We start from the raw sequence: 917,450 nt of genomic DNA on the forward strand, positions 1-917,450 counted from the left end.
CAACCCGCCGTAGAGCACCGCGGCGGCCGTCGTGGACGTCGCGTGCGAGGACGGGAAGCTCAGCTTGCTCGGTGTGCCGACCAGCACCTGCACCTCGGGGTCGGACGGCCGGCGGCGGCGCACCACGCGCTTGACCGCGATCGAGGCGGCGTGCGCGGCGGCGACGCCGGCGGCGGCGGTCAGCCACTCACCGCGGCGCCGGCGGTCCACCAGCGCCCCGACCGCGCCGATCGCCAGCCAGCCGCCCGCGTGCTCGCCGAACAGCGACATCGCCCGAGCGGTCTTGACCACGGCTGGCTTGGCCAGCGCGCCCTGCACCTTGCGCAGCGCGACGGTCTCGGGGGTGACCGTCGCCGGTGCTTCGTCGGCGGAAGCGGCGACGGCCTCCTCGGGACCTGTCGCCGTCGTCAGCTCTGCCACATCGTCTCCGGGTGGGTTCGGGGTCACTTCGAGTCGAAGACCTGCTTCCAGGACTCCGCACTGGTCAGCTCGGGCAGCGCCGCCCGGTAGACCGCGCACAACCGGGTCCACTCCTGGCCCAGCCGCTTGTAGTTGGCCACGGCGCGCATGCCCAGCCGCCGGAACTCCTCCGGGTCACGGCGCCGGAAGGACACCCCGCTGCCGTCGGCGTTGGACACCGTGGCGCTGTCGAGGTTGCCCAGCAGGAACCACCGGGCGCTGGCCGCGGGCACGTTGAGCTGCGGCCGCTCGCCCGCGTCCTTGGCCGGTTCCTTGAGGTTGTGCAGCAGCGCCTTGGAGGCGCGCGCCGCGATGACCGCCGGGTTCACCGGCGGTTTGAGCAGGCTCTCGGCCATGATCGGGTTCGCCGTGGGGGGCGGGAACTCGCGGGCCGAGGGCAGCGTCTTGGCGTCGTCGTAGTCCTTGCGCAGCTCGCGGACCTCGGGCAGCGCGGTGCGGAGGCTCTCGAACAGGCCCTCCGGGCCCGCCATGAAGTCCTCCAGCGCCTTCTGCTGCACCGCGACCGTCGAGTACTCCATCGACAGCAGGTGCCGCAGGGTGAGCTTCAGGCCCTGCTTGATGATGTTCGTCTTGACGGTGTCCGGGCTGTGCAGCGCGGCGAGGATGAGCCGGTTGCGGGTGTGGAAGTACGCCGTCCAGTCGGTGGCGTCGTTCTTGTCCGTCCACGGCATGTGCCAGATGGCCGCGCCCGGCAGCGTCACCGTCGGGTAGCCGCGCTCGCCCGCACGCAGCGAGTACTCGGAGTCGTCGTGCTTGATGAACAGCGGCAGCGGCAGCCCGGTGCGCTCGATCACCTCGCGCGGGAACAGGCACATCCACCAGCCGTTGTAGGTGGAGTGGATGCGCTGGTGCAGCTTGGTGGACTTGCGCAGCGGCTTCTTCGCGAAGTCGTGGTCGGTGACCGCGCCCGGCGCGGCCCGCCAGATGCCCTGGCCCAGGTCCACGACCTCGCCCATGGTGTGCAGCCGCGAGCGGGCCTGCAGGTTGAGCATCTGGCCGCCGACGATCACCGGGGAGGACGCGGCGCGGGCGAAGGCGTTCGCCCGCAGCACGCCGTCCGGCTCCAGCGCGATGTCGTCGTCGATGACCATGACCTGCTCGGCATCCGAGTTGTAGATGCCCTCGTACATCACGCGGGTGAAGCCGCCCGAGCCACCGAGGTTGTCCTGCTCGATGACCTGCAGCTTGTCGCCCAGGCGGCGGGCCGCCTCGTCGAAGCCCTCGGTCTCGCGAATCTTCTGCGGGCCCTGGTCGGCCACGATGACCCGCTTGACGACCTCCATGACCTGCGGGTCCTCACCGAGGGTCTGCAGCGCCAGGACGGCGTCGGCCGGGCGGATCGTGGTGGTGCCGACGACGACCTGCTGCTTGGGCAGCGGCACGTCGGTGGTCCACGCCGCCTCGTCGATCTCCAGCGGCGCGTCGTTGGTGAACAGGTCGAACCAGATCCAGCCGCCGTCCTCGAACGGCGTCAGCGACACCCGGAACTCCAGGGACTCCCAGTCCTGGCTGTCCACCGGGGTGCCCTGCAGGTGGACGCTGTCGCCGTTGGGCTTCGAGCGGTAGACGTCGAGCCGACCGGCCCCCTTGACCTTCAGCCGCAGCACGACCTCGTCGACCTCGGTCCAACGCTTCCAGTAGCTGGCCGGGAAGGCGTTGAAGTAGGAGGCCAGGGAGATCTTGCGGTGCGCGGGCACCAGCAGCCGGCGCCGCGACACCACGGTCGCGGCGCTGTCCAGCGAGGTCGGCTCGTCGATGTAGAGCGGGCGGACGTCCAGCGGGTCCTCGCCGCGCGGGAACACCACGCGCTGCAGGACCTGCTCGGACGCCACGTCCGCCGTGCCGGAGCGCATCGACGTCACGTCGCTGAGCTTGCTCTCCCCCGCGGCGGGAGAACGGTCCTCTCGGGGGGTCCGGTCGGTCACGTCAGTCCTCCAACGAGCCGTCCAACGAACGACCCTCGGTGAAGTAGGGGGCGATCTTGTTGTCGAACATGCTCAGGGCCGAGCCGATGGCCATGTGCATGTCCAGGTACTTGTAGGTCCCCAGCCGACCGCCGAAGAGGACCTTGCGCTCCTTGGCCTCCTTCTTGGCCAGCTCGCGGTAGGCCTCCAGCTTGCGGCGGTCCTCCGGGGTGTTGATCGGGTAGTACGGCTCGTCCCCGCTCTCGGCGAACCGGGAGAACTCGCGGACGATGACCGTCTTGTCCTTCGGGTAGTAGTCCCGCTCCGGGTGGAAGTGCCGGAACTCGTGGATCCGGGTGTACGGGACCTCCTCGTCGGCGTAGTTCATCACCGACGTGCCCTGGAAGTCGCCGGTCGGCACGACCTCGGTCTCGAAGTCGAGCGTGCGCCAGCCCAGCTCGCCCTCGACGTAGTCGAAGTAGCGGTCCAGCGGCCCGGTGTAGACGACCGGGACGCCGGCAGGCAGGTCACCGCGCACGTCGAAGAAGTCGGTGCTCAACCGCACGTCGATGTTGTCGTGGTCGGCCATCTTCTTCAGCCACGCCGTGTAGCCGTCGACCGGCAGACCCTCGTAGGTGTCGTTGAAGTACCGGTTGTTGAAGGTGTACCGGACCGGCAGCCGGCTGATGGTGGCCGCGGGCAGCTCCTTGGGGTCGGTCTGCCACTGCTTGGCCGTGTAGCCGCGCACGAACGCCTCGTAGAGCGGGCGCCCGATGAGCGAGATGGCCTTCTCCTCCAGGTTCTGCGCGTCCTCGGTCTTGATCTCGGACGCCTGCTCGGCGACCAGCGCCTTGGCCTCGTCCGGGGTGAACGCGCGTCCGAAGAACTGGCACAGCAGTCCCAAGTTCATCGGGAACGAGTAGATCTGGCCTCGGTGCTTGGTGAACACGCGGTGTTGGTAATCCGTGAACTCGGTGAACTGGTTCACGTACTCCCACACGCGCTTGTTCGAGGTGTGGAAGAGGTGCGCGCCGTAGCGGTGCACCTCGATCCCCGTTTCGGGCTCCGCCTCCGAGTAGGCGTTGCCCCCGATGTGGTCACGACGGTCCAGCACCAGCACCCGCTTGTCCAGCTGGGTGGCGGCGCGCTCTGCGATCGTGAGGCCGAAGAATCCGGAACCAACAACGATCAGGTCATAGCCTGCGAAGCTCACAGCCGTCGAGGGTAGCGGGGACGAATCGGAGGGCCGAAACCGCGTTGACGTTCTCCGCTACGCATCGCTACGCGGCGTGTCGACAACACCGCAAAAGGCATGTCGATCACATTTCGCACGCCTGGGGCGCCCCCGTACCGGGTGAATTGGGCAGTACGGTTCGCGACTATTCGCCGCTGTTATTACCCGTCGGGCTCTCGGCCCGGCGTGTCGGGTCGCAGGTACCATCAGCGACCGCGTCGGTGCGCCCCGCTCCCAGCGCTCGCGAGCGCGGCGCCGTGGTTCTGGGGTGGTGAACGTCGGGTGGCACGCTTTCGGGACGGTCGGCACCTGTTGGTCGCGGCGGTCCTCGTCGAGCTCTTCGCGCTCTACTACGTGCACTGGGTCCACAGCCCCGGCTACGTGGACACCGAGGTCTACCGGCTGGGCGCCCGCGCCTGGCTGCGCGGCTACGACGTCTACGGCGACGACCTCACCCCCGAGTCCCCGGACACCGGCACCCTGCCGTTCATCTACCCGCCGTTCGCGGTCCTGCTGTTCGTGCCGCTGACCTGGCTGCCGACCGAGACCGCGGGGCACGTGGTGTCCGCGCTGTCGCACCTGGCGATCGTGGTCACGGCGTACGCGCTGGCCCGGTCCTCGACCTACCTGGCGCCGCGGGCCGGGTGGCTGGCGGTGGCCACCGCGCTGCTGGTGCCGTGGTTCACGCTGATCGAGCCCACCACCGCGACGTTCGGCTACGGGCAGGTCAACCTGGTCCTCATGGCGCTGGTGGCGGCCGACTGCCTGCTGCCGACCACCCGCTGGCCGCGCGGGCTGCTGGTGGGCATCGCGGCCGGGATCAAGCTGACCCCGCTGGGCTTCCTGCTGCTGTTCCTGCTGCGCCGGGACTTCCGGGCGATGGCCGTCACCGGGGTGACGTTCGCCGCGACCGTGCTGCTCGGGATGCTCGCCATGCCGGAGGACGCGGCGGACTGGTGGCTGGAGCGGGTGTGGTCCACCGGCGACTCCCTCGGCACCGTCTACGTGGGCAACATGACCCTGCGGAGCACGCTGGCCAAGCAGGGCCTGACCGACCTCGCGCTGAACGTGCCGTGGGTGGTCGGGTCGCTGGTGCTGCTCGTGCTGGCGGTGCTCGGCATGCGGTACGCGCTGCGGGTGTCCAACGTGCCGCTCGCGCTGTGCACCAACGCCGTGTGGGTGCTGCTGGTGTCGCCGATCTCCTGGTCGCACCACTGGGTGTGGGCGGGCCCCACGCTCGCGCTGCTGTTCGCCATGGCGCTGCGGCACCGCTGGTACGGCGTGCTGTACAGCGTGGTCCTGTGCGCGCTGCTGGTGCTCGTCGCGCCGCAGTGGTGGCTGCCGAACACCGAGGACCGCGAACTGGACTGGACGTTCTCGCAGCAGGTCGTCGGCAACTCCTACACGCTGGTCGGCATCGGCTTCCTGGTGGCCGCGGCGGTGGCGCACGCCCGGTTCCGGCCGCGCACCACGGCACGTCCGCTGGTCGGCGCGGGTCCACAGGGGACAGCGCCGTCACCCGGACAGCGCAGCCGGGCAGCGGCTGATCGGAGCTGACCGCATACTCGCTTCGGCCCTGAACCGGCTCCGGCTCCCGACCGGTGCCACCGCGCGGAAGCGAGGTACCCATGCGCCCACGGCTGGGACTGCCGATCGCGCTGCTGCTGGCCGCGACGGCGTTGCCCGCGGCCGCCAGTGCCGCCACCCCCGAGTCCAGCACCCGGATCCCGCTGCGCGACGTGCCGCTGGACCGCTCGCAGGCCCGCCAGGTGCACGTCGACGCGCCGTTCGACCTCATCGGCCTGGCCTGGCGCGGACCCGCCCCGGACCGCGTCGAGGTGCGCACCCGCGGCGCCGGGGCGTGGAGCGAGTGGGTCCGGCTGGAGGCGGACGCCGGCGGCAGCGAGCCGCTGTGGACCGGGCAGGCCGACACCGCGCAGGTGCGCGCCACCCGCGGCGGCGTGGACGTCACCGGGGAGCTCGAGCTCATCGCGGTCGACCCAGGCAGCCGTCCCGCCCCGACCGCGGACACCCGGATCGCCGGGTCGCCCCCGGTGGTCACGCGGGCGCAGTGGGGCGCCGACGAGGCCCTGATGACCTGGACGCCCGAGCCCACCGAGACCAAGGCGGTGATCGTGCACCACACCGCGGGCGGCAACGACCACAGCTGCGCGGAGTCCGCCGACGTGGTGCGGGCCATCTACCGCTACCACGCGGTCGAGCTGGGCTGGGGCGACATCGGCTACCACGCGCTGGTCGACAAGTGCGGCACCGTCTTCGAGGGCCGCGCGGGCGGCCTGCACGGCAACGTCATCGGCGGGCACGCGCGCGGGTTCAACCGCCACACCTTCGGCGTCTCCATGATGGGCAACCACGAGCGGGTGGCGCCGAGCCGCGAGACCGTCGAGGCGGTCGCCGAGATCAGCGCGTGGAAGCTCAGCACCGTGGGAGTGCCCGCAGCGGGCACGACCGAGCTGGTCGCCGAGCCCGCGGGCAGTTCGCTCCACCCGGCCGGCACCACCGTCACGCTGCCGACGATCTTCGGGCACCGCGACGTCAGCAAGACCGCCTGCCCGGGCCGGTTCGGCTACGAGGAGCTCGGCACCGTCCGGGACCGCGCGGCGGTCCTGCAGCGCGACGCCCGGCCGTGACGCGGCCGGGCGGTCACCACCAGCGGGCGAGCAGTTCGGCGACGCCGTCCTCGGCGTTGCTGGCCGTCACCTCGTCCGCGACGGCCAGCGCCGCCGGGTGGGCGTTGCGCATCGCCACCCCGTGGCCCGCCCAGGACAGCATCGGCGCGTCGTTGGGCATGTCGCCGAAGGCGATCACGTCGGCCTGGTCGACGCCGAGCTCGGCGGCCACCGCGGCCAGCCCGGTCGCCTTGTCCACACCGGTCGCGGACAGCTCGACCAGCCCCGCCGACGTCGAGTAGGTCAGCTGCATCCGGTCCCCGACCACCGCACCGGCCGCCTCGGCCAGCTCGGCGCTGGTCAGGTGCTCATGCAGCACCAGCAGCTTGATCGCGGGCCTGCCGGTGAGCTCGTCGACCCCGGCGCCCCGGACGCCGGAGCCCGGCCACACCCGGCGGAAAGCTGACTCGGCCAGGAACTGCTCGTGCGGGCGGTCGTGCGCGCCGTCGGTCGCGCGCTCCACCGCGAACGCGCACCCCGGCAGCTCGTGGCGCAGCTCGCGCACCACGTCGTGCAGGTCCAGGGCCTCGATCACGTGGCTGTGCAGCACCCGGTCGGCCGCGGCGTCGTAGAGCACCGCACCGTTCGCGCACACCACCACCCCGGCCACCCCGAGGCCGGCCACGACCGTCGGCACCCACCGCGGCGGGCGGCCGGTGACCAGCACGAACGGGGTCCCGGAGGCGACCACGCGCTGCACCGTGCGCGCGGTGCGCGCGCTCACCCGCTCGAGCGGGTCGAGCAGGGTTCCGTCCACGTCGGATGCCACCAGGCCGGGTCTGCGCACCTCGCCATCCTCCCCCGCGCCGCGCGCGCCGTGCAGCCGGCGGCCCGCGCCGCTCCGTGTCACCTGATCGGGTCGATGCCGGTGGTGCCCGACCAGTACGGTCGACGTGTGCGAGTTGGGATCGTGATTCTGCCGGAGCACCGATGGTGGGCCGCCGAGCCGATGTGGCGGATGGCCGAGGAGTACGGCTTCGCCCACGCCTGGACCTACGACCACCTCGGTTGGAAGTCCCTTGTGGACAAGCCGTGGTTCGACGCGGTGCCGACCTTGACCGCCGCCGCGATGGTCACCTCCACCATCCGGCTGGGCACCCTGGTCGCCTCGCCGAACTTCCGGCACCCGGTGCACTTCGCGCGGGAGCTCACCGCGCTCGACGACATCTCCGACGGCCGGATCACCCTCGGCGTCGGCGCGGGCGGTTCCGGCTTCGACACCCGGGTGCTGGGCGGGCCGGAGCTGACCCCGGGCCAGCGGGTCGACCGGTTCGCCGAGTTCCTGGAGCTGCTGCACCAGATCCTCACCCACGACACCACCGACCACTCCGGCACGTACTACTCGGCGGTGCAGGCCCGCAGGCACCCCGGGTGCGTGCAGCTGCCCCGGCTGCCGTTCGTGGTGGCCGCCAACGGTCCCCGCTCGATGCGGCTGGCCGCCCGGTACGGCAGCGGCTGGGTCACCACCGGAGGCGGCGGGGACGACGAGGAGAGCTGGTGGCGGTCGGTCGCCGAGCTCTCGCTGCGGTTCGGCGAGGTGCTGTCCGAGCAGGGGCGGGACCCGGCGCAGGTGGACCGCTACCTGCAGGTCGACGCCGCGCCGGGGTACTCGATGTCCAGTGTGGAGCACTTCCGCGACGTGGTCGGCCGCGCCGCCGAGCTCGGGTTCACCGACGTCATCACGCACTGGCCGCGCGCCGAGAGCCCGTACGCGGGCAAGGAGTCGACCGTCGAGGAGATCGCCTCGGAGGTCCTGCCGGAGCTGTGACGCGCTCGTGAGCGCGACAGCCGCCTGCAACCGGCTCACGCACTCACGACCGCGTCAGTCCTCGCCGCGGGGTGGTGCCAGCAGCGCCGCCCCCACCGCGAGGAACTCGGCGGGCACCCCGCCCAGGGCCGAGAGCCGGTGCGGCACGCGGGCGCTGAAGCTGACGCTGTCCCCCGCCCGCAGCGTCGTCGCGCCCTGCTCGAAGTCCACGTGCAACTGGCCGCTGAGCACGTAGAGCCAGTCGTGGCCCTCGTGCCGGACCGGTCGCACGCCCGCGCTGGTCGGGGAGAGCCGGCAGCGCGCGGCGTAGAGCCCGGGGACCACCGCGCGCGGCGTCAGCACCTGCACCGCCATGCCGTCGGTGTCCACCGTCGGGACCTCGTTGCCGCGCAACACCATCACCGCCGGGCCCGGCTCGGCGTCGGTGAACAGCCGGGGCAGCTCCACGTCCAGTGCTCCGGCCACCTGCGCCAGCACGTCGAGCGTCGGTGTCGTGCCGCCCTGTTCGATGCCGACCAGCTGCTCCCGGTCCAGCTCGGCGCGCGCGGCGAGCTCGTCCTGCTCCAGTCCGCGCGCGAGCCGCAACCGGCGGATCCGGTCGCCGAGCCCGGCGAGGGCGGGCGCACGCGCGCCACCAGGAGGTTCGGACACGCCACCACGATAGGTCCGGTGCCGCGGTCCCGCCGCGAGCGCGCGTGTGCCCGGGCGTCCCGCCGGGTAGCCCTCATCGGCAGAGGGGGTGGTGGTGATGTCCGTCCGGGAGACCGTGCAGGCCGTGCTCGACGACGCGGGCACCACCTACGCCGCCGAGGCCGGCATCAAGCTGGCCAACAAGCCCTCCCCGCTGTACCGGTTGCTGGTGCTGGCCGTGCTGATGTCCGCGCCGGTCAAGGCGGAGGTGGCGGTGGCGGCGGCACGGGAACTCGCCGAGTTCGGCACGCCGCAGAGGATGTGCGACGCCACCTGGCAGCAGCGGGTGGAGGCGCTCGACCGCGGGCGCTGCACGCGCTACGACGAGCGCACCGCGACCGCGCTCGGCAAGGGCGCGCAGCTGCTGCTCGACCGGTACCACGGCGACCTGCGGCGGATGCGGGCGAAGGCCGACGGGGACCTCGACGAGCTGCGCGACCTGCTCACCGAGGTGCCGAACCTCAGCCCGGTGGGGGCGGACGTCTTCTGCCGCGAGGCGCAGCTGGTGTGGCCGGAGCTGCGGCCCTACGTCGACGACGAGGTGGTCGGCGCCGCGCGCAAGCTCGGTCTGCCCACCGATCCCGTGCGGCTCACCCAGCACGTCGAGGGCCACGACATCGCCCGGCTCACGGCCGCGGTCATCCGCTCCGCGTGAGCGGCGGTGGCCCGGCGACCACCGCCGCGGCGGATCACTTCGACTTCGGCTCGAGGACCTCGCGACCCCCGAGGAACGGGCGCAGCGCCTCCGGGACGCGCACCGAACCGTCGGCCTGCTGGTGGTTCTCCAGGATCGCCACGATCCAGCGCGTGGTGGCCAGCGTGCCGTTGAGGGTGGCCGCGATGCGGGTGCGGCCCTCCTCGTCGCGGTAGCGGGTGTTCAGCCGCCGCGCCTGGAACGTGGTGCAGTTCGAGGTGGAGGTCAGCTCGCGGTAGGTCTGCTGGCTGGGGATCCACGCCTCGCAGTCGAACTTGCGGGCCGCGCTGGCGCCGAGGTCGCCGGCCGCGGTGTCGATCACCCGGTACGGCACCTCGATCTTGGCCAGCATCTCCTCCTCCCAGGCCAGCAGGCGCTGGTGCTCCTCGCGGGCGTCCTCCTCGCGGCAGTAGACGAACATCTCCAGCTTGTTGAACTGGTGCACGCGGATGATGCCGCGGGTGTCCTTGCCGTAGGAGCCCGCCTCGCGGCGGAAGCAGGTGGACCAGCCCGCGTAGCGCAGCGGGCCGTCGGAGAAGTCCAGGATCTCGTCGGCGTGGTAGCCGGCCAGCGGCACCTCGGAGGTGCCGACCAGGTACAGGTCGTCGGCCTCCAGCCGGTAGACCTCGCTGGAGTGCGCGCCGAGGAAGCCGGTGCCGTCCATGATCTCCGGCCGGACCAGCACCGGCGGCACCACCAGCTCGAACCCGGCGGCGGTGGCCTGCGCGGCGGCCATGTTCAGCAGTGCCAGCTCCAGCTGCGCGCCGATGCCGGTGAGGAAGTAGAAGCGGGCGCCGGACACCTTGGCGCCGCGCTCCATGTCGAGGGCGCCGAGCGCGACGCCCAGGTCGACGTGGTCGGCGACCTCGAAGTCGAACTCGCGCGGGACCCCGACGTGCTTGAGCACGGCGTAGTCGTCCTCGCCGCCCGGCGGGACGTCGGGCTCGACGACGTTCTGCACGGCCTTGTGCGCCCGCAGCAGCTCCTCGTCGGCCGCCGCCTGCTCGGCCTCGGCCTCCTTCACCTGCGCGGACAGCTCCTTGGCCTGGGCCAGCAGCGCCTCGCGCTCCGCCCCCTTGGCCTTGCCGACCTTCTTGCCGAGCTGCTTCTGCTCGGCACGCAGGCCGTCCGCGCGGGACACCGCGGACCTGCGACGCTCGTCAGCGGACAGCAGCGCGTCCACCAGGGACGCGTCTTCGCCCCGCGCGCGCTGCGACGCGCGCACGGCTTCCGGATCCTCGCGTAGCGTCTTCAGGTCGATCACAGCTGGTCAGCGTAGCCCTTCCCGCCCGTGCACCTCACGCCCGGGTGTCCCTCGCGCTCGCCGCGGTCGACGCCGCACCGGCTCAGCCGGCGGCCGGGATGCGGTGCGGCACGAACGCGGCACCGTCGTCGGTGATCAGCCCCGCCGTCTCGCGGATGCCGAGACCCGCCGAGGCGTCGCCGACCACCCAGGCGCCGAGCGCCGGGCGCATGCCGTCGAACTCCGGCAGCGGGTCGAAGGCCTGGTAGACGTAGCCCTCCTCGCCGTAGATCCCGGAGGTCTCGGTCTCCCAGCCCGGCGCGACCACGGTGATGTTGTTGCCCTCGCGGCCCAGCCGGGGCTTGCGGACGTACTCGGTGAGCAGGCCCGGCTGGTCCAGGAACGTCGGCAGCAGGTTCGGGTGGCCGGGGTGCATCTCCCACAGGATCGCCAGCAGCGCCTTGTTGGACAGCAGCATCTTCCACAGCGGTTCGACCCACTGCGTGGCGGGCAGCGTCTCGACGGCGTGCTTGCCGAACTCGTCGTCGACCATCCACTCCCAGGGGTAGATCTTGACGACCGAGTTCATCGGCGCCTCTTCGAGGTCGACGAAGCGCTCCAGCAGGCTGTCCCAGCCGATCTCCTCGATGGCCAGGCCGACGGTGTCCAGCCCCGCCTCCGCCGCGGTCTCCTGCAGGTAGGCGGCGGTGATGTTGTCCTCACCGGTGGTGTCGGCCGACGACCAGGTGAAGTGCACCTCGTTGGTGGCCAGCCGGTCCTTGATCTCGCCCCAGCGCTCCACCAGCTTCTCGTGGATGGAGTTCCACTGGTCGTCGCCCTCGTGGCACTCGGTCAGCCAGTGCCACTGCACGACCGCGGCCTCCAGCAGCGAGGTCGGGGTGTCGGCGTTGTACTCCAGCAGCTTGGCCGGGCCGGTGCCGTCGTAGCGCAGGTCGAAGCGGCCGTACAGGTGCGGGTCGCCGCGCTTCCAGGACTCGGCGATGTGCGGCCACACCCACTCCGGGATGCCGAAGTCCTTGTAGCGCTCGGTGGTGATGACGTGGTCCACCGCGTCCAGGCACATCGAGTGCAGCAGCTCGACGTCGGCCTCCAGGGAGAGCACCTCGTCGAGGCTGAACTCGTAGTGCACGCCCTCGTCCCAGTAGGGCCGCTTCGAGCCGTCCGCCGCGCGGGCGGGGGTGCCGAAGACCAGCCCCAGTTCCTCGACCTTGGCCTGCCAGTCCGGCCGGCGTTCGCTCGTCCTGCGTCGCACCCGTCAGCTCCCGCTGCTGCCGCTCTTGCCGCTGATGCCGAAGCCCCCGCGCTGGATGGTCTTGCCGCTGGTGTCCTTGATGGTGGACCCGGACGGCTTGGTGAACGACGACCCGCCGGGCGCCGGGCTGCCCACCGGCGGGGCCGTCACACCGGCCGGGGTGTAGGCGTAGCGGTAGGAGTGGTAGCCGCCGATGCCACCACCGGGCAGGAAGATCGGCATGAAGAACATGCCGCCGCTGTGGTAGCCGCCGTGGCTGGTCACGTACTGCTCGTCGCAGTACTGGTCCTGGTCCCGGACGCCCGGCTGGCCGTTCTGGTCGGTGGCGCAGTACTGCTGGCTGGCGTTGGCCTCGTTGCTGATCTCCGAGGCCGAGTACATCGCGGCGACCAGCGCCACCACGCCGACCGTCACGCCGCCGCCGATCATCACCCGGCGGCGCTTCTGGCTCTTCTCGGCGGCCGCCTCCAGCTCGGCGCGCTCCTTCTCCTCGCGGCGCTTCTCGGCCGCGATGCGGGCGCGCTGCTCGGCCAGCGTCGGCTCGCGCGGGGTCGTGGTGTCCGGGTCCTGGTAGCGGATCTGCCCACGTCCCGGCTCCGCCGTCGGCTGCTCGTCCTCCGGCTGGTTCGGCGGCGTCCCCCCGCCCGACTGCTCGTCTGCCACTGGCTTGCCATCTTCCGTCATAGCCCCACTCCCGGACGCAACATTACCCATTCCGGAGACGACGCCGGCAACGAATCGGTTCCGAACCCGCTGCAGGTCCCGCGCAACGCGCTTCCGCACCAGGCATCATTGCTGGCGATGGCCGCGCCCGATGCACCCCCGACCCCACGCCGGATGAAGCCCAACACCCGGCTCGTGATGATCTGCGCCGTGCTTGGCGCGCTGCTGGTCCTCGTGGTCAGCGCGCTGCTGAACTGGCCGGGCGACGGGGCCGGGGGCGGCGGGTCCGACCGGCCCGGCTCGTCCCCGGCGCCCCGCGTGGTGTTCACCGCACCGCCGGGCAGCTGCCTGCACTGGACCGAGCCCGACGCCGCCGACATCCGCAAGGTCACCTGCTCCGAGCCGCACCTGTTCGAGGTCACCGGGACCGCCGACCTGCGGCCGCAGTTCGGCGAGGACGCCCCGTTCCCGCGCACCGAGCAGTGGCAGCAGATCAAGCAGGAGCGCTGCGTGGAGGTCTCCACCAGCTTCCTGTCCGGCCGGTTCGACCCCAACGGCCGGTTCAGCGTCGGCGCGTTCACGCCGAGCGAGGACGGCTGGGCCGACGGTGACCGAACGCTGCACTGCGGCCTCCAGCAGCCCGGACCGTCCGGCAGGCTCTACCCGATGACCGGCAGCGCCTCGACGGTCGACCAGTCCAACGTCTACCCGGAGGGCCGCTGCCTGGGCATCAACGGCACCGCGGTGTGGGACCCGGTGGACTGCACGAAGCCGCACTCGGTGGAGATCACCGGCGTGGTGGACCTCAGCGAGCAGTTCCCCGGCGGCTACCCCGCGGAGGGCGACCAGGACGGCTTCCTGGCGACCCGGTGCGCGGAGCTGACCGACCGGTACGCGGGCGGGCCGACGGTGGCGAAGGACAAGGGCCTGGTCACCTACTGGGACACCCTCGCGCAGGAGAGCTGGGACGCCGGCTCGCGCACGGTCAACTGCAAGGTGAGCGCGCAGCTGCCGGACGGCAGCGGGCTGGCGCCGGTCACCGGCAGCGTCAAGGGCGAGGTGCGGGTCGGCAAGGAACCGGCACCGCTGGCCACCACCCCCCGCGGACCCGCCACGAAACCGCGCTGAGCTGGTAGAACGGGGGTCATGCCGGTGGAGATGACCCGTGCCCGGTTCGAGGAGCTCGTCGCGGACGCACTGGACCTGCTGCCCGCCGAGTTCGCGGCCGCGATGAACAACGTCGTGGTGCTCGTCGAGGACGCCCACCCCGAGGACCCGTCGCTGCTCGGGCTGTACGAGGGCATCGCGCTCACCGAGCGCGACCACACCTACGCCGGGGTGATGCCGGACCGGATCACGATCTACCGCGAACCGCTGCTGGAGATGTGCCAGGACGAGGAGGAGCTGGTCGACGAGGTGGCGGTGACGGTGGTGCACGAGATCGCCCACCACTTCGGCATCGACGACGACAAGCTCCACGCCCTCGGCTGGGGCTGAGGGGTCAGAGCCGGTCCAGGCCGTCCCAGGAGGTGCAGGTCCAGCCGGTGGGGGCCTCCGGGTCGGACTCCAGGACGATCACGCCGGTGTTGGGCAGCAGCACCGAGTTCGCCGTCGCGCCGTCGACGTTCGAGGCCAGCGCGGACACCGCCAGCCGCAGCATCGCGCCGTGGCTGACCAGCACCACCGCCCCGTCGCCCGCGCCGTCGACCGCGCTGCGCGCCCCGGCGACGAACCGGGTCAGGGCCTGCCGCCCGGTCTCCCCGCCCGGCATCGGCACGTCGAGCTCGCCCAGGTGCCACAGCGCGTAGACCTCGTCGAACGTCCGCAGCGCGTCCAGGTCGCCGCGGCGCTCCAGGTCCCCGACGAAGACCTCGTGCGTGCCCTCGACGACCTCGACGGGCAGGCCGTGGCGCTGCGCCAGCGGCTGCGCCGTCTGCTGCGCGCGCAGGGCGCGGCTGGCGTGCACCGAGACGACCTTCTCCTCGGCCAGCCGCACCGCGAGCTCGTCGGCCTGCTGCCGACCGAGCTCGGTCAGGCCCGGCCCCGGCGGCACGGTGTCGAGCACGTGCGCCACGTTGGCCGGGGTCTGCCCGTGCCGGACCAGCACCAGCCGCAGCCCGGCGGGTGCGTCGAGCTCGAACATCCCACCTCCCCGCACGTCGTCGCGCTCGGCCCCGCCGCCCGGTCGGGCGAGGCCGCTCATGCCAACCGCCCGGCGCGCACGTCCTCCACCCACTGCGCGGAGGACCGGAACGCTTGCTCCGAGGCGGACGGGCGCACGCTGGCCGGGGTCCGGTCGGCCTTCGGGTAGGAGCCGAGGAACCGGACGGAGCTGCACCGGCGGCGCAGCGCGGTCAGCGCGTCCCCGATCCGAGCGTCCGCAACGTGCCCGTCGAAGTCCAGGAAGAAGCGGTACTCGCCGAAGCGGTCCTTGATCGGCCGGGACTCGATGCGGCTGAGGTTGATGCCGCGCAGCGACAGCTCGGTGAGCATCTCCGCCAGCGTGCCGACCTCGTCGCTGATCACCGCGCACAGCGAGGTGCGGTCCGCGCCGGTCGGTTCCGGCAGCTGGCCGGGCCGGCGCACCAGCAGGAACCGGGTCACCGCGTCGCGCACGTCGGCGATGCCGCCGACCAGCCGCTCCAGCGACGGGTAGTGCTCGAGGGCGACCGGCGCGGCGATCGCCGAGTCGAACTCCCCGGCCGCCACCGCGGCAGCGCCGGCGGACGTCGAGCCGGTGGCCCGCACCTCGGCGTCGGGCAGGTTCTCCGCCAGCCAGCCGCGGACCTGCGCCAGCGCGTGCGGGTGGCTGGCCACGGTGCGGATCCCCGCGAGCTCGGTGCCCGGCCGGACCAGCAGGTCGAACTGGACCGGCAGCAGGGCCTCCTGGACGGCGACCAGCGGGTCGTCCACGGTCAGCGCGTCCAGCGTCGCGTTCACCGAGCCCTCGACGGAGTTCTCCACCGGCACCCCCGCGGCCAGCACCTCACCGCGGCGCACCGCGTCCAGCGCCAGCGGGACGGTGTCGAAGGGCACCAGCTCGGCGCCGAAGCCCTCGGTGAGCTGTCGGGTGGCCTGCTCGGTGAACGTGCCTGCCGGGCCGAGGTAAGCGATGTGTGGCACGCGACCAGCGTAGAGGGGCCCACCCGGGCCGCTGCCGGGTGACCCAGGCCATACCCGCGCGGCCGCGGGACCGAGCGATCCGCGCGGGTGTGACCTACCCGATGCCACTCGGTCGGGCTTTCCTGCGATGCTGTGTGTCGTGACCGCAGATTCGGAGCGCTCGTCGGGAGGAGCGGAGCCGGAGCTGCAGCTCGTCCTGTGCGCGTTGGACGAGCCGCTGGCCGCAGCCTGGCAGGAGATCGCAGACGACCGCGCCGGCCTCACCGTCCACCGGGGCTCGGTGCTGGACCTGTCGGTCGACGCGGTGGTGAGCCCGGCGAACTCGTACGGCTGGATGCGCGGCGGCATCGACGCCGTCTACGCGCGTGCCTTCCCCGACGTGGAGCAGCGAGTGCGCAGCGCCGTGCTGGCCTACCACGGCGGGGAGCTGCCGGTCGGGGAGGCGCTGCTGGTGCCCACCGGCGTCCCGAACCCGATCTGGCTGATCAGCGCCCCCACCATGCGCGAACCCGGTGAGCGGTTGCCCGCCGACACCGTGCACCCCTACCTGGCGGCGCGCGCGGTGCTGCGGCTGTGGCGGAGCGCGGCGCTGGAGAACGGCGCGCTGGTGCGGGACGTGGTGCGCTCGATCGCCATGCCCGGCCTGGGCACCGGTGTCGGCGGGGTGCCGCCCGAGCTGTGCGCGCGGCAGATCGCGGCCGCGTGGGACGAGGTGTGCACGCACGTCGACCAGCGCTGACGATCAAGCGGAACGGCGGCGCAGTGAGTACCGTCGGGCGCACCGGCTGACCACCGAGGAGGTTCTCCGATGCTGATTCGCCGTTTGGCCCGCCCGATGCTCGCGGCGACGTTCGTCTACGGCGGGATCGGGACGCTGCGCGACGCGTCGAACCACGCCAAGGCGGCGGCCCCGCTGCTGGAGAAGACCGTCGTGCGGTTCAGGGACCGGCTGCCCCAGGGGTTCCCGACCGACCCGGAGACCCTGGTGCGCATCGACGGCGCGATCAAGGTCGGGGCCGGCGCGATGCTGGCGTTCGGCAAGTTCCCGCGGCTGGCGGCGCTGCTGCTGGCGGGCAGCCTGGTGCCGACCACGCTGGCGGCGCACGCGTTCTGGGAGATGTCCGACCCGCAGGAGCGCACCGAGCACCAGGTCCACTTCCTCAAGAACGTGGGCCTGCTGGGCGGGCTGCTGCTCACCGCGGTGGACACCGGGGGCAAGCCCTCGGTCGGCTACCGGGCCCGGCGCCGCGCGCGCCAGGTCGCCGCGCACACCCACCACACCGTCGAGACGGTCAAGGGCGCGGCGAAGGGCCGGAAGTAGCGGCGGATCGCGACCCCTCAGCGCACCCGCCTGCGCGCACCTGCGTAGCGTGGACGTGTGCCGGTGAGCGTGCTGCTAGTCGATGATCATGAGGTGGTCCGGCGCGGTCTCCGCGACCTGCTGGACACCGAGGACGACGTGTCGATCGTCGCCGAGGCCGGTGGTGTCGGCGAGGCCCTGGTGCGCGCGCAGGCGACCCAGCCCGACGTCGCCGTCATCGACATGCGCCTGCCCGACGGCGACGGCCTGGAGCTGTGCCGGAAGCTGCGGGAGCTGCCGAACCCGCCCCACTGCCTGGTGCTGACCGCGTTCGACGACGAGAGCGCGCTGGTGGGGGCGATCAACGCCGGGGCGTCCGGCTACCTGCTCAAGCAGGTCCGCGGCCAGGACCTGGTCAACGCGGTCCGCGAGGTGGCGGCGGGCCGCTCGCTGCTGGACCCGGTCACCACCAGTCGGGTGCTGGCCCGGCTGCGGCAGTCCAGCGAACCGGAGCCGGACGAGCTCGCCGCGCTCACCGAGCGGGAGCGCCGGGTGCTGGAGCTGATCGGGGAGGGCCTGACCAACCGGCAGATCGCCGAGCAGCTGTTCCTGGCGGAGAAGACGGTGAAGAACTACGTCACCTCGGTGCTGGCCAAGCTCGGCATGGAGCGGCGCACCCAGGCCGCCGCCTGGGTCGCCCGCCGCCAGGGCCAGCTCTGAGCCCACGACGCGTCCCCGGCGAGGGCGCGGGCCTCGGTGGCGGTCCCAGGCGGGACTCGCGATCCCGCCGGCGGCTCAGGTGGTGCCGGTGAGGGGGACTTCCCAGGTGACGGTGGTGCCGCTGTCCGGGGACGAGGAGATGACGCAGCGACCGCCGGCGGCGACCGCGCGCTCCTCGAGGTTGCGCAGGCCCCGCTTGCTCACGTCGCGGGGGATGCCGCAGCCGTCGTCGACGACCTGCAGCAGCAGCCCGGCGTCCGAGCGCCGCACCCGCACCAGCACCGTCTTCGCGCCGGAGTGCCGGACCACGTTGGACAGCGCTTCGCGCAGCGCGGCGCGGGCGTGGTCGGCGACCTGCACCGGGACGTCCGCCAGGTCGCCCTCGATCTCCAGCCGCGGCGGCCGGCCCAGCAGCTCCCCGGCGATCTGCACCTCGGAGCGCATCGAGTCGTCCAGCGCGGGCGCGTGCGCCGGGGTCTGCGGGTCGGCGGAGCGCAGCGTGCGGGCCGTGGCGCGGACCTCCGCGATCGTCTGGTCGATCTGCTCCATGGTCTCCGCCAGCCGGGCCGCGTCGGACGGCGCGAGCCGGCCGGACAGCCGCCGCTCCAGCACCTCCAGCTGCACGCCCGTGGCGTAGAGCCGCTGCACGATCACGTCGTGCAGGTCGCGGGCGATGCGTTCGCGCTCCTGGTACACGGCGATCCGCTGCCGCGCGGTCGATCCCTCGGCGAGCACCAGCGCCAGCCCGGCCTGCGCCGCGAACGAGGTGAGCACGTCGACCGCGACGCGGGTGAAGGTGCTGGCCCCGCGCCTGCGGTACACCGCCAGCGCGCCCAGCCGGCGCTCGCGGGTGCCGAACGGGGCGACCGCGAACGGCCCGTAGACCCGCAGCGCCGCGGGCACGTACGGGGCGGTGAGCGGGTCGTCGATGAGGTCGTCCACGACGACCGGGACCCCGCTGCGGGCCACGCGCGCCGCGGCCGACCGCGAGGACAGCACGGTGCCGACCGGGTCGGCGAGCGGGCCGGTCGCCGAGGGCGCGCCGTAGGCGGCCTCCACGGTCAGGCGACCGTCGTCGGCGCGGACGGTGACCACTCCGAGGTCGGCCTCGGCGAGTTCGGCGGCGCGGCGGACCACCAGCGGGAGCACCGCGTCGGGGTCTTCCGCGGACAGCGCCGAGCGCGTGATCTCGGTCGATGCCGCCAGCATGCGCCGGGCGAGGGAGGAATCCATGACATGCACGAGGCTATAGCGCTCCTTCCGCGGCTGCCGCCTCCTGCCGACGCAGGTCACAGGCGCCACAGCCCGGGGCCGGCTCACCGATCACGAACCACGTTCCTACCGCGCCGCGACTGCCCGGCGCGCGCCGGGGTTCCCCCGGACGGAGCAGCACCGGCGACCGGTCGGCTGTCGTCGTCCCGTGCCCGGACCACGGTGAGCTCACCGCCGTCCACGCGGAGCACGACGTCGGCGCGCTCGGCCTCCGACCAGCGGTGCGTCACGTGCACCAGGGTGCGGTCCCGCAGCGCGTGCTCCAGGCGGTCCAGCAGCGCCTCGGCGGTCGGGACGTCCAGGTGGGCGGTCGGTTCGTCGAGCAGCACCAGCTCCGCGTCCGGGAGCAGCAGCGCGCGGGCCAGCGCCAGGCGCTGCGCCTCGCCGCCGGACAGCGCGGTGCCGCTGCCACCGACGACGGTGTCCAGGCGGTCGCCCCACTCCGGCAGCCCGGCCACCCGGAGCGCGGCGGCGAGCTCGTCGTCGCTCGCGCCCGGTTCGGCCAGCCGCAGGTTCTCCCGCACCGTCGTCGACACCAGCTGCGGCTCCTGGGGGCACCACGCGATCCGCTGCGGCGCGCCGGCCTCGCCGCGTTCCGGGTGCAGGAACCCCAGCAGCAGCGCCAGCAGCGTCGACTTGCCGCCGCCGGACGGGCCGACGACCGCCACGTGCGTCCCGGCCGGCACGGACAGGTCCGCGCCGCGCAGCACCGGTTCCGCCGCGCCCGGCCAGCGCACGTCGACCCCGGACAGCTCGATCCCCTCCGCCGGCGTGCGCCCGTCCGTCTCCGGAGCGGGGGCGGCGGCGAGCAGCGGCGCCAGGCGGTCCTGCGCCGCGCGCAGCGCCCGCCACTGCTGCGCGGCCGGGGGCAGCAGGGCGACGGCTTCGGCCACCGCGAGCGGGACGAGCCCGAGCAGCGGGGCCAGCTCGGGCGCGAGCCGGCCCTCGGCGACCGCTGCCGCGCCCAGCCACGCGCCACCGAGCACCGCGACCCCGGTGAGCAGGGTGATCACCGCGGTCGCCGCGCCCGCGCCGAAGGCGGCGCGCCGCGCTCGCGCGGCCAGCCGGGCGTCCTCCGCGGCCAGCTCGGCGCGCTGCCGGGTGTGTGCGCCGAAGGCGAGCAGTTCCGCCGCGCCGTCGAGGAGCGCCAGCACGCGGGCGGCGATCCGCCGCCGCCCCTCGGCCACCGCGGTCGTGGCACGGCGCTCCGCCGCGACGGCGACCAGCGGGCTCGCCACGCTCGCGGCGAGCAGCACCGCGGCGAGCAGCGCACCGGCCTCCGGCAGCACCAGGGCCTGCACCACCACCGCCGCGGCCATCACGACCACGGCCACCACCGGCGGGAAGACCACCCGCGGCACCAGGTCGCGGACGGTGTCGACGTCGTCGACGAGCCGCGCGGCCCCCTCACCGCGCCGGAGGGCGGCCGCCCGCACCGGACCGAGCCGCACCAGGGCGTCCCAGGCCCGCCGCCGCAGGCTGCCGGACAGGCGGAACGCGGCGTCGTGGGTGACCAGCCGCTCCACGTAGCGCAGCACCGCGCGCGACAGCGCGAAGGTGCGCACCCCGACCACCGCCACCGACAGCGACAGGATCGGCGGCTGCTGCGAGGCGCGGGCGATCAGCCACGCCGAGGTCGCGGTCAGCGCGAGGCCGGAGAGCAGTGACAGCGCCCCGATCCCGGTGCCGGCGAGCAGGCGCGCCGACAGCAGCTCGCGCAGCCGGCCGCGGGCCGCGGGCAGCTCGGGCGCGGCGGCGGGGGCGGCCGCGCGCACCGGTTCGGAGCGCTCTGCCGCGGTGTCCGGGCGGTGGCTGGCGAGCACGACGATCGCGCCGTCCTCGGCGGCGCGGGCCACCGCCGCGCTCACCTGCTGCGCCGTGGCGGTGTCGAGGTGCGCGGTGGGCTCGTCGAGCAGCAGGACGCGCGCGTCGCCGCGCAGCCGGAGCAGGGCGCGCGCCACCGCGACGCGCTGGCGCTCCCCGGTGGACAGCTCGTCGGTGCGGCGGTCCCGCAGGTGGGCCGCGGCCGCGGCGGCGAGCACCTCGTCGACGTGCGCGGACAGGTCCGGCTGGTCGGCGGTGGCGACGGCGAGCTCGTCGGCGACCGTGCCACCGGAGAACGTCGGCCGCTGCGGCACCCAGGCGACGCGGCGGCGCCACTCCCCCGGTGCGAGGTCGGCGAGGTCCACGCCGTCGCAGGTGATCGTGCCGCTGTCCGGTTCGGCGAAGCCGAGCAGCACGGCCATGGTGGTCGACTTCCCGCTGCCGCTGGGCCCGATGCCGTCGAAGCCCTCCAGCCGCACCACCTCGCCGGCCCGCGCGGTGAAGCTGAGGCCGTCCGGCGCGAACCCGTCCCGCCGCCGCACCCGGAGCCCCTCGACCCGCAGCTCCCGCGGGCGCCAGCCGTCGCCCGGCAGGTGCCGACGACCGGGCGGGTCGTCGGCCTCGCGCACGACCTCGTCGACCCGGCGGACGGCTTCCACCCCGTCCTCGCTGGCGTGGTGCGCGGCGCCCGCGGCGCGCAGCGGCAGGTAGCACTCCGGGGCGAGGACGAGCACCAGCAGGCCGGTGGCCAGGTCGAGGTCGCCGGAGGCCAGGCGCAACCCGATGCCCACCGCCACCATCGCCACCGACAGCGACGAGAGCAGCTCCAGCACCAGCGCGGACAGGAACGCGATCCGCAGCGTGGCGATCGTGGTGCGGCGGTGCGTGTCGCTGACCCGGCCGACCACCTCGCCCTGGGCCCGGGCCCGGCCGAACGCGGTGAGCACCGGCAGCGCCCGGACCAGCTCCAGCAGCTGCCCGGACAGCCGCTGCACCGCGTCGGCCGCCCGCGAGGTGCGCTGCTCGGTGTACTTGCCGACCAGCCAGGCGAACAGCGGGACCAGCGGCACGGTGATCACGATGACCAGCGCGGACACCCAGTCGGACCACAGGATCCAGGCCCCCACCAGCGGCGGGACCACGGCGGCGGTCACCAGCGCGGGCAGGTACTTGGTGAAGTACGCGTCGAGCGCGTCGAGGCCCTTGGTGGCCAGCGCGGTCAGCTCCGCGGGCCCGCGCCGCTGGACCCACTCCGGGCCGCGCCGCAGCGCGAAGTCCAGCAGCAGGCCGCGCAGCTCCTCCTTCGCGCCCGCCGCGGCGCGCGCCGAGACCCACTCCGTGGCCCACCCGAGCGCGGCCCGCGCCACCACGGCACCGGCCAGCACGACGAGGTCGTGGCCGATCGCGTCGGGGTCGGCGCCGCGCGTCACCACCGCGGCGAGCGCGCTCGCCAGCGCCCAGGCCTGCACGACGAGCGCGACCGCGCTGCCGACCGAGAGCAGCGCGGCGACGGCGAGGGCGCGCCGCGCCGACGCCGACAACCTCGGCAGCGCACCGAGCGGACCCATCACTCGCTCCTCACGTCTCGCGACTCCCGCCCCACGGTGTCGGGGCGCTCGGCGGTCCGGCGGTCCCCGACACACGCCGGTGTGTCCGGCACCCGTCACCCGCGGTGGCCAGGGATCCCGGTGGAGGTCGGACGCTCGGTCTCCACCGGGATCGCGGCACACCGCACCCGTCGGGTCACGAGGGGGCGTGCACCTGGGGGATGTGGTGGGTGCCGATGCGCTTGCGGAACACCCAGTACGTCCAGCCCTGGTAGACCAGCACCGCCGGCGTGCCGAAGGCCGCGACCCAGGTGATCACGGTCAGCGTGTACGGGCTGGACGCGGTGTCCGCGACGGTCAGCGACCACGCCGGGTCCAGGGTGGACGGGATGACGTTCGGCCACAGCGCGCCGAAGAGCGTGACCACCGCGCCGGCCAGCGCCACGCCCTGCAGCGCGAAGGCCTGGCCCTCGCGCCACCGGTGCAGCCGCGCGAGCCCGGCCAGCGCCGCCACCAGCGCGATCGCCAGCGGTACCCAGGTCCACTCCGACCCCTCGGTGAACTGGGCGATGAGCAGCAGCGCGACCAGCGGCAGCAGCAGCGGCACGCCCATCCGCAGCGCGAACCGCCGCGCCCGCTCCCGGACCTCGCCCTCGGTCTTCAGCGCCAGGAACACCGCGCCGTGCAGCAGCGCGAACCCGCACACCGCGAGGGCGCCGACGACGGTCGGCACGCTGAAGATCGTCCACCAGCCGCCGACCCGGTCCCCGCGCTCGTCCAGCGGCAGCCCGAACACGGTGGCCGACAGCACCAGGCCCACCACCAGCGGCGAGATCCAGGAGGCCGTCACGATGACCCGGTCCCAGCCGCGCCGCCACCGGTCGCTGTCCACCTTGCCCCGGTACTCGAACGCGACCCCGCGCCCGATCAGCGCGAGCAGCAGCACCAGCAGCGGCAGGTAGGCGGTGCTGAACAGCGAGGCGTACCAGCCGGGGAAGGACGCGAACATGGCCCCGCCCGCGACGATCAACCAGACCTCGTTGCCGTCCCACACCGGGCCGATCGTGTTGATCAGCACCCGCCGCTCGACGTCCCGGCGGCCCAGCACCGGCAGCAGCATGCCGACGCCGAAGTCGAAGCCCTCCAGGAACAGGTAGCCCAGCCACAGCAGGGCGATCAGGCAGAACCAGGTGGTGGGGAGATCCATCGCACGTCCTCTCTCACGGGTCGGCGGCTCAGTACGCGAAGGACAGGGCTCCGCCGGACTCGGAGTCCTCGGGCTGCTCCGGTGGCATCACGGCCTCGAACCCGCCGCGCACGTAGCGCACCATCAGGAAGACCTCCACGACCGCCAGCACCCCGTACAGCGCGGTCAGCGTGATCACCGAGGTCAGCAGCTCGCCCGGGGTGGCCCCGGCGGACACCGCCTGCGCGGTGAACATCCACACGCCGTCGATGCCGGACGGGTCGGGGTTGGGCACCACGACGAACGGCTGGCGGCCCATCTCGGTGAACACCCAGCCGGCGATGTTGCCGGCGAACGGCAGGCCGATGGCCAGCACGGCCAGCGGCGCCCACCAGCGGCCCTCCGGGAACCGCTGCCGGCGGGTCAGCCACAGCACCGCCACCGCGCCGAGCGCGGCCAGCGCACCGAAGCCGATCATGAACCGGAAGCCCCAGTAGGTGACCGGCAGGTTCGGCACGTAGTCGATGGGCTGCCCGGCGAGCCGGCCCAAGCGCGGGTCGTCCGGGTAGTGCGTGCCGTACGCCTCCTGGTACTGCGGGACGAGCGCGTGCACGCCCTCGACCTCGCTGTGGAAGTCGCCGTTGGCCAGGTAGGACAGGACGTAGGGCACGGTGAAGCTCTTGACGTCCTCGCAGTTCGAGCGGGCCACGTCGCCGATCGCGAAGACCGAGAAGCTGGCCGGGGCCTCGCTGTGGCACAGCGCCTCGGCGGAGGCCATCTTCATCGGCTGCTGCTCGAACATGAGCTTGCCCTGCACGTCGCCGGAGATCGCCAGCCCGGCGAAGGCGACCACCGCGACCCAGGCGCCGAGCCGCATCGAGCCGTGCCAGGCCCGGCGGTCCTCGTCGTCCGCGCCGCTCCGGCGGTGGTGGCGGGCGATCTGCCAGGCGGCGATGCCGATGAGGAACGACCCGGCGACCGCGAAGCACCCGAAGATGGTGTGCGGGAACGCGGCGAGCACGGTGTTGTTGGTCAGCACCGCCCAGATCGAGCTCAGCCGCGGCCGGCCGTCGACCACCTCCACGCCGACCGGGTGCTGCATCCAGGAGTTGGCGGCCAGGATGAAGTACGCGGACAGCACGGAGGCCAGCGAGAACGCCCACACGCAGGCCAGGTGCACGCCCTTGGACAACCGGTCCCAGCCGAAGATCCACAGACCGAGGAAGGTCGACTCGACGAAGAACGCGAGCAGCCCCTCCATCGCCAGCGGCGCGCCGAAGACGTCCCCGACGAAGCGCGAGTAGGCGCTCCAGGCCATGCCGAACTGGAACTCCTGCACGATCCCGGTGACCACGCCCATGGCGAAGTTGATGAGCAGCAACTTGCCCCAGAACTTGGTCATCTTCAGGTAGCGGAGCTTCCCGGTGCGGTACCAGGCCGTCTGCATCCCCGCGACCAGCACCGCGAGCCCGATGGTCAACGGCACCATCAGGAAGTGGTAGACGGTCGTGATCCCGAACTGCCAGCGGGCGATGTCGAGCAGGTCCATGGCACCCACTGTGCCGACCGGACGCTGGCTGATCGCAGAGGCGAGGGCCCCATCCTCACCCGGACGAGGGTCCGTAGCGGACAGGACGTTGGTCCCGTCAACGCTGCGAAGCGGGTCTCACCGCTTCAGGTGCTTTCTATCAGCCCGATCGGGGGGTAGGGAAGATGTCCGACCGAAATCCGCCGAACACCTGCGGTGCGTCGTCCACGGCAGGTCCACGGAGAGGAGCTGCCATGCGGACACCGGTGCTCGCCGTCCTCGGCGCGCTCGGCGCGCTCGCCGCGGTGGTCGCCGTGCTCGCCCGACCGCGGCGCGCCACGCCCCCACCGCAGCGCACGCTGCGCGTCCTGCCCGGCGGTCACCGGTGCACCGCCCGGCGGCTGCGGCGCAGCGACGTCGTCGTCATCACCGGGCCCGGCGGCCAGGCGCCCCGGCGCTGCGGCTGAGCCCGCCAGGACCACCTCCCGACCTGACCCCGCCGCGGCCGGGCCGCGCCCACCGCGGCGGACGCGGCCCGGGGGGGGACCGTCACGCGGAGTGCATCGTCTGCGGCGTCATCTGGCGGCACATCGCCGCGCACCGCGACATGGCGTCGGCCAGCTCCGCCATCTCGCGGGACTCCATCCGCCGGCACATCTCGGCGGTCATGTCGCACATGTCGGCGCACAGGCTGCACGTCCGCACGCACATCTGCTCCATGTCCGAGCTGGCCTTCGCCATGCTCGAACAGCGCATCATCATGTCCGCGCACATCCGACACATGTCCGCGCACGAGATCAGCACCATGCTCATCTGCATGGCTTCCTCACTGCGCGTCTCCATGCAGTGCGACAGCATCCGCTCGCACATGTCGTGGCACTCGTGGCACATCTCGATGCACTGCTGCATCTCAGTGGTCATCTGCCGTGTCATCAGTGGACCTCCCAGCACGTGGAGACTCCGCCGCGGGTCGCGGCGCGCCCGGAGTACCCCCGGGACACCGAGATCGCACGCCTGGGAGGGCGAGCTCAGCGGAGCGCTTCGGCGACCGACTCGGCGGTCTCCAGCACCAGCGGGCCGACCTCCTCCTGGGCCAGCGGCTGCAGCGCGACCACGCCGACGCTGGCGCGCAGGCCGGGCACGCCGCGCACCGGCGCGGCCACCGCGTACGCGCCCGGGTGGAGGTCGCCGTTGCTGGCGACCCACCGCGGGCCGCCCGGCGGGAGGTCCACCGCCCGCCCGGCCGCGCCCCGGTGCACCGGGTGGCGGCTGCCCACCCGGTAGGACACGTGGTAGCTGGTCCAGGACGGCTCCACCACGGCCACGGCCTGCGCCTCGCTGCCGTCGGCGACCGTCAGGTGCACCGTCGCGCCGACCTGCTCGGCCAGCGACCGCAGCGCGGGCAGCGACGCCACCCGCAGCTGCGGCAGCACCCGCCCGGCCAGCCACAGCACGCCGAGGCCCAGCCGCACCCGCGAGCCCTCCCGGCGCACCAGGCCGCGCGCCTGCAGCGGCCCGAGCAGCCGGTACACGGCCGCGCGGCTGACGCCGACGGTCGCCGCCAGGTCGCTGATGGTCGGTGCTTCGCTCTCCGACTCCGCCACCGCCTGCAGCAGGCTCAGGCCCCGCTCCAGCGTCAGCGAGCTCTCCTTCGGGTTCGCCTGCGGGTCGCGGGTCACGCCGATCGGGGGCCGGACCGTCTCCGGCGTGGTCGGTCGTGCCATCTCGTCACCTCCGAGCGGCGGCCAGCACCGTGCCGGTCACCTCGCCGAGCCCGACCACGGTCCCGCCGGGTCCGGGCGCGGTCCCCCGCAGTGTCACCCGGTCCCCGTCCTGGAGGAAGGTGCGCTGCTCGCCGTCCTGCAGGGTGATCGGCTCGGCACCACCCCAGGTCAGCTCCAGCAGGCACCCGCGCTGGTCGCGCTCCGGGCCGGACACGGTGCCGGAGGCGAACAGGTCGCCCGGGCGCACCGGCGCGCCGTTCACGGTGAGGTGCGCCAGCTGCTGCGCCGGCGACCAGGACATGTGCTCGAAGCGCGGGCGGGCCAGCACGGTCTCGTTGCACTGCACCTCCAGCCGCAGGTCGAGCCCCCACGGCTCGGACTCCACGAGGTAGTGGTGCAGCACGTGCGTCGGCTCCGGCAGCGGGATCCGCGCCTCCTCGAACGCCGCCAGCGGGGTGATCCACCCGGCGACCGAGGTGGCGAAGGACTTGCCGAGGAACGGGCCGAGCGGCTCGGACTCCCACACCTGGATGTCCCGCGCCGACCAGTCGTTGACCAGCGCGACGCCGAACACGTGCTCGGCGAAGTCGTCCGTGGCCACCCGGGAGGCCGGTTCGCCGCCGCAGACGAACCCGACCTCGACCTCGAAGTCCAGCCGCCGGGTCGGCCCGAACGCCGGGTGCAGGTCGCCGGCCGCCTTGCGCTGCCCGCTCGGGCGGTGCACGTCGGTGCCCGAGACGTAGACCGTGCCGGAGCGGCCGTGGTAGCCGACCGGCATGTGCGTCCAGTTCTCCGGCACCGGCGGGACGGTGCGCCGGGAGATGCGGCTGACGTTCTCCACGTGGTGCCGCGAGGAGAAGAAGTCGACGTAGTCGGCGACGGTGAACGGCAGCACCAGGGTGTGCCAGTCGGTGCGCACCAGGTTGGCGCCGGACGGCGCGCGGTCGGCCGTGACGACCTCGGTGAGCCGCTCGCGCAGCTCCTGCCACCGCTCGCGGCCGGCCGCCAGCAGCGGGTCGAGGGAATCGCCGGAGACCAGCTCGGCGAGCCGGGGTCCGAGCTCCCCCGCGATGCCGCGCAGCGGCAGCGCGTGCCGGCCGACGCGCACCGCGACGACGGGACCGTTGCCGGTCACCAGCACCCCGTAGGGCAGCGTCTGCGGGCCGAACGGCCGGTCCGGGGCGAACTCCGGATCCTCGATCCAGGTCAAAGCAATCCCAGTCCTTCGAGCTCGGCGATCGGGTCCTTCAACGAGCGCGCCCCGTAGGAGGCGAAGACGTCGCGCACCGCGTTCGCCGCGTCGTCGGACAGCGAGCGGGCCTCCTCGGCCAGCGCGGCCCCGTCGGTGCAGGCCAGTGCCTCGCGGACGTCCTTGCCGGACAGCGAGCGCGCGGTGGCCACCAGGAGGTTGAGGAAGCCGTGGTGGGTGAACCCGGTCTCCGGGTCGGTGCCGCGCACCGCGCGGTGCAGGCCGGTGGTGGCCTTGAACGGCACGTCGAGGGTGGCGGCGACGGCGAGGAAGTCGGTGACCACGTCGACCGACGGCACCGATTCGGCGGTCTGGCCGCCGCAGCGCAGCTTCGGCCAGCACCCGTGCTCGGCGACCCGGCGGATGCCGTCCAGCCAGCCCTCCCCGCCGCGCCGCGGCTCGACGACGCGGATGATGTCCTCGGGCACGAACTCCGACACGCGCTCCAGCCAGATGTCGTCGACGTCGGACGGCGCGGGCATCTCCACCATGCGCAGCGCCAGCAGCTCCTGGCGGCCCTCGATGATCGACAGCGCCTTGGGCACACCGCCGAGCCCGGTGTCGCACACCAGCGAGAGCGGCACGGGGGCGCTCGGCTTGGCCTTGGCCAGCTCGGTGATCAGCTCCGCCAGTCGCGAGGCCTGGCAGAGCATGGGCCCGAGCAGCCCGGTGTAGGCACCGTTGCGCGCGTCGAGGTGCTCGGCGACCACCTCCGGGACGGCCGGTGCTCCCGGCGGGAACAGCGAGGCGTCGTCGACCAGACGGGCGAACAAGGGCGGGATGCCGCGCGGACCGGGCGCGCGAAGCTCAACAGCGCTTGACACGGCTGACACGCTAATGCCGTATCAGCCAGTGAACAAAAGTGCCCGATGAACGGACGTCTGGCGGGCCATGGGCTCCTCCCTCCGCCTGGTTCAGACCTCATCATCCACCCCGGCGCCGCCGACGGCCGGCACCCCCTGCCCCGCCCGCGCGCCGTCGACTCCCGTCCCAGCGTTCCAGCTGGTAGGAAGAACATGTCGGCGGGTTCAGGCGGGTCGTCCTCGATCGGTGACTTCCGCACCGCCCGCGCAGTAGGTTAGGCTTGCCTAAGTTGGAGGTGAGCGGTGAGCGAGACGAGGACCCGGAAGCCGGCCACGCCGACCCCGGCAGAGCGAGCCAGGAGCATCACCAAGCGCGGCGGGAAGGCGGCGCTGCTGCCGTCCAGCGAGATCTCGGTGCGCGTCGCCCCGCTGCTGCACCACGTGCACCCGGACGGCTCCGCCACCGTGCTCCTCGCCGACGACCACCCGCTGGTCGCCACCGCCTGGCAGGCCCCGCGCGGCGAGCTGGCCGCGGTCCTCGAGATCGCCGACCCGACGCCCGTCCGGCTCCGCGAACCGGTGCGGGGACTGCTGTGGCTGACCGGGTGGGTCCGCCTGCTGCACGGCGACGACGCCCGCGCCGAGGTGCTCCGGGTCGCCGAGGAGCGCCCGGACCCGCGGCTGCTGGACGCCGGGCACGGCGCGACCGTGCTCAAGCTGGAGACGGCGTCGCTGGTGCTGGCCGACGCGGAAAGCACCGACTCGGTGGACCCGGCGGAGTTCCAGGCCGCCGACCCCGACCCGTTCTGCCTGCACGAGGACTCGTGGCTGCGCCACCTGGAGCTGTCCCACCGGGACGTCGTCGGGCTGCTCAGCCGGCACCTGCCGGAGCAGCTGCGCGGCGGCCACGTCCGCCCGCTCGGCCTGGACAAGCACGGCCTGCGGCTGCGCGTGGAGTCCGCCGACGGCGACCACGACGTCCGCCTGGCCTTCTCCCAGCCGGTGACGACCACCGAGCACCTCGGCAAGGAGCTGCGCCGCCTGGTCGGCTGCCCCTTCCTCGCCCAGCAGCGCTCCGGCTGATCAGTCGTCCGGGACGGGGTCCAGCGGGGCGAGGTGCTGGATCCGCCCGCCGCGGAACCGCAGCGAGGTCGCGCCGGGCCCCACCAGCAGCGCCTCCTCGACCCCGCCGCGCCGGGTGATCATCCACAGGAACGAGCGCGCCACCACGGCCGCCCGCCCGGGCCGGGTGGCGTCGAGGAACCGCACCAGCAGGCCGCCCGGGTCGCTGTGCCGCAGCTCCACCAGGACGCCGTCGCGCACGCCGAACAGCTGGGCCGCGCCCACCGGCCCGTCGAGCGCCTCGAACCCACGCACCGCCTGCAACACGCGCACCGCGTGTCCGGTGTCGGCCGACCCCCACACGAACACGTCCATGCCCACCTCCGCAGGACCGCGGACCGTCACCGGTCCGACGCCCCCGCCCCGCGGACCGTTCCGACGGCGGTTTTCCCGGTTTTGCCAGCCCCGCCGGCAGCGCTCACCCGCCCCGGTAGGTTCGACCGCGTGAGCACCTTGCGCGCTTGGCTGACGCCCGCCCGCCCCGGTGACCCGGTCGTCGTCACCGACCGCCAGGAGCGCCGCGCGATCACCGTCGAGCTGGTCGTGGTGTTCGCGGTGACCCTCGGGCTGTCCGGCGTGCAGAGCCTGCTGTCCCTGCTGGACGCGCTGCTGCGCCCGGAACCGCTGGCCGACCAGCACGCCGCGATCAACGTGCCGCGCGCCGGCCTCGGGCTGCTGGACATGCTCCAGCAGCTGGCGAGCACCACCCGGCTCATCGCCTGGGGCGCGCTGGGCGTGTTCCTGCTGTGGCGCGGCGGGATCGCGCTGTGGCGGGTCGGGCTCGACCGCTCCCGGCCCTGGCGCGACCTGCTCGGCGGCGCCGGGCTCGCCGCGCTGATCGGCATCCCCGGCCTGGGCCTCTACCTGACCGCGCACGCGCTGGGCTTGAGCCTCACCGTGCAGCCGTCGACGCTGGACGAGGCGTGGTGGCGGGCCCCGGTGCTGACGCTGGCGGCCTTCGGCAACTCCTTCGCCGAAGAGGTCCTGGTGGTGGCCTACCTGCTGACCCGCCTGCGGCAGCTCGGCTGGTCGGAGAACCGGGCGCTGTGGGCCTCCGCCGTGCTGCGCGGCAGCTACCACCTGTACCAGGGCTTCGGGGGCTTCGTCGGCAACGTGGTGATGGGCCTGGTCTACGGCCGCGTCTGGCAGCGCACCAACCGGCTGTGGCCGCTGGTCGTCGGCCACGCGCTCATCGACGTGGTCGCCTTCGTCGGCTACGCCGCCCTGCGGGGCCGGGTCGGCTGGCTGCCGTAGCGCGGGGTTGCCGTTCCTGACGCCCCGCGCAACGATCCACCACGCATCGCGCCGCGCGGTTAACGATCCATCGAAAACGGCGCCGAGGGCAGCTGTTTTCCATCGTGCTGGCTACGCTGCGAAGCGTGACCGAACCACACGTCCAGAGCGAGGTCGGGCCGCTGCGATCGGTGCTGCTGCACCGCCCGGGCACGGAGCTGAAGCGCCTCACCCCGCGCAACAGCGACCAACTCCTGTTCGACGCGATCCCGTGGGTCGACCGCGCACAGGAGGAGCACGACGCGTTCGCCGAGGTCCTGCGCGAGCGGGGCGTGGAGGTGCTGCTGCTGCGCGAGCTGCTCGTCGAAGCGCTGCAGGACTCGCGGGCGCGCGCCGCGGCCGTGCTGACCTGCGTCGACGAGCTCAAGCTGGGTGCCGACACCGCCGACACGCTGCGCTCCCACCTGTCCGGTGTGGACGACGCCGCGCTGGCCGAGGTCCTCATCGCGGGCATGACCTTCGAGGAACTGCCCGCGGCCGAGGGGCAGTCGCTGGTCCGCCGCATGCACCACCCGCACGACTTCGCCATCGAGCCGCTGCCGAACCTGCTGTTCACCCGCGACTCGTCGGTGTGGGTGCGCGACCGGGTCGCCATCGCCTCCCTGGCGATGCCCGCGCGCCGCCGCGAGTCGGCGCTCACCGACCTGGTCTACGCCTACCACCCGCGCTTCTCGCGCTCCCCCCGCGCGTACGGGGCGCACTCCGCCCCGGTCGAGGGCGGTGACGTGCTGGTGCTCGCGCCGGGTGTGGTGGCGATCGGCGTCGGCGAGCGCACCACGCCGGCCGGGGCGGAGGCGTTCGCGCGGTCGGTCTTCGCCGACGACCTGGCGCACACCGTGCTGGCCGTGCCGATCGAGCAGACGCGCGCGTCGATGCACCTGGACACGGTGTGCACGATGGTCGACCGCGACGCGGTGGTGATGTACCCGGCCGTCCAGCACGCGCTGTGCGCCTACACGCTGCGCCCCGCGGGCGGTGAGCTGAAGGTGTCCGGGCCGACGCCCTTCCTGACCGCGGCGGCGGAGGCGATGGAGATCGACCACCTGCGCGTGATCGACACCGGCCTGGACCCGGTGACGGCCGAGCGCGAGCAGTGGGAGGACGGGAACAACACCCTCGCGCTCGCTCCGGGCGTGGTGGTCGCCTACGAGCGCAACGTGGAGACCAACGAGCGGTTGGAAGAAGCGGGCATCGAAGTGCTGCGCATTTCCGGTTCGGAACTCGGTTCCGGGCGCGGCGGCCCGCGCTGCATGTCCTGCCCCATCACCCGGGACCCACTTCCCGAACTCCCCTGACGACGGCGGGGTCGAGGGTGCCGCTCGCGCAATTCGCCCACCGAGCGGCACCCCGCCCCGTGGAACGATCACCCGAATCCCGAAATCTTCCGCGATCACCCGCCGACGAGCCCGCTACCAGGGCAGATCCAACCAGGTTCGCCTCACCTCATTCAGCTGAGGCTTGCCTCGGAAAATCGTGCTGATGTGAGGCTCACCGAATTCTTGTTAGGGTTCCCTGGAATGAAACTTGATTGATTCCAGAGTATGGTGGTGCCATGACCGCCACCGCGAAGATCCAGCACAAGGAAACCCAGTTCGAACACCTGCTCCAGGAACAGGTGCGGAACGAATTCACCGCCTCGCAGCAGTACACCGCCGTCGCCGTGTGGTTCGACGACAACGACCTGCCGCAGCTGGCCAAGCACTTCTACCGGCAGGCGCTCGAGGAGCGCAACCACGCGATGATGATCATCCAGTACCTGATGGACAACGGCGTCAAGCCGTACGTGCCGGGCGTCGAGCAGGTCCGCAACGACTTCACCGAGACCCGGGAGCTCGTCGCCCTGGCCCTGGAGCAGGAGCGCGAGGTCACCCGCGAGATCGAGACCCTGGCCCGGACCGCCCGCGAGGAGGGCAACTACCTCGGCGAGCAGTTCATGCAGTGGTTCCTCAAGGAGCAGGTCGAGGAGGTCTCCCAGATGTCGACCCTGCTCAACGTGGTCGACCGCGCCAAGGGCAACCTGTTCCACGTCGAGGACTTCCTGGCCCGCGAGACCGTCGGCGACGACGGCTCGGACCCCACGGCCCCGCCGGTGGCCGGCGGAGCGCTCTGACGCGCGCGCGGACCAGCTGATCAACCGCCGGGGGGTTCGCTGGTCGCGGGTCCCGAGGACGTCGGGGCCGGCTCGCTGGTCCGGGTCGGCGACGACGTCGTCGACCCCGGCGCGGAGGTCGTCGTCCAGAGGACCTCCGGGGGTTCCGTGGTGCTCACCGGCGGTCGCGGGTGGCGCGTGAGGACGGGTGGCTGCGCCGGTGGGTGCTCCGGAGGCGGCTGGTGGCGCGGCGTCTCGTGGCTGGTCGGGCCGCCGGGGTCCGAGGTCGGGTGCACCACCGGCGGGACCGCCGGGGGCACCGGCTGCTCGACCGGGCGGGTGGCCAGCACCGCGCCGCCCCCCACCAACACCAGCGCCGCGAGGGCGCTGCCGGAGGCGGCCAGCACGGTGGTGCGCTGCCGACGTCGGCGGGCGCCGGCGACCACCGACCACTCCGCCCCGGTGCGCACCGGGACGTCCAAGCGGTCGTCCCGCAGGAGGCGCTGCAGCTCGTCCTCGAGGTCCATCCGACGTCACCCCCTCCCACCAGCGCCGGAGAGCCGCTTGCGCAGCGAGGCCATCGCCTTGCTCGCCTGGCTCTTGACCGTCCCGCAGCTCACGCCGAGGCTCTCGGCGATCTCCGCCTCGGACAGGCCCTCGTAGTAGCGCAGCACGATGACCGCGCGCTGCCGCGGCGGCAGGCTGCGCAGCGCCTGCCAGAGCGGCTCGTTCTCCAGCCGGTCCGGCTGCGCGTGCGCCGGGACGTCCGGGAAGTCGGCGAGCAGCGTCTCCCGCCGGGAGCGGCGCCAGCGGCTGACGTGCGTGTTCGCCATCGCCTTGCGCACGTAGGCGGTCGGGTCCGCGCAGTTCCGGCAGACCTTGGCCCAGCGCGCGCCGACCTTCTCCAGCACCGTCTGCACCAGGTCGGCGGCGTCGTGCGGGTTGCCGGTGAGCGCGTGCCCGTAGCGCATGAGTCCGGGCAGGGCCACCCGGACGAACTCCGCGAAGTCGTCTTCCGTTGCCGCCATGTCCCCCCGGCGCGCCTGCCTCCGTCGAGCACCGATCGCCGCCTCGGGAGCGGTCGGTGCTGCGGGCAGGTGCGCGGTCACCCGGTCCACCCCCGTCCACGTCGCGGCTCGCTCGTGGAGCACACGCCACATCCGCCCCGGACGTTGCCCGAACGGTTCAGGCGTCACCCGATCGGCGCAATGCGGGGCGCGGGGAGACCGGCGCCCCCGCCGGGCAGGACGGGGGCGAGGACCGGATCAGCGGATGGTGACCTGGCGGCCGCGGAGGCCGTCGCGGGCGCGGCGCTCGGCCGCGTCGAGCGGCTGGTCCTCCAGGGAGGCCAGGGCCTCCTCCAGGCGGCGGCCCAGGGCGGCGGCGGGCTCGTCCCACTCGCGGGGGTGCTTCTCCCGGTCCAGGTCCCACACCGGGACCAGCAGGCCGTGGGCGCGGAAGGACCCGGCGTAGCGGCTGTCCTCGTCGAGCGCGAGCTCACTGCGGGCGGACAGGCGGGCCATCGCGGCGATCAGCTGCTCCTCCGGCTCCGGGCGCACCCAGCGCAGGTGCGCCTTCTCGCCGGCGTCGACCCAGTAGGCAGATTTCACCCCATCGGCCGTCAGCCGAGCGGTGGGCATGATGGCCGCGTTCGCCCGCTCCAGCGACAGCTTGACCTCGCCGGTCGGCTCGACGTCCTCGGGCAGCCACCACGAGAAGTCGTCGTGCACTTCGACCTCGAGCTCCGCCTCCGGGTCCAGCAGGTCCTGCAGCCGGGTCGGCACGGTGCCCGCCGGGGCCGTCTCCGGCCCCACGACCGGCAGCGAGGCGCCCAGCTCGGCGTCCTGCACCCACTCCACCGCGCGGGCCAGGTCCCGGCTGATGTCCCCGGAGTGGGTCTGCACCTGCAGGCCGACGAACCTGCGGTCGTCGTTGCGCCGCAACGCCGCCGCGGCCATCGGCAGCACCGTGGCCAGGGTGATCTCGCCGTCGCCGCGCAGCGGCAGCGTGGCCGTGGCCGACGGCACGAACTCGCGCAGCGCGATGAGCTCGCACTCGGCGGCCAGCCCCTCGAAGGGCCTGGTCACGATCACGTCAGCGGCGCCACCGGCGGCACCGTGGCAGGCCTTGTAGCGCTTGCCCGAACCGCACGGGCAGGGCTGGCGCGGCTTGATCCCGGTGTCCGCCTCAGGCTTCGTCGCGGTTCGCTTCGACACGGCAGATCCCCTCGCTCGCGGTCACTTCGTGGTGACGCTACCGAACCGCGGGAGGTCGGGATCAGCCAGGTGGGAGCGGGTCGAGGCGGGTGAGTTGGTGGCCAGGTACCGCACTCCGGCGCGCTCGCAGAGCTCCACGTCGGCCGGGTCGTCGACCGTCCAGCAGTAGGTGTCGCGGCCGAGCGCGGCGGCGCGGGCGACGAAGCCCGGGTCCTCGCGGAGCAGCCGGATCCCCGGCCCGGCGATGTCGGCCCACGGCGGCAGCACCCCGTTGCGCCAGGAGCCGCGGAACCGGTCGAACAGCAGCACCGTCGGCACCAGCGGGGCCGCCGCGCGGAACCGGCGGACGGCCGCCTGCGAGAACGACATCATCAGCACCGTCGACCGCTCCGGGTCGGCCGGCGCGTCCAGGCCGTGGCGGGCCAGCAGCGCGACGAGTTCGCGCTCGACCAGCCCGCCGTAGCGCACCGGGTGCTTGGTCTCGACGAACAGCCGCACCGGCCGCGGGTGGTCGCCGACCATGCCGAGGAGCTCGTCGAGGGTGAGCACGCCGTGCTCCGGGGCGGGGCCGGTCCAGTCGACCAGCTCGTCGGCGGAGCCGGGCAGCTCGCGGTGCCAGCTGCCGAAGTCCACGCCGGCCATCCCGTCGACGGTCAGCTCGCTGACCACGCCCCGGGCGTTGGAGGTCCGGTCGATGCGGCGGTCGTGCACGCACACCAGGTGGCCGTCACGGCTGACCCGGACGTCGCACTCGAGCGCGTCGGAGCCCTGTTCGAGGGCCAGTTCGTAGGCACCGCGGGTGTGCTCGGCGCGGTGTGCCGAGGCTCCTCGGTGCGCGACCACGTCGGGGATCGGCTGACGCACGGGTCTGATGCTGACAGACGACCCCGATCCACATCCGGCGTCTGTGACGCACCGCGCGCCACCGGTCCGGGTGAGGTGTGCGGAGGGATCAGCGCGGGGCGGTGGACGGGCGCTCGGCCCGCGGCGGGGGCGGGGTCGCGCGGACCGCGCGGACCTGCAGGAAGCGCAGCTCGGTGGGGTCCGGGTCGACCAGCAGGCGCATCACGTACGTGACCAGCTGGACGGTGAGCACCGCGAGCAGCGTGACGAGCGCGTCGTTCACCGCGTGCAGCACGACCCCGTCGGCGAGCGCCTGGACGGTGCCGCGGAACCCCCAGAGCAGCGTGAGCCACCCGACCAGCAGCGTGGCCGCCCACGTCGCCCACCAGAACCGGACGCGCAGCGTCGGGAACGGCCGCGCGCCGCGTTCCCGGGCGCCCTCGGCGACCAGCAGCGCGTGCTCCAGCTCGGCCACCGCCGAGCCGGGCACGAACAGGTTCAGGCCCGGGACCAGCACGCCGACGACCACCTGCCAGTCGGGGCGGGCGTTGCGCACCCCGATGCGCTCGGCCGCCGCGGCCCGGGCGCGCAGGCCCCACAGCACCACCAGCACGCCGCTGAGCACGCCCAGCACCCACAGCAGGGAGCCGGTGGTGACCACCAGCGCGTCGGAGATGGCCAGCGGCGCGCGGGCCAGCGCCCCGTCCCGGCTCAGCACGAGCAGGACGTAGCGCCAGACCTCGGCCGCGGTCGCCAGCCCGGCGACGCCCGCGGTGGCCCACAGCGACAGCAGCGCGGTGCGGGCCGCCGCGGTCGCCCGCACCTCGGCACCGACGTGCTGCTGCGCGGGCAGCGCGAGCGGCCACCGCCACGCCAGCATCGGGAAGCCCCAGCGCGGCACCGCCGGGTAGGCGGGCGGGCCGGTGTAGCGGCGCGGGCGCCGCGGCGGACGCGGGCGGCGCGGCCCGCCGGGCGGGGTGGCGACCCACCCCGCCGGGGGCTGCTGCGGAGGTCCGGAGGTCACAGCACGTACGGCTCACCGTCGTCGGACACCATCGGCCGGCCGATGGCCGCCCAGCCGTTCATGCCGCGCTCGACGTTGACCGCGTCCCAGCCGTTGGCGTTGAGGTACGCGGTGACCTTCGCCGACCGGCCGCCGGAGCGGCAGATCACGTAGAGCTGGTCGGCTTCCGGGATCTCGTCGAGGCGCTGCACGAGGTCGCTCATCGGGAGGTGCACGGCGTCGGGCGCGTGGCCGGCCCGCCACTCGTCCTCCTCCCGCACGTCCAGCAGCACGCTGCCCTCGGGCAGCTGCTCGGGGAGCTCTTCCGGCTGCACGCCGGGCACCTGGTGTCCGGGAACTGGGGTAGTCACACCCCGATGCTGCCACGCCGGGCGTGGTGCTCGCGTGAGCCCCGCGGAGACCGCGCCGACCAGGGAGAACGTGAGGTTCTCTCGGGGTTGTTCACGCTTTCGGTCGGACCTTGGGCTCGAAACCGCCGATTGGCGATCATCGCGTGCGAAGGTCGCCCTCGTTCGATCCAGCCCGACCGAAAGGGGTGCCTGTTGACCCGCCGAGCCATCCTCCGCTGGCCGCACGGCAGCGAATGGGGCCACCTGGCCGAAGTCCCAGACGATGGCGGGCTGCCTCGCTTCACCGGCTTCGTCCGGATGACCGATCCCCGGGTGCAGGCGCTGGTCACCCGGTACGAGCCGCAGCGGACCGACGACGGCATGTGGGAGCTGCACTTCTCCGCGACCGAGTCCGAGCTCGTCCCGGCGTGAACAGCGCAGCGCCCGCCCGGCACGTGGCCGGACGGGCGCTCGGCGCGCTCGAGGTCCGAGCGGATCAGTGCGAGACGGCCTTCTCGGCGCCGGTCCCGGTGAGGGAACGGACCTCCATCTCGGCGTACTTGGCCTCGTCGGCCTTGTCCTTGCTCAGCACGGTGCCGAGGTAGCCGAGCAGGAACGACACCGGGATCGAGATCAGGCCCGGGTTCTTCAGCGGGAACCAGGCGAAGTCCAGCGACGGGAACATCGCGTCCTCGCTGCCGGAGACCGCCGGGGAGAACACGATCAGCGCGATCGTGACCGCCAGACCGCCGTAGATGCTCCACAGCGCGCCGGTGGTGTTGAACCGCTTCCAGAACAGCGAGTACAGCAGCGTCGGCAGGTTCGCCGAGGCCGCCACCGCGAACGCCAGCGCCACCAGGAACGCCACGTTCTGCCCGTTGGCCGCGATGCCGCCCAGGATGGACACGATGCCGATCACCACCGCGGTGATCCGGGCGATCTTGACCTCCTGGTTCTTGTCGTCGATCTGGCCCTTCTTGATCACGTTCGCGTAGATGTCGTGCGCGAACGAGGCGGACGCGGTGATGGTCAGACCCGCGACCACGGCCAGGATGGTGGCGAAGGCGACCGCGGCGATGAAGCCCAGCAGCAGCGGGCCGCCGAGCTCCAGGGCCAGCAGCGGCGCCGCGGAGTTCACCCCGCCCGGGGCGTCCTTGATGGTGTCCGGCCCGACCAGCGCGCCGGCGCCGTAGCCCAGGACCAGCGTGAACAGGTAGAACAGGCCGATCAGCCAGATCGCCCAGACCACCGAGCGGCGGGCCTCCTTGGCGGTGGGCACGGTGTAGAAGCGCATCAGCACGTGCGGCAGGCCGGCGGTGCCCAGCACCAGGGCGATGCCGAGCGAGACGAAGTCGATCTTGCTGGTCTCCGTCTTGCCGTACTGCGCGCCGGGGTTGAGCACCGAGTCGCCCCCGGCGACGTTGGCGGCGTCGCCCAGCAGGCCGGACAGGTTGAAGCCGTACAGGCCGAGCACCCACAAGGTCATCACGAAGGCGCCCGCGATGAGCAGCGCGGCCTTGATGATCTGCACCCAGGTGGTGCCCTTCATGCCGCCGACCAGCACGTACACGATCATCAGCGCGCCGACCACGGCGATGACCAGGGCCTGCCCGGCCTTGCTGTGGATGCCCAGCAGCAGCGCCACCAGACCGCCGGCACCGGCCATCTGGGCGAGCAGGTAGAAGAAGGTCACCGCGAGGGTGGACAGCGACGCGGCGGTGCGCACCGGACGCTCCCGCATCCGGAAGCTGAGCACGTCGCCCATCGTGTACTTGCCGGTGTTCCGCAGCAGCTCGGCGACCAGCAGCAGCGCCACCAGCCAGGCCACCAGGAACCCGATGGAGTACAGGAAGCCGTCGTAGCCGTAGACGGCGATCGCCCCGGCGATGCCGAGGAAGGACGCGGCGGACAGGTAGTCACCGGAGATGGCGATGCCGTTCTGCGGGCCGGTGAAGGCGCGACCACCCGCGTAGTAGTCGGCCGCGGTCTTGGTGTTCCGGCTCGCCCGGAAGACCACCACCATGGTGATCACGACGAAGACCGCGAAGATGCTGATGTTGAGCACGCTGTTCTGCGCGGTCTCGCTCTGGGCCAGTGCGGGGAGCGCTGAGATCACTTCTGCCGGCCTCCTTCGTCCTCGTCCGCGACGGGTTCGGCCGCGTCGGCGTCGCCCCCGCTCTCGTCGGCGCCGCTCGCCGGTGCCTCGCCCTTCGCGGCGTCACCCGTCCCGGACTCCGCCGCACCCGACTCCAGCGATGCGCGGATGCCCTCCGCGACCGGGTCGAGCTTGCGGTTGGCGTAGCGCACGTACCAGGTCGTGATGGCGAAGGTGGACACGAACTGCAACAAGCCCAGCACGAGGCCGATGTTGATGTTGCCGACCAGCTTGGTGCTCATGAACTCGTGCGCGTAGTCGGCGAGCAGCACGTAAACCAGGTACCAGGCCAGGAACAGCGCCGAGACCGGGAAGACGAACTTGCGCAGCGCACGCCGCAATGCGGTGAATTCGGGGCTGCTCTGCGCAGCGGCCCAGGTTTCGGCGTCGATACCGGACCCGGACCCGACTCGGTCCGTGGTGCTCACGGGGTCCCTCCCAGAAGAAAAAGGCCCCGGCCCGGGTGGTCCGGGACGTGAGCCTGAATCGCTTTCAACGCGGGAACGCTACGTAGTTCCTCCACGACTGTGAAGACCCTTGGGGAGTACACATGCTAACGATCGAGTGAAGTTGGCACGGACCAAGTGGAGTCGAGCTACCTCCTCTTTTCGGCGCGTTTTCACCCGTTCGGACTATTGCCTTCAGCGGTCCCGAAAATGGTTTCACGATCAGTCACTGAGCACTGGTTCGAAAACCGGCAAACGACCTGACTCCACCCTCTCCGTGATCACTCTCAGCGGTGGTGCCGACCGCCGGTCTCCGGCGGCTCGGCGGACCCGGCGACCAGCCGGTCGTCCAGCAGGCCGAGCCGGTCCGGCGCGTGCAGCCGCAGCATCACCCGCCCCACCCCGGCCGGCACGCGCGCCGAGGTGGCCCGGCTGACGACGTAGACGACCGCGAAGGCGGTCGGCACCGTGACCAGCGCCGGCTGCCAGACCAGGGTCGCCCACCAGGTGTCCGCGCGGTCCACGAAGCACGTCAGCACCGACGCGGTCAGCACCATGCCGCCGCCGACCACCATGCCGCTGGCCGCCCCGGCCGCGGTGAGCCCGCGCCACCAGATCCCGAGCACCAGCACCGGGCAGAACGTCGAGGCGGCCATCGCGAACGCCAGCCCCACGCTGCGCGCGATGTCGTGGTTGGCCGTGACCAGCGCGAGCACCGCGGGCACCGCGCAGGCCAGCACGGCCAGCAGCCGGAAGTCCAGCGACCGCCCGCGCAGCACGTCCCGCGAGGACAGCACCCCGGCCAGGCTCACCACCAGCCCCGACGAGGTGGACAGGAACGCGGCGAACGCCCCGGCCGCGGTGACCGCGGCGAGCAGCCCACCGCCCCAGCCACTGATCACTTCGTGCGGCAGCAGCAGCACCACCGCGTCGGTCTCGCCGGTGACCAGCAGCTCCGGCGCGTACATCCGGGACAGCAGCCCGAAGACCGCCGGGAACAGGTAGAACAGCCCGAGCATCGCCACCACGTACAGCGCGGTCCGGCGGGCCGCGGTGCCGCTGGGGTTCGTGTAGAAGCGGGCGAGCACGTGCGGCAGGCCCATGGTGCCCAGGCACGTCGCGACCAGCACCGAGTACGTCTCCAGCAGCCCGACGACCCCGTCGCGCTGCGGCCGCAGCCAGGTGGCGTTGTCCGGTTCGGCGTCGGCCACCACCGGCACCGGCGCCCCGGCCGGGAACCGCAGCTCGCTGCCCGCCGCCACGGTGTGCTCGCCCGGGTGCAGGTAGACCGTGCCGCCCTGGTCGGCCAGCCACACCGGTTCGCGGACGGTCAACCGCACGTCGGTGTCGACGTGGACCGTGGTGTCGCGCGGGAACACCGGCGGCACCGGGGCGTCCAGCGACTGCCGGTGCTCGGCTCCCAGGAACACGACGATCAGCACGAAGGCGGGCACCGTGATGGCGAACAGCTTCACCCAGTACTGGAACGCCTGCACCAGGGTGACCGCGCGCAGCACCCCGGTCGCCACGGTGAGCAGCACGATCACCACGACGACGGCGATCCCGGCCCACCGCGGGACGCCGACGATGGCCGCCAGGGTGAACCCGGCGCCCTGCAGCTGCGGCACCAGGTACAGCAGGCCGATCAGCACCACGAGCACCGTGCACAGCGAGCGCAGCCGCAGCGAGTCCAGCCGCGCCTCGGCGAAGTCCGGCAGCGTGAAGGCGCCCGAGCGGCGCATCGGGGCGGCGACGAACAGCACCAGCGCCAGGTAGCCGGTGGCGAGCCCGACCGGGTACCACAGCGCGTCCACACCGTCCTTGAGCACGAGGCCGGCGATGCCCAGGAACGACGCGGCCGAGAGGTACTCGCCGGAGATCGCCGCGGCGTTGTGCTCCTCGCGGACCTCCCGGCGCGCGGCGGAGAAGTCCGACGTGGTGCGCGCGGACCGGGAGCCCCAGGTCCCCACGGCGATGGTCGCCGCGACGATCAGCGCGACGCCGAGCAAGGACCAGGTGTCCGGGGACATCGGACCGCGCCGCCTAGCACGCCGTCAGCAGCGCCGCGCGCCGCCGGCTCGCACCGGTGAGCGGCTCCGCCGCCGCTGGTCCGGGGTTCCCGCTGCCCGTGCCGTCGAGCACACCGCTCACCTGCCCCTCCTCGCGCTGGTCCTCGACGATCATGGTGTCACTGCTCGACCATGTCGATGAAGTCCCGCTCGTGCCGCTCGGCCCTCTTGGTGCAGAGGTAGCCGATGAGCACCAGGAACGGGTACACCAGCACGCCCTGCACCAGCCACGGCAGGCGCATGCCCAGCACCGCGGTGTCGCCCAGCGACGGCACCGCCCAGAACAGCAGCGGCAGGCCCACCAGCACCACCACCACGACCGCGGTCAGCAGCAGCGCGCTGCGCAGCTGCGCCTTGACCAGGCTGGTGACCAGCACCTCGCCGACGCTGTTCTGCTCCTCCAGCTCCATGATGGTGCGGGCCACCTGGCGGGTGCGGCGCCGGTCGGCGAGCACCACGCGCTTGCGGCGCGGCCGGGGTGCGGTGTCCCCGAGCCGACCGCGGAGGTCGGGACCGTCGGGACTCATCCGGCCGAACCGCTGGTCACTGCTGCCCCCAGTTCTGCCGCGGCGCCCGCACGAGGCGGTCCTTGAGCTCGCGGGTGTGCCGCCTGCTGACCGGCAGCTCCTTGGGCTGGCCGCCACCGAGCACCACCGAGTACCCGGACGAGGACATCCGCAGTTCGGTGACCAGCGGCAACGACACCAGGAAGGACCGGTGGATGCGCAGGAAGCCCGCGTCGGCCCAGCGTTCTTCCAGCTGTGCCAGCGGGATCCGCACCAGGTGCGAGCCGTCGGTGGTGTGCAGGCGCGCGTAGTCGCCCTGCGCCTCGACCCACCGCACCTCCTTGCGCGGGATCATCCGCGTGGTGCCGGCCAGTTCGACCGGGATCACCTCGTCGTCGTCCGGCGTCGGGGCTTCCAGCGCGCGGGCACCGCCGGCGGCCTGCTGCTTGTTCTTCTCGATGGTGCGCAGCGCGCGGTCGATCCGCTCGGCGTTGGCCGGCTTCATGATGTAGTCCAGCGCGCCGACCTCGAAGGCCTCGAGCGCGTTCTCCTCGTGCCCGGTGATGAACACCAGGGCGGGCGGGTTGCGGAACGCGGTGAGCACCCGCGCCAGCTCCATCCCGCTCAGGCCGGGCATGGACACGTCCGCGAAGACGGCGTCCACGGTGGACTCGTCGGCGTCACGCTGGCCGAACAGGTCGGGGTCGTCGCTGCGCAGCAGGCGCAAGGCCTCGGCGGCGTCGAAGGCCGTCAGCACCCGCGCGACCCTCGGGTTGCCGCCGAGCAGGTACTTCATCTCGTCCAACCAGGCCATCTCGTCGTCCACGGCCAGGACGACGAGACCCGCTGGGTTCTCTCGTGTACTCACTGCAGCCATATCCTGCCGTCGAATCCCACTCGTCCCGAGTGAGTCCAGTCACGCCTCGCCAACAAAGCTAATTGCTAACGGAGCGCGGTGGCTTCCAGGGGTCCTACCACGAAAAATCCCCTGTGGCGCAAGGATTTTTCGCCCGTTCAGCCCAGTGGGTACCGCTGAACGAGTGACCACCCGGTTCGCCTCAACGACGGAGCGCGACCACGCCGATCACGGTGCGCGCACCCGCGCGGACCGACGTGCGCCCGCCACCCGTGCCGACGCGACGGGGTGGCGGGCGTGCCGCAGCGGGTCAGAGGCCGAAGCGGTTCCACAGCGCGCGGTGCTCGAGAGCCTCCACAGTGGACAGGATCGAGTCCGCCGGGGAGCCACCGAACCGGACCGCCGAGGACATGCCGAGCTTGGCCAGCAGCGGCTTGCGCGGCTCGACGGTGTGCAGGTGCGCGTCCGGGAACTTCTCCTTGACGATCTGGCGCAGCGAGCCCACACCGTCCACCAGGCCGAGCTCCGCCGCCTTCGACCCGGTCCACACCTCACCGGAGAACAGGTCGTCCTCGCTGCCGTTGAGCTTGCTGCCGCGCCGCTTGCGCACCCAGTCCTGGAACTGCTCGTGCAGCTCGCCCTGCAGGCCGCGCAGCCACGCCACGTCCTCCTCCTTCTCCGGGGAGAACGGGTCCAGCCGCACCTTGTGGTCGCCCGCGGTGTACACCCGGCGCTCCACGCCCAGCTTCTCGATGAGCCCGGTGAGCCCGAAGCTCGCGCTGACCACGCCGACCGAGCCGACGATCGACGTCGGGTGCGCGTAGACCTCGTCGGCCGCGCAGGCCAACCAGTACCCGCCGGAGGCCGCGACGTCCTCGCAGTAGGCCAGCACCGGCACGTCCTTCTCCGCCGCCAGCTCCCGGATCCGGTCCGCGACCAGCGCCGACTGGGTGGGCGCACCGCCCGGCGAGTTGACCGACAGCACCACCCCGCTGAGCCGGTCGTGGCCGAACGCGCGGGTCAGCGCCGACTCCACGGTCTGCGTCGAGATCGTCGGTCGGCTCACCGGCGACGGCGTCGCCGTGATGACGCCGTGCAGCTTCACGACCGCCACCACCGGTCCGCGCTCCGCTCGCTCGGCGAGCTTGGCCGGCAGCTTCGCGGACAGCTTGCCGGACAACAGGTCGGTGAACTTCTGCGGTGCCTTCTCCATACCCCGACGTTACCGGCCGACGGAGGGACCGGCGGCGAGTCCGATGCCGGTCTCGTCGTAGGCCGGCGGCGGCCCCGGCCGCACGCCCGGGGCGAACTTCGGCACCCGCATGATGACCTTCATGCCCGCGCCCTTCTCGGTCTCCACGACCAGGCCGTAGTCGTTGCCGAAGGTCGCCCGCATCCGGTTGTTGATGTTGCCCAGGCCGACGTGCGCCCCGGTCAGGTGCGCGTTGGCCAGCTCCGCGTCGAGCCGCTCCGGGTCCATCCCGATGCCGTCGTCGTCCACGCTGATCAGCGCTTCGGTGCCGTTGTCCTCCGCGGTCACCGACACGGTGCCGCCGCCCGGCTTGTTCGCCAGGCCGTGCCGGACCGCGTTCTCCACCAGCGGCTGCAGCGCCAGGAACGGCACCACCACCGGCAGCACCTCGGGCGCGATCTTGAGCTGGACCTTGAGCCGGTCCGGGCCGAACCGGGCGCTCTCCAGCGTCAGGTAGCGGTCGATGTTGCGGATCTCGTCGGCCAGCGTGGTGTAGAGGCCGTTGGTGCGGAACGAGTAGCGGGTGAAGTCGGCGAACTCCTGCAGCAGGTCCCGCGCGTGGTCCGGGTCGGTGCGGATCAGCGAGCCGATGGTGTTGAGCGCGTTGTAGACGAAGTGCGGCGAGATCTGCGCCCGCAGCGCCCGCACCTCGGCCTGCGCCAGCCGCTCCTTGGACTCCTGCAGCTCGGCGAGCTCCAGCTGGGTCGACACGTGGTTGGCGACCTCGGCGGCGGCGCGCAGCAGGCGCTTGCGGTCACCGTCGGAGATCACCGCCAGCGCACCGCGGGTCTCGTCCTCGACCTCCAGCGGCACCACCACGGCGTGCCGCATCTGGCACGTCCGGTCCTCGCAGTTCAGGTCGTTGTGGTCGAGGTACTCGCGCTTGCCGGTGCGCAGCACCTGCTCGACCTTGGGGCGCAGGTCGGCGTAGTGGTGGTTGGCCTCGCCGTCCCAGCTCAGCAGTGTCCCGTCCGCGTCGAGGATGCCGACCGCGACGCAGTCCAGCAGGCTGCGCAGGTGTGGGGCCGCCTTGTCCGCCGAGGCGGGGGTCAGGCCGGCGCGCAGGTGCGGAGCCGCGCTGGTGACCCGGTGCAGCGCCGCCAGCGTCGCGTCCTCCACCGAGGTGCTCACCCGGCGCGCCCGGCACAGCATGACGAACATGCCGAGCACGGCGAGGGCTGCGAGCGTGGTCAGCACCGTCCGCTCAGTCAACAACTCCGCCACAACATCAATATGGTCGAGGCCAACACCAGGAATCAAGGTGGCTACGCTCAGTGCACCGGTTCCATCGGTGAGCGGTACCCAGCCCTTCCGTTCAGCGGTACGGCCCGGTGCCGGCAGCGGCTACTTCAGCAGCCGGGAGAGCCGCCGGTCCGCGAGCAGCTTGCCGCCGGTCTGGCAGGTCGGGCAGTACTGCATCGAGCGGTCCGCGAACGACACCTCCCGGACGAGGTCCCCGCACACCGGGCACGGCAGCCCGGTCCGCGCGTGCACCCGCAGCCCCGAGCGCTTCTCCGCCTTGAGCCGCGCGGCGTCCTGCTGCAGCGAGCGCTGCACCGCGTCCCGCAAGACCTCCTGCACGCTCGCGTGCAGCCGCTGCACCGCCTCGGCGTCGAGCTTGCCCGCGGTGGCGAACGGGGAGAGCTTCGCGGCGTGCAGGACCTCGTCGGAGTAGGCGTTGCCGATCCCGGCCACCGTGGACTGGTCGGTCAGCAGCGTCTTGATCCGCTCGGTGCGCCCGGACAGCAGCGCGGCGAACCGGTCGACGTCGAGGTCCAGCGCGTCCGGCCCGAGCTTCGCGATGCCCGGCACCTCGGCCGGGTCGGCGACCACCCACACCGCCAGCTTCTTCTGGGTGCCGGCCTCGGTCAGGTCGAACCCGACCTCGCCCAGGTGCACCCGCAGCGCGATCGGTCCCCGGCCGGGTTTCGGCGGCGCCGGCGACAGCGCGTCCGACCAGCGCAGCCACCCGGCCCGCGCCAGGTGGCAGACCAGGTGCAGGCCGTCGCAGTCCAGGTCCAGGTACTTGCCGCGCCGCGTCGCCGCGGTGACGGTGCGGCCGTGCAGTTCGGTCCACGGCGGGCTCGCCGTCTTCAGCACGCTCATCGACGCGACGTCGACCCGGGCCACGGTGCGGCCCACGGCGTTGTCGCGGAGGTGCTGGGCCAACGCCTCGACCTCGGGGAGTTCCGGCACGGGTCCCAGTGTGCGCGACGAACCGCCCGCGCGTGGCGCGGCGCGCTCCGCGGTCACTCCACGGGCTGCAGGTTGCCGTTCATGTCCGGTTCCGCGTAGAGCTCGATGTGGCGCGCCACCTCCGAGACCTCCTTGCGGACGTCGTACAGGCCGCGCACCACGCCGACCCAGGTCTCCGGCGGCTTCTCCTCGTGGTCCCCCGGCGTGGCCGCGGTGATGGTCCACGGCCGGTGCAGCAGCCAGCGCACCGGGAAGAACAGCACCGCCACGACGAGCAGCAGGACCAGCCAGGACGGCACGTACACCTGGTCGGGCGTCCAGGCCACGAACATCACGACCAGGAACAGCAGCACCGCGCCCATCACCACGGCGGGCGCGGTCCCCCCGTTGACGTCGTGCTCGAACTCGTCGGCAGCGATCGGGTTGGACCACTCCAGGTTCGCCTTGATGGTCCACTCACGGCCGTCGGAGCCCCGCACCACCCGGTTCATCGTCGCCTCCCCGCCCACCCGGGCTGGTCGCCTCACCAACATCGTCCGTCACTCGAACCCCGGCGCTCACCGAGCGTGGTGCAACGGTACCGCGCGCGTCATGGGCCCGACGGGTGATAGTCGTCCCCGAACGGCTCCATTGTCGATCATGTCCAGCGTTCGGGCCACCCCGCGGAGCGCGTCACGCGCCCCGACCGAGCGGCAGCTCCGCCGCCTGGTGGTACGCCTCACGCAACCGGCGCCGCGCCCGGTGCGCCAGCACGGCGGTCGCGTTCGGCGTCAGCCCCAGCTGCGCGGCGAGGCTGGCCGGGCGGTGCCCCTCCACCTCGGTGCGCCACAGCACCTCGCGCCACCGCTCCGGCAACCGCAGGAACGCCCGCGCCAGCAGCTCGCCCTCGGCCTGCACCACCTGGTGGTCGCCCTGCCGCGGACCGCGCTCGGTCAGCTCGTCGGCGCCCACCAGCTGGTACCGGCGCGCCGCCGACCACTCCGCCACCACCCGCCGGACCACCGTGAACAGGTACGTGCGGATCGTGTCCCGGGGCCCGCGACCGGCCCGGACCGCGCGCAGCACGCGCAGGAACACCTCGGCCACCACGTCGTCGACGTCCACGCCCTGCCGCTGCACGCTCAGCGCGAAGCGCCGCACCACCGGCGCGTGCCGCCGGTACAGCTCACCGAAGGCCGCGTCGTCCCCCTCCCGCAACCGCACCAGCAGCGCCGCGTCGTCCGACTCCGCGGCAGCACCCGCGCTCGCCCCCAACGTCCCTCCCCCAGCAGAGCCGACCGGACGGACCGGCCGGGGAGCTCACCGCGGACGTCCCGGCCACGGCGGCCCCACCCCCAGTTGACGCCGGTCGGCGGTCCTGCGGACCGGACCGGGCGCGTCACCGCCAGTCTGCGCGGTCCGCCGGGGACCGCCACCCGCGCCACCCACCCGCGTGGGTGTGACCTGCGGAGACCCCGAAGGGGACCCCCCGGTGAACGGGCTCGGGAGGGTGCGCTACAGTGATTGCCAACAGCCCACGAGGGGCGATGAAGATGCGGATGTAGCGCAGTTGGTAGCGCATCACCTTGCCAAGGTGAGGGTCGCGGGTTCGAGTCCCGTCATCCGCTCGGACCGGAAGAGCCGCGGTCGACGCTCGAGCGTCGACCGCGGCTCTTCTGTCGTGTCCGGGGACGAGCGACGCGTGGGCACCCCGTCCCGAGGGCGAGCCGTGGTCGGTCTTTCGCTCCCGACTCCCCGTTTCCTCCGGACGAGGATCGTGATCTCCCCGGTGGGTCGCACGATGTCGGGAACTTCTCCGGAACCCGAGTTGTGCGGGATGCGGGAGCCATCGGGATGTGATCGTCTCCGACGTGTCCGGTTTCCCCCGTCTCCTGGAGGTCATTCACATGCGTCGGGTTGTCGTCGGTGCACTGGCCGTTGGTTTCCTCGGTGTCCTGGGTGGCGGCGCCGCGCACGCCGTCGACGAGGCGTCCTGGCAGCAGGACCAGGTCCAGACCTGGAGCTGGCAGTCCAGCGACCAGCCGTCCGGCTCCTGGCAGGGCCAGGAGACCGCCTCCACCAGCACCACGACGACGAGCACGTCCACCACCAGCTCGAACAGCGGCTCGTCGCAGACCAGCGAGTCGAACCAGTCCACCCAGAGCGTCGTGCAGGGCAACAGCTGGGCCACCGGCTCCGCCCAGGGCGGCAGCGCTCAGGGCGCCGACTGAGCCGCCGGGAGTGCCGCGTCCCCTCCGGGGCGCGGCACTCCCCTCCCCGGGGGTCCGTTCTCGCTGATCGGTCCACCGCCATCCACGCGACGAGTTCGCACCGTGCTGGCGCGCAGCGGAACGGGGATCGCCCGCTGCGGGGAATGGCGGGAATGGTGCCGATCACCGGTCCGCCTCCCGCCACCCCCGCTCCGCCGTGATCGTGATCGATAGGCTCCTCCTCCGAAGCACGCCGTCGTACGGAGGAGCTGCATGTCCGGTGCCACGCGGGTGCGGCGGTCGCTGGGCGTGGGCCTGTCCGTCCTCGTCATCGGCATCGGGCTCACCGCGGCGAGCTGGATCCTGCCTCCGCCGAGCGAGGCGCCCAGCTACACGAGCGTGCCGAACGCGTGCGAGTCGGTGTCCCCGCTGGTGCTGGACAGGGCCTTCGCGCCGCGCCGGGCCGAGCTCGACGCCCAGCACCACGGCGCCCACGACCTCCACCGCAGCTCCACGTGCCAGTGGCGGGCCGAGGGGCCGGTCCAGGACGTGCGCAAGAGCGGCCTGGACGTCGAGGTGGCGACCGAGTTCGACCTCGAGTCCCGCCCGGACACCGCCTACGTCGACCAGTTCCTCGACTACCTCGCGCTCGAACCGGGTGCCACCGAGGTGCCGGGCCTCGGCTCCCGAGCGGTCCTGATCCGCAGCCCGCTGGGAGTCGAACTGGTGGCGGCCGAGGCCAACCTGACCGTCTCGGTCCGCTACAACGCCGCCAAGCCCACGAAGGCCCTGGTCCCGGTCGCCCGCGCGGTGGCCGAAGAACTCCTCACCGCAGCGGGCACCCCACGCTGACCACCGCACAGCGCACGACGTGATGGGCACCTCTCGCCCGGTGTGGTGGCGGGAGGTGCCCGTCGGTCCGTGCGCGCCGCGCGGCTCCGGTCAGGGGCGGCCTTCGGTGGTGACGCCCAGGCCGATGGGGCAGGACACGCCCGTTCCGGCGAGGCCGCAGTAGCCGTTCGGGTTCTTGGCGTCGCTCAGGTACTGCTGGTGGTAGGTCTCCGCGTAGTAGAAGGCCTCCAGCGGGGCGATCTCCGTGGTGATCTCGCCCAGGCCCGCGTCCCGCAGCGCCTTCTGGAACGCGTCGCGGCTGGCCTCGGCCTCCGCGCGCTGGGTCTCGTCGGTCCAGTAGATCGCCGAGCGGTACTGGGTGCCGATGTCGTTGCCCTGCCGCATGCCCTGGGTCGGGTCGTGGTTCTCCCAGAACACCTTGAGCAGCTGGGAGTAGCTGATCACCGCCGGGTCGAAGACCGCCAGGACCACCTCGGCGTGCCCGGTGCGGCCCGTGCAGACCTCCTCGTAGGTCGGGTTCGGCGTGTACCCGCCCGCGTAGCCGACCGCCGTCGTCCACACCCCCGGCGTCTGCCAGAAGGCGCGCTCCGCACCCCAGAAGCAACCCATGCCCACCACTGCCGTGGCGCAGCCCTCCGGGAACGGGGGCACGATCCGGCGGTCCGGGTGGACCGCGTGGTACTCCGCGACCGGCATCGGGGTGTCCCGGCCCGGCAGGGCTTCCGACCGGTCGATCATCCTGGTCTTGTCACCGAAGAGCGCCATGCCCCCGAGACTACGCCCAGATCAGCGCAGGTCCTGGTTCCTGGGATGGGGCAGGGTCTCCTCCTCCGGGGTGGGCGGCGGTTCCGGGCGCGCGTGGCGGCCGGTCGACCGGCGCACCGGTGGCCGGGGGCGCACCGGCGGCACCGGCCGGGGGTCCACGTCACCGGAGAGCCGCTTGGCCAGCGCCGATTCCTCCACCGGCGGCGCGGGGCGACGGCGCGGCGGGAGGTCGCGCTGGGGGCGCGGCACGGGACGCCCCGGTGCGGAGCCGGTGCGGCCCGGGACGTCGACCGGGCGCACCGCGCCGTTCGGCGGTGCGGGCTCGTCACGCCGACCGGGACGGGCGCGGGGCGCGCCACCGCCGGGCCCGCGCGGCTCGACGTCGCGCACCGACCGGGGCTCCGGGCGTCGCCGGGTGTCCTCGGCCGCCGGTTCCACCCCGCCCACCGGCCGGACGCGACGCGTCGGCGGGGCGGCCTCGACACGGCGGGGCTGCTGCACCCCGCGACGGGGGCGGGCGTCGTCCGGCTCCGCGGCCCGCGTGCCCCGGGGCGGTGTGCCGCTGGACGCGGCCCGGGGGCGGCCCGGGCGACCGGCCGGGGTGACCCGCGTGGTGGCCTCCGGTCCGTCCGCGCGGCGCGGCGGGCTGTCGGCCTCGTCCGCGTCGTCCCCCGGCTCCTCCTCCGGGTCGTCCTCCGCCCGGTCCTCGTCGAGGTCGTCCGGGTCGTCGTCCTTCTTCGGAGCCGGGGTGAAGTAGTGGCGCAGCTTCATCGTGGGGTCCTCGATGAACTTCCACGACAGCGTGCCCACGACGTACGCCAGCGGGGCCGCGCAGACCAGCATCAGCCACTGGTTGCGGACCCCGGCCATGGCCAGCAGCTGCTGGATCGGGAAGCCCCACACGTACACGCCGTAGCTGCCGTTGACCCACACCCCCGGCACGGTCAGCTTCGCCGGCCAGAAGTGCCCGGCCAGCACCACCGCGTAGCTGACCACGAAGACCATGAGGAACGAGGCGGCGATGCTGTTGGGCATCAGCGCCAGCACCACGATCCCGGCGCCCGCGGCCAGCGGCGACAGCGGGATCCGGTAGAGGTTGAGCACCACGCCGAAGGCGAACGCCACCAGGAACGCCACCAGCGACTCGACCGGGACGCTGAGCAGCGACCCCGCCGACTCCGGACCGGGGGTCTGCTCCAGGTGCCGGTCCCAGACGACCAGCGCGACCAGCGCCACCACGACCAGCCAGCGGCGCTCCTGCCGGGCCGCGCCGAGCAGCAGCAGCACGAACAGGCCCGCGTAGGCGATGAGCTCCATCGGCAGCGTCCACAGCGAGCCGTTGACCGCGTTCGGCCACGGGTTGTCCACGAACACGCCGGGCAGCTCGTGCTGGAGGGTGAGCATCCCCGCGTTGTTGATGACGTAGGCCCACGTGCCGTGCGCGGCGAAGTAGTCGCCGACGGACAGCGCGGTGACCATCGGGCCGACGATGAGCGCCATCGCCAAGGTCACCGTGAGCATCGGCGGCCACAGCCGGAGGACGCGCTTGGCGGCGAACCGCCCCGGGTGCGGGTCGCGGACCCAACTCTCCGTGATCTGGAAGCCGCTCATCGCGAAGAAGCCCATCAGGACCCCTTCGTCGGGCTGCAGCGCCCAGTTCTCGTCGAACAGGACCCCGGTGCCGGCCAGCGGCGAGCTGTGACCGTAGATGACCAGCACCGCGCCGATCATGCGGATCCAGGCGAACCCGTGGTGCGGCTCGGCGAACAACTCCGGACGGGTGTGCACGACCCGCGCATCACCCACCCAGATCACCCCATCAAGACAGCATCCCCAGCAGAGAGGTCAACGCTGCGTAGCCTAGCTGGGGGCGCGGCGGTTCGGGACCCATTACCTCGCAACGGGCCGTCCCGACCAGAGAGAGGACCGGATCGTTATCCGGCCGGTGGCCCCCACCCCACCGACTGGGTGCCAGAATGGCGATCGATCGCACGTGGGGGCTCCGCTTCATTTTCCTGGGAAAGGGCGCATCGGTGACCTGGCAAGACGAGCTGCAGAACCTCGACGCCGAACTCGCGGCGGGTCGGATCTCCGCGGAGGAGTACCGCCAGCGGCGGGACGCCGTGCTCGGCCGCGCCCAAGGCGGGCAGGACGGGTCCGCGGGGGCGCAGCAGCAGCCGGGCACGCCGGCCGGCGGCACCCCGCAGCAGCAGCCCGGCACCCCGTCCGGGGGACTGCCGCAGCAGCAGCCGGGCACGCCGGCCGGCGGGACCCCGCAGCAGTCCAACCCGTTCCCGCCGGCGTTCAGCTGGGGAGACGCCGCCGCCCAGGGGGCCCAGCAGCAACAGCAGCAGCCCGCGCCCTCGGGCGAGGCCACCCAGGTCGTGCCGAACCCGATCGCGCAGCCGCCCCAGCAGGGCGCGACGCCGGGTGACTCCGAGAGCACCCAGGTGGTCAACTTCGCCCAGCAGCCGTGGCCCGCGCCGCCCCAGCAGCCGCAGTGGGGCCCGCAGCAGGGCTGGGGCGCGGTGGAGAGCACCGGCACCCCGTGGGGCGACGACCTGCCCGGCGGGCAGGACCACGGTGAGGCGGCGTGGATGCGGCAGGGCCCCGAGGTGTTCGAGACCGCGGGCAAGGGCGGCAAGGGCAAGCTCATCGCCGGCCTGTCCATCGGCGGTGTGCTGGTGGTCGGCCTGGTCGTGGCGCTCGTCTTCTACTTCACCAGCGGCGACAGCCCGGCCCCCGCTCCCGAGCCGGAGCCCACGGCGCAGGGCCAGCCGACGACCAAGCAGCTGCCCGAACCGCCGGCGGCCAAGCCGGCCCCGCCCGCCAACCCGCAGGACGTGCTGGTCAACGTGCCGGGCCCGCAGCACCCGTGGAACGGTCCGCTGGACCTGCCGTCCCTGCAGGGGCACAAGGCCGGGGTGCTGCAGCCGAAGTCGGTGCTGGACACCGCGCTGCAGAACGGCCTGACCGACGGCTGGTTCACCAAGACCGACGGCCCGCCGCAGGTCACGCTGCTCGCGCTGCACATGCCGAGCGACGACGCGGCCAAGACCGTGGTGGACGAGTACCTCGACGCCCAGCAGGGCCTGGCGGTCGACGAGGACCTGTCCTACAAGGGCGTGGAGGTGGTCTCCACCGGCAGCACCTTCCGCACCGCCTACGCGGCGCACGGCTGGGTCGTGATCGTCGACTCCAGCGGCGACCAGGCCGAGCAGACGTTCACGTCGGTGCTCGAGCAGCAGCTGGCCCAGACCCCGCCCACCGTCCGCGACTGACGACACGAGGAGCGGCCCGCTCCCTCGCTCGCCGAGGGGGCGGGCCGCTCCCGCGTTCAGGCCTCGTGGTCGGCGGACTTGAGCAGTTCCTGCAGCGTGGCCCGGGAGACGTCCGGGCCGAACTGGGCCGCGATGCCGGACTTGCCTGCCTCGGCCATGCGCTGCCAGGTCTCGTCGTCGGTGAGCAGGGCGACCACCGCCTCGGCCAGGCCCGCCGCGTCGTCGGCGACCATCACCTCGCGGCCGTGCTCCAGGTGCATGCCCTCGACGGCCACCGAGGTGCCGACCACCGGCACGCCGAGGCTGAGGCTCTCGCCGACCTTGCCCTTGACGCCGGCGCCGAAGCGCAGCGGCGCCAGGGTCACGCGGCTGCGCGCGTAGTGCGGTTCCAGCTCCTCGACCCAGCCGTGCACCTCGACCCCCGGCCCGGCCAGCGCGCGCACCTCGTCGGTCGGGTTGCTGCCGATGACGTGCAGCACGGCGTCCGGGCACTCGTCGCGCACCAGCGGCATGATCTCGCGGGCGGCCCAGCGCGCCGCGTCGACGTTCGGCGGGTGGTCGAAGCTGCCGACGAACAGCACGTCCTCGCGCCCGGCCGGTCGCGAGGGCCGCCAGTCCACCTCGTGCACGTTGGACAGCACGCGGACGTCGGCGTCCGGCACGAGCTCCCGCAGCAGCGCCTGCTCCGCCTCGGAGACCACCAGGGTGATGTCGCAGGACCGGGCCAGCCCGAGCTCCATCTGCTGGGAGGCGAACGCCTTGCGGCGCAGGGCTTCCGCCTTCACCGCGTCGCCCTGCTGCTCGGCGACCTCGGCCTGCCGCTCCAGCCGGAGGAAGTGCACGTCGACGGTGTCGTAGGCGATCACCGCCTGCGGCGCGCAGGTGCGCAGCTCCTCGACCAGGCTCCAGGCGACCTGCGGGCGGGACAGCAGCGCCAGCGAGATCTCCGAGCCCGCCTCGTGCAGGAACGCCTGCTGCAGCTCGGGCGAGGGCAGCACGGTGATGCCGAGCTGCTGCAGCTGCGTGGTGTAGGGCTCCAGGGGCGCGTGGTTGGCCGGGAAGAACACCACCCGGCAGCCGAGCTCGACGAACTGCTCCAGCACGCGGCGGATCCGCACCGAGCCGGAGTCGAAGTCCGGCCGCGGCACCTGGTGGTCCTTGACCAGCACGATCGGGCCGTGGTGGCCGCGGGTGCCGCGGTGGCGCGCCAGCCAGAGGTTGCGCGGCGAGGCCTCCGGGAGGTGCTCGGCGGCGAGCGTGTCCGCCCACTTCTCCACGAACGCCCTGCGGTTGATCTCCTGGTGCTTCTTCACCCCGGTGCTGAGGTCGGTGCCGTTGGACACGCCCTCGTGGTGCACCACGACCGCCTTCGGCTGCACCACGGTCCGGTAGCCGGCGGCGCGCACCGCGAACGCCAGGTCGGTGTCCTCGTAGTAGGCCGGGGCGTAGCGGGTGTCGAAGCCGCCGACCTGCTGGAACACGTCCTTGCGCACCAGGATCGCGGCCCCGGAGCAGTAGTCGACGTCGCGGAGCACGTTGAACTCGGCGCCGCCCGGGTCGGTGCCGCGGCCGTAGTTCCAGCCGGTGCCGTCGGCCCAGACGATGCCGCCCGCCTCCTGCAGCCGGCCGTCCGGGTAGACGAGCTTGGCGCCGACCAGCCCGATGCGCTCGTCCGAGCGCATGGTGTCCATGAGGACGTCCAGCCAGGACTCGGTGACCTCGGCGTCGTTGTTGAGGAAGAACAGGTGCTCGCCGCGGGCGTGCTGGGCGCCGAGGTTGCAGGCGCCGATGAACCCGAGGTTGCGCTCGGTGCGCACCAACCGCACGCCTTCGCAGGCGGCGAGCTTCTCGGCGCTGTCGTCCGGGGAGGCGTCGTCGACGACGATCACCTCGAACGGCACGGACACCACGTGCCCGCCGAGGAACCGCAGGCACTGCCGGGTGTAGGGCCACTTGCCGTGCACCGGCACGATCACGCTGACCAGCGGCTTGTCGCTGCACGGCACCGGCAGCGGGCCGGTCTCCACGACCTCCTCGGGCTGCGGGACGCCCGGCTTGCGGCCGAGGAGGATCTCGTAGGCGTCGCGGCGCGCGGTCCCGCGCGGCGCCACCCGCTCCACGACCTTGCGGTACTTGGTGACCGCGCGCTGCACCAGCGCCGAGTTCTGCGCCGCCAGCTCGGCGTTCTCCGCGCTGAGCTCGGCGGCCTGCCGCTCGGCGTCCGCCACGCGGCCCTCCAGCCGCGCGACGGTGTCGCGCAACCACTCGATGCGCGCGGCGTCGCGCTCCGCGCTGCGCCGGCGTTCGTGCAGCTCCGCGCGCAGCTCCTCGCGCTCGCGCACGGCCTGGTCGGCGCGCTGCTCCTCGGCCTTGCGCAGCTCCTCGAGGCGCCCGATGACGCCCTTGAGCTCCTCGGTCTCCTCGCGGCTGCGCTGGTAGAGCTCGTTGAGCTTGGCCACGTCGGCGACCGCGGCGTCGCGCTGCGCGATGATCGGCGCCGTGTCCCCGCTGCGGCGGACGAGGGTGAGCTGGGCGTCGGTGAGCAGGGCCGCCGCGGGCAGCTTCGGCAGCTGCTTGTCGGAGGCCAGCCCCAGCAGGTAGGTGTGCGGCACGCCCTGGTGGACCGACCAGCCGTCCTCGCCGGGCTCGATGGTCTGCAGCCGGACGCCGTCGATCGCGGTGTCCGGGTCGCCGGGGTCGGCCGGGGTGAGCAGCGACCCGACCGTCACGTTCTGCTTGAGCACGGCCACGTGCCGGAACGCGCCCTCCAGCAGGCCCTCGTACTCGTCGAGGGTGAGTTCCTTGACGTGGTACGGGTTGTCGTTGCCGTGCTGGTGCGTGTAGACGGCGGTGTCCGGGGTGCTGCTGAGGAACAGGCCGCCCTGCGCCAGGCGGGACTTGACCAGCCGCAGCACCGCGTCGTGGTCCTCGACGTGCTCGATGGCCTCGAAGCAGACGACGACGTCGAAGGGCTTCTCGTCGGCGAGCAGGTCGGGGTCGGTGATGGAGCCGACCTGGAAGGTGACGTCGCGGCCGCCGTACCGGTGCGTGGCGTGCTCGACGGTGTCCGGGTCGATGTCGACGCCCACCACCTCGGCGCCCTCGGCGGCCAGCAGCGCCGCGCCGTAGCCCTCACCGCAGGCCAGGTCCAGCACCCGCTTGCCGCGCACGAACCGGGCGGCCATCGCGTAGCGGTGGTAGTGCTCGTAGACCACCTGGACGTCGTCGGTCCACGGCACGCACCGCTCACCGGTCCACTCGATCAGGCGCTCGTCCATCCCGTCCTTCGACACGTACCGCAGGCTATCGCCCGGACCAGCGGCTCGTGGCCGTACGTGGCAAACCGTGGCCCGACCGGTGCGCGCCACCGGACGGTGAAGAGGCTCTCGTCCGGGTCCGGCCGGTCGGCGCACCGGAGTGGGGCGCACGCGGCCGGTTCCCGAGGCGGTCCTGCTGCTCGTGGCGATGGCGGCCCATCGCCGCGCTGGTGGCGCGGGAGTGCGCGATCCCCGCGGCACTCCGGCCAGGTGCTCCGCCGCGAGCAGGTCCTGTCCCAGGGCCACGACTTCGACCCCGGCTCGAACGTGGCGGACGTCCACGTGCGCGCGCTGCGCCGCACGATCGGCGCGGACCGCACCAGCACGGTCCGCGGCACGGGCCACCGCCTCGGCGCCTGCGGTCAGGGGGCCGGGGCGTAGCGGAGCAGGGCCGCCATGTCGCCCCCGCCGGGGATGTCGTCGTGGCGGACCGCCATGACGGTGCCGCCCATGAGCCAGACGCGGCGCGCGATCTCGTCTTCCAGGGCGTACGTGGACGCCCCGGCTTCGGCGAACGACACCTCGCCGGCGTCGTCGATGGTGCCCGGCGTCGAGCTGTCGATGTCCACGAACACCGTCTCCACCGCGCCCATGGTCGCGTAGCGGGCCACGTCGCTGACGTCGGTGACCGCCCGGCCCTGGCTGGTGCGCTGGTCGAACAGCTCGTGCAGCTCGCGCAGCCGGTCGTTGTTCAGGTCGTCCAGGACGCCGCGGGCGGCCGAGGCGAGTTCGCGGTCGGTGCTCTCCTCCGGGTTGCCGGTCAGCCCCACCGGGGCCAGCTCGGGGGCGCCGCTGACCGAGCGGAAGATGCTCTGCAGCGGTTCGGTGGCGGCCAGGACGAGCGGCACGTCGCCGCGCAGCACCGGCCGCAGCGCGCGGTCGACCTGGCGCGCGAACTGGCGGATCCGCACCTTCTTGCCCTCGTCGGCCTGCAACCGGCGGACCGCCGACCGGTCGGACGGGAACTCCCGGCCCACCGCGTCCTCGATGTTGGTCGGCATGCCGGTCACCTCGATGGCCACCGGGTCCAGCTCGGGCAGCACCTCCAGCAGCCGCACCGACTTCTGCGCCAGTGCCAGCACCAGCGCGGTGCCCGGGAGGGTGGTGGACCGCAGCAGCGGCACGAGGTGGAACCGGTCGCTGACCTGCACCGCCTCGCGCAGGTGGTTCGGCAGCCGGAACGTGGTGATCGACGTCGGCGTGGCGAACACCGCGAGGCTGCGCGCCTGGTAGCGGAAGAACAGTTCGTCCTCGGCGAGGTCCGCGAGCTCGTCGCCGATCTCGGTGACCGCGTCCTTGTCCGCGCCGGCGCCGCGGAGCTGCTCCAGCGCCTCCCCGGTCAGGTTCTTCAGCGCGACGCGTTCCGCCTCGCCGCTGGACGCCGGGTCGGTCGGCAGGTACAGCGACACGCTGTGCGGGTCGCGCGCGGTCATCAGCGCGTCGACCTGGGAGCGCGTGGGGATGTCGGTGTGCAGGATCGCCATCGCAGACCTCCGAACGTCCAGGGCCGGCGCCGGTCGCGGGTGGTGCGGAGCACGTTCCGGACGCCGTCGTGGCCCAGTAGGGTGTGCGCCGTGAACTCGTACTGGCGTCGCGTCACTCCGCCCCCGTCCCGCTGACGGGCGGCGCTGTCAGCGGCTCCGAGCGGGCCGCCGGCTCACCAGCTGTGCAGTCCTGCTGTCGGTCTTGCCGGAAACCGGCTCGCGGAAACCCCTGCTCGCACGCGCCCCCGTTCGTCGACGTCCCCACTGGTCCTCGAACGGAAGAGCTCACCGTGACCGATCACCTCGCGCCCGCGCGCTCCCGGACGTTCCTGTCCGGTCCCCTCCTCGTCCTGCTGGCCTCCGCCCTCTGGGGCACCACCGGGACCGCGGCCAGCTTCGCCCCCGCCGGGGCCGGCCCGTTGTCGATCGGCGCCGCCACCATGGGCCTCGGCGGCCTGCTGCTGCTCGCGCTGGCCGGCCGGTCGGCGTGGCGGGTGCTGCGGTCCGGCCGGCTCGGCCTGCTGGTCGTGGGTGCGGCGGCCGTGGCCGTGTACCCGCTGGCGTTCTACTCGTCGATGGCGCTGGCCGGGGTGGCGATCGGCACCGTGGTCGCGCTCGGGTCCGCGCCGGTGTTCGCCGCCGTGCTGGAGCGGGTGGTGGACGGCGTCCGGCTGGACGCCCGGTGGGCGGTGTCCGCCGGGCTCGCCGTGGCCGGGCTGCTGCTCATCACCGGCCGGACCGGGGCGGGCGAGGACACCGTGCTCGGCGCGCTGCTCGGCCTGCTCGCCGGCGCCACCTACGTCGTCTACTCGTGGTCGGCGTCCCGGATGATGCGCCGCGGGCACGGGTCGCGCGCGGTGATGGGCGCGATGTTCGGCGCCGGGGCGCTGGTGCTGCTGCCGGTGCTGGCGTGGACCGGTGGTCCGCTGCTGGGCTCGCCGTCCGGGCTGGCCGTCGCCGGGTACCTCGCGGTGGTGCCGATGGGGCTGGCCTACGTGCTGTTCGGCGCCGGGTTGCGGCACACCTCCACCAGCACGGCGACGACGCTGAGCCTGCTGGAGCCGGTGGTGGCCGCCGTCCTGGGCGTGCTGGTCGTCGGCGAGCGGCTGGGTGTGGACGGCTGGTGCGGCGCGGGCTTGATCGGGATCGGGTTGGTGCTGGTCAGCACCCGTCGCTAGCGGTTGTGCACAGCTGTGGACAACTCCACGCCTCCACAGCCCCGGATCGCACTGCCTTCGCTGGTCAGCGACCTGTGGACAGAGTTGTCCACAGGCCTGTGGAGAACTGCCCGGGGACGGGGCGGAACGGCTCCGCACGCCCGCTGGGCTCCTCCGGGCCGCACCCTCAGCGCGGCAGCACGACCACCCACGTGGGGCACGTGCGCCCCACCGAGTCCACACCGGGGAGCAGACGTCCGAGTTCCACCGGGGTTGCGTCAGTCCCGGCCGGGGACCGGAGCTGAGGGCCGACACCGGTGTCGCCACGCGGGGGCGAGACCGCCGTGCGAGGACGCGGGCGCCCCCGCCCCACACCGCAGGCGCCGGCGCGGGCGGCCCGGTCAGCGGCCGACGGCGTAGCCCTGGGCGCCTCGGGGGTTGGCGGCGGCGCGCAGCAGGCCCGTCTCCGGGTCGCGGGAGACCGCCGAGAGGCGGCCGAGGGCCCACGGACCCGCGTCGAGCACGTCGTGGCCCCGGCGCTCCAGCTCGGCCAGGGTCTCGGCGCCGAGGCGGGACTCCGCCACCACGCGCCCCGGTTCCCAGGACCGCGGGAAGAACGAACCCGGGAACGCACCCGTGTGCCAGGCCGGCGCGTCGATCGCCTCCTGCAGGTTCAGCCCGCCGTGCACGTGGGCCAGCCAGAAGCACAGCTGCCACTGGTCCTGCTGGTCGCCGCCCGGCGTGCCGAACGCCAGGGTGGGCACCCCGCCGCGCAGGGCCAGGGACGGGCTCAGCGTGATCCGCGGCCGCTTGCCCGGGGCCAGCGAGTTCGGCAGGCCCTCGTCCAGCCAGAACATCTGCGCCCGGCTGCCCAGGCAGAAGCCCAGCTCCGGGATGGTCGGCGAGGACTGCAGCCAGCCGCCGGACGGGGTCGCCGAGACCATGTTGCCCCAGCGGTCCACCACGTCGATGTGCACCGTGTCGCCGCGGCTCTCCCCGGTCGGCGACACCGTCGGCTCGCCGATGCCGACCCCGCTGGGGTCCTTCTGCCCGTGCGCGCCGCGGCCCTCCGCGACGTGCGCGGGCAGCGCCGCCTGCCGACCGCCGGGCGCACCGGGGCGCAGCTCCAGCGAGGCGCGGTCACCGATCAGCTGGCGGCGCTCGGCGGCGTAGTCGCGGGACACCAGGTCGGCGAGCACCGCGGGGTCGGCGGAGTCGCCGTACCAGGCCTCCCGGTCGGCGAACGCGAGCTTGGCCGCCTCGACGGCGAGGTGCACGGTGTCGGCGTCGGCAGCGCCGTCGACGTAGTTGATCCGGTCGCTGAAGCCCTCCAGCAGGCGCAGCTGCTGCGCCAGCGCCGGGCCCTGCGACCAGATGCCGAACTTCGCCAGCGTCCAGTCGCCGGGCAGGTCGACGGTCAGCGGCGTCTCGTAGGTCGCCTCGAACTCGGCCATGTCCTGCGCGGTGATCACCCCGGCGTGGTCGCGCCCGGAGTTGTCCCGGTGCGGGATCCGCGCGAACTTCTCCACCGCCTCGGCGACGAAGCCCTGCGACCAGGCGCGGCGGGCGGCGTCGATCTGCGCCTCGCGGTCGCCGCCCGCGGCTTCGGCCTCGGCCAGCAGCCGCTCCCAGGTGTCGGCCAGCGTGGGGTTGCGCAGCACGCTGCCCGGCGCGGGCGCGGCGCCGTCGGTGAGCCACAGCTCGGCCGAGGTCGGCCAGTGCTCGCGGAACATGTCGCGGACGGTGTCGATCGTGGTGCTGATCCGCTCGACGATCGGGAAGCCGTTCCGGGCGTAGCCGATGGCGTGCTGGAGCACCTCGCGCAGCGTCTTGGTGCCGTGGTCGCGCAGCAGCAGCAACCAGCCGTCCCAGGCGCCGGGCACGGTGGTGGCCAACAGGCCGGTGCCGGGCACGAGCTCGAGGCCGAGCTCGTCGCGGTAGTGCGCGATGCTCGCGCCGGCGGGCGCGGGGCCCTGGCCGGCGAGGGCGCGCGGGCGCGGGTCGTCGGCCGTGGCGAACAGCGCGGGCACCTCCCCGCCCGGGCCGTTGAGGTGCGGTTCGACGACCTGGAGCACGAAGCCCGCGGCGACCGCGGCGTCGAACGCGTTGCCGTCGTCCTCGAGCACCGCCATGCCCGCGGCGGAGGCGAGCCAGTGCGTGGAGGCGACCATCCCGTGGGTACCGGCGAGTTCCGGGCGAGTGGTGAACACGTCAACCACCTTAAGGTCACATCACCCGTTCGAGCGATAGGTGACCTGAGCCGCAGCCCCTGACCAGCGCAGACGTCAGCCCACCGGGGTGCGCCCGACGCCGCGCCAGCGCAGGCCCGCCCGACGCAGCACGTCCGGATCCAGGTGGTTGCGGGTGTCGACCACCACCGGGCCGTCGAGCTCCTGCGCCACCCGGTTCCAGTCCAGCGTGCGGAACTCCTGCCACTCGGTGAGCAGCACCAGCGCCGCAGCGCCCTTCGCCGCCTGGTACGGGTCGTCGACCAGCGTCACCTCCGGGGGCAGCGCCGCGGCCCCGCCGCGCAACCCGGGGTCGAAGGCCACCAGCTCCGCGCCGCGCGCGGCCAGCAGCCGCGCCACCTCCACGGCGGGCGAGTCGCGCAGGTCGTCGGTGCCCGCCTTGAACGTCAGGCCCAGCAGCCCGATGCGGGCGCCGTCGAGCACGCCGCCGCAGGCCTGTTCGACCTTGGCCACCATGCGCTCCCGCTGCCGCGCGTTGGCCGAGATGGTGGCCTGCAGCAGCGGGAAGTCGAAGTCCACGGCCTCCGCCACCCGCAGCAGCGCCGCGGTGTCCTTCGGCAGGCACGACCCGCCCCACCCGGGGCCCGGCTGCAGGAACGCCTGCCCGATGCGGCGGTCGTAGCCCATCCCCTCGGTGACGTCGGCGATGTCGGCGCCCAGCCGCTCGCACAGCTCGGCGATCGCGTTGACGTAGGACAGCTTGGTGGCCAGGAAGCAGTTCGCCGCGTACTTCACCATCTCCGCGCTGGCCGCGTCGGTGAGCACCGTCGGCGCGCCCAGCCGCGCGTACAGCGCCGCCACCCGCTCCGCGGCGTCCTGGGTGTCGGAGCCGACCACGATCCGGTCCGGGTTGAGGAAGTCGTGCACCGCGGAGCCCTCGCGCAGGAACTCCGGGTTGCTCACCACCGCCACGTCGGGGCGGTCGACCAGCTCCCGCAGCCGCGCCGCGGTGCCCACCGGCACCGTCGACTTGGTGACCAGCACGCAGCCGGACGGCAGCACCTCGCGCACCTCGCGGGCCACCGACTCCACCGCCGCCAGGTCGGCCCCGCCGCCGGACCCCATGGGCGTCGGCACGCACAGGAAGACCACCTCGGCGTCGGCGACCGCGTCCGCGGACCCCACCACGAACTCCAGCCGGCCGGCCGCGATGCCCTCCTGCACCAGCTCGGCCAGGCCGGGCTCGTGGATCCGGACCTCGCCGCGGGAGAGCTCCGCGACCTTCTCCGCGTTGACGTCGCTGCACACCACCCGGTGGCCCAACGACGCCAGGCACGCCCCAGTCGTCAGCCCCACGTAGCCGGTCCCGACGACGACGATCCGACGGGCGAACACAGTCCCCACACCCCTTCGCGCGTGCGGCCTCACGGCCGCCGACCCCCCGTCCGCATCCTGGCACATCACCCGGCGAGGGGAACCGGTTTCGGCGAACGTTCACGTGCCGTACGTCGGGAGTGACGCGCCGGTGATCAGCCGTCTAGGGTCTCGGTCGTGGAACAGCGACGCCTCGGCGAATCAGGTCTGGTGGTCAGCGCGGTCGGCCTCGGGTGCAACAACCTGGGCCGACCGGGAACGGCGACCGAAACGCTCGCGGGTGCGCGGGCCGTGGTGGACGCCGCGCTCGACGCGGGCATCACCTTCTTCGACGTCGCCGACGTGTACGGCTCCCCGCGGGGACGCAGCGAGGAGCTGCTCGGGCAGGCGCTGTCCGGCCGCCGCGAGCACGCGATCATCGCGACGAAGTTCGGCATGGACATGCAGGGCAGCAACGGCCCGGACTTCTCCGCGCGCGCCTCGCGCCGCTACGTGCGCCGCGCGGTGGAGTCCTCGCTGCGCCGCCTCGGCACCGACTGGATCGACCTGTACCAGCTGCACCGGCCGGACCACCTGACGCCGCTGGAGGAGACCCTGTCGGTGCTCGACGACCTGGTCCGCGAGGGCAAGGTCCGCTACGTCGGGCACTGCAACCTGGCCGGTTGGCAGCTCGCCGACGCCTCGTGGCTGGCGTCCACGGCCGGGCTCACCGGGCCGGTGTCCACGCAGAACCACTACTCGCTGCTGGCGCGGGAGGCCGAGCGCGAGATCATCCCGGCCTGCAAGCGGTTCGGGCTCGGCCTGATCCCCTACTTCCCGCTGGCCAACGGGCTGCTCACCGGCAAGTACCGCAAGGACCAGGAACCGCCGGCGGGCAGCCGGCTGGCGGGCCGCGACCAGGTGCTCGTGGACGCGCCGTGGGAGCGCATCGAGCAGCTCCGGGCCTTCGCCGAGCAGCGCGGGATCCCGATGACGTCGGTCGCGGTGGGCTGGCTGGCCGCGCAGCCGGTGGTCGGCTCGGTGATCACCGGGGCGACCACGCCGGAGCAGGTGCAGGCGAACGCGGTCGCCGGTCAGTGGCGCCCGACCCAGGAGGACCTGGACGTCCTCAACAGCATCTGCCCGCCGCTGTGACGGGGTGATCCTGATCACGGTCGGTGATCGGGCGTATCGCTCGGACGGACCGCAGGTCTGCCCTGCTGGCAGACGCGGCGGGAGCGGTGCGGGGACCACCCTCGTCGCATGGATCTCATCGGGTTCGCCGCACTGTTCATCGGCCTCGCGCTGCTGGCCGCGCTGCCCCTGGTGGGGTTGCTGGCGCTGGCGGGAGGCCCCTCCGCCGAGGAGGTGCGCCGCCATCGCTGACCGACGTCCCGCCACCTGCCCGTTCCGCGTCCGATGCTGGGCACGGCCGTTCCCGGGTGTTAGACATGCCCGGGTAGCAGCAACGGACGCAAAGGAACGAGCAGATGCAGATCACCGACACCGCGGCGATCGTCACCGGCGGGGCTTCCGGCCTTGGCGCGGCCACCGCCCGAGCGCTCGCCGCGCGCGGTGCCCAGGTGTTCGCGGTGGACCTGCCGGACGCCGTGGGCAAGGCGCCGGTCGTCGACGGCGTCACCTACGCGGCCGCCGACGTCACCGACGCTGAGCAGGTGCAGACCGCGGTCGAGCAGGCGGCGGGCGCCGGGAACCCGCTGCGGATCGTGGTCAACTGCGCGGGCATCGGCCCGTCGGCCCGGATCGTCGGCAGGCAGGGCGCGCACGACTACGACCTGTTCCGCAAGGTCATCGAGGTGAACCTGGTCGGCACCTTCAACGTGCTGCGGCTGGCCGCGGCGGCGATCCGCGAGACCGAGCCCGACCAGCAGGGGCAGCGCGGCGTGGTGATCAACACCGCGTCGGTGGCGGCGTACGACGGGCAGATCGGCCAGGCCGCCTACGCCGCGTCCAAGGGCGGCGTGGCGAGCCTGACGCTGCCCGCGGCCCGCGACCTGGCCTCCTCCGGGATCCGGGTGATGACCATCGCGCCCGGCATCGTGGACACCCCGATGCTGGCCACCGTGAGCGAGGAGTACCGCCAGGGCCTGGCCGACAGCGTGCCGTTCCCGAAGCGCCTCGGCAGCCCGGACGACTACGCCCAGCTCGCGCTCGACATCGTCGAGCACGACTACCTCAACGGCGAGGTCATCCGCATGGACGGCGCGCTGCGCATGGCGCCCCGCTGAGCCGGGAGGGAGCGCCCCGGGCGTCGCCTGGGGCGCTCCCCCGCAGCCGGGTGTCCCGGTCCCGGAGCGGTCCCCACCGGGACCAGGCGTCCCACTCCAGGGAAGTCGCGACCAGGGGCGGGTCAGAGGTCCCCGGCGTAGGGGACGTCGTGCACCGCGTCGGTGGTCATCCAGCGGCGGATCGTCCAGGTGGCCCGGACGTCGTCCTCGTTGTAGCGCAGGATCCGGTCGCGCTGGGACAGCACCGGCGTCCCGCCGCCCAGACCCACCGCGTCGCGGTACCAGCGCATCGAGTTCTCGCCGCTGGCCTCGGCGTCCCGCCAGCCGAACCCGGCGCTCGGCGCGATCACCTTCAGCCCCTTGCCGTTCGGGCACAGGAACTGCTCGCGCACCGAGGTGAACAGGTCGACCCACTCCGCGGAGCGGATGAACTCGCGCACCTCGGCCACCGTCGGCACCCCGGGCTTGCCCGCGAAGCGCTGCGCGGAGGCCAGCATCCAGCGGTTCTCCGCCAGCTCGTTGTAGCAGTAGGCGCGGAAGCTCAGACCGCGCTCGTAGGCCCGCCGGCGGACCGAGCTGAACCAGGTCCAGAACTCGGCGAAGGACCGCCCCTCGTCGTCGGACGGCAGCGGCTCCCAGCTGACGAACGCCCGGTAGCCGGGCTCCTCGCCGACGTCGGCCCCGGACAACCAGCAGCCCCACAGGTAGGCGCCCGCGTCGGCGTAGCTCTCCATGTCCACGTCGACTTCCACGTCCGCCCGCGGCACCGACAGCTCGCGGACCCGCCGGACCAGCGGCAGGTCCCGCAGCCACGCCTTGGCGAGCAGGATCGCGTCGGTGCCGCTGACGCCGCTCAGCGCCAGCTCCTCGGCCTGCTCCAGCGGCACCGCGGCCAGCTCGTCCACGGTGGCCACCCCGCGGCTGCGCAGCACCGTGGCGTCCTCGCCGCGCACCACCAGGCTGACGTCGCGCCGCTCGCGCAGCTGCTGCTCGCAGACCGGCCACCACGGGCAGGTCCGGCACTCGGTGATCCGGGAGGGCTGCGCGAGCGGTTCGGCGCCCGCGGCGGCCGCGGTGGCCACCGACAGCCGGTCGGCGAACCGGGCCTCGTACTCGGTCAGCGCGGTGCGGCCACCCGGCCAGTTCGGCGCGGCGAGGTCGTGCCAGACCACCACGTCGGCTTCCACGCCGATGACGCCGCCCAGGTTCGCGGCCGCGCCCATCCCGCAGGCCTGCAGCAGCCGGACCGCGTGGGCCAGCCGGAGCTGGTCGCGGGGCTGCGGCCGGACCTTGCGGGCGGTGTCGATCGAGGCCGCTCCCGGGTCCGGGCGCTCCAGCGGCGACACCCGCGCCCCGCGGCCGGGGTCGGTGACCTTGTGCCGCACCACCAGCACCGGCACGTACCCGTCGCCGCTGCGCACCAGCAGGTCGACCGTGCCGCGCCGGCCGCCGGCCTCGTCGGACGGCAGCTGGGCGTTCGAGATGTAGCGGGTGCCGGCCCGCATCGCGGCCAGCGTGCGCTCCGCGCGGTCGCGCGCCGGGCCGTGCGGGACGTCGGTCCAGTCGGCGCCGTGCAGCCGGCCGAGCTCCTTGGCGACGGCCCGCCGGTGCTCGGCGGCGTCGGCGATGCGCTGCTCGACGCCCAGGTCCAGCGCACCCGGCGGCTGGTCCGGCGCCGAGGGGTCGTTCTCCAGGTGCACGCGTCGACGACAACGCGTCACCACGCTCGCGTCGAGCAGCACCTTCTTCACGGGTGAAGCGTATTCGGTCGCGGTGACAGGTGCGGCCATCACCCCACGTCCGAGCGGTGCCAGCGTGTCGCCGCGGTGGCCGTCCGGAGTCACTCGATCCAGCGAAAGGCGGCACCGGCCCAGCTCAGATCGATCTGACAGGGCGCGGGTGGGCTCTTAGGGTGATCCGCACCCGGACAGGGAGGTGACGGTTCGGTGAGGAAGCGCACGAGCCGGTGCAGGACCACCGCGAAGCGGGTCCCGGCCCGGCCCCGCCGGGCGGCCGGGGTGAGCAAGGCCGACAAGGCGGCGAAGAAGGCGGACAAGCGGGCCGCCAAGGCCATCAAGAAGGGCGAGCACGGGCGGATCACGCCCGGCAACGCCAAGCGGGTGGTCGGCGTGACCAAGGTCCTCGGCCCGGTGCTGCTGCCGTTCGTGGTCCGCGCGGTGTCGGCCGCCCGCGAGAGCTACGACCGGGTGCGGGCCCGCCGCCTCGGGATCCCGGTCGACGACCTGGGCACCTTCACCGGCCACGGCGCCGCGCTGCACGCGCGCATCGCCGGCGACGCCGACGCGCTGGACGCGCTGCGCAGCCAGGCGGGCGACGAGGAGTCGCGGCTGGCCGCGGAGCAGTACGCGGAGCGCACGGGCGCACGGCTGCAGCAGCTGACGACCGCGGTGCGGGCGGCGGAGCGGATGCCCGCGCAGCGCCGCCGGTCCGCGCACCGCGCGGTGGACGAGGAGCTGGGCCGCATCGAGGACGACCTGCTCACCCGCTTCGGCGTCGCGCCCCGGCGCTGACACGCGGACGCGCGGCGGCCCCCGCAGGGCACCGCCGCGCGTCCCCGCACGTCACGTGCCGGGGATCGTCACGAGCCCCTTCTCGGCCATCCAGTCGCGGGCCACGTCGGCCGGGTCCCGGCCGTCCACGTCGACCTGGGCGTTCATCCGCATCAGCTCGTCGTTGGTCAGCACCTTCGAGACCTGCTCGAAGACCGACGTGATCTGCGGGTAGCGCTGGAGCAGCTCGTCGCGGGTGGTGACCCCGACGTTGTAGCGCGGGAAGAACAGCTTGTCGTCCTGCAGCACCTCGAGGTCCAGCGCCTCGATGCGCCCGTCGGTGGTGAACACCTCGCCGAAGGTGCAGGTGCCGTTCGCGGTCGCCTGGTAGATGCTGCCCTCGGTCAGCGTCTTCACCTTGGACCGGTCCGCGGTGAACCCGTACTCCTGCTCCACGCCGGGCAGGCCGTCGTTGCGGTTGGCGAACTCGGTGTCCACGCAGAACGTGGCCTCCGCCGGGTGCTCGGCCACGACCCGCGGGATGTCCGACAGCTTCTCCACGCCCAGGCGCTCGGCCGCGTCCTGGTTGACCGCGAACGCGTAGGTGTTGTCCACCTGGTAGTCGATCGCGGTCCAGGCGACGCCGTTGCGCTCCAGGTCCTGCTGCTTGACCGCCTCGTACTGGGCGCGGGCGTCCGGGATCGGGTCGTTGTTGCCGTTGTAGCTGATCCAGGACGTGCCGGTGTAGTCCCACAGCACGTCGATCTGGCCGCTCTGCAGCGCGCGGCGGGCGGTGGACGAGCCGACGATGTTGGTCATGTCCCGCACGTCCGCCCCGGCCGCGGCGAGGGTGAACTCGGCGATGTAGCCGAGCACCGCCTGCTCGGTGAAGTTCTTCGCCCCGACCGTGATGGTCACGCCCTCCAGCTCCGGGACCGGCTGGATGGAGCCGGGGCCCACCTCCAGCGGCACCGCGCTGCCGGAGCTCAACCCGCAGCCGGAGACCAGCACCCCGGCCACCGCCAGCGAGGCCATCTTGAGCGCGCCGCGGCGCGACGTTCGCAGCTTCATCGCAACCCCCTCGGCGACAGGTAGGTCTCGGCCAGCGCGCCCAGCCAGTCGACCAGCAGCGCCAGCGCCATGGCCAGCACCGAGCCGACGATCATGACCGTCCAGTCGTTGAGCTTGTAGCCGGTGTCGATCATCTCGCCGAGGCCGCCGGCGCCGACGAACAGCGCCAGGGTCGCGGTGCCCACGGCCAGCACCAGCGCGGTCCGCAGGCCGGCCAGGACGTAGGGCACCGCCAGCGGCAGCTCGATGCGCAGCAGCACCCCGGTGCTGGACATGCCGATGCCGCGACCGGCGTCGATCAGCGACCGGTCCACCTGCTGCAGGCCCACGATGGTGTTGCGCAGCACCGGCAGCAGGGCGTAGAAGGCGATCGGCAGCACCGCGATCCAGAACCCGGTGGCGCCCCCGGTGACCAGGAAGAACAGCACCAGCAGGCCGACCGCGGGGGCGGCCTGGCCGACGTTGGCGATGGCGATGACCACCGGGGCGGCGCCGCGCGCCCACGGGCGGCTGAGCAGCACGCCCAGCGGGACCGCCACCAGGATCACGATCAGCGCCACCGCGAAGCTCATCAGGAAGTGCGTCCAGGTGAGGCTGAGGATGAACGGCGCGTTGATGCTGCGCTGGGTGACCTCGTCGTTGTCCTGGCTGAACGCCCAGCCCAGCACCGCGCCGACCAGCACCACCACCGCGACCGGCTGCGCCAGCAGGCGCAACCGCTCCGCGGTGCGGGACCCGGAATCCGAAGCGAACTGGCTGCTCATCACGCGTCCTCGGACGGCTCGTCGGCGTGCTCCTCGCGGAGCGCCTTGATGGTGTTCATCACCGTGTCGATGTCGACCACGCCCACGTACTCGCCGCGCGAGCCGACGACGACCGCGACGCCGTCGTCGTCGGTGAGGATCGCCTCGAGCGCGTCCTGCAGCGTGGAGGCCGACGAGACGCTGTCCTCGACCGGGCGGCCGGCCCGCTCCAGCGACGACACCGCACCGGCCTCGCGGGCGGTGGCCCAGCGCAGCGGCCGGTTGCGCTTGTCGAGCACCAGGCCGATGGCGCCGCGGCGGGTGCCCAGCTTCTCCTTGAGCACCGACGGCGGCTCGTCCACCTGGGCGGTCGGCACCTGGCCGACCTCGATCTCGCGGACGCGCCGCAGGGTCAGCTGCTTGAGCGCGGCCCCGGCGCCGACGAACCCGGCCACGGTGTCGTCCGCCGGGTTGGCCAGGATCGCGTCCGGCGTGTCGTACTGCAGGATCTTGGAGCGCTCGCCCAGCACCGCGATCCGGTCGCCGAGCTTGACCGCCTCGTCGAAGTCGTGGGTGACGAACACGATCGTCTTGCCCAGGTCGGCCTGCAGGCGCATGAGCTCGTCCTGCAGCACGCCGCGGGTGATCGGGTCGACCGCGCCGAACGGCTCGTCCATGAGCAGCACCGGAGGGTTGGCCGCCAGCGCCCGCGCCACGCCGACGCGCTGCTGCTGGCCGCCGGAGAGCTGCCGCGGGTAGCGGTCGCGGTAGATCGCCGGGTCCAGGTTGACCAGGTCGAGCATCTCGTCGACGCGCTCGCTGATCCGCTTCTTGTCCCAGCCGACCAGGCTGGGCACCATGCCGACGTTCTCGCCGACGGTCATGTGCGGGAACAGGCCGGCCTGCTGGATCGAGTAGCCGATCTCGCGGCGCAGCTTGTCCGGGTCCAGGCCCAGCACGTCCTGCCCACCGATGGTGATCTTGCCGGAGGTCGGTTCGATCAACCGGTTGATCATCCGCATCGTGGTGGTCTTGCCGCTGCCGGACGGCCCGACCAGCACCACCGTCTCCCCGGCGGGGATGGTCATCGTCACCGACTCGACGGCGGGCAGCTTCTGGCCGGGGTAGCGCTTGGAGACCTCCTCCAGGCAGATCTCCACGCCGTGCCCGCTGGTCGGGGTCATCTTGTCGTCAGCCACGGATACCTCTCGAAGTCGTCAACCGCCCGATCAGCACGAAGACGGCGTCCAGCAACAGCGCCAGGACGATCACGCCGACCGTGCCGGCGATGGCCATGTTCAGCGCGTTCGCCCCGCCGAGCTGGCCGAGCCCGCTGAAGATCAGGTTGCCCAGGCCGGGCCCCTTCGCGTAGGCGGCGATGGCGGCGATGCCCATCAGCATCTGGGTGCTCACCCGCATGCCCGCGAGGATCGCGGGCCAGGCCAGCCGCAGTTCGACGCGCGTGAGCACGCCGAGCCGGCTCATGCCGATGCCGCGGGCCGCGTCCAAGATCGGTTGATCGACTGTAGACAGCCCGACGATGGTGTTGCGCACGATCGGCAGCAGCGCGTACAGCACGAGCGTCAGCACCGACGGCGCCACGCCCAGCCCCAGCACGGGGATGAGCAGGCCGAACAGCGCGAACGACGGGACCGTCAGGATCGCGCTGGACAGGGCGGTGGCGATGGCCGCCCCGGCGGGACTGCGGTAGACCGCGATCCCGACCAGGACGCCGACGATCGTGGCCAGCACGATGCACTGCAGCACCATGCTGGCGTGCTGGTAGGAGTCGACCAGCAGCGACTGCCACCTGGATGCGATGAAGTCCAGGAAGTTCACTCGTCACTCTTCCCGTTCGTCGAGGTGCTCTCCGGCTCCTCGGCAGGCTCCACCGGAGTGGTGACCAGCTGGAAGTTGCCGTCGTGCTCCTCGGTGCCGACGATGACGGCCTGCTCGAGCACCTCGGCACCCTTGGCGTCGCGCAGCATCATCGGGTCGCTGCGCAGGTCCTTGACCAGTGCCATGCACATCGCCAGCACCACGACCACGAACGGCGAGGCCGCGATGATCGTGGTGTTGTTCAGCCCGCTCAGGGCGTCCTCGCCGCCGGTCAGCAGCATGACGATGGCGACGCCGCCGATCACCAGACCCCAGAACACCACGACGAACTTGTTGGGCCGGGCGCTGCCGCGCTGCGACATCGAGCCGAGCACGACCGACGCCGAGTCGGCGCTGGTGACGAAGAAGTTGATGATCAGCAGCATGGCCAGCACGCTGGCCACCCCGGTCAGCGGCAGGTTGCGGAACACCTGGAACAGCTGGTCCTCGGCGCCGCCGAGCTCGGTCAGACCGGCCCCACCGCGCTCCTGCGACAGCGCGGTGCCGCCCAGGATGGCGAACCAGACGAGGCTGATCACGCTGGGCACCAGCAGCACGCCGCCGATGAACTGGCGGATGGTGCGGCCGCGGCTGATGCGCGCGATGAACATGCCGACGAAGGGGGCCCAGGAGATCCACCACGCCCAGTAGAAGATCGTCCAGCTGGACAGCCAGGACTCCATCTCCTCGCCGCCGACCGCCCCGGTGCGGGAGATCATCGCGCCGAAGTCGGCGAGGTAGGAGCCCACCGACAGCGGGATGACGTCCAGGATGAACACGGTCGGCCCGACGAAGAACAGGAAGACCGCCAGCAGCAGCGCCAGCACCATGTTGCTGTTCGACAGGTACTGGATGCCCTTGGAGACGCCCGAGACGGCGGAGATCACGAACGCGATGATGAGCACCGTGATGATGCCGACGAGCAGCATGTTGCCGATCGAGTCGACCCAGCCGACCTGGGTGAGACCGGCCGCGATCTGGGTCGCGCCGATGCCCAGCGACGCGGCGGTGCCGAACACGGTCGCGAACACCGCGAGCGCGTCGATGACGCGGCCCGGCGCGCTCTCGGACGCCCGCTTGCCGAAGAACGGCACGAACGCCGAGCTGATCAGCTGCTTGCGGCCGCGCCGGTAGCTGGCGTAGGCGATGGCCAGGCCGACCACCGAGTAGATCGCCCACGGGTGCAGCGTCCAGTGGAACAGCGACGTCGCCATCGCGGTCCCGACCGCGGCGTCCGAGCCGGCCTCCACGCTGCCCGGGGGCGGGCTGGTGAAGTGGGTGACCGGCTCGGAGACGCCGTAGAACATCAGGCCGATGCCCATCCCCGCGGCGAACATCATGGCGATCCACGACGAGGTCCGGAACTCCGGCTTCTCGTCGTCCTCACCGAGCGGGATCCGCCCGTACTTGCTGAACGCCAACCACAGCGCGAAGATCACGAAGGCGGTGCCGGCGAGCACGAACACCCACCCGCCGTCGCGCACCAGCACCTCGAGGGCCGTGCTGGCGAAGGACTGCAACGACTCGGAGCCGAGCACGCCCCACGCGATGAACGCCACCGCGGCGACCGCGGAGATGCCGAAGACCACCCAGTCCATGCGACCGGGCTGGTCGACGAGCTTGGCGCCCGTCTCGTCCGTTCTGTCTGCTCGTTCTAGTACTTCGGTCGACACAAGATCCGGCGCCGAGCGAACGGCGCCTCCTCCTTTCGGGAGTCGGTCGCGCCCGGCCGGTTCCGGAGGACCTGGGTGGACCAGGTCCCGGGACCGATCACGGGCGCCCCGTGCAGTTCCGCCACCCCCGCCGGAGACAGCGTGTGAGCTCCAGGGGTGCACGCAGTGCGCGCCCGGCCGCCGTGGCGGCCGGGCGCGCGAACGCTTCGGCCAGGATGACCCGTCACTGATCCCCGGCCCCGGTCCCAGAGGTCTTCTCGTCCTTCTCGACGGGGGTGGTGACCAGCTGGAACTCGCCCTCGTGCTCCTCGGTGCCGGTGATGACGGCCTGCTCGAGGACCTCGGCGCCCTTGGCGTCGCGCAATGTCATCGGGTCGTTGCGCAGGTCCTTCAGCAGCGCCACGCACATGAGCACCATGACGATGGCGAACGGCAGCGCACCGATGAACGTCAGGTTCTGGATGCCCTCCAGCGCCTTCTCGGCGTCACCGCCCGCGGTCCCGATGACCAGCATGATCGCGGCCACCGCACCGGTCGCGGCACCCCAGAAGATGACCACCCAGCGGCTCGGCTCGATGGAGCCGCGCTGGGAGAGCGTGCCCATCACCACCGACGCGGCGTCGGCACCGGAGACGAAGAAGATCGCCACCAGGACCATCACCAGCACCGAGGTGATCAGCGTCAGCGGCAGGTGCTCCAGGACCGCGAACGTCTGCGCCTCGGGCGTGCCGTCGCCGTAGACACCGTTGCCGGCCTTCTGGCTGTCGATCGAGGCACCGCCGTAGATGGCGAACCAGACCAGGCTCACCACGCTGGGCACCAGCAGCACGCCGCCGACGAACTGGCGGATGGTGCGGCCGCGGCTGATCCGGGCGATGAACATGCCGACGAACGGCGTCCAGGAGATCCACCACGCCCAGTAGAAGATCGTCCAGCCGGCCAGCCACTCCTGCATCTCCGCGCCACCGGTGGCCCCGGCCCGCGAGGACATCGCGCCGAACTCGCTGAGGTAGGCGCCGATGGAGGTGGGCAGCAGGTCCAGGATGAACACCGTCGGGCCGACGACGAACACGAAGACCGCCAGCAGCGCCGCCAGCACCATGTTGATGTTGGACAGCCACTGGATGCCCTTGGCCACGCCCGACACCGCGGAGGCGATGAAGCACACCGTCAGCACCGCGATGATGATCACCAGCAGCGGCGACGAGACCTCGCCGATCCACCCCGCGGCCTTCATGCCGGCGCTGATCTGCAGGGTGCCGATGCCCAGCGAGGCCGCGGAGCCGAACAGCGTCGCGAACAGCGCGAGGATGTCGATCAGCTTGCCGATCGGGCCCTCGGCGTTGCGCTTGCCGATGAGCGGGCGGAACACGCCGCTGATCAGCTGGCTGCGGCCGCGGCGGAAGCTGCTGTAGGCGATGGCCAGACCGGCGACCGCGTAGATCGCCCACGGGTGCAGCGTCCAGTGGAACAGCGACGTCGCCATCGCCGTCTCGACGGCCGCCTCGCTCTCCGGCGGCACCGTCCCCGGCGGCGGGGAGACGAAGTGGCTCAGCGGCTCGCTGACGCCGAAGAACATCAGGCCGATGCCCATTCCGGCGCTGAACATCATGGCGATCCAGGAGACCGTGCGGAACTCCGGCTCCTCGCCGTCCTTGCCGAGGGGGATGCGACCGTACTTGCTGAAGGCCAGGAAGAGGGCGAAGACGACGAAACCGGTCGCGGCGAGGACGAAGCCCCAGCCCGTGTTGGTCAGCAGCCAGTCCAGCGCGGCCTTCGAGGCGGTGCTGAGCGAATCGGTGCCGACAGCACCCCACGCGACCACCACGAACATGATGAGCGCGGTGACGCCGAACACGACCCAGTCCGTGCGCGGTTTGCCCAGGAACTCGGTGTGCGCAGACAGCTCACTCGTATGGTTCCCCTTGGCGGAGTCACCACTTCGTTCTGTTTCGGTCGACACAGGTTTCGGCGTCGGCTTTTTCGGCGACGCCCCCTCCTCTCCGTCGTCAGTCACGACGTCCGATTCAGCGCCCGCCAGTGCGCGCAACCGTGCTCGGAACGCCTGCAACCCGATAAACCGTGACCCAATCGGGTGAACAAGGCAAGCTCGTCCGCGGTCAGCGTGGCCGAACCGACACCTAGACTGGGGCGCCGTGGCTACCGGTCTCGCACCTACGCAGGGCGCACTCCGCGTCCTGCGCGGCGCGGCTCTGGCCACGACCTCGGCATCACTCTCCGTAGCATCTCACGTGGCCGCGGGTGGTCCGTTACCCGATCCGGGTTCGACCGTTGTGATCACCATCCTCCTGGCCGGCGCTGGTGTGGCACTCGCTGATCGCAAGCGCGGGTCGTGGGGCATTCTAGGGGCACTGGGCGCCAGTCAGCTGTCACTTCACGCGTTTCTGCAGCTCGTGGCGGGTCATCAGGCCGGTCCGGACGCCCTCGGCATGCCGTACTCGCCGCTGTCGATGACCCTGGGTCACCTCGGTGTGGTGCTGCTCACGGGGCTGCTGCTCGCCCGAGCGGAGCACGCACTCTTCGTAGTCGCCAGGCTGCTCCGATCGATCCTGCCCCGGCGCCTGCGGCCACTACCCAGCGTGGTCACGGAGCGCGCGGTCTGCATCCCCGCGGACACGGTGCGCGTCCTGGCGCACTTCCTCCACGCGCGGGTCCACGCCCTTCGCGGACCCCCGGGATCTCCATTCCTTGATCAGTCGGCAAATGCCGTCTGATCGTTGTCGATCTGTCATTTCTTCCCACCCGCCGAATCCGTTTCGGCCGAAATCTGGAGATCTCACAGCAGGATGTCGACACATCGATTCGTGGCCCGCGCCGCGGCGCTCACCGCCGCCTGCGGGATCACCGCGGTGCTCGCCGCCACGCCCGCGTCCGCGCACGTGACCGCGCAGCCGGAGCAGGCGCCCCAGGGCGGCCACGCCAAGATCGCCTTCCGGGTGCCCAACGAACGCCCCAACGCCTCGACCGTGCAGGTCAAGGTCACCTTCCCCGAGCAGTACCCGCTGAGCTCGGTGCGCACCAAGCCGGTGCCCGGCTGGACCGCGCAGGTCGAGAAGGTGCGGATCGCCCCGGTCCAGGTGGCCGGCACCGAGGTGACCGAAGCGGTCCGCAGCATCACGTGGACCGCGCAACCCGGCAGCCGGATCGGGCCGGACGAGTTCGCCGAGTTCGAGGCCACCCTCGGGACGCTGCCGGACAACACCGACGAACTGGTCATGCCCACCACGCAGACCTACGACAACGGCGAGGTCGTCAACTGGGACGCCCCGACCCCGCCGGACGGCGAGGAGCCGGAGCACCCGGCGCCGACGCTGGAGCTGGTCGAGAACACCGAGGGCGGGCACTCGCACGGCAGCGCCCCGGCACCGGAGCAGGAGCACGCCGAGGCGGCCGGGTCCGCGGACGACACCGCACGCTGGCTCGGCGGCTCCGGGCTGCTCGTCGGCGCGCTGGGCGTCGGGATCGGAGCGGGAGCCCTGGCGCGCAGCCGCGGGGCCCGCGGGAAGGACGCGTCGTGAAGCGGTTGATCGCGGTGGCCGCGCTGGCCGTGGCCGCGCTGCTCGGCGGCGCGGGACCCGCGCTCGCGCACAACACGCTGGTCGGCAGCGACCCGGCGGAGGGCGCGCAGCTGGCGACCGGGCCGCGCGAGGTCCGGCTGACCTTCGACCAGCCGGTGCGGGCCGGCGAGGGGTACAACACGGTCACCGTGGTGGGCCCGGACGGCACGTACTGGACCGACGGCGAGGTCCGGGTCGAGGGCAACGCGGTGGTCGCCCCGGTCCGCGAGCTGGGCCCGGCGGGCACCTACACGATCGGCTACCGGGTGCTGTCCAACGACGGCCACCCGGTGCCGGGCAAGGTCACCTTCACCCTGACCCAGCCCGGCAACGGCACCCCGGCCCCGGCTCCGCAGGAGGCGGACCAGGCGGAACAGGACTCCTCCGGCGGCATGCCGGTCTGGCCGTGGGTCGTCGGGGCGGTGGTCGTGGTGGTCCTCGGCCTCGTCCTGGCCCTCCGCCTCGGCAGGCCCAAGTCCTGATCACCGATCAGGTGAAGCGTGGAGGGCCCCTGCCGCCAACCGGGTTGGCGGGAGGGGCCCTCCACCTCGTCCTGCCCCGGGGTCAGCGGGTGCGGAGGCGGATGCGGGTGAAGAGGTCCTCGGTGGGGCGGCCGGAGCCGTCCAGGCAGTCGGGCGGGACCATGAGCCAGGGCTGCCGGACGCCCCGGCGGGTCGGGGTGCCCGGCGCGTAGAGCGGGCGGAACCCCTGGTCCACCAGGGAGATCGCGTAGTCCACCGCCACCTCCCGCTGCGTGTTGAGGGCGGCCGTGCCGTGCCACGGCATCACGCCCGAACCGCCGAGGGGGACGAAGCGGAGCCTGCCCGGTGCCGGGCGGATCGACAGGCTCATCCGCACCGCGTCCCGCCACAGCACCTCGTAGCCGAGGTCGGCGTCCACGTGCTTGTTCGCCAGGTACGTGATGGTCTCGTCCCAGGCCGCGCGGAGCAGGTCGCGGCGCGCGCGGCGGACCTCGACCGGGACCTCGCGGTCGGTCAGGTCGAAGGGGTCCGCGTAGACGCGCTGCGACCAGGCGAGCGGGTCACCGCCGGGGCACGGCACGTCCACCGCGTGCAGGACCGACCGGAACAGCTCCGCGAACCGCGGCTGCCCGGGCGCGCCCGGGTCGCGGGCGGCCGCTCCGGCCAGCGCCGCGCGCGGATCACGACCGATGTCGAGCCCGGCGAACGCCCGCTCGTACCGCACGCGGTGCGCCAGCAGCAGCTCCGGGCGTTGGCTGCGGTCCCCGCACTCCGGGTGCGCGTCGGCCGCGGCGTCGAAGTCCTCGACCACCACCACGTCCGCCACTCCGGCCGCGGCCACCTGGCGCGCGAACTCGTCGTGGTAGGTGTGGCACCGCCCCGGGTCCCGGGTCCGGAAGTGGCTGGCGTCGGTGAGCGCCCGGACCTCCACCCCCGGCGGGTGCACCTGCCGGACCGCCTCGTCCAGCTGCCGCACCCGGGCCAGCATCGCCAGCTCGGCCAGGTCGGGCAGGCCGCCGAGCGCCTTGAGCCGGGAACCGTCCTGCTTCAGCGACGGCCCCACCACGACGAACCGGAGCGGTTCCCCGGCCTCGACCGCACCGCGCAGGTCGCGCTCGGCTGCCTCCAGCGGGTACGCCGTCCGCGAGGCGCCGAAGGGTTTCGCGGTGAGCACCTGCCACACCGCGCGCACCCCGCCGGAGGCGGCAGCGACCTCGCGGCCGAGCTGCCGGCCGTGGGCCACCGCGGTCGACACCAGGCACTCGACGATCCGCTCCTGCTCCGCGGCGGTCAGCTCCGCCCCGTGGCCCCAGACCGTCGGGCGGGTGCTCAGCTCCCCGACCCGCAACCCGCTGAGCGAGGTGGTGTGCGACAGCTGCGCCCCGCGCGCGTGCCCCCGGCCGAGCGGGACCGGGTTCGGCAGCGACTCGAACGTGGCGATGCCGCCCCCGCTCATGTCCGATGTGAACTGTCGGGAGTGGACGGCGATCACCACCGCGCCGGGGAACGCCTCCCGGAGTGCCTCGCGGTTGCCGACCGAGTCGTCGAACGCGGCGACGAGCTCGTACCCGTGGAACTGCCGCAACGCCGCGACCTTCTGCTCCGCGATGCTCCCGCCGCCGGGGACCGACGTGCGCAGGTCCAGGTCCGCGAGACCGCACCCGGCCAGGAACTCCTCGGTGGCGGCGCGCACCCGCTCGCGGCGCCCGGTCAACCAGACCACCCGCGCACCCGCCTGCTCGAGCTCCCGGACGTACCGCGCGACGCCCGGGGCGAGGGTGTCGGTCAGCAACGCCTCCGCGTGCCAGGGGATGCTCCGGCGGTACTCGCCGTGCAGGGAGGGCCAGTCCAGCTCGGGGTAGTTGTCCCGCAGTCCGTTGCGGACCACGAACGGCAGCCAGCCCTCCGGGTACAGGCCGGGCAGCACGACCAGCCGCGACGGATCGAGGAACTCGGCGATGCCGTGCTCCTCGCCGACCCGCCGCAGCGCCTCGCGGACCCGCTGCACCGGGTGGACGGCGCAGAAGTCGAGGTCCACCGCGACCAGCGGGCGTGGCAGCCCGCTGTCCCGGCGGCACCGCGCGCTGCGCTCCCGGACCAGCCGGACCACCTGGCGCAGCACCTCGTGCTGCTCCGCCCCGACCACGTTTAGGAGCCCGCGCCACGGGTGGTCGCCGGCCAGGGCGGCGGCGGTCTCCGGGGACAGGTTGCGCAGCTCCTGCGCGAGGACCTCGGTGAAGGCGGCGCGGATCCGCTCCGGCTCCTCGCCGATGACCTCGGCCGCGACGGCGGCCAGCCTGTCCAGGCTCCCGTCCAGCGCGGTGATCGCCGCCGCCACGTCCTCGGCCGGCTGGAGGTCCTCGACCACGACCCGCCCGGTGGCCGAGCGTTCCGCGTCGAGCTCCAGCCCCACCTCGCCCGCCGGGGAGAACCCCGCGGCCAGCAGCCCGCGGTAGGTGATCACCAGTGGGCGGACGAGGAACTCCACCAGGCGGTCCCGCGGCCCCCAGCCGCCCGGCGGGTCGGCGACGAGCCGCTTGAGCGCCAGCACGGGGTCCGGCGCGCCCTCGCCCACCAGCTCATCCAGGGCCAGCGCGCACCGTGGCGCGGGGACGCAGTACAACCGCAGCAGTTCGTCGTCGCCCAGCACGTCCCGCACGTCGGCGCGGCTCCGCTGCACGTCTACCGGAGTGCGCAAGACCAACTCCCAATCACGGAACCGGTGACGGGATTCGCTGCCGTACGAGCGGGTCTCAGCGTCTGTGCCGACCGGTGCAACGGGAGAGGACCACCGTCATCACCGCCGGACCGCGGGTGCGGACCGTCCGACGAGCACCGTCCACGCCCCGCTGTCGACGAGCGGACGCGGCGGACCGTCCTCATCGGTGGGGGGACCGGCCACCACCGGCGGGAACGCGCAGTTCGGTCCGACCGAAACGTCCGGTGCCGGTCGTCGAACGCGCAGCAAGAGGAGGGTGGTCGTGCCCCAGAGGCAGCGGCGCGTCAACGATGACGCGCGGTTCGCCGAGCGGTCATTCGGCGTCGGTGAGTTGCACCGAACCGAGGCCGCCGGATTCCTCCAGACGGGGTAGTGCGGCGCTGCTGCGCCGCTCGAGCTCCCGGCGGGAGATCCAGCCCTTCGCGTAGTGCCGGTAGGCCTGCGCGAGCAGCACGAGCTCGGCGAGGTGGTCGGCGTGCCGCCGCCGGAGGTCGGCCGGCATGAGCGGCAGGTGCGCCACCTGGGAGTTGACCACGTCGTCGAGGACCTGCGCGGAGCGCAGCGCGCGCTTCCGTCGCCAGCGCGGGAGGAAGCTTCTGAACACGGACTCCGCCATCATCGACGACCCATCTCGGTTGCACCGTTGCGGCATTGACTCGCTCGTATGGTTTACCCCTTTGGGTCAGCGTCGTCACCAAGAATGACCAAAAGATGCGGGCGATCGGCTGAAGATCGCCCAAATGGGTGTACGTCTCTCAGCTGTACGGCGCCCACTGCGCAGCCAGATCGCCGTCGCGCATCGTGCGCAGCCGACGGTGCAGCTGCTCGCGCAGCCCCGGGTTGCTGCGCACGATCGGCAGCACCCCGGTGGTGATCTTCAGCTCGCGCAGCTCGCGCAGCACCGGGAAGCCTTCCCACGTCGTCACGTCGAACCCGTACGCGGCCGCCAGGTCGTCGTACCAGGCCGACGGTTGCCCCATCCGCAGCCGCCCGACCGCGAGCGGCGTCAGGTCCCACTCCGGCGGGCCGATGCACACCGAGTCCAGGTCGCACAGCAACGGACCGTCCGGACCGCCGATCACGTTGCCCAGGTGCGCGTCCGCGTGGATCACGCACTGCGGCAACGGGAACCGCAGCTCGGCCAACCGCTCCTCGATGTGGTCGCAGCGCTGCTCGAGGAAGTACCGGTCCGCCGGGTCGATGTCCACCGCGTCGGCCAACCGGCGCCGGATGTCGGCCATCGGCTGCCAGTCCAGGAAGGTCGGTGACAGCGGCTTCGAGTGCATCAGCCGCAGCAGTCCACCGAGGTCACCACCGCTCGGGACCGGTCCCAGCTCCGGCACGTACCGCCACAGCGTCGCCAGGTGCTCGCCCACCTGGACCGGCTGCTCGAAACCGGGCAGCAACCGCACCGCCGGCACCCCGTGCACGGCCAGCCAGCGCGCCGCCTCGACGGCGTTGAACGCGCGGTAGCCGAACGACGGGGACAGCACCACGCGGACGATGACCGGGTCGTCGCGCAGCAGGAAGACTCCGTTGTTGATGAATCGGATGAGTCGCGCACCCCGCGGGTCCAGGCCGACGGAGGCGCAGATCTCGGTCAGCGCCGAGCCCAGCTCAGGCGGGACTCGCTGACCTTGCTCCACCTGGTATGTCTGCATGTTCATGGTTTCTCGGACCGCACCTGATCCGCACGACCGTCAGGCCTGCCGGAACTTCCGGACCTCTTCGTGCAGGTCGCGGGCGTCTGAGTTGGCGCGGTGCTTGGCTGCTTCCAGTTCCAAGGGCTTGAGCCGGTCGGCGACCCGGGCGGACTTGACCCGCTCACCGTGCTGGAGGGCCCGGCGCCCGACCTTGATGCCCTCCCGGATGTCGCCGTCCCGGAAGTGGTTGGTGGCCTGCAAGCTGAGCCCGAAGACGTGCGTGCGCTGCATGTCCGCGCCGTAGGCCTCGTTGCACTTGATGGTCTCGGCCACCGCGATCGGCGCGTGCTTCTTCGGGTCGAACACGGCGAGGGCGTCGTGCGCGGACCCGATCATGCCGTGCAGGTCGTTCTCGTTGAAGAACCGCACCCAGTCCGGCGCCTCGCTGGACTGCGCCCGGGCGAACTCGTCCTTGGTGCGTCCGACCATCTTCTGCACCTGGTCGGGCTTGTTGAGCATGCCGTAGGCCCAGGCCTCGTTCGCGCACAGCACCGCGACGGTCAACGCCGAACCGGACTCCTGCGCCGCGATCTGCCCCAGCTGGAACAGCTTCAGCGCCTCGTTGGGCTCCTGGTGGTGCAGGTACACCCGGCCCATCCGGTACAGCACGCTGGCCAGCAGCCCGTGGTCCTCGGCCTGCTTGGCGAACTCCAGCGCCTTGCCGAAGTGGCCGCGCGCCGGGTCGAGCAACCCGACGTCGAACGACGTCCAGCCGGCCAGGCTGTGCATGTCCGCCAGCGCCACGAACAGCTGCCTGCGCACGACGTCGGTGGAGGTCGCGTCGAGCAGCTGCTGGGCCCAGGACAGCTGCGCCACCACGGCGTCCCGGCAGGTGCCGCCGCCGTAGCGGTAGTCGAGGTCGCGCAATGCCTTGGTGGCGGCCTGGATCTGCTGCACGTCGGTCATGCCGATCCGGGCCGGGGCGGGTGTCGCCGCGCTCGCGGGAAGCCAGCTGCTGGCTTCCCCGAACACCGCGGCACCCATGGTCACCTGGGCGGCGTGGGACAGGAATTTCCGCCGCTTCACCGATTCGTCCTCCTCAGCGTCGAGGGCGTTGGTCGCACCAGCGACCCGCATCGCGGTCGCCCCGTCGTACGCGAGGCCCATGTAGCCCCGCGGAATGCCCAGCCCGTCGGCGATCCTGGCCAGCACGTCGTAAGCCATGACCTGCCGACCCTTGAGGATCTCGGACACCTCGGATTGCGACTGGCCCGTGGAGGCCGCGATCTGGCGTTGCGAGACACCACGTCGGCGCAGCTGCTTGTAGATCTCGCTGACGTCCCGCCGGGCCAGGGCATCCCGCATCTCCCGATCGTTCCACACGTCGGGTGTAACGGGAGAGCCGCTAGAACCGATGATGTTCATTTAGACCCCCTGACGCTCTGCACGGGCGTTGGTCGCAGAGTAAGGGCACTGCGGCAACCCGGTGAAGTGCGTTTCGGTAGAGGTGATCGGTTGCGCTGAAGTCCGCCGACCGTTCGTCGTCGCCATTGGTCCGGTCACCGCCCAACGGCTAGGCGAACCCGGTCGGCACGGACCAATCTAGTCACCAGCAAGCAACCGAGCACGGACGGGATGCGACGTGGACGAGCAGGTGCGGGAACGCGGGATCGGCCGGACGGCCGAGTCGTTCCCGGCATCCGCCGCCCGTCGGCGGTGGTGGCAGGTCGACTGCCGCGACCTGGCGAACTCCCGCCGCACCCTGGCCGTGCTGGTCAACCGGGATGAGGTTGAGCTCGTCGGACCGCCCGGCCACGCCGCGGTGCTCTCCACCGTGGGCGTGCGCCAGTTGTCGACAGCGTTGCGGGATGCCGCGATGCAGGCGAGAAAGTGACGGTGACGTTTCAGTGGACGAGACACTGGGGCAGGTGCTGCGCGACGCGGTGCGCGAGCGGCTCGACATGCTGAGCGAGCTCGCGGACCGGGCGGACGCCACCTCCCTGCTCTCCGTGGCGCGTTCTGAGCTGCCCCGGCTCACCGAGGGGTGGCGCGCCCTGCTCACCGCGCACGAAGCCGACGAGAAGGGCAACTGCCCCGAGTGCTCGAGCCGCTGGCGGCCGCAGAAAGCACCGTGTTCGGTGTGGCGCTCGGCCCACGAGCACTTGGTCTCCGGCGCCCTGGCTCCCCGTCCCGCCCGGCACCTGCGCCCGGCGCACGCACTGCGCCCGGTGGCGCCGGTGCCGTAAGGCCGGCGGACTCGGTCCCGGACAGCAACACTCCCCGACCCCGGACACGACCGAGCAACCGCCAGGTGGCGGCCGATGGGCAGCTGGTCGCGTTTCCCCGACCGCGGCCAGCGCGCACCGGCCGCCACCAGAAAACTCCACAGTGGACAAGACTTCCGCGGGCTGGTGCTGACGCACTCCCCTCCCCCGACCGGTGCCGGTCCGCGGACTCCAACTGCTCCGTCAGCCCGTGACCCCGGACGGGCCCGGAGCGAAGGTGGAGGGGCCCTGGGCGCTCGTATCCCCGACCGAGCAGCCAGGGCCCTTTCCGGTACCTGGGGAACGGCTCACTTCCGCCGGAGCCGGGCCCGCGCGGCGAACTCCGGGTCCAGACGCAGTCCCGGCTGCGCGGTCGTGCCGCGGGGCGCGGGCACGGCCGGGCCCTCCGCCGGGTGCGCGCGGTCCGCCGGCACCATCGCCCACGGCTGCCGCGGGCCGAGCAGCGGTGAGTAGACCGGGACGAAACCCTGGTCCAGCAACGAGATGGCGAAGTCCACCGCCACGTGCCCGCGCGGGTCCAGCACGCCGGTGCCCTGCCACGGCAGCAGTCCCGAACCGCCGAGGTAGGTGAAGCCCAGCGCGCCCTTGCGCACCGCGCTCAGCGTCAGCCGGACCCGGTTCGGGAACATCTGCTCGTAGCCGAACTCCTCGTCCACCTGCATGGTCGCCATGTAGCGGAGGACGGTGTGCCACGCCCGGCGCAGCACCGCGCGCCGCGCCTGGCGCACCTCGGCGGACACCGTCGGGCCGCTGAGGTTGTAGACGTCGGCGTAGATCGCGGTGGACCACTCCAGCCGGTCCACGCCCGTCGGCACCGCGACCGGCACGGAGTACACCATCGACATCAGGATCTCGCGGAACAGCCCGATGACGTGCGGCGCGAACTCCTCGGCGCTGGCGGTCCACCGGTGCACCCGCTCCAGGGTGCGCAGCGGGTTGTCGGTGATGTCGAAGTCCCGCAACGCTTCCCCGAGCAACCGCCGGTACTTGGCGATCCGGGCCTCCCGCTGCGCGGCCAGTCCCGGGCCGAGCCGCTGCTCGGCCACCACGTCGACGTCCTCGACCAGCGTGCGGTCGCCGATGCCCGCCAGGTCCGCGTACTCGCGCAGCTTCCGCTGGTAGGCGTCGGTGATCGCGGCCGGGCGGCTCCGGAAGTGCCGCCCGTCGGTGAGGATGTTGAAGTGCAGTCCCGGCGGGTGCACCTCGCGGATGGCCCGCTGCATCTCGCGCAGGCGCGCCATCGCGCCGAACTCGGCGAGGTCGGGCAGCGGACCGCTGGCCTTGAGCCGGTTCAGGCACTGCTTGACCGGGAAGCCGAGCAGCACCACCTCGATCGGTTCGCCGCGCCGCACCAGCGGTTCGACGTCCGCCTTGAGGTCGGCGACCTGGTAGTGGGACCGGGCCCCCTTGAAGAACTGCTTGCGGGTCAGCACGTGGTGCACCGCGGCCAGGACCCGGTCGCAGTCCGCCGTCCCGTCGACGCCGAACTTGGCCGCGGCGCTGCGCCCGGTGCGCTCGGCCGCGCGGTCGGCGTCGGCGAGCACCGCGTCGATGATGTCGCGGGTCTCCTCGGCGGTGAGGTGCACGGCCCAGCGCTGCGCCAGGCGGTTCTTGCGCAGCGCGCCGATCTGCAGCTCCTCCAGGGAGTGCGTGTTGGACAGCCGCGGGCCGATGCGCTCGTCGGAACGCGGGCGGGTCTCGAAGGTGGCGATCACGTCGTCCTCGCCGCGCTCGGCGGCGAACCCGGGGATGCGCACCGCGACCGGCCGCGCGCCGGGGAACTCCGCGCGGACCGCGTCCCGGTTGGCGCCCTCGTCGTCGAAGACCGCGACCACGTCGAGCCGACCGAGCTCGCGCAGCTCCGCGGCCGCCACCGCGGTGCCCGCCGGACCACCGCCGGACAGGCAGCACAGCGTCACCTCGGCGATCCCGGCCGCGGCCAGGACCTCCTCGGTCTGCTCGCGGAACCGCTCCCTGCGCCGGGTGTAGAACACCACGCGGCCGCCGGCGTCCTGCACGTCCCAGACGAACCGGGCCAGCCCGGCGTTGACGGTGTCGGTGCGCAGCCGCTCGCGCGGGCGCGCGAGGAACGCGCGGACGAAGTCGGCGCGCACCGCGGCCCAGTCCACCGCCGGGTAGCGCTCGCCCAGCCCGCTCTGCGCGACGAAGTCGTCCCAGGTCGACGGGGCCGGGGTGGGCAGCACCGGGAGCGTCCCGGCGCTGGCGAGCTCGAGGACGCCCTCCGGCGCGCCCGGCCGCGGTCCGGAGATCGCGCGGGCGGCGTCGAGGACCCGCTGGAGCGGGACGAGCCCGCACAGGTCCACGTCGATGGCGACCGCGGGCTCCGGGAGGTCCGGCTCCCAGCGGCGCCGGCGGGTGCGCTGCTGGACCTCGTCGAGCACCGACCGCAGCACCGCGTCCTGCTCCTCCGGCACGGTGTGCGCGTAGCACCGCAGCGGCTGCTCGCCGGAGAGCAGCTCCGCGGTCCCCGGGTCGAGGTAGCGCAGCTCCTCGGCGATCACCCGGTCCACTGCGTGCCGCACCTGGCCGGCCCGGCGACCGCCGCTGAGCTCGGAGAACCCGGTGCTGAGCCGGTCCAGCGTGCCGACCAGCGCGCGGACCCCGGAGGCCACCTCGGCGCGGCTGGGGTCCCAGACCACCCGCTCCTGGTCGGTGATCACGATCCGCCCGGTGGCCTGCAGCTCCGGGGACAGCTCGACGGCCACCCCGGTCTCGTCCAGCGCGAACAGGCCGATCCGGTGCACGTCCAACGCCACCCGGAAGGTCCGCAGCAGCGGGCGGACGAAGTGCTCCAGGAAGTGGTCGAGCTCGTCCTGCCGCCACGCGAAGCGGTTGTCCAGCACCACGCGGAGCAGCTCCGGCGCCCCGCCGGGGCCCGGCCGCAGCAGGGCGGACAGCGGGACGGCGATGGTGCCGCCGGGGTGCGAGGGGTGCGCGGGCGCCGGTTCGGCGAGGCGGAACAGCGCCGCCGCGCCGGTGCCGGTGTCCACCACGGCGCCCGGGACCGGCTGCGTCGCACAGTGCATCCGCAGGTGGGGGTCGTCCGCCACGACCGCGGCGAACCGTTCCCAGGAGCGGAGCTGCCGCTGCGCCCGCTCGCGCGAGCCCACCGCCCGCAGCTGCACGGTGCGCTCCCGCTCGGGGACGCTGAGCTGCTCGACCGGCAGCGGCACGGCGAGGTCGGGGTCGGACACCGCGGTCAGCAGGTCGTCGGTGAGCTCGGGGTCGGCGCCGCGCAGCAGCTCGACCCGGTCCACCGGGACCCGGGTGCAGCGCTCCGGGCCCGGCGCGCCCGACAGGGACCGGGTCAACCGGTGCAGCCAGTGCGCGTCGAAGACCTGCCGGGTGCGGCGCAGCCGGACCAGCGCGCGGTACAGGTCGGCCCACTCCGGTCCGGCCCCGAGCGGGACCCCGCTGCCGACGCCGGCGAGCCGGAGCTCACCGGTCGCGGTCTCCTCGACGCGCAAGCCGTAGCCGCCGTCGGCCAGCACGGCGTTCGCCGCGGCGGTGGTGAGCGGTCGCCGGAGCGCCGGGGCCTCCTCGGCTCCGGTCGCGCTCCGCGGGGCGGGGCGGGCGGCCAGTTCCGCCGTCGACCACGCGCTCACGATGTCGCGGTGCTTGTCGCGCGCAGGACAGCGGAGCAGGCACGGGTACCCGCGGCAGGGGCGGTGCAGGTCCTCGCGCTCCCCCAGGTCGCAGTCCACCCGACAAGCACAGCACGTCCGACGACGGGAATGTGAGAGGCAGCCGCGCAGTAACCCACGATGACCTTTCTGTCACGGAGAATGACGACCCGATCACCCTAGATAGCGACAGCGCGCGCTGACAACATGACTCAATGCATACCCATTTCGTGTAACGCGGACAGATCAGCAGGTCAGGGCGGGGCTGTCACCCGGCTGAGGACCACACAGGCCGTGCGGTCAAGTAGTTGACCCAGAAATCACTCGTTCGTTGACCGGTTCGTCGGCATGTCCGAGGCGCGCGACCAGCCGGGGGCCGGGAAACTCGAAGGGTCAACGACATCCGGGGCCGCCCCGGCACCCACCGGGCGCACCAGGCCGCCGGGTCGACACATCGTCAGCACTCCCCCCGGAGAAAGGATCACAGTCGTGGTCGGCACGATGGTCAGTGGACAAGATCGAGGAGTTGCCTTGCCAGCCGAAGTCGCCCCACTGCGCCGCAAGCCGGTCCAGCAGCGCAGTGCGCAACGCGTGGAGAAGATGCTCGCCGCCTGCGCCGAGCTCATCGACGAGGTGGGGTACGACGGGCTGACGACCACGCTCATCGCCGAGCGGGCCGGCGTGGCGGTCGGTTCGCTCTACCAGTTCTTCCCCGACAAGCGGGCGGTCGTGCAGGAACTGACCCTGCGCAACCTGGACCGCTTCGTGCGCACCGTGTCGGCCCGCTTCGACCAGCTGGAGCTGGAGCACTGGTGGGACGCGGTGGACGCGGTCTTCGACGTCTACCTGACCATGCACCGCGAGGTCCCGGCGTTCAGCCGCCTGCACTTCGGCGACGTGGTCGACCTGCGCCTGCTGGACCCGGGCAAGGACAACAACGCGGTCATCGCGGAGAAGCTGGTCGGCCTGATCTCCGAGGAGTTCGGCATCGACCCGCAGCGCCTGGCGCTCCCGCTGGCGGTCGCGGTGGAAGCGGCCGACGCGGTGCTGCACATGGCCTTCCGCCGCGACCCGGCCGGCGACCCGGCGCTGGTCGCCGAGGCGAAGGAGATGGTCCGCGGCTACCTGTCCAGTCGCATCCCCGAGAACTAGCGACCGCGATCGCCGCGGTGCTGCTCAGCCGAAGGACTGCCCCTCGCCGCGGTAGGTCGGCACCGCGGTCAGCCGGTCGCCGTCGATGAGGTGGTAGTGCGTGAACCGCTCGGCGAGCTCGCCCGCCTTGGCGTGCCGGAACCACACCCGGTCGCCGAGCCGCATCCGGTCGGCCGCCGCTCCCACCACGGGGGTCTGCACCTCGCCGGCGCCCTCCGTCGCGGTCAGCCGCAGCCCGCGCGGCCGGAACGGCACCGGCACCCGGTCCGCGCCCGGCGGACCGGAGGCGATGTAGCCGCCGCTGAACAGGGTCGCGACGCGCCGCGCGGGCCGGTGCACCACCGGCAGCGCGAACTGCACCGCCGGGCGCGGCTGGAAGGACCGGTAGGAGTCGAACAGCGACGGACCGATCAGCCCGGACCCCGCGGCCAGTTCGGTCACCGCGGGCTCGGCCGCGGTGCGCTCCAGACTGCCGGTCCCGCCCCCGTTGACGAACTCCAGCGGGGCCACCGCGCGCACCTCCCGCACCACGGCGGCCCGCCGCTCGACGAGCTCGGCGGCCGACCGGCGCTGGAGCCAGCGCACCGCGGCGGCGCGCAGCGGGCGCCCGGCCGGTGCGTCGCCGATCCCCGCGATCTGCCCCTCGTAGGCCATCAGGCCGACCAGCCGGAACCCCCTGCGGCGCGCGATGGTCTCCGCCGCGCGGCGGGCCTGCGCGGGGGTGTGCACCGGGGAGCGGCGGGTGCCGACGTGCAGGCCGGGCAGCGGCCGCCAGGAGGCGTCGACCTCCAGGCAGAGCCGGACGTCCGGGCGGTCGGTGCCGACCGCGGCGTCGATGACGTCCAGGTGCTCGGGCGAGTCCACCACGAGCGCGATCGCCGCGGCCGCGGCCGGGTCGGCGGCGAGCTGCCGCAGCGCGCCCCGGTCCACCGTCGGGTAGGCGACGAGGATGTCGTCGCTGAGCCCCTCGCGGTGCAGCCACAGCGCTTCGGCCAGGCTGTAGCACATCAGCCCGGAGAACCCCGGCGTGCGCAGTGCGCGGCTCAGCAGCTCGCGGCAGCGCACCGACTTGGTGGCCACCCGGATCGGCCGACCGGCGGCGCGCCGCGCCAGGTCCGCGGCGTTGTGGTCGAACGCCTCGAGGTCGACGACCGCGAACGGCGGGTCGAGCTCGGCGGTGATCTCGTTGAACCGGCGCACGCGACCACGGTAAGCGGAAGGGTCTTGTTATGTGAATCTCTTTCACATAATTTCTCGGCACAGGCACCCGAAGGAGGTGGGCATGCCGCGCTGGACGAACTGGGCCCGCACCGCCACCGGCACCCCGAGCCGCGTCGTCGCCCCGCGCGACACCGCCGAGGCCGCCGACGCGATCCGGCGCGCCGCGGAGGAGGGCACGACCGTCCGCCCGCTGGGCACCGGGCACTCGTTCTCCAGCATCGGCTCGCCGGGCACCGGTTGCGCGCTCGACCTCTCGCACTGGACCGGGATCGTGCGCGCCGAGCCGGACACCGGGCTGGTCACGGTCCGCGCCGGCACCCCGCTGCACCAGCTCAACGCCGAGCTGGACGCGCTCGGCCTGGCCATGGCCAACCTCGGCGACATCGACCAGCAGACGATCTCCGGCGCGATCTCCACCGGCACCCACGGCACCGGCGCCCGGCTCGGCGGGCTGGCCACCCAGGTCGAAGCGCTGGACCTGCTGCTCGCCGACGGCAGCGAACGGCACTGCTCGGCCACCGAGGACCCCGAGCTGTTCGCCGCCGCCCGCGTCGGGCTCGGCGCCCTCGGCGTGATCACCTCCGTGACGCTGCGCTGCGTCCCCGCGTTCACCCTCGCCGCGCGCGAGCACCCGGCGCCGTTCGACGACGTCCTGGAGCGCTTCGACCAGCTCGCCGCGGACAACGACCACGTCGAGTTCTACTGGTTCCCGCACAGCGCGCAGACGCTCGTCAAGCGCAACAACCGGCAGGACGGGCCGCCGCGGCCGCTGCACCCGGTGCGGCACTTCCTGGAGTACGAGGTGCTGGAGAACCGGCTGTTCGGCGCGGTCTGCCGGCTCGGCCGCGCGGTGCGCCCGCTGGTGCGGCCGCTCAACCGGGTCTGCGCCGCCGCCTGGTCCGCGCGCTCCTACAGCGACCGCTCGTACCGGGTCTTCACCACGCCGCGCGCCGTCCGGTTCGTGGAGTCGGAGTACGCGGTGCCGCAGGAGGCGCTGCCGGACGTGCTGCGCGAACTGCGCGCCGTCGCCCGCGCCCTGGACGACCCGGTGATGTTCCCGGTCGAGGTGCGGGTCGCGGCGCCCGACGACATCTGGCTGTCCACCGCCCACCAGCGCCCGACCGCCTACGTCGCGGTCCACCAGTTCCAGGGCATGCCGCACCGCCCGTGGTTCGACGCCTTCGAGGACATCGCGGGCGCGGTGGGCGGCCGGCCGCACTGGGGCAAGGTGCACCGGCTCGACGCCGCGGCGCTGCGCGAGCGCTACCCGCGCTTCGACGACTTCCGCCGCCTGCGGGCCGAGCTGGACCCGGCGGGCGTCTTCCGCAACGCCTACCTGGACCGGGTCCTCGATCCCTGTGGACAACTCGGGTAGTTGTCCACAGGTTGATCGCGAGTTCGGGGGAGATCGGCGTCCGTTCCGGGCGTCAGGACACGGCCTGGCGGACGGCGTCCTGGATGGGGGTCGTGCCGTTCACCAGCTCCAGCTCCCGGCCGATGGAGGCGGGCTCGTCCAGCAGCGCGATGAGCACCGCGGCGACGTCGGCGCGGGTCACCTCGGCGCGGTCGACCTCCGGTCCCAACGTCACCTTCCCGGTCGGGGGATCGTCGGTCAGCCGACCGGGACGCAGGATCGTCCAGTCCAGCGGGCGGGCCCGCAGGTCGGCCTCGGCGGCGCGCTTGGCGTCCAGGTAGGCACCGAAGACCGGGTCCACGTCGGACGGGTTCGGCTTCCGCGTCCCCATCGAGCTGACCTGCAGGAACCGCCGCACACCAGCTCGCTGGCAGGCGTCCGCCAGCAGCACCGAGGCCGCTCTGTCCACAGTGTCCTTGCGGGCCGCACCGCTGCCCGGGCCGGCGCCCGCGGAGAACACCGCGGCGTCCACACCGGACAGTGAGCCGGCCAGGTCCTCGGCGTCGATGCGCTCCAGGTCGGCCACCACCGGGCGCACCCCGTCGGCCTCCAGGTCCGCGACGTGGTCCGGGTTGCGGACCAACCCGACCACCTCGTCACCGCGCTCGACCAGACCCCGGCCCAGGTGCCGGGCGATCTTCCCGTGGGCTCCGGCAATCACGATTCGCATGCCGTCCAACGTAGGGCACCCGCACCGGTCGGCACGACTTGTGGACAACTCGGCACGGGCTGTGGACAACCGGTGTGGGGCGGGCGGACCGCCAGGGCTTCCGGCCCGCCCGCCCCACACCACCGCGGTCGGGGACCGCGGGCGGGGTGAAGCAAGCGCAGTTCCAGCCGGAGTGGATCGGCGCGGGCGGCTGGAACTGCGTCCCCAGGGGTTAGCTCCGGGTGGGTGCCGGGGCCTCGGCCTCGAGGAGCTGTTCGTAGACCACCTCGTTCACCCAGCGGGAGACCGCCGTGTGCTCCACCGGTGGGGCGTCGGCGAAGCAGCGGCCCTCGAGCTCGACCTGGACGTCGTCACCGTCTGCGCTGAGCACCGCGATGCCGAACTGGCGGGCCCGGATCAGGCAGGTCTCGGCGAAGTCCGAGGCGACGGCGACGGTGCGCGGCACGACGATGGCCGCGCTGGTGAACCGGGAGAACGGCACCGCCGCGGTGAGCGCGCTGCGCCAGTGCCGCGCCGGGGCGAGCACGCCGGAGATCTGCGCGGCGGGCGGGGGCACCCGGCCGTCCATCTCCGGCCACACCCAGGTGGCGATCTCCGCGCGGTCGAGCACCGGGCCGCTGCCGAAGCAGAGCCGTTCCGCGTGCGCGTCGGGCAGCAGCTCGGCCGTGGCGATGACCCGCCGCCCGTACAGCTTCACCGGCGGCAGCACGCTGCCCGCCCAACCGAGGACGTCCACCGCTCGCTGCGCGAGGCGGCCCATGGAGGCGAGCGGTCCCAGCGGGGACCGCAGCTGCGTCGTCGAGCAGGCTGGGACCTCGTCCTCGGTCCAGGCACGTCCCGGCGTTCCGGTCACGGCGTTCCGCCTCCCTCATGACTGCGCTTGCACTCCAGGGCCACCCGCGGCGGGGTCACCTGCACGACTAAAACAGCTCCCGGCGTGTCCCGCGCTGCTCAGCGGGGGTCGCTGCGACCGGCGGCGGGCATCGGTCGGTGACTGGTCGATGAGTGACAACTGGACTTCAGCCCAGCCATGCGGCCATTCAGGTGATGGCGGTGCGCCGCCTGTCCGCACCGGGCGGTGCGACACCGCGGCTCGGGCCCGTCGTGGCGGCCCGTTCTCCGAGGTCCGGCGCGGGTGCCGCGCGCACGACCTCCACCGCGCCGCCCGCCGACGAGCGGCTCACCGGGACAGCAGGTCGAGCTCGCCGCGCTCCCGCTCCACCAGCCGCTGCCGGATCGCCTCGCTCGCGGGCAGCAGCGCCTTGACGAGCCGACCGACGTCGGCCCGCGCGCTGTGCGCCACCACGCCCAGCGCGGCGATGACCGCGCCGTCGGTGCCGTGCACCGGCACCGCGACCGAGCAGGACCCGAGCATCATCTCCTCGTTGGCCTGGGCGAAGCCGCGGTTGCGCACGGTCTGCAGCTCGCGGCCCAGCCGACCGGGCTCGGTGATGGTGTAGGCGGTGTAGCGGGTCAGCCCGCGCTCGCAGCACTCGTGCAGCACGCCGGCCGGCGCGTGCGCCAGCAGCACCTTGCCCACGCCGGTGGAGTGCAGCGGCAGCCGCCCGCCGCTGCGCGAGAAGATCGGGATCGCGCGGGGCGTGGTGAGCTTCTCGACGTAGACGACGTCGAGCCCGACGCGCACCGCGAGGTGCACGTTGTCGTGGGTGTGCTGGCACAGGTCCTGCATGTGCGGCAGGGCGGCTTCGCGCAGCCGGCTGTTCACCGGGGACAGCAGGCCGATCTCCCACAGCCGCAGGCCGATCGAGTACCGCCCGTCCTCGTCGCGCTCCAGGGCGCCCCAGAGCTCCAGCTCCCGGACCAGGCGGTGCGCGGTGGCCAGCGGGATGCCCGCCCGGCGCGCGATGGCGGTGAGGGTGAGCCGGACGTGGTCGATGTCGAAGGCGGTGAGCACGCTGAGCGCGCGTGCCGTGACCGATCGCCCAGGATCCCGACTGTTGCCCGCCATGTCGCCTCCCGTGGAGCGGTCACCGGGCACCGGGCCGCTCGGGTGTCACCCGCTGGGACCAAGCCCAGCACAGTCGATCGCTTTCGCCAAGCCCGTCCGGTCACCCGAGCCCGAGCAGCGCCCGCATCCGCGCGTACTTGCGCGCGAGCCGTTCGCGGGTCTCCGCGTCGAGGGCGGCCAACCGCCGCGGGTCGGCGTTGTGCGCGAGGTCGGCTTCCTTGACCAGCAGCGCGCCGGGTGTGGCCAGGACCCGCGCGGCGTAGTGCTCCGGTGCTTCGCCGGGCCGCTTGGTGACGGCGAGCACGATGGCCTTGGTGTCGTCGTGCAGCGGGGCCGCGCGCAGCCACGCCTCGGTCACCGCCCCGTCCTCGACGGCGTCGTGCAGCCAGGCCGCCGCGACCTGGGCGTCGCTGCCACCCCGGTCCCGCACGCCGGCGGCGACCGCGGCGAGGTGCTCGCCGTAGGGCCGCCCCGCCTTGTCCACCTGCCCGCCGTGCGCCCGCACCGCGAGCTCGGCGACCTCGTCCAACCCCATGACGCGCGCTGCCACGCCGAGAACGTACAAGATCAACTCGCGGCGGTCTGCGGCCGTGAGTCCGTCCGCCGCTGTTCGCTGTGCGCTGAACCTCGCCGGGAGGGCATGACGAACCCCACCCCCGCCACGACGGGGAGACGGCTCACACCGCAGGACCCGGCAGCAGTGAGAAGGCACACGGTCCACGAGAAGTCCGCGGAACACGGGGGAATTCGGGCGGGCGAGCGGGGAGCGGCCCGCGCGGGCCGAGCTCGACTCCCGCGCCGGCACGAAAAAGGGCCCCCGGATCACCGGGGGCCCTTTCCGAGTGGGCGAGGAGGGAGTTGAACCCTCACGTCCTTTCGGACACACGGACCTGAACCGTGCGCGTCTGCCATTCCGCCACTCGCCCGTGGCTTGCTGGAAGCTTACACCGCTCGCTTCCGGCCGTTGGCACCGGGTCGCTTTCGCTTCCCTCTGCCCTGTTGGCGAAAGCAGATTAGCACGGCCGGACGAGCCCCTTCGGCGGGGGGTAGGACTTGTTGGGAACTGGGCGGTGTCGCAGCCCGTTGACCCAGATACGATGGCACCAGGAGTCGTACGCGTGGGAGGAATGTGCCGTGGGCCTCGTGCAGCGCTTTGAGCGCCGACTCGAAGGCATCGTCGGCAATGGCTTCGCGCGCGTTTTCGGCGGGAAGGTCGTGCCCCAGGAAGTCGCCCAGGCGCTGCAGCGGGATGCCGAACTGCAGGTCCGGGAACTCGTTGGCGGCCGGCTGCTGGCGTGCAACAACTACGTTGTGCACCTGAGCCCGTCGGACCACGATCGGCTCACCGACGACGAGGACCGGGTGACCGACCTCCTCGCCGACTGCGTTCAGGAGCATCTGAGCGAGCAGGGGTGGGACACATATGGTGACGTCGTAGTCTCCCTGGAGCGCTCTGAGACGCTGCACACGGGACAGTTTCGAATCAGTTCGACCGTCGACCCCGACGTGACTCGACGGCCGGCGCAACCGCGTACCGCAGGAGACCGACCCATGAGCCAGCCACAGCCACCAGGCCACTACCCCCAGGGAGATCCGTACAACCAGCAGGGTCAGTACGGCTACGACCAGGGCTACGGCCAAGGCCAGGACCCGAACTACGGCTACGGCCAGCAACCCCCCGCTGCCGGGTACGACCAGGGCTACGGGCAGCAGCCCGGCTATGACCAGGGCTACGGCCAGCCCGCCGGCTACGACCAGGGCGGCTACGGCCAGCAGCCGGGCTACGACCAGGGCGGCTACGGCCAGCCCGCCGGCTACGACCAGGGCTACGGCCAGGGTTACGGCCAGCAGCCTGGGTACGACCCGGGCTACGGCCAGCAGCCGGGTGGCGCCTACCCGCAGTCGGGCGGCTTCCCGGACCAGGGCGGCTACGGCCAGCCCGGCGGCTACGACCAGGGCTACGGCCAGCCCGGCGGTTACGACCAGGGCTACGGGCAGCAGCCCCCGGCCGCCGGGTACGACCAGGGCTACGGCCAGCCCGGTGGGTACGACCAGGGCTACGGCCAGCCGGGTGGCGCCTACCCGCAGTCGGGCGGCTTCCCGGACCAGGGCGGCTACGGCCAGCCCGGCGGCGCGTACCCGCAGAGCGCGCCCGGCGGCTACCCGCAGGCGGGCGGCGCTCCGCGCGGCATGATGACCGCGACCCTGCACCTCGACGACGGGTCCAACCGCTCGTACACGCTGCAGCAGGGCTCGAACATCATCGGCCGCGGCCAGGAGGGGCAGTTCCGGCTGCCCGACACCGGGGTGTCCCGCAAGCACATCGAGATCACCTGGGACGGCCAGAGCGCGATGTTGGCCGACCTCGGTTCCACGAACGGCACCACGGTGAACGGCACTCCGGTGCAGACTTGGCAGTTGGCGGACGGAGACGTGATCAGGGTCGGCCACTCCTCCCTGATCTTCCGCGCTCAGCAGGCCTGAGCGCGGACCGCGCCCGGCGACACGAGTAGGAGCGTTCACAACAAGTGCCAGAGCTGGTGATGCAGCTGACCAGAGCAGGGTTCCTCGCCCTGCTCTGGTTGTTCGTGCTGGCTGCACTTCGAGTGGTCCGTTCAGACCTCTACTCGGCGTCCGGGATGCGGCTCCCGATGCCAGGTGCGGGTCGGGCTCCGGCGAAGACCAGGGGCAGGAGCAAGGCGCCACGCCAGATGGTCGTGACGCACGGTGCGCTCGCCGGCACGCGCATTTCGCTGGACGGTCGGCCGATCCTGATCGGCCGGGCGGACGACTCCACGTTGGTCCTCGATGACGACTACGCGTCGACCCGTCACGCGAGGTTGTCGCTCCGGGGCTCCGATTGGTACGTGGAGGATCTAGGCTCCACGAACGGCACATACCTCGATCGGGCGAAGGTCACGGGGCCGACCAAGGTCCCGCTCGGCGTTCCGATCAGAATCGGCAAGACGGTGATCGAGCTGCGCTCATGACCCTCGTCCTCCACTACGCAGCCCGCAGCGACCGTGGCCTGGTTCGTTCCAACAACCAGGACTCGGTCTATGCCGGCCCACGACTACTCGCCCTCGCGGACGGCATGGGAGGCCATGCCGCCGGTGAGGTCGCCAGCAAGGTCGTCATCGCGGCGTTGGCGCCGCTGGACGACGACGAACCCGGCGACGACCTGCTGGGTCAGCTCCGCAACGCGGTGCTGACCGGCAACAGCGCCATCGCCGAGCTGGTCGCCAACGACCCCGACCTGGAGGGGATGGGGACCACGCTGACCGCGGTGCTGTTCGCGGGCAGCAAGCTCGGCCTGGTGCACATCGGCGACTCCCGGGCCTACCTGGTCCGCGACGGTGAGCTGACCCAGATAACCCACGACGACACCTTCGTGCAGTCGCTGATCGACGAAGGCCGGATCACCGAGGAGGAGGCGGCCAACCACCCGCAGCGCTCGCTGCTGCTGCACGCGTTGACCGGCCACGAGGTGGAACCGAGCCTGGCGATCCGGGAAGCGCGCGCCGGGGACCGCTACCTGCTGTGCTCGGACGGGCTGACCGGCCCGGTCAGCACCGAGACGCTGGCGGAGGCCCTGCGGATCCCGGACCCGCAGCAGTGCGCGGACCGGATGATCGAGCTCGCCCTCAAGGGCGGTGGTCCGGACAACGTGACCGTGATCATCGCCGACGTCGTCGACGTCGAGTTCGGCGACGACGCCCCGATCGTCGGGGGCGCGGCGGGAAATGGCGATGAGCACCCGCAACCCGATTCGTCGGCGGCGCGCGCGTCCGCGGTGACCATGCCGCGGCCGCAGCCGCAGCGTTTCGAGCCCACCTCACCGCCGCCGGAGCAGCCGCGGAAGCGGAGCTGGCTGCGCTGGCTGCTGGTGACGTGCGGCGTGCTCGTCCTGCTCGGAGGCACGGCACTGGTCGGGCGTTGGTGGGTGCTCAACCAGTACTACATCGGCGCGAACGACGCCGACGAGGTGGTGATCTTCCAAGGCGTGCAGGGCGACGTGCTGGGGATCTCGCTGAACTGGCAGGTGGAGACCTCGTGCCCACCGGACTCGGCGCCTTCCTGCAAGCCGATCAAGGTGACGGACCTGCAGGAAGCGCAGCGGCCGGACGTGCGCAACGGCATCACCGAGGTCACCGACCTGCAGGACGCCCGCGAGGCGATGCGGCGGCTGCGGATGACCGCGCTGCTGCCGGAGTGCGAGAAGCCCGAGCCGCCGAAGCAGGAGCAGCCCCCGCCGAGCACCGGCCAGCCGCCGACCGGTGAGCAGCCGCCCGCCGGCCAGCCGCCCACGACCGGGCAGCCGCCGCGCGAGAGCCAGCCGCCGGCGGACCAGGCGCAGCCGACCGAGGAGCCCACCCCGGACGACGCGACCCCGCTGCAGACGGAGGAGCAGAAGCCGGGTGTGACCTGCCGGATGGTGAGTTGATGCCCGAACCGGCCGCTCAGACCGGAGCGACCAGCGGCGCCCCGCGAGTGCTCACTCGGCGGGGCACTGAGCTGTTCATGCTGGTTTTCGCTGCGGTGATCGTCACCTCCGCGCTGCTCATCGTGGAGGTCTCGCAGGAGCAGTCCGTCACCCAGGAGCTGTTCCTCTACGGGGCCGCGTTCCTGGTGCTGTTCGGTGCCGCGCACGTCGCGGTGCGCCGCTGGGCGCCCTACGCCGACCCGCTGATCCTGCCGCTGGTCGCGCTGATCAACGGGATAGGCCTGGTGATGCTGCACCGGCTCGACCTGGCCGAGGCCTACGGCGGGCCGTTCACCGCCAAGCAGATCATCTTCACCACGGTCGGCGTGATCCTGTTCGTGCTGGTCCTGAAGTTCGTCAAGGACCACCGGACGCTGGCCCAGTACGGCTACACCTGCGGCTTCGTCGGGCTGGCGCTGCTGGCGCTGCCCGGTCTGCTGCCCGGCAGCATCTCGGAGGCCAACGGCGCGAAGCTGTGGATCCGGCTCGGCCCGCTGGGCTCGATCCAGCCGGGCGAGTTCGCGAAGATCCTGCTGCTGATCTTCTTCGCGTCGTTCCTGGTGTCCAAGCGCGAGCTGTTCACCACGGCCGGCAAGCGGTTCCTGGGCATCGACTGGCCGCGGGCCCGCGACATGATGCCGGTGCTGGTGGCCTGGATGCTGTCCATCGGCATCGTGGTGCTGGAGAAGGACCTGGGCACCTCGCTGCTGTTCTTCGGCATCGTGCTGGTGATGCTCTACATCGCCACCGAGCGCGCGGTGTGGGTGTTCCTCGGCCTGTCCCTGTTCAGCCTGGGTTGCATCGTGGCGTTCAACCTGTTCGACCACGTCCAGGTCCGGGTGAACACGTGGCTGGACCCGCTGGCCCCCGCCACCGGCGACAGCGACCCCGGCTACCAGCTGCGCACCGGGCTGATGGGCATGGCCAAGGGCGGCATCGACGGCTCCGGGCTCGGCAAGGGCATGCCGGAGCGGACCCCGTGGGCCGCCAGCGACTTCATCCTCTCCGCGATCGGTGAGGAGCTCGGGCTGATCGGCCTGATGGCCCTGTTCCTGGTCTACCTGCTGCTGATGATGCGCGGTCTGCGCAGCGCGCTGGCGGTGCGCGACTCGTTCGGCAAGCTGTTCGCCGGTGGTCTGGCGTTCACCCTCGCGCTCCAGCTGTTCGTGGTCGCGGGCGGCGTCACCGGCTTGATCCCGATGACCGGTCTGACCGCACCGTTCATGGCCGCTGGTGGTTCGTCGATGCTGGCGAACTACGTGCTGATCGCGCTGCTGCTGCGGATCTCCGACGCCGCGCGTCGGCCGCAGGCGCCGGCGAAGCCGAAGCCGAAGCAGGCTCCGATCGCCGAAGCGCATACCGAACTGGTGGAGCGTCCTCGATGAACAAGCCGCTGCGCCGCGTGGCGCTGGCCATGATGGCGATGGTCGTGCTGCTCATGGGCAACGCGACCTACGTCCAGGTGATCCAGGCCGACGAGCTGAACCAGGACGGCCGCAACGTCCGCACCCGCTACGAGCGCTACGCGCGCGAGCGGGGCCAGATCATCGCCCAGGGCCAGTCGCTGGCCAGCTCCGAGAAGACCGAAGACCCGGTGTACAAGTTCCAGCGGCACTACGCCAACGGGCCGCTGTACGCGCCGGTGACCGGGTTCTACTCGTTCTACTACGGCTCCAACGGCATCGAGCGCGCCGAGGACTCGATACTGGACGGCACCGACGACAGCCTGGCGTTCCGCCGGCTGTCCGACCTGTTCACCGGGAAGTCGCCGCGCGGCGGCAGCGTGGAGCTGACCATCAACCCGGCCATGCAGCAGGTCGCCTACGAGCAGCTGACCAAGCAGGGCTTCACGGGTTCGGTGGTGGCGCTGGACCCGCGGACGGGCGAGATCCTGGCCATGGTCAACGCGCCGTCCTACGACCCGAACCTGCTGACCTCCAGCGACAACAACGAGGTCGCCGCGCAGTGGAACGAGCTCAACGACGACCCGGACCGGCCGATGGCCAACCGCGCCGTCTCCGAGATCTACCCGCCCGGGTCGACGTTCAAGCTGATCACCACGGCCGCCGCGCTGCAGAACGGCTACAAGCCGAACAGCAAGGTGGAGACCGCGGCGCGGATCCCGCTGCCCGGCACGGCCAGCGCCACGCTGCCCAACTACGGCGGCAACACCTGCAAGGGCGAGACCCTGACCATGGCCGTCGCCTACTCCTGCAACACGGCGTTCGCCAAGATCGCCGGTGAGCTGGGCCCGGAGAAGTTGCGGGAGGCCGCGGCCGCGTTCGGCTTCGGCGAGGACCTGCAGATCCCGATGAGCGTGGCCAAGTCGGACCTCGGCGCGATGGCCGACGCCGCGGCGCTGTACCAGAGCGGCATCGGCCAGCGGGACGTGCGGGTCACCCCGATGCAGAACGCCATGGTGGCCGCGGCCATCGCCAACGACGGCACGATGATGAAGCCGCAGCTGGTGAAGGCCACCCGCGCCCCGGACATGACCGAGCTGGACACCTTCCGGCCGGAGGAGCTGAAGCAGTCGGTCTCCCCGGAGATCGCGCACATGATCCGGGACATGATGATCCAGTCGGAGAAGCACACCAAGGGCTCCGGCAAGATCTCCAACGTCCAGATCGCCTCGAAGACCGGGACCGCCCAGCACGGCGACCCCGACGACAGGCCGCACGGCTGGTACGTGGCGTTCGCCCCCGCCGAGAACCCGACCATCGCGGTCGCCGTGATCGTGGAGAACGGCGGCGACGAGGGTGCGGAGGCCACCGGCGGCTCGATCGCCGCCCCGATCGGCCGGGAGGTCATCCGGGCCGGTCTGCAGGGGGGTGGCTGATCCGTGCTGACCTCCGGCCAGTTGCTCGCCGACCGCTACCGCCTGGGCAAGCGCATCGCGGTCGGCGGGATGGGCGAGGTGTGGGAGGCGGTGGACGTCCGGCTCGACCGGACCGTCGCCGTCAAGGTGCTCAAGGCCGAGCTGTGCGGGGACGCGGAGTTCCTGCACCGGTTCCGCACCGAGGCCCGCACCACCGCGTCGCTGAACCACCCGGGCATCGCCGCGGTGCACGACTACGGCGAGACCGCGGCGATCCCGGACGGGCCGGAGGACACCGCGTACCTGGTGATGGAGCTGGTCGAGGGCGAGCCGCTGGCCGCGATCCTCGCCCGCGAGGGCCGCATCAACACCGACCACGTGCTGGAGATGCTGGAGCAGGCGGGCCACGCGCTGCAGGCCGCGCACGAGCGCGGCCTGGTGCACCGCGACGTCAAGCCCGGCAACATCCTGATCACCCCGGACGGCAAGGTGAAGCTGACCGACTTCGGCATCGCCAAGGCGGCCGACTCGGCACCGGTGACCCGCTCCGGGATGGTGATGGGGACCGCGCACTACATCGCGCCGGAGCAGGCCCTCGGCAACGAGGCCACCCCGTCCAGCGACGTGTACTCGTTGGCCGTGGTCGGCTACGAGTGCCTGATGGGCCACCGCCCGTTCCTGTCCGACAACGCGGTGACGGTCGCGATGATGCACATCCGGGACATCGCGCCTCCGCTGCCGCCGGACGTGCCGCCCGGGGTGCGGGCGCTGATCGAGGCGACCATGGCGAAGGACCCGCGGCGGCGCTACGCCGACGGCGGCGAGTTCGCCAACGCCGTCGCCGCGGTGCGCGCCGGCCGACCGCTGCCGACCCCGTCGTCGCTGGTCGTACCGCAGCAGCGCCAGCAGCTCAACGTGCCCGTGCCGAACACCGGCGTGCCCGGCGCGGGTGTTCCCGGCACCCAGGTCCCGGGCACCGGGGTCCACCCGGTCCCGGGGCAGCAGCTCCCCCCGGTGGGCACCACCACCCATCCCCCAGGACTCATCCCCCCGCAAGCACCGGCCCCGCAGCCACCCCCACCTCCGACCTCCTCGGCCGGCAAGGTCGTGGTCTGGGTCCTGGTGGCCGTGCTGGCGATCGCGGTGCTGGCCGTTGTGGCCTTGGCGACCCTCTGGCTCGTCAACCACGACCAGGGCATGGGTGCGGCAACTCACGACCTGGACCTCACCGCCGCGTTGGACCACACTGCGCTGCGGGAACCGGACCCGGTGGGCTCGCCGGGCACCGGAGCCGGGGGAACACCACTCGTCCTGTCGGTGCCGAACGGCGAGGGCGGATCGGCATGATGGGACGATCGTTGACAAGGATCGGAACGACGCTTCGATGAGTTCACCCCGACTTCTGTCCAACCGATACGAGCTCGGTGAGACGCTCGGCTACGGCGGCATGTCCGAGGTGTTCCGCGGCCGCGACACCCGGCTGAGCCGGGACGTGGCGGTGAAGATCCTGCGCGCCGACCTCGCCCGCGACCCCACGTTCCAGCTGCGGTTCCGGCGCGAGGCGCAGAACGCCGCCGCGCTGAACCACCCGGCGATCGTGGCCGTCTACGACACCGGCGAGACCGAGTCCGAGAACGGGCCGTTGCCCTACATCGTGATGGAGTACGTCGACGGCCGGACGCTGCGCGACATCGTCAAGACCGAGGGGCCGCTGGCGCCCCGGCGGGCGATGGAGGTCATGGCGGACGCCTCGGCGGCGCTGGACTTCAGCCACCGGCACGGCATCGTGCACCGCGACGTCAAGCCGGCCAACATCATGATCACCCGCTCCGGCGCGGTGAAGGTGATGGACTTCGGCATCGCCCGCGCGCTGGCCGACGGCCAGGCGGCGGTCACCCAGACCGCGGCGGTGATCGGCACCGCGCAGTACCTGTCGCCGGAGCAGGCCCGCGGCGAGGCCGTGGACGCGCGCAGCGACGTCTACGCCTCGGGTTGCGTGCTGTTCGAGCTGCTCACCGGGGAACCGCCGTTCACCGGCGACTCGCCGGTCGCGGTGGCCTACCAGCACGTCCGGGAGGAGCCGCGCAAGCCCTCCGACCTCAACGCGACGGTGCCCGCGTCGCTGGACGCGGTGGTGCTCAAGGCGCTGAGCAAGAACCCGGCCAACCGCTACCAGTCCGCCGCGGAGATGCGCGCCGACCTGGTGCGGGTGCTGTCCGGGCAGCGCCCGAAGGCGCCGATGATCATGTCCGACGAAGAGCGCACCGCGATGCTCACCCAGAGCTCGCCGACCGAGGTGGTGTCGTCGGGCCGGCACCGGTCGGTGGACGTCGACCCGGAGGACCCGGTCGACGAGGAGAAGGAGCGCAAGCGCCGCCGCAACCGGACGGTCGCCGTCGTCACGGTGGCCTGCGTGGCGGTCTTCGCGCTCGCCGCCTGGGCGATCACCCTGCTGGTCGACAGCGCCCCGAAGACGGAGCCGGTGCCCAACCTCGAGGGCATGATGAAGGTCCGCGCGCAGGAGGAGGCGCAGAAGCAGGGCTGGCGGGTCGAGCTCTCGCCGTGCCCGTCCGGCCCCGAGGAGATCGACAAGATCGTCCGGCAGCGGCCCAGCTACCCGGCCCAGCTCGACCGGGAGACCTCCGCGATCCAGCTGTGCTACGGCACCGGCCCGGAGAGCGTGGAGGTACCGGACCTCGAGGGCCTGACGATGGCCGAGGCGCAGCAGAAGCTGGAGTCGGTCGGTCTCAAGCTGGGCATCTCGCCGCAGCGCCAGGAGACCTCCGACCCGAAGCTGGTCAACCGGATCCTGGACTGGGACAACCGGGGCACCACCGTGGCCAAGGGCACCACGATCAACGTGGTGATCGGCATGGAGATCGAGACCGTGGAGGTCCGGGACGTCCGCGGCATGCCCTTCGACATGGCGAAGGCCTACCTGGAGGGCGCCGGGTTCACGGTCCGCAAGCAGACCCGCGACTCCGACCAGCCCGCGGACACGGTGATCGACCAGTCGCCGGCGGGCGGCTCGAAGGCCCGGCCGAAGAGCGAGGTGGTGCTGGTGGTCTCCAACGGCCAGCAGATCACCGTCCCGTCGCTGGTCGGCATGTCCCCGAGCGAGGCCGAGCAGGCGCTGGAGGCCCAGGGGTGGGACGGCGAGATCAACGAGGTCAGCCAGAACACCCAGGACAAGGACTTGGACGGCAAGGTCGTCAGCTCCTCGCCGGGCGCCGGGCAGAAGATCAGCCGCAACCAGCCGGTGACGATCTACGTGGGCGACTACAGCAGCTCCCCCACCACCAGCCCGGGCAACGGCGGCGGCCTGTTCCCGCCGTTCGACTGAGGCACGGACTGCGAAGGGCCACCTCCCGCCCTGGGAGGTGGCCCTTCGTCCGTCTCGACGCCGTCAGCGCCGCGCGGCCGCGGCGACCTCGCGCATGCCCCGTTCGAGCTCGTCGACCAGGTGCCCGTCGACGGGGTGCCCCGCGTCGGCCATCCAGTTCGCCAGCATCCGGTGGCCGCCGTCGGTGAGCACCGACTCGGGGTGGAACTGGACGCCCTCGACCGGCAGCTCGCGGTGCCGCATGCCCATCACGATGCCCGAGGCGGTGCGGGCGGTGACCTCGAAGTCGTCCGGGACGGTGTCCGCGCGGACGATCAGCGAGTGGTAGCGGGTGGCGATGAACGGCTCGGGCAGCCCGGCGAAGACCCCGGCCCCGGAGTGGTGGATCTCGCTGACCTTGCCGTGCAGCAGCTCGGGGGCCCGCTCGACGACCCCGCCCCACACCGCGCCGATGGCCTGGTGGCCGAGGCACACGCCCAGCACCGGCTTGCGTTCGGCGGCGCAGCGCTGGATCAGCTCCATGGTGCGCCCGGCGCGGTCCGGCGTCCCCGGACCGGGGCTGAGCAGGACACCGTCGGCCTCCGCCACCTCGTCGTCGGTGACGACGTCGTTGCGCCGCACGACGCAGTCCGCGCCCAGCTGCGCGAGGTACTGCACGAGGTTGTAGACGAAGCTGTCGTAGTTGTCGACGACGAGTACGCGCACGCCGCCAGCCTACGCGGGTCGCCACCGACCGTGCCCACGGAGTGGCGCCCACCTCGGTGAACGCCACCACCGGGGCCCGGGGACGACAGCCGGGAACGGTGCCCTCCCTGACGGCGCGGCCGGCCGTGCCGCTCGGTGGGGGCTCCGGTCGGTGGTTCCCGGCGCGACACGATCACAGCCGGGCTCTCGATCGTCACTGTGATTGCGTTAACGTGGTACCCGGAGAGACGAGCCGATCCGCTGCTGCGCACGCGGGTCGGTTGACCGCCCGAGCACGCGGCACCTGCGGCCGCACCACCTGGCGAGGACACCATGCCGAAGTCCAAGGTCCGGAAGAAGGACTCACCCACCCCGGTGACGGATCGCCGCACGCCGGTGAAGGCGAAGGCGGCTGGCCCGTCACACCCGATCTACGTCGCGGTCATGCTGGGCATGATGATCATCGGCCTGCTGTGGCTGGTGGTGAACTACATCGCGGGCGACAAGATCTCGTTCATGGCCGAGCTCGGCGGCTGGAACTTCGCCGTCGGCTTCGCCTTCATGATCATCGGCCTGCTCATGACGATGCGCTGGCGCTGACCGCGCCGCGAGCGACTGAGGCCCGGAGGGTGCGCCCTCTGGGCCTCACTCATCCGGTCGGGGGCTTGACGCTCGGTCAGCGAACCACATCGATGCAATTCATCCCCACTGGGGATAACCCCTGTGGATAACTCTTCGGTAGCAGGTGGACAACGGTGCACGATCCGAACGGACCGCAGCGGTGGTCGACCCCGGTCGGGTTGGTGACGACCGGCTGGGTGCTCACCGCCGCGGCCGTGGCCTGGTGGTTCGCCGCCGAGTCCGCGACGGACCGGCTGTTCGTCGGCGTCCTGGTGCTCGCCCTCGCCGCGGTCTCCGCGCACGCCACCCTCTGCCGCCCGCGCCTGAGCGCGGACCGGGACGGCGTCACCGTCCGCGGCGTGGGCGGCCGACGGCACTGGCCGTGGTCCGCGGTGACGGTCCGGGTGCGCAGCCACCGGCGCTTCGGCCGCGACGTGCAGTCCCTGGAGCTGGACGGGGACGAGCTGGTCGTCCTGACGCGGCTGGACCTCGGCACGGACCCGCAGGACGTCGCCGACGCGCTGCGCGCTTGGCGCGGCTGACTCAGCGGAGGACGCCGCAGCGCGCCCCCGTTCCGGAGCCGAAGCACACCAGGTCGCCGAACTGCGCGTCGCGCGCGACCAGCACGACGAGCAGCACCACCAGCAGCCCGGCGAGCGCACCGGCCTGGAGCAGCGCCTGCCGGTTGCGGGGCACGTAGACCAGGGCGCCGGTCGCGAGCACGCCGAGCGCCAGGCCACCGAGGTGCCCGAGCAGCGAGATCCCGGGGATCACCACGCTGGCGACGATGTTGATCGCGATGACCGCGAGCACCGGTCGCAGCGTGACGTTCAACCGGAGCGCGGCGATGGCGATGCCGCCCATCAGGCCGTACACGGCGCCGGAGGCCCCGGCCACCGGGCTGACCTCGTCACCGAACAGGAAGACCGCGGTGCTGCCACCGAGCAGGGACAGCACGTACACCGCGGCGAACCGCCAGCGCCCCAGCAGCAGCTCCAGGTCCCGGCCGATCACCCACAGGGCGACCATGTTCAGCAGCAGGTGCAGCAGCCCGATGTGCAGGAAGCCGGCGGTGAGCAGCCGCCACCACTGACCCCCGGCGACCAGGAGCGGCCACAGCGCGAACTCGTCGAACAGCGGCGCGGCGACGTTCCGGCCGATGCTGCCGGCCTGCACCGCGGTGATCGCGAAGACCAGCACGTTCACCGCGATGAGCAGCGGCACCAAGACCGGCTTGTCGGACAGCCGCGCCCCCGCGACCGTCACCGGTCGGCGCACGCCGCGCTGCCCCTGCGCGACGCAGTCGACGCACTGGTGGCCGACGGAGGCGTCGCGCAGGCACTCCGGGCACGCCGGGCGGTCGCACCGGGTGCAGCGCAGCCCGGTGGCGCGGTCCGGGTGCCGGACGCAGGTCGGCAGCTGCGGCGGAGCGCCGTCCGACCCTGGCTGGGATCCGGGCGGAACAGTCACGGTCAGGACCTGCTCCCTGCTCGGTCGGCGGGTCTCAACCGCGCTCGATCGAGACCTTCTCGATGATGATGTCGGAAACCGGTCGGTCACCCGGGCCGGTGGGCGTGTTCGCGATCGAGTCGACGACCTCGCGAGAAGCCTGGTCGGCCACCTCGCCGAAGATGGTGTGCTTGTAGTTCAACCAGCTGGTGGCGGCCACCGTGATGAAGAACTGCGAGCCGTTGGTGTTCGGCCCGGCGTTCGCCATGGCCACCAGGTACGGCCGGTCGAACTGCAGGGTCGGGTGGAACTCGTCGGCGAACTTGTAGCCCGGGCCGCCGCGGCCGGTGCCGGTCGGGTCCCCGGTCTGGATCATGAAGCCCTCGATGACCCGGTGGAAGATCACCCCGTCGTAGAACGGGCCGGACTTCTCACCCTTCGCGTTGGGCTCGGTGTACTCCTTGGTGCCTTCGGCGAGACCCACGAAGTTCTGCACGGTCTTGGGCGCCTTGTCGGGGAACAGGTTGATCCGGATGTCCCCCTGCGAGGTGTGCAGGGTGGCGGTCACCTGGGTCCCAACGAGCGATCCGTTGTCTTCAGCCACCCGACCATCCTGCCATCGAACAGGCCGATCGCGGTGTCTGGGTGCAGTATGGGCCTCGGCGCGGCCAGGGAGCCGACCGACGTCCGGGGTCCGGAGGGTGCTCGTGCACTGCGTGGCGGACCTGGAGCTGGAGGGCCCGGTGCACGAGGTCCGAGCTGGTGTCCCCGTCGGGTGAAACCCGGGAGGGTGGAGCTCCCCGCCGGTGCACGGGGCGGCCCGGAAGGCCGCCGGAACACCCCCGAGGAGGCACGAACATGGACGAGGTGAAGGCGATGGCCCGGGCTGGCGAGAACGTGGGCAAGGCGTTGGGGGTCGGCATCAAGTCCGCCCGCCGCAGCGCGAAGCGCGCGGGTGAGGCGGGCTTGGCGCTGTCCAAGCACGCCGCGGAGCTGGCCGAGCAGGAACTCGCCAGTCGGGGCATCTCGACCGAGGAGCTGCAGGAACGGCTCCTGCAACGCGCCACCGGGATGTCCCGCGAGGAGATCGCCAAGCTCAGCCGCAAGGCGCGCAAGAAGTGGGAGAAGAAGGCGGCCGCGTCCCGCAAGCAGCTCGCCAAGAACACCGAGGCGGCCCGCAAGGAGCTGGCCGCGCGGATCAGCCCGGCCAAGCCGAAGCGCCGCAAGTGGCCGTGGGTGCTGCTGGTGCTGGCCGGGCTGGGGGCGGCCGTGGCGGTGGCGTTCTCCCGCCGCCCGGAGGAGCTGCCGGTCGCCTCCGCCGACAACGACTTCACCCGGCGGGACACCCCGGCCCGCCACCGCGCGGAGCGGCCCGAGGTGCCGGCCCACACCGACGGCCTGCACCCCACCCCGGAACGCTCCCACTGAGCCGAGGACGGGCACCTGTCGCCCGGCGGCGGCAGGTGCCCCCCCCCCCCCCCCCCCCGCAGCCGCTGTGTCGTGGATCACCTCGGCCCGAGCGGTGCGCGGGGCCAGGATGCTGGCATGGACGCACCGACGAGCTTCGACCTGAGCGCCACCACCGACGTGGCCGCACCCGCGGAGGAGGTCTACCGGATCGCCAGCGACATCACTCGGATGGGCGAGTGGAGCCCCGAGTGCGTGGGTGGCGAGTGGATCTCCGGCGAGCCGGGCACCGTCGGTGCCCGGTTCCACGGGCACAACCGGCACCGCGACGACACCTGGACCACCGAGTGCGAGGTGGTCGCCGCCGAACCGGGCCGCCGGTTCGCCTGGGCGGTGCTCTCGTACTCCCCCACCCCGGACAACTCGGTGTGGTCGTTCGAGGTCGAACCGACCGGCGCCGGGTGCTCGCTGACCCAGCGGTTCCGGATGAAGAGCCCGCCGAGCCGGTTGCTGGCGATACGCGACGCGCTGCCACCGGAGAAGGCCGCCACGTTCCTGGAGTTCCGCCGCGGACGCCTGGAGCAGGCGATGCAGCAGACGGTGGACCGGATCAAGGCCGCAGCCGAGGCGCGGTGACGTGCGACCTGGTCGCGGGCGGCGGTCTGCCGCTCGCGGTCAGGTCTCGCGGGCGGGCTCGGGGGCGGTGCGCTCCGACGACGCCACCTCGGGGCGCCCGACCACCGCGGCGCCGAGCGCGCCCAGCGCGCCGACCGCGGCGAAGGCGTAGAAGCCCCACGGGTAGGCGATGCCCGCGGTGAGCATCGCGCCGCCGAGCAGCGGGCCGCAGATCGCGCCGATGCGCCCGATCCCGGCCGACCAGCCGAGGCCGGTCGCCCGGTTCGCCGCCGGGTAGACGCGGCCGATGTAGGCGTACACGAGCACCTGCGAGCTGAACACGAAGCACCCGGCGACCAGCACCGCGACGTGCACGCCGATGCCGGGCAGCTTGATGCTCAACGCCGCGAGCAGCACCGCCGACGCCGCGAACCAGGTGATCGTGGACGGCCGCACCCCGAGCCGGTCGGCCGCCACACCGGCGACCAGCAGCCCGATCACCGCGCCGACGTTCAGCGTCAGCAGCAGCCCCAGCGCCGCGCCGAGCGGGTACCCGGCGGACTTCATGATCTGCGGCAGCCAGGTGTTGAGCCCGTAGACCAGCAGCAGCCCCATGAACGAGGTGACCCAGAAGGCGAGGGTGGCGCGGGCGAACCCGCCGCGGAACAGCGAGGCCACCGCGTCCGCCCCACCGCTGAGCCCGCGCTCCCGCTCGGCGCGCTGGAACGACTCGGACTCGGGCAGGTGGCGCAGCATGAGCGGCACCAGCACCAGCGCCGGGGCCGCGCCGAGCACGAACATCGCGCGCCACCCCAGGCTCGGCAGCACCGCGATCCCGAGCAGCGCGGTGAGCACCGCCCCGACGTGGTAGCCGGTCATGATCGTGGTGGTGGCGCTGCCGCTCCGGCCGGTGCGGGCGTGCTCGGTGACCAGCGCGATCGCGGTCGGCAGGCAGCCCCCGAGGCCGAGCCCGGCGAGGAACCGCAGCAGGCCGAACACCAGCACCGAGGGCGCGACCGCGCACAGCGCGGTGAACAGGGAGAAGCTGGACACGGCGAAGATCAGCGCCTGGCGCCGGCCGATGACGTCGGTGACCGTCCCGATGGCCAGCGCACCGAGGGTCATCCCGACCAGCCCCGCGGTCGACACGACGGACGCGCTGGCGGCGGTCAGCCCCCACTGCTGCGAGTCGAGCAGCACCGGGAGCACGCTGCCGAGCACGACGAGGTCGAACCCGTCCAGCAGCACGGCGGTCCAGCACAGCGGCAGCACCCACCGGTTCCGGCCCGTGTCGAGACGCCCGGCCATCGACCGACCTCCTCGTTGCGTTGCGACGTGGTGCGGGGATGGTGCCCGCTCGGACGCCCCGGCTCACCCTCGTCTTCCATCAGATGGAAGGGAAAGTTCCCGCTTCTCCGGTACTTGCCGCCGTGAAGAAGTGAATGTACATTCACTCACCATGGGCGGTTCGAGATCGACGGCCGAGGAGCGCCGGCGGGCGGTCATCCGCAGCGCGGTGACCGTGTTCGCGCGGTCCGGGTACACCACGAGCCCGGTCACCCAGGTGGCCGAGCACGCGGGGATCTCCTCCGCGTACGTCATGAAGCTCTTCCCGCGCAAGGTCGACCTCTTCGTCGCCGCGATCGAGGACTGCTACGACCGGATCGTCGACACCCTCGAGCGAGCCGTGGACCGGACAGCGACGACCGCCGACGTCCTCGACCGCATGGGGGCGCGCTACGCCGAGCTGATCGGCGACCGCGACCTGCTCCTGCTCCAGGTGCAAGCCCTGGCGTCGACCCAGGTCCCGGAGGTGGCGGCCGCGGTCCGCGCCGGCTGCGCCCGGATCACCGACCTGGTGATGTCCCAGGCCGGAGCGACCGCCGACCAGGCGCAGGAGTTCCTCGCCCGGGGCCAGCTCTGCCACCTGCTCACCGCGATCGACGCCTTCGCCACGGACGAGCCCTGGGCGAAGGCGCTCACCGCGGGGATCCGCCACCACCCCTGACACCTGCCGCCGGCAGCACGGCGGTGGGTCGTGCTGCCCGCGAAAGTGAATGACCAGTCACTCACGAGAGGAGAACGACCATGTCACTGCACGTCGTGCTCGGCGCCGGTCCCGCGGGGACCACCATCGTGCGCGAGCTGCTCGCGCGGGGCCTCCGCGTCCGCCACGTCAACCGCGGCCCGATCCCGGACGCACCGGCCGAGGTGGAGGTCGTGGAGGCCGACGTCTCCGACCCCGCCCGCGCGATCGCGGCGACCGAGGGGGCCGCGGTGGTCTACCACGCGGTCAACGTCCCGTACCACCAGCAGGTCGAGTTGATGCCGGGCATCGGCGAGAGCGTGCTCGCGGCGGTGTCCCACCACGGCGCGCGGCTCGTGGTGCTCGACACGCTCTACCCCTACGGCGAAGCCGACGGGGTGGCGATCACCGAGAACACGCCCTGGGCGGCCACGAGCCGCAAGGGCCGGATGCGCGCGGCGCTGGACCGGGCCTACCTGGACGCCCACCGGACCGGGCGGGCCGAGGTGGTCCTCGGTCGCTCCGCGGACTTCTACGGCCCCAGGGTCCTGCTCTCCACCCTGGGCGCCACGTTCTTCCCGGCGGCCCTCACCGGCGAGCCCGTGCTCGCCTTCGGCGACACGAGCCTGCCGCACAGCTACACGTACCTGCCGGACGTGGCCCAGGCCCTGGTCGACCTCGGCACCGCCCCCTCCGACGCGACGGGCCGGGTGTGGCACGTGCCGACGGTCCCGGCGGTCAGCACGGACCAGGTCCACGCGGTGGTCGAGGAGCTCACCGGCATCCCGGTGACCAAGGAGGTGCTCACCGAACCGGTCCCGGCCGGACCGTTCGACGCCCGCTTCATGGCGGAGTACGCGGAGCTGTTCTACCAGCACCGCATCCCGCAGAACATGGTGTCGACGGCCTTCGAGACCCGCTTCGGCCGCCGACCGACCCCGCTCCGCGAGGGCCTCCGCGCCACCCTCGACTGGTACCGGACCCGGCTCTGATCGAGGAGGGCCGCGCCGCGGCGACCGCTCAGCGCCCGAGCAGGCGTTCGCTGACGTCCCAGGGGCGCCGGGCGGACTTCGGGTCGAGGGCTTCGGGGCGCCCGCTACCGCGCGCGGACCGCCGCGCCGGCGGGTCAGGAGGACCCGCACGCCGCCGCCGTCCCGTGACGCGGGCTCCCCCAGCAGCCACCGGCGATGGCCCCTGAACACGCAGAACGCCCCGTCACCGGACGGGGCGTTCAGCGGTGGTCGTGTCGAGTGGAGACGAGGGGAATCGAACCCCTAACCCCCGCCTTGCAAAGGCGGTGCTCTGCCAATTGAGCTACGTCCCCGGGGTTGTCGCTGCTCCTGCCGGACCCCTCGTCGGGCGGCGGCACTCGCGACGAGAACAGCCCGGTCGGCGAGACCGGACCGGGCTGGTTCGAGTGGTTCGCCGGGCGATCAGGCCTCGGCGGTGGCCTCACGCCAGAGGTCGGCCTCGGCCTTGGCCGCACGGTTGCGCCGGACGACGAACAGGACGACTCCAGCAACTGCGGCGAGTGCGAGCAGCTTCTTCACTTCCGGTCGCCTCCTAGCACGCGGCGCGCAGCCCGTGATGTCTCGGGATGTCTGGGTTTCCAGTGGGCCTAGAAGGACTTGAACCTTCGACCTCTTCGTTATCAGCGAAGCGCTCTAACCGCCTGAGCTATAGGCCCTTGTTGTGGTTCAAAGACTACATGACGCCTCGGGACGCCTGAACCGGGGGGTGGTCTTCCACCCGGTGGGGCGTGGCGGTCCCGGCCCCGGGGACCGGAACCGCCACGTCAGGCCGCCTCATTCCCGCTCGGACAGGGTGATCTCGACGCCACCGGCGAAGTCGGCCGCCACGTTGTAGATGAACGCGGCCACCGTCGCCAGCGCGGTCACCAGCACGATGTTGATCGCACCGATGATCGAGGCCACACCGAACACGCGGCCCGCGCTGATCAACGGCTCGGCCGCCGCGTCGTCCGGCTGGGTCAGCTCGCTGAAGGTGCCGTTGAGCTGCTCCCACACGCCCATGCCGTCGAGCACGCCGTACAGCACCGCCACCGCGATCATCCAGACGAAGAACAGCGCGACGCTGAGCACCAGCGCCAGCTTCAGCACCGACCACGGGTCCACCCGCTTGACCTGCAGGCTGGCCCGCCGCGGCCCCCGGCTGGGGCGCCGCGCCGACGGTGCCGCCCCGCCGCGCACGGGGCCCGCGGCACCGGTGCCGGCGGGACCGGTGAACGACACCGTGGTCCGGCCGGACTGCGGCACCTTGGTGCGCACCGTCTCCTGGTCGGCGACCTGCTTCGGGATGGTCTGCGTGTCGTCGACCTCCGGCGCGGGCCCGCTGTCCGACGGACCGTCCGATGCGGACGACTCAGGTGTGTCCGAACCGGACGCCGCGGCCGACGCGCGCTGCCACGGCGGCGGTGCCTCGGTGCCGTTGAGCTGTTCCCCGCTGCTGCTGGTGGACTCCTCCTCCGAGTCGGAGCCGGTGTCCACCGCGGTGGTGCTGTCGACTGTCTGCGTGCTGGCCGAGGCCTGGTCCGCGTCCTGCTGCGGGCCCGAGGACTCCGGCTTCTCGGAAGGTGTCACGAGCGATCCTTCGGTGATCGTCGGTGGTGTGCGGCGTGGTCTCCCACAGTGTTACTTCGACTGCTCCGGCCCCGCAGCGTCCGGGTCAGCGGCCTCGTCGGCGTTGCGCGCGATGGCCACCAGCGTGGTCCCCTCGTCGAGGTTCATCAGACGAACCCCCTTCGTCTGCCTGCCGGCCTTGCGCACCTCCTTGGCGGTCGTCCGGATGACACCACCGGTCGAGGTGATCGCGTAGAGCTCGTCGTCGATGTCGACGATGAGCGCCCCCACAAGCCTGCCACGCTTGCTGTCGTGCTGGAGAGTCAGCACACCCTTCCCGCCACGCCCCTGCACGGGGTAGTCGTCGATCGGGGTGCGCTTGGCGTAACCGCCGTCGGTGGCCACCAGGACGAACCGGTTCGGGCGCACCACGCCCATGGCCAGCAGCTCGTCGCCGTCGTTGAACCGCATGCCCAGCACACCCGAGGTGGCGCGGCCCATCGGCCGCAGCGCCTCGTCGGTGGCGTGGAACCGGATCGACTGACCCTCGGCCGAGACCAGCAGCAGGTCGTCGTCGGCGGAGCAGAGCACCGCACCGACCAGCTCGTCGTCCTCCTTCAGGTTGACGCCGATGAGACCACCCGATCGGTTGGAGTCGAAGTCGGTCAGCCGGGACTTCTTCACCAGGCCCTTCTTGGTGGCCAGCACCAGGTACGGGGCCGCGGTGTAGTCCTTGATCTGCATGACCTGGGCGATGTGCTCGTCCGGCTGGAACGCCAGCAGGTTCGCCACGTGCTGGCCGCGCGCGGTGCGGTTGGCCTCCGGCAGCTCGTAGGCCTTCGCGCGGTAGACCCGACCCTTGTTGGTGAAGAACAGGATCCAGTCGTGGGTCGAGCAGACGAAGAAGTGCGACACGATGTCGTCCTGCTTCAGCTGCGCGCCCTGGACGCCCTTGCCGCCGCGCTTCTGCGCCCGGTACAGGTCGGTGCGGGTCCGCTTCGCGTAACCGGTGCGGGTGATGGTGACGACCACGTCCTCGACGGCGATGAGGTCCTCCATGGACACCTCGCCGTCGTACGGGACGATCTTGGTGCGCCGGTCGTCGCCGTACTTGTCGACGATCTCCATCAGCTCGTCGCGGATGATCCGCCGCTGCCGCTCCGGCTTGTCGAGGATGTCCTTGAGGTCCTCGATCTCGCGCTCGATCTCGGCCAGCTGGTCGACGATCTTCTGCCGCTCCAGGGCGGCCAGGCGGCGCAGCTGCATCTCGAGGATGGCGTTGGCCTGGATGTCGTCGACGTCGAGCAGCTCGATCAGGCCGGTGCGCGCGTCGTCCACCGTGGGCGAGCGCCGGATCAGGGCGATGACCTCGTCCAGCATGTCCAGCGCCTTGACCAGACCGCGCAGGACGTGGGCCCGCTCCTCGGCCTTCCTCAGCCGGAACCGGGTGCGCCGGACGATGACGTCGACCTGGTGCTTGATGTAGTACCGGACGACCTGGTCCAGCCGCAGCGTGCGCGGCACGCCGTCGACCAGCGCCAGCATGTTGACGCCGAAGGTGGTCTGCAGCTGGGTGTGCTTGTAGAGGTTGTTCAGCACCACCTTGGGGATCGCGTCGCGCTTGAGCGTGATGACGATCCGCATCCCCCGCCGGCTGTTGGACTCGTCGGCGATGTCCGAGATGCCGGTGATCTTGCCTTCCCGGTGCATCGAGGCGATGGTCTCGATGAGGTTGTCCGGGTTGACCTGGTACGGCAGCTCGGTGACGACCAGCGTGGTGCGCCCCTTGCTGTCCTCCTCGACGTCGACGACGGCCCGCATCTTGATGGAGCCGCGGCCGGTCCGGTAGGCGTCGGCGATCCCGCTGCCGCCGAGGATCAGGCCGTGGGTCGGGAAGTCCGGGCCCTTGATCCGCTCCATCAGCGCGTCGAGCAGCTGGTCGTCGTCGGCCTCGGGGTGCTCCAGCGCCCAGACGACGCCGTCGGCGACCTCGCGCAGGTTGTGCGGCGGGATGTTGGTGGCCATCCCGACCGCGATCCCGCCACCGCCGTTGACCAGCAGGTTCGGGAACCGCGACGGGAGCACGTCGGGTTCCTGGGTGCGCCCGTCGTAGTTGTCGGAGAAGTCGACGGTGTCCTCTTCGATGTCGGCGAGCATGTGCATCGCCAACGGGGCCAGCCGCGACTCGGTGTACCGCATGGCCGCGGCCGGGTCGTTGCCGGGCGAACCGAAGTTGCCCTGCCCGTCGATCAGCGGGTGGCGCATCGACCACGGCTGGGCCAGCCGGACGAGCGTGTCGTAGATCGCCGAGTCACCGTGGGGGTGGTAGTTCCCCATCACGTCGCCGACCACGCGCGAGCACTTCACGTACCCGCGGTCCGGGCGGAAGCCCGAGTCGTACATCGCGTACAGCACGCGCCGGTGCACCGGCTTGAGCCCGTCGCGCACGTCCGGCAGGGCGCGCGCGACGATGACGCTCATCGCGTAGTTGATGTAGGAGTTCTGCATCTCCTGCTGGAGTTCGACCGGTTCGACCCGGCCGTGTTCCGGCGGCAGGATGTCCGTCATGCTCGTCCCTTGCTCATTCCGTCAGAGTTGAGTGGTGGCCCGCGCGCGTCGGCGTCACACGTCGAGGAAGCCGGCGTCCTTGGCGTTGCGGGTGATGAACGAGCGCCGCGCCTCGACGTCCTCGCCCATGAGCACGCTGAACAGCTCGTCCGCGGTCGCCGCGTCGTCCAGCGACACCTGGAGCAGCAGGCGGGTCTCCGGGTTCATCGTGGTTTCCCACAGCTCGTCGGCGTTCATCTCGCCGAGACCCTTGTAGCGCTGGATGCCGTCGTCCTTCGGCAGCTTCTTGCCTGCGGCGGCACCCGCTTCCAGCAGCGCGTCGCGCTCGCGGTCGCTGTAGGCGTACTCCGGCTCGGAACGCGGCCACTTGATCTTGTACAGCGGCGGCTGCGCGAGGAACACGTGGCCGTTCTCGATCAGCGGGCGCATGAACCGGAACAGCAGGGTGAGCAGCAGGGTCCGGATGTGCTGGCCGTCGACGTCGGCGTCGGCCATGAGCACGATCTTGTGGTACCGCAGCTTGGACAGGTCGAACTCGTCGTGGATGCCGGTGCCCAGCGCGGTGATGATCGCCTGGACCTCGTTGTTCTTGAGGACCTTGTCGATCCGCGCCTTCTCCACGTTGATGATCTTGCCGCGCAGCGGCAGGATCGCCTGGAACCGCGACTCGCGGCCCTCCTTGGCGGAGCCGCCCGCGGAGTCACCCTCGACGATGTAGAGCTCGCACTCGTCCGGGTTGTTGGACTGGCAGTCCTTCAGCTTGCCCGGCAGGCCGCCGATGTCCATCGCGCTCTTGCGCCGCACCAGCTCCTTGGCCTTGCGCGCGGCCACCCGCGCCTGCGCCGAGGAGACCGCCTTGTTGACGATCACCTTGGCCTCGGCCGGGTTGCGCTCGAACCAGTCCGTCAGCCACTCGAAGGCGGTGGTCTGCACGAACGACTTGACCTCGGTGTTGCCCAGCTTGGTCTTGGTCTGGCCCTCGAACTGCGGCTCGCGGACCTTCACCGACACGATCGCGGCCAGGCCCTCGCGGACGTCGTCACCGGTGAGGTTGCCGTCCTTGTCCTTGATGAGCCTCTTGTCCCGCGCGTAGGCGTTGACCACGCGGGTCAGCGCGGAGCGGAAGCCCTCCTCGTGGGTGCCGCCCTCGTGCGTGTTGATGGTGTTCGCGAAGGTGTAGACCGACTGGTTGTAGCCGGAGTTCCACTGCATCGCGATCTCCAGCTCGTGCCCCTCGCCGGAGGCGCTGAAGGACACCACCTTCTTGTGGATGGGCTCCTTGGTGGCGTTGATGTGCCGGACGAAGTCCTCCAGACCGCCCGGGTAGTGGAAGGTGCGCTCCTTGACGCGGGCGGTGGCGCCGCTGGCGTCCTCGCCGGCCTCGTCCTCCTCCGCGACCCGCTCGTCGCGCAGGATGATGGTCAGGCCCTTGTTCAGGAACGCCATCTCCTGCAGGCGGCGCGCGACCGTCTCGGCGTTGTACCGGGTGGTCTCGAAGACCTTCGGGTCCGCCCAGAAGGTGATGCTGGTGCCGGTCTTGTCGGTCTTCTCCCCGCGCTCGACCGGGGCGACCGGCTTGGAGTCCTCGTAGCGCTGGCGCCACACGTACCCGCCGGTGTGGATCTCGGCCTCCAGCGCCGTGGACAGCGCGTTGACCACCGAGACGCCGACACCGTGCAGACCACCGGAGACCGCGTAGGCACCGCTGTCGAACTTGCCGCCCGCGTGCAGCACGGTGAGCACGACCTCGAGGGTCGGCTTCTTCTCCACCGGGTGCATGTCCACGGGGATGCCGCGGCCGTCGTCGACCACGCGCACGCCGCCGTCCGCGAGCAGGGTCACCTCGACCGTCGTCGCGTACCCGGCCATCGCCTCGTCGACCGAGTTGTCCACGACTTCCCACACGAGGTGGTGCAGACCGCGTTCACCGGTCGAACCGATGTACATGCCCGGACGCTTGCGGACGGCCTCAAGGCCCTCAAGAACGGTGATGGACGAAGCGTTGTATTCGCTCTTCTTCGGTGCCACGGGCCTCGAAATCTCCTTGAGCCGACTGTGCTGTCAGGGTGATCGGTGATGCCGGTTCGAACGCGCCCCGTTCCGCACCGCTGACCACTTCGGGGCGACTCCTCCTGCTGGCGCTGCGACCGGCTGCCCGGCCGGTGCCGCGCACCACGCCGATGCGCTGTCTGGCGCGCGCCTCGGCCACACCCGTTCCGATTCTACTGGTCTCCCCGGACAGAAGTGGGGCAAGGACACCCCTGACTTGCTCACAGAGCGGAGAACTCGGATCGGGCCACCATCCGAGAGCCGCGAGACGGCCTCGGGAGACCTCGGCGGCCGTCGGCCGCTCGTCCGGCGACCTCCTCGCCGGGGCCTGGTCAGCGGCGCTAACCGTAGGTGTCGCGCGGGCCGCGCCCGGAGACGTGCCGCGGGCCGTGCCGCCAGCTGGGCGCGGCCGGCCCCTGCACCTTGATCCTACGGACCACGTCGCGCCCCACGCCGTCGCCGATCCGCTTGAGGATCTGCCGCTGGAGCAGGCGCAGCTGGGTGGCCCAGGCGGTGGACCGGGCCTGGACGGTGAGCTCGCCGTCCTTGAGGGCCACCGGCTTGGTGTGCTCGGCGACGTCGGCGCCCACCAGCGCGGGCCACTTGGCGAACACCTGGCCGCCGGCGAGGTGCTCGGTCCAGCCCCGCTCGCGGGCGATGCGGGCCGCCAGCCGGCCCAGCGGCTGCGGGTCCCGGTCGTCGGGACCAGGCCCTGACCAGCCACGACGTCGCCGCGGCCGGAACCCGCCGGTCTTCTTCCCGGCGTTCCCGCGCCGCGCGGCGGACTGCTCGCGGGCGGCCTGCAGGGCGGCGCGGGCCAGGTCCGGGCCGCTCAGTGCGGCCCCGTCACCCCCGACCGGTGCGGCACTCGATCGCGTCGAGTTGTCCACACCATCCACAGAGTTATCCCCAGGTGTGGGTAGATCCGCGGGCTGAGCGGCCCCGTCGGTCACTCTGGGTGAAGATGTCGGCCGCGTGCGGTCACTGGACACGTCGCACCTCGCCTTCGCGGACGTCGAATCGCGCACCGGTGAGCTCGGGCGGCACGTCCTCGGCCACCGCCGCGGTCACCAGCACCTGCTCCGCCCCGGCGACCAGTTCGGCCAGCCGGGCCCGCCGGCGCCGGTCCAGCTCGGCGAAGACGTCGTCCAGGACCAGCACCGGCTCCGCGCCATCCTCGGTGAGCAGGTGGTAGGAAGCCAGCCGCAACGCCAGCACGAACGACCACGATTCGCCGTGGCTGGCGTAGCCCTTGGCGGGCAGGTCGCCGAGCAGCAGTTCCAGGTCGTCGCGGTGCGGGCCGACCAGCGACACCCCGCGCTCGATCTCCTGCGGCCGGACCCGCTCCAGCTCGGCGAGCAGCGCCGCCTCCAGCTCCTCGACGTCGGCGGCCCGGCCCGTCGGCTCGCCGAGGCCCTCCGGCAGGGCGGCGCCGAGGCTGCTGCGGTAGCGCAGGTCGGCGACCCGCCCCGACGGCGCGGTGGCCTCCTCGGTGGCGGCGACCTCGGCGTAGGACCTGGTCACGTGGGGTGCGAGCGCGGCGACGAGGTCGAGCCGCCCGGCCAGCAGCTCCGCGCCGAAGCGCGCCAGGTGCCCGTCCCAGACCTCCAGCGTCCGCAGGTCCGCCTTGCCCCCGCCGCGCCGCGCGGCGCCTGCGGACTTCAGCAGGGCGCTGCGCTGCTTGAGCACCCGCTCGTAGTCCGAGCGCACGCCCGCGTACCGGGGTGCGCGGGCGACCAGCAGGTCGTCGAGGAAGCGGCGGCGTTCCCCCGGGTCGCCGCGGACGATCGCCAGGTCCTCCGGCGCGAACAGCACGGTGCGCAGGATGCCCAGCACGTCCCGGGGCCTGCCCAGCGCACCGCGGTTGACCCGGGCCCGGTTGGCCTTGCCCGGCGTGATCTCCAGCTCGACCAGCAGCTCACGCCCGTTGTTGACCACCGCGGCCCGCACCACGGCACGCGACGCACCGTCCCGGACCAGCGGCGCGTCCGTGGCCACGCGGTGCGAACCGAGGGTCGCGACGTAGCCGATCGCCTCGACCAGGTTGGTCTTGCCCTGCCCGTTGGACCCGACCAGCACGGTGGCGCCCGGCTCCAGCGCGAGGTCGGCGTGCGGCCAGGACCGGAAGTCGGTCACCTGCAAATGACGGACGTACACGACGATCCAACTTAGTGCGCTGGGTTCGGGCAGCGGTGCGGGTGGCCGGTGGTGGCGGACACGTCGCCGTGGAGCCCTGGCGACTTGTCGACACATCGCCTTGCCGACGTGTCGACACCGGACGGCAGCTGCGGAGCACGACGGGACTCGCGTTCCCGCGGTGCACCTCGGTCAGCCGTCGGAGCCGTTCTTGCGGACGGCGTGCCCGCCGAACTGGTTGCGCAGGGCGGCCACCGCCTTCATGGCCGGCGAGTCCTCCTGGCGGGAGGCGAAGCGGGCGAACAGCGACGCGGTGATCACCGGCGTCGGCACCGCGTTGTTGATCGACTCCTCCACGGTCCAGCGGCCCTCGCCGGAGTCGTTGACGTAGCCCCGCAGCTCGGTCAGCTCCGGGTCCTCCTCCAGCGCCCGGACCAGCAGGTCCAGCAGCCAGGAGCGGACCACGGTGCCCCGGCTCCACGCCTTGATCGTCTCGGGCACGTTGGTGACCACGTCCGAGGCGGACAGCAGCTCGAAGCCCTCGGCGTAGGCCTGCATCAGGCCGTACTCGATGCCGTTGTGCACCATCTTGGCGTAGTGCCCGGCCCCGACCGGACCGGCGTGCGCGAAGCCCTCCTCGCGCGGGCCCTCCGGGCGCAGCGCGTCGAAGATCGGCATGGCGCGCTCGACGTCCTCGGCGTCACCGCCGGCCATCAGGCCGTAGCCGTTCTTCGCGCCCCACACCCCGCCGGAGACGCCGACGTCGACGTACTTGATGCCCTTCTCGGCGAGCAGCGCGGCGTTGGCCTGGTCGTCGGTGTACTTCGAGTTGCCGCCCTCGATCACCAGGTCGCCGGCGGACAGCAGCCCGGCCAGCTCCTGGACGGTCTGCCGGGTCGGGTCGCCGTGCGGGACCATGATCCACACGATGCGCGGGCCGACCAGCTTCTCCACCAGCTCCGCGATCGAGGCGACGTCACTGACGTCCGGGTTGCGGTCGTACCCGACGACGTCGTGACCAGCGGCACGCAGCCGCTCACGCATGTTGAAACCCATTCGGCCGAGGCCGACAAGTCCGAGTTGCACCGCATCTCCTCTGCGAGCTGTGTTTCCACTGGGTTGGTCGGCGCGCGAGGTGGGACCGCACCAGCTGAATCGATCCGACCCGACCCTAACCCCGACGGCGGAGGCCCCCGGCCGGACCAGCGCCGGATGTGACCCAGCCCCCGCCGTCGGAGCGTCGCGCTGGTGCTGGTGTCAGCCCGGGAGCCGGACCGGCATCAGCAGGTAGAGGTAGCCGTCGGCCACGTTGCCCTCCTCGTCGACCGGCTTGATGAGGGCCGGGCGGTTCGCGGTGGTGAACTGCATCTGGGCGCGGTCGCTCTTCATCGCGGTGAGGCCGTCGAGCAGGTAGCTCGGGTTGAACGCGATGGTCAGCGGCTCGCCGGTGAGGTCCACCGCGAGCTCCTCCTCGGCGCTGCCCTCGTCGTCACCACCGGCGGTCAGCCGCAGCACGCGGTCGGAGAACTCCAGGCGCACCTGGGTGCCGCGCTCGGCCACCAGCGACACGCGCTTGATCGCCTCGACCAGCGGGCCGACCTCGACGTTGGCCGTCACCGCGCTCTCCGAGGGCAGCAGCTGCCGGTACTTCGGGAACTCCGCGTCCAGCAGCCGGGTCGTGTTGCGGCGCGCCGTGCCGGACAGGCCGAGCAGGCCGTCGCCGGAGGCCAGCGAGATCTCCACCTTGCTCGCGCCGGCCCCGAGGGTCTTCGCGGAGTCGGCGAGCGTCTTGGCCGGGACCAGCACCGCGGTGTCGGCGATCGTGGTGCCCGGCTCCCAGGTGATCTCGCGCATCGCCAGCCGGAACCGGTCGGTGGCGACCATGGTCAGCGTGTCGGCGTTGATCTCCATCCGGATGCCGGTGAGCATCGGCAGCGTGTCGTCCTTGCCCGCCGCGACCGCGACCTGGCCGACCGCCTCGCTGAAGAGGTCGGTGGGCACCGAGCCGACGTGCTCGGGCATCGCGGGCAGTTCGGGGTAGTCCTCCACCGGCATGGTCGGCAGGCTGAACTTGGAGCTGCCGCAGGTGATGCTGACGCGCGAACCGTCGACGGTGAGCTCCACCGGCCGGGCGGGCAGGGCCTTGGTGATGTCGGCCAGCAGCCGCCCGGAGACGAGCGTCTTGCCGCTGGCGTCGATCGAGGCGTCGATGGTGACCTGTGCGGAGACCTCGTAGTCGAAGCCGGAGATGGTCAGCGCCTCTCCGGAACTCGCATCGAGCAGCACCCCGCCCAGCACCGGAACCGGTGGCCGCGACGGCAGGCTGCGCGCGACCCAAGCGACGGCGTCGGCGAGACCGTCACGTTCCACGCGGATCTTCATGGGTGTCCTTTCGGGTTCAGCCGTGAGTCGGCTGCCGAGAACTGCGTTCCGAGCTCGTGAGCCCTTTCCGGGTCGTGGTGCTCCGGCCCCGCACGGGGTGGAGCGGTCCCCGCACGGACGCCCCGAGCACCGACCGTCCGATCACCGGGACTGCGGCGCGCAGTTCGTCGGGGCTGCCTCCGCGGGAGTTCCACCGTAGAGCGTGCGTGGAGATCTCCGCATCCGGGTCCGAGCTAGTCGGTGGGTGGGCTCCGGCCCGCCGAGCGGAGTTGTCCACTTCTCCACCGCCCCCTACTCCTCTTCTCCTTTTCTCTTCCAAGAAATGAAGACCGCAGTAGTAGTAAGGGCTGTGAGTTGTGGGGATGGACGGCGTTCGCGCTGGTCGTGCGGCGTGGCGCGATGTGGATGACCACGGGATGTGACCGGGGACTGCGACGACCGGGTGGTGGACAACTCCGACCCCTCTCCCGTCGATCCACAACGATCCCCAGTTGTCCACAGATCCATCCCCAGTTCGATCCCCGAGTTGTACCCATCCCCTGTGGTTCCGGGCAGATCCACCGGTCGGGTTGTGAACGGATCTGTGAGAGGTCTGTGGTCAACCGCCGTTCGGGTTGTGGGCAAGGTGGGCCGGCTTGTGCACAGCTTGTGGATGGGCTGGGGAAAACCCCTGGTCGGCCTTGGGGATGGCGGGACTGTGGACAGCTCCCCGGCTGCCGCCGCCCGCGGCCGCCTGGGTGAGGCGAAGACCACCTCCGGTCCCGGCGCGGACCGGCGTCCCGGGGCGCTCCGCGTGCACGGATCGCGGTCGTGCGGCGCCGGAACGTGGTGATCGGGGCCGGGACCGGCGCCCCGAACCGCCCGTGCGGGCGACGTCCCGGCCCCGCCGCGGACGGGACCTTTCTGCTGGAGGGGGTGCGCGAGAGCGGAGGGGGTCGGCAGAAAGGTGCGCGCGCCCGGCGGTGGGAGCCCTCCGGCCGGCCGTCGGCTCGCGGGGCTCCACACGGCCCCTCGGTGCCGTCGGACGGCCCGAGCCCCTGCGGGCGCGCGTCGAGAGCTTTCTGCCAGACCGGGTGACCAGCGCGCAGTGGGGTCAGCAGAAAGGTCCGGCCGTCAGCCGCGGGAGCCGCGCACCGGCCGCGGCGCGCGAGGCCGCCGACGGCGGTCCGGGGATGTCTCGGTGTCAGCAGGCCCACCAGGCGCGCTCGAGGCAGCGGTGTGCGCCCAGCCGTGAGTGCCGCCGGGCCGGGGTGAGCGGTGGGGGGATCAGCGGGACTGCTGCTTGATCCGGGCCGTGAGCTCCTGCACGTGCTCGTAGATGCGGCGCCGCTCGGCCATCTCCTTGCGGATCTTCTTGTCCGCGTACATCACCGTGGTGTGGTCGCGGCCGCCGAAGTACTGGCCGATCTTGGGCAGCGAGGAGTCGGTGAGCTCCCGGCACAGGTACATCGCGATCTGCCGGGCCTGGGCCAGCGCCTTGGTCTTGCCCGGGCCGCACAGGTCGTCGATGGTCACGCCGAAGTAGTCCGCGGTCACCGCCATGATCGTCGGCGGGGTGATCTCCGGGGTCTGCGAGTCGGGGATGAGGTCGCGCAGCACGATCTCCGCGAGCTGCAGGTCCACCGGCTGCCGGTTCAGCGACGCGAACGCGGTGACCCGGATCAGCGCGCCCTCCAGCTCGCGGATGTTGCGCTCGATGCGGGAGGCGATGAACTCCAGCACGTCGGCCGGCGCGTTCATCCGGTCCTGCGCGGCCTTCTTCCGCAGGATGGCGATGCGGGTCTCCAGCTCCGGCGGCTGGATGTCGGTGATCAGGCCCCACTCGAACCGGGTGCGCAGCCGGTCCTCCAGGGTGCGCAGGCCCTTCGGCGGCCGGTCGGAGGACACCACGATCTGCTTGTTCGAGTTGTGCAGCGTGTTGAAGGTGTGGAAGAACTCCTCCTGGGTCCCTTCCTTGCCCTCCAGGAACTGGATGTCGTCCACCAGCAGCACGTCGACGTCGCGGTACCGGCGCTGGAACGCCACCTGGCGGTCGTCGCGCAGCGAGTTGATGAAGTCGTTGGTGAACTCCTCGGTGGAGACGTAGCGCACCCGCATGCCGGGGAACAGCCGCTGCGTGTAGTGCCCGACCGCGTGCAGCAGGTGGGTCTTGCCGAGCCCGGACTCGCCCCAGATGAACAGCGGGTTGTACGCCCGGGCGGGCGCCTCGGCCGCGGCCACGGCAGCCGCGTGCGCGAACCGGTTCGAGGAGCCGATGACGAACGTGTCGAAGGTGTACTTCGCGTTCAGCCTGGTCTGCGAGGTCGGCGAGGGGTTCTTCGGCGCGGTGAACGGCTGGCCCTGCTGCGGCTCGGTCGGCCCGGTGCGGCCGAAGGCCGGCCAGCCCTCGCCGCCGCTCTCCTCCGCGTCGCCGCCGTCCTCGGTCTCCGCCTCGGGCTCCTCGGCGTCACCGCCGTCAGCCTCCAGCGGCTGCGGGACCTCGCCGCCGGGCCACCGGAACTCGGTGGTCGGGAAGTCGAGCTCGGGCTTGGCCTCGGGCGCGGCGTGCCGCCCCTCCACGGCGGGGATCGACCCGGTGTGCGCGGTGTTGCCGAAGTCCTCCGGCGAGCGGTAGCTCTCCGCGGCGCCGTAGGCCTCCCGGCCCAGGCCGGGCCCGGTGTAGTACGGCGGTGGCGCGGGCTGGTCGCCGGTGGAGGCGCGCGGGGTCCACTGGTCGGCGGGAGCCGGAGCGGCGACCGGGCGGGTCGGTGCGGGGACCGCGGTGTCCACCTTCACCGCCAGCGACACGTCCCGGCCGAGGCGGCGGGACAGGGCGTCGGTGATGGGGTCGCGCAGCGCGCGCTCGATCGCTTCCTTGGCGAAGTCGCTCGGCGCGGCGAGCAGTGCGGTCCCGTCCAGCAAACCGATCGGCCGGGTGACGCGCATCCAGGCGCGTTGCTGGGGCGAGAGCGTGCCGGAGGACAGCTCCTGCACCACCTCTCCCCAAACTCGTACGAGATCGGCCTGGTGGTCGGACACCGCCTTGCTCCCCTCCCCTCGCTCGCGCAGCCCCCGACCGCGGTCCCGGAAGCCTGGCTCCCACAGTGCTCGAGCGCGGCGGTGTCACGGGACGGTGGGGCCGAACTCCGGGGGATCACCTGTCCGGGAAGATCTCCACAGAGTTGTCCACAACTTGTGTATGAAGGTACGGCAGGCCGCCGCGGTGTTCCCCCCTGGGGCCGTCGTACCGCTGCGATCGAGGTCAACACGCCCTCACGGCCAGTGCTCCCACCCACGGGCCGCGCATCGCAGAGGGGCACGCTAACAAGGTCGACACGGCGGCGACAAGCTCGTCCCGGCGATGTCACCAAGATCGGGATGTGGCAGCCTGTCCCCGGGCGGACCACGCCTTCGGCGCCCCCCGAGTGGGTGAGGCGAGCTCGTCCCCACCCCCGGTCGTGCGTGCTCGGAGGCCACTGCGTACCCTCGTACAGTCCCCCGCTTTCCTGAGCGGGCATGTCGCTGCGCCGAGAGTCCGGCGTTCGTGCGCCGCTCGGTACCGCCGATCTTCGCACGGGTCGGCGGCCGCGGCTCGGGAAGGAACAGGGACACCGTGACCGAACCGTGGTTCACCGTGGCCATCGGTGCCTGTAGTAACCGGGAGATCCGACCGTGAGCAAGGGCAAGCGCACCTTCCAGCCGAACAACCGCCGTCGTGCCAGGAAGCACGGCTTCCGGCTGCGCATGCGCACTCGCGCCGGCCGGGCCATCGTGGCCTCGCGCCGTCGCCGGGGCCGCGCGCGCCTGACTGCCTGATCGCGTCCGGCCGTGCTTCCCGCGGCAGCCCGGCTGACCAAGAGCCAGGAGTTCAGCTTGGTGGTCCGTCGTGGCCGCCGGTCCGGCCGTTCGCGCCTGGTGGTCCACGTGCTGCGACCGGACCAGGCAGCCGGCCGGCACCGCGACGAGGCCGTACCGGAAGACGTGGCGAATACGGCACCCACCCGGGAACCGACTGGATCGACCCGGGTGGGTTTTGTCGTGAGCAAGGCCGTCGGCACCGCGGTGGTCCGGCACCGGGTGACACGCCGGCTGCGCCACCTCGTGCGCGACCGCCTGCCTGCGCTGCCCGCTGGCACACTGGTGGTGGTCCGGGCCCTCCCCGCGGCGGCTGACGCGTCCAGCCGCGAACTCGGCGCGGACTTGGACGCGGCGTTCCGCAAGCTCCGCGTCCTGCCCCCGAACGGTCCGGCGACGGGTTCCAGGTGATGGCTGAGGACCAGCAGCACGGTGAACGGCTCCGCGCGCCCGCTCGGCGCCCGAGCCCGTTCGCCTGGGTGCTGCTCGGTCCGGTGCACGCCTACCGCAAGGTGGTCTCGCCGCTGCTCCCCCCGATGTGCCGCTTCCACCCGAGTTGCAGCGCGTACGCGGTGGAGGCGCTGACCACGCACGGCCTGGTCCGCGGCGGCTGGCTCACCCTGCGCAGGCTGCTGCGGTGCGGCCCCTGGCACCCTGGGGGGATCGACCCGGTGCCGCCACCCCGTGCCCGCGCTGCGGCGCGCACCCCTGCCCGAGCACCCGAGAAACCTGCCGAGGAGTAGCCCGCGTGCTGGACTTCATCTACTACCCGGTGTCGGCCATCCTGTGGTTCTGGCACGAGGTGTTCGGATTCGTGCTCGACCCGGCCAGCGGCTACGCCTGGGCGCTGTCGGTCGTCTTCCTCGTCTTCACCCTGCGCGCGCTGCTGTTCAAGCCGTTCGTGCACCAGGTGCGGTCGATGAAGAAGATGCAGGAGTTCGCGCCGGTCATCCGCGACCTGCAGGCCAAGTACGGCGACGACCGGCAGAAGCTCGCGATGGAGATGCAGAAGCTCCAGGCCGAGCAGGGCTTCAACCCGCTCAGCGGCTGCCTGCCGGTCCTGGTGCAGGTGCCGGTGTTCATCGGCCTGTTCCACGTGCTCAACGGGTTCAAGCCGGGGGCGCCGTCGAACTTCGTCTTCGACGCGCACGACGTGGAGTCCTTCGTCGCCGCGGACTTCTTCGGCGCCAAGCTGTCCAACACGATCAGCCAGTCCCCCGAGGTGCTCGCGGCCTTCGGCACCGACCGCGCCGACATGATGCTGGTGGGCGTGCCGCTGATGATCCTCGCCGCGATCGCCACGCACTTCACCGCGCGCCACTCCGTGCAGCGGCAGACGGCGGACGCGGCGAGCCAGCCGCAGGCGGCCGTGATGAACCGGATGGTGCTGTGGGTGTTCCCGATGTTCGCCATCATCGGTGGCCCGTTCCTGCCGCTGGCGATCCTCGTCTACTGGCTGGCCAACAACATCTGGACGCTGGGCCAGCAGCGCGTGGTGTACCGCAAGATCGACCGTGAGGAGGCTGCGCGAGCCAGCGCGCCCGCGGTCGTCGAGTCCACCGTCGTCGACAACGGCCCCGCGCAGGCCCCGGCGACGGACGCCGACACCACCCAGCAGGACCAACCCGGTGAGATCCCCGGGGTGATCGATGACCGTTCTCGCGACACGGACAAGCCGGGCGAGTCCCGGTGAGTGCGGCGCGAGCCCTGGAGAGGAGACACCCAGTGTCCGAAACCGTGCAGGAGTCGAGCCCGGCGACGCCCGAAACCGACGCTGCCGAGACGTCCTCGAGCACCGAGTCCCTGCTGGTGCAGGAGGGCGACATCGCGGGTGACTACTTGGAGCGGCTGCTCGACCTGCTGGACTACGACGGGGACATCGACCTCGACGTGGAGGCCGGTCGCGCGGTGGTGAGCATCGACGGCGGCGACGACCTGGAGAAGCTCGTCGGCAACCGCGGCCAGGTGCTGGAGGCGCTGCAGGAGCTCACCCGCCTCGCGGTGCAGCAGGAGACCGGTGTGCGCAGCCGGCTGATGCTGGACGTGGCCGGCTGGCGCGCGGGCCGCCGCCGGGAGCTCACCGAGCTCGGCCACGCCACCGCCGAGGAGGTCCTCAAGACCGGCAAGGAGGCGCGCCTGCGCCCGATGACCCCGTTCGAGCGGAAGATCATCCACGACGCGGTCGCCAAGGTCGACGGCGTGCACAGCGAGAGCGAGGGCGAGGAGCCCAACCGCAAGGTCGTCGTCTTCCTCACGAGCTGACCGGCCGCGACCGCTCGGCAGGCTCCTCGAGCGGTCCGCGACGCGCCGAGTCCGAAGCCCCCGCCCCACCACGGGACGGGGGCTTCGTCGTGCCTGGAGCGCGCTCGGCTCGTTTCACGTGGAACCACGGCGAGCACTCGATTTCGTCACCGTGACGTTAGTCGTCCATGTGACTGGATGCGGCTGTGCAGCCGCGTCTGGGCCCCACTTCCCCACCGACCGGTTCGGGGCCGTCTGGCGGGGTCGCCCGAACAGCCGGAGAGACCCCCTCGAACGCGCCGGAAGGGGTTCGTGGTGGTTGCGGAGCGTTGTCCGGCAGGCTTGGTCAGAGATTCCTTGGTTCCACGTGAAACATCGGGGTGAAATGCTGTGACCGAGCCTGCCGCGGCGCGGGTCGTGTTCGGTGACCGGTTGGACCTGGCTGTGCGGTTCCACGACCTGCTCGCAGAGCACGGGATCCGCCGCGGACTCATCGGTCCGCGCGAACTGGACCGTCTCTGGGAACGACATCTGCTGAACTCTGCGGTGATTGCGGAGTTGCTCCCACCGCAGAGCCGGGTGGTGGACGTAGGCTCTGGGGCGGGGTTGCCGGGCATCCCGTTGGCGATCGCCCGCCCGGACCTCACCCTGACCCTGTTGGAGCCGATGGCCCGACGGGTGGCGTGGTTGCAGGAAGTCATCGCCGAGCTGGAGCTCACCGTCGAGGTGGTGCGCGGACGTGCCGAGGAGGGTCCGGTGCGCGAACGACTGGCCGATCAGGACGTCGTGACCGCGCGCGCCGTCGCTCCCATGGAACGGCTCGCGAAGTGGTGCCTCCCCTTGCTGCGCCAGGGCGGTCGGCTGCTCGCCATGAAGGGCGAGAGCGCGGCGGAGGAACTGGAGCGGGATGCGGCCGCGATCGCTGCGGCCGGTGGCGGTCGTGGCGAAGTGGTGTCGTGCGGCGTCGGTGCGCTCGACGTGCCGACGACCGTCGTCGTGGTGGAACGGGTCGCGGCGACCCGAAGTGCGTCCGGTCGGCGTCGTGACGGTGCACGTCGAACGAGAAAGGATCGTGGACGGTGAATCCGGAGTCAAACGGAGCGGGTCGTGTTTCACGTGAAACGAGGGGCCAAGCAGTCGGTGGCATGCGCTTCCCCTCCGGGCCGACGAGCGGTGATCCCGCGATGAGCTTCGGGAAGGACGACATCGGCTGGACTCCGATCATGGAAGAGGCCCAGCGGGCGACGCGGGTGCTGCACCCGGAGACGCTGGAGCTGCCCCGCCCCACCCGTCGGCGCATCATCACCGTGGCGAACCAGAAGGGCGGCGTCGGCAAGACGACGAGCACGGTGAACCTCGCCGCCGGGCTCGCGCTGCACGGGCTCAACGTGCTCGTGATCGACCTCGACCCGCAGGGCAACGCGAGCACCGCGCTCGGCGTCGAGCACCGTTCCGGCACCCCGTCGGTGTACGAGGTGCTGCTCGGCGAGATCAGCATCGCGGACGCGGCGGCGCAGAGCACCCAGTCGAACAACCTCTGGTGCGTGCCGGCCACCATCGACCTGGCGGGCTCGGAGATCGAGCTCGTCACCATGGTGGCCCGGGAGGGGCGGCTGAAGGAGGCGCTGAACTCCGAGGCGGTCAACCAGATCAACCCGGACTACGTCTTCATCGACTGCCCGCCGTCGCTCGGCCTGCTCACGGTGAACGCGTTGGTGGCCGCGCACGAGGTCCTGATCCCGATCCAGTGCGAGTACTACGCGCTCGAGGGGCTCGGCCAGCTGCTCCGCAACATCGAGCTGGTGCAGTCGCACCTGAACCCGTCGCTGTGGGTGTCGACCATCCTGCTCACCATGTACGACGGGCGCACCAAGCTGGCCGACCAGGTGACCGCCGAGGTGCGCGGTCACTTCGGCGACCTGGCGCTGCGGACCGTGATCCCCCGCAGCGTGAAGATCTCGGAGGCGCCGGGCTTCGGCCAGACGGTGCTGACCTACGACCCGGGCTCGCGCGGTTCGATGAGCTACCTGGACGCGGCGCGGGAGATCGCTGAACGGGGTGTCGAGAGGACGACGGCATGAGCGAACGCAAGGGCGGTTTGGGACGCGGCATCGCCGCGTTGATCCCCAGCGGTCCCCCGGCCGGTGCGGACGGTGCGGCGCTGCGCGGCACCGCCGTGCGCGGTCGTCCGGCCTTCGAGCGGCCGGAGCCGCCCACTCCCGAGGTTTCACGTGAAACCAGCGGCGGCGAGGTCGCCGGGGCGGTCTACCGCGAGATCGCGATCTCCGCGATCACGCCGAACCCGAAGCAGCCGCGGCAGGTCTTCGACGAAGAGGCGCTGAACGAGCTGACGCACTCCATCCGCGAGTTCGGCCTCATGCAGCCGATCGTGGTGCGCGAGCTGGAGCGCGACCGGTTCGAGCTCATCATGGGCGAGCGCCGGTGGCGGGCCTCGCAGCAGGCCGGGCTGGAGTTCATCCCGGCGATCGTCCGCACGACGTCGGACGACGCGATGCTGCGCGACGCCCTGCTGGAGAACATCCACCGCGTCCAGCTCAACCCGTTGGAGGAGGCGGCGGCCTACCAGCAGCTGCTGGACGAGTTCGGCGTGACGCACGACCAGCTGGCGGACCGCATCGGGCGCAGCCGCCCGGTCATCACCAACACCATCCGGCTGCTCAAGCTGCCGCTCGAGGTGCAGCGGCGGGTGGCCGCCGGGGTGCTCTCGGCCGGCCACGCCCGCGCCCTGCTGAGCCTGGACGACGTGGACAAGCAGGAGGAGCTGGCGAAGCGGATCGTCGCCGAGGGCCTCTCCGTGCGGGCGACCGAGGAGCAGGTGACCCTCGCCAAGCGGGAGGCGCCGAAGAAGAAGACGGAGGCGAAGAAGCCGATCCAGGCCCCCGGCTTCGACCGGCTCGCCGAGCGGCTGTCCGACCACCTGGACACCCGGGTCAAGGTCGACCGCGGTCGCCGGAAGGGCAAGATCGTCGTGGAGTACGGGTCGGTGGACGACCTCGAGCGCATCGCAGAGTTGATCTTGGGCGAGAAGGCCCACGGGATCCGCGAGGAATGACATCAGGGCCTTTCGTCACGGTGACGATGGCCGGTCGTGAGCGCGAAGACCGGCTCCAGGCGGCTTCCGCACTCACGACCGCAGGGGTCTGGCGCGCCGAGCCGGGCCCCTGTTTCACGTGAAACAGGAGAGCCGGCCTCCCGTGCGGGAGACCGGCCCTGGTTCCACGTGGAACATCACCGCGCGCGGGAGATCGCCCGCTCGACGAGCCCGGCGAAGACCTCCCCCAGCGACCGGTCCGCGGCCTCGACCGCCATCGGCAGCAGCGAGGTCTCGGTCAGCCCGGGCGAGACGTTCACCTCCAGGAAGTGCGGCGTCCCGTGCCGGTCGACGATCGCGTCGGTCCTCGACACGTCGCGCAAGCCGAGCAGGCGGTGCGCCGCGATCGCCAGCTCCCCCGCCGCGGCCGCCGCCTCCGCCGGGATCTCGGCGGGCGTGCGGTAGCTGGTGAGCCCGGCGGTGTAGCGGGCGGTGTAGTCGTAGACGCCGTCGGCCGGCTCGATCTGGACCGCGGGCAGCGCCTCGGGTCCGTCCGGGCCGTCGATGACGGTGATCGCCACCTCGGTCCCCTCGACGAACTGCTCCACGAGCACGGTGTCGCCGTACGACAGCGCGCCCACCATCGCCGAGGGCAGCTCCGCGGCGTCGCGCACCACGCGCGCCCCCAGGGCTGAGCCACCCTGGTCCGGCTTGAGCATCAGCGGCAACCCGAGCTTGGCCACCAGCGCGTCGAGCACCGCCTGGGCGCCCAGCTCGCGGAAGGTCGCGTGCGGCAGCGCCACCCAGTCCGGGGTGGCCAGCCCGGCGCGGGCCAGCTCCGCCTTCGCGGTCGGCTTGTCCCACGCCCGGCGGCACGCGTGCGGGCCGGTGCCGACGAACGGGACGCCGAGCATCTCCAGCACGGCCTGCACCGCGCCGTTCTCGCCCTCGCCGCCGTGCAGCGCGACCACGACCGCGTCGGGGCGCTCCTGCTCGATGCGGGTCAGCAGCCGCGCGTCGGCGTCCCACTCCGCCACGGTCATGCCGACCGAGCGCAGCGCCGCCGACAGCCGGCGCCCGGAGCGCAGCGACACCTCGCGCTCGTGCGAAAGCCCACCTGCGAGCACGGCGACCCAGCGATCAGACACTCCACAACACCCCTGGAAAGTACGAGTCCACTGTGCAACGGCGAGCACCGTGCACAGTGGACCTCTGCGGCAGGACTCGAAGAACCTTACGCGGTGTCGGGCGACGGAGCCTGCGGCCCCGGCACGCTGCGCTGCGGCACGGTGCCGAAGGTGCGGACCAGCTCCATCTCCTCGGTCAGCGTGTTGGCCAGCCGGCGCACGCCCTCCCGGATCCGCTCCGGCGTCGGGTAGCAGTAGGACAACCGCATCTGCCGGCTGCCGAAGCCACCGTGGTAGAAGCCCGTCCCGGAGACGTAGGCGACCCGCTGGGTCACCGCCCGGGGCAGCATCGCCTTGGTGTCCACGCCCTCCGGCACGGTCAGCCAGACGAAGAACCCGCCGTCCGGCCGCGTCCACGTGCACCCCGGCGGCATGTACTGCTCCAGGGCGCTGAGCATCGCGTCGCGGCGCTCCCGGTACTGCTCCTGGAAGACCTTGATCTGGCCCCGCCAGTCGTGCGTGCTCAGGTAGCGCGACACGATCATCTGGTTCAGCGTGGGCGGGCACAGGGTGGCCGACTCGGCGGTGAGCACCAGCTTCTCGCGGATCGCGTGCGGGGCGAGGACCCAGCCGACCCGCAAGCCGGAGGCGAAGACCTTGGAGAACGAGCCGAGGTAGACCACGTTGTCGGCGTCCATGCTGCGCAGCGCCGGCAGCGCCTTGCCGTCGAAGCCGAGCAGGCCGTACGGGTTGTCCTCCACCACGAGGATGCCGTGCTGGGCGCAGATCTCCAGGATCTCCGCGCGCCGCGACACGGCCAGCGTGATGCCGCCCGGGTTGTGGAAGTTCGGGATGGTGTAGAGGAACTTGATCCGCTTGCCCTGCGCGGTCACGTCCGCGATGGCCTGGCGCAGCGCGGTCGGCTCGAGGCCGTCGTCGTCCATCGCCACGTGGACCACCTCGGCCTGGTAGGCGGCGAAGGAGCCGAGCGCGCCGACGTAGGACGGGCCTTCGGCGAGGACGACGTCACCGGGGTCGCAGAAGATCCGGGTGACCATGTCGAGGGCCATCTGGGAGCCCGCGGTGACCATGACGTCGTCGGGGTGCGCGGAGATGCCCTCCAGCGCCATGACCTCGCAGATCTGCTCGCGGAGCTCCGGCACGCCGTGGGCGGAGCCGTACTGCAGCGCCACCTGCCCGTCCTCGGCCACCAGCCGCGCCACCTCGGCGGCCAGCGACTCCAGCGGGAGCGCCGCCAGGTTCGGCATGCCGCCGGCCAGCGAGACCACCTCGGGGCGGCTGGCGACGGCGAAGAGAGCTCGGATCTCGGAAGCGGTCATCCCTGCGGTCCGCTCGGCGTAGTGCGCCCGGTACGCGTCCAGGTTGCGTGCGGGCTTCTCCGGCGGGTTCGGCTGACTTCCGTGATCCGTCATATCGCGCTCCGGTTCGGTTGTGCGCCCTGGTCGTCCCCGGTCAGGTCGAAGACGAGTTCGGCGATTCTATCCGCCGTATCGTTCGCGACCCTCCTCGATGTAACGAGAGCCTCCCGCGCGCGCAACCGGGGGCTCGGCAGATCCCCAGGTCAGCGCGGTGCGGCCGCGTCCAGGGCTTACCGGCCGGTAACCCATCTCACCCCATCGGGGCGGGGACGGGAGTCCGCAGCGCTTCCTGTGCCGGGTCACGGGCGCTTATCCTGGCCACATCCCCGCCCGTGGTGCGGGTTCGTGCAGCTTTTCCAGGAGGTCAGGTGTCGCGACGCGTCATCGGCGTCACGCTGGACAACCTCGACCACCTGCCCAAGCGGTGCCGCCGGTGCGTGTTCTGGGAGCTCGCGCCGCACATCCGGGAGCAGGCCGAGGAGTTCGGCGAGACCGAACTGGAGAAGGAAGCCTGGGTCTCCAGCGTGCTGCTGGAGTGGGGCTCGTGCGGCCGCATCATCTACGTCGACGGCGTCCCGGCGGGGTACGCGATGTACGCCCCGCCCGCTGCGGTGCCGCGCGCGGCGGCCTTCCCCACCGCGCCGGTCAGCGCGGACGCGGTGCTGCTGACGGCGCTGCGCGTGCTGCCGGAGTTCGAGCACGGCGGGCTGGGGCGGGTGCTGGTGCAGAACGTCGCGAAGGACCTGACGCGCCGCGGGGTGAAGGCGGTCGAGGCGTTCGGCGACCTGGAGGGCACGGCGGAGAGCTGCGTGATCCCGGCCGGGTTCCTGCAGCAGGTGGGGTTCAAGACGGTCCGGCAGCACCCCCAGTGGCCGCGGATGCGCCTGGAGCTGCGCACCGCCATCTCCTGGAAGGAAGACGTCGAGGCGGCCCTGGAGCGCCTCCTCAGCTCGGTCACCATCAAGACCACCGAACCCGCCGTCGGCGGCGCGTGACGCTCGACCTCCGCGGACCGTCCCGGCACCGCACTCCGCCCGGGGCGCAGCGCCGGCGCGGGCGCCCGGGGTCAGGCGCCCTCGGCGCGGGCGAGTTCGTGGCGGAGGAGGTCGTCGAAGGTGAAGGTGCCGGTGGGCTGGTCGTCCTTGCCCAGCAGGTACAGCCGCTTCACCGCCACCAGCAGGCCCTCGGCGATGACGTCGCGGAACGCCGGGTCCAGCAGGCGGGCGCGGTCGCGGGCGTTGGTCAGGTAGCCCAGCTCCATGCGCACCGCGGGCATCCGGGTCAGCCGCAGCACGTCCCAGGTCTTGGCCTGGGTGTGGCAGTCCTTCATCCCGGTGCGCGCGACGATCTCGCGCTGCAGGAAGCCCGCCAGCGCCTCCCCCACGGTCGAGGTGGTGCCGTTGCCGGTGCCGAAGTGGAAGCTCGCCACTCCCTCGGCCAGCGGAGACCGGTTGGCGTCGATGTGCAGCGACAGGAACATGTCCGCCCCGGCCTCGTTGGCGAACGCGGCGCGGTCGGCGTCCGGCGGGCAGGAGTTGGGCCCGCGGGTGATGAGCGCTTCCATGCCGGTGGCCACCATCCGGCCCTCCAGCCGGCGGGCCAGGTCCCAGGTCAGGTCGGCCTCGCACACGTTGCCGATGCAGGCACCGCGGTCCGGACCGCCGTGGCCGGGGTCGATGACGATGCGCTTGCCGCGCAGCCGCGGCCCGGCGCGCCGCACCTTCTCCTGTTCGCGCAGGAAGACCGGGCGCCCGCCGCGGACCTTCGGCGCCAGCTGCCGGAGCGCCCGCAGCGTGGCCGGCCCGCAGATGCCGTCCGGGTTGAGGCCGTACTCGCGCTGGAAGTTGCGCAGCGCCTGCTCGGTCTGGCGGCCGAAGATGCCGTCCGGGCGGCCCGCGTCGAAGCCCAGCTCCAGCAGCCGCTCCTGCAGGGCGAACACGTCGTCCCCGCTGATCGGCTTGGACACCAGGTAGGCCAGCGACCGGTCGCCGAGCCGCCAGCGCGCCTCGGTGAGCGCGCGGTAGGTCGCCGGGCCCACCACGCCGTCGGTGATCAACCCGCGTTGTTGCTGGAAGACCCGGACCGCTTGTTCCACCGCGTCGTCGAACACCGCCGGATCCGTTCGGCCGTTCGTGGCCAGCAAGCCCAGCGCTGCAAGGGTGTTCCTGATCTCGGCAACGGCCGGACCGACGTCACCGCGGTGGAGCAGCTGCATGCACTCCTCGCTCGATTCAGGCGCCGGCGGACCGGCGCGGAGGATGGTCGGGTGCGCCCCGATTCCGGTGTTCGCGTGGGGCCGTGCAGAACAGGCCCGTCCGGGTAATTGTGCCTTGCGCGCCCGGACTCGGCGCTACGGCCCACGGCCACCTCGGGGACGTGCGACAACGGTCCGTGCCTGCGCGATCTCCACGGGTGCGCAAAAACACGGTCCCGCCGTCACTGTCATGTCGACTGGACGGCGGGACCGCGTTATTGGGTTGCGCGGGATGGAGTCCGATCTCACAGACCGAGATCCACCCTGGGTGGTCAGGCGCTCACAGGTAGTCGGCCAGGTCGGACAGCAGCGCCGCCTTCGGCTTGGCGCCGACGATCTGCTTGACCGGCTGCCCGTCCTTGAACAGCAGCAGCGTCGGGACGGACATCACCTGGTAGTCGCGCGAGATGCTGGGGTTCTGGTCGATGTCGAGCTTGGCGACGGTGATCTTGTCGCCGTGCTCGGCGGCGATCTCCTCCAGGACCGGGGCGACCATCTTGCACGGGCCGCACCAGGTGGCCCAGAAGTCGACCAGCACGGGCTTGTCGCTCTCCAGGACCTCGCTCTTGAAGCTGTTGGCGTCGACGGTCACGGTGTTGCCGGCCATGTCATCTCCCTCTCGGTTGTCAGCTCAGTTCGCCGCGCCGTAGCCGCCGCCGACGAGCTCGGTGGCGACCTCAGCGGCCGGCGTGTCGTGTTCGGCGAGCCAGCGCTCGGCGTCGATGGCCGCGGCGCAGCCCGAGCCGGCGGCGGTGATGGCCTGCCGGTAGGTGCGGTCCACCAGGTCGCCGGCCGCGAACACACCGGGGACGCCGGTGTGCGTGGTGGGCTGCTGGACCTGCACGTAGCCCTCGTCGTCGACGGTGACCTGGTCGCGCACCAGCTCGCTGCGCGGGTCGTGCCCGATGGCGACGAACATGCCGGTCACCGCCAGCTCGGAGGTCTCGCCGGTGACCGTGTCGCGCAGCGTGAGCCCGCTGACGCTGCCCTCACCGAGCACCTCGGTGACCGTCTTGTTGGTCAGCCACTTGATCTTGTCGTTGCCGCGGGCCCGCTCCAGCATGATCTTGGAGGCGCGGAACTCGTCGCGGCGGTGGATGATCGTCACCGACCGCGCGAAGCGGGTCAGGAAGGTGGCCTCCTCCATCGCCGAGTCACCGCCGCCGACCACGGCGATGTCCTGGTCGCGGAAGAAGAAGCCGTCGCAGGTCGCGCAGGCCGACACGCCGTGGCCGAGCAGCCGCTCCTCGCCCGGCACGCCCAGGTAGCGCGCGGCCGCGCCCATGGCCAGGATGACCGCCTTGGCGCGGTACTCCACGCCGTTGGCCAGGACCGTCTTCACCTCACCGGTCAGGTCGAGGCGCTCGACGTCCTCGGCGCGCAGCTCGGCGCCGAAGCGCTCGGCCTGGGAACGCATCTGCTCCATCAGGTCGGGACCCATGATCCCGTCCTTGAAACCGGGGTAGTTCTCCACGTCGGTGGTGGTCATCAACGCACCACCGAACTGGGTCCCCTCGAAGACCAGTGGTTCGAGCTCCGCCCGCGCGGCGTACACCGCAGCGGTGTACCCGGCCGGACCGGAGCCCACGATGATCACGTTGCGGACGTCGCCAGTCACCGCGCCCCTTCCGTCGTTGCGTCCCCGCCGCGCTCGGCGCGCGACCGTACCCGGCTCAACGCGATCCTATTCGGCTCTGTTCCCGATCGACGGACGCCGGTGCTGCAGGGCACAACGGCGCCGTGGGCGGGGGCCACGGTCGGCGTGGGCACCGTGGTCCCCACCCACGGGAGTCGGCGGTCCCCGGCGCCGACTGCGCGCCGGGTCAGCCGCCGAAGGTGGAGTCCGAGATCGTGGCGGGGTTGTCCGGACCGCAGTCCGGGGCGACGGTGAGGAGGCGGAACCGGCCGGCTTCGCCGGTGGGCAGCACCAGCAGCTGGGCCGGTCGTCCGTCGAGCGTGATCTCCCGCGCGCCGAGCGGCTTGCCGCTGGTCACGCCGTTGGCCTGCAGGCACCCGAGGAGCTGCTGGGGTTCGTTGAGCGCACCGAGGTACTGCTGGCTGGTGAGCGCGTCGGCGAACTGCGGGCCGGTGAGGTGGACCTGCCCGCCCTGCAGCGCCAGCGGTGGTTTCGAGCCGGGTGCCGGGGCCGGCGGCTGCGCCTGGGGCACGCCGCTGTCCCGCGTGCCGGTGGGCAGCACCGCGAACACGACCGCGGCGGCTGCGGCGGCGACGCCGACCAGCCCGGCGCCGAGGGTGAAGCGCCGCCTGCGGCGCTGCTTGGCCGCCGCGAAGTCGACCACCTGGCCGCCGCCGGCCGGAGCGGTCGGCGCGGCGGTCTGCTGCTGCTCGGTCCAGGCCCGGACCTCGTCTTCCAGCGCGGCCTCGATGCGTGCCGACACGTCGTCGGGGATCGTCAGCGACGGCAGCGCGGCGAGGTCTGCGCTGGTGGCCTCCAGCGCCGCCAGGATCTCCTGGGCCTCCGGGTCGTCCTGGACCTGGTTGCGCAGCTCTTCAGCGGTCTGCTCGTCGAGCACCCCGGCGTGGAGATCCGCTAGCTGGTCCAGGGACCACGGTGGCCCCTGCGGCGCCCCCGCGCGCCGGTGTTCGCCACTCATCGTCCCTCCCGTCGACGCATGGCAATCGCGTCATCTGGGACGTTCGCATCTGCACTTGGGTTCCGCAGGTGTCCCAGAAGTTTGGCGAGCTTGGCACGCCCCCTCGCGCACCGGCTCTTCACCGTGCCCTCGGCGATGCCGAAGACGGCCGCCGCCTCGGCCACCGAGTACCCCTCGACGTCCACGAGCACGATCGCGGTCCGCTGGTCCTCGGGGAGCTCGGCGAGCGCGTCCTGCACGGCCATCTTGGTGTCCTGCTCGGCGATGGCGTCACGGGGCACCGCCGGCTCGGCCGGGCCGGCCTCGGGCAGCGGTACGGTCGGGCGGGCCTGCTTGCGGCGGATGCGGTCCAGGCAGGCGTTGACCACGATCCGGTGCAACCAGGTGGTCACCTGGGATTCGGCGCGGAACGACGAAGCGTTGCGGAAGGCCGAGATCATCGCGTCCTGGAGCGCATCGGCGGCGTCTTCGGGGTCGCGCATGGTGCGCAGCGCAACAGCCCACAGCCGATCCCGATGTCGGCGGAAGAGCTCGGAGAACGCGTGTGGATCTCCGTTGGTATGCGCCGCGATGAGTTCGGCGTCCGATCTCACGGGGACAGACACGGTACAGCACTCTACTGATCGTGAGTGCGGACACACCCGCCACACTGACGAGTGGATCGTCGAACCTGGTCAGACGACGGACGGTGTCACCGGACGTGGCGTTGCGGCCCCCACCGAGACCGGACGGTCAGGCCGCGCTGCCGGAAGCGGTGATCTCGTTGATCCGGGCCTGGAACCCGCCGCCGCTGGACGGCAGCTGGGTGAACAGCACCAGGACCTCCTGGGCGGCCGAGTCGCTGGAGAGCGCGATCGTGGTCTGCCCCGCGTTCAGCTGCGCCTGGCCGATCACCTTGGCGTCGGTCAGGTCCGCCGAACCACCGACCTGCCGGACCTCGACCTGGGCCCCGGCGCTCGGCGAGTCGATGACGAGCTCCCGCAGCACCGCCGGGTGGGCGAGCCGGAGCACTGCGCCGGTGCCGTCGCTGATGCCGCCCGGCCCCAGCTGCTGGCGGTACTCCGCCGTCGACCAGTAGGTCCCGGGGTCGCCGTCGAAGAGGTACGGGATGCGGTTCGGGGTGTCCGGCTGCCCGTTGGTGTTGTACGCCTGGGCGCCGGTGATCTGCACCGGGACCGCCGGCGGCTTCTCCTCGCCGCCCGGGTGGTTGCCCGCCTCGCCGATGACCTGGCCGGTGCCGCTGTTGCGGCCGGAGTCGGTGAACACGCCGATGAGCGAGGTCGCGATCCAGGCGACCACGAGCAGGGTGGCCACCGCCAGCACGCCGACGCTGATCGCCAGCTTCTTGCGCTTGGTCTCGTCGGGCTTGGGGTCCTCGCGCCGCCAGACCTCGTTGGTGTCGTTGGCCGGAGCGCCCTGCCCGGGGGAGCCGGGCGCGTCGTGGGTGGCGTGCTGCTCCAGGACGCGGAGCACCGCTGCCCCGGTGCGGACCCCGCCGGTGGTGCCGGTGGAGTCCGGGTTGCCCAGGGCGCGCACCGCGACGGTGGACAGCTCCAGCGGCACGGTCGGGCGCAGCGTGCGCGGCGCGACCACGGTGCCGTCCGGACCGGTCGGGGCGGTGGGCAGGCCCTTCGGCGCGTCGCCGAGCGCCCACCGGCCGGTGAGCAGCAGGTACAGCGCGGCGCCGAGGCCGCGCACGTCGTCGCTGGAGGTGGCGTGCGCCATCGGTCCGGGGAAGGCCATGCGGATCTCGCCGTCCGGCGTCACCCGGATCCGCTGCGGGTGGTCGGCGCCGAGCACGAGGCCGGCGTGGTGCGCCGCCTCGACCGCGGCGGCCAGCGGCTGGAGCAGGCGGGCCGCGGTGCCGGGCGGCAGCGGGCCCTCGGCGACCAGGTCGAGCAGGTCGGTGCCGTGCGTCCACTCGGCGATCACGATGCCGAGGACGCCGTCCGGATCGCCTGAGGACTGCGTGACGACGTCGAGGACGCGGGCCACGCCGACGTGGTTGAACGTGCTGGCGTGCATGGCGCGTTCGAGCGTGCGCCGTGCGGCGGACGCGGCCTCGGCGTCCGCCCGGTCCCCGACCAGGATCGTCAGCGCGACGTCACGGCCCAGCACGCCGTCCTTGGCGCGCCACAGCTGCGCGTTGCAGCGCTCGTCCGCGCCGATCCGGGAAAGGAGCCGGTAGCGGCCGTGGTCCAACACGCGGCCCGGGGTCAGCACCTGCTCGGCCGAACCCTCGTCGCCGGAATCGTCGCGGTCCGCAGCGATCTGCTCGGTGGGTGGTTTGCTGGTCACCTTCCCTCTCCCGCTCCTCCCGGTCCGCCAAGGGGTGCGTCCCACCCCCCTTCCCCGCACGGGAGGAGACTTCGCCTTCGAGGGTACGTGACGCGAAAGTCAGCGACGACGCAGCAAACCGGTGAGCCGCCCGATGGCGGGCTGCAGTTCGGCCACCCGCAGCACCGACATGAGCCCGAAGATCGAACCGAGGCCGACGGCGGCGCCCACGACGAGCTGCAACCACCCGGTCCCCGCGCCCGCGGGGCCGGGGACGAGCGCGTCCACACCGGTCACGCTGCCCCAGCACAGCAGTCCACCCACGACGGACGCGACCGTCGTCTTCGCCAGCGTCACCAGGAACCGGCGGCTGCCCAGCGGGCCCAGCCGGTGCCGCAGCCAGACCTCGCCGACCAGCCACCCGACGATGAAGGTGAACGAGTTGACGAAGGTCAGCCCGTAGACGATCTGGTCGGGCTCCAGCACCACCGGCAGCGCCACGGCCATGAGCACCTTGGCGGCCGTCATCACGACCATGATCAGCGTCGGCGTGCGCGCGTCGTTGAGCGCGTTGAACGTGCGCATCTGCATCATCGTCAGCGCGTACGGCAGGACGCCGAAGGCGGAGACGGCCAGGGCCACGCCGAGCGTGGTGGCCTGACCGGACATGTCGTGCTTGACCGCGAACAGCGCCAGCGACAGCGGCACACCGAGCGCGGTCATCACCGCGCTGACCGGCAGCAGGGTCACGGTGGACAGCCGGTTGCCCAGCGACAGGTCGTCGACGACCTTCGCGTGGTCGCCGTCCGCGGCGGCGGCGCTCATCCGCGGCAGGATCGCGGTCATGATCGAGAACCCGATGACCCCGTACGGCAGCTGCAGCAGCATCCACACGTAGCTGTAGGTCGACCAGGCGCCCACGGCGTGCTCACTGGCCACCCGGCTCAGCGCGATGAGGCCGAGCTGGCTGACCGCGACGTAGCCGAGCATCCACAGCGCGAGGCCGCCGAACTCCGACAGCCGCCGGTCCCAGCCCCACCGCCAGCGCAGCCGGAACCCGGTCTTGCGCATCGCGGGCAGCTGGACCAGGGCCTGGCAGACCACGCCGAGCGTGACGCCGATGCCCAGCACCAGCAGCTGCGGGTCGGACATCGACACCGGGTCCAGCGAGATCTCGCCCGGCATCAGCGCCAGCGCACCGATGGTCACGATGACCACGAGGTTGTTCACCACCGGCGCCCAGGCCGGCGGGCTGAAGACCTGCTTGGACTGCAGGACCGCGCCGACCAGCGCGCTGAGGCCGTAGAAGAAGATCTGCGGCAGCAGCAGGTAGGCGAACGCGGTGACCAGGTCCCGGTTGGAGTTGTCCGACTCGGAGACCAGCACCACGGTCAGCAGCGGGGCGGCCACCATCGCCAGCAGCGTGCCCACCGCGAGCACCACGGCCGCCAGCGTCATCAGCTGCTGCACGAACCGCTCGCCGCCGTCGTCGTCGCCCTTCCGGGCGCGCACCAGGACCGGCACCACGACGCTGGTCAGGACGCCGCCGATGAGCAGCTCGAAGAGCATGTTCGGCAGCGTGTTGGCCACGTTGAACGAGTCGTTGACGACCCCGAAGCCGATCACCCCGGCCAGCAGCAGCTTCCACAGGAAACCGGTGATCCGGCTGGTCAGGGTCGCGATGGCCATCGAACCGCCGGCCTTGAGCAGGGACGGCTTGCCCGGCGAGACCGGGCGGATGACCTGGGTCTGCTCGGTGGCCTGCTCCGCCGCCTGGTCCATGCCGGGCTCGGGCGGCACCGCGGCGATCGGCTGGGTCTCCGCGACGTGCCACCCGCGCGGCGGGGCGGTGTCCGGCCGCCGGATCGGCACGGTGGGGTGCGTTCCGGGCGGCGGGGCACCTCGGCCCGGCTGCACGGCATCCCTGTCTCGGTTCACTGCCTCAGTCCTTCGCCCGCGCGGGAACGACCCGCCGGTCCTGTCGACTCCGCGGAGTGCCACCCCGACGGGTGACGGGATGGCACTCCGCCCAGGATCTCAGCTCGAGTTCCGATCACCGTCGGTGGTGGCGATCGGCGCGGTTTCCGGCGCGTCCGTGGTGCTCTCCCCCGATCGGGGCTCCTCGGTCCGCTCCCCGTTGCGGCGCTGCTGCCTGGCCCGGAACCGGGTGATGATCCGCCGCCCGGACATCAGCACCAGCAGGGCACCGGCGCTCAGCGTGATGATCAGGATCAACGGGCCGTAGTTGCCGGACTTGTACGGCAGGCGCTTGGTGCTGCCGAACTGGGTGCCGTCCTTGGTGGTCATCGTGACGTCGAGGAAGAAGGTGCCGGCCCGCTGCGCCGTGGTCTGCAGCCAGAACACCCGCCGCCCGTTCGCCGGGATGGTCGCCACGTCACCGAAGTCGTCCTGCACCTGCACGCCCGGCACCGGCGGGATGCGGAACACCACCTCGACCGTGATCGGCAGGTCGTTGGCCACGGTCAGCGGGGTCGGGCTGTCCGGCGAGGCGCCGACCAGCTGGGTCTGCGACTCCTCGATGCGGACCTTGCTGAAGATGTCCTCGATGGTCCCGCGGGCCAGGTCCACCCAGTGGCCCGCGGTGTCGGGCCTCCCGCGCCACGCGCTGGACGCACCGCGCAGCAGGCCGTTGACCAGCGGCGTGGTGATCCGGCCCGGTTCCACGTCGATGGACGGGTCCCGCCGGGACGACCGGTACAGGTCGCCGACCTTGAAGTTCTGCGCGGCCAGCTCCTCCAGCACCGGCTGCGCCACCTCCGCCGAGCCGGCCTCCACCGGGTAGCTCAGGTCGGCCTCGGGCAGCGTGTCGGGCTCCGGCTCGGGCAGCGGCACGGGGCGCAGCAGCCCGGCGTCGGTGAGCCGCTTCATGCCGTCGAGCAGGTTGCGCACGTCGTCACCGCGGAGGTTCCAGCGGCGCGGCGGCACCATGACCGAGGTGGCGCTGCCGACCGAGCCCTGCGTCGACCGGAACAGCAGGGCGCCGAGCGCGTTCTGCGTCGACTCCAGCTGCCCGGCCGGCGGGGAGAAGTCGGTGGTCCGCCGCCCGGTGTTGCGCAGCGGGTCGAGCGCGGTGGTCAGCAGCGGGTCGATCGGCACCGCGGACATGTCGCGGCCGCGCAGCCGCACCGGGTCCAGCGACCCGGCCGGGATGTCCAGCGCGTGCGGCTCCATGAGCAGGGTGTCGGGCAGGTCGCCGCTGGCCGGGTCGGCGAGCGCCCCCTCGACGGGCCACAGCACGTCGCGCGGTTCGGCCCCGAGCAGGCTCTTGTCCCTGAGCAGGTCGGCGCCGTCCATCGCGATGTCGACCAGGTCGGGCAGCCCGGCGCGGGACAGCGCCGCCAGGTCGGCGTCGGCGTAGGGCAGCGCGACCACGCACCGGCCCGAGGTGGCTTCCCGCAGCTTGGACAGCCACAGCTCGGCCGCGCGGGAGCCGATGCCCTCGGTGGTCGGGCCGCCCGGCTGCCCCACCTGGTAGCGGCCCTGCATGGCGCGGACGGTGATGAGCAGGTCCGGGTCGATGGCGAAGCACAGCGCGCTGCCCAGCGGCGATCCCGCGGGCGCGCTGTCGGTGACCGCCTGCAGCAGGTCGTACAGCCGCCCGCCGGGGGCCAGCGAGGTGGACAACGTGTCGTCGACCAGCTTCGGCGGCAGGCCGGGCAGCGCCTCCCGCACCAACCGCGGGTGGTCGACGATCGGCACCAGCATGCTGACGTTCGTGGCGTGCCCGGGCGGCGGTGCGGGACGACCGGGGGCGCTGAGCACCGGGAGCAGGAAGGTGGACTCGGCGATCCGCGCGCGGCCGCCGACGTCCGGCGCGCCGTTGACGTTGACCAGCAGCGGGTAGACGCCGGGATCGGTGATCTGCAGGGAGCCCGGGCCGGTCAGCGGGACGTGCAGTTCGACGGGGACCTGCTGCCCGGGGGCGAGGGAGTCCGCGACCGGGCTGAAGGCCGTCTCGGTGGCGGTGGGTGTCGCGCTGCGCATGGCGCGCTGCACGGCCGGTTCATCGGCGGCCGGGGCGCCGCGCTGCACGCGGGCTTCGACGTTCGTGATCTGGCTGTCGCTGGTGTTGGTCAACCGGCCGGTGATGACGACCTCGCCGGGCCCGCCGTCGGCGACCACCGACGGAGTGACCTTGGTCACGTCCAGTCGCACCTGGTCGTCGTCCTGGGCCGCCGCCGGAGGGGCCAGGCCCGTCGGGAGACCTGCGAAGACCAGCACCGCGATCAGCGCGGCCAGCAGAAACCTCACCCTGGCTCCGTCCCGCTGCCTCGCGCCGGGCGGACCCAGAAGCGGTCGCCCGTCCTGTCCGCACCGTCGCCGCGCAGGCTCAGCGCGCGGCGGACCAGCCGACGCTCGTCGGCGTAGGCCAGCACCTCGTCCAGTTCACCAAGCGGCACCCACGCCACCTCGGTGACCTCCACGTCCTCGTCGGAAAGCTCACCACCCACCGCGTCCAGCAGGAAGTGGTGCACGGTCTTGTGTACGCGCCGGTTGCCCGCGACGAACCAGTAGTCGATGGTGCCGATCGGGCTCACGACCCGACCGATGATGCCGGTCTCCTCGGCGACCTCGCGCACCGCCGTCTGCTCCGGGGTCTCACCAGCCTCGATGTGCCCCTTCGGCAGCGACCACAGGAGCCGGCCCTTGCGGTCCAGCCTCCCGATGATGGCAGCGAGCCCTTCGCGGCCGTTCACCACCAGTCCCCCGGCGGAGGTCTCGTCGACGGTCCGCAGCCTGCGCCGCCGGCGTCGGTTCCGACGCCCCGGCTGGGCACCGCCGGAGCGGCCGGGCGACGGGGGCATGCCGCCGATGGTAGTGCGATCAGGGGGTCGAGTGGGGGCGGTCGTCTTGCGTGGCGGGACACCTGTCCTGCACTCCGGGTGCCCGCGGCCCTCGGCGCGCGGGGCGCTGAACTGCCGCTCGGCGTCGTCCGCGCAGGTCCGCGACCGGGCACGCGCGCCCGGGGCGTGGTCGCCACACGGGTGATGGGGCGGGGGCCGAGGTCGATATCCTGGTCCATCATGTCGTCCTCCCCCTCGCACCACGACTCCGCCGCGTCCGCCGAGCTGCAGGCGCGGGAACGCCAGGCGCAGCGCAACGCCGTGGTCGAGCTCGTGCGGGTGGCGCCCGTCGCGGAGGAGCTGGGCGAGCGGTTCACCGCCGCCGGCCACCGGCTGTACCTGGTCGGCGGCAGCGTGCGGGACGCCCTGCTGGGACGGCTCGGCACCGACCTGGACTTCACCACCGACGCGCGGCCCGAGCGGGTGCGCGAGCTGCTGAGCGGGTGGGCCGAGACGATCTGGGACACCGGGATCGAGTTCGGCACGCTCGGCGCGTACCGGCACGGGACGACGGTGGAGATCACCACGTTCCGCGCCGACACCTACGACCGGGTGGGGCGCAACCCCGAGGTGGACTTCGGCGACACCATCGAGGGCGACCTGGTGCGCCGCGACTTCACCGTGAACGCGATGGCCATCGAGCTGCCGAGCCGGTCGTTCGTCGACCTGCACGACGGAATGGCCGACCTGGTGGCGCGGCGGCTGGACACCCCGGCCGCCCCGGAGGACTCCTTCGCCGACGACCCGCTGCGCATGCTGCGCGCCGCCCGGTTCGTCTCCCAGCTCGGGTTCACCGCCAGCGACCGGGTGGTGCGGGCGATGACCGACATGGCCGGTGAGATCGCGCGGATCACCCCGGAGCGGGTGCAGGTGGAGCTGTCGAAGCTGCTGTGCGGCGAGTTCCCGCGGCGCGGTGTCGAGCTGCTGGTGGACACCGGGCTGGCCGACCACGTGCTGCCCGAGCTGCCCGCGATGAAGCTGGAGATCGACGAGCACCACCAGCACAAGGACGTCTACCGGCACTCGCTGACGGTGCTGGACCAGGCGATCGACCTGGAGCGGGCGGCCGACCCGGACGGCGAGCCGGACCTGGTGCTGCGGCTGGCCGCGCTGCTGCACGACATCGGCAAGCCGGCGACCCGGCGCTTCGAGCCGGGCGGTGGGGTGAGCTTCCACCACCACGAGGTGGTCGGCGCGAAGATGGCCCGCAAGCGGCTGCGCGCGCTGCGCTACCCCAAGGACGTCATCAACCAGGTCTCCGACCTGGTGTACCTGCACCTGCGGTTCCACGGCTACAGCGACGGCCAGTGGACGGACTCGGCGGTGCGGCGCTACGTCAACGACGCGGGCCCGCTGCTGCCCCGGCTGCACAAGCTGGTGCGCGCCGACTGCACGACGCGCAACAAGCGGAAGGCGGCGGCGCTGCAGCGCGCCTACGACGACCTCGAGGAGCGCATCGCCCGGATCGCGGCCGAGGAGGACCTGGCGAAGGTCCGGCCCGACCTGGACGGCAACGAGATCATGCAGCTGCTCGGCGTCGACCCCGGCCCGGTGGTCGGCAAGGCCTGGAAGCACCTGAAGGAGCTGCGTCTGGACCGCGGGCCGCTGTCCCGCGAGGAGGCCGTCGAGGAGCTCTACCGGTGGGCCGAGGAGCAGGGCATCGAGGTCCCGCGTTCCTGACACCGCAGGTCAGCGGTTTGTTAATAATATCCGTTGTTCACCATCCACTGTTGCTAGCGAGTGGTGATCACTGATTGCTACGTCCGCTCGTGATCAGGGCGGCAATCTTCGCGCTGCGAGGGTCCGTGCGCGGGCAACCAGTGAGATCATGCGGAGGTGGGATCAGACGCGGACGTGGAACCGGGGATGCTGCTCGTCGCCGCCCCGCAGCTGCTGGACCAGAACTTCCGGCGCACCGTCGTGTACGTCATACACCACCGCGCCGAGGGGACCCTGGGCGTCGTGCTGAACCGGCCGAGCGAGGTCACGGTGCACGAGGTGCTGCCGAGGTGGGGCGAGCACGCGAGCGAGCCGCAGGCCTTGTTCGTCGGGGGTCCGGTCGAGCAGCGCACCGCGATCTGCCTCGCCGCGCTCCGCGCCGGTGAGGACACCGGGACGATCGCCGGGATGGTCGGGGTGCGCGGCCCGGTCGGGCTGGTCGACCTCGACGGCGACCCCGCGGAGCTGGTGCCGAAGGCGCGCGGGCTGCGCTTCTTCGCCGGCTACGCGGGCTGGGAGCCGGGCCAGCTGGCGGGCGAGATCAGCCGCGGCGACTGGATCGTGGTGCCTGCCCTGCCGGACGACGTGATCGCCGACCCCAGCACCGAGCTGTGGAGCCGGGTGCTCCGCCGCCAGGGCCCGCCGCTGGCCTTCCTCGCCACCCACCCCGGCGACGTCCGGCTCAACTGACCCGGCCTCTCCACAGCTCGCCGGGAGTTGTCCCCAACTCGTCCCCACTTCTCCACAACCCTGTGGACAACTCCCTGTGGAGAACCGCGGCCACGGGCGGAGCCGGGGCTCGGGGACGTGCGGGCGCCTGCGGTCAGAGCCAGTGGTTGCGGCGGAAGGTGGTGTAGAGGACAGCGCAGACGGCGAGGATCACCGCGAGCGCCAGCGGGTAGCCGAACGTCCAGTTCAGCTCCGGCATGTGCCGGAAGTTCATCCCGTAGATCCCGCCGACGGTGGTGGGCACCAGCGCGATGGCCGCCCACGCCGAGATCTTGCGCATGTCCTCGTTCTGCCAGAGCCCGGCCCGGGCGAACTGCGCGTCCAGCGCGGAGGTCAGCAGCTCGTCGCAGGACTCCAGCTCGCGACCGACGCGCAGCACGCGGTGCGCCACGTCGCGGACGTGCTGCCGGAGCTGGTCGGGATCGCTGTCCTCCGGCTGGACGATCCGGTGCGCCACGGGCTCCAGCGGTTCCACCGCGTCGCGGGCCTCGAGGACCTCGCGCTTGAGCGCGTACAGGTCCGGCGTCACGTCGTCCCGGCCGGGGGCGAACACGCGCTGCTCCAGCCGGGTCAGGTCGGCGCGGAGCTCGCTCGCGATGGTCAGGTAGTCGCCCACGACGACGTCCACGAGCAGGTAGGCGAGCGCGCGCGGCCCGGCGCCGAGCAGCTCCGGGTGGTCGGCGGCCCGGCGGTGCACCTCGGGGGTCGGGTCCTCGGCGCCGTGCACGACGGTGATGAGCACCGACGGGGTCAGGAAGAGGACCACGTCACCGGTGCTGACCGACGAGGTGGCCTCCGCGTAGCCGAGCACCTTGAGGACCAGGTGGTCGCAGTGCGCGTAGTGCTCGGCCCGCGCCCGCTGGTGCGGGTGCGCCGCGTGGTGCACCGCCAGGTGCGGGAGCTGGAGCACGCGCGCCGCGGCGCGCAGCACGTCGAGCTGTCCCGGCGGCACCTCCAGCCACAGGAAGCTGCCGTCCGGGACGGTGCGCAGGGCGTCGAGCACCTCGTCCTCGGGGATGGCCGAGGACCCGCAGACGTGGAAGCGCGTGCACCGCACCATGCAGGTCACGGTGCCACGCGAGCCGCCGTCCGGCCCGGTTGCGCGTCAGTCGCGGGAGAGCGCGCTGCAGCAGCCGCAGGAGCAGCCGCCGCACCCGGCCGCCGCCGGGGCGGGCACCGCTTCGGCCGCGCGGTTGCCGACCACGCCACCCACGGTCATCAGCACGAACGCCCCCACCAGGCCGAGCACGGCGATCATGACGACGGAGAACGTCGAGGCCAGCATCGGCAGCGAGACCCCGGCCAGCACGGCCGCCGCACCGCCGGCGAGCATCGCGGGCCCGGCCGCCCGGTTGGCGACCTCGAACGCCTGGTCGCTGCTCATGGCGGCGGGGGTGCGGACACCGACGTAGCGGTTGCGGGGCAGCTGCCCACGCAGCCCCCGGAAGCCGAGCAGCAGCAGGGCCGCCCCGCCGAGGACCAAGATCGCGCAGAGGATCACCTGAACAGCGAGCACCTCCCCAGCGTAGGAGAGCACCCGACTTGACCTGCGTCACGGTGCCGTTCCGGGCCGGACCGGCCCCGCGCTGAGCTGCTGTGGACAAAGCGGTTGGCGTGCTCCGCTACCCTGGTGGTGTGGACGCGAGGCTGCTCCTTGCGAGGCCGCGTTGACGTTCGGTTGAGACGACGTCAGCGCGGCGACCCCTCATGCCCGGCAGGGCCTGGGGGGTTTCTGTTTTTCCGCAGGCGGCACACTAGGGAGCGCACGACTCGCGAGTTCGAGGGCGATGGCAGGGAAGGACGCGAACCGATGAGTGGCCAGGCAGAGACCTCGACCGAAGAGGTCCCGCAGTACCGCTACACCGCGGAGACGGCGGTCGAGATCGAGCAGCGGTGGCAGCGCCGGTGGGAGGAGCGCGGCACCTTCCACGCGCCCAACCCAGCCGGGTCGCTCAAGGGTGACGTGCCCGAGGACAAGCTGTTCGTGCAGGACATGTTCCCGTACCCGTCGGGCTCCGGGCTGCACGTCGGCCACCCGCTGGGCTTCATCGGCACCGACGTCTACGCCCGCTACCACCGGATGCTGGGCCGCAACGTGCTGCACACGATGGGCTTCGACGCGTTCGGCCTGCCGGCGGAGCAGTACGCGGTGCAGACCGGCACCCACCCGCGGACCACGACCGAGCAGAACATCGAGCGCTACCTGCGGCAGATCCGCCGGCTGGGCCTGGGGCACGACGAGCGCCGCCGCGTCGCCACCACGGACGTCGACTTCTACCGCTGGACGCAGTGGATCTTCCTGCAGATCTTCAACGCCTGGTACGACCCGGAGGCGGGCAAGGCGCGGCGGATCAGCGAGCTGGAGGAGGAGTTCGCCAGCGGCAAGCGCGCGACCCCGGACGGCCGTCCGTGGAGCGAGCTGACCCGCACCGAGCAGCGGAAGGTCATCGACTCGTACCGCCTGGCCTACGTCTCCGAGGCGCCGGTCAACTGGGCGCCGGGCCTGGGCACCGTGGTGGCCAACGAGGAGGTCACCGCGGAGGGCCTGACCGAGCGCGGCAACTTCCCGGTCTTCCGCCGCAACCTGAAGCAGTGGATGATGCGGATCACCGCCTACGCGGACCGCCTGGTCGACGACCTGGACCGGCTGGACTGGCCGGAGAAGGTCAAGACCATGCAGCGGAACTGGATCGGCCGCTCGCACGGCGCGAACGTGGTGTTCCCGCTGGACGGCTCCGCGCAGCAGATCGAGGTCTTCACCACCCGCCCGGACACGCTGTTCGGCGTGACCTACATGGTGCTGGCGCCGGAGCACCCGCTGGTCGACGAGCTGACCGCGGACGCCTGGCCCGAGGGCGTGGACGAGCGCTGGACCGGCGGCGCGGCCACCCCGGCCGAGGCGGTCGCGCAGTACCGGCGGGCCGCGTCGATGAAGTCGGACCTGGACCGCCAGGAGAACCGGGAGAAGACCGGCGTCTTCACCGGCGCCTGGGCGACCAACCCGGTCAACGGCGAGCAGATCCCGGTGTTCATCGCCGACTACGTGCTGATGGGCTACGGCACCGGCGCGATCATGGCGGTGCCCGGCGAGGACACCCGCGACCACGAGTTCGCCGAGGTCTTCGGGCTGCCGATCGTCCGCACCGTGCAACCGCCCGCCGACTTCGAGGGCGGCGCCTACACCGGCGCGGGCCCGCGGATCAACTCCTCGAACCCCGAGGTCGGGCTGGACCTGAACGGGCTGGAGCTGGAGGACGCCAAGAAGGCCGTCATCAGCTGGCTGGAGGAGCACGGCCACGGCCGCGGCACCGTGCAGTACAAGCTGCGCGACTGGCTGTTCGCGCGGCAGCGCTACTGGGGCGAGCCGTTCCCGATCGTCTACGACGAGGACGGCCTGCCGCAGGCGCTGCCCGAGGACCAGCTGCCGGTGGTGCTGCCCGAGGTCGAGGACTACTCGCCGCGCACCTTCGACCCGGAGGACGCCGACAGCGAGCCGGAGCCGCCGCTGGCGAAGGCCACCGACTGGGCCAACGTCGAGCTGGACCTGGGTGACGGGCTGAAGAACTACTCGCGGGACACCAACGTGATGCCGCAGTGGGCCGGCTCCTGCTGGTACCAGCTGCGCTACATCGACCCGGACAACGACGAGCGGTTCGTCGACCCGGCCAACGAGCAGTACTGGATGGGCAAGCGGCCGGAGGAGCACGGCCCGGACGACCCGGGCGGCGTCGACCTGTACGTCGGCGGCGTGGAGCACGCGGTGCTGCACCTGCTGTACTCCCGGTTCTGGCAGAAGGTGCTGTACGACCTGGGCTACCTGTCGGCGGAGGAGCCGTACCGCCGGCTGTACAACCAGGGCTACATCCAGGCCTACGCCTACACCGACTCGCGCGGCGTCTACGTCCCGGCCGAGGAGGTCGAGGAGCGGGACGGCAAGTTCTACTACCAGGGCCAGGAGGTCCGGCGCGAGTACGGGAAGATGGGCAAGAGCCTGAAGAACTCCGTCTCCCCGGACGAGATGGCCGACGCCTACGGCGCGGACACGCTGCGGCTGTACGAGATGGCGATGGGCCCGCTGGACTCCTCGCGGCCGTGGGCGACCAAGGACGTCGTCGGCTCGCACCGGTTCCTGCAGCGGTTGTGGCGCAACGTCATCGACGAGCACACCGGTGAGCTGCGGGTGACCGACGAGGAACCGGACGTCGAGATGCTGCGCGCGCTGCACAAGACGATCGCCGGTGTCCGGGAGGACTACTCGGAGCTGCGGTTCAACACCGCGGTGGCCAAGCTGATCGAGCTGAACAACCGGATCACCAAGGCGTACTCGTCCGCGCCGGGCACCCCGCGCGCGGTGGTGGAGCCGCTGGTGCTGATGGTGGCGCCGCTGACGCCGCACCTGGCCGAGGAGCTGTGGTCCCGGCTGGGGCACGAGGAGAGCCTGGCGCACGGGCCGTTCCCGGTGCCCGACGAGCAGTACCTGGTCGAGGACACCGTGGAGTACCCGATCCAGGTCAACGGCAAGGTGCGCTCGCGCGTCACGGTGCCGGCCTCGGCGGACCAGGACGCGGTGAAGGCCGCGGCCCTGGCCGAGGAGAAGGTCGCGGCGATCCTGGAGGGCAAGGAGCCGCGCAAGGTCATCGTGGTCCCGGGCCGCCTGGTCAACGTCGTCGTCTGACCTCCCGTGGACGCCGCCCCGCCACCGGGCCGGGGCGGCGTCCGCTGCGTCCGCGCCGTCGGCGAGCTAGCTCACGTGGCAGGGTTACTCGCCGGTAACTACGCTGGCGGCAAGCTCGACGAGTGGAGGCGGCGATGGGGTTCGATGCGGACGAGCTCGCGACGTTGGTGGACGGGCGCTGGGCCCACGTCCGGGACCGGGTCCGGGAGGAGCTGGCCGGCATCGACCTGCCCCCGGGTGACCACCTCGACACCGAGGACCACCGGGCGCTCACCCTCGAGCAGCTGCACCAGCTGGCCAAGTCCGGCATCCCGGCCCTCGGGTTCCCGCCCGCCTACGGCGGCAGCGGGGACACCGGCGGTTCGGTGGTGTCGCTGGAGATGCTGCCCGGCAACCTGTCCCTGATGGTCAAGGCCGGTGTCCAATGGGGACTGTTCGGCGGGGCGGTCGTCGCGCTGGGCACCGAACGCCACCACGAGCGCTACCTGCGCGACATCATGAACCTGGAGCTGCCGGGCTGCTTCGCGATGACCGAGACCGGCCACGGCTCGGACGTGCAGCACCTGCGCACCACCGCGACCTACGACCCGGAGTCGCAGGAGTTCGTGGTGCACACGCCGCACGAGGCGGCGCGCAAGGAGTACATCGGCAACGCCGCCCGCGACGGGCGGATGGCGGTGGTGTTCGCGCAGCTGATCACCCGCGGCGAGAGCCACGGCGTGCACGCGCTGGTGGTGCCGATCCGCGACGAGTCGGGGAACACCCTGCCCGGGGTGACGATCACCGACTGCGGCCGCAAGGCCGGGCTGAACGGCGTGGACAACGGCCGGATCACCTTCGACCACGTGCGGGTGCCGCGCGAGGCGCTGCTCAACCGCTACGGCGACGTGGCCCCGGACGGCACCTACAGCAGCCCGATCGCCAGCAAGGGCAAGCGGTTCTTCACCATGCTGGGCACCTTGATCCGCGGCCGGGTCTCGGTGGCGGGCACGGCGGGCAGCGCCACCAAGCTCGCCCTGGAGATCGCGCTGCGCTACGGCGACGCGCGCCGCCAGTTCGGCCGGCCCGGCACCGACGAGGAGGTCGTGGTGCTGGACTACCTGGTGCACCAGCGCAAGCTGCTGCCCGCGCTGGCCAAGACCTTCGCCCTGCACTTCGCGCAGGAGCAGCTGGTGTCGAGCCTGCACGACGTGCCGCCGGGTGACGAGCGGGCGCAGCGCGAGCTGGAGTCCCGCGCGGCCGGGCTGAAGGCGGTCGCCACCTGGCACGCCACCAGCACCATCCAGACCTGCCGCGAGGCGTGCGGTGGCGCGGGCTACCTGGCGGAGAACCAGCTGGCGCAGCTGAAGGCCGACACCGACGTCTTCACCACCTTCGAGGGCGACAACACGGTGCTGCTGCAGCTGGTCGCCAAGGGCCTGCTGACCGGCTACAAGGACCAGTTCGACGACCTGGGCACGCTCGGCATGGCCAAGTTCCTCGCCGACCAGTTCGTCGGCTCGGTGATCGAGAAGACCGCGACGCGCTCCCTGGTGCAGCGGATCATCGACGGCTCGGGCAAGGACGACGTCCTGGACCGCGGCTGGCAGCTCACGATGTTCGACGACCGCGAGCGCCACGTCCTCGACGGTCTGGGCCGCCGCCTGCGGAAGGCCAACCGGGACAACGCCTTCGAGGTGTTCAACCAGGCCCAGGACCACGTGCTGCGCGCGGCGCGGGTGCACGTGGACCGCCAGGTGCTGGAGGCGTTCGTCGCCGCGGTGGAGCGCTGCCGCGACCGGGAGACCGCGCAGCTGCTGGGCAAGCTCTGCGACCTCTACGTGCTGTCCACCATCGAGGAGGACCGCGGCTGGTTCCTGGAGCACGAGCGGATCACGCCGCGCCGGTCCAAGGCGATCACCGAGGCGGTCAACGAGCTGTGCCGGCAGATCCGCCCGCACGCGGTGGACCTGGTCGCCGCGTTCCGGATGCCGCGCCAGTGGCTCACCGCCCCGATCGCCACCGGAGCCGAGGCCGCGCGCCAGGAGGCGCAGCGCGCCCACGACCGCGCCCACGGTTGATGCGGCCGATCGGATGAATCCGGGATCTCGGGGAACCGATCCGGTGATCGTGCGTCCCATGGGGGACGACGCGATGCCGAGAGGTTGCGAGGCGCGATGGAACCCCTGCTCCGGAAGGTCACGATCGCCGCGGTGAGCGGCGCGCTCCTGCTGAGCACCGCTGCGACGAGCACGGCCGCGGCGGACAGCGCGGTCAGCCCGAAGATCGAGTGCGAGACGGCGGCCAGCGGCGACGGTCCGTTCTACCCGGGTCCGTCCGCGTCGGACGTCTACGACGCGGCGTGGGGCGAGGGCCCGGCGGTCCCGGAGCTGGACACCACCACCCCGCAGGGCCTGGCCGCGTGGACGGACTGGGACGGCGCGGGCGGGGACCTGCTGCTGGTGACGGCCTACGGCGAGTCCGGCTCGGACGCGCTGATCATCGGCATCGACCCGGCGTCCGGCGAGCACGTGGGGTCGGTCGCGATCGCCGAGTCGCACGTCGGCGGCATCGCGATCAGCAAGGGCTGGGCGTTCGTGCAGGGCCGCAACTCCGGTGACCAGCACACCGTCCGCAAGTACGAGCTGACGGCGCTGCGGGACGCCATGAAGGCGAGCGGCACCCCGTACCTGGAGCAGACCGGCGAGGCCCGCGTGGTGCCCGCGGCGTCGTTCCTGGCCGCGGACGGCGGGACGCTCTACGCGGGCAAGTTCAACGAGACCGGCCGCGGCACCATGCAGTCGTACCAGGTCGGCGACGACGGCTCGCTCACCGAGCAGAAGACCTTCGAGGTCCCGATGAAGACGCAGGGCCTCATGGTCACCGAGGACCACTTCGTGTACAGCACGTCCTACGGGCGCACCAACCGCAGCAACATCTACGTGGTGGACAAGGGCGCCACCGACATCGACATCCCGTCCACCACGTGCTACCGCGCGCCGAGCATGGCGGAGGGCATCACGCAGTACGGCGACGAGGCGTTCCTGCTGTTCGAGTCGGGCTCGTACAAGTACCCCGACGCGCGCAACGTCATCAAGAACCTGCACAAGGGCGAGGTCTCGGCGGTGACGAACCCCTGACGGGGAGCACCGGCCCGAGCACCCCACGGGCCGGTGCTCTCACCCATCGCGGAGTGGCCGCCGTCGCGCGACCACTCCGCGATGGCGTTCCAGGGCGCCTGCACCCGGACGACCTCCGGGCGCGCACCGAACAGGCCGGGGCGTGCGGTGTGCCAGTTCCGCCTACAACTGGCACCTCGTCCCGCTGCCGGCTTCGAACCAGGGAGTCTCCGCTCCACGATTCAAGAAGTCGGCCCAGCGCTGCTTCGGGAACACCTACGGCTGAACGAGTTTCCGCCACCGCGACCGGGTGGCTTCACGATCCTGGAGGTGTCGCCGGGTCGACCCACGTGCCACGCTGGATGTTGATCTACTGGGGCCTGGGGGACGTGTGCACGAGAGGTCGGACAACGTCGGCAACGAGCTGGCGGCACCGGTTCAGGGGCCGGTCGTGCAAGCCGGCTCCATCCATGGGGACGTGCACTTCCACGCCGTGACCGGTTCTCCAGTACCGAGGCAACTCCCTGCTGCGACGCGGTACTTCGTGAACCGCGCCGTGGAGCAGGACATGCTCACCACGCTGCTGGCGGGTGCACAGGGATCCGGTGTGGTCCTGCTGTCGACCATCGACGGCGCTGCCGGCGTGGGGAAATCGACCCTCGCCGTGAACTGGGCTCACCGCGTGCGGGACCGCTTCCCGGACGGCGAGCTGTACGTCAACTTGCGCGGGTTCGACCCGATCGCCGAGCCCATGGAACCGAACGACGTCCTGGGACTCTTCCTCACAGCGCTCGGCGTCCAGCACGAACGCATCCCGCCGGACGACGACGCCCGCGCAGCGATGTTCCGCAGCCTCGTGCACGACAGGCACATGCTGGTGCTCCTCGACAACGCTCGTTCCGTGGACCAGGTCCGACCACTGCTGCCTGGAACGCCGACCTGCCTGGTGGTGGTGACGAGCCGCCACCGGCTGGACGACCTCGTCGTCCGGGAAGGTGCGACGAGGGTGACGTTGCACGTGCTCTCCGAGACCGAATCGCACGACTTGCTCGCGCACTACCTGGGGCGCGAGCGACTCGCGGAAGAACCCGAGGCTGCAGCGGAGATCGTGGCGCACTGTGGCGGGCTTCCCCTCGCGTTGGGCGTGGTCGCGGTCCGAGCAGCGGAGTTCACCGACTTCTCGCTGGAAGAGCTGGCCGAAGAGCTGCGGAACGAGCGCGACCGGCTCGACGCCCTGGAGTCGGGTGGCGAAATCGGGGTTCGAGCGGTGTTCTCCTGGTCCTACCGGTCCCTGTCGGACGAGGCCGCGAGGCTGTTCCGCCTGATGGGCCTGCCGACTGGACCGGACATCGGCCTCGACGCTCTGGCCGCGCTCGCCGGACGGTCCAAGCGTGACCTCCGCCGACCTCTGGCGGAGCTGCTCAGGGCCAACCTGGTCGAACGGCAGGAACCAGGTCGCTATCGCTACCACGACTTCGGGCTTACGCCGCCGAGTGCGCATCGACCGACGAACCAGCCGAGAGCCGCCAAGCAGCCGTTCGCCGCCTGCTCGACTTCTACCTCCGCACCAGCGCTGCGGCGGACGCGCAGACGACTGGACACGCACGGCACTTCACGCCGGAGACGCCCGGTTCCGACGTGTCCGGGCTCGCCTTCGACGACGATGGGGGCGCGATCGCCTGGTGGGAGGCCGAACGCCACAACCTGCGCGCTGCGATCAAACAAGCTGAGAGATCGGGCCTGTGGGAGCACTCGTGGCAGCTGCCCCGCAGCCTCATGTACCTGTTCCACCTGCGCGGTTGCACCACGGATTGGATCGATGCCTACGGCATCGCGATCTCAGCGGCGCAGCGGCTCGGGAACGAGGAAGCGCAAGCGAACCTGCTGCACGAGCTCGGGGTCGCTCACTACGACCTCGAGGACTTCGATGCGGCAGCGCGGTACGCAGCGGAGGCGCTCCTGCACTTCGACGCGATCGGTGATCGTCGAGGGCGTGGCGAGGTGCTCATCGCGCTCGGACACGCACTGATCAGTGCTCGACGGTACGACGAAGCGGCCGATCCCCTGGAGAACGCTCTGGAGATCGCCGAGAGCCTGGGTGATGGCTTCGCGCAAGGGCTGGCGCACAACGCACTCGGGCTCCTCCACGCGGAGTGCCGCCGCTTCGAGGCGGCGTTCGCGCACTTCGAGCAGGCGTTGCGGTTCGACAGGGAAGCCGGTGAGGAGATGGGCGAGGGCTTCGCGCTCCACAACCTTGCCGTAGCCCACCTCGACTCCGGCAACCCGGACGAGGCGATCGAGAACCACCGACGAGCGCTGGAGCTCCGGCGCAGGATCGGCCACCGGCAAGGAGAAGCCGCAAGCCTTCGCGCACTGGGGCGGGCTCTCCTGGCTTCCGGTGACGTTGCGGAGGCCAGGCGGGCTTTGCTCGAGGCGTTGGAGGTCCTCGAAGAACTGGGGCAAGGGGAAGCAGCTGAGGTGCGCGCCGAGCTGGACGCGCTGCCTACTCCTTGACCGACGCGATGAAGGAAGCCCACTTCTGCTTCGTGAACACGAGAGTGCCGCCGTCCCGGTCCTTGGTGTCTCGCACGCCCACGAGCTCCGGGGTCATCGCCACCTCGACGCATCCCGCTGGGTTCGAGGAGTAGCTGGACTTGAACCACTGGTCAGGCGAGAACGTGCACACCTCGTCATGCTATCTCCCGCAATGCCCGGTGGACCATGTCTCGCGATCCCCGTCTCCCCGCTGTCTTTCGCAGGCATTGCGCGAAAGTCGCTGCGTACTCACGTGTGCGGGCACGGTCGGCGATCACGCCGAGCCAGGTCAGCGTCTCTTGCCAGACGAGGTCGGGCAGGCGTGGGCTCGGGAAGCTGAGGATGTGGAACGTCGACGCGCCTAGCGCGCCGTGAGCGCCAGCCGTGAAGGGAACCACCAAGAGCTCGAGGGTGTCCGGTAGTTCCTCGATCAGCGCCAGGAGGTGCTCGAGCTGCTCGGCGAGCACCGTCGGGCCACCGACTTGTTGGTGGAGCGCACCTTCGCTGAGCACCACGGTCAGGCGCAGGGGGTCTTCACCCCTGAGCCGTCGCTGACGGAGCATGCGAGCTTCGACGCGCTGATCGGCTTCAGAAGTGCGCGTGTTCGGGCTGTCGCTGGTGACGATGGCGTGCGCGTACGCCTCTGTCTGCAGCAGACCGGGGATCAGCAGGCTCTCGTGCATGCGGATCGACTCCGCGCCCCACTCGTAGCCGAAGTACCGGAGCAGTTCCGGCGGGAACAGCCCCGAGTACTGCGTCCACCAGCCGCGCTCGTCGGTGCCGCGGCGTAGCTCTTGCAGCTCGAACAGCTCGTCCTCGTGAACTTCGTAGAGGGAGGCGGCCTCCGCGAGCTTGTCCGCCGTGAGGCGTCGCTTGCCGTGCTCCACTTCGCTGAGGAAGTTCTGCGAGATGCCGAGCTCCTTCGCCGCGGTGACCCCGGTCAGCCCCACCTCCTCCCGCGCTTCCCGCAGCCGCATGCCGAGCTCCCACGCGGCGACTGTGGGCGAAGAAGGTGTCATCCTCAGTCCTCTCGGCTCGCGATCGGGTGAATCGTACGAGCTCAGCGTCCTGCTACCCGATCAGGGAATAGTCGTTGCGATATCGCAAAGGTATTTTTCGATCTAGGCGGCGGGCTGGTCGTGCTCTCCCCGGCCTCCCCCTCGGTCCGCCGCCTTCCCCACCTTCCCTCTCCCCTTCCTCGGAGGTGTTCTCGGTGCTGTACCCGAACCTGGAGCCGGAGCGGCCTGTCGCCTACTGGCGGCCCGTCGCGGGGGTGCGGCACGGGTTGGAGCCGGACGGGCCGCCGTTCCCCGGGCAGGAGCGGGCCACCTTGTGCGGGTCGCGCGTCCAGCTCGGCCGGGTCGGCGACGTGGACTGGTTGGCGCCCACCTGCGAGGACTGCTGGGCGGAAGCCGTCGCGCGGCGCGACGCGCGGGCTCGTCGGTCCACTCAGGACTGATCGGCACGATTCCCCCCGGACCGCCAGGAGGTTCTTCGTGGACGTGGTGCTCGACCTCATCACTTCGCCCGCGACGGCAGGCCTGCTCGCCGCTGCGGTGCTCGTCGCGGTCTTCCCGCTGCGCGGCGGGCACGGCCAGCACGCGGGTGCCGGACCCGGGACGCTCACCGTGCGGCAGGTGCGGGAAGCCGTGCGGCCGGATCCGGTGGACGTCTTCGCCACCATGACCGAGCAGGAGTGCCAGGCGTACCTGGACGAGCGGACCCGGCGGAAGCTCGCCGCCGTGCCGCCGCCCTACGTGGGCAAGCACCGGCTCGCCATCGAGGACCTGGTCGACGAGTTCCACCCGAGGGTCGCCGTCGCGCTGCACCCGCGCGTGCTGCAGCACGGCCTGTGGTGGTGACCGCTCAGGCCAAGCCCGTCTCGTGGGTGAGCTCCCGGAGCATCGCCTCGAAGAGGCGGTCGGCGTGCTTGAGGTCGAACGGGAAGCGCCCGAAGACCTCCAGCGCCACGTGGCCGTACAGGCGGACCCACCAGCGCAGCAGGAAGTGCACCACCTCCGGGCGCAGCGCGGCCGGCGGCACGTCGATGCCCGCCGTGGAGAACGCCTCCGCCAGCGACTCCTGGTGCGCCGACAGGTCGGGCAGCTCGAACGGCGGTTCCGCCAGGCTCGTGCCCTCGGCGAGGAAGGGGCCGATGATGCCGAGGAACACGCTGCCGAACCGGTCCGGCCGGCGCTCCTCCTCCACCCGCGGTGTGGCGAAGACCAGCGCGAACTCCTCCGGGTGCGCCAGCGCCCAGCGGCGGAACGCGCGGCACACCGCGAAGATCTTGGCCACGAGCTCCTCGCCGACCGCCTCGGACTCCGCGTGCAGCTCGGTCGCCAGGTCGGTGCAGATGTCGTCGCACAGCTGCCGCAGCAGGTCCTCGCGCGACTCGTAGTACCGGTACAGCGCCGGGGCGGTGATGCCCAGCTCGCGCGCGATGGCCCGCAGGGAGACCGCGTCGCTGCCGCGCTCGACCAGCAGGGCTCGCGCGAGCTGGCGGATCTCCAGTTCGGTGGCGGCGCGGAGCCGTTCGCGCCGGGAAGACCCGGTCATGTGGCATTCCTCCCGTGGACGCCGGTGAGGCCGCAGCGATTGTGTCCCACTCGGGGCGGGTCACGGTGTCCGCCTTCGCATTCGCACCGGATGCGACGGTGGGGCGAATGGACCAGGCGCCCGCCGCGTTGCAGCTGTCGGCGCCGTTGATCGAAGACCGAGGAGGCAGCATGGCAGCCGCAGTGCAGGAAGTCGTCGTCTACACCCGCCCCGGATGCCCCTTCTGCACCATGCTGCGCGCGGGGCTGCGCCAGGAGGGGCTGGAGTTCACCGAAGTCGACATCTGGGAGGACCCGGAGGCGGCGGCCACCGTGCGCGGCATCGCCGACGGCAACGAGACCGTGCCGACCGTGGTCGTCGGCGAGTGGCAGGCGGTCAACCCCTCCGCGAGCAGCGTGCTGGAGGCGGTCCGCGAGCACGCCCCGCACCTGCTGCCCGTGCGCGACGGGGCCTGAGAAGTGACCAGGGCCGACCGCACGGGGGGCTTTGCGGTCGGCCCTGGGGTGGTTGCGATCGTCGGTGGCGCGATACCGGCGAGCAGCAACCCGTTCAGTCTGACGCTCGGCGGCGCGAGAAAGATCCGCATCCGGCGGCAAGTTAGCTCGAACGGCGGACCCCCAGAAGCTCCACAGTGGCCTGCCGGAGACGGTGAACGGCCCGTCTCCCACCGAGGGGGACGGGCCGTTGGCGGATCCTGCTCTTCCGTTGTTCCCATCGTCCGGCCGGTCAGCCCGCCGACCAGGCCACCCCGGTCGAGGAGACCGGGAAGCGCTGCGGGTCGGCCTGGCTGGTGTCGACCGTCTCCCCCGACGCGGGAGGCGCCCACTCGGGCCTCTCGTTCGTCGGCGGCGGGAGCACGGTGGGGTCGGACTCCGAGGTGGGCTCGGAGTCGTCCGACAGCTGCGCCGCGAAGAGGTCGAGGAGCGCGGCGAGCGGCTCGGCGAACCAGTCGGTGGTCGGGGACGTCTCGGCGGTGATCTGAGTGCTCATTGCCATGCCCACAGCCTGCTTTTCGCAGGGGGTCCGCCGGATCCGTACCTCTACTCACTCGTTACTCATCAGTAATGTGCACGCTGCGACATCCGAGTGACGTGAAAACCACTGAGGTCACCGCGGGTGGGTGCGCTCCCTCACGAATCGCGCTGAACGGCCTACTGGTGCCTACGATCGCCGCAGTGACCCTCTGACGCGCTGTGGGCGTGTTCGGTTCCAACGCAGTTCGACGGCGCTGTGCAGGCAGTGCCGGGAAGGTATGGTCTAGACCATGTCGCGTTTGACTGGTGTCGGAGTCAGCTCCGGCCGCGCCTCGGGCCCCATCGCCCGGGTCGCCGACCCACTGCCCGAACCGCCCGCCACTCCCGCGCCGACCGACCCCACCGCCGAGGCCGCGCGCATCCGGCCCGCCGCCGACGCGGTGGCCGAGCGGCTGTTCCAGCGCGCCGCCCGCGTCGAGGGCGACGCCAAGGCCGTCCTCGAGACCACCGCCGCGATGGCCATGGACCCCGCGCTGATCGCGCAGGCCGAGCAGCAGGTCACCACCCGCTCGCTGCCCGCCTCCCGCGCGGTCTTCGAAGCCGCGAACGGGTTCGCCGACTCGCTGCGCGCGGCCGGCGGGTACATGGCCGAACGCGCGCGTGACGTGCAGGACGTGCGGGACCGGATCATCGCGGAGCTGCACGGCGTGACCCCGCCCGGGGTGCCCGAGCTGGAGGGGCCGAGCGTGCTGGTCGCCCGCGACCTGGCCCCCGCCGACACCGCCGACCTGGACCCCGAGCTGGTGCTCGCGCTCGTCACCGAGGAGGGCGGGCCGACCAGCCACACCGCGATCCTGGCGCGCGCGCTCGGCATCCCCGCCGTGGTCGCGGTCCGCGGCGTGCTCGACGCCTCGGACGCGGTCGGTGCCGTCGTGGACGGCAGCAGCGGCGTGGTCGAGCTCAGCGACGCGGAGGTCCCGGTCCAGGCCGCCGAGCGGGCCGCGGCCGTGACGTGGAACGGCGTCGGCGCCACCGCGGACGGCGTCGAGGTCAAGGTCGTCGCCAACGTCGGGTCGGCCTCCGACGCGACCGCGGCGGCCGAGGCCGGGGCGCAGGGCGTCGGGCTGTTCCGCACCGAGTTCTGCTACCTCGGGGCCGACGACGAGCCGAGCGTCGAGACCCAGCGCGCCGCCTACCGCGAGGTGCTGACCCCGTTCGCCGGCAAGCCGGTCGTCGTGCGCACCCTCGACGCCGGGGCGGACAAGCCGCTGGCGTTCCTGGCCATGGGCGTCGAGCCGAACCCGGCGCTCGGCGTGCGCGGGCTGCGCGTCGCCTTCGACCGGCCGGACGTGCTGGACCGGCAGCTGGAGGCGATCGCCGGGGCGGCCGCCGACTCCGGCGCCGAGGTGTCGGTCATGGCGCCGATGGTGGCCACCGCCGCGGAAGCCGCCTGGTTCGCCGAGCGGGTCCGCGCGGCGGGTCTGCCCCGTGCCGGGGTGATGATCGAGGTCCCGGCCGCCGCGCTGAGCGCCCGGGAGGTCCTCGGCGCCGTCGACTTCGTCAGCATCGGCACCAACGACCTGGCCCAGTACGTGTTCGCCGCGGACCGGATGGCCGGGGCGCTCGCCGAGCTCAACGACCCCTGGCAGCCGGCCCTGCTGCGCCTCGTCGCGCAGGTCGGGGACGCCGGGCGCGAGCTGGGCAAGCCCGTCGGCGTGTGCGGCGAGGCGGCGTCCGACCCGCTGCTGGCGGGCGTGCTCGCCGGGCTCGGCGCGACCAGCCTGTCGATGGGCGGGTCGGCGGTCCCGGTGGTCGGCGCGGCGCTGGCCGAGCACTCGATGGAGACCTTCCGCCGCGCCGCCGAAGCCGCCCTGGCCACCGCCTCCCCGGCCGACGCCCGCGACGCGGTCAGGTCCGTCCTCTCCGCCTGACCGCGCCGCCGCCCGCCGCGGCCGACGCGCACCAGCCCGAGTGGGCGGCGAGCACCGCGCCGTGGACGAGCCGGCGCGGCAGCGGGCCGAGGCCCCGGTGGGGCCCGACGTGGTCGCCGCGGGAACGGGTAGTCGATTTCCCGGCGATCGCGTCGGGCCGGCCTGCGTCAGGCGGTGCTGGCGAGGACTGGGCGGACCAGGTTGCGCAGGTGGTCCGACGGGCGGATGCCCAGCTCCCGGTGCAGCAGGCGCTCGTAGCGGCGGTAGTGCCGGACCGCCTGCGCCGGGTTCGCCTGCTGCAGCAGGACCTTCACCACCGCGCAGTGCGCCGTCTCGCGGAACGGCTCCACCTTGGTCGCCGCCTGCGCGATCTCCAGGGCGCTGGCCAGGTGCCGGGACTGCACCAGCCGCTCCGCCGCGACCTCCAGCGCGTGCACCTGGAGCTGTTGCAGGCGCTCCCGCTCGGTGAGCACCCAGTCGTCGTACCAGCCGGGCAGCAGCGGCTCGTGGCCCGCCAGGTCGCGACCGATCTGCGCGCAGTCGGCGGGCGAGTCGCCCGAACCCTCGTCCAGCAGGTAGCGGCCGGCGGCGACCAGACCGTCGATGTCCAGCGAGACCAGCGGTGCCAGCTCGATCTCCTGCTGCGTGCTGATCACCGCGCCCCGCGCCCGCTGGCGCACCCGCCACAGCGTGGTCCGCAGGTTGGCCAACGCGTTCTGGTCGTCGCTGTCCGGCCACAAGATGCCCGCGGCGTAGTCGCGCTGGATGCGTCCGCGGAGCGCCAGCAAGGCCAGCAGGCGCTGTCCGCTGCTGGACATCGCCACCGGTTCGCCACCCGCCTGCAGCTCCCAACCACCCAGCAACGTCAGCCGGAACGGCTGATCGGGCTGCGCTGGCGTGCGCGTCCGCCGCCGTTCCATCGGCTGCACCGTGCCACCGCTCATCGTTCCCCCCTCGACCGGACTGGCAACGGGCTGCACGGAGGAGCGACCCGGGCCCTCCCCCTCCTGATCACCGGTTCCGCACCGGCACCAGGGAGCCCACACCCGCTCCCATCGGGGGGTTCCGGTCGGTTGTTACGACGCTACCCACCGTGACTCAAGACCCTGGGCATGGCGCTGCATCACCCGGTAGTGCGAGGTCAGGGATCGCGCGCAGAGGCGAACCCCGGTCCCGCCACCGCGGTACCGGAGCTCGCCCCTCCCCCTTCTTCGGAACCCGGACTCACGCCGCCGCGGGCGGCGGACGCAACCGTCCGGATCGCTTGCGGTGCTTGGGCTGCGGCCGGGAGGCCTGGCGGCGCGCCCGCAGCTTGCGCACGAGCTTGACGACCCGCCGACCCGTGCGGATCGCGAACGCGGTGCCGCCCACCCACGGGATGAGCAGGAGCAGCATCGACAGCACCGCCAGCAGCAGCACCCCCACGCTGCCCTGGCCCCCCGCGGCCAGCGCGACCTGCCCGTACTCCACGGCCCTCGACGTCGCGGTGGCCAGGTAGAACGGCAACCGGAGCAGCAGCAGGGTCAGCGCGACGATGAGCAGCGGGACCACGATGAGCACCCAGGTCGTGACCAGCACCTGCACGCGGGGCCGCAGCGCCTGGTGCGTCGTCGAGCCGTTGTCCGGCTTCCCCCGCAGCCGCCGCCAGACCGGGCCGACGAACGCGAACAGGTTCGGCACCCCCACCAGGTCCCCGAGGATCAGGTAGCCGTCCAGCCGCAGCAGCGGCAGCAGCTGCTGGAGGATCTGCAGGTGGTTGAGCACCATGAAGACCTTCAGCGCCGGGATCTCGGTCAGCTGGTAGAGCCCGAACACGGCCACGATGAAGATCGCGTTGAAGTAGATCCCGCCCAGGTCGGTGCGCAGCCGCCCGCGCCGGTCGAGCCGGTAGGCGTCGGTGACGTTGGTGTAGAACGCCGGGTAGAGGACCAGGATGCCGACGCCGATCCCGCCCGGTCTCGCACCCCCGTAGTGGCACCCGGCGGCGTGGCCGAACTCGTGGAACAGCGTGGCGCAGACCCACAGCACCATCAGCGTCAGCACCAGCACCGGGTCACCGACCGACCGGTGGAACGCGGCGTCGATCCCGCCGGACACCACCAGCCACACGTCCACGGCGACGAACAGGCTCAGCATCAGCGCGATCACCGGCGGCCGGTAGAACGGCGAGAAGATCGCCGCGGCGGCGCGGACGAACCCCGGCGGCAGCAGCTGGGTGTTGAACACCAGCGACAGCAGCGGGTCCGAGCGCGGCGGGTCCGGCAGCGGTTCGGACGTGGTGGCGACGCCCATCGGGTACAGCTTCTTGTCCACGAGGTACGCCACGTCCGCCGCGGAGAGCTCCAAGCCGAGGTCGGCGTTGACCCGCTCGGCCACCTCGCGCACGGTCCGCGCGCCGTCCAGCCTGCTCGCCACCTCGTGCAGCAGCGGGGAGACGAGCACCATCTGCCCGTCGGCCCGCGACACCAGGTAGCGCGGTTCTTCGTACCCGCCGCCCTCGTACTCGCCCAGCAGCCGGACGCCGTCGACGAGCCGGGGCACCGCGTTCTCGTCCGTCGAGCCCGCGGTCTCGACATCAGCAGCTTCTGACATGACACCCTCCTGAGCCCGGCGCAGTGCGGGCTCCGAGCGCGCGGCCGGCCGCGCACCTGCCTGCGGACGAGCGACCAGGCCGGGAACGGGTCCTCTCCGCTCCCGACCTGGCAGCTCGTCAGTTGAAATCGATGTCGGCCACGTTGATGGCCTCGATGTCCTGAGCGATGTCAGAACCGATGTTGACCGCGACGATGATGTTGAACTGGTTGACGATGGCGATGTCGCCAAACCCGAAGCCGCCGCCGCTGAGCGCATCGCGCGTGGGCAGGAGCTCCACCGTTTGATCAGACAGCTCGAGTTCGTGCATGTCCTTCTCCCTCGTGGATGGACCCGGGCCGCTCACCACGCGCAGCAGCGGTGAGCGGCCGGGAACTCATCGGCTGCTCAGTGCTCAGTTGGCGTGCTGGTCCACGTTGGCGTTGTTGAACGCGGTCACGTCAACGTCACCGGCGAAGGAGTCGTTGTCGACGTCCACATCGACGTCCTGGTCGACGTCGATGTCCTGGTCGATGTCCCCGAAGCCGTCCCACCAGCCGCAGCCAAGGGCCTTGCGCTCGGGCAGCAGTTCAGCGAACTCGTGGGTCTCGAACATGGTCTGCTCCTGTTCGTTCGACGGAATTTCGACTGCGGCTCAGCCGCTGGTGACGAGTACGCCAGAGGGCCGTCACCGGACCGTCACCAGCGCGTCACGCCGCGTCGCCACCCCGTCGCCCGAACTCGCGATGACGCTGCGTGCACCGCGTCCGACCAGGGCAGACCAGCCTCCGACAAGAGCTTTCCTCGTTGGATCGGGTGAATCGGCGACATTCCCGCACCGACTCCCGCCACACAACGACGAGCCCCGCCCGCCGGACGGCGAACGGGGCTGGAACAGCTGTGGCCAGAGCGCCTACGACTCCTGGTCGAGGCCGTGCTCGATGGCGTAGCGGGCCAGTTCGACCCGGTTGTGCAGCTGCAGCTTGCGCAGCGTGGACTGCACGTGGTTCTCCACCGTGCGGTGCGAGATGACCAGCTTCTTGGCGATCTGCCGCGCGGTCATGCCCTTGGCGACCAGCCGGAGCACCTCGGTCTCCCGCTCGGTCAGCTGCGGGGCCTGCGTCTCCGAGTCCGGGGTGATCGCCATCCGCCGGTACTCCCCGAGCACGAGCCCGGCCAGCCCGGCGGTGAACACCGCGTCCCCGGCGGCCGTGCGCCGCACCGCGTCCACCAGCTCCTCGGCCGAGGCCGACTTGACCAGGTACCCGGACGCGCCGGCCTTCACCGCCTCCAGGACGTCGCTGTGCTCCCCGCTGGCCGAGAGCACCAGCACGCGGGTCCCGGGGATCTCCTGGGTGATCTGCAGGGTCGCGTTGACCCCCGAGGAGTCGCCCAGGTTGAGGTCCATCAGCACCACGTCGGGCTTCACGGTCCGCGCGATGCGCAGCGCGGAAGCGGCGTCGCCGGCGGTGGCCAGCACCTGGAAGCCGCGCTCGGTCAGGTCGCGGGCGACCCCGTCGCGCCACATCGGGTGGTCGTCGACGACCATCACGGACACGGGCGGTTCGCTCATCGCTCTCCTCCTCTGCGGCGCTTGGCCGGTTTCGCAACGGGCAGCGGGACCCGGATCTCCCACTCGGTCCCCTCGCCGGGCTCGGTGTCCAAGGTGATCGTGCCACCGAGGCCCTCCACGCGGCCCCGGATCGACTTGGCGACGCCGAGACGTCCCTCCGCCGCCGCTTCGTCCAGCCGGCCCTCCGGGATGCCCGGCCCGTCGTCCCGGACGCTGATCACCACCTCGTCCGGCAGCTCCTCCAGCAGCACCCACGCCTGGGCGTCCGGGCCGGCGTGCTTGTCGACGTTGGCCAGCGCCTCGCGGACCGCGGCGAACAGCTCCGAGCACAGCGGCTCCCCGAGCAGCACCGGGGTGCCCGGCACCGACACGTGGACCCGGCCGGTGCGCAGCACCTGCAGCCGCGCGGCCAGGTCCGTCTCGCCGTTCTCGCTGGGCTCCTGCGGGGTGGTGGCGACCAGCGCGCGCAGCGCGATCTCCTGCTCCCCGGCCAGCTTGGCCAGCTCGGCGGCCTCCCCGCCCAGCTCCGCGCCGCGGCGGCGCACCCGGGCCAGCACCTGCAGCACGCTGTCGTGGATGTCGCGGGCGAGCCGCTCGCGCTCCGCGGTCGCCGCCTCCGCGCGCAGCGCGCGGGCCAGCCGCGCGGTCGTGCGGCGCGCGCTGTCGGACGCCAGCCCGATGACCGCGCCGACGCCGATGAGCAGCACCGTGTCCAGCACCATGTCCGGGGTGGTCTTCCAGCGCAGCAGGAAGTTGCAGCCGGCTGCGAACACCCCGGAGGCCACCCCGCCGGGGATGCCCCACTGGGCGGCGGCCGCGGTGGTCATCGTCGGGTGCCACGCGGTCACCACCGTCGGCCAGCTCTCGGCCATCTGCTGCTCGGTGAGGATGAACTCGTTGCTGAGGAACAGCACCGTCACCACGACCTGGTCCAGCGCGACCAGCAGGTTGGTGCGTCCCGCCCGCGTCGAGTAGCGCCACACCGTGAAGGCGGTCCACACGCCCATCAGCGAGATGACCACGACCGCCAGCCACGGGCGCGCGTAGGCGTGGAACTGGAAGGCGACCCACGCGCTGGCGTACAGCAGCGTCACGACGCGGAAGACGTTGTGCCCACGCCAGAGCGGCGAGCGACCGTCGGTCACCCGCGGTTCGTTCGACGGCGGACTGGTCACGTTCGCTCCCTTCCCAGCCGACCATCCTGCCCCACTGCGGCGATCGCCGAGACCGCTGGATCGACCACTCCGCGTGTTGATGATCACCACCGTCCCCGATCGGGCGCAGCGCGTGTCCGGTGAGATCGACCTGCCGGGCGATGGGAGTGGCGCGCGACACGGTCGCCACCCGCTGTGCAAGGCTGCCCACGGGAGGTGATCGAGTTGGGCGGCTGGCTGCTGTGGCGACTTCGACCGGCGGCGATCGCCTACGTGCTCTCCGTCCAGGCGGTCGCGCTGGTCCTGGTCACGCTGGTGGTCGCCACCAGCCGCGACGCGCAGCCGCAGGACCTGCTGAACTTCGTGATGCTGGCGGCCACCGCGGGCACGGTCATCGTGACCACCTCGGTGTCGATCAACGTCCAGCGGCAGGTCCGGCGCAACCCGTGGACGCTGCACATCGCCTACCTGGCCACCGGCATCCTCGTGCTGCCCCCGAACCTGCTGGTCCTGCTGCTGCTCGGGCCGACCCTGCACGGGGTGCTCGACGGCCGCCCGGACCTGCACCGCTGGCTGTTCACCACGGCGGCGACCACGATCGCCACGCTGTCCGCGCGGTTCGCCATCGGCTGGGGCGAGCCGGTGTGGGGTGCGGCGCAGTTCGTGCTGGCCGGGGCCGTGCTGCTGCTGGTGCGGGCGTTCCTGGTCGCCACCTGCATCCGGTTGCGCAACCCGGGGGCGCCGCGGCAGCACGTGCTCGGCGAGCCGATCGACGTGCTGCTGGGCATCGTCGCGGCGAGCCTCGGCGGGCTGCTGGCGGTGGCGATGAGCCGCGAACCGACCAGCGCGCTGCTCGCCGGCCCGCCGATGGTGCTGCTCGACCTGGCCGGGCAGCTGCCGCAGTGGCGCCGCTCGGCCCAGCACGACGCCAAGACGGGCCTGGCGAACCTGGCGCACTGGGAGCGGCTGGCGCACGCCGAGCTGACCCGGGCGCGCACCCGGTCCCGGCCGGTCTCGCTGCTGCTGCTCGACCTCGACCACTTCAAGCGGGTCAACGACGAGCTCGGCCACCTGGCCGGGGACACGGTGCTGGCCGCGGTGGCGATGATGCTGCGCGGCAACCTGCGGCGGGCGGACGTGGTCGGCCGGTTCGGCGGCGAGGAGTTCGTGGTGCTGCTGCCGGACACCGACGCGGACGTGGCCTGCACCGTCGCCGACCGGATCCGGTGCTCCACGGCGGCCCTGTCGGTGCCCGCCCGCGACACCGGCGGCGAGCTGCGCGAGCTCAACGACCTGACGGTGAGCATCGGCGTGGCCACCACGACCCGCTACGGCTACGAGCTCACCGACCTGCTGTTCGCCGCCGACGCCGCCCTGCTCGCCGCCAAGTCGGCAGGCCGCAACGCAGTCACCCTGGCCTGACACCGCGAGGCTCCCCCCCGCGGCGGACCCCCGCGCCGGACCCCGGCCCGCGACGCGCCCCGCACGGGTGACGCGCCCCGGGGTGACACGACGGCACCGGAGGTCAGACGTCCGATTCCCCCGGGATCGCGGGGTCAGCGGTCGCCGGTGGGGGTGGCGGGTTCGGGTTCCTCGTCGTCCTCCGGGGGTTCGGCTGCTTCCTCGGCCTCCTGCTCCGGGGTGGGTCCGGGTCCTTCCTCCTCGTCGTCGAGGAGGGAGCGGATGGAGGCGTTGAGCACCGCCACCAGCGGGACCGCCAGCAGCGCGCCGATGATGCCGGAGACCACGGCGCCGATGCTGATCGCCAGCACCACCGCCAGCGCGTGCAGCTGCACCGCGCGGCCCAGCAGCAGCGGCTGCAGGACGTTGCCCTCCAGCTGCTGCACCAGCAGCACCACGCCGATCACGATCAGCGCGGTCACCCAGCCCTTGGTCACCAGCGCGACCAGCACCGCGACCGAGCCCGAGGCCACCGCGCCGACGATCGGCACGAACCCGCCCAGGAACACCAGCGCGGCCAGCGGGATCGCCAGCGGCACCCCGAGGACCACCAGGCCCAGCCCGATGCCCAGCGCGTCGACCACCGCCACCAGCGCGGTCGCCCGCACGTAGCCGACCAGCGACTCGAAGCCGCGGCACCCGGCCACGTCCACCTTGTGCCGGACGTGCTTCGGGGCCAGCCCGGTCACGAACAGCCACACCCGGCGGCCGTCGTGCAGGAAGAAGATGAGCGTGAACAGCGCCAGCACCAGGCCGGTCAGGAAGTTGCCGAAGGTGCCCGCCGTGGACAGCGCGCCGCTGGTCAGCACCGCCTGGTTGGCCTGCAGCCAGTCCTGCGCCTGCTGCAGGAAGGCGTCGATCTGCGCGTCGTTGATGTGCAGCGGGCCCTCGGCCAGCGAGCTCTTGAGCGCGGTGAGCGAGGCGATGACCTGCCGCTGCAGGTCCGGGAAGCCGGCGATGAACGCGTTGATGACGAAGGTGAGCACGCCGCCGACCACGGCGAGACCACCGATCAGCACCAGCGCGGTCGCCAGGGCCCGCGGCACGCGGCGCGCCGCCAGCCAGGACACCACCGGGGCCAGCAGCGCCGACAGCAGCAGCGCGATGGCCACCGGGATCACGACGACGTAGATCTGCCCGAGCACCAGCCCGAGCACGTACACGGCACCGAGGATGACCAGCGTGCGCCAGCTCAGCGCAGCGGAGACCCGCAGCACGCGCGGGATCGCACTGGCCGCGTCGTCCCGTTCGGCGATCTTGGAACCGTTCACCCTGTCACCGTAGCGCCGATGCCGCGGCGTCGGTGATGACACTGCGCTACCAGTCCCTCACCACGATGACACGATGTGGCGAAGTCGTCGCTCAGCGCTTACGGAGTCGGCGGTCCTCTTGAGAGAGTGCGCCTCGGCAAGCAGGAGATCGAGTTCCTGCGGGGAGTCACCGCTGAGCCGAGGAGGTTCTGGCCCCGAGATGTCCGGCCGCGACCGCACGACGGGAGCCGCCCGCCCGTGGCGGCTGTTCGGTCGTGCGCTGGTCGTGGCCGGGGCGACGGTGGCCGGAACCTCCGCGGCTTGGCTGCTCGGCCACGGTCCTGCCGACGCGGCCGAGGACGTTCCCGCTGCCGAGGCCGCGGACCACACACCGGAGCAGGCAACGGACAGCGGGCGCTCCGGGCCGGAGGAGTTCTCGCTGACCCGGCTCGACCCGCTCCGGCTGGTCGACTCCAGCGCGGCGGAGCTGCTCGACGCGGCCCGCCCGGTCACCGAGGTGCTGCAGCAGCCCGCCGCCGAGGTCGAGCAGGTCGCCGGCGACGCGCTGGCGGTCACCACCGGCACCGCGACCGGCACCGACGCGGGCAGCGGCCCGGAGGTGCCGCCGCCACCACCCGTGGCGCCCGCTCCGCCGCTGGACGCCGCGCCGCCGGCCGAGAGCCCGGTGCAGTCCGCCGCGGACACCCACACCGGCCCCGCCCCGAGCGCGGCCGCGCCGCAGCGCACCGCGCCGCCCGCCGCCCCGCCCGCGCCGGAACCGCCGGTGCAGCCGGGCGCGCCGGTGGGCTCGACCCCCTTCGTGCTGCCCTCGGCCCCCGGCGCGCCCGGACTGGGCGGAGCCTTCGACGGGTCGCACCACACCACCACCGCGCTCGGCTGGTACCCGGCCGCGCCGCTGTGCACCCCGGCCTTCGCCGGGACGGTCACCTGCGACCTCGCGGGAACGGTCGTCAGCGTTCCCGAACCGCAGCCCGGGACCACTCCCGACTGATCGCGCGGTGACCACCGGTGCGGCGGACCACCGCCGCCCGGCCCCGCGTTCCCCGAAACCTCTTCCCCGATGCCCGCCGTCGTGCCGCCCGCACCCCCGGACGGCGGCGTGGCGCCTCGAACCTCCCCGTGTGGGAGATCCCCGTGAAGGAGCAATCCATGCAGACTTGGGCGAAGCGCGGCGTGCAGGCCGCGCTGGTCACCGGAGGCATGCTGGCCGTCGGCACCGGCGTCGCCACCGCCGAGCAGAGCTGCTCGGACCGTCCGACCTCGCCGCTGGGCGAGTCGCTCGACCTCGGCACCGGCGCCTGCGCCTCCGGCGAGTTCTTCTCCGAGCACACGCAGTACGGCGCGTCGGTCGTCGACTCCCGCGAGGTGCACCGGGTGACCGCGCTGTCCGGCACCCTGGACCCGGTGCGGGACCTGCTGCCCGCCGTCGAGAACGACGTCACCCGGGAGATGCCGGCGCTGCGCGACTGGCACACCCCGGACGTCACCTCCCCGCTGCACCTGGCGGGCTGGGTCGCCGACCCCGCGGACGCGCGCCCGCTGGAGCTGGCGGGCCTGCCGCCGTTCGACGGCAACCGGCCGGTCACCCCGGCCGAGGGCTTCCACCGGTCGCTGAGCTGGGCCGGGCCCATCGGTGAGGTGGTCCGAGGAGGTGCGGACGCCCTCGACGAGGAAACCTTTCGCACTGGTGCGGTCCTGGATGTCCCTGCAGATCTGCTGACCCCGCACGACGACCTGGTCTACTTCGACGGCTTCGAGCCGGCGGACGGCATCGTCGAGCTGTGGGAGGGCGTGCTCGCCCAGCCGCAGCCCTCACTCCAGCCGCAGCCCCAGCCGGAACCGCAGCCGCGGGGCGGACTGCTCACCCCGGACCAGGTGGACCTCACCTCCGCCGAGCTGCCGGGCTTCCGCTACGAGCTGCACGGCGTCCCCAGCGAGGTGCTGGAGGGAGCGCTGTCCGCGATCGCCGCGCAGCCCGCCCCGCGCACCGACCACGTGCCGCTGGAGGTGCCGGGCGAGCTGCAGCTCAAGGTCACCGAGGTCCCGAACCTCACCGGTCTCTCGCCGGCGGAGCTGCGCCGCACCACCGCGCGCCGCGAGTCCCCCGGTGTCCAGGCGCCGCTGCCGGTGCTGGGCCAGCTCAACGCGTTCGACGGCGGGCAGACCACGGTGCCCGCGGTGAGCCGGATCACCTCCGCGCTGGACGGGGACGCCTCGCGCGCGGCCACCGTCACCGACGCGCCGCACAGGGCGGACGTCGCGGTGGACCTCGTCGACGAGCTGGGGGCCGCGGTGCCGGCGACCCAGCTGGTCACCCAGAGCCCGCTGCGCCCGGCCCCGGCGCCGCGCGCCGGTGGGCTGGACCTGCCGGTGCTGGGCGGGGGCGTCCCGGACATCACCGCGGTGCAGGGGCACACGCTGCCGCTGCCCGGCCTGAGCCACGCGCCGCGCGGCTTCGAGGACGCGGACACGGTCGTCTTCAGCCGCATCTGAAGGGGGGATGGACCGGGGCGGGAGCGCACGCGCTCCCGCCCCGGTCCCGTCTTCGAGCTCGTGTCGCGACGACCGCGATCGAGTGGTGCGGGGCACCGTTCGCCGATCCACTCGGCGAGAGGTGCCCCGCACGCTTCACCGGACCGTGTGCGCGAGGCGGTGACCGTCAGCGGGCCGCGGTGAGCGGCGGTTCCGGTGCGGGGGCGTCGCCCGGCGGGACGGTGCGGCGGGCGCGCCACCACAGCACCGCGCCGTAGAGCAGGTAGCCGAGTCCGAAGTAGACGTAGGCGTTGCCGATGAGGTTCTGCGGCAGGTTCCAGGTGAGCTCCAAGCCCTTGCCCTGCGGCACCTTCCAGTGCGGGCCCATCATGAAGAACCCGCTCACCAGCGTGGCCGCCAGCAGCAGCGCCCAGTCGCGGTGCGCCCACGCCGCGCCGAGCAGCAGCACCAGCCCCGGGATCGCCCAGACCCAGTGGTGCGACCAGGAGATCGGCGACACCAGCAGCCCGAACACCCCGTTGACCACCACCGCGGTGGGCAGGTCCCGCTGCCGGATCGCGTGCCGCATGGCCAGCGCCGCGAGCACCAGCGCGACCGCCGCCAGCACGACGAACACCAGGCCCACGTGCTCGACCCCGGTCTTGGTCAGCAGCGACCGCAGCGACTGGTTGCCCGCGTAGATCGAGGCGTCACCGGTGAACTTCGGGCCGAACGAGACGTTGCTGCTGGCGAACATCTCCTCCAGCCAGAAGCGCCGGGCGTTGTCGAAGGTCAGCGCGAAGCCCAGCAGCGCGGTGCCGAGGAAGGTCAGCAGCGCGGTCGCGATCATCCGCACGTCCCGGCGCAGCAGCGGCAGCAGCAGGAACACCAGCGGGGTGAGCTTGATCCCGGCGGCGATCCCGATGAGCAGGCCGCGCGGGTAGGGCAGCTTCCGCGGGCCGTCCACCCGCCACAGGCAGTCCACCGCGACCAGCGCCATGAGCACGATGTTGATCTGCGCGTAGGTGATGGTCTCCAGCACCGGCTCGCTGATCGTGGCCAGCGGCAGCACGGCCGCCACCACCAGCAGCACCCGGTCCCGGTGCGCCTGCAGGAACGGCGCCGACCGGAGCACCACGTACAGCGTGGTCAGCAGCGCCAGGTGGCTGACCACCATGATCACCGCGGTGGACGCGGCCTTGGGGACCAGCGCCAGCGGGGCGAACAGGATCGCCGCGAACGGCGGGTAGATGAACGGCAGCTCCAGCCCGGACTCGGTCGCCGGCAGGTTGTTGTAGAGGTCGCGCCCACCCAGCAGCGCTTGCGCACCCAGCCGGTACACCTCACCGTCGATGTGGTCGTGGGTGTTGACGGTGGACACGAAGACCAGCGCGATGAGCTCGGCGACCGCGATGACGGCCAGCAGCGTCCGGTGCTCGCGCAACCGGTCGGACAGCGGTGCTCCCGTGCTCCCGGTCACCGGCATGCGTATGTCCTCCTAGCCTGAGCACCTTGCCCCGACAAGCGTAGAGATCCGGGGTGGTTCGGGGGTCGTGGTGGGGTCGCCACGCGACCGGCATCACGTCGCGAGTTTCACCTGCTCGAACCATCAAGTGCCGATCGGCGAGGCGAACCCTCAGAAAACCGATCGTGAACCACTGACTGAGCGTTATCTGACCAGCGTGAATACCACCATTACGGGTGGTCGCTGTGCTCTTGAAAACGGAGTTGGTGGAGGGGGAGGCTCAAACGGACTGCTCCGTTTGGCGGGGAGGAGGGGGCCGAATGAGTGTCGTCGACGTTGCTGCGGCCCGGTTGGCGTCGGTGTGGGACGACAACATCAGCGGGCTCAACGTCGGTGTGCTGCTGACCGACGAGCGCGGCCAGGTGCTGGCCACCAACGACGTCGCGGCCGAGCTGATGCAGCTCGCCAAGGCCGACCTGCTCACCGGTTCCCGGCCCGCCGACTGGCACCTGCGCGACGACACCGGCGCGTCGATGCCGGACTGGGCGGAGCTCGCCGGGCAGGTGCTGCGCGCCGGGTCCCCGCTGTCCATCCCGATGGTGATCGCCCGCAACGGGCAGCCGCTCAGCCGCATCTGGGCCGACTACCACGCGGTGCAGGTGCGGGGCCGCAGCCGCGTGCTGATCCTGCTGCAACCGGTGCACACCGACGTCCCGCACAGCCGGGGCCTGCTGGACCCGCTGACCGGGCTGCCCGGCCGGGTGCTGCTGCTGGACCGCCTGGAGCAGTCCCTGGTGCGGGCCCGCTGCCGCGGCACGCTGTCCACGCTGGTGCTCATCGACGTGCACCAGCTGGCCGAGTTCAACGTCGAGCAGGGCTTCGACCGCGGCGACGAGCTGCTGACCACGCTGGCCGGACGGCTCCGGGAGGGGCTCAGCGACGAGCACACCGTGGCCCGCTACGGCGGGGACGAGTTCGCGGTGATCGCCGAGCACCCGAGCGGGACCGGCGAGGCGATCGCCGAGCAGGCGCGCGAGGTGGCCGGCTGGCCGATGCGCGTCGGCCGCAGGCGGGTCCGCCCCGGTCTCCGGGTGTCCTGGGTGACCACCGACGGGCACGCCCCGGTGCACTCGGTCCTCGCCCGGGCCGAGCAGCAGCTCCAGCACCGGGTCTGACCCGAGGGGCACCCGCGCGAGGCGGGCGCCCCTCGCCGCATCAGCGCTCGGTCTTGCCCGCGATGAAGTCCTCGACGGCCTGGTAGGCCTCCGAGTCGGAGTACTGCTCCGGCGGGGACTTCATGAAGTACGAGGAGGCGGACAGCACCGGGCCGCCGATGCCGCGGTCCTTGGCGATCTTGGCGGCGCGGATCGCGTCGATGATGATGCCCGCCGAGTTCGGCGAGTCCCACACCTCGAGCTTGTACTCCAGGTTCAGCGGCACGTCACCGAAGGCGCGGCCCTCCAGCCGGACGTAGGCCCACTTGCGGTCGTCCAGCCACGGCACGTGGTCCGACGGGCCGATGTGCACGTTGCGCTTGCCCAGGTCGCGGTCCACCTGCGAGGTCACGGACTGCGTCTTGGAGGTCTTCTTCGACTCCAGGCGGTCCAGCTCCTTCATGTTGAGGAAGTCCATGTTGCCGCCGACGTTGAGCTGCATCGTGCGGTCCAGGTGGACGCCGCGGTCCTCGAACAGCTTGGCCAGCACCCGGTGCGTGATGGTCGCCCCGACCTGCGACTTGATGTCGTCCCCGACGATCGGCACGCCCGCGTCGGTGAACTTCTGCGCCCACTCCGGGTCGGAGGCGATGAACACCGGCAGCGCGTTGACGAAGGCCACCCCGGCGTCGATCGCGCACTGCGCGTAGAACTTGTCGGCCTCCTCCGAGCCCACCGGCAGGTAGGACACCAGGACGTCGGCCTCCGCGTCGGTGAGCGCCTGCACGACGTCCACCGGCTGCTCGTCGGACTCCTCGATGGTCTCCCGGTAGAACCGGCCCAGGCCGTCGAGGGTGTGGCCGCGCTGCACGGTGACGCCCAGCGGTGGCACGTCGGCGATCTTGATGGTGTTGTTCTCGCTGGCGACGATGGCCTCGGAGAGGTCCCGGCCGACCTTCTTCGCGTCCACGTCGAAGGCGGCCACGAACTCGACGTCGCGCACGTGGTAGTCGCCGAACTCGACGTGCATCAGGCCGGGCACCTTGTCGCCCGGGTCCGCGTCGGCGTAGTAGTGGACGCCCTGCACCAGCGACGCCGCGCAGTTCCCGACGCCGACGATCGCCACTCGCACCGTCCGACCGGGCCGATCTCCGCCCATGGCAGGGCCCTCCTTCTTGGTCATCTGCCGTGTCCTCGCGTTGTCACTCCCGCGCCGCAGCGGCCTGCTCGGCGCGTTCCTGTTCGATGATGTGGTCGAGCCAGCGAACTTCCCGTTCGCTGTGGTCGAGGCGAAGTCGGTGCAGCTCCCGCGTGTAGCGGTCGAACCGGTCGTCGCGGGCCAGCGCGCTGCGCAGGTCGTCCCGGCGTTCCTCGACGCGGCGCCGGCGGCCCTCCAGGATCCGCAGCCGGACGTCGGCCGGGGTCCGGGAGAAGAACACCACGTGCACGCCGAACGCGGTGTCGTCGCACGCCTGCGGGCCGCAGTCACCGACGAGCTCCGCGAAGCGGCGCTCGCCGGCAGGGGTGATCCGGTACACCCGGCGCGCGCGCCGTCCCCAGCCCCGCGCTCCATGCGCGTCGGGGTCCTCCTCGATCAGCCCGGAGCGCAGCAGCCTGCGCAACGTGGGGTAGAGGGTCCCGCAGGACAGCGCGCGGAAGGCACCCACGGTGTCGTGCAACCGCTTCCGCAGCTCGTAGCCGTGCATCGGGGCTTCGTGCAGGAGCCCGAGCACGGCGAGTTCGAGCATCCGCACCCTCCTCGGCCGAACTCATCGGCGGCGCCGTGCGCCGACCGGACTGCGCGCCCGGTGCGCGCATCCCGCTAGGCCACCCGGCGGAGTATATCGCGCCGATATATCGATGCCCACGAACGAGCGGCCCGCCGGTGGCTTCCGTCACTGCACGTGGTGGGTGGTCGGCACGCCTGCCCTGAACGGCGCATGGAGGAGTCGCCGCCGACACGTACCCTGTGGTCGTGCGGACCCAACGGCAGGTGGTCGACTACGCGTTGCAGCGCAAGGCGCTGCTCGCGCAGGTCCACGCTGGCCGCGTCGGGGTGATGGAGGTCTGCGACGCTGACCCGTACCTGCTGCGGGCGGCGGAGTTCCACGGCGAGCCGAGCGGGGTGACCTGCCCGGTGTGCAGGAAGGAGCCGTTGACCCTGGTCTCGTGGGTCTTCGGTGACGCCCTCAAGCACGCGTCCGGTTCGGCGCGCGCCCCTGAGGAGCTGGACCGGATGGCCGCCGTGTACGAGGAGTTCAACGTCTACGTCGTAGAGGTATGCCGCACATGTAATTGGAACCACCTGGTGCAGTCGTACGTCCTGGGAACCGGCGGCTTGAACGAGCGGCGTTCCCGGCGCAAGACTGCCGCGGAGTGAACCTCGGTCGTGCCCCCGACACGATCGCGCGCCCGGTGCGGCGCAGACCCCGACGTGAACGCATCACAGGGCGTCGCCCGACGCCCGTCCTGGAGGCCCACTCGTGAACGACGAGCGTGACGACCACTCCCGAGGCCGCCACTCGAGGCAACCCCAGCCCGACGGTCGTGGCACGCCACCCCCGCCCCAGCGCCCCGGTCCGCCGCGTCCGGGCGACCAAGCGCGGCCCCCGCAGCGCCCGGCACCGCCCCCCGGTCCGGGCGGCCCGGTGTGGCCGGGCGAGGAACCGCGGCCAGGGCCGCGGCAGGGCCCGCCGCCCCCGCCGCCTCCGCAGCGCCCGCAGAACCAGCAGTGGCCGAGCCGCAACCCCGACGAGCAGGAGACCCAGCAGCAGCCTGCGGTGCGCTCCGGCTCGTCGTGGCCGCGCGAGGAGTCGGCGCAGGAGACCACCGGCGCGTGGACGCCGTCGTTCGACGACGATGACGAGGACGACTCCTCGCTGTCCAAGCGGCTGAGCGGGGACTCCGACGACGCCAGCGGCGGCGGGCGCGGGGTCGACCTGCCGACCACCTACAGCCAGGCCCCGCCGCCCCCGCCCCCGCCGCCGGGCGGCGGGCCCGGGCGGCAGGGACCGCCACCACCGCCGCCCCCGCCGCCGGGGGCGCAGCCGGGCCGCCAGGGCCTGCCGCCCGGTCGGCCGCCGCAGCCTGCGGACGACGAGCGACCGACGCAGCACATCCCGCAGACGCCGGGGCGGGGCGACGACCGCCGCCGCAGTGGTGGCGCCGCTGCCGCCGGTGCGGCGGGCGCTGCCGGGGCCGCGGGCATGGCCGCGGGCGCCGGTGCGGCCGGAGCCGCCGGTGCGGCCGGTGGTGCCGCGGGCGCCGCGGGTGGCGCGGCCGGTGCTGCCGGTGGCGCGGCCGGCGCCGCTGCCGGTGCCGCGATGGGCGGGCCCGGCGGTGGGGGCAGCGGCCGGGAACCGCAGCTGCTCACCCACGAGCAGAGCGGTGGCGGCTACGACTACTACGCCGACCGGTACGCCGACGACCTCGACGACGACCCGTACGACAGCTACGACGACGCCCCGAACGGGAGTGATCGCGATGTCGACGACGGCTTCGACGACTTCGGCCCACCGCCCGACGACGACCGGGACGACGGGATGAGCCCCCGCAGGAGCGGGCGCACCGCCCTGTGGCGGCGCGTGCGGCGGACCTGCTACGTCGCGATCGCGCTGTGCGTCCTGGCCCCGGTCGCGGTGTTCCTCTACGGCTACGTCATGTGGGAGGCACCGGACCAGGCGAAGGTGATGAGCGCGGAGCGGCCGGTCGACCTGCTGTACGCCAACGGCGAGCGGATGGCGACCGTCTCCACCTCGAAGACCCGCGAGGTCGTGAACAACATCGGCGAGATCTCCCCGGCGATGCGCAACGCGACCCTCGCCGCCGAGGACGCCACCTTCTACGACAACCCTGGGTTCGACTTCTGGGGCATCGTGCGGTCGGTCTACTTCATGGTGACCGGCTCCGGCGTCGGTGGTGGCTCCACGGTCACCCAGCAGTTCCTCAAGCTCGACCAGGACCTGAAGAAGGACCCGACGTACGTCCGCAAGATCAAGGAGATCGTGCTGGCGTACAAGCTGACCCAGCAGAAGTCCAAGGACGAGATCCTGCTGGCGTACATGAACACGGCCACCTACGGCCGCGGGACCAACGGGATCAAGGCCGCGGCCAAGGCCTACTTCGGCAAGGAGCCCAGCGAGCTGGACAACGCCGAGGCCGCCGTCCTTGCCGGCGTGGTGCAGGCCCCGTACGGCAAGAACAGCAACGACCCCGGCCTGAACCCGGAGAAGGCCAAGAAGCGCTGGGACTACGTCGTCGAGCAGATGGAGAAGAACGGGTGGCTGCAGCCGGGCGAGCGGCAGTCGATGCAGTACCCGGAGTCGCTGCCCCGCTTCGACTGGCGCAAGGACAGCCGGCTCACCCCGGAGCAGGACGCCATCTGGGACGCCATCAAGTCCGAGCTGGCCGACCAGGGGCTCGACGAGGACGAGCTGTCCCGCGGCGGGTACAAGATCAAGACGACCATCGACCCGGACGCGCAGAAGAAGGCCGAGGAGGCCGTCCACAAGGTGATGGACGGGCAGCCGGAGACGCTGCGGACCTCCCTGGTCGCGGTCAACCCGGAGACCGGCGGCGTGCTGGCCTACTACGGCTCGAAGCAGAACCGCGGTGACCTCGACTGGGCCAGCCAGCCGCAGGAACCGGGCTCGTCGTTCAAGCCGTTCGTGGTGGCCGCGGGCCTGGAAGCCGGCCGCGGCATCGGTGAGGTCTACGACGGCAGCGACGACCAGATCATCGCGGGCACCCCGTTCCGCAACTCCGAGGGCGTCGAGTGCGACGTCCCGACGCACTGCGGGATCCGCGAGGCGATGACCAAGTCGGTCAACACGGTGTTCGTCCACCTGGCCAACGAGGTCGGGACGCCGAAGGTCGCCGAGGTCGCGCACCGCGCGGGCATCTCGGAGGAGACGAAGCTGTCGAACAACGGCATCGTCGAGGCCGGCATCGCGCTGGGCCAGTACCCGGTGCTCCCGGCGGACATGGCCGCCGCGTACGGCTCGTTCGTCAACGGCGGCGAGCGGGTCAAGCCGCACTTCGTCTCCGAGGCGATCAGCTCGGTCAGCGGTCCGCAGGAGCTGGACATCCCCGAACCGAAGCCGGCGTACGGGGACAGCGCCGAGGAGAGCCGGAACATCGCCTTCAACGTCGCCGAGACGCTGAAGGACGTGGCCTCGCACAGCCACGTGCCGCTCAGCGGCAACCGGCCGGTGTGGTCCAAGACCGGTACCCACCAGTGGGGCAAGACCGACCTGAACCGCAACGCCTGGATGATCGGCGCGACGCCGCAGATCTCCACGGCGGTGGCGATGCTGAACAACGACGGCCAGCCGATCCCGCTGCGGGACAGCAACGGCAAGACCTTCTACGGCAGCAAGTACCCGGCCCAGGTGTGGAAGGAGTTCATGGACTCCTACCTGAAGGGCAAGAAGGTCGAGAAGATCCCGAAGGGCGAGAAGATCGGCCAGTTCGAGACCGTTCCGCTGCCGCCCCCGCCGTCGGAGCCGAGCGTGCCGCCGAGCGACGCCAGCGAGTCCCGCGACCCGAGCGAGTCGAACGACCCGAGCGAGTCGAACGACCCGTCCTCCAGCGCCGGTCGGCCGAGCCGCGGCTGCGGCGGCCTGTTCGAGCCGCCGTGCCGGCCCGGGCACGACGACGAGGACGACGGCGAGTCCAACTCGGAGGACGGCGGACGCAACGACGTCGCGCCGACGGATCGACCGAGGTACTACGGCTGACGGCCGGTTCACGCGCCAGGGGCACCCGCTGCGGCGGGTGCCCCTCGTGCGTTGTGGGGGCCAAGTAGCATCCGGTCGTGTCCACCTCGACCGAGCGCACCAGCACTGATCCACCGCTCCCCGGACGGCGCCCGGAATCGCCGGTGGACAGCGGGTCGCTCGGCCCGGCGGACCGCGTCCCGCCCACCTGGACCGAGCCGTTGGCGCAGCGGATCAGCCGCCCGTTCGGCGGCCGGCTGGGGCGGCACGCGCAGGTCGGCAGGCAGTGGTTCTGGACGCCGCTGCGGGTGGTGCTGCTGTTCGCGGTGGTCGTGCTCGCCGCCGCGTGGCTGTTCAAGGCGCCCTGCCAGGTCACCTACGACAGCGGCAGCGGCCCGCAGCTGGACTGGCGGGACCACCGGCAGTACACCGCCATGTGCTACACCGACATCATCCCGCGCTACGGCATGGGCGACCTGGCCAGCGACGACGTCTTCCCGTACAAGACGGCGTGGCTGGAGAACCGGGGCACCCCGCAGGAGAAGGTGCGGTACATGGAGTACCCGGTGCTCACCGGGCTGTTCCAGTGGATCAACGCGCGGGCCGCCGACGGGTGGGCGGCGCTGGCCGCGCTCGGCCTGCTGCCCGGGGGCCTGACCAGCGTGCTGTACTTCAACCTCTCCGCGTTCTGGCTGGCCGCGGCCTGGCTGGTCACCGTCTGGGCACTGGTCCGGTTGTGCCGCAGGCGGCTGTGGGACGCGGCGATCGCCGCGGTCTCGCCGCTGGTCTTCGTGCACGCCTTCACCAACTTCGATGCGCTCGCCACCGCGCTCGGCACCACGGGCCTGCTCGCGTGGGCGCGGCGCCGGCCGGTGCTGGCCGGGGTGCTGATCGGCCTCGGCGGGGCGGCCAAGCTGTACCCGCTGTTCTTCCTCGGCCCGCTGCTGGTGCTGGCCTGGCGCGCGGGCAAGGCGGCGGACGCCGCCCGCGCGGTGCTGGCCGCGGCGCTGGCCTGGCTGGCGGTGAACCTGCCGATCCTGGTGCTCTTCCCCACCGGGTGGGGTGAGTTCTTCCGGCTCAACAACCAGCGCCCGGCCGACCCGGACTCGCTGTACAACGTGCTGATGCACTTCACCGGGTGGGCGGGCTTCGACGGCGAGCTGCCGCCCGGCGCGACACCGATCGTGCTCAACTCGGTGAGCCTCGCGCTGTTCCTGCTCGCCTGCGCGGCGATCGCGTGGCTGGCGCTGGCCGCCCCGGTCCGGCCGCGGATGGCGCAGCTGTGCTTCCTGGTGGTGGCCGCGTTCCTGCTGACCAACAAGGTGTGGAGCCCGCAGTACTCGCTGTGGCTGGTGCCGCTGGCGGTGCTGGCGATCCCGCGCTGGCGGCTGCTGCTCACCTGGATGCTGGTCGACGCCGCGGTCTGGGCGCCGCGCATGTACTACTACCTCGGCACGGCCAACAAGGGCCTGCCCGAGGGCTGGTTCCTGGGCGCGGTCGTGGTCCGCGACGCCGTGGTGGTGGCGCTGTGCGTGCTGGTCGTCCGGGAGGTGCTCAACCCGTCGCTGGACAAGGTCCGGACGACGCTGGCGGTGCGGCCGGAGCGGGTCGAGGACGCGCTCGACGACCCGTGCGGCGGTCCCTTCGACGGTGCCCCGGACCGGTTCAGGCTGCCCACCCCGCGGGCCCTGCTCCGCAGGACACCGACGCCGTCGCGCGCCGGTCAGGGACGAGTCGGGGTTCGACCCTGACGCGGCCCCGCTGCTCCGCGGGCAGCATGGGGGCATGACGACCTATCGCACGTCCCTGACCCGACCGCGGGAGAAGGCGGTGATCGCCGGCGTGTGCGCCGGTCTCGCCGACCGGTTCGGCATGAAGCCGTTCACCGTCCGGGTGCTGTTCCTGCTGTCCTGCCTGCTGCCCGGGCCGCAGTTCGTGGTCTACCTCGTCCTGTGGGTGATCATCCCGAAGCGCTGAGGCCTCAGCTGCGGCGCCGCACCCAGGCGGCCACCAGCAGCGTGCTGGCCAGCAGCGCCCCCACCGCGGTGAGCGTGGACCGGACCAGCAGCGCGGGCGGTGCCGACCCCCTGCTCAGCGCGACCAGCAGCGGGTGGGCGAGCGGCAGCCACTCGGCCAGCAGCGTGACCGCGAGGACGGCGGTCGCGGCGATCACCGCGTAGCCGGTGCGGTGCACGACCGAGCACGGCAGCGCGACCGCGGTGCCGAACGCCGCGCACACCACGTGGGCGAGCAGCACCACGGCGAGGTCCGCGGCCGGGTGGGCGAACCCGGACGAGACCTGCGACCACGCGGTGGCCAGCACCGCCAGGCCCGCCGCGCAGCACAGCACGGTGAGCACGGTCCCGGCCAGCACCCGGTGCACCGAGCCGGCGTGCGCGCGCGTGACCGTGCGCTGCCCGGCGTCCTCCACACCGACCAGCGCGATCGTCAGCCACCCCGCCACCACGAGCAGCGCGGCCGCGGTCACCGCGGCGCTGGGCAGCGCGGGGCCCGCGTCGTCGCTGTGCAGGACGGCCAGCAGGCCGGTGTGGAGCAGGACCGGCGGCAGGGCGCGCTGCGAGTGCCAGAGCTCGGCGAGCCGGTAGCGGACGAGCGCGATCACCGCGACACCACCCGCGTGTCCACCGCGATCACCGCGCACCCGCGCCGTATCGCGTCGAGCAGCAGCGCCTCCCGTTCCGCGACCGCCACCTCCAGTTCCACGTCCCCGTCCTGGCGGACCGCCACCACGCCCGGCTGCGCGGCCCAGTCCACGTCGTCCCCGCCGCGCAGCAGGACCCGGCACGTCGGCACCTCGGCCCCGAGCGGCTGCAGCCGCCCGCCGACGAGCTGGTGCGACCGGTCGGCGACGCTGCGCACGAACTCCGGGCGGTGGTCGGTGAAGACCACCGCGGTGCCGGCGGCGGCGACCTCCGCGACCACCTCGGTCAGCACCTCGCGGGCACCCGGGTCCAGCCCGGACCAGGGCTCGTCCAGCACCAGCAGCTCGGGCTCGGCCAGCAGCGCCTGCGCCAGCCCGACCTTCTGCGCGTTGCCCTTCGACAGGTCGCGCAGCGGAGTGCCCGGTCCGCCGGCCAGCGCGAAGCGCTCCAGCCACGCGCCCGCCCGGCGCCGGGCCTCGGCGGTGCTCAGCCCGCTGATCCGGCCGAGGTGGGTGAGGTAGGACAGGGCGGTCATCCGCTGCCGCGCCGGGAACCGGTCCGGCAGGTACCCGGTGCGCGGCCGCCCGGAGGTGCGCCCACCGGACGGCCGGGACAGCCCGGCGACGACCCGCAGCAGCGTGGACTTCCCCGACCCGTTGGTGCCCAGCACCCCGACGACCTCCCCGGCCGCCACCGCGAGGTCGACGCCCCGGAGCACCGGACGCGCGCGGTAGTGCTTGACCACCTCGACGAGTTCCCGGACCACCACGGTGACCGGGCCGTCAGCGGGTGGCGTGCGCGTGCAGGACGTAGGCGATCGCCGAGGTGATCTTCGCGGCGAACGGCAGGTGCAGCGACTCGTCCGGCACGTGCGCGTTGCTGTCCGGTCCGAGCGCGCCGGTGACCACGAACTGCGCGTCCGGGTAGGTCTCGTGCAGCAGGCCCATGAACGGGATCGAGCCGCCGAGGCCCATCGTGCGCCACTCCGCGCCGAACACCTCGTCGGAGGCCTGGTCGAGCGCGGTCGACAGCCACGGCGCGAGCTCGGGCGCGTTCCACCCCAGCCCGGCCTCGGTGTGCCCGAAGGTCACCTGCGCGCCGTAGGGGACGTCGGTCGTCAGCTGCTCCTGCACGGCGCGCAGCGCCGCGTGCGGGTCGGCGGTCGGCGGCAGCCGGAAGCTCAGCAGCGCGGTGGTGTACGGCCGCAGCACGTTGCCCGCGTCACCGGGGCCCGGCAGGCCCGCGGCGCCGATCACCGACAGCGTCGGCCGCCACGTGCCGTTCAGCGCCAGCTCGACCTCGTCCTCCACGACCGGCCGCATGCCCTCCGGCCACGGCACCGAGTCGCGCACCATGCCCGGCGCGGCCTCGATCGCGGCGCGGGTCTCGGCGACCCGGTTCTCCGGGATCTCCACGTTCAGCTCCGGGACCAGGACCTCGCCGGTCGCGGAGTCCTCCAGCCGGTCCAGCAGCTGCCGCAGGACGCGGAAGGAGCTGGGCACGATGCCGCTGGCGGTGCCGGAGTGCAGGCCGCTCTCCAGCACCCGGACCGTGACCTCCAGCTGCACCATGCCGCGCAGCGAGGTCGTCAGCCACATCCGCTCGTAGTCACCGGCCCCGGAGTCCAGGCAGACCACCAGCGACACGTCGCCGAGCCGGTCGGACAGGTGCTCCAGGTAGGCGGGCAGGTCGGGGCTGCCGGACTCCTCGCCGGTCTCGAGCAGCACCACGCAGCGCGCGTGCTCGCCGCCGTTCGCGCGGACCGCCTCGACCGCGGTGGCCGCCGCGTACCCGGCGTAGCCGTCGTCGGCCGCGCCGCGCCCGAACAGCCGGTCGTCGCGGACCACCGGCGTCCACGGCCCGAGCCCCTCGGACCAGCCGCCCACCGGCGGCTGCTTGTCCAGGTGCCCGTAGAGCAGCACGGTCCCGTCGGCAGCGCCCGCGGTGGCCGGGACGTCGACCAGCAGCACCGGGGTGCGCCCGGGCAGCCGCACCACCTCGACCTGGGCGCCCTCGATGCCGCGCGCGGTGACCCACCGGCGCACGTGCTCGACGGCGGCGTCGAGGTGCCCGGACTCGGCCCAACCGGCGTCGAAGGCGGGGGAGACCGCCGGGATCTCCACCAGTCGCGAGAGGCTCGGCAGGACGGACTCGTCCCACACCTGGTCAACGGTCTTGGCAACGGCTGCACGGTCCACGCCGCGATCCTATGCCCGCCCGGCTCTCCGATCGGTCGATGTCCGGAACTGCCCACCCCACCGCGTGGTGCGGGCGCCTCAGCTGCCGCTGGCCGTCACCGCCGCCACGACGGCCGTGGTGGTGATCACCGCGGTGGCCGCCGCGATCGACTGCTCGACCGCCGCGCCGAGGTCCTGGCCCTTGCTGATCTCCTTGAGCCGCTGCCGCTCCGCGCGGTCGAAGCCCAACCGCTGGACCAGGCCGGTCGCGTGCACCAGGGCCGCGAGCAGCGCCGACCGGTCGTCCAGCTGGCGCTGGCGCCGGGCGATCGCGTGCAGGTCGTTGACCAGCGCGGTGCGCGTGGGGTCGTGCGGGAAGTACTTCTCCTGGGTGAAGAACAGCACTGACTGCGTCTCGAGCCGCATCAGGCCGCGCTGCGCCAGCGCGGCGCAGTGCCGCTTGCGGCCGCCGCGCCGGCCCTGGAGGAAGGTCGTCACCGCCACCGGCTTGTTCTGCGGCCCCGCCTTGTGCTGCAGCTGGGCGAGCGCCTCGTCGACCCAGCCGATCCCGGTGGGCGTCGGGTCGAGCAGCTGCAGCTTCGTGCCGGCGAACGCGACCCGGTGCTGCAGCACCAGCTCGCCGAGCTCGGCCGCGCCGGTGTGGTCGCAGGTGGAGTAGTACGAGCCGTTGTGCTTCTGCAGCAGGAGCACGAACGCTTCCGGCAGGGTCAGCGGCGTCATGGCGCACAGTCTGCCAGCGGCGAACCGTGCGGCGGACCAGGTTCGGCCGAACCGGGGCGGTCAGTGGTCGGCGAGCACGATCGCGTTCGGGGTCACCGCCATGGCCAGCTCGGCCGCCAGCACCGCGGAGCCGACGTGGTCGTCGAGGTCCGCGCGGTCGGCGAGCGCGCGCAGCCGGGCGCGCTCGGCGCGGTCGAGGTTCAGCGCGTGGTCCAGGCCGCTGCGGTGCACCAGCGCGCCCAGCAGCGCCCGCCGCCCGTCGACCGGCAGCTCCCCCTGCGCCAGGCCGTGCAGCTCCGCCAGCAGCGCGTCGCGGGTCGCGCGGTCCGGGTGGTAGCGGTCGTCGGGCAGCACGCCGAGGAACTTCCGCCGCTCCAGCCGCAGCACCCCGCGCTCGACCAGCACCGACCGGTGCGTGGCGAAGGCGCCGGAGCGCAGCGGCAGCCACCAGCCGAGCTGCACCGGGCGGTCGTCCCGCCCGGCCACCCGCTGGAGCTGCGCCATCAGCTGGTCCAGCCACGGGAGGCCGCTGGAGGAGGCGTCGCGCAGCTGGACCGCGGTGCCGCGCAACGCCAACCGGCCGTGCAGCACGAGCTCGCCGACCTCGGCCGCCGCGGTGGCGGCACCGGGGCTCGCGCCGACGAAGGAGGTCCCGCTGGGCTTGTGCAGCAGCAGCGCGAGCTCGTCCGGCACGGTCAGGAGGTTCGCGTACTCGCCCACGCCTCCATCGTGTCGCGCTCGGCCCGGGTCAGCGCGTCGCCGAGCGTCCGGACGATGCGGGCGAGCTCGGCGAGGTCCTCGGCCGTCGGCTCGTCGCCGCCACCGCGCGGTGCGCTGCGACGTCGTGCCTCGGAACCGCCCACTGCGCTCGCCCTCCGTCGACAGGAGCAGGTTCGGGTCAAGGTAACAAGCCGTTCACAGAACCTGAAGGATCCGCGCACTATCGGCACTGCGATGGTCCAGGACGCGTCAATCGGACCTCCGTTGGTTCGATGACCTGCGGTTTTGGCCCGATCAAGGCCGAACTACGGTGATCCGGCGGGTGCAGGCGGGCCGTGCCGTGGCCGTGCCGAACCCCTGTGGCAGGGCTCACGATGAGGGCGGGTTCCATGCCAGGATGGCGGTGAGCGATCCAACCGCCCTGGCCGTGCGATCCGGGGACCCACCAGGTCGCCGGTGGTCGCGACCGGGCTACCGGTCACGGCGCCACAAGCGACGTGGTCGGCGCGACACGAGGAGATCACGCATGTCCCCCGAGCAATGGACGCGACCGAAGACCGAAGGCACCGCCGGCCCCCCTGCCGCTACCGCAGCGAAACCCACACGGGAGCAGGTGATCGCCGGTTTGCGCGCGACGAGCGAAGGTGGAGCTGATCTGGTCCAGCTCCTCACCCCGGAAGGTCAGCGGGTCGAGCACCCGGACTTCGAACTGGACGTCTCCACCGCGCAGCTGCGCGACCTGTACCGCGACATGGTGCTGGTCCGCCGCGTCGACCGCGAGGGCAACGCGCTGCAGCGGCAGGGCCAGCTGGGCATCTGGGTCCCGCTGCTCGGCCAGGAAGCCGCCCAGATCGGGGCGGGTCGGGCGCTGAAGCCGCAGGACATGGCCTTCCCCAGCTACCGCGAGCACGGCATCGCCTGGTGCCGCGGCATCGACCCCACCGAGCTGCTGGGCATCTTCCGCGGCACCGACCACGGCAGCTGGGACCCGATCAAGAAGCGGTTCCACCTCTACACCATCGTCATCGGCAACCAGTGCCTGAACGCCACCGGCTACGCGATGGGCCAGCGCTTCGAGGGCAAGGTCGGCGACCAGGACGGCGAAGCCACCATGGTCTTCTTCGGCGACGGCGCCACCAGCCAGGGCGACGTGCACGAGGCCATGGTGTGGTCCGCGGTCTACGACGCCCCGGTGGTGTTCTTCTGCCAGAACAACCAGTGGGCGATCTCCGAGCCGCTGGAGCGGCAGACCCGCGTCCCGCTGTACCAGCGCGCCAGCGGCTACGGCTTCCCCGGCATCCGGGTGGACGGCAACGACGTGCTCGCCAGCCTGGCGGTGAGCCGGTGGGCGCTGGACGAGTGCCGGCACGGCAACGGGCCGGTGCTCGTCGAGGCGTTCACCTACCGCATGGACGCGCACACCACCTCCGACGACCCGACCCGCTACCGGCTGGCCGACGAGCAGGAGGCCTGGAAGCTCAAGGACCCGATCGAGCGGCTGCGGGTGCACCTGGTCCGCGACCACGGCGTCGAGCAGGACTTCTTCGACGGCGTCCAGGCCGAGGCCGACGAGCTGGCCGCCCGGTTCCGCGACTTCTGCTTCGCCATCCCCGAGCCACCACCGGAGCGCATCTTCTCCGAGGTCTACGCCGAGGAGACCCCGCAGCTGGCCGCCCAGCGCGAGGAGTACCTGCAGTACCTGGCCGGGTTCGCCGACGACGCGATGGCAGGAGGTGTGCGCTGATGGCCGCGCCCGCATTGGAACGCCCGACCGCCACGGCCGGCACCCAGACCGTCACCATGGCCAAGGCCCTCAACCTGGGCCTGCGCGCCGCGCTCGAGCGCGACCCGAAGGTCCTCGTGATGGGCGAGGACGTGGGCAAGCTCGGTGGCGTCTTCCGGATCACCGACGGCCTGCAGAAGGACTTCGGGGAGCACCGCGTGCTGGACACGCCGCTGGCCGAGTCCGGCATCATCGGCACCGCCGTCGGCCTGGCCATCCGCGGCTTCCGCCCGGTGTGCGAGATCCAGTTCGACGGGTTCATCTTCCCCGGCTTCGACCAGATCGTCTCCCAGCTGGCCAAGCTGCGCTTCCGCAGCCAGGGCACGGTCAAGGTGCCGGTCGTGGTGCGGGTGCCCTTCGGCGGCGGCATCGGGGCCGTGGAGCACCACTCGGAGTCGCCGGAGTCGCTGTTCGCGCACGTCGGTGGGCTGAAGGTGGTGTCCTGCTCGAACCCGGTGGACGCCTACTGGATGCTCCAGCAGGCCATCGAGTGCGACGACCCGGTGCTGTTCTTCGAGCCGAAGCGCCGCTACTACGAGAAGGCCGAGCTCGACCCGACCACCACCCCGGCGCCGCTGTTCCGCTCGCGCGTGGTGCGGCCGGGGTCCGCGGTCACCGTGGCCGCCTACGGCCCGATGGTGCGCACCTGCCTGGACGCGGCGACCGCCGCCGCCGAGGACGGCACCGAGCTGGAGGTCGTCGACCTGCGCACGCTGTCCCCGCTGGACCTGGGGCCGGTGTTCGAGTCGGTGCGCCGCACCGGCCGGTTGGTGCTGGTCAGCGAGGCACCCGCGGAGTCGTCGATCACCTCGGAGATCGCCACCCGGGTGCAGCAGGAGTGCTTCTACTCGCTGGAGGCCCCGGTGCTGCGGGTGACGGGCTTCGACACCCCGTACCCGCCGAGCAAGCTGGAGGAGGGCTACCTGCCCGACCTCGACCGCGTGCTCGACGCCGTGGACCGCTCGCTGGAGTACTGAGGGTTTTCCGACCGACCCGCCCCGCGCGAGCGGTCCCGCAGCGGACCCCGGACGACGGACGCCGGGCGACCTGCCGGGCGGTCGCTGCGCGGAGGCGGGCCGAGCGGCTCCGAGCCGCTCGGGGACGAGGGGAGTCGTTTCGATGGCCACCAAGCAGTTCCCGCTGCCCGACGTCGGGGAGGGGCTGACCGAGGCGGAGGTCCTGGGCTGGCGCGTCCAGCCCGGGGACGAGGTCACCGTCAACCAGGTGATCGTGGAGATCGAGACCGCGAAGGCCGCGGTGGAGCTGCCCTGCCCGTGGGCGGGCACCGTCCAGGAGCTGCTCGTCGAGCCGGGGCAGACCGTCGAGGTCGGGACGCCGATCGTCACGATCGACACGGTCGGAGCCTTCTCCGACGGGGCGGCGGAGAAGGCCGCGTCCGCCGAGGCGGGCGGCACGATCGGTGAGGAGTCCAACGGCCGCATCGCCACGCTCGTCGGCTACGGGCCCCGCACGACGACGGCGAAGCGCCGGCCCCGCAAGGCCGCGGCGACCGTCGTCGAGAAGACGCCGGCCGCCCCGGCAGCGGCCCCGACGGCGCCGGCCCCGAGGCCCGCGGAGCCCGCGGCGGGCGGGTACGTCCCGCTGGCCAAGCCGCCGGTGCGCAAGCTGGCCAAGGACCTCGGTGTGGACCTGCGCAGCCTCGCCGGGTCCGGCTCGGGCGGGGTGATCACCCGCGAGGACGTGGAGGCCGCGGCGGGTGCGGCGACGGCCGGGCCGCCCCGGACCGAGCCCGGTGCGCGCGAGCGCCGGGTGCCGATCAAGGGCGTGCGCAAGGCGACCGCGCAGGCGATGGTGGACAGCGCGTTCACCGCGCCGCACGTCACCGAGTTCCTCACCGTCGACGTCACGCCGATGGTGGAGCTGCGCGAGGAGCTCAAGGCGCACCCGGAGTTCCGCGACGTCAAGGTCACCCCGCTGGCGTTCGCGGCGAAGGCGGTGTGCCTGGCGGTCCGCCGGACCCCGGACGTCAACGCCACCTGGGACGAGGAGGCCGGCGAGATCGTCTACAAGGACTACGTGCACCTGGGCATCGCGGCGGCCACGCCGCGCGGCCTGGTGGTGCCGAAGGTCCGCGACGCCGACCGGATGTCGCTGAAGGAGCTGGCGCAGGCGCTGGAGCAGCTCACCGCCACCGCCCGGGAGGGCAAGACGCCCCCGGCGGACATGGTGGGCGGCACGTTCACGATCACCAACGTGGGCGTGTTCGGCGTGGACACCGGGACGCCGATCCTCAACCCGGGCGAGTCGGCGATCCTCGCCCTCGGCGCGATCCGCGACATGCCGTGGGTGGTGGACGGCCAGGTGGTGCCCCGCAAGGTGTGCCAGCTGGCGCTGAGCTTCGACCACCGGGTGGTGGACGGCCAGCAGGGCTCCCAGTTCCTAGCCGACGTCGGCGCGCTGCTGGCCAACCCGGCCATGGCGATCACCTACTGAGCGAGCTGCCGAGGAGCGCTCCGGGGCCGTCCCGGAGCGCTCCTCGGCGTGCCGTCAGGCGCGCTGGAAGGTCCGCACGCCCCGTTCCGGGGTCCAGTGCGTGATCACCAGGTGGGTCTGGTCCGCCGCGACGCCGGTGGTGGTGACCTCGGTCAGGTCCAGGCGGAACAGGTGCGAGTCCGGGGACGGCGGGCCGGCCTCCTCGACCCACGCCCGGTGCTCCTCGCCGGTGACCTCGACCGCGCGCCCCGCCAGCTTCGCGTCCACCCCGCCGATCAGGTCCTCGGCGGACCCGGGGTTGGCGTGCAGCGCGAACCGGCCGTCCCGCCGCAGGTCCAGGGCCTTCCGCGCTCCCGGCATGGACCCCAGCACCAGGTCGGGCCCGCGCCAGCTCACCTCCGTGCCGCTGACCCGCGGCGCCCCGTCCCGCCGCAGCGTGGCCAGCACGTGGTGCTGGTGGGCCGCCAACCGCGCCCGGACCCGCTCGGCCAGCTCCGGTGCGCTCTCCGCGAACTCCTGCCACGTCGCCATGCGCGCCATCGTGACAGGGGGCACTGACAGCGAACGGCCTGCGCGCCTCGCCGGACGAGGTGCGCAGGCCGTGTCGCGAAGTCTGGTGGTGTCAGTCGTCCTTGCGGCGGCGGCCACCGCGGCGGGAACCGGAGCTGGACGACGCCGCGACCGGTTCGGACTGCTCCTCCGCCTTCTCCTCCTCGGTCACCGAGACGTACTCGCGCAGGAAGTCGAACGCGTGCTCGTCGAAGTCGTGGACGTCGATCTCGGGCAGCTCACCGAGTTCTTCGTGCAGTTCCCGGAAGATGGGTGTCTCCAGGTCAGGGGTGGTCTTCTTCACCGCTTCGCCCTCCCGTTCACTCTCGAAGCTGCGGCCGGGCGGTCAGCAGCACGCTGCTCACCTCGCCCTGTCCCGAGCCCTCCCCGCGGAGCTCGCTCGGCACAGCTGGGCCACCAGCTCGACGGCCCGACGCTGCGCCGTGTGTGACGCGCACCTGCACCGCGAGTGATGCGGTCCGCGTCGACGTTCATCCGTTCGGACGAACGACAATGGTGCACCTGCCCAGTCCTGGACTGTGCGAGGGCCCAAGGAATCGTGCCCCGCACCACGTCAACCTGTGCGCCCTTTGTGCAATTCCGCACCGTGGCGATCGCCACTCCCGCAGTGCGCCGAGATCGGGGGTCCGTCGGGGTGACACGCGACCGGGAGGGGGTGGGTCGCGCCACCGCAGCCGGGAGAGGAGCCGGCTGCGGGTTCCCCAGACGGCCGGCAGCTCCTGCGTCACCAGTCGTCCCAGGCGTTCGGCCCCCCGAGGGGATCGGGACCGGTTCGTCACGCACTCGTCGAACGCCGGCGGGACCGGGCTGGGGTTCCCCCGGCCCGGGGCGTTGGGGCTCACCTCAGCGGTGCTCGGGTTGAGCAGCAGCACGTGCCGGTCGTCGGCAGTGCCGGTCGCGGTGGCCCGTGCCCACTGCCGGCCGAGCCGGTCGGAGCCGGAGCAGGCCACGCGCCCCGCCGGCTCGGGGAAGGCGGTCTCGACGTGGCCGTCCACGTCGCGCGCTGTCCGGGGTGCGCACCCGGTACGAGCCCCCGGCGAAGGTGCTGCCGCCGAGCCGGCGGGACAGCGGCTCCAGCACCGGGTGTGCGGCACCGGAGCCCTCCGGCGCGCTGGCGGGGGCCGTGCAGCGGTACGCCGCGAGGAATTCCTCGAACACCGGCTGATCGCGCCGTCGGCGAACGGCCCCGCTGCCGACGCGGTGCGCCGGCAGCGGGGACCACCCGTCTCAGGCGATGTGGCGGCCGGAGATGGCGCGGACCACCACGAGCTGCTGGATCTGCTCGGTGCCCTCGAAGATGTCGTAGATCTTGGGACCGGAACACCGCCACCTGCGGCAAGATCCCGGATTGGGCTTCTGAACAGCCAAAATTACGTTTGCCGTAGTTGGTCGTCATTGGACGTGAGGGAGCCTGCGACGGAACAGAGACGGAACAGGGCTAGGACCAAGACCATCAACCCGGCTGCGGATCTGCCGCGAGGTAGCGATCACTCGCCGTAACGACAGCGCCCCACCTCGGATCAGCTCCGGGATGGGGCGCTGTACTGACTCGCGTCAGAGGTCGAAGTGGCCGGCCTTGAGGCTGGGGAGGAAGGCCTCCCACGTGGAGCGGTCGAACACCAGGGTTCCGCCATCGCGGTCTTTGGTGTCGCGAACCCCAACCACCTCGGTCGCAAGCCCCACTTCGACGCAGTTGTTAGCGCCGCCTTTGCTGCGGCTGCTCTTGCGCGAGGACACCTGGGCCAGGTCCAGGTTTTCATCGTTCATTGCTCATGACAGTCGAGCGTGTTCCGCGCCAAAGCGCATACTCCGGCTTTCGGGGTTTGACCAGGGAACATCTGGCAAGCTCGATTGTGGAGCAGCGCGCGAAAAGATCCGCACGGACAGCAGCGCCCGCCTGGTGGTACCAGCACCAGGCGGGCACTGTGGTTTCGTGTCGTGCTAGCTCAGACGTTGAACTTGTCCGCCTTCACCGCGGTGAGGAACGCCGACCACTGGTCAGCAGTCGCGGTGAAGTAGCCCGCCGCCCGGTCCTTGGTGTCCCGGACTGCGGCGCCGTCGCCGACACGGCCGACCTCGACGCAAGCGGACTGCTGGCCTGACCGGCTAGACTTGCGCCACCCGGTGGGGGGTACCGTCATTGAAGCCCTCCATTTCATCTACGCACGTGGCGATGAGCCGCTGTGAGTCCGCGGGGCTCATCGCTGCCTCTCGAAGGCTATCCACTGCCTGTGCGTAGTCGGCCACGTCGCCCTCGTCGTAGAGGAATGCGGACGATCGGTAGTGCTCCAGGTTGACGATCGGGGACGCCTTCGGGAACTCGAACAGGATGAAGGCGCCTTCGAGGGCCAGGTGCCAGCCCTGCAGCTGGGACGGGACCACCCGGAGTGTCACGTTGGGCAGCTCTGCCATTTTCGCCATGTGGTGAAGCTGGTCCGCCATCACCTCGGCGCCACCGATCGGCATGTGCAGCACGTGCTCGGCCACGAACGCCTCGAAGCTGACCGGCTTTCTGCGTGTGAGCACGTCGCGTCGTCCTACGCGCATGGTGACGTGCGTTTCCAGCTCGGCCGAGGGCATTCCGGACATGATGGTGCGGGCGTAGTCAGCGGTCTGAAGTAGGCCAGGGACGATCATCGGGGCGACTTCGACGATGTGGGTCGCCGTGCGCTCGAACTCGATCAGCGTCGTCAACTCACGGCGGATTCCCGATGCGCCGCTGGACAACCAGTTGGGCTCGGCCGCGCTGCGCGCCATGTCGATCAGGTGATCCCGCAAGCGGGGTGCTGCTGCCGCCGGACGAGATCGCGGAGAAGGACGATCGGCAGGTGTGTGCGTGGTGCGGGGAGGAAGCACGGACCGGTCGCGTCCGGATCGTGCCCCCGCCCAGCTGAACAAGGAGCTGGCCGCGAGATTCTCGGAGGGGGAGCTGAGAATCCCGCGGCCAGCAGCAAGGAGATGGAGCAGGTGGTGCTACTTCCTTTCCGGCGGTCGAGGCGGCAGGCCGGGGTCGTTGCCCCAGTCGCCGAACACCGGCGGCGCGGTCTTGGGCAGGCCGAGGTCCTCGAACAGCTCGGAGTTCTCCTCGACGTACTTGTTCTCGTGGTCCTTGTCCTCCTCGCCCTCGCCCCGGCCGCGCCCGGCCGCACCGGCCACGCCGCCGGGCCCGCCCGGGCCGCCGCGCGCCGCGCTGCCACCGGCAGCGGTGGCACTACCGGTGGTGCCGGGCACGCCGGTGCCGGACCGTCCGCCACCGCCAAGCACACCAGCCCCGGGGCCGCCGCGAACACCGGCACCGGGCCCGGGCGTGACACCCCGTCCCGTGCCGGTTCCCACGCCGGTGCCGGTTCGGCCGCCGGTTCCCGGTGCTGGCGTGCCGGTGCCCGAGCCGCTCGGCGGGATCACGGCTCCACCGACCAGGCCCCCGCCAGCGGGCGCGGGGGTCGGGACCGCGGTGCCCGGCAACGGAGCACCACCGGCTGCTGGCGGAGTTGCCCACGCCGAACCGGACTCGGCCGGAGCTGCCGGGGTCGGCGACACCGGGTTCACCGGTGAATGCCCTGTCGGGGTCGGCGTGGACGGCGACGGGGTGCTCGAGGCGTGCGACACCTGCGACTGACCGCTGGGCATGGTGCTGGTCGAGGTGTAGCCGGTGCTGGGCTGGTCGACCTTGCTCACAGGTGTGGTGGCCGCCGGCGTGACGTCGGCGTCGAACCTCGGAGGCGGCGCGAAATGCTGCACCGTGTTGACCCGGCCGTTGCTGTCCTGCGTGTAGGCCGTGTACTGCTCCCTGGCCTGGGTGTCGACCTTGGCGTGGATCTCCTCGTGCGCTGCCCGCACGCCGGTCTTGGTCCCGTAGGAGATCGGGTTGACGTAGTCCATCCAGCCAATGTTGTCCGGCGGCACCTGGTGCGGCGGCGGAAACTTGTGCTTGAAGTCCGCCGAGCCCTGGGCCTGCTGCTCGATCACAGCCCCGACCTGAGCGGCGACCTCGACCGACTGCCGGGTGTCCTGCGCCAGCGGCGTCACCGCGGTCTTGGCCTGCTCCCCGGCTGCGCCTTCCATGACGACGTCGAACTTCTTCAGCACCTGGTCCAGATCAGCGTCAGCCTCGCCGAACGTGGCGCTGACCTGCTCCCGCCAGTTCGCCGCCGCCCGCGACGCCGCGGCCACCCCCGGCCCGGACTCGACCTCGCCGTAGATCTTCGGATGGTCGAACGCCATCTGTGCCTGGCCCTGCACCTCTCGGGTACCGAACAACCAGCCGAACAGCTCCATCAGATCCCCTCAGTCTCCCCACCTCACGCCGGAGGCAGGTTCTCCAGCACCATCCCCGCGATCTTGTCTGCCATCCCGCACGGGTTCTCGTACTCCGGATTCCCGCGTCCCTCGGAGCCGATCTGGTAGTTGACCAGGAATGTTTCCGTGTCGGAAGTGCCGACGATCGTTGCGCATGAACCCCGGGTCTCCGCGTAGTGGACCGCCGGGTAGCCGTTGACGTTCGCGTCCGGTTTCCCGTTGTCCCCGGCGGTCTTCGCCATCCAGCTGATTCCCTGTCCCTGCACCGTGTCGGGAGAGATGTTGACGGCGAACAGCTGGTTGCTCCACCTGCAGTTTTCTTGACCCCATTCAGACTCGCCCGGCTCAGCTTGACCTGCGCTCAACTCCTGGAGCTGGTTCTGGCTCAACAGCTGGCAGGGGGCGGATACAGCCGCGAGGTTCTTGGGTTGATCGATGTTGAACGGGTCGTTGGCCGCAGTGCTGGTCTCTGGTCTTGGGGTGGGTTCTGGTGTTCCCGGGGTTGCGCACCCAGCGAGCCCGAGGGTGATGGCGCTGGTTGCGATGATCAGGGTGGTGCGGGTGGTGTGCACGGTCATGCCATCCGGTTCTCGTCGTCGATGCGCTTGTGCTCGTCGAGCGCCTTCTGCACAGCGGCCTTGAAGCCGTCGATCCAGTCGATCTTGCCCTGGGCGCTGTCGTACAGGCTGCCCTCGCCGCCCTGCGCACGTTCCCCGAGCTTCTTGAAAACCTCAACGGTCACGTCATCACCGAACGGCGGCATGATGGTCGCCAGCTGGGTCGCGACATCCCGCGCTTTCACGTACTTCTCCCGGACGCGGTCGAGCTCGGCGAGGAGCTCGGGCGCACGGTCGAGGTCGACACGAATCGATGTGCGACCGTTGACACTGGCCGTCTCACTCACTGCTTGATCTCCCCTTGTCGTTCCAGCAGCCCGGGCGTGATCCTGGCACAGGCTGTCGGCCCGGTGGCGAAAATTGAGCGGAACTACTCATATCGCCGCACCTCACAAGTCCCTCAGCAGCTCATCGCGGTAGGACCGAAGCGCCGTGGCCACCGTGCTGTTGCTGGCCGGGGTGAGCAGGGTCTGCTCCCCGAGCGGCGGCTGCGGAATCCGGGCAACTCGACCGGACGGGCTGTGATGCACCGTGATCGCCCACGGCGCCAGGCGGGGCGTTCCGTTGGGCTCGCGGATCCCGATGTTGAAATGCCCAGTCACCCGATCACCGAGCTTCGACAGCGTACCGGCCATCTTGGCGTCTGCGGCCGGGATACCGGCCTGGCCGAGCTCGTAGGCGATCCAGTCGCCCTGGTCAGCCTGGTGGTTCTCCGCTTCGTCCCCTGCCGCTTCCAACACGGCCGTCGGCAGCCGCACGCCACGTCCCGCGGCGGGGCCGACATCCGGCAGGCAGGCCGCCAGGGCCTGCTCGGCGGCGTCGCGGCGGATCTCGTCAATCCACACCCGGTCACCGCGGAACATCAGCCGGAACGCCAACCCCGGGGTGGCGGTCACCATCACCCGCGTCTCGTCCTCGTCGGGAGCCGCCAGGTAGAGGTAGCCGAAGGACCGGCCGTAGACCAGGGCCGACACGATCTCGTACCACTGGTCGTTGAGCTGGCCGTTGCGGCCGATCCAACCACTGGCCCGCGCCCCGTCCGTGGCCGCTTGCAGCGTCGCCTGCGGATCCTCAGGCTGGGTAAGCCCGCTGTTGCGCGCGAACACGAACACCGGAATGTCGAACTTGCGCTGCGCTTCCGCTGCGGAGACCAGACCCGCCTCGTGCCGAGCCTTCTCGTGCCGCACGATCGCCCCGAACTCCCAAAAACTGCACTCCACCCCAGACCCCTACGCCGTTCCACATTGGACACTTTGGGCCGACCGGCCGAACGGCAGCATATCGACGCCAGGCGCAGATGACTGCGGAACCGGGACGGTGAAGGAAGTCTCACTCAGATGGTCTAGTCAACGTCAAACCAGCAGGCAGAGACCCCGCGTCGGGTATTCGAGGCGCTCCCGCCTGGCAAGCCGAACCCGGCTGAACCGCCGTCAGTTCGCGGACTCCACGGTTACCATGCGGCGGAGAACGATCAAGCAAGAAGCTGCCGTTGGCCGAGCCGTTGACGGAACTCGGAGGACAACATGTCAAGGGACACCGACGCGCCACCTCCGCGCGACGACAACGACGGAGTTTCCGAGGAACCGGGCTCGGACGATGAACTGATCCCATTCGACCAGCCAGAAAACGCCAAGCCTACAGGGCGCTATACCCAGCATCGGGACAAAACGGCTGCACAACGCCGAAGGTTGCTACCGGGTTTCCTGGGACGTAGATACCTACGCAACACACCAGGCTGGCCCGTACTGATTGCACTTGCGGTATTCCTATTCTTGGCGCTGGTCGTCTTTCTACTGAGGCAGCTTGCAGACCTCTACATGAACATATTCTCGTGACCACAAGACGATATAACCCTGAATTCGAGGGAGGCCAGAGGTGACGGGATTTCACGCAGACCCGCCCAGCATCCAGTCCTTCTCGGACTTACTGTATCAGTACGGCAACGACACCAACGAGATTCGGAAGTACCTTCTTCAGCACCGCGACGAGTTCGTCAACACATACGGCGGGATCGCCTTGTCAGACATCGCAAAATACCTGACACCGCCAATCGACGTGCTGAATCATCTGATCAACGATGTGACCAGCTGCTACCAGGCAACCTCCGGACAGTTGGAAATGGCCGCGAACAGGTACGAGTCAACTGACCAGGACCAGGCCAGCCAGCTTGACCAGACGTACCCCGGAGCCCCGCGCTAGAAAGCCAACCCTCATGCCTCAATTCACGCACACGCTCGATGTCGGAACCTATCTCAAACCGCCCGAGGCACCTACCGACGCGGTCGGGAAGATCGTGCAGGAAAATGCCAACTGGATCACGGGCCCAGTCAACGACCTGCTCCAAAAACTTACCGGCCGCAACCTCGCGGCAGACCTCCAAGACCTGATCGTCGGCGACTGGACCTGCGTATACCGGCTCCGCGACGCGGTGGGATCTAGCGCACAAGCCCTATCAGCGGTCCAGGACGCAGCGTTTCAGGACACCCTACGACTACGCGAGGGCTGGGGCGGGAACGCAGCGGAAGCCTTCGTGCACTACATGGGATTGCGGCACGGCGAAATCGAGAAGGTGTGCCAAGCCCTGGTCGACCTCCGGGAGATCATTTCCAGGACGATCAAGGGCCTAGAAGACTTGTGCGGCTTGCTGGTTTCCCGGCTGAATGATCTCTCCAACGCAGTCGTCGGAGCGATTCTGATCGTCGGTGTTGGCGGGCTCGCCACACTGGCCGGCGGGGCGGTTGCGGGCCCGTTCGGTGCAGCAGCAGCCGGCATCATCGCCGAAGTCATCACGACGGGAGCATGGGCTGTTTACCTGATCTACGACACCATCAAGACACTGATTGGAGATATCCCCAAAGCCATTGAGGCTTGGCAGATCAGCAGTGAGGTCAAGGTCAAGGCACCCGGCGTTACCAAGGGCCTGCGAGTCGGAAGCCCTTACGGCGGACCGGAAAACCCGTACTGACGAGGACACAGACCATGAGCGATCTCCAGCCTTCCGAGCGAATCAACGAAATCCTACGGGGCATTGACGGGATCGTTGATTCTGCGCACCAGGCAGAACGAACCAACCCTGCAGCGCGATACGACGAACTTCTTAAACAGCACGGGTATACAGGGATCCACGACTACCTGCAAAAGGCAGGGAAACCCGACGCGCTCGACCGCGTGGAATCGTCGACCATCCGCGACTACCTCGACGGAACAATCACACCGCAGACACTCGTCGAACAGATGTCGACCAACGACCACATGGTCGACCTGTTCTCCGCTGTCTCCCAATTCATCAACACCGACTCCACCGACGAAGAACCACCACAACCAGCTGACACCCAGCGCCCGAGCACTCCGACATGGGCAGAAGACGACGGAGACTTCTCGGACGAAACCTGGCTCGAAGATGGCCTGTAGTTCGACTGGTCGAGCGAAATGAGCTCGGAGGGCCCAGCAAGCTCCTGTGGAGAGGATGAACGCTGACTACCTGGCAGAGTCTCATATCGATCGTGTCACCCGCAATCGCACTGGCGTCAGCGGTTATCGTGTTGAGATCAAGAAGACGCCAGTCAAAATAACCGGCCGTGGCGATGATGGCCAAGTGGTCTTCGGCGAATGGGTCGGGGCGGTGCCTGGGCCGATCGACGACTCGATCGTCTACTACAGGGCGGCGTTCGATTCCACACTGGCGCTAATTACACTTCCCAAGTGGCGGATGCTTGCCGGCCGTCAGCAGTAGAAGCCGCCTCGTGGCGCTAGTCGGGTAGAGGCTCGGAGTCCAGATATCCCCAGATCCCTTCTCTGTTCGATATCTTTCCGTTGTCGGGAGTCTCTGGTTCACGTACAGACCAACCTAGTAGCCAGATGCGATCTCGCTTGGCATCGTCCGGAACGTCTATCCGTACTCTCGCGCCCTTTGTCTCTGCAGAGGCGGCGGAAATTTCCACGTCCTCAAACCATGCGTACCCGCCGAATTGGGTTTTGTTTAGAGCTAGTCGCCCGCGTTTGTCGAATTTTGCCGATTCGCAGGAGATTCCCGTGTGGAAGAATGAGGATTCGAGGTCGAAACTGCTTGAGAAGTGTACGCGATCGAAGTCGGCGTGATCAAGAAACTTGACTCTGGCGAACCCGGCGCGGCCGTTGAACTTAGCATCGTCGAATGCAACTTCTTCGGCGAATGTTGAGTAGTCAAAAGGGGCGCCGAAGTCGAATGTGGCCTTCTTGAATGACGTGGGCTTCATGAATTCTGTCCCGACAAAAGAGGCCCTGGCGAGATGCGCCTCAGAAAAATTCGTCGACGCAAGTCGGCAGTTGTTCATGTCGAGGTCGATCAGCAATGCGCCGCTAAGGACTTCGACTTCGACGAACAGGTCATCAGGGTGCGGCGGCAGGTCAAGAAGCTCGGCAAGCACTTCGTGTTCGCGCTGCCGAAGAACGACCGCGAGCGCATCGTCCCGATGCCAGCGTGGGCAGCGCAAGCGGTCCGCGTCCACGTGACGAAGTACCCGCCGCGGCCCTACTCGCTGCCCTGGGAGAAGCCAGACGGCAAGCTCCGCACCGTCAACCTGTTGTTCCGCTGGACCGACGATCAGCACATCAAGGCACGCAGCTACGACGAGCTGGTGTGGAAGCCAGCCTTGGTCAAGGCCGGGGTCATCCCGCCGCCGGTGAAGGACAACCGGGGCCGGAAACGATACGTAACGGACCGGAAGTCCGGCATGCACGCGCTCCGGCACTACTACGCGAGCGTGACCCTCGCCGACGGCGTGAACATCAAGGACCTGGCCGAGATCCTCGGGCACCACGATCCGGGCTTCACTCTCCGTATCTACGCGCACATGCTCCCGTCCGCGCATGAGCGGGCACGCCAGGCGATCGACGCCCGCATGTTCCGTCCGGCGGGTCGTGCCGGACGGAACATAGACGGAACAGAGGGGTACGGCTCAGGCGATGTGGCGGCCTGAAATGGCCCTGGCCACGACCAATTGCTGGATCTGCTCGGTGCCTTCGAAGATGTCGTAGATCTTGGCGTCGCGGTGCATCCGCTCCACCGGGAACTCGCGGGTGTAGCCGTTGCCGCCGAGGATCTGGATGGCCCGCTCGGTCACCCAGGTGGCCACCCGGCCCGCCTTGAGCTTGGACATCGAGCCCTCACCGGCGGTGAAGCCACCGTTGCGGCCCAGCCACGCGGCCCGCCACACCAGCAGCCGGGCGGCGTCGATCTCCATCCGCATGTCGGCCAGGGTGAAGGCGATCGACTGGTTGTCGATGATCGGCCGACCGAAGGTCTCGCGCTGCTGCGCGTACTCCAGCGCGGTCTCGTAGGCCGCCCGCGCGATGCCGATGGCCTGCGCGCCGACCGTCGGGCGGGAGAGCTCGAAGGTCTTCATCGCCGCCTGCGCGCTGGCCTTGCCGCCCTCGCGGGACCGGGCCAGGCGCTCGTCCAGCTTCTCCTTGCCGCCCAGCAGGCAGCGGCCGGGGACGCGCACGTCGTCCAGGAACACGTCCGCGGTGTGCGAGGCGCGCAGGCCGTGCTTCTTGATCTTGCTGGGCGAGCTCAGGCCCTTGGTGCCCGGCGGGACCACGAACGCGGCCTGGCCGCGCGAGCCCAGCTCGGGGTCCACCACCGCCTGCACCACGTGCACGTTGGCGATGCCGCCGTTGGTGGCCCACGCCTTCTGGCCGTTGAGCACCCACTCGTCCTTGGCCTCGTCGTAGACCGCGCGGGTGCGCATCGCGGAGACGTCCGAACCGGCGCCCGGCTCCGAGGAGCAGAACGCCGCCACCTTCGGGTCGTCGGCGTCGCCGTAGCACTGCGGCACCCACTCGGCCAGCTGGTCCGGGGTGCCCGCGGCGAAGATCCCGGCCACCGCGAGGGTGGTGCCGAAGATCGCCATGCCGATGCCGCCGTCGCCCCAGAACAGCTCCTCGTTGACGATCGGCAGCGACAGCCCGGTGTCGTCGGCCCAGAGCGTGGCCAGGGTCTCGAAGCCGTAGAGGCCGATCTTGGCGGCCTCCTGGATGATCGGCCAGGGCGTCTCCTCGCGCTCGTCCCACTCGCGCGCGGCCGGGCGGATGGTCTGCTCGGCGAAGCCGTGCACCCAGTCCCGCAGCTCCTGCTGCTCCTCGCTCAGCTCCAGGGAAAAAGTCATCGTCGTCCGTTCCTCTGCGAGGTCGTCTCGTCCCGCGCGCGCAGAACGAGTGCTGTGACAGTTCCGTTCGGTCGAACCGCCGGAGCCGCCGGGCCAGTGCCCGGGGCTCAGGCCTTGGGGATCTGGAAGAGCTTGGTGAGCCCGGCGGCGAAGCCGAGGTCGCCGGCCACCTTGAGCTTGCCCTTCATGAACAGCATCGGGGCGGAGGCGTTGCTGGAGGCCAGCTTGAGGAACTCGACCGGCGTGACGGTGATGGTCACCCGGGGCTCGCGCTGCGGGTCCTTGCTGACCACGCACTTGCCGTCGGCCAGCACGCACTCGTAGCGCAGCAGGTCGTCCTCGCTGGTGCCGATCCGCCAGCGCACCACGGCCTCGGTCTTGCCCGCCTTGTCCGCCTTGTAGTGCTCGCCCATCCGGCGGAACACCTCGTCGAGGATGCGTTCACGCAGCTCCGGGCGGGCCATCACGGCCTCGACCTGCGCGTCCGAGGCGCGCGAGATCAGCCGGGCGAACTGCTCCGGGCGCAGGCCACTGAGGTCCGCCCCGTCGGCGTTCTCGGAGGCGGCCTCCAGCAGCGTGACGAACTCGTCCTCGCCGATCTTCTTCGGGTCGACCTCGCCGAGCGCGGCGATCGGATCGGTCTCGGGCATCTTCGCCACCTCCCAGTGCCTGCCTGCGGTCGCGTCGCTCGTCCTCCGACCGTGCGCGGCTGGAGTGGTCCGAGCGGGTGCCGCGCGGAGCGCGGACAGCGGTCACCGGCAGGTCCTCGACGCTTACCTACTCGCGAGTAAGACTACGTTCGAGTAGGTTCGAAGGCAAGCGGCCTGTCACGGCCGGAGTGATCTAGCCTGGCCGGGACCGACCAGCGTGCGAGGTGACATGGTTCAGGAGAACGGCCGTCCCCGGTCGCGGCGGCTGCCGCGAGAAGTCCGTGAACGGCAGATCCTGGACGCTGCCGTGGAGGTCTTCGCCGCGCACGGCTTCCACAACGCCTCGATGGACGAGATCTCCGAGGTCGCGGGCATCTCCAAGCCGATGATCTACGCCTACCTCGGGGCCAAGGACGAGCTGTTCGTCGCCTGCATCCGCCGCGAGGCCGCGCGGTTGATCGAGGCCATCGGCAGCGCGGTGGAGGACGGGCTGAACCCCGCCGAGCAGCTGTGGCGCGGCCTGCGGGTGTTCTTCGAGTACGTGCAGGCCAACCAGGCGGGCTGGACGGTGCTGCACCGGTGGGCCAACGCCCAGGGCGAACCGTTCGCCAGCGAGCTCTCCGAGTGGCGGGAGCGGGCGACCAGCCTCATCGCGGCGCTGCTGGCGCGGGCGACCGCGGGCTCGGCGCAGCCGATGCAGCCGGAGCAGACCGAGCCGTTCGCGACGGCGCTGGTCGGCGCCGGGGAGGCGCTGGTCGAGTGGTGGTTCGAGCACCCCGAGCACACCGCCGACGGCATGGCGATGCGGCTGATGAACATGGTCTGGATGGGCTTCGGCGACCTCGTCGAGGGTCGCTCCTACGCCCCCGGCTCCTGAGCCCGGGGCGACCGGCACCGGGCGGGTGCCGGTCGCCGTCGCCGTCAGCGGACCGAGCCGAGCAGGTGCGGCTTGCCGGAGCGGGAGCGCAGCGCGAAGGCGACGCCGGCCCCCTCGCGCTGGGCCGCGAAGTCCACGGTGGCGGGCAGCAGCAGCGGCTTGCGGAACTCGACGTCCACCGTGCACCGGTCCGGCAGGCGCTCGGCGAGCGCCGCGAGGCAGCGGGCCTTCGACCACATCCCGTGGGCGATCGCCCGGCGGAAGCCGAACGCCTTGGCCGCCAGCGCGTTCAGGTGGATCGGGTTGCGGTCGCCGGACACCGCGGCATAGCGCCGCCCGGTGTCGCCCGGCACCCGCCAGGTCGCGGTCGGCTCCCCCGCCTCGTCGGTCGCGCGCTGCCCGGCGGCCTCGGCGGACCCCCTGCCGCGGCGCAGGTAGGTGCTGGTCTCCCGCCACACCACCTCGCCGTCCACCTCGGTCTCGGTGACGACGTCGAACTGCGTCCCCTTCGGGTGCGGGCGCAGGTCCGCCACCCGCACCCGCTGGGTCAGCACGTCGGTCACCCGCAGCGGTCGCTCCTGCTGGATGCGGTTGGCCACGTGCACCAGCCCGACCAGCGGGAACGGGAAACCGGGGTCGGTCATCAGCCGCACCGACAGGCCGAAGGACAGCACGTGCGGGTAGGTGATCGGCAGCTCGTCGCGCAGCCCGAACCCGCACACCCGGTCGTACTCGGCGAGGTGGTCGCGGTCGACCTCGACGTCCCGCCGCACGTACTCGGTGTCCGGCAGCCGGTCGCCGCGCCGCGTCGGCCCGGTGACGACGGCCTTCGCGTACAGCGCGGACAGCGATGGTGCAGTGCTCACTTCAGGCATGGGCAGTTCCGTTCCGTCGGAGGGGTCGTGAGTGCCGAGACCGGCTCCAACCGGCTTGCGCACTCACGACCGGTCAGGCACCGAGCAGGCTCTGGCCGCAGACGCGGACGACGTTGCCGTTCACCCCGGCCGAGGCGGGGTTGGCGTACCAGGCGATGGTCTCCGCCACGTCCACCGGCAGCCCGCCCTGCGTCATGCTGTTCATCCGGCGACCGGCCTCCCGCACGAACAGCGGGATCGCCGCGGTCATCTTGGTCTCGATGAACCCGGGGGCGACCGCGTTGATCGTGGCGCCGCGCTCCGCCGCCAGCGGTGCGCACGCCTGCACGTGCCCGATCACCCCGGCCTTGGACGCGGCGTAGTTGCCCTGCCCGACGTTGCCCGCGATGCCGCTCATCGACGACACCCCGATGATCCGCCCGCCCCGCCGCAGCGGGGAGCCGTCCGCGAGCAGGACCTCGTTGATCCGCTCCTGCGAGGTCAGGTTGACCGCCAGCACCGCGTCCCACTGCTGGCGGGACATCCGGCCGATCGTCTTGTCGCGGGTGATGCCCGCGTTGTGCACCACGACGTCCACGCCGTCGTGCCGCTGCGCGACGTGGTCCGCGATGCGCTGCGGCGCGTCCTCGGCGGTGATGTCCAGCTGCAGCGTCGACCCGCCGATGCGGTTGGCGACCCGGGCCAGGTCCCCGCCCTGCGCGGGCACGTCCAGGCAGACCACGTGCGCCCCGTCGCGCGCCAGGGTCTCCGCGATGGCCTCGCCGATGCCCCGGGAGGCGCCGGTGACCAGCGCGACCTTGTCCTGGAGCGGCTTCTCCCAGTCCACGTCCGGGACCTCGGCGGGACCGATCCGCACCACCTGGCCGGAGACGTAGGCGGACTTGGCCGACAGCAGGAACCGCAGCGTGGACTCCACCGCCCCCTCGGCCCCGTCGGCGACGTGGACCAGCTGGGCGGTCGCGCCGCGTTTGAGCTCCTTGCCCGCGGTGCGGACGAAGCCCTCCAGGGCGCGCTGCGCGGCCCGCTCCCGTGGGTCGGACACGGTCTCCGGCGGGGTGCCGAGCACGACCAGCCGACCGCAGCGGTCGATCTGCCGGATCGTCGGGCTGAAGAAGGTGTGCAGCTCGTGCAGCTGCTCGCTGCTGCGGATGCCGGTGGCGTCGAAGACCAGCGCCGCGTAGCGCTCACCCTCGGCGGGCGTGCGGTGCACCTGGGCCTGGGCGTTCTTGGTGACGGACTCGATCGCCTCACCGAGCCGGGAACCGGGAGCGGCGCCGAGCAGCACGGGCCCGGCGACCACCGGGTCGCCCGGCCGGTGCCGGCGCAACGGTGTCGGCGCGGGCAGGCCGAGTCGCTTGACGACCTGCCGTCCGAGCGCGGACGAGGTGAACTGCTGGTATCGGTCGGCCATTGCCACTCCCACGGATGTCCGGTAGCTCGACGTCTAACCTACCCGCGGGTAGGTTAGATTGACCAGGGAACGACGGAGCAACCAGGGAGTCAGGCCATGGCCACCGCTCGACGAGTCGCGATCATCGGCGGCAACCGGATCCCGTTCGCGCGGTCCGGCGGCCCCTACGCCCGCGCCTCCAACCAGGACATGCTCACCGCTGCGCTGGACGGGCTGGTCGCCCGGTTCGGGCTGCAGGGCGAGCGGATCGGCGAGTTCGTGGCCGGGGCGGTGCTCAAGCACAGCCGCGACTTCAACCTCGCCCGCGAGACCGTGCTCGGCTCCGGGCTGGACCCGCGCACCCCCGCGCACGACGTGCAGATGGCCTGCGCGACCGGGCTGGAAGCCGTGGTCTCGGTGGCCAACAAGATCGCCCTCGGCCAGCTGGAGGTCGGCATCGCCGGTGGTGTCGACTCGGCCAGCGACGCGCCGATCGCGCTCAACGACGACCTGCGCCGCGTCCTGCTGCGCGCCAACCACGCCAAGACCGCGGCCGCTCGGCTCAAGGCGCTGACCGGTGTCCGCCCGCAGCACGTCGTGCCGGAGATCCCGCGCAACGCCGAACCGCGCACCGGGCTGTCCATGGGCGAGCACGCGGCCAAGACCGCGCTGGCCTGGGGCATCACCCGGGAGGAGCAGGACGAGCTGGCCGCGCGCAGCCACCAGCGGCTCGCCGCCGCCTACGAGCGCGGGTTCTTCGACGACCTGCTCACCTCGTACCTGGGCCTGGCCCGCGACCAGAACCTGCGCCCGGACAGCTCGGTGGAGAAGCTCGCCAAGCTCAAGCCGGTGTTCGGCCGCGGTGAGGGCGCGACGATGACGGCGGGCAACTCCACCCCGCTCACCGACGGCGCGGCCACCGTCCTGCTGGCCAGCGAGGAGTGGGCCGCGCAGCGGAAGCTGCCGGTGCTGGCCTACCTCGGTGACGTGGTGCCGGCGGCGGTGGACCACGTCAGCGGCGACGAGGGGCTGCTCATGGCCCCGGCGTACGCGGTGCCGCAGCTGCTGGACCGCACCGGCCTGTCGCTGGGCGACTTCGACTTCTACGAGGTGCACGAGGCGTTCGCCTCGCAGGTCCTGGCGACGCTCAAGGCCTGGCAGGACCCGGAGTTCTGCAAGGAGCGGCTGGGCCGCGACGAGCCGCTGGGCGAGATCGACCCGGAGAAGCTGAACGTGGTGGGCTCCTCGCTGGCGGCGGGTCACCCGTTCGCCGCGACGGGCGGCCGCATCGTGGCCACCCTGGCGAAGCTGCTCGCCGAGAAGGGCTCCGGCCGAGGTCTCATCTCCATCTGCGCCGCGGGCGGCCAAGGCATGACCGCCGTCCTCGAACGCCCCTGACCCGCCGGGCCGGGTGGCCGGCCCCGGTCCGGAACCGTCCTGCGGCGGTCCCGGCTGCGGGGATGGTGAGAGTGGAGGGCACCTCCCGCCAACCCGGTTGGCGGGAGGTGCCCGCCGCGCCTGTGCGGGAAGGTGCCGGTCGGCCCGGCTCGGCGCGGGCGCACGCGTCCTCGGGGTCCGGTGCCGGTCCGGCTCCGCGGCTGCGGTCCGCGAGCCGGCGGGACCTGGCCGGACGCGGTGTCCACGGGAACCGGACGTCCCACTTCCACGGGAGAGACGTCCCCCGCTGGGGAGCGCCCGGTGCGTCGCGGAGCACGGGTGCCGCTGGTTCGGGTGGAAGATCGGCGGGGCTGCGGTCAGGCTCGGCGCGTGGCGGAGGAGAGCGCGTGGGGGTCGGGCGGACGGGTGCTCGCCCTCTCCGACGGCGTCTTCGCCATCGCGGCGACGCTGCTCGCCCTCGACCTGCGCGTGCCGGAGGGACTGGGGCACGCGGAACTGCTCGGCGCGCTGCGGGCGCTGCTGCCCGCCCTGTTCGGCTACGCCCTCACCTTCCTGGTGATCGGCGTGCTGTGGCTGGGCCACCACGAGCTGTTCGACGGCCTCCGCCGGGTGTCGCGGCCGGTCGCGACGGTGAACGTCGTGCTGCTCGGCCTGGTCGCGCTGCTGCCGTTCTCCTCGTCGGTGCTCGCCGACTACGGCGACGAGCCCGTCGTGGTGATCACCTACGCCGGCAACGTCGCCGCGATCGCGTGCGCGCAGCTGGCGATCGTCGCCATCGCGGTGCGCGACCGCAGCCTCCGGGGCCGGGCGCGGTGGGCGTTCGCCCCGTCCGCGGTCACCGCCGCGATCTTCGTGCTGTCCGTGCCGGTCGCGCTCGTGCGCCCGCAGTGGGCGACGGCCGGGTGGGTCCTGCTGGTCCCCGCGCACCTCGCGCTCACCCGCCTGGAACGCCGCTCCCCGTGAACACGCCGATGCGGGTTTCTCGCCGGATCTCGGACCGGCGCGAGACGGCTGGACGCAGTCCGAGAACCATGGACCCGGTGCGCAACCCCTTCGCGCCCGGCGCCGGGCAGCGGCCGCCCGAACTGGCCGGACGGGGCCGCGAGCTCGACGCCTTCGAGGTCGTGCTCGAACGCGTCGCCCGCGGCCGCCCCGAGCGCAGCCTGGTGCTCACCGGTCTGCGCGGTGTCGGCAGGACGCTGCTGCTCGGTGAGCTGCGGTCGATGGCGCTGCGCCACGGCTGGGGGACGGGCAAGGTCGAGGCGCGTCCGGAGGCCGGGCTGCGGCGACCGCTGTCCGCGGCGCTGCACCGCGCGATCCGCGACCTGGCGGTCCGCCACCGCGCACCGGACCGCGTCGAGCAGGTGCTCGCCGTGCTCAAGGCCTTCGCGCTCAGGGCCAACCCGGACGGCGCCAAGCTCCGCGACCGGTGGCAGCCGGGCATCGACGTGCCCGCCGCGCAGGGGCGCGCCGACCCCGGGGACATCGAGATCGACCTGGTCGAGCTGTTCCCCGAGGTCGCGGAGCTGGCCGCTGACGTCGGCGCCGGGATCACCCAGGACGCCCTGTTCACCATCTCCGGCGGCTACCCGTACTTCGTGCAGGCGTACGGGAAGGCGACCTGGGACGCGGCGGTGTGCAGCGAGATCACCGCGGAGGACGTGCGGCTGGCAGCGGGCGATGGCGGAGCTGGTGGAGGGCCGCGACGAGCCCGACGGCGGCCGTCGCGCAGCACCTCCCGGGCCGCCCGTCCTCGCTGTCCCCGGCGCGGGACAGCCTCGTCAAGAAGGGGCTGGTGCACTCCAGCGAGCGCGGCCTCATCGCCTTCACCGTCCCGCACTCCGGCCGCTACCTGCTCCGGCAGGAGTGACCAGCGCCCCGGCATCGCGATCACCGCAGGTCAGCGGCGTCTCCCGCGCGTGGATCGCGCTCTGTGCAGTCATCGAGCGATGTTGCTACAAACGGTGGTGGAGCCCGATGTGCCATCCGATCGGGCAGAGTTGACGTGACGTGCGCCACATGTCGGTAAGGGTGTAACGACCACCGGTCGGGTGTCGATATGCAGGGTGACCCCGCGGTGCTGTCGGACCCCCGACCTGGCAGCGTCGCGGGGCTTTCCAATTCCTGGGCACCTCTGCCACTCACCCTGATCAACACACCCGAACCGGGTTTTGTTCCCGAGCGATCCGTCGTGCGCGAAGGGAGGGAGTCGACGTGGAGTTCATGATCGTCCTGCTCGGCGCCCTGGTCCCGGCACTCGCCGCCGCGCCGTTCTACCTCCAGGGCCGCGACCGGCACTGATGCCGGTGGGGCCGGGCACCGTGCCTGCACGGTCATCCGGTCACTGGCGGACGTCGACCGAGCGATCCGCTCGTCCTGGGGCGCGGACACCTGTGCCCCGAAGACCTCCCCGCGTGGCACGCGGGCAACCCGGCTCGCGGGCAGTGCGGGGTCACCGCGCTGGTGGTCCACGACCTGCTCGGTGGCGACCTGCTCCGCGGTGAGGTCCACGTCGACGGCCGCCGGGTCGACCACCACTGGTGGGACCGCCTGCCCGGCGGGCTCGAGGTCGACCTGACCCGCGAGCAGTTCGGCCCGGAGGACGTGGTCACCGCGGGCGTCGTGGTCGCACGCCCACCCCGGCTCGCTCGCCGCCAGGAGGAGTGCGCGCGCCTCCGCACCCGCACCCTCGCCGCGCTGGCCGGCTCGGTCACGCGGGCAGGGCCGCGAGGGCCTGGCGCACGGCGGCGGCCGTGGCGTCGAGCTCGCGGCGCGGGGCCTGCCGCCAGTGGGCGCTGATCCGGAAGCCGTCGCCCGCGAACCGGGGGAACACGTGCAGGTGCACGTGGAAGACCTCCTGGAACGCCGCCTCGCCGTCGGCGAGGAACAGGTTGATCCCGTCGCACTCCAGCTCCGACCGGCGGAGGGCCTTGGCGAGCCGGTGGCCGACCGTCCAGACCCGCGCGCCGAGCTCCGGGTCCAGGTCCTCCAGCCCGGCGGCGTGCGTCCGCGGCACCACCAGCAGGTGGCCGGGCGTCACCGGGTGGAGGTCCATGAACGCCACCACGTCGTCGTCCTCGTGGACGGTGCTCGCCTCCGCGGTCCCGCGGACCACGTCGCAGAACACGCACCCGTCGTCGCTCATGCCGCGCACCTCCTCGACCACCCATCCTCGCGCGCCGGCGGCGATCGGGTGGGACACCTCACGGCTCCTCCCCGCCGGAGGAACACCGCGCCGACCGGTGGTGTTGACTTCGGGCGTGAGTGTTGAGCAGCAGAAACCGCGTGCCCGCGTCCGCGCCGCCGAGCTGGTCGGTCGGCAGTGGCTGAACACCGGGGGGACGGAGCTGCGGCTCCGGGACTTCCGCGGCAAGGTCCTCGTCCTCGACTTCTGGACGTTCTGCTGCATCAACTGCCTGCACGTGCTCGACGAGCTGCGGCCGCTGGAGGAGGAGTTCGCCGCCGAGGTCGTCACCGTCGGCGTGCACTCGCCGAAGTTCGAGCACGAGGCCGACCCAGCGGCGCTGGCCGCCGCCGTCGAGCGCTACGCCGTGCACCACCCGGTGCTCGACGACCCCGAGCTGACCACCTGGCAGAACTACGCGGTCAAGGCCTGGCCGACGCTGGTCGTGGTCGACCCCGAGGGCTACGTCGTGCACGTCGCCGCAGGTGAGGGGCACGTCGAGGCGCTGCGCAGCGTCATCACCGAGGTGATCGCCGAGCACGACGCCAAGGGCACCCTGCACCGCGGCGACGGCCCCTACGTGCCACCGGAGCCCGCCGAGACCACGCTGCGGTTCCCCGGCAAGGTCGTCGCGCTGCCGAACGGCAACCTGCTGGTGTCGGACTCGGCGAACCACTCGCTGGTGGAGTTCGCCGCCGACGGCGAGACCGTGGTGCGGCGCATCGGCACCGGCCGGCGCGGTCGGGCCGACGGGACCGAGCCGGAGTTCTCCGAACCGAGCGGGCTCGCGCTGCTGCCGCCGCAGCTGGCCGAGCGGGTCGGCTACGACGTGGTCGTCGCCGACACCGTCAACCACCTGCTGCGCGGGCTGCGGCTCGCGGACGGGCACGTCACCACGCTGGCCGGGACCGGCGAGCAGTGGCGCGACGGCGGCGACTCCGGGCCCGGCCCGCAGACGCCGCTGACCAGCCCGTGGGACGTCGCCTGGTGGGAACCGGCGGGCGGCGTGGTGATCGCGATGGCGGGCAACCACACGCTCGGCCTGTTCGACCCGGTGACCGGGCACGTGCGGCGCTTCGCCGGGACCACGGTGGAGGGGCTGCGCGACGGGCCGGTCGAGGAGGCGTTCTTCGCCCAGACGTCCGGGCTGGCCGACGGCGGCGACCGGCTGTGGCTGGCCGACTCGGAGACCTCGGCGCTGCGCTGGGTCGAAGCCGGCGGCGACGGGTTCCAGGTGCGGACCGCGGTCGGCACCGGGCTGTTCGACTTCGGGCACGCCGACGGCCCCGCCGACCGCGCGCTGCTGCAGCACCCGCTGGGCGTCGCCGTGCTGCCGGACGGCTCGGTGGCCGTCTGCGACACCTACAACGGCGCGGTCCGGCGCTACGAGCCGGCGACCGACGAGGTCTCCACGCTGGCCACCGACGTCGCCGAGCCGTCCGGGGCGGTGGTCGTGGACGGCGAGCTCGTGGTGGTGGCCTCCGCCGCGCACCGGTTGGAGCGGCCCGTGCCGCCCGGCGTCGCCGCGCGGTTGGTGGAAGGCGCGTCGCAGCAGGTCAAGCGGCCCGCCACCGAGATCGCGCCGGGCGAGGTGGAGCTCGCCGTGGTGTTCACCCCGCCGCCCGGCACCAAGCTCGACGAGCGCTACGGCCCGTCCACCCGGCTGGAGGTCACCTCCTCGCCCGCGGAGCTGCTGGTCGAGGGCGCGGGCGTGGGCACCGACCTGACCCGCCGCCTGGTGCTGGCCGACGGCATCGAGCAGGGCGTGCTGCACGTGGTGGCGCAGGCCGCCAGCTGCGACGACGACCCGTCCGTCGAGCACCCGGCCTGCCGCCTGACCAGGCAGGACTGGGGCGTCCCGGTCAGGGTCTCGGCCGGTGGGCCGAGCCGCCTGCCGCTGGTGATGGGCGGCCTCGACGCGGAGAGCTGAGCCGCGTGAACCCCGCCGCCGCGCGCGGCCGTGTGCACCGGTGAGCGGGTCGTTCGTTCCAGGAGGGGGTTCGAGCGGCCCGCTCGCCCGCGTCCGGGCACATCGCCGGATCGTGTGGTGGGCCGCCGCGCCCGCGCACGGCGCGTGCTCAGGTCACCGCCGCCTCGTCGCCGTCGACCGGGGCGGGCCGCCCGCGGGCACGGGCCGCGCGGCACGCCTGTGACCAGCAGGAACAGCGGTCCCGACGGGAGTGTGCGGTTGGTGCACGGGGCGAGGCGGTGCGACACCGGCCCTGGGCGGGCCATCGGCTGGCCCCGGCAAGTAAACTTTTCGGGTGACCGATGCCAAGCTCGAAATCCAGATGCTGCACGATCGGGTCATGGTGCGCATGTCGCAGGAAACCGGCGAGCGCCGCAGCAGCGGCGGCATCGTGATTCCCGCGACCGCCCAGGTGGCCAAGCGGCTCGTCTGGGGCGAGGTCTTCGGCGTGGGCAGCCACGTGCGCAGCGTCAAGGTCGGTGACCAGGTGCTGTTCAACCCCGAAGAGCAGTTCGAGGTCGAGGTCCAAGGGCAGGCCTACCTGGTGATGCGCGAGCGTGACCTGCACGCGGTGGCCAGCGAGCGCACTGAGCAGGGCACCGGACTGTACCTGTAGACGTCCCGACCCCGGTCGGTCGGCGCGACGGCCGACGAACCCGCGCAGGAGCGCGTCCCCTGACGCCCCCCACCGCAGGACCGACAGGAGAAGGGGAAGCGGTGCCGGAAAACCACGAACACGACAGCGGTGCGGACGAGTCCACCGAGCGGATCCACACCGGTCCGGACCAGCGCTCGAGCCACCCCGAGACCGAGGCCGAGCAGACCACCCGCATCCCTCCGGTGCCCGCGTCGGGCGAGGGCACCCGGCAGAACCCGCACCCCGAGTCGGACACCGAGCGCACCGAGCAGATCGCCGCGCTGCCCACCGACTTCCACGGCTTCCCGATCGGCGAGACCCAGGCCATCCCGCAGGTCGACGCCGGCCCGGCCGCGCCCGTCCCGCCGCAGCCGACCGCCGACCGCCGCAAGCGCGGCCTGGTCCGCGCCGGGATCGCCGCCGGTGCCGCGGTCGGCGTCCTGGCCCTGCTCTACCTCGGCGACCTGGTCTTCACCAGCGGCACCGTGCCGCGCGGCACCGTGGTGGCCGGGGTCGACATCGGCGGCCTGGAGCCCGCCGCGGCGGAGGAGGAGCTGCGCTCGGAGCTCGGGCCGAACCTCGACGAGCCGGTGCAGCTGCGGGTCGCGGACCGCTCGGCCACGATCGACCCGAACGCGGTCGGGTTGGAGGTGGACTGGGCGGCCACCGTGGAGGAGGCCGGTGACCAGCCGCTGAACCCCTTCACCCGGCTGGCCTCGTTGTTCACCACCCGCGAGGTCGCCCCGGTCAGCCACGGCGACCGGGAGCACCTGGTGCAGGCGCTGGAGCAGGTCCGGCCGCAGCTGGACCGGCAGCCGGTCGAGGGCACCATCCGCTTCGAGGGCGCCGAGCCCGTCGCGGTCTCCCCGGTGACCGGCCAGTCCATCGACGTGCAGCGCGCCACCGACGCGGTGCTGGCGCACTGGGTCGAGGACGGCCCGGTGCGGGTGCCGTTCACCGAGCAGCCGGTCCGCACCACCGAGCAGGGCGTGCAGCGGGCGCTGCGCGAGATCGCCCGGCCCGCCGTGCAGGCGCCGGTCACGGTGCGCGGCGAGGGCAAGGACGTGGTCCTGGCGCCGGAGGCCATCGCCGCGGCGCTGCGGTTCGAGCCGGGCGCCGAGGGCGGCCTGAAGGCCACCGTCGACGTGCCGAGCGTGGTCGGCGCGGTCGAGCCGCAGCTGGCCGACACCATCAAGCCCGGCAAGGACGCCCAGGTCGTGATCGAGGGCGGCCACCCCGTGGTCAAGCCGTCCGAGGACGGCATCGGCGTGAACTGGGACAAGAGCTTCGCGCGGCTGCTGGACGTGCTGCGCTCGTCGCAGGACCGCTCGGTGCAGGCCGTCTACGAGCACCAGCCGGCGACGTTCACCACCGAGGAGGCCGAGCAGCTCGGCATCAAGGAGGTCGTCGGCGAGTTCACCACCGGCGGCTTCGAGCCGGCGTCCGGGGTGAACATCCGCCGCGTCGCCGAGCAGGTCAACGGCGCGATCGTCAAGCCCGGCGAGACGTTCAGCCTCAACGGCCACACCGGTCCGCGCGGCATCCCGCAGGGCTACGTGGAGTCCGGGATCATCCAGGACGGCCGGCCCGGTCGCGCGGTCGGCGGCGGCATCTCGCAGTTCGCCACGACCTTGTACAACGCCTCGTACTTCGCGGGCATGCAGGACGTGGAGCACAAGGCGCACAGCTACTACATCAGCCGCTACCCGGAGGGCCGCGAGGCCACGGTGTTCCAGAGCCCGAGCGGCGCGAGCGTCATCGACGTCAAGTTCAAGAACGTCTCCCACAGCGGCATCCTCATCACCACCCACTGGACGCCCTCGTCGATCACGGTGAAGCTGTGGGGCACCAAGCAGTTCGAGGTGACCTCGCAGACCGGGGAGCGGACCAACCACACGCCGCCGCGGGAGAAGGTCGTGCCCCCGGGCGAGCCGTGCAGCCCGAGCAAGGGCGCGCCCGGCTTCACGGTCACCGACACCCGGACCATCAAGGACCTGACCACGGGCGAGGTGCGCACCGAGACCCAGCGCACGCGCTACAACCCGCAGCCGATCATCCACTGCGGTGCCCCGCCCGGGGGCGGCCCGCCGGCCGCGCCGCCGGCCTGATCGGACCAGCGCTCGTCGAGGCCCCTGCCGGACCGGCAGGGGCCTCGACGTCTCAGCGGAGCGTCTGGACCAGCAGGCCCGGGTGGGCGCTGCCGTCGATCGGCAGCACCTCGGCGCCCTCGAACCGGAAGGCCTCCATCGCGAACACGTGCTGGACGCTGCCGTCGTCCGCGCGGTACCAGCCCTCCGGCACGCAGTTCTGCACGTCGGGGTCCCCGCCGGCGACCAGGCTCAGGTCCCCGGCGAGCACCGCCTGCGCGCCCAGCGCGGTCGCGGTGGCGGTGAGCTCGCGGCACTGGTCCGCCGCCACCTGGCCGCCCTCCTCGGACAGGTGCGCGGTGCAGGCGCTGAGCTGCGAGTACGGCACGCACAGCAGCACCCGCTGCACGCCGCTGCCGTCCTGCGCGGCGAAGGGCTGCTCGACCGGCTCGCCCGGAGCGCCGACGTCGGGGTGCGACAGGATCGCGACGCCGAGGTCGCCGCGGCCGTCGCGGCACGTCGCCGGGGCGCCGGTGGTCGCGTCACCGGCCGGGGCGAACTCCCACCCGTAGCCGGTCTCGCTGGTCATGCGGGTGATGTCGGAGGCGCAGACCTCGTTGAGCGTCACCACGTCCGGTCGCCGCTGGTGGATGGTCTCGATCGCGGCGTCGACCGACCGGCTCGGGCCGGCGCAGGCCTCGTCGCCGTCGCCGCAGAGGGTGAGTTGGAGGACGTCGAAGGATCGGGCGGCCGGCGCCTGCGCGTGCGCGACGGGCAGCGCGGTCGCGAGGGCCGCGGACAGCGCGGCCACCAACCAGAGCACGGTCGAACGACGCACCATCACAACCTCCTCGGGGATCCCCGTCGTTCGCGCCGATGGGTTCGACACCCGTTGCAGTCTGCTCACCGGCGGGACGTCCGCTCGACCGCTGGATGGGGTAGTGGCGAGTTCTCGACATCGCGAGCGGGACGCTCCGACGGAGCAGCGGTCCCGCCTGCACCAGCATCGTGTGCACGGAGCGTGATCGACCCTCACGTGCCGGAGGTGGTGGCGGTCCTGTTGACCAGTGGCGGGCGCCACCCGAGACTGAGGGGAACTCGGTCGATGCGGGCAAAGGACCCACGCCGGAAGTGGGAGGTTCGGCGCAACGCTGCCCCGCTGTCGTGGTGACGGACCGGCACGTTCGCCGACCTCAGCGCGGTGCGGACGGCGGAGCGGACGGAAAGTTTGATGGGTTTGCAACATTCGGCAGTGGGATTACGCCCGATCGGGTGGCACTATTCGAGACCTCAGGTCTTCACCTACTAGGAGTGACATCGTGGCGCGTCGCAGAACACTTCGAGCGATGGCTCTGCTGCCTGCTCTCGCCCTCGCCACCGCAGCTGCGGCGGGTTGTGCCGAGTCCACCACCGCCGGCGGCGGCACCGCGGACGGCGGCGTGGAGGTGATCAAGGCGGGCGTCCTCACCACCTGCACCCACATGGACTACAAGCCCTTCCAGTTCCACGACCAGGGCAAGATCGTCGGCTTCGACGTCGACCTGGTGGACGCGATCGCCAAGGACATGGGCCTCCGGCAGGAGATCGTGGACACGCCCTTCGAGGGCATCCAGTCCGGTGAGGACCTGAACACCCGCCACTGCGACGTCGCCGCCGCGGCCATGAGCATCACGCCGGCCCGCGAGGAGAACTTCGACTTCTCCGACCCGTACTTCGAGGCCACCCAGGCGCTGCTGGTCAAGAAGGGCGCGAACGTCCGCAGCCTGGCCGACCTGCGCGGCAAGAAGCTCGGCGTGCAGCTGTCCACCACCGGCGAGCAGTACGCCAACGAGAACAAGGACGCCAACGGCTACGAGGTCGTGCAGTTCGAGGACCTGCCGCTGTCGGTGACCGCGGTGCAGACCGGCCAGGTCGACGCGGCGATCAACGACAACAGCGTGCTGGCCGACTACGTCAAGGACAACCCCGAGGTCGAGATCACCACCGAGTTCACCACCGGTGACCAGTACGGCATCGGTGTGGCGACCGGCAACACGGCGCTGAAGGACCGGATCAACGCCGCTCTGAAGAAGCTCAAGGAGAACGGCGAGTACGACCGGATCTACGAGAAGTGGTTCGGCAAGAAGCCGGAGTGAGCTCGGGACTCAGCCACGGAGCAGCGGGGTCGGCGGACGCTCCAACCGCCGACCCCGAACAGTGATCAGGAGACTTCATGACAACCGACACCGAGCGGCCGCCCAAGAAGGGACTGGGGCGGCGGCAGCGGGCGAGGCTGAACCGGGGCGTCCAGTACGCGGTGCTGGTCGTGGTCATCGTGGTGGCCGCCCTGGTCGCGGACTGGAACTCGATCGCGCGCGCGTTCTTCAACGTCGACGTGGCGATCGCCCAGTTCCCCGAGGTGATCACCACGGCGCTGGTGAACACCATCATCTACACCGCGCTCGGCTTCGGCTTCGGGCTCGGCCTCGGCATCGTGCTGGCGCTGATGCGGATGTCGCCGGTCGGGCCCTACCGCTGGATCGCCACCGGCTACATCGAGCTGTTCCGCGGGCTGCCCGCGCTGCTGGTCTTCGTCGCGCTGGGCTTCGGCGTGCCGATCGCCTTCCAGCTGCGGTTCGACATCTACTCCACCGCGATGCTCGCGCTCGGCCTGGTCGGCGCCGCCTACATGGCCGAGACCATCCGGGCGGGCATCCAGGCGGTGCCGAAGGGGCAGGTCGAGGCGGCGCGGTCGCTGGGCATGTCGCCGGGCCGGACGATGCTGACCGTGGTGATGCCGCAGGCGTTCCGCATCATCCTGCCGCCACTGACCAACGAGCTGATCCTGCTGACCAAGGACTCCTCGCTGATCTACCTGCTCGGTCTGGCCTCCAGCGAGTACGAGCTGGCCAAGTTCGGCCGGGCGGCGCTGAACGAGTACGCGTCGCTGACCCCGCTGCTCATCGCCGGGCTCTGCTACCTGATCATCACCATCCCGCTGTCCCGCGTGTCGAACCTGCTGGAGCGCAAGTACGGCAGCGGGGTGCGGACCAAGAACGGGCACGGGGGTGCGGCGGCATGAGCGACCAGCACGCGACCCCTGCGATCCCCGGAGAGGCGGAACAGCGATGATCGAGATCTCCGGCCTGGTCAAGTCGTTCGGCTCGCTGGAGGTGCTGCGCGGCATCGACCTGGAGGTCGAGCGCGGCGAGGTGGTGTGCGTGATCGGGCCGTCCGGGTCCGGCAAGTCCACCCTGCTGCGCTGCGTGAACCTGCTGGAGGAGCCGACCGCGGGCACGGTCGTGGTGGACGGCGTCGAGCTCACCGACCCGGACACCGACCTGGACGCCGCGCGCCGGCACATCGGCATGGTGTTCCAGCAGTTCAACCTGTTCGCGCACCTGCACGTGCTGGACAACCTGACGGTGGCGCAGCGCAAGGTGCTGGGGCGCGACAAGGCGACCGCCGAGGAGGTCGCCCGGGAGAACCTGGCGCGGGTCGGGCTGGCGGAGAAGGCCGACGCGATGCCCGCGCAGCTCTCCGGTGGTCAGCAGCAGCGGGTCGCGATCGCGCGGGCGCTGTCGATGAACCCGAAGGTGATGCTGTTCGACGAGCCGACCTCGGCGCTGGACCCGGAGCTGGTCGGCGACGTGCTCGGCGTGATGCGGGAACTCGCCGACGAGGGCATGACGATGCTCGTGGTGACCCACGAGATGCAGTTCGCGCGCGAGGTCGCCGACCGGGTGCTGTTCATGGACGGTGGTGTCGTCGTCGAGCAGGGTCCGCCCGCCGACGTCATCGGCAACCCGAAGGAGGAGCGCACCCGCACCTTCCTCGCCCGCGTCCTCGACCCCACCCACACCCACCCCGAAGCCCCCGTGGACTGAGGCCCCTCGGGAGCCCCCGGAGGTGTCGAGGTGCAGGGCACCGTTCGCCACCCCAGTGGGTGAACGGTGCCCTGCACCCCTCCTCGCCACGGGCGCGTGACACTCGCGGCTCGCCGCCGCTCCCCCTCCGTGGTGTGGTCCGGGTGGGTGATGGCCCGTGGGCCGGCGGTGGTTTCACGTGGAACGCCTGATTCGGCCGATCGGTTGCATCGTTGCTCCGTTCCGCAACCCATGACCACGATCGCACGTCGGAGTGGTCGAGGTAGCTGATCGACTACCTTTCGTGTGGAGCAACGAATCGGACACGTTCGGGGGATCTTGGTGGCGGTCGTCAAGCCGTGGGAGAGCAACGGTCCGCTGACCGCTGCGGAGCAGCGGTTGGACGACCTGCTGCGGCAGAGCAGGAGTGACCGCGTCGATCCGGACACCGGCGCACCGCTGGACGTGCACGCCGTCAACCACGACCCGGAGCGGGTGATCCGCGGCGAGTTCCTCAGCCGTCGCCTGGTGGAGTCGCTGGAGGAGACGGCCGGCTGGCGGCCGTTCGCGCGCCGCAGCGGTCGGCAACCCGTCATCGCCGTCGAGAACGCGGTCATCACCGGCCGCCTCGACCTGCGGGCCACCGAACTGCCGTACCTGCTGGAGTTCGTCCGCTGCCGGTTCGAGCTCGCCCCCGACCTGCGCCAGGCCAGCATCGCCGGGCTGGTGCTCTGGCACTGCCGCCTGCCCGGCCTGAACGCGCGGAACCTCAGCACCAGCAACGACACGGTGCTGCGGCACTGCACCAGCACCGGCGGCATCGACCTCGCGGACGCGCAGCTGGGCGGCTCCCTGCTGTTCGACGACAGCGAACTGCGCAACCCCGGTGGCCGGGCCGTCTACGGCGACCGGCTGACGGTCGACGGCGCCCTGATCGGGCTGCGGCTGCAGGCCGCCGGCGAGATCCGCATCCCGGGCGCGAAGGTGGGCGGCAACCTCACCTTCTCCGGCGGCGCGCTGCGCAACCGCGGCCGCTACGCGCTCAACGCCAACGGCATCCAGGTCGGCGGCAGCCTGCGCTGCGACGTCGACCGCACCAGCAGGCAGCCCTTCAGCGTGGCCGGGGTGCTGTTCATGCCCAGCGCCCACATCTCCGGTGACGTCCGGCTGCGCGACGCGGTGCTGGAACCCGGCACCATGCCGCCGCGGCGCGGCGAGTCCAAGCACGACGACCCGATCTGCACCCTCATCCTCGACCGCGGTGACGTCCGCGGTGACGTGCAGATCGACCAGGGCTTCCGCAGCGGCGGCACGATCCGCATGGTCAGCGCGCGCATCGGCGGCGACCTGCGGATGGGCGGCGCGTGCGTCGACCTGAGCTGGTCGCGGTCGGCGCGGGCGGCCGTGGAGCAGCCGATGCGCGCGCTGCACATGGACGGCACCGAGGTGCTCGGCAACGTCGACGCCTCCGGGGTCCAGCTGCACGGCCAGGTGCGCATGGTGGACGTCAAGGTCGCCGGGAGCTTCCAGCTCAACAAGGCGCGGCTGACCGGTCCGCGCACCGACGTGCTGCAGGCCAGCCGGATCAGCGTGGGCAGCAACCTGGACTGCCGGGACTCCGACGTTTCCGGCTCGCTGCAGCTGCAGGGCGCCCGCATCGGCGCGAACGTGGACCTGCGCGCGGCACAGCTGACCAAACCCGCCTGGCACCGGCACAAGATGACCTACAAGCCGTCGGTGGACCTGCGCGCCGCCACCGTCGCGCGCGACCTGGTGTGCGCGGCGGGGGGCCGGCCGTTCGTCGCCGAGGGCGAGGTGCAGCTGCGGCGCGCCGAGATCGGCCGGCAGGCCAACTTCTCCGGCAGCCGGCTCGGTGACGGCTCCAACCGCAACGCGATCAACGCGTTCGGCCTGGTGGTGCAGGAGTTCACGCTGCTGCCGCAGGTCCCGCCGCAGGGCCGGATCATGCTGCGCCAGGCGCAGTGCGAGCTGCTGGCGGACAACGCGGAGCTGTGGGCGGCCTCCGGTGGCGTGGACGTCGAGGACTTCAGCTACGACAACTTCACCGAGTCCATCGAACCCACCGACCGCGAGGCGGTGCTGGAGCGGCTCAGCTGGCTGCGCGCGAACTCCGGCGGTCGCTACCAGCCGGGTCCCTACGACCAGCTGGCGAAGGTGTTCCGCGGCAACGGGACCGAGGAGCACGCGGTCACCGTGATGATCGAGAAGCAGCGGCGCCGCTACCAGGCGATCGCCGCGGCCACCCGGCCGGTGTTCCGGTGGCCGGTGCGGCTGTGGAGCATGCTGCAGCTGGTGACGGTCAGCTACGGGTTCCGGCCGCTGCGGGCCATGATCTGGCTGGTGCTGCTCACCGCGGCGGGCACCACCTGGTTCAGCTTCCACGAGCTGGTGCCGATCAACGAGGAGGACCACCCGGTGTGGAACCCGTTCCTCTACACGGTCGACCAGCTGGTGCCGATCATCAACCTCGGCCACGACGTGATGTGGCGGGCCGAGGGGAGCTCGGAGTGGATCACGGTCGTGCTCATCGCGGCGGGCTGGGTCCTGGCCACCACGGTCGCCGCCGGCATCACCCGGGCGCTGCGCCGCGACCCGTGACGCCACCGTGGTCGGGTGAATTCCCCGGCCACGGACGGTCTTCCGTGCTAGATCAGGTCCATTCCTGATCCCGCCCCGGCACGGAGGTCCGCGTGGCCCGCTCCCGACGTCTCCCCCAGCTCGGCTCCGCCCTGGCCGCTGCGGCGGCCCTGCTCGCCCCGGCCGCGCACGCGGCCGACGACCTGCAGTACGTCGCGCTGGGCGACTCCGCCGCGGCCGGCCCGCTGATCCCGGACCAGGACCCGAACGTGCTCTGCTTCCGCTCGGAGGTGGACTACCCGCAGGTGGTCGCCTCGCTGCTCGGCGCGCAGCTGACCGACGTGACCTGCTCCGGGGCGAAGATCGACGACTTCTCCGGGAGCCAGTACGGGATCCTGCCGCCGCAGTACGACGCGCTGAGCAACCGCACCGACCTGGTCACGGTCACCGTCGGCGGCAACGACGTGCAGCTGGTGCAGGCCGCGGTCTCCTGCCTGAACCTGCTGCCGGAACCGGTCGGCCGCTCCTGCGCGGACCGCTTCACCGCCGGTGGCCGCGACGAGCTGGGGGACCGGATCGCCGCGCTGACCGGGAAGGTGGACGGGATGCTGGAGCGCATCCAGCAGCGGGCGCCGAACGCCGAGGTGGTGGTCGTCGGCTACGGCACCTACCTGCGGCCCGGGGGCTGTTACCCGCACCAGCCGGTGTGGGCGCGGGACGCCGACTACATCCAGTCCAGTGTGGACAAACTGAGCGCGCTGCTGCGGGACCGCGCGCAGGCGCACGGCGCGCGCTTCGTGGACCTGGGGCCGGTCAGCCGCGGGCACGACATCTGCGCGGCGCCGGCGGACCGGTACTACGAGGGCGTCGTCCCGGCGTCGGCCGCCGCACCGCTGCACCCGAACGCCCAGGGCATGCGGGCGTTCGGGCACGCCGTGGCCGAGGCCGTGGCCTCCCGCGCGTCCTGACCCCGCTCAGGACGCCAGGTCCTCGGCGAGGATGGCGGAGAACGCCGCCTGCGCCCGCGCGTCGCCCAGCTCGCGCGCGAGGCCCAGGCCCAGCCGGGACAGCTCGGTGCGGGCGTCGCGGTCGCCGAGGCGGTGGTGGAAGCGCCCCAGCGACAGCGCCAGGTGGCAGGCCCGCGCGTGCTCCTGGCGCGCGACCGCCCGCTCCAGCACCCGGTGCAGGGTCGTCTCCTCGGTGCGGAACCAGGTCAGCGCCGACTGCGCGGTCCGCACCGCGGGCGCCTCGGTCGGCGGCGCCAGCCAGCGCGCGCAGTCCCCGAGGAACCGCAGACTGCGGTCGGTGACGTGCAGGTAGTGGTCGAGGAGCCGGGAGAAGGCGCGGTCCCGCTCCGCCGTCGTCTCGGTCGCGGCGACCTCGGTGGCGTAGAGCCGGACCAGGTCGGACCACCGGTAGCGGCCGTGCTCGGTCTCCTGCAGCAGGTGGATCGCCGCCAGCTGCTCCAGCCGCGCGCAGGTCTCCACCAGCGGGGTGTCCGCGAGCGCGGCGGCGGCGGAGCGCTCGACGCTGTCCCCCGGGTGCTCGCCCAGCAGCCGGAACAGCCGGGCCGTGCCCGGGTCGAGGCGGTGGTAGCTGGCGGCCAGGGCGGCGCGCACGCCTTCCCCGGAGTCCGGCAGCGACAGCGCGGTCAGCCGGTAGCGCTCGTCCGCGGCGGCGGTGACCAGCGAGCGGACCGTGCGGTGCGCGGGGCGGGACCCGGCGATCCGCAGCGCGAGCGGGAGCCGCTCGCACAGCTCCGCCAGCTCTTCGGCGGCCTCCGGATCGGCGTCGACCCGCTCGGTGCCGAGCGCGAACCGGAGCACCTCGACCGCCGCGCCGCGGCTCAGCGGCGGCACCGGGACCCGGACCGCTCCCGCGGTGGCGGCCAGCTCGTCCAGCCTGCTGCGGCTGGTCACCAGCACCGCCGAGCCGGGGCCGGGCAGCAGCGGCCGGACCTGCGTGGCCGAGCGCGCGTTGTCGAGGACCACCAGCACCCGGCGGCCGGACAGCACCGAGCGGTACAGGGCGCCGCGCTCGTCGGGGTCGTCGGGGATGCGCGCGTCGGGGACGCCGAGCCCGCGGAGGAACGCGCTGAGCACCGTGCCGGGCTCCACCGGATCGACCTCGCCGAAGCCGCGGAGGTCGGCGAACAGGGCACCGTCGGGGAACTGCGCGGCCGCGCGGTGCGCCCAGCGCAGCGCGAGCGCCGTCTTGCCGGCACCCGCCGGGCCGGTGAGCACCCGGATCGCGCCGTCGCCGGCCCGGTCCAGCTCCGCCAGCTCGGCACCGCGCCCGACGAACCCGGCGTTCTCCGCGGGCAGCTGCGCCGGGACGGCGGCCGGCGGGGAGTCCTCAGTGGACTCGAGCACGCGCTGGAAGGCGGCCTGCAGGGCGGGGCCGGGGGCGACGCCGAGCTCGTCGGCGAGACGGGACCGGGTCGCGTGGTAGACGTCCAGCGCCTCGGCCTGCCGCCCGGCCTGGTGCAGGCTCAGCACCAGCAGTTCCACCAGCGGTTCGCGCAGCGGCCGCATCGCCACGGCCTCGCGCAGCGGCTCGATCGCCTCGGTCGCGCGCCCGATGCGGTGCAACCGCCAGGCCAGCTCGTGCACCGCGCTGATCATCGACTCGTCCAGCCGGCCCACGACCTCGCGCCGCAACCGGTCGGACGCGACGTCGGCCAGCGGTGGGCCGCGGTGCAGCGCCAGCGCGGCGTCCAGCAGCTCGACCGCGTCGGCGTCGGGGGCGTTGCGGGCCGCGGCGACCAGGTCCTCGAAGCGGGTCATGTCGACCGCGGCGCGCGGCGCGACCAGCTGGTAGCCGGGGGCGCGGGTGACCAGGTCCACGCCGTCGCCGAGTTCCTTGCGCAGCTTCGCGATGTGGCCCTGCAGCGCGGCCCGGGCGGTCGGCGGTGGGGCGCCGTCCCAGGCGATGTCGATCAGCCGGTCCGCGGAGACGACGCGGTTCACCTCGATGGCCAGCGCGGCGAGGACGCTGCGCCGCTTGGCGGCGCCGATCGCGGTCGCGCTGCCGTCGGCCCGCAGCAGTTCCACGGGCCCCAGCAGGCGAATCCGCAGCTGTGGTGTTGTTCCTGACATCCGCTCTCGAGTGGTCCGACGGACGAGCGCGCCTGCTGGCCGACGAGTTGGTGCGACGTTGGTCCGGCGTTGGCGACACCCGTGATCATAGTGCGGTGATCGTGTACCCGGGGGATTCATGAGCGAAGTCGAGGAACTCCAGGCGACTCGCACGCTCGCCCGCTCCGCCGCGAGCGTCCGAGAGCTGCGCCGAGCGGTGGAATCGGACGACCTGCGCTTGGACCCGGCCGCGGGTGAGCAGATCCGCGCGGCGCTGGAAGACCAGATGTCCGCTGTGGACGCTTGGCTGGCCCGGGCCCGTGGTCTCACCACGGCCGCCCCGCTGGGGATGAACCCGGTCGGCCAGGCCATGGCGGCGAAGTTCGCCGGCCGCGCGGAGGGGGACGAGAACTCCTTCACCGAGGTGCTGACGAAGTACCGCGCGGTCCTGGAGGAAGCGCGCGACGCCATCAACGCCGCCATGCGCACCTACGAGCAGGCCGACGAGCGGGCCGCGGACGACTTCCGCAAGATCACCGACCAGGCGTTCCCGCACCGCACCTGACCGGGCGCCGCCGGGGTGAGCCCGCCGCATTCGACGAAGAGCGGAGATGACTCAGCCGATGAGCAGTTCGGAGAAGCCGGACATCGTGCTGACCGAGACGCACAACTGGGCCGCGTTCAGCCACGAGGAGCTCTACGCGGCGGTGCACAACGCCAACGATCCCGGCCGCGTGGGGCAGCTGTCCGACGAGTGGAACGCGCTGAGCCGGGAGATCGGCGACGCGGCGCAGCGCATGGCCGAGAAGGTGCGGGGCACCGAGACCGGCTGGCAGGGCCAGGCCGCGGACGCGGCGCGCGCCGCGATCCAGGAGCTCACCGACTGGAACCGCGACGCCGGTGACACCGCGGGGTCGCTGGCGTCGCGGATCGCCGAGCAGGGCCGGATCATGGAGACCGCCAAGGCGGAGATGCCCGAACCCGTCAAGGGCTCCGAAGGCCTGCAGGCGATGCTGCTGGCCAGCTACGCGAACAACGACCTGGAAAGCTTCAACATCGCTACCAAGGCCCTGCAGCTGCACCAGCTCAACGCCACCGTCGCGCACATGCAAGCGGTGGGGGTCATGGCCAAGATGGAGGAGCAGTCCCGCTCCGTCGACGCGGACACGCCTCGCTTCACCCCGCCGCCGAACCCGGTGGAGGAGCAGCGGGCCATGGCCCGGATGGCTCCGATGGCGCCGCTGCGCTCGGTCGAGCAGGGCGCTCCGATGTCGGCGTCCGGAGCGCCGGGGTCCGGTGGTGCGCCGGCCGGCCCGGCGGACTCGCAACTCGCCGCTGCCGCCGCCCCGGACGTGCCGGCCCCGGACGCTCCGGCCCCGGACGCTCCGGTGCTCGGCGGTCCGGGCGCACCCGGTGGTCCGGGCGGGATCGACGGGCCGACGAAGGCCATGCCGATCCCGCAGCTGGGCGACGCCCCGGGCGGTCCCGGTGGCGGGGTCGACGGGCCGACCAAGGCGATCCCGAAGCCGCAGTTCAGCGGTCCGGGGACGCCGAACGTCCCGCAGCTCGGCGACGGTCCGGGCAGCACCACCCCGCAGAGCTTCACCCCGTCGAGCACGACCCCGCAGAGCTTCACCCCGCCGAACCTCCCGGGCCCGGGCCAGGTCGGCGGCGACCACCTGCACCAGCCGCGGAACTTCCAGGGGCCGGACGGCCCGACCTCCGTCGGGCCGGGCGTCCGCGGGCCGGGCAACGGCCGCGACCGGAACCAGCCGGGCCAGGACCGCCCCGGGTGGCGGGGCCAGGTCCCGCCGGTCCCGGGTGGCGGCCCCATCACCGGTGGTCCCGTCGGCGGCGGGAGCCCGAGCCTCAGCGGGCCGGGCGGCGGTGGTCCGGGTGGCGGTGGTTTCCGCGGGGGCCCGGGCTCGGTGCCGGGCCTGGGCGCCGGTGGCGGTGTCGGCGGGGGCGCGCTCGGCGGTGCCGGCGGTGCCGGTGGTGGTTCCTCGAACCTGGCCCCCGGTGGGAGCACGGGTGCCGGTCGTCCGGGTGAGGCCGGGTTCGGCGGCCGGGGCGTGGCCGGTGCGCCCGGCCAGCCCGGTGCGGCGGGCGCGGCCGGGATGGGCGGCCCGATGGGTGCGGGCGCGCAGCGCGGCCGCGGTGAGGACGACAAGGAACGCAACGCCAAGTACGTCCAGGGCGGACCCGTCGTCGAGGTGCCCGGCGCCGACCTGCCGCCGCCGGTGATCGGTGAGGGCAGGAAGAAGAAGCGGCAGCAGGACCAGGGATGATGACGACCACAGAGCCGACGTTCGCGCTCTCCGCCGCCGAGTTCGACCTCGTCACCGGAGCGCTGGGGCTGGGGCGACCGCAGTTCCCGCTCCAGGTGCCCAGCCAGGGCCGGACCATGGAGGAGCGCGCCGACCTCACCGCCGAGGCCTTCCGCGCGCTGGCCGACCGCGGCCTCGCCCAGGGCGACCAGCTCGACGAGCAGCTGGCGGCCATGCTCCGGCTGCTCGTGGACCACGACACCGCGATCGACGTGGTCGGCTACGTCGGGCAGCCGCTGCAGGCGCTGGCGGCGGTCACCCGCCGTTCCGGGGTGCTGGCCCAGCTGACCGGTGACCAGCTGCTGCTCACCGAGATCCGCCCCACCGCCCTGGCGCTGTCCGCGGTGAGCGTGCTGCCGCCCGCCGAGGCGGGCACGAAGCGGGCGCTGTCGCTGCGCGAGGAGCAGCTGAGCAAGGCGGTCGCCGAGGACGACGACGACCCGTTCGGCGGGGACTACGACGACGAGACCGCTCTGGTCCGGGCGGGCCTGCCCCCGCAGGACGCCGCGGTGCTGGCCGAGCTCGTCGAGGCCCGGACCGGTGGCGGGCAGTTCGGTGTCACGCACCGCTCGGTGCGCGCGTCGACGCTGGTCACCTGGTTCGACACGAACGAGGGCCGGTACCTCATGGTCAGCGACAGGGGGTGGCTGAGCATCGCCCCGGCGGACGACCGACGCCTCGAGCACCGCTTGGCCGAAGTCCTGGCCGGGCTCGAGTGAGGGAGGGAACCACGATGACGTTCCAGGTCGAAGCCGAGAACCTGACCGCGCACGCCAGCCACCTGGAGGCCCTGACCGACCGGGTGGACACCGCGATCGCCGCGGCCCAGGAAGTGAGCATGTCCGACGACGCCTACGGGCTCCTGTGCTCCTTCCTCCCGCCCATCATCAACCCGATGGAGCAGCAGGGCCTCGACGCCTTGAAGTCCGCCAAGGAGGGCATCACCACCACGGCGGAGAACGTGCGCCAGACGGCCAAGGAGTACCAGGAGACCGACCAGGCGGGCGCGGACAACTTCAGCCAGTTCGACGACGCGGTCCGGGTCGACGAGGCCGCGGTCGCGCCGCGCGGGGTGCTGCCGGTGGGCGGTCCGGAGGGCGGCGCCGTCGCGTCGGGCCCGACCGCGGGCGCGGGGGTGCCGGTCACGGTCGACAACCCGTCCGGCGGGCCGGTGTCGGTCACGGTGAACGGCCCCGGAGCGGGCCAGCCGGGGCCGCAGGGCCAGTCGTACGCGTCCGGTCAGTCCTACGAGTCCTCCGGCGCGTCGTCGGGTGGCCAGTCGTACGCGCCGTACAGCGCGCCGTCGCAGGACCGCACGTACTCGGCCTACAGCCCGTCGACGGGCGGTGCGACGTACGCGTCCTACAGCGCACCCTCGCAGAGCCAGTCGTACTCGGCGTCCTCGTCGGGGGTGACCGCGCCCCCGACCACGGAGGACGGCGAGCCGATCGAGGGCGACGTCCCGACGTTCGAGGAGTTCAGCGGCTAGCGCCGGAGTTGGGGGAAGCGGCGCACCGCCGTGCGGGGCGCGGAGAACGAGTTCCATCAGGAGGGGTGAACGATGCCGGGTGAGAGCCGAGGCGGGTTCGCTGCGATCGGGGCCGACCCGGACGAGGCGGAGCGCCGGATCCAGGAGTGGGCCAGGAGCTTCGAGGAGAAGGCCCAGCGCTACCAGGCCGTCCAGGCCGAGACCGAGCAGCTGCGGCTCACCGCGGCCACCCCGGACGGCCGCATCAAGGTGACCGTGCGGGCGGACGGCAGCGTCACGGACCTGCAGTTCACCGACAAGGTCCGCTCGATGCCGCCGGACGAGCTGGCCGCCCAGATCCTGTCCACGATGCACCGCGCGCAGGCCGACATCGCCGGCAAGGTCGGCGAGACGATGGCCGCCCACCTCGGCGACGAGGACCTGGAGACGCGCCGGATGATGCTGGACAACCTCCGCGAGCGCTTCCCGGAGCAGCCGGAGGACGAACCCGCGGAGCCCGAGGCCTCCTCGAAGTGGGACGGCCCGGCGGAGGAGGACGAGGAGCCGACCCTGCCCCCGCCGCCGCCCGCACCGCCGGCCGCCGGTCCGAAACCGCCTGCACCGCCCCGCAAGCGCCCGGCCTTCGAGGACGAGGACGACGACGACTTCGGCCCCGACTTCGACCCGCTGCGCGACTGACCGCTGACCTCACCCTTGGAGCTCCGTTGTGACGAACCCACTGGTAGCCGAGCGGCAGGACTCGACGCAGGCGTTCAGCGGCGTGCCGATCCTGGAGTCGATCGACGACACGAAGCAGGCGATCGAGTCCGGTGACTGGGCCGCCGGCGTGATGGGTGTCGTCGGCACGGGCCTGGAGGCCCTGTCGATGGCGATGGACCCGTTCGGGTCGATCATCGCGGCCGGTGTCGGCTGGTTGCTGGAGCACGTGGGCCCGTTGTCGGACGCGCTGGACGCCCTGACCGGGGACGCCGACCAGATCCGGGCGCACGCGGACACCTGGCAGAACATCGCCGACGAGCTCGGCGAGGTCCGCACCGAGATGGCCGCCCTGGTCAGCAAGGACGTCGCGGACTGGACCGGGGAAGCCGCCGACGCCTACCGGAAGCGCAGCGAGGACACCGGGAAGCTCGTCGAAGCGGCGCAGAAGGCCGCCGAAGGTGCGTCGAGCGGTGTCGGCACGGCGGGCGAGATCGTGGCCGCGGTGCGCACGTTGGTGCGCGACATCATCGCCGAGCTGGTCGGTCGGCTGATCTCCTGGGCGCTGCAGGTGATCGCGACCTTGGGCATCGGGATGACCTGGGTGGTGCCGCAGGTCGTCTCGGCGGTGGCCAAGACGGTGTCGAAGATCGCCGACGTCACCACCAAGCTGGTCAAGGCGATGAAGTCGCTCGGTGACCTGGTCAAGAAGCTCACCGACGGCTTCGGCGACGCCAAGAAGGCCCTCGACGCGATCAAGAAGAGCAGCGGCGGCGCACCGAGGCCGAAGAGCCCCGCACCGACCCGCTCCTCAGGCCACGGCGGAACCCCACGCAGCGGCCCGGACGACGCCCCGCGCGGCGGCCCGGCGTCGACGGGTTCGGCGTGGGCCGACCCGCCCGCGGGCTCCAGCACCCCGCGCGGCTTGTCGCCGGCCGATCAGCCCCGGAGCGGCTGGAGCGGTGACCTCTCCGACCCCGGCCCGTCCTCACCCGGCAGTCGGCCGCGCAGCGGTCCGGGCGTAACGCGGGAGGTCGACCCGCCGGACTTCGGCGACTTGAACAACCACAACGTCGCCGGGCCCAGCACCGAGAGCACGATCACTGTGGACGGGGTCGACTACAAGATCGTGAGCACCCCGATGAGCAAGGTCGAGGGCTACCACGGCATCAAGCCGGACCACTACAACGACGTCGTGAACGGCAACGGCGTGAGTCGGCCGACGGAAGGCACCGCGGGCAACTCCGATCCGGACTGGAAGGGCTGGTACCTCGCCGAGGACAAGACCGAAGCGGCAGCGTTCAGCTGGAACGACGAAGGCCCTGGTGCCGTGCTCAAGTACGAGACGCCGGGGCCGGTGACGGTGCACCAGGTCCCGCACGAGTTGACCAGCACCCTGAACGGGCCGGTCGATCCCGCCAAGATGAACGCCCTCAAGCAGCACTTCGGGGTCGGGAACCAGCCCCTCGTGGACGGGCTGGCGGGCCAGAACGGCGTGATCCGCACCCAGGACGGCGAGGGTGGGATGTTCGAGTACATCGTCCCCTGGGACACCGCGACTGGCGGGAGGGTGACGGTCGAGGGGTACCCGGACATGGGCAATGAGGTCAAGCCGAGACCGCGCTCCGGCAACGGCCTCTTCGGGATGGTGTAGCTCGACACCCCTCGGAATCCGCTGGCGCTGACCGGTGAACCGACCCGCCCCTTCCAGAACCGCTCCCCCGGAGGAACAACACCGTGACGAATCCGTTGGTCGCCCAGCGGCAGGACTCGACGCAGGCGTTCAGCGGTGTGCCGATCCTCGAGTCGATCGACGAGACCAAGCAGGCGATCGAGTCCGGCGACTGGGCCGCCGGCGTGATGGGTGCGGTGGGCACCGGCCTGGACGCGCTGAGCATGGCGATGGACCCGTTCGGGTCGATCCTCGCCGCGGGTGTCGGCTGGTTGCTGGAGCACGTGGGCCCGTTGTCGGACGCGCTGGACGCCCTGACCGGGGACGCGGACCAGATCCGGGCGCACTCGGAGACCTGGAGCAACATCGCGACCGAGCTCGGTGAGGTCAGCACCGAGATGGCCGCCCTGGTCAGCAAGGACGTCGCGGACTGGACCGGGGAGGCGGCGGACGCCTACCGCCAGCGCAGCGCGGACACCGCCAAGCTCATCGAGGCGGCGCAGAAGGCCGCCGAAGGCGCGTCGAGCGGTGTGGGCACGGCGGGGGAGATCGTCGGGGCGGTGCGCACGCTGGTGCGCGACATCATCGCCGAGCTGGTGGGTCGGCTGATCTCGTGGGCGCTGCAGGTCATCGCCACGCTGGGCATCGGGATGACCTGGGTGGTGCCGCAGGTGGTCACCGCGGTGTCGAAGACGGTGTCGAAGATCGCCGACCTGACCACCAAGCTGGTCAAGGCGATGAAGTCGCTCGGTGACCTGGTCAAGAAGCTCACCGACGGCTTCGGCGACGCCAAGAAGGCCCTCGACAAGATCAAGAAGGACGGCGGGGGCGGCGCCCCGAAGGCCGACAGCCCCGCGCCCACCCGCTCGATGGGCAACGACGGCCCGCAGTCGCCCGGCTCCTCCGGTGACTACCCGGCCCCGACCCGCTCGATGAGCAACAACGACCCGGCCCCCTCCTCGCCGATGTCCCACGACGGGCCGTCCCCGAGGTCGGCGGAGGGCGGTTCGACGTCGCGATCGATCGACGGTGGTCCAGCGGCGCCCCCGGAGCCCGCCACGACGAGGGCCGCTGGCGCCGCGAACCGTGGTGCCGGGGGCGACCTGCGGACGGTGTCCGGCGATGCGCAGACGCCGAGCCGGGACGTGGCCAACCGGCGGTGCGAGACCGACCCGGTCGACATCGCGACCGGCGAGGTGGTCCTGACGCAAGTCGATGCGGAGATCGACGCTGTGCTGCCGCTCGTCGTGCGGCGCACCCACCTGTCCTCCTACCGGGTCGGCTCGGCCTTCGGTGCTTCCTGGGCGTCCACACTGGACCAACGGCTCGAGGCCGGCAGCGCAGGGGTGTCCTTCGCCGCCGAGGACGGGAAGCTGCTGTTCGCCCCGACCCCGGCGCCGGGGCAGACCGTGCCCTTCGAAGGTTCGCCCAACACGCTGACCAGGCACGACAACGGCGGCTGCACGGTCGTGCTGGTCGCTGAAGGACTCGCGCTGCACTTCGCGCCCGGTGCGGAGGTCCTCCCGCTCATCGGCATCACCGACCGCCACGGCAACCGCATCCGCTTCGAGCGCGACGAGGCGGGCAACCCGGTGGAGCTCCAGCACAGCGGGGGCTTCCGCATCCGGGTGGACACCGAAGACGGGCTGGTCACCGCACTGCACCTCCGGGGCGCGGCCGGTGGTGACGACCTGCCGCTGATGCGGTACGCCTACACCGACCGACGGCTCACCTCGGTCATCAACGCGTCCGGCCAGGCGCTGCGGTTCGACTACGACGCACAGGGGCGGCTCACCGGGTGGACCGACCGCAACGGCATCTGGTACCGCTACACCTACGACAGCGCTGGCCGGTGCGTGCGCACCGAGGGCGCTGGTGGCTTCCTCAACGGCACCTTCGAGTACGCCGGTGACGTCACGCGCTACACCGACTCGCTCGGCCACACCAAGGTCTTCCACCTCAACGACGCGAAGCAGACGGTCCGCGAGACCGACCCGCTGGGCGGCGAGACCACCTTCGAATGGGACGCCCACGACCGCCTGCTCTCCCGGACCGACGCCCTGGGCCGCACCGTCCGGTACGACTACGGTGACACGGGCGAGGTCACGGCGATCACCCTGCCCGACGGCAGTCGGCAGCTGATCGAGTACGACGACCGGCGCTTGCCGGTGACGATCATCGCCCCGGACGGTGCGGTGACCCGCCGGGAGTACGACGAGAACGGCAACTTGACCGCGGTGACCGATCCCGCCGGCGCGGTGACGACCTACGCCTACGACGAGCGGGGTGCGCTCACCGCGATCACCGACGCGTTGGGCAACGTGCGGCGGATCGAGACCGACGCCGCCGGTCTGCCGGTGTCCATCACCAACCCGCTCGGCGCTACCACGACCTACCGTCGTGACGCCTTCGGACGGGTCACCGAGGTGATCGACCCGGTGGGTGGGACCACTCGGATCGGCTGGACCGTCGACGGTCGGCTCGCGTGGCAGACCGGTCCGGACGGCAGCACCGAGCGCTGGGTCCGCGACGGGGAGGGCAACGTCCGGACCCACGTCGACCAGCTGGGGCGGAGCACGACGACCGAGACGACCGCCTTCGACCTGCCGTCGGTGGAGCTCGGTCCGGACGGCTCCCGCAAGGAGTTCCACTACGACACCGAGATGCGGTTGGTCGCGGTCGTCAACGAGCGCGGCGAGACCTGGCGGTACGAGTACGACCCGGCCGGGAACCTGGTGCGGGAGACGGACTTCGGTGGTCGGTCGGTGTCGTACACCTACGACGCGGCCGGGCAGCTGGTCGCCCGCACCAACGCCGCGGGTGAGACCGTCCGGTTCCGCTACGACCTGCTCGGCAACCTCGTGGAGCGCCGCAGCCCGACCGGCACGACGACGTTCCGCTACGACCCGATGGGCCGGCTGCTGGAAGCCGCGAACGACGCCACCCGGGTGTCGTTCGAACGCGACCGGCTCGGGCGTGTGCTCGCCGAGACCGTCAACGGCCGCACCGTCGCGTCGGCCTACGACGCCCTGGGGCGGCGAGTGTGGCGGCGGACCCCGTCGGGTGCGGAGAGCACCTGGGAGTACGACGCCGCCGGGCACCCCGTCGCGCTGCACACGGCCGGTCGCACACTGCGGTTCGACCACGACGTCGCGGGTCGTGAGGTGCGCCGCACGCTGGGTGCGGGCACCGTGCTGGCGCAGAGCTGGACCGCCGACCACCGGCTCGCCTCGCAGGCTCTGATCAGGCCGGACCGCACGGTCCAGCAGCGCTCCTACACCTATCGGCCGGACGGTGCGCTGATCGGCGTCCGCGACCAGCTCGGCGGTGAGCACTCCTACGAGCTCGACCTCGTGGGCCGGGTCACCGCTGTCCACGGGCCGCAGCGGACCGAGCGCTACGCCTACGACGCCGCGGGCGACCTCGCGCACGCCGACTGGCGGAGGTCGGGTTCGGTGGACGACGCGGCGATGGGCGGCCGGCAGTACGCAGGGGCGGTGATCACGCGCGCCGGGCACACCCAGTACGCCCACGACGCCGAAGGGCGCATCATCGCTCGACAGGTCCAGCGAGCGACCTGGTCCTACCGCTGGAACGCCGAGAACCAGCTCATCGGGGTGGACACGCCGGACGGCCAGCGCTGGCGCTACGTCTACGACCCGCTGGGGCGCCGCGTCGCCAAGGAACGCCTGCGCCCGGACGGTGGCGTCGCCGAGCGGGTCGACTTCACGTGGGACGACAGCTCGCTGGTGGAGCAGGTCCACAACGGCACGAACGCGACCGTCTGGGAGTGGCTGCCGGGCAGCTACCGCGTCCTCTCGCAGACCGAGCGCACCGCCACCGCACAGCAGTGGGTCGACCAGCGCTTCTACGCCATCGTCACGGACCTCGTCGGCACCCCGGCGGACATGGTCGACCCGGACGGCGGTCTCGCTTGGCACGTGGACACCACGCTGTGGGGTGTCCTGCAGTCCTCGCCCGGCCGGGCCTACACGCCACTGCGGTTCCCCGGGCAGTACCACGACCCCGAGACGGGGCTGCACTACAACCTCAACCGCTACTACGACCCCACCACCGCCCGGTACGTCTCCCGCGACCCGCTCGGCCTCGCTCCGTCACCGAACCCGCACGCCTACGCGCCGAACCCCACGCGCTGGATCGACCCCCTCGGCTTGATGACCTGCGAGGGCGGTACGGCGTCGAGCCAGGCCGGCCAGGCTGGCGGCAACCGCGGGCTCAACAACCCGCAACTGCAGCCTGGCCCACCGCGACCTCAGTGGATGTTCCGCGGTGACACGAGGCCGGTGACCGGGCCCGACGGCCTCTTCGAGACCGGGATGACGTCCTGGGGGAAGAACTACGACCTGCCGCACCACGTGCACGGCGGCAGCGGTAGCAAGGACTCCGGGTACGTCTCGCTCACCTCAGACCCCCACGTCGCGCACCAGTTCGCGTTGTCCCCCGACGGCGGAGAGGTCATCAAGAAGGACGGCCACCACTACCTCTCGATGTCCGGGCAAGTCCTGAAGGTGCAGTCCACGGACAACATGTTCCACACCGGATCGCAGAACCTGCCGGAGGACCTGAAGCAGCGGATGGCCGGACAGAAGGAGTGGGACGCGGTCCACCACGTCGCCAAGGAGAACATCCACAGCTCGGCGACCGTGCACGGGTACTTCCGGCAGTTCAACGGCGAGAAGATCCTGATGCCCGGCACGAGGATCAGCGTGACCGAGCACCTGAATCCGAACTTCGTCCCAAACCACCCCGGGTACGACCCGCACAGCGACCCGAACAGCGGTTTCACCTCGGACACCGACCTCGGTCTCGGGAACCGCAGCCAGAAGGAGAGCACTCCGGAGGAGACGGACCTGGGCGATCCCAGCAGCAAGGACGAGACCGCTGAGAACGATGACCACCACCGCAGCAGCGGGCGCCGGAGGAGGTAGCCGACCGTCACGTCCCCAGCAGCGTCGCGAGCCGGGGCGAGTAGGCGTGGTCGAGGACCAGTGACGCCGCGCCCACCGCTCCGGCGTCCTCGCCGATCAGCGCCGGGGACACCTGGACCGGGCGGACCTGTGGGGCCCAGACCTGCTTGGACAGCACCTTCGACACCTGGCTGCGCACCAGGTCGGCGACGTGGCGCAGCGCGGGGCCGCCGAGCACGACCCGGTCGACGTCGAGGACGCTGACCACCGACGCCAGCGCCTGGCCGAGCTTGGTGGCCGCGCCGCGCAGCACCTTCACCGCGGCGGTGTCGCCGTCAGCGGCGTGGCGGCAGAGCTGCTCGTAGGACTGCGCGATGGTCGGTCCGGACGGGTCGCCGCCCGCGGTGCGCCAGTCGGCGACGATCGCGCGCATCGAGCAGTGCGTCTCCAGGCACCCCCGCCGACCGCAGTGGCACCCGCGGCCGCCGCCGCTGTGCAGGTGGCCGATCTCGCCGGCGTTGCCGCTGACGCCGCGGTGCACCTGGTCGTGCAGCACCACGCCGATGCCCACGCCGGATCCCCAGTAGACGTAGATGAACGAGCCCGCGCGGTGCTCGCCGCCGGCCCAGTGCTCGCCGATCGCCGCCGCGGTGGCGTCGTTGTCCATCACCACCGGCAGCCCCGCCCGCTCCGCGACGATGTCGGCCAGCGGCACCGTCCCCCACCCGGCCAGGTTCGGTGGTGACAGCACCCGGCGGTGGTCCGGGTCCAGCGGTCCCGGCACCGCCAGCCCGACGCCGAGCACCCGGTCCTCGTCGATCCCGGAGCGGCGCACGAGCTGCTGCAGGGTCCGCGCCAGGGCCGAGGCGACCGCGGAGGGCGCGGCGTCGTCGGGCAGCCGCCGGGTGCTGCGCAGCCGCACCCCGCCGGCCATGTCCAGCAGCACGCCGGTGATCCGCTCCGGGTCCAGGTGCAGTCCCACCGACGAGTAGGCGTCGGCCACCACCTTGAGCAGCACCCGGCGCTTGCCGCCGGTGGACGGGGCGTGGCCGTTCTCGGTGACCAGGCCGTCGTCGATCAGCGCCCGGACGATGTTGGACATCGTCTGCGCCGTCAGCCCGGTGCGCTGGGCGAGCTCCACCCGGCTGATCTCGCCGCGGCGCCGGATGGTGTCGAGCACGACCGCTCGGTTGAAGCCGCCCACGCGGGGAAGGTTCGTGCCCTGCCAAGACGCTTTCGCCATGGGTGCTCCTCAGCGGGTGGCGGCGAGATCGTTGACTTGTTCCATCGAGTGGATTTAACTACCCCAGAGTGTGATCCGGATCTCAAGCCGTGCGCAACCACTGATGGCAGGAGGCTCGCGATGCACCGGCGCAGAGCGATGTCCGTGCTCCTCACCGCGACGTTGGGACTGTCGCTGGCCGCCTGCGGAGGCGGCGCGGCCGACGATCCGAACACGATCAGCGTCGCCTACCACCGATACGGCAACACGCTGCAGGTCGACCAGTGGATGCAGCGGGTCAAGCAGCAGTACGAGCAGGCCCACCCGGGCAAGGAGGTGAAGCTGGACCCGGTGGTCGCCCCGGAGGGCGAGTACCTGTCCAAGCTCCAGCTGCGGCTGCGCTCGCCGTCCACCGCGCCCGACGTGCTCTACGAGGACAGCTTCAACGTCAACTCCGACGTCGAGGCCGGCTACCTGGAGCCGCTGGACGACCGGCTCGCGCAGTGGCCGGACTGGGACGACTACATCGACACCACCAAGCAGGCGGACAAGGCGCAGGACGGCAAGACCTACGGCGTCCCGCTGGACACCGACACCCGCGGCCTCTGGTACAACCGCGAGCTGTTCACCCAGGTCGGCCTGCCCGCGGACTGGAAACCGCGCACCTGGGACGACATCCTCGCCGCCGCCCGCCAGGTCAAGCGGCAGCGCCCGGACGTGATCGGGATCGACCTCCCGCTGGGCAAGGCCGAGGGCGAGTCGGTGAGCATGCAGACGGTCGAGATGCTGCTGTACGGCACCGAGACCGGCACCCTCTACGACGAGCAGCAGGGCAAGTGGGTCGCGCCCAGCAAGGGCTTCACCGACGCCATGCGCTTCCTGTCCACCGCGCTGGCGGAGGGGCTCACGCAGAGCAAGGCGCAGATCGCCGACGCCCAGTACGACAAGGTGCAGCGGGACGAGCTGGCCCGGCAGGGCAAGGTCGCGATCCGGCTGGACGGCAGCTTCGCCTCCGGCAACTGGCGGGACTCCGGTTGGCACGACTGGGCGAACACCATGACGGCCACGCCGATGCCCACCCAGCACGGCCAGGCGCCCGGCACCGTGACGCTCTCCGGCGGCTGGACGCTGGCGATCAGCTCCTCGAGCCAGAAGAAGGACGACGCGTTCGAGTTCATCAAGCAGGCGATGACCAAGGACAACGTCGTCGAGTACACCGCCGCCAGCGGCAACCTCCCCGCCCGGGCGGACGCCGCGGCCGACCCGCGGGTGCTCGGCGCGAACCCGCTCAACGAGTTCTGGATCAGCCTGCTGGAGAACACGCACTACCGGCCCGCGCTGCCGGAGTACCCGAAGGTGTCCGAGCAGATCCAGCGAGCGGTTCTCGACGTGGTGGCGGGCAAGCCGCCGGAGGAGGTCGCTGACGAGTGGGCGCAGCAGGTGTCGCGCATCGTGCAGCCGGCGAACACCAGGGCGGGCTGATGCCGGTGCGGGTGCGGCAGTGGCTGGTGCCGATGGCACCGGCCCTGCTGCTGCTCGGCCTGTTCGTGGCCGGGCCGATCCTGTGGAGCTTCTACGTCTCGTTCACCAACGCGGCGCTGACCGGCGCGGCGGCCACCGACCCGGAGTTCGTCGGGCTGGACAACTTCCGCCGCCTGTTCAGCGATCCCGCGCTGTGGAACTCGGCGTGGCTGACCGTGGTGTTCACCGTCGGGTCGGCGGTGATCGGGCAGAACTGCCTGGGCATGCTCATCGCGGTGCTCACCCAGCACCGCAACCGCTGGCTGCGCACCACGGTCGGCACGGTGGTCGTCTCGGCGTGGGTGCTGCCGGAGCTGGTGGCGGCGTTCGCGGTCTACGCGTTCCTCAACACCGACGGCACGCTGAACAACGTGCTGGTCTGGCTGGGCCTGGAGCCGCGCGACTGGCTCTACACCGTGCCGATGCTCGCGGTGGTGCTCGGCAACGTCTGGCGCGGCACCGCGTTCTCGATGCTGGTCTACCAGGCGTCGCTGTCCGAGGTGCCGAGCGACCTGGTGGAGGCCGCGGCGGTGGACGGGGCCGGGCCGCTGCGCCGGTTCTGGCACGTCACGCTGCCGGTCATCCGGCGCTCGGTGCTGACGAACCTGATGCTCGTCACCCTGCAGACCATCGGGGTGTTCACGCTGATCTACGTGCTCACCGCGGGCGGCCCGAACGCGGCGACGCAGACCCTGCCGCTGCTGATGTACGACTCGGCGTTCGAGTTCCACGAGATCGGCTACGGCGCCGCGATCTCGTTGGTGCTGCTGCTGATCGGCGGGGCGTTCGCGGTGGTGTACGCCAAGAGCCTGAGGGAAGAGGTCTAGATGGCGGCGGTGACGGTGGCCCGGTGGCGGTCGGCGTCGGTGGTGGTGCACCTGGTGCTCGCGGTCATCGCGCTGGTGTTCCTCGCACCGCTGTTGTGGCTGCTCACCGCCGCGTTCGACGCCGACGCGGCGCTGACGGCCAAGGTGCCCGAGGCGTTCACACTGGACAACTTCGCGCAGGTGCTCAGCTGGGAGCAGAGCGGGCGTCCACTGTGGAACGGACTACTGATGTCCGGCGGCGCGGCGCTGATCTCGGTGGTGGCCGCGGTGCTGTGCGCCTACCCGCTGTCGCGCTACCAGCTGCGGTTCCGGCGGCCGTTCCTGTACGTGGTGCTGTTCGCCTCCGGGCTGCCGATCACCGCGGTGATGGTGCCGGTGTACAGCATGTTCGTGCAGCTGGAGCTGGTCGACTCGATGCTGGGCACCACGCTGTTCCTGGCCGCCACGTCGCTGCCGATCGCGATCTGGATGACGAAGAACTTCATGGACGGCGTGCCGGTGAGCCTGGAGGAGGCGGCCTGGGTGGACGGCGCGTCGGCGATGCAGGCCCTGCGCAGCATCGTGCTGCCGCTCATCGCGCCGGGCATGGGCGTGGTCGCCATCTTCACGTTCATCACGGCGTGGGGGAACTTCTTCGTCCCGTTCATCCTGCTGCTCGACCCGGCGAAGCAGCCGGCGTCGGTGGGGGTGTTCACCTTCTTCGGCCAGGGCGGCCTGATCGCCTACGGGCAGCTGGCGGCCTACTCGATCCTCTACACGACCCCGGTGGTCGTGCTGTACCTGGTCGTCTCCCGCGCCCTCGGCGGCGCCTTCGCCCTCGCCGGCGCCATCAAGCACTGACCCCAACCGTCGCGGCGGGTCCCTGCGCGGATCCGGTGGGAGCCGGACGTCCGGTCCCCGCCGACGTCGCACAGCCGGACGCCGCACCACGACCTGACACCTGTCACGGGAAGTCGTGGCGAACGGCAGTACTGCCCGCGATCAACCCCTGGTTGGGTGATCTCCGGACGATCACCGCACGAGGGGGTTCGCATGCGAAGACCAGCACGCGCCTGGAGCGTCACCGCTGCGTTGGGGGTGGTGCTCGCGACCGGCCAGCCGGCGACGGCGGAACCGGCCGCGCCGACGCCCGAGGTCCCGGCGCGGTTCGCCGAGCAGGACGTCCAGTGGGTGCCCTGCTTCGACGGCGAGCTGCCGCCGGACCTGCCGCCGGGGTCGGAACGGCTCGAGTGCGGCACGCTCACCGCGCCGATGGACTGGCACGACCCGGACAACGGCGAGGAGATCAGCATCGCGGTCAGCCGGTTGTCCCCGGAGACGGGACCGGCCGGGCGGGCGCTGTTCACCAACCCCGGCGGGCCGGGCGGCGCGGGGCTGGGCATGCCGCTGGCGCTGCTCGACGGCAGCTCGGACCTGCCCGCGCACTTCGACGTCTACGGCATCGACGTCCGCGGGACCGGCGCGAGCAGCACCGTCTCGTGCGGACAGGACCAGGAACCGCCGGAGCGGTCGGACTTCCGCGACCGGAGCCCGCAGAACATCGCGCGGCTGCTGCGGATGAGCCAGGACTTCGCCGAGGCCTGCCAGCGCCACAGCGGCGAGCTCGGCCGCTTCGTCACCACCGAGCAGACCGTCGCCGACCTCGACCTGCTGCGCCGGGTCGAAGGCCACGACAGGGTCAGCTGGTACGGCATCTCCGCCGGCACCTGGCTCGGCGCCCACTTCGCCACCGCCTTCCCGGACTCGGTGGACAAGGTGGTGCTCGACTCCAACGTCGAGTTCACCGGCACCTGGCAGGACGTGTTCGCCTGGCAGCCGATGGCCTTCGAGCGCCGCTGGCGCGAAGACCTCCGGCCCTGGCTGGCCGCGCACGACGCGACCTACCACCTGGGCGGCACGGCGGAGGCCGTGCAGGCCACTGTGGACGGTCTGCGTGCGGCGCTGGCGGAGGAACCGCTGCCGGTGCCGGACGGTCCGCCGATCGGCCCCACCGAGCTGGACGCCCTGCTGCTGCAGACCATGTACTCCAAGCAGCTCTTCCCGGTGCTGGGTGACGCGCTGGTCGAGCTGCGCGCGGGGACCGGGGACGGGCGAGCCGTGGCCGCGCTCAGCTCCCGGAGCACACCGGTGTCGACCGACCCGCAGGACAGCATGGACGCCACGCTGTACTCGATCCGCTGCAACGACACCGAGTTCCGCGGCGACCCCGTCTCGGTGGTGGTCGACTCCGAGGTCCAGGGCGCGAAGTACCCGCTCTACGGCTACTACGCGATCTTCCAGCCGTGCGTGTTCTGGGACCGACCGCAGGTCGACCTGCCGCAGCCGACCGGCGAGGGCCTGCCGCCGGTGCTCATGGTGCAGTCCGAGAACGACCCGGCGACCGCGCGGGAGGGGGCGGAGCTCGCGCACCAGCGGTTCCGGGGCTCGCGGCTGGTCACCGTGCGCGGCGAGGGCGACCACGGCGTCTACGGTGCGGGCAACGCGTGCGTGGACGACGTGGTGGAGGCCTACCTGGTCGACGGGCGGGTGCCGGCGGACATGACCTGCGAGGGCCTGCCGCTGCCGGAGCCCGGGGCGAGCGCTCTCGCCTCGACCACCGGCGGCACCCTGCTGGACCGGTTGGACGCGCTGCGGCACGCGCTCAGCTGACCCGAGGAGCACCACGGGCGGCGCCGGGGATCCCGGCGCCGCCCGCAGACGTGCTCGTGGAACGGCGTCGAGCCCCGCACCGCGACCTGCACCTGGCGGTGCAGGCGGATCACGTCGTCGGTGCTCGTTCCACCGTCGTGAACTGGTCCCGGCGGATCCGGTCGAACCCACCGCTGTCCTGCTTCTCCTCCGACTCGTCCTCCTCGGTGCGCAGCGCGAGGAACACCGCAGCGACCGCGATCAGGGACAACGCCAGCATGGCCAGGTTGACCATGACACACCCCCTCGGTTCGGCGCCCTTCTTCGACGGCAATCACTGGGACGCACTCAGTGTCCGTCTGGTTGCTGATCGTTGGGGACTTTCCGAACGGCTCCACCGGACCGCGTGGATCCGGCCGGCCCGAACACGAAAGCGGCGTTTCCCCGAAAGAACTTCACGTCCTCTGGGGAAACGCCGCACGATCGCGCACGCTTCGAGGGGGTCCCAGACCGGACGGGTGGCGGTGGGGCTTCCCACGACGCCCCACCAAGACCACCCGTCCGGGGGTCGCTCGGTCAGTTACCGAGACGCTGTTTGAGCGCTTCCAGCTCGTCCCGCATCGAGCTCGGCAGCGCGTCGCCGATCTTGTTGAACCACTCCTCGATGAGCGGCAGCTCGGCCTTCCACTCCTCGACGTCGACCTTGAGCGCCTCGTCGACGTCGGAAGCCGGGGTGTCCAGACCGCTGAGGTCCAGCTCGGACGCCGTCGGGACCCGGCCGATCGGGGTCTCGGTGGCGGCGGCCTTGCCCTCGATGCGGTCGATGACCCACTTCAGCACGCGGGAGTTCTCCCCGAAGCCCGGCCACAGGAAGCGGCCGTCCTCGCCCCGGCGGAACCAGTTCACGTAGAAGATCTTCGGCAGCTTGGAGGCGTCGGCCTCCTTGCCGACGTTCACCCAGTGCTGGAAGTAGTCGCCGACGTTGTAGCCGATGAACGGCAGCATGGCCATCGGGTCACGGCGCACCTCGCCGACCTTGCCGGCCGCGGCCGCGGTCTTCTCCGACGACAGGGTGGCGCCCATGAACACGCCGTGCTGCCAGTCGAAGGCCTCGTTGACCAGCGGGACGGTGGTCTTGCGGCGGCCGCCGAACAGGATCGCCGAGATCGGCACGCCCTTCGGGTCGTCCCACTCCGGCGCCAGGATCGGGCACTGCGACATCGGCGTGCAGTACCGGGAGTTCGGGTGGGCGGCCGGGGTGTCGCTGTCCGGCGTCCAGTCGTTGCCCTTCCAGTCGGTGAGGTGCTGGGGGTCGCCCTCCAGGCCCTCCCACCACACGTCACCGTCGTCGGTGAGGGCGACGTTGGTGAACAGCGAGTTGCCCTTCTCGATGGTCTCCATCGCGTGCGGGTTGGTCTTGCGGTTGGTGCCCGGCGCGACGCCGAAGAAGCCGGCCTCCGGGTTCACCGCGTACAGGCGACCGTCCTCGCCGAAGCGCATCCACGCGATGTCGTCGCCGAGGGTCTCGACCCGCCAGCCCGGGATGGTCGGGCGCAGCATCGCCAGGTTGGTCTTGCCGCAGGCCGACGGGAACGCGGCCGCGACGTAGTAGACCTTGTCCTCCGGCGAGATCAGCTTGAGGATCAGCATGTGCTCGGCGAGCCAGCCCTCGTCACGGGCCATCGCCGAGGCGATCCGCAGCGAGTAGCACTTCTTGCCCAGCAGCGCGTTGCCGCCGTAGCCGGAGCCGTAGCTCCAGATCATCCGCTCTTCGGGGAAGTGCGTGATGTACTTGATCTCGTTGCACGGCCACGGCACGTCTTCCTGACCCGGCTCCAGCGGGGCGCCCACCGAGTGCAGCGCGGGCACGAAGTCCGCGTCGTCACCGAGGCGCTCCAGCACCTTCGAGCCCATCCGGGTCATGATGTGCATCGAGACCACGACGTACTCGGAGTCGGTGATCTCCACGCCGAGCTTCGGGTCGTCGGCGTCCAGCGGGCCCATGCAGAACGGGATGACGTACATCGTGCGACCACGCATGCAGCCCCGGTAGAGCTCGGTCATGGTCGCCTTCATCTCGTTGGGGTCCATCCAGTTGTTGGTGACCCCGGCGTCCTTCTCCTCGCGGGAGCAGATGAAGGTCCGTTCCTCGACGCGCGCCACGTCCGACGGGTCCGACGCCGCGTAGAACGAGTTCGGCTTCTTCTCCAGGCGGGTGAACGTGCCGGCCTCGACCAGCTGGTCGGTCAGGCGCTTCCACTCCTCCGGCGAGCCGTCGCACCACACCACGCGCTCGGGAGTGGTCAGCTCGGCGACCTCGCGCACCCACGACAGCAGGCGCTCGTGCCTGGTCGGTGCTTCGTCGAGACCGGGAACGGTCAATGCGGTCATCGCGTCGTTTCTCCTGACTGGGCGCCACAGCCCGGATCTGTCACCGACGGGGGACCGCCGGCGTGTGCAGGGAATGCTTCGCCCGTCCCGGAGGCCGGGCGAGGTTCAAAAGGGATGCACCGAGGCTAGCGGGGAGAGCGGCGCGCGAAGGAGATCAAGCCTGTTCGTTCTCTCACAAGAACGATAAGGGAATCGATTAAGTTGCGATGTTCCGGAGCGCGGGGGTGGAAATACCGCTGTCAACAAGGCCGGGGAACCGACTTTTTCCGGCGAAACGGACTCTCGCGCGAACGGCCGGTGAACCCCGGACGACCCCCGGACGGCGGTTGCCCGACGCCCCGGAGCCGCCCTCGCGGCGCCCGAGGTCGTCGCGGTGCGGGGCGGGTTCGAGCACGGCGGGGACGCCAGGGTGGCGGTTGAGGCGCGGCCGCGGTCGCCGGGGGGCAGGCCCGGTCCCGGTCGCAGCGGGGTGCCGGGGGAATCCGGTTCGAGCGGGGCAGCGGTGGCCGGAGGGCAGACCGGTTGCCGAGGGGCGGGCCGGTCTCGGTGGCAGCCGGGGCCGTCGAGGGCGCCCGGTCGAGTGCGGTGGAGTCGTCCTCGGGGCCGAAGGAGGGCTCGACCCCGGTGCGGGGCGTGCTGGGCGCCGAGGTGCGGTCGGTCCCCGGCGGGGTGGCTGCCGGTCCTCGGCGGAACCGGCAACCCGCGCGGGCTCGGGGGGTGTGGCAGTCCTGCTTGGAACAGCGCGGCCCGCCCGGGTCGTGGTCCCGGGCGGGCCGCGCGGTGGTTCGGTGCGGAGCGGGGCTTCAGCCCCAGAGGTCGTCGGAGTCGGGGCGGGCGGTGGCCGCGGGGGCGCTCGCCCCGGAGGCGGCGGCCCCGGCACCGGCTCCGGAAGCGCCGGGTTCGGGATCGTCGGCCGGGTCGTCGAGGTCCCAGGTGGCGTCGTCGGTGGCGCCGGCCGCCGGGCTCGGCGCGTACTGGCCGTCGCCGCTGACCTGGCCCTGCTCCACGACGGTCCACTGCCCGTCGCCGGTGTGGTGCGAGATGGTCACCTCGCCGGTCTCGCTGATCTCCACGACCTGGTCGGCCGAGCCGTCGCCGTCCACGTCGGTGACCAGCACGGTCCCGCCGGTCTCGGTCGTCACCACGGCGGTGTCGGCGATGCCGTCGGAGTCGGTGTCCTCGGTGGCCGGCCCGACCTGCAGGTCCCCTTGCGGGGTGTCGATGACCATGGCCTGGCCGTGGTCCTGCTGCGGGTCGACGTCGCCGGGGTGCTGTTGCGGGGCCTCGCCGGTCCACTTGCCGGTCTCGGCGTCGTAGCGGGCCTGCTCGACCACGACCCCGTCGGCGTTGATCGTCTGCATGACGTCGGCCTGGCCGTCACCGGTCTCGTCGATGTAAGCGACGTAGCCGTCGTCGGTCATCACCGCGACGGTCTCGTCCACCCCGTCGCCGTCGAGGTCGTAGTTGGCCTCGGCCGTGTACTCCTCGCCGTCGATGGTGACCTTGATGTCGCCGTCGCCGGCTCCCTGCTCCTCGATGTACACGTCGCCACCCCTCGGTCACCGATCACTGCAGAACCTAGGACGCAGGGTAGGGGCCGCGGGTTCCCGAGGTGAAGCACATGGTCACACCGGGTCCCGGAACCTCCTCCGCGAGCACCTCACCCGCGACCCCACCGCCACGACCAGAGTCGAGCGACGCGCACTCCCCACCCACGGACCGGACCGGGTCTCACCCGCCGAGGTCGCGTCCGTGCAGCTCAGTGGTCGTGAGTGCAGGAGCCGGTTGCAGCCGGTCTACGCACTCACGACCTCTGACCAGCGCTTTCGGTGCAGACCGCGCTGAGCGGGGTGGTCGACGACCTGAGGAAGCGTGCTCTGGCGGAGCGACCTCATCGAGCTGATCACCGACCACTCGCGGCAGTGGGGATCGCGATGGGAGTCCGGCGCAGGTCCGGCCACAGCGGCCCGAGCAGCAACGGCGTCGGGGTGGACCGGCGGAAGTCCGCAGTCCTGAGGTGGGGGCACCTCCCTCCCGCCGGAAGTGCCCCCACCCACGGCTCACGCCGCCGTGTCCCGCAGGTCGCGGATGCTGGCGAGCAGCGACTCCGCCCGCTCCCGACCCGAGGTGGCCTCCGCGAGGCGGCGGTTGACCGTCTGGAGCTGGCGGCTGCGCTCCGCGGCGTCCATCTTCAGCGCCTTGTCCACCTCGCGCAGCTCCGCCTCGATCGCCTCGATCCGCCTGGTCAGGGCTTCGTCGAGGGCGAGCGAGAGCTGCTGCTCGGCCTCGATGAGCTGTTCCGCGACGAGCTGGTCGAGGGCCGACCGGGCGTCGGCGATCGCCTCGGTGAGCCACTGCTTCATGTGCTGCTTGTCCGCCGCGTGCTTGCGGGTCCGGGCCATCCACCAGCCCGCGCCCAGGCCGAGCACGATCGTCACCGGCAGCACCACCGGGTTCAGTGCCGCGATCCCCAGGCCGGCCAGCGGCATCGCCGCCGCGCGCCCGACGCCGAGACCGCCGGACACGCCCATGAACACCAGCAGCTTGTCCTCGGCCGTCGGCGGTCGCCGGTCCGGTGGGCGCAGCGCGATCGGCGCCTGCACGCCGCGCGCGAACTGCGAGCGGATCACGTCCAGCTCCTCGGCCGAGAACAGCTCGGCCAGGGTCTGCTCGGCCACCGTGGTCAACCGCTCGGACAGCGAGGCGGCGATGCGCGTGGACGCCATCTGCAGCGCCACGTCCACCTGGCGGGGCAGTTCGGCGAGCTGCTGGCGGTCGGCGGTGTCGATGGCGCGGCGGAACCAGTTCTGCACGTCGCGGACCTGGCGGGTCACCTCGTGGCTGGTCTCCACGCGGGTGCGCTGCACCTCGCCGCGCAGCTTGACCTGCCAGCCGCGGGTCGACGAGCGCCGGGACGCGGTCAGCTCGTCACGACGTGCCCGCAGCGACTCCGCCTCGTCCTCGCCGACGGTGAGCGCGCGCTTCTCGCCCTCCAGCCGCACCACCAGTTCACCGAGCACAGTGGACAGTGCGCGCATGGTGTTGGCCTCGCCGAGCATCCTGGACCGGCCGCCGATCAGCCGCTCCAGCTCGCTGCGCAGCTCCGCGATGCCGGACTTCTCCCGCAGCAGCTGCGCCGCCTGCTCGTTCGGCGCCTTGCCGGCCATCTCCTGCAGCCGGGCCGAGACGGGGAAGATCGGCACCTCGGCGAACCGCGGGGCGTGCTCGGCCAGCAGCTTGCGGTCCTCGTCGAGGACCTGCCGCCAGCCGCGGAACTGGTCGGTCTTGGCCAGCGCGAACACCACCGTCTCCACCCGCTCGCTGGCCTTCTGCAGGAACTCCAGCTCCCCGCGGGTGAACGGGGCGGAGGCGTCGACGACGAACAGCAGCGCGGTCGCCGCGGACGCGGCCTCCATCGCCAGCTCGCCGTGCACCTCCTCCAGTCCGCCCACGCCGGGCGTGTCCACCACCGAGACCTCGGTCAGCGCCTCCAGCGGCGCCGTGATCCGCACGTAGCGCGGCGGCAGCTGGCCGTCCGGCAGCTCGCGGCCCGCCGAGGTCCAGTTCGGCAGCTCTGCCAGGTCGAACGGCACCGGGTCCTGCCGGCCGGGGTAGCAGGCGTGCGCCGCCCACTCCTCGCCGTGCTCGAACCGCAGGTAGGTGGCGGTGGCCACGGCAGCGTCCACGGGGGACAGACCGGGCTGCTCCAGCATCGCGTTGACCAGCGAGCTCTTGCCGCGGTTGGTCTCGCCCACCACGACCACGCTGGGGGTCGCCGGGCGGTTGCGGCGGACCTCCTCGACCCACTCGGCGGCCTCCGGGTCGACCTCCCGCAGCAGCCCGACGAGCTTGTCCCTGGTCCGCTTGACCTGCTGCGGGAGAGCAGCAGCCACCCCAACACCGGGTGCCGTCATGCGCGCCCAGCTCCTTCTCTCGCGATCCGGTCGACCTGGGGATTCTCCCCGAACCGCGTCGCCCGCGGGTACCACTCGGGCGAACCCGCGGGCCGGGGCTACTGCCGGCGGTACTGGTAGACGGTCACGATCGGCGGGCGCAGCACCCGGTCGCGGTCGGAGAAGCCGACGAGCTCGGTCTCGGCGATGATCCCGTCCAGCGCCGGGTCGTCGGTGGGTGTCGTGCCGCCGGCCTCGTGGATCGCCGGGTCGAAGCGGTCACCGTCGGGGCGGACCAGGGTCACGCCGATGCCGCTGAGCCCCTCGGCCAGCCGTTCCACCACTCCGGCGCTGCGGGCGCGGTCGAGCGCGTACATGCAGAGCTGGATCAGCGTCGCGCGTTCGGCCAGTGCCTGGCCGAGCGGGTCGGTGGTCACGGCGGTCATGTTCGTCCCCCACTCCCCGTCCGATGTGCCCTCGCCCGGGTGGGACGCCTCGGGAACCGCGTCGGTTCCACTTTCGGGTGAATCTTTCCGCCGCCACTTCCACACCGCGGATCACCCCGCCCGGAGCTGCTGCCAGAGCAGGAAGTACGCCCGGTGCACCACGTGCGCGATGCGGCTCTGCGCCGGGGTGGCGCCGAACGACGAGAACGAGCGCCACCAGTTCGCCCGCTCCAGCGCGTGGTCGACCAGCTCGCGGCGGTGGCGCCCGGGCAGGCCCAGCTGCTCGGCCGGGTCGGTGCTGCTGCCGACCCGCATGACCTCCTCCGCCAGGTCCGGCGGGAAGGTCACCGCCCCCGCCGCGACCAGCGTCAACGCCTCCAGCACGCGCAGCTGGTGCGCTTCCGGCTTGGCCAGCAGCACCTCGATCGCGTCGTGCACCCGCTGCCGCTCCCCCAGGTCACCGGAGGAGTGCGCGAGCGCGGTCACCGAGGCCAGCGCGGCGGCGGCCTTGATGCCGTCGGCCCGCGCGCGGAACACGGTGTCCAGCCGGTGCAGCACCGACGCCAGCCCGGAGGCGTCCCGCAACCGGCGGCGCAGCGCACCCGCGGTGATGTCCGGCTCCGCGTCGATCGCCTCCAGCGCGCAGCGGATCCCGTAGAGGTCCAGCCGCTCCAGCAGGCGGGTGCGGGTGCCGGCCGGGACCTCGCACTCCCAGCTGGTGAACAGGTCGGCCGACATCAGCATCGTCTCGCGGGTCGCCTCATCGAGCCCGGCCAGCTCGCGCAGCGCCTCGGCGTCGGCGGCGGTGAACCGGCCCGACTCCGCGGTCTCGGCGAGCAGGCCGATCACCGGCAGCACGTCGGCGACCTTCGGCTTGAGCAGCCCGGCCTGCTGCTCGGCGAGCAGCGTCGCGGCCTTCCACACGTCGTCGTCCGCGCCGTCCACCGTGCTCGCCTCGATGGTGTCGGCCTTGTTCAGCACCCCGATCGCGTTGACCGGCCCGGCTTCCCGGCTGGCGGTGGCCGCGGTGAACGCCGCCAGCGCGTGCTCGTCGTCGGCGCGCACGCCCTGCGTCACCACGTAGAGCACGGCCTCGGCGCCCGCGACGGCGTTGCGCGACACCGGGTCCAGCTCGCCGTCCGCGTCCTCGCCGGTGCCCAGCAGTTCCTCGGTGCGCTTCACCGACGCGGCGTCCAGCGAACCGAGGCCCGGGGTGTCGATGACCGTCAGGTCGCGCAGCACCGCGTTGGTCAGGTAGGCCTCCAGGTGCGAGACCTCGCTGATGTCGACGCCGAGGTCGGCCGGGATGCCGCCGTCGGAGTCGAAGGGCACCGCCTGCTTGCTGCCGTCCCGGAACACGACCTCGACCCGGTCCACCGTGCCGTACTGGAAGCGGGTCACCAGCCGGGTGCACTCGCCCACGTCGGTGGGTGCCACCCGCCGCCCGATCAGCGCGTTGACCAGCGTCGACTTGCCGGACTTGATGCGCCCCGCGACGGCCACCTGCAACGGTGCGGCGAGCCTGCGCAGCACTTCGGCGAAACCCGCCGCGGTCCGCTCCGACACCTGCGGCTGCAGACCGGTGCACAGCCGCGAGACAGCAGCGGACAGCGGGCCGGGCCAGTGCTCGGTTGCCGTGCTCAACGCGGACCTCTCGATGCCGGTGGTTGCGTGTTCTGCGACGCACCATCCTGCCACGCAGCGAACCTCCGGCGGGGGCGCACGTACGACCACGGTCTGATGCGGAACGAGCTCCGGGGATGACGTCACCGCAGGTGGCGGACCCCTAGGCTCGGCGCGTGCGGAAACTGAGCCTGTGGCTGCGGGCCCACCCGGTGGTCGGCGACGGGGCGATCGCGCTGTTCATGGCGCTGCTCTACGTCGCCGACGTCCTGACGCACCGGCACAGCGACCCCGCGGTGTTCTGGCTGCTCGTCCCGGGAGGCGTGCTGCTGACCGTGCCGCTGGCGGTGCGGCGCGTCTGGCCGGTGCACTCGGCGGTCGCCGTGCTGCTCGGGGTGGTGCTGCTGACCATCGCGCGGGAGCCCACGATGGTCGGCAACCTCGCCCCGAACGTGATGGTCTACACGCTGGTCGTGTGCACGAGCCGGCGCATCGCCGTGCCGTACGCGGCGCTGTTCGCCGTGCTGTTCCTCGTCCCGCTGCTCACCGGGCAGGAACCCACCGACGACGTGGGGCAGCTGCTGCTCGAGCGCATCACGTTCCTGGTGATGCTGACCGGTTTCTGCTACCTGCTGGGCGAGTTCGTCGGGGCCCGCCGCGCCTACCTCGCGGAGGTGGAGCGGCGGCTGCGCGCCGTGGAGTTCGAGCGCGACCAGCAGGCCCGCATCGCCGTCGCCGAGGAGCGCAACCGCATCGCCCGGGAGATCCACGACGTGCTCGCCCACTCGGTCAGCGTGATGGTGACGCAGGCCGACGGCGCCGGCTACGCCCTGCGCACCAAGCCGGAACTCGCCGAGCGGGCGCTGCAGACGATCAGCAGCACCGGGCGGGAGGCGCTGCACGAGCTGCGCGGACTCCTCGGCGTGCTGCGCGGTTCCGACGACGAGCCGGACCGCATCCCGCAGCCCACCGCCGCCGACCTGCACGGCCTCGTCGAGCGGGTGCGCGCCCTCGGCGTCACCGCCACGGTGGAGCTGGTCGGCGACTTCGGCGAGCTGCCCACGGGGATCGGGCTCAGCGTGTACCGCATCGTGCAGGAGTCGCTGACCAACGTGGTCAAGCACGGCGGGCCCGGGGCGGAGGCCGCGGTCCGGGTCGCCAACGACGGCGAGCGGGTGGAGATCGAGGTGGTCGACTCCGGCGCCGCGGCACCGTCCGGGCTGGCCTCGGGCGGCAACGGCCTGATCGGCATGCGTGAGCGGGCGGTCGGCTACGGCGGGTCGCTCGAGGCGGGCCCCCGGCCCGGCGGCGGCTGGCGGGTGCACGCGGTGCTGCCCCTCGCGCTGCCGGACGAGGACCGGGCGTGAGCGTCCTGCCGGTCCTCGTCCGCTCGGCCGGACCGGCACGGCTACGGTCTGGTGCATGATTCGGGTGTTGCTGGTGGACGACCAGGAACTCATGCGCATGGGGTTCCGCATGGTGCTCGACGCGCAGGAGGACCTGGAGGTCGTCGGCGAAGCGGGCAACGGCGAGGAGGCGGTCCGGCTCGTCGCGGAGCTGGAGCCGGACGTCGTGCTCATGGACGTGCGGATGCCGGTGCTCGACGGCGTCGAGGCGACCCGCCGGATCGTCGCCGCCGACGACGCGAAGGTCTTGGTGCTGACCACCTTCGACCTGGACGAGTACGCGCTGTCGGCGCTGCGCAGCGGGGCCAGCGGGTTCCTGCTCAAGGACACCCGGCCGGAGAACCTGGTCAGCGCGGTGCGTTCCGTCGCCAGCGGCGACGCGGTGGTGTCGCCGAGCGTCACCAAGCGGCTGCTCGACCGGTTCCTGGGCGAGACCGGGGGCCGGTTGCGCGACGCGTCGGTGCTCGACGCGCTGACCGAGCGCGAGCGCGAGGTGCTGGTGCTGGTGGCGAAGGGGCTGTCGAACAGCGAGATCGCCGGGAAGCTGTACCTGTCGGAGGCGACCGTGAAGACCCACCTCGGCCGCATCCTGTCCAAACTGGACCTGCGGGACCGGGTGCAGGCGGTGGTGCTGGCCTACGAGACCGGGCTGGTCCGGCCCGGGGAGGGGTGAACTTCGCCTCCCACCAGCGACGACGCGTCCCGCGCTGGATAGCCTGCCGGAGTGACCGACGCCGTGTGGAAACCCCGACTCATCGCTCTCGACGTCGACGGGACCCTGCTGGACCCGGAGACCGAGCGGATCTCCGCCGTGGTCAAGGCCGCCGTGCACCGCGCCGTCGCCGGCGGGGGCCAGGTCGTCGTGTCGACCGGCCGGACCGTGCTCGGCGTCACGCCGGTGCTGGACGAACTGGAGCTGACCAGCGGTTTCGCGCTGTGCTCGAACGGCGCCGTGCGGCTGGACGTGGACGCGCGGGAAGCGGTGTCGGTGGAGACCTTCGACGTGGGGCCGGTGCTCGCGGAGCTCCTCGACCGGCTGCCGGGCGTGGTGTTCGCCGCGGAGGAGCTCGGCGTCGGCAACCGGGTGACCGCCCCGTTCCCGGCGCGCCAGCTGGAGGGCCGGCAGCGACTGACCACTGTGGACGAACTGGCCGCTGTGCCGGTGCCGCGCCTGATCGCCAGCTGGCCCGGCCACCCGCCCGCGGAGCTCGCCGCGCGGCTCGACGGCGTCGAGCTGCCGTCCTGCACCTACACCATCGACCACTACGAGCCGTGGGTGACCGTGACGCCCGAGGGGGTTTCGAAGGGGTCGGCGCTGGAGAAGCTGCGCGCCGAGCTCGGCGTGCCCAGCTCGGACACCCTCGCCGTCGGTGACGGGGACAACGACGTCGAGATGCTGCGGTGGGCCGCGCACGGCGTGGCGATGGGCCAGGGGCCCGAGGTCGTGCGGGAGGCCGCCGACGAGGTGGCCCCGCCGGTGTCCGCCGACGGCGCCGCGCTGGTCCTCGACCGCTTCTTCCGCTGACCCCGCCCGACGGTCCCGCGGGCACCGGAGACCCCCTGTGGCGCGATGGGATTCGGACGTCGGGAACCCACCGGAACCGTGCCGCGGTGTGGTGACCGTCACGTCGTCCTCGGGGAGGGGGACGACTACGACCTGGGTCGGACCCAGGTCGAGACGCGGGGCCGATGTCGGCGCACCCCCGCGGCAGGCATCGTTGCCGTCGTGGCCCGGACCGGGCCGCCGGCGTTGTCCTCGACAACAGGAGTGATCATGATCGAGGCGATCGGCCTCACCAAGCGCTACGGCTCCAAGGTCGCGGTGAACGACCTGTCCTTCACCGTCGAGCCTGGCCAGGTCACCGGCTTCCTCGGCCCGAACGGCGCGGGGAAGTCCACCACCATGCGCATGATCTTGGGCTTGGACCGGCCGACCTCGGGCGAAGTGCGGATCAACGGCAAGGCCTACCACGAGCTCAAGCACCCGCTGCGCACCGTGGGCGCACTGCTCGACGCGAAGTGGGTGCACCCGAACCGCTCGGCGCGCAGCCACCTGCGCTGGCTGGCCAGGTCGAACGGGATCCCGCTGCGCCGCGTCGACGAGGTGCTCGGCATGGTCGGCCTCGCCGACGCGGCCCACCGCCGCGCCGGCAGCTTCTCGCTCGGCATGTCGCAGCGGCTCGGGATCGCCGGCGCGCTGCTCGGCGACCCCGGGATCCTGCTGTTCGACGAGCCGGTGAACGGCCTCGACCCGGAGGGCATCCACTGGATCCGCCGGTTCATGCAGGCGCTGGCCGCGGAGGGGCGCACCGTCTTCGTCTCCAGCCACCTGCTGTCGGAGATGTCGCAGACCGCCGAGGAGCTGGTGGTCATCGGCCGTGGTGAGCTGATCGCGCAGTGCAGCACCCGGCAGTTCGTGGACGGCGCCGGGACGCAGAGCGTGCTCGTCCGCTCGCCCAGCGCGGCCGAGCTGCAGCAGCTGCTCGCCGCCGAGGGCATGGCCGTGCGCAGCACCGCCACCGACACGCTGGTGGTCGACGGCGCGGAGACCGAGCGGATCGGCGAGCTCGCCGCGCAGCACCAGGTCGTGCTGCACGAGCTCACCCCGCAGCGCGGCTCCCTCGAGGACGCCTTCATGCGGCTGACCAGCGAGTCCGTGGAGTACCAGACGAACCTCGGCGCGCCCGCGCCGACCGCACCGGGGGTGGCCCGATGACCTTGCTCGCCGTGGAACGGACCAAGCTGTTCACCACCCGGTCGGCGTGGTGGTGCTCCGCGCTCGCCCTGGCGGTGACCATCGGGTTCGCCGCCCTGTACGCCTCGTTGGTGGACGGCAGCGCGATGTCGCTGCGGATGACGCAGGTGGGTCACCAGTTCGGGCTGATGGTGGTGCTGGTGCTGGCCGCGCTGTCGATCACCACCGAGTACCGCTTCGGCACGATCCGCGCGACGTTCCTGGCGGTGCCCAACCGCACCGCCGCGCTGGCCGCCAAGACGGTGCTCGTCGCGCTGGTGGCGTTCGTGATCGGCGAGCTCGCCGCGTTCGGCTCGTGGGTCACCGCGAAGGTGCTCGTGCCCGGTGCGGACCTGGCGCTGCGCACCGCGGACGACTGGCGGGTGGTGGCCGGCGTCGGGCTGGTGTTCGCCCTCGGCGCGGTGCTGGCGGTCGCGGTCGGGGCGCTGCTGCGGCAGACCGCGGGCGCGGTGACGCTGCTGCTGCTCTGGTCGCTGCTGGTGGAGAGCCTGGTCGGGCTCATCCCGGAGGTCGGGCCGACGGTGCAGGACTGGATGCCGTTCACCCACGCCGGAAACTTCCTCAACGCGGTGTCGGACGCGCCGAGCAGCATGCCGCTGGGTCCGTGGGGGTCGCTGGCCTACTTCGCGGCGATCGTGCTCGCGGTGTGGGTGGTCGCGGCGGTCGTCGTGCAGCGCCGGGACGCGTGAACGCAGCGGAACCCACCATGATCAAGTCTCGAATGCCCAGTTGGGCGGCGGATGGCAAAACGTTACCCAGCCCGGCCGAGAGTCTGGTCACGTCGGACGATAGGATTCACGGCAAGATCGAGCCGCAGCCGTCGTCCGCTCGGCGCGCATGATCGACGCGGCCACGGTGTGTCCTCAGTGGACGCCCGGTGGGGCTGGCGGTGGCGCGGCCGGCTGGCACAACTGAGATCGACCGACTGCAGCAGCGCTCGGGGGCGCCGGCGGTCGGGACGGGGGAGGGCCCGGGCTGTCATTCGGGGGATGGCCCGGGCCCTGTGCTTTCCCCGGTCAGACGTTGGGGCGGACCACCAGCACCGGGCACGCCGCGTGGCGGACGCACTGCTCGGCCACCGACCCGAGCATCAACCCGGCGAACCCGCCGCGGCCGCGGTGGCCGACCACCAGCAGGTCCGCGCCCTTCGACGCCGACAGCAGCGCCTGCGGCGGTGGCGAGTGGACGATGTGGTACTCCACCGGCAGGTCCGCGTGCTCCCCCAGCTTGGCGGCGACGATCCGCTCGGTGTCCGCGCGGACGGTCTCCTCGAACTGGTCCACGCTCGGCACCACGTTCGGCGGGCAGTCCGCGGGTCTCGGGGCGGTCCGCAGGCTCCACGCGCGCACCACGTGCAGCACCGAACCCCGCCGCCGGGCTTCCTCGGCAGCCGCGACGAGCGCCCGCTTCGACGACGCGGAGCCGTCCACCCCGGTGACGACGCCACCGTTGATCTCGACCCGTTGGATCGTGTGGTCGCCCATCTCTCCCCCTCGCGGTCCCGTGCTGCCAGGATGCACCCGAAGCCGCTCGAAACGTGTGAAATCGGACACAATTGACTACATGTTGTCATTGTCCGCACTCGTTGTGGTAATGCATGAGTAGGGGGATGTCCCGAACCAGCGGCGCTTGGGGGCATGAGCTGGTTTCGAGGGCGAGCTTGCGGCTCGCGACTTTCTCAACAGCAGAGAGGTGGGCCATGGTGCATTCGCAGGAGAGCTCGGTCCTTCAAGTGGGGCGGCCGGACGACGTGCAGCTCGAGCCGGTGCCCGGGTTGGAGTGGTCCCTGGCGACGGAAGCGCATCCGGAATCGCAGGAGGCGGCCACACCCGCGTCACTGCGCACCAGCTGGATCCACACCGCGCCGGAACACCAGGTCCTCGAACTCTTCCGCAAGCTGCACGGCGCCGAGCACCACCTGCCCGCACCCTGGTGGCTCCGCGCCCTCGACCGGGGCGAACTCCCGTCGCGCGACGCGGCGTTCGAGATCGAGGACGAGGTGCACGCGGTCCTGCGCTCCCGCCCCGGTTGGGTGTTCGTGCCCTGGGCCGGTACCGGTGAGAGCGGGTACTGGGAGTACGCGCCGTCCGACCGGGCTCCGATGCGCATGCCGACCACCGTGGCGCTCACCGACGAGCACACCGGGTGGCTGAACGTGGTGCCCGCGCACCGCGACACCGAACCCGTGCCGATCCCGATCAAGGGGGTCAGCGGGCTGATCGCGATGGTGCCGCAGATCGAGACGTGGTGAGCAGCACCGCGGTGCCCGTCGCAGGGGGCCGGTTTGCGATACTGGATCCCCGTGAACGCGTCTGACCAGCAGGTTCCCTTCCGTCGTACCGTCGTCAGCTACGTCCAGCGGGGCGAGCGGATGACGGTGGGCCAGCAGCGCGCCTGGGACCGGCACTGGGCCGACCTGGGTTCCGAGGTGACCGCGCTCCCGGACGGGCCGCTGGACCTGGACTCCTGGTTCGGCCGTTCCGCTCCGGTGGTGCTGGAGATCGGCTCCGGCATGGGCGAGACCACGGCGCAGCTGGCGGCCGCCCAGCCGGAGGTCAACTACCTGGCGGTCGAGGTCTACAAGCCCGGCCTGGCCCAGCTCATGCTCCGCGCGGAGAAGCTCGAGCTCACCAACCTGCGGTTGCTGCGTGGCGACGCGGTCGTGCTGCTGCGCGACCACGTCGCGCCCGAGTCGCTGGACGAGGTGCGCATCTACTTCCCCGACCCGTGGCCCAAGAAGCGCCACCACAAGCGGCGGCTGGTCCAGTCCGGGACGGTGGAGCTCATCACGTCCCGGCTCAAGCCGGGTGGGGTGCTGCACCTCGCCACCGACTGGGAGAACTACGCCGAGCAGATGATGGAGGTCTGCGAGGCGGAGCCGAAGCTGCGCAACCGCTACGCCGACGAGCCCGGCGGGTGGGCCCCGCGGCCCGAGTGGCGGCCGGTCACCAAGTTCGAGAACCGGGCGCACGACGAGGGGCGCGTGGTGCGCGACCTCATCTTCGAGCGGGCCTGAGCCGGGGCGGGGGCGGTTCCCGGTCGGTGGTCCCGGAGGTCCGGTGGCTCCGGCGGGGTGGCTTCCGTGCGGTCGGTGGCCGGCGGGACGTCGTGGCCGCCACGGTCGAGTGGGCTCTGGACAGGTCCCGGGCTCGGAAGGTGCTGTCAGGCGAGCCGCGCCGGCCTGCGGCGTGACTGGTGAGCCGCGGTCCGGGCAGCGCTTGCCCGCGCTGTGGCTGCCGAGCCGCCCTCCTCGAGGGGCGTCCTCGTCGGTCCGCGGCCGGGGCGCCTGTGCGAGGCCGGCGTCGGTCCACGGTCGTCGGCCGGTGGTCAACGAGTCCGTGCTTCGTCCGGCGAGCGCGTCGGTCCAGGCGCTCGTGGAGTCGGCTGGGGCGAGCGCCGCAGGAGCTCGGTGCTGACGTCTGCTCCCGCACGCGGTTGCGGAGTGCCGTGCACCGGGAACGGACCGGCTGCGATCCGGCGGCACCGTTCGAGGACGTGGGGGCGGGCGAGGCCGTGGGGCCGCTCGGCACCGCCGAGGGATCCCACTGTTCGAGAACGCGACGAGCGTCGTTCTTCGGAGTTCCGTGATTCCGCTCCATGGTCGATCGGCCAGCAGATTTGCAAGATCGACTGATAACGATTCGTTCGATCGAGCGATCAAGTTCGTGAGCCAAGTGCTCGAAGTCGTTTACTTCGAGTGACTTCGTCTGCGATCGTGGCCAGGAAGTTCACCGGAAAGAAGAGTGCTGCTGGAGTGACGAGCAAGCGTCGAACGCGACTACGTTTCCGGCCCGTGACGGTTGCCCGTGATGACGTGATCCCGATCCAGCCAGACCCGGCCATTCCGGCTCCCGGTGGTGCGCGCCGGGCAGGTGAGTCCGCTGGCCGCTCGTCGAGCGCGCTCCTCCCGATGGGCCCGACCACGGACGTCACGGCTGCCGAGGAGTTCCTCCGCGCCTTCTACGACGCCCACCCGCACGTCGGCTCACTGGCCGAGCGCTTGGCCGAGGTGCGTCGCTCGATCGCCGAGACCGGCACCTACCGGCACACCGGCCCTGAACTCGCCTACGGCGCGCGGGTCGCGCTGCGCGACAGCGGCTGGTGCACCAACGGAGTCCCCTGGCGCCAGGTCACGGTGCGCGACCTGCGTGGACTGCGTGACGCCACGACCGTGGCCAGCGAGTGCTTCGAACACCTGCGGTTGGCCACGAACGGCGGCCGGATCCAACCCCTGGTGACCGTCTTCGCCCCGGACGCCCCCGGCAACCCCGGTCCGCGCATCTGGAACGAGCAGGTCGTGCGTTACGCGGGATACGCGAGGCCCGGCGGCAGGGTGCTCGGCGACGCCCGCTACAGCGGATTCACCGCGGCCGTGCAGCAGATGGGCTGGAAACCGCCGACCGAGCGTGGTCGCTTCGACCACCTGCCGCTGGTGGTGGAGACCGCCCACGAAGGGGTCAAGATCATCAACCTGCCGCGGGACGTGGTGCAGGAGGTGCCGCTGGAACATCCGGAGCACCCGTGGTTCGTCGAGCTGGGCCTGCGCTGGCACACCGTGCCGCTGATCAGCAACATGCAGTTGGAGATCGGCGGGATCCGGTACCCGGCCGCGCCGTTCAACACCTGGTTCGTGGGGACCGAGATCGGCACCCGCGCGCTGGCCGACGAGAACGCCTACGGCATCACTCGCCACGTGGCCGAACGGCTGGGCATGGACACCTCCACCGAACGAACCCTGTGGCGGGACCGGGCGATCGTCGAGATCAACCGGGCCGTGCTGTACTCGTTCGACTCCGCGCGAGTCACGATCACCGATCACCACAGCGAAGCCCTCCACCGGTTGGCCTGCCTGCGCTCCGAACCGTCCACCAGCGCCTCCCGACCGAAGTTCACCCTCACCAGGGAAGCGGCCCGGCGTGCCCGGCGGGGAGCACCGCGTGGCTTCCCGTTCCCCGCACCGACACGGCCGCGCTACGACGAACTCGCCCGGCTGAACCGGCGGTGCCTGGGGACTGGTCCGTGACGGTCCGGTCCGCGCTGCGCCGGGGCGCGAAGCGCTCCAGCACGTCCACGATGACCGAGCTGGCCGACATGAGCAGCAGCACGCCCACTGCGAGGGCGGTTCCGATGACCGAGAGCGTTGTGGTGACCATTCCAACCCCGACCTTCCTGGACTTGGCGCTCCACTGACCGCGCCGTTTCCTCCGACACCACAAGCGTCTCGCTCGCAGGGGGTCTGACGGATCGGTCAGGTGGTCGGGCCGGGTGGCCGATCGGCCAATCCCACGCGGCGACCGGCTGGCCGATCGGTCGGCCGAACGACACGGGTGCGGGCACGGCCGTCGTCGACCGTGCCCGCACCCTGACCTGCCGATGGCCTACTCGTCGCTGATGCGCTCCCCGCTGATCCGGCGCAGCATCGGCCCGCTGCTCGACGAGGCGATCAGCGCGACGGCGATCCCGATCACCACCGGAGCCAAGAGCCAGTAGCTGAGCACCACCGGTTCCGTCGCGAACAAGGTGAAGAACCCGGCCGCGACCGCGGAACCGGCCACACCCGCCCCGATCGTCGCGACCAGCGCGGGCAGCGCCGCCTCGGTCCGCAGCGCCCGGCCGAGCGTCCGGACCGGGGTGCCCGCGGCGATCAACGCGCTGAAGGTGCGCCGCCGGTCGACCACGGACGCCGCCGCCGTGATCGCCGCGCTGGCCCCGGCCAGCAGCACGGTCATCCCGAGCCCGATCGCGGTGATCCGCTTGAGGTCGCCGAGCATCGTCTGCTGCCCGGCGAGCAGCCGCTCCCGGCTGTTGACGAGTTCCCCGGGCAGGGCGCGCACGAGTGCGGTGCGCACCTGCTCCCGGTCCGCCTGGTTCGCCGGTTTGACCGCGAGGGTGGTCGTCCCGTGCTCGGTGAACTCGGGGACGAGCGCCGGATCGATGATCGCCGAGCTGGAGACCTTCGGGTCCCGGTTGCCCAGCGGCAGCACCGGAACCCCGTCCGGGAGCGGGACTTCCTGCGCCGTCGCACTGCTGGCGCTCTCCGGTGGGGTGGACCAGACGTCCAGGCCGGTGTTCGGCACTGGCTGACGGGCGAACGCCCGCACCGCGGGCGGCCCCGCGCAGTCCGCGACGGCGAAGCGGGTGATCGCGGCGGCGTCCTGGCAGCTCATCACGAGCGCCGGCGAGGCGTACCCGTCAGGCAGTTCCAAGCGGACCCGCTCGGTGCGCACCACCGTGGCGGCGGTGCCACTGCGCTCGAGCTCGTCCCGGATCCGCTGCTCCCCCGCCGCGGCCTCCGCCGTCGGGACGTCCACGTAGAGCACCGAGTCCTGGAACGAGCGGCCACCACCGGCGAACGTCTCGAAGCTCGGCAGCAGCGTCAGCGCCATCGAGCCGACGAACACCGCGAGCACGATGCCCGACACCGAGCGGTAGGCCGCCTTCGGGTCGCTGCGCAACCGCCTGCCGGCCAGCAGCATCGACGGCTTCCGCCACAGCGAGGCGAACAGCGAGCCGAGCGCGCCGGTCAGCCAGGGACCGACGATGGAAGCCGACAGCAGCACCACCGCGAGCGAGGCGAGCAGGACCCCCAGCCCTTGGGTCTGCTTGGCCGTGGCCAGTCCGAAGAGGAAGAACGCGGCTGCGGCCACCAGCGACAGCAACCGCCACGCCCCCGGGCGCTTCCGCGTGACGCTCATCGCCGCGCCGAGCGGAGCGCGGACCACCCGCCGCAACCCGAGCACCGCGGCCAGCACGACCAGCACCGGGATCGACACCCCGACCAGCGCGATCGTGGCCACCGACGGGGTGAAGTCGCTGACCAGCCAGGTCCCCCCGCCCCACGGGACCATCGCGCCGAGGTGCCGCAGCGGCCAGCTCAGCAGCAGGCCGGCGACGGTGCCCACCACGGCGGCCACGGCGGTCTCCGCGGTGACCACGCCGATCACCTGGCCCGGGGTGGCACCGGCCAACCGCAGGGCCGCCAGTCGGCGTTCCCGGCGTGCGGCGGTCAGCCGCGCGGCCGAGGCGACCAGGACCATGCTGGGGATCGCCACCACCACGACGCCGACCCCGGAGAGCACGTCGAGGAGGACGTCGCTGGTGTCCGCCGAGACGGCGCCGAACCCCGACTTCGGAGGCTGCAGCGTGCCCGGCGGGTGCCCGACGACGGCCACCAGCTGCTCGGGGTACTTCAGCCACTGCTCGTCGATGGTGCCGACCACCTCACCGGGGAACCGGTCGGCGAGCTCCGAAGCCCGGTGCTGTGCGGCCAGTTCCGCCAGCCGCGGCGACAGCAGCACCTGCCCGGGACCTGGGTACTCCGGCCCGTCGCTCCCGGGCTCCTCACCCGAGACGTCCAGCCGCACGACGGTCTCGTTGAGGAAGTAGTCCGTGCTGATCCGGGCCACGTTCCGCTCGTCCACCGCGCTGTGCTGCCACGCCGAGCGCTCCAGCCGGGCGTCCACCGCGCTCGGCAGCGTGGCCAGGAACAGGACCAGCGTGGTGCCCACCGCGACACCGAGGGCGGTGAGCACCGCGGACAGGCGGCTGCGCCGGTCCACGCGCAGCACCCGCAGCGCCAACTGCACCGGGTTCATGCGGCCATCACCCCGCCGGTGATGAGGCCGTCGCGGATCTCCACCACGCGGCGGGCCTTGGCGGCCAGCTCGCGGTCGTGCGTCACGACCACCACCGCCGCGCCGGTGGTGGCTGCAGCCTCGAAGAGCGCGCGGGTGGTCTCCTCGCCGGTGCGGGTGTCCAGCGCACCGGTCGGCTCGTCCGCGAAGATCACCTTCGGCCGGTGCGCCAGCGCCCGCGCGATCGCCACCCGCTGCGCCTGGCCACCGGAGAGCTCACCGGGCAGCCGGTCCTCCAGCCCGCCGAGGCCGAGCCGTGCCAACCACTCCCGCGCTCCGGCCATCGCCTCCCCGCGGCCGGTCCCGGCCAGCAGCAGCGGCAGCGCGGTGTTCTCCGCCGCGGTCAGCTCGCCGACCAGCATGCCCTGCTGGAACACGAACCCGAACTCGTGCCGGCGCAGGGCGCTGCGCTTGGTCTCGCTGAGCTGGTCGATGCGGTGCCCGTCGAGGAGGACCTCGCCGCCGTCCGGGCGCAGGATCCCGGCCAGCACGTGCAGCAGCGTGGTCTTGCCGGACCCCGACGGCCCGACGATCGCGACCACCTCCCCGGCGCGGAGCGAGACGTCCACCCCGGCCAGTGCGCGGTGCTTGCCGTAGTCCTTCACCAGCCCCCGCCCCACCAGGAACGGAACGTCGGGCCGTTGTGCGGCGATGGGAGCCGACATGACTCTTCCTCCTGCTCGTGTGCCGTGGTCGATCGGCGCCGCTCGGGTCCGGCTGCCGTGTCCTCACCAAGAGTGGTGAGCGGCGGCGTTCGACGGATCGGCCTGGGAGCCGCTGATCGCAGGCGGGAGGTCGGCCGATCGGCCAGGTTCTTCGAGCCGATCGGCCAAGGTGGACCGCCGGTCGCACCGACTACCGTTTCAGCGTGAGCAGTTCTGCGACGACGACCGGGGACGGACCGGACGTGGCGTGGTGGCGCCGGTTCGGGAGCTTGCTGCGCGAACAGTGGATCTTCGCCGCGCTGCTCGGTTTCGTCTGGGCCGGCGACCTCATGGTGATGCTCGCCCACACCCACCACGATGCCGCGGAGCTGGCCCCGGGCATGACCGCGATGGTGCTGCTGGCCCTCGTCGGCCGGTGGTACCCGACCCGGTGTTCGCTGCTCGCTTGTGCGGCCCTGCTGGGCAACACCGCGGTGTTCGCGGTGACCGATGCGGACATCCACTCGATCCACCTGGGCCTCATCCTGATGACGGAGAACGCCGCGGGCACGCTGCTGGTGCTCTACGCGTTCCGGGCGAGACCGCTCCACAAGGCCATCCCGGCAGCCACTGCGCTCGTGCTGAGCTGCTTGACCTCGATCGCGGTCCGGGTCATGACGACGAGCTACTTGGACCCCACCCTCGACCAGGCGGTGGCCCTGGGGTTCCTGGAGTTGGTGCTCGCCGTCGGCACCGGTCTGTACCTGCGGGGGGACTGGCCGGGACGGAGCCAGCACGAGGACTCACCGACCAGAGCGCTGCTGCGCCGCCAGTGGCCGATCATGGCCGCGTTGAGCGTCCTGCTGTTCCTGGAGTTCCTCAGGATCCAGGACCTCGACGTCCTGTCGCTCCTGGTGGTGCTGACCAGCAGCATGGTCATGGCCGCGATCGCCACGTTGGCGCCGATGCGCCCCACCGAATCCGTCTACCTGGGGGCGGCGACGGTGCTGCTGACCGTCGTGGTGATGCAGGTGCTGGGGCTGAACGGGCCGAGGAGCGGCCTGATGGGGCCGATCTCCCTGGTGACCGTCGGAGCAGGCATGCTGCTGGTGACCTACGTGTTCCGCCACGTGGAGTTGCGCCGAGCGATCCGATCCACCGCCGTGCTGGTCGTGGTCACGCTGGTAGCGGTGTTCATGACCCCGGACTCGCTCCACGACTCCGTCCTCGGCTGGCGCCTCAGCTCCGCCGTGCCGGTGGTCTTCATGGGCGGCTTGCTGCTGGTGATCTCGGTCGGCACCGGGATGTATTTCCGCGCCCGGGACGAGGAGCGCACCCGGTCCGTGCACGCCGCGGTGGAGAGCGCGCAGCACGCGGAGCGGATGGCCCTGGCGCGCGAGCTGCACGACGTGGTGGCGCACCACGTGACCGGCATCGTGGTGCAGGCGCAGGCGGCGCAGATGGTGGTCGAGCAGAACCCCAAGGCGGCGACCGAGGCGTTGGCGCGCATCTCCGACAGCGGGACCGAGGCGCTGACGGCGATGCGTCGCCTGGTGGCGAGCATGCGCGGCTCCGAACCGGCCGGGGCGTCGGCCGCGACGGAGCAGGCCACCACCGACCTCGAAGCGGACCTGCGCGCGTTGGTGGAGTCGGCCCGGCGCCGCTCCGCGGGACACACCGCCGCACCGCGCGTCGACCTGCGGGTCGACCTGGTGGACCGGCCGGTGCCGCAGGAGGTGGCGCGCTCGGCACTGCGCGTCGTGCAGGAATCCCTGACGAACTCGGAGAAGCACGCGACGGACGCGAGCTGCGTCCAGGTCGCCGTGTGGGCCGACCACACCAACCTGTACACGGTGATCACCGACGACGGTTCGGGGGTGCAGCATCAACCCGTCGGTGGGTCGGGGGGATACGGTCTCGTCGGCATGCGGGAGCGGATCGAGTTGCTCGGCGGTGAGTTCCGCGCCGGTCCGGGCGAGCACGTCGGTTGGCGGGTCGAGGCCGTGCTACCGCTGGAGGAGCAGAGCGCAGAAGAGGGGCAGCGATGATCCGGGTGCTGATCGCCGACGACCAGGAGCTGGTGCGCGCCGGGTTCCGGATGATCCTGGAATCGCAGGACGACATCGAGGTGGTCGCCGACGTCGCCAACGGGGTGGACGCGGTGCGGGTGGCGCGGGAGAAGCGGCCGGACGTGTGCCTCATGGACATCCGCATGCCGGGCATCGACGGGCTGGAAGCGACCAAGCAGCTGGCCGGCCCCGACGTCGCCGACCCGATGAAGGTCGTGGTGGTGACCACCTTCGACCTGGACGAGTACGTGGAACGGGCTCTGCGCAACGGGGCGAGCGGGTTCCTGCTGAAGGACGCCGGACCGACGTTGCTGCTGGAGGCCATCCGCGCCGCCGTGCGCGGGGACGCGCTGGTCTCGCCGCAGATCACGGTGCGGCTGCTCAAGCACTTCTCCCAGCCGCAGCCGCAGGTGCAGCGCCGGGCGGTCCCGGACGTGGACCTCACCGAGCGCGAGCTCGACGTGGTCCGGGCGACCGCGCGCGGGCTGACCAACAGCGAGATCGGCCAGGAGCTGTTCATGTCACTGTCCACGGTGAAGACGCACCTCGCCTCCGCGCAGAGCAAGATCAAGGCGCGCAACCGGGTGGAGACTGCGGCGTGGGCGTGGCGCAGCGGCCTCATGGACGGTGAATGAGCGCCGCGGGCGGAGGGAAAACCGTTCCGCGCACCAGGCCGGTCGCTGTTAGGCTCCGGTCCTGCGAGTGACCCCGAGCTGGGGAGAGGCAGTGGAAGGCAACGACGACATCTCCGGGTGATCCCCGGACGTGATCGGCCACGGGCCGGCGCACGGCGCCGCCGCAGTGGCTGTCCTGTCGTGCCACCGTTCCCCGTTCCGCACCGGGCTGCTGCACCGCGCCCGCACTCGCCTCAGGGGGTTCCCCATGCCCGAAGCGTTCATCACCTGCTCGAACCTGTCCTTCTCCTGGCCGGACGGCACTCCCGTCTTCACGGACCTGTCGTTCACGGTGGGCAGTGGCCGCACCGGCCTCGTCGCGCCGAACGGTGCCGGCAAGTCCACCCTGCTCAAGCTGCTGGTGGGTGAGCACCGGCCCAGCAGCGGATCCGCGACCACGAAGGGGGTTCTCGGCTACCTGCCGCAGGACCTCCCCTTCGCCGGCGACCTGACCGTCGCCGACGTCCTCGGGGTGTCCGCGGTGGTCGAGGCGCTGCGCGCGGTCGAGTCCGGCGACGTCAGCGAGGAGCACTTCACCACCATCGGACAGGACTGGGACGTCGAGGACCGCGCGCGCGTGCAGCTGGACCGCCTCGGCCTCACCGACGTCGAGCTCGACCGGCAGCTGCACACCCTCAGCGGAGGCCAGGTGGTGTCGCTCGGCCTCGCCGCGCAGTTGCTCAAGCGGCCCGACGTGCTGCTGCTCGACGAGCCGACCAACAACCTCGACCGCGAGGCCCGCCGCAGGCTCGCCGACGTGCTGGAGGAGTTCACCGGGTGCGTGCTGCTGGTCAGCCACGACCGGTCGCTGCTCGACCGCGTGGACCGCATCGCCGAGCTCAGCAGCAGTGAGGTCCGTTCCTACGGCGGCAGTTTCACCGCCTACGAGGAAGCGGTGCGCGCCGAGCAGGAGGCCGCGGAGCGGAACGTGCGCCACGCCGAGCAGGAGCTCAAGCGGGAGAAGCGGGAGATGCAGCAGGCGCGGGAGCGCGCCGCCCGCCGCGCCGGCAACGCCGCCCGCACCATCGGCAGCGCCGGCCTGCCGAAGATCGTGGCGGGGGCGATGAAGCGGCGCGCCCAGGAGACGGCGGGCAAGGCGAACGACGTCCACGCCAGCCGTGTCGAGGACGCCAGGGCCCGGCTCGACGAGGCGAGCCGCGCGCTGCGCGACGACCCGACGATCACGCTGGAGCTGCCGGAGACCCGCGTCCCCGCCGGGAGGACGGTGTTCCTCGGTGAGGGGATGCGGGTCCGCCGGGGTGGGCGGGAGCTCTTCGCCGACCTCGACCTGGTGATCAGGGGGCCGGAGCGGATCGCGTTGACCGGGCCGAACGGTGCCGGGAAGTCGACGCTGCTGCGGTTGGTCGAGGGGCGGCTGCTGCCGGAGAGCGGTGAGGTCAAGCGGGTCGACGGGCGGATCGCGTACCTGTCCCAGCGGCTCGACCTGCTGGACGACGAGTCGACGGTGCTGGAGAGCCTCACCCGGTTCGCCCCGCAGATGGCGCAGTCCCGGCGGATGCACGTGCTCGCCCGGTTCCTGTTCCGCGGTTCCCGCGTGCACCTGCCGGTCGGCGCGCTGTCCGGCGGTGAACGGCTGCGCGCGACGCTGGCGTGCGTCCTGAGCGCGGAGCCGGCGCCGCAGCTCCTGCTGCTCGACGAGCCCACCAACAACCTGGACCTGGTCAGCGTCGGCCAGCTGGCGAGCGCGCTGAACTCCTACCAGGGCGCGTTCGTGGTGGTCAGCCACGACGACTGGTTCCTCACCGAGATCGGGGTGGACCGGTGGCTGCGGCTGGAGGGCGGTCGGCTGACCGAGACCGGGGCACCCGAGCTCGGGTGAGCACCGCGCGGAGCGGACACCCCTCGGCCGACCGGCTGGCGCAGCACTGACCGATCGACGGAGGTCCGCTGACCGATCAGCCGAGGTCACCGGCCCCGTGCCCGGCGATCCTGGAGTCATGACGAAGGGGACTCAGGACACCGTGCTCGTGGCAGTGCTGACCGGTATGGCGACTCTGGCGGGGGTGATGATGCTGCACATCATGAGCGGCCTGGGCCTCGGGTGAGCGTCCGGCAGAATGCGTGGCATGTCGTTCGCACTTCGCCTGCACGCGCCGATGGTCCTGCCCTGCGACCCGGGGTGCTCCGTCATCCGGGATGCGGTGGTCGACATCGATGAGGACGGCCGCATCGCCTACTGCGGACCGCGCACCGAGGCACCGGAGCGGCCGCACGACGGGGACGTCCGGGAGTGCGGCGGGATCCTGATGCCTGGTCTGATCAACGCGCACGCGCACAGCCCGATGACGCTGCTCCGGGGGATGGGCGGCGACCTTCCGCTGCTGCGCTGGCTGCGTGAGGTGATCTGGCCCGCGGAGGCGAGGTTGCGGCCGTCGGACATCCGGGCCGGCATGGAGCTCGGCTGCGTCGAGATGCTGCGGGCGGGGGTCACCACCAGCGCCGAGATGTACTTCGACGGGGAGGCGGTGGTCGACGCGGCCCTCGCCGTGGGATCGCGGGTCGTGTACGGGGCGGCCGTGATCGCCACCCCCGAGCTGGACAAGCTCGGCGGCTGGCAGGGCCTGGTCGACAACATGAGCCGGTGGATCGACGCGGACGGGCTCCGGTTCGGGCCGGGTGAGCGGGTCGAGCTGGCCTACGGGCCGCACTCGGCGTACACCCTGCCTCCCGAGGCGCTGCAGACGATCGGCGAGCACGCGCAGGAGCGCGGGGCGCTGGTGCACACGCACGTGGCGGAGACCCTCGCGGAGGACGTCGAGCAGCGGAAGCAGTACGGCTCGGTGCCCGCGCTGCTGGAGAAGCTCGGCGTGCTGGACGGCCGGGTGCTGGCCGCGCACGGCGTGCACCTGTCCGACGACGACATCGCCCTGTTCGCGCGCCGTGGAGTCGGGGTGGCGCACTGCCCCGGGTCCAACGCGAAGCTCGCGTCGGGGACGGCGCGGCTGGTCGACCTGCTGGCCGCGGGTGTTCCGGTCGGCCTCGGCACTGACGGGCCGTCCAGCAACGATGACCTCGACCTGTGGGAGGAGGTGCAGTTGGCCGGACTCTTCGCGCGCACCACGACCGGTGACGCGACGGCGCTGACCGCCGGCGCGGCGTTGCTCGCCGCGACCCGGGGCGGGGCTGAGGCGCTGCACCGGGACGACATCGGCGCGCTGGAGCCGGGCCGGTGGGCCGACATCGTGCACATCGACGTCGACAACCCGGCGTTCGCCACTGGGCTGGACGTGCCGGACGAGCAGATCGTGGCGAACGTGGTGTGGGCAGCCGGATCGCGGTGCGTGCGGGACGCCTGGGTCGCGGGTGACCAGGTGCTGCGCGACCGGGAACCCACGCAGGTGGACCGCCGCGCGGTCCAGGCCGCCGCGCGCACGGCAGCGCAGCACATCCGCGGCTGAGCTGGTCGAGGCGCCTGGGAGCCCCGGGGCAGCCAGCGGCGATGGGCGCGGCGTCGGCGCTCGGTGCGGTCCTCGGCGCGGGTCGCGGTCCGTGACGAGGGAGCGGGCGGTTGCCCGGCGAGGCGAGCCCTGCTTCGTGCGGCGTCTTCGGACGCGTCCTGCGTCGCGTGGCGTCCGTCGCGTGGCCAGTGCCGGGCTCTCTCCGGGGCCAGCGTTCAGCTCTCCAGGGACCCGTTCGGGAGGCGGGGCGCACCGGGTGCGCAGCGCAGTGCCCGATCCGTGCGTGTGTGCAGGGCGGGAAGTCCGCGCCGCTCGGTTGAGACCTTGATGGCGCCCGAGGTGCGCGTGCAGCGTGGCGAGCGCGGTGACCGGGTGAGGCGTGTCGACCACTGCGCGCCGCTCTCGATCGCGGTCGCGTGGCGTGGCTTCGCGTCGAGTGGCAGCGCCGATCGCCGCAGGAACTGGTGTTCCGGCAGCCAGGGCCGATGCGCGTGCCCGGGTGGTGCAGGCCGTCGCATGGGGTTGGCCGCTCGGTGGGGCGATCCCGTTCGTCCAGGTCGCGGTGTGCGTGTGCGGTGCTCGCCGAGGGGCCGGTGTGCTGGCTGCTCGAGGGAGGGCGTCCAGCGCTCGGAGTGCACCGGCTGGCAAGTCGGCGTCGCTGTGCGCGGATGGTGAGGACCGCGAGCGCCGTGGTCGCGCAGCAGGGCGGTTCGCTCACGGTGCGCCGAAACCGGTGAGCACGACAACGCCACAGCGCGGAGTTCGGCTTGGAGTGCCGCTCGCGCTGTCGACGGGTGTGCGAGATGGCTCGGGTGCCCCGGCGTGCGGCGGATCCCGCGCGCGCCTCGGGGTGCGGGCCGTGGTGGGCGAGCGGGCGCTCATGGCGGGATGGCCGTTGAGCAGCGGGGCTCGGCTGTGGGTTGCGCGCCTTGACCTCGACCGAGGGGCCGGAGCCGCCTGGGTGCAGGAACGGGCGGTCGGACAGCTCGGGATCGCGCAGCGTCGATGTGTGCCGGGGTGGTGGACGGACAGGTGGCTCCCCAGCGGAGTCGGCCGTTCACCGTGCGCCGACTCCGGCGGCGGCGTGGCGCGCAGCGTCCGGCCCGTGGGCCAACGGCTCGTTCCTCGTGAGAGCCGGGCCGAGGCGGCCGGACGCCGCGCGAGCGATCACGAAGGCCGGATGACGATCTCGGTGAGGTGGGCGTCGTCGGTGGCGCGGATCGCGGACACGATCGGTCCGGCGACCGACTCCGGACGCAGGTAGTGCTCCGGCTGGAACTCGCCGCCCTCCTGGTCGCGGACGCTGCGCTGCATGTCGGTGGCGGTGCGACCGGGGAACACCGAGGTGACGCGGACGCCGTTGGCGGCTTCCTCCGCGCGCAGCACGTCGGCGAAGGCGCGCAGCGCGAACTTGCTCGCGGCGTAGGCACCCCAGTTCGGCTTCGCGGACAGGCCCGCGCCGGAGTTGACCAGCACGACGTGGCCCTTGCTGGCGCGCAGCGCGGGCAGCAGGAGCCGGGTCAGCTCGGTGACGGCGAAGAGGTTCAGTTCGAAGGTGCGTCGCCACGAGTCGACGGGGGCGTCGGCGACCGCGGCCAGCTCGACCAGGCCGGCGCTGTGCACCAGCGCGTCGAGCCGGTCGATGTCGGCGACCGCGTCGGCCACCGCCTGGTGGTCGGTCAGCTCGACGGGCCACGGCTTGGCCCCCGGGAGCTCGTCGACGAGCGCGTGCAGAGCGTCACCGTCGCGGCCGCCCAACAGCAGGTCGTGCGTGTCGGCGAGCGAGCGGGCGACGGCAGCACCGATGCCACGTGAGGCACCGGTGACCAGGGCAATCGGGCGTTCGGGCATGCCTCAACCGTAACGTCGGAGGGTCCTCGCGGAGTCACCGGCCGTCCCAACCAGCGGGCGCCCACTTGACCCATCGGGACGAGGGGGCTTAGGTCTCTCGCGTGAGCGGAGTCGACGCAGCCCCTGCCGCGATGCAGAACCGGATCTTGCGCAAGGTCGCGGTGCGGCTCATGCCGTTCCTGTGCTTGCTGTACTTCGTCAACTACCTGGACCGGGTCAACATCGGCTTCGCCGGCCCGAACGGGATGAACGACGAGCTCGGCCTGACCGCGACGGTGTTCGGGTTCGCGTCCGGCATCTTCTTCATCGGCTACCTGGTGCTCGAGGTGCCGAGCAACCTCGCGCTGCACCGGTTCGGGGCGCGCAAGTGGCTCGCTCGCATCATGATCACCTGGGGCGCGGTGGCCACCGTGATGGCGTTCGTGCCGAACGCCACGACCCTGGTGGTGCTGCGCTTCCTGCTCGGCGTGGCCGAAGCGGGCTTCTTCCCAGGCATCATCCTGTACCTGACCTTCTGGTTCCCGGCCGCGCAGCGGGCGAAGGCGGTCGCGCTGTTCATGACCGCCGTGCCGGTGTCCAGCGCGATCGGTGCCACTGTGTCGAGCGCGCTGATCAGCAGCGGGCACGGCGTCTTCGGCCTGTCCGGCTGGCGGTTCATGTTCCTGGTCGAGGGCGTGCCCGCGGTCCTGCTGGCGTTCGCCACCTGGTTCTACCTGACCGACCGCCCGTCGCAGGCGAAGTGGCTGACCGCCGAGGAACGCACCTGGCTGAGCGACCAGCTGGAGGCCGAGCGCGCGCAGACCGAGGCCCAGCACAGCTGGCCGCTGCGCAAGGCCCTCACCCACCCGCGGATCCTCGCGCTGGCGTTCGTGTACTTCGGCATCGCCTACGGCCTGTACGCGCTCGGGTTCTTCCTGCCCACCATCATCAAGGGCTTCGAGCAGCAGTACGGCACCGAGCTGTCCACCATGGAGACCGGGTTGATCACGGCGGTCCCCTACGTGATCGGCGCGGTGGCGATGGTGCTGTGGAGCGCGCACGGCGACCGCAAGCGGGAACGGGTGTGGCACGTCGCGCTGCCGCTGCTGCTCGGTGGCGTGAGCATCCCGATCGCCCTGTACCTGGGCAACCCGCTCCTGGCGATGGTCGCGGTGACGGTGTGCGCGGTCGGCGTCTGCTCCGCCCTGCCCACGTTCTGGGCCCTGCCCAGCAACTTCCTGGCCGGGGCGGCGGCCGCCGGCGGCATCGCGCTGATCAACTCGCTGGGCAACATCAGCGGTTTCGCCGCGCCCTACATCACCGGAGCCCTCAAGGACGCGACCGGCTCCCAGCGCACCGGCCTGTGGGTGGTGGGCATCGTGATGGTCGCCGCGGCCATCACCGTGATCGTCCTCAAGGCCGCCCCCGCCCCGCGCACCGACTCCCCCGGCGAGACCTCCGACCAGTCCTGACCTGGTCAACGGCGTCGCTCGCCGCCAAGCCCAGCTCAACGCCCGTCTCCAGGCGGGACTGTCGCCCGCCGGACGGCTGCGCAGTTCCGGCGGGCTAGGACTTGCTCGGGGCCGACCGCGGCTGCCACCGGAGTGCGCACGGTGTGATGGCCGCGTGCACGGGCCGGGGCTCTGGCCGCCCCTCGAGCGCCGAGGCTGGTCACAACCGGGAGGCGCTGCCCGGGCGGACGTGTCTTCGCCGGCCGCGCGATCGCGTGCGTCCTCGCTCCCGGCCGCGACCGCCCGCACTGCCCTTCGCCGAACGCAACGGAGGACTTCGAACGGCAACGGCCCTTCGAACGCAACGGAGGCCCCCGGATCGCCGGAGGCCCCCGTGCTCGCTGGGTGGATCAGCGTCGGCCGATCTCACCGCCGTCTTCGCGCCAGACCGCCACGACCGACGGCCGCGGCAGGGAGGCGCCGCCGTCGGGCCAGTGTGACGCCGGGTGGTCGGCGCTCGCGCCGTCCAGCTCGCCCGGGTGCTGCACGCACACCGTCACCAGGTCGTCCCGGACCACCGGGCCGCAGGTCTCCGCGCCGGTCGGCACGGTCAGGAACTGCTTGACGAACCCGCGTTCCGGGCCCGCCACCGGCACCGCGAACAGGCCGTCGTTGCTGCCCAGCGCGTTGCCGTCGGTGGAGATCCACAGGTTGCCGTGCCGGTCGAACGCCACGTTGTCCGGGCACGAGATCGGGCTGACCCGCGACTTGTCGAAGCCGGCGAAGAACGTGCCCGGGTCGTCCGGGTCGCCGCACACCAGCAGCAGTCCCCACCGGAACGTGGTGCCGGTGGCGTCATCGTCGATCTCCAGCACGTGACCGTGCTTGTTGCCCACGCGCGGGTTGGCCTCGTCCGGTCCGGCGCTGCCGCTCGCGCCGCGGTCGGAGTTGTTGGTCAACGCGCAGTAGATGCGGCCGTTGACCGGGTTCGGCTGGATGTCCTCCGGGCGGTCCATCTTGGTCGCGCCGACCGCGTCGGCGGCCAGGCGGGTGAAGACGTAGACCTCCTCGGCGGTGAAGCCGGGCACGAACGACTCGTCACCGCTGGCCAGCGGGATCCACTCGCCGGTGCCGTCGAAGGCGCCGTCGGAGGGCAGCCTGCCGGTGCCGTCGATCTCGCTGTCCGGGCTGTTGCCGGTGAACTTCGCGACGTAGAGCGTGCCGTCGTCGAGCAGCGTCATGTTGTGCCGGCGGGCGTGGGCGCTCTGGCCGCGCTTGACCGTGCCGCGGGAGACGAACTTGTAGAGGTAGTCGAAGCGCTCGTCGTCCCCGGAGTAGGCGACCACGCGGCCGTCCTCGGCGACCTGCACCGCCGCGCCCTCGTGCTTGAAGCGGCCGAGCGCGGTGTGCTTGACCGGCGTGGAGCTCGGGTCGTGCGGGTCGATCTCCACGACCCACCCGAAGCGGTTGGCCTCGTTGGGTTCTCGTGCGAGGTCCCAGCGGCGGTCGAACCGCTCCCACTTGCGGGTGCTGCTGCTGCCGGAGAAGCCGTAGCGCGCGAGGCGCTCCTGGGCCACCGGGTCGGTGACCGCGTCGGCGCCGGCGAAGTACTGGTCGACGTTCTCCTCGCCGGACAGCACCGTGCCCCACGGCGTCAGGCTGCCCGCGCAGTTGCCCAGCGTGCCGAGCACCCTGGTGCCGGTCGGGTCGGCGGAGGTCTTGAGGTGGTCGCTGCCCGCGGCCGGGCCGCGCAGCTCGAACGGGGTGGTCGCGGTGATGCGGCGGTTGTACCGGCTGGGCCGCACCCGGAGGCCGCCGCCGCGCACCCGCTCGACCTCGACGACGGACAGGCCGTGCGCGGCCCACGCGGTGCGGACCTGCTCCTCGGTGGGGTCGTCCTCGTCGTAGCCGGGGAACATGTGCGACTCGGTGGTGTACTCGTGGTTCACCACCAGCAGGTTCCGCCGCCCGGCGCTGTCCAGCGGGACGAGCTCGGCGAAGTCGTTGTTGTAGCCGAACTGCTGCTCCTGCGCTTCTGCGGTCTGGTTCGCCGGGTCGAACTCGGGCGCGCCGGGCAGCACCGGGTCGCCCCAGCGGATCACCACCTGGTGCTGGTAGCCCTCGGCCGTCACCACGCGGTCCTCGGTGTTCGGGGCCACCGCGGTGAAGTCGGTGCCCGGGACCGCGCCGCGCTGCGGCGCCGGGACGGCGGCCGCGGTGCCGGTGAGCGCGGTCGCGCCGCCGAGGGCCAGCGCGAGCGCCCCGCCGGCCTTCAGCGCGGTGCGCCGGCTGAGCACGCTCTCCACGACGTCGCCGAAGCAGGAGTTGTCCGACGTGTTGGGCGCGTCGTGCGCGCACGCGTTGCCGCACCGGTAGGTGCAGGTCACCGAGGACCGGCTCGCGGGGCGGTGGGAGAGCAGCGGGAGCGGGACGACCCGTCTGTCGTTCGGGGACACGCGGACCTCCAAGGGCTGTGTGGGACACCCGGACGGTAGGTCGATCGGCGGACGCCGAGGTGAACAGCGGTCGAACACGCGACGCAGAGCCGTCGAACGGAAATCCGGTTGGGGCCGGTGACCGTGTCCCGCTACCGTCCACCGCATGGCATGTCTCGCCGTCTTCATCCGGCCGCGTTCCGCCTAGGCGGCGCGGCCACCACACCACGCGCCGCCGTCCGCGTCCGGGCTCTCGCTCCGACGCGCGGTTCGTCGTGGACGGACTGCGCTCGCGGGGGCCCGTGTCCCCACCGGCCCGCGCAGCGCAGGAGACGACATGCCCACCCGCCGCAGGTCGGCGCGCGATCGCGCGCGCCGCGAACTCGGCCAGAACTTCCTCGTCGACCGGAGTGCCGCCCGCGGCCTGGTCGACCTCCTCGACCCGACCCCGGCTCCCGTCGTGGAGCTCGGCGCCGGCCGCGGCGCCCTCACCCGCGAACTGGTCCACAGTGGACGCGACATCACCGCGGTGGAGCTGGACCCGCGCTGGGCGGATGTCCTCCGCGGTTCCTTCCCGCAGGTCCGCGTGGTCCGCTGCGACATGCTCGACTTCCGCTTCCCCGCGGCGGAGCACGTGGTCATCGGCAACCTGCCGTTCGGCATCACGACGGCCGTGACGCGCCGCCTGCTGGCCGAGCGGTCCTGGTCGCAGGCCGTGCTGCTGGTGCAGTGGGACGTGGCCCGCAAGCGCGCCGGCGGCGGCAGCCAGCTCAACGCCCAGTGGGCGCCCTGGTACGAGTTCCGGCTCCACGGCCGGGTTCCCCGCGCGCTCGTTCCGCCCGGTGCCCGCGGTCGACGGCGGCGTCCTGGAGGTGCGGCGCCGACCGCGCCCGCTGCTGCCGTGCCGCGGCGGCAGCGCTACCAGCGGTTCGTCGAGGCGGTGTTCACCGGGCGCGGCCGAGGACTGGCCGAGGTCGTCCGCGCCGTCACCGGGTGCCGCGTGCGGGGTCTTCCCGCACTGCCCCGGGACCTCCCGGTCGAGGACTGGCCCCGCCTCTACGTCGAGACCCGGTGAGGCGTCACGCGGCGAAGGCGCGTCGGCAGTGCGCCAGCAGCGCGCGCACGGCCGGGCTGCCGGCGCGCTTCCACACCAGGGCGAGCAGGGCGGGCGCGGTGACGTCCTCGATGGTGCGCGCGGTGAGCCGGCCGTACTGCGCGGCCATCGAGTCGCTGAGCACGGCGACGCCGAGGCCCCGGGCGGCGAGCTCCGCGATCGCGTCGGCGGCGCTGGCTTGCAGCGCGATCGTGGGCCGCAGGTCCTGCGCGGCGCACGCCTGGTCGAGCGCGGCGCGCAGGCCGGTGCCGGGCGGCATGCAGACGAGCGGGTGGGCGCACACCTCGCGCAGGGTCACGGTGCCCTCGACCGCCAGGGGGTGCTCGGCCGGGACGGCTGCGACGAGCCGGTCGCGGGTGATCGTCATGGCCTGGAGCCCGTCCGGGAGGGCGGTGGTCCCGACGAGGGCGAGGTCGAGGGTGCCGGAGCGCACCGCGTCGACCAGCCGGTCGGAGCCGTCCTCCAGCAGCGCGAGCTCCACGCCGGGATGCGCCCGGTGGAACGCGGCGAGGGCCTCGAACAGCGGCGTGACGGTGCAGCCGATGACCATCCCGATGGTGAGCGAGCCCCGGATCAGGTCGGTCACCTCGCCGACCGCCTGGCCCACCGCGTCCGCGGCGGCGAGCGCGGCGCGGGCGTGCTCGAGCGCGGCCTTGCCCGCGACGGTGAGGGTCGCGGTGCGCGCCGACCGGTCGAACAGCTCGGCGCCGAGTTCCCGTTCCAGCTGGCGGATCTGGGCGCTCACGCCGGACTGGCTGATGTGCACCCGCTCGGCCGCCCGCGTGAAGTTCTGCTCCTCGGCGACCGCGACGAAGTACTCCAGCTGCCGCAGGTCCATGACTGGTCATTCTAGTTGTCAGAAGAACCATCTGTTGGACTTCTGGCTCGGGTGCTCGCACGCTGGGAGCGGGGAGAACGACCGAGGAGGACACCGTGCCGGAGCACGAGAAGGCCATGCGCCCGGAAGACATCACCCGCCTGTTCGTCGAGCGGTCCAACGCCGGCGACGCGGCCGGGGTCGCCGCGCTGTACGAGGAGGACGCGGTGCTGGCCTACCCGCCCGGGCAGCAGACGGTCGGGCGGGAGGCGATCCGCGCGCTGTGGGAGCGGGTGCTGGCGGACCGGCCGCACTTCGAGCCGGAGGAACCGCTGCCGACGTTGATCAGCGGCGACATCGCGCTGACGTCCACGCCGCCGAAGGACGGAGCCGGCGCTCGCGCCCAGGTCGTCCGGCGCCAGCCCGACGGGAGCTGGCTGCGGGTGCTCGACCAGCCCGAGTTCGTCCCGCCGTCGCGCTGAACGCGGCCCCTCCTGACCTCGTGAGTGCGCGAACCGGCTCCAACCGGTTGTCGCACTCACGACCCTGATGGCGTCGTGTGTGGGTGGGTGGTGTGGTGGCTCGTGAGTGTTCGTGCCGGTTCTGGCCGGTTCTTGCACTCACGAGCTTGATCGCGCCGTGCGTGGGTACGAGGGAGGGCACCTCCCGGTGGGAGGTGCCCTCCACTCCGGTGGGTCAGCGCCAGACGGCGACGACCGAGGGGCGGGGTTGGGAGTTCCCGCCGTCGGGCCAGTGCGAGGCGGGGTTGTCCGCGCTCGCTCCGTCGAGCTCGCCGGGGTGCTGCGCGGACACCAGGACCAGGTCGTCCTCGATCACCGGGCCGCAGGCCTCCGCCCCGCGCGGGACGGAGAGGAACTGCATCACGTGGCCCCGGTGCTCACCCTCCAGCGGGACGGCGTAGAGGCCGTCGTTGGCGCCGAGGGCTTCCGAGGAGTCCGTGGTGATCCAGAGGTTGCCGTGGCTGTCGAAGGCCACGTTGTCCGGGCAGGAGATCGGGCTGACCTGCGACTTGTCGAACCCGCCGAAGTAGGTGGACGGGTCGTTCGGGTCACCGCAGACCAGCAGCAGGCGCCAGGTGAAGCGGGTGCCCGCCGGGTCGTCGTCGAGCTCCAGGACCTGGCCGTGCTTGTTGGCGATGCGCGGGTTCGCCTCGTCGGCGGGCGCCTTGCCGTCGGGGCCGCGGTCGGAGTTGTTGGTCAGCGCGGCGTAGACGCGGCCGGTCGTCGGGTGCGGTTCGACGTCCTCGGGGCGGTCCATCTTCGTCGCGCCCACCTTGTCGGCGGCCAGCCGGGTGAAGACGTAGACCTCCGCGGCGCTCATGCCCTCGACGAAGCTGGTGTCGTTGTGCGCCAACGGGATCCACTCGCCGACGCCGTCGAACTCGCCGTCGGACGGCAGCGTGCCCGTGCCGTCGATCTCGTCGGGGCTGTCGCCGGTGAGCTTCGCGACGTAGAGGGTGCCCGAGTCCAGCAGCGTCATGTTGTGCCGGCGGGCGTGCGCGCTCCTGCCCGGCTTGACCTTGCCGTCGGAGACGAAGCGGTACAGGTACTCGAACTTCTCGTCATCGCCCATGTAGGCCACGGCGCGGCCGTCGTCGGCGATGCGGATGTTGGCGCCCTCGTGCTTGAACCGCCCGAGCGCGGTGTGCTTGACCGGTGTCGACTCCGGGTCGTACGGGTCGAGCTCGACGATCCAGCCGAACCGGTTCGGCTCGTTGACCTGCTGGGTGAGGTCCCAGCGGGAGTCGAACCGCTCCCACTTGCGCTCGCTGGCGCCGCCCGTGATGCCGTAGCGGGCCAGGCGCTCCTGGGTCACCGGGTCGGTGACCTGGTCGGCGTTGGCGAAGTAGAAGTGGATGTTCTCCTCGCCGTGGAGGGTCGTGCCCCACGGGGTGACGCCGCCGGAGCAGTTGTTCATGGTGCCGAGGGCCCGCGTGCCGGTCGGGTCGGCCGGGGTCTTCAGCAGGTCGCTGCCCGCGGCCGGGCCGCGCAGCTCGAACGGCGTGTTCAGGGTGATGCGGCGGTTCAGCCGGTCCAGCACCGGCTTCGGCGCGCCGGCACCGGTCTCGAGCACCACCACGGACAACCCGTGCGCGGCCCACGCGACCCGCACCTGCTGCTCGGTGGGGTTCTCCGGGTCGTAGCCGCGGAACAGGAACTCCTCGCTGGTGTACTCGTGGTTGTTCACCATCAGCCGCCGGTTGCCGTCCAGCGGCAGCAGCGCGCAGAAGTCGTTGTTGTAGCCGAACTGCTGCTCCTGCGCCTCGGGGGTCTGGTTGTCGAAGTCGAACTCCGGGGCGCCGGGCAGGATCGGGTCGCCCCAGCGGATCACGATGTCGTGCTGGTAGCCGTCCGGCACGACCACGGCGTCCTCGCTGTTGGGCTGGACCGGCGTGAAGTCCAGACCGGGAGGACCACCGGGTGCGGCGGAGGCGGGTCGGGACGTGAGGCCGGGGAGCACCGCGGCGGAGGCCGCGACCACGGCGCCCGCCTTGAGCAGTCCGCGCCGGCTCAGCGCGGCGGCCAGCACGTCACCGAAGTACGGGTTGTCCGTGGGGTTCGGCGGGTGCTCGGCGCACTGGTCGCCGCATCGGTAGCGGCAGGTCACCCTCGCTCGTCCGGCCGTGAGCAGTGGCAGCAGTCGACGTTCGCCCGGCTGTGGTGGCACCGGAACCTCCAAGCTGATCGAGGACGGCTTGGAGCGTATGCCACGGCGGGAGAATGGCAAGAGATCTGGGAAAACAGGTGAATTCTGGCGAAGTTCCGCCGCGGGCGGTCCCGCCCGCCTCGCTGCGAGGCGGGCGGGGGTGGCTCAGAGCTCCTCGCCGACCACGGCCGCGTCCGCGGGCACGTCGTGCGCGTCGGCCTTCTTGGTGCGCAGCTCCAGCGCGAGCAGACCGGCCGCGACCAGGCACAGCACCGCGCCGACGGCGAACGGGGCGTGGTCGGAGCCGAACCAGGTGGCGATGTGCCCGACGACGGTGGCCGCGACCGCCCCGCCGAGCCAGCGGCAGAAGTTGTAGCCCGCGCTGGCGACGGGGCGGGGCGCACCGCTGATGCTCATCGCGGTGCCGGTGAACAGGGTGTTGAGCAGGCCGGAGGCCAGGCCGCTGAGCACGACCGCGACGACCACCACGGGCTTGGACCCGATGGCCATGACGCCGAGCAGCACCGCGAAGGCCAGCACCGCGAGGATGGTGCCGACGACCTCGCCGAAGCGGGCCGCGAGCCGCGGGGCCAGGAACACGCCGGCGAGGGCCACGCACACGCCCCAGCCGAAGAACACCAGGCCGACCGCGATCGCGCCGAACTCGAGGACGAACGGCGCCCAGGCCAGCACGGTGAAGAACGCCGCGGTGTAGAAGGCCGAGCCCAGCGCGGTCCGCAGCAGGCCGCCGTGGCCGAGCGCCCGGATCGGGTCGAGCAGCCGCACCTTGGCCCGCTGGGCGCGGTCCCCGTCCTTCGGCAGGAACCCGGCGGACAGCACCAGCGCGATCGCCATGAGCACCGCGGTCCCGGCGAACGGGCCGCGCCACGAGATGTGGCCCAGCAGCGCCCCCAGCAGCGGGCCGGTGGACAGCCCGATGCCGAGCGCCGCCTCGTAGAGCATGATGGCCGCGGCCTGCCCGCCGCTGGCCGCGCCGACGATCACCGACAGCGCGGTGGCGATGAAGAACGCGTTGCCCAGACCCCACACCGCGCGCAGCGCGACGAGCTGGCCGATCGAGCCGGCCAGCGCGCACGCCAGGGTGGCGACCACGATGAGCACCAAGCCGGTGACCACCGTCCGCTTGGCGCCGAACCGCGCGCTGAACGCGCCGGTGATGAGCATCGCCACGACCTGCACGCCCAGGTAGGACGAGAACAGCAGGGTGACCTGCTCGGGCCCGGCCCGGAGGGCCTCAGCGATGGACAGCAGGATCGGGTCGACGAGACCGATGCCCATGAAGGCGATCACGGCGGCGAAGGCGGTGATCCACACCGCCTTCGGCTGCCCCTTGAACACGTCGAGAAACCGAACGTCATGCCCGGCGCTCATGGCCGACAACTCCTCGCGGTGGGAAAAGACATCGTTCGCCAGGCTAACAATTTCCTCCTTAGCGGACCAAACGAACATGAGTCAGGTCACCGCGGATGCGGCCGACCAGCGGAAACCGCGCCCTCCCGGGGGACGCGGGGAGTGGTGCGAACGGACCGCGTCAGCCGGCCAGGCCCGCGCGCGCCGCCGTCGCGATCGCCTCCTCCGGGTGCTGCTCGGCGATCGCCCCGAGCACCTCCGCCGCGCTGGCGTGCTCGCTGCGCGCGATCTCGGAGATCACCGACAGCTGGTCGTGCTCCGGCCGCTCGGCGAACTCGGCGAGGAACAGCTCGCTGTCCTCGTCCAGCGCGCACGACAGCTCGTCGCCCGGGCGCACCAGGTCGTCACCGCTCGACGTCCGGGCGCGCAACCACACCCGCACCGCCGCGCCCGCCACCGGGTCGTCGACCAGCTCGCGCGCCGCGGCCACGCCCTCCGCACCGGTGCGCTCCAGGACGGCGAGCGCCGACAGCCGCACCGTCGGGTCGTCCACCCGGCGCAGCAGGGCGGCCAGCTCGCCGCTCGCCGCGCGGGCGCCGCGCCGCTCGATCCAGCGCTCCACCAGCACCTGCTGCACGCCGGCGGGAGCGTCGGTGAGCACCAGGGCCAGCAGCTCCGCCGGGGCGGTCACCAGGTCGTCCACGGTGGGGACGTGGAACCCGAAGGCGCGCAGCGACTCGCGAGCGGCCCACAGACCCGCGGGCAGCAGCTCGACCAGGGTGCGCCCGCCGTCCTCGTGCGTGCGGACCGCCTGCATCGACTCCCACTGGGCGAGCACCCGGCCGACCACGTCGCGCACCGCCTCCTGCGCCGCGGGTCCGTCCTCGCCGAGGAGGTCGCAGGTCATCGTCACGATCAGCTCCAGCGGCACCGCGTCGGTCCGCGCGTACAGCACGCTCAGCGCCGCCTGCACGATCTCCGGCAGCGCGTCGGCGCCGTCGGACAGCACCTCCAGCCGGTCCCGGAACACGTCGTCCACCAGCACGAACCGCTGCCACAGCCGGGTCCACAGCAGGTCCGGGTGGGCCAGCAGGGGCTCGGCGACCGCGGTGCGCACCAGCAGGTCGCCCGCCGGGCGGAGCAGGCCGGCGCGCTCGGCCCACTCCAGCAGCAGGTCGGCCTCCTCCGCGCTGCCGCCCAGCGCCTCCACCAGCCCGTCCGCGTCGGACGGGTCGCGGCCGTCGCCGATCCAGTCGAGGAGGGTGCGGATCCGCTGCACCACCGGTGCTCCGGCCGCGATCGCCCGGTGCGGTTCGAGCACCGTGAGCTCGACCGGTGGCAGCCACAGCGCGGGCTGGTCGCCCGGCTCCAGCCCCTCGCGCCGCTCGACCTCCTCCAGCACGTCGCGGTCCACCTCGACCTCGTCGGCCTCCACCGAGGTGAAGAACTCCGCCACGGCCCGCGGATCCTCGGTGTCCACGCCGAGCTCGCGCATCGTGGTCGTCCAGAACTTCTCCGAGCTCCACTCGGTCGGCTCGGCCATCGCCGCCAGGTGCTCCGGTGTCGCCCGCTCGACGGCCTCGTGCAGGTCGGACAGCGGGGACGGGCTGGTGAGCAGGTCGTTCTCGGCGAGGAAGCCGATCCACTGGTGCAGGAAGCCCGGCGCGAGCGACCAGTCCGCCAGCACCGCCCGGCGCGGCACCACCGAGACCAGGAACCGGGTCAGTTCCTCCTCCGGCCACCAGGCCAGCAGGCCGTCCCGGGCGAACTTGTCGGTGAGCAGCAGGTCGACCAGCCGGCCGGCCCGCAGCTCCGGGCGGCTGCGTTCGAACCGGGCGACGAGCTCGGCGCGGGCGCGCTCGAACCGGTCGACCTCGCCGTGGATGAAGGCGGTGCGCATGACGTGCCCCTCTCGATCAGCCGTGCGGATCGAGCGTAGGGAGCGCGCGGACCGTTCCCGGGCAGCGCCAGCGGAGTTCTGCACGTGTGTCGGGACCCTCGAACGGGTGAACTTCGTGGGGGCTTCGGTATGGCCCTCGGTACTTGTCCCGCTTCGCGCACCAGGGTCTTCCGGCATGTTCTCGACTGCGTCGACGAGGGAGCCGCTCCCGTGGCGACGCACCGACGCGGAGGACCTGCGCGGTGGTCCACCGGGGGCCGCCGCCCCGCTCCCGGCCCACCCGGCCGGGACGGCGACGGCGACCCGGCACCACCGCACCGGGGAGGAGGTGTGGCGACCGGCGCAGCACGCCCCCGCTGCCCGGCGCCCGCGCCCCGTCAGCGAGGTGGGTGTTTCCCGTCCGAACGGCGGTGCCGGGAGCCGCCGCACCCACCTCGCTGAGCCGGTCCGCGCGCCGCCCCGACCCACCAACGACGGAACCCGTGGAAGCCATGTCCGACCTCCCCGAGTACCACGCAGCCGGATGGCGGGTGCACCACGACCCGCGCACGAACCGCACCACGCTCCTCGTCGGCGACACCGTCAGCGCCCTGCGCGCGCCCGCCGACTTCGCCGCCCACGTGCACCACGTGCTGGCCGTGCACCTGCTGGCCGGTCCGGTGCTCGCCGACGGCGCGGACTGGCTGCTGTTCACCCAGCCCGAGCAGCCCACCGAGTGCCCGCACGACCTGCCGGAACTCACCCCCGTGCCGACGGGGACCCACCTCCGGCTGCCGCCGCTGCGCGACCCGCGCTGGATCCAGCCACCACGCCTCGGCCTGGCCGTCCCGCCGCGCCAGGTGGTCTTCTCCGCCACCCGCCGCGCGCGCCTGGTCGCGCCCCGCGCGGCCGCGTGAGCGTCACTGCTGCTCGGCGACCCACACCGCGATCTGCGTCCGCGAGGTGACGCCGAGCTTGGCCATGATGTGCTCGATGTGGCTGTCCGAGGTGCGCTTGGAGATCACCAGCTGCTCGGCGATCTGCCGGTTCGACAGACCCTGCGCCACCAGCTGGGCCACCTCGCGCTCCCGCGGGGTCAGCCGCACCGGCGCGTCCGCCGACGCCGCCTGCCGGCGCTCGCCCAGCGCGAACTCGACCAGCTCGTCCAGCGTGCGCTCCTCGCCGCGCCGCCGGGCGGCGTGCCGCTCCGGAGCGGGCAGCGCCCGCCGGACCCGCGCCTCGGCCTCCGCGTGCCAGGCCGCGTACGGGCGGATGCCGAGCAGGTAGCTGCTCGCCGGTTGCCACAACCGGCGCACCGCGGCGCTCAGCTGCGCCGACCGGGCCCACCGGCCCTGGGCGGCGGCCACCCACGACTCGACCTCCACCGCCAGCAGCGCACCGAGGGTGTCGCCGAACTGGTGCTTGATCCGCAGGCACTCGTGCAGGTGGGACACCGCCTCGTCGGGCCGGCCCTGGCGCCAGCGGGCCAGGCCGAGCACCAGCTCGCACCACGACCGCGCCCACCGCTCGCCGTGCTCGGCGCAGACCTCCTGGCACGTCCGGCACAGCCCGACCGCGCGCTCCAGGTCGTCGTCGAAGACGTGCAGCTCGGCCAGGCCCGCCATGCTGATCAGCGGCAGCGCGTCGTGGCGCAGCACCTCGTCCTGCTCCAGCGCCTCGGCGAACCGCGCCCGCGCCGACGCGTGCTCGCCGCGGACCAGGTCGGTGACCCCGGCGACGTGCGGCACGAGCTCCAGCACCCGGTCGGCCCGCACCTGCCGCGCCACCCCCTCCGCCTCGGCGAGCAGCTCCAGCGCGGTGTCGGACTCCCCGTGCCAGCCGTGCACCAGGGCGTCCACCAGCAGCGCCCGGGCCCGCGCCGGGTCGGGGTCCGGCGAGGCCCGCAGGGCGCCGCCGAGCACGGCGATGCCCTCCCGGAACGCCCCGGTGGCGATCCAGAAGTACCGCAGCGCCGCCGCCAGGCACAGCGCCTCGTCGGCCTCGCCGGGTTCGGTGCAGCAGAACTCCAGCGCCGTGCGCAGGTTCTCGGCGTCCAGGCGCAGCCGGGTCAGCCACTCCAGCTGGCCCGGTCCGAGCCACTCGGCGTCGAAGCGCTCGGCCAGCAGCAGGAAGTGGTCGCGGTGGCGGCGGCGCAGCACCCGCTCCTTGGTGCCCCCGCCGAGCCGTTCCCGGCCGTACTCCTGGATGGTGCGCAGCAGCCGGTAGCGGGTGCGCGCGTCCCGCCGGTCCTCCTTGACCAGCACGGACTTCTCCACCAACCCGGCCACCCCGATGAAGACGTCCTCCACGCTCACGCCGTCGCCGACGCACACCGCCTCGGCGGCCTCCAGCTCGAAGCCGTCGGTGAACACCGACAGCCGGGCCCACACCGCCTGCTCCACCGGGGAGCACAGGTCGTGGCTCCACTCGATCGCCGCCCGCAGCGACCGGTGGTGCGGCGAGGCGCTGCGGTCGCCCGAGGTCAGCAGCCGGTACCGGTCGGTGAGCCGGGCCAGGACGTCGGCCACCGACAGCGACCGCATCCACACCGCGGCCAGCTCGATGGCCAGCGGCAACCCGTCCAACTGCTGGCACAGCCGCACCACGTCGGCCTCGTTGTCCGGTCCGATGGCGAAGTCCGGCTGCACCGCCGCGGCGCGGTCGGCGAACAGCTCCAGCGCCTCGTGCCCGACAGCGCGCCCCACCACCCGGCCCTGCGGGTCCAGCCGCGGCATGAGCAGCGGCGGCACCGACCACACCCGCTCGCCGGCGATGGTCAGCGGTGCCCGCGAGGTGACCAGCACGCGCAGCTCGGGGGACGACGCCAGCAGCTCGCCGACCAGCGGTCCGCACTCGTCCAGCAGGTGCTCGCAGCCGTCCAGCACGAGGAGCACCCGCTTGTGGGCCAGCTGCTCGGCGAGCACGTCCGAGGCGGAGGCGGCCGGGTCGTTGCGCAGCGCGAGGGCGCCGAGCAGCACCTGTGCGAGGTCGCTGCGCTCGCCGACCTCGGCCAGGTCCACCAGCCACACGCCGTCCGGGAAGGCGCGGCGCAGGTCGCGGGCGACGCGGACGGCCAGCCGGGACTTGCCGACCCCGGCGACCCCGGTCAGGGTGACCAGCCGGGAGGCCGCCAGCAGCTTCTTGACCTGCGTCGTCGCCGCACGTCGGCCGACGAAGCTCGTCAGGTCGTCGGGAAGCCTGCCCGCTCGCCGGGTTGCCATCCGACCACCCGCTCCCCCGGAGGAAGTAACTGGTGCCCGAGTGTAGGCCCGTCGGGGGACGTTCGACCTGGTGACGAGAGCCGGCGGGATCAGGCTCCGGCGCGGTCGGCGTTGGCGTGGATGGCCGCGCGGACGTACTCCGCCAGGCCCGGCTCCAGCTCCTCGTAGGTCGCGGTGAAGCGCTCGTCCGCGACGTACAGGTCGCCGAGCCCGCGGTGGATCTCGTGGGTGCAGTCGTAGCACCAGCGCGTGATGTGCCTGCGGTGCTCCTCCGCCAGGTCCATCGCCTGCTCGCTGTCCGGTGCCACCCCGGCCCGCTTGGCCTCCGCCAGCCGGCGGCCGACCTCCCGCTGCTCGGCCAGGAAGCGCTGCCAGTCCTGCTTGGTGAAGGAGCGCATCCGCTCCTGGGACTGGCGGTGGGCGTCGGTGCCGCCCCAGCGCCGCTCGGCCTCCGCCGCGTGGTCGTCCGGGTCGAAGTCGCCGAACAGCTCGAACTTCTCCTCCGGGGTCAGGTCGATCCCCACGGTGCTCGCCTCCAGCTCGCGGTCCAGTGCCGCGACCACCCGCTGCAGCCGGTCGATGCGCCGCAGCAGCAACCGGCGCTGCCGCTGCAGGTGCTCACGGTCGCTGCCGGTCTCGAGGATGGTCGCGATCTCCTCGAGGCTGAGGTCCAGCGCCCGGTACCCGAGGATCCGGCGCAGCCGGTCCAGGTCCGCGTCGGAGTAGCTGCGGTAGCCCGCCGCCGTCCGACCGCTCGGGCGCAGCAGGCCGATGTGGTCGTAGTGGTGCAGGGTGCGCACGGTCACACCGGACATCCGGGCCACGTCGCCGACCGAGTGGGGCACGGTCCTCACCTCCTCGCGGACGAGCCTGGAGCCTCACGCGACGTGAGGGTCAAGCCGCATCCTGCCGCCCCGGCGCCGCGTCGGCGACCAGGGCCGATGGCTCCGCCGGGTGGTGTAGCGCAGACCGCCTTGGCAGAAGTTACCGCCAGGTAATACCCTCTTGTTACCGACGAGTAAGGGCTCGAGCCCGGGCCCACCCGCAGCAGCGTGCAAGAGGGAGCCTTTCCATGGGCCACTACAAGAGCAACGTACGAGACCTCGAGTTCAACCTGTTCGAGCTGTTCAAGGTGCAGGAGCGACTGGGCAAGGGCGCCTTCGAGCAGTCCGACGAGGACACCGTGCGCGGCGTGCTCACCGAGCTCAACGAGCTCGCGACCGGGCCCCTGGCCGAGTCCTTCGTCGAGGGCGACCGCAACCCGGCCACGTTCGACCCGGCCACCCACTCGGTGACCCTGCCCGAGGGCTTCAAGAAGTCCTACCAGCAGGTCATGGACGGTGAGTGGTGGCGGCTGAGCCTGCCGGACGAGCTCGGCGGCTACGGCACCCCGCCGAGCGTGATCTGGGCGGCCGCCGAGCTGATGCTCGGCGCCAACCCGGCGATCTACATGTACATGGCCGGCCCGAACTTCGCGACGATCCTGTGGCGCAACGGCACCGAGGAGCAGCGCCGCTGGGCCGAGATCATGATCGAGCGCGGCTGGGGCGCCACCATGGTGCTCACCGAGCCCGACGCGGGTTCCGACGTCGGCGCCGGCCGCACCAAGGCCGTCAAGCAGGAGGACGGCTCCTGGCACCTCGAGGGCGTCAAGCGCTTCATCACCTCGGCCGACCAGGACATGACCGAGAACATCATGCACCTGGTGCTGGCCCGCCCCGAGGGCCCGGACGTGGAGCCCAAGCCGGGCACCAAGGGCCTGAGCCTGTTCCTGGTCCCGAAGTACCACTTCGACACCAACACCGGTGAGCTCGGCGAGCGCAACGGCGCCTTCGTCACCAACGTCGAGCACAAGATGGGCCTGAACGCCTCGGCCACCTGCGAGCTGACCTTCGGCCAGCACGGCGTCCCGGCCAAGGGCTGGCTGCTCGGCGAGGTGCACGACGGCATCGCGCAGATGTTCCAGGTCATCGAGTACGCCCGGATGATGGTCGGCACCAAGGCCATCGGCACGCTGTCCACCGGCTACCTCAACGCCCTGGAGTACGCCAAGGAGCGCGTGCAGGGTGCGGACCTGACCCAGGCCACCGACAAGACCGCCCCGCGCGTCACCATCACCCACCACCCGGACGTGCGGCGCCTGCTGATGCTGCAGAAGGCCTACGCCGAGGGTCTGCGCTCGGTCTACCTGTACACCGCGCAGTGGCAGGACCAGGTGACCCAGGGCCAGCACGAGGGCACCGACTTCAGCAAGGCCGAGCAGATCAACGACCTGCTGCTGCCGATCGTCAAGGGCGTCGGCTCGGAGCGGGCCTACGAGATGCTGACCCTGTCGCTGCAGACGCTGGGCGGCTCCGGCTTCCTGCAGGACTACCCGATCGAGCAGTACATCCGCGACTCCAAGATCGACAGCCTCTACGAGGGCACCACCGCGATCCAGGCGCAGGACTTCTTCTTCCGGAAGATCGTCCGCAACAACGGCGCCGCGATCGGCCACGTCGCCGCCGAGATCCAGGCCACCCTGGAGGCCGAGGGCGCCGACGAGCGGCTCAAGGAGGAGCGGGCGCTGGTCGGCCGGGCGCTGCAGGACGCCCAGGGCATGCTCGGCACGATGATCGAGTTCCTGACCTCCTCGCAGGAGGACGTCAAGAACGTCTACAAGGTCGGCCAGCACGCGGTGACGCTGCTGATGAGCATGGGCGACCTGCTCATCGGCTGGCTGCTGCTGCGCCAGGCCGAGATCGCGCTGGCCGCGCTGGACGCCGGCGCCTCCGCCAAGGACCAGTCGTTCTACCAGGGCAAGGTCGCGGCGGCCCGGTTCTTCGCCAAGAACGTGCTGCCGGAGCTGACCGCTCGCCGCAAGATCATCGAGGCGGCCGACCTCTCCCTGATGGAGGTCGACGAGGCCGCCTTCTGAGCCTGGCCCGGTGAACCCCCACCGACTTCGGGCGCAGCTCCCCGCGAGCTGCGCCCGAAGTCGTTCCCGGGGTCAGCGGAGGGCGACCCGTCGATCCAGACGACCACCGTCGCCGGTGCGGACGCCGAAGTCCGCGGGCCACCCGAGCGCCGCACCGCCGTCGCGGAGGCGGTCACCGCCCTGGCCGTCCGCTACGCCTGCTGGACCGAGGGAGCCGGGCGCCCCGGCAGCACGCGGCCCGGACCGACCGCACCGGTGTTGTCCACAGTGGACCGGGCGGCGAGGAATGCGACGAACAGCCCGACCAGCAGCGCCGCCCGGCCCCACACCCCGATCATCAGCGCCTGCGCGGTGAACCCGTCGTGGACGCCGCTCGGTTCGCCCGCCATGTTCAGGTACATCCAGCGGAAGATGCTGATCCCCATCGCCACGTCCGCCAGCAGGTACGCCGCGATCCACCCCCAGCGCACGTTGACCAGCACGAAGAACGGCAGCAGCCAGAGCGTGTACTGCGGGGAGTGCACCTTGTGCAGCAACAGGAAACCGCACAGCATCGCCGCCGACACCGGCACCCACGGGTAGGTCCCGGTGCGTTCGTACCGCAGCCAGCCCACCGCGCAGGCGATCGCGAACGACGCCAGCACCAGCAGCGGCGACACCACGCCCATCGCCGACTGGAACTCCTCCGACCCGGTCCAGTGCCGGAACCCCCAGTACCAGACCGAGTTCGTGCTGAGGTCGACCTGCCGCCGCGACTGGAACTCGAACGACGCCGCCCACCCGGAGAACCCGGCGACCATGAACGGCACGTTGACCACCACCGCGGTGGCCACCGCGGCACCGACCACCTGCAGCGCCCCGCGCACGTCCCAGCGCCCGCGGCCGCTGGTGAGCACGTGCAACGCCAGCGGCAGCACGAAGATCGCCGGGTACAGCTTCAGCGCGAACCCCAGCCCCAGCACCACCGCGGCCACCGTCGCGCGCCGCCGCAGCGGCACCGACGTCCACCGGTGCACCACGAACACCGCCGCGACCGCGCACGCCACCACCGGCAGGTCCCAGTTGTGGAACGCGTAGAGCACCAGCGGCGGCGACAACGCCCACAGCAGCGCGCGCCAGCCGCTCAACCGGCCCAGCCACCAGGCGGTCGCCAGCCCGAACGGGGCCATGAGCAGCGCCGACGCCGCCAGGAAACCCGCGTCGGTGTCGACGAAGAGCGCCCCCGCCCACATCAGCACCCCGGTCAGCACCGGGTACTCGACGACCCCGCCGTGCAGCGAGCCGTCCGAGTCGATGCCGCCGTTGACGTACGGGAACACGTGGCGGTCGATGTCCCGCCCGATCCACAGGTTCTGGACGTCGGAGTAGCAGACGTCGCCGTACGCCCGCTCCTGGTACGCGGGCTCCGAGCGCCCCCACTCGTCGAACTCCGGGCCGGTGCAGCGCGCCTTGTTCGCGTACCCCAGCGCCAGCGACAGCGCGGTCAGCACGCACAGCGCCACCAGACCGGAGATCGTCAGCCCACGAGCCGTCCTGCTGATGCCGATCCCCCCCAGCCGTCCCGCGTCAGGAGACCTTGCTGCGCAGGAAGGCGATGTCGTCCGCCTGGCCTTCGGCCGGGGTCTCCACCACCACCGGGGCGTCCGCGCTCGCGCACACCGCCACCAGCAGGTCCGGGTCGATGGTGCCCGCGCCGATGTTGGCGTGCCGGTCCCGCGACGAACCGAACTCGTCGCGGGAGTCGTTGAGGTGCACCAGGTCGATCCGGCCGGTGATCGCCTTCACCCGGTCCACCACGTCCAGCAGCTCCTCGCCCGCCGCGTGCGCGTGGCAGGTGTCCAGGCAGAACCCCGCGCCGAACTCCCCGACGGCGTCCCACAACCGCGCCAGCGCGTCGAACTTCCGCGCCATCGCGCCGGTCCCGCCCGCGGTGTTCTCGATGAGCACCGGCACCTCGAACCCGCCGTCCGCGGCCTGCCGCTCGAACAGCTTGCGCCAGTTCGCCACGCCCTCGGCCGGGTCGTCGTCCTTGGTCACGTGCCCGCCGTGCACGACCAGCCCCTGCGCGCCGACCTCGGCCGCGGCCTTCGCCTGCTGCGCCACCGCCTTGCGCGAGGGGATCCGGATCCGGTTGTTCACCGAGGCCACGTTGATCACGTACGGCGCGTGGATGAACACCTGCAGGTCGCTGTCGCGCAGCTGCTCGGCCTGCGGGTGCGGTCCCGGCGCCTTCCAGCCCTGCGGGTCGGAGAGGAAGAACTGCACGACCTCCGCGCCCCGCTCGGCGGCAGCGGTCAACGGGTCGTCATCGCGGACGTGGGCGCCGATACGCATGCCCGAAGTCTAGGCGCCCCGCCCCGACCGCCCGTGCCGCCCGGATCCCACCACGTGAAAACCTCGCCGCCTCGTCACCCACGGCGGTGTTCAAGCGTTGTACAGATCTGAGATCGTCTCTCTGAGAGACTGGTCACGACGCGCACACCCGGGGAGGCGAGCATGGGACGGGGGCGACCCAACCCGTTGATCAGGCCGAAGGCCCGCGGTCGAGCGCTGTCGACCGGGCTCGTCGGTCTCGCGATCACCGCCGGTACGCTCCTCGGCGCCGGCACCGCGCACGCCGAGGCCCTGGTCGTCGACACGCCGCTGGCCGTCGTCGAGGCCGCGCCCGGGCAGCAGGTGGCCGTGGCGCCCAGCACCCTGGACCTCAAGGTGCGCGAGGCCGTGCTGCTGACCATGCCGCTGAACTTCGGCCGCGCCGCCGAGGCCGCCGAGCGCTTCAAGCAGCTCGACCCGATCCCGATCGGCGTCGCCTCGGAGGAGCGGACCTTCTACTCGGGCAAGGACATCGCCGAGGCCGCCGCGTCGCGGCTGACCGAGCTCGGCCTGCCGGAGGACAAGGTCGACACCGTGCGCTGGCACTTCACCAACCTCGTCAGCCTCGGCAACGCGGTCACCGTGCGCGTCGACGAGCCCGAGGAGGAGAAGCCGCCCGCGCCGCCGTCGTCGGAGGACCCGGCCCCGCCGTCGCAGGAGCCGCCGCAGCAGCAGCCGGCGCCCGGGACACCCCCGCCGCCGCCCAGCCAGGACGCGCCGGTCCCGGACCCGCAGACCTCGCTGCCGCAGCCGGGCGGGGCACCCGCCGCGGTGAGCGTCCTGCCGCCCGACCTGCGGGGATCGGCGCTGGCGTGGAGCCAGGGCTACCTCGGCCAGGCGCCCGGCGTGACGCCCGACGTGGACGAGCTGGTCGCGCGGACCCGGGAGCAGCAGGAGGCGCGCGAGCAGCAGGACGAGGTCCGCGCCGCGGGCAGTGCCGAGGCGCTGCCCACCGAGGTCACCGAGCGCGTCGCGGGCCCGGTGCTGCTCGCCTCCGTCGCCCTCGCGGTGGCCACCGCGGGCCTGGTCCGCACCTGGGTCCTGCGCCGCCAGTAGCAGCGCCGCGGCCGAGCCGCCGGGGCGTGTCGGGGCTGTCGGGGGCGCTTGCTAGCCTTGTCCAGTTCGTCGACGCGAACGACCCTCCTGCCATGGAGAGCCCATGGCCGTGAGCCCACAGGAGGTGAATGGTCTTCATGCGTCATTACGAGCTCATGGTCATCCTGGACCCGAGCCTGGACGAGCGCACCGTCGCCCCGTCCATGGAGAACTTCCTCAACATCGTCCGGAACGACGGCGGCACCGTCGAGAAGGTCGACGTCTGGGGCCGTCGTCGGCTGGCCTACGAGATCGACAAGAACTCCGAGGGCATCTACGTCGTCCTGGACATCAACGGCGAGCCGGCCACCATCAAGGAGCTGGACCGGCAGCTGAACCTCAACGAGTCCATCCTGCGGACGAAGGTCCTGCGCAAGGTCGCCCAGCCGCGCAAGGCCGCGCGTGCCGCCAAGGCCCGCGCCGCTCAGGCCAACGCCTGACCCGGCCCGAACACCGACGACCAGACTGGAGTCCCCAGGTCATGGCTGGTGAAACGGTAATCACGGTGGTCGGCAACCTCACCGCCGACCCGGAGCTGCGCTTCACCCCGTCCGGTGCCGCGGTCGCGAACTTCACGGTCGCGTCCACGCCCCGGATCTTCGACCGCCAGACCGGCGAGTGGAAGGACGGCGAAGCCCTCTTCCTGCGCTGCAACATCTGGCGGCAGGCGGCGGAGAACGTGGCCGAGTCGCTCACCCGCGGCATGCGGGTGGTCGTGCAGGGCAGGCTGCGCCAGCGCTCCTTCGAGACGAAGGAGGGGGAGAAGCGCACCGTCGTCGAGCTCGAGGTCGACGAGATCGGTCCGTCCCTGCGCTACGCCACCGCCAAGGTGAACAAGGTCAGCCGAGGCGGCAGCGGCTTCGGTGGCGGCGCTCCGGCCGGCCCGCCGGCCGACGACCCGTGGGGTTCCGCACCACCTGCCGGTTCCGGCGGTGGGTTCAGCGACGAGCCGCCGTTCTGATCGCGGCGACACGCTCTCGAAGTTTTTTCGTTCAGGAGGAAGACCTATGGCCAAGGCGCCCGTGCGCAAGCCGAAGAAGAAGGTCTGCGTTTTCTGCAAGGACAAGGCGGCGCAGATCGACTACAAGGACACGACCCTGCTGCGGAAGTACATCTCCGACCGCGGCAAGATCCGTGCCCGCCGCGTGACCGGCAACTGCAGCCAGCACCAGCGCGACGTCGCCATCGCGGTGAAGAACGCCCGCGAGATGGCGCTGCTGCCCTACACCTCGACCGCTCGCTGATCAGGAAGGAGATACGTCGTGAAGATCATCCTCACCGCTGACGTCTCCAACCTCGGCGAGTCGGGCGACATCGTGGAGGTCAAGGACGGCTACGCGCGCAACTACCTGCTGCCCAAGGGCCTGGCCATCGTGGCCACCAAGGGCGCGCAGAAGCAGATCGAGACGATCCGCCGGGTCCAGGAGGCCCGCCGCGTGCGGAACCTGGAGCACGCCCACGAGCTCAAGCAGCAGCTGCAGAACCTGGGCGCCGTCACCCTGACCGCCAAGGTCTCGCCGCAGGGCAAGCTGTTCGGCTCGATCACCAGCGGCGACGTCGTCGCGGCGGTCCGCAAGGCCGGCGGTCCGAACCTGGACAAGCGCTCGGTCAGCCTGCGCGGCCACATCAAGTCGCTGGGCAAGCACGTCGTCGACGTGCAGCTGCACCCGGACGTGACGGCCAACGTCAGCGTCCAGGTCACCAAGGAGCAGTGACCCGGTAGCACCGGTCGACGAGGCGGCACCGCCCACCCGCCGAGGTGGGCGGCGCCGCCCCCGGTGCCCGCACCGACGCCGGGCCGCGGTCCCCGAGACGACCGGTCACGAGGTGGCGGCGGTCCCACCTGGACCCGCACCGTCACCCGCCGGGGACCGGGAGCGAGGTGCGCCCGCGGCGGTGCGCTGGGGGTGTCCTGACACGCCGACGGGGCGCGACACGCCCGGACTTTTCCACGGATTTCTTCCACAGCCCATGCACAGCCTCTGACCTGGGGATTCGTGTCACGTTCGACAGGTTGTCCCCAGGTTGTCCCCAGCTGCGCGGACGGTTGCGGCGAGTTGTCCACAGGGCCGGGCCGACTTGTCCACAGGTTGTCCCGAGCTCTGTCCACACCGTGAGTTGCCTGCGTGGTGCAGGCGATCTAGCTTCGCGCGGGTCCCCGCGCGTGACGGTCATTGGCGCCGGAGGAGGTGACCGGGTCAGGTGGCGGTGCCTGAGGAACCCGACGACCCGTACTTCGACGACGGCGGCGCTGGCGTCGGCGGCACCTTCGAGCGGCAACCCCCGCAGGACCTCGCTGCCGAGCAGTCCGTGCTCGGCGGCATGATGCTGAGCAAGGACGCCATCGCCGACGTGGTCGAGGTGCTCAGCCCCAACGACTTCTACCGCCCGGCCCACCAGGCGATCTACGACTGCATCCTCGACCTCTACGGCCGCGGCGAACCGGCGGACGCGATCACCGTGTCGGCCGAGCTGGAGCGCCGCCAGGAGCTGCTCAAGGTCGGTGGCGCCCCCTACCTGCACACGCTGATCGCCACGGTCCCGACCGCGGCCAACGCGGGCTACTACGCGGAGATCGTCGCGGAGAAGGCGGTGCTGCGCCGCCTGGTGGAGGCCGGCACCCGCATCGTCCAGCTCGGCTACCACGGGTCCGAGGGCGCCGCGATCGAGGAGGTCGTGGACCGCGCCCAGGCGGCGATCTACGACGTCACCGAGCGCCGCGCCAGCGAGGACTACCACGCGCTCGAAGAGCTCCTCCAGCCGACGATGGACGAGATCGACGCGATCGCGTCCCGCGGCGGCGAGTCCCAGGGCGTCCCCACCGGCTTCGCGGACCTCGACGCCCTCACCAACGGCCTCCACCCCGGCCAGATGATCATCGTCGCGGCGCGACCAGGCGTGGGCAAGGCGCTCGCGCTGGACACGCCGCTGCCGACTCCCGACGGCTGGACGACGATGGGCGAGGTGGCCCCTGGCGACTACCTGATCGGCGCGGACGGCAAGCCGACGAAGGTGGTCGCCGCGACCGAGGTCATGCACGGCCGCCCGTGCTACGAGGTCGAGTTCTCGGATGGCACGGTCATCACCGCCGACGCTCAGCACCAGTGGCTCACGGATACCCGGGCGTCGAAGTCGGCGCAGGCCGCTGCGGTCGGGTACGACCGGATGCGCAACCAGCGCACCTCCGCAGAGGTCCGCACCACGGAGGAGATCGCGGCGTCGCTGCGCGGCACGGCGGCCGACCGTCGGCTGAACCACTCGGTGAAGGCGGCGCAGCCGCTCGATCTCCCAGAGCGGGACTTGCCCCTCTCCCCCTACGTGCTGGGCGTCTGGCTCGGGGATGGCACGTCCTCCTCGGCTGCGTTCACGAGTGCTGACCCCGAGATCGCCATGTACGTGGAGGCGGAGGGGTACCACGCCCCGGAGGTGCGCAACCGCTACTACCGGATCCAGTTCCCACCGGCTGAGCCGTTCGCGGAGCGGTCCTGCGTGGTGTGCGGGGCGGTCTTCGTGCCGAAGACCAGCCAGGTGCGGACCTGCGGGCAGAGCTGTGGCGGCGAGGCGCGCTCCATCTCGGACCCGGTGCCTCAGCCGACCTGCCCGGACTGCGGGAAGCCGGCCTGCGGGTCGCGGCAGTGCCAGGAGTGCCGCAACGAGCGCGGCACGGTCCAGGCGTTGCTGCGGACCATGGGTGTGCTGGGCAACAAGCACATCCCGACGGAGTACCTCCGCAGTTCCGAGGCGCAGCGCCGCGCCCTCCTCGCGGGCCTGCTGGACACGGACGGCACGGTCGCGCCGAGCGGGTCCGTTCAGTTCTCAGTGACCAACGAACGGCTCGCGCGCGACACGTACGAGCTGATCGTCAGCCTCGGTTACCGCTGCAGCCTGACGACCAAGCGCGTTCGTGGCCGGACGGAGGCGTCCTCCACGGCGTTCACGCTCACCTTCACCACGCAGGACGAGGTCTTCCGGCTGCCCCGCAAGCAGGTGGTCCACAAGGAGCGGAACGCCCGGAAGCCGCGGGTGACCGGCATGCGGTACATCACCGACGTGCGGCCCGTGGCGAGCGTGCCGGTGCGGTGCGTCGAGGTGGATGCCGCGGATCACCTGTACCTGGCGAGCCGGTCGATGGTCCCGACGCACAACTCCACGCTGGGACTGGACTTCGCCAGGTCAGCGTCGGTGAAGCACGGGTTGGCCAGCGTCATCTTCTCGCTGGAGATGGGGCGCACCGAGATCGTCATGCGCATGCTCTCCGCCGAGGCCCGCATCCGGCTCGGCGACATGCGCGGCGGCCGGATGACCGACGACGACTGGACGCGGCTGGCCCGCCGGATGAGCGAGATCAGCGAGGCGCCGATCTTCATCGACGACTCGCCGAACCTCACCATGATGGAGATCCGCGCCAAGGCGCGGCGGCTCAAGCAGCGCCACGACATCCAGCTCATCGTCGTGGACTACATGCAGCTGATGACCTCGGGCAAGCGCGTCGAGTCGCGCCAGCAGGAGGTCTCGGAGTTCTCCCGGAACCTCAAGCTGCTGGCCAAGGAGCTGGAGGTCCCGGTGGTCGCGATCTCCCAGCTCAACCGCGGTCCCGAGCAGCGCACGGACAAGAAGCCGCAGCTGGCCGACCTGCGCGAGTCCGGGTCGCTGGAGCAGGACGCCGACATGGTGATCCTGATCCACCGCCCCGACGCGTTCGAGCGGGACGACCCGCGCATGGGCGAGGCGGACCTGATCATCGCCAAGCACCGAGCCGGGCCGACGGCCACCATCACCGTCGCCCACCAGCTGCACTACAGCCGCTTCGTGGACATGGCCCAGGAGTAGCGCGCTCGGCGGCCTCACCGCCGGACCGCGGTGAGGCCCCACGTGGTGTACGGGACGGTGACGTCGTCGCCGGACCCGTCGAGGGCCGCGCGCACCGCCGCCAGCACCTCCGCCGCGTGCTCCGGTGGCAGGCTGGTGAGCCCGCCGGAGGTCGCGACCAGGTCCACGACCTCGTCGCGGCGGTAGGTGCGGTGCCAGTCGTGCCGCCACACGACGGGGTCGTCGAACCCGCCCGCCTCGCGGATCCCGTCCGCGGCCTTGTCGTACAGCCCGCGGTAGGCGTCGCGGACCGTCTCCCCGACCCGGCCGCCGAGGTCCACCGGCGAGCCGGGCGCCACCCGCCGGTAGGCGGCGGCGAGGGGGTCCGCCACGGCGGGCGGGAGCTGGTACACGTTGCCGAACGGCGCCAGCACGCCTCCCGGTCGCAGCACCCGCGCCGCCTTCGCCGCGCCCGCGACCGGGTCGATCCAGTGCCAGGCGGCGGCGGAGACGACCGCGTCGAAGGTGCGCCCGGCCGGGTCCCACGCCTCGAAGGTCGCGACCTCGACGGGAACGCCGGTGCCGCGCGCGAACCCGGCCATGCGCGGGTCGGGCTCGACGCCGAGCACGGTGCGCCCGGCGGCCAGGAACTGGCGGGACGCGATGCCGGTGCCGCAGCCGACGTCGAGGAGGCCGGGACCGGGGCTCGCGGCCACGATCCGCTCGACCACGGCCTCGGGGTAGGCGGCGCGGGTCTGGTCGTAGCGTTCCGGGTCGACGCCGAACGACTCCGCCATGCGACGGTGCTCGTGCGGTTCAGGTGCGGGTAGTGTGGGCATGTGCCCACTCTAGTGGGCGAGCGCCCACTTCGGGGTGCGTCCAGCGGAGGAGGTTCGCGGTGCCGACTGGCGTGGCCTTGCGCGACGCGCGCCAGCAGCTCTTCGAGGCTGCCGAGCGGGTCCTGGTGCGCGACGGTGCGACCGGCCTGACCAGCAGGGCGGTCACCACCGAGGCGGGCGTCGCCAAGGGGGTCCTGCACCGGCACTTCGCCGACTTCGACGCCTTCCTCGCCGAACTGGTGCTGGACCGGCTCGGCCGCGTGAAGGCGCAGGCGGCGGCCCTGCGGGACGCCGCGGGGACCGGTGCCGTCGCCGACAACCTGACCAGCGCGCTGCTGAGCATCTTCGACCCGGTCGTGGTGGCGATCGTGGCCCTGGTCATCGCCCGCGACGAGCTGCGCACCCGGCTGCGCGCGGCCGGCACCGCGCGGTTGCCGCTCGTCGGTGAGAGCGCGGACCTGGTCGCCGGCTACCTGGCGGCCGAGCGCGCCTGCGGCCGGATCGCCCCGGACGCCGACGTCGACACGCTCGCGCCCACCCTGATCGGCGCCGCGCACCTGGCGTTCACCGAGCGCAAGGACGACCCACCGGAGCCTGGGGACGTGCGCAAGATCGTCACCACGGTCCTCGCCGGCGCCCTCCGCTGACGGCGCGCTCCTGCGGCCTGGCGCGAAAGCCGTTGTGCGCAGCGGGACCGGACCGCTCGGGACTCCGCACCGGCCTGGGTGCTCCTACCGTGGTCCGCGTGCAGCGCGCTGGTCTGACCACGACGCCGGACGACGTCCCGGCGCGCTGACTGCTGTTCCACCGAAGCCCCGGGGCGGGTGCCCCGGAGCTGTCGTCGTGTGGTCGCCCGCCTCATCGGCAGTGAGGAGACCACATGCACGACCACCGCAAGCTCGGCCGCGAGCTGGAGCTGTTCGGCACCGACCCGCTGATCGGCGCCGGTCTGCCGTACTGGCTGCCCGACGGCGCTGTCGTGCGGCACACCCTGGAGGAGCACATCCGCGAGGTCGAGCGGCGGGCGGGGTACCGGCACGTCTGCTCCCCGGTGCTGGGCAAGCGCGAGCTGTACGAGGTCTCCGGGCACTGGGCGCACTACCGCGACGACATGTTCCCGCCGATGGACCTGGGCGGTGAGCAGGTCGTGCTGCGGCCGAGCCTGTGCCCGCACCACGCGGTCATCTACCGGTCCCGCTCCCACAGCTACCGGGAGCTGCCGCTGCGGCTGGCGGAGCTGGGCGGGATGTACCGCTCGGAGTTGTCCGGGGTGCTCGGCGGTCTGACCCGGGTGCGCGCGATCCAGCTCAACGACGCGCACATCTTCTGCACCCTCGACCAGGTCGCCGACGAGGCGTCGGCCGCGCTGGAGCTCATCCGCGACGCCTGCGCGGCGATGGGCATCCGGGCCTCCCGCTCCCGGTTGTCGCTGGCCGGTGCGGGCGGGAAGTACGTGGCCGCGCCGGAGAAGTGGCGGCGTGCCGCGGCGTTGCTCACCGAGGTGCTGGAGCGCAGCGGTGTGGAGCACGAGGCCGAGGAGGGCGAGGCCGCGTTCTACGGCCCGAAGATCGACGTGCAGGTGGTGGACAGCGCCGGTCGCGAGTCCACGCTGTCCACCGTGCAGGTCGACTTCCACCAGCCCGAGCAGTTCGGCCTGCACCACGTCGGCGCGGACGGGGCCGAGCACCGGCCGGTCATGGTGCACCGCAGCGTCATCGGCAGCGTGGAGCGCGCCGTCGCGCACCTCGTCGAGGTGCACGGCGGCGCCTTCCCGGCGTGGCTGGCGCCCAGGCAGCTGGTGGTGCTGCCCCTGTCCGGCGCCGAGCTGCCGCACGCCGAGCGGTTCGCCCAGCAGTGCCGGGAACGCGGCCTGCGGCGGAGGTCTCGGCGGACGGCAGCCTCGGTGCGCGCATCCGGGCGGATCGGCTGGTGCCCCACCAGGTGGTGATCGGGCCGAAGGAAGCCGCCGGCGAGCTGGTGTCCGTCCGGCTGCGCGACGGACGCCGCCTGGACGCCCAGCCCGGCGAGGGGGTGCTGTCCCGCGTCACCGCGCTCGTCGCCGAGCGCAGCACCGCGTTGTGGGACTAGTCCGCAGTGGACTCGGTCGGACGGCGGGCCAGGACGTGGGCCTGCGGGGTGCGTTCGGTGCCGTCCGACTCGCGTTCCAGGCGGGCCGTGACCGCGAAACCGGCCTGGCGCAGCAGATCGGCGATGCGGTCGGTCGTCCAGCGGTGGAAGTCCAGGTCGATGCGGTGGCCGAGGGCTTCGGACAGGTGCAGCGGTGGTTCGTCCCCGACCTGGAACGCCAGCAGCAGGTGCCCGCCCGGGGCGAGCACGCGGTGGAACTCGGCGAGCACCGCGGGCACCTGCTCCGGCGGGACGTGGATGAGCGAGTACCAGGCGACGAGCCCGCCGAGCGCACCGTCGGGCAGGTCGAGGGCGGTCATGGTGCCCTCGTCGAAGCGCAGGTGGGGGTGGTTGCGCCGGGCCACGGCCACCATCCCCGGCGACAGGTCGATGCCGCGCACGTCCAGGCCGAGGGAGTGCAGGTACGCGGTCCCGTCGCCGGGCCCGCACCCGACGTCGGCGACGGGGCCGCCGGTGCCGCGCACCAGTTCGGCGAAGGCACTGATCATGGCGCGTGCCAACGGTTTCCCGGCGAGCTCGTCGTGGAAGAGGGCGGCGTAGTCCTCGGCCAGGGTGTCGTAGCCGGCGCGCACGGTGGTGAGGAAGGCGGGTTCGGTCACGGCCGGGCACACTAGCGCCTCTCCCCACGACGCGGCTTGGCAACCGAACGCTCGCTCGGACGTCTGTACGGGTATGAACACCCAACGCATGCGGAACGACTGGGGCGCAGCGCCGGCTCCCTACCGGAGGCCCGCGCCGCGCCGTCGACGGGGTCGCCGAGGGTGGGCCCTGGTGCTGCTCGCGCTGGTCCTCTTCCCGTTGGTGTTCGGCGGATGGCTCTGGTTCCACGTCGACTCGACGATCAACCGCATCAGCGCCTTCCCGGACTACGACGGCAGACCGGAGGCCGGCGCGGGGGAGAACTGGCTCATCGTCGGCTCCGACAGCCGGGAGGGCCTCGACCCGGAGACGGCCGCGAACCTGCACGTCGGCGACGCCGACGGGCAGCGCACGGACACGATCATGATCGCGCACCTGCCGGACAACGACACCCCGCCGACGCTGATCAGCCTCCCGCGGGACTCCCACGTCCCGGTGCCGGGCCACGGGCGGACCATGATCAACGCGGCGTTCGCCCTCGGCGGTCCGGAAATGCTGGCGGAGACCGTGGAACGGGCGACCGGGCTGCGCATCGACCACTACGCGGAGATCGGGTTCGGCGGCTTCGCCGGTGTGGTCGACGCGGTGGGCGGTGTCGAGATGTGCCTGGAGCAGGAGATGCACGACACCAAGACCGGCCAGACGCTGCCCGCGGGCTGCAACCGGCTGAGCGGTGAGCAGGCGCTGACGTTCGTCCGCATGCGCTACAGCGACGCCACACCGCGCTCGGACCTCGACCGGGTCGCCAACCAGCGCGAGTTCATCGGCGCGCTGGTCTCGGAGGCCGCGAGCGCGGGCACGCTCCTCAACCCGTTCACGACCTACGCGCTGGCCGACAGCGGCGCGGAGGCGCTGACGATGCTGGAGGAGGACGGTCCCGGTGACCTGCTGTCGCTGGCGTGGGCGATGCGCGGGATCTCCTCGGGCGAGGTGGTGACGACGACGGTCCCGCTCACCGACGCCACCGCGCACCGCTGGGACAAGGAGAAGGCCAGCGAGCTGTTCGAGGCGGTCGGCAACGACCAACCGATCCGCCCGGAGCTGATCACCGAGTGACCGCGGTCGTGAGTGGAGAAGCCGGTTGGGGGCGGCTTCTCCACTCACGAGCCCTCACCGGCGCGGCGGCCGCTTCTCCAGTGGCATTGCGATGAGGTTGAAGGCGTTGATCAGCGCGACCTGTGCGACGGGGTGTCCGAGCTCGGCCTCGTCCGGGAACGCCGCGCGCAGCGAGTCCCACAGCTCGTCGGTGATGTGCTCGCGGCGGGTCGCGGCCTCGGCGTAGGTGAGCGCGGCCCGTTCCCGCTCGTCGAACAGCTCCGACTCCTGCCAGACCGGCAGCTGGAGCAACCGGTCCTGGTCTTCCCCGAGCTCCAGCGCTTCCCTGCTGTGCTTGTCGACGCAGAACACGCACCCGTTGATCTGCGAGACGCGGAGCTTGACCAGCTCGCGCACGGTCGCGTCCAGCGGTCCCTCCTGGATGGCCGCGTCGGCCTGCAGGAAGTTCGCGTACGGCTCGGCGGCGGTCTTGCTGAGGTCCAGTCGTGCCATGGTGTCCTCTCCTGTCGGTGTTGTGCACCGGGGAGACGGGGCGCGGGACTGGAACGTGACAGGGCGCCGGGATGGTCACGCGATGAGACCGTTCGGCCGAACCCTGACGAGGTCTTGACCAAAGAGATCGCCCTGTTGGGCTAACGAGGACTACCCCAGGTAGTCCACTAACGTCGCCGTATCACGTCGTTGCGGAAGCGGTGCGGCGCAACGAATTTCGCGATCCGCGTTCCGCCGGTCCGGGCCGGCTCCGCCCAGCGCCCGTGCTTCCGCGATCCCCCGACTGGAAGGCAGGAACCGCAGTGCTGAAGCAGATCCGCCGCGTGCTGTTGACCACCGCTCTGATCGCCGGGGGCGTGGTGGCCTCCGCGACGATGGCCCCGGCGCAGGGCAACGCCCCCAGCGTGCTGCACCTCTCGGTGGGCCCCGAGGGGAAGGCGGCGCAGCGCATGACGGTCTTGGAGTGCCACCCGGCCGGTGGCGCCCACAAGTTCGCGCAGAAGGCCTGTGACGACCTCGAGAGAGTGCAGGGCGACTTCCGCCAGATGAACGTGAACCTGGCCCGCGCCTGCACCATGGAGTACGCGCCGGTGACCGCCACGCTCGAAGGCACGTGGCGCGGGAACCAGGTCAACTACACCAAGACCTACCCCAACTCCTGCGTCCTGCAGAACGAGACCGGCGTCGTCTTCGACATCTGACCCGCACCGCGTGGCCGGCGGGCGCCACGACGGGGCACATCCCGCCGGGGCACCCGCCGGCCGCGCGGCCGGAACGGCCGTTCCCGCCACGTAGTCCGGTGCGCCAGCGTCGCGGACGCGCCTCTGCCCGGGGCACTGTTCGTCGGGTACCCGAGCGGTTGTCTCGGCTCGGCACGCACAGGGCCGTGTGCTCGCTCAGTGCGAATTCGTCGGAACTGACGCGGTGCGCACCGTGGCGGAAGGGACAGCGGACCTGTTCCGGGCCCGCTTCCGGTGGGCGATGCGCTCTTCAGCTCCGCTGAGCTGGGAACAGGTTGCGGAGCCGTCCCGAGAGCTCTCGCGCACGCGGAGCGAGCTGCACGAAGCGATCCGCAGGGATTTGCGTGTCGAGCCCCATGAAGACGGGTTGAGGACCGCCGCGGCTGGATCGCGGATCGCCCCGCGCCGATCCAGCTGCGCGTGAGCAGTGCGCCGTTGGCGTGAGATGGCAGAAGGGGTGCTCCCAAAGCCGGGAGCACCCCTTCTGACCTGCTAAGACTCTGTTGGAGCGGATGACGGGAATCGAACCCGCGTTCTCAGCTTGGGAAGCTGATGTTCTACCATTGAACTACATCCGCGCCACCTCCCGTGGGAGGCGACGACAGCTTAACACGGTGGGGCGCGAAGATCGTAGCGGGGTCCCCAGTAGGCTGTGGGCGTGTTGCTGAGTGACCGGGACCTGCGCAAAGAGCTCGACGAGGGGCGCCTCGAACTCGATCCGTTCGACGCCGGGATGATCCAGCCGTCGAGCATCGACGTGCGGTTGGACCGCTTCTTCCGGGTCTTCGACAACACCCGGTACACCCACATCGACCCGTCGAAGCAGCAGGACGAGCTCACCTCGCTGGTGGAGACGCCGGACGACGACCCGTTCGTGCTGCACCCCGGCGAGTTCGTGCTCGGGTCGACCTTCGAGTCCGTGCGGTTGCCGGACGACCTGGCCGGGCGGTTGGAGGGCAAGTCCTCGCTGGGCCGGCTCGGTCTGCTCACGCACTCCACCGCGGGGTTCATCGACCCCGGCTTCACCGGGCACATCACCCTCGAGCTGTCCAACGTGGCGAACCTGCCGATCACGTTGTGGCCCGGGATGAAGATCGGGCAGCTGTGCCTGTTCCGGCTGTCGAGTCCCGCCGACCACCCGTACGGGACGAAGGAAGCCGGCTCGCGCTACCAGGGTCAGCGGGGGCCGACGCCGTCCCGGGCCCACCTGAACTTCCAGCGCACCGAGACCAAGCGGTGACCGTCCGCAATCACTCCTGATCTCCATCTTGCCTGATCGTGGCGTAGATCACCGGTCCACCCGTGAACCTTGGTGACGGTGAGCTACTTCACCCTGAATCGAACAAGTCAAGTAGGGGTTCAGAACTTACGATCCCCTGCGCCCGGCGTTCTGGAACGATTCGCAACGGAGCGGTCGACGTGCGGGCAGCAGGAGTACTCGATGTCCGCAACGCAGGCGCGTGCCTCGGGCGCTGCCACCGAGCACCTCGGGCACGTGGTGATGATCGCCGGGGCTGCGGCGCTCGGCGGATTCCTCTTCGGCTACGACACGTCCGTGATCAACGGTGCGGTCGACGCCATCCAGCAGCACTTCGACGTCGGCCCCGCGCTGACCGGGTTGACCGTCTCCTCCGCGCTGCTCGGCTCGGCCGTCGGCGCCGGGATCGCCGGCGGGCTGGCCGACCGGGTCGGCCGGATCCGGGTCATGCAGCTGGCCGCGATCCTGTTCATCATCAGCGCCGTCGGCTCGGCCGTGCCCTTCGCGATCTGGGACCTGGCGCTCTGGCGCGTGGTCGGTGGCGTCGCCATCGGCATCGCCTCGGTGATCGCGCCCGCCTACATCGCGGAGGTGGCCCCCGCCGCCTACCGCGGGCGGTTGGCCTCGCTGCAGCAGCTGGCGATCGTGCTCGGGATCGCCATCTCGCAGCTGGTCAACTACGCGCTGGCGCAGGCCGCCGGGGGCAGCGCGTCCGGCACGCTCGGCCCGCTCCAGGCCTGGCAGTGGATGCTCGGCGCGGCGGCGGTGCCCGCGGTGGTCTACCTCGTGGTCGCCTCGACGATCCCCGAGTCCCCGCGCTACCTGGTGGCCGTCGGCGAGCTCGACCGGGCGCGGGAGGTCCTGTCGCAGGTCGAGTCCGGTGACCCGGACGAGAGGGTCGCCGACATCGAGGCGGCGCTCGGCGGCGAGCACAAGCCGCGGCTGAGCGACCTGCGCGGGCGGTTCGGGCTGCTGCCGATCGTGTGGGTCGGCATGGCCATCGCCGCGCTGCAGCAGTTCGTCGGCATCAACGTGATCTTCTACTACTCGTCGTCGCTGTGGCACTCGGTCGGCATCGACGAGAGCAGCTCGCTGCTGCTGAGCCTGTTCACGTCGATCGTCAACATCATCGGCACCTTCGTGGCCATCGCGCTGGTGGACAAGATCGGGCGCAAGCCGCTGCTGGTGATCGGCTCGGTCGGCATGGCCGTGTCGCTGGCCGTGACCGGGTGGGCGTTCAGCTTCGCCGAGGTCGTCGGTGACGAGGCGCAGCTGCCGTTCCAGTGGGGTGCGGTGGCGCTGGTGTCGGCGAGCGCGTTCGTGCTGTTCTTCGCCGCCTCGTGGGGCGTGGTGATGTGGGTGCTGCTGGGCGAGATGTTCCCGGCGCGCATCCGCGCCGCTGCGCTGGCGCTGGGCACCGCGACGAACTGGGTGGCGAACTGGCTGGTGACGGTGAGCTTCCCGAGCATGCGGGACTGGAACCTGCCGGTCACCTACTTCCTCTACGCCGCGTTCGCGCTGGTCTCGGTGGTGTTCGTGGTGAAGTACCTGAAGGAGACCAAGGGGCGCACCCTGGAGGAGATGGGCAGCTGACCCCAGGCGTCGAGCGAGGGCGGTCCCGGACCGGGGCCGCCCTCGCTGTCGTTCTGCGCGAGGTCGTGAGTGCTCAGGCCGCTTCCAGCCGGTCTCCGCGCTCACGATCACGCGCCCGGGTGAGGTCGTGGCAGGAGCGTGGCGGGTGTGGAGCGGTGTGTGCGGTGCTGGGGGTGTCGGGTCGGGTCGTGAGTGCTCAGGCCGGTTGGAGCCGGTCCTCGTGCTCACGACCTCGGGTGGGGTGAGGCCTTCGGCGCCTGTGGAGCCGTCTGAGACGTGGCAGGGCCCCTCCAGGCGTGGCCTGGAGGGGCCCTGCGAGGTGGATCCGTCAGCTGCTGGTGGCTGCGGTGTCCTCGGAGTCCTGCTTCTCACCGCGCTTGACGGCGCTGAGCAGGAGCTGGGCGACGTCGACGACCTCGACCGACTCCGAGGCGACCTTCTCGCTCTGGCGAGCGGTCAGGCCGTCCGAGAGCATGACCTTGCAGAACGGGCAGCCCGTCGCGATCTTCGACGGCGCGGTGCCCAGCGCCTCGTCCACGCGCTCGATGTTGATGCGTTTGCCGATGCGCTCCTCCATCCACATCCGGGCACCACCGGCGCCGCAGCACATCGCGCGGTCGGCGTGCCGCGGCATCTCCCGGAAGGTGGCGCCGGAGGCGCTGACCAGGTCGCGCGGCGGCGTGTAGACCTTGTTGTGGCGGCCGATGTAGCACGGGTCGTGGTAGGTGACGTCCTCGGCGACCGGCGCCACCGGGGTCAGGCGCTTCTCGCGGACGAGCTTGTTGAGCAGCTGGGTGTGGTGGACGACCTCGTAGTCGCCGCCCAGCTGCGAGTACTCGTTGGCGAGGCTGTTGAAGCAGTGCGCGCAGGTGGCGACGATCTTGCGCTTGCCCGGCTCACGCCCCTCGAACACCGAGTTGAGCACCTCGACGTTCTGCTGGGCCAGCATCTGGAAGATGAACTCGTTGCCCGCGCGGCGAGCGGGGTCGCCGGTGCAGGTCTCCTCCGGGCCGAGCACCACGTACTTCACGCCGGCGATGTGCAGCAGCTCGGCGACGGCCTGGGTGGTCTTCTTCGCGCGGTCCTCGAAGGCGCCGGCGCAGCCGACCCAGAACAGGTACTCCACGTCGTCGGCCAGTTCGCCGTCGAAGACCGGGACCTCGAAGTCCAGGCCCTCGGTCCAGGCCAGCCGGTCCTTGGCGTTCTGGCCCCACGGGTTGCCCTTGTTCTCCAGGTTCTTGAACATCCCGCCGAGCTCGGTCGGGAAGTTCGACTCGATCATCACCTGGTAGCGGCGCATGTCGACGATGTGGTCGACGTGCTCGATGTCCACCGGGCACTGCTCCACGCACGCACCGCAGGAGGTGCACGACCACAGCACGTCCGGGTCGATGACGCCCATCTCCTCGGGGCCGCCGACCAGCGGGCGCTCGGCCTCGGCCAGCGCCAGCGCGTCGATCTTCGCGAGCTTCTCCTCGGCGCCCTCACCGGTGATGCCGACCTCGTCGCCGGCCATGTCCTTGCGGCCACCGGCCAGCAGGTAGGGGGCCTTGGCGTAGGCGTGGTCGCGCAGCGAGGTGATCAGCAGCTTCGGCGACAGCGGCTTGGCGGTGTTCCACGCCGGGCACTGCGACTGGCAGCGACCGCACTCGGTGCAGGTGGTGAAGTCCAGCCAGCCCTTCCAGGAGAAGTCCTCGATCTTGCCGGCGCCGAACACGTCGGTGTCCGGGTCGGCCTCCTCGAAGTCCAGCGGCTTGCCCGCGGACATCATCGGCTTGATCGCGCCGAGCGCGACGTCACCGTCGTCCTCGCGCTTGAAGTAGATGTTGAAGAACGCCGAGAAGCGGTGCCAGGCGATGCCCATCGTCATCGTCCGCGCCACCACGATGAGCCAGACCGTGGCGCTCATCAGCTTGATGAACGCGAACACCGACACCAGGTCCGGGCTCGCCGGCAGCAGGGCGCCGACCGGGCCGGAGACGAACTCGGCCCACAGCGGCACCTCGTGCACGCCCAGCGCGGACTTCGCGGCGCGCACGCCCAGGATGCCGATGCCCTCGATCAGCACGACGGCTTCGATGAAGTACGCCCAGGCGAAGTTCGAGCCCTGGAAGCGCGACAGCCGGTCCGCGCGCCGCGGGTGGTTGCGCTGCCGGATCCCGATCAGCACCAGGATGCCGACCACGGTGCCCACGCCCAGGACCTCCATCAGGAAGTGGAAGATCGCCAGGTCGTCCAGCACCGGCCAGCCCCAGGTGGGGACGAACACCTCGCCGTAGGCCTCGAACAGGGCCAGCGACCCGAGCAAGAAGCCCCACATCACCAGCCAGTGCCACACACCGACGTTGCGGAACTTGTTCATCCGCGTGTGCGCGGCGAACTCCTTGACCACGGTCGCCAGCCGAGCCAGCACCGGGCCGTTGCGGGTGCTGTCTGGCTGCCCCAAGCGGATGATCCGCACGAACCGGGCAATGGTCAGGGCGAACATGCTCCACGCGACGACGCCGAGCGCGACCGAGATCACTCCGAGCGTGATCTGAACAGCACCCATGCTCGCGGCCTCCTGTTTCGAGGGGGTAGTCCGTTCGGGCAGCGTACGCCCTGTTACCCGCCGGTAACTACAGGGGCTGTGCGCTTGGTGGGAACAGAGGGTGATTCTGCGAGAACGTCGAGCCGAAAACTAGTTGTGCGATTGTCCATGTTTGTCCGGTAGTCTGGCACCGGTCCGTGCCGGACGCGCGCGGCGTCGGTGCAGCTGGTGTCCGGGTTGTTCCTGTTGACGGCTGCGGCGGCGGTGACGGCCGGCGTCGCCGGTCGCGCGCCGTGCGGGCCGCCCGGGGCGGGATCGCGGAGCCGGTGCGATTTTCGCCACGTTGTTCAAGGGTGTGAACGATGCGTTCGGCCACACCGAACGGTTCAGGGGGTCGGTGATGACTGGGGCGGACAGAGGGTCGATGCGGGCGGCGGACGGCGACCGGGACGCCGTGGCCGAGCGGCTGCGGGCCGCGCTGGACGAGGGACGGCTGTCGCTCACGGAGTACGACGAGCGCCTGCGGCGGGCCTACGCCGCCACCACGTTCGGTGAGCTCGACCCGCTCGTCGCCGACCTGCCCGAGCCGTCCCGGCAGGTCGCCCAGCGCGAGGACGCTCAGCGCAGGGAGGTCAAGCGCCGCCAGGTCAAGCGACACCAGGTCAAGGAGTGGCGCGACTGGGCCGGCGTCAGCGTCATCCTGACCGGGATCTGGCTGGTCACCTGCATCGCGTCCGGTCAGCTGGAGTTCTTCTGGCCGGTCATCCCGATGGGCATCTGGGCCGCGGTGAACGTCAGCGACCTGATCTTCGGCACCGGGAGGTCGAAGAGCTCCGACGACTGATCCACGTCCGTGCGCGGCGGGGCAGAGGTGCGCCCTGGAAGTTGAACGATCGTGCAATTTTTCGGGAAGGGGTTCCGGGCGTGGCCTACCTGGTCCTGGCGGTGGCGATCCTCAGCGAGGTGCTCGCCACGGTGTCGCTGAAGCTGTCCGAGGGGTTCAGCAAGCCCCTCCCCTCGACCCTGGTGGTGGTCGGGTACCTGGTGGCCTTCTCCGCGCTTGGCTCGGTGCTCAAGCTGGGGCTGCCGGTCGGCGTCGCCTACGCGATCTGGGCGGGCGCGGGGGTCGCGCTGGTGGCCGTCATCGGCACCGTGTTCCTCGGTGAGTCGATCAGTGCGCTGCAGGTCCTCGGCCTCGTGCTCATCATCGGCGGTGTCGTCGCGCTGGAGCTCGGAGGTGCGCAGTGACCCAGCCGCGTCACCGCCTCGACGAGGAGACCGACGGTCGCCGGCTCAAGGGCGAACGCCGTCGGCGCGCCATCATCGACGCGGCGCTGCGGGTGGTCGCCCGCGACGGGGTCGCGGCGGTCAGCCACCGCAACATCGCGCGCGAGGCCGGGGTGCCGCCGGCCTCCATCGGCTACTACTTCGACGGCATCGACGACCTGCTCGTGGCCGCGCTGATGGAGAGCTGCGAGACGCTCATCGCGCAGGTGGAGCAGATCGTGGAGCGGGTCCACGAGCGCACCGCGTGGCCCCGGGTCATCGCCGAGCACCTGGCGGGGCTGGTGCGCGAGCACCGCGAGCGCACGCTCGGCGAGTACGAGCTGTACCTGCTGGCGGCCCGCCGCCCGGCGCTGCGCCCGGCCGCGCGGCGCTGGATCGAGGCGGCGTCCAGCTTCGTCACGGGGCCCGGCGGCCAGGCGCCGGACCCGGGGATCCTCAAGGCCTTCTTCGCGGCGATCGACGGCATCCTCATGCAGGCCCTCATCGCCGACGAGCCGCCCACCGCCGACGACCTCGAACCGGTGCTCCGCTTCCTCGTCCAGCCCGTCGACTACCTGGGGGCGGGCCAGGTCTGAGCGTCTCCGGGTTCGTTCCGGGGTGTCCCCGATGTCGAGCCCGGGTGCCGTGCGTAGCGTCATCGTCACTCGTTGTCGGCGGCACCAGGGGGAACGGACGATGGCTCGGCTGGGACTCGCGATCGGCGGCGTGGCGCTCGTGCTGCTCGGCGGTGCCGTGGCGGCCTGGGGAGCGCTGGACCGCGACGAGGAGCGCACCGACCCGGTGGCGGGCATCGGGCGCGTCGTGCTCGACGGCGGGTCCGGGTCCGTCGAGGTCCGGTACGCCCCGGGCGGGCGCGGTCAGGTCACGCAGCACGTCCAGCGGTGGGGGCTCGCGGCCTGGGGCGACGGTGACGAGGCGGGGCACCGCGTCGAGGGCGACACCCTGGTGCTGGACGCCGGCTGCGGGTGGAACTGCAGCGTGTCCTACCAGGTCACGCTGCCCACGCCGGTGCCGGTCGAGGGCGAGCTCGACTCCGGCTCGCTGAGCGCCGTGGGCATGCGGTCGGTGCGCGCCGAGTTCCGCTCCGGTTCGGTCGACGCGCGGGAGGTCTCCGGGCCGGTGGACGTGCGCACCGGGTCGGGGTCGGTGCACCTGGCCGGCGTCGACGGCCCGGTGACCGTGCGCACCCGCTCCGGGAGCATCGACCTCGCCGACGTCGCGGGGCGGGTCGAGGCGAAGGCGGGCAGCGGGGGGATCAGCGGCGCCGACCTGCGCGGCGCCGAGGTCGTCGTGGAGACCGGGTCCGGGCAGATCGAGCTGCAGCTCACCGGGCCGCGCAGCGCCGAGGTCACCACCGGCAGCGGTGGCATCGACCTCACCGTGCCCGCCGACCGCTACCGGGTGGAGACCGACACCGGCAGCGGCGGCGTGGACGTCGACGTGGTCCAGGACCCGGCCGCCGAGAAGCGGCTGGTGCTCTCCACCGGCAGCGGTGACGTCCGCGTGCGTTCCTGATCGACCTGTGTCACCCGTCACTCCGGGGAACCCGGGTGGCCGCCCACGCGTTGCCCTGGCAGAAAGCTTGAGCGAACTGCGCTCAACCCGATTGACGGCGTTGATGTGCAGTGGGTAGAACGTGAGTGGGCAAGGCTCAGGGCCGCGTGGCTGCTGGGCGCACAGGCAAGCAAGTCGGGAGGAACCAAGCATGGCGCGAGCGGTCGGCATCGACCTGGGGACGACCAACTCCGTCGTTTCCGTCCTGGAGGGCGGTGAACCGACGGTGATCGCCAACTCCGAGGGCTCGCGGACCACGCCGTCCATCGTGGCCTTCGCGAAGAACGGCGAGATCCTCACCGGTCAGCCTGCGAAGAACCAGGCGGTCACCAACGTGGACCGCACCATCCGGTCGGTCAAGCGGCACATGGGAACCGACTGGAAGAAGAAGATCGACGACAAGGAGTACACGCCGCAGGAGATCAGCGCCCGCGTGCTCATGAAGCTCAAGCGGGACGCCGAGGCCTACCTGGGCGAGGAGGTCACCGACGCGGTGATCACCGTCCCGGCGTACTTCGAGGACTCCCAGCGCCAGGCCACCAAGGAGGCCGGTCAGATCGCCGGCCTGAACGTGCTGCGCATCGTCAACGAGCCGACCGCGGCCGCGCTGGCCTACGGCCTGGACAAGGGTGAGAAGGAACAGACCATCCTGGTCTTCGACCTCGGTGGCGGCACCTTCGACGTCTCGCTGCTGGAGATCGGCGAGGGCGTCGTCGAGGTGCGGGCCACCAGCGGTGACAACCACCTCGGTGGTGACGACTGGGACGAGCGCATCGTCGAGTGGCTGGTCGACAAGTTCAAGTCCTCGAACGGCATCGACCTGACCAAGGACCGCATGGCCATGCAGCGGATCAAGGAAGCCGCGGAGAAGGCCAAGATCGAGCTGTCCAGCTCGTCCACCGCGAACATCAACCTGCCCTACATCACCGTCGACGCGGACAAGAACCCGCTGTTCCTGGACGAGACGCTGTCCCGCGCCGAGTTCCAGCGGATCACCTCCGACCTGCTGGAGCGCTGCCGCAAGCCGTTCGAGGCCGTGCTGCGCGACTCCGACACCAAGGTCAGCGACATCGACCACGTCGTGCTGGTCGGTGGTTCGACCCGCATGCCGGCGGTGACCGACCTGGTCAAGGACCTGACCGGCGGCAAGGAGCCGAACAAGGGCGTCAACCCGGACGAGGTCGTGTCCGTGGGCGCCGCGCTGCAGGCCGGTGTGCTCCGCGGTGAGGTCAAGGACGTCCTGCTGCTGGACGTCACCCCGCTGTCCCTGGGCATCGAGACCAAGGGCGGCATCATGACCAAGCTGATCGAGCGCAACACCACGATCCCGACCAAGCGCTCGGAGACCTTCACCACCGCGGACGACAACCAGCCGTCGGTGCAGATCCAGGTCTTCCAGGGCGAGCGCGAGATCGCCGCGCACAACAAGAAGCTCGGCATGTTCGAGCTGACCGGCATCCCGCCGGCCCCGCGCGGCGTGCCGCAGATCGAGGTCACCTTCGACATCGACGCCAACGGCATCGTGCACGTCTCGGCGAAGGACAAGGGCACCGGCAAGGAACAGTCGATGACCATCACCGGCGGTTCCGCGTTGCCGAAGGAAGACATCGAGCGGATGGTCAGGGACGCCGAGGCCCACGCCGAGGAGGACAAGAAGCGCCGCGAGGCGGCGGAGACCCGCAACCAGGCGGAGACGCTGGTCTACCAGACCGAGAAGATCTTCAAGGAGAACGACGAGAAGCTGCCCTCGGAGGTCAAGGACAAGGTCAAGTCCGCGGTCGACGAGGTCAACGAGGCGCTCAAGGGCGAGGACGTCTCCGCCATCTCCGCCGCGGTGGAGAAGCTGGCCACCGAGTCGCAGGCCCTCGGCCAGGCGCTCTACGCCGACGCCGGTGCGAACGCGGCCGCCGGTGCGGGCGCTGGTACCGCGGGCGACGCCACCACGGACTCCGGGTCCGGCTCGGACAACGTGGTGGACGCCGAGATCGTCGACGATGAGGACGAGAAGAAGAAGTGACGGCGGATCGGTCCGAGATGTCCAACGACGAACGTGAGCAGGAACCGGTGGTGGTCCGGGACCGGCGTCGCATAGACCCGGAGACCGGCGAGCGCCGGACCCCTGCTCCCAACGGAGAAGAGGCGCAGGTGCCCGACAGCATCTCCGGCACCCTCGAGGACGAGGCCGCCGGTGCCGAGGAAGCGGCGGAGCCCGAGTCCGCCGGCGACGCGGCCCAGGGTGGGTCCGCCGGCCTGCAGAAGCAGGTCGACGAGCTCACCGCCGACCTCAAGCGGGTCACCGCGGAGTACGCGAACTACCGCAAGCGGGTGGAACGCGACCGCGAGGCGGTGATCGCCGCGGCCAAGGCCTCGGTGGCCAACGACCTGCTCACGGTGCTGGACGACCTGGAGCGCGCCGAGGCGCACGGTGACCTCACCGGCGCCTTCAAGGCCGTGGCCGACAAGCTGGTCGCGACCTTGAACTCGGCCGGCCTGGAGGCGTTCGGCGCCGAGGGCGACGAGTTCGACCCGTCCGTCCACGAGGCGGTGCAGCACAGCACCTCCCCGGACGTGAGCGGGCCGACCGTGACCACCGTGCTCCGGCGCGGCTACAAGTTCGGCGACCGCGTCCTGCGGCCGGCGATGGTCGCGGTCACCGACCACGAGCCGGAGTCGGCGGAGGGCGAGTCCGCCGACGAGGACCAGACCGAGCAGGGTTGACCAGGAGCGAGAGGAGGGGCGTCCGGTGAGTGCCCGGGAATGGCTGGACAAGGACTTCTACGCCGAGCTGGGCGTCTCCTCCGACGCTTCGCAGGAGGAGATCAAGAAGGCGTACCGGAAGCTGGCCAGGGAGAACCACCCGGACGCCAACCCCGGCAACGCCCAGGCCGAGGCCAAGTTCAAGGCGGTCTCGGAGGCCTACGGGGTGCTGTCCGACCCGGAGAAGCGCAAGCAGTACGACGAGGCCCGCAGGCTGTTCGGCTCCGGCGGCTTCGGCGGGGGCCAGGGCGGCTTCGGGGGCTTCGGCGGACCGGGCGGCTTCGACCTCGGTGACCTCTTCGGCGGTGCGGGCGGCGCAGGCGGCCTCGGCGACCTGTTCGGCGGGTTGTTCGGCGGCCGCCGTCCCGGGGCCTCCACGGTCAACCGGCCCAAGCGCGGTGCCGACGTGGAGACCGAGGTCCGCATCGACTTCACCGAGGCGGTGCGGGGTGCCACCGTGCCGCTGCGGCTGTCGAGCCCGGCGACCTGCCCGACCTGCCGCGGGACCGGCGCCAAGCCGGGCACCCGGCCGCGCACCTGCACCACGTGCGCCGGTGCGGGGCTGGTGACCCGCAACCAGGGTGCGTTCGCGTTCAGCGAGCCCTGCCCGGACTGCCGGGGACGCGGCCAGATGATCGACAGCCCGTGCCCGGACTGCGCCGGCGAGGGCGTCAGCACCCGCACCCGCACGCTGACGGTGCGGATCCCGGCCGGTGTCTCCGACGGGCAGCGGATCCGGCTGGCGGGCCAGGGCGAGCCCGGTCGGCAGGGGGCCGCCTCCGGTGACCTCTACGTCGTGGTGCACGTCAGCCCGCACCGGGTGTTCGGACGTTCCGGTGACGATCTGACGATCACGGTGCCGGTGACCTTCCCGGAGTTGGCGCTGGGCACTACGTTGACGGTGCCGACCCTGGACGGGAAGGTCAAGCTCAAGGTCCCCGCCGGGACCAGCAGCGGCCGCACGTTCCGGGTGCGCGGCAAGGGCGTGAGCAAGAAGGACGGCAGCAGCGGGGATCTCCTGGTCACGGTGCAGGTCTCGATCCCGTCCAAGTTGGACGGGAAGGCGGTCGAAGCGCTCGAGGACTACGCGAAGGCGACCGCTGACCACGATCCGCGCCGGGAACTGAACGAGCTGCTCGGGAGGTAGTCATGGCTGGTGGCCGCTCAACCGGTCCGGGCTTCGGCTTTCCGCCGGGAGCCGACGAGGACACCCCGATGTTCGTGATCTCAGTGGCTGCCCAGCTCTCCGGCCTGCACGCGCAGACGCTGCGCAGCTACGACCGGCTGGGCCTGGTGTCGCCGGGACGGACACCGGCGGGCGGCCGCCGCTACTCCCTCCGGGACATCGCGCTGCTGCGCGAGGTCCAGCGGCTCTCCCAGGAGGAGGGCGTCAACCTCGCCGGGATCAAGCGGATCATCGAACTGGAGAACGAGGTCGACACGCTGCGGGCCAAGGTCCAGGAGCTCACCGAGGAGGTGGCCGCGGCGCACGCGGCGGCGGAGCAGGCGGCGGCCCAGATCCACGCCTCCTACCGCCGCGACCTGGTCCCGGTCCGCCAGGAGACCGCCCTGGTCGTCTGGAAGCCGAACCGCGGGAAGCGCTGACGCCCAGCGCACCGACCCCACGCCCCCACGCCACGGGCGCCGACCCCACCGGGGACGGAGCCCCGGCGTCGGGGGCGTTCCTGTTCGCGCGGAACCGCGCCCTGCGCACCGGGTGGCAGGCGCGGTCCGGCCCAGGACTGTCCCGACGCGGACGCGCTGTGCCCGCGACCCGGGGTGCCTGCGCGGGCCGGGTCCCGGAGGGTCAGTCGATGGTGAAGGGGTCGTAGCGGATGTGGTCGAGGGGGGTTCCGGCGACCAGCATCCGGGAGACCGTCGCGCGGATCATCCCCGGGGAACCGCTGACCAGGACGTCCCAGTCCTGCCAGGCGCCGTAGCGGGTCACCACGTCGGGCAGCGTGCCGTGCTCGACGTTGGTCAGCTCCGGCTCGTCCTCCAGCACCGGCGTGATCGTCAGCCACGGGTTGTGCATCGCGATGTGCTGGAGGTTGGGCAGGTCGTAGAGGTCCTCGCGGGTCCGGCCGCCGTAGAACACCTGGACCCGCGGGTTCTCCCCGTACTGGGCCAGGTCGTCGATGATCGCCCGCATCGGCGCGATCCCGGTGCCGCCGGCGATCATCAGGACGTCCGGCGACTCCTCGCGGTCCACCGTCATCCGGCCCATCGGCGCACCGATCCGCCACTGGTCGCCCACGTGCGCGTGCGCGACCAGCGCCCGGCTCACCCAGCCGCCCTCGACCGCGCGCACGTGGAACTCCATGATCCCGTCCTCGGCGGGCGCGTTCGCCGGGGTCAGGTACCGCCACAGCCGGGGGCGCTGCGGCGTCTCCACGCTCACGTACTGGCCGGGCAGGTACGGCACCGGGTGGTCGGTCTGGACCCGGATGATCGCGACGTCCCAGTTCAGCCGCTCGTGGTGGATGACCTCGCCGTTGTACCAGGCGGGGCCGTCGTCGGCGGCGGCCGCCTCGGTCATGGCCGAGGCCATCACCGTGTAGGCCTCCGCCCAGGCCCGCTCCACCGTGTCGTTCCAGGCGTCACCGGCGTGCCGCTTGATCGAGGCCAGCAGCGCGGTGCCCACCGCCTCGTAGTGGTCGGCGACCACGCCGAACTTGCGGTGGTCGCGGCCCAGCTGGTGCAGGAACGGCAGCAGCTCGTCCGGCTTGTCCACCATCTGGATGACGTGCACGAGCGCGCGCAGCAGGCGGCTGCGCTGCACCTCCATGTTGACCGCGAACAGCTCGCGGGTGGCCGGGGAGAGGCTGAACAGCATCCCGTAGAAGAACTTGGCGACCTCGTCGAGCTGCGGTTCGACGACCTCGAAGGTCTCTCGGATCAGGCGAACCATCTTGCTCACACCGGAAGACGGCTCGCGGTTCGGGGGTGGTCCGGGGCTCAGTACGGCGTTCGCAGTCATGGTTCGGGTGCAGTCTTCTCCAGGTTGGCGATTCCCCGAGATGGGGCACCGCTACTTGGTGCTTGCGTCCCCCGACACTGGGCTGACCCTAACTCCTGGGTCGGGGAGCGTCTGCCTTGATGCCACTTTTGAGTGCTTCTTAACTACTACTGGTCAATAGTGCATCAGTCGGACGGGGGAACCTAGTATCCACCTCTGTGAGTGGAGAGGAAGGCGTGACACGGTGACCCGCGTGAGCCCCGACCACCCGACACCGTCCGGCACCGCTGACGAGGCGCTGCTCGGCCTGGAGCTGTCCGACCCGCCTGCGCGCCCCGAGAACCCGCAGGTCACCACGCCGCTCCAGGAGAACGTGCTCGAGCCCTGCGACCCGTTCGCGGAAGAGGACCGCCCGGTGCCGCTGCCCGGGTCGGCCGGGGAACACCTCCTGCAGCGCGCCTACGGCACCGAGAAGCGGGCCCGCAGGTTCTACGACGACCAGGTGCTGGACCACCTCAACGACGAGATGAAGGCGTTCATCGGGCGGATGGAGCTGGCCTTCGTGGCCACCGCCGACGCCCGCGGCGAGTGCGACTCCAGCCTGCGCGCCGGCCCGCCCGGCTTCATCCAGGTGCTCGACGACCGCCACCTCTGCTACCCCGAGTACCGGGGCAACGGCGTCATGGCCAGCCTCGGCAACATCAGTGAGAACCCGCACGTCGGGATCTTGCTGGTGGACTTCGTCACCGACCTGATCGGGCTGCACGTCAACGGCGGGGCCCGCATCGTCGAGGACGCCGACCTGCGCGCGGTCCACCCCACGCTGCCCTCCGAGTTCGACCGCGGCCGCACTCCCGAGCGGTGGGTGGTGGTCCAGGTCGAGGAGGCCTACATCCACTGCCGCAAGCACATCCCGCGGATGGTCCCGGTGCTGCGCCAGCGCTCCTGGGGCACCGACGACGTCAAGCGCAAGGGCGGCGACTACTTCTCCGCGAAGGGCACTCCGCGGCCGTGGCACCGCGTCGAGGTCTCGGCCGGCTGATCGCCCCGGAAGCTCCCGGCGGACCCATGTCTAGAGTGGGGCGAAACGGACTAACGTGGGGCCTGGGCCTGATCGAGGCGCCGGGTGCGCCTGTCGGGGCGCGGGCGGGAGAGCTGTGATCGAGCAGGACGAGGCGCGGGCGACGGACGCGGGGCGCGAGGAAGGTGCGGACCGGCGCGCCGCGGCGGAGACCGTCGAGCGCGAGCTGGTGATGATGTTCCGCCGCGCCCGCAACCTCTCGACCACGGTGGCGGCGCACGTCCACCCGGACCTGGACCCGGCGTCGTACAGCCTGCTGCTGATGATCGACGACGCGGGCCCGCTGCGCGGCATGGACGTCGCGGACCGCACGGGCCTGGACAAGTCGACGGTGAGCCGCCAGATCGCGACCCTGGTCGACCTGGACCTGCTGGAGCGCGTGCCCGACCCGGACGACGGGCGGGCCCGTCTCATCCAGCTGTCCGAGCTGGGCCGCGAGCGCCTGGCCCAGGTGCGCGCGGAGCGCAGCAAGCACCTCCACGGCCAGTTCGCCAACTGGTCCACGCAGGACCTGAAGGACCTCGCCCGGCTGCTCGGCAAGCTCAACGACATGACGTGAGCGGCCGCGCGCCCGCCGCGGTCTCCGATCTCCGCCCTGGTCAGGGTCGCTGAACCGTTCTCGCCCGCGCCGCGGGCTCCGGGGGTGCCGGGGGTCACACCGCGACAAGTTGCGTGCTACAACCAAGTGAGATTATGGTTGCGTGCAGCAACTAAAGGATTGGGTGCGCATGGGACCGACACTCGAGACCTGCGGTGAACTGCTGCGCCCGCTCCGGGCGCTGATGGGGCTCAAGCAGATCGCGTATCAACGGGGGCACTTCACCGACCAGGTGCCCTACGCCGCGGCGGGGTTGCTCACCGAACTCGTGTTCCGCGGCGAATGCCGGGCTTCCGAACTCGCCCACCACCGCTTCGTCGACGCCTCGGTGGTGAGCCGGCAGGTGGCCCAGCTCGAACAGGCCGACCTGATCAGTCGTCGGCCCGACCCCGCGGACCGGCGGGTGTCGCTGCTGCGCGCTACACCGGAAGGTGAGCGCGCGGTGGCCGAACTGGAACGGAAGAAGGCGGCGTGGATCGCCGAAGCACTGGGGGACTGGGAGGACGAGAAGGTCCGCGCCCTCACCCAGCTGCTGGGGGAAGCGACGGACGACATCCGCCGCCGCACGATCGACGAGGGAGTCTGCCACGCAGGCTCTTCGACCAGGGAAGGAACTCGATGACCAGCTCGACGGAGGCGGTGCAGGACGCACCGGCCCGGCGGGGTGCGAGTGGATCAGCCGAGGGTGCGCCGATGACGCACCGGCAGGTCATGAACGCGATGTACGGGCTGATGTTGGCGCTGTTGGTCGCCATCCTCAGCTCGACGATCGTGTCCAACGCGCTGCCGCGCATCATCGCCGACCTCGACGGCACCCAGGGCCAGTACACCTGGGTGGTCACGGCGATGCTGCTGACCTCCACCGCGTCCACCCCGATCTGGGGCAAGCTCTCCGACCTGTTCAGCAAGAAGCTGCTCTACCAGCTGGCGATCGTGATCTTCACGGCCGGCTCGGTGGCCGGCGGCTTCGCGCAGTCGATGGAGACGCTGATCGGCTTCCGGGCCCTGCAGGGCATCGGCATGGGCGGCCTGCAGGCGTTGATCCAGGTCGTGATCGCGGCCATGGTCTCCCCGCGTGACCGCGGCCGCTACAGCGGTTACATCGGCGCCACGTTCGCGGTGGCCACGGTCAGCGGCCCGCTGGTCGGCGGTGTCATCGTGGACACCTCCTGGCTGGGCTGGCGCTGGTGCTTCTGGGTGACCGTGCCGATCGCGGTGATCGCGTTCATCGTGCTCGGCCGCACGCTGAAGCTGCCGGTCGTCAAGCGGCCGGTCAAGATCGACTGGTTCGGCGCGCTGTTCCTGGTCGGCGGCGTCAGCCTGCTGCTGGTGTGGGTCTCGCTGGCCGGCAAGTCGTTCGACTGGTGGTCGCCCGAGACCGCGGCCTACGTCGGCGGCGGCGTGGTCGCGCTGGTCGTCGCGGTGATCATCGAGGCCAAGGTCAGCGAGCCGATCGTGCCGCTGGGCATGTTCCGCAACTCCACGGTCACGCTGGCCACCATCGGCACCGTCGCGGTCGGCACCGCGATGTTCGGCGGCGCGGTGTTCCTGGGCCAGTACTTCCAGATCTCGCGCAGCATGACGCCCACCGAGGCCGGGCTCATGACGCTGCCCATGGTCGGCGGCATGTTCCTGTCCTCGACGATCTCCGGTCAGGTGATCTCGCGGATCACCGGCAAGATCAAGCCGTTCCTGATCGGCGGCTCGATCGTGATGATCGCGGCGATGTACCTGCTGAGCACCATGGACCACGAGACCGACCTGGTGCTGGTCGGCTGCTACCTGTTCCTGATGGGCACCGGCGTCGGCATGCTCATGCAGAACCTGGTGCTGGCGGTGCAGAACGCGACCAGCGCGAAGAACATGGGGTCGGTGACCTCGGTGGTCACCTTCTTCCGGACCCTGGGCGGTTCGGCGGGTGTCTCGGTGCTCGGTGCGGTGCTGGCCACCCGCGTCACGGACTACATCGTGGAGGGCCTGTCCGCCATCCCCGGCGCCGCGCAGGCGGCCGGTGGCGGCGGCAGCTCCAGCCTGGACGTCGGGAGCCTGCCCGAGCCGATCCAGGTCATCGTCCGGGCCGCCTACGGCGACGCGATCGGTGACATCTTCTTCATCTCCGCCTGCATCGCGGTGGTCACCTTCGTGGCGGTGCTGTTCCTGAGGGAGACGCCGCTGCGGACCACGATCGACAGTCACGAGGAAAGGGAGGCGGTGGCGGTGGCCGCGCACGAGGACGCTGTGGACAACTTCACCCGTCCTGTGGACAAGTCGTCGGTGACCAGCGCCGCGGTCCACGGCTCTCCGCAGGTCGGTGACGCCGACCAGCGGACCGTCCGGATGTCCGCCGAACCTGTGGACAACCCTGTGGACCGGCGCTCCGAGGCCTGGTCAGAGCCGGTGTCGCCGCGTCCGTACGCGACCAACGGCAAGCACCTGGCGGGCGACATCGGCGGCGACGGCCTGTACGTGCACGGCGTCGTGCAGGACTCCGTCGGCAGCCCGGTGCCCGGGGTGGCGCTCACCCTCACCGACGCCAACGGGCGGCAGGTGGAGCGGGCGCGCACCGACCAGGACGGCCAGTTCCAGATGGGCGTCACCCACGGCGGCACCTACGTGCTCATCGCCTCCGGCGGCAGCTACCAGCCCACCGCGTCGATGGTGGTGGTCGGGGACCGCCCGGTGCGCCACGACGTCCAGCTGCTCGGCGCCGGCGGGCTCGCCGGCCTGGTGCACGTCGGCGGCGTCGGGGTCAGCGGCGCGATGGTGGTGCTCACCGACGTGCGGGGCGAGGTCGTGGCGTCCACGGCGACCTCCGCGGACGGGCACTACACCTTCAGCGACCTGGTCGGCGGCTCGTACGCGCTGACCGTCACCGCGCCGAACTACCGCCCGGTGGCCAACTCGGTGACCGTGACCGACGGCGAGCAGACCACGGTGGACGTCGCGCTGCAGAGCGGCGCGCAGCTCACCGGCGTGGTCCGGTCGGCCAACCTCGGGGTCGCGGTGCCGGACGCGCGGGTGACCCTGCTGAACTCCAGCGGCGCGGTCGTCGGCGCGGCCACCACCGACATCGACGGGCACTACACCTTCACCGACCTGCCGGACGGTGAGTACACGGTGATCGCCACCGGCTACCCGCCGGTCGCCACGTCGGTGCGCCTCAGCGGTGAGCAGAGCACGCACGACGTCGAGCTCGGTTACCCGGAGACCGACTGAGCGCGGTGGGGCGGGCGGGTTCCGCGCCCGCCCCACCAGCGCGCACCCCGATCTTGACGTTCTTCGAGGAGATGTTTCGGATGGACTTCGGCCAACAGCAGGTCGGGACGACTGGCGTTGGTGCCGGGAGCGGTGCGGTCACCGCGAACGTGCGCGGCACCGACGGCTGGCCGGTCCCGGAGGCGGTGCTGACCGTCATCGACGGCACCGGCACCCAGGTCGCGCGCGTGCAGGGCGACGCGCAGGGTTCGGTGGTCGCCACCGGGCTGGAGTCCGGCACCTACACCGCGATCGTCACGGCGGTGGGGCACGAGCCGGTCGCGCGGACCACGCTGGTGCACGACGGGGCCGCCGCCACGCTCGGTGAGGTGGAGCTGCGGCGCGTGGGCGGTGCGGACCTGCCCGCGCCGGGGTTGTGGCGCATCGACCCGGTGCACTCGTCGATCCAGGCCACCGCCCGGCACCTGGGGATCAGCAGCATCCACGGGCGGTTCAACGAGTTCTCCGGGGAGATCCGCATCGGCAGCCCGATCGAGACCTCCACGGTGCAGGCGACGATCGTCGCGGCCAGCATCGACACGGCCAACTCGATGCGCGACGACCACCTGCGCAACCCGGACTTCCTGGACGTGGAGCGCTACCCGGAGATCACCTTCCGCTCCACCGCGCTGCGCCCGCGCGGCGGCGACCGCTGGGACCTGGACGGCGAGCTGACGCTGTGCGGCGTGACCCGCCCGGTGCGGCTGGACACCCGCTTCTCCGGGGTCGGCCCGGACCCGTGGGGCGGCACGCGGGCCTCGGCGACGGCGACGACCCAGCTCCGTCGCGAGGACTTCGCGATGAACTTCAACCAGGCCCTGCAGACCGGCATCGCCGCGATCGGCACCACCCTCAAGGTGGAGATCGACGTCCAGGCGGTCCGCGAGGACTGACGCCTCACCCGGCTGGAACGAGGTGAAGGGCACCTTCCGCCGACCAGGTCGGTGGGAGGTGCCCTTCACGCTCGTGGAGGGTGGTTCACCGCCGCGCCGCGACCGGGGGTGGTGCGATCCCGGTGCGGGGCGCAGGTCCGGTGGGGTGGGTCGTCAGAGCTTCTCGAGCTTGCGGACCTCCCCGGTGCGGAGCTTCTCGCGGTAGGCCGCCAGCTCGCGCTTCACCACCGGGATCATGATGTAGAGCCCGATGATGTTGAACAGCGCCAGCGCGAACAGCACCGCGTCGGCGAAGTCGAGCACGCTGCCCAGCGTCAGCACCGAGCCCACCACGGTGAACACGCAGAACAGGACGTTGTAGACCCGCTCCTTGGCCTTGCTCTTGCCGAACAGGTACAGCCAGGCGCGCTGGCCGTAGTAGCCCCAGGTGATGATCGTGGAGATCGCGAACAGCGCCACGGCCAGGGTCAGCACGTACGGGAACCACGGCAGCACGGTCGCGAAGGACTCCGAGGTCACCGTGACGCCGTCCGGGGTGTCGCCGCCGTTGAGCACCGTCTGCTGCGCGTCGGTCCAGAACTGCGTCTTGGCGATGACGATGGTCAGCGCCGTCATGGTGCAGACGACGACGGTGTCGATGAACGGCTCCAGCAGTGCGACCAGGCCCTCGGTGACCGGGTGCTTGGTCTTCACCGCCGAGTGCGCGATCGGTGCCGAGCCGAGCCCCGCCTCGTTGGAGAACGCGGCGCGCTGGAAGCCGACGATGAGCACGCCGATGAGCCCGCCGAACCCGGCCTCCGGGGTGAACGCGCCGGAGATGATGTCGCCGACGGCGCCGGGGACCGCGTCGTAGTTGACGCCGATGACGGTGAGGCCGGCCAGCACGTAGATCACGGCCATGGCCGGGACCAGGCGGCTGGTGACCGCGCCGATGGACTTGATCCCGCCGATGATCACCGCGCCGATCAGCACCGCCAGCAGGACGCCGAAGACCAGCGCCGCGCCGTCGGAGCCGAGCAGGCCGGTGTCGCCGCCGGTGACGTCGCGCAGCTGCGCGAAGGTCTGGTTGGCCTGGAACATGTTGCCGCCGGCGATGGCGAAGAACAGGATCATGATCGCGGCGAGCACGCTCAGCACCTTGCCCAGCGAGGCGCCGAAGGCGTTCGGGATGCGTTCCGCGATGCCCTTGCGCAGGTAGTGCATGGGCCCGCCGGAGACGACGCCGTCGGCGTCGATCTCCCGGTACTTCACGCCGAGGGTGCACTCGACGAACTTGGTGGCCATGCCGAGCAGGCCGCAGACGATCATCCAGAAGGTCGCACCCGCGCCGCCGACGGTCACCGCGACGCCGACGCCGGCGATGTTGCCGAGGCCGACGGTGCCGGACAGCGCGGAGGCGAGCGCCTGGAAGTGGTTGATCTCGCCCGGCTCGGAGTCGTCGGTGTACTTGCCGCGCACCAGGTCGACGGCCAGCTTGAACGACCGGACCTGGATGAACCCGAAGACCACGGTGAACACCGCGGCGGCGATGACCAGCCAGGCGACGATCCACGGGAAGGTCACCCCGAAGACCGTGAGCTCGCCGAAGACGACGTTGGAGAACGCCTCGCTGACGGGGTCGAAGACGCTGTTGATCGTGTTCTCGATGCCGGAGAGCGCTCCGCCCTCCTCAGCGGCCAAGACGTGCGGACCGTCCGGTCCTGTGCTGAAGGTCATGGCAGTTTAGCTAAATCGAGTGAAATGTCGCCAACAAGTCATCCGTGTGACTTTGTCTGGGATCGAGACCTGTCCGTGTCCTGCGTCACGTCCTATCCTTGAGTGGAACCCGCTCAACTTTTCTTACGTTGGTCATGTGGAAGAGCCCGAGACGAGCCAGGATGAGCTGGCAGGAGCCAGTGGCGACGAGGTGAGGAATGGACGCGTTCAACCCGACGACCAAGACCCAGCAGGCGATCTCCTCGGCGGTGCAGGCCGCGACCGTGGCCGGCAACCCGGACGTCAGCCCCGCTCACCTGCTCGGGGCGCTGCTCGCCCAGGGCGACGGGGTGACCGCGCCGCTGCTCACCGCGGTCGGTGCCGAACCTGCTGCGGTGCACGAGGAGCTCGAGAAGCTGATCAGCACGCTGCCGTCGGCCAGCGGCAGCACGGTGTCGGCCCCGCAGCTGTCCCGCGAGGCCGTCGCGGCGCTCACCCACGCGCAGCGGCTGGCGACCGAGATGGGCGACGAGTACGTCTCCACCGAGCACCTGCTCGTCGGGTTGGCCGCGGAAGGCGGCCGCGTCGCCGACCTGCTCCGCAAGCACGGCGCCACCCCGGAGGCGCTCCAGGAGGCCTTCGGCAAGGTGCGCGGCTCGGCCCGCGTGACCAGCCCGGACCCCGAGGGCACCTACAAGGCCCTGGAGAAGTACGGCCAGGACCTCACCGAGCGGGCCCGCAAGGGCGACCTGGACCCGGTGATCGGGCGGGACGCCGAGATCCGCCGCGTCGTGCAGGTGCTGTCCCGCCGCACCAAGAACAACCCGGTGCTCATCGGCGAGCCCGGCGTCGGCAAGACCGCGATCGTGGAGGGCTTGGCCCAGCGCATCGTGGCGGGTGACGTGCCGGAGTCGCTGCGCGGCAAGCGCGTGGTGGCGCTGGACCTCGGCTCGATGGTGGCCGGGGCGAAGTACCGCGGCGAGTTCGAGGAGCGGCTCAAGGCGGTGCTCAAGGAGATCACCGACTCGGCCGGGCAGGTCATCACCTTCATCGACGAGCTGCACACCATCGTCGGCGCCGGCGCCACCGGCGAGGGCGCGATGGACGCCGGGAACATGATCAAGCCGATGCTGGCCCGCGGTGAGCTGCGCATGGTCGGCGCGACCACGCTCGACGAGTACCGCGAGCACATCGAGACCGACGCCGCGCTGGAGCGCCGCTTCCAGCAGGTGCTGGTCGGCGAGCCGAGCCCGGAGGACACCGTGGCGATCCTGCGCGGCCTCAAGGAGCGCTACGAGGTGCACCACGGTGTGCGGATCACCGACGGCGCGCTGGTCGCCGCGGCGACCCTGTCCGACCGCTACATCACGGCGCGCTTCCTGCCGGACAAGGCGATCGACCTGGTCGACGAGGCGGCGTCGCGGTTGCGCATGGAGATCGACTCCCGCCCGGTGGAGATCGACGAGGTGGAACGCGCGGTGCGGCGGCTGGAGATCGAGGAGATGGCGCTGTCCAAGGAGGACGACCCGGCCTCCCTGGAGCGGCTGGCCGCGCTGCGCGCCGAGCTCGCCGACCGCCGCGAGAAGCTCTCCGAGCTGACCGCGCGGTGGCAGCAGGAGAAGGAGTCCATCGACCGGGTCCGCGACCTCAAGACGCAGCTGGAGCAGCTGCGCGGCGAGTCCGAGCGCGCCGAGCGCGACGGCGACCTGGGCAAGGCCGCCGAGCTGCGCTACGGCCGGATCCCGCAGCTGGAGAAGGAGCTCGAGACCGCCACGGCCGCGCAGAGCGAGCGCAAGGCGATGCTGCAGGAGGAGGTCACCGCCGACGACGTCGCGGACGTGGTGAGCTCCTGGACCGGCATCCCCGCCGGGCGGCTGCTGGAGGGCGAGACCGCCAAGCTGCTGCGCATGGAGGAGGCGCTGGAGTCGCGCGTGGTCGGCCAGGCCGAGGCCGTGCGCGCGGTGTCCGACGCGGTGCGCCGCACCCGCGCCGGGGTCGCCGACCCGGACCGGCCGACGGGCTCGTTCCTGTTCCTCGGCCCGACCGGTGTCGGCAAGACCGAGCTGGCCAAGGCGCTGGCCGAGTTCCTGTTCGACGACGAGCGGGCGATGATCCGCATCGACATGAGCGAGTACGCCGAGAAGCACTCGGTGGCCCGGCTCGTCGGCGCCCCGCCCGGGTACGTCGGCTACGACCAGGGCGGCCAGCTGACCGAGTCGGTGCGCCGGCGGCCCTACTCGGTGGTGCTGTTCGACGAGGTGGAGAAGGCGCACCAGGACGTCTTCGACGTGCTGCTGCAGGTGCTCGACGACGGGCGGCTCACCGACGGCCAGGGCCGCACGGTGGACTTCCGCAACACGATCCTGGTGCTGACCTCGAACCTCGGCTCGCACGCGATCGCGGACCCGAACCTGACCGAGGAGCAGCGGGACGACGCGGTGATGTCGGTGGTGCGCCAGCACTTCAAGCCGGAGTTCCTGAACCGGCTGGACGACGTGGTGGTGTTCCACTCGCTGTCCACCGAGGAGCTGACGTCCATCGTGGACATCCAGGTGGACCGGCTGGCGCAGCGCCTGGCGCAGCGCCGCCTCACCCTCGACGTCCAGCCGGCGGCGCGGGACTGGCTGGCGCTCAACGGGTTCGACCCGGTCTACGGGGCGCGCCCGCTGCGGCGCCTGGTGCAGACGGCCATCGGCGACCAGCTGGCCCGCAAGCTGCTGGCGGGCGAGATCCGCGAGGGCGACAAGGTCCGGGTGGACACCGCGGACGACAACGACTCCCTCGTGGTCAGCGCGGTCGAGAGCTGAGCGCGGCGGCCGTCGCCGGTCCCCCACGGCGACGGCCGACCGCGGCTCAGCGGTGCAGGTAGGTGGAGGTCACGGCGACCACGGCGAACAGGGCGGCCGCCGAGGCGAAGGCGACCGTCGCCGTGGTCAGGCCGAAGGCGGTGCTCACCACGCCCAGCGTCACGCTCGGCACGCCCGCCGACAGGTAGGCCACCACGTAGATCAGCGCCGAGGTGCCCGCGCGGTGCTCCGGCGGGGCCAGGCTGGTCAGCATCCGCATGCCGCCCATGAACATCAGGCCCCAGCCGACGCCGAGGACCGCCGCGGCGGTGAAGAACAGCAGCGGCTGGTGCGCGACGGTCGAGGCCGCCACCCCGGCGAGTCCGACCACCATCACCGGGCCGGCGATGCGCACCGCGCGGCGGGCGTCGAGCCCGGACAGCAGCAGCTGACCGACCCCGCCGAGCCCGGTCAGCACCGCGACCGTCGCGCCACCGACCAGGTGCGGGCTGGCGTCGACCATGCCCTTGGCCACGGACGGGCCGAGGGACATGAACATCCCGCCGACGGTCCACGACGAGAGCAGGGTGGTGGCCATCAGCGTGAACGTCAGCCCCTTGCCCGCCGGGACGGTCGGGCGCTGCGGGCGCAGCGCCTCGCGCAGGGCACCGCGCTGGGTGACCGGTTCCGGCATCGCCAGCACGCCCGGGACGGCCAGCGCGAAGCCGAGCACCAGCAGCAGGTAGCTGGTCAGCGTCGGGCCGGGCACGAACTGCACCAGCGCCCCCGCGCCCAGCGAGCCCAGCGCCATGCCGAAGGCCGAGGACACGCCGTTGACCAGCGCTCCGCGGTTGGAGCCGGGACGCTGGAAGTCCAGCAGCGAGCCGCTGATGGCGCTGGTCGCCACACCGGTGGCCAGGCCCTGCAGCGCGCGACCGGCGTACAGCCAGCCGACGCCGGGGGCGAAGGCGAGCAGCAGCATCGAGACGATCTCCAGCCCGAGCGCCACCACGAGCACCGGGCGCCGCCCGACGTGGTCGGACAGCGACCCGAACAGCAGCAGCGCGACCAGGATCGCCACCGCGTAGGCGGCGAAGACCTCGGTGAGCACGGTGGTCGTGAAGCCCCAGCGCTGCTGGTACAGCGAGTACATCGGGGAGGGGGCGGTGGACGCCATGAGGAACAGCGCGTAGAGCGCACCGGTGAACCAGAAGGCAGCGGGCCGGGACAACCCCTCCCGCGGCGCGCGCACCGCGCTGCTGGCCCTGGCGGGTTCCGTGGTGGTCAAGGCACTCCCTCACTGGACGAGCGGATCCGCACCTGCAACCCGCGATCGGAACGGATCATTCCGGTCCGGGGTTATCCTGTGGCCATGACCACACCGCACAGGCACGCGCAGCACGACGACCGGGTGATCCGGGCGGCGCGCGAGGTGTTCGCCGAGCAGGGCTTCGCGGCCCCGATGGCCGAGGTCGCCAAGCGCGCGGGCGTCGGAGTGGCCAGCGTGTACCGCCGCTACCCGAGCAAGCACGAGCTGGTCGAGCAGGTCCGCATCGCCGCGTTCCAGCTGATGCTCGACGAGGCCGAGCGGGCGCGGGCGGAGGAACCCGACGCCTGGGCGGCGCTGGTCCGGTTCATGCGGCGGTGCCTGCGCGAGGGGTCCGGCATCGGCACGGTGCTGCCGCCGATGGACCCGCAGCACGTCTACTCGGACCGGTTCCGCGACCTGCAGCAGCGCCTGGCGACGGCGATCGAGCACCTCGTGACCGCCGCGCAGCAGGCCGGTGAGCTGCGCACCGACGTCGACTGGACCGACGTGCTGCTGCTGTTCAAGCACCTCAACCCGCGGCTGCCGACCAGCGAGCACCGCCGCGCCGAGCTGCGCGCCCGCTACCTCGGCCTGGTGCTCGAGGGCCTGCGCCCGGGCGGGCCCGAGCTCCCCGGCCCGGCCCCGGACCGCGCGGAGTGGCAGGCCCTCTGCGACAACCTCGCCACGACGTAGCGCGCAACGCCCGGCCGTGCGGGAGTCCCCGCAGCGTTTTCGCAGGTGAGCTTCAGCCGATGGAGCGGTTCCGGGTCGGATGCCAAGGTGATCTTCGTCTTCGGCGGTGATCGGACTACCCTGCGCTGTGTGGGCATACCTGCGTGGCTCTGGTTCGTCGTCGCCGTCCTCGCCATCGGCGCGGGCGTCGCGCTGCTGATCGCCGACCGCTCGCAGCGCGTCTCCAGCAACCGCGAACGGCGGCGGTGGGCGGCGCTGCGCGGTTGGCAGTTCGCCGAGGCCGACCGCGTCCTGCCGACCCGCTGGGAGCGCGGCGCGCTCGCCCAGTACGTCAGCCCGACCGCCACCGACGTGGTCGCCGGCTCGACCTTCACCTCCGACGGCCGGCGCCAGGTCTCCGTGATGGACCTGGAGGTCGGCGGCCGGACGGCGACCGTGCTGGCGGGCATCCGCTGCCGCCGGGAGGCCCCCGCCACCATCGAGCTGTGGCTGCCCGACGTGCCGGTGCCGCAGGACTCCGAGCTCGACCTGCTCGGCCCGGTCGGCTCCCGCTACGCGTTCGTCACCGAGGTGGCGGCCGCGCGCCCGCTGGTCACCCCGGACCTGGTCGACGCCACCGAGGAGATCGGCTCGGACGTCACCGTGGTGTGGCTGGAGAACGACTGGGTGCTGGCCGCCCTGGAACCCGCGCAGGCCGACCCGGCCCGGCTGGAGCGCCTGCTGCGCGACCTCGGCGACCTCGCCGACCTGGTCGACCCGTTCGACAGCGACCCCAACGAGGCAGAGGCCGAGGCCGAGGAGCCCGAGCCGACCTCCTCGGAGTCCTCGTCCCGCTGAGCCCGGCGCTCGGCGGTCGGCCGCGGCGCCGAGGTAAGTTCGGCGCATGCCTACCGCACTCGTCACCGGAGCTACCGCGGGGATCGGGCGCGCCTTCGCCCGCCGCCTCGCCGCTGAAGGCCACGACATGGTCCTGGTCGCACGCAACGCCGACCGGCTCGCCGAACTCGCCGACCGGTTGCAAGCCCGGCACGGGGTGCACTGCGAGGTGATCTCCGCCGACCTCGCCGACGAGACCCAGCGCGCGGAGGTCGAGAAGCGGCTGGCCGACGTCGAGCGGCCGGTTGACCTGCTGGTCAACAACGCCGGGTTCGGCACCGCCGGCGCGTTCTGGGACACCCCCGGCGCCGAGCTGCAGCGGCAGCTCGACCTCAACGCGGGCGCGGTGCTCGCGCTGACGCACGCCGCCGTCCCGGGCATGCGCGAGCGCGGCCGCGGTGACGTGATCAACGTGTCGAGCGTGGCCGGGTTCTTCCCGGTGGCCGGGTCGACCTACGGCGCGACCAAGGCGTACGTGACCGCCTTCTCGCGCGGCCTGTCCATCGCGCTGGCCGGCACCGGGGTGCGGGTCATGGCGCTGTGCCCCGGCTTCACCCAGACCGAGTTCCACCAGCGGGCCAAGCTGGAGATGAGCCGGCTGCCCAAGGCGTTCTGGCTGCAGGTCGACCAGGTGGTGCACGAGGCGCTGGCCGACCTCCGCCGCGGCAAGGACATCTCGGTGCCGGGCGCGCAGTACAAGGCGCTGGTCGCCCTCGGCCGGCTGGTGCCGCAGAGCCTGCAGCGGGCGATCGTCACCCGCACCGTCCCGGGCCGCACCTGACCCGGCGCCGGAGCGGGCGAGGACCGGTCCGTAAGCTGGGGTCTCGTGGTCACAGTGGATGAGCAGCAGCGTTCCGAGCTCGCCGGCCTGGTCCGGGACCTCGCCGTGGTGCACGGCAAGGTGACGTTGGCGTCCGGCAAGGAGGCCGACTACTACGTCGACCTGCGACGCGCGACGCTGCACCACCGGGCGGCGCCGCTGATCGGCCGGCTGCTGCGCCAGCTCACCGCGGACTGGGACTACGTCGCCGTCGGCGGCCTGACGCTCGGCGCCGACCCCGTCGCCACCGCCGTGCTGCACGCCGACGGGGCTCCGCTGGACGCCTTCGTGGTGCGCAAGAGCACCAAGTCGCACGGCATGCAGCGGCTCATCGAGGGTCCGGACGTCACCGGGCGCCGGGTGCTCGCCGTCGAGGACACCTCCACCACCGGGGGCAGCGTGCTCACCGCCGTCGACGCGCTGCGCGAGGCCGGCGCGGAGGTCGTCGGGGTGGCCACCGTCGTGGACCGCGACACCGGGGCGCGGGAGAAGATCGAGGCCGCCGGTCTGCCGTACCGGTCGCTGCTCGGCCTGGCCGACCTCGGCCTGTCGTGAGCGGCTCCGGCCGCAGGCCGTGACGGCGCCGGACCATCGCGGAGGAGCGGGAGCAGTGGACCGCGGAGAGGCGCACACCGTCGTCGGGCCCACCGAGTGGGGCACCACGGTCGGTGTCGGCCCCTGGGAGGGGCCGTGGCCGACCGACGAGCGGTACGACCCCGAGCTGCTGGAGCACGGCGACCGCCGCAACGTGGTCGACCACTACCGGTACTGGCGGCGCGAGGCGATCGTCGCCGACCTCGACCGGCGGCGGCACGACTTCCACGTGGCCATCGAGAACTTCCAGCACGACCACAACATCGGCACCGTGGTGCGCACCGCGAACGCCTTCGCCGCGCGCGCCGTGCACATCGTCGGGCGGCGGCGGTGGAACCGGCGGGGTGCCATGGTCACCGACCGCTACCAGCACATCCACCACCACCCCGAGCTGCCGTCGCTGCGCGAGTACGCGGCCGAGCACGACCTCGCGCTCGTCGCGGTGGACAACACGCCCGGCGCCGTCCCGATCGAGCGCACCGCGCTGCCGCGCCGCTGCGTGCTGCTGTTCGGCCAGGAGGGGCCCGGGCTGCGCGAGGACTCGCGGGAGGGCGCCGACCTGGTGGTCTCCATCGCGCAGTTCGGCTCGACGCGCTCGATCAACGCGGGCGTGGCGGCCGGGATCGTGATGCACACCTGGGTCCAGCAGCACGCCGACCTCGACGCCGCCTGGTGATCACCCGCGCGGGGCCAGCCACTCCTGGACCTCGACCAGGTTCCCCTCGGGGTCGGTCAGGTGCGCGACCCGCATCCGGTCGGTCATCGGGGCCGGGCCGTGGCGCAGCCGGGCGCCGCGGTCGGTGACCTCCGCGCAGTAGCGCTCCAGGTCGTCGACGTGCAGGACGACCAGCGACCGGTACCCGGACGGCTCCGCGCCGAGCTCGTCGAGCACCTGCGCCATCTGCGCCCGGTCCTGCAGGGCGGTGCCCGCGGTGCCGCCGTCCGGGCTGAACCTCGCGCACGGGCCGCCGGGCGCCTCGAACTGCGGCGTCAGCCGCAGGACGTCCCGGTAGAAGCGGTAGCAGGCGGCGAAGTCGGTCACCAGCAGCCGGACCTGGGAGAGTTCCACCGTTCGTGCCCCCTGGGAGTCGCAGGACACCGGTGTCCTGCCACGATCCCCGACCCGCCGGGGCCGGAAGAGCAGATCGCGCGGACCCGGGAGTCCCGGGCCCGCGCGATGTGGCGACTGGTCAGCTCGCGGCGTCGCGGGCCTTCTCGCGACGGCCCTTGAGGTACTCGATGATGATCGGGATGACCGAGACCAGCACGATCACGATGGCCATGGCCTCGAGGTTGTCCCGGATCCACGGGATGTTGCCGAGGAAGTAGCCCAGCAGCGTCATGAGCACGATCCAGGCGACACCGCCGATCGCGGAGTAGCTGAAGAACTTCCGCCGGTCCATCTGCGCGATGCCCGCGACCGCGGTGATGAAGGTGCGGACGATCGGCACGAACCGGGCCAGGATGATCGCCCGCGCCCCGTAGCGCTCGAAGAAGTCGTGGGTCTTGTCGACGTGCTCGCGCTTGAACAGCTTCGAGTCCGGCTTGTTGAACAGCGCGGGCCCGACCTTGCGGCCGATCCAGTACCCGGTCACGTTGCCCACGAACGCGCAGAGGCTCAGCAGGGCGCAGACCAGCCAGATCGGGGTGTCGATCGCACCGGCCGCGACGAACAGGCCGGTGACGAACAGCAGGGAGTCACCGGGCAGGAAGAAGCCGATGAGCAGGCCGCATTCGGCGAAGATGATCAGGCAGACGCCGATCAGGGCGAACGGGCCGAGCGACTGGACGATGTTCTCGGGGTCGAGCCAGTCCGGCAGCAAGGCCAGTGCGGAGGTGTTCGCGGCGGCGTTGGCGAGCGCGGGCAGTTCGGTCGTCACGGTCGCCAACGGTACCGCGACGCTGTGGCGCCCGATCCACGGGCGAGTCACCCGCCGTGCACACCGCACCACCCGTTGATCAGCCCGCGCACACCGGTCTGGTGCCCCTCCCGGGTGTCGATCAGGAGAGCGGAGAGCCGAGGAGGGTCACGGCGGCGGCGACGGCGCCGGTCGCCAGGCCGAGGACGATCGCGAACAGCAGGACCCCCGCCACCGGCAGCCGCTCGCGTCGCGGCGGGGGTGGAGCGGGCGGCGGTGGCACCGCGCCGGGACTCCCACCGGCGTGCGCGCGCAGCGCCGCGGACAGCAGGTGCTCGGGATCGCGTGCGGTCACGCCCCGAGCCTAGCGACGGCGCGCCCCGCCGCGGCGTCGCACGCGCGAGCCGCGTCTCAGCGGGGGGCGACGGCCCACTCGCCGTCCTTGAGGACCCCGGTGAGCTGCAGGTCGGTGTCCAGCACCACCAGGTCGGCGGCCAGGCCCGGCAGGATCGCGCCGGTGCGGTCGCCGAGGCCGAGCAGCCGCGCCGGTCGGGTCGACGCCGCCGCCACCGCGGCCGGCACGCTCTGCCCGCACGACTCGACCAGGTTGCGGAACGCCACGTCCATGGTCAGCGTGCTGCCCGCCAGCGAGCCGTCCGCCAGCCGCGCCTCCCCGTCGGTCACCGTCACCGGCAGCCCGCCCAGCTCGTAGGTGCCGTCCCCGGCGTCGGTGGCGCTGATGGCGTCGGTGACCAGCACCGTCCGCCCGGTGCCCGCGTGCGAGGCGGCCAGCTGCACGATCGCCGGGTGCAGGTGCACCAGGTCGCAGATGAGCTCGACGGTCACCCGCTCGTCCTCCAGCAGCACGCCGATCGGGCCCGGCTCCCGGTGGTGCAGCGGGCGCATCGCGTTGAACAGGTGCGTGGCCACCGTGGCCCCGGCCTCCACCGCGGGCACCACCTGCGACAGCACCGCGTCGGTGTGCCCGACCGCGGCGATCACCCCGTGGTCGACCAGTTGCCGGACGGCGTCGACCCCGCCCGGCAGCTCCGGCGCCAGGGTGACCATCCGGACCGCCCCGCGCCCCGCGTCCAGCAGCTGCTGCACCGCGGCGGTCGCCGGGGCGCGCAGGCTCGCCGGGTCGTGCGCGCCGCACCGCGCCGAGGACAGGAACGGCCCCTCCAGGTGGATGCCGGCGAGCTCGCCGTCGGTGACCAGGTCGCTGAGCGCGCTGATCTGCTTGGCCAGGTCGGGCAGCGGGGCCGACACCAGGCTGGCCAGCATCGTCGTGGTGCCGTGCCGGCGGTGCGCGGCGATCGCGGTCCGCGCCTGGTCGACCTCGGTGCTGGTGAACGAGCCGCCGCCACCGCCGTGGCAGTGGATGTCCACGAAGCCGGGCACCAGCCACTGCCCGCGCAGGTCCACGACCTCGCCCGCCGGGGTCGCACCGGTGCCGACCTCGGCGATCGTCCCGCCGGCCACCCGGACCCAGCCCCGGTCCAGCACTCCCTCCGGGGTGACGACCTGCCCACCGGCGAGGACCAATTCGGGAGCGTTCACTGTCTTTCCAACCCTTCCGTCGCCAGCAGCGCTGCCCCCAGGCAGCCCGCGGTGTCACCGAGTTCGGCCAGTTCCAGGTCTGGGCGGCGGTGGTACGCCGCCAGCTCGTCGTCGAGCCTGCTGCGCAGCGGTCCGGTGAGCAGGTCGCCGGCCTGCGCGAGCCCGCCGCCGAGCACGATGCACTCGGGCGCGGCCACCGTCACCAGCACCAGCAGGCCCTGGGCGAGCGCGTCGACCGCCTCCTGCCACACAGCGTGCGCGTCCGCCTCGCCCGCGCGCACGGCCGCGGCCACCTCCGCGCTGGTGCGCGCCACGCCGGTGCGCTCCCGGTAGCGGCGGGCCACGGCCGCCGAGGACGCCAGCGCCTCCAGGCAGCCGGTGCGGCCGCAGCCGCAGCGCTCGTCGTGGCCGATGTCGAGGTGCCCGATCTCGCCCGCGAAGCCGCCGCCGGAGTGCAGCCGCCCGTCGAACAGCAGCGCCGCGGCGATGCCGGTGCCGATCGGCACCACCGCCACGTCGCGCCGGCCGCGCGCGGCGCCCAGGCGGGCCTCGGCGAGGCCGCCCGCGCGCACGTCGTGCCCGAGGGTGACCGGCAGGTCGACGCGCTCGGCGAGCAGGTCGCGCAGCGGGGCGTCGCGCCAGCCGAGGTTGGCCGACCACACCCCGACGCCGCGGACCTCGTCGACCGCTCCGGGCACCACCACGCCGACCGCGTCCGCGGCGGCGTCCGCGCGCAGCTCCGCCACCAGCTCGGCCACGGCGGTCACCACCAGCTCGGCGGTCTCCGCACCGTCCGCTCCGCGCGGGGTCGGGCGTCTCAGCCGGCGCTGCGGCTCCGCACCGCGCTCGCCGACGGCGACCAGCGCGGCCTTGGTCTCGGTGCCGCCGACGTCGACGGCGATGGCGTTCGCGGTCACGCCGACGATCCTCCGCCACCGACCACCCAGTGGTCTACACCAAACCGGTGTGTTGTTCGCGGAGGTGTCGCGTTCACCCGCTCATCAGCTTCTGCAGCGCGTCCAGCGCGCGGCTCGCGGTGGACTTCACGGTGCCCCGCGACACCCCGGTGGCCTCGGCGATCTCCGCCTCGGACAGGTTGCCGTAGTAGCGCAGCACCAGGACCTCCCGCTGCCGGGGCGGCAGCTTGCTCAGCGCCGCCACCACCGCCTGGTGCTCGGCGCTCAGCATCGCCAGCGACTCCGCCGAGCGCGCGTCGGCCTGGTGCGGCGGTTGGTACTCGCGCGCCGTCTTGCGGCGGCGCAGCACCGACCGGCTGCCGTTGACCACCGCGGTCCGCAGGTAGCCGATCGCGGCCCGGGCGTCGCGCAGCCCGGACCAGTTCCGGTACAGGCCGGTGAACGCCTCCTGCACCACGTCCTCGGCCGTCGCCGGGTCGTCGACCAGCAGGATGGCCAGGCGCACCATCCGCATGCGCTGCTGCCGGTAGAGGTCCTCCAAGGTCAGCGGCTGGCTCGAGTCCGCGACCGCCGCTCCGTCCAGGGTGCGCAAGTGGCCGAGGGTCTGCTCGACGCTCCGTTCGACTCCGCGTGAATCACCGGCCATGATCGAACAAGTTACCGGTCGTCCCCCGGTCGGTGTGGCGCGGTCGGGGTAGCGTGCGCATCGATCGTGATCCGAGGACGGAGGTGTCCGCATGGCCAAGTTCGTGGTCGACCTGGTCTACGGCGAGGACGAGGAGCGCCGGCTGGAGGTGCGCCCGAAGCACCGCGAGTACTGCCGGGACCTGGCGGAGCGAGGGGTGGTGCTGGCCGGCGGCCCGTTCACCGACGGCAAGGGGGCGCAGCTGGTCTACGAGGTCGCCGACCGCGACGAGCTGCAGCGGGTCATCGACGCCGACCCCTACACCGAGGCCGGGGTGATCGCGCAGACCACCGTGCGGGAGTGGGACGTCGTCGTCGGCGCCTGGCTGTGATCGCCAGAGCGGGTGAGGCGGGCGCCGGAGCGCGTCCGCCGCGCCCGCGAAACCCCAGCGTGTGAGGATGTACACAGGATTCGTCCTGATCTGAATCCTTGCACCAGCTTTCCAAAACAGGTCGGGCTCGGGCACTGTGACGCGAAAGTGTGGCGCCGAGCCGACGACGCCCGCGGGTCGCGGGGAGCGGCTCGTAGGATGCTGCGCAACTCTCCGTCACCAAGACTGAACTCCATGCGAGGAGGACGACCGATGCCCATCGCGACCCCCGAGGTCTACGCGGAGATGCTGGACCGGGCGAAGGCGGGCGAATTCGCCTACCCGGCCATCAACGTGACCTCGTCGGAGACGCTCAACGCGGCGCTGCGCGGGTTCGCGGAGGCCGAGAGCGACGGCATCATCCAGCTGTCGACCGGCGGTGCCGAGTTCGCTTCCGGCACGAAGGTCAAGGACATGGTCACCGGCGCCACCGCGCTGGCCGAGTTCGCGCACGTCGTCGCCGCGAAGTACCCGGTGAACATCGCCCTGCACACCGACCACTGCCCGAAGGACAAGCTGGACGGGTTCGTCCGACCGCTGATCCAGATCAGCCAGGAGCGGGTCAACCGCGGTGAGAACCCGCTGTTCCAGTCCCACATGTGGGACGGCTCGGCGATCGACCTCGACGAGAACCTGGAGATCGCGCAGGACCTGCTGGCCGCCGCGGCCAAGGCCAAGATCATCCTCGAGCTGGAGGTCGGCGTCGTCGGTGGCGAGGAGGACGGCATCGCCAACGACATCAACGAGAAGCTCTACACCGCGCCCGGCGACTACGAGAAGACCGTGGACGCCCTCGGCAGCGGTGAGAAGGGCCGCTACCTGCTGGCCGCCACCTTCGGCAACGTGCACGGCGTGTACAAGCCGGGCAACGTCAAGCTGCGCCCGGAGATCCTGAAGAAGGGCCAGGAGGTGGCCTCGCAGAAGCTGGGCCTGCCGGCCGGTTCCAAGCCGTTCGACCTGGTCTTCCACGGCGGCTCGGGCTCGCTGCTGGAGGAGATCCACGAGGCGGTCTCCTACGGCGTGGTGAAGATGAACATCGACACCGACACGCAGTACGCCTTCAGCCGCCCGATCGCGGACCACATGTTCAAGAACTACGACGGCGTGCTGAAGGTCGACGGCGAGGTCGGCAACAAGAAGACCTACGACCCGCGCAGCTACCTCAAGGTGGCCGAGCAGTCCATGGCTGCCCGCGTCGCCCACGCCTGCGAGAACCTCAAGTCCGCCGGCCGGATGCTCGCCGGCTGACGCCGGTCTTCGTCCTGGAGGGCACCTCCCGTCGGGAGGTGCCCTCCGCGCATCACCGGGTCGAGTGGTGCGGTCGGTGCCGGACGGTGGGTCCGGGCACCTGACAGGATTGGGTCATGACGAAGAACCTGTTGGAACCGCCGGAGACCCTGCTCCCGGAGAACACCGAGGCGCAGGCCGAGCTCGGCGCGGGCACCGACCCGGCCGTGGTCGCCGCGCACCACCCGGCCTTCAGCGCCGCGTGGGCCGCGCTCGCCGAGGCCGCGCTGGCGTCCGGGGAGAACATCGCCGCCTACGCCTACGCCCGCACCGGTTACCACCGGGGACTCGACGCGCTGCGCAAGGCGGGTTGGAAGGGCTTCGGGCCGGTGCCGTGGCGCCACGAGCCCAACCAGGGCGTGCTGCGCTCCATCGCGGCGCTGGCCAAGGCCGCGAAGGCGATCGGCGAGGACGACGAGCACGACCGCTGCCGGCAGCTGCTCGTCGACAGCGACCCGGCCTCCGTGGAGGCCACCGGCCTGGCCTGAGCAGCGGTGACGCGGAGGTCGTGAGTGCCGGGACCGGCTCCAGCCGGCCTGCGCACTCACGACGTCGCGGCGCGACGGGCGATCTGACGGACAATGCCCGTGTGCACCGACTGCGCGAGGAACTGGTCCGTCGGCTCCGCCGACTGCTGCGCACCGGCGTGCCGATCGTGCAGTGCGCGGTCGCGGCCGGGCTCGCGTGGTTCGTCGCCAAGAACGTGGTCGGCCACCCGTTGCCGTTCTTCGCGCCCACCGCGGCGGTCATCTCGCTCGGCGTCTCGCTGGGCCAGCGGATGCGCCGCTCGCTGGAGCTGGTCGTCGGCGTGAGCATCGGCATCGGCGTCGGCGACCTGCTCATCTCGGTCATCGGCACCGGCTCCTGGCAGATCGCGCTGGTCGTCGCGCTGGCCATGAGCACCGCCGTGCTGCTGGACAGCGGGGTGGTGATCGTGCTCCAGGCCGCCTCGTCGTCGGTGCTGGTCGCGACGCTGCTGCCGCCCGCGAGCGAGGGCGGGCTGACCCGCATGGTCGACGCCGCGATCGGCGGCCTGGTCGGGTTCGTCGTCGCGACGCTGCTGCCCGCCAACCCGCTCACCGTGGCCCACCGCAACGGGCGGCTGGTGCTCGGCGCGCTGGCCGACGCGCTGCGCGGCGTCGCCGGGGCGGTGGCGCGGCAGGACCCCGAGATGGCGGGCGACGTGCTCGCCAACGCCCGCAAGAGCCAGCGGCTGGTCGAGGAGTTCCGCAAGGCGCTGGAGACCGGGCAGGAGATCGCCCGGTTCGCGCCCATCCGGTGGCGGCGGCGCGGTGACCTCGAACGCTACGACAACGCGGCGGCGCCCATCGACCGGGCGCTGCGCAACACCCGCGTGCTGGCGCGGCGGGCGCTGGCCGCGCTGCGCGACGGCGAGCCGGTGCCGCGCCCGCTGCCGGCCCTGCTGGAGGAGCTGGCGGGCGCGGTGGTGCTGCTGCGCGACGAGCTGGCCAGCGGGGTCGACCCGCTGCAGACCCGCGAGGCCGCCCGCTCGGTGGCGAAGAAGTCCACAGTGGAGATGCTCGGCGAGGGCGACTTCTCGATGCAGGTGGTCGTCCTGCAGGTCCGCTCGATCGCGGTGGACCTGCTGCAGGCGACCGGCCTGAGCCGGACCGAGGCCACCGCCGCGCTGCCCCCGCTGCACCCCGAAGCCCAGCGCGAGCGGGACAGCTGAGCGCGCTACGGCCGGTGCAGCACCGCGGTCACGGCGTGGTGCAGGGCTTCGTGGTCGCGCGGGTCGTGCAGCCGGCAGTCCGCCGCCGAGATCCGGTACCACTCGTCGGCCCCGGCGTAGCGGATCCACACCTCGACCGCACCGTCGCGGCAGGTGGTGGCCAGCTCCAGGTCACCGGTGATGACGCCGACCTCGTCGGTCATCACCCCGCCCGGCGGTGCGGCGATGGACGAGCGCAGTTCGGTGGCTTCCGGCATCGGCCCCTCCTCACGACCCCTCGATGATCGCGCCGAGGGCGGCGAGGTGCGACTCGTAGGCGTCGCGACCGGTCCGGGTGATGCCGAGCCAGGTGCGCGGGCGGCCGTCGACGCTGCCCTTGTGCACCGTGACGTAGCCGACCGCCTGCAGCGTCGCGATGTGCTTGGACAGGGTGGAGTCGCTGACCTCGACGGTGTCGCGCACGTGCCGGAACTCGGTCTGCTCGGCGGCGACCAGCAGCGCCATGATGGAGAGCCGGACCGGGGAGTGGATGGTGTGGTCCAGCAGGTGCCGGGGATGCTCGCCCCGGCTCACCCCGGGACGCCTTCGGGCGTGGTGATCCCGATCTTGCACATGCCCGCAATCTCGCAACAGCGCACCGGCGTGTCAAGCGGCGGTCCCGCCGGTGCGGCCCGGCGGGACCCGCCCCGGGAACGCGTCCGGCCTGGTCACCGCGCTCGCGCAGCGACCAGGCCGGTCGGGTGTGATCAGCAGCCGTCGAGGGCCTCCTGCAGCGCCGCCTTCTCCGCCTCGGTGACGGTCAGCTGGTACTTGTCCTTCACGCCGACCCACATCGAGGCGTAGGTGCAGTGGTACTCGGCACGCGGGGGCATCCACTCGTCCGGCGTCTGGTCGCCCTTCGACTGGTTGACGTTGTCGGTGACCGCGATGAGCTGCGGGCCGTCCAGGTCGTTGGCGAACCGCTCGCGCTGCTCCTGCGTCCACTCCGACGCGCCGGAGCGCCACGCGGCGGCCAGCGGCACCACGTGGTCGATGTCCACATCGGACGGCTGGGTCCAGGTCTCGCCGTCGTACGGGCTGTACCAGCTGCCGGAGGTCGGGTAGCAGTCCGAGCCGACCTCGACGCCGTCACCGTCGCGCTTGAGCACCGACTCCCGGGTGTTGCAGCCGTCCGAGCCCTCGATCCAGTGCGGGAACTTGTCCCGGTCGTAGCCGTCCATCGAGCCTTCGGGGGCGACGACGAGCTCGGCGAGGGCGGCCTTGGCGGTCGCCGGGTCCGGGATGCCCGGTGGTTCGGCGCCGGCCGGCGTGGCCAGGCCGAGGCCCAGGGCGACTGCGAGGGGGAGGGCGGTCAGGGTCGCGCGCAACGTGCCTGTCATGGCTTCCTCCGCGTGGGCGTCGGTTTTGAGATGACCATTGCCCACGCAGGTGGACGGATCAATGCCGGTGCGTGGCCAGTGGGTGACTTGGCGTGAAATCGCCACCGATCGTGTCACTTCCTGGTGAATCTCGCACCGAACGCGCGCCACCGTGGCACGGCGGGGTGAGCCCGGGGCTCAGCGGGCGAACAGCAGGTCCTCGGTGTGCCGGTACCAGACCCACTTCTCGGCCGGGCGCGGGTGCTCCATGCCGTCGTGCACGACCGTGCCCGGCAGGAACGACGCCTGGACCGCGCGGCCCTTGGTCACCTCGCTGCGCCGGCGCAGCAGGCCGCGGCGCACCGTGGTCACCACCAGCCCGTCGGTGGCCGGGTCCAGCATCGCGTTCATCGGGTCCGAGGTGGGTTCCGGCAGCGGCTCGGCGTCCGGGTCGGGGGTGACCGTGAGGCTCAGCGCGCGGCCGTTGAGCACCCGTTCGTCGTCGCAGTACACCTGGCCGGTGATCGGCTCGATGGTGCCGGCCCCGAGCAGCACGCCGCCCGAGTCGTCGCGGATCAGCGCGGACGGCCGGGGGTCGGCGGTGAGCGCCCGCTCGAAGTCGCCGGGGGTGAGCCCCCACAACCGGGCGGCGGGCGAGTCGGTCACCGGCACGTAGCCCACCACCAGGTCGGCCAGGCGGCCCTTGCGCAGCAGGCGGAGCACCACCGAGGCGAAGTCGGCGTCGGTGCCGTGCACCACCAGCCGGTCCGAGGCCTCGGCCAGCAACGGGTCCAGGTCCTGCCGGGTCGGGCGGACCGGCACGTCGAACCATCGCACACCGTCACCGGAAGGACGCGCTGCGCGGTCAACGTTTCCGCAGGACAATGCGGTGGTACTCACGTTTCGCTCCTGGTTTACCCTGATCGACCGGCATACCCCGAGGTGGGAGCGGGCGAAGCGTGCGGTCACGCTGGCGACCACCCAGTCCAGGTTGGAGTTTCACATGCCGGCGATCGTGCTGATCGGCGCCCAGTGGGGCGACGAAGGCAAGGGTAAGGCGACCGACCTGCTCGGCGAGCAGGCGCAGTGGGTCGTCCGCTACCAGGGCGGCAACAACGCGGGTCACACCGTCGTGCTGCCCGACGGGCAGGACTTCGCGCTGCACCTCATCCCGTCGGGCATCCTCACTCCCGGGGTGACCAACGTGATCGGCAACGGCGTCGTGGTCGACCCCGGCGTGCTGCTGGAGGAGCTGGCCGGGCTCGAGGAGCGCGGCGTGGACACCTCGCGGCTGCTGGTCTCCGCCGACGCGCACCTGATCATGCCGTACCACGTGGCCATCGACCGGGTCACCGAGCGGTACCTGGGCAAGAAGCAGATCGGCACCACCGGCCGCGGCATCGGCCCCTGCTACCAGGACAAGATCGCCCGGGTCGGCGTCCGCGCGCAGGACCTGCTGGACGAGAAGATCCTGCGGCAGAAGGTCGAGGCCGCGCTCGACGTGAAGAACCAGATCCTGGTCAAGGTCTACAACCGCCGGGCGATGGACGTCGACGAGGTCGTCGACACCGTGCTGTCCCAGGGCGAGAAGTTCGCCAGCCGGATCGCCGACACCAAGCTGCTGGTGAACCAGGCGCTGGACCGCGGCGAGACGGTGCTGCTGGAGGGCTCGCAGGGCACCCTGCTGGACGTCGACCACGGCACCTACCCGTTCGTGACCTCGTCGAACCCGACCTCCGGTGGCGCGTGCGCCGGCTCCGGCATCGGGCCGACGAAGATCACCTCGGTGATCGGCATCCTCAAGGCCTACACCACCCGCGTCGGCGCCGGTCCGTTCCCGACCGAGCTCGCCGACGAGGCCGGCGAGAACCTGCGCAAGCAGGGCGGTGAGTTCGGCGTCACCACCGGCCGCTCGCGGCGCACCGGCTGGTTCGACGCGGTGATCGCCCGCTACGCGACCCGGGTCAACGGCATCACCGACTACTTCCTGACCAAGCTCGACGTGCTGTCCGGGCTGGAGACCATCCCGATCTGCGTGGCCTACGACGTGGACGGCGAGCGCGTCGACGAGATGCCGATGACGCAGACCGGCGTGCACCACGCGGTGCCGGTGTACGAGGAGGTGCCGGGCTGGTCGGAGGACATCAGCGGCGCCCGCAGCTTCGAGGACCTGCCGGCCAACGCGCGGGCCTACATCGAGCGCATCGAGGAGCTCGCGGGTGCCCGGGTCTCGGCGATCGGCGTCGGCCCCGGCCGCGACCAGACCATCGTCCGCCACACCATGGCCTGACCACCGCGGGGGACCGCGCGTCCCCGCCGCGGACAGGAGTGCAGGGCACCTCTCACCGACTGGGTCGGCGGGAGGTGCCCCCCACCTCCGCGGGTCCTCGGCTCAGCGGCTGCGCCAGGAGCTGTCGAGGGCTGCTTCCTGCAGGTCCAGCTCGCGGAGGACGCGGCGGAGGACCTCGTCGTCGAGGTTGCCCGCGTCGCGCTCGTCGGCCATCGCCGAGCGCTGCACCTCCAGCAGGTCGCGGCGCAGGTCCGCGAAGCCGCGGCTGGCGGTGTCCTCCCGCTCGGCCGGCGTCCGGCCGACCTGCTCGGCCGCAGCCATGCCCTGGTGCTCCACCAGGGCCTTCATCCGGGTGATGATGCGCTCGAAGCGCTCCGGGTCGGTGCCCACGTCCGCCGGGGTGAGCTGGTCCAGGTAGCGCAGCGCCGCGTTGGTGGCCGTCACCCGCGCCTCGGCCTCGGCCTGGTCGTCGCGGGCCGCCTCGTCGGGGTCGATGACGTCCAGCTTGCGGATCAGCCAGGGCAGCGTGGTGCCCTGCACCAGGATGGTGGCGACGGTGATCACCGACGCGACGAACTGGATCACGTCCCGCGCCGGGAACGGGTCACCCGCACTGGTGGTGTACGGGATGGCGCCCGCCGCGGCGAGGGTGACCACGCCGCGCATCCCCGCCCAGGACAGCACCGCGGTGCGCCGCCACCGCCCGCCGGGTCGCTTGCCCGGGCTCAGCAGGTGCGACAGGCCGGGCAGGTAGTTCGAGCTGTACATCCACAGCACGCGGAACAGGACCGTCGCGGCGAAGATCGCCAGCGTGGCCACCAGCAGCGAGCCGATGTCCCGCCCAGAGGTGATCAGCTCGTCGACCACGGTCTTGAGCTGCAGCCCGATGTAGGCGAACACCAGGCTCTCCAGCAGCAGGTTGATCGAGGCCCAGACGGTGTGCTCCTGCAGGCGGCCCGCGGCGCGGGCGCGCGGCTGGTTGTGGCCGACGTAGAGCCCGGCGGTGACCACGGCCAGCACCCCGGACCCGGACAGCTCCTCGGCGGTCAGGTAGGCCAGGAACGGCACCAGCACGCCCAGCACGGTCGCCACCTGCACGTCCGGGATGCGGGTGCGCGCGGCCTGCGCGAGCACGCCGAACACCAGCCCCAGCGCGACGCCCACGACCACGGCGAGCACGAACACCAGCGCCCCGTTGGCGAGCGTGGGCGTGGTGCCGACGACGGCGGCGATCGCCATCCGGTAGATGGTCAGCGCGGCGGCGTCGTTGATCAGGCTCTCGCCGCCGAGGATCGTCATGACGCCGCGCGGCAGCTTCAGCTGGCGGCCGATCGCGGAGGCGGTGACCGCGTCCGGCGGGGCGATCACCGCGCCGAGCACGATCGCCGAGGTCAGCGGGAGTTCGGGGATGAGCGTGAAGGCGAGCCACCCGATCACGAACGAGGTGGCGATCACCTGCAGCACGCCGTGGTGCACGATCTTGCGGATCTGCGCGCGGAAGTTGGTGTAGGAGCTCTCCAGCGCCGCGCCGTGAAGCAGCGGGGGGAGCACCACGGTGAGCAGCATCTCCGGGTCGATGTAGAGCTCGGACGTGCCGGGGACCAACGACACCAGCAGCCCGACGAGGACGAGCAGCAGCGGTGCGGCGATCTCGCGGGTGCGGGCCAGGGCGGTGACGAGCAGTGCGCCGATCAGCACGAGGAGCAGTTGGACCACCGGGTGACACCTCCGTCCATCATGGACAGGTTAGGCGCCGCGCCCGCTCCGGGGCTCGCCACTACGACGCTGATCACAGCACGTGACGCCCGCGACCAGCGCCGCAGTGGCGCGCCCCCGCGCGAGAGACCGCGATCCCACGGGAGGTCGAGTGCCCGGCTCCCGCTGGAGTCGCGTCCGACCGGGCCTCCCGGTGACCACGCCCGGTCGCGCGGCGGACCCCCGGGGTGTCAGTGCTCGGCGACGTCGTCGCGGGCGGTCACCGCGATGTCCGGGTGGTCGGAGAAGACCCCGTCGATGCCGGTGTCGAACAGCGCGCGGAAGAAGCCGAAGACGTCACCGAAGTCCGCCGGGTCGTCCGAGGACCGGAACTCCCCCGGCAGGAACTCGTTCTCCGCCCGCACGGTGTAGGGCACGACCTCCAGCCCGGCCGCGTGCGCGTCGGCCACCACCGGCGTCGGCTCGCCCACCGAGCCGTCCTCGCCCACCGGCAGCACCACCTCGATGGCCGGGCCGATCACGTCGGCGTACTCGGCGACCTCCCGCAGCCCCTCCGGCGTCACCAGGTCCTCGTAGGTGCGCGGATCGCCCGCCTCGACGAAGTCCTGCGGTGCCCCGCTGTCGCTGATCAGCTGCACCAGGTCGACGTCCAGCTCCTCGTCGAGCTCCTGGAGGTTGGACACCTCGAACGACTGCACCGCGACCTTCGCGCCCGGCCGGTTCAGCCCGTTGCGGTCCAGTGCCTCGACCACGCCCGGCTCCAGCGGCAGGCCCAGCTCGCGGAAGTAGCTCGGGTGCTTGGTCTCCGGGGCGACGCCGATGTCCCGGTGCAGCTCGCGGGACAACCGGTCACGCAGGTCCAGGACCTCCTGGAAGGTCGGCACCTCGTAGCGGCCGTCGTAGATGGTGTTGTGCGGCCGGACCTCGGGGATGCGCTCCACGGCGCGCAGCGTCTTGAGCTCGGCCAGCGTGAAGTCCTCGGTGAACCAGCCGGTGACCTCGGTGCCGTCGATGACCTTGGTGGTCTTGCGGTCGGCGAACTCGGGGTGCTCGGCGACGTCGGTGGTGCCGCTGATCTCGTTCTCGTGCCGGGCGACCAGCACGCCGTCCTTGGTCGGCACCAGGTCGGGCTCGATGTAGTCCGCGCCCGTCCGGGCGGCCAGCTCGTAGGAGGCCAGCGTGTGCTCCGGCCGGTACCCGGACGCGCCGCGGTGGCCGAAGACCGACACCACCTCGGTGTCGGCCGGCGGTGCGGCGACGGCGGGCGCGGTGACCAGACCGAGCCCCGCGACGGCGGCGGCGGTCAGCGCCGCCAGGCGTCCCCGAATCGTCATGGTGCCTCCCTGCCTCTCTGCAGCGTGGTGATCGCTGCACACTCGTGCAGAACCGTGGCCGCCGCAATCGACCGTTCGCGCAAGCGGGTGCGACGAACGGTCGACGGCCAGGTGAACGTCGTGGGGCGGCCGGTTGGCGGGGGCAGCGCTGACGTGGCCTGCCGCACGCTCTACGCTGCGGTTCGTGCGAATCCTCGTGATCGGTGGCGGTGGCCGTGAGCACGCGATCGCCCTGGCGCTGTCCCGCGATCCCTCCGTCACGGCGCTGGCCTGCGCGCCCGGCAACGCGGGCACCGCTGCGCTGGCCGAGAACTACGGCGTCGACGTCGCCAAGCCCGACGAGATCGTCGAGCTCGCCACGAAGTGGCGGGCCGACCTGGTCGTGTTCGGGCCGGAGACGCCGCTGGTCGCCGGCGCGGCCGACGCGGTCCGCGCGGCCGGCATCGCCTGCTTCGGCCCGTCCGCGGCGGCCGCCCGCATCGAGGGCTCGAAGGCCTTCGCCAAGGACGTGATGCTCGCCGCCGGTGTGCCCACCGCGCACAGCGAGGTGGTGGACAACCCCGCCAAGCTGGACACCGCGCTGACCCACTTCGGGCCCACCTGGGTGGTCAAGGACGACGGCCTGGCCGCGGGCAAGGGCGTGCTGGTGACCAGCGACTTCGACGCGGCGCGGGCGCACGCGCTGAAGCTGCTCGACGGCGGCCACCCGGTGCTGCTGGAGTCGTTCCTGGACGGCCCGGAGGCCTCGTTGTTCTGCCTGGTCGACGGCACCACCGTGGTGCCGCTGCTGCCCGCGCAGGACTTCAAGCGGGTCGGCGACGGCGACGCGGGCCCCAACACCGGCGGCATGGGCGCGTACGCGCCGCTGCCGTGGGCGCCGGAAGGCCTGGTCGACGACGTGGTGCGCACCATCGTGCAGCCGACCGTCGACGAGCTCGCCCGTCGCGGCACCCCGTTCTCCGGCCTGCTCTACGCCGGTCTGGCGCTGACCTCCCGCGGCCCGCAGGTGATCGAGTTCAACTGCCGCTTCGGCGACCCGGAGACCCAGGCGGTGCTCGCCCTGCTGCAGACGCCGCTGGCCTCGCTGTTGTCCGCGGTGGCCCACGGCGAGCTCGCCGAGCACCCGCCGCTGGAGTGGGAGTCCGGTGCCGCGGTGACCGTGGTCATCGCCGCCGAGGGCTACCCGGGGCGGCCGCGCGTGAACGACGTGATCCAGGGCAGCGACGGGCAGGGCGTGCTGCACTCCGGCACCCGGCGCCGCGAGGACGGCGCGGTGCTCTCCGCGGGTGGCCGCGTGCTGTCCGTGGTGGCCACCGGCGAGGACCTGGCGGCGGCGCGGGAGGCGGCGTACCGGCGGGTCGACGGCGTGCACCTGCCGGGGGCGCACTACCGCACCGACATCGCGCTGCGCGCGGTCCGCGGTGAGATCACCGTGCCGACCGCCTGACGCTTTCGGACATCCGGGCGAGGGGCCGCCCGTTGGTCGGGGATTCCCACCAACGGGCGGCCCCTCTTCTGCTTTCCTGATCAGGGGAACCTCGGGCCTGGTCCCCCTCGTCGGAAAGGCCGGGTGAGGAGGAGTCGTGACGCAGGCGGGCTACAACGTGGCGGCGCTGGAGGACTGCCGGGCGGCGCTGGACGGCCAGGCGGGTCCGGTCGGGGCGGTCGGTGACGGGTTCGAGGGCCAGCACGTCGACGCCGCGATCTTCGGCGAGCTGGACGCGGCTGCCGGCTTCGCCGCGGCGATCACCGAGCTGGACACCACGGGCGCGGAGGAGTTCCACGCCGCCGAGGAGCTGCTGCGCAGCGCCGGCAGCGCGCTCGACGCGGTGCGCAGCACCATGGACGAGATCGACCAGGCCAACGCCGAGTCGTTCCGCTGAGCTGGGGGTGCGATGGGGATCGCGGAAGAGGTGGCGAGCAAGCCCGGTGGCGGCGCGCTCGCCGAGCAGCTGCGCAAGGTGGAGGACAGCGAGCCGGACGCGGTCCGGGCGATCGGCGCCCGCTGGCGCGAGGCGGCCGGGAAGGCCGACGACCACAGCAGCGTGCTGGTGCGGGCGGTGCGGGGGCTCGACGGCGCGTGGCAGGGCGCGTCCGCGGACGCCTTCGTCGGCTACGTGGACCAGGTCACCGACGGGTTCGCCAAGGCCCGGGAGGCGCTGCAGGGCTCGGCCGACGTGCTCGACCGGGCGGCCGACGCGGTGCAGGCCGCCAAGGACGCGGTCGTCGCGATCGGTGAGCGGGCGCTGGCCGACGCGCGGCGCGCCGAGCAGGCCTACCAGCAGGAGGTCGCCCACGCCGCCGACGACGCGGCGGAGGCGGAAGCGGCGGAGCGGCGCGACGAGGCCATCCGCCAGGCGATGGAGGAGCACGCGGAGGACGCCCAGGGCGAGGTCGACGCGGCGAACGCGGCGCTCAGCGGGGCGCTGGGTGAGCTGCGGGGCGCCGCGGACGGGCTGCGGGACGTGTTCTCCCGGCTGCCGAAGGCCGGGGACCAGCCGTTCACGCCGGGCGAGGGACGGACGGTCGACTGGGAGATGACCGAGCCCGCGGCGACGGCTCCGCAGTCCGCGGCGCCCGCCGAGCCCGGGTCGGGCGGCGGTTCCGGTCCCGGCTCGGGTGGGGTCGCCGCGTCCGGCGGCGGTGGTGGTGGCAGCAGCGACGGCGGCGGTGGTGGTGGTTCCGAGGGTGGTCTCGGGCCGAGCGGTGGCCCGCCGTCCAGCGGTCCGCCGCCGGGGAACGTCGAGGAGTGGATCCGGGAAGCGATCAAGGTCCTGCAGGCCAACGGCGTCCCGGTCACCGAGGACGACATCGACGAGATCTGGACGATCATCCAGAAGGAGTCGGGCGGTGACCCGCACGCGATCAACGACTGGGACTCGAACGCGGCCAAGGGCACGCCGTCGAAGGGCCTGATGCAGTGCATCGACCCGACGTTCCAGAGGTACAAGCTGCCGGGGCACGGCGACATCTGGAACCCGGTGGACAACATCATCGCGGGCGTCCGCTACACCTTCGACCGCTACGGCGGCTTCGAGAACCACCCGGGCCTGAAGTCGATGGCCCGAGGTGGCGGCTACCGCGGCTACTGACCCGCCGACACGTCACCCGACCTCCACCGGCACCGCTCTCCCCCGCGGCGCGTCGGGCCCCGACACGCCGGGGCGTGCCCACGGCAGGGGGCGGCTGCGGACGGTGGGGGCGGGGGTCCCCGGGACGTGGCGGGCCTGGCACGCTGAACGCATGGTCGATCCCGCGGTTCTGGGCGTCGCGCAGCGCGCTGACGTCGCACCCTTCCAGGTCATGGAGGTCCTGACGGCCGCTGCGGAGCGGCAGCGGGTCAAGGGCGATGTGGTGTCGCTGGCCGCCGGCCAGCCCAGCACTCCCGCGCCGCGCGCGGTCCGCGCAGCCGCCGCCGCGGCCCTCGAGGGCGATCCGCTCGGCTACACCGAGCAGCTCGGCGTGCCCGCGCTGCGGGAAGCCATCGCCGCGCACTACGACCGCTCCCACGGGCTGCCGGTGCAGGCCGAGGACGTGGTGGTGACCACCGGCGCGTCCGGGGCGTTCCTGCTCGCCTTCCTCGCCGCGTTCGACGCCGGGGACCGGGTCGCGCTGGCCCGCCCGGGCTACCCGGCGTACCGCAACATCCTGTCCGCGCTGGGCTGCGAGGTCGTGGAGCTGCCGTGCGACGCCTCGACCCGCTTCCAGCCGACCGTCGCGATGCTGGAGCAGCTCGACGAGCCGGTGCGCGGCCTGGTCGTGGCGAGCCCGGCGAACCCCACCGGCACGGTGCTCTCCCGCGCCGAGCTGGCCGGTCTCGCGGAGTGGTGCCACTCCCACGGAGTCCAGCTGGTCAGCGACGAGATCTACCACGGGCTCAGCTACGGCGACCCGCTGCACTCGGCGTGGGAGGCCTCCCGCGAGGCGATCGTGGTGAACTCCTTCTCCAAGTACTGGTCGATGACCGGCTGGCGGCTGGGCTGGATGCTGGTGCCGCCGCGGCTGCGCCGCGCCGTCGACTCCCTGACCGGCAACTTCACGCTCTGCCCGCCCGCGCTCTCCCAGCACGCCGCGGTCGCGGCCTTCTCCCCGGACGCCCTCGACGAGGCCGCCGGGCACGTCGAGCGCTACCGGCGGAACCGCGAGCTGCTGCTGGGCGGTCTCGAGGAGCTCGGCATCACGCGGGTGGCCCCGGCCGACGGGGCGTTCTACGCCTGGGCGGACATCGGCCACCTCACCGACGACACCTCGGCGTTCTGCCGCCGCCTGCTGGACGACACCGGGGTGGCGGTGGTGCCGGGCGCGGACTTCGACCCGGAGCGGGGCCACCGCTTCGTGCGCATGTCCTTCGCGGGCAGCACCGAGGACGTCGAGGTCGCCCTGGAGCGCCTCGGGGCATGGCTGCCCGGCTGACCGCGGGTCCGGGACATCCCTGGGTTTCCCCCGGTCCTCGCGTCGATCCGGACCAACCGCCTCCTCCGTCTGGCAGGGTGGGGGTGACGGAGTCGGTGCGGCGGAACTGAGGTGGGTGCCATGTTGTGGAAGGTGATCGGCGGGCTGCTGGTCCTGTGGCTGGTGATCTCGATCGCCGGCGTCGTCGTCAAGGGCCTGTTCTGGCTCGCGGTGATCGGTGGCGTCCTGTTCGTCGCCACCGCCGCGATCGGCTGGGCCAAGGAGCGCAAGCAGGTCAAGTCCTAGGTGCGAGGTGGGGCACCCCGGTGCGGCGGTGCCCCACCTCCGCTCAGGTCAGGACCGCGCGGGAGCGCAGCAGCTCCAGGGCCGCCTCCGGACCGGGCCAGAGCTCGGCGGCCAGGCCGACCCGCCGGGCCCCGTCGACGTTCTCCGGGCGGTCGTCGAAGAACAGGCAGTCGCCGGGTGCGGCGCCGAGGACCTCCAGCAGCGCGCGGTGGACCGCCGGCCCGGGCTTCGCCAGCTCCAAGTCGCCCGAGAACACCAGGTGCCGGAACAGCCGCGTCCAGTCCTCCCGCTCGACCGCGCGCCCGAACGCCGACGGCGCGGTGGACCGCAGCGCCAGCGCGACGCCCTGCCGGTGCAGCTCCTCGAGCAGCCGCAGCGACCCGGGGTCGGTCCAGCCAGCGAGCACGTCGGTGCGGGTCAGCCGCTCGGCCAGCGCGGCGTCCACCTGCCGGTCCAGCCGCGCGCGCACCGCCTGCCAGTACGCCAGGTCGCTCCAGCCCCGGTCGTAGGCCGTCCGCTCCGCGGAGCACGCCGCCGCGAAGGCCGCGGCGTCGACGCCGAGCATCGCCGCCATCGTGGGCAGCGCCGCCGTCGCCCGGCTGATCACCTCGCCGTGGTCGAACACCACCACCGCGGCACGGGCTCCTCCTCAGATCCGGGCATCGTCGATCCGCCGCAGCGCCTCCTTGATGTCGGCCCTGCTCACGTCGCGGTGCGTGACGAACCGGATCTGGCCGCTCATCGACACCGCGCGCACGCCGACCGCGGACAGCCGCTCCAGCGCCAGCGCCACGTCCGGCACCGAGGCGAGCACGATGTTGGTCTGCGGCGTGGTGACCGACCAGCCGTGCTCGGCCAGGCCCTCGGCGAGCAACCGGGCGTTGTCGTGGTCGGTGGCCAGGGAGTCGATGCGGTCCAGCGCCACCAGCCCGGCCGCGGCCAGCACGCCGCCCTGGCGCACCCCGCCGCCGAGCATCCGCCGCACCCGCCGGGCCTCGGCGATGAAGTCCTCCCCACCTGCGACGACGGAGCCCACCGGGGCGCCGAGGCCCTTGCTCAGGCACACCTGCACGCTGTCCACGCCCACGGCCAGCGCGGCGGGCGGCAGCCCGAGGGCGACCGAGGCGTTCCAGATCCGCGCCCCGTCGAGGTGGACGCGCAGCCCGCTGTCCCGGGCCGCGGCCGCCAGCTGGGCGTGCTCGTGCGGCGGCGTCACCGCGCCACCGGCGCTGTTGTGCGTGTTCTCCAGGCAGAGCAGCGTCGTGCGGAGGGTGTCGTAGCCGGACTCGCCGAGGCTGCGCACGGTCTCCGGGGTCGGGCGCCCCGGCCCGGCGTTCCACTCCAGCGGGTGCGGCATGCCGCCCGCCAGCCACGCCGCTGAACCGAACTCGTAGTTGAGCACGTGGGAGCCGTGCGGTGCGAGGAACCGGTCGCCGCGCTGCAGGTGCAGCACCAGCGAGATCAGGTTGCCCATCGATCCGCTGGGCACCCAGAGGGCCGCCTCGGTGCCGAGCAGCGTGGCGACGCGTTCCTCCAGGCGGCGCATGGTCGGGTCGTGGTCGAGCACGTCGTCGCCGACCTCCGCGGCAGCCATGGCCGCGGACATCCTCTCGTCGGGACGCGTGACCGTGTCGGAGCGGAGGTCGATGGGAGCCAGGTTGGTCACGAACGGATCACACCACACCTGCCCCGGGGGAGGGCAACAGCCGGGCGCGGCCCACCGGGGAGATTGCGGTATGAATCGCGGGGGTGGATCGCTGGGCCGGCGCGTGCAACGGTTGGGGCCGGGCGTCCCGTCCCAGACGTGCAAGCACTGATGAGCGGAGAGTTCCGCGTGGACCAGCGCGAGGAGCAGGAGTTCGCGGAGTACTTCGCGGCTCGGCGGGAGGCGGTGCGTCGGATGGCGTACATGATGTGCGGTGACTGGCACCGCGCGGACGATCTCGCTCAGACCGCGTTCATCTCCCTGCACCGGCACTGGCGGAAGGTGCGCGACAAGGGCGCGCTGGACGCGTACGTGCGCCGGATCCTGACGCGAGCGGTGATCGACGAGTCCCGCCGTCCGTGGCGGCGGGAGCGGGCTGCGGAGGTGCTGCCGGACCGACCGACGGACAACCCGGACGTGGACGACTCGGTGGCCACCAAGCAGACCTTGCTCGTCGCGCTGCAGAAGGTGCCGCCGAAGCAGCGCGCGGTGCTCGTGCTGCGGTTCCTGGAGGGGCTCGACGTCGCCGGGGTCGCGGCGGTCATGAAGTGCAGCGAAGGCAACGTCAAGAGCCAGTGCGCCCGGGGGCTCGCGGCGTTGCGCGAGGCGCTGGGCGACGAGCTCGGGGACCTGCGGTCAGCGTGAGGAGGTGCGGGTAGTGGACGAGCGCAAGCTCGAAGAGCTCTTTCGCGGTTCGGTGCAGTCCGTGCCTCCGGCGTCGTTCGACGAGCACGACGTGGTGCGGGCGTCGCGGCGGATCACGGCGCGGCGCCGGGTGGCGGCCGTCGGGGCGACGGTGGTGGCCGCGGGCGTGCTCGCCGGGGGCGTCGCCGTCGTCCTGCCCTCGGGGCCCGAGACCAGCCAGCAGGCGCAGCCGCAGGTCACCCCGGCCTCGCCGAGCAGCGAGGACGGGCCCGCCGTGCTGTCCCGGCGCGGGGGTGGCTGCGGGCCGGACGCGACGGTGGCGGCGGCGGTGACCGAGCAGCTGCCGGAGGCCGCGGCGACCGCCCCGGTGTCGGTGCCGAGCTGCCCGTCCGGGGCCGAGGTGGCGTCGTTCGAGCTCCGCGAGGGAGCGGCCGCGGGCAGGGTGACGGTGATCGTGTCCCCGGCCGGCGCGCTGCCGCCGGACCAGGCCACACCGGGTGACGCGCGGCGTCCCGACGGCTCCGAGCAGTCGGTGCGGCAGACCCGCAGCGGCAAGCTCGTCGTGGTGCGCAGTGCCCCGGACGCGGGCTCCCCGGCGGCGCCCTACCGTGCCCGCCTGCCGCTCATCGCCGACGGGCTCGCCGGCCGGTTCTGACCCCGCCGCACGCCTGCGCTGCGGTTGCCTGCCTCACCGAGCGACCCGCGCGCACCATCGGACCGGTACGGTCGTACCAGAAAGCGGCGGACCGAGGGAGAGGGCGACCGGCGATGGCCTGGATCATCCTGATGGTGTCGGGGGTCTTCGAGGCGGGGTGGGCGATCTCGCTCAAGCTCTCGCACGGCTTCAGCCGCCTGGTCCCGACCCTCTCGTTCCTCGTGCTGGCCGCGCTGAGCTTCGCGGGCCTGGCCTACGCGATGCGCGAGCTGCCCGCGGGCCCGGCGTACGCGGTGTGGACCGGGATCGGCGCCGCGCTGACCGCGATCGTCGGCATGGTCTGGCTCGGCGACGGGTTCTCGGTGCTCAAGGCGGTGTCGATCGTGCTTGTCGTGGCCGGCGTCATCGGCCTCAACCTCGCCGGCTCCGGCCACTGAGCGCGGCCACCGGGCCGGGGGATTCGCGGGGTGACCGGGTCGCGCGCGGTGGCGCATAGGATCGGCAGGCATGACAGCGGCCAGTACCCCGAAGGGCGAGCGGCGACGGCAGGCGCTGGTGGCGGCCGCCGCGGAACTGCTCGCCGAGGGCGGCTTCGACGCCGTCCGCCACCGCGCGGTCGCCGAGCGCGCCGGGCTGCCGCTGGCGTCCACCACCTACTACTTCTCCTCGCTGGACGACCTGGTCAGCGCCGCCGTGGAGCACGAGTCGCGGCAGGAGCTCGCCGCGGGCCGGGCACGCCTCGACGAGCTGACCGACCAGCCCCGCAGCACCGACGCGGTCATCGAGCTCATGCTCGACATGCTGCTGGGCCTGGACTCGCGGGAGGGCGGCGTCGAGGCGGTGCTGCTGCGCTACGAGCGGCTGGTCGGCCTGCCCCGGCGCCCCTACCTCGCGCCGCTGGTGCGCGAGCTCAGCGCGGAGCTGCACGACCTGCTGGCGGAGATCTTCGCGCGCAGCGGCATGGCACTGGGCCGGGAGCGGCTGCTGGAGCTGATCGCGCTGGTCGACGGGGCCGTGGTCAACGCGCTGATCGAGAGCGACCCGGACCCGCGCGGCGCGGCCCGCCGGATGCTGCGCTCTCAGCTCGGCTGAGCCACCCGGTGCAGCGCGGCGTACGAGCCGTCGGCCGCGAGCAGCTCGGCGTGGCTGCCCAGCTCGACGATGCGCCCCTCGGACATCACCGCCACGCGGTCGGCGTCGCGCGCGGTGTGCAGCCGGTGCGCGATGGCGATCACCGTCCGGCCGTCCAGCAGCGTGGCCAGTGCCTGCTCCAGCGAGCTGCTGGGCCCGCGCCGCGGGCACCGGGTGCCCGCCCGCGCCGAGCACGGTGTCCAGCCCGTCCGGCAGCGCCCGCAGCCACTCCGCGAGCCCGACCGCCTTGAGCGCGTCGACCAGCTGGTCGTCGGTGAGGTCCCGGTCCGCCAGGGCCAGGTTCTCCCGGACCGTGCAGGCGAAGACGTGCTGCTCCTGGGTCAGCAGCACCACCTCGCGGCGCAGCTGCCCGTCCCCCGGTCGGACGCCCTCGTCGAGGGCGGCACCGACGACGAGCGGTGCCAGTGCGGTGGGCAGCATCCAGAGCGAGCCCGCGACGGCGACGAGCAGCAGCAGTCCCGGTCGCCGTGCGAGCAGGGACCACAGGAACCGGGCAGGACTCGCGGGAGCCATGCTCCGACCGACGGAAGTTCGGGCGGGCGCGGGGAGCGATCGATTTTCCGCTCGTCCCGCCGGCGGTCGCTCAGAAGTCCCAGGTGGTTTCGGCGTAGTCGGCTTCGGCGATCCGCGCGGCGCAGTCCGGGCACCGCTCGGTGATGGACTTCGAACGGGGGTCGCGGCCGATCGGGGTCGGCTGCGGGACCTTCAGCTGCGCCCCGCACAGCGCCGGCACGACCTGCCCGGCGTAGACCGCGCCGGGGCGCATGGTCGTCGCGTGCCGCTGGGTCAGCCCCATCCCGACGATCCAGAACACGTCCTGCCGCTCGCCGTCGACCACGTCGATGTCCATCCTGCTGCGCCCTCGTCCTCGGTTGTCGCGTTACAACGATATTCGGCCGGACGTCCGCAGGACCACCACCGCCCGGGGCGTCGGTGGCACCTCGGCCCGCTCCCCGGCGTCGGAGTCCGGGGAGTCCGTGCAACCCCGCGCGAGCCGCGCCCGTGGGGAGCGGCGGTCGCGCGGAAAGGGGACGTGGTCGATGCGGGCCGAACAGGAACGGGCGTTCCGCGAGTTCGTCAGCGAGCGGGCCTTGTGGCTGCGCCGCTCGGCGTACCTGTTCCGCGGGGACTGGCACCTGGCCGAGGACCTCGTGCAGACGACGCTGCTCGAGCTCTACCGTTCCTGGCGCCGGGTCGACATGTCCACAGTGGACGCGTATGCGCGGGTCGCCCTGCTGCGGGTGTGGCTGGACGAGCGCGAGCGGCCGTGGCGCCGCGCCGAGTGGCACGACGCCGACCCGCCGGAGACCGGCGACCGCGACGCGGACCCGGCCGAGCTCGGCGAGCGGGCCTGGGACCGCGACGTGGTGCGGCGCGCGCTGGCCGAGGTCCCGCCGCGGCAGCGCGCGGTGCTCGTCCTGTGTCCGCACCGGAGCTGGCGGCGCACGGCGAGCGGGTGCTGCGCCACCTCGTCGAGGTGGTCGCGCACGACGTGCCGGGCACCAGCGACGTCGGTGCCCCGAGCCCGTTCGAGGCGGTTCCGGGGCACCGGGCCGAACCACCCGCGTCCGTGGACGTGTTGTCCCGCTCGACCGCGTCGCCGCCGGTGGGCGCCCGGTGCCGGTGCTGCTGCACGTGGCGGTGCACGGGCCCGGGGTCGTGACCCGCCGGCCCGAGCGGCCCTGCGCGGCCGACCCGCCGGTCGTCGTCGAGCACTGCGACCGGCAGGTCCGCCCGGACGGGTCCGTCGTCGTGGACCGCACCACCCGGCACCCGGTCTGGGGCGCCCGACCGCGAAGCCACGCACGACCGGGTCGACGGCTCGGTCGTGACGGTCCGCGCGTCCCTCGGCGGCACCCGGCCGGACCCGACCGCGAGCGCGCAGCACGCGCCGCCGCTGGACGCCGCCGCGAGCACCGCGCTGGTCACCGACCCGCAGCTCGCCCTCACCGGGTGCGCGCCGCACCACGACGACGAGGAGGACACGACCATGTCCACCACCGCACGCCGGCGCTCCGCGCTGGCCACCGCGCTGGCGCTGGCCGCCGCGGTCTTCGCCACGCCGGTCGCCGCCTCGGCGGCACCCGCCGACGTCCCGGACATCGAGGGGCCCCGGCCGGCACCACGCCGCCGGACCACACCCCGGAGGAGGTCGAGGCGATCGCCGCCCGGTTGCAGCAGCACGTGGCGCAGACGTTCCCCGAGCGGGTCCCGCAGGCGGCGGACCCGGCGACGCCGGTGCCCCGGCTGCTGGAGGACGACGTCCTGTTCCACACCACGACCTTCCACGTCCTGGAGGGCCGCACCGGGCTGCCCCTCCAGTACGACGCTCCGGGCGAGGTGACGGTCTCGCCGGAGGAGTCCTGCGCGCGGGACACCACGGCCACGCGCTGCGAAGGCGTCCTGCTCCCGGACGGCTCGGTCCTGCGCACGGCCCACGGCCGCACCCCGAGGATCCGGAGGGATCGATCACGGTGCAGCACTGGCGGCTCGACGGCTCCGTCACCTTCGCCAGCGCCTGCAACGACGACCCGGTCCTCGACGACGACCAGGACCCGAACCCGCGGCCGCAGATCCCGGTGACGTGGGAGCAGCTGGCGGCGTTCGCCACCGACCCGGCCCTCGCCTCCCGCTGATCCGGCGCGGCGGCCCGACCCCCGACCGGGCCCCGCACCCGGCGGGCGGTGGGCCGAACGGGGGATGCACGCCGGTACCCTGGCTGTTCGTGACGGTCAAGCCCAGCATCCCGAACGTCCTCGCCGCCCGCTACGCCTCGCCCGAGCTGGTCGAGCTGTGGTCGCCGCAGCACAAGATCGTGCTCGAGCGCAAGCTGTGGCTGGCGGTGCTGCGCGCCCAGGCCGACCTCGGCATCGAGGTCCCGGAGTCGGCGCTGGCCGACTACGAGCGGGTGCTGGAGCAGGTGGACCTGGACTCCATCGCCGCCCGCGAGCGGGTCACCCGCCACGACGTCAAGGCCCGCATCGAGGAGTTCAACGCCCTCGCCGGTCACGAGCAGATCCACAAGGGCATGACCTCGCGGGACCTCACCGAGAACGTCGAGCAGCTGCAGGTCCGCCGCAGCCTGGAGCTGGTGCGCGACCGCACGGTGGCCGTCCTGGCGCGGCTGGGGCAGCTCGCCGCCGAGCACGCCGAGCTGGTCATGGCCGGGCGCTCGCACAACGTCGCCGCCCAGGCCACCACCCTCGGCAAGCGCTTCGCGACCGCCGCGGACGAGCTGCTGGTCGGCTACCGCCGGCTGGAGGAGCTGCTCGCCCGCTACCCGCTGCGCGGCATCAAGGGGCCGGTCGGCACCGCGCAGGACATGCTGGACCTGCTCGGCGGCGACGCCGAGAAGCTCTCCGAGCTGGAGCGCCGGGTGGCCGAGCACCTCGGCTTCGGCCAGACCCTGACCAGCGTCGGCCAGGTCTACCCGCGGTCGCTGGACTTCGAGGTGCTGACCGCGCTCGCCCAGCTGGCGGCCGTGCCGTCCAACGTGGCGACCACGATCCGGCTGATGGCCGGGCACGAGCTGGTCACCGAGGGCTTCAAGCCCGGCCAGGTCGGCTCCAGCGCGATGCCGCACAAGATGAACACCCGGTCCTGCGAGCGGGTCAACGGCCTCGCGGTGGTCCTGCGCGGCTACGTCTCGATGACCGGCGAGCTGGCCGGTGACCAGTGGAACGAGGGCGACGTGTCCTGCTCGGTGGTGCGCCGGGTGGCGCTGCCGGACGCGTTCTTCGCCTTCGACGGTCTGCTGGAGACGTTCCTGACGGTGCTGGACGAGTTCGGCGCCTTCCCGGCGGTGGTGGCCCGCGAGCTGGACCGCTACCTGCCGTTCCTGGCGACCACGAAGGTGCTCATGGCGGCGGTGCGGGCCGGTGTCGGCCGGGAGACCGCGCACGAGGCGATCAAGGAGAACGCGGTCGCCGTGGCGCTGGCCATGCGCGAGCAGGGCGTGGAGCGCAACGACCTGCTCGACCGGCTGGCCGCCGACGACCGCCTGCCGCTGACCCGCGAGCAGCTCGGCGAGCTGCTGTCGGACCGCCTCGCCTTCACCGGCGCGGCGGCGTCCCAGGTCGGCGAGGTGGTGCGGCAGATCGAGGAGATCACCGCGAAGCACCCGGAGGCCGCCGCCTACCGCCCCGCCGACATCCTCTGAGGTCGCGGCGCCCGCTCAGGCCGAGTGGGCGTCGAGCAGGTCCCGTTCGCAGCGGGTGGCCTGCTGGAACAGGCGCAGGCAGCGGGCCCGGTCGCGCTCGTCGAGCTCCGCGCTCACCCGGTCCAGCTCGTCGCACAGCCAGCGCACCCACGCGCGGACGTCCGGGTCGGCGTGCAGCGTGATCCACTCCCGGTGCACGAAGTTCTCCGGCAGGGCGCTCGGCGCGCGCACCGCCCACTCCAGGGCGGACCACTCCGCGGCGGTCAGCACGGCCAGGACCTCGGCGTAGCCGCCGCGCTCGGTGGTGTCCCGCAGCAGCTCCCGGAAGTCGGCGGTCGCCTCGTCCAGCACCGGGCGCACCCGGTCCGCCGCGCCGACCCCGAGCGAGTCGAACGCGCGCCGGAAGTAGGCGCTCTCCTCGTCGGCGACCACCGCGGCCCGGCGCGCGAGCACCTGCCGCGAGGCGGAGCGGTCGGCGGTGGCCACCCCGGCCCCGAGCAGCGCCAGCACTCCGTCGGTGACCTGGTGCTGCTGCACCACGTAGGAGCGCAGCTCGTCCACCGGCACCAGCCCGTCGAACAGGGCCTGGGTGAACGGGTGCATGACGACCGCCGTCCAGTCGGGTTCGCTGCGCTCGCGGAGCCAGCTGGTGAACGTCTCGCTCACGGGATCCTCCTGTGCGCCGGGGTGGGCCCGCCCCCACCACTGCGCCACGCCGGTGCGGTCCGCGCCACGTGGAGCGGCCCGTGTGCGGGTGCGCGGGGACCCGTGGGGGAGAATCCGGCACGTGGTTGCACTCGCCGAATACCCCCAGATCGCCGCGGGCAAGGTCCGCCAGTTGCACGCCGTGGACGACGACCACCTGCTGCTGGTGGCCTCCGACCGCATCTCGGCGTACGACCACGTGCTCGACACGCCGATCCCGGACAAGGGCCGGGTGCTCACCGCGATGAGCGTGTACTGGTTCGAGCTGCTCGCCGACCTGGTGCCCAACCACCTGGTCAGCGCCGACGACCCGCGCATCCCCGGCGAGGTGCGCGGCCGCGCGCTGCTGGTGCGGCGGCTGGAGATGCTGCCGGTCGAGTGCGTCGCGCGCGGCTACCTCACCGGCTCCGGGCTGGCCGACTACCAGCGCACCGGCGCGGTGTGCGGGGTCGAGCTGCCGCCCGGCCTGGTCGAGGCCTCGCAGCTGCCGGAGCCGATCTTCACGCCGGCCACCAAGGCGGAGATCGGCGACCACGACGAGAACGTCAGCTTCGAGGCGGTGGCCGCGACGGTCGGCCAGGAGCGCGCCGAGCAGCTGCGCGAGGTGACGCTGCGGGTCTACCGGCGGGCGGCGGAGCACGCGCGCGAGCGGGGCGTGATCCTCGCCGACACCAAGTTCGAGTTCGGCCTGGCGCCCGACGGCTCCCTGGTGCTGGGCGACGAGGTGCTCACGCCGGACTCCTCGCGCTACTGGCCGGCGGACGGCTACCAGCCGGGCCGGGTCCAGCCGTCGTTCGACAAGCAGTACGTGCGCAACTGGCTGACCTCGCCGGCCTCCGGCTGGGACCGCGGCTCGGACGTCCCGCCGCCGCCCCTGCCGGACGACGTGGTGGCGGCGACCCGCGACCGCTACGTGGAGGCCTACGAGCGGATCACCGGCCGCTCCTTCGCCGACTGGCCCACCCCGGAGGCCTGACCTCCAGGGCTGCCTCCCGCGCAGCGTCGACGCTCGTCCTCGTCCAGGGGGAGATTCCGAACGAGACGGAGCGAGACGATGCCCCTGATGGCGTCGACGACCCGTTCGACGACGCGTTCGACGACCGGCTCGACCGGTACGACCTGGACGACGACCGGTTCGAGCACGACCGCTGAGCGCGTGTGCGGCGCGGGGCCCGGGAGCCCCGCGCCGACGCGTCAGACCTCGGCCGCGGTCCCCCGGGTGAGGACGTGGACGGTGGTGCGCTCCGGCTTGAGCTGCTCGAACATCCGGTAGTGCATCTGCGGCCGGGCCAGCACGGCCTCGTGGATCGGCACCGCGGTGCGCGGGGCCACCGCGCGGAGGAAGTCGACCGCTTCGGAGAGCTTCAGCCACGGCGCCCCGGTGGGCAGGCCGAGCACGTCGACCCGCTGGTCGGGCACGAAGAACGAGTCGCCGGGGTGGTAGAAGGCACCGCCCTCGACGAGGTAGCCGATGTTGTCGACGACCGGGATGTCCGGGTGGATCACCGCGTGCCGGCCGCCGACGACGGTGACCGACGTGCCGCCGAGCTCGAGCGCGTCCCCGGCCCGCGCGGTGGTCGCCTCCAGGCCCTTCGACTCCACCGGCCCCGCGGAACCGGGGTCGACCACGAGCCGGGCGCCCGGGTTGGCCTCGAGCAGCGCGGGCAGCCGGTCCAGGTCGAGGTGGTCGGGGTGCTGGTGGGTGATGAGCACGGCGTCCAGGTCGCGCAGGCCCTCGAAGTCCGAGGAGAACGTCCCCGGGTCGATCAGCAACCGCGCCGAACCGGTCTCGACCAGCACGCACGAGTGTCCGAAGTGGGTGATCTGCACGGTGTTCCTCCTCGGTGTCCGGTGCTGCACCCCCACTCTGGCACGGTGATCAGTCTCCGGTGCGGGCGAACCCGAGGACACCGCGGGGCGCTCCCGGCGCGGTCGGAGCGCCCCGCGGCGAGCAGGTCAGCCGAGGACGGTGATGACCATCGTCGGCCCGGCGGAGCCGCCGACGCGGGTGTGCACGGTGTAGTCCCCCGGCGGGACGTCGGCGATGGTCGCCACGGCCTCGACGACGCCGTCGCGGTCGGTGACGATCTGGGCCACGCCCTCGTCGGCCCCCACCGGGTGCTCGCCGTTGCGCACGAACGCCGCGGAGGAGATCCAGCTGACCCCCTCCAGCCCGTGGTCGAGCCGCATGACCAGCGTGTTGCCCGGCCGGACCTGCGACTTGTCGGCGGTGAAGCCCGGCTGCTCGGCGACCGCGACCCGGTCGGTCGGCTCCGGTGCGGCGATGGCGGGAACGGTCGCGGTCAGCGCCATCCCGGCGATCAGGGCGGCCCCCAGCAGCGTCTTGATGGTGCGCATCGGTGTGCGTTTCCCCTCAGTGGTTCGGATCAGTGCCGGGCACCTCTCTCATGTGCCCGACCGTTGGACGGCCGGGAGGGGCAAAGGTTTAGACAGGTCGCGCTTTTTGTGACCGACGGCACAGGTGCGACTCGGGACGTGGTGAGCCACACCGCACCCACCGCCCCTGCTGGGAGGGGTGAAGCCGCAGCTCAGTTACGCTTTGGCAGTACTGCTGGCCATCCGCCGGGTCCCGGCGGATCTGCACGGAAACCGGGAGCAGCACCCGTGGCCCGAGTCGTTGTCGACGTCATGCCGAAGCAGGAGATCCTCGACCCGCAAGGGCAGGCGGTGGCCAATGCGCTGCCGCGGCTCGGGTTCACCGGGGTGACCGAAGTCCGCCAGGGGAAGCGTTTCGAGCTGGAGGTCGCCGACGACGTCGACGACGACACGCTCGCCAAGATCGCCGAGACCCTCCTGGCCAACCCCGTCATCGAAGACTGGACCGTGCGCAGGGTCGAGGCGTGACCCGCGCTCTTCCCACCCGGCTCCGGGCACGCGGGGCCGGGGGACGCGAGATCGGTCCGGACGCACCCACCACTGCACAGCGCGGAGAGGCGGTACTGGCATGAGCGCGAAGATCGGCGTCATCACCTTCCCCGGCACCCTCGATGACGTCGACGCAGCCCGCGCGGTGCGTCGCGCCGGTGCCGAGCCGGTGGCCCTCTGGCACGCCGACCGCGACCTCAAGGGCGTGGACGCGGTGGTCGTCCCGGGCGGCTTCTCCTACGGCGACTACCTGCGCTGCGGCGCGATCGCGAAGTTCGCCCCGGTCATGACCGAGGTGGTCGAGGCCGCGGGCAAGGGCATGCCGGTGCTCGGCGTGTGCAACGGCTTCCAGGTCCTGTGCGAGTCCGGGCTGCTGCCCGGCGTGCTGACCCGCAACGCGGGCCTGCACTACGTCTGCCGCGACCAGTGGTTGAAGGTGGAGAACACCAGCAGCGCGTGGACCACCCGCTACGACGAGGGTGCCGAGCTGCTGATCCCGATCAAGCACGGCGAGGGCAACTACATGGCCGACGAGGCCGTGCTCGACGAGCTCGAGGGCGAGGGCCGGGTGCTGTTCCGCTACGCGGGGGAGAACCCGAACGGGTCGCAGCGCGACATCGCGGGCATCACCGACGCGCGCGGTCGGGTCGCGGGCATGATGCCGCACCCCGAGCACGCGATCGACCCGCTGACCGGCCCCACCGACGACGGCCTCGGCATGTTCCTGTCCGTTCTGGATGCACTGGTGGCAGCATGAACAACCCGGTGAACGCAGCTCCCGGCGGTCTGGCCGTCGACACCGTGGACCACGCGAAGTCCACGCCCGAGGTCGCCCAGCCCTACCGCGAACTGGGGCTCAAGGACGACGAGTACGCCCGCATCCGGGACATCCTGGGGCGTCGGCCCACCGACGCCGAGCTGGCCATGTACTCGGTCATGTGGAGCGAGCACTGCTCCTACAAGTCGTCGAAGGTGCACCTGAAGTACTTCGGTGAGACCACCACCGAGGAGATGCGCCAGAAGATGCTCGCGGGCATCGGCGAGAACGCGGGCGTGGTCGACATCGGCGACGGCTGGGCGGTGACGTTCAAGCTGGAGAGCCACAACCACCCGTCGTACGTCGAGCCCTACCAGGGTGCGGCGACCGGTGTCGGCGGCATCGTCCGCGACATCATGGCGATGGGCGCGCGCCCGGTGGCGGTGGCCGACCCGCTGCGGTTCGGCCCGGCCGACGCCGAGGACACCAAGCGGGTGCTGCCCGGCGTGGTCGCCGGCGTCGGCGGCTACGGCAACTGCCTGGGCCTGCCGAACATCGGCGGCGAGGTCGTCTTCGACGAGTGCTACAGCGGGAACCCGCTGGTCAACGCCATGTGCGTGGGCGTGATGAAGGTCGACGACCTGCACCTGGCGCACGCCAGCGGCACCGGCAACAAGATCATCCTGTTCGGTGCGCGCACCGGTCTGGACGGCATCGGCGGCGTGTCCGTGCTGGCCTCGGAGACCTTCGAGGGCGACGAGAGCGGCGCGGGTCGCAAGAAGCTGCCGAGCGTGCAGGTCGGGGACCCGTTCGCCGAGAAGGTGCTCATCGAGTGCTGCCTGGAGCTCTTCCACGCCGGCCTGGTCGTCGGCATCCAGGACCTCGGCGGGGCGGGCCTGTCCTGCGCCACCTCCGAGCTGGCCTCGGCCGGGGACGGCGGCATGCGGGTCGACCTGGACCAGGTGCCGCTGCGCGCCGCCGGCATGACGCCCGCGGAGATCCTCTCCAGCGAGTCGCAGGAGCGGATGTGCGCCGTGGTGGAACCGTCCAACGTGGACGCGTTCCTCGAGGTCTGCGAGAAGTGGGACGTCACCGCCACCGTCATCGGTGAGGTCACCGACGGCGACAACCTGGAGATCTACTGGCACGGCGACCTCGTGGTGGACGTGCCGCCGCGCACCGTCGCGCACGAGGGCCCGGTCTACGAGCGGCCGGTCGAGCGGCCCGCCGAGCAGGACCTGATCGTCGCGGACAGCGCGAACACGCTGGCCCGTCCGTCCACACCGGACGAACTGCGGGAGACCGTCCTGCGGATGGCGGCCTCGCCGAACCTGTGCTCCCGCGCGTGGGTCACCGACCAGTACGACCGCTACGTGCGCGGCAACACCGTGCTGGCGCAGCCCTCGGACGGCGGGATGCTGCGCATCGACGAGGAGTCCGGGCGCGGCATCGCGGTCTCCACCGACTGCAACGCCCGCTACACCCGGCTCGACCCGTACGCGGGCGCGCAGCTGGCGCTGGCCGAGGCCTACCGCAACGTGGCGACCACCGGTGCGACGCCGGTGGCGGTCACCAACTGCCTGAACTTCGGGTCTCCGGAGGACCCGGGCGTGATGTGGCAGTTCCAGCAGGCGGTGCGCGGTCTGGCCGACGGCTGCCGCGAGCTGGGCATCCCGGTGACCGGCGGCAACGTCAGCTTCTACAACCAGACCGGGCAGAAGGCGATCCTGCCGACCCCGGTGGTCGGCGTGCTCGGCACGATCGACGACGTCACCCGCCGCATCCCGACCGGCATCGGCGGCGAGGAGGGCGAGACGCTCCTGCTGCTCGGCGAGACCCGTGAGGAGTTCGGCGGTTCGGAGTGGGCCCGGGTGGTGCACGACCACCTCGGCGGGGTGCCGCCGAAGGTCGACCTGGCGCGGGAGAAGCTGCTGGCGGAGATCCTGGTCGCGGGGTCGCGTGACGGGATGGTCTCGGCAGCGCACGACCTGTCCGAGGGCGGCCTGGCGCAGGCGCTGGTGGAGACGGCGCTGATCGGCGAGTGCGGTGCCCGCGTGGTGCTGCCGGAGGGCGCGGACCCGTTCGTCTGGCTGTTCTCCGAGTCCGCGGGCCGGGTCCTGGTCGCGGTCCCGCGCACCGAGGAGACGCGCTTCACCGACATGTGCACGGCCCGCGGCCTGCCGTGGCACAAGATCGGTGTCGCCGACGCGGGGTCGGACTCGCTGGACATCCAGGACGTCGCGGACATCCCGCTGACCGAGCTCCGCGAAGCCTGGGAGGGCACCCTCCCCGAGCTCTTCGGCTGAGTCCTCGGTGACGGGGCACCTCCCGCCACCCCGGTCGGTGGGAGGTGCCCCGCACGCGTTCGACCGGAGGTGCCCGTCGTGCCGTCCGGCGCGGGCTCACGCCCTCCAGGTGGGTGGGAGGGTGACGTCGTGGTCGGGGTCGGTGGTCGCGCCGTCGGTGAGGGGGTCGGTGCGGAAGGTCGCGCCGGCGAGGTGGACGTCGTGCTCGAAGCGCGCTGAGCGGAAGTCGGCCTGCGCGTGGAACTCGGCGCCTTCCACCGACAGGCTGCCGGTGAAGCGGGCCTCGTCGAACCCGGCCTGGCCGGTGAAGCGGGTGCGGCGGAAGCTCGTGCGGCCGTGGAACTCCGCGCGGGCGAACCAGGCGCCCTGGTGGAACACCGCGTCGTCGCACCGGAACCGGCCGGGCCGGACCGCCGCGGCGGTGAACCACGCCGGACCGTGGAACGCGCACCGGCTGAAGTTGTTGTCGCTGAACAGCTTCCCGTACCGCAGGACCAGCGTGCCGACCTTCCGGTCGGAGAGGTCGAAGTACTCCAGCGTCGCCCCGGTCAGGTCCAGGTCGTAGGCGGGGGCGTCGGCGTCGTCGGCGCGCGGCAGCAGGTCCGCCACCAGCCGCTGCGCGGTGAGCCGGACCTGGAGCATCCGCTCGGCCTCGTCCTGCTCGGCGCGGGAGTCGAGCTCGGCGCCGTAGCGCGGGTGCGCGAAGGGGCGGCGCAGGTAGGAGCACAGCACGTCGAGCACGGTCTGGGTGTGGTCGGGGCGGTTGCGGGCGAGCCCGGCGAGGGCGTGCAGCGCGCCGACGCGCACCTGGTCGGTCTCGTGCCCGAGCAGCTCGACCGCCCGGGCGAACCGCTCGTCGGCGATGCGGTCCCGGTCCAGCTCGGCCCGCCGGTTCTCCAGCTCGTACCGCTCGCGCTCGACGGCCTGCCGCTGTTCCTCGGTGCGGCGCCGGCGGTCGTTGAGCCACAGCGCGTGGAGCGCGACGACGGAGCCCGCGGCGAGCCCGCCGGTGCGCAGCGCGTCGGCGCCGGTGGTGCGCGGGTCGAGGACCAGCAGTCCGACCGTGGCGCCGACCAGCACCGTCACCGCGACGACGATCGTCGCCACCAAGCCGATCCCGCGATCACCCATGCGCGTGATTCTGCCGGGCGGCGGGGCTCGGACGGTCGTGAGTGGCGAGACCGGCTCCAGCCGGTCCGCGCACTCACGACCCCCGGGGTGTCCGGCCCGCGGTGCCGTCGGGAGCGGCACCGCGGGCCGGAGCTGGCGGCATCAGCCGTTGGCCAGGGCCTGCAGGCGGTCGTAGGCGCCGTTGAAGGTGTTCTTGTCCAGCGGCGAGGACGTGTACTGCCAGATCGTCCACACGCTCCAGTTGTGGGGCAGCTGGCCGACCGAGTCGGCGTAGCGCGCCACCCACAGCGGGTTGGTCGAGCTGAAGTCACCGTCCACGCACTGGTTCCACCAGCTGGTGCTGGTGTAGATGACGGGCCAGCGGCCGGTGCGCGAGTGGTAGGTGTCGCTGAAGTCCTTGATCCAGGCGGTCATCTGGCTCTTGGACTTGCCGTAGCAGGTGTCGCCGTAGGGGTTGTACTCCATGTCCAGCGCGCCGGGCAGGGTCTTGCCGTCCTTCGACCAGCCGCCGCCGTTGTCCACGAAGTAGTTCGCCTGCGCCGCGCCGCTCGAGCGGTCCGGCAGCGCGAAGTGGTAGGCGCCGCGGATCATGCCCACGTCGTACGAGCCGTTGTACTGCTGGGCGAAGTACGGGTTCGTGTAGCCGGTGCCCTCGGTCGCCTTGACGTAGGCGAACTTCATGCCCTGGTTCCACCAGGACTGCCAGTCCACGTTGCCCTGGTGGCTGCTGACGTCCATGCCGGGCACGGTGGCCAGCGGGTCCACCTCGGGCACGGCGTGCTCGTCACCGCCCTCGTGCTTGCGGATCTGGGAGCCCATCGGCGTGTCGGTCACCGGTTCGGTGCTGGTCTGCGAGCTCATCGCGGATCCCTTCCCCGGAGTGCTGGCCAGAGCTGGCGCGCACAGGAAGACGCCACCTGCGCAGACCGCAGATACTAAGGAGACGAGTCTGGACAGGCGACTGCGTCCACCCGGACGGTTCATCGGGGCCTCCTGGTTCTGATCGCGTTGCGTTGTCGGGGGACAACGCGGCTTGCCCCGAAAGTGTTGCGAATCGTTTTCGTCAGGAGTAGATCCTGTGTTAGTTTTTAACCGGATCGGCTCAATCCGGACAGCCGTGGGTGGGTCCCTCGCCCCAGGTGGGTAGACATGAGCCGGAGTACAACCTCTCGACCGGGCTGAGCGTCGGGAACAACAGACTGATCACGGCAACCGTGCTCGGCGACAGGTGGTTGCCCAGGGTGATCGCTCCTCGTGGCCGGCCCCCCCGAACGGCTTGATCGGACGAGGTGACGGCTTGCCCCGGGTGCCGCGTGATGTTCGACCGCCGGACCGATCCAGTCGTATGCTCCGAACGAGAACGGGCCGGGCGAGGACGAGTGGAGGGCGCCCCAGGCATGACTGGCTGGACCGCGCCGGTGCCAAGCGCTCACGAGGTGACCGCCGAGGTGAACCGAGCCGACCGACGCCGCTTCGCGGCGGCCTGGGCGCATGCCCTCATGGGGACCAGCTACGTGCCCATGACCAGCGCCGAGATCCAAGGACGCCTGCACGGCTACACCGACCGGCTGGTCGACGCGCTGCTCAGCGACCCGTTCGACACCACGCCCGCCCGCGAGGTCGGGGTCGACCTCATCGCGGTGCACTTCACCAGCGCCGAGTCGCTCGCCCGCACGGTCTCGCTCATCGGCGAGGAGATGCTGGACGTGCTCCGGCTGGAGAGCACGCCCGAGTGGCGCAGCCGGGTCGCCGGGCTGCAGGCCGCGCTGTGCTCGGGGTTCGTGCAGGCCGCGCGCAAGCGGACGCTGGACGAGCAGGAGGCCATCCGGCAGGCCGTGCTCGACGCCCGCGACGCGGTCGAACAAGCCCTGCGCACCAGCGAGGCGCGGTTCCGCGCCATCTTCGCCGAGGCCGCCATCGGCATCGGGATCGGCGACATGGACGGCCGGATCCTCGAGGTCAACGACTCGCTGATCCGCATCATGGGCCGTTCCGGCGACGAGCTGCGCAGCATGCTGGTGTCCGACATGATGCACCCGGCCGACCCGGAGAGCGTCTGGCGGATGTACGAGGAGCTGGTCCGCGGCGAACGCGACCAGTTCCGGGTGGAGAAGCAGTTCTCCCGCCCCGACGGCGGCACGGTGTGGACCGAGATGATCGTGTCCCTGGTCCGGGACGAGGACGGTCTGCCGCTCTACCAGGTCGCGCTGATCGAGGACGTGACCGACCGGCTGATGCTGCAGGAGCGGTTGCGGCACCAGGCCATGCACGACCCGCTGACCCGGTTGCCCAACCGCGCGCTGTTCCTGGAACGGCTCACCCGCGTGCTGCGCGACCACGGTCCCGAGGACCGGGTCGCGCTGTGCTACATGGACCTGGACGGCTTCAAGGTCATCAACGACAGCCTCGGCCACCACGTCGGCGACGACCTGCTGGTCGCCGTCGCCGACCGGCTCGCCGCCGTGGTGCACGGCGACGACCGGCTCGTCGCGCGGATGGGCGGCGACGAGTTCGTGATCCTGCTGCAGAGCTCGGCCGGCACCGACCAGGCCGTCGAGGTCGCCGACACGGTGCTGGACGCGCTCAACGAGCCGTTCCGCGTCGGCGGCCACGAGCTGTCGGTCGGTGCCAGCATCGGCATCGTCGAGCGGCCGGTGAGCGGGCAGACCGCCGCCGAGCTGATGCGCGACGCCGACGTCACGCTGTACTGGGCGAAGTCCGACGGCAAGGGCCGCTGGGCGCTGTTCGACCCGGAGCGCAACGCCACCGAGGTGGCCCAGTTCCACCTCTCGGCGAAGATGCCGGCCGCGCTGGAGCGCGGGGAGTTCTACGTCGACTACCAGCCGCTGGTGGGCCTGCGCGACGAGAACGTGGTCGGGGTGGAGGCCCTGGTCCGCTGGGCGCACCCGGAGCTGGGCCGGCTCGGCCCGGACCGGTTCATCGGGCTGGCCGAGGAGACCGGGCTGATCGTGTCCCTGGGCCGGTGGGTGCTGCGCGAGGCCTGCCGCCAGGCCAAGCACTGGCAGGACCAGTTCGGCTCCACCGCGCCGTTCGTCAGCGTCAACCTCGCGGTGCGGCAGTCGCGGGACCCGGACCTGGTCGGCGACGTCGCGGCGATCCTGGCCGAGACCGGGCTGGAACCGTCGCGGTTGCAGCTGGAGCTCACCGAGAGCGCGATCATGGGCACCGCCGACGAGCCGCTGGACGCGCTGCGCGCGCTGTCCCAGATGGGCGTGCGGATCGCCATCGACGACTTCGGCACCGGCTACTCGAACCTGGCCTACCTGCGCCACCTGCCGGTGCACGAGCTGAAGATCGCGGGCTCGTTCATGGAGGGCCTGCGCGACGCGGAGCGGGCGGACCCGGTCGACGCCCGCATCGTCGCGACCCTGGTGGACCTGGCGCACGCCCTCGGCCTGACGGTCACCGCCGAAGGCGTGGAGACCCTGGCCCAGGCCCGCCGGATGGCCGACATCGGCTGCGAGACCGGCCAGGGCTACCTCTTCGCCAAACCCGGCTCGCCCGAGGAGATCACCCAGTTCATCGCCGACCGCCTGGACTGACGCCTCAGCGGGGCCGGCCGTCGCGGCGGCTGCGCTGGCCGCGGGTGAGGCCGCCGTAGAGCACCGCCGCCGAGTTGACCAGCGCCAGGTGGCTGAAGGCCTGCGGGAAGTTGCCCGCGAAGCGACCGGTCTCGCCGTCGTACTCCTCCGCGTACAGGCCCACGTCGTTGGCCAGCGCCACCAGCTCGCCGAACAGCTGCTCGGCCTCCGCGCGGCGCCCGATGGAGGCCAGCGCGTCGACCAGCCAGAACGAGCAGGCCAGGAACGAGCCCTCCCGGCCGGTCAGGCCGTCCACCTCGTTGTGGTCATCGGTGGTCGTGTACCGGTCGACCAGCACCCGGTGGTGCTGCAGCTCCCGCTGCACGGCCTCGACCGTGCCCACCACGCGCTCGTCGTCGCCGGGCAGGAAGCCCACCGACGGGATCAGCAGCGTCGCCGCGTCCAGCGTGCGCCCGCCGTAGTACTGGGTGAACGCGCGCAGCTCCGGGTTCCACGCCTGCTCCAGGACCTCCGCGCGCACCTCGTCGCGGATCTCCCGCCAGCGCTGCACCGGTCCGGGCAGCCCGTCCTCCTCGGCGGCGCGCACCGCCCGGTCGAAGGCCACCCAGACCATGACCCGGGAGTGCGTGAAGAAGCGGCTCGGGCCGCGCACCTCCCACAGGCCGCGGTCCGGCTGCCGCCAGACCTTCTCCAGGTGGCGCAGCATGCCGCGCTGCAACGCCCAGCTCTCCGCGCTGTCCGGCAGCCCGCGCTCCCGGGCCAGGTGCAGCACGTCCATGACCTCGCCGTAGACGTCGAGCTGGAGCTGCCGGAAGGCGGCGTTGCCGAACCGCACCGGCACGCAGCCGCGGTAGCCCGGCAGCCACTCGGCCTCCCACTCCACCAGGTGCCGGGCGCCGTCGACGCCGTACATGATCTGCAGGTCGGCCGGGTCGCCGGCGACCGCGCGCACCAGCCAGTCGCGCCAGGCCGCCGCCTCCGCGGAGCAGCCGAAGTCGTCCAGCGCCAGCAGCACCAGGGTGGCGTCGCGCAGCCAGCAGTACCGGTAGTCCCAGTTCCGGTCGCCCGGCACGGCTTCCGGCAGCGAGCTGGTCGGCGCCGCGACGATCCCGCCGGTGGGCGCGTAGGTCAGCGCCTTGAGCGTGGCCAGCGAGCGGTTCACCGCGGGCGCGTGCGGTCCGCGGTAGCAGATCTTCGTGGTCCACTCCCGCCAGAACCGCTCGGCCTCGTCGACCTCCCGGACCGGGTCGACGGGCGCGGGCAGGTCGTCCGCGTCCGGGCACCACTGCAGGGTCCAGGACAGTTGCTCGCCCGCCCGCACCGCGCGGACCAGCTCGTGCGCCCGCTCGTGCTCGACGCGCTGCGGCAGGACGTCCCCGCGCAGCACCGCGGTGTGCGGACCGGCGATGGCCAGGATGAACTCGTCGGTCGCCGACCCGGTCTCGCGCACCCGGCGCACCCAGGGCACCGACTCGCCGTAGGCGAACCGCACCACCCAGCGCAGCTTGACGTCGACCTCGCCGGAGATCCCCTGCACGGTCCGCACCAGGCACGGCTGGGCGCGGTGGTCGGCGGCCTCGTGCGGGCGCATGCAGTCGACCAGCCGCAGCACGCCGTCGTCGGTGTGGAAGTCGGTCTCCAGCACCAGCGAGTTGTCCCGGTACCGGCGGCGCACCTCCCGGACCGGGGCGGTCGGCGCGATCTGCCAGTGCCCGTCGCGGTCGGTGCCGAGCAGCCGGCAGAAGCACGACGGCGCGTCGAAGCGGGGCAGGCAGAGCCAGTCGATCGACCCGTCCTTGCCGACCAGGGCCGCGGTGCGCAGGTCGGACAGCAGGGCGTAGTCCTCGATCGGCCCCGGCTCGCGGTGCCGCTGATCGCCCGTCATCCCACCGAGAGTAGGCACCCGGCGGGGTGATCACAGTTCGACCGAGGCGCTCAGGACCGGTCGGCCGCGGCCTGCACCAGGACGCTGTGCGGGATCACCGCCTGGACCGCCTCGTGCAGGTTGAGCCCGAGCGCGAGCCCGTCCAGCAGCTCCGGCAGCGCGCTGCCCGGCACGCGGCGGAAACCCGGCCAGTCCTCGGGGACCCGGCCGGCCGAGGTGCACGCCGGGAGGAGCTGGCTGCCGTCGGACATCTCGGCGGCGTAGAGCATGCGGTCGTCCTCGCTCGGCGCGTAGAGCAGCAGCTCGGCGTCGAGGACCGCTGCGGGCAGCGCGGAATCGTCCAGGCGCCCCTCGGCGATCTCGACCAGCACCCGCTCCAGCTCGTTGGTCGGCTCGGGCCGCTCGGTGACCATCTTGGACGGCTGGTAGCGGTCGTTGTGCTGGAACTCCTCGTCGATCTCGCCGTTGGCGTCGATCCGGAAGGCGCCCACGATGCCTTCCGGCGGGACCTCGCCGCCGTCGGTGCCGTAGCCGGGGTCGGTGATGTAGAGCCAGCTGTTGGGGTTCTCTCGGGCGTGCGCCCGCATCTCGTCGGTGATCGGCGGGGTGGGCGGGGTCGCTTCGGACATGGACGGCTCCGTGCTGTCGATCTCGTGCTCAGCTGCTGCAGGGCACCACTCCGAGGGTCCCACCCGGTCCCGGGGCGGCGCCGAGGAGCCCCCGCACCAGCCGTTCCGAAGTGCCGCTGCGCCGGATCCGGGGGGAAACTGGCGAGAGGGTCCGGGGAGGGGAGCGGCGATGATCGGTCAGCGGGAAGCGTTGCGGATGTTCGGCTGCGAGGTGTTCGACCCGGACGGTCATCGGATCGGCATCGTCGGCCAGCTGTTCATCGAGGACGAGACCGAGCAGCCCGCCTGGGTCACCGTCCAAACCGGACTCTTCGGGACCAACGAGAGCTTCGTGCCGCTGGAGGGCGCGGCCTTCGACGGCGACACGCTCACCGTCGCGGTCGGCAAGGACGCGGTCCGGCTGGCACCCCGGGTCTGCCTGGACCAGGGCGACCTGCCCCCGGCGCAGGAGCGCGCCCTGTACCTGCACTACGGCATGAGCTACGGGGTGGCCCCCGACGGCTCGGCCGAGGAGTACGTGGAGGCGGTCCGCCTCCGGCTGCGGCGCTGGGTCGCCGCGACCTGACTCCTGGTCACTCTGCGCACGCGGACGGGCACCGTCCGGCTCGGCGTGCTGGCCGTCGTGGAGCGCCCGCCCCGTGATCTCCCACCCGCCCGCCGCTGATCGCGGCGGGCGGGATTTTGCCTGCTCATTCCCGGTAAGAGAGCCAGAGCTGGGAAAGCGTTCACCCCTCCGTCCGATTGTGTGGCGACAATTCGCCAACATCACCCGTACGAGTGTTTTCCCTGGTTACGTTCCGGCGTGAAACACCTTCGCTCGGCCCCACCCGAGCGAATCCTTGAAGGAGGGGACACATGAGGAAGCTGCTCTACGGCACCGGGGCAGGGGTTGCCGCAGCGGCGCTCGTGTTCGCCGGGGCTCCCGCCGGCGCACAGCCGCAGATCGACCTCGCACCGCTGTACCTGCACCCGCAGGCCAAGGTGACGAGCGCCGAGGACGCGGACGTCTACATCGTCAACCTGAAGGACGGCGTCACCGCCCAGGGTGTCGCTGAGGAGCTGGGGGTCCAGGCCCGCCACGTCTTCGACTCCGCCATCAACGGGTTCTCGGCCAAGCTGACCCCCGAGCAGCTGGACGCGGTGCGCGCCAGCGACAAGGTCGAGGGCGTCTCCGAGAGCTACCGCATCCAGGTCGAGCCGGCCAAGACCCAGGCCGCCGAGTCCTGGGGCCTCGACCGCATCGACCAGGCCGACCTCCCGCTGGACGGCGACTACTCCCCGAACGGCTCCGGGTCGGGCGTCACCGCCTACGTGATCGACACCGGCATCGACGTCTCGCACCCCGAGTTCGGTGGCCGCGCCGAGATCGGCTTCGACGCCACCGGCGGTGACGGCAGCGACGGCCAGGGGCACGGCACCCACGTCGCCGGCACCATCGGCAGCACCACCTACGGCGTCGCCAAGGACGTCAAGCTGGTCGGCGTCAAGGTGCTCGGCGACGACGGCAGCGGTACCACCGAGCAGGTCGTGTCCGGCATCGAGTGGGTCACCGAGAACCACAGCGGCCCGTCGGTGGCGAACATGTCGCTGGGCGGCCCGAAGGACCCGGCCCTGGACGAGGCCGCGACCAACCTGGTCAACAGCGGCGTCTTCCTCGCCGTGGCGGCCGGCAACGAGAGCCAGGACGCCTCGAACGTGTCCCCGGCCAGCGCTGAGGGCGTGTTCACCACCGCCGCGTCGGACGAGAACGACGGCTCCGCCGAGTTCACCAACTACGGCGAGACCGTCGAGGGCTACGCGCCCGGCGTGGACATCGTCTCCACCGTCCCGGGCGGCGGCACCGAGGCGCTGAGCGGCACCTCGATGGCCAGCCCGCACGTGGCCGGCGTCGGCGCCCTGTACCTGGAGGCCAACCCGGACGCCGCCCCGGCGGACGTGATCTCCGCGCTGCAGGGCCAGGCGGCCACCGGCAAGATCGAGAACGCGCCGTCCGGCACGATCACCGACCTGCTGCAGATCGGCGACCTGTGATCCGGTAGCGACATGCGACCGCGGGCCCTTCCTGACGACGATCGGGGAGGGCCCGCGCCGTCGTTCGCTGCTGCATTCGGGGGACGCCGGGACGAGGCCGTTCGGGGTCAATCCAAGGTCGCTGCGAGCCATCCTGCGAAAGTCGGTTCCAGCGACCGTTCCCGGTGGATACGTTTCCATCAACGGGGGTGTTCAGTGTCCACGCGGTACCGGTTCTGAATCGGTGCTGCCAGGGCACACGAGGAGGAGTGTGCCGTGCTCGGATACACCGAGGAGTTGGCGCAGACGTCGACCGCGGTCGACGCACCGGCCAGGGAGACGGCGGCCACTGAGCCGCTCACCGAGCGGGCCGTGCGGGCGCAGGTCGCCTCGGTCACCCGCGCTGCGCGAGCCCAGTCCGGCAACGGTGGCGTGCTGCAGGTCGTGCACGGGGCCAAGCGGGTCGGCTGGGCGGCCTACGAGCTGCAGAGCAACGCCACGCACCTGGTCCAGGGAGTGGCCAAGCCGCCCTACGTGACGACCGGACCGCTGGACTCCCTGGAATCCCGCAAGCTCGCCGAAGGCGTGCAGTACCAAGTGCTCTACGACCGGTCCGCGCTGGCGCTGCCGCCGCAGCTGGACATCACCACCAAGCTCGTCGCCCAGGGCGAGCAGGCGCGCGTGATCCACGTCGCACCGACCAAGCTGATCATGGTGGACAACGAGATCGCGCTGATGCCGCTGACGGTGAGCCAGGACACCGTGGAGAGCGCGGTGGTGGTGCGCAGCTCGGCGATGCTCGCCGCGCTCGGCCGGATCTTCGACGACATGTGGCGCTTCGCCGCACCGTTCACCGCGGCCCAGGACCTGCTGTCCGGCCAGGAGATGCAGCCCACCGAGGAGGAGCGGTGGATCCTGTCGCTGCTGGCCTCCGGGGCCACGGACGACACGATCGGCCGGCTGATGGGCTTCAGCGCCCGCACCGCGCACCGCAGGGTGCGCGAGCTGATCGCCCGCCTCGGCGTGGAGACGCGCTTCCAGGCGGGCATGCAAGCGGTCAAGCTCGGCTGGCTCTAGGTGGTTCCGCGGCTCGCGCTGCGCGGCGGTGCCGGTTGCGGAACCGCAGCGCCCGCCTGGACCGCGGGGGCACCGGGGTCGGAGTGGTGCGGGTGGGGGTCCTCGTAGGCTGGCCGCATGGCGAGTCGACGTGCCGTTGACCCTGGGGAAGTGCGTGGTGCCGTCGCGGCGGTGCGGGGCTGGCTCGACGACGACGCGCAGCGCCCCGCGCGCACCGAGCTCGCCGCCGCGGTGCGGTTGAGCCTGCGGACCTTGGAGCAGGTCGCGCCCGGCAACAGCGTCGAGGTGCGCGTGCCGCCGTTCGCCGCGGTGCAGTGCGTCGCCGGCCCCCGCCACACCCGCGGCACCCCGCCCAACGTCGTCGAGACCGACCCCCGCACCTGGCTGCTGCTGGCCACCGGACGGCTCGCCTGGGGCGACGCGGTCGACCGGGGCGCCCTCACCGCCTCCGGCACCCGGGCCGACCTCTCCCAGTGGCTGCCCCTGGTCCGCGTCGACGACTAGCGTCACGCCGGGTCGCCACCCGGCCACGCGCGGTGCGCGAGCGGCGGCTCGGTGAGACGGCCGCCACCGCCAGGTGAGCGCTCGGTCGGCGCCCCGCTGTTTACACTGAGGTGTAACTCCGGCTCCGTCTCTCAGGGAGTTCTCGGTGGTCACCGACCGGCCCGAACCGGCCAACACCAGCACGTGCGCGGACCTCCCCGGCCCCGCGGAAGTCGAGCGAGACGTCCCCCGCGAGGAGTGCGGCGTCTTCGGCGTGTGGGCACCCGGCGAAGAGGTCGCCAAGCTCACCTTCTACGGGCTCTACGCCCTCCAGCACCGAGGCCAGGAAGCCGCCGGCATCGCCGTCGGCGACGGCTCGCAGGTGCTGGTCTACAAGGACACCGGCCTGGTCAGCCAGGTCTTCACCGAGCAGACCCTGGCGTCGCTGCGCGGCCACGTCGCGGTCGGCCACGCCCGGTACTCCACGACCGGCGGCGGCACCTGGGAGAACGCCCAGCCGACCTTCCGCACCACGGTCGCGGGCACCGGTCTGGCGCTCGGCCACAACGGCAACCTGGTCAACACCGGTGAGCTGCACGAGCGCGTCGTCGCCGAGGGCGTCGACACGGTGGCGGCCAACGCCTCCTCCCCGGCCAACGCCTGCGAGCGCGCCACCACCGACTCCGACCTGGTCACCGGGTTGCTCGCGGCGCGCGCCGCGGACCTGGGCGTCGAGCAGGCGGCGATGGAGCTGTTCCCGACCGTCCGGGGCGCGTTCTCCATGGTCTTCTGCGACGAGGAGACCCTCTACGCGGTGCGCGACCCGCACGGCGTGCGCCCGCTGGTCCTCGGCCGCCTGGAGCGCGGCTGGGTGGTGGCCAGCGAGACGGCCGCGCTGGACATCGTCGGCGCCTCCTTCGTCCGCGAGGTCGAGCCCGGCGAGCTGCTGGCCATCGACGGCGACGGGCTGCGCTCGCAGCACTTCGCCCACCCGCAGCCGAAGGGCTGCATCTTCGAGTACGTCTACCTGGCCCGCCCGGACACCACCATCTCCGGCCGCTCGGTCAACGGCGCCCGCGTGGAGATCGGCCGCCGCCTGGCCAAGGAGCACCCGGTGGACGCCGACCTGGTGATCCCGGTGCCGGAGTCGGGCACGCCCGCGGCGATCGGCTACGCGCAGGCCTCCGGCATCCCCTACGGCCAGGGCCTGGTGAAGAACTCCTACGTCGGCCGCACCTTCATCCAGCCCTCGCAGACCATCCGCCAGCTGGGCATCCGGCTCAAGCTCAACCCGCTGCGCGAGGTCATCCGCGGCAAGCGGCTCGTCGTGGTGGACGACTCCGTGGTGCGCGGCAACACCCAGCGCGCCCTGGTCCGGATGCTGCGCGAGGCCGGCGCCATCGAGGTGCACGTGCGGATCGCGTCGCCGCCGGTGAAGTGGCCGTGCTTCTACGGCATCGACTTCGCCTCCCGCGCCGAGCTGATCGCCAACGGCCTGGACACCGACGGGGTCCGCCGCTCCATCGGCGCGGACAGCCTGGGCCACGTGTCGCTGGACGGCCTGGTCGCGGCCACCGAGCAGCCCCGCACCCGGATGTGCGCGGCCTGCTTCGACGGCGAGTACCCGATCCCGCTGCCGGACGACGCCAAGCTCGGCAAGTACCTGCTGGAGGGCGGGTCCGAGCGGGGCGTGGCCGGGCCGGCCGAACCGGTGCTGCCGACGAGCTACGGCGCCGCCGACGCGCTGCGGCGGCCCTGACCGCTGGCGCAACCGTGCCCCATCTCACCGTCGACGCGTAGCGTTGTCCGTGCTACACATGCGCGTCCGGCGAATCGCAACTGACCAGAATGTGGAGCCAGTCGTGTCCGAAGACCTGCTCGCGGGGTCTACCCAGCCCGAGAGCCCGAAAGCCACCTACGCCGCGGCGGGGGTGAGCATCGAGGCCGGTGACGAAGCGGTCGAGAAGATGCGCCCGTGGGCCCAGCGCGCCACGCGGCCCGAGGTGCTCGGTTCGCTCGGCGGGTTCGCCGGGTTGTTCCAGCTCAAGCTGGACCGCTGGAAGGAGCCCGTGCTGGCCTCGTCCACCGACGGGGTGGGCACCAAGCTCGCCGTGGCGCAGGCGCTGGACAAGCACGACACCGTCGGCGTCGACCTGGTCGCGATGGTGGTCGACGACCTGGTGGTGTGCGGCGCCGAACCGCTGTTCCTGCAGGACTACATCGCTGTCGGCAAGGTCGTGCCGGACCGGATCGCCGACCTGGTCAAGGGCATCTCGGACGGCTGCGTGCAGGCCGGCTGCGCGCTGCTGGGCGGCGAGACCGCCGAGCACCCCGGGATGATGGCGCCCGGCGAGTACGACATCTCCGCGACCGGCGTGGGCGTGGTCGAGGCGGACGCGATGCTCGGCGCGGACAAGGTGCGGCCCGGCGACGTGGTGATCGCGATGGGCTCGTCCGGCCTGCACTCCAACGGCTACTCGCTGGCCCGGCACGTGCTGCTGGACATCGCCCGGATGCCGCTGGAGGGGCACGTCGAGGAGTTCGGCCGCACCCTCGGCGAGGAGCTGCTGGAGCCCACCCGGATCTACGCCAAGGACTGCCTGGCGCTGGCCGCCGAGGCGGGCGTGCGGACGTTCGCGCACGTCACCGGCGGTGGGCTGGCGGAGAACCTGGCGCGGGTCATCCCCCAGGGCCTGACCGCGGTGCTGGACCGCGGCAGCTGGACCCCGGCACCGGTGTTCCGGTTGATCGCCCAGCGCGGCCGCGTCGAGGCCGCGGAGATGGAGCGCACCTTCAACATGGGCATCGGCATGGTCGCGGTGGTGACCGCCGAGGACGTGGACCGCGCCCTCGCGGTGCTCACCGCCCGCCACGTCCCCGCGTGGGTGCTGGGCGAGATCGCCAAGCAGCCGACGGTCGAGGAGGCGGGCGAGCAAGACCGGGTGGTCCTGCGCGGCAACCACCCGCGGTTCTGAGGCGCCGGCGCCGCATTCACCCGCTCGGTCGGGAATCCTCGGACCGGCCCGGTCGTTGAACCGGGAGCCGGCGAGTGCGGTGCCCCCGGGCCCCAACCATCGCCTGCGGGGAACACCGTTCGGCTGGAGCCTCGCAGCGCCTTTCGCCGAGAGGCGGCCCGCCTCGCCGGCCTGACGTGCCGTGCGGCCCGGTCGGGACACCCCGGTCGGGCCGCACGCGTGTGCGCGCTCGAAGCCTCGGTCGGGTCGTCAACGCAGCCAGCCGAGCGGTGCGCCACCGCTCGGCTGCTGTTCCACGAGGCAGACGCACGTGAGTGGCGTCACCGGTGTCCCGGCGACGCCACTCAGGTGAGCTTCCTCCTGTGTGGGACCTGCGAGTTCGTCAATTCCCACGTCTCGGGCGAGACGAACGACGTGCGACGCATGTGTCCACCGAGGGAGCTGTGCGAAAACGGCTGTCTCGGTGGAGACGTGCTTCAGCGCCGGCCGTAGTCGTAGTCGTCGTACCCGTCGTCGTGCGAGTCCTCGCGGTCCTCGTTGGACCACTCGCGGGACTCCGAGCCGGACAGCTCGCGCTGCAACGCCTCGATGTCCATGGACGGGGAACTGTACTTCAGCTCGCGGGCCACCTTCGTCTGCTTGGCCTTAGCCCGGCCGCGCCCCATGGCTCGACCCCCTCGCACAGGGTGTGCGGGGCGGACAGGGGAAAGTCGGCCCCGCATGATCTCGACAACGTTTCCTGTAACTACCGTACCGTGTCGAGGCGGTTGAACGCGACGTGGTGCCGAGTCTGAGTGGCCGTGTCTTGGGTGACGTCAGCCTCGCCGCCGTTCTGCCACGTCCGCGAGTCGGCGGCGGGCAGGTCCCGGCTGTCTGGCACGATGCTGCTGTGCCTGAGCCGTTCGTCGCCTACCTGAGGGTGTACGAGCCCTTGTCGTCCTTCGACGCACCGCTCCGCGAGGAGCTGGCGGCGGCGATCGACCGGGGTCCGGTGGACCCGTTCGACGCGGGGCTGCGGGAGCAGGACGTCTGGTTGCGCAGCCAGCTCGCCGCCCCGCCGCGCCTGCTGCCCGGGGAGGCGCCCGACGGCAGCGTGCAGGGCGAGCGGGACGTGCTGGTGCTCGACCCGGAGGAGGTGCCGACCGCGCCCGCGGCCACGGTCGGCCCGGCGCCGCTGGTCTGCCCGCTGGACCTGCGCGGCCGGGCCGCGGCGGCGCTGGTCGGGTTCCTGGGCGACGCGGAGCTGCCGCTGCGCGCGGCGGCGCTGTCGGTGCCCGCCGAGCAGGCCAAGGTGCGCGCCAGCGCGGTCGTCAGCGAGCTGGCCGGGAGCGCGGTGCACGTGCTGTCGTCGACCTGGACCGTGCCGCTGCCCTGGTTCGTGCTGGTGGACCCCGCGGAGCGCTGCGTGTTCACCGAGCGGGACCGCCGCCGCGTGTGCTGGCGGGTGGCGATGGCCGACGCCCGCCGCCGGGTGGCGCGGGCGCACGCGATCGGCCGCCAGTCGATCGGCGAGGAGGGCCCGACGCGGATCCTGCGCGAGACCGGGCGCTGGCTGGAGCGGTTCCACCCGCACTCGGCGGTCGAGCTGGACTACGGCGGCCTGGTGCAGCTGATGAGCGACAGCGACCTGGAGGCCGACACCTCGGCCGAGGACGTGCACGCGATCGTCGACGCCATGGAGGCCGACGACGCCGAGGAGGTGGCCACCCGCTACGAGGCGCTCCGCGACTTCTGGTCGGAGTTCGCCGCGCGGGAACGCCACAACTGACGCCTCAGGGGCGGCAGAGCACCTCGCCGTTGGGGACCGCGAACCAGCCGTCCTCGGCGTCGACCCAGGCGTGCCAGGCCGCCGCCAGGTCCTCCAGCTCCGCGCGGGTCGTCAGGCCGTGCCGCAGCGCCTGCTCGGCGAACGCGGACTCGCGGACGCGGTCCGCCCACAGCCCGCCCCACCAGGCGCGCTCGTCGGGCGTGGCGAAGCACCACGCGGTCGCGGTGCAGGTGACCTCCCGGAAGCCCGCCTCCCGCGCCCACGCCTTCAGCCGCGGGCCGGCGTCCGGGAACGCCCGGTTGCGGTGGGCGACCTCGCGGTAGAGCGCTTGCCAGCGGTCCAGGCCCGGGTTCTCGGGGAACCACCGCATGCCGCCGTAGTCCGCGTCGCGGGCCGCCACCACCCCGTCGGGTCGGCACACGCGCCGCATCTCGCGCAGCGCCGCCACCGGGTCGCTGAGGTGCTGCAGCACCTGGTGCGCGTGCACCACGTCGAACGAGCCGTCGGCGTGCGGCAGGTCGTGGACGTCGGCGCGGGCGAAGGTGACGTTGTCCAGGCCGCGTTCGGCCGCGCCGCGGCGCGCCGGCTCCAGCGGCTCCTCGACGTTGTCCACGCCCAGCACGCGCCCGGGCGCGACCAGGGCGGCGAAGTCGTGGGTGATCGTGCCGGGCCCGCAACCGACGTCGAGCACCTCGGTGCCCGGCCGCAGGTGCGGCAGCAGGTACGCGGCGGAGTTCTCGGCGGTGCGCCAGCGGTGCGAGCGCAGCACGCTCTCGTGGTGCCCGTGGGTGTAGGTGTCCCCGCTCATGCCGTGGCGTCCACTGTGGACGTGGTCATCGCCGGTCCCGCTCCTCTGCCAGCCGGTCGTCCACCGAGGCCGCGCCCTCGCGGTAGCGGCGGGCGATCTCGGCGTTGAGCCGGTCCACCACGGCCTGCACCTCGCGGCGGCGCTGGGACACCGAGTCCTCCTCGGCGGTGTAGGCCTGCAGCGCCTGCTCCAGCTTCGCCTCCGACAGCGAGGTCACGTCGGAGAGGTCGACGTCGGAGACCAGCGCCTCCACGTGCCTGCGGTGCGCCTCGGCCCGCGAGGGTTCGGTGGTCTGGTAGCGGCCGGAACCGGTCGCCGGTCCGACCGCGTTGTCCGACAGGATGTTCACCAACTGCTCGACCACCGAGGTCGAGCCGCCCTCGACCCGGCGCCGCTGCTCGGCGCGCACGATGTCGATCCGCGCGTGCAGCACGCGGCGCAGGTACGACAGGTCGGTCTCCTCCTGCGCCGCCTCGTCCCGCAGGGCGCGGACCTCGCTCAGCTCGAGGTTCTCGATACCACTGGTGTAGTCCGGGGACAGGACCCTGTCGATGCGGCGCCGTCCACCCGGGCGGACTTCGATCACGTGGCCATCCTCCGGCAACTCGGCGGAACTCGCCAACACTCCATGCGATGTCTTTGCGAAAGCGGAACCCGCCGGCTACCGGCCGCGCAGCCGCTCCACCGCGACCCGCCCCGGCGGTTCCCCGCTGTCCGGCGGCACCGAGTCGGGGTCGACCGCGGCGGCCACCGCCCGGTCCTGCTCCGGGTCCCCGGCGACGAGCTCGGCGTCCACCGGCGTCGACCGCTTGAGCAGCGCCAGCGCCACCGGGCCGAGCTCGTGGTGCTGCACCACGCTGCCGACCCGGCCGACCTTGCGGTCGCCGTGCCACACCGGGTCGCCGGTCTCCGGCTGCACCTCCACCGAGCCGTCCAGGTGCAGCAGCACCATGCGGCGCGGCGGCTTGCCCACGTTGTGCACCTTCGCCACGGTCTCCTGGCCGCGGTAGCAGCCCTTGGCCACGTGCGCCGCGACGTGCACCCAGCCCAGCTCGTGCGGGATCGCGCGGTCGTCGGTGTCCAGCCCGACCCGCGGCCGCAGCGCCTCCACCCGCAGCGCCTCGAAGGCGAGCGTGCCGGAGGGGCGGATGCCCGCGTCGGTCAGCTTCGTCCACCACTCGACCAGCGACTCGCGCGGCACCACCAGGTCGATCGTCGGCAGCGAGCGGAACGGCACGTTGCGGGCGAACCCGCCGCCGGGCAGCGCGGTCACCGCGTACGGCCGGGACGGCACCGCCGCGAACTGGGCGAGGACGCCGCCCGCGTCCGGGCCGAGCGCGGTGAGCACCGCGAGCTCCGCGGTGGCGTCCCGGGGCTCCACCTTCGACCAGAAGCGCATCGCCTCCAGGTACTCCAGCACGGTCTGCTTGCCGTCCACCCCGATGGTGGGCAGCGCGCTGGTCGCCATCGCGCCGGCCTCGGTGTCCAGGTACACCACGTCCTCGTGGTGGGCCACCATCAGGTGGCAGTCCACGCGGCCGTGGCTGTCCAGGACCAGCGCCTCGGTGCCCTGGCCGTCCGGCAGCTCGGTCATGTGCTGCGAGAGCACCAGGTGCAGCCAGCTCAGCCGCTCCTCGCCCGGCACCGCGATCACCTGCCGGTGCGAGCGGTCCACCAGCGCCGCGGAGCGGCTGGCGGAGCGCTGCTCGGCGAACGGGTCGCCGAAGTGCCAGGGCACGCCCACGTCCACCGCGTCCTCCGGTGCGGGCACCGCACCCGGCAGGTCCAACAGGGGTGAACTCATCAGCGCTCCTCGATGTGGTGGTGCGGCGTGCGGGCGGTCATCCCACCTCGGTCCTGCGGCAGTTCCGGCAGGTGCCGGAGAGCGCGAGGTGGTTGGCGTCCAGCTCGAAGCCGCGCAAGCGGTGCAGTCGCTCGGCCAGGTCGTCGAGCGTCTCGGTCGGCACCTCGTCGACCGCACCGCAGCGGTGGCAGGCGAGGTGGACGTGCTCGTGCTCCTCGACGGAGTACGTGGGCGCGCCGTGCCCGAGGTGCGTGTGCCGCACCAGGCCGAGCTCCTCCAGCAGGTCGAGCGCGCGGTACACGGTGGTGATGTTGACCGTGGAGGCGGTGCCCTGGACCTTCCGGCAGACCTGCTCGGGCGTGGCGTGGCCGAGCTCGCGAACGGCGTCGAGCACGAGCTGGCGCTGCGGCGTCATGCGCATGCCGCGTTGGTGCAGGGTGCTGCGCAGCGATGCCTCGTCGCTCAATGCCCGCTCCTGTGCTCGGCGCGCTCCGGTCGGCATGCTCGATCGTAACTCCGTGGCGAGGACTGCCCGACGTGCGCGACCCGGGCCGACACCGGGCGCCAGAAGCTCTACGCTCGCGGCATGCGCGTACTGGCACTTCTGGACGGGACGATCGTCGACCCGCAGGCACCGCTGTTCCGCGCCGATGACCTGGGGGTGACGCGAGGGGACGGGATCTTCGAGACGATCCTCGTCGCCGACCGCCAGCCGCGGGAGATCGGCCCCCACCTGGACCGGTTGGAGCGCTCCGCCGGGCTCATGCAGATGGAGCTGCCCGAACGCGCGGCCTGGGAGCGGGCGGTGCAGGCGGTGATCGACAACTGGCCGTGGGACACCGACCCGGAGATGGCCCTCAAGCTGGTGTGCACCCGCGGCATCGACGGCGGCGACGGCACGCCGCACGGCTTCGCGATGGGCATGCAGGTCGGCGAGGACACCCGGCGCAAGCGGCGGGACGGCGTCGCGGCGGTGACGCTGGAGCGCGGCTACGCGCCGGACCTCAAGGAACGCGCGCCTTGGCTGCTGCTGTCCGCCAAGACCCTGTCGTACGCGGTGAACATGGCCGCGATGCGGGAGGCGGAGGCGCGCGGCGCGGAGGAGGTCATCTTCACCGCGACCGACGGCTCGGTGCTGGAGGGCCCGACCTCGACGGTGGTGATCGCCCAGGGGAAGACCCTGCTGACCACCCCGCCGAGCTCCGGCATCCTCCAGGGCACCACGCAGGGAGCGCTGTTCCGCGCCGCGGAGCGGGCGGGGTGGCGGACCGAGGTGTCGAAGTTCCCGGCCTCGTCGCTGTTCGAGGCGGACGGGGTGTGGATGTGCTCCAGCGTCCGGCTGGTGACCCAGGTGCACACCATCGACGGCACCACGGTCAAGACCGACCCCGACCTCCACACGGAACTCACCGACCTCTACGAGTCCAACTACTGACCGTCCGCCCGGTGGGGTCACCGTCCCGGGCGGGACCGTGACCCCGGTCCGGCCCGGGTGCCGCACCGTGCCCGGCGGAACCGCGCGGAGCACACCCGTTCGGTGGAGGTGGGAGAGGCGCGCCTGCGGCGCGGGGTCAGCCGACGACGCGGTCGAGCTTGGCGGACAGCCGCGGCTGCAGCTCGTGCTCGGAGGTCGCGCGCTCCTCGACGTAGGCGAGCGCGCCCTCGACGACGCCGTAGAGCCGGCTGGCCGCGGCGACGTCCTCGCTGGTCGGGGTGCGCATCACGGCGTCGGTGCCGAACTCCCAGGTGGTCTGGTTCTTCGGCCGGCCGAAGAACATCTCCGCCACCCCGGTCTCGTGCAGCAGCAGCAGCTCGATGGTGTCGTCCGGCTGCGGGCGGAAGAAGCCGGTCTCGCGGAACGCCGGACCGACGACGTCGCCGCCCTCCCCGGTGAGCCGCCACGCGCGGCTCTCGTAGGTCAGGAACGGGCGGCCGTCGTGCGCGATGGTGACCTGCTGGAGGAAGCGGTAGGTCTCCGGGAGCGACGGGTGCGAGGCCTCGCCCTCACCGCGCCACACGCCCACCAGCGGCAGCAGCGACAGGCACGCGTCGTCCAGCGACGGCCCCATGCGCAGGTTGGCCGTGTCGCCGGGGCCGGGCAGGTCCTCGAACTCGGGCAGGTTCCGGTGCGCGGTGAGCTTGGCGCGCTCGGCGGCTGCGGCGACCGCGGCGTCTCCGCTGCCGCGCTGCGGTTCCTTCGGCGTGTCAGTCACGGTGAGGAGGCTACCGGTCGTCCCAGGTCAGTCCGTGAACAGGCGGTACACCACGTAGCAGGCGAACCAGATGGTGGCCACCGCGGCGAGGCCGACGAGGGTGACGAGGCCGTAGTGCAGGAAGTCGATAAGTTCCACGGGCAAAGGATAACCACCGAACGGGCCCGGCGGAGTGTGGCGTCGGGCATGATCTGGCGGGCACCGACGGCCGAGACGGGGAGCACATGGACTTCGACACGCTGCGCGAACGGGCGCTGGCCTTCCGCGAGGACCTGCTGGCGCGCAAGGAGGCGATCGCACCCAGCGACTTCGGCTGGTACCCGTACGACACGATGGCCAACATCTTCCACCTGGACGCCCTGCTCACCGGGCCCCAGCGGCAGGTGTTCGACCGGATCGCGGGCACCAGGGTCGCCGACATCGGCGCGGCCGACGGCGACTTCGGGTTCTTCCTGGAAGCCGAGCTGGGCTGCCAGGTGGACGTGATCGACAACGGGCCGACCAACTTCAACGGCCTGCGCGGCGCGCGGCGGCTGGTGACCGAGCTGGACTCGAAGGTCCAGGTGCACGAGATCGACCTGGACGCGCAGTTCGAGCTGCCCGCCGAGCACTACGGCGCGGTGTTCTTCCTCGGCCTGCTCTACCACCTGAAGAACCCGTTCTTCGTGCTCGAGCAGCTGGCCCGGCGCGCGGACCTGTGCTTCGTCTCGACCCGGATCGCGCAGCTCACCCCGGACGGCACCCGCATCCAGCAGCAGCCGGTGGCCTACCTGCTGGACCCGACCGAGGCGAACAACGACGCGACCAACTTCTGGATCTTCAGCGAGGCGGGGCTGCGCCGGCTGTTCGACCGCACCGGCTGGGAGGTGGTCGACTTCACCACGGTCGGCTGCACCGAGGACTCCAACCCCAGCGCCCAGGACCGCGACGAGCGCGCCTTCGCCCTGCTGCGCTCCAAGAACGCCCGCTGACGTGCGAAGAGGGCGTCCCCTGCCGAGCGGCAGGAGACGCCCTCCTCGTGGTCGCTGCCGTCAGGCGACGGCGATGTCCACCGCGTGGACACCGGGGCCCGACGTGGTGACGCTGGACTGGCCGTTGCCCTCGCGGTGCAGGGCCCGGACCGTCCAGTCACCCGGCGCGGCGTAGAAGCGGAAGTCGCCCTCCGGGGAGGAGACGACCTCCGCGGTGAACTCGCCGGAGGAGTCCAGCAGGCGGACGAAGGCGCCGCCGACCGGACGGTCCCCGGCCCGCACCTTCCCGGCCACCACGACCTGGTCGGTGTCCTCGGGCACCGCCGTCGCCGACTGCTGCGGGGCTCCGCATCCGCTGCTCATGCTCGTCTCTCCTTCGGGTCGAGGACCGCGGTCTCCACGCCGACCGGGTCCGTCGGTTCGGCCAGGGCTGCCCGGGTGTCAGTTCCCGGCGGACTCGGACGGGTTCTCGATCGGGACGCCCACCAGCGAGCCGTACTCGGTCCAGGAGCCGTCGTAGTTCTTGACGTTGGTGTTGCCGAGCAGCTCGCGCAGGACGAACCAGGTGTGCGAGGAGCGCTCGCCGATGCGGCAGTAGGCGATGGTGTCCTTGGAGGTGTCCAGCCCCGCCTCGGCGTAGATCTGCTTCAGCTCCTCGTCGGACTTGAAGGTGCCGTCCTCGTTCGCGGCCTTGCTCCACGGCACGTTGATCGCCGTCGGGATGTGGCCGGCGCGCTGCGCGGACTCCTGCGGCAGGTGGGCCGGGGCCAGCAGCTTGCCGGCGAACTCGTCAGGCGACCGCACGTCGACCAGGTTCTTCTTGCCGATCGCGTCGACGACCTCGTCGCGGAACGCGCGGATCGAGGTGTCCGGCTCCTGCGCCTTGTAGGTGGTGGCGGGCCGGTTCGGCTCCTCCTTGGTGAGCTCGCGGCCGTCGAGCTCCCACTTCTTGCGGCCGCCGTCGAGCAGCTTGACGTCGGCGTGCCCGTAGAGCTTGAAGTACCAGTAGGCGTAGGCGGCGAACCAGTTGTTGTTGCCGCCGTAGAGGATCACCGTGTCGTCGTTGCTGATGCCCTTGGCGGACAGCAGCTTCTCGAAGCCCTCGCGGTCGACGAAGTCACGGCGCACGTGGTCCTGGAGCTCGTTCTTCCAGTCCAGCTTGATGGCGCCAGGGATGTGGCCGCCGTCGTACGCGGTGGTGTCCTCGTCCACCTCGGCGAACACCACCCCGGGGGTGTTCAGGTTCTGCTCGGCCCACTCGGTGGAGACCAGGACATCTGCGCGGCTCATCGAGCGACTCCTTCGTTCATCGTCAGTGGATCAGCGGGTGTCTGGAGTGGACGCCCCGGCGGGCGCCAAGCGCCGGAGCACCAGGTACAGCTGGCAGCCGAGGCAGTAGCCGAACACCGCGTTGAGCAACGCGGCGACCAGCGCGAACACGTTCGCGACGATCCCCACGGTGGTCCACTCGGCGGCGTAGCCGACGGTGGCCACCAGGGCGAACACGAACCCGACCCCCTGGGAGAACCGGACGGGTTCCGGGTCCTCGCGCTCGGCCGGGTCGATCGGGGCGAGCCGCGGTTGCACTGCCTGCCGGTACACGAAGCCCCACGGGTTGAGCCGCATTCCGAGGAACGCGCACATGCCGAACAGCACCGTCTGGGCGGCCAGCACCCGCCAGCTGGTGGTGACCAGCCCCAAGGCGAGGATCACGCTGGTCACCCCGGCGGTGAAGCGGACGCCGCGCGGGTCGAGCGTTCCGACAGACATGGGACCTCCTGACTGTGGACTTCGGCTGCCGAGTCCGTCAGGCGGTGGGGACGCAGGCACTCGCGCCGCGGCACTGGCCGTGCGAGGTGCAGACGTACTACCGCCCGGTCAGTGTCCGCAACACAGGCTGCTACCCACGCGGCAGAGATCGACCGCGCGCCTTCGGGTCAGCAGTACATGCACGACCCGGAGGTTACCGCGTGGGCCGATCGGCGGGAAGGATGTTCACAGGGTGGGACGCCGTGGGGTGATCACCGCGGCACCGAACGCGCTGCTCGGGGCGGTCAGACGAGGTGCGGCTGCAGGGCGGCGGTCAGGTCGGTGCGGTTCGGCACACCGCTGATGCGGAACAGCTCACGGCCGCGCGCGTCGAGCACCAGGGTGGTCGGGGTGGTGTGCACGCGCAGCGGCGTGGACCACTCCGGGTGGTCGGTGAGGTCGACCTCCACGTGCCGCACCCCGTCGGTGCGCTGCGCGAAGTCGCTGAGCAGGATCCGGGTGTGGCGGCACGGGGCGCAGAAGGTCGTGGACAGCTGCAGCAGCGTCACCGCCGCGTCCGGCGCGTCGTCGAGGCGCTGCCGCAGCGCCTCGGGCAGTAGGTCGGTCACGTTCTCCCCGCCGTTGTTCGTGCGGACCTTGCCCTGCCGGGCCTTCCAGACCGCGCCGCCGAGCAGCGTCGCGGCCACGGCCACCAGCAGGGCCGCAACGCCCGGGCTCACTCGGTGGTCACCCCGTCCCCGCTGATCGTCACGTCGGTGGCGACGCCCTCGACGACCAGCGCGCCGCGCTCGGCGCGCACCCCGGTGGGCTCGACCTCGAACGGCAGCACGCCGGGGTCGAGGGTGGTGCTGAACTGGTCCAGCACCGACTTCTCGAAGATCGGCGGCAGCTCGATCGCGCCGAAGGTGCTGTTGTTCAGCTCCAGCTTGCGCGGCTCGATCTGCATCGTGCCGCCGACCAGCGACAGCACCGCGATGACCCGCACCTTGTTGTCCGAGCCCGCGATGTTCACGGTGCCGTCGAGCTGCACCACCGCCTTGGTGCGGTCGGTGCCGGCCGCGAGCTGCTCGTCGGCGGCGCTGAGCGAGCCGTCGTCGTCGGCCAGCGCGTCCTTGGTGGCCGGGTCGATGGTGAGGTCCTGGATGCCGATCAGCCGGGCCACGTCGGAGGCCCGGAGCTTCACCCGGCCGACCAGCTCGTCGACGGTGATGCGGTCGGCGGTGCCGGCGATCAGCTCGGACGTGGACACCTTCGCCCCGTGCAGGTCGGCCTCGATGCCGACCTCGTTGAACGGGCCCGCCTGCACCGCGTCGGCGGCCAGCTGCACGTCGCGGTAGTTGCCGGCGATGACCTGGGTGAGGAACGGGAAGCCGTTGATCCGCACCTCGGGGTTCTCGCGCAGCCGCATCTGCTCGGCGACCTTCTTCGAGACCTGGTACTCGGCGATGGCCGCGCCGCCGAAGTCGGCCGCGACCAGCAGGCCCACCACGATCACGAGAGCGATGACGAGCTTCTTCACCGAGCGGTCCGTTCTGTCGAGGGCGGCGGACGGGCGGTGGCGCGCTAGCGGTCGCCACGATCGGGTGGGCCCACTGTAACGGCCGCCCACCGCGCGATGCGGTCCACCAAGTCCGGGGTGGTCGCGCTCTCGGCGTGCCGCATGCCCTCTTCCAGCCACAACTCGCCGCCGCCCGCTTCGCTGAGCGCGACCGCGTCGGCCGCCGGGAAGTAGTGGTCTTGCGCACCGTGCACGATGAGCTGCGGCACTCGGATGCGGGAGACCAGCTCGATCGGCGAGACCGGCACCTCGGTCCAGGGCGGGGCGAGGCGGACGCCGAGCAGCCGGGCGCTCCACCGGCCGTGCGGCTGTTCCAGCAGCCAGTGCACCCGGCGCATCGCGGGCGTGTCGCGCACCCACCAGCGGGCGGGGCTGCTCACCGCGACCACCGCGTCCGGCGGCGTGCCCAGCGCGGCTTGTCGGAGCACCACGGACCCGCCGAGCGAGAAGCCGATCGTGACGATCGTGCGGCAGCCGAGCTCGCGCAGTCGCGCCGCGGCGGCGTCGATGTCCAGCGCCTCGGCCGGGCCGACGGTGGTGCGGCCGCCGGACCTGCCGTGGCCGCGGAAGTCGACCGCGAGCACCGGGGCGTGCCGGGCCAGCCGGTGCACGATCCGCTGCATCGCGGGCTTGCGGGTGTGGTTGGTGAAGCCGTGCCCGACCACGAACCCCAGGTCGGCGGGCAGCCCAGGACCGGGCAGCAGCAGGCCGCACAGCGCGGTGCCGTCGGCGGCCGACAGCGCCACCGGGCGGGGACGACACATGGGTGAAACACGGCGTCCACTGCCGTTCACAAATGTGACGCGGCCCGTCGGACCTGGGTTTTTCGAGCGCATGTCGGTTATTCTCCTTGCCATCCACAGGCAACGACGCCGAGTCATGCGCCCGTGCGGCTGGCCAATCGCTGACCGGACGTCGGGTTCCCGCCTTGGGGACGGAGGCCCTCCAGATGAGCTCCGAACTGCTGCTTCTCACCAGTGAACCGGACTGCGACAGCGCCCTGCCGGCGCTCTCGCTGCTGCCGCACCGGGTGCGCGTGCTGCCGGCCGACCCGGGCTCGGTCCTGCCGGGCGGTGCGCACGACGTGATCGTGGTCGACGCCCGCACCGACCTGGCCGGTGCCCGCGACCTGTGCCGTCTGCTGTCGGCCGGTGACGTGCCGGTGGTCGCCCTGGTCAACGAGGGCGGGCTGGTGACGATCAGCGCGGAGTGGGGGGTCGACGAGATCCTGCTGCCGAGCACCGGCCCGGCGGAGGTCGACGCGCGGCTGCGCCTGCTCACCTCGCGGCGCGGCGACGCGGCCGGCAGCGGTGACGGGACGCTGACCGTCGGTGACCTGGTGATCGAGGAGTCCACCTACACCGCGCGGCTGAAGGGCCGGGCGCTGGAGCTCACCTACAAGGAGTTCGAGCTGCTCAAGTACCTGGCCCAGCACGCGGGCCGGGTGTTCACCCGCGCCCAGCTGCTGCAGGAGGTGTGGGGCTACGACTTCTTCGGCGGCACCCGCACCGTGGACGTCCACGTCCGGCGGCTGCGCGCGAAGCTGGGTCCGGAGCACGACGCGATGATCGGCACGGTCCGCAACGTGGGCTACAAGTTCGTCCGTCCCGCCCGCCCCACCAACCCGGTCGAAGCCGAGGAGGCCGAGGCCACGGCGACGGCCACCCCGGACCGCGCAACCGTCCCGGCCACCTGAGGCCATCCCCACACCTCGCCCGTCGTCGTCCGCAACTGCCATTGAGGTTGGACGTGCGATTTCAAATGAGGTTTTTTCATCGTGTTTGGTGTTCGAGGGTGAGGATGGCTTGGGCGAGGGTGGTGACGTGGTGGGGGCTGCAGCGGACGCGGTCGAGGACGTGCCAGTTCTTGAGGGTGGCGAAGCCGCGTTCGCCGTGGCAGCGGATGCGGGCGTGGGCGGTGTTGGCGTCGGTGTAGGGCGTGGTCAGGGGCCCGTGCCAGCTCTTGTAGGGGGTGATCACGCCGGGCGCGAGTTTGTGGTAGCCGCGGTCGGCCAGCAGCCAGATCCCGGCTTTCTCGGCCAGCTCGGGGATGCGGTGGGCGCGGGCGGCGCTGGTGTCGTTGACCGACCCGGCGGGCAGGCCCGGTGAGATCCAGATCAACCTGCCGTAGGGGTCGGTGAGTCCTTGCAGGTTGATGGCGTGATGGCGGTGTTTGCCGGAGTAGAACGGGCGGTTGGCCGCCACACGGTTGATGCGGATCTCGGTGCCGTCGAGGATGGCGAAGTTGTTGTGCGTCCAGGCCAGCCGCCACAACGCCGCCTGCAGCGAGGGGGCACGCCCGGCCAGCAGCCGGGTGGTTTCGTGGATGTAGCGGTAGACGGTGGCCACCCCGATGCCGAACCCGGCGGCCAGCCGCGCGTAGGTGTCGCCATGCCGCAGAAACGCCAGCACCAGTCGTGCCTGCTCATGGGCAGCCAGCTTGCGCCACCGCGACCCCACAGCCCTGCGGTGCGCCCGCAGCAGGTCGGCGACATACCGCAGCGTGGTAGTGGACAGATCGATCGTCGACGGATACAACAACACCCGAAGCTCCTGGCGCGCTGGTTTGATCTTGGTCGACAACCCAGCTACCAGGAGCTTCACCACTTTCCCCGCACCGACACGCCACACCCACCCAACCAGACACCAAGTTGAAAAAACCTCATTGAAGTTGCGTCTCTGTCCACAGCGGACGGTGGTTGTCCCCATCTGTCGGCGTGTCGGGGTCCGACACGCCGGTGGTGTGTCGAGAGGACGTTCCGGTGGCGTGAACGTCCGGTCCGGTGTCGTGAACGTCTGGTCCGGTGGTGTGAACGTCTGGTCACCGTGCCCGTCGGTGGTGCCAGGTGCGGAGGGTCGTGCCCACGGCGAAGCAGGTGAGGCCTGCGAGGACCGAGGTCCAGGGCAGGGTGAGGGCGAGTACCGCGCAGCCCGCCAGGCCCAGGGCCGGGAGGACGCGGGGGAACCAGCGCTGGTCGGGCCGCAGGGTGAGCGCCGCGGCGTTGGCGATGGCGTAGTAGACCAGCACCCCGAACGACGAGAACCCGATCGCGCCGCGCAGGTCCACGAGCAGCACCAGCACCACCACCGCCGCGGTGACCAGCAGGTCCGCGCGGTGCGGGGTGGCGAAGCGCGGGTGCACCGCGGCCAGCGGCGCGGGCAGGTCCCCCTCCCGGGCCATCGCCAGCGTCGTCCGGCCCACCCCGGCGAGCAGCGCGAGCAGGGCGCCGAGCGCCGCCACCCCGGCGCCGACCACGGCGAACGGCGCGAGCTGCGGCAGGTCGCCCGCGCGCACCGCGTCGGCCAGCGGGGCCGACGACGTCGCGAGACGCGGCCCGAGGGCCACCAGCAGCGTGCTCCCCACCACGACGTACAGGCACACCACGATCCCGAGCGCGAGCGGGATGGCGCGCGGGATCGTGCGCTCCGGGTCGCGGACCTCCTCGCCGAGCGTCGCGATGCGGGCGTAGCCCGCGAAGGCGAAGAACAGCAGACCGGCGGCCTGCGGCACGCCCAGCGGTGCGGGCGGCAGCGCCGAGGCGGGCGCCGAGGCGCCGCCGAGCCACACCGCGAGCAGTGACGCGGCCAGCGCGGCGAGCGTCAGCGCGAGCAGGACGCGGGCGAGCCTCGCGGTGCGCGTGATGCCGGCGCAGTTCACCGCGCCCAGGGCGGCGGCGAACACCGCCGCGACGGGCCCGGCGTGGTCCGGCACCAGGTACTCGGCGGCGGTGAGGGCCATCGCCGCGCAGGAGGCCGTCTTGCCGATCACGAAGCCCCAGCCCGCCAGGAAGCCCCACAGCGGGCCGAGGCGTTCCCGGCCGTACACGTAGGTGCCGCCCGCCGCCGGGTGCAGCGCGGCCAGCGCGGCCGAGCTGCTCGCGTTGCAGAACGCGACGACCGCCGCCAGCAGCAAGCCGACCAGCAGCGCCGAGCCCGCCGCTGCCGCAGCCGGGGCGAAGGCGCTGAACAACCCCGCTCCGATCATGGAGCCGAGGCCGATCACCACGGCGTCCGCCGTGGTCAGCCGTCGGTGCAGTGGGGGCACGTGTCCTCGCTTCCAGACCGGTCGCACCACTCTCGACCGGGCCCCGCGCGCACCGCAAGCGCTCGGCGTGCGCCACGGGCGCGCGGGGCTGGGTAACGTCGGGGGCGTGCAGCTGACGTGGCGGAATGGACTGGACAGCAGCGAAGCGGCCGAGGTCATGGGCCTGCTCGACAAGACCGAGAAGGCCGACGGGGTGGCGCCCGTCGGCGAACACGTGATCCTGCGCCTGAAGGCGCACCGCGACCTCACCCGGCAGATCGAGCCGGTGCAGGCCGACGTCCGCTCCGAGCACTTCGTGCTGCGGGACACCCACACCGACGCCCTCATCGGGTACGCGCACCTGGACACCGAGCACGAGGGGACGACCGGCCAGCTGGTCGCCGAGCTGGCCGTGGACCCCGACCACCGCCGCAAGGGCGCGGGCACGCGCCTGGTCGAGGCGCTGCTGGAGCGCGCGGAGCTGTCCCTCGACCCCGCCCCGGACACGGCCAAGCTGCGGATCTGGTCGCACGGCGAGCTCCCGGGCGCGGTGCGGCTGGCCGAGCGGTACGGGTTCAGCCGTCCCCGCGAGCTGTGGCGGATGGGACGGGACCTGGCCGAACCGGAGCTGCCGGAGGTCGAGCTGCGCGAGGGCGTGCGGCTGCGCACCTTCCGGCCGGACCGCGACGAGGCCGCCGTGGTCGCGGTCAACCACCGGGCGTTCTCCTGGCACCCCGAGCAGGGCGGGATGACCGAGCAGGACCTGCGGGTCAAGGAGCGCGAGGACTGGTTCGACCCGGCCGGCTTCTTCCTCGCCGTGGACGAGCGCGACCAGCTGCTCGGCTTCCACTGGACGAAGGTGCACCCCGACGGCACCGGGGAGGTCTACGTCGTCGGCGTCGACCCGGACGCGCAGGGCGGCGGCCTGGGGCGGTCACTCACGGTGGCCGGATTGCGGCACCTCCACGACACTGGGTGCCCGCGGGTGATGTTGTACGTCGAGGCGGACAACGCCCCCGCGGTCTCGGTGTACCGGCGGTTGGGGTTCGAGAAGTGGGACGTGGACGTGCAATTCGGACGGTGATCGCCGCCGTGCGGTGCGTCACCGCAATTCTCGTTCGGTTCCCCCGGAGGGATGTGCGTCTGCTTACTAAGCGTGCCTTGTTCACCTCGCGTTCACCTCGATGGCGAGGGCCGTCCACCCCGGCTCCTTAACGTCCGTGTCTGGGCGGCTGGGAGCACGGGCGGACCGGGCCCGCCGCGCCCGCGCAGGTCCTTTCCGAGTGGAGGAGCGAAGTGACGATCAAGCGGCACAGCGCTGCGTCGGCCGTTCTCACCGCGGGCGCGCTCGTGCTCGCCGGCTGCGGCACCGACCAGAACGTCCCGCCGGGCGGCGGCAACCCGGCCCTGCAGTCGCTGCAGGTGGAGTGCGGCACCAAGTCGGTCTCGGGAGAGGGCTCCTCGGCGCAGAAGAACGCGGTCGACGTCTTCGCCCGTGACTACGGCCTCAAGTGCGAGGAGAACGTCAACTACACCAAGTCCGGGTCCGGCAAGGGCGTGGCCGCCTTCACCGCGGGCCAGGTCGACTTCGGCGGCTCCGACTCACCGCTGAGCGAGGAGAAGGGCGAGGTCGCCGAGGCCGCCCAGCGCTGCGGGGGCAACCCGGCGTGGAACCTGCCGATGGTCTTCGGCCCGGTCGCCATCGCCTACAACCTCGAGGGCGTCACCGACCTGACCCTCAACGCCGACGTCATCGCCAAGATCTACCAGGGCCAGATCACGAAGTGGGACGACCCGGCGATCCAGGCGCTGAACCCGGGCGCGCAGCTGCCGGCCACCGACATCGTCCCGTTCTTCCGCTCCGACGAGTCCGGCACCACGGAGAACTTCCAGAAGTACCTGGCCACCGCCACCGGCGGCTCCTGGACCGGCAAGGGCAAGACCTTCCAGGGCGGGCCGGGCGTCGGCCAGGGCCGGGAGGGCAGCGACCAGGTGTCGCAGTCGGTGAAGGCCACCCCGGGCGCCCTCACCTACGTCGAGTGGTCGTTCGCCAAGAACCTCGGCCTGGGCCAGGCCAAGATCGACAGCGGTGCGGGCCCGGTCGAGCTGACCACCGAGAACGTCGCCAAGGCCATCGAGAGCGCCGAGATCGAGGGCGAGGGGCACGACCTGCGCGTCCGCCTCGAGTCGATCTACGGCAACGAGCAGCCCGGCGTCTACCCGATCGTGCTGAACACCTACGAGATCGTGTGCTCCAAGGGCTACGACCCGGAGACCGCGAAGTCGGTCAAGGCGTTCCTCACGGTCGCGGCGCACGCCGACCCCGAGCAGCTCCAGGCGTCCGGCTACGTGCCGCTGCCGGACGGCTTCAAGTCCAAGGTCCTCGAGGCCGTCAACGCGATCTCCTGACTTGACCTGGGTCGCACCCGACCTGGTCGAACAACGGGTCGAACCGACGAAGTGAGAGGCTGCGAACAGCAGTGACCGACTCGACGAGAGCCGATCTGCGCCCCGCGGACACCGTTCCCGGTGCCTCGCGGGGCGCGTCGGCGCCCAGCTCTGGACCGGAGGCTCCCATTTCCGCTCCCGACACCTCCGCGGGCAAGACGCACCGGCTCGGCGACCGCGTGTTCTCCACCATCGCCACGGCCTCCGGCGCCTTCATGGTCGCCCTGATCGCCGCGATCGCGATCTTCCTGCTCATCCGCGCCGTGCCGTCGCTGCAGGTCAACGAGGCGAACTTCCTGTTCAGCCGGGAGTGGGACACCCGCGACCCGGACAGCCTGAAGTTCGGCATCCTCGACCTGGCCTGGGTGACCGTGGCCAGCTCGCTGGTCGCGCTGGTCATCGCGATGCCGCTGTCCTGCGGGATCGCCCTGTTCCTCACCCGCTACGCCCCGCGCAGCCTGGCCCGGCCGTTCGCCTACATCGTCGACCTGCTGGCGGCGGTGCCGTCGGTGGTCTACGGCCTGTGGGGCTTCATGGTCCTCGGGCCGGTGCTGCGGCCGGTGGCCCTGTGGCTGAACGAGTACCTCGGCTGGATCCCGCTGTTCGCCGAGGGCAACGTGCGCCCGATGGGCCTGGGCACCGACATCTTCACCGCCGGCATCGTGCTCGCCGTGATGATCATCCCGACGATCACCGGCGTCACCCGCGAGGTCTTCGCCCGGACCCCCAACCAGCAGATCGAGGGCGCGCTCGCGCTCGGCGCCACCCAGTGGGAGGTCGTGCGGACCACGGTGTGGCCGTTCGGCCGCAACGGGTTCATCGGCGGCTCGATGCTGGGCCTGGGCCGCGCGCTGGGCGAGACGATGGCGCTGACCATCATCCTCAGCTCCACCAGCGCCCCGCCCGGCTACAGCATCTTCGACGCCGGCGCCACGTTCGCCTCCAAGATCGCGCTGGGCTCCGCGGAGTTCAACAACAACATGCAGGTCGGCGCCTACATCGCGGCGGGGCTGGTGCTGTTCGTCATCACCTTCGCCGTCAACGCCATCGCGCGTTGGATCGAGAGCGCCAGCGGCAAGGGGAAGGCATGAGGACCGACACCGCTGACGTGGAGCAGCCGGCCACGCCCCCGGCGTTCCAGCGCATCAGCTTCGCGCGCAAGTTCAAGAACAACCTCGCCACCACGCTGTTCGCCGCGGCGTTCGTCATCGCCGTGGTCCCGCTGCTGTGGGTGTTGTGGACGCTGCTGGAGCGCGGCCTCACGCCGGTGCTCAGCACCACCTGGTGGACCCACTCGTTCAACGGCCTGCTGCCCGAGGACTTCGGCGGCGGCATCTACCACGCCTTGGTCGGCACCCTGCTCGAAGGCCTGGTGTGCCTGGTGATCTCGGTGCCGCTGGGCATCATGGTCGGCATCTACCTGGTCGAGTACGGGCGGCAGTCGCGGTTCGCGAAGGTGGCCACGTTCATGGTGGACGTCCTCAGCGGCCTGCCGTCGATCGTGGCCGGCCTGTTCATCTACGCGCTGTGGATCACCACCTTGGGCTTCACCCGCAGCGGGTTCGCGGTGGCGCTGGCGCTGCTGCTGCTCATGGTCCCGGTGGTCGTCCGGGTCACCGAGACCATGCTGCTGATCGTGCCGGACGAGCTGCGCGAGGCGGCGTACGCGCTCGGCCTGCCGAAGTGGAAGACGATCGTGAAGATCGTGCTGCCCACGGCGCTGTCCGGCATCCTGACCGGCATCATGCTCGGCCTGGCCCGCGTGCTGGGCGAGACCGCACCGCTGCTGATCCTGGTCGGCTACTCCTCGTCGATCAACTTCAACCTGTTCCAGGGCGAACTGGCGTCGCTGCCGCTGACCATCTACATGGAGCGCAGCACCGGCACGGAGGCCGGTGACTACCGGATGTGGGGCGCCGCGCTGACCCTCGTCATCGTCATCATGCTGATCAACCTGGTCGCGTCGCTGCTGTCGAAGCTCTTCGCGATCAAGACGAAGTAGGGACCGAAACATGGCCAAGCGTCTCGACATCAAGGACCTGAACCTGTATTACGGCAAGTTCCACGCCGTGCAGGACGTGACCCTGCAGGTGCCCGCCCGCAGCGTCACGGCCTTCATCGGTCCGTCCGGGTGCGGCAAGTCGACCGTGCTGCGCGCGCTGAACCGGATGCACGAGGTGGTCCCGGGCACCCGCGTCGAGGGCAAGGTGATGCTCGACGGCGAGGACATCTACGCCAGCGACGTGGACCCGGTGCAGGTGCGCAAGACCATCGGCATGGTGTTCCAGCGGGCCAACCCGTTCCCGACGATGTCGATCCGGGACAACGTGGTGGCCGGCCTGAAGCTGGCGGGCGAGAAGGACAAGAAGAAGCTCGACGAGGTCGCCGAGCAGGCGCTGCGCGGCGCCAACCTGTGGGACGAGGTCAAGGACCGGCTGAACAAGCCGGGCGGCGGCCTCTCCGGTGGTCAGCAGCAGCGGCTGTGCATCGCGCGGGCCATCGCGGTGCGCCCGGACGTGCTGCTGATGGACGAGCCGTGCTCGGCGCTGGACCCGATCTCGACGCTGGCGATCGAGGACCTCATCGCGAACCTCAAGCAGGACTACACGATCGTCATCGTCACCCACAACATGCAGCAGGCGGCGCGGGTGAGCGACCAGACCGCGTTCTTCAACCTGCGCGCGGTGGGCGAGCCGGGCCAGCTGGTGGAGATCGACGAGACGGGCAAGATCTTCTCCAACCCGTCCCAGAAGGCCACCGAGGACTACATCTCCGGCCGTTTCGGCTGATCCGGAGCAGCGCCCGGAGGCCCGGGACGGGGGAACCGCCGGCCCTCCGCTCGCCGCTGGGGCCCGCAGTCCTGCCGGGGGCTGTGGGCTCGGTCCTGCGCCGCGGACCTGGCAGGTCGCTGCCGATGCCCCCCGGCGCGACCGGGTGAGCCCTCAGCCGGGGAGTTCGTCGGCGACGGCGGAGATGAAGGCGCTGGAGTCCTTGGGGGTGAGGGCTCGGGCGCAGACCCGCTCGAAGGCCTTGAGGTAGTCCGCGGTGTCGGCCGGCTTGTCGAGGAACCGGGAGTTCGCCGAGTCACCGAGGTGCACCACCTGCGGGTCGGCCTCGTCCGGGAACGAGAACACCGCGATCCGGTCCCCCATCAGCGGGTGCCCGCCCACCCGGAACGGCAGCACCTGGATGGTCACGTTGCGCCGGTAGCCGAGCAGCACCAGGTGCTCCAGCTGCTGGCGCATCACCCCGGGGCCGCCGACCGCGCGCCGCAGCGCGGCCTCGTCCAGCACCGCCCACAGCTCCAGCGGCTGCTCGCCGAGCAACCGCTGCTGGCGCGTCGAGATCACGGTGAGCCGCTCCTGCAGCTCCTCCGCCGTGCGCGGTTGCGCGTCCGCGGTGAGCAGGGCGCGGCTGTAGTCGGCGGTCTGCAGCAGCTCCGGCAGCGGGTCCGCGCCGTAGCAGCTCACCGCCTTCGCGGCGGTCTCCAGGCCGAGGTAGGTCTGCAGCCCCGGGCGCTGCGCGGTGCTCGGGTACTGCTGCCACCAGCCGCGCTGCTTGGAGTCCTGCGCGAGGTCCACCAGCGCGGCGAGCTGCTCGGCGGTCGCGCCGTAGAACTCGGCCATCAACCGCACGTCCGAGGTGCGGACGGGGACCCGGCCGAGCTCGATCTGGCTGATCTTGCCCTGGGAGCAGTCCAGGTGGGCGGCGACCTCGCGGTGCGTGCGGCCCGCGGCCTCGCGCAGCCGCCGCAGCTCGCTGCCCAGGCGTCGTCTGTGCACGGTCGGACTACCGCGCATCGGGCACCCCATCGGCCGCAGTTCGGTTCCGTCTCACCCGGACCAGGATCGCACAGGACGATGACAGCATCGAGTGTCGAGAGCGACTACTAATACTTCCCCGGCAGCGAGTCGGTGACCTGCGGCGACGGCTCAGGCGTTCGGCATCTTCCCGGTCACGATGAACACCACCCGGCGAGCCACCGACACCGCGTGGTCGGCGAAGCGCTCGTAGAACCGGCCGAGCAGCGTCACGTCGACCGCGGCCGCCACGCCGTGCTCCCACTCGGGGCTCATCATCACGGTGAACAGGTGGCGGTGGAGGTCGTCCATCTCGTCGTCGTCCTCCTCCAGACCCCGCGCGGCCTCCACGTCCTGGGTCTGGATGACGTCCCGCGCGCGGCCGGCGAGCTTGACCGCGATGCGGCCCATCTCGGCGAAGTACGGCTGCACGTCCGGCGGGAGCACCGCGTTCGGGTGGCGGCGGCGCGCGGTCTTGGCCACGTGCAGCGCCAGGTCGCCCATCCGCTCCAGGTCCTCGGCGGTGTGGATGGTGGAGATGACCGTGCGCAGGTCGCCGGCGACCGGGGCCTGCAGCGCCAGCAGGCCGAAGGCGTGCTCCTCGGCGCGGGCCCGCGCCTCGTCGACCTGGGTGTCGTCCTCGATGACCCGCTCGGCGAGCTCCAGGTCGGCCTCCAGGAGAGCCTTGGTGGCGCGCTCCATGGCGGTGCCGACCATGGCCGACATCGAAGCGAGTTCTTCGGCGAGCTCGCCGAGCTGTTCCTGGTAGACCTCACGCATGCCGCCCAGAGTACTTCCAGCGGCCGTCCGGCAGGGTGCCCCGTGGTGAACCACCGGTGAACACGCCATGAGGGGCAGCTGGCGTCGTGAGTGCGCAGACCGGCTCCAGCCGGTTCACGCGCTCACGAGCCTCAGCCGCAGAGGTCGGTGCCGGCGTTCACCGTGGACAGGCCGCTCGGGACCTCCGGCTCGTCCGGCTGCGACGGGTCCGCCGGCTGCTGGTGGAAGCTCGCGCCGCCACCGCTGGGCAGCTGGCCGGCGACCTGCTGCGGACCGGCCTCGGGACCGATCGGCTTGTCGTCGAGGATCGCCTGGAACAGCGCGCGGGTGTCGTCCTCGCGCAGCTCCTCCATGCCCTGCTCGTTCGGGTAGCCCACGGTGGGCACGGTGATGAAGGTGACCCGGCTGGGGTCCAGGCCCTGCAGCTGCTGGCCGAGGTCCATCAGTCGGTCCACGCCGATGTTCTCGCCGAAGGTGTTGGCGCTGACCGCCTTGACGAACTCGCTCAGCTTGCCCGGGTCGAGCAGCACCTGGCCGGACATCACCTTGCGCAGCAGCGCGGACAGGAACAACTGCTGGCGCTGCATCCGGCCGTAGTCCGAAGTGCCGTCACCGTAGACCTTGCGGGCGCGCACGTAGTTCAGCGCCTGGTCACCGCTGATGGTGTGCCGGCCCGCCTCGGGGATCACGGTGCCGAGCGTCTCGTCCACGATCGGGATCTCGGTGCAGATCTCGACGCCGTGCACGGCGTCCACCATCGACTTGAAGCCGTTGAAGTCGATGCCGAGGAAGCTGTCCACCCGCAGCCCGGAGATCTGCTGGATGACCTTCGTGGTGCACAGCGGACCGCCCAGCGCGTACGCCGAGTTGAGCCGGACGTCCTCCTGGGGCGGGAGCTGCTCCCCGGTGTACTGGCCGGTCTTGGGGTCCCAGCGCTCGCACGAGGGCAGGTCCACCTGCAGGTCGCGCGGGAACGACACCAGGACCACGCGGCTCCGGTCGGCCGGGATGTGCGCGATCATCGTGGTGTCCGCGCGGGCGCCCTGGGTCTCTTCCTCGGTGCCCACGCCGTCCTCGGGCTTGGCCCCGGCGCGGCTGTCCGAACCGACCAGCAGGAAGTTCTGGTCACCGGTCTGCTTGGTGACCTCCTTGATGGAGTCGGACTCCGGGTCGAGCGCCGCGATGGACTCCGGGCCCCAGAACGTCGTGGCGCCCCAAGCGAAACCGAGCGTCAGGAACACCGACAGCGAGGCGGCCACCGCGACCGCCATCACGATGATGTTGGTGCGGCGCTTGCGCTGCTTGCGCTTCCACTCCATCCGGGACTGCCCGTCCCGTCCTTCGTGGAAGTCGAAGGGCATGTCGGTGCCGAGCTCGGGTTCCTTGCGCTTGCCGAGCAGCCACGCGTACTTCTTGCGGCGGGCCGCTTCCTCGGCGGCGATCTCGTCGTGCACCGCGGAGAACCGGGCGAGGGTGGCGTCGATCTCCTCGATGTCGGCCTTGCGGCTCTCGTCCAGTTCCTCCTCGTCGTCCGCGGAGTCCTGGTCGAGCTCGTCCAGCTCGTCGGCCTCGTCCGCCAGCTCGTCGAGGTCGTCCGCGGGCGCGACGATCGCGGTCTCCTCGGCGGCGTTCGCCGGCGCCACGGGCGTGGCGAGCTTGGTCTCCTGGTTGTCGGGGTTCAGCCGCGAGCCGACGGAGGACCCCTCGCTGCGCGGCGGCGCGGGGGGAACCGGTGCGTGCTGGGTGGTCGCCTCGAGGTCCTCGTTCACCGGCGGCGGGACCGGTCGGCGCGGCGGGCGCGGCGGCGCGGCCGGAGCGCCACCGCTCAGGGCCTGGTTGATGCGCGTCGCCTCGGCACCGGGCGCCTCGGGCCGGCGCGGTGCGGCACCGGGCGGCTCGGGAGCCGTGCCGCTGAACGGCGTGCCCTGGGGCGGGGTGCCACCGCGCGGCACGCCGTTGAGCGGGGTGCCGTTCGGCGGCGTCCCCCTGGGCGGGACGCCGTTCGGCGGCGCGCCGTCCGGTCGTGCGCCGCGGGCGGCGGCGCCACCGGCGAAAGCGGCTGCCGCGCCACCGGACCGCGGCCGACGGCTCGGCGGCGGTGGCGTGTCCTGGCGCCGGCGCGGCTCGGCCGCCTGCGGGGGACGCCCGCCCGCGGGCGGCGTCCAGCCGGGCGGCGGAGTGCTGGGGCGGTTCTGTGGAGCCGGGCGGCGGCGGGGCGCGGAGTCCTGGGGGCGCGCGGCCGGTTCCGCGGCGTCCGGCGGTGCGACCGGGCCGGGCGCGGGCTGCGGCGGTCGGGTGCGGCGCGGCTGCTGCGCCTGCGGGGGTTCGGGTTCGGCCGCGCGGCGGTGGTGGGAGCCACCGGGGGCCTTGCCGTGCTTGGAGAGCAGGTCGATGACCCGAGTGCCACCGGTGCCGTCTTCGCTCAGCGCGCGGCGACGTCGACCCGTTGCGGGGGAACCGCTGTCCACGTCGGAATCCGGGCGGGAACGTCGGTGCCCGACTTCACCATGCCGGGGGTCCTGCGGCACGCGTCTTCCCTCCCACCTGTGAAAGCCAACGGTCTGTGCGGAGCCGGCGCGCTCGATACCCCCCGACGTGTATCGGACGGCGCCTCCGAGATAGTACGGCCGATCGCCCGAACTGACGATAGGGCCGACAATTTCTTCACAATCAGTGCACGATCTACTCTGCCACCTCGTCGGATTCGAGCAACCGTGCTATGCCGTTTGCCCGGGTCAACAGCAGTTGATCACACCGAGTGCCACCTCTCGGTCGCGATCAGTGACCGGTCACGGCGTGCGGGTGTGTTCCTCGTCGCTCAGCGGCCTTCCCGGCGAGCCGGACCTCCGGCCCGATCCGGTGGGCGACCGCGTTGCGCCCCGCCTGCTTCGCCGCGTAGAGCAACGCGTCCGCGCTGATCAGCTGCTGCTCGGCGGAGACCGGCTCGGGCTCGGACGAGGTGTGCTCGTGCGCCACGCCGATGCTGATCGTCACCCGCAGCCCCGGGGCCATCTGCGACCACGGGTAGCGCTCCACCAGGGAACGGGCGTTCTCGCACACCGCCACGGCTTCCGCCGGTTCCACGTCCGGCAGCACGAGGACGAACTCCTCCCCGCCGTAGCGGGCGCAGAACGCGCCGCTGGGCAGTGCTTGCTGCAGCAGGTCCACCACCCGCTGCAGCACCCGGTCACCGAGCAGGTGGCCGTAGGTGTCGTTGACCTGCTTGAACCAGTCCAGGTCCACCAGCGCGACCGCCAGCCCGGCGTCGGAGCCGGCGTGCTCGGTGAGCAGGTCGGCCAGCCGCTCGTCCAGGTACCGGCGGTTGTAGCTGGCGGTGAGGCTGTCCCGCAGGCTCTGCTCGCGGGCTTCGGCGTGCTCGCGGCGCAGCCGGTTGACCTCGTGCCGCAGCTGCTCCGGCACGCGCGGGGCGTCGGCGCGCGACCGCAGGTCCATCGAGGTGCGCAGGTGGTGGTACGCCTGGCGCCACTGGCCGCGCGAGGCCATCAGGCTCGCGATCGACTCGTGCATCTCCGCCATGCCGGGCCCGTTCAGCAGGTCCTGGCGGGAGCGGCGGCCGGGAGGCAGCACGGGCGCGTCGTTGTCGCGCAGAGGTTCCGGGCCAGCCACACCGTGGCGCAGTCCGGTCATCGCACTCACCTCCCGTCCGTGGTGTCGTCGGGTGCGACGGATCGCTTGAGCTGGTCTGACCCGCCCGTCGCTCAATTCGCTCAACCGGCTGACCCCCTGGCCTTGGTACGAACTGCCGAGCGTCGCCGAAACCCCAGCTGCCTGTGATGTGTACCGGGCGTGGGGTGGATGTGGAAGTGAATCGCTCCGGACCCACCCGCACGGACCAGCAGATCAACACCGCTTCGGCGACGCTGCATCAATGTGTGATCGCTGCGGGCGCGGCGGGGGTTACCGCGGTGTGACCACATCGACGATCACCCGCTGGGGCAAGGCGCGAACGCGCGGATCCGGCCGTCCAGCAGCACGAGGTGCTGCGACCCGATCTGGTGGCCCGTCACGGTTCCCGCGGTGCGCGTGGTCACCTCGACACCGACCACCCAGACCTCGCCGCGCGGCCGCCGCCCGTCCGGCGCGAAGCCGGGGTCGGGGCGCAGCGTGGACATCGCCGGGTCCAGTTCCACCGTGGTGTCACCGAGTTCACAGGCCTGGTCGGTGAAGTCCGGGTGCTGCGTGCGGCGGAAGAACTCCTGCTGCGCCTCAGGACCGGAGCGCGCGGCGGCGTTGTTGTCCGCGAAGTACTGCTCGGCCAGCGCGGTCGGGGCGGGAGGTTCCTGCGGTGGCGCGCACGCGGCGACGACGAGGACCGCGCCGGTGAGGACGCCTGCGCGGCGGCGGGGTCGGTCGTGCACAACGGTGTCCGGCACCCGGGGCTCCTGGTGGTCCGTGGGTCCTCGTCGGTGTGGCGCCGCGGGATCAGCCGCCGCTGTGGTCGATCTCGGCCGCGGTGGGCACGGTGATGTCGTCCGGGTCGTCGAGCCAGCCCTCCGGGAGCACGACCTTGCTCGCCGAGCCCTGGCGGCCGCGCGGGCCCTCGGCGTCGGCCGGGAACGGCACGTCCGGGTCGAGCTGGGCCAGCAGGTCGTCCAGCTGCGCCAGGCTCGACACCAGGCCGAACTGCTGCCGCAGCTCCGAGCCCACCGGGAAGCCGCGGAGGTACTGCGACATGTGCTTGCGCAGGTCGCGCACGCCCTTCTCCTCGCCCATGTGCTCGGCGAGCAGTTCGGCGTGCCTGCGGAGGACCGCGGCGACCTCGCCGAGCTTCGGCCCGGGCGGGACCGGCTGGCCGGCGAAGGCGGCCTGCAGGTCGCGGAACAGCCACGGGCGGCCCAGGCAGCCGCGCCCGACCACGACCCCGTCGCACCCGGTCTCGGACATCATCCGCAGCGCGTCGCCGGCGCTGAAGACGTCGCCGTTGCCGAGCACCGGGATGGTCGTGACGTGCTCCTTGAGCCGGGCGATGGCCGACCAGTCCGCGGTGCCCGAGTAGCGCTGGGCGGCGGTGCGGCCGTGCAGCGCGACCGCCGCCGCGCCGTTGTCCTCGGCCAGCCGCCCCGCGTCGAGGTAGGTGGTGTGGTCGTCGTCGATGCCGATGCGGAACTTCACCGTCACCGGGATCCCGGCCGGTTCGGCGGCGCGCACCGCGGCGCGCACGATCTCGGCGAACAGCCGCCGCTTGTACGGCAGCGCGGAGCCCCCGCCCTTGCGGGTCACCTTCGGCACCGGGCAGCCGAAGTTCATGTCCACGTGGTCGGCGAGGTCCTCGTCGACGATCATCTGGACCGCGCGGCCCATGGTCTCCGGGTCGACGCCGTAGAGCTGCATGGAGCGCGGGTGCTCGTCCGGGTCGAAGGTGATCATCTCGAGCGTCTTGGGGTGCCGCTCGACGAGCGCCCGGCTGGTGATCATCTCGCACACGTACAGGCCGGCGCCGTACTCGCGGCACAGCCGGCGGAAGGCGACGTTGGTGATCCCCGCCATCGGCGCGAGCACCACCGGCGGATCGACCTCGTGCGGTCCGATCTTCAGGGCGGGCTTGCTCAGCGTCGCGGTCACGTCCCCCATTGTCCGGGTCGCGGGTCGTGACGTGCGCCGGGGGCGTCAGGCGCCCGGGACGCGGCGGTACTGCTGGGCGCCGCCGCGGTCGCGGACGACCACGCCGATCTCCTGGAGCCGGTCGGCGAGCTCGGCCGCCGTGCCCAGCTGCTCGTCGGTGAGCGCGCGGGCGCGGGACCGCAGCAGGCCGTGGGCCTCGTCGTCCAGGTCGGGGTGGCCGTCCACCCAGGTGCGGAACTCGCCCTCGTGCGGGTCGGCGGTGCCCGCCCACGGGTAGCCGCAGCGCTCGAAGGCCGCGCGGACCTGCTGCGCAGGCAGGTCCGAGGCCCGGTGGCGGGCCAGCTGCCGGGTGGTCGCGTCGAGGAACACCAGGTCCCGGCCGTCCAGGAACACCGCGGCGACGTCCTCGCGCCGCAGGTACCTCTCGGCGCGAGCCTGCTCCAGGTGCACGCCGTCGTGGTCGACGACCAGCTCCAGGGCGTCGCGCTTCGCCTCGGCCGCCAGCCACGCGCCCGCGGCCAGGCCGACGGCGGTGAGCACCGGGACGGCCCAGGCGGTGGGCAGGGCGGCGGCCAGGCGCAGCGGGCCGGGGGCGTCCCCGACCAGGCCGATGATCCCGTGCACCAGCGGCTTGACCAGGAAGCCCAGGCCGAGCCCCAGCGCGCCGCAGCCGAGCCCGAGGGCCCAGAGCACGGCGCGGTGCACGCGGACGGTGGTGGCGGTCATGCGGCGTCTCCGGCGGGGTCGTGCGGCGGGGAGAGGAAGCGGGTGATCATCCGGCGCAGCATCGGGCGCGGGTCGTGGTCCGGGTCGGCGTTGACGAACGCGCCGTCGATGACGACCTGGATCCACTGCGCGGTCTCGTGCGGGTCCAGCGTGGGGTCGATCGCGCCGGTGCGGATGCCGCGCTCGACCAGCGCCGCGAAGCCCTCGTGCTGGACCCGCGCGGTCTCGGTGACCACCCGCGCCAGCTCCGGGTCCTTGCCGGCCTGCCGGAGGACCTCGACGAGGATCCCCGGGGCCAGCGGGTCCAGCGCTTCGGCGGCCAGCGCGTCCACCATCGCCAGGATCGAGGCCACCGGGTCCTCGCCGTCGGCGTGCCGGGCGACGAGCTCGCGGGCGGCGGGCAGGTCCGCCTCGAACAGGGCGCGGAACACCGCCCGCTTGTCGGGGAAGTAGTAGAAGACGCTCCCCGAGCTCAGCCCGGCGGCCTTCGCGATCTCCGCGGCCGAGGTGCTCTCGAAGCCGCGCTCGGCGAACAGCGCGGCGGCGCTGCGCAGGATGGCGTCGCGCCGGGCGGCGGCGCGTTCCGGGTCGGGAGGTCGGGCCATGCCCCCAGGGTAGTTCATTGACTGAGCAGTCAGTCGAAGAACTGGGCACGAAGGAGGGGCACCCGGTCGCGCGGGTGCCCCTGTGGGCTCAGAACTCGGCGTTGAGGCAGGCCAGGCGGCCGCCGGCGGTGCCCGCCTTGCCCGGCTCGGTGTGCGTGGGCGTCTCGTGGATCACGAACGACTTCGCGTCCTGCCGGGTGTCGAAGGACCAGGTGCCCTCCGTCGTGGCGGTCGCGTCGCCCTGCGCGTCGGTGCGGAAGTCCAGCCACACCTCGTTCTGCGGGTTGGCGTAGGCCGGGTCGACCGACGGCGTGACCGGGTCGGCCTTCTCCTGGAAGTGCGGGCCGGCGTCCTCGCCGGTGGGCCCGCAGGGCTTGGTGTGCACGTGCGCGCCGTACTCGCGGTCCGGCGCCAGGCCCTGCAGGTTGACGGTGATCTTGGTGGTGCCGTTGGTCCGCTCCGAGGTCAGGTCGACCTTGGCGCCCTCCGGGACCAGGGCCGGGTCGTAGGTGATCGCCTTGGCGTCCGGCTGGTACGGCCCGTACGTGGCCGAGGCCTGCTTGGCCGAGGCGGACTGCTGGCCCTGCTCGGGGCTCTGCTCCTGCTCCGGCGCTGCCGGGGTCTCGGGGCTCTCGGCGGGCGGGGACGCGGGCTCACCGCCGCACCCGGCGAGCAGCGCGGCTGCCGCGCAGGTGGCGGAGATCGTGGTGAGCAGTCGGGTCCGCTGCTGCTGGAGCATGGGTATCCGTCCTTCGTTCGGTGCAACGGCGTCGTGCCCGTGAGGTCCTGCTCACGACGCAGGTGAGCTTCCTCCGGGTTGTCCGGTTCGAGCGTAGGGCGGCGCGGTCCGCACGTCCTGCCATCCGGAACGCCGACGATCGGGTGATCTCCGGCGTGGTTGAGTGGGTGGCATGGCGTGGGAACGGGGTGCGGACCGGACGTGGCTGGTGGCGCTGGCCACCGCGATGTGGGGCACGGACGCGCTGTGGCGGCAGCCGCTGGCGACCTCGCTGCCCTCGGCCAGCGTGGTGTTCTGGGAGCACGTGATCATCGTCGCGCTGCTCGCCCCGTTCCTGCCCCGCGCGTGGCGCGCGCTGCGGGCGTGCGGGCCGCGCGAGCGCCTCGCGATGGTCACCGTCGGCGTCGGTTCCTCGGCGCTGGCCACGACCCTGTTCACCACCGCGTTCCAGGTGGGCGACCCGGTGACGCCGCTGGTGCTGCAGAAGCTGCAGCCGGTCTTCGCGGCCGTGGCCTCCTACGCGCTGCTGCGCGAGCGGTTGACCCCGCGGTACTTCGCCTTCGCCGTCCCGGCGCTGGTCGGGGCGTGGCTGCTGGCGTTCGAGGACCCGCTGCACATCCGGGTCGCGCAGGTGGTGCCCGCGCTGCTGGCGCTGGGCGCGGCCGCGCTGTGGGCGGCGGGGACCGTGCTCGGCCGGTACGTGAGCAGCCGCGTCCCGGCGCGGGACGTGACCGCGCTGCGGTTCTCCCTCGGCCTGCCCGCGGCCGCGGTGGTGCTGCTGGTCAGCGGGTCGCCGGTGGCGGTCGGCTGGGACAACGCGGGTGGCCTGGTGCTGCTGGCGCTGGTCCCCGGCCTGATCGCGCTGGCGCTGTACTACGTGGGCCTGAGCACCACCCCGGCGGCGCGGGCGACGCTGGCGGAGCTGTCGTTCCCCGCCACGGCGGCGGTCGTCGGGGTGTTCGTGCTGGGCGCGGAGCTGAGCGCGACGCAGTGGACCGGGTTCGCGCTGGTGGTCGCGATGGTCGCCGGGCTGGGCTGGCACGAGCGGGTCAGCCGGGAGAAGGTCGTGGTCGCCCCCGACCTCGTGCGCAGCTGATCAGCGCGCGGACAGCTCCGCCGGTGCGGGGGCCAGCCCCAGCACCGACCGGGCGACGAGGTCGCTGGTGCCGAAGAACCCGGCCGCGGCCGGGTCGGGGGCGGGTGCACCCACCGCGGCCACGTACGGGCCGACCGCGAACCGCCGGGGATGGGCCCGGCCGTCCGCGTGCAGCAGCCGGTGGTCGCTCGCGCGGGCGCTGATCCGGCCCGTGGACCAGCGGACGCCGTCGGCGCCCACGAGCGTCTCCGCGGTGCACTCGCCCCGCCCGTGGAGCCGGCGCAGCAGGGCGTCGTCGGCCTCGGCCAGGGTCGGCTCGCGCAGCCTCGACTCGACCAGGCAGCGGGCCTCCACCTCCGCCACCGCGCTGCGCGCGCGGAAGCAGCCCCGGTCCGGGTCGGCGACCACGTCGGTCCCCGGACCGAGGAAGCGCACCACGCCCGCGCGGGAGAGGGCGTGCAGCTCGGCCAGCCGCCGCGGTGGTGGCCCGCTGGTCACGAAGCTCATCAGCGGCAGGAACTCGGCCTCCACCTCCCGCACCAGCGACCGCGCCTCGACGTCGCCGGCCTCCACCAGCTCGAACAGCACCTCGACCGTGGACAGCAGGCCCCGCACCGCGGCGAGCTCGGGGCTGAAGGCCGGGTCGCCGCGGTGCTCGAGGTCGTCGGCGATGTACTGGCGGACCGTCCGCTGCAGGCTCTCCGCGTCCTCCCCGCGGCCGTCGAAGCGCCGGTCGAGCAGGTCCCAGCGGAACCGGTCGGACTCCGCGGGCACCGCCGCGGCCACCCGCTCCTCCCAGGCCGGGCTGCCCCAGTCGAGCTCGGCCAGCGCGGCGGAGAACTCCGGCCAACCGCACCGGGTCCGCTCCGGGTGGGCGCGGAAGAGCTCGTGGTAGTAGGCGGCGGCGATCTCCTTCGACACCAGCGGCCACAGGTCCCGCCGGAACTCCAGCGGGGTGCCCAGGGCGCGCGCCGCGTCCGCGGTGAAGAACCGCGGCAGCGGCGGCGGTCCCGCGGGCAGGTCGTAGCGGAACTTGGCGTGGTAGGGCAGTCCGCGCCGGGACCCGACGTGCAGCACCGGCTCCCGGCCGCTCGGCCGGTAGGTCAGGCCGTGCTCGGGGTCGGGTTCGAAGCGACCGCCCCGCCCTTCGCACAGCAGCGCCATGCAGTCGATGAAGGTGAGCCCGAAGCCGCGCATGATCACCGGCTCGCCCGCCGGGACCTCCTCCAGCGCCGGCCCGTCGAAGTACCCGGACGGGAGGTACCGCAGACCGTGCCTGCCGGCGAACTCCGCCAGGCCCCGCTCCTCGGCGGTGGCCCGCGACTCGAAGTTGCCCTGCGCCAGCACCACCTGGTCCACCACCAGGCCGGTGCCGTCGTCCAGCGCCACCCGCTGCCGCCCGTCGGGCTCGTCGACGACGTCGGTGGCCCGCGCGCGGTGCACCACGACCCGCACCCGGTCGGGTGCGGTGACCACGATCCGGTCGAAGACCCAGGAGTAGTACTCGCCCACGAGCGGGCGGGGCGCGAACGACCGCTCGGTCATCCGCGCCGCCAGGTCGGCCAGCTCCCCGGTGAGCTCGTGCGGGGCCACGGTCGCCAGCCACTCCGCGAACGAGGGCACCGCCCCGGCGGGGCCGAGCACCGCCGTCTCCGGAGCGACGAACATCCGCACGTCGCCGACCGTGGAGTTCATCCACAGCAGGCCCGACTGCTCGCGCCGCCAGATCCGGCCGGGGCCCGGCGGGAACGGGTCGACCACGTGCACCACCAGCTGCCGGTCGTCCGGCTGGTGCGCGGCCCAGGCGACCAGCCGCTCCAGCACCGAGGTGCCCTGCGGTCCGGCACCGACCACGCACACCGCGGTGGTGCCCCCGGCGGGCGCGCTCATGCCGCGGTGCGCAGCCGGCGGATGGTCACGGTCGCCTCGCGGTCGGGGACCAGCGTCACGTGCCGCCGCACCGGCCCCTCCGGCGGGGCGTCGGTGGTGGCGAACTCGAAGCGGCGCAGCAGTTCCTTGAGCACCACGCGGGACTCGACCTGGGCGAAGGTCGCGCCGAGGCAGCGCCGGTTGCCGATGCCGAACGGGATCCAGTCCGCCATCGCGCCCTTCTCCAGGAACCGCTCGGGGCGGAACTCGTGCGGCTCGGGGAACGACTCCGGCGACTCGTGCAGCAGCTCGATGCTCGGCCACAGGTGGGTGCCTGCCGGGATCCGGTACCCCGCGAAGTCGGCGTCGCGGGACAGCATCCGGCCGATCTCCGGCACCACCGTGCGGGCGCGCAGCGTCTCCTTGACCACCGCGTCCAGGTAGGTGTCGTCGTCCTCGTCCGCGGCGGCCTGGGCCGTGGCCAGCACCTCGGGGTTGCGGACCAGGCGCTCCAGGCACCACGCCAGGCCGGTGGCGGTGGTCTCGTGCCCGGCCAGCAGCAGGGTGATCAGCTGGTCGCAGATCTCGTCGTCCGGCATCGCCGTACCGTCCTCCGTGGACGCCCGCAGCAGCATCGACAGCACGTCGCGGCGCTGGTCCAGGTGCGGGTCGCGGCGGTGCGCCTCGATCTGCCAGCGCAGCAGGGCGTCGGAGCGGGCGCGCAACCGCCTGCGGCGCACGGCCGCCGGGTGCAGCGTGGGGAACCGGTCCTGCCCGGGGAGGAGGTCGAACCACGACCCGTTGTAGACCAGCTCCCGGACCGAGAGCTGCACGTCCGCCTTCAGCTGCGGGTCGTCGATGCCCATCACGTTCCGGGAGATCACCTCCAACGAGATGGCCTGCATCTCCGGCAGGGCCCGGAACTCCCGGCCCACCGGCCAGCCCGCCAGGTTCGCGGCGGTGATCTCGCGCATCAGCTCGACCTGGTCGCGCACCGCCTTGCCGTGGAACGCGGGCATCATCAGCGCCCGGCTCCGCGCGTGCTGCTCGCCGTCGGTGACGAAGACCGACTTCTCGCCCAGGACGACGGCGCCGAAGCTGTTCGACGCCCCCGCCTGGAAGACCTCCGGGTCGGCGCGCACCAGCGACTTGACGTCGTCGCGGTCGGCGAGGAAGACGACGGTCCCGAACGGCCAGACGTGCAGGGTGAACCGGTCGCCGTACTTGGCGTGGCACTGCCGGACGTAGGTGGAGGGTTCCCTCCAGTAGCGCCAGGTCTGCACCACCTTCGGGGACGAGGGCCCCGGCGGCAACGATCGCGTGCTCACGGTTGACGTGGTCATCTCGACTCTCCCCAGGTCGGGCCGGTCAGGCGGGGCTGGTCGCCCGGTCCACGACCTTCTTCGGCGTGATCACCTCGGTCGGCAGCGCGTTGTTGGTGATCCTGGAGAACATGTTGCGCGGCCCGATGATGTGCACCTGCTCGGTCCCGGCGTCGCGCATCCCGCCGACCACGGTGCTCCAGTGCACCGGGGTCACCCAGCCGTCCAGCAGGTCCTGCTCGATCTCCTCCGGGTCGGTCAGCAGCTTCCCGCTGACGTCCGACAGCATCGGCCACTTCGGACGGTGCCACGAGACCCGGTCGTACACCTCGGTCTCCAGCCGGTCGCGCAGCGGACGCACGCTGGGGCAGTGCTCCGACCGGTTCATCGTGTAGAAGGGGAACCCACCGGCTTCGCGGACGCGCGCCTCCAGCAGTTCCAGGTCGGCCAGCGTGCCGGACACCGCGTGCACCGAGTCGTCCAGGTAGATGGACACCTCGACGTCCCGCCCGGCGGCGCGGAACTCGGCGACCAGGTCGTCCACCTGCTGCGAGGTCATCCGGTAGAAGAACAGGCAGCCCAGCGGTTCCGGCTGGTGGTCGAAGTAGTCCACCTCGACCAGCACGCTGTTGCGCACCAGTGCCAGACCGTCCTGGTAGGACAGTGCGCCGGAGAAGACCGCGGCGATGATGGCGCCGAAGCTCTGGCCACCGCAGAGGACCGGGTTGAGCTCCACGTTCTCGAGCGCCCAGTCCGCGAGCGCGAGCGTCACCACCATGAAGCCGGACTCGTAGACCTCCCAGTCGTAGACGTCCGCTTCGGCATAGGCGTCCATGAGGGAGTACCCGAGGAACTCGTCGGCCTCGGCGAGCCGGCGTCGGGCGTGGTCGTCGGTCCGGAGGAACGTCTCGATGGTCGAGAACTTCGTCGGGACGAGCCCGGGGAAGTACAGCGCGTCACGGCGCACCGGGGTCCACCTCTCTCCGCGGCGGGACGGGCCGCGGTCAGAGCCGGTCGAGCAGCTCTCGCTTCTTCTGCTCGAACTCCTGCTGGCTGACGATGCCCGCCTGGTGGAGCTCCCCCAGTTCGCGGATGGTCGCGAGGATCTCCGACCGGGACATCGCGTCGGGCTGGTGCGGGGCGGCGGCCGGCAGCGCCGGGCGTCCCGCGGAGGTCGCCGAACCGGCCGCCTGCGCCGCGGCCAGGACGGCGGCGGCGAACGGCAACGACGTCGCGGTGGAGCCGTAGCCCAGGCCGAACAGCAGCGCGTGGTCGTTGTCCGACGGGGACACGTCCGCGGTCTCCTCGTGCAGGACCAGCTGGAGGTGCCCGGAGGCCAGGCCCGGTCGCACCCACCGGACGCCGGCGATCTCGGTCAGCGGGAAGCGCCGCCTCGACGACCGGTGCTTGGCCGTGGAGGCGTCCTCGTGCCAGTGGAACTCGACCGCGGACCCGTCGAAGGTGGCCTCGCCGTCGAAGCCCTTGAGCCGGCGGGGCGCCTGGTCCACCTCGACCAGGAAGCGCGGTGCGGGCGATCCCGCGTCCGGGTTCAGCGAGCAGTGGTCGTTGACGTGGTCGGCGTAGTAGTTCGCCAGGTCCTGCTGGTCCGGCTCCAATTCGAGCTGGTGCGGTTCGGCGTCGTCGTCGAGTTGTCCGGCGGCCACTTCGGTCAGCGGATCGGCGCCGGGACGCAGGTGCAGCACCAACTGCGGGTTCCCGTCCCCGCCGGTCGCCGTGGCGCGCGAGATCGCCTGGTACGGGATCGAGCGGTGCTTCAACTTCCGGAGCAGCCGCGGGTGCCCGAGACCGCTCGAATAATTGATGTCGATCCGGTCGTTCTCGAAGACCCACGTGGCATTAGCACCGACGAGTTCCAAACCCAGGCCCATGCGCTCAACCTACCAGGACGAGAAATGAGGGACAGACGTTTTCCGCGGGAGTTCGGCACGGGTTCCGCGCGTTCCGGCGGAGCCGGTGGCCGCGAGCGGCCACCGACGTCTCCCGCGCCCGCCGCGCGCCGACAGGCCAGGTCAGCTGGCCAGTTGACCGCTCCGGCCGGTCGGCTGCGGTCCGGCCGTGGCGAGCTTCAGTCCAGCTCCTTCTTCTTCGCGGGGAAGAAGACGTAGCTGAGCGCGATGAGGATTTCGACGCCACCGATGATGGCGACCACGTTGCCCACCGTTCCCAATTCGAACGGGCCCACCTCGGTCTCCCCGCCGTAGATGCGGAGCAGGATGCCGATGACCACCATCACCACGCCGCCGGCTATCGCTTTCAACGTTGACATGGAATCCTCCAGGGTGAAACAGATCGCACGCGCGATGCTACCAGTGCGCGTGCTCCGAACGAGTGGTTTCGGCGGAATTCGCCACCGGGTCCGGACGATTCCGGTCCAGATTTCAACGACCCGTTCGGCGCGGGCGGGAAATCGGTTGTCCGGGCAAGCACGGGGAATGGGTTCACCGGGACCACCGCACCGTCGGCATCGGGGCCGGGCCGACCCGCGGGATCGGCTGGGTCAGCCCGGCGTCGGCGGACAGCACCCACAGCCGCTGCCCGGGCGCGGCGGTGGTGATCTTGGGGATCGGCTGGGTCACCGACAACGGGTCGAGCACCCGCGGGATCGGTTGCGTCGGCGGCGCGGTGTCGCGGACCCGCGGCAGCGGCAGCGTCACGTCGGCCAGGTCGGTGCCCGCCGGCCGCTTCCGGTCCATGCGGTGCAGGTGCCGGACCGGGACCAGGCCGAGGGCGAGCACCAGGTAGCAGCACCCCAGGGCCAGCAGCGTCACCTGCACGCCGACCTCGCTGATCAGCCCGGTCACGGCGGACACGGCCAGCGGCGCGGGCGTCGACATGATGGTGTTCGCGATGCTGATGACCCGGCCGAACACCTTCTTCGGCACGCGTTCCTGCAGCACCGCCATGTAGATCAGGTCCAGCGGGCTGGTCACCACCCCGGCCACCGCCATCACGGCGAACGTCCCGACCACGCCGAGCTGCACCGACATGAGCATGACCAGCAGGGCGAAGGCGAGGTACACGCCGAGGTACGTCGGGCGCCGGGGCATGCGGTGGCCGACGGCGCCGAAGCCGATCGTGCCGATCAGCGAGCCGATGCCGAACGCGCTGATCAGTCCGCCGTACAGCGCCGGTTCGTGCAGCACCTCGGTGGCGTAGGCGGTCAGGCCGATCGAGGCGAAGCTGGTGTCGAAGGCGACGAACACCATCGTCGCGACGACCAGCGTGCGCAGCAGCTTGTCGTGGAACAGGTAGCGCAGCCCGATGCGGAAACGCCGGTAGTAGCTCAGCCCGTCGTCGGCCGGGTCCCGTTCCGTCGCGGGCACGTCCGCCTTCGAGGCGCGCAGGGCGACGAGCAGCACCACGGTGCCGAGCACGCCGGTCACCGCGTTGAGCAGGATCGTCCACGCGCTGCCGGCGAACGCGGCGATCCCGCCCGCGGCGAGCGGGCCCACCAGGTTCGACGACGCGGTGACGGTGCGCAGCGTCGCGTTGGCCCGCTCCAACGGCACCCCGGCGGGCGTGGCCAGCTGGGGCACCAGCCCGAACATCGCCACCCGGCCCGGCTCGTCGGCGACGCTGCGCACGGTCGCCAGCACCAGCAGCAGCGCGGGGGAGAGCAGGCCGAAGACGTGCAGCAGGTAGAAGGCGATCGTGGTCAGCGCGGCGAAGGCGCTGGAACCGAGCAGGCTGGTGCGGAAGCCGAGCTTGTCGACCAGCGGCCCCTGCAGCAGGCCGGTGACGACCGAGGCGCCGACGCTCACCGCGGCGATCCAGCCGGTCAGCGTCAGGTCGTGGGTGGTCTCCAGGACGAACAGCGGCAGCGCGGCGTTGCCGATGACGTCGCCGACGACGGTGATCGAGGAACCCGCGAGGAGCCCGCGGTACGGGCCGCGCTGCCCGGTGTGCGCGGGACGGCGCTTGTGCGGGGGCCGGACCGTCGGCCGGTCTGCTGCTCGGTGTCGTCCCATGGGCTCAACCGGTGCCGTCTCGGCTGTCGTCGGGGGTCTTCACGGTGCGGGGGAAGAGGGTGCGGAAGAGCGCGCCGACGGTGTCGACGAGGTAGACCACGACCCAGATGCGGCCCACGGCGGTGAGCCACTCCGGTCCGTCCAGCGGCGCGCCGAACTCCGCGGCCAGCGAGGAGGACCCGAGCAGCCACAGCACGACGTGGCCCGCGACGAAAGCGCCGGTGTGCCAGTACCACTCGCGGCGCCGCGTGCGGGAGTGCGCTCGGTCGACGGTGCGCGACGCGGGGTCCTCCGTCGGCGCGGTCGGGGTCAGCGCGCGCCAGGCGAGCGGGACGGCGGCGGCGCTGAGCGCCAGCGCGACCGCGGCGGCCGCACCGGTCAGCGCGATCCCCGCGCGCTCGTAGAGGACGCCGACCGCGCCCGTGCCGACGGCCACCCCCGCCAGCTGCGCGCTCTCGTAGTAGCTGATCCGCCGGCCCACGCGCGCCCCCGCGCCCCCGGCGACCGCGGCCTGTTCCGCGGGCAGCGCGATGCCCAGCGCACCGGCGGAGAGGATCCACACCAGGCCCAGCACCCAGGGCTCGGGGGAGGTGGCGAGCACGGCCGTGACCAGCGCGCTGGCCAGCAGCGAGAGCACGACGGCGGTGCGCCCGCCGAGCCGGGCCAGCACGTGGTGCGCGACGCTCGGCACGGCGATGAACGCGATGAAGCCCGGGGCCAGCACCGACGCGATCTGGTACGGGCCGTAGTGGTGCTCGAGCTGCAGGTGCATGATCAGCACCAGGGCCATCCCGGCCTCCAGCGCCGCGGTCACCCCGCACACGCCGAGGAAGGGCAGCAGCGTCCGCACCGCGGTGCGGTCCTCCGGGAGCGGTTCGTCGGCGGACGCACCGCGGTCGGCGCCCCGGACGGTGGACCCGAGCAGCACGGCCGCGACGAGCGCGGAGCCGGCGCCGAGCGCGAACACCGCGGGGTAGCCGAGGTCTTCGAGGGCGACGAAGCAGAGCACGTAGGCGACGAGCGCGCCGGTGCCTTCGAAGGACAGCAGGCGCCCGAACCCGCGTGCGTCGTCGGAACCGGACTGGGCACCGGTCCAGCTGCGGACGCCGACCCAGAAGAACGCGCCGCCGACGCCGCTGAGCGCGGCCATCGCGAACGCCGGGAGGAGACCGCCGGACAGCGCGAAACCGAGCAGCGCACCGGCGTGCAGGAGCGCGCCGAGGGCGGCCACGGCGAGCTTGTCGGTGCGGTCGGCGAGGGCGCCGGAGACCGGGCGCGTGACCAGCGCGGCGATCGAGCACACCGCGACGAGCGCGCCGACTTCGGCCGGGGAGGCGCCGAGCACCGCTCCGCTGTACAGCGGCAGGAGGAACTCGAGCACCTCCATGGGACCGCTGGCGAACGCGGTCGAGTACAGCACTCGTTCTGCTCGGCTGGAACGCTGCCGGTCAGCGCTGGTGGTCATCGTCGTCCCGTTTCGGTCGAAAGTGCTGGAACAATCGGTTCGGGACAGTACCGCAGGGCGTGGTCGCCGAACGTGGTTCCGCCGGCTCAGCCGGGTGGCCGAGCCGGCGGAACGCCGGGGGAGTCAGCAGTGCTTTCTCGTTCGACCCTCCCGGGGGCCGAAAACGGGTCGCGCGAGATCGCTGCGCCCTTTCGGGTCCGGTCGTGTCGAACACCCCTGACTCCTCGTTCCAGCTGTGCTGCGGAATGCTGCGCAGCTGGCGCGACCGCGATACCGCGTGATTCCCCGAGAAAGGGTTCGCGCAGGAATTCCCGGAACCCTCAGGGGCCAGAGCGGGTCACCTGTTCACCGCGGTCGCTCCCATCGGTCCCGTCAGCAGCCGCTGCTGACGGTGCTGCCCGGGACCAGGGCCTCGGCGGCCGAGGTCTCCAGCGCCTGCAGGTCGAGGATCGACATGGGTGGGTCACCTCCTTCCCGTTTCCCCATCCGTGTTCCGACTGCTGTTCTCCCTGGTGGGAGGCTCAGCAGCCGCTGCTGACGGTGCTGCCCGGGACCAGGGCCTCGGCGGCCGAGGTCTCCAGCGCCTGCAGGTCGAGGATCGACATCAGGGATTCACCTCCTCGGGGTTCTTCGCGGACGGACGGTGGGTTCCTCAGCCCGGTTCAGCAGTTGCTGCTGACGGTGCTGCCCGGCACCAGGGCCTCGGCGGCGGCGGTCTCCAGCGCCTGCAGGTCGAGAACGTTCATGAGTGACCTCCTCATCGTTTTCCAGTGGGATCGCGCCGCGGTGATCGCTCTTTCCGGGGCGCGGGAGAAGATTAGCAAGGAATCGGTCCCCGAGAACGGTTTTGGCGAATTTACGATCCCAGTCCTCCGGCGTTCTGAGAGCGCGCTGGAGCCGCTTTTTCCGACGCCAGGAAAGGAATGGCGGGAATGCTCGGATCGTCGAGTGAAGCGAGTGCGACGAGCACTCCGGCGCCACCCGTCGCGTAATCCATGGAGAGCCGGAAATTGCCCTCTCCCGGAAATGCGAGGTGCCCGCGGTAGCTCAGCGCGTGCCAGTGCAGCACGGAGGCGTGCGCCTGGGCCGCGTCCGGGGCCGCCGCGTCGCCGCGGGACAGCTGCACCAACGTCGCCATCAGCCCGGCCCGTCCGTTGAACAGCCCGGACTGCAGCACGAAGGTGCTCCGGCAGGCGTCGCTGAGCCCGCCCGTGCTGTCCGCGACCCGCTGGTCGGGCACGTGCCGCAGCACCTGGTCGGCGACCAGCGCGATCCCGGCCGACCCGACGTCCAGGTAGGGCAGGGTGCGGAACCCGCCGTCCACCTGGAGGGTCCCGTCCGGTCGGTGCACGCAGAGGTCGAGGTCGCGGTGCAGCGCGCGGACCGCGAGGTCGAGGAAGTCGCGCTGCCCCGTCGCCTCGTAGCACCGCAGGAAGAACAGGGCCGGACCGCTCCAGCCGCGGAGCAGCCCGCCGTGGGAACCCGCTTGCCGGTGGCCGATGCGCGCGCTGTCGATGCCGCAGGGCTTCCCGCTGTCGACGGCCTCGGCGACCCGCTCGGCGATCTCCAGCGCGCGGGCCAGGTGCTCGGCGTCCCGGCGCTGCAGGTGCAGGTGGTTCAGCCCGATGCCGGCCAGCCCGCTGAACAGCGTGACGTCGTGCGTCCGGGCGACGTCCGGCGCGGCGTCGCGGATGAGCTCCGCCGCCAGGTCGGTGTGCCCGAGCAGGTCGAGCACGTGCGCGGTGCCGTGCGCGCCGTCGAAGAAGCCCGGCCGCTCGGCGGACTGCTGCGCGTGCTCCACCAGCCAGATCTCGTGCACCGGGTCGACCGGGTGCCCGGTGGTCCGCAGCGCCCAGAGGACCCCGGCGGCGCCGTGGGCGAAGTCCGCCCCGCCGTGGTGGAACACGCGCACGTCACCGGGGAAGAGCCGGTCGTCGCGCTCCGGGGTGGCGCTGGCGTGGATCGCCGCCGCCAGGGACGTGCACGCCGCGCGGCGGCCCGCCGCGTCGTCCAGCCGGACGTCCGGTGCGGCCGCCACCTCCGCCTCGGGCCGGCGGGGCCGGACCCGGCCGCGGACCAGCGCGCGCACGTCCTCCGGCAGCTCGAAGTGCTCCTCCGCGGCGGCGATGAGCTCCTCGGCCTTGTCCGGGGCGAGCGCGTTGAGGCTGGTCAACGGCATGAACAACCACAGCGCGAGCACGCCCAGCGCCTGCTGGTCGACCTCCGCGCCGCGGGCGTCGGAGTCGGTGAAGCCGGCGTAGCCCATGTGCTGCCGCTGCGCCGCGTCGATCTCGGAGACGGCTTCGAAGTCGACCAGCCCGACCCGGTCCTCGTCGTCGATGAGGACGTTCGCCGGGTGCAGGTCGCCGAACACCAGGCCGTGCTGGTGGATCTGCTCCACCAGCTCCGTGACCTGCCGCAGGACGGCCAGGGCGCGCTCGGTGTAGGCGCGCTTGGCCGCCGCGTCCGCCTCCGGACCGATGAGCGGGTGGTGCAGCCCGACCCACTGCTGCAGGGTCTTCCCCGGGACGCGGTCCAGCACGGCGAACCGGTGCTCCCACACGTCGACGACGTCGTGCACGCGCGGCACCCCGGGCACGCCGTCGAGCTTGCGCAGCGCGTCGACCTCGTGGTCCAGGCGCGCGACCGCGTCCCGGCCGACCGAGTCCAGGCCGGCCAGCGGTCGCGCCTCCTTGAGCACGACCTCGCGGCCGTCGCTGTTCCGCTTGCCGAGGTAGACGCCGCCGCCGTTGGAGAAGTGCAGCGCTTCGACGACCTGGTAGTCCAGCGCGGCGGACTGCGAGGTGCGCGCCTCCAGGTGCGGCGCCAGGAAGTCCGGTGTGGACACCCAGTCCGGCGTGGTGAAGAACGGGCGCCGGTCGTCCGGCACCAGGGTCCCGTCCGGCCGCTCGATGGCCAGCACCTGCTGCCCGTCCTCGGTGAAGCAGTACCGGGGCGTGAAGCCGCCGTAGCGCACGAACACCGGGCCGTCACCGATCCGCAGGTCGGTGAGGACGTACGGCCCGCGCTCGCCCTCCAGCGCGGTGGCGAGAGCGTCCACAGTGGCCTCGAACTCGGCGTCGTCCACCGGGTACAGCGTGAGGAGCTTGCCGCTCGCCGAGCGCGGCGCGTACTTCAGGCTGTAGGCGCGCACGAGCCGCGCGGTGCGCAGGAACTTGAACGCGACCCGCTCGCGGAAGCAGTGCTGCGCGACCACGGAGAGCACACGCTCGGCGTTGTCCGGGGTCGCGGACACGTGGACCTTCCAGCCCTGGTCCGGCAACTGCACGTCCGCGGGACGCAGCATGCGCCAATCGTCGTTGCCGCTGCGGATCCAGCCGTCCGGGCACTCCCCATCGGTGAGGTCGAACGTGCTCTCTCCCGCCCGCCACCGCGACGGTGCTTCGTAGAAGAACTGGTCCGCGAGGGAGTACAGCTCCAAGTCTTCACGCATGCGTCGTGGACACCTCTGGTTGAAGAGCGAACAAGTGTGCCCGGAACTGCTCTGGAGATCAGTACGGGCGGACTCGGGCGGCGCGCTGCTCGAAGTCCTGCAGCGACGTGTGCGGGTCGTTCGCCAGGTACTTGCGGAACATCTCCTGCGCGGCCTGCTTGTCCTCGGCCGGGATCGCGTCGATGACCGGGTAGAGGTCGCGGTTGGCCGCCGCGTGTTCCTCGAACTCCTCGCGGAGGATCGACCAGATGGTGCGGTCGTAGTACATGCCGTCGACGAAGTGGTAGTCGCGCAGCACGCCTTCCAGGACGAAACCGCCCTTGGTCAGGATGCTCATCGTCTCCTTGTTGTAGACGGCGGTGGAGAATTCGACGCGGTGCGCGTTGAGGTTGTTGAAGAGGTGGTCGATGACGAGCCAGAAGGCCTCCGCCCCGTAACCGCGGCTCCACTTGTGCGCGTCACCCACCACGCCGCCGATGCTGTAGGACCCGGAGCTGTTCACCGACCGGTAGTTGACCGCGCCGACGCGGTCTCCGTCCCTGGTCACGGCCATGAAGAACCGCACGCCGCCGTCCTCGTTGACCGCCTTGACCTTGGCCGGGGTGAGGAACTCGCGGCTGTCCGCGGTCATCGCCGCGGCGGGGGAGAGCGGCTTCAGCCAGCTCGCGATGAGCTCGTAGTCGTCTTCGGTCGCCCATTCGATGCGGACGAGTCTTCCCTGCATTTCCACCGTCTCTTCGGTAGGTGTTCACGACGCAGCACGAAATGAGGTCGGGAGCGTGGTCATCCACTTCCGACCGAGTGGTGGAGAATGGCGCGAACGGGTCGGCGACAACTGCGGGCAGCAGTTGTCCGCCGATCGTCCACGGCGCACTCGCCTGTGTTTTCCCGGTGCTCCGGATCGCCTTGCTCGCTTCAGTCCCACTTCGGACGCGGCTCTGCGGTCACCGGTTCCCGGTGGGACCGGAATTCCTCGGAGCCACGTCCTCCCGTGCCCTTCGACGCAGCGCGGCGATCATCGGTTCCCGCGAATTCTCGGCTCTTTCCCGTCGCGGATTCGCGCAGCCTTCCACCCCAGTTCCGTGGTTCGGTTCCTTTCCCCAGGTCGAGGCCCTCCAGTTGGCGCGGAACGCTATGGCTGCACACCTGCACTGTCAAGGAAAGTCCGGTCGATTGCTGTCATGGTCAGAGCGAGGTAGTCCGTTCGGCCGAGCACGTGGCCAGTTCTGGACAAACCGGTGGACTGCGCACTGGTCGAGCGTCGACATTGGGTCATCCCGCTTGACCCGATCAGCGGTTCTTGGTTCACTGTGGTCGCTCCGCGATCACTCTCCGCAATCAGGAGCCGCTTCAGTCTCACTTCCCTGCGCCAGCTGGGTCATCGCTGTGCGCAGGTCCTCGATCGCAGTCCTGTGGTGCCTGCGTGCCGTGCTGTCGTCGCGGTTCACGCCGGCCCCGACCCGAAGTGGCCGTGAGGAACGAGATGAGCCGTTGGACTCCGTTGTTGATGGACGAGGTGTCGCTGAGCGAGATGCCGAAGCTCCCGGTGAGCGAGGTGATGCGGCACGCGCACCTGGTCGCCGAGCAGAGGCTGAAGCCCAAGGAGCTGTACGAGAGGTGGGAACGCCAGCAGTGGTCCGCAGTGGACATCCCGCTGGAGCAGGACCGGCACAACTTCGACACCGTGCTCAAACCCGGCTTGCGCAAGATCGTCGCCGGGTCGATCGCGACGTTCATCATCGGTGAGTACACCGGGCTGGACATGCTGGGGCCGATCATCACCGGCTCGCCCGACGAGCAGTACTCGGTCTTCCTCGGCACCCAGATCGCCGACGAGACCCGGCACACCCACCTCGTCTTCCGGCTCGGCGAGGAGATCCTCGGCATGGACGCCGACCCGAAGAAGATGCTCGTCGACAGCTGGCAGATCACCGCGCCCGCGCACCGCGAGCTGAGCCTGCTGGAGGCCGGCCTGGTCAGCGACCTGCAGCAGCGTCCGCTGGACTACGCCCGGTGGCTGCGCGCGGTCACCCTCTTCCACATGATCACCGAGGGCGTGCTCGCCCTGGTCGGGCAGCGGGTCCTGGTCCAGACGCTGCGCGACCTCGACCTGCTCGACGGCATCAAGACCGCGTTCACCGCGATGTGCCGGGACGAGTCCCGCCACGTCGGGTTCGGCATGCACGCGCTGCGCACGGGTGTCCAGGAAGGACACCACGACGACATCTGCGAGGTGCTGGAGAAGGCGGTCCCGCTGGCCCTGCGCATCGACGAGGAGACCGCGGGCGCCCCGAGCGCCGGGCTGCGCCAGATGAGCATCGACATCCTGCGCAGGCACATGAAGCTGATCGGCATCGACGAGAAGTTCCAGGACCACCTGGTCCAGCACTCGGTGCGGACCGCGGACCTCGCGCGCACGGGCGCGGAGAGCTGACCCGCCGTCGCACCCGACACCCAACGGTTCTCGTCCACGGGACTAGGAAGGCGTAGTTGCATGGGGGATCATCGACGAGGCGGGCTGATCACCAACGACGGTGTGGTCACCCGCGACCAGGTCGCCTGGGACGCCGCACTGCTGGCCTCACGGCTGCGCGGCAGAGGGGTCCGGCCCGGCGACCGCGTGCTGCTGTCGGCGGACAACTCCGCCGAGTTCGTGGTGGCGCTGCTGGCGCTCATCGCGGTGGACGCCTCGATCGTGCTGATCGACCACCGCCAGTCCGCGAAGGAGCACAGCCGGGTCGCCGCGCACGCGAGGGCGCGGTGGCTGCTGTGCGACGACAACGTGCTGCCCGACGACTCCGGCGTCGAAGCCGTGCCGCTCAGCGGCGTGCTCAGCGGGATGCGCACGCCCCAGCCGGCCGACGCGTTCGCCGACGTCAAGGAGGCGCTGTCCTTCGACGCCTGGTACCGGCGGGAGGACGGGCTCGTGCTGTGGTCCTCGGGCACCACCGGCACGCCGAAGGGCATCGTCCGCTCCGGCGGTGCGGTGCGCGCCAACATCGAGCGCACCCAGCGCCGCATGCAGTACGTCGCCGACGACGTGCTGATGCCGCTGCTGCCGTTCTCGCACCAGTACGGGCTGTCCATCATCCTGCTGTGGTGGTGGACGGAGTTCACGCTGGTGGTGGGCTCCTCGGCGCGGCTGGACCGCGCGCTCGACCGGATCACCGAGCACGGCGTGACGGTGGTCGACGCGACCCCGTCCAGCTACGACGCGATGCTGGCCATCTACGACAAGCGCAACCGCTACCACGGTGCGCTGGGCAGCGTGCGGATGTGGTGCGTCGGCGGCGCACCGCTGTCGGCCCGGCTGGCCGGGCGGTTCCGCACCGTCATGGGCAAGCCGCTGCTGGACGGCTACGGCAGCAGCGAAGCGGGCAACATCGCGCTCGCGGTCGGCGACGACCCGCATGGCGTCGGGCAGGCGCTGGACGGCATCGAGATCGAGATCGTCGACCCGAAGGGCAACCCGGTGCCGACCGGGCAGAAGGGCGAGATCGTGGTCCGCACGCCGGACTACATGACCGCTCTGCTCGGTCCGGACGGCGAGCTGGTGCCGGTCGAGGACCGCGACTACCGCACCAACGACCTCGGCTGGCTCGACGAGCACGGCAACCTCACGGTGGTGGGCCGCAAGCAGGCGGTGCACCGGCTCGGCCACACCATCTACCCGGACGCGCTGGTCGAGAAGGTGGAGCGCTGCGGGTGCCAGGTGCGCGTGGTGCCGTTCGACAACGAGCGCCTGGGCAGCGAGCTGGTGTTCGTGGTGGCCGACGAGCAGGGGCGTGAGGCGCGCTACTGGCGGCACCGGTTCACCGCCGAGCTGGCCGACTACGAGCTGCCGAACCGCGTCGTCGTGGTGCCGGAGTTCCCGCTCAACCTCAACGGGAAGGTCGACACCGAGGCGCTGCGCGAGATCGCCCGCGGCGGCGGCACCAACGCCAGCAAGCTGCTGGTGCCGTACCCGGAGCGGTTGCAGGCGCTGCGCAACGTCGTGGACTTCCTGCAGACGCACCGCACCGAGGTGCACGAGCTGCTCACCGAGCTGGAGCACCACGCGACCGCCAACGGCGAGATCGACCTGTGCATCCGGACCCTGGAGGGCGCGCAGGACGAGGTGCTGCGGTACCAGCCCAGGGCGGTGGGGAGCACGGCGGTGTTCATGCCGTCGAACATCCCGCTGTACGCCTACGTGCTCTACCTGCTGGTGCCGAGCCTGTACTCCGGCGAGGTCCACTTCCGCGCCTCCAGCAAGATCGCGGACCTGACCCGCAAGCTGCACGCGCTGCTCGCGGACGTGCACGGGCTGCCGATCCACGAGCGCTCGGTGGCGCAGCGCGAGTTCATCGCCGGCCCGGTGGACGCCTCCGAGGTCATCGTGTTCACCGGCACCTACCACAACGCGGAGAAGGTCCGGCAGCAGTTGCGGTCCGACCAGCTCTTCGTGTTCTTCGGCCAGGGCGTGAACCCGTTCATCGTCGGGCCGGACGCGGACCTGCGCAGCGCCATCCCGGCGCTCATCGACGTGCGGATGATCAACTCCGGGCAGGACTGCTTCGGCCCGGACCGGATCTTCGTGCACGAGTCGATCGCGGACGTGTTCGTGCCCGCGCTGTGCCACTACGTGGGCAAGCTCCGCCACGGCGACAACCGGGACGTCACCAGCGACTACGGGTCGATGTACTACCTGGAGGCGTTCGCCGACTCCTTCGACTACCTGCGCCGCAACTCCGAGCACATCGTCTCGGGCGGCGAGGTCAGCATCATGGACATGCACCTGCGCCCGACGGTGCTGGACCTGCCGCTGGACCCGAAGGCGCCGGCGCACGAGATGTTCGCGCCGATCTTCAACGTGGTGCGCTACTCCACCGAGGAGGAGCTGCTGTCGGTGCTGAACTCGCCGTTCTACATCGACCGCGCGATGGGCGCGACGGTCTACGGCGACATGCCGAACGTGGTGGAGTTCCTCCGGAAGCGGCACTGCGTGACCGTCAACAGCACGCTGGTGGACCACGACGACGGCAACAAGCCGTTCGGCGGCCGGGGCATCGTCGCCAACTACGCGGCGCTCGGCACCAAGCGCGTCGCCGAGCCGCTGCTGCTGTCCAAGGCGGTGGCCGACTACCTCGGCACGCTGTCGTCGGCGGCGCGCGAGCGCGAGCTGATCGGTGCGGGCGACCATGTCTGACCACGTGGAAGGGGCCTGGGCGGCGGTCCTGGAGGTGTTGCGGCAGCACGGGGTCCGCACGCTGTTCGGCCTGCCCGGTGACGACCTGGAACTGCTGTCGGCGCTGGAGCGCGCGGCCGAGCCGCCGCGGCTGGTGCTGTGCCGGGACCAGCGCAACGCGCTGTTCATGGCCACCGGCCAGGCCCTGCACACCGGGTCGGTGGCGGTCGCGGTCATCGGCAAGGGCCCGGCGGTCACCAACGCCACCACCGGGCTGCTGGAGGCGACGTGCTCCCGCGCCCCGGTGGTCCTGGTCGGCGCGGGCACCGACGTCAAGCACCGCGGTGCCCGCGCGTTCCAGGAGCTCGACCAGGTCTCCGCGCTCGCACCGCTGACGAAGTGGGCGCACCGGGTCGACCACCCCGACCGGCTGGTCCCGGCGCTGCGCCGGGCCCTGCTGGTCGCGACGCAGGGCGCGCCCGGCCCGGTGTACCTGGAAGTGCCGGACCACCTGCTCACCGCCGAGGTCCTGGTGCGCGGTGCCGGGCCGGTGGTGTCCGGGCCGACCGGGTCGGCGGTGGTGCCGGAGCCGGTGCGGGCGTCCCGGCGGCCGCTGCTGCTGGTCGGTGGCGGCATGCGGCACCGCAACGGCGACCGTGTCGTGGAGCGGCTGGCCGAGCGCCTCGGCGCGGCGGTGTTCAGCACGGCCTCGGGTCGCGGCGCGGTGGACGAGGACCACCCGCACTTCCTCGGCCTGTCCGGCCTGTACGCCGCACCGGCGACCGCACCGCTGTGGTCCACAGTGGACTGCGTGGTGAGTCTCGGCAGCCGGCTGGAGGAGACGGCCACGTTCGGCTGGCCGGAGCCCATCGGCGACTCGGTGCCGGTGGTCCAGCTCAACGTGGACGGTGCGGAGTTCTCCGCCGACTTCTCCGGACCGTGCCTCACCGGGGACGCGGCCGCGACCGTCGAGCACTGGCTGGCCGGCGACCTCGGCACCGCGGCGAGCCGTGCGGAGTGGGCCGGGCTGGTGACCAGCACCCGGCAGCGGGTGCTCGCCGACCACCGGGCGGAGCTCGCGCGGCTGGCCGGGTCGGACGAGCCGCTGCGCGTCCCGGAGGTGCTCGCCGCCGTGCAGCGGACGGTGCCCGCAGACCGGGTCCTGGTGCAGGAGAACGGCTTGCAGGACATGTGGTCCTACTTCTTCCCGAACTACCGCTGCGGCCGGGACGGCGGTTCCGTGGTGCCCTCCGAGCAGACCAGCCTCGGCTTCGGGGCGGCCGCGGCGGCCGGGGTCAAGGTCGCCGACCCGCACCGGCCGGTGCTCGCCCTGGTCGGCGACGGCGCGTTCACCCTGTTCTCCAGCGACCTCCGCACGCTGGTGCAGGAGCGGATCGGCGTCTGCTACCTGGTGCTGCGCAACGGCGGCTACGGCTGGTTGCAGCAGCAGGCCGAGCAGCACGACCCACCGCTGAGCGGGTTCTGCTTCACCCGCGACGAAGGGCCGCTGGTGCGCACCCCCGGGGTGCACCACGCGGTGGTGCAACGGCGCGACGCCCTGGTCGCGGCCCTGTCCGAGGCGGTGCGGGTGGCCGCCGACGGCACGCCGAGCGTGGTCGAGGTCCCGGTCTCCCTCGACGACTCCGCGCTGCGGCCGGACGGCGACTTCGGCACCGCCCACTGACTGACGAGGAGCAAACCCATGGTTTCCGAGAACATCCGGCGCTCGCGCCGTCGCGTGGTGGTCACCGGGTTCGGTGCGGTCACCCCGGTCGGGCTGACCTTCGACGCCACCTGGGAGGCGTTCCTGGCCGGCCGCAGCGGGGTGGCCGAGATCAGCACGTTCGACACCTCCGACCTGCCCACCTCGATCGCCGGGCAGGTCAAGGACTTCGACCCCACGGTGCACATGCCGCGCACCATCGCGCGGCGGATGGACAGCTACGCGCAGTACGCCATGGCCGCGGCCGTGCAGGCGCAGCAGATGGCGAAGCTGGAGATCGACGAGGACGACGCCGACCGGGTCGGCGTGCTGATCGGCAGCGGCTACGGCGCGGTCAACTCGATCGACGGCTTCTCCGTGACGATCCGGCAGAAGGGGCCGCGCGCGATCAGCCCGTACGCCCCGATCACCGGCGCGATCGACAGCGCCGCCGGTGAGATCAGCATGGCGCTCGGCGCGCAGGGCCCGAGCCGGGCGATCAGCAGCGCGTGCGCCACCGGCACCGACGCGCTGGGCGAGGCGGCGCGCTGGATCCAGTTCGGCGTGGCCGACGCGGTCGTCGTCGGGGGCGCGGACAACTGCGTCACCCGGGTCGACCTGGCGGGCAGCGGGAACGCGCGGGCGCTGTCCCGCCGGGTCGACGCCCCGCAGGAGGCGTCCCGCCCGTTCGACGAGGACCGGGACGGCTTCGTGATGAGCGCCGGCGCGGGCGTGCTGGTGCTGGAGGAGGCCGAGCGGGCGCAGGAGCGCGGCGCCACCATCCTGGCCGAGGTACTCGGCTACGGCTGCTCGTCCGACGCCTACCACTGGACGGCCCCGCAGCCCGAAGGGCGCGGCGCCAAGCGCGCGATGCGCGCCGCGCTCACCGACGCCGGCATCGAGCCGGACCAGGTGGACCACGTCAACGCGCACGGCACCAGCACCAAGCTCAACGACGCCTCCGAGGTCGCCTCGCTGCGCGAGGTCCTCGGCGAGCGGGTCACGCAGATCCCGGTCTGCTCCATCAAGTCGATGACCGGGCACATGATCGGCGCCGCCGGTGCGGTGGAGGCGATCACCGCGGTGCAGACGATCCGGACCGGCATCGTGCCGCCGACGATCAACTGCCACCGCCCGCTGGCCGACGACATCAACTTCGTGCCGCACGAGCCGCAGCAGCACGACGTGCGCGTGGTGATGAGCAACTCGTTCGGCTTCGGCGGGCACAACGCGGTGGTCGTGCTCGGCGCGTGGGACGGGTGAGCGATGGCGGTGCTCGTGACCGGCGGGAACCGGGGCATCGGCCTGGCGATCGCGCGGGAGTTCCAGGACGCGGGTGAGGCGGTCGCGGTGACCCACCGCGGCCCGGAGGCCCCGAGCGGGATGTTCGGCGTGCGCTGCGACGTGACCGACGCCGAGCAGGTCGACGCCGCCTTCGACGAGGCGGAAGCCGAGCTGGGCCCGATCACCACGGTGGTGGCCAACGCGGGCATCACCGACGACCAGCTGCTGCTGCGCATGGACGAGGAACAGTTCACCAGGGTGGTCGACACCAACCTCACCGGCGCCTACCGGGTCGCCAAGCGCGGCGCGCGGACCATGCTGCGCCAGCGGCGCGGTCGGCTGGTGTTCGTGTCGTCGGTGGTCGGGTTCCGCGGCGAGGCCGGGCAGGCCAACTACGCCGCGAGCAAGGCCGGGCTGCTCGGGCTGGCGCGGTCGCTGGCCCGCGAGCTCGGCTCGCGCGGCATCACGGCCAACGTGGTGGCCCCGGGCCTGATCACCACCGACATGACCGACGCCCTGCCCGAGGCGCGCAAGAAGCAGATCCTCGACGGCGTCCCGCTGGGCCGCTGCGGTGAGCCGGCCGAGGTGGCGGCCGTGGTGCGCTGGCTGGCGTCGGACCAGGCCGGGTACGTCACCGGGGCGCTCATCCCGGTCGACGGCGGCGCCGGCATGGGGCACTGATCCACCGGCCCGGCGCTTGCCGGGCTCGTCAACTCGCAGAGGAGGAGCGCGTGCCTGGTTTGCTCGCGGGCAAGCAGGTCCTGATCACCGGGGTCCTCACGGAGTCCTCGATCGCCTTCCACGCGGCCAAGGTCGCGCAGGAGCAGGGGGCGCAGGTGGTGCTGACCGGCTACGGCCGGCTCAGCCTGGTGCGGCGCATCGCGAACCGGCTGCCGGACCCGCCGCCGGTGATCGAGCTCGACGTCACCGACCAGCAGATGCTCGACGGGCTCGACGCGCAGCTGCGCGAGCACGTCGACGGCCTCGACGGGGTCCTGCACTCGATCGCCTTCGCACCGCGGTCCTGCCTCGGCGAGGGCTTCCTCGAGGCCCCGTGGCAGGACGTGGCGACCGCGGTGGAGGTGTCGGCCTACTCGCTGAAGTCGCTGGCGGTCGCGTGCCGCCCGCTGCTGCGTCCGGGCAGTGCGCTGGTCGGTGTGGACTTCGACGCCCGGGTGGCCTGGCCCGGCTACGACTGGATGGGCGTGGCCAAGGCCGCGCTGGAGTCGACCACCCGGTACCTGGCCCGCGAGCTCGGCCCGGAAGGGGTGCGGGTGAACCTGGTGGCGGCGGGGCCGCTGCGCACGGTGGCGGCCCGGTCCATCGGCGGGCCGGACGACGTGGAGCAGGCGTGGAAGGAGCGGGCTCCGCTGGGCTGGGACAGCAGCGACCCGGAACCGGTGGGTCGGACCATCTGCGCGTTGCTCTCCGACTGGTTGCCGGTGACGACGGGGTCGATGGTGCTGGCCGACGGCGGGTTCCACGCCGTGGGGCCGTGAACCGGTCCCTGGTGCACGCGGTCTCGGTGGGGATCGGGCGTCCGATCCGCTGTGGAGTCACGGCGGTCCACTGTGGACGTCGCGCGGAACGGTCCGTGGATGTGCGGTGGGGGCGGCCGGTCGGCTTTGCGGGGAGGGGAGCAGCGCCGACCGGCCCGCAGGGCCCGCCCGCATCGTCGGGGGCGCGGTCGCGGCCGGGCCGGGATCGGAGAACCCGCCGGTCTGGTGGGGAGTGAGCGACGTCAGAGGCGGCGGAGCGCGTCGAGGACTCGACGTGGGAGCTCGACCGGTGGCACTGCGGTCGGAGACGCGTCCGGAGTGGACTGTGGCGTCGGTTCGTCTGGTGTGGACGGTGGTGGACCGGTTCGTGGTTCGCGGAGTCGGTGTCGCCCGGTTGGGTTCGCGTCGTCGTTCGGTTTCGACGTCCTCGATGAGCTACCACGCGGGGACCGCGCCGTCGCGTCCCCCGGCGTGCTGCGGGCCGGAGGTGCCGCAGCAGAGCGCGAACAGGTAGCAGACGGCACCGCTGACGATCATGATGATGCCGGGCAGTGCGGTCGCGATCTCAGGCGCTCCCCTCGGTCGACGGGGTCCGCAGTCGGTGGGCCCGCGGCGCAGGAACGGGTGAGCCGTAGCTGAGGCAGATCAACGCCGCGGCGTGGCTGGCCCTCTCGCGCCGTTCGAGGGCGTCGATCGCCATGCCCCCGGTGTCGGCGAGGAACCGCGCACACCCCGCCCCGGCCACCCGGCACACCTACCAACGCCGCCCCCGACCACCACGAACGGATACGACGCCGTCCCCGCGTGGACGTCGTCCTGCAAGAGCGCTGCTGTCATGCGGTCTCCCAAATCAGACAGTCGAGACAAACGAGACCGATGGAACGGAGACGCATGATCGAGATAGACGGGTATTCTGGTCGACATCCGCTCGATCGGGTCATACGGTCTAGACGTGGCAGACGAGACCCCCGGTTGTTTGACAACCGGTCAGGTGGCCAAGCGTCTGGGCATCTCTCCCCGGACGCTGGCGCGCTACGTCCGCGAAGGCTTGCTGAAACCGTCGCTCACCCTGCCCACCGGCCACCACCGCTGGCTCTGGGACGACGTCCTCAACCAGCTCAAGCAACAACGCGACTGAGCCACCCCGAGCTCACCCGCACCGCCTCCCGATCGAGCGACCCAGACGAGGCGGAGGGCGCCTTTCACCAACCGGGTTGGCGAAAGGCGCCCTTCACTCCTCCCCCGATCCGGTCGCGCACCGAGCCGCACCCCAACCCGCGCGCAACCGCCCCGACGACCGTCACCCCACGACACCCTCAGACCTGCTCATGAGTGCGTAAACCGCCCCCAACCGGCCTCAGCGCTCACGACCCCCCACGCCCCTGCGCCGAACGCCCCTCGGTCGACTCTGCCTCGGCCCGGTTGTGGTCGTGAGTGCGAAAGCCGGTTGGAGGCGGCCTCAGCGCTCACGACTCCCGCATTGCTTGAGCCGGACACTCCCCGGTCGACTCCGCCTCGGCCTGGCTGTGGTCGTGAGTGCGAAAGCCGGTTGGAGGTGGCTTCAGCGCTCACGACCCCGGTGCCCCCCGTGGTCCCCCGAGCGGCGCTGGTCAGAAGACGGTGACGCCCTGGCCGGTGGGCTGGAAGGACCCGATCTGGACCGCGGTGACCGGGAACTCGGGGTAGCCGCCGGCGTTCGAGGGGGACGCGATGTGGGCGTTGGTGGTCCCCTCGCCGCCCGGCATCGAGGCCGAGAAGCCGGTGGCCACGCGGACGTTCGGGTCTTCCTTGCTCCCCAGCTCCAGCTGCACCCCGGCGAACGCGGTCTCACCCGGCTCGAGCCGGGTCGCGGTCGGCGCACCGGGCACCTCGACCTGCTCGGTCGGCACGTCGATCACCGAGCCCGTCATGTCGAGCGGCTTCAGGTCGGCCCAGCCGTCGACGGTGCAGGCCTCCTGCGAGCTGTTGACCGCGGTCAGCAGCAGGACACCGGGGCGCCCTGGCTGCGGGGTGAGCGTCACGTCGACGTCGTCGGCCGAGCACGCGGCCACCTGCTCCTGCGCGGCACCCCCGGGCTGGCCGGCCTGCCCGGTGAGCGCGTTGCCGCCCTGCTCAGGCGCGGCGATCCCCTGCCCGCACGCGGTGAGCAGCGCGACCCCGCCGGCGAGAGCGGCAACAGCGCCCAGTGCACGAGTCCGGTTGCGCTTCATGAACGGTTCCCCTCCGAGATCTGGTGTGTCGGCATCCCACGCCCTTCGCCCCTGAAGACGTCCACCCCCGCCCCCGGTTGCTCCGATCCGGCGAGGACGCTCACCACCTGCGAAGACACCACCGGTCACCCGAGCCTCTGGCCCGCACCGGAGTGGAAGCCTCACCGCGGACGAGCGTGGCGACGTGGATCCCCCACATCCCCAGCGCATGTGACCTTCATCGGAGCCCAGAACCGCCCACCAGTACCGCACAAGATCGTCTGGACCTTGTAACCTGAGCACGCGGGTCGTTAGCTCAACTGGCAGAGCAGCGGACTTTTAATCCGCGGGTTCAGGGTTCGATCCCCTGGCGACCCACCAAAACCCCAGGTCACAGACCTGGGGTTTCACGTTGGTGGGGGCCGGGCCACACCTTTCCCGCGCGGACCGGCCAGCGGCCGCTCCCCTGGCTGTCCACGGGATGGCTCGCCCTGCACTACGCGATACATGGGTGCCTGGCGGGTGCATTGCGATCAGTCGACTACCCGTCATTGCGGCAACCGAACCCATAAGGCTGCAGGAACCGAACTCCTTGGTCCTCCGGAAGACCTGACGGCATGGTCGTCTAACGAGCTGTCGATGGTGGCCTGGAAGCGTCATGTGTTACCGGCTCGACAGCCTTAGATGGGCACATGATCGCCGGTAGCAGGGCAACGGAAATTGCTCCGTCTGTCGGGCGGAGGTGAAACGGAACTCGGGTAGGCTCCGATGTAGCAAATGGACTGGCCAGTAGCTAGCATTCAACAGGTCTGCCCACCGTGGTTTGGCCACTTGGGGCAGGTGCAATAGAAGGCCCGGCCAGTGCCGAGAACACCGGCGGGGCCGCAGGTGGTGCTACTGGAAGGGCCACCAGCCCAAGTGGTCACGCAACCACTGGGCAACATGGGTGCGCACCTCTTGCCAGGCCGTCCAGAGAAGGAGCCGGATCCCTGCCCTGAGCAAGCTGCGGGTCCGGCTTTCTTCCTGAACGGGGTGCGACACCTTGCGGTGCCGTTTCCCGTGGGGAACGTAGGCCAATGCGGCCTCACCTCCTCCGTTGAGAGAGCGAGCTCCTTGTGACTCGCTCCGGGTCCGGAGTCGCCCCGACTCGACAGGGCCGGAGGAGGCAGGCGTATTGCCTAGTGCCCTCGCGGGCGGTAACCGAGTGGTTTCGGTTGATCAGAACGATACGGTCTTCGCACACAGCGACGCGAACGACAGCGCTGTGACAATTTGCACATAACACCGGATGCAGGTTGGTCGATCCGCGGCGTTTGTCGAGGTCAGCGCGCCGCGCTTCACGGGTTTCCGGGTCGCAATTGATCATTATCAGTGTGATGTCAGGCACACTAACGCAAGTATGGGTGGCCTGCCTGTGCAGTGACCGTCGGCCAGGTGTGCGGCTGAGGCCGGGCTGGTGGTCGCGGGCCGGCCTAGCCCTGCCTCGGCAGGGGTGTGGCACTGCTTCAAAGAGTTCGAATCGCGGTGCCCCTGCTTCGGTCGGCGCCTTCCATGTTGGGCCTCTTATTCCACCGAAGGCGACTGGACCTGCCGTCTGCGCGGAGCGTGGACGCTCGCAGTCAACCGGCGCGGTCGAAGCCCTGTGTCCGATGTGGACTGGAAAAGCCCAGTCCGAAGAGGACCGACCGGTTCCGCGCTGCTGTGAGCGGAACCGCTCACAGCGGAGTGAGCGGCCACGAGGGGCCGCGCGGGCGCATCGTCGGAGGCATGACGAACGACGAGAAGCAGCCGCTGTTCGACCACCGCATGCGGGAACGGTTCTTCAGCCAGCGCGTGCTGGTGCTCGACGGGCCGCTCGACGACGACAACGGGACCGTGCTCACCACCCAGCTGCTCTCCCTGGCCGGCGACGACCCCCGGAAGGACATCGCGCTGTGGATCCACTCGCCGGGCGGCTCGGTGCCCGCGATGCTGGCCATCCGGGACGTGATGCGGCTCGTGCCGTGCGACGTGGCCACGGTCGCGCTGGGCCTGGCGTGCAGCGCGGGGCAGTTCCTGCTGTCCGCGGGGACACCGGGCAAGCGGTTCGCGCTGCCGCACTCGCGCATCCTCATGCACCAGGGCTCGGCCGGGATCGGCGGGTCGGCGGTCGAGGTGGAGGTGCAGGCCGACGACCTGCGGCACACCCGCGACACCGTGCTCGGGCTCATCGCCGAGGACACCGGCCAGCCCCTCGAGCGGGTCTTCGCCGACTCGCTGCACGACCGCTGGTTCACCACCGAGCAAGCCCTCGACTACGGCTTCATCGACCACGTCGTGGAGCGCCTCGACCAGGTCCTGCCCGTCCGCACGCACCAGGTCGGCATCGGCTCGACGCAGGGAGGCGACGCATGAGCACCTACACCATCCCCAACGTCATCACGCGCAACGCCACCGGCGAGCGGATCATGGACGTCTACTCGCACCTGCTGTCGGAGCGGATCGTCTACCTCGGCACCGCGATCGACTCCGGGGTGGCCAACGCGCTCATCGCCCAGCTGCTGCACCTGGAGGCGGACAACCCGGACCGGGAGATCAACCTCTACATCAACTCCGAGGGCGGCGACCCGTCCGCGATGCTCGCGCTGTACGACACGATGACCTACATCAAGGCGCCGGTGGTCACCACGTGCGTGGGCCAGGCGGTGGCGGCCGGGGCGGTGCTGCTGGCCGCCGGCGAGGCGGGGCGCCGGTCCGTGCTGCCGCACACGCGGGTCGTGCTGCACCAGCCCGCGGCGCAGGGCCGCGGCTCGATCCCGGACCTCATCATCCAGGCCGACGAGGTGGTGCGGGTGCGCGCGCAGCTGGAGGAGATCCTGTCCGCGCACACCGGGCGCTCCGTGGAGGAGCTCCGGCACGACACCGACCGGGACCGGGTGTTCGACGCCCAGGGCGCGGTCGACTACGGGCTGGCGGACCGCGTCCTCGACCGTCGTCGGTGATCAGGCGGCCATGAGCACGGGGCCTGCCGGACGGCGCCCGACCGCGGGGCGCGCGCTGCGGGAGCGTCGCACCTGGCCGGCGAGGTCGGAGAGCAGGTCCGCCAGGTCGAGGTCCAGCGCGCCGGTCACCGCGGCGATCATCTCGCTCGACGGCTCCTTGCGCCCGCGCTCCACCTCCGACAGGTACTGCGGCGAGATCCCCGCCCGCTCGGCGACGTCGACGAGCCGACCGCCCCGTTCCTCCCGGACGGCGCGCAAGTGCCGCCCCAACACCTCGCGCCACAGCGGCTCCGGCTCGCGCTCCGGAGCAGTGCGCTCCTGCTCGAAGGGAAGGATGTCCGCCATGCCGGCCATCGTCGCACCGCACCCACGCCACCGACAGCGGTTCCGCTCCCAGCAGAAAGCCCACCCCACCCGACCAGGCGATGTCACGAGGTCCCGCACCAGCGTCGGCGCCCCGAGGACCTCAGGTCACGACACAGGAGGGACGGCCCGGAACTCCTCCTGAGGGCGCGGTGGACCGAGTCCGACGTGGACTGCGGAACCGGGGGCCGGCCCGCCCCGGAGAAGGAGAGAGCGGCGATGGCGGGGTCCGCCATCGCCGCTCCTCGACCGGGGTCCGACGCGATCAGGCCTTCTCGACGTCCGATTCCTTCACGTAGACCCAGCGGTGGTTGTAGGAGATCGGGACGTAGGTCTCGCCGCCGATGACCACCGTGTGGTTGTGCGGGTCGTCCGCGCCGTCGTAGCCGACGTGGTAGTCGATGCCGCGGCTCGCGCGCCCGGCCACGTACACCTGCCCCGCGGGCAGCTGGTACGGCAGCGGGTCGATCACCGTGGGATCGAGGCCCTCGGGGTAGTCGTCGGCACCCGGCGCCGCCATGCCGTAGGTCGGCACGCCATCACGCACCGGGGTCACCAGCTCGGCGTCGTCGGCCGGGGCGGTGTTCACCCCGTCCGGGTCACGCAGCCAGGCCTTCTTGCCGTCGAACCAGATCGCCAGCCAGTCGCCCCGGCGCTCCGCGACCGCGTACTGCCGGCCGACGGTGGCCTTGGCCGACCAGTCGTCGATGTTGGTGGTGCCGGGCGAGCCGTCCGGGTGCAGCGACGGCGTGCTGATGAGCGGGGCGTCGTCGCGCGGTTCGGTGTGCAGGTAGAGGAAGTTCGCGGGCTGCGAGGGCAGTTCGTGGCACTCCTCCTCCGGCGGGCACTCGGTCACCACCGGGGTGTTGGTGTCGAACCGGGGGAAGATGGTGACCACGTCGTCGCCGCCGGTGCCACCGTCCAGCGGGGCGCCGAGCAGGTTCATGTAGTGCGCCCAGTCCCAGTACGGGCCCGGGTCGTAGTGCTCGGTGCCCGCCTTCGCCGGCTTGTCCGCGCTGACCTCGTCGTGGCCGACGACGTGCTCGCGGTCCAGCGGGATGTCGTACTTGTCCGCGAGGTAGCGCACCAGCGCTGCCGAGGCGCGGTACATCTGCTCGGTGTACCAGGTGCCGCCGTCGTTGGCCCAGCCCTCGTGCTCGATGCCGATGGAGCGGATGTTGCGGTCCCAGCTGCCCGCGTGCCACGCCATGTCCTTGGTGGGCACCATCTGCGTGACCTGCCCGTCGGAGGAGCGGATCACGTAGTGCGAGGACGAGCCGGTGGTCGGGTCCTGGAAGGACGAGATCGTGGTCTGGTACGAGAGCTCGGTGTCGTGGATGACGATGGAGTCGATCCGGACGTCCTCCGGGCGTTCCGCGGTGTCGTAGTTGCCGTACCCGCCGGTGGGGTCCTCCGGGTCGGTCGGCGCGTAGGCCGCCGGGACGTACTGGCAGTCCAGCTCGGCCGGGCACTCCGGTTCGGGCTCGGCCGCGGTGGTGCGGACGTCCGCCAGGTCGGTGCCGGACAGGTCGCGGTTCGGGGTGACCGCGGGGATCTCGGCGAAGCCGACCCGCTGCCCGGTCGAGGTGGTGCGGACGCGACCGCGGTCGAGCACCTCGTACACCGAGTCCGCGAAGGACCGCGCGCCACTGGCCTTCGGGCTGCCGCTGAGCTCCGCGATGGCCGGGTACCAGTCACCGAAGTTCGTGGGCAGCTGGCCGCCGTTGAGCTGCTTGGCGCGTGCGGCCAGCAGCGCGGCACCGGCCCGGATGTTCTGCGCCGGGTCGCGCTTGACCTGCTCCGGCGGCAGGTCGACGAGCGCGGCGGCCTCGGTCAGCGTGTGCAGGCTGCGGTGGTCGGCGAACTTCCGCAGCTCGGGGTTCTCGCGGCGCAGCGCCTCGAGGTCGACGTCGGTGAGGTGCATCGGGCCGTAGCCGCCGGCCTTGCTCTGCTCGCCGTGGTGGTCTTCCCACCGGGTGAGCTGGTAGGAGGTGGCCAGCAGCAGCGGTGCGGGGACGCCGAACTCGGCGGCGGCGGTGTCGAAGGCGCGCTGCTCGGCGGTGTGGGGGTCGTCGGGAGCGCCGACCGCGGGCTGGATCGCGCCGGTCACCAGACCGGCCGCCGCAGCCACCACCAGTGCGGCCCTCCACCAGGGGAGTTTTCGGTTGTTCAAGGTTCCTGCTACCTCGCGGTTTCCTGCGCGGGTCGTCCGCAGTGCGGACCGGACTCCGGTGCGCCGCCGGGGAAGACGCCCGACCCGGGGCGAGCGGCGACGTCCAGCTGAGCCTACGCCGCGGCGTCGCAGCGCAACCGGTGATCGTGGAAATCCGTCCCCGAACCGTGGCCCGGTTGCGGCCGACGGGCGCAGTCACTCGTCCGTTCCACGCACCCGGGCCCGCGGACGGTTCACCGGCTCAGGGCGTGACGGCCTCGACCTCGTCGAGGACGCGCGACCACGGGATGCCCGGGGCCTTCCCGCTGCGCGGACCGTGCTCCGCGAACCGCTCGTCGAGCAGCAGGTGCACGCCCGCGGCCCGGAGGGTGTCCACATGGGACTGCCAAGCCGGGTGCCGCACCTGGGTGGCGTTGACCTTCGGGAACACCACCACCGGGAGGCCCGGCGTGCCGATGGCTTCGCCGAGCGTGGTGAGCGCCTGGTTGTCGGCGATGCCGAGCGCCAGCTTGACGACGGTGTTCCCGGTCGCCGGGCACACCAGGTAGCAGTCGATCTCCGGGTGCGGTCGGCCCGCACCGGGCAGTCGCGGCTCGACGCGGCAGGGCAGCCCGGTGACCTGCGAGATGCGCTCCACCTCGCCGGTCGCGCGCAGCCAGGTCCCGGCGGTCGGGGTGAGGGTCACCGCCACCCGCCACCCGCGGGCGAGGGCCGGTTCGACGAGCTCCGTCCGGAGGACCTCCACACCGCCCGCAGCGCAACCGATCACCCCGAGAGTCCGCACCGCCCCAGTATGCCGTTCGGCCGGCGCCCGGCCGGGGGTGCCCGTGCGCGATTCCCGCGCACGTCGACGCGCGCCGGGGCACCATCGGTGCATGCCGATCCTGTCCAGCCCCGAGCCGCTGTCCGGTGACCTCCTCGTCCGGCCCGCCGGCCCCGGCGAGGAAGAGGCCGTGCTCGACCTGCTGTCCGAGGCCGCTGCCTGGCTCCGCGACCGCGGCATCGCGCAGTGGCCGCCGCGCTTCCCGGTGGAGTCCGTCCAGGCGCAGATCGCAGCCGGCGAAGCCCTCCTGGTGGAACGGGAAGGCGCTCCCGTCGCCACCGTCGCGGTCGCCGAGGACGACGAGTTCTGGGGCCCGGGCGCCGAACCCGCGTACTACGTCTCGCGACTCGCGGTCGCCCGGCGCGCGAGCGGTGCCCGCCTCGGCCACCGGATCATCGACTGGGTGGAGGCGAAGGCGGCCGCTCGCGGCTGGCGCTACGTCCGCCTGGCCACCTCCCGCGACAACCCGGACCTGCGGCGCTACTACGAGGAAGTGGGCTTCCGGCACGTCGCCGACCCGCCGCACGCGCGCTGGCCCACGAGCCTCTACGAGCGCGAGGTCGGTGCGCGACACCGCGTCGGACCCGACAGTGCTGTGTAGACGTCCGAAGAGGACGGACAGCGATCAGCGATCCCCGTGGTGCCGATCCCCCGCGTCGCCAAGGGAACCCGCCTCCAGGATCCGCCGCGCCTCGCCGAGCAGTTCACAACCGCGGTGCCAGTCGCCGGACACCGCGACCGCCACCTTCTCCACGCCCGCCTCGGCGTAGGCGGCCAGCCGCTCGGCCACCTGCGCCGGAGTCCCGGCGACGACGCAGCGCCGCGCCTGCTCCACCGGCACCCCGTGGGACGCCGCCACCTCGCGCGCCAGTCCCTCGGCCAGCGTCGGGTCGGGGCGCGCGGTGAGCGCGCCCGGCACCGCGGCCGCGAGCCGGGGAGCGGGACGCCCGTGCTGGTCGGCGAGCTCGCGGAGCCGTGCCGCCGTGCTGCTCACCTCCTCCGGCGCGTGCAGGGCGGCGAACCAGCCGTCCCCGAAGCGGGCCGCCCGGCGCAGCGCCGCACCGGACGAGCCGCCGACCCACAGCGGCGGCGCGGGCACCGGCGGAGCGAGCTGGACGGTCGGGCCGCCCGGCAGCTCCGTCGGCTCCCCGGCCAGCAGCGCGGGCAGGAGCTGCAGGAACTCGTCGGTGCGGGCACCGCGCGTGGCCGGGTCCGCGCCGGCACCGGCGAAGCCGCTGCCGTGCTCGCCGACGCCGATGCCCAGGTGCAGCCGGTCACCGCCGGTGAGGTGCTGCAGGGTCGCGATCTGCTTGGCCGCGACGACGTGCGGCCGCAGCGCGGGCAGGTACACCGCGAACCCGATGTCGAGGCACTCCGTCACCGCCGCCGCGGTCGCCAGGGCCAGCATCCCGTCCAGCACCGCGACCCCGTCGGCGAGGTGGTCGCCGCACCACACCGAGTCGAGTTCGACGTCCACCGCGTGGTAGGCGGCCTCCCGGACCTCCGCGCCCGGCGGGTCCGGCAGGTAGATCCCGATGTCGATGGTCATCCGCTGCTCCCGTGGACTGCTGCCCACAGGATCGGACTTCGAGCGCGCTGCAGGTCAAGCGCGGCAGAGCGACGGGACCGCCCGCGCCAGCCCCGCCGTGTGCACCGGGTCCAGCCGCAGCTCGTGCCGGGTCCGGACGAAGGTGCTCGCCAGTCGGCCGTCGCAGGACGGGTGCTCGCGCAGCTGCTCGGTGTCGCGCAGCTCGCGCAGGACCTCGTCGTTGAGGCGGTCGATGACCGGCCGCACCTCGCCCAGGTCGGGGCGCTCGGTGGGCTGCTCGTCGGGGTGCGCGGCCCAGTGGCTGTGCAGGGCCCGCTGCACGACCTTGCTCGCCTCGATCTGGTCGCGGAAGACCCGCTTCGCCTCCTCGGGGTCCAGGCCCAGCTCGACGGCCTCGCGCGCCACCGAGTCGAGCACCTGCTGCTCGCGGGCCGGGTCCTCGATCGGCTGGTCGGTGCCCCACTTGGCGGCCGCGACCTGGTCGGAGGTCGCGACGCGTTCGGCGGCCGCGTGCAGCAGCGGGTCGAGCGAGGCGGGGTCGGCGTGCGCCGGGGTGGCGAGCGCGACGACGACGGCACCGGTGACGAGCAGCGACCGCACGGCGGCACCTCCAACGGGGGAACGACGGGCCGCGCAGCAGTATTGCCCACCGCGCGTCCCGGGGCCAGCGTCCGTTCCGCCGGTAGTCTCGGCCTGGTGCTGTGGGACCTCAGCGCGGAGGCGTACCGCGCGATCGTGAGCTGGGCGGCCGCGACCCCGCCGTGGGTGCACGCCTCCGCGCTGGTCGCCACCCAGGGCCTGCTCGCGCTGCTGGTCGCGCTGACCCTGCTGTCGTGGTGGCGCGCGGGACGCCGACCCGCGCAGCTGGTGCCGCTGCTGGCCGGCGTCCTCGGCTGGGTGCTCGCCGGACTCGTCAAGGACGTGTTCCAGCAACCGCGCCCGTGCGCTTCCGCGCTGCTCGACACGATCGAGGCGTGCGCGGACGTCAGCCGCTGGTCCCTGCCCAGCGGTCACTCGGCGGCCGCCGCAGCGCTCGCGGTCGCCCTGGCGCTGCAGTGGCGGCGGATCGCGGTGCTCGCCGCCGTGCTCGCCGTCCTGGCGGGTTTCACCCGGGTCTTCATCGGGGTGCACTACCCGCACGACGTGCTCGCCGGGTTCACCGTGGGCGCGGTGGTGGCGGTGGTGTGCACTCGGCTCGGTGCGCGCGCACGAACGCGCGGAACGACCGCGCCGGACGCCCGGTGAGGTCCGGGACGGTCGAGGTGACCAGGTCCTCGGACCCGGCGCGGATGTCGACGTCCACGGCGGCCAGCGCGGCGGCGCAGTCCGCGGGCAGCCCGGCGGCGAACTGCCGGGCCCGCTCGTCCGGGGTGACGTCGACGTGCCGCACCGGCCGCCCGGTGACCTCGCTGATCACCGCCGCGGCCTCGGCGTAGCTCAGCGCCTCCGGCCCGGTGAGCAGCAGTTCCCCGGTGACGTCCGAGGCGAGCACCGCGTCGGCGACGGCAGCGATGTCGGCGGCGTCGATCCAGCCCAGCCGGCCGTTGCCGGTGGCGGTGCGGAGCACGCCGCGCTCCCGCAGGTCCACCGCGACCGGGTGCCGGCCGGTGAAGTTCTGCATGAACCCCGACGGGCGCAGCACGGCGGAGCCCGGCAGCGCGGCCACGCGCTCGCACAGCTCGGTGTGCCCGGGGACCACCGCCAGCGCCCCGAGCAGCACCACCCGCCGCCCTCCCGCGGCCCGCAGGAACGGCTCGACCAGCGGCACCGGGTCCAGCACCCCGACCGGCGGCACCAGGTACACCTGCTCGGCACCCGCCAGCGCGGGCCCGTGCGTGCGCGGGTCGGACCAGTCGAAGCGCACGTGGTCGGGCTCGGCGGCGGGGTGCCTGCTGGCGATGCGCACCGGGACGCCGCGCTCGCGCAGCAGCGCCGCGAGCGCACGGCCGGTCTTGCCGGTGCCGCCGGTGACCAGCACGGTCATGCCCGCGCCTCCGCGGTCAGCGCCTCCGCCAGCTGCCGGACGGTGCCCGACGCCCGGGCCGCCCGCACCGGGCTCCAGTAGTCGCGCAGCTCGGCGACCAGACCGTCGCGCACCACGAGCACCCAGGCGTAGCGCATCTCGTACGCCTCCCCGGTCGCCACGGTCCGCCCGTGCGCGGTCAACTCGACGACGAGCGTCGACGGGTCGGTGGTCCGGTGCACCAGGACCGACGGGAACCCGGTGATGTCCATCCGCTCCGGGTAGTCGGCCAGGTAGGCGCGCACCTCCTCCCGCCCGGTCAGCCGCGCCGGGGTCACCTCGGCGAACGGGAACTCGACGGTGCAGTCCGGGGCGAACAGGTCGGTGAACGCGTCCATGTCCTTGGCCAGCAGCAGCTCCGTGCCGCGCTGGAACAGTTCTTCGGCTTCCACGCGGTCCAGGCTCCCGCCGCGGCTCGGCCGCGGGCAGGGCCGCGGTTGCCCCGGACCAGCGGTCCGTGGCTGGGAGGTCCGGGGGCGTGCCAGTCTGGTCCGGTGAACAAGCGCGAGCTGGCCGAGTTCCTGCGCCGCCGCCGGGAGGCGCGGCGACCTGAGGAGGTCGGTCTTGCAGTGAACGGTCGCCGCCGCACGCCGGGGCTGCGCCGCGAGGAGGTCGCCTGGCTGGCGGGGGTGTCGGCGAACTACTACGAGCGCCTGGAACAGGCGCGCGCCCCGCGCCCGTCCACGCAGGTCCTCACCGCGCTGAGCAGGGCGTTGCGGCTGACCGAGGCGGAGAGCGAGCACCTGACCCGGCTCGCCGGGCAGGCCCCTCCGGTGCGCGACGAGCCGGTGCCGGACGGCGTGCTGCGCCTGCTGGACCGGCTGGGGCCGGTCCCGGCGTACGTGCTCGACGAGCGCTACGACGTCGTCGCGTGGAACGCGCTGGCCGCCAGCCTGGTCGCGGACGTCGCCGCGGTCCCGCCCGCGGAACGCAACGTGCTGCGCATGGCGATGCGCGAGCGCCGGTGCTCCTCCCACGGTGACGAGTTCGCCCGGCACGCCGCGGCGGACCTCCGCCGCGCCGCCGCCCGCCACCCGGAGGACCGGCGGCTCGCCGAGCTGGCCCGCGAGTTCGCCGAGCACAACGCGGGTTTCGCGGAGTCGTGGACCGACCACGAGGTGCGGCCCCGGCCCACCGTGCGCAAGCACATCGACCACCCGCACCTCGGCGGCCTCGACCTGGAGGTGCAGGTCCTGCACGCCCCGACCAGCGCCCACCGCCTGGTCTTCCTCACCGCGGAACCGGGGACGCCCACCCACGACGTCCTGACCCGGCACCACCTCGCGGCGAGCGGAGGTTCGTAGCCAAGCTGTGACGCGGTGATCGACGGCCGCGGACACGGGCCGCGCAGGGTGGGCTCCATGCGAAACCGATCTCTGCTGTTGGCCGCCGTGCTCGCGCTGGCCGCACCCCTGGTGGGCGCCGTGCCCGCGCAGGCCGTCGTGGGCGGCACCGAGTCGACCGAGCCCTACCCGTTCATGGGCTCCTTCCAGCCCTCGTTCCCCAGGTCACCGCACCCGGACGGGCACGGGTGCGGGGTGATGGTCCTCGACCCGCAGTGGGTGCTGACGGCCAGCCACTGCGCGGGTCGGAACCCGACCGACGCGAAGGTGGGCGTGCCACGCGGCTGGCAGGTGCGCATCGGCTCGCTGGACACCGGCGACGGCGGCGAGGTCGCCGAGGTCGACCACTACTACCGCCTGGCCACCAGCGACGACGAGGGCGGCTTCTGGGGCAAGGACCTGGCGCTGATGCACCTGCGGACCCCGGTGCGGGCCGAGCCGGTCCGGATCGCCTCGGCCACCCCGCCGGAAGGCACCCCGGTGCGGATCATGGGGTGGGGGATGACCTGCGAGAGCAGCGCCAACCCCGAGTGCTTCACCACCAGGCTGCGGGAGGCCGACACCGAGGTGCAGCCCGCCTCGGCGTGCCGGGAGCTCGCCGACGGGGAGCTGTGCATCGGCAGCCGCGACGGCAGCGTCGCGTCGAGCAACATGGACTCCGGCGGCCCCGCCCTGGTCCGCGACGGTGACGAGTGGAAGCTCGTCGGTGTGGTCAGCGGCCCCAGCGGGGAGAACGCGCCGACGCTGTTCACCGACGTGACCAGGCACGTCGACTGGATCAACGGCATCATCAGCGGCACCGCCGTGCCGCCGGACGACGAGATCGAGGACGTCTCGGGCGCGGTGACGATGGACGGCTGCGTGGGGTCGGTGGTCCGCACCCCCGCCGCGCGCCCGGAGGACCCGGCGCTGCTGCTGACCAACGGCCACTGCGTGGAGGGGGAGCGGCCCGCGCCCGGCAGCGCGCTGGTGGACCGGCCCGCCGACCAGGAGGTCCCCATCGCCGACCGGCAGGGCTACCCGCAGACCTACGCGCGGGCGAACCGGCTGGTGTACGCGACGATGACCGGCACCGACATCGCGCTCTACCGCCTGGACAAGACCTACGGGCAGCTGGCCGAGGAGGGCGCGCGGGTCTTCGACCTCGCCACCGAACCGGTGCGCGCCGGTGAGCCGCTGACCATGGCCTACACCAGCCAGCGGTTCCACTGCACCGCCGAGGCCGTGGTCCCGCACCTGCGCGAGGGCGGCTACCAGCAGGACGACGCGATCCGCTACGCCACCACGGAGGAGTGCGCCCCGTGGCCGGGCACGTCCGGTTCGGCGCTGCTGGCCGCGGACGGCCACACGGTGGTGGGCGTGCACAACACCCACAACCGCGACGGCGGGCAGTGCACCGAGAACAACCCCTGCGAGGTGGGGCCGGACGGGAGCGTGACCGCCGTGCAGGGCCGCGCGTACGGGCAGCAGGTCCACCAGGTCGCGGCCTGCCTCGCCGAGGGTTCCGAGCTGGACCTGTCCCGGCCGGGCTGCACCCTCCCGAAGTGACCGTCGGCGCCGGGACCCGCCCGTCAGGGGTGGGTCTCGGCGTAGGTGAGCTCGCCGAGCACGGCCTCCGCGGTGCCGCCGGTGATCTCCGCCAGCCAGGTGCGGAAGGACTCCACCTCGGGCACCGGGACGTGGACGTGGAACCGCACCACGTCCTGGTACTCGGTGTCCACCACCTGGTACCCGGCGGACCGCAGCTCGTTGTCCAGCTTCCCGGCCACCAGGTAGTCCACCGAGGTCGTCACCGTCCGCACCGGGCGGCGCTCGACCGTGCCGACGTGCTCCAGCGCGGCGGACACCGCGCCGCTGTAGGCGCGCACCAGACCCCCGGCACCGAGCAGCACCCCGCCGAAGTACCTGGTCACGACCGCGACCACGTTGGTGATCTCGTGGTGGCGCAGCACTTCCAGCATCGGCACCCCGGCGGTGCCCGCCGGCTCGCCGTCGTCGCTGGACTTCTGCACCTCGCCCAGGTCGCCGAGCACGAAGGCCGAGCAGTGGTGGCGCGCGTCGTGGTGCAGCTTGCGCCGCTGCTGGACGAACTCCCGCGCCTCGGCCTCGTCGGTCACCCGCGCCAGCGCGCACAGGAAGCGGGACTTCTTCACCTCCAGCTCGTGCTCGCCGGACTGCTTGATGGTGCGCATCCGTCCCCTTCGGCAGGTGGCGTTCCTCACGGCCCCGCAGGGCTGCTCCTGCCATCCTCGCATTGCAGCAACGGTGCAGGTCAGTGCGGTACGACGACGATCGGGGGATGGCGATTTCCGTTGCGGCCCGCCGGCACGTAACGTCCCCCCTCATGGAGCAGTCCTCGAACCCGTTTGAACCAGGCGCCCGGGTCCGCGCCACGTTCGGCCGGTTCCGCGACAAGGTCGGCACGGTGGTGGAGACCGCCACCGGTCTCCCCGATGTCTTCGACGGTCCCGTGCTGTGGGTGCGCTTCGACGACTCGGAGGAACCCGGGCTGGTCGCGGGCCGCTTCCTCGAAGCCGCCTAGACCCGGCGAGCGGGCGGCCGCAGTCCCGACCGGGGCTGCGCCCCAGCACCCGACACGCCCGACCGCGGGGGGACGTCCGCGATTCCCGTGGGGATCGCACCGGTCCGAGGCTCCGAGGCCCCGAGCCCGTGCGGGCGTCGGGGCCGGGCCTCGAGCGCGGGGTCAGCCCCAGACCTCGGCGGCGGTCTCCACCACCAGGCGGAGCTTGGCCACCTCCTCGTCGTAGGTCAGGGCGTTGCCGTCCTTGGTGGAGGCGAACCCGCACTGCGGCGACAGGCACAGCTGGTCGAGGTCGACGTAGCGGGAGGCCTCGTCGATGCGGCGCTTGAGGTCGTCCTTCGACTCCAGCGCACCGCGCTTGGTGGTGACCAGGCCGAGGACCACGACCTTGCCCTTCGGCACGAACCGCAGCGGCTCGAAGCCGCCGGAACGCTCGTCGTCGAACTCCAGGAAGAACCCGTCCACCTGCAGCTCGTTGAACAGCGCCTCCGCGACGAAGTCGTAGCCGCCCTCGGCGACCCACGACGAGCGGAAGTTGCCCCGGCACATGTGCGTGGTCACGGACAGGGTGTCCGGCCGCCCGCGCAGCGACTCGTTGATCAGCTCGATGGTCTGCAGGTGGTGGTGCTCGGCGTCGTCGCCGCGCGCGGCGAGCTGGGCGCGCTGCTTCGGGTCGTTGAGGTAGGCCAGGCTGGTGTCGTCGAGCTGCAGGTAGTGGCAACCGAGGTCGGCCAGCGCGCGCACCTCGGCGCGGTAGGCCGCGGCCAGGTCGGCGCGGAACTCGGCCAGGTCCGGGTAGACGGTCTCGTCGATGGCCGCCCGGCCGCCGCGGTAGTAGAGCATGCCCGGCGACGGGATGGTCAGCTTCGGCGTCGCGGTGGTGACCTTCTCGCAGAGGTAGGTGAAGGCCTCCTCGAAGATCGTCCTGCTCAACCCGACCTTGCCGGTCACGTGCAGGTCGGGCGTGGCGAACTCGACGTCGCCCTGCTCGTTGTGGAACTGCACGGTGAGGTCGGAGTCCTCGACCTTCTCGACGCCGTCGAGCTGGTACAGGAAGTCCATGTGCCACGAGCTGCGGCGGAACTCGCCGTCGGTGGCGCTGTGCAGGCCGACCTCTTCCTGCATGGCCACCACCTGCGCGATCGCCTCGTCCTCGACGCGCCGCAGTTCGGCGTCGTCGATGCGCCCGGCGGCGTGGGCGTCGCGGGCGTCGAGCAGGGCTTGCGGTCGCAGCAGGCTGCCGACGTGGTCGGCCCGGTACGGTGGGGATACACGAGGGCTCATGCCCGCAACATAGTTCTCCGTCACGATCGTGCCTAGACGTCGTTCGCGAGAGGTCCCGGGACGCCCGGGTTGTGAGCAAGGACAAATCGGTACTACCGGTCTGGTGGATAAAATCGACGCGACAGCTGGCGTCGGGGCTGACGGATGGAGACGATGCGGGTTCTCGTGATCGGTGCCGGAGTCGGGGGACTCGCCATCGCCAACGGGCTGGTCGCCCAGGGTCACGAGGTCCGGGTCTTCGAGCACGCCGACACCCTGCGCACGACCGGCGCCGGCATCACCGTCTGGAGCAACGGCACCGCCGCGTTGCGCGACCTGGGCATCGACATCGAACCGGTCGGCCGCCGGCTGAACAGCCTGCGCGCGCTCACCGACACCGGCCGGTTGCTCTGGGAGGCGGACCTCCGCGAGGTCACCGAGCGCCTCGGGTCCCCCACGGTCCAGATCGCCCGCCGCACCCTGATCGCCGAGATGGCGGCCGCGCTGCCGCCCGAGGTGCTGCACTTCGGCAAGCGCTGCGTCAGTGTCACCGAGCGTCCCGACGGCGTCACCGTGGCGTTCGCCGACGGCAGCAGCGCCACCGGTGACCTGCTGGTCGGCGCTGACGGGCAGCGTTCGGTGGTACGCCGCGAGGTGCTGGGCGGTGGCCCGGCCAAGCCCACCGGCTGGGCGAGCTGGCAGGGCCTGACCCGCAGCGACCTGCCCGTCGCGCGGGGGCACCGGACGCTGAACATCGCGGGCCGCAACGCGCACTGCGGGCTGATCCCGACCGGCGGCGGGCTGCTGCACTGGTGGTTCGACATGCCGTGGAAGGAGGGCGACCCGGTGCTCACGGTCGCCGACCTGCGCGCGGCCTTCCGCGGGTGGCCGGACCCGGTCGAGGAGCTGCTGGCCTCGGTCACCGACGACGACCTGGGCTTCTTCCCGCACGTCCGGCACAAGGTCCCGCAGGTCTGGGGCGGTCCGCGCAGCACGCTGCTCGGCGACGCGGTGCACGCGATGCCGCCGGCGGTGGCGCAGGCGGCCAACCAGACGCTGGAGGACGCCTGGTTGCTCACCCAGTACCTCGCCGACGCCGACGGTGACCTGGCGCCGCGGCTGCGCGCCTACGAGCAGGAGCGCCGCCCGCGCGCCCTCAAGGTCTCGCGCACGGCGGCCCTGACCTCGGCGCAGCGCAGCACGCCGCTGCAGCGCCTGGCGAAGTTCCCGGGCTGGCTGGCCACCCGCAGCCAGGTGGTCTCCCTGCGCTCGGGCAGCAACGTCCTCCGCGGGGCGGCGCCGCGCCCCGCCTACCAGGCCGCCTGACCCAGGACGCGGAACGGCCCGCCGCGCCGGGTGGCGAGGCGGGCCGTCGTGGGCTCCTCAGGCGCCGAAGGTGTCCGGGTCCGGGCCGACGCGGACGCCGGTCTCCAGGGCCGAGATCGCCTTGACGTCGTCCTCGGCGAGCTCGAAGTCGAAGACCTGGATGTTCTCCTTGATCCGCGACGGGGTCGCCGACTTCGGGATCGCGATGTTGCCCAGCTGCACGTGCCAGCGCAGCACGATCTGCGCCGGGGTCTTGCCGTACTTCTCGGCCAGTGAGGCCAGCGTCGCGTCCTCGAGCAGGCCCTTGCCCTGGCCCAGCGGGCTCCACGCCTCGGTGGCGATGCCGTGCTCGGCGTGGAACGCGCGCAGCTCGGCCTGCGGCAGGTTCGGGTGCAGCTCGATCTGGTTGACCGCGGGCACCACGTCGGTCTCGTCGAACAGCCGCTTCAGGTGCGAGACCTGGAAGTTCGACACACCGATGGCCTTGGCGCGGCCTTCCTCGTGCAGCTTCTGGAACGCCTTCCAGGTGTTGACGTACTCGTCCTTGGCGGCGACCGGCCAGTGGATCAGGTACAGGTCGACGTAGTCCAGGCCGAGCCGCTGCAGGCTCTCGTCGAACGCCTTGAGGGTGCTGTCGTAGCCCTGCGCGTCGTTCCAGAGCTTGGTGGTGACGAACAGGTCCTCGCGCTTGATGCCCGATTCGGCGATCGCCCGGCCCACGCCCTCTTCGTTGCCGTACACCGCGGCGGTGTCGATGCTGCGGTAACCGGCCTCCAGCGCTGCCTTCACCGGCTCCACGACCTGGTCGGCCGGGATCTGGAAGACGCCGTAGCCCAGCTGCGGCATCGCTGCGCCGGTGTTCAGCGTGATGTTCGGAACCTGTGTCATGTGGGTGCTTTCCTCCGCCGATGTCGGGTTCGTCGCCGGCCGCGCGAGGGCCGGCACCAGGTGGAACCGATCCAGTTGATCGTGGATTCCCGCCACGAGGTGTGGCCCGTGCCGCAGGCCACGGTAGGCCAGCCGGTGCCTGGTCGCTCACGCAGTGTGGTGGGAGTGGCGCCCGGTGCGAGGACGAGGCGAAGCGCCCCACGCGGGCCGTCGCGTGGGGCGCTTCGCGGGCTGCGCCGCTGCGGTCAGCGGACGTCGACGGACTCGGCGGTCCGCTCGGCGCGGTGGGAGCTGACCAGGCCGGTGCGCCGGGGCCGGCGGTCCAGCCAGCCGGACACCAGCGCGAAGGCCAGGCCGACGAGGGCCAGCAGGGCGCCGACCCAGCTCGGGGCGGTGAGCCCCAGGCCCGCCGCGATGACCAGGCCGCCGAGGTAGGCGCCCAGCGAGTTGGCGATGTTGAACGTGGACTGGATGCTCGCCGAGCCCAGCGCCGGGGCCTCCTTGGCCTGGTCCAGGATCCGCGCCTGGATGCTCGGGATGGCCGCGAAGCCGGTCGCGCCGATCAGGAACACGGTGATCGGGGCCAGCACGGCGCTGTGCGCGGTGAACACGAACAGGCCGAGCGAGGCGGCGAGCGCGGTCAGGAAGACGTGCAGCGTCCGCATCGGGTTGCGGTCCGCGAGCCGCCCGCCGACCGCCGTGCCGACGGTCATCCCGACGCCGAACAGGGCCAGCAGCGGCGTGACCGCGGTCGGCGAGTAGCCGGTCACGTCGGTGAGCACCGGCTTGATGTAGCTGTAGAAGGAGAAGGTGGCGGCGAAGCCGAACACCACGACGGCGAACGCCAGCCACACCTGCGGGCGGCGGAAGGCGCGCAGCTCGCCGCGCAGGCTGACGTCGGTCGGCTTCGGCTGCGCGGGCACCAGGGCGGCGACCGCGGCCAGCGCGACCACGCCGATCACCGCGACCAGCCCGAACGCCCAGCGCCAGCCGAGCGCCTGGCCGAGCAGCGTGCCCGCCGGCACGCCGACGATGTTGGCCACGGTGAGGCCGATGAACATCATCGAGATGGCCTGGGCGCGCTTGTCGGCGGCGACCAGGCTGGCGGCCACCACGGCGCCGATGCCGAAGAACGTGCCGTGCGGCAGCCCGGCGACGAACCGGGCGCCCAGCAGCAGCTCGTGCGTCGGCGCGAACGCCGAGAACAGGTTCCCGACGGTGAACAGCACGAGCATGCTCAGCAGCATCGTCTTGCGCCGAGCGCGCATGCCCAGGACGGTCAGCAGCGGTGCGCCGATCACGACGCCGAGCGCGTACAGCGAGATGTACCCGCCGGCGTCCGGGATGGACACGTGCAGGTCAGCGGCGACCTCGGGCAGCAGGCCCATCATCACGAACTCGGTCGTGCCGATCCCGAACGCTGCGATGGCGAGGGCCAACAGGGCGATGGGCACAGGAAGTCCCCTCTGAACAGACGTGCCGGACGGTTGCGGTCGAGTCCTCGTCGCGCGCACGCCGGAGCGGCGCTGCTCGCACATGGCCGGGACGAGGAGGCGGTGGCAGGGAGACGGCTCGACGCAGGCGCTCCCCGGACGTGTTCAACAGTAGTCGTTCACCCCGCTGTTCCTGGAACGATTATGAACCGCGCCACGTCTGGCTTCGCTCGTTCGGCCCATCCGTGACGTTCCACTGTGGACGATCGTGGTGCGGGACGCACAACCGTGGCGCGGCGCCGCTGTGCGGTCTGGCGAACGTGGAAACTTTTCGCAACTGACTCCCGCCCGCGCACTGATCGGTGATAGCCCTCGTCGGGACCCGACCCCGGTGGACGGAGGGCCCGATGCGCTCGAGACTCATCGCGATCCTGTTCGCGGCGATCGCACTGCTGGTGGGGACGGCACTGCCCGGCGCGTCCGCGCCGGTGCTCGGGACCGCCGAGCCACCGGAGCCGCACCACTTCGTCACCCGGCCCGACCTCAGCCCGCCGGTGGTGCGCATCGACACCCCGGCGAACGGCACCGAGCCCGGCGGCATCTTCCTCGCCCCGCACGGCACCGCCGCCCAGAGCGGCCCGATGATCGTCGACGACCAGGGCCAGCCGGTCTGGGTCAAGCCGGTCGGCGACGGCGACCAGCTGTTCACCATGGACTTCAAGGCGCAGACCTACCGGGGCGAGCCGGTGCTGACCTGGTGGCAGGGCGCGCCGCGCCCGGGCTACGGCGAGGGCGAGTACGTCGTGCTGGACCGCTCCTACCGGCAGATCGCCACCGTCCGGGCGGGCGGGGGCCTGCGTGCCGACCTGCACGAGATGGTCATCACCCCGCGCGACACCGCGCTGCTCATCGCCTACCACACGGTGCAGCGGGAGCGGCCCGTCGTGGAAGGCGTCATCCAGGAGATCGACATCGCCACCGGCGAGGTGCTGTTCGACTGGCGCAGCCTGGACCACGTCGCGCTCGACGAGTCCACGGTCCCCGAGCCCGAGGACCCCGCCGCGCCGTACGACTACCTGCACCTCAACTCGGTCTTCGAGGACGCGTCGGGCGACCTGCTGGTCTCCGCGCGCCACACCGACACGATCTACCAGCTGGACCGCGAGACCGGCGCGGTGCAGTGGCGGCTGGGCGGCGAGCGCAGCGACTTCGCGGTCGACCCGGACGCGGTGTTCGCCCGGCAGCACGACGCGCGCTGGCAGCCGGACGGCACGATGAGCCTGTTCGACAACGCCTCCAGCGAGCCCGGCCCGACCTCGCGGGCCCTCGTGCTGGCCGTCGACCAGCAGGCGCGCACGGTCGGCGTGGTGCGCCAGTTCGCCCACCCCGGCGGTGGCACGAGCGTCAGCCAAGGCGACCACCAGGTCCTCCCGGGCGGCGGCAGCTTCGTCGGCTGGGGATCGCAGCCCGAGTTCACCGAGTTCGACGCGAACGGCGAGGTGGTGCTGCACGGTTCGTTCGGCGACGGCATGCCGTCCTACCGGGCGTTCCGCCTGCCCTGGACCGGCACACCCACCGACACGCCGGTCGCGGCGCTGCGCGAGGACGGCGGGGTCTCGACGGTCTACGCGAGCTGGAACGGGGCCACCGAGGTCCGCACCTGGCGGGTGCTCGCCGGCCCGGCGCCGGACCAGCTCCGCCCGGTCGCCGAGGTCCCGAAGACCGGCTTCGAGACCTCGGCCGCCCTGCCGGCTCCCGAGGAGTACGCGGCGGTCGAGGCCCTCGACGCCGACGGCCAGGTGCTGTCCCGCTCCGAACCGGTCCCGGCGGGGGCGTGAGCGCTACGACGAGGTCTCGCGCTCCTTCCGGCGCCGGCCGACGTGCGCCTCGACCTCCAGCCGTTCGGACATGTGCGGGTAGTGCAGCTCGAACGCCGGGCGGATCGACCGCACCCGCGGCAGCGACGTGAAGTTGTGCCGCGGGGGCGGGCAGGAGGTCGCCCACTCCAGCGAGTTGCCGTGCCCCCACGGGTCGTCCACCCCGGCCACCACGCCGTACCGGTAGCTCTTGAACACGTTGTAGAGGAACGGCAGCATCGAGCCGCCCAGGATGAACGCGCCGATGGTGGACACCACGTTGAGCGCGGTGAAGCCGTCGCTGGCCAGGTAGTCGGCGTACCGGCGGGGCATGCCCTCGTTGCCCAGCCAGTGCTGGACGAGGAACGTGGTGTGGAAGCCGACGAAGGTCAGCCAGAAGTGCAGCTTGCCCAGCCGCTCGTCCATCATCCGGCCGGTCATCTTGGGGAACCAGTAGTACACCCCGGCGAACACCGCGAACACGATGGTGCCGAACAGCACGTAGTGGAAGTGCGCCACGACGAAGTAGGTGTCGTGGATGTGGAAGTCCAGCGGCGGTGACGCCAGGATGATCCCGGTCAGCCCACCGAGCAGGAACGTCACCAGGAAGCCGATGGCGAACAGCATCGGCGACTCGAAGGTCACCTGCCCGTGCCACATCGTGCCTATCCAGTTGAAGAACTTGATGCCGGTGGGCACCGCGATGAGGAACGTGGTGAACGAGAAGAACGGCAGCAGCACCGCGCCGGTGGCGAACATGTGGTGCGCCCACACGAGCATGGACAGCCCCATGATGAGCAGCGTGGCGAACACCAGGCCCAGGTAGCCGAACAGCGGCTTGCGGCTGAACACCGGCAGGATCTCGGTGACGATGCCGAAGAACGGCAGCGCCACGATGTAGACCTCCGGGTGGCCGAAGAACCAGAACAGGTGCTGGTAGAGGATCGCGCCGCCGTTGGCCGGGTCGAACGCGTGCCCGCCGAGGTGCCGGTCGACCACCAGCCCGAACAGCGCCGCGGTCAGGATCGGGAAGGCCATGAGCACCAGCAGGCTGGTGGCCAGCATGTTCCAGCAGAAGATCGGCATCCGCCACATCGTCATGCCGGGGCAGCGCAGGCACACCAGCGTGGTGATCATGTTGACCGCGCCGAGGATGGTGCCCAGACCGCTGACGATCAGGCCCGTCGTCCAGAGGTCCCCGCCGATGCCCACGCTGTACTGCGCGCGCGACAGCGGCGGGTACGCGGTCCAGCCGAAGTCGGCCGCCCCGTTGGGCACCACGAACCCGCTGATCACGATCAGCCCGCCGAACAGGAACAACCAGTACGACAGCGCGTTCAGCCGCGGGAACGCCACGTCCGGCGCCCCGATCTGCAGCGGCAGGATGACGTTGGCGAAGCCGAAGATGATCGGGGTGGCGAACAGCAGCAGCATCACCGTGCCGTGCATGGTGAACAGCTGGTTGTACTGCTCGTTGGACAGGAACTGCAGCCCCGGGTTGGCCAGCTCGCCGCGGATCAGCAGCGCCATCGCCCCGCCGACGATGAAGAAGAAGAACGAGGTGATCAGGTACAGGATCCCGATCTGCTTGGGATCGGTGGTGCGCAGCCACGGCCCCAGGCGCGCGCCCTTGAGCGTCCGCCGCGCGTTCCAGGCCCGGGTGGGGATCGGTTGCGGTTCGATCCGGGTCGTGGCCATCTCCGCCTCCAGCTCGGTCCCGCTGCACCGCCTCGCTGGCCGGGTGCTTACCCACTGCCGGGCTCCCGCAACCACCGGTCACCGGGTGCGTTCGGCCGGCGGGGCGCGCGGGTGCCCTGACTTGCCATTGGACGACGTCAGGACCGGTCTCGCCAGCGCAGGCGGGGTCGGTCAGCTCGTGGCGCGGTCGATGGCGCCGAGGGCCATCGAGTGCAGCAGCCGGGACATCGCCTCGGTGTCCAGGTGCTTGCTGAAGGGCGTGGAGTTGATCAGGCCGAACACCGCGTGCGCGGTGGCGCGGGCGGTGGGCCGCTCCAGGTCCGGCCGGACCTGGCACAGCACGTCCACCCAGACCTCCACGTAGCTGCGCTGCAGCTCGCGGACCTTGTTGCGGTCGGTCTCGGCGAGGTTGTCCAGGTCGCGCATGTGCACGGTGATCAGCGCCGGGTTGGTCAGCGCGAACTCGACGTGCCAGCGCACCAGCCGGTCCAGCGCGTCGCGCGGGTCCGCGGCCTCGCCGACGCGGTCCTGCCCGCCGTGCAGCAGCCGGTCGCTGATGCCGGTGAGCAGCTCCGCGAGCATCGCGTCCTTGCTGCGGAAGTGCCGGTAGAGCGCGGGCCCGGAGATGCCCACGGCGCTGCCGATGTCGTCGATGCCCACGCCGTGGAAGCCGGCGCGGGCGAACTTCTCCGCCGCCGCGGCCAGGATCTGCTCGCGGCGGGTGGGCTTGCTGGAACCGGTGGACATCGGTGTCGATGCTAGACGAGTCGGTTAGTCGTCGTTAACATCGGTCGCGTTAACGCTGACTAACGTCCCGTGGAAGGTGTGCCCCGCATGGATGCGCCCGTCCTGCGCACGACCGCGGACCCGGACTCGGCGGAGTTCGCCCGCTACACCGAGGAGCACGCGAAGCTCGTCGAGGACCTCAACGCCCAGCTGGCCCGCGTCCGGCTCGGCGGCCCGGAGAAGGCCCGCGCCCGGCACGTGCAGCGCGGCAAGCTGCTGCCCCGCGACCGGGTGGACGCGCTGCTCGACCGGGGATCGCCGTTCCTGGAGCTCTCGCCGATGGCCGCGCACGGCCTGTACGACGACGAAGCGCCCTCGGCCGGCATCATCACCGGCGTCGGCCGGGTGTCCGGCCGCGAGTGCGTGGTGGTGGCCAACGACGCCACGGTCAAGGGCGGCACCTACTACCCGATCACGGTCAAGAAGCACCTGCGCGCGCAGGAAGTCGCCCTGCACAACAACCTGCCCTGCCTGTACCTGGTGGACTCCGGCGGCGCCTTCCTGCCCCGGCAGGACGAGGTGTTCCCGGACCGCGAGCACTTCGGGCGGATCTTCTACAACCAGGCGACCATGTCCGCCCGCGGCATCCCGCAGATCGCGGCCGTGCTCGGCTCGTGCACCGCGGGCGGCGCCTACGTGCCGGCCATGAGCGACGAGGCGGTGATCGTCCGCGAGCAGGGCACCATCTTCCTCGGCGGCCCGCCGCTGGTGAAGGCCGCGACCGGCGCCGAGGTGACCGCCGAGGAGCTGGGCGGCGGCGAGCTGCACTCCCGCACCTCCGGTGTCACCGACCACCTGGCCGCCGACGACGCCGACGCGCTGCGCATCGTCCGCTCCATCGTCAGCACCCTCGGCCCGCGCGCGCCGCGGCCGTGGGACGTCGCGCCGGTCGAGGAGCCGGTGGTCGACCCGGACCAGCTCTACGGCGTGGTCCCCACCGACAGCCGCACCCCCTACGACGTGCGCGAGGTCATCGCCCGCATCGTCGACGGCAGCCGGTTCGCCGAGTTCAAGCACGACTACGGCCAGACGCTGGTCACCGGGTTCGCCCGCATCCACGGCCACCCGGTGGGGATCGTGGCCAACAACGGCATCCTGTTCAGCGAGTCGGCGCTCAAGGGCGCGCACTTCATCGAGCTGTGCGACAAGCGTTCCATCCCGCTGGTGTTCCTGCAGAACATCTCCGGCTTCATGGTCGGCAAGGAGTACGAGGCGGGCGGCATCGCCAAGCACGGCGCGAAGATGGTCACCGCGGTGGCCTGCGCCCGGGTCCCCAAGTTCACCGTGGTCATCGGCGGGTCCTTCGGCGCGGGCAACTACTCGATGTGCGGCCGGGCGTACTCGCCGCGCTTCCTGTGGATGTGGCCGAACGCGCGGATCTCGGTGATGGGCGGCGAGCAGGCGGCCTCGGTGCTGGCCACCGTCCGCCGCGACCAGATCGAGGCGCGCGGCGAGCAGTGGTCGGCCGAGGACGAGGAAGCGTTCAAGCAGCCGATCCGCGACCAGTACGAGCACCAGGGCCACCCCTACTACGCGACGGCCCGCCTCTGGGACGACGGCGTCATCGACCCCAAGCAGACCAGGACGGTGCTCGGCCTGGCGATCTCGGCAGCGGCCAACGCCCCGCTGCAGGACGTCTCCTACGGCGTCTTCCGGATGTGAGGGCACCGATGACCAGTCGTGAGCCGTGCGAGGCGAAGGGATGACGATGCAGCACTTCGACACGGTGCTGGTGGCGAACCGGGGTGAGATCGCGGTCCGGGTGGTCCGGACGCTGCGCCGGATGGGCATCCGCTCGGTGGCGGTGTTCAGCGACGCCGACCGCGACGCCCGGCACGTGCGCGAGGCCGACACGGCCGTCCACATCGGACCGAGCGCGGCCGCGGAGAGCTACCTCGACGTCGAGCGGGTCCTGGACGCCGCCCGCAGCACCGGCGCCCAGGCGGTCCACCCCGGCTACGGCTTCCTCGCCGAGAACGCGGCGTTCGCCGAGGAGTGCGCCCGCGCCGGGATCGTGTTCATCGGCCCGCCACCGGCCGCGATCGAGTCGATGGGCGACAAGATCCGCGCCAAGCAGACGGTGTCGGCCGCCGACGTCCCGGTGGTCCCCGGCCGCAGCGACCCGGGCATGACCGACGCGGACCTGCACCGGGCGGCGGTGGAGGTCGGGTTCCCGGTGCTGCTCAAGCCCTCCGCCGGTGGTGGCGGCAAGGGCATGCGCCTGGTGCACGACGAGGCCGCGCTGGACGAGCAGATCGCCTCGGCCCGGCGGGAGGCGCGCGCGGCGTTCGGCGACGACACACTGTTCGTGGAGCGCTTCGTCTCCCGCCCCCGGCACGTCGAGGTCCAGGTGCTGGCCGACGCGCACGGCGGTGTCGTCCACCTCGGCGAACGCGAGTGCAGCCTGCAGCGGCGGCACCAGAAGATCGTCGAGGAGGCCCCGTCACCGCTGCTGGACGCCGAGACCCGCGCCCGCATCGGCGCCGCCGCGGTGAACGCCGCCCGCTCGGTGGGCTACGTCGGCGCGGGCACGGTGGAGTTCATCGTCTCCGCGGACCGGCCGGACGAGTTCTTCTTCATGGAGATGAACACCCGCCTGCAGGTGGAGCACCCGGTCACCGAGCTGGTCGCCACCGTCGGCGGCCGGAGCGGCATCGACCTCGTCGAGCAGCAGGTGCGCATCGCGGCGGGCGAACCGCTGGCCTGGACCCAGCAGGACGTCGTCCTCGACGGGCACGCCGTGGAGGCCCGCGTCTACGCCGAGGACCCGGCCCGCGGCTTCCTGCCCACCGGCGGTGACGTGCTCGCCGTGCACGAGCCCACCGGCCCCGGGGTGCGGGTGGACTCCGGCGTCCGCGCGGGCGCCCGGGTGGGCTCGGACTACGACCCGATGCTGGCCAAGGTCATCGCCTGGGGCACGGACCGCGCCGACGCGCTGCGCCGCCTGGACGCGGCGCTCGCCGACACCGCGGTGCTCGGCCTGCAGACCAACGTCGCCTTCCTGCGCGCGCTGCTGCGGCACGAGCGGGTGCGGGCCGGCGACCTCGACACCGGCCTGGTGGAGCGCGAGCTCGACGCGCTGGTCGCCGCGAGCGCCACCACGCCCGAGGAGGTCCACGTCGCCGCGGCCCTGGAACGGCTGCTCGCGGCCGAGCCGACCGGGCCGGTCGTCGACCCGTGGGACGTGCCCAGCGGCTGGCGGCTCGGCGAACCGGCGTGGAGCACCTGGCGCTTCGCCGCCGACGGCGGCGAGGTCGCGGTCCACGTCCGCGGCCGCGCCCACGACGCCGAGGTCGCCGTCGAGGTACCGGGCTCGACCGGTGCAGACGCGACTCCCGGGGAAGTCGCGGACCGGGCCGCGGCGGAGGTGCGCGGGGACGAGCTGGTCGTCACCCACCGGGGCCGCACCCGGCGGTACCGGTTCGCGCACGTGGACGGCACCACCTGGCTGGCCGCCGACGGCCACGTCTGGGCGCTCGCCGAGCACCGGCTGCTCGCCGACCGCGGCGGCACCACCGGCCGCTCCGACGGCGTGGTGACCAGCCCGATGCCCGGCACGGTGCTCGTCGCCGACGTCACCGCAGGTCAGCAGGTCACCAGCGGACAACGCTTGTTCGTCGTCGAAGCCATGAAGATGGAGCACTCCGTCACCGCTCCGATCGACGGCGTCGTCACCGAAGTGCACGCGAGGGAAGGACAGTCGGTCGGGCTCGACCAGCCCCTGGCTGTCCTCGTCAGTCCGCCGGACTCGCCAGCGGCGGCCGGCGCAACACAGGAGGCCCAGTGATGGTGGACCACCGGCTCAGCGAAGAGCACGAAGCCCTGCGCGACAGCGTGCGGGCCTTCGCCCGCAAGGAGGTCGCCCCGGTCATCGGTGAGTACTACGAACGCGAGGAGTTCCCGTACCCGCTGGTGCGCACCATGGGCGAGATGGGCCTGTTCGGCCTGCCGATCCCCGAGGAGCACGGCGGCATGGGCGGCGACTACTTCGCGCTCTGCCTGGCCCTGGAGGAGCTCGCCCGCGTCGACTCCTCGGTGGCCATCACCCTCGAGGCGGGCGTGTCGCTGGGCGTCATGCCGATCTACCGCTTCGGCAACGACGAGCAGCGCCGCACCTGGCTGCCGCGGCTGGCCCGCGGCGAGATCCTCGGCGCCTTCGGCCTGACCGAACCGGACGGCGGCTCCGACGCCGGCTCCACCCGCACCACGGCGGTGCTGGACGGCGACGAGTGGGTGATCAACGGGTCGAAGGCGTTCATCACCAACTCCGGCACCGACATCACCGGCCTGGTCACGGTCACCGCGGTGACCGGGGAGAAGCCGGACGGCCGCAAGGAGATCTCCACGATCATCGTGCCCGCCGGCACGCCCGGGTTCACCGTCGCCACGAAGTACTCGAAGGTCGGCTGGAACGCCTCGGACACCCACGCGCTGTCCTTCGACGACTGCCGGGTGCCCGCGGAGAACCTGCTCGGCGAGCGGGGCCGCGGCTACGCGCAGTTCCTCGCCACGCTCACCGAGGGCCGGGTGGCGATCGCGGCGCTCGGCGTCGGCCTCGCCCAGGGCTGCGTGGACGAGTGCCTGCGCTACCTCGACGAGCGCGAGGCGTTCGGCCGCAAGATCGGCGAGTACCAGGCGCTGCAGTTCAAGGTCGCCGACATGGAGCTGCGCGCGCACACCGCGCGCCTGGCCTACTACGACGCCGCGTCGCGGATGCTGCGCGGCGAGCCGTACAAGAAGCAGGCGGCGATCGCCAAGCTGGCCGCGTCGAACGCGGCGATGGACAACGCCCGGGACGCCACCCAGATCTTCGGCGGCTACGGGTTCATGAACGAGACGCCGGTCGGCCGCTTCTACCGCGACGCCAAGATCCTGGAGATCGGCGAGGGGACCAGCGAGGTCCAGCGGATGCTCATCGCCCGGGAGCTCGGCCTCCCGGCCTGACCCCCACCACGACCGGTGGGGGTCCCGGGCGTCACGCCTGGAAGCGGTTCTGCGGGACGGTGATCTCCTCGGTCTGCTCGACGTCGCCGTACGGCCTCGGCTCGGCGACCGGGGAGAACTGCTTCTGGGTGTCCTGTTCCGGCCACATCGGGTCCGCTGCTGCCGGCGGTGCCGGCGGCGGCGGACCCACCGGTGCTCCCGGCGGGACCGGCGGCGTGGGCGCAGCCGGTGGGGCCTGCGCGGCCGGCGGTGCCTGCGGGGGCTGAGATGCTGGCGGGGTCTGCGGGGCCTGCGGCGTGGGCGGCACCGGTCCGCCCGAGGCCTGCTCGTCCTCCAGAGCGAGGTGCTGCATCACCCAGTCGCGCGCGAGCGCGGCCGGGGAGGTGCCCTGCTTGGCGGCGAGCTCCTTGAGCCGCTCGTTGGCCATCAGGGGCAACCGGAGCTGGTAGACCTGCGCCGCGCCGAAGCGGCGGCCGGCCCCGGTGGACTCCACGTCCTCCTCCGGTGCCAGCGCAGCCAGGTACGACTCGAACTCGGGATCGGGTTCGGCCTCTTCGGCCGCCTTCTGCCGACGGCTGGTCTTGCGTCCTAGAGCCACGCGCCCACGATAACGGTTGGGTTGCGGCGCGCGAATCGCTGTGAGGCCGGTCACGGCCCGTGGTGGGTGCGCTACGCCGTGCTGACGCGGAGGGCCCCCGCGTCAGGGGGACGAACGCGGGGGCCGGAGGGGATCTCCACAAGTGCTGACCGGGGGTGTGTCAGCGACCCGATTGTGGCACGCGACAGGGTGGTTTGGGGAGCTCTCGACGCACGATTCGTGCGTACGGCATGCGGCGAGGGACTCCGGTCGGCGGTCTCGCGCAACGCATCGCGCCGGTGCCGTCGGGATCGGTGCGTCGCCCCCCCCGGTCAGCCGGTGGCGCTCAGTTCGCGCTCGGCCACTCGGTGAGGGTGTAGCCGGCCTCGGTGACCGCTGCGCTGACCGCCTCGCGGCTGAGCTCCTGCTCGCTGGTCACCGTCACCTGCCCGCTCTCCACCGCGACCTGCACGTCGGTGACGCCGGGCAGCTCGGAGAGCTCCTCGGTGACCGAGGTGGCGCAGTGGCCGCAGGTCATGCCGCTGACGGTGAACGTGCGCGTGGTCATGTGCGTTCCTCCCTGGGGCACCGCCCCCGGACGGGCGGCGCGCTGGACGACTCCGGTCGGTGTCCAGTGTGGATGATCGAGGTGGCCGCTCGTCGCGGGGCGAGCATCCGATGTGGATCGTGGTCGCGCCCGTGATTACTCAGCGTGCGAGTCAAATCACTCTCTGGGGGGCTGCGGGTGTGGACAACCTGTGGATAGCCTGCGCCGGTAACCCGAGGTCGGGGAGGCGTCATGTACGGGTCGCTGGACGTACGGAAGTTCTTGTGGCAGCAGGAAGACGGGCACGCTCGCCAGTCCGCGACGGTGCCCGCTCCGCGCACTGGCGAGCCCGCGCGGATCTCGCCGGAGCAAGTGCACAAGGCGAGGATGGCGGTCGCTCGCAGCGCGGAGAGCGCCGAGGATTGCAGGCTGTTGCTGGACATGCTGGGCTTGGCCCCCGACGAGGACGGTGAGCCGCCGGTCACCCGCTGAGGTGCCGCCCAGCGGTGTCGGCCGCTGGGCACAGCACGCGGGGCTCGGTGACCCTCTGGTGGTCGCGTTGATCAACCGATCGTGGGTCCCGTCGCTCGGACGGGCGGGATCGGCGAACGGTCTCCGCCTCGACTGCGGCGCCCCGGCCGGGCGTGGTGGCGTGCCGGTGGCCGCGCCGAGGGCTGCGGTGTGCCGGGCTCGCCCGGTGGTCGCGCCGGGCTGGGTTCGGGCGGCCGGGAGGTGCGGCGCGGATCACAATTCTCGACCATGTCCGTTCTGCCGGGTTCTCCAGCCGTGGTCGCCCCCTGGGCGGCCCGGGAGCGGCCCCGTCGCGAGGTGAGGACGCCCGGCGCGAGGACTCGAAAACTGCAGGTCAAGGCGGTAGTCTGGCCGTCAGGCGCAGGCTCCGCGAGGGGCCCGCGAGGGGGCGGCTGGGCCCAAGTGACCCCCCGTGTCAGGCCCGCTGGAGGCATGTCGTAAGCTTTAGTCACTGCCAACGGAGCGGACCTGAAAAGGGAAAGCCGGTTGGAGGCAAGGCCGGGTCGGTTCCGGATCGGCCAAGCCCCCATCGTCTAGCGGCCTAGGACGCCGCCCTTTCAAGGCGGTAGCGCGGGTTCGAATCCCGTTGGGGGTACGAACAACTGAAGAGAGCAAGCATGGCCCAGTGGCGCAGTTGGTTAGCGCGCCGCCCTGTCACGGCGGAGGTCGCGGGTTCAAGTCCCGTCTGGGTCGCCAAGGCGAACGGCATGGAGCCGGACGCTATCGGCCAGGTAGCTCAGTTGGTACGAGCGTCCGCCTGAAAAGCGGAAGGTCGGCGGTTCGACCCCGCCCCTGGCCACCGCCATGAGCTGCCAAAACGGCCCCACCGAGATCGGTGGGGCCGTTTTGGGTCTCAATCTGGGTCTCAGTTGGTGCCCCAGAAGTAGGTGTTCAGCCGGTCGGCTACGTCGTTTCGGACGGAGTCGATGACGTGCATGTACCGCTGCTTCATGGCCACCGACGACCAGCCCATGAGCTCCATCACGACCCGGTCAGGGACGCCGAGGATCAGCAGCACGGTGGCCGCGGTGTGCCGTGCGTCATGTAGCCGGGCCTCGCGGACGCCAGCCTCGGCGAGGATCGCCTTCCACTCGTCGAGGTCGTCGCGCGGGTCGATCGGCTTGCCGTTGGGCTGCGTGAACATCCACCCGCCGTTGTGCCACTCCGTGCCCGCATGCGCACGCTCGGCGGCCTGGGTCTTCTCGTGCTTGAGGATCAATTCGAACAATTGGTCGGGCAGTGTCACGGTCCTGCGCCCAGCCCTCGACTTGACGTCGACCTCGACCAACCCGCCACCGGTGCGCTGCGGACACCGACGGGCGTGGTCGGTGCAGTCGGGCGGGCATGGCGGCGGGCAAGCTCGCTTGTGGCGCTTGCAGCCCTCCTTGCACGGCTTGGTCCTGTGGTACTTCGCGCCGCACTGGTGCGGATTGGAGCAGCCGTGCCTCCACGTCCGACGCTGGAGCGCCTTGGTGATCCGCAAGGTGCGCTTCTGCCGGTTCAGTCGCTCCCACTTCAGCGCGAGGGACTCACCTTGCCGAGTGCCGAGAGCCAGGGCGATGACGTACCGGACGCCGTTCCTGCGCTTGAGCGCGGCCTCGATGACCCGCTGCATCTCCTCGATCTCAAGCGGTTCGATCTCTTCCTCTTCCACCCGCGGTGCCTTGGCGATTGCCACCGGGTTGCGCAGGATGTACTGCCGCTTGTACGCCTCGCCGAACGCTGTCCGTGCGGTTCGGTGCACCTGGTGCGCGGTCGCGGGCTTCAGCCCTGACTCGATCATCCGCAGGTAGAACCTCTCGAAGTACTCCGGGTGGTTCTGAATCCGGTCGAGCCGGTGCGCCCCCAGTCCGGGAATGAGGATGCACCGTCCGCGTCGGGCACGACTTCCTGGCCGCTCCGCCGCTGCCCGGCGCCGGCTGGTCCTCGACCGGCCCGTCCTCGACCTCGGCCCGGCACGCCGAGGTCGGCGCCCCCCCGATCACTGCCTGGACGACGACCCCGGGCTCGGCTGAAGACGGCCGCCGGCTCCGCGGCACCGGCCCGGAGATGAAGGACGCCCCCGCGCTCAACCGGCCTGGGGGTCACCGGGAGTGCGGGGGCGTCAAGGTCCACCCCTGGGGGTCAGGTGGACGGCGTCCATGCTACTGCGTGGTATCCAAGATGTCTCTAGGGGCAGAGATTTTTTTCTGACCGACCGTCGTGAATCTCAGGAACACCTGGGTCAGCGGACCGATCGCCGCAGCGTAGAGCGCGGTTCCGACCCCCACTGTGCCGCCGAGCACCCAGCCGCCGGCGAGGACGACGACCTCGATCGTGGTGCGGACCACACGGATCGACCACCCGGTGCGGGCGTGCACCCCGGTCATGAGGCCGTCCCGCGGGCCCGGCCCCAGCCGCGCGCCCACGTACCCGGCGGTCGCGAGCCCGTTCAGCACGACCGCCCCGGCCATCAGCGCGATCCGGCCCGGCAGCGCGTCGAGCCGCGGGACCAGCGCCAGTGTGATGTCCACCGCGAACGCGATGACGACGACGTTGGCCACCGTGCCGATGCCCGGTCGCTGGCGCAGCGGCAGCCAGGCCAGCATGACGAGCACGCCGGTCAGGGCGGTGACCGCGCCGAAGGTCCAGCCCAGCCGCTCGGACAGCCCCTCGTGCAGCACGTCCCACGGGGACAGGCCGAGCTCCGCCCGGACCATCAGCCCCATGCTGGCGCCGTAAGCGACCAGGCCGACGAGCAGTTGCGCGAGCCGCGGGACCGGTCTGCACCGGAGCCGGAGCGGGGAGAGGTCCACGGGGACCTTGCGGAAGGCCATGAGACCTGTATAGAGCAGGATTGGCCTCGACTCGATGGCCAATCGGACTAGGGTGGTTCCATGGTGTTCCCGGTCACCGCGCAGCTCCGCGGTCGCAAGCTCGCCGAGCTGCTCGGCCCCTGGCACGGCGCGGACCGGCCGTCGTCGTCGCTGCTGGCCGTGGCGGTGCGGCACCTGGTGCTGGACGGCCGGCTGCCACCGGGTACCCGGCTGCCCGCCGAACGCGAACTCGCGGAGAGCCTCGGCGTCAGCCGCACGCTGATCACCCGCGCGCTGGACCGGCTGCGCGAGGAGGGGTTCGTGGCCAGCCGCCGCGGCGCCGGGTCGTGGACCACGCTCCCGGACGCGGCGCGCGCCACCGGAGCGAGCGGCGGCTGGTACCCGCCGGCCACCCCTGAGGTGATCAACCTCGCGCAGGCCGCGCCCACCGCGCCGCCGGAGCTGTGCGCCGCGGTCGACCGGGCCCGGGTGCGCCTCCCCGAGCACCTGACCGGACACGGCTACCAGCCGCACGGCCTGCCGCTGCTGCGCGAACGGATCGCTGAGCGGTTCACCCAGCGCGGCCTGCCGACGACCCCGGAGCAGGTCCTCGTCACCCACGGTGCCCAGCACGCGTTCGCCCTGGTGCTGCGCATGCTGGTCTCCCCGGGCGAGCGGGTGCTCGTCGAGCACCCCACCTACCCGAACGCGCTGGAGGCGCTGCGCGGTCTGCACGCCAGGCCGGTGGCGGTGCCGATGGTCGAGGACGGCTGGGACCTGGAGCTGCTGGCCGCGACCCTGCGCCAGACCTCACCCCGGCTGGCGTACCTGCTCCCCGACTTCCACAACCCGACCGGCGTCCGGCTGGACGCCGAGGGCCGCGCCCGGCTCGCCCGCGCGCTGGCGCGGACCTGCACGAACGCGGTCGTCGACGAGACCCTGGTGGACATCGACCTCACCGGTGAGGAGCCACCGCCGCCGATGGCCGCGCTGACCGAGCGGGTGATCACCGTCGGATCGGCCAGCAAGTCGTTCTGGGGCGGCCTGCGGCTGGGCTGGGTCCGGGCGTCCGAGGAGTTCGTGCAGCGCGTGGTCGCCGGGCGGGCAGCGCTGGACCTCGGCAGCCCGGTGTTCGAGCAGCTCGTGCTGGCCGAGCTGCTGACCGACGCCGACGAGGTCCTGGCCCGTCGGCGGGCCGAGGTGGTCGAGCGGCGGCAGTGCCTGGTCGACGCCCTGCGCGAGCACCTGCCGCACTGGCGCTTCCGGCTCCCCGACGGCGGGCTGGCCCTGTGGTGCGACATCGGCGAGCCGGTGAGCAGCCGGCTGGCGGTGGCCGCTGAGCAGCACGGGGTGCGCGTCGCCCCGGGCGCCCGGTTCTCGGTGCACGGGTCGCTGGAGCGCTGGATCCGCGTGCCCTACACGTTGCCCGGGGACCAGTCGGTGGAAGCGATCCGGCGCCTCGCCGCAGCGGCCGGCACCGGGTGCTGCGGCAGCGGCCCGACGATCCTCACCGCACCCCTCGCCTGAGCTGCGGCGCGGCCGCCCGGACGGACCGGGACGGCCGGCCGCGCGCCGCCGCCCGCACATCGGCACGGCCCCTCGTCGTGCCGATGTGCGGGGCGTGCGGTTGGTGTCGCCCCGGTGCCGCAGGGGCATGTGCGGCACCGGGGCCGGGGCCCACGCCTTCACGGGTCGGCAGGTCAGTGACGTCGCCGGGAGGCTCGTGGGCCCCGATCCGAGTCGGCCGGGCGCAGACGACCGACTCGGAGCTGGGGTGTGGTGGAACAAGCGTCACCGCCGGAGCGGTTCGGTGCAGCGTCAGTCGGGAGATGCCGACGGTTCGGCGGACGACGTTCCCAAGACCGGGCGGTCTTCCGGGCGCGGCACGCCGAGCGCCGACGGGTGAGCCAAGCTCGGGCCGGTGGGGAGGACGACCAGCGCGGTGCGCAGGTCGTGGGCGCCGCCACCGTTGCCGGACGCGGGCTGGGACGGCGCGTCGGTGCCGTGGTCACTGTCGTCCAGCGGTGCGGTGCCCGCTGGTTCGGCGGGGTCGGGCGCGCGCGGTTCGGCCGCGCCGCGCGGGTGGTCGCTCGTCGCGGCGGTCGTTGCCCGGTCCGGTGGCGCGCCCAGCTCGACGCGTGGTGCTGCGTCGGGGCGTGGTGGCTCCGGCGGCAGCGTGGTCGGTGCCGCCGGGGTGGCCGTCGGGTCCACGGCGAGCTCCGCGGCGAACGGTGCCGCCGGGGCGGTCGTGGCGATGTCGGGCAGCTCGGGTTCGGCCGGCTGCACCTCGTCCAGGTCGGGTTCGGCGGGCTCGACCTCGTCCAGGTCGGGCCTGGACGGCCGCAGCTCGTCCTCCTCCGGTACCGCGGGCCGCGCTCCACCCCGCTCGGCCGGCCGCAGCTCGTCCAGCTCGGGCCGCAACTCGTCCAGGTGAGGGTGGGTGACGCCCGGCTCGGTCGGGGTGACCTCGACCCGAGGCCGCTCGACGTCGGGCGGTTCGACGGCCTCGGCGACCGCGCCCCCGCCGAACCAGCCAGCCGCGCAGAGGCCGCCGAGCAGCGAGACCCGCGCGACGAGCAGGGCGAACCGCGATCGGGGACCGCGCTGCGCGCAGCTTCCGGTCACGATCACCACCGCCCTGTCGGTCGGGTCCGCGCCGCCGAGCGCGGCATCGCGTTGGTTGCGCCGTGATCGACGCCGATGATGGCATTCAACCACTTCGAGTGGCAGTTGACCGCCACCGACCGCGTGGTGGTCAGCGGTCGGTCCGCCATTCTCCACGCAATCGGGCGACGGGGGAAGATCGTGGAGCCCGTCGGTCGGGTGAGTCGGGCCCCGGAGAGCGGCGTGTCCGCTGTGGACGGACGGGCCCGGCGGCAGGGTGTCCGCTGTGGATCAGGGATGGGGAAACCAGCTCGGGATCGGTGAACTCCGGCAGCTGTGGGCCGCTCACGGCCACGACCTCCTGCTGCACGACCCCGGGGGCAGCGGGGAGTGCCTGGTGCGGCGCGGGGAGCTGATCGCGTCGGCGACCGCGCTCGACCCGGTCCTGGACCGGTTCCGGCGGTGGATCGACGGCGTGCAGCACGACGACGGCCTGGCCCGGGTCCGCCTGCGCGGCCCGGAACGGGACCGCTGTGTCGAGATGGCGCGGGAGACCGCCGGTGTCGCCGCCAACCACGTGCACTTCGGCTGCCCGGTCATGTACGGGACGCCCGTCATGTACGGGACCGGTGCGGACGCGCGGGCCGCGCCACCGGTGCCGGAACCGCTTGCGGTGCGGTGGGATCCGCCCGTGGTGGTGGGCGTGTTGGACACCGGCTGCGACCCGCACCCGTGGTTCCGGGACCGGCCGTGGTTCGAGGCGGTGCCGGAGGTGCTCGACGCCGACGGCGACGCGGGGCAGGACCGGCAGGCCGGTCACGGCACGTTCGTCAGCGGCGTGCTGCTGCAGCACGCTCCGGGCGCGGTGGTCCGGGCGCAGCGGGTGCTCTCCTCGCTGGGCTTCACCGACGACTACGCGGTGGTGGCGGGGCTGCGGTCGCTGCGGTCGGCGGCGGCCGCGCGCGGTGAGCGCATCGGGGTCGTCGTGCTCACCGCCGGGTGCCACACCGCGGACGACGAGTGCCCGCCTGTCCTGCGTGAGGAGCTGGACCGCTGGTCGGACGCGGTGGTCGTCGCGGCGGCCGGGAACCAGGCGCGGAGCCGGCCGTTCTGGCCCGCGGCACTGCCGTCGGTGGTGGGCGTCGCCGCCGTCGGTGGGGACGGGGCGCTGGCGGGGTTCTCGAACTTCGGGCCGTGGGTCGACGCCGCCGCGCCCGGGGTCGGGGTGACCAGCTGCTTCGTCCGGTTGACCGGCGACGGCGGGCGGACCTTCGGCTACGCGAGCTGGAGCGGCACGTCCTTCGCCGCTCCGCAGGTGGCCGCGGCCGTGGCGACCGCGCTGCACGAGGGCCGGACCCGGGAGGAAGCACTCGATCTGGTCCGTGATCGCCACCCGTTCGAGCGGTAATCGATCTCGAGTGGATCTGTGCGGCCTGCTCGCTCCTCTATTCCCCGGGAGCGGAGACCGAGAGCGGGGAGGAGCAGGTCGTGCACGAGGCCGGGGAGACCGGCACCGCGGTGCTGTTGCGCCGGGCGGAGGCCGGTGACGAGCAGGCGTGGCGGGAACTGGTGGACCGCCACGCACCGGTGGTCTGGGGCGTGTCGCGGGCGTTCTCCGCGAACACCGCGGACGCCGAGGACGTCTGCCAGGCGACGTGGCTGCTGCTGGCGGAGAACCTGGGGCGGCTGCGCGATCCGGGGGCGCTGTCGGCGTGGCTGGTGACCACCGCGCGGCGGGAGTCGCTGCGGCTGCACCGCGCTCGCCGGCGGGAATCACCGGTGGGCCTGGACTCGGACGTGCTCGGCACGGCCGGGCCCGTCGCGGACCCCGAGCACGAGGTGCTGCGGCGGTGGACCAGCTCGCGGCTGGCGCGGTCGTTCGCCGAGCTCCCGCAGCGCTGCCAGCAGCTGCTGCGCGTGCTCGCGGTCGCGCCGGAGGCGAGCTACGCGCAGGTCAGCGAGGCCCTCGGGTGGCCGCGCGGCACCATCGGGCCCAAGAAGAGCCGCTGCCTGGCGCAGCTGCGGCGGCGGATGCTCGCCGCCGACGTGCCGGAGGAGGTGGCGGGATGAACGCGGGGATGCCGCACGAACTGCGCCGGCTGCGCGCCCTGTTCCAGTCCTGCGACCCGGTTCCGGAGCGCGCGCTCGCGGGCGCGTACGCGGCGATGTCGCGCCGGGCGGGCTACCGGGACGCGGTGGCGCTGCACCTGATCGGGGACTCGGCGGAGTCGTCGGCCGTGGTGCGGTCGCTCGGTGCGCCGGAGCCGCGGGTGTTCACCTTCGCCATGCCCGGCCGGGTGCTGGAGCTGGACCTGGCCCCGGTCGAGGACGACCGGTACCGGGTGTCCGGCATGGTGCTCAACCGGTCGGGCGGCACGCCGCCGCGCGGGGACGTGGTGCTGCGCCACCGCTCGGGCGAGAGCGCGTCCGAGCTGGACGAGCACGGCGCGTTCCACGGCGCGGAGGTGCCGCGCGGTCCGCTCAGCGTGGTGTTCCGGCCGCTGCGGTCGGCGCCCGCCGTCGCGGATTGGGTGGTCTGTTGAGCGCCGGGACGGCGGTGGCACCGCCGGACCCGATCGGCTCCGCGCTGTGGTGGCGGGACCACGCCAGCTCCGCGCCGGACGCGGCGATGCGCAAGGCCGGGGAACTGCTGTCCAGCCCGGACGGCGAACTGCGCGCGCTGGCCCGGCACATCGCGGCGCTGGCCGCGGTCGAGCAGGGGCGGGTGCGGCAGGCGCACCGCCACGCCCGGCTCGGGCTCGCCGCCGCGCGGCGCGCGGAGCGGTGGCAGCTGGCCGGGCAGGTGCAGCTCACGCTGGCGTGGATCGAGCTGGAACGCGGGGGCGTGGACGCCAGTTGGGCGAACCTGCGCGCGGCCGAGCCCCTGCTGCCGGGGGGCGAGCAGGGGCGGGCCGCGTGCCTGCGCGGGTTGCTGCACTGCCGGAGCGACCAGCACCGCGAGGCCCGGGCCGAGCTGACCCGGGCGCTGGACCTCCTGCGGCCCGACGACCGGCGCTGGGTGGCCAACGCGTTGATGGGGCGAGGTCTGGCCAACCTCGACGCCCACCGGTTGGCTGCGGCCGAGGCGGACCTGTCCGCAGCGGAGCGGGTCTTCGCGGCGGCCGGGCAGACCGCGCGGGCCGCGGGCTGCCGGCACAACCGGGGCTTCGTCGCCTACCGCGCCGGTGACCTGCCGCGCGCGCTGCGGCTCTACGAAGAAGCCGTCACCGCGGGGCTGGACGTGCGGTCGAGCCCGGAAGCGCTGGTCGACCGGGCGGAGGCGCTGGCCGCGGCCGGGCTGGCCACCGAGGCGCGGGTGGTCATGGAGCAGGCCGCCGACCGGTTGGCGGTCTGCGGCCGGGCGGGGCGGCTCGCGGACACCCGGCTGGCGTTGGCCGGCTGCGCGCTGCGCGTCGACGACCTGCCCGCTGCGGTGCAGGCGGCCGACAGCGCGCGTCGGTTGTTCCGCGCGCAGCGGCGCCCCGCGTGGGCGGCGCTGGCGACGGCGGTGCTGTGGCAGGCCAAGCTGCGCTCCGGTCAGTGCTCGCGGTACTCGCTGGCGGCGGCGCGGCGCGCGGCGGCGGCGTGCGCCGACCACGGGTGGACGGGAGCGGCGGCGGAGCTCCGGCTCACCGCGAGCGGCTGCGCGGCCCGGGCCGGGATGCGCGCGATGTCCCGGAAGCTGCTGGCCCAGTGCGTCCCGCTGCGCGACGCCGCGGTGGCGGCGCCGCAGCACCGGGCCCTGGGCTGGTTGGCCGAAGCGCTGCTGGCGGAGCAGGACGGCGACCAGGAGCGGCTGTTCGCGGCGTGCCGGGACGGGTTGCGCGCGGTGGACGGCCAGGTCTCCGAGATGGCGGCCTTCGAGCTGCGCGCGCACACCGCCGGGCTGGCCGCGGAACTCGGTGACCTGGCGGTCGGTGCCGCACTGCGCAGCGGGGACCCGGAGCTGGTGCTGCGCTGGACGGAGCGGTCGCGGGCCGGCGCCCTGCACCGCCGTGCGCTGCGCCCGCCGGTGGACGCGAGGCTGGACTCGGCCCTGGTGCGGTTGCGGGCGGCGGTGCAGGAGACCCGCCGCGTGCGGGACCCGAAGCGGGCGCTGCGGAGAGTCGCCGCGCTGGAGGAGCAGGTCCGGCACCGCGCCCTGCTCGTGGAGGGGCGGACCCGCGAGCTCCCGGCACCGTGCGGCCTGGGCGAGGTGACCGCCGAGCTGGGCGACTCGGTGCTGCTGAGCCTCTGCGCCCACCGCGGGAGGTTGTTCGCGGTGTCCGTGGTGGACGAGGTGGTGCGGTTGCACGTGCTGGGCCCGGAGTCCAGCGCGCACGCGCAAGCGGCCCGCCTCCGGCACCTGCTCGCCCGGCAGGCCACCGGGACCGCGCCGAGCGCCACGCCGACGTTCGAGCGCGGTGCCCGGCGAGCCGCCGAGGAACTGCAGGCCCAGCTGCTGGAGCCGGTGCTGCCCGCGCTGGAGCGGGGACGTCCGCTGGTGGTGGTCCCGACCGGGCGCCTGCACGTGCTGCCCTGGGCGGCGCTGCCGGCCTGCCGCGGGCGGAGCGTCACGGTGGCGCCGTCCGTGCGGTGCTGGCTGCGCGCCGCACTGGACGCGCGGGCCGTCGACCCGGCGGGGTCGTCGGTGTGGATCGCCGGACCGGGACTGGACCACGCGGAGCGCGAGGTGCGGGCGCTGCACGCGGCGGCGGGTGGTCGGTTGCTGCTCGGCGCGGACGCCACCACCGAGCGAGCGCTCTCCACTGTGGACGGTGCGGAGGTGGTGCACTTCGCGGCGCACGGTCGCTTCCGCGACGACCAGCCGCTGCTGTCCTGCCTGGACCTGGCCGACGGCCCGCTCTACGCCTACGACCTCGACCGCCTGCACCGCGGTCCGACCACGGTGGTGCTCTCAGCGTGTGACGTGGGCAGGTCGGCGGTGAGCCGCGGCGACCAGCTCAGCGGCCTGGCGACGACCCTGCTCGGTCGCGGCACCGCCACGGTGATCGCCAGCGTGGTCCCGGTGCCGGACGAGCGGACCGCCGAGGTCATGACGTCGCTGCACGCTGCCTTGCGCGCCGGCACGGCCCCCGCCGAAGCCCTGGCCAGGGCGCAGGCGGAGCACGGCGAATCGGGGTTCGTCTGCCTCGGCTACGGAGGTGCCAGGTGAGCGATCGTCGTCGTCGGAGCGGTCATCGGGCGTCCGTCGCGTGGACCGTGCGCGTGCTGCGGAGGCGTGGTGCCGCGTGGACGGCCCCGGCCCGAGCGGTCTGGTCCACGCCGACTCCACCGGGTGTTCCGGACACCGGTGCGGGCGCCGTTGACCGCAGGAGGAGGTTCGGGCGCGATCGCCGCGCGGCGTGGTGGGATCGCTCCGCCCGGCCGCCGCCGAGCGGCCAGCGCGGAAACACCCCGGCCGACCCGCGGGTGCGCGCCGCTCGCGGCGCGGCGCGCACCGACCGCGGGTTCAGCCGAGCTTGTGGAGGCGGGCGATCGCTTCGTCCAGCACCTCGTCGCGCTTGCAGAACGCGAAGCGGACCAGGTGCCGGACCGGGTCCGGGTCGTCGCAGAAGACCTGCACCGGGATCGCGGCGAGGCCGATGCGCTCCGGGAGCGACCGGCACAGCTCGGCACCGTCGTCGAACCCGAGCGGGCGGACGTCGGCGCAGATGAAGTAGGTGCCCTCACTGCTGAGGACGTCGAAGCCCGCTTCGGTCAGGCCTTCGGCGAGCCGGTCCCGCTTGCGCTGGAGGTCCTTGCGCAGCTGCTCGACCCAGTCGAGCTCGTGGCGCAGCGCGTGCGCGACCGCGGGCTGGAACGGGGCGCCGCCGACGAAGGTCATGAACTGCTTGGCCGCGCGCACCGCGGCGACCAGTTCGGCCGGGCCGCAGACCCAGCCGATCTTCCAGCCGGTGGCGCTGAAGCTCTTGCCCACGCTCGAGATCGACAGCGTCCGCTCGGCCATCCCGGGCAGGGTGGCCAGCGGGTGGTGTTCCCGACCGTCGTAGAGGAGGTGTTCGTAGACCTCGTCGGTGATGGCGATGACGTCGTTCTCGCGGCAGACCTCGGCGATGGCGGCCAGCTCGGCGTCGGTGAACACCGTGCCGGTCGGGTTGTGCGGCGAGTTCAGCACCAGGGCGCGCGTCTGCGGTCCGACCGCGGCGCGCAGCGCCTCCAGGTCGAGCTCGAAGCGGTGGTCGGGGCCCTGCCGGAGCGCGACGGTGCGGCGCACCCCACCGGCCATCGCGACCGCGACCGGGTAGGAGTCGTAGTACGGCTCGATGAGCACGACCTCCTCGCCCGGCTCGACCAGGGCGATCATCGCGGCGGTCAGCGCCTCGGTGGCGCCGACGGTCACGAGGACCTCGCCCTCGGGGTCGTGCTCGATGCCGTAGCGCGTGGAGCGGTGCTCGGAGATCGCGGCGCGCAGGTCGGGCTCACCGGCCCCGGGCGGGTACTGGTTCACGCCGTTGGCGATCGCCTCCTGAGCGACCCGCAGCATGCCCTCGGGGCCGTCGGTGTCCGGGAAGCCCTGGCCGAGGTTGACCGCGCCGGTCCGGCGGGCCAGTTCGGTGATCTCGGCGAAGATCGTCGAGGTGAACGGGCGCAACCTGGTGGTGAGGGCTGGAGTACGCACGCCTGGGGAGCGTAGTCGACACGAGCAGCGGCGAGTGGTCCAGACGGCGGGCGTCCAGAGCGTGGGACCCCCGCTGACGGCGCCTCGCCGGTCGGCCGCTCCCGGGGCGCGTGGGGACAGCGTTCCGACGTGCGCACGGACACGTCGCGGCAGCTCACCAGCGGCCCCGCCCGCCGGGCCCGGCTCGGTCGGGACGTCCCTTTCCGCAGGTCGGAGGTGGTCGGCGCCGATCACCAGGGCGGGCAGCCGCGCAGCCCAGCCGGCCCCGGCCCTGGGTGCGGCCGTGCTGAACCGCCGTGGGCGGCCCCCGAGCGCTGCCACAATCGGTCCTGTGCAGCCCTCATCGGTTCCCGACACTGACAAGCGCCGACGCCTCCGCCGGATGAAGGCCGTCGCCGGCGGGCTCCTGCTGTTCGCGGCCGTCGTCTACGTCGTCGCGCGCTGGCAGGAGAGCGGCGGCGCGGCGTGGGCGGGCTACCTGCGGGCCGCCGCCGAGGCGGGCATGGTCGGTGCGCTGGCGGACTGGTTCGCGGTCACCGCGCTGTTCCGGCGGCCGCTCGGGCTGCCCATCCCGCACACCGCGATCATCCCCACGCGCAAGGACGTGATCGGCCGCAGCCTCGGCGACTTCGTCGGCTCCAACTTCCTGTCCGAGCAGGTGGTGCGCGACAAGCTGCGCCGGGCCCAGATCAGCCGGCGCCTGGGCGGGTGGATCGACGACCAGGACCACGCCGAGCGGGTCACCTCGGAGCTGGCCACCGCCGTGCGCGGTGCCGTGCAGGTGCTGCGGGACGAGGACGTGCAGGCCGTGCTCGAGCAGGCGGTGGTGCGCAAGGTGCTGGCGCAGCCGTTCGGTCCGCCGCTCGGGCGGATCCTGGCGCAGGTCTTCGCCGACGGCTCGCACCACAAGCTGGTCGACCTGGTCTGCGACCGGGCCTACGACTGGGTGCGGGACAACCACGACACCGTGCTGCGCGTGGTCAGCCAGCGTGCGCCGTCCTGGTCGCCGAAGTTCTTCGACGCCATCGTGGCCGACAAGATCTACTCCGAGGTGCTGTCGTTCGCGTGGGCGGTCAAGACCGACCCCGAGCACCAGATGCGCAAGGCGGTCGACCGGTTCCTGGTCGAGTTCGCCGACGACCTGCAGCACGACCCGAAGACGATGGCCAAGGCCGAGCAGATCCAGCAGCAGGTGCTGGAGCACCCCGAGGTGCAGAACCTGGTGGCCTCGGCCTGGGGCACCGCGAAGAAGATGCTGCTCGACGCCGCTGAGGACCCGTCGAGCGAACTGCGCGTGCGGGTCCGCGACGGCCTGCGCTCGCTGGGCCGCCGGGTCGTCGAGGAGCCCGAGCTGCAGGCCAAGGTGGACGGCTGGCTCGAGGGCGCCGCGGTGCACGTGGTGTCCAACTACCGCGCCGAGCTCACCACGCTGATCACCGACACCATCGAGCGGTGGGACGCCCAGGAGACCTCGCGCAAGATCGAGCTCCAGGTCGGGCGCGACCTGCAGTTCATCCGGATCAACGGCACGGTGGTCGGCGCGCTCGCCGGCCTGGCGATCTACAGCGTCTCCCAGCTCTTCTTCTGACGTCGTCCGGTGTGGGCGCGTGGCGTGCCGGCAGGACCGGCACGCCACGCGGTCATGCGCTGGTCGTGTGGCGCTCGCGCCAGGAACGGGCCTTCTCCCGGTTGCCGCACACCCGCATCGAGCACCAGGTGCGGGAGCGGTTGCGGGACCGGTCGTAGAACGCCCACAGGCAGCCCTCGGCCGGGCAGATCTTGATCCTGTCCCAGTGCCCCGTGTGCACCAGGCGGGTGGCGGCCACCAGCACGGTGCCGAGGGCGTCGACGCCGGTCAGGACGGGTATCCCGCGTCGGAGCCGGACCTGCACCGGCCACGCGGTGGTGGCCAGTTCGGGAGGTCTGGCGCCGTAGGAGACCGCGTTGCGCATGGAGTCGCGGATCTCGCGCGCTGCTTCAACGGCGGGTACTGCTTCGAACCCCCGGTCGGTGCACCACTGCTGCCACTGGTCGTGATCGTCGAGAGTTTCGGTGCCCTTCTCCGCGTCGCAGGTGTTGAGGAAGGCAAGGACTAGCTCGATGTCGTGGTCGAAGTCGAGATCGACCGCTCCCAGCGTCGGTGGCCGGACCGCCTCCGGAGCGACAGCTCTGCTGTTCACGAACACCATCGTAAGCGAGTAAGTGGTTGTGCCGAGCGCACATAACCGCCATACTTCGTTGACCAGTTAGTAACCACCGTGGTGGGCTCAGTGGTTGTGGCCGGTGCGCGCTGCGCGAGCGCCGGAGACGGACGGAGGAGCGATGACGGAGTTGTCCCTGGCGGCGTTCGCGATCGACTGCCCGGACCCGCGGGCACTGGCCGACTTCTACGGGCGGCTGCTCGGCTGGGCGGTGGACGAGGACTCGACCGACGACTGGGTCGAGCTGGTGGACCCGCGCGGCGGTGCGCCGCTGGCCTTCCAGCGGGACCCCGAGTACCGGCCGCCGACCTGGCCCGGCAACGAGGTGCCGCAGATGATGCACCTCGACATCCGGGTGCGGACCCTCGACGAGGGGCACGAGCGCGCGATCTCGGCGGGAGCCACCCAGCTGCCGCAACCCCCTGACCGCCTGGACGCGAACTTCCGCGTCTACGCGGACCCGGTCGGTCACCCGTTCTGCATGTGCGCGGTCCAGTCCTGACCCCGGGCACGCGCCCGCGGCGCCCGCCCGACGAGGCCTGGCAGGGCTGCCGGTCCCGGCTGTGGCCGGCAGCCCTCGCGCGGCCCAGTCCCGCCGGGGCCGGCAGTGCGCCCCGGCGGTCGGGTGTCGGTGCGGGCCGCCGCCGGTGTCCCCGAACGGGTGCAAGCAGCGTGCTTGCAACAGCTAGCACTCGTGCGTACCGTGGGTGGTGACCGGAGAGGTGCTTGCCCGTGGAACGTGTGGACAAAGCCGTCAACAAGGCCGTGAACCAAGCGGTCAGCGACCTCGGCAGCTACATCCGGACGCAACGCAAGAACGCCCAGATCTCGCTGCGGCAGCTGGCGAAGCTCGCCGGTGTGTCGAACCCGTACCTGAGCCAGGTGGAACGCGGGTTGCGCAAGCCGAGCGCGGAGATCCTGCAGCAGATCGCCAAGGGGCTGCGGATCTCCGCCGAAGCGCTCTACGTGCAAGCAGGGATCTTGGAGCGCCGCGAGAGCGGGCCGGTGGTCGACGCGATCCTCGCCGACCCCGTCCTCGACGAGCGGCAGAAACAAGTGCTTCTGGACATCTACGCCTCGTTCCGGCGGGAGCACGACGCCGGGGCGGGCGAGGACAGCCAGCGATCCGAGGAGTGACCACCCATGCCGGTTTTCCTGAAGACCGAAGACGTGAACAAGGTCCGCGAGCAAGCGGAGAAGGCGTTCGGCGACGCCGTCGAGCAGGCCCGCACCCCGCTGCTCGCCGCGCTCGGCGCCGGTGACCTCGCGGCGCAGGCGCTGCTGGAGGCGGTCGGCAAGGTCCGCACCCAGCTGAACGAGCGCGCCGAGGCGGCCCGCCAGGAACTGCCCCGCGACCTGGAGGACCTGCGCGGCAAGTTGGACCCGGTCGAGCTGCGCAAGCGCGTCGACGCCTACAGCCAGACGGCCAAGCAGCTCTACGAGTACCTGGCCGAGCGCGGTGAGGAGACCCTGCACCGCCTGCAGGACCAGCCGCAGGTGAAGAAGGTCAAGGAGCAGGTCGGCGTCGCGCAGGAGAAGGTCGAGGAGAGCGTCGGCGAGGCCCGCGACCTGGCCGATGACGTGCTCGGCAAGGTCAGCCGCCCGTTCGGCGGCGCCGAGGGCACCGGGTCCGCCGGCACCGAGAAGGCGGAAGCCCCGACCTCGACCCGTGGGTCGGCGACCAAGCCGGCCGCCAGGACCCGGAAGTCGACCGCGAAGACCACCACGAAGTCCGCGGCCACGAAGCGGACCGACGGCGCCGGCGAGCGCTGAGCCCGCGGGGGTGCGCGCGCAGCGGGGCCCGGCGCCGCTGCGCGCGCCACCGGTGGGTGTCCGAGCCGCTGTCCAGCACGTAAGGTGGAGCCGTGGCATTCACCGGCTTGGCGTTGTACCAGTGGATCTTGCTGGTCATCTGGTTCCTGGGTATCCCGGTCGGGGTGTTCGCGTTCGTGCACGCGGCGCTGCAGCGACCTGACGCGTTCACCGCGGTCGACAAGCTGAGCAAGGTCAAGTGGCTGGCCATCACCGGTGCGGCCGCACTGCTGCTGATCCTGGACCAGCGCGGGCCGTACGGGATCATCTGGATCGCCGGGCTGGTCGCTTCGCTGGTCTACATCGTCGACGTGCGCCCGAAGGTGCGAGAGGTCCAGGGACGGTCCTGGTAGTGGCACCCCGCTGGCGCGCGCACGGCCGCGGTGAGCCCGTGACCCTGGTCGTGCACGGCTTGGGCGCGACCGAGGGCGAGGCCCGCATCCCGTCCTCCGGGCTGCCGGGCACCCGGGTCGTCGTCACGCTGCCCGGGCACGGCACGGCCCCGGACGCCCCGCCCGGCTACTGGACCTACCCGACCGTCGCCGCCGACGTCCTCGCGATCGCCGACGAGGTGGGGGCGACGCGCGCGGTCGGCGTCTCGCTGGGTGCGGGCGCGCTGACCCGCCTCGCCGCCGAGCACCCGGACCGGTTCGAGCGGCTGGCGCTGCTGCTCCCGGCGGCCCTGGACCGCCCCCGCGACGTCGCCGCCACCTGGTCCTTCGAGCGCCTCGCCGACGCCGTCGCGGCCGGTGACGAGGCGGAACTGCGCAAGCTCGTCGCCGCCGACCTGCCCGCGGACGCCGAGGTGGGCGACTACGTCGAGCAGCGGGCAGCGGCGTTGATGCGCCTCGAGGACGCCCTCCGCGCGCTGCCCGAGCAGGCACCGCTCGCCGACGCGTCCCCGCTGCGCGCGGTGACCTCGGACGTGCTCGTCGTCGCGGCCACCGACGACCCGCTGCACCCGACGGGGGTGGCCGAGGCGGTGGCCGCCGCCTTCGCCCGCGCGCGGCTGGAGGTCTTCCCCTCCCCGGCGCCGATGCTCACGCACCGCCGGGAGCTGCGCGGACTGCTGGTGGACTTCCTGCGGTGAGCCGCCCGACGGGCGGGCCGAGCGGGTTCGTATCGTCGTGCCATGGGTGTTGACTGGTCCTCGGCTGCAGGAACGTTGGACGTGGTACCGGCGCTGGAGCGCCTCGACCTGCTCGCCGACCCGGTGGCGGAGGTGGTCCGGGAGCTCGACGACGCCCGCATCGGGGCGACCGAGATCGATCCCGACCTGGCGGACACTGCGGCGTTCTGCGAGCAGTACGGCTCCCCGCTGGAGCTGTCGGCGAACTGCGTGGTCGTCGCGGGCAAGCGGGCCGGCGAAGTCCGCTACGCCGCCTGCCTGGTCCTGGCGACCACCCGCGCGGACGTCAACGGTGTGGTCAAGCGCCGCCTGGACGTGCGCAAGGCGTCCTTCGCGCCGATGGACGACGCGGTGCGGCTGACCGGCATGGAGTACGGCGGGATCACCCCGTTCGGCCTGCCGGCGGACTGGCCGGTGCTGATCGACCCGCAGGTCGCGAAGGCCCCGGCGGTGGTGGTCGGCAGCGGCGTGCGCCGCAGCAAGCTCATCACGCCCGGCGAGGTCCTGACCCAGCTGCCCACCGCAGAGGTCCTGGAGGGCCTGGGCCGCTGACGCCGTGGGGGTGCGCGGTGGCCCGGTGCCGCCGCGCACCCGTCCATCCACAAGGGACACGTCATCGAGTCCGCGTGCGGCGCAACGGGATCACGCGTTCTCTTCGGTGATCTCCTCGAGCCGCGGCGACCGTCCCTCCCCGTGGCCGCCCTTCCCGCTGCTCGCGATGTCCGTTCGGGAGCCGGGAAAGCTGGTGAACGGACACCCCGCTCGCGACGTCTGGACGAGCGATCCTCGTTGTGCCGTCGGCGGGAACCGGCACCATGACGCCGTTCAGCGCTGCCCGGCCTGCTGGTCCGCGTCGGGCAGCTGCGGCGCCGGCGCGGGTGCGGCGGTGGCCGGCCCCGGCCACGGCGGCCTGAGCCGGGAGGGGGTGGTGCCGGGCGACCTCGTGGGCGTGCGCTCCCGGCCGTTCCGCTGCTCGCTCGGCGCGTGGGCGTTCTCCTCGGTCGCGCTCGGCGGCGCTGCCGCTGTTCACCGCGGTGAGCACCCGGGAGCCGGTGGCCGTGTCGGTGGTGGCGGCGGCGACCGCGCTGCCGTGGCTGCTGGTCGCGCTGCCGGCCGGTGCGGTGGTCGACCGCTGGCGGCTGCGCGGCACCCTCGTCGCCGCCCACGTCTCCCGCTGCGTGGTGACGCCGGGGCTGGCCGCGCTCGTCCTCGTCGACGGCGCGGGCGTGGGGGCGCTGGCGGTGTGCGGGTTCCTGCTCGGCAGCGCCGAGACCTTCGCCGACTCGGCAGCGCCGAGACCCTCGCCGACTCGGCAGCGCCGAGACCCTCGCCGACTCGGCAGCGCCGAGACCTTCGCCGACTCGGCGGGCCAGTCGCTGCTGGTCGCGTTCGCCGGTCCGGCCGACCTGGAACGGGCCAACGGCCGGCTGGTGGGCGTGGAGACCGTGGGCGTGGAGATCGCCGGACCGCTGGCGGCGGCCGCGCTGCTCGCCCGGGACCCCGTGCTGTGCTTCGCCGTCGACGCGCTCGCGCTGGGGTGCGCCGCGGCCCTGCTCACGGTCGTGCCGTCCCGGCCCGCCGCGGCGCCCGGTCCCGACCGGGGGCCGCTGGCGGCCGAGGTGCGGTCCGGGCTGCGGTACCTGGTGCGCCACCGGGTGCTGCGCACCCCCGTCGGCGTGTCGGCCTGACCGCGCTGCTCGCCAGCGGGGTCAACGTGGTGGCCTTCCTCCACGCGATCGGGTCGCTGGAGGTCCCCGCCGCCGCGGTGCCGCCGCTGCTGGTCTGCACCGCGCTCGGCACCCTGCCGGCGACGCAGCTCGCGGTCCGGCTGTCGAGCCGGCTGGGCAGCGGGGTCGTCGTGGTCGGCGGGCTGCTGGTCCTGGCGGCCGGGGCCGGCGTGCTCGGCTCGGTCCAGGTCGTGGGGTGGCGTGGCTCGCCGACCTCGTCATGGGCCTGGGCGCGGGGAGCTGGACCGTGCTGTCCGCGGCGAACCGCCAGCGCCTCACGCCCGGTCCGATGATGGGCCGGGTCACCAGCGCGCACCGGGTGCTGGCCCGGGGCCTGGTGCCGCTGGGGGCGGCGCTGGCCGGACCGGTCGCCGAGGCCACGTCGGAGCGCGCGGTCATCGTGGGCGCGGCGGTGCTCACCGCGGCCGTCGCCCTCGCCGCCGCGCCCCGGCCGTGGCGGCTGCGCAGCGGCTAGAAGACGACGGTGCGGCGGTTGTGCACCAGGACGCGGTCCTCCAGGTGGGCGCGGAGACCGCGGGCCAGCACGAGCTTCTCGATGTCGCGGCCCTTGCGCACCATGTCCGCCACGTCGTCGGTGTGGTCCACCCGGATCACGTCCTGCTCGACGATCGGGCCGGCGTCCAGCTCCGGGGTCACGTAGTGGCAGGTCGCGCCGATCAGCTTCACGCCGCGGTCGTAGGCCTGGTGGTAGGGCCGGGCGCCGGCGAAGGACGGCAGGAAGCTGTGGTGGATGTTCAGCGCGCGCCCCGCCCACGCCTCGCACAGCTCGGGCGGCAGCACCTGCATGAAGCGGGCCAGCACGACGGCGTCCGGGTCGTGCTCGTCCACCAGCTCCCGGACCTGCTTGAACGCCTCCGCCTTCGCGGCCGGGTCCTTGGCGAAGGGCACGTGGTGGAACGGCACGCCGTGCGCCTCGGTGATCGGGCCGAGGTCCGGGTGGTTGCCGATGACCGCGCGCAGGTCGACGTCGAGCTCGCCGGAGCCGATCCGGCCGAGCAGGTCGTGCAGGCAGTGCCCTGCCTTCGACACCAGGATCACCACGCGGCGCCGCTCCCCGGTGTCGGAGACGCGCCAGCTGCTCTCCTCGCCGAACTCCGCGGCGACGGCGGCGAAGCGCTCGCGCAGCTCGTCGATGCCGAACGGCAGCGAGTCGGCCCGCACCTCCTGCCGGGTGAAGAACCAGCCGGTCTCCATGTCGGTGTGGTAGCCGGCCTCGACGATCCACCCGCCGAAGTCGGCGAGGAAGGACGAGATCCGGGCGATGATGCCGGTGCGGTCGGGGCAGCCGAAGCTGATGACGAAACGCCGTTCGGAAGAGCTCACGATCCGTGATTGTCGCAGGTGACGCAGGTCCTGCAGGCCCCAGGTCGGCCCTGTGGCGCCGCCCACGGCACCTCCCGCGGGCAACCCGCCACGCCGACGGCCGACCGGGTTCCACTCTCGCGGTCGATCGGGTGCTCGCCCGTCCGGGGGTGTCAGAGGCCGGAGACCAGGCCGGCCAGCGCGGTGTCGCCGGTGACCACGGCCCGGCTCGGGCGGCCCCACACCTTCCGGTACACCGCGTCGGCCGTCCCGGCGATGGTCGCGTCGACCTCGAGCGCCGCGCCCGTCACCGGTCCGGCCTCCGGCGGCTCGCCCGGGCGGAACTCGACCAGCCACGCCCGCCCCGCGTCCGGGCTGTGCACGAGCACCTGCCCCGCGCGGTCGTGCTTCGTCCAGTCGACGGCCGGCAGCACCGCCGTCAGGAACTCGTCGATGCCGTCGGCGGCGAGCTCGGGGTCGAAGATCAGGTCGTGCACGTGGTCCGGGCCCAGTGCGGCCAGCGCGTGCTCGGCGTCGAGCCGGTGGATCGCCGTCTCGTGCGCCACCCGCCGGGCCCAGTCGCCCGGCGTGCCGCTGCCGGTGAGGAACCGCACCCGGCGGTCGGGGTCCACCGTGGACAGCGTGTGCCGCAGTTCGGCGAGCCGCTCGTCCCACCAGGCCAGCACGTCGTCGAACTCGGCCGGTGGGCGCGCGGATTCGGGGCGCGGGCTGCCCGGCTCCAGGTGCATCGAGCGCTCCGCCCGTGAGTAGGCCTGGCCCAGGTGCTGCACCAGGTGGCGGACCGTCCACCCTGGACAGGTCGCGACCTCGGCGTTCGGTCCGGCGCGGAGCGCGGCGCTGCGGAACGCCGCGGCCTGGTCGTGCAGGGCGTTGTGCAGCAGGTCGCTCGCCATGCCCCCACCGTAGGCCCACACCGGCGCTCGGTGCCCGCGCTCCGCGGTCAGCGCTCGGGGGCGACCGTCGACCACGGCACGGTCAGCTCGCCGAGGCGCCAGCGCCGGCGGCGGTCCAGCACCGGCCAGCCCCGGTCGGCCAGCAGCTGCACCGCGTGCGCCCAGCGGATGCGGGGACCGAACGGGGCCATCGGCGCGGCCGTCGCCCAGCAGGCGTCGAGCTCGGCCAGCAGCGCGTGCACCCGCTCGCCCGGCACGTTGCGGTGGATCAGCGTCTTCGGCAGCCGCTCCGCCAGGTCGGACGGCTTGTCGAGGTCCGCGGGCAGGCACGACAGGGTGAACGTGAGCGGGCCGCTGCGGTCCAGCGTCACCCAGCAGCAGCGCCGCCCGATCTCGTCGCAGGTGCCCTCCACGAGCAGCCCGTCCGGGGCCAGCCGGGAGCACAGCTCCTCCCAGTGCCGCCAGGCCTCCGGCTCGGAGTACTGCCGGAGCACGTTGAACGCCCGCACCAGCGCCGGGCCGGGGAAGTCGCGGACCCCGGCGGCCAGCCCGGCCAGCTCGAACCCGCCGCGGCGGAACTCCAGCGCGGGCGGGTCGGCGACCGCCTTGCCCCTCGCCACCCGGTCCGGGTCGATCTCCAGCCCGACCACCCGCAGCTGCGGGTGCAGCGGGCGCAGCCGGGCGGCCATCTCCAGGGTGGTCACCGGCGTCGCGCCGTAGCCGAGGTCGATCACCACCGGCTCGGCCGCGCCCCGCACCGCGCCGGAGACCCACGGGGTGCCCAGCACCCACCGGTCGACGCGGCGCAGCCGGTTCGGGTTCGTCGTGCCGCGGGTGGGCATGCCCAGCGCGCGGGCGCGACCGGCCGCCAGCCGCGGTGCCCGCTTCTTCGGGACCGACGTCATCCGCGGCGGCTCAGCCACTCGGAGGTGAAGCGCTCCTCGGCGCTGAGCAGCTTCTGCACCTGGTCGGCCACCAGGTCCTCGAGCTTGCCGCCCACGAACGGCACGTTCACCCGCACGTTCCCGTCGACCACGAACTCGCTGGTCACCGCGCCCCCGGCGTCGCGCAGCCACATCGAGCCGGTGATGGTGCACGGCGCCCCGGCGATCTCGGCCGCGATCTCGCCCGCGAAGTGCCCGTCCTCCTCGCGCCGCCACGACTCGCTGCGGTCGATCGTGAGGTCCCCGCCGACCACCGTGCGGGCCAGGGACGGCAGCGTGTCCGCGGGGACGGCGTGCCGGATCTGGAACCGCGCGCCCTCGTCGGTCGACACGTGCTGCACCAGCTCCGCGCTGTCCCCGCCGAGCTCGGCGAGCCGGTCGTTGAGGTACTCGACGTCGATCAGCGCCTCGTACAACCGGACCGCGGGCCACTCGGAGGTGCTTCGGTGCTCGATGCGGCGTGCCATGCAGCGGAGGTTACCTTTGGCAACCGTGAACCCCTCCAAGTCCGGTGCCGAAGACGTGCGCGGCAGCACAACGCACGCGGCCGGTGCCCGCGCTGGCGTCCCCCTGGCCGACCACACCACCCTGCGGCTGGGCGGACCCGCGGCGAGCTGGGTGGTCGCGACCCGGCCCGACGAGCTCACCGACGCGGTCCGCGCCGCCGACGCCGACGGCGAGCGGCTGCTCGTGCTCGGCGGCGGCTCCAACGTCGTGGTGGCCGACGAGGGGTTCGACGGGCACGTGGTCCGCGTCGCCACCAAGGGGCGCCAGTACGACAGCGTCGGCGACGGGCTGGTGCAGCTCACCGCGGAGGCGGGCGAGGACTGGGACGACCTCGTCGCCGACACCGTGCGGCAGGGCCTGGGCGGGCTGGAGTGCCTGTCCGGCATCCCCGGCCTGACCGGCGCGACCCCGGTGCAGAACGTCGGCGCCTACGGCGTGGAGGTCTCCGAGCTGCTGGTCTCGGTCGACCTGCTCGACCGCCGCACCGGGCAGGTGCGCACCGTCCCGGCCACCGAGCTGGGCCTGACCTACCGCGGCAGCGTGCTCAAGCACAGCGACGCCGCCGTGGTGCTGCGCGTCCGGTTCCTGCTGCGCGACGACGACCGCTCCGCCCCCATCCGCTACGGCGAGCTGGCCCGCGCCCTCGACGTCGAGCCGGGCACCCAGGTGGACGTGGCCAGCGCGCGCGAGGCGGTGCTGGCGCTGCGGCGCGGCAAGGGCATGGTGCTCGACCCGGACGACCACGACACCTGGAGCGCCGGCTCGTTCTTCACCAACCCGATCGTCGCCGAGGACGAGCTGCCCGGGGTGCTGGAGCGCATCACCGCCCGCGTGGGCGCCGACCAGCGGGTCCCGCAGTACCCGGCCGACGGCGGGGTGAAGCTGTCCGCCGCGTGGCTCATCGAGCGGGCCGGGTTCGGCAAGGGCCACCAGGGCCCGGGCGGGCGGGTCAGCCTGTCCACCAAGCACACCCTCGCGCTGACCAACCGCGGCGCCGCGACCACCCACGACCTGCTCAGCCTTGCGCGTGAAGTTCGGGACGGCGTACGCCTGGCCTTCGGCGTTTCGCTGGCACCTGAGCCAGTCTTGGTGGACTGTTCGCTGTAGCAGCCGAAGAGCCGAACGGCCGTAAGGGTGACTCTTCGTGACTGGTGCGTAACCCTGAGTGTTAAATGGTGTAGGTGGAGGGGGCCACCATGCTGAGCATCAGGGAGCTGAGAGATCGGGCCGTGATACGGCCGATCAAGAGGGCGGTCGAGGACCAGCTGCTCGACCTTCCCGGGGTGACGGCCGTCGACATCGGTGCGAGGCACTCTGCCGGACGCTGCACCGGGCAGCAGGTCATCATCGTCTCCGTCGCGCGCAAGAAACCGCGTGACCAGCTGGAACCCGGCGCCTGCGTGCCGTCCGACGTCTTCGGCATCCCGACCGACGTGATCGAGGAAGAGCCGGTCCTGCAGCACATCCACTGCGCCGAGGACGAGCCGCTGCCGCCGCGCCCGCGCCGCGGCGAGCGGACGGGCGTGATCGGCGGCGGCAGCGGGATCGGTCCCTGCCGGGCGGTCCACCTCGCGCCCCCCGAGGTGCCCGTCCCCGGGCCGCACCGGCGGATCGGCACGCTGGGCGCGCTGGTGGTCGGCACCACACCGACCGCGGTCACGATGGGCCTGACCACCTTCGACGTGGGCTGCCTGGACGACGGCTGGTCGGTGGGCGACCGGATGTTCGACCCCGAGGACGGCCGGGTGCACGCCGAGCTCGCGCGCGCCGCGCTGTCCGGCCGCGTGGACGCGGCGGCGGTCGCCCTGGCCCCCGGGTCGGCGACGACCTGCGTGGTCGAGGGCATCGGGCCGGTCACCGGGCCCGCCACGGCCTACCCCGGCGAGCGGGTGCGCAAGCACGGCTTCGGCACCGGGGTGACCACCGGCGTCGTGACCTCGGTCGATGCGACGGTCCGGATCGACCACGGCGAAGCGCTCGGGGTCCGGGTCCTGCGCGAGCAGATCCGGGTGGTGAGCTCGGAGTCCCGCTTCTGCGGGCCCGGGGACGCCGGCGCGGCCGTGCTCGGTCCAGGCGGTCGGGTGATCGGCCTGCACGTCGCCGGCAGCCGCGGCGGTGCCGTCGGTTTCGCCAGCCCGATCGCCGACGTGCTGGAGGAGCTGGACGTGGAGCTGTGCACCGAGCCCCTGCGCATCCACGCCTAGCCGGCCGGCGCCCCCTCCACCGGGCTCACTCGTGCCGGTGCATCCGGGTCGCCGAGTGCTGGTCGCGCGGCTTGACCTCGATGAAGTCGAGGTTGACGTGCGACGGGCGGGTGACCGCGAAGGTGATGACCTCCGCGACGTCGTCGCCGGTCAGCGGGGTCATGCCGCGGTACACGGCTGCGGCGCGCTCCTTGTCGCCGCCGAACCGGACCTCGGAGAACTCGGTCTCCACCGCGCCGGGCGCGATCTCGGTGAAGCGCACCGGCTGGCCCAGGTGCTCACCGCGCAGCGTGCGGTGCAGCGCGCCCTGGGCGTGCTTGGCCGAGGTGTAGCCCGCGCCGCCGTCGTAGACGCCGGTCGCCGCCACCGAGGTCACCGTGACCACGTGGCCGTCGCCGGAGGCGACCAGCTTGGGCAGCAGGGCCCGGGTGAGCCGCAGCGTGCCGAGCACGTTGGTCTCCCACATCCAGCGCCAGTCGTCCTCGACCGCCTCGGCGACCGGGGCCAGGCCCTTGGCGCCACCGGCGTTGTTGACCAACACGTGGCACTCCGGGACCTGCGCGACGAACGAGTCCACCGACTCCTGGTCGGTGACGTCCAGCGGCAGCGCCGTGGCGCCGATCTCCTCGGCCAGCGCGGTCAGCCGGTCCAGCCGCCGCGCGCCCACCACCACGGTGAAGCCCGCGGCGGCGAGGTGCCGCGCGGTGGCGGCGCCGATGCCGGAACTCGCCCCGGTGACCACGGCCACGCGGCCTGCAGCACTCGTACTCACGTCTCACGTCCTCCTGCCGATGTCGGGTGCCCCCATCATGCGACCGCGGGCCTGCTCGCCAGCGGACCGGTGTGACACGACACACTGGGGGGCGAGACATCCTCGCGATCTCCCGGGCGTCTCATGGGAGGAGACGATCTCCTGGTGACCGCCCTGCTCGACCCCGGCGGAGCGGACGGCGCGGACGAACCTCTCGGAAGGGAACTCAAGTTGCGTGGTGCCACGTTGCGGCCCTTGTGGACGGTGCTCGCCGGAACTCTCGCGGCGGTGCTGCTGCTCTCCGGGTGCGGGTCGCCCGCGCCGACGGAGCGCGCCCCCGCCGGACCGGTCGCGAGAGTCTCCTTCGAACCCGGCCCGGACGCCCGCGACGTCAACCCGACCGCGCCGGTGCGGGTGCGCGTCGAGCGCGGCCGGCTCGACGAGGTCGAGCTGACCAACGAGGACGGCAAGCAGGTCCCGGGCGAGCTCGCGCCGGACGGCAGGAGCTGGAAGGCGACCACCGAGCTCGGCTACGGCAAGACCTACACCTGGTCCGGCAGCGCCACCGGGGACGACGGCAAGCAGGTGTCGGTGGAGGGCAGCTTCACCACCCTGCAGCCGGAGCGGACCGTGCGCGCCACCATCAACCCCACCGACGGGGCCGAGGTCGGCGTGGCGATGCCGATCAGCGTGAAGTTCGACGAACCGGTCGAGGACAAGGCGGCGGTGCAGCGGGCGCTGACCGTGCAGACCTCGGTCCCGGTCGAGGGCGCCTGGGCGTGGCTGAACGACAAGCAGGTCGACTGGCGCCCGAAGGAGTACTGGCCCGCGCACACCCGGGTCAGCGTGAGCGCCAAGCTCTACGGCGTGCCCTACGGCGGCGGCGCCTACGGGCGGGCCGACCTGACCACCGACTTCACCATCGGCCGCGAGCAGATCGTCAAGGCCGCCGTGGGCACGCACCGGATGGTCGTGGTGCGCGACGGCCAGCAGGTGGCCAGCTACCCGGCCAGCTACGGCGAGGAGAACGACCCGGGCCGCAACACGCCCAACGGCACCTACATCATCATGGAGAAGAACCCCGTGGAGATCATGGACAACCCGCGCTACGGGTACCGCGACGTGCGCAAGACCTGGGCGGCGCGGTTCTCCAACCACGGCGAGTTCATCCACGAGAACGAGGAGAACGCCGCGGCGCTCGGCAAGGTCAACAACTCGCACGGCTGCATCAACCTCAGCGCGGCGGACGCGAAGGCGTACTACGACAGCGCCCTCATCGGTGACCCGGTCGAGGTGACCGGGTCGGCGAGCAGCATGCCCCCGCAGTACGACGTCTACGACTGGCTCCTCAGCTGGGACCAGTGGACGGCGAAGTCCGCGCTGTGACGCCCGCCCGCGCCCCCGTGTGACCAGTGCCACCTGGGGCGTTCAGGCGGTGGGTCGCGCAGGTCGCGGGCGGTAGCGTCAGGCGTTGGCCTGGTGCCGCCGGACGGTGGCGGGAATGTTTCCGCCGCCCCGGGTGTCGGGTTCGTACGAGCGTCCCGAACCCCTCGGGGCGTCCCGCTCGCGATGGACAGCAGATGACCTCCAGAACGTTACGCATGCGACCGCGGCGCGCGGCCGTCTTCTCGTTGCACACCTCACCGCTGGAGCAGCCGGGCACCGGTGACGCCGGGGGCATGAACGTCTACATCGCGCAGACCGCGCGGCAGCTCGCCGAGTTCGGCACCGAGGTCGAGATCTTCACCAGGGCGACGTCCTCGGACGTCCCGCCGATCGCCGAGCTCGCCCCCGGCGTCCTGGTCCGCAACGTCGTCGCCGGGCCCTTCGAGGGCTTGGACAAGAACGAGCTGCCCTCGCAGCTGTGCGCCTTCGCGGCCGGCGCACTGCGGGTGGAGGCCCGGCACGAGCCCGGCCACTACGACATCGTGCACTCGCACTACTGGCTCTCCGGGCAGGTCGGGTGGCTGGCCCGGGAGCGCTGGGGGGTGCCGCTGGTGCACACCGCGCACACCCTCGCCAAGGTCAAGAACGCCAACCTCGCCGCGGGCGACACCCCGGAGCCGCGGGTGCGCGTGCTCGGCGAGGAGCAGGTCGTCGACGAGGCCGACATGCTGGTGGCCAACACCGACTTCGAGGCCGCCGACCTGGTCGAGCGCTACGGCGCGGACCCGGCCTCGGTCGCCACCATCCCGCCCGGCGTCGACCTGGAGGTGTTCGCCCCGGGCGACCGCGTCGCCGCGCGCGCCGGGCTGGACCTGCCCGCGGACGCGGTCGTGCTCGCCTTCGTCGGCCGGATCCAGCCGTTGAAGGCCCCGGACGTGCTGCTGCGGGCCACCGCCGAACTGCTGGCCCGGCGCCCGGACCTGCGGGAGCGCCTGGTGGTGCTGGTGGTCGGCGGGCCGTCGGGCAGCGGCCTGGAGCGCCCGCGCGCGCTGCAGGAGCTGGCCGCGGAGCTGGCGATCACCGACGTCGTGCGGTTCCTGCCGCCGCGCTCCGGCACGGCGCTGGCCGACGTCTACCGGGCCGCGGACGTCATCGCGGTGCCGAGCCACAACGAGTCGTTCGGCCTGGTCGCGCTGGAGGCGCAGGCCTGCGGGACCCCGGTGGTGGCCGCGGCGGTCGGCGGGCTCCCGGTCGCGGTCGACGACGGGGTGTCCGGGCTGCTGGTGGACGGGCACCGTACCGGGCAGTGGGCCGACGCGCTGGGCTCGGTCGTGCTGGACCCGCAGCTGCGGGCGCGCCTGGCCGCGGGCACGGTGGAGCACGCGGCCCGGTTCTCGTGGCGGCGCACCACCGAGCTGCTCCTGGACGCCTACGCGCGGGCCAGAATGGCCTTCCACGCGCGACTGCGCTTCGAGGAGGTGACCGCGTGAGCGTCGACGAGGTGATCAAGTCCACCCTGGACGACAACGGGCTGGAGCACCGGCAGGAGGGGCCGGGCCGGTTCTTCGTGACGCTGCCCGGCAGCAAGAAGCTGCAGACCAACTGCTGGCTGGTCGTGGCCGAGCACGCCCTGGTGGTCGAGGCGTTCGTGTGCCGGCAGCCGGACGAGGCGCACGAGGAGGTCTACCGGTACCTGCTGCGCCGCAACGCCAAGCTCTACGGGGTGCACTACACCCTCGACGCCAACGGCGACGTCTACCTGGTGGGCCGCATCGGCCTGCACGCGGTGACCAGCGAGGAGCTGGACCGGGTGCTCGGCCAGGTGCTGGAGGCCGCCGACGGGGACTTCAACACGCTGCTGGAGCTGGGGTTCGCCACCGCCATCCGCCGGGAGTGGGGTTGGCGCGAGTCGCGCGGGGAGTCGCTGGCGAACCTGCAGCCGTTCCGCCAGCTCGTGGAGCGCGAGGGCCCGCTGGAACCGCTGCACGACAAGCCGTAGGTGCCACCGGACGACCGCGCCGCGCCCGGGACGGGGCGAGGCGGCGCGCGTCACCGCGACACGATCGGGTCGCGGTCCGCGAGTTCGTCGAGTGCGGAGCGCGCGGCGCAGGTGTCGCAGTGCAGCGCCGGTCCCGCGTGCCCGCAGCAGGACGAGGTGGTCCGCACCGCTGAGCTCGACGGGGTCCTTCGCAGCGCCGTGAGGCGGGTGGCGCTGCCCTTCGCGGCGGTCCTGGCCGTCCCGCGGTGCCGCTGGGCGTGCTCGTCCGCCGTCGTCGGGTGCGCGAGGCCGCCCGCGTCGCCGGGCCTGCCCCGGTCGTCGGCGGAGGACCGCGGGGGCGGCTCGGGAGAGAGGGGGAGTCACGAGCTCGAGCCGCCCCGCGCGGGGTCCCGCGTGTCGGGCCGGTGGGCGGGGGGCACCCTGGCCCGGCGGGCGCGGTCCGATGGGGGGCGCGGACCGCGTTCACGCGTCCTCGTGATCGGGGAGTGCGTGGGAGCCGATCAACAAGGAGCGTTGTCAACTTCGCAGAGTCATGCGACCGCCACAAGGCCGCCACATTCCTCCATCCGTGTGATGTTCACAACAGGGAGTAACACTCGGGAATCAAACTGCTGTCGTTTGGTCAACGCGGGTGACGGCCGCCACTCCCGGGTCACGGAGCTGCGGTGATCACATAACTGTCGAGTGAACCCCGCAACCGATGTGCGGGTCTCGGTGCGGTGCGCGAGGCTGGGGGCGGCGGAGGGGCGGGGAGCCTCCGCGGACCCCAGCAGGAGCGGTGAGATGACCGATCGCAACGCCACCACGCAGTGGACCGGGGACCTGGAGTCCGGCTCCGGTTCCGTCACCCTCGACTCGTCGAACGCCGGCCAGTTCCCGGTCACCTGGGCCTCGCGCGCGGAGTCCCCGGACGGCCGCACCAGCCCGGAAGAGCTCATCGCCGCCGCCCACTCGGCGTGCTACTCGATGCAGCTGTCCGGGCTGCTCTCCGCGGCGGGCACGCCGCCGCGGTCGATCGACACCAGCGCCGAGGTCTCCTTCGGGCCGCGCGGCGACGGGTTCGCCATCACCGGCATCGCGCTCACCGTGCGGGCGGAGGTGCCGGGGCTGAGCGCGGAGGACTTCGCCGCGGTCGCGCAGAAGGCCAAGGAGGTCTGCCCGGTCTCGGTCGCCCTCGCGGGCACCACCATCACCCTCGACGCCGCGCTGGGCTGACCGGTGCGGCAGGCGCCCGGGGCGTGACCACCCGCTGTGCTCTATAGCCTGGGTGCATGACTTCGACCCTGGTGCTGCTGCGGCACGGTGAGAGCACGTGGAACGCCGAGAACCTGTTCACCGGCTGGGTGGACGTCCCGCTGTCGCCGAAGGGAGAGGGCGAGGCCAAGCGCGGCGGTGAGCTGCTGCGCGAGGCCGGTGTGCTGCCGGACGTGCTGCACACCTCCCTGCTGCGGCGGGCGATCTCCACGGCCAACATCGCCCTGGACGTGGCCGACCGGCACTGGATCCCGGTCCGCCGCGACTGGCGGCTCAACGAGCGCCACTACGGCGCGCTGCAGGGCAAGAACAAGAAGCAGACGCTGGAGACCTACGGCGAGGAGCAGTTCATGCTCTGGCGCCGCTCCTACGACACGCCGCCGCCGGAGATCGAGCTCGGCAGCGAGTACAGCCAGGACGGCGACCCGCGCTACGCCGGCCTCGGCGCGGAGCTGCCGCGCACCGAGTGCCTCAAGGACGTGGTGGCCCGCCTGCTGCCGTACTGGGAGTCGGCGATCGTGCCGGACCTCGAGGCCGGCCGCACCGTGCTGGTCGCCGCGCACGGCAACTCGCTGCGCGCGCTGGTCAAGCACCTCGACGGCATCTCCGACGAGGACATCGCGGGCCTGAACATCCCCACCGGCATCCCGCTGCGCTACGACCTGGACGAGGACTTCAAGCCGACCAACCCGGGCGGCACCTACCTCGACCCGGAGGCGGCGGAGAAGGCCGCGGCCGCGGTCGCCAACCAGGGCCGCTGACCCGACCGGGCGGTGGTGGGCACCTCCCGGTCGGCGCGCCGGAGGTGCCCACCAGTCCTCACTCTCGCGGGGGAGAGGTGGCGGGACGTGGCCGCGCGGGCGAACGCAGTGCGACCAACGGTCCCGCGGACGGTGAACGCGCTGCCAGCGGCGGGTGACGCAGAGGTGAAGAACTCCCCGGTTCGTGTCACGGGCATCACGGAACGCCCTCGTGGACTGGCCCCTCCCCACCCCGCCGCCCTTACGATGCTGGCGTGACCGCATTGGGCTACACCGCCCTGATCGTGGCCGTGCTCCTGGTGGGCGCGGCCGGTGGCTTCGGCATCGCGCGACTCCGCTTCTACGGTCGCGGCAGGCCGGAGGGGCCCACCGTTGCGGAACTGCTCCAGCGGCTGGTGCACACCAGCGCAGGCGGTGTCGTCGTGCTCAACAAGTTCGGCGACGTGGTGCTGCACAACCCGCGGGCCGACGAGCTCGGCATCATCCGCGACCACCGCGCCGACCCGCGCGCCCAGAAGGCCGCCCAGCAGGCCCTGGAGACCGGCGAAGCCGTCCCCGTCGACCTCTCCCCGCTGACCGAGCGCACCGCGCTGCGCGGTCGCGCCCCGGCCGCGGTGCTGGGTGAGGTCCGGCCGCTCGGCGACGGCTTCACCGTCGTCGACGCCGCCGACGAGTCCGAGTCGGTGCGGCTGGAGGCCACCCGCCGCGACTTCGTCGCCAACGTCAGCCACGAGCTCAAGACCCCGGTCGGGGCGCTCGCGCTGCTCGCCGAGGCGGTGCTGGACGCCGCCGACGACCCCGACGAGGTGCGGCGGTTCTCCACCAAGATCCTGCACGAGTCGACCCGGCTGGGCACCCTGGTCTCCGAGCTGATCGCGCTCTCCCGGTTGCAGGGCGCCGAGCGCCTGCCGGAGCTGACCACGGTCGACGTGGACGCCGTGGTCGACGAGGCGCTGAGCCGCTGCCGGATCGGCGCGGAGTCCGCCGGCATCGAGATCACCGTCGACGAGCCCTCCGGCCTGCTGCTGGACGGCGACCGGACGCTGCTGGTCACCGCGCTGAGCAACCTCATCGACAACGCCGTGGCGTACTCGCCGCCGGGCAGCCCGGTGTCGATCAGCCGCCGCCAGTCCGGCGACTTCGTGGAGATCGCGGTCACCGACCGCGGCATCGGCATCGAGCCCGAGTACCACGAACGCGTCTTCGAACGGTTCTTCCGGGTCGACCCGGGCCGCTCCCGCGCCACCGGCGGCACCGGCCTCGGCCTGGCCATCGTCAAGCACGTCGCCGCCAACCACGGCGGCGAGGTCAAGCTCTGGAGCCGGCCCGGGACCGGCTCCACCTTCACGCTCCGGGTGCCCAGGCACGGCGCTCGCACGACAGACGGCCAACCGGCCGCCGAGCCGGGACCGGCGGCAGCGGACCACCAGGTCGGTGCCGCCCGTCCCGGGGACGAGGGTGCAGACGGGGTCACAACCGTCGAAACGGGAGGAGTCCGGTGACCAGGGTGCTGATCGTGGAGGACGAGGAGTCCTTCGCCGACCCGCTCGCGTTCCTGCTGCGCAAGGAGGGCTTCACGCCGTCGATCGCGGCGACCGGTCCGGAGGCGTTGGACGAGTTCGACCGCAACGGCGCGGACATCGTGCTGCTCGACCTGATGCTGCCCGGCATGAGCGGGACCGACGTGTGCAAGCAGCTGCGCCAGCGCTCCTCGGTGCCGGTGATCATGGTGACGGCCCGGGACAGCGAGATCGACAAGGTCGTCGGGCTGGAGCTGGGCGCGGACGACTACGTCACCAAGCCGTACTCGGCGCGCGAGCTCATCGCCCGGGTGCGCGCGGTGCTGCGCCGCCGCGGCGGCGAGGCGGAGGAGCAGCAGCCGCAGGTGCTCACCGCGGGGCCGGTGCGGATGGACGTGGAGCGGCACGTGGTCACCGTCGACGGCGAGGACGTCAACCTGCCGTTGAAGGAGTTCGACCTGCTCGAGTACCTGCTGCGCAACGTGGGCCGGGTGCTCACCCGCGGTCAGCTCATCGACCGGGTGTGGGGCGCGGACTACGTCGGTGACACCAAGACGCTGGACGTGCACGTCAAGCGGCTGCGCTCGAAGATCGAACCGAACCCGGCCGACCCGCGCCACCTGATCACGGTGCGTGGTCTCGGCTACAAGTTCGAGGCGTGACCGGCACGCGTGACCAGGAGCACCCGGCGCACCAGCGGACCAGGTCCGGGTGCGGACGGCCCAGCGCGGGTGGGCCGTTCGCGGGCCCACCCGACCCCTGGTCGTGTGCGCAGCCGGTAACTTGTCGGTCATGCGCCTAGGGGTGCTCGACGTCGGATCCAACACGGTCCACCTGCTGGTGGTGGACGCGCACCGTGGTGCCCATCCGACCCCGATGACATCGGAGAAGACCGTGCTGCGGCTGGCCGAGCGGATCGGCGCGCACGGCGGGAGCCTCAGCGAGGACGACGCCGCCGAGCTGGTCCGCACGGTCGCCGACGCGCAGGAGGCGGCGGTCGCGGCCGGGTGCGAGGAGCTGATGGCCTTCGCCACCTCCGCGGTCCGGGAGGCTGACAACGCCGCCGAGGTGCTCGACCGGGTCACCGACGAGACCGGCATCAAGCTGGAGGTGCTGCCCGGTGAGGACGAGGCCCGGTACACCTTCCTCGCCGCGCGCCGGTGGTACGGGTGGTCCGCGGGCAACCTGCTGGTGCTCGACATCGGCGGTGGCTCGCTGGAGCTGGCGATCGGCATCGACGAGCAGCCCGACCTGGCGGTCTCGCTCCCGCTGGGAGCCGGGCGGATGGCCCGCACCATGCTGCACGACCCGCCCCGCCAGGACGAGGTCAAGAAGCTGCGCGAGTGGCTGCAGGGCCAGCTCGCCCCCACCGCCAAGCAGTTCCGCAAGCTCAGCCGGCCGGACCGGGCGGTGGCCAGCTCCAAGACCTTCCGCTCGCTGGCCAGGCTGACCGGGGCCGCCCCGGCCTCCGCCGGTCCCCGGGTGCGGCGCACCCTCACCGCGACCGGGCTGCGCCAGCTGATCAGCTTCATCACCCGCATGTCGTCGAAGGACCTGGGCGGCCTCGACGGGGTCAGCTCCGCGCGGGCGCACCAGCTCGTCGGCGGTGCGCTGGTGGCGGAGGCCACCATGAGCGCCCTGGAGCTGGAGGAACTCGACATCTGCCCCTGGGCGTTGCGCGAAGGGGTCATCCTGCGGCGGCTGGACCACACCAACGGAGACAGTCACACTGCCATCCAGACCCGGGAGGCGCTGCAGCTCGCCGGGGTTGAGGACGGAACTGGACGCCGGACGGAGCACGGGGCACGGTGGGAGCGATGAATCGGGACAGCGGGGCCGATCAGCCCACCCAGCGCACCGTGGCGGAACTGCTGGCCGAGTACGGCGGGGGCGCCCAGAAGAGCAGCCGCCGGCGGCGCAGGCGCGCGGAGGACCCGAGCGAGACCGCGCCGCAGGCGATCATCGAGCGCGTGCTGTCGGACAGCGGGCAGATGCGCGCCGTGCAGCCCGACGCCGACGCACCGCAGTACCGCAGCCACCGGGCCGCCGGCCGCCGGTCGCCCGCTCCGCCACCACCACCCGCGGCCCAGCCACCGGCGGCCCAGTCCCCGGCGGCCCAGTCCCCGGCGGCGCCGCCACCGGCCCCGGCGCCGGAACCGCCCGCGCCCGCTCCGGAACCGCCTGCCGCCGAGGCGCCCGCGGAGCCGCAGTCCGGTCCGAGCTACTGGGCGAAGCGGTTCGCCAGCGGCGGGGGCAGCGCTCCGCCCCCGGCCCCGGCGGCCCCGGCTCCGCCGCCCGCCGAGGACGCGGAGGCGACCATCCAGCAGCCCGCGCTGCGCCCGGACGCGTCCCCGGCACCGCCCGCCGCGGCGCCGCCCCCGGAGGGCGCCACCGAGCAGCTGCCGCGCGTGGCCGCGCCGGTCCCGCCGCCCCCCGAGGACGGCACCGAGGTGCTGGCGGTCCCGACCGCTGCGCCGGAGGAGGCCGAGGAGGAGCCGGCGCGCGCGGACGAGGACCCGTACGACTTCGACTACGACGAGCCCGAGTACGCCGAGGAGGACGACGACTACGACCCCGAGCTGCCCGCCGGCCTGGACGCCGACGACTACCGCGCGGACGACTCCGAGGAGGAGGCGGAAGCGCCGTCGCCGGCCAAGGAGTGGGGCACGCTCGCCGCGCAGGGCGTCGCCGGTCTGGTCGGTGGCGGGGCCGTCTGGTTCGGGTTCCGCTGGCTGTGGGGCTTCCACGCGCTGGCGGCCCTGGCCGCGGCACTGCTGTTCACCGGTCTGCTGGTGCTGGTGGCGTGGAAGTTCTTGCGCAACAACGACCTGCAGACGATCCTGCTCGCCGTGCTGGTCGGGCTGTTCTGCACGGTCTCGCCGGCCGCGCTGCTGCTGATCAGCCATTGAGCCGCGCGCCGTCCCCGCCCGGCGGGTGTGAGCTGCGCTCCTCCTGCGGGGCCGACGCGTGACCCCGGAACGATCGTCGGTCATCCTTGGCAGGACATGACAGTGCAACCGCCACCGCGCGAGGACGCCCCCGGACGCATCCCGGTCGGGTTGTCCAGCGCCTCGGTGTGGCCGCAACCGGCCCGGGCCGCGTTCGAGATGGCCGCGGACCTCGGCTTCGACGGGGTCGAGGTGATGGTCTGGGCGGACGCGGTCAGCCAGGACGTGGCCGCGCTGCGCCGGCTCTCCGACCAGCACGGGGTTCCGGTCCTGGCGGTGCACGCGCCCTGCCTGCTGATCACCCAGCGGGTCTGGTCACCGGAGCCGGAGGAGCGGCTGCGGCGGGCCGTGGTGGTGGCCGGCGAGCTCGGTGCGTCCACAGTGGTCGTGCACCCGCCGTTCCGCTGGCAGCGCCGCTACGCCGACGGGTTCAGCGACCTGGTCGCGGAGCTGGAGGAGACCAGCGGGATCGCGGTCGCGGTGGAGAACATGTTCCCGCTGCGCCCGCCGAGCACGCTGAACCGGCTGCGCGGCGCCAAGGCCGGCGGCCTCTCGGCGTTCACGCCGTCGCCGGACCCGACCGAGGTGGGCTACCGCAACTACACGCTCGACCTCTCGCACGCCGCCGCCGCGCACGTCGACGCCATCGACCTGCTCAAGCGCATGAAGGGCGGGCTCGCGCACGTGCACCTGGCGGACGGGACGGGGGCGCCCCGGGACGAGCACCTGGTGCCGGGCCAGGGCAACCAGCCCTGCGCCGAGGTCTGCGAGGCGCTCGCGGCGGACGGCTACCGGGGGTCGGTGGTGCTGGAGGTCAACACCCGCAAGGCGCGCACCCGGCAGCAGCGGGCGGCCGTGCTGGCCGAGGCGCTGCGCTTCACCCAGGAGCACCTGCGGCCGCTGTCGTCGACCTGACCGGCTGGCGGGCTCGACCGGAGCCTGATGATCAACTTCGATCAAGGTCACTAGAATCGGTGACCATGAACCCGTTGCGCGCATCGGTCTTCGAGCGCATCCGACCCCTGGACCGCACGTGACCGAGGCCCTGGACCCCTTCGCGGCGGCCACCTCGGTCCGCCCGCTCGGCGACGGCACCTTCGTCGCCCACCTGCACCCCGGATGGGCCGTGGGCGAACGCCCGCACGGCGGCTACCTGCTGGCCCTGCTGACCAGGGCGCTCGGCGAGACGACCGGGCTCGCGCCGCTGGCGGTGAGCGCGCAGTACCTGCGCCCGCCGCGGGTGGGGCCGGTGCTCATCCGCACCGAGCTCCTCAAGGCGGGCAAGACGGTGACCGTGGCCCGAGCGGTGCTCGAGCAGAGCGGGAAGACCTGCGTCGACGCCACCACCACCCTCGGCAAGCCGCCGGAGGACGAGCCGACGTGGGCGGACCTGCCCGACATGCCGGTGAACCCGCCGTCGAACGCCATCGACCTCAGCGCCGGGGAAGCGCGGAAGTTCTTCTTCCTGGCGCAGGTCTGCGACATGCGGCTGGACGCCGACACCGCCGAGTTCCTCGACGGGCGCACCGGGCCGCCGCGGCTGCGGATGTGGGTCCGGCCCCGGGAGGGCCAGCCGGACCTGCTGTTCGGCCTGGTCGCGGGAGACCTCTCGGTGCCGGTCACGCTGAACCTGGCCCGCTTCGGCTGGGCACCCACGGTGCAGCTGACGGCCCTGCTCCGCGCGGAACCGGCGAACGGCTGGCTCCGCCTGGCGGTCGACTGCCGGGCCGTCCACGGCCAGTGGTTCGACGAGGACGTCACGGTGGTGGACTCGGTCGGCCGCCTGGTCTGCCAGGCCCGCCAACTCGCCCTCTCCCCCTGAGCCGCGCGGCACCGGCCTCGTGAGCACGCGAGTCCGGCGGAAGTCGGGCACGCGAGCTCCGCTGGGATCGCGGACCTCCGGCGTGTCGGGCGACGACACGCCGGAGCGTCACCCCCGACCCGCGCGACTGGAGCGGGAACCGGACGTCCGATCCCCGTCGGGATCGCGTCGACCCGGTCGCAGACCGCGGCCGCGGAGGGACCGGGGTCGAGCGGTGAGCGGCGCGAGCGCCCACGGCGAGCAGCGGTGCACGACCCTGCACAGGGGTGGAGGGCACCCTTCTCCCGGTGAGCTCGGGTTCTAGCGGTGGTTGCAACGCCTGATTTGTTCAGGGGTTGCGGTGTTCGAGATCCGTCAGGACAGGTCGCCTCAGGGGTGTAAGAAGTTGCTTGCTGAGCGCGAGGTCTATTTTGATCTTGTGGCGCGGGGTGTGGGCACGGTTGAGGCATGCCGGATCGTGGGGGTCAGCCGCACGACCGGGTATCGGTGGCGATTCGGCCGACGGGCGGGGCGTGGGACCACGTGTTCTTGCGCCCCGCCGTCACCTCCGGCTCGTGCCCGGCCCGAGGTGTCGTCCCGGTTTTTGTCTCAGGACGAGCGGCTGGTGATCGCTGACCTGCGTCGGGCCGGCCTGGGTGTGCGGGCCATCGCAGGCGAGCTGGGGCGTGATCCTGGCACGATCAGCCGGGAGCTGCGGCGCAACAGTCATCCCGGTAGCGGTGACTACCGGCCCTATGCCGCTCAGGCTCGCGCCGAGGCGCGCCGCGCCCGGCCGAAGACCGGCAAGATCGCCGCCCATCCCGAATTGCGTGAACGGGTGCAGGGCATGCTCGACGACCGGTACAGCCCGGAGCAGATCAGCCATCGGCTGCGCCGGGACCATCCCGACCGCCCGGAGCTGCACGTGACCCACGAGACGATCTACCAGGCCCTTTATGTCCAAGGTCGCGGCGGACTGCGTCGTGAACTGGCCCGGGCGCTGCGCACCGGCCGTACGGTGCGCCGACCCCGCCGGACCACCGAGCAACGCCAGTCCCGCTTCACCGCACCGATGCTGATGATCAGCGACCGCCCGGCCGAGGTCGCGGACCGGGCCGTGCCCGGCCACTGGGAAGGTGACCTGATCCTCGGTGCCGGCGGGGCATCCGCGATCGGCACACTGGTCGAGCGCACCACCCGCTACGTGCTGCTGGTCCACCTGCCAGAACGACACGACGCCGAAACCGTCCGCGACGGCCTCATCACCACCATCCAGACACTGCCCACCCACCTGAAACGGTCCCTGACCTGGGACCAAGGCGCTGAGATGAGCCGCCACCACGAGTTCACCCTCGCCACCAACATCCCGGTCTACTTCTGCGACCCTCACTCGCCCTGGCAACGCGGCAGCAACGAAAACACCAACGGCCTGCTCCGCCAGTACTTCCCCAAAGGCAGCGACCTCTCTGTCCACACCCCCGACGACCTCGCCGCCGTCGCCGCCCAACTCAACCGCCGACCACGCAAAACGCTCGGCTGGGACACCCCAGCCGAGCGCCTGACTAAACTCCTGACCCAAACCAATTGATCAACCGCGTTGCAACGACCCCCCGAAACCGCCCAGTCGGCGGAAGGTGCCCTCCACCTCGTTCCAGGCCGCGGCGGGCACCGGCGGCCGGGGTGCTGCCGAGGTAGCTGGGTTCAGCCGAGGCGGGTGACGTCGAGTTCGCCGTCGGCGTGCTGCTGGCGGAGGCGCTTCTTGTCGAACTTGCCGACGCTGGTCTTCGGCGCCTCCGGGATGAACGTCCAGTACTCCGGCAGCTGCCACTTCGCCACCGAGCCCGCCAGGAAGTCGCGCAGCTCCGCGGGGTCCACCTGCTCGCCGTCGCGCAGCACCACCGCGACCAGCGGCCGCTCCGACCACTTCTCGTCCGGCACCCCGATCACCATCGCCTCGGCGACCGCGGGGTGGTCCATCACCTTGTTCTCCAGCTCCACCGACGAGATCCACTCGCCGCCGGACTTGATCACGTCCTTGGCCCGGTCGGTGAGCCGCAGGAAGCCGTCCGGGCTGATGTGCCCGACGTCCCCGGTGCGCAGCCAGCCGTCGTGGAACTTCTCCGGGTCGGCGTCGCCGTAGTAGGAGGCGGTGACCCACGGCCCGCGGACCTCCAGCTCACCGACGCTCTGGCCGTCCCACGGCAGCACCTGTCCGCCGTCGCCGACCAGCCGCGCCTGCACCCCGGCGGGCAGCCGCCCCTGGCTGGCCCGGTACTCCCACACCCGCTCGCCGGTGACGCCCGCCGGCGGCCGGGCGACGCTGCCCAGCGGCGAGGTCTCCGTCATGCCCCAGGCGTGCACCACCGGGATGCCGTACTGCTGCTCGAACGTCTTCATCAGCGACGGCGGGCAGGCCGCCCCGCCGACCACGACCTCGCGCAGCGACGACACGTCGTGCGGGTCGTCGGCCAGGTGCTTCAGGACGCCCTGCCAGATCGTCGGCACCGCCGCCGCCATCGTCGGGCGCTCGTCCGCGATCATCCGCACCAGCGGCTCGGGCTGCAGGAACCGGTCCGGCATGATGATCGAGGCGCCCACCATGAGCGCCGCGTACGGCAGGCCCCAGGACATCGCGTGGAACATCGGCACGATGGCCAGCGCGCGGTCGGCCTGCGACAGCGCCATCCCGTCGGTCATGCACACCTGCATCGAGTGCAGGTAGATCGAGCGGTGCGAGTAGACGACGCCCTTCGGGTTGGCCGTGGTGCCGGACGTGTAGCACATCGCCGCGGCCGACCGCTCGTCCAGCTCCGGCCAGGGGAACTCGGTCGGCTGCCCGGCCAGCAGCTCCTCGTAGCCGTGCACCTCGATGCCCTGCGGCGCCTCCAGCGCTGCCGCGTCCCCGCCCACGACGACCACGTGCCGCACCGTCCGCAACTCCGGCAGCATCGTGCTGAACAGCGGCACCAGCGTCGCGTCGACGAGCACCACCTCGTCCTCGGCGTGGTTGGCCACGTAGACGAGCTGCTCCGGGAACAGCCGGATGTTCAGCGTGTGCAGCACGGCGCCCATCGCCGGCACCGCCAGGTAGGCCTCCAGGTGCTCGGCGTTGTTCCACATGAACGTGCCGACCCGCTGGTCGCCGGTGACGCCGAGACCGCGCAGCGCGTGCGCCAGCTGCGCCGCCCGGCGGCCGACGTCGGCGTAGCTGCGCCGCCGAGAACCTTCGCCGGTCCACGTGATGACCTGGGCCGACGCGCCGTGCGGGCCGCTGCCCTGCTCGAGGATCCTGGTGATCGACAGGGGCGCGTCCTGCATGGTGCTGAGCATGGTCGAGAGCTCCTTCGGTCTGGATCGTCGGCTGTGGCGGGGCCTGTGGTGGCAGACACAGTAGTTGTTGAGATCGCGTTGCGGGAGGCCTCGCGCCGGTGCTCGCGGGGACGGCAGATGTCGTTCGCGGAGCGTGGTCTGGCACCCTGAGCGGCATGACGACGATCGCAGTGCTCGGAGCCGGGAAGATCGGGGAATCGCTGCTGTCCGGGCTGCTCAAGGCCGGGCGCGCCCCGGCGGACCTGCTGTTCACCGAGCGGTTCCCGAACCGCGCCGCCGAGCTGTCGGAGACCTACGGCATCACGCACGTGAGCGTGGCCGACGCGGTGCGGCGCGCGGACGTCATCGTCGTCGCCGTCAAGCCCCAGGACATCGAGCCGCTGCTCGACGAGGTGGCCCCGAACCTGCCCAGCGGCAAGCTCGTGGTGTCGCTGTGCGCGGGGCTGCCCACCTCGCTGTTCGAGCGGCGGTTGCCCGAGGGCACCGCGGTGGTCCGGGTCATGCCGAACACGCCGATGCTGGTCGGCGAGGCCATGAGCGCCATCTCCGCCGGCTCCTGCGCCACGGACGCCGACCTGGAGCTGGTCGAGGAGCTGCTCGGCAGCGTCGGCAAGGTGGTGCGCGTGCCGGAGAGCCAGCAGGACGCGGTCACCGCGCTGTCCGGGTCCGGCCCGGCGTACTTCTTCTACCTGGTCGAAGCCATGATCGACGCGGGGATCCTGCTCGGCATCCCGCGCGCCACCGCCGCGGACCTCATCGTGCAGTCGGCGGTCGGCGCCGCCGCGATGCTCCGCGAGGGCGGCGGGCACCCGGTGATGCTGCGCGAGGCGGTCACCTCGCCCGCCGGCACCACCATCGCGGGCATCCGGGAGCTGGAGAAGCACGGCGTCCGGGCCGCGCTCATCGACGCCATCGAGGCCGCCCGGGACCGCTCCGTGGAGCTCGGCGCGGCGCACGAGGACCGCGACTGAACGACGGGCGAATACTCAGGTAGTTCGGCCATCGCAGGCTCCCCAACCGTCCCGCTACTCTCGATGGAGCACGTGCGTGAGGTTCCCGTCGGAGGGGAAGCCGACGGGCGCGACACGTGCCGAAGGGCACGGTGAAGCATGTCTGCCAACTCCGAACCCAGCCAGCAGGCGCCTCCCGGCATGGGGCAGGTGCGGTTCCTCACCGTCGCTGAAGTCGCCAAGCTGATGCGGGTGTCGAAGATGACGGTGTACCGGCTCGTCCACGCCGGCGAGCTGCCCGCAGCACGCGTGGGCCGGTCGTTTCGAGTGGCGGAGAAGGACGTCCACGCCTACTTGGAGAGCGCCTACTACAACGCGGGCTGACGCGGACGGGCACCGCCGTCGGCCGCCGCGGGCAGCGCGCCGCGGCGGCGGGCGAGCGGTGCCCAGCGGCGCTTCCGGGACCACGGCGGCGGGTGGCCGGTCCAGGGCAGGTAGAGTTGAGGGCTGGTCGTGCCTGGTGCGCTCGTCGCGGCTGCACCGGCGCGGGAGACGTTCGAACTGCCGTCAAGAGTGAAGGAGTCCGCATGGGCTCGGTCATCAAGAAGCGCCGCAAGCGCATGTCCAAGAAGAAGCACCGCAAGCTGCTCCGCCGGACTCGCGTCCAGCGTCGCAAGTTGGGCAAGTGATCTGCGCACCGCCGCCGGCCCGGGGTCGGCGGCGGTGTTGTCTGTGCGGGCCCTCGACCGGCCACCGCGGCGCCGCGGTGGCGGTAGCATCACGCGTGGTGACCGTGGTCGAGACGCGGGGAGACGCATGGGCCCGAACGTCGTGCTGGTGACCGGGGTCAGCCGCTTCCTCGGCGGGCACCTCGCCGCGCGGTTGGCCGCCGATCCCACGATCGAGCGGGTGCTGGGCGTCGACACCGTGCAGCCCGGCCGCGACCTGCTGCGCCGGATGGGGCGCACCGAGTTCGTCCGCGCCGACATCCGCAACCCGCTGATCGGCAAGGTCATCGCCCGCGCCGGCGTCGACACCGTGGTGCACGCGGCGGTCGGCACCCACCCCGGGCCCGGCGGTCGCGACGCGGTCAAGGAGATGAACGTCATCGGCACCATGCAGCTGCTGGCCGCCTGCCAGCAGGCGCCGTCGGTGCGCAAGCTGGTGGTCCGCTCGACCTGCGCGGTGTACGGGGCGAGCTCGCGGGACCCCGCGGTGTTCACCGAGGACATGGAGCCCAAGGACCTGCCGTCCTCGGGCTTCGCCAAGGACGCGGTGGAGGTCGAGGGCTACGTGCGCGGTTTCGGCCGGCGCCGCCCCGACGTGGACATCACCACGCTGCGGTTCAGCAACCTCATCGGGCCGCGCATCGACGCGGTGCTCACCCGCTACTTCGCGCTGCCGGTGGTGCCGACGGTGTTCGGCTTCGACGCGCGGCTGCAGCTGCTGCACTCCGAGGACGCGCTGGCGGTGCTGGAGCGGGCGGCGCTGAACGACCTGCCCGGGGTCTACAACGTGGCCGGCGACGGGGTGCTCATGCTGTCCCAGGCGATCCGGCGGGCCGGGCGGGTCGCGCTGCCGCTGCCGGGCCCGGCGGTGCTGCCGGTGACGCAGTTCTTCCGCGGCGCGCGGCTGGTCGACTTCTCCCCGGAGCAGCTGCGCTACCTCGGCTTCGGCCGGGTGCTGGACACCACCCGGCTCCGCGAGCGGTTCGGGTTCGCCCCGCGCTGGACCACGCAGCAGGCGTTCGACGACTTCGTCCGCGGACGGGACCTGCGGCCGGTGGTGGACCCGGAGACCGTCCGGGCGGCCGAGCGCGGCATCGGGGACCTGCTGGTGAAGCTGCGCGGACCGTTCTCCGCGCGGGACGTGGGGTCGTGATGGCGGATGCGCAGGTGATCCCCTTGCGGCCGGAGGACCGGCGGCGACCGGCCCCGGAGCCCGCCGAGCCGGGCTGGGAGGAGGCCGTCACCGAGGTGCTGGCCTTCGCCCGCCGCCGGCTGCTCGGCGACTACGAGGTCGACGAGTTCGGCTTCGACCAGGAGCTGACCGACGAGGTGTTCCTGCGGCTGCTGCGGCCGTTCTACGAGAAGTGGTTCCGGGTGGAGGCGATCGGCACCCACCACGTGCCCGCGGACCGCGGCGCGCTCGTGGTGGCCAACCACTCCGGCACGCTGCCGTGGGACGCGCTCATGACGACCGTGGCGCTGCACGACCACCACCCGGCGTCGCGGCACCTGCGGATGCTCGGCGCCGACCTGGTGTTCCGGACGCCGGTGCTCGGCGCGCTGGCCCGCAAGGCCGGGCACACGCTGGCCTGCAACCCGGACGCGGAGCGACTGCTGACCAGCGGCGAGCTGGTGGGCGTCTGGCCGGAGGGCTTCAAGGGCATCGGCAAGCCGTTCAAGGACCGCTACAAGCTCCAGCGGTTCGGGCGCGGCGGGTTCGTCTCGGCGGCGCTGCGCACCGGGGTGCCGATCGTGCCGTGCGCCATCGTGGGCGCGGAGGAGATCTACCCGAAGCTCGGTGACATCAAGCCGCTGGCCCGGCTGCTCGGGGTGCCGTACTTCCCGGTCACGCCGCTGTTCCCGCACTTCGGCCCGCTGGGCGCGGTGCCGCTGCCGTCGAAGTGGTACATCGAGTTCGGCGAGCCGATCGAGACGACGGACTACCCGGAGGGCGCGGCGGACGACCCGATGCTGGTGTTCGGCATCAGCGACCAGGTCCGCGAGACCATCCAGCACACCCTCTACCGCCTGCTGGCCCAACGCACCAACGTCTTCCTGGGGTGAACCTCGTGCCGGGCGCGCGGAGTCGCGTCCCCGGCGACGGGCCGGGAGGGGTGCTCGGCGCGCATCGTCGACGTGCCGGTGGACCGCCGGGGGCGGAGGCGCCGGGCTCGTCACCGGCTGATGGTGACCACCCAGGTGATGCCGAAGCGGTCGGTGCACATGCCGAAGACGTCGCCCCACACCTGCGTCTCCAGCGAGACCGCGACGTCTGGCGGTCCGCGATCCCCGTGGGGATCGCACGTCCGGTCTCCATCGAGGTGGTGGCCCCAGGGGTCAGGAGCGGTCGCGGTGGCGGTAGGCGAGGCCCGCGGCGATCGCGCCCGCGATGGCGCTCGCGCCGAGCATCGAGTTCAGGCCGATGCGGGCCGCCTTGCGGCCGGTGCGGAAGTCGCGGATCTCCCAGCCGCGGGTGCGGGCGATGTCGCGCAGTCGCTGGTCCGGGTTGACCGCCACCGCCGTGCCCACCACCGACAGCATCGGGATGTCGTTGGCCGAGTCCGAGTAGGCCGTGCAGCGGCGCAGGTCGAGGCCCTCGCTGGCGGCCAGCGCGCGCACCGCGTGCGCCTTGGCCCGCCCGTGCAGCATCTCGCCGACCAGCCGCCCGGTGTAGACGCCGTTGGCGTTCTCCGCGACCGTGCCGAGCGCGCCGGTCAGGCCGAGCCGGCGGGCGATGATCTGCGCGAGCTCGACCGGCGTCGCGGTCACCAGCCACACCCGCTGCCCGGCGTCGAGGTGCATCTGCGCCAGCGCCCGGGTGCCCGCCCAGATCCGGTCGGCCATCAGCTCGTCGTAGATCTCCTCGCTGAGCTCCACCAGCTCGGAGACCTTGCGGCCGGCGACGAAGGACAGCGCCTGCTCCCGGCTGGCCTGCATGTCCTGCTGGTTCTCCCGGCCGCCGACCCGGAACTTCAGCTGCTGCCAGGCGAACCCGGCCAGGTCGGTGGCGGTGAGGAACTTCCGGGCGGCCAGGCCTCGGGCGAAGTGGAACAGCGAGGCGCCCATCATCATGGTGTTGTCGACGTCGAAGAACGCCGCCGCGGTGAGGTCAGGTGGGGCCGCCAGCGAGCCGTCCGGACCGGGGGCCGCCGCCACGGCTGCTTCCGCCGAGGCCCGACCGGCCACCTTCGCGCTGTCGACCCGCGTGCGCAGGCCGCGCTGCTCCGCGCCATCGGCCGAGCCCTGACGTGTCGGCACCGCCGCGCCTCCTCGGGGTCCTCCGGAGTGTTCGTGCGAAGTCCTGGTCTTGCCGACCCTGGGCCATCCGGCTCAGCAGACTCCTAGCTTAGAGCCTCCCGGCAACCACCTTTGCGCACCTCCGGCGGGCGCGGCAACGCTTCAGCGGAGATCGTCGGGCAGCAGCTGCGCCAGTCGGCGGATCGCCCGGTGCTGCAGCGCCTTGACCGCTCCCTCGTTGCGCCGCATCGCGGCCGCGGTCTCGGTGACGGACAGGCCCTGCAGGAACCGCAGCCGGATGCACTCCCGCTGGTCGGGGTTGAGCTGGCGCACGCAGCGCAGCAGCTCGCGGTGGGTGGCCTCGGTGAGCACGTGCTGCTCGGGGCCGTGGGACGTGCGGTGCGTCGCGAGGTTGTCGGTCCAGTCGGCGGTGGGGATCTCCAGCCGGTACCGGCTGGACTTGATGTGGTCGAGGATGAGGTTCTTGGCGATGGTGATGAACCAGGCGGCCACGTCCCGGCCCTGGTAGCTGATGGAGGCGATCCGGCGCAGCGCGCGCAGGAAGGTCTCGCTGGTGATGTCCTCGGCCAGGCAGTGGTCGCTGACCCGGAACAGCACGTAGCGGTAGACGGTCTGGGCGTACTCGTCGTAGAGGTGCCCGAAGGCGTCGCTGTCGCCCTGCTGCGCGGCGCTGACGTAGGCCCAGCTGTCCGATCTCGGGGCGATGTGGTGACCGACGCGACGGCGGGCGACGTCCGGGGCGGGGGGTGCGAGCGTGTTCGGGCTGCTCATCTCTTGCGACCTCCTGCCGTCGTTGGCGGGCCGGTCCCGGTGCGCGTGGGGGCGCCCCGGGCCCGGCGTCATGTCGCGGTGTCCTTCGGACACCCGCCTCCGGTGCGGAGCGAGTCGTTCGTGGTGGTCTCTCGGGTCACTCGTTCGGGATCCAGGCGGGGCCTGGGGGTGCTCCGGGGGCGTGGGCGTTGGAGCAGCAGCATACGTGTTGTTACTCGGAAGTAGGTAGTGCATCGCGGTGATCGTCGCACTACGCAGCGTGACCACGAGCGTGTCGCGAACCTCGCTCACAGGGGTGATTTTGGACACGTGACCAGCGGTGTTCCCCGAACTGTCCGCAGTTTCCGAATCGGTACCGTGAGAGGTCGGGAACGGGCCGGAAATCTTCGGGAGCGGCGGCATGCACCGAGTGACCGTGATGACCCGCGAGGGGTGCCACGCGTGCGAGGACGCGATCTCCGACGTGCGTCGGATCTGCGCTGAGCTCGGCGTCGAGTGGTCCGCGGAGGACGTCGACGCCGACCCGGAACTGCGCGCGGAGTACGGTGACCGGGTTCCGGTGATCTTGGTCGACGGAGCCGAGCACGGCTTCTGGCGGGTCGAGGAGGAGCGCTTCCGCCGCGCCTTGGCCCGCTGATCGTCCCGCGCCTCGCGGTGATGTCCGCAACGTGCCCCAGACCACGCGTTTTGGCACGTCGGGGGGCTATCCGCAATGATGGCGGAGGAAGGCTCGCGCCTCCGGGCCGGTGCGCCGCAGCGACTTTGTGCCTGCATTCACAAGTGGTTACGGTGTACGGGTCGGGCCGCCGGGTTCTCGGTGCGGATCAGCGGATCAGGTGCCGCCCGCGGTGCCGGGACGACGCCGTCGGAGGAACGGCCGGTCGGCGTCGGAGATCCCCGCCTGCGGATGGAGTCGGGAGTCGACGACCACGGCAGCCCCCCGCGAGCGGGTGGACAGGTGAGCGAGCAGCAGGGCGAGGGAGATCCAGCGTGACGGCCCACGGAGCGGACGTGCAGGACGGCGACGGGCAGGTCGAGGCCGATCCCCGGGCCGAGTCCAAGCAGTCGGTCGAGGTGCCCGCGGCCCGGGACCGGGCCCGCGCGATCCCGGAAGCGGCCGTCGCCCGCCTCGCCGTCTACCTCCGCGCCCTCTCCAGCCTCGCCGAGCAGGACGTCACCACGGTCTCCAGCGACGAGCTGGCCGTCGCGGCGGGCGTGAACTCCGCCAAGCTCCGCAAGGACCTCTCCTACATCGGCTCCTACGGCACCCGCGGCGTCGGCTACGAGGTGTCGGTGCTCATCGGCCAGATCGAGCGCACCCTCGGCCTGACCCGCAAGCACAGCGTCGCGGTGGTCGGGATCGGCAACCTCGGGCACGCGCTGGCCAACTACGGCGGGTTCCCCAGCCGCGGGTTCCCGGTGGCGGCGCTGTTCGACCTCGACCCGGACCTGATCGGCGTGCCGGTCGGCGGCATCCCGGTCAGCCACATCGACGACATCGTCGAGGTGTGCCGCGAGCGGGAGATCACCATCGGTGTGATCGCCACGCCCGCGCAGGGCGCCCAGGAGGTCTGCGACCGCTTGGTCGCCGGGGGCGTCGCGTGCATCCTGAACTTCGCGCCGGTCGTGCTGCAGGTCCCCGAGCACGTCGAGGTGCGCAAGGTCGACCTGGCGGTGGAGATGCAGATCCTGTCGTTCCACGTGGCCAGGCGTCAGCAGGAAGCGACCGCGCAGTCCGAGGTGGACGGTGCGGACCTGGGGCCGCCGGGCACCGGAGACCAGGTGCCAGGCGATGTCGATTCGGCGAACAGGATGGTGGAACGGCTGTGAACCTGCTCACCGTCGGGATCTCCCACCGAAGCGCCCCGGTCCGGGTGCTGGAGCGGGTCTCGATCAGCGGCGACGAAGTCCGCAAGGTGCTCGGCGAACTCCTGCAGCAGGACCACGTGTGCGAGGCGTTCGTGATCTCGACCTGCAACCGGGTCGAGGTGTACGCGATCGCGGAGACCTTCCACGGCGGCCTCGACGACGTCAGCTCCGTGCTGACCCGGCACGCGGGTGCCGACTTCCGCGAGCTGGCCGACCACCTCTACGTCTACTACGCGGGCGCCGCCGTGGAGCACCTGTTCTCGGTGGCCGCCGGGCTGGACTCGATGGTCGTCGGCGAGGCGCAGATCCTCGGCCAGCTGCGGCAGGCCTACGGCACCGCGGACGAGGTCGGCACCGTCGGCAAGGCGCTGCACGAGCTGGCCCAGCAGGCGCTGCGCGTCGGCAAGCGGGTGCACAGCGAGACCGGCATCGACGCCGAGGGCGCGTCGGTGGTCTCCGAGGCGCTCGCCGACGCCGAGGTGGCGCTGGACGGCCTGGCCGGGCGCAGCGCGCTCATCGTCGGCGCCGGTTCGATGGGCGGCCTGGCCGCCGCGCAGCTCAAGCGCGCGGGCATCGGCGAGGTCGTGATCGCCAACCGCACCCCCGCCAACGGCGAGCGGCTCGTCGAGTCGCTGGGCGCCGACGGCGTCACCGCGCGCACCGCGGACCTCAGCGACCTCCCCCGCGCGATCGCCGAGGCCGACCTGGTGGTGGCCTGCACCGGCGCGGTCGGCGCCGTGGTCACCGCGGACGTGGTCGCCGAGGCGCTGGCCGCGCGCGACGGCCGACCGCTGCTGTGCTGCGACCTCGGGCTGCCGCGGGACATCGACGCCGAGGTGGCCGAGCTGCCCGGCGTCACCGTCGTCGACCTGGAGAGCCTGCAGCAGCGGCTCTCCGACCGGCGGGGCGGCAACGAGTCCGAGCGCGCCGCCCAGATCGTCGCCGAGGAGCTGCGCGCCTACCTCGCCGCGCAGCGCTCGGCCGAGGTGACCCCGACCGTGACCGCGCTGCGCAAGCGCGCCGCCGAGGTGGTGGACGCCGAGCTGCTGCGGCTCGACTCGCGCCTGCCCGAGCTCGACGGCCGGGTGCGCGAGGAGCTGGCGCGCACCGTCCGCCGCGTGGTGGACAAGCTCCTGCACGCCCCCACGGTGCGGGTCAAGCAACTGGCGTCGGTGCCGGGCGGAGCCGGCTACGCCGACGCGCTCCGCGAGCTCTTCGAGCTCGATCCGCAGACCACCGCGGTGCTCGGAGCCCCGCAGGCCGACGACGGCCGGACCGGGGCCACCGTCGCGCAGGCCCAGAAGCGCGACCGAGCACCACGAGACGGGGAGGACCGTTGAACAAGACCCTCCGCATCGGCACCCGCGGCAGCGCGCTCGCGATGGCGCAGTGCTCGTGGGTCGCCGAGCAGCTGGAGCAGGCCGGCTACCCGACCGAGCTGGTCCCGGTGAAGACCCCCGGCGACCTGTCGATGGCGCCGATCACCGAGATCGGCGTCGGCGTGTTCACCTCGGCGCTGCGGGAGGCGCTGGCCGACGGCGAGGTCGACGTCGCGGTGCACTCCTTCAAGGACCTGCCGACCGAGCAGGACCCCCGGTTGTCGCTGGCCGCCGTCCCGGTCCGGGAGGACCCGCGGGACGCGCTGGTGGCACGGGACGGCCTGACGCTCGGCGAACTGCCCCCGGGCTCCGTCGTGGGCACCGGTTCGCCGCGCCGCGCCACCCAGCTCCGGGCCCTGGGCCTGGGCCTGGAGGTGCGCAGCATCCGCGGCAACGTGGACACCCGCCTGCGCAAGGTGACCGACGGTGAGCTGGACGCCGTCGTCCTCGCCCGCGCCGGCCTGGCCCGCGTGGGCCGGCTCGAGGTGATCACGGAAACGCTCGATCCGCTGCAGATGCTGCCCGCGCCCGCCCAGGGCGCGCTCGCAGTGGAGTGCCGCGTCGACGACGTGGACACCGAGCACCTGCTGCAGTCCGTTCTGGACGATGAGGCCAGCCGCGCCGCGGCGACCGCCGAGCGCGCGATGTTGAACGCGCTCGAAGCGGGCTGCACCGCGCCGGTCGGCGCGCTGGCCGAAGTGGTGGAGGACCTCGACGAGGACGGGCGCGTGGCGCTGCGGCTGTCCCTGCGCGGGGTGGTGGCGGCCGACGAGTCTCGGCTCGTCCGCGACTCCATCACTGGTGAGACGACCGCCGCTGACCAGCTGGGCCGCCGGCTGGCCGCTCAGCTGATCGACGCCCGGGCCGCACTGCTCAGCGGTCCCGGCAGTAGTTGATGGGGAGTGCCCTGATGACCCGAGCACGCAAGACCCCCGGACGCATCGCATTCGTGGGCTCCGGTCCAGGAGACGCCGGACTGCTCACCGTTCGGGCCCGGGACGCGATCACCCGCGCTGCCCTGCTGGTGACGGACCCGGACGTACCCGCCGACATCGTCGGCCTGGCCGCGGAGGGCGCCGAGGTGCGCCCGGCGGTGGGCGACCCGGCGGACGTGGCCAAGGACCTGGCGAACGAGGCGTCGACCGGGCGCGGTGTGGTGCGCCTGGTGGCCGGTGACCCGCTGACCGCCGACGCGGTGGTCCGCGAGGTGCAGGAGGTCGCCAAGACCGGTGCCACCTTCGACGTGGTCCCCGGTGTGGCGGGCGGCAGCGCGGTCCCGGCGTACGCCGGTGTCGCGCTGGGTTCCGCGCACACCGAGGTGGACGTCCGCGGCGACGTGGACTGGGCGGCGCTGGCCGCCTCGCCCGGCGCGCTGGTGCTGCACACCACCGGCAGCCACCTGGCCGAGGCCGCGTCCCGGCTGGTCGAGCACGGCAAGGCCGCGACCACGCCGGTCGCGGTGACCGCCTCCGGCACCACGGTGCAGCAGCGCACCATCGACACGACGCTGGCCTCGCTGGCCGCCGACGCCGGTGAGCTGCAGGGGCACCTGGTGGTGACCATCGGCGACGTCGTGTCCGAGCGCAGCAAGCTGTCCTGGTGGGAGTCGCGGGCGCTGTACGGCTGGAAGGTCCTGGTGCCGCGCACCAAGGAGCAGGCCGGCGTGATGAGCGAGCGCCTGTGGTCGCACGGCGCCGTCTCGCACGAGGTGCCCACCATCTCCGTCGAGCCGCCGCGCAGCCCCGCCCAGATGGAGCGCGCGGTCAAGGGCCTGGTCGACGGCCGCTACCAGTGGGTGGTGTTCACCTCGGCCAACGCCGTCAAGGCGGTGTGGGAGAAGTTCAGCGAGTTCGGCCTGGACGCGCGGGCGTTCTCCGGCGTGAAGATCGCCTGCGTCGGCGAGGCCACCGCGGAGCGGGTGCGGTCCTTCGGGATCATCCCGGAGCTGCTGCCCTCCGGTGACCAGTCGAGCGAGGGCCTGCTGCAGGACTTCCCGCCGCACGACGACGTCCTGGACCCGGTGGACCGGGTGCTGTTGCCGCGCGCGGACATCGCCACCGAGACGCTGTCGGCCGGTCTGCGCGAGCGCGGCTGGGAGGTCGACGACGTGACGGCCTACCGCACGGTCCGCGCCGCGCCGCCGCCGGCCGAGACCCGCGAGATGATCAAGACGGGCGGGTTCGACGCGGTGTGCTTCACCTCGTCGTCCACGGTCCGCAACCTGGTCGGCATCGCGGGCAAGCCGCACGCCCGGACGCTGGTGGCCTGCATCGGCCCGAACACCGCGGAGACGGCCAAGGAGTTCGGCCTGCGGGTCGACGTCAAGCCGGAGGTCCCGCGCGTCGAGGACCTGGTGGACGCCCTGGCCGAGCACGCCGCCCGGCTCCGCGCGGAGGGCGCCCTGCCGCCGCCGCGCAAGGCCAAGCGCGCGCGCCGCAGCTGATCCGCTCCGAGGGGCGCCCGGTGACCGACCTGGTCACCGGGCGCCCCTCGCGGCGTCTGCGAGTGGTGGGGATCTCGGGCTGACCCTGCGGCGTCCGGTTCGTCGGAGTGGTTAGGCTCGTGGTGTCGCCCCTGTCGAGCCGCTTGGGGAGCTGCTGGATGTATCCCTCGCACCGTCCGCGTCGGCTTCGCCGTGACCCGGCCCTGCGTCGCCTGGTCTCCGAGACCTCCGTCGAACCGCGGCACCTCGTGCTGCCGATGTTCGTGCGCGAGGGCCTCGACGAGCCCGCGCCGATCCCGTCGATGCCGGGCGTCGTGCAGCACACCCGCGACTCGCTGCGCAAGGCCGCCGTCGACGCGGTGAGCGCCGGTGTCGGCGGGCTGATGCTCTTCGGCGTGCCCGCGGAGCGGGACGCGACCGGCTCCGGGGCGGTCGACCCGGACGGCATCCTCAACGTCGCGCTGCGCGACCTGCGCGCCGAGGTCGGCGACGACACCGTGCTCATGGCCGACCTGTGCCTGGACGAGTTCACCGACCACGGCCACTGCGGCGTGCTGGACGAGGACGGCACCGTCGACAACGACCGCACGCTGCAGGTCTACGGCGAGATGGCCGTGGTGCAGGCGCAGTCCGGGGCGCACGTGGTGGCGCCCAGCGGCATGATGGACGGCCAGGTCGGCGTGATCCGCGAGTCGCTGGACGCGACCGGCTACCTCGACACCTCGATCCTGGCCTACTCGGCGAAGTACGCCTCCGCCTTCTTCGGGCCGTTCCGCGAGGCCGTCGACTCCCAGCTGCAGGGCGACCGCAACACCTACCAGCAGGACCCGGCCAACGGGCGCGAGGCGCTGCGCGAGGTCGACCTGGACCTGGCCGAGGGCGCCGACATGGTGATGGTCAAGCCCGCCCTGTCCTACCTCGACGTGCTGCGCGACGTCGCGGGCGTGGCCGACGTGCCGGTGGCCGCCTACCAGGTGTCCGGCGAGTACGCGATGGTCGAGGCCGCGGTGGCCAACGGCTGGCTGGACCGCCGGCGGACCGTGCTGGAGTCGCTGACCTCGATCCGGCGGGCGGGCGCGGACATCGTCCTCACCTACTGGGCCGTCGAGGCCGCGCAGTGGTTGCGGGGCGCTCGCGCATGACCGACCCGGGACAGCGCGTCGACGCGTTCGGACGGCCGGTGCCGGAGCAGGGGCCGCAGGGGCCGCAGGTGCCGCAGTCGCTGCTCACCGCGCGGTGGCTGTGGATCGGCTCGGTGCTCATCGGCATCGTGCAGGCCTTCGTCCAGCTCGCCGACCGGGCACGGCTCATCGACGAGCTCCGCCGCGTGGACCCGAACCTGACGCAGACGCAGCTCGACGCCGCGGCCAACAGCGGGATCATGTTCACGTTCCTGCTCAAGGCGCTGATCCTGATGGTGTACGTGGTGCTCACCAAGCGGGTGCTGGAAGGGCGGAACTGGGCGCGGGTGCTGCTCACCGTGTTCGGTGGTTTCGGCGTGTTCAACGCGCTCGTCACGCTGCTCACCGTCGGGGTGTTCGGCCCGGCGGTGGTCCAGCAGCTCACCGGGGTCTCCATCACCTGGGTCGAGGTGCTGTTCTCGCTGGTCGTGGCGGCCGTCGAGGTGGCCGCGATCGTGTTCACGTTCCGGCCCGACGCCAACCGGTACGTCCGCGAGGCGGCCCCGCGCCCGGCCTTCGGCGGCACGCCGCGCTGAATTGTCGTCTCCCGCGGGCGTTCCTAGTCTGAGCTGGTGACGCCGCAGGACCCCGACCTCGCGGCCCGGCGCGGACGACCGGGCACGGTCGAGGGCGCGTTCTGGGCGGGGCTGGCCAGCGTCGTGGTCGGCTTCGCCATCGTCGCCACCTCGTACCTGCTGGTCTCCGGCGCCGAGCTGCAGGTGGTGGTGGAGGAGGCCGCGTCGCAGGGCCAGCGGCTCACCCCCGAGGAAGCGCGCACCGTCTACACCGGGGTGCTGGTGCTGGTGACCGCGGTCGTGGTGGTCGTCGCGGCGCTGTGGACCGTGTTCCTGGTCCTCATGCGCCACGGCCGGAGGTGGGCCCGCACCGTGATCACCGTGGTCGGCGCGGTGTGGATCGTGCTGACGCTGCCGTCGGTGACCGGGGGGACCGTCGGCGGCGTGGTGAGCCTGCTGCTGGCGGTGCTGCAGGTCCTCACCGTCGGGGCGACGCTGCTGCTCGCCCACCTGGCGCCGTCGAACCAGTACTTCCGCCGCGCGCGGCGAGCCCGCGGTCCCGGTACGGCGGAACCGCTGGACCGGGGGTGACCTCGCCGCTGGAGGTGCTCGTTGCCCTGGTCACCCCGGTGCTGGTGCCCGGTGGGCGGGCGCACGCGCACGCCGCGCCGAACTCCCCCCGGTGAGTTCGGCCAACTCGGTGGACAGGCGATGAGTCGGGTTCATACTGTTTGCCGGTGACCTCACCGCATGATCCGTGGCAGCAGGGCGGGTACCCGCAGTACCCGCAGGGCGGCACGCCGTCCGGCGGCTTCCCCCAGAGCAGCACGCCCTCCGGGGGCTTCCCGCAGCAGCAACCGCAGGGCGGGTACCCGCAGAACCCCTACGCGGCACCGCCCGTGCCCGCGCAGGAGATGGCGCAGGTCCCGCGACCGATGACCGTGGAGATCGCGTTCTGGATCGCCATCGCGGTGCCGCTGCTCGTGACGGTGCTGTCCGTGGTCAGCTTCATGACGCTGCAGGGCTACCTCAACGACACCGTCGCCAGCGTGACCTCCGACCCGGAGCTCGCCGAGTTCCAGGACGGGATGTCGTCGTTCATGAACGGCATCATGCTGGCCACCTTCATCTTCTTCACGGTGATCTACCTGGTCCTGAGCGCGCTGTGGATCCTGTTCGGCTTCAAGATGCGGGCCGGCCGGAACTGGGCGCGGATCACGCTCACCGTCTTCGCCTCGCTCTGGGTGCTCAGCGCCCTGGCCAGCCTGGTGCAGGGCGGCAGCTCGATGGCGGTCACCGGGGAGGTGCCGGAGATCGAGCTGCCCACCTCGTACTACGTCATCGCCTACGTCGAGAGCGGGCTCGGGCTGCTGGCCATGGGCGCGTTCATCGTGCTGGTGTTCCTGAAGCAGTCGAACTGGTACTTCGACGCGGCGGCGCGCCGTCCCCGCTGATGGCGCCACCGCGACCGCTGCGCTTCTCCGTCGTCCTGTGGTGGACGGTGGCGATCCTCCTGCTGCTGCAGGCCGGGCTGATGTGGTCCGGCCGCGCCCAGCTCGTGCAGCAGATCGCCGAGCAGCAGCACGTCATGGCGGCGGACGCGGCGGCCCGCGCGCAGCAGCTGGTCTGGGTCAACACCGGGTTGGCCGTCGTGCTCGCGGCGGCCTACCTGGGGTTCGGGGTGGCGCTGTACCGGCGGCACGCGTGGGCGCGGATCGGGTTGTCCGCGTTCGCCCTGCTGCACCTGGTGCTCGTGCTCGGGTCGGGGGCGGTGCTCAGCGTGCACCTGGCCCTGCTGGTGCTGGGGGTGGTGGCCGCGGTGCTGCTCTGGCGGGCGCCGTCCACGGAATGGCTGACGGGGGAGCGATGAGCGAACCGGTGCTGTACGCGGAACGCGGGAGCAGCTGGTGGCCGGTGCTCTGGGGACCGGCGTTCGCGCTGCTGGGCGCCGTCGTCGAGGTGACCACCCCCGGCCCCCGCCACGGGTGGGTGTGGCTGCTGGTCGGGGGCCTGCTCGCGATCGCGGCGGCGGTCTGGGTGCACGGCCGCCGCCGCCTGGTCTCGGTGCGGCTGACCCCCGCCGAGCTCGTGCAGGGGCGCGAGGAGCTGCGGGTCGAGCGGATCGCGGCGGTCACCGACGTGGGCGCGCCGGTCGGCGCCCGGGTGCTCGGCGGGAGCTGGGCGGTGCCGAGGGGGACCGGCGAGGTGCCGCTCCGGCTGGACGACGACGAGGTGGTGCTGGCCTGGGCGAAGGACCCGGCGGCCCTGTCCCGCGCGCTGACCCGGTTGGTGGAGGAGTAGCGGTCGGCCCGCGCGGCTGACGGTGCGCGGCGCGTCATGAGACGCTTCTGCGCGTGACCACTCCGGAACCCTGGCCTGCCGACGGGCCGAAGTTCAGCGCGGAAACCTTCGAACACCGCGAGCCGCGGGGCGGTGCGCACCAGCCCTGGCGGGCCGCCGTGGCCGGGATCGAGCTGGTCGTGGCCGTGGCGCTGGTGGTGGTCGGCTGGTGGGCGTGGCGGAACGGCACCGTGACGATCTACCTGCCCGGTCCGGAGGGCGCCATCGACGTGGTCACCCGGTCGATCGGCAGCTGGCTGGCCTCCGCGGTGGCGGCGGTGACCGTCGCCGGGTTGCTGCTGCTCGACGCGGTCCGGCAGGTGGTGCTGGCCCTGCGCACCCGGCGTCGCTAGTCGGGGTGCGGCCGGTCACGGAGCCGCGCCTGTCAGACTGGGGGTGTGACAGCTTCTGCGAACTCCGCACCGAACCCCCACCACGATCCGGCTCCGCGGTCGCGGTCGCTGTTCGACCGCGCGCAGACCGTGACGCCGGGCGGCGTCAACTCGCCGGTCCGCGCCTTCCACTCGGTCGGCGGCACGCCCCGGTTCATGGTGCGCGGCGAAGGCGCCTACCTGTGGGACGCCGACGACAACCGCTACGTGGACCTGGTGTCCTCGTGGGGGCCGATGATCAACGGGCACGCGCACCCCGACGTGGTCCGCGCCGTGCGGGAGACCGCGGCGCACGGCCTGTCCTTCGGCACGCCCGGGCCAGGTGAGATCGACCTCGCGCAGGAGATCATCGACCGGGTCGAGCCGGTCGAGCAGGTCCGGCTGGTCAACTCCGGCACCGAGGCGACGATGAGCGCGGTCCGGCTGGCCCGCGCCTTCACCGGCCGCTCGAAGATCGTCAAGTTCGCCGGCTGCTACCACGGGCACGTCGACGCGCTGCTGGCCAGCGCCGGCTCCGGCATCGCGACGCTGGGCCTGCCCACCTCGCCGGGCGTCACCGGGGCGCAGGCGGCCGACACCATCGTGCTGCCCTACAACGACCTCGAGGCGGTGCGCAGCGTCTTCGCCGAGCAGGGCGAGGAGATCGCCTGCGTGATCACCGAAGCGGCGGCGGGCAACATGGGCGCCGTCGCGCCGCGGCCCGGCTTCAACGAGGGCCTCCGCGAGATCACCCGCGAGGCCGGGGCGCTGCTCGTCATGGACGAGGTGATGACGGGGTTCCGCGTCTCCCGCGCGGGCTGGTTCGGCATCGACGGCGTGGCCGGCGACCTCTACACCTTCGGCAAGGTGATGTCCGGCGGGCTGCCCGCCGCGGCCTTCGGCGGCCGGGCCGACGTGATGGAGCGCCTCGCCCCGTCCGGGCCGGTGTACCAGGCGGGCACGCTGGCCGGGAACCCGGTCGCGGTCGCCGCCGGGCTGGCCAACCTGCGGGCCGCCGACGACGAGGTCTACGCCGCGCTGGACCGCAACAGCAAGCGGCTCGGGGACCTGCTCGGTGCGGCGCTGACCGCGGAGGGCGTGCCGCACCAGGTGGCCTACGCCGGGAACATGCTCAGCGTCTTCTTCAGCGAGACGCCGGTGCACGACTACGAGCATGCCCAGGCGCAGCAGACCTGGCGGTTCCCGCCGTTCTTCCACGCGCTGCTCGAGCGCGGGGTCTACCCGCCGCCGAGCGCGTTCGAGTGCTGGTTCGTGAACGCGGCGATGGACGACGCGGCGTTCGAGACGATCGCCGAGGCGCTGCCGCACGCCGCCCGCGCCGCCGCGGAGGCCACCGCATGAGCACCCGCACCGCGGGTGCCTCGTTGGACCGGCTGGTGGTGCGGCCGGAGGCGGCAGCGGAACGCGGAGGAGTGGAGCTGTGAGCCAAGAGCGGACCGTGGTGCACTTCGTGCGCCACGGCGAGGTGCACAACCCGGAGGGGATCCTCTACGGCCGGTTGCCGGGCTACCGCCTGTCCGACCGCGGTGAGCAGCAAGCGAAGGTCGTCGCCGAGTTCCTGGCCGGGCGGGACGTCGTCCACGTCGTCGCCTCGCCGTTGCAGCGGGCGCAGCAGACCGCCGAGCCGATCGCCGCGGCGTTCCAGGTCGACGTGGCCACCGACGAGCGGCTCATCGAGTCGGAGAACCGCTTCGAAGGGCTCAAGGTCTCGGTCGGCGACGGCGCGCTGCGCTCGCCGAAGCACTGGCCGAAGCTGTGGAACCCGCTGCGGCCGTCCTGGGGCGAGCCCTACCTGAAGATCGCGCACCGGATGCTCGGCGCCGCCCACCGCGCCCGCGCGGCCGCCGCCGGGCACGAGGCGGTGTGCGTGTCGCACCAGCTGCCGATCTGGACGCTGCGCCGGTTCCTGGAGGGCAAGCCGATGTGGCACGACCCGCGCCGGCGCCAGTGCTCGCTGGCCTCGCTGACCAGCCTGGTGTTCCGCGGCGAGGAGCTGGTGCGCATCGCCTACGTGGAGCCGGCCGGGACGACCGATCCGAAGGTGACAGGGGCATGAGGAAGCTGGTGGCGCGCGTGGGCGTGGCCCTCGCGGCGGTGGCGCTGGTCGCCGGGTGCGCGACCCAGGGCGACGACGCGGTGGCGAACGGGGGCGAGTTCACCTTCGTCTCGCCCGGTGGGCAGACCCGCCTGTTCTACGAGCCGGAGGAGCGCGGCCGGGTGTCCGGGCTGGCGGGCGAGAGCCTGCTGGAGGAGGGCAAGAAGATCAGCCTGGACGACTTCCCGGGCCAGGTCGTGGTGCTCAACATCTGGGGCTCGTGGTGCGGGCCGTGCCGGTCCGAGGCCGACGACCTGCAGGCCGTGCAGGACAAGGCCGGTCCGCAGGGCGTGCAGGTGCTCGGGATCAACGTGCGGGACGACCGCACCGCGGCGGCGGACTTCCACCGCGACCGCGGGCTGACCTACCCGTCGATCTTCGACCCGTCCGGCCGTTCGCTGCTCGCGCTGCGCCAGTTCCCGCGCAGCACCGTCCCGGCGACGATCGTGCTGGACCGCCAGCACCGTGTGGCGGCGATCTTCCTCACCGAGCTGCTGGAGAGCGAGCTGCTGCCCGAGGTGCAGAAGGTCGCGGCCGAACCGGCCTGAGCCGGGGTCCCCGGGCGCGCGAGGACGCGATCCCGGCGGGACGGGGGTCCTGGAAGCGCGGGACCAACGTCCCTGGCGGCTCGCTGCCGGCTCGCTCCAGGCCGGTCACCAGGGACGATGTGGGCCGCTTCACCGAGCCCGGTGCACCGGTGCGGTGCTGGCTTTCCTACCCTCGAAGTGTGAACCCCACTGACCTCGCCGCGTCCGGACCGCTGGTCTTCGCGGCGGCCGTCGCGGTGTTGGCCGGGGCGATCAGCTTCGCCTCGCCCTGCGTGGTGCCGCTGGTGCCGGGCTACCTCGCCTACCTGGCGGGCGTCGTCGGCGCCGAGACCCCGCCGGTGGAGGAGGCCGAAGCGGACGGCGCGCGGCGCGGGCGCTGGCGGGTCGCCGGTGCGGCGCTGCTGTTCGTCGCCGGGTTCACCGCCGTCTTCGCCGCCGGGACGCTGCTGCTGCTCGGCCTGTCCGACGTGCTGCTGGCCAACGAGCCGCTGCTGCAGCGGATCGGTGGGGTGGTCACCGTCGCGATGGGGCTGGTGTTCCTCGGCCTGGTGCCCGCGTTCCAGCGGGACCTGCGCATCCACCGGGTGCCGCGCGCCGGCATCTGGGGAGCCCCGCTGCTGGGCGCGGTGTTCGGCCTCGGCTGGACCCCGTGCCTCGGGCCCACGCTGACCGGGGTGACCTCCATCGCCATCGCCACCGACGGCTCGGGCAGCACCGCGTTCCGCGGGATCCTGCTGATCGCCGCCTACTGCCTGGGCCTGGGCGTGCCGTTCGTGCTGCTGGCCCTCGGCGCCCGGTGGGCGCTGCGCAGCGCGGGGTGGCTGCGGCGGAACGGACGTGCCGTCCAGATCGCAGGTGGGGTGCTGCTGGTCGTCGTCGGCCTGCTGCTCGTCACCGGTTTGTGGGGAGAGTTGATCGCCGTGCTCCGTGGCCCGATCGCCGGATTCGAGACGATCCTCTGATGCGCGGCCACCTGACCACGACGCTGGCGTTCCTGCGCAACACGTGGCGCGGGCTGACGTCCATGCGCACCGCGCTGGTGCTGCTGTTCCTGCTCGCCCTGGCCGCGCTGCCGGGCGCGCTCATCCCGCAGCGCTCGCTCAACGCCGCCGAGGTGGAGGAGTACTTCGCCGAGTACCCGACGCTCGCGCCGATCCTGGACAAGGTCGGTGCGTTCGAGGTGTTCAGCTCGGTGTGGTTCGCCTCCATCTACGTGCTGCTGTTCATCTCGCTGATCGGCTGCCTGCTGCCGCGCTGCTACGAGTACTACAAGCAGTGGCGCAGCAAGCCGGTGCGCACGCCGCGCAACCTCTCCCGGCTGCCGCACCACGAGCGGGCCACCCTGGACTCCTCGGTCGACGAGGTGATGGCCGCCGCCCGCACCCGGCTGCGCGGCTGGCGGACGGTCGAGCGGGAGGAGGGGGACGGCGCGAAGTCGATCAGCGCCGAGCGCGGGTTCCTGCGCGAGATCGGCAACCTCGTCTTCCACTTCGCGCTGGTCGGCCTGCTGGTCGGTGTCGCGGGCGGCAAGCTGTACGGCTACGAGGGCCAGGTCATCGTGGTCGCCGACGGCTCCGAGTTCTGCAACTCCGGGACCTACAACTACGACTCGTTCCGCGCCGGGCTCAACGTCGACGGCACCCAGCTGAGCCCGTTCTGCCTGCGCGTCGACGGGTTCGACATCGACTACCGGCCCAACGGCCAGGTCGCCGACTACCGGGTGCACACCCAGTACCAGTCCGGCGACGACCTGGCGAACGACACGTGGCGGCCGTACCTGCTGCAGATGAACCACCCGCTGCGCACCGCAGGCGACCGCATCTACCTGACCGGCAACGGCTACGCGCCGCGCTTCACCGTCACCTTCCCGGACGGGCAGCAGCGCACCGGGGTCATCCAGTGGCAGCCGGCCGACCCGGCCACGATGCTGTCGCAGGGCGCCACCAAGTTCGACCCGCCGGGCGTGCAGGACGAGGCGGAGCGCCGCCAGAAGCAGCTCGCCGTGACCGGCCTGTTCGCGCCGACCGCCTCGTTCGACGGTGCGGTCCTGAGCTCCCGCTTCCCCGACCTGCTCGACCCGGCCGTGGCGGTGGACGTGCTGCGCGGTGACCTGGGGCTCGACTCCGGCCGCGGGCAGTCGATCTTCGGTGTGGACCAGTCCATGGTGGAGCAGGGCAGGCTCCAGCGGGTGGCCCGCGAGAACCTGCGCCTGGGCGAGGAGCTCCGCCTCGACGACGGCACCACGGTCCGCTTCGACGGCGTCGAGCGCTGGGCGAACTTCCAGGTGTCGCACGACCCGTTCCAGTCCTGGGTGCTGGTGTTCGCGGTGCTGGTCATCTTCGGCATCAGCACCTCCCTGATGGTCAAGCGGCGCCGGGTGTGGGTCCGCGCGGTGCCGCACCCGGACCAGGACGGGGCCGGTCCCGCACGTACGGTTGTCGAAGTCGGCGGACTCGCCCGCACCGACCAGGCCGGGTACGGCGAGGAGTTCACCAGGCTCGCCGCCGACGTCCTCGGCACGGGCGCAGACCGCTCGCCGGAATCCCGCGCGGCCAGTGGCCCCGCGCGCGAAAGGAAGAACTGATGCCGGTCAACCAGACGCTGTCGACCTACAGCGACATGGCCTACGCCACGTCCGTCGTGGTCTACATCCTGGCGATGCTGCTGTACTTCGCGGAGTTCTCCGGTGGACGCACCGGGACGGTCGCCCGCAAGCGCGAGTCGGCCCTGGTCGGTGCGGGCGGCGGGGACTCCACCTCGACCCCGGCCGTGGGGCACGTGCCGACCCCGGAGAAGCGGCCGCTGGGCGAGCGGCTCGGCGGCATGGCCGTCGCCATGACGGTGCTGGGCACGCTGGTGCACGTCTCCTCGCTGCTGCTGCGCGGCCTGGCCACGGGCCGGGTGCCGTGGAGCAACATGTACGAGTTCGGCTCGGCGATCTGCCTGGCCGCCGTGGTGGCCTGGCTCGTCGTGCTGTTCCGGCAGACACGCACCGCCCGTCGCGACGCCACCCCGAGCCAGCTGCGCGCGCTCGGCGGCTTCCTGATGCTGCCGGTGGTGGTGCTGCTGTTCCTGTCCGGCACCGTGCTCTACGCGCAGGCGGCGCCGCTGATCCCCGCGCTGCAGTCCTACTGGATCGTGATCCACGTCGCGGCCGCGATCGTCTCCACCGGTGTCTTCACCTTCGCCGGCGTGGCCAGCGTGCTGTACCTGGTGCGCTCCCGGTACGAGAACAACCCGCTGAAGATGACCAAGGTCGGGTCGCGGCTGCCCACCAGCCAGGCGCTGGACCGGGTCGCCTACCGCGCCACGGTGATCATCTTCCCGGTGTGGACGTTCGCCATCGTCGCGGGCGCGATCTGGGCGGAAGCGGCCTGGGGCCGGTTCTGGGGCTGGGACCCGAAGGAGACCTGCTCGTTCGTCGCCTGGGTCGTCTACGCCGCGTACCTGCACGCCCGCGCGACCGCGGGGTGGCGCGGGGTGCGCGCCGCGTGGATCAACGTCCTCGGCCTCGCGGTGATGGTCTTCAACCTGTTCTTCGTGAACATCGTCGTCGCCGGGCTTCACTCGTACGCTGGACTCTGAGCGGGTGATCGGCTCCCCGCGGGGCGCGGCCGGGACGCAGCGCGGCGTCCCCACCTGCGCACTCGGCGCCAGGCCGGGGAGCGGCACCGCGGTGATGACCGCCCACCCCCGGTGACCCGGAGGTGTCCCGGCGACTACCGTGCCTTGCGGGAACGGGGAGATCTCGATCCGGACCGGCGGAGCCCGGCTCGATCGCAGGGAGGACGGCAACGGTGACCGGACAGCACGAAGAGCCCGAAGCGCGTCGGAACGCCCCCGCGGCGCAGGCCGACGGCACGGACGTCGAGTCCGGCAGTGCGGCGCCCGGCGGCCAGTACGTCGAGCCGGAGACGCGGCCCGCGCACCCCACTCCGTCGTACGTCGACCCGTCGCAGGTCGACCCGTCCGGGAACCCGGTCGGCGACGTGCCGCAGCCGTACTACCCGAGCGGGGCGCCCGCGTACGGCGACCCGAACCAGTCCGGTCCGCACCCGCAGGTGTCCGGGCCGCACCAGGTGCCCGGGGCGCAGTCCGGCCCGTACTCGGTCTCCGGTGGGCCGTCCGGTCCCTACCCGCAGGTCTCCGGCGGGCCGTCCGGCCCGTACCCCCAGGCGTCCGGCGGGCCGTCGGGTCCGTACCCGACCCAGTACCCGCAGGGCGCCCCGCAGCCCGGCCAGCAGCAGCCGCCGTACCCGCCGCACCCGGGCGCGGGCCCCGGGGACCCGGCGCTGGCCCAGGACCTCTCGTCCGCCCAGCTGCTCCGGCAGTCCAAGCGGGCCCCGCAGACCGGGTGGCGCAAGGCCGTCTACCTGGCCACCGGCAAGACGGTGAACCTCGGCGAGAGCCCGGCCGACCGGCGCCGCCGCGAGCTGATCGCGCGGATCAACCAGCCGCTGCAGGGCTGCTACAAGATCGCGATGCTGAGCCTGAAGGGCGGCGTGGGCAAGACCACCACGACCGCCACCCTCGGGTCCACGTTCTCCTCGCTGCGGGGCGACCGGGTGATCGCGGTGGACGCCAACCCGGACCGCGGCACCCTGGCGCAGAAGATCCCGCTGGAGACCACCGCGACGGTGCGGCACCTGCTGCGCGACGCGCACCGCATCCGCAAGTACAGCGACGTGCGCGCCTACACCTCGCAGGGGCCGTCCCGGCTGGAGGTGCTGGCCAGCGAGCAGGACCCGGCGGTGTCGGAGGCGTTCAGCGAGGACGACTACCGGCGCACCGTCACGCTGCTGGAGCACTTCTACAACGTGGTGCTCACCGACTGCGGCACCGGCCTGATGCACTCCGCGATGAAGGGCGTGCTGGACCTGGCCGACTCGCTCGTGGTCGTCTCGTCCAGCTCGATCGACGGCGCGCGCAGCGCATCGGCCACATTGGACTGGTTGGACGCGCACGGCTACGGCGACCTGGTGGCCCGGTCCGTGGCGGTGATCAACTCGGTGCGGCCGGCGTCCGGCAAGGTCGACATCGACAAGCTGGCGGCCCACTTCAGCGCCCGCTGCCGAGCGGTGGCGAAGATCCCGTTCGACCCGCACCTGGAGGAAGGTGCGGAGGTGGAGCTGGACCAGTTGAGCTCCGCGACGCGGCTGGCGCTGCTGGAGCTGGCTGCGACGGTCGCGGACGACTTCCCGCACGCTCCGGGCCGCAACCGTCGGGTCTGACGCCGCTGGTCGCGGCGTCGGCAGGGCTGGATCGAGGGTTGCCGGCACCTGCTGGGCAGGTGCCGGGCGGTCAGTCCTCTTCCGTCGGCCGGGACTGGCGCCGCTGCTCGTCCAAGCGGCGCAGGAACTCGGGGTCGTCGTCGGGCGGGATCGGCGCCTTCCTGGTGTGCGGCCGGTCCGTCACGGCGGGGCCGAACGCCTTCCACACCAGGACCGCGATCGTGAGCGCGCCGATCGCTGCCAGGACGTAGATCATCGAGCCACCTCCAACTCTGCCACTTCCGAGACTAGCCGCTCGCAGCCTCGGTTGTCCGCGTCGCAGGTGGCCTCTCCGGGCCCAGGTGGTGCCTCACTGCGGGCGAGGCGCCACCTGGACCGGCGGTCGTCGCCGGGCGTCGTCCGGTGCTGGGTCCCGGGTGCTCGCCTGCGAGGGGCACTGGCGAGCGTGGCGTCCCGTGCGCGAACCGCAGCACCGGTCGCCCGGCTGCTCGTGGACGAGCGTTCAGACCGCGCGGTTGACGTCGTTGGTCAGTTCGGCGAGCAGGGCGCGGACCTCAGACTCGCGGAAGCGGCGGTGACCGCCGGGGGTCCGGATGGAACCGATCCGGCCGGCAGTGGCCCACCGCGTCACGGTCTTGGGGTCGACCCGGAAGAGAGCCGCGACCTCACCGGGGGTGAGGAGCTGTTCCTGACCGTTCTGGCGCGGCTGCTGGGTCGTCGCGGTCACAGGGAGACCTCCACGTTCGCGAGATTCATTCGGGCAATCCGGTCGCATCCTGGCACCTCGGTGCCCAGGTACTCGAACATTTGGGTCTAGGTAAAGGGAAGGTAAGGGACGAAAGCGGCGCTTCGGGCCGCAGCCGCCCGGTGGGTGCCCCGGTCGCGTGCTCTACCCTGGGTGACGTGCAGGAACAGGACCAGCCGGACACCGCTGCCCCGGACGGGCGATCGACCCTCGCGCGGGACATCGCGCTGTACACGCTCGCCAGGTTCTCCCTGGTGGCCCTGGTCGCGCTGGTGCTGATGCTGTTCCAGGTGCCGGCGCTGGTGGCGCTCGCCGTTTCCGTCGTGGTGGTCATGCCGCTGTCGCTGGTGGTCTTCGGCACCCTGCGGCGCCGGGTGGCGACCGGCATGGCGGAGCGGTCCGCGGTGCGCAAGGCCCGCCGCGAGGAGCTGCGGGCCCAGCTGCGCGGCGAGGCCGGCACGAGCGCCGAGTGAGCCGGGGGATGCTCAGCAGCGTCGACCGCTCCTGCGAGCGGACCCGGTCCTGGGCCAGCGAAGCCGTCCGCATCATCGAGGCTGACGCCAACCGCAGCGCGGACACCCACCTGCTGCGCTACCCGCTGCCCGCGGAGTGGGGCATCGACCTCTACCTCAAGGACGAGTCGACGCACCCGACGGGTTCGCTCAAGCACCGGCTGGCCCGCTCGCTGTTCCTCTACGCGATCTGCAACGGCTGGGTGACCGAGGGCACGCCGGTGATCGAGGCCTCCTCCGGCTCGACCGCGGTGTCCGAGGCCTACTTCGCCCGGCTGCTCGGCCTGCCGTTCATCGCGGTCATGCCGCGCTCCACCAGCCGCGAGAAGGTGGCGCTCATCGAGTGGCACGGCGGCCGGTGCCACTTCGTGGACGAGCCCGGGGCGATCTACACCGAGTCGCGGCGGCTGGCCGCCGAGCTGGGCGGCCACTTCATGGACCAGTTCACCCACGCCGAGCGGGCCACCGACTGGCGCGGGAACAACAACATCGCCGAGTCGATCTTCGAGCAGCTGGCGCTGGAACCGCACCCCGAGCCGACCTGGATCGTGGTCGGCGCGGGCACCGGCGGCACGAGCGCCACCATCGGCCGCTACCTGCGGTACCGGTGCCACCGCACCCAGCTGGCCGTGGTGGACCCGGAGTGCTCGGTGTTCTTCGAGGCCTGGCGGGACGGCGACCCGGCGCGCACCAGCGACCGCGGGTCGCTCATCGAGGGCATCGGCCGCCCGCGCGTCGAGCCGTCCTTCATCGGGCAGGCGATCGACCGGATGATCAAGGTCCCGGACGCGGCGTCGATCGCCACCATCCGCTACGTCGAGCCGCTGCTGGGGCGGCGGGTCGGCGGCTCCACCGGGACCAACCTGTGGGGCGTGTTCGCCCTGGTGTCGGAGATGGTCGCGGCCGGTCGGCGCGGCAGCATCGTGACGCTGCTCTGCGACGGCGGCGAGCGGTACGCCAACACCTACTACGACGACGAGTGGGTGGCCGCCCGCGGCCTGGACCTGGCCGGGCCGCGCGCGGTGCTCGAGCACTTCCACGAGACCGGCGAGTTCCTGGCGACGGAGAGGTGAGTCCGGTGAGACGTGCGGCGTGGCTGGCCGCGGCGGCGCTGGTGGTCGTCGCCGGGTGCTCGTCCGAGCAGCCGCAGCCCGCTGAGGTGCCCTCGACGTCGGCCACCTCGGCGGAGGAGTCGGCCACGGAGTCGGAGGCGCCCTCGATGACCCGCGAGGTCCCGCCGGAGCAGCGCGTCCGCCTCGCCGAGCTGTCCGCGGAGCAGCTCTGCGGGCTCCTCACGCCCGCGGACCTCGAGGCGCTGGCCTTCCCCGCCGAGGCCGGGCAGCCGCGCGAGATCGACCCCGACCCGCCGACGCGCGGGTGCCGCTACGACGCGGTCTCCGGCGGCCGCTCCGTGCTGGTCGCCGCGCAGCGGGCCGGGTTCGCCGAGCTGGGCCGCGAGGAGGTCGACCTCGGCGGCGCGCCGGCCACCCGGACGCTCCGCGCGAGCGACTGCACCGTCTACGTGGCAGTGACCGACGCCACCCTGCAGGTCTCGGTGGCCGCCGCTGAGACCGATGTGGACGATTGCCGCACCGCGGAACGTGTCGCGGCGCACGTCGTCCCCGCTCTGGTGCGCTGAGCGGAGGGGACGGACCGGGCGCGAGTGCCCGAACCGGACACCTCGGGTCACGAACGGAGAACGATTCTCCCGTTCCCGGAACGCTGACCCCTGCGTGGCGTCCAATCGTCCTGAACGGACAGGTGCTAGTCGGGGGTTCGGGTTGGCGGAAAACCTCAAGGCGATCCCGGAGGAGATGAAGGCCTTCGAAGGCCTCCTCGAGCGGAACGCCGGCTACTTCAAGAAGATCGACGAGTGGGCGGAGAACACCGCGTCCGACACCAGCGGGTTCACCGGCCTGATGATGGTGCTCATCCCCGTGGTCGAGATGGTGACCGCGCTGTACGGCGAGACCTTGGAGTGGGCGAACAGCGCGCTGCTGAAGGTCAAGGACGACCTGGCCGACGCCTCCGCGGAGTACGAGGAGATCGAGCAGAAGATCGTCGGGATCTTCCGCAAGATCGAGGCCGAGATCGACGACATCAAGATCTGAGGGGGCGGGGATGGCTTCGTTCGCGGACGCCGAGGACCCGATGGGCGTCCTCACGGCGGATCCGAGCCAGAGCGACGCGGAGGCGCAGAAGCAGGCGATCCAGGACGCCGGGTGGCAGGTGCAGGCGGTCAACTGGGTCTACGAGAAGGTCACCGGTCAGAACCTGGTCGAGACGTTGATCTCGCCGATCGCCGGTGACTTCTCGAAGATCGAGGTCAACGCCAAGGCCTGGGAGCAGGTCGGCGACGCGCTGCGCGCCATCCGCAAGAATCTCAACCAGGGGATCAGCGACCTGCGGGAGAGCTGGGACGGCTCCGGCGCGATCGCGTTCGAGACGCTGCTGGTGTCGACCTGGACGGTCGCCCTCGAAGGCGACGCGATGCTGGCCAAGCTGATCGGCCAGGGCTTCCAGAAGGCCGCGGACATGTCGCGGCGGATGACCGACAAGGCCCTGGAGCTGATCAAGAAGCTGGTCGACCGGCTCATCGAGACCGCGGCCACCGGGTGGATCCCGGTCGCGGGCTGGGCCAACGTGGTCCGCAACGTGGAGAAGTGCGTCGAGATCGTGATGGCGATCCTCGACCTCTTCGAGGCGCTGCAGCAGATGTACGAGTCGGTGGTGAACCTCGTCGAGTCCATCAAGAACGCGGGCACCAACCTGGCCAAGATCAAGGACGCCAACAGCCTCGGTGACGCGGTCAACATCGGGCTGCAGGCCAAGGACGACTTCACCGCGGTGCGCGACGCGGCGACCGGGGTGCGGAACTCCGCGACGGGCGTGCGGGACGCGACGACCGGCGTCAGGGACGCGGCGACGGGCGGCAACGGCGACGGCAGCGACGGTGGCGGCAACGGTGGCGACGGCGACGGTTCCGGTGGCGGCGGTTCCGACCCCGCCACGGACTCGTCCGGCGGCACCGGTGGCGAGGGCGAGGGCACGGGGTCCCGCAACGGCTACCAGACACTGGCGTCCGGCAGCCTGTGACGGTCGGGGAGGATGACGCGACGTGAGTGACGACTGGATGACCCCGGAGGTCCGCGACGCGCAGGCGATGCTCGAGGAGCGCATGCGCCAGGCCGAGGAAGTGCTGGACCGCGTGACCCAGTACGAGGCGGAGCTGCCCGAGGTCAAGCTGACCGACGACCAGATCGAGGACATCGAGCAGCGCATCCGCTCCGGCCAGGCCCCGCCCGAGGTCGCGGCGCTGCAGGCCCGCATCGACGCCGGCGAGTTCAGCTGGCAGGACATCGCCAGCGGCGAGGCGCTGCGCGACGAGTCGGTGCAGGCCGCGTTCGCCACGAGCGTGGAGAACATGCAGCAGGCCAAGGAGATGCTCGACGCCGGCTACGACACGGCCACGGTCATCAACAACGACCCGAACCGCGCTCCCGAGGACAGCTACGACGACGAACCGCCGGACTCGTTCCTGCGGTGAGGACGGGGTGGTCCCACCATGAACCGCAAGACCCTGATCGGCATCACCATCGGCTGGGGCGTCCTGGTCGTCGCGATCTTCGCGGTGTTCCTGGGCATCGCGATGTTCAGCGGCACGTCGTTGGCGAAGGCCAGCCCGGCGGACGGCCCCGACGCCCCCACCTACCGGTGGAACGGCGAACCGATGCTCATCACCAGCACGGAGAACGGCAAGTCCGCGACCTGCCACGTCGTGCCGGACGACGGCGAGCCCCGTGACGTCAACACCTTCCGCGCGGAGGGCCAGCGGTACGTGCGGCCGGTGACCTCGTGGTTCTCCGGCTCGGCGGACGTGACCTGCTCGCGGGCGGTGAAGATCCGGGTGGGCTCTGAGGTGTCCACCTACGAGCTGGTCACCAAGAACCGCGTCGTGCAGATCGGTGCCGCGGTCGTCGCGGCCGCCCCGTTCTGCGCGGTGAGCGTCTTCGGCGTCGGCACCCGCAAGGCCCGCGCCTGACCCGACGACGAACGGCCCGTCCACCGAGGTGGGCGGGCCGTTGTCGTGCTGCGGCGGGTCAGCCGAAGGCCAGGGCGGCGCCGGTGAGCGCCGCCCAGACCAGCATCGCGATCCCGGTGTCGCGCAGCGCCGGGATCAGCGCGCGCCCCTGCGCGCCGCTGACCACGGTGCGCAGCGGGACGACGAGCGGGAGCAGCGCGAGAAGACCGAGCAGCACCCACGAGTTCCGCAGGCCGATCAGCACGGTGATGAGGAACGGCACCAGCGTCAGCGCGACGTAGAGGGTGCGGGTGTCGCGGTCGCCGAGCAGCACCGCCAGGGTGCGCTTGCCGGTGACCCGGTCGGACGGGATGTCGCGCAGGTTGTTGGCCACCAGCACCGCGCTGGACAGCGCGCCGACGCCCACCGCCGCGCCGATGCCGAAGCCGCTGATCGTCCCGGCCTGCACGTACATCGTGCCCAGCACCGCGACCAGTCCGAAGAAGACGAACACGGCCAGCTCGCCGAAGCCCGCGTAGCCGTAGGGGCGCTTGCCGCCGGTGTAGTACCAGGCGCCGGCGATGCAGAGGGCGCCGACGAGGAGCATCCACCACTGGCCGCTGAGCACGACCACGCCCAGGCCGGCGAGCGCGGCGAGCCCGAAGCAGGTCCAGGCCGCGTTGCGGACCGCGGCCGGCCGGGCCGCGCCGGAGCCGACCAAGCGGAACGGGCCGACCCGGTCGTCGTCGGTGCCCCGGATGCCGTCGGAGTAGTCGTTGGCGAAGTTCACCCCGATGATCAGGAACATCGACACCAGGAGGGCGAGGACCGCGATCAGCGGGTCGAACCCGTCGATCCCCGCAGCGGCGCCGGTCCCGGCGAGCACCGGCGCGATCGCGTTCGGGAAGGTGCGGATCCGAGCTCCCTCGATCCACTGCGCAACAGTCGCCATGGGAGCCATCTTCGCGCACCGGGATCACCTGGTCGTGGCAGCCTCCGGGTTCAGCCCTGGAACAACGCGGCCAGCGCCCGCCGGTCGGGCTTGCCCGGACCGCGCAGCGGCAGCTCCGGCAGGAAGGTGACGCGCTTCGGCGCGGCGGCGGGGTTGAGCTCCGCGCGCACGGCGGCGCGCAGGTCCGGTTCGGCCGGCGGTGCGGCCGTGTCGTCCGGCACGACCGCGGCGACCACGGCCTGCCCCCACTCCGGGTCGGGGACGCCGAGCACGCAGGCCTCGCGGACGCCGGGCTGCGCGGTGAGCACCCGCTCCACCGCCAGCGGGGCGACGTTGACCCCGCCGGTGATGATCATGTCGTCGGCGCGGCCGAGCACCTCCAGCCGGCCGTCCCGCCAGCGGCCGAGGTCGCCGGTCCGGAACCAGCCGCCGGTGAACGCGGCGGCCTCCGGCTGGTGGCGGTAGCCCCGGGCCAGCATCGGCCCGCTCAGCAGGACCGGCCCGGTCTCGCCCTCGACCCGGACCTCCGCGGTGTCCAGCGGCACCCCGTCGTAGACGCACCCGCCGGAGGTCTCGCTCATCCCGTAGGTCGTGGTCACGCGCACGCCCTCGGCGCGGGCCCGGTCCAGGAGGGCGGGCGGGGTCGCGGCGCCGCCGAGCAGCACCGCGTCGAACTCCCGGAGCGCGGCCAGGCCGTCACCGCCCGCGCTGACCAGCCGGGACAGCTGGGTGGGCACCAGGGCGGTGTAGTGCGGTCCGTCCGCGGCGAGCACCCGCCGCGCCGCGGTGGCGAAGCGGTCCGGGCGGAAGCCCTCGGTGGTGTCCACGGCGTCCGGGCGCGTGCCCGCGAGCAGCGCGCGGACCAGCACCTGGATGCCGGCGATGTGGTGCGCGGGCATGGCCAGCAACCAGTGGCCGGGCCCGCCGAGGCGCCGGTGCGTGGCCCCGGCCGAGGCACGCAGCGCGGAGGCGCTCAGCAGCACGCCCTTCGGGGTGCCGGTGGAGCCGGAGGTGGCGATGACCAGCGCCGTCGGGTCCTCGGCGGCGTCCTCCGCGGGGGTCAGCGGCCCGGCCAGCGCGGCGGCCAGGCGGCGCGCTTCCGCCCCGTCGTCGCCGCGGACCGGAATCCGGGCCGGGCCGTCGCCGTCGAGCGCCCGCTGCAGCGCGGGCAGGACGTCCAGCGCGCCCGCACCCGGCGGCACGGGGAGCGGTTGCAGGTGGCGGGCTCGCGACATGGCTCCATTCTCGGCCAGCCATCGCGCCGCACCCCCGTGACCCTTGGCATCGATCACCAGTTCGAGCGATCAAGTGTTCGATGTCGGGGGCCGATCTTGTGGGTGTGAGCGTGCGAGAGGAGTCCGTGATGGTGGTCGTGATCGTGCTGGTGTGCCCCGTTGACCCGGTCGGTGACTTCCAGTTCCGCGCCCGTGCGCGTGCGAGTGCGTCCCGGGGAGCCCCCGGCTCCGCGCCGCCGGGTCGTCGCGCGGGCGGAGCTCGGGGGCCGACGTGCGGCTCAGTAGTACCAGGGGAAGGCGGACCAGTCCGGGGTGCGCTTCTCCAGGAAGGCGTCGCGGCCCTCGACGGCCTCGTCGGTCATGTAGGCGAGGCGGGTGGTCTCACCGGCGAAGACCTGCTGGCCGACCAACCCGTCGTCGATGGCGTTGAACGCGAACTTGAGCATCCGCTGCGCGGTCGGCGACTTGCCGTTGATCTCGCGGGACCACTGCAGCGCGGTGGTCTCCAGCTCCTCGTGCGGGACGACCGCGTTGACCATGCCCATCTGGTGCGCCTGCTCGGCGGTGTAGGTGCGGCCCAGGAAGAAGATCTCGCGGGCGAACTTCTGGCCCACCTGGCGGGCCAGGTAGGCGGAGCCGAAGCCGCCGTCGAAGCTGCCGACGTCGGCGTCGGTCTGCTTGAACTTGGCGTGCTCGGCGCTGGCGAGCGTGAGATCGCACACCACGTGCAGGCTGTGCCCACCCCCGGCGGCCCAGCCCGGCACCACGGCGATGACGATCTTGGGCATGAACCGGATCAGCCGCTGCACCTCGAGGATGTGCAGTCGCCCGGCGCGGGCCGGGTCGACCGTGTCGGCGGTCTCGCCGTCGGCGTACTGGTAGCCGGAGCGGCCACGGATCCGCTGGTCGCCGCCGGAGCAGAACGCCCAGCCGCCGTCCTTGGGCGACGGGCCGTTCCCGGTGATGAGCACGCAGCCGACGTCGCTGGTCATCCGCGCGTGGTCCAGGGCGCGGTACAGCTCGTCGACGGTGTGCGGGCGGAAGGCGTTGCGCACCTCGGGGCGGTTGAACGCGATGCGCACGGTGCCCTTCGCAGGGCCGTCCTCGACGCAGCGGTGGTAGGTGATGTCGGTGAAGTCGAAGCCCGCGACGGGCTCCCACGAAGCCGGATCGAACAGCTCAGAGACACGGGGATTCTGCACGCCTGGGACAATAGGCGTCGCACGCGCCCGGCGCGGGGGCCTCCCCGGCAGCATTCCGGCGCCTGCGCGGACGACGGCAGGAGGGACCATGACCACCCCGGCCTGGGTCCGCCAACGAGGTTCAGAGGTGATGGGTTGAATCCGTCCACGGCTCAGGCTGAGGTCATCGTCGACGAGCTCGTCCGCAACGGGGTGCGGCAGGTGGTGCTCTCCCCGGGATCCCGCAACGCGCCTCTGTCCTACGCACTGCACAAGGCCGATCACGCTGGGCGCTTGCAGCTGCACGTCCGCATCGACGAGCGCAGCGCGGGGTTCCTCGCCCTGGGGCTGGCGGCGCGCGCCGGGTCACCGGTGGCGGTGGCCTGCACGTCGGGCACCGCGGCGACGAACCTGCACCCGGCGGTCAGCGAGGCGTACCACTCCGGGGTGCCGCTCATCGTGCTCACCGCGGACCGGCCGCCGGAGCTGCGGGCCGCGGGCGCCAACCAGACCATCGACCAGCACCGCATGTTCGGTTCCGAGGTCCGCCTCTTCGACGAGTTGGCGGTGGCCGAGGAGCGGCCGGGGCAGAACGCCTACTGGCGCAGTCAGGTGTGCCGGGCGTGGCAGGCGGCGGCCGGCGACGCCCGGAGCGGACCGGTGCACCTGAACCTCCCGTTCCGGGAGCCGCTGGTGCCCTCCGGCGGCGACGACTGGTGCGAGCCGCTGGACGGGCGCCCGGACGGCGGGCGCTGGACGGAGGTCTGCGGCCGCGGACGGGTGCCCAGCGCGCTGTCGCGCGTCCGCGCCCGGCACGGGCTGGTGCTCGCCGCGGACTCCGGTGCCGATGGTGTCGGGGAGTGGGGCGAGCAGTACGGCTGGCCGGTGCTGTCGGAGGTCGGCGGCGTGGGCGTGCCGGGCTCGGCGGTGATCAGCACCGGCATGTGGCTGCTCGGCCTGCCGGAGTTCCTCCGGGAGCACCGGCCGGAGCAGGTGCTCTGCGTCGGGCGACCCACGGTGTTCCGGCAGGTGCAGCGGCTGCTCGCCGACACCGAGGTGGAGGTGCTGCTCACGCACGGCGGGGACGACTGGCCCGCCCCGGCGCACAACCTGCGCGAGGTCGCGGAGACCTTCGGGCAGGCGTCCGCACCGGCCGACCCGGACTGGCTGACCGCGTGGCAGCAGGCGGACCAGAAGGCCTCCGCCGCGCTGCACGCCGCGCTGGACCTGGAGCGCTGGCCGAACGGCCCGGTGGTGGCGCGCGCGGTGGTGGACGCCCTGCCGGAGCAGGCACTGCTGGTCCTGGGCTCGTCGAACCCGACTCGCGACGTGGCGCTGGCCGCGCGGCAGCGGCCCGACGTGGTCGTGCACCGCAACCGCGGGGTGGCCGGGATCGACGGCACCGTGTCGACCGCCGTCGGTGCGGCCCTCGCGCACCGGCGACCGGCGTACGCGCTGCTGGGCGACCTGACCTTCGTGCACGACAGCAACGGGTTGCTGCTCGGCCCGCACGAGACGCGACCGGACCTGACGATCGTGGTGCTCAACGACGACGGCGGCGGCATCTTCTCGCTGCTGGAGCAGGGCAACCCGGAGCACAGCGACTCGTTCGAGCGGATCTTCGGCACCCCGCACGGCACCGACCTCGGGAAGCTGTGCGCGGCGCACGGCGTCGAGCACCAGCTGGTGCAGCAGCAGTCCGAGCTCGTCGAGGCGTTGCGGTGGCGGCCCGGCCTGCGCGTGATCGAGGTCCGGGCGGACCGGTCCGCGCTGAGGTCGGTGCACGAACGACTGCACGCCGCGGTCCGCTCCGCGGTGCTGGGCTGAGACCGCCGTCGCGGCGGGACGTCGGTGCGGCGTCGCACCCGTTCACCCCGCGGTTGGGCCGTCGTCGCCGTGGCCCGTCGGAGTGATTCGCGGATTCCGCGGCATTCTGGGAAAAACAGGCCGGTGAAAAAGCCACCTGCTGGTCACGACCTTCTCTAGAGTCCGATCGGACCACGAGATCGAGGAGGTGGCAGGTGTTCCGACGACACGGCCTGCGAGCGGTGGCCGCGGCCTGCTGTGCGACGGCGCTGTGGGCATCCCCGGCACTGGCCGGGAGCGAAGGCCCGGGGGCGCCCGGTGCCGGCGACGACTACTTCCCGGGGTACGGCAACGGGGGCTACGACGTCTCGCACTACGACATCCAGGTGCGCTACCAGCCCGCGGACGACCACCTGCAGGGGACCACGACGATCGTCGCGAGGCCGACGCAGGACCTCACCGCGTTCAACCTGGACTTCGCGCTCACACCGAAGTCCGTGCTGGTCAACGGCGTTCCCGCGGAGTTCTCGCAGCAGGGCACCGAGCTGACGGTGACCCCGCCGGACACCCTGCCGGAGGGCAGCCTGGCGACCTTCGTCATCGACTACGAGGGGGTGCCGTCCACGGTGGAGGTCGACGGGCTCAACCCGTGGATCCGCACCGCCGACGGCGCGCTCGCGGTCGGCCAGCCGGAGATCTCCGCCTGGTGGTTCCCCGGCAACGACCACCCGCGGGACAAGGCCACCTTCGACATCGCGGTCACCGTGCCGGAGGGCACCGAGGTGGTGGCCAACGGCGTGAACACCGCGCGCAGCGACCTGGCCGGGTGGACCACGTGGAAGTGGCGCACCACCAAGCCGACCGCCACCTACCTCGCCTTCTTCGCCGCCGGGCAGTACGAGGTCAACGAGCGCGTCGGCGCCTTCGGCCAGCCGTACCTCAGCGCCTACTCGGACGGGCTCGGTGAGCTGGAGGGCCCGGCGAAGGCGAGTGTGGAGCGCACCCCGGAGGTGCTGGAGTTCCTCAGCGACCTGCTCGGCGAGTACCCGGTCGAGGCGCAGGGCGGCGTGGTGTCCTCGGAGGGCATGGACTTCGCGCTGGAGAACCAGACCCGGCCGACCTACAGCCACCTGTTCTTCCGCGACGGGGCGAACACCTCGGTGGTGGTGCACGAGAACGCGCACCAGTGGTTCGGGGATTCGGTCTCGGTCGACACCTGGCGCAACATCTGGCTCAACGAGGGCTTCGCGTCGTACGCGGAGTGGCTCTGGTCGGAGGCGCACGGGACCGGGACCGCGCAGGAGCTGTTCGACCACTACTACGCGCAGTACCCGGCCGACGACCCGTTCTGGCAGGTCACCCCGGGTGACCCGGGCAAGGACGACGTCTTCCACGCCGCGGTCTACGACCGGGGTGCGATGGCGGTGCACGCGCTGCGCACCGTGGTGGGCGACGAGGCGCTGCTCGACATCGTCCGCACCTGGGTGAGCGAGAAGCGCTACAGCACCGGCACGATCGAGGAGTTCATCGACCTCGCGGAGCAGAAGTCCGGTCAGCAGCTGGACGAGCTGTTCGACGCCTGGCTGTTCACCCCGGGCCGGCCGCCGGTCGGTGCGGCCACGGGCGTCTCGGCCAGCGCGCTGCGCGTGCAGGCGCCGCCGAAGGCGGTGGCCGAGCTCGACCGGACCCACGCGCTCCTGCACGAGCACTGACCGGTCGACATGCCCGCCCGTCCTGACGGCGGGACGGGGTTCAGCGGCCCCCTCGCGGAACGAGCTCTCCCGCGAGGGGGTTTGCTGCTGCTGCGCTGTGGTCCTGGCCGGTCGCCCTCGGGGCGAACCGTCCGTCAGTGCAAGCCTTCCAGGGCCTCGCGGATGGGGAGCAGCTTGGCCTCGGCCTCGGCGACCTCCAGGTCCGGGTCGGAGCCGGGGACGATCCCGCAGCCCGCGAACAACCGGACCCCGCCGCCGCTGCGCCCGGTCCCCGGCGCAGCGGTGTTCTCCACCTGGGCGCAGCGCAGCGCCAGGCCGAGCTCGCCGTTGCCGCCGCCGTCGAGCCAGCCGACCGGCCCCGCGTAGCGGCCGCGGTCCATCGTCTCCAGCTCGCTGATCAGCTGCACCGCGTCCGGGGTCGGCGTCCCCCCGACCGCGGCGGTCGGGTGCACCGCGGCGGCCATGCGCAGCAGCGTCGCGGCCCGGCCGTCGGCGTCGCTGAGCTTGCCCTCGACGTGGGTGGCCAGGTGCAGCACGTTGCGCAGCTGGAGCACTTCCGGCTCGTCGGGCGTGATGAGGTCGCTGCAGAACGGGCGCAGCCGCACGGCCAGGGACTCGGCCGCGCAGGCGTGCTCCTCGCGGTTCTTCTCCGACGCCAGCAGCTCCGCGGCCAGCTCCTCGGTGCTGTGGCCCTCGCGCGGCCAGGTCGTGCCGGCCAGCACGCGGGAGCGGACTTCGTAGCCCGTCCGCTCCAGCAGCAGCTCCGGGGTGGCGCCGACCAGCCCGTCGACCGCGAAGGTCCAGCAGGACGGGTAGCGGGCCGCCAGGTTCTGCAGCAGAAACCGGGTGTCGAGCGGTTCCGAGGTGGTGGCCACGAGGTCGTGCGCGAGGACGACCTTGCGCAGGCCACCGGGCCCGCGCATCCGGCGGACGGCTTCGGCCACCGCTTCCCGGTAGCCGGTGGCGGAGAGCTGCCCGTCGCTGTAGGAGACGGTGCCGGGTGGGTGGACCGGATCGGGCTCGTGGACGGGTTCGACCGAGTCGGTGCCGATCGTGGTGAGCCAGCGCACCCCGTCCCGCTCGCCGACCACGACCTCGGGCACCACCAGCACCGAGTGCCCCGGGTGGTCGGCGAAGGCGAGGCTGGCGAACGCCACCGGGCCGCACCCCGGCAGGCCCACCGGGTCGACCACCTCGGTCCGCTCGCACTGCTGCTGCCACCAGTGGTCGGCCCGCTCGAACCGGTCCGGCCCGGACACCTCCAGGCGGGCCGCGCAGCCCCAGCCGACGAGCCCGGCGCCGTCGCGGACCCAGCTCAGCGGTGTCCCGCCGGGCAGCACGTCCAACAGCGGGCGGTCGTGTCGGGGGTCACCTGGTTCGAGCCGACGGGTTCGCGCCGCCAGTCGCCGGGATGTAGGAGCCACTCCTGGAGGGTATGCGGCGGTCCGACGACGGCGGACGGCACCGAGCCGAGCAGGGCGGCGACGACGGGGCACTACAATCGGTCACCGTGGCGAGCGACGCGGTGGCACCGGACGCGGCCGACCTGGTGACCGGCTCCAGCACGGAAGGTGACCGGTCGGTGGCGCGGCCCTCGCGCCGCAAGGCCTGGGCGCGTGCGGCGCGCGGCGTCCTGGTGGTCGGCGTGCTGATGACCGCGATGGGGCTGTCGATCATCATCGCCTGCTTCATCAACGACCGGACCATCGAGGAGGCCCGGGGCGAGGCGGTCGCGGAGGTCGTCGACACCTCGCTGACCCGCACGGTGGTGCGCTTCAACACCGACGAGGGCCGCGTGTACATCCCGCCGAACGGCGTGCTGTACCCCGAGGACCTGCAGACCGGGCAGACGGTGCGGGTCGAGTACGACTCGCGCAACCCCGACCTGGTGCGCGTGGCCGGCCGCGGCGCGACGCTCTCCTTCCTGCCGGTGGGCAGCCTGCTGGCGGTCGTGTGGGCCGTGCTGCTCCCGCTCTACTGGCTCTTCCGCCGCGCAGCGACCCGCTGACCACCGCCGCCGAGGCCTGGCTGGACGGTGGTGCTCGTCACCGGGTGACCGCCGGGAGGGGCCACGGCGGAACGTGCGCGATGCCGTGTGGACGCGGGGAATTCCTTTACCCGGCACCGGGGTGCCCGACGTGGCCGCGGTCGCGGCCCCAGGCGGGACCGCACCGGTCCTGACCAGGGCCGAACGGACTTCCCTCGGCTCGGTGGGCGGTGTGACACTGGGGTCGTCCGCCGACGGCTCAAGCGTGGCGGGAACGTCGTCCCCGGTGCTCGGCCCCGGTCTGCGAGGTCGCCATGATGAACGTCCGGGAAACACCAGCCGGAGAAGCGGATGTGCAGCGGTGGGTGCTCGGCGCGCCGACCATGTCCACTGTGGACCGCTCGGTGCCGGGTGGTGTGCTCCTCGCCGACCTCGCCCAGTACTGCACGATGCTGGGTGACGACGCGCTGGTGCTGGCGCACCGGTTGTCGGAGTGGGGAGTGCGCGCGCTCGAGCTCGAGGAGTCCGCGGCGCTCGGCGGGATCGCGCTGGACCTCCTGGGCCAGGCGCGGATCCTGCTGCACCGCGCCGGCGAGGTGGAGGGCGCGGGGCGCGACGAGGACCGACTGGCCTACTTCCGGCCGCCCGAGGAGTTCCGCAACGTGCGGCTCGTGGAGATCGACTGCGGGCCCGGCCCGGGCGGTGACTTCCCCACCACGATGGCGCGGCTGCTGCTGTTCGCGGCGTGGCGGTACGCGCTCTTCGAGCGGTTGACGCAGAGCCGCGACGCGGTGCTGGCCGCCGTGGCGGCGGGTTCGCTGAACCGGCTCGCCCGCCACCGCGACCACGCGGCCCAGTGGGTCATCCGGTTCGGCTCGGAGTCGCCGCGGCGCATGGAGGCCGGGATCCAGCGGGTGTGGCCGCTGACCGCGGAGCTCTTCGTGCCGCACCCGGTGGAGGCCCGCATGGCCGACCTCGGGTGCGGTGTCGACCCCGTGCAGGTGCGCGACGACGTGAGCGGCGTGCTGGACGAGGTCTTCTCGGTGGCCCGGCTGCAACGACCCCGCCCGGCGGACTTCGGGGGGTTCCGACGTCCCGGTGGCCGAGACGGGGTGCACACCGGCGGGTTCGAGTTCCTGGTGGCCGACCTGCAGTACCTCGCCCGGGCCGGTTGACCCGACCGGACGGCTCGGAGCTGGAGAGCGGGCGGCGGCTCCCGGCAGCGGTCGCTGCGCAGGGTGATCGGCGAGATTGAGTACTTCTCCCCAAGACCTTCCCCGCTGATCGGAGCAGAGTGGGGCGAGAGCGCCCGGAGGCTCCGGTCCGGCACCGCGTCAGGTCGGCGTCCGCGGGCGAGGAAGTTCCGGCAGCGGCTCGCGGCCGAGTGGGAGGGCGGACCCGACGTGGACGGATCATGGGTGCAGGTGCTGGTGGCGCTGGTCGCGGGCGCTGTGGGGGCCGGGGTGGTGCTGGTGGTCCGCTTGGGCAGGCGACGGGCTGAGCCGCCGCGACCGCAGCCACGACCGGACCCGGTGCCGCCCGTCGAGGTGCGACCGCCGGACTGCTGGGTGCGCGAGCTCCGCCGGTGTGAGCAGGCGGTGCACCGGGCGGCGCGGGCCGTCGACGCGGTGTCCTCGACCCCGGCCAGGCAGAACCTGCAGGCGGTGGTCCGCCGCATGGGCGCCGAGCTGCCGGACGCCCGGGCCCTCGCCGAGCTGGGGTGCGGCCTGGCGAGCACCGGCTCCGACGCCGCGCGCCGGGTGCGGGAGCAGCTGGAGGACGCCGCGGTCCGCTTCGGCGCGGTCACCGACCACGTCGTGGCGGTGGTGAGCGACCTGGTCACCGATCCCGACCTGAGCCGCGTGCAGCAGGAGGTCACGGCCCTGCGCGCCCAGTTCCCGCTCCTGCGCCCCATGTCCGCGGTCCTCAACCCGACCCCGGCACCGACCTCGACTCCCGACCGCTCTCTCCTCCCCGCCTGACAGGACCGCTCCCGCCGGCGAGGTCCCCGCGTCCCGGGACTGAGCGCCCGGAACGGCCCGTGGACGGACTGTGCCGCCTAGAACTGTCACCCGGCCACGCCCCCTCCCGTGGAGCGCGTCCGCCTGGAACTCTCGACCTGCCACTGCCCGGGGCGGGCGGCGGTTCCGCCTGGACCCGTCCCCTGCCACCGCCCGTGGGGGAGACGGCTCGTGTCCGGGACTGCCACCCGCCACCGCCCGTGGGCGGCCGCGGTCCCGCCGGGGACCGAGCTCCCGGACCCCGCGCGAAGACGGGCAGGGTCCGCCCGGGGTTCCGGGCGTCGGAGGTGATGCCGGCCGCGGGGCGTGGTGATCAAGGGTGTCCGCAGCGCATACTGAACTGGTGTTCGAAACGCCGGTGGGTGTGCACCCGATGCTGGGGCGAGTGCTGGGCGAGCCACGTCCGGTGTGGGTGGACCTGGCCGCTCTGCTGCCCCGTGACGGGTCGGAGTCCCGGCGTGGCCGCCACCGGCCGCTGATCGTCCGCGCGCAGGGGCTCGCCCTCGACCGCGAGGTGGAGGGGCAGCTGCACGCCTGGGTGCGTGCCTCGAACGGCCTCTGGCTCGGGCTCGTCACGTTCGCCCTGCACAGCCGCGCCCTGGGCGACCTGCCCGTCCGGCAGCTCGCGCCACCGGCCGCGCTCCGCCCCCGCCCCTCCGACACCGACCGAGCCCCGCAGCGCGACGCACCCTGAGCCGGAGCGCGCCCGCGGACCGCCCGTGTGCGCTCGGGGTCGTGAGTGCGCAAGCCGGTTCTGGCCGGTCTTCGCACTCACGACCCGGGTGCGGGGTCTTCGCCCGGTGTGGGTGCTGGTGTCACCGCGTGGTCGGCCGCTCGCCGTCCCGGGGCGGACCGTGCGGCTGGTGCGCGACGCGATCGTGACCTGCTCCCGCGAGGCGACGGAGGCACCGGCTCGGTGCAGCGAGTGCGGGAGCGCCCGCGCCACTGCGGCCACCCGGCGCCGGCCCGGAGGAGCACGCGGGGCTCCCCGTGGTCCGGTCGCCCGCCGGGGACCTGCCGGCGGTCCGTCGTCGCCGATCGGGTTCCCGACGCGGCGGTTGCTGCGCGGGCTGCGGGGCGCCGGCCCGACGTCGTGCACCTCGCGTCGCCGTCCGTGGGTGGGCCCGGCGGGCGTGGTGGTCGCCTCACGCCGTTCGCCGCGTACGCTGCGGGTGTGTCTCGGGCAGGTTTGGACAAGGACCCTCGCGAAGTCGCCGCGATGTTCGACGGTGTCGCGCGCCGGTACGACCTGACCAACACCGTGCTGTCCTTCGGGCAGGACCGGCGGTGGCGGGAGATCACCCGGCGGGCGCTGTCGCCGAAGCACGACGAGCGGGTGCTCGACCTGGCGGCGGGCAGCGGGGTGTCGACCGAGGAGTTCGCCCGCTCCGGCGCGTGGTGCGTGGCCGCGGACTTCTCGCTGGGCATGCTGTCCGTGGGGCGGCACCGCGGGGTGCCGATGGTCGCCGCCGACGCGCTGCGACTGCCGTTCCAGGACGAGTCCTTCGACGCGGTGACGATCTCGTTCGGGCTGCGCAACCTCGTGGACACCCAGGCCGGGCTGCGGGAGATGCTGCGCGTGGTGCGCCCGGGCGGGCGGCTGGTGGTGTGCGAGTTCTCCACCCCCACCTGGCAGCCGTTCCGCACGATCTACCTGAACTACCTGATGCGGGCGCTGCCGCCGATCGCCCGCGCGGTCTCGTCGAACCCGGACGCCTACGTCTACCTGGCGGAGTCGATCCGCGCGTGGCCGGACCAGCGCGCGCTCGCGGAGCTGATCGCCGAGTCCGGCTGGACCGACGTGGCCTGGCGGAACCTGACCAGCGGCGTCGTCGCGATCCACCGCGCGGTCAAGCCGTCCTGACCTGCAGCCAGGTCGTCTCCGGCGGCAGCGGCGTGGCGGGACGCTCGGCGACCGCCCGCAGGAAGGCCTGCGAGGCGGCCGCGAGCGGGCGGTGCGGGTTGCGCACCACGGCGATCCGGCGGCGCACCTCCGGTTCGCGGAGCGCTCGGTGCTCCAGCCCGGCGAAGCGGACCAGCGGCAGCACCAGGCCCGGCACCACCGCGACCCCGAGGCCCGCGGCGACCAGGCCGGCGACGGTGCTGATGTTGCGGGACTCCATGACCACGTGCGGCCGGACCTTGGCGGTGGTGAAGGCGCGGTCGGCGTGCTGGCGGATGCTGCTGGTGGGGTCGAACGCGATGTGCGGTTCGCCGGCCAGGTGCGCCCAGTCGAGTTCGCGCCGCGCGGAGAACCGGTGCTGCGGCGGGAAGACGCAGCAGAACCGGTCGGTGGCGATCGGCTTGACGTGCAGGTCCGGCAGCGGTTCGGCGACCACGGTGACGGCCAGGTCGACGGTCCCGGCGCGGACCTGCTGCAGCACCTCGTCCGACATCGCGTCCACGATGGACAGTTCGACGTGCGGGTGGTCGGCGCGGTAGGCGGAGACCACCGGTGGCAGCAGGATCGCCGCCAGCGACGGCAGCGCCGCGACGCGCACCCGGCCGCGACTGCCCGCCAGGAACCCCTCGAAGTGGTGGATCCCGGCGTCGAAGGACTCGACCACGCGCCGGGCGATCCGGCAGAACTCGCGGCCCTCCGGGGTGGTGGCCAGGGTGCGGGTGGTGCGCTCGAAGAGCGTGACGCCCAGCCGCCGCTCGACCTCCCGGACCGCCCGGCTCACCGACGACTGGGTCAGCTGGAGCTGGTCGGCGGCGAGCGTGAAGCTGCCCGCGTCGTGCACGGCGAGCACCAGCCGGAGCTGCTGCATCGTCAGGTCCATGCGCACAGCTCATGAATCTATCAACAAATCACGCTTGACCTGCATGAGCGACGCGGATCACAGTGCCTGCGATCGAGTTCGGAGGTGCGCATGCTCGCCGTCACCGGTTTCCTCACCGTCGGCGTCTTCCTCGCGCTGGTGCTGTCCCGCCGGGTGTCCGTGCTCTTCGCGCTCACCCTGGTGCCGGTCGCGGCCGCGCTGCTGAGCGGCTCCGGCGGTCGGCTGGGCGAGCTGGTCGCGGACGGCCTGGTCACCGTGGCCCCGGTGGCCATCATGATCACCTTCGCGGTGCTCTACTTCAGCCTGATGGTCGACGCCGGGCTGTTCGACCCCGCGATCGCCCGCGTCCTGCGCTGGGCGGGCGGCGACCCGATGAAGATCACCGTGGGCACCGCGCTGCTGACCCTGCTGGTCGCGCTGGACGGCGACGGCGCCTCCACCTTCCTGATCACCGTGTCCGCCCTGCTGCCGGTCTACCGGCGGCTGGGCATGCGCCGCGTGGTGCTGGCCGGGGTGGTCTGCCTGGCCGCCGGGGTGATGAACATGGTGCCGTGGGGCGGCCCGACCGCCCGCGCGATGGCCGCGCTGCACCTGGACAGCGGGCAGCTGTTCCTCCCGGTCCTGCCCGCGATGCTGGTGGGCGTCGGGTGGGTGCTCGTGGCCGCCTACCTGATCGGCCGCCGGGAACGAGCCCGGCTCGGGACCGTCGAGGTCACCGTCGTCGAGCGCCCCCGCCTCACCGGGGCCGACCGGGTGCGGTTCTGGGCCAACGCGCTGCTCACCCTGGTGCTCGTGGCCTGCCTGCTGGCGCAGCTGGCCGAGCTGGGAGTGCTGTTCCTGCTCGGGTTCCTGGTGGCGCTGCTGGTCAACCGGCCGAGCTGGGCGGCGCAGCAGGAGCTGCTCGCCAAGCACGCCCACAACGTCGTGCTGGTCGTCGTGGTGATCTTCGCGGCGGGCGTGTTCACCGGCGTCCTCACCGGCACCGGGATGGTCGGGGCGATGGCCGAGGCCCTGGTGTCGGTCGTCCCCGACTCGGCGGCCGGGCTGCTGCCGGTGGCCACCGCGGTCGCCAGCATGCCGCTCAGCCTGGTGTTCACCCCGGACGCCTTCTACTACGGCGTCGTCCCGGTGCTGGCCGAGACGACCGCGGCGCTCGGCGGTGACCCGGCGGCGATCGGCCGCGCGGCGGTGCTCGGCCAGATGACCACGGGCTTCCCGCTCAGCCCGCTCACCGCCTCGACGTTCATCCTCGTCGGGATGAGCGGGGTGCAGCTCGGCGAGCACCAGCGGTTCGCCTTCGGGTGGGCCTTCGGCACGACGCTGGTGATGACCGCGGTCGCGCTGCTGACGGGGGTGCTGTGATGCGGATCGGCAGCGGGGCCGGGTTCGCCGGTGACCGGATCGAACCGGCGGTGCGGCTCGCGGCCGGAGCCGGGCTCGACGACCTGGTGCTGGAGTGCCTGGCCGAGCGCACCATCGCGCTCGGGCAGCAGCGCCGCCTCCGCGACCCGGCGGCCGGCCACGACCCGCGGCTGCGCGCGCGGTTCCGGCCGCTGCTGCCGGTCGCGCTCGACCGCGGCGTCCGGGTGGTGAGCAACATGGGCGCGGCGAACCCCCTCGCCGCGGGCGAGCTGACCCGTGACCTGCTGGTGGAGGCGGGCCTGCGCGGACGGGTCGCGGTCCTCACCGGCGACGACGTGCTGGACCGGCTGGACCTGCGGCGACCCGCGCTGGAGGACGGCATCGCGCTGGCCGACCACGGCGAGGTCGTGTCGGCCAACGCCTACCTCGGCGCCGACGCGCTGCTGCCGGCGCTGGACACCGGGGCGGACGTGGTGCTGACCGGCCGGGTCGCGGACCCCTCGCTGTTCCTGGCGCCGGTCGCGCACCGGCTGGGCTGGGACCTCGACGACTGGCCGCGCGTGGCGGCGGGCACGCTCGTCGGGCACCTCCTGGAGTGCGCGGGGCAGGTCACCGGCGGCTACTTCGCCGACCCCGGGGTGAAGGACGTGCCGGACCTCGCCGACCTGGGGTTCCCCTTCGCCGAGGTGGCGCCGGACGGCACCGCCGTCATCGGCAAGCTCGCCGGCACGGGCGGGCTGGTCTCCACCGCGACCGTGCGCGAGCAGCTGCTCTACGAGGTGACCGACCCGACGGCCTACCGCACGCCCGACGTGGTGCTGGACCTCCGCCGGGTGCGGGCCGAGCAGGTGGCGGCCGACCGGGTCCGGGTCAGCGGCGCGGTCGGCCGCCCCCGGCCCGCGGAGCTCAAGGTCAGCGTCGGCTACCGCGCCGGGCACCGGGCGGAGTGCGGCATCACCTACGCCGGACCGGGCGCCGCCCGCCGCGCGCGCCTCGCGGCCGACGTCGTCACCACCCGGTTGCGCGGCACCGGGCTGCGCGTGCGCGCGGAGGTGCTCGGCGCGCTGGGCGGGGCGGGCGAGCCGGCCGGCGAGTGCCGGCTGCGGGTGGCCGCGCTGGCACCGGACCCGGAGGCGGCCGAGCTGGTGTGCCACGAGGTCGAGGCGCTCTACACCAACGGGCCGGCCGGGGGCGGCGGGGTGCGCACCGACGTCCGCGAGGTGATCGGGATCGTGTCGACGATGGTCCCGCGGTCCGCGGTGCGGACCCGGGTGACCGTGCTGGAGGCCGACGGTGCTGCTGCATGACATCGCCCACTGCCGGGCCGGGGACAAGGGCGACACCTCGACGCTGTCGCTGTTCCCGCTCCGCGACGAGGACTACGACCTGCTGGTCCGCGAGGTGACCGCCGAGCGGGTGCGCGCGCACCTGGGGGTCCGCGGCGAGGTGCTGCGCTGGGAGCTGCCGAACCTGCGGGCCCTGCAGTTCACCTGCCACCGGGCCCTCGACGGCGGCGTGACGACCTCGCTGGCCCTGGACACCCACGGCAAGACCCTCGGCTCCCGGCTGCTGGCCATGCCGGTCCACCGCTGACCCGAGCGGGCCCGGCGGGGGTCGTTCGGTCGGCCGAGTCCGGCCTCCTAGCTGGGGTGATGGTCACTCAGGTGGCGTAGTCGCAGGGGTCGATCGCGGCGTTTGCCCGGCTTAGACTCGGCGTTAGTGAACTCGTTCACAAGCGGGTTCCCGGTGCGGTCCGCCGGGAGGGAGGAGCCGCACCGCGCACTGCACTAGTTCGAGGAGTGTCATGACCAGCGCCACCAGCCGCCGCCGACCGGACGACGACGCCGAGGTGATCGTCGTCGGTGCCGGACCGGCCGGATCGACGGCTGCGACGTACCTGGCCCGGGCCGGCCTGGACGTCCTGCTTCTGGAGAAGAGCGTCTTCCCGCGGGAGAAGGTCTGCGGCGACGGCATCACCCCGCGAGGCGTCAAGCAGCTCATCGACCTCGGCGTCGACACCCGGGAGGAAGCGGGCTGGCTGCACAACCGCGGGCTCCGGGTGGTCGGTGGCGGGGTGTCGCTCGAACTGGACTGGCCCAGTCTGGCCAGCTTCCCGCCGTACGGGGTGGTGCGGCCCCGCAACGACTTCGACGACCTGCTCGCCCGCGGTGCGCAGCAGGCCGGGGCGCGGCTGCGGCAGCAGACCACGGTGACCGGCGCGCTCACCGACGAGCGGACCGGCCGGATCACCGGGGTGACCGCCAAGACCGGGCCGGAGCGCACCCCGGTCACCTACCGGGCGCCGCTGGTGCTGGCCTGCGACGGGGTGTCCGCGCGGCTGGCGCTGTCGGTCGGCATCGAGAAGCGCGAGGACCGCCCGATGGGGGTGGCCGTGCGGCGCTACTACACCAGCCCCCGGACCAAGGACGACTTCCTGGAGTCCCACCTCGAGCTGTGGGACCGCTCCGACCCGGACCGGCCGGTGCTGCTGCCCGGCTACGGGTGGATCTTCGGCATGGGCGACGGGACGGTGAACGTCGGGCTGGGCATCCTGTCCACCTCCAAGGCCTACGGCAAGACCGACTACCGCAAGCTGCTGCGCTCCTGGCTCGACGGCACCCCCGAGGAGTGGGGGTTCCGCGAGGAGAACGCCACCGGGCGGGTCGGCGGCGCCGCGCTGCCGATGGGCTTCAACCGGACCCCGCACTACCGCAACGGGCTGCTGCTGGTCGGCGACGCGGGCGGGATGGTCAACCCGTTCAACGGCGAGGGCATCGCCTACGCGATGGAGTCCGCCCGGCTGGCGGCGGAGTGCGTGGTGCACGCGCTGGCTCGCCCGACCGGGTTCTCCCGGGAGCAGGCGCTGCGCCGGTACCCGGTGGCGGTCAAGCAGGCCCTCGGTGGCTACTTCCGGCTCGGGAACACCTTCAGCAAGTTGATTGGCAATCCGGTGGTCATGCGCACGGCCACGAAGCACGGTCTGCCGAGGACGACGCTGATGCGTTTCGTGTTGAAGCTGCTGGCAAATCTGTACGACGACAAGGACGGGGACGTCATGGACCGTGTGATCAGCGCCACTACTCGTCTCACCCCTAGCGCGTGATGGCACGAGTCTGGTCAGATGTGCTCGCAAGTGTGCGAGAAGTCATAGAGTTAGGTTCGCCTCACTACGGAGACGACTCGAACGACCGCATAGAGTGTGGACCAACGCGAGGGACGTGACGCACGTCTCGCGCGGGGGCCGACGATGAGCCCCGCGGAAGCGGGGTCGATCCGGAGGGCAGCGAGATGCTCGATCCCTACATCCCGCTCGTACTGATGTTCGCGCTGGCGTTCGCGTTCGCGCTGTTCTCAGTGACGATCGCGCCCCTCGTCGGCCCCCGCCGGTACAACAAGGCGAAGCTCGACGCCTACGAGTGCGGCATCGAGCCTTCGCCGCAGCCGGTGATCGGCGGTGGCCGCATGCCGGTCGCCTACTACCTGACCGCGATGTTGTTCATCCTCTTCGACATCGAGATGGTCTTCCTCTACCCCTTCGCGATCTCCGCGGACGCCCTGGGCCTGTTCGGCGTGATCGAGATCGTGCTCTTCATCGCCACCGTCGGCTTCGCCTACGTCTACGTCTGGCGCCGCGGCGGACTGGACTGGAACTAGGGAACTTCGCGCGGCGACTGGGAAGGAGTGCCAGGTGGGACTTGAGCAGCAGTTGCCCAACGGGATCCTGTTGGCCAACGTCGAGAAGCTCGTCAACTGGACGCGGAAGACGTCGATGTGGCCCGCGACGTTCGGGTTGGCCTGCTGCGCCATCGAGATGATGACCGTCGGCGGTTCCCGCTACGACATCGCGCGGTTCGGCATGGAGCGGTTCTCCGCCACGCCGCGCCAGGCCGACCTGATGATCGTGGCCGGCCGGGTCACCAACAAGATGGCGCCGGTCCTGCGGCAGATCTACGACCAGATGCCGGAGCCGCGCTGGGTGCTGGCGATGGGCGTGTGCGCCTCCACCGGCGGGATGTTCAACAACTACGCCGTCGTGCAGGGCGTGGACCACGTGGTGCCGGTGGACATGTACCTACCGGGGTGCCCGCCGCGTCCGGAGATGCTGCTGGACGCGATCCTCAAGCTGCACGCCAAGATCATGGACGAGCCGATCAACGCCAAGCGCGCGCAGCTCAAGCTGGAGAGCGGCGAGCGCACCCCGATGATCCCGTCCTCCGAGCGGTACGCGCCGAAGAACGCGTCGCAGCGGCGCCGCGCGCAGCGGCAGCAGGCCGCGCAGCGCAAGGAGATGGGCTCCAGCACGGACCCCGGGTCGCTGACGGCGTCGCCGCAGCGGCCCCGCGAGCTCAAGGCGGGCAGGTGAGTTCGGTTGGCTGACAAGGAATCCTCGCAGTCCTGGGCGGTGGAACCGGCCCGGCCGCAGTCCGCGCCGGTGGCCGGGCGCGCGCGCCGGGGCATGTTCGGCGTGCGCGGCACGGGCGACACCTCGGGCTACGGCGGGCTGCGCCTGCCGGCCTACGTGCCGCCCGCGGCGGAGCGCCCCTACGGCGGCTGGTTCGACGAGGTGGCCGACGCGCTGTTCGCCGGGCTCCGCGAGCAGGGCCTGCCCGCGGACACCGTGCAGCAGGTGACCGTGGACCGCGGCGAGATCACCTTCTACGTGCAGCGCGAGCACCTGGTGGCGGTCTGCCGCACGTTCCGCGACGACCCGGCGCTGCGCTTCGAGCTGTGCAGCTCGGTGTCCGGGGTGGACTACGGGCCGGAGGTGCCGCAGCGGCTGCACTCGGTCTACCACCTGACGTCGATGACCTACCGGCGGCGGGTCCGCGTCGAGGTCGCCGTCGACGTCGAGGACCCGCACGTGCCCTCCGTGGTCGAGGTCTACCCGACCGCGGACTTCCAGGAGCGGGAAGCGTGGGACATGTTCGGGATCGTCTACGACGGCCACCCGGCGCTCACCCGGATCTTGATGCCCGACGACTGGGACGGGCACCCGCAGCGCAAGGACTACCCGCTGGGCGGCATCCCGGTGGAGTACAAGGGCGCCGAGGTCCCGCCGCCCGACCAGCGGAGGGCGTACTCGTGATGGCGCTGGGCATCGCGTACCCGGAGGGCGGCGACACCGCGGAGAGGTGTTGGAGATGAGTACCGAATCACTGGCGGGCACCGGGGTCGGCCCGGAGGCCGCCGAGGCGCGGGAGACGACGGAGGGCCGGGTCTACACCGTCACCGGTGGCGACTGGGACGAGTTCATCGACGAGACCTCCGGCGAGGAGCGGGTCGTCATCAACCTCGGCCCGCAGCACCCGTCCACGCACGGCGTGCTCCGCCTGGTGCTGGAGCTGGAGGGCGAGACCGTCACCAAGGCCCGTTCGGTGATCGGCTACCTGCACACCGGCATCGAGAAGAACCTCGAGTACCGCACCTTCACCCAGGGCGTCACCTTCGTGACGCGGATGGACTACCTGGCGCCGCTGCACAACGAGGCCGCCTACTGCCTCGCGGTGGAGAAGCTGCTGGGCATCGAGGCGCCGCCGCGGGCCCAGACGTTCCGGGTGATGCTCATGGAGCTCAACCGGATCTCCTCGCACCTGGTGTTCCTGGCGACCGGTGCCATGGAGCTCGGCGCCACCACCGGCATGACCTTCGGCTTCCGGGAGCGCGAAGAGGTCCTGCACCTGCTGGAGTTCCTCACCGGGCTGCGGATGAACCACGCGTTCATCCGGCCCGGCGGCATCGCGCAGGACCTGCCGGAGGGCTGGCAGGAGAAGGTGCTGGCGTTCATCGACGTGATGGACTCCCGGCTGCCGTCCTACGACAAGCTGTTCACCGGCCAGCCGATCTGGAAGCAGCGCCTCAAGGACGTCGGGTACCTGCCGCTGGACGGCTGCCTGCAGCTGGGCGTCACCGGCCCGCTGCTGCGCGCGGCCGGCCTGCCCTGGGACCTGCGCAAGGTGCAGCCGTACTGCGGGTACGAGGACTACGAGTTCGAGGTGCCGACCAGCACCGACGCCGACTGCTACGCCCGCTACCTGCTGCGGCTGGAGGAGATCCACCAGTCGCTGAAGATCATCCGGCAGTGCGTGGACAAGATGGAGCCCGGCCGGCACATGGTCGACGACCCCAAGATCGCCTGGCCGGCGAAGCTGAGCATCGGGCCGGACGGGATGGGCAACAGCCTGGAGCACGTCCGCAAGATCATGGGTCAGTCGATGGAGTCGCTGATCCACCACTTCAAGCTGGTGACCGAGGGCTTCGACGTGCCGCCGGGCCAGGTGTACACGCAGGTGGAGTCGCCGCGCGGTGAGCTCGGCGTGCACATGGTCTCCGACGGCGGCACCCGACCGTTGCGGGCGCACGTCCGGGAACCCAGCTTCGTGAACCTGCAGGCGATGCCCGCGATGTGCGAAGGCGGACTGGTGGCCGACGTGATCGCGGCGGTCGCCTCCATCGACCCGGTGATGGGCGGGGTGGATCGATGACCGAGCAGTTCGAGTTCACCAACACCGAGGAAGCGGTCCACGAGACCGCGGACACGTCGGTGTTCGACGCGAAGACCCGTGACGAGGCGCAGCAGATCATCGCGCGGTACCCGGAGTCCCGGTCGGCGCTGCTGCCGATGCTGCACCTCGTGCAGTCGGTGCAGGGGCACGTCAGCGCGGCGGGGATCCAGTTCTGCGCCGAGCAGCTGTCGCTGTCCACCGCGGAGGTCAGCGCGGTCGCGACGTTCTACACCATGTACAAGCGCAAGCCCTGCGGCCAGCACCTGGTGAGCGTGTGCACCAACACGCTGTGCGCGGCGCTCGGCGGCGACGCGATCTACCGGCAGCTCAGCGAGCACCTGGGCGTCGGGCACGACGAGACGGCCGGCACGCCGGGCGAGGAGGGCTCGATCACCCTCGAGCACGCCGAGTGCCTGGCGGCCTGCGACCTGGCGCCGGTGCTGCAGGTCAACTACGAGTACTTCGACAACCAGACGCCGGAGAAGGCGCTGGAGCTGGTGAAGGCGTTGCAGCGCGGGGAGAAGCCCGCGCCGACACGCGGCCCGGAGCTGACCGACTTCCGCACCGCGGAGCGCCAGCTGGCCGGGTTCTTCGACGACCTCGAGTCCACTGTGGCCGGTCAGTCGCAGGCGCCGGAGACGCTGCGCGGTGCGCAGCTGGCCCAGGAGCGCGGCTGGACCGCGCCGAGCATGCCCGACGACGTGGACCTGCCGCCGGTGCCGGAGAAGAAGTGAGGTTGCGGCCATGACCCGAGCTCAGTCCAACGTCGACCCGGTGACCCCGGTGCTGACCAAGCGGTGGCTCTCGCCCAACTCCTGGACCCTGCGCACCTACGAGCAGCTGGAGGGCTACACCGCGCTGCGCAAGGCGCTGCAGGGCACCCCCGAGCAGCTCGTCGAGCTCGTCAAGTCGGCCGGGCTGCGCGGCCGCGGTGGGGCGGGCTTCCCGTCCGGCGTGAAGTGGAGCTTCATGCCCTCCCAGCCCACCAAGCCGCACTACCTGGTCATCAACGCCGACGAGGGCGAGCCGGGGACCTGCAAGGACATCCCGCTGATGATGGCCGACCCGCACTCGCTGATCGAGGGCTGCATCATCGCCAGCTACGCGATGCGCGCGAACACCTGCATGATCTACGTGCGCGGCGAGGCGCTGCACCCGATCCGGCGGCTGAACAACGCGGTGCGCGAGGCCTACCAAGCCGGGTACCTGGGCAAGGACATCCTCGGCTCCGGGTTCGACCTGGACATCGTGGTGCACGCGGGCGCGGGCGCCTACATCTGCGGTGAGGAGACCGCGCTGCTGGACTCGCTGGAGGGCAAGCGCGGGCAGCCGCGGCTCAAGCCCCCGTTCCCGGCGGCCGCGGGCCTCTACGCCTGCCCGACCACGGTGAACAACGTCGAGACCATCGCCACCGTGCCCTACATCGTCAACGGCGGTGTCGACTGGTTCCGCAGCATGGGCACCGAGAAGTCGCCGGGCCCGAAGATCTACTCGATTTCCGGGCACGTCGAGCGGCCCGGCCAGTACGAGGCCCCGCTGGGCACCACGCTGCGGCAGCTGCTGGAGCTGGCGGGCGGCATGAAGGACGGCATCCCGCTGAAGTTCTGGACGCCGGGCGGCTCGTCCACCCCGATGTTCACCGCCGACCACCTGGACGTGCCGCTGGACTTCGAGGGCGCGGCCGAGGCCGGGTCGATGCTGGGCACCACCGCGGTGATGGTGTTCAACGAGACGGTGTCGGTGCCGTGGGCCGTGATGAAGTGGACGCAGTTCTACGAGCACGAGTCGTGCGGCAAGTGCACCCCCTGCCGCGAGGGCACCTACTGGCTGGCGCAGGTGCTGGAGCGCATGGTCGAGGGGCGCGGCACCCAGGAGGACATCGACACCCTGCTGGACGTCTGCGACAACATCTTCGGCCGCTCGTTCTGCGCCCTCGGTGACGGTGCGACGAGCCCGATCGTCAGCGGCATCAAGTACTTCCGCGAGGAGTTCCTCGCGCTCTGTGAGAAGAACAAGGCCGACGAGCCGGAACTGGTAGGAGCGGCCCGATGACGGTGGCACCAGAATCAGAAGCCCGCCCGGTGCCGGAGGGCTACGTCCGCCTGACCATCGACGGGATCGAGGTCGAGGCGCCCAAGGGCGAGCTGCTGATCCGCACCGCCGAGCGGATGGGCATCACCATCCCGCGCTTCTGCGACCACCCGCTGCTGGACCCCGCGGGGGCCTGCCGGCAGTGCCTGGTCGAGGTGGAGATGGGCGGTCGGCCGATGCCCAAGCCGCAGGCGTCCTGCACCATGACCGTCGCCGACGGCATGGTGGTCAAGACGCAGCGGACCTCGCCGGTGGCGGACAAGGCGCAGCAGGGCGTGATGGAGCTGCTGCTCATCAACCACCCGCTGGACTGCCCGATCTGCGACAAGGGCGGCGAGTGCCCGCTGCAGAACCAGGCGCTCAAGCACGGCCGGGCCGAGTCCCGCTTCCACGAGAAGAAGCGGACCTTCGCCAAGCCGGTGCCGATCTCCTCGCAGGTGCTGCTGGACCGCGAGCGCTGCGTGCTGTGCCAGCGGTGCACCCGGTTCTCCAAGCAGATCGCCGGGGACCCGTTCATCGAGCTGCTGGAGCGCGGGGCGGTGCAGCAGATCGGCATCGGCGAGCAGCAGCCGTTCCAGTCCTACTTCTCCGGCAACACCATCCAGATCTGCCCGGTCGGTGCGCTGACCAGCGCGGCCTACCGGTTCCGCTCCCGGCCGTTCGACCTGGTGTCCACGCCGGGCCAGTGCGAGCACTGCGCGTCGGGCTGCGAGATCCGCACCGACTGGCGGCGCGGCAAGGTGATGCGCCGGCTCGCCGGGGACGACCCGGAGGTCAACGAGGAGTGGATCTGCGACAAGGGCCGGTTCGCGTTCCGCTACGCCACCGCCGCCGACCGCATCACCCGCCCGCTGGTCCGCGAGGGCGGTGAGCTCCGCGAGGCGTCCTGGACCGAGGCGCTGCAGGTCGCGGCGAAGGGCCTCACCGAGGCCCGCGAGGCGCACGGGGTCGGCGTGCTGCCCGGCGGTCGGCTGACCGTCGAGGACGCCTACGCGTACGCGAAGTTCGCGCGGATCGCGCTGCGCACCAACGACATCGACTTCCGGGCGCGACCGCACTCCGCGGAGGAGCTGCGGTTCCTGGAGTCCACTGTGGTGGGCGTGACGCCGGGGACCGGGGTCACCTACCGGGACCTGGAGTCCGCGCCCGCGGTGCTGTGCGTGGCCTTCGAACCCGAGGAGGAGTCGCCGATCGTCTTCCTCCGGCTGCGCAAGGCGGCCCGCAAGGGCGGGACGAAGGTGTTCCACCTCGGCCCGTGGGCCTCGCCGGGCGTGGAGAAGACCACGGTCATCGTGCACAACGGCGGCCCGGTCAGCACCGGCGAGCTGGTGCCGTGCACGCCGGGCGGCGAGGCCGCCGCGCTGCGCGAGCTGCCGCCCGCGGTGGCCGAGGCGCTCCAGCAGCCGGGCGCGGTGCTGCTCGTCGGCGAGCGCGCCGCGCAGGTCCCCGGGTTGTACTCCGAGGTCCTGCGCACCGCGCAGCGGACCGGCGCCCGGGTCGCCTGGATCCCGCGCCGGGCGGGCGAGCGCGGCGCGGTCGAGGCGGGCGCGCTGCCGACGCTGCTGCCCGGTGGCCGCCCGGTCACCGACGCCGCGGCCCGGTCCGAGATCGAGCAGGCCTGGGGCGTGGGTCCCGGCGCGCTGCCCGCGACCGCCGGTCGCGACCTCACCGGCATCCTCACCGCGGCCGCGGCCGGGGAGCTGTCCGGCCTGGTCGTCGGCGGGGTGGACCCGAACGACCTGCCCGACCCGGCGCTGGCCGAGCAGGCGCTGCGCCGCGCGGACTTCGTGGTCAGCCTGGAGCTGCGGCCCACCGCGGTCACCGAGCACGCCGACGTGGTGCTGCCCATCGCGCCGAGCCCCGAGAAGTCCGGCAGCTTCCTGAACTGGGAAGGCCGCCGCCGCGAGTTCCGCACCACCATCGAGGGCACCGGGGCGGTGCCGGACTGCCGGGTCCTCGACACCCTCGCGGTGGAGATGGACGCCGACCTGTTCACGCAGTCCCCGGCCGCGGCGTCCGCCGAGCTCGAGCGCATCGGCCCGAACGTCGGCGACCGGCTGCCCGGGCCGGACGAGCCGGTCTCCGCCGCGCCCACACCGGGACCGGGCCAGGCGGTGCTCGCGACCTGGCGGCAGCTGCTGGACAACGGCTCGCTGCAGGACGACGAACCGAACCTGGCGGGCACCGCGCGCCGCACCGTCGCCGTGCTGTCGCCGCGGACCGCGGAGCGCATCGAGCTCGGCCTCGGCCAGCGCATCGAGGTGCGCACCGCCAAGGGCGCGATCGTGCTGCCGGTGGAGCTCGCCGACATGCCCGACGACGTCGTCTGGGTGCCCACCGACTCCGGGACGTCGCGGGTGCACCGCGCGCTCGGCGCCGGGCACGGCGCGCTCGTCGACATCGCCGCCACCACGCCGATGTCCCCCGCGGCCACCAACGGCCACGGCACCACCCACCTCGACGGGGGGAGAGCATGACCACCACCGCGGAACTGCTCGCCGACGACCCGCTCTGGCTGATCCTGCTGAAGGTCGTCGCCATCTTCGTCTTCCTGGTCGTCATGACGCTGCTGTCCATCTGGGGCGAGCGCCGGGTGCTCGGGAAGATGCAGCACCGGCCCGGGCCGAACCGGGCGGGCCCGTTCGGCCTGCTGCAGTCGCTGGCCGACGGCCTGAAGCTGGCGTTCAAGGAGGACATCCGCCCGGTCCTGGCGGACAAGTGGGTCTACTTCCTGGCGCCGGTCGTCGCGGCGACGCCGGCGATGGTGTCGTTCTCGGTGATCCCGGTCGGGCCCGAGGTGACCATCTTCGGCGAGCGGACCGCGCTGCAGCTGGTGGACCTGCCGGTCGGCCTGCTGGTGGTGCTGGCCTGCGCCTCCGTCGGCGTGTACGGCATCGTGCTGGCCGGCTGGTCGTCCGGGTCGCCGTACCCGCTGCTCGGGTCGCTGCGCTCGGCGGCGCAGGTGATCTCCTACGAGATCGCGATGGGCCTGTCGTTCGTCGCGGTGATCATGTACGCGGGGACGCTGTCCACCTCGGGCATCGTCGAGGCCCAGCAGCACGGCTGGTTCTTCCTGCTGCTGCCGTTCAGCTTCGCGGTCTACGTGATCTCGATGGTCGGTGAGACCAACCGCGCCCCGTTCGACCTCCCGGAGGCCGAGTCGGAGCTGGTCGGCGGCTTCCACACCGAGTACTCGTCGCTGAAGTTCGCGCTGTTCTTCCTCGCCGAGTACATCAACATGGTCACCGTCTCGGCGCTGGCGACCACGCTGTTCCTCGGCGGCTGGCGCGCGCCGTGGCCGCTGTCGCTGGTCGGCGACGGGGTGCTCAACACCGGGTGGTGGCCGGTGCTGTGGTTCCTCGGCAAGACGCTGGCCTTCCTGTTCTTCTTCGTCTGGCTGCGCGGCACCCTGCCCCGCCTGCGCTACGACCAGTTCATGAACCTGGGCTGGAAGGTGCTGGTCCCGTGCAGCCTGCTGTGGATCATCGCGGTGACGGTGATCCGCGCGCTGCGCAACGACGGCACGGTCACCACGCAGCAGTTCCTCATCGGCGGCGCCGTCGTGATCGCGGTGCTGCTGGTGGCCACGTTCCTGATCCCGGACCGCCGCCCGGAGAAGGACACCGACGACGTGCCGCTGGCGGGCAGCGGCTACCCGATCCCGCCGCTCGACCTCAAGGTTCCCGAGACGCCGCCGCGCCGCACCCCGGTGCGCACCGGTGCCGCGGGCGAGGTCGAGAGCGCGGAGGGCGAGGAGGCGCCTCATGGGAATGTTTGATCCGATCAAGGGCTTCGGCGTCACCTTCTCGACGATGTTCAAGAAGGTCGTCACCGAGGAGTACCCGGAGGTCAAGAAGGTCCCGGCGCCCCGGTACCACGGGCGGCACCAGCTCAACCGGCACCCGGACGGGCTGGAGAAGTGCGTGGGCTGCGAGCTGTGCGCCTGGGCGTGCCCCGCTGACGCGATCTTCGTGGAGGGCGGGGACAACACCGAGGAGGAGCGCTACTCGCCCGGTGAGCGCTACGGCAAGAACTACCAGATCAACTACCTGCGCTGCATCGGCTGCGGGTTGTGCATCGAGGCGTGCCCGACGCGGGCGCTGACGATGACCAACGAGTACGAGACCGCCGACGACAACCGCCAGGACCTCATCTACACCAAGGAGGACATGCTGGCGCCGCTGCTGCCCGGCATGGAGCAGCCGCCGCACCCGATGCGGCTGGGCGACGACGAGCAGGACTACTACGTGCGCGGTCCTGAGCTCGCCCGGCAGCGCGGGGTCCCGGCGGACGAGACGGTCGAGTCCGGGCACGAGGAGGCCAGGCGATGACCCTCGCAACCGCGCAGGTACTGGCACAGGGCGCCACCGTGGGCGCCGGTGAGACCGCGGTCTTCTGGATCCTCGGACCGCTGGCGCTGGTCGGCGCGCTGGGCATGGTGTTCGCGCGCAACGCGGTGCACTCCGCGCTGTGGCTGGTGCTGACGATGCTGTGCCTCGGCGTGCTCTACATGGCGCAGAGCGCGCAGTTCCTCGGCTTCACGCAGATCATCGTCTACACCGGCGCGATCATGATGCTGTTCCTGTTCGTGCTGATGATGGTCGGCCGCGACTCCTCCGACTCGGTCGTGGAGGTGCTGCGCGGGCAGCGGTTGTGGGCCGGCATCGGCGGCATCGGCCTGGCCGCGCTGCTGGTGTCCGGGCTGGCGCGGGCGCTCACCGACGTGCCCGTCGCCGCGCCGCTGAACCCGTGGACGCCGCAGGGCGGTGGTGCGGGCGGCCTCGGGCGGCTGATCTTCACCGACTACCTGTTCCCGTTCGAGCTGACCTCGGCGCTGCTCATCACCGCCGCGGTCGGCGCGATGGTGCTGGCCTACGGCGGCAAGGGCCGCGGCCCGCGGGTGAGCCAGCGCGAGCGCGCCAACGCCCGCTTCCGCAGCGGGCGCCCGTCGCCGCTGCCCGGCCCCGGCGTGTACGCCACCGCGAACTCGGTGGCCGTGCCCGCGCTGCTGCCGGACGGGTCGGTCGCGCCGGAGTCGCTGTCCGAGCTGCTGGAGAGCCTGCCCGCCGAGCGGCTGGTGGAGGAGCGCCGGTTGGTCAAGGGCGAGACGCCTGCCCCCGACCCGCACGCGCTCACCGCCGGCCACCACGAGGCCTCGCCCGAGGTGCCCGAGCAGCCGGCGGACGAGCCGCGCGGCAACGGCACCGGGACGAAGAACGGTCACGGATCCGAGCACGCCACCACCGAGGAGGTCCGGCAGTGACCCCCACGTACTACCTGCTGCTCTCGGCGCTGCTGTTCACCATCGGCGCGGTCGGCGTCCTGGTGCGGCGCAACGCGATCGTGGTGTTCATGTGCATCGAGCTGATGCTCAACGCGGTCAACCTGAGCCTGGTGACCTTCGCCCGCATCGAGGGGTCGACGCACGGGCAGGTCATGGCCTTCTTCGTGATGGTGGTCGCGGCGGCCGAGGTGGTGGTCGGCCTGGCCATCATCATGTCGATCTTCCGGACGCGTCGCTCGGCCTCGGTCGATGACGCCAACCTGCTGAAGTACTGAGAGGGCGCGTGGTGACGGCAATGATGACTACCGGGGCCTTCCTCGCCGCCAGTCCTGAGGTGACGGCGGCTGCCGGCGGTGTCCAGCAGAACGCCTGGTTGCTGGTCGCGTTCCCCGCCCTGGGCGCGCTGGTCCTGCTCGTCGCCGGACGCCGGGCCAACGGCTGGGGGCACGTCCTCGGCTGCGCCACGGTGATCGCGTCCTTCGTGTACGGGGTGGTGCTGTTCGGCTCGATCTCCGGGCTGCCGGAGAGCGAGCAGCTGCGCGAGCTGCACCTGTTCTCGTGGATCCCGGTCAACGCCCTGCAGGTCGACTTCGGGCTCCGGATGGACCCGCTGTCGATGGTGTTCGTGCTGCTGATCACCGGGGTGGGCTCGCTGATCCACCTCTACTCGATCGGCTACATGGCGCACGACCAGCATGGCCGCACCGGGCGGGACAACACCGAGCGGCGCCGGTTCTTCGCCTACCTGAACCTGTTCGTCGCGGCGATGCTGGTGCTGGTGCTGGGCAACAGCTTCGTGACGCTGTACCTCGGCTGGGAGGGCGTCGGCCTCGCCTCCTACCTGCTGATCGGGTTCTGGCAGGGCCGCCCGTCGGCGGCCGCGGCGGCCACCAAGGCGTTCGTGATGAACCGGGTCGGCGACGTCGGCCTGGCGCTGGCGATCTTCCTGCTGTTCGCCAACCTCGGCACCACGCAGTACGCCGAGGTGTTCGCCCGCGCCGGCGAGCTCTCGCCGGGCGTGCTGCTGGCCATCACGCTGCTGCTGTTGCTGGGCGCCTGCGGCAAGTCCGGCCAGGTGCCGCTGCAGGCGTGGTTGCCGGACGCGATGGAGGGCCCGACGCCGGTCTCCGCGCTCATCCACGCCGCGACCATGGTCACCGCGGGCGTGTACCTGATCGCCCGCGCCAACCCGCTGTACTCGCTGTCCCCGGGCGGGCAGCTGGCGGTGACGATCGTCGGTGCGGTGACGCTGCTGGTCGGGTGCGTCATCGGCTGCGCCTACGACGACATCAAGAAGGTCCTGGCGTACTCCACGGTCAGCCAGATCGGCTACATGATGCTGGCCGTCGGGCTCGGCCCGGCCGGGTACGCGCTGGGCATCATGCACCTGCTCACCCACGGCTTCTTCAAGGCCGGGCTGTTCCTCGGCGCCGGTTCGGTGATGCACGGCATGCACGACGAGGTCGACATGCGCAAGTTCGGCGGCCTCTACCGGTACATGCCGATCACCTTCGCCACCTTCGGCCTCGGCTACCTGGCGCTGATCGGCTTCCCGTTCCTGTCCGGCTACTACTCGAAGGACGCCATCATCGAGGCGGCGTTCGGCCAGGAGGGCTGGCGCGGCTGGGTGTTCGGCGGCGCGGCGCTGCTGGGCGCGGGCATCACCGCCTTCTACATGACGCGCCTGGTGCTCATGACCTTCTTCGGCGAGAAGCGCTGGGAGAAGCTGAAGGCCGGCAACGGCCAGGACTTCCACCCGCACGAGTCGCCGACGATCATGACCGCGCCGATGGTCGTGCTGGCCGTCGGCTCCGTGGCCGCGGGCATGTTCTTCGCCGGCGGCGACCGGCTGGTCAGCTTCCTGGCGCCGTCGCTGGGCGAGCTCCAGGAGTCCGGGCACAGCGCGATCCCGCACGCGATGATCCCGGTGCTCACCGTGGTGGTCTCCGCGCTCGGCGTGCTGGTCGCCTGGCTGCTGGTCGGGCGCAAGCCGGTGCCGGTGGAGCGCCCGGTGCGGGTGTCGCCGATCGTGCGCGCGGCTCGCGCCGACCTCGGCGGCAACGCGCTGAACAACGCCATCGCGGTGCGCCCGGCGTTCGCCCTGGCGCGCGGACTGGTCACTGTGGACGACAAGGGCGTGGACGGCGCGGTCAACGGCATCGCAGGCGTCCTGGGCTTCAGCTCCGGGAAGCTGCGCCGCTGGCAGACCGGGTTCGTCCGCTCCTACGCCCTGTCCATGCTCTTCGGCGGCGTCGTGGTGGTCGCCGCCCTGATGGCCGTGGGGATCCCGACATGACGACGCTCTCGCGCACCCAAGGGCAGTTCCGGGTGGAACTGCACGTCCACTGTGGATCCTGCTGGCGGAGCGAGCTCCGGGAGGAGATCCGATGACCCTGCTCGTCGCAATGGTCCTGCTGCCGATCGTCGGGTCGGTGGTGGTGGCGCTGCTGCGCGGCAACGCGCCCGCGGCGAAGTGGACCGCGCTCGGGTTCTCCCTGGTGGAGATCGCGCTCGCGCTGGCCGCGTGGGCCGCCTACGACCCGGCCGGGCCGCGCTTGCAGCTCACCAGCTCGCTGGCCTGGATCCCGGCCTTCGACATCAGCTTCTCGTTCGGCGTGGACGGCATCGCGCTGGTGATGATCGCGGTGATCGCGCTGCTCACCCCGCTGGTGCTCGGCTACAGCTGGGGCGAGCGGCTGCCGGAGGGACGCACCCACGGCGGCTTCTTCTCGCTGCTGCTGCTGGAGCAGGCGCTGACGGTGGCGGTGTTCGCCGCGACCGACCTGTTCCTGTTCTACGTGCTGTTCGAGATCATGCTGGTCCCGATGTACTTCCTCATCGGCGGCTACGGCGGGGAGAAGCGCACCTACGCCGCGGTGAAGTTCTTCCTGTACTCGTTCCTCGGCGGCCTGATCATGCTGGCCTCGGCGATCGGCGCCTACGTCTACAGCGCTGAGGCCACCGGCCGCGGCACCTTCGCCTGGGAGGAGCTGGTGCCGGTGCTGCGGGACGCGCCGACGAGCGTGCAGGTGTGGCTGTTCCTCGGCTTCTTCACCGCGTTCGCCATCAAGGCCCCGCTGGTGCCGTTCCACACCTGGCTGCCGGACGCCGCGCAGCAGGCGCCGATCGGGGTCGCGGTCATCGTGGTCGGCGTGCTGGACAAGGTCGGCACGTTCGGCTTCCTGCGCTACAGCCTCCCGCTCACGCCGGAGGCCTCGCAGGTGCTCGCGCCGCTGGTGCTGGTGCTGGCGGTCATCGGCGTGCTCTACGGCTCGTTCCAGGCGTTCGGGCAGACCGACTTCAAGCGGTTCATCGCCTACGTCTCGATCGCGCACTTCGGGTTCATCGCGCTGGGCATCTTCGCGTTCACCTCGCAGGCGCACGCCGGCTCGGTGTCCTACATGGTCAACCACAGCATCGCGACCGGCATGCTGATCCTGGTGATCGGCATGGTGATCACCCGCGGCGGCTCCACCCGCATCGCCGACTACGGCGGCATGGCGAAGGTGACGCCGCTGCTGGCCGGGACGCTGCTGATCGCCGGGCTGAGCACCCTGTCGCTGCCCGGCACCAACTCGTTCATCAGCGAGTTCCTGGTGCTCATCGGCTCGTTCGAGACCCGGCCGGTGTACACCGTGCTGGCCACCGTCGGCATGGTGCTGGCCGCCGTCTACGTGCTGTGGCTCTACCAGCGCACCATGCAGGGCCCGGTGCGCGGGGACGCGCTGCTGGGCGCCGCGGCCGGTCCGGGCGCGGTGACCGACCCGAACGGCGCGGGCGCGCACCGGCTGCGGATCGCCGACCTCGGCGCCCGCGAGATCGCCGTGCTGACCCCGCTGATCGTGCTGGTGCTCGCGCTCGGCTTCTACCCGAAGCCGGTGCTGGACGTGATCAACCCGTCGGTCGCGGCAACCATGAGCGAGGTCGGCGTCACCGACCCCGTGACCTCGCAGGGAGGTAACTGACAGTGGGTGTCATGACGAGCGGCGCACTGGCGCAGCTGCAGTCCGTGGAGATCCCGCCGATCGACTACGCGGCGATCGCACCGATCCTGATCGTCCTCGGCGCGGCCTGCCTGGCGATCCTGGTGGAGGCGTTCCTGCCGCGGCACCAGCGCTGGCCGGTGCAGGTGGGGCTGAGCCTGGTGACGATCGTGGCCGCCGGGGTGGCGCTGGCCGTCCACGCCCGCTCGGGCGGCACCGGGGTGACCACGCTCTCGGACACCCTGGCGGTCGACCCGCCGACGCTGTTCCTGTGGGGCACCCTGCTCGCGCTCGGGCTGGCCGCGATCCTGCTCATCGCCGACCGCTCGGTGGAGTCGGGCGGCGCGTTCGTCGCCGAGTCCCGGGCCGCCGAGGGGCCGGGCACCATGAGCCGCGCCGCGGCCGCGGTCTCCGGGATGCGCACCGAGGTCTTCCCGCTCGCCCTGTTCTCCCTCGGCGGGATGCTGGTGTTCACCGCGGCCAACGACCTGCTCACCATGTTCATCGCGCTGGAGGTGCTGAGCCTCCCGCTGTACCTGATGTGCGGGCTGGCCAAGCGGCGCCGGCTGCTGTCGCAGGAAGCGGCGGTGAAGTACTTCCTGCTCGGTGCCTTCGCCTCGGCGTTCTTCCTGTACGGCCTGGCGCTGCTCTACGGCTACGCGGGCTCGGTGAAGCTGCAGGCCATCGCCGACGCCACCGCCGGGTCGGACCGCTCGGACACCCTGCTGTTCGCCGGGCTCGGCCTGCTGCTGGTGGGCCTGCTGTTCAAGGCCTCGGTGGGCCCGTTCCACACCTGGACCCCGGACGTGTACCAGGGCGCGCCGACCGCGGTGACCGGTTTCATGGCCGCCTGCACCAAGGTCGCCGCCTTCGGCGCGATCCTGCGCGTGCTGCAGGTCGGGTTCCAGGCGTCGAGCTGGGAGTGGAAGGGCGTGCTGTGGGCCATCGCCATCGCCTCGATGGTCATCGGCGTGGTGCTCGGCCTCACCCAGCAGGACATCAAGCGGATGATCGCCTACTCCTCGGTGGCGCACGCCGGGTTCATGCTCATCGGCGCCATCGCGCTGACCGAGCGTGGCCTGTCCAGCACGCTGTTCTACCTGCTCGCCTACGGGTTCACCACGATCGCGGTGTTCGGTGTGATCAGTCTCGTGCGCCGGTCGGACGGTGAGGCGACTCACCTCTCCGACTGGGCGGGGCTGGCCAAGCGGTCGCCGCTGGTCGCCGGGGTGTTCGCCTTCCTGCTGTTCGCCCTCGCCGGCATCCCGCTGACCAGCGGTTTCATCGGCAAGTTCGTGGTGTTCGAGGCGGCGCTGGCCGACGGGATGGCGCCGCTGGTCGTGGTGGCCCTGGTGGCCAGCGCGGTCGCCGCGTTCTTCTACCTCCGCGTCATCGTGGTGATGTACTTCAACGACCCGGCCGAGGACGGCCCGACCGTGAGCGTGCCGGGTGCGTTCACGACAGCCGCGATCACTCTCGGTGTCGTCGTCACCCTGCTGCTGGGCGTCCTGCCGACTCTGGCGCTGGACTGGGCGAACGTCGGTGGCTTCGTGTCGTAGAGTGCACGCCGGTAGGGCGAACGTTGGGGGAGCGAAGGCGACGGTGACGTGAGCAGGCCAGCGGGTGACCCGATCAGCGAGCTGATCAAGGGCAACGGAACCGGGATCGACATCGCCGACTCGGCGTTGGCCGACTCGGTGCAGCAGGGCATCGATCGGGTGGAGCGCTTGCTGCACGACTCGGTGCAGAGCGAGTTCGAGTTCGCGACCCGCACCTCGCTGCACCTGGTGGAGGCGGGGGGCAAGCGGTTCCGGCCGCTGTTCACGCTGCTGGCCGCGCACTTCGGCGACCCGCACGCGGACGAGGTGATCAAGTCCGCGGCGGTGGTGGAGCTGATCCACCTGGCCACGCTCTACCACGACGACGTGATGGACGAGGCCACCATGCGGCGCGGCGCGAGCAGCGCCAACGCCCGCTGGGACAACTCGGTCGCCATCCTGACCGGCGACTTCCTGTTCGCGCGGGCGTCGGCGCTCATCGCCGACCTGGGCGCGGAGGCGGTCCGCTCGATGGCGGGCACCTTCGAGCTGCTGGTCACCGGGCAGATGCGGGAGACCGTCGGGCTCGGCGCCGACGAGGACGCCGTCGACTCCTACCTGCGGGTGGTCTACGAGAAGACCGGTTCGCTGATCGCCACCGCGGGCCGGTTCGGTGCCTGGTTCTCGGGCGCGGACGAGAAGACGGTGGCGTCGCTGGAGCGGATCGGCCGGCTCGTCGGCATCGGCTTCCAGATCTCCGACGACATCATCGACATCGCCTCGCCGGCCGACGAGTCCGGCAAGACGCCGGGCACCGACCTGCGCGAGGGCGTGCGCACCCTCCCGATGCTGTACGCGCTGGCCGACCCGGACACCGACCCGCGGTTGCGCGACCTGCTGTCCCGCCCGCTGTCGGACGACGACGAGGTGCGCGAGGCGCTGGACCTGCTGCGCGAGTCGAACGGCCTGGCCCGCAGCCGCGCGACGCTGGACTCCTACGCCGGTGACGCACGCGAGGAGCTCGCCTCGCTGCCCGACGCCCCGGCGCGGGACGCGCTGGCGGCGCTGGTCGACTACGTGGTGGCCCGGACCCGCTGAGCCGTGGTGGGGGCTGCTGGATCACGAGCCGGTCACGACACCTCGTCGGTGTGGTGCTGCGTGGTAGGTATGCCGGGACCGACCGGCGGCGCCGGAGCTCGTGAGGAAGGACATCGCTCGTGATCACCTGGTTGTTCACCCAGGTGTGGCTGTGGAGCCTCGCCGCGTTCGCGCTCGGCGCCCTGATCACCTGGTTGTTGTTCGTCCGCCCGGTGCAGCGGCGCTTGGCGGAGTACGAGGCCGCCCAGTACGACCACGGCTCGGCCGACCACGACGAGCCCGGCTACGACGAGGACGGCTACGACCAGCCCGGCTACGTGGAGCCGGAGACCGCCCGGGAGCCGCTGGACCTGCTGCACCCGGCGCGGCCGCACGACGCCGACGAGCCGCCGATCGGTGACTGGGACCGGCCCCCGCGCGCGTGGGCGGACCCGCGTCTGCGCGCGCCGGAGGACGAGGACACCGAGAACAGCTGGTTCCGCAGGTGGGACGAGTCGGTGCAGCACGCCGACCCGGAGGCCCCGCCGGACGTCGCGGTGACCGCGGTGCGACCGCGCGTCCCGGTGGCCGAGCAGCGCGCCGAGCCCGCCGACGGTCCGTCCGGCCGCGACGGCTCGGAGGCCGACCCGGCGGAGACGACCCAGCGCAGCGAGCCGGGTGCGGAGACCGCCGCGCGCGGCGGACCGGCCGCCGAGGACGGCGGTGCGCGCGGCGAACCGTCGCCGGAGACGGCGGGTGCCGGTCCGGCCGAGACCGGTGCGTCGAGCGACGGCGCCGAGCGGGGCGAGACCGCTGCGTCGCAGGACGAGGACGCCGCGGCGACGCCCGGCGAGGAGCCCGCACCGGAGCTGACCGGCTTCGCCGGGCAGCTGACCGACCCGGAGCGCCTGTCCGGGCAGTTGCGGTCGCTGCTCGAGTCGATGGAGGACGGGGCGCAGCCGGAGACGCCGTACGTGCCGCCGGTCGGCGCGGAGGCGACGCAGGTCATCCCGGTCGTCGAGGACCCCGACGCGCCGCCGCTGCCGCACCGCACCCCGGGCACGGGCCCGCACCCGGGGCAGGACCACGGCTGGTCCGGCACCGGCCCGATGGTCAAGGGTCACTCGGCGTCCCGGCAGTACCACACCCCGGACTCGCCGCACTACTCGGAGATCGTCGCCGACGTGTGGTTCCGCTCCGCGAAGGACGCCGAGATCGCGGGCTTCGAGCCCTGGAACGGCCGCCGGGCCGCCCGCGGCTGACGGCCGCCTCACTCGGGCTCGGGCTGGCGCTCCAGCAGTCGGGACAGGACCACGGTGGAGACCGTGCGGCTCACGAAGTCGACCGAGCGCAGCCGTTCCATCGCCTCCTCGAGGTGGTGGATGTTCGCCGCGCGCAGGTGCACGATCGCGTCCGCCTGCCCGGAGACGGTGTAGGCCGCCACCACCTCGGGCAGCGGTTCCAGGCCGGTGCGGATGCGGTGCGCGGGGACGTTGCCGGCGCAGTGGACCTCGACGAACGCCTCGGTGCCCCAGCCGAGCGCCTCCGGGTCGACGACCGCGGTGAAGCCCCGCAGCACGCCCAGGTCCAGCAGCTTGTCCACCCGCCGCTTCACCGCGGGGGCGGAGAGCCCGACCTGCGCACCGATCTCCGCGTAGCTCGCCCGGGCGTCGGCCACCAGGTGCGAAATGATTCGATGATCCAGCGCGTCCATACGCAACATTCTGCCGCACGAATCGAACGGAGCGGCGTTGATGCGTGCTCTCGACTCCGCTTACATTTCGATTCATGACGGTCATCGCCGAGCAAGGAGCCACTGCCCTCGAGTCGCCGCAGGCCAGCCCGCGGCACTACGTGATGTGCCCGCCGCAGTACTTCACCGTCGAGTACTCGATCAACCCGTGGATGGACCCCGGGACGCCGGTGGACGTCGACCGGGCGATGGCCCAGTGGACCGAGCTCAAGCGCACCTACGAGCGCCTCGGCCACACCGTCGACGTCGTCGAGCCCCAGCCGGGGCTGCCGGACATGGTCTTCGCGGCCAACTCGGCGACCGTGATCGGCGGCAAGGTGCTCGGCGCCCGGTTCCGCGCGCCGCAGCGGGCCGCCGAGGCCGAGCACTTCCGGCGCTGGTTCACCACGCGCGGGTACCGGGACCTGGTGATGCCGTCCCGCACCAACGAGGCCGAGGGCGACTTCGCCTGGACCGGCGAGGTGCTGCTGGCGGGCACCGGGTTCCGCACCGACCCGGAGGCGCACGCCGAGGCGCAGGAGGTCCTCGGCGTGCCGGTGGTGTCGCTGCGCCTGGTCGACCCGCGGTACTACCACCTGGACACCGCGCTGTTCGTGCTGCGGCGGGGGCCGGGGGCGCGGATCGCCTACTACCCGGAGGCGTTCTCCGACGGGTCGCGGCGCGTGCTGGAGCGGATGTTCCCGGACGCCGTGATCGCGAGCGAGGCCGACGCGGCCTGCCTGGGGCTCAACGGGGTCTCCGACGGCAAGCACGTGGTCCTGCCGGTCGAGGCGACCGCGCTGGCCGCGCAGCTGGCCGACCGCGGCTACGAGCCGGTCCTGGTGGACGTCTCGGAGCTCCGGAAGTCAGGCGGCGGCCCCAAGTGCTGCACCCTCGAACTCCACCCGTGACCGAGGGGGCGTGAGCGTCCTGTCGCGCGATCCCGGTGGGGACCAGGTGCCAGGGCCCCACCGGGATCGCGTGGGTTCACCGCTCCGGGTGGCGTTGGTCACCGGTCCCGGAGCGGTGGGTCACTGCTCTCGGACGGCTTGGACGCCGATCTCGAGGTCGATGGTGGCGCCGACCACCGCGATGCCCTTGGCCAGCGTGGCCTTCCAGTTCACCGCGAAGTCCTCGCGGTGCAGCGTCGCGGTCGAGTGGCAGGCCACGCGCAGGTCGCCGTCGAAGCCCGGCCCCTGCCACTTCCGCTGACCCAGGTAGGTCGTGGCCAGCTCGACGGGACGGGTGGTGCCGCGCAGCGTCAGGTGCCCGCTGACCGACCAGCGGTCCGCTCGCAGGTGCGTGAACCGGTCGCTGGTGAACCGCAGGTGCGGGTGGTTCGCCACGTCGAAGAAGTCCGCCGAGCGCAGGTGCTCGTCGCGCATCGCGACCCCGGTGTCGACGCTCGCGGCGTCGATCACCACCTCGATGCGGGAGTCCTCGAACCGCTCCGCCACCTCCACGACGCCGTCGAACTCCCGGAACGCGCCGTGGATCTTGGACATGCCGATGTGCGGCGCGGTGAACCGGATCTCGGTGTGGTACGGGTCGAACCGGTACCGGCCGGGCAGCGGCGGCTTCAGCGACTCGTCCGGCTCCAGCCGGACGGTGCCGAGCTGCAGGTGCTGGTTGACCCCGACCTCCACCTGCGTGCTGGAGCGGCGGTAGCCGCCCGCGCTGATCGACAGCCGGTGCGTGCCCGGCGAGACCGAGGTGGTGAAGCTGCCGTAGTTGTCGGTGACGCCGTGCGCGGTCCGCTGGTTGAGCCGACCGGTCAGCGTCACGACCGCGCCCGGCAGCAGCTGCCCCCGCTCGTCCTGCACCTGGAGGGTGATGACGCCGCTGTCCAGCGGGGTCGGGAGCAGTCCGGCGGCGCCTGCACCGTGTCGCGGACGACGCCGGAGCTTGCCGAAGATCATGTGGGGGTCCTTCCTGAGCCGGGTACGGTGGACGTGGTTTCACATTCAACAACCGGCGGCACGTCCGAGATCGCCTCGGGGAGGCTGCGAGTTGCCTTCGGCACACGCGGAACTAGGCCTCACGTCGACTCGTTCTGTGGGTAGACCGTCTACGAGAGCGGGGAGATCGTCCGCCCTGAGACCACCCAGAAGGTGTCGGCCCCCGTGGGGCCCTTGGTGGAGGCAGGCACGGTGCACAGTCACTTCAACGGATTGAAAACGGCGTTGCTGCTCGGCGGCATGAGCGCGCTGGTGCTGCTCGTCGGCTCGCTGTTCGGCCGCACCGGGCTCGTCATCGCGCTGGTCGTCGCGCTGGGCATGAACGGGTACGCCTACTTCAACTCGGCGAAGCTGGCGCTGCGCGCCATGCACGCGCGGCCGGTGTCCGAGGCGGAGCAACCCGCCATGTACCGGATCGTCCGGGAGCTGGCCACCTCGGCCAAGCAACCGATGCCCGCGCTCTACATCAGCCCGACCCGCGCCCCCAACGCCTTCGCGACCGGCCGCAACCCGCGCAACGCCGCGGTGTGCTGCACGGCCGGCATCCTCGAACTGCTCGACGAGCGCGAGCTCCGCGCGGTCCTCGGCCACGAGCTCTCGCACGTGTACAACCGGGACATCCTGATCTCCAGCGTGGCGGGCGCGCTGGCGAGCGTGGTGACCTTCCTGGCCAACTTCGGCCTGTTCTTCGGCATGGCGGGCGGCCAGGACGAGGACCGCCCCAACCTGTTCGCGGTGCTGCTCGTCGCGCTGCTCGGGCCGATCGCGGCGGCCGTGGTGCAGATGGCCGTCAGCCGCTCCCGCGAGTACCAGGCCGACGCGTCCGGGGCGAACCTCACCGGCGACCCGCTCGCGCTCGCCTCCGCGCTGCGCAAGCTGGAGCGCGGCACCCAGCAGGCGCCGCTGGCCCCGGAACCGCAGCTGGTGTCCCAGTCGCACCTGATGATCGCCAACCCGTTCCGCCCCGGCGAGCGGATGGCGCGGTTGTTCTCCACGCACCCGCCGATGGCGGACCGCATCCGCCGCCTCGAAGGCATGGCGGGTCACCAGCTCCCGCCGGTCTGGTGACGCCTCAGACCGCGGCGCCGGCCCGGCGGGCGATGTCCATCACGTACTGGCCGTAGCCGGACTTCGCCTGCCGGGAGCCCAGTTCGTAGCAGTGCTCCGGGGTGATGTAGCCCATCCGCAGCGCGATCTCCTCCAGGCAGGCGATCCGCACCCCCTGGCGGTGCTCCAGCACCTGCACGAACTGGCCGGCCTCCAGCAGCGAGTCGTGCGTGCCGGTGTCCAGCCACGCGAAGCCGCGGCCCAGCGGCGTCAGCCGCGCGCGGCCTTCCCGCAGGTAGGTGAGGTTGACGTCGGTGATCTCCAGCTCGCCGCGCGCCGACGGGGTGAGGCCCTTGGCGATGTCCACCACGTGGTTGTCGTAGAAGTACAGCCCGGTGATGGCCATGTCGGACTTCGGCTCGGCCGGCTTCTCCACGATGGACACCAGCCGGCCCTCGTCGTCGACCTCGCCGACGCCGTAGCGCTCGGGGTCGCGCACCGGGTAGCCGAACAGCGTGCAGCCGTCGAGGTCCCGCACGCACTGCTGCAACAGCCCGGAGAAGCCCTGGCCGTAGAAGATGTTGTCGCCGAGCACCAGCGCCACCGAGTCGTCACCGACGAAGTCGGCGCCGATCACGAACGCCTCGGCGAGGCCGTTGGGCTCGGGCTGCTCGGCGTAGGAGATCTCGATGCCGAACTGCGAGCCGTCGCCGAGCAGCCGCTGGAACAGCGGCACGTCCTCCGGGGTGGAGATGAGCAGCACGTCCCGGATCCCGGCCAGCATCAGCACCGAGAGCGGGTAGTACACCATCGGCTTGTCGTAGACGGGCAGCAGCTGCTTCGACACGACCTGGGTCAACGGGTGCAGCCGCGTCCCGCTGCCCCCGGCCAGCACGATCCCCTTCACCCGGAAAAACCTCCCCGTCCACTCCGGTGGTGCCGCTCCCTCCCCGGCGCCGCCGGAGCCCGGTGCGGCGCGCACCGCCCGTGAGGTGCCGTCGCGGGAGCTCGGCGGCACCTCGCGACCAGCGGTGTCAGCGGTAGTTCTCGAACTGGAGGGCCACGTCGAAGTCGGACGACTTCAACAGCTGGATGACCGCCTGCAGGTCGTCCTTCTTCTTGCCGGAGACCCGGAGCTGGTCGCCCTGGATCTGCGCCTGCACGCCCTTCGGGCCCTCGTCGCGGATCTTCTTCGAGATCTTCTTCGCCACGTCCTGCGAGATGCCCTGCACGATCTTGCCGGTGGCCTTGTAGACCTGCCCGGAACTGGCCGGCTCGCCCATGTCCAGGGCCTTCAGCGAGACGCCGCGCTTGATCAGCTTCTCCTTGAAGACCTCGATCGCGGCCTTGCAGCGCTCCTCGGTCTCGGACTCCAGCACGACCGCGTTCTCCCCGGACCACTGGATCTTTGTGCCGGTGCCGCGGAAGTCGAACCGGTTGGCGAGCTCCTTGGCCGCCTGGTTGAGCGCGTTGTCCACCTCCTGGTGGTCCACCTTGCTCACCACGTCGAAGGACGGGTTTGCCACGTGTCTTACCTCCCGTTGAGACGCAGCGTCGTGTCGTGCGAACACGCTACCGGGTGCGCCGGTGCCGCGGTGGGTACGCGCCCGAACCTCGCCCAACGACGAAACCGGCCCCGCGACCTGGTGGTCACGGGGCCGGTTCCTGCGTGCCAGGTGGAGGATTCGAACCTCCGAAGGCAATGCCGGCTGATTTACAGTCAGCTCCCTTTGGCCGCTCGGGCAACCTGGCGTGCGGTGAAAAGGATACAACCCGATGTCCACCCCGTGTCCAAGGGGGGTGGGTCAGCCGGGTCCGTCGTCGTGGACCAGGGCGGTGGCCTGCGCCGACCCGGCGTCCAGCGCGGTGCGCGCCGCCTCGGGCAGGCGGCTGCGGAAGTCCGGCCCGGCGGCCTTGAGCAGGACCATGAGCCGCTTGGCCAGTCCGCGGGCCTGGGTGAGGCGGATCTCCGGGGCGGTCAGCACCCGCTGCGAGTCGGCGAGCACCTTCCGGTAGCGGTGGTTGAGCTCGGCGTGCTGGTCGACCACGGCCAGCGCCCGTCCCAGGTCCTCGAGCTCCGCCGTGCTGACCTGGACGAAGTACGGATCGGGCACGTCTGGCAGCCTACGCGAGCGGTGGCGGGAGTCCGCCGACGGCGGCCGGTGCGTGGTTCGCCCGGTTAGCCTGGGTGCATGGCCATCGACCGGGCGGGCCGCGCGAGGCGGCGGCAGGAGCGGCGAGCAGCTGCGCAGCCGGAGCGGGAGGCGCGACCGTCCGGGTCCGCGGTGCTGGGCGTCGAGGGCCTGTTCAACGCGGGCGCCCGGCACCAGCTGGAGCACCTGGCCTGGGTGGAAGTGGTCAAGGAGGACGAGCGCGAGTCCGGCGGCCCGCTGGACCTGGACTCCGACGTGGTCCGGCTCGACCCGCGGGACTGAGGTCACGGCCGCCAGCCGCTCCACCGGTCCACCCGCACCACGATCAGCCGCCCGTTCGGGCGTTCTTCCCGGTACTGCGGGTACTTCGCGACGAGCGCGGCGACGAGGTCCGGGTGGTCGGGCGCGTCGGCCACCTCGGCACGGCCGTCGGCGCGGACCCACCACAGCCGGTCCCAGTCGTCGTCGTAGTGGTCCGCGAGCACCGTGACCTGCGGGTTCTCCACCACGTTGCGGAGCCGCCGCAGCTGCGTGGTCCGCTTCGGCTTGTGGTCGACCGCGGTGACGACCACATCGCCGGCGACGGCGAACGTGATCGGCACCAGGTGCGGTCGCCCGGACGTGTCTGCGCTGGCCAGACGGGCCACTCGCGCCCGCCCGAACCACTCGCGAGCCTGCTGCCGGTCGATGCGCACAGTCCTGCCGACTCCGTACCTTCGTGGTGTGCCTCCGAGCGCTCCTTCCGCACCAGGGTCCGCCACCGACGTCGGCCCCGGCTACCACGAACAGCTCCACTGGCTGCGCTACCAGGAGTTCTTCCCCGGTGCCCTGCGGGTCACCGCGGAGAACGCGCCGGCCGAGCAGTGGTGGCCGTGGCGGGACGTCCAGGTGCACGTCGACCGCGTCGCGCGCGAGCACGCGCCGACCAAGCTGATCTCCCTGCACGGCATCGGCACCTACGGCCGGATGCTCGCCCCGTACGGGCGGCTGCCCGCGCTGGCCGATCTCGAGCACATCGCCCCCGACCTGCCCGGCTGCGGCCTCACCGCCCCGTCCCGGCGCGGCACCACCTACCAGGACTGGGTGGACTGCGTCCTCGACCTGGTGGCGCTGGAACGCGCCCGCGACGACCGGCCGATCGTGCTGTTCGGGCTGAGCACCGGCGGGCGGCTGGCCTACGACGTGGCCGCGCGCGCCGGGGACGCGGTGGCCGGGGTGATCGCCACCTGCCTCGTCGACCCGCGGCGCACCGAGGTCCGCCGCCACCTGGCCGCCCGGCCGGAGATGGCCCGGTGGTCGGGGCTGCTCGGGCTGGCGCCGGGGCCGCTGGCGTCCGCGCGGGTGCCTGCGCACTGGCTGGCCAACATCGCCGCGATCTCCAACCACGCCCAGCTGGCCAACCTGGTGTGGGCGGATCCGCGCGGCGGCGGCAGCTCGCTGGCGCTCGGCTTCGTCCGCAGCTGCCTCACCGCGCCGCCCGCGGTCCCGCCGGAGGAGTTCACCGGTCCGCCGCTGCTGCTCGCCCAGCCGGCCGAGGACCGCTGGACGCCGCCGCTGCTGTCCCGGCGGTTCTTCGACCGGATCGGCGGGCCGACCCTCGTCGCCGAGCTGTCCGGTGCCGGGCACCTGCCGGTCGAGGAGTCGGGGCTGGCCGACCTGGACCGGGCCGTCCGCGACTTCCTGGACGAGTTCGGGCTGCCGTGGTGACCCGCGGTGACCGGCGTGCGCGGACCGTGCGCGCGGGTTTGGTTGCTGCGGGAATGCTCACAGGATCGTCGTGGTCGCGGTGCTGAGCCCAACGAGCGGTGGTGCTCACCGCTCCCCGTGAGGTCTGCGCAGGTCACTGCGCGTGCCCGGGCGATGTCACCGGAACGGGTGCCTCGTACCGGTGTCGGCGGAGGTGTTCGCTGCCTGCGAGCGGGGCCGTTCGCCCCTGGCCAAGGCGTGCTGGCGTGAGTCACGATCGGCGACGGCGATCTCGTGGTGCGCCCGTGCTGCCGGGCGGGGAGGAGAGTGGATGGTCGGGCGTCACCGCTCCCTCGGTGCACAACCCGAACTGGAGCACTCGCGTCCCCCGGTGCGGCCCGAGGTCGACCCGGCGCGGCGGCGCACGTTCGCCGGCTTCTCCTTCGCGGTGCTCCTCGCCGGGGTGCTGGCCTCCGCGCTGACCTCGGCGTGGCTGCCGTTCCACTACCGGTCCGACCTGCTGTTCCTCGGTCCGCTGCTGGCCATGGGCTTCCTGCTGGCCGAGCAGCTGACGATCGACGTGGACGTCAAGCGGGTCGGCTGGACGATCTCCTTCACCGAGATCCCGCTCATCCTCGCCCTGCTCACGGTGCCGTTCGAGGTGGCGCTGGCGGCGAACCTGCTGGCCGGGCTGGGCGCCCAGGTCGGGCGCCGGGCGGCCACCCACGTCGCCTACAACGCCGGGGTGATGTGCCTGGAGATCGCGGTGCCGTTCGCGGTCGCCCACGCGGTCAACCAGGCGCTGGTCACGGTCGCCCCGGTCTGGTTCGGCCCCGTCGTGGGCACCCTGACGTCCTCGCTGATCAGCTGCGGCTTCGCGCTCGCCGCGCTGCACGTGCTGGGCGGCGCGATGCGCGTCTCCGCCGGCGCGCGGCTGGCGGTGCGCACGCTGGCCGTCGGCCTGCTCAACACCTCGGTCGGCCTGGTGAGCTACGAGGTGGCGCTGACCACCCCGTGGGGGTGGCTGCTGGTGGCGCTGGTCGCCGCGGCGGTGATCGGCCTGTACCGGGCGTACTCGGACCTGATGCGCGAGCAGCGCGACCTGGAGACGCTCAGCGACGTGAGCCTCAGCGTGGCCCGCTACGGGCAGCGGAGCCCGCGGCAGGGCCCCGGCGAGGCGGTCCCGGAGGTGGGCGAGTGGGAGCCCGTCGCCGAGCGGATCCGGGAGCAGCTCAACGCCACCCGCGTGGTGCTGCGGCTGCGGCTGGACCCGAGCGGTGAGGTGAGCACCCTCGTCGCCGGTGAGGACCTGCCGGAGGCGGCCTGGCAGGCCGCGCCGTCGGCGTTGCGCGAGGACCCGCTGCTCCAGCTGCCGGGCAGCCACGTGCGCTCGTTCCGGACGCTCGAAGCGCCCGAGGAGGTGCGGCGGGCGCTGCGGCAGCGCGGCGCGTACGAGGCCCTGGTGGTCCCGCTGCGCGGCGCGACGCAGCTGCTCGGCGCCGTCGAGGTGCACGACCGGGTGAGCCGCTGGCGCGGTTTCGGCCGGGCGGACGTGCGGTTGCTGCACACGCTCGCCAGCCACCTCGCGACCGCGATGGACAACCGCCGGCTGCTCGCGCGGCTGCGCCACGACGCCTACCACGACCCGCTGACCGGGCTGCTCAACCGCACCGGCTTCCGCGAGATGGCCGCCGAGGAGCTGCGCGGCGGCCGCACCGCGGTCGTGCTGCGCGTCGACCTCGACGTGCTCACCACGGTCAGCGAGGCCCTCGGCTACACCTGGGGCGACCGGATGGTCGTCGCCGCCGGGCAGCGGATGAGCGAGGAGCTGGGCGGGGCGCCGCTGGCCCGCCTGGAGGCGGGCTCGTTCGCGGTGCTGCTGCTGGACCACAGCGAGGCCCAGGCCCACGAGGTGGCCCAGCACCTGTGCGAGACGATCGCCCGCCCGTACCCGCTGGACCGGATCGTGGTGGAGGCCGCGGGCGTGGCCGGCTACGCCTCGTCCGCGCCGGCCGACGGCGAGTGCGAGAACGACGTCGACACCCTGCTGCAGCGCGCGGACGTCGCGGTGCGGGCGGCGCGCAACAGCGAGCACGTGGTGCGCGGCTACGCGCCCGCGATGGGGCAGGTGTTCCTGCGCCGGTTCCAGCTGGTCACCCAGTTCCGGCACGCGCTGGACACCGGCCAGGTCGAGGTGCACTACCAGCCCAAGGTCGCGCTGCCGGAGCGCAGCGTGGTCGGCGCGGAGGCCCTGGTGCGCTGGTCGCACCCGGAGTACGGGCGGCTCGACCCGGACGAGTTCGTGCCGCTGGTCGAGGCGACCGGCCTGGTCGACGCGCTCACCTCGTTCGTGATGGAGTGCGCGCTGGTCAAGATCCGGCAGTGGCTGGACGCCGGCCTGCGGATGTCGGTGGCGGTGAACCTGTCGGTGCGCAACCTCGCCGACGAGGCCTTCCCGGACCGCGTCGCCGAGGCGCTGGAGCGCCACGACATCCCGCCCGAGCTGCTCACCTTCGAGCTCACCGAGTCCAGCGTGATGGCCGACCCGGAGCGGTCGCTGCCGGTGCTGCGGCGGCTGCACGCGATGGGCGTGGTGCTGGCGGTGGACGACTTCGGCACCGGTTACTCGTCGCTGGCCTACCTGCGGCAGCTGCCGGTGGACGAGGTGAAGATCGACAAGAGCTTCGTGCTCGGCATGGGCACCGACCTCGGTGACATGGCCGTGGTCCGCTCCATCGTCGAGCTGGGCCACTCGCTGCACCTGGCGGTGGTCGCCGAGGGCGTCGAGGACGACGCGGCGCGCGACCAGCTGGTGGAGATGGGCTGCGACGTGGCGCAGGGCTACCTGATCTCGCGGCCGCTGTCCGAGGAGCGGTTCGAGGCGTGGCTGAAGGCCCGCACCAAGCGCGGCGTCGGTCCCCGGTCCGAGACCGTCCTCACACTCCTGCACTGAAGCGCCGCCCGCCGCCCGCGGACCCCCAGCGGAGCCGGGAGAGTGGTCCTGACCAGGGTTTTCGCCGAAAGTGGACCCCCCTGTTCAGGGGCCTCGAGAGGGTGTGTAAAGTTCTAGGCGTTCCGCAGGGAACACGCCCCAATAGCTCAGTCGGCAGAGCGTCTCCATGGTAAGGAGAAGGTCTACGGTTCGATTCCGTATTGGGGCTCGAAAGACAGCCGCAGTGCTCGGTAAACTAGGTGCTGTGGCTGTTTTGCGTGGGACATCCTGCGTCGGCTGAGGCTGCCGGTGCGCGGCGCATCGAAGGTCCCAGCAAGGCGGTGTAGCTCAGTCGGTAGAGCAAGCGGCTCATAATCGCTGTGTCGCCGGTTCAAGTCCGGCCACCGCTACCAGTCACGGTCCGCGCGGATCACCCGCGAACCGCCCAGCAGTATCACCGAGACAGAAAGGCACCCCCGTGGCCGCCACCGACGTCCGACCCAAGATCACGCTGGCGTGCGAGGAGTGCAAGCACCGCAACTACATCACCAACAAGAACCGGCGCAACAACCCGGACCGGTTGGAGATGAAGAAGTTCTGCCCGAACTGCGGTACGCACAAGCTCCACAAGGAGACCCGCTGAGCCAGGCACGTCCGCGGAACGGTTCGCCGTTCGCGACTGCTCAGTGTCCCTGAGTGGCTTCGAGCCCGCCCCCGGCGCCGGGGGCGGGTTTTTTCGTGCCGGTGTGGTGAGGCGCACGGGTGTTCGGGAAGCGGGTGGGGCGGCGCCCGGGGTCGGGTAGCCTGCGCGCGTGCCGCTTGACCAGTCATTCATCGGACGCGAGTACCCGCCCACCCCGCCGTACGAGGTCGGGCGGGAGAAGATCCGGGAGTTCGCCACCGCGATCGGCGACGACTCCCCGCTGTACCGGGACGTCGAGGCCGCCAAGGCCGCCGGGTACCCCGACGTGATCGCCCCGCCCACGTTCGCGGTGATCATGTCCATGGGCGCGCACGACGCGCTCGTCGAGGACCCGCAGCTCGGGCTGGACTACAGCCGCGTGGTGCACGGGCAGCAGGAGTTCACCCACCACCGGCCGATCCAGGCCGGCGACCGGTTGGTCACCGTGGTGCACGTGGACGACATCAAGACGCGCGCGGGCAACGACTTCCTCACGGTGCGGGCCGAGATCAGCACCGTCACCGGGGAACCGGTGTGCACCGCGAAGTCGATGCTGGTGGCCCGCGGGACCGGGGAGGACGAGGCGTGATGGGCGTGCGGTTGTCCGAGGTCGCGGTCGGCGACCAGCTCCCCGAGCTGAGCGTGGCGCTCACCCGCACCGACCTGGTCCGGTACGCGGGCGCCTCCGGTGACTTCAACCCGATCCACTGGAACGAGCGGTTCGCCACCGAGGTCGGCCTGCCGGGCGTGATCGCGCACGGCATGCTCACCATGGCGGTGGCCGGTCGCCTGGTCAGCCAGTGGACCGGCGACCCGGGCGCGATCGTGCACTACGGGGTCCGCTTCACCCGGCCGGTCGTGGTGCCCGACGACGAGACCGGCGCGCGGGTGGACGTCACCGGCAAGGTCTCGGCGATCAACGACGACGGCACGGTGAAGGTCGCCATCACGGCCAAGAGCGCGGGCCAGGGCGTCCTCGGCGGCGCCACCGCCACCGTCCGCCTGCCCCGGTGAGCGAGGAGGTGGGGGCGCCCGGTCCGGCAGCCCCCACCCCGGGAGATCACGTCGCTTCGGCGAGCAGCGAGCCGAGCCGGTCCACCCCGGTGACCAGGTCCTCGTCGCCGAGGGCGTAGGAGAGGCGGAAGTAGCCGGGCGTGCCGAAGGCCTCGCCCGGGACCACCGCGACCTCGGCGTGCTCGAGGACCAGCGCGGCCAGCTCCACGCTGCTGCTCGGGCGCACCCCGCGGATCTCCTTGCCCAGCACGTCCTTCACCGACGGGTACGCGTAGAACGCGCCCCGCGGCTCGGGGCAGCTGACGCCCGGGATCGCCGAGAGCATCTCGACGATCGTGCGCCGCCGGCGGTCGAAGGCCGCGCGCATCTCGTGGACCGCGTCCAGCGAGCCGCTGACCGCCGCCAGCGCGGCCCGCTGCGAGACGTTGGCGACGTTGGACGACAGGTGCGACTGCAGGTTCGTCGCCGCCGCGATCACGTCCGGCGGGCCGATCATCCAGCCCACCCGCCAGCCGGTCATGGCGTAGGTCTTGGCGACGCCGTTGAGCACCACGCAGGTGTCGGCCAGCTCGGGCACCACGGCGGGCATCGACACGTGCCGGGCGTCGCCGTAGACCAGGTGCTCGTAGATCTCGTCGGTGACCACCCAGATGCCGTGCTCGACGGCCCAGCGGCCGATCGCCTCCACCTGGTCCGGCGGGTAGACCGCCCCGGTCGGGTTGGACGGCGAGTTGAACACCAGGACCTTGGTGCGCGGCGTGCGGGCCGCCTCCAGCTGGTCGACGGTGACCAGGTAGCCGGTCGACTCGTCGGCCGGGACCACCACCGGAACTCCACCCGGCAGGGTGATCGCTTCCGGGTAGGTGGTCCAGTACGGGGCGGGCAGCAGCACCTCGTCGCCCGGGTCCAGCAGGGTCTGGAAGGTCTGGTAGACGGCGTGCTTGCCGCCGTTGGTGACCAGCACCTGGCCGGCCTGCACGGAGTACCCGGAGTCCCGCTGGGTCTTGGCGGCGATGGCCTCGCGCAGCTCCGGCAGCCCCGCGGCCGGGCTGTAGCGGTGGTTCTTCGGGTCGGAGCAGGCGGCGATCGCGGCGTCCACGATGGGTTGCGGCGTCGGGAAGTCGGGTTCGCCGGCGCCGAACCCGATCACCGGGCGCCCGGCGGCCTTGAGCGCCTTCGCCTTGGTGTCCACGGCCAGGGTGGCGGACTCGCTGATGCCGCCGATCCGGGCGGACACCCGCGTTCTGGTCTGGTGGTCTGCGTGCGGTGTGGCCATGCGGGGATACTGGCACGAAGTGGCCGGCGACACGCTCCTCACCAGCGGCGGAGCGGTTCTTCGCGCGACACGGGGGGTGCCGTTGGATACCGCCTGTCGGCGTGCCGTACACTTCCGTACCTGGATGCCCGAACTCCCGTGGAACTCCGGTCCCATGGCGATGGCGGGCGCCCGCCGAGTGCGGCCTGGGTCCAGGCCGCGGAGGGGTGTAGCTCAATTGGCAGAGCAGCGGTCTCCAAAACCGCAGGTTGCAGGTTCAAGTCCTGTCACCCCTGCGTCGATGCGACGGTGAGCGGAGGATTGGCGTGAGCGAGGACCGCGAGCAGGAGCAGGGCGGGGCGCGCGACGACGCCAACCGTCCGTCCAGCGCTGCGGCGCGGCGCGAGCGCCGTGCTTCCTCCCGTCCGACCGGTCGCCGGGGCCGGTCTGGTGAGTCGAGTTCCGGCTCGACGCGCACAACTGAGTCGAAGGGTCGGCCGACCCCAGCACGGGACGGTCGGCAGGGTCGGGTTTCGCTGTTCCGGAAGATCGGACGCTTCCTGCGCGAGGTCGTCGCCGAACTGCGCAAGGTCATCTGGCCGACGCGCAAGTCGCTGGTGTCCTACACGCTCGTGGTGCTGGTGTTCGTCAGCGTCATGGTGGCGTTCGTGGCCGGCGTTGACGTGCTCTTCGCCAAGGGCGTGGGTTGGCTGTTCGGCTCCGGCTGAACCTCAGGGCCCGCGCTTGAGGTGGTGCCGGCGGAGCAACGACCCGGCACACAACGCACGAGAGGAAGCGAGACCGACTGTGACCTCCCACGAGGGCCAGGAAAACACCGGCCTCACCGACGAGCAGGTGCAGCCAGCGGCCGACGAGGCCGGGGCGGCCGCGGACTCGGTCGATGCAGTCGAGTCCACCGGCGGTGCCGACTCCGGCGAGGACGCCGGTTCCACCGACGCCACCGAGTCGCAGGCCGAGACCGACGCTGACGCCACCGACGCCTCCGGCGAGGGCGAGGCGGCCGCGGAGGCCGAGGAGACCGAGGAGCCCGACCCCGTCGAGGAGCTGCGCGCCGCACTGCGCCGCGCGCCCGGCGAGTGGTACGTGGTGCACTCCTACGCCGGCTACGAGAACAAGGTCAAGACCAACCTCGAGACCCGCGCCCAGACGCTGGACGTCGAGGACTACATCTTCCAGGTCGAGGTGCCGACCGAAGAGGTCACCGAGATCAAGAACGGCCAGCGCAAGCTGGTGCAGCGCAAGGTGCTGCCCGGCTACATCCTGGTCCGGATGGAGCTCAACGACGCGTCCTGGAGCGCGGTGCGCAACACGCCCGGCGTCACCGGCTTCGTCGGCGCCACCTCCAAGCCGTCGCCGCTGAGCATCGACGAGGTGCTGAAGTTCCTCGCGCCGCAGGTCGAGGAGAAGAAGGCCGAGCCGGGCAAGAAGGCCGCTGCCGCACCGTCGGCCGCCAAGCCCGCGGTGGAGGTCGACTTCGAGGTCGGCGAGTCCGTCACCGTCATGGACGGGCCGTTCGCGACCTTGCCCGCGACCATCAACGAGGTCAACCCGGACGCCCAGAAGCTCAAGGTCCTGGTGTCGATCTTCGGCCGCGAAACGCCGGTTGAGCTGTCGTTCAACCAGGTTTCCAAGATCTGACCGGATCCCCACGGGGAGACGGCCGGCTGCGCGCGGGTCTGGCAGGACCGCGCGCAGCAGCGGGCGATGCCACCGTTTCGTGGTCTCGCCAGATCGGCCCCGCAGCCAGGCGGGGCCGGGCAACCGGATAGCGAAGACACAGGAAAGCGAACATGCCGCCCAAGAAGAAGAAGCTGGCAGCGATCATCAAGCTGCAGATCCAGGCGGGCCAGGCCAACCCGGCCCCGCCGGTCGGCCCCGCGCTGGGTCAGCACGGCGTCAACATCATGGAGTTCTGCAAGGCGTACAACGCCGCGACCGAGCAGCAGCGTGGCAACGTGGTGCCGGTCGAGATCTCCGTGTACGAAGACCGCTCCTTCGACTTCAAGCTGAAGACCCCGCCGGCCGCGAAGCTGCTGCTGAAGGCCGCCGGTGTGCAGAAGGGCAGCGGCGAGCCGCACAAGAACAAGGTCGGCAAGGTCACCATGGACCAGGTCCGCGAGATCGCCGAGACCAAGATGGCCGACCTCAACGCCAACGACATCGACCAGGCCGCCAAGATCATCGCCGGGACCGCCCGGTCGATGGGTCTGACCGTCGAGGGCTGACACACGCGGTCCGGTTCCGACCGGGCACCGCTGTGGGAGGGCTGGCGCAGCCCGACCAACCACAACTGATCCACCGCTGATAGGGACAGAGATGGCAAAGCGCAGCAAGGCATACCAGCAGGCGGCCGAGCTGGTCGACCGGACGCGGCTGTACACGCCGGCGGAGGCCGCTGAGCTGGCGAAGAAGACCTCCAAGGTCAAGTACGACGCCACCGTCGAGGTGGCGCTGCGGCTGGGCGTCGACCCCCGCAAGGCAGACCAGATGGTCCGCGGCACCGTGAACCTGCCGCACGGCACTGGTAAGACTGCCCGCGTCATCGTGTTCGCCGTCGGTGACAAGGCCGCTGAGGCCGAGGCCGCCGGGGCGGACGCGGTTGGTTCCGAGGACCTGATCGAGCGCATTCAGGGCGGCTGGCTCGATTTCGACGCGGCGATCGCCACCCCGGACCAGATGGCCAAGGTCGGCAAGGTGGCCCGCATCCTGGGCCCGCGCGGCCTGATGCCGAACCCGAAGACCGGCACCGTCACCCCGAACGTCGCCAAGGCGGTCGCGGACATCAAGGGCGGTAAGATCAACTTCCGCGTCGACAAGCAGGCCAACCTGCACTTCATCATCGGCAAGGTGTCGTTCGACACCGACAAGCTGGTGGAGAACTACGCGGCCGCGCTGGACGAGATCCTGCGGGCCAAGCCGTCGGCGTCGAAGGGCCGGTACCTGAAGAAGGTCACCTTCACCACGACGATGGGCCCGGGCATCCCGGTCGACCCGAACATCACCCGCGGCATCTCGACCTCGGTCTGACGCCGCAGAACCGCTGCGAGGGCGGGCTGACCTCCGGGTCGGCCCGCCCTCGTCGTTGCTCCGGGGTCAGCGACAGGTGGAGCTCTGGAAGGCGTAGCCGCTGATCGCCCAGCCCCCGTCCGGCTGCCGGGTGAGCTTGAGGCTGCCCAGCTGCGGTCCGCCCCGCACCTGGACGCGGCAACCGTGCACCACGGCTTCGGGACCGTTCACCACGACCGCGTCGGGGCCGGGCTTCGGGTTGGCGTACGCGCTGCCGTCGGTGATCTGGTCGTGGACCTGCCGGGCCGCGGTGGCGCAGTCGGGAGCCTGGTGGCCGACGGCGAACCCGTTCTGGCCCGCCGCGTCGAACAGCCCGCACGCCTGCGCCGGGTCGTCGCCGCGCAGCAGGTTGTGCAGGTCGTACAGCGCGTCCTCCGGGGTCGGCGCCTTCTGCGGCACCGGGCGGACCGGGGGCTGACCGCTGCCGGAGGAGTCGGAACCGCTGTCGCCGCTGCCGAAGTAGTGGTCGTAGGCCCAGTTCAGCAGCAGGAGGACGACGAGCAGGTAGACGAGGCGCCGGACGAGCTTGGAGCGCAGCAGGCCGAGAGCCTTCTTCCACCAGGGCTTCTCGGGCGCCTCCGCCGGGCTGCTCGGTGGCCGGACCGCGACGTCGCCGCCCTGGCTCTCCTGCCATTCGCGGAACTTCTGGAACTGCAGGAACTGCTGGTACTGCCGGAACTCCTCGTCGTCGGCCGGCCGCGGCGGTCCGGCCGGTGCCGGCGCGGTGACCTCCTCCACGACTTCGGCGTTGACCACGTCCGCGGGACGGGCCTTCTCCGGCAGGTCCTTCGAGCCGGGCTCCGGCGACGCGTGCTGATCAGCCACGCCCCACATGATGCCCGCCCGGGCGATCGAGGTCACCACCTGCGCGGACGCCGGGGGTGGTGGGCGGTGCCGGGGACGCATCGCGTATCCTTGGGGAGGTTCCACCAAAGACCGCTGGTCTTCTCCGCGCCCCGCGAGGGGTCCGTGGAGAACTAAGGTCCCGTGAGATGCGGGCGGCCCGCGCAGGAGGGACGAGGCTACGCGTGCGCGCTGCTCAGCGTGCCCATGATCGTGACGCCCCGTGCTTGCTGCGCAGGGGCGTTTTGTCGTCTCAGGACCGACTGGATGCGCCAGCACAGTCGGAGATAGAGAGGAGGCGACATGGCGAAGCCCGACAAGGTCGATGCGGTCACCGAGATCGCTGAGCACTTCAACAACTCGACCGCTGCGGTCGTGACCGAGTACCGCGGGCTGTCCATGGCGCAGCTGACCGAGCTGCGCCGGGCCCTCGGCGCGGGCGCGACGTACCGTGTCGCGAAGAACACGCTCGTCAAGCGTGCCGCTGAGCAGTCGGGCGTCGAAGGGCTCGACGACCTGTTCGTCGGTCCGACCGCGATCGCCTTCGTCGAGGGTGAGCCGGTCGACGCCGCCAAGGCGCTCAAGGAGTTCGCCAAGAACAACCAGGCCTTGGTGATCAAGGGCGGCTACATGGACGGTCGCCCGCTGTCCGTTTCCGAGGTCGAGCGCATCGCCGACCTCGACTCGCGCGAGGTCACGCTGGGCAAGCTGGCCGGTGCGATGAAGGCCAAGTTGGGCCAGGCCGCCGCGCTGTTCGCCGCGCCGGCGTCCCAGGTGGCTCGGTTGGCCGCTGCTCTGCAGGAGAAGAAGGGCAGCGACGCCGACGCCTGAGTCCTGCAGCGGATGCAGTTGTCGGTCGTAGGAATTCCCCTTCCCGGGTGCCGCCGGTGCTCGGGCACTGAACGGAAAGGAACGCCGCCGTGGCGAAGCTGAGCAACGAAGAGCTGTTGGACGTCTTCAAGGAGATGACCCTCCTGGAGCTGTCCGAGTTCGTGAAGCAGTTCGAGGAGACCTTCGACGTCACCGCCGCCGCCCCGGCCGCCGTCGCGGCCGTCCCGGCTGCGGGTGGCGCTGCCGCCCCGGCCGCTGAGGAGCAGGACGAGTTCGACGTCATCCTCGACGGCGCCGGCGACAAGAAGATCCAGGTCATCAAGGTCGTGCGTGAGATCGTCTCCGGCCTGGGCCTGAAGGAGGCCAAGGAGCTGGTCGAGGGCGCTCCGAAGCCGATCCTGGAGAAGGTCGAGAAGGAGAAGGCCGAGGAGGCCAAGGCCAAGCTGGAAGAGGCCGGCGCCACCGTCTCCCTCAAGTGAGCCCCCGCAGGAGCTCGACCTCCTGCTGACTCACCGTGGAAGGGCGGGCACTCGCGGTTGCGGGTGCCCGCCCTTTTTTGCTCTCGGAAAATTCTTCAAAACGTTCAACCACCTCTTGCTCGCGTTGTCCCGACCGTTGTTGACCGAGAGTGTTCGATCTCGTGCACACCGCGCAGTCGCGGTCGGTGAACGGGAAAGAGAGGCGCAATCGGACACATCGCGGTGACTTCTCCGACGCGCGATCTTTTCCTCTGGCATCGTCGCAGGTCAGCAGGGCTGTGTGAAATGCCGTGACCGATTCTCGGGACTTTTGCAGAACTGGCGAGTAACCCATTCGCGTCGGGCTCGTTGCACAGGTGTGACGCTGATGACTGTCGTTGTGCGCGTCACATGTGTCAGGCTGCCTCTTCGGGTGGTCCGACGGGGATCGAATTCGAGGACGCGGAGGTGCGGATGGGCGTCGAGGTGGTCGTCGACGGGCTGTCGAAGTCCTTCGGCGCGCAGACCATCTGGCGGGATGTCTCGCTCACGCTTCCGCCCGGCGAGATCAGCGTGCTGCTGGGGCCTTCCGGGACCGGGAAGTCGGTGTTCCTGAAGTCGTTGGTGGGTCTGCTCAAGCCGGAGCAGGGCAAGATCGTCATCAACGGCGTCGACATCTGCAGCTGCTCGGAGAAGGAGCTCTACGAGGTCCGCAAGCTGTTCGGCGTGCTGTTCCAGGACGGCGCGCTGTTCGGCTCGATGAACCTGTTCGACAACATCGCCTTCCCGCTGCGCGAGCACACCCGCAAGAGCGAGTCCGAGATCCGGCGGCTGGTGCTCGAGAAGATGGAGATGGTCGGCCTGATCGGCGCCGAGGAGAAGCTCCCCGGCGAGATCTCCGGTGGTATGCGCAAGCGCGCCGGGCTGGCCCGCGCGCTGGTGCTGGACCCGGAGATCATCCTCGTCGACGAGCCGGACTCGGGTCTGGACCCGGTGCGCACCGTGCTGCTGAACCAGGTGATCGTCGACCTCAACGCGCAGATCGACGCGACGATCCTCATCGTCACCCACGACATCAACACCGCCCGCACCGTGCCGGACAACATCGGCATGCTCTACCGCCGCAACCTGGTCATGTTCGGCCCGCGCGAGGTGCTGCTCACCTCGCCGGAGCCGGTGGTGGTGCAGTTCCTCAACGGCCGTCCGGACGGGCCGATCGGCATGACCGAGGAGAAGGACACCGGCGCGGACGAGCTGGAGCGGCTGAGCCAGATCTCGGTGCCGCCGATGGTGCCGCAGCTGGACGTCTCGCCCGGGATGCCGGAGCGGACCGCGGTGCGCCGCCGCAAGGAGCGGGTGCTGCGGCAGCTGCGCACGCTGTCCCCGTCGGCGCAGCAGGAGATCATCAAGACGCTGACCCCGGAGGAGCTGGCGCTGTACGGCATCTCCGCCCCGGCGACCGGCGCGTGGCCGCAGCAGACCGAACCGGCACCGCAGGCCCCGGCGGCCCCCGCCCCGGCCCCGGCGCCGCTGCCGCAGTCCGAGGTCGCCGACGTGCCGCGGCAGCCGCGCCCGTCCCCGCACCCGCGGGACCCGGAGGCGCCGCCGTGGGCGGGCGCGCAGGAGCAGGCGACCGAGCCGGTGGAACCGGCCCGCCGCCGGTGGTTCGGCCGCAAGCGAGGTGAGCGGTGAGCTCTCCGTCGCAGGTGCGGTTCCCGGGTGCGGCGGGGTTGCGTCAGACCGGGCGGCTGTTCGCGCTCGGGCTGGACGTCATGCGGTCGCTGCCGAAGCGCCCGTTCCAGGTCCGCGAGTTCATCCAGCAGTGCTGGTTCATCGCCAGCGTGACGATCCTGCCGACCGCGCTGGTGTCCATCCCGTTCGGTGCGGTGATCGCGCTCCAGCTCGGTTCGCTGACCCGCCAGATCGGGGCCCAGTCGTTCACCGGCGCGGCCAGCGTGCTGGCGATCATCCAGCAGGCCAGCCCGATCGTGACCGCGCTGCTCATCGCCGGCGCGGGCGGTTCGGCGATCTGCGCCGACCTGGGCTCGCGGAAGATCCGCGACGAGATCGACGCGATGGAGGTGCTGGGCATCTCGCCCATCCAGCGGCTCGTGGTGCCGCGGGTGCTGGCCGCGATGCTGGTGGCCGTGCTGCTCAACGGCATGGTCAGCGTGGTCGGCGTGCTGGGCGGCTACACCTTCAACGTGATCATGCAGGGCGGCACGCCCGGCGCCTACATGGCGAGCTTCAACGCGCTCGCGCAGCTGCCCGACCTGTGGATCGGTGAGCTGAAGGCGCTGATCTTCGGCTTCCTGGCCGGGGTCGTGGCGGCCTACCGCGGGCTGCACCCGCCGCCCGGCCCGAAGGGCGTCGGGGACGCCGTGAACCAGTCCGTGGTGATCACGTTCCTGCTGCTGTTCGCGGTGAACTTCGTGCTGACCACTGTCTACTTGCAACTCGTGCCACCCAAGGGCATGTGACCGGTCCGCCGGGAGAAATGACATGGTGACGATCTCGCAGCGCGCCAAGCGCGCGGCTCGGCGGCCGTTGGAGCTGTTGGACGACCTGGGCGACCAGCTGTCGTTCTACGTGCGGTCGCTGGTGTGGGTCCCGCGCGCTGTCACGCGCTACACGAAGGAGACGCTGCGGCTGCTGGCCGAGGTGAGCTTCGGCAGCGGTGCGCTGGCGGTCATCGGTGGCACGGTCGGCGTGATGATCGGGCTGACCCTGTTCACCGGCACGGTGGTGGGCCTGCAGGGCTTCGCCGCCTTGGACCAGCTGGGCACCTCGGCGTTCGCCGGCTTCATCTCGGCCTACTTCAACACGCGGGAGATCGCGCCGCTGGTCGCCGGGCTGGCGCTGTCGGCGACGGTCGGTTCCGGCTTCACCGCCCAGCTCGGCGCGATGCGGATCTCCGACGAGATCGACGCGCTCGAGGTGATGGGCGTGCCGAGCCTGCCCTACCTGGTGACCACGCGGGTGGTCGCCGGGTTCATCGCGGTGATCCCGCTGTACGTGCTGGGCCTGCTCACCTCGTACGTGGCCGCGCGCGGCGTCACGGTCTACGTCTACGGCCAGTCAGCGGGCACCTACGACCACTACTTCAACCTGTTCCTGCCGCCCGAGGACGTGCTGTGGTCCTTCGGGAAGGTGCTCGTGTTCAGCGTCGTGGTGATCATGACGCACTGCTTCTACGGCTACCGGGCCAAGGGCGGCCCGGCCGGCGTCGGCGTCGCGGTGGGGCGCGCGGTGCGCACCGCCATCGTCACCACGGCGCTGCTGGACTTCTTCCTCAGCCTCGCGATCTGGGGCACGACTACGACGGTTCGGATCACCGGATGAGTACCCGAGGTGCGATGACGACGTTGCGGCGCCGGGCCCTGGGGCTGGCGTTCCTGCTGTGCATGGTGCTGTTCGTGACGCTGTGCGTGGCGATCTACGAGAAGGCCTTCAGCTCCAGCGTGCGGGTGGTGCTCAAGGCCGCCGCCACCGGCAACCAGCTGCTGCCCGAGTCCGACGTCAAGGTGCGCGGCATGGTCGTCGGCCGCGTGGTGGACGTGAAGTCCACAGGGGACGGTGCCGAGCTGGAGCTGGCGCTGGACCCGGACAAGGTGCAGCACCTGCCGTCCAACGTCTCGGCCCGGCTGCTGCCCCGGACGTTGTTCGGCGAGCGCTACGTCTCGCTGGAACTGCCCGAGCAGGCCGCCACCACCACGCTGGCCGCCGGTGACGTCATCGAGCAGGACCGCACCACCGCGGGCATCGAGCTGGAGAAGGTGCTGTCCGACACCATGCCGGTGCTGCAGGCGGTGCACCCCGACGACCTCGCGGTCACGCTCAACGCGCTCGACCAGGCGCTGTCCGGGCGCGGCGAGCAGCTGGGCGAGACGCTGTCGCAGCTCAACACCTACCTGGACGGCCTCAACCCGTCGGTGCCGGACCTGCAGCGCAACCTCAAGGAACTGGTCGGCGTCGCCGAGACCTACGAGGAGGCCGCGCCGGACGTGCTGGAGGCGCTGGACAACTTCAGCACCACGGCGCGGACCCTGGTGGCGCAGAAGGAGAACCTGCAGACGCTGACCTCCCAGCTGACCACCACCGCCGGGGACGCCACGACGTTCTTCCAGGACAACGGGCAGAACCTCATCCAGCTCGCCGAGGCGCAGCGGCCCACGCTGGACGTGCTGGCCAAGTACGCCCCGCAGTACAAGTGCTTCCTGGACGAGATGGCGGCGTACGTGCCGCGCATCCGGAAGGTGTTCGGCGAGGGCACCGACGAGCCCGGCCTGCACATCACGCTGGAGGTCGTGCCGCACCGCGGGAAGTACCGCCCGAACCAGGACGAGCCGGAGTTCAACGACAAGCGCGGGCCGCGCTGCTACAACGACCTGCCGCTGCCCGACCCCATCCCCGAGTACCCGCCGGACGGGCCGTTCGACGACGGTTCGGTGCCGCCCGCGCCGTCCCGCCAGGTCGACGAGGCCCTTGACCGGCTGCAGGGCGGTGACGACGAGCTCGCCAGCACCACGTCGCAGTGGGTGAACTCCCCGGCCGAGCGCGACATGGTGTCGGTGCTGCTGGCCCCGGCGGTCGGCCGGGACGCCGCCGACCTGCCCGACTGGGGCTCGCTGCTGGTCGGCCCGGTGCTGCGCGGGGCGGAGGTGAGCTACCGATGAACGGCCGGAGCATCACCGGACCGCTGGTCAAGTTCGGCATCTTCGTGCTGGTCACCGTGCTGACCACCGGGGTGCTGGTGCTGACCATCGCCAACCGGGACCTGCGTTCGGCGGAGTCCTACACCGCGCGGTTCACCGACGTCACCGCCCTCAACGAGGGCGACGAGGTGCGCATCTCCGGCGTGAAGGTCGGCGAGGTGGAGAGCATCGACCTGGTCGACCGGCGGGTGGCCGAGGTGCGGTTCAACGTCGCCGACCGGCCGCTGCCGGCCACCGTGACCGCCACCATCAAGTACCGGAACCTGGTCGGTCAGCGCTACATCGCGCTGGAGCCGGGGCCGGGCGACACGGGCGTGCTGCCGCCCGGGGCGACGATCCCGCTGGAGCGCACCAAGCCCGCGCTGGACCTCACCGTGCTGCTGGGCGGCTTCAAGCCGCTGTTCCAGGCGCTGTCGCCGGAGGACGTCAACAAGCTGTCCTTCGAGATCATCCAGGTGCTGCAGGGCGAGGGCGGCACGGTGGAGAGCCTGCTGGCCCACACCGCCTCGCTGACCTCCACGATCGCCTCCCGCGACGAGGTGATCGGGCAGGTGGTGGACAACCTGAACGGGGTGCTGGACACGGTCAACGCCCGCGACCAGCAGCTGTCCGAGCTGATCGGCCAGCTGCGGCAGGTGGTCTCCGGGCTGTCCGAGGACCGCGACTCCATCGGTGACGCGATCACCGCGATGGACGGGCTGACCAACAGCACCGCCGGGCTGCTCACCGAAGCCCGCCCGGGGCTGCAGCAGGACATCGCCGGGCTGGGCACGCTGTCGAAGAACCTCAACGACAACGAGGAGCTCGTCGACCGGTGGCTGCAGAACCTGCCGGGGAAGGTGGAGATGCTCACCCGGACCGCGTCGCACGGCTCCTGGTTCAACTTCTTCAACTGCAAGATGACCGGGACCGTGGGCGTCGGTGAGCTGAACCTGCCGCTGCCGCTGGTGCCGGTCAACCAGCCGAGGTGCCAGCCATGACAGCCTTCTCCAACCGCGACCCGCTCAAGATCGGCATCGGTGGCTTGCTGGTGCTGGTGCTGCTGTTCCTGCTCGCGCTGAACTTCGAGCGGCTGCCGCTGGTCGGCGGCACGACCTACACCGCGCAGTTCAGCGAGGCGGCCGGGCTGCGGCCGGACAACGAGGTGCGCATCGCCGGCGTGAAGGTGGGCACGGTCTCCGACGTCGAGCTGGAGGGCGACCACGTGCTGGTCAGCTTCCGGGTCAACGACGCCTGGATCGGCGACCACACCACCGCGGCGATCCGGATCAAGACGCTGCTCGGCCAGAAGTACCTGGCGCTGGACCCGCAGGGCGGCCAGGAGCTCGACCCGGACGAGCCGATCCCGTTGCAGCGCACCATGTCGCCCTACGACGTGATCGAGGCGTTCAGCGACCTGTCGACCACTGTGGACAAGATCGACACCGAGCAGCTGGCGCAGAGCTTCCGCGCGATGTCGGAGACCTTCTCCGGCACGCCGGACGAGGTCGGTGGTGCGCTGGACGGCCTGTCCCGGCTGTCGCAGACCATCTCCTCCCGGGACGAGCAGCTGGAGCAGTTGCTGAACAACACCGCGCAGGTGTCGCGGACCATCGCCGACCGCAACGAGGACTTCGAGAAGCTGCTCGCCGACGGCAACCTCCTGCTGCAGGAGGTCCGCGCGCGGCGGGACTCGATCAGCTCGCTGCTGGACGGCACCCGCCAGCTGTCCCAGCAGCTGAGCGGTCTGGTCGACGACAACGCCGCGCAGATCGGCCCGGCCCTGCAACAGCTGGACCGGGTCACCAAGCTGCTCCAGCGCAACCAGGACAACCTGGACCGCAGCTTGGAGATGTTCGCGCCGTTCACCCGCCTGTTCTCCAACGTCCTGGGCAACGGCCGGTGGTTCGACAGCTACGTCTGCGGTCTGCTGCCGCCCGCCGTCGGCCCGATCAACCAGAAGGGCTGCCAGCCATGACCAGCGCACGCCCCTCGCTCACCCGCGTGCTGTCGATCGCGGTGGTGCTCGTGCTCGCCGTCACCGCCGCCGTCTGGTGGTTGTTCTTCGGCGCCACCGAGCGCAAGGTCACCGCGTACTTCGGCGCGGCCGTCGGCATCTACCCCGGCGGTGACGTCCGGGTCCTCGGCGTCCCGGTGGGCACCGTGGACGAGGTCGTCCCGCAGGGCCAGGTGGTCCGCGTCGTGATGAGCGTGGACCGGGACGTCCAGGTGCCCGCGGACGCGGGCGCGGTCGCCGTCGCGCCGAGCGTGGTCAGCGACCGCTACGTGCAGCTCGCCCCGGTCTACCGCGGCGGGCCGACGCTCGAGGACGGCGCGGTGATCCCGAAGGAGCGCACCGCGACCCCGGTCGAGCTGGACTCGATCTACCGGAGCCTCAACGACCTGGCCAGCACGCTCGGCCCGCAGGGCGCCAACGCCGACGGCGCGCTGACCGACCTGCTCAACACCGGCGCGGCCAACCTGCAGGGCAACGGCCAGGCGCTGTCGGAGACCATCCGCAACCTCGGCGAGGCCGGTACCACGCTGTCCGGCAACAGCGAGGAGCTGTTCGCCACCGTCGACAACCTGCAGCGGTTCACCTCGATGCTGGCCGCCAACGACGACCAGGTGCGCCGGTTCAACGACCAGATGCAGCAGGTCAGCTCGATCCTGGCCGGCGAGCGCGAGGACATGGGCGCGGCGCTGGCCGAGCTCGCGGTGGCGCTGGGCAAGGTGGAGTCCTTCGTCCGGGACAACCGCGCGCAGGTGAAGTCCAACGTGGACCAGCTGAGCGGGGTGGCGCAGACCCTGGTGCAGCAGAAGGAAGCGCTCCGCGAGTCGCTGGTGAACATCCCGCTGGCGCTGTCCAACCTGTCCAACGTGTACAACGGCGCCTCGGGCACCCTGGACACCAGGATCACCATCAACGAACTGGCCCAACCGCCCGTGGTGGCGGTGTGCAAGCTGCTGGAGCAGCACGCGCCGGGTGACGTGCCGAAGGAGGTCAGCGACGCCTGCCAGTCGCTGCAGCCGGTGCTCGACGGCGTGGTGAAGCTGCCGACCCCCGCGGAGGCGCTCAACGCCATCCAGAACGGCACGCTGCCGGAGCTCCCGCTCCCGCTGTCCCCGCAGGGAGGTACCCGATGAACCTCCGCCGAACCCGCCGCACGCGCCTCTCGTCCGCGGGGTCCGACGCGACTTCCACGGCCATCGGGCGTCCGGCCCCAACGGACCTCGCGGACCGGGGTGCGGGGAGCCGGAGGCGCCGGGCGTGGCGCGTCGGGGTCGCCGCGGTGCTGTCGGTGGCCGTGCTCGGCGGGTGCTCCCGCGGCGTCTACGACATGCCGCTGCCCGGCGGTGCCGACATCGGCGACCACCCGTACGAGGTGAAGGTGCGCTTCGACGACGTGCTGGACCTGGTGCCCAACGCCGGCGTGCGGGTCAACGACGTGCCGGTCGGCCGGGTCAGCACCATCGGCCTCGCCCCGGGTTCCTGGGACGCCGAGGTGACCGTGCTGGTCAACGGTGACGTCGAACTGCCGGCCAACGCCACCGCCCGGCTGCGGCAGTCCAGCCTCCTCGGCGAGAAGTACGTCGAGCTCGCCGGACCGCCGGAACCGCAGCAGCCGGTCGGCAGGCTCGGCGACGGCGACGTCATCGAGCGGGCCAACACCGGGCGCAACCCCGAGGTCGAAGAGGTGCTGGGCGCGCTGTCCATGCTGCTCAACGGCGGTGGCGTCGCCCAGATCCAGAACATCACCAAGGAGCTCAACGCCGCGCTGGAGGGCCGCGAGTCCGACGTGCGCGGCGTGCTGTCCAACTTGGACGAACTGGTGTCGGGGCTGGACGCCCAGCGCGACGACATCACCCGCGCCCTGGACAGCATCAACCGGCTCAGCGCCCGGATCAACGAGCAGCGCGGCAGCATCGACACCGCGCTGCGCGACCTCGAACCCGGCCTGCGGGTGCTCAACGAGCAGCGCACCCAGCTGGTCGGCATGCTCGAGGCGCTGGACCGGCTCTCCGTGGTGGCCACCGACGTGGTCGACCGCTCCGGCGACGACCTGGCGCACGACCTCGACCAGCTCGCCCCGGTGCTGCAGCAGCTGTCGGCGGCCGGGGAGAACCTGCCGAAGTCGCTGGAGGTCCTGCTGACCTTCCCGTTCCCGGACAACGTGGTGGACGGGATCCAGAACAGCGACTACGTCAACCTCTACACCGACGTGAACCTCAACCTCACCGAGGTGCTGAAGAACCTGGGCCGCAGCAGGCAACCGCTGCTCCCGCTGCCGGACGCGGTGCAGAACCTGCCGCTGCCGCTGTCGCCGCCCGACGAGGGCACCGAGACGTCCCAGCCGCCCGCTGAGTCCGAGGAGGACTCCGGCGGTGGCCTGCTGGGCTCCTTGCTGGGAGGTGGCCGCTGATGCTCACCCGTCGGGTCCGCGTGCAGATCATCGCCTTCGTGGTGATCGCCCTGGTCGGCGTCAGCTTCGCCGGCGCCCGCTACGCCGGGCTGGACCGGCTGTTCGGCCCCCGGGGCTACGTGGTCACGCTGCAGCTCGCCGACACCGGGGGCGTCTTCGAGAACGCCGAGGTCACCTACCGCGGCGTGCCGGTCGGCCGGGTCGGCACCCTCCAGCTCACCGCGAACGGCGTGCAGGTCCCGCTGGACATCGAGCCCAACGCCCCGAAGATCCCGCGCGAGGTCGAGGCCGTGGTGACCAACCGGTCCGCGGTCGGCGAGCAGTACGTGGACCTGCGGCCCAAGCGGGACGGCGGTCCGTACCTGCAGCAGGGTTCGGTGATCACCCAGGAGTCGGCCACCACCCCGCTGCCGGTGGAGACGCTGATGACCAACCTGGACAGCCTGGCCAACTCGGTGCCGCAGGACTCGCTGCGCACCGTGGTCAGCGAGCTGGGCACCGCGTTCCGGAACAACGGCGGGCACCTGCAGAAGATCGTCGACACCAGCCGCGAGTTCATCGCCACCGCCCAGCAGCACCTGCCGCAGACCGTGCAGCTGCTGGAGAACGGCAAGACCGTGCTCGGCACGCAGAACGAGCAGGGCTCGGCGATCCGGTCGTTCAGCAGCGACCTGCGGCTGCTGTCCGAGCAGCTGGAGCGCTCCGACGGCGACCTGCGCGCGGTGATCGAGAAGGCGCCGCCCGCCGCGCAGCAGGTCAGCGGGCTGATCCGGGAGAACCAGCAGCTCACCCCGCTGCTGGCGAACCTGACCACGACCTCGAAGCTGATCGCCCAGCACCTCGACGGCGTCGAGCACGCGCTGGTGGTCTACCCGGCCGCGGTCACCGTGAGCCGTACCGTGGTGCCCGGCGACGGCACCGCGCACTTCGGCCTGGTGCTCAACGCCTTCGACCCGTTGCCCTGCACCGAGGGTTACGAGGGAACCGACCGCCGCAACGGCATCGAGATGGACCCGGTGCCGGTCAACACCGACGCGCACTGCGCGGAACCCCCGGGCAGCGACACGTCGGTGCGCGGCGCGCAGAACGCACCCGGGCAGTAGGGAAGGAGCCCGAGCATGACCGCAGGAACCCGACGGCGCCCGATCGTCCCCCTGGTGCTGTTCGCGGTGAGCCTGGTGGCGTGCCTGGTCACGGGGGCCTCCTGGGCCCTGGCCGCCACCGACTCGTCGGTCGCGTACGCGGAGGTGCGCGACCAGGCGCTGCGTGACGGGCAGAACGCGATCATCAACTTCAACACCCTGGACTACCGGGACGTGCAGCGCGGGTTGCAGCGCTGGGAGGACAACTCCACCGGTCCGCTGCGCGACGAGATCCGCCAGGGCCGCCAGGACTACGCGACCCAGATCGAGCAGAAGCGCAGCACCACCACGGCCCGCGTCCTCGACTCGGGCATCGTGGAGCTCGACGAACGGGCTGGGAAGGCGCGGATGATCGCGGTGCTCCAGATCACGGTCACCGTCGAGGGGCAGCCGCCGGCCACCAAGCAGGACCGCTACCAGGCCGAGCTGACCCGCGAAGGAGACACCTGGAAGCTCAGCGCGCTCGGCCTGGTGCCGGTGGGCTGACCGGCCGACCGAGCGAGCAACACGAGGAGTCCCCCTGTGCCACCAACGAACCGCCGCCCGAACAAGCAACCGACCCGTCGCCCCAAGGTCGCGGGCCTGCGCAACCGGCAGACCCGGGAGGAGCGGCTCGCCGAGACCAGAGGCGCCGACGCGCAGCCGGCCGGCACCGGGGGCGCGGTGACGCCGCCGGAGCGGGCCGACGAGGCCGCGGCGCCGGAGCGCAGCGAGGCTCCCGCGGCCGACGCACCGACGTCGGAGGAGGGGGCGGAGACCGTCGCGGCGGAGGGCAGCGAGCCCGCGGCGGAGGCCCCGGTGCCGGAGCGTGGTGCGGAGACCGTCGTGGCGGAGGGTGGTGAGTCCGCGGCGGAGGACGGCGGGTCCGTCGAGGGCACGACGGCGGAGTCCGCGGAGCCCGAGCAGGCCGAGGCGCCGTCGAGCGCGGAGGAGAGCGCCGCCGGCTCCTCCTCCGAGAAGCGGTCGGACGAGGAGGACGCGACCGGGCGTCGGCCGGTGTGGCCGCTGTGGGTGGCCACCGTGGTGCTCGCCGGGCTGGCGGTGTGGTTCGGCGTCGAGGCCTACACCGTGCGCTACACCGGGCCCGCCGCGAACGAGGCGCTGGTGTCGGCCGGGAAGACCAGCGAGGTCAGCGGCCAGGTGTCCGAGGCGGTGGAGAAGCTGTTCTCCTACGACTTCAACGACACCGGCAAGACCGAGGCGGCGGCGCGGGAGCTGCTGACCGGCCCGGCGGTGCAGCGCTACGAGGAGCTGTTCGCGGTGGTGAAGCAGCAGGCGCCGGAGCAGCAGCTGATCGTGACCACCACGGTGAAGGACCGGGCGGTGACCCGCCTGCAGGGCGACCGCGCGGAGCTGCTGCTGTTCGTCGACCAGCACGCGCGGCGCGCCAACGCCCCCGGCGAGAACGCGGGCCCGGCGCAGATCTCGGTGAGCGCCGAGAAGCACGGCGACGTCTGGAAGATCAGCCAGATCACCCTGCGCTGACCCCCGCTCCGGCCGGGGCCGCGGTGCCCCGGCCGGGGTCGGCCGCTACGGCCCGACGTGGACGTGCGGGGACCAGCGGGAGGGCTCGTCCGGGTAGTGCGCCCGGAGCTGCCGGACCGCGTTGTGCAGGGCGTAGGCCGCCCGGTCGGTGTCGAAGTCGTCGCCGAACAGGTCCGCGTAGACGTCCGCGTGGACCGCCACCGCGCTCTCCTCGTCGACCTCCCACAGCGTGCCGATGGTGTGGGTGAAGCCGGCGAAGCCCAGCGCGGCCGGCAGCGACACCGCGGCCGCGCACGGCTCGTCCGACGCCGTGGCGCACTGGCCGAGGTAGCAGAACTCCGCCTCGTCCAGCGAGACCTGGCCGAGGTCCACCAGGCCGAGCGGGCGCTGCGGCGCCTCGCGGTCCAGCAGCATGCCCGCCGCCGGTTGCGTCGGGAACTGCGAGCTCGGTTCGCAGACGTGCAGCCACGGGTGGTGCGGGATCATCCGCAGCACCTCCGCCGCGCTGACCGACTCCACCGCCGCGATCTCCGCGGACGGCCAGTACTGGGCCAGGACCTGGTTCTGCCGGGGCAGCTCGCGGGCCACCAGCTCCGCCGAACCGGCCGCCACCAGCGGGACGCCCGAGTCCGGGACCGGTCGCTCGATGGCCCGCAGCAGGCAGCCCAGGGTCGGTGTGTAGGAGGAGACGACCCGGTCCAGCGCGGACTCCCCGGTGCGCGCGGTGGCGGCGTGCACCGGCAGGAACGCCGGCGCGCCGAAGGCGCTCCACCAGATCCGCGGCCAGCGGGCGCCCGGCTCCGGGGTGCTGACGTACCCCATCCGGTCCAGGACCGGCCGGGCGATCCGGCGCCACGTCCAGTCCAGGCCGTCGACCAGCACGGAGTGGTCGTCCCGGTGCGCGGCCTCGAGCATCTCCGCGGCGCGCTCGGCCGCGTTCTCCGGGGTGACCTCGGGCAGCGGCACGGTGACCACGCGGCCGGCGATGAGCACCAGCGCGTCGGAGCGGTAGCGGCTGAGGTTGATCACCACCGCGCAGCCCTCCGGCACGGCCTCGGTGAGCTTCGAGACCGGGGTGCGCTGCAGGTGGTCGGGCCGCACCGCGCGGGTCTCGGCCACCAGCTGGTCCCAGGCGCGGGCCAGCCGCACGCGGTCGTCGTACTGGTCCAGCCCCGGTTCGGTCACCGGGCGGTCCAGCAGCCGGCGGAGCCGGACCACCTCGTCGGCCAGGTCCGGGTGGGTGCGGTGCAGCTCGCCGAGCTCGCCGCCGCTGGGCAGGAAGTCCGCCAGGACCGCCGAGCGCCCGTGCTCCAGCAGCTCCAGGGCCACTTCGGGTTCGCCGGCCTCCAGGGCGGCCGCCGCCGCGTCGGCGGTGATGGACGCCCACTGCTGCTGCGCGGTGGGCGGGGCCACGACCCGCTTGCCCCGGGTGACCAGCGGCAACAGGTCCACGGCGCGGGAGAACGACTCCAGCGCCTCGGACCAGCGGCCGGCCTGCGCGCCGATCCGCCCGGCCAGGGCGGCGGCCCGCAGCCGCTGGTCGGCCGGGGCGTTGGGCTGCTCCGCGGCGGACATGAGCACCTTGCGCGCCCACCGGTAGTAGCGCCGCCGCCCGGTGCGCTGGTACAGCGACTGCAGCGCGCGGCCCTGGTGGATCGCGGTGCTCGCGCGCTCGGGGGCGTCCGCCGGCATGGCGCCGAGCGCCTGCTCGAACAGCTCGATGGCCGTCTCGACGTCGCGCGTGCGGGACGACTGGCGGAACCGGTGCGCCGCGACCACGCCGAGCTGCGTCCACGCGGTGCGCTGCGCGTCGCGGCCGCTGTCGGCGGCCTCCCGCGCCAGGTCGGCCGCGCGGTCCAGGTCGACGGTGTCGCCGTTGTGCTCGAACCGCTCGATCAAGGTCGCGGTGAGCGCGTTGAGCGCCGCGCCGCGCTCCTCGGGCGCGGCCGCCTCCACCGCCGCCTCGCCCGCGGTGACCGCGGTGTCGAGCACCTTGGCCTCGGCGCCGTGCAGGAAGTGCCTGCGCAGCAGGGTGGCGTAGCCGGTCAGGGCGACGGCGCGCTCGGTGTCGTCGGCGGACATCGCGCGCACCGCCGGGGCGATCGGGCGCAGCACCCGGCGCAGCTGGCTGGCCTCACCGGTGGCGTCGACGTGCTCGACGACGGTGGCGGTGAGGTTCCGGATCGTGGTGCCGAGCAGCGGGTGGCCGGTGTCGAGCACGCCGAGCACGCCGACCAGCTCGCTGATCGCCGAGTTGAGGTCGGTCAGGTCGCCGTTCTCCCGGAACCGCAGCCGCAGGGCGCGCGCCAGCTCGCAGAGCGCGCTGCGGCGGGGGTCGCCGTCGGTGAGCGCCCCGGCACCGGTGCCGAGGTGCTTGATGGCCTCGTCCAGGTCGTCCAGCGAGCCGCCGCGCTCGTAGCGGCGCAGCAGCGCGCTGCCGAGGCTGACCAGCAGCTCGGAGGTGGCGGCGTCGGAGGCCGGGGAGATCCGCGCGGCCTCGCGGAACACGTCGATGGACTCGTCGTCGGAGGCGGGCGAGTCGGCCAACCGGCCGTGCAGCTTGAGCGCGTTGGCCAGCCTGATCAGCGCCATCGCCCGCCGCTGGTCGTGGCGCGGGGCCTGCTCGACGGCCTGGCGCGCGACCTGCACGCTCTCCTCCGCGGTCGGCGCGCTCGACGTCTTCGCCGCCAGGTCGGCCAGCGCCAGCGCCAGGTTGCACTGGTAGAGGATGCGGTCGCGGTCGGTCCGGTGCGCGGCGGTGGTCGCCGAGCGGTAGTACCCGATGGCGTCCTCGAGGTCGGCGAGGTCACCGGTGCGCAGGTGGGTCAGCTGGGCCGCGCTGCCGAGGTTGTTGAGCACGCCGGCGCGCGCCGGGTCGCTCTCCCGCAGCACGCTGGCGGTGGCCCGGAAGACCTCGGTGACCCAGGGCAGGTGCTCGAAGTCGAGGGTGGCGACGATCTGGTTCATCACCGCGATCGCGTCGGCGTAGCGCTGCTCGGCGCTGCGGCGGGGGTCGTGGGCCTCCGGCGCCTGCGGCTCCGGGGTGGTCTCGTGTTCGTCGGTGAACCAGCTGGAACGGGTACCGCCGCGGCCTCCTTGCCCTCCGGTCCAACGCTGCAGCCCGCCGAACCGCTCGCTCGCGCGGCTTGCATCGTCTGTCATCGGTAGTTCTCCTGTGGCTCGCTCACGGGGCACCGCTCGGGGAACTCGGTGGGTCGTATCACGCTACCGGCGAGCGCAGTCGCCGAGTAGCCCGCGTGCGTCACTCGAGATCGCACCGTCGGCCGATCGCGTCCTCCGGCACCGCTCGCCCGCGCGGCGGGAGGCGGTGAGGTCGAGGTCGTCGACGCTCACGGCCAGGTGGCGCTGCGCCCGTGGCGCGCTCGGCGGGCGGGACCGCCCCCGCGGGGCGCCCTGCCGGTGCCCGCGCGACGAGGGTCGCAGCTCGGTCGGCGCGGGGCGCGCAGCGGATCCCGCGGCCGGTCGGGCGCGCCGGGTCCGGGTCGGCGCCCGGCCGCGACGGCCGGTGCCGGTGGCGATCGGTGCCGGTGGGCCTGGGGTGACGGCGGGCGAGTCCGGTCGCTCCGGGTGCCGGTGCGGCGACCCCGGGTGTCCGGGCGCGCGCCGGCCTCCGGTCCGAGACGGTCCCACGGGCACGACGACCACCGTGACCACCGGTGCCGATGTGAGCACACCTGGTGCGTCCCCGAGGGCGGGTTGGCCGGAATGACTCCGTTCGGCGCAGTCGGGAATGCGCGACGGGCTCCCCGCGTTGAGTCGCTCGTCACCCCCGGGGCGGCGCGGGAGGCCCGGGGAGGACCGCCGGGCCGCTGTCAAGAGCCGATCGGAGGGGTGTGGCGAGTGCCGCGCGAGGGCAGTGCGGGTGACCGCGAGGGGGTGCTCTGACCAGGGAGGAAGGCGCCCCCGGTGGTCACGAGCGGTGATCGTGTTTTGCGCCACGAGGGTGATCGGAGCGTGATCTCTTGACTGGCGGCGCGCTGGGGTTCACTCTGGTGCTCAACGCGGGGCTGGGCCGCCATCGGTGGGCCCCCTCGACAGCTGGCGAGGTCCCGGCTAGACTGCTACTTTGCGCTGCCCTCTTTCCGTCTGCTCGTGCACCGAGACGATGGGATGCGGGCGCCACAAGCACCCTTGACAGCTGTGTTAGCGGACTGTGCGTTCGCGTAACGCGCGCTTTGATGACGCGGCTGTAGCCAGTTCAGAGTCCCGGAAGGACGCATCTTGGCAGTCTCCCGCGCGACCAAGGTCTCTGCAGCTACCAACTACACGTCGGGGATCCCTGGGGCACCCAAGCGGGTCTCGTTCGCGAACATCCGCGAACCACTGAACGTGCCGAACCTGCTAGACCTGCAGATCCAGTCCTTCGAATGGCTTGTCGGTAACGAAGCCTGGTTCCAGCGCCGGGTCGACGCCGGCGAGGAAGTTCCGGTTGGTGGTCTCGAGGAGGTCCTCAACGAGATCTCCCCGATCGAAGACTTCTCCGGATCCATGTCGCTGTCCTTCTCCGACCCACGCTTCGACGAGGTCAAGGCCTCCGTCGAGGAGTGCAAGGACAAGGACATGACCTACGCTGCGCCGCTGTTCGTCACCGCGGAGTTCACCAACCACACCACCGGCGAGATCAAGAGCCAGACGGTGTTCATGGGTGACTTCCCGATGATGACGGACAAGGGCACCTTCATCATCAACGGCACCGAGCGTGTCGTGGTCTCCCAGCTCGTCCGGTCTCCGGGTGTGTACTTCGACCAGTCGGTCGACAAGTCCACGGACAAGGACGTCTTCAGCGTCAAGATCATCCCCAGCCGCGGTGCGTGGCTGGAGTTCGACGTCGACAAGCGCGACACCGTCGGCGTCCGCATCGACCGCAAGCGCCGCCAGCCGGTCACCGTGCTGCTCAAGGCGCTGGGCTGGTCGGCCGAGGCGATCCGCGAGCGGTTCGGCTTCTCCGAGACCCTGATGGCCACCCTGGAGAAGGACCACACCGCGGGCACCGACGAGGCCCTGCTCGACATCTACCGCAAGCTGCGCCCGGGCGAACCGCCGACGAAGGAGAGCGCGCAGACCCTCCTGGAGAACCTCTTCTTCAAGGAGAAGCGCTACGACCTGGCCCGCGTGGGGCGCTACAAGGTCAACAAGAAGCTCGGTCTGGACCTGCCGTACGAGACCGGCGTGCTGACCGAGGAAGACATCGTCACCACGATCGAGTACCTGGTCCGCCTGCACGCCGGCGAGACCGAGATGCCCGCGCGCGGTGAGGGCGAGGGTGCGACCATCCCGGTCGAGGTCGACGACATCGACCACTTCGGCAACCGCCGCCTGCGCACCGTGGGCGAGCTGATCCAGAACCAGGTCCGGGTCGGCCTGTCCCGCATGGAGCGCGTCGTCCGCGAGCGGATGACCACCCAGGACGTCGAGGCCATCACGCCGCAGACCCTGATCAACATCCGCCCGATCACGGCGGCGATCCGGGAGTTCTTCGGCACCTCGCAGCTGTCCCAGTTCATGGACCAGACCAACCCGATCGCGGGCCTGACGCACAAGCGCCGGCTCTCCGCGCTCGGCCCGGGCGGTCTGTCCCGTGAGCGCGCGGGCATGGAAGTCCGTGACGTGCACCCCTCGCACTACGGCCGGATGTGCCCGATCGAGACGCCGGAAGGCCCGAACATCGGTCTGATCGGCTCGCTGGCGACCTTCGCCCGCGTCAACCCGTTCGGCTTCATCGAGACGCCGTACCGCAAGGTCGTCGACGGCCGGGTCACCGACCAGATCGACTACCTGACCGCGGACGAGGAGGACCGCTACGTCAAGGCGCAGGCGAACGCGCCGATCGACGACGACGGCTACTTCACCGAGGACCGCGTCCTGGGTCGCCGGAAGGGCGGCGAGGTCGAGCTGCTCGCGCCGACCGAGATCGACTACATGGACGTCTCGCCGCGGCAGATGGTCTCCGCCGCGACGGCGATGATCCCGTTCCTCGAGCACGACGACGCCAACCGCGCCCTGATGGGTGCGAACATGCAGCGCCAGGCGGTGCCGCTGCTGCGCAGCGAGGCCCCGCTGGTCGGCACCGGCATGGAGCTGCGCGCCGCGGTCGACGCCGGTGACGTGATCACCGCCGAGAAGGCCGGTGTGGTCGAGGAGCTGTGCGCCGACTACATCACGATCATGGCCGACGACGGCACCCGCCGCTCGTACCGGATGCAGAAGTTCTCGCGGTCCAACCACGGCACCTGCATCAACCAGAAGCCGATCGTGAACGAGGGCGACCGCGTCGAGGCCGGCCAGGTCATCGCGGACGGCCCGTGCACCGAGAACGGCGAGATGGCGCTGGGCAAGAACCTGCTCGTCGCGATCATGCCGTGGGAGGGGCACAACTACGAGGACGCGATCATCCTGTCCCAGCGCCTGGTGCAGGACGACGTGCTCACCTCGATCCACATCGAGGAGCACGAGGTCGACGCCCGCGACACCAAGCTCGGCGCCGAGGAGATCACCCGGGACATCCCGAACGTCTCCGACGACGTGCTGGCCGACCTCGACGAGCGCGGCATCATCCGCATCGGTGCCGAGGTCCAGGGCGGCGACATCCTCGTCGGCAAGGTCACCCCGAAGGGTGAGACCGAGCTGACCCCGGAGGAGCGGCTGCTGCGCGCGATCTTCGGCGAGAAGGCCCGCGAGGTCCGCGACACCTCGCTGAAGGTGCCGCACGGCGAGACCGGCAAGGTCATCGGCGTCCGCGTGTTCAACCGCGAGGACGACGACGAGCTGCCCCCGGGCGTCAACCAGCTGGTGCGGGTCTACGTCGCGCAGAAGCGCAAGATCCAGGACGGCGACAAGCTCGCCGGCCGTCACGGCAACAAGGGTGTCATCGGCAAGATCCTGCCCGTCGAGGACATGCCGTTCCTGCCGGACGGCACCCCGGTCGACATCATCCTGAACACCCACGGTGTTCCGCGACGGATGAACATCGGCCAGGTGCTGGAGACGCACCTCGGGTGGATCGCCTCCCAGGGCTGGAAGATCGAGGGCGACCCCGAGTGGGCCAAGCGCCTGCCGGAGGAGCTCTACGACGTCGAGCCGGGCACCAACACCGCGAGCCCCGTCTTCGACGGTGCCCGCGAGGAGGAGATCACCGGGCTGCTCGCCTCCACCAAGCCGAACCGCGACGGCGACCGCCTGGTCGGCGGCGACGGCAAGGCCCAGCTGTTCGACGGGCGCAGCGGTGAGCCGTACCCGTACCCGGTCGCGGTCGGGTACATGTACATCCTCAAGCTGTCGCACCTGGTGGACGACAAGATCCACGCCCGGTCGACCGGCCCGTACTCGATGATCACCCAGCAGCCGCTGGGCGGTAAGGCGCAGTTCGGTGGCCAGCGCTTCGGTGAGATGGAGTGCTGGGCCATGCAGGCCTACGGCGCCGCCTACACGCTGCAGGAGCTGCTCACCATCAAGTCCGACGACGTGGTGGGCCGCGTCAAGGTCTACGAGGCGATCGTCAAGGGCGAGAACATCCCCGAGCCGGGCATCCCGGAGTCCTTCAAGGTGCTGCTGAAGGAGCTCCAGTCGCTGTGCCTGAACGTGGAGGTGCTCTCCAGCGACGGTGCGGCGATCGAGATGCGTGACAGCGAGGACGAGGACCTGGAGCGCGCCGCGGCCAACCTCGGCATCAACCTGTCCCGCAACGAGTCGCCGTCCGTCGACGACATCGCGCACTGACACTCGCCGCCGGTCCGCGGGCGCGTTCCCGCGGACCGGCGACCGACCCAACCTGGCACCCCTGCCGCCCCCGGGCGGCAGAACCTCTCGACCAAGGGAGAAGACCCGACGTGCTTGACGTCAACTTCTTCGATGAACTCCGCATCGGCCTGGCCACGGCCGACGACATCCGCCAGTGGTCGTACGGCGAGGTCAAGAAGCCCGAGACCATCAACTACCGCACCCTGAAGCCGGAGAAGGACGGGCTCTTCTGCGAGAAGATCTTCGGTCCGACCCGGGACTGGGAGTGCTACTGCGGCAAGTACAAGCGGGTCCGCTTCAAGGGCATCATCTGCGAGCGCTGCGGTGTCGAGGTCACCCGCGCCAAGGTGCGCCGCGAGCGGATGGGCCACATCGAGCTGGCCGCCGCGGTGACCCACATCTGGTACTTCAAGGGCGTCCCGTCCCGGCTGGGCTACCTGCTCGACCTGGCGCCCAAGGAGCTCGAGAAGATCATCTACTTCGCGGCCTACGTGATCACCAGCGTGAACACGGAGCTGCGGCACAACGACCTGTCGACGCTGGAGAGCGAGATCAGCGTCGAGCGCAAGCAGATCGCCGACCAGCGTGACGCCGACCTCGAGGCGCGGGCCCAGAAGCTGGAGAGCGACCTGGCCGCCCTGGAGGCCGAGGGTGCCAAGGCCGACCAGCGCCGCAAGGTCAAGGAGAGCGCCGAGCGCGAGATGAAGCAGCTGCGCGACCGCGCGCAGCGCGAGCTCGACAAGCTCGACGAGATCTGGGAGACCTTCGTCAAGCTGGAGCCGCGCCAGCTCATCGCCGACGAGGTGCTGTACCGCGAGCTGTACGACCGGTACGGCGAGTACTTCACCGGCGGCATGGGTGCCGAGGCCATCCAGCAGCTGCTGGAGAACTTCGACATCAACGCCGAGGCCGAGCAGCTGCGGGAGACCATCCGCAACGGCAAGGGCCAGAAGAAGCTGCGCGCGCTCAAGCGGCTCAAGGTCGTGGCGGCGTTCCAGTCCACCGGCAACGACCCGAGCGGCATGGTGCTCAACTGCGTGCCGGTCATCCCGCCGGACCTGCGTCCGATGGTGCAGCTGGACGGTGGCCGCTTCGCGACCTCCGACCTCAACGACCTGTACCGCCGGGTGATCAACCGGAACAACCGCCTCAAGCGGCTGATCGACCTCGGCGCGCCCGAGATCATCGTCAACAACGAGAAGCGGATGCTCCAGGAGTCCGTGGACGCGCTGTTCGACAACGGCCGTCGCGGGCGTCCGGTCACCGGCCCGGGCAACCGGCCGCTGAAGTCGCTGTCCGACCTGCTCAAGGGCAAGCAGGGCCGGTTCCGCCAGAACCTGCTGGGCAAGCGCGTCGACTACTCCGGCCGTTCGGTGATCGTCGTCGGTCCGCAGCTGAAGCTGCACCAGTGCGGTCTGCCGAAGGAGATGGCGGTCGAGCTGTTCAAGCCGTTCGTCATGAAGCGGCTGGTCGACCTCAACCACGCGCAGAACATCAAGTCCGCGAAGCGGATGGTGGAGCGCCAGCGCCCGCAGGTGTGGGACGTGCTGGAAGAGGTCATCGCCGAGCACCCGGTGCTGCTCAACCGTGCTCCCACGCTGCACCGCCTCGGCATCCAGGCCTTCGAGCCGCAGCTGGTCGAGGGCAAGGCGATCCAGCTGCACCCGCTGGTCTGCGAGGCGTTCAACGCGGACTTCGACGGTGACCAGATGGCGGTGCACCTGCCGCTGTCGGCCGAGGCCCAGGCCGAGGCCCGGATCCTGATGCTGTCCAGCAACAACATCCTGTCCCCGGCGTCCGGTCGCCCGCTGGCGATGCCGCGCCTGGACATGGTGACCGGTCTGTACCACCTGACCAAGCAGGTGGACGGCGCCAAGGGCGAGGGCCTGGCGTTCTCCTCGGTCGGCGAGGCGATCATGGCCTACGACCGCGGTGTGCTGGACCTGCAGGCCAAGGTCAAGATCCGGCTGCGGGACGTCGTGCCGCCGCGCGACAAGACCCCCGAGGGCTGGGAGCCCGGCCAGCCGTGGACGGCCGAGACCACCCTGGGCCGGGTGTGGTTCAACGAGCTGCTGCCCGACGACTACCCGTTCGTCGACGACCTGCTGCCGAAGAAGAAGCAGGCGGCGATCGTCAACGACCTCGCCGAGCGGTACCCGATGGTCACCGTCGCCCAGACGCTGGACAAGCTGAAGGACGCCGGCTTCTACTGGGCGACCCGGTCGGGCGTGACCGTGTCGATCTCCGACGTGGTCGTGCCGCCGAACAAGACCGAGATCCTCGACTCCTACGAGGCCAAGGCCGACCAGGTCGAGAAGCGGTACCGCCGCGGTGCGCTCTCCTACCAGGAGCGCAACGCCGAGCTGGTCAAGGTGTGGACGGCGGCGAAGGACGAGGTCGCCGCGGCCATGGAGGAGAACTTCCCGGAGGACAACTCGATCAGCACGATCGTGAAGTCCGGGGCCGCCGGCAACATGACCCAGGTCGTCCAGCTGGCCGGTATGCGCGGTCTGGTGTCGAACCCGAAGGGTGAGTACATCCCGCGCCCGATCAAGGCGAACTTCCGCGAGGGCCTGTCCGTGCTGGAGTACTTCATCTCCAACCACGGTGCCCGCAAGGGTCTGGCCGACACCGCGCTCCGCACCGCGGACTCGGGTTACCTCACCCGTCGTCTGGTCGACGTCTCGCAGGACGTCATCGTCCGCGAGGCCGACTGCGGCACCGAGCGCGGCATCAAGATGCCGATCGCGGAGAAGCTGCCGGACGGCACCCTGGTGCGCGACGCCCACGTCGAGACCAGCGTCTACGCCCGCACGGCGGCCGAGGACGTCACCGACGCCGACGGCAACATCGTGCTGGCCCGCGGTTCGGACCTGGGCGACCCGGCGATCGAGAAGCTGCTCGCCGCCGGCATCACCAAGGTCAAGGTCCGCAGCGTCCTGACCTGCGAGTCGAGCGTCGGGGTCTGCGCGGTCTGCTACGGCCGCTCGATGGCCACCGGCAAGCTCGTGGACGTCGGCGAGGCGGTCGGCATCGTCGCCGCCCAGTCGATCGGTGAGCCGGGTACGCAGCTGACCATGCGCACCTTCCACCAGGGTGGTGTGGCCGGTGACGACATCACCACCGGTCTGCCGCGTGTCCAGGAGCTGTTCGAGGCCCGCGTCCCGAAGGGCAAGGCGCCGATCGCCGACACCTCGGGCCGCATCCGGCTGGAGGACAACGACCGCTACTGGAAGATCACCATCATCCCGGACGACGGCGGTGAGGAGATCGTCTACGACAAGCTGTCCAAGCGGCAGCGGCTCGCGACGATCGCGGTGGACGGCAGCGAGCGGCAGCTGCAGGACGGCGACCACGTCGAGGTCGGCCAGCAGCTGCTCGAGGGTGCCGTCGACCCGCACGAGGTGCTGCGCGTGATGGGGCCGCGCGAGGCCCAGCTGCACCTGGTGCGCGAGGTGCAGGAGGTGTACCGGTCGCAGGGTGTGGGCATCCACGACAAGCACGTCGAGGTCATCGTCCGCCAGATGCTGCGCCGGGTCATCATCATCGACTCGGGTGCCACCGAGTTCCTGCCCGGCTCGCCGGTGGAGCGCTCGCAGTTCGAGGCGGAGAACCGCCGCGTCGTGGCCGAGGGCGGCGACCCGGCGTCCGGCCGTCCGGTGCTGATGGGCATCACCAAGGCGTCGCTGGCCACCGAGTCGTGGCTGTCGGCGGCCTCCTTCCAGGAGACGACCCGCATCCTCACCAACGCCGCGATCGAGGGCGCGAGCGACAAGCTGGTCGGCCTGAAGGAGAACGTGATCATCGGCAAGTTGATCCCGGCCGGCACGGGCATCAACCGGTACCGCAACATCCAGGTGCAGCCGACGGAGGAGGCACGGGCCGCGGCCTACGCGATCCCGTCCTACGACGACAGCTACTACACCCCGGACGTCTTCGGCGCCGGCACGGGTGCGGCCGTCCCGCTGGACGACTACGACTTCGGGCGCGACTACCGCTGACCCGCAGTCACCCGAAGGGCCCCTGTCCGTCTCCTCCGGACAGGGGCCCTTCCCCTTGCCGGGGTGCGCTCTCGAGGGGGAGCGGGCGTCTGACCTCGAACGCGGTCGCAGCCGGACGCCGCGACTCCCCAGCTGTCGGTTCGCACTTCCGCAGGTGAGGGGTCGTGAGTGCATGAACCGGCTCCAACCGGTTCGCGCACTCACGACCCGGGGGTGCCGTGGTGCGTTGCCGCGTGCGACGGCAGGTGCGACCGCGTGATGACGGGATCGTCTCCGCGCAGGCTCGGAAGCGTCCGGTGCTGCCAGGGCCGGGTGGAACCGGGTCCCCGGCGGGGGCGGGAGCCGTCGGGGTTCGGCTGGCGACTGTGGTGAGGGCTCCGCTCACGCTCCGCGTTGGGCCGTGGGGGTGATGGCTTCGTCACGGGGTGGCCGTGCCTTCGCAGGTGAGGGGGTGTGGAGGTCGGGGTGCTCCGCACTGGTTCTGGTCAGTCGGGCTCTGGTGGGGGCGGAGTTCGTTACCGTGTGCGGCGGTACGTGCGAGCGTGTTGATGGGGAAGGCCGTGACGAACGACGACAAGGTGCGCCCCGCGCACCCACCGACCGCGCAGTTGCTGGGGATCACCGCCCTGCTGGCCGTCGAGCTGCTGCTCGAGCTGGTGTGGGCCCTCGGGAGCGGGTACGGGGCCGCGACCGGGGTCCGGGCCCTGCTGGTCGTCGTCGGAGCCCTCGTGCGCGTTGGACTGCTGATCGCGGTGTGGTCGGGCAAGGCCGCCGCGCGACGGGGTCTGGCCGGCGTCGGGTTCGCCGTCGGTGCGGTGGTCCTGCTCGCCGCGGTCATCACGGTCGCCACCGGGGGCGGGGCCGCCGCCGTGCTCGGGTTCGTCGGCGCGTTGCTGGCGTTCGCGGGCGCGTACCTGGCCGGCACGCGCGCGGTGCGGGCCTGGTGCGAGGGCGAGCCCCGCGGGATGACGCCGTCGCAGGACGCCCTCGGGCACTGGGCGGCGCAGCGGGGTTGGCGGATCTCCTGGAACGTCCCGCCCGGCGTGTTGGGCCAGTTCCGCGGCACGCCCTTCCACATGTACCGCCGCAAAGGGGTTCCGGTGCTGGCGGTCGGCCAGCACCAGGGCGCGCCCGCGATGGTGACGCAGATCAACTTCTGGTACCGGTACCAGACCACCGGGCGCTCGTACTACTCGTCCGGGCAGCTGGAAATCCCGCGGCGCACGCGCGAGATGGCGGGGGCGATCAGCGTCGCGGTGGTGGAACTGCCGGCGCCGGTGCCCGAGCTGTGGCTCGACGAGAAGCGGGACGCGCTCGACGGCGTCCTCGACCTGTTCCACCTCAACCGGAGCCAGCAGCTGTTCCCGCCGCGTCCCCTCGCCGAGATCGACGTCGTGGAACCGTCGACGTCGAAGTGGTGGAACAGGTACCACGTGTTCGGCACCGACCCCGCGTACGCGCACGCGGTGCTCACCCCGCAGCGCGCGTTCTGGCTCTACACCTCGCTGGCGGGGCTGCCCAGCGCCGGTGGCACCGGCGCCCCGTACATCCGGTTGTCCGGGCGCAAGCTCGTCGTGTGGACGGCGCGCCCGCTCGTGCCGGAGGTCGCCGACCGGCTGCTCCAGGTCACCGAGGAGGTCGCGCGCTGGATCCCGTCGGCCGCCTACCAGGACCCGGCGGGCGCGCAGGCCGACCAGCAGCACGTCCCGCTCGCCCAGCTCCGGCTCGGGTGAGCGGCGGGGCGCCGGGAGCGCCCCGCCGACCCGCTCACCACGTGAGGTCGCCGCTGATCGTCTCGTCCGCGGGCACGTCGCTGAAGCCGCCCTGCTCGGCCTGCTCCTCCAGCTTGTCCGCAGCGGTGCCGAGCCCCTCGGCGGTCCGGTTGAACACCGAGCCCTTGAGGTCGAAGCCGTTCTCGCCCGGGACGTCGGAGGTCACCGGGTTGCCGTCCGCGTCCGTGACGGTCCTCCCGGAGGAGTCCACCTGCGTGCGGGTGGTGCCGTCCTCGTTGACCCGCCAGATCGTGCCTTCCCCGCCGAACTCCTCCGGGGCGTCGACCTGGTAGCCGTGCTTCTCCGCCTCGCCGGCGTAGCCCTTGCCGATGTTGCTGAGGACCGAGCGCTCGTCGCTGGTCTCGCTCGACACGTCGCTCAGGGTCTTGCTGCCCGTGGACGCCAGGCTCGTGCCGTCCCCGCCGGACCGGCTGGTGTCGGTGATCTTGTTGACGCTCTCGACGATCCGGATGGTGTCCAGGACGGCCTTGATCGCCGTGATCGCCTTCATGATCTTGTCGATCACGCTGGTGATCCGCTGGACCTGCTGCGCGGTGCGGGCGCAGGTGATGCCGGCTTCCGCGGTGGTCGCCGCGGTCGCGGCGGCGATGGACCCGCCGAAGGTCGGCCCAGACGAGGCCATCGCCGTGAGCCAGGTGGTGATCGCCCAGGTCAGGAAGTCGGCGAGGATGCCCTTGATGACGCCCTCGGCCGCCTCCATCATCGTGCCGCTCATCTGCAGCAGCTGGGAGATGTTGTTCGCCTGACCGCCGGTGGCCTGCACACCCTCGATGAACTTGGCCATCTTCGTGCGCAGCGCGTCCGCGGCCTCGCCGTCCCAGTCGGCCAGCTCGCCGTCCAGGGTCTCGGTCAGCGTCGTGGCCAGCTCGTCGAGCTCGCCCTGGATGTCGGCGAAGGCCTGCGACCCGGCGTTCAGGGCTTCGCTGTCGCCGGTGACGAGCTGGATCGCGTCCCGCACCGGGGCCACGAAGTCGATCACGAACTCGACGCCGGTGCCGATGAGGAAGCTCATCGGGTCCAGCGCGAAGCTGGTCGCGCTGGACAGGAAGCTGTCGATGTCGGCCTGCACCGCCTGGACGTCGCCCTGTCCCGCGTGGTCGGTGGCGCTGATGAGGTCCTTGACGAACGGCAGCTTGCCGAACGCCGAGGCGTCCACCGGCGAGGCCATCGGGTTGATCGCGCTGTTCTCCGCAGCGGCTTCGAGGTTGGTGGGCATCAGAACTCAACTCCGGCGTCCACGCGGATCTGCTTCAACTTCTCGGCCAGCTCGCGGTCGACCTGCTGGTAGTCCTTGCCGCACGCGCTGATGTCCTCGCCGGCCCTGGTCAGGCCCTGCGCCATCTCGTCGAGGTGCTGCTGGAACTTGTCCAGCAGCTCGCGGTAGGAGCTGTAGGTGGTGGCCATGCCGAGGAGTCCCCAGGAGATCTCCGGCACCTGGGCCGCGGTGGCCTTGTCCTTGATCGACTTCGCCCGGTCGGCCAGGCCGCTGACGTTCGTCCCGCACTTCGTGATCGCGTCGGGGTGCGCTCGGTAGCCGCCCACGGGTCACCGCCCTTCGAGGAACGAGTCCGGGTACTCGTCCTCGTCGAAGGAGTCCTCGGCCGCGGTGCCGCGCTGCTGGGCCGCGTCGCTGTGGAACAGCTGCTCCTGGGTGCGCAGGACCCGCTCCAGCACGTCGCTGTCCGGGACGTGCTCCTGCACGACCTCCGCCTGGCGGCGGGCCGCTTCGGCGACCGCCTGCTGCAGGGTGCTCATGACGGTGTTGGACAGTTCACCGGGGGACTTGCGCATCGCGTCCTGGGTGAACTGGATGTCGGTCACCCCGCCCGGGCTGGCGACCACGGTGACCGACCGGTCGGGTGAGGTGGTGGTGACCTCCACCGCGTTGATCTGCTCGCGCATCCGGCCGAAGTCGCCCACCTGCTGTTCGGCGCGGCGCCCCGCTTCCTTCAGCGCCTCCAACTTGCGCTGCAGATCCTCCAGACCTGCGGGCATGCTGCCTCCTTCGTTCGCCACTGCCGTCGAATCTTGGTGCACGTGCGCGAACGATGTGCTCCATTCGGCGAAACAACGCCCGAACGTCACAGCGCCGGACAGGCCACCCGGCGGACACCGGGTTGCTCCGGTCTGGCGTGGCGTGCCGCTCTTCACATTGCGGCGCGCGCTCCACCGCGGGTTACGGTGGCGTGCGCTCAGACCGGGCCCAGGTGGGCATGCCGTGTCGTCGAGGGGCCGACACGGCATGCCCGACCTGCGGTGGTCAGCCCTCGAGCTCGGCGAGGGCCTTGCGCACCCGCGCCACCTCGGCCTCGAGCTCGGCCAGCTTGGCCTCGTGCTGCTGGCGCGCCTGGTTGATGACGGCCTCGATGGTCTCCGAGATGTCCTGGTGCAGTTCGGCCGCGGCCTTGGACACCGCGGAGGCCGCGATCGGCAGGCCCTGCACGACGCGCTTGCCCGCGTGCATCAGGTCCGCCTGCCACTCGCCGTCCGCGGTCCCGGTGACCGTCAGCGTGAGCTCGACCGTGCGGGTCTTCTTCGCGCTGCTCTTGCGGGTCTTCTTCTTCGGCGCCTCCTCAGCGGCCGGCTGCGCGGCCGGGGCCTGGGCGTCCGCAGCCGGGGTGTCCGCAGCCGGGGTGTCCGCGGTCTGCGCGACCGGGGACGGCGCCGACTCGGGCTGGGCCGGGGCGGTCTCGGTGCTCGACTGTTCCTCGGTCAACTGTGTCTCCTGTGTCTCGCGGCAGGGGAGATCACCAGAATAGAACAGGTGTTCCCCTGCTGTTGCTTCGGACATGCCGGGCTTACGCCCGGTCGGGTCACCGCTGGAGGACGGCGACCAGTGCTTGCAGCGCGGGGCGGAAGGCGTGCTCGGCCGGGGCGGCGTAGCCGATGACCACGCCGGGCGGGTGGTCTCCCGCGCGGACCCAGTGCGGTCCGAGCACCTCGAGTTCCACCGAACGCTCCCGCGCCCGGTCCAGGACTTCTCGCTCCGTGGGCCCCTCCGGGTCGAGCTGCAAGGTGACGTGCAGTCCGGCCGAGATCCCGGCCGGGTGCGGCCGGTGGTTCGCGCGCAGGTCGTCCAGGGCCGTGCTCAGCAGCTCCAGCCGCTTCCGGTACGCGGCGCGCGATCGGCGGACGTGTTGATCGTATGCGCCCGAGCGGATGAGCTCCGCCATGGCCAGCTGTTCGAAGAGCGGCGCGTGCAACCCGCTGGTGATCTTGAGTGCGCGGACCGGTTCGACCAGGTGCGGGGGCAGCGCCAGCCACGCCAGCCGCAGCGCCGGGGCGAGCGTCTTGCTCGCGGTCCCCGCGTAGGCGACGTGGTTCGGCGCCATGCCCTGCAGCGAGCCGACGGGCTGCCGGTCGAAGCGGAACTCGCCGTCGTAGTCGTCCTCGACGACCAGCAGGTCCTCGTCCTTGGCCCGCTGCACCAGCGCCATCCGCCGCGCGGAGCTCAGCGCGACGCCGAGCGGGAACTGGTGCGCCGGGGTGACCACCACGGCGCGGCTGCCCAGCTGCGCGACGTCGATGCCCTGCTCGTCGACGGGCACCCCGCGCACCGCCGTGCCGAGGCCGGCCGGGATGGTCCGCAGCTGCGGCGCGGACGGGTCCTCGAAGTCGATCGAGCGCACGCCCTGGTCGTGCAGGGCCTTGCTGAGCAGCGACAACGCTTGGGTGTAGCCGTTGCAGACGATGATCCGCTCCGGTGCGGTGGCCACCGCGCGGACCCGCCCGAGGTACTCGGCGAGGGCCTCGCGCAGCAGCGGGTGCCCCTGCGGGTCGCCGTAGTCGAGGTCGTCGGCGGCGACGCTGCGCAGCGCTCGGCGGCTCGCCGCCAGCCAGTCGCGGCGCGGGAAGGCGCTGAGGTCCGGCCGCCCGGGGCGGAAGTCCCAGCGCCCGGCGGGTGGCGTCGGGTCCGGCGGCGCGTCGACCGGGTCGGGCTCGGCGAGCAGCTCGGCCACCCGCGTCGGCGCGCCCTGCCGGGACAGCAGGAAGCCCTCGGTGATGAGCTGGTCGTAGGCGCGGGTCACGGTGCCGCGCGCGACGCCGAGCTCCTGCGCGAGCGCGCGGGTGGACGGCACCCGGGCCCCGGCGGGGAGGCGCCCGTCGCGGATCGCGGTGCGCAGCGCCTCGGCCAACCCGCGGCTGTCCGGCCGCCCGCGTGCCAAGCCCAGGTCAGCTGGGGACCATCCCACCGTCACGCCCCGACCCTAGTACTCGCGCCCGCGTCCGTTCCGGGCCTCGTCGACGGCGGTGACCGGAATGTCCGGACGTGTCCGCAGGGTGATCATCGCTACACGCCCTCGTCACCTGATCCGGGCCGCCCCGTCGATCACCATTGGTACTGTCGATCGCCAGCAGTGCTGGCGGAGTTCGTGGCGAGGGACAGGTGACCGAGGGCATCGAGCGGAGCATCGCCGACACTGAGCGGATGGTCCGCCACTGGCAGGAGCGGGCTGCGGAGAAGGCCGCGAAGTACGGCCAGATGCAGCAGCGGATCGAGCAGATCGTGGTCACCGAGTCGTCGCGCGACGGCGCGATCCGGGTGACGGTCGGCTCCAGCGGCATGCTCCAGTCCCTCGAGCTGGCGGAGAGCGCGGGCAACCGCCCGATGGCCAAGCTCGGCGCCGAGATCATGCGCACCGTCCAGCTGGCGCAGTCGAAGGTCCCCGACCTCGTGCAGCAGGTCGTCGACGACACGGTCGGCATGGACGACCCGGCCGCGGCCCACATGGTGAGCGAGTCCCGCAAGGTCTTCCCGGAGCCGCCCGCGGACGCCGACGAGCCGGCGCGCACCTCCGGTCTGCAGGAGATGCAGGTCCCGGTGGAGGACGACTACGAGCCCCCGGCGACGCCGTCCGCGCCGGGCCCGCAGCCCCCGCGCCGGCGTCCGGTCGAGGACCCCGACGACGACGAGGACTTCGGGAGCGGTTCGTTCCTGCGCTGATCACCAGGGGGAGGTCTCGCGGTGCCCGACGAGATGAACGTCGTCATCGAGAACCTGCGCACGCACGCGTCCAAAGTGGAGGGTGTGGTCGACCAGCTGAACGTGGCGGTCGACGCCTCCCGGCAGGTCACCTTGGACAACGAGGCGTACGGGATCTTGTGCCAGCCCTTCGCGATGATGATCGACATGGTCGAGCAGAACGGGGTCCAGGCGCTGCAGAAGGCGGTCGAGGCCATGCAGCAGGTCGCGCAGGAAGTGCGGGCGGCGGCCGAGGACTACCAGGCCGTCGACGACGAGAACCGCGACCTGATCGGGGGCATCGAGGTATGAGCAGCGCGGTGCTCGACCACTCTCCACAGTGGACGCTCAGCTGCCGCGGTGACGCGCGGAGGGGTGGGACCGCGTGAGCAACCCGCTGATCGCGAAGCCGGAGGAGTCGGGCGGCGACGGCTTCTTCACCAAGGGCGAGAGCTGGACCAGCGGCATCGGCATCATCGACGCGGTCCAGGACGTCTCCCAGCTCGACGACGGTGCCAACTGGGTCGAGTCCGGCCTGTCGTACGCCAGCGTCGGGCTGGAGGCGATGAGCCTCATGACCGACCCGGTCGGCACCCTGGCCTCGTACGGCGTGGGGTGGCTGATCGAGCACGTCCAGCCGCTGCAGGACGCGCTGGACTGGTTCGCCGGTGACCCCTCCGGTGTCGCGGCCTACGGGCAGACCTGGTCGAACGTGTCGCAGGCGGTGGGTGCGGCCGCCACCGCCTACCAGGAAGCCGTGGCGGCGGACACCGCGTCCTGGACCGGGCAGGCCGGGGACGCCTACCGAGAGCTCGCCGCGGAGAAGGGCGAAGCGATCGCCGGCGCGGCCAAGCTGGCCGACACGATCAGCAAGGTCGTCAACACCATGGGCGACGTCGTCTCGTTCGTCCGGGACTTCGTCCAGCAGCTGGTCACCGACTGCATCTCGCAGATCATCAGCTACGTCGTCGACGCCTTCACGCCGCCGGGCGTGGGACTGTTCAAAGCGGTCCCGAAGGTGATGTCGTTCGTCTCCAAGACGGTCAGCCGGATCTCGGAGATCGTCTCGAAGCTGATGAAGACCATCAGCAACGTCGCGCCCAAGCTGACGAGGATGGTCGAGGTCTTCACCGACGTGATGAAGACCCTCGGCAAGCTCGCCGGCAAGGGCGCGGAGGGCATCGCCAAGGTCGCCGACAACGTCGACGTGATGGGCAAGGTGTCGGGCAAGATCGCCGACAAGGTGGCCGAGGGCACCTGGAAGAAGGTCGACGACCTCCTCGGCACCGACGTCGTGGGCCGGCGCAGGACCAAGCTGGGCGGCGGCCCGGACCTGCCGGACGGCGGCTACTCCGGAGGCGACGCGGAGGGCGACGCCCCGAGCCCGCGCCCCGGCACCCGGCCCACCGGCGGTGACACCTCGACCGGCGGCCCGGACGTCGGCGGTGCCCCCGACGCGCCCCAGACCCCCAGCGGACGCACCGACCAGCTCGGCAGCGGCCCGGACGGGACCTCCGGACCGGGCGACCGGTCCGCAGTGGACGGTGGCGACGGGACCACGCCGGACTCCCCGCGCTCGGCGACGTCGGACCACTCGACAGCCCCGGAGAGCTCCCGCGACACGGGCTCCGGGCCGACCTCGTCCAGCCCCGGTGGGTCGCACTCGGACGGGCCGGGTGTCGGCTCGCGGTCGGACGGGCCGGGGACCGGTGCGCCTGGCGGCTCGCACTCGGACGGGCCGAGCACTGCTTCGCACTCGGGCGGGCCGGGCACCGGGTCTCCCGGTGGCTCGCACTCCGACGGGCCGGGGACCGGCGCTCCTGGCGGCTCGCACTCGGACGGGCCGAGCACTGCTTCGCACTCGGGCGGGCCGGGCACCGGGTCTCCCGGTGGCTCGCACTCCGACGGGCCGGGGACCGGCGCTCCTGGCGGCTCGCACTCGGACGGGCCGAGCCCGTCGGGTTCGCACGCGGAGAGCGTCGGCTCCGGGACCGAGACCGTGAGCAGCCCGGGCCACGGTGGCGTCGGCACGGGCGGCGGGAACCCGGGCGGATCGCACCTGGGCGACCCGAGCCCGGGCGGTTCGCCCGCTGGCGGCACGAGCCCCGCAGGCGGCAACCCGGGTGGCCCGGTCTCCGCGGGCGGGCCGGGGCACACCGGCGGGCCCGCTGGTGGCGCCCCGGCTCCGGGGGGAGTCCCGGGACCGGCGGGCGATCCCACCGGGCACAGCCCGAGCACCCCGGCGAGCACCACCGCGGCCAACGTGGACGCTCCGGCCCGGGCGCCGGAGACGGGTGCCGCACCGCCCGTGGCCGGGCCACCGCCCAGCCGTTCCGACCAGTCGAGCTCCGGTGGTGCAGCAGGCGCCGGGCCGGTCGGCGGCGGCATGGCCGGAGGACCGGCAGGAGGCGGCACCCCGTCGGCCGGAGGTGGTGGCCGCGCTGGGGCCGGGTCCGGGTGGACCGGCACCCCCGGGAGCCCCGGCGCAGCCGGGAGGAACCACGACCACCCGCCGCAGCGGGGGCCGCAGGGTGCGGCGGAGCGCCCGGCCCCGCGCGGCCCGGCCGGTGACGGACCACGTCCGGCCGCAGCACGCCCCGCAGGCCCAGCACCCGCAGGGCCGGGACGCCCGGACGGCCCGGCGCACCCGGGCGGTGCGCGGCCGGACGCGCCGCAGGGCGCGAGGCCGACGCAGCCGGGCGGTCCCGCGCACCCCGGGGGCCCGGCCAGGCCGGGCACGCCACCGCCCCAGACCGGTCCGCGTCCGGGCCCCTCGGCGCACCCCGACGGCCCGCCCCGCCCCGGCGGGCCGGTCCCACCCGCCCGCTCCGGGCACCCGGACGGCCCGGGCGGCCCCGCGCGCCCCGACGCGCCCGCAGCGCACCCGCAGCGTCCCGGCCACCCGGGCGACCCGGCGCGCCCGGACGCACCCCGCCAGCACGGCCCGGACAGCCCGCCGAGGCACGCACCGCACCCGGACGGACCGTCGAGGCACGCGCCGGACGCTCCGCCGCGCCGGGACGTCGGCGGGGACGCACCGCGCCGCCACCCGGACGCCCCGCGCGACGGCGTCCGCCCCCAGCGCCCGGACGCCCCGCAGCCGCACCAGCCGGGTCCGCGCTCCGCGGGCGCCGACCGCCACGAGCACGGTTCGGTGCGCCCCGACTCGTTCTCGCCCGCCCGGACTCCCGAGGCCGGGTGGGGGCCAGGTCGGCACGGGGCGGACGAGGGCCCGCCCGGCCACGAGCAGGACGCTCCGACGAGCCCGGACCAGGAGGCCCCGAAGCACTCCACCGCGGAGTCGATGGCGGCCGAGCGCCCGCCGGCGAACCCGACGGAACACCGGTGGGACATCGGCGTCGGCGGGGGCGAGTTCAAGCGGCTCGAGCTGCCTCCCGAGCTGGACCGCAAGCTCAGCGACGACAGCGGGTACCTGGGGATCCGCAACACCCCGTCCGGCCTGTCGGTGGTGCCGTACCCGAAGACGCGGATCGGCGACACGGACTACTACGAGAAGCTGCCCAGGCCCGCCGTGGACCCGAAGCGCTTCACGGTGGAGGTGCACGGCGGCCCGGACGGAGTGGAGTTCCGCGGCCAGAAGCTCACCGCCCAGGAGCTGGCCCAGGTCATCAAGGCCGCCCCCGGCTACCAGCCGGGCACGCCGGTCCGCCTGCTGTCCTGCAACACCGGCGCGGACACGCCGGACGGGTCCCCCAACTTCGCCCAGCAGCTCTCCCAGGAGCTGGGCGTCGAGGTCCTGGCCCCCAACAAGGACGCCTGGGTCGACAACTTCGGCAACATGTACGCGAGCGAGTCGCGCGCGACGTTCGACCCGCCGGGCTCCCCGCAGCCGAAGATCGACGAACCGGGCCAGTGGATCAGCTTCGCCCCGGACGGCACCAAGGCCGTCCACGACAGCCCCTTCCCACCAGGGCACGAACCCGAGTGGGTCCGCCACGGCGTCCACGCCCGCGACGCCGAACAACGCGGTGTCGGCGGCCCTCCACCGAAGGAGTTCCAGCATCCCGGCGGCCCGCGCTGGAGCGGGATGCACACGCGCCACGACGACTACGGCTCACCGATCCCGGGCCACCTCTCGCCGACGGGTGAGTTCGTGCCGCACGTCCGCGTCGACGCCCACGGCAACGCGGTGCTGGACGCGAACGGCAACGTGGTGCGCGCCGGCCACGTCGACGCCGAGGGCCGGTGGGTGCCGGAGCACGTGGACCAGAACGGACGCCTGGTCCCCGACGGCCACTACGCGCCGAACGGACAGTGGATCGCGCACGGTCGCACGGACGAGCTGGGCCGCTGGGTCCCGGTGCACTTCGACGGGCAGCAGTACCACGACCTCGGCCGGTACCACCCGCAGACCCACCAGTGGGAGCCGTTCGGCCACGTCGACCCGGCCACCGGGCAGTTCCACCCGGCCCAGGGCACCAGCCCGGTGCCACCCGCCGGTCAGGCGCCGATGGCCGGAGGCACCCCGCACCCGCAACCGGGGCCGGCGCACCCGCAGCCCGCTCCGGTGCACGGGCAGCCCGGTCCGCAACCGGGGCCGGGGCACCCGCAGGCCGGTCCGCAACCGGGGCACCCCCAGGCCGGACCGTCGCCGCAGCAGGGCCCTGCGCACCCGCAGCCCGGGCTCGCGCAGCCGTCGCACCCCGGCCCAGTGCACCCCCAGTCCGGACCGGCGCAGCCGCAGCCCGGGCCCGTGCAGCAGCCGGCAGGCCCTGCGCCGCAGGCCGGACCAGCGCCGGCTCAGCCGGTGCCGCCGCAGTCCGGTGTCCAGGGGACGGCGAGCCGCCCCACGGCGCCGCCCCAGGGACGGCCCGCACCTGGTCAGCCACCGCACCCCGGTGGGCAGCCGCAGCAGCCCCCGGCGGCCCGGCCCGCTCCGCCGCCCGCGGGGCAGCAGCCGCAGGGCATGCGCCCGCCGAACGCAGGGCCGCAGCAGCCGCTGGCCCCGGGTGCGCCGCGAACCGCTCAGCAGGTGCCTCCGGTGCGCCCACAGGCGCCCGCACCGCAGGAGGCGCCGCGTCCCACGGCGCCGCAGCAGCCTGCCCGGCCCACGGCGCCGAACCAGCAGGTCCCGCCGCCCAGCCCGGCGGCGGGAACCCCGCAGTCCCCGGCGGCACGGCCGACACCCACCACGCCGCAGCAGCCGGCGTCGCCCTCGTCGCAGCAGCCGGCGTCGCCCGCGCGCCCGTCGGGCCAGCAGCCCGCCGACGCGAACACCCCGCGACCGACCACGTCCGACGCCGGTGTGTCGTCGCGGTCGCGTGACGGTGTCGGTGAGGCGGATCCGGTGTCGCGTCGGGAGGTGTCGCGGGACGGTGCCGGTGACGCGGTGAGGGCTCCGGTGGACGGGGGTGTGTCGTCGCGGTCGCGTGACGGTGTCGGTGAGGCGGACCCGGTGTCGCGCGAGGAGGCCTCGAGGAGCGACGTCCGTGATCGGGCGGAGGAGACGGCCGGATCGCAGCCGTCGTCGAATCGTGCGGAGACCAGCGAGTCGACGTCGGAGACCCCGAGCCGACCGGCGGCCGACGAGGACGCTCGCGCTGCGGAGCACGAGGCGACCGACGACCGACCTGCGGCCGAGCCAGTCGAGTCCGAAAGTTCGAAACACCGGCGAGACGACGCCCAGACGAGCCGCACGTCGGAGCAGCGGGACGAGCCGACCGATGCGGACCACCCGTCGGCACTGAGCGACGCGGTGGAGCACTCCGATCGTCCGCAGTCCGACGAGACCGACCAGTGGTCGAAGCTGGATCCGGAGACCGACTCAGGCCCTGACCCAGACACCGACGTGGCGTCGGACTCCCCGCAGGACTCGGGTACTGCACTTCGCTTCAGCAATCCCGAAGCATGGGCGCAGATCAACATCGCTCCGACGCGCACCACGGGTGATCAAGTTGGCCGTGACATCACGGATGCGTTGCTCGGTTCGCACTCCGAGATCCATGCGGGCCCCGACGGTGAGGGCGCTGGCCGTGATTCGGCGCAGTGTTCCCGTATCCGAGAACGGCTCGGGGTACCTGATGATTCACCGAGCAGTCCGGCAACCCACCCAGCCGAACCGGATGCGCAGAGCCTCGGGGCGGAAACGTCCGAGTCGAACGCGCACTTGTTGGAGCCAGACCCGTCGGTCGCGGACGAACATCGGTATGAACCCGAACCGGATGAGGTTTCTCCCGAAGCGGCAGAGAAACTTGAGGTGGTCGGGGAGCAGAGCCCTGACTTCCGCGCCACGGAGGAAGATCGTCGCGTCTATCAGGAGCGGATCGAGCGCAGTCGTCTGCGCGGCATGACGTTCGAGGAAGCCGTCGCCAAACTGCGCGCCGAGTATCCGCAGTTGGCGCACCTCCCCGATGCGGAGGCTGTGGCCTTTCGGCGCTACGTGGGTGAGGACGCCATAACGATGAATCTGGCGCTGCGTACTTTGGACGAGATTGACCTGGAGTACCTCGCTCCGGAGATCAAGCTACTGCGCAGTGCCCTCAACGAGATGCCGGACTACGCGGGCTCGACTGCTTACCGGAACATCAGCGTCGCCCCGGAGGAACTGGACGCACTGCTCGAGCGGTACAAGCCGGGCAGTACCGTTGTGGAGCACGCCTTCACGAGTGCCAGCAAGGACGCTCCACTTGACCAGTTCGGAAAGGTGGACGGCAAGCACAGAGTCCAGTTCGTCATCGACGAGCCGCGCTACGCCAAGGATCTCGAGTTCATGAACCCGGACGAGCGGGAGATCCTCTGGCCTGACGGCAATCGGTTCGAGGTATCGAAGCAGTACCTTGATCCTGAGACAGGTGAATGGAAGATCCACCTGATCGACCGTGGACGGGAGTGAGCGATGGAGCAGCATCAGGAGCCAGGTGCAGCACTGGCCGGTGAGGACGTGGCCTCGCTGACTCTCGACGAGCGGGTCGTGTTGGAGACTCGTGGTCGCTCGGACATCACGACCGACCGCGAGTGGCGCAACGGCCGACGTGTCATGGGCTATTGGGATGCCCAACGCGTGCGGAGGGTCTTCGGGCGTACTAGTGACGATTTCTGCCGGGCTCTGCACTACGACAAGGCCATCACAGATGTTTCCGCTTTCTACGGGTTCGGGATGCACTTCCCGTTCGCGGCATTGGAATCCGTCCTGGCCGACTTCGTGGTGCACGGACAGATCTCAGCAACGTCTCAGATGACGTTGTTCAACCTGGATTCGGTCGTCCGCACAGAGACATGGTTCCGTCAGACGGGGGAGTTGATCCCGCGCACGATCAGTCTCATGGGGCTGCTGCGGTGGCTGCACACCCAAGGCGTTCCGTGGGAGGAAGTCGTCACCAAGGACATGTTGGCCGACGTCCCCGAACCGACCGGCTGGCTGATCCGCGTTCCACAGCTCTTCCAGCGCCGTGACCCGGATCCTGTTTGCGTCGAGGCGCTGTCCGCGTTCGCGAAGCGGGATGTGACGGGATCTTTTTCGAGGCCCATAAACAGGGAGCGAACTCCGTCCGTTGTGCCGAGGGCGATCGCCCTGGCGGCGTGGTCTGACCTACCGGAGCGCGTTTTCGAGCAAGCTGTCGCGAACGCACTGCTCACACACGGGCACCCCGATGCCTACCTGAGCGCGGGCGCCTACGCGGTCCTGGTCAACACCCTGTTGTGCGGCGGCACGTTGGCCGACGGCATCGAGGTGGTCGTGGACGAGCTGCCGAAGTGGCCGGACGAGAACGTCCAGCGACTGTTGAACCGCTGCGAGCTGACCGGTCCGCCGCCTTCGCCGGGTGAGCTGGCGGCGCTGGTTGAGGACGGGGCGGCGACCAACGCGTTGGCCGTCGCCGTGCTGGTCGCGTCGCGGGACGGCGACTTCGAATCCGCCGTACGACGCGCAGCCGACGCCTTGCCCGAGGCGGCGCCTCTGGTCGGCGGGCTCCACGGCGCGCGCAACGGTGAGCAGGGGCTGCCGAAGGAGTGGTTGGAGCGCCTGGAGCTGCGTGAGGTGGTCGATCGATTGGCCTTCGACGTCGCGGCCGTCCAGGTCGGGCTGCCGGAGCGGTTCTGGACGCCCGAGTGGGCCGGGCCCTATCCGGGGTTCTGAGCACGGGAGAGTGGAGATGGACGACGGACTCGCGGCTCAGGGCGAGCTGACCCCGAACGAACGCAAAACGCTCCAGGCTTGGCGGGACATCAAATCCCGGCCCAGTCTTCTGCCGATGTCGTGGTTCGAGGAAGTCGACAAGCAGGTCGGAATGGTCTTCGGGGGAGACCGCAACGACCCGCTCCGCTGGCCACGGCGGCAGTACCAGGTCCTCGGCAGAGTGATGGGCATGCTCGTCGGCGGGGCCTTGGGAGACTCACTCGGCACCACGGCAGAGGCGGAAGGCATCACGACTGCCGGTGCGCTGCTCGCCGCTCTTCGATTCCGATCATGGCGGTCACCGAACTTGGCGAGCTTGCTCAACGCCGTTGAGATCGCGACCCGCGCTCTAGCGGACCATGGTCGGGGCACAGACCTCGACGCCGCCTTGCTAGCCCGTGCTCGGGAGTCAGACCTGGTCGGTCCGCTCGGCTGTGCAATCGCCGCCGTCCCGGCCGCGCTGGTCAGCATCACCAGCTCGGACGCGGACGCTTTTCGCAGAGCTTCGAGCCTGGCCGGCTTGCTCAGCGAGCATCCGGATGAGTGCGCTAGTGCGGGTGTGTTCGCTGTGGCGCTTGTGCGAGGCCTCATTGGGCACAAGCTCACGCTGGAGCAGCTCGTCGAGTTGCTGTTGGAGCAGTTGCGCACTGAGCACTTCGAACTCCGTCGGAGGTTGAGTCACCTCGCGGCGGCGGGCGAAGACGTAGCCGAGCTGGAGATGCTCGCGCAGTTGGGCGGAGGTCACTCCGAGCTCGAAGTGATCTCGCGGGCTCTGTACCTGGGAGATCGAAAGACTGGCGGCTGGGCCGAGATGCTGCACGCGTTCGCTGGAGGGAGCCCGTCTCACAACGCACAGGTGTCCGGTCTGCTCAGTGGCGCCCGGCACGGTGCCGAGGCATTCCCGCTGCTGTGGCGTCGGAAACTGGAACAAGCCCCTCAGCTCGAATCCGTCGCCGAAGCGTTCGTGTCAGAGTTCGGTCCTGACGAGGTGAGCCTCGTCCCGTCGTCCAAGGTCGTGAGCGGAGGTACTACGGCCCAGTCCACAGATCGAGCGCGTGCAGAGCAGCAACCCCCGACTCCGCACGAGCGGTTCATGGGGTCGATGCTGGCTGGAGCCGTCGGGGACGCGCTCGGGTACGCCATCGAGTTCGACGACATCGGGACGATCCGCCAGACCCACGGTGAAGCCGGACTCCGCGCCCCGGTGCTGAGGGACGGTGTCTCCCGGATCTCCGACGACACGCAGATGATGCTGTTCACGCTCGAAGGGCTCATCCGGGCGCACGTCGCTCGGCGGATGAACCCGGTGGACAACGACCCGGTTCCTGAGGTGCAGCACGCGTACCAGCGGTGGTTCCACACGCAGAACCAGCCGTGGCCGCAGGCGGGCGGGCCGTACGCGCAGCGTCTCCCCCAACCTGACGGTTGGTTGATCACCAATCCGGGGTTGTTCACCCGCCGTGCGCCAGGGAGCACGTGCATGTCGGCGTTGGCGCGGTTCGCGCAGACGCACCAGCACGCCACGGTGCAGCAGCCGATCAATGACTCCAAGGGCTGCGGTGGAGTCATGCGGGCGGCTCCTGTGGCGGCGTGGTCAGGTGATCCTGCTGAGGTGTTCTACGCCGCGGTCGGCACGGCTGCGCTGACCCACAGCCATCCCAGCGGCTACCTGTCCGCCGGGGTTCTCGCGGTCATCGTGCACCAGCTGATCCGGGACGTCCCGTTGGCGGAGAGCGTGCGGTTGGCGCGGGAGCTGCTGCTGCGGTGGCGGGGGCACGAGGAGCAGTTGGCGGTGCTCGACAGGGCGGTGGAGCTCGCACAGCGGGGGCCGGTCGCTCCGGAGGAACTGAAGGACACGCTGGGTCAGGGCTGGGTCGGCGAGGAGGCGCTCGCGATCGGTCTCTACGCCGTGCTGGCGACCGACAACCTGCGGGACGCCCTGCTGCTGTCGGTGAACCACTCGGGCGACTCGGACTCGACGGGGATCGTGGCCGGGAACATCGGCGGCGCGCTGTACGGGACCCGGGCCATCCCGCAGGAGTGGCTGGGGACGCTTGAGTTGCGCGAGGTCGTCGAGACCCTGGCCAAGGACGCGTTGGCCGAGTTCAGCCCCAACCCGCCCAACGACCAGGCGTGGCTGCGCCGCTACCCGGCGTGGTGATCCGGCAGGTCGCTGCCGAGGCTCATCCGGTGCCGTTGTCTTGCCCAAGAAGGGTTGCGTCGCGCGAGCGGCACGCGGCGGTCGTCGCTGCCTCGCCGACCACTGGACCCGACGTGGTCCGATTCCTGACGGAACTCCTGCGCAGGGGAGGCGGACGACAGTGACCGGGGCAGTCGAGCGGCCTGACGCTCGCTACGCACAGCTCGTGGTCGACCAGCTCAGCCGGGGCGGCATGTCCGACGAGCTGTGGCGGAACGGGCAGCGACGCGACTCCGGGGACGTCGCATTGGTCCGCCGCACGTTCGGGCGGAGCAGCGACGAGTTCTGCCACGGCCAGCAGGGAAAGAAGCCGATGGTCGACGACGTCGCGCTGGTCCACGGTATCCGCGCGCACTTCGGGGCCGCTGTCCGGGCCACCGTGCGGTTCGGTGAGCTCGTCGGGGGCCCATGTCCTGGCAGTCGCCACTGCGGTGGCCCGTGCCCGGTTCGACGACTTCGACAGTGCCGTCGATCTCGCGGGTCGACTGCTGCCGGTCGCCGCGCCGCTCGTCGGCGCGATGCTGGCCGCGGGCCGTGGACCCGCTGCGGTGCCCGCCGAGGTGGACCTGGCGCTGTCCGACGTGGTCGACCGGTTGGCCACCGACGTCGTGGCGAGCCGGGTCGGCCTGGCCGGCCGCGTGTGGCGTCCGGACTGGGTGCAGAAGTACCCGTCGTACTGAACGCTGAGGAGCTGACGGTGAACGAGAGCAGTGGGGCATGAGCCAGTTCGCGAAAATCGATGTCCAGCAAAAGCTGCTGGGCGCTTGGCGTGCGATCACGTCGCGCCCGGCGCTGCTCCCGTTGTCCTGGTTCGAGTACGTGGACCACGTCGACGAGACGGTTTCCGCGCGAGAGCGGTTCCGCAGCAGTGTCGAACCGCGCCAGCGTGCGGCCGGGGAGTGGAGCTGCGCCCACTGCGGGCGCGCACTGGGCATGCTCGTGGGCGGCGCGGTCGGTGAGGCCGTGGGCGCCTCGGGGCCGGCTCCGGTCGACGCGTTGCTGGCCGCAGCGCGATCGCGAGAGTTCGGTGGCGGGACCGAGGTGACCGATCTGCTCCTCTCCGGTGCCGCGTCCGCCATCGGCCTCGAGGACCTGGACCCCTCCGCGAGCGCCGCAGACCTCGGTTGCCTCGTGATGTCCGTTCCGGTCGCCCTCAGCAGCACGGGAGTCGGGGACGCGGAGGTGTTCACCCGCGCGATGTCCGCGGCCGAGCCCCTGTCCGACCAGCCGGTGGAACGTGCGAGCGCTGGGGTGTTGGCGATGGCGCTCGCACGAGCGTTCTCGTACGGTGACGCGAACCTGACCAGACTCCTCCGGGCCGCCATCGAGCAACTGGACGCGGCGGGCGTGGACGACGGGTGCCGGAATCGCTTGGAGCTGCTGACGGAGAACGCGCGCGCTGCCGAGAAGCTGCCGTTGACCGAAGCGCTCGCGAAGCTGGGCGCCGGGGCGTCTGGACTGGAGACCGTCGCGCGTGCGCTCTACCTCTCGTGGAAGATCGGTCCAGGCGGACGGGCCCAAGTGCATGCGGCGTCGGCGGCGCAGAACAGCGCCGCCAGCGCGGCTGTCTGCGGTCTGCTCACCGGTGCGCGCTTCGGCGCGGGTGCCTTCCCGATGGTGTGGCGACGCAAGCTGCGCGCCAGGCCGAAGATCGAGGTGCTGGCGGCCGAGCTGTTCCAGAGGTTCGGTGACAAGGGATCGCTCTACCGAGGGACATCCACCAGCAGCACAGCACCGAAGGCGGCGAACCCCGGCCAGTCGGGCGATGTGCAGGAAACCGGTGTCCCCGGAGCGGAGCTCGGAGAACTGGACAGCTCTGCACGAGCGGTCCACCCACGAGAAGAACGGCCGAAAACGCGTGCCCGGCGCCGGAAAACTGTGTTGGGGGGTGGCGGGATGGTCGATGAGCGGCGGGACCGTCTGTACGGCGCTGTGGTGGGGTTCGCCATCGGGGATCGCCTCGGTTCGGCTGTCGCGGACCTGACGTGGTCGGAGATCGAGGAGAAGCACGGTCCTCGGGGGATCACGCGGTACGCGCCTGCTGCGGGTACGGGGCAGTTGCGGTCGAGCCTGCTCAGGCTGGCGTTGTCGTTGGACGTGGTGATCAGGGCTGATCGGTTGCGGCTGGCCGGGCAGGAGCCGGACCTGGGGCGGTTGCTGCGTGCGGAGTACGAGCGTTGTGCGGCGGAGTTCCCGCGGTTCCGCAACGACGTGATGGCCGAGGCCGCTGCGCGTTACCCGGTCGATCCTGACTTCGCGCCGTCGTTGTCGCGGGTGGGCAGCAGTGCCGATGAGATCGTGCGCTACCTGCCGCTGGCGCTGTGGACCGAGGTCGACTCCGTCCTCTTCCCGCTGGTGCGTGACGCCGTTCCCGGCTCGGGCGGGACCGAGGCGGAGGCGATCGCCGGGTTCGCGATGATGCTGCAGGGGTGCCTCCACACGAGGAACCCGGTGCGCGCGATGTTCTCGCTGCAGTCTGAGGAACTCGATGTGTGCGGTCCGGAGTTGCGGGCTGCGGTGACGCGGGCGGACGAGATCGCGAGGAAGGACATCACGCCGGCGGAGATCGAACAACTGGGTACCGGCGACACCGCGATCGAGGCGGTCGCGATCGCGCTGTGCGCGTTCCAGTCGGCGCCGCTCGATCCTGACGAGGCGTTGCGCATCGCGGTGAACCACTCGGGCAACAGCGCCGTCACCGGCGCGCTCTGCGGCGCGCTGACCTACGCGAGCTACGACGGCGCGAGCAACATCGCAGACCACTGGCTGAACGGACTCGTCGGGGGCGGCATGGTCTACCGGGTGGCAGAGGACGCTGGCCGGCAGCTCGGCCCGGAACCGCCGAACGACGCGGAGTGGGACGAGCGCTACCCGGTGCCCTCGGTTGACGAAACCGGCACAACTACGGCAGAGCCGGGTGCGGACACGCCGAAGCGCGAGCGGGCCGATGACGCGTCGCCGATCACGCAGGAAATGCGGGAGGCGGCCAAGCGGCAGGCCGGCGGCTACCTGTACGTCACCGGCCCGAAGTACGACCCGGATGGTGACGTCCCGTCGCACGCCATCAAGGGTGCGTTCGTGGTCGACGGGAACGGTGAGATCGGGGAGGACCAGGCCAACCCGAACTACCAGCCGTCCCCGGTCGAGCTCACTGGGCCGCCGGCGAACTGGATCGACCGCAGCATGCGGAGGGCGGTGTCCGGTCAGATCGGCCAGCGGGACTTCCGCCAGCTGATCGCGAAGGCGTCGCTGCCCGTCCTCGTCACGCCCGAGGGCGGTCTCATGCTGCTCGACGCTGAGGGCGGCGCCCGGTTGACGACGTGGACGGCTTCCAGCGTGGTGCCTGAGGGTCCGCAGGCGAAGCCGCTCTACCTGCCCAGGCTGCTGAAGTCGCTGCCGCAGGACGCGGTCGTCGTCGTCAACGGCAGCGCTGAGCTGCAGGCCCAGTTCCTGGTCGCCGACTTGGTCGCCGAGCTGCGCGACATGGGGTTGCTCGTGGCCGGGCCCTCGGGGGAGCTGGAGGTCGGGCCGAGCTTCTGGGTGGAACAGGGCGCACGACTCGCCAGGTTGATCGACCAGCCGACGTTCGCTGCGGTGGAGCGGGCACTGGCGCAGTGGGGCAAGCTCAGCGAAGTCACGCCGGCACGTGGTCGTGCGATCGAGTGCGGGATCACCGCCGTCGAGACGTTGGTCCGGGGCGGGGTGACCGACCCGGACGTGCTCGCGGCCACGGCGGCGTTCAACGCGTCCGAACCCCTGTACGGCGGCAACCGCACTCATGTGATCGGTACGGACGAAGAAGAGACGCGGGCGCTGGAGCTGTTGCGGTCCGCTGTGAGCCCGCACCGTCCGTCCGATGTGGACCCGGAGTCGGAGCCGCGGGTCCGGCAGCTGGTGTACCACCTCTACGTGGAGCACCTGCGCGCGTCGCCGTGGCAGGTGCGTGCCGTCGTGCTGGCGAACCGGTTCGCGGACTACATCACGCCGTGGGTGCCTGGGAACGTGCGGGATGCTCGACAGGCCGAGCTGTGCGTCGAGTTGCTGTCGTGCGCTTCGGACTTCCCCGAACCGTTGCGTCGTCTCTTCGATGAGGAGGTGGTGTACGCCGATCCATCCGTTCCGCCGCAGTATGAGCTGCAGCCCCCGGCGGTTCCGTACATCACCTCTGCAGAGCAGGCGGTGGAACGTGCTCGCGCGGTGGTCGACGGGCTGGGGGATCCGGTCGAGGTGGAGGACGTCGGTCCGGTGTACCTCGTGCGGTCCGCAGGTACCCCGGGCCAGGTCCACCTCGTGCACAAGGTGTGGGAGACCGTCACTGCCGAGGCGGACGACGGCGGTGCCGTCGACAGGTACCGCGCGCGGCACGACGTCTTCCCGTTCACCCAGGGCAATCCGCCCCCGAACCCGTACGAACGACAGCGTGCTCGCCGAGCAGACCCCTCGGCCCCGCACGAGCGGGCCGGGGAATCGGTGCCGGACGAGGCCACGGGGGGCACCAGCGCTCCGAAGTCGCACGAAGCGCCGACGAGTTCGCAGGAGCGCTCTGCCCCGTCGGAGCTCGCGAATTCGGTTGGTACAGCTGTCGGTGAGCAGCCCCACCCGCCCGCCCCGCCCTTGACGCCGCACGAGCGGTTCCTGGGATCGATGCTCGCCGGCGCCCTCGGGGACGCGCTCGGCTTCGCCATCGAGCACCACGACATCGGGATGCTGCGGCGGGAGTTCGGGCCGGCCGGGCTCAGCGCGCCGGTGCTGCGGGACGGTCTCGCGCGGGTCTCCGACGACACGCAGATGATGCTGTTCACGCTCGAAGGGCTCATCCGGGCGCACGTCGCCCGGCGCATGAAGCCGGTGGACAACGACCCGGTCCCCGAGGTGCAGCACGCGTACCAGCGGTGGCTCCACACGCAGAACCAGCCGTGGCCGCAGGCCGGCGGCCCCTACGCGCGGCACCTGCCGCAGCCCGACGGCTGGCTGGTCACCAACCGCGGGCTGTTCGCTGCGCGGGGGCCGGGCCGGACGTGCGTGTCGGCGTTGGCGCGGTTCGCGCAGACCCACCAGCACGGCACCGTGCAGCACCCGGTCAACGACTCCAAGGCGTGTGGCGGGGTCATGCGGGCGGCGCCGGTGGCGGTGTGGTCGCACGACCCGGCCGAGGTCTTCTTCGCCGCCGTCGGCACCGCCGCGTTGACCCACGGCCACCCCAGCGGCTACCTGCCCGCCGGGGTGCTGGCGGTGATCGTGCACCAGCTCATCCGGGACGTCTCCCTGCCGGAGAGCGTGCGCTTGGCGCGGGAGCTCCTGCTGCGGTGGCGGGGACACGAGGAGCAGCTCGCCGCGCTCGACGAGGCGGTGGAGCTCGCGCAGCGGGGGCCGGTCGCTCCCGAGGTGATCAAGGACACGCTGGGTCTGGGCCGGGTCGGCGAAGAAGCTCTGGCGATCGGCCTCTACGCCGCGCTGGCCACGGATAACCTGCGGGACGCGTTGCTGTTGGCGGTGAACCACGCGGGGGACTCGGACTCCACGGGGATCGTGTGCGGCACCATTGCGGGGGCTCTGCACGGGGCTCGCGCCGTTCCGGCGGAGTGGCTCGCGTCCCTGGAGCTGCGAGAGGTGATCGAGACGGTGGCCCGGGACGCGCTCGCGGAGTTCAGCCCCGGCCCGCCGACCGATCCGGCCTGGACCCGGCGCTACCCAGCCTGGTGACCACGAGGGAGACAGCGATGACCGACGCTCGACCACCGCAGCCGTCGTGGGCGGAGCGCTTCCGCGGAGCCATGCTCGGCGGGGCCGTCGGCGACGCGCTCGGTGCCGGTGTGCGGACCATGACCACCACCGAGATCCAGCAGTGGTTCGGCCCGCGGGGCGTCGTCGACTACCTGCCGGTCTACGGGCGGCGCGGTGCGGTCACCGACATCACCCAGCTCACCGTCTTCACCATCGAAGCCCTGCTGCGGGCGCGCGCGACCGGGGAGCGCTCGGCCGTGCAGACGCTGGAGGCCAACCACCTCGCCTGGCTGCACACCCAGGGCGTGCCGTGGGCGTACGCGATGTCCAAGTACGGGCCCACCCAGCTCAGCGGCTGGCTGCTGCAGCGTCCCGAGCTGTACTCCACTCGCAACCCGGGCGGCACCGCCCTCCTCGGGTACGGCCGGCTCTCGCACCTGCCGCCCTGGTCGCAGGGCGACGGGTCCGGCAACGCGGTCATCCCGGAGGACTTCAGCGACTGCATCCCGTGGTCCGCGCCGGTCGCCCTGTGGAGCCCCGACCTGCGCGTCGTCAACGAGGAAGCCCGGTGGGCGGCCGCCCTGCTGACGAGGAAGGGCGACACGCTCTGCACCACGCAGCTGCACGCCGACGTGCTCGCCCAGCTGCTGCACGGGCAGGCCCTCTGGCCGGCCGTCGAGTCGTGGGAGGCGAACCGGGCCTTCGGCTTCCCGCACCCGCACGGCGCGCTGCGCATCGCGCACGCCGCCATGTTCGCGACCCGCGGCGGACGTCGCCCGACCCCCGCCCAGCTGGAGGTCGAGATCGACAACCGGAGCGGCCCGGCCGACCTCGGCATCGCGCTGGCCGCCGTCGCGGCCACCCACACCTTCGCCGACGCCGTGGTCATGGCGGTGAACCACAGCGGGGACAGCGCCGTCACGGGCGCGCTGGCGGGCCAGCTCGCCGGGGCGATCTACGGGCCGGCCGGGATCCCCGCGCAGTGGCTGGACGAGCTCGAGCTCCGCGACGTCATCGAGACCCTCTGCGCCGACGCCACCGAAGCCTTCGCGCCGCCGCAGCAGCCGCAGTGGGCGCAGCGCTACGCCCCGGGCTCGCGGCACCTCGCCGGTGCGCCGCAACTGCCCGGCGGCCCGACGGTCGAAGGCTCCGCCGAGCAGACCACGCTCATCCCCGCCGTCCCGGCCTCGGACGACACCGACACGCCGCCCAGCGGGTTCGCGCCGGCCCCGCCCGCCTCGGGCATCGGCGGGCCGACCTTCCCGCCGGCGCGCTCGGAGGCGCCGGTGACCGACCCGTCGGACACCGGACCGATCCCCGTGCCGCACCTGCGCTCCGCGGAGGCCGAGACGACCGCGGTGTTCCCGGCGATCGACGACCGGGAGGACACCGCGCCGCAGCCCGAGGTCCCCACGGCACCGGACGGGTCTGCTGCGGAGAGCTCCGCGGGACCGCAGCCCGACGCGGCACCGGACGAGGCGGTCGCCCGGGAGATCGCCGAGCAGGTCGTCCGCGAGTCCGCCGCGGGACCGGACGAGCGGACCGCTCCCGAGCCGGTCGGTCGCTCCGCGGACGAGGAGTTCCCCGTGGGAGGCGGCGACGAGCCGTCGGCCGGTGCGGACCTGCCGGAGGACGTCGGCATCGTCGACAGTGGCCGGTTCGACGTGGCGGACGCCGGGGTCTTCGCGGACAACGGCGAGGTCGACGGTGCCGCCGACGTCCGCGAGTCGATCGCGCGGTTCGCGGACGGCGAGTTCTCCGGGCGGAACGGTGACGGGCCCGCGGTCGTCGACGAGCCCCGGGGCGTCGACGGCGAGACGGCGGACAGCGACCGGCTCGAGGACGGGCTCTCCGATGTGGACGGTGACGGCGCTTCGCCGGAGCCGGCGCACGACGAGCTGCCCGAGGCCGATGTCCGCGCAGCCGAGCCGATCGTGGACGACGAGGACGACGTCCCGGTCGGGAGCGGACGGCACGCGGAGTCCGAGGCGCACCAGGACGAGGCTGCGTCCGAGCCGGCGGACGACGAGCCGGAGGAGGCCGACGACGTCCGCGAGCGGGTCGAGCTGCCCGACGCCGGTGCCACCGTGCCGCAGGTGACCGAGGTCCCGGCGGTGGCCGACCACACCGACCCGGGAGCGGCCGACGACGATGCTGACCTGCTGGAACCCGTCGTCCCGCCGGTGGAGCGCGAGCCGGTCGACCTGGAGCCGCCCGCGCGCGCCCCGATCGACCTCGCACCGCTCGACGCGCCGACGACCGAGCCCGACGAGCCGTCGGACGACGGAGCCGACGACGACGGGACCGCGCCAGCAGACACCGACGAGCCGCTGACCGCGGGAGCCGGTGCTGACGAGCCGCTGACCGCGGGAGCCGGTGCTGACGAGCCGTTGGAGGCGGCCGCCGCTGTGGACGAGCCGGCGGGCGCGGGCGCAGCGGCTGACGAGCCGGTCGACGAGGCAGCGGCCGATGACGAGCCGCTGGACGACGAGCCGGAACCCGCCGCCGACGAGCTCCCCGCTGACGACACCCCGGATCCCGCGCTGCCGGACGCGCCCGGTCCCGAGGCCGAGCCGACCGGGCAGGACGCTCCGGTCGGAGCGCACCAGCGCACCTCGCCGCCGCCGATCGTGCGCGGCGGGCACGCCAAGGCCGACGGCCCCGGCGACAGCGCGCCGTCGCTGACCGAGCGGGTGCTGGGCTGCTTCCTCGGCGGGGCGCTGGGCGACGCGCTGGGCTCCGACCTGGAGTTCATGACCGCCGAGGCGATCACCGCGCGCTGCGGCCCCGACGGCCCGTCCGGCCTGCGGGAGGCCTACGGCGTGCGCGGGGCGATCACCGACGACACCCAGATGACGCTGTTCACCGCCGAGGGCCTCATCCGCGGCAGCATCGCGAACCGGCTGCTCGGCAGCGACGACCCGCTGCCCGAGGTGCAGCTGGCCTACCAGCGGTGGCTGCACACGCAGGGCGTGGACTGGGAGGCCGCGGCGGGACCGTTCCTCGCCGACCACCCCGCGCCCGACGGCTGGCTGGTCGAGGTGCCCGGGCTGTTCGCCACCCGCGCGCCCGGCAAGACGGTGTGGCGGGCGCTGGCCCGCTTCGGCGACGGCCACCCGGCCGGCTCCTTCGACGAGCGGATCAACGACTCCAAGGGCTGCGGTGGCGTGATGCGGGCCGCGCCGGCCGCGCTGTGGTCCACCGACCCCGCCCAGGTGTTCCGGCTGGCCGCGCGCACCGCCGCGCTGACGCACAGCCACCCCGCGGGCTACCACTCCGCCGGGGCGCTGGCGGTGATCGTCCAGCAGGCGCTGCTCGGCCGCGGCCTCGACGACGGCGTGTGGCTGGCCCTGCAGGTCCTGGAGACCTGGGAGGACCACGAGGAGACCACCGCGGCGCTCCGGGCGGCCGTCGACCTCGCCGAGGCGGGCGTGCCGACGCCGCAGCAGGTCGCCGACCGGCTCGGCGGCGGCTGGGTCGGGGAGGAAGCGCTGGCCATCGCGGTGTGCGCGGCGCTGACCGCCGACAGCGTCGAGGAGGCGCTGCGGATCGCCGTGCACCACGACGGCGACAGCGACTCGACCGGCGCGATCTGCGGCAACATCGTCGGCGCGCTGCACGGCGTGGCGGCGCTGCCCGTCGACTGGCTGGCCGACCTGGAGCTGCGCGACGTCGTCGAGCAGGTGGCGCTGGACTGCGTCGCCGAGTTCGGCCGGGGCGCGTTCCAGCCGGGCTCGGCCGCGATCGAGCCGCCCACCAGCGAGGACTGGAACGAGCGCTACCCGGTCCGGCTGCCCTGGTCCGCGGCGACCGAGCCGGTCGCGGCCGCGGCGGGGCCGGAGTTCCCGCGGCCCAAGCCCGCACCGCGGCGGATCAACGGCGTGATGCACGACGAGTTGTCCGAGGGGGAGGACGCATGATCCTGGGGACCCCGATCCCCGGCACGTACGCCTTGGTCGGCGGGGAGCACCGGCAGCTGGACCAGGTGCTCGACGGCGGCGCGCTGCTCCAGGGCGAGGAGCAGCCCGTGCCGTTCGACCGGGTGGAGGCGGTGCTGTTCGCGCAGCAGGAGGAGCCCCGGCCGGCGTCGCGGGTCTTCCCGGCCCCGGCCGGCTACGGGACGTTCCCGGACCGCACCGACCAGGTGCGGGACCTGGAGCGGGCGCTGCACGAGGCGGTCGTCGCCGGGCTGCCGGAGGGCTGGCAGCGCGCGGAGGTCACCTGCACCGCGCTGGGCACCCGCGTCGAGGTCACCGCCGCGGTCACCACCGACGCCGAGCACCCGTGGATCCCCACCCAGGAGGTCGTCGACGCGCTGCGCCGGCACCGCGCCGTCTCCTACCGCCCGGACACCGGGGCGTGGACCTCGGCGCGCTTCCAGCTCGGCCAGGACGGCTCGGAGCTGCAGACCGGCCACGACGACCCGGGGTGGCAGGACGACGCCCGGGCCCACCACGACGAGCTGCGCTACCACCCGCGGACGACCGCCCCGGCCTGGCTGCTGGAGCGGGCCTGGGCGCACCACGCCGAGCAGCGCGGCGCCGACGAGCCCGCCGAGGGCGTGCGGATGGCGCCGCTGTTCGACGGGCGCGACGCCGAGGGGCGCCCCCTGGTGCACCGGCCCGCGCTGACCTCGGTCGAGAAGCAGGCGGTGCTCGAGTACCTGCACGGCGGCGAGATCCTGCTGCGCGCCTACAGCACCGACCCCGACGAGGTGGACCCGCAGCGCCCGCCGCAGGTGCCCAAGCAGTTCCACACCGACGGCACCTGGGTGTGGCCGCTGGCGATGGCCCACTACCTGGAGGCGCACGACATCGCGCCGCCGCGCGACTTCCTCGACGACATCCGCCGCCGGGGCCACGTGCCGCCGGAGCAGGTCCCCGACCAGGCGGCCGCCGAGGCCAAGGCGCTCGTGCTCGGTGGCGACCCCGCAGCGCTGCGGCAGTACGACCCGCAGAACGCGTACGAGCTGGCCCGCGGCTTCATCAGCGCGATGGGCATGAGCACCCGCTTCTACAGCTTCGAGGGACCGGTGGAAGGCGGCTGGACCATGCTGCCGGTCAGCGGCGGCTGGTGGTCGGTGTTCTGCACCGACGAGGGCCGGGTGCGCAACGAGCACCGCTTCCCCGACCCCGTCGCCGCCGCGGCCTACCTGATCGGTGCGATGTCGGTCACCCGGCGCCAGTTCCTGCGCGAGCCGGACGAGCCGCTGCAGGACTTCGAGTGCCGGTACGAGCCGTTCCCCGGCGAGCCGCCGCTGTCCGCCTACGACAACAAGCTCATGGTCACGCTGCGGGTCGGCGACGAGGTCGACCGGTTCGGCGAGCCGACCGGCAACACCGTGTTCGTCGCCGGCACCACGCTGCCGCAGCGGTCGGTGCCGCCGCAGCAGCAGCCCGGGGAGTACCACCGGTACCGGGTGGTCAGCGGCTTCGAGGTGGTCTCCGGGGTGGTCAAGCCCGACTTCGGCCAGGTCGGCGGGGGCACCGCCTTCGTGCTGCCCAACGACGTCGCGACCCTGGTCCAGGACGGCTGGCTGGTCGAGGTCTGACCACCCGCCCGCGTCGCCCACCACGGCACCGTCCGTTCCGCCAGGCGGGAGGGCCTTGTCGTGGTGGGTACAGTGGCTCCCAGAAGCAGCCGCGAGCTCGCACCTCGAGGTGGCGCACCAGCAGCGCCGGGTGATCGAGCAGGTCAAGGGGGACCCCGTTTTGACCCTCTGAGAACGGGGCGGGTATCTTTGTTTATCGGACCCGACACCAATCGGGTCGATCCGCATGCCCGTGCATGACGTGGTCCCCTCCTCAGGGTGACTGCGCCAGCGCCGAGGATGTGCGGGACTCCTCTCAGCACCCCTGGGCGGGGGCGTTCCCATCGGGGCGCATCAGCGCCGCAAGGCCGAGGGGCGGGCGACACGCCCGACCTCGTGGTGCGGGGGAGTCCCGGAACACAGTGCCTGACAGGTGCTCGACGCCAGGGCACGCCGAAGCTCGAACGAGCGGCCGCTTGGTCGAGTACCAGAAGACGCGAACGCTGACAGAAAGCCGGTCCATGCCCACCATCCAGCAGCTGGTCCGTAAGGGCCGCCAGGACAAGGTCACGAAGACCAAGACTGCGGCGCTCAAGGGGAGCCCGCAGCGGCGTGGCGTGTGCACCCGCGTGTACACCACCACCCCGAAGAAGCCCAACTCGGCCCTGCGCAAGGTCGCACGTGTCAAGCTCAGCAGCGGCATCGAGGTCACGGCCTACATCCCCGGTGAGGGTCACAACCTGCAGGAGCACTCGATCGTGCTCGTGCGCGGTGGCCGTGTGAAGGACCTGCCCGGTGTGCGCTACAAGATCCTCCGCGGTTCCGCTGACACCCAGGGTGTGAAGAACCGCAAGCAGTCTCGCAGCAAGTACGGTGCGAAGAAGGAGAAGAGCTGATGCCCCGCAAGGGTCCGGCCCCCAAGCGGCCGCTGCACGCCGACCCGGTCTACGGGTCGCCGCTGGTCACGCAGCTGGTCAACAAGGTCCTCGTGGACGGCAAGCGTTCGCTGGCCGAACGGATCGTCTACGGCGCACTGGAAGGCTGCCGCGAGAAGACCGGTACCGACCCGGTCGTCACGCTCAAGCGCGCCCTCGACAACGTCAAGCCGACCCTGGAGGTCCGCAGCCGCCGCGTCGGTGGCGCGACCTACCAGGTGCCGATCGAGGTGCGGGCCGGTCGGTCGACCACCCTCGCCCTGCGCTGGCTGGTCAACTACGCACGGCAGCGCCGTGAGAAGACCATGGTCGAGCGCCTGATGAACGAGCTGCTGGACGCGAGCAACGGCCTCGGCGCGAGCGTCAAGAAGCGCGAAGACACGCACAAGATGGCGGAGTCCAACAAGGCCTTCGCGCACTACCGCTGGTGACGTCGGGTCGGCTCTTGCCCGCCTTGGCGCACCGATTCACAACAGCTTGCACCTGCTGTAGGGAACGGGGAAGAAACTCGTGGCACGTGACGTGCTGACAGACCTGACCAAGGTCCGCAACATCGGCATCATGGCCCACATCGATGCGGGCAAGACCACCACGACCGAGCGGATCCTGTTCTACACCGGGATCACGTACAAGATCGGCGAGGTGCACGACGGCGCCGCGACGATGGACTGGATGGAGGAGGAGCAGAAGCGAGGGATCACCATCACCTCGGCTGCTACCACCACCTTCTGGGGCGACACTCAGATCAACATCATCGACACCCCGGGCCACGTCGACTTCACCGTCGAGGTGGAGCGCTCGCTGCGCGTGCTGGACGGCGCGGTCGCGGTGTTCGACGGCAAGGAGGGTGTCGAGCCGCAGTCCGAGCAGGTCTGGCGCCAGGCGGACAAGTACGGCGTCCCGCGCATCTGCTTCGTCAACAAGATGGACAAGCTGGGCGCGGACTTCTACTACACCGTCAGCACCATCGAGGAGCGCCTCAACGCCAAGCCGCTGGTGCTGCAGCTGCCGATCGGTGCGGAGTCCGACTTCGAGGGCGTCATCGACCTCGTCCGCATGAAGGCGCTGACCTGGCGCGGTGATGTCAAGAAGGGCACCGACTACGAGGTCGAGGACATCCCGGCCGAGCTCGCCGAGAAGGCCGCGGAGTACCGCGAGAAGCTGGTCGAGGCCGTCGCGGAGACCGACGAAGAGCTGATGGAGGCCTACTTCGGCGGCGAGGAGCTGACCGAGGAGCAGATCAAGAACGGCGTCCGCCAGCTCACCATCAACCGCGAGGCCTTCCCGGTCCTGTGCGGCACCGCGTTCAAGAACAAGGGCGTGCAGCCCATGCTCGACGCGGTGGTCGACTACCTGCCGTCGCCGCTGGACGTCCCGCCGGTGCAGGGCACCCTGCAGGACGGCGAGACCCCGGCCGAGCGCAAGCCGAGCATCGACGAGCCGTTCGCCGCGCTGGTCTCCAAGGTCGCGGTGCACCCGTTCTTCGGCAAGCTGACCTACGTCCGCGTCTACTCGGGCAAGGTCGCCTCCGGTGCCCAGGTCATCAACTCGACCAAGGGCAAGAAGGAGCGCATCGGGAAGATGTTCCAGATGCACTCCAACAAGGAGAACCCGGTCGAGGAGATCCAGGCCGGTCACATCTACGCGGTCATCGGGCTCAAGGACACCACCACCGGTGACACGCTGTGCGACCCGGCCCACCCGATCGTGCTCGAGTCGATGACCTTCCCGGAGCCGGTCATCGAGGTGGCCATCGAGCCGAAGACGAAGGCCGACCAGGAGAAGCTGTCCACGGCGATCCAGAAGCTCGCCGAGGAAGACCCCACGTTCCAGGTCAAGCTGGACGAGGAGACCGGTCAGACCATCATCGCCGGCATGGGCGAGCTGCACCTCGAGGTGCTGGTCAACCGGATGAAGAGCGACTTCAAGGTCGAGGCGAACATCGGTAAGCCGCAGGTCGCCTACCGTGAGACGATTCGCAAGTCGATCGAGAAGTACGAGTACACGCACAAGAAGCAGACCGGTGGCTCCGGTCAGTTCGCGCGCGTGATCATCGCCCTCGACCCGATCGAGCAGGGTTCCGACGCCCCGACCTACGAGTTCGAGAACAAGGTCACCGGTGGCCGGATCCCGCGGGAGTACATCCCGTCGGTCGACCAGGGTGCGCAGGACGCGATGCAGTACGGCGTGCTGGCCGGCTACCCGCTGGTCGGTGTGAAGGTGACCTTGCTCGACGGCCAGTACCACGAGGTCGACTCCTCGGAGATGGCCTTCAAGGTCGCGGGTTCGATGGCGCTGAAGGAAGCCGCTGCCAAGGCCTCCCCGACGCTGCTCGAACCGATGATGGCGGTCGAGGTGACCACGCCCGAGGACTACATGGGCGAGGTCATCGGCGACCTGAACTCCCGCCGTGGCCACATCCAGGCCATGGAGGAGCGCAGCGGTACCCGCGTCGTCAAGGCCCTCGTGCCGCTGTCGGAGATGTTCGGGTACGTCGGCGACCTGCGGTCCAAGACCCAGGGGCGCGCCAACTACTCGATGGTGTTCGACTCCTACGCCGAGGTTCCTTCGAACGTGGCAAAGGAGATCATCGCCAAGGCAACGGGCGAGTGACCCGCGGCTCGGTCCCGGGCTGACCGGGCCGGGCGTGGGCGACGCCTCGCGAAGGCGACCGGGGAGCAATCCCCTCCAGTTCGGCGGCGTGCGGGCCGCCACCCGCCAGGACGGCGGTCCGCGCGTCACCTACCCGACAGGACTCCGCCTGGCACACCAAGTCGTACGGCGGAAAGTCAACAAGTCCAGGAGGACAATCCAGTGGCGAAGGCGAAGTTCGAGAGGGACAAGCCGCACGTCAACATCGGGACCATCGGTCACGTTGACCACGGCAAGACCACGCTCACCGCAGCCATCACCAAGGTTCTGCACGACAAGTACCCGGAGCTGAACCCCTTCACGCCGTTCGACGAGATCGACAAGGCGCCGGAGGAGCGCGAGCGCGGCATCACCATCCAGATCGCGCACGTCGAGTACCAGACGGAGAAGCGTCACTACGCCCACGTCGACGCCCCGGGTCACGCCGACTACGTCAAGAACATGATCACCGGTGCCGCGCAGATGGACGGCGCGATCCTGGTGGTCGCGGCGACCGACGGCCCGATGCCGCAGACCCGCGAGCACGTGCTGCTGGCCCGCCAGGTCGGTGTGCCGTACATCCTGGTGGCGCTGAACAAGGCCGACATGGTCGACGACGAGGAGATCCTCGAGCTCGTCGAGATGGAGGTCCGCGAGCTGCTGTCGGCCCAGGAGTTCCCGGGTGACGACGTGCCGGTGGTCCGCGTCTCCGCGCTGAAGGCGCTGGAGGGCGACCCGGAGTGGTCCGAGAAGATCGTCGAGCTGATGAACGCGGTCGACGAGAACGTCCCGGACCCGGTCCGCGACCTCGACAAGCCGTTCCTGATGCCGGTCGAGGACGTCTTCTCGATCACCGGCCGCGGCACCGTCGTCACCGGCCGCATCGAGCGCGGCTCGATCAAGGTGAACGAAGAGGTCGAGATGGTCGGCATCAAGGACAAGCCGATCAAGACCACCGTCACCGGCGTCGAGATGTTCCGCAAGCTGCTCGACGAGGGCCAGGCGGGTGACAACGTGGGTCTGCTGATCCGCGGTGTCAAGCGCGAAGAGGTCGAGCGCGGCATGGTCGTCGTGAAGCCCGGCACCACCACCCCGCACACCGAGTTCGAGGCGCAGGTCTACATCCTGTCCAAGGACGAGGGCGGGCGGCACACGCCGTTCTTCAACAACTACCGGCCGCAGTTCTACTTCCGCACCACCGACGTGACCGGTGTGGTGACCCTCCCCGAGGGCACCGAGATGGTCATGCCGGGCGACAACACCGAGATGAAGGTGCAGCTGATCCAGCCCATCGCGATGGACGAGGGTCTGCGCTTCGCCATCCGCGAGGGTGGCCGCACCGTCGGTGCCGGTCGCGTCACCAAGATCGTCAAGTGACGTGGCGAGGACCCGCCTCCGCTCCGGCGGGGGCGGGTCCTCTGTGCTTCCGGTGACCTCCGTCGCCGGAAGCCACCCCCGATTTCGGCTGGCACAGGCTGGTGTGCCATCCTGTATGGGTTGCTCGTAGCGGGCGGCTGGGAATTCGAACTCGTTCGAAGGTCCGGCCGCCCTGCTGCGAGGGCCTCGGGTCCCTGTTCCGGTCCAGGACCGCCGGCGGCGGTGCTGGTGCCACCGGTCTCCGGTGAGCGGACCGGGCGGGGCGCAAGACACGGTGTACGGGCCGCGAGGCCCACCCCGTCGGCGACGTTCGCGGGGACCGGTGTGCGACAGCTGGGCGACACGCCCGACCGCGTGTACCGGGCACCAAGACACCTGAACAGGGGCGGACTGAGAGCTGTGGCGGCTCCCGGGATCGGGGACCACACCAGGCTGAGGCCGCGTGGGGCACCGGTGCGGTGCACCCGCACCCAAGACCAGACCGCGGCACGAGACTAGAGGAACGGCAAGCCACTATGGCGGGACAGAAGATCCGCATCCGGCTCAAGGCCTACGACCACGAGGCGATCGACGCGTCTGCGCGCAAGATCGTCGAGACCGTGACGCGCACCGGCGCTCGGGTCGTCGGGCCGGTGCCGCTGCCCACGGAGAAGAACGTCTACTGCGTCATCCGCTCCCCGCACAAGTACAAGGACTCGCGGGAGCACTTCGAGATGCGGACGCACAAGCGGCTCATCGACATCCTCGAACCGACGCCGAAGACGGTCGACGCGCTGATGCGCATCGACCTGCCGGCCAGCGTCGACGTGAACATCCAGTAGGCACGGCGACGAGGTAGCTGGAGAGAACGAGACCTATGTCTGACAGGCAGATCAAGGGGATTCTGGGCACCAAGCTCGGCATGACCCAGGTCTTCGACGACAAGAACCGGGTCGTGCCGGTGACCGTCGTGCAGACCGGGCCGAACGTGGTCACCCAGATTCGGACCCCCGAGAAGGACGGCTACTCGGCCGTGCAGCTGGCGTACGGCGCCATCGACCCGCGCAAGGTGAACAAGCCGCGGAGCGGCCACTTCGCCAAGGCCGGCGTCACCCCGCGTCGCCACGTCGTCGAGCTGCGCACCGCGGACGCCGGCGAGTACGAGCTGGGCCAGGAGATCACGGCCGACGTCTTCGAGTCGGGCGCCGTGGTCGACGTGGTGGGCACCAGCAAGGGCAAGGGCTTCGCGGGCACCATCAAGCGCCACGGCTTCCGCAGCCAGGGCGCCAGCCACGGTACGCAGGCCGTGCACCGCAAGCCCGGTTCCATCGGTGGCTGCGCCACCCCGGGCCGCGTGTTCAAGGGCATGCGGATGGCCGGGCGCATGGGCCGCAACCGCGTCACCACGCAGAACCTGAAGCTGCACAAGGTGGAGGCCGAGACCGGCCTGCTCCTGATCAAGGGCGCTGTGCCTGGCCCGAAGGGCGGCCTCGTCCTCGTGAAGAGTCCTGCGAAGGGTGGTGCGTGATGAGCCTGACGCTCGACGTCCGTACCCCGGACGGCAAGACCGACGGCACCGTCGAACTGCCCGCCGAGATCTTCGACGTGCAGGCGAACGTGGCGCTCATGCACCAGGTCGTGGTGGCCCAGCTGGCCGCCGCGCGCCAGGGCACGCACGCCACCAAGACCCGCGGCATGGTGTCCGGCGGCGGCAAGAAGCCGTACCGCCAGAAGGGCACCGGCAACGCCCGCCAGGGCTCGATCCGCGCCCCGCAGTTCACCGGCGGTGGGACTGTCCACGGCCCGCAGCCGCGGGACTACTCCCAGCGGACCCCGAAGAAGATGAAGGTCGCCGCTCTGCGCGGTGCCCTCTCCGACCGGGTTCGCGCCGGCCAGCTGCACGTGGTGACCGGTGTGGTCGACGGTGAGAAGCCGTCCACCAAGTCGGCGAAGACCGCGCTGCGGAACTGGACCGAGGCCAAGAAGGTTCTGGTTGTGCTCAACCGCCGCGAGGAGGAGACCTCCTGGCTGAGCCTGCGGAACCTGCAGAACGTGCACCTGATCGACCCCGGTCAGCTGAACACCTACGACGTCCTCAACAACGACGACGTGGTGTTCACCAAGGCCGCGTTCGAGCGCTTCGTCGCCGGCTCGGCGAAGGGCAAGTCGGTCAAGGCCGCCGCGTCTTCCGCAGAGGAGGCAGAGCAGTGAGCACCGACCCGCGAGACATCATCCTCGCTCCGGTGATCTCCGAGAAGAGCTACGGGCTGCTGGAGCAGGGCCAGTACACCTTCCTGGTGGACCCGCGCGCGAACAAGACCGAGATCAAGATCGCGGTCGAGAAGATCTTCGACGTCAAGGTCACCAACGTCAACACGATCAACCGCCAGGGCAAGCGCAAGCGCAGCCGCACCGGCTTCGGCAAGCGCAAGAACACCAAGCGGGCGATCGTGACCCTGTCGCCGGAGAGCAAGCCGATCGAGATCTTCGGCGGACCGGCCGCCTGAGTGATTAGGACGAGGTTGCAATAACCATGGGCATTCGCAAGTACAAGCCGACGACGCCAGGCCGTCGCGGCGCGAGCGTGTCCGACTTCGCCGAGATCACGCGGTCGGAGCCGGAGAAGTCGTTGGTGCGGCCGCTGAACCGCAAGGCGGGCCGCAACGCTCAGGGCAAGATCACCACGCGGCACAAGGGCGGCGGCCACAAGCGGGCCTACCGCCTGATCGACTTCCGCCGCAACGACAAGGACGGTGTGCCGGCCAAGGTCGCGCACATCGAGTACGACCCGAACCGCAGCGCTCGGATCGCGCTCCTGCACTACGCCGACGGCGAGAAGCGCTACATCATCGCGCCGAACGGCGTGAAGCAGGGCGACCGGATCGAGAGCGGTGCGCGGGCCGACATCAAGCCGGGCAACAACCTGCCGCTGCGCAGCATCCCGACCGGCACCGTGATCCACGCGATCGAGCTCCGCCCCGGTCAGGGCGCGAAGATCGCTCGCTCGGCCGGTGCCCGGGTGCAGCTGGTGGCCAAGGACGGCCCGTACGCCCAGCTGCGGATGCCTTCGGGCGAGATCCGCAACGTGGACGCGCGGTGCCGGGCGACCGTTGGCGAGGTCGGCAACTCCGAGCACGCCAACATCAACTGGGGCAAGGCCGGCCGCATGCGGTGGAAGGGCAAGCGCCCGACCGTCCGCGGTGTGGTCATGAACCCGGTCGACCACCCGCACGGTGGTGGTGAGGGCAAGACCTCCGGTGGTCGCCACCCGGTCAACCCGAAGGGCAAGCCGGAGGGCCGGACCCGCCTCCGCAAGCCCAGTGACAAGCTCATCGTCCGCCGCCGTCGCACCGGCAAGAAGCGCTGAGCAGGGAGGTAAGCAACCATGCCACGCAGCCTGAAGAAGGGCCCGTTCGTGGACGACCACCTGCTCAAGAAGGTGGACGCGCTGAACGAGTCGGGCAAGAAGACCGTGATCAAGACCTGGTCCCGCCGGTCCACGATCATCCCGGACATGCTGGGCCACACCTTCGCGGTGCACGACGGCCGCAAGCACGTCCCGGTGTTCGTCACCGAGGCGATGGTCGGGCACAAGCTGGGCGAGTTCGCCCCCACCCGCACCTTCAAGGGCCACGTCAAGGAAGACCGGAAGTCGCGCCGCCGCTGAGCGGGTCTGTGACACGAACGAGTAAGAGCAAGGGGTAGCAGGATGACAGCCCGTTCCGACTCCACTGCTGCGGAGGAGTTCCCGCACGCAGTGGCGCGGGCCCGGTTCGTCCGCGTGTCGCCGATGAAGGCGCGCCGCGTGGTCGAGCTCATCAAGGGCCGGAGTGCCGCCGATGCCCTGGCCGTGCTCCAGTTCGCGCCGCAGACCGCCAGTGGTCCGGTGTCGAAGGTGCTCGCCAGCGCGATCGCCAACGCTGAGAACAACCTCTCCCTCGACCCCGACACGCTGGTCGTGCGCCACGCGTACGTGGACGAGGGGCCGACGTTGAAGCGCTTCCGGCCGCGTGCGCAGGGTCGCGCGTACCGGATCCGCAAGCGGACCAGCCACATCACGGTCGAGGTCGAGTCCCGGCCGAAGGCGGCGACGAAGTCCCGAAAGAGCCAGAAGGGGAGTGCCCGGTAGTGGGTCAGAAGATCAACCCGCACGGCTTCCGACTCGGCATCACCACGGACTGGAAGTCCCGCTGGTACGCCGACAAGCAGTACGCGGAGTACGTGGCGGAGGACGTCAAGATCCGCCGGCAGCTGTCTCGCGGCATGGAGCGCGCCGGGATCTCCAAGGTCGAGATCGAGCGCACCCGCGAGCGGGTCCGGGTGGACATCCACACCGCGCGGCCGGGCATCGTCATCGGCCGCCGCGGTGCCGAGGCGGACCGCATCCGCGGTGCGCTGGAGAAGCTGACCGGCAAGCAGGTCCAGCTCAACATCCTCGAGGTCAAGAACCCCGAGGCGGACGCCCAGCTGGTCGCGCAGGGCGTGGCCGAGCAGCTGTCCAACCGCGTGTCCTTCCGGCGCGCGATGCGCAAGGCCATCCAGTCGGCCATGCGCTCGCCGCAGGTCAAGGGCATCCGGGTGCAGTGCGGCGGTCGCCTGGGCGGCGCCGAGATGTCCCGCTCGGAGTTCTACCGCGAGGGTCGGGTCCCGCTGCACACGCTGCGCGCGGACATCGACTACGGCTTCTTCGAGGCCCGCACGACCTTCGGCCGCATCGGCGTGAAGGTGTGGATCTACAAGGGCGAACTGGTCGGTGGCCTGAAGCAGAAGCAGCAGGAGTCCGAGGTCCGTCCGCCGCGCGGTGGTGAGCGCGGTGGCCGTTCCGACCGCGGTGGTCGTCGTCGGGGCTCCGGCGGCGGTGACCGTGCTGCAGCTGACAAGTCCGCCAAGGCTGAGAAGGCCACAGCCACGGAGGGCGAGCAGCCGCAGGCTGCTGCGGCTGAAGAGAAGACGGAGGGCTGAGACGTGCTCGTCCCACGCAGGGTGAAGTGGCGCAAGAGCCACGCACCGAAGCGCAAGGGCTTCGCCAAGGGTGGCACCAGGATCAGCTTCGGTGAGTACGGCATTCAGGCGATCGAGCACGGCTACGTGACCAACCGCCAGATCGAGTCGGCCCGTATCGCGATCACCCGGCACGTGAAGCGCGGCGGCAAGGTGTGGATCAACATCTTCCCGGACCGCCCGCTCACCAAGAAGCCCGCGGAGACCCGGCAGGGTTCCGGTAAGGGCTCGCCGGAGTCCTGGGTCGCCAACGTCAAGCCCGGACGCATCATGTTCGAGCTGACCTTCCCGAACGAGAAGACGGCGATCGAGGCGCTGACCCGTGCGGCGCACAAGCTCCCGATGAAGTGCAAGATCGTGTCCCGCGAGGGTGGTGACTTCTGATGGCAGCGGGTGTCACCGCTTCTGAGCTCCGCGAGCTGAGCGACGAGGAGCTCGTCCAGCGGCTGAAGGAGGCGAAGGAGGAGCTGTTCAACCTCCGCTTCCAGATGGCCACCGGGCAGCTGAGCAACAACCGCCGGCTGCGCACGGTCCGGAAGGACATCGCCCGGATCTACACGATCATGCGAGAGCGCGAGCTCGGCCTGACGGTGTCCCCGGAAGGCGCTGAGGAGGGCGCGGCATGAGCGAGAAGGAAGGTCAGGGCGTGGAGCGCAACCGCCGGAAGGTGCGCGAAGGCTACGTCGTCTCGGACAAGATGGACAAGACGATCGTGGTCTCCCTCGAGGACCGCAAGAAGCACGCCCTCTACGGCAAGGTCATGCGGCAGACCAGCAAGGTCAAGGCGCACGACGAGGCCAACTCGGCCGGTGTCGGCGACCGCGTGCTGCTGATGGAGACTCGTCCGCTGTCGGCCACCAAGCGCTGGCGGCTCGTCGAGATCCTCGAGAAGGCCAAGTAAGACGGAGGTTTCGCGGCCCGGCCGGCCGCCAGGGGCGATCCCAGCGACCGGCCGGGCCTCGTGCCGGAAGTTGACCGCGCGCGTCAGGTCGGAAATTTGGCGCGCCAGAGTGTGCTCGGGCGACCGAGCTCGAGTACTTAGGGTCAGGAGAAAGACGTGATCCAGCAGGAGTCGCGACTGCGCGTCGCCGACAACACCGGGGCCAAGGAGATCCTCACGATCCGCGTCCTCGGTGGGTCGGGCCGCCGCTACGCGGGCCTCGGGGACATCATCGTGGCGACCGTCAAGGAAGCCATCCCCGGAGCCAACGTCAAGAAGGGCGATGTGGTCAAGGCCGTCATCGTCCGTCAGAAGAAGGAACGTCGTCGTCCGGACGGGTCGTACATCCGTTTCGACGAGAACGCTGCGGTGCTGGTGAAGCCGGGCGGCGAGCCGCGGGGTACCCGCATCTTCGGGCCGGTCGCCCGGGAGCTGCGCGACAAGAAGTTCATGAAGATCATCTCGCTCGCGCCGGAGGTCTTGTGATGAAGGTCAAGAAGGGCGACACGGTCGTCGTCATCTCCGGCAAGGACAAGGGCGCCAAGGGCAAGGTCATCAAGGCCATGCCCAAGGAGCAGCGGGTCCTGGTCGAGGGTGTCAACCGGATCAAGAAGCACACCAAGGTCTCGCGGACCGAGCGTGGGGCGCAGTCCGGGGGCATCGTGACCCAGGAAGCGCCGATCCACGTGAGCAACGTGATGGTCGTGGACTCCGACGGCAAGCCCACCCGCGTCGGCTACCGCATCGGTGAGGACGGCAAGAAGGTTCGCATCTCGCGTCGTAACGGTAAGGACATCTGATCATGACGACCGCTGAGAAGATCGTCCCGAGGCTCAAGACCCGTTACCGCGAAGAGATCCGTCAGGCGCTGACCGAGGAGTTCACGTACTCCAACGTCATGCAGGTGCCGGGCGTGGTCAAGGTCGTGGTCAACATGGGTGTTGGCGACGCCGCTCGGGACAGCAAGCTGATCGAGGGCGCGGTCCGCGACCTTGCCACCATCACCGGTCAGAAGCCGGAGATCCGGCGGGCTCGCAAGTCCATCGCGCAGTTCAAGCTGCGTGAGGGCATGCCGATCGGTGCGCGGGTGACCCTGCGCGGCGACCGGATGTGGGAGTTCCTGGACCGCCTGGTCACCATCGCGCTGCCGCGCATCCGCGACTTCCGCGGGCTCTCGCCGAAGCAGTTCGACGGCCGGGGCAACTACACGTTCGGCCTGAACGAGCAGTCGATGTTCCACGAGATCGACCCGGACACCATCGACCGTCCGCGCGGCATGGACATCACCGTCGTGACCACGGCCACCAACGATGAGGAGGGTCGGGCGCTGCTGAAGCACCTGGGCTTCCCGTTCAAGGAGAACTGAGCGATGGCCAAGAAGGCGCTGGTTATCAAGGCTTCGCGCAAGCCGAAGTTCAGCGTTCGCGGCTACACCCGCTGCCAGCGCTGCGGGCGTCCGCGGGCGGTGTTCCGCAAGTTCGGGCTGTGCCGGGTGTGCTTCCGCGAGATGGCGCACGCGGGCGAGCTGCCCGGCGTGAGCAAGGCCTCCTGGTGAACTGAGGCCCCCACGGTCCGGGTCGGCGTGGCGGTGCGAGCCGGCCACGACCCGGGTCCCGAGGGGCGTGTGCTGCGAGGATGCCGGCGACCGGTACTCTCAGCAGGCGTTGACCAGGGCTGATGCCCACGCTCCGCGGCGAAGGCCGTGCTTGCACGCGAAACGAGGAGGGACCGGCCACCGTGGTCGGGCACCCCGAGCTTCGTCCAGGCCAGGGCCCAGACGCGCCACCCGCGGGTGGTGTCCGGTCGGGGCCCGTCGGAACCAGACGAGAAAGGTTGAGCAGGTCATGACGATGACCGATCCGATCGCAGACATGCTGACGCGTCTGCGCAACGGGAACGCGGCATACCACGACGAGGTCGTGATGCCGCACTCCAAGCTGAAGGCGAACATCGCCGAGATCCTCAAGCGGGAGGGCTACGTGGCCGGCTCCCGCGTCGAAGAGGGCGAGAAGGGCAAGCAGCTCGTCGTCGAGCTCAAGTACGGCCCGAACCGCGAGCGGAGCATCGCGGGCCTGCGCCGGGTCTCCAAGCCCGGTCTGCGGGTCTACGCCAAGTCCACCAACCTGCCCAAGGTGCTGGGTGGCCTGGGCGTCGCGATCATCTCGACCTCCGGCGGTCTCATGACCGACCGGCAGGCCATGAAGAAGGGCGTGGGCGGGGAAGTTCTCGCCTACGTCTGGTGAGGGAGGAGGAGCGGCAATGTCGCGCATCGGAAAGCTGCCGATCACCGTCCCCTCCGGCGTCGAGGTGACGATCGACGGCCAGGCGGTGACGGTGAAGGGCCCGAAGGGCACCCTGACGCACCAGGTCGCCGAGCCGATCACCGTCGAGAAGGACGAGGACGGCTCGATCTTGGTGAAGCGCCCGAACGACGAGCGGGAGAGCCGCTCGCTGCACGGGCTCACCAGGACCTTGGTGAACAACATGGTCATCGGTGTCAGCCAGGGCTACGAGAAGTCCCTGGAGATCCACGGCGTCGGTTACCGCGTGCTGCAGAAGGGGTCGAACCTCGAGTTCTCCCTCGGCTACAGCCACCCCATCGTGATCGAACCGCCGGAAGGCATCCAGTTCGCCGTTGACGGGCCGACCAAGCTGTCGGTCAAGGGCATCGACAAGCAGCTGGTCGGCGAGATCGCCGCCAGGATCCGCAAGCTGCGCAAGCCCGACCCGTACAAGGGCAAGGGTGTCCGCTACGCAGGTGAGAACATCCGCCGCAAGGTCGGGAAGACGGGTAAGTGACCATGAGCGAGACGACAGCTACCAAGCGCAAGCCGGTGGGCAAGGGCATCTCGACCAAGCGTCGGCTGGCCCGGGCCAAGCGGCACACGCGCATCCGCAAGAAGATCCTCGGCACCGCCGAACGCCCGCGCCTGGTCGTGAGCCGGTCGCTGCGCCACATCGTTGCCCAGGTCATCGACGACACGAAGGGCCACACGCTGGCCTCGGCCTCCAGCCTCGAGGCCGACGTCCGCGCCTTCGAGGGCGACAAGAAGGCCAAGGCCACCAAGGTCGGCGAGCTCGTCGCCGCCCGGGCCAAGAACGCCGGCATCGAGAAGGTCGTCTTCGACCGCGGCGGCAACGACTACCACGGTCGGGTCGCTGCGCTGGCGGACGCCGCGCGTGACGGCGGACTGGAGTTCTGACAAGTGGTTGAGAACGAGATCGGAAGGGACGCCTGATGCCTGGACGCACTCGGCGTGAGGGCGGGGAGTCCGGCGGCAAGGACCGCCGGGACCGCCGCGACGGCGGCCGTGGCGGGGCGGCCCAAGAGAAGACCCCGCAGTTCGAACGTGTCGTGACCATCAACCGCGTCGCGAAGGTCGTCAAGGGCGGTCGGCGCTTCAGCTTCACCGCGCTGGTCGTCGTCGGCGACGGTGACGGCATGGTCGGTGTCGGTTACGGCAAGGCCAAGGAAGTTCCGGCGGCGATCGCCAAGGGTGTCGAGGAGGCGAAGAAGAACTTCTTCCGCGTCCCGCGCCTGGGCGGCACCATCACCCACCCGGTGCAGGGTGAGGAGGCGGCGGGCAAGGTCCTGCTGCGTCCGGCCAGCGCCGGTACCGGTGTGATCGCCGGTGGCCCGGTGCGTGCGGTGCTGGAGTGCGCCGGCATCCACGACGTGCTGAGCAAGTCGCTGGGCAGCGACAACCCGATCAACATCGTGCACGCCACGGTCAACGCGCTGAAGCAGCTGCAGCGGCCGGAGGAGGTCGCGGCTCGCCGCGGCCTGCCGCTGGAGGACGTCGCCCCGGCGTTCGTGCTGCGTGCCCGTGCTGCGGGGACGGGGGTCTGATCGACATGGCACAGCTGAAGATCACCCAGGTGCGCGGGCTGGTCGGCACTCGCCAGAACCAGCGCGACACCATGCGCACCCTCGGTCTGCGCAAGATCCGCCAGTCCGTGGTGCGCCCGGATGACCCCAACGTGCGCGGCATGATCAAGACCGTCAGTCACCTGGTGACGGTCGAGGAGGTCGACTGACATGGTCATCAAACTGCACGACCTGCGTCCGGCCCCGGGTGCCAAGCGCGACAAGATCCGCGTCGGCCGCGGTGAGGCCTCCAAGGGCAAGACCGCCGGTCGCGGCACCAAGGGCACCAAGGCCCGCAAGAACGTCTCGCCCCGCTTCGAGGGCGGGCAGATGCCGATCCACATGCGGCTCCCGAAGCTCCGCGGCTTCAAGAACCGCTTCCGCACCGAGTACCAGGGTGTGAACGTGGGTCGGCTGGCCCAGGCGTTCCCGGAGGGCGGCACCGTCGGCATCGACGAGCTGGTCGCCAAGGGCCTGGTCAAGAAGAACGAGCTCGTGAAGATCCTCGGCGACGGGGACCTGGAGGGCATCAAGCTGGACGTGACCGCGCACGCGTTCACGGGCAGCGCCCAGGAGAAGATCACCGCCGCGGGCGGTTCGGTCACCAAGCTGGACCGCTGAGGCGGCGAGCGAGACCGCTGACGAGGCCGGTCGACCCACCCCGGGTCGGCCGGCCTCGTCGCTTCTGCGCGTCCGTCCGCGGAGCAGGGCGCCCTCCTGCATCCGGACGCGCGCGCCTCCGCCGGACGTCCTCAGGCGAAGGTCTGCCCCGCCCGCGCTCCTTCGTCGGTCCTGCGCCGCGCACGCCGTCGCTAGATTGATCCAGCGCCGCCCACCAGGGCGGCAGCCGGGCAGTCCACGAGAGGAGCGACGGCTGATGCGAACCGGACAGCGGGGGCGGCGCGCCCTCCTGGTGCTCGTCGCGGTGCTGGCCGCGGTGGTGCCGGGAGCATCGCTGGCCCAGGCGGGACCCGAGCCGGGGTCCGCGCCGCCGGACCGGCACTGCCGCTACGTCCAGAGCACCGGGGACCTGCGGTGCTTCGCCTCCTACGCCGAGGCGACCGCCGAGCGGCGCACCGCGAGCGGCGACGTCATCCAGGCCACCCTGTTCACCGAGGTGAACTACGGGGGCAGCAGCTTCACCATCTACGGCTCCGACGTGTGCGAGAAGGACGGGGTCGTCAACTTCCAGCTGAACCTCCCCGACGACTGGAAGGACGTCGTCTCCTCGGTGCAGCCGTGGGCCCAGTGCTGGATCTGGCTGTACCCCGAGCCGGACCTGGGCGGCGAGCGCGACGGGCCGTTCAAGGAGAACACCCCGGACGTCGGCGAGCTGATGAACGACCGCGCCCAGTCGGTCGGCCTGAGCTGAGGAGGCCCGTGATGCGCACCCGAACGATCCGCGCCCTGGTCGCCTCGGCCGGCGTGCTGGGCGCGATGGTCCTGCCCGCCACGACCGCCACCGCCGAGGACGGGCCGACGGTCCGCGAGCTGCTGGAGAAGTGCGACAACGGCACCGACAGCTGCGTGTTCCACCCCGAGGGCGAGCCCGAGCACTTCACCGCGGACGCCAAGCAGGTCGGCGAGCCGGTGCACAACTGCACGGCCGACGACCAGCGGTCCTCGGTGTCGTGGTCGGACACCACCTCGCAGAGCAACAGCGCCGGCCTGTCCATGACCACCGAAGCCGGCTTCGGCAAGGTGTTCGCGGTCGCCTACGAGCAGACCTACCAGCACACCTGGGAGGAGTCGCACACCGAGTCGCAGACCACCTTCGTCGACACCGGCCCGCACCAGGTCGGCTGGGTGGAGCGCGCCGCGCAGATGCAGAAGGTCTCCGGCACCTACGAGCTGCGCTTCCCGGACAAGTTCCACGACCACTACATCTGGTACGTCGACCTGGAGATCACCGGCCCCGCACCGGACCCCTCGTCCGCGATCAGCCAGCACACGCGGGACATGACGCAGGAGGAGATCGACGCCTGCCCGTGACGGCGGGTGCGAGGAGGGAGTTCGAATGAGGTACGGCATCGCGGCGACCCTCGTGTCGGCGCTCGCGGCGACCGCCGCGCTGACGCCCCCAGCGCTCGCCGAGGACGACCCGCCCACCGCGCGGGAGCTGCTGGAGAAGTGCGACAACGGCACCGACAGCTGCGAGTTCCACCCGAGCGGGGAGGTGCAGTACTACCAGGACACCAGCAATCCGGTCGGCGCCCCGGTGTTCAACTGCACCGACAGGAACCAGACGATGAACGTCTCCTGGTCGGACACCACGGCGGAGAGCAACAGCCTCGGCCTGTCGCTGTCCACCACGTTCGGCGAGGTGTTCAAGGTGAGCTTCAAGGCGACCTACGGCCACGAGTGGCGCTCCGAGCACACCGAGTCGCAGACGACGTTCGTCGAGGTCAGGCCGGGTGAGGTCGGCCAGGTCTACCACGGGGCGACGATGCAGCGGGTGGCCGGGACCTACGAGCTGCGGTTCCCGGACGAGTTCCACGACCACTACATCTGGTACGTCGACATGGAGGCCTCCGGCCCCGCCGACGACCAGGGCGGCACCATCACCCAGTCCACCCGGCCGATGACGGACGAGGAGAAGGCGGCCCACTGCGGCTGACGGGTCGCGCGGGACGCGCCCCCGGCCCGCTGCCCCCGCGCTGGAGAACCCGCAGCTCGTGGTGGGAAAAACGGCAACCGCGCCCACTGCGGCGCGGTTGCCGCTGCTTCCCCGGGTGTTGCGATATGTTGATCGTCGTGAGGATTCGGTCGCTGTCCGTGTCCGCCGCGAGGCCTGCTAGAGTCGCGCGGTAGTGCCGTGGGCGCACCGCGGTCCTGCAGGAAACTTCCCGCTGGGTCGGCTCGAGGGAGTCGGCCGCATCTCTTCTGAGGCCGGTCCCGACCGGCTCGCGTACAGGAGGTTCGCGTGCTCGGCGCCTTCCGCTCGGCTCTGGCGACGCCGGACCTGCGCCGCAAGATCCTTTTCACCCTCGGCATGGTGGTGCTGTACCGGCTCGGCGCGACGATCCCCTCGCCAGGGGTGTCGTACCCGAACATCCAGCAGTGCATCGAGCAGATCGAGGGCAGCGGCTCGCAGAGCGTCTACTCCCTGCTCAACCTCTTCAGCGGCGGTGCGCTGCTCCAGCTGTCGGTGCTGTCGCTGGGCATCATGCCCTACATCACCGCGAGCATCATCATCCAGCTGCTGCAGGTGGTCATCCCGCGCTTCGAGCAGCTGAAGAAGGAAGGCCAGTCCGGCCAGGCGAAGCTGACCCAGTACACCCGGTACCTGACCATCGCGCTGGCGATGCTGCAGGGCACCGGCGTGGTGGCGCTGGCCGTGCGCGGCCAGCTGTTCCAGGGCTGCTCGGTCTCGCCGATCCCGGACGACTCGGTGCTCAACCTGGTCACCATCGTGGTCGTCATGACCGCCGGTGCGGCCGTGCTGATGTGGATGGGTGAGCTGATCACCGAGCGCGGCATCGGCAACGGCATGTCGCTGCTGATCTTCACCTCCATCGCGGCCCGCATCCCGGCCGAGGGCGGTGCGATCCTGCAGTCGCACGGCGGCCTGGTGTTCGCCGTGGTCTGCGCCTTCGCGATCGCGATCATCGCCACGGTGGTGTTCATCGAGCAGGCCCAGCGCCGGATCCCGGTGCAGTACGCCAAGCGCATGATCGGCCGCCGGATGTACGGCGGCACCTCCACCTACCTGCCGCTGAAGGTGAACCAGGCGGGTGTCATCCCGGTCATCTTCGGCTCCTCGCTGCTGTACCTGCCGCAGCTCATCGGCCAGCTGGCCGGCAACGAGGACAGCTGGTGGGCGCGGATCATCCAGACCTACATCGTCGACCCGTCCAGCTGGGTGCACATCCTGCTGTACATGGCGCTGATCGTGTTCTTCGCGTACTTCTACGTGTCGATCACGTTCAACCCGGAAGAGCGCGCCGAGGACATGAAGAAGTTCGGCGGCTTCATCCCGGGCATCCGGCCGGGCCGGCCGACCGCCGAGTACCTGAACTTCGTGCTCTCCCGGATCACGCTGCCCGGTGCGCTGTACCTGGGCATCATCGCGATCCTGCCGAACTTCTTCCTCGGCGTCACCGGTGGTCAGGGCCAGGCGCAGAACTTCCCGTTCGGCGGCACCGCGGTGCTGATCATGGTCAACGTGGGCCTGGACACCGTGAAGCAGATCGAGAGCCAGCTCACGCAGCGGAAGTACGAGGGATTCCTCCGGTAAAGTGTGCGGTCCGGGCGCGGTCCGCCGCGCCCGGGGACACCGCAGGTTCCGGCACGGCCGGGGTGGCCGTGCTCGGTTTTCACAGCGGTCGCTCGTGAGTCGACGGGCGCCGCGCAGCGCTCGTCAGGAGTTGGCGTGCGATCAGACTGATTCGGAGGCAGACCCTTGGTGCGATTGGTTCTCGTCGGCCCGCCCGGTGCGGGCAAAGGCACCCAGGCGGCCGTGCTGAGCCAGGAGCTCGGCGTACCGCACATCTCCACCGGCGACCTGTTCCGCGCCAACATCGGCAACGAGACGCCGCTCGGCCAGAAGGCCAAGAGCTACATGGACGCCGGTGAGCTGGTGCCGGACGAGGTCACCAACGAGATGGTGCGCGACCGCCTCGCCGACGAGGACGCCGCGAAGGGCTTCCTGCTGGACGGCTACCCGCGCAACACCGCGCAGGCCGACGTGCTGCGCGACATGCTGGCGGAGCGGGGCGTCGAGCTGACCGCCGTGCTGCAGTTCGACGTGCCGGAGGAGGAGCTGGTCAAGCGCATGCTGGCGCGGGGCCGCTCCGACGACACCGAGGACGTCATCCGCCGCCGGCTCGCGGTCTACCGCGAGGAGACCGAGCCGCTGCTGGCGTACTACCAGGACAAGATCATCAAGATCGACGCCGTGGGCTCGATCGAGGAGATCACCGCCCGCGCGCTGGACGCGCTCCGCTCCCGCGGCTGAGGCCGCGCGCGGCCCTCCAGACCCTGCGCTGGTGCCGCCTGCGGGCGGCCCAGCGCGGTCGTGGGCGAACCCGAAACTCTTTTTGCGAAGGTGAGTGCGTTGTTGCGTCGGGGCAAGGGCATCGAGCTCAAGTCTCGTGGCGAGATCGAGGCGATGCGCGCGGCGGGCCTGGTGGTCGCCCGCGCGCTGGCCGCGGTGGCGGCGGAGGCCAAGGCCGGGGCCAGCACCGGTGAGCTCGACGAGGTCGCCGAGCAGACCATCCGCGACGCGAGGGCGGTGCCGTCGTTCAAGGGCTACCACGGCTTCCCGGCGTCGATCTGCGCCTCGCTGAACGAGAAGGTCGTGCACGGCATCCCCTCCCGCGACGAGGTGCTGTCCGAGGGCGACCTGCTGTCGGTGGACTGCGGCGCGATCCTGGACGGCTGGCACGGCGACTCCGCGGTGACGCTGGCGATCGGCGAGGTCAGCGCGCAGGACCGCGCGCTGTCGGCCGCCACCGAGGCGTCGATGTGGGCCGGGATCGAGAAGGTCCGGGCCGGCAACCGGCTGACCGACATCTCCCACGCGGTGGAGACCGCGGCGCTCGCGGCGGCGGGCGCCGACGGGCTGGAGTACGGGATCATCGCCGATTACGGCGGCCACGGCATCGGCACCCAGATGCACATGGAGCCGTTCCTGCCGAACCTCGGCAAGCCGGGCCGCGGCCCGAAGCTGCGCGTCGGCATGGCGATCGCGGTGGAGCCGATGCTCACCCTCGGCACCGCGGAGACCGTGGAGCTCGACGACGAGTGGACCGTGGTGACGGCCGACGGGTCCCGCGCGGCGCACTGGGAGCACACCGTGGCCATCACCGAGGACGGCCCCTGGGTGCTCACCGCCCCCGAGGACTGACCGGCGGCCCGCCGCCCGGGCGCTCAGCGCGGGCGGCGGCAGGCGTAGATGCGGGCCGGGGGCACGTTGCGCCAGACCGTGGCGCGGGGCGTGACCTCGTCGAAGCTGTCCTCCAGCGCCTCGACGAACTTCTGGCTGGACGGCCGCCACAGCGCCGTCAGGTACGTGACGGTGGTGAACACCCCGTCCGCCGACATCACCGAGGCGGCTTCGTGCAGCAGCTCGCGCTGCTTCTCCCTCGGCAGCAGGGTCCACGGGATGCTGCTGATCACCGCGTCCACCCGGTCGACGCCGGCGTCGTCGAGGAGCTTCCGCAGGTGGGTGGCGTCGCCCTCGATCACGCGCAACCACGGCTTGGTCCGCTGCAGGTAGCGGACCATCTTCGGGTCGATCTCGACGGCCAGGTGGCGCCCCTGGTCGCCGAGCCGCCGCTGGATCGGCTCGCTGAGCCTGCCGGTCCCCGGTCCGAGCTCCAGCACCGTCGGCGTGCCGGAGCTGGGCACGAAGGCGGCCACTGCCTCCGCGACGTGCTGGGAGGTCGGCAGCACCGCGCCCACCGTCGACGGTTGCCGAGCTGCGCTGCTCAGGAAGGTCCAGTACTCGCGCAGCTTCCTTCGCTTGCTCAACGCCTTCTCCTGCCCTCCAGTGGAACGCCGCGACGTTAACCCTTCCACGTCGCGCGCCACGCAGCCGTTCACCACCGCCGTGGATGGCGGAGGGTGGTCACGTCGTCGCGGCGCGTGGTCGCGCGCGGCGTCCCTCCCTGGTGCGAGCGTGCGCTTGATCGCGCTCGACGGCCCGCCGGAGGGGGTCACCGCCGTGGGCGACGGCAGATGTAGTGCAGGATCGGCGGCACGCTCCGCCAGGTCGTGTGGGTGAGCACCTCGTCGAAGGCGTGCTGGAGCCGGGTGCGGAAGCGGCGGCCGCCGGGCGTCCGGTCGGCGGGCCGGTAGGTGAGCGCGGTGAACGCGCCGTGCGGGTCGAGGGCCTCCGTGGCCTGGCGCAGCACGTGGTCCTGGGCGTCGCCGGGCATCAGCGACCACGGGATGCTGCTGATCACCGCGTCGACCCGGTCGACGTCGAGCTTGTCCAGCAGGGCCAGCAGGTCGCCGGCGTCGGCGTGCACCACCTCCAGCCACGGCTTGTGCGCCCGGAGGTGGTCGACCATCTCCTTGCTGAGCTCGACGCCGATGTGCCGCGCCCCGTGCGGGAGGCGGGCGTGGATGCCGTCGCTGAGGGAGCCGGTGCCGGGGCCGAGCTCGACCACCACGGGCGCGCCGGTGGTGGGCACCACCTGCGCGACGGTCGCCGCGACGGCGGCCGAGGTCGGCATGGCCGCGCCGACCGCCCGGGGGTTGCGCACCGCGCCGCGGAGGAAGGTCCGGTACTCGTCGAGCTTGCGGATGGCCCTGTCCTGCCACCGCGCGGGGCGCGGGTCGCGCCTGTCCTGCTGGGATGTCACGCTGCTCCTCGGTTCTCCCTGGGATCGTGGCCTCGACCGCGTTGTCGACGATTGATCGAACGTAATGAGCCCCGGGGTGCCCCGCAAGCCGCCGCCGCGGTGGCCGTGCCGGACGGGTGGCCGATCGGTCACGCGCGGTGAGCACAAGGGGCATGAGCTGCCCCGATGTGGAGGGGTGGAACGGCGGCGCGTACGATGGACCATCGGCGCGCTCCTGTCGCCGGTTCGTCGTGCCTCGGCGCCCGTTCCCGTTCGAGCGGGACGGGGTTCCTGCGGTGTGTCCGGACCGGGGGCAGGTGTGCGTCCGTCGCGGGCATCGGGGCCTCCGGTGCGCGTGGCAGGGACTTCGGTCCGAAAACCGTCACCGTCACGAAACGCGGAGGACATGGGCAAGAAAGACGGGGCCATTGAGGTCGAGGGTCGGGTGATCGAGCCACTCCCCAACGCGATGTTCCGCGTCGAGTTGGAGAACGGCCACAAGGTCCTCGCACACATCAGTGGCAAGATGCGCCAGCACTACATCCGCATCCTGCCTGAGGACCGGGTCGTGGTGGAGCTCTCGCCGTACGACCTTTCCCGTGGGCGCATCGTCTACCGCTACAAGTGACCTCCACGGTGTTCGGGGGATCCCGAGCACGCGTTCGAGCAGGAGAGCACGACCGTGAAGGTCCAACCGAGTGTGAAGCGAATCTGCGACAAGTGCCAGGTCATCCGCCGTCACGGGCGGGTGCTGGTGATCTGCGACAACGCCCGGCACAAGCAGCGCCAGGGCTGACCGCAGCGATCGCGGACATGGAGTAGGAACTCCCGCTGCCTGTCGACCCACGAGTGGGTCGGCTGACCCCCGGACCAGGCCGGGGCCCCGACGCGTCGGGGACGGGGCGGGAGAAGACCTGGAAGGACAGAAGGAGAAGGAGCCGCATGGCACGGCTCGTCGGAGTCGACCTCCCGCGCGACAAGCGCATGGAGATCGCGCTCACCTACATCTACGGCATCGGCAGGACGCGGGCGAAGGAGATCCTCGCGGGGACCGGCATCTCGCCCGACGCCAGGCCGCGCGAGCTCGATGACGACCAGCTCACCAAGCTGCGTGACTTCATCGAGGAGCACTACCGCGTCGAGGGTGACCTCCGCCGCGAGGTCCAGGCCGACATCCGCCGGAAGATCGAGATCGGGTGCTACCAGGGTCTGCGGCACCGCCGCCACCTGCCGGTGCACGGGCAGCGGACCAAGACCAACGCCCGCACCCGCAAGGGCCCGAAGAAGACGGTCGCCGGCAAGAAGAAGGCCAAGAAGTAAGCCTCGCTAGGAGTCAGCAGAAGCTATGCCACCCAAGCAGCGCGCTGGTGCCGTCAAGAAGGTGCGGCGCAAGGAGAAGAAGAACGTCGCTCACGGCCAGGCGCACATCAAGAGCACGTTCAACAACACCATCGTTTCGATCACCGACCCGACCGGTGCGGTGATCAGCTGGGCCTCCGCCGGCCACGTCGGGTTCAAGGGCTCCCGCAAGTCCACCCCGTTCGCCGCGCAGATGGCCGCCGAGAACGCGGCCCGCAAGGCCGCCGAGCACGGCATGAAGAAGGTCGACGTCTTCGTCAAGGGCCCGGGCTCGGGTCGCGAGACGGCCATCCGGTCGCTGCAGGCTGCCGGTCTCGAGGTCGGCACCATCCAGGACGTCACCCCGCAGCCGCACAACGGTTGCCGCCCGCCGAAGCGTCGTCGGGTCTGAGTCGCGGGAAAGGAGTAAGGAACAACAATGGCTCGTTACACCGGCCCCGCAACCCGCAAGTCCCGCCGGCTGAAGGTCGACCTGGTCGGCGGTGACCAGGCGTTCGAGCGCCGCCCGTACCCGCCGGGGCAGCACGGTCGTGCGCGCATCAAGGAGACCGAGTACCTGCTGCAGCTCCAGGAGAAGCAGAAGGCCCGGTACACCTACGGCGTGCTCGAGCGGCAGTTCCGCAACTACTACGAGGAAGCCAACCGGCGCCCGGGCAAGACCGGTGACAACCTCCTGCAGCTGCTGGAATGCCGGCTGGACAACGTCGTGTACCGCGCCGGCCTGGCCCGCACCCGCCGGATGGCGCGGCAGCTGGTCAGCCACGGCCACTTCCTGGTCAACGGCAAGCGCGTCAACGTCCCGAGCTTCCAGGTCTCGAAGTGGGACATCATCGACGTCAAGCCGAAGTCGCTGAACACCACGCCGTTCATCATCGCCAAGGAGACCCTGGGCGAGCGTCCGGTCCCGGCCTGGCTGCAGGTCGTGCCCTCGAACCTGCGGATCCTGGTGCACCAGCGCCCGGAGCGCGCGCAGATCGACACCCCGGTCACCGAGCAGCTCATCGTCGAGCTCTACTCGAAGTGACGCGTCCCGCCGACGGCCGCCGAGCGGTCGTCGGCGGCTCGCAGACTGTGGTGGCGGTGCAGGAACCCCGCCACCGGCCCGCGCTACGCGGGCACGCCATTCCATCGGCGTCATATGGCGGGCGCCGTGAGGGAAGGAAAGTCAAGTGCTCATCTCCCAGCGACCCACACTGTCCGAGGAGGTCGTGTCGGAGACCCGCTCCCGGTTCGTCATCGAGCCGCTGGAGCCGGGGTTCGGCTACACCCTGGGCAACTCGTTGCGTCGCACGCTGCTCTCCTCCATCCCGGGGGCGGCTGTCACCAGCCTGCGCATCGACGGTGTGCTGCACGAGTTCACCACGATCCCCGGTGTGAAGGAGGACGTCACCGACGTCATCCTGAACATCAAGGAGCTGGTCGTCAGCTCCGAGGAGGACGAGCCGGTGACGATGTACCTGCGCAAGCAGGGGCCGGGTGAGGTCACCGCCGCCGACATCGTGCCGCCGGCCGGTGTCACGGTGCACAACCCGGATCTGCACATCGCCACGCTCAACGCCAAGGGCAAGCTGGAGATCGAGCTCGTCGTCGAGCGTGGTCGCGGTTACGTCCCTGCGATGCAGAACAAGCAGACCGGCGCCGAGATCGGCCGCATCCCGGTGGACTCGATCTACTCGCCGGTGCTGAAGGTGACCTACAAGGTCGAGGCGACCCGTGTCGAGCAGCGCACGGACTTCGACAAGCTGATCCTCGACGTGGAGACCAAGCCGTCCATCACCCCGCGGGACGCGGTGGCGTCGGCCGGTCGCACCCTCGTCGAGCTGTTCGGGCTCGCCCGCGAGCTCAACGTCGATGCCGAGGGCATCGAGATCGGCCCGTCGCCCGCCGAGGCCGACACCATCGCGGCGTACGCGATGCCGATCGAGGACCTCGACCTGACGGTGCGCTCCTACAACTGCCTCAAGCGGGAGGGCATCCACACCGTCGGGGAGCTGGTCTCGCGCAGCGAGGCCGACCTGCTGGACATCCGCAACTTCGGTGCGAAGTCCATCGACGAGGTCAAGATGAAGCTGGCCGGCCTCGGGCTCGCGCTCAAGGACAGCCCGCCCGGGTTCGACCCGTCCGCCGCGGCTGCCGAGTACCCGGCCGAGGGCTGGTCCTCGGAGAGCACGACCGTCGGCACGGTCGGCCCCGTCGAGGACAACGGCTACGACGACGGTCAGGACTACGCGGAGACAGAGCAGCTGTAGCTGTGTTGCGCGTCCGGGCTCCCGGCGCGCCCTGAGAGGAGCAACCGATGCCCACCCCGACCAAGGGTCCGCGTCTCGGCGGGTCGCCGGCGCACGAGCGGCTCATCATGGCCAACCTGGCCACCCAGCTGTTCGAGCACGGTCGGATCACGACCACCGAGGCGAAGGCGAAGCGGCTGCGGCCGATCGCCGAGCGGCTGATCACCAAGGCCAAGAAGGGCGACCTGCACAACCGCCGCGAGGTCATGAAGACCATCCGCGACAAGGACGTCGTGCACAAGCTCTTCGCGGAGATCGGTCCCCACTTCGCGAACCGCCCCGGCGGTTACACCCGCATCATCAAGACGATGCCGCGCAAGGGTGACAACGCGAAGATGGCCGTCATCGCGCTGGTGACCGAGCAGCTGGTCACCACCGAGGCGGAGGCCGCTCGCGGCACCAAGTTCGCCAAGGACGAGCCGAAGGCCGAGGAGGCCCCGAAGGCCGAGGCGACCGAGGCGCCGGCGGAGAACGCCGAGGCCGAGACCAAGGCCGAGGCTGAGGAGACCGCCGAGGCCAAGGCCGAGGACACCGCTGCCGAGAAGAAGGACGAGTCCTGATCTCGGCACGCACTGCCGTGGACGAGCCCGCTGCTCCCGCTGGGGAGGGCGGGCTCGTTCGCGTGCGCCTCGACGTGTCCTACGACGGCACGGACTTCAACGGCTGGGCCAAGCAGCCCGGCCTGCGCACCGTGCAGGGCCTGCTCGAGGACGCGCTGGCCAAGCAGCCGCCGGGGCGGTCGGTGCCGCACTCGGTGGTGGTGGCCGGCCGCACGGACGCCGGGGTGCACGCCACGGGCCAGGTCGTGCACGTCGACGTGGTGCCGCTGGAGCCCGGCGAGGGGCGGGTGCCGGTGGACGAGCACGGCGTCCCGGACCTGGCGCGGATGGCGCACCGGTGGAACCGGATCCTGCCGCCGGACGTGCGGGTGCTGGGCGCGCGGGTCGTCCCGTCCGCCTTCGACGCCCGCTTCTCGGCGCTGCGGCGCCACTACCGCTACCAGGTGTCGGACGCGCCGTGGGGCGTCGACCCGCTGCGCCGGCGCGACACGCTCGCCTGGAACCGGCCGCTGGACGTGGCCGCGCTGAACGCGGCCGCCGAGGAACTGCTGGGCCTCCACGACTACGCGGCGTACTGCAAGCCCCGCGAGGGCGCGACCACGGTGCGCGAGCTCCAGCGCTTCGAGTGGGAGCGGGTGGACGAGCACCTCGTCGTCGCGCACGTGACGGCGGACGCCTTCTGCCACTCCATGGTCCGCAGCCTGGTCGGCACGCTGCTCATGGTCGGTGACGGCCGCCGCGCCCGCACCTGGCCGGGCGAGCTCCTCGCCGCGGGCACCCGCACCACCGCGGTCGCCCCGCCCCACGGCCTCACCCTCACCGGTGTCGACTACCCCCCGGACGAGGAACTGGCCACCCGGGCCGCCCAGACCCGGGCCGTCCGCACCCACCCCTGACCTCGCCGGGGGAACGCGGTTCCGGTGGTTCCCACCGGAACCGCGGGAGATCACCCGGTCTGGGGTGAGTTCCGGAGGGGTGGTCCCCGTGCCGCCGCGGCTGCGGGTCAGGGTCGCTGGGGGCGCAGGAGCGGTTCCGCTTCGAGGTAGGCCAGGACGGCCAGGACCCGGCGGTTGTGGTCGTCCGACGGCGGCAGGCCGAGCTTGGCGAAGATGTTGTTGGTGTGCTTGCCGACCGCCTTGTCCGTCACCGACATGCGGGCCGCGATCGCGGCGTTGGAAAGGCCTTCGGCCATCAGGGAGAGGACCTCGCGCTCCTTCGGGGTCAGGGCGGCCAGCGGTTCGTCGCGCTGCTGGCGGGTCAGCAGCTGGTTGATCACCTCGGTGTCCATCGCGGTCCCGCCCGCCGCCACGCGGCGGACCGCGTCGACGAACTGGTCGACCTCGCCGACCCGGTCCTTGAGCAGGTAGCCGACGGCCCCGGCGCGGTCGGACAGCAGCTCGCGGGCGTAGAGCTGGTCCACGTACTCGGACAGGACCAGCACCGGCAGCCCCGGGTGCTGCTCGCGGACCTCCAGCGCGACGCGCAAGCCCTCGTCGGTCAGCGTGGGCGGCAGGCGGACGTCGACCACGGCCACGTCGGGGACGTGGCGGAGCAGCGCGTCGCGCAGCACCGGGCCGTTGCCGACCGCCTCGACGACGTCGAAGCCGTGCGCCGTGAGCAGCCGGACCAGGCCGTCCCTCAGGAGTGCGAGATCTTCGGCGATGACAACGCGCACGGCACCTCCACGGTGAGTTCGGTCGGGCCGCCCACCGGGCTGCGCACGGTGAGCGCTCCGTCGAAGGCGGACAGCCTGCGCCGGATCCCGGCGAGGCCGGTGCCGGCGGCCGGATCGGCTCCACCGCGCCCGTCATCGCCCACCCGCAGCCGCAGCACGCCCGCCGCGTGGCGCAGCTCGACCCAGGCCCGGCTCGCTCCGCTGTGCTTGGCGATGTTGGTGAGGGCTTCGGCAGCGGCGAAGTACACCGCCGATTCCACCGGTGCCTCCGGGCGGTCGGGCAGGTCGACGTCCACGTCGACGGGGACCGGGCAGAGCAGGGCCGCGGCCTGGAGCGCGCCGGGCAGCCCGCGGTCGGAGAGCACCGGGGGGTGGATGCCGCGCACCAGGTCGCGGAGGTCCCGCAGCGCCAGCCCTGCCGACTCCCACGCTTCCTCCAGCAGGGCCCGCACCTCCTCGGGATCGGTGGCGCTCTTGGCCAGTCCCAGGTTCATCCGGAGCGCGATCAGCCGGGCCTGCGCGCCGTCGTGCAGGTCGCGTTCGATCCGGCGCAGCTCGGTGGCCTGGGCGTCGACGACGGCCGCGCGGGACCGCGCGAGCTCGTCGACCCGGGCGCGCAGCGACGCAGCGGGGTGCAGCAGCCGCTCGGCCAGGTGGGCCTGCAGCGTGTTCAGCACCGGGACGGCGGCCACGGCGAGCGCGGCGAAGGCGACGATGGACGCGGACAGGGTGATCGTCACCAGCCGGCTGCTCTCCGCCGTGCGCAGGGTGAGCACCACCGCGGCGAGGTGCAGCAGCGCGACCGGGACGAGCAGGCAGGCCGGGCCGACGACGGCGTGCACCAGCAACCAGGCCGTCTCGCGGGCGCGCCGGTCCGACCGGCGGACCTCGCGGCCCAGCACGCGCCCCGCCCACCTGCGCTGGAACGCGGCCAGGCCGCGGAGCCGGTCCGGGCGAGGGCGCCGCAGCACCGCGTGACCGGCCAGCGCCGCGAGCACCAGCCACGCGGCCAGGCCGGTGGCCGCGTTCTGGAGCAGGCCGGTGAGGTGTCGGAGCAGCCAGCGCACCCGATCAGTCTGCCGCGCGGGCGCGGCGAGCGCGGTGGGTCTGGACCTACCCCGGACCGGGGCCCAGGCGGATGGTCACCACAGGACGGTCGCCCGAGCCTGGAGGCATGATCCGAGCAGCCGGACTGACGAAGCGCTACGGCGGCACCACGGCGGTGGACGACGTGTCCTTCACGGCGGGACCGGGCGTGGTGACCGGGTTCCTCGGCCCCAACGGCGCCGGCAAGTCGACCACGTTGCGGATGCTCCTCGGGTTGGAGGAGCCCGATGCCGGGGTGGCGCTGGTGGGCGGCCGCCCGTACCGCGCGCTGGGGGCGCCCCTGCGCGAAGTCGGTGCGCTGCTGGACGCCGGGGACGTCCACGGTGGACGCCGGGCGCGTGACCACCTGCGGGTCCTCGCCCGCAGCAACGGGATCCCCGCGCGCCGGGTGGGCGAGGTGCTGGCGGAGGTGGGGCTGGCGGAGGTCGCCGACCGGCGGATCGCCGGGTTCTCGCTGGGCATGCGCCAGCGCCTCGGCATCGCCGCGGCGCTGCTCGGCGACCCCGGGGTGCTGGTCTTCGACGAGCCGATCAACGGTCTCGACCCGGAGGGCGTCCGCTGGATCCGCGGACTGCTCCGCGGCATGGCCGCCGAGGGCCGCGCAGTGCTGGTGTCCAGCCACGTCCTGGAGGAGGTGGCGCGGACCGCGGACCGCGTGGTGGTCATCGGCCGCGGCCGGCTGCTCGCCGACGCCCCCACCGCCGAGGTCCTGGCGCGCTTCGACCGCGGCGTCCTGGTCAGGGCCGCGGACCAGCCGGCGCTCGCCGCGGTGTTGCGCGCGCACGGCGCGGAGGTCCGCGCCGAGGACGGCGGGCTGTCGGTGCGCGGCGTGGACCCCGGGCGGATCGGTGAGCTCGCCCTGGCGCACGGCATCGCGCTGCGCGAGCTGGCTCCGCGCACCGCGTCGCTGGAGGACGCCTTCGTGGCGCTGACCGGGGGCAGCGTCGAGTTCCGGAGGGCCGCCTGATGGGGGACGCGATCGCCGCCGAGTGGCTCAAGTTCCGCACCCTGCGGTCGAACCTGCTCCTGCTGGCGGCGTCGGTGCTGTCCGTGCTGCTGTGCGCCGGGAACGCGTACCTGCTGGCCAAGGGCGTGGACCGGCAGCCCGCGGCGGAGCGGGTGCGGTTCCGCAGCATCGGCGCCGGGCTCGGCACCGGGTTGCCGGTCGCCACCTTCGCGGTGGGCGCGCTCGGCGCGCTGTCGATCACCTCGGAGCACGCCACCGGACTCGTCCGCACGAGCCTGCTGGCCGTGCCGCGGCGGCTGCGCTTCCTGTTCGCCAAGGTCCCGCCGCTGGTGGTGGTCTCGCTGGTGCTCGGGCAGCTGCTGGTGTTCGGCATGCACGCCGCCGCGATGGCCGTGCTGGGCGAGCGGGCCGGACTGGTGCTCCTCGACGGCCGGACGCTCGGTGCGACCGACCCCGGTGTCGTGGTGGAGCTGCTGGTGACGGGGGCGGTGATGCCGGTCGTGGCGGTGGTCGGGCTGGGCCTGGGCGCCGTGCTCCGCTCCACCGCCGCCACGCTGGTGACCCTGGTGGTGCTGCTGGTCGTGCTCCCGGTGGGCGCGCAGGCGCTGCCCGACCCGTGGCGCTCGCGCATCGGTTCGCTGGCGGTCGAGGAGCTGCCGCACCAGGTCGTCGGTGGCGAAGCACCGGGCGTCCTGGCCCCGTGGGCGGCGCTGGCGCTGCTGGTCGCCTACCCGGTGGCGGCGCTGACCTGCGCGGCAGTGGCGATCAACGGGCGCGGTCGCAGGCGACGGCCGCTGGTGGTGGGCGGAGTGGTGACGGCGCTGCTGGCCGCGGTGGTGGTCGTCCCGCCGGGCGCGGCGGCCGGCGCCCTGGGGTGGCGACCGTGCGGCGGTGAGCTGGAGTGCTCCGCCGTCGAGGTGCCGGTGGACTGGGCGGAGCCGTCCGGCCGCACGATCTCCCTCGACCTGGCGCGGCTGCCGGCCACCGGCACGCACCGCCGGATCGGCACGGTGTTCGTCCTCCCCGGCGGGCCGGGCGGTTCGGGCGTCGAGGACCTCAGGACCTCCGCAGGCGCCTTCGCCGCGCTGCGGCAGCGCTTCGACGTGGTCAGCTTCGCGCCGCGGAACACGACCGACCTGGGGGTGGTCCCGGTCGACTGCCTCACCGGCGGACCGTGGCTGAGCGTGCCCCGGACCCCTGCGGAGTACGCGGAGCTGGGCGAGCGGAACTGGGCGGCCGTCGAGCGCTGCCGCAGCGCGGACCCGGAGTTCTTCGACCACCTCGACTCGGCCTCGGTGGCCCGCGACGTGGAGGCGGTCCGGCAGGCGCTGGGCGAGGAGCGGTTGAGCTTCATCGCGACGTCGTACGGCGGGACGACCGCGGTCTCCTACGCGCGGCTCTTCCCCGACCGCGTCCGGGCGATGTACCTGGACGGCACGGTCAGCCACGTCGGCGGCGAGGAGTCGGTGGTCCGGGCCAAGGGCCGGGTGCTGGAGGCCCAGTTCGCGCGGTTCAGCGCCTGGTGCGCGAGCAGCCCGGCGTGCGCCTTGCACGGGCGCGACGTCGGTGCGCTCTGGCGCGACCTGGTCGCCGCCGCCGACCGCTGGCCGATCCCGGTGCGGGGCGAGCAGGTCGCGTTCACCGGGCTCGACCTCGAGGTCGCCGCGGCGCCGGACCTCGTCAGTCCCGGCCGGGCGCCCGACTTCCCGAACTGGCAGCGGTTCGCCCGCGCCGTCGACCAGGCCGCCGCCGGCGACGCCACCGGGTTCTCCCGCCACGTCCAGGAGGTCACCGGGAGCCCGAAGGTCCCGGCGTTCGTCGGGATGACCGCGACGCACTGCGCGGACGGCCGCGGCTTCGCCGACTTCGCGGAGTTCCAGCGGGTGGCGGAGCTCGACGCGCGGTTGTCGCCGAACTTCGCGGGCAACGCGCTGTGGCACCCGCTGGCCTGCGTGGGGTGGCGGAACCCGGTCCGCAACCCGCCCGCGCCGCTGCCCGCCGACCGGCTCCCACCGCTGCTCGGCGCCGGCACCCTGGTCGACGTCGACGGCGCCGCGGAGATGGTGCGGTCCGTGCCCGGCTCGGCGACGGTGCGGTTCGAGGGCGTCGGTCACGGCCTGTACCTCTCCGGCGACCCGTGCACCACCGCCCACGCCAACCGGTACCTGGTCTTCGGGCGGATGCCGCCACCCGGCACCACCTGCAGGCCACCTGAGCCCTAGCGCTCGCCGGCGGTCCGCGACGGTCGCCGCTGGAGCGGCCCGAGCAGCCGCAGCACCGGTCCGGTGGTCGCATGCCGGGTCCCGCCACGGATCGCGGAAGGCACCTGTCCGCGCTCTCGGCGACGATGGCGCTGGAACGGCCGGGCGTGGCCCAGGCGCCACCACGACACCGCGGGGAGGCGGATCGCGCATGACCGACCAGCTCCGGAACCCGAGGCTCCGCGACCAGCTCACCCGGCACTGGAACGCGCAGCTGCGGCCGTGCGGGGACGTGCACCTCGACGTTCGCGCGGCTCCCGGGTTGCGGGGCGAGGAGTGGATGGCGGCGCTGGAAGCCGAGTGCGACCGCCTCGTCGCGCTGGGTGCGACCCGGGTGCGCCGCCACGAGCCCGCGCCGCCGTTCGACGGCGGGCACATCCTCACGACCGACCCGGAGGGCGACGAGTTCTGCCTCGACTGACCACTGTGGACACGAGAAGAGCCCCCGGCCGATCGGCCGGGGGCTCCTCTCGCGCAGTCCCAGGATCAGTCGCCGCGGCGGATCGGGCCGAGGATCTCCTGCTCCTTCTTGTTCGTCACCAGGCGGATCATCGTCCAGGTCATGTTGCCCAGCGCGATCACCTGGTCGTCCTTGAGCTGCGTCAGCTGCTGGACCTGCGGGTTCATCAGGCTCCAGATGCGCTGCGCCAGCTGCGCCTGGTTCAGCGGCAGGCGCTGGATCAGCACCAGGTCCGCGGTGTTCGCCGCCTGGCCGCTGCTCACCTGCGGGTGCAGGTAGGGCAGCACGTACATGGTGGTCTGCCACGGTGCGCGCGGCGGGAACAGCTCCTGCGGCACCGCACCGCCGTCGTGGATCACCAGCAGCGGGGTGTCCTCGGTCGACCGCGGGAGGTCGAACGGCGCGAGCCGGCGGATCTGCACCAGCGGCACGGGCTTGCCGTCCGGCGTCTGCCCGGCCGCCCGCTCCAGCATCTTCCACGCCGCCGGACGACCGGTGGCGATGATCACCCACGCGCCGGTGGCCATCGCGCGCAGCGCCACCTGGCGGGCGAGGTAGAGACCGCCGACGGTGACCATGCGGGTCGGGTGCGGACGCAGGATGGACGCCGCCGCCGCTTCGTTCTGCGGGTCGGAGCCGATGATGACCCCACCGCGGTCGCCGGACGGCGCGATCGCGTCGAGGGTCTCCGGGGTGACGAGGAATTCCGGTGCCGCGCCCTGGTTGCCGGGCACGTCGATCGTTCTGCTTCGGCTCATGCCGCACCTCCGAGCGGCAGCGTCGCCGCGTAGCCCGCGAGCTGCGAGCCGCGCAGCGGGGTCAGGGTCAGCCCGAGGCGGTTGCTGATGGCCTTCAGCCGCTCGTCGGCGGTGTCCAGCTCAGCCGGGGTGCGGGCGCTGACCCGCACCAGGCCGCGCAGCCCGACCTCGCCCTCCTCGCCGACCGGCGAGATGGACAGCGCGATGCTGGTGGACAGCGCGCGGATGCCGGTGAGCGCGTTGAGGCTGTCGTTCATCTGGTTCGGCCAGCCGGTGATGGCGTAGCTGGAGTGGCCGACACCGCCGGCGGTCACGCCGTCCCAGCGCTCCTTGAGGCCCACCGGGCGCTGCGAGCCGAGGACGTTGTGCAGCTCCGCCGAGGAGATCCCGGCCTGCAGCAGCTCGTCCGGGTCCAGCGGGCGGCTCGGGACCCCGCGCCGCTCCAGGGCGTTCCGGACGCGCGACATCGCGCCGATGAGCGCGCGCTGCGCACCGAGGACACCGCCACCGCGCTCGCCGATCGCCTTGGCGCAGCGCTGCGGGTCCAGCCGCACCGCGATCCAGGTGGTGCGCCGCGCCGCCGCGGGCAGCCGACCCAGGACCTCGAGGTAGGAGTTCAGCGCCGGGGAGTTCGACGGCAGCGCCGCGCTGCCCGGGTAGCAGTGCCAGATGACCTGGATCGCGTCGAGCACGACACCGCGGTCCTCCAGGCACGGCGCCAGCACGCCCAGCGGCAGGTTCGGCGCGCTGTCAACGGGGTTCAGCAGCGACGGCGGCGGCTCGACCATGAGCACGCCGGTCCACTTGCCGTTGTGCCAGGACAGGCCGACGGGGTTGCGGTCGTGGTCCTGGGTGCGGGCGATCACCAGGTCCTCGACCACCAGCCGCAGCAGCGCGACCCGGTGGTTCTCGTCCGGCCCGATGATGCCGTCACCGTCCTTGTCCACGGCCGGTTCCATGGCGTCGACGTTGGCCGGGTGGGAGACCCGGGTGTGGTTGCGGCCGCGGTACTCCAGCACCAGCCCGAACCACTGGGTGAACCAGCGGCCGCGGCGCCGCAGCAGCGCGAGGATGATGGTCAGCACGGCGATCCCGGCGCCGACCGGGAGCAGCACCTGCACCAGGTCCAGTTTCGCGCCGATGATCGCGAGGACGAGCCCGATGGCGAGGCCCACCTCGATGAGCACGATGTTGGCCGCAGGGATGCCGCCGAGCGTCACGCCGTTGATGCGCCGCCGACGCGCGCGGATGCGAGCGCGGGACGGGTTGGCGGGCCCGGGAGCTTTCGGCTGGGCCGGATGTTGCGTGGTCACGGACATCCGTTCGGTCTCTCCCCCTCGCAGGTAGGTGCGGCGCTCGGCGCGCTGGGACGCGAATCTTCGGGTCAGCCGCGTGAAGAGAATACTGACGGACTCGGTCGAACCGCACCCATTCGGTATCTCTCTGCGACTATCCTGCGAAACCGTACCTCGGACGGGAGAGCTGTAGGCGAAGAATGGCATCAACACCCACAACCAAGTCACAGGTCCAGGCGTACCGGTTCGTGCTCCGACGCATGGAGTCCGCGCTGGTGCGCAAAGACGCGGTGATGCTCCACGATCCGATGGGTTCGCACAAGCGGGCCACGATCGCCGGGGCCGTGCTCGCCGCCATCGCATGCATCGGGTTCCTGGTGTGGGGCCTGTTCGGCGGCATGGGTTCGGTGCCGCAACCGGGGTCGATCGTCATCGGCAAGGAGACCGGCAGCGTCTTCGTCGTCACGTCCGACGAAGACGCGGAGAAGCGGCTCATCCCGATGCTCAACGTGGCGTCGGCGAAGCTGTTGGTGATGGCGCAGGGCGGCGCGCAGGGCGGTGGCCCGATCCCGACCACGGTGGTGAAGGAGTCGGCGCTGGCGGAGATCCCGCGCGGTTCGCTCACCGGTCTGGTCAACGCCCCGACCTACCTGCCGGACGCGAAGAACATCGCCGAGCCGTCGTGGGCGATCTGCGACGTCGGCCAGGTCAAGGACACCCTCAACGACGCCCGCGTGGAGGCGGCGACCAAGGTCCAGACGACCGTCATCGGCGGGGACGGGCACCACGGCACCGAGCTGCGGCCGGACCAGTCGCTGTACGTCAAGGACCAGACCTCCGGCCGGGAGTACCTCGTCTACCGGGTGGAGGACCTGCCCGGCAAGCCGCACACCCACGTGGTCAAGTCGATGGTCAACCGCAACGAGACCACGATCCTGGACATGTACGGCCTGCGGGGCGCGACGCCGCGCACCATCAGCACGCACATGCTCAACGCCATCCCCGAGGTGCCGGCGCTGCGCGTGCCGGCCATCGACGGTGACGGCGACCAGCTGAGCTACATGAGCAACCGCAAGGTCGGTGACGTGGTGCGCCGGACCGTCCCGGGCCAGCCGGACGAGTTCTACCTGCTGCTGCCGAGCGGCAAGCAGAAGATCAGCGAGGGCGCGGCGGCGGTGCTGCACGCGGACAAGACCAACAGCCGGGACATCCCGAACGCGACCGGTGCCGTCACCGACGCCGACGAGGCCGACGACGACGAGAAGATCAACCTCTCCCACTTCCCGGTGGCGGTGCCCAGCCCGGTCACCTTCCAGCAGTCCGACACCTCGTGCCTGAGCTGGAAGAACGTCAACGGCGACCAGAACATCACGGTCACCCTGAACAAGGGCACGCCGGCGGTGAAGCCGGCGGTCAAGCTGGCGCAGTACGACGGGACCGGCCCGAACGTCGACTACTTCTACATGCCGGCGGGCAAGGCGGCCGTGGTGCGCGCCACCTCGAACGAGGCCGGTGCGGACAGCGGTCCGCTGTTCCTGGTCTCCGACCAGGGCGTGCAGTACGGCATCAAGGACGTCGCCACCGCGCAGGGTCTCGGCGTGGTCGGCGGTGCCGGTGACATCAAGGCGGGTCCGTCCTGGCTGACGCGGGTGCTGCCCAAGGGCGACTTCCTCGACCCGGCCAACGCGAGCATGACCTACGACGCGGTGCCTGTCGGTCCGGGCGTCAACCGCCCGCCGAAGAACACCCAGCAGCAGGCCGGAGCGGCCCCGATGATGGGGAGCTGATCTCCGGCCCAGCTCGAGGGGAACCGAACAGGCACGCTCGAACGTCCGAGGAACGAGCACATCCGCCCGCAGCACAACGGTGTGGCTGCGGGCGGACTGCTATCGAGGGTCCCGGCGACCGGCTCGCAGGGGACCCCGGAGCAGCGAAGCAGGTGGGAGGTGCCAGGTGTCGGGGATCCGGGTCGATGTCGAGTGGTTGGCGACGTACGCGCGCGAGGTGCGCGCTGCGGGTGAGGAGATCGCCGCCGCACCGCGGGAGCTGGCCGCGGCGGAGCTGGCGCCGGAGGCGTTCGGCGAGCTCGGGCGGAAGGCGGGGGCGGCCGAGGCCTACCAGCGGTTGTCCGCGCTGCTGGTGGACCAGAGCCGGCGCGCCAGCGAAGCGCTGACCCGCGCCGGGGACGAACTGGGTGAGGTCGTGGCGTTCCACTCCGGTGGCGACGACGACGGTGCCCTCGAGATCCGCAAGCTGGAGGGCTGAACCGTGCGGCGGGACGACAACGCGGTGGCGGAGCACCTCGACTACCTGGCGCGCACCGCGCGCGACCTGGCCTTGGAGGACGTGGTCCCGGCGCAGCTGGCCGAACTCGTGGGCCACCAGGACGACCTGCGCGCGGCGGCCCGGGTCTGGCGGGAGACCGCCGACGCGGTCGAGCAGGCGACCGGGGACGTGCACAAGCACCTCGGCGGCATCGACGCGGCCTGGCAGGGCGCGGACGCCGAGGCGTTCCTCGCGCACGTCCGCGAGGTCGGCCTGGCGGGCAACGACCTCATCGACGCCATGCGCGCGCTGGCGGACGTGCTGGAGCACACCGTCGAGAGCGTGCAGGAGCAGGTGGACGACCTCGGCGAGGTGATCGCGGAGGCCGCGGACGTGGTGTCCGCGGCGCTGCTGCTGCCGGAGGGCGGTGCGGAGCGCGCCCGCGTTCACCTGTCCGAGCTGGCCGACCCGGTGCAGGAGGTCGTCGAGTCCATTTCGGACACCTACCGCGCCTTCGCCCGGTTCTGCGACGACCTGGAGGCGGGGCGGTCGGCGGGACCGGTGCAGTTCGACGACCGGGTGCCCGCGCAGCCGTGGGACTTCACCGCGCCCACCGAGGCAGCACCACCGGCTCCGGAGGGCACCGAGGCGCACGCGAACGGTGACGCCGCAGGCAGCGGCGGCACTGGCGGTGAGGCCGGTGGGGGCGGTGCCGGGACCGTCGCGGCAGGCGGTGGCGGAGCGGGCACCGTGGGTGCGGCACCGGACGCCGGGGAACCGCCGCTGGCGGAGGGCGGCCGCACCGCGGCCGGCGAGCCCTCCTCGGCCACGCCGCCCGCTGCGGCGGCCACCGGGGGCGCGGTCGCCGCGGGAGCCGCGGGAGGTGCGGTGGCCGGCGGGATGTACGGCGGGATGATGCCCATGGGCGCGATGGGTGCCATGGGCGGTGCTCAGGGCGGCGGCCAGGAGCGCAAGAACCAGTCGCGCTTGCGGTCCACGCCGGAGCAGCTGTTCGGCACGCCCCCGGAGGCCGCCCCGGCGGTGTTCGGCGCGCCGTCGAGCCAGCAGCCGAACCCGGAACCGGTGGCCCGCAGCGGGAAGCTGGACATCCCGTCGACGCTGCACTCCGACGGTCCCCGCAAGTCCATCGACGACGCCCTGCACCCGAAGCAACCCGGTGCGGACAAGCCGAAGTCGGCCGCCGTCGGCGACGCCCCACCCCCCAAGCCGCGCACCGGCACGGCCTCGGTCGGCGACGCCCCACCCCCGAGGCGCCGCGGCGAGGACTGAGGTGTCCGGCGGGAACGCTGCGGCGACGCGGACAGCAGAACGGCCCGGTGTCCACACTGGACACCGGGCCGTTCTCGTGTCGTCGGGTCAGCGGTCGCCGCGGGTGCGGGCTCGGACGTTGCGGACCGCGTTGGTGAGGAACGCCGTGAAGACGATCGCCGCGATCCCCGCGCCCGCGCCGCCGAGGGCGATGATCAGGGCCGGGTAGTCCGGCTGCGGGATCACGTCGGCGCCCAGGCGGGCCTGCTTCTGCGGCGGCTCCTGCTTGCCCCACTCGGACGGCACCACGTCGCCCAGCGCGGCCTCCACGTCGATCACGCCGTAGCCGACGATGTCGTTGCGCCCGTTGGAACCACCGGGGTGCAGCGCCGTCTGCTTGATCCGGTCCATGATCTCCTTCGGGCTGAGCTGCTTGCCCTCGGCCTCGAACTTCTGCTTGATCAGGACCGCCAGCCCGGACACGTACGGGGCGGCGAAGCTGGTGCCCTCGATCGGGCCCAGCTGACCGTCCGCGCCGTGCGCGATCTGGCTGGCCAGGCCGGTGCCGCCGTTGCCGGGGTCGAGGGTGACGAGGTTCTCGCCCGGCGCGGCCACGTCGACCCACGGGCCCGCGACGTTGAAGTCGGAGGGCGCGCCCTGCTCGTTCACCGAGGAGACGGTGAGCACGTAGTCGTCGAACCAGGCGGGCAGCACCGCGGTGGTCGGGCTGCCGGTCGGGTTCGCCTGGCAGGCCCCGCCGACGTTGCCGGCCGCGACGACGATCACGACGCCCGCGTCATAGGCCTGCTTGACCGCGGTCTGCAGCTCCTGGTTGCCCTCGTTGTTCGGGTTGGCGGCCTGGGCGATCGGCTGGCAGGACGACTGCGAGATGTTGATGACGTCGGCACCCTCCGCCACCGCCCGGTTGATGGCCTGCGCCATCGTGCGGGTGTTGCCGACCGTCTTGTTGGTCTCGTCCTCGACGAACAGGCTGGAGCTCTGCCGGATGGACACGATCGCCGCGTCCGGGGCGACCCCGACGTAGCCGGTCTGGTTCGTCGGGTCCTCGTCGGCCGCGATGATGCCCGCGACGATCGTGCCGTGCCCGTCGCAGTCCGTGAGCGCCCCGCCCTTGGGGATGCTGCTGCCGCCGTCCCGCAGGCCGTGCTGCAGCCGGGGGTGCGGGTTCACGCCGGTGTCGATGACCGCGACCGTCTTGCCCTGGCCGCGGAAACCCTGCTCGTGCGCCCGCTCGTAGCCCAGCACGAGCTGGCTCCACGGCTTCTCCTCGATCAGGCCGCCACCGGGGTTGCCCTGCATGCAGGCCTGCTTCTGCGGGTAGTTGAACTGCTGCAGGCCAGGCGGGGCGACCTTGGACTCGTCCAGCTCCGGGGGGCCGACGGTCTGCGCCATCGCGGGTGCCGTCGGCCCACCCAGCGCGAGCACGCCGACCGCGGCGAGCAACGCCGACGCGCGCCGCGTGCTGCGGGAGAACCTTGAGCGCATCGAGCCGCCCCTCAGAAGTTGATGTTGAGGTCGCGGATGTACATGTAGAGGTCCATCGCGGCCAGCGCCAGCGGCAGCACCAGGGCGATGAGCACCGCCTCCAGGATGTCCACCATGCGGCGCTGCACCGGGGAGAACCGCTTGTTCGGGAACACCACGCCGAAGATGATCGCCAGCACGCCGAGGACAAGCAGCGGCGGGAAGGTCCACGCCACCGCGATCGGCATCGTCGCGACCTGGGTGAGCAGGCCGATGGTGACGCCGAGCGAGGACAGCAGACCGCTGAACAGCAGCGCGATCGCCTGGGCGCCGTTGGCGTAGTTGCGGCCGCGCAGCAGCAGCACCGCGGAGGCCACGACGGCGAACGCCGCACCCCAGATCGGGTTGTCCGCGGCGGCGACCACGGCGCCGATCGCGGCGGTCACGCCGCAGCCGACGATCAGACCGGTCATGTACTGGTGCGCCAGACCGGTCTGCCGCTCGATCTCCCGGTAGTCCGGGAAGCCGGTGTCCTCCTTGAGGTCCTCGGCGCTGCCCGGCACGTGCGGCAGCGGCAGCTTGGCGAGCTGGATCGTCAGGCGCGGCAGCACCGAGATTCCGGCCAGGCCGACGGCGGCGACACCGGCGGCGATGCCGGCCGTGTTCGCGGCGGGGACCAGGGTGGCGATGATGAAGCCCACGGTGCCGAAGGCGCCCGCGGTGGCGGCGGCGATGAACGTGACGATGCCCGCGCCGATCACCATGATCGACACTGACGCGAAGATGAGCATCAACGCGGAGGCCAGCAGCAACCGCGGTTCCAGCGCGTTGCCGGGCACGATGTTGAAGCCGCCGACGAAGGCGAACGGCAGACCGCCGGCCGCGGCGATGACGGTCCCGGTGGTCGGCGCGGCGTACGCGCGCGCCACGATGGAGCCGACGCCGGTGGCGAAGATCGCGACCACGACGCCGATCACGGCGGCCACGATCTGGTAGACGACCGCGGTCGTGGTGTTGAGGTTCGGGTGCAGCAGCCCGGCCGGGCCGGCCAGCCCGAGCGCCGCGGCGGCGGCGATCATCGCCAGCGCGCCGGCGGTGTGCCCGACCTTCGCCGCGGTCTCCTTGGTCCAGGGGCGGTAGCTGCCGGGTTCGGCTTCGGCGAGCGCGTCGACGACGTCGTCGTACAGCGGCGGCGGGGGGTTGTCCGCGCCGCGCCGCAGCTGCAGCATGTCGCCGTCGACGATGCCCTGCGCGGACAGCGACTGGTTCGGTTCGAGCGGCTGGCTGTCACCGAGCCTGGCCAGGACCCAGCCCCCGTGCCGGGAACCGCCGTCCGGCTTCGTCTCGCGGGCCATCTCCAGCAGCATCGGCAGCAGGTCTGCCACCGACACGTCGGAAGGCAGCGCCAGGTCGATGCGAGTTGTAGGTGCCACCACCGTCACGCGGCTGAACACCGTGGTCCCGGTCGCCACTTGGGCCCCCTACTCCGTGAAGGTCGATCGCGTGCATTCGTTCATCGTCTGGGGCTCGATCCAACCAAGACCGGAATTTCTCGCGAAACCCACCCGCCCGGTCGGAGAGCGCCCCTAGTATGGCCACACCGACCGTCGACGGGTGGCGGGTTTGGCGGAACTCGTACCAACGACTTCGTATCTGCTTGGTCACGTCCGACTCGGACCCCGCCGCCGGGGGCGCCTCAGCTGTGGAGAATGCTGGGCGCGACATCGAGAGCACGTTCTGACACGGAAAGGTTGTTGCGTCCGGTGAGCACGCTGCAGTTCAAGCGAACGCCACGCCTGGCCGCTCCCAGGCCACCGGGCGGGGAGGTGCACCTCGAACCACCGCCGGAGATCCCGCGGACGATTCCGGGCAACATCGTCCAGAAGGTCCTTCCGGCCGTCATGATCGTCGCGTCGCTGGGAATGATGGTCTTCATGCTCCAGCGGGCGCGGAACAACCCGATGATGATGATGATGCCGATGATGATGCTCATCTCAACATTCGGGATGATGGCCGGTGGTGGCAAGGAGGGCAGCCAGAAGAAGGCTGAGATGAACGAGGACCGCAAGGACTACTTGCGGTACCTCGGCCAGATGCGGGACCGCGCGCGCGAGGCCGCCGACGAGCAGCGGCTGGCGCGGGAGTGGGTGCACCCGGACCCGCAGACCCTCTGGTCCCTGGTCACCGGCCCGAGTCGGCGCATGTGGGAACGGCGGCCGAACGACAACGACTTCTGCCAGGTGCGCGTGGGCCGTGGGTCGCAGCGGCTCGAAACGCGCCTGGTGCCGCCGCAGACCGGCCCGGTGGACGAGCTGGAGCCGATCACCACGCTGGCGCTGCGCCGCTTCGTGCGCGCGCACTCGCTGGTCCCGGACCTGCCCATCGCCACCTCGCTGCGCGGTTTCGCCGCGGTGGGCCTGCAGGGCGACAAGGAGCTGGTGCGGGGGCTGGCCCGTGCGATGGTGTGCCAGCTGGCCACCTTCCACACCCCGGACGACGTGATCATCGCGGTCGCCAGCAGCGGTCGCGCACGCGCGGAGTGGGAGTGGGTCAAGTGGCTGCCGCACGCGCAGCACCCGACCGAGACCGACGGCATCGGCCAGATGCGGTTGATGGCGGGCTCGCTGGCGGCGATCGAGCAGATGCTCTCGGAGCAGCTGGCCGACCGACCGCGCTTCCAGCGCAACGCGGCGCCGCCGGACGGGCAGCCGCACGTCGTGATCATCCTCGACGACGCGGAGATCAGCCGCGAGGAAGCGCTCTACGTCGAGGGCGGCCTGGCCGGTGTCACCATGATCGACCTTTCCGACCTGCTCGGTCAGCTCACCGCCCGCCGCGGCATGCGGATGGTCGTCGAGGAGGGCCGGATCGGTGCCCGCGGTGGCGCCGGTGTGGAGTGGTTCGGCAAGCCGGACTCGCTGACCATGGAGGAGGCCACGGCGCTGGCCCGCCAGATGTCGCCGTACCGGGTCGCCGGTGGGGTGGGCGCGGCGGAGGCCGACAGCGGTGGTTACGAGCCGCTGACCACGCCGCTGAACTACATCGAGCAGCTGGGCCTGGCCGGTGACGTCGTCACCTTCGACCTCAACGAGGCGTGGCGGCCGCGGTCCCGCGACGACCTGTACCGCGTCGCGATCGGCCCCGGCGAGCACGGCGAGATCGTCCACCTGGACATCAAGGAGACCGCCTCGGGCGGCATGGGCCCGCACGGGCTGTGCATCGGTGCGACCGGTTCCGGTAAGTCGGAGTTCCTGCGCACCATCGTGCTCGGCCTCATCGCGACGCACTCGTCGTCGATGCTCAACTTCGTGCTGGTCGACTTCAAGGGTGGTGCGACGTTCAACGGGTTCGACCCGGCACCGCACGTGTCGGCGAACATCTCGAACCTCGAGGGCGACGGCTCGCTGATCGACCGCATGCAGGACGCGCTGGCCGGCGAGATGAACCGCCGCCAGGAGATCCTGAACAAGGCGGGCGCGAAGAACGTCTGGGACTACCGGAAGATGGGCGAGGCCGGCGACGAGCGTTGCCAGGAGCCGCTGCCCGCGCTCTTCGTGGTCATCGACGAGTTCTCCGAGCTGCTGTCGCAGCAGCCGGACTTCGCCGAGCTGTTCGTGATGATCGGTCGTCTGGGTCGTTCGCTGCAGGTCCACCTGCTGCTGGCGTCCCAGCGGCTGGAGGAGGGCAAGCTCCGCGGCCTGGACTCGCACCTGTCGTACCGGATCGGTCTGAAGACCTTCAACGCGGCGGAGTCCCGCGCGGCGATCGGCGTTCCGGACGCCGCGGACCTGCCGTCCACCGGTGGTCACGGGTACCTGAAGCACCCGAACGGCATGGAGCGGTTCCGCGCCGCGTTCGTGTCCGGGCACCTGCACCAGACCAGCGGTCGGCGGCCGGCGCTCAAGGGCGCTGCCGCGCCGGTCACCGGCGACAAGATGCCGCGGCTGTTCGTCCCGGACTACATCGAGAAGCCGAAGGAACCGGAGCAGCCGGTCGAAGAGGTCAAGGAGGAGAAGAAGAGCGACCTCGACCCGACCGACTTCCAGATCGTCATCGACAAGGTCCGCGGCCAGGGCCCGCCCGCGCACCAGGTGTGGCTGCCGCCGCTGGACACCCCGCCGACGCTGGACAGCCTGCTGCCGCCGCTGCAGCAGACCGACGACCGCGGTTACACGGCCGCCGGTTACGCGGGCAGCGGCCGGTTGCAGGTGCCGATCGGCCTGATCGACGTGCCGTACCACCAGCGCCAGGACCCGCTGGTGCTGGACCTGAGCGGTCAGGGCGGTCACGGCGCGATCGTCGGTGGTGTCGGTGCCGGCAAGTCGAACGCGGTCCGCGCGATGATCGCGTCGATGGCGCTGACCCACACCCCGCAGGAGGTGCAGTTCTACTGCATCGACCTCGGTGGTGGTTCGATCGCGGCGCTGCGCGGCCTGCCGCACATGGGTGGTTACGGCACGCGGCGCGACCAGGACACGGTGCGCCGGACGATCGCCGAGCTCAAGACGCTGCTGGCGGACCGGGAAGCCCGGTTCCAGCAGCACGCTGTCGAGGGCATGAACGACTACCGCAACCGGCGGCGGCGCGGGGAGTTCGAGGACGACCCGTACGGTGACGCGTTCCTGATCATCGACGGGTGGCGGACCTTCCGCGAGGAGTTCGAGACCCTCGAGCAGGACGTGCTGAACCTGGCCGCCAACGGCCTGGCGTACGGCGTGCACGTGTTCGTGACCGCGGCGCGCTGGGCGGAGATCCGCCCGGCGATGAAGGACCTGATGCAGACCCGCATCGAGCTGCGGCTGGGTGACCCGAGCGAGTCGGAGATCGACCGCAAGTTCGCGGTGAAGGTGCCGCTGGGCCGGCCGGGTCGCGGTATGCACAGCTCCAAGCTGCACTTCCTCACCGCGCTGCCCCGTGTGGACAGCGAGAAGATCGGTGACCGCGTCGAGGCCGAGATCGAGCAGGTCAAGCGGGAGATCGAGGAGGGCAAGCCGGTCCGCGCCCCGCGGATGGGCTGGGAGCTGTACAACGACGACGTCTCCGAGGGCGTCGCGGACCTGGTGAACCGGGTCAAGAGCTCCTGGAAGGGTCGTCCGGCACCGATGGTCCGCCTGCTGCCGGAGATGCTGCCCTACCAGCAGCTGCCGCGTCCGGAGCAGCAGCCGAACCCGAAGCTGGTGCCGATCGGCATCAACGAGGACGGCCTGCACCCGGTGTACCTCGACTTCAACGCCGAGCCGAACTTCTACGCGTTCGGCGAGCGCGAGTCGGGCAAGACGGCGCTGCTGCGCACCATCATCCGGGGCATCACCGAGCGGTACACGCCGAAGGAAGCGCTCATCCTGCTGGTCGACTACCGGCGCACGATGCTGGGCTTCCTCAACACCGGCCACCTGCTGGAGTACTCGGTGAGCGCGGACCAGCTGAAGAGCAACGTCAAGGACGTGGTCGGCTCGCTGAAGAAGCGCCTGCCGGGTCCGGACGTCACGCAGGAGCAGTTGAAGAACCGCTCCTGGTGGAAGGGTCCGGAGCTGTTCGTGGTCGTCGACGACTACGAGCTGGTGGCGCCGCAGGGCAACAACCCGCTGGCCCCGCTGGCGGAGTTCATCCCGCAGGCCAACGACGTGGGTCTGCACATCGTGCTGGCCCGCAACTCCGGTGGTGCCGGTCGCGCGCTGTACGAGCCGCTGATCGGCAAGATGCGGGAGACCTCGGCCCCGGGTCTGGCGATGAGCGCGAACAAGGACGACGGCCAGCTGGTCGCCAACATCAAGTCCCGTCCGCTCCCGCCTGGTCGAGGCACGCTGGTCAGCCGCAGCCTGCGCGGCGGCCCGCAGATGATCCAGACGGCGTTCATCCCGCCGGAGTGATCGTCACGAGCCCGAGACGGGAGGAGCCCTCCTCGACCTGGTCGAGGAGGGCTCCTCGCCGTTCAGGGCCCCTCCACCGCAGGCGGGTCGGGAGGGTCGTGAGTGCGCAGGCCGGCTGGAGCCGGTTCCCCCACTCACGACCCGCTCGTTTCGGAGGGGCCGTCGTCCGGCGGATGGGTCGTGAGTACCTAGACCGGCTGCAGCCGGTTCCGCCGCTCACGACTCCTGCGGGCCGACACCCCGGGTGGGCGACGGGGCCGGTTGGGAGACCCCGTCCGCCGCGATCCCAAGGGAGGTTGCGCGTCTGATCTCCACTGAACGTGCGTCGATCCCATCGACATGTGGTCGGCCGGGGCGGTTTCGGTGCGGGGGGCGGTGGCCGGGCGCGGGGAGGGGCACGCCCGGCCACCGCCGGCGGGCAGGTGCGGCCGGTGCCGGGGGAGTGGAGCCGCACCGCCCTGGTCGGCGTGGGTCGTGAGTGCGCAGGCCGGTTGGAGCCGGTCTCCGCACTCACGACCCGTCAGGTGCGGAGGTGGTGGCGTCCGGTGGGCCGGTCGTCCGCGGTGGGGTCGGGGAACCGGGGTCGCGGTGGGGGTGCGGGAGGCGTCGGTGGTCGCTCGCGGGCGCGTTCGGCTTCGACGGCGGCGATGAGGTGCCAGACGGTGCAGTCGCCGTCGCCGGTCCCGGCGTGTTGGCCGGTGGCGGAACGCGGCACGCGGATCGGGAGGTGGGTGGCGAGCAGGGCGAGGATGAGCAGGGTGAACAGCACGAACGTGCTCAGCTGGATCCAGGGCATGACGGCGTCCCTTCCTCGGTTCGAGATGGTGGGGGTGTGGAGCGGCGGCGCGATCGCCGCTGCGGATCAGGTGCGCTCCGCCAGCAGGCGCCAGCAGTCCATGCAGGTGCGCTCGCGGATCCAGTCCACTTCGGACCGGTCGTGCAGCTCGGGAGCTGCGGTCCTGGCTCCGCAGAACGCCTCCACCTCGGCGTCCGGTGGTGCCTTCGTCGCTGCGATGGGGAAGGCGTGACGACCACCCGTCACCGGCCGCCACACGTAGGTCAAGTACCCGGACATCCCGGCTCCTTTCCGTCGTGATGTGGCAAGTTTTGCCAACTGTCTGGCAAGTGATCAATTACACGAAGGTGGGAGATCAGGAGGGCGGCGAGACCTTCGTAAGCTGAGCTCATGGTGGACACCCCGAGAGCTCGTGCTCTGGCGAAGGAACTTCGAGCTGCTCGAAGTGCTGCGGGGTTGAGTGCGCGCGAGCTCGCTCGTGCGCTCGGCTGGTCGGAAGCGAAGGTCAGCCGCATCGAGACCGCTCAGCGTGGGGTCAAGGTCGATGCCGTCAGGGCCATGCTCGACGTGCTGGGTGTTGAGGGCGAAGACCGAGAACGGCTGGTCAAGCTGGCCCGTGATGTTCGCGAGCCGGCTTGGTGGGAGCTGGGGCGCAACCTCCCGCACCAGTTGACGGCGCTCATCGACGCCGAACAGCGGGCGAAGTGCATCACGAACGTCTCGCTCAACACGGTCCCAGGTCTGCTGCAGACCCGGGCTTACACGAGACAGATCATGGAAACGGGCAACGTCCCGGATGAGGACCTGGAGGATCACGTTGCGATCCGCCAGATGCGCCAAGGCATCCTGAGCAAGCGGGAGCCGGTCGAGTTCCGCACGTTCCTCGACGAGACGGTGCTGATGCGCCCGATCGGCGGGGCGAAAGTGATGGCAGAGCAGGTCCGCCAGGTGCTCTACGCAGACGAGATGCCGAACGTCAGCGTCCGTGTCTTGCCTCTTGACTTGGGTGCGCATGCAGGGCTGAGTGGCACTTTCGTCCTCATGGAGTTCGTGGCGTCCAGGCCGCTCGTTTTCCTGGAAGGGCGCAGCTCCGGTGCGTTCATCGACAACCCCGAGGACGTGCAGCTCTTCTACGAAGCGATCGAGAACATCGACGCGCAGGCTTCTGATGTGTCCGCTTCGAAGGAGATACTGACGAGGTACCTGGAGAAGTACGAAGGCGAGGCGGAATGACGTACGTTCTGGGTGGCTGGCGGAAGTCTTCGTACAGCGGAGCTCAAGCCGACTGTGTCGAAGTCGGCTGGTCGTCCCACGGTGGTTCGCCAAGTGACTCTGTCGAGGTGGTGGGCGTCCGCGACTCGAAGGACCGGGACGGGGCTGTGCTGGTCTTCCCGCGGCGGCAGTGGGCGGCGTTCGTCTCGGGCCTGCGGGAGCGTGGCTAAACCTCCTCGCGCCCGCCGACTGCTCTCGGACGGTGGAGATCGCGCTGGACGATGATCCGGCTCTCTTGAGCTAGGCGCTGGTCACGGGCAGTGGAAACTTCGGCTAATAATGTTGTGCACACGTGCATGATCAGGTGTACGGCCAGCTCGGGCGAGGTGCCGTGGAGACCTGCGGGGTGTGCTCTGCTTCGTTGGTGAGGTGCGTGGTGTTCGTCTCGGATTTGCGGGATCGTCGCTGGTAGCCGGGGCTGTTCGCGCGATCCGCGGGAGAAGTTCTGCGAACGTTGTCCCTCTTCGGGGCGGCCTCTTGTACTCTGCGTCCGTGATCACACCTGTGTGTGACCTGCCATGATCATGTTCGGGTAGGGGGAGTCCGTGACGACAGGGTTGGAAGGCATCGCCGCTGGCGCCAGCGCGCTCGCCGGGCAGGCCGCGGGCCTGCGCGCTGCAGTCGACAGCGGCAAGGTCGTGATGACACCCGAGGCCGCCGAGCGCGTCGCCAAGCTCTACGAGGACAAGGCTGACGACGTCAGGAAGAAGAGGTTCCGCACCGACCGTCTTCTCGCGAGGTCCGCTTTCGGCGACTGCAACATCGGGCGTGCCCTGGGGCAGAAGTTCGAGGACAAGGTAAACGCTCCTGAGGTTGGCCTCGTAGCGATCTTGGCGAAGACGGAAGAGATCCTGCGGAACATGGCGCAGGCCTACCGGGACTCCGCGCGGGAGATGCAAAACACGGATGAAGAGCACGCTCGCAACCTGAACCGGAACGTCTGATCTAGTGGTGGTTATGCGTAAGACACGACTTGCCGTCGCCGTGGCTGGGACTGCTGCGGGGCTTCTCCTCGCTGGGTGTGCCTCTGGTGGCGGGAACGATGGCCAGACGACAGCTCCTGAGCAGAAGAATGTTCTGGCGAACGTCGACCCCTGCAATGTGCTGTCGGCTGACGAGCTCCAACAGCTCGGTGTGACTGAGCCAGGAGAACCCGTTGACCAGGGCGTTGGTGAGCAGGGTTGCGACTTCGACGCGGACTCCTACGCTTTCGCGATCTACAAGGGTGAGAATGACAGCCTCGCCTACTGGAAGGGGCAGCGCGACAATTTCGCGATCTTCGAAGAAAACAAGGTCGGCTCGCGCAACGGCATCAAGCAGGTCACTAAAGGTGCTGTTGGGCAGAGCACGTGCAACCAGGTCATTGAGGTCGGTAGCGGGTCTGTGACTGTCCAGTTCGGGTTCGACGCGGACAACAAGCAGAGCGACGAAGCGACCTGCGCCAAGGCCATGGAGATCGCGCAACTTGTCGAGCCGAAGCTGCCGAAGTGAGAGCTAGTCGAGGGGGAACTTCATGGTTGACTTCGGGGTCATAAGCGACGGCTTCTCCAGGATCACCGGGATCGGTGAGACGCGAGCCGAGGAGCAGCGCCGCCGCATGGCGGAGGAAGCTGCCGCCGCCATCCAGAAGCGCGAGCAGCAGCTGACCAAGCAGCAGGCGGGTCTGGATATCCAGGGCACTGACCCGGCTTCGATCACCCAGCACGACAACTGGAACGACTGGGACCACGCTCGGCTCTACAACCAGCTCGGGCAGTCGCTGAAGCCGGACCAGATCAACGAGTCCGGTCAGGCCTGGGTGAAGCTCGGGGAGTCGATCGCTCAGATCTTCGCCGACCTCGAGCCAGAGACCCGCAAGGCCGCTGGTGATGAGCTCCAAGGCGAAGCGGCCGAGGCCGGTCTTAATGCTGCGAAACCGCTGCAGGAGTGGGGCCAGCAGTTCGGCGATGCCGTGCGCGGCACTGGGCTGAAGATCCAAGAGGCCGGGAACGCTGCGGCCCAGACCAAGATGACCATGGAGCCCCCGAAGGAGTTCGACGGCTTCCGCTTGGGCGTCCGAAGCATCATCCCGGGCGGTGGCGTCGTCGACGTTGCTCAGCAGCTGATGGAGCAGCGGGAGGCTGAGCAGAAGGCTCGGCAGCTCGTGCAGAACGTCTACGCCAACGGCTACCAGGCCGTCGACAGCAGCACGCCCGCGTTCCCCCCGCCTGTCGACCCGTTGAACCCGCCGCCCCCGCCGGACCAGGGGCGGAGCACCACGCAGGGCATCTCCTCCACGCCGTCCGGCATCTCCGGCAACCCCACCGGGGGCGGCACCGTGCCGGGTGGCGGGAGTGTGCCCAGCGGCAGCGTTCCCAGTGGCTACACGCCTCCGTCGCAGACCGGTTCGCAGTGGGCCGGCCAGACGCCGAACCTGCCCGGGGGCGGGCACGGCATGCCGGGGCCCGGTAGCAACGCGCCCGGTGGTGGCGGTGGCGCCGGCTTCATCGGCGCGATGCCGCCCGGTGCCGGCGGTGCCGGTGGCATGGGCGCTGGTGGCCGTGGCGGTCTCGGTGCCGGTGGTGCCGGTGCTCGCGGGGCCGGTGCCGGTGGCGCGATGGGCGCCGGCGGTCGTGCTGGTGCCGGTGGGCCCGGTCTGGGCGCTGCCGGCCGTGCGGGCATGGGTGGTCTCGGTGCCGGTGGGGCTGCCGGTGCTGGTGCCGTGGGTGGCGCCGCGGGCGGTGCCGCTGGTCGTGGTGCCGGTGGCATGGGTGCCGGTGCCGGTGCTGCTGGTCAGCGCGGCCAGGGCAGCGAGGACCAGGAGCACGAGCGGCCGAGCTGGCTCGAGGAGCAGGACGACATCTGGTTGGACGACATGCCCAAGACCGCTCCGCCGGTCTTCGGTGACTGGAGCAGGTGACGGGGGTAGGCGTGTCCGAGCGTTGGCTGTTGCCACCGCTGTGGTTCGACTTGTGCTGGGAACTGGGTGGTTTCGACGAGTACCCGTTCCCGATCGCGGTGCGTTCGCACGGCGCGACGCTGGAGGAGCGCGCCGTGCTGCGCCAGCGCGCCATGCCGGAGATGCAGGCCGCGGGGCTGCTCAACGGCAACGGGCTGGCGCCGCGGTTCGCGCAGGTGCTCGCCCAGCTCGCCAAACCCGGCCTGTGGGTCGAGGGGATCTGGCTGCCCGACGCGACCACCGAGTCGCCCGTGCGGCTCATGTCGGTGGCCACCGAAGAAGGCGCGCTGCTGCTCGTGCAGGACTCCGGCGAGTCCCAGAGCTACGGCGGTGACCTGCGGATCTCCGTGCACCCGCGGACGTCCGTGGTGGCGGCGGCGCTGCAGGGCATGCCCCCGGCGCCGCCCGGCAAGCGCCCGCGCCTCGCCGTGCCGTGCGCCGACCTCGCGGAGGAGCAGAAGTCCGCTCCGGACGAGAACTTCGAGGAGATGGACATGATGCAGTCGGCCACGCCCGCCCGAGCCGGCAAGTCGCCCGCCGACACGCTGCGCGCCGCCCTCGACGAGCAGCACGTCCGGGACGGCCAGCTCGTGGTGAACATGCGGGACCAGTACGGCCGCACGCGCCGCTCCCAGGTCCTCAAGTGGTTCGACGCGTCCGAACCCGACGGGCGCTACGGCCTCACCCAGCAGCAGCGCCCCGGCGTCGGGCCCGAGCTGGTGCTGGCACCGCTCACCCCGCAGGACCTGGGCCGGGCCCTGGAGAACCGGGTCGCCGAAGTCCGCTCCGCCGCCTGACGCTGCCGGACTCCTGCGCCCGGAACGTCCGCTAGGTTGAGCGCGGAGCCGCCGGTCGGTGCACCGTCGTCCGGACACGCCCGGTCCTCGGCGATCGCACAGCGTGCTCGATTCGGGGCAGACTGTTGGTGCGCTCGCCCCCTCTCCCCCTAGGGTGCTCGAGGGGAGTCGGCGCGTCGGGGTGGTCGGCGGTCGGACGACGACGTCGCCAGGGCGGCGCTCCGGCGACGGTGAAGGAGTTCTGGGTGTCCCTGCACGTCTCGATCGACTTCGGCACGTCGAGCACATGCACGGTGGTCTCGGTCGGCGGCGCCGAACCACAGGTCGTGGTCATCGACGGCCAACCGCTGGTCCCGTCCGCGGTGTTCGCCGCGGCCGACGGCACGCTGTTCGTCGGCCACGAGGCCGAGCGGCAGGCAGCGGTCGACCCGGCCCGGTTCGAGCCGCACCCGAAGCGCCGCATCGACGAGGGCGAACTGCTGCTCGGCACCACCGTGCTCAAGGTCGGCGACGTGATCCGCGCCGTGCTGCAGCGCGCCGTCGGCGAAGCCCGGCGCTTCGCCGGGGGCGCGGCCGTCGACCTGCTCGTGCTCACCCACCCCGCCGACTGGGGATCGGTCCGCACCGCCGAGCTGCGCCAGGCCGCCGCCGGGCTCGGCAAGGAGATCGTGCTCGTGCCCGAGCCGGTCGCCGCCGCGGTCTTCCACTCCGCCGGGCACGGGCTCCCCGACGGTGGCGCGCTCGCCGTGCTCGACCTCGGCGGCGGCACCGTGGACGCCAGCGTCGTCCGCAAGCAGGGCGCGTCGTTCCAGGTGCTGGCCACCCGCGGCGACCCGAACTTCGGCGGCGCCGACATCGACCAGGCCCTGCTGGAGCACATCGGCACGCTCGTCTCCGGCACCGACCCCGACGCCTGGACCAAGCTCATCGAGGGCCGCGAGATGGCCGACCGCCGGCGCGGCCGCGTGGTGCGCCAGGACGTGCGCGGCGCCAAGGAGACCCTCTCCCGGCACACCTACACCGACGTGCCGATGCCGCCGCCGTTCTCCGACGCGCACGTCACCCGCGCCGACCTCGAATCGCTCATCGCGGCCCCGCTGGGCAAGGCCGCCGACCTGGTGCTGACCACGCTGCGCGAGGGCCGCGTGCCGCGCCAGCAGCTGGCCGGGGTGTTCCTCGTCGGCGGGTCGAGCCGGATCCCGATGGTGTCGCGGCTGATCCACGAACGCACCGGCGTGGTGCCCACCACCCTCGACCAGCCGGAAACCGTCGTGGCGCGCGGCGCGCTGCGCGCGGTCCGGCTCGACCCGGAGCGCACCGGGGGCCTGGCGCCGGCCGGTGCCTGGGCCGGGACGACGACGGTCCGCTCGGTGCCGAGGCCCGTCCCGCCCCCCGCCGTCACCGCGGGCGATCCGCTCAGCCGCGCCCGCACCGTCGTCATCGGCGGTGGCGACGCCACGGTGCCGGTCGCCAAGCCGCAGCGCCGCGGCGGCCGCACGCTGCCCTGGCTGATCGGCAGCGGCGCCGCGGCCGTGGTCGCCGCCGGGGTGGTCATCGCGCTGCTCTTCGCCAGCAACGGGCCGGACGCCGCCGCCGAGCAGCAGGTGGTGGCCTACGACTACCGGTTCAGCTACCCCGGAGACTGGGAGCACGTCGGCGGCGACGCCTCGAAGTTCCAGACCCTCGTGCAGCCCAAGGACGGGGACCAGGGGTCGATGATCGCCGTCGAGGAGGGCCGGCTCGGCTTCGACACCGACTCCGACCGCTCCCGCGCGGTGGAGATGCTGCGCGCGGAGTACGAGCAGTCCGTCGCCGCGGGCAAGCCGTTCTCCGGATTCACCGCGAACGGCAGTTTCGGCGGCAAGGAAGTGGTGTACTACCAGGAGGTCCTGCCGGAGACGACCGTCGAGTGGTACACGCTCTACCGCGGCCAGTACAAGGTGAGCGTCGGCTGCAAGTACGCGCCTGCCGGCAAGGACGTCGTGCGCCGCGCGTGCGAGCGGGTGGTCCGGACGCTGGCGGTCGGCTGAACCCGAGCACCGCGTTCCGCGCTCGGTGCGCGAGGACCACGGGTGAATTCGCTCGCACCAGCCGGGCGGGGAAGGCTCCACATGGACGCAGCAGAAGGTTCCGTCCGCTCGTTCCGCGCCGAAGTCGCCGCCGCGGTGGGCCGCGCTCACCGGGCCCGCGCCGAAGCGCACCGCCGCGCCACCGATTTCCGGGCGACGACCGACCAACTGGTGGAGCAGCGGGGCGCGACCGCCGAGGGGGAGCAGCGCGCGGCGGCGTTGGCGCACCGCGACCGCATGGGACTCGCGGTTCCCGAACTCACCGCAGCAGTTCCGAACGAGGGGTCCACTGCGGACACCCAGGACGCCGCCGAGAAAGCGCACAGGGACGAGGAATTGCAGGACCGCGCCCCGTCCGACGGCAGCGACCTCGATTTTTCGCAAGCGCACATCATGCGCTGACCTGCGGTTTCCGCGCACGACGTTTACATCAGCAACGGGTTCGGCAGAAATCGGGGACAACCGGGAACCGATCGTGGCAATGTCTGCGTCGCAGGTTCATCCGAACTTGATGACGAGCTCGAAGGGGGTCATCCGAAGATGGCTGGGATTGGTGCGGACACCGAGGCGATCCAGCAGGCTGCGGTCGACATCGACGAGGCGCGCAACGCCGTGGAGCAGGCGCTGCAGCAGCTGAGCAGCCAGCTGGAGGGCCCGGTCACGAACTGGAAGGGCGCGGCCGCGGACGTCTTCCGGAAGCTGATGGAGCAGTACGAGGAGAGCGGCAAGAAGATCATCCAGAAGCTCGACGAGCTGGGCCAGAACGTGCAGTCCTCGGGTCAGGACTACGCGCAGACCCAGGAGGAGCAGGCCCAGGAGATCTCCAAGATCGCCAGCCTGCTCGACGGCTGACGCTCCCGCGAACGCACACTCCACGTTCATCAGCACGAGCACTCGAGGGGATAGACAATGAGCGAGATCAACGTCAACTTCGCGGAGCTGCAGCAGGCTTCCGATGACCTGCAGGCCGCGGCCCAGAAGATCCAGGCCGAGCTCGACGACCTGGAGAGCAAGATCCAGAAGCTGGTCTCCACCTGGGAGGGTGAGGCCCAGGAGGCGTACTACGCCGCTCAGAAGGAGTGGGACGAGGAAGCCGCCAAGATGCAGGAGACCGCGGCCAAGATGGGCATGGCGGTCGGTGCCGCCAACGAGGCCTTCCAGGCCGGTGAGAAGAAGAACGCCAGCCGCTTCGGTGGCTGATCTCACGCGATGAGCGCCTGAAGCGGCCCCGGCGATCGCCGGGGCCGCTTCGCTGCTACATTCAACTCGGCGATCTGCCTGGTCAACGTCCTCGCCCCCGCTACCGAGGACCCGTTTTGACCGGGCCAGAAGCCACCAAGTACCCTCATTCTTTGTTGTGCGGTGCGCGGCTGCAGCTCGCGCCAGCGGACCGGGTCTGCGGACCACGGTCCCGGCGGCGGTGCTGGCGGACGCGCCGATCCCCCGGAGGGGTCGGCCGACGTGATCGAGACGGGCTCCGCACTGACGATTCCGACGCGAACGACGAGGTAGACCCGTGCGCACGTACAGCCCGAAGCCCGGCGAGGTGACCCGCGCCTGGCACGTGATCGACGCCGAGGATGTTGTGCTCGGCCGGTTGGCAACTCAGGCCGCGACGCTGCTGCGCGGCAAGCACAAGCCGACCTACGCACCGCACGTGGACACCGGCGACTTCGTCGTCATCATCAACGCTGAGAAGGTTGCCCTCACCGGCAACAAGCGTGAGCAGGCGTTCCACTACCGGCACAGCGGTTACCCGGGTGGTCTGCGCAAGCAGTCCTTCGGTGAGGTGCTGGAGAAGCACCCCGAGCGGTTGCTCGAGAAGGCGATCAAGGGCATGCTCCCGAAGAACAAGCTCGGCCGGGCCATGGGCAAGAAGCTCAAGGTCTACGCCGGTCCGGAGCACCCGCACCAGGCCCAGAACCCGCAGCCGTTCGAGATCAAAGCGAAGGTCCAGAAGTGACTGACGAACTTCAGCAGGAAGAGGCAGTGAACGCCCCGGAGGAGACGGTGGAGGCCGCCGAGGCTCCGGCGCCGGTCCCGGTGCCGAGTGGTCGCCCGGTGCAGACCGTCGGTCGCCGCAAGGAGGCCGTCGCCCGCGTCCGGCTGGTGCCGGGCAGCGGCGACTTCAAGCTCAACGGCAAGCCCCTTGAGCAGTACTTCCCGAACAAGGTCCACCAGCAGCTGGTCAAGGAGCCGCTGGTGACCGTCGAGCGCCTCGAGGGCTTCGACGTGCTGGCCACCCTGCGCGGCGGCGGCCCGTCCGGCCAGGCGGGCGCGCTGCGCATGGCCATCGCCCGTGCGCTGGCCGCCAACGACGCCGACGACCGTCCGGCGCTGAAGAAGGCCGGCATGCTCACCCGTGACGCGCGGGAGAAGGAGCGCAAGAAGTACGGCCTCAAGAAGGCCCGCAAGGCGCCGCAGTACAGCAAGCGCTGACGCGAGAGCAGACACGGACCGCGGGAGCAGTCGACAGTCCACAACGGACGCGGCTGCTCCCGCAGTCGTTTGCGCAGCCGATCTCCCCGTCCGTCGTTGGACATCACGGCTCCGCCGGTGCGCGGTCACGCGCGGTCGGCCCGCGGGGGGGACCTCGGCGGTGCGAGCTGTGAACGTGCTCACCAGAATGAGCAGGCGGCGCACGTCGACCGCGGGACGGGCGCGCCGATGGACGAGGAGGACTTGCTGCTGATGTCTCGGTTGTTCGGCACCGACGGGGTGCGTGGGCTGGCCAACGACGACCTGACCCCGGAACTGGCCATGTCGGTGGCCGCCGCGGCAGCCCGGGTGCTCTACGACCGGGACGGCTCCCAGCGCCGCGTCGCGCTGGTCGGCCGCGACCCGCGGGCCAGCGGCGAGATGCTGGAGGCCGCCGTCACCGCGGGCCTGACCTCGGCCGGGGCGGACGTGCTGCGGGTCGGCGTGCTGCCCACCCCGGCGGTCGCGCACCTGGTGGCCGAGCTCGGCGCGGACCTCGGGGTGATGATCTCCGCCTCGCACAACCCGATGCCGGACAACGGGATCAAGCTCTTCGCGGCCGGCGGGCACAAGCTGCCGGACGCGGTCGAGGACGAGATCGAGGCGCGGCTCGACGAGCAGGTCCAGCGCCCGACCGGGGTGCACGTCGGCCGGGTGCGCGACGTGCCGGACGCGGTGCGCCGCTACGTCGACCACCTGCTCGCCGCGGCCCCGCAGCCGCTGAACGGGCTCAAGGTCGTGGTGGACTGCGCCAACGGCGCGGCCGCGACCGCGGCCCCGGAGGCCTACCGGCGGGCGGGTGCCGAGGTGGTGGCGATCAACGCCGAGCCGGACGGCCTCAACATCAACGACGGGGTCGGCTCCACGCACCTCGAGGTGCTGCAGGCCGCCGTGGTCGACCACGGCGCGGACCTGGGCGTGGCGCACGACGGGGACGCCGACCGCTGCCTCGCGGTGGACGCCTCCGGCGCGGCGGTGGACGGCGACCAGATCATGGCGATCCTCGCGGTGGCCATGCAGGAGTCCGGGGAGCTCACCGACAACACGCTGGTCGCGACGGTCATGAGCAACCTCGGCCTGCACCTGGCGATGCGCGAGCAGGGCGTCACCCTGCGCACCACGGCGGTCGGCGACCGCTACGTCCTGGAGGAGCTGCGCGCCGGTGGCTACGCCCTCGGCGGCGAGCAGTCTGGCCACGTCGTGCTGCCCGGCCACGCCACCACCGGGGACGGCCTGCTCACCGCGCTGCGCCTGATGGGGCGCGTGGCGGCCACCGGCACCCCGCTGGCGTCGCTGGCCAAGGTGATGCGTCGGCTGCCGCAGGTGCTGATCAACGTCCGGGTCGCGGACAAGGTGGCGGCGGTGGCCTCGCCCGAGGTCATCGCGGCGGTGTCGCAGACCGAGACCGAGCTGGGCGAGACCGGGCGCGTCCTGCTGCGCCCGTCCGGCACCGAGCAGCTGGTGCGGGTGATGGTCGAGGCCCGGACGGAGGAGAGCGCGCAGGCCGCGGCGGAGCGTTTGGCGGAGATCGTTGCCGCAAACCGGTGATCTTGTGACGTGAGTCTCTCACGGATGGCCGATCTGTGAGATCCTGCTCACATGGGTGCCATCGTTGTCGCCATGATCGTCGGGCTCATCGCTGTCGGGCTCGTCGTCGGTCTCGTGATCTTCTCCGCAGTCGCGCTCGTCGGCGTCAAGGCCGTCAACGCCGCGCACGAGGGGCGGTCCAAGTTCGTCAACCGACGACGCCGGAGCTGATGCGACCATGCGCGGACGGTTCTTCGGCGATCTGCTGATGGTGCTGGTGGTCCCACTGGTGTGCATGCTCGTGGGGGCCTTCGTGCTGGCCGTCGTCCTCGCCCAGAGCTGGGGACTGGGTTTCCTCCTGCCCACCGGCGGCGGGTACTGAGGCTCCTGCCGGCGCGGGGGCCGCGTGCTGCTCGGATCCGGGGTTCTCCTGTCGTGCGTCCGGGGGCGTCCGATAGGTTCTGCGGGCGGAACCGATGACGGGAGGGGCCGGTGTCTGTGGACTTTCTGCTCGTGCTCGTGGCGGGCATCGTCGCTGGAGCGGGCGGGGGTGTCATCGTCGGGTTCGCGATGACGAAGGAGAAGGCGCAGCAGTTCCCGCCGCCGGGCATGCCGCCGTACCCGCCGCAGGGTCCGTACCGCCAGTGACTCCCGGGGGAGGGAATCCGTGATCATCGCGCTCGTGCTCGGCGTCCTGCTCGGCGGTGGCGCCGGCGCCCTGGCCGCGTTCCTGATCGTCAAGAGCAAGCGCGGCGCCGCGCCGCAACCGATGGGCTACCCCCAGCAGGGCTTCGCCCCGCAGCCCCAGCAGTTCCCGCCGCAGCCCCCGCCGGGGTACGGCCAGCCGCCGCAGGGTCCGCCGGGCTACGGCCAGCCACCGCAGGGTCCGCAGGGGTACGGCCAGCCGCCGCAGGGCCCGTACCCGCCGCAGTGACGGGCGAGCTCTCCTGGAGGGATTGCACATGATCGAAATGGTCCTCGTCGCCGTGGTGTTGGGTGGCGCGGCCGGTGCCGGTGCGGGCGCCGCGGTGGTGCGGATGACGAGGAACCGGGGCTCGTCCTCGGTGCCCCCGCCGCCGATCGGCTACGGGCCGAACCCGTACCAGCGCTGACCGCCCCCAGGGGGCGTCCTCGGCGGGATCGCGGAACGCGTCACCCTGCTGGTGAGGCGCCCCGAGCAGCCCCCACGCCCACCGCAGTGATCCACTTCTCCCCCTCGCGGATGCAAGCGAGGCGCCGTATCCGTCCCTCCGGGTGGCAGAACCTGCCAAGATTGGGGAACTGCACGGTTTCGAGGTGCGTCGGATCAGTCGCCGACGTTGCCGTCCGGTGCGGACGGCCGAGCTAGGAGGAGGGGGAACGGTGTCCGGGTTCGGGGCGAACGCGGGTGAGTTCACATCCGCTGCGGGCAGCATCAGGGGAGCCGCGGATCCGATCCGCGACGAGCACAGCAAGAAGATCGGCGACATGGGGATGGGGCAAGCCGACTTCGGCGAGGCGCACACCGGCAACTTCGGGCCGTACCAGGAAGCGATGAACAAGATCGGCAAGTGCGTGGCCAGCTTGGCCGACGCGATGGACGACTTCGCCGCGAAGCTGGAGAAGACCGGCTCCGGCTACGAGTGGTCCGACGCCGACGCCGCGGAGACCGTGAAGTCCTCTGGGGGTAACTGATGGCTGACGAGAAGCCGCTGCCGAGTTGGGAAGAGGTCAAGAAGCTCCTGGACGACCCGGCTGTGCCGGACGATCAGAAGCGGAACTTGGCCCTCGCGTACGCGGCTGAGGATGACTTCGCGTTCTTGGGAGTCCGAGACGAAGTCGAACCGTACCTCGAGAAGTACGACGACGGCTATTGGCGGGTCAAAGGTGAATCGTGGTCCGTCGGTGACCGCGACCAGAACCTGCGGGACAGATTCGACGAGGCGAAGAAGTCGGCCGACGCCGCGGCGGAGGCGCGAAGGAAGCAGGACGAGGCCGTCGAGAACGGCAAGGGCACGCTGGAGGACAGCAAGCGCAAGGCTGAGAACGGTGACCACGGTGGCGCGGGCGCGAAGAGCGCCGACGAGCTGCTCGACGCGGGCAAGCCGGGGATGAAGTTCTTCGACACCTGGATCCCGCTCTACGAGAAGATCGAGGGCTACTACGAGAACCGGGACAAGGTTCCGTCGCTCGACGAGGTCAAGAAGCGCTACAACGAGCAGCGCGGGCTGAACTTCGACAAGTTCGCCAAGAACATCGAGGACCTCAACGCGGCCGAGAAGGGCATGCGGGACTCGGTGCAGACCATGTCCGACAAGCTGAGCAGCTTGTGGAAGAGCTGGACGGGCGCCGCGTCGCAGGCTTCCCAGGACTTCTACTCGAGCAAGTTCCACCCGACCGCGCAGGAGCGGGTCATCACCACCGTCAGCGACGCGGCATCGATGACGCAGGACACCGTCAAGGCGGTCGCCGAGATGATCCGCGGCAAGGCCGAGGCGGTGCTGGGCTACAACGAGCAGGTCTACGAGATCGCCGGCAAGGCGAAGTCGGAGTGGGAGATCACCGTCCAGGTCGGCAACGGCACCGACGACGACATGGTGCTCAAGCAGGCGTGCTCGATCTGGGACGTGCCGATCGAGGAGGACTGCGGCGACCTCACCGACGAGGTGAAGGACCAGATCGAGAAGAAGTGCCGCGAGGTCACCCGCTCCGCGTTCTGCGACAAGGGCGTGGAGGCCGTGTGCGAGGCGTTCACCAAGCTCTGCGACGACACCAAGGAGAAGATCGACGAAGCCTGGAAGAAGCTGAACGAGGAACTGGGCAAGGCCGAGGAGAACCCGTTCAAGAACCCGGGCGGCAAGGACGACGGTGACAAGCCCGGCGGCGAGCAGCCCCGTGGTCAGCAGGACGGTGGGAACGGCACCGGTGGAGGTGGCGGCACGCCCGGCGGGGGTGGCGGCACGCCCGGCGGGGGTGGCGGCATCCCCAAGCCGCCGGAGGCGCCGGAGATGCCGGACGTCCCCGAGGCCCCGGAACCGCCGGAGATGCCCACGCCTGGTGAAGGCGGCGCCGGTGCTGGCGAGCGCGAGAAGGTCACCCTCGGCGAGGGCGAGAACGCGGTGAGCGTCGGGGCGCCCGGTCCGGACGGCAAGACCACGGTCGAGCTGGTGGGCCCCGACGGGCAGCCGAAGACGTACGAGGTCGACTTCGGCGGCCAGGGCGGCCTTGGCCAGCCGGTGCCGGGACAGCCGGGTGTGCCGGGGCAGCCGATCCCGGGGGCGCCGGGCGGCGCCCAGACGATGCCCGCGCCCGGTGAGATGCCGCCGGGCATGGGATCGCCGGGACAGGGCGGTCAGGGCCCCATCCCGGTGCAGCCCGGCGAGGACGGCAAGGCCGTGATCCGCGAAGGCGACCGCACCATCACCCTGGAGCGCACGCCGACCGGCGAGATCAAGGTCAGCGTGGACAACGGCGGTGGGCAGCCGCCGTTGAACCAGACGATCGACTTCGGCAACGAGCAGCCGAACCCGCCGTTCGGCGGGCCGGAGGTCGTGCAGCCCGCCGGGTTCGGCGAGCCGGTGCGACCCGAACCGGTGGTCCCGGAAGCGGCCGTGGGTACGCCGCCCCCTGTGGGCACCGAGATGCCCCCACCCGACATGAGCTCCCCGCTGCCGCCGCCGGACGCCGGTGCCGGCTCCGCCATGCCCACCTTCGACGGCGGCCCGGCCGTCGCCGATGGCGTGACCACGATGCCCGCCGCGGGCGGTCCCGCACCGGCGATGGTCGATCCGAACGCGCCCGCCGCCACCACGCCGCAGGCGGCAGGCCTGTCGAGCTTCACCCCGGTGGGCGAAGGTGTGCAGAACTCGTTCGGCAGCGCATCCGGGCAGTTGTTCGACAGCGGGTCCGGTCAGCCCGGGGCCCAGACCGGCTCCACCGGCCTGTCGTCGTTCGGCGCCTCCAACCCGCCGTCCGACGGGGCGCAGCCGCAGGGTGCCACCGGTTTGTCGTCCTTCGGCGGTGAACCGGGGCACGGCCAGCCGAGTGGTCAGCAAGGCACCCAGAACCCCAACGCCGCCGCGGGCGGTGGCGGCATGATGGGTGGCGGCATGATGGGCGCGATGGGTGGCGCGCACGGCGCTCAGCAGGGCGGCGACCAGGAGCGCACCAACGCCAGTCCGTGGCGCACCCAGGGGCAGCTGTTCGACGACGGTGTCGAGGCGTCCAACGTGCGGTTCCAGTCCGTGCTCGGTCAGGACCGGGATCGGTGATGTGGGGGAGAACTGGTGACGGAGAGGTGGACTGGTGACCGCCCTCAGTGACAAAGCCAAGGCGTTCCGAAATTCGATCGAAGGCTTGGCCAGGGAGCACGCGGCCAGGACGAGCTCGCTCGAGCAGTCCTGGCGCGACTCCGCCAAGGAAGGCCAGCAGAGCGCCAAGGAGGCGTCGGAGAAGGCGCAGAAGCTCGTGCAGCGGGTGCGGGAGCGCGCCGCGCACCTGCGGAGCCTCGACACCAAGAGGGGTGTGGAGGAGATCTCGGTCAACGAGGAACCCGAGACCGAGGACCCCGATCCCGAGGTCGAGCGCTTCTCGCAGCAGCTGTACGCGCAGCAGAAGCGCGCGGAGGAGACCGCGGCGACCACGGCGCAGGCCGCGCAGCCGGCGCAGCCCGAGCGGAGCGCGGTGCCGCGACCTCCGGAGCCGGAGCAGAGCAGCGGTTGGAACGTCCAAGCTGGACGGTTCGGTCGGCGGAACGAGTCGGCGCCTCCGCCGCCCGCGGCTCCGAAACCGCCATCGGCGCCCGGACCGGCACCGCGTCGCCAGCAGCCCGACTTCGACGATGACGACGACTTCGAGAACCAGAGCTGGCTGAGGTGAGCCGGGCGAAGGCGGGGCAGGTGCGCACCTGCCCCGCCTTCGTCATGTTCGATCCGGTCGTCTCACTGGTAGTACTGCACCGGCTGCGCGGGGGCGGCGGTGGCCTTCGGCTTCAACGCCTTCCGGATGAACGGGAGGAAGACCAGCACGGTCATGATCGCCACCGGGACCAGCGTGGCGATCGCCGACCAGGAGTAGAACGCCTCCGCGGTGGTGTCGCCGCGCGCCGGCTCGAGGTGCTGGAACTTGTAGAGGACCCGCTCGACGTAGTAGCCGACGAAGAGGGCTGTGGCGCCGACGAACAGCCACGGAGCGATCCAGTGCCGGAGGACCAGGGTCACCCCGCCCGCGGCGAGCGCCGCGCCACCGGTCACGCAGAGGACCACCACGATCACGCTCGTGGTGGTGACGAAATCGATGATGATCACCAGTGACACGATGATCGCGATCGCACCGAGGATGATCGCGAAGACCGGTGACGGGCCCGTCGCCGGAGCGGGCGGCGGGTAGGGCTGGCCCGGGTAGGGCTGCGGGTACCCCTGCTGCGGGTTTCCGGGCTGTTGCGGGTATGCCTGCTGCGGGTACCCAGGAGGTTGCTGCGGGTACCCCTGCTGCGGGTACCCGGGAGGAGGTCCGGGCTGCTGCGGTTGTCCGTAGGGTGGCTGCGGTGAGGTCATGGATGCCGATTGTGGCTCACCGCGCTAAGTAGGTGGGCTTGATCCCGACCCGCGTCACCCCTGCCGACGAGTGCGGCAGCTGAGGGCCCGGAGCTGGTGCTCCCCCCCCGGGATCACGTCGTCAGCGCAATCCGCGCTTGAGAGCGGGCAGCGACCCGAGGACCAGCGGGGCGATGCCCACGAGCGCGACGAGGACGAAGATCATCTTGATCTCGTCGACGATGTTCCCGAAGCTGATCTGCTCCGGGTACACGGTCATCAGCGAGACGGCGCCACCTGCCCAGTCGAGGACCAGGGCCAGCACGGCCGCACCGCCGCCGATCACGGTGAACAACGCGCCCTTCTGCCTCGTCCGGAACAGCAGGACGGAGCCGAGCACGAGGAACACGCCCCCGGCGACCAGGCTGAGGACAGCGAGCACGTAGAGGATCTGCCCGGGAACGGACAGCTCGAACTCGTACTCGCCCGTCCAGTACTTGGACAGCGACATCAGGCGCAGCACCCCGATGGTGCACAGGAACAGAGCGATCGCGATGTTCACGATCGACGTCGTGATGAGCAGGCCGCGGGGCGCGGTGGGCGCGGGTCCCTGCCCTGGTGGGGGCGCGAAGCCGGGCTGCTGCGGGTGAACCGGCTGCTGCGGGTACTGCTGCGGGTACTGCTGTTGTGGGTAGCCGGGCTGGTGCGGGTAGCCGGGCTGGTGTGGGTAGCCGGGAGGCTGCCCGGGCGGTGGCCCGTGGGGTGGCTGTGGTGAGGTCATGTTCGGGATTGTGGCAGCCGGGCCTCGGCTCGGGTCGGTTTCCGGCTCACGTCACCCGCAGCGCCCGCTGCTCCGGCAACCGGAGTGTCTGCCGCACCGGACCTCCCTCCGCCGAATCCCCCGAGCCCGGTGAGGTTGTTCGTTACCCTCGCCGGGTGCACCCTCAGCAGCCGGGGCAGTGGGGGCCTCCGCCAGGTGGTCAGCACCCGCAGCAGCAGCCCCCGTACCAGCAGCCGCCGCAGAACGGGCGCGGGAAGCGCATCGGCCTGGTCGCGGGCCTCGGCTTCGCGGTCCTGGTCCTGGTCGGTGCCGGTGGTTTCCTCGCGCTGGAGTACGTGGACTACTCCAAGCCCGCCGGGGAGCCGCCGACGAACGCCGCGCTGCCCCCGCAGTGCGACCTGGTGGGGAAGCCGACCCTGCAGCGCCTGCACGTGACCAACCCCGACCCGACGATCGCGAGCGAGGACGCGGAGTCCGGCCTGGCCAGCTGCGGGTGGGGGCCGACGGCGGGGCGCGACGGCATCGACGAGCGGACCCTGCGGGTCGACGTCCGCAGCGTGCCGGCGAGCGGCGACGTGACGGAGACGTTCGAGACCCTCCGGGACAGCGCCCCCGACGACGTCGCGGAGCTGCCCGGCCTCGGCGAGGAGGCGTTCCTGACCTCCGGCGGCGAGGGCAAGTCCGAGGTGAGCTTCCGCCAGGGCCGGACGATCGTGACCGTCGGCTACAGCGGCCGGGACAAGGGCTTCATGGGCGACAGCGTCGACATGTCCGAGGCGGAGGCGGTGCAGGCCGTGCGGGCAGTCGCGCAGGAGATCGCCGCCAAGCTCTGAGCCCGCCGTCACCGCCGCCCGACGACGGACGGGATGCGTACCATCCGCTGGTGCGACACCATCCGGGGCAGTGGGGGCAGCCGCACCAGCAGGTGCCCACCGAGCAGCAGTACCAGCAGTGGCAGCAGGTCCCGAAGAAGAGCCGGGCCGGGTGCGTCACGCTCGTCGTGATCGGCGTCGTCGTGCTGCTGGGCGCCGGGATCGTGGCCGGTGGCTACTTCTCCTGGCGGCACAGCGTCATCACCACGCCCGCCGGACAGGAACCCTCCGGGAAGGCCGTGATCGCGCCGTGCGACCTGGTCAGCGAGGACACCCTCCGGCGGCTGCGCACCACCAACTTCGTCGACGGTCACGAGTCGGAGGACACCGGTGCGGCCGGCTGCAGGTGGCGGCCGACGAAGGGCCAGGACGGCAACGACGAGCGCTACCTGGACATCACCGTGACCCGGTCGGTGGCCGACGATCCCGAGGAGGCGGTGGCGGAAGCCGAGGAGGCCTACGAGAGCCACCGGCAGACCGACGGCGCCGGCGCGGTGCGGGTGGTCGAGGTGGCCGGCCCGTGGGACGAGGCGTTCCTGGCCACCGGGACCGAGGCCAAGCAAGCCCTGCTGGTCTTCCGCAAGGGCACCACGACGGTGTCGGTCGGCTACGACGGCTACGACAAGACCTACTGGATCGAGGACGAGCGCATGCCGGTCGCCGAAGCGGCGTGGGGAGCGAAGGTGGTCGCCGAGGAGTTCGCCGCAGGGCTCTGAGCGGGGCCGCCACCCGCCAGCGGTCCTGCGGCACCGGCGCGGCCGGTCAGGCCGCGGTGATGACGCCCCGGCTGTGCTCCCGGTCGATGTGGGCGCCCCCGACGTCGGAGGTCAGCAGGGCGTCGCCGCGGCGGTCCCCGGCCAGCGTGCTCAGGAAGTAGGCGGTGAGCAGGGCCTTGGTCGCCCGCTGCGTCGCGTGCTGGGGCTTGCCGTGCAGGACCAGCTGGGTCCAGTGCTTGCCCTCGGTGAAGCCGAGGTGGCTGGCCCGGCGCAGGGTGCGCAGCTGCACCGCCCCGGCCCAGTCCCGGGCGATCGGCACGGCGTTGGACACCGGCGGCGCCAGCAGGTCCTCGCCCGCCGCGAGGTGCAACCCCGGCACGCGGACGTGCGCCGCGGCCTCGAACGCCGACGGGCGCGTCTCCGCCGCCGCCAGCGTGGCCACCGACCGGATCCGCTCGTCGGCGGCGGCCGCCAGCACCGCGCACCCGCCGCCCATGGCGTGCCCGGCGACACCCAGCCGCTTCTCGTCCACGCTGATCTCGCCCTCGCCGAGCCGCACCCCCACGCAGACGTCCAGCGCGGTGCGCAGGTCGCTGGCGAACAGCCGGTGCGAGGCGAACGCGCCGAGCTGGGTGGCCGGCGCGGCCACCACGATGCCCCACGAGGCGAGGTGCCGGAGCAGGCCCAGGTAGCGGCGCGGCGGTTGCAGCCAGCCGTGCCCGAACGCGACCGCGGGCAGTCCCAGCCCGCGGCGCGGGGTGCAGACGATGCCCGGCAGCCCGACGACCGACAGGTCGCCGTGCAGCACCTCGTGCGGTCCGCGGCGGGACAGCTCTTCGAACGCGGTCTTCGCGGAAGGGGCCTTCTTGGCAGTGCGCGCCATGGTCAGCAACGGTAGCGGACTCGCGCGTGCGCGCGCGGTGTCCGCCGGACGGGGGTGTCCCACGACCGTCCGAACAGGTTCAGACCATGTGGAGTAGCTACGCTGGTTCGGGTGTGCGGCATCGTTGGTTACGTAGGACATCGCCAGGCGCTTGACGTGGTGCTCAACGGCCTCCGGCGGCTCGAGTACCGGGGTTACGACTCGGCGGGCGTGGCACTGCTCGACGGCGCGGGCAGCCTCGCCGTGGAACGCGCCGCGGGCGCGCTGTCGAACCTGGAGAAGCGGCTCGCCGAGGTCGAGGACGACCGCTTCGCCGGGAACAGCGGCATGGGTCACACCCGGTGGGCCACGCACGGCGCGCCGACCGACCGCAACGCCCACCCGCACCGCGACGCCTCCGGGCAGGTCGCCGTGGTGCACAACGGCATCATCGAGAACTTCGCCGTGCTGCGCGCCGAGCTCGAGGCCGCGGGCGTGGAGATGACCAGCGACACCGACACCGAGACCGCGGCACACCTGGTCGCCGCCGCCTACGCCGACGGGCCCACCGCCGGTGACCTCAGCGCCAGCGTGTGCGCCGTCGCCCGTCGCTTGGAGGGCGCGTTCACGCTGGTCGTGACGCACGCCGCCGAGCCGGACAAGGTCGTGGCCGCGCGCCGCTCGTCGCCGCTGGTGGTCGGCGTCGGCGAGGGCGAGCACTTCATCGCCTCGGACGTCGCGGCGTTCATCGAGCACACCCGGGACGCGGTGGAGCTCGGCCAGGACCAGGTGGTCACCATCACCCGCGACGGCTACCGGGTGACCGACTTCAACGACGTCGAGGTCGAGACCAAGCCGTTCCGCGTGGACTGGGACCTGTCGGCCGCGGAGAAGGGCGGCCACGACTACTTCATGCTCAAGGAGATCGAGGAGCAGCCCGAGGCGCTGGAGAACACGCTGCGCGGGCACTTCTCGGACGGCCGCATCGTGCTCGACGAGCTCCGGCTCACCGAGCAGGACCTGCGGGACGTGGACAAGGTGTTCGTGGTGGCCTGCGGCACCGCCTACCACGCCGGGCTGGTCGCCAAGTACGCCATCGAGCACTGGTGCCGGATCCCGGTCGAGGTCGAGCTGGCCAGCGAGTTCCGCTACCGCGACCCGGTGCTGGGCCGCGACACCCTGGTGGTGGCGATCTCCCAGTCCGGCGAGACCGCCGACACCCTGGAGGCGGTGCGGCACGCCCGCACCCAGCGGGCGCGCGTGCTGGCGATCTGCAACACCAACGGCGCGCAGATCCCGCGCGAGTCCGACGCGGTGCTCTACACCCACGCCGGGCCGGAGATCGGCGTCGCGGCCACCAAGACGTTCCTCGCCCAGATCGCGGCGAACTACCTGGTGGGGCTGGCCCTGGCGCAGGCGCGCGGCACGAAGTACGCCGACGAGGTGGCGCGCGAGCACGCCGAGCTGGCCGCGATGCCGGACGCGGTGCGCCAGGCGCTGACCACCGTCGACCAGGTGCGGCAGCTGGGGCAGGAGCTGGCCGACTCCAAGGCGGTGCTGTTCCTGGGGCGGCACGTCGGCTACCCGGTGGCGCTGGAGGGCGCGCTCAAGCTCAAGGAGCTCGCCTACATGCACGCCGAGGGCTTCGCCGCGGGCGAGCTCAAGCACGGCCCGATCGCGCTGATCGAGGAGGGCCTGCCGGTGGTCGTGGTGATGCCGTCGCCGACCGGCCGCGCCCTGCTGCACGCCAAGCTGGTGTCCAACATCCGCGAGATCCAGGCGCGCGGTGCGCGCACCATCGTGATCGCGGAGGAGGGCGACGAGGCGGTGCGGCCGTTCGCCGACGAGCTGATCACCGTACCGGCGGTGCCGACGCTGCTGCAGCCGCTGGTGTCCACGGTGCCGCTCCAGGTGCTGGCGGCGGAGATCGCTCGCGCCCGCGGCTACGACGTCGACAAGCCCCGCAACCTCGCCAAGTCCGTCACGGTGGAGTGACCCGCCCGATCGTGTGAAGCGTGAGGGGCGCCTCCCGCCAACGGGGTTGGTGGGAGGCGCCCCTCGCCTCGTCCTGGAGGCCCCTGGGCGCGGTGTGGTGCGGTGGCGCGGGGGTGCCGGGCAGACTGTGCGAGATCGTGCCGGTGGTGTCGAGGGAGGACGCGATGCACGGAGTGTGGACCCCGGACCAGATCCGCGCCGCTGAGCAGCAGCTCTTCGTCAGCACTCCGGAACCCGTGGTGATGCGCCGCGCCGCCTTCGCGGTCGCCGTGCACACCGCGCGCCTGCTCGACGAGTGCACCGGTGGCGTCGCCGGCCGACGGGTCGCGCTGCTGGTCGGCGCCGGGAACAACGGCGGCGACGCGCTGTGGGCGGGGGCCTTCCTGCGCCGTCGCGGGGTCGGGGTCACCGCCGTGCTGCTCGCCCCGGAGAAGGCGCACGCCGCGGGGCTCGCCGCGCTGCGCCGCGCCGGCGGTCGCGCGGTGCCCGCCGAGGGCGCCAGCCCGGACACCGCGGGGATCGGCGCCGACGCGGCGGACGCCGTGGAGCGGGCCGACGTCGTGGTCGACGGCATCGTCGGCCTGTCCGCGCGCGGCTCGCTGCGGCCGACCGCGGCCGAGCTGGTGCGGCGGGTGGAGGTGCCGGTGGTGGCGGTCGACCTGCCCAGCGGCGTCGACCCGGTGACCGGCGCCGTCGAGGGACCCGCGGTGTCGGCGGACCTGACCGTGACCTTCGGCGGTCGCAAGCCCTGCCACGTGCTGGGCGAGGGCGCGGTGCGCTCGGGCGAGGTCGAGGTGGTCGACATCGGCCTCGACGACCACCTGCCGAGCCCCGAGCTGCACGTGCTGGAGGCCGCCGAGATCGGCGCGGGCTGGCCGGTGCCGGGCCCGGCCGACGACAAGTACAGCCAGGGCGTGGTCGGCGTGGCCGCCGGTTCGGCCAGCTACCCGGGCGCTGCGGTGCTGGCCAGCGGGGCCGCGGTGCAGGCGACCTCGGGCATGGTCCGCTACGCCGGTCCGGCCGCGGACGTGGTGCGGTCCCACTGGCCGGAGGTGGTGGCCACCGGCTCGGTCGGGGACGCCGGCCGGGTGCAGGCGTGGGCGGTCGGGCCGGGCATCGGCACCGGGGCCAGCGGGCGGGACGTGCTGCGGCACGTGCTGGAGTCCGGGCGACCGGTGTGCGCCGACGCCGACTCGATCACGCTGCTCGCCGACGACCCGGCGCTCTGGGACGCGCGGGACCCGGACGCGCCGCTGGTCCTGACGCCGCACGCCGGCGAGTTCGCGCGGCTGGCCGGGGAGGGACTGGGCCCGGACCGGGTCACGGCGGCGCGGGAGGTCGCCCAGCGCTGCGACGCGGTGGTGCTGCTCAAGGGCAACACCACGGTCGTCGCCGCACCGGACGGCCGGGTGCTGGTCAACGACTCGCGGCACGCGTGGCCGGCCACCGCGGGCTCCGGCGACGTCCTGACGGGGCTGATCGGCGCGCTGCTGGCCAGCGGGGTCGACCCGTGGCTGGCCTGCGGGTACGCCGCGCACGTGCACGCGCGGGCGGCGGACCTCGCGGCGCACGGCGGGACCGTCGAGCGGAGCGAGGTGGGGGCGCCGATCGGGGCGTCGGCCCTGCTCGCGGCGGTCCCGGTGGCGATCCGCCAGGTCCGCGCCGCGGCCCTGGACTGACGCGTGCCGTGGCGGGCGCCACGGGGCGTCGTCCCAGGTGGTACGCCGATCGGGGTGGTGGGGTTGTGTGCGACGATGGCCGGGCCATGAGTGACCAGCCCGTGCAGCGCGCCGACCTGCGCATCGACGTCGGCGCGATCCGCGACAACGTGAGGGTGCTCTCGGCGCGTGCCCGCGAGTCGGGCGCTCGCACGATGGCCATCGTCAAGTCAGACGGCTACGGCCACGGCGCCGTGACCGTGGCGCGCGCCGCGCTGGAGTCCGGTGCCGACTGCCTCGGCGTCGCCTCCCTCGACGAGGCGCTGCAGCTGCGCGCGGCCGGGATCACCGCGCCGGTGTTCTGCTGGCTCCACACCGTGGACGACGACTTCGGGCCCGCGATCGCCGAGGACGTCGAGCTGTCCGCCTCGTCGCTGGCCGGGCTGCAGCGGATCGAGGCGGCGGCCGCGGCGCAGGGCCGCGTCGCGCGCGTGCACCTCAAGATCGACACCGGGCTGTGCCGCAGCGGCTGCCCCGCCGACCTCTGGCCCGCGCTGGTGGAGGCCGCGGCGAAGGCGGAGGCGAACGGCCACGTCGAGGTCGTGGCCGTGTGGTCGCACCTGGCGTGCGCCGACGAGCTCGGCCACCCCTCCATCGACGCGCAGGCCGAGGAGCTCCAGCGCGCGCACCAGCAGGCGCGCGCGGCGGGCCTGGACCCGATCCGGCACCTGGCCAACTCGGCGGCCGTGCTCACCCGCCCCGACCTGCACTTCGAGCTGGTCCGGCCGGGCATCGCCGTCTACGGGCTGGACCCGGTGCCGCAGGACGGCGACCACGGCCTGCGCCCCGCCATGACGTTCCGCTCCTCGGTGGTGCTGACCAAGCGCGTCCCGGCGGGGTCGAGCGTCTCCTACGGGCACACCTGGACCGCACAGCGGCCGACGACGCTGGCGCTGGTGCCGGTCGGCTACGCCGACGGCGTGCCGCGCACCCTCTCCGGCCGGATGTCGGTGTGGCTGGCGGGCGCGCGGCGGCCGGTGGTCGGCCGGGTCTGCATGGACCAGCTGGTGGTGGACTGCGGCGACGACGCGGTCCACGAGGGCGACGAGGTGCTGCTGTTCGGGCCGGGCGACCGCGGTGAGCCGACGGCCGCCGAGTGGGCCGACGAGCTCGGCACCATCCACTACGAGATCGTCACCGGCATGTACCGGCCGCGCGTGACGCGGACCGTGGTGGACGACCGGGAGCCGGCATGAGCGCTCGCCGGGGGCCGGCGTGAAACCGCTCTGGCAGGCGCTGGCCTGGACGAGCGGTGTGCTCGGCGCCGCGATCACCGGCGCCGCGGTCGGGGCCGTCGCGCGCACCCGGGTGACCGCGCAGCGCGACGCCGACGACCTCCCCGAGGAACCGCTGGGCCGGCTCCGCCCGGACCGCCAGTCCACCGTGGCCGCCGACGACGGGGTCCCGCTGGTGGTGCAGGAGGTCGACCCGGCCGGCGGCGGGGAGCCGGAGCTGACCGTCGTGCTGGTGCACGGGTTCGCGCTCGACTCCCGCTGCTGGCACTTCCAGCGCCGTGACCTGCCGGGGTGCACCGACCCGCGGGTCCGGGTGGTGCTCTACGACCAGCGCAGCCACGGCCGCTCCGGGCACTCGTCCAAGCGCGGCAGCACCATCGAGCAGCTCGGCCGCGACCTGGACGCGGTGCTGCGCGCGGTGGCGCCGGAGGGGCCGGTCGCGCTGGTGGGGCACTCGATGGGGGGCATGACGATCATGGCCCTGGCCGAGCAGCGGCCGGAGCTGTTCCGGGACCGGGTGCGGGCGGTGGCGCTGATCGGGACCGCGGCCCACTCGGTGGCCGCGGCCGGGCTGCCCCGCGCCTGGCTGTCGCGGGTCAACCCGGTGCCGCGCGGGCTGGCGCTGCTGTCCAGCCTCCAGCCCGACCTGGTGGAGCGCACCCGGCGCGTGGGCGACGGCATCACCTGGCGGCTGATCCGCTCGTTGTCGTTCGGGGACCGCGCCATCTCGCCCGCCGTGGTGGACCTGATGGCGGAGATGATCGGGGCGACCACCGTCGAGGTGGTGACCGACTTCCTGGAGACGATCAGCCTGCACGACCGCAAGACCGCGCTCGCGGCGCTGCGGACCTGCGAGGTGCTGGTGCTCAGCGGCGACGCCGACCGGGTCACCCCGTTCTCGCCGCACGCCGAGGCGCTGGCCGCCGAGCTGCCGGACGCGACGCTGGTGCGGGTCGAGGGCGCCGGGCACCCGGTCATGCTGGAGCGGCCGGAGTTGGTCACCGAGCAGTTGACCGCGCTGCTGCGCAGGGCGGTCGGGAGGTGAGTGGGGAGTGAGTGCTGCGCTGCGGACCGCGGAGCTGCCGCAGGAGGCGGACACGCTCGAGTTCGGCCGCCGGCTGGGCGCGGCGTTGCGGGCCGGCGACCTGGTGCTGCTGGACGGCCCGCTCGGCGCGGGCAAGACCGTGCTCACGCGGGGCATCGCGGCGGGCATGGGCGTGACCGGCCGGGTCACCTCGCCGACGTTCGTGATCGCGCGGGTGCACCGGCCGGAGTCCGGGGACGGACCGGCGCTGGTGCACGTCGACGCCTACCGGCTGGGTGGGCTGGAGGAGATCGACGACCTGGACCTGGACACCGACCTCACCGATGCTGCGGTGGTGGTCGAGTGGGGCGAGGGCGTGGCGGAGCGGCTCGCCGACAGCTACCTGCTGGTGCGGCTGCGGCGCCGCGCCGACGACGTCCGGGAGGTGACCTGGGAACCGCACGGCGAGTCCTGGGAGGCACGGGCGAACGGGTTGCTGGAGAGGTGAACGAGCTGCTGGCCGGGATCCCCGGTCCTCTCGCGCTGATCACCGCGATGGTGGTGCTGTTCGCCGAGTCCGGCTTCGTGGTCGGGCTCTTCCTGCCCGGCACGGGCACGGTCCTGGCGCTGGGCCTGCTGGCGGGCAGCGGCGTCGTCCAGGTCTGGCTGGCCGCGGTGTGCGCCTCGGCCGCGACCGCCCTGGGCTGCCAGCACAGCTTCCACCGGGGCCGCCGCGGTGGCCTGGTCCGCCGCGAGCTGGTGAAGCGGGTGGGCGAGGAGCGGCTCACCCGCGTCGAGTCGTCGCTGGAGGGGCGTGCCGAGGTGACCGTCGCGGTGTCGCAGTGCTTCGCCGCGGTGCGCACCCTGGTGCCCCGGCTGGCCGCGCGGACCGGGATGACCCGCCTGCGCTTCACCCTCTGCAACCTCCCGGTCGCCATCGCCTGGGCGACGACCCTGGTGCTGCTCGGCGCGCTGTCCGGCGACGCCTACGAGCTGGTGGAGACCGTCGCGGGCCTGGCGGGACTGCCCGTCCTCGCCGTCGCCGCGGCGATCGCCCTCGCGGTCTGGTGGGTCCGCCGCCGGGCGCGGGCGACGGCGCCCGACGGCGACGAGGTGTCCAGCCGGGGGTAGCGGCTCACCCGAGGCGGGTGGCGGTGCCGGTGACGCGGACTCGGTCGTGGTCCGGGGCCACCTCGACGTCGAGGACGCTGGGGCGGCCCATGTCGTCGCCCTGGTGGATGCGGAAGGTCGTCGGCGGGGTGACCAGGCCGAGGTGCTTGAGGTAGCCGCCGAACGCCGCCGCGGCCGCGCCGGTCGCCGGGTCCTCCACCACGCCGCCCGGCGGGAACGGGTCGCGGGCGTGGAACAGCGCGGGCGTCTCGCGCCAGACCAGCTGCAGCGTCGTCCAGTCCTGTGTGGACATCAGCGCGGCGAGGCGGTCGAAGTCGTAGGAGAGCGCGGCCAGCCTGTCCCTCGTGGACACCGCGAGCACGAGGTGGTCGTTGCCGGCGAAGGCCACGCGGGGCGGCAGGGCCGGGTCGAGGTCGTCGGTGGTCCAGCCGAGCGCCGCCAGCGCCTCGTCGAGGGCGGCGGGCGCCACCTCGCGGACCGAGGTGGGAACGCTGGTGAGCGTGGCGGTGTGCCGACCGGAGCCGTCGACCTGGGTGTCCACCGGTACCGGCCCGGCCGGCGTGTGCAGGTCGAACCGCCCGGTGCCGTCGCGCTCGGCGAGCGCGACCGCGGTGGCGATGGTCGCGTGCCCGCAGAAGGCGACCTCGGCCTTCGGGCTGAAGTACCGGACGTCGTGCTCGCGCTCGCCGCGCGGGACCACGAACGCGGTTTCGGAGTACCCGACCTCGGCGGCGATGCGCAGCATGTCGGCGTCGGTCAGTCCCGTCGCGTCGAGCACCACGCCCGCCGGGTTGCCGCCCCGCGGATCGCTGCTGAAGGCCACCAGCCGCTGGACCTCGGCCATGTCGTGCATGCCACCTCGAACGCCCGTGGGCGTCCTGTTGTTCCCGCGTGCTTCGGCGGCGTTCCTGGTCGTTCGAAGGGGGTTCGGTGTTCGCGGTCCGGCCCCGTCGATCGCCCTCCCCGCGGCGAGGTCGTGGACGACGGGGGAGCGGGGCCGTTCGGCTGAATGCTTCGGGTGGTGATCCTCCACCGTTCGGCGTGATACCGGTGGGGCCGCAGTCGATACCTCCGTCCGTTCCGCACGCTCCCGGACCTGGATAGCGTGAGTTTCGCGAGTCCTTCACGGAACCTGGGGGTGCGTCTTGTCTGGTTTCCAAGCTCAACTGGACAGCTTGTTCAGCGCGAGCGGATCGGTGAGCGCAGCGGCGGCGTCGGCGGCGGAGGCGTTGCGCGTGCTGGGGGACGCGGAGATCACCGCGGCTCCGCCCGTTCCCATCCCGTTCGGCGATGCGGCGTTGCCGGCGACCAGCGCTTTCGGGGCCCACCTCGGCTTCGACGCCATCGCCTGGGCCTACGCGCAGCACATGGCCGCGGTGCAGGGGTACCTGGTCGAGCTGCGGGAGAGCACGTACGCCACCGCCGAAGCGCTCAAGGCGGTCGCGGACCTCTACCGGCGGGCCGACGAAGCCGCCGCGGGACGCTGAGGGGAGGGCCGATGAGCGATCGAGCGGCATTGCTGGACGGCATCGACGACGATCTGGTCCCCGCTGCGGAACGGGTGCTGGACGGCTGTGACCTCATGGCCGAGGAACTGAGGGGACGTTTTTCCATGGCTCTTGACTGTTTCCTGGTGATGGATTCCAGAGACCGCCTCATGGGAGTGTTCCGCCGGTTCTCCGGGCACGATGTGGCCGGGATGGTGGAGCTGATCGCCACGCTGCACCGCGCGCTCGCCGGGTTCGCCGAGGCGGAGAACGAGGACCCCGCGCCGCAGGCCGATCTGGTGCAGGCCCGCGACGTCGTCGAAGGCACGTGGAGCGGTGCCGGAGCCTACGCCGCGAGCAACACCTTGCTGGAACTCCAGGGCAGTTTCCAGACCGCCGCCCACGCCATGTGCCGGCTGCTCGGCGCTGCGCTCGCGGCACGTGAAGCGATCGTCATGGGGCGGGATGACCTCAAGAAGCTCGCGGAGTCGTTCCACACGGCGGCGGAGGAGTTCCGCGTTGGCGAGGGCGGCAGCGACGGTCCGAACATGTTCGTCGTGCTGGGGACGTTGTTCGTTGGCGCGGCGGTCGGGATGGTCACCGCGGGGCTGGGGACGGGCCTGGCCGCCGGTGCCGTGATCGGTGCTTTGGAGGTCACCAGCGGCGCGGCCGGCTCGATCCTCGCCGCGGAGATCACCCCAGCTCCGAGCAACGCCCCGGCCGGCAACTCAGCGGGGGAGATCATCGACTCCTTCCTCGCGGAAGCCGACCGGATCTCCGCGTCCGTGGTCGCCGCCGCCGAAGGCGTCGCGGAGAAGCTGCGTGGCGCCACGGCCGAGCTGGAGCACCGCCGCGCGGACATCCCGCCACCTCCGGACGTCAGCCCCGGGCCCGTGTTCGACCCGAGCGACTTCTGGGCCAGCGAGGTGTCCGACGACCTGGCCGACCTGGTGCGGGACCTGGAGACCGACGTGGAGGTCTCCGAGCCTGACGGGATGGGGAACGGCGGCAGCGAGATCAGCGCCCGGTTGGCCGGTGAGGAGCCGGCTGCCTCCTGACCTCGCGCGAGGACCGGGTCAGGCCGTGGTGGTGCTGAGCTCGGCGGAGAGGTCCTTCGCCAGGCGCTGCATGAGGGGGATGACCTCGTCGGTCGAGATCCGGGCCATCCGCGCCTCCGGCCCGCTGATCGAGATCGCCGCGCCCGCCGGCGCCCCCGGCACCGCCACGGCGTAGCAGCGGACGCCGACCTCCTGCTCGCCGTCGTCGAGCGCGTAGCCCTGCTCGCGGATGCGGGCCAGCTCCTCCTGCATCGCCTCGATCGAGGTGATGGTGCGCTCGGTCTGCGGGTGCATCGTCGTGCGGGACAGCAGCTGGGTGACGGCGTCCGGCGGCAGGGTGGCCATCACGGCCTTGCCGACCGCCGTGGCGTGCGCGTCGACGCGGCGCCCGACCTCGGTGAACATCCGCATCGAGTGCTGCGAGGGCACCTGCGCGACGTAGACGATCTGCTCACCGTCGAGCACCGCCATGTTGGAGGTCTCGCCGGTGGCCTCGGTGAGCTCGGCCAGGTAGGGGCGGGCCCACGAGCCGAGCGCCCGGCTCGCGGTCTCGCCGAGGCGGATCAGCCGGGGGCCGAGCGCGTAGCGGCGGGAGGGCTGCTGCCGGGCGTAGCCGTTGCTGACCAGGGTGCGGATGATGCGGTGGATCGTCGGCAGCGGCAGGCCGGACTTCTCCGCCAGCTCGGACAGGGCGACCTCGCCGCCGGCGTCGGCCATGAGTTCCAGCAGCTCGAAGGTGCGCTCGACCGACTGCACCCCTCCGCCTTGGCTTGCCCGCTGCGGGCCAGTCGTCATCGCGAAAACTCCCTCTCCGCCCTTCGGCCTGGGCTGGAGTCTAGTCCGTGGTGGGTGCCCCAGCTCATGTTGCTTCGAACGCTATATGGAAACTAACATCCACGATGCAGAAAACATGACGGATGTACCGCTAGCGGGAACGGCCGCCGCGCCAGCCTCAGGTGCGCGACAGCCCGCCACGCGGCAAGGTGAGCCATCAGCCACCGTCTGGAACCCGGCAGCAGGAAGAGGTGGACCCCGCATGTCCGAGAAGGCAGCAGGCGTGCAGGTGCTCGGCGGTCCCGTCGAGCGCGGTGACGAGATCCTCACCGAGGAGGCGCTCGCGTTCGTGGCCGGCCTGCAGCGCGCCTTCGGCGCCCGGCGTGACGAGCTGCTCGAACGCCGCAAGCAGCGCCGCGCGGAAGCCGCCGCCAAGGGGCGGCTGGACTTCCTCGAGGAGACCAAGCACATCCGCGAGGGCGACTGGAAGGTGGCCGAGCCGCCGGCCGACATCGCCGACCGCCGCGTGGAGATCACCGGCCCGACCGACCGCAAGATGGCGATCAACGCGCTGAACTCCGGCGCCAAGGTCTGGCTGGCCGACCTCGAGGACGCCAACACCCCGCACTGGCACAACGTGGTCTCCGGCCAGGTCAACCTCTACGACCTGGTCCGCAAGCAGATCGAGCTGACCACCCCGAAGAAGACCTACAAGCTGCGTGACGACATCCAGCACGCCGTGCCGCTGGTGCGCCCGCGCGGCTGGCACTTCGACGAGAAGCACATCCTGGTCGACGGCAAGCCGGTGGTCGCCGCCTTCGTCGACTTCGGCCTGCACTTCTTCCACAACGCCAAGGAGCTGATCAGCCGCGGCAGCGGGCCGTACTTCTACCTGCCGAAGATGGAGAGCCACCTCGAGGCCCGGCTCTGGAACGACGTCTTCACCCACGCGCAGAAGGAGCTCGGCATCCCGCACGGCACGATCCGCGCCACCGTGCTGATCGAGACCTTCCCGGCCGCGTTCGAGATGGAGGAGATCCTCTACGAGCTGCGCGACCACTCCGCGGGGCTCAACGCGGGTCGCTGGGACTACCTGTTCAGCGTCATCAAGACCTTCCGCGACTCCGACAAGTACATCCTGCCGGACCGCAACTCGGTGACCATGACCGCGCCGTTCATGCGCGCCTACACCGAGCTGCTGGTGCGCACCTGCCACAAGCGCGGTGCGTTCGCCATCGGCGGCATGGCCGCGTTCATCCCGACCAAAGACCCGGCCACCAACGAGAAGGCGATGGCCAAGGTCCACGAGGACAAGAAGCGCGAGGCCGGCGACGGCTTCGACGGCTCCTGGGTCGCCCACCCCGGCCTGGTGCCGATCTGCTTCGAGGAGTTCGACGCGGTGCTGGGCGACAAGCCCAACCAGATCGACCGCACCCGCGACGACGTCCAGGTGACCGCCGACCAGCTGCTCGCGGTCTCCGAGACCCCCGGTGAGAAGACCATCGAGGGCCTGCGCGGCGCCGTCGACGTGGGTGTCCGCTACATCGTGTCCTGGCTGGGCGGCAACGGTGCGGCGGCGATCCACAACCTGATGGAGGACGCCGCGACCGCGGAGATCTCCCGGTCGCAGATCTGGCAGTGGCTGCACAACGACGTGGTGCTGGCCAGCGGCGAGCGGGTCACCGCCGACCTCGTGCGCGAGGTGCTGGCCGACACCGAGAAGCAGCTGCGGGCCGAGGAGGGCTTCCCGGTCGAGCACCTGAGCCGGGCGGTCGAGCTGTTCGAGCAGGTCGCGGTGGCCGACGAGTTCGTCGACTTCCTGACGCTGCCGGCCTACGAGCAGATCGACTGATCGCACTGCGGCGACGGGCCGCGCGCCCGAGCGGGACCCCGGTGGGAGCCGGCGAGACGGCTCCCACCGGGGTGGTCGTGCAACGTCAACGGGAATCGCGCACGTGAACCGCGCGCACGGCGCGCGGCTCCGTGGCCGTGGCTGAGCAGAGCAGCCGGGAACCCCGCCCGGTTGCCGGAACTGGAGGGAGCGCACGTGGCCAGGACTTCGCTGGACCCCGCCGAGGTCACCCGCCGGCTCGCCCGGCTCTCCGCCGTGGACGAGCACATCGCCGCCACCTACCCCGGTGCGCGACCGGTGCGGCAGCCGGTGCACACCTGCTACGTGCCGGCGAACGACGTCGACGCCGGCACGGTGCGGACGTGGGGACGCGAGGCGCTGGCCGCGCTCGACCGCGACGCCCCGAAGCCCGAGGACCTCGCCGAGGTCCTCGGCCTGGACGCCGACATCGCCCGCGCCGTGCACCCGCGGGTGCGGGCGAAGCTGCAGGACTCCCCGGTCGAGGACCTGCGCATCGACTTCGAGGACGGCTACGGCCGCCCGGGCGACGAGGCCGAGGACGCCGACGCCGAGCGCACCGCCGGGGTGGTCGCCGGCTGGCTGCGCGAGGGCACCGCACCGGCGCACGTCGGGCTGCGGGTGAAGTCCTTCGACACCCCGGAGCTGCGCGCCCGGTCGGTGCGCACCCTCGACGTCTTCCTCACCGCGCTGCTGCGCGAGCACGGCGGCCTGCCCGACGGGTTCCTGCTGACCTTCCCGAAGGTCGTCGACGTCGCGCAGGTCGAGGTGTTCGTGGAGCTGCTGGGGCTGCTCGAGCAGCAGCTGGGCCTGCCGGAGCAGGCGCTGGGCTTCGAGATCCAGGTGGAGACCACCCAGTCCATCGTGGACTCCGAGGGACGCCTGGCGCTGCCGCGCTTCCTGCGCGCCGGCGCCGGCCGGGTCACCGGGCTGCACTTCGGCACCTACGACTACACCGCCAGCTGCGGGCTGACCGCCGCGCACCAGCACCTCGCGCACCGCGCCTGCGACTTCGCGCGGCACGTGATGCAGGTGTCCGCGGCCGGCACCGGGGTGTTCCTCTCCGACGGGTCGACGAACGTGCTGCCGGTCGGCGACCAGGTCCATCACGGCTGGCGCACCCACCACGACCTCGTCCGGCGCTCCCTGGAGCACGGCTTCTACCAGGGCTGGGACCTGCACCCGGCGCAGCTGGTGACCCGCTACACCGCGGTGTTCGCCGCCTTCCGCGAGTCCGCTCCGGCGGAGGCGGCCCGGCTCAGGGCCTACACCTCGGCCGGCGGCGGCGCGGTCCTCGACGAGCCCGCCACGGCCCGTGCGCTGGCCGCCTCCTTCGTCCGCGCCCTCGACAACGGCGGCACCGACGCGGCCGAGGTGGCGGAGATGACCGGTCTGAGCGAGGCGGAGGTCCGTCGGCTCGGGCGGCTGTGATCCCCTCGACAACGGCCGGGCGCGTGTGGAACCTCGGTGCATGCCCGTCCTCCACGTCGCCACGTGCCAGTTCCCGGTGAGCGCGGACGTCCGCAGCAACGCCGACCACATCGCGCGGCAGATGCGCGAGGCCCGGCAGCGGGGCGCGGACGTGGCCCACTTCCCGGAAGGCGCGCTGTCCGGGTACGCGGGGGTGGACTTCCGCAGCTTCGACGGGTTCGACTGGGAGCTGCTGCGCTCGGCCACGAGCGAGCTGCTGGACCTGGCCCGCGAGCTGCGGATCTGGGTCGTGCTCGGCTCCGCGCACCCGCTCACCGGGGACCACAGGCCGCACAACAGCCTCTACGTGGTCAACCCGTCCGGGGAGCTCGTCGACCGCTACGACAAGCGGTTCTGCTCCGGGCCCCCGGACGGCTCGGCGGGCGACCTCGCGCACTACAGCCCCGGCGACCACCCCAGCACCTGGGAGATCGGGGGGATCCGCTGCGGGGCGCTGATCTGCTACGACTACCGCTTCCCCGAGCTGTACCGGGAGTACCGGGAGCTGGGGGTGCAGCTGGTGTTCCACTCCTTCCACGCGGGCGGCGTCCCGGCGGAGCGGCTGGCGGCGATCGAGGCCGCGATCGGGCCGGACCTCAAGCCGCACAACCCCGCGCCGACGTTCACCTTCCCCGGCATCACGATGCCCGCCGCGATGACGGCGGCCGCCGCCAGCAACCACGTGTGGATCAGCTGCCCGAACTCCTCGGCCGCGGAGAGCCTGTGGCCGGCGTTCTTCGTGCGCGCCGACGGCGTCACCCTCGGCCGCCTGGAGCGCGGCACCGCCGGCGTGCTGGTCTGCGCGGTGGACACCGAGGCCGACCTGTACGACTCGACCGCCGCGTGGCGGGACCGGGCCCTCGCCGGTGTCCTGCACAGCGGCACGCCCGTCGACGACCCCCGCTCCCGGGACCGGACGTCGTTCTGACCCGCGCGAGGTGTGGACGAACCGCGTTCGGTGTGAGCCAATGGCGGCGAGTCGTCTCCAGGAGCGTGATATGCGGATCAAGGGCGCGGTGTTGCAGGAGTGCGGTCGTCCGGGGCCGTGGGAGCAGTCCCAGCCGATCGCGGTCACCGAACTCGACCTCGACGAGCCCGGGCCGGGCGAACTGCTGGTGCGGCTGGAGGCCGCCGGGGTGTGCCACTCCGACCTGTCCGTTGTGGACGGCAATCGGGTGCGCCCCGTGCCGATGCTGCTCGGGCACGAGGCCTGCGGCCGGGTCGAGCGGACCGGGCCCGGCGTCAGCGACCTCGCCGAGGGGCAGCGGGTGGTCCTGTACTTCGTGCCGCGGTGCGAGGAGTGCGACGCGTGCCGGGCAGGGGGCCGCATGCTGTGCTCGCCGGGGTGGGCCGCCAACGGGGCGGGCACGCTGCTCTCCGGCGCGCGGCGGCTGCACTGGGACGGGCAGGACGTGCACCACCACTGCGGGGTGTCCGGGTTCGCCACGCACGCGGTGGTGGACCGGCACTCGGTGGTGCCGATCGGCGACGACGTCCCCCCGGAGGTCGGCGCGCTGCTCGGCTGCGCGGTGCTGACCGGGGGCGGCGCGGTGAAGAACGCCGGCCGGCTCGCCGCGGGCGAGGACGTGACGGTCGTCGGCGTCGGCGGTGTCGGGATGGCCGCGGTGCTCGTCGCGCAGGCCTGCGGGGCCGGCAGCGTCACCGTGGTGGACCCGTTGGCGGACAAGCGGTCCCGCGGGCTGGAGCTCGGCGCGGTGCGGGCGCTGACGCCTGAGGAGGCCGTCGAGTCCGGGCACCGGACCCCGCTCGTGGTGGAGGCCAGCGGCAACGCGCGGGCGTTCGAGACCGCGGTGTCGGTGACCGCGCCGGGCGGGCGCACGGTGTCGGTCGGGTTGGCCTCGCCGGAGGCGCGCAGCAGCATCTCGCCGTTGGCGCTGGTCAGCGAGACCCGCTCGATCATCGGGTCGTTCCTGGGCTCGGGGCTGCCCGCGAACGACATCCCCGAGTACGCCGACCTGTGGCGGGCGGGGAAGCTGCCCGTGGAGCAGCTGGTGTCGGGCACCATCGAGCTGGACGACATCAACCACGCCATGGACGAGCTCTCCGCGGGCCGGGCCATGCGCCAGGTGATCCGTTTCTGAGGGGGTCGTGAGTGCGCGGACCGGCTCCAGCCGGTTCCCGCACTCACGACCGTCCGTGGCCGGAGCGACCTCGGGAGGGTCATGACCGACGACGACAAGGCCGACGTCCTCGCCACGCTCGCCGACCGGCTGGGCGAGCACCAGGTCTTCGGCGAGCCGGTGCAGCAGGGCAGCACCACGCTGGTGCCGGTGGCGAACGTCCGCCTCGGCGGGGGACGCGGCCGGGGTGACGTGGGCCGCGGTGTCGGGGTGGTGGCGCGCCCGGCCGGTGCCTTCTCGGTCTCGGCGGACGGCACGGTGGCCTGGCACCCGGCGGTCAACGTGAACCGCATCGTGTGGGGCGGTCAGCTCGCCCTGGCCGCGGTGCTGATCACCGTCGCGATCGCCTTCCGCCGCACGCGCCGAGCACCGCGCTAGGACGTCGCGGTGCGGGGGTCGACGCCGGACCAGCTGACCAGCTCGGCGGCCACCTCCGCCACCGTCGGCCGGGACTCCGGGTCCGGGGTGAGGCAGGCGTCGACGGTGCGGCACAGCGCCTCGGGCAGGGAGGCGTCCTGGGTGTGCAGCGGATCCGGGACCTGGTCGAGCTGCGGGTAGTAGCGGGTGCCGCCGCTGCTGCGCGCCCGGTGCGAGACGTGCGCCCACGGCGTGGTCCCGGACAGCGCCTCGTACAGCGTCACGCCCAGGCCCCAGGTGTCGGCCGTGGGAGTCATCTGCCCGCCCGCGGCCTGCTCCGGCGAGAGGTAGTCGAACGTGCCGGCCGAGCTGCGCTCGCCGATCCGGCAGCTCAGGCTGAGGTCGAGCAGCACGGCGCGGCCGCCCACCTCGACGATGTTGGACGGCTTGACGTCCAGGTGCACCCAGCCGCGGCGGTGCAGGTAGCTCAGCACCGAGCACAGCTGGATGCCCAGCACCGCCACGTCCACCGGCGGCAGGACGCCGTGCTCGTCGATCAGGTAGCTCAGCGTGTGCCCGGGCAGCGTCTCGGTGATCACCGCGGGACGCGCGGGCGGCACGGTCTGCACGATCTCGTAGCCGCGCACCAGGTGCGGGTGGGTGAACTGGGTCAGCAGCACGCCCTCGTTGCGCAACCAGGCCACCGCGCGAGCGTCCTCGGCGCGTTCCGGGCGGAGCGTCTTGGCGATGCACCGGCAGGACCGGTCCTCGCTCCAGACGTCGTAGGTGTCGAGCCGGTTGCCCCGGCGCATGTGGTCGACGACCTCGTACCCGGGCGCGAGGACGTCACCCGGCGCGAGCGGGGCGTCTCCCGGGCCCCAGTCCTCCTCCGGTTCGCCGTAGTAGTACGAGCTCAACGAGTCGATCAACACCGCGCTGCGCCGTGCGGTCAACTGTGGCTGCGACGCCGGTGGTGACTGCGGCTGCTGCTGCTGCGCGAGCGGTGGCGCCGGTGGTCGTCGCTGGAGTCGCGGCGGTACCGCCGGTGGTCGCTGGAGTCGCGTCGACGGCCCCTGCTGCTGGAGCCACCGCCACCGCGGTGCTTGGCCGGAGCCACCGCCTTGAACAGCTCGGAGAGGTCCATCGCTCCCACGCTCCCGGATCGCTCGGCGGTCGCGCGCCGGCGCGCGACCCGTGATCATTGTCCCGGCACTCGGGCGTGCGGTCGAGGAGTTTTCCCCAGTTCGCGGGCACGGAGCTCGGCAGTCACCGGGTGCGGCGTCGAGAACGGCCCGTCCCCGCCGCAGCGCGACGGGGACGGGCCGTTCCTCATCGGGTCACAGCGGCTGCTGGACGGCGGCCGCGGCGTCGACCAGGCCGTAGCCCTGCACCGCGGTGTACAGCCCGCGCGTGCCCAGCAGCGGGGTGCGGGCCGTGCGGATCAGCGCCCGCTCGACGCCCTCGACGTCGCGGCCCTGCGCGGTGAGCAGCGCCGCGACGCCCGCGACGTGCGGGGCCGCCATGGACGTCCCGGCGAGCGAGTCGTAGTCGCTCTGCCCGCACTCCGGCTTGCCCATGCCGCGCGGGACGGTGGACACGACGGCGTTCTCGCAGCCCTGCTTGGACGCGCCACCCGGCGCGGCGACGGCCTTGGTGTCCAGCTTGATGCCGAAGTTGGAGTAGGACGCGTGCTGACCCTTCGGGTCGGTGGCGGTGACGCACAGCGCGCCCGCCTCCCACGCCGGGGTGCCGCACAGCGGCGAGGTCTCGTTGCCCGCGGACGCCACCACGACCACGCCCTTCTCGCGCGCGTAGGCGACGGCCTCCTTGGCCTCGGCGTTGATCCCGAGCAGCGTCAGCACCTGCGCGCCGAGCGAGGCGCCGAGGCTGAGGTTGATCACGTCCGCCCCGTGGTCGGCCGCCCAGCGGATGCCCGCGGCGATCTCCGGGAAGCTGCCGGAGCCGTTCTCCAGGACCTTGACCGGCATGATCCGGGCGTCCGGTGCCACCCCGGCGATGCCGACGCCGTTGCCCGCCACGGCCGCCGCGATGCCGGCGACGTGCGTGCCGTGGACGTCGGCCGGCTGTCCGACCCCGTCGACCCCGCGCCAGTCGCCGTTGCCGCACGGCGCCGGTCCGTCACCGCACCCCGCGAAGGTCGCACCCGGCACCAGCTTCGGCGCCAGGTCCGGGTGCCCGAGGTCGACGCCGGTGTCCACCACGGCGATGACCTGCCCCGCGCCCGTGCTGCTCGCCCACGCTTCCGGCGCCCGGAGCTGTGTGAGCCCCCACTGCGCGTCACCGAGCGGGTCACCGGTCTGCTGCGCGGTGGCCGTGGTCTGCGTGGTCAGGACGGACAGCCCGACCAGTGCGGCGGTCACCAGTGCCCGAATCCGCATCGCTTCTCCCAACTTCGGCACTCCGTTGGCCGGAACAACGACCGTGATCGTTGCTCGATGCGTCGGGTGCGGAAGAGGGGCCGTTCGTCGCAACTTGGTGTGGCGAACGGAGCAGCGGTCGGGCGCGCGGGCACCTCCGTCCGGAGGTGCCCGCTGGTCCGTCAGCGCACGGTGTCCGAAGTGGTGTCCTTCGTGGACGGTCGCGGTTCCGGTACTGCGACAGGCGTTTCCGTGGCCGCGGCGTCACCGTCCGTGGCCGCGCGCTCGCCGCGCCAGGTGGTGAACAGCAGGTTCAGCAGCACGGCCGCGATGCAGCCGGTGCTGATGCCGGAGTCGAGCACGGTCCGCAGCGCCGACGGGAAGTGCTCGTAGAACTGCGGCGCCACCACCGGGACCAACCCGATGCCCAGCGCACCGGCCACGATGAGCGAGTGGAACGGGTCGCCCAGGCCGGCGCTGCCCAGCGTGCGGATGCCGCTGGTGGCCACCGAGCCGAACAGCACCAGCGCGGCACCGCCGAGCACCGGCTGCGGGACCAGCGAGACCACGGCCCCGACGACCGGGAACAGGCCCAGCAGCACCAGCACGCCACCGGCGGTCGCGACCACGTACCGGCTGCGCACCCGGGTCAGCGCCACCAGGCCGATGTTCTGCGCGAAGGCGCTGCAGGTGAACCCGCCGAACACGGCGCTGAGCGCGCTGCCCGCGCCGTCGGCGCGCAGCCCGGCCGCGATGGTCCGCTCGTCCGCGGGACGGTCCACGATCTCGCCGAGCGCCACCATGTCCGCGGTGGTCTCCACCATCGCCACCAGCATCACGATGCAGATCGAGATGGTCGCGGTGAGGTCGAACACCGGCGTGCCCAGGGCGAACGGCGCGGGGAAGGTGAACACCGGCGCCGACTCGAACGTGGAGGTGTCGATCAGTCCCACCGGCCAGGCGATGAGCGTGCCCGCGACCAGGCCGATGAGCAGCGCGATGCGGTTCCAGAAGCCCTTGAGGAAGCGGTTGAACAGCAGCACCAGCGCGAAGGTCAGCGCGCCGAGCGCGACCTTGCCCGGTGCGGCGTAGTCCGGCGCGGTCGGGTCGGTCCCGGCGATCCACTTGATGCCCACGGGCATCAGCGACAGGCCGATGAGGGTGATGACGGTGCCGTTCACCACGGGCGGGAAGAACCGAACCAGGCGGGAGAAGTAGGGCGCCACCAGGAAGGCCAGCAGACCCGCGACGAGCACCGATCCGTAGATGATCGACAGCGACTGGTCCTGCCCCCGCTGCGCGACGATGGCCAGCATCGGCGCGACGGACCCGAAGGTGACGCCGTTGACGAACGGCAACCGGGCGCCGACCTTCCAGACGCCCAGCGACTGCAGCACGGTGGCCACGCCCGCGGTGAACAGGCTCGCCCCGATCAGCAGGGTCATCTCGACCGGCGGCAGGCCCATCGCTTCGCCGACGATGAGCGGCGGGGCGACCACGCCGGCGTACATCGCGGCGATGTGCTGGACGCCGTACGCCAGCGTGCGCACGGGCGGCAGCACCTCGTCCACGGGGTGGACGTCAGTGTTCTTCCCGTTCCTGGTGCCGCGGTTGCGGCGGGTCCTGAAGAGGGCCATGGCTGACTCCTGGGCGGCAGGGGCAGTTCACAACACTGTTGGTTCCGGGAGTTGTCGTCGTGTTTCCGGCAGATCAATCTCTGTTCCACAGTGGACCTGTGGAACCCTCCGGGCGACGCGCTCGGCGCCCGGGTGCGCGCGGGGGGGCCACCAGGGAGTCCCCGGTGGCCCCTCGGCTGGCGCGGACCAGTGGTGATGTCACGACCCGACTGGTGAGGGGTCGGGAGAGGTGCGCGACTCCAACGGGGATCGCGGTTCCGGCTCCAGTGGGGACCGAGAGGGTCCCCGACGCGCCGAGGGCGTGTCGGGCGCCCGACACGCCCTCGGGGCTGCGCCTTCCGATGGGGATCAGGTGTCCGGTTCCCACCGGGATCGTGGAAGACCGGGTCGAGGACCGCAGGTGCGCGGGGGACCTGCGGCGCGCACCGCCGCGCGGGGGGCGGGCGGAGGGCCTCAGAACTCCGGCAGGGTGTACCAGGCCTTGGGGTCGTCCTCGACGTCGTCGCGCTTGACGACGCCCTCGATGAGGCCGTACGGCCGGTCCGCGGCGTAGAACACCTCGTTGTCGTTCTCCAGCCCGCAGAACGCGAGGTCGACCAGGAAGTGGTGCTTGTTCGGCAGCGACAGCCGGACCTCGGCCACCTCGGGGTGCTTCTCCAGCGCGGCCTTGCCCATCTCGTAGAGCGTCTGCTGCAGCGCGTAGCTGTGCGTGCAGGCGAAGGCCTCCAGCATGGTGGCGCGGATCGACTCGAAGCTCTTGCCCCAGTCCACGTCGGTGTGCAGGTAGCGCCAGCGGGCGGTCACCGCGGTGGCCAGGATCCGGTCGGTGGTCTCCGCCAGCGTCGTGTACCGGTCCTTCGGGTAGCCCCAGAACTCCGATCCGGTGGACTTGAGCACCACGAGGTCCTTGAGCCCGGACACCACGTGCGCCTGGTCGCCCTCGACGGTGACCGCGGTGGTGCGCTTCTCGTCGGAGGAGCGGGCGAAGGAGTGGTCGTGCCCGGTGCCGCCGACGGGGATGCGCTCCCAGCTGTGCTCGTCGATGAGGACGCGCGCCTCGGTGATGCCGTCCGCGGTGCCGACGAAGTGCCGGCCCAGCCGCAGCGCGAAGTCCTCGATCTCGCCGATCGGCGCCTCCTTGGCGAAGGCGTAGACGGTGTTCTTCTGCGTGTCGGTGGGCAGCACCTTGCTGTTGTCGCCGGACAGGTGCGCGGCGTCGAGGTCACCGCGCAGCGAGGTGCTGACGGTGAGGTCCTTGACGCTGTGCCGCGGGGTGTCCCGGTCGACCGCGACGAGGCGGACCTCGGCCTTGCCGTACTGGTTGGGGCCCATGACGATGCCCATGGGGATCAGCTCCCTCGGTAGGTGGAGAAGGCGAACGGGCTCAGCAGGATCGGTACGTGGTAGTGCTGGTCCGGGTCGGCGATGCGGAAGGTGATCTGCACCTGCGGGTAGAACGAGGCGGTGCCCTGGGCCTCGAAGTACGCGCCGGTGTCGAAGGTGAGCCGGTAGTCCCCGGCCTCCAGCCGCTCGGGGCCGAGGTCCGTGATCCGGCCGTCGTCGTCGGTCCGCCCCTCGGCGAGGGGCCGCCCGCCGGCGGTCTCCAGCCGGACCGCGACGCCGACGGCGGGCGTGCCCCGCGCGGCGTCGAGCACGTGGGTGGTGACAGCGCTCATCCTTCGATCACCTTCGCCAATCTCAGCCGTGCGATCTTGCGGAGTTCGTCCTCGACGATCCGCAGTTCGGTCTCCGGGTCGTTGTCCAGGCGGGAGTGCAGGACCTCCAGCAGCTCCTCGCCGCTGCGGCCGCTGGCGCACACCAGGTAGACGTGGCCGAAGCGGCGCTCGTAGGCCTCGTTGCCCTCGCGCAGCGCGCGGGCCAGTTCCGCGTCGCCGCCGACGCCGGCCTGCTCGCTGCGGGAGAACGTCGCGGAGGTGCCCGAGCCCTGTGGCCGCTCGCCGATGCGCGGGTGGGCGGCCAGCGCCTGGTGGATCTCCTCGCGGGTCAGCGCCGGAGCCGCGGCGTCCGCGGCCCGGTAGACCGCGTCGACGTCGGGGAACGGGCGCTGATCGGCGATGTCGTGGGCCCAGCGCGGGACGTCCAGGCAGGCGAGCAGCCGTTCGACGAGTTCCGCGCGGGGCAGGGAGTTGATCCGGTCCGGTCTGGTGGTCGTGGTCATCGCGACCTCTCAGGGGAGCCCCGAGCGGTCCTCGGGGACGTGGCGGACGTGGTGCCTGAGCATGCCCGGGTCGTGCCGCGGCTGCTGGTCGGCGTTCCGGTGCGGCACAAGCTACGACCGCACCCCACGGGTGTCAACACTTTGTTGAAAACACCAGGTCACGGTGTGTGACAGGCAGAGACGCGAAAGCCCCGCCCGGGTGGGCGGGGCTTCGTCGGGTCGGTGGTCAGGAGCGGTTGGCCTGTTCCCGGTTCAGGTAGTTGTAGACGGTGAAGCGGCTGACGCCGAGCGCCTTGGCCACGGTCTCGACGGACTTGCGCATGGTGAACGCGCCGCGCTCCTCCAGCAGGCGGACGGCGCGCTGCTTCTCCGCGCGCGGCAGGTCCGGCAGCGGGCCGCCCAGCTCGGTCTCCACCGCGCGGATGATCCGGTCGAGCGCGTTCGTCAGCTCCTCGCCCGGCAGCCGGACGGCGATCGCCGGGGCGCCCTCCCAGTGCAGGACGACGTCGCCGGGTTCGCGCTGGTCCACCGGCACGGCGGTGCCGCCGACGCGTTCCAGCAGCGGGGCGATCGCGTGGGCGAGCGGGTGCACGCTCACCAGCCTAGGCCTGGTCGTCCGCGGCGGAGTCCACGGTCACCTGCAGGGTGATCCGGTTCGCGCCGGTGTCCAGCGCGGTCTCGAGGACCTGGGCGAGCGCGGGCAGCACGGTCCGCCGGTCGCCGGCGACCGCGGTGCCCAGCGGGCCGAAGTCGGGTTCCAGCCCGGCGTCGCGCAGGCAGTCGCGGGCGGCCACGGCGTGCGCCGGGGGCTCGCCCTCGCCCTCGAAGGGCTCGGTGGTGAACTCGGCTCGCAGGATCATGGCGGGACCTCCTCGCTGGCACCGTAGTCGTCGGCCGCCTTCGGCTCGGCGAGCGGGAGTTCGTGACCCGTGGGTAACTCTGGGGGAGTCGTTGACCGGGGTGAGACCGCTCGCTAATCTATCGCTGTACGAAACAATGCTTCCGCATCACGAAATCTCGATGCGAATCTCCTGATCTCTCACCCGAGGGGGGTGCCATGGATCCGAGCCGGTACGAGGTCAACCTCTCGATCCTGTTCACCGAGCTGGACCTGCTGGAGCGACCCGCGGCGGCCAAGGCGGCCGGCTTCGACGCGGTGGAGTTCTGGTGGCCGTTCCCGGAGGCGGTCCCCGCCGACCGCGAGGTGGACCGGTTCGCGCGGGCCGTCGAGGACGCCGGGGTCTCCCTGGTGGGCCTGAACTTCTTCGCCGGGGACATGCCCGCGGGCGAGCGCGGCGTGCTGTCCCACCCCGACCGGGCGGGTGAGTTCGCGGACAACGTCGACGTCGTCGTCGGCATCGGCGAGCGCCTCGGCTGCCGCGCCTTCAACGCCCTGTACGGCAACCGGATCGACGGCGTCGACCCCGCCGCGCAGGACCAGGTCGCCACCGAGAGCCTGGTGCGCGCCTCCAAGGCGGTCTCGCGCATCGGCGGCACGGTGCTCGTCGAACCGGTCAGCGGCGTGCCCGCGTACCCGCTGAAGACCGCCGCCGACGCCGTCGCGGTGATCGACCGGGTGCGCGCCGCGGGTGGCGAGGACACCCTGCGCCTGCTGTTCGACGTCTACCACCTGGCGGTCAACGGCGACGACTGGGAAGCGGCGCTCGACCAGCACGGTGCGCGGATCGGGCACGTGCAGATCGCCGACGCGCCGGGCCGCGGCGAGCCGGGCACCGGCGACATCGACTTCGACCGCTTCTTCGCCCGGCTCGACGCCACCGGCTACGACGGCCACGTCGGCCTCGAGTACAAGCCGAGCGGAGCGAGCGCGGACAGCTTCTCCTGGATCGGGCGCTGAGCGCCCACCACGACACGACGCCCACGATGGCGCTAACGGAGGTGTCTCCCATGAGCAAGGTCGGGTTCATCGGGCTGGGGATCATGGGTGGCCCGATGGCGGCCAACCTGGTCAAGGCCGGCCACGAGGTCATCGGCCACAACCGCAGCCGCGCCAAGGTCGACAAGCTCGTCGCCGACGGCGGCCGGGCCGCGGCCAGCGTCGCCGAAGCCGTGCGCGACGCCGAGGTCGTCTTCACCATGCTGCCGGACTCGCCCGACGTCGAGGCCGTCGTGCTCGGCGAGGACGGCGTGCTGGCGAACGCCGCTCCGGGCACGCTGCTCATCGACTGCAGCACCATCCGCCCGGACGTCTCGCGGCGCGTGGCCGAAGCCGCCGCGGAGAAGGGCGTGCGCGCGCTGGACGCGCCGGTCAGCGGCGGGGAACCCGGGGCGATCGGCGGCACGCTGTCCATCATGGTCGGTGGTGAGGCCGAGGACTTCGCCGCGGCGCAGGACGTGCTGGGCGCGGTCGGCAGCACGATCGTCCACGTCGGACCGTCCGGCGCCGGGCAGACGGTGAAGGCCGCCAACCAGCTCATCGTGGCGGGCAACATCGGCCTGGTCGCCGAAGCGCTGGTGTTCCTGGAAGCGCACGGCGTGGACACCGAGGCCGGGCTGCGGGTGCTGGCCGGCGGTCTGGCCGGCAGCGCCGTGCTCGACGCCAAGGGCGGCAAGATGCGCGAGCGCGAGTTCGCCCCCGGGTTCCGCCTCGAACTGCACCACAAGGACATGGGCATCGTGCAGGCCGCCGCCCGCGAGGCGGGCCTGTCGATCCCGCTCGGCTCGCTGGTGAGCCAGCTGGTCGCCGCCGCCGTCGCCCAGGGAGACGGCGGGCTCGACCACTCCGGCCTGCTCAGGCAGATCGCGCAGCTCAACGGTCGCGACTGAGCACGCGGTCGTGCGGCGCGGCTGAGCGCCCACGACCGGCCAGACCGCGGTGCTGCGCGGGGCGGCTCTCCTGCGGCGGATCCCCGCGCGGCACCGCACTCACCGCGCTGGTGCGTCAGAACCGCACCAGCGGGAAGACCACACGGTCACGGGTCGGCGGTCTCCAGCGCCGCCAAGCAACAGGGACCACCGACCCGTTCCCGAGAAGGTGCGCGCAGCACCCGAGAGGAAGTATCCACCATGGCCAGAGTCCCTGTCATGCAGGCCGTCGTCGACGTGCTGAGGTCCGAGGGCGTGGACGTCACCTTCGGCTGCCCGGGCGCGGCGATCCTCCCGCTGTACGCGGCGCTGGAGGGCAGCGGCATCGAGCACCTCATCGTCCGCCACGAGGAGGGCGCCACCCACATGGCCGACGGCTGGGCCCGCACCACCGGCGGCGTCGGCGTGGCCATCGGCACCTCCGGCCCGGCCGGCACCAACATGATCACCGGCCTCTACACCGCGATGGCCGACTCCATCCCGATCCTGTGCATCACCGGCCAGGCGGTGTCCAGCAAGCTGCACCAAGAGGCGTTCCAGGCGGTCGACATCGTCGACGTCGCCAAGCCGGTCACCAAGTGGGCGGTGCAGGTCAGGGAGGCCGCGCAGGTGCCGTGGACCTTCCGCGAGGCGTTCCGCACCGCGCGCTCCGGTCGGCCCGGGCCGGTGCTCATCGACCTGCCGCTGGACGTGCAGCAGCAGGAGATCGAGTGGGACCCGGCGCTGGACGCCCCGCTGCCGGTCCCACGCGTCGCACCGCACCCGCCGAGCGTGGAGCGCGCGCTGGACATGCTGCTGGAGGCGGACCGGCCGCTGCTGCTCGCCGGGGGCGGGGTGGTCCTCGGTGACGCCCACGAGCAGCTGCGCGAGCTGGCCGAGCTGCTGGGCGTCCCGGTGCAGACCACGTTGATGGGCAAGGGCTCCTTCCCGGAGGACCACGAGCTGTTCGCCGGCATGACCGGCATCCAGACCAGCCAGCGCTACGGCAACCAGTCGTTCCTGGAGTCCGACCTGGTGCTGGCGCTGGGCGCCCGCTTCGGCGACCGGCACACCGGGGACCTCGACGTCTACCGGGGCGACCGCAGGTTCATCCACGTCGACATCGAGCCCACCCAGATCGGCAAGGTGTTCGGCCCGGACCTGGGCGTCGTCTCGGACACCCGGCTGTTCCTGGAGGCACTGCTCGCCGCGGTCCGCGCGCGCGGGGCGGCGAGGGACTGGTCGGCGTGGGTCGCCCGGGTCGGGGAGCTCAAGCGGACGCTGACCAGGCCGGACGACTACGACACCGTGCCGATCAAGGCGCCGCGGGTGTACCGGGAGATCAACCGGATCTTCCCGCCGGAGACCTACTTCGTCACCGCCATCGGCCTGTACCAGATCTGGGGCGGCCAGTTCCAGACCGCGCACCTGCCGCGGCACTACCAGGTGTGCGGCCAGGCCGGCCCGCTCGGCTGGGAGATCCCCGCGGCGATCGGCGTGAAGTCGGCGAGGCCGGACGCCGAGGTGGTCGCGGTGGTCGGCGACTACTCCTTCCAGTTCCTGGTCGAGGAGCTGGCGGTGGCCGCCCAGTACGACGTGCCGTTCGTGATCATCATGCTGAACAACGAGTACCTGGGCCTGATCCGCCAGGCCGAGGGCGACGCGTTCGGCGTGGAGACCGAGGTCGACCTCCACTACGACGAGCACGGCACGGACAACGTCCGGATCATGGAGGCGTACGGCTGCTCCGGCCGCCGGGTGGTCGAGCCCGGCGAGCTGGCCGACACCATCGAGTGGGCCCGCGAGGAGGCCGTCGCCACCAGCCGGCCGGTCCTGGTGGAGGTGATGGTGGAGCGGCAGGCGACCACCGCCCGCGGCGTCCGGATCGACGCGATGGTCGAACCGGAGCCGGTGCCGCACGCCTGAGCGGGTGGACCTGGGGTGCGGTGGGCGGTCGGCCCGAGGGGAACCGGGCGGTCCTGTCCCGCACACCAGCACCCAGGGCGGGGCCGTGCCCCGCGGGGGAGCGCTCGCCGGATCGAGCGGTGGAGCTCCGGCGAGCGCCGTCCCCACTTCCCACGGACGGGGTGGTCGGGTGGAATACCCGACGACCCGGGTGTCCCCGTCGAGCACGTGCCGGGCGTCTCGGCGGGGGCACCACCCCCTTCGCACGCAGGAGATCGCTTTGCCTGGTCCCGTCCTGATCGCGCCGGACAAGTTCAAGGGTTCGCTGACCGCGCCGGAGGTGGCCGACGCGGTGGCCGCCGGACTGCGCCGGGCCCGGCCCGAGGTGGAGGTCCGGTCCGCCCCGGTGGCCGACGGCGGGGACGGCACCGTGCAGGCCGCGGTGGCCAGCGGGTTCGTGCCCGTCCCGGTCCGCGTGGCGGGGCCGGTCGGCGAGCCGGTGGACACCGAGATCGCGGTGTACGACGACACGGCGGTGGTCGAGCTGGCCTCGGCCTCCGGGCTGGCGCTGCTGAACCCCGACGAGCTGGCGCCGCTGGCGGCGTCCAGCGAGGGCACCGGCGAGGCGGTCCTGGCGGCGCTCGACGCGGGCGCGCGCACCGTGGTGCTCGGCGTCGGTGGCAGTGCGTGCACCGACGGCGGCGCGGGAATGCTCACCGTCCTGGGGGCACGGGTCTTGGACGCTGCGGGGAACCCGTTGCCCCCAGGCGGTGGTCCACTGGTGCGGGTGTCCTCAGTGGACCTGTCCGGACTGGACCCGCGGGTGGCGGAGGCGGAGTTCGTGCTGGCGTCCGATGTGGACAACCCGCTGCTCGGGGAGCGCGGCGCGGCCCACGTCTACGGCCCGCAGAAGGGCGCCGACCCCGAGCAGGTGCGGTTGCTGGACGAGGCCCTGGCGAACTGGGCGCGCGCGGTGCTGGCCGCGGGCGGTCGCGACGTGGCGGACCAGTCGGGTGCCGGGGCGGCCGGCGGTGTCGGGTACGGGGCGCTGGCCGTGCTCGGCGCCCGGATGCGGCCCGGGGTCGACGTGGTGCTGGAGCTGATCGGCTTCGACCGCCAGCTGGACGGGGCCGGCCTGGTGGTCATCGGGGAGGGCTCGCTCGACGAGCAGACCCTGCACGGCAAGGGGCCGGCCGGGGTCGCGGCCCGGGCCCGCGCGGCGGGCGTGCCGGTGGTGGCGGTGGCGGGACGGTCGGAGCTGTCCCCGGAGCGCCTCCGCGAGGCGGGCATCGAGGCGGTCTACACCCTCACCGAGGTCGAACCGGACCCGCAGCGCTGCATCCGCGACGCCGCCACCCTCCTGCCCGCCCTGGGCGAACGCATCGCCGAGAACCACCTCTGAGCTGGCCCCTCCGCCCGCGGTGCCGGCCGGCGCGGTGAGGGCTGTGCGCCTGGCACCGTGCGCGGCCCTCGTCGCTCGGTGCCCGTCTTGCTCCGCGGTTGCGTTCCGGACGCGACGCCGATGGAGATCGGACGCCTGGTTCCCATCGGGATCGCGTACCCGTGGGGCTCGCGGTGCCGGTGACGGGGCCGCGGTCGGTGTGTCGCCGGGGTCTTGACCCGTCCGAGGTTCTCGGTGAGGATTTCGGTCAACGGTAAGTATACTTCACAATCCGGAAAACATGCGGTCGTGAGGTCTTGACCGGAGCCGCGCCAGGTTCAACACTCTGTTGAACCGCCGAGTCCAGGAGGTACCGAGGTGTCCGAGGCAGCCACCGGGGCGTACGACGTCGTGTTCCGCGCGCGACGGCTCATCGGCCCGAACGGGGAGACGTCCGGCAGCGTCGGCGTGCGCGACGGTCGCATCGCCGCCGTCGAGCCGTTCGACGCCCAGCTCGACGCCGCGCGCACCGTCGAGCTCGCCGCGGACGAGGTGCTGCTGCCCGGGCTGGTCGACACCCACGTGCACGTCAACGACCCCGGCCGCACCGAGTGGGAGGGCTTCGACACCGCCACCCGGGCCGCCGCGGCGGGCGGCGTCACCACCATCCTCGACATGCCGCTGAACAGCCTCCCGCCGACCATCGACACCGGCGCGCTGGAGGTCAAGCGCACGACCGCCCGCGAGAAGGCGCACGTCGACGTCGGGTTCTGGGGCGGTGCGGTGCCCGGCAACCTCGCCGAGCTGCGCGGGCTGCACGAGGCCGGCGTGTTCGGCTTCAAGTGCTTCCTGCTGCACTCCGGCGTCGACGAGTTCCCGCCGCTGAGCCCGGCCGAGCTGGACGAGGCGCTGCGCGAGCTGGCCCGCCACGACGCGATGATGATCGTGCACGCCGAGGACTCCGAGGCCATCGAGCACGCACCCACCGCGCACGGCGAGGACTACGACGACTTCCTCAGCTCCCGCCCGCGCGGCGCGGAGAACGTGGCCATCGCGCAGGTCATCGAGCTCGCCCGGCGGATCGGCGGGCGGGTGCACGTCCTGCACCTGTCCTCCTCGGACGCGCTGCCGATGATCGCCTCCGCGCGGGCCGACGGCGTCCAGGTGACCGTCGAGACCTGCCCGCACTACCTGAGCTTCACCGCCGAGGAGATCCCCGACGGCGCCACCCAGTTCAAGTGCTGCCCGCCGATCCGCGAAGCGCGCAACCGGGAACTGCTCTGGCAGGGCCTGGCCGACGGGACCATCGACTGCGTGGTCAGCGACCACTCGCCCTGCACCCCGGAGCTCAAGCGGCTCGACATCGGCGACTTCGGCGTGGCCTGGGGTGGCGTGTCCAGCCTCCAGCTGGGCCTGTCCGCGGTGTGGACGCAGGCGCGGGTGCGCGGCCACGGGCTCGCCGACGTGGTGCGGTGGATGTCCCGCAGGCCCGCCGAGGTCGCCGGCGTGCGCGGCAAGGGCTCCATCGCGGTCGGCCAGGACGCGGACTTCTGCGTGTTCGCCCCCGACGAGGCCTTCGTGGTGGACGTGGAGCGGCTGCACCACCGCAACCCGGTCTCGCCGTACCACGGCCGTCCGCTGGCCGGGGTGGTGCGCCAGACCTGGCTGCGCGGCACGCAGATCGTCGGCCCCGACGCGGTGACCACCCCGCAGGGCCGGCTCCTCACCCGCTGACGTGGGGGTCGTGAGTGCGGAGACCGGCTCCCACCGGCCTGCGCACTCACGACCCGGCTCACTTCCCCCGCGCGCGCACGCCGGGGTTGAGGGAGCGGACCAGCTCCACGGCCGCCACCAGGGACAGCCCGGGCATCCGCTTGCGCACCTCGCGGACCGCCGCGACCTCGCGCTCCACGGGGTCGATCCCCGCCTCCGCCAGCACCTCGCGGGTCCACCGCACCTGCGGCGCCTCCGACCCCGTGACCGAGTCGAGGACCGCCAGCGCGCGCTCCAGCCCCGGCCGTTCCGCCTCCGGGGCGTCCTGCAGCGCGCGCCGCACCGCCTCCCGTCCGTCGTCCAGGTCGTTGAGCACCACGAAGTGCGTCTCGCGCTTGCCGAACACCCCAGTACCTCCTGTCATCGAGCGGTGCGGACGACCATCTTCGCGCACGACCCGCGCAACCTCGGTGACCAGCGCTGACGTACGCTGAGCAACTGTGCTCGTCATCGCGCTGGACACCTCGACCCCCGCGGTCACCGCTGGGCTCGTCGCGCTGGACGACGGTGGTCCCCGATCGCTCGCCGAACGCGTCACGGTCAACCCGCGCGCGCACGGTGAGCTGCTGATGCCACAGCTGCTCGACGCCGTGGCCGAAGCCGGCCACGAGCTGGCCGACGCCGACGCGATCGTCGTCGGCTCCGGCCCCGGCCCGTTCACCGGCCTGCGCGTCGGCATGGTCACCGCCGCGGCGCTCGGCCAGGCGTGCGGCCGTCCGGTGCACCCGGTGTGCAGCCTCGACGCGATCGCCGCGCAGGCCGACGCCGACGGCCGGCTGCTGGTCGCCACCGACGCGCGCCGCAAGGAGGTCTACTGGGCCGCCTACTCCGGGCGCACCCGGGTCGACGGTCCGCACGTGCAGCGCCCGGCCGACGTGCCGACCGAGGGCTGCACCGCGGTGGCCGGTGAGCTGGCCGACGCCTTCGACCTGCCCGTGGTCGAGCCGCGCTACCCCACGCCGGTCGGGCTCGTCGCCGCGGCGGCGGACGCGCTGGGCGCCGAACCCGCCCCGCTGGTGCCGCTCTACCTGCGCCGCCCGGACGCGGAGCTGCCGAGCAAGCGCAAGTCCGTGCTCACCAGGGGTGCCCGGTGAACGACCGCGCCACGACCGAGCTGCAGGTGCTCAAGCTGCGCCGCAGCGACCTCAAGCGCTGCGCGGAACTGGAGCGGGTGCTCTTCCCCGGCGACGACCCGTGGTCCTGGCAGGCCTTCGCCAGCGAGCTCGACCAGGGCCACCACTACGTCGGGGCCTACCTCGGCGAGCGGCTCATCGGCTACGCCGGGCTGGCGGTGGCCGGTCGCCCGCCGCACGTCGAGGCCGAGGTGCACACCATCGGCGTCGACCCCGAGCACCAGGGGCGCGGCGTGGGCGGGGCCCTGCTGCGGGCGCTGCTGGCGCGGGCCGACGAGCTGCGCGCGACGACCTTCCTGGAAGTGCGCACCGACAACGAGACCGCGATCGCGCTGTACCGCAAGCACGGCTTCGAGATCATCGGGCTGCGCAAGCGCTACTACCAGCCGTCCGGGGCCGACGCGCACACCATGCGCCGGCCCGCGGTGGGAACGGAGACCGGAGGATGACTGCGGACCGGGTGGTGCTCGGCATCGAGAGCTCCTGCGACGAGACCGGCGTCGGCCTGGTGCGGCTGTCGGCGGACGGCTCGGTCGAGCTGCTGGCCGACGCGGTGGCCTCGAGCGTCGACGAGCACGCGCGCTTCGGCGGCGTGGTGCCGGAGATCGCCAGCCGCGCGCACCTCGCCGCGATGGCGCCGACGATGCGCCGCGCGCTGGACGAGTCCGGCCTCGCGCTGTCCGATGTGGACGCCGTCGCGGTGACCGCCGGGCCGGGCCTGGCGGGCGCGCTGATGGTCGGCGTCGCGGCGGCCAAGGCCTACGCCTCCGCGCTGGGCGTGCCGCTGTACGGCGTCAACCACCTCGCCGGGCACGTCGCCGTGGACACCCTGGAGCACGGCCCGCTGCCGGACCGCTGCCTGGCGCTGCTGGTCTCCGGCGGGCACTCCCAGCTGCTGCTGGTCGAGGGCATCGCCGAGAAGATCACCGAGGTCGGCACCACCATCGACGACGCCGCCGGGGAGGCCTACGACAAGGTCGCCCGCGTCCTCGACCTGCCCTACCCGGGCGGCCCGCCGATCGACGCGCAGGCCAAGCTCGGCAACCCGGACGCGATCGCCTTCCCGCGCGGGCTCACCGGCCCCCGCGACCCGGCGTACGACTTCTCCTTCTCCGGCCTGAAGACGGCGGTCGCCCGCTGGGTGGAGACCGAGCAGCAGGCCGGCCGCGAGGTCCCGGTGCCGGACGTGTGCGCCTCGTTCCAGGAGGCGGTGGCCGACGTGCTCACCGCGAAGGCGGTGCGCGCGGCGCGGGACCTCGAGGTGGACACGCTGGTGATCTCCGGCGGCGTGGCGGCGAACTCCCGGCTGTCGGCGCTGGCGTCGCAGCGCTGCGCCGAGGCGGGCATCACGCTGCGCGTGCCGCGTCCGCGCCTGTGCACCGACAACGGTGCGATGATCGCGGCCCTCGGGGCGCACGTCGTGGCCTCCGACGCCAAGCCCTCGCCGCTGGACATGCCCGCCGACCCGGGCCTGCCGGTGAGCACCATCGTCGTGCAGTGAGTCAGCGGCTGTACCAGAAGGCCTTGATGGTGGCGAGGACCTCGCGGCGGGCTCCGCGGGCCGCGACGCGCTGGAGGCGCCAGTCCGCGGCCGCGTCGTGCCCGACGCCGTAGGCGTCCACGCCGAGCCGGCGGCACATCGCCACCGCGCGGCGCAGGTGGAAGCGGGTGCTGATCACGGTGAGCTCCCGCAGGCCGAACTCCCCCGCGGCGCGGCGGCAGGACTGCCAGGTGTCCACGCCGGTCTCGTCGAGCACGACCGCCTCCGCCGGGACCCCGTGCGACACGAGGTGGTGCCGCATCACCGCGGGTTCGCTGTAGCCGCGCGACTCGGGGCTGCCGCTGACGATGAGCCTCCGGACCTTCCCGGCGTCGTACAGCGTCTTGGCGGTGTCCAGGCGGCCCTGCAGGATGAGGCTGGGCGTGCCGTCCCAGCGCACCCCGGCGCCGAGCACCAGCCCGACCTCGGTCGGCGGCACGTCGGACACCGAGCGGATGCGGCCCGCGCTGCGCGCGAGGGCCCACGCCGACGGCACCCCCGTGACCACGCCGATGCCGACCAGCCCCACGAGCCCCACCCACAGTGCGCGCACGCGGCCAGTCTGCCACCGCCACCACGGTCGGCGTGCCCGCCACCGCACGTGGCACGGGGGTCGTGAGTGCACGAGCCGGTTCCAGCCGGTCTGCGCACTCACGAGCGGGGTGGTGGGGATCGCGGGACAGCCGGGCGGGCGGTTGGGCGAGCGGATCGGGGCGAGGTGTGGTCAGCTGGGGGAGCGGGGACCGGGGGCGGTCACTTCGGGCGCCAACCGGCTCGAGTCGGCGGACCGGGCGGGCCCGGCGGGCGCGCGGGTCGAGGGCGACGTTCCCACGGCCGGTTCGCTGGCTTGGAGAGGGCTGGCATGCCAGGCAACTTAGGGCACCGAACACCTCGTCCGTGAACCGCCTTCGGCTTCGGTGACATTTCCCGCATGCTGATCTACCTGCGAAGATCACGCAGCGTTGATCGTCCGTGACAACGTCGCAGGTCGGGGCTCCGCGGGGCGCCGCGGTCGCGGTCCGGACCCGGGCGGGTACGCCGGGTGGCGGGGCCGGTGCGGCCGTCGGGACCGCGCCGTCGGGCCGTCGCCCGGGGCCTGCGACACTCCGGCTTTCGGGGGACGTGGGGCGTTGTTGAGCGTTGGCACTCTCCTCGGTAGAGTGCTAGCAGAACGGCGCCGCAGCGCCCCGGAACCCGCGACGGCGGGGAGCCACGGAGCCGTCTTGATCCAGACAACGCTTCGAAGGCCCCAGAAGGTGGAGGTCACACCGTGGCGAGCATCAAGCCGCTTGAGGACAAGATCGTGGTCCAGGCGAGCGAGGCCGAGACGACGACTGCGTCCGGCATCGTGATCCCGGACACCGCCAAGGAGAAGCCCCAGGAGGGCAAGGTTCTGGCCGTCGGCCCGGGTCGCATCGACGACAAGGGCAACCGCATCCCGGTTGACGTCAAGGAAGGCGACGTCGTCATCTACTCGAAGTACGGCGGCACCGAGGTCAAGTACAACGGCGAGGAGTACCTGATCCTCTCCGCCCGCGACGTGCTGGCCGTCGTCAACTGACGACCTCCACGTGCGAGCAGTGCCGCCCCGGCGGTCCCGACCGCGGGACCCCGGGGCGGAACCGTGTCCGGGGCGTCGGCTCCGGGACCCACGACCAGATCAGGTACCTGTGAAGGGCTGTTGCAACCATGGCTAAGCAGATCACCTTCGACGAGCAGGCCCGGCGTGCGCTGGAGAGCGGCGTCAACCAGCTCGCCGACGCGGTGAAGGTCACCCTCGGACCGCGCGGCCGGCACGTCGTGCTGGACAAGAAGTTCGGTGGCCCGCAGATCACCAACGACGGCGTGACCATCGCGCGCGAGATCGAACTGGACGACCCGTTCGAGAACCTGGGCGCCCAGCTCGCCAAGAACGTCGCGACCAAGACCAACGACGTCGCCGGTGACGGCACCACCACCGCCACCGTGCTCGCCCAGTCGCTGGTCCGCGAGGGCCTGCGCAACCTGGCCGCGGGCGCGAACCCGGCGGCGCTGAACAAGGGCGTGCAGCTGGCCACCGACGCCGTGGTGGAGGCCCTCAAGGGCAAGGCCACCCCGGTCAAGGGCCGTGACAACATCGCCCAGATCGCCACCGTCTCCTCCCGTGACGAGACCATCGGCGCGCTCATCGGCGAGGCGATGGAGAAGGTCGGCGAGGACGGCGTGATCAGCATCGAGGAGTCCTCGACGCTGGCCACCGAGCTGGACATCACCGAGGGCCTGCAGTTCGACAAGGGCTTCATCTCGCCGCACTTCGTCACCGACGCGGAGCGCCAGGAGGTCGTCCAGGAGGACGCCCAGATCCTGCTGCACCGGGAGAAGATCTCCAACCTGCAGGACCTGCTGCCGCTGCTGGAGAAGGTCGCGCAGAACGGCAAGCCGCTGCTGATCATCGCCGAGGACGTCGAGGGCGAGGCGCTGTCCACCCTGGCGGTCAACGCGATCCGCAAGACCCTCAAGGTCGTCGCGGTCAAGGCGCCGTTCTTCGGTGACCGCCGCAAGGCGTTCATGGACGACCTGGCGGTCGCCACCGGCGCCCAGGTCGTCGCGCCGGAGGTCGGCCTGAAGCTGTCCGAGGTCGGTCCGGAGGTGCTCGGCTCGGCCCGCCGCGTCACCGTCACCAAGGACACCACGACCATCGTGGACGGCCGCGGCAAGGCCGAGGACGTCAAGGAGCGGGTGGAGCAGATCCGCAAGGAGATCGAGGCCTCCGACTCCGACTGGGACCGCGAGAAGCTGCAGGAGCGGCTGGCCAAGCTGTCCGGCGGCGTCGCCGTGATCAAGGTCGGTGCGGCCACCGAGACCGAGCTGAAGGAGCGCAAGTCCCGCATCGAGGACGCGGTCGCCGCTGCCAAGGCCGCGGCCGAGGAGGGCAGCGTGCCCGGCGGTGGCTCCAGCCTGGTCCACGCCGCCAAGGCGCTGGAGGGCGACCTCGGGCTGTCCGGTGACGAGGCCACCGGCGTGCAGCTGGTGCGCCGCGCGCTGGACGCGCCGCTGCACTGGATCGCCGCCAACGCGGGCCAGGAGGGCGCCGTCGTGGTCGCCAAGGTCCGCGAGCTCGACTGGGGCAAGGGCTACAACGCCGCCACCGGCGAGTACGGCGACCTGGTCCAGGCGGGCATCGTCGACCCGCTGAAGGTGACCCGCTCCGCGGTCGCCAACGCGGCCTCCATCGCCCGCATGGTCCTCACCACCGAGAGCTCGGTGGTGGAGAAGCCGGAGGAGAAGGAGGCCGAGGCCGGCCACGGCCACGGCCACGGTCACGGCCACTGAGGCCTGCGGCCGAGCACGACGACGATCGGGGCGGCACCCTGCGCGGGTGCCGCCCCGATCCTTTCCTCTCGCGTCCGCCCTGCGTGGGTGCCGGATGACGCCCCTCGTTGTCATACGGCCCCGGTGACCGAGGTTCGCGCCCCCTCGATCAGCACGGGCGCGTCAGCTGGCCGCGACGGCCAGTTGCTGGCGCTTGCGCGCCTTGATGATCACCTCGCGTTCCGACTCCGAGAGCCCGCCCCAGATGCCGTACGGCTCCTGCACCGCCAAGGCGTGCGCCCGGCACTGGGCGATCACCGGGCAGTGCTGGCACACCTCTTTCGCCTTCGCCTCGCGCCGAGCTCGCGCCGGGCCGCGCTCGCCGTCCGGATGAAAGAAGTACGCGCTGTCCATACCTCGACAGGAGCCCCGTATCTGCCAATCCCAGATATCGGCGTTCGGCCCTGGAAGACGTCGAGTGTCTGCCATTGCGACAACCACCTCCCACCGGTGGATCCCCTCCCCGCTGCGACGGGCCCGCCGCAGCCTCGCATGATCCAACCGTAAAACCGCGCCAAAACTTGTTCAACCCTTATCGCGCCAAAACTTGTTCATCATTGGGGTGATCTGTTCCGGAGAGGTGATCGACTTCCGAACCGGCTTGCTCTGCGCACGCCCGATCCGGAACATGTCCGGCGTGACGACGCGGCCGGAACCAGCAACAGGGGAGGAGACCCCCGCCCCGATCGACAGCTCGGGACGACCGGTCACCCCGGACGGCGCCGAGTCGGGCGCCGACGAGGAGCCGCGGCTCACCGTCGCGGCGGTGGCCCGCCGCCTCGGTGTCGCACCCGCGACCCTGCGCACCTGGGACCGCCGCTACGGGTTGGGACCGAGCGACCACACCAGCGGTCGCCACCGACGGTACGGACCCGCGGACATCGCGCGCTTGGAACAGATGCAGCGCGCCCTGCTGCGCGGTGCCTCGCCGATGGAGGCCGCCCGGTACGCGCGCACGGTCTCCGCGCAGCCACCGTCCCAGCACGAGGTCGCCGAGCAGCCGGCGGAGAGCGGTGACGGCCCGGTGTTGCTGTCCGGCGTCCTGGACGCCGGGGACGGCATCAAGCTGGTCGGCTCCAACACCGGTGGCCGCGGCCTCAAGCTCAGCGGCGCGGGGCCCGAGGCCCGCGGTCTGGGGCGCGCGGCGCTCGCGCTGGACTCCTGGTCGGTGCAGCGCCTGCTCATCGAGGCGATGAGCGCGGAGGGCGTCGTCGCCACGTGGAAGAACATGCTGCAGCCCGTGCTGCGCGCGGTGGTCGAGCGCCGCCAGCGCTCCGGCTCGGGCATCGAGGTCGTGCAGCTGCTGGTCGACTGCGCCTCCACGGCGCTGCGGTCGGTGATCGCGACCGCGCCGCCCCCGCTCAACCCGCGCCCGGTGGTGCTCGCCCCGGTGCCCCGCGAGTCCCAGGAACTCGAGCTCGTGGCGCTCGCCGCCGCCCTGGCCGCCAACCGCGTCGGGCACCGCCTGTTCGGTGCCGGGCTGCCCAGCGAGGGGCTGGCGGCCGCGGTCCGGCGCTCCGCGCCCGCCGCGGTGGTGCTGTGGGCCGAGCAGGCGCACTACGCCTCGCCGCGGGTGCTGGAGGACATCCCGATCACCCGGCAGCGGGCGCGGGCGTTCGTGGCGGGCGCCGGGTGGTCGTCGGAGGCGCTGCCCGCGCACGTGGAGCGGCTCGGCCCGTTGGAGGCCGCTGTGGCTCGTGTTTCGGAAACCGTCCTGGGCTGAGTTAGGCTCAGTGTGTTCAAAATCACATCGATCGTGTCAGGGCGAGCGGGTGGGTTCCTGCGGACGGGCGAAAAAGCGGTCACTGCGCGGTGCAATCGGGTGAATACTGCAGGTAAGAAGGGTGACAAGTGGCTGCACGGCGTAGTCGCTGATCTCCCTGCTCCGTTCCGGTGACCCGACTCGGACGGGGTGGCAGCAAAATTCTTGACGGATTAAGCACCGGATCGTGTCAAGGTTTTGGCCCCTGCGTCCGATAGGGGAGGTGGAACGTCACTCGCCTGCAGGAAAGGAGTTCCCGTGACGACGGTCCTGATCTGCGATGACCGACGTAGCGTCCGGGAAGGGCTCACTCGTGTGATGTCTGCCGTCCCCGGAGTGAGCCGGATCGATTGCGTCGCGCACGGCGACGAGCTGCTTGCCCGCTTCTCGCGGCAGGCCGTGGACGTGGTGCTGGTCGGCACGCAACGCGCGGTGCCGAACGGCGTCGAGGCCACCCGGCGGCTCGTGTCGGCGCACCCCCAAGCGAACGTGATCGTCTTCGGTGCTCCGGACGACGCAGCCAGCATCGCTGCCGCCATCGCCGGCGGTGCCCGCGGTTACCTCCGCTGGGACGCCTCGCGGCCGGAACTGGTCGCGGCGCTGGCGCACACGCTGGCGAGCACCTCGGTGCCCGCTCCCCGGCAGCCGTCCGACCCCGGTGTGCAGCTGACCGAGCGCGAGCTCCAGGTGCTGCGCGGCATGAGCCAGGGCAAGAGCAACGGCCAGATCGGCCGGGAGCTCTACCTCTCCGAGGACACGGTCAAGACCCACGCCCGCCGGCTGTTCCGCAAGCTCGGCGTGCGCGACCGCGCGCAGGCCGTCGCGCACGGCTTCCGCCGCGGCCTCGTCGCTTGACCGTGCGGTCCGAGCGCATCGGCGGGTCGGCTGCGCAGGCCGCCGGTGCACGACGGGGAAGTGGGTCCTGCACGAGCTGACGTTACGGGGTCGGGTGTGGCTCGCGTCACCGCCGGGGCGGCCGGAACGGCGCCCCGGCGGGCGGGATGGCGCGAGCCGCGGCCCCGTCGGGAGCCGGGGCGAACGCCCCGAAGCGGACCCACGAGACGAACCGGAGGTGCGCCCCGGAGCGTCCCCGGTCCCCGCGCGGCGCCCCCGGCCCCGGCACACCCGCCTGCCCGTGCGGGATCTCGATGACCAGGCAGAACGCCGTCCCGTGCGTCGTCTGGTAGATGTGGATGCGTGACCACCCCCGTCCCTGATCCCGAGTCCCTGTTCAACGAGCGCTCAACGGCCGGTACGGTGAGCTCGGCGCGGCGTGCGGTGCACGCGATGTCCGCCGGGCAAATCCGAGTCGCTTGAACGCGTAACACCAGGGCTGCTGTCTGCGATGACCAACGTGGGGGACGGGCTGGACGCTCTTGTAAGCGCCGCCGTCGACGGCGATCGTCAGTCGATCGAGCGCTTGCTGGCCGAAATCCGTCCTTTGGTGGTGCGGTACTGCCGCGCCAGAGTCGGACGAAACGAGAGGTCGTTCGCGTCAGCGGACGACGTGGCCCAAGAGGTGTGCCTCGCGGTGCTGACCGCGTTGCCCTCCTACAAGGACCAGGGTCGTCCGTTCCTGGCGTTCGTGTACGGCATCGCCGCGCACAAGGTGGCTGATGCGCACCGAGCGTTGGCCCGCAACCGTTCTGAACCGGTGGCGGACGTTCCGGACACCCCGGAGTCCGAAGCCGGTCCAGAGCAGCGGGCGATGCAAGGTGAGCTCTCGGGCAGGATGGCGCAACTGCTTCGCGTCCTCCCGGCCAAGCAGCGGGAGATCCTGCTGCTCCGGGTGGTCGTCGGGTTGTCGGCGGAGGAAACCGCCGAAGCGGTCGGTTCGACACCGGGCGCGGTACGCGTGGCGCAGCACCGCGCGTTGGCCCGGCTGCGGAAGACGCTGTCCGCGGAGGAGGTGGTCTGAGTGGCTGAGCGGAGAGGGCCCGAGGGGGAGTCGGCAGGACGCGACCCGGTCGAGTCCAGCCAGCACGACGACCGTTCGATCCGGGCTGACGAGCGGGACCTGGCTCCCGCCGACGTGCCCGCGGACGAGGGAACGGAACTGAGCGACAACCAGCGGAACCCCGACTCGGCCGAGGCCGGGACCACCCCGAGCGACGCCGGAGACGACGGCGCCGCGGTGCTCGCCTTCCGGCAGCGGTCGGAGGGCCAGGACAGCGCAGGCGACTCCGGCGAGCTGGTCGACCACGACGACGTGGACGAGCCGATCGACCTGGCCGCCCTGCAGGACGACGACGAGCTGCTGGACGCGCTCGGCGGGACCAACCCCGACGTGGCGGTCCCCGCGGCCGGCGAACGTCCCAGCCTGGAGGCGCTGCTGGTGGCCTGGCGGCGCGACGTCGACTCCTCGCCGATCGGCGAGCTCGTCGACGTGGAGACCGCGGCCTCCGCGATCGCGGCGGGCACGCGCCCGCGCCGGTGGGTCAAGCGGCGGCACCTGGTGCCGGTCGCGACCGCCGCTGCCGTGCTGATGATCGGGTTCACCGGCGTCGGCGTGGCGGCCCGCGACGCGCAGCCCGGCGACATGCTGTGGGGCGTCGCGCAGGTCCTCTACTCCGACCACACCCGCGCCGTGCAGGCCGCGAGCTCGGCGCGCGAAGACCTCAACACCGCGGAGAGCGCGATAGAGCGCGGCAACCGGACCGAGGCCGAGGCCGCGCTGCAGGCGGCCCAGCAGCAGATGCGCGTCGTGGACGACGAGCACGGGTTGTCGGACCTGCAGGCCGCGCACGCGTCGCTGACCAAGCGGATCGACCGGGGCACCGGCCAGCCGAGCAGCGACCAGTCGACCCCGCTGACCACGCCGCCGACCTCGACGCCGTCGCCGTCGCAGCCGCCGGAGCTGCCGGACCCGACGGACAGCTCGTCGATCCCGCCGACCTCGTCGACCCCGACGGAGACGACCACCTCGCCCAGCGAGACCAGCGGGAGCTCGGAGAACCCGTCGAGCGGTTGGGGCGGGCTGTTCCCGCACGACAGCAGCAGCACCAGCCACCCGTGACCGTCTGACCGGACCCACCCCGTGCGCGGCGTCAAGCCGTGACGGCGGGGTGGGTCCGCGCGTTCGGGCCCGGGGACGCGCGGCTCCCCCAGGCGGGACGACCGGTGGTCAGTGGCTGGTCTCGCTCTCCGTGACCCCGTCGGCGTAGCCGCGGCAGTACTCCCACGTCACGTACTCACTGGGGTTCGGGTCGAAGGCGGGCTCGTGCGGGCGCATCCGCCCGTCGTGCAGCAGCTGCTCCAAGCTGGCCCGCAGCAGCTCCCAGTCGTGGTAGTGGCACTCACCGCAGTCGGTGCAGTCCACCACGATGCCGCGGATGCCGCGGGGCTCCAGCAGCGCCTGGTAGACCGCGAGGTCGGTCAGGTCCGCGAGCAGTTCGGCGCGTTCCTCGTCACCGAGCGGCAGGTCGTCGTCGGTGTCGTGATCACCGAGTGCCATGCTCGGGTCTTCCGGGTCGCCCGCGAACGGGTCTGGGGGCATCGGATCGTGCGGCACGGCCCGCACGGTACCGGCTGTGTCCACCTCGTGGGGCTGTCGGGGCGGTGTGTCCTCCGAGCCGCCCGCCGCGCGGGGTGGCCTGGCGCACGCCTGCGAGGACGCGCCAGCGGGCCGCTGACCTGTGTTCTCTATCATCGGGGGAATCCCCGAAGCCGACGTCGCGTTGCCCGACGTAGCCGTTGACGACGCGATCGCCGACACCGATTCCAGCCGCATCCTCCGGTTGTGGACCGTAGCGTGAAGGAAGGCACATCCCTCGCCATGACCAGCGAACTCTCCGCTCCTGGCCTCCCCTCGAAGTTCGCGACTCTGGGTCTGACCTTCGATGACGTGCTCCTGCTGCCTGATGAGTCCGACGTCATCCCCAGCGGAGTCGACACGTCCACGCAGCTCTCCCGCAACGTCCGGCTGCGCATCCCGCTGGTGTCGGCCGCGATGGACACCGTGACCGAAGCGCGGATGGCGATCGCGATGGCCCGCCAGGGCGGGGTCGGGATCCTGCAGCGCAACCTCTCGGTGGAGGAGCAGGCCTCCCAGGTCGAGGTGGTCAAGCGCTCCGAGGCGGGCATGGTCACCGACCCGGTCACCTGCTCGCCCGACGACACGCTCGCCGACGTCGACGCGCTGTGCGCCCGCTTCCGGATCTCCGGCGTCCCGGTGACCGACCCCGACGGCACGCTCGTCGGCATCATCACCAACCGCGACATGCGGTTCGAGGTCGACTACACGCGCCGCGTGCGCGAGGTCATGACCGCCGCGCCGCTGGTGACCGCGCAGGTCGGCGTCACCGCGGAGGCCGCGCTCGGGCTGCTGCGCCGGAACAAGATCGAGAAGCTGCCGATCGTGGACGGCGCGGGCAAGCTCCGCGGCCTCATCACCGTCAAGGACTTCGTCAAGACCGAGCAGTACCCGGACGCCACCAAGGACCCGGACGGCCGGCTGCTGTGCGGCGCCGCGGTGGGCGTCGGCGCGGACTCGCACGAGCGCGCGATGGCGCTGGTGGACGCGGGCGTCGACGTGCTCATCGTGGACACCGCGCACGGGCACTCCCGCGCGGTGCTGGAGACCGTCAGCACGCTGAAGAAGGAACTCGGCAACTCGGTCGACGTGATCGGCGGCAACGTCGCCACCCGCGCGGGCGCGCAGGCGCTGATCGACGCCGGTGCGGACGCGGTGAAGGTCGGCGTCGGACCGGGCTCGATCTGCACCACCCGCGTGGTCGCCGGCGTCGGGGTGCCGCAGATCAGCGCGATCTACGAGGCGAGCATGGCCTGCCGCCCGGCCGGGGTGCCGATCATCGGTGACGGCGGCATCCAGTACTCCGGCGACATCGGCAAGGCGATCGCCGCCGGGGCCAGCTCGGTGATGCTGGGCAGCCTGCTGGCGGGCACCGCCGAGGCGCCGGGCGAGCTGGTGCTGGTCAACGGCAAGCAGTTCAAGGTCTACCGCGGCATGGGCTCGCTGGGCGCGATGCAGTCCCGCGGCCAGGGCAAGTCCTACTCGAAGGACCGCTACTTCCAGGACGACGTGCTCTCCGAGGACAAGCTGGTGCCGGAGGGCATCGAGGGCCGGGTGCCGTTCCGCGGCCCGCTGTCGCAGGTCGTCGCGCAGCTGGTCGGCGGGCTCCGCTCGGGCATGGGCTACACCGGCTCGTCCACGATCCCGGAGCTGCAGGAGGCGCGGCTGGTGCGGATCACCGCGGCCGGCCTCAAGGAGAGCCACCCGCACGACATCACGATGACCGTCGAGGCGCCGAACTACTCCGGCCGCTGACGCCACCGACCCGGCCGCCGCGTCCCCCGGGCGCGGCGGCCGCGTCGTGCCCGGGGTGGTCGCCCGGTCACGGAGCGCGCAAGGCCCCCGCTGCGCGTCACACGGATGCCGCAGAGAGAATGTCGTGTTGGACATCGGGGCCCCGAGGAGGTACTGACGGTGCGCGATCAGGTGGAGATCGGCATGGGCCGCACAGCGATGCGCGGCTACGACTTGGACGACGTGGCGATCGTGCCCTCCCGGCGCACCCGCTCCTCGAAGGACGTGTCGCTGGCGTGGCAGATCGACGCGTACCGCTTCGACATCCCGCTGGTCACGCACCCCACCGACGCGGTCGTCTCGCCCGCGACGGCGGTGCGCATCGGTGAGCTCGGCGGTCTCGGCGTGCTCAACGCCGAGGGGCTGTGGGCGCGGCACGAGGACGTCGAGCAGAAGCTGTTCGACGTGGTGCGGGCCGCGGAGGAGGAGAGCGACCCGGACGCGGCGATCCGCCTGCTGCAGGACCTGCACGCCGCGCCGATCCGGCACGACCTGCTCACCGACGCGCTGAAGCAGATCAAGGACTCCGGTGTCACCGTGGCCGCGCGGGTCAGCCCGCAGCACGCCGAGGAGCTCACCCCGGACCTGCTCGCGGCCGGCGTCGAGGTGCTGTTCGTGCAGGGCACGATCATCTCCGCCGAGCACGTGGCCCGGGACGGCGAGCCGCTGAACCTCAAGCGCTTCATCGCCGACCTCGACGTCCCCGTGGTCGCCGGCGGGGTCGGCGACTACCGCACCGCGATGCACCTGATGCGCACCGGTGCGGCCGGGGTGATCGTCGGCTTCGGCCGGTCCCGCGCCGCGACGACCACCCAGGTGCTGGGCATCGGGGTGCCGATGGCCACGGCGATCGCCGACGCCGCTGCCGCGCGCCGCGACTACCTGGACGAGACCGGCGGCCGGTACGTGCACGTGATCGCCGACGGGGCGCTGACCTACTCCGGCGACATCGCCAAGGCGATCGCCTGCGGCGCGGACGCGGTGATGCTCGGCGAGGCGCTGACCGAGGCGACGGAGTCCCCGGGCCAGGGCTACTACTGGACCGCGGCGGCCGCGCACCCGAGCCTGCCGCGCAGCGAGATCGTCGGCTTCGCCGGGTCGGAGGCGGACCTGGAGACGGTGCTGTTCGGTCCGAGCAGCGACCCGTACGGCACGCTGAACCTCTTCGGCGGCCTCCGCCGCGCGATGGCCAAGACGGGCTACCGGGACCTCAAGGAGTTCCAGAAGGTCGGCCTGACCCTGCGTGGCTGACCGGCCGGGAGCTCCCCGGCGGTGCCGGGGCGAGGCCGGGCCGAGGTGAAGGGCGGTTCACCGCGGCGCACGCGGCCCTCGGTTGCCCGGGTCCCGGCCCCCTCCGCGGCTGCGGTCGGTGAGTCCGGACCTGGTGCCGTGCGGGGGATCTTGTGCGGTCAAGGTCTGGCTACTGGCGAGTAGTTGCGTCTAGTCTGTCGCGCATGGCAGGACGTGACGGGGCGCACCAGGGTGACACCGACTTCGACGTGGTCGTGATCGGGTCCGGGTTCGGCGGCAGCGTGGCCGCACTGCGGCTGACCGAGAAGGGCTACCGCGTGGCGGTGCTCGAAGCCGGCCGCCGGTTCACCGACGACGAGTTGCCGAAGACGTCGTGGGACCTGCGCAAGTTCCTGTGGGCACCGCAGCTCGGCTGCTACGGCGTGCAGCGGATCCACATGCTGCGCAACGTGCTGATCCTCGCCGGGGCGGGCGTCGGCGGCGGGTCGCTGAACTACGCCAACACCCTCTACCGGCCGCTCAAGCCGTTCTACCGGGACCCCCAGTGGGCGCACATCACCGACTGGGAGGCCGAGCTCGCCCCGTACTACGACCAGGCGACTCGGATGCTCGGCGTGGTGGAGAACCCGACCACCACGCCGTCGGACGTGGTGATGAAGGAGGTCGCGAAGCAGATGGGCGTCGCGGACACCTTCCACACCACCCCGGTCGGCGTCTACTTCGGCACCGCGGGCAAGACCGACCCCGACCCGTACTTCGGCGGCGCCGGGCCCGCCCGCACCGGGTGCACCGAGTGCGGCGCCTGCATGACGGGCTGCCGCGTCGGGGCGAAGAACACGCTGGTGAAGAACTACCTGTACCTGGCCGAGGCGGGTGGCGCGCAGGTGTTCCCGCTGACCACGGTCAACCGCCTGGCGCAGGGCGCCGACGGCCGCTGGCGCATCGGCACGGTGCGCACCGGGGCGAAGTGGAACCGCCGGCCGCGCGTGTTCCGCGCCGACCACGTGGTGCTGGCCGCCGGCACCTGGGGCACGCAGAACCTGCTGCACCGCAGCAAGGCGCGCGGCGACCTGCCGCGGCTGTCCGACCGGCTCGGGTACCTGACCCGCACCAACTCCGAGGCGATCATCGGCGCGCAGATGCCGAAGGTCGACCCCGAGCGGGACTTCTCCACCGGGGTCGCGATCACCTCGTCGTTCCACCCCGACGAGGACACCCACATCGAACCGGTGCGCTACACCAAGGGCGCCAACGCGATGGGGCTGCTGCAGACCCTGCCCACCAAGGGCGGGACCTCCGAGTCGCGGATCCGGCAGTGGTTCCGCTACCTGCGCAAGCACCCGCTGCAGACGCTGCGCATGCTCTCGGTGAAGAACTGGAGCGAGCGCACGGTGATCCTGCTGGTGATGCAGAGCCTCGACAACTCGCTCACCACCAAGCTCCGCAAGCGCTTCGGACGCGCCCGGCTGACCTCCGAGCAGGGGCACGGCGCGCCGAACCCGACCTACATCCCGGCCGGGGAGCAGGCCAACGAGCTGGTCGCCGAGCAGATCGGCGGGATCGCGGGCGGCACCTGGGGCGAGCTGTTCGACATCCCGATGACCGCGCACTTCCTGGGTGGCTGCGCGATCGGCGAGGACGCCGAGCACGGCGTGATCGACCCGTACCACCGGGCCTACGGCTACCCGACGATGTCCATCGTGGACGGTTCGGCGGTGAGCGCGAACCTCGGCGTGAACCCGTCGCTGACGATCACCGCGCAGGCGGAGCGGGCGTTCGCGATGTGGCCGAACAAGGGCGAGGCCGACCCGCGGCCCGACCAGCGCGAGGGCTACCGCCAGGTGGCCCCGGTGGAGCCCAAGGCCCCGATGGTCCCGGCCACCGCCCCGGCGGCCCTGCGCCTGCCCCTCGTCTGACGAGGTGAACGGGCCCCTCCCGCCGACCGGGTCGGTGGGAGGGGCCCGGCGCTCCCGGCCGCGCTGGTGCCGCCGGCGGCCGTGGTGTCGGCGGCCGGTTCGTGCCCGGTCGGCGGCGGAGGGGCGGCCGGTGGGGGCGCTGCGGCTGTGGCACCGGTTACCTGGGACAATCGGTCCCAGCTCACCGGTTCAGCTAGGAGGTCGCGGCCGACGTGTCCGGTTCCGCAAGCAACAGCCGCCAGGGGCCCGTGCTCGTTGTCGACTACGGCGCCCAGTACGCGCAGCTCATCGCGCGTCGGGTCCGCGAGGCGCAGGTCTACTCCGAGGTCGTCCCGCACGACACGCCGGTCGAGGAGATCAAGCGCCGCGACCCCGCCGCCGTGGTGCTCTCCGGCGGCCCCTCCAGCGTCTACGCCGAGGGCGCCCCGCAGGTCGACCCGGCGCTGTTCGACGCGGGCATCCCGGTGTTCGGCATCTGCTACGGCTTCCAGGCGATGACCTCGGCGCTCGGCGGCACGGTGGAGCACACCGGCACCCGCGAGTACGGCCGCACCGAGCTGGCGGTCAGCGGTGCGGGCGGCACGCTGCACGCCGACCTGCCCGGGCACCACCCGGTGTGGATGAGCCACGGCGACTCGGTGAGCAAGGCGCCGGAGGGCTTCACCGTCACCGCGTCGACCAAGGACACCCCGGTCGCGGCGTTCGAGGACGTGGAGCGGCGGCTCGCCGGCGTGCAGTACCACCCCGAGGTGGTGCACTCGCCGCACGGCCAGGAGGTGCTGCGGCGGTTCCTGCACGACATCGCCGGGGTGCGCCCGCAGTGGACCACCTCCTCCATCGTCGACGACACCGTGGCCGCGATCCGGGAGCAGATCGGCGACCGGCGCGCGATCTGCGGGCTGTCCGGCGGCGTGGACTCCGCGGTGGCCGCGGCCCTGGTGCAGCGCGCCATCGGCGACCGGCTGACCTGCGTGTTCGTCGACCACGGCCTGCTGCGCGCCGGCGAGCGCGCGCAGGTGGAGCGCGACTTCGTCGCGGCGACCGGCGTCCGGCTGGTCACCATCGACGCGGTGGACCGGTTCCTCGACGCGCTGGCCGGCGTGACCGACCCCGAGCAGAAGCGCAAGATCATCGGCCGGGAGTTCATCCGCGTCTTCGAGCAGGCCGCCCGCGACCTGCAGACCGAGGCCGGCGAGGCCGGTGAGCAGATCGACTTCCTGGTGCAGGGCACCCTCTACCCGGACGTGGTGGAGTCCGGCGGCGGCTCCGGCGCGGCGAACATCAAGAGCCACCACAACGTCGGCGGGCTGCCCGAGGACCTGCAGTTCGAGCTGGTCGAGCCGCTGCGCGCGCTGTTCAAGGACGAGGTGCGCCGGGTCGGCCTGGAGCTGGGCCTGCCGGAGACGATCGTGCACCGGCAGCCGTTCCCCGGCCCGGGCCTGGGCATCCGCATCATCGGTGAGGTCACCGCGGACCGGCTGGAGACGCTGCGCGCGGCGGACGCGATCGCCCGCGAGGAGCTGACCGCGGCGGGCCTGGACCGCGACATCTGGCAGTGCCCGGTGGTGCTGCTGGCCGACGTCCGCTCGGTCGGCGTCCAGGGCGACGGCCGCACCTACGGCCACCCGGTGGTCTTGCGGCCGGTCTCCAGCGAGGACGCGATGACCGCGGACTGGACCCGCCTGCCCTACGAGGTCCTGGAGCGCATCTCCACCCGCATCACCAACGAGGTGGCCGAGGTCAACCGGGTGACCCTGGACGTGACGTCCAAGCCCCCGGGGACCATCGAGTGGGAGTGACCCGCTGAGGACCCCGCTCAGACGCGGGCGGGTTCCTCGGCGCGCTCGCCGGCGCGGTCCCGCTGTCCGGTGGCGCTGCCGGAGTCACCGGCGTTCCTGGTGACCCGGCGCGGCGAGCAGGCGCAGGCCAGGGCGCGGGCGCTGCTGCGCCCGCGTCGAGGTTGACCCGGGCACCGTCCTGGTGAACCCGGGGCAGGCGGCGCAGGACGTGCCGCGGCGGCGCCGCGGGCTGTGCTCCGCGGTCAGCGCGAGCAGCGCGGGCGTGGCGCCACCCATGCCCAGGCCGATCAGGAACCCGCAGCGCGACGACCTGCTCCGGGGTCTGCGCCACGCTGCCCCGCGCGGAGAACCCGCCGGACAGGCCCAGCGCGACCAGCACCGTGCGGCGGCGGCCCCAGCGGTCGCTCAGCGCCCCCAGGAGCATCGCGCCGAGGCACCTCCCGATGGTGCTGGCGGTGATCACCCACGCCATGTCGCCCGGGCTCAGCCCGAACTCGTCGGCGATCGAGGGGCCGATGCAGGCGATCGACCGCGTGTCGAAGCCGTCCAGGAGCGCCACCGCGAAGCACAGCGCGACCACGTCCCACCGGCGCGCCCCCATCGGAGCCAGGTCCACCGCGTCACCCACGCCGCACCGCACCGCGACGCCACCTCCACTCCCGCTCGACCGGAGCACGACGCTGCCCCAGGTCGGGGGAGAAGTGAAGTACCGAACCGGTGCGGATCTGCCGGTCCACCCATGAACGCAGGTCGCGGGCGGTGGCGGCTGGTTCCTCGAACGGCACCCGGGTGCCGTCGCGGTGAAGGGCACCTTCCGCCGACCTCGGGTTCTAGCGGTGGTTGCAACGCCTGATTTGTTCAGGGGTTGCGGTGTTCGAGATCCGTCAGGACAGGTCGCCTCAGGGGCGTAAGAAGTTGCTTACTGAGCGCGAGGTCTATTTTGATCTTGTGGCGCGGGGTGTGGGCACGGTTGAGGCATGCCGGATCGTGGGGGTCAGCCGCACGACCGGGTATCGGTGGCGATTCGGCCGACGGGCGGGGCGTGGGACCACGTGTTCTTGCGCCCCGCCGTCACCTCCGGCTCGTGCCCGGCCCGAGGTGTCGTCCCGGTTTTTGTCTCAGGACGAGCGGCTGGTGATCGCTGACCTGCGTCGGGCCGGCCTGGGTGTGCGGGCCATCGCAGGCGAGCTGGGGCGTGATCCTGGCACGATCAGCCGGGAGCTGCGGCGCAACAGTCATCCCGGTAGCGGTGACTACCGGCCCTATGCCGCTCAGGCTCGCGCCGAGGCGCGCCGCGCCCGGCCGAAGACCGGCAAGATCGCCGCCCATCCCGAATTGCGTGAACGGGTGCAGGGCATGCTCGACGACCGGTACAGCCCGGAGCAGATCAGCCATCGGCTGCGCCGGGACCATCCCGACCGCCCGGAGCTGCACGTGACCCACGAGACGATCTACCAGGCCCTTTATGTCCAAGGTCGCGGCGGACTGCGTCGTGAACTGGCCCGGGCGCTGCGCACCGGCCGTACGGTGCGCCGACCCCGCCGGACCACCGAGCAACGCCAGTCCCGCTTCACCGCACCGATGCTGATGATCAGCGACCGCCCGGCCGAGGTCGCGGACCGGGCCGTGCCCGGCCACTGGGAAGGTGACCTGATCCTCGGTGCCGGCGGGGCATCCGCGATCGGCACACTGGTCGAGCGCACCACCCGCTACGTGCTGCTGGTCCACCTGCCAGAACGACACGACGCCGAAACCGTCCGCGACGGCCTCATCACCACCATCCAGACACTGCCCACCCACCTGAAACGGTCCCTGACCTGGGACCAAGGCGCTGAGATGAGCCGCCACCACGAGTTCACCCTCGCCACCAACATCCCGGTCTACTTCTGCGACCCTCACTCGCCCTGGCAACGCGGCAGCAACGAAAACACCAACGGCCTGCTCCGCCAGTACTTCCCCAAAGGCAGCGACCTCTCTGTCCACACCCCCGACGACCTCGCCGCCGTCGCCGCCCAACTCAACCGCCGACCACGCAAAACGCTCGGCTGGGACACCCCAGCCGAGCGCCTGACTAAACTCCTGACCCAAACCAATTGATCAACCGCGTTGCAACGACCCCCCGAAACCGCCGTCGGCGGGAGGTGCCCTTCACGCCGTCTCGTCGTGGGTCAGGACTGCTCGACGCGGACCCAGTCGATGAGGTAGCGGACCTCGCCGGAGGCGATGCGGTCCACAGTGGACTGCGGCAGGCCGAAGTACGGCTCCGTCACGCCGTTGACGCCGTTCGGGTAGGTCCCGCCCAGGGCGAAGTTGAGGATCAGGAAGTGCGGGTCGTCGTAGGCCCACGTCCAGCCGTTGCCCTCGATCTCCGCGCGGGTGACCCGGTAGGTCTCGGTGTCGTCGACGGAGAAGGTGATGCCGTCCGGGGTCCAGTCGGCCCGGTAGACGTGCCAGTCAGCGGGGTCCTGGCCCGCGAAGTCTTGCTGCGCGGTGAACGGCGTGTCGCCGTGGTACTCCGGGCCGTGCAGCGCCGAGCTCGTCCACGGCTCACCGACGTGCTCCATCACGTCGATCTCGCCGCACTCCGGCCACGGCTTGCCGTTGTCGATGTTCGCGCCCAGCGACCACCACGCGGGCCACAACCCGCTGCCCGTGGCGTTCTCCGGGAGCTTGATCCGGGCCGAGTAGCTGCCGTAGGTGAACTCGACCTTGTCCTGCGTCTTGACCCGGCCGGAGATGAAGTCGTAGGTCTGCCCGTCCGGGGCCTGGGTGCCGGGCGCGTAGCGGGGGTGCAGCGCGAGCGCGCCGTTCTGCGCGCCGGTGCTCGCGTCGTGGTCGATGTAGATGGTGTCGGGGGAGTCGACGTAGGCCTGCTGTTCCTGGTTGACGGTGCTGAAGTTCTCCCCGGTGACCTCGACCGTCCACGTGGAGCGGTCGAGCTCGGACCCGGAGAAGTCGTCGAAGAACACCTCGGCGCGGGGCGCCGCGCTGGCCTGCACCACCGGGACGGCGGTGACCACCGCGAGCGCCGCGGCGGTCGCGAGCAACGTGCGTCGGGACATGCCTGCTCCTTCACCGCGAGGATCGGGGGATCTGCACCGATTGAGTATTCGCGGTGCCCGCGGCCGGCGGGAGTGCTTGGCGAGTTCCGGAACGAGACCTGCGCCTCGGATCTGCCGTCCCGGGCCCGTGCCGGGCGACGGCGAACTAGGGTCTGGCGCGAGCATCGGGAGGAGCGAGATGGTCATCTTCGGTATCGCGCTGGTGGTCGCCGCCGTGGTCGGGTTCTTCTTCATGCGCAGGGCGCGCGACCGGCTGCACGCGATGATCGGCACCGAGACCCTGCCGGTGAGCGAACTGGAACGGCTGCGCCAGGTCTCCGACGAGCTCGGTGCGCGCGGGGGCTTCCGCAAGGTCTGCGAGGTGGTCGGCGCGGCGCACCCGAGCCCGGAGGGGCCGCTGAAGTCCGAGCTCAGCGGGACCGAGTGCGTGTGGCACCGGCACGTGGTCAAGCGCCGCTACGAGCACGTGCAGTACCGGGACGGGCGCCGGCACGTCAGCCGCCGCACCGAGGTCGTCGCGCAGCGCACCTCGTGGCAGGGCTACGCGATCCGCGACGACGAGGGGACGCTGATCGGCGTCGACCCCAACGGGACCGACCCGGACCGCCCGGAGCAGGTGGTCAACCGGTTCGAGCCGTACCGGCCGCAGGGGCCCTCGCTGTTCGGCATCCAGCTGCCGAACATCTTCGACACCAGCAGCACCATCGGCTACGAGTACCAGGAGTGGGTGATCCGCCCCGGCCAGCGGCTGTACGTCCTCGGCGAGGTGCACGACAAGATCGGCCCGCTGGTGATCGGCAAGCCCGAGCAGGGTGGCCACTTCATCATCTCGACCCGCTCCGAGGAGGAGGTCCGCGCGAGCACCCGCACCCAGCACAGGGCGCTGGCCATCGGGATCCCCATCGCGGCGGTGGCCGGGCTCGTGCTGGTCGTGGTCGGCGCGATCAGCTGAAGCCTCGGGTCAGCTGCGGGTGCGCAGCGACGCGGCCAGCATGAGCACGCCGACCACCACCGCGGTCAGCGCCAGCAACCACTGCACCTGAGCGCCGAGGCCGAACAGCAGCGCGCCCGCGACGGTGACCGCGGCCAGCCCGCCCACCAGGGTCACCAGGTCCGGACTGCTGTCCCGGCGCGCGGTGTTGCGTTCGTCAGCCACGGGTGACCTCCACGCTCCCCATCCCGACCCGCAGGTCGAGCACCAACTGACCGCCGCCGGGGCCGTCCGCGCCCAGGTCGGTGGTGACCCGGTCCACGGTGCCCTCGACCGACGGGCCCAGGCACCGCACGTCCCCCATCTCCGCGTGGCACGACGCGGTGGTGTCCACGCCCTCCGGCAACCGCACGACGATGTCCCCGGCGCCCACGGTGGCCGCGGTGGAGACCGCCTCGTCCTCGACGAGCTGCAGCTCGCGCAGGTCCAGCGTGATCGTCCCGGCCGACAGCTCGTAGTCGGGGTCCAGCTCCTCCGCGGTCGCGGGGCGGACGGTGCGCTCGTCGAGGGCGTCGTCGACCACGTCCACGTCCTCCGGCGCCGTGGACGCCAGCACCGCCACGGCCGCCAGCGGGACCGCCGCGACGAACAGCCCCCGCCCGCTGCGCAGGAACGCGCCGGCGACCATCCCCAGCCCCACCACGCCGAGCGCGAAGGCCAGGGAGATGTGCAGCGGGGCCCCCAGCGAGCTGGTCAGACCCCCGGCGAAGGCCGCCAGCACCAGCGTCGCCCAGGTGAGCCAGCGGTGCGTCGCGCGGTCCGGCTCCGGAGGTTCGGGATCGCTCGGTTCCGGCAGGTCCCAGGCGAACGGTGCGGCGCCGAGCGGGTCCCAGGACGGCGGGGTCCGCGTCGCCAGCTGCTCGGTCGGCGCGGCGTCGGGGCGGACCTCGGTGGTCGCGTCGGCCGGCGCCGCCGCGGTGGCGGTCGACGGCGTGCCGCGGTCCCCGTAGGCGTGGTGCAGCAGGTAGTACGCGCCCAGGCCCACCGCGAGCCCGATGATGGACGGCGAGGTGGCCAGCCAGAACACGCTCGGGATCAGCAGCACCACCAGGAACACCGCGAGCGTGCTCGAGGTCGGCTCCGGCGGCGGCTTGGGCCGGCCGGGCACCGGGTCGCCCTCCTTCGGGAACAGCAACCAGCCCAGCAGGTAGAGCACCAGGCCCGCGCCGCCGTAGAGAGCGGCCAGGACGAAGGCGACCCGCACCAGGATGGGGTCGACGCCGTACCGGAGGCCGATCGCGGTCGCCACCCCGCCCACCTTGCCGCCGGAACGCGGGCGGACCGGGCGGGTCTCCCACATGTCCCGCAAGGTGCCCTCGAACGACGCGGGACTGGCGTGCTTCGTGGTGCTCATGGCCCCACTATCGGTCCTCGACGGCGCCCGGAGCATCAGGGACGCCCCTGATGTGGCCCGGAAGCTCAGGGTCCGTCCCTGATGCCCGCGATCGCGCGACCGTGTGACCATGACGTCGTGAGAGACCAGCGCAACCAGCAGCCCGCGGACCCCGGGCAGGGAGCCGCCACGAAGCCGATGGCGCAGCGCCCCCGGAGCGTGGCGCAGCTGCGCCGGCGCCGCGGCGGTCGCCTGGTCGCCGGGGTCGCGGGCGGGGTGGCCGACCACCTCGGGTGCCCGGTGCTGTGGGTGCGCGGCGCGTTCGCCGTGCTCGCGGTGTGCGGCGGGGCCGGAGTCCTGGCGTACGCGCTGCTGTGGGTCTTCGTGCCGCAGTCCACCGCGGCCGGGGAACCGATGTCGACCAAGGAGCGGCAGCAGGGCTTCGGCGTGATCCTGCTCTGCCTCGGCGCGATGGTCGCGGTCGGCGGGGTGTTCTCGATGCCCGCCTGGCTGGCCACACCGCTGGTGGTGGTGCTGGTCGGCGCAGCCGTGGTGTGGCGGGAGGCCGACGAGTCGCAGCGCCGCCGCTGGCGGCAGGGCGCGCGCACCAACGTGGTCGGTGCGCTGCTCGGCGGGGGCGGCCGGTCCGCCGTGATCCGCGTGCTCGCCGGCGCGGCCCTGGTCGTGGTGGGCATCGTGGTGCTGCTGGTGGGCTCGACGTCGATGGACGAGGTGCGCTTCGCCCTGCTCGCGGTGGGCGCGACGCTGGTCGGCGTCGCGGTGCTGACGGTGCCGTGGTGGGTGCGCCTGGTGCGGGACCTCGACATCGAGCGCGCCAGCCGGATCCGCTCCCAGGAGCGCGCCGAGATCGCGGCGCACCTGCACGACTCGGTGCTGCAGACCCTGGCGCTGATCCAGAAGCAGGCGTCGTCCGAGCGCGAGGTGCGCCGGCTGGCCCGCGGGCAGGAGCGCGAGCTGCGGAACTGGCTGTACGGGCCGGACGGCTACGGCGCGCAGCGGCCGGCGGTGGAGGACAGCCGGCCCGCCACCACGCTGTCCGCGGAGCTGGCCCGCATCTGCGGGGAGGTGGAGGACAGCTTCGCCATCGAGGTGCAGCAGGTGGTCGTCGGGGACTGCGAGCTCGACGAGCGGCTGTCCGCGCAGCTGGCCGCGGCGCGGGAGGCGATCGTCAACGCCGCCAAGCACGCCGGGGTCGCCGAGGTGAGCGTGTACGCGGAGGTGGAGGCCGCGCAGGTCTCGGTGTACGTCCGCGACCGCGGCAGCGGGTTCGACCCGGACAGCGTGCCCGCCGACCGGCACGGCCTGGCCGACTCGATCCACGGCCGGATGCGGCGGCACGGCGGCACGGTCAAGGTGCGCACCTCGCCCGGCGGGGGCACCGAGGTGCAGATGGAGATGCCGAGGGCGGCGGCGTGATCGTGGCGTACGCTGCGGGCGAGGCGAGCGAGGGAGGCTGGTGACCGTGACCGCTGGAGACGCGACCGCTCCGCACCCCGTCCGGGTGTTCCTGGTCGACGACCACGCGCTGTTCCGCACCGGGGTGCGCGCCGAGCTGGCCGCCGCCGAGCAGGTCGAGGTGGTGGGGGAGGCCGGGTCGGTCGCCGAGGCGGTCGCCGGGATCGCGCACTACCAGCCCGAGGTGGTGCTGCTCGACGTGCACATGCCCGACGGCGGCGGCGCCGAGGTGCTGCGCCAGGTGCGCCCCCGGCAGCCAGAGGTGGTGTTCCTGGCGCTGTCGGTGTCCGACGCGGCGGAGGACGTGATAGCGGTGATCCGCGGCGGTGCCCGCGGCTACGTCACCAAGACCATCTCCGGGCGGGAGCTCGCCGACGCGATCGTGCGGGTGCACGGCGGGGACGCGGTGTTCTCGCCGCGCCTGGCGGGTTTCGTGCTGGACGCCTTCTCCGAGGGCCCGGGGTCGGCGCCGGTCGGCGACCCCGAGCTGGACCTGCTCACCCCGCGCGAGCGCGAGGTGCTGCGGTTGCTGGCGCGCGGGTACGCGTACAAGGAGATCGCCTCGGAGCTGTACATCTCGGTGAAGACGGTGGAGACGCACGTGTCCAGCGTCCTGCGCAAGACGCAGCTGTCGAACCGCTACGAGCTGTCCCGCTGGGCCACCGACCGCCGCCTGGTGTGAGGCCGCGACCGTCCGATGTGGACGGCCGCGCCGGGTGGCCCGGCGTCAGTTCCGCTTGTCGGTGTTGATCTTCGGGTCGCCGTCCGGCGTGGCGACCATGCCGAGCACGTGCTGCTCGACGATCTCCTTGCCCTTCTTGGTGAACTGCAGCGTCACGACGACGTTCGCCCCGGACCGCACCGGGTCGCCGATGATCGTGACGTCGTCGATGGACTTCCAGAACGCCTCGTAGCGGTCCTTGCCCTGATCCCGCAGCTTCGGGCCGAGCAGCTCCCACGCCTGGTCGAGCTTCTTCGGCACCAGCGAGTAGTACTTCTTCACCACCGCGATGAGCTCGGCTGACGACGGCTGCTTCGCGGTGGTCGTCGGCGCCGCGCTCGTGGTCGGCGCTGCGGAGGTGGTGGCCGGGGCGGAGGAGGGAGCCGGGGCCGGGGCGGAGGACGGCGCGGGCGCCTGCGTCGGTGCGGGCTGGCTCTGCGGGGAGTCGTCGCCGAAGGCGTTCGCGGCGAGCACGCCCACCAGGACCGCGACCACGATCGCCACCACCCACATCGCCGCCTGGCGGTAGTTGCGCCGCGGCGCGGGTTCCGCGGCCGGCACCGCGCTGCCGACCACCGTCGGTGGGTTGCTGCCGCTCGGCGGCCCCACCCGGGTCGCCGCGGCCGGCGGCGGGGTGCGCGGCGGGCTCGCCGCGGGGCGCTGCCAGCCCGCGCTCGGCGAGGCGTTCGGGATCGGGCGGCCGTCGAGCACCGCCTGCAGCAGGTCGCGGGCCTGGGCCATGGTGGGCCGGTCCACCGGGTCCGGCCGCAGCATCTGCATCAGCGCGGGGGTCATCGGACCGGCCTGCCGGGGCGGGTCGAACTGCCCGCGCGCCACCCGGTGCAGCAGGCTGATCGCGTTCTCGTCGGTGCCGAACGGCGGGCCGCCCTCGATCGCCGCGTACAGCGTCGAGCCCAGCGAGAAGACGTCCGAGGCCGGGGCCGGGTCGCGGCCCAGCGCCACCTCGGGGGCCAGGTAGGCGGGCGTGCCCGCCAGGATGCCGCTCTTGGTGACCGCCACGTCCCCGATCGCCCGGGAGATGCCGAAGTCGGTGATCTTGGCGATGTCGTTCTCGCCGAGCAGCACGTTGCCCGGCTTGAGGTCGCGGTGCACGATGCCGGCCATGTGCGCGGCGGCGAGCGCGCTGGCCACCTGCACGCCGATCCGGGCCACCTGGAGCGGGGGCAGGGTGCCCTGCTCGTCGATGACCGACGCGAGGCTTCGCGAGGGCAGGTACTCCATGACCAGCACGGGCTGGCCCTCGTCCTCCGCGACGTCGAACACGCAGATCGCGTTCTGGTGCTGCAGACGTGCGGCGATGCGTCCCTCGCGCATCGAGCGCTGACGAGCTTCTTCGGTCTCCTCGGGGGTGTAGCCCGGTTGCAGCAAGAGCTGCTTCACCGCGACCGTGCGGTGCAGGCGCTCGTCGATGGCCTGCCACACCACTCCCATGGCGCCGCTGCCGATCTGCTGCTGCAAGCGGTACCGGCCTGCGATCAAACGACCTTCGGCGCTCACCGGTTCTCCTGGTACTGGCTGTGCTGCCTGATCTGCGTGTGTTCCGTTCCCGGACTGACCGGACCCCCGTGGCCAGCTGTCACTCAACGGTGTGCAACGTTACTGGGCACCAGCCTCACCGCTGCACACGGGGCGACGAAAGAACACGGCCGGGGCCCTCACCTCGCGGTGAGCGCCCCGGCCGGTGCTGGTCGATCGGTTCAGTCGCTGCCCTCGGACCCGGCGTCGGAGTCCGACGGCTGCGTGGTCGGCTCCTCCTCCGGTTCGGACGTCGGCGTGCTCTTCGACGTGGTCGTCTCCTTGGACGTCGTCGTCGGGTCCGAGCTGGTGGTCGTCCTCGACGTGGTGGTCGGCGTCTCCTCCTCCGAGGTGACGTCGTCCTCCGACGTCGGGACGTTCTGCGTCGTGGGCGGCAGCTCGTCCGCGGTCGTCTCCACCGGCTCGGTCGGCGGCGGAGCGATCTCGCTGGTCGGCTGCTCGTTGCCCACCGGCCCCGGCTGGTTGTTGTTCATCAGCGCCGAGGTCACCAGCACCGCGATGACGGCGACCGCGACCAGCGCGATGCCCGAGATCACCACGGGCCGCTTGCTCCGGCGCGGCTCCTCGTAGATCGCCGCGTCACCGCGGGTGTCCGAGCCCATGTACGAGGTGGCGTCCTCGTACGGCCGCTCCGAGTACGGGTCGTCCTCGAAGTAGGCGGTGGTGCCGTCCTGGCCCACGACGCTCGTCGCCTGCTCGGCCGGGGGCTCCGGCGCCAGCGCGGGCGGGATCGGCGCGGCCACCGCGGGGATCGAGCTCGCCGACCCGCCGTCGGCCACGGCCTGCAGCATCTCCCGGACCTGCGCCATGTTCGGCCGGTCCTCGACGCGGGCGGCCATCATCGCCATCAGCGGGTGGGTCATCGGCCCGGCCTGCTGCGGCGGCTCGATCCGGCCCGCGGCCACCGCGTGCAGCAGCGCGAGGGTGTTCTCGTTCAGCCCGAACGGCGGGTGGCCCTCGATGGCGGCGTACAGCGTCGCGCCGAGCGAGAAGACGTCGGAGGCGGGCGTCGGCTCCTGGCCCATCGCCACGTCCGGCGACAGGTAGGCGGGCGTGCCCGCGAGCATCCCGGTCTTGGTGACCTGCACGTCGCCCTGCGCCCGCGAGATGCCGAAGTCGGTGATCTTCACGTCACCGTTGTCGCCGAGCAGGATGTTGCCCGGCTTGATGTCGCGGTGCACCACGCCTGCCGCGTGCGCGGCACCCAGCGCCGAGGCGACCTGCGCACCGATCCGCGCCACCTCCCGCGGCGGCAGCGGTCCGTGCTCGGACATCATCGCCGCGAGGCTGGTGGAGGGCAGGTACTCCATGACCAGGACCGGCTGCCCCTCGTCCTCGGCCACGTCGTAGACCGAGATGGCGTTCGGGTGCTGGAGCCGGGCCGCGATCCGGCCTTCCCGCATGGCTCGCTGCCGCGCTTCCTCGGCCTCACCCGGATCCAATCCGGGCTGCAGGAGCAACTGCTTGACCGCGACCGTGCGGTGCAGGCGTTCGTCCACACACTCCCACACCACGCCCATCGCGCCACTGCCGATGCGTCGCTGCACTCGGTAGCGTCCGGCGACCAGGCGACCTTCGTCGCTCACCGACGTCTCCCCGTACTGCTATCGATGCCCAGCGGGGTCCGCGGGGATCCGGGATGATGGTCCCGGCACGCAGCCCACCGGACATCGGCGGATTTGGCGGACCGGCTCCGGTCCTCCGACACGTACACGTTCTCACCGCGGACCGGGTTGGCCTGGTGGGCCGACGACCGGACCGCGTTACGGGAGCCTAGCCGACGCGGCATCGGCGTAGGTCCGAACTGGGAAAGATCTGTGCGCGCTGCCAAGACGTTACGCGGCCGTGTCATCCCAGTCGCCCGATCGGGGTGAGTCTCACAGCCGTTTGCGCAGGTGATGTCGGCCGCGGTGGGTCGAGCGGGCGGGTTGCGCAGGGTGTCCCGCACGGGGTCTGCCGGCGGCTGCACCCGGGGTGCCCGGTTCGCCCCGGTCCGTGCCACCGGGGTCCGGCGCGCGACGGTCGTTGTCGCATTGTTGTCTGGCGGGCGCCGCGGGCGGGTGAGTCAGCGCGACGTGGTGTGCCGCGCCCAGAGCAGTTCGGCGCCGGTGATCTTGGGGTCGGAGTCGGGGTCGACGGTCAGCCGCTGCCGCAGCAGCACCTGGTCACCGGCCGGGTAGCGCACCTCGACCTCCGCCAGCACCGCGCCGTCCGGCTCGACCCGCGTCCGGGGGTGCACCGACTCGGCGTCGCGCCACGCCCGCACCAGCGCGGTCCGCTGCCCGGTGAGGAGGTCCGGGTCGACCGAGTCCAGCGCGGCGGGCACGTCGTGCGGCAGGCGGCGGTAGAACTCGTCGACCACGGCCCGGGCCGACTCGACGCTGCCCGCCGCCGGGTTGGCCGACATCAGCTGCGGCTCCTCCGGCTGCTCGACGGCGGGATCCTCGGTCGCGTCGTCGGTGGGGGCCACCTCGGCGGTGAACGGCCAGCGGGCGTCCCGCACCAGGTCGGGGCGGAGCGCGAGGCCTCCCTCGAGCGCTGTCACGTGGGCGGTCGTTCGGGGTGCGGGGGCGGGACCCGCGACGATCGTGGAGGTCGCGACGGCCGCGCCGACCAGCAGCAGCACCGCCAGCGTGCCGAAGGCCAGCCGGCTGGTCAGCGGGAGCGCGCCCGAGCACTGGTCGGCGAGCGCGTCGGCCAGCCGCTCGCGCTGCGCGAGGGGAGAGCGCCGGAGCAGCTCGGCCACGCTGACCGAGCCCGGTGACGCGTGGTCGCGCCGACGACCGTGCGAGGGAAACTCCACGGCGTGAACACGTACTCCGCTGCCCGCCCACGCTGAAAGGGATGCCGTGGAGTTCACCGGAAGGAGGGCGTGCGACTCATCGAACGGAGCAATGCCGAGCACTGTCCGTGACCGGTGTGGTCAGGAAACTCGTTCGTCCGCAGTGATCAACGGGTCGTCGCCCCGCGTGTAGCGGAGCCGGTGCCGCTCGGTGTGCACGGAGCCGTCCGTCGTGGTCACCCGCAGCGTGTGCACCGAGCTGGTCGGGGTCACGTAGACGTCGACGACCTCGACGGTCCGGACCCCGGCGTACCGGGCGGCGAAGGCCTCGAAGCCCTCGTCGCGCAGCGGCCCGGCGGTCTGCGCGTAGGCCTCCGGCAGGTCCTCCCGCCCGATCGCGGCGAAGTAGGAGCCGCCGCGCTGCTCCATCTCCGCGGGGTCGGTGAACGCCAGCAGCAGCGGCGGCACCTCGGTGCTGGGGGGACGCGGGGCGCTCGTGGTCGGCGTCGGGCCGGCCGAGCCGGTGGCCTCCCCGGGCGGCGGTGCGGGCGCGGTCGTGCCGGAGCCCGTGGGGCGATCACCGGGCGCGACGGGCAGCACCGAGCCGGTCGGCAGCACCGCCTGCGGCCGCGTCGGGTCGCCGGTGAGGAAGTAGCGGTCGCGCTCCTCGTCCGGCAGCAGCGGGGGGTACTCGCCGGCGCGGGGCATGCTCGGCAGGTCCAGTCCCTCGATCGTCGTGGAGCTGCTCGCCAGCATCGAGGTGACCAGCACCAGCCCGCCCAGGGCCGCCGCGGAGGAGGCGATGGCGAACCACGCCGCCTGCCGCCAGCTGCGCGGCGGGGTGACCGAGGCGGGCACCATGCCCAGGTCGAACTTGTGCAGGCCGCCGACCGGTGCGGTGTCCACCAGCGGGTCGGTCTCGGCCTCAGCGCGGGGTGCGGGGGTCCAGCCGGCCGACGACCCGGTCTTGCGGTGCCGGCCGCGGGGCGGGGTCTGCGAGGCCGGCGGCCAGTCGAGCTGGCCGCTCCAGCCGAGGGTTCTGCCGCTGTCCATCGGGGGTCTCGACTTCCTGGGACTCGGGGGACGTCACGACGTGTCGACCACGTGGAAGGCCTCGGCCAGCCGGCCCGGCATCCCGTGCCGCTCGGCGGTGCGCGCGAGGTGCTGCTCGATCGCGTCGGGCAGGTCGGGTCGGTGCGCGGTCTGCGAGCGGTGCGCGGCGAGCGCCGCGAGCTTGGCCTTGATGTGGTCGGTGATGTCGACCGCGTGGTTGATCCGCTCCTCGGGCGCTTCGGACATCCACAGCTGGCTGACGGTCCACGGCTCGTAGCCGGCTTCGAGCAGTTCGGGGAAGGCGAAGGCGTTGCGCGCGTCGGGGTAGACGGCGGCCAGCGTCGCCTCGCCGACCGCGCGGTGGTCCGGGTGCGACACCACCAGGTGCGACCAGTTGATCTCGGGGGAGTGCGTGAGCACCCGCTGCGGCCGGACCTCGCGGATCACCTTCGCGATGTCCCGGCGCAGCCCGATGTCGGCGACGACCCGCCCGTCCTGGTGGCCGAGGAAGCGCACGTCGGAGACGCCGACGGCCGCGGCGGCGGCGCGCTGCTCCTCCCGCCGCAGGCGCGCCATCTCCTCGCGGGGCGTGCTGTCGAACCCACCTGCGTCGCCCGACGTGCAGATGCAGTACGTGACCTCCACGCCCGCGGCCACCCAGGTGGCCACGGTGCCGGCGGAGCCGAAGTCGACGTCGTCGGGGTGCGCGGTGACCACGAGAGCGCGCTCGATCCCGGTGCTCGATCCCGGCGGAGTGGTCATGGTCACAGCCTACGGTGCAGGCGCAACGACTCCGGAGCGGGGTCGATGGTGGACTCAGAGTGACGAAAGTGGGGCGTTCGGTGGCACCGGCTCCACCGAACAGCCCAGCGGAGTGAGACCGATCAGTACTGGCCGTTGCGGAAGCGGCTCTGCGACGTTTGGAGCGCCTTGACCGAGCCGATGCCGCCGCCCGCGCCCAGCAGCATCGCGAAGACGTCCGCGCCGAACCCGCCGCCCGCGGCGATCAGGAACGCCAGCAGCGTCACGCCCAGCCCGACCCCGGCGACGGGGAACCGCTTCTTGGCGAACTCGACGGCGGGCTGGCCACCGGCCCGCTTCTTCGCCGCCGAGCTCAGCATCGCGAGGTAGCCGGCGTGCCCGGCGGCGGCGAGCAGGGCGGCGAGGGTCACGAGGAAGGCCACGAGAGCAACCATGCGCACAGTCTGCCTCGTCCCGGCCTTGCCCGGTATGGGTGATATCCCTGAATCTCCGTCGCCGGGCCCCGGGGCGGGCGCGGCTCACCCCGGCCGGGAGGGCGGTCCGCTGGGGGAGCGGGACGAAGTGGTTGCGCTCAGCCCCTGGATTGAGACGGGCGTCACGCCTAGGTTCTGAAGGCTATGAGTGATCGCTCGACCGGAACGGATCGAACCGACACTGCGCCCGCCGTCGACCTGGCGGGCAAGCGAGCGCTGGTCACCGGGGCGGCCAGTGGCATCGGCGCCGCGGTGGCCCGCCGGCTGGTGGGCGCCGGGGCGGAGGTCGTCGCCGTCGACAAGGCCGCGGCCGAGCTCGAGGCGCTGGCCGCCGAGATCGGCGCCGAAGCGCGGGTGGTCGACCTCGACTCCCCGGACGCCGCCGGGCGCCTCGGCAGCGGCGTCGACATCGTGGTCAACAACGCGGGATCGCAGCACGTGGCGCCGATCCACGAGTTCCCGACCGACGTCTTCGCCACCATGCTGCGGGTGATGGTGGAGTCGCCGTTCCGGATCGTGCGCGCGGCCCTGCCGGGCATGTACCGCCGGGGCTGGGGCCGGATCATCAACGTCTCCTCCGTGCACGGCCTGCGCGCCTCGCCGTACAAGAGCGCCTACGTGACGGTCAAGCACGCCATCGAAGGGCTGTCCAAGGTGATCGCGCTGGAGGGCGCGAACTACGGCGTGACCTCGAACTGCGTGTGCCCCGGCTTCGTGCGCACGCCGCTGGTGGAGCGGCAGGTCGCCGAGCAGGCCCGGCTGCACCGGGTGCCCGAGGCCCAGGTCGTGGAGGACGTCCTGCTGGCCCGCACCCCGGTGAAGCGGCTGGTGGAACCCGACGAGGTCGCCGCGCTCGCGCTCTGGCTGTGCGGCCCCGGCACCGCGTCGGTCAGCGGCGCGTCGTTCCCGATCGACGGCGGCTGGACCGCGAACTGATCAGACCCGGCTCCCCCACCACCGGCGCCCGTCCGGTGGTGGGGGCGGTGGAGGCAACGGAGCCCGGCTCGGCAGAGAGGACAGCGCGATGACCACCGAGTCCACCCCGACGAGAACGTCGACCGCGCGCGTGGTGGTGGCGAGCCTCGTCGGCACCACCGTCGAGTGGTACGACTTCTTCCTCTACGGCTCAGCGGCCGCCCTGGTGTTCAACAAGCTGTTCTTCCCGGCGGACGACCCGCTGGTGGGCACCATGCTCGCGTTCATCACCTACGCGGTGGGGTTCGTCGCGCGGCCGCTCGGCGGGCTCGTGTTCGGCCACTTCGGTGACCGGCTCGGCCGCAAGAAGCTGCTGGTGCTGAGCCTGGTCATGATGGGCGGCGCCACGTTCCTGATCGGCCTGCTGCCCACGTACCAGTCCATCGGGGTGGCCGCGCCGCTGCTGCTGACCGTGCTCCGCCTGGTGCAGGGCTTCGCCATCGGCGGCGAGTGGGGTGGGGCGGTGCTCATCGTCTCCGAGCACGGGTCCGCCGCCCACCGCGGCTTCTGGGCGTCGTGGCCGCAGGCCGGGGTGCCGCTGGGCAACCTGCTGGGCACCGCGGTGCTGGCGGTGCTGGCCGCGGTGCAGAGCGACGCGGCGTTCCTGGCCTGGGGCTGGCGGGTCGCGTTCCTGCTGTCCGGCGTCCTGGTGCTGATCGGCCTGTGGGTGCGGCTGGCGGTCGCGGAGTCGCCGCTGTTCCTGGAGGCGGCGAACGAGGCCGCGGAGCGGGGCGTGGCGGACAAGCCGCCGGTCCTGGAGGTGCTGCGCCGGTACCGCAGCGAGGTCCTCACCGCGATGGGTGCGCGGTTCGCGGAGAACGTCGTCTACTACGTGCTGACCTCGTTCGTGCTCACCTACGTCGCGACGTTCCTGGAGCTGCCGCGCGGCCTGGCGCTGAACGCCTCGCTGATCGCCGCGGTGGTGCACTTCATCAGCATCCCGCTGTGGGGCGCGCTGTCGGACCGGGTGGGGCGGCGCCCGGTGTACCTGGTGGGCGCGGTCGGCACCGGCCTGTGGGCGTTCGCGTTCTTCTTCATGATGGACACCAAGTCCTTCGCCGCGATCACCATCGCCACCACGATCGGGTTGGTCTTCCACGGCGCGATGTACGGCCCGCAGGCCGCCTTCTTCGCAGAGCTCTTCGGTACCCGGGTCCGGTACTCGGGGGCGTCGATCGGTTACCAGCTGGCGTCGATCGTGGCCGGGTCGCTGGCCCCGATCATCGCGACCGCGCTGCTGAAGGGCTTCGGCTCGGGGCTGCCGATCTCGATCTACGTGGCGCTGTGCGCGCTGGTCACGACCATCGCGGTGGTGCGGTCCCCGGAGACCCGCGACCGCGACCTGGCCGCCGACCACGGCGTCTGAACCGGGGCGTCAGGGGTCGCCTGGCGAGGACAGCCCGGGCGCGCCGGGCTGCCGCGGCCAGGCGACCGCTGAGCGCCACCTGGAGGTGCGTCAGTGCCCGAGGCGGCCGCGGCCCAGGCGGAGCAGGATCATCGCGAGCTCCCGGCCCTCCGGGCCCAGCTCGCGGTAGCGGGCGAGCACGTCCATCTCGCGGTTGTAGACGATGCGCGGGCCGCCGGCCGCCATGCGGGCCTTGCCGATCTCGCGGGAGACCTCGGCGCGGCGCTTCACCAGGCGCAGGATCTCCGCGTCCAGGCGGTCGATCTCGGCGCGGTGGTCGTCGATCCTCGCGGCGGCCTCCTCGGGCGAGGTCTGCTCGGTCTTCGGCTTCTCACCGTCCACTGTGGCGTTCATCAGGTGTGGTCCTCCGGCTCGGCCCCGGGACCCGGCCCGGGAACGACGAACGCCCCGGGTCCTGGAGGACTCCGGGGCGTTCGTAGTGGTTTTCGAGCTCACGCAGCTACGGGCGCCGGAGTCCCGGGCCCGTAGAAAAACTCGTAGGTCTGCGCTCGCACCCTTCCAGTCTGCCACAACCCGGCGGCGCGCGACGATGAGGTGGGACACTCCTCCCACAGAGTGAACATCCAGGGGTATCGACCACCTGTTCGAGTCAATTCGCTGGCACGTGTGCTGACCTGCGTGGATCGTGGTGCCCATGGAGATCGCGCAGCACCTCGTCCCGAACGTCCGTCCGGTCGCGCGGTGGTCCGCCCGCCCGCCCCGCGCGTCACCGCACGACCGCGCCGAGCCGGGCCCGGGGCGCCCGCACGCACCCGCACGCCACGCGGAGCTGTCCTCCCGCTCGCCACCGTGGTGCACGGCGGGTGTCGGCGGAGGAGCGCCGTGCCACGGGATTCGGGTTCTGTCCGGGGCTGCCGGTAACGTGGGTGGGCGATGAGCGCCCCACTCGACCTCCAGTGGAACGACGACCCGGTGTCGTCCTCCGAACCCGGCCGCTCCGGACAGCGCGAACCGGACCCGGAAGCCCTGCTCGCCGGTCTGAACCCGCAGCAGCGGGACGCCGTGGTGCACACCGGATCGCCGTTGCTGGTCGTGGCCGGTGCGGGCTCGGGCAAGACCCGGGTGCTCACCCACCGCATCGCCTACCTGCTCGCCGGCGGGGTGCACCCGGGCCAGGTCATGGCGATCACCTTCACCAACAAGGCCGCGGCCGAGATGAAGGAGCGCGTCGCCGAGCTGGTCGGGCGCCGGGCCGGTGCGATGTGGGTGTCGACGTTCCACTCGATGTGCGTCCGGGTGCTGCGGCGCGAGGCCAAGGTCCTGGGGCTGTCGTCGAACTTCTCGATCTACGACGCCGATGACTCCCGGCGGCTGATCACCATGGTCGCGCGGGAGCAGGACCTCGACTCCAAGCGCTACCCGGCGCGCACGCTCGCGGTGCACATCTCGAACCTGAAGAACGAGCTGCTGACGCCGGAGGAGGCCGCGGAGCGCGCCGGCGACGACATGGAGCGCAAGGTCGCCCAGGTCTACGCCGCCTACCAGCGCCGTCTCGTCGAGTCCAACTCGATGGACTTCGACGACCTGATCATGCGCACGGTGGAGCTGCTGCAGAACCACCCCGCGGTGGCCGAGCACTACCGGCGGCGGTTCCGGCACGTGCTGGTGGACGAGTACCAGGACACCAACCACGCGCAGTACGTGCTGGTCCGCGAGCTGGTGGGCACCGAGGCGACGGAGAGCGGCGTCGAACCGGCCGAGCTGTGCGTGGTGGGTGACGCCGACCAGTCGATCTACGCCTTCCGCGGCGCCACGATCCGCAACATCGAGGAGTTCGAGCGCGACTACCCGGCGGCCCGGACGATCCTGCTGGAGCAGAACTACCGCTCCACGCAGACGATCCTGTCGGCGGCCAACGCGGTGATCCGGCGCAACCCGAACCGCCGCGACAAGCGGCTGTGGAGCGACGCCGGGGACGGCGACCCCATCGTCGGCTACGTCGCGGACAACGAGCACGACGAAGCGGCGTTCGTGGCCGGCGAGATCGACCGGCTGGTCGACTCCGGCGAGGCGACGTTCAACGACGTCGCGGTGTTCTACCGGACGAACAACCAGTCGCGGGTGTTCGAGGAGGTGTTCATCCGGCTCGGCCTGCCCTACCGCGTCGTCGGCGGGGTGCGCTTCTACGAGCGTCGCGAGGTCCGGGACGCGCTGGCCTACCTGCGGGTGCTGGACAACCCGGACGACACGGTGAGCCTGCGCCGCATCCTCAACGTGCCCAAGCGCGGCATCGGGGACCGGGCGGAGGCCGTGGTCGCTGTGCACGCCGAGCAGGAGCGGATCTCGTTCGCCCAGGCCCTGCGCGACGCCGCCGAAGGCCGGGTGTCGCTGCTGAACACCCGGGCGCGCAACGCGATCTCGGGGTTCGTGGCGCTGCTCGACGAGCTGCACGAGGTGGCGGCGAAGTCCGACGTCGCGGAGACCCTGGAGCAGGTGCTGGAGCGCACCGGCTACCGCGCCGAGCTGGAGGCCAGCGACGACCCGCAGGACGCCACGCGGGTGGAGAACCTGACCGAGCTCGTCACGGTGGCGCGCGAGTTCACCGAGGCGCGCGCGGGCGCGCCGGCGACCAGGGGCGAGGGCGACCCGTCGGCCGAGGCCGTGGTCGGCGCCGCGGTGCCGGCCGCCGAGGACGACGAGGAGACCGCGCTGGGCCTGCCCGCGGACGACTCGCTGTCGGCGTTCCTGGAGCGGGTCTCACTGGTGGCGGACGCGGACTCGCTGCCCGAGTCGGGCGACGGCGTGGTCACCCTGATGACCCTGCACACCGCGAAGGGCCTGGAGTTCCCGGTGGTGTTCTGCACCGGCTGGGAGGACGGGGTGTTCCCGCACATGCGGGCGCTGGGCGAACCGGCCGAGCTGGCGGAGGAGCGCCGGCTGGCCTACGTGGGCATCACCCGGGCCCGGCAGCGGCTGTACCTGTCCCGCGCGCTGACCCGGTCGGCGTGGGGGCAGCCGATGACGAACCCGGCGTCCCGGTTCCTCACCGAGATCCCCGAGGAGCTCATGGACTGGCGCCGGGTCGAGCCGGAGCGCTCCGCCCCGCAGGTCCGCAGCACCTGGGGCAGCCGCGGCGGGCTCGACCGCACCGGGTCGGACTCGGCGCAGGCCGGGGTGGCCGCTCGCGGCATGCGCAGCACCGGCGCGAAGGGCTGGAAGGACACCGTCGCCCTCAAGCTGTCGGCCGGCGACAAGGTCACCCACGACAAGTACGGCCTGGGCACGGTGCTGTCCACCGAGGGCGAGGGGCCGCGGGCGACCGCGACCATCGACTTCGGCAGCGCCGGGACGGTGCGCCTGATGCTCATCGGCAGCGTCCCGATGACCAAGCTCTGAGTCCGGAGTGGACGGACGGCGTCCTCTCCGTGCGGTCGGCGGGGGACGCTAGCCGAGCTCGGCCGCTGCCTTGCGGATCAGCCCGAGCAGCCAGCGGTGCGCCGCGTCGACGTCGTTGCGCGGGTGCCACGCCATGCCGATGGTCAGCGGGGGCAGCTCCAGCGGCACCTCGAAGGTGCGCAACCCGGCGTTGCGCGCGGCGGACTCCGTGGTGAGGCAGACCAGGTCGGTGCGCCGGGCGAGCAGCGCGGCGGCGGTGTGGCTCGGCAGCACGACGGCCACCCGGCGCTGCAGCCCGAGGTCGGCGAGCCGGTCGTCGACCGGGCCGTGCGCCTTGCCGCGCCGCGAGACGCTGATGTGCGCCGCGGAGGCGAACTTCTGCGGGGTGACCTGGGCGTGCGCCAGCGGGTGGTCCGGGTTCACCGCGCCCACCAGCCGCACGGTGGCCAGCGGTGCCGTGCGGGTCTCGGGGTCCAGGTGGTCCAGCACCCCGACCTCGACGTCCACCGTGCCGTCGCGCAGCGCCGAGGTCCCCTCCGCGCTCTCGGGGGCGAACCGGAGCACCATCCCGGGCGCGGCGTCACCGACCGCCGCGAGCAGCGCGGGCGCCAGCGCACCGGACAGCAGGTCGCTGGTCTGGATGGTGAACGTGCGGGTCAGCGTCGCCGGGTCGAACTGGCTGCCGGGGGTGAGCAGCGCGCGGGACCGCTCGACGACCGCGTGCACCTCGTCGCGGAGCTCCACGGCCCGCGGGGTCAGCACCATGCGCTGACCGGCGCGCACCAGGACCGGATCCCGCAGCACGCGGCGGATCCGGCCGAGGGTGCGGCTCAGCGCCGCGGGAGAGGTCTGCAGTTGTTCCGCCGCGCGCGTCACGCTCTGCTCCCGCAGCAGGGCGTCCAGCGCCACCAGCAGGTTCAGATCCATCGTGGACAGTCACGAGCTCCCTGGGGGACACCGCTCCCACCTCGCGCGGGAGCGGTACTGGTCACCTCCATTGTTGCGCGTGGCGCAAGGATCCCGTGCCGATCCGGCCATGGCCGACGGTGCTGTCGGGAGTCGAGGGTGGGAGCCGCAGGCCCGCACCGACAGCGGGCCCCGCAGCAGACGGGAGAACGCACGCGCAACGCAGACCTGCTGGCGGTGGTCAGCCAGAGCGGCCCCACGGTCGGCTTCGTCGACGCCGCGACCCACCGGCACCTGGAGGCCCTCGACCTGCCCGCGGAACCGCACGAGCTGTGCTCCGACCCGGAGCACCGGGTGCTGTGCTGCACGATCGCCGACCGCTCGGGCTACGACCACGCGAACAGCGGCGGGCCTCGGACCTGGTGGTCATCGACCCGGACGCCCCCGCGGTCCTGGCCTTTCTCGACCTCGTGCCGGAGCACGGTCCGCACGGCCTGGCGCTGGACGTCACCCGCCGGAGGTCTACCTCGGGCGCATCGACACCGGAGCGCCCGGGCCGCACTGGTTCGTCACACCCCGGACGGCCGGCGCGGGCACGCCGCGAACGAGGAAGCCCCGTTCGTCTCCGTCGTCGACCTGGAGACCGGCCGGACGGTGCGCCGGGTGCCGGTGCCGGGCAGCGAGGGCACCGTGATCACCCCGGGACGGCACCCGCGCCTGCGTCGCGACCCCCTGCAACGACGTGCGGCGGCGCGCCGCCTCGCCCGGGATCGTGGTGATCGACACCGAGACCGACGAGGTGGTCCGGACGGTCCCGACCGAGCGCCAGGTGGTGCCGGTGCACGTCACCCGCACGGGCCTGCTGCTCGCCGGGGAGCTGCGGTCGTCCCCGGGGCGGCCCGGGGCTGGGCGTGCAGGAGCCCGGCCGGCTGCTGGTCTTCGCGCCGGACGGTTCCGCGCGGCTCGGCGCGGTCGAGGTGGGCCGGTTCCCGCGCACCACCACCTCAGCGCGCGGCCGCGCCCACGTCTCCGCGGTGGCGGACGCCACGGTGACCGTGGTGGACCTGGAGCGCCTGGCGGTGCTGGACACGCTGCACGTCGACCGCCGCGGCGAGCCGGGCGCGCACGGGCTCGCCTACGTGCCCGGGTGCGGGTGCTTGGGCTCGTAGAGGCCGAGCTCGGCGCCGCTGGGCAGCCGGAGCGCGGTGACCAGCCCCCACCCCGCGTTGCTCACCGTGCGGGTGATCTCGACGCCCTGGTCCTGCAGTTCGCCGATGGTCGCCGAGATGTCGTCGCACGCCAGGTAGAGCTCGCAGGTGGGGGTCGCGTCGGTGGGGTGGGTGGCCAGTTCGGTGGGCGGCAGCCCGAAGACCAGCCACCCGTCCCCGGCGTCGACGTCCTCGAAGCCAAGCACGTCCCGGAGGAACTCCTGGTCCCGCTCGGGGTCCTGGCTGAAGAACAACACGTGCGCCCCGTTGATCATCGGTCCGACCTCCTCGGTCCACACCGTCGCACGATCCGCGCAAGACCGCTGACCAGCGCGGGAGGCGGCTATGGGAGGGGCTCGTCGCGGGCGCCGGAGCACCCGGCGGTCACCGACGTCGTGACGGGCTCCCGGCCGGACCCCGCCGAGCAGCCGATGCGCGGGGCACCGGTGGTCACGGCGTGAGCCGGGCGGCCGGGGGCCCGAGGCGGTGATCGGCGCGGTGGCACCGAGGCGCGCAGCACCGACCGTCCTGTTCGGACGGGAGGGCCGGGCGTCCGCCCGCTGGTCAGAAGCGGTAGTGCAGCATCCGGCCGAAGCGGCGGACCGCGGTGATCCGCCCGGCCGCGCGCAGCACCGTGCGCACCGGCGCCGACAAGCGGTCCAGCTCGGGGGCGTCGGTGTAGGACCACTCGGCCACCAGCTGCAGCCCGGGCACGCGGGCCTCGAGCGTCCTCGGGTCGTCGATGCCCCAGTCCAGCCGGGCCCCGGCGTTCTTCACGATGGGGTTGGCCCGGTTCGTCATCCGGACCGCGAGGGTGCTCATCGCGTCGAAGACCAGCTCACCGCTGGGGAAGTGCCGGGTGATCCGGCGCAGCAGCGCCAGGACGTCCGGTTCGGACAGGTACATCAGCAGACCTTCGGCGACCACCAGGACCGGCCGGTCGCCGGGGATCCCGTCGAGCAGGTCGGGCGCGGTCACCGAGGACGGAACGGTGCGGCGCTGCGGGGACTCGGAGAAGAACCGCTTGCGGAGGTCGATGACGTCCGGCTGGTCGATGTCGTACCACTGGACGTCGTCCGGTGGTGCCACGCGCTCGTACCGGCTGTCCATGCCGCAGCCGAGGTGCAGCACCGTCGTGCCGGGTCGCAGGGCCTGCCTGGTCCACTCGTCGATCGAGCGGGCCCGCAGCGCCACCGAGGCGGCGTAGCGGTCGTTCGGCCGGAACTTCGCGAAGTCGAAGTCGATGCGCTGCACCACCTCGTCGGCCCAGCGGTCGCCGAGCAACGGCCGCTCCGACCGGTTGTCGAGCGCGCGCAGGTGGACCGTGGCGAGCATGGTCGCCTGGGTCCCGGTGAGCTCCACCCGCTGGCCGGGCTGGTGCTCGAAGCGGTAGTGCAGCAACCGCATCGCGTCGCGCAACGGCGGGACGGCGTTCATCGCCTGGGCCGCGATCCGCTGGGGGACCGGCACCTTCGCCAGGTGCGGCGAGTCCAGCACCGGGTGCGCGCGCCGCAGTCGGAGGCCGGGGACCCGGAACTCCAGCGTCCGCGGGTCAGCGATGCCCCAGTGGAACCCGGCGCCGGCCCGGCGCAGGAAGCGCGAGGAGCGCGCGGCCCGGACGGTCCACGGCAGCACGGCGTCGAACACCACCTCGCCCACCTCGAACCGCTGGACGAGCCGCCGCAGCAGGGCGACGCCGTCGTCCTCGGTCAGGTACGTGGTGAGGCCCTCGGCGATGACCAGCGTCGGCCGCCCGGTGGGGACTTCGTCGAGCCACCCGGGATCGGTCACCGAGGCGGCGATGGTGCGGTGGTTCTCCGGCACCTCCGGGTACAACCGGTTCCGCAGCTCGATGACGTCGGGCAGGTCGACGTCGTACCAGAGCACGCCGTCGGGCAGGTCGAGCCGGTGGGCCCGGCCGTCGAGCCCGCAGGCCAGGTGCAGCACCACGGCGTCCGGGTGCTCCGCCAGGTACTCGGCGGCCCAGTCGTCGAGCCGCTTGGCGCGCAGGACGATCGCCATCCGGTCGCCGGAGCTGAGCGCCAGCCGGCGGAAGTCGACGTCCACGCGGTCGAGCAGCCGCTCGGCGACCTCGTCGCCGAGCACCGGCTCGGGCGTGCGGTTGTCGAGCGCCCGCGCGTAGAGCGGGCCGAGGAGGGTTCGCTGCGCACCGGTCAACCGGACCTGTTCGACCACGGTCGCGAAGCTACGCCAGGTCCGCGACGTCGTGGAACGGGAGGATCCCGTGATCTCCCTTGCGCGGCAGACGTTGTCGGCCGGTATGACCGATCGGCGAGGTTCTGGGGATCACCGCGGCGCCGACGCTCGCGCTCGCGCCGGAGCCGCCGGGTCACGCCGGGGCGATGCCGCGCGAGCGCATCCAGGGCAGCGGGTTGATCTTCTTGCCGCTGGAGTTCCACACCTCGAAGTGCAGGTGCGGGCCGGTGGAGAAGCCGCGGTTGCCCATGGTGGCGATCTGCTCGCCGGCCTTGACCTTCTCGCCCTCGTCGACGGTGATGGTGTTGACGTGCCCGTAGACGGTGATCGTGCCGTCCTCGTGCTGCACCCGGACCCAGAGGCCGAAGCCGCTCGCCGGGCCCGCGTCGATCACGACCCCGTCGGCGACGGAGTAGATCGGGGTGCCCTTGGAGTTGGCGATGTCGATGCCGTAGTGCGTGGTGCCCCAGCGCCCGCCGAACCCGGAGGTGAAGCGGCCGGTCGTGGGCGGGGCGAACTTGGGGGCGCGGGCCGCTTCCTCAGCGGCGATGCGGGCGGCTTCGCGTTCCTGCGCGATCCGCTCGCTCTTGTTGAGCTTCTCGACCTCGGAGCTGGTGTTCGAGACCTGGGCGATGGGGAGCATCGCCGGCGCGGGGGCGCTGCCGCCGACCCCGGTGCTGTCGGAGTCCTCCGCCATCGCGGTGTTGAACGAGGCCGACGCGTCCGCGGGGTTGAAGTCGTCACGTTGGTCCGGGGAGGCGTGGCCTTCACCTGCGGCGATCGATTGCCCTGCAGCTGCGAAAGCGCCAGCGGCAACCGCAGCGACGACCACGCGACCACGCCAGGCGGAGGCAGTCGACGGGCCGCGGCTCCGGCCCGGACTACTGGAGGGCTCGTCGGGGGACGCCTCCGCGAGGTCCGCGATCTTGAATTCGCCGCCGGGGGAGCGGTGGTGAGCCAATGCTTGCCCTTCCGTCTCGGGGAGTCCGATCACGAGTCCCGGATCGGGGTTCCGGGTGCCGGTCGGGGAACCGGCTGGAGGTTGTCCTTCGTGACCAGACCGTGACAACGGACCGGGGGACAGTAACCAAGCTGATCCCCTAGGGGCAAATCCCCGTCCGTGACGCGTCGGGCACGGTGCGTGTCCGGTCGGGCTAGTCCGTGAGGGACTGTCAGACCCCTCCGGACAATGGGCGAGGTCGTCGCTCAGCGGAGCTGCCTGCGGGTTCGTGATCGGGGAGGATCGCTCCGATCGGCGCAGCCGCAACTCGGAGGTGCCTCGATCCAGTGACCCCGCCGTGAAGAGCAGTGATGCAAGTCACACCTCATGAGTGGATTGCCGCCGGGTGGGAATGCTCCGTTCGGGCGGTCCCCTCAGGGATGTCCCGGAGATCGCCACGCGGTGCCCCCGCGCCGCCCCGGAGTTGCTAGCGTCTGCGCGGTGACTGCGCGGTCCGACCGTTCCACGACTCCGGCCACGAACCCCGATCCCATGCCCACATCCCTGCGCGCCGCGATGGCGGTCTCCGTCGTCGGCGCGGTGCTCCTCGGCCTCGGCCCCCTCCTCGGCCTGGTCGCGCCCAGCGCGCCCGCGGCCTTCACGGCGTGGCCGCTGCTGCTGGTGCTCGCCCTGCTCCCCGCGGGCATCGCCGGCCTCGCCCTGCGGGCCGGGCGGCCCGCCACCGCGGCGGCGGTGCTGGTCGGGCCGGCCGTGCTGGCGCCGGGTCGGCTCGTGCTCGACGCCCAGTTCCTCGCCGACCCCGGACTCGCGGCGCGCCCGGAACTGCTCCGGCTGGACAGCCTCGAGGTCTTCACGCCGTCGGCCGGCGTCTGGGCGCTGCTGGCCGGGCACGTGGCCGCGATCGCGGCCGGGGTCCTCGCGGTGCGCGGCGTCGGCCCGGGTGAGGGCGGTTCCGGCGGGCACCGCCAGGGGCTGCTCGCGCTGGTGCTCTGCGCCGGTGTGCTCGCGGCGGTCGGCGTGCTCATGGCGCCGTTCGCCTCCGACGACCCGTACCTGCTGCCCAAGCCCGCGCTCGACGCGCCGCTGGTGGTGCTGGTCGGCAGCGTGCTGCTCGCCGTCGCGGTGCCCACCGCCGCCGGGTACCTCGCCGGGACCACCGACCAGGACGTCGCGCGCGGCGGGCTGCTCGGCCTCGCCGCGGCGCTGGCCGGGGTCGTCGTCCCGCCGCTGGTCGCGGTGGCGGTGCTGGCGGAGCTCAGCTTCTCGTGGGGGCCCGCGCTCGGGCTCGTCGGCGCGCTCGCCCTGGCGGCGCTGGCGGTGCCTGCCGGGCGCGCCCACTCCGGCGAGGTGGACGAGGACCTGCACCTGCCCGCCCTGAGCCGGCTCCTCACCGGCTCGGCGGTGCTGGCGCTGGCCGCCGGTGCGCTCAGCGTGCTGGCCGCGGTCGCGCCGCAGGTGGAGATGCCCTACGGCCTGCGTGACCCCTCCCCGTACCCGGCGCGGGTGCTCTGGCCCGCGGGGATCCTGCTGCTCCTGGTCGGTGCCGCCCTGCTGGTGCCGCGCCTCGCGCTGCGGGTGCGTCCGCTGCTGCCCGTGGTGTGGGTCGTGGTCCCGCTGGCGGCGACCGGGGTGCTGGACGCGGTGTTCACCGCGGTGCAGGCGGCCGGTGCGCAGGCCCGCCTCGGCGCGTGGGCGGCGGGCGTGGCGGTGCTGTTCGCCGTCGCCGCCGCGATCGTCGCCGCGGTGGCCGGTGCCGTGGAGCGCGACGAGGTGGACCTCACCGAGATCGCCATGCGCAAGCCGGTGCTGGTTCCGGCGCTGGCGTCGCTGGTGCTGGGCGCCGCGGCCTTCAGCCTGCCCGTGGTGACCGCCCCCGACTACACCGCCCCCGGCGTGTTCACCGAGTTCGGCACGACGTCGTGGGGGCTGCTGACCGCGCTCGCCGGTGTGGTGGCGGCCGCCGTGCTGGCCCCGATGTGCCGGCCGCCGCGCGCCGCCGCCCTGCTCTGCGGGGCCGCGGCGGTCGTGGGCGTCCGCGTGCTCGAGTACCCGCTCACCGCGGAGCGGCTGCCCGGCACGACGCCCGGCACCGGGCTGTGGTTCGGCGTCGCCGGGGTGGTGGTGCTGCTGGTCTCCGCGATCGCGGCCGGCCGCACCCGGGCGGCCTGAGGGGATCACCCGGACCGCGGGCTTGCCCGGGGCGGGGACCCGGCCGAGAATCGGGGGGTCACCGTCACGGTGCGCTGTTCCGTTCGTCACCACGAACGCGCGATCCTGGCCCGGCGAGCAGGGCGAACCCGTGCGCCGGACGGTTCGACCAGGCCTGACGGCCCACCTCAGGTGAGGCAGTTCACCGGACGCGCCGCCCCACGCTTCGTCGCAGGTCGATATCGTCACCCGAGTCCGACACCGACGTCGCAGGAGAGTCGAGTGGACCTGTACGAGTACCAGGCGAAGGAACTCTTCGCCTCCCACGGCGTGCCGACGCTGCCCGGCACCGTGGTGACCGATCCCCAAGGGGCCAAGGCAGCCGCTGCAGAACTGGGCGGGCCCGTCGTGATCAAGGCTCAGGTGAAGACCGGGGGTCGTGGCAAGGCCGGTGGCGTGAAGCTGGCCGAGACCCCGGAGGAGGCCGAGACCAAGGCCGAGGCGATCCTCGGGCTGGACATCAAGGGCCACGTCACGCGCAAGGTGCTGGTCACCACCGCCTCCGACATCGCTGACGAGTACTACTTCTCGTTCCTCCTCGACCGCGCCAACCGCAACTTCCTCGCCATGGCCTCCGTCGAGGGCGGCATGGAGATCGAAGAGGTCGCCGCCACCAAGCCCGAGGCGCTGGCGAAGGTCGCGATCGACCCGATCCAGGGCGTCGACAAGGCGAAGGCGCAGGAGATCGTCGCCGCCGCCAAGTTCCCGGCCGAGGTCGCCGACCAGGTCGCGGACGTGATCGTCCAGCTGTGGGAGACCTTCGTCGCCGAGGACGCCACGCTCGTCGAGGTCAACCCGCTGGTCAAGGACCCGCAGGGCAAGATCATCGCGTTGGACGGCAAGGTCAGCCTGGACGACAACGCCTCGTTCCGCCAGGAGAAGCAGGCCGAGCTGGTCGACAAGGAAGCCGAGAACCCGCTCGAGGCGAAGGCCAAGGCCAAGGGCCTCAACTACGTCAAGCTGGACGGCGAGGTCGGCATCATCGGCAACGGTGCCGGTCTGGTCATGTCCACGCTGGACGTCGTCGCCTACGCCGGTGAGAAGCACAACGGCGTCAAGCCGGCCAACTTCCTGGACATCGGTGGCGGTGCGTCCGCCGAGGTGATGGCGGCCGGTCTGGACGTCATCCTCAACGACCCGGCGGTGAAGTCGGTGTTCGTCAACGTCTTCGGTGGCATCACCGCCTGCGACGCCGTCGCCAACGGCATCGTGCAGGCGCTGCAGATCCTGGGCGACGAGGCCACCAAGCCGCTGGTCGTCCGCCTCGACGGCAACAACGTCGACGAGGGCCGCCGCATCCTGGCCGAGGCCAACCACCCGGCCGTGACGATGGTGGACACCATGGACGGCGCGGCCGACAAGGCCGCCGAGCTGGCTGCGGGGGCATGAGGCACCATGGCTATCTTCCTCAACGAGAACAGCAAGGTCATCGTCCAGGGCATCACCGGCTCTGAGGGGACCAAGCACACCGCGCGGATGCTGCGCGCGGGCACCAACATCGTGGGCGGCGTCAACGCCCGCAAGGCCGGCCAGACCGTCGAGATCGAGGGCAAGCAGCTCACGGTCTTCGGCACCGTCAAGGAGGCCATGGAGGCGACCGGCGCCGACGTGTCGGTGGTCTTCGTGCCGCCGAAGTTCGCCAAGGACGCGGTGATCGAGGCGATCGACGCCGAGATCGGCCTGGCTGTGGTCATCACCGAGGGCATCCCGGTGCACGACTCCGCCTACTTCTGGGCGCACGCCACCGCCACCGGCAACAAGACCCGCATCATCGGGCCGAACTGCCCCGGCATCATCTCGCCCGGCAAGTCCAACGCCGGCATCATCCCGGCCGACATCACCGGCCCGGGCAAGATCGGCCTGGTGTCCAAGTCGGGCACCCTGACCTACCAGATGATGTACGAGCTGCGGGACATCGGCTTCTCCAGCTGCGTCGGCATCGGCGGTGACCCGATCATCGGCACCACCCACATCGACGCGCTCCAGGCGTTTCAGGACGACCCGGAGACCGAGGCCATCGTCATGATCGGTGAGATCGGTGGCGACGCCGAGGAGCGGGCGGCCGACTACATCAAGGCCAACATCACCAAGCCGGTGGTGGGCTACGTCGCCGGGTTCACCGCGCCGGAGGGCAAGACCATGGGCCACGCGGGCGCCATCGTCTCCGGTTCGTCCGGCACCGCCGCGGCGAAGAAGGAGGCCCTGGAGGCCGCCGGCGTCAAGGTCGGCAAGACGCCGAGCGAGACCGCCAAGCTCATGCGTGAGATCATCAAGGGCTGACCCTCGGATCGATCGCGTCACGTCGGGGCCGGGCACCTGCGGGTGTCCGGCCCCGACGGCGTCTGGGCCGGGAGACGGCGCCGTCCGCTTCCGGTGCAGCGCGTCCGATCGATCCAGTAACGTCGGAAACCGACCCGTCCTCGTCCCCGAAATGTCCATTGAGGAGTGTCCCGAACCATGTCCGCCCCCTATCCCCCGTCGCGGAAGTCCAGCGCAGGCGGTCCCGCGCTCGGCCTCAAGGAGATCCTGGCGCTGGTCGCGGCCGGGGCCGGTCTGGTCGGATACCTGATCGGCTTCTTCAGCGAGATCGTCGGCGTGCTCCTCGGCAGCCTCGTCGGCTTCTCGTTCATCACCGCGGCGGCGCTGGCCGGTCTGCGGTTCGTGCCGAAGACGCCGAACGCGCTCTTCGCGGCCGCGCCGCTGTCCACCTACGCCACCCTCGCGCTGCTCCAGGACCTCCTCAGCGGCACCGCCGGTGGCATCGTCGTGGTGCTCCTGCTGCTGGCCGCCGCGCAGCTGGCCGGTGTGCTGGGCATCCTGTTGATCGACGGCGGGGTCATCGCCGCCCCCGAGAAGTCCGGCTCCGCTGACGGGCCCGCCTCCGGTGGCCAGCCTGCCCCGTTCCCGCCCGGTGGCCCCGGTGCACCCGGCGGTCCCGGCGGGTGGAGCCCCGCCGCGCCGCCCGCGCAGCCCGGGCAGTTCGCCCCGGCGAGCGGGGGCTGGAGCCCGGCCACCGGTGGTCAGCCGCAGCCGGGCGGGTGGAACCCGTCCTCCGGTGGTTCGCCGACCCAGTCCGGCCCGATCGGCAAGCCCGCCCCCGGCGGGCAGCACCCCGGCGCCGGTGGTCAGTCCGGTCCCGGTGGTCAGCCTGGTCCCGGTGGTCAGTCCGGTCCGGGTGGGCCGGGCGCCCCGAGCGCTCCGTCCGGGCAGGGCTCCCCGGACTCGAGCGGTCAGAACCAGTCTTCCGGCCAGGGCGGCCAGAGCGGCCAGTCCGGGCAGGGCAGCGGCCCGCAGGGCACGCAGCAGATGCCGCACCCCGGCCTCAACCCGCCGGGGTTCTGAGCCAGTTCGAGAGCGCACGGGCGGTCGCCGGGACCGCCCGTGCGCTCCCTCGTCGGTGCGCCGCTCTGCCGGAGGTGGCGTCGACTGCGGTGACTCCGCACTGGTCAGACGGCGGACCACGGTCGCCGGAGCCAGCGGTGGGCCCGCGTGGTGCGCGGCCCTCGGGACGCGGGGCCGCAGGGCGAGCGGATCGCCAGGCTCCTACCGTCCTCAGTGGACGGGCGTCGTCGCCCGATGGGTTGAGGCGGCGGCGTGTTGTGACCCGTTCGGCGGAAAGACGGTGCGACATTCGGCGTCGTGTCCGTGCTCGAGTCGATCCCCCACGCCATCGCTGACGGCCCCCGCGAGCGCCGGCTCGGCCTCCGCTGGTGGTTGCTCCTCGGCGCGACCTGCACCGTCCTGCTCGCCGGCTACCTGGTGTCCGCCGGGCTCATCGCCCTGGTGATGGCCACGGCCACCGACGCCGTGTTCGACCCGGTCGTCGTGCTGCTGGCCGCGCTGCCCGGGTGGCTCGCCCTGCACCAGTCCGCGCTCACCATCACGGGCGCGCCGTTGAGCGTGCTCCCGCTGCTCCCGACCGCGGGCGTGGTGCTCATGATCGCGGCGGCCTCGGCGTGGGTGGCCCGTCGCTCCAAGCTGCGGCGACCCGACCAGGCGTGGCCGCTCATCGCGACGATGGGTCTGGGGCACGCCGGCGTCGGCGCGGCCATCGCCCTCGTGCTGGACTGGCCTTTCCGCGTCGTCCCGGTCGACGCCTTCCTCAGCTGCGGCGCGGTCGCCACCGTCGCCGCGACGGCGGGCGTGGCCAACCGGTGCGGCCTGATCTACCTGGTCTGGGAGCGGGTGGGGGCCCAGGTGTGGTCGGGACTGCGCATCGGTCTGCTCGCGCTCGCCGCCGTGGTCGCCGCGGGTGGCGCGGTGCTGCTGGTCGGGATCGGCACCTCCGCGCCGGGCATGGTCGCCGCGATGTCGCGGGCCGGTGACGAGGGCGACGCGATCGGGACCTCCCTCCTGTCGCTGCTGTACGTGCCGAACGGGGTGCTGGCCGGCTGGGCCTTCGCCGCCGGGACCGGCCTGTCGCTGGGCGAGCTGTCGGCCCAGCCCCTCGGCAGCGCGCCGAGCCGCGAACCGCTGCCCGACCTGCCGCTGCTCGCGGTCCTGCCGTCGCACGCCGGCGTCGGGTGGTCCGCCGTGGCGATGGCCTTGCCGCTCGCGGTCGGTGCGCTCGTCGGCGTCGCGTGCCGCCGGGTCTCCGGCAGCACGTCCCACCGACTGCTGGCGGTCGGGGTGGCGTCCTGCGTCGCGGCGCTGGGCACGCTGGTCCTCGCTTTCGCCGCAGGCGGTGAGCTCGGCGGCGGCCCGCTCAGCCCGGTGACGCTGCGGCCGTTCGCGCTGGCCGCGGTGACGCTGTGCTGGGTCGCCCTCCCCGCAGCGGCCGTGACCTGGCTCCTCGGACCGGTCGCGGTCGACGAGCCCGAGCCGGCGGACGCGGCCGGGAGCCCCGACGGCACGGCGACCGACCACAGCGCCGACGCCCCGGGAGCCGGGGACGAGCAGCCGGACGACGGCACCACGGACGGCGGCTCCGCGGACGGCGGCGCCGCGGACGGCGCCGCCACGGACGGCGCCGCCGCCGGGGAGGACGGCGAGCCGTCGTCGGCCACCGACGAGCTCGCCGAGGACCTCAGCGACGCGATCCCGCACGCGCGCGAGCCCCTCGCCAGCGGTCCGACCCGACGCGCCCGGTCGGAGATCGACCCCAGCGAGTTCGACGGTGATGTCGACGCGAGTTGGGATGTCGACGCGAGTTGGGACGTCGACGCGAGCGGGGACGCCGACGCGGCCGGGGACGCCGGGACCGCCCGGGACGCCGCCGAGACGCGGCGCACCGACCCGACCAGCGACGCCGGCAGGTCCCAGCGCGTGGCCGGGACGTCGGACGGCGACGGGGGCCGTCCGGACTAGTCGCCGCTCGCCGACCTGGCGGATCCGGACGCTTCGGACGCGGGAGGCCGTCACCGGTGAGTGCTGCGCCACTCGCCCGGGACCTGGCCGCGTCCGCCCCGCCATCAGCGCTTACGCTGCGGGGAGAGATCGTGCCCAGGCATGTCAGGAGCGAACGCTGAACCCGAGTACGACCGACCCCTCGAAGCCCGCCCGGTTCACCACCGGCGATCCGGCGCGCGTGGTCGTGCTGGTCTCCGGTTCGGGCACGCTGTTGCAAGCCCTGCTCGACGCGGCCAGCTCGCCCGACTACCCGGTGCAGGTGGTCGCGGTCGGCGCGGACCGGGACGGCATCGAAGGGCTCGCTCGGGCTGAGCGCGCAGGGGTGCCCACCTTCGTCCGCCGGGTCAAGGACCACCCGAGCCGGGAGGACTGGGACCGCGCACTGACCGAGGCCTGCGCCGAGCACGAACCGGACCTGGTGGTCTCCGCCGGGTTCATGAAGCTCGTCGGCGCGGACTTCCTGGCGCGCTTCCACGGCCGGTACCTCAACAGCCACCCGGCCCTGCTGCCCTCGTTCCCCGGCATGCACGGGGCGCGCGACGCGCTCGAGTACGGGGTGCGGATCACGGGCTGCACGTTGTTCGTGGTCGACGCCGGTGTGGACACCGGGCCGATCCTCGCCCAGGAGGCGGTCCGGGTGCGGCCCGACGACGACGAGGCGAGCTTGCACGAGCGGATCAAGGCCGTCGAGCGGCGGTTGCTGGTCGACACCCTGGAACAGCTGGCGTTGCACGGTTGGACCGTGCAGGGACGGAAGGTGAGTATCCCGTGACCGCGAACTCGCAGGAGCGGCGTGCCGTTCGCCGCGCGCTGATCGGTGTGTCGGACAAGTCGGGGCTGCTGGAGCTGGCCACCGGGCTGCACGCCGCCGGCGTGGAGATCGTGTCCACCGGTGGCACCGCTCGCGCCATCGCGGACGCCGGTGTCCCGGTGACCCCGGTCGAGGAGCTCACCGGCTTCCCGGAGGCGCTCGACGGCCGGGTCAAGACCCTGCACCCGCGGGTGCACGCCGGCCTGCTCGCCGACCTGCGCCGCCAGGAGCACGCCGACCAGCTGCGCGACCTGGGCATCGCCCCGTTCGACCTGCTGGTCGTGAACCTTTACCCGTTCGTGCAGACGGTGGCCTCGGGCGCCGGGCAGGACGAGGTGATCGAGCAGATCGACATCGGCGGACCGGCGATGGTGCGCGCCGCCGCGAAGAACCACGCGAACGTCGCGGTCGTCGTCGACCCCAACCGGTACGAGTGGGTGCTGGAGCAGGTCCGGGAGGGCGGCTTCACGCTGGAGGACCGGGTCGAGCTGGCGGCCGCCGCGTTCCGGCACACCGCGTCCTACGACGTCGCGGTGGCGTCCTGGATGAGCAAGGTCCCGACCGGGGACGACTCGGTCTTCCCCGGCTGGATCGGGGAGACCTGGGAGCGCCGCTCCGCGCTGCGCTACGGCGAGAACCCGCACCAGCCCGCCGCGCTGTACGTCTCCGGCGGTGAGGCCACCGGCCTCGCGGCCGCGGCCCAGCTGCACGGCAAGGAGATGTCGTACAACAACTACGTCGACGCCGACGCGGCCTGGCGCGCGGCGCACGACCACCGCGAGCCGTGCGTGGCGATCATCAAGCACGCCAACCCGTGCGGCATCGCGGTGGCCGAGGACATCGCCGTGGCGCACCGCAAGGCGCACGAGTGCGACCCGGTCAGCGCGTACGGCGGCGTCATCGCGACGAACCGCGAGGTCACGGTGGAGATGGCCGAGCAGGTGGCCGAGATCTTCACCGAGGTCATCGTGGCCCCCGGCTACGCCGACGGCGCGGTCGACGTGCTGAGCAAGAAGAAGAACATCCGCATCCTGACCGCGCAGCCGCCGAAGAGCGGCCGGGTCGAGATGCGGGCGATCTCCGGCGGCATGCTGGTGCAGGGCTCCGACGCCATCGACGCCGAGGGCGACGACCCGGCCAACTGGACGCTGGCCGCCGGTTCCCCGGCGGACGAGGCCACCCTGGCCGACCTCGAGTTCGCCTGGCGCGCCTGCCGCGCGGTGAAGTCCAACGCGATCCTGCTGGCCAACGACGGCGCCACCGTCGGCGTGGGCATGGGCCAGGTGAACCGGGTCGACTCCGCGCGCCTGGCGGTCTCCCGGGCGGGCGACCGGGCGAAGGGCTCGGTGGCCGCGTCCGACGCGTTCTTCCCGTTCGCCGACGGTCCGCAGGTGCTGCTGGACGCCGGGGTGCGCGCCATCGTGCAGCCCGGTGGGTCGGTCCGGGACGCCGACACCATCGCCGCCGCCGAGGCGGCCGGGGTGCCGCTCTACTTCACCGGGACGCGCCACTTCGCGCACTGACCCGCGCACTGGCGCAGGACCACCCCGAGCGGTGCGGACGACCACGGTCGCCCGCACCGCTCGTTCGTTCCGGCCGGTGCTCGTGGTGCGGTGCTGGCGGGACGTGCGCATGGGGGCCTCCTCGGTGGGGTTGGGGTCGCCGTTCCGCCGCGGCGGGTCCGGGGCCGGCCGCGCCGTCGGGCCGCTGTCGCGGCACCCGGCGCGGTGCCCTCGAACCGTTCCCGGCTGCCGTCGGCCGAGCGCGTCGCTGGTCCCGTTGTAGCGGCTCTGCCCAGGGCGGATCAGCCGAATTGCCCGCGATCGAACAAATGTTCACCTGATCTCGCTACAGGCCTTGACGCGGGCCGCCGACGCGGGTTTACTTGTCCTTGTTCGAACTGAGGTTCGATCAAGGAGCGGGTCGGTGTCGGGGTCGACCGCTCCGAGGGATCGGCACTGCGTTGGGTGCAGGCGCAGTGCTGGTTCCGCCGCTGTCTTCCCCACAGCGGCTCGGTGGGTGCCCGCGCCGGGGTCGGGCACCCACGTGCACGACGTGGGGAGGCAGCGATGTCCGCGATGGCGTCTTCGGCGGCGCCGGGCGCGTCCGCAGGTCTCGGGGTGTCTGTGGGCGTGCCGGCGGTCGAAGCGGGCGGCGTGCCCGGTGCGGGACGGGTGCTGCCCACGCGGACGGAACTCGCCGCCGTGCTGCCATGGCCAGGTCTGCGCCGTGGCAGCACGGTGGCGGTGCACGGCTCTGTCTCGCTGCTCTTCGCGCTGCTCGCGGAAGCGACCGCCCACGGCTCGTGGGCCGCTGTGGTGGGGCTGTCCGGCATCAGCCTGGTCGCCGCGGCGGAAGCCGGTGTGGAGCTCTCCCGGCTCGCCGTGGTCCCGCGGCCGGGCGATGACCCGGCGGGTGTGGTCGCGGCGCTGCTCGACGGCGTGGACCTGGTCGCCGTCGGCGGCACCCGGCGGATCGTGGACTCGGACGCCCGGCGGCTGTCGGCGCGAGCGCGCAACCGCGGATCGGTGCTGCTGCCGTTCGGCCCGTGGGCGGGCGCCGAGGTGCAGCTGCGGTGTGCCGATGCCAGCTGGCGGGGGATCGGTCAGGGTCACGGTTACCTGCGGGAACGTGCGGTCACGGTGCGCGCGAGCGGGCGCGGTGCGGCCTCCCGGCCGCGGTCGTGCCGGCTCCTGCTCCCGGCGCGCGACGGAGGCGTCGGGGTCCCGGCGGACGAACCCGTCGAAGCGGCGCGGCCCCGGCTGCGGCCGGTGGCGGGGTGATGGCGGTGTCCGCTCGTCGACTCGTCGTGTGGTGCCCGGACTGGCCGGTGGTCGCCGCGGCGCGCGCCGCCGACCTCGGTCCGCTGGTGCCCGCCGCCGTGTTCGCGGCCAACCGGGTGGTGGCGTGCTCGCAGACCGCCCGCGATGGCGGGGTGCGGCGCGGGATGCGCCGCCGCGAGGCGCAGAGCCGCTGCCCGGACCTGGTGGTCTGCGAGCACGACCCGGACCGCGATGCGCGGTCGTTCGAACCGGTCGTGGCCGCGGTCGAGGGCGTGGTTCCGGGGGTGGAGATCGTCCGGCCCGGGCTGGTGGCGGTCCCGGCGCGCGGCCCGGCCCGCTACTTCGGGTCCGAGGAGGGGGCCGCCGAGCGGCTGATCGACACGATCGACGCGCAGGTCGGGGTCGAGTGCCAGGTGGGCATCGCGGACGGGCTGTTCGCAGCGGTCCTCGCCGCCCGCCGCGGTCAGGTGGTCGCGCCCGGGGCGAGCCCGGAGTTCCTCGCGCCGCTGCCCGTCGAGGAGCTCGACCAGCTCGCCGACCCGCTCAGCGGTCGGCAGGCCGCCGAGCGGGAGGACCTGGTGGACCTGCTGCGGCGCCTGGGGGTCCGCACGCTCGGCGAGTTCGCCGCGTTGTCCCCCTCGGACGTCGCGACGAGGTTCGGCCGGTTCGCGCTGGTGATGCACCGCGCGGCCGGCGGGCGCGAGGAGCGCCCCGTGCTCCGGCGGCAGCCCCCGCCGGACCTGGTGGTGTCCGAGCAGCTCGACCCGCCGGTGGACCGGGTGGACCGGGCGGCCTTCGCGGCCAAGGTGCTGGCGGACCGGCTGCACGCCAGGCTCGGCGACCTCGGGCTGGCGTGCACGCGGCTGGGCATCTCGGCGAGCACCGAGAACGGGGAGGAGCTGCACCGGGTGTGGCGGTGCGCGGAACCGCTGACACCGTCGGCCACCGCGGACCGGGTGCGGTGGCAGCTCGACGGGTGGCTGAACGGCCGCAGCGGGGCGCAGCGCCCGACGGCCGGGGTGAGCGTGCTGAGCCTCCGCCCGGAGGAGGTCGTCGGCGCGGGTGGCTTGCAGCTCGACCTGCTCAGCTCCGCGACCGGTGAGGCGGACGCCCGCGCCGGCCGCGCGTTCGCCCGGGTGCAGGGCATGCTCGGCCCGGAGGGGGTGCTGACCGGGGTGCTCGGCGGCGGCCGGGACCTGCGCGACCGGGTGCGGTTGGTGCCGTGGGGCGACGAGCGCCGCCCCGCGTTGGAGCCGGACCGCCCGTGGCCGGGGCGGATCCCCTCCCCGTCGCCCTCGGTGGTCCCGGACTCGTCGTGGCCCGCGGAGGTGCTCGACGCCGACGGGCGGGTGGTGGGGATCACCGACCGGGGACGGCTCACCGCCGCACCGCACCGCGTGGAGGTGGCGGGCGGCCGGTCGCGCGCGGTGTCGCGCTGGGCCGGGCCGTGGCCGGTGTCCGAGCGCTGGTGGGTGGAGCTGCTGGCCGAGGGTGCCGGGACGACGGCTCCGGTGACGCAGGTGCCGCCGCGGGCGTCGGTGCGGGTGCAGGTGGTGCTCGAGGACCCCGGTCCCGCTGGTCCGGGAGCGCCGGACGCGGACCTGGGGCCGGGCGAGGTGGCGCTGCTGCTGGTGCACGAGCAGGGCCGGTGGTGGGTGCAGGGCGCCTACCGCTAGCGACGAACACTCGTTCGAGTGGATTGTCCGTTCCTTGGTGGCGATGCTGGTTCGAACTGGAGTTCACTGGTGCCATGAGTTGGTTCAACCCTCCCCAGCGCTGGTCGGAGCTGGAGACCGCGCTGTCCGGCCGGTCCTCCTCCGCCGGCGGGCGAGGCCCGCGCGAGCAGCGGGACCGCGACGGGGACGACGGGCGGCGTGCCGAGCGCCGGGCCGACGTCGTCCCCGCGGGGGCGTCGGTCCCGTACGCGGAGCTGCACGCGCACTCCAACTTCAGCTTCCTGGACGGGGCGAGCCATCCGGAGGAGCTGGCGGCGGAAGCGGCGCGACTGGGACTGGAGGCCGTCGCGCTCACCGACCACGACGGGTTGTACGGGGCGGTGCGCTTCGCCGAGGCCGCCGCCGAGCACGGGGTGCGCACGGTGTTCGGCGCGGAGCTGACCCTGGGGCTCACCGCGCCGCAGAACGGCGTGGCCGACCCGGAGGGCCGGCACCTGCTGGTGCTCGCCCGGGACCTCACCGGCTACGCGCGCTTGTGCCGGGCGATCAGCGAGGCGCAGCTGGCCGGGGAGGAGAAGGGGCGCCCGGTCTACGACCTGGAGGCGCTCGCCGCTGAGGCGGAGGGGCACTGGCACGTGCTCACCGGCTGCCGGAAGGGGGCGGTGCCGGCCGCGCTCGCGACCGGCGGCACCGCCGCGGCCGCGGTGGAGCTGGACAGGTTGGTCGCGCTGTTCGGCAGGGACCGCGTCGCGGTGGAGCTGACCGACCACGGGCTGCCGGTGGACTCGGAGCGCAACGACGCGTTGGCCGAGCTGGCCGCGCGGGCCGGTGTGCCCACGGTGGCCACCACCGGGGCGCACCTCGCGCGGCCGGAGCGGGCCAGGCTGGCCGGGGTGGTCGCCGCGGTCCGGGCCCGGCGCAGCCTGGACGAGATGGACGGGTGGCTGCCCGCCTGGGCGGGGAACTACCTGCGCTCCGGTGCGGAGATGGCGGAGCTGTTCGCGCGCTACCCGGGTGCTGTGCAGCGCGCCGCCGAGCTCGGCCGGGAGTGCGCCTTCGACCTGCAGCTGGTGGCTCCGGAGCTGCCGCCGTACACCGTGCCGGAGGGGCGGACCGAGGCGAGCTGGCTGCGCGAGCAGACCTACCGGGGCGCGCTGCGGCGGTACGGCCTGCCCCAGCAGAACCCCGAGGCCTACCAGCAGATCGAGCACGAGCTGGCGGTGATCGAGGAGCTGGGGTTCCCCGGCTACTTCCTGATCGTGCACGACATCGTGGAGTTCTGCCGCAACCACGGGATCCTGTGCCAGGGCAGGGGGTCGGCGGCGAACTCGGCGGTGTGCTTCGCGCTGCGGATCACCAACGCGGACCCGGTGCGCTACGACCTGCTCTTCGAGCGGTTCCTGGCCCCGGAGCGGGACGGTCCCCCGGACATCGACCTGGACATCGAGTCGGAGCGCCGCGAAGAGGTGATCCAGTACGTCTACCGGACCTACGGCCGGACGCACGCCGCCCAGGTGGCGAACGTGATCAGCTACCGGCCGCGGTCCGCGGTGCGCGACGTCGCCCGCGCCCTGGGCTACTCGCCCGGGCAGCAGGACGCCTGGAGCAAGGAGATCGAGAACTGGGGCCCGCTGCCGGAGGACTCCGAGATCCCCGGCCCGGTGCGGGAGCTGGCCGGTGAGCTGGTGGGCTTCCCGCGGCACCTGGGCATCCACTCCGGCGGGATGGTGATCTGCCGCCAGCCGGTCAGCGAGGTCTGCCCGGTGGAGTGGGCGCGGATGCCCGGCCGCACCGTCCTGCAGTGGGACAAGGACGACTGCGCGGAAGTCGGTCTGGTCAAGTTCGACCTGCTGGGGCTGGGCATGCTCTCGGTGCTGCGCTACGCCACCGAGATGGTCCGCGAGCACCACGGCGTCGAGGTCGACCTCGGTGAGCTGGACCTGGCCGACGACGCGGTCTACGAGATGCTGCGCCGGGCCGACGCGATCGGGGTGTTCCAGGTGGAGAGCCGGGCGCAGCTGGCCACGTTGCCGCGGTTGAAGCCGCGGGAGTTCTACGACCTGGTCGTCGAGGTGTCGTTGATCCGGCCGGGGCCGATCCAGGGCGGGTCGGTGCACCCCTACATCCGGCGGCGCAACGGGGACGAGGAATGGGAGTACGAGCACGAGCTGATGGCCGGTGCGCTGGCCAAGACCTACGGGGTCCCGCTGTTCCAGGAGCAGTTGATGCAGCTGGCGGTGGACCTCGCGGGGTTCTCCCCGGCGGAGGCGGACCAGCTGCGGCGGGCGATGGGGGCCAAGCGCTCGGAGGAGCGGATGGCCCGGCTCAAGGGGCGGTTGTTCGAGGGGATGGCGGCCAGGGGCATCTCCGGTGAGCTGGCCGAGAAGATCTACCGGCAGATGCTGGCCTTCGCCAACTACGGCTTCCCGGAGAGCCACGCGTTGAGCTTCGCGCTGCTGGTGTTCGCCAGCGCGTGGTTCAAGCGCTACTACCCGGCGGCCTTCTGCGCCGCCCTGCTCAAGGCCCAGCCGATGGGGTTCTACTCGCCGCAGTCGCTGGTCGCGGACGCCCGGCGGCACGGCGTGCGGGTGCACGGGCCGGACATCAACGCGAGCCGGGTGGAAGCGGACCTGGAGCCCGATGCCGACAGCGAGGGACGGCAGGCGGTGCGGCTCGGGTTGGCGTCGGTGCGCGGGCTCGGCGGCGGTACCGCCGAGAAGCTGGTCGCCGAGCGGGCGGCGCACGGCCCGTACACCGGGATGGCCGACGTGGCGCGGCGCGTGACGCTGACCGCGGCGCAGATGGAGGCGCTGGCGACGGCCGGTGCGTTCGGGTGCTTCGGACTGTCCCGGCGCGAGGCGCTGTGGAACGCCGCTGCGGCGGCCGGTGATCGGCCGGACCGGTTGCCGGGGACCACGGCTCCGGCCGTGGCGCCGGCGCTGCCGGGCATGGACGACGTCGATCGCGCGGTGGCGGACGTCTGGGCCACCGGGGTGTCCCCGGACAGCTTCCCGTTGCAGTTCGTCCGGTCCACGTTGGACAGGATCGGTGCGGTTCCGGTCGACCGACTGTCCGAAGTGGAGCACGGGAGCCGGGTGCTGGTCGGCGGTGCGGTGACGCACCGGCAGCGACCGGGCACCGCGGGCGGGATCACGTTCCTGAACCTGGAGGACGAGACCGGCATGGTCAACGTCGTGTGCTCGCCAGGTCTGTGGGCGCGGTACCGCAAGGTCGGACGCACCAGTGCGGCACTGCTGGTGCGCGGGATCGTGGAGCGCGCGGAGGGGGTGATCAACCTCAAGGCTGACCGGCTGCAGAAGTTGGAGATCCGCATCCCCTCGACCTCACGGGACTTCCACTAGCGACCGGCTCCCGACTCCGGCGTCGACCGGCCCGACGGCAGCGAACGCACACCTCCCCTCCCAGGGTGCCGCTCCGGCCGTCGGGCGTCCGGGACGCCGGCGCCCGGGCGCGGCGAACCCACCGGCGTCGCGCCCGGGCCTCTCCCCGGGGGCAACCCCGGTCCGCCCTGTCCCGGTCGATCTGTGGGAACCACGACCTGTGCGCGGGGCCTGTGGGATCGAGGGCCTGTGCGTGCGGCCTCTGCGGCGGTCTGCCCGTGTGGCTTCGGTCTTGTGCGCGGTCGGCCCGTGTGCCGTCAGCTCGTGTGGCGGTGCGACAGGTCTGGCGCTCTCGACGTTCGTGCCGCTGGGGGAGTGCTGCCCCAGCGGTGAGGCCGGACCTGCCGCCGTGTCCCGGCCGTACCCGGGTGTGGGCTCCCAGGGCCGAACGGGTGCGGGGGGGCGCTGCCAGATCCGGTGCCGCCCCGGAACGGTGCGGCGCTGCGGTACCGCGACCGCCCTCGTGGACCGTTCGCCACTGTTCCCGCAGGCGTGCAGCGAGATGAGGAGGTGATGGGCTTTCGGATCGACGACCAGGACACCACGAGCGGCCAGAGCTCGGTGATCACCCACCGTCGAGATCCATCCGCGCCCCGACGAGTGCACCGACTCGGCTGGCCGGAGCGCACTCCCAGGAAGAGCGGCAGAAGGGCGCGACTCCCAGGAAGAACGGCAGGAGGGCGCGCTGCGCGTGCGTGGTGTGGCACTCGCTGTGCACCCCACCGCCCAGGAGAGCTGCGACGTCGTCGACGCGGTGCGCGCTGACGCGGACCGTGTGGCCGAGCGTTCCGGGCGCGGCGGTCGAGTTCCGCGCACCTGCCCGGTGCGTCTGAGACGCCGCGTGCGGTCGTCGTCCGGCAGGGGACTGGCTCCGCTGAGCAGATCCGCCTGATCGAGCTGCCCCACGGCTCGCACTGGGCCTCCCTGGCGTCCGACGCCGCACCCCGGTGACCACGCCGAACGTCCACGGTGTGGAGACGCCGTCTGGGTCCGATGTCCGCTGGGGCGGGACGCCATCGGGCCGTCGACACCTACCGCGTCACTTGACCCCGCGGTGGGCGTCGATCGCCTCGATGCACTGCCGGACGTTGATCATCGACGCGGTGCACGCGGTGCTCGCCGAGCTGGACCAGGTCGACGCCGCTCCATGGTGCGGGGGCGCAGCGACGGCGGAGCGAACTGCAGGGCGGGGCTCCTCGACGCTCGCTCCCGCGCGGGTGGGTTCGCCCGACGGCAGCGAGGGAGCTGGTGTTCACTCGACGCTCGCTCCTGCGCGGGTGCGCCGCGGCTGCTGCGGACAGGGCCGTTCACGGCACGTCAGCGGCGGTGCGCGACCGCGCAGCCACCGGGCCGAGCGCTCGTGCGGGCGGTGTCGTGCTCAGGCGACGCCGCAGCGGCGGATCGCGAGCAGGGCGTAGGCGCGGGCTGCCTGCTCCAGCTCGCTGATCGCGACGTGCTCGTCGTGGGCGTGCGCGTAGCGGATGTCGCCGGGGCCGTACTGGAGCGTCGGGATCCCGGCGCCCGCGTAGAGCCGCAGGTCGGTGCCGTACGGCGCGCCCACCGCGGCGGGTCGGGGCCCGCCGGCCGCGACCACGGCGTCCTGGGTCTCGGGGAGCAGCGGGTGTCCCTCGGGCAGGCGGCCGCTGGCGAAGGTCCCGCCGGGCCAGCTGACCTGGACCGGGTGCTCCGCCAGCCACGGGTCGGCGGCGCACGCGTCGGCGATGGCCTGGGCGAACTCGGCCTTGGCGTCTTCGATCGACTCGCCGATCCGGACGCCGTAGCGGCCCTCGGCGATCGCCAGGTCCGGCACCGTGCTGGCCCAGTCGCCGACCCGGGCCATGCCGATGGACAGCGGGTAGGGCACCTCCAGGTGCGCCACCAGCGGGTCGGGGTCGGCGTTGCGCCGGGCTTCCAGTTCGCGCAGCGCGGGCAGCAGGGCGGCGAGCTTGTCCAGCGCGTTGACGCCCCGGTACCGGGTGGACCCGTGCGTGCTCTGCCCGGTGATCTCGAGCCGGAAGGTGAGCGACCCGCCGTTGGCGGCGACGACGGTGCCCGAGCTCGGTTCGGCCAGCACGCACGCCGCTCCGCGGTGTCCGCGCCGCAGCGTGGCGAAGGTACCGAGACCGCCGTCCTCCTCGCCGACGACGGTGTGCACGGCCAGCGGTCGGGCCAGCTCGATACCGGCGGTGCGCAGCGCCTGGAGCGCCCCGAAGACCGCGGCCAGCCCGCCCTTCATGTCGCAGGTGCCGCGCCCGGCGGCGATGCCGTCCTGCACGCGCAGGGTGTAGGGGTCGCGGTCCGGCCAGCGGTCGAGGTCACCGGGCGGCACGACGTCGGTGTGCCCGCAGAACACCAGCGCGGGCTCCTCGCCGTCGCCGAGCACGCCGACGCAGCCGTGTGCGGTGTCGCGCTCGGCCTCCTGCCCCGGGAAGCCGTCCTGCTCGGCGAGCTCGCGGACGTCGACGCGCCAGTGGTCGACCTCGTGGCCCAGTGAGCCGAGCCGGTCGGCGCACCACTGCTGCGCCTCGTGCTCGCCGGTGGTGCCGCCCACGCTGGGGATCGCGACGAGTTCGCGCAGGTCGCTGAGGATGCCGTCGAGGTCCACCGCGTCGAGCGCGCGACGTTCGAGTTCGGAGGGGGTCTGGCCGCTGTTCACATGTCGAGTGTGTCGCACGGGGGTAACGGGGCGGACCGCGCCCACTACCATCTCCGCGTGGCCGAAGGCGACAAGACCGAGCGTGAGTTCGAGATCGGCAAGGACGGGCTGGGCGGCATCGTCGTGGGCATGGACGGCAGCCCGGCGAGCTTCCACGCCGCGGCGTGGGCTGCTGGGCTGGCGCGGCGTGAGCGCGCCCGTCTGGTGCTGGTCTACGTCGAGGCGGTGGGCGGTGTCGCCTACTGGTCACCGATGGGCGTCGCAGTCGCCAGCGAGGCAGCCGAGAGCCTGGTGGAAGAGCTGAAGAAGGAGGTCGTGTCGCACCTGAAGTGGGTGGACATCGACTGGGACTTCGTCCACCACCGCGGCGACCCGGCCGTGGGCCTGGAGCAGGTCGCCGAGCAGTACCGCGCGGACCTCATCGTGGTGGGCCGCTCCCGACGCCGCGGAGGGCTCCTCGGCACGGTGCCCGCGACCCTCGTGGTCGAAGCGGTCCGCCCGGTCGTCGTCGTCCCCTGACCCACGAGCCCCAGCCGCCGAGCGCCGCGACCACGCACCAGCGCGTGACGACCACCGCCGGGAATGCCCTCTCCGTCCCTGCCCGAGTGCTTCACCGGCCACGGGGGCGCGAGTCAGCAGTAGGTGAAGGGCACCTTCCGCCAACCCAGCTGGCGAGAGGTGCCCTTCACGCCCGGCGGTTTCGGGGGGTCGTTGCAACGCGGTTGATCAATTGGTTTGGGTCAGGAGTTTAGTCAGGCGCTCGGCTGGGGTGTCCCAGCCGAGCGTTTTGCGTGGTCGGCGGTTGAGTTGGGCGGCGACGGCGGCGAGGTCGTCGGGGGTGTGGACAGAGAGGTCGCTGCCTTTGGGGAAGTACTGGCGGAGCAGGCCGTTGGTGTTTTCGTTGCTGCCGCGTTGCCAGGGCGAGTGAGGGTCGCAGAAGTAGACCGGGATGTTGGTGGCGAGGGTGAACTCGTGGTGGCGGCTCATCTCAGCGCCTTGGTCCCAGGTCAGGGACCGTTTCAGGTGGGTGGGCAGTGTCTGGATGGTGGTGATGAGGCCGTCGCGGACGGTTTCGGCGTCGTGTCGTTCTGGCAGGTGGACCAGCAGCACGTAGCGGGTGGTGCGCTCGACCAGTGTGCCGATCGCGGATGCCCCGCCGGCACCGAGGATCAGGTCACCTTCCCAGTGGCCGGGCACGGCCCGGTCCGCGACCTCGGCCGGGCGGTCGCTGATCATCAGCATCGGTGCGGTGAAGCGGGACTGGCGTTGCTCGGTGGTCCGGCGGGGTCGGCGCACCGTACGGCCGGTGCGCAGCGCCCGGGCCAGTTCACGACGCAGTCCGCCGCGACCTTGGACATAAAGGGCCTGGTAGATCGTCTCGTGGGTCACGTGCAGCTCCGGGCGGTCGGGATGGTCCCGGCGCAGCCGATGGCTGATCTGCTCCGGGCTGTACCGGTCGTCGAGCATGCCCTGCACCCGTTCACGCAATTCGGGATGGGCGGCGATCTTGCCGGTCTTCGGCCGGGCGCGGCGCGCCTCGGCGCGAGCCTGAGCGGCATAGGGCCGGTAGTCACCGCTACCGGGATGACTGTTGCGCCGCAGCTCCCGGCTGATCGTGCCAGGATCACGCCCCAGCTCGCCTGCGATGGCCCGCACACCCAGGCCGGCCCGACGCAGGTCAGCGATCACCAGCCGCTCGTCCTGAGACAAAAACCGGGACGACACCTCGGGCCGGGCACGAGCCGGAGGTGACGGCGGGGCGCAAGAACACGTGGTCCCACGCCCCGCCCGTCGGCCGAATCGCCACCGATACCCGGTCGTGCGGCTGACCCCCACGATCCGGCATGCCTCAACCGTGCCCACACCCCGCGCCACAAGATCAAAATAGACCTCGCGCTCAGCAAGCAACTTCTTACACCCCTGAGGCGACCTGTCCTGACGGATCTCGAACACCGCAACCCCTGAACAAATCAGGCGTTGCAACCACCGCTAGAACCCGAGCTGAGTTGGCGAAAGGTGCCCTTCACGCCCTCGACGAGAGGTGCCCTTCGCGCACTGCGGCTGAGGGGGCAGCCGCTGGGCACTTCGCTCGGGTCAGTGCGCTGTGGGCGGTCGTGAGGCGTGGTGGACGGTTTCGGTGCGCTCGTCGAACCGGCGGTGGAGACGGGTCGGGCGCGGGCGGGCTCGACACGCCTGGCCGTCGTGGCCCCCGACCCGCGAGCCCCGTGCTGGCGACGCCACGACCACGGACCAGCGCGCACGGCGGCTGCCGCTGGCGGGTGTGACGGCCACTGCCGAGGACGAGGTCTCCGCCCGCGCGAACGCCTCACCGGCCACGGGGCGCGAGTCAGCAGGAGGTGAAGGGCACCTCTCGCCAGCCCAGTCGGCGAAAGTGCCCTTCCGGCGCCCGGCGAGAGGTGCCCTTCGCGCCTTGGGTGGGGGTGCCGGTCGCGCACTTCGGTCGGGGGCACAGCGGGTGTGCACCGTGCTCCTCACCAGCGCGTTGTGACGGGGTGGGCGGCTCGATCCGGTCGTCGGACCGGCGCGGTCGGCGGTTGGTCGTTGGTCGGGGTGCGACGCCGGTGCGGTCCGGGCGCGGGGCTGTCCGGGTGTTCGGGGTGGTGTGGGCGCCGGGCGCCGGGGGTGCGTGGCACGGTGGGGGGATGACGGACGTGGTGGTGGGTGAGGACTTCCGGGACGCGGTGCTGACGGACCAGGAGTGGGAAGGTCGGTCGTTCGAGCGCTGCGACTTCACCGACGCGGACCTGACCGGGCTGAGCACCCGCAACTGCGTGTTCACCGAGTGCGTCTTCACCGGGGCGGACCTCAACGACTCGACGCACGTCGCCACCGCGTTCCGGTCCTGCACGTTCGAGCGCACCGTGTTCGGGAAGTCCACGTTGGACGGATCCAGCCTGCTGGGGTCGAGCTTCGTGGACTGCCGCCTGCGCGCGTGGCGGCTGCGCGAGACGGACCTGACGCTGGTGGGCATGGGGCGCGCCGATCTCCGGGGCCTGGACCTGCGCGGGATCCGGTTCCGCGAAGCCAACCTGACCGACTGCGACCTGCGTCGCTGCGACCTCCGCGAGGCGGACTTCACCGGTGCCCGTCTGCGCGGCGCGCGCTTGGCCGAGGCGGACCTGCGGGACGCCAGGCTCGACGCGGACGCCCTGGTCCAGGCGAACCTGCGCGGCGCCCGCGTCGACACCGTCCTCGCCCTCTCCTTCGCCGCGGCCCACGGCCTGCGCATCGACTGACCGCGCAGCGGATCGGTGCTCCTCCTGCTGCTGGGGCTGGAGCGCTTCGCGGGTGAGCTGAGGTCACCGGTCTGCGCCGCCGGCCCGGTCGACACCGGTCATCCTGCCCGTCCTGGTCTTCGAGGACCCGTCCACGGTCGTCGCGCAGTTCCCGGGCCTCCGTGCTGGGACGCACCGAGCCAGCTCCGCTGCGACCCGGCGTCACACGGGGACGACCGCTCCGGCTGCGGAGCCCGCGGGGCACGGGGCCTCTCGGCCACCGGTCGGCTTCGGGACTGCCCGTGAAGCCCAGGACAGCACGGCGATCTGGCAGGACACGCCGCCGCGCGCCGAGGAGGTCGCCTTGGGCGCGACCGGTGAGCCGTTCGAGGTCGGACGATCCGTCCCGTCTCTGGCTCCCGAGACCTCGACGGTTGCGAGCAGCGCGCGACGTCGCGGTGTGGGCGGCCGGCTCGGGACCACCCGCCGTCCGCTCACCGGCACCGCGTTCACCGCGTACCCGAGCGCGTGGTCAGGGCTGCGTGCTCTCGCGCTCGGCTGCCGTGAGGCACCCGGCTCACTGCTGGGAGACGGGAGCGGGTCCGAACGGAAGAGGGGCACCTGCGGGTCGCAGGTGCCCCTCCGTGTCTCCGGGTCACTCCATGGGCGGGCGCTCGGTGGCCGGCATCTCCGCCAGCGTGCCGTCCGCCAGGAGGTCGTTGATCGACCCCGGCAGCACGAACGCCGTGCCACCGCCCGGCTGCTCGAACCACGGGACCGCCGTGCCGCGCAGCGCCTGCACCGGGCGCTGGACGCGGTAGGCGAAGTACGAGCGGTTCGCCCACTGCGGCGGGAGCGAGCGGTGCGTGTACGGCGTCCGCATCGCGTAGACCACGTTGCCGTTCGGCTCACCGAAGCGGTCCACCTCGGTGCCGGGCTGCAGCATGATCACGCGCCGGTCCCGGTACAGCGTCAGCGGCGGTTCGCCGTTGAGCGGCTGGATCTGCTGGCCACCGGGCTGCTGGGCGCCGGGCTGCTGGCCACCGGCCTGCGGCGGGCGCGGCGGCGCGGGCGGCGGACCCTGCCGGTGCGGCCCGGCCATGCCGGGGCCACCGGGGCCGGGACGGCGCTCCGCGCCACCCACCGGGCCGGGAGCGCCCTGCGGTGCCGGGGCACCGCTGTCGCGGCGCGGCTGGCGCTTCGGCAGCGGCGGCATGCCACCCGGTCCACCGGCCGGCGGCTGCTGCACGGGCTGGCCGAGCGGCGGCGACGGCGGGGCCGCGGGCGGTGCCGGGCGGTCCAGGTGCGGCGGCTGCTGGAGGCGGGTCGCCTCGTCGCCGCGCTGGGGAGCGTCGTGCTGGATCGGTGGTTCCGGCGGAGCGCTCGGCGGCGTCGGGTCCTGGTTCGCGGTGAACAGCGGGTTCGGGGCCGGCGGCTGTTCGGGTGCCCGCTGCGGCTCCGGTCTTTCCGGTGCCGGCTGGGGCTCGTCGGCCGGCTGCGGGACCTCGGCCTCCGGCGCGCGCTGCGGCGACTCCGGCTCCGGGACCCGCTGCGGCAGCTCCGCGTCGGGCGCTCGCTGGGGCTCCTCGGCCGGCTGTGGCACCTCGGCCTCCGGCGCGCGCTGCTCCGCCTCGGGGGCCTGCTGCGGCACCTCGGCCTGCGGCTCCGCCTGCGGGACCTCGGCCTGCTCCGCCCGGACGCTCGGCTCGGGCGCCTGCGGGACTGGCACGGGGCTGTCCAGGAGCAGGCTGCCGAGCAGGTAGGCGGCCGCGTCGTCGACGCGGGCGAACCGCACGTCCTCGCGGTCGGCGCCGCTCGTGACGACCCAGTCCGCGCCGTCCTGGACCAGGCAGCGGGCGTCGTCGCTGCGGCTGCCGACCCGGTACCGGTCGCTGGCCACCTGGTAGCCGGTGAGCCGGTCGTGCAGCGCGGCCAGCACTTCCTGGGTGTCGGGCAGCTCCTCGTCCTCGGCGAGCACGTGCCGCGACCCGCCGGTCGGCTCGGCCTCGTCCTCGGTGGTCACCGGCTCCTCGGCGACCTCCTGGGGGGCGGCCGCGTGACCCGGGTCCTCGGCGAGGCCGGGCGGCTCCTCGGTCACCTCGTCCGCGGGGGCCTCGGCCTGCGGCTGCTCAACGCTGTCCTCGGGCTGGTCGAGCAGTTCGCTGACGGCCGCGTCGCGGGTCGCGTCGTCGACCTCGGCCAGCTGGAAGCCGCGGCCGCGGATGTGCGCGAGGAACGCGCTCTCCGGCGGGACCCCGTACTGGGCCAGGTAGAAGGCGATCGCGCCCGGCCACAGCCAGACCCCGTCGGTGTGCCAGGTGCTCGGCACGACGGCGGGGTGCTCCGGGTCGAGCTGGTCCTCCTCGTTCTCGCGGGCGGCGAGCACGACCGGGGCGTTCTCCAGGTAGTGCCGCAGCTGGGCGATCTCCTCGGCGGGGACCGGCTCGCGCTCCGCGACCACCGGACGGCCCTGCTCGTCGAAGTCGTCGAAGGCGTTGGCCACCCGGAACCGGGTCGGTTCGGCGGCGTCGCGTTCCGGGGTGCCGGCAGCGGGCCCGGCGACGGGCGGTTCGGCGACGGGCGGTTCGGGGGCGGGCTGCTCGGCGACGGGCGGTTCGGGGGTGGCGGGTTCGGAGGCGGGCGCTTCGGCGGCCGGCGGCTCGACCGGCGCGTCGCCGAGCGGTGCCTCGGCGACCGGGGCGGTGCCGTCGACGCGCTCCCGCATCCAGTCCGGGATGTTCTCCTCTGCGCGCGGGAAGCGGCGCAGCTCGTCGACGTAGGCCGCGCGGGGCAGCGGGCGCTGCCACCCGGGCTCGGTGTCGAAGTTGATGTCGATGCGGTAGCTGGACGGGCGCTCGACCACGTACAGCGCGCTCAGCCAGGTCCCGACGTCGGGTCGGTACATGCCCTCGCGCAGGCTCTCGAAGATCTCCCGCAGCTCGGCGGGGGGCTCCATGGACCGGGAACTGCCGTCCTGCGCGGTCACCTCACCCAGCAGGTCGTGGTACTCACCGGTGGCGCGGTACTCCACCGTGATCTCCTGCCAGTCCTCGGGAGCGCTCTGCAACAGCAGAACCCCGATCCTGCGGGCGATCTGCTCCTGCTCTTCCGGACTGATCGCTGTCGGACGCGACATGGGTGACATCCTCCCCCTCTCGACGAGGCAACCCGACTCCACCCCGCCAAGACGCTACTCGACGCGGGCCCGGCCATGTGCGTTGTGTGGGACTTCGGTTCCGTTGATCCAGGACACGTGCGCGCGTTCAAGATCCATGTCACCGCTTGCGGTGATCTCGTCACGAAAGAGTGCCTCGTCATCGCCTCGATGAACATCACACCACCAGGTGGAATGGACCAGCGGTGGGCCGGCGGCGATCAGCGGTCGGGAAAACCAGTAGCGGTACACCCGTGCCAGAAGCGACAGTGGGGTGCGTGCTGCGTCCCTACCGACTCCTCGCCGCGGTGCCGCACGCACCGAGCCTGATGTTCTTCAGCCTCCTGGGACGCCTGCACGTGCCGGCGCTGGGGATGGTGCTCGCGTTCCTCGTCGTGGACTGGACCGGCTCGTACGCGATCGGGGGCGTGGTCGGCGCGACGACCACGGTCGGGCAGGCCATCGCCGGGCCGTTGCGGGGCCGGGCGGCGGACCGCAGCTCGCCGCCGCGGCTGCTGGTGGTGACCGGGTGCGGTTCCGGGCTGGGGATGGTCGCCGTGGTCGCGGTGACCGGCTGGGTCGACGCGGCGCACTGGTGGGTGGTCCTGCCGGTGGCGCTGGCGACCGGGCTGTCCCACCCGCCGGTCACCCAGGTGGGGCGGGCGGTGTGGCCGAGGCTGGCGGACGGCGCGGCGCGCGAGGCCGCCTTCGCGGTGGAGGCGACCCTGCAGGAGCTGCTGTTCGTGGTGGCGCCGATGCTCGCCGCGTTCGTCGTGGCCCTGTGGGGACCGGCCGCGGCGATGCTCGCCTGCGCCGCGTGGGCGACGGCCGGGGCCGTGCTGTTCGCCGTCGCGCTGTGGCGCGCGGGGATCGCCGACGGGCTGGGCGAGCGCGGAGGGCCGGCCGCCGCGTCCGGCTCGCTGTTCCGGACCCCGGGCTTCCTCTCGCTGCTCGGCTTCTTCGGGCTGCTGGTCGGCGGGCTGGTCTCGATCGACCTGGTCCTGGTGGCGTGGGCGCGCATGCGCGGTGAGCCGGAGCTGGCCGGGGTGCTGGCGATGGTGTGGGCGGTCGGTTCGCTGCTCGGCGGCCTGGTGCTCGGCGGAGCGGGCGGGCGGCCCCGGCTCTGGTTGCGGGCGTCGCTGGCCGCGCTCGGCCTGGTGGCGCTGGTCCCGGCGCTGCCGCCGCTCGCCGAAGGCTCCCCGCTGCTGGTCGGGGCGATCCTGGTGGTCGGCGGGACGGCGGTCGCGCCGACGCTGGCCGCCAGCAACGGCCGGCTGGCCGACATCTCGCCCCCGGGGCGGCGCAACGAGGCCTTCGGCTGGACGGCCAGCGCGACCACGTTCGGCGGCGCGGTCGCCTCGCCGCTGTCCGGGGCGCTGCTCGACCTGGCCGGTCCGGCGGCGGCCGCCGCGGCAGCGGCCGGGCTGGCGGTGGTGGCGGCCGGACTTGTCGCATCTCACAGCGTCCGGGCGTCGCGCGCCGTGCCGGAGGCGGAGCAGACTGCGGTCACGTGACTCTCTCGCCGGAGCAACTCGCCACCCCCCGTCTCCGACAGCGCACCCTCGGCATGGTCGGCGCCGCCGCGGTCGGGGTGCTGCTGGCGGTCCAGGCGCGGATCAACGGCGCGCTCGGCGCCCGGATGGACGACGGCATCGCCGCCGGGCTGATCTCCTTCTGCTGCGGCTTCGTCGTGCTATTCGCGGCGTCGCTGCTGGTCCCGCGCGCCCGTCGCGGGTTCCGGAACCTGGCTGCCGAGCTGCGCGCACCGGACGGCCTGCGGCCGTGGCAGTGCCTGGGCGGGGTGTGCGGCGGGTACCTGGTGTTCACCCAGGGCATGGCCGCGACCGCGCTCGGGGTCGCCCTGTTCACCGTCGCGGTGGTGGCCGGGCAGGTGAGCAGCGGGCTGGTCGTCGACCGTCTCGGCCTGGGCCCGGCGGGACCGCAGCACGTGACCGCGACCCGTCTGGTCGGCGCGGCGCTCGCCGTGGTGGCGGTGCTGGTCTCGGTGTCGGCCCAGCTGAACGGTGCGCACGCCAGCTGGCTGGTGCTGCTGCCGGCGCTGGCCGGGATCGGCCTGGGCTGGCAGGCGGCGGTCAACGGCCGGATGAAGCAGGCGGCCGACTCGGCGGTGTTCGCCGCGATGGTCAACTTCGGGGTCGGGATGACCGCGCTCGCGCTGGCCTTCGCGGTCGAGGCGGTGCTGCGCGGCCTGCCCGCGCTGCCGGGCGAGCCCTGGCTCTACACCGGCGGCTTCCTGGGGATCTTCGTGATCGGCGGGTCGGTCGGGCTGGTCCGCTACACCGGCGTGCTGCTGCTCAGCCTGGGCATGATCTCCGGCCAGCTGATCGGTGCGCTGGTGCTGGACGTGTTCGTGCCGGCCACCGAGGACGGCATCGCGACCTCCACCGTGCTGGGCGTGCTGCTCACCCTGGTGGCCGTCGGCGTGGCGGCATTGCCGGACCGGGCGGGACGAGGTGCGCGCCGTCTGCCACGATGAACAGCCGTGAGCGCGACGATTCTGGACGGCAAGGCCACCAAGGAAGCGATCTTCGACGAGCTGCGGCCCCGGGTCGCCCGGCTCGCCGAGCGGGGCAGCGCCCCGGGGTTGGCCACGGTGCTGGTCGGTGACGACCCCGGCTCGCACTCCTACGTGCGGGCCAAGCACAACGACTGCGCGAATGTCGGCATCAACTCCATCCGCAAGGACCTGCCCGCCGACGTCAGCCAGGCCGACGTGGAGGCGGTGCTCGACGAGCTCAACGCCGACCCGGCCTGCACCGGCTACATCGTGCAGCTGCCGCTGCCCAAGCACCTCGACGCCGGTCCGCTGCTGGAGCGCATCGCGCCGGAGAAGGACGCCGACGGCCTGCACCCGATCAGCCTCGGCCGGCTGGTGCTGGGCGAGGAGGCGCCGCTGCCGTGCACGCCGCGCGGCATCATCGAGCTGCTGCGCCGCTACGACGTGCAGCTGGACGGTGCGCAGGTCGCGGTCGTCGGCCGCGGCATCACGGTCGGCCGTCCGATCGGCCTGCTGCTCACCCGGCGCAGCGAGAACGCCACCGTCACGCTGTGCCACACCGGGACGAAGGACCTCGCCGCGGAGGTGCGCCGCGCCGACGTGGTGATCGCGGCGGCGGGCAAGCCGAACCTGATCACCGCGGACATGGTCAAGCCGGGCGCCGCGGTGCTGGACGTCGGCGTGACCCGCACCGAGGAGGGCCTGTCCGGCGACGTGCACCCGGACGTCGCGGAGGTCGCCGGCTTCCTCTCGCCGAACCCCGGCGGGGTCGGCCCGATGACCCGGGCCATGCTGCTGACCAACGTGGTCGAGGCCGCCGAGCGCAACCTCGGCTGATCGTCGTGCGTGGGGGCGGTGTCCGCCACCGCCCCCACGACGGGAACGGGGAGGAACGTGAGCGAGCGGTTCAGCGGCAGGTCGCGCGTGGGGACGCACGTGCCGTTCGGCTTGGTGCTGCTCATCGCGCTGGTCGGGTTCCTGCTGGTCGCGATGCAGCACTGGCGTCGGGGGACGGTCCTGCTCGCACTGGCCCTGCTGGTCGCGGCGGTGCTGCGCGCGGTGGTGCCGGACGAGCGCGCGGGACTGTTGGCGATCCGCCGGCGCGGGTTGGACGTGCTGCTCTACAGCGGCCTCGGCGTGGTGATCCTCGCGGTGGCGGTGACGATCAAGGGCGCGGGCGGCATCTTCGGCTAGACCGCACCGGTGGCCGTCGGCGCCCCTCGGCCGTCACTCCCACCAGAAGGACCAGGTGCGGCGGCCGCGGATCTCCTGGGCGTAGGCCGAGATGGTGCCCGTCTCCTGCAGGATCCGGTCCGGGCAGAACGTCCAGTGCTCCGCCGCGACCGCGGCCGCGTGGTCGGGGTCCTGGGGCGGGGCGGCGACGCTGAGGTCGAGCCGGTCCGGGCCGAGCCGCAGCAGCCGGGCGCCGAAGCGCTCCTCCCAGCTGCGCGCCATCGCCGACAGGCCCGCCGTGCGCGACACGTGGTTGGCCGCACCGGACCAGCCCAGCGCGGTCAGCACGTCGGCGCCGCGGCGCACCGGGACCAGCGCCAGGCGCGTGTCGTCGTTGATGAACTTCGGGAGCTGCTGGTTGGCCAGGATGTCCGGGTCCGCCAGCAGGTTCCCCGGGCGCGCGGGGCCGGGGCAGTGGTGGTCGAACGGCGCCAGGACCTCGAGGTCGTAGGCCGGGCCGAGGTCGTCGTCGGCCTGCACCAGGCCGTCCCAGATCCGGGTCATCACGTCGACCACGCGCCACCGGTCGATGTGCTCCAGGGGTTCCGGGGGCACGACGCCGACGGTGCAGCGCTCGCCGTAGACCTCGTCGGTGTCGCACACCAGCAGCGGCCACAGCCCGCTCTGCCGGTGCTCGGCGCGCAGCGCGGCGACCAGCTGCGGAGAGGGCGGCTCGTCGCTGATCCAGCACAGCGGTGCGGGCTCGCCGGAGACCGCCGTCTGCTCGGTGAGGACCTCGCCGGGCGGCAGCGCTACCGACACCCCGGTGCCGAACACCGCGGACAGATCGGCCGGTGCCCCCGCCTCCCGGTCGTCTCGCAACACTTCACCGCCTCCTCGCCGGACGCCCCTCATCGCGGAACACCTTAGAACCTGCCCCACGCCGTCGATCGCGTGGCGGGGGGCGCGGAGATCCGCCGGGGCGCGCGTCGACCGGGGTGCGGTGGCAACGCGGTCCGAGGCCGGAAGACGCGCAGGTCGAGCCCGGTGCGGGAGGCTCACGGGCGACCGCCCGGAGCGGCTCCCCCGGGAGCGCGCGCTGGGCCGCGCGGGCGCGGGGAGCCCGCGGGTGGCGTCGAGGAGTCGCGGCAGAACCCACCGGAAGAGCGCCAGGGGCTGCGCGGGCAGGTCGAGTCGCGCAGCGGTGGGGCGGTACGCGAGCCCGCCTGCGGCCGGTCCGGGGTCGGGGCCGCACCGGCCGCCGCAGTCCTCGCGGGTCAGCGCCCCTGGTGGGGCACGTGGGCTTCGACCTCGCAGTCGCTGCCCGGGTAGACCAGGCTCTCGTGCCCGTCCGAGAAGCGCACGTAGTACGGCGGCGCCCCGTCCGGGCCGCGGACCTCCAGGATCTCGGCGACTCGGTCTGCTTCGTCGACGTGCCTGCTGTGCACGTGCAGTTGGTCACCCACAGCTGCCTTCATGCCCATCACCTCCGCAGCCCCAGGTTAGGTGACCCGCGCCACACCGCGCAGCGGAGCTCAGCTGCCGACCTTCGAACAGGTGGTGGCGACTTCCTGGTACTTCTCCAGCTGGGCGCTGGTCCACTCGGCGCTGGACTCCAGGTCGATCTGGCCCTCGGCCACCTGCTGCACCGACTGCTGCACGTCCAGCAGGTTCTGCCGCAGCGTGGTGTCGGCGGTCTTCTCGGCCAGCTGGCGGAGCTCGTCGACCTTGGCCTGCGCGTCGGCCTTGGCCTGCTCCGGGTCCGCGAAGTTGGGCATGAAGCTCGCGGCGTTGAGGGCCTGCAGGCAGCTGGACGCGAGGTCGAGACCCTCCTGCGCGTCCTGGAGCTGCTCGTTGGCGTTCTCCAAGCCTTCCTGGGCTTCCTGCACCTGGCTGCACGCCGCCAGTCCGCACAGCACCGGCAGTGCCAGCGCCACTGCCGCAACCTTCCTACGGGCTCGCATCTTCCCTCCGGGGCTCCTCGGGCACCGAGCGTGGTGCCGCTTCGCACCCTATCGACATTCCGTCACCCGATGGGCGAAATGTCGCACCAGTCCTGGCACGGAGTGCTGTCGGGGTCACTGCGGGTTGATCCAGGCCATGATTTCCGGGGGCAGGTCGAGCTCGGCGAGCCACGGCGCCGCGCCGACCCGGTAGAGCACGACGCAGCTCAGCACCACGGCGGCGATGGTCAGGCCGGGGCCGACCAGGGCCATCTCGACCTTGCCGCCGGTGCGCATCCGCATCTTCTTCGGCGGGGCCACCGGGTACCAGGTCTTGCCGCCCAGCGGCACCGGCCAGAGCATCGGGCAGCCCTGCTCGGTGATCGCGTCGCCGATGAAGTGCGCGACGCAGCCGATCATCACCGCCACCCCGAACGCCGCCGCGTTGGTCGGCTGGTCGCCCGCCCACGCCCAGCAGGCCGCGGTGAGCACCAGCGAGGTCACCGCGATGAGCAGCGCGTCGGACCGCGAGGACCAGGTGTGCATGATGCCGCGGACCGCGAGGCCGGCGAAGAAGAACATGAGCACGCCCAGCGCGGTGCCCTCGCTGCTCTGCACGATGGCGGTGGTGATCAGCCCGGCGAGCACGGCGAAGACCAGGGTGTGCGTGAACCCGCGGTGGGTGCCCTCGCGGTCGGAGTCGCGCTTGGTGCGGGTGAGCCGGTAGAGGAACCCGCTGAAGCCGCTGATCCCGGCGGAGACGCCGCGCGAGACGGAGCCGAACGTGCTGGCCACCGTCGACTTGGGGTGGTCGATGTCGGGCAGCAGCGCTGCCCCGGAGGCCAACGTCGCCCCCACCACCCAGGTCTTCGGGGACAATTGACCCAGCGCGTGCGTGTCGGCCAGGGCGGTCACGGCTGCCCACGCTGTCAAGCCGCTCATCGCGTGCGTCGGTCCGGTCGCCACGGGCCCCCTCCAAGATCGCCGATCAGCTGATCACCAGCACCGGTCCCGAGCCTAGAAGACGATCAGGGCGTGAGATCAGCTCTCCGGGAAGTGGCGCATCGCGCGCTGGTGCGGGTGGTGGTCGAACCAGGGTGGAGGGCACAATCGAATCCGATAGCAGTACGCTCGTACCGCTTGCATTCTCGCGAGAGGAGCACCCCGCCACATGAGCAAGATCAAGGTCCAGGGCACCGTAGCCGAGCTCGACGGCGACGAGATGACCCGGATCATCTGGTCCTTCATCAAGGACAAGCTGATCCACCCCTACCTGGACATCAACCTCGACTACTACGACCTGGGCATCGAGCACCGGGACGCCACGGACGACCAGGTGACGGTCGACGCGGCGAACGCCATCGCCAAGCACGGCGTCGGCGTCAAGTGCGCCACCATCACCCCGGACGAGGCGCGCGTGGAGGAGTTCGGTCTGAAGAAGATGTGGCGGAGCCCGAACGGGACCATCCGCAACATCCTCGGCGGCGTCATCTTCCGCGAGCCGATCGTCATCTCCAACATCCCGCGCTACGTCCCGACCTGGACCAAGCCGATCGTCATCGGCCGTCACGCGCACGGCGACCAGTACAAGGCCAGCGACTTCAAGGTCCCCGGCCCGGGCACCGTCACGCTGACCTACACGCCGGAGGACGGCAGCGAGCCGATCGAGTTCGAGGTCGCCAAGTTCGGTGAGGACGGCGGCGTCGCGATGGGCATGTACAACTACCGCAAGTCCATCGAGGAGTTCGCGCGCGCGTCCTTCCGCTACGGCCTGGAGCGCGGCTTCCCGGTCTACATGTCGACCAAGAACACGATCCTGAAGGCCTACGACGGCATGTTCAAGGACGTGTTCCAGGAGATCTACGACAACGAGTACAAGGCCGAGTTCGAGGCCAAGGGCCTGACCTACGAGCACCGGCTGATCGACGACATGGTCGCCAGCGCCCTGAAGTGGGAGGGCGGCTACGTCTGGGCCTGCAAGAACTACGACGGTGACGTCCAGTCCGACACCGTGGCGCAGGGCTTCGGCTCGCTGGGCCTGATGACCTCGGTGCTCATGACCGCGGACGGCAAGGTGGAGGCCGAGGCCGCGCACGGCACGGTCACCCGCCACTACCGCCAGCACCAGCAGGGCAAGCCCACCTCGACCAACCCGATCGCGTCGATCTTCGCCTGGACCCGCGGCCTGCAGCACCGGGGCAAGCTGGACTCCACCCCGGAGGTCATCGGCTTCGCGGAGACCCTGGAGAAGGTCGTCATCGAGACCGTCGAGAGCGGCAAGATGACCAAGGACCTGGCGCTGCTGGTCGGCAAGGACCAGGAGTGGCAGACCACCCAGGAGTTCCTCGCGACCCTGGACGAGAACCTGCAGAAGAAGATGGCCGACCGCTGATCTTCCTCCGCACCGCCGAACGCCGCTCCCAGCAGGGGGCGGCGTTCTCGCTTTCCAGACCGGGGGACACCCGGGGCGCTGAACCGGCTGCGCGGGCGGGTGCTTCGAGTTCCTCCGGCCCGGGGGTGGCGCTATAGCTGGGGTGTAGTGCCGACCAGGAGGTCCGCCGTGTTCTTCGTGCCCCGCTCGCTGCTGCTCGTCGGTGCCGGCGCGTTCGGCGCGTTCTGCGTGATGAACGCGCAGCAGACCGCCGGCGCCCCCGACGGTCCCGGCCCCTGCGCCTTCCACGTCGCAGCCGACGTCCTCAACGTCCGCTCCGGACCCAGCGAGCGGGAGCCCAAGGTCGGCGCGCTGCAGCACGGCGAGCAGGTGGAGGCGCTGCCCACCGTCGTGGACGGCTTCCGCGACCTCGGCGGCGGACGCTGGGCCGCGCAGGAGTTCCTGCTGCCCGCGCCGGGAAGCGCCTGCGCGCCCTGAGGACCCGGGGGGTGGTGCGGAGCCGTGATCAGGCCTCCGGTAAGATCTGGGGCACGCGGACGACACACCGCCCCGCGCGATTAGCTCAGTGGGAGAGCGCTACCTTGACACGGTAGAGGTCACTGGTTCAATCCCAGTATCGCGCACCAGGGAGCTTCGTCAGGGCGCCGCCAGGAGGCGGCGCCCTTCCGCGTTCCGCGGACCTCACCACGGCAGTGGGCCGTGGACGTCGTAGAAGCCGCCGGTGGGGCCGTCCGGGCCGACCTGGGCCATGCGGACGATGATCTCGGCACCTTCCGCCACGGTCTGCGTGCCGGTGCGCCCGTTGAGGTCGGTCGCGGTGTAGCCGGGTTCCACCGCGTTGATCCGCATGCCCGGGAACGCCTTCGCGTACTGCACCGTGATCATGTTGACGGCGGTCTTCGACGCCGGGTACGCCACGCCCGGGTAGGCGTGGGTCGGGGTGCCCGGGGTGGTGACCCGGGTCAGCGAGGCGAGGCCGCTGCTGACGTTGACCACGACCGGCGCGGGCGAGCGCTGCAGCAGCGGCAGGAACGCGTGGGTGACGCGCACCAGGCCGAGCACGTTCGTCTCGAACACCGTGCGCACCAGCTCGGCGGTGGTGCCCGCCGCGCCGACCACCGCGTTGTCGTCGGTGCGGCCCTCGATGCCGGCGTTGTTGACCAGCACGTCGAGCCCGCCGTCGGCGGCCACGGCCTCCGCCGCGGCGGCGACGGACGCGTCGTCGGTGACGTCGAGCGCGACGGTCCGCGCGCCGAGCTCGGCGGCGGCGCGACGGCCGCGCTCCGGGTCGCGGCTGCCGAGGTAGACGGTGTGGCCGGCGGCGACGAGCCTGCGGGCCGTCTCGTAGCCGAGTCCCTTGTTCGCTCCGGTGATCAGCGTCGTGGTCATGCCTCCACGGTCATCGTCCGCGGCGCGCCCGACCAGGCACCTCGTCGTCCTGGGACTGCCGGTACCAGCTGGACGGTCGCGGGCTCGGGCACACTGGCGGACGTGGCAGCAGGGGAGTTCGGGCGCGCGGTGCGCCGCTGGCGCGACCGGGTCTCGCCGGAGGCGGCCGGCCTGCCCGTCGGTGGGCGCCGGCGCGCTCCGGGGTTGCGTCGCGAGGAGCTGGCCGGGCTGGCCGGGATCTCGGTCGACTACGTCACCCGCCTGGAACAGGGCCGCGCGGCCCACCCCTCGGCGCAGGTCGTCGAGGCCCTGGCCAGGGCGCTGCGGCTGTCGTCCACGGAGCGGGCGCACCTGTTCCGGCTGGCCGGGCTGGCGCCCCCGGGCTCGGACACCGCTCCCGGTTTCCTCACGCCGAGCGTGCAGCGACTGCTGGACCGGCTGACCGGGACTCCGGTCGTGGTCCACGACGCGCTGTGGACGCTGCTCGTGGCCAACCCGCCGTACGCGGCGCTGATGGGCGATCCCTCCATGTGGCGCGGCAACGAGCGCAACGCCGTGTGGCGGACCTTCCTGGGACCGCCCAGCAGGGTCCGGCACACCCCGGAGTCCCGGCGTGCGCTCGAAGTCGCGCTGGTCGCCGACCTGCGCTCGGCCGCCGCCCGCTACCCGGCGGACCAGCGGCTCCAGCGCCTGGTCGCCGAGCTGCGCGCGCAGAGCGAGCGGTTCGCCGAGCTGTGGGACTCCGGCGCCGTCGGCCGCCACGAGGCCGCGCGCAAGACCGTCGACCACCCGCACGTCGGTCCGGTGACGCTGGACTGCGACGTGCTCACCGTGGCGGGCAGCGACCTGCGGATCATGGTCTACACGGCCGAGCCCGGCACCGAGGACGCCGAGCGCCTCGAACTGGCCACCGTGCTCGGCACCCAGACGCTGGTCGAGTAGCCGTCCCGGGTCCGCTGGAACGGGCGTCGGCGTGCCGGGTGCGGTCCACGGTGGACGAAATGGCCCATCGGTACGATCCGACTACGGGGATTCCCCGATCTCCTACGGACGCGGTGTCGATCGTGAACGGGAGTCGCATCTTCCTGGTGCCAGGAAGGAATGGCGCAGTCCAATTCGGACCGATTTCGACTCCGATCATGGCGCCGTTACTGAATCCGTCGGTCAACCACACGTTGTGGTGACTCGGTGCGAGATTGTGCGTCAGCGCTGGTAGAGATTTCCCTTGGACGACCGAGAAAGCCGTCCACTTCCGAAACCCCCTTGCATGGAGGAGTAGTTATGAAGCGCGCTCGCTGGATGCTGGGTGCTCTGGGTGCCATGGCTGCGCTCGCGATGGCTCCGGCTCTGCCCGCCTCGGCGCAGACCGATTGGGGTTACTCCACCGAAATCACGAACGTCGCCAACGGGGCGCACTGGACCGTCCAGCCCTCGAGCCAGGTCGTCTCGAGCTCCACCCTGCCGATGGAACTGCTGGGCCAGAACGCCCAGTGGAGGGTCCAGCGGCAGTTCGACGGCACGGTCACCATCCAGAACGAGGCGACGGGGAAGTGCGCGGAGACCACGCTCCAGGCCAACGAGCCGGTCTTCATCGCGCCCTGCCAGCCCTGGGACGAGAACCAGCGCTGGAACCTGAGCCCGCGCTGGGACGGTGTCGTGATCACGCCGGCGAAGGCCCCGCACCTGGCGGTCGTCAGCGGTGCTGACCAGTTCCGCGACACCACCCTGACGCTGGGGGCGCGGCCGTTCGACCAGAACGGCAACGTCTTCGACACCGCCAACGCGGTGTTCCGGCTGAACTACTGAGCCCAGCCGGAGTGCTCCTGTTCTCCGTCCCAACTCGGCTGTAGGAGCCCGCTGGTCCGTCACCGGACCAGCGGGCTCTGCCGTGTTCGCCGCGTCTCGGCTCTGCTCACCGCGAAGCGCGCGGCTGTCCTGGACGCCGCCCTGTCGGCGGTCGTGGGGCCGGCGTGCCCGCCAGGAGCACCGCAGGTCCCGGAGCGGGACGCACAGGACGAGGTGGTTCAGCACGACGCCAAGGTCGCACCGATCGAGCGGGGACGAGCAGAGCGGCTGCCGGCTGTCGTCCAGCGCGCGAAGAACTGCTCGGCCCGGTGATCGTCCACCGGGCCGAGCAGCCATGGCCACTGTGCTGACTCAGTGGCGGTCAGTGCGAGCTCGGTGCGCGCATGACAGGAGCCCCTCGTGGAACCGCGGAGGGCTGTGGAGACCGCAGGCCGGTGCGGGTGAGCACTGACCGTGCGGGTCCTGGTCGGGATGGGAAGGATCCCGCAACAACGGGACAGTTCAGAACAGTAGCGTGCGCAGAACCGCGCGCAACCGGAGAAAACGGGGGCTCACCTCTTCCAGCGATCAAGGAAGGTGCATATTCCCATCGTCATTTCGATCGTGGCGAAATGACAGAAAAACCAGAAGTCCACAGTGGATTTCCAAGGACTGTTGGCTGGTGGTGATCGGACGGGATCCGCGCCGAGTCGCCCTGCTGGTTGGTCGTGCGATCACGGCCCGCCGGTCGTCGTCGTGGCTGTGCGGCTGTTCGCCCCGCTCGCGCCCGATCTGTGAACCCGCGTCGGGTTCTGGTTGTCGTTGCCGCGAACGGGTTTTTCGTGATCACTGATCGTCAGGAGGTCGCCGGGAGATCCGGTGGATCGGGTCGGGAGCCGTTCTCCAGGGGGACGCGTGCGCGCGGCAGGACCGCGGCAGTCTGCGCACTGCGTCGCGGGTACCGGATCGGGCGCCCACGATCGGTGATCATTCCTTGCTCATCAGGAGAGATCGTCGGCGGTGCGGTAGAGAAGGGGAGGGTTCCTGTTCCGCTCGGACGGAGGATGACGCGAAGATGCCTGAGATTCGGTTGCTCGGTCGGGCCGCAGCGGGTGTGGCGTGCGCGGTGGCAGTGCTGGTCCCCGGAGCTGCCGCGGCTGCGGCTCACGACGACGCGCAGCAGAGCGAGGTGACGTTGTCGGTCACCGAGACCAACCGGGAGACCAGGACGGTGACGCTGAACTGCGATCCGGTAGGCGGTGACCACCCGCAGGCGGACCTCGCCTGCCACCAGCTCCAGCTCGTTGACGGCAACGTCCAACGCCTGGACGCGCGGACCGCGAGCACCTGCACGAAGGAGCTCCGCACCGTCAACGCAGAGGCGAAGGGGAGCTGGCGCGGCAACGCGGTCGACTTCCAGTTGTCGGAGGCCAACATGTGCTCCCTCAAGGCCCGCACCGGGGCGCTGTTCGACTTCTGACGGCGTCCCGGCGCGGCTCCAAGCTTGCCGAGAAGGCAAGGCGCGGCGTGAAAGTCGCCGTCTCGTGGGCCCCCTCGCGCACTCCACGGGTCGGAGCCAAGGCGAGTGCCAACGCTGGGCGTGACTCGGCCCAGTCAGCTGCCTGCGCCGCGTTGGGGTGGCTTCACCGGCGCCGGCCGGTGGAGCCACCACTCCTCGTCCGAGTCGTGCAGTGGGAACGGTGCGGACGAGCCGGTCACACCACGGATCGGGGAGCGGACCCGCGGGCCCGCTCCCCGATCTCCGTTCTGGCGGCCGGTCAGCAGCGACCGGGCAGCACGCGGTCCACGACCACGGCGTCCCCGCTGGTGACGACGAGTCGGGAGTCGACTCCCCTGTCCAGGCTGATCACGTTGATCGACGGCCCCTCACCGGTGACCGAGCCGGAAGCGCGCTGGGTGCCGTTGACGGTGACGGAGTAGCCGACCTCCTGGCCGTCCTTGGCCGTGCTGCTCATCGTCAGCTGCACGGTCGGCTGGGCGTGCTGCAGCACGGCGGGCTCGACCAGCTTCGAGATGAACGGCAAGTCGATGCGCAGGCACTGCACCTGGCCCACCTCGACCTGCAGCGGGGGTGCGGCCCACGCCGTTGCGGCGACCACCGAGCTGCCGGCGGCGAGCGCTCCCAGTGCGGCCAGCGAGACCGCTGTTCCACGACGGATTCCCATGGTCCTACCTCCTGCTCATTGGACTCCGGAGCCGGATCGACGACGAACACCGGGGCTGTCCGCACCGTGCGCATGGCGGGGCCCCGGGACCGCGGCGTCGCTCGACGCGCGCGAAAACCGTTGATGTGAACCGTTTTCTCGGTCCCAGGTCGGAGAACTTGATCGAGATCGATCCTAGTTCGTGATCTGTGGCCCGGCAGTCGGAGATCCGTCATCTGATCGGTTGGGTTGTCCGGCGCGTCCGCCGCTCCGCCTCGTCGGTGCCGCCGCACGCCCCGCGGCGCTGGTGCACCCACGGGAAGGCGGGGCGGCTCCCCCCTGTGTGGGGGCCGACCCGCCTCCGTGTCGGGACGCGGCCTGGGACCGCGGGCCGCTCACCCGCCGGCCACGGCACCGACGACCAGGTAGGGCTCCCGTCCTGCGGCCACCTCCGGCGGCAGCGGGGCGTCCGGCGACTCGTGCGAGAGGTCCTGCTCGCAGGCGAAGAAGCGGATGAAGGCGCGGCGCTGCTGGGTCTCGTGGTCGCGCACGGTCCCGCGCAGCACCGGGTACCGCGCCTCCAGCGCGTCGAGCACCGCGCGCTGGGTCGGTGGCCCGTCGACCTCGACCACGACCTCGCGGTCGGTGATCCCGGCCAGCGTGCGCAGGTGGTTGGGCAGTCTGATGCGGATCATGGCAACGTCTGCACCTCCACGGAGAGCACCGCGGGCAGGTCGCGGACGATCGGCTGCCAGCTGTCGCCGGCGTCGGCCGACACGTAGACCTGGCCGCCGGTGGTGCCGAAGTAGACGCCGCAGTCGTCGAGGGAGTCGACCGCCATCGCGTCGCGCAGCACGTTGACGTAGCAGTGCTCCTGCGGCAGCCCCTGGGTCAGCGGCTCCCACTCGCCGCCACCGGTCCGGCTGCGGTACACCCGCAGCTTCCCCTCCGGCGGGTAGTGCTGCTCGTCGCTCGTGATCGGCACGACGTAGACGGTGTCCGGTTCGTGCGCGTGCACCTCGATCGGGAAGCCGAAGTCCGAGGGCAGGTCGCCGCTGATCTCGTACCAGGACTCGCCCGCGTCGTCGCTGCGCATCACGTCCCAGTGCTTCTGCATGAACAGCACGTCCGGGCGCTCGGGGTGCACGGCCAGCCGGTGCACGCAGTGCCCGACCTCGGCCTCCGGTTCCGGGATGAACTCCGAGCGCAGGCCGCGGTTGATCGGTTTCCAGGTGGTGCCGCCGTCGTCGGTGCGGAAGGCGCCGGCCGCGGAGATCGCGGTGTAGAAGCGGTCGGCGTCGTGCGGCGCCTGGATGATCGTGTGCAGGCACATGCCGCCGGCCCCGGGCTGCCAGCCGGAGGCCGAGCCGTGCCGGCGCAGCCCGGGCAGCTCGTGCCAGCTCGCCCCGCCGTCGGTGGTGCGGAACAGCGCGGCGTCCTCGGCCCCGGCGTAGGCGGTGTCCGGGTCGGTGGGGGACGGTTCGAGGTGCCAGACGCGGGTGAACGTCCACGGCTGCTGGCTGCCGTCGTACCACTGGTGCGTGCCGGTCGCGCCCTCGTAGGCGAAGTGGTTGTCGACGGGCTGCCAGGTGCGGCCGCCGTCGTCGGAGCGCTGGACCTGCTGGCCGAACCATCCCAGCGACGGCGCGGCGTAGAGGCGGTCGGGGGCGGCGGGGGAGCCCGTGAGGTGGTAGACCTCCCACCCGCCGAAGTGCGGACCGCTGATGTCCCAGTCCTGCCGGGTGCCGTCGGCGGTCAGGACGAAGGCACCTTTGCGGGTGCCGACGAGTGCTCTGACGCGGCTCATCGCTCGCTCCCCGTGGTCGTCCGGTCGTCGGTCTCTGCCAGTGACGACTCGCGCCGGACCGAGAACTCATCGGTCCTCACCCGAACGGGTCAGCGGCCGGGCGGTGGGGAGGTGGCGAGGAATTGCCAGGATCCGGTGAGGTCCGACCGGGAACTGCTTAGCTGTGCGAAACTCCTGCGCGCTGAGTGTCCCTTCTCCCCCAGGAGGTTCCGCACGTGCGCACGAGGTCCTTCGTCGCCATCGCCCTGCTCGGTTCGCTCGTCTCCGGCTGCGCCACGGCGCAGGGCGCCGGTCCCGCCGAGCCGCTCCCGAACCTGTCCGACCTCAAGGAGTCCATCGTGGACTACCACGACTCCGGGCGCTGGGACGCCGACATCGCCCGCGCGACCGAGCGCGGTCGGCAGTACCTGGCCCACCGGTTGCGGCAGGGGGTGGACAAGCCCGCGATCGTGCTGGACATCGACGAGACCAGCCTCTCCACCTACGGCTACGAGGTGGACCGCGACTTCGGCTACGACAAGGCGTCGTTCGACGAGTACGTGCTGTCCCGGCAGCCCACCGCGATCGAGGCGACGCGGGACCTGGTGCGGTTCGCCGACTCCCACGGGGTCGCGGTCTTCTTCGTCACCGGTCGCCGCGAGGACCCCGCGATGCGCGCGGCCACCGAGCAGGACCTGCGCGAGGAGGGCTACCCGGAGCACGACGCCCTGTACCTGCGGCCGGCCGACGACGCGGACGAGTCGGTGGTCCCGTACAAGAGCGGCGCCCGGGCGGACATCGAGCGCCAGGGCTACCGGATCGTGCTGAACATCGGCGACCAGGACTCCGACCTCGACGGCGGTCACGCCGAGCGTGCCGTGAAGCTGCCGAACCCGATGTACGAAGTGGACTGAACCGGCGGGCCCCGGGCGGTCGCCGGAGACCGTCCGGGGCCGGAGCGCGCTGCGACGACGTCCAGCGTGCCGTCGCAGGGCCGCAGGGCCCTGACGCCGGGAGCTCGTCGGCCCGCGCGGTGCGCGGTGACCGGACGGCCGGCTGCTCACCGACCGGCGCCAGGGAGAACGGCGGGGGTCGGTCGCCTGCAGGGATGTCCGCCGTTCTGGCCGATGCGTGCCTCCCTGCGGTGTCCCGGTCGGCCTCGCCGGGACGGCTCGCGGTGGGGTCTTCCGCCCCGGATCGAGTTCCCGCGCCCAGCCGCAGAGCGCGGGAACTCGATCTCCTTCGGGGGCCCGGGCCGGGGGGGCGTGGTCCACGAGGGACTCCGGCGCCGGGGTCGGGGCGGGGGTCTGGGGGCTGCGCGGCGCGGGTCAGGCAGACGCCGCGAGCCAGGCCGTGCGGCCGGCGTGGGTGGGGACCCAGCAACCCGTCGGCGGCGTACCGATCTCCGGGGCCGGGTCGCTGAGCGCCAGCAGCTCGTTGATCACCTCGCGCGCCGATCCGGTGGTGCGCCAGAGCACCTTCTTCGGGAACAGCACGTCCGGCTCGTCACCGGGGACACGGGCCGCGTCGGCGTCGTGCTCCCCGAAGAGCTGCAGGATGTCGAAGACACCGCGGTGCACCCGGATGCCGACGACGGCGACGATCCCGCCGTCGGCATCACGCGGGTGCGCGAACTGGAAGTCGCGCGCGACCAGCGCTTGCAGGCCGTTCGTAATGTCGTACATGGCGCCACCGAAATCCGTCGTGCGGGCCCGGACCGCGCCGCCTGCGCGGTCGCGGTCCGTCAGGCGATCAGGTCGTCGAACTCGCCGTCCTTGGCTCCGTTCAAGAACGCGGCGATCTCGTCCCGGCTGTACACCAGTGCCGGTCCCTCGGGGTACCGCGAGTTCCTGACAGCCACCCCGCCATCGACCAGTGGCGCCAGTTCCACGCAGTTGCCCACCGCGCCGCTGTGGCGGCTCTTGCGCCACTTCGCGTTGGGGAGCTGCTTCGCTGGCATACCGTTCTGGATCTTCGGCATCGGAACCCTACTTTCCCCCGACTAACTCTGCACGATCATCTGCACGTGCAGTTGATCGTGCATCCACGGTAGCAGGTGCAGATGCACGATTGAATGCACGTGCACGCGGGTGAGATGTTGATCACGTGCGCGTCATCGGCGTCACTGCACCCGCCTTTCCTCGTTCGCGCTCGCACGAGGCGCGCTGACCTGCGGGTTCAGTGCGGACGCGACGGAGCGCAGAGCGCGACGGGGCTCCCGCGCGGGCGTGCGGCGCGGGTGGGCGTGACGTGAAATCGCCACCGCCCCGGCCCCGGAGGACCGCGGCGGTGGCGTGCGATCAGACCTGCTTGAGCGCGGCCTTGAGCGTCTTGCGGGTCTGCTCCGGGGTCTGGGCGTCGACCGCGAGCCGGTGGCTGACCTTGCTGTACACCTCGACCTCGTCGGGCTTGTCCAGGTACAGCGCGCCGCAGAGGTGTTCCAGGTAGACGATGTCCGGCAGTTCCGGCTCGGCGAAGCGCAGGATGGTGAACGCGCCCTCCGCGCCCGACCGGCCCAGCTCGAACGGCAGGATCTGCAGCGTGATGCCGGGCCGGCTGGTCACGTCGATCAGGTGCTCGATCTGCTCGCGCAGCACCTCGCGGCCGCCGATCGGTCGGTGCAGCACCGATTCGTCGATGACCGCCCAGACCCGTGGCGCCTTCGGCTGGTTGAACAGCTTCTGCCGCTGCATGCGCAGCCGGACCCGGCGGTCGAGCTCGTCCTCTGTGAACTCCGGGCGACCCTGTGTGGCCACCGCGCGGGCGTAGCGCTCGGTCTGCAGCAAGCCCGGTACGAACTGGATCTCGTAGGTCTGGATCCGGGAGGCCGACTCCTCGAGTCCGACGTAGTCCTGGAACCAGTTGGGCATCAGGTCGTTGTAGCGGTGCCACCAACCAGGTTCGTTGGAGCGGCGCACCAGTTCCAAGAAGGACTCCCGCTCGCTGTCGTCGGTGACGCCGTACAGGGTGAGCAGGTCCGCGACGTCGCGTTCCTTGAACCCGACCCGCCCGAGTTCCAGTCGGCTGATCTTCGACCCGGAACCGCGGATGGCGTCCCCGGCGTCCTCGCGCGAGATGCCGCTCGCCTCCCGCAGCCGGCGCAGCTGACTGCCGAGCACGATGCGACGGGCAGTGGGACCGCTGCTCGTGGCGCTGTCCGGGGCCACGCGAGACCTCCTGTGAGGGGAACACTACGACCGCTAGTCGTGATCGGGTCGTGGAACGTTACTCGGGGATAGTAGTGGAATCAGACCCCAGGTCGAGCGGGTTGCCCGGAATGGCGGCGTCTACCAGCCGGTAACCAGGAGGAACCGACCGGGCACGGTGTGTGTCGGAGGTCTCGCGCTGCGGGCGGGCCGCCGCGGGGCTGGTTCTCGTGGGTCTCGACCCTGGTCGGGCCGTCGTGCCAGGTGGCGATCAGCGTGGACGAGCGGTCGGCGGCAGTGGACTCCACCCGCAGCCAGCCGCCCGGGTGCTCCCAGGTCCGCGCCGCGTAGCCGGGGCGCGGGGTGGCCGAGATCAGCACCGCGCGGTCCGGGAGCGCGGAGAGGACGACGGTGCCGCCGCCGACCCCGTGGGTGCGCACGTTCTCGGCCGCGTCGGTCGACGGGTCCGGCTCCGGGGTCGGGCGGTCCACTGTGGTCGGTGTGGGCGCACTGGGCGGAGCGGTTGTCGAGGGCGGTGCCGGTGGCGGGGCCGCGTCCGGGCGGCTCACCGGGGGGGGGCGGGAGGGGCGGGTCGAACACCGCGCCGTGGATGACGTCCCGCACGCCGAGCCAGGTCACCGTGACGGCCGCGGCGGTCGCCGCCACCCACACGCCGACGTAGGTGAGGGCTCGCTGCACTCGCACGGGAGCGCGCTCTCCCACGCCCGCCCCGGTGCGGTGCGACCACCTGGGCCGACGCGCGGGACCCAGCGAACATGAACGATCTTCACCATCCCGTTGTGGTGCCCGCCATGGCTGTGGTGCTGGTTGTCGGGGACGACCCGGTGGTGCGCGCGGCGCTCATCCGCGACCTGACCGCGCGCGACTGGGTGGTCCGCAGCGTCGGGACCGCGCTCGACTCGCTGCGCGAGGTGTCCGAGCACCCGCCCGACGTCATCATCCTCGGCCTCGGGCTGCCCGACCTCGACGGCGGCGAGACGCTCACGATGATCCGCGGCGTCTCCGACGTGCCCACCATCGTCGCGACCGCCCGCGACGACGAGACCGAGATCGTCCGCCTGCTGCGCGCCGACGACGACCTGGTCAAGCCGTTCTCCAGCGAGCACCTCAACGCCCGCGTCGAAGCCGTCCTCCGCCGCGCCCGGGGCGCGCAGCGGACCCCGGTGATCACCGTCGGCGGGCTGCGCGTCGACGTGGAGAGCCGGGAGGCCACCCTCGACGGCACCGAGCTGGAGCTCGCCCGCCGCGAGTTCGACCTGCTCGCCTACCTCGCCTCGCGGCCGGGCCGGGTGGTGCCGCGCCGCGAACTGCTCTCCCAGGTGTGGCGGCAGGCCTTCGGCGACGACCAGACCATCGACGTCCACCTCTCCTGGCTCCGGCGCAAGCTCGGGGAGAGCGCGGCGGAACCGCGCTACCTGCACACCGTGCGCGGGGTCGCCGGTCAAGCTCGTGGAACCGGGATGAGGCGCACCGTCGTGCTCGTCGCGCTGGCGGTGACCTCGATGGTCGCGCTGGCGTTCCTCGTCCCGCTCGGCCTGGTGGTCCGGGAGATGGCCCGGGACCAGGCGATGTCCGACGCCGAGCGGCAGGCCGTCGCCCTCGCCCCGGTGCTGGCCACCACCGAGGACGAGGGGCTGGTCGGCGAGGCCGTGGCCAGCACCCGGGCCGGGCAGCTGGGCCAGGTCGCCGTGCACCTGCCGGACGGTGCCGCGGGCGGCACCAGCCGGGCGGGCACCGGTGAGGTGCGATGACCGACCGGGTGCGCCAGCTGCTCGTCGCGGAACGGGAGATGGCCGCGGACCTGTCGCACCGGCTGCGCACCCGCTGACCGCGTCGCGGCTCAACGCCGAAGCGCTCGGGGACGACCAGGTCGCCGAGCAGACCCGGCAGGCCATCGACCGGCTGGAGCGCGAGGTGGACCTGGTGATCACCAGCGTCCGCCGGGCCGGACCGGGGGAGGACGCCGACTGCGACGCGGCGGCGCTGCTGCGCGAACGGCTCGAGTTCTGGTCGGCGCTGGCCGAGCACCAGCAGCGGCCGTGGAGCCTGCGCGGCGCGGACGGGTCCGTGCACGTCCCGGTCCCGGCCGCGGAGCTCGCGGCGGCGGTGGACGCGGTGGTGGGCACCGTCTTCCGGCACACCCCGGAGCGGACCGAGTTCGTGGTGTCGTTGCAGTGCGACGACGGCGTGGTCGGCGTGGTCGTGGAGGACGCGGGCCCGGGCGTGGCGGAGTCCGCCGAGGCGGTGCAGCGCGACCGGAGCAGCGCCGGGTCGACCGGGCTGGGGTCGGACATCGCCCGCCGCGTCGCGGAGTCGACCGGGGGCCGCCTCGCACGCTCCAGCCTCGGCGGCGCCCGGGTGTGCACGTGGCTCTGGCAGCGCCCGGCGGCGCCGCGGCCCACCCGCCGCCGGGCCGCCGCTCCCGTGCGCGGTGACACCGGCACGCACCGTGTCTGACCAGCCGGAACGCGCGGCGACCGGGGGGTCCGGTGGTCGGGGGCGGTGGTTAGGCTCGCGGGCGTGCTGACTGTGTCGAGCGTGAACGTCAACGGCCTGCGCGCCGCTGCCAAGAAGGGCTTCGTGGAGTGGCTGGCCGCCACCGGGGCGGACGTCGTCTGCATGCAGGAGACGCGTGCGGAACCCGACCAGCTCACCGCCGCCGTCCGCGAACCCGAGGGCTGGCACACGGTGCTCGCGCCCAGCTCCGTGAAGGGCCGCGCCGGAGTGGCGATCTACAGCCGCACCGAACCCGAGGCGGTGCGCATCGGTTTCGGCTCGGCGGAGTTCGACGAGAGCGGGCGGTACGCGGAGATCGACCTGCCGGGCCTGGTGCTCGGCAGCCTCTACCTGCCCAGCGGTGAGGTGGGCACCCCGCGCCAGGACGAGAAGGAACGCTTCATGAAGGAGTTCCGCGAGTACCTGGACGGGCTCCGCGAGCGGGCCGCGGCGGAGGGGCGCGAGGTCCTGGTGTGCGGTGACTGGAACATCGCCCACCAGGAGATCGACCTGAAGAACTGGAAGGCCAACCGGAAGGAAGCCGGGTTCCTCCCGGAGGAGCGGGCCTGGCTGACCGGCCTGTACGAGAGCGGCTACACCGACGTGGTCCGCCACCTGCGCCCGGAGGGGCCGGGTCCGTACAGCTGGTGGTCCTACCGGGGCAAGGCCTTCGACAACGACTCCGGTTGGCGCATCGACCTGCACGTGGCCACCGCCGGCCTGGTGGAGCGCGCGGTGTCCGCGGTGGTGGAGAAGGCCGAGAGCTACGACCAGCGCTGGTCCGACCACGCCCCGGTGACCGTGACCTACGACGTGTGAGCGTCAGCGCTTCCGGTAGGTCAGGTGCACGATCCCGCCCGGGTGGGGTTCGGCGCGGACCAGGTCGAACCGCTCCGGGCGGAAGTCCCCGTCGAACAGGGGGATCCCGGCTCCGGCGGCGACGGGGTGCAGCTTGATGAGGAGCTCGTCGATCTCCGGGCGCAGCGCCGCCGCCAGCTGCGCGCCGCCGACCAGCCAGATCCCCTTCCCCGGCCGGGCCTTGAGCTCGCGGACCTTCTCGACCGGGTCCGTGGCGACCAGGTGCACCCCGGGGTCCGGGCTCTCGGTGAGGGTCCGCGAGAACACGTAGTGCTCGAGGTGCGCGTAGGCGTTGGTGATGCCCGCGGCGAGGCCGGTCTCGTAGGACCCGCGCCCCTCGACGACGGTGTCGAACCGCGCGGGCTCGGCGTCGGCGATGCCGAGCGGCTCGCGCAGGTGCGTGGGCACGATCTCCGGCAGCCCGGCGAGGACGTGCGGCAGGTACTCGGGTGGAGGCGCCAGGAGCCCGCTGGTGCTCGGGTCGCTGCGGTCGGGTTCGGCGATGAAGCCGTCGATCGTGGTGGCGACGCAGTAGGTGAGTGCGCGCACGGGTCCTCCTGGTGTCCTCGGAGCGCGGGCGGGTCGGGTGGACGACACCGCTGGTGGGGACCCGGGGCCGTCCAGGACGGGATCATGCCCCGGACCGGCGGTTCCCGGTAGTGTCCACTGTGGATCGCCAGTGGTCGCCGCGTCCGGCTTCCCCGCGCGATGACCGGGCTCGTGGTGACCCCCGAGCTCCTCGACGGACCGCTCCCTCGCGACCTGATCAGCGGGCGATCAGGTCGTTCAGCGGGGTGTCCGGGTCGGCCAGCGCCGCCGTGTCCACCGTGGTCCCCGAGGTGATCAGCGTCCCGAGCTGCTCCTGGACGTCCCAGACGTTGACGTTCATGCCCGCCAGGACCCGGCCGCCGTCCAGCCAGAACGCGATGAACTCGCGGGCCTCGACGTCACCGCGGAAGACCACCTGGTCGTACCCGCCCGGCTCGACGTGGCCGAGGAACTCCATGCCGATGCCGCCCGCGCCCGGGTCGTACTGGTCGGTGAAGAAGTAGGGCAGCTCCGAGTACGCGACGTCGCGCCCGAGCATCGCCGCCGCCGCGGTGGTCGGCTGGTTCAGCGCGTTCGCCCAGTGCTCCACGCGGATCTGCTTGCCCAGCAACGGGTTGAAGGCGTTGGCCACGTCCCCGGCCGCCACGATGTTCGGGTCCGGTGTGCGCAGCGTGGCGTCCACCAGGACGCCGTTCTGCACCCGCAGCCCGGCCTGCTCGGCGAGCGTGACCTCGGGGACCACGCCGACCGCGACCAGCACGGCGTCCGCGCCGACCTCGGTGCCGTCGGTCAACCGGACCCCGGTGACGCGCCCGCGGGCGGTGCGGACCTCGTCGACCGCGGTGCCGAACCGGAACTCGACGCCGTGCTGCCGGTGCACGTCGGCGAACACCCGGGCCACCTCGGGGCCGAGCACGCGCAGCAGCGGCAGCTCGGTGGTCTCCACGACCGTCACGGCCACGCCGGCGGTGCGGGCCGCGGCGGTGACCTCCAGGCCGATCCAGCCCGCGCCGACCACCACCAGCCGCTCGACCTCGGCCAGCGTGCGCTTGATGCGGTCGGAGTCCTCGACGCGCCGCAGGTGCAGCACGCCCTCGGCGTCGATGCCCGGCACCGGCAGCGAGCGGGGGTGCGCACCCGTGGCCAGCAGCAGCTTGTCGTAGTCGAGGCGGGTGCCGTCGGCCAGCTCGACCTGCCGCAACGACCGGTCGATCCGCTGCACCGGCACGCCGAGCTGCAGGTCCACCCGGTTCTCGGCGTACCAGCCCTCGTCGTGCACGTGGGCCGCCTCGAACGCCATCCCGCCCGCCAGGTAGCCCTTGGACAGCGGCGGCCGCTCGTACGGGCGGTGCGGTTCGTCGCCGACCAGGGCGATCCGCCCGTCGAAGCCCTGCCTGCGCAGCGCCTCCGCGCCCTTGGCGCCGGCCAGCCCGGCGCCGACGATCACGAACCTCTCCGAGTCCCCCACGACGACCTCGCTCCCCACCGGTTCCCGCTCGCACCGAGCGTCCGTCCGGGCACCCCGCCGAGCAACCGGGAGGAAGGGGTGAAGGGCACCTTCCGCCCACCGGGTTGGGGGAAGGTGCCCTTCACGCGTCACCTGTTCGGGTGGAGGACCCTGGCGTCAGCGGACCGCGTCGAGGGCGTCGACGAGGCCCGCGCCGTAGAAGCCCGCGCCGGTGGCGCCGCCCGCGCACACCGCGTCCGGCTTGCCGTCACCGTCCGGGTCGTAGTTCTCCGGGCAAGCCAGGGCGTCCGCCTGGTTGGCCAGCGCGCCGATCGTCTGCGGGCCGTTCCACTCCGGGTGGGTGCTGCGCAGCAGCGCCACCACGCCCACCGCGTGCGGCCCGGCCATCGAGGTGCCCTGCATCCAGCCCCAGCCGCCGCCGGGCACCGTGGACAGCACCCGGCCGTTCTGCGACGGCGTGTCCGGGACCTGGTCCTTGTCGCCGCCCGGGGCGGTCACGGTGATGGACCCCAGCCCGTAGTTGGAGTAGTACGACTTCACCGAGTCGACGCCCACCGCGGACACCGACACCACACCGGGCAGCTCGCCCGGCAGCACGTGGCACTCGTGCCCGGTCCAGCGGTCCTGCGTCGGGCCGCCGTTGTTCGGGCTCTCGGTGTCGTGGATCGGCTTGGACAGGTCCCAGTTGCTGTTGCCCGCGGAGGTCACGGTCACGACGTCCTTGCTGGTGGCGTAGTCGACCGCCCGGCGCACCGCCTCCGCCGCGGCCCGCTGGTCCGGGTCGCTGTCGCACCACAGGTACCAGGGGTCGACGAAGTAGGAGTTGTTGGTGACGTCGAACCCGTGCTCAGCGGCCCAGATGAAACCGCAGATGGCGTACTCGGGGTAGATGAACCCGTCGTCGTCGATCACCCGCACCGAGGCCAGTGTGACGTCCGGGGCCACGCCGGTGACGCCGAGGCCGTTGCGGGCCGCGGCGATGGTCCCGGCCACGTGCGTGCCGTGGCTCTGCGTCTCGTCCTGCGGCTGCCAGGCCTCCTGGCGGGTGTCCGGGACGCCCTCGTCGACGCAGCTCACCGACTTCGACACGTCCAGGTTCGGCACCAGGTCGGGGTGCGTCGGGTCGATGCCGAAGTCCAGCACGCCGACGGTGACGTCCTCGCTGCCCCGGGAGATCGCGTGCGCCTGGTCGACGCCGATCTGCCGCATGTCCCACTGCTCGGGCTCCAGCGGCTCCTGGCCGGCCTGCGCGGTGACCGCGGGGGCGGCCGTCGTGCCCTCCAGCGTCTCCAGCCGCGTGGACTGCTCGGGCGGGAGCTGTTCGGCCAGGTTGCGGGTGTTGCCCGCCTGCTCGACCGCGGGCAGTCCGCGCACCGCCTCGGCGAACGCCGGGTCGGTGGAGGTCGCCACCACGACCCCGATCTGCGGCCAGCTCTGCACCACGGCACCGCCGGCCGCGCGGACCGATTCCTCGGTCTGCGCCAGGCCGTCACCGGTCGGGCCGATGACGACGAAGTGCGCGGGTGCGGCGTCGCTCGCGGGCGCGGTGGCGGCCGTGCTGACGACGCCCGCCGGCACCAGCAGCGCCAGCGCGAGGGCAGAACCGGCGATGCGCGCAGTTCTGCCCTTCAATCTTCTGCGTGACACGTGTCCCTCCTGAAGAGACAGAATGTGATCCTCCCAGTGCTGTTCGTCGGATTCTGCGCCTGATCTGGGGATGCGCGGTAGGGCGGAACGGAGCAATTCCCTAGCCGAGAGTGAGCTGTACGGCACGCCTCGGGCGGCTGCGCGACGCGGGACCTCGGACTTAGAGTCGGCTGGTGTCGGTCGTAGATCTGCAACTCGCCCAGCCCGAACCCACTCCGAGCGATTCGGCCATGCGCCGGGCGCTCCGCAGAGCCACCGACGGTGCCTCGCTGGACGCCACCGAGGCCGCCGTGCTGCTCCACGCCCGCGGTGACGACCTGGAGAGACTGCTGGCCGCGGCGGGCCGCGCGCGGGACGCGCACCTGCTCGCCGAAGGCCGTCCGGGTGTGGTCACGCACGCCCGCAACGTGTTCATCCCGCTGACCCGGCTGTGCCGGGACCGGTGCCACTACTGCACGTTCGCCACCGTGCCGCACCGCGTCGAGTCCGCGTTCCTGGAGCGCGAGGAGGTCGTGGAGATCGCCCGGCGCGGCGCCGAAGCGGGCTGCACCGAAGCGCTGTTCACCCTGGGCGACCGGCCCGAGGAACGCTGGTCGGCGGCCGCGGAGTGGTTGGAGGCCCGCGGCTACTCCTCCACTGTGGACTACGTCCGGGCCTGCGCGATCGCGGTGCTGGAGGAGACCGGGCTGCTGCCGCACCTGAACCCGGGCGTGCTGTCCTGGTCGGAGCTGACCAGGCTCAAGCCGGTCGCGGCGAGCATGGGCATGATGCTGGAGACCACCGCCGAGCGGTTGTGGCGGGACAAGGGCGGTCCGCACTTCGGCAGCCCGGACAAGGAGCCCGCCGTCCGGTTGCGCACGCTGGAGGACGCCGGTCGCGTCGCCGTGCCGTTCACCAGCGGGATCCTCATCGGCATCGGCGAGACCCGCACCGAGCGCGCCGAGTCGCTGCTCGCGCTGCGCCGCGTCGCCCGGCAGTACGGGCACCTGCAGGAAGTCATCGTGCAGAACTTCCGGGCCAAACCGGACACCGCGATGCGGGACGTGCCCGACGCCGACCTGGAGGACCTGGCCGCCACCGTCGCGGTCGCGCGGCTGCTCATGCCGTCCGGGGTCAGCGTCCAGGCACCGCCGAACCTGGTCGGTGACCAGCAACTGCTCGTGCTGCGGGCGGGGATCGACGACTGGGGCGGTGTCTCCCCGGTGACCCCGGACCACGTCAGCCCCGAGCACCCCTGGCCGGCGCTGGACGACCTGGCCGCGACCACCGCGGAAGCCGGGTTCGAGCTCCGCGAGCGGCTCACCGCCTACCCGCGCTACGTGCGCGCCGGGCTCGCGGGCGACAGCACGCAGTGGCTCGACCTGCGGGTCGCCGGGCACGTCGCGGCGCTGGCCGACGCCGACGGCCTGCGCCGCCCGGACGCCGAGATCGTCGGCCGCGAGTGGCAGGAGCCGGACGGCGGCTTCGAGTCCATCGGCCGCACCGACCTGCACCGCAGCATCGACACCACGGGCCGCAGCGAGGACCGCCGCAGCGACTTCGACACCGTCTACGGCGACTGGGACGCGCTGCGCGCCCAGGTGCCCGCGGCGTCCGCGCCGGAGCGGCTCGACGCCGACGTGCGGGAGGGCCTCCGGCTGGCCTCCTCCGACCCGGCCGCGCTGCTCGACGAAGCGCACCACGACGCCGCGATGGCCTTGATGACCTGCGACGGAGCCGCGCTCGACGAGCTCGCCCGGATCGCCGACGACCTGCGCCGGGAGGTCGTCGGCGACGACATCACCTACGTGGTCAACCGCAACATCAACTTCTCCAACATCTGCTACGTCGGCTGCCGGTTCTGCGCCTTCGCCCAGCGCGAGCGCGACGCCGACGCCTACCGGCTCTCCCCGGAGGAGGTCGCCGACCGGGCCGACGAGGCGTGGCGGGCCGGGGCCACCGAGATCTGCATGCAGGGCGGCATCGACCCCCGGCTGCCGGTGTCCGGCTACGCCGACCTGGTGCGCGCGATCAAGGAGCGGGTGCCGGAGATGCACGTCCACGCCTTCAGCCCGATGGAGATCGTCAGCGCGGCCGCCAAGGCCGGGGTGAGCGTGGCGGACTGGCTGGCCGAGCTGAAGGAGGCCGGGCTGGGCAGCATCCCGGGCACGGCGGCGGAGATCCTCGACGACGAGGTGCGCTGGGTGCTCACCAAGGGCAAGCTGCCCGCCGCCGAGTGGGTCGAGGTCGTCACCACCGCGCACCGGCTGGGCATCCCGTCCTCGTCGACGATGATGTACGGCCACGTCGACACGCCCGAGCACTGGCTGGGGCACTTCCGGACGCTCGCCCGGGTGCAGGACGCCGCGGCCGAGCACGGAGCCGCCGGGTTCACCGAGTTCGTGCCGCTGCCGTTCGTGCACCGCAACGCGCCGATCTACCTGGCCGGGCTGGCCCGTCCGGGCCCGACCCGCCGGGACAACCGCGCGGTGCACGCGATGGCGCGCGTGCTGCTGCACGGCCGGGTCGACAACGTCCAGTGCTCCTGGGTCAAGCTCGGTGACGCCGGCACGACCGAGGTGCTGCACGGCGGGGCCAACGACGTCGGCGGCACGCTGATGGAGGAGACGATCAGCCGCATGGCCGGGTCCGAGCACGGGTCGGAGCGCAGCGTCGAGGAGCTGCACGAACTGGCCGCCCGCGCGGGACGACCCGCCCGGCAACGCACCACCACCTACGGGCGCCCCGGACGGGTGCAGCTCGGCGTCAGCCCGGTCTGAGGCCTCCGCTCGGCGCGGCTCCCACCGGGATCGGACGTCCGGTTCCGGTGGGGGCCGCGCCCCTCCGGGCCCGGCCGGGGGTCGCTCGGGAGCTGCCCACACAGAAGTGTGTGACGTGGGTCACCCTAGCGGCTGCGCCGGGGGGTCCGGAGAGGGGTCGATCCGCGCGCTGGCCTGCGCCGTTCTCCGTTGCACAGCCCCGGATCCAGGTCCATTTCGCCGGAAAATATGATCACTCCGTCGTGGTCGGTTCACACGGAGCGACCACGGGCGTAACCGGCGACCGGTACGGTCTGCCACCGGACTCGAAGGAATGCTGACCTGATCGGGTCAATCATCGTGAGGGAGGCGCGCTCGTGCGTAGCCGAATAGCTCGCGTGGCCATGCGAGTCTCCGCGCTCGGTGCCGTCATCGCGGCGACGGTGCTCGCGACTGCGGCGGCGGCCACCGCCCGACCGCTGGCCCTGCCGTCCGGGCCGCCCGGACCGCTGGACTCGCTGGCCACTCCGGTCGGCCTCACCGCCGTCGGGCTCGGCGTGGTCGGCATGGTCGCAGGCGCGTTCCGGAAGAAGAAGGTCCAGCCGGAGAACCAGCGCAAGACCTCCTGACCGGAGGTCCGTTCCCACCCGCGGCGCGGGGCTTGCGAGAATCAGTTCGTGAGCAGCAGCGACACCGCACCCCAGAACAGCCAGTCCGCGGCTCGTCCCCGCGTGTTGTCCGGCATCCAGCCGACCGCCGACTCGTTCCACCTCGGCAACTACCTGGGCGCCCTGCGGGAGTGGGTCACCATGCAGGACGACCACGACGCCTTCTACTGCGTCGTCGACCTGCACGCCATCACCGTCGAGCAGGACCCCGCGCAGCTGCGCCAGCGCACCCGGCTGTCGGCCGCCCAGCTGCTCGCCCTCGGCATCGACCCGGACCGCTCCACGCTGTTCGTGCAGAGCCACGTCCCGGAGCACGCCCAGCTCAGCTGGGTGCTGGAGTGCCAGACCGGCTTCGGCGAGGCCGGCCGGATGACCCAGTTCAAGGACAAGGCCGCCCGCCAGGAGGCCGAGCACGTCAGCGTCGGGCTGTTCACCTACCCGGTGCTGCAGGCCGCCGACATCCTGCTCTACCAGGCCGACGCGGTGCCGGTCGGCGAGGACCAGCGCCAGCACCTGGAGCTCACCCGCAACCTGGCGCAGCGGTTCAACTCCCGGTTCGGCCAGACCTTCACCGTCCCGGCCGCGCACATCCCGAAGGACACCGCGAAGATCTACGACCTGCAGGACCCGACCTCCAAGATGAGCAAGTCGGTGCCCTCCGGTGTCATCGAGCTGATGGAGTCGCCCAAGCGCTCCGCCAAGAAGATCCGCTCCGCGGTCACCGACCTGGAGCGCGAGATCCGCTACGACGTGGAGAACAAGCCCGGCATCAGCAACCTGCTGGTGATCTACTCGGCGCTGAGCGGCCGGAGCGTCGCCGAGCTGGAGACGGCCTACGAGGGCAAGGGCTACGGCGACCTGAAGAAGGACCTCGGCGAGGTCGTGGTCGAGTTCGTCACGCCGTTCCAGGAGAAGGTCCAGGCCTACCTCGACGACCCGGCGGAGCTGGACAAGGTGCTGCACCGCGGCGCGGAGCGCGCCCGCGAGGTGGCCGGCGAGACGCTGCGCACCGTCTTCGATCGGGTGGGTTTCCTTCCGCCGATGGGCTGAACTGATCATCTGCGGGTAGCCTGCTGCCGATCGGCGGATGCCGTTGCGGCGGGAGGTGCACCGTGGCCGGGCAACAGGACGAACGACCGGGGCGGCTGACGCTGCTGCGTCGCAAGCACCCCTGGTTGGACCGGCTGATCCGCGCGTTCGAGCGGTACCAGAAGCAGTACGGCGACTACTACGCGGCGGCGATCACCTACTTCAGCGTGCTCGCCCTGGTGCCGCTGCTGATGATCGCGTTCGCGGTCGCCGGTTTCGTGCTCGCCGGCAACCCCGACCTGCTCGGGAAGCTGCAGGAGTCGATCACCTCGGCGGTGCCCAGCGCGGCGATGAGCCAGATGCTGACCGGCGTCGTCGACCAGGCGATCCGGCAGGCCGGGGCGGTCGGGGTGATCGGCCTGCTCGCCGCGCTGTACTCCGGGCTGGGCTGGATGACCAACCTGCGCGAGGCGCTGACCGCCCAGTGGACCCAGCAGCCCGACCAGCAGCCGGTGCTGCGGCGGATGCTCTCCGACCTGCTGTCGCTGATCGGCCTCGGTGCGGCGCTGGCGATCTCGTTCGGCATCAGCGCGCTCGGCGGCGTCGGGTTGTGGCTGTTCGAGTTCTTCGGGATCCAGCACACCGCGGTGGCGGTGTTCGCGCTGCGCGGGCTGACCACGCTGCTGTCGCTGGCGGCGAGCTGGCTGGTGTTCCTGTGGGTGCTGGCGCGGCTGCCGCGCAAGGCGGTCCGCCTGCGCACCGCGGTGTGGGGCGCGCTGTTCGCCGCGATCGGGTTCGAGGTGCTCAAGCAGGTCGCGGTGGTCTACCTCAACAGCGTCACCAGCTCCCCGGCGGGCGCGGCGTTCGGGCCGGTCCTCGGTCTGCTGGTGTTCGCCAACCTCACCTCGCGGTTCATCCTCTTCGTCACCGCGTGGACGGCGTCGGCCCCGGAGTACCAGGAGGCGGAGGCCTCGCCGGCGCCGGGCCCGGCGATCATCCGCCCGGTGGTGCAGGTGCGCGGCCGCTCCGGCGCGCGCGCCACCGCGGGCCTGGTGGGCCTGGGCGGTCTCGGGGCGCTCGTCGGCTGGGCGTGGTGGCGCAGGCGCTGAGCGCTCACCGCTCGTCGAGCAGCCCGGCGTGGCGGTACACCGACTCCAGGTAGGCGCGGGCTCCGGCGGCGTCGAGCGGCTCGGGCTGGAGGAGCCGGAACAGCACGGCGCCGACCAGCATGTCGATGAGCACGTCCAGGTCGGCGTCCGCGGCGAGCGTCCCCTCGGCCCGCGCGCGCTCCAGCAGCGCCCGGACGGTCCGCCGCCGGGGCACCACGTAGTGCTCCCAGTAGGTCGCCATCAGCTCCGGGTGGCTGGCGCTCTCCCCGAAGACGCGGGCGACCATCGCCCGCAGCCGGGGCGCGGTGAGGGCCTCGGCCAGGTCCGGCAGGGTCTGCCGGACCAGCGTCGGCACCGGCACGTCACCGGGGTCGGGCGGCGCGGTCTCCGGCATCTCGTCGCGGGCGGACTCGATCGCGGCCGCCAGCACCGCTTCCTTGGAGTCCCACCGCCGGTAGACGGTGAGCTTGCCGACCCCGGCGCGCTTGGCGATCTGCTCCATGCTGGTGCCCGCGACCCCGCGCTCGAGGAACAGCTCCAGCGCGGCTCGCAGGATGGCCCGGTCGGCCTCGGGGTCGCGGGGTCGCCCGCGGGCCCGGGTCACGCCGCCCTCCCGGTCCGCAGGGTCGTCTCGAACCAGCGCAGGAGCTGCCCGGGGGTGTCCCCGCGCCACGCCAGGTGCCCGTCCGGGCGCACCAGCCAGGTCCCGCGGAGCGGCCGCTCCGGTGCCAGGTGCACGAAGGGTTCCCCGAGCGAGACCCCGTCGCCGCCGAGCACCGCCCAGCGGCCGCGCAGCTCGGCGTGCAGCCGGGTCCGGCGGCCGTCGGCGTCCCGGCACACCAGGTCCGGCACGCGGTCGCCGGGTCGCGGCCGGGGGCCGCGCCGGGCCCCGAGCGGGCCCTCGCGGTAGGTCACCCAGAGCTGGGACGCCAGCCACGTCGCGTACCGCTGGACCGGACCGAGGCGCGCCACGCGGGCCGTGACGGCGCGCGCCGCGCGGCCGACGGCCCCGTCGGTCAGCAGCACCCGGGTGGTCGCCGTGGTCCCGCGCAGCACGTCCTCCGCCAGCGGTCGCCGTTCGGCCTGGTAGGTGTCCAGCAGCGCGGCGCTGGCGCGGCCCTGCACGACCAGCGCGAGCTTCCACGCCAGGTTCTCCGCGTCGCCGATGCCGGTGTTCATGCCCTGCCCGCCGAAGGGGCTGTGGATGTGCGCGGCGTCCCCGGCGAGCAGCACGCGCCCGGCCCGGTAGCTGTCGGCGAGCCGGCGGTGGATGCGGAACACCGAGGTCCAGTCGGCCTCGCGCAGCACGGCGTCGGCCTGCCCGGTGCGCTCGACGAGCAGCCGCCGCAGCTGGTCCAGCACGTCGCCGTCGGCGTGCTCGGCGTCGGCCATCACCCGCCACGCGTCGTCGTGCTCGCTGCGCATCGGGATGGCGAAGAAGACCCCGTCCCGGGAGAACCACCCCGACGAGCCGCGGCGGTCCAGGTCCCAGTCGGCGGTCACGTCGGCGAGCAGCCACTGGTCCGCCAGGGCGACGCCGGGGAAGCCGATGCCGGCCAGCCTGCGGACCGCGCTGTGCGCGCCGTCGCAGCCCACCACGTAGTCGGCGTGCGCGGTCTCGCCGGAGACCGTGGCGGTCACGCCGTCCGGGCCCTGGGCGAGGTCGGTGAGCTCGCGCCCCCACTCGACGCTGCCGCCGAGCTCGGTGAGCCGTCGGTGCAGCGCCTCCTCCACCGCGGTCTGCGGGATGAACAGCGCGCGGAGCTGCCGGCCTTCGATCTCGCCGAAGCGCACGGTGGCCAGCGGCTCGTGCCCGGCGCGCAGGGTGAGCTGGACGGCGGGCTGCGCCCGCTCCGGCAGGTCCCCGAGCGCGCCGAGCCGGTTGAGCACCTCGACCCCGCGCGCGTGCAGGATGTTCGCCCGCGACGTCGTCGCGGGTCCGCCGGCCCGGTCGATGACGCGGACCGGCACGTCGTGCGCCCGCAGCGCGCAGGCCAGCGCCAGCCCGGTGGGGCCGGCTCCGACGACCAGGACACCCATGTCCGCCCCCAATCAATAACGGTACGGATTCGTAAACAATGAGACCACGCACCGGCCGCGGCCGGTAGTCCTTCCCGTCAGATCAGGGGTGGTCGTCGCCGCCGCTGCGCCGCCGGCGGGCCAGGGCGGCCCGGCGCCGCTGCACCGCGACCGCGGCGCCCACGGCGACGCCCGCCGCGGCCAGCAGGGCGAGCGGGCCGCCGACCGTGCCGAACATCGAGGCGCTCTCCGGTTCCGCCCGCACCGCGCGCTCGTCCGGCAGGGTCTCCGCAGGCGGCGCCGGGGAGGTGGTCACCAGCTCGCCGACGCCCCCGCCGCCGAGCGCGAACCCGTAGTCGAGCAGCTGCATGGCCTGCTTGGACTGCCGGACGGGCTGGTTCTCGCCGCGCATGAGCACCGCCACCAGCCGGCGCCCGTCGCGTTCGGCGGCGCCGATGAAGGTGTGCCGGGCGTCGTCGGTGAACCCGGTCTTGCCGCCGATCCCGCCCGGGTAGTGGCGCAGCACCTGGTTGTCGCTCCAGACCTCGATCGGCGGACCGCCGGGCGCGCCCGGCAGGAAGGCCTGCTCGGTGCCCGCGATCCGGGCGAACTCGGGGTGCTGCATCGCCACGCGGAAGATGACCGCCAGGTCGTAGGCGGACGTGCTCATGCCCGGGCCGTCCAGTCCGGACGGTGTCGCCGCGCGGGTGTCCAGCGCGCCGAGCGACGCGGCCAGCGCGTTCATCTTGTCCACGGTGGCCTCGACGCCGCCCATCTTCCCCGCCAGGGCGTGCGCGGCGTCGTTGCCGGACCGCAGGATCAGGCCGGTGAGCACGTCGCGGACGGTGTAGGTGGTGCCGGGGAAGAGGCCGACCCGGCTGCCCTCCTGGTTCGCGTCCTCCTGGGTGGCCACGATCGTGTCGTCCAGCCGGAGCTCGCGGAGCGCGGTGAGGGCGGTGAGCACCTTGATGGTGGACGCCGGGCGGTGCCGGGCGTGCGGGTCGCGGGCGGCCAGCACCTCACCGGTGTCCAGGTCGGCGAGCACCCAGCTGGCCGAGGTGACCTCGGGCGGGGGTGCGGGCGCCCCGGGTGGGAGCAGCACGTCGCAGCCGGCCAGCTGGTCGCCGCCGACCGGGGTCTCCGGCACCGGGAGGGGGCCCGGCGAGGGCTCACCGGGCGGCGGCACCTCGGAGGTGTCCACCGGTGGCGGGGGCGCGGCGCGGTCGGGGCACTCCTGCGCCTGTGCGGTGCCGCTCAGCAGTGGCAGCGCCACGCCGAGGGCGCAGAGGGCGACCTTGGTGCGAAGCAGGACCGGACCGCGGGCACGTCGAGGCACGCGCACCAGGCTAGTCAACCGCAGGCCCACGCGTACCGGCAACGCCCACCCGGAGCACCGGGTGAGCCCGCTCACGGCGGACAATGGCACCCGTGGTGATTTCCCGACGCGTAGCGGTGTTCCTGCTGGCCTTCGGCGTGTGGTCGTACCTGCTGTGGCCGAACTTCGTGCGCAACATCTGGAACAGCGACCGCTCCTGGGCCGACGGCTCCCCGACGAGCTACCTCGTCGTCCACCTGGTGATCGCGGTGGTCTCCCTGGTGCTGGGCACGATCATCGGCGTGCTCGGCTGGCGCGCCCTCCGCGCGGCCCGCAAGGCCTCCTGAACGGCCTCCGACGCAGAACCGGCGCCCACCCCGTGGGGTGAGCGCCGGTCCGGCGTTGCCGCGCGTCAGCGGCGGCGGAACATCAGGGCCCGCTTGACCTCCTGGATCGCCTTGGTGACCTGGATGCCACGCGGGCAGGCGTCCGTGCAGTTGAAGGTCGTGCGGCAGCGCCACACGCCGTCGACGTCGTTGAGGATGTCGAGGCGCTCGTCGGCACCCTCGTCGCGGCTGTCGAAGATGAACCGGTGCGCGTTGACGATCGCCGCCGGGCCGAAGTAGTTCCCGTCCGCCCAGTACACCGGGCACGACGTGGTGCACGCCGCGCACAGGATGCACTTGGTGGTGTCGTCGAACCGAGCGCGCTCGGCGACCGACTGGATCCGCTCCCGGGTCGGCTCGTTGCCGGAGGTGATCAGGTACGGCTTGATCGACCGGTAGGCCTCGAAGAACGGCTCCATGTCGACGACCAGGTCCTTCTCCACCGGGAGGCCCTTGATCGGCTCGATGGTCAGGGTGGTCTCGCCGTCCTTGGCCAGCATGTCCTTCATCAGGACCTTGCAGGCCAGCCGGTTGACGCCGTTGATCCGCATCGCGTCGGACCCGCACACGCCGTGCGCGCAGGACCGGCGGAAGGTCAGCGTGCCGTCGACGTACCACTTGATGTAGTGCAGCAGGTTCAGCACGCGGTCCGAGGGCAGCGCCGGGATCCGGTAGGACTCCCAGTGCATGTCCTCGTCGGTCTCCGGGTTGTACCGCAGGATCTTGACGGTCACCATCGTGGCGTCGTCAGGGATCGGCGGCGCGTCCTCCGGGATCTGGTTCGCGTCGTTCTTGGTCGTGGTGGCGGCGGTCATCAGTACTTACGCTCCATCGGCTGGTACCGGGTGACGACGACGGGCTTGTAGTCCAGCCGGATGTCGGCCTGGAAACCGGTGAGCCCCAGCGGGGCGTCCGGGTCTTCCTCCTCAGGCAGCACCTTGTACTGCATGCTGTGCCGCATGAAGTTCACGTCGTCGCGGGCGGTGTAGTCCTCGCGGGCGTGACCGCCGCGGGACTCCTTGCGGGCCAGCGCGGCGTTGACCAGCGCCTCGGCCAGGTCGAGCAGGAAGCCCAGCTCGATGGCCTCGAGCAGGTCGGAGTTGTACCGCTTGCCCTTGTCGTGCACGGAGATCCGGCCGTAGCGCTCCTTGAGCGCCTGCACGTCCGACAGCGCCGTCTTCAGCGTCTCCTCGGTGCGGTACACCGACGCGTTGGCGTCCATCGTCTGCTGCAGCTCGGCGCGGATCGTGGCGACCCGCTCGCCACCGCTCGCGGTGCGCAGGTGGTTGACCATGCCCTCGACGAGCTTGGTCGGGTGCTCCGGCATGTCGACGAAGTCGTGGCCGAGCGCGTACTCCGCGGCGGCGATGCCGGACCGGCGGCCGAACACGTTGATGTCCAGCAGCGAGTTGGTGCCCAGGCGGTTGGAGCCGTGCACCGAGACGCAGGCGCACTCGCCGGCCGCGTAGAGGCCGGGGACGATGTTCTCGTTGTCCCGCAGCACCTCGCCCTGCACGTTGGTGGGGATGCCGCCCATCGCGTAGTGCGCGGTCGGGTAGACCGGCACCGGCTCCTCGGTCGGCTCCACACCCAGGTAGGTGCGGGAGAACTCCATGATGTCCGGCAGCTTCGTCTCGAGCAGCTCCCGGCCCAGGTGGGTGACGTCGAGCAGCACGTAGTCCTTGTTCGGACCCGCGCCGCGGCCCTCCAGCACCTCCAGGGCCATCGACCGGGCGACGATGTCGCGCGGCGCGAGGTCCTTGATGGTCGGGGCGTAGCGCTCCATGAACCGCTCGCCGTCGGCGTTGCGGAGGATGCCGCCCTCGCCGCGGACGCCCTCGGTGATGAGGATGCCCAGGCCCGCCAGGCCGGTCGGGTGGAACTGGTAGAACTCCATGTCCTCCAGCGGCAGGCCCTTGCGGTAGACGATGCCCATCCCGTCACCGGTCAGGGTGTGGGCGTTCGAGGTGGTCTTGAAGACCTTGCCGAAGCCGCCGGTGGCGAAGATGACCGACTTGGCGTGGAAGACGTGGATCTCGCCGGTGGCCAGCTCGTAGGCGATGGCGCCGGTGCAGACCTGCTGCCCGTCCGGCCCGTCGTTGAGCATGATGTCCAGGACGTAGAACTCGTTGTAGAACTCCACGCCGTGCTTGACGCAGTTCTGGTACAGCGTCTGCAGGATCATGTGGCCGGTGCGGTCCGCGGCGTAGCAGGCGCGGCGCACCGGGGCCTTGCCGTGGTCGCGGGTGTGGCCGCCGAACCGGCGCTGGTCGATCTTGCCCTCGGGGGTCCGGTTGAACGGCAGACCCATCTTCTCGAGGTCGAGGACCGCGTCGATGGCCTCCTTCGCCATGATCTCGGCGGCGTCCTGGTCGACCAGGTAGTCACCGCCCTTGATCGTGTCGAAGGTGTGCCACTCCCAGTTGTCCTCTTCGACGTTGGCCAACGCCGCGCACATGCCGCCCTGGGCGGCACCCGTGTGCGAGCGGGTCGGGTAGAGCTTGGTCAGCACGGCGGTGCGGGCGCGCTGCCCGGCCTCGATCGCGGCGCGCATCCCGGCGCCCCCAGCACCGACGATGACCACGTCGTACTTGTGGATTTGCATTCGTCGCCTCCTCGGGCGGCGGCGAGGTCCGGGGTGGGCGACGACCTCGCCGCGATGTGGTCGTCTGCGGCTAGCCGATGTTCGGGTCGAAGGTGAACAGGACGAAGGTGCCCAGGACGACGGTCAGCAGGACCGCGGTGTACAGCAGCATCTTCAGCCAGAAGCGCGTCCCGTCCTTGCGCGCGTAGTCGTTGATGACGGTACGCAGCCCGTTGCCGCCGTGCAGGCCGGCCAGCCAGAGCATGGTGAGGTCCCACATCTGCCAGAACGGGGACGCCCAGCGCCCGGCGACGAAGGCGAAGTTGATCCGCTGCACGCCACCGTCCACGAAGAGCATGATCAGGATGTGTCCCAGCACCAGGAACAGCAGGACCACGCCGGACAGCCGCATGAACAACCAGCTGTAGAGCTCGAAGTTGTTCCGCCGGGCGGCCGGGCGGGACGGGGTGCGCGGCTTCTCCACGGAAACAGGTGCGTCGGTGACGGTCATTGCGCTCAACCCCCGAAGAACTCGTTGACCGCGCGGCTGAGCAAGCTGATCGCCGCCGGAATGATCAACACCAACCACAGCACCACGACGGTCCACAACATCGGCTTCTGGTACTGGGTGCCCTTGGACCAGAAGTCGACCAGCATGACGCGGACGCCGTTGAAAGCGTGGAACAGCACGGCCGCCAGCAGACCCAGCTCGAAGAGGATCATCACCGGGTGCTTGTACGTCTCGATGACCGTGTCGTACGCGTTCGGCGAGACCCGTACCAGGGCGGTGTCCAGGACGTGCACGAACAAGAAGAAGAAGGTGAGTACGCCCGTGATCCGGTGGGCGACCCACGACCACATGCCCAGATCGCCGCGGTAGAGACGCCCCTTGGCGCGCGGCGCGGTGGCGCGCTCCGGTGCGTCGGCCGCGGAGGCGGTGGTGCTGGCCATGGTGGAAGGCCTCCAACCTCGCTGGTGGACTGACGGCCCCGTCCGGGAACATGCGCGACCGGCCCCGAGTCGCAGTTGGTCCCAATCAGCATTGGGTGCACGCCCGTCACCGGCCACGAACAGGGGCCTTGACGCTTCGGATGCTAGACCCGACCAATCCCCCGGGCCTACTCGCCCGTGCCCTCTGTGATCGACCAGACAAGCGTCCCGGCTGGTTGATCGATGTAGAAATCATTTCGTGACACGGACGCAATGCCCAAGCGGCAGCGTCAAGACTTAATTTCGAGAGCCACGTCACCGAATGGCGTGCGCCGCGAACCGGACGAACAATCACCGAGGACGACACCGTCGTGTGGAGTTCTGCCGGCATCGCCGCGCCCGGGCACCCGGGTGCGGTCCAGGGGGGATCGCGGCGGGACCAACAGGAAAGGGGAACGGCATGCGGCGGACGCCGACATGGAGGCGCTCGGGTGCCGGACGTTCACGGACGGCCACCGCGGTGGCCGCGCTGCTCACCGGCACGCTGGTGCTCGCCGGCTGCGCGAAGGACGGCGGCGGAGGGGGAGCCGACAACGCTGACGGGCAGGGGTGCGAGCTGAACCCGCCCCCGGCTGCGGCCGCGCCGCCCGCACCGCCCACCCAGCCGCCGGCACCGCCGGAGGCCAAGCAGCTGCGGGTCGGCCTGGCGTTCGACATCGGTGGCCGCGGTGACGCCTCGTTCAACGACGCCTCGGTGGCCGGGCTGGAGCGGGCCAAGGCCGAGATGGGCTTCACCGACGTCAAGGAGCTCGACGCCGGTGCCGGCGAGCCCGAGGACGCCAAGCAGACCCGACTGCGGCAGCTGGCGCGCGAGGGCTACAACCCGGTGATCGCCGTCGGCTACGCCTACGCCGACGCGGTCAAGGTCGTCGCGCCGGAGTTCCCCGGCACCAAGTTCGCGATCATCGACGAGCAGATCGAGGGTGTGCCCAACGTCACGTCCCTGGTCTTCGCCGAGGAGCAGGGGTCCTTCCTGGTCGGCGTGATCGCCGCGCACCGCTCGAAGAACTGCCAGGTCGGCTTCGTCGGCGGGGTGGAGACCCCGCTGATCCAGAAGTTCCAGGCCGGGTTCGAGGCGGGCGCCAAGGCCGCCGCGCCGGACATCGAAGTCGACAGCAAGTACCTGACGCCGGCCGGTGACTTCAGCGGCTTCCAGGACCCGAACAAGGGCGCCGAGGTGGCCACCGGGCAGCTGGAGTCCGGGGCCGACGTCATCTACCACGCCGCGGGCGCGTCCGGGAAGGGCGTGTTCTCGGCGGTCAAGCAGGCCGACGCGAAGGCGATCGGCGTCGACTCCGACCAGTACAACCAGCCGACCGTCGCCGAGTACAAGGACGTGATCATCTCGTCCATGCTCAAGCGCGTCGACCTGGCGGTGTACGACTACATCTCCGCGGTCGCCCGCAACGACCTGGGGTCGCTGCCGGAGAAGTTCGACCTGTCCCTCGACGGCGTCGGCTACTCGACCTCGGGTGGCATGGTCGACGACCTGGTGCCGGTGGTGGACGCCTACAAGAACGCCATCGCCAACGGCGACATCAAGGTCTCCGACAAGCCTTGATCCTCCTGTGAAGGGCACCTCCGGCACCCGTGGTGGTCGGTCCACGCTCCTGTCGCCGCGGGCCGGGGGTGCCCTTCGTGTGTCACCCGGCACGGTGGCGTGTTCGCGCCAACCGCGTCACCGCCGGGCCGAAACCGTCCATTGTTGAGCGTCCGTCCGCTTCGCCACCGCGAGACGACGTCCTTGGAGCACCATGAGAACCGCAACCGAGCCGGGGTCCGCCGACCCACCCGCAGTCGAGCTGACCGGCATCACCAAGACCTTCCCCGGCGTGGTCGCCAACAGCGACGTGAACCTGACGGTGCGCGCCGGTGAGGTGCACGCGCTGTGCGGCGAGAACGGCGCCGGCAAGTCCACGCTGATGAAGATCCTCTACGGCATGCAGGCGCCGGACTCCGGCACGATCCGGGTGCACGGCGAGGAGGTGCGCCTGCGCACGCCCGCCGAGGCCATCCGCGCCGGCATCGGCATGGTCCACCAGCACTTCATGCTCGCCGACAACCTCACCGTGCTGGAGAACATCGTGCTCGGCGCGGAGGGCAGGCACGGCATCGGCGCGAAGGCCCGCCGCGAGGTGCTGCAGCTCGCGGCCCGCGCGGGCTTCGAGGTCCGCCCCGACGTGCTGGTCGAACGGCTCGGCGTGGCCGACCGGCAGCGCGTGGAGATCCTCAAGGTGCTCTACCGCGGAGCCCGGATCATCATCCTCGACGAGCCCACCGCGGTGCTCGTGCCGCAGGAGGTCGAGGAGCTGTTCACGACCCTGCGCACCATGCGCGAGCAGGGCTTCACCTTCCTGTTCATCTCGCACAAGCTCGACGAGGTCCGCGCGATCGCCGACACCGTCACGGTGCTGCGCCGCGGCACCACCGTCGGCACCGTGCCCACCGGCGAGGTCACCAGCCAGCAGCTGGCGGAGATGATGGTCGGCAGCGAGCTGCCGGTGCCCGAGCGCGGCGAGTCCACGGTGACCGATCGCGAGGTGCTCGTCCTCTCCGGACTGTCCGCATCGGAGCAGGACCGCGCGGTGCTGTCCGACGTCGACCTGGTGGTGCACGCCGGTGAGGTCGTCGGCATCGCCGGGGTGGAGGGCAACGGCCAGACCGAGCTGGTCGAGGCGATCATGGGCATGCGCCCGGTCGACTCGGGCCGGGTCGTCCTCGGCGACCGCGACCTGACCGGGCTGCCCACGCTGGCCCGGCGGGAGGCGGGCATCGGCTACGTGCCCGAGGACCGGCACCGGCAGGGCCTGCTGCTCGACCAGCCGCTCTGGTACAACCGCATCCTCGGTCACCAGACCCGGCGCCCCGTCGCCCGCGGCCGGTGGCTGGACCGGCAGGGCGCGAAGGCCGACTCGGCGCGCATCGTCGAGCAGTTCGACGTCCGCACCCCCGGCATCGAGACCGACGCGGCCGCGCTCTCCGGCGGCAACCAGCAGAAGTTCGTGGTGGGCCGGGAGCTCTCCGGCGACCCGGTGCTGCTCATCGCAGCGCACCCGACCCGCGGCGTGGACGTCGGCGCGCAGGCCGGCATCTGGGACCACCTGCGGGCCGCGCGCGCCGAGGGGCTGGCGGTGCTGCTCATCTCCGCCGACCTGGACGAGCTGATCGGCCTGTCGGACACCATCCGGGTGATGTTCCGCGGCCGCCTGGTGGCCGAGGCGGACCCCCGGTCGGTGACCCCGGAAGAACTCGGCGCGGCGATGACCGGGGCCAGGGACGGTGAGGTCGCATGAACACGTGGCGGGTGCGCCTGCTCCCCGCGGGGCTGGCGATCGTGTTCTCGGCGGTGCTGTGCAGCGTGGTGCTGCTGGTCTCCGGCGCGAACCCGGTCGACACCCTGCTGGAGATGGTCACGCAGGTCGGGCGCGGCACCACCGCGGTGGACATCGTCAACACCGCGGGCAGCTACTACCTGGTGGCCATCGCCGCGGCGATCGGCTTCCAGATGAACCTGCTCAACATCGGCATCGAGGGCCAGTACCGGCTGGGCGCCTGCGTGGCGGCGATCGTCGGTGGTGCGGTCAGCCTGCCGTTCGGGCTGCACGCGGTGCTGGTCGTCGTGGTCGGCGCGGTCACCGGCGCGGTGTGGTGCGGCATCGCGGCGCTGCTCAAGGTCTACCGCGGGGTGTCCGAGGTGATCTCCACGATCATGCTCAACACCCTCTCCATCGGGCTCATCGCCTACCTGGTGGCCACCTTCGGCGAGATGCGCGGCAACATGCAGGGCACCGCGCGCATCCCGGAGTCCGGCCAGGTGCCGGGGATCCCGCTGGGCGGGGCCGGGACGCTGTTCGGGCTGGTGCTGCTGTCGGTGGCCGTGGGCGTCGGGTACGCGGTGCTGGTCGACCGCACCCGGTACGGCTTCCAGCTGCGCGCCTCCGGGTTGTCGCCGACCGCCGCGCTGGCCGGCGGCGTCGACTCCAAGCGCATGGTCCTGTCGGCGATGCTCATCTCCGGCGCCATCGCCGGGGTGGCCGGGCTGCCGGAGATCCTGAGCCGCGACCACACCTTCACCATCAACTTCCCGACCGGCTACGGCTTCGCGGGCCTGGCCATCGCGCTGCTCGGCCGCAACCACCCGGTCGGCGTCGCCTTCGGCGCGCTGCTGTGGTCGTTCCTGGACAAGAGCTCGCTGACGCTGGACAACATCGGCGTGCCGAAGGAGATCGTGACCATCCTGCAGGGCACCATCGTGCTCTCCGTGGTGGTCGCCTACGAGCTGGTGCGCCGCCGCGAGCTCGCCGCCGAGCAGCGGCGGGTCGGGCGCGCGCTGGGCACCGCGAGCGAGACACCGGCCGCTGCCGGGACCGGAGGTGAGCGGGCATGACCGCGGTGACCGCGGAACCGACGAAGGCCCCGCAGAAGCCGGCGCGCCGCCCGATGCCCGGCTGGGCGCGGGTGCTGCTGTGGGTGGTCGTCGCCTTCGTGGCGGTGTCGTTCACCTCGTACCAGACGGACGTGCCGCAGCTGACCTCCTCGGGCACCGTGCAGTCCGCGGTGCGGCTGGGCGTCCCGATCCTGCTGGCGGCGCTGGGCGGCCTGTGGGCCGAGCGCGCCGGGGTCATCAACATCGGCCTGGAAGGCATGATGATCCTCGGCACCTGGGGCGGCGCGTGGGCCGGCTACCAGTGGGGACCGTTCGCCGGGCTGGTGGCGGCGGCGGTGTTCGGCGCGCTGGGCGGGCTGGTGCACGCGATCGCGACGGTGACCTTCGGGGTCAACCACATCGTCTCCGGTGTGGCGATCAACCTGCTGGGCGCGGGCTTGGCGAAGTACCTCGCGACGCTGGTGTTCGAGCCGGTCTCGCGGAACCCGCGGGAGTCGCCCCCGGTGCCGAAGTTCGACACCTACTCGGCGCAACCGCTGGGGGACTGGCTGGAGCAGCTGGAGGACGTGCAGCGGGTCGGCATCTCCGACGCCGCGGGCATCCTCGGCGGCCTGGTCACCGGGGTCTCCCCGCTGACCATGCTGGCGTTCCTGCTGGTGCCGGTGAGCTACCTGGTGCTGTGGCGCTCGCCGTTCGGGCTGCGGCTGCGGTCCTGCGGGGAGAACCCGGTGGCGGCGGAGTCGCTGGGCGTCAACGTCTACCGGTACAAGTACCTCGCGGTGATCATCTCGGGCGCGCTGGCCGGCATCGGCGGTGCGGCGCTGATCCTCAACCCGGGCCAGGCGGGCTACCTGGAGGGCCAGACCAACAACCGCGGCTACATCGGCCTGGCGGCGATGATCTTCGGCAACTGGCGGCCGGGCGGGCTGCTCGGCGGTGCCGCGCTGTTCGGCTACTCCGACGGCCTGCAGCTGCGCAGCGGCGAGACCAGCGTGCACGCGCTGTTCTACGGCGCGACGCTGCTGCTCGTGGTCGTCGCGGCGGTGCAGGTGTGGCGGCGCAGCTGGTTCGCCGCGGGCCTGGCGCTGGTCGCCGCCGCGGTGATGTACGCGGTGTACTGGTACACCGACGAGCTGCCCACCGAGCTCACCGCCTACACCCCGCACCTGGTGACGCTGGTGGTCCTGGCCGTGGCGTCGCAGCGGCTGCGACCACCCGCGGCGAACGGCCTGCAGTACCGACGCGGGGCCGACCAGTGACCGCGGTGGACTGGGAGGCGCTGCGGGCGGCGGCCGTGGACGCCGCCGCCCTGGCGTACTGCCCGTACTCGGGGCTGCAGGTGGGTGCGGCCGCGCTGTGCGACGACGGTCGCGTGGTGACCGGGTGCAACGTGGAGAACGGCTCCTACGGGGTCACCCTGTGCGCGGAGTGCACGATGGCCGGCCAGCTCCAGCTGACCGGCGGGGGCCGGTTCGTCGCGGTGGCCTGCCGCAGCGGCACCGGGGAGCTGCTCATGCCCTGCGGCCGCTGCCGCCAGGTCCTGCAGGAGCTGGGCGGACCGGACTGCCTGGTGGACACGCCCCGGGGCGTCCTGCCCATGCGCGAGGTCCTCCCCGACGCCTTCGAGCTGTAGGTCGCCGGAACACTCGTCCGGGGTGTGTCTGCGCGCGGGGTTCGGTTTTCGAGAGGTGGAAGGGTTCGGACTGGGAGGCGACGGTGCACTCTGCGGTTGACGTGATTCGGGTGAAGCGGGACGGCGGGCGGCTCAGCGACGAGCAGATCGACTGGGTCGTCGACGCCTACACGCGCGGGGAGGTCGCCGACGAGCAGATGGCGTCGCTGGCCATGGCCGTCCTGCTGCGCGGGATGACGCCGGAGGAGACGGCGCGGTGGACCAGGGCGATGGTCGCCTCCGGTGAGGTGCTGGACCTCGGCTCGGTGTCCAGGCCCACGGTGGACAAGCACTCCACGGGCGGGGTGGGGGACAAGATCACCCTGCCGTTGACCCCGCTGGTCGCCGCCTGCGGTGCGGCGGTGCCGCAGCTGTCCGGGCGCGGGCTCGGGCACACCGGCGGCACGCTGGACAAGCTGGAGTCGATCCCGGGCTGGCGGGCGCAGCTGTCGCTGGACGAGATCCGCGCCCAGCTCGACGACGTCGGGGCGGTGGTGTGCGCCGCGACGGAGGGGCTGGCACCGGCCGACCGGAAGCTCTACGCCCTGCGGGACGTGACGGGCACCGTGGAGTCGATCCCGCTCATCGCCAGCTCGATCATGAGCAAGAAGATCGCCGAGGGCGTGCAGTCGCTGGTGCTGGACGTCAAGTGCGGGTCCGGGGCGTTCATGAAGGACCTGGACCAGGCGCGGCAGCTGGCCACCGCGCTGGTGGACATCGGCACCGCCGGCGGGGTGCGCACCAGCGCGCTCATCACCGACATGTCCGTGCCGCTGGGGCGGGCGGTCGGCAACGCCCTGGAGGTCGCCGAGGCGGTGGAGGTGCTGCGCGGGGGCGGTCCGTCGGACGTCGTCGAGCTGACCCTGGCGCTGGCCCGCGAGATGCTGGCGCACGCCGGGCTGTCCGATGTGGACCCCGCGGAGGCGCTGGCGGACGGGCGCGCGCACGACGTGTGGTGCCGGATGGTCAAGGCGCAGGGCGGTGACCCGGACGCGGAACTGCCACGGGCGAGGCACGTCGACGTGGTCACCGCACCGCGGGACGGGGTGCTGACCGAGCTGGACGCGTTCGCCGTGGGCGTCGCCGCGTGGCGCCTGGGGGCCGGGCGGGCCCGCAAGGAGGACGACGTCGACCACGCCGCCGGGGTGCTGTGCCTGGCGAAGCCGGGGGACCGCGTCACCGCGGGGCAACCCCTGCTGGAGCTGCACACCGACCGGCCGGACACCGTGGCCGCCGCGCGGGACGCGCTGCGCGACGCGTACCGGATCAGCGACGCCGCCCGGGAGTCGACGCCGCTGGTGCTGGACCGGGTGGCCGCAGGCAGCTGAGCGGGCGGTGCGTCGGGACGCCGCTGCGGTGTCCCGGCGCACCGGGTGGAAGAAGGCCCTGGCCCGTGCAGCGGGTGCACGGGCCAGGGCCACTGCGCTCCGGCGGCGGTTCCGGGGGGAACCGCCGGGATCAGGCGGTCTCGGCGGCGTAGTCCTCTTCGCCGTCGGTGAGGGCCTTGTCCGTGGTGTCGCGCTTGGCGCTCTTGGAGCGGCCGCGGCGCTGCTGGCGCGGCAGCGTGGTGGGCGGCGGCGGGGTCGACGGCGCGCTGCCACCGAGGATCAGCTCGGCGAAGGTCGCCATGGCCTCGTCGAGCTGACCGGCGTGGCGCCGCTCGCTCTCCTCGTTCGCCTCGCGCACAAGGGCGTTGAGCGTGTCGCGGTCCGGGCGGGCCGACAGCGTGCCCGACAGCTGCGACAGGTTCTTCGACAGCGTGCCGCTGAGGTCGCCGAGACCGGCCTTGACGCCCTCCTCGACCGTGTTGATGCGGTCGGTGAAGCCCTGCTCGACGGTGTCGATGCGGGTGTTGACGTTGTCCTCGACCTGGTCGAGGCGCGACGACACCTGGTCCAGCCGGCTGGTGAGCTGCTCGAGGCGGTCGGCCAGCTTGTCCAGCCGGTCGGTCGGGTCCACCGCGGGACGCGCCTTGAGCTCCTCCAGCTTGGCGTCCAGCTGGTCGCGGGTGCCGGCCACCGCGTCGGTGAGCGAGTTCTGCGCGCTGCTGGTGGATTCGGTGACCGCGCGCTGCAGGGCCTCGCGGGTGCCGTCGAGGTGTTCGTGCACGCCCTCGTCGATCTCGGCGAAGCGGCCGCGCAGGCTCGTCTCCAGGGAGTCGATGCGCTCGCGCACCGGCCCGTGCACCGCGCCGGGCAGCGCCTCCAGCCGACCGTCCTGCTTGTCCAGGTGCAGCCCCAGCTCGTCCAGGCGCTTGTGGATGTGGCCGAGCTTGTCCTCCAGGCCGTCCATCCGGCCGACCACACCGTCCATCCGGCCGGACACGCCGTCGAGCCGCCCGTCGAGCTGGGCGAACGGCTTGGCCAGCTTGTCCATCAAGCCGTCGACGGCGCCCTTGAGCTCGCTCAGCGCACCGTCGTGCGCTTCGAGCTTGGCCAGCGCCTCGTCGAGCCGTTCGGCGAGCACGCTGACCTCGGTGCGGTCCGGCAGCTCGGAGAGGCGTTTCCGCACGGAACCCAGCGACTCCAGCGGGGAGAGCCGGGCGTGGATCTCGTCCAGGGCGTCGAAGATCTGCTGTTGTTCGCTCTCGCGGATCTCAGCCGCACGCGTGAGCATGTTGCGCATGCGGTCGAACGACATGTTCTCGGTCACGGCTAGGGGCGTCCTTCGTCGAGGGGAGGTGAGGACTCACCGAGCCTAGCTACTCACTCACCGCGTTCCTAGCCACCCCCCGATGCACCGGGTGACCGTTCCTCCTCAGTGGAATCACGATGGAGCAGTCCTGTTCGGCTGAATGACCCATTCGGAGCACCGCCGATTGACCCACTCGAAGTCAGTGGGTCCGATCGGGTGATTTCTGGTGCGGCGCCCGCCGTCCGCACCCGTCGGGCAGCGTGGCCAGTTCTCGCCGCGAGCGGGTTTCCGCTGGTAGCTGTCGGTGATCTGGCCATCGTCGGCCTGTAACGTGGATGCATGTCGACACCGGTGAACCTGAACACCATCCGGCAGGCCCCCAAGGTGCTGTTGCACGACCACCTCGACGGTGGCCTGCGGCCGCAGACCGTCATCGACCTGGCGCGCGCTGCCGGCTACTCCGAACTGCCCCACGACGACGCCGCTGAGCTCGAGCGGTGGTTCGAAGCGGCGGCGGACTCGGGATCGTTGGAGCGGTACCTGGAGACCTTCGCGCACACCGTGGCGGTGATGCAGACCGAGGAGGCGCTGGCCCGGGTCGCCGCCGAGTGCGTCGAGGACCTGGCCGCCGACGGGGTGGTGTACGCCGAAGTCCGCTACGCCCCGGAGCTGTTCCAGGAACGCGGGTTGACGCTCGACCAGGTCGTGCAAGCGGTCCAGGACGGGTTCCGGGAAGGCGAGCGCCGCGTCGCGGCCGCGGGTGGTCGTGTCCGGATCGGCACGTTGTTGTGCGCGATGCGTCAGAACGCGCGGTCGTTGGAGATCGCCGAGCTCGCGGTCCGCTACCGGGACGCGGACGTCGTCGGTTTCGACATCGCGGGTCCGGAGGCCGGTTTCCCGCCCACCCGCAACCTGGACGCCTTCGAGTACCTGCGCCAGCAGAACGCGCACTTCACCATCCACGCCGGTGAGGCGTTCGGTCTTCCTTCCATCTGGGAAGCCATCCAGCACTGCGGCGCGGAGCGGCTCGGGCACGGGGTCCGCATCGTCGACGACATCAAGGTCGACGAGGACGGGAAGGCGCACCTGGGGCGGTTGGCGTCCTACGTGCGGGACCGCCGCATCCCGCTGGAGATGTGCCCGTCGTCGAACCTGCAGACCGGGGCGGCCACGTCGATGGCCGAGCACCCCATCGGCCTGCTGACGAAGCTGCGCTTCCGGGTCACGGTCAACACCGACAACCGGCTGATGAGCCACTGCACGATGTCGAGCGAGTTCGCCGCGCTGCACGAGACCTTCGGCTACGGCTGGGAGGACTTCCAGTGGTTCACGGTGAACGCGATGAAGTCGGCGTTCATCGGTTTCGACGAGCGGCTGGAGCTGATCAACGACGTGATCAAGCCCGGGTACGCGGCCTTGCTGGCCTGACCGGTCGTGAGTGCGGGGACCGGCTCCAGCCGGTTCTCGCACTCACGACCCCGCGCCGCGCGGCACCGGCGGGCTGCACGTGCAGCGGGAGCCGTGGATACTGCCAGACTTGAACGTCATTCACGTTGGCTGCGAGGACAGTGGGGCCGGCGCGGAGCTCGGGAGGAAACGGTGCCACAGGGCGGGCAACCAACGCTGATCACGTCGGTGCAGCGCGCGCTGCGGTTGCTGGAGGCGGTCAGCGAGGAGTCGGGCGGCACCACGGCGAAGAACCTGTCCCGGCGGACCGGGATCGCGCTGCCCACCACGTACCACCTGCTGCGCACCCTGGTCCACGAGGGCTACCTGGAGAAGCTCGACGACGGCGCCTTCATCCTCGGTGACCAGGTGGCCGAGCTGCACACCGCGGCGCGGGGCCAGGGCCTGCGCAGCCGGGTCCGCTCGGTGATGGTCGACCTGCGCGACGCCCTGAACGCGGCGGTCTACCTGGCCCACTACCGCGAGGGCGAGGTGGTGGTCACCGACATCGTCGACAGCCCGCGCACCCCGCGGGTGGACACCTGGGCCGACTTCCGGGAGACCGCGCACGCCACGGCGATCGGCAAGTGCCTGCTCTCCGGGCTCAGCCGGGACGAACGCCTGGACCACTTCGACCGCTACCCGCCCGCGGACCTCACCCCGCGCACGATCACCCGGATCCACGACCTGATCGACGGTCCAGACCACCCGGTGGTCACCGACTCCGAGGAGTACTCGCTGGGCACGGCCTGCATGGCCGCGCCGGTCTCGGGTGCCGGAGTGCCGACGACGCTGGCGATCTCGTTCCCGGCGCGCAAGCTCACCGCCCACGCGTCCTTCGGGACGCCGCTGCGCACCGCCGCCGACGAGATCGCCCGGACGTTCGCGGTCGCCGGCGGTCCTCACGCGGCCGAGTGAATCTCGCGGGCAAGTGGTCGGTCTACCTAGGACCAATCACTATCTGAAATATTCCACCTTGTCCTATGCCAGCGCGCTCGCGAACATCGTGATCATCGGGGGGCGTACTCGGTGAGGGGCGTCAGCTCTTCGGCGACGTCCCTCACCAGTGCGAAGAGGGACTGAGGGGAACCATGCGCGCGGGCGACGACGGGTCTCTGCTGGAAGCGGTCCGGTCCGGGGCCGCTGACGCGTTCGCCGAACTCTACGCCCGGCACTGCACGGCGGCGCGCACGATGGCCAAGCAGGTGGCGTCGACTCCGGCCGATGTGGACGACCTGGTGGCCGAGGCGTTCGCCAACGTCCTCGACGTGCTCCGGCGCGGTGGTGGGCCGGACACCGCGTTCCGCGCCTACCTGCTCACCACGATCCGGAACCTCGCGACCGCGGTGAACAGCCGTGACCGCCGCGTGTACCTGGCCGCCGAGCTGGACACCTTGCAGGTCGACGAAGCCCTCCCGTTCGTCGACCCGGCGGTGGCGGAGCTGGACCGGGCCATGGTCCGGCAGGCCTTCATGCGGCTGCCGCGGCGCTGGCGCCACGTGCTCTGGTACGTGGAGGTCGAGAAGCGGACCCCGGCGGAGGTGGGCGAGCGCTTCGGCATCAGCCGCAACAGCGCGGCGGCGCTGGCCTACCGGGCCCGGAAGGGGCTGCGCGAGGCCTACGAGCAGGTGTGCCGGGGCGAGGCGACCCAGCGTCGCCCGGCCGCCCCCGGCCGCCTCCTCACCGCGGCCTGACGCCCGGCGGTCAGTGGGTGCGCAACCGCGTCTCGAGGGTCTCGACGAGCTTGCGCCACGCCTCGACCTCGGCGTCGAACGGGCCGCTCGGGGGGAGCCGGTTCGGGCTGGGCTGCAGGACGAACGAGACGAGCCAGCCCAGCGGCTGCGACGGCTGCAGCGCCTGCTCGACGCTGCTGTCGCCCACCCACGCGGCGGCGTCCATCAACAGCTCCTCGGCCAGGTCCAGCTGCGTCGGGTCCACTTCGGACGGTCCGGCGGCGAGGTCGGCGTCCAGGCCGGTGAGCACGTAGGTGTTGTCGTCGAGGACCTCGATCTCCAGCTCGCCGGCGGTCGCCTTCTCCCGCACCTCCGGCCAGGTCGACACCCGCTCCAGGTCGGTGCCGGCCACCGCCTCGTCGTCGGCGAGGAACCGGGCGAGCGCGCGGGTGCTGGGGAACACGTCGATCTTGCCGTCGCTGCCGAGGAAGACCGGGTCGTCACCGAGGTAGCAGCGCAGCGAGTAGTGCGCGCCGGTGCTGGTGATGATGCAGATCGGGTCGATGCCGACCTCGCCCCAGAAGCCGAGGTCGTCCTCGGTGAGGTCGACCTCGTCCACGTCGGACTCGTCGGAGGTGTCGTCGTCCGCGAGGGCTTCGGCGAGCTCGGCTTCGGCGGTGGCGACCGCGTCGGCGGGCACCTCCGGGACGGTGACCACGGCGTCGATGGCGTCGAGCAGCTCGTCCCAGCGCTCCACGACGACCTTGCACAGCTCGGTCCAGCGGCGCTGCCCGTCCTTGCCGGAGAACGCGAAGGTGCCCTGGTCGAGCATGGCGAACCCGTCGGCGGAGTCGAGCACCTCGTGCACCGCGTCCAGCTCGCAGACGTCGGCCAGCGAGCGGGCGATCGACACGATGTCGGCGAGCTCGCCGACGGTCCAGGTGTCCAGCGGCTCGGCGACCAGCTCCGGCACCCCGACCAGGTCGTACTGGTGGTCCTCGTCCGGGCTCAGGTCGTCGGCGCCGAGCTGGGTGACCACGTGCCAGGCCGGGTGGTCGTCGAGGTCGTGCTCCTTGGCGGTGCGCACGAACGCGGCCAGGTGCGCGGGGTCGGGGAACGCGTACAGGTCGTCCTCGTGCCCGAGGAACGCTTCCCATTCCTCGCCGTCCTCGCGCCAGCGTGGCGCCCACAGGGTGACGACGTCGCCCTGCGGCAGCCCGAGCTCGATGGGGACGATGTCCTGCGCCATCTCATTACCTCCGGTCACCGAACCAGACCTCGCGGAAGCCTACGGGGCGCCAGTTCGCAGCGTGTTCCCCGGCCCAGCTGTCACCGTATCGAGTCCGCTACGCGGAGCGGTCGATGGATCGCACCGTGACCAGCAGTCGCCACGACCGTGTCGAGGGGACGAACCCGTTGGGCTGATCGGCTCAGCGGTGCACCCGCGCAGGGCGAGGTCACCTTTGGCGGTACCCCTCCGGTGGCGTCCCGTCGATCATGAACCGAATGGATGTCCCGGAGCTGTGGGCCGAGATCGTGCGTTGGTTGTCCGAACACGCCCCGGTCACCGCAGCGGCCCTGCGGCCGCCCGCGCCACCCCCTGATCTCGCGGAGCTGGAGGCGGAGTTCGCCGTCGAGCTGCCGGAGGAGCTGCGCGCGTTGTGGACGTGCTGCGGGGGCACCGACCCGGACGTGCTCGCCGACGTCCTGCCTCCGTTCTACACGCCGTACAGCGCGATCGAGGCCCGCCAGGCGTGGCGCGACCACCGCAAGCGCTGGGCGGCGCAGTGGGAGCGCCCGGCGTGTGACTACTACGCGGGGTCGCCGGGGTCGAGCTTCCACCCGGCGTGGATCCCGATCGCCGGGGACGGCTTCGCCGACGAGCTGGTGGTGGACCTGCGGCCGGGGCCGTTGCACGGCTGCGTCCTGGAGTGGGAGCAGGAGGCGGCGCAGGTGCTCCGTCCGGAGTGGCGGAGCGTCGCGGCGATGCTGTCCGACGTCCACCGCGCCCTGACCGAGGGAGTCCCGGCGGGGCACAGCTACCCGACGGTCACAGAGGACGGCCGCCTCGACTGGCAGATCCGCTGACGGTTCCCCGCACCGTCCGCTCTCCACCTCGAACGGGTGACGCGTGAAGGGCAGCTCTCGCCGGGCCGGTTGGTGAGAGGTGCCCTTCACGCCGTCTCGCGGCACCCCGTTGCGCACACTAGTTGGTGACACACACTAGTTGGCGCTACCGTGTCCGCATGGCGGACAGGACGATCTCCGGACGGCAGGCGCAGTGGCTGCGCGGCGTGCTCGACCTCGTGGTGCTGGCCCTGCTGGCCGAGGACGGCGAGGGCTACGGCTACACGCTGCTGCAGCGGCTCGCCGACGCCGGCCTGCCGGGGATGAAGGCCGGGACGCTGTACCCGCTGCTCAACCGGCTCGCGGCCGACGGGCTGCTGAGCGCTGAGTGGCGCGCTGGGGAAGGCGGCCCCGGCCGGAAGTTCTTCGCGCTCACCGACGAGGGGCGCGCGGTGCTCGCCGAGCAGGGGCCGAGGTGGATCGAGTTCGCCACGAACTCGATCTCCGTCGTGGAACGAGGACTGCGATCGTGACGTTGGACGGGAAGCACCGCGAGGAGCTGCAGGTCGCGCTGCGCCTGCACGAGATCTCCGGTGAGCGCGTGGGGGAGGTGCTGGCCGAGGTCGAGGCGCACGTGCGGGAGACCGGGGAGGACCCGGTGGAGGCCTTCGGCCGGCCGCACGAGTGCGCGGCGCGGGTGGCCGAGCAGCTGGACCGCCGCACCGGCACGCGGTCGACACTGGCGGTCGCGGTCAGCGGGCTGGCCACCGCGGCGCTGGTGGTGTTCGGGTCGGACTTCCTGCTGGACGCGCTGTTCTCCAGCACCGACGTGGTCGCCTACACGCTCGAGGACACCGTCGCACTGCTGGTCCTGCTGGTGCTGGTGGTGACCGGGACGACGCTGGCGTTCCAGGCCTGCACCGCGCAGTGGGGCAACGCGGCCTTCGGCGGCGCCGCGATCTGCGTGGTCGCCCTGGGCATCGCGGCGCAGTTCGCGTCCGGCGGGCTCGTCGACGACGTGCCCCCGCTGTACGCACTCCCGCGCTGGGCCGCGATCGCCCTCGGCAGCGCAGCCCTCGCCGGAGCCGTCACCCTCCTGCTCCGAGCCGTCCGCCGAGGCCGAGTCGTCTACCCGCAGATGAGCTGACCCGGGGCGGCCGGGAGGCCCGGATCACCTGACCTCGGACGACCGGGAGGTCCCGCGAGCTCCCGGTTCCGCGGTCCAGGGCCCTCGCGCTCCCGGCGTCCGTGGCTCGGGAGTGGTTGCCGGGGCGGAAGCCGGCCGTGGTGACCACGCCACGGTTCGACCGCCGGGGTCGGTGCAGCTGCTCCAGCTGCTGCGGGACGGGCACGGGTTCCGGACACGGCGTCGTCCCGCTGTCCGCCCACGGCCTCGCCCCGTGCCGTTCCCCGCAGCGTCACCTCCGGGCTGGTCGTCACCTCCCGGGGAGGCTGGCCGTCAGGTGCCGATGGGGTGCCAGACGGTCTTGACCTCGGTGAAGGCGCGGAGGCGCTGGATGTCCGGCTCGCGGGTCCAGTCCGGCTCGCGCTCGCCGCGCACCGGCAGCACCCGCTTCACCGTGTCCGCCGCCGCGCGGGCCAGCTCGGCGCGCAGGTCCTCCGGAGCGCCGGTCGGGTCCAGGGCGTTGACGTCGGCGTGCGAGGCCAGCCACGGGCCGAGCTCCTCGGCGCGCCCGGTCAGGACGTTGACCACGCCACCGGGCACGTCCGAGGTGGCCAGCACCTCAGACAGGGTCACCGCGGGCAGCGGGCGCTCCGCGCTGGACACCACCACGCAGGTGTTGCCGGCCGCGAGCACCGGGGCCACCACGCTGACCAGCCCGAGCAGCGAGGACTGCTGCGGCGCGAGCACAGCGACCACGCCGGTCGGTTCCGGGACGCTGAACGAGAAGTACGGCCCGGCCACCGGGTTCGCCGCGCCGAGCACCGTGGCGATCTTGTCCGTCCAGCCCGCGTACCAGACCACGCGGTCGATCGCCGCGCCCACGACGGCGCGGGCCTGCTTGCGGTGCAGGCCTTCGGCGGCGGCGACCTCGGTGGCGAACTGCTCGCGCCGCCCCTCCATCACCTCGGCGATCCGGAACAGCACCTGGCCGCGGTTGTAGGCCGTCGCCCCGGCCCAGCCGGGGAACGCCTTGCGGGCCGCGGCGACCGCGTCGCGGACGTCCTTGCGGGAGGCGTGCGCGGCGTTGGCCAGGAACTTCCCCTCCGCGCTGTGCACCGGGTAGACCCGGCCGGACTCCGAGCGCGGGAACTTCCCGCCGATGTAGAGCTTGTAGGTCTTGGCCACGGCCAGCCGCTCCGGGGTGCGGGTGTCAGACATCGAGGTACGCCTCCAAACCGGACCGGCCGCCCTCCCGGCCGAACCCGGACTCCTGGTAGCCGCCGAACGGGGCGGTCGGGTCGAAGCGGTTGAAGGTGTTGGCCCACACCACCCCGGCCCGCAGCTGCTGGGCCGCCCACAGGATGCGGGACCCCTTCTCGGTCCAGATCCCGGCCGACAGCCCGTACGGGGTGTTGTTGGCCTTGGCGATGGCTTCTGCCGGGGTGCGGAAGGTCAGCACCGACAGCACCGGGCCGAAGATCTCCTCCCGCGCGATGCGCATCGACTGGTGCACGCCGGAGAACACGGTGGGGGCGAAGAAGAACCCGCGGTCCGGCAGCGGGCACGGGCTGGTCCACCGCTGCGCGCCCTCGGCGTCCCCGCTGTCCGCGAGCTCGGTGATCTTGGCGAGCTGCTCGGCGGAGTTGATGGCCCCGACGTCGGTGTTCTTGTCCAGCGGGTCGCCGACGCGCAGGGTCCGCACCCGCGCCCGCAGCTTCTCCAGCAGTTCCTCGGCGATCGACTCCTGCACCAGCAGCCGAGAGCCCGCGCAGCACACGTGGCCCTGGTTGAAGAAGATGCCGTTGACGATGCCCTCGACGGCCTGGTCCAGCGGCGCGTCGTCGAACACGATGTTGGCGGCCTTGCCACCCAGCTCCAGGGTGAGCTTCTTGCCCGAACCCGCCACGGTGCGCTGGATCTGCTTGCCCACCTCGGTCGACCCGGTGAACGCGACCTTGTCGATGCCGGGGTGCGCGACCAGCGCGGCACCGACGTCCCCGGCGCCGGGCAGGATGTTGACCACGCCCGGCGGCAGCCCGGCCTGCTGGCAGATCTCGGCGAACACCAGGGCGCTGAGCGGCGTGGTCTCGGCGGGCTTGAGCACCACGGTGTTGCCGCAGGCCAGCGCGGGCGCGATCTTCCAGGCCAGCATGAGCAGCGGGAAGTTCCACGGGATGACCTGCCCGGCGACGCCGAGCGGGCGCGGGTCCGGGCCGTACCCGGCGTGGGCGAGCTTGTCGGCCCAGCCCGCGTGGTGGAAGAAGTGCGCCGCGGCGGTCGGGATGTCGGCGTCCCGCGACTCCTTGATGGGCTTGCCGTTGTCCAGCGTCTCCAGCACCGCGAGCTCACGGCCGCGCTCCTGGACCAGCCGGGCGATGCGGAACAGGTACTTGGCCCGCTCGGTGCCGGGCATCGTCGACCAGGTGTCGTCGAAGGCGCGCCGCGCCGCCCGCACCGCCTTGTCCACATCGGACTCGTCGGCGCTGGCGACCTCGGCGAGCACCTCCTCGGTGGCCGGGTTGACGCTCTTGAGCGGTTCCCCGCCGCCGTCGACGAACTCGCCGTCGACGAACATCTGGTAGCTGGGCTTGAGGTTCGCGATGTCCCGCGACTCGGGGGCGGGCGCGTACTCCCAGGGGCTTTCGATCATCAGTCCACCGCCACGTGGTCGGGGCCGCTGTAGTGGCCGTCGAGCTGGGTGCGCCGCTGCATCAGCAGGTCGTTGAGCAGGCTGGAGGCGCCGAAGCGGAACAGCTCCGGGGTGAGCCACTCCGGCCCGGCGACCTCGTGCACCGCCACCAGGTAGCGGATCGCGTCCTTGGTGGTGCGGATCCCGCCGGCCGGCTTGACGCCGCGCAGCTGCCCGGTGGCGTCGCGCCAGTCCCGGACCGCCTGCAGCATCAGGTGCGTCACGGGGAGGGTCGCGGCCGGCGAGACCTTGCCCGTGGAGGTCTTGATGAAGTCACCGCCGGCCAGCAGCGCGAGCCAGGACGCCCGCCGCACGTTGTCGTAGGTGGCGAGCTCACCGGTCTCCAGGATCACCTTGAGGTGCGCGCGGCCGCAGGCGGCCTTGACGGCCTGGATCTCCTCGAAGACCTGCGCGTAGCGGCCGGCCAGGAACGCGCCGCGGTCGATCACCATGTCGATCTCGTGCGCCCCGGCGGCCACCGCGTGCTCGACGTCGGCGAGCTTGACCGGTCGCGCCGCGCGCCCGGACGGGAACGCGGTGGCGACGGAGGCGACGCGGATGCCGGTGCCCTGCAGCTCCCGCACCGCGGTGGCGACCAGGTCGGAGTACACGCACACGGCGGCGACCGGCGGGGTGTCCGGCCGCTCGGGGTCGGGGCGGCGGGCCTTGGCGCACAGGGTGCGGACCTTGCCCTCGGTGTCCGCGCCTTCCAGCGTGGTCAGGTCGACCATCGAGATCGCGGTGTCGATCGCCCAGCGCTTGGCGTCCTTCTTGATGCTCCGCGTCGCGAGCCCGGCGGCGCGCTGCTCGAGCCCGACCTGGTCGACACCGGGCAGGCCGTGCAGGAACCGCCGCAGCGACCGGTCGTCCCGGACCGCGTCGGCGAGCTCGGACGGAGTCGGCGACTGTGCCATGCCCGGAGTCTAAGCGGCGCACCCCGCCCGGTGCCGGGCTTGGAGTGATCACGCCACCGGGGTCACGGCGCGACGGGCGGTTCGGCCGCGTGCGCGTGGTGCAGCAGGTCCACGAAGTCCGGCGCCACCGGCACGGGCGTGTCGTCGATGCGGTGCACCGCGACGCCCGGGGTCCGGGAGTTCAGCACCACCGCTCCGGCCAGCCCCGGCAGGTCGGCGGGCCGGACCTCCGCGGTGCGCTGCGGCGCGCCGAGGCGGTCCAGCTGCCTGCGGACGACGCCCATCATGGTCCCGACCAGCATCGGGCCCTCGGGCCACACCACGGCTTCGCCGTCCCAGAAGGCGAGGTTGTAGATCGAGGCCTCGCTGAAGCGCCCCTGCCGGTCGACGAAGGCCGCGTCGTCGAAGCCCCGCGCCACGGCCTGCCGGGGGTAGTAGGTCTTGACCACGTCGCCGACGTGCTTGAGCTCCGGCAGGACCCGCTCGTGCTCGACCGTCATCAGCGACAGCGGCCCGGCGGGGCCGGACTTGGGCGGCGAGGTGCGCACCAGGACGTCGAGGGTGTCGCCGTTCTCGTAGACGTTGGCCATGAGCGCGTGGTCGGCGGGCGAGGCGTCGACGGCCGCGCGCAGGCAGGAGCGCACCTGCTCGTCGGGCAGCGCCTGGCCGTACATCGCCAGCGAGGCGGTCCGCACCCGCTCCAGGTGCAGGTCGAGGCCGCGCACCCGGCCGTCCCGCACCTGCATCGCGGTCATGTGCGCGTACGGCCCGAAGGCGAGCGGCGCCAGGTCCTCGACGGTGGCCGGCTTCCCGTTGCGGTGGACGGCGTAGTGGGTCACGAGCGGCTCCCGGTCCTGCGTTCGGCTCCACCAGCCACGCTACGGCGTGACACCAGTGGCAAGGTCAACCGCCAGTGCGCCGGATCACAGCGACGGGGGTCGTGAGTGCGCAGACCGGCTGGAACCGGCTTCCGCACTCACGACCCCCGTCACGGACGGCCGGTCACTCGGTGCACTGGGAGTCGGCTTCGACCTGGGCCGGGTTGGGGCGGTACTCGTCGATGTCCTCCACGTCGGGGAAGTACGTCCTGAAGTCCTCCGTCCACTGCGGGCTCTGCACGTAGTCCTTGAGCCATTCCTCGATCCGCTCGCACTCCTCCGGGTGGCGCTTCTTCATCGCGATGGCGTACTTGCCGTCGGACCCGAACTTGTCGTCGAGGATCCGGTACTTCCCGTCCGCTTCCGCGGCGAGGCCTTCGAGGATGATCCGGTCCGTGATCACCGCCTGCACCTCGTCGGCCGCGGCGAGCCGCTCCGTGCACTTCTCGAAGCCCGGCTCGGTCTGGGGCTCACCTCCCATGTCGGCCTCGATCAACTCCGCCGTGGTCGTGCTGCTCGCCGTGCAGACGTCCGAGGCGGAGATCTGCTTCCGGGAGGTGATGGTCGAGTCGGACCGGACCATGACTCCGGTGTTCGAGAGCAGGTACGGGCCGACCATGTCGAACTCGTCCTTGCGGGTCTTGGTCATCGAGTAGCTGGCCACCACCACGTTGGCCTGACCGCTGCGCAGTTGGGCCTCCCGGATCGCGGACGTGATCGGCAGGAACCTCACCTTCCTGTCGAACTCGCGCGACAGCTCGTTCGCGATGTTGACTTCGAACCCCTGCGGGATGCTGGTGTCGCCGCCCCTGAACGAGGCGAGGCCCGGTTGGTCGACCTTCGTGGCGACGTTGATGAACTCAGCATCGGGGAACAGGTCCGATCGATCACTGCAGCCCGCCAGCAGCAGGAGCACGGACGCCAGTGCGACAGTCCTCGCCTTCATCTGCATCCTCGTCAACTCTGCAACTCCGCTTCGACCACGTTCAGTTGCATCCGGCATCCCTCCGGGGCGTGCATCACGACCGAACCTTCGATCTCAGCGGTCTCGTGCACGGGCACGGTCCGGCTCTCGCCCGATCTCATGTCTTCTGCGCTGGAACGGCCGACTTCCAGGTCGACCTTCGTCATGGGGTCGGTGGCGCAGTCCTGGAAGTCGACGCTCTCGGGCGCGTCGACGATCTCGAAGGTGATCTCCAGGTTCGCGCGCGGCTCGTCGGTGGTGATGGTGAACGGGACTTCCTCCCCGTCGAGCAACCGGGGCTGGTTCTCGGGTGCTCCCGCGAAGACCACCTTCCCGGTCACGTCCACGCTGCCGAACTCGGTGTGGAGGAAGAAGCCGCCGGCGACCACCCCCACCAGCACCGCTGCGGTGACCAGTGCGCCGGTCATCATGGACCGGCTTCCGGTGGGGGTCCCGACCAGGGCGATGACGCTGACGGCGAGGCTCAGCACGCCGGCGATCTCCGCGCCTGCGTCGATGTGCAGCAGCCATGCGGTGAACCCGAACAGGCACAGGAAGGCCAGCAGCGCCCAGTAGAACCGCGGCGGCAGAGGTGTCTTCGGCGTGGAGACTTTCGGCACGGTGTCGAACCCCCATGGTCGCTGTCGTGCGAGACCTGGTCGGCCGTCGTGTTTCGAAGAGAGACGCCCGGGGCTGGTCGCGGGTTGCGCGGATGCACGAGGAACGACCACGTGGGCCTGCGTGTTCCGTGCGGCGCGATGGTGCTCCGGGCGGAGGGCCCACAGGGGGAGAACGCCAGGAGACCACTCGTTCGGCCCAGTGCTCCGGAGACGCGAGAAGCCCGTGAGCACGCCGAGACCGGTGCTCACGGGCTCCGAGGACGGACCGCTACCTCCGGGGCCGGCGGGCCGACACCGGGCGGCGGCGGACGACGCGGCGGTCGCCGCGGTGCGGGGTGGTGACCCCGGCCGTCTGCTGGCGGTCCCACGGCAGCAGACGCTTGGAGCTGCTGCGGTCGGCCAGGCGCAGCGACTCCGCCGAGGTGAGCCACTCCTCCGCCGGCTCGGCGATCTCCAGCAGCAGCGCCTCGAACTCCGAGCGGGTGGTCTCCAGGATGTGCGGCGCGGCCAGCCAGCGCAGCACCTTCCGGCCGGTGACCGCCATCCGCTGGCGGGGCGAGGAGACGATCGGCTGGTTGAAGTAGCGGACCAGCACCTCGTCCATCACGTCCCACGCGTTGGCCGCGCCGAACAGGTCCTTCACGTCCTCGGCGTTGAGGATGCGGAAGCACTCGTCCAGCAGCTGCATGACCTCCACGCGCAGCACGTTCAGGTGGCCGTAGGAGGTGAACTTCAGGTTGTTGCGCAGGTCCAGGCCGCTGCGCCGGACCACCGCCATGCTGCCGAAGGACGGGTCGTGCGCGCGCTCCCGGATGACGTCGGAGACCCGCTTGTCCCGCCAGAACAGCGCGACCTGGTTGTTGAACTGGGTGAACAGCCGGTGGAAGTCGGTGTTCGGCCGCGAGTGGCCCGATCCCAGGCCGCGCCCGTAGCCGAGCACCCTCCGGTAGGCGTTGAGCCGGTCCCGCCTGGTGTAGCGCAGCACGTCCCGGCGGTCGAAGCGGTAGAGCCCGAACGCGCCCTCGCCGTCGAACAACCGGATGGCGCCGCGCTCGAACAGCTCCCGGAGCTTCTGCACGACGCGGAACATGCCCATGCGTTCGTGCTGGTACAGGTAGTACACGTCGGCGACGGCGAGCAGGCGCTCGGACGCGATGGTCTCGTCGTAGTTCTCGATGCCGTGCGGCATGCGGGTCGCGCCCATGTCGCTGGCCGACTCGCCGCCGATGCCGACCAACTGCGCCAGGCCGCCGTCGGGTGGTCGTGGTCCGCTCTGGTCCTCGGCCTCGACGGCGAAGAGCATGTCGTCGATCTGCTTCAGCAGGGCCTCGCCGACCTGCGGGTTGCTGCCGAGCTCGTTCGACAGGTTGCCGGCGACCTGCCTGCGCAGCGCGGCGACCCGGTCGAACAGCTCCCGGTACTGCTTTTCGGTGGCCATCATTCCTCCGTGCGGGGCGCGGGCGGACCGCTATTCCGGCCGCGGTGCGGGCTTGGGCTCGGGACGCGGCTTGCGGGTCCGCTGCTTCGCCGTGGTCCTGGGCGACGCAGCGCCCTGCTCCGCCGGCGCGGGCGTCGGTGGTGTCGCGGGGGCCGACCCCGGGTCCGGTGGGGGCGCGGGGGCCGACCCCGGGGGTGGCGCGGGAGCCTGGCCGGAGCCCGGCGGTGGTGCGGGCGTCTGGTCCGGCGGCGGCGTGATCGCCGGCGGACCGGTCGGGTCGTCGAGCTTCGCGCCGTGCCGGATCGGGCGGGCGACGCGCACGACCTCCTGCAGGTGGTCGTGCAGCTCGTCGATGGCCCGCTGCACGCGGGAGCTGAAGAACCCGGCAGGCAGCGTGGCCCGGTAGTTGCCGGGCGCGTCCTCGGTGCTGCCGTCGCCGCGCCGCGGCAGGTTCCCGACCAGCCGCTCCAACCGCACGGCCACCTGCAGGAACGCGCTGTCCACGCCGTCCTTGCCCGCCGATTCGATGAGCGTGCGGCCCTCGAAGCAGGCGAAGTCGTGCACCCAGCGCAGCAGACCGCCCAGCGACATCGAGCCGCCCTCGGGGTCGGGGATGCGCAGCACCTCGCGGTCGCCGCGGTGGACGCTCACCGAGCTCAGCGCCGCGACGAGCTCCTCGACCTGCACCGCGGTCGCCGACAGCAGCTGCGACAGCGCCACCACGGCCGGCCCGAAGAACGGCGGCTGCCCGGTCTCCGGCTGCGCGAACGGGTCGATGCGGTCCCGCGAGTCCAGCCACCCCCGGTACAGCGAGAGCACCCAGTCGACGAGCGTGATGAACGAGGTCTGGATCCGCTCTTCCTCGATGGTGTTGACCAGGCCGCCGACGAGCCCGAACTCGTCGCGCAGCTGCCCGAGGTGGCCGCGCACCCGGTCGGCGTCCACCGCCGACGACGGGGTGCCGAGCAGCAGCAGGAAGAGCTGGTCGACCCGCGGCACCCGCAGCAGGGCGCTCTCCAACTCCTTGCGGATCTCCTCCAGGTCGTGGCGGACCAGGCGGCGGATGCCTTCCCCGTTCTCCGGGTCGGCGCCCGGCCGCAGCGGTCGCAGCGAGTCCAGGAGCTGGGTGGCGTCCTTGATGGCGCTGCGCGCGCGGGCGGCCAGCGAGGCCTGCCCACCGGTGACCGCACCGAGGTCGGCCTGCACCGCGTACCCGCGCGGCGTCCACGTCGCCTCGGTGTGCCCCTCGACGCGCGTGAGCTCGAAGCTGCCGGTCAGCGCCGCGGTGAAGCCCTTGGTGTCGCCGTCGCGCCACTTCCACCCGAGCACGTCGCTGATGGCCTTGTTGGCCAGCTTGCCGGGGTGCGCCCACCACGGCGGGCACGGTGGGACGTGCCGGTGGACCAGGGGGTAGGCGCTGTCGATGTCCTGCGCCGGCGGGAGCGCGGCGCCCCTGTCCTCGCCCGTGCTGGGGCGGTCGTCGTTGATGGTCATCGCCTGCCCTCGCTGCCTTCCTCGATGCCGAACCGCGTCGCGAGTTCAGCGGTCTCACGCCAACACCGCAGCATGGTGTTCTCCGTGCTGCGCAACGATTCCACGCATCCGTCCACACCGGACCGGACGCTGCGGGCCCACCCGAGCCACTCCGGTCCGCGCCCCTGCACTCCCCGCGCGAGCTCCCCGGCCGCGCGGAGACAGCGGAACTCGTCGTCGAGCCGCCGCTGGGTGCGCAGCAGCGCGAGCGCCGTGGTGTGCAGGGCGTCCGCGTCCGGGCGCCCGCGCACCGCGCGCAGCGCCCGTTGCAGGTCCGCGGCACCGTCGGTGGTCACCTCGGCCAGCCGGTCGGACACCGCCGGGCGGTCCCCGCTCGGCCGGTCCTGCACCACGGTCACCTCCAGCGCGCGCCACGCGGCCGCGAGCTGCCGGACCTTGCGGGCCAGCACCGGGAACTCGTCGCGCAAGGTCACCGCGCCCGCCTCCCCAGCTCCTCCACGAAGAAGCGCGCCAGGCGCTTCGGCGGTGCCATGCGCTGCTCCAGCGCGTGCCGCACCGCCCCGATGAGGAACCGCTCGGGAGCGACGCCGGGCGCGACACCGTCGGCGAGCCGTTCCGCGAGCTCCTCGACCATCCGCTGTTCCTTGTGCTCGAACCGCAGCACCTGGGCGAGCTTGCGGTCACCCAGCGAGGGGTAGGAGGTGAAGCACATCGCCTGCACCACGGCGGGCACCGCCTCGTCCGCCGTGGCCAGCAGCGCGGGCGGTGCCCCGATGAGCTTCGGTCGCGGGAACATCGCGTGCCAGGCCCGCTCGTGCTGCTCGGCCCGGCGGGTGAACCCCATCCGCCGCAGCAGTTCGATGGACAGCTTGCCCCGCACGTACGGCGCCGGGTGCGGGTCGGACGGCTTGAACTTCGCCGCCAGGCGGGGGTCCCGCGCGATGACGTCGAACAGCGAGCCCACCACCATCGGCCCGCCCAGCAGCAGCCCGGCCAGGTCGGCGAAGGTCTCGCGGTTCCACCGCACCCACTGCGACACGATCGCGGGCGGCAGGCCGAGTTCGGTCAGCTGGGCCGCGACCTGCATCGGCACCGCCTTGGCCAGCCCCAGGTCGTTCTGCAGGTTGTGGCTGACCTCGTGCAGCACGGCGCCGAGGGTCCACGGGTTGACCAGCCGGTGGAACGGCAGCTGGATCAGCGGGAACGGGTTGATCCGGTTGCTCAGCCGCTGCAGCGGGATGCCGCGGCGGGAGGTCGCCGGCCCGTGGCTGGGTTCCAGGTAGCAGAACGGCGGTGGGGTCGGGATCGAGCGCCACCGCCCGATCCCGAGGTAGGCGTACTGGTAGCAGTCGAGCGCGATGCGGTCCGCGGCCACCAGCCACGGGGCGAACGCGCTCTGCCGCTGGTTGAACAGCTCCAGGTAGAAGTCCCACAACCGCTCGGTCTCGCGGACCAAGCGGTACGTCCGGGACTTCGCCCGCAGCACCTCCTGCATCCGCTGCGGGTCCGGTCGCCGGGCAGCGCGCTCGGTGATCCGGTGCAGCTCGCGGACGGCTCGGTGCAGCGGTTCCCGGAGCGTGGCCATGGTCTCGTTGACCGCGACCAGGTGCGCCCGGCTGGGCCCCGTGGCGGGATCGCCGAACTCCGACCAGCTGAACGGGCGGAGCGCGCTGAGGTGACGTTCGCTGCTGATGGCCTGGGTACGGGACCAGGTCGCCAGCAAGCGCGCAGTTCCGCGGTCCACCGGCCGGGTCCGGCGACCCCTCGCCGACCGCAGCTCAACGGCGGCGGCGGGCACGGCCTCTCCTCCGCTTGCCGGCCTTGGCCCGCCCCTTGGCGCCGCGTGACCTCCGCTTCTGCGCCGTCCGGCGGGCGGCGGGACGACGGTTCTTCGGAGCGGCACCGCGGCGCTTGGTCGGCCGACGGCGGCGCCCGCGCACGGCGCTGCTGCGGCTCAGGGCGTTGGCGGCGTGCCCGGCCAGCGATCGCGCCACGTGCCTGCCGGTGACGCGCTGCCCCCGCGCGTAGCGGCGGGCCATGTCCCGCGCCGTGCGGCCGGCGATCTTCGGGACCTGGCGGACGGCGCGGCGGGTCGTCTTGCTGCGCCACAGCTTCTTGCCGATGCTCTTGACGCCCCGGATGAGCTTGGGCGCCACCTTCTTGGCGATCTTCGGCGCGGCCTTCAGCGCGAGCGGCGCGAGCGCCCCGAGGATGCCCTCGACTTCGGCCTCGGACTCGGCGGCCTCGGCCTCGAAGGCGAGCTTGGCCATCATCTCCGCGTCGGGGTAGACGCGGTTGACCGGGTTGGAGAAGCCCTCGTACTCGTCCTCGAACTCCGCTTCCAGCTCGCGGACGAGCTGCTCGAACTCGTCCTCCAGCTCGTCTTCGTCCTCGTACTCGTCTTCGTCTTCGAACTCGTCCTCGAACTCGTCTTCGTCCTCGAACTCGTCCTCCAGCTCTTGGAGGATGCCTTCGAGTTCGTCCTCGAGCTCGTCTTCGAACTCGTCCTCCAGTTCGTCTTCGAACTCGTCCTCGTCCTCGAACTCGAACTCGTCTTCCAGTTCGTCCTCAAGCTCGCGGGCCAGCTCGTCTTCCAGCTCCCCGTCGACCGCTGGATAGCGACTCATGGTTCGGTCCTCCTGTCCTGCACCGCGCCGGCGGGGTGGTCGTCCGGTCGTCGGTGAGCGCGTGCGGTCAGTGCAGCGCAAGAGGACGTTCGGGTGGTAGTCACATCTTCGCGTAGCGCTCTGATGCATTAGACAAGATGCGTGTCACACGAATCGACGATGCGCAGATGAACGATGTCGGATTTGCTGTAGTCGATCGCGGCGACGCTGCTCCGGCCCGCTGTGGGGGCGCGGGCCACGGTGGAAGTGGCGCGAGTCCGCCTGACGGTTTTCTGGGGAGGCCGGTGGTATGGCGAAGGAAGCGGCTACGACTGCGGTCCCGCGCGTCGCCCGGGGGGAGCCCGAACCCACCTGGCAGGGGCCGGATCCGCACGCGGACGAGCTGGTGCAGCACCTCGTCCGGGCGTTGGTGCGGCGGGTCGGCGAGATCGCGGGCCCGCACCGCGGTGTGCGGAAGCCGCTGCTGGACGTCACCGAGCTCGGCGTGCGTTGCATGCTCGTGCCGGTCGCGCCGAAGGTCGACGAACTGCTCAGCCCGCGCGAGCGGGAGATCGCGCGGATGGTGGGCCTGGGCTACACCAACCGCGCCATCGCGGCGGTCCTGGAGATCAGCCTCTACACGGTGTCGGCCCACTTGCGGCGGATCTTCACCAAGCTCGGCGTGGGTTCGCGCGCCGCGATGGTGGCCGCGCTGTCCGACAACCCCGACCTCTACTCGGAGGGTTGAAGAACGTCTCGCCGTTCTGGTCGTACTGCGCCGTCCGAGGCCGGTGGTCGCGGCAGAATCGGAGCCGCACAGGCTCGGGCGGCTGACCGGAGGTTCGGGTGATCGCACTGCCGAAGGCCCTGCTGTGGGACCACAACGCCCACTACCACCCGTGGTTGCTGCGCCAGGTGCCGCCGCGCAGCGCCCGTGCGCTCGACGTCGGGTGCGGGACCGGTGCGTTCGCCCGGCAGCTCGCGGAGCGGGTCGACCACGTCGACGCGGTGGACCTCTCGGCCGAGATGGTCGAACGCGCCCGCAGCGCGTCGGAGGCGGACGGCGTCCGGTGGCTGTGCGGGGACGTGCTGGACCCCGAGCTCCCGTTGGCGCCCGAGGGCTACGACGTGGTGACGGCCGTCTCCAGCCTGCACCACATGCCGCTGCGCCCGGCGCTGTGCAGGCTCGCCGAGCTCGTGCGACCGGGCGGGACGCTCGCCGTCGTCGGCCACTACCGCAAGGAGACGGCCGTGGACTTCACCCTGGACGCGGTGACGCTCCCGGCGAACGCCGTGGTCGGCGCGTACAAGGCGGCGCGCGGCCGGGCCGGCAAGCCGCACGACGAGGGGATGCCGGTCAAGGACCCGACGAGCACGCTGCGGGAGGTCTGCGCGGCAGCCGCGGAGGTCATGCCCGGAGCGGTGTTGCAGCGCCGTCTGTTCTGGCGCTTCACCCTGCTGTGGCGCGTTCCCGGAGAGCGGAGAGGAAGCCGCTCCACTGCGACCGGCTGAAGACGAGGGTCCCGCCGGCACGGTCCTTGCTGTCGCGCACCCCGACGACGTCGGGGGTGACCGCGACTTCGACGCATGATGAGTTGGTTGCACTGAAGCTGGACTTGCGCCAACCCGTCAGCTCCACGTCGGTCGAGCGGGCATGTTGCATGTCGTCACCTTACGGTGCGGCTACAGGCGCTTGTAGGCATCGCGGATCAGCTGCAACGAATCCTCCCGACTCAGTGCGCACTTGGTCGCTTCGGCGTGCGCGAGGCTGTACTCGCGGACCGTGATCTGGTCGGAGATCAGCTGCGTGGACGTGACCGTCTCTTGCCACAAGAGCGTCGGCAGTTGGCCGCTCGGGAACGACATGAGGTGGAAGCTCGATCCGCCCATCGCGTGGTGGCCTGTGGCTTCGAACGGCACGATCTGGAGCGACAGCGACTCCGGCATGGTCTCGATCATCCGCTCCAAGTGCATGAGTTGACCCGCGAGAACTCGTGGGCCACCGATCTGTTGGCGGAGCGCAGCCTCGCTCATGATCGAGACGATGTGGAGCGGGGGATCGTCGGTGAGCCGCTTCTGCCTGGTGAGGCGGGCGGCAACACGTCGATCGACCTCTGCGAGCCGCACGTTCGGACTTCCGCTCTCGATGATCGCTCGCGCGTAGTCTTCGGTCTGGAGAAGTCCGTTCACCAGGTCGCTGTCGTAGGTGTGGATGGAGTCGGCACCGTGCTCGAAGCCGAAGAACCGCAGCAGCTCGGTGCTGAAGATCGCGGTGTACTTGTTCCACCAGCCGCGACGCGTCGCCTGCTCCCTGAGGCTGCGTAGCTCTTCCGCTTCGTCTTCGTGGAAGTCGTAAACCTCGATCAAGACCTCGAGTCGGTCAGCTGACAGGTTCTTCTTGCCGCGCTCGACATCGGAGAGGTACGCCGCTGCGATGCCGATGCGCTTGGCGGCGGCAGCTCCGCTGAGGCCTGCTTCTTCGCGCTTGTCACGTACTCGCAGGCCGAGTGCCCACGCTGCAACGGTGGGGGAGACCGGTGCCATGTTGCTCCTTCCGGGCGTTCTGCAGGCACGAGATCGAACTCGATCGGCGGACGCACCTGTTTAATTAACAAGCCGTGCCATATGGTCGCGACAGGCAGTGACGATATCAACACCGACGGTCACTGCTCGGCGGTGGTCCTGGTCGTCCCCCTCCCCGACCTCGGGCCTGGGCCACCGCCTTCCCCTCCGTCTTTCCGTTGGGAGGCACCGTGTCCGACATCTTCCGGCCGCAGGAGTTGATCGCGTACTGGCGTCCCGCCGAGGGGTTCCGGCACGGCTTGGAACCCGACCGGCCACCGCATCCGGGGCAGGCGCGGAACACCCTGTGCGGGCTGACCATCACCGTCGGCGCGCCGACGGAGCTCGACTGGCTCGCCCCGACCTGCTCGGACTGCTGGGACGAAGCGCGGTCCCGGCGCGACGCGGCCGACGGAGGTGCGCGGTGACGCTGGTCGACCTCGCGCTGGAGCCGAACACCTACCTCGCGCTCTTCCTCGTGTCCTCAGCGGTGCTCGGCGTCCTGGTGGTGCCGATCCGCGGCGGCAACGGCCAGCACGCGGGCGCGGGCCCGGGCACGGTCATGGTCTGGCAGCTCCGCGACGCCATCACCGCCGAACGCGCCTCGTCCGCGATCCCCGGTGGGATCGCACGTCCCCGTTCCACGGGAGTCGCGGACCAGGACGCGCGGCGGGAGCCGCCGGCGGAGGAGTACGTGGGTCGCCACCGCCTCGCGTGGGACGTCGACGAGCACTCGCCGTGTCCCGTCGACCTCCGCCTGGGACCGGGTTTCCCCTGGTCCGTCCGCGCCGAACCGGGTCGGTGAGCGGGAGTTCACCGGCAGGGCGGGGTGTCGTCCACGCCGAGGCGCTCCAACAGCGCCTTCTCCTGCGGCGTGTACTCCCGGTCCGAGATCCGGCACAGGTCGTCGAACCACACCTGCGGGTCGTACGGGACCAGCTCCCGGTGGAGCGGACGGTCGTCGAGGACGAAGCCGTCCTCCTCGATCGACTGCGGCTGCCAGTTGTTGTGCAGGTCCAAGGACGTCACCTGGACGCGCTCGCGCCACTGCCAGACGTACAGCTCCGATTCCCCCCTGGCGAACAGGTAGTCGCCCATCATCCCGATGGGGTCCTGGTCGACCGCGGTGAGCGGTGGCAGTGGCTCCATCGTGGTCAAGTCGAAGAGGGAGATCGCGGTGTCGTCCATGTCGGCCACCGCGGCCACTCTGCCGTCCGGGGACACCACGGGCGGTTCCAGCGTGCGGATCTCGAAGCGGTGCACGCGCTTCCTGGCCCGGAGGTCCCAGACCTCGACTCCGTCGTGGTTCACCAGGACCTGGTCGTGGCCCGGTCGCAGGACGACCTCCGGGCCGAAGACGACGTGCACCCCCGGATCGACCAGCGGTAGCGGCGGTGCTGTCTGCACGCCCGTCCACGGGTCCCACGACGACAGCAGCCCGCGGTGGCTGATGAGCAGGGTTCCGTCCGGCGCGGACGTCACGGACGCCTCTCCCACGGTGCGGCCCTCGTCAGCCTCCCATCCAGGAGCGGGCAACCGGGCCTCGTGCTCCAGCACCAGTCCCGCGGTGCGGTAGATCCGCAGGTCGTAGCCGTCCACGACGATGACGTGCTCACCGGTCGCGTCGAAGGCCAGGGCGTGCGGGTAGTTCGGGCAGGGAACGTGCTGCAGGATCCTGCCCTGGGCGTCGATCAGCGCGATCTGCGCCCGTGGTCCTCAGGCGTGCCGCTCGGACCGTGCACGTACGTGGCCCAGAGCTGACCACCCGGTGCCCGGGCGGTCGTCGTGCTGTTCACCTGCCTGCGCGGGCTCAGCGGAGGGCTGGTCGGGACCGTCCGCAGCTGCACCGCGTCGTTGCGCAGGAAGATGACGTCGAGCGGGCCACCGGCGTCCCGGACGAGCGTGTGCGGGTCACCGCTGATGGTGTCCACGGTGGGGACGGTGCTGTCGGTGCTGAGCCAGGTCCCGGTGCGCCACCGCATGACCGCAGACCCGAACAGCAGGTACTGCCCGCTCGCGTCGACCGAGAAGCTGCACTCCTCGTAGTTGCTGTACGGCTCGACCAGCACGGCGGGGTCGGTCGAGTACGGCCCGCTCACCTCCCCGGAGAACAGGTCGTGGATCGTGAGCGCACCACCGGCGCAGACGGCGGCCTTGGTCCCACCGTCCACCAGGCCGAACGAACTGATCACGGCTCCCGGAGACCTGCGCAGCTCGGCACCTGACGCGAGATCGCGCACCACGGCGACGTGCTCGGTGTACCCGTCCGGTGCCTCCACCTCCTCCGTCGTCACCAGTGAGCGGCCGTCCGGTCCCGGGTAGGACTCGTCGAACGTCGGGTCGGACCACGGGTGCTGGACGGGCGGGGCGGTCGGGTCGTCGAGGTCCCAGAGCACGATCGCGGCGTTCTCGCCGTCCATGGCCATGAGGAACCTGCCGTTGGCGCTGAACCGCAGCTCCCACGCGCCGATCCGTGGATCCGAGATGACGGGTTCCTCCGGGTGGTCGAGGTCCCACACTCGCACGCCGTGCTCGTCGTCCTCGGTCGCCAGCATCGTCCCGTCCTGCCGCAGGGCGACGAGGGTGTCGACGTTCGTCGGGATCTCCGCGTGCCGGGGCGCGGGCCCGAACAGGCCCCACCACACGGTCACGTCCCGGTCGGCGCTCCGCGGTTTCACGGCCACGACCTGGCCGTCGGAGCTGGCGACCATCTCGTCGACGTCCACCAGCGACGGGTGCGAAGCGAGTCGATCGACCCCGCTCCAGTACAGCCGCTGCTGGAACAACGCGCCCCACGCCTGTGCGCTGTCGGGGTCCTCGCGCCACGCGGCCAGCGCCAGCTGCAGGGCCTGTGACGGGTTGTTCTCGCCGGCCCGGTCGGCTTCCTGCACGAGCCGCCCGGCGTTGATCTGCCGGAGCCGGCCGTCCAGTTCCAGGTTGTTGGTGAGGACGACGCCGGTGAGCACTGCCGAGACCAGGGCGAGGACGCTGACGACGGCGGTGGTGGTGCGCCAGCGGCGTTGGGTGCGGCGGTGGGTTCGTTCGGCGGTGTGGATGTAGTCGCGGAGGGACTCGGGGACGTCGCTGTTGCGGCGGGCCACCCAGGTGGTGGCTTCGGCGAGCAGGGGGCCGGTGAGCTGGGCGCCGGAGTTCTTGAGGTCGTGGAGCTTGGCTTGCCAGGCGAGGAAGTCGGCGTCGTCGTCGAGCCAGCTGCGCAGGGTGGGCCAGTGGTCGATGAGTGCTTGGTGGGGGAGTTCGACACGGCCGTCGTGGACGACGACCAGGCGTTGCCCGGCGAACTCCGAGGCGAGTTCCCGCAGTTCGGGTTCCAGGTCCGCCCACAGCACGCTGCGTCGGACGTGCCCGGTGTCGCCGTCGGGGCGGGTCAGGCTGGTGAGGAGTCTCCGGGCTCTGCGGAGCCCTTCGGTGCCCAGACCGTCGAGGACGTCGTCGGCGCGGTGGGCGAGCGCGCCGGTGACCCGGCCGAGCTCCTGGTAGGCCTCGTGGGTCAGCCAGACGCCGTGCCGGTTCTGCCAGAGCTGGTCGAGCACCGTCGACAGCAGCGCCAGTTGACCGGGCGGGCAGTCGTGCACGATCGCCTCGGGCAACCCGGCCTCGAACGCCAGGCCGGCGCGCTCGGCCGGGACCTCGATCGCCTGCCGCAGCTGCTCCGGGCGCATCGGCTTGAGCAGCCACACCGCCTGCCCGAGCTGCTGCGCGGTGTCCGGGGTGACCAGCTCGTCCAGCGACCGCGACCGGAGCGTGAGCACCACTCGCAACGGGTGCTCCGCGATGTGCTGGACGATCCGTTCGAGCTTCGCGCGCGCGGCCGTGCGGTCGGCGACCACCTCTTCCTCGAACTGGTCGAGGAACAGCACCCCGCGGGTGGGCAGCGACTCGTCCTCGCCCGGCTCCACGACCTCGGTCCCGGCCTGCCGGAGACGGGGGATGAGACCCGCCCGCACCAGCGAGGACTTCCCACTGCCCGACGGCCCCGAGATGGCGACCATCCGCTGCCGTTCCAGCACCTCCAGCAGTTCGGCGACCTCGGCGTCACGGCCGTGGAAGCGGTCCGCGTCGGACTCCCGGAACGTCTCCAGCCCGCGGTACGGGTTGTGGTCGGAGTCCACCCACTCGCGCAACACCGCGATCGGCAGCAGGTGCGCGGTCGCCTCGTTGCTGCCCGACCTGGTGACGACCATGCCGACGACGCCGCCCAGCTCCCTGTCCCACACGGGGGCGCCGCTGAACCCCTGCACGATCTGCTCGTGGTGGGCGTCGACCGACATCTGCACCCGGTTCCCGCCCTGCGTCCCCGCGAGCACGCCGCTCACCCACACACCCTCCGGGTGCGCGGGCGTGCACCCGAGCACCCGGAACCGGTGGTCGAGGAGCGACCGTTCGAGCCGCACCGGGGCCGGGCGGGTGCCGGCGGGCGGGTCGAGCAGGCGCAGCACCGCGATGTCCTGGTCGGTGTCGAGCGAGTCGACCTCCACCGCACTGGAGCTGCCGTCCACCAGCGGGAACTCCGCGGTGACGCCGTCGAACCCCTCCACGACGTGCGCGCACGTGGCCACGCGATCACCGGGCAGCACGAAACCCGTGCCCAGCAGCGACCCGCCCGCGACCAAGCGCACCAGCGAGGCCGCCAGCGGCTCGGCCGCGGTGAGGTCGGACGCCGTCACGTCACCCCTCCCGCCTGGCACGGACGCTCGGTGCTCGCACCGGCCGCCTGCCCACCACCCCGGCCAGCGCCTCGTCCCACACCGGGGCGCCGCTGAAGCCGGGGTCGACGTGCCAGAGGCCGGGGTCGACCGCCATCGGGACGAGACCGGCACCCTGCGCGCCGAGCAGCCGACCGGTCACCCGGACACCGTCGGGCACGTCGTGCGGGAAGCCGACGGTGCGGAAGCGGTGGTCGGCGACGTCACCCGAGATGCGCGCGGGAGCGGGCAGCGCCCCCGGTGGCGGCTCGGCCAGGCGCAGCAGGGCGACGTCCAGCGCCTCGTCCTGCTCCAGCACCTCGACGGCGTGCCCGCGGGTGCCCAGCAGCGGGGAGTCCGCGACCAGGTCCGCGGCGCCGTCGACGACGTGGGCGCAGGGGGCGACCACGTCCGGGGCGACCCGGAACCCCGCCCCCAGGACGCGCTCGCCAGCGCGCACCCGGACGAGGGCGGGGCCGAGCGGACCGACCGCCGGACCGGTCATCAGGACTTGTCGACGCCGGTCCACTCGATGGTGACGTTGAAGTTCGCCTCGCCCGCGGACTTGGCCACCGCCAGGCTCGCCTCACCGGTCACCTTGATGCCGAACTGCACGTTCACCTTCGCCGGCGGCTGCTCCATCGCGCGCAGCTCGCCGAGCACCGCTTCGGCGGCGGACCGGATGTTGCCCATCGCCTTCTGCACGGTCTCCGACGCCTGCACCACGCGGCTGCCGCTGCCGACCGGGATCGACCCCGCGCCGTCAGCGGACTCGACGACCAGCTCGCCGCCGTCCTCCAGTGGCATCCGCACCAACGTCATCGCACGACCCCCAGTCCGTCCGCAGTCGTGATCGAAGTTACCCGGAGATCGACACCACCGGGAGAGGTTTCCGCAACTCCCGGTAAGGCCCTCATTCGGGTGACGCACGGCCGGGTCTCGGGTCCTCCGGTGCGGGGTAGCCCGGGAGCGGCATGCACACGGGGAAACGCGCGTCTTCCACCCGGAGGTGGTCCGTCATGAAGGCAGTCGTGTACCAGGAACCGTTCTCGGTCGCGATCGGTGAGGTGGAGCGGCCGTCGATCCAGCACCCCAACGACGTGATCGTGCGGGTCACCTCGACCGCCATCTGCGGTTCCGACCTGCACATGTACGAGGGGCGCACCGCCGCCGAGCCGGGCATCGTGTTCGGCCACGAGAACATGGGCATCATCGAGGAGCTCGGTTCCGGCGTGACCAGCCTGCAGCGCGGCGACCGCGTGGTGATGCCGTTCAACGTGGCGTGCGGGTTCTGCAAGAACTGCATGGCGGGCAACACCGGGTTCTGCCTGACCGTCAACCCCGGCTTCGCCGGCGGCGCCTACGGCTACGTCGCGATGGGGCCCTACACCGGCGGCCAGGCCGAGTACCTGCGGGTGCCGTACGCCGACTTCAACTGCCTCAAGCTGCCGTCCGACGGCAGCCACGAGACCGACTTCATCCTGCTCGCCGACATCTTCCCCACCGGCTACCACGGCTGCGAGCTCGCGCAGGTCTCGCCGGGGGAGAGCGTCGTGGTCTACGGCGCCGGGCCGGTCGGGTTGATGGCCGCCTACTCGGCGCTGCTGCGCGGCGCCGCGCGGGTGTTCTGCGTCGACCGGATCCCCGAGCGGCTGGCCAAGGCGGAGGAGATCGGCGCCATCCCGATCGACTTCTCGCAGGGCGACCCGGTCCAGATGATCAAGGACCAGACCGACGGCGAGGGCACCGACAAGGGCATCGACGCGGTCGGCTACCAGGCGCAGGTCGGCGACGGCACCAAGGAGGAACCGGCCGTGGTGCTGAACTCGCTGATCGAGACGGTGCGGCCGACCGGCCGGCTGGGCGTGCCCGGCCTGTACGTGCCCGCCGACCCGGGCGGCCCCTCCGAGGAGGCCAAGAAGGGCATGCTGCTGGTCTCCGTCGGGCGGATGTTCGAGAAGGGCCAGGTCATCGGCACCGGGCAGTGCAACGTCAAGCGCTACAACCGGCAGCTGCGCGACATGATCATCGCGGGGCGGGCGAAGCCGAGCTTCGTGGTCTCCCACGAGCTGTCCCTGTCCGACGCCCCGGACGCCTACCGCAAGTTCGACAAGCGGGTCGAGGGCTACACCAAGGTCGTCCTGCACCCGTGAACCGCGCGTGAGCGCTGCCCGGGCCGAGCAGCGCTCACGGCTCCGTCAGCGGTCGAGGACCGTGCGCAGGGCCTTCTCCAGGTCCGCGGGGGAACCCGCGCCGCGGCTGCGCCAGGCGATGAAGCGGTCCGGGCGCACCAGCACCGCGCCGTCGGAGGTGACGCCGTACTTGCCGGTCCAGTCGCCGGTGAGCTCCCGGCCCAGCAGGTGCGCCCGCAGGCGGACCCCGAGCTCGGTGGCCAGCCGCTCAGCGGCGCTCGCCCACGACTCGGACTCGGTGAGCAGCACGAACTCGCGGCCGAACAGGTCGATGGTGGACAGCTCGCCGTCCGGGCCGGTCAGCCGGACGTGCGGGGCGCGCGAGCCGGGGCGCCCGGTCGGTGCGGTCGGGTCCTCCAGCAGCTCGCCCGCGTCACCGGGCTCGGCGACGACCGCGCCGTTGTGCCGGTAGCCGAACAGCAGCAGACCCGGGTCCTCGATCGGCGGGGTGTCGTCGGGCCGCCGCAAGTGCGGCATGGACCGCGCGATGGCGTTCTTGTACTGGTTCTCCGCGATGAGCTCGCCCACCGGGCGCCGCTCGGCGTCGTGGCTGTCCAGCAGGCCCGGTCCGGCTTCGCCGCGGAGCACCGCGGCGAGCTTCCACGCGAGGTAGAAGCCGTCCAGCAGCGCCAGGTTGCCGCCCAGGCCGCCCTGCGGGGGCATGGTGTGCGCGGCGTCGCCGACCAGGTGGACGCGCCCCAGCGAGAACCGGTCCGCGACGTGCATGCCGGCCGTCGTGGTGTCGGCCTCGAGGACCTCGACCTCCACCTCCGGGGTGCCGATGACCAGGCGGACCTGCTCCAGCGCGCGCTCTTCGGGGAAGTCGGCGAGCGTCTCCCGCTCCGGGTCGTAGCCGACCCCGACCACGAACTGGTCCGGGTGGTCGGTGCTGACCAGGAACCCCATGCCGCCGGAGAGCCGCGGGTTCTGCAGGTTGTAGAGGACCTGGCGGTCGCCCACGACGGGCGCCAGGTCGGCGCGGACCACCCAGAGCACCGCGTGCCACAGGCTGCCGCGACCGTGGGTGCCGATCCCCAACCGCTCGCGGACCGGGCTGCGGTGCCCGTCCGCGGCCACCAGGTAGTCGGCGTGCACCACGTGGGTGCCGGTGGTGTCGGAGAGGACCGCGCGCACCCCGGACTCGTCCTGCTCGAACGACTCCAGCGTCGTGGCGAAGCGGATCTCGGCCCCCAGCTCGCGGGCGCGGTCGACGAGCAGGCGCTCGGCGCTGGCCTGGCTGGCGTCCGCCGAGCGGGCGGGCGTCAGGTGGTCGAGCGGGAGGAACGTGTCCTGCATGATCTCGCGGAACACCGGGCCGCTCGCGCTCTCCGCGATGCGCAGGCAGAAGCCCCGGTCCCGTGGTGAGGCGTCGACCATGGCGTCGGCCAGGCCGACGTAGCCCAGCGCTTCCATCACGTCGTGCTGCTGGCCGCGGGCCTTCGGGTGCGTCGACGTGCTCGGGTGGCGCTCGACCACCAGCGAGGGCGTGCCGTGCAGGCCGAGGAACGCAGCGGTGGACAGGCCGGCCAGCCCGGCGCCGACGACCAGGACGGGAGTGTGTTCGGACATCGCGGTGCCCCCTTCGAACAGCGTTCGTTCAACGAACACTGTTCTACGCGCGAACGGTGTTCGCGTCAAGTACGGTGTGCGTGGCAGCAGCGAAGCGGAGGAGAGCGATGTCGGTGCCCGTCCCGCCCTGGCAGCAGCGCGCAGCGCGCCAGCGCTCGGTGAAGCAGCCGTTGAGCCTCGAGCTGATCGTGCGCACCGCGCTCGAGCTGCTCGACGCCGAGGGCCTGGACGCGGTCAGCATGCGCAAGGTCGCGCAACGCCTGGGCACCGGCGCCGCGTCGCTCTACGCCCACGTGCGGAACAAGGACGAGCTGCACGAGCTCGTGCTCGACCTGGTGATCGGCGAGATCGCCCTGCCCGAACCCGACCCGGAGAAGTGGCAGGACCAGCTCAAGGAGCTCGTCCGGCAGCAGGTCGCGGTGCTCAGCGCGCACCCCGGCATCGCCCAGGTCGTCATGCGCACCCCCGCGCCCACCGGTCCGAACGCGCTGCGGGTCAGCGAGGCGATGCTGGCGATCCTGCGGTCGGCCGGGATGCCGGACCGCGTGGTCGCCTTCGCCGTGGACGTCCTCGCCCTCTACGGCACGGCGGTGGCCCTGGAGCGCACCGCCGACTTCGGGCTCAGCGACGACGAGCGGCGCGAGCGGCTCGCCCAGGTCGAGCAGTACTTCGGCGCGCTGCCGCCCGAGCGCTTCCCCACGATCACGGCCCTGCTGCCTGCTCTGGTGTCCGGCAGCGACGACGAGCGGTTCGAGTTCGGCCTCGACCTCCTCGTGCGGGGGCTCGCCGCCCACGCGCCCTGACCGCCCGCGCGCGCCGGGTGACCGGCGGATGACCGTGCGCAGGGGCGCTGCGACCGATGACACGTTGTCGAGCAGCAGTGCCGTGGGCGCTGGGGTCGGCCGTTACTGTTGTCGGTCATGGACGTTCGGGTCGTGGACCACCCACTGGCGAAGGCAAGGCTGTCCACCATGCGCGACGCGCGCACCAACAGTGCTGCGTTCCGCGCCGCCTTGCAGGAGCTCACCCTGATGCTCATCTACGAGGCCACCCGGGACGCCGAGGTCGCGGTGGAGCCGATCCACACCCCGGTGGCGCGCACCGACGGCTACCGGCTGGCCAACCCGCCGCTGCTGGTGCCGGTGCTGCGGGCGGGCCTCGGCATGGCCGACCAGGCGCACCGGTTGATCCCGGAGGCGCAGATGGGCTTCGTGGGCCTGGCGCGCGACGAGACCACGCTGCAGCCCACCCCGTACCTGGAGTCGCTGCCCGCCGACCTGTCCGGCCGCCCGGTGTTCGTGCTCGACCCGATGCTGGCCACCGGCGGTTCGATGGCGCACACGATCCGGATCCTGGCCGAGCGCGGCGCCAGCGACGTCACCGCGATCTGCACGCTGGCGGCGCCGGAGGGCCTGCGGCGGCTGGAGGAGTCGGACCTGCCGGTGCGTGTGGTGACCGCGAGCGTCGACGAGCGGCTCAACGACTCCGGCTACATCGTCCCGGGCCTCGGCGACGCGGGCGACCGCGAGTACGGCGCGGTCTGAGCGGTCAGCGCCGCCAGCCGGCCATCCCGTTCTCCAGCGCCCGGTGGTAGCGGTCGCTGGTCGCCTCGCCCGCGGGCGCGGACCCGAGCAGCTCCAGCGAGACCAGGCCGTGCACCAGGGCCCACGCGGCGAAGACGATCTCGTCCGGATCGGTCTCCACCAGCACGCCCCGCTCGATGCCGCGCGCGATGGTGTCCTGCAGCGGTCGCAGGCTGCGCAGCGCGGCGGCCAGGGCGTCCTCGTCCGGGGTGAAGTCGGGCACCGCCCGGCCGAACATGATCGAGTAGAAGTGCGGGTTGGCCAGCGCGCTCTCGCGGTAGGCCAGGCCGAGCTCGTGCAGGTCGGCCATCGGGTCGTCGGTGCGGGGCACCTGCTCCATCCGGTCGCCGAGCCGCCGGAAGCCCTCCACGTACAGCTCGCGGACCAGCCCCGGTTTGCCGCCGAACAGCGAGTACACCGCGGTGGTGGAGGTGTCGACGTCCGAGGCCAGCCGCCGCAGGCTCAGCCCCTCGGGGCCGTGCGCGGACAGCAGCTCGCCCGCTCGGTCCAGCAGCCGGACGCGCAGTGCGTCGTCGTGCGCTCGCGGTCTCGCCATGGAGTCGTCCGTCCTCGTCGTGCGCCGGGGAACCGCCCGGAGCGCTCGGCCGCGGCGGTCCCACCGGCCGAAACTATCTCCTTCACCGTCTGGTATCAGCGCGATACCATCTTCCCCATGGCCATGACGTTGCGCCTCACCGAGGAAGAGGACCAGCGGCTCGCCGAGCTGGCGGCGGCCGAAGGGCGGTCCAAGCAGGAGGTCGTGCGCAGCGCGCTGGCTGACCGCTGGGCCCGGCAGCAGAAGGAGCAGCAGCTGGACGAGGTGGTCCAGCGGGTGCTGCCGCGCTACCGGGGCTTGCTCGACAGGCTCGGCAGCGCATGATCGACCATTGACCGCGTGACCGTCTACCTCGACACGTCGGACCTGCTCCTGCTCGCCACGGCCGTGACCGACGGCGACCTGAGGGTCCGGGACGGCGGCCTGCTCGACGCGGCCGCGTACCGGCCGCACGCCGAGGTGTTCGGTGTGCCGGCCTACGAGACGCTGTGGATGAAGTCCGCCGCGCTGCTGGACTCGATCGTCCGCACCCGCCCGCTGGTGGAGGGCAACTGGCGCCTGGGGTGGGTGGCCGCGGTGGCGATGTGCGACCTCAACGGCTGGTGGGTGGAAGCCGCCGACGACGACGCGCTGGACCTCGTCCGCGAGGTCGGCCGCGACCACCGCGAGCTCACCGAGGTCGCCGAGCACCTGGAGTCCTGGGCCAAGCCCAAGGGCTGATCGGCGGCCCTGGAGAAGAACGGCGGTGGCCCGACCTGACGATCGAGCCACCGCGGGGTCAGGGTGCTCAGCCGACGGATCCGCGCAACTTGCGCATCGCGATCGGCGCGCCCGCCAGGTCTTCCTCGTTGCACAGCAACTTCAGGTCGTAGTAGGGGGCACCTTCGCGGTCGTCGTAGTCCAGGTGGACCGCGATGACGTCGACGGGTTCGCCGAGCCACTCCTGGGCCTCGCGGAGCCACTGCGCAGAACGTTCCAGAGCAGCCGGCAGGTCGTTGTCGCGGAACTCGACCGGCCGGTAGGGAACGCCCTGGACCTCATCGTCTTCACCAGGGGGCTTGGGGAGATCCACGGAGACGCCGGAGTCGTCGAGTTCGAGTCGGATCGATTCCTCACTCACTGTCGCAGCGTAACCCCTCCAGCCGGGGCAGTGCTGCCGGAGTCCTGGACGGATGCGGTCCGGCGGGGCCGCACCGTCACTCAGCGCGAGGGGGAGGGCGCCCCGAACATCGCACGTTGATGAGGGAAGGCGGGCTTTGCCCAGGGCGCCCCGTGTCGCCAAGGGGCGCGCCCCGACGACACGATCAGGTTACTCCGGACCCTCGGATCAAGATCAACTGGGGTTCTTCCGCTCCGCAGAAGCGGACCGACACCTTTTCTCGCGCCGCAGGTGCGGAGGCGCCGTCGGCGCCTCCGACGAGGGGCGATGGCGACCCGTGCTGGGGATGTCCGGGGCGGTCGCGTGGTTGCGTCCTGGCCGCCGGTCGGCAGGATCGGGTGCGTGCACCGCACCGATGACGAGGGGATCTTCGAGGAGTTCCTGCGCAGGCTCGGCGACGAGGACGTGCGGACCTCGGCCGACGGCGCGGTCGAGCTGCGCTCGTGGGAGGACGTCGAGCTCGACGTCCCGCTCCGGCTCCGGGTGACCCCGCGGTCGCTGGGCGAGCACCTGCGCGCGCTGGAGCACGCCGGCGCGTCGGCCTTCCCGGAAGCGCAGCCCGTCGTCGGCGCGCTCCAGCTCTTCCTGGTGCACCTCGACGAAGCGATCAGGACCCGACGGCCGGGCCACACCGACCTCGTCCCGGACACGACGGGAGTCCGCTCGGCCCCACCGCACGACGCGTGAGGCGGGGCGCACCGGTGGCTGCTCAGTCCATGAGTCCTGCCGCGACGGTCGCGCCCAGCTCCCAGCAGGCCTGGAGGTCCTCCTTGCTGGGCTCGCCGATGGAGATGACGTGGTCGGTCGCCTTCTTCCAGCCCAGACCGGTGGTGATCGACTCCACGCCCCGGACCGCGCCCGCCGTGTCGCCGCCGCCGTGGACGTACAGCCCGTACGGGCGACCGCGGGTCGAGTCCAGGCAGGGGTAGTAGGCGTTGTCGAAGAACACCTTGAGCGCGCCGCTCATCATCCCCAGGTTCGCGGGCGTGCCGAGGACGTAGCCGTCCGCGGCCAGCGCGTCCGACGGCGTCGCCTCCAGCGCGGCGCGGCGGACGACCTCGACGCCCTCGATCTCGTCGGTCGTCGCCCCGGCGACGACGGCCTCGAACATGGCCTGCAGGTTCGGCGACGGCGTGTGGTGGACGATCAACAACCTAGGCACGCTGCGAGCGTGCACGCTGCCGCCGCCGTGGGCAACCACCAGACGTCCGCCCCGGACCGGAGTCACACCCGCCGCGCCGCGCCCGGTGTGCCTCAGGCGCCGCCGACGAGGTCGGAGACCGCCTGCTCCAGGGCGGCGAGGCGTTCCGCGGCGCGGGCCTTCGCGGCGGGCAGGTCGTCGACCTGTTCGACCACCTGCAGGTAGCACTTGAGCTTCGGCTCGGTGCCGGACGGCCGGACCACCACCCGCAGGCCACCGTCCCCGGTGATCACCAGGGCGTCGGTGTCCGGCAGCAGGTCCCGCACGTCCACCTCGGTCCCGGCCAGCCGCGTCGGGGGCTGCGCGCGCAGCCGCTGCATGGTCCGCGGGATCACGCTCAGGTCCGACACCCGCACCGAGACCTGCCCGGTCCGGTGCAGACCGTGCTCGCTGGACAGCTCGTCCAGCAGTCCGCTCAGGCTGCGGCCCGACGCCTTCAGCGTGGCCGCCAGGTCGGCGGCCAGCACCGCGGCGGAGATGCCGTCCTTGTCCCGCACGAACTCCGGGTCCACGCAGTGCCCGAGCGCTTCCTCGTAGGCGTAGACGAGCCCGGTGCCCGCACCGTCCCCGGCGCGCACCAGCCACTTGAACCCGGTGAGCGTCTCGTCGTAGCGGACGCCGAACTCCGCGGCGATCGAGCGCAGCATCGTCGCGGACACGATGGTCGTGGCCACCAGCGGGTCCGGCACCGCCGAACGGTCCAGTGTGGACAAGATGTGCCAGGCCAGCAGCACGCCGGTCTCGTCACCGCGCAGCATCCGCCAAGTGCCGTCCACCGGCACGCCCAGCGCGCACCGGTCGGCGTCCGGGTCCAGCGCCACCGCCAGGTCCGCCCCGACCTCGGCCGCCAGCGCCAGCAGCGCGTCGGTGCTCCCCGGCTCCTCCGGGTTCGGGAACCCGACGGTGGGGAAGTCCGGGTCCGGTTCGGCCTGCGAGGCCACCAGGTGCACGTCGAACCCCGCGCGGTGCAGCGCCTCCCGCAGCGGACGCGCGCCGACACCGTGCATCGCGGTCGCCGCGATCCGCAGCCCGCGGGCGCTGCCGCGCGGCAGGGTCGCCACCCGCGCCAGGTAGTCCTCCAGCGCCGACTCGTGCACCGCCCAGTCCTCGGAGCGGGGCACCTCGTTGGCCGGCGGGGTCGCGGCCACCGCTGCCTCGATCTCGCTGTCGGTGGGGGTCACCAGGTGCGTGCCGCCCCGCAGGTACAGCTTGTAGCCGTTGTCCTGCGGCGGGTTGTGCGAGGCGGTGATCTGCACGCCCGCGACCGCGTCCAGCGCGCGCACGGCGTGCGCGAGCACCGGCGTCGGCAGCGGCTCGGGCAGCACGCGCACGTCGAACCCGGCCGCGGCCAGCACCCCGGCGGTGTCCGCGGCGAAGTCCGCCGACCCGTGCCGTGCGTCCCGGCCGACCACGACGACCCCGCCGCCGTGGCCGCGCCCGACGAGCCAGTCCGCGACCCCGGCGGTGGTGCGCACGACCACCGCGCGGTTCATGCCGTTCGCCCCGGCGCGGACCTGGGCCCGCAGGCCCGCGGTGCCGAACCGCGGCATCCCGGACATCCGGTCCGCCAGCTCCGGGGAGTCGGCGTCGACCAGCTCCTGCAGCTCGGCCTGCGTGCGCGGGTCGACGTCCTCGGCGATCCACCGCAGTGCCGCGGCACGCACGTCAGTGCCGGACCTCATCACCGATTCGCTCACGGTGCCTCCGATGCGCAACACCCGGGGGAGCGCCGTCCCAGCGCCCCCAGTGATCGTGACAGCGCCGCCGTGCGGCTCTCCGCTCAGGAGGCCTCGATGACGGAGCGCAGGAGCTTGCCCATGCGGGTCGCCGAGGCGCGGCCGGCCTCCAGGACCTCCTCGTGGTTCAGCGGCTGGCCGCTCAGGCCCGCCGCCAGGTTCGTCACCAGGGACAGCCCGAAGACCTCGACGCCCTCGGCGCGGGCCGCGATCGCCTCCAGCACCGTGGACATGCCCACCAGGTCGACGCCGAGGGTGCGCAGCATCCGGATCTCGGCCGGGGTCTCGAAGTGCGGGCCGGGCAGACCCGCGTAGACGCCTTCCTCCAGCGTCGGGTCGATCTCGCGGGCGAGCTCGCGCAGCCGCGGCGAGTACAGGTCGGTGAGGTCCACGAAGTTCGCGCCGACCAGCGGCGACCGCGCGGTCAGGTTGATGTGGTCGCTGATCAGCACCGGCTGGCCGACCTGCATGCCCTCGCGCAGGCCGCCGGCCGCGTTGGTGAGCACCACCGTGCGGCACCCGGCCGCGGCCGCGGTGCGCACGCCGTGCGCCACCCGCTCGACGCCCATGCCCTCGTAGAAGTGCGTGCGGCCGAGCATGACGAGCACCCGCTTGTCGCCCACCGGCACGGACCGGATCTTGCCGCTGTGCCCGACCGCACCCGGCGCGACGAAGCCCGGCAGGTCGGCCATGCCGAGCTCGCTGGCGGGCTCGCCGATCTCGTCGGCGGCGGGCTGCCAGCCGGATCCGAGCACGACCGCCAGGTCGTGGCGGTCGGCGCCGGTGGCCTCGGCGAGCGCGGCCGCAGCGGCCGCGGGGGTGGTGGACGGGTCGGAAGCAGTACTAGACGTCACGGCCGCGCAGCTTAGACGGTCCGCGGCGACCTCGTCGGAACCGCGGCGCGGATGGCGGGACTTCGCCGCGCGCAGGCCGGTCAGGAGCTGGTGTCCAGGCTCGGCGCGACCTGGACCAGCAGCCTCATGTTCGTGCGGGCGTGGTCGACCGGCCCGGTGACCCGGACGACCCACAGGTCGTCGCCGCGCTGGACCAGCTGCGCCGCCGTGGAGCGCTGCTCCGGCTGGCCGACCACGCCGACCACCGGGTTCAGCGTCGTCGTGTAGACCAGCCGCAGGCCGTCGCCGGTGTCGGTCCGCGACTCCAGCTGGACCTGGTTCCCCGCGCCCACGACCGTCGGCAGCGCGGCCACGTAGTCGTCGAGGTCGCGGCCCGAGCCGAAGTAGCGGCCGTAGCGCTGCACGGCGATCTCGGTGCGGCCGTCCGGGGACACGTACGACACCACGAGGCTGTTGGCGACGTCGGTGCGCTCGCTGTGGAACCGCTGCCACCCCTCGCCGACGGGCGCCAGGACGGTGAACCGCCCGCCCCGGGGCGCGGCCGTGTGCTTGGCGTCGTCGGCGGTCTCGGCCATGCGCAGGTTCCCGCCCTGCGCGCTCGGGGATGTCGCGCTCGGCGGCGTCCCCCGCGGCGGCAGCACGGCCTCCCCGGCGAGGACCCGGGTGGCGGTGAACCCGCCGAGGCACGCGGCGGCGAACAGCACGACGGCAGCCACCGCCAGCGCGGCCACGGCCCACGGCGAGCGGCGCCGCGGCGGCGGGTCCTTCAGCTCGAACGGCAGCGCGCCCGGGTCCCGCGCCAGCGGTGCGGCGGACGGGACGTCGAGCGTGGGCGACTTCGGCTGCGGCGTCGACGGGGCCGGCGGGACGAGCGTGCGGACCCGCACCGTCGGGGCCTCCGGGTCGATGAGCATCGCGAACGGGCGCGCTCCCGGCTCCGGCAGCAGGCGCTGGACGCGGCGGCGCACCTCGGTCAGCGGCATCCGCTGCGTCGGGTCCTTGACCATGAGCGCGGTGATGATCTCGCCGATCGGGCCGGTGCGGGTCGGCCGCGGCACGGGACCGCGCACCACCTCCGTCACGGTCGCCAGCGGGTCGTCGCCGACGTCGTAGGGCGCGCGGCCCTCGGCCGCGGCGAACAGCGTCGCGCCCAGGCCCCACAGGTCGGCGCTCGCGTGGACCCCTTCGCCCGCCGCGACCTCGGGCGCGATGAAGGCCGGGGTGCCGAGCAGGATGCCGGTGCGGGTGATGGTGTGCTCGGCGATGTTGCGCGAGATGCCGAAGTCGCTGACCTTGATGCGGCCGTCGTCGCCGATGAGCACGTTGCCCGGCTTGACGTCGCGGTGCACGATGCCCGCCTGGTGCGCGGCCTCCAGACCGGCGGCGACGCCGTCGGCGATCACCGCGAGCTGCTGGTCGTCGAGCGGCCCGTGCTCACCGAGGATCGCCGCCAGGCTCTGCGAGGGCACCAGCTCCATGACGACGAACGGCTCGCCGTCCTCGCGGGCGACGTCGTAGAGCGTCACGACGTTGGGGTGCGAGAGCACCGCGATGGCCCGCGCCTCACGGAGCGCCCGTTCGCGCAGCTCAGCGGCCTCCTCGTCGGGCATCCCCGGGGGGAGCTTGACCTCCTTGACCGCCACCGGGCGGCGCAGCAGCTCATCGGTGCCGGCCCACACGGTGCCCATCGCACCTCCGCCGAGCTCGCGCTCCAGGCGGTACCGGTCGCCGATCAGCCGGCCGGCGCCGGCGAGGTCGTCGTTGTCGTTCGCGGGCACGCTCCGCATTCTCCACGGCGGCGGCGCGCGCGAGGCCGAACGGGGCGATCGTTGCGCACCTGAGATGACCAGCGGTCCGCCGTCACGAACAGCGCCAATCGGGCGAATCGGCGTTACGGATCGTGAGTAATCCCACGTCGCAGGGGGTGCGGGAACCTCGGTCGACACCTCGAACGTCTTTTCGTCGCAACGGGAAAACCGGTAGCGGTCCGTGATCGCCGGGAAGATCGCGGATTCGCTCGAACTGGTGTCTTTCGGATAAGTTGGGCATCGATCGGACCTCGTCGGCATCGATGGCCCGAGCCTTCTCAACGTCGATGTTCGCAGGGCCGCGCACCAGGTGCGGCGCGCGCACCACGGTGCGTCCGCGAAGACGGTGGCGAACAATCCCGGTGGTCGGGGTGTCGGCGGGTCGGCTGACCACGACCAATCGGCGTCGAGGAGGTGCCCTTGCTCGCGTTCGTCGTCGTGCACCTGCTGGTCGCCCTGGCACTCCCGTTCCTCGCCCGGCGCAGCACTCGAGCCGCGTTCTTCACCGCGGCGGTCCCCCCGGCCGCAGCGCTGCTCTGGGTGCTCGCGCACGCGGGACCGGTGCTGTCCGGGCAGACCGTCAGCGAGACGGTCGAGTGGGCGCCGCTGATAGGGCTGGAGTTGGCCTTCCGGTTGGACGCGCTGGCGCTGCTGATGACCATCCTGGTCTCGGGCCTGGGCGCCGTGGTGCTGGTCTACTCCGACGCCTACTTCTCCCGCGGCGGCGGTGACGCGCGGCGGTCCGCCCCGCTGCTGCTGGCGTTCGCCGGCGCGATGCTCGGGCTCGTCCTCGCCGATGACCTGATCACCGTCTACGTCTTCTGGGAGCTGACCACGGTCTGCTCCTTCCTGCTGGTCGGGCAGGCCGGGGTCAGCCGCGAGTCACGCCGGTCGGCGCTGCAGGCGCTGATGATCACCAGCATGGGCGGGCTGGTGATGCTGCTCGGCTTCGTGGTGCTGGGCGAGTCCGCGGGCACCTACCGGATCTCCGAGCTCATCGAGCACCCGCCGACCGGCGGGACGACCGGGCTCGCCGCCGTGCTGATCCTGGTCGGGGCGTTCACCAAGTCCGCGCAGGTGCCGTTCCACAACTGGCTGCCCGCGGCCATGGTCGCGCCGACCCCGATCAGCGCCTACCTGCACGCCGCGTCGATGGTGAAAGCGGGCGTGTTCCTGGTCGCCCGGCTCGCCCCGGTGTTCCCGAACCTGCCCGAGTGGTGGCTGCCCACCATCGTGTTCGGCCTGGTCACCATGCTGGTCGGCGGCTGGCGCGCGCTGCACGAGCACGACCTGAAGAAGCTGCTGGCCTACGGCACCGTCAGCCAGCTCGGCTTCCTCATGGTGCTGTTCGGCGCCGGCACCCACACCGGCGCGATGGCCGGGGCCGCGATGCTGCTCGCGCACGGCATGTTCAAGGCGACCCTGTTCCTGGTCGTCGGCATCGTCGACCACCAGGCCGGCACCCGCGACATCCGCGAGCTGTCCGGACTGGGCCGCTCGATGCCGTGGCTGGCGGGCGTCGCCGTGCTCGGCGTGGCCTCGATGGCCGGGCTGCCGCCGATGCTGGGCTTCATCGGCAAGGAGGCCGCGTTCAGCGCCTTCCTCACCGGTGCGCGGCCGGACCTGCTGGTGGACGCGGTGCTGGTGCTCGGCTCGATGCTCACCGTCGCCTACAGCCTGCGGATGCTGTGGGGCGCGTTCGCGGACAAGCCCGAGCTGCCGCAGACCACGGTCAAGCCCGCCACCGCGGGCGCGCTGGTCCCGACCGCGCTGCCCGCCCTGGCGGGCGTCGTGCTCGGCGTCGGCTACCCGGTGGCCGACGTGCTGGCCAGCTCCTACGCCGAGTTCTTCACCCCGGTGGTGCCGTACCACCTGGCGCTGTGGCACGGCTTCACCCTGCCGCTGCTGCTGTCCGCGGTCGCCGTCGCCGGCGGTGTCGCGCTGCACCTCGGCCGGGTCCGGCTGACCGCGGCGCGCGACCGGCTGCCGCGACCGCTCGACGCCCAGCGCGGCTACGAGCTGATCATGGCGCAGCTGGAGCGGGTGGCGGTCGGCGTCACCGGTCGCCTGCAGGTCGGTTCGCTGCCCACCTACCTGGGCATCATCCTGCTGACGCTGCTGGTCGTCCCGGGCTCGGCGCTGCTGCTGCGGCTGACGGTGCCGGACGACCTGCGCGGTTACGACAACCTCCTGCAGGTCCCGCTGGCCATCGTGGTGGTCGTCGCGGCGGCCGCGGTGCTGCGCGCGCGCCGCCGGTTGACCGCCGTGCTGCTGGTCGGCCTGGTCGGCTACGGCATCGGTGGGCTGTTCATCGTCGACGGCGCCCCCGACCTGGCGCTGGCGCAGTTCCTGGTGGAGACGCTGACGCTGGTGGCGTTCGTGTTCGTGCTGCGGCGGCTGCCGGCGCGCTTCACCCAGTCCGGCACCGCGAAGGTGTGGCAGGCGCCCAAGGCGGTCATCGCCGGGGCCGCCGGGATCCTGGTCGCGGTGGCCGCGGTGATCTTCAGCGGCGCGCGCCAGAACCCGCCGGAGTCGAGCGCGGCCTTCATCGCCAACGCCGAGCAGGGCGCGGGCGCGACCAACGTGGTCAACGCGATCATCGTCGACTTCCGCGCCTTCGACACCGTCGGCGAGATCTCGGTGCTCGCCATCGCCGCCACCGGGATGGCCAGCCTGATCCTGGCCTCCCGCCACGAGCGCCGGAAGCGCAGCACCCGGGTGCCGTCCATCACCGTCAAGACGACGACCGGCCTCGTCGAGCAACCGGTCAAGCAGCACGAGGAGGTGCGCGAATGACGACGACACCGACGCGTCCGTCCTGGACGACGTGGGACGCACCGACCGAACGGTGGTTGCTGTCAGGCTTCTGCCGCGACGGCAAGCAGCGCACCGTGCTGCTGGAACTGGCGGCCCGCGTCGTCTTCCCGACCGTCCTCGTGCTGTCCATCTACCTGCTGTTCGCCGGGCACGACCGGGCCGGCGGCGGGTTCAGCGGCGGGCTGGTCGCCGGGCAGGCGTTCGTGCTGCGCTACCTCGCCGGTGGCCGGATGGACGACAGCTCGATCGTCTCGCTGCGGCCGCCGGTGCTCATCGGCCTGGGGCTGGTCATCGCCACCACCTCGGCGTTCCTGCCGCTGCTGTTCGGCGGGGAGCTGCTGGAGACGGCGATCCACAAGGTCACCGTGCCGCTGCTCGGCCAGGTCAAGCTCGTCAGCAGCATCGTGCTGGACACCGGCGTCTACGTGCTGATCGTGGGCGTGGTCCTGGACCTGCTGCGCACCTTGGGCTCGGGCATCGAAGCCGACGTCCAGGCGGCGGAGCGGGGGCAGGCATGACGATCAACCTGACCATGGCCCTGGTGCTCGCGGTGCTGTACTCGGTCGGCTTCTACCTGCTGATGCAGCGTTCCCTGGTGCGCATCCTGCTGGGCATCGTGGTCCTCGGGCACGGCTCGAACCTGCTGCTGCAGACCGCCGGGGGGCCGCCGGCCGGGGCCGCGATGATCGGCATCACCGACCCGGCGCACATGGCCGACCCGCTGCCGCAGGCGATGGCGCTCACCGCCATCGTGATCACCTTCGCCCTGACCACCTTCCTGCTGGCGCTGGCGTACCGCTCGTGGTCGCTGCTCGGCCACGACGAGGTCCGCGACGACCTGGAGGACCGGCGCATCCGCCGGCTGGAGCGCCGGCTGGCCGAGTCCGAGGAGGACACCGCCGAGGAGGAGCTGGAGAAGGAGGCCACCCAGTGACCGTTCTCGTGGCCCTCCCCGTGCTGCTCCCCCTGCTGGCGGCCGGGCTGTCGCTGGCGCTGGGGCGCTTCGCGGACTTCCAGCGCGTGCTCGGGCTGGTGGTGCTCGGCGCGATCATCGTGGACGCGGGGGTGCTGCTCCACGTCGCCGACACCGTCGGCCCGGTGGTGCTGCAGATGGGCGCCTGGCCGGCGCCGTTCGGCATCACGCTGGTCGGCGACCGGCTCTCGGCGCTGCTGCTGGTGATCTCCTCGGTGGTGACCTTCGCGGTGCTGATCTACTCGATCGGCCAGCGCATCACCGACTACGGCCGGGAGCGCTCCAGCACCACGTTCCACCCGATGTACCTGATGCTGTGCGCGGGCGTCTCGCTGGCCTACCTCACCGGCGACCTGTTCAACCTGTTCGTCGCCTTCGAGATCATGCTCAGCTCGTCGTACGTGCTGATCACCCGGCGCACCACCTCCACCCGCATCCGCGCGGGCATGACCTACACGATCGTCAGCCTGTCGTCCTCGCTGCTGTTCATCACGGTGATCGCGCTGGTCTACGCCTCGACCGGCACGGTGAACCTGGCCGACCTGGGCGCGAAGGTGCAGCAGCTGCCGGACGGCCTGCAGGTCGCGCTGTCCCTGCTGGTGGTGATCGTCTTCGGCGTGAAGGCGGCGATGGTGCCGCTGCACTTCTGGCTGCCGGACAGCTACCCGACCGCGCCCGCGCCGGTCACCGCGGTGTTCGCCGGGCTGCTCACCAAGGTCGGCATCTACGCGATGATCCGCACCCAGACGCTGGTGTTCAGCCACTCCGAGAGCTGGAACCTGATGCTGGGCATCGCGCTGGTCACCATGCTCGTCGGCGCGCTCGGCGCGCTGGCCCAGAACGACCTCAACCGGCTGCTGTCGTTCCTGCTGGTCAGCCACATCGGCTACATGCTGTTCGGGCTGGGGGTCTACGACGTGGTCGGCCTGACCGGCGTGATCCTCTACGTGGTGCACCACATCACCGTGCAGGCGGCGCTGTTCCTGGTCAGCGGGTTGATCACGCGGCACACCGGCACGGTGGCGCTGACCCGGATGGGCGGGCTGGCCAAGGCCGCGCCGCTGATCGCGGTGCTGTTCGCGCTGCCCGCGCTGGCGCTGTCGGGGGTGCCGCCGTTCTCCGGCTTCGTCGCCAAGCTGGCGCTGCTGCAGGCCGGTGCCGGCGCCGGGACGTGGACGGCCTACGCGGTGACCGGCGGCCTGGTGCTGACCAGCCTGCTCACCCTGTACGCGATGGCGCGGGTGTGGACGCGCGCGTTCTGGGGCCAGGTCAAGGCGCCCGAGCAGGACCCCGACCCGACCGACGAGCTGGTGGTCGGCACCGGCACCTCGAACCGCCCGATGGTGATGGCCAGCGGCGTGCTGGTGGCGGCGAGCGTCGTGATCGCGGTGGTGGCCGGGCCGCTGGCCGAGGTCAGCGGGCGGGCCGCGGCCGACCTCATGCACGGCGACACCTACCGGAGCGCGGTGCTGGGGGGTGCTGCGGAATGACCGAGCGGATCGCCCGTCGCGGCCGGCTGCTGCGGCGGTTGCCGATGGTGGTCTGGCTGACCCTGGTCTGGGTGATGCTGTGGGGCACCTTCGACCTGGGCACGCTGTTCTTCGGCCTGGTCGTGGCGGTGCTGGTGACGGCGCTGTTCCCGAACCCCGCCATCCGCACCGGCATCGTGGTGCGCCCGCTGGGTCTGCTGCGGCTGGTCGGGTACCTGGCCTACGACCTGGTGGTCTCCACGGTCCGGGTGTCCTGGCAGGCGGTGACCCGCGGGCCGGGCACGCCCGCCGGGATCGTGGCGGTGACCCTGCGGACGGACTCCGACCACATCACCGCGATCCTGGCCAACGGGATCTCGTTGGCGCCGGGCAAGTTCGTGCTGCAGATCGACCGGTCCAACCGGATCGTGTACACCTACGTGCTCGGCATGAGCCCCGAGGACGCCGAGGCCATGCGGGAGGACGTGCTCGCCCTGGAGCGCCGGGTGGTGCGCGCGGTCGGCTCGGACACCGAGCTGGCCCTGGTCGACGGACGGGAGGGACGAGCATGACCTGGGTCTTCATGGTGACCTTCGGGCTGCTCTGCGTGGCCGGGTTGCTGGTGCTGGTGCGGTTGATCCTCGGCCGCAGCACGATGGACCGGATCGTGGCGCTCGACGTGTTCGTCACGATCGTCATCGCGGCGACGTGCGTCAGCATGGGCTGGCTGCAGGACGGCTCGAACATCGCGCTGCTGACCGCCTTCGCGCTGCTGGCCTTCATCGGGACCATCAGCGCGGCCCGGCTGGTCGAGAGGAAGGAGCCGTACCGATGAGCCTGCTGGACGTCTTCTCCGCGGTGTGCCTCATCGTGGGCGCGCTGTCCTGCCTGCTCGGTGCCATCGGCCTGCTGAGCTTCCCGGACGTGCTGGGCCGCCTGCAGGCCGCCACCAAGCCGCAGACGCTGGGGCTGCTCCTCATCCTGGTCGGGACCGCGGTGCAGCTGGACTTCGTCTACGCCACCGGGCTGGTCCTGGTGGGGCTGTTCCAGATGCTCACCTCGCCGGTGATGGCGCAGCTGGTGGGCCGGGCGGCGTACCGCGGGGACAGCATCCGCCGGGACGTGCTGGTGGTGGACGAGCTCGGCGAGCGGATCGAGCGGGAACGCCGGGTCCGCTGATCCGATCCGGCACATCTCGACTGCGACTGGTCACAGACCGCGGCGACTATGATCAAATAGTCCTGTACGGGTGACCACGAAAGTGTCGGTAGTCCGACGCGGCGCAGAAGGATGTGGAGCCATCATGTGGCGGACCGGCCGCGTGCTCGCGGGCCTCGCGATGGTGCTCAGCGTGGTGCTGGCGCCTCCGGCACTGGCGGCCGAGGAGCCCGCCGCACCGCCGAGCACGCTCGTGGTGGCGCAGGAGGCGCCGCCCGCCCCGCCCGCCGAGCCGGCCCCGGGCGAGGGCATGAGCCCGGACCAGCGCATGGCGATCGGCGTCACCGGACTGGTGCTGATCGGCGCGGTGCTGCTGTCGCGCCGGCTCCGCAAGAAGCCCGTCCTGTTCGTGGAGTGGAAGAAGTCGTGAGGTCGGTGCGGTAAACCTGGCGGTGACCCGTTCTTCACGAAATGCTTTCGCTGTCAATTTGCGCCATGGACTAGACCTGACGGCGAACCTGTGGGATTTTCACAACTGACTACGCGCGTGAGCGCCCGTCCTGCGAGGCGCCAGCAGTCCTTGACGTGCGGAGATCGGGGTGAACGCCCCCCCACGGACGTGGGCCGGCACCGGGAAGCCCCCCGACCGGTGCCGGCCCACACCCTTCTCGACGATCCTTGCGCTCCGGTGCGTGACCGCGCGTGCTCCAAATGGTTGAAAATGGAACGAATGTGCGCGGACGGCTGACCGTTCCCCATTCCTGACGTGAGTTCCCGAGCGCCCGGAGCCGTCTCCGGGGCGCTTCGGTCGCGCTGAACCACGACCACCCGTTCGGCGCAGCGGGCGTACCGGTGGGCTCGCCGTCCCGCGTCGGCGCCGCGCCGGAGATCGCGGTGGTGCAGGATGGGCGGCAAATGAGTACCTCGTCCGCTCCGCACCGCGTTCACGACCCGTCCGCCACCGCGCGCGCCCGCTGCCGCGCCGCCGTGCAGCGCCACGAACGCGAGCTGGTCGAGCTCTCCCACAGCATCCACGCCGAACCCGAACTGGCCTTCGCCGAGCACCGCAGCGCGGCCAAGGTCGCGGACCTGCTCGCCCGCCACGGCTTCGCGGTCCGCACCCCGGCGGCCGACCTGGACACCGCGCTGGTCGCCGAGTCCGGCAGCGGCGAGCTGGTGGTGGGGGTCTGCGCCGAGTACGACGCGCTGCCCGAGGTCGGGCACGCCTGCGGGCACAACGTCATCGCCGCGGCCGGGGTCGGCGCCGCGCTGGCGCTCGCCGAGGTCGCCGACGACCTGGGCATCACGGTCCGGCTCATCGGCACCCCGGCCGAGGAGACCGGCGGCGGCAAGGTGCTGATGCTCGAGCGCGGCGTCTTCGACGACGTGGCGATGGCGATGATGGTGCACCCCGGGCCGGAGGAGGTGTGCCGACCGACCTCGCTGGCCATCACCGACCTGGAGGTGCGCTACACCGGCCGCGCCGCGCACGCCGCCTCGGCCCCGGAGCTGGGCGTCAACGCCGCCGACGCGCTGACCGTCGCGCAGGTGGCCATCGGCCTGCTGCGCCAGCACCTCGAGCCGCAGCAGATGGTGCACGGTATCGTGACCGCAGGTGGCGCGGCGCCCAACATCGTCCCCGCGCACACCGCGGCGGTCTACAACCTGCGCGCTGCCGAGGCGCGCTCCCTCCAGCGCCTGGAGAACCGCATCCGGGCCTGCTTCGAGGCGGGCGCGACGGCGACCGGGTGCACGCACGAGGTCGTGCAGGTCTCCCCGGTCTACGCGGAGCTGGACCCCGACGGCTGGTTGTCGGAGGCCTACCGCCGCGCGATCACCGAGCTCGGGCGAGAACCGCTCGATCGAGGTGCCGAGCAGGACCGGGTCATCGGCAGCACCGACATGGGCTCCGTGACGCAGTTCCTGCCCGCGATCCATCCGATGATCGCGATCGACTGCGGTGGTGCGGTCAACCACCAGGCGGAGTTCGCCGCGGCCTGCGCTGCCCCGACCGCCGACCGGGCGGTGCTCGACGGGGCGGTGGCGATGGCCTGGACCGCGGTGGCCGCCGCTGCGGACGGCGCGCAGCGCGATCGCCTGCTGGCGTCCGTGCGCGAGCGCTGCGCCCGCAGTTCGTCGGAAGAGTTCCGCACGCCGGGCAACGGCGCGCGCAGCGGTCCCGCTGCGCCCCGAGACCCGGGTGCGGGTGCCCAGCAGGGCGCCGAGGACGTGGCGTGAGCGGTGCTCCCGGGCCCCGCCCGCGCCGCGCGACGGGTCCGGGCACCCCCGCAAGACACTGGAGGAGTGGCGTGACCGTCTTGGATTCTCGTGGCCAGGAACCGCGCCGGCCGTCGAACGGCGGTTCGGTGGTGGAGGAAGCGGAACGGCACGCGGCGGAGCGCTCCGCCGCGCGCGGTGCGCTCCTCGCGACGGGTGCTGACGGGCCGTCCACGCCGATCAGCAGCACCATGTCCAGCGTGGACACCAGTGTCGGGGTGGTGGCGGACCTGGGTGCCGGTCGCGGGCCGTCCTGGCTGGACTCCTGGTTGGCGGAGAACGCCCAGCGGGTGGTGGCCTGGCGGCGGCACATCCACGCCTACCCCGAGCTCTCCCGTGCCGAGCACGAGACCACGGCGTTCCTGGCCGAACGCCTCACCCGAGCTGGCCTGAAGCCGCAGGTCCTGCCGGTGGGCACCGGGCTGGTCTGCGACATCGGCGAGGAGCGCCCCGGCGGGCGCACCGTGGCGCTGCGCGCGGACATCGACGCGCTGCCGCTGACCGAGGACACCGGCCTGCCGTACTCCTCCACTGTGGACGGGGTCGCGCACGCCTGCGGCCACGACGCGCACACCACGGTCGCGCTGGGCGCGGCGCTGGCGCTGGCCTCCGCGCCGGAGCTGCCCGGGCGGGTGCGGATGATCTTCCAGCCCGCCGAGGAGGTGATGCCCGGCGGCGCCCTGGACGTGCTGGCCTCCGGCGCGCTCGACGGGGTGGACCGGATCTTCGGGCTGCACTGCGACCCCCGGCTGCCGGTCGGCACGCTCGGCACCCGCGTCGGCGCCATCACCTCGGCCAGCGACCTGCTGGAGCTCCGGCTGTCCTCGCCCGGCGGGCACACCTCGCGCCCGCACCTGACCGCGGACCTGGTGCACGCGCTGGGCACCGTGATCACCGGCCTGCCGACGCTGCTGTCGCGCCGCGTCGACCCGCGCACCGGAACGGTCCTGACCTGGGGCGCGGTGCACGCGGGGGAGGCGCCGAACGCCATCCCGCAGGACGGGGTGCTCACCGGCACCCTGCGCACCGGCGACCGCGACACCTGGGCGAAGCTGGAGCCGCTGGTGCACGAGCTGGTGCACAGCCTGCTCTCGCCGCTCGGGGTCGGCTTCGACCTCCAGCACCGCCGCGGCGTGCCGCCGGTGGTCAACGACGAGGAGAGCACCGAGCTGTTCCGGGCCGGCATCGAGGCCGGGCTCGGCGCCGAGGCCCTCGCCAGCACCCCGCAGTCCTCGGGCGGTGAGGACTTCGGCTGGTACCTGGAGCACGTGCCGGGCTCGTTCGCGCGGCTGGGCGTGCACTCCGGCCGGGGCCGGACCAAGGACCTGCACCAGCCGACGTTCGCGCTCGACGAGCGGGCCCTGCTGGTGGGCGTCCGCGCCATGGTCAACACGGCGCTGCTCAGCCTGCAGCACTAGCACCCGATCCCTGCAGCACCAGCACCCGATCGAGGTGCATCCACCCGCTGGCTGCATCTGAGCGCGGGGTCGGCTCCTCTACAAGGGCATGAGGACGAACTTCCCCTGCCCCGCACGACGATCCCCGCGCCCGGTGGCGGAGTGGCCGCCGTCGGCCAAGCACGGCGCGATGACCTCCTCCGACGCGGAACGGCTGCTCGGAGCGGACGAGCTCGCGGAGGGACTGGACCGCGGTGACTGGGCGCGGCCCTGGCACGGCGTGGTGGTCCCGGCCGCCCGCGCGCACGACCCGCTGACCCGCGCGGCCGCCGCGCTGCTGCGCGCCGGACCGCACGCGGTGCTGTCCGGCCCGACGGCGGTGGCGCTGCACGGGTGCGGCCCGGTGGACGAGGTCGTGCACGTGACCGTCCCCTACGACCGCGAGCTGCGCTCGCAGCCGGGCCTGGCGGTGCACCAGGGCTGGGTGCGGGAGTGCGACGTCGTCGAGCTGGACGGGCTGCGCACCCAGGCGCTGGACCTCGCCATCGCGGAACTGCTGTGCACCGGCGACCAGCGGACGGCCCTGGACTGCCTGGAGCGGGCCCTCGGGCAGCTCGGCGAGCGCGCGGAGCACTTCCGCGCCGTGGTCGCCGAGCGGGTCGCCCGCCGCCGGGACCGCCGCGGCACCCGGCGGGCGAGCTCGCTCATCGACCTGGCCTGGGCGAAGCCGAGCGCCGAGCTGGCCGTGGGGACCGGTGGTGCGCGATGAGTTCAGCGCGAGCGCTGGTACCAGCCGGCGGCCTGGGCCGCCTCGCGGGCGGCGAGGAACCGCGCGTAGGCGTCGTCGTAGGTGGCCCGGTTGGCGTCCACGGGGTGCAGCGGCTCCTCCGTGCCGACCAGCTCACGGGCCACCTCGGTGGTGCTGCGGCCGGTCAGCAGGGCCTGCGCGGTCACGGCCGCGCCGCGGGCCCCGGCCTGCTCGTCGGTGGTGCGCACGACCGGCAGACCGGTCACGTCGGCGATCACCTGGCGCCACAGCCGGTTCGCCGACCCGCCGCCGGTGAGCCGGAGCTCGGTGGGCTGCGCGGTGCTGGCCCGCAGGCAGTCCCGGATCGTCATGGCCAGCCCTTCCAGGACGGCCCGCGCGATCTCGGCCGGTCCGTGCTCCAGGCTCAGGCCGTGCAGGCTGCCGCGCGCGGACGGGTCGTAGAACGGCGCGCGTTCCCCGGCGAGCGAGAGGTAGGGCAGCACCAACAGGCCCCCGCTGCCGGGTTCGGCCTGTTCGGCGAGGTCGGTGAGGTCCTCCGGGTTCGGCAGCCCGAGCACCCGGCACGCCCACTCCACGACCTCGGTGCCGGAGAGGGTGGCGCTGGCGAGCATCCAGCGGCCCGGCTCCGGGGTGCGCAACGACATGCCGACGGGGGTCCGTTCGAGCCGTGGGCTGTCGCTGATCACCTCGGTGCAGATCGTGGTGCCGAGGATGGTGCAGGCCTGGCCGGGCTCGGTGACGCCGGCGCCGATGGCCGTGGAGACCACGTCGTAGGCCCCGAGCACCACGGGGGTGCCGGCGGGGACGCCGAGCCGTGCCGCGGCGGTCTCGCGGAGCGGGGCGATCCGCTGCTGGCCGTCCACCACCTCGGGCAGCAGGCGCCGCGCCCAGTCCAGCCCGAGCTCGGTGAGCACGGTGGGCGAGTACTCCCCGGTCCGGGCGTCGAGGAACGGGTTGGAGGCCTCGGAGACGTCCCAGGCCAGGCGGCCGGTGAGGCAGTGGAACAGCCAGCCGCCGCAGGTCAGCACCGTGGCGGACCGGGCGGTCCGCTCGGGCTCGTGCTCGGCGAGCCAGCGCAGCTGCGCGTGCGGCAGACCGCCGAAGCCGACCGACCCGTTGACCTGGAACAGCTCGGCGAGGACGCCCGAGGCGGCCCAGTCGGCGGCGATCGCGGACGCGCGGGCGTCGTTCCAGAGCAGTGCGGGGCCCGTGGGCCGACCGTCGTCGTCGACGAGCCAGCACCCGTCGCCCTGCGCGGTGAGCGCGAGCGCGGCCACCTCGGACCCCGTCTCGGCGGTGAGCTCGGCGACGGTGTCGGCGACGGCGTCCCAGACCTCGTGCATGTCCTGCTCGGCCCAGCCGGGTCGGGGATGCTCGACCCGGGTCGGGCGACGGGCGACCGCGAGCTCGGTGCCGTCCGCTGCGTAGGCGACGCTCTTCACCACCGAGGTGCCGGCGTCGATGCCGATGGTGATCACGGGCGTTCCCTCCAGATCGCGCCTACCGGGTCGGCCGGTTCGCGACCCGCCGACATCACAGCATCGAGTGTTAGAAATTTCAAGATAGGTGTTATCTTCGGGTCGGGATGTGACACCACGCTCCCGGGAGCGCACCACCACGGGAAGGACGCGACGTGCCGCCTCACGCCACCACCGAGCCCGGCTCGGGCCGCATCGACCTCGTGCTGCTCGACGTCGGCGGCCCGGTCTACGACGACCGCGCCTACCGCGACGCGCTGCTGCGCGCCGTGCGCGAACTCGCCGCCGAGGACGGTCGCGAAGTCGACGAAGCCGAGTTCCAGCAGGTCTACGACGAACGCCGCCAGGCCCAGGGCGGGTCGCTGCGGACCGCGGTCGCCGAGCGGTTCCTCACCGCGCAGGACCGGCAGCGGCTCTCCGAGCGGGCCGAGCGGTACTGGGAGTACCCGCCGTCGGCGCTGCACGACGACGTGCTGCCCACGCTCCGCCGGCTCGCCGGCCGCTACACGATCGCGATCGTGGCGAACCAGCGCGCGGTGGTGGTGGACGCCCTGCGCCGCGACGGGGTGGCCGACTTCGTCGACGTCTGGGCGATCTCGGAGGTCGTCGGCGCGGAGAAGCCGGACCCGCGGATCTTCCAGCACGCGCTGCGCGAAGCCGGTGTCGACGCCGCGCACGCGGTGCACGTCGGCAACCGGCTGGACACCGACGTGCGCGGTGCCCACCGGGTCGGCCTGCGGGCGGTGTGGGTGACGCGCGGGGAGGCCCCGCCGAACCCCACGCCCGAGCAGCTCGCCGAGCCGGACGTCGCGGTGGCGTCGATGGCCGAACTGCCGGAGGCGCTGGAGAAGCTGCAGGCCGCCCGATGAGCGGCACACGCCCCGGGGAGGAGTGCTGATGGGAGAGCTCGTCGCGGGGGTCGACGTCGCGACCGCGAACGTGCGGGTGCAGGTCCACGACCGGGCCGGAGCGCTGGTGGCGTCGGCCTCCCGGCCGCTGCCACGGCCGGTGCGCTCCTCGGGCGGCCGTTCCGAGCAGGACGCGAGCACCTGGTGGCCCGCGGTCCGGGACTGCCTGGCCGAGTGCACGGCCGCCCTGGGTGCGCGCCGCGCCGAGGTCGTCGCGCTGGCGGTCTCGGCGACATCGGGCACCGTGGTGCCGGTCGACGGCCGCGGTGCCCCGGTCGGTCCGGCGCTGATGTACGACGACCGGCGCGCCGAGGCCGAAGCCCGCACCGCGGTGCAGGCCGGAGCGCCCCGCTGGGAGCGGACCGGCACCACCCCGTCGGCCGGGTCGGGCCTGGCCCGGATCGGCTGGCTGGCGCACCACCTGCCGGAGGGGACCGAGCAGGTCTGCCACACCCCGGACCTCATCGCCCGCAAGCTGGTCGGGCGGCCGGTCGCGACCGACACCAGCCACGCGCTCAAGAGCGGCTACGACGCGGTGGCCGGGGAGTGGGCGACCGAGGTCTTCGACGCGCTCGGCGTGCCGGCCCGGCTGCTCCCCGAGGTGGTGCGTCCCACGGAGGTGCTCGGCGAGGTCGACGCGACGGCCGCGGCGGAGACCGGCCTCCCGGTGGGCTGCGAGGTCCGGGCCGGGATGACCGACGGGTGCGCGGGCCAGCTGGCGTGCGGGGCCGTCGACGTCGGCCAGTTCGTCACCGTGCTGGGCACGACGCTGGTCCTCAAGGGCGTGTCCGAGCAGCTCGTGCACGACCCGACCGGGGCGGTCTACAGCCACCTGCACCCGGCCGGCGTGTGGCTGCCCGGCGGCGCGGCCAACGTCGGCGGCTCCGCGCTGTCCGATGTGGACACCGCTGAGCTGGCGGAGCTGGACCGCGCGGCCACCGAGCGCGGCCCGGCGAGCGTGGTGCACTACCCGCTGCGCGGCGAGGGGGAGCGGTTCCCGTTCCTGGCCGAGCGGGCCACCCGGTTCCTCCTCGGCACGCCGCAGGACCGGGTGGACGAGTACCGCTCCCGCCTCGAGGGCGTGGCCTTCTGCGAGCGGCTCGCGCTGGAACGCCTGGCCGAGCTGGGCGCCCCGGCCACCGGGCCGGTGCGCACTGCGGGCGGCGGCGCGCGCAGCCTCGCCTGGTGCCGGATCAGGGCGTCGATCCTGGACCGCCCGGTGGTGCGCGTGGACGGCGCGGGCACGGCCCTCGGCGCCGCGCTGCTGGCGGCGAGCGGGTCGGTCCACCCGGACCTCAGCGCGGCGGCCACCGCGATGGTGCCCGAGGGGCAGCTCGTCGAGCCGGAGCGGGCGGAGGTGGCCCAGCTGGACGCCGGCTACCAGCGCTTCCTCGGTGAACTGCGCACGCGGGGGTGGCTCGCGGCAGCCTGACCCGCGCGGGCTCAGCGCTCGGCGACCTCCAGCGCCACCCCTGCCGACCGCAGCTCCTCCAGCCGCGCGGCCGGGGTGCCGGCGTCCACCACGACCAGGTCGAACTCGGTCAGCGGGGCCAGTTCGTGCACCGCGCGCCGGTCGAACTTGGAGTGGTCCAGCAGCAGCACCCGCTTGCCCGTCGTGTCCATCAGGGCCCGCTTGACCTGGATCGTCTCCTGCGAGCGGTGCAAGCAGTGCCCGCCGACGACGGCGGTGGTGGACATGAACAGCACGTCCGAGCGCAGCGTGCGGGCCATGGTCGCGGTGTGCAGGCCGAGGAACGCGTCGTAGGACGGCTGGTAGTCGCCGCCGAGGCCGATCAGGTGCAGCCCGGGTTCCCCGCTGAGCAGGTTGATCACGGACAGGAAGTTCGTCACGACGGTCAGCGGGGCCAGTGCCGGCAACCGCTCGGCCACCGCCAGCGCGCTGGTGCTGTCGTCCAGGGCGACGACCTGGCCGGGGGAGACCAGGCGCGCGGCGTGCTCGGCGATCCGCGCCTTCTCCTCGGCGGCGTCGGCGATCCGGGCCCGCACCGAGGTCTCCAGCAGCGCCGTCGGGGTCGAGGTCGCCCCGCCCCGGACCTTGCGCAGCCAGCCCTGCTCCTCCAGCACGTCCAGGTCGCGGTGGATCGTCATGCCGCTGACGCCGTGCTTGGTGGCGAGCTCCTCGATGCGCACGAACCCGCTGGCCAGCACCTCCGACCGGATCTGCTCGCGCCGCTCCTGCTGGCTGACCGGTGTGCCGCCTGCCTCGGCCACGCCGAACCCCTCACCTCGAAACCCACCGCCCCGGCTGCCCGGGCGCGGACGATGACGTGTGCAATCCCCCGTGATTGTCACACGCGAGGCGTGATGTTCGGGTCAGATGTCACGCGGGGAGCCGGGCCCGACGTTGTGGCAGGGACGTTTCCGCAGCTTCTCGACGTAGTCCGCAGGGGCTCCGGCGGCTTCCGCGGCGTCCGCCATCACACCGAGGTAGCGGGCGGACGGCAGGCCGCCCTCGTAGGCGTCGAGCACGTACAACCAGGCGAGCACCGGCCCGTCCAGCGTCTGCACCCGAAGCCGGAGCTTCTTGTGCATGCCCAGCTCGGCGCCCTCCCAGTTGTCGAGCTGCTTCTCGTCCTCCGGGCTCACGTCGTAGAGCACCACGAAGACCTGCTCACCGGGGTGTTCGACGATGGTGGCGAGAGCGCCTTCCCAGCCGTAGTCCTCGCCGCCGAAGGTCAACCGCCAGTCCATCAGCCAGCCCGTTCCGGCCATCGGCGAATGCGGGGCTCGCTTCAACATCTGGGCTGGATCCATGTTGGACCCGTACGCGGCGTACAGAGGCACGCCCCACAGGGTAGCGATCGACTGCCCGTTCGGCGGACCGGACCGCGTCACGAATGTGGGTACTCGCGATCGACCTGGACAGCCGGGGGGTGTGCGCTGGTCTTCCGCTGATCGCGGAGAGCAGCCGCCGTGACGCTCGGTCGTGTCCGTCCTGTGGGGTGGGCCACGGTGGTCATTTCGGGCGACACCACCCGGATTGACCGGACTACGCGCAGCGTACGGTGGGTCTGGCGCCCACACGGCAGGCATCGGGAGGAACACGAAGTGACCCGCATCGTGATCATGGGAGGCGGCCCGGCTGGCTACGAGGCAGCGCTGGTCGCCGCGTCGAACGGGGCGGACGTCACGCTGGTCGAGCCGGAAGGCCTCGGTGGGGCTTGCGTGCTCTACGACTGCGTGCCGTCGAAGACCTTCATCGCTTCCGCGGGTGCGCGCTCGGCGTACCGCGACGCCCGTGAGCTCGGCATCCGCGTCAAGGCCGAGGACTCCGACGTCGACGTGGCGGTCGTGCACGGCCGGGTCAAGGGCCTGGCGCTGGCGCAGTCCGCCGACATCCGCTCCCGGGTCCGCCGCGAAGGCGTCAAGATCCTGCCCGGTCGCGCGCGCTTCACCAACCCCGCCAAGGGCATGGCGGTGCACCAGGTCGGCGTCGACCTCGCCGACGGCGGGTACGAGGAGCTGACCGCCGACGTCGTGCTCATCGCCACCGGCGCCACCCCGCGCGTCCTCAAGGGCGCCGAGCCGGACGGCGAGCGCATCCTCAACTGGCGGCAGCTCTACGACCTGCCCGAGCTGCCCGAGCACCTCGCGGTGATCGGTTCCGGCGTCACCGGTGTGGAGTTCGCCTCCGCCTACACCGAGATGGGCGTCAAGGTCACCATGATCTCCAGCCGCGACCGCGTGCTGCCGCACGAGGACGCGGACGCGGCGGCCGTGCTGGAGGAGGTGTTCGCCGAGCGCGGCACCGAGGTCGTCAAGCACGCCCGCGCCGAGAAGGTGGAGCGCACCGACTCCGGCGTGCTGATCCACCTGGCCGACGGGCGGCAGGTGGAGGCCAGCCACGCGCTGATGACCGTGGGCTCGGTGCCCAACACCAGCGACATCGGGCTGGAGCGGATCGGCATCGAGACCGACCGGAACGGCTACATCCCGGTCGACCGGGTGTCGCGGACCTCCGTGCCCGGCGTCTACGCGGCCGGTGACTGCACCGGTGTGCTGCTGCTGGCCTCGGTGGCGGGCATGCAGGGCCGGATCGCCATGTGGCACGCCCTCGGCGAGGGCGTCACCCCGATCAAGCTCAAGACGGTCGCCGCGAACGTCTTCACCCACCCGGAGATCGCCACCGTCGGCATCAGCCAGCAGGCCATCGACAGCGGTGAGGTGCCGGCGCGGACGGTGATGATGCCGCTGGCCACCAACCCGCGCGCCAAGATGGAGGGCCTGCGCCGCGGTTTCCTCAAGGTCTTCTGCCGGCCGCAGACCGGCGTGGTGGTGGGCGGCGTCGTGGTGGCGCCGAACGCCAGCGAGCTGATCCTGCCGATCGCGCTCGCGGTGCAGAACCAGGTGACCGTGGACAACCTGGCCAACACGTTCTCGGTGTACCCGTCGCTGTCGGGCTCGGTCACCGAGGCGGGCCGGCTGCTGATGCGGCACGACGACCTGGACTGACCGGCCGTCTTCCGGAGCCGGTCCGCGGGTACCCGGGTGGCAGGAGGGTGGCCATGACCGAACTCCCCGTGCTGATCTACGACGGTGACTGCGGCTTCTGCACGCGCAGCGTGCGCTGGGCCGAGCGCTTGCCGGTGCGGATGCGCGTGCTGCCGTGGCAGGAGGCCGACCTCGCCGCCTACCGGACGACGCGGGACCGGGCGCAGCACGAGGTGCTGTGGGTGGCCCCGTCCGGGCGGGTCTTCGGCGGTGCCGCCGCGGTGGCCGAGCTGCTCAAGAGCTGCCGCGGGCCGTGGCCGGCGGCCGGTCTGCTGATGTCCGCGCCGGTGCTGCGGACGCTGGCCGACTGGGTCTACCGGGCCGTCGCCGCGAACCGCTCCCGGCTGCCCGGCGGGACCCCGGCGTGCCAGCTCCCGGAGCACGAACGCCCGGGCCGTTCCTGAGCCGCACGATCTCGGCCGAAAGTACGAGACCGGCGGTGCCAGTCCCGGCCGATCGGTTGACTCCACCTGACACATCGGCTGATCCACGATCACTCGCCGCGCCATAACGTGGTTGTCGTCGGGGGTTGCAGCAGGCCGGTTCCCCCGTTCCAGGGGATCGACGGGGTGAACCGGCCCCTCAGCGATGACGGTGCGTCCAGGCGCAGAGCGAGCGTCCGGCGTGCTGTTGCCAATGCGGGTGGAGACACGAAGGTGGCCGAGATGTACGGCAAGGCGTTCGCGCCGGAGTTCCAGGGACGGCTCCGGAACCTGTCGGTGAACACCGAGTACGAGACCGTGCTCGCCAAGGCGCAGGAGGAAGAGGCCCGCGCGGAGGCGGAGCAGGACGCTCTCGCGCTCGCCCAGGCCAGGCTGGTGGTGGCCGAGGCCTGCCGGCGGTTGGGCCGGATCGCCGAGGCTGACGCCGCGTGGCGCGCCAGCTACCGGGCGGCCCGGGAGGCGGAGGACCTGGGTGCGATGGCGTGGGCGTTGTGGAACGGGGGGACCCTGGCGCGGCAGCGCGGGCAGATGACCGCCGCGCTGCGCTGGCTCGGGCTCGCGAAGGACGTGGCGACCCAGGCCCGGGACGTGGTGGCGTTGGGGTACTCGGTCGCCGGCATCGCCGAGACGCTGCGGATCCGCGGCGACTACGCCGAAGCCCGCGACCTCCACGAGAAGCTGCTCGCCGAAGCGCGCCGGCGCGGGGAGACCCGGCACACGGTGTGGGCGCTCGAAGGCCTGGCCCAGCTCGACCGGAACGCCGGTGACCTGGACGCGGCGTGGGAGCGCTTCGCCGAGGCCGCCCAGATCGCCGAGAACGGGGGTGACGAGCGGGGTCTGGCGTGGGCGCTGCGCGGCTTGGCGGACGTGCTGTCGCTGCGCGGCGAGCACGACGAGGCGTTGCGCCTGTTGTCGCGGGGCGAGCAGATCTGCCGGCGGATGGACCTGTCCAGCGCACTGGCCTACAACCGGAAGATGCGCGGCAACGTGCTGTTCCGCGCCTGCTGGTACGGCGAGGCCGCTCGCACGTACCAGGAGGCGGTGACGATGTTCCGTGCCATGAACGAACCGCGCGGTGCGGCGCTGGCCGAACTGGGGTTGCTCAAGAGCCGCGACAAGCTCGGCCGTCCGCGACCAGCCACCGAGCGCGACCTGCGTGCTCTTCTGGACACGTTGGACGCCCGGGAGCACCGGCACACCCGGAAGATGGTGCAGGACGCGCTCGACGAACTCATGGAACTGGCCGCGTGAGGCGACGACCGCGCACCCGGTGACCACGGTGCCGCGGCGCGGGAGTCTCACCGATGCTCGGTCGGTGCCGGCGGGGTGTTCCAGCCTCTCCTCCGTGCGAGGGGCTCGGTGCGGCAGGTTCGGTTCGCCTTCCAGCACGCGCTGTCGGCTCCACAATGGACTGCGCTGGTCCGGGGGCGCTGGGTGGTGGATGGCGTGATCGGCCCGTGCAGCGGCGTCGTCCTCTCCGTCGTGGGAGAACGCGGCCTCCACGGTCGTGTCGTGGCCCGCTGAGGACCGAGGACTCCGCGGCTGAGCGCAGTCCGACGTAGGGTGGCCTCTCATGTCCGAGGGCACGTGCCGAGCTCGAGGAGGCGGGATGGTCGTCGGCTCGGCGACCCTGGCGGCCGGGAGGCGGCATTCGGTAGCACTCCGCCGGGACGGGACCGTTGTCGCCGTGGGCGCCACCGCAGCCGGTGAGTGCCGTGTCGAGCAGTGGGACGACGTCGTCGCGGTGGCGGCCGGCAACGTCCACACCGCGCGGAACACGGGCAGGTCGCACACGGTGGGGCTCCGGTCGGACGGCACGGTGCTGGCAACGGGGTGGAACGGCGATGGACAGTGCGATGTGACCGGGTGGCGAGGCATCACAGCGGTGGCCGCGGGATGGCGCCGCACGCTCGGGCTGCTCGCCGACGGTCGGGTGCTCGCCGTGGGCCGGGGGGCCGAAGGGCAGTGCGACGTGCGGTCCTGGCGCGAGGTCGTCGGCCTCGCGTGCGGTGACTGGCACTCGGTCGGCCTCCGGGCCGACGGTTCCGCCCTGGCCGTGGGGAACGACCGACGAGGCCAGTGTGCCGTGGCAGGGTGGCGTGACCTGGTCGCCGTGGCGGCCGGGTACCTGCACACCGTCGGCCTCCGGGCCGACGGACGGGCGGTGGCGACGGGCGACCGGTCGACCGGGGCGTGCGAGGTCGGTGAGTGGCGCGACGTGGTGGCGATCAGTGCGGGCAGCTACCACACCGTCGGCGTCACGGTGTCCGGGCAGGTCCTCGCGGTGGGAGACAACAGCTGCGGACAGTGCGAGGTCGCCGGGTGGCGCGACATCGTCGCCGTGGCGGCCGGTTCCACGCACACCCTCGGCCTGCGCTCCGACGGCACTGTCGTCGCCACCGGGAACGACGCCGACGGGCAGTGCGGAGTCGGTTCCTGGTCCGGAGTCCGGCTACCACGGCCCCCGGGCCGCACCGGTGCGGACTGAACCAGCCGTCGCGTGATCTCGTCCGGGTACCGGCCGCCGGACGGCCTCGCCGACCGGCACAGGCCGTTCCGCTGCCGGCCGCGGCGCCTCGCGAGACCGGGGAGCGGGCGTCACCGCTGCTCACGTCTCGGTGGGGCGCGGTCAGTCGGTGAGCGTCGCGGCTGCTGCGCGGAGTCCGGCACCGCCGTCGTGCGTGATCGGTTCGCCGTGACCGAAGCAGACGACGTCGGTGTCCAGTGCGGCCAGGCGGCGGAACGACTCGACCGTCCTCGCCCGGTCCCGGTTGAAGGTGCCCAGCACGACCTCGCCGACGTGGGCGATGGTGTCCCCGGCGAACAGGGTCCTGCTCCGTGACACGTGAACAGCGGTGCTCCCGTCGGTGTGGCCGGGGGTGGAGAGCACGCGGGCACCGCCGCCGAAGTCGAGCACGTCGCCCTCGGCGATCTCCTGGTCGACCGGGCACGGCGGGTGCGGCGGCACCTGCGGGACGACCCTGTCGAACAGCGGGCGTTCCCAGTCCTGCAGCACCGGTTCCGGGCGGGGCCGTTCACCCTGGATGACCGCCACGTCCCCGGCGTGCGCCAGCACCGGTGCGCCGGTGGCCGCGCGGAGCTCGGCGGCGGCTCCCACGTGGTCCTCGTGCCCGTGGGTGAGGACGATCCGCTCCAGCTCGGCGCCGAGCTCGACCAGCAGTGCGGTGATGGCAGGACCGGAGCCGGCGATGCCGGTGTCGACCAGGGTCGCGGAGCGCCCGTCCAACCACAGGCAGGCCTGGCCGAACTCGGGGCGCAGGAGGTACAGGCCCGGTACGACGAGGTCGACGTCCACACCCGCACGGTAGGCGCGGACCGGCCCACGCGCTGCCGGATCCGCTGTGGGCAGAGCCGAGGCCGACCAGGCGGAAATGGGCGCGACGCGCCGTCGTCCGGTGCGTTAGCCTGGCCGCGTGGTGCAGAAGCAGCTCTACCTCTGATCGCGCTCTCGTCCGCGGCCCTGCGGTGACGTCGTCCCGCCCCGGCCGCGTGGCGTGACGCGCCCGCACCGGTCCGGCGCGGTGGTGCACCGCACGCCGCGCACTGGTCCCGCATCCCCTCCGCACGCTGCGAGCTGGTCTCCTGCCGTCGTGCCCGGGGTTGGAGCGGACCCGGTCGCTCGGGCGAAGCCGACACCGTTGACCAGTTCCTCGCCGCGGCGAGGGCTTCGCTGATCAGGAGCACAGAGCACATGACCAACGCTGCGCAGAACGCGCACCGCACCCGGCCCGCGCACATCGGCTTCTTCACCATCCCGGCGCACGGGCACGTCAACCCGACCCTCGGCTTGATCACCGAGCTGGTGAGCCGGGGGCACCGCGTCAGCTACGCGGTCACCGACGCGCTCGTCGCCCCGGTGGTCGAGGCCGGGGCGACCCCGGTCCGCTACACCTCGCTGCTGCCGGGGTCACCGACCGCGGCC

At 72.2% G+C, this 917,450-nt stretch carries 857 protein-coding genes, 14 tRNA genes and 9 pseudogenes (2 of these 880 cut by a window edge); 520 read left to right on the forward strand and 360 right to left on the reverse strand.

Annotated features, from left to right (window positions below):
• The 3 genes in view from HNR68_RS02705 to glf are tightly spaced (at most 23 nt apart) and all read right to left on the reverse strand, a layout consistent with a single transcriptional unit that may run on beyond the window.
• On the reverse strand, positions 1-420 hold the 5' portion of the coding sequence (locus HNR68_RS02705; protein ID WP_380573714.1) for a phosphatase PAP2 family protein. 162 nt of this gene lie to the left of the window's left edge; 420 of the gene's 582 nt are visible here — the first part of the coding sequence; it begins with the start codon at positions 418-420; its stop codon lies beyond the left edge, outside the window.
• Between the two features lie 23 nt (positions 421-443).
• Positions 444-2,405, reverse strand: coding sequence for a glycosyltransferase (locus HNR68_RS02710; RefSeq protein ID WP_343049894.1), 1,962 nt, complete (start codon positions 2,403-2,405; stop codon positions 444-446).
• A 1-nt stretch (position 2,406) separates the two neighbouring features.
• Complete coding sequence (glf, locus tag HNR68_RS02715; protein WP_179717298.1) at positions 2,407-3,597, reverse strand: UDP-galactopyranose mutase; 1,191 nt, start codon at positions 3,595-3,597, stop codon at positions 2,407-2,409.
• Positions 3,598-3,900: 303 nt separating this feature from the next.
• On the opposite strand from glf, the gene HNR68_RS02720 reads away from it, so the two are divergent.
• Together HNR68_RS02720 and HNR68_RS02725 are read left to right on the forward strand one after the other, a co-directional pair.
• On the forward strand, positions 3,901-5,175 hold the full coding sequence (locus HNR68_RS02720) for a glycosyltransferase 87 family protein (RefSeq protein WP_179717300.1): 1,275 nt from the start codon (positions 3,901-3,903) through the stop codon (positions 5,173-5,175).
• A 71-nt stretch (positions 5,176-5,246) separates the two neighbouring features.
• Positions 5,247-6,269, forward strand: coding sequence for a peptidoglycan recognition protein family protein (locus HNR68_RS02725; protein ID WP_179717302.1), 1,023 nt, complete (start codon positions 5,247-5,249; stop codon positions 6,267-6,269).
• 13 nt (positions 6,270-6,282) lie between these two features.
• On the opposite strand, the gene HNR68_RS02730 is transcribed toward HNR68_RS02725, so the two are convergent.
• Positions 6,283-7,095, reverse strand: coding sequence for a Cof-type HAD-IIB family hydrolase (locus tag HNR68_RS02730; protein ID WP_179717304.1), 813 nt, complete (start codon positions 7,093-7,095; stop codon positions 6,283-6,285).
• A gap of 108 nt (positions 7,096-7,203) precedes the next feature.
• Here HNR68_RS02730 and HNR68_RS02735 point away from each other — a divergent pair, with 108 nt between their 5' ends.
• Positions 7,204-8,076 (forward strand): LLM class flavin-dependent oxidoreductase, encoded by an 873-nt coding sequence (locus tag HNR68_RS02735; protein WP_343049895.1) that lies wholly within the window; start codon positions 7,204-7,206, stop codon positions 8,074-8,076.
• 54 nt (positions 8,077-8,130) lie between these two features.
• On the opposite strand, the gene HNR68_RS27345 is transcribed toward HNR68_RS02735, so the two are convergent.
• Positions 8,131-8,727 (reverse strand): cupin domain-containing protein, encoded by a 597-nt coding sequence (locus HNR68_RS27345; protein WP_179717308.1) that lies wholly within the window; start codon positions 8,725-8,727, stop codon positions 8,131-8,133.
• A 97-nt stretch (positions 8,728-8,824) separates the two neighbouring features.
• Between HNR68_RS27345 and HNR68_RS02745 the strand changes: the two genes are divergently transcribed.
• The gene (locus HNR68_RS02745) at positions 8,825-9,421 is read left to right on the forward strand and encodes an endonuclease (RefSeq protein WP_179717310.1); all 597 of its coding nucleotides are present in this window, start codon (positions 8,825-8,827) and stop codon (positions 9,419-9,421) included.
• A gap of 34 nt (positions 9,422-9,455) precedes the next feature.
• Here HNR68_RS02745 and serS read toward each other — a convergent pair whose 3' ends face one another.
• The 3 genes from serS to HNR68_RS02760 all read right to left on the reverse strand — a co-directional run bounded on the left by serS (position 9,456) and on the right by HNR68_RS02760 (position 12,639).
• Entirely contained in the window at positions 9,456-10,724 is a 1,269-nt protein-coding gene (gene serS, locus HNR68_RS02750; protein ID WP_179717312.1) for a serine--tRNA ligase, read from the reverse strand.
• 82 nt (positions 10,725-10,806) lie between these two features.
• Positions 10,807-11,976: a glutathionylspermidine synthase family protein gene (locus HNR68_RS02755; RefSeq protein WP_179717314.1), complete on the reverse strand. Its 1,170-nt coding sequence runs from the start codon at positions 11,974-11,976 to the stop codon at positions 10,807-10,809.
• A 3-nt stretch (positions 11,977-11,979) separates the two neighbouring features.
• Entirely contained in the window at positions 11,980-12,639 is a 660-nt protein-coding gene (locus HNR68_RS02760) for a hypothetical protein (protein ID WP_343049896.1), read from the reverse strand.
• Between the two features lie 174 nt (positions 12,640-12,813).
• Between HNR68_RS02760 and HNR68_RS02765 the strand changes: the two genes are divergently transcribed.
• Together HNR68_RS02765 and HNR68_RS02770 are read left to right on the forward strand one after the other, a co-directional pair.
• Positions 12,814-13,767 (forward strand): septum formation family protein, encoded by a 954-nt coding sequence (locus HNR68_RS02765; RefSeq protein WP_246330374.1) that lies wholly within the window; start codon positions 12,814-12,816, stop codon positions 13,765-13,767.
• Between the two features lie 18 nt (positions 13,768-13,785).
• The gene (locus HNR68_RS02770) at positions 13,786-14,136 is read left to right on the forward strand and encodes a metallopeptidase family protein (RefSeq protein WP_179717318.1); all 351 of its coding nucleotides are present in this window, start codon (positions 13,786-13,788) and stop codon (positions 14,134-14,136) included.
• A gap of 4 nt (positions 14,137-14,140) precedes the next feature.
• Here HNR68_RS02770 and HNR68_RS02775 read toward each other — a convergent pair whose 3' ends face one another.
• The gene (locus HNR68_RS02775) at positions 14,141-14,782 is read right to left on the reverse strand and encodes a histidine phosphatase family protein (protein WP_179717320.1); all 642 of its coding nucleotides are present in this window, start codon (positions 14,780-14,782) and stop codon (positions 14,141-14,143) included.
• A 56-nt stretch (positions 14,783-14,838) separates the two neighbouring features.
• Complete coding sequence (gene pheA, locus HNR68_RS02780; protein WP_179717322.1) at positions 14,839-15,762, reverse strand: prephenate dehydratase; 924 nt, start codon at positions 15,760-15,762, stop codon at positions 14,839-14,841.
• A 127-nt stretch (positions 15,763-15,889) separates the two neighbouring features.
• On the opposite strand from pheA, the gene HNR68_RS02785 reads away from it, so the two are divergent.
• From HNR68_RS02785 to HNR68_RS02795, 3 genes are all read left to right on the forward strand, one after another.
• Positions 15,890-16,501: a macro domain-containing protein gene (locus HNR68_RS02785; protein ID WP_179717324.1), complete on the forward strand. Its 612-nt coding sequence runs from the start codon at positions 15,890-15,892 to the stop codon at positions 16,499-16,501.
• Positions 16,502-16,570: 69 nt separating this feature from the next.
• Positions 16,571-17,083: a DoxX family protein gene (locus HNR68_RS02790; protein WP_179717327.1), complete on the forward strand. Its 513-nt coding sequence runs from the start codon at positions 16,571-16,573 to the stop codon at positions 17,081-17,083.
• A gap of 57 nt (positions 17,084-17,140) precedes the next feature.
• Entirely contained in the window at positions 17,141-17,782 is a 642-nt protein-coding gene (locus tag HNR68_RS02795; protein WP_179717329.1) for a response regulator, read from the forward strand.
• A 75-nt stretch (positions 17,783-17,857) separates the two neighbouring features.
• On the opposite strand, the gene HNR68_RS02800 is transcribed toward HNR68_RS02795, so the two are convergent.
• The 4 genes from HNR68_RS02800 to HNR68_RS02815 all read right to left on the reverse strand — a co-directional run bounded on the left by HNR68_RS02800 (position 17,858) and on the right by HNR68_RS02815 (position 25,160).
• Positions 17,858-19,015, reverse strand: coding sequence for a GAF domain-containing sensor histidine kinase (locus HNR68_RS02800; protein WP_179717331.1), 1,158 nt, complete (start codon positions 19,013-19,015; stop codon positions 17,858-17,860).
• An 83-nt stretch (positions 19,016-19,098) separates the two neighbouring features.
• On the reverse strand, positions 19,099-22,446 hold the full coding sequence (gene cydD / locus HNR68_RS02805) for a thiol reductant ABC exporter subunit CydD (protein WP_179717333.1): 3,348 nt from the start codon (positions 22,444-22,446) through the stop codon (positions 19,099-19,101).
• 175 nt (positions 22,447-22,621) lie between these two features.
• On the reverse strand, positions 22,622-23,632 hold the full coding sequence (cydB, locus tag HNR68_RS02810) for a cytochrome d ubiquinol oxidase subunit II (protein ID WP_179717335.1): 1,011 nt from the start codon (positions 23,630-23,632) through the stop codon (positions 22,622-22,624).
• A gap of 28 nt (positions 23,633-23,660) precedes the next feature.
• The gene (locus HNR68_RS02815; RefSeq protein WP_179717337.1) at positions 23,661-25,160 is read right to left on the reverse strand and encodes a cytochrome ubiquinol oxidase subunit I; all 1,500 of its coding nucleotides are present in this window, start codon (positions 25,158-25,160) and stop codon (positions 23,661-23,663) included.
• A gap of 233 nt (positions 25,161-25,393) precedes the next feature.
• Between HNR68_RS02815 and HNR68_RS02820 the strand changes: the two genes are divergently transcribed.
• On the forward strand, positions 25,394-25,606 hold the full coding sequence (locus tag HNR68_RS02820; protein ID WP_179717340.1) for a hypothetical protein: 213 nt from the start codon (positions 25,394-25,396) through the stop codon (positions 25,604-25,606).
• An 82-nt stretch (positions 25,607-25,688) separates the two neighbouring features.
• Here the strand turns inward: HNR68_RS02820 and HNR68_RS02825 are convergent, their stop codons facing one another.
• The 4 genes from HNR68_RS02825 to HNR68_RS02840 all read right to left on the reverse strand — a co-directional run bounded on the left by HNR68_RS02825 (position 25,689) and on the right by HNR68_RS02840 (position 28,936).
• Positions 25,689-26,072, reverse strand: a complete 384-nt coding sequence (locus tag HNR68_RS02825; RefSeq protein ID WP_179717342.1) for a four-helix bundle copper-binding protein — start codon at positions 26,070-26,072, stop codon at positions 25,689-25,691.
• 95 nt (positions 26,073-26,167) lie between these two features.
• Positions 26,168-26,863, reverse strand: coding sequence for an IclR family transcriptional regulator (locus HNR68_RS02830; protein ID WP_179717344.1), 696 nt, complete (start codon positions 26,861-26,863; stop codon positions 26,168-26,170).
• A gap of 4 nt (positions 26,864-26,867) precedes the next feature.
• Positions 26,868-28,073: a fumarylacetoacetate hydrolase family protein gene (locus HNR68_RS02835; RefSeq protein WP_179717347.1), complete on the reverse strand. Its 1,206-nt coding sequence runs from the start codon at positions 28,071-28,073 to the stop codon at positions 26,868-26,870.
• Positions 28,070-28,936 carry a hypothetical protein gene (locus HNR68_RS02840; RefSeq protein ID WP_343049897.1) on the reverse strand — a complete coding sequence of 289 codons (867 nt, stop codon included), beginning with the start codon at positions 28,934-28,936 and terminating at the stop codon, positions 28,070-28,072. The genes HNR68_RS02835 and HNR68_RS02840 overlap by 4 nt, the downstream gene beginning before the upstream one ends.
• 282 nt (positions 28,937-29,218) lie before the next feature.
• Here HNR68_RS02840 and HNR68_RS02845 point away from each other — a divergent pair, with 282 nt between their 5' ends.
• Positions 29,219-29,998 carry a DUF2470 domain-containing protein gene (locus HNR68_RS02845; protein ID WP_179717349.1) on the forward strand — a complete coding sequence of 260 codons (780 nt, stop codon included), beginning with the start codon at positions 29,219-29,221 and terminating at the stop codon, positions 29,996-29,998.
• Here the strand turns inward: HNR68_RS02845 and HNR68_RS02850 are convergent, their stop codons facing one another.
• Positions 29,999-30,352, reverse strand: a complete 354-nt coding sequence (locus HNR68_RS02850) for a hypothetical protein (RefSeq protein ID WP_218888179.1) — start codon at positions 30,350-30,352, stop codon at positions 29,999-30,001.
• 129 nt (positions 30,353-30,481) lie between these two features.
• Between HNR68_RS02850 and HNR68_RS02855 the strand changes: the two genes are divergently transcribed.
• From HNR68_RS02855 to HNR68_RS02865, 3 genes are all read left to right on the forward strand, one after another.
• Positions 30,482-31,291, forward strand: a complete 810-nt coding sequence (locus tag HNR68_RS02855) for a CPBP family intramembrane glutamic endopeptidase (RefSeq protein ID WP_179717351.1) — start codon at positions 30,482-30,484, stop codon at positions 31,289-31,291.
• Positions 31,292-31,416: 125 nt separating this feature from the next.
• On the forward strand, positions 31,417-32,625 hold the full coding sequence (locus HNR68_RS02860) for an arginine deiminase (RefSeq protein ID WP_179717353.1): 1,209 nt from the start codon (positions 31,417-31,419) through the stop codon (positions 32,623-32,625).
• Positions 32,626-32,882: 257 nt separating this feature from the next.
• Positions 32,883-33,440, forward strand: a complete 558-nt coding sequence (locus tag HNR68_RS02865) for a ferritin (RefSeq protein WP_179717355.1) — start codon at positions 32,883-32,885, stop codon at positions 33,438-33,440.
• A gap of 20 nt (positions 33,441-33,460) precedes the next feature.
• On the opposite strand, the gene HNR68_RS02870 is transcribed toward HNR68_RS02865, so the two are convergent.
• From HNR68_RS02870 to HNR68_RS02950, 17 genes and pseudogenes are all read right to left on the reverse strand, one after another.
• Positions 33,461-33,946, reverse strand: coding sequence for a hypothetical protein (locus HNR68_RS02870; protein WP_179717357.1), 486 nt, complete (start codon positions 33,944-33,946; stop codon positions 33,461-33,463).
• A 6-nt stretch (positions 33,947-33,952) separates the two neighbouring features.
• Positions 33,953-34,528, reverse strand: coding sequence for a SigE family RNA polymerase sigma factor (locus HNR68_RS02875; protein ID WP_380575292.1), 576 nt, complete (start codon positions 34,526-34,528; stop codon positions 33,953-33,955).
• A gap of 156 nt (positions 34,529-34,684) precedes the next feature.
• Positions 34,685-35,635, reverse strand: a complete 951-nt coding sequence (locus HNR68_RS02880) for a DUF5926 family protein (protein WP_179717361.1) — start codon at positions 35,633-35,635, stop codon at positions 34,685-34,687.
• Between the two features lie 21 nt (positions 35,636-35,656).
• Positions 35,657-36,508 carry a glycerophosphodiester phosphodiesterase gene (locus HNR68_RS02885; protein ID WP_179724568.1) on the reverse strand — a complete coding sequence of 284 codons (852 nt, stop codon included), beginning with the start codon at positions 36,506-36,508 and terminating at the stop codon, positions 35,657-35,659.
• A 79-nt stretch (positions 36,509-36,587) separates the two neighbouring features.
• Positions 36,588-37,502 carry a DUF4328 domain-containing protein gene (locus HNR68_RS02890; protein WP_179717363.1) on the reverse strand — a complete coding sequence of 305 codons (915 nt, stop codon included), beginning with the start codon at positions 37,500-37,502 and terminating at the stop codon, positions 36,588-36,590.
• On the reverse strand, positions 37,499-37,816 hold the full coding sequence (locus HNR68_RS02895; RefSeq protein ID WP_179724570.1) for a rhodanese-like domain-containing protein: 318 nt from the start codon (positions 37,814-37,816) through the stop codon (positions 37,499-37,501). The genes HNR68_RS02890 and HNR68_RS02895 overlap by 4 nt, the downstream gene beginning before the upstream one ends.
• 511 nt (positions 37,817-38,327) lie before the next feature.
• Complete coding sequence (locus tag HNR68_RS02900; protein WP_246330607.1) at positions 38,328-39,854, reverse strand: solute symporter family protein; 1,527 nt, start codon at positions 39,852-39,854, stop codon at positions 38,328-38,330.
• Positions 39,855-40,075: 221 nt separating this feature from the next.
• Positions 40,076-40,414, reverse strand: a pseudogene (locus tag HNR68_RS02905) (DUF485 domain-containing protein); the annotation flags it as partial.
• Positions 40,415-40,719: 305 nt separating this feature from the next.
• Positions 40,720-42,462, reverse strand: a complete 1,743-nt coding sequence (locus tag HNR68_RS02910; protein WP_179717367.1) for a sodium/solute symporter — start codon at positions 42,460-42,462, stop codon at positions 40,720-40,722.
• Positions 42,463-42,475: 13 nt separating this feature from the next.
• On the reverse strand, positions 42,476-42,616 hold the full coding sequence (locus tag HNR68_RS02915; protein WP_179717369.1) for a hypothetical protein: 141 nt from the start codon (positions 42,614-42,616) through the stop codon (positions 42,476-42,478).
• Between the two features lie 4 nt (positions 42,617-42,620).
• Positions 42,621-43,028 (reverse strand): hypothetical protein, encoded by a 408-nt coding sequence (locus HNR68_RS02920; RefSeq protein ID WP_179717371.1) that lies wholly within the window; start codon positions 43,026-43,028, stop codon positions 42,621-42,623.
• A 16-nt stretch (positions 43,029-43,044) separates the two neighbouring features.
• A complete protein-coding gene (locus HNR68_RS02925; protein ID WP_425502915.1) occupies positions 43,045-43,821 on the reverse strand; it encodes a LytR/AlgR family response regulator transcription factor in 777 nt (258 codons plus the stop codon).
• A 352-nt stretch (positions 43,822-44,173) separates the two neighbouring features.
• Positions 44,174-45,076, reverse strand: a complete 903-nt coding sequence (locus HNR68_RS02930; RefSeq protein WP_179717375.1) for a S49 family peptidase — start codon at positions 45,074-45,076, stop codon at positions 44,174-44,176.
• A 9-nt stretch (positions 45,077-45,085) separates the two neighbouring features.
• Entirely contained in the window at positions 45,086-46,339 is a 1,254-nt protein-coding gene (locus HNR68_RS02935; RefSeq protein ID WP_179717377.1) for a histidine kinase, read from the reverse strand.
• A gap of 120 nt (positions 46,340-46,459) precedes the next feature.
• Complete coding sequence (locus HNR68_RS02940; RefSeq protein WP_179717379.1) at positions 46,460-47,311, reverse strand: DNA-formamidopyrimidine glycosylase family protein; 852 nt, start codon at positions 47,309-47,311, stop codon at positions 46,460-46,462.
• Positions 47,312-47,364: 53 nt separating this feature from the next.
• Positions 47,365-47,802 (reverse strand): DUF983 domain-containing protein, encoded by a 438-nt coding sequence (locus tag HNR68_RS02945; protein WP_179717381.1) that lies wholly within the window; start codon positions 47,800-47,802, stop codon positions 47,365-47,367.
• A gap of 181 nt (positions 47,803-47,983) precedes the next feature.
• The gene (locus HNR68_RS02950; RefSeq protein WP_179717383.1) at positions 47,984-48,565 is read right to left on the reverse strand and encodes an RNA polymerase sigma factor; all 582 of its coding nucleotides are present in this window, start codon (positions 48,563-48,565) and stop codon (positions 47,984-47,986) included.
• Between the two features lie 280 nt (positions 48,566-48,845).
• Here HNR68_RS02950 and HNR68_RS02955 point away from each other — a divergent pair.
• From HNR68_RS02955 to HNR68_RS02965, 3 genes are all read left to right on the forward strand, one after another.
• A tRNA-Gly gene (locus HNR68_RS02955) sits at positions 48,846-48,918 on the forward strand.
• 279 nt (positions 48,919-49,197) lie between these two features.
• Positions 49,198-49,521, forward strand: coding sequence for a hypothetical protein (locus HNR68_RS02960; protein ID WP_179717385.1), 324 nt, complete (start codon positions 49,198-49,200; stop codon positions 49,519-49,521).
• Between the two features lie 252 nt (positions 49,522-49,773).
• The gene (locus HNR68_RS02965; protein WP_179717388.1) at positions 49,774-50,352 is read left to right on the forward strand and encodes a hypothetical protein; all 579 of its coding nucleotides are present in this window, start codon (positions 49,774-49,776) and stop codon (positions 50,350-50,352) included.
• A 90-nt stretch (positions 50,353-50,442) separates the two neighbouring features.
• Here HNR68_RS02965 and msrA read toward each other — a convergent pair whose 3' ends face one another.
• Positions 50,443-51,117, reverse strand: coding sequence for a peptide-methionine (S)-S-oxide reductase MsrA (gene msrA, locus HNR68_RS02970; RefSeq protein WP_179717390.1), 675 nt, complete (start codon positions 51,115-51,117; stop codon positions 50,443-50,445).
• A gap of 21 nt (positions 51,118-51,138) precedes the next feature.
• The gene (locus HNR68_RS02975; protein WP_179717392.1) at positions 51,139-52,923 is read right to left on the reverse strand and encodes an acyltransferase family protein; all 1,785 of its coding nucleotides are present in this window, start codon (positions 52,921-52,923) and stop codon (positions 51,139-51,141) included.
• A gap of 227 nt (positions 52,924-53,150) precedes the next feature.
• Between HNR68_RS02975 and HNR68_RS02980 the strand changes: the two genes are divergently transcribed.
• The gene (locus tag HNR68_RS02980; RefSeq protein WP_179717394.1) at positions 53,151-54,398 is read left to right on the forward strand and encodes a hypothetical protein; all 1,248 of its coding nucleotides are present in this window, start codon (positions 53,151-53,153) and stop codon (positions 54,396-54,398) included.
• 56 nt (positions 54,399-54,454) lie between these two features.
• Here HNR68_RS02980 and HNR68_RS02985 read toward each other — a convergent pair whose 3' ends face one another.
• A complete protein-coding gene (locus HNR68_RS02985) occupies positions 54,455-57,691 on the reverse strand; it encodes a glycosyltransferase (protein WP_380574580.1) in 3,237 nt (1,078 codons plus the stop codon).
• 234 nt (positions 57,692-57,925) lie between these two features.
• Here HNR68_RS02985 and HNR68_RS02990 point away from each other — a divergent pair, with 234 nt between their 5' ends.
• A complete protein-coding gene (locus HNR68_RS02990; RefSeq protein WP_380574582.1) occupies positions 57,926-58,096 on the forward strand; it encodes a hypothetical protein in 171 nt (56 codons plus the stop codon).
• Here HNR68_RS02990 and HNR68_RS02995 read toward each other — a convergent pair.
• Positions 58,078-59,199 (reverse strand): baeRF11 domain-containing protein, encoded by a 1,122-nt coding sequence (locus HNR68_RS02995; protein ID WP_179717396.1) that lies wholly within the window; start codon positions 59,197-59,199, stop codon positions 58,078-58,080. The genes HNR68_RS02990 and HNR68_RS02995 overlap by 19 nt on opposite strands.
• Positions 59,200-59,489: 290 nt before the next feature.
• On the opposite strand from HNR68_RS02995, the gene HNR68_RS03000 reads away from it, so the two are divergent.
• A complete protein-coding gene (locus HNR68_RS03000) occupies positions 59,490-60,377 on the forward strand; it encodes an EamA family transporter (RefSeq protein ID WP_179717398.1) in 888 nt (295 codons plus the stop codon).
• A gap of 380 nt (positions 60,378-60,757) precedes the next feature.
• Here the strand turns inward: HNR68_RS03000 and HNR68_RS03005 are convergent, their stop codons facing one another.
• On the reverse strand, positions 60,758-62,566 hold the full coding sequence (locus HNR68_RS03005; protein WP_179717399.1) for a gamma-glutamyltransferase: 1,809 nt from the start codon (positions 62,564-62,566) through the stop codon (positions 60,758-60,760).
• A gap of 75 nt (positions 62,567-62,641) precedes the next feature.
• Complete coding sequence (locus tag HNR68_RS03010) at positions 62,642-63,940, reverse strand: nucleotide sugar dehydrogenase (RefSeq protein ID WP_179717401.1); 1,299 nt, start codon at positions 63,938-63,940, stop codon at positions 62,642-62,644.
• Positions 63,941-64,096: 156 nt separating this feature from the next.
• On the opposite strand from HNR68_RS03010, the gene HNR68_RS03015 reads away from it, so the two are divergent.
• From HNR68_RS03015 to HNR68_RS03020, 3 genes are all read left to right on the forward strand, one after another.
• The gene (locus HNR68_RS03015; RefSeq protein ID WP_179717403.1) at positions 64,097-65,053 is read left to right on the forward strand and encodes an aldo/keto reductase; all 957 of its coding nucleotides are present in this window, start codon (positions 64,097-64,099) and stop codon (positions 65,051-65,053) included.
• Between the two features lie 108 nt (positions 65,054-65,161).
• Complete coding sequence (locus HNR68_RS27085; protein ID WP_281377367.1) at positions 65,162-65,284, forward strand: hypothetical protein; 123 nt, start codon at positions 65,162-65,164, stop codon at positions 65,282-65,284.
• Positions 65,285-65,388: 104 nt separating this feature from the next.
• Complete coding sequence (locus HNR68_RS03020; protein WP_179717405.1) at positions 65,389-66,147, forward strand: SDR family NAD(P)-dependent oxidoreductase; 759 nt, start codon at positions 65,389-65,391, stop codon at positions 66,145-66,147.
• Positions 66,148-66,269: 122 nt separating this feature from the next.
• Here HNR68_RS03020 and HNR68_RS03025 read toward each other — a convergent pair whose 3' ends face one another.
• Positions 66,270-67,889, reverse strand: a complete 1,620-nt coding sequence (locus HNR68_RS03025) for a TM0106 family RecB-like putative nuclease (protein ID WP_343050445.1) — start codon at positions 67,887-67,889, stop codon at positions 66,270-66,272.
• 204 nt (positions 67,890-68,093) lie between these two features.
• Here HNR68_RS03025 and HNR68_RS03030 point away from each other — a divergent pair, with 204 nt between their 5' ends.
• Positions 68,094-68,678: a DUF6474 family protein gene (locus HNR68_RS03030; protein WP_343049899.1), complete on the forward strand. Its 585-nt coding sequence runs from the start codon at positions 68,094-68,096 to the stop codon at positions 68,676-68,678.
• Positions 68,679-68,729: 51 nt separating this feature from the next.
• Here HNR68_RS03030 and HNR68_RS03035 read toward each other — a convergent pair whose 3' ends face one another.
• The 6 genes from HNR68_RS03035 to HNR68_RS03060 all read right to left on the reverse strand — a co-directional run bounded on the left by HNR68_RS03035 (position 68,730) and on the right by HNR68_RS03060 (position 75,856).
• Positions 68,730-69,728, reverse strand: coding sequence for a glycine betaine ABC transporter substrate-binding protein (locus HNR68_RS03035; RefSeq protein ID WP_179717409.1), 999 nt, complete (start codon positions 69,726-69,728; stop codon positions 68,730-68,732).
• Positions 69,725-70,492 (reverse strand): ABC transporter permease, encoded by a 768-nt coding sequence (locus HNR68_RS03040; RefSeq protein ID WP_179717411.1) that lies wholly within the window; start codon positions 70,490-70,492, stop codon positions 69,725-69,727. Before HNR68_RS03040 ends, HNR68_RS03035 begins: the two co-directional genes overlap by 4 nt.
• Positions 70,492-71,655 carry an ABC transporter ATP-binding protein gene (locus tag HNR68_RS03045; RefSeq protein ID WP_179724579.1) on the reverse strand — a complete coding sequence of 388 codons (1,164 nt, stop codon included), beginning with the start codon at positions 71,653-71,655 and terminating at the stop codon, positions 70,492-70,494. The genes HNR68_RS03040 and HNR68_RS03045 overlap by 1 nt, the downstream gene beginning before the upstream one ends.
• A 7-nt stretch (positions 71,656-71,662) precedes the next feature.
• Complete coding sequence (locus tag HNR68_RS03050; RefSeq protein ID WP_179717413.1) at positions 71,663-72,310, reverse strand: ABC transporter permease subunit; 648 nt, start codon at positions 72,308-72,310, stop codon at positions 71,663-71,665.
• Complete coding sequence (locus HNR68_RS03055; RefSeq protein WP_179717416.1) at positions 72,307-73,947, reverse strand: BCCT family transporter; 1,641 nt, start codon at positions 73,945-73,947, stop codon at positions 72,307-72,309. Before HNR68_RS03055 ends, HNR68_RS03050 begins: the two co-directional genes overlap by 4 nt.
• 298 nt (positions 73,948-74,245) lie before the next feature.
• Positions 74,246-75,856 carry a BCCT family transporter gene (locus HNR68_RS03060; protein ID WP_246330611.1) on the reverse strand — a complete coding sequence of 537 codons (1,611 nt, stop codon included), beginning with the start codon at positions 75,854-75,856 and terminating at the stop codon, positions 74,246-74,248.
• A 460-nt stretch (positions 75,857-76,316) separates the two neighbouring features.
• On the opposite strand from HNR68_RS03060, the gene HNR68_RS03065 reads away from it, so the two are divergent.
• From HNR68_RS03065 to HNR68_RS03075, 3 genes are all read left to right on the forward strand, one after another.
• Positions 76,317-76,757 carry a hypothetical protein gene (locus tag HNR68_RS03065; RefSeq protein WP_179717418.1) on the forward strand — a complete coding sequence of 147 codons (441 nt, stop codon included), beginning with the start codon at positions 76,317-76,319 and terminating at the stop codon, positions 76,755-76,757.
• Positions 76,758-76,829: 72 nt separating this feature from the next.
• Positions 76,830-77,561 carry a YcnI family copper-binding membrane protein gene (locus HNR68_RS03070; RefSeq protein ID WP_179717420.1) on the forward strand — a complete coding sequence of 244 codons (732 nt, stop codon included), beginning with the start codon at positions 76,830-76,832 and terminating at the stop codon, positions 77,559-77,561.
• Positions 77,558-78,082 carry a copper resistance protein CopC gene (locus HNR68_RS03075; protein WP_179717422.1) on the forward strand — a complete coding sequence of 175 codons (525 nt, stop codon included), beginning with the start codon at positions 77,558-77,560 and terminating at the stop codon, positions 78,080-78,082. The genes HNR68_RS03070 and HNR68_RS03075 overlap by 4 nt, the downstream gene beginning before the upstream one ends.
• Before the next feature lie 82 nt (positions 78,083-78,164).
• Here HNR68_RS03075 and HNR68_RS03080 read toward each other — a convergent pair whose 3' ends face one another.
• The 4 genes from HNR68_RS03080 to HNR68_RS03095 all read right to left on the reverse strand — a co-directional run bounded on the left by HNR68_RS03080 (position 78,165) and on the right by HNR68_RS03095 (position 83,869).
• The gene (locus tag HNR68_RS03080; protein WP_179717424.1) at positions 78,165-80,780 is read right to left on the reverse strand and encodes an HAD family hydrolase; all 2,616 of its coding nucleotides are present in this window, start codon (positions 80,778-80,780) and stop codon (positions 78,165-78,167) included.
• A gap of 334 nt (positions 80,781-81,114) precedes the next feature.
• The gene (locus tag HNR68_RS03085; protein WP_343049900.1) at positions 81,115-81,405 is read right to left on the reverse strand and encodes a hypothetical protein; all 291 of its coding nucleotides are present in this window, start codon (positions 81,403-81,405) and stop codon (positions 81,115-81,117) included.
• A 151-nt stretch (positions 81,406-81,556) separates the two neighbouring features.
• Positions 81,557-82,468, reverse strand: a complete 912-nt coding sequence (locus HNR68_RS03090; RefSeq protein WP_380574592.1) for a phosphotransferase enzyme family protein — start codon at positions 82,466-82,468, stop codon at positions 81,557-81,559.
• A 33-nt stretch (positions 82,469-82,501) separates the two neighbouring features.
• Positions 82,502-83,869, reverse strand: coding sequence for a helix-turn-helix domain-containing protein (locus HNR68_RS03095; protein ID WP_179717428.1), 1,368 nt, complete (start codon positions 83,867-83,869; stop codon positions 82,502-82,504).
• A 217-nt stretch (positions 83,870-84,086) separates the two neighbouring features.
• Between HNR68_RS03095 and HNR68_RS03100 the strand changes: the two genes are divergently transcribed.
• Both HNR68_RS03100 and HNR68_RS03105 read left to right on the forward strand, forming a co-directional pair.
• A complete protein-coding gene (locus tag HNR68_RS03100; protein ID WP_218889816.1) occupies positions 84,087-84,338 on the forward strand; it encodes a hypothetical protein in 252 nt (83 codons plus the stop codon).
• A gap of 13 nt (positions 84,339-84,351) precedes the next feature.
• The gene (locus HNR68_RS03105; RefSeq protein ID WP_179717430.1) at positions 84,352-84,690 is read left to right on the forward strand and encodes a hypothetical protein; all 339 of its coding nucleotides are present in this window, start codon (positions 84,352-84,354) and stop codon (positions 84,688-84,690) included.
• 326 nt (positions 84,691-85,016) lie between these two features.
• On the opposite strand, the gene HNR68_RS03110 is transcribed toward HNR68_RS03105, so the two are convergent.
• Positions 85,017-88,454 (reverse strand): L-tyrosine/L-tryptophan isonitrile synthase family protein, encoded by a 3,438-nt coding sequence (locus tag HNR68_RS03110; protein ID WP_343049901.1) that lies wholly within the window; start codon positions 88,452-88,454, stop codon positions 85,017-85,019.
• 450 nt (positions 88,455-88,904) lie between these two features.
• Between HNR68_RS03110 and HNR68_RS03115 the strand changes: the two genes are divergently transcribed.
• Positions 88,905-89,525, forward strand: coding sequence for a TetR/AcrR family transcriptional regulator (locus HNR68_RS03115; RefSeq protein WP_246330376.1), 621 nt, complete (start codon positions 88,905-88,907; stop codon positions 89,523-89,525).
• A gap of 24 nt (positions 89,526-89,549) precedes the next feature.
• On the opposite strand, the gene HNR68_RS03120 is transcribed toward HNR68_RS03115, so the two are convergent.
• Positions 89,550-90,725, reverse strand: a complete 1,176-nt coding sequence (locus HNR68_RS03120; RefSeq protein ID WP_179717432.1) for an alanine racemase — start codon at positions 90,723-90,725, stop codon at positions 89,550-89,552.
• Positions 90,726-90,807: 82 nt separating this feature from the next.
• Between HNR68_RS03120 and HNR68_RS03125 the strand changes: the two genes are divergently transcribed.
• Complete coding sequence (locus HNR68_RS03125; protein WP_179717434.1) at positions 90,808-92,121, forward strand: D-arabinono-1,4-lactone oxidase; 1,314 nt, start codon at positions 90,808-90,810, stop codon at positions 92,119-92,121.
• Between the two features lie 52 nt (positions 92,122-92,173).
• Here the strand turns inward: HNR68_RS03125 and HNR68_RS03130 are convergent, their stop codons facing one another.
• The 5 genes from HNR68_RS03130 to HNR68_RS03150 all read right to left on the reverse strand — a co-directional run bounded on the left by HNR68_RS03130 (position 92,174) and on the right by HNR68_RS03150 (position 95,725).
• Positions 92,174-92,830, reverse strand: coding sequence for an SDR family oxidoreductase (locus HNR68_RS03130; RefSeq protein WP_179717436.1), 657 nt, complete (start codon positions 92,828-92,830; stop codon positions 92,174-92,176).
• 211 nt (positions 92,831-93,041) lie between these two features.
• Positions 93,042-93,683 carry a hypothetical protein gene (locus HNR68_RS03135; protein WP_179717438.1) on the reverse strand — a complete coding sequence of 214 codons (642 nt, stop codon included), beginning with the start codon at positions 93,681-93,683 and terminating at the stop codon, positions 93,042-93,044.
• A gap of 327 nt (positions 93,684-94,010) precedes the next feature.
• Entirely contained in the window at positions 94,011-94,799 is a 789-nt protein-coding gene (locus tag HNR68_RS03140; protein WP_179717440.1) for an IclR family transcriptional regulator, read from the reverse strand.
• Positions 94,800-94,899: 100 nt separating this feature from the next.
• Positions 94,900-95,349: an HD domain-containing protein gene (locus HNR68_RS03145; RefSeq protein WP_343049902.1), complete on the reverse strand. Its 450-nt coding sequence runs from the start codon at positions 95,347-95,349 to the stop codon at positions 94,900-94,902.
• A 293-nt stretch (positions 95,350-95,642) separates the two neighbouring features.
• Positions 95,643-95,725, reverse strand: a tRNA-Leu gene (locus HNR68_RS03150).
• A 208-nt stretch (positions 95,726-95,933) separates the two neighbouring features.
• Between HNR68_RS03150 and HNR68_RS03155 the strand changes: the two genes are divergently transcribed.
• The 7 genes from HNR68_RS03155 to pknB are packed head-to-tail and all read left to right on the forward strand — an operon-like array spanning position 95,934 to position 105,443.
• Positions 95,934-97,283: an FhaA domain-containing protein gene (locus tag HNR68_RS03155; RefSeq protein ID WP_179717442.1), complete on the forward strand. Its 1,350-nt coding sequence runs from the start codon at positions 95,934-95,936 to the stop codon at positions 97,281-97,283.
• Positions 97,284-97,327: 44 nt separating this feature from the next.
• Positions 97,328-97,789: an FHA domain-containing protein FhaB/FipA gene (locus HNR68_RS03160; RefSeq protein WP_179717443.1), complete on the forward strand. Its 462-nt coding sequence runs from the start codon at positions 97,328-97,330 to the stop codon at positions 97,787-97,789.
• Complete coding sequence (locus HNR68_RS03165; RefSeq protein WP_179717445.1) at positions 97,786-99,243, forward strand: PP2C family protein-serine/threonine phosphatase; 1,458 nt, start codon at positions 97,786-97,788, stop codon at positions 99,241-99,243. The genes HNR68_RS03160 and HNR68_RS03165 overlap by 4 nt, the downstream gene beginning before the upstream one ends.
• Positions 99,243-100,667 (forward strand): FtsW/RodA/SpoVE family cell cycle protein, encoded by a 1,425-nt coding sequence (locus tag HNR68_RS03170; protein WP_179717447.1) that lies wholly within the window; start codon positions 99,243-99,245, stop codon positions 100,665-100,667. The genes HNR68_RS03165 and HNR68_RS03170 overlap by 1 nt, the downstream gene beginning before the upstream one ends.
• A complete protein-coding gene (locus HNR68_RS03175) occupies positions 100,664-102,121 on the forward strand; it encodes a peptidoglycan D,D-transpeptidase FtsI family protein (RefSeq protein WP_179717449.1) in 1,458 nt (485 codons plus the stop codon). Before HNR68_RS03170 ends, HNR68_RS03175 begins: the two co-directional genes overlap by 4 nt.
• A gap of 3 nt (positions 102,122-102,124) precedes the next feature.
• Positions 102,125-103,447: a protein kinase domain-containing protein gene (locus HNR68_RS03180; protein ID WP_179717452.1), complete on the forward strand. Its 1,323-nt coding sequence runs from the start codon at positions 102,125-102,127 to the stop codon at positions 103,445-103,447.
• Positions 103,448-103,484: 37 nt separating this feature from the next.
• Positions 103,485-105,443 carry a Stk1 family PASTA domain-containing Ser/Thr kinase gene (pknB, locus tag HNR68_RS03185; protein ID WP_179717454.1) on the forward strand — a complete coding sequence of 653 codons (1,959 nt, stop codon included), beginning with the start codon at positions 103,485-103,487 and terminating at the stop codon, positions 105,441-105,443.
• Positions 105,444-105,506: 63 nt separating this feature from the next.
• On the opposite strand, the gene HNR68_RS03190 is transcribed toward pknB, so the two are convergent.
• Positions 105,507-106,148: an aminodeoxychorismate/anthranilate synthase component II gene (locus tag HNR68_RS03190; protein WP_179717456.1), complete on the reverse strand. Its 642-nt coding sequence runs from the start codon at positions 106,146-106,148 to the stop codon at positions 105,507-105,509.
• 312 nt (positions 106,149-106,460) lie between these two features.
• Here HNR68_RS03190 and crgA point away from each other — a divergent pair, with 312 nt between their 5' ends.
• Both crgA and HNR68_RS03200 read left to right on the forward strand, forming a co-directional pair.
• Complete coding sequence (crgA, locus tag HNR68_RS03195) at positions 106,461-106,727, forward strand: cell division protein CrgA (RefSeq protein WP_179717458.1); 267 nt, start codon at positions 106,461-106,463, stop codon at positions 106,725-106,727.
• A 155-nt stretch (positions 106,728-106,882) separates the two neighbouring features.
• The gene (locus HNR68_RS03200; RefSeq protein WP_179717460.1) at positions 106,883-107,290 is read left to right on the forward strand and encodes a PH domain-containing protein; all 408 of its coding nucleotides are present in this window, start codon (positions 106,883-106,885) and stop codon (positions 107,288-107,290) included.
• A gap of 1 nt (position 107,291) precedes the next feature.
• On the opposite strand, the gene HNR68_RS03205 is transcribed toward HNR68_RS03200, so the two are convergent.
• Positions 107,292-108,218: a rhomboid family intramembrane serine protease gene (locus HNR68_RS03205; RefSeq protein ID WP_179717462.1), complete on the reverse strand. Its 927-nt coding sequence runs from the start codon at positions 108,216-108,218 to the stop codon at positions 107,292-107,294.
• Positions 108,219-108,252: 34 nt separating this feature from the next.
• Positions 108,253-108,801 (reverse strand): peptidylprolyl isomerase, encoded by a 549-nt coding sequence (locus HNR68_RS03210; RefSeq protein WP_179717464.1) that lies wholly within the window; start codon positions 108,799-108,801, stop codon positions 108,253-108,255.
• Between the two features lie 254 nt (positions 108,802-109,055).
• On the opposite strand from HNR68_RS03210, the gene HNR68_RS03215 reads away from it, so the two are divergent.
• Both HNR68_RS03215 and HNR68_RS03220 read left to right on the forward strand, forming a co-directional pair.
• On the forward strand, positions 109,056-109,625 hold the full coding sequence (locus tag HNR68_RS03215) for a hypothetical protein (protein WP_179717466.1): 570 nt from the start codon (positions 109,056-109,058) through the stop codon (positions 109,623-109,625).
• A gap of 117 nt (positions 109,626-109,742) precedes the next feature.
• Positions 109,743-110,240: an SRPBCC family protein gene (locus tag HNR68_RS03220; protein WP_179717468.1), complete on the forward strand. Its 498-nt coding sequence runs from the start codon at positions 109,743-109,745 to the stop codon at positions 110,238-110,240.
• A gap of 39 nt (positions 110,241-110,279) precedes the next feature.
• Here HNR68_RS03220 and HNR68_RS03225 read toward each other — a convergent pair whose 3' ends face one another.
• Positions 110,280-111,527, reverse strand: coding sequence for an MFS transporter (locus HNR68_RS03225; RefSeq protein WP_179717471.1), 1,248 nt, complete (start codon positions 111,525-111,527; stop codon positions 110,280-110,282).
• A 151-nt stretch (positions 111,528-111,678) separates the two neighbouring features.
• On the opposite strand from HNR68_RS03225, the gene HNR68_RS03230 reads away from it, so the two are divergent.
• Together HNR68_RS03230 and HNR68_RS03235 are read left to right on the forward strand one after the other, a co-directional pair.
• On the forward strand, positions 111,679-112,227 hold the full coding sequence (locus HNR68_RS03230; protein ID WP_218888185.1) for a TetR/AcrR family transcriptional regulator: 549 nt from the start codon (positions 111,679-111,681) through the stop codon (positions 112,225-112,227).
• Between the two features lie 80 nt (positions 112,228-112,307).
• Positions 112,308-113,237, forward strand: coding sequence for an NAD-dependent epimerase/dehydratase family protein (locus HNR68_RS03235; protein ID WP_179717473.1), 930 nt, complete (start codon positions 112,308-112,310; stop codon positions 113,235-113,237).
• 259 nt (positions 113,238-113,496) lie between these two features.
• Here the strand turns inward: HNR68_RS03235 and HNR68_RS03240 are convergent.
• From HNR68_RS03240 to dnaA, 11 genes and pseudogenes are all read right to left on the reverse strand, one after another.
• Positions 113,497-113,569: transfer RNA gene (locus HNR68_RS03240), tRNA-Ala, on the reverse strand.
• Between the two features lie 118 nt (positions 113,570-113,687).
• A pseudogene (locus tag HNR68_RS26440) lies at positions 113,688-113,795 on the reverse strand (DLW-39 family protein); the annotation flags it as partial.
• A 63-nt stretch (positions 113,796-113,858) separates the two neighbouring features.
• Positions 113,859-113,932, reverse strand: a tRNA-Ile gene (locus tag HNR68_RS03245).
• A gap of 118 nt (positions 113,933-114,050) precedes the next feature.
• Positions 114,051-114,845, reverse strand: coding sequence for a DUF3566 domain-containing protein (locus tag HNR68_RS27350; protein WP_179717475.1), 795 nt, complete (start codon positions 114,843-114,845; stop codon positions 114,051-114,053).
• Between the two features lie 51 nt (positions 114,846-114,896).
• Positions 114,897-117,392, reverse strand: a complete 2,496-nt coding sequence (gyrA, locus tag HNR68_RS03255) for a DNA gyrase subunit A (protein WP_179717477.1) — start codon at positions 117,390-117,392, stop codon at positions 114,897-114,899.
• A 54-nt stretch (positions 117,393-117,446) separates the two neighbouring features.
• Positions 117,447-119,420, reverse strand: a complete 1,974-nt coding sequence (gene gyrB / locus HNR68_RS03260; protein WP_179717479.1) for a DNA topoisomerase (ATP-hydrolyzing) subunit B — start codon at positions 119,418-119,420, stop codon at positions 117,447-117,449.
• Between the two features lie 362 nt (positions 119,421-119,782).
• Positions 119,783-120,340: a DciA family protein gene (locus HNR68_RS03270; RefSeq protein ID WP_179717481.1), complete on the reverse strand. Its 558-nt coding sequence runs from the start codon at positions 120,338-120,340 to the stop codon at positions 119,783-119,785.
• 82 nt (positions 120,341-120,422) lie between these two features.
• A complete protein-coding gene (recF, locus tag HNR68_RS03275; protein WP_179717483.1) occupies positions 120,423-121,598 on the reverse strand; it encodes a DNA replication/repair protein RecF in 1,176 nt (391 codons plus the stop codon).
• Between the two features lie 171 nt (positions 121,599-121,769).
• Entirely contained in the window at positions 121,770-122,663 is an 894-nt protein-coding gene (gene gnd / locus HNR68_RS03280; RefSeq protein ID WP_179717485.1) for a phosphogluconate dehydrogenase (NAD(+)-dependent, decarboxylating), read from the reverse strand.
• 171 nt (positions 122,664-122,834) lie between these two features.
• Positions 122,835-123,959, reverse strand: coding sequence for a DNA polymerase III subunit beta (gene dnaN / locus HNR68_RS03285; protein ID WP_179717487.1), 1,125 nt, complete (start codon positions 123,957-123,959; stop codon positions 122,835-122,837).
• A gap of 1,266 nt (positions 123,960-125,225) precedes the next feature.
• Positions 125,226-126,977, reverse strand: coding sequence for a chromosomal replication initiator protein DnaA (gene dnaA, locus HNR68_RS03290; protein WP_179717489.1), 1,752 nt, complete (start codon positions 126,975-126,977; stop codon positions 125,226-125,228).
• Between the two features lie 633 nt (positions 126,978-127,610).
• Here dnaA and rpmH point away from each other — a divergent pair.
• The 8 genes from rpmH to HNR68_RS03330 all read left to right on the forward strand — a co-directional run bounded on the left by rpmH (position 127,611) and on the right by HNR68_RS03330 (position 133,107).
• Complete coding sequence (gene rpmH, locus HNR68_RS03295) at positions 127,611-127,754, forward strand: 50S ribosomal protein L34 (protein WP_179717491.1); 144 nt, start codon at positions 127,611-127,613, stop codon at positions 127,752-127,754.
• A 12-nt stretch (positions 127,755-127,766) separates the two neighbouring features.
• The gene (gene rnpA, locus HNR68_RS03300; RefSeq protein WP_179717493.1) at positions 127,767-128,204 is read left to right on the forward strand and encodes a ribonuclease P protein component; all 438 of its coding nucleotides are present in this window, start codon (positions 127,767-127,769) and stop codon (positions 128,202-128,204) included.
• Positions 128,204-128,536, forward strand: coding sequence for a membrane protein insertion efficiency factor YidD (yidD, locus tag HNR68_RS03305; protein WP_179717495.1), 333 nt, complete (start codon positions 128,204-128,206; stop codon positions 128,534-128,536). Before rnpA ends, yidD begins: the two co-directional genes overlap by 1 nt.
• Before the next feature lie 5 nt (positions 128,537-128,541).
• Positions 128,542-129,486: a membrane protein insertase YidC gene (gene yidC / locus HNR68_RS03310; RefSeq protein WP_179717497.1), complete on the forward strand. Its 945-nt coding sequence runs from the start codon at positions 128,542-128,544 to the stop codon at positions 129,484-129,486.
• Positions 129,487-129,518: 32 nt separating this feature from the next.
• Positions 129,519-130,055 carry a R3H domain-containing nucleic acid-binding protein gene (locus tag HNR68_RS03315; protein ID WP_179717499.1) on the forward strand — a complete coding sequence of 179 codons (537 nt, stop codon included), beginning with the start codon at positions 129,519-129,521 and terminating at the stop codon, positions 130,053-130,055.
• Between the two features lie 369 nt (positions 130,056-130,424).
• Positions 130,425-131,117, forward strand: a complete 693-nt coding sequence (gene rsmG, locus HNR68_RS03320; protein ID WP_179717501.1) for a 16S rRNA (guanine(527)-N(7))-methyltransferase RsmG — start codon at positions 130,425-130,427, stop codon at positions 131,115-131,117.
• A 101-nt stretch (positions 131,118-131,218) separates the two neighbouring features.
• Entirely contained in the window at positions 131,219-132,115 is an 897-nt protein-coding gene (locus tag HNR68_RS03325) for a ParA family protein (protein WP_246330377.1), read from the forward strand.
• A complete protein-coding gene (locus HNR68_RS03330) occupies positions 132,112-133,107 on the forward strand; it encodes a ParB/RepB/Spo0J family partition protein (protein WP_179717503.1) in 996 nt (331 codons plus the stop codon). Before HNR68_RS03325 ends, HNR68_RS03330 begins: the two co-directional genes overlap by 4 nt.
• Before the next feature lie 176 nt (positions 133,108-133,283).
• Here HNR68_RS03330 and HNR68_RS03335 read toward each other — a convergent pair whose 3' ends face one another.
• Both HNR68_RS03335 and HNR68_RS03340 read right to left on the reverse strand, forming a co-directional pair.
• Positions 133,284-134,234, reverse strand: a complete 951-nt coding sequence (locus tag HNR68_RS03335; protein ID WP_179717505.1) for a D-alanine--D-alanine ligase — start codon at positions 134,232-134,234, stop codon at positions 133,284-133,286.
• Positions 134,235-134,320: 86 nt separating this feature from the next.
• A complete protein-coding gene (locus HNR68_RS03340) occupies positions 134,321-135,646 on the reverse strand; it encodes an aminotransferase-like domain-containing protein (protein ID WP_179717507.1) in 1,326 nt (441 codons plus the stop codon).
• Between the two features lie 314 nt (positions 135,647-135,960).
• Here HNR68_RS03340 and HNR68_RS03345 point away from each other — a divergent pair, with 314 nt between their 5' ends.
• A complete protein-coding gene (locus HNR68_RS03345; protein WP_179717509.1) occupies positions 135,961-136,587 on the forward strand; it encodes a GNAT family N-acetyltransferase in 627 nt (208 codons plus the stop codon).
• Positions 136,588-136,658: 71 nt separating this feature from the next.
• On the opposite strand, the gene HNR68_RS03350 is transcribed toward HNR68_RS03345, so the two are convergent.
• From HNR68_RS03350 to HNR68_RS03390, 9 genes are all read right to left on the reverse strand, one after another.
• Positions 136,659-137,807, reverse strand: a complete 1,149-nt coding sequence (locus tag HNR68_RS03350) for an N-acetylmuramoyl-L-alanine amidase (protein WP_179717511.1) — start codon at positions 137,805-137,807, stop codon at positions 136,659-136,661.
• Positions 137,808-138,126: 319 nt separating this feature from the next.
• Positions 138,127-138,453, reverse strand: a complete 327-nt coding sequence (gene trxA, locus HNR68_RS03355; RefSeq protein WP_179717513.1) for a thioredoxin — start codon at positions 138,451-138,453, stop codon at positions 138,127-138,129.
• Positions 138,454-138,477: 24 nt separating this feature from the next.
• Complete coding sequence (gene trxB / locus HNR68_RS03360; RefSeq protein WP_179717515.1) at positions 138,478-139,464, reverse strand: thioredoxin-disulfide reductase; 987 nt, start codon at positions 139,462-139,464, stop codon at positions 138,478-138,480.
• A 205-nt stretch (positions 139,465-139,669) separates the two neighbouring features.
• Positions 139,670-140,461, reverse strand: coding sequence for an anti-sigma factor family protein (locus HNR68_RS03365; protein ID WP_179717517.1), 792 nt, complete (start codon positions 140,459-140,461; stop codon positions 139,670-139,672).
• A complete protein-coding gene (gene sigM / locus HNR68_RS03370) occupies positions 140,458-141,066 on the reverse strand; it encodes an RNA polymerase sigma factor SigM (RefSeq protein WP_179717520.1) in 609 nt (202 codons plus the stop codon). The genes HNR68_RS03365 and sigM overlap by 4 nt, the downstream gene beginning before the upstream one ends.
• 127 nt (positions 141,067-141,193) lie before the next feature.
• Entirely contained in the window at positions 141,194-142,759 is a 1,566-nt protein-coding gene (locus HNR68_RS03375) for a protein kinase family protein (protein WP_179717522.1), read from the reverse strand.
• 99 nt (positions 142,760-142,858) lie between these two features.
• Positions 142,859-144,676 (reverse strand): murein biosynthesis integral membrane protein MurJ, encoded by a 1,818-nt coding sequence (gene murJ, locus HNR68_RS03380; RefSeq protein WP_343049905.1) that lies wholly within the window; start codon positions 144,674-144,676, stop codon positions 142,859-142,861.
• 99 nt (positions 144,677-144,775) lie between these two features.
• On the reverse strand, positions 144,776-147,010 hold the full coding sequence (locus tag HNR68_RS03385; RefSeq protein WP_179717524.1) for a DUF6049 family protein: 2,235 nt from the start codon (positions 147,008-147,010) through the stop codon (positions 144,776-144,778).
• Positions 147,007-147,564 carry an NUDIX hydrolase gene (locus HNR68_RS03390; protein WP_179717526.1) on the reverse strand — a complete coding sequence of 186 codons (558 nt, stop codon included), beginning with the start codon at positions 147,562-147,564 and terminating at the stop codon, positions 147,007-147,009. Before HNR68_RS03390 ends, HNR68_RS03385 begins: the two co-directional genes overlap by 4 nt.
• Before the next feature lie 219 nt (positions 147,565-147,783).
• On the opposite strand from HNR68_RS03390, the gene HNR68_RS03395 reads away from it, so the two are divergent.
• Together HNR68_RS03395 and HNR68_RS03400 are read left to right on the forward strand one after the other, a co-directional pair.
• Entirely contained in the window at positions 147,784-149,283 is a 1,500-nt protein-coding gene (locus tag HNR68_RS03395) for a CCA tRNA nucleotidyltransferase (RefSeq protein WP_179717528.1), read from the forward strand.
• Between the two features lie 156 nt (positions 149,284-149,439).
• Positions 149,440-150,012, forward strand: a complete 573-nt coding sequence (locus HNR68_RS03400; RefSeq protein ID WP_179717530.1) for a YqgE/AlgH family protein — start codon at positions 149,440-149,442, stop codon at positions 150,010-150,012.
• Positions 150,013-150,145: 133 nt separating this feature from the next.
• Here the strand turns inward: HNR68_RS03400 and HNR68_RS03405 are convergent, their stop codons facing one another.
• Together HNR68_RS03405 and HNR68_RS03410 are read right to left on the reverse strand one after the other, a co-directional pair.
• On the reverse strand, positions 150,146-151,111 hold the full coding sequence (locus tag HNR68_RS03405; protein WP_179717532.1) for a magnesium and cobalt transport protein CorA: 966 nt from the start codon (positions 151,109-151,111) through the stop codon (positions 150,146-150,148).
• A gap of 45 nt (positions 151,112-151,156) precedes the next feature.
• Positions 151,157-151,567, reverse strand: a complete 411-nt coding sequence (locus HNR68_RS03410) for an SdpI family protein (protein ID WP_179717534.1) — start codon at positions 151,565-151,567, stop codon at positions 151,157-151,159.
• A 294-nt stretch (positions 151,568-151,861) separates the two neighbouring features.
• On the opposite strand from HNR68_RS03410, the gene leuS reads away from it, so the two are divergent.
• The 3 genes from leuS (at position 151,862) to HNR68_RS03425 (ending at position 157,845) form a co-directional block, all read left to right on the forward strand.
• Positions 151,862-154,726, forward strand: a complete 2,865-nt coding sequence (gene leuS / locus HNR68_RS03415) for a leucine--tRNA ligase (RefSeq protein ID WP_179717537.1) — start codon at positions 151,862-151,864, stop codon at positions 154,724-154,726.
• 134 nt (positions 154,727-154,860) lie between these two features.
• The gene (locus HNR68_RS03420) at positions 154,861-156,786 is read left to right on the forward strand and encodes an acyl-CoA dehydrogenase family protein (RefSeq protein ID WP_179717539.1); all 1,926 of its coding nucleotides are present in this window, start codon (positions 154,861-154,863) and stop codon (positions 156,784-156,786) included.
• Positions 156,787-156,882: 96 nt separating this feature from the next.
• Positions 156,883-157,845, forward strand: a complete 963-nt coding sequence (locus HNR68_RS03425; RefSeq protein WP_179717541.1) for a hypothetical protein — start codon at positions 156,883-156,885, stop codon at positions 157,843-157,845.
• Positions 157,846-158,194: 349 nt separating this feature from the next.
• On the opposite strand, the gene HNR68_RS27770 is transcribed toward HNR68_RS03425, so the two are convergent.
• Positions 158,195-159,295 carry a hypothetical protein gene (locus HNR68_RS27770; protein ID WP_246330378.1) on the reverse strand — a complete coding sequence of 367 codons (1,101 nt, stop codon included), beginning with the start codon at positions 159,293-159,295 and terminating at the stop codon, positions 158,195-158,197.
• Between the two features lie 167 nt (positions 159,296-159,462).
• On the opposite strand from HNR68_RS27770, the gene HNR68_RS03435 reads away from it, so the two are divergent.
• On the forward strand, positions 159,463-160,338 hold the full coding sequence (locus HNR68_RS03435) for a tetratricopeptide repeat protein (RefSeq protein WP_343049906.1): 876 nt from the start codon (positions 159,463-159,465) through the stop codon (positions 160,336-160,338).
• Here the strand turns inward: HNR68_RS03435 and HNR68_RS03440 are convergent.
• Positions 160,328-160,510 (reverse strand): DUF397 domain-containing protein, encoded by a 183-nt coding sequence (locus HNR68_RS03440; protein WP_179717547.1) that lies wholly within the window; start codon positions 160,508-160,510, stop codon positions 160,328-160,330. The two genes, HNR68_RS03435 and HNR68_RS03440, sit on opposite strands and share 11 nt — an antisense overlap.
• Positions 160,511-160,514: 4 nt before the next feature.
• The gene (locus tag HNR68_RS03445) at positions 160,515-161,336 is read right to left on the reverse strand and encodes a helix-turn-helix domain-containing protein (protein WP_246330379.1); all 822 of its coding nucleotides are present in this window, start codon (positions 161,334-161,336) and stop codon (positions 160,515-160,517) included.
• 236 nt (positions 161,337-161,572) lie between these two features.
• On the opposite strand from HNR68_RS03445, the gene HNR68_RS03450 reads away from it, so the two are divergent.
• Positions 161,573-161,818, forward strand: coding sequence for an HC3 family zinc finger protein (locus tag HNR68_RS03450; RefSeq protein WP_179717551.1), 246 nt, complete (start codon positions 161,573-161,575; stop codon positions 161,816-161,818).
• A 37-nt stretch (positions 161,819-161,855) separates the two neighbouring features.
• Complete coding sequence (locus tag HNR68_RS03455) at positions 161,856-162,221, forward strand: hypothetical protein (protein WP_179716356.1); 366 nt, start codon at positions 161,856-161,858, stop codon at positions 162,219-162,221.
• 4 nt (positions 162,222-162,225) lie between these two features.
• Here HNR68_RS03455 and HNR68_RS03460 read toward each other — a convergent pair whose 3' ends face one another.
• Complete coding sequence (locus HNR68_RS03460; RefSeq protein ID WP_179717553.1) at positions 162,226-162,918, reverse strand: TetR/AcrR family transcriptional regulator; 693 nt, start codon at positions 162,916-162,918, stop codon at positions 162,226-162,228.
• 170 nt (positions 162,919-163,088) lie between these two features.
• Between HNR68_RS03460 and HNR68_RS03465 the strand changes: the two genes are divergently transcribed.
• Complete coding sequence (locus tag HNR68_RS03465) at positions 163,089-163,373, forward strand: glutaredoxin family protein (RefSeq protein ID WP_179717555.1); 285 nt, start codon at positions 163,089-163,091, stop codon at positions 163,371-163,373.
• 271 nt (positions 163,374-163,644) lie between these two features.
• Here the strand turns inward: HNR68_RS03465 and HNR68_RS03470 are convergent, their stop codons facing one another.
• Entirely contained in the window at positions 163,645-163,914 is a 270-nt protein-coding gene (locus tag HNR68_RS03470; RefSeq protein WP_179717557.1) for a hypothetical protein, read from the reverse strand.
• Positions 163,915-164,182: 268 nt separating this feature from the next.
• Between HNR68_RS03470 and ptsP the strand changes: the two genes are divergently transcribed.
• Positions 164,183-165,823 carry a phosphoenolpyruvate--protein phosphotransferase gene (gene ptsP, locus HNR68_RS03475; protein WP_179717559.1) on the forward strand — a complete coding sequence of 547 codons (1,641 nt, stop codon included), beginning with the start codon at positions 164,183-164,185 and terminating at the stop codon, positions 165,821-165,823.
• 167 nt (positions 165,824-165,990) lie between these two features.
• Here ptsP and HNR68_RS03480 read toward each other — a convergent pair whose 3' ends face one another.
• The 6 genes from HNR68_RS03480 to macS form a co-directional block, all read right to left on the reverse strand.
• Positions 165,991-166,767: an AfsR/SARP family transcriptional regulator gene (locus HNR68_RS03480; RefSeq protein WP_179717561.1), complete on the reverse strand. Its 777-nt coding sequence runs from the start codon at positions 166,765-166,767 to the stop codon at positions 165,991-165,993.
• Positions 166,768-167,047: 280 nt separating this feature from the next.
• The gene (locus HNR68_RS03485; protein WP_179717563.1) at positions 167,048-168,415 is read right to left on the reverse strand and encodes a hypothetical protein; all 1,368 of its coding nucleotides are present in this window, start codon (positions 168,413-168,415) and stop codon (positions 167,048-167,050) included.
• A gap of 118 nt (positions 168,416-168,533) precedes the next feature.
• Entirely contained in the window at positions 168,534-168,725 is a 192-nt protein-coding gene (locus HNR68_RS03490; protein WP_179717565.1) for a hypothetical protein, read from the reverse strand.
• Between the two features lie 84 nt (positions 168,726-168,809).
• Positions 168,810-169,010, reverse strand: coding sequence for a hypothetical protein (locus tag HNR68_RS03495; RefSeq protein WP_179717567.1), 201 nt, complete (start codon positions 169,008-169,010; stop codon positions 168,810-168,812).
• Between the two features lie 297 nt (positions 169,011-169,307).
• Positions 169,308-169,967, reverse strand: coding sequence for a response regulator (locus tag HNR68_RS03500; protein ID WP_179717569.1), 660 nt, complete (start codon positions 169,965-169,967; stop codon positions 169,308-169,310).
• Positions 169,964-171,142 carry a MacS family sensor histidine kinase gene (macS, locus tag HNR68_RS03505; protein ID WP_179717571.1) on the reverse strand — a complete coding sequence of 393 codons (1,179 nt, stop codon included), beginning with the start codon at positions 171,140-171,142 and terminating at the stop codon, positions 169,964-169,966. The genes HNR68_RS03500 and macS overlap by 4 nt, the downstream gene beginning before the upstream one ends.
• A gap of 195 nt (positions 171,143-171,337) precedes the next feature.
• On the opposite strand from macS, the gene HNR68_RS03510 reads away from it, so the two are divergent.
• On the forward strand, positions 171,338-172,543 hold the full coding sequence (locus tag HNR68_RS03510; RefSeq protein WP_343049907.1) for a GGDEF domain-containing protein: 1,206 nt from the start codon (positions 171,338-171,340) through the stop codon (positions 172,541-172,543).
• 134 nt (positions 172,544-172,677) lie between these two features.
• On the opposite strand, the gene HNR68_RS03515 is transcribed toward HNR68_RS03510, so the two are convergent.
• Complete coding sequence (locus tag HNR68_RS03515; protein WP_179717574.1) at positions 172,678-173,853, reverse strand: AI-2E family transporter; 1,176 nt, start codon at positions 173,851-173,853, stop codon at positions 172,678-172,680.
• 199 nt (positions 173,854-174,052) lie between these two features.
• Between HNR68_RS03515 and HNR68_RS03520 the strand changes: the two genes are divergently transcribed.
• Positions 174,053-174,844, forward strand: coding sequence for a hypothetical protein (locus tag HNR68_RS03520; protein WP_179717575.1), 792 nt, complete (start codon positions 174,053-174,055; stop codon positions 174,842-174,844).
• Between the two features lie 158 nt (positions 174,845-175,002).
• Positions 175,003-176,346 (forward strand): hypothetical protein, encoded by a 1,344-nt coding sequence (locus HNR68_RS03525; RefSeq protein ID WP_179717577.1) that lies wholly within the window; start codon positions 175,003-175,005, stop codon positions 176,344-176,346.
• Positions 176,347-176,512: 166 nt separating this feature from the next.
• Here the strand turns inward: HNR68_RS03525 and HNR68_RS03530 are convergent, their stop codons facing one another.
• Positions 176,513-177,811, reverse strand: a complete 1,299-nt coding sequence (locus HNR68_RS03530) for a glycosyltransferase 87 family protein (protein WP_179717579.1) — start codon at positions 177,809-177,811, stop codon at positions 176,513-176,515.
• A gap of 299 nt (positions 177,812-178,110) precedes the next feature.
• On the opposite strand from HNR68_RS03530, the gene HNR68_RS03535 reads away from it, so the two are divergent.
• A complete protein-coding gene (locus HNR68_RS03535) occupies positions 178,111-178,965 on the forward strand; it encodes a GGDEF domain-containing protein (protein WP_179717582.1) in 855 nt (284 codons plus the stop codon).
• A 40-nt stretch (positions 178,966-179,005) separates the two neighbouring features.
• Here the strand turns inward: HNR68_RS03535 and HNR68_RS03540 are convergent, their stop codons facing one another.
• A complete protein-coding gene (locus HNR68_RS03540) occupies positions 179,006-180,103 on the reverse strand; it encodes an inositol-3-phosphate synthase (RefSeq protein ID WP_179724603.1) in 1,098 nt (365 codons plus the stop codon).
• A gap of 43 nt (positions 180,104-180,146) precedes the next feature.
• Positions 180,147-180,692: a PadR family transcriptional regulator gene (locus HNR68_RS03545; RefSeq protein WP_179717584.1), complete on the reverse strand. Its 546-nt coding sequence runs from the start codon at positions 180,690-180,692 to the stop codon at positions 180,147-180,149.
• Positions 180,693-180,919: 227 nt separating this feature from the next.
• Between HNR68_RS03545 and HNR68_RS03550 the strand changes: the two genes are divergently transcribed.
• From HNR68_RS03550 to HNR68_RS03565, 4 genes are all read left to right on the forward strand, one after another.
• The gene (locus HNR68_RS03550; RefSeq protein WP_343049908.1) at positions 180,920-181,324 is read left to right on the forward strand and encodes a DUF5318 domain-containing protein; all 405 of its coding nucleotides are present in this window, start codon (positions 180,920-180,922) and stop codon (positions 181,322-181,324) included.
• Between the two features lie 268 nt (positions 181,325-181,592).
• Positions 181,593-184,682, forward strand: a complete 3,090-nt coding sequence (locus HNR68_RS27355) for a transglycosylase domain-containing protein (RefSeq protein WP_179717588.1) — start codon at positions 181,593-181,595, stop codon at positions 184,680-184,682.
• A gap of 77 nt (positions 184,683-184,759) precedes the next feature.
• On the forward strand, positions 184,760-186,412 hold the full coding sequence (locus HNR68_RS03560) for a glycosyltransferase family 87 protein (protein WP_380575206.1): 1,653 nt from the start codon (positions 184,760-184,762) through the stop codon (positions 186,410-186,412).
• A gap of 34 nt (positions 186,413-186,446) precedes the next feature.
• A complete protein-coding gene (locus tag HNR68_RS03565; protein WP_179717590.1) occupies positions 186,447-186,638 on the forward strand; it encodes a PspC domain-containing protein in 192 nt (63 codons plus the stop codon).
• 4 nt (positions 186,639-186,642) lie between these two features.
• On the opposite strand, the gene HNR68_RS03570 is transcribed toward HNR68_RS03565, so the two are convergent.
• The 6 genes from HNR68_RS03570 to HNR68_RS03595 all read right to left on the reverse strand — a co-directional run bounded on the left by HNR68_RS03570 (position 186,643) and on the right by HNR68_RS03595 (position 191,105).
• Positions 186,643-187,284: a hypothetical protein gene (locus tag HNR68_RS03570; RefSeq protein WP_179717592.1), complete on the reverse strand. Its 642-nt coding sequence runs from the start codon at positions 187,282-187,284 to the stop codon at positions 186,643-186,645.
• Positions 187,281-188,090, reverse strand: a complete 810-nt coding sequence (locus tag HNR68_RS03575) for an ATP-binding cassette domain-containing protein (RefSeq protein ID WP_179717594.1) — start codon at positions 188,088-188,090, stop codon at positions 187,281-187,283. Before HNR68_RS03575 ends, HNR68_RS03570 begins: the two co-directional genes overlap by 4 nt.
• Positions 188,091-188,106: 16 nt before the next feature.
• On the reverse strand, positions 188,107-189,522 hold the full coding sequence (locus tag HNR68_RS03580; protein WP_179717596.1) for a M20/M25/M40 family metallo-hydrolase: 1,416 nt from the start codon (positions 189,520-189,522) through the stop codon (positions 188,107-188,109).
• Between the two features lie 78 nt (positions 189,523-189,600).
• Positions 189,601-190,242 (reverse strand): GOLPH3/VPS74 family protein, encoded by a 642-nt coding sequence (locus HNR68_RS03585; protein WP_179717598.1) that lies wholly within the window; start codon positions 190,240-190,242, stop codon positions 189,601-189,603.
• Between the two features lie 60 nt (positions 190,243-190,302).
• The gene (locus tag HNR68_RS03590) at positions 190,303-190,962 is read right to left on the reverse strand and encodes a GPP34 family phosphoprotein (RefSeq protein WP_179717600.1); all 660 of its coding nucleotides are present in this window, start codon (positions 190,960-190,962) and stop codon (positions 190,303-190,305) included.
• Positions 190,938-191,105: a hypothetical protein gene (locus HNR68_RS03595; RefSeq protein ID WP_179717602.1), complete on the reverse strand. Its 168-nt coding sequence runs from the start codon at positions 191,103-191,105 to the stop codon at positions 190,938-190,940. Before HNR68_RS03595 ends, HNR68_RS03590 begins: the two co-directional genes overlap by 25 nt.
• 383 nt (positions 191,106-191,488) lie before the next feature.
• On the opposite strand from HNR68_RS03595, the gene pdhA reads away from it, so the two are divergent.
• The 3 genes from pdhA to HNR68_RS03610 all read left to right on the forward strand — a co-directional run bounded on the left by pdhA (position 191,489) and on the right by HNR68_RS03610 (position 195,199).
• Entirely contained in the window at positions 191,489-192,706 is a 1,218-nt protein-coding gene (gene pdhA / locus HNR68_RS03600) for a pyruvate dehydrogenase (acetyl-transferring) E1 component subunit alpha (RefSeq protein ID WP_179717604.1), read from the forward strand.
• The gene (locus HNR68_RS03605) at positions 192,706-193,722 is read left to right on the forward strand and encodes an alpha-ketoacid dehydrogenase subunit beta (RefSeq protein WP_179717606.1); all 1,017 of its coding nucleotides are present in this window, start codon (positions 192,706-192,708) and stop codon (positions 193,720-193,722) included. The genes pdhA and HNR68_RS03605 overlap by 1 nt, the downstream gene beginning before the upstream one ends.
• A 142-nt stretch (positions 193,723-193,864) precedes the next feature.
• Complete coding sequence (locus HNR68_RS03610) at positions 193,865-195,199, forward strand: dihydrolipoamide acetyltransferase family protein (RefSeq protein WP_179717608.1); 1,335 nt, start codon at positions 193,865-193,867, stop codon at positions 195,197-195,199.
• A 54-nt stretch (positions 195,200-195,253) separates the two neighbouring features.
• Here the strand turns inward: HNR68_RS03610 and HNR68_RS03615 are convergent, their stop codons facing one another.
• The 10 genes from HNR68_RS03615 to HNR68_RS03660 form a co-directional block, all read right to left on the reverse strand.
• A complete protein-coding gene (locus tag HNR68_RS03615; protein WP_179717610.1) occupies positions 195,254-195,730 on the reverse strand; it encodes a pyridoxamine 5'-phosphate oxidase family protein in 477 nt (158 codons plus the stop codon).
• Positions 195,731-195,821: 91 nt separating this feature from the next.
• Positions 195,822-196,052 carry a hypothetical protein gene (locus tag HNR68_RS03620; RefSeq protein ID WP_179717612.1) on the reverse strand — a complete coding sequence of 77 codons (231 nt, stop codon included), beginning with the start codon at positions 196,050-196,052 and terminating at the stop codon, positions 195,822-195,824.
• Positions 196,053-196,996: 944 nt separating this feature from the next.
• Positions 196,997-197,137, reverse strand: a complete 141-nt coding sequence (locus HNR68_RS03625) for a hypothetical protein (RefSeq protein ID WP_179716358.1) — start codon at positions 197,135-197,137, stop codon at positions 196,997-196,999.
• Positions 197,138-197,323: 186 nt separating this feature from the next.
• Entirely contained in the window at positions 197,324-197,536 is a 213-nt protein-coding gene (locus tag HNR68_RS03630) for a DUF397 domain-containing protein (protein ID WP_179717614.1), read from the reverse strand.
• 179 nt (positions 197,537-197,715) lie between these two features.
• Positions 197,716-197,910 carry a DUF397 domain-containing protein gene (locus HNR68_RS03635; protein ID WP_179717616.1) on the reverse strand — a complete coding sequence of 65 codons (195 nt, stop codon included), beginning with the start codon at positions 197,908-197,910 and terminating at the stop codon, positions 197,716-197,718.
• Entirely contained in the window at positions 197,876-198,547 is a 672-nt protein-coding gene (locus HNR68_RS03640) for a DUF5753 domain-containing protein (protein WP_246330380.1), read from the reverse strand. Before HNR68_RS03640 ends, HNR68_RS03635 begins: the two co-directional genes overlap by 35 nt.
• Positions 198,548-198,742: 195 nt before the next feature.
• Complete coding sequence (locus tag HNR68_RS03645) at positions 198,743-200,047, reverse strand: PPE domain-containing protein (protein ID WP_179717618.1); 1,305 nt, start codon at positions 200,045-200,047, stop codon at positions 198,743-198,745.
• A gap of 23 nt (positions 200,048-200,070) precedes the next feature.
• Positions 200,071-200,646, reverse strand: a complete 576-nt coding sequence (locus HNR68_RS03650; protein WP_179717619.1) for a DUF3558 domain-containing protein — start codon at positions 200,644-200,646, stop codon at positions 200,071-200,073.
• On the reverse strand, positions 200,643-200,972 hold the full coding sequence (locus HNR68_RS03655) for a hypothetical protein (RefSeq protein ID WP_179717621.1): 330 nt from the start codon (positions 200,970-200,972) through the stop codon (positions 200,643-200,645). Before HNR68_RS03655 ends, HNR68_RS03650 begins: the two co-directional genes overlap by 4 nt.
• A 102-nt stretch (positions 200,973-201,074) precedes the next feature.
• Positions 201,075-201,872: an ESX secretion-associated protein EspG gene (locus HNR68_RS03660; protein WP_343049909.1), complete on the reverse strand. Its 798-nt coding sequence runs from the start codon at positions 201,870-201,872 to the stop codon at positions 201,075-201,077.
• A 688-nt stretch (positions 201,873-202,560) separates the two neighbouring features.
• Between HNR68_RS03660 and HNR68_RS03665 the strand changes: the two genes are divergently transcribed.
• From HNR68_RS03665 to HNR68_RS03680, 4 genes are read left to right on the forward strand one after another with little or no spacing between them, the layout of a single operon-like run.
• Positions 202,561-202,884, forward strand: coding sequence for a hypothetical protein (locus HNR68_RS03665; protein ID WP_179717625.1), 324 nt, complete (start codon positions 202,561-202,563; stop codon positions 202,882-202,884).
• 13 nt (positions 202,885-202,897) lie between these two features.
• The gene (locus HNR68_RS03670) at positions 202,898-203,650 is read left to right on the forward strand and encodes a WXG100 family type VII secretion target (protein WP_179717627.1); all 753 of its coding nucleotides are present in this window, start codon (positions 202,898-202,900) and stop codon (positions 203,648-203,650) included.
• A gap of 14 nt (positions 203,651-203,664) precedes the next feature.
• Complete coding sequence (locus tag HNR68_RS03675) at positions 203,665-204,096, forward strand: hypothetical protein (RefSeq protein WP_179717629.1); 432 nt, start codon at positions 203,665-203,667, stop codon at positions 204,094-204,096.
• 55 nt (positions 204,097-204,151) lie between these two features.
• Positions 204,152-204,418 carry a hypothetical protein gene (locus tag HNR68_RS03680; protein WP_179717631.1) on the forward strand — a complete coding sequence of 89 codons (267 nt, stop codon included), beginning with the start codon at positions 204,152-204,154 and terminating at the stop codon, positions 204,416-204,418.
• Between the two features lie 16 nt (positions 204,419-204,434).
• On the opposite strand, the gene HNR68_RS03685 is transcribed toward HNR68_RS03680, so the two are convergent.
• Positions 204,435-204,998 carry a pentapeptide repeat-containing protein gene (locus tag HNR68_RS03685; RefSeq protein ID WP_281377374.1) on the reverse strand — a complete coding sequence of 188 codons (564 nt, stop codon included), beginning with the start codon at positions 204,996-204,998 and terminating at the stop codon, positions 204,435-204,437.
• Between HNR68_RS03685 and HNR68_RS03690 the strand changes: the two genes are divergently transcribed.
• Positions 204,954-205,643, forward strand: a complete 690-nt coding sequence (locus tag HNR68_RS03690; RefSeq protein ID WP_179717635.1) for a tyrosine-type recombinase/integrase — start codon at positions 204,954-204,956, stop codon at positions 205,641-205,643. The two genes, HNR68_RS03685 and HNR68_RS03690, sit on opposite strands and share 45 nt — an antisense overlap.
• Here the strand turns inward: HNR68_RS03690 and HNR68_RS03695 are convergent.
• Positions 205,623-206,831 (reverse strand): acyl-CoA dehydrogenase family protein, encoded by a 1,209-nt coding sequence (locus HNR68_RS03695; protein ID WP_179717637.1) that lies wholly within the window; start codon positions 206,829-206,831, stop codon positions 205,623-205,625. The genes HNR68_RS03690 and HNR68_RS03695 overlap by 21 nt on opposite strands.
• 107 nt (positions 206,832-206,938) lie before the next feature.
• On the reverse strand, positions 206,939-207,481 hold the full coding sequence (locus HNR68_RS03700; protein ID WP_179717639.1) for an SCP2 sterol-binding domain-containing protein: 543 nt from the start codon (positions 207,479-207,481) through the stop codon (positions 206,939-206,941).
• A 229-nt stretch (positions 207,482-207,710) separates the two neighbouring features.
• On the opposite strand from HNR68_RS03700, the gene HNR68_RS03705 reads away from it, so the two are divergent.
• Complete coding sequence (locus tag HNR68_RS03705; protein ID WP_179717641.1) at positions 207,711-208,358, forward strand: TetR/AcrR family transcriptional regulator; 648 nt, start codon at positions 207,711-207,713, stop codon at positions 208,356-208,358.
• A gap of 44 nt (positions 208,359-208,402) precedes the next feature.
• Here HNR68_RS03705 and HNR68_RS03710 read toward each other — a convergent pair whose 3' ends face one another.
• Together HNR68_RS03710 and HNR68_RS03715 are read right to left on the reverse strand one after the other, a co-directional pair.
• A complete protein-coding gene (locus HNR68_RS03710) occupies positions 208,403-209,233 on the reverse strand; it encodes a MaoC family dehydratase (RefSeq protein WP_179717643.1) in 831 nt (276 codons plus the stop codon).
• A gap of 73 nt (positions 209,234-209,306) precedes the next feature.
• The gene (locus HNR68_RS03715; RefSeq protein WP_179717645.1) at positions 209,307-210,644 is read right to left on the reverse strand and encodes a 3-oxoacyl-ACP reductase; all 1,338 of its coding nucleotides are present in this window, start codon (positions 210,642-210,644) and stop codon (positions 209,307-209,309) included.
• A 96-nt stretch (positions 210,645-210,740) separates the two neighbouring features.
• On the opposite strand from HNR68_RS03715, the gene HNR68_RS03720 reads away from it, so the two are divergent.
• The 4 genes from HNR68_RS03720 (at position 210,741) to HNR68_RS27550 (ending at position 214,820) form a co-directional block, all read left to right on the forward strand.
• Positions 210,741-212,021 (forward strand): acetyl-CoA C-acetyltransferase, encoded by a 1,281-nt coding sequence (locus HNR68_RS03720; RefSeq protein WP_179717646.1) that lies wholly within the window; start codon positions 210,741-210,743, stop codon positions 212,019-212,021.
• Positions 212,022-212,390: 369 nt separating this feature from the next.
• Complete coding sequence (locus tag HNR68_RS03725; RefSeq protein WP_179717648.1) at positions 212,391-212,984, forward strand: TMEM175 family protein; 594 nt, start codon at positions 212,391-212,393, stop codon at positions 212,982-212,984.
• A gap of 68 nt (positions 212,985-213,052) precedes the next feature.
• Complete coding sequence (locus tag HNR68_RS03730; protein ID WP_425502852.1) at positions 213,053-214,030, forward strand: ATP-binding protein; 978 nt, start codon at positions 213,053-213,055, stop codon at positions 214,028-214,030.
• A gap of 382 nt (positions 214,031-214,412) precedes the next feature.
• Positions 214,413-214,820, forward strand: coding sequence for a YunG family protein (locus HNR68_RS27550; protein ID WP_425502916.1), 408 nt, complete (start codon positions 214,413-214,415; stop codon positions 214,818-214,820).
• Here HNR68_RS27550 and HNR68_RS03735 read toward each other — a convergent pair.
• Entirely contained in the window at positions 214,732-215,166 is a 435-nt protein-coding gene (locus tag HNR68_RS03735) for an HIT family protein (protein WP_179717650.1), read from the reverse strand. The two genes, HNR68_RS27550 and HNR68_RS03735, sit on opposite strands and share 89 nt — an antisense overlap.
• 115 nt (positions 215,167-215,281) lie before the next feature.
• Here HNR68_RS03735 and HNR68_RS03740 point away from each other — a divergent pair, with 115 nt between their 5' ends.
• The 3 genes from HNR68_RS03740 (at position 215,282) to HNR68_RS03750 (ending at position 219,919) form a co-directional block, all read left to right on the forward strand.
• Positions 215,282-217,135, forward strand: coding sequence for an NHL domain-containing thioredoxin family protein (locus HNR68_RS03740; RefSeq protein WP_343049910.1), 1,854 nt, complete (start codon positions 215,282-215,284; stop codon positions 217,133-217,135).
• 334 nt (positions 217,136-217,469) lie between these two features.
• Positions 217,470-217,790 carry a co-chaperone GroES gene (locus HNR68_RS03745; protein ID WP_179717654.1) on the forward strand — a complete coding sequence of 107 codons (321 nt, stop codon included), beginning with the start codon at positions 217,470-217,472 and terminating at the stop codon, positions 217,788-217,790.
• A 101-nt stretch (positions 217,791-217,891) separates the two neighbouring features.
• A complete protein-coding gene (locus HNR68_RS03750; RefSeq protein WP_179717657.1) occupies positions 217,892-219,919 on the forward strand; it encodes a VanW family protein in 2,028 nt (675 codons plus the stop codon).
• Between the two features lie 52 nt (positions 219,920-219,971).
• Here the strand turns inward: HNR68_RS03750 and HNR68_RS03755 are convergent, their stop codons facing one another.
• Positions 219,972-220,739: an endonuclease/exonuclease/phosphatase family protein gene (locus HNR68_RS03755; protein WP_179717659.1), complete on the reverse strand. Its 768-nt coding sequence runs from the start codon at positions 220,737-220,739 to the stop codon at positions 219,972-219,974.
• Between the two features lie 505 nt (positions 220,740-221,244).
• Between HNR68_RS03755 and HNR68_RS03760 the strand changes: the two genes are divergently transcribed.
• From HNR68_RS03760 to HNR68_RS03780, 5 genes are all read left to right on the forward strand, one after another.
• The gene (locus HNR68_RS03760; protein WP_179717661.1) at positions 221,245-222,033 is read left to right on the forward strand and encodes a basic amino acid ABC transporter substrate-binding protein; all 789 of its coding nucleotides are present in this window, start codon (positions 221,245-221,247) and stop codon (positions 222,031-222,033) included.
• A gap of 77 nt (positions 222,034-222,110) precedes the next feature.
• A complete protein-coding gene (locus tag HNR68_RS03765; RefSeq protein WP_179717663.1) occupies positions 222,111-222,959 on the forward strand; it encodes an amino acid ABC transporter permease in 849 nt (282 codons plus the stop codon).
• A 46-nt stretch (positions 222,960-223,005) separates the two neighbouring features.
• A complete protein-coding gene (locus HNR68_RS03770) occupies positions 223,006-223,764 on the forward strand; it encodes an amino acid ABC transporter ATP-binding protein (RefSeq protein WP_179717665.1) in 759 nt (252 codons plus the stop codon).
• A 321-nt stretch (positions 223,765-224,085) separates the two neighbouring features.
• Complete coding sequence (locus HNR68_RS03775; RefSeq protein ID WP_179717667.1) at positions 224,086-226,362, forward strand: oxidoreductase; 2,277 nt, start codon at positions 224,086-224,088, stop codon at positions 226,360-226,362.
• A gap of 92 nt (positions 226,363-226,454) precedes the next feature.
• Entirely contained in the window at positions 226,455-227,309 is an 855-nt protein-coding gene (locus HNR68_RS03780; protein ID WP_343049911.1) for an SGNH/GDSL hydrolase family protein, read from the forward strand.
• A gap of 6 nt (positions 227,310-227,315) precedes the next feature.
• Here the strand turns inward: HNR68_RS03780 and HNR68_RS03785 are convergent, their stop codons facing one another.
• Positions 227,316-229,394, reverse strand: coding sequence for an AfsR/SARP family transcriptional regulator (locus HNR68_RS03785; protein ID WP_343049912.1), 2,079 nt, complete (start codon positions 229,392-229,394; stop codon positions 227,316-227,318).
• A 163-nt stretch (positions 229,395-229,557) separates the two neighbouring features.
• On the opposite strand from HNR68_RS03785, the gene HNR68_RS03790 reads away from it, so the two are divergent.
• From HNR68_RS03790 to HNR68_RS03820, 7 genes are all read left to right on the forward strand, one after another.
• Positions 229,558-229,983, forward strand: coding sequence for a hypothetical protein (locus HNR68_RS03790; protein ID WP_179717669.1), 426 nt, complete (start codon positions 229,558-229,560; stop codon positions 229,981-229,983).
• A gap of 58 nt (positions 229,984-230,041) precedes the next feature.
• Positions 230,042-231,706 carry a PPE domain-containing protein gene (locus tag HNR68_RS27090; RefSeq protein WP_218888188.1) on the forward strand — a complete coding sequence of 555 codons (1,665 nt, stop codon included), beginning with the start codon at positions 230,042-230,044 and terminating at the stop codon, positions 231,704-231,706.
• Positions 231,706-232,464 carry an ESX secretion-associated protein EspG gene (locus HNR68_RS03800; RefSeq protein WP_246330382.1) on the forward strand — a complete coding sequence of 253 codons (759 nt, stop codon included), beginning with the start codon at positions 231,706-231,708 and terminating at the stop codon, positions 232,462-232,464. Before HNR68_RS27090 ends, HNR68_RS03800 begins: the two co-directional genes overlap by 1 nt.
• Positions 232,465-232,478: 14 nt before the next feature.
• Complete coding sequence (locus tag HNR68_RS03805) at positions 232,479-233,234, forward strand: type VII secretion target (RefSeq protein WP_179717675.1); 756 nt, start codon at positions 232,479-232,481, stop codon at positions 233,232-233,234.
• A gap of 72 nt (positions 233,235-233,306) precedes the next feature.
• Positions 233,307-233,912, forward strand: coding sequence for a YbaB/EbfC family nucleoid-associated protein (locus HNR68_RS03810; RefSeq protein WP_179717677.1), 606 nt, complete (start codon positions 233,307-233,309; stop codon positions 233,910-233,912).
• 28 nt (positions 233,913-233,940) lie between these two features.
• Positions 233,941-235,584 (forward strand): WXG100 family type VII secretion target, encoded by a 1,644-nt coding sequence (locus HNR68_RS27555; RefSeq protein WP_179717679.1) that lies wholly within the window; start codon positions 233,941-233,943, stop codon positions 235,582-235,584.
• Between the two features lie 83 nt (positions 235,585-235,667).
• The gene (locus HNR68_RS03820; protein WP_343049913.1) at positions 235,668-240,551 is read left to right on the forward strand and encodes an RHS repeat-associated core domain-containing protein; all 4,884 of its coding nucleotides are present in this window, start codon (positions 235,668-235,670) and stop codon (positions 240,549-240,551) included.
• Between the two features lie 7 nt (positions 240,552-240,558).
• Here the strand turns inward: HNR68_RS03820 and HNR68_RS03825 are convergent, their stop codons facing one another.
• A complete protein-coding gene (locus tag HNR68_RS03825; protein ID WP_179717681.1) occupies positions 240,559-241,773 on the reverse strand; it encodes an ROK family transcriptional regulator in 1,215 nt (404 codons plus the stop codon).
• 120 nt (positions 241,774-241,893) lie between these two features.
• Here HNR68_RS03825 and HNR68_RS03830 point away from each other — a divergent pair, with 120 nt between their 5' ends.
• The 4 genes from HNR68_RS03830 to HNR68_RS03845 all read left to right on the forward strand — a co-directional run bounded on the left by HNR68_RS03830 (position 241,894) and on the right by HNR68_RS03845 (position 246,749).
• A complete protein-coding gene (locus tag HNR68_RS03830; protein ID WP_246330383.1) occupies positions 241,894-243,234 on the forward strand; it encodes an extracellular solute-binding protein in 1,341 nt (446 codons plus the stop codon).
• Positions 243,234-244,100, forward strand: a complete 867-nt coding sequence (locus HNR68_RS03835) for a carbohydrate ABC transporter permease (RefSeq protein ID WP_179717683.1) — start codon at positions 243,234-243,236, stop codon at positions 244,098-244,100. The genes HNR68_RS03830 and HNR68_RS03835 overlap by 1 nt, the downstream gene beginning before the upstream one ends.
• Positions 244,101-244,940 carry a carbohydrate ABC transporter permease gene (locus HNR68_RS03840; RefSeq protein WP_179717685.1) on the forward strand — a complete coding sequence of 280 codons (840 nt, stop codon included), beginning with the start codon at positions 244,101-244,103 and terminating at the stop codon, positions 244,938-244,940.
• A 192-nt stretch (positions 244,941-245,132) separates the two neighbouring features.
• Positions 245,133-246,749, forward strand: a complete 1,617-nt coding sequence (locus HNR68_RS03845; RefSeq protein WP_179717687.1) for an alpha/beta hydrolase — start codon at positions 245,133-245,135, stop codon at positions 246,747-246,749.
• A gap of 109 nt (positions 246,750-246,858) precedes the next feature.
• Here HNR68_RS03845 and HNR68_RS03850 read toward each other — a convergent pair whose 3' ends face one another.
• From HNR68_RS03850 to HNR68_RS03875, 6 genes are all read right to left on the reverse strand, one after another.
• Positions 246,859-247,023 carry a hypothetical protein gene (locus HNR68_RS03850; protein ID WP_179717689.1) on the reverse strand — a complete coding sequence of 55 codons (165 nt, stop codon included), beginning with the start codon at positions 247,021-247,023 and terminating at the stop codon, positions 246,859-246,861.
• Between the two features lie 281 nt (positions 247,024-247,304).
• Complete coding sequence (locus HNR68_RS03855; protein ID WP_179717691.1) at positions 247,305-249,119, reverse strand: phosphoenolpyruvate carboxykinase (GTP); 1,815 nt, start codon at positions 249,117-249,119, stop codon at positions 247,305-247,307.
• 803 nt (positions 249,120-249,922) lie between these two features.
• Positions 249,923-250,663, reverse strand: a complete 741-nt coding sequence (locus tag HNR68_RS03860; RefSeq protein WP_179717693.1) for a DUF6802 family protein — start codon at positions 250,661-250,663, stop codon at positions 249,923-249,925.
• A gap of 516 nt (positions 250,664-251,179) precedes the next feature.
• The gene (locus HNR68_RS03865; RefSeq protein WP_179717695.1) at positions 251,180-253,033 is read right to left on the reverse strand and encodes a dynamin family protein; all 1,854 of its coding nucleotides are present in this window, start codon (positions 253,031-253,033) and stop codon (positions 251,180-251,182) included.
• 98 nt (positions 253,034-253,131) lie between these two features.
• The gene (locus tag HNR68_RS03870; protein ID WP_179717697.1) at positions 253,132-253,458 is read right to left on the reverse strand and encodes a nucleotide exchange factor GrpE; all 327 of its coding nucleotides are present in this window, start codon (positions 253,456-253,458) and stop codon (positions 253,132-253,134) included.
• Between the two features lie 111 nt (positions 253,459-253,569).
• Positions 253,570-255,102, reverse strand: coding sequence for a dynamin family protein (locus tag HNR68_RS03875; RefSeq protein ID WP_179717699.1), 1,533 nt, complete (start codon positions 255,100-255,102; stop codon positions 253,570-253,572).
• Between the two features lie 155 nt (positions 255,103-255,257).
• Between HNR68_RS03875 and HNR68_RS03880 the strand changes: the two genes are divergently transcribed.
• The 5 genes from HNR68_RS03880 to HNR68_RS03900 all read left to right on the forward strand — a co-directional run bounded on the left by HNR68_RS03880 (position 255,258) and on the right by HNR68_RS03900 (position 259,931).
• Positions 255,258-256,448 carry a sensor histidine kinase gene (locus HNR68_RS03880; RefSeq protein ID WP_343049914.1) on the forward strand — a complete coding sequence of 397 codons (1,191 nt, stop codon included), beginning with the start codon at positions 255,258-255,260 and terminating at the stop codon, positions 256,446-256,448.
• Positions 256,449-256,503: 55 nt separating this feature from the next.
• A complete protein-coding gene (locus tag HNR68_RS03885) occupies positions 256,504-257,160 on the forward strand; it encodes a response regulator (protein WP_179717701.1) in 657 nt (218 codons plus the stop codon).
• A gap of 51 nt (positions 257,161-257,211) precedes the next feature.
• Complete coding sequence (locus HNR68_RS27360) at positions 257,212-258,012, forward strand: HAD-IIB family hydrolase (RefSeq protein WP_179717703.1); 801 nt, start codon at positions 257,212-257,214, stop codon at positions 258,010-258,012.
• 249 nt (positions 258,013-258,261) lie between these two features.
• Positions 258,262-259,203 (forward strand): ABC transporter ATP-binding protein, encoded by a 942-nt coding sequence (locus HNR68_RS03895; protein WP_179717705.1) that lies wholly within the window; start codon positions 258,262-258,264, stop codon positions 259,201-259,203.
• Positions 259,200-259,931, forward strand: coding sequence for a hypothetical protein (locus HNR68_RS03900; RefSeq protein ID WP_179717707.1), 732 nt, complete (start codon positions 259,200-259,202; stop codon positions 259,929-259,931). The genes HNR68_RS03895 and HNR68_RS03900 overlap by 4 nt, the downstream gene beginning before the upstream one ends.
• A gap of 327 nt (positions 259,932-260,258) precedes the next feature.
• Here the strand turns inward: HNR68_RS03900 and HNR68_RS03905 are convergent, their stop codons facing one another.
• The gene (locus tag HNR68_RS03905) at positions 260,259-260,726 is read right to left on the reverse strand and encodes a universal stress protein (protein ID WP_179717709.1); all 468 of its coding nucleotides are present in this window, start codon (positions 260,724-260,726) and stop codon (positions 260,259-260,261) included.
• Between the two features lie 215 nt (positions 260,727-260,941).
• On the opposite strand from HNR68_RS03905, the gene HNR68_RS03910 reads away from it, so the two are divergent.
• The 3 genes from HNR68_RS03910 to HNR68_RS03920 all read left to right on the forward strand — a co-directional run bounded on the left by HNR68_RS03910 (position 260,942) and on the right by HNR68_RS03920 (position 264,265).
• The gene (locus tag HNR68_RS03910; protein WP_218888189.1) at positions 260,942-261,493 is read left to right on the forward strand and encodes a hypothetical protein; all 552 of its coding nucleotides are present in this window, start codon (positions 260,942-260,944) and stop codon (positions 261,491-261,493) included.
• 120 nt (positions 261,494-261,613) lie between these two features.
• On the forward strand, positions 261,614-262,258 hold the full coding sequence (gene trmB / locus HNR68_RS03915) for a tRNA (guanosine(46)-N7)-methyltransferase TrmB (RefSeq protein ID WP_218888624.1): 645 nt from the start codon (positions 261,614-261,616) through the stop codon (positions 262,256-262,258).
• Positions 262,259-263,152: 894 nt separating this feature from the next.
• The gene (locus HNR68_RS03920) at positions 263,153-264,265 is read left to right on the forward strand and encodes a nitric oxide synthase oxygenase (RefSeq protein ID WP_179717713.1); all 1,113 of its coding nucleotides are present in this window, start codon (positions 263,153-263,155) and stop codon (positions 264,263-264,265) included.
• A 355-nt stretch (positions 264,266-264,620) separates the two neighbouring features.
• Here the strand turns inward: HNR68_RS03920 and HNR68_RS03925 are convergent, their stop codons facing one another.
• Positions 264,621-266,837, reverse strand: a complete 2,217-nt coding sequence (locus HNR68_RS03925) for an FtsX-like permease family protein (RefSeq protein WP_179717715.1) — start codon at positions 266,835-266,837, stop codon at positions 264,621-264,623.
• Positions 266,834-267,541, reverse strand: a complete 708-nt coding sequence (locus HNR68_RS03930; RefSeq protein ID WP_179717717.1) for an ABC transporter ATP-binding protein — start codon at positions 267,539-267,541, stop codon at positions 266,834-266,836. Before HNR68_RS03930 ends, HNR68_RS03925 begins: the two co-directional genes overlap by 4 nt.
• 203 nt (positions 267,542-267,744) lie before the next feature.
• Between HNR68_RS03930 and HNR68_RS03935 the strand changes: the two genes are divergently transcribed.
• From HNR68_RS03935 to HNR68_RS03950, 4 genes are all read left to right on the forward strand, one after another.
• A complete protein-coding gene (locus HNR68_RS03935; protein WP_343049916.1) occupies positions 267,745-269,568 on the forward strand; it encodes a sensor histidine kinase in 1,824 nt (607 codons plus the stop codon).
• Positions 269,565-270,224, forward strand: a complete 660-nt coding sequence (locus tag HNR68_RS03940) for a response regulator transcription factor (protein ID WP_179717719.1) — start codon at positions 269,565-269,567, stop codon at positions 270,222-270,224. Before HNR68_RS03935 ends, HNR68_RS03940 begins: the two co-directional genes overlap by 4 nt.
• Positions 270,225-270,471: 247 nt before the next feature.
• Positions 270,472-272,103, forward strand: a complete 1,632-nt coding sequence (abc-f, locus tag HNR68_RS03945) for a ribosomal protection-like ABC-F family protein (protein WP_179717721.1) — start codon at positions 270,472-270,474, stop codon at positions 272,101-272,103.
• 238 nt (positions 272,104-272,341) lie between these two features.
• Complete coding sequence (locus HNR68_RS03950; protein WP_179717723.1) at positions 272,342-273,682, forward strand: amidohydrolase family protein; 1,341 nt, start codon at positions 272,342-272,344, stop codon at positions 273,680-273,682.
• Positions 273,683-274,849: 1,167 nt separating this feature from the next.
• Here HNR68_RS03950 and HNR68_RS03955 read toward each other — a convergent pair.
• The gene (locus HNR68_RS03955; RefSeq protein ID WP_179717725.1) at positions 274,850-275,533 is read right to left on the reverse strand and encodes an SDR family oxidoreductase; all 684 of its coding nucleotides are present in this window, start codon (positions 275,531-275,533) and stop codon (positions 274,850-274,852) included.
• Positions 275,534-275,664: 131 nt separating this feature from the next.
• Here HNR68_RS03955 and HNR68_RS03960 point away from each other — a divergent pair, with 131 nt between their 5' ends.
• Positions 275,665-276,984 (forward strand): MFS transporter, encoded by a 1,320-nt coding sequence (locus tag HNR68_RS03960; protein WP_179717727.1) that lies wholly within the window; start codon positions 275,665-275,667, stop codon positions 276,982-276,984.
• A 389-nt stretch (positions 276,985-277,373) separates the two neighbouring features.
• Here HNR68_RS03960 and HNR68_RS03965 read toward each other — a convergent pair whose 3' ends face one another.
• Positions 277,374-279,419 (reverse strand): alkaline phosphatase PhoX, encoded by a 2,046-nt coding sequence (locus HNR68_RS03965; RefSeq protein WP_179717730.1) that lies wholly within the window; start codon positions 279,417-279,419, stop codon positions 277,374-277,376.
• 316 nt (positions 279,420-279,735) lie between these two features.
• Between HNR68_RS03965 and HNR68_RS03970 the strand changes: the two genes are divergently transcribed.
• Entirely contained in the window at positions 279,736-280,473 is a 738-nt protein-coding gene (locus HNR68_RS03970) for a ribosomal RNA small subunit methyltransferase A (protein ID WP_179717732.1), read from the forward strand.
• A 4-nt stretch (positions 280,474-280,477) separates the two neighbouring features.
• Here the strand turns inward: HNR68_RS03970 and HNR68_RS03975 are convergent, their stop codons facing one another.
• A complete protein-coding gene (locus HNR68_RS03975; protein WP_179717734.1) occupies positions 280,478-281,350 on the reverse strand; it encodes a LysR family transcriptional regulator in 873 nt (290 codons plus the stop codon).
• 95 nt (positions 281,351-281,445) lie between these two features.
• On the opposite strand from HNR68_RS03975, the gene HNR68_RS03980 reads away from it, so the two are divergent.
• A complete protein-coding gene (locus HNR68_RS03980) occupies positions 281,446-281,811 on the forward strand; it encodes a nuclear transport factor 2 family protein (protein WP_179717736.1) in 366 nt (121 codons plus the stop codon).
• A gap of 214 nt (positions 281,812-282,025) precedes the next feature.
• Here the strand turns inward: HNR68_RS03980 and HNR68_RS03985 are convergent, their stop codons facing one another.
• The 3 genes from HNR68_RS03985 to HNR68_RS03995 form a co-directional block, all read right to left on the reverse strand.
• Entirely contained in the window at positions 282,026-284,017 is a 1,992-nt protein-coding gene (locus HNR68_RS03985; protein ID WP_179717738.1) for an alkaline phosphatase PhoX, read from the reverse strand.
• Between the two features lie 144 nt (positions 284,018-284,161).
• Positions 284,162-285,388, reverse strand: coding sequence for an MFS transporter (locus tag HNR68_RS03990; protein WP_179717740.1), 1,227 nt, complete (start codon positions 285,386-285,388; stop codon positions 284,162-284,164).
• Between the two features lie 160 nt (positions 285,389-285,548).
• Entirely contained in the window at positions 285,549-287,267 is a 1,719-nt protein-coding gene (locus HNR68_RS03995; protein ID WP_179717742.1) for a hypothetical protein, read from the reverse strand.
• A gap of 491 nt (positions 287,268-287,758) precedes the next feature.
• Between HNR68_RS03995 and HNR68_RS04000 the strand changes: the two genes are divergently transcribed.
• Positions 287,759-288,163 carry a hypothetical protein gene (locus HNR68_RS04000; RefSeq protein WP_179717744.1) on the forward strand — a complete coding sequence of 135 codons (405 nt, stop codon included), beginning with the start codon at positions 287,759-287,761 and terminating at the stop codon, positions 288,161-288,163.
• A gap of 3 nt (positions 288,164-288,166) precedes the next feature.
• On the opposite strand, the gene HNR68_RS04005 is transcribed toward HNR68_RS04000, so the two are convergent.
• Positions 288,167-290,467, reverse strand: a complete 2,301-nt coding sequence (locus tag HNR68_RS04005) for a LuxR C-terminal-related transcriptional regulator (RefSeq protein ID WP_179717746.1) — start codon at positions 290,465-290,467, stop codon at positions 288,167-288,169.
• Positions 290,468-290,556: 89 nt separating this feature from the next.
• Complete coding sequence (locus HNR68_RS04010; protein ID WP_179717748.1) at positions 290,557-291,312, reverse strand: TipAS antibiotic-recognition domain-containing protein; 756 nt, start codon at positions 291,310-291,312, stop codon at positions 290,557-290,559.
• A 227-nt stretch (positions 291,313-291,539) separates the two neighbouring features.
• Between HNR68_RS04010 and HNR68_RS04015 the strand changes: the two genes are divergently transcribed.
• Positions 291,540-293,384, forward strand: coding sequence for an acyl-CoA dehydrogenase (locus tag HNR68_RS04015; RefSeq protein WP_179717750.1), 1,845 nt, complete (start codon positions 291,540-291,542; stop codon positions 293,382-293,384).
• A 191-nt stretch (positions 293,385-293,575) separates the two neighbouring features.
• On the opposite strand, the gene HNR68_RS04020 is transcribed toward HNR68_RS04015, so the two are convergent.
• Both HNR68_RS04020 and HNR68_RS04025 read right to left on the reverse strand, forming a co-directional pair.
• The gene (locus HNR68_RS04020) at positions 293,576-294,898 is read right to left on the reverse strand and encodes a glycosyltransferase family 87 protein (protein WP_179724623.1); all 1,323 of its coding nucleotides are present in this window, start codon (positions 294,896-294,898) and stop codon (positions 293,576-293,578) included.
• 52 nt (positions 294,899-294,950) lie between these two features.
• A complete protein-coding gene (locus HNR68_RS04025) occupies positions 294,951-295,718 on the reverse strand; it encodes a deoxyribonuclease IV (RefSeq protein ID WP_179717751.1) in 768 nt (255 codons plus the stop codon).
• A 162-nt stretch (positions 295,719-295,880) separates the two neighbouring features.
• Between HNR68_RS04025 and HNR68_RS04030 the strand changes: the two genes are divergently transcribed.
• From HNR68_RS04030 to dnaB, 6 genes are all read left to right on the forward strand, one after another.
• Positions 295,881-296,813: a hypothetical protein gene (locus HNR68_RS04030; protein WP_179717754.1), complete on the forward strand. Its 933-nt coding sequence runs from the start codon at positions 295,881-295,883 to the stop codon at positions 296,811-296,813.
• Positions 296,814-296,941: 128 nt separating this feature from the next.
• On the forward strand, positions 296,942-297,292 hold the full coding sequence (rpsF, locus tag HNR68_RS04035; protein WP_246330384.1) for a 30S ribosomal protein S6: 351 nt from the start codon (positions 296,942-296,944) through the stop codon (positions 297,290-297,292).
• A 41-nt stretch (positions 297,293-297,333) separates the two neighbouring features.
• Positions 297,334-297,813 (forward strand): single-stranded DNA-binding protein, encoded by a 480-nt coding sequence (locus HNR68_RS04040; RefSeq protein ID WP_179717756.1) that lies wholly within the window; start codon positions 297,334-297,336, stop codon positions 297,811-297,813.
• 46 nt (positions 297,814-297,859) lie between these two features.
• Complete coding sequence (gene rpsR / locus HNR68_RS04045) at positions 297,860-298,096, forward strand: 30S ribosomal protein S18 (protein ID WP_093151213.1); 237 nt, start codon at positions 297,860-297,862, stop codon at positions 298,094-298,096.
• Positions 298,097-298,114: 18 nt separating this feature from the next.
• Positions 298,115-298,567 (forward strand): 50S ribosomal protein L9, encoded by a 453-nt coding sequence (rplI, locus tag HNR68_RS04050; protein WP_179717758.1) that lies wholly within the window; start codon positions 298,115-298,117, stop codon positions 298,565-298,567.
• 493 nt (positions 298,568-299,060) lie between these two features.
• A complete protein-coding gene (dnaB, locus tag HNR68_RS04055; RefSeq protein ID WP_343049921.1) occupies positions 299,061-301,682 on the forward strand; it encodes a replicative DNA helicase in 2,622 nt (873 codons plus the stop codon).
• Between the two features lie 14 nt (positions 301,683-301,696).
• On the opposite strand, the gene HNR68_RS04060 is transcribed toward dnaB, so the two are convergent.
• Positions 301,697-302,458: a class I SAM-dependent methyltransferase gene (locus HNR68_RS04060; RefSeq protein ID WP_179717760.1), complete on the reverse strand. Its 762-nt coding sequence runs from the start codon at positions 302,456-302,458 to the stop codon at positions 301,697-301,699.
• Positions 302,459-302,559: 101 nt separating this feature from the next.
• On the opposite strand from HNR68_RS04060, the gene HNR68_RS04065 reads away from it, so the two are divergent.
• Both HNR68_RS04065 and thrS read left to right on the forward strand, forming a co-directional pair.
• Positions 302,560-303,147 carry a TetR family transcriptional regulator gene (locus HNR68_RS04065; protein WP_179717762.1) on the forward strand — a complete coding sequence of 196 codons (588 nt, stop codon included), beginning with the start codon at positions 302,560-302,562 and terminating at the stop codon, positions 303,145-303,147.
• 233 nt (positions 303,148-303,380) lie between these two features.
• Positions 303,381-304,588 (forward strand): annotated as a pseudogene (gene thrS / locus HNR68_RS04070) (threonine--tRNA ligase).
• Here thrS and HNR68_RS04075 read toward each other — a convergent pair.
• Positions 304,585-305,247, reverse strand: coding sequence for a methyltransferase domain-containing protein (locus tag HNR68_RS04075; RefSeq protein ID WP_179717764.1), 663 nt, complete (start codon positions 305,245-305,247; stop codon positions 304,585-304,587). The pseudogene thrS and the gene HNR68_RS04075 overlap by 4 nt on opposite strands.
• 172 nt (positions 305,248-305,419) lie before the next feature.
• Here HNR68_RS04075 and HNR68_RS04080 point away from each other — a divergent pair, with 172 nt between their 5' ends.
• Positions 305,420-306,343 (forward strand): LCP family protein, encoded by a 924-nt coding sequence (locus tag HNR68_RS04080; protein ID WP_343049923.1) that lies wholly within the window; start codon positions 305,420-305,422, stop codon positions 306,341-306,343.
• A 54-nt stretch (positions 306,344-306,397) separates the two neighbouring features.
• On the opposite strand, the gene HNR68_RS04085 is transcribed toward HNR68_RS04080, so the two are convergent.
• Positions 306,398-306,835 carry a carboxymuconolactone decarboxylase family protein gene (locus HNR68_RS04085; RefSeq protein WP_179717768.1) on the reverse strand — a complete coding sequence of 146 codons (438 nt, stop codon included), beginning with the start codon at positions 306,833-306,835 and terminating at the stop codon, positions 306,398-306,400.
• A 302-nt stretch (positions 306,836-307,137) separates the two neighbouring features.
• Between HNR68_RS04085 and HNR68_RS04090 the strand changes: the two genes are divergently transcribed.
• Positions 307,138-307,536 (forward strand): SSI family serine proteinase inhibitor, encoded by a 399-nt coding sequence (locus HNR68_RS04090; protein ID WP_179717771.1) that lies wholly within the window; start codon positions 307,138-307,140, stop codon positions 307,534-307,536.
• Positions 307,537-308,079: 543 nt separating this feature from the next.
• Here HNR68_RS04090 and HNR68_RS04095 read toward each other — a convergent pair.
• Positions 308,080-308,153 (reverse strand) — tRNA-Gly (locus tag HNR68_RS04095).
• An 80-nt stretch (positions 308,154-308,233) separates the two neighbouring features.
• Here HNR68_RS04095 and dcd point away from each other — a divergent pair.
• Positions 308,234-308,815 carry a dCTP deaminase gene (dcd, locus tag HNR68_RS04100; protein ID WP_179717773.1) on the forward strand — a complete coding sequence of 194 codons (582 nt, stop codon included), beginning with the start codon at positions 308,234-308,236 and terminating at the stop codon, positions 308,813-308,815.
• A 201-nt stretch (positions 308,816-309,016) separates the two neighbouring features.
• Positions 309,017-310,426 (forward strand): sugar porter family MFS transporter, encoded by a 1,410-nt coding sequence (locus HNR68_RS04105; RefSeq protein ID WP_179717775.1) that lies wholly within the window; start codon positions 309,017-309,019, stop codon positions 310,424-310,426.
• 328 nt (positions 310,427-310,754) lie between these two features.
• Here HNR68_RS04105 and HNR68_RS04110 read toward each other — a convergent pair whose 3' ends face one another.
• Positions 310,755-312,977, reverse strand: coding sequence for a (Fe-S)-binding protein (locus HNR68_RS04110; protein ID WP_179717777.1), 2,223 nt, complete (start codon positions 312,975-312,977; stop codon positions 310,755-310,757).
• A gap of 379 nt (positions 312,978-313,356) precedes the next feature.
• On the opposite strand from HNR68_RS04110, the gene HNR68_RS04115 reads away from it, so the two are divergent.
• The 8 genes from HNR68_RS04115 (at position 313,357) to HNR68_RS04150 (ending at position 320,159) form a co-directional block, all read left to right on the forward strand.
• Positions 313,357-313,800 (forward strand): DUF1707 SHOCT-like domain-containing protein, encoded by a 444-nt coding sequence (locus HNR68_RS04115; RefSeq protein ID WP_179717779.1) that lies wholly within the window; start codon positions 313,357-313,359, stop codon positions 313,798-313,800.
• Positions 313,801-313,880: 80 nt separating this feature from the next.
• On the forward strand, positions 313,881-314,204 hold the full coding sequence (locus HNR68_RS04120; protein ID WP_179717781.1) for an SMR family transporter: 324 nt from the start codon (positions 313,881-313,883) through the stop codon (positions 314,202-314,204).
• Positions 314,201-314,818 carry a TetR family transcriptional regulator gene (locus HNR68_RS27365; RefSeq protein WP_179717783.1) on the forward strand — a complete coding sequence of 206 codons (618 nt, stop codon included), beginning with the start codon at positions 314,201-314,203 and terminating at the stop codon, positions 314,816-314,818. Before HNR68_RS04120 ends, HNR68_RS27365 begins: the two co-directional genes overlap by 4 nt.
• Before the next feature lie 100 nt (positions 314,819-314,918).
• Entirely contained in the window at positions 314,919-315,758 is an 840-nt protein-coding gene (locus HNR68_RS04130; protein ID WP_179717785.1) for a DUF4097 family beta strand repeat-containing protein, read from the forward strand.
• Positions 315,759-315,948: 190 nt separating this feature from the next.
• On the forward strand, positions 315,949-317,814 hold the full coding sequence (dnaK, locus tag HNR68_RS04135; RefSeq protein WP_179717787.1) for a molecular chaperone DnaK: 1,866 nt from the start codon (positions 315,949-315,951) through the stop codon (positions 317,812-317,814).
• On the forward strand, positions 317,811-318,515 hold the full coding sequence (gene grpE, locus HNR68_RS04140; RefSeq protein ID WP_179717789.1) for a nucleotide exchange factor GrpE: 705 nt from the start codon (positions 317,811-317,813) through the stop codon (positions 318,513-318,515). Before dnaK ends, grpE begins: the two co-directional genes overlap by 4 nt.
• Positions 318,516-318,540: 25 nt before the next feature.
• A complete protein-coding gene (gene dnaJ / locus HNR68_RS04145) occupies positions 318,541-319,701 on the forward strand; it encodes a molecular chaperone DnaJ (protein ID WP_179717791.1) in 1,161 nt (386 codons plus the stop codon).
• A 68-nt stretch (positions 319,702-319,769) separates the two neighbouring features.
• Complete coding sequence (locus HNR68_RS04150) at positions 319,770-320,159, forward strand: heat shock protein transcriptional repressor HspR (RefSeq protein ID WP_179717793.1); 390 nt, start codon at positions 319,770-319,772, stop codon at positions 320,157-320,159.
• Positions 320,160-320,361: 202 nt separating this feature from the next.
• Here the strand turns inward: HNR68_RS04150 and HNR68_RS04155 are convergent, their stop codons facing one another.
• Positions 320,362-321,465 carry an FAD-binding oxidoreductase gene (locus HNR68_RS04155; protein ID WP_246330637.1) on the reverse strand — a complete coding sequence of 368 codons (1,104 nt, stop codon included), beginning with the start codon at positions 321,463-321,465 and terminating at the stop codon, positions 320,362-320,364.
• A 301-nt stretch (positions 321,466-321,766) separates the two neighbouring features.
• Between HNR68_RS04155 and HNR68_RS04160 the strand changes: the two genes are divergently transcribed.
• The 5 genes from HNR68_RS04160 to HNR68_RS04180 all read left to right on the forward strand — a co-directional run bounded on the left by HNR68_RS04160 (position 321,767) and on the right by HNR68_RS04180 (position 327,340).
• Complete coding sequence (locus tag HNR68_RS04160; RefSeq protein WP_343049925.1) at positions 321,767-322,555, forward strand: pyridoxamine 5'-phosphate oxidase family protein; 789 nt, start codon at positions 321,767-321,769, stop codon at positions 322,553-322,555.
• A 115-nt stretch (positions 322,556-322,670) separates the two neighbouring features.
• Entirely contained in the window at positions 322,671-323,153 is a 483-nt protein-coding gene (locus tag HNR68_RS04165; protein ID WP_179717797.1) for a MarR family transcriptional regulator, read from the forward strand.
• A 169-nt stretch (positions 323,154-323,322) separates the two neighbouring features.
• The gene (locus HNR68_RS04170) at positions 323,323-323,814 is read left to right on the forward strand and encodes a MarR family winged helix-turn-helix transcriptional regulator (RefSeq protein WP_179717799.1); all 492 of its coding nucleotides are present in this window, start codon (positions 323,323-323,325) and stop codon (positions 323,812-323,814) included.
• Positions 323,815-323,885: 71 nt separating this feature from the next.
• Positions 323,886-326,408: an MFS transporter gene (locus HNR68_RS04175; protein WP_345236767.1), complete on the forward strand. Its 2,523-nt coding sequence runs from the start codon at positions 323,886-323,888 to the stop codon at positions 326,406-326,408.
• 80 nt (positions 326,409-326,488) lie between these two features.
• On the forward strand, positions 326,489-327,340 hold the full coding sequence (locus tag HNR68_RS04180) for a YceI family protein (protein WP_179717803.1): 852 nt from the start codon (positions 326,489-326,491) through the stop codon (positions 327,338-327,340).
• 153 nt (positions 327,341-327,493) lie between these two features.
• On the opposite strand, the gene HNR68_RS04185 is transcribed toward HNR68_RS04180, so the two are convergent.
• A complete protein-coding gene (locus HNR68_RS04185; protein ID WP_179717805.1) occupies positions 327,494-329,056 on the reverse strand; it encodes an alanine/glycine:cation symporter family protein in 1,563 nt (520 codons plus the stop codon).
• A 197-nt stretch (positions 329,057-329,253) separates the two neighbouring features.
• Here HNR68_RS04185 and clpB point away from each other — a divergent pair, with 197 nt between their 5' ends.
• Positions 329,254-331,842 carry an ATP-dependent chaperone ClpB gene (gene clpB, locus HNR68_RS04190; RefSeq protein ID WP_179717807.1) on the forward strand — a complete coding sequence of 863 codons (2,589 nt, stop codon included), beginning with the start codon at positions 329,254-329,256 and terminating at the stop codon, positions 331,840-331,842.
• Positions 331,843-331,888: 46 nt separating this feature from the next.
• On the opposite strand, the gene HNR68_RS04195 is transcribed toward clpB, so the two are convergent.
• Positions 331,889-333,109: an MFS transporter gene (locus tag HNR68_RS04195; RefSeq protein WP_246330385.1), complete on the reverse strand. Its 1,221-nt coding sequence runs from the start codon at positions 333,107-333,109 to the stop codon at positions 331,889-331,891.
• A gap of 84 nt (positions 333,110-333,193) precedes the next feature.
• On the opposite strand from HNR68_RS04195, the gene HNR68_RS04200 reads away from it, so the two are divergent.
• The 5 genes from HNR68_RS04200 (at position 333,194) to HNR68_RS04220 (ending at position 336,789) form a co-directional block, all read left to right on the forward strand.
• A complete protein-coding gene (locus HNR68_RS04200) occupies positions 333,194-333,823 on the forward strand; it encodes a TetR/AcrR family transcriptional regulator (protein ID WP_179717809.1) in 630 nt (209 codons plus the stop codon).
• A gap of 129 nt (positions 333,824-333,952) precedes the next feature.
• A complete protein-coding gene (locus HNR68_RS04205; RefSeq protein WP_343049926.1) occupies positions 333,953-334,660 on the forward strand; it encodes a type III secretion system chaperone family protein in 708 nt (235 codons plus the stop codon).
• A gap of 46 nt (positions 334,661-334,706) precedes the next feature.
• Positions 334,707-335,480 carry an SDR family NAD(P)-dependent oxidoreductase gene (locus tag HNR68_RS04210; protein ID WP_179717811.1) on the forward strand — a complete coding sequence of 258 codons (774 nt, stop codon included), beginning with the start codon at positions 334,707-334,709 and terminating at the stop codon, positions 335,478-335,480.
• A gap of 45 nt (positions 335,481-335,525) precedes the next feature.
• Positions 335,526-336,074, forward strand: a complete 549-nt coding sequence (pyrE, locus tag HNR68_RS04215; RefSeq protein WP_179717813.1) for an orotate phosphoribosyltransferase — start codon at positions 335,526-335,528, stop codon at positions 336,072-336,074.
• 55 nt (positions 336,075-336,129) lie between these two features.
• Complete coding sequence (locus HNR68_RS04220) at positions 336,130-336,789, forward strand: TrmH family RNA methyltransferase (RefSeq protein WP_179717815.1); 660 nt, start codon at positions 336,130-336,132, stop codon at positions 336,787-336,789.
• On the opposite strand, the gene HNR68_RS04225 is transcribed toward HNR68_RS04220, so the two are convergent.
• The 6 genes from HNR68_RS04225 to HNR68_RS04250 form a co-directional block, all read right to left on the reverse strand.
• Positions 336,790-337,182: a VOC family protein gene (locus HNR68_RS04225; protein ID WP_179717817.1), complete on the reverse strand. Its 393-nt coding sequence runs from the start codon at positions 337,180-337,182 to the stop codon at positions 336,790-336,792.
• Between the two features lie 121 nt (positions 337,183-337,303).
• The gene (locus tag HNR68_RS04230) at positions 337,304-337,993 is read right to left on the reverse strand and encodes a DedA family protein (RefSeq protein ID WP_343049928.1); all 690 of its coding nucleotides are present in this window, start codon (positions 337,991-337,993) and stop codon (positions 337,304-337,306) included.
• Between the two features lie 121 nt (positions 337,994-338,114).
• Complete coding sequence (locus tag HNR68_RS04235) at positions 338,115-338,327, reverse strand: hypothetical protein (protein WP_179717819.1); 213 nt, start codon at positions 338,325-338,327, stop codon at positions 338,115-338,117.
• 56 nt (positions 338,328-338,383) lie between these two features.
• Positions 338,384-339,532: an N-acetylglucosamine-6-phosphate deacetylase gene (gene nagA, locus HNR68_RS04240; protein WP_179717821.1), complete on the reverse strand. Its 1,149-nt coding sequence runs from the start codon at positions 339,530-339,532 to the stop codon at positions 338,384-338,386.
• Positions 339,529-340,449 carry an ROK family protein gene (locus HNR68_RS04245; RefSeq protein ID WP_179717823.1) on the reverse strand — a complete coding sequence of 307 codons (921 nt, stop codon included), beginning with the start codon at positions 340,447-340,449 and terminating at the stop codon, positions 339,529-339,531. The genes nagA and HNR68_RS04245 overlap by 4 nt, the downstream gene beginning before the upstream one ends.
• Before the next feature lie 73 nt (positions 340,450-340,522).
• Entirely contained in the window at positions 340,523-341,095 is a 573-nt protein-coding gene (locus tag HNR68_RS04250; protein ID WP_179717825.1) for a SigE family RNA polymerase sigma factor, read from the reverse strand.
• A gap of 91 nt (positions 341,096-341,186) precedes the next feature.
• On the opposite strand from HNR68_RS04250, the gene HNR68_RS04255 reads away from it, so the two are divergent.
• The 4 genes from HNR68_RS04255 to HNR68_RS04270 all read left to right on the forward strand — a co-directional run bounded on the left by HNR68_RS04255 (position 341,187) and on the right by HNR68_RS04270 (position 344,484).
• Positions 341,187-341,465: a YciI family protein gene (locus HNR68_RS04255; RefSeq protein WP_179717827.1), complete on the forward strand. Its 279-nt coding sequence runs from the start codon at positions 341,187-341,189 to the stop codon at positions 341,463-341,465.
• 252 nt (positions 341,466-341,717) lie between these two features.
• Positions 341,718-342,752 carry a class II fructose-bisphosphate aldolase gene (gene fbaA / locus HNR68_RS04260; protein WP_179717829.1) on the forward strand — a complete coding sequence of 345 codons (1,035 nt, stop codon included), beginning with the start codon at positions 341,718-341,720 and terminating at the stop codon, positions 342,750-342,752.
• 116 nt (positions 342,753-342,868) lie between these two features.
• Complete coding sequence (locus tag HNR68_RS04265) at positions 342,869-343,279, forward strand: DUF3151 domain-containing protein (RefSeq protein ID WP_179717831.1); 411 nt, start codon at positions 342,869-342,871, stop codon at positions 343,277-343,279.
• A 101-nt stretch (positions 343,280-343,380) separates the two neighbouring features.
• Positions 343,381-344,484 (forward strand): FUSC family protein, encoded by a 1,104-nt coding sequence (locus tag HNR68_RS04270; protein WP_179717833.1) that lies wholly within the window; start codon positions 343,381-343,383, stop codon positions 344,482-344,484.
• Positions 344,485-344,489: 5 nt separating this feature from the next.
• Here HNR68_RS04270 and HNR68_RS04275 read toward each other — a convergent pair whose 3' ends face one another.
• The 4 genes from HNR68_RS04275 to HNR68_RS04290 all read right to left on the reverse strand — a co-directional run bounded on the left by HNR68_RS04275 (position 344,490) and on the right by HNR68_RS04290 (position 346,679).
• Complete coding sequence (locus HNR68_RS04275) at positions 344,490-344,741, reverse strand: hypothetical protein (RefSeq protein WP_179717835.1); 252 nt, start codon at positions 344,739-344,741, stop codon at positions 344,490-344,492.
• 10 nt (positions 344,742-344,751) lie between these two features.
• On the reverse strand, positions 344,752-345,057 hold the full coding sequence (locus tag HNR68_RS04280; RefSeq protein ID WP_343049930.1) for a winged helix-turn-helix domain-containing protein: 306 nt from the start codon (positions 345,055-345,057) through the stop codon (positions 344,752-344,754).
• Positions 345,058-345,230: 173 nt separating this feature from the next.
• Positions 345,231-345,863, reverse strand: coding sequence for an HNH endonuclease family protein (locus HNR68_RS04285; RefSeq protein ID WP_179717836.1), 633 nt, complete (start codon positions 345,861-345,863; stop codon positions 345,231-345,233).
• 177 nt (positions 345,864-346,040) lie between these two features.
• Complete coding sequence (locus tag HNR68_RS04290; RefSeq protein ID WP_343049931.1) at positions 346,041-346,679, reverse strand: hypothetical protein; 639 nt, start codon at positions 346,677-346,679, stop codon at positions 346,041-346,043.
• 166 nt (positions 346,680-346,845) lie between these two features.
• Here HNR68_RS04290 and HNR68_RS04295 point away from each other — a divergent pair, with 166 nt between their 5' ends.
• Entirely contained in the window at positions 346,846-348,132 is a 1,287-nt protein-coding gene (locus HNR68_RS04295; protein WP_179717838.1) for an adenylosuccinate synthase, read from the forward strand.
• 102 nt (positions 348,133-348,234) lie between these two features.
• Here the strand turns inward: HNR68_RS04295 and HNR68_RS04300 are convergent, their stop codons facing one another.
• Positions 348,235-349,848 (reverse strand): Na+/H+ antiporter, encoded by a 1,614-nt coding sequence (locus HNR68_RS04300; RefSeq protein WP_179717840.1) that lies wholly within the window; start codon positions 349,846-349,848, stop codon positions 348,235-348,237.
• Between the two features lie 230 nt (positions 349,849-350,078).
• Positions 350,079-351,182, reverse strand: a complete 1,104-nt coding sequence (locus HNR68_RS04305) for a glycerophosphodiester phosphodiesterase (protein ID WP_179717842.1) — start codon at positions 351,180-351,182, stop codon at positions 350,079-350,081.
• Between the two features lie 184 nt (positions 351,183-351,366).
• Here HNR68_RS04305 and purD point away from each other — a divergent pair, with 184 nt between their 5' ends.
• The 5 genes from purD (at position 351,367) to HNR68_RS04330 (ending at position 355,880) form a co-directional block, all read left to right on the forward strand.
• Complete coding sequence (purD, locus tag HNR68_RS04310) at positions 351,367-352,629, forward strand: phosphoribosylamine--glycine ligase (protein WP_179717844.1); 1,263 nt, start codon at positions 351,367-351,369, stop codon at positions 352,627-352,629.
• Positions 352,630-352,765: 136 nt separating this feature from the next.
• Complete coding sequence (locus tag HNR68_RS04315) at positions 352,766-353,065, forward strand: hypothetical protein (protein WP_179717846.1); 300 nt, start codon at positions 352,766-352,768, stop codon at positions 353,063-353,065.
• 12 nt (positions 353,066-353,077) lie between these two features.
• On the forward strand, positions 353,078-354,274 hold the full coding sequence (locus HNR68_RS04320; protein WP_179717848.1) for a transglycosylase SLT domain-containing protein: 1,197 nt from the start codon (positions 353,078-353,080) through the stop codon (positions 354,272-354,274).
• Between the two features lie 151 nt (positions 354,275-354,425).
• On the forward strand, positions 354,426-355,595 hold the full coding sequence (locus HNR68_RS04325; protein ID WP_179717850.1) for a pyridoxal phosphate-dependent aminotransferase: 1,170 nt from the start codon (positions 354,426-354,428) through the stop codon (positions 355,593-355,595).
• Positions 355,596-355,715: 120 nt separating this feature from the next.
• Positions 355,716-355,880 (forward strand): hypothetical protein, encoded by a 165-nt coding sequence (locus HNR68_RS04330; protein ID WP_179717852.1) that lies wholly within the window; start codon positions 355,716-355,718, stop codon positions 355,878-355,880.
• A gap of 43 nt (positions 355,881-355,923) precedes the next feature.
• Here the strand turns inward: HNR68_RS04330 and HNR68_RS04335 are convergent, their stop codons facing one another.
• Both HNR68_RS04335 and HNR68_RS04340 read right to left on the reverse strand, forming a co-directional pair.
• The gene (locus HNR68_RS04335) at positions 355,924-356,454 is read right to left on the reverse strand and encodes an HAD-IA family hydrolase (protein WP_179724643.1); all 531 of its coding nucleotides are present in this window, start codon (positions 356,452-356,454) and stop codon (positions 355,924-355,926) included.
• Positions 356,455-356,529: 75 nt separating this feature from the next.
• Positions 356,530-357,546, reverse strand: a complete 1,017-nt coding sequence (locus HNR68_RS04340) for a GntG family PLP-dependent aldolase (protein WP_179717855.1) — start codon at positions 357,544-357,546, stop codon at positions 356,530-356,532.
• Between the two features lie 168 nt (positions 357,547-357,714).
• On the opposite strand from HNR68_RS04340, the gene HNR68_RS04345 reads away from it, so the two are divergent.
• The 4 genes from HNR68_RS04345 to HNR68_RS04360 all read left to right on the forward strand — a co-directional run bounded on the left by HNR68_RS04345 (position 357,715) and on the right by HNR68_RS04360 (position 359,977).
• Complete coding sequence (locus HNR68_RS04345; RefSeq protein ID WP_179724645.1) at positions 357,715-358,230, forward strand: SigE family RNA polymerase sigma factor; 516 nt, start codon at positions 357,715-357,717, stop codon at positions 358,228-358,230.
• A gap of 13 nt (positions 358,231-358,243) precedes the next feature.
• On the forward strand, positions 358,244-358,885 hold the full coding sequence (locus HNR68_RS04350; protein ID WP_179717857.1) for a hypothetical protein: 642 nt from the start codon (positions 358,244-358,246) through the stop codon (positions 358,883-358,885).
• Positions 358,886-358,998: 113 nt separating this feature from the next.
• The gene (locus HNR68_RS04355) at positions 358,999-359,322 is read left to right on the forward strand and encodes a DMT family transporter (protein ID WP_179717859.1); all 324 of its coding nucleotides are present in this window, start codon (positions 358,999-359,001) and stop codon (positions 359,320-359,322) included.
• Between the two features lie 70 nt (positions 359,323-359,392).
• The gene (locus tag HNR68_RS04360) at positions 359,393-359,977 is read left to right on the forward strand and encodes a TetR/AcrR family transcriptional regulator (RefSeq protein ID WP_179717861.1); all 585 of its coding nucleotides are present in this window, start codon (positions 359,393-359,395) and stop codon (positions 359,975-359,977) included.
• Here HNR68_RS04360 and HNR68_RS04365 read toward each other — a convergent pair.
• Positions 359,965-360,391, reverse strand: a pseudogene (locus tag HNR68_RS04365) (ABC transporter ATP-binding protein); the annotation flags it as partial. The gene HNR68_RS04360 and the pseudogene HNR68_RS04365 overlap by 13 nt on opposite strands.
• A 229-nt stretch (positions 360,392-360,620) precedes the next feature.
• On the reverse strand, positions 360,621-360,887 hold the full coding sequence (locus HNR68_RS04370) for a hypothetical protein (protein WP_179717863.1): 267 nt from the start codon (positions 360,885-360,887) through the stop codon (positions 360,621-360,623).
• 190 nt (positions 360,888-361,077) lie between these two features.
• On the opposite strand from HNR68_RS04370, the gene HNR68_RS04375 reads away from it, so the two are divergent.
• The 3 genes from HNR68_RS04375 (at position 361,078) to purB (ending at position 364,196) form a co-directional block, all read left to right on the forward strand.
• Positions 361,078-361,869, forward strand: coding sequence for an RNA polymerase sigma factor (locus tag HNR68_RS04375; protein ID WP_179717865.1), 792 nt, complete (start codon positions 361,078-361,080; stop codon positions 361,867-361,869).
• Between the two features lie 642 nt (positions 361,870-362,511).
• Positions 362,512-362,673, forward strand: coding sequence for a hypothetical protein (locus tag HNR68_RS04380; protein ID WP_179717867.1), 162 nt, complete (start codon positions 362,512-362,514; stop codon positions 362,671-362,673).
• A gap of 89 nt (positions 362,674-362,762) precedes the next feature.
• Complete coding sequence (purB, locus tag HNR68_RS04385; RefSeq protein WP_179717869.1) at positions 362,763-364,196, forward strand: adenylosuccinate lyase; 1,434 nt, start codon at positions 362,763-362,765, stop codon at positions 364,194-364,196.
• Positions 364,197-364,211: 15 nt separating this feature from the next.
• On the opposite strand, the gene HNR68_RS04390 is transcribed toward purB, so the two are convergent.
• On the reverse strand, positions 364,212-364,862 hold the full coding sequence (locus HNR68_RS04390; RefSeq protein ID WP_343049933.1) for a TenA family protein: 651 nt from the start codon (positions 364,860-364,862) through the stop codon (positions 364,212-364,214).
• A 121-nt stretch (positions 364,863-364,983) separates the two neighbouring features.
• On the opposite strand from HNR68_RS04390, the gene HNR68_RS04395 reads away from it, so the two are divergent.
• Positions 364,984-365,877 (forward strand): phosphoribosylaminoimidazolesuccinocarboxamide synthase, encoded by an 894-nt coding sequence (locus HNR68_RS04395; RefSeq protein WP_179717873.1) that lies wholly within the window; start codon positions 364,984-364,986, stop codon positions 365,875-365,877.
• 218 nt (positions 365,878-366,095) lie between these two features.
• Here the strand turns inward: HNR68_RS04395 and HNR68_RS04400 are convergent, their stop codons facing one another.
• Positions 366,096-366,731: an MBL fold metallo-hydrolase gene (locus tag HNR68_RS04400; protein WP_179717875.1), complete on the reverse strand. Its 636-nt coding sequence runs from the start codon at positions 366,729-366,731 to the stop codon at positions 366,096-366,098.
• Between the two features lie 126 nt (positions 366,732-366,857).
• Positions 366,858-367,259, reverse strand: a complete 402-nt coding sequence (locus HNR68_RS04405) for a hypothetical protein (protein ID WP_179717877.1) — start codon at positions 367,257-367,259, stop codon at positions 366,858-366,860.
• 267 nt (positions 367,260-367,526) lie between these two features.
• Here HNR68_RS04405 and purS point away from each other — a divergent pair, with 267 nt between their 5' ends.
• From purS to purL, 3 genes are all read left to right on the forward strand, one after another.
• The gene (gene purS / locus HNR68_RS04410) at positions 367,527-367,766 is read left to right on the forward strand and encodes a phosphoribosylformylglycinamidine synthase subunit PurS (RefSeq protein ID WP_179717879.1); all 240 of its coding nucleotides are present in this window, start codon (positions 367,527-367,529) and stop codon (positions 367,764-367,766) included.
• 100 nt (positions 367,767-367,866) lie between these two features.
• Positions 367,867-368,544, forward strand: a complete 678-nt coding sequence (gene purQ / locus HNR68_RS04415) for a phosphoribosylformylglycinamidine synthase subunit PurQ (RefSeq protein ID WP_179717881.1) — start codon at positions 367,867-367,869, stop codon at positions 368,542-368,544.
• Positions 368,541-370,850, forward strand: coding sequence for a phosphoribosylformylglycinamidine synthase subunit PurL (purL, locus tag HNR68_RS04420; RefSeq protein ID WP_179717883.1), 2,310 nt, complete (start codon positions 368,541-368,543; stop codon positions 370,848-370,850). The genes purQ and purL overlap by 4 nt, the downstream gene beginning before the upstream one ends.
• 96 nt (positions 370,851-370,946) lie before the next feature.
• On the opposite strand, the gene HNR68_RS04425 is transcribed toward purL, so the two are convergent.
• Together HNR68_RS04425 and HNR68_RS04430 are read right to left on the reverse strand one after the other, a co-directional pair.
• Positions 370,947-371,981, reverse strand: a complete 1,035-nt coding sequence (locus HNR68_RS04425) for a pentapeptide repeat-containing protein (RefSeq protein WP_179717885.1) — start codon at positions 371,979-371,981, stop codon at positions 370,947-370,949.
• A 141-nt stretch (positions 371,982-372,122) separates the two neighbouring features.
• Positions 372,123-372,842: a lysozyme gene (locus tag HNR68_RS04430; RefSeq protein WP_246330386.1), complete on the reverse strand. Its 720-nt coding sequence runs from the start codon at positions 372,840-372,842 to the stop codon at positions 372,123-372,125.
• 587 nt (positions 372,843-373,429) lie between these two features.
• Here HNR68_RS04430 and HNR68_RS04435 point away from each other — a divergent pair.
• The gene (locus HNR68_RS04435; protein WP_343049934.1) at positions 373,430-375,544 is read left to right on the forward strand and encodes a putative bifunctional diguanylate cyclase/phosphodiesterase; all 2,115 of its coding nucleotides are present in this window, start codon (positions 373,430-373,432) and stop codon (positions 375,542-375,544) included.
• Positions 375,545-375,548: 4 nt separating this feature from the next.
• Here the strand turns inward: HNR68_RS04435 and HNR68_RS04440 are convergent, their stop codons facing one another.
• Both HNR68_RS04440 and HNR68_RS04445 read right to left on the reverse strand, forming a co-directional pair.
• Positions 375,549-377,429 (reverse strand): glycoside hydrolase family 15 protein, encoded by a 1,881-nt coding sequence (locus HNR68_RS04440; protein WP_179717892.1) that lies wholly within the window; start codon positions 377,427-377,429, stop codon positions 375,549-375,551.
• 50 nt (positions 377,430-377,479) lie between these two features.
• A complete protein-coding gene (locus HNR68_RS04445; RefSeq protein WP_179717894.1) occupies positions 377,480-378,058 on the reverse strand; it encodes a type VII secretion system-associated protein in 579 nt (192 codons plus the stop codon).
• A gap of 169 nt (positions 378,059-378,227) precedes the next feature.
• Here HNR68_RS04445 and HNR68_RS04450 point away from each other — a divergent pair, with 169 nt between their 5' ends.
• The 6 genes from HNR68_RS04450 to purM all read left to right on the forward strand — a co-directional run bounded on the left by HNR68_RS04450 (position 378,228) and on the right by purM (position 384,603).
• Positions 378,228-378,623 (forward strand): PRC-barrel domain-containing protein, encoded by a 396-nt coding sequence (locus tag HNR68_RS04450; protein ID WP_179717896.1) that lies wholly within the window; start codon positions 378,228-378,230, stop codon positions 378,621-378,623.
• Positions 378,624-378,913: 290 nt separating this feature from the next.
• Complete coding sequence (locus tag HNR68_RS04455; RefSeq protein ID WP_179717898.1) at positions 378,914-380,089, forward strand: S8 family peptidase; 1,176 nt, start codon at positions 378,914-378,916, stop codon at positions 380,087-380,089.
• Between the two features lie 255 nt (positions 380,090-380,344).
• Positions 380,345-381,145, forward strand: a complete 801-nt coding sequence (locus HNR68_RS04460) for a DNA-binding response regulator (protein ID WP_179717900.1) — start codon at positions 380,345-380,347, stop codon at positions 381,143-381,145.
• 117 nt (positions 381,146-381,262) lie between these two features.
• Positions 381,263-381,649: a sterol carrier family protein gene (locus tag HNR68_RS04465; protein WP_179717902.1), complete on the forward strand. Its 387-nt coding sequence runs from the start codon at positions 381,263-381,265 to the stop codon at positions 381,647-381,649.
• Positions 381,650-381,794: 145 nt separating this feature from the next.
• Positions 381,795-383,387: an amidophosphoribosyltransferase gene (gene purF, locus HNR68_RS04470; RefSeq protein WP_179717904.1), complete on the forward strand. Its 1,593-nt coding sequence runs from the start codon at positions 381,795-381,797 to the stop codon at positions 383,385-383,387.
• A 103-nt stretch (positions 383,388-383,490) separates the two neighbouring features.
• Complete coding sequence (gene purM, locus HNR68_RS04475) at positions 383,491-384,603, forward strand: phosphoribosylformylglycinamidine cyclo-ligase (protein ID WP_179717906.1); 1,113 nt, start codon at positions 383,491-383,493, stop codon at positions 384,601-384,603.
• A gap of 476 nt (positions 384,604-385,079) precedes the next feature.
• On the opposite strand, the gene HNR68_RS04480 is transcribed toward purM, so the two are convergent.
• The gene (locus HNR68_RS04480; RefSeq protein WP_179717908.1) at positions 385,080-385,268 is read right to left on the reverse strand and encodes a DUF3073 domain-containing protein; all 189 of its coding nucleotides are present in this window, start codon (positions 385,266-385,268) and stop codon (positions 385,080-385,082) included.
• Positions 385,269-385,492: 224 nt separating this feature from the next.
• On the opposite strand from HNR68_RS04480, the gene HNR68_RS04485 reads away from it, so the two are divergent.
• On the forward strand, positions 385,493-386,371 hold the full coding sequence (locus tag HNR68_RS04485; RefSeq protein ID WP_179717910.1) for a DUF8083 family protein: 879 nt from the start codon (positions 385,493-385,495) through the stop codon (positions 386,369-386,371).
• A 4-nt stretch (positions 386,372-386,375) separates the two neighbouring features.
• Here HNR68_RS04485 and HNR68_RS04490 read toward each other — a convergent pair whose 3' ends face one another.
• The 4 genes from HNR68_RS04490 to HNR68_RS04505 all read right to left on the reverse strand — a co-directional run bounded on the left by HNR68_RS04490 (position 386,376) and on the right by HNR68_RS04505 (position 389,449).
• The gene (locus HNR68_RS04490; RefSeq protein WP_179717912.1) at positions 386,376-387,179 is read right to left on the reverse strand and encodes a methyltransferase domain-containing protein; all 804 of its coding nucleotides are present in this window, start codon (positions 387,177-387,179) and stop codon (positions 386,376-386,378) included.
• 25 nt (positions 387,180-387,204) lie between these two features.
• Positions 387,205-387,765, reverse strand: coding sequence for an RsiG family protein (locus tag HNR68_RS04495; RefSeq protein ID WP_179717914.1), 561 nt, complete (start codon positions 387,763-387,765; stop codon positions 387,205-387,207).
• Between the two features lie 75 nt (positions 387,766-387,840).
• Positions 387,841-388,983, reverse strand: a complete 1,143-nt coding sequence (gene ygfZ / locus HNR68_RS04500) for a CAF17-like 4Fe-4S cluster assembly/insertion protein YgfZ (RefSeq protein ID WP_179717916.1) — start codon at positions 388,981-388,983, stop codon at positions 387,841-387,843.
• A gap of 37 nt (positions 388,984-389,020) precedes the next feature.
• Positions 389,021-389,449, reverse strand: coding sequence for a Fur family transcriptional regulator (locus tag HNR68_RS04505; RefSeq protein ID WP_246330388.1), 429 nt, complete (start codon positions 389,447-389,449; stop codon positions 389,021-389,023).
• A 120-nt stretch (positions 389,450-389,569) separates the two neighbouring features.
• Between HNR68_RS04505 and HNR68_RS04510 the strand changes: the two genes are divergently transcribed.
• A complete protein-coding gene (locus tag HNR68_RS04510; RefSeq protein WP_179717921.1) occupies positions 389,570-390,418 on the forward strand; it encodes an aminodeoxychorismate lyase in 849 nt (282 codons plus the stop codon).
• A gap of 136 nt (positions 390,419-390,554) precedes the next feature.
• Here the strand turns inward: HNR68_RS04510 and HNR68_RS04515 are convergent, their stop codons facing one another.
• Positions 390,555-391,196, reverse strand: coding sequence for a heme-binding beta-barrel domain-containing protein (locus tag HNR68_RS04515; protein WP_179717923.1), 642 nt, complete (start codon positions 391,194-391,196; stop codon positions 390,555-390,557).
• A gap of 224 nt (positions 391,197-391,420) precedes the next feature.
• Here HNR68_RS04515 and HNR68_RS04520 point away from each other — a divergent pair, with 224 nt between their 5' ends.
• Positions 391,421-392,167 carry a class I SAM-dependent methyltransferase gene (locus HNR68_RS04520; protein WP_179717925.1) on the forward strand — a complete coding sequence of 249 codons (747 nt, stop codon included), beginning with the start codon at positions 391,421-391,423 and terminating at the stop codon, positions 392,165-392,167.
• 60 nt (positions 392,168-392,227) lie between these two features.
• Here HNR68_RS04520 and HNR68_RS04525 read toward each other — a convergent pair whose 3' ends face one another.
• From HNR68_RS04525 to HNR68_RS04550, 7 genes are all read right to left on the reverse strand, one after another.
• Entirely contained in the window at positions 392,228-392,530 is a 303-nt protein-coding gene (locus HNR68_RS04525) for a DUF1416 domain-containing protein (RefSeq protein ID WP_179717927.1), read from the reverse strand.
• Positions 392,531-392,608: 78 nt separating this feature from the next.
• The gene (locus HNR68_RS04530) at positions 392,609-393,457 is read right to left on the reverse strand and encodes a sulfurtransferase (protein WP_179717929.1); all 849 of its coding nucleotides are present in this window, start codon (positions 393,455-393,457) and stop codon (positions 392,609-392,611) included.
• A gap of 30 nt (positions 393,458-393,487) precedes the next feature.
• Complete coding sequence (locus HNR68_RS04535) at positions 393,488-393,937, reverse strand: DUF4395 domain-containing protein (RefSeq protein ID WP_179717931.1); 450 nt, start codon at positions 393,935-393,937, stop codon at positions 393,488-393,490.
• Between the two features lie 108 nt (positions 393,938-394,045).
• Positions 394,046-394,120, reverse strand: a complete 75-nt coding sequence (locus HNR68_RS27560) for a putative leader peptide (RefSeq protein WP_350945149.1) — start codon at positions 394,118-394,120, stop codon at positions 394,046-394,048.
• A 101-nt stretch (positions 394,121-394,221) separates the two neighbouring features.
• Positions 394,222-394,656 (reverse strand): thioredoxin domain-containing protein, encoded by a 435-nt coding sequence (locus HNR68_RS04540; RefSeq protein WP_179717933.1) that lies wholly within the window; start codon positions 394,654-394,656, stop codon positions 394,222-394,224.
• Positions 394,653-395,456 (reverse strand): LmeA family phospholipid-binding protein, encoded by an 804-nt coding sequence (locus tag HNR68_RS04545; protein ID WP_179717935.1) that lies wholly within the window; start codon positions 395,454-395,456, stop codon positions 394,653-394,655. The genes HNR68_RS04540 and HNR68_RS04545 overlap by 4 nt, the downstream gene beginning before the upstream one ends.
• 44 nt (positions 395,457-395,500) lie before the next feature.
• Complete coding sequence (locus HNR68_RS04550; RefSeq protein ID WP_343049935.1) at positions 395,501-396,241, reverse strand: alpha/beta hydrolase; 741 nt, start codon at positions 396,239-396,241, stop codon at positions 395,501-395,503.
• A 203-nt stretch (positions 396,242-396,444) separates the two neighbouring features.
• On the opposite strand from HNR68_RS04550, the gene HNR68_RS04555 reads away from it, so the two are divergent.
• Complete coding sequence (locus HNR68_RS04555) at positions 396,445-397,191, forward strand: winged helix-turn-helix transcriptional regulator (RefSeq protein WP_179717939.1); 747 nt, start codon at positions 396,445-396,447, stop codon at positions 397,189-397,191.
• A gap of 76 nt (positions 397,192-397,267) precedes the next feature.
• On the opposite strand, the gene HNR68_RS04560 is transcribed toward HNR68_RS04555, so the two are convergent.
• Both HNR68_RS04560 and HNR68_RS04565 read right to left on the reverse strand, forming a co-directional pair.
• Positions 397,268-398,038, reverse strand: coding sequence for a transposase family protein (locus HNR68_RS04560; protein WP_179724518.1), 771 nt, complete (start codon positions 398,036-398,038; stop codon positions 397,268-397,270).
• 277 nt (positions 398,039-398,315) lie between these two features.
• Positions 398,316-399,539 carry an amino acid permease gene (locus HNR68_RS04565; RefSeq protein WP_179716360.1) on the reverse strand — a complete coding sequence of 408 codons (1,224 nt, stop codon included), beginning with the start codon at positions 399,537-399,539 and terminating at the stop codon, positions 398,316-398,318.
• A 106-nt stretch (positions 399,540-399,645) separates the two neighbouring features.
• On the opposite strand from HNR68_RS04565, the gene mshD reads away from it, so the two are divergent.
• The 5 genes from mshD (at position 399,646) to pstB (ending at position 404,755) form a co-directional block, all read left to right on the forward strand.
• On the forward strand, positions 399,646-400,602 hold the full coding sequence (mshD, locus tag HNR68_RS04570; protein WP_380575486.1) for a mycothiol synthase: 957 nt from the start codon (positions 399,646-399,648) through the stop codon (positions 400,600-400,602).
• Between the two features lie 212 nt (positions 400,603-400,814).
• Positions 400,815-401,927 (forward strand): phosphate ABC transporter substrate-binding protein PstS, encoded by a 1,113-nt coding sequence (gene pstS, locus HNR68_RS04575; RefSeq protein ID WP_179717943.1) that lies wholly within the window; start codon positions 400,815-400,817, stop codon positions 401,925-401,927.
• Between the two features lie 218 nt (positions 401,928-402,145).
• Positions 402,146-403,057, forward strand: coding sequence for a phosphate ABC transporter permease subunit PstC (pstC, locus tag HNR68_RS04580; RefSeq protein WP_343049936.1), 912 nt, complete (start codon positions 402,146-402,148; stop codon positions 403,055-403,057).
• Positions 403,054-403,968: a phosphate ABC transporter permease PstA gene (pstA, locus tag HNR68_RS04585; protein ID WP_179717948.1), complete on the forward strand. Its 915-nt coding sequence runs from the start codon at positions 403,054-403,056 to the stop codon at positions 403,966-403,968. Before pstC ends, pstA begins: the two co-directional genes overlap by 4 nt.
• Before the next feature lie 10 nt (positions 403,969-403,978).
• Entirely contained in the window at positions 403,979-404,755 is a 777-nt protein-coding gene (pstB, locus tag HNR68_RS04590) for a phosphate ABC transporter ATP-binding protein PstB (RefSeq protein WP_179717950.1), read from the forward strand.
• Positions 404,756-404,908: 153 nt separating this feature from the next.
• Here the strand turns inward: pstB and HNR68_RS04595 are convergent, their stop codons facing one another.
• The 9 genes from HNR68_RS04595 to HNR68_RS04635 form a co-directional block, all read right to left on the reverse strand.
• A complete protein-coding gene (locus tag HNR68_RS04595) occupies positions 404,909-405,748 on the reverse strand; it encodes a helix-turn-helix domain-containing protein (RefSeq protein WP_343049937.1) in 840 nt (279 codons plus the stop codon).
• Between the two features lie 150 nt (positions 405,749-405,898).
• Positions 405,899-406,546 carry a phosphate signaling complex protein PhoU gene (gene phoU / locus HNR68_RS04600; RefSeq protein WP_179717955.1) on the reverse strand — a complete coding sequence of 216 codons (648 nt, stop codon included), beginning with the start codon at positions 406,544-406,546 and terminating at the stop codon, positions 405,899-405,901.
• A 131-nt stretch (positions 406,547-406,677) separates the two neighbouring features.
• A complete protein-coding gene (locus tag HNR68_RS04605; RefSeq protein ID WP_343049938.1) occupies positions 406,678-409,014 on the reverse strand; it encodes an LCP family glycopolymer transferase in 2,337 nt (778 codons plus the stop codon).
• A gap of 310 nt (positions 409,015-409,324) precedes the next feature.
• Positions 409,325-410,194, reverse strand: a complete 870-nt coding sequence (locus tag HNR68_RS04610; protein ID WP_179717957.1) for a GGDEF domain-containing protein — start codon at positions 410,192-410,194, stop codon at positions 409,325-409,327.
• Between the two features lie 296 nt (positions 410,195-410,490).
• Positions 410,491-410,940: a hypothetical protein gene (locus tag HNR68_RS04615; RefSeq protein ID WP_246330390.1), complete on the reverse strand. Its 450-nt coding sequence runs from the start codon at positions 410,938-410,940 to the stop codon at positions 410,491-410,493.
• A 49-nt stretch (positions 410,941-410,989) separates the two neighbouring features.
• Positions 410,990-412,138, reverse strand: a complete 1,149-nt coding sequence (gene dusB, locus HNR68_RS04620) for a tRNA dihydrouridine synthase DusB (RefSeq protein WP_179717959.1) — start codon at positions 412,136-412,138, stop codon at positions 410,990-410,992.
• A 36-nt stretch (positions 412,139-412,174) separates the two neighbouring features.
• A complete protein-coding gene (locus tag HNR68_RS04625) occupies positions 412,175-412,855 on the reverse strand; it encodes a YqeB family protein (RefSeq protein WP_179717961.1) in 681 nt (226 codons plus the stop codon).
• Positions 412,852-413,460 carry a TetR/AcrR family transcriptional regulator gene (locus tag HNR68_RS04630; RefSeq protein WP_179717963.1) on the reverse strand — a complete coding sequence of 203 codons (609 nt, stop codon included), beginning with the start codon at positions 413,458-413,460 and terminating at the stop codon, positions 412,852-412,854. Before HNR68_RS04630 ends, HNR68_RS04625 begins: the two co-directional genes overlap by 4 nt.
• An 88-nt stretch (positions 413,461-413,548) precedes the next feature.
• On the reverse strand, positions 413,549-414,199 hold the full coding sequence (locus HNR68_RS04635) for a superoxide dismutase family protein (RefSeq protein ID WP_179717965.1): 651 nt from the start codon (positions 414,197-414,199) through the stop codon (positions 413,549-413,551).
• 172 nt (positions 414,200-414,371) lie between these two features.
• On the opposite strand from HNR68_RS04635, the gene HNR68_RS04640 reads away from it, so the two are divergent.
• The gene (locus tag HNR68_RS04640; RefSeq protein WP_179717968.1) at positions 414,372-415,295 is read left to right on the forward strand and encodes a DMT family transporter; all 924 of its coding nucleotides are present in this window, start codon (positions 414,372-414,374) and stop codon (positions 415,293-415,295) included.
• Here HNR68_RS04640 and HNR68_RS04645 read toward each other — a convergent pair whose 3' ends face one another.
• The 9 genes from HNR68_RS04645 to HNR68_RS04685 form a co-directional block, all read right to left on the reverse strand.
• Positions 415,296-417,185, reverse strand: coding sequence for an FAD/NAD(P)-binding protein (locus tag HNR68_RS04645; RefSeq protein WP_179717970.1), 1,890 nt, complete (start codon positions 417,183-417,185; stop codon positions 415,296-415,298).
• Positions 417,182-418,507: a cytochrome P450 gene (locus tag HNR68_RS04650; protein WP_179717972.1), complete on the reverse strand. Its 1,326-nt coding sequence runs from the start codon at positions 418,505-418,507 to the stop codon at positions 417,182-417,184. Before HNR68_RS04650 ends, HNR68_RS04645 begins: the two co-directional genes overlap by 4 nt.
• Before the next feature lie 25 nt (positions 418,508-418,532).
• On the reverse strand, positions 418,533-419,453 hold the full coding sequence (locus HNR68_RS04655; RefSeq protein ID WP_218888195.1) for an ACP S-malonyltransferase: 921 nt from the start codon (positions 419,451-419,453) through the stop codon (positions 418,533-418,535).
• Positions 419,454-419,490: 37 nt separating this feature from the next.
• Positions 419,491-420,375, reverse strand: coding sequence for a DUF4429 domain-containing protein (locus tag HNR68_RS04660; protein WP_179717974.1), 885 nt, complete (start codon positions 420,373-420,375; stop codon positions 419,491-419,493).
• 197 nt (positions 420,376-420,572) lie between these two features.
• Entirely contained in the window at positions 420,573-420,773 is a 201-nt protein-coding gene (locus tag HNR68_RS04665) for a hypothetical protein (RefSeq protein WP_179717977.1), read from the reverse strand.
• Positions 420,774-420,945: 172 nt separating this feature from the next.
• Positions 420,946-422,475, reverse strand: coding sequence for an MFS transporter (locus tag HNR68_RS04670; protein WP_179717979.1), 1,530 nt, complete (start codon positions 422,473-422,475; stop codon positions 420,946-420,948).
• A gap of 4 nt (positions 422,476-422,479) precedes the next feature.
• The gene (locus HNR68_RS04675) at positions 422,480-423,940 is read right to left on the reverse strand and encodes an MFS transporter (protein WP_179717981.1); all 1,461 of its coding nucleotides are present in this window, start codon (positions 423,938-423,940) and stop codon (positions 422,480-422,482) included.
• 856 nt (positions 423,941-424,796) lie between these two features.
• Positions 424,797-427,394 carry a class III lanthionine synthetase LanKC gene (gene lanKC / locus HNR68_RS04680; RefSeq protein ID WP_179717983.1) on the reverse strand — a complete coding sequence of 866 codons (2,598 nt, stop codon included), beginning with the start codon at positions 427,392-427,394 and terminating at the stop codon, positions 424,797-424,799.
• Positions 427,395-427,452: 58 nt separating this feature from the next.
• The gene (locus HNR68_RS04685) at positions 427,453-428,118 is read right to left on the reverse strand and encodes a GNAT family N-acetyltransferase (protein ID WP_179717985.1); all 666 of its coding nucleotides are present in this window, start codon (positions 428,116-428,118) and stop codon (positions 427,453-427,455) included.
• A 759-nt stretch (positions 428,119-428,877) separates the two neighbouring features.
• Between HNR68_RS04685 and HNR68_RS04690 the strand changes: the two genes are divergently transcribed.
• The 7 genes from HNR68_RS04690 (at position 428,878) to HNR68_RS04720 (ending at position 438,184) form a co-directional block, all read left to right on the forward strand.
• Entirely contained in the window at positions 428,878-429,828 is a 951-nt protein-coding gene (locus HNR68_RS04690) for a ribonucleotide-diphosphate reductase subunit beta (protein ID WP_179717987.1), read from the forward strand.
• 60 nt (positions 429,829-429,888) lie between these two features.
• Positions 429,889-432,582: an aldehyde dehydrogenase family protein gene (locus HNR68_RS04695; RefSeq protein ID WP_179717989.1), complete on the forward strand. Its 2,694-nt coding sequence runs from the start codon at positions 429,889-429,891 to the stop codon at positions 432,580-432,582.
• Positions 432,575-434,245, forward strand: coding sequence for a thiamine pyrophosphate-binding protein (locus HNR68_RS04700; RefSeq protein ID WP_179717992.1), 1,671 nt, complete (start codon positions 432,575-432,577; stop codon positions 434,243-434,245). The genes HNR68_RS04695 and HNR68_RS04700 overlap by 8 nt, the downstream gene beginning before the upstream one ends.
• Positions 434,246-434,263: 18 nt before the next feature.
• Positions 434,264-435,526, forward strand: a complete 1,263-nt coding sequence (gene fabF / locus HNR68_RS04705; RefSeq protein ID WP_179717995.1) for a beta-ketoacyl-ACP synthase II — start codon at positions 434,264-434,266, stop codon at positions 435,524-435,526.
• Positions 435,527-435,529: 3 nt separating this feature from the next.
• A complete protein-coding gene (gene fabG / locus HNR68_RS04710; protein WP_179717997.1) occupies positions 435,530-436,228 on the forward strand; it encodes a 3-oxoacyl-ACP reductase FabG in 699 nt (232 codons plus the stop codon).
• A gap of 50 nt (positions 436,229-436,278) precedes the next feature.
• The gene (gene fabI / locus HNR68_RS04715) at positions 436,279-437,046 is read left to right on the forward strand and encodes an enoyl-ACP reductase FabI (RefSeq protein WP_179717999.1); all 768 of its coding nucleotides are present in this window, start codon (positions 436,279-436,281) and stop codon (positions 437,044-437,046) included.
• Positions 437,047-437,998: 952 nt separating this feature from the next.
• Positions 437,999-438,184 (forward strand): MerR family DNA-binding transcriptional regulator, encoded by a 186-nt coding sequence (locus HNR68_RS04720; protein WP_179718001.1) that lies wholly within the window; start codon positions 437,999-438,001, stop codon positions 438,182-438,184.
• Positions 438,185-438,656: 472 nt separating this feature from the next.
• On the opposite strand, the gene HNR68_RS04725 is transcribed toward HNR68_RS04720, so the two are convergent.
• A complete protein-coding gene (locus HNR68_RS04725) occupies positions 438,657-439,256 on the reverse strand; it encodes a DUF4232 domain-containing protein (protein WP_179718003.1) in 600 nt (199 codons plus the stop codon).
• A gap of 284 nt (positions 439,257-439,540) precedes the next feature.
• Here HNR68_RS04725 and HNR68_RS04730 point away from each other — a divergent pair.
• From HNR68_RS04730 to HNR68_RS04740, 3 genes are all read left to right on the forward strand, one after another.
• A tRNA-Lys gene (locus HNR68_RS04730) sits at positions 439,541-439,616 on the forward strand.
• Positions 439,617-441,002: 1,386 nt separating this feature from the next.
• On the forward strand, positions 441,003-441,629 hold the full coding sequence (locus tag HNR68_RS04735; protein ID WP_179718005.1) for a ClpP family protease: 627 nt from the start codon (positions 441,003-441,005) through the stop codon (positions 441,627-441,629).
• Positions 441,626-442,216 carry a ClpP family protease gene (locus tag HNR68_RS04740; protein WP_179718007.1) on the forward strand — a complete coding sequence of 197 codons (591 nt, stop codon included), beginning with the start codon at positions 441,626-441,628 and terminating at the stop codon, positions 442,214-442,216. The genes HNR68_RS04735 and HNR68_RS04740 overlap by 4 nt, the downstream gene beginning before the upstream one ends.
• On the opposite strand, the gene HNR68_RS04745 is transcribed toward HNR68_RS04740, so the two are convergent.
• The 3 genes from HNR68_RS04745 to HNR68_RS04755 form a co-directional block, all read right to left on the reverse strand.
• Entirely contained in the window at positions 442,217-442,561 is a 345-nt protein-coding gene (locus HNR68_RS04745; RefSeq protein WP_179718009.1) for a helix-turn-helix domain-containing protein, read from the reverse strand. It abuts the gene before it with no gap.
• A gap of 283 nt (positions 442,562-442,844) precedes the next feature.
• Positions 442,845-444,713 (reverse strand): N-acetylmuramoyl-L-alanine amidase, encoded by a 1,869-nt coding sequence (locus HNR68_RS04750; protein WP_179718011.1) that lies wholly within the window; start codon positions 444,711-444,713, stop codon positions 442,845-442,847.
• Positions 444,714-444,993: 280 nt separating this feature from the next.
• Positions 444,994-445,536: a flavoprotein gene (locus HNR68_RS04755; protein ID WP_343049940.1), complete on the reverse strand. Its 543-nt coding sequence runs from the start codon at positions 445,534-445,536 to the stop codon at positions 444,994-444,996.
• 91 nt (positions 445,537-445,627) lie between these two features.
• On the opposite strand from HNR68_RS04755, the gene HNR68_RS04760 reads away from it, so the two are divergent.
• A complete protein-coding gene (locus HNR68_RS04760) occupies positions 445,628-446,176 on the forward strand; it encodes a GNAT family N-acetyltransferase (protein ID WP_179718015.1) in 549 nt (182 codons plus the stop codon).
• Positions 446,177-446,200: 24 nt separating this feature from the next.
• Here the strand turns inward: HNR68_RS04760 and HNR68_RS04765 are convergent, their stop codons facing one another.
• Entirely contained in the window at positions 446,201-447,124 is a 924-nt protein-coding gene (locus HNR68_RS04765) for an LLM class flavin-dependent oxidoreductase (RefSeq protein ID WP_179718018.1), read from the reverse strand.
• A 54-nt stretch (positions 447,125-447,178) separates the two neighbouring features.
• Positions 447,179-447,724, reverse strand: coding sequence for a chorismate mutase (locus HNR68_RS04770; RefSeq protein ID WP_179718021.1), 546 nt, complete (start codon positions 447,722-447,724; stop codon positions 447,179-447,181).
• A 96-nt stretch (positions 447,725-447,820) separates the two neighbouring features.
• Here HNR68_RS04770 and HNR68_RS04775 point away from each other — a divergent pair, with 96 nt between their 5' ends.
• A complete protein-coding gene (locus HNR68_RS04775; protein ID WP_179718023.1) occupies positions 447,821-448,369 on the forward strand; it encodes a phosphatase PAP2 family protein in 549 nt (182 codons plus the stop codon).
• Here the strand turns inward: HNR68_RS04775 and HNR68_RS04780 are convergent.
• Positions 448,281-449,108, reverse strand: coding sequence for a Rossmann-fold NAD(P)-binding domain-containing protein (locus HNR68_RS04780; protein ID WP_179718026.1), 828 nt, complete (start codon positions 449,106-449,108; stop codon positions 448,281-448,283). The genes HNR68_RS04775 and HNR68_RS04780 overlap by 89 nt on opposite strands.
• Entirely contained in the window at positions 449,105-449,539 is a 435-nt protein-coding gene (locus tag HNR68_RS04785; protein ID WP_343049941.1) for a nuclear transport factor 2 family protein, read from the reverse strand. The genes HNR68_RS04780 and HNR68_RS04785 overlap by 4 nt, the downstream gene beginning before the upstream one ends.
• Positions 449,540-449,641: 102 nt before the next feature.
• On the opposite strand from HNR68_RS04785, the gene HNR68_RS04790 reads away from it, so the two are divergent.
• Together HNR68_RS04790 and HNR68_RS04795 are read left to right on the forward strand one after the other, a co-directional pair.
• On the forward strand, positions 449,642-450,451 hold the full coding sequence (locus HNR68_RS04790) for an MmyB family transcriptional regulator (RefSeq protein ID WP_179718028.1): 810 nt from the start codon (positions 449,642-449,644) through the stop codon (positions 450,449-450,451).
• Positions 450,452-450,508: 57 nt separating this feature from the next.
• The gene (locus HNR68_RS04795) at positions 450,509-452,038 is read left to right on the forward strand and encodes a S1 family serine peptidase (RefSeq protein ID WP_179718029.1); all 1,530 of its coding nucleotides are present in this window, start codon (positions 450,509-450,511) and stop codon (positions 452,036-452,038) included.
• Between the two features lie 23 nt (positions 452,039-452,061).
• Here the strand turns inward: HNR68_RS04795 and HNR68_RS04800 are convergent, their stop codons facing one another.
• Complete coding sequence (locus HNR68_RS04800; protein ID WP_179718031.1) at positions 452,062-452,682, reverse strand: YigZ family protein; 621 nt, start codon at positions 452,680-452,682, stop codon at positions 452,062-452,064.
• Positions 452,683-452,834: 152 nt separating this feature from the next.
• Between HNR68_RS04800 and HNR68_RS04805 the strand changes: the two genes are divergently transcribed.
• Positions 452,835-453,032 (forward strand): KOW motif-containing protein, encoded by a 198-nt coding sequence (locus tag HNR68_RS04805; protein WP_179718033.1) that lies wholly within the window; start codon positions 452,835-452,837, stop codon positions 453,030-453,032.
• Between the two features lie 162 nt (positions 453,033-453,194).
• On the opposite strand, the gene HNR68_RS04810 is transcribed toward HNR68_RS04805, so the two are convergent.
• Positions 453,195-454,316 carry a 5-methyltetrahydropteroyltriglutamate--homocysteine S-methyltransferase gene (locus HNR68_RS04810; protein WP_179718035.1) on the reverse strand — a complete coding sequence of 374 codons (1,122 nt, stop codon included), beginning with the start codon at positions 454,314-454,316 and terminating at the stop codon, positions 453,195-453,197.
• Positions 454,317-454,469: 153 nt separating this feature from the next.
• Between HNR68_RS04810 and HNR68_RS04815 the strand changes: the two genes are divergently transcribed.
• Positions 454,470-455,621, forward strand: coding sequence for an FAD-dependent monooxygenase (locus HNR68_RS04815; protein ID WP_246330391.1), 1,152 nt, complete (start codon positions 454,470-454,472; stop codon positions 455,619-455,621).
• Positions 455,622-455,678: 57 nt separating this feature from the next.
• Here HNR68_RS04815 and HNR68_RS04820 read toward each other — a convergent pair whose 3' ends face one another.
• Positions 455,679-456,509 carry an aldo/keto reductase gene (locus HNR68_RS04820; RefSeq protein WP_179718039.1) on the reverse strand — a complete coding sequence of 277 codons (831 nt, stop codon included), beginning with the start codon at positions 456,507-456,509 and terminating at the stop codon, positions 455,679-455,681.
• 245 nt (positions 456,510-456,754) lie between these two features.
• Positions 456,755-457,963: an MFS transporter gene (locus HNR68_RS04825; protein ID WP_179718041.1), complete on the reverse strand. Its 1,209-nt coding sequence runs from the start codon at positions 457,961-457,963 to the stop codon at positions 456,755-456,757.
• Positions 457,964-458,349: 386 nt separating this feature from the next.
• Here HNR68_RS04825 and HNR68_RS04830 point away from each other — a divergent pair, with 386 nt between their 5' ends.
• On the forward strand, positions 458,350-459,780 hold the full coding sequence (locus tag HNR68_RS04830) for an arylsulfotransferase family protein (protein WP_218888197.1): 1,431 nt from the start codon (positions 458,350-458,352) through the stop codon (positions 459,778-459,780).
• 3 nt (positions 459,781-459,783) lie between these two features.
• On the opposite strand, the gene ctaD is transcribed toward HNR68_RS04830, so the two are convergent.
• A complete protein-coding gene (ctaD, locus tag HNR68_RS04835; RefSeq protein WP_179718043.1) occupies positions 459,784-461,496 on the reverse strand; it encodes an aa3-type cytochrome oxidase subunit I in 1,713 nt (570 codons plus the stop codon).
• A 171-nt stretch (positions 461,497-461,667) separates the two neighbouring features.
• Positions 461,668-462,243 carry an SACE_7040 family transcriptional regulator gene (locus HNR68_RS04840; protein WP_179718045.1) on the reverse strand — a complete coding sequence of 192 codons (576 nt, stop codon included), beginning with the start codon at positions 462,241-462,243 and terminating at the stop codon, positions 461,668-461,670.
• 87 nt (positions 462,244-462,330) lie between these two features.
• On the opposite strand from HNR68_RS04840, the gene HNR68_RS04845 reads away from it, so the two are divergent.
• From HNR68_RS04845 to HNR68_RS04855, 3 genes are read left to right on the forward strand one after another with little or no spacing between them, the layout of a single operon-like run.
• Positions 462,331-463,944 carry a carboxyl transferase domain-containing protein gene (locus HNR68_RS04845; protein WP_179718047.1) on the forward strand — a complete coding sequence of 538 codons (1,614 nt, stop codon included), beginning with the start codon at positions 462,331-462,333 and terminating at the stop codon, positions 463,942-463,944.
• A gap of 40 nt (positions 463,945-463,984) precedes the next feature.
• Positions 463,985-466,069 (forward strand): ATP-binding protein, encoded by a 2,085-nt coding sequence (locus HNR68_RS04850; RefSeq protein ID WP_179718049.1) that lies wholly within the window; start codon positions 463,985-463,987, stop codon positions 466,067-466,069.
• Entirely contained in the window at positions 466,069-467,226 is a 1,158-nt protein-coding gene (locus HNR68_RS04855; RefSeq protein WP_179718051.1) for an acyl-CoA dehydrogenase family protein, read from the forward strand. The genes HNR68_RS04850 and HNR68_RS04855 overlap by 1 nt, the downstream gene beginning before the upstream one ends.
• A gap of 31 nt (positions 467,227-467,257) precedes the next feature.
• Here the strand turns inward: HNR68_RS04855 and HNR68_RS04860 are convergent, their stop codons facing one another.
• Entirely contained in the window at positions 467,258-467,824 is a 567-nt protein-coding gene (locus HNR68_RS04860; protein ID WP_179718053.1) for a hypothetical protein, read from the reverse strand.
• A gap of 325 nt (positions 467,825-468,149) precedes the next feature.
• Positions 468,150-468,371 carry a heavy-metal-associated domain-containing protein gene (locus tag HNR68_RS04865; RefSeq protein WP_179718055.1) on the reverse strand — a complete coding sequence of 74 codons (222 nt, stop codon included), beginning with the start codon at positions 468,369-468,371 and terminating at the stop codon, positions 468,150-468,152.
• Between the two features lie 231 nt (positions 468,372-468,602).
• Between HNR68_RS04865 and HNR68_RS04870 the strand changes: the two genes are divergently transcribed.
• From HNR68_RS04870 to HNR68_RS04885, 4 genes are all read left to right on the forward strand, one after another.
• Entirely contained in the window at positions 468,603-468,842 is a 240-nt protein-coding gene (locus HNR68_RS04870) for a hypothetical protein (RefSeq protein WP_179718057.1), read from the forward strand.
• Between the two features lie 561 nt (positions 468,843-469,403).
• Positions 469,404-469,476: transfer RNA gene (locus HNR68_RS04875), tRNA-Glu, on the forward strand.
• Positions 469,477-469,500: 24 nt separating this feature from the next.
• Positions 469,501-469,577, forward strand: a tRNA-Asp gene (locus tag HNR68_RS04880).
• A 29-nt stretch (positions 469,578-469,606) separates the two neighbouring features.
• Positions 469,607-469,680 (forward strand) — tRNA-Phe (locus HNR68_RS04885).
• 66 nt (positions 469,681-469,746) lie between these two features.
• Here HNR68_RS04885 and HNR68_RS26650 read toward each other — a convergent pair.
• Both HNR68_RS26650 and yczE read right to left on the reverse strand, forming a co-directional pair.
• Positions 469,747-470,742: pseudogene (locus HNR68_RS26650) on the reverse strand (tyrosine-type recombinase/integrase); the annotation flags it as partial.
• Positions 470,743-471,025: 283 nt separating this feature from the next.
• Positions 471,026-471,697 carry a membrane protein YczE gene (yczE, locus tag HNR68_RS04895; RefSeq protein WP_179718059.1) on the reverse strand — a complete coding sequence of 224 codons (672 nt, stop codon included), beginning with the start codon at positions 471,695-471,697 and terminating at the stop codon, positions 471,026-471,028.
• A gap of 60 nt (positions 471,698-471,757) precedes the next feature.
• Between yczE and yczR the strand changes: the two genes are divergently transcribed.
• Positions 471,758-473,203 (forward strand): MocR-like transcription factor YczR, encoded by a 1,446-nt coding sequence (gene yczR, locus HNR68_RS04900; RefSeq protein ID WP_179718061.1) that lies wholly within the window; start codon positions 471,758-471,760, stop codon positions 473,201-473,203.
• 291 nt (positions 473,204-473,494) lie between these two features.
• Here the strand turns inward: yczR and HNR68_RS04905 are convergent, their stop codons facing one another.
• Entirely contained in the window at positions 473,495-474,301 is an 807-nt protein-coding gene (locus tag HNR68_RS04905; RefSeq protein WP_179718063.1) for a prolipoprotein diacylglyceryl transferase, read from the reverse strand.
• 265 nt (positions 474,302-474,566) lie between these two features.
• Here HNR68_RS04905 and HNR68_RS04910 point away from each other — a divergent pair, with 265 nt between their 5' ends.
• The 4 genes from HNR68_RS04910 (at position 474,567) to HNR68_RS04925 (ending at position 479,435) form a co-directional block, all read left to right on the forward strand.
• Entirely contained in the window at positions 474,567-475,688 is a 1,122-nt protein-coding gene (locus HNR68_RS04910) for a S8 family peptidase (RefSeq protein ID WP_343049943.1), read from the forward strand.
• Between the two features lie 80 nt (positions 475,689-475,768).
• On the forward strand, positions 475,769-476,350 hold the full coding sequence (locus tag HNR68_RS04915) for a sigma-70 family RNA polymerase sigma factor (RefSeq protein WP_179718065.1): 582 nt from the start codon (positions 475,769-475,771) through the stop codon (positions 476,348-476,350).
• Complete coding sequence (locus tag HNR68_RS04920; protein WP_179718066.1) at positions 476,347-476,823, forward strand: hypothetical protein; 477 nt, start codon at positions 476,347-476,349, stop codon at positions 476,821-476,823. The genes HNR68_RS04915 and HNR68_RS04920 overlap by 4 nt, the downstream gene beginning before the upstream one ends.
• Positions 476,820-479,435 carry a CHAT domain-containing protein gene (locus HNR68_RS04925; protein WP_179718068.1) on the forward strand — a complete coding sequence of 872 codons (2,616 nt, stop codon included), beginning with the start codon at positions 476,820-476,822 and terminating at the stop codon, positions 479,433-479,435. The genes HNR68_RS04920 and HNR68_RS04925 overlap by 4 nt, the downstream gene beginning before the upstream one ends.
• 297 nt (positions 479,436-479,732) lie before the next feature.
• On the opposite strand, the gene HNR68_RS04930 is transcribed toward HNR68_RS04925, so the two are convergent.
• The gene (locus HNR68_RS04930; protein ID WP_179718070.1) at positions 479,733-480,902 is read right to left on the reverse strand and encodes a pyridoxal phosphate-dependent aminotransferase; all 1,170 of its coding nucleotides are present in this window, start codon (positions 480,900-480,902) and stop codon (positions 479,733-479,735) included.
• A gap of 382 nt (positions 480,903-481,284) precedes the next feature.
• On the opposite strand from HNR68_RS04930, the gene HNR68_RS04935 reads away from it, so the two are divergent.
• On the forward strand, positions 481,285-482,490 hold the full coding sequence (locus HNR68_RS04935; RefSeq protein ID WP_179718072.1) for a DUF445 domain-containing protein: 1,206 nt from the start codon (positions 481,285-481,287) through the stop codon (positions 482,488-482,490).
• Positions 482,491-482,542: 52 nt separating this feature from the next.
• On the opposite strand, the gene HNR68_RS04940 is transcribed toward HNR68_RS04935, so the two are convergent.
• Positions 482,543-483,091 (reverse strand): CGNR zinc finger domain-containing protein, encoded by a 549-nt coding sequence (locus tag HNR68_RS04940; protein ID WP_179718074.1) that lies wholly within the window; start codon positions 483,089-483,091, stop codon positions 482,543-482,545.
• Positions 483,092-483,224: 133 nt separating this feature from the next.
• Between HNR68_RS04940 and HNR68_RS04945 the strand changes: the two genes are divergently transcribed.
• The 8 genes from HNR68_RS04945 (at position 483,225) to HNR68_RS04980 (ending at position 488,246) form a co-directional block, all read left to right on the forward strand.
• Positions 483,225-483,605, forward strand: coding sequence for a VOC family protein (locus HNR68_RS04945; RefSeq protein ID WP_179718076.1), 381 nt, complete (start codon positions 483,225-483,227; stop codon positions 483,603-483,605).
• 230 nt (positions 483,606-483,835) lie between these two features.
• The gene (locus HNR68_RS04950) at positions 483,836-484,240 is read left to right on the forward strand and encodes a helix-turn-helix domain-containing protein (protein WP_179718078.1); all 405 of its coding nucleotides are present in this window, start codon (positions 483,836-483,838) and stop codon (positions 484,238-484,240) included.
• A gap of 6 nt (positions 484,241-484,246) precedes the next feature.
• A complete protein-coding gene (locus HNR68_RS04955) occupies positions 484,247-484,876 on the forward strand; it encodes a hypothetical protein (protein WP_179718080.1) in 630 nt (209 codons plus the stop codon).
• A 92-nt stretch (positions 484,877-484,968) separates the two neighbouring features.
• Positions 484,969-485,268 carry a DUF2516 family protein gene (locus tag HNR68_RS04960; protein ID WP_380575505.1) on the forward strand — a complete coding sequence of 100 codons (300 nt, stop codon included), beginning with the start codon at positions 484,969-484,971 and terminating at the stop codon, positions 485,266-485,268.
• Positions 485,269-485,306: 38 nt separating this feature from the next.
• A complete protein-coding gene (locus HNR68_RS04965; protein ID WP_343049944.1) occupies positions 485,307-486,005 on the forward strand; it encodes an alpha/beta fold hydrolase in 699 nt (232 codons plus the stop codon).
• 42 nt (positions 486,006-486,047) lie between these two features.
• The gene (locus HNR68_RS04970) at positions 486,048-486,596 is read left to right on the forward strand and encodes a YbaK/EbsC family protein (RefSeq protein ID WP_179718084.1); all 549 of its coding nucleotides are present in this window, start codon (positions 486,048-486,050) and stop codon (positions 486,594-486,596) included.
• 482 nt (positions 486,597-487,078) lie between these two features.
• Entirely contained in the window at positions 487,079-487,732 is a 654-nt protein-coding gene (locus HNR68_RS04975; protein ID WP_179718087.1) for an MFS transporter, read from the forward strand.
• A gap of 235 nt (positions 487,733-487,967) precedes the next feature.
• A complete protein-coding gene (locus tag HNR68_RS04980) occupies positions 487,968-488,246 on the forward strand; it encodes a hypothetical protein (protein ID WP_179718089.1) in 279 nt (92 codons plus the stop codon).
• Here HNR68_RS04980 and purU read toward each other — a convergent pair.
• The 4 genes from purU to HNR68_RS05000 all read right to left on the reverse strand — a co-directional run bounded on the left by purU (position 488,243) and on the right by HNR68_RS05000 (position 491,419).
• Positions 488,243-489,115: a formyltetrahydrofolate deformylase gene (purU, locus tag HNR68_RS04985; protein WP_179718091.1), complete on the reverse strand. Its 873-nt coding sequence runs from the start codon at positions 489,113-489,115 to the stop codon at positions 488,243-488,245. The two genes, HNR68_RS04980 and purU, sit on opposite strands and share 4 nt — an antisense overlap.
• Positions 489,116-489,267: 152 nt before the next feature.
• Entirely contained in the window at positions 489,268-490,008 is a 741-nt protein-coding gene (locus tag HNR68_RS04990; protein WP_179718093.1) for a maleylpyruvate isomerase family mycothiol-dependent enzyme, read from the reverse strand.
• Between the two features lie 47 nt (positions 490,009-490,055).
• Positions 490,056-490,913 (reverse strand): class I SAM-dependent methyltransferase, encoded by an 858-nt coding sequence (locus tag HNR68_RS04995; protein WP_179724661.1) that lies wholly within the window; start codon positions 490,911-490,913, stop codon positions 490,056-490,058.
• Complete coding sequence (locus HNR68_RS05000; protein WP_179718096.1) at positions 490,910-491,419, reverse strand: DUF2505 domain-containing protein; 510 nt, start codon at positions 491,417-491,419, stop codon at positions 490,910-490,912. The genes HNR68_RS04995 and HNR68_RS05000 overlap by 4 nt, the downstream gene beginning before the upstream one ends.
• A 16-nt stretch (positions 491,420-491,435) precedes the next feature.
• On the opposite strand from HNR68_RS05000, the gene HNR68_RS05005 reads away from it, so the two are divergent.
• A complete protein-coding gene (locus HNR68_RS05005) occupies positions 491,436-492,566 on the forward strand; it encodes a UDP-N-acetylmuramate dehydrogenase (RefSeq protein WP_246330392.1) in 1,131 nt (376 codons plus the stop codon).
• A gap of 122 nt (positions 492,567-492,688) precedes the next feature.
• Positions 492,689-493,663 carry a hypothetical protein gene (locus tag HNR68_RS05010; protein ID WP_343049945.1) on the forward strand — a complete coding sequence of 325 codons (975 nt, stop codon included), beginning with the start codon at positions 492,689-492,691 and terminating at the stop codon, positions 493,661-493,663.
• A gap of 25 nt (positions 493,664-493,688) precedes the next feature.
• Here the strand turns inward: HNR68_RS05010 and HNR68_RS05015 are convergent, their stop codons facing one another.
• Complete coding sequence (locus HNR68_RS05015) at positions 493,689-494,435, reverse strand: SDR family NAD(P)-dependent oxidoreductase (protein ID WP_179718101.1); 747 nt, start codon at positions 494,433-494,435, stop codon at positions 493,689-493,691.
• A gap of 234 nt (positions 494,436-494,669) precedes the next feature.
• Here HNR68_RS05015 and HNR68_RS05020 point away from each other — a divergent pair, with 234 nt between their 5' ends.
• From HNR68_RS05020 to HNR68_RS05075, 12 genes are all read left to right on the forward strand, one after another.
• A complete protein-coding gene (locus HNR68_RS05020; protein WP_380575223.1) occupies positions 494,670-495,800 on the forward strand; it encodes an Ig-like domain-containing protein in 1,131 nt (376 codons plus the stop codon).
• 194 nt (positions 495,801-495,994) lie between these two features.
• Positions 495,995-497,290: a D-inositol-3-phosphate glycosyltransferase gene (gene mshA, locus HNR68_RS05025; protein ID WP_179718105.1), complete on the forward strand. Its 1,296-nt coding sequence runs from the start codon at positions 495,995-495,997 to the stop codon at positions 497,288-497,290.
• Complete coding sequence (locus HNR68_RS05030) at positions 497,287-497,799, forward strand: YbjN domain-containing protein (RefSeq protein ID WP_179718107.1); 513 nt, start codon at positions 497,287-497,289, stop codon at positions 497,797-497,799. Before mshA ends, HNR68_RS05030 begins: the two co-directional genes overlap by 4 nt.
• Before the next feature lie 783 nt (positions 497,800-498,582).
• A complete protein-coding gene (locus tag HNR68_RS05035; protein WP_179718109.1) occupies positions 498,583-499,014 on the forward strand; it encodes an OsmC family protein in 432 nt (143 codons plus the stop codon).
• A gap of 56 nt (positions 499,015-499,070) precedes the next feature.
• Entirely contained in the window at positions 499,071-499,814 is a 744-nt protein-coding gene (locus HNR68_RS05040) for a phosphoglyceromutase (protein WP_179718111.1), read from the forward strand.
• A gap of 254 nt (positions 499,815-500,068) precedes the next feature.
• Entirely contained in the window at positions 500,069-501,316 is a 1,248-nt protein-coding gene (locus HNR68_RS05045; RefSeq protein ID WP_179718113.1) for a sensor histidine kinase, read from the forward strand.
• On the forward strand, positions 501,313-501,996 hold the full coding sequence (locus HNR68_RS05050) for a winged helix-turn-helix domain-containing protein (protein ID WP_179718115.1): 684 nt from the start codon (positions 501,313-501,315) through the stop codon (positions 501,994-501,996). Before HNR68_RS05045 ends, HNR68_RS05050 begins: the two co-directional genes overlap by 4 nt.
• 130 nt (positions 501,997-502,126) lie before the next feature.
• Positions 502,127-503,155, forward strand: a complete 1,029-nt coding sequence (locus HNR68_RS05055; RefSeq protein WP_179718117.1) for a Ppx/GppA family phosphatase — start codon at positions 502,127-502,129, stop codon at positions 503,153-503,155.
• Positions 503,152-504,243 (forward strand): hypothetical protein, encoded by a 1,092-nt coding sequence (locus tag HNR68_RS05060; protein ID WP_179718120.1) that lies wholly within the window; start codon positions 503,152-503,154, stop codon positions 504,241-504,243. The genes HNR68_RS05055 and HNR68_RS05060 overlap by 4 nt, the downstream gene beginning before the upstream one ends.
• 96 nt (positions 504,244-504,339) lie before the next feature.
• Positions 504,340-505,197 (forward strand): sugar phosphate isomerase/epimerase family protein, encoded by an 858-nt coding sequence (locus HNR68_RS05065; protein WP_179718122.1) that lies wholly within the window; start codon positions 504,340-504,342, stop codon positions 505,195-505,197.
• A 118-nt stretch (positions 505,198-505,315) separates the two neighbouring features.
• The gene (locus HNR68_RS05070) at positions 505,316-506,104 is read left to right on the forward strand and encodes an acyl-CoA thioesterase domain-containing protein (protein WP_179718126.1); all 789 of its coding nucleotides are present in this window, start codon (positions 505,316-505,318) and stop codon (positions 506,102-506,104) included.
• Between the two features lie 340 nt (positions 506,105-506,444).
• Entirely contained in the window at positions 506,445-507,671 is a 1,227-nt protein-coding gene (locus HNR68_RS05075; protein ID WP_425502848.1) for an IS30 family transposase, read from the forward strand.
• Between the two features lie 113 nt (positions 507,672-507,784).
• Here HNR68_RS05075 and HNR68_RS05080 read toward each other — a convergent pair whose 3' ends face one another.
• Complete coding sequence (locus tag HNR68_RS05080; RefSeq protein ID WP_179718128.1) at positions 507,785-509,413, reverse strand: long-chain fatty acid--CoA ligase; 1,629 nt, start codon at positions 509,411-509,413, stop codon at positions 507,785-507,787.
• Between the two features lie 155 nt (positions 509,414-509,568).
• Between HNR68_RS05080 and proC the strand changes: the two genes are divergently transcribed.
• The 5 genes from proC (at position 509,569) to HNR68_RS05105 (ending at position 513,155) form a co-directional block, all read left to right on the forward strand.
• Positions 509,569-510,384, forward strand: a complete 816-nt coding sequence (proC, locus tag HNR68_RS05085) for a pyrroline-5-carboxylate reductase (RefSeq protein ID WP_179718130.1) — start codon at positions 509,569-509,571, stop codon at positions 510,382-510,384.
• A gap of 138 nt (positions 510,385-510,522) precedes the next feature.
• Positions 510,523-510,747 (forward strand): helix-turn-helix domain-containing protein, encoded by a 225-nt coding sequence (locus tag HNR68_RS05090; RefSeq protein WP_179718131.1) that lies wholly within the window; start codon positions 510,523-510,525, stop codon positions 510,745-510,747.
• Positions 510,748-510,950: 203 nt separating this feature from the next.
• Positions 510,951-511,052 carry a 30S ribosomal protein bS22 gene (locus HNR68_RS05095; protein ID WP_003402602.1) on the forward strand — a complete coding sequence of 34 codons (102 nt, stop codon included), beginning with the start codon at positions 510,951-510,953 and terminating at the stop codon, positions 511,050-511,052.
• 127 nt (positions 511,053-511,179) lie between these two features.
• Positions 511,180-512,244: an NAD-dependent epimerase/dehydratase family protein gene (locus HNR68_RS05100; protein WP_179718133.1), complete on the forward strand. Its 1,065-nt coding sequence runs from the start codon at positions 511,180-511,182 to the stop codon at positions 512,242-512,244.
• The gene (locus HNR68_RS05105; protein ID WP_179718135.1) at positions 512,244-513,155 is read left to right on the forward strand and encodes a lysophospholipid acyltransferase family protein; all 912 of its coding nucleotides are present in this window, start codon (positions 512,244-512,246) and stop codon (positions 513,153-513,155) included. The genes HNR68_RS05100 and HNR68_RS05105 overlap by 1 nt, the downstream gene beginning before the upstream one ends.
• 273 nt (positions 513,156-513,428) lie before the next feature.
• Here the strand turns inward: HNR68_RS05105 and HNR68_RS05110 are convergent, their stop codons facing one another.
• Both HNR68_RS05110 and HNR68_RS05115 read right to left on the reverse strand, forming a co-directional pair.
• The gene (locus tag HNR68_RS05110) at positions 513,429-514,349 is read right to left on the reverse strand and encodes an HAD family hydrolase (protein ID WP_179718137.1); all 921 of its coding nucleotides are present in this window, start codon (positions 514,347-514,349) and stop codon (positions 513,429-513,431) included.
• 141 nt (positions 514,350-514,490) lie between these two features.
• Positions 514,491-515,120, reverse strand: a complete 630-nt coding sequence (locus tag HNR68_RS05115) for a sigma-70 family RNA polymerase sigma factor (protein WP_179718139.1) — start codon at positions 515,118-515,120, stop codon at positions 514,491-514,493.
• Positions 515,121-515,520: 400 nt separating this feature from the next.
• Between HNR68_RS05115 and HNR68_RS05120 the strand changes: the two genes are divergently transcribed.
• The 19 genes from HNR68_RS05120 (at position 515,521) to HNR68_RS05210 (ending at position 533,113) form a co-directional block, all read left to right on the forward strand.
• Positions 515,521-515,757, forward strand: coding sequence for a glutaredoxin family protein (locus HNR68_RS05120; protein ID WP_179718141.1), 237 nt, complete (start codon positions 515,521-515,523; stop codon positions 515,755-515,757).
• Between the two features lie 353 nt (positions 515,758-516,110).
• Positions 516,111-516,950, forward strand: a complete 840-nt coding sequence (locus HNR68_RS05125) for a redox-sensing transcriptional repressor Rex (protein ID WP_179718143.1) — start codon at positions 516,111-516,113, stop codon at positions 516,948-516,950.
• Positions 516,947-518,329 (forward strand): glutamyl-tRNA reductase, encoded by a 1,383-nt coding sequence (locus tag HNR68_RS05130; RefSeq protein ID WP_179718145.1) that lies wholly within the window; start codon positions 516,947-516,949, stop codon positions 518,327-518,329. The genes HNR68_RS05125 and HNR68_RS05130 overlap by 4 nt, the downstream gene beginning before the upstream one ends.
• Positions 518,326-519,264, forward strand: a complete 939-nt coding sequence (hemC, locus tag HNR68_RS05135; protein ID WP_179718147.1) for a hydroxymethylbilane synthase — start codon at positions 518,326-518,328, stop codon at positions 519,262-519,264. Before HNR68_RS05130 ends, hemC begins: the two co-directional genes overlap by 4 nt.
• 14 nt (positions 519,265-519,278) lie before the next feature.
• Complete coding sequence (locus HNR68_RS05140) at positions 519,279-520,811, forward strand: bifunctional uroporphyrinogen-III C-methyltransferase/uroporphyrinogen-III synthase (protein ID WP_179718149.1); 1,533 nt, start codon at positions 519,279-519,281, stop codon at positions 520,809-520,811.
• 158 nt (positions 520,812-520,969) lie between these two features.
• Entirely contained in the window at positions 520,970-521,953 is a 984-nt protein-coding gene (hemB, locus tag HNR68_RS05145; protein WP_179718151.1) for a porphobilinogen synthase, read from the forward strand.
• Positions 521,950-522,528 (forward strand): hypothetical protein, encoded by a 579-nt coding sequence (locus HNR68_RS05150; protein ID WP_179718153.1) that lies wholly within the window; start codon positions 521,950-521,952, stop codon positions 522,526-522,528. The genes hemB and HNR68_RS05150 overlap by 4 nt, the downstream gene beginning before the upstream one ends.
• A gap of 36 nt (positions 522,529-522,564) precedes the next feature.
• Positions 522,565-523,098: a hypothetical protein gene (locus tag HNR68_RS05155; RefSeq protein ID WP_179718155.1), complete on the forward strand. Its 534-nt coding sequence runs from the start codon at positions 522,565-522,567 to the stop codon at positions 523,096-523,098.
• 146 nt (positions 523,099-523,244) lie between these two features.
• A complete protein-coding gene (locus HNR68_RS05160) occupies positions 523,245-523,961 on the forward strand; it encodes a hypothetical protein (protein ID WP_343049947.1) in 717 nt (238 codons plus the stop codon).
• Positions 523,961-524,377 (forward strand): hypothetical protein, encoded by a 417-nt coding sequence (locus HNR68_RS05165; protein WP_179718157.1) that lies wholly within the window; start codon positions 523,961-523,963, stop codon positions 524,375-524,377. Before HNR68_RS05160 ends, HNR68_RS05165 begins: the two co-directional genes overlap by 1 nt.
• A complete protein-coding gene (locus tag HNR68_RS05170; protein WP_179718159.1) occupies positions 524,374-524,808 on the forward strand; it encodes a hypothetical protein in 435 nt (144 codons plus the stop codon). Before HNR68_RS05165 ends, HNR68_RS05170 begins: the two co-directional genes overlap by 4 nt.
• A 53-nt stretch (positions 524,809-524,861) precedes the next feature.
• Positions 524,862-525,200: a hypothetical protein gene (locus tag HNR68_RS05175; RefSeq protein WP_179718161.1), complete on the forward strand. Its 339-nt coding sequence runs from the start codon at positions 524,862-524,864 to the stop codon at positions 525,198-525,200.
• Positions 525,201-525,245: 45 nt separating this feature from the next.
• Positions 525,246-526,580, forward strand: a complete 1,335-nt coding sequence (hemL, locus tag HNR68_RS05180; RefSeq protein WP_179718163.1) for a glutamate-1-semialdehyde 2,1-aminomutase — start codon at positions 525,246-525,248, stop codon at positions 526,578-526,580.
• A 79-nt stretch (positions 526,581-526,659) separates the two neighbouring features.
• The gene (locus HNR68_RS05185; protein ID WP_179718164.1) at positions 526,660-527,295 is read left to right on the forward strand and encodes a histidine phosphatase family protein; all 636 of its coding nucleotides are present in this window, start codon (positions 526,660-526,662) and stop codon (positions 527,293-527,295) included.
• A complete protein-coding gene (locus HNR68_RS05190) occupies positions 527,292-527,882 on the forward strand; it encodes a TlpA disulfide reductase family protein (RefSeq protein WP_179718167.1) in 591 nt (196 codons plus the stop codon). The genes HNR68_RS05185 and HNR68_RS05190 overlap by 4 nt, the downstream gene beginning before the upstream one ends.
• A 179-nt stretch (positions 527,883-528,061) precedes the next feature.
• Complete coding sequence (locus HNR68_RS05195) at positions 528,062-528,844, forward strand: cytochrome c biogenesis protein CcdA (RefSeq protein ID WP_179718169.1); 783 nt, start codon at positions 528,062-528,064, stop codon at positions 528,842-528,844.
• Positions 528,844-530,466 (forward strand): cytochrome c biogenesis protein ResB, encoded by a 1,623-nt coding sequence (gene resB, locus HNR68_RS05200; RefSeq protein WP_179718171.1) that lies wholly within the window; start codon positions 528,844-528,846, stop codon positions 530,464-530,466. The genes HNR68_RS05195 and resB overlap by 1 nt, the downstream gene beginning before the upstream one ends.
• The gene (ccsB, locus tag HNR68_RS05205; RefSeq protein ID WP_179718174.1) at positions 530,466-531,467 is read left to right on the forward strand and encodes a c-type cytochrome biogenesis protein CcsB; all 1,002 of its coding nucleotides are present in this window, start codon (positions 530,466-530,468) and stop codon (positions 531,465-531,467) included. The genes resB and ccsB overlap by 1 nt, the downstream gene beginning before the upstream one ends.
• Positions 531,468-531,679: 212 nt before the next feature.
• Positions 531,680-533,113, forward strand: coding sequence for a MinD/ParA family ATP-binding protein (locus HNR68_RS05210; RefSeq protein WP_179718176.1), 1,434 nt, complete (start codon positions 531,680-531,682; stop codon positions 533,111-533,113).
• Between the two features lie 70 nt (positions 533,114-533,183).
• On the opposite strand, the gene HNR68_RS05215 is transcribed toward HNR68_RS05210, so the two are convergent.
• Both HNR68_RS05215 and HNR68_RS05220 read right to left on the reverse strand, forming a co-directional pair.
• On the reverse strand, positions 533,184-533,369 hold the full coding sequence (locus tag HNR68_RS05215) for a hypothetical protein (protein ID WP_179718178.1): 186 nt from the start codon (positions 533,367-533,369) through the stop codon (positions 533,184-533,186).
• 246 nt (positions 533,370-533,615) lie between these two features.
• Positions 533,616-533,840 (reverse strand): BldC family transcriptional regulator, encoded by a 225-nt coding sequence (locus HNR68_RS05220; protein WP_150067036.1) that lies wholly within the window; start codon positions 533,838-533,840, stop codon positions 533,616-533,618.
• A 176-nt stretch (positions 533,841-534,016) separates the two neighbouring features.
• Between HNR68_RS05220 and HNR68_RS05225 the strand changes: the two genes are divergently transcribed.
• The 7 genes from HNR68_RS05225 (at position 534,017) to HNR68_RS05255 (ending at position 538,412) form a co-directional block, all read left to right on the forward strand.
• Positions 534,017-534,331, forward strand: a complete 315-nt coding sequence (locus HNR68_RS05225) for a DUF4229 domain-containing protein (protein WP_343049949.1) — start codon at positions 534,017-534,019, stop codon at positions 534,329-534,331.
• Between the two features lie 8 nt (positions 534,332-534,339).
• The gene (gene cds1 / locus HNR68_RS05230; RefSeq protein ID WP_179718180.1) at positions 534,340-535,443 is read left to right on the forward strand and encodes an L-cysteine desulfhydrase Cds1; all 1,104 of its coding nucleotides are present in this window, start codon (positions 534,340-534,342) and stop codon (positions 535,441-535,443) included.
• A gap of 5 nt (positions 535,444-535,448) precedes the next feature.
• Positions 535,449-536,009 (forward strand): DUF3558 family protein, encoded by a 561-nt coding sequence (locus HNR68_RS05235; RefSeq protein ID WP_179718182.1) that lies wholly within the window; start codon positions 535,449-535,451, stop codon positions 536,007-536,009.
• Between the two features lie 142 nt (positions 536,010-536,151).
• A complete protein-coding gene (locus tag HNR68_RS05240; protein WP_179718184.1) occupies positions 536,152-536,481 on the forward strand; it encodes a hypothetical protein in 330 nt (109 codons plus the stop codon).
• Positions 536,482-536,491: 10 nt separating this feature from the next.
• A complete protein-coding gene (locus HNR68_RS05245) occupies positions 536,492-537,466 on the forward strand; it encodes a hypothetical protein (RefSeq protein ID WP_179718187.1) in 975 nt (324 codons plus the stop codon).
• Between the two features lie 22 nt (positions 537,467-537,488).
• Positions 537,489-537,917, forward strand: coding sequence for a hypothetical protein (locus HNR68_RS05250; RefSeq protein ID WP_343049950.1), 429 nt, complete (start codon positions 537,489-537,491; stop codon positions 537,915-537,917).
• An 18-nt stretch (positions 537,918-537,935) separates the two neighbouring features.
• Complete coding sequence (locus HNR68_RS05255; protein WP_179718189.1) at positions 537,936-538,412, forward strand: hypothetical protein; 477 nt, start codon at positions 537,936-537,938, stop codon at positions 538,410-538,412.
• A gap of 58 nt (positions 538,413-538,470) precedes the next feature.
• Here the strand turns inward: HNR68_RS05255 and HNR68_RS05260 are convergent, their stop codons facing one another.
• The 3 genes from HNR68_RS05260 to HNR68_RS05270 all read right to left on the reverse strand — a co-directional run bounded on the left by HNR68_RS05260 (position 538,471) and on the right by HNR68_RS05270 (position 541,780).
• A complete protein-coding gene (locus HNR68_RS05260; RefSeq protein ID WP_179718191.1) occupies positions 538,471-539,343 on the reverse strand; it encodes a 1,4-dihydroxy-2-naphthoate polyprenyltransferase in 873 nt (290 codons plus the stop codon).
• Positions 539,344-539,393: 50 nt separating this feature from the next.
• Entirely contained in the window at positions 539,394-540,578 is a 1,185-nt protein-coding gene (gene menE, locus HNR68_RS05265; RefSeq protein WP_179718193.1) for an o-succinylbenzoate--CoA ligase, read from the reverse strand.
• Positions 540,579-540,856: 278 nt separating this feature from the next.
• Positions 540,857-541,780 (reverse strand): 1,4-dihydroxy-2-naphthoyl-CoA synthase, encoded by a 924-nt coding sequence (locus tag HNR68_RS05270; protein WP_179718195.1) that lies wholly within the window; start codon positions 541,778-541,780, stop codon positions 540,857-540,859.
• Between the two features lie 135 nt (positions 541,781-541,915).
• Here HNR68_RS05270 and menD point away from each other — a divergent pair, with 135 nt between their 5' ends.
• Both menD and HNR68_RS05280 read left to right on the forward strand, forming a co-directional pair.
• Complete coding sequence (gene menD, locus HNR68_RS05275; RefSeq protein ID WP_179718197.1) at positions 541,916-543,586, forward strand: 2-succinyl-5-enolpyruvyl-6-hydroxy-3-cyclohexene-1-carboxylic-acid synthase; 1,671 nt, start codon at positions 541,916-541,918, stop codon at positions 543,584-543,586.
• A 194-nt stretch (positions 543,587-543,780) separates the two neighbouring features.
• Positions 543,781-545,277 carry a M1 family aminopeptidase gene (locus tag HNR68_RS05280; protein ID WP_179718199.1) on the forward strand — a complete coding sequence of 499 codons (1,497 nt, stop codon included), beginning with the start codon at positions 543,781-543,783 and terminating at the stop codon, positions 545,275-545,277.
• Between the two features lie 134 nt (positions 545,278-545,411).
• Here HNR68_RS05280 and HNR68_RS05285 read toward each other — a convergent pair whose 3' ends face one another.
• Positions 545,412-546,617 (reverse strand): isochorismate synthase, encoded by a 1,206-nt coding sequence (locus HNR68_RS05285; RefSeq protein WP_343050448.1) that lies wholly within the window; start codon positions 546,615-546,617, stop codon positions 545,412-545,414.
• A gap of 95 nt (positions 546,618-546,712) precedes the next feature.
• Between HNR68_RS05285 and HNR68_RS05290 the strand changes: the two genes are divergently transcribed.
• The 5 genes from HNR68_RS05290 to HNR68_RS05310 all read left to right on the forward strand — a co-directional run bounded on the left by HNR68_RS05290 (position 546,713) and on the right by HNR68_RS05310 (position 551,149).
• Positions 546,713-547,285 (forward strand): DUF3592 domain-containing protein, encoded by a 573-nt coding sequence (locus HNR68_RS05290; protein ID WP_246330395.1) that lies wholly within the window; start codon positions 546,713-546,715, stop codon positions 547,283-547,285.
• A gap of 293 nt (positions 547,286-547,578) precedes the next feature.
• Positions 547,579-548,439, forward strand: coding sequence for a 1,2-phenylacetyl-CoA epoxidase subunit PaaC (gene paaC / locus HNR68_RS05295; protein ID WP_380575317.1), 861 nt, complete (start codon positions 547,579-547,581; stop codon positions 548,437-548,439).
• Between the two features lie 228 nt (positions 548,440-548,667).
• On the forward strand, positions 548,668-549,246 hold the full coding sequence (locus HNR68_RS05300) for a hypothetical protein (protein WP_179718205.1): 579 nt from the start codon (positions 548,668-548,670) through the stop codon (positions 549,244-549,246).
• A gap of 382 nt (positions 549,247-549,628) precedes the next feature.
• Positions 549,629-549,979, forward strand: a complete 351-nt coding sequence (locus HNR68_RS05305) for a hypothetical protein (protein ID WP_179718207.1) — start codon at positions 549,629-549,631, stop codon at positions 549,977-549,979.
• A gap of 480 nt (positions 549,980-550,459) precedes the next feature.
• Positions 550,460-551,149, forward strand: coding sequence for a demethylmenaquinone methyltransferase (locus HNR68_RS05310; RefSeq protein WP_179718209.1), 690 nt, complete (start codon positions 550,460-550,462; stop codon positions 551,147-551,149).
• On the opposite strand, the gene HNR68_RS05315 is transcribed toward HNR68_RS05310, so the two are convergent.
• On the reverse strand, positions 551,136-552,068 hold the full coding sequence (locus HNR68_RS05315; RefSeq protein WP_218888201.1) for a LysR family transcriptional regulator: 933 nt from the start codon (positions 552,066-552,068) through the stop codon (positions 551,136-551,138). The genes HNR68_RS05310 and HNR68_RS05315 overlap by 14 nt on opposite strands.
• Before the next feature lie 90 nt (positions 552,069-552,158).
• Between HNR68_RS05315 and HNR68_RS05320 the strand changes: the two genes are divergently transcribed.
• The 20 genes from HNR68_RS05320 to HNR68_RS05415 all read left to right on the forward strand — a co-directional run bounded on the left by HNR68_RS05320 (position 552,159) and on the right by HNR68_RS05415 (position 575,168).
• Positions 552,159-553,430: a CitMHS family transporter gene (locus HNR68_RS05320; protein WP_179718213.1), complete on the forward strand. Its 1,272-nt coding sequence runs from the start codon at positions 552,159-552,161 to the stop codon at positions 553,428-553,430.
• Positions 553,430-554,737 (forward strand): acyclic terpene utilization AtuA family protein, encoded by a 1,308-nt coding sequence (locus HNR68_RS05325; protein ID WP_179718216.1) that lies wholly within the window; start codon positions 553,430-553,432, stop codon positions 554,735-554,737. Before HNR68_RS05320 ends, HNR68_RS05325 begins: the two co-directional genes overlap by 1 nt.
• Positions 554,724-555,023 (forward strand): AtuA-related protein, encoded by a 300-nt coding sequence (locus tag HNR68_RS05330; RefSeq protein ID WP_179718218.1) that lies wholly within the window; start codon positions 554,724-554,726, stop codon positions 555,021-555,023. The genes HNR68_RS05325 and HNR68_RS05330 overlap by 14 nt, the downstream gene beginning before the upstream one ends.
• A 211-nt stretch (positions 555,024-555,234) precedes the next feature.
• Positions 555,235-556,533, forward strand: coding sequence for a geranylgeranyl reductase family protein (locus HNR68_RS05335; protein ID WP_179718220.1), 1,299 nt, complete (start codon positions 555,235-555,237; stop codon positions 556,531-556,533).
• A gap of 185 nt (positions 556,534-556,718) precedes the next feature.
• Positions 556,719-557,084, forward strand: coding sequence for an NADH-quinone oxidoreductase subunit A (locus tag HNR68_RS05340; RefSeq protein ID WP_179718222.1), 366 nt, complete (start codon positions 556,719-556,721; stop codon positions 557,082-557,084).
• A gap of 34 nt (positions 557,085-557,118) precedes the next feature.
• A complete protein-coding gene (locus tag HNR68_RS05345; protein WP_179718224.1) occupies positions 557,119-557,793 on the forward strand; it encodes an NADH-quinone oxidoreductase subunit NuoB in 675 nt (224 codons plus the stop codon).
• A gap of 39 nt (positions 557,794-557,832) precedes the next feature.
• Positions 557,833-558,516 carry an NADH-quinone oxidoreductase subunit C gene (locus HNR68_RS05350; protein ID WP_179724671.1) on the forward strand — a complete coding sequence of 228 codons (684 nt, stop codon included), beginning with the start codon at positions 557,833-557,835 and terminating at the stop codon, positions 558,514-558,516.
• A gap of 55 nt (positions 558,517-558,571) precedes the next feature.
• Positions 558,572-559,912: an NADH-quinone oxidoreductase subunit D gene (locus tag HNR68_RS05355; protein ID WP_179718226.1), complete on the forward strand. Its 1,341-nt coding sequence runs from the start codon at positions 558,572-558,574 to the stop codon at positions 559,910-559,912.
• Positions 559,909-560,667: an NADH-quinone oxidoreductase subunit NuoE gene (gene nuoE, locus HNR68_RS05360; protein ID WP_179718228.1), complete on the forward strand. Its 759-nt coding sequence runs from the start codon at positions 559,909-559,911 to the stop codon at positions 560,665-560,667. The genes HNR68_RS05355 and nuoE overlap by 4 nt, the downstream gene beginning before the upstream one ends.
• Positions 560,668-560,677: 10 nt before the next feature.
• The gene (gene nuoF, locus HNR68_RS05365; protein WP_179718230.1) at positions 560,678-561,985 is read left to right on the forward strand and encodes an NADH-quinone oxidoreductase subunit NuoF; all 1,308 of its coding nucleotides are present in this window, start codon (positions 560,678-560,680) and stop codon (positions 561,983-561,985) included.
• Positions 561,982-564,501: an NADH-quinone oxidoreductase subunit G gene (locus tag HNR68_RS05370; RefSeq protein WP_179718232.1), complete on the forward strand. Its 2,520-nt coding sequence runs from the start codon at positions 561,982-561,984 to the stop codon at positions 564,499-564,501. The genes nuoF and HNR68_RS05370 overlap by 4 nt, the downstream gene beginning before the upstream one ends.
• Positions 564,498-565,802: an NADH-quinone oxidoreductase subunit NuoH gene (gene nuoH, locus HNR68_RS05375; RefSeq protein ID WP_179718234.1), complete on the forward strand. Its 1,305-nt coding sequence runs from the start codon at positions 564,498-564,500 to the stop codon at positions 565,800-565,802. Before HNR68_RS05370 ends, nuoH begins: the two co-directional genes overlap by 4 nt.
• The gene (gene nuoI, locus HNR68_RS05380; RefSeq protein ID WP_179718236.1) at positions 565,789-566,355 is read left to right on the forward strand and encodes an NADH-quinone oxidoreductase subunit NuoI; all 567 of its coding nucleotides are present in this window, start codon (positions 565,789-565,791) and stop codon (positions 566,353-566,355) included. Before nuoH ends, nuoI begins: the two co-directional genes overlap by 14 nt.
• Positions 566,352-567,287, forward strand: a complete 936-nt coding sequence (locus HNR68_RS05385) for an NADH-quinone oxidoreductase subunit J (RefSeq protein WP_179718238.1) — start codon at positions 566,352-566,354, stop codon at positions 567,285-567,287. Before nuoI ends, HNR68_RS05385 begins: the two co-directional genes overlap by 4 nt.
• Positions 567,284-567,583, forward strand: coding sequence for an NADH-quinone oxidoreductase subunit NuoK (gene nuoK / locus HNR68_RS05390; protein WP_179718240.1), 300 nt, complete (start codon positions 567,284-567,286; stop codon positions 567,581-567,583). Before HNR68_RS05385 ends, nuoK begins: the two co-directional genes overlap by 4 nt.
• Before the next feature lie 20 nt (positions 567,584-567,603).
• Positions 567,604-569,604, forward strand: coding sequence for an NADH-quinone oxidoreductase subunit L (gene nuoL, locus HNR68_RS05395; RefSeq protein WP_179718243.1), 2,001 nt, complete (start codon positions 567,604-567,606; stop codon positions 569,602-569,604).
• A 91-nt stretch (positions 569,605-569,695) separates the two neighbouring features.
• Positions 569,696-571,273, forward strand: a complete 1,578-nt coding sequence (locus HNR68_RS05400) for an NADH-quinone oxidoreductase subunit M (protein WP_179718245.1) — start codon at positions 569,696-569,698, stop codon at positions 571,271-571,273.
• Positions 571,274-571,308: 35 nt separating this feature from the next.
• The gene (gene nuoN, locus HNR68_RS05405) at positions 571,309-572,850 is read left to right on the forward strand and encodes an NADH-quinone oxidoreductase subunit NuoN (protein WP_179724673.1); all 1,542 of its coding nucleotides are present in this window, start codon (positions 571,309-571,311) and stop codon (positions 572,848-572,850) included.
• Positions 572,851-572,898: 48 nt separating this feature from the next.
• Positions 572,899-573,927: a polyprenyl synthetase family protein gene (locus tag HNR68_RS05410; RefSeq protein ID WP_179718247.1), complete on the forward strand. Its 1,029-nt coding sequence runs from the start codon at positions 572,899-572,901 to the stop codon at positions 573,925-573,927.
• Positions 573,928-574,046: 119 nt separating this feature from the next.
• A complete protein-coding gene (locus HNR68_RS05415; protein WP_343049952.1) occupies positions 574,047-575,168 on the forward strand; it encodes a sunset domain-containing protein in 1,122 nt (373 codons plus the stop codon).
• 8 nt (positions 575,169-575,176) lie between these two features.
• Here HNR68_RS05415 and HNR68_RS05420 read toward each other — a convergent pair whose 3' ends face one another.
• On the reverse strand, positions 575,177-575,620 hold the full coding sequence (locus HNR68_RS05420) for an Lrp/AsnC family transcriptional regulator (RefSeq protein WP_179718249.1): 444 nt from the start codon (positions 575,618-575,620) through the stop codon (positions 575,177-575,179).
• 74 nt (positions 575,621-575,694) lie between these two features.
• On the opposite strand from HNR68_RS05420, the gene ddaH reads away from it, so the two are divergent.
• Positions 575,695-576,549, forward strand: coding sequence for a dimethylargininase (gene ddaH / locus HNR68_RS05425; RefSeq protein ID WP_343049953.1), 855 nt, complete (start codon positions 575,695-575,697; stop codon positions 576,547-576,549).
• A gap of 120 nt (positions 576,550-576,669) precedes the next feature.
• Here ddaH and HNR68_RS05430 read toward each other — a convergent pair whose 3' ends face one another.
• Positions 576,670-577,557: a YceI family protein gene (locus tag HNR68_RS05430; protein WP_179718252.1), complete on the reverse strand. Its 888-nt coding sequence runs from the start codon at positions 577,555-577,557 to the stop codon at positions 576,670-576,672.
• A 231-nt stretch (positions 577,558-577,788) separates the two neighbouring features.
• On the opposite strand from HNR68_RS05430, the gene htpX reads away from it, so the two are divergent.
• Positions 577,789-578,664: a zinc metalloprotease HtpX gene (gene htpX, locus HNR68_RS05435; RefSeq protein ID WP_179718254.1), complete on the forward strand. Its 876-nt coding sequence runs from the start codon at positions 577,789-577,791 to the stop codon at positions 578,662-578,664.
• Between the two features lie 4 nt (positions 578,665-578,668).
• Here htpX and rfbA read toward each other — a convergent pair whose 3' ends face one another.
• From rfbA to HNR68_RS05455, 4 genes are all read right to left on the reverse strand, one after another.
• Positions 578,669-579,550 carry a glucose-1-phosphate thymidylyltransferase RfbA gene (gene rfbA / locus HNR68_RS05440; protein WP_179718256.1) on the reverse strand — a complete coding sequence of 294 codons (882 nt, stop codon included), beginning with the start codon at positions 579,548-579,550 and terminating at the stop codon, positions 578,669-578,671.
• 127 nt (positions 579,551-579,677) lie between these two features.
• Positions 579,678-580,169 (reverse strand): YajQ family cyclic di-GMP-binding protein, encoded by a 492-nt coding sequence (locus tag HNR68_RS05445; RefSeq protein ID WP_179718258.1) that lies wholly within the window; start codon positions 580,167-580,169, stop codon positions 579,678-579,680.
• Positions 580,170-580,313: 144 nt separating this feature from the next.
• Positions 580,314-580,395, reverse strand: a tRNA-Tyr gene (locus tag HNR68_RS05450).
• Positions 580,396-580,448: 53 nt separating this feature from the next.
• On the reverse strand, positions 580,449-580,757 hold the full coding sequence (locus HNR68_RS05455; protein ID WP_179718261.1) for a hypothetical protein: 309 nt from the start codon (positions 580,755-580,757) through the stop codon (positions 580,449-580,451).
• 78 nt (positions 580,758-580,835) lie between these two features.
• Between HNR68_RS05455 and HNR68_RS05460 the strand changes: the two genes are divergently transcribed.
• A complete protein-coding gene (locus tag HNR68_RS05460; RefSeq protein WP_179718263.1) occupies positions 580,836-581,078 on the forward strand; it encodes a hypothetical protein in 243 nt (80 codons plus the stop codon).
• 2 nt (positions 581,079-581,080) lie between these two features.
• Here the strand turns inward: HNR68_RS05460 and HNR68_RS05465 are convergent, their stop codons facing one another.
• Complete coding sequence (locus HNR68_RS05465; protein WP_343049954.1) at positions 581,081-581,557, reverse strand: TIGR03668 family PPOX class F420-dependent oxidoreductase; 477 nt, start codon at positions 581,555-581,557, stop codon at positions 581,081-581,083.
• Between HNR68_RS05465 and HNR68_RS05470 the strand changes: the two genes are divergently transcribed.
• The 7 genes from HNR68_RS05470 (at position 581,520) to HNR68_RS05500 (ending at position 587,110) form a co-directional block, all read left to right on the forward strand.
• Positions 581,520-582,503 carry an alpha/beta fold hydrolase gene (locus HNR68_RS05470; protein ID WP_343049955.1) on the forward strand — a complete coding sequence of 328 codons (984 nt, stop codon included), beginning with the start codon at positions 581,520-581,522 and terminating at the stop codon, positions 582,501-582,503. The two genes, HNR68_RS05465 and HNR68_RS05470, sit on opposite strands and share 38 nt — an antisense overlap.
• 310 nt (positions 582,504-582,813) lie before the next feature.
• Positions 582,814-585,435, forward strand: a complete 2,622-nt coding sequence (locus HNR68_RS05475; protein WP_179718269.1) for a putative bifunctional diguanylate cyclase/phosphodiesterase — start codon at positions 582,814-582,816, stop codon at positions 585,433-585,435.
• Between the two features lie 135 nt (positions 585,436-585,570).
• Positions 585,571-585,643, forward strand: a tRNA-Thr gene (locus HNR68_RS05480).
• 108 nt (positions 585,644-585,751) lie between these two features.
• A tRNA-Met gene (locus HNR68_RS05485) sits at positions 585,752-585,827 on the forward strand.
• A gap of 65 nt (positions 585,828-585,892) precedes the next feature.
• Positions 585,893-586,057, forward strand: a complete 165-nt coding sequence (gene rpmG / locus HNR68_RS05490; protein ID WP_179718271.1) for a 50S ribosomal protein L33 — start codon at positions 585,893-585,895, stop codon at positions 586,055-586,057.
• Positions 586,058-586,226: 169 nt separating this feature from the next.
• Positions 586,227-586,685: an FAS1-like dehydratase domain-containing protein gene (locus HNR68_RS05495; RefSeq protein ID WP_179718273.1), complete on the forward strand. Its 459-nt coding sequence runs from the start codon at positions 586,227-586,229 to the stop codon at positions 586,683-586,685.
• Positions 586,685-587,110 carry a MaoC family dehydratase gene (locus HNR68_RS05500; RefSeq protein WP_179718275.1) on the forward strand — a complete coding sequence of 142 codons (426 nt, stop codon included), beginning with the start codon at positions 586,685-586,687 and terminating at the stop codon, positions 587,108-587,110. The genes HNR68_RS05495 and HNR68_RS05500 overlap by 1 nt, the downstream gene beginning before the upstream one ends.
• Positions 587,111-587,156: 46 nt before the next feature.
• Here HNR68_RS05500 and HNR68_RS05505 read toward each other — a convergent pair whose 3' ends face one another.
• Positions 587,157-588,386, reverse strand: coding sequence for a pyridoxal phosphate-dependent aminotransferase (locus tag HNR68_RS05505; RefSeq protein WP_179718277.1), 1,230 nt, complete (start codon positions 588,384-588,386; stop codon positions 587,157-587,159).
• Between the two features lie 202 nt (positions 588,387-588,588).
• On the opposite strand from HNR68_RS05505, the gene HNR68_RS05510 reads away from it, so the two are divergent.
• From HNR68_RS05510 to rplA, 5 genes are all read left to right on the forward strand, one after another.
• Positions 588,589-588,661: transfer RNA gene (locus HNR68_RS05510), tRNA-Trp, on the forward strand.
• 30 nt (positions 588,662-588,691) lie between these two features.
• On the forward strand, positions 588,692-589,093 hold the full coding sequence (gene secE, locus HNR68_RS05515) for a preprotein translocase subunit SecE (protein WP_179718279.1): 402 nt from the start codon (positions 588,692-588,694) through the stop codon (positions 589,091-589,093).
• A 79-nt stretch (positions 589,094-589,172) separates the two neighbouring features.
• Positions 589,173-590,024: a transcription termination/antitermination protein NusG gene (nusG, locus tag HNR68_RS05520; protein ID WP_179718281.1), complete on the forward strand. Its 852-nt coding sequence runs from the start codon at positions 589,173-589,175 to the stop codon at positions 590,022-590,024.
• Positions 590,025-590,176: 152 nt separating this feature from the next.
• The gene (gene rplK, locus HNR68_RS05525) at positions 590,177-590,611 is read left to right on the forward strand and encodes a 50S ribosomal protein L11 (protein WP_179718284.1); all 435 of its coding nucleotides are present in this window, start codon (positions 590,177-590,179) and stop codon (positions 590,609-590,611) included.
• Positions 590,612-590,702: 91 nt separating this feature from the next.
• Positions 590,703-591,413 carry a 50S ribosomal protein L1 gene (gene rplA / locus HNR68_RS05530; protein WP_179718286.1) on the forward strand — a complete coding sequence of 237 codons (711 nt, stop codon included), beginning with the start codon at positions 590,703-590,705 and terminating at the stop codon, positions 591,411-591,413.
• A 66-nt stretch (positions 591,414-591,479) separates the two neighbouring features.
• Here the strand turns inward: rplA and HNR68_RS05535 are convergent, their stop codons facing one another.
• Positions 591,480-592,358 carry a hypothetical protein gene (locus tag HNR68_RS05535; RefSeq protein ID WP_179718289.1) on the reverse strand — a complete coding sequence of 293 codons (879 nt, stop codon included), beginning with the start codon at positions 592,356-592,358 and terminating at the stop codon, positions 591,480-591,482.
• Between the two features lie 240 nt (positions 592,359-592,598).
• Between HNR68_RS05535 and rplJ the strand changes: the two genes are divergently transcribed.
• The 13 genes from rplJ (at position 592,599) to HNR68_RS05600 (ending at position 605,329) form a co-directional block, all read left to right on the forward strand.
• Entirely contained in the window at positions 592,599-593,126 is a 528-nt protein-coding gene (gene rplJ, locus HNR68_RS05540; RefSeq protein ID WP_179718291.1) for a 50S ribosomal protein L10, read from the forward strand.
• A gap of 89 nt (positions 593,127-593,215) precedes the next feature.
• Positions 593,216-593,605, forward strand: a complete 390-nt coding sequence (rplL, locus tag HNR68_RS05545) for a 50S ribosomal protein L7/L12 (RefSeq protein ID WP_179718293.1) — start codon at positions 593,216-593,218, stop codon at positions 593,603-593,605.
• Between the two features lie 453 nt (positions 593,606-594,058).
• Positions 594,059-595,276 (forward strand): ABC transporter ATP-binding protein, encoded by a 1,218-nt coding sequence (locus tag HNR68_RS05550; protein ID WP_179718295.1) that lies wholly within the window; start codon positions 594,059-594,061, stop codon positions 595,274-595,276.
• Positions 595,273-596,064 (forward strand): ABC transporter permease, encoded by a 792-nt coding sequence (locus tag HNR68_RS05555; RefSeq protein WP_179718297.1) that lies wholly within the window; start codon positions 595,273-595,275, stop codon positions 596,062-596,064. Before HNR68_RS05550 ends, HNR68_RS05555 begins: the two co-directional genes overlap by 4 nt.
• Before the next feature lie 22 nt (positions 596,065-596,086).
• Entirely contained in the window at positions 596,087-596,926 is an 840-nt protein-coding gene (locus tag HNR68_RS05560; RefSeq protein WP_179718299.1) for an MlaE family ABC transporter permease, read from the forward strand.
• 14 nt (positions 596,927-596,940) lie between these two features.
• On the forward strand, positions 596,941-598,260 hold the full coding sequence (locus tag HNR68_RS05565; protein ID WP_246330396.1) for an MCE family protein: 1,320 nt from the start codon (positions 596,941-596,943) through the stop codon (positions 598,258-598,260).
• Positions 598,257-599,279, forward strand: coding sequence for an MCE family protein (locus tag HNR68_RS05570; RefSeq protein WP_179718303.1), 1,023 nt, complete (start codon positions 598,257-598,259; stop codon positions 599,277-599,279). The genes HNR68_RS05565 and HNR68_RS05570 overlap by 4 nt, the downstream gene beginning before the upstream one ends.
• Complete coding sequence (locus tag HNR68_RS05575; protein ID WP_179718305.1) at positions 599,276-600,256, forward strand: MCE family protein; 981 nt, start codon at positions 599,276-599,278, stop codon at positions 600,254-600,256. Before HNR68_RS05570 ends, HNR68_RS05575 begins: the two co-directional genes overlap by 4 nt.
• The gene (locus tag HNR68_RS05580; protein ID WP_179718307.1) at positions 600,253-601,425 is read left to right on the forward strand and encodes an MCE family protein; all 1,173 of its coding nucleotides are present in this window, start codon (positions 600,253-600,255) and stop codon (positions 601,423-601,425) included. Before HNR68_RS05575 ends, HNR68_RS05580 begins: the two co-directional genes overlap by 4 nt.
• 146 nt (positions 601,426-601,571) lie before the next feature.
• Positions 601,572-602,702: an MCE family protein gene (locus tag HNR68_RS05585; protein WP_343049957.1), complete on the forward strand. Its 1,131-nt coding sequence runs from the start codon at positions 601,572-601,574 to the stop codon at positions 602,700-602,702.
• A complete protein-coding gene (locus HNR68_RS05590) occupies positions 602,702-603,805 on the forward strand; it encodes an MCE family protein (RefSeq protein ID WP_179718311.1) in 1,104 nt (367 codons plus the stop codon). The genes HNR68_RS05585 and HNR68_RS05590 overlap by 1 nt, the downstream gene beginning before the upstream one ends.
• Before the next feature lie 15 nt (positions 603,806-603,820).
• Entirely contained in the window at positions 603,821-604,330 is a 510-nt protein-coding gene (locus HNR68_RS05595; RefSeq protein WP_179718313.1) for a nuclear transport factor 2 family protein, read from the forward strand.
• A gap of 36 nt (positions 604,331-604,366) precedes the next feature.
• Positions 604,367-605,329, forward strand: a complete 963-nt coding sequence (locus HNR68_RS05600; protein ID WP_179718314.1) for a hypothetical protein — start codon at positions 604,367-604,369, stop codon at positions 605,327-605,329.
• 45 nt (positions 605,330-605,374) lie between these two features.
• On the opposite strand, the gene HNR68_RS05605 is transcribed toward HNR68_RS05600, so the two are convergent.
• Positions 605,375-608,491 carry a CHAT domain-containing protein gene (locus tag HNR68_RS05605; protein ID WP_179718316.1) on the reverse strand — a complete coding sequence of 1,039 codons (3,117 nt, stop codon included), beginning with the start codon at positions 608,489-608,491 and terminating at the stop codon, positions 605,375-605,377.
• A gap of 1,080 nt (positions 608,492-609,571) precedes the next feature.
• Between HNR68_RS05605 and rpoB the strand changes: the two genes are divergently transcribed.
• The 3 genes from rpoB (at position 609,572) to HNR68_RS05620 (ending at position 618,821) form a co-directional block, all read left to right on the forward strand.
• Positions 609,572-613,066, forward strand: coding sequence for a DNA-directed RNA polymerase subunit beta (rpoB, locus tag HNR68_RS05610; RefSeq protein ID WP_179718318.1), 3,495 nt, complete (start codon positions 609,572-609,574; stop codon positions 613,064-613,066).
• A gap of 110 nt (positions 613,067-613,176) precedes the next feature.
• Positions 613,177-617,088 carry a DNA-directed RNA polymerase subunit beta' gene (locus HNR68_RS05615; protein ID WP_179718320.1) on the forward strand — a complete coding sequence of 1,304 codons (3,912 nt, stop codon included), beginning with the start codon at positions 613,177-613,179 and terminating at the stop codon, positions 617,086-617,088.
• A 560-nt stretch (positions 617,089-617,648) separates the two neighbouring features.
• Positions 617,649-618,821, forward strand: a complete 1,173-nt coding sequence (locus HNR68_RS05620; protein ID WP_179718322.1) for a hypothetical protein — start codon at positions 617,649-617,651, stop codon at positions 618,819-618,821.
• 34 nt (positions 618,822-618,855) lie between these two features.
• Here HNR68_RS05620 and HNR68_RS05625 read toward each other — a convergent pair whose 3' ends face one another.
• From HNR68_RS05625 to pdxR, 5 genes are all read right to left on the reverse strand, one after another.
• Positions 618,856-620,097: a WXG100 family type VII secretion target gene (locus HNR68_RS05625; RefSeq protein WP_179718324.1), complete on the reverse strand. Its 1,242-nt coding sequence runs from the start codon at positions 620,095-620,097 to the stop codon at positions 618,856-618,858.
• The gene (locus HNR68_RS05630) at positions 620,097-620,423 is read right to left on the reverse strand and encodes a WXG100 family type VII secretion target (protein ID WP_179718326.1); all 327 of its coding nucleotides are present in this window, start codon (positions 620,421-620,423) and stop codon (positions 620,097-620,099) included. The genes HNR68_RS05625 and HNR68_RS05630 overlap by 1 nt, the downstream gene beginning before the upstream one ends.
• Positions 620,424-620,426: 3 nt before the next feature.
• A complete protein-coding gene (locus HNR68_RS05635; RefSeq protein WP_179718328.1) occupies positions 620,427-620,876 on the reverse strand; it encodes a YbaB/EbfC family nucleoid-associated protein in 450 nt (149 codons plus the stop codon).
• Positions 620,877-621,141: 265 nt separating this feature from the next.
• On the reverse strand, positions 621,142-621,597 hold the full coding sequence (locus HNR68_RS05640; RefSeq protein ID WP_179718330.1) for a DUF6319 family protein: 456 nt from the start codon (positions 621,595-621,597) through the stop codon (positions 621,142-621,144).
• Between the two features lie 97 nt (positions 621,598-621,694).
• Complete coding sequence (gene pdxR / locus HNR68_RS05645) at positions 621,695-623,080, reverse strand: MocR-like pyridoxine biosynthesis transcription factor PdxR (protein WP_179718332.1); 1,386 nt, start codon at positions 623,078-623,080, stop codon at positions 621,695-621,697.
• Between the two features lie 188 nt (positions 623,081-623,268).
• On the opposite strand from pdxR, the gene HNR68_RS05650 reads away from it, so the two are divergent.
• The 41 genes and pseudogenes from HNR68_RS05650 to map all read left to right on the forward strand — a co-directional run bounded on the left by HNR68_RS05650 (position 623,269) and on the right by map (position 666,011).
• Positions 623,269-623,826: a YbaB/EbfC family nucleoid-associated protein gene (locus HNR68_RS05650; protein ID WP_343049958.1), complete on the forward strand. Its 558-nt coding sequence runs from the start codon at positions 623,269-623,271 to the stop codon at positions 623,824-623,826.
• A 21-nt stretch (positions 623,827-623,847) separates the two neighbouring features.
• Complete coding sequence (locus HNR68_RS05655; protein ID WP_179718334.1) at positions 623,848-624,156, forward strand: type VII secretion target; 309 nt, start codon at positions 623,848-623,850, stop codon at positions 624,154-624,156.
• 73 nt (positions 624,157-624,229) lie between these two features.
• Positions 624,230-630,697, forward strand: a complete 6,468-nt coding sequence (locus HNR68_RS05660) for a WXG100-like domain-containing protein (protein WP_179718336.1) — start codon at positions 624,230-624,232, stop codon at positions 630,695-630,697.
• Between the two features lie 3 nt (positions 630,698-630,700).
• Positions 630,701-631,939 (forward strand): ADP-ribosylglycohydrolase family protein, encoded by a 1,239-nt coding sequence (locus HNR68_RS05665; protein WP_179718338.1) that lies wholly within the window; start codon positions 630,701-630,703, stop codon positions 631,937-631,939.
• A gap of 16 nt (positions 631,940-631,955) precedes the next feature.
• Positions 631,956-634,139, forward strand: a complete 2,184-nt coding sequence (locus tag HNR68_RS05670; RefSeq protein ID WP_179718340.1) for an ADP-ribosylglycohydrolase family protein — start codon at positions 631,956-631,958, stop codon at positions 634,137-634,139.
• Between the two features lie 428 nt (positions 634,140-634,567).
• Positions 634,568-634,858: a hypothetical protein gene (locus tag HNR68_RS05675; protein ID WP_179718342.1), complete on the forward strand. Its 291-nt coding sequence runs from the start codon at positions 634,568-634,570 to the stop codon at positions 634,856-634,858.
• Between the two features lie 253 nt (positions 634,859-635,111).
• Positions 635,112-635,780, forward strand: a pseudogene (locus HNR68_RS27565) (ADP-ribosylglycohydrolase family protein); the annotation flags it as partial.
• Between the two features lie 294 nt (positions 635,781-636,074).
• Entirely contained in the window at positions 636,075-639,881 is a 3,807-nt protein-coding gene (locus HNR68_RS05680) for an ADP-ribosylglycohydrolase family protein (protein WP_246330397.1), read from the forward strand.
• Positions 639,882-639,898: 17 nt separating this feature from the next.
• Positions 639,899-643,822 carry an ADP-ribosylglycohydrolase family protein gene (locus HNR68_RS05685; protein WP_179718346.1) on the forward strand — a complete coding sequence of 1,308 codons (3,924 nt, stop codon included), beginning with the start codon at positions 639,899-639,901 and terminating at the stop codon, positions 643,820-643,822.
• Positions 643,819-645,453 carry a TNT domain-containing protein gene (locus HNR68_RS05690; protein ID WP_179718348.1) on the forward strand — a complete coding sequence of 545 codons (1,635 nt, stop codon included), beginning with the start codon at positions 643,819-643,821 and terminating at the stop codon, positions 645,451-645,453. Before HNR68_RS05685 ends, HNR68_RS05690 begins: the two co-directional genes overlap by 4 nt.
• A gap of 500 nt (positions 645,454-645,953) precedes the next feature.
• Positions 645,954-646,328: a 30S ribosomal protein S12 gene (gene rpsL / locus HNR68_RS05695; RefSeq protein ID WP_179724682.1), complete on the forward strand. Its 375-nt coding sequence runs from the start codon at positions 645,954-645,956 to the stop codon at positions 646,326-646,328.
• Positions 646,328-646,798 (forward strand): 30S ribosomal protein S7, encoded by a 471-nt coding sequence (gene rpsG / locus HNR68_RS05700; RefSeq protein ID WP_179718350.1) that lies wholly within the window; start codon positions 646,328-646,330, stop codon positions 646,796-646,798. The genes rpsL and rpsG overlap by 1 nt, the downstream gene beginning before the upstream one ends.
• Before the next feature lie 79 nt (positions 646,799-646,877).
• On the forward strand, positions 646,878-648,980 hold the full coding sequence (fusA, locus tag HNR68_RS05705; protein ID WP_179718352.1) for an elongation factor G: 2,103 nt from the start codon (positions 646,878-646,880) through the stop codon (positions 648,978-648,980).
• A gap of 201 nt (positions 648,981-649,181) precedes the next feature.
• Positions 649,182-650,375, forward strand: coding sequence for an elongation factor Tu (gene tuf, locus HNR68_RS05710; RefSeq protein WP_179718354.1), 1,194 nt, complete (start codon positions 649,182-649,184; stop codon positions 650,373-650,375).
• Between the two features lie 515 nt (positions 650,376-650,890).
• Complete coding sequence (gene rpsJ, locus HNR68_RS05715; RefSeq protein WP_009948626.1) at positions 650,891-651,196, forward strand: 30S ribosomal protein S10; 306 nt, start codon at positions 650,891-650,893, stop codon at positions 651,194-651,196.
• 35 nt (positions 651,197-651,231) lie between these two features.
• Positions 651,232-651,882 carry a 50S ribosomal protein L3 gene (gene rplC / locus HNR68_RS05720; protein ID WP_179718356.1) on the forward strand — a complete coding sequence of 217 codons (651 nt, stop codon included), beginning with the start codon at positions 651,232-651,234 and terminating at the stop codon, positions 651,880-651,882.
• The gene (gene rplD / locus HNR68_RS05725) at positions 651,882-652,565 is read left to right on the forward strand and encodes a 50S ribosomal protein L4 (protein ID WP_179718358.1); all 684 of its coding nucleotides are present in this window, start codon (positions 651,882-651,884) and stop codon (positions 652,563-652,565) included. Before rplC ends, rplD begins: the two co-directional genes overlap by 1 nt.
• Positions 652,562-652,861, forward strand: coding sequence for a 50S ribosomal protein L23 (gene rplW, locus HNR68_RS05730; protein ID WP_179718360.1), 300 nt, complete (start codon positions 652,562-652,564; stop codon positions 652,859-652,861). Before rplD ends, rplW begins: the two co-directional genes overlap by 4 nt.
• Positions 652,862-652,887: 26 nt before the next feature.
• On the forward strand, positions 652,888-653,721 hold the full coding sequence (gene rplB, locus HNR68_RS05735; RefSeq protein ID WP_179718362.1) for a 50S ribosomal protein L2: 834 nt from the start codon (positions 652,888-652,890) through the stop codon (positions 653,719-653,721).
• 18 nt (positions 653,722-653,739) lie between these two features.
• Complete coding sequence (gene rpsS, locus HNR68_RS05740; protein WP_093155222.1) at positions 653,740-654,021, forward strand: 30S ribosomal protein S19; 282 nt, start codon at positions 653,740-653,742, stop codon at positions 654,019-654,021.
• Between the two features lie 42 nt (positions 654,022-654,063).
• Entirely contained in the window at positions 654,064-654,483 is a 420-nt protein-coding gene (rplV, locus tag HNR68_RS05745) for a 50S ribosomal protein L22 (RefSeq protein ID WP_179718364.1), read from the forward strand.
• On the forward strand, positions 654,483-655,316 hold the full coding sequence (rpsC, locus tag HNR68_RS05750) for a 30S ribosomal protein S3 (protein ID WP_179718366.1): 834 nt from the start codon (positions 654,483-654,485) through the stop codon (positions 655,314-655,316). Before rplV ends, rpsC begins: the two co-directional genes overlap by 1 nt.
• Positions 655,317-655,319: 3 nt before the next feature.
• Entirely contained in the window at positions 655,320-655,739 is a 420-nt protein-coding gene (gene rplP / locus HNR68_RS05755) for a 50S ribosomal protein L16 (protein ID WP_093414186.1), read from the forward strand.
• The gene (rpmC, locus tag HNR68_RS05760) at positions 655,739-655,981 is read left to right on the forward strand and encodes a 50S ribosomal protein L29 (protein ID WP_179718368.1); all 243 of its coding nucleotides are present in this window, start codon (positions 655,739-655,741) and stop codon (positions 655,979-655,981) included. Before rplP ends, rpmC begins: the two co-directional genes overlap by 1 nt.
• A complete protein-coding gene (gene rpsQ, locus HNR68_RS05765; RefSeq protein WP_179718370.1) occupies positions 655,978-656,256 on the forward strand; it encodes a 30S ribosomal protein S17 in 279 nt (92 codons plus the stop codon). The genes rpmC and rpsQ overlap by 4 nt, the downstream gene beginning before the upstream one ends.
• Positions 656,257-656,412: 156 nt before the next feature.
• Positions 656,413-656,781, forward strand: coding sequence for a 50S ribosomal protein L14 (gene rplN, locus HNR68_RS05770; protein WP_093155213.1), 369 nt, complete (start codon positions 656,413-656,415; stop codon positions 656,779-656,781).
• On the forward strand, positions 656,781-657,095 hold the full coding sequence (rplX, locus tag HNR68_RS05775; RefSeq protein ID WP_179718372.1) for a 50S ribosomal protein L24: 315 nt from the start codon (positions 656,781-656,783) through the stop codon (positions 657,093-657,095). The genes rplN and rplX overlap by 1 nt, the downstream gene beginning before the upstream one ends.
• A gap of 2 nt (positions 657,096-657,097) precedes the next feature.
• Positions 657,098-657,661 (forward strand): 50S ribosomal protein L5, encoded by a 564-nt coding sequence (gene rplE, locus HNR68_RS05780; protein ID WP_179718373.1) that lies wholly within the window; start codon positions 657,098-657,100, stop codon positions 657,659-657,661.
• Between the two features lie 3 nt (positions 657,662-657,664).
• Positions 657,665-657,850, forward strand: coding sequence for a type Z 30S ribosomal protein S14 (locus tag HNR68_RS05785; RefSeq protein WP_179718375.1), 186 nt, complete (start codon positions 657,665-657,667; stop codon positions 657,848-657,850).
• Between the two features lie 289 nt (positions 657,851-658,139).
• On the forward strand, positions 658,140-658,538 hold the full coding sequence (gene rpsH, locus HNR68_RS05790) for a 30S ribosomal protein S8 (RefSeq protein WP_179718377.1): 399 nt from the start codon (positions 658,140-658,142) through the stop codon (positions 658,536-658,538).
• Between the two features lie 16 nt (positions 658,539-658,554).
• The gene (gene rplF, locus HNR68_RS05795) at positions 658,555-659,094 is read left to right on the forward strand and encodes a 50S ribosomal protein L6 (RefSeq protein WP_179718379.1); all 540 of its coding nucleotides are present in this window, start codon (positions 658,555-658,557) and stop codon (positions 659,092-659,094) included.
• 2 nt (positions 659,095-659,096) lie between these two features.
• Positions 659,097-659,498, forward strand: coding sequence for a 50S ribosomal protein L18 (rplR, locus tag HNR68_RS05800; RefSeq protein WP_218888204.1), 402 nt, complete (start codon positions 659,097-659,099; stop codon positions 659,496-659,498).
• Positions 659,499-659,533: 35 nt separating this feature from the next.
• The gene (gene rpsE, locus HNR68_RS05805) at positions 659,534-660,145 is read left to right on the forward strand and encodes a 30S ribosomal protein S5 (protein ID WP_179718381.1); all 612 of its coding nucleotides are present in this window, start codon (positions 659,534-659,536) and stop codon (positions 660,143-660,145) included.
• Between the two features lie 5 nt (positions 660,146-660,150).
• Entirely contained in the window at positions 660,151-660,333 is a 183-nt protein-coding gene (gene rpmD, locus HNR68_RS05810; RefSeq protein ID WP_179718384.1) for a 50S ribosomal protein L30, read from the forward strand.
• A 1-nt stretch (position 660,334) separates the two neighbouring features.
• A complete protein-coding gene (gene rplO / locus HNR68_RS05815) occupies positions 660,335-660,784 on the forward strand; it encodes a 50S ribosomal protein L15 (RefSeq protein ID WP_179718386.1) in 450 nt (149 codons plus the stop codon).
• A 256-nt stretch (positions 660,785-661,040) separates the two neighbouring features.
• The gene (locus tag HNR68_RS26655; RefSeq protein ID WP_179718388.1) at positions 661,041-661,535 is read left to right on the forward strand and encodes a hypothetical protein; all 495 of its coding nucleotides are present in this window, start codon (positions 661,041-661,043) and stop codon (positions 661,533-661,535) included.
• An 11-nt stretch (positions 661,536-661,546) separates the two neighbouring features.
• Entirely contained in the window at positions 661,547-662,155 is a 609-nt protein-coding gene (locus HNR68_RS05825) for a hypothetical protein (protein ID WP_179718390.1), read from the forward strand.
• Positions 662,156-662,180: 25 nt separating this feature from the next.
• On the forward strand, positions 662,181-662,780 hold the full coding sequence (locus HNR68_RS05830) for a hypothetical protein (protein ID WP_179718392.1): 600 nt from the start codon (positions 662,181-662,183) through the stop codon (positions 662,778-662,780).
• Positions 662,781-663,086: 306 nt separating this feature from the next.
• Positions 663,087-664,400, forward strand: a complete 1,314-nt coding sequence (gene secY, locus HNR68_RS05835; RefSeq protein ID WP_179718394.1) for a preprotein translocase subunit SecY — start codon at positions 663,087-663,089, stop codon at positions 664,398-664,400.
• Between the two features lie 165 nt (positions 664,401-664,565).
• Positions 664,566-665,120 carry an adenylate kinase gene (locus tag HNR68_RS05840; protein ID WP_179718397.1) on the forward strand — a complete coding sequence of 185 codons (555 nt, stop codon included), beginning with the start codon at positions 664,566-664,568 and terminating at the stop codon, positions 665,118-665,120.
• Positions 665,121-665,219: 99 nt separating this feature from the next.
• The gene (gene map, locus HNR68_RS05845) at positions 665,220-666,011 is read left to right on the forward strand and encodes a type I methionyl aminopeptidase (RefSeq protein WP_179718399.1); all 792 of its coding nucleotides are present in this window, start codon (positions 665,220-665,222) and stop codon (positions 666,009-666,011) included.
• Between the two features lie 23 nt (positions 666,012-666,034).
• Here map and HNR68_RS05850 read toward each other — a convergent pair whose 3' ends face one another.
• Both HNR68_RS05850 and HNR68_RS05855 read right to left on the reverse strand, forming a co-directional pair.
• Entirely contained in the window at positions 666,035-666,637 is a 603-nt protein-coding gene (locus HNR68_RS05850) for a class I SAM-dependent methyltransferase (RefSeq protein ID WP_179718401.1), read from the reverse strand.
• A gap of 185 nt (positions 666,638-666,822) precedes the next feature.
• On the reverse strand, positions 666,823-667,473 hold the full coding sequence (locus HNR68_RS05855) for a class I SAM-dependent methyltransferase (RefSeq protein WP_343049960.1): 651 nt from the start codon (positions 667,471-667,473) through the stop codon (positions 666,823-666,825).
• A gap of 385 nt (positions 667,474-667,858) precedes the next feature.
• Here HNR68_RS05855 and infA point away from each other — a divergent pair, with 385 nt between their 5' ends.
• From infA to truA, 8 genes are all read left to right on the forward strand, one after another.
• The gene (gene infA / locus HNR68_RS05860; RefSeq protein ID WP_009948665.1) at positions 667,859-668,080 is read left to right on the forward strand and encodes a translation initiation factor IF-1; all 222 of its coding nucleotides are present in this window, start codon (positions 667,859-667,861) and stop codon (positions 668,078-668,080) included.
• Positions 668,081-668,134: 54 nt separating this feature from the next.
• Entirely contained in the window at positions 668,135-668,248 is a 114-nt protein-coding gene (gene rpmJ / locus HNR68_RS05865; RefSeq protein WP_010315372.1) for a 50S ribosomal protein L36, read from the forward strand.
• Between the two features lie 146 nt (positions 668,249-668,394).
• Positions 668,395-668,772: a 30S ribosomal protein S13 gene (gene rpsM, locus HNR68_RS05870; protein WP_179718404.1), complete on the forward strand. Its 378-nt coding sequence runs from the start codon at positions 668,395-668,397 to the stop codon at positions 668,770-668,772.
• Between the two features lie 25 nt (positions 668,773-668,797).
• On the forward strand, positions 668,798-669,202 hold the full coding sequence (gene rpsK / locus HNR68_RS05875) for a 30S ribosomal protein S11 (protein ID WP_093155193.1): 405 nt from the start codon (positions 668,798-668,800) through the stop codon (positions 669,200-669,202).
• Between the two features lie 27 nt (positions 669,203-669,229).
• Positions 669,230-669,835, forward strand: a complete 606-nt coding sequence (gene rpsD, locus HNR68_RS05880; protein WP_179718406.1) for a 30S ribosomal protein S4 — start codon at positions 669,230-669,232, stop codon at positions 669,833-669,835.
• A 145-nt stretch (positions 669,836-669,980) separates the two neighbouring features.
• Positions 669,981-671,060, forward strand: coding sequence for a DNA-directed RNA polymerase subunit alpha (locus tag HNR68_RS05885; RefSeq protein WP_179718408.1), 1,080 nt, complete (start codon positions 669,981-669,983; stop codon positions 671,058-671,060).
• Positions 671,061-671,107: 47 nt separating this feature from the next.
• Positions 671,108-671,659: a 50S ribosomal protein L17 gene (gene rplQ, locus HNR68_RS05890; RefSeq protein ID WP_179718410.1), complete on the forward strand. Its 552-nt coding sequence runs from the start codon at positions 671,108-671,110 to the stop codon at positions 671,657-671,659.
• Between the two features lie 17 nt (positions 671,660-671,676).
• A complete protein-coding gene (gene truA, locus HNR68_RS05895; RefSeq protein WP_179718412.1) occupies positions 671,677-672,555 on the forward strand; it encodes a tRNA pseudouridine(38-40) synthase TruA in 879 nt (292 codons plus the stop codon).
• A gap of 107 nt (positions 672,556-672,662) precedes the next feature.
• Here truA and HNR68_RS05900 read toward each other — a convergent pair whose 3' ends face one another.
• Entirely contained in the window at positions 672,663-673,334 is a 672-nt protein-coding gene (locus HNR68_RS05900; RefSeq protein ID WP_179718414.1) for a response regulator, read from the reverse strand.
• A complete protein-coding gene (locus HNR68_RS05905; RefSeq protein ID WP_179718416.1) occupies positions 673,298-674,401 on the reverse strand; it encodes a histidine kinase in 1,104 nt (367 codons plus the stop codon). Before HNR68_RS05905 ends, HNR68_RS05900 begins: the two co-directional genes overlap by 37 nt.
• Positions 674,402-674,508: 107 nt before the next feature.
• On the opposite strand from HNR68_RS05905, the gene HNR68_RS05910 reads away from it, so the two are divergent.
• From HNR68_RS05910 to HNR68_RS05920, 3 genes and pseudogenes are all read left to right on the forward strand, one after another.
• Positions 674,509-675,408, forward strand: a complete 900-nt coding sequence (locus tag HNR68_RS05910; RefSeq protein WP_179718418.1) for an ABC transporter ATP-binding protein — start codon at positions 674,509-674,511, stop codon at positions 675,406-675,408.
• Positions 675,408-677,630 (forward strand): alpha/beta fold hydrolase, encoded by a 2,223-nt coding sequence (locus HNR68_RS05915; RefSeq protein ID WP_179718420.1) that lies wholly within the window; start codon positions 675,408-675,410, stop codon positions 677,628-677,630. The genes HNR68_RS05910 and HNR68_RS05915 overlap by 1 nt, the downstream gene beginning before the upstream one ends.
• Before the next feature lie 157 nt (positions 677,631-677,787).
• Positions 677,788-678,090: pseudogene (locus HNR68_RS05920) on the forward strand (VOC family protein); the annotation flags it as partial.
• Between the two features lie 65 nt (positions 678,091-678,155).
• Here HNR68_RS05920 and HNR68_RS05925 read toward each other — a convergent pair.
• Together HNR68_RS05925 and eccE are read right to left on the reverse strand one after the other, a co-directional pair.
• Complete coding sequence (locus HNR68_RS05925; RefSeq protein WP_179718424.1) at positions 678,156-678,887, reverse strand: hypothetical protein; 732 nt, start codon at positions 678,885-678,887, stop codon at positions 678,156-678,158.
• A complete protein-coding gene (gene eccE / locus HNR68_RS05930; RefSeq protein WP_218888205.1) occupies positions 678,884-680,206 on the reverse strand; it encodes a type VII secretion protein EccE in 1,323 nt (440 codons plus the stop codon). Before eccE ends, HNR68_RS05925 begins: the two co-directional genes overlap by 4 nt.
• A gap of 176 nt (positions 680,207-680,382) precedes the next feature.
• Between eccE and eccB the strand changes: the two genes are divergently transcribed.
• The 3 genes from eccB (at position 680,383) to HNR68_RS05945 (ending at position 683,737) form a co-directional block, all read left to right on the forward strand.
• Positions 680,383-681,969 carry a type VII secretion protein EccB gene (eccB, locus tag HNR68_RS05935; RefSeq protein ID WP_179718425.1) on the forward strand — a complete coding sequence of 529 codons (1,587 nt, stop codon included), beginning with the start codon at positions 680,383-680,385 and terminating at the stop codon, positions 681,967-681,969.
• A 166-nt stretch (positions 681,970-682,135) separates the two neighbouring features.
• The gene (locus tag HNR68_RS05940; protein ID WP_179718427.1) at positions 682,136-682,447 is read left to right on the forward strand and encodes a hypothetical protein; all 312 of its coding nucleotides are present in this window, start codon (positions 682,136-682,138) and stop codon (positions 682,445-682,447) included.
• Positions 682,448-682,450: 3 nt separating this feature from the next.
• Positions 682,451-683,737: a WXG100-like domain-containing protein gene (locus tag HNR68_RS05945; RefSeq protein WP_179718429.1), complete on the forward strand. Its 1,287-nt coding sequence runs from the start codon at positions 682,451-682,453 to the stop codon at positions 683,735-683,737.
• Positions 683,738-683,824: 87 nt separating this feature from the next.
• On the opposite strand, the gene mycP is transcribed toward HNR68_RS05945, so the two are convergent.
• Positions 683,825-685,222, reverse strand: a complete 1,398-nt coding sequence (gene mycP, locus HNR68_RS05950; RefSeq protein WP_179718431.1) for a type VII secretion-associated serine protease mycosin — start codon at positions 685,220-685,222, stop codon at positions 683,825-683,827.
• A gap of 11 nt (positions 685,223-685,233) precedes the next feature.
• Complete coding sequence (gene eccD, locus HNR68_RS05955; RefSeq protein ID WP_179718433.1) at positions 685,234-686,673, reverse strand: type VII secretion integral membrane protein EccD; 1,440 nt, start codon at positions 686,671-686,673, stop codon at positions 685,234-685,236.
• A 291-nt stretch (positions 686,674-686,964) separates the two neighbouring features.
• Here eccD and eccCa point away from each other — a divergent pair, with 291 nt between their 5' ends.
• Positions 686,965-691,071 carry a type VII secretion protein EccCa gene (gene eccCa / locus HNR68_RS05960; protein ID WP_343049961.1) on the forward strand — a complete coding sequence of 1,369 codons (4,107 nt, stop codon included), beginning with the start codon at positions 686,965-686,967 and terminating at the stop codon, positions 691,069-691,071.
• Positions 691,072-691,591: 520 nt separating this feature from the next.
• On the opposite strand, the gene HNR68_RS05965 is transcribed toward eccCa, so the two are convergent.
• Positions 691,592-691,867, reverse strand: a complete 276-nt coding sequence (locus HNR68_RS05965; protein WP_179718437.1) for a hypothetical protein — start codon at positions 691,865-691,867, stop codon at positions 691,592-691,594.
• 66 nt (positions 691,868-691,933) lie between these two features.
• Positions 691,934-692,146 (reverse strand): HC3 family zinc finger protein, encoded by a 213-nt coding sequence (locus tag HNR68_RS05970; RefSeq protein ID WP_179718439.1) that lies wholly within the window; start codon positions 692,144-692,146, stop codon positions 691,934-691,936.
• 111 nt (positions 692,147-692,257) lie between these two features.
• On the opposite strand from HNR68_RS05970, the gene HNR68_RS05975 reads away from it, so the two are divergent.
• The 21 genes from HNR68_RS05975 (at position 692,258) to HNR68_RS06075 (ending at position 707,805) form a co-directional block, all read left to right on the forward strand.
• The gene (locus tag HNR68_RS05975; protein ID WP_179718441.1) at positions 692,258-693,100 is read left to right on the forward strand and encodes a helix-turn-helix domain-containing protein; all 843 of its coding nucleotides are present in this window, start codon (positions 692,258-692,260) and stop codon (positions 693,098-693,100) included.
• Positions 693,097-693,309, forward strand: a complete 213-nt coding sequence (locus HNR68_RS05980) for a DUF397 domain-containing protein (protein ID WP_179718443.1) — start codon at positions 693,097-693,099, stop codon at positions 693,307-693,309. Before HNR68_RS05975 ends, HNR68_RS05980 begins: the two co-directional genes overlap by 4 nt.
• 375 nt (positions 693,310-693,684) lie before the next feature.
• On the forward strand, positions 693,685-694,083 hold the full coding sequence (locus HNR68_RS05985; protein WP_343049962.1) for a hypothetical protein: 399 nt from the start codon (positions 693,685-693,687) through the stop codon (positions 694,081-694,083).
• 13 nt (positions 694,084-694,096) lie between these two features.
• Entirely contained in the window at positions 694,097-694,630 is a 534-nt protein-coding gene (locus HNR68_RS05990; RefSeq protein WP_179718445.1) for a DUF3558 family protein, read from the forward strand.
• 22 nt (positions 694,631-694,652) lie between these two features.
• Entirely contained in the window at positions 694,653-696,038 is a 1,386-nt protein-coding gene (locus HNR68_RS05995) for a PPE domain-containing protein (protein ID WP_179718447.1), read from the forward strand.
• Positions 696,039-696,049: 11 nt separating this feature from the next.
• Complete coding sequence (locus HNR68_RS06000) at positions 696,050-696,874, forward strand: ESX secretion-associated protein EspG (RefSeq protein ID WP_179718449.1); 825 nt, start codon at positions 696,050-696,052, stop codon at positions 696,872-696,874.
• A gap of 245 nt (positions 696,875-697,119) precedes the next feature.
• Complete coding sequence (locus tag HNR68_RS06005; RefSeq protein ID WP_179718451.1) at positions 697,120-698,904, forward strand: type VII secretion-associated protein; 1,785 nt, start codon at positions 697,120-697,122, stop codon at positions 698,902-698,904.
• 42 nt (positions 698,905-698,946) lie between these two features.
• A complete protein-coding gene (locus HNR68_RS06010; protein ID WP_179718453.1) occupies positions 698,947-699,345 on the forward strand; it encodes a hypothetical protein in 399 nt (132 codons plus the stop codon).
• A 138-nt stretch (positions 699,346-699,483) separates the two neighbouring features.
• Positions 699,484-699,795: a WXG100 family type VII secretion target gene (locus tag HNR68_RS06015; RefSeq protein WP_179718455.1), complete on the forward strand. Its 312-nt coding sequence runs from the start codon at positions 699,484-699,486 to the stop codon at positions 699,793-699,795.
• Positions 699,796-699,852: 57 nt separating this feature from the next.
• A complete protein-coding gene (locus tag HNR68_RS06020; protein ID WP_179718457.1) occupies positions 699,853-700,143 on the forward strand; it encodes a WXG100 family type VII secretion target in 291 nt (96 codons plus the stop codon).
• Between the two features lie 316 nt (positions 700,144-700,459).
• Positions 700,460-700,906 (forward strand): 50S ribosomal protein L13, encoded by a 447-nt coding sequence (gene rplM / locus HNR68_RS06025; RefSeq protein WP_179718459.1) that lies wholly within the window; start codon positions 700,460-700,462, stop codon positions 700,904-700,906.
• The gene (gene rpsI, locus HNR68_RS06030; RefSeq protein WP_380573834.1) at positions 700,903-701,382 is read left to right on the forward strand and encodes a 30S ribosomal protein S9; all 480 of its coding nucleotides are present in this window, start codon (positions 700,903-700,905) and stop codon (positions 701,380-701,382) included. Before rplM ends, rpsI begins: the two co-directional genes overlap by 4 nt.
• 252 nt (positions 701,383-701,634) lie before the next feature.
• On the forward strand, positions 701,635-702,969 hold the full coding sequence (gene glmM / locus HNR68_RS06035) for a phosphoglucosamine mutase (protein ID WP_179718461.1): 1,335 nt from the start codon (positions 701,635-701,637) through the stop codon (positions 702,967-702,969).
• Between the two features lie 51 nt (positions 702,970-703,020).
• Positions 703,021-703,179, forward strand: coding sequence for a hypothetical protein (locus HNR68_RS06040; protein ID WP_179718463.1), 159 nt, complete (start codon positions 703,021-703,023; stop codon positions 703,177-703,179).
• A gap of 7 nt (positions 703,180-703,186) precedes the next feature.
• Complete coding sequence (locus HNR68_RS06045) at positions 703,187-703,330, forward strand: hypothetical protein (RefSeq protein WP_179718465.1); 144 nt, start codon at positions 703,187-703,189, stop codon at positions 703,328-703,330.
• A gap of 110 nt (positions 703,331-703,440) precedes the next feature.
• Entirely contained in the window at positions 703,441-703,596 is a 156-nt protein-coding gene (locus HNR68_RS06050; protein WP_179718467.1) for a hypothetical protein, read from the forward strand.
• Positions 703,597-703,615: 19 nt separating this feature from the next.
• Complete coding sequence (locus HNR68_RS06055; protein ID WP_179718469.1) at positions 703,616-703,882, forward strand: hypothetical protein; 267 nt, start codon at positions 703,616-703,618, stop codon at positions 703,880-703,882.
• Between the two features lie 28 nt (positions 703,883-703,910).
• On the forward strand, positions 703,911-704,060 hold the full coding sequence (locus HNR68_RS06060; RefSeq protein WP_179718471.1) for a hypothetical protein: 150 nt from the start codon (positions 703,911-703,913) through the stop codon (positions 704,058-704,060).
• A gap of 250 nt (positions 704,061-704,310) precedes the next feature.
• Positions 704,311-704,622, forward strand: coding sequence for a hypothetical protein (locus HNR68_RS06065; RefSeq protein ID WP_179718474.1), 312 nt, complete (start codon positions 704,311-704,313; stop codon positions 704,620-704,622).
• On the forward strand, positions 704,622-707,198 hold the full coding sequence (locus HNR68_RS06070; protein WP_179718476.1) for a hypothetical protein: 2,577 nt from the start codon (positions 704,622-704,624) through the stop codon (positions 707,196-707,198). The genes HNR68_RS06065 and HNR68_RS06070 overlap by 1 nt, the downstream gene beginning before the upstream one ends.
• Before the next feature lie 85 nt (positions 707,199-707,283).
• A complete protein-coding gene (locus HNR68_RS06075; protein ID WP_179718478.1) occupies positions 707,284-707,805 on the forward strand; it encodes a hypothetical protein in 522 nt (173 codons plus the stop codon).
• A gap of 62 nt (positions 707,806-707,867) precedes the next feature.
• Here the strand turns inward: HNR68_RS06075 and HNR68_RS06080 are convergent, their stop codons facing one another.
• Positions 707,868-708,482, reverse strand: coding sequence for a hypothetical protein (locus HNR68_RS06080; RefSeq protein WP_179718479.1), 615 nt, complete (start codon positions 708,480-708,482; stop codon positions 707,868-707,870).
• A gap of 121 nt (positions 708,483-708,603) precedes the next feature.
• The gene (locus HNR68_RS06085) at positions 708,604-709,242 is read right to left on the reverse strand and encodes a hypothetical protein (protein WP_179718481.1); all 639 of its coding nucleotides are present in this window, start codon (positions 709,240-709,242) and stop codon (positions 708,604-708,606) included.
• Positions 709,243-709,397: 155 nt separating this feature from the next.
• Here HNR68_RS06085 and HNR68_RS06090 point away from each other — a divergent pair, with 155 nt between their 5' ends.
• Both HNR68_RS06090 and HNR68_RS06095 read left to right on the forward strand, forming a co-directional pair.
• Positions 709,398-710,075 carry a hypothetical protein gene (locus tag HNR68_RS06090; protein ID WP_179718483.1) on the forward strand — a complete coding sequence of 226 codons (678 nt, stop codon included), beginning with the start codon at positions 709,398-709,400 and terminating at the stop codon, positions 710,073-710,075.
• 50 nt (positions 710,076-710,125) lie between these two features.
• Positions 710,126-710,830: a hypothetical protein gene (locus tag HNR68_RS06095; RefSeq protein ID WP_179718485.1), complete on the forward strand. Its 705-nt coding sequence runs from the start codon at positions 710,126-710,128 to the stop codon at positions 710,828-710,830.
• Between the two features lie 46 nt (positions 710,831-710,876).
• On the opposite strand, the gene HNR68_RS06100 is transcribed toward HNR68_RS06095, so the two are convergent.
• Entirely contained in the window at positions 710,877-711,713 is an 837-nt protein-coding gene (locus HNR68_RS06100; protein WP_179718487.1) for a dienelactone hydrolase family protein, read from the reverse strand.
• A gap of 111 nt (positions 711,714-711,824) precedes the next feature.
• Here HNR68_RS06100 and glmS point away from each other — a divergent pair, with 111 nt between their 5' ends.
• The 6 genes from glmS to HNR68_RS06130 all read left to right on the forward strand — a co-directional run bounded on the left by glmS (position 711,825) and on the right by HNR68_RS06130 (position 718,795).
• The gene (glmS, locus tag HNR68_RS06105) at positions 711,825-713,687 is read left to right on the forward strand and encodes a glutamine--fructose-6-phosphate transaminase (isomerizing) (protein WP_179718489.1); all 1,863 of its coding nucleotides are present in this window, start codon (positions 711,825-711,827) and stop codon (positions 713,685-713,687) included.
• A 164-nt stretch (positions 713,688-713,851) separates the two neighbouring features.
• A complete protein-coding gene (locus HNR68_RS06110; protein WP_179718491.1) occupies positions 713,852-715,366 on the forward strand; it encodes an NAD(P)H-hydrate dehydratase in 1,515 nt (504 codons plus the stop codon).
• 86 nt (positions 715,367-715,452) lie between these two features.
• Positions 715,453-716,601: an alanine racemase gene (alr, locus tag HNR68_RS06115; protein WP_179718493.1), complete on the forward strand. Its 1,149-nt coding sequence runs from the start codon at positions 715,453-715,455 to the stop codon at positions 716,599-716,601.
• Between the two features lie 19 nt (positions 716,602-716,620).
• Positions 716,621-717,685: an alpha/beta fold hydrolase gene (locus HNR68_RS06120; protein WP_179718495.1), complete on the forward strand. Its 1,065-nt coding sequence runs from the start codon at positions 716,621-716,623 to the stop codon at positions 717,683-717,685.
• Between the two features lie 7 nt (positions 717,686-717,692).
• A complete protein-coding gene (gene tsaE / locus HNR68_RS06125; RefSeq protein ID WP_343049963.1) occupies positions 717,693-718,172 on the forward strand; it encodes a tRNA (adenosine(37)-N6)-threonylcarbamoyltransferase complex ATPase subunit type 1 TsaE in 480 nt (159 codons plus the stop codon).
• On the forward strand, positions 718,169-718,795 hold the full coding sequence (locus tag HNR68_RS06130; protein WP_179718497.1) for a VTT domain-containing protein: 627 nt from the start codon (positions 718,169-718,171) through the stop codon (positions 718,793-718,795). The genes tsaE and HNR68_RS06130 overlap by 4 nt, the downstream gene beginning before the upstream one ends.
• 4 nt (positions 718,796-718,799) lie before the next feature.
• On the opposite strand, the gene HNR68_RS06135 is transcribed toward HNR68_RS06130, so the two are convergent.
• Positions 718,800-719,639: a PhzF family phenazine biosynthesis protein gene (locus HNR68_RS06135; RefSeq protein WP_179724697.1), complete on the reverse strand. Its 840-nt coding sequence runs from the start codon at positions 719,637-719,639 to the stop codon at positions 718,800-718,802.
• A 352-nt stretch (positions 719,640-719,991) separates the two neighbouring features.
• On the opposite strand from HNR68_RS06135, the gene HNR68_RS06140 reads away from it, so the two are divergent.
• Together HNR68_RS06140 and HNR68_RS06145 are read left to right on the forward strand one after the other, a co-directional pair.
• Entirely contained in the window at positions 719,992-720,282 is a 291-nt protein-coding gene (locus HNR68_RS06140; RefSeq protein WP_179718499.1) for a hypothetical protein, read from the forward strand.
• A gap of 11 nt (positions 720,283-720,293) precedes the next feature.
• A complete protein-coding gene (locus HNR68_RS06145; RefSeq protein ID WP_179718501.1) occupies positions 720,294-721,340 on the forward strand; it encodes a hypothetical protein in 1,047 nt (348 codons plus the stop codon).
• An 18-nt stretch (positions 721,341-721,358) separates the two neighbouring features.
• On the opposite strand, the gene HNR68_RS06150 is transcribed toward HNR68_RS06145, so the two are convergent.
• Positions 721,359-722,135, reverse strand: a complete 777-nt coding sequence (locus HNR68_RS06150; RefSeq protein WP_179718503.1) for an IclR family transcriptional regulator — start codon at positions 722,133-722,135, stop codon at positions 721,359-721,361.
• A 241-nt stretch (positions 722,136-722,376) separates the two neighbouring features.
• On the opposite strand from HNR68_RS06150, the gene aceB reads away from it, so the two are divergent.
• The 5 genes from aceB to HNR68_RS06175 all read left to right on the forward strand — a co-directional run bounded on the left by aceB (position 722,377) and on the right by HNR68_RS06175 (position 727,973).
• Positions 722,377-723,966, forward strand: a complete 1,590-nt coding sequence (gene aceB / locus HNR68_RS06155; RefSeq protein ID WP_179718505.1) for a malate synthase A — start codon at positions 722,377-722,379, stop codon at positions 723,964-723,966.
• A gap of 195 nt (positions 723,967-724,161) precedes the next feature.
• A complete protein-coding gene (locus tag HNR68_RS06160) occupies positions 724,162-725,415 on the forward strand; it encodes a DUF6986 family protein (RefSeq protein WP_179718508.1) in 1,254 nt (417 codons plus the stop codon).
• 40 nt (positions 725,416-725,455) lie between these two features.
• A complete protein-coding gene (locus tag HNR68_RS06165; RefSeq protein WP_179718510.1) occupies positions 725,456-726,382 on the forward strand; it encodes a carbon-nitrogen hydrolase family protein in 927 nt (308 codons plus the stop codon).
• Positions 726,383-726,452: 70 nt separating this feature from the next.
• A complete protein-coding gene (locus HNR68_RS06170; protein WP_179718512.1) occupies positions 726,453-727,556 on the forward strand; it encodes an alcohol dehydrogenase catalytic domain-containing protein in 1,104 nt (367 codons plus the stop codon).
• An 81-nt stretch (positions 727,557-727,637) separates the two neighbouring features.
• Positions 727,638-727,973 (forward strand): hypothetical protein, encoded by a 336-nt coding sequence (locus HNR68_RS06175; RefSeq protein WP_179718514.1) that lies wholly within the window; start codon positions 727,638-727,640, stop codon positions 727,971-727,973.
• Here the strand turns inward: HNR68_RS06175 and HNR68_RS06180 are convergent.
• The 8 genes from HNR68_RS06180 to HNR68_RS06215 all read right to left on the reverse strand — a co-directional run bounded on the left by HNR68_RS06180 (position 727,970) and on the right by HNR68_RS06215 (position 735,006).
• Positions 727,970-728,884, reverse strand: coding sequence for a protein kinase domain-containing protein (locus HNR68_RS06180; protein WP_179718516.1), 915 nt, complete (start codon positions 728,882-728,884; stop codon positions 727,970-727,972). The genes HNR68_RS06175 and HNR68_RS06180 overlap by 4 nt on opposite strands.
• A gap of 405 nt (positions 728,885-729,289) precedes the next feature.
• Positions 729,290-730,351: a S8 family serine peptidase gene (locus HNR68_RS06185; protein ID WP_179718519.1), complete on the reverse strand. Its 1,062-nt coding sequence runs from the start codon at positions 730,349-730,351 to the stop codon at positions 729,290-729,292.
• A gap of 161 nt (positions 730,352-730,512) precedes the next feature.
• Positions 730,513-731,967 (reverse strand): nucleobase:cation symporter-2 family protein, encoded by a 1,455-nt coding sequence (locus HNR68_RS06190; protein ID WP_179718521.1) that lies wholly within the window; start codon positions 731,965-731,967, stop codon positions 730,513-730,515.
• Between the two features lie 453 nt (positions 731,968-732,420).
• Positions 732,421-733,311, reverse strand: coding sequence for a factor-independent urate hydroxylase (gene pucL / locus HNR68_RS06195; RefSeq protein WP_179718523.1), 891 nt, complete (start codon positions 733,309-733,311; stop codon positions 732,421-732,423).
• 5 nt (positions 733,312-733,316) lie between these two features.
• Positions 733,317-733,643, reverse strand: coding sequence for a hydroxyisourate hydrolase (uraH, locus tag HNR68_RS06200; RefSeq protein ID WP_179718525.1), 327 nt, complete (start codon positions 733,641-733,643; stop codon positions 733,317-733,319).
• Positions 733,640-734,146: a 2-oxo-4-hydroxy-4-carboxy-5-ureidoimidazoline decarboxylase gene (uraD, locus tag HNR68_RS06205; RefSeq protein WP_179718527.1), complete on the reverse strand. Its 507-nt coding sequence runs from the start codon at positions 734,144-734,146 to the stop codon at positions 733,640-733,642. Before uraD ends, uraH begins: the two co-directional genes overlap by 4 nt.
• Before the next feature lie 226 nt (positions 734,147-734,372).
• Positions 734,373-734,738: a helix-turn-helix domain-containing protein gene (locus HNR68_RS06210; RefSeq protein WP_179718529.1), complete on the reverse strand. Its 366-nt coding sequence runs from the start codon at positions 734,736-734,738 to the stop codon at positions 734,373-734,375.
• 10 nt (positions 734,739-734,748) lie between these two features.
• Positions 734,749-735,006: a thiamine-binding protein gene (locus HNR68_RS06215; RefSeq protein ID WP_179718531.1), complete on the reverse strand. Its 258-nt coding sequence runs from the start codon at positions 735,004-735,006 to the stop codon at positions 734,749-734,751.
• Positions 735,007-735,203: 197 nt separating this feature from the next.
• Here HNR68_RS06215 and HNR68_RS06220 point away from each other — a divergent pair, with 197 nt between their 5' ends.
• The 5 genes from HNR68_RS06220 to allB all read left to right on the forward strand — a co-directional run bounded on the left by HNR68_RS06220 (position 735,204) and on the right by allB (position 741,971).
• Positions 735,204-736,004 carry a hydroxypyruvate isomerase family protein gene (locus HNR68_RS06220; protein WP_179718533.1) on the forward strand — a complete coding sequence of 267 codons (801 nt, stop codon included), beginning with the start codon at positions 735,204-735,206 and terminating at the stop codon, positions 736,002-736,004.
• Positions 736,005-736,054: 50 nt separating this feature from the next.
• The gene (locus tag HNR68_RS06225) at positions 736,055-736,933 is read left to right on the forward strand and encodes a 2-hydroxy-3-oxopropionate reductase (RefSeq protein ID WP_179718535.1); all 879 of its coding nucleotides are present in this window, start codon (positions 736,055-736,057) and stop codon (positions 736,931-736,933) included.
• A 240-nt stretch (positions 736,934-737,173) separates the two neighbouring features.
• Complete coding sequence (gcl, locus tag HNR68_RS06230; protein WP_179718537.1) at positions 737,174-738,877, forward strand: glyoxylate carboligase; 1,704 nt, start codon at positions 737,174-737,176, stop codon at positions 738,875-738,877.
• A gap of 253 nt (positions 738,878-739,130) precedes the next feature.
• The gene (locus HNR68_RS06235) at positions 739,131-740,258 is read left to right on the forward strand and encodes a glycerate kinase (RefSeq protein ID WP_343050450.1); all 1,128 of its coding nucleotides are present in this window, start codon (positions 739,131-739,133) and stop codon (positions 740,256-740,258) included.
• Positions 740,259-740,615: 357 nt separating this feature from the next.
• Complete coding sequence (gene allB, locus HNR68_RS06240; protein WP_179718541.1) at positions 740,616-741,971, forward strand: allantoinase AllB; 1,356 nt, start codon at positions 740,616-740,618, stop codon at positions 741,969-741,971.
• Between the two features lie 58 nt (positions 741,972-742,029).
• On the opposite strand, the gene HNR68_RS06245 is transcribed toward allB, so the two are convergent.
• Positions 742,030-742,374, reverse strand: a complete 345-nt coding sequence (locus HNR68_RS06245; protein ID WP_179718542.1) for a hypothetical protein — start codon at positions 742,372-742,374, stop codon at positions 742,030-742,032.
• Positions 742,375-742,450: 76 nt separating this feature from the next.
• On the opposite strand from HNR68_RS06245, the gene tsaB reads away from it, so the two are divergent.
• The 3 genes from tsaB to tsaD are packed head-to-tail and all read left to right on the forward strand — an operon-like array spanning position 742,451 to position 744,644.
• On the forward strand, positions 742,451-743,104 hold the full coding sequence (gene tsaB, locus HNR68_RS06250; RefSeq protein ID WP_179718544.1) for a tRNA (adenosine(37)-N6)-threonylcarbamoyltransferase complex dimerization subunit type 1 TsaB: 654 nt from the start codon (positions 742,451-742,453) through the stop codon (positions 743,102-743,104).
• A 20-nt stretch (positions 743,105-743,124) separates the two neighbouring features.
• Positions 743,125-743,592 (forward strand): ribosomal protein S18-alanine N-acetyltransferase, encoded by a 468-nt coding sequence (rimI, locus tag HNR68_RS06255; protein WP_179724699.1) that lies wholly within the window; start codon positions 743,125-743,127, stop codon positions 743,590-743,592.
• Positions 743,589-744,644 carry a tRNA (adenosine(37)-N6)-threonylcarbamoyltransferase complex transferase subunit TsaD gene (gene tsaD / locus HNR68_RS06260; RefSeq protein ID WP_179718546.1) on the forward strand — a complete coding sequence of 352 codons (1,056 nt, stop codon included), beginning with the start codon at positions 743,589-743,591 and terminating at the stop codon, positions 744,642-744,644. The genes rimI and tsaD overlap by 4 nt, the downstream gene beginning before the upstream one ends.
• Position 744,645: 1 nt before the next feature.
• On the opposite strand, the gene HNR68_RS06265 is transcribed toward tsaD, so the two are convergent.
• Positions 744,646-745,236, reverse strand: coding sequence for an ElyC/SanA/YdcF family protein (locus HNR68_RS06265; RefSeq protein WP_179718549.1), 591 nt, complete (start codon positions 745,234-745,236; stop codon positions 744,646-744,648).
• Positions 745,237-745,953: 717 nt separating this feature from the next.
• Between HNR68_RS06265 and groES the strand changes: the two genes are divergently transcribed.
• On the forward strand, positions 745,954-746,244 hold the full coding sequence (gene groES, locus HNR68_RS06270; RefSeq protein ID WP_093414065.1) for a co-chaperone GroES: 291 nt from the start codon (positions 745,954-745,956) through the stop codon (positions 746,242-746,244).
• A 128-nt stretch (positions 746,245-746,372) separates the two neighbouring features.
• Positions 746,373-747,995, forward strand: coding sequence for a chaperonin GroEL (gene groL, locus HNR68_RS06275; protein WP_179718551.1), 1,623 nt, complete (start codon positions 746,373-746,375; stop codon positions 747,993-747,995).
• Positions 747,996-748,157: 162 nt separating this feature from the next.
• Here the strand turns inward: groL and HNR68_RS06280 are convergent, their stop codons facing one another.
• On the reverse strand, positions 748,158-748,463 hold the full coding sequence (locus tag HNR68_RS06280; RefSeq protein WP_093155089.1) for a WhiB family transcriptional regulator: 306 nt from the start codon (positions 748,461-748,463) through the stop codon (positions 748,158-748,160).
• Positions 748,464-748,662: 199 nt separating this feature from the next.
• Between HNR68_RS06280 and HNR68_RS06285 the strand changes: the two genes are divergently transcribed.
• From HNR68_RS06285 to HNR68_RS06300, 4 genes are all read left to right on the forward strand, one after another.
• The gene (locus HNR68_RS06285; protein ID WP_179718553.1) at positions 748,663-749,757 is read left to right on the forward strand and encodes a MerR family transcriptional regulator; all 1,095 of its coding nucleotides are present in this window, start codon (positions 748,663-748,665) and stop codon (positions 749,755-749,757) included.
• A gap of 297 nt (positions 749,758-750,054) precedes the next feature.
• Positions 750,055-750,651, forward strand: coding sequence for a response regulator transcription factor (locus tag HNR68_RS06290; protein ID WP_029536209.1), 597 nt, complete (start codon positions 750,055-750,057; stop codon positions 750,649-750,651).
• 490 nt (positions 750,652-751,141) lie between these two features.
• A complete protein-coding gene (locus HNR68_RS06295; RefSeq protein WP_093155087.1) occupies positions 751,142-751,714 on the forward strand; it encodes a sigma-70 family RNA polymerase sigma factor in 573 nt (190 codons plus the stop codon).
• The gene (locus tag HNR68_RS06300; protein ID WP_179718555.1) at positions 751,715-752,812 is read left to right on the forward strand and encodes an anti-sigma-D factor RsdA; all 1,098 of its coding nucleotides are present in this window, start codon (positions 751,715-751,717) and stop codon (positions 752,810-752,812) included.
• A 108-nt stretch (positions 752,813-752,920) separates the two neighbouring features.
• Here the strand turns inward: HNR68_RS06300 and HNR68_RS06305 are convergent, their stop codons facing one another.
• Positions 752,921-753,292 carry a DUF5319 domain-containing protein gene (locus HNR68_RS06305; protein ID WP_179724701.1) on the reverse strand — a complete coding sequence of 124 codons (372 nt, stop codon included), beginning with the start codon at positions 753,290-753,292 and terminating at the stop codon, positions 752,921-752,923.
• 279 nt (positions 753,293-753,571) lie between these two features.
• Here HNR68_RS06305 and guaB point away from each other — a divergent pair, with 279 nt between their 5' ends.
• The 4 genes from guaB to guaA all read left to right on the forward strand — a co-directional run bounded on the left by guaB (position 753,572) and on the right by guaA (position 760,088).
• Entirely contained in the window at positions 753,572-755,083 is a 1,512-nt protein-coding gene (gene guaB / locus HNR68_RS06310) for an IMP dehydrogenase (protein ID WP_179718557.1), read from the forward strand.
• A gap of 159 nt (positions 755,084-755,242) precedes the next feature.
• Positions 755,243-756,373: a GuaB3 family IMP dehydrogenase-related protein gene (locus HNR68_RS06315; protein ID WP_179718559.1), complete on the forward strand. Its 1,131-nt coding sequence runs from the start codon at positions 755,243-755,245 to the stop codon at positions 756,371-756,373.
• A gap of 203 nt (positions 756,374-756,576) precedes the next feature.
• A complete protein-coding gene (locus tag HNR68_RS06320) occupies positions 756,577-758,289 on the forward strand; it encodes a GMC family oxidoreductase N-terminal domain-containing protein (RefSeq protein ID WP_179718561.1) in 1,713 nt (570 codons plus the stop codon).
• A 212-nt stretch (positions 758,290-758,501) separates the two neighbouring features.
• On the forward strand, positions 758,502-760,088 hold the full coding sequence (gene guaA / locus HNR68_RS06325) for a glutamine-hydrolyzing GMP synthase (protein WP_179718564.1): 1,587 nt from the start codon (positions 758,502-758,504) through the stop codon (positions 760,086-760,088).
• Positions 760,089-760,172: 84 nt separating this feature from the next.
• Here the strand turns inward: guaA and HNR68_RS26660 are convergent, their stop codons facing one another.
• Positions 760,173-760,364: a hypothetical protein gene (locus tag HNR68_RS26660; RefSeq protein ID WP_246330401.1), complete on the reverse strand. Its 192-nt coding sequence runs from the start codon at positions 760,362-760,364 to the stop codon at positions 760,173-760,175.
• A gap of 28 nt (positions 760,365-760,392) precedes the next feature.
• Positions 760,393-760,689, reverse strand: a pseudogene (locus tag HNR68_RS27570) (MFS transporter); the annotation flags it as partial.
• Positions 760,690-760,958: 269 nt separating this feature from the next.
• On the opposite strand from HNR68_RS27570, the gene HNR68_RS06335 reads away from it, so the two are divergent.
• The gene (locus tag HNR68_RS06335) at positions 760,959-762,185 is read left to right on the forward strand and encodes an IS30 family transposase (protein WP_425502853.1); all 1,227 of its coding nucleotides are present in this window, start codon (positions 760,959-760,961) and stop codon (positions 762,183-762,185) included.
• Positions 762,186-762,256: 71 nt separating this feature from the next.
• Here the strand turns inward: HNR68_RS06335 and HNR68_RS06340 are convergent, their stop codons facing one another.
• Entirely contained in the window at positions 762,257-763,150 is an 894-nt protein-coding gene (locus tag HNR68_RS06340) for a glycoside hydrolase family 16 protein (RefSeq protein WP_179718568.1), read from the reverse strand.
• A gap of 178 nt (positions 763,151-763,328) precedes the next feature.
• Here HNR68_RS06340 and HNR68_RS06345 point away from each other — a divergent pair, with 178 nt between their 5' ends.
• Positions 763,329-764,102 carry an E3 ubiquitin ligase family protein gene (locus HNR68_RS06345; protein ID WP_179718570.1) on the forward strand — a complete coding sequence of 258 codons (774 nt, stop codon included), beginning with the start codon at positions 763,329-763,331 and terminating at the stop codon, positions 764,100-764,102.
• Positions 764,103-764,111: 9 nt separating this feature from the next.
• Here the strand turns inward: HNR68_RS06345 and HNR68_RS06350 are convergent, their stop codons facing one another.
• Positions 764,112-764,306, reverse strand: coding sequence for a hypothetical protein (locus HNR68_RS06350; protein WP_179718572.1), 195 nt, complete (start codon positions 764,304-764,306; stop codon positions 764,112-764,114).
• Positions 764,299-765,495, reverse strand: coding sequence for a PspC domain-containing protein (locus HNR68_RS06355; protein WP_179718574.1), 1,197 nt, complete (start codon positions 765,493-765,495; stop codon positions 764,299-764,301). The genes HNR68_RS06350 and HNR68_RS06355 overlap by 8 nt, the downstream gene beginning before the upstream one ends.
• 81 nt (positions 765,496-765,576) lie before the next feature.
• Between HNR68_RS06355 and HNR68_RS06360 the strand changes: the two genes are divergently transcribed.
• Positions 765,577-766,911, forward strand: a complete 1,335-nt coding sequence (locus tag HNR68_RS06360; protein WP_179718576.1) for an ATP-binding protein — start codon at positions 765,577-765,579, stop codon at positions 766,909-766,911.
• 46 nt (positions 766,912-766,957) lie between these two features.
• Positions 766,958-767,632 (forward strand): response regulator, encoded by a 675-nt coding sequence (locus HNR68_RS06365; RefSeq protein ID WP_179718578.1) that lies wholly within the window; start codon positions 766,958-766,960, stop codon positions 767,630-767,632.
• 45 nt (positions 767,633-767,677) lie between these two features.
• On the opposite strand, the gene HNR68_RS06370 is transcribed toward HNR68_RS06365, so the two are convergent.
• From HNR68_RS06370 to HNR68_RS06395, 6 genes are all read right to left on the reverse strand, one after another.
• Positions 767,678-769,189 carry a protein kinase domain-containing protein gene (locus HNR68_RS06370; RefSeq protein WP_179718580.1) on the reverse strand — a complete coding sequence of 504 codons (1,512 nt, stop codon included), beginning with the start codon at positions 769,187-769,189 and terminating at the stop codon, positions 767,678-767,680.
• A 200-nt stretch (positions 769,190-769,389) separates the two neighbouring features.
• Entirely contained in the window at positions 769,390-770,814 is a 1,425-nt protein-coding gene (locus tag HNR68_RS06375; RefSeq protein WP_179718582.1) for a protein kinase domain-containing protein, read from the reverse strand.
• A gap of 479 nt (positions 770,815-771,293) precedes the next feature.
• The gene (locus HNR68_RS06380) at positions 771,294-771,974 is read right to left on the reverse strand and encodes a hypothetical protein (protein ID WP_179718584.1); all 681 of its coding nucleotides are present in this window, start codon (positions 771,972-771,974) and stop codon (positions 771,294-771,296) included.
• Between the two features lie 177 nt (positions 771,975-772,151).
• The gene (locus HNR68_RS06385; RefSeq protein ID WP_179718586.1) at positions 772,152-773,063 is read right to left on the reverse strand and encodes a hypothetical protein; all 912 of its coding nucleotides are present in this window, start codon (positions 773,061-773,063) and stop codon (positions 772,152-772,154) included.
• Between the two features lie 33 nt (positions 773,064-773,096).
• Positions 773,097-773,825, reverse strand: a complete 729-nt coding sequence (locus HNR68_RS06390; protein WP_179718588.1) for a PIG-L deacetylase family protein — start codon at positions 773,823-773,825, stop codon at positions 773,097-773,099.
• A 122-nt stretch (positions 773,826-773,947) separates the two neighbouring features.
• Positions 773,948-774,259 carry a hypothetical protein gene (locus HNR68_RS06395; RefSeq protein WP_179718590.1) on the reverse strand — a complete coding sequence of 104 codons (312 nt, stop codon included), beginning with the start codon at positions 774,257-774,259 and terminating at the stop codon, positions 773,948-773,950.
• 183 nt (positions 774,260-774,442) lie between these two features.
• On the opposite strand from HNR68_RS06395, the gene HNR68_RS06400 reads away from it, so the two are divergent.
• On the forward strand, positions 774,443-775,234 hold the full coding sequence (locus tag HNR68_RS06400) for a 3-hydroxybutyrate dehydrogenase (RefSeq protein WP_179718592.1): 792 nt from the start codon (positions 774,443-774,445) through the stop codon (positions 775,232-775,234).
• An 88-nt stretch (positions 775,235-775,322) separates the two neighbouring features.
• Entirely contained in the window at positions 775,323-776,639 is a 1,317-nt protein-coding gene (locus HNR68_RS06405; RefSeq protein WP_179718594.1) for an MFS transporter, read from the forward strand.
• Between the two features lie 90 nt (positions 776,640-776,729).
• On the opposite strand, the gene HNR68_RS06410 is transcribed toward HNR68_RS06405, so the two are convergent.
• Complete coding sequence (locus tag HNR68_RS06410; RefSeq protein WP_179718596.1) at positions 776,730-777,032, reverse strand: chorismate mutase; 303 nt, start codon at positions 777,030-777,032, stop codon at positions 776,730-776,732.
• A 540-nt stretch (positions 777,033-777,572) separates the two neighbouring features.
• Between HNR68_RS06410 and HNR68_RS06415 the strand changes: the two genes are divergently transcribed.
• Positions 777,573-780,035, forward strand: coding sequence for a UvrD-helicase domain-containing protein (locus HNR68_RS06415; RefSeq protein WP_179718599.1), 2,463 nt, complete (start codon positions 777,573-777,575; stop codon positions 780,033-780,035).
• A gap of 48 nt (positions 780,036-780,083) precedes the next feature.
• Here HNR68_RS06415 and HNR68_RS06420 read toward each other — a convergent pair whose 3' ends face one another.
• Positions 780,084-780,962 carry a LysR family transcriptional regulator gene (locus HNR68_RS06420; protein WP_179718601.1) on the reverse strand — a complete coding sequence of 293 codons (879 nt, stop codon included), beginning with the start codon at positions 780,960-780,962 and terminating at the stop codon, positions 780,084-780,086.
• An 890-nt stretch (positions 780,963-781,852) separates the two neighbouring features.
• On the opposite strand from HNR68_RS06420, the gene HNR68_RS26665 reads away from it, so the two are divergent.
• Positions 781,853-782,110 (forward strand): YncE family protein, encoded by a 258-nt coding sequence (locus HNR68_RS26665; RefSeq protein WP_246330402.1) that lies wholly within the window; start codon positions 781,853-781,855, stop codon positions 782,108-782,110.
• Here the strand turns inward: HNR68_RS26665 and HNR68_RS06430 are convergent.
• The 3 genes from HNR68_RS06430 to HNR68_RS06445 all read right to left on the reverse strand — a co-directional run bounded on the left by HNR68_RS06430 (position 782,077) and on the right by HNR68_RS06445 (position 785,198).
• On the reverse strand, positions 782,077-782,424 hold the full coding sequence (locus HNR68_RS06430) for a VOC family protein (RefSeq protein ID WP_179718603.1): 348 nt from the start codon (positions 782,422-782,424) through the stop codon (positions 782,077-782,079). The genes HNR68_RS26665 and HNR68_RS06430 overlap by 34 nt on opposite strands.
• Before the next feature lie 289 nt (positions 782,425-782,713).
• Positions 782,714-784,345 carry a class I SAM-dependent methyltransferase gene (locus tag HNR68_RS26670; RefSeq protein ID WP_343049966.1) on the reverse strand — a complete coding sequence of 544 codons (1,632 nt, stop codon included), beginning with the start codon at positions 784,343-784,345 and terminating at the stop codon, positions 782,714-782,716.
• A gap of 154 nt (positions 784,346-784,499) precedes the next feature.
• Positions 784,500-785,198, reverse strand: a complete 699-nt coding sequence (locus tag HNR68_RS06445; RefSeq protein ID WP_179718605.1) for a M23 family metallopeptidase — start codon at positions 785,196-785,198, stop codon at positions 784,500-784,502.
• A gap of 660 nt (positions 785,199-785,858) precedes the next feature.
• On the opposite strand from HNR68_RS06445, the gene HNR68_RS06450 reads away from it, so the two are divergent.
• The 10 genes from HNR68_RS06450 (at position 785,859) to HNR68_RS06495 (ending at position 801,516) form a co-directional block, all read left to right on the forward strand.
• The gene (locus tag HNR68_RS06450; protein ID WP_179718607.1) at positions 785,859-787,496 is read left to right on the forward strand and encodes a hypothetical protein; all 1,638 of its coding nucleotides are present in this window, start codon (positions 785,859-785,861) and stop codon (positions 787,494-787,496) included.
• 261 nt (positions 787,497-787,757) lie between these two features.
• On the forward strand, positions 787,758-788,924 hold the full coding sequence (gene sucC, locus HNR68_RS06455; protein WP_179718608.1) for an ADP-forming succinate--CoA ligase subunit beta: 1,167 nt from the start codon (positions 787,758-787,760) through the stop codon (positions 788,922-788,924).
• Between the two features lie 6 nt (positions 788,925-788,930).
• A complete protein-coding gene (gene sucD / locus HNR68_RS06460; protein WP_179718610.1) occupies positions 788,931-789,815 on the forward strand; it encodes a succinate--CoA ligase subunit alpha in 885 nt (294 codons plus the stop codon).
• 177 nt (positions 789,816-789,992) lie between these two features.
• The gene (locus HNR68_RS27110; protein WP_179718613.1) at positions 789,993-790,877 is read left to right on the forward strand and encodes a DUF5336 domain-containing protein; all 885 of its coding nucleotides are present in this window, start codon (positions 789,993-789,995) and stop codon (positions 790,875-790,877) included.
• A 297-nt stretch (positions 790,878-791,174) separates the two neighbouring features.
• A complete protein-coding gene (locus HNR68_RS06470) occupies positions 791,175-792,842 on the forward strand; it encodes a cell division protein PerM (protein WP_179718615.1) in 1,668 nt (555 codons plus the stop codon).
• Between the two features lie 220 nt (positions 792,843-793,062).
• The gene (gene purN, locus HNR68_RS06475) at positions 793,063-793,656 is read left to right on the forward strand and encodes a phosphoribosylglycinamide formyltransferase (protein WP_343049968.1); all 594 of its coding nucleotides are present in this window, start codon (positions 793,063-793,065) and stop codon (positions 793,654-793,656) included.
• The gene (gene purH, locus HNR68_RS06480) at positions 793,653-795,218 is read left to right on the forward strand and encodes a bifunctional phosphoribosylaminoimidazolecarboxamide formyltransferase/IMP cyclohydrolase (protein ID WP_179718617.1); all 1,566 of its coding nucleotides are present in this window, start codon (positions 793,653-793,655) and stop codon (positions 795,216-795,218) included. The genes purN and purH overlap by 4 nt, the downstream gene beginning before the upstream one ends.
• A gap of 546 nt (positions 795,219-795,764) precedes the next feature.
• The gene (locus HNR68_RS06485; protein ID WP_179718619.1) at positions 795,765-796,478 is read left to right on the forward strand and encodes a hypothetical protein; all 714 of its coding nucleotides are present in this window, start codon (positions 795,765-795,767) and stop codon (positions 796,476-796,478) included.
• Positions 796,478-798,154 (forward strand): DNA polymerase Y family protein, encoded by a 1,677-nt coding sequence (locus HNR68_RS06490; protein ID WP_179718621.1) that lies wholly within the window; start codon positions 796,478-796,480, stop codon positions 798,152-798,154. Before HNR68_RS06485 ends, HNR68_RS06490 begins: the two co-directional genes overlap by 1 nt.
• A 74-nt stretch (positions 798,155-798,228) precedes the next feature.
• Positions 798,229-801,516: an error-prone DNA polymerase gene (locus HNR68_RS06495; RefSeq protein WP_179718623.1), complete on the forward strand. Its 3,288-nt coding sequence runs from the start codon at positions 798,229-798,231 to the stop codon at positions 801,514-801,516.
• Positions 801,517-802,933: 1,417 nt separating this feature from the next.
• Here HNR68_RS06495 and HNR68_RS06500 read toward each other — a convergent pair.
• Positions 802,934-804,211 (reverse strand): ArgE/DapE family deacylase, encoded by a 1,278-nt coding sequence (locus HNR68_RS06500; protein ID WP_343049970.1) that lies wholly within the window; start codon positions 804,209-804,211, stop codon positions 802,934-802,936.
• A 57-nt stretch (positions 804,212-804,268) separates the two neighbouring features.
• Here HNR68_RS06500 and HNR68_RS06505 point away from each other — a divergent pair, with 57 nt between their 5' ends.
• Positions 804,269-804,730, forward strand: coding sequence for a universal stress protein (locus HNR68_RS06505; protein ID WP_029536194.1), 462 nt, complete (start codon positions 804,269-804,271; stop codon positions 804,728-804,730).
• Between the two features lie 207 nt (positions 804,731-804,937).
• Here the strand turns inward: HNR68_RS06505 and HNR68_RS06510 are convergent, their stop codons facing one another.
• On the reverse strand, positions 804,938-806,164 hold the full coding sequence (locus tag HNR68_RS06510; protein WP_425502848.1) for an IS30 family transposase: 1,227 nt from the start codon (positions 806,162-806,164) through the stop codon (positions 804,938-804,940).
• A 710-nt stretch (positions 806,165-806,874) separates the two neighbouring features.
• Here HNR68_RS06510 and HNR68_RS06515 point away from each other — a divergent pair.
• The gene (locus HNR68_RS06515) at positions 806,875-807,468 is read left to right on the forward strand and encodes a pentapeptide repeat-containing protein (RefSeq protein WP_179718626.1); all 594 of its coding nucleotides are present in this window, start codon (positions 806,875-806,877) and stop codon (positions 807,466-807,468) included.
• Positions 807,469-808,102: 634 nt separating this feature from the next.
• On the opposite strand, the gene HNR68_RS27115 is transcribed toward HNR68_RS06515, so the two are convergent.
• Positions 808,103-810,583 (reverse strand): TNT domain-containing protein, encoded by a 2,481-nt coding sequence (locus HNR68_RS27115; protein ID WP_179718627.1) that lies wholly within the window; start codon positions 810,581-810,583, stop codon positions 808,103-808,105.
• 296 nt (positions 810,584-810,879) lie between these two features.
• Here HNR68_RS27115 and HNR68_RS06525 point away from each other — a divergent pair, with 296 nt between their 5' ends.
• Genes HNR68_RS06525 through HNR68_RS06540 form a run of 4 tightly spaced genes read left to right on the forward strand, consistent with a single transcriptional unit; the run spans position 810,880 to position 814,313 of the window.
• Positions 810,880-812,115 (forward strand): MFS transporter, encoded by a 1,236-nt coding sequence (locus HNR68_RS06525; RefSeq protein ID WP_343049971.1) that lies wholly within the window; start codon positions 810,880-810,882, stop codon positions 812,113-812,115.
• Positions 812,112-813,098 carry a DMT family transporter gene (locus HNR68_RS06530; protein ID WP_343049972.1) on the forward strand — a complete coding sequence of 329 codons (987 nt, stop codon included), beginning with the start codon at positions 812,112-812,114 and terminating at the stop codon, positions 813,096-813,098. Before HNR68_RS06525 ends, HNR68_RS06530 begins: the two co-directional genes overlap by 4 nt.
• 6 nt (positions 813,099-813,104) lie before the next feature.
• Positions 813,105-813,956: a bifunctional methylenetetrahydrofolate dehydrogenase/methenyltetrahydrofolate cyclohydrolase gene (locus HNR68_RS06535; RefSeq protein WP_179718628.1), complete on the forward strand. Its 852-nt coding sequence runs from the start codon at positions 813,105-813,107 to the stop codon at positions 813,954-813,956.
• Between the two features lie 57 nt (positions 813,957-814,013).
• Positions 814,014-814,313 carry a DUF3017 domain-containing protein gene (locus HNR68_RS06540; protein WP_179718629.1) on the forward strand — a complete coding sequence of 100 codons (300 nt, stop codon included), beginning with the start codon at positions 814,014-814,016 and terminating at the stop codon, positions 814,311-814,313.
• Between the two features lie 33 nt (positions 814,314-814,346).
• On the opposite strand, the gene HNR68_RS06545 is transcribed toward HNR68_RS06540, so the two are convergent.
• The 4 genes from HNR68_RS06545 to HNR68_RS06560 form a co-directional block, all read right to left on the reverse strand.
• A complete protein-coding gene (locus HNR68_RS06545; protein ID WP_343049973.1) occupies positions 814,347-815,177 on the reverse strand; it encodes a DUF4253 domain-containing protein in 831 nt (276 codons plus the stop codon).
• 392 nt (positions 815,178-815,569) lie between these two features.
• Positions 815,570-815,770, reverse strand: a complete 201-nt coding sequence (locus HNR68_RS06550; protein WP_179718631.1) for a DUF1918 domain-containing protein — start codon at positions 815,768-815,770, stop codon at positions 815,570-815,572.
• A 57-nt stretch (positions 815,771-815,827) separates the two neighbouring features.
• On the reverse strand, positions 815,828-816,229 hold the full coding sequence (locus HNR68_RS06555) for a hypothetical protein (RefSeq protein WP_343049974.1): 402 nt from the start codon (positions 816,227-816,229) through the stop codon (positions 815,828-815,830).
• Positions 816,230-816,370: 141 nt separating this feature from the next.
• A complete protein-coding gene (locus HNR68_RS06560; RefSeq protein WP_179718633.1) occupies positions 816,371-817,201 on the reverse strand; it encodes a metal-dependent hydrolase in 831 nt (276 codons plus the stop codon).
• 205 nt (positions 817,202-817,406) lie between these two features.
• Here HNR68_RS06560 and HNR68_RS06565 point away from each other — a divergent pair, with 205 nt between their 5' ends.
• The 3 genes from HNR68_RS06565 to HNR68_RS06575 all read left to right on the forward strand — a co-directional run bounded on the left by HNR68_RS06565 (position 817,407) and on the right by HNR68_RS06575 (position 819,253).
• Entirely contained in the window at positions 817,407-818,627 is a 1,221-nt protein-coding gene (locus HNR68_RS06565; RefSeq protein ID WP_179718634.1) for an NADP-dependent isocitrate dehydrogenase, read from the forward strand.
• Positions 818,628-818,795: 168 nt separating this feature from the next.
• Positions 818,796-819,104: an SH3 domain-containing protein gene (locus tag HNR68_RS06570; protein ID WP_179718635.1), complete on the forward strand. Its 309-nt coding sequence runs from the start codon at positions 818,796-818,798 to the stop codon at positions 819,102-819,104.
• Positions 819,105-819,178: 74 nt separating this feature from the next.
• Positions 819,179-819,253: transfer RNA gene (locus HNR68_RS06575), tRNA-Val, on the forward strand.
• A 55-nt stretch (positions 819,254-819,308) separates the two neighbouring features.
• Here the strand turns inward: HNR68_RS06575 and HNR68_RS06580 are convergent.
• Positions 819,309-820,016 (reverse strand): SDR family NAD(P)-dependent oxidoreductase, encoded by a 708-nt coding sequence (locus HNR68_RS06580; protein ID WP_179718636.1) that lies wholly within the window; start codon positions 820,014-820,016, stop codon positions 819,309-819,311.
• A gap of 102 nt (positions 820,017-820,118) precedes the next feature.
• Here HNR68_RS06580 and HNR68_RS06585 point away from each other — a divergent pair, with 102 nt between their 5' ends.
• The 3 genes from HNR68_RS06585 to HNR68_RS06595 all read left to right on the forward strand — a co-directional run bounded on the left by HNR68_RS06585 (position 820,119) and on the right by HNR68_RS06595 (position 823,281).
• On the forward strand, positions 820,119-820,958 hold the full coding sequence (locus HNR68_RS06585; RefSeq protein WP_179718638.1) for an MmyB family transcriptional regulator: 840 nt from the start codon (positions 820,119-820,121) through the stop codon (positions 820,956-820,958).
• A 378-nt stretch (positions 820,959-821,336) separates the two neighbouring features.
• Positions 821,337-821,822 (forward strand): RICIN domain-containing protein, encoded by a 486-nt coding sequence (locus HNR68_RS06590; protein WP_218888213.1) that lies wholly within the window; start codon positions 821,337-821,339, stop codon positions 821,820-821,822.
• A gap of 1,054 nt (positions 821,823-822,876) precedes the next feature.
• The gene (locus HNR68_RS06595; RefSeq protein WP_179718642.1) at positions 822,877-823,281 is read left to right on the forward strand and encodes an SSI family serine proteinase inhibitor; all 405 of its coding nucleotides are present in this window, start codon (positions 822,877-822,879) and stop codon (positions 823,279-823,281) included.
• A 298-nt stretch (positions 823,282-823,579) separates the two neighbouring features.
• Here the strand turns inward: HNR68_RS06595 and HNR68_RS06600 are convergent, their stop codons facing one another.
• From HNR68_RS06600 to HNR68_RS06610, 3 genes are all read right to left on the reverse strand, one after another.
• Positions 823,580-823,987 (reverse strand): hypothetical protein, encoded by a 408-nt coding sequence (locus HNR68_RS06600; protein ID WP_179718644.1) that lies wholly within the window; start codon positions 823,985-823,987, stop codon positions 823,580-823,582.
• A 374-nt stretch (positions 823,988-824,361) separates the two neighbouring features.
• The gene (locus tag HNR68_RS06605; RefSeq protein WP_179718646.1) at positions 824,362-824,661 is read right to left on the reverse strand and encodes a MoaD/ThiS family protein; all 300 of its coding nucleotides are present in this window, start codon (positions 824,659-824,661) and stop codon (positions 824,362-824,364) included.
• Positions 824,658-825,773, reverse strand: coding sequence for a WD40/YVTN/BNR-like repeat-containing protein (locus tag HNR68_RS06610; protein ID WP_179718648.1), 1,116 nt, complete (start codon positions 825,771-825,773; stop codon positions 824,658-824,660). The genes HNR68_RS06605 and HNR68_RS06610 overlap by 4 nt, the downstream gene beginning before the upstream one ends.
• Before the next feature lie 215 nt (positions 825,774-825,988).
• Between HNR68_RS06610 and HNR68_RS06615 the strand changes: the two genes are divergently transcribed.
• Positions 825,989-826,666 carry an HAD family acid phosphatase gene (locus HNR68_RS06615; protein WP_179718650.1) on the forward strand — a complete coding sequence of 226 codons (678 nt, stop codon included), beginning with the start codon at positions 825,989-825,991 and terminating at the stop codon, positions 826,664-826,666.
• A gap of 414 nt (positions 826,667-827,080) precedes the next feature.
• On the opposite strand, the gene HNR68_RS06620 is transcribed toward HNR68_RS06615, so the two are convergent.
• From HNR68_RS06620 to HNR68_RS06635, 4 genes are all read right to left on the reverse strand, one after another.
• Positions 827,081-827,437, reverse strand: a complete 357-nt coding sequence (locus tag HNR68_RS06620; protein ID WP_179718652.1) for a hypothetical protein — start codon at positions 827,435-827,437, stop codon at positions 827,081-827,083.
• A gap of 59 nt (positions 827,438-827,496) precedes the next feature.
• Complete coding sequence (locus tag HNR68_RS06625) at positions 827,497-827,733, reverse strand: DUF397 domain-containing protein (RefSeq protein ID WP_179718654.1); 237 nt, start codon at positions 827,731-827,733, stop codon at positions 827,497-827,499.
• A 319-nt stretch (positions 827,734-828,052) separates the two neighbouring features.
• Positions 828,053-828,919 carry a Scr1 family TA system antitoxin-like transcriptional regulator gene (locus tag HNR68_RS06630; protein ID WP_179718655.1) on the reverse strand — a complete coding sequence of 289 codons (867 nt, stop codon included), beginning with the start codon at positions 828,917-828,919 and terminating at the stop codon, positions 828,053-828,055.
• An 80-nt stretch (positions 828,920-828,999) separates the two neighbouring features.
• The gene (locus HNR68_RS06635; RefSeq protein WP_179718657.1) at positions 829,000-829,389 is read right to left on the reverse strand and encodes a hypothetical protein; all 390 of its coding nucleotides are present in this window, start codon (positions 829,387-829,389) and stop codon (positions 829,000-829,002) included.
• 321 nt (positions 829,390-829,710) lie between these two features.
• Here HNR68_RS06635 and HNR68_RS06640 point away from each other — a divergent pair, with 321 nt between their 5' ends.
• From HNR68_RS06640 to HNR68_RS06650, 3 genes are all read left to right on the forward strand, one after another.
• Complete coding sequence (locus HNR68_RS06640; protein WP_343049975.1) at positions 829,711-830,670, forward strand: response regulator transcription factor; 960 nt, start codon at positions 829,711-829,713, stop codon at positions 830,668-830,670.
• The gene (locus HNR68_RS06645; RefSeq protein ID WP_246330403.1) at positions 830,657-831,376 is read left to right on the forward strand and encodes an ATP-binding protein; all 720 of its coding nucleotides are present in this window, start codon (positions 830,657-830,659) and stop codon (positions 831,374-831,376) included. Before HNR68_RS06640 ends, HNR68_RS06645 begins: the two co-directional genes overlap by 14 nt.
• Before the next feature lie 63 nt (positions 831,377-831,439).
• Positions 831,440-832,234: an exodeoxyribonuclease III gene (locus HNR68_RS06650; protein ID WP_179718659.1), complete on the forward strand. Its 795-nt coding sequence runs from the start codon at positions 831,440-831,442 to the stop codon at positions 832,232-832,234.
• Between the two features lie 3 nt (positions 832,235-832,237).
• Here HNR68_RS06650 and HNR68_RS06655 read toward each other — a convergent pair whose 3' ends face one another.
• From HNR68_RS06655 to HNR68_RS06665, 3 genes are all read right to left on the reverse strand, one after another.
• A complete protein-coding gene (locus HNR68_RS06655) occupies positions 832,238-832,822 on the reverse strand; it encodes a dihydrofolate reductase family protein (protein WP_179718661.1) in 585 nt (194 codons plus the stop codon).
• Positions 832,823-833,039: 217 nt separating this feature from the next.
• Positions 833,040-834,290, reverse strand: a complete 1,251-nt coding sequence (locus HNR68_RS06660) for an FAD-dependent oxidoreductase (RefSeq protein WP_179718663.1) — start codon at positions 834,288-834,290, stop codon at positions 833,040-833,042.
• Positions 834,291-834,446: 156 nt separating this feature from the next.
• Complete coding sequence (locus tag HNR68_RS06665) at positions 834,447-835,937, reverse strand: S8 family peptidase (RefSeq protein ID WP_343049976.1); 1,491 nt, start codon at positions 835,935-835,937, stop codon at positions 834,447-834,449.
• A gap of 173 nt (positions 835,938-836,110) precedes the next feature.
• On the opposite strand from HNR68_RS06665, the gene HNR68_RS06670 reads away from it, so the two are divergent.
• From HNR68_RS06670 to yhjD, 4 genes are all read left to right on the forward strand, one after another.
• Complete coding sequence (locus HNR68_RS06670) at positions 836,111-838,696, forward strand: bifunctional FO biosynthesis protein CofGH (RefSeq protein WP_179718665.1); 2,586 nt, start codon at positions 836,111-836,113, stop codon at positions 838,694-838,696.
• Between the two features lie 383 nt (positions 838,697-839,079).
• Positions 839,080-839,304, forward strand: coding sequence for a hypothetical protein (locus HNR68_RS06675; RefSeq protein ID WP_246330723.1), 225 nt, complete (start codon positions 839,080-839,082; stop codon positions 839,302-839,304).
• 48 nt (positions 839,305-839,352) lie between these two features.
• The gene (gene trpS, locus HNR68_RS06680) at positions 839,353-840,393 is read left to right on the forward strand and encodes a tryptophan--tRNA ligase (protein WP_179718667.1); all 1,041 of its coding nucleotides are present in this window, start codon (positions 839,353-839,355) and stop codon (positions 840,391-840,393) included.
• A gap of 62 nt (positions 840,394-840,455) precedes the next feature.
• The gene (gene yhjD / locus HNR68_RS06685) at positions 840,456-841,481 is read left to right on the forward strand and encodes an inner membrane protein YhjD (protein WP_179718668.1); all 1,026 of its coding nucleotides are present in this window, start codon (positions 840,456-840,458) and stop codon (positions 841,479-841,481) included.
• Positions 841,482-841,485: 4 nt separating this feature from the next.
• Here the strand turns inward: yhjD and HNR68_RS06690 are convergent, their stop codons facing one another.
• The 3 genes from HNR68_RS06690 to HNR68_RS06700 form a co-directional block, all read right to left on the reverse strand.
• A complete protein-coding gene (locus HNR68_RS06690; RefSeq protein ID WP_179718669.1) occupies positions 841,486-842,085 on the reverse strand; it encodes a TetR/AcrR family transcriptional regulator C-terminal ligand-binding domain-containing protein in 600 nt (199 codons plus the stop codon).
• Positions 842,082-843,533: an FAD-dependent monooxygenase gene (locus HNR68_RS06695; protein WP_246330404.1), complete on the reverse strand. Its 1,452-nt coding sequence runs from the start codon at positions 843,531-843,533 to the stop codon at positions 842,082-842,084. Before HNR68_RS06695 ends, HNR68_RS06690 begins: the two co-directional genes overlap by 4 nt.
• A 70-nt stretch (positions 843,534-843,603) precedes the next feature.
• Positions 843,604-844,836, reverse strand: coding sequence for a D-alanyl-D-alanine carboxypeptidase family protein (locus HNR68_RS06700; protein ID WP_343049977.1), 1,233 nt, complete (start codon positions 844,834-844,836; stop codon positions 843,604-843,606).
• Positions 844,837-844,928: 92 nt separating this feature from the next.
• On the opposite strand from HNR68_RS06700, the gene HNR68_RS06705 reads away from it, so the two are divergent.
• Complete coding sequence (locus HNR68_RS06705; protein WP_179718670.1) at positions 844,929-845,162, forward strand: SCO4848 family membrane protein; 234 nt, start codon at positions 844,929-844,931, stop codon at positions 845,160-845,162.
• Between the two features lie 65 nt (positions 845,163-845,227).
• Here the strand turns inward: HNR68_RS06705 and HNR68_RS06710 are convergent, their stop codons facing one another.
• The 4 genes from HNR68_RS06710 to sdhC form a co-directional block, all read right to left on the reverse strand.
• The gene (locus HNR68_RS06710) at positions 845,228-846,016 is read right to left on the reverse strand and encodes a succinate dehydrogenase iron-sulfur subunit (RefSeq protein WP_179718671.1); all 789 of its coding nucleotides are present in this window, start codon (positions 846,014-846,016) and stop codon (positions 845,228-845,230) included.
• Positions 846,016-847,806: a succinate dehydrogenase flavoprotein subunit gene (sdhA, locus tag HNR68_RS06715; protein ID WP_179718672.1), complete on the reverse strand. Its 1,791-nt coding sequence runs from the start codon at positions 847,804-847,806 to the stop codon at positions 846,016-846,018. The genes HNR68_RS06710 and sdhA overlap by 1 nt, the downstream gene beginning before the upstream one ends.
• 70 nt (positions 847,807-847,876) lie before the next feature.
• Positions 847,877-848,296 carry a succinate dehydrogenase hydrophobic membrane anchor subunit gene (locus HNR68_RS06720; protein ID WP_179718673.1) on the reverse strand — a complete coding sequence of 140 codons (420 nt, stop codon included), beginning with the start codon at positions 848,294-848,296 and terminating at the stop codon, positions 847,877-847,879.
• A gap of 5 nt (positions 848,297-848,301) precedes the next feature.
• The gene (sdhC, locus tag HNR68_RS06725) at positions 848,302-848,736 is read right to left on the reverse strand and encodes a succinate dehydrogenase, cytochrome b556 subunit (RefSeq protein ID WP_179718675.1); all 435 of its coding nucleotides are present in this window, start codon (positions 848,734-848,736) and stop codon (positions 848,302-848,304) included.
• 439 nt (positions 848,737-849,175) lie between these two features.
• On the opposite strand from sdhC, the gene HNR68_RS06730 reads away from it, so the two are divergent.
• The 6 genes from HNR68_RS06730 (at position 849,176) to HNR68_RS06755 (ending at position 856,162) form a co-directional block, all read left to right on the forward strand.
• Entirely contained in the window at positions 849,176-850,336 is a 1,161-nt protein-coding gene (locus HNR68_RS06730; RefSeq protein WP_179718677.1) for a BMP family lipoprotein, read from the forward strand.
• 193 nt (positions 850,337-850,529) lie between these two features.
• Positions 850,530-852,068, forward strand: coding sequence for an ABC transporter ATP-binding protein (locus tag HNR68_RS06735; RefSeq protein WP_179718679.1), 1,539 nt, complete (start codon positions 850,530-850,532; stop codon positions 852,066-852,068).
• A complete protein-coding gene (locus HNR68_RS06740; protein ID WP_179718681.1) occupies positions 852,065-853,162 on the forward strand; it encodes an ABC transporter permease in 1,098 nt (365 codons plus the stop codon). The genes HNR68_RS06735 and HNR68_RS06740 overlap by 4 nt, the downstream gene beginning before the upstream one ends.
• A complete protein-coding gene (locus HNR68_RS06745; RefSeq protein ID WP_179718683.1) occupies positions 853,159-854,421 on the forward strand; it encodes an ABC transporter permease in 1,263 nt (420 codons plus the stop codon). The genes HNR68_RS06740 and HNR68_RS06745 overlap by 4 nt, the downstream gene beginning before the upstream one ends.
• Positions 854,418-854,795, forward strand: a complete 378-nt coding sequence (locus HNR68_RS06750; protein ID WP_179718685.1) for a cytidine deaminase — start codon at positions 854,418-854,420, stop codon at positions 854,793-854,795. Before HNR68_RS06745 ends, HNR68_RS06750 begins: the two co-directional genes overlap by 4 nt.
• A gap of 110 nt (positions 854,796-854,905) precedes the next feature.
• Positions 854,906-856,162 carry a thymidine phosphorylase gene (locus tag HNR68_RS06755; protein ID WP_380574342.1) on the forward strand — a complete coding sequence of 419 codons (1,257 nt, stop codon included), beginning with the start codon at positions 854,906-854,908 and terminating at the stop codon, positions 856,160-856,162.
• A gap of 130 nt (positions 856,163-856,292) precedes the next feature.
• Here the strand turns inward: HNR68_RS06755 and HNR68_RS06760 are convergent, their stop codons facing one another.
• Positions 856,293-857,486, reverse strand: a complete 1,194-nt coding sequence (locus HNR68_RS06760) for a hypothetical protein (RefSeq protein WP_179718689.1) — start codon at positions 857,484-857,486, stop codon at positions 856,293-856,295.
• A 321-nt stretch (positions 857,487-857,807) separates the two neighbouring features.
• Here HNR68_RS06760 and HNR68_RS06765 point away from each other — a divergent pair, with 321 nt between their 5' ends.
• The 3 genes from HNR68_RS06765 to HNR68_RS06775 all read left to right on the forward strand — a co-directional run bounded on the left by HNR68_RS06765 (position 857,808) and on the right by HNR68_RS06775 (position 860,608).
• Positions 857,808-858,896 carry an adenosine deaminase gene (locus HNR68_RS06765; protein ID WP_179718691.1) on the forward strand — a complete coding sequence of 363 codons (1,089 nt, stop codon included), beginning with the start codon at positions 857,808-857,810 and terminating at the stop codon, positions 858,894-858,896.
• Positions 858,897-859,067: 171 nt separating this feature from the next.
• Positions 859,068-859,832, forward strand: coding sequence for an IclR family transcriptional regulator domain-containing protein (locus HNR68_RS06770; protein WP_179718693.1), 765 nt, complete (start codon positions 859,068-859,070; stop codon positions 859,830-859,832).
• A 173-nt stretch (positions 859,833-860,005) separates the two neighbouring features.
• Positions 860,006-860,608 carry an RNA polymerase sigma factor gene (locus HNR68_RS06775; protein WP_179718695.1) on the forward strand — a complete coding sequence of 201 codons (603 nt, stop codon included), beginning with the start codon at positions 860,006-860,008 and terminating at the stop codon, positions 860,606-860,608.
• Positions 860,609-860,618: 10 nt separating this feature from the next.
• On the opposite strand, the gene HNR68_RS06780 is transcribed toward HNR68_RS06775, so the two are convergent.
• Positions 860,619-861,836, reverse strand: coding sequence for a primosomal protein (locus HNR68_RS06780; protein WP_179718697.1), 1,218 nt, complete (start codon positions 861,834-861,836; stop codon positions 860,619-860,621).
• Positions 861,837-862,093: 257 nt separating this feature from the next.
• On the opposite strand from HNR68_RS06780, the gene HNR68_RS06785 reads away from it, so the two are divergent.
• The 3 genes from HNR68_RS06785 to HNR68_RS06795 all read left to right on the forward strand — a co-directional run bounded on the left by HNR68_RS06785 (position 862,094) and on the right by HNR68_RS06795 (position 863,801).
• Complete coding sequence (locus tag HNR68_RS06785) at positions 862,094-862,675, forward strand: SMI1/KNR4 family protein (protein ID WP_179718699.1); 582 nt, start codon at positions 862,094-862,096, stop codon at positions 862,673-862,675.
• A gap of 158 nt (positions 862,676-862,833) precedes the next feature.
• On the forward strand, positions 862,834-863,187 hold the full coding sequence (locus HNR68_RS06790) for a PadR family transcriptional regulator (protein ID WP_179718701.1): 354 nt from the start codon (positions 862,834-862,836) through the stop codon (positions 863,185-863,187).
• A complete protein-coding gene (locus HNR68_RS06795; protein ID WP_179718703.1) occupies positions 863,184-863,801 on the forward strand; it encodes a hypothetical protein in 618 nt (205 codons plus the stop codon). Before HNR68_RS06790 ends, HNR68_RS06795 begins: the two co-directional genes overlap by 4 nt.
• A gap of 312 nt (positions 863,802-864,113) precedes the next feature.
• Here HNR68_RS06795 and HNR68_RS06800 read toward each other — a convergent pair whose 3' ends face one another.
• The 11 genes from HNR68_RS06800 to HNR68_RS06850 all read right to left on the reverse strand — a co-directional run bounded on the left by HNR68_RS06800 (position 864,114) and on the right by HNR68_RS06850 (position 875,404).
• Entirely contained in the window at positions 864,114-864,998 is an 885-nt protein-coding gene (locus tag HNR68_RS06800) for an aldehyde dehydrogenase family protein (protein ID WP_179718705.1), read from the reverse strand.
• On the reverse strand, positions 864,991-866,430 hold the full coding sequence (locus HNR68_RS06805; protein ID WP_179718707.1) for an aldehyde dehydrogenase family protein: 1,440 nt from the start codon (positions 866,428-866,430) through the stop codon (positions 864,991-864,993). The genes HNR68_RS06800 and HNR68_RS06805 overlap by 8 nt, the downstream gene beginning before the upstream one ends.
• Positions 866,430-867,383 carry a deoxyribose-phosphate aldolase gene (deoC, locus tag HNR68_RS06810; RefSeq protein ID WP_179718709.1) on the reverse strand — a complete coding sequence of 318 codons (954 nt, stop codon included), beginning with the start codon at positions 867,381-867,383 and terminating at the stop codon, positions 866,430-866,432. Before deoC ends, HNR68_RS06805 begins: the two co-directional genes overlap by 1 nt.
• 62 nt (positions 867,384-867,445) lie before the next feature.
• Positions 867,446-868,222: an aminotransferase class IV gene (locus tag HNR68_RS06815; protein WP_179718711.1), complete on the reverse strand. Its 777-nt coding sequence runs from the start codon at positions 868,220-868,222 to the stop codon at positions 867,446-867,448.
• A 163-nt stretch (positions 868,223-868,385) separates the two neighbouring features.
• Positions 868,386-869,207, reverse strand: coding sequence for a transporter substrate-binding domain-containing protein (locus tag HNR68_RS06820; protein WP_179718713.1), 822 nt, complete (start codon positions 869,205-869,207; stop codon positions 868,386-868,388).
• 11 nt (positions 869,208-869,218) lie between these two features.
• A complete protein-coding gene (locus HNR68_RS06825) occupies positions 869,219-869,845 on the reverse strand; it encodes a hypothetical protein (RefSeq protein WP_179718715.1) in 627 nt (208 codons plus the stop codon).
• Between the two features lie 268 nt (positions 869,846-870,113).
• Positions 870,114-871,286, reverse strand: a complete 1,173-nt coding sequence (locus HNR68_RS06830; RefSeq protein ID WP_246330405.1) for a hypothetical protein — start codon at positions 871,284-871,286, stop codon at positions 870,114-870,116.
• A gap of 27 nt (positions 871,287-871,313) precedes the next feature.
• Positions 871,314-872,777 (reverse strand): hypothetical protein, encoded by a 1,464-nt coding sequence (locus tag HNR68_RS06835; protein WP_179718719.1) that lies wholly within the window; start codon positions 872,775-872,777, stop codon positions 871,314-871,316.
• Entirely contained in the window at positions 872,774-873,250 is a 477-nt protein-coding gene (locus HNR68_RS06840) for a hypothetical protein (protein WP_179718721.1), read from the reverse strand. Before HNR68_RS06840 ends, HNR68_RS06835 begins: the two co-directional genes overlap by 4 nt.
• Positions 873,247-874,521, reverse strand: coding sequence for a hypothetical protein (locus HNR68_RS06845; protein ID WP_343049979.1), 1,275 nt, complete (start codon positions 874,519-874,521; stop codon positions 873,247-873,249). The genes HNR68_RS06840 and HNR68_RS06845 overlap by 4 nt, the downstream gene beginning before the upstream one ends.
• A 34-nt stretch (positions 874,522-874,555) precedes the next feature.
• Positions 874,556-875,404: a hypothetical protein gene (locus HNR68_RS06850; protein WP_179718723.1), complete on the reverse strand. Its 849-nt coding sequence runs from the start codon at positions 875,402-875,404 to the stop codon at positions 874,556-874,558.
• 289 nt (positions 875,405-875,693) lie between these two features.
• Here HNR68_RS06850 and HNR68_RS06855 point away from each other — a divergent pair, with 289 nt between their 5' ends.
• Positions 875,694-876,131 carry a helix-turn-helix transcriptional regulator gene (locus HNR68_RS06855; RefSeq protein ID WP_179718725.1) on the forward strand — a complete coding sequence of 146 codons (438 nt, stop codon included), beginning with the start codon at positions 875,694-875,696 and terminating at the stop codon, positions 876,129-876,131.
• 98 nt (positions 876,132-876,229) lie between these two features.
• Positions 876,230-876,895 carry a methyltransferase domain-containing protein gene (locus HNR68_RS06860; protein ID WP_179718727.1) on the forward strand — a complete coding sequence of 222 codons (666 nt, stop codon included), beginning with the start codon at positions 876,230-876,232 and terminating at the stop codon, positions 876,893-876,895.
• Here HNR68_RS06860 and HNR68_RS06865 read toward each other — a convergent pair.
• Both HNR68_RS06865 and HNR68_RS06870 read right to left on the reverse strand, forming a co-directional pair.
• The gene (locus HNR68_RS06865; protein ID WP_179718729.1) at positions 876,834-877,046 is read right to left on the reverse strand and encodes a DUF397 domain-containing protein; all 213 of its coding nucleotides are present in this window, start codon (positions 877,044-877,046) and stop codon (positions 876,834-876,836) included. The genes HNR68_RS06860 and HNR68_RS06865 overlap by 62 nt on opposite strands.
• Positions 877,047-877,066: 20 nt before the next feature.
• A complete protein-coding gene (locus HNR68_RS06870) occupies positions 877,067-877,927 on the reverse strand; it encodes a helix-turn-helix domain-containing protein (RefSeq protein ID WP_179718731.1) in 861 nt (286 codons plus the stop codon).
• A 209-nt stretch (positions 877,928-878,136) separates the two neighbouring features.
• Between HNR68_RS06870 and HNR68_RS06875 the strand changes: the two genes are divergently transcribed.
• Entirely contained in the window at positions 878,137-878,373 is a 237-nt protein-coding gene (locus HNR68_RS06875; protein ID WP_179718733.1) for an HC3 family zinc finger protein, read from the forward strand.
• On the forward strand, positions 878,370-878,750 hold the full coding sequence (locus HNR68_RS06880) for a hypothetical protein (protein WP_179718735.1): 381 nt from the start codon (positions 878,370-878,372) through the stop codon (positions 878,748-878,750). The genes HNR68_RS06875 and HNR68_RS06880 overlap by 4 nt, the downstream gene beginning before the upstream one ends.
• A gap of 8 nt (positions 878,751-878,758) precedes the next feature.
• Here HNR68_RS06880 and HNR68_RS06885 read toward each other — a convergent pair whose 3' ends face one another.
• From HNR68_RS06885 to HNR68_RS06900, 4 genes are all read right to left on the reverse strand, one after another.
• The gene (locus HNR68_RS06885; protein ID WP_179718737.1) at positions 878,759-879,544 is read right to left on the reverse strand and encodes a WD40 repeat domain-containing protein; all 786 of its coding nucleotides are present in this window, start codon (positions 879,542-879,544) and stop codon (positions 878,759-878,761) included.
• A gap of 92 nt (positions 879,545-879,636) precedes the next feature.
• Positions 879,637-882,630 carry an nSTAND1 domain-containing NTPase gene (locus HNR68_RS06890; RefSeq protein ID WP_179718739.1) on the reverse strand — a complete coding sequence of 998 codons (2,994 nt, stop codon included), beginning with the start codon at positions 882,628-882,630 and terminating at the stop codon, positions 879,637-879,639.
• A gap of 1 nt (position 882,631) precedes the next feature.
• Complete coding sequence (locus HNR68_RS06895) at positions 882,632-883,153, reverse strand: trypsin-like peptidase domain-containing protein (RefSeq protein WP_179718742.1); 522 nt, start codon at positions 883,151-883,153, stop codon at positions 882,632-882,634.
• Positions 883,153-883,470: a CU044_2847 family protein gene (locus HNR68_RS06900; RefSeq protein ID WP_179718744.1), complete on the reverse strand. Its 318-nt coding sequence runs from the start codon at positions 883,468-883,470 to the stop codon at positions 883,153-883,155. The genes HNR68_RS06895 and HNR68_RS06900 overlap by 1 nt, the downstream gene beginning before the upstream one ends.
• A 197-nt stretch (positions 883,471-883,667) precedes the next feature.
• Between HNR68_RS06900 and HNR68_RS06905 the strand changes: the two genes are divergently transcribed.
• Positions 883,668-884,801, forward strand: coding sequence for a glutathione-independent formaldehyde dehydrogenase (locus tag HNR68_RS06905; protein WP_179718746.1), 1,134 nt, complete (start codon positions 883,668-883,670; stop codon positions 884,799-884,801).
• A 45-nt stretch (positions 884,802-884,846) separates the two neighbouring features.
• Here HNR68_RS06905 and HNR68_RS06910 read toward each other — a convergent pair whose 3' ends face one another.
• The gene (locus HNR68_RS06910; RefSeq protein ID WP_179718748.1) at positions 884,847-886,409 is read right to left on the reverse strand and encodes an FAD-dependent monooxygenase; all 1,563 of its coding nucleotides are present in this window, start codon (positions 886,407-886,409) and stop codon (positions 884,847-884,849) included.
• Between the two features lie 107 nt (positions 886,410-886,516).
• Between HNR68_RS06910 and HNR68_RS06915 the strand changes: the two genes are divergently transcribed.
• Positions 886,517-887,212 carry a TetR/AcrR family transcriptional regulator gene (locus tag HNR68_RS06915; RefSeq protein WP_179718749.1) on the forward strand — a complete coding sequence of 232 codons (696 nt, stop codon included), beginning with the start codon at positions 886,517-886,519 and terminating at the stop codon, positions 887,210-887,212.
• Positions 887,213-887,329: 117 nt separating this feature from the next.
• Entirely contained in the window at positions 887,330-887,953 is a 624-nt protein-coding gene (gene upp / locus HNR68_RS06920; protein ID WP_179718752.1) for a uracil phosphoribosyltransferase, read from the forward strand.
• 4 nt (positions 887,954-887,957) lie between these two features.
• Here the strand turns inward: upp and HNR68_RS06925 are convergent, their stop codons facing one another.
• Complete coding sequence (locus HNR68_RS06925; protein WP_179718754.1) at positions 887,958-888,548, reverse strand: TetR/AcrR family transcriptional regulator; 591 nt, start codon at positions 888,546-888,548, stop codon at positions 887,958-887,960.
• A gap of 117 nt (positions 888,549-888,665) precedes the next feature.
• Here HNR68_RS06925 and HNR68_RS06930 point away from each other — a divergent pair, with 117 nt between their 5' ends.
• Together HNR68_RS06930 and HNR68_RS06935 are read left to right on the forward strand one after the other, a co-directional pair.
• Positions 888,666-888,872, forward strand: coding sequence for a ribbon-helix-helix protein, CopG family (locus HNR68_RS06930; RefSeq protein WP_179718756.1), 207 nt, complete (start codon positions 888,666-888,668; stop codon positions 888,870-888,872).
• Between the two features lie 15 nt (positions 888,873-888,887).
• Entirely contained in the window at positions 888,888-889,268 is a 381-nt protein-coding gene (locus HNR68_RS06935; protein ID WP_179718758.1) for a Fic family protein, read from the forward strand.
• 67 nt (positions 889,269-889,335) lie between these two features.
• Here the strand turns inward: HNR68_RS06935 and HNR68_RS06940 are convergent, their stop codons facing one another.
• The gene (locus tag HNR68_RS06940; protein WP_179718760.1) at positions 889,336-889,668 is read right to left on the reverse strand and encodes a hypothetical protein; all 333 of its coding nucleotides are present in this window, start codon (positions 889,666-889,668) and stop codon (positions 889,336-889,338) included.
• Positions 889,669-890,049: 381 nt separating this feature from the next.
• Here HNR68_RS06940 and HNR68_RS06945 point away from each other — a divergent pair, with 381 nt between their 5' ends.
• Positions 890,050-890,394, forward strand: a complete 345-nt coding sequence (locus HNR68_RS06945) for a hypothetical protein (protein WP_179718762.1) — start codon at positions 890,050-890,052, stop codon at positions 890,392-890,394.
• Between the two features lie 22 nt (positions 890,395-890,416).
• On the opposite strand, the gene HNR68_RS06950 is transcribed toward HNR68_RS06945, so the two are convergent.
• The 4 genes from HNR68_RS06950 to HNR68_RS06965 all read right to left on the reverse strand — a co-directional run bounded on the left by HNR68_RS06950 (position 890,417) and on the right by HNR68_RS06965 (position 895,276).
• Positions 890,417-890,869: an NAD(P)H-dependent oxidoreductase gene (locus tag HNR68_RS06950; RefSeq protein ID WP_179718764.1), complete on the reverse strand. Its 453-nt coding sequence runs from the start codon at positions 890,867-890,869 to the stop codon at positions 890,417-890,419.
• 92 nt (positions 890,870-890,961) lie between these two features.
• Positions 890,962-892,590, reverse strand: coding sequence for a phospho-sugar mutase (locus tag HNR68_RS06955; protein WP_179718766.1), 1,629 nt, complete (start codon positions 892,588-892,590; stop codon positions 890,962-890,964).
• Positions 892,591-892,688: 98 nt separating this feature from the next.
• Positions 892,689-893,498, reverse strand: coding sequence for a purine-nucleoside phosphorylase (locus HNR68_RS06960; RefSeq protein ID WP_179718768.1), 810 nt, complete (start codon positions 893,496-893,498; stop codon positions 892,689-892,691).
• 80 nt (positions 893,499-893,578) lie between these two features.
• Positions 893,579-895,276, reverse strand: a complete 1,698-nt coding sequence (locus tag HNR68_RS06965) for a serine/threonine-protein kinase (RefSeq protein WP_425502858.1) — start codon at positions 895,274-895,276, stop codon at positions 893,579-893,581.
• 444 nt (positions 895,277-895,720) lie between these two features.
• Between HNR68_RS06965 and mbhE the strand changes: the two genes are divergently transcribed.
• From mbhE to HNR68_RS07020, 11 genes are all read left to right on the forward strand, one after another.
• Positions 895,721-898,102: a hydrogen gas-evolving membrane-bound hydrogenase subunit E gene (mbhE, locus tag HNR68_RS06970; RefSeq protein ID WP_343049980.1), complete on the forward strand. Its 2,382-nt coding sequence runs from the start codon at positions 895,721-895,723 to the stop codon at positions 898,100-898,102.
• Positions 898,099-898,641, forward strand: a complete 543-nt coding sequence (locus HNR68_RS06975; RefSeq protein WP_179718774.1) for an MnhB domain-containing protein — start codon at positions 898,099-898,101, stop codon at positions 898,639-898,641. The genes mbhE and HNR68_RS06975 overlap by 4 nt, the downstream gene beginning before the upstream one ends.
• Positions 898,638-899,057 (forward strand): Na(+)/H(+) antiporter subunit C, encoded by a 420-nt coding sequence (locus HNR68_RS06980; RefSeq protein ID WP_179718776.1) that lies wholly within the window; start codon positions 898,638-898,640, stop codon positions 899,055-899,057. Before HNR68_RS06975 ends, HNR68_RS06980 begins: the two co-directional genes overlap by 4 nt.
• On the forward strand, positions 899,054-900,586 hold the full coding sequence (locus HNR68_RS06985; RefSeq protein ID WP_179718779.1) for a Na+/H+ antiporter subunit D: 1,533 nt from the start codon (positions 899,054-899,056) through the stop codon (positions 900,584-900,586). Before HNR68_RS06980 ends, HNR68_RS06985 begins: the two co-directional genes overlap by 4 nt.
• Positions 900,583-901,137: a Na+/H+ antiporter subunit E gene (locus HNR68_RS06990; protein WP_179718781.1), complete on the forward strand. Its 555-nt coding sequence runs from the start codon at positions 900,583-900,585 to the stop codon at positions 901,135-901,137. Before HNR68_RS06985 ends, HNR68_RS06990 begins: the two co-directional genes overlap by 4 nt.
• On the forward strand, positions 901,134-901,400 hold the full coding sequence (locus tag HNR68_RS06995) for an MrpF/PhaF family protein (RefSeq protein WP_179718783.1): 267 nt from the start codon (positions 901,134-901,136) through the stop codon (positions 901,398-901,400). Before HNR68_RS06990 ends, HNR68_RS06995 begins: the two co-directional genes overlap by 4 nt.
• Entirely contained in the window at positions 901,397-901,744 is a 348-nt protein-coding gene (gene mnhG / locus HNR68_RS07000) for a monovalent cation/H(+) antiporter subunit G (protein WP_179718785.1), read from the forward strand. The genes HNR68_RS06995 and mnhG overlap by 4 nt, the downstream gene beginning before the upstream one ends.
• 124 nt (positions 901,745-901,868) lie before the next feature.
• A complete protein-coding gene (locus tag HNR68_RS07005) occupies positions 901,869-902,153 on the forward strand; it encodes a hypothetical protein (protein WP_179718787.1) in 285 nt (94 codons plus the stop codon).
• Between the two features lie 485 nt (positions 902,154-902,638).
• The gene (locus tag HNR68_RS07010; RefSeq protein ID WP_179718789.1) at positions 902,639-903,961 is read left to right on the forward strand and encodes a M20 family metallopeptidase; all 1,323 of its coding nucleotides are present in this window, start codon (positions 902,639-902,641) and stop codon (positions 903,959-903,961) included.
• 230 nt (positions 903,962-904,191) lie between these two features.
• Positions 904,192-905,418 (forward strand): M20 family metallopeptidase, encoded by a 1,227-nt coding sequence (locus HNR68_RS07015; protein ID WP_179724719.1) that lies wholly within the window; start codon positions 904,192-904,194, stop codon positions 905,416-905,418.
• A gap of 88 nt (positions 905,419-905,506) precedes the next feature.
• Entirely contained in the window at positions 905,507-906,166 is a 660-nt protein-coding gene (locus HNR68_RS07020; RefSeq protein ID WP_246330406.1) for a hypothetical protein, read from the forward strand.
• A gap of 2 nt (positions 906,167-906,168) precedes the next feature.
• Here HNR68_RS07020 and HNR68_RS07025 read toward each other — a convergent pair whose 3' ends face one another.
• Positions 906,169-907,644 (reverse strand): FGGY family carbohydrate kinase, encoded by a 1,476-nt coding sequence (locus tag HNR68_RS07025; RefSeq protein ID WP_179718791.1) that lies wholly within the window; start codon positions 907,642-907,644, stop codon positions 906,169-906,171.
• 155 nt (positions 907,645-907,799) lie between these two features.
• Here HNR68_RS07025 and HNR68_RS07030 point away from each other — a divergent pair, with 155 nt between their 5' ends.
• Both HNR68_RS07030 and HNR68_RS07035 read left to right on the forward strand, forming a co-directional pair.
• Positions 907,800-908,513: an HAD-IA family hydrolase gene (locus tag HNR68_RS07030; protein WP_179718793.1), complete on the forward strand. Its 714-nt coding sequence runs from the start codon at positions 907,800-907,802 to the stop codon at positions 908,511-908,513.
• 28 nt (positions 908,514-908,541) lie between these two features.
• Positions 908,542-909,984 carry an FGGY-family carbohydrate kinase gene (locus tag HNR68_RS07035; protein ID WP_179718795.1) on the forward strand — a complete coding sequence of 481 codons (1,443 nt, stop codon included), beginning with the start codon at positions 908,542-908,544 and terminating at the stop codon, positions 909,982-909,984.
• An 11-nt stretch (positions 909,985-909,995) separates the two neighbouring features.
• Here HNR68_RS07035 and HNR68_RS07040 read toward each other — a convergent pair whose 3' ends face one another.
• Positions 909,996-910,784, reverse strand: a complete 789-nt coding sequence (locus tag HNR68_RS07040) for a DeoR family transcriptional regulator (RefSeq protein ID WP_179718797.1) — start codon at positions 910,782-910,784, stop codon at positions 909,996-909,998.
• Between the two features lie 102 nt (positions 910,785-910,886).
• Positions 910,887-911,357, reverse strand: a complete 471-nt coding sequence (locus HNR68_RS07045; protein ID WP_179718799.1) for a gamma-glutamylcyclotransferase — start codon at positions 911,355-911,357, stop codon at positions 910,887-910,889.
• A 264-nt stretch (positions 911,358-911,621) separates the two neighbouring features.
• On the opposite strand from HNR68_RS07045, the gene HNR68_RS07050 reads away from it, so the two are divergent.
• The 5 genes and pseudogenes from HNR68_RS07050 to HNR68_RS27375 all read left to right on the forward strand — a co-directional run bounded on the left by HNR68_RS07050 (position 911,622) and on the right by HNR68_RS27375 (position 915,995).
• Complete coding sequence (locus HNR68_RS07050; protein ID WP_179718802.1) at positions 911,622-913,025, forward strand: NAD(P)H-quinone dehydrogenase; 1,404 nt, start codon at positions 911,622-911,624, stop codon at positions 913,023-913,025.
• 53 nt (positions 913,026-913,078) lie between these two features.
• The gene (locus HNR68_RS07055) at positions 913,079-913,468 is read left to right on the forward strand and encodes a thiol-disulfide oxidoreductase DCC family protein (protein ID WP_179718804.1); all 390 of its coding nucleotides are present in this window, start codon (positions 913,079-913,081) and stop codon (positions 913,466-913,468) included.
• A 261-nt stretch (positions 913,469-913,729) separates the two neighbouring features.
• Positions 913,730-914,758 (forward strand): tetratricopeptide repeat protein, encoded by a 1,029-nt coding sequence (locus tag HNR68_RS07060; RefSeq protein WP_179724723.1) that lies wholly within the window; start codon positions 913,730-913,732, stop codon positions 914,756-914,758.
• A 358-nt stretch (positions 914,759-915,116) separates the two neighbouring features.
• A pseudogene (locus HNR68_RS27370) lies at positions 915,117-915,575 on the forward strand (RCC1 domain-containing protein); the annotation flags it as partial.
• Between the two features lie 18 nt (positions 915,576-915,593).
• Complete coding sequence (locus tag HNR68_RS27375) at positions 915,594-915,995, forward strand: RCC1 domain-containing protein (RefSeq protein ID WP_343050451.1); 402 nt, start codon at positions 915,594-915,596, stop codon at positions 915,993-915,995.
• 141 nt (positions 915,996-916,136) lie between these two features.
• Here HNR68_RS27375 and HNR68_RS07070 read toward each other — a convergent pair whose 3' ends face one another.
• Positions 916,137-916,823 (reverse strand): MBL fold metallo-hydrolase, encoded by a 687-nt coding sequence (locus tag HNR68_RS07070; protein WP_179718808.1) that lies wholly within the window; start codon positions 916,821-916,823, stop codon positions 916,137-916,139.
• A 396-nt stretch (positions 916,824-917,219) separates the two neighbouring features.
• Here HNR68_RS07070 and HNR68_RS07075 point away from each other — a divergent pair, with 396 nt between their 5' ends.
• Positions 917,220-917,450, forward strand: the 5' portion of a protein-coding gene (locus tag HNR68_RS07075) for a macrolide family glycosyltransferase (RefSeq protein ID WP_179718811.1). It continues 951 nt past the right edge of the window; 231 of the gene's 1,182 nt are visible here — the first part of the coding sequence; it begins with the start codon at positions 917,220-917,222; its stop codon lies off the right edge, out of view.

This window comes from Saccharopolyspora hordei, from assembly GCF_013410345.1.
Lineage (GTDB): Bacteria > Actinomycetota > Actinomycetes > Mycobacteriales > Pseudonocardiaceae > Saccharopolyspora > Saccharopolyspora hordei.

Bases quoted from the DNA above. Each gene is read 5' to 3' on its own strand.
- HNR68_RS06070 (WP_179718476.1), top strand. From the start codon at position 704,622: ATGGCTGACGAGAAGCCGCTGCCGAGTTGGGAAGAGGTCAAGAAGCTC.
- HNR68_RS06345 (WP_179718570.1), top strand. From the start codon at position 763,329: ATGGTCATCTTCGGTATCGCGCTGGTGGTCGCCGCCGTGGTCGGGTTC.
- HNR68_RS04765 (WP_179718018.1), bottom strand. From the start codon at position 447,124: ATGACCATCGACATCGGGATCTACCTGCCGGACCCGCCGGGCGCGGAG.
- HNR68_RS05965 (WP_179718437.1), bottom strand. From the start codon at position 691,867: ATGCCCTGGATCCAGCTGAGCACGTTCGTGCTGTTCACCCTGCTCATC.
- HNR68_RS06975 (WP_179718774.1), top strand. From the start codon at position 898,099: ATGACGACGACACCGACGCGTCCGTCCTGGACGACGTGGGACGCACCG.
- HNR68_RS06415 (WP_179718599.1), top strand. From the start codon at position 777,573: ATGAGCGCCCCACTCGACCTCCAGTGGAACGACGACCCGGTGTCGTCC.
- HNR68_RS03855 (WP_179717691.1), bottom strand. From the start codon at position 249,119: ATGACCGCATTGACCGTTCCCGGTCTCGACGAAGCACCGACCAGGCAC.
- HNR68_RS04820 (WP_179718039.1), bottom strand. From the start codon at position 456,509: ATGACACAGGTTCCGAACATCACGCTGAACACCGGCGCAGCGATGCCG.
- HNR68_RS04665 (WP_179717977.1), bottom strand. From the start codon at position 420,773: ATGTCAACGTTGAAAGCGATAGCCGGCGGCGTGGTGATGGTGGTCATC.
- HNR68_RS03500 (WP_179717569.1), bottom strand. From the start codon at position 169,967: ATGAGCGAACCGCCCGTGTCCGTGATGGTCGTCGACGACCACCCGATG.
- nuoH (WP_179718234.1), top strand. From the start codon at position 564,498: ATGACCACCACCGCGGAACTGCTCGCCGACGACCCGCTCTGGCTGATC.
- HNR68_RS06305 (WP_179724701.1), bottom strand. From the start codon at position 753,292: ATGCCCCCAGACCCGTTCGCGGGCGACCCGGAAGACCCGAGCATGGCA.
- HNR68_RS05000 (WP_179718096.1), bottom strand. From the start codon at position 491,419: ATGGCACGCCGCATCGAGCACCGAAGCACCTCCGAGTGGCCCGCGGTC.
- HNR68_RS03955 (WP_179717725.1), bottom strand. From the start codon at position 275,533: ATGCCCGAACGCCCGATTGCCCTGGTCACCGGTGCCTCACGTGGCATC.
- HNR68_RS06390 (WP_179718588.1), bottom strand. From the start codon at position 773,825: ATGACCACTCCGCCGGGATCGAGCACCGGGATCGAGCGCGCTCTCGTG.
- HNR68_RS03830 (WP_246330383.1), top strand. From the start codon at position 241,894: ATGCACCGGCGCAGAGCGATGTCCGTGCTCCTCACCGCGACGTTGGGA.
- HNR68_RS06905 (WP_179718746.1), top strand. From the start codon at position 883,668: ATGAAGGCAGTCGTGTACCAGGAACCGTTCTCGGTCGCGATCGGTGAG.
- fbaA (WP_179717829.1), top strand. From the start codon at position 341,718: ATGCCCATCGCGACCCCCGAGGTCTACGCGGAGATGCTGGACCGGGCG.
- HNR68_RS05460 (WP_179718263.1), top strand. From the start codon at position 580,836: ATGGCCATCGACCGGGCGGGCCGCGCGAGGCGGCGGCAGGAGCGGCGA.
- HNR68_RS06185 (WP_179718519.1), bottom strand. From the start codon at position 730,351: ATGCGGATTCGGGCACTGGTGACCGCCGCACTGGTCGGGCTGTCCGTC.
- rpmC (WP_179718368.1), top strand. From the start codon at position 655,739: ATGGCAGCGGGTGTCACCGCTTCTGAGCTCCGCGAGCTGAGCGACGAG.
- rpmD (WP_179718384.1), top strand. From the start codon at position 660,151: ATGGCACAGCTGAAGATCACCCAGGTGCGCGGGCTGGTCGGCACTCGC.
- HNR68_RS04000 (WP_179717744.1), top strand. From the start codon at position 287,759: ATGTCCGACCTCCCCGAGTACCACGCAGCCGGATGGCGGGTGCACCAC.
- HNR68_RS03605 (WP_179717606.1), top strand. From the start codon at position 192,706: ATGGCCGCGCCCGCATTGGAACGCCCGACCGCCACGGCCGGCACCCAG.
- HNR68_RS02815 (WP_179717337.1), bottom strand. From the start codon at position 25,160: ATGGACCTGCTCGACATCGCCCGCTGGCAGTTCGGGATCACGACCGTC.
- HNR68_RS03610 (WP_179717608.1), top strand. From the start codon at position 193,865: ATGGCCACCAAGCAGTTCCCGCTGCCCGACGTCGGGGAGGGGCTGACC.
- dnaK (WP_179717787.1), top strand. From the start codon at position 315,949: ATGGCGCGAGCGGTCGGCATCGACCTGGGGACGACCAACTCCGTCGTT.
- ccsB (WP_179718174.1), top strand. From the start codon at position 530,466: ATGCCGGTCAACCAGACGCTGTCGACCTACAGCGACATGGCCTACGCC.
- HNR68_RS02770 (WP_179717318.1), top strand. From the start codon at position 13,786: ATGCCGGTGGAGATGACCCGTGCCCGGTTCGAGGAGCTCGTCGCGGAC.
- HNR68_RS03070 (WP_179717420.1), top strand. From the start codon at position 76,830: ATGTCGACACATCGATTCGTGGCCCGCGCCGCGGCGCTCACCGCCGCC.
- HNR68_RS03060 (WP_246330611.1), bottom strand. From the start codon at position 75,856: ATGTTCGTGGTGGTCGCGTGGGGTGCTGTCGGCACCGATTCGCTCAGC.
- HNR68_RS03330 (WP_179717503.1), top strand. From the start codon at position 132,112: ATGAGCGAACGCAAGGGCGGTTTGGGACGCGGCATCGCCGCGTTGATC.
- HNR68_RS03905 (WP_179717709.1), bottom strand. From the start codon at position 260,726: ATGGGCGACCACACGATCCAACGGGTCGAGATCAACGGTGGCGTCGTC.
- HNR68_RS04805 (WP_179718033.1), top strand. From the start codon at position 452,835: ATGGAGCAGTCCTCGAACCCGTTTGAACCAGGCGCCCGGGTCCGCGCC.
- HNR68_RS06355 (WP_179718574.1), bottom strand. From the start codon at position 765,495: ATGAGCACCACGAAGCACGCCAGTCCCGCGTCGTTCGAGGGCACCTTG.
- HNR68_RS04690 (WP_179717987.1), top strand. From the start codon at position 428,878: ATGAGCCGTTGGACTCCGTTGTTGATGGACGAGGTGTCGCTGAGCGAG.
- cydB (WP_179717335.1), bottom strand. From the start codon at position 23,632: ATGGATCTCCCCACCACCTGGTTCTGCCTGATCGCCCTGCTGTGGCTG.
- HNR68_RS05970 (WP_179718439.1), bottom strand. From the start codon at position 692,146: ATGTCCGGGTACTTGACCTACGTGTGGCGGCCGGTGACGGGTGGTCGT.
- HNR68_RS06910 (WP_179718748.1), bottom strand. From the start codon at position 886,409: ATGTCCGAACACACTCCCGTCCTGGTCGTCGGCGCCGGGCTGGCCGGC.
- nuoE (WP_179718228.1), top strand. From the start codon at position 559,909: ATGACCGAGCAGTTCGAGTTCACCAACACCGAGGAAGCGGTCCACGAG.
- HNR68_RS04250 (WP_179717825.1), bottom strand. From the start codon at position 341,095: ATGGCCGGTGATTCACGCGGAGTCGAACGGAGCGTCGAGCAGACCCTC.
- HNR68_RS04780 (WP_179718026.1), bottom strand. From the start codon at position 449,108: ATGACCGTGCTGGTCACCGGCGGCACCGGCAAGACCGGCCGTGCGCTC.
- HNR68_RS04630 (WP_179717963.1), bottom strand. From the start codon at position 413,460: ATGGCCCGACCTCCCGACCCGGAACGCGCCGCCGCCCGGCGCGACGCC.
- HNR68_RS05605 (WP_179718316.1), bottom strand. From the start codon at position 608,491: ATGACAGACGATGCAAGCCGCGCGAGCGAGCGGTTCGGCGGGCTGCAG.
- HNR68_RS06625 (WP_179718654.1), bottom strand. From the start codon at position 827,733: ATGCCGAAGATCCAGAACGGTATGCCAGCGAAGCAGCTCCCCAACGCG.
- HNR68_RS06785 (WP_179718699.1), top strand. From the start codon at position 862,094: ATGGATGTCCCGGAGCTGTGGGCCGAGATCGTGCGTTGGTTGTCCGAA.
- HNR68_RS04675 (WP_179717981.1), bottom strand. From the start codon at position 423,940: ATGACCACCAGCGCTGACCGGCAGCGTTCCAGCCGAGCAGAACGAGTG.
- HNR68_RS06710 (WP_179718671.1), bottom strand. From the start codon at position 846,016: ATGACCGCCGCCACCACGACCAAGAACGACGCGAACCAGATCCCGGAG.
- HNR68_RS05995 (WP_179718447.1), top strand. From the start codon at position 694,653: ATGGTTGACTTCGGGGTCATAAGCGACGGCTTCTCCAGGATCACCGGG.
- HNR68_RS03990 (WP_179717740.1), bottom strand. From the start codon at position 285,388: ATGAGCGCCGGGCATGACGTTCGGTTTCTCGACGTGTTCAAGGGGCAG.
- rpsQ (WP_179718370.1), top strand. From the start codon at position 655,978: ATGAGCGAGAAGGAAGGTCAGGGCGTGGAGCGCAACCGCCGGAAGGTG.
- HNR68_RS03800 (WP_246330382.1), top strand. From the start codon at position 231,706: ATGACGACCACAGAGCCGACGTTCGCGCTCTCCGCCGCCGAGTTCGAC.
- HNR68_RS05115 (WP_179718139.1), bottom strand. From the start codon at position 515,120: ATGAGCAGCCCGAACACGCTCGCACCCCCCGCCCCGGACGTCGCCCGC.
- HNR68_RS04700 (WP_179717992.1), top strand. From the start codon at position 432,575: ATGTCTGACCACGTGGAAGGGGCCTGGGCGGCGGTCCTGGAGGTGTTG.
- crgA (WP_179717458.1), top strand. From the start codon at position 106,461: ATGCCGAAGTCCAAGGTCCGGAAGAAGGACTCACCCACCCCGGTGACG.
- HNR68_RS05975 (WP_179718441.1), top strand. From the start codon at position 692,258: ATGGTGGACACCCCGAGAGCTCGTGCTCTGGCGAAGGAACTTCGAGCT.
- HNR68_RS06590 (WP_218888213.1), top strand. From the start codon at position 821,337: ATGGCTGCGCTCGCGATGGCTCCGGCTCTGCCCGCCTCGGCGCAGACC.
- HNR68_RS03035 (WP_179717409.1), bottom strand. From the start codon at position 69,728: ATGAAGCTGCGAACGTCGCGCCGCGGCGCGCTCAAGATGGCCTCGCTG.
- rplX (WP_179718372.1), top strand. From the start codon at position 656,781: ATGAAGGTCAAGAAGGGCGACACGGTCGTCGTCATCTCCGGCAAGGAC.
- HNR68_RS04305 (WP_179717842.1), bottom strand. From the start codon at position 351,182: ATGACGATTCGGGGACGCCTGGCGGCGCTGACCGCCGCCGCCGTCGCG.
- HNR68_RS04425 (WP_179717885.1), bottom strand. From the start codon at position 371,981: ATGGGTGATCGCGGGATCGGCTTGGTGGCGACGATCGTCGTCGCGGTG.
- HNR68_RS04265 (WP_179717831.1), top strand. From the start codon at position 342,869: ATGACGAAGAACCTGTTGGAACCGCCGGAGACCCTGCTCCCGGAGAAC.
- HNR68_RS03865 (WP_179717695.1), bottom strand. From the start codon at position 253,033: ATGACGGCACCCGGTGTTGGGGTGGCTGCTGCTCTCCCGCAGCAGGTC.
- HNR68_RS03130 (WP_179717436.1), bottom strand. From the start codon at position 92,830: ATGCGAATCGTGATTGCCGGAGCCCACGGGAAGATCGCCCGGCACCTG.
- HNR68_RS03325 (WP_246330377.1), top strand. From the start codon at position 131,219: ATGAGCTTCGGGAAGGACGACATCGGCTGGACTCCGATCATGGAAGAG.
- HNR68_RS03790 (WP_179717669.1), top strand. From the start codon at position 229,558: ATGAGCGAAGTCGAGGAACTCCAGGCGACTCGCACGCTCGCCCGCTCC.
- HNR68_RS04695 (WP_179717989.1), top strand. From the start codon at position 429,889: ATGGGGGATCATCGACGAGGCGGGCTGATCACCAACGACGGTGTGGTC.
- HNR68_RS06060 (WP_179718471.1), top strand. From the start codon at position 703,911: ATGATCGAAATGGTCCTCGTCGCCGTGGTGTTGGGTGGCGCGGCCGGT.
- HNR68_RS03535 (WP_179717582.1), top strand. From the start codon at position 178,111: ATGAGTGTCGTCGACGTTGCTGCGGCCCGGTTGGCGTCGGTGTGGGAC.
- HNR68_RS05500 (WP_179718275.1), top strand. From the start codon at position 586,685: ATGGGCGTGCGGTTGTCCGAGGTCGCGGTCGGCGACCAGCTCCCCGAG.
- HNR68_RS06485 (WP_179718619.1), top strand. From the start codon at position 795,765: ATGTCCGCGATGGCGTCTTCGGCGGCGCCGGGCGCGTCCGCAGGTCTC.
- HNR68_RS05925 (WP_179718424.1), bottom strand. From the start codon at position 678,887: ATGAGCCGAAGCAGAACGATCGACGTGCCCGGCAACCAGGGCGCGGCA.
- HNR68_RS05685 (WP_179718346.1), top strand. From the start codon at position 639,899: ATGACCGACGCTCGACCACCGCAGCCGTCGTGGGCGGAGCGCTTCCGC.
- HNR68_RS03045 (WP_179724579.1), bottom strand. From the start codon at position 71,655: ATGACCCCGACCAGCGGGCACGGCGTGGAGATCTGCCTGGAGGAGGTC.
- phoU (WP_179717955.1), bottom strand. From the start codon at position 406,546: ATGCGTGAGGTCTACCAGGAACAGCTCGGCGAGCTCGCCGAAGAACTC.
- sdhC (WP_179718675.1), bottom strand. From the start codon at position 848,736: ATGGCCAGCACCACCGCCTCCGCGGCCGACGCACCGGAGCGCGCCACC.
- HNR68_RS05580 (WP_179718307.1), top strand. From the start codon at position 600,253: ATGACCAGCGCACGCCCCTCGCTCACCCGCGTGCTGTCGATCGCGGTG.
- HNR68_RS06605 (WP_179718646.1), bottom strand. From the start codon at position 824,661: ATGATCCGCATCAGACTGCCCAACCACCTGCGCACGCTGGCCGGGATC.
- HNR68_RS03970 (WP_179717732.1), top strand. From the start codon at position 279,736: ATGCCCACCCGCCGCAGGTCGGCGCGCGATCGCGCGCGCCGCGAACTC.
- HNR68_RS06400 (WP_179718592.1), top strand. From the start codon at position 774,443: ATGAGTGATCGCTCGACCGGAACGGATCGAACCGACACTGCGCCCGCC.
- HNR68_RS05355 (WP_179718226.1), top strand. From the start codon at position 558,572: ATGAGTACCGAATCACTGGCGGGCACCGGGGTCGGCCCGGAGGCCGCC.
- yidD (WP_179717495.1), top strand. From the start codon at position 128,204: ATGGCTGAGGACCAGCAGCACGGTGAACGGCTCCGCGCGCCCGCTCGG.
- HNR68_RS27085 (WP_281377367.1), top strand. From the start codon at position 65,162: ATGGATCTCATCGGGTTCGCCGCACTGTTCATCGGCCTCGCGCTGCTG.
- sucD (WP_179718610.1), top strand. From the start codon at position 788,931: ATGGCTATCTTCCTCAACGAGAACAGCAAGGTCATCGTCCAGGGCATC.
- rpsJ (WP_009948626.1), top strand. From the start codon at position 650,891: ATGGCGGGACAGAAGATCCGCATCCGGCTCAAGGCCTACGACCACGAG.
- HNR68_RS07055 (WP_179718804.1), top strand. From the start codon at position 913,079: ATGACCGAACTCCCCGTGCTGATCTACGACGGTGACTGCGGCTTCTGC.
- HNR68_RS06190 (WP_179718521.1), bottom strand. From the start codon at position 731,967: ATGGCCCTCTTCAGGACCCGCCGCAACCGCGGCACCAGGAACGGGAAG.
- HNR68_RS04870 (WP_179718057.1), top strand. From the start codon at position 468,603: ATGTACGGGTCGCTGGACGTACGGAAGTTCTTGTGGCAGCAGGAAGAC.
- rplQ (WP_179718410.1), top strand. From the start codon at position 671,108: ATGCCCACCCCGACCAAGGGTCCGCGTCTCGGCGGGTCGCCGGCGCAC.
- HNR68_RS05635 (WP_179718328.1), bottom strand. From the start codon at position 620,876: ATGCCCGCAGGTCTGGAGGATCTGCAGCGCAAGTTGGAGGCGCTGAAG.
- HNR68_RS03465 (WP_179717555.1), top strand. From the start codon at position 163,089: ATGGCAGCCGCAGTGCAGGAAGTCGTCGTCTACACCCGCCCCGGATGC.
- HNR68_RS06720 (WP_179718673.1), bottom strand. From the start codon at position 848,296: ATGACCGTCACCGACGCACCTGTTTCCGTGGAGAAGCCGCGCACCCCG.
- HNR68_RS04025 (WP_179717751.1), bottom strand. From the start codon at position 295,718: ATGCGTATCGGCGCCCACGTCCGCGATGACGACCCGTTGACCGCTGCC.
- HNR68_RS05340 (WP_179718222.1), top strand. From the start codon at position 556,719: ATGCTCGATCCCTACATCCCGCTCGTACTGATGTTCGCGCTGGCGTTC.
- HNR68_RS04520 (WP_179717925.1), top strand. From the start codon at position 391,421: ATGGACTTCGACACGCTGCGCGAACGGGCGCTGGCCTTCCGCGAGGAC.
- HNR68_RS05990 (WP_179718445.1), top strand. From the start codon at position 694,097: ATGCGTAAGACACGACTTGCCGTCGCCGTGGCTGGGACTGCTGCGGGG.
- HNR68_RS27110 (WP_179718613.1), top strand. From the start codon at position 789,993: ATGTCCGCCCCCTATCCCCCGTCGCGGAAGTCCAGCGCAGGCGGTCCC.
- cydD (WP_179717333.1), bottom strand. From the start codon at position 22,446: ATGGGTCCGCTCGGTGCGCTGCCGAGGTTGTCGGCGTCGGCGCGGCGC.
- rplD (WP_179718358.1), top strand. From the start codon at position 651,882: ATGAGCCTGACGCTCGACGTCCGTACCCCGGACGGCAAGACCGACGGC.
- rpsG (WP_179718350.1), top strand. From the start codon at position 646,328: ATGCCCCGCAAGGGTCCGGCCCCCAAGCGGCCGCTGCACGCCGACCCG.
- yczE (WP_179718059.1), bottom strand. From the start codon at position 471,697: ATGGCCTTCCGCAAGGTCCCCGTGGACCTCTCCCCGCTCCGGCTCCGG.
- HNR68_RS03485 (WP_179717563.1), bottom strand. From the start codon at position 168,415: ATGTCAGAAGCTGCTGATGTCGAGACCGCGGGCTCGACGGACGAGAAC.
- HNR68_RS07010 (WP_179718789.1), top strand. From the start codon at position 902,639: ATGAGTACCTCGTCCGCTCCGCACCGCGTTCACGACCCGTCCGCCACC.
- HNR68_RS04320 (WP_179717848.1), top strand. From the start codon at position 353,078: ATGGGGATCGCGGAAGAGGTGGCGAGCAAGCCCGGTGGCGGCGCGCTC.
- HNR68_RS04490 (WP_179717912.1), bottom strand. From the start codon at position 387,179: ATGAGCGGGGACACCTACACCCACGGGCACCACGAGAGCGTGCTGCGC.
- HNR68_RS05825 (WP_179718390.1), top strand. From the start codon at position 661,547: ATGCGCACCCGAACGATCCGCGCCCTGGTCGCCTCGGCCGGCGTGCTG.
- HNR68_RS02775 (WP_179717320.1), bottom strand. From the start codon at position 14,782: ATGTTCGAGCTCGACGCACCCGCCGGGCTGCGGCTGGTGCTGGTCCGG.
- ygfZ (WP_179717916.1), bottom strand. From the start codon at position 388,983: ATGAGTTCACCCCTGTTGGACCTGCCGGGTGCGGTGCCCGCACCGGAG.
- HNR68_RS04335 (WP_179724643.1), bottom strand. From the start codon at position 356,454: ATGGCGGCGATGCTCGGCGTCGACGCCGCGGCCTTCGCGGCGGCGTGC.
- HNR68_RS04200 (WP_179717809.1), top strand. From the start codon at position 333,194: ATGACCACACCGCACAGGCACGCGCAGCACGACGACCGGGTGATCCGG.
- HNR68_RS03760 (WP_179717661.1), top strand. From the start codon at position 221,245: ATGGCTCTGCTGCCTGCTCTCGCCCTCGCCACCGCAGCTGCGGCGGGT.
- HNR68_RS04355 (WP_179717859.1), top strand. From the start codon at position 358,999: ATGGCCTGGATCATCCTGATGGTGTCGGGGGTCTTCGAGGCGGGGTGG.
- HNR68_RS05080 (WP_179718128.1), bottom strand. From the start codon at position 509,413: ATGCTCAGCACCATGCAGGACGCGCCCCTGTCGATCACCAGGATCCTC.
- HNR68_RS05065 (WP_179718122.1), top strand. From the start codon at position 504,340: ATGACAGTGCAACCGCCACCGCGCGAGGACGCCCCCGGACGCATCCCG.
- gcl (WP_179718537.1), top strand. From the start codon at position 737,174: ATGGCCAGAGTCCCTGTCATGCAGGCCGTCGTCGACGTGCTGAGGTCC.
- HNR68_RS06735 (WP_179718679.1), top strand. From the start codon at position 850,530: ATGAGAACCGCAACCGAGCCGGGGTCCGCCGACCCACCCGCAGTCGAG.
- rpsH (WP_179718377.1), top strand. From the start codon at position 658,140: ATGACGATGACCGATCCGATCGCAGACATGCTGACGCGTCTGCGCAAC.
- HNR68_RS06020 (WP_179718457.1), top strand. From the start codon at position 699,853: ATGAGCGAGATCAACGTCAACTTCGCGGAGCTGCAGCAGGCTTCCGAT.
- HNR68_RS03140 (WP_179717440.1), bottom strand. From the start codon at position 94,799: ATGGCGGGCAACAGTCGGGATCCTGGGCGATCGGTCACGGCACGCGCG.
- HNR68_RS03395 (WP_179717528.1), top strand. From the start codon at position 147,784: ATGTCGTCCTCCCCCTCGCACCACGACTCCGCCGCGTCCGCCGAGCTG.
- HNR68_RS05260 (WP_179718191.1), bottom strand. From the start codon at position 539,343: ATGGCGACTGTTGCGCAGTGGATCGAGGGAGCTCGGATCCGCACCTTC.
- HNR68_RS05565 (WP_246330396.1), top strand. From the start codon at position 596,941: ATGACGACGTTGCGGCGCCGGGCCCTGGGGCTGGCGTTCCTGCTGTGC.
- HNR68_RS04635 (WP_179717965.1), bottom strand. From the start codon at position 414,199: ATGCTCCAGCAGCAGCGGACCCGACTGCTCACCACGATCTCCGCCACC.
- HNR68_RS06980 (WP_179718776.1), top strand. From the start codon at position 898,638: ATGACGATCAACCTGACCATGGCCCTGGTGCTCGCGGTGCTGTACTCG.
- rplV (WP_179718364.1), top strand. From the start codon at position 654,064: ATGACAGCCCGTTCCGACTCCACTGCTGCGGAGGAGTTCCCGCACGCA.
- uraH (WP_179718525.1), bottom strand. From the start codon at position 733,643: ATGAGCGCTGTCACCACCCACGTGCTCGACGCCGCGCGGGGCACGCCC.
- HNR68_RS06600 (WP_179718644.1), bottom strand. From the start codon at position 823,987: ATGGGAATCCGTCGTGGAACAGCGGTCTCGCTGGCCGCACTGGGAGCG.
- HNR68_RS05915 (WP_179718420.1), top strand. From the start codon at position 675,408: ATGGGGGACGCGATCGCCGCCGAGTGGCTCAAGTTCCGCACCCTGCGG.
- glmM (WP_179718461.1), top strand. From the start codon at position 701,635: ATGTCTCGGTTGTTCGGCACCGACGGGGTGCGTGGGCTGGCCAACGAC.
- HNR68_RS03540 (WP_179724603.1), bottom strand. From the start codon at position 180,103: ATGGGCGGAGATCGGCCCGGTCGGACGGTGCGAGTGGCGATCGTCGGC.
- HNR68_RS06450 (WP_179718607.1), top strand. From the start codon at position 785,859: ATGCCCACATCCCTGCGCGCCGCGATGGCGGTCTCCGTCGTCGGCGCG.
- HNR68_RS05625 (WP_179718324.1), bottom strand. From the start codon at position 620,097: ATGCCCACCAACCTCGAAGCCGCTGCGGAGAACAGCGCGATCAACCCG.
- HNR68_RS04525 (WP_179717927.1), bottom strand. From the start codon at position 392,530: ATGAGCAGCGGATGCGGAGCCCCGCAGCAGTCGGCGACGGCGGTGCCC.
- HNR68_RS05690 (WP_179718348.1), top strand. From the start codon at position 643,819: ATGATCCTGGGGACCCCGATCCCCGGCACGTACGCCTTGGTCGGCGGG.
- HNR68_RS03125 (WP_179717434.1), top strand. From the start codon at position 90,808: ATGCCGCGCTGGACGAACTGGGCCCGCACCGCCACCGGCACCCCGAGC.
- HNR68_RS02960 (WP_179717385.1), top strand. From the start codon at position 49,198: ATGCGTCGGGTTGTCGTCGGTGCACTGGCCGTTGGTTTCCTCGGTGTC.
- HNR68_RS02825 (WP_179717342.1), bottom strand. From the start codon at position 26,072: ATGACACGGCAGATGACCACTGAGATGCAGCAGTGCATCGAGATGTGC.
- HNR68_RS03630 (WP_179717614.1), bottom strand. From the start codon at position 197,536: ATGAACGATGAAAACCTGGACCTGGCCCAGGTGTCCTCGCGCAAGAGC.
- HNR68_RS04285 (WP_179717836.1), bottom strand. From the start codon at position 345,863: ATGACAGGCACGTTGCGCGCGACCCTGACCGCCCTCCCCCTCGCAGTC.
- HNR68_RS04170 (WP_179717799.1), top strand. From the start codon at position 323,323: ATGGGACCGACACTCGAGACCTGCGGTGAACTGCTGCGCCCGCTCCGG.
- clpB (WP_179717807.1), top strand. From the start codon at position 329,254: ATGGACGCGTTCAACCCGACGACCAAGACCCAGCAGGCGATCTCCTCG.
- nuoF (WP_179718230.1), top strand. From the start codon at position 560,678: ATGACCCGAGCTCAGTCCAACGTCGACCCGGTGACCCCGGTGCTGACC.
- HNR68_RS04995 (WP_179724661.1), bottom strand. From the start codon at position 490,913: ATGACGTCGGTCCCGAAGAAGCGGGCACCGCGGCTGGCGGCCGGTCGC.
- HNR68_RS06855 (WP_179718725.1), top strand. From the start codon at position 875,694: ATGGCGAAGGAAGCGGCTACGACTGCGGTCCCGCGCGTCGCCCGGGGG.
- HNR68_RS04760 (WP_179718015.1), top strand. From the start codon at position 445,628: ATGCCGATCCTGTCCAGCCCCGAGCCGCTGTCCGGTGACCTCCTCGTC.
- paaC (WP_380575317.1), top strand. From the start codon at position 547,579: ATGATGAACGTCCGGGAAACACCAGCCGGAGAAGCGGATGTGCAGCGG.
- HNR68_RS04480 (WP_179717908.1), bottom strand. From the start codon at position 385,268: ATGGGGCGCGGCCGGGCTAAGGCCAAGCAGACGAAGGTGGCCCGCGAG.
- groL (WP_179718551.1), top strand. From the start codon at position 746,373: ATGGCTAAGCAGATCACCTTCGACGAGCAGGCCCGGCGTGCGCTGGAG.
- rplE (WP_179718373.1), top strand. From the start codon at position 657,098: ATGACGACCGCTGAGAAGATCGTCCCGAGGCTCAAGACCCGTTACCGC.
- HNR68_RS04370 (WP_179717863.1), bottom strand. From the start codon at position 360,887: ATGGACATCGACGTGGTCGACGGCGAGCGGCAGGACGTGTTCTGGATC.
- HNR68_RS05550 (WP_179718295.1), top strand. From the start codon at position 594,059: ATGGGCGTCGAGGTGGTCGTCGACGGGCTGTCGAAGTCCTTCGGCGCG.
- hemB (WP_179718151.1), top strand. From the start codon at position 520,970: ATGTATCCCTCGCACCGTCCGCGTCGGCTTCGCCGTGACCCGGCCCTG.
- HNR68_RS06900 (WP_179718744.1), bottom strand. From the start codon at position 883,470: ATGACGTTGGTGCGGATGCCACTGGAGGACGGCGGCGAGCTGGTCGTC.
- rpsD (WP_179718406.1), top strand. From the start codon at position 669,230: ATGGCTCGTTACACCGGCCCCGCAACCCGCAAGTCCCGCCGGCTGAAG.
- eccB (WP_179718425.1), top strand. From the start codon at position 680,383: ATGGCATCAACACCCACAACCAAGTCACAGGTCCAGGCGTACCGGTTC.
- pdhA (WP_179717604.1), top strand. From the start codon at position 191,489: ATGTCCCCCGAGCAATGGACGCGACCGAAGACCGAAGGCACCGCCGGC.
- HNR68_RS04040 (WP_179717756.1), top strand. From the start codon at position 297,334: ATGGCTGGTGAAACGGTAATCACGGTGGTCGGCAACCTCACCGCCGAC.
- HNR68_RS04850 (WP_179718049.1), top strand. From the start codon at position 463,985: ATGACGATGCAGCACTTCGACACGGTGCTGGTGGCGAACCGGGGTGAG.
- leuS (WP_179717537.1), top strand. From the start codon at position 151,862: ATGAGTGGCCAGGCAGAGACCTCGACCGAAGAGGTCCCGCAGTACCGC.
- HNR68_RS05680 (WP_246330397.1), top strand. From the start codon at position 636,075: ATGGTCGATGAGCGGCGGGACCGTCTGTACGGCGCTGTGGTGGGGTTC.
- HNR68_RS06080 (WP_179718479.1), bottom strand. From the start codon at position 708,482: ATGACCTCACCGCAGCCACCCTACGGACAACCGCAGCAGCCCGGACCT.
- HNR68_RS05090 (WP_179718131.1), top strand. From the start codon at position 510,523: ATGTCTGCCAACTCCGAACCCAGCCAGCAGGCGCCTCCCGGCATGGGG.
- HNR68_RS06340 (WP_179718568.1), bottom strand. From the start codon at position 763,150: ATGTCCCGACGCACGTTGCTCGCGACCGCCGCGGCGCTCGCGGTGGTC.
- HNR68_RS06730 (WP_179718677.1), top strand. From the start codon at position 849,176: ATGCGGCGGACGCCGACATGGAGGCGCTCGGGTGCCGGACGTTCACGG.
- HNR68_RS04645 (WP_179717970.1), bottom strand. From the start codon at position 417,185: ATGAGCGCGCCCGCCGGGGGCACCACCGCGGTGTGCGTGGTCGGTGCC.
- HNR68_RS04360 (WP_179717861.1), top strand. From the start codon at position 359,393: ATGACAGCGGCCAGTACCCCGAAGGGCGAGCGGCGACGGCAGGCGCTG.
- HNR68_RS05595 (WP_179718313.1), top strand. From the start codon at position 603,821: ATGACCGCAGGAACCCGACGGCGCCCGATCGTCCCCCTGGTGCTGTTC.
- HNR68_RS05060 (WP_179718120.1), top strand. From the start codon at position 503,152: ATGAATCGGGACAGCGGGGCCGATCAGCCCACCCAGCGCACCGTGGCG.
- HNR68_RS03975 (WP_179717734.1), bottom strand. From the start codon at position 281,350: ATGGACCTGCGGCAGCTGGAGTACTTCGTCGCGGTCGCCGAGGAGCAG.
- HNR68_RS05100 (WP_179718133.1), top strand. From the start codon at position 511,180: ATGGGCCCGAACGTCGTGCTGGTGACCGGGGTCAGCCGCTTCCTCGGC.
- HNR68_RS05055 (WP_179718117.1), top strand. From the start codon at position 502,127: ATGCGCCTAGGGGTGCTCGACGTCGGATCCAACACGGTCCACCTGCTG.
- gyrA (WP_179717477.1), bottom strand. From the start codon at position 117,392: ATGACGGACATCCTGCCGCCGGAACACGGCCGGGTCGAACCGGTCGAA.
- HNR68_RS06895 (WP_179718742.1), bottom strand. From the start codon at position 883,153: ATGACCGGTCCGGCGGTCGGTCCGCTCGGCCCCGCCCTCGTCCGGGTG.
- HNR68_RS04990 (WP_179718093.1), bottom strand. From the start codon at position 490,008: ATGGCGAGCGACCTGCTGCACAACGCCCTGCACGACCAGGCCGCGGCG.
- HNR68_RS03230 (WP_218888185.1), top strand. From the start codon at position 111,679: ATGGGCGGTTCGAGATCGACGGCCGAGGAGCGCCGGCGGGCGGTCATC.
- HNR68_RS03090 (WP_380574592.1), bottom strand. From the start codon at position 82,468: ATGAACATGCAGACATACCAGGTGGAGCAAGGTCAGCGAGTCCCGCCT.
- HNR68_RS06515 (WP_179718626.1), top strand. From the start codon at position 806,875: ATGACGGACGTGGTGGTGGGTGAGGACTTCCGGGACGCGGTGCTGACG.
- HNR68_RS02820 (WP_179717340.1), top strand. From the start codon at position 25,394: ATGCGGACACCGGTGCTCGCCGTCCTCGGCGCGCTCGGCGCGCTCGCC.
- HNR68_RS06135 (WP_179724697.1), bottom strand. From the start codon at position 719,639: ATGGCCGAGGTCCAGCGGCTGGTGGCCTTCAGCAGCGATCCGCGGGGC.
- HNR68_RS03885 (WP_179717701.1), top strand. From the start codon at position 256,504: ATGATTCGGGTGTTGCTGGTGGACGACCAGGAACTCATGCGCATGGGG.
- infA (WP_009948665.1), top strand. From the start codon at position 667,859: ATGGGCAAGAAAGACGGGGCCATTGAGGTCGAGGGTCGGGTGATCGAG.
- HNR68_RS04155 (WP_246330637.1), bottom strand. From the start codon at position 321,465: ATGGTTCGCCTGATCCGAGAGACCTTCGAGGTCGTCGAACCGCAGCTC.
- HNR68_RS03910 (WP_218888189.1), top strand. From the start codon at position 260,942: ATGGTGCATTCGCAGGAGAGCTCGGTCCTTCAAGTGGGGCGGCCGGAC.
- HNR68_RS03930 (WP_179717717.1), bottom strand. From the start codon at position 267,541: ATGTCGGCTCCCATCGCCGCACAACGGCCCGACGTTCCGTTCCTGGTG.
- mshA (WP_179718105.1), top strand. From the start codon at position 495,995: ATGACCTCCAGAACGTTACGCATGCGACCGCGGCGCGCGGCCGTCTTC.
- HNR68_RS02910 (WP_179717367.1), bottom strand. From the start codon at position 42,462: ATGTCCCCGGACACCTGGTCCTTGCTCGGCGTCGCGCTGATCGTCGCG.
- purQ (WP_179717881.1), top strand. From the start codon at position 367,867: ATGAGCGCGAAGATCGGCGTCATCACCTTCCCCGGCACCCTCGATGAC.
- HNR68_RS03405 (WP_179717532.1), bottom strand. From the start codon at position 151,111: ATGGTGCGGTGCACGCGCTTCCACGTCTGCGGGTCCTCGGCCATCCCC.
- HNR68_RS03960 (WP_179717727.1), top strand. From the start codon at position 275,665: ATGCAGAACCGGATCTTGCGCAAGGTCGCGGTGCGGCTCATGCCGTTC.
- HNR68_RS03165 (WP_179717445.1), top strand. From the start codon at position 97,786: ATGACCCTCGTCCTCCACTACGCAGCCCGCAGCGACCGTGGCCTGGTT.
- HNR68_RS06430 (WP_179718603.1), bottom strand. From the start codon at position 782,424: ATGATCAACGGGGCGCACGTGTTGTTCTTCAGCCAGGACCCCGAGCGG.
- HNR68_RS04640 (WP_179717968.1), top strand. From the start codon at position 414,372: ATGGCGTGGGAACGGGGTGCGGACCGGACGTGGCTGGTGGCGCTGGCC.
- upp (WP_179718752.1), top strand. From the start codon at position 887,330: ATGGACGTTCGGGTCGTGGACCACCCACTGGCGAAGGCAAGGCTGTCC.
- HNR68_RS02900 (WP_246330607.1), bottom strand. From the start codon at position 39,854: ATGGTGGTGGTCTTCCGGGCGAGCCGGAACACCAAGACCGCGGCCGAC.
- HNR68_RS04865 (WP_179718055.1), bottom strand. From the start codon at position 468,371: ATGACCACGCGCACGTTCACCGTCAGCGGCATGACCTGCGGCCACTGC.
- HNR68_RS04810 (WP_179718035.1), bottom strand. From the start codon at position 454,316: ATGAGCCCTCGTGTATCCCCACCGTACCGGGCCGACCACGTCGGCAGC.
- HNR68_RS03020 (WP_179717405.1), top strand. From the start codon at position 65,389: ATGCAGATCACCGACACCGCGGCGATCGTCACCGGCGGGGCTTCCGGC.
- HNR68_RS04845 (WP_179718047.1), top strand. From the start codon at position 462,331: ATGGATGCGCCCGTCCTGCGCACGACCGCGGACCCGGACTCGGCGGAG.
- rplR (WP_218888204.1), top strand. From the start codon at position 659,097: ATGAGCGAGACGACAGCTACCAAGCGCAAGCCGGTGGGCAAGGGCATC.
- HNR68_RS06740 (WP_179718681.1), top strand. From the start codon at position 852,065: ATGAACACGTGGCGGGTGCGCCTGCTCCCCGCGGGGCTGGCGATCGTG.
- HNR68_RS05590 (WP_179718311.1), top strand. From the start codon at position 602,702: ATGCTCACCCGTCGGGTCCGCGTGCAGATCATCGCCTTCGTGGTGATC.
- HNR68_RS05430 (WP_179718252.1), bottom strand. From the start codon at position 577,557: ATGATCTTCGGCAAGCTCCGGCGTCGTCCGCGACACGGTGCAGGCGCC.
- HNR68_RS06085 (WP_179718481.1), bottom strand. From the start codon at position 709,242: ATGACCTCACCACAGCCACCCCACGGGCCACCGCCCGGGCAGCCTCCC.
- HNR68_RS05165 (WP_179718157.1), top strand. From the start codon at position 523,961: ATGGCGCCACCGCGACCGCTGCGCTTCTCCGTCGTCCTGTGGTGGACG.
- HNR68_RS07060 (WP_179724723.1), top strand. From the start codon at position 913,730: ATGTACGGCAAGGCGTTCGCGCCGGAGTTCCAGGGACGGCTCCGGAAC.
- HNR68_RS06995 (WP_179718783.1), top strand. From the start codon at position 901,134: ATGACCTGGGTCTTCATGGTGACCTTCGGGCTGCTCTGCGTGGCCGGG.
- cds1 (WP_179718180.1), top strand. From the start codon at position 534,340: ATGCTCAGCAGCGTCGACCGCTCCTGCGAGCGGACCCGGTCCTGGGCC.
- ddaH (WP_343049953.1), top strand. From the start codon at position 575,695: ATGACGGTCATCGCCGAGCAAGGAGCCACTGCCCTCGAGTCGCCGCAG.
- HNR68_RS02930 (WP_179717375.1), bottom strand. From the start codon at position 45,076: ATGGAGAAGGCACCGCAGAAGTTCACCGACCTGTTGTCCGGCAAGCTG.
- abc-f (WP_179717721.1), top strand. From the start codon at position 270,472: ATGCCCGAAGCGTTCATCACCTGCTCGAACCTGTCCTTCTCCTGGCCG.
- rplB (WP_179718362.1), top strand. From the start codon at position 652,888: ATGGGCATTCGCAAGTACAAGCCGACGACGCCAGGCCGTCGCGGCGCG.
- HNR68_RS05150 (WP_179718153.1), top strand. From the start codon at position 521,950: ATGACCGACCCGGGACAGCGCGTCGACGCGTTCGGACGGCCGGTGCCG.
- HNR68_RS02745 (WP_179717310.1), top strand. From the start codon at position 8,825: ATGTCCGTCCGGGAGACCGTGCAGGCCGTGCTCGACGACGCGGGCACC.
- HNR68_RS04945 (WP_179718076.1), top strand. From the start codon at position 483,225: ATGACGGAGTTGTCCCTGGCGGCGTTCGCGATCGACTGCCCGGACCCG.
- HNR68_RS04685 (WP_179717985.1), bottom strand. From the start codon at position 428,118: ATGCAGGGAAGACTCGTCCGCATCGAATGGGCGACCGAAGACGACTAC.
- dusB (WP_179717959.1), bottom strand. From the start codon at position 412,138: ATGGGGGACGTGACCGCGACGCTGAGCAAGCCCGCCCTGAAGATCGGA.
- HNR68_RS06835 (WP_179718719.1), bottom strand. From the start codon at position 872,777: ATGACCATCAACGACGACCGCCCCAGCACGGGCGAGGACAGGGGCGCC.
- HNR68_RS05910 (WP_179718418.1), top strand. From the start codon at position 674,509: ATGATCCGAGCAGCCGGACTGACGAAGCGCTACGGCGGCACCACGGCG.
- HNR68_RS03175 (WP_179717449.1), top strand. From the start codon at position 100,664: ATGAACAAGCCGCTGCGCCGCGTGGCGCTGGCCATGATGGCGATGGTC.
- proC (WP_179718130.1), top strand. From the start codon at position 509,569: ATGACGACGATCGCAGTGCTCGGAGCCGGGAAGATCGGGGAATCGCTG.
- rpsL (WP_179724682.1), top strand. From the start codon at position 645,954: ATGCCCACCATCCAGCAGCTGGTCCGTAAGGGCCGCCAGGACAAGGTC.
- HNR68_RS06395 (WP_179718590.1), bottom strand. From the start codon at position 774,259: ATGGTTGCTCTCGTGGCCTTCCTCGTGACCCTCGCCGCCCTGCTCGCC.
- HNR68_RS03460 (WP_179717553.1), bottom strand. From the start codon at position 162,918: ATGACCGGGTCTTCCCGGCGCGAACGGCTCCGCGCCGCCACCGAACTG.
- HNR68_RS04660 (WP_179717974.1), bottom strand. From the start codon at position 420,375: ATGGGCCTGGGTTTGGAACTCGTCGGTGCTAATGCCACGTGGGTCTTC.
- HNR68_RS04130 (WP_179717785.1), top strand. From the start codon at position 314,919: ATGGCTCGGCTGGGACTCGCGATCGGCGGCGTGGCGCTCGTGCTGCTC.
- HNR68_RS05785 (WP_179718375.1), top strand. From the start codon at position 657,665: ATGGCCAAGAAGGCGCTGGTTATCAAGGCTTCGCGCAAGCCGAAGTTC.
- nuoI (WP_179718236.1), top strand. From the start codon at position 565,789: ATGGGAATGTTTGATCCGATCAAGGGCTTCGGCGTCACCTTCTCGACG.
- HNR68_RS04725 (WP_179718003.1), bottom strand. From the start codon at position 439,256: ATGAAGCGCAACCGGACTCGTGCACTGGGCGCTGTTGCCGCTCTCGCC.
- rpsR (WP_093151213.1), top strand. From the start codon at position 297,860: ATGGCCAAGGCGCCCGTGCGCAAGCCGAAGAAGAAGGTCTGCGTTTTC.
- HNR68_RS04105 (WP_179717775.1), top strand. From the start codon at position 309,017: ATGTCCGCAACGCAGGCGCGTGCCTCGGGCGCTGCCACCGAGCACCTC.
- HNR68_RS03695 (WP_179717637.1), bottom strand. From the start codon at position 206,831: ATGACTTTTTCCCTGGAGCTGAGCGAGGAGCAGCAGGAGCTGCGGGAC.
- HNR68_RS03495 (WP_179717567.1), bottom strand. From the start codon at position 169,010: ATGTTCGAGACCCACGAGTTCGCTGAACTGCTGCCCGAGCGCAAGGCC.
- HNR68_RS06745 (WP_179718683.1), top strand. From the start codon at position 853,159: ATGACCGCGGTGACCGCGGAACCGACGAAGGCCCCGCAGAAGCCGGCG.
- HNR68_RS04325 (WP_179717850.1), top strand. From the start codon at position 354,426: ATGGTCGATCCCGCGGTTCTGGGCGTCGCGCAGCGCGCTGACGTCGCA.
- HNR68_RS03825 (WP_179717681.1), bottom strand. From the start codon at position 241,773: ATGGCGAAAGCGTCTTGGCAGGGCACGAACCTTCCCCGCGTGGGCGGC.
- HNR68_RS02830 (WP_179717344.1), bottom strand. From the start codon at position 26,863: ATGGCACGACCGACCACGCCGGAGACGGTCCGGCCCCCGATCGGCGTG.
- HNR68_RS06640 (WP_343049975.1), top strand. From the start codon at position 829,711: ATGGCTGTGGTGCTGGTTGTCGGGGACGACCCGGTGGTGCGCGCGGCG.
- rpsK (WP_093155193.1), top strand. From the start codon at position 668,798: ATGCCACCCAAGCAGCGCGCTGGTGCCGTCAAGAAGGTGCGGCGCAAG.
- HNR68_RS06045 (WP_179718465.1), top strand. From the start codon at position 703,187: ATGCGCGGACGGTTCTTCGGCGATCTGCTGATGGTGCTGGTGGTCCCA.
- HNR68_RS04800 (WP_179718031.1), bottom strand. From the start codon at position 452,682: ATGCGCACCATCAAGCAGTCCGGCGAGCACGAGCTGGAGGTGAAGAAG.
- HNR68_RS03235 (WP_179717473.1), top strand. From the start codon at position 112,308: ATGTCACTGCACGTCGTGCTCGGCGCCGGTCCCGCGGGGACCACCATC.
- HNR68_RS04255 (WP_179717827.1), top strand. From the start codon at position 341,187: ATGGCCAAGTTCGTGGTCGACCTGGTCTACGGCGAGGACGAGGAGCGC.
- HNR68_RS06675 (WP_246330723.1), top strand. From the start codon at position 839,080: ATGCGAGTCTCCGCGCTCGGTGCCGTCATCGCGGCGACGGTGCTCGCG.
- trmB (WP_218888624.1), top strand. From the start codon at position 261,614: ATGACGGTGGGCCAGCAGCGCGCCTGGGACCGGCACTGGGCCGACCTG.
- resB (WP_179718171.1), top strand. From the start codon at position 528,844: ATGCGCGGCCACCTGACCACGACGCTGGCGTTCCTGCGCAACACGTGG.
- HNR68_RS06040 (WP_179718463.1), top strand. From the start codon at position 703,021: ATGGGTGCCATCGTTGTCGCCATGATCGTCGGGCTCATCGCTGTCGGG.
- HNR68_RS05290 (WP_246330395.1), top strand. From the start codon at position 546,713: ATGCGGCGGTCCGACGACGGCGGACGGCACCGAGCCGAGCAGGGCGGC.
- HNR68_RS04610 (WP_179717957.1), bottom strand. From the start codon at position 410,194: ATGACCGGACTGCGCCACGGTGTGGCTGGCCCGGAACCTCTGCGCGAC.
- HNR68_RS03350 (WP_179717511.1), bottom strand. From the start codon at position 137,807: ATGCAGCTGCTCCACCGCGGTGACGTCGGTCCGGCCGTTGCCGAGATC.
- HNR68_RS04855 (WP_179718051.1), top strand. From the start codon at position 466,069: ATGGTGGACCACCGGCTCAGCGAAGAGCACGAAGCCCTGCGCGACAGC.
- HNR68_RS06765 (WP_179718691.1), top strand. From the start codon at position 857,808: ATGTCGACACCGGTGAACCTGAACACCATCCGGCAGGCCCCCAAGGTG.
- HNR68_RS05830 (WP_179718392.1), top strand. From the start codon at position 662,181: ATGAGGTACGGCATCGCGGCGACCCTCGTGTCGGCGCTCGCGGCGACC.
- HNR68_RS04005 (WP_179717746.1), bottom strand. From the start codon at position 290,467: ATGGCAACCCGGCGAGCGGGCAGGCTTCCCGACGACCTGACGAGCTTC.
- pstB (WP_179717950.1), top strand. From the start codon at position 403,979: ATGGCCAAGCGTCTCGACATCAAGGACCTGAACCTGTATTACGGCAAG.
- nuoL (WP_179718243.1), top strand. From the start codon at position 567,604: ATGATGACTACCGGGGCCTTCCTCGCCGCCAGTCCTGAGGTGACGGCG.
- HNR68_RS06175 (WP_179718514.1), top strand. From the start codon at position 727,638: ATGACCGACGACGACAAGGCCGACGTCCTCGCCACGCTCGCCGACCGG.
- alr (WP_179718493.1), top strand. From the start codon at position 715,453: ATGAGTGACCAGCCCGTGCAGCGCGCCGACCTGCGCATCGACGTCGGC.
- HNR68_RS03520 (WP_179717575.1), top strand. From the start codon at position 174,053: ATGTCCGGCCGCGACCGCACGACGGGAGCCGCCCGCCCGTGGCGGCTG.
- HNR68_RS02865 (WP_179717355.1), top strand. From the start codon at position 32,883: ATGACCGCCACCGCGAAGATCCAGCACAAGGAAACCCAGTTCGAACAC.
- HNR68_RS03490 (WP_179717565.1), bottom strand. From the start codon at position 168,725: ATGCACGAACTCGAGCTGTCTGATCAAACGGTGGAGCTCCTGCCCACG.
- HNR68_RS04970 (WP_179718084.1), top strand. From the start codon at position 486,048: ATGGGTGTTGACTGGTCCTCGGCTGCAGGAACGTTGGACGTGGTACCG.
- HNR68_RS04275 (WP_179717835.1), bottom strand. From the start codon at position 344,741: ATGCCGGAAGCCACCGAACTGCGCTCGTCCATCGCCGCACCGCCGGGC.
- HNR68_RS05335 (WP_179718220.1), top strand. From the start codon at position 555,235: ATGACCAGCGCCACCAGCCGCCGCCGACCGGACGACGACGCCGAGGTG.
- HNR68_RS04455 (WP_179717898.1), top strand. From the start codon at position 378,914: ATGAGGAAGCTGCTCTACGGCACCGGGGCAGGGGTTGCCGCAGCGGCG.
- HNR68_RS04745 (WP_179718009.1), bottom strand. From the start codon at position 442,561: ATGGCGGACATCCTTCCCTTCGAGCAGGAGCGCACTGCTCCGGAGCGC.
- HNR68_RS06220 (WP_179718533.1), top strand. From the start codon at position 735,204: ATGGATCCGAGCCGGTACGAGGTCAACCTCTCGATCCTGTTCACCGAG.
- deoC (WP_179718709.1), bottom strand. From the start codon at position 867,383: ATGGCACAGTCGCCGACTCCGTCCGAGCTCGCCGACGCGGTCCGGGAC.
- HNR68_RS05320 (WP_179718213.1), top strand. From the start codon at position 552,159: ATGCTCGCCGTCACCGGTTTCCTCACCGTCGGCGTCTTCCTCGCGCTG.
- HNR68_RS03950 (WP_179717723.1), top strand. From the start codon at position 272,342: ATGCGTGGCATGTCGTTCGCACTTCGCCTGCACGCGCCGATGGTCCTG.
- HNR68_RS06775 (WP_179718695.1), top strand. From the start codon at position 860,006: ATGCGCGCGGGCGACGACGGGTCTCTGCTGGAAGCGGTCCGGTCCGGG.
- ptsP (WP_179717559.1), top strand. From the start codon at position 164,183: ATGTCGCGTTTGACTGGTGTCGGAGTCAGCTCCGGCCGCGCCTCGGGC.
- HNR68_RS06165 (WP_179718510.1), top strand. From the start codon at position 725,456: ATGCCCGTCCTCCACGTCGCCACGTGCCAGTTCCCGGTGAGCGCGGAC.
- HNR68_RS03650 (WP_179717619.1), bottom strand. From the start codon at position 200,646: ATGACCGTGCACACCACCCGCACCACCCTGATCATCGCAACCAGCGCC.
- mnhG (WP_179718785.1), top strand. From the start codon at position 901,397: ATGAGCCTGCTGGACGTCTTCTCCGCGGTGTGCCTCATCGTGGGCGCG.
- HNR68_RS06780 (WP_179718697.1), bottom strand. From the start codon at position 861,836: ATGGCGCAGGACATCGTCCCCATCGAGCTCGGGCTGCCGCAGGGCGAC.
- HNR68_RS07020 (WP_246330406.1), top strand. From the start codon at position 905,507: ATGAGGACGAACTTCCCCTGCCCCGCACGACGATCCCCGCGCCCGGTG.
- HNR68_RS07035 (WP_179718795.1), top strand. From the start codon at position 908,542: ATGGGAGAGCTCGTCGCGGGGGTCGACGTCGCGACCGCGAACGTGCGG.
- HNR68_RS03895 (WP_179717705.1), top strand. From the start codon at position 258,262: ATGATCGAGGCGATCGGCCTCACCAAGCGCTACGGCTCCAAGGTCGCG.
- HNR68_RS26655 (WP_179718388.1), top strand. From the start codon at position 661,041: ATGCGAACCGGACAGCGGGGGCGGCGCGCCCTCCTGGTGCTCGTCGCG.
- HNR68_RS07015 (WP_179724719.1), top strand. From the start codon at position 904,192: ATGTCCAGCGTGGACACCAGTGTCGGGGTGGTGGCGGACCTGGGTGCC.
- HNR68_RS04085 (WP_179717768.1), bottom strand. From the start codon at position 306,835: ATGGCACGACTGGACCTCAGCAAGACCGCCGCCGAGCCGTACGCGAAC.
- HNR68_RS06015 (WP_179718455.1), top strand. From the start codon at position 699,484: ATGGCTGGGATTGGTGCGGACACCGAGGCGATCCAGCAGGCTGCGGTC.
- HNR68_RS03705 (WP_179717641.1), top strand. From the start codon at position 207,711: ATGGTTCAGGAGAACGGCCGTCCCCGGTCGCGGCGGCTGCCGCGAGAA.
- HNR68_RS03710 (WP_179717643.1), bottom strand. From the start codon at position 209,233: ATGCCTGAAGTGAGCACTGCACCATCGCTGTCCGCGCTGTACGCGAAG.
- HNR68_RS03565 (WP_179717590.1), top strand. From the start codon at position 186,447: ATGACGACCTATCGCACGTCCCTGACCCGACCGCGGGAGAAGGCGGTG.
- HNR68_RS06990 (WP_179718781.1), top strand. From the start codon at position 900,583: ATGACCGAGCGGATCGCCCGTCGCGGCCGGCTGCTGCGGCGGTTGCCG.
- HNR68_RS03645 (WP_179717618.1), bottom strand. From the start codon at position 200,047: ATGGAGCTGTTCGGCTGGTTGTTCGGTACCCGAGAGGTGCAGGGCCAG.
- HNR68_RS02870 (WP_179717357.1), bottom strand. From the start codon at position 33,946: ATGGACCTCGAGGACGAGCTGCAGCGCCTCCTGCGGGACGACCGCTTG.
- HNR68_RS05475 (WP_179718269.1), top strand. From the start codon at position 582,814: ATGGTCGGGCGTCACCGCTCCCTCGGTGCACAACCCGAACTGGAGCAC.
- HNR68_RS06915 (WP_179718749.1), top strand. From the start codon at position 886,517: ATGTCGGTGCCCGTCCCGCCCTGGCAGCAGCGCGCAGCGCGCCAGCGC.
- HNR68_RS04555 (WP_179717939.1), top strand. From the start codon at position 396,445: ATGAGCTCCGAACTGCTGCTTCTCACCAGTGAACCGGACTGCGACAGC.
- HNR68_RS05420 (WP_179718249.1), bottom strand. From the start codon at position 575,620: ATGGACGCGCTGGATCATCGAATCATTTCGCACCTGGTGGCCGACGCC.
- HNR68_RS04465 (WP_179717902.1), top strand. From the start codon at position 381,263: ATGGCGAGTCGACGTGCCGTTGACCCTGGGGAAGTGCGTGGTGCCGTC.
- HNR68_RS03995 (WP_179717742.1), bottom strand. From the start codon at position 287,267: ATGCGCACCGCCTTCATCCACGGCGAGGTCGACCGGTTCGAGCGCGCC.
- HNR68_RS04830 (WP_218888197.1), top strand. From the start codon at position 458,350: ATGCGCTCGAGACTCATCGCGATCCTGTTCGCGGCGATCGCACTGCTG.
- HNR68_RS03095 (WP_179717428.1), bottom strand. From the start codon at position 83,869: ATGAACATCATCGGTTCTAGCGGCTCTCCCGTTACACCCGACGTGTGG.
- HNR68_RS04510 (WP_179717921.1), top strand. From the start codon at position 389,570: ATGCGCGTACTGGCACTTCTGGACGGGACGATCGTCGACCCGCAGGCA.
- HNR68_RS04795 (WP_179718029.1), top strand. From the start codon at position 450,509: ATGCGAAACCGATCTCTGCTGTTGGCCGCCGTGCTCGCGCTGGCCGCA.
- HNR68_RS27090 (WP_218888188.1), top strand. From the start codon at position 230,042: ATGAGCAGTTCGGAGAAGCCGGACATCGTGCTGACCGAGACGCACAAC.
- HNR68_RS03530 (WP_179717579.1), bottom strand. From the start codon at position 177,811: ATGCCGGTGACCGGGAGCACGGGAGCACCGCTGTCCGACCGGTTGCGC.
- HNR68_RS03770 (WP_179717665.1), top strand. From the start codon at position 223,006: ATGATCGAGATCTCCGGCCTGGTCAAGTCGTTCGGCTCGCTGGAGGTG.
- HNR68_RS06490 (WP_179718621.1), top strand. From the start codon at position 796,478: ATGGCGGTGTCCGCTCGTCGACTCGTCGTGTGGTGCCCGGACTGGCCG.
- fabG (WP_179717997.1), top strand. From the start codon at position 435,530: ATGGCGGTGCTCGTGACCGGCGGGAACCGGGGCATCGGCCTGGCGATC.
- mycP (WP_179718431.1), bottom strand. From the start codon at position 685,222: ATGCGCTCAAGGTTCTCCCGCAGCACGCGGCGCGCGTCGGCGTTGCTC.
- HNR68_RS03680 (WP_179717631.1), top strand. From the start codon at position 204,152: ATGAACGCTGACTACCTGGCAGAGTCTCATATCGATCGTGTCACCCGC.
- HNR68_RS03220 (WP_179717468.1), top strand. From the start codon at position 109,743: ATGGACGCACCGACGAGCTTCGACCTGAGCGCCACCACCGACGTGGCC.
- HNR68_RS05325 (WP_179718216.1), top strand. From the start codon at position 553,430: ATGCGGATCGGCAGCGGGGCCGGGTTCGCCGGTGACCGGATCGAACCG.
- HNR68_RS03390 (WP_179717526.1), bottom strand. From the start codon at position 147,564: ATGCCCCCGTCGCCCGGCCGCTCCGGCGGTGCCCAGCCGGGGCGTCGG.
- HNR68_RS06805 (WP_179718707.1), bottom strand. From the start codon at position 866,430: ATGATCGAAAGCCCCTGGGAGTACGCGCCCGCCCCCGAGTCGCGGGAC.
- HNR68_RS05670 (WP_179718340.1), top strand. From the start codon at position 631,956: ATGGACGACGGACTCGCGGCTCAGGGCGAGCTGACCCCGAACGAACGC.
- HNR68_RS02800 (WP_179717331.1), bottom strand. From the start codon at position 19,015: ATGGATTCCTCCCTCGCCCGGCGCATGCTGGCGGCATCGACCGAGATC.
- HNR68_RS04450 (WP_179717896.1), top strand. From the start codon at position 378,228: ATGATCGGTCAGCGGGAAGCGTTGCGGATGTTCGGCTGCGAGGTGTTC.
- dnaN (WP_179717487.1), bottom strand. From the start codon at position 123,959: ATGAAGATCCGCGTGGAACGTGACGGTCTCGCCGACGCCGTCGCTTGG.
- HNR68_RS03545 (WP_179717584.1), bottom strand. From the start codon at position 180,692: ATGCTCGAACTCGCCGTGCTCGGGCTCCTGCACGAAGCCCCGATGCAC.
- HNR68_RS03925 (WP_179717715.1), bottom strand. From the start codon at position 266,837: ATGAACCCGGTGCAGTTGGCGCTGCGGGTGCTGCGCGTGGACCGGCGC.
- HNR68_RS02765 (WP_246330374.1), top strand. From the start codon at position 12,814: ATGAAGCCCAACACCCGGCTCGTGATGATCTGCGCCGTGCTTGGCGCG.
- HNR68_RS03765 (WP_179717663.1), top strand. From the start codon at position 222,111: ATGACAACCGACACCGAGCGGCCGCCCAAGAAGGGACTGGGGCGGCGG.
- HNR68_RS03700 (WP_179717639.1), bottom strand. From the start codon at position 207,481: ATGCCCGAGACCGATCCGATCGCCGCGCTCGGCGAGGTCGACCCGAAG.
- msrA (WP_179717390.1), bottom strand. From the start codon at position 51,117: ATGGCGCTCTTCGGTGACAAGACCAGGATGATCGACCGGTCGGAAGCC.
- HNR68_RS06565 (WP_179718634.1), top strand. From the start codon at position 817,407: ATGAGCAAGATCAAGGTCCAGGGCACCGTAGCCGAGCTCGACGGCGAC.
- HNR68_RS04955 (WP_179718080.1), top strand. From the start codon at position 484,247: ATGCCGGTTTTCCTGAAGACCGAAGACGTGAACAAGGTCCGCGAGCAA.
- HNR68_RS06225 (WP_179718535.1), top strand. From the start codon at position 736,055: ATGAGCAAGGTCGGGTTCATCGGGCTGGGGATCATGGGTGGCCCGATG.
- HNR68_RS04440 (WP_179717892.1), bottom strand. From the start codon at position 377,429: ATGACGGGCGATCAGCGGCACCGCGAGCCGGGGCCGATCGAGGACTAC.
- HNR68_RS06110 (WP_179718491.1), top strand. From the start codon at position 713,852: ATGCACGGAGTGTGGACCCCGGACCAGATCCGCGCCGCTGAGCAGCAG.
- HNR68_RS04180 (WP_179717803.1), top strand. From the start codon at position 326,489: ATGGACTTCGGCCAACAGCAGGTCGGGACGACTGGCGTTGGTGCCGGG.
- HNR68_RS04430 (WP_246330386.1), bottom strand. From the start codon at position 372,842: ATGAGCTCGCAGACCAGCACCGAACCGGTGACCGACACGCCGATGGGC.
- HNR68_RS06790 (WP_179718701.1), top strand. From the start codon at position 862,834: ATGGCGGACAGGACGATCTCCGGACGGCAGGCGCAGTGGCTGCGCGGC.
- HNR68_RS03690 (WP_179717635.1), top strand. From the start codon at position 204,954: ATGCGCCTCAGAAAAATTCGTCGACGCAAGTCGGCAGTTGTTCATGTC.
- HNR68_RS03735 (WP_179717650.1), bottom strand. From the start codon at position 215,166: ATGAGCGACGACGGGTGCGTGTTCTGCGACGTGGTCCGCGGGACCGCG.
- HNR68_RS04815 (WP_246330391.1), top strand. From the start codon at position 454,470: ATGCGGGTTCTCGTGATCGGTGCCGGAGTCGGGGGACTCGCCATCGCC.
- HNR68_RS06595 (WP_179718642.1), top strand. From the start codon at position 822,877: ATGCCTGAGATTCGGTTGCTCGGTCGGGCCGCAGCGGGTGTGGCGTGC.
- HNR68_RS02925 (WP_425502915.1), bottom strand. From the start codon at position 43,821: ATGGCCTGGTTGGACGAGATGAAGTACCTGCTCGGCGGCAACCCGAGG.
- HNR68_RS03420 (WP_179717539.1), top strand. From the start codon at position 154,861: ATGGGGTTCGATGCGGACGAGCTCGCGACGTTGGTGGACGGGCGCTGG.
- HNR68_RS03425 (WP_179717541.1), top strand. From the start codon at position 156,883: ATGGAACCCCTGCTCCGGAAGGTCACGATCGCCGCGGTGAGCGGCGCG.
- HNR68_RS03445 (WP_246330379.1), bottom strand. From the start codon at position 161,336: ATGCGGCTGCGGGAAGCGCGGGAGGAGGTGGGGCTGACCGGGGTCACC.
- HNR68_RS06285 (WP_179718553.1), top strand. From the start codon at position 748,663: ATGTCCGGCGTGACGACGCGGCCGGAACCAGCAACAGGGGAGGAGACC.
- HNR68_RS04185 (WP_179717805.1), bottom strand. From the start codon at position 329,056: ATGACCTTCAGCACAGGACCGGACGGTCCGCACGTCTTGGCCGCTGAG.
- HNR68_RS03685 (WP_281377374.1), bottom strand. From the start codon at position 204,998: ATGAACAACTGCCGACTTGCGTCGACGAATTTTTCTGAGGCGCATCTC.
- HNR68_RS06405 (WP_179718594.1), top strand. From the start codon at position 775,323: ATGACCACCGAGTCCACCCCGACGAGAACGTCGACCGCGCGCGTGGTG.
- HNR68_RS03040 (WP_179717411.1), bottom strand. From the start codon at position 70,492: ATGAGCAGCCAGTTCGCTTCGGATTCCGGGTCCCGCACCGCGGAGCGG.
- tsaD (WP_179718546.1), top strand. From the start codon at position 743,589: ATGACTGCGGACCGGGTGGTGCTCGGCATCGAGAGCTCCTGCGACGAG.
- rplC (WP_179718356.1), top strand. From the start codon at position 651,232: ATGTCTGACAGGCAGATCAAGGGGATTCTGGGCACCAAGCTCGGCATG.
- HNR68_RS03920 (WP_179717713.1), top strand. From the start codon at position 263,153: ATGGGCCCGACCACGGACGTCACGGCTGCCGAGGAGTTCCTCCGCGCC.
- HNR68_RS06610 (WP_179718648.1), bottom strand. From the start codon at position 825,773: ATGAGCCGCGTCAGAGCACTCGTCGGCACCCGCAAAGGTGCCTTCGTC.
- HNR68_RS03480 (WP_179717561.1), bottom strand. From the start codon at position 166,767: ATGAGCGGTGGCACGGTGCAGCCGATGGAACGGCGGCGGACGCGCACG.
- HNR68_RS02850 (WP_218888179.1), bottom strand. From the start codon at position 30,352: ATGGACGTGTTCGTGTGGGGGTCGGCCGACACCGGACACGCGGTGCGC.
- HNR68_RS04935 (WP_179718072.1), top strand. From the start codon at position 481,285: ATGAAGGCCGTCGCCGGCGGGCTCCTGCTGTTCGCGGCCGTCGTCTAC.
- HNR68_RS05570 (WP_179718303.1), top strand. From the start codon at position 598,257: ATGAACGGCCGGAGCATCACCGGACCGCTGGTCAAGTTCGGCATCTTC.
- HNR68_RS02945 (WP_179717381.1), bottom strand. From the start codon at position 47,802: ATGAACCGGGTGGTGCGGGGCTCCGACGGCCGTGAGTGGACCATCAAG.
- lanKC (WP_179717983.1), bottom strand. From the start codon at position 427,394: ATGCGTGAAGACTTGGAGCTGTACTCCCTCGCGGACCAGTTCTTCTAC.
- HNR68_RS03585 (WP_179717598.1), bottom strand. From the start codon at position 190,242: ATGACGCCGCTGACCCTGCCGGAAGCGTTCGTGCTCCTGCTGCAGAAG.
- HNR68_RS03835 (WP_179717683.1), top strand. From the start codon at position 243,234: ATGCCGGTGCGGGTGCGGCAGTGGCTGGTGCCGATGGCACCGGCCCTG.
- HNR68_RS05575 (WP_179718305.1), top strand. From the start codon at position 599,276: ATGACAGCCTTCTCCAACCGCGACCCGCTCAAGATCGGCATCGGTGGC.
- HNR68_RS03470 (WP_179717557.1), bottom strand. From the start codon at position 163,914: ATGGCAATGAGCACTCAGATCACCGCCGAGACGTCCCCGACCACCGAC.
- HNR68_RS03755 (WP_179717659.1), bottom strand. From the start codon at position 220,739: ATGGTGCGTCGTTCGACCGTGCTCTGGTTGGTGGCCGCGCTGTCCGCG.
- HNR68_RS06820 (WP_179718713.1), bottom strand. From the start codon at position 869,207: ATGAAGGCGAGGACTGTCGCACTGGCGTCCGTGCTCCTGCTGCTGGCG.
- HNR68_RS04110 (WP_179717777.1), bottom strand. From the start codon at position 312,977: ATGGGTGCTGTTCAGATCACGCTCGGAGTGATCTCGGTCGCGCTCGGC.
- HNR68_RS03870 (WP_179717697.1), bottom strand. From the start codon at position 253,458: ATGACCGCCGTGACCACCGACCCGCTCGGCCAGGCACTGGCCGAACGC.
- HNR68_RS04210 (WP_179717811.1), top strand. From the start codon at position 334,707: ATGCCTACCGCACTCGTCACCGGAGCTACCGCGGGGATCGGGCGCGCC.
- HNR68_RS26660 (WP_246330401.1), bottom strand. From the start codon at position 760,364: ATGGGTGGCGCCACGCCCGCGCTGCTCGCGCTGACCGCGGAGCACAGC.
- HNR68_RS06295 (WP_093155087.1), top strand. From the start codon at position 751,142: ATGACCAACGTGGGGGACGGGCTGGACGCTCTTGTAAGCGCCGCCGTC.
- HNR68_RS03170 (WP_179717447.1), top strand. From the start codon at position 99,243: ATGCCCGAACCGGCCGCTCAGACCGGAGCGACCAGCGGCGCCCCGCGA.
- HNR68_RS04650 (WP_179717972.1), bottom strand. From the start codon at position 418,507: ATGACCACGTCAACCGTGAGCACGCGATCGTTGCCGCCGGGGCCCTCG.
- HNR68_RS04030 (WP_179717754.1), top strand. From the start codon at position 295,881: ATGGGACGGGGGCGACCCAACCCGTTGATCAGGCCGAAGGCCCGCGGT.
- rpsS (WP_093155222.1), top strand. From the start codon at position 653,740: ATGCCACGCAGCCTGAAGAAGGGCCCGTTCGTGGACGACCACCTGCTC.
- HNR68_RS05980 (WP_179718443.1), top strand. From the start codon at position 693,097: ATGACGTACGTTCTGGGTGGCTGGCGGAAGTCTTCGTACAGCGGAGCT.
- HNR68_RS05385 (WP_179718238.1), top strand. From the start codon at position 566,352: ATGACCCTCGCAACCGCGCAGGTACTGGCACAGGGCGCCACCGTGGGC.
- HNR68_RS05535 (WP_179718289.1), bottom strand. From the start codon at position 592,358: ATGCGTCCCCGGCACCGCCCACCACCCCCGGCGTCCGCGCAGGTGGTG.
- eccE (WP_218888205.1), bottom strand. From the start codon at position 680,206: ATGTCCGTGACCACGCAACATCCGGCCCAGCCGAAAGCTCCCGGGCCC.
- HNR68_RS04175 (WP_345236767.1), top strand. From the start codon at position 323,886: ATGACGCACCGGCAGGTCATGAACGCGATGTACGGGCTGATGTTGGCG.
- HNR68_RS04670 (WP_179717979.1), bottom strand. From the start codon at position 422,475: ATGGGACGACACCGAGCAGCAGACCGGCCGACGGTCCGGCCCCCGCAC.
- HNR68_RS05560 (WP_179718299.1), top strand. From the start codon at position 596,087: ATGGTGACGATCTCGCAGCGCGCCAAGCGCGCGGCTCGGCGGCCGTTG.
- HNR68_RS03340 (WP_179717507.1), bottom strand. From the start codon at position 135,646: ATGACGGATCACGGAAGTCAGCCGAACCCGCCGGAGAAGCCCGCACGC.
- HNR68_RS03365 (WP_179717517.1), bottom strand. From the start codon at position 140,461: ATGAGTGGCGAACACCGGCGCGCGGGGGCGCCGCAGGGGCCACCGTGG.
- HNR68_RS03215 (WP_179717466.1), top strand. From the start codon at position 109,056: ATGGACGAGGTGAAGGCGATGGCCCGGGCTGGCGAGAACGTGGGCAAG.
- HNR68_RS04115 (WP_179717779.1), top strand. From the start codon at position 313,357: ATGACTGGGGCGGACAGAGGGTCGATGCGGGCGGCGGACGGCGACCGG.
- HNR68_RS04530 (WP_179717929.1), bottom strand. From the start codon at position 393,457: ATGAGCCGCGCAGATGTCCTGGTCTCCACCGAGTGGGCCGAGCAGAAC.
- HNR68_RS05245 (WP_179718187.1), top strand. From the start codon at position 536,492: ATGGCTTCGTTCGCGGACGCCGAGGACCCGATGGGCGTCCTCACGGCG.
- guaB (WP_179718557.1), top strand. From the start codon at position 753,572: ATGACCAGCGAACTCTCCGCTCCTGGCCTCCCCTCGAAGTTCGCGACT.
- HNR68_RS06280 (WP_093155089.1), bottom strand. From the start codon at position 748,463: ATGGCAGACACTCGACGTCTTCCAGGGCCGAACGCCGATATCTGGGAT.
- HNR68_RS03730 (WP_425502852.1), top strand. From the start codon at position 213,053: ATGGACCCGGTGCGCAACCCCTTCGCGCCCGGCGCCGGGCAGCGGCCG.
- HNR68_RS03810 (WP_179717677.1), top strand. From the start codon at position 233,307: ATGCCGGGTGAGAGCCGAGGCGGGTTCGCTGCGATCGGGGCCGACCCG.
- HNR68_RS03715 (WP_179717645.1), bottom strand. From the start codon at position 210,644: ATGGCCGACCGATACCAGCAGTTCACCTCGTCCGCGCTCGGACGGCAG.
- HNR68_RS06930 (WP_179718756.1), top strand. From the start codon at position 888,666: ATGGCCATGACGTTGCGCCTCACCGAGGAAGAGGACCAGCGGCTCGCC.
- HNR68_RS03940 (WP_179717719.1), top strand. From the start codon at position 269,565: ATGATCCGGGTGCTGATCGCCGACGACCAGGAGCTGGTGCGCGCCGGG.
- HNR68_RS03840 (WP_179717685.1), top strand. From the start codon at position 244,101: ATGGCGGCGGTGACGGTGGCCCGGTGGCGGTCGGCGTCGGTGGTGGTG.
- HNR68_RS04625 (WP_179717961.1), bottom strand. From the start codon at position 412,855: ATGACCGCCACCACCGTCCGCGTGCACCGCGCCGTGCTCTGGGCCCTC.
- fabF (WP_179717995.1), top strand. From the start codon at position 434,264: ATGGTTTCCGAGAACATCCGGCGCTCGCGCCGTCGCGTGGTGGTCACC.
- pucL (WP_179718523.1), bottom strand. From the start codon at position 733,311: ATGGGCATCGTCATGGGCCCCAACCAGTACGGCAAGGCCGAGGTCCGC.
- rpsF (WP_246330384.1), top strand. From the start codon at position 296,942: ATGGTCTTCATGCGTCATTACGAGCTCATGGTCATCCTGGACCCGAGC.
- HNR68_RS04330 (WP_179717852.1), top strand. From the start codon at position 355,716: ATGTTGTGGAAGGTGATCGGCGGGCTGCTGGTCCTGTGGCTGGTGATC.
- HNR68_RS06385 (WP_179718586.1), bottom strand. From the start codon at position 773,063: ATGGACAGCGGCAGAACCCTCGGCTGGAGCGGCCAGCTCGACTGGCCG.
- HNR68_RS06145 (WP_179718501.1), top strand. From the start codon at position 720,294: ATGAGCGATCGAGCGGCATTGCTGGACGGCATCGACGACGATCTGGTC.
- HNR68_RS03675 (WP_179717629.1), top strand. From the start codon at position 203,665: ATGAGCGATCTCCAGCCTTCCGAGCGAATCAACGAAATCCTACGGGGC.
- HNR68_RS03850 (WP_179717689.1), bottom strand. From the start codon at position 247,023: ATGGTCAACCTGGCCATGCTGGCGTTGTCCCTGATCGCGGTCGCTGCG.
- rpsM (WP_179718404.1), top strand. From the start codon at position 668,395: ATGGCACGGCTCGTCGGAGTCGACCTCCCGCGCGACAAGCGCATGGAG.
- HNR68_RS03670 (WP_179717627.1), top strand. From the start codon at position 202,898: ATGCCTCAATTCACGCACACGCTCGATGTCGGAACCTATCTCAAACCG.
- HNR68_RS05255 (WP_179718189.1), top strand. From the start codon at position 537,936: ATGAACCGCAAGACCCTGATCGGCATCACCATCGGCTGGGGCGTCCTG.
- sdhA (WP_179718672.1), bottom strand. From the start codon at position 847,806: ATGCAAATCCACAAGTACGACGTGGTCATCGTCGGTGCTGGGGGCGCC.
- HNR68_RS06410 (WP_179718596.1), bottom strand. From the start codon at position 777,032: ATGAACGCCACAGTGGACGGTGAGAAGCCGAAGACCGAGCAGACCTCG.
- uraD (WP_179718527.1), bottom strand. From the start codon at position 734,146: ATGACCACGACCACCAGACCGGACCGGATCAACTCCCTGCCCCGCGCG.
- HNR68_RS05370 (WP_179718232.1), top strand. From the start codon at position 561,982: ATGACGGTGGCACCAGAATCAGAAGCCCGCCCGGTGCCGGAGGGCTAC.
- HNR68_RS04375 (WP_179717865.1), top strand. From the start codon at position 361,078: ATGCGGGCCGAACAGGAACGGGCGTTCCGCGAGTTCGTCAGCGAGCGG.
- HNR68_RS03225 (WP_179717471.1), bottom strand. From the start codon at position 111,527: ATGGCCGGGCGTCTCGACACGGGCCGGAACCGGTGGGTGCTGCCGCTG.
- HNR68_RS05215 (WP_179718178.1), bottom strand. From the start codon at position 533,369: ATGATCTACGTCCTGGCAGCGATCGGCGCGCTCACGATCGCGGTCCTG.
- HNR68_RS04405 (WP_179717877.1), bottom strand. From the start codon at position 367,259: ATGCGCACCATCAAGACGCTGCTGGGGGCCGCCCTGATCGCCGGGATG.
- HNR68_RS06865 (WP_179718729.1), bottom strand. From the start codon at position 877,046: ATGCAACATGCCCGCTCGACCGACGTGGAGCTGACGGGTTGGCGCAAG.
- HNR68_RS06830 (WP_246330405.1), bottom strand. From the start codon at position 871,286: ATGATGGCCACCGAAAAGCAGTACCGGGAGCTGTTCGACCGGGTCGCC.
- HNR68_RS03525 (WP_179717577.1), top strand. From the start codon at position 175,003: ATGCAGACTTGGGCGAAGCGCGGCGTGCAGGCCGCGCTGGTCACCGGA.
- HNR68_RS05140 (WP_179718149.1), top strand. From the start codon at position 519,279: ATGACCCGAGCACGCAAGACCCCCGGACGCATCGCATTCGTGGGCTCC.
- HNR68_RS06100 (WP_179718487.1), bottom strand. From the start codon at position 711,713: ATGGCGCGCACTGCCAAGAAGGCCCCTTCCGCGAAGACCGCGTTCGAA.
- HNR68_RS04150 (WP_179717793.1), top strand. From the start codon at position 319,770: ATGTTCGTGATCTCAGTGGCTGCCCAGCTCTCCGGCCTGCACGCGCAG.
- HNR68_RS04295 (WP_179717838.1), top strand. From the start codon at position 346,846: ATGCCGGCGATCGTGCTGATCGGCGCCCAGTGGGGCGACGAAGGCAAG.
- HNR68_RS06245 (WP_179718542.1), bottom strand. From the start codon at position 742,374: ATGACAGGAGGTACTGGGGTGTTCGGCAAGCGCGAGACGCACTTCGTG.
- HNR68_RS02920 (WP_179717371.1), bottom strand. From the start codon at position 43,028: ATGAGTCCCGACGGTCCCGACCTCCGCGGTCGGCTCGGGGACACCGCA.
- HNR68_RS02995 (WP_179717396.1), bottom strand. From the start codon at position 59,199: ATGGCGATCCTGCACACCGACATCCCCACGCGCTCCCAGGTCGACGCG.
- rplA (WP_179718286.1), top strand. From the start codon at position 590,703: ATGGCAAAGCGCAGCAAGGCATACCAGCAGGCGGCCGAGCTGGTCGAC.
- HNR68_RS05400 (WP_179718245.1), top strand. From the start codon at position 569,696: ATGACCCTGCTCGTCGCAATGGTCCTGCTGCCGATCGTCGGGTCGGTG.
- HNR68_RS05120 (WP_179718141.1), top strand. From the start codon at position 515,521: ATGCACCGAGTGACCGTGATGACCCGCGAGGGGTGCCACGCGTGCGAG.
- HNR68_RS04920 (WP_179718066.1), top strand. From the start codon at position 476,347: ATGAACGCGGGGATGCCGCACGAACTGCGCCGGCTGCGCGCCCTGTTC.
- rpsE (WP_179718381.1), top strand. From the start codon at position 659,534: ATGCCTGGACGCACTCGGCGTGAGGGCGGGGAGTCCGGCGGCAAGGAC.
- HNR68_RS07005 (WP_179718787.1), top strand. From the start codon at position 901,869: ATGTGGCGGACCGGCCGCGTGCTCGCGGGCCTCGCGATGGTGCTCAGC.
- HNR68_RS06150 (WP_179718503.1), bottom strand. From the start codon at position 722,135: ATGACGACTGGCCCGCAGCGGGCAAGCCAAGGCGGAGGGGTGCAGTCG.
- HNR68_RS04940 (WP_179718074.1), bottom strand. From the start codon at position 483,091: ATGGTGTTCGTGAACAGCAGAGCTGTCGCTCCGGAGGCGGTCCGGCCA.
- HNR68_RS02915 (WP_179717369.1), bottom strand. From the start codon at position 42,616: ATGATCGTCGAGGACCAGCGCGAGGAGGGGCAGGTGAGCGGTGTGCTC.
- HNR68_RS03055 (WP_179717416.1), bottom strand. From the start codon at position 73,947: ATGGACTGGGTGGTCTTCGGCATCTCCGCGGTCGCCGCGGTGGCGTTC.
- HNR68_RS04445 (WP_179717894.1), bottom strand. From the start codon at position 378,058: ATGTCCGAAGCGACCCCGCCCACCCCGCCGATCACCGACGAGATGCGG.
- pstA (WP_179717948.1), top strand. From the start codon at position 403,054: ATGAGGACCGACACCGCTGACGTGGAGCAGCCGGCCACGCCCCCGGCG.
- rplO (WP_179718386.1), top strand. From the start codon at position 660,335: ATGGTCATCAAACTGCACGACCTGCGTCCGGCCCCGGGTGCCAAGCGC.
- HNR68_RS04060 (WP_179717760.1), bottom strand. From the start codon at position 302,458: ATGGCGGAGTCGTTCGGCGTCGACCCGGAACGCTACGACCAGACCCGC.
- HNR68_RS05095 (WP_003402602.1), top strand. From the start codon at position 510,951: ATGGGCTCGGTCATCAAGAAGCGCCGCAAGCGCATGTCCAAGAAGAAG.
- yczR (WP_179718061.1), top strand. From the start codon at position 471,758: ATGGTGTTCCCGGTCACCGCGCAGCTCCGCGGTCGCAAGCTCGCCGAG.
- HNR68_RS27115 (WP_179718627.1), bottom strand. From the start codon at position 810,583: ATGTCGCGTCCGACAGCGATCAGTCCGGAAGAGCAGGAGCAGATCGCC.
- HNR68_RS04535 (WP_179717931.1), bottom strand. From the start codon at position 393,937: ATGTCTGTCGGAACGCTCGACCCGCGCGGCGTCCGCTTCACCGCCGGG.
- ctaD (WP_179718043.1), bottom strand. From the start codon at position 461,496: ATGGCCACGACCCGGATCGAACCGCAACCGATCCCCACCCGGGCCTGG.
- rplK (WP_179718284.1), top strand. From the start codon at position 590,177: ATGCCGCCCAAGAAGAAGAAGCTGGCAGCGATCATCAAGCTGCAGATC.
- HNR68_RS04735 (WP_179718005.1), top strand. From the start codon at position 441,003: ATGACGAACGACGAGAAGCAGCCGCTGTTCGACCACCGCATGCGGGAA.
- HNR68_RS06800 (WP_179718705.1), bottom strand. From the start codon at position 864,998: ATGTCTGACACCCGCACCCCGGAGCGGCTGGCCGTGGCCAAGACCTAC.
- HNR68_RS04015 (WP_179717750.1), top strand. From the start codon at position 291,540: ATGGGCCACTACAAGAGCAACGTACGAGACCTCGAGTTCAACCTGTTC.
- HNR68_RS06870 (WP_179718731.1), bottom strand. From the start codon at position 877,927: ATGGCACCGGTCTCCCCCACCGTTGCAGCGTGGGCACTCGGCCTGCGA.
- HNR68_RS03635 (WP_179717616.1), bottom strand. From the start codon at position 197,910: ATGACGGTACCCCCCACCGGGTGGCGCAAGTCTAGCCGGTCAGGCCAG.
- HNR68_RS02785 (WP_179717324.1), top strand. From the start codon at position 15,890: ATGCTGTGTGTCGTGACCGCAGATTCGGAGCGCTCGTCGGGAGGAGCG.
- HNR68_RS06495 (WP_179718623.1), top strand. From the start codon at position 798,229: ATGAGTTGGTTCAACCCTCCCCAGCGCTGGTCGGAGCTGGAGACCGCG.
- HNR68_RS02725 (WP_179717302.1), top strand. From the start codon at position 5,247: ATGCGCCCACGGCTGGGACTGCCGATCGCGCTGCTGCTGGCCGCGACG.
- HNR68_RS05315 (WP_218888201.1), bottom strand. From the start codon at position 552,068: ATGGACCTGACGATGCAGCAGCTCCGGCTGGTGCTCGCCGTGCACGAC.
- HNR68_RS06215 (WP_179718531.1), bottom strand. From the start codon at position 735,006: ATGATCCTGCGAGCCGAGTTCACCACCGAGCCCTTCGAGGGCGAGGGC.
- HNR68_RS05190 (WP_179718167.1), top strand. From the start codon at position 527,292: ATGAGGAAGCTGGTGGCGCGCGTGGGCGTGGCCCTCGCGGCGGTGGCG.
- purL (WP_179717883.1), top strand. From the start codon at position 368,541: ATGAACAACCCGGTGAACGCAGCTCCCGGCGGTCTGGCCGTCGACACC.
- HNR68_RS04740 (WP_179718007.1), top strand. From the start codon at position 441,626: ATGAGCACCTACACCATCCCCAACGTCATCACGCGCAACGCCACCGGC.
- HNR68_RS02965 (WP_179717388.1), top strand. From the start codon at position 49,774: ATGTCCGGTGCCACGCGGGTGCGGCGGTCGCTGGGCGTGGGCCTGTCC.
- HNR68_RS05665 (WP_179718338.1), top strand. From the start codon at position 630,701: ATGGAGCAGCATCAGGAGCCAGGTGCAGCACTGGCCGGTGAGGACGTG.
- HNR68_RS06420 (WP_179718601.1), bottom strand. From the start codon at position 780,962: ATGGATCTGAACCTGCTGGTGGCGCTGGACGCCCTGCTGCGGGAGCAG.
- HNR68_RS05170 (WP_179718159.1), top strand. From the start codon at position 524,374: ATGAGCGAACCGGTGCTGTACGCGGAACGCGGGAGCAGCTGGTGGCCG.
- HNR68_RS05105 (WP_179718135.1), top strand. From the start codon at position 512,244: ATGGCGGATGCGCAGGTGATCCCCTTGCGGCCGGAGGACCGGCGGCGA.
- HNR68_RS06955 (WP_179718766.1), bottom strand. From the start codon at position 892,590: ATGAGGTCCGGCACTGACGTGCGTGCCGCGGCACTGCGGTGGATCGCC.
- HNR68_RS06620 (WP_179718652.1), bottom strand. From the start codon at position 827,437: ATGTACGACATTACGAACGGCCTGCAAGCGCTGGTCGCGCGCGACTTC.
- HNR68_RS03845 (WP_179717687.1), top strand. From the start codon at position 245,133: ATGCGAAGACCAGCACGCGCCTGGAGCGTCACCGCTGCGTTGGGGGTG.
- HNR68_RS03720 (WP_179717646.1), top strand. From the start codon at position 210,741: ATGGCCACCGCTCGACGAGTCGCGATCATCGGCGGCAACCGGATCCCG.
- HNR68_RS06360 (WP_179718576.1), top strand. From the start codon at position 765,577: ATGCCCGCGATCGCGCGACCGTGTGACCATGACGTCGTGAGAGACCAG.
- HNR68_RS06320 (WP_179718561.1), top strand. From the start codon at position 756,577: ATGGCAGGACGTGACGGGGCGCACCAGGGTGACACCGACTTCGACGTG.
- menE (WP_179718193.1), bottom strand. From the start codon at position 540,578: ATGTCGCGAGCCCGCCACCTGCAACCGCTCCCCGTGCCGCCGGGTGCG.
- HNR68_RS03805 (WP_179717675.1), top strand. From the start codon at position 232,479: ATGACGTTCCAGGTCGAAGCCGAGAACCTGACCGCGCACGCCAGCCAC.
- aceB (WP_179718505.1), top strand. From the start codon at position 722,377: ATGTCCGAGAAGGCAGCAGGCGTGCAGGTGCTCGGCGGTCCCGTCGAG.
- HNR68_RS05040 (WP_179718111.1), top strand. From the start codon at position 499,071: ATGACTTCGACCCTGGTGCTGCTGCGGCACGGTGAGAGCACGTGGAAC.
- HNR68_RS03900 (WP_179717707.1), top strand. From the start codon at position 259,200: ATGACCTTGCTCGCCGTGGAACGGACCAAGCTGTTCACCACCCGGTCG.
- HNR68_RS05035 (WP_179718109.1), top strand. From the start codon at position 498,583: ATGACCGATCGCAACGCCACCACGCAGTGGACCGGGGACCTGGAGTCC.
- rplJ (WP_179718291.1), top strand. From the start codon at position 592,599: ATGGCGAAGCCCGACAAGGTCGATGCGGTCACCGAGATCGCTGAGCAC.
- HNR68_RS05505 (WP_179718277.1), bottom strand. From the start codon at position 588,386: ATGGCCACACCGCACGCAGACCACCAGACCAGAACGCGGGTGTCCGCC.
- trxA (WP_179717513.1), bottom strand. From the start codon at position 138,453: ATGGCCGGCAACACCGTGACCGTCGACGCCAACAGCTTCAAGAGCGAG.
- HNR68_RS06580 (WP_179718636.1), bottom strand. From the start codon at position 820,016: ATGACCACGACGCTGATCACCGGAGCGAACAAGGGACTCGGCTACGAG.
- HNR68_RS02790 (WP_179717327.1), top strand. From the start codon at position 16,571: ATGCTGATTCGCCGTTTGGCCCGCCCGATGCTCGCGGCGACGTTCGTC.
- HNR68_RS04840 (WP_179718045.1), bottom strand. From the start codon at position 462,243: ATGTCCACCGGTTCCAGCAAGCCCACCCGCCGCGAGCAGATCCTGGCC.
- pknB (WP_179717454.1), top strand. From the start codon at position 103,485: ATGAGTTCACCCCGACTTCTGTCCAACCGATACGAGCTCGGTGAGACG.
- rplF (WP_179718379.1), top strand. From the start codon at position 658,555: ATGTCGCGCATCGGAAAGCTGCCGATCACCGTCCCCTCCGGCGTCGAG.
- HNR68_RS03615 (WP_179717610.1), bottom strand. From the start codon at position 195,730: ATGGCGACGTGGCAGGAGTTCGCGGAGAGCGCACCGGAGCTGGCCGAG.
- HNR68_RS06850 (WP_179718723.1), bottom strand. From the start codon at position 875,404: ATGAGTCGCTATCCAGCGGTCGACGGGGAGCTGGAAGACGAGCTGGCC.
- HNR68_RS06925 (WP_179718754.1), bottom strand. From the start codon at position 888,548: ATGGCGAGACCGCGAGCGCACGACGACGCACTGCGCGTCCGGCTGCTG.
- HNR68_RS06550 (WP_179718631.1), bottom strand. From the start codon at position 815,770: ATGAAGGCAGCTGTGGGTGACCAACTGCACGTGCACAGCAGGCACGTC.
- HNR68_RS06170 (WP_179718512.1), top strand. From the start codon at position 726,453: ATGCGGATCAAGGGCGCGGTGTTGCAGGAGTGCGGTCGTCCGGGGCCG.